The 908,290-nt window shown below is 66.7% G+C and carries 826 protein-coding genes, 20 tRNA genes, 3 rRNA genes, 2 other RNA genes, 9 pseudogenes and 1 riboswitch (1 of these 861 running past the window's edge); of the genes and pseudogenes, 505 read left to right on the top strand and 355 right to left on the bottom strand.

Annotated features, from left to right (window positions below):
- Window positions 1-157: 157 nt before the first annotated feature.
- The 3 genes from AC1VVG_RS13480 to AC1VVG_RS13470 all read right to left on the bottom strand — a co-directional run bounded on the left by AC1VVG_RS13480 (window position 158) and on the right by AC1VVG_RS13470 (window position 1,894).
- Window positions 158-658, bottom strand: a complete 501-nt coding sequence (locus AC1VVG_RS13480; protein WP_034186326.1) for a DUF192 domain-containing protein — start codon at window positions 656-658, stop codon at window positions 158-160.
- Window positions 659-818: 160 nt separating this feature from the next.
- Window positions 819-1,034, bottom strand: coding sequence for a hypothetical protein (locus AC1VVG_RS13475; protein ID WP_011352970.1), 216 nt, complete (start codon window positions 1,032-1,034; stop codon window positions 819-821).
- Between the two features lie 281 nt (window positions 1,035-1,315).
- The gene (locus tag AC1VVG_RS13470; protein ID WP_034186325.1) at window positions 1,316-1,894 is read right to left on the bottom strand and encodes a pseudouridine synthase; all 579 of its coding nucleotides are present in this window, start codon (window positions 1,892-1,894) and stop codon (window positions 1,316-1,318) included.
- A gap of 278 nt (window positions 1,895-2,172) precedes the next feature.
- Between AC1VVG_RS13470 and icd the strand changes: the two genes are divergently transcribed.
- Window positions 2,173-3,429 (top strand): NADP-dependent isocitrate dehydrogenase, encoded by a 1,257-nt coding sequence (icd, locus tag AC1VVG_RS13465; protein ID WP_006478026.1) that lies wholly within the window; start codon window positions 2,173-2,175, stop codon window positions 3,427-3,429.
- Window positions 3,430-3,706: 277 nt separating this feature from the next.
- Window positions 3,707-5,935, top strand: coding sequence for an NADP-dependent isocitrate dehydrogenase (locus AC1VVG_RS13460; RefSeq protein WP_034186324.1), 2,229 nt, complete (start codon window positions 3,707-3,709; stop codon window positions 5,933-5,935).
- A gap of 123 nt (window positions 5,936-6,058) precedes the next feature.
- Here the strand turns inward: AC1VVG_RS13460 and AC1VVG_RS13455 are convergent, their stop codons facing one another.
- A complete protein-coding gene (locus AC1VVG_RS13455) occupies window positions 6,059-6,283 on the bottom strand; it encodes a hypothetical protein (protein ID WP_034186323.1) in 225 nt (74 codons plus the stop codon).
- Window positions 6,284-6,904: 621 nt separating this feature from the next.
- Between AC1VVG_RS13455 and AC1VVG_RS13450 the strand changes: the two genes are divergently transcribed.
- Window positions 6,905-8,503 carry a multicopper oxidase family protein gene (locus tag AC1VVG_RS13450; RefSeq protein ID WP_482835746.1) on the top strand — a complete coding sequence of 533 codons (1,599 nt, stop codon included), beginning with the start codon at window positions 6,905-6,907 and terminating at the stop codon, window positions 8,501-8,503.
- Between the two features lie 182 nt (window positions 8,504-8,685).
- Here AC1VVG_RS13450 and AC1VVG_RS13445 read toward each other — a convergent pair whose 3' ends face one another.
- Together AC1VVG_RS13445 and AC1VVG_RS13440 are read right to left on the bottom strand one after the other, a co-directional pair.
- Window positions 8,686-8,889: a cold-shock protein gene (locus AC1VVG_RS13445; protein WP_006488945.1), complete on the bottom strand. Its 204-nt coding sequence runs from the start codon at window positions 8,887-8,889 to the stop codon at window positions 8,686-8,688.
- 88 nt (window positions 8,890-8,977) lie between these two features.
- Window positions 8,978-9,145 carry a hypothetical protein gene (locus AC1VVG_RS13440; protein ID WP_154233702.1) on the bottom strand — a complete coding sequence of 56 codons (168 nt, stop codon included), beginning with the start codon at window positions 9,143-9,145 and terminating at the stop codon, window positions 8,978-8,980.
- Between the two features lie 290 nt (window positions 9,146-9,435).
- On the opposite strand from AC1VVG_RS13440, the gene clpS reads away from it, so the two are divergent.
- From clpS to AC1VVG_RS13420, 4 genes are all read left to right on the top strand, one after another.
- Complete coding sequence (clpS, locus tag AC1VVG_RS13435) at window positions 9,436-9,750, top strand: ATP-dependent Clp protease adapter ClpS (RefSeq protein WP_006398529.1); 315 nt, start codon at window positions 9,436-9,438, stop codon at window positions 9,748-9,750.
- The gene (gene clpA / locus AC1VVG_RS13430; protein WP_034186321.1) at window positions 9,747-12,047 is read left to right on the top strand and encodes an ATP-dependent Clp protease ATP-binding subunit ClpA; all 2,301 of its coding nucleotides are present in this window, start codon (window positions 9,747-9,749) and stop codon (window positions 12,045-12,047) included. Before clpS ends, clpA begins: the two co-directional genes overlap by 4 nt.
- 103 nt (window positions 12,048-12,150) lie before the next feature.
- Window positions 12,151-13,530, top strand: a complete 1,380-nt coding sequence (locus tag AC1VVG_RS13425; protein WP_034186341.1) for an amino acid permease — start codon at window positions 12,151-12,153, stop codon at window positions 13,528-13,530.
- A 132-nt stretch (window positions 13,531-13,662) separates the two neighbouring features.
- The gene (locus AC1VVG_RS13420) at window positions 13,663-14,433 is read left to right on the top strand and encodes a COG4705 family protein (RefSeq protein WP_482835745.1); all 771 of its coding nucleotides are present in this window, start codon (window positions 13,663-13,665) and stop codon (window positions 14,431-14,433) included.
- Window positions 14,434-14,487: 54 nt separating this feature from the next.
- Here AC1VVG_RS13420 and dut read toward each other — a convergent pair whose 3' ends face one another.
- The 5 genes from dut to AC1VVG_RS13395 form a co-directional block, all read right to left on the bottom strand.
- Window positions 14,488-14,934, bottom strand: coding sequence for a dUTP diphosphatase (gene dut / locus AC1VVG_RS13415; protein WP_034186320.1), 447 nt, complete (start codon window positions 14,932-14,934; stop codon window positions 14,488-14,490).
- Window positions 14,935-14,989: 55 nt separating this feature from the next.
- Window positions 14,990-16,201: a bifunctional phosphopantothenoylcysteine decarboxylase/phosphopantothenate--cysteine ligase CoaBC gene (gene coaBC, locus AC1VVG_RS13410; protein ID WP_482835744.1), complete on the bottom strand. Its 1,212-nt coding sequence runs from the start codon at window positions 16,199-16,201 to the stop codon at window positions 14,990-14,992.
- Between the two features lie 67 nt (window positions 16,202-16,268).
- A complete protein-coding gene (gene lspA / locus AC1VVG_RS13405; RefSeq protein ID WP_034186318.1) occupies window positions 16,269-16,769 on the bottom strand; it encodes a signal peptidase II in 501 nt (166 codons plus the stop codon).
- Between the two features lie 2 nt (window positions 16,770-16,771).
- Entirely contained in the window at window positions 16,772-19,609 is a 2,838-nt protein-coding gene (gene ileS / locus AC1VVG_RS13400; protein WP_124609502.1) for an isoleucine--tRNA ligase, read from the bottom strand.
- A 102-nt stretch (window positions 19,610-19,711) separates the two neighbouring features.
- Window positions 19,712-20,704 (bottom strand): bifunctional riboflavin kinase/FAD synthetase, encoded by a 993-nt coding sequence (locus AC1VVG_RS13395; RefSeq protein WP_034186316.1) that lies wholly within the window; start codon window positions 20,702-20,704, stop codon window positions 19,712-19,714.
- A 123-nt stretch (window positions 20,705-20,827) separates the two neighbouring features.
- Here AC1VVG_RS13395 and purN point away from each other — a divergent pair, with 123 nt between their 5' ends.
- The 6 genes from purN (at window position 20,828) to nadC (ending at window position 27,831) form a co-directional block, all read left to right on the top strand.
- Window positions 20,828-21,490, top strand: a complete 663-nt coding sequence (gene purN, locus AC1VVG_RS13390; RefSeq protein ID WP_034186315.1) for a phosphoribosylglycinamide formyltransferase — start codon at window positions 20,828-20,830, stop codon at window positions 21,488-21,490.
- Window positions 21,487-22,752 (top strand): RsmB/NOP family class I SAM-dependent RNA methyltransferase, encoded by a 1,266-nt coding sequence (locus AC1VVG_RS13385; RefSeq protein WP_034186314.1) that lies wholly within the window; start codon window positions 21,487-21,489, stop codon window positions 22,750-22,752. The genes purN and AC1VVG_RS13385 overlap by 4 nt, the downstream gene beginning before the upstream one ends.
- Window positions 22,753-22,770: 18 nt before the next feature.
- Window positions 22,771-24,153 (top strand): mechanosensitive ion channel family protein, encoded by a 1,383-nt coding sequence (locus AC1VVG_RS13380; RefSeq protein WP_482835743.1) that lies wholly within the window; start codon window positions 22,771-22,773, stop codon window positions 24,151-24,153.
- 220 nt (window positions 24,154-24,373) lie between these two features.
- Window positions 24,374-25,570 carry a DesA family fatty acid desaturase gene (locus AC1VVG_RS13375; RefSeq protein WP_034186312.1) on the top strand — a complete coding sequence of 399 codons (1,197 nt, stop codon included), beginning with the start codon at window positions 24,374-24,376 and terminating at the stop codon, window positions 25,568-25,570.
- 246 nt (window positions 25,571-25,816) lie between these two features.
- The gene (gene nadA, locus AC1VVG_RS13370; RefSeq protein ID WP_200089395.1) at window positions 25,817-26,953 is read left to right on the top strand and encodes a quinolinate synthase NadA; all 1,137 of its coding nucleotides are present in this window, start codon (window positions 25,817-25,819) and stop codon (window positions 26,951-26,953) included.
- Window positions 26,950-27,831 (top strand): carboxylating nicotinate-nucleotide diphosphorylase, encoded by an 882-nt coding sequence (gene nadC, locus AC1VVG_RS13365; RefSeq protein WP_034186311.1) that lies wholly within the window; start codon window positions 26,950-26,952, stop codon window positions 27,829-27,831. The genes nadA and nadC overlap by 4 nt, the downstream gene beginning before the upstream one ends.
- A 97-nt stretch (window positions 27,832-27,928) precedes the next feature.
- Here the strand turns inward: nadC and nadB are convergent, their stop codons facing one another.
- The 4 genes from nadB to radC all read right to left on the bottom strand — a co-directional run bounded on the left by nadB (window position 27,929) and on the right by radC (window position 31,105).
- Entirely contained in the window at window positions 27,929-29,515 is a 1,587-nt protein-coding gene (gene nadB / locus AC1VVG_RS13360) for an L-aspartate oxidase (RefSeq protein ID WP_226228096.1), read from the bottom strand.
- A 161-nt stretch (window positions 29,516-29,676) separates the two neighbouring features.
- Complete coding sequence (gene rpmG / locus AC1VVG_RS13355; RefSeq protein ID WP_006478046.1) at window positions 29,677-29,844, bottom strand: 50S ribosomal protein L33; 168 nt, start codon at window positions 29,842-29,844, stop codon at window positions 29,677-29,679.
- 17 nt (window positions 29,845-29,861) lie between these two features.
- Window positions 29,862-30,095, bottom strand: coding sequence for a 50S ribosomal protein L28 (gene rpmB / locus AC1VVG_RS13350; protein ID WP_004186391.1), 234 nt, complete (start codon window positions 30,093-30,095; stop codon window positions 29,862-29,864).
- Between the two features lie 236 nt (window positions 30,096-30,331).
- Complete coding sequence (gene radC / locus AC1VVG_RS13345) at window positions 30,332-31,105, bottom strand: RadC family protein (RefSeq protein ID WP_034186309.1); 774 nt, start codon at window positions 31,103-31,105, stop codon at window positions 30,332-30,334.
- Between the two features lie 136 nt (window positions 31,106-31,241).
- Here radC and AC1VVG_RS13340 point away from each other — a divergent pair, with 136 nt between their 5' ends.
- From AC1VVG_RS13340 to AC1VVG_RS13305, 8 genes are all read left to right on the top strand, one after another.
- Window positions 31,242-31,697: an FKBP-type peptidyl-prolyl cis-trans isomerase gene (locus AC1VVG_RS13340; protein ID WP_034186308.1), complete on the top strand. Its 456-nt coding sequence runs from the start codon at window positions 31,242-31,244 to the stop codon at window positions 31,695-31,697.
- Window positions 31,698-31,699: 2 nt separating this feature from the next.
- Window positions 31,700-32,680, top strand: coding sequence for a 4-hydroxy-3-methylbut-2-enyl diphosphate reductase (gene ispH, locus AC1VVG_RS13335; RefSeq protein ID WP_482835742.1), 981 nt, complete (start codon window positions 31,700-31,702; stop codon window positions 32,678-32,680).
- Between the two features lie 205 nt (window positions 32,681-32,885).
- Window positions 32,886-33,626 (top strand): amino acid-binding protein, encoded by a 741-nt coding sequence (locus AC1VVG_RS13330; protein WP_082744747.1) that lies wholly within the window; start codon window positions 32,886-32,888, stop codon window positions 33,624-33,626.
- A 211-nt stretch (window positions 33,627-33,837) separates the two neighbouring features.
- Entirely contained in the window at window positions 33,838-34,788 is a 951-nt protein-coding gene (locus tag AC1VVG_RS13325) for a branched-chain amino acid ABC transporter permease (protein WP_006478051.1), read from the top strand.
- An 18-nt stretch (window positions 34,789-34,806) separates the two neighbouring features.
- A complete protein-coding gene (locus AC1VVG_RS13320) occupies window positions 34,807-35,976 on the top strand; it encodes an ABC transporter permease subunit (RefSeq protein WP_034186305.1) in 1,170 nt (389 codons plus the stop codon).
- A gap of 24 nt (window positions 35,977-36,000) precedes the next feature.
- Window positions 36,001-36,777 (top strand): ABC transporter ATP-binding protein, encoded by a 777-nt coding sequence (locus tag AC1VVG_RS13315; RefSeq protein WP_034178806.1) that lies wholly within the window; start codon window positions 36,001-36,003, stop codon window positions 36,775-36,777.
- Window positions 36,777-37,493: an ABC transporter ATP-binding protein gene (locus tag AC1VVG_RS13310; RefSeq protein ID WP_034186304.1), complete on the top strand. Its 717-nt coding sequence runs from the start codon at window positions 36,777-36,779 to the stop codon at window positions 37,491-37,493. Before AC1VVG_RS13315 ends, AC1VVG_RS13310 begins: the two co-directional genes overlap by 1 nt.
- Window positions 37,494-37,770: 277 nt before the next feature.
- The gene (locus AC1VVG_RS13305; protein WP_482835741.1) at window positions 37,771-38,442 is read left to right on the top strand and encodes a DUF2278 family protein; all 672 of its coding nucleotides are present in this window, start codon (window positions 37,771-37,773) and stop codon (window positions 38,440-38,442) included.
- Between the two features lie 21 nt (window positions 38,443-38,463).
- Here AC1VVG_RS13305 and AC1VVG_RS13300 read toward each other — a convergent pair whose 3' ends face one another.
- The 3 genes from AC1VVG_RS13300 to AC1VVG_RS13290 all read right to left on the bottom strand — a co-directional run bounded on the left by AC1VVG_RS13300 (window position 38,464) and on the right by AC1VVG_RS13290 (window position 41,443).
- Window positions 38,464-38,919, bottom strand: a complete 456-nt coding sequence (locus AC1VVG_RS13300; protein ID WP_034186302.1) for a GNAT family acetyltransferase — start codon at window positions 38,917-38,919, stop codon at window positions 38,464-38,466.
- A gap of 13 nt (window positions 38,920-38,932) precedes the next feature.
- Window positions 38,933-40,117, bottom strand: coding sequence for an acetylornithine transaminase (locus AC1VVG_RS13295; RefSeq protein WP_034186301.1), 1,185 nt, complete (start codon window positions 40,115-40,117; stop codon window positions 38,933-38,935).
- Window positions 40,118-40,411: 294 nt separating this feature from the next.
- Window positions 40,412-41,443, bottom strand: coding sequence for a CDP-6-deoxy-delta-3,4-glucoseen reductase (locus tag AC1VVG_RS13290; protein WP_482835740.1), 1,032 nt, complete (start codon window positions 41,441-41,443; stop codon window positions 40,412-40,414).
- A gap of 107 nt (window positions 41,444-41,550) precedes the next feature.
- Here AC1VVG_RS13290 and AC1VVG_RS13285 point away from each other — a divergent pair, with 107 nt between their 5' ends.
- A complete protein-coding gene (locus AC1VVG_RS13285; RefSeq protein ID WP_034186299.1) occupies window positions 41,551-42,588 on the top strand; it encodes an NAD-dependent epimerase/dehydratase family protein in 1,038 nt (345 codons plus the stop codon).
- Here AC1VVG_RS13285 and AC1VVG_RS13280 read toward each other — a convergent pair.
- Window positions 42,571-42,759, bottom strand: coding sequence for a hypothetical protein (locus AC1VVG_RS13280; RefSeq protein ID WP_034186298.1), 189 nt, complete (start codon window positions 42,757-42,759; stop codon window positions 42,571-42,573). The two genes, AC1VVG_RS13285 and AC1VVG_RS13280, sit on opposite strands and share 18 nt — an antisense overlap.
- Window positions 42,760-42,864: 105 nt before the next feature.
- Window positions 42,865-43,581, bottom strand: coding sequence for a pseudouridine synthase (locus tag AC1VVG_RS13275; protein WP_049032542.1), 717 nt, complete (start codon window positions 43,579-43,581; stop codon window positions 42,865-42,867).
- Window positions 43,582-43,695: 114 nt separating this feature from the next.
- Between AC1VVG_RS13275 and copC the strand changes: the two genes are divergently transcribed.
- From copC to AC1VVG_RS13255, 4 genes are all read left to right on the top strand, one after another.
- Window positions 43,696-44,070: a copper homeostasis periplasmic binding protein CopC gene (gene copC, locus AC1VVG_RS13270; protein ID WP_482835739.1), complete on the top strand. Its 375-nt coding sequence runs from the start codon at window positions 43,696-43,698 to the stop codon at window positions 44,068-44,070.
- A 65-nt stretch (window positions 44,071-44,135) separates the two neighbouring features.
- A complete protein-coding gene (locus AC1VVG_RS13265) occupies window positions 44,136-44,636 on the top strand; it encodes a DinB family protein (protein WP_034186295.1) in 501 nt (166 codons plus the stop codon).
- Between the two features lie 169 nt (window positions 44,637-44,805).
- Entirely contained in the window at window positions 44,806-45,579 is a 774-nt protein-coding gene (locus AC1VVG_RS13260) for an SDR family oxidoreductase (protein WP_482835738.1), read from the top strand.
- Between the two features lie 167 nt (window positions 45,580-45,746).
- Complete coding sequence (locus AC1VVG_RS13255) at window positions 45,747-46,682, top strand: LysR family transcriptional regulator (RefSeq protein ID WP_482835737.1); 936 nt, start codon at window positions 45,747-45,749, stop codon at window positions 46,680-46,682.
- Between the two features lie 36 nt (window positions 46,683-46,718).
- Here AC1VVG_RS13255 and AC1VVG_RS13250 read toward each other — a convergent pair whose 3' ends face one another.
- Window positions 46,719-47,615, bottom strand: a complete 897-nt coding sequence (locus tag AC1VVG_RS13250; RefSeq protein WP_482835736.1) for a LysR family transcriptional regulator — start codon at window positions 47,613-47,615, stop codon at window positions 46,719-46,721.
- 106 nt (window positions 47,616-47,721) lie between these two features.
- On the opposite strand from AC1VVG_RS13250, the gene AC1VVG_RS13245 reads away from it, so the two are divergent.
- Window positions 47,722-48,612 carry an alpha/beta fold hydrolase gene (locus AC1VVG_RS13245; RefSeq protein WP_034186291.1) on the top strand — a complete coding sequence of 297 codons (891 nt, stop codon included), beginning with the start codon at window positions 47,722-47,724 and terminating at the stop codon, window positions 48,610-48,612.
- 101 nt (window positions 48,613-48,713) lie between these two features.
- On the opposite strand, the gene AC1VVG_RS13240 is transcribed toward AC1VVG_RS13245, so the two are convergent.
- Window positions 48,714-49,451: an SDR family oxidoreductase gene (locus AC1VVG_RS13240; protein WP_482835735.1), complete on the bottom strand. Its 738-nt coding sequence runs from the start codon at window positions 49,449-49,451 to the stop codon at window positions 48,714-48,716.
- A 120-nt stretch (window positions 49,452-49,571) separates the two neighbouring features.
- Between AC1VVG_RS13240 and AC1VVG_RS13235 the strand changes: the two genes are divergently transcribed.
- Complete coding sequence (locus tag AC1VVG_RS13235; RefSeq protein ID WP_049036359.1) at window positions 49,572-50,474, top strand: LysR family transcriptional regulator; 903 nt, start codon at window positions 49,572-49,574, stop codon at window positions 50,472-50,474.
- A gap of 28 nt (window positions 50,475-50,502) precedes the next feature.
- On the opposite strand, the gene AC1VVG_RS13230 is transcribed toward AC1VVG_RS13235, so the two are convergent.
- Together AC1VVG_RS13230 and AC1VVG_RS13225 are read right to left on the bottom strand one after the other, a co-directional pair.
- Window positions 50,503-50,670 (bottom strand): hypothetical protein, encoded by a 168-nt coding sequence (locus AC1VVG_RS13230; protein ID WP_167361874.1) that lies wholly within the window; start codon window positions 50,668-50,670, stop codon window positions 50,503-50,505.
- A gap of 637 nt (window positions 50,671-51,307) precedes the next feature.
- Window positions 51,308-51,910, bottom strand: a complete 603-nt coding sequence (locus AC1VVG_RS13225) for a TetR family transcriptional regulator (protein WP_186135476.1) — start codon at window positions 51,908-51,910, stop codon at window positions 51,308-51,310.
- Between the two features lie 132 nt (window positions 51,911-52,042).
- Here AC1VVG_RS13225 and AC1VVG_RS13220 point away from each other — a divergent pair, with 132 nt between their 5' ends.
- The 4 genes and pseudogenes from AC1VVG_RS13220 (at window position 52,043) to AC1VVG_RS13205 (ending at window position 56,102) form a co-directional block, all read left to right on the top strand.
- On the top strand, window positions 52,043-53,125 hold the full coding sequence (locus AC1VVG_RS13220; RefSeq protein ID WP_186135477.1) for an alkene reductase: 1,083 nt from the start codon (window positions 52,043-52,045) through the stop codon (window positions 53,123-53,125).
- A 49-nt stretch (window positions 53,126-53,174) separates the two neighbouring features.
- Window positions 53,175-53,963, top strand: a complete 789-nt coding sequence (locus AC1VVG_RS13215; RefSeq protein ID WP_186135478.1) for an SDR family NAD(P)-dependent oxidoreductase — start codon at window positions 53,175-53,177, stop codon at window positions 53,961-53,963.
- A gap of 226 nt (window positions 53,964-54,189) precedes the next feature.
- Window positions 54,190-55,053, top strand: a pseudogene (locus tag AC1VVG_RS13210) (alpha/beta fold hydrolase).
- A 47-nt stretch (window positions 55,054-55,100) separates the two neighbouring features.
- Window positions 55,101-56,102, top strand: coding sequence for an NADP-dependent oxidoreductase (locus tag AC1VVG_RS13205; protein ID WP_343727597.1), 1,002 nt, complete (start codon window positions 55,101-55,103; stop codon window positions 56,100-56,102).
- 295 nt (window positions 56,103-56,397) lie between these two features.
- Here the strand turns inward: AC1VVG_RS13205 and AC1VVG_RS13200 are convergent, their stop codons facing one another.
- Entirely contained in the window at window positions 56,398-56,793 is a 396-nt protein-coding gene (locus AC1VVG_RS13200; protein WP_186135480.1) for a winged helix-turn-helix transcriptional regulator, read from the bottom strand.
- Window positions 56,794-56,881: 88 nt separating this feature from the next.
- On the opposite strand from AC1VVG_RS13200, the gene AC1VVG_RS13195 reads away from it, so the two are divergent.
- Together AC1VVG_RS13195 and AC1VVG_RS13190 are read left to right on the top strand one after the other, a co-directional pair.
- The gene (locus AC1VVG_RS13195) at window positions 56,882-57,607 is read left to right on the top strand and encodes an SDR family NAD(P)-dependent oxidoreductase (RefSeq protein ID WP_186135481.1); all 726 of its coding nucleotides are present in this window, start codon (window positions 56,882-56,884) and stop codon (window positions 57,605-57,607) included.
- 14 nt (window positions 57,608-57,621) lie between these two features.
- Window positions 57,622-58,308: a DsbA family oxidoreductase gene (locus AC1VVG_RS13190; RefSeq protein WP_186135482.1), complete on the top strand. Its 687-nt coding sequence runs from the start codon at window positions 57,622-57,624 to the stop codon at window positions 58,306-58,308.
- Window positions 58,309-58,575: 267 nt separating this feature from the next.
- On the opposite strand, the gene AC1VVG_RS13185 is transcribed toward AC1VVG_RS13190, so the two are convergent.
- Window positions 58,576-59,151, bottom strand: a complete 576-nt coding sequence (locus tag AC1VVG_RS13185) for a recombinase family protein (protein ID WP_035973144.1) — start codon at window positions 59,149-59,151, stop codon at window positions 58,576-58,578.
- A 529-nt stretch (window positions 59,152-59,680) separates the two neighbouring features.
- Between AC1VVG_RS13185 and AC1VVG_RS13180 the strand changes: the two genes are divergently transcribed.
- A complete protein-coding gene (locus AC1VVG_RS13180) occupies window positions 59,681-60,550 on the top strand; it encodes a DUF4747 family protein (protein ID WP_442882701.1) in 870 nt (289 codons plus the stop codon).
- Window positions 60,543-61,121: a hypothetical protein gene (locus AC1VVG_RS13175; protein WP_482835734.1), complete on the top strand. Its 579-nt coding sequence runs from the start codon at window positions 60,543-60,545 to the stop codon at window positions 61,119-61,121. The genes AC1VVG_RS13180 and AC1VVG_RS13175 overlap by 8 nt, the downstream gene beginning before the upstream one ends.
- Window positions 61,122-61,374: 253 nt before the next feature.
- Here AC1VVG_RS13175 and AC1VVG_RS13170 read toward each other — a convergent pair whose 3' ends face one another.
- A complete protein-coding gene (locus tag AC1VVG_RS13170) occupies window positions 61,375-63,660 on the bottom strand; it encodes an nSTAND3 domain-containing NTPase (RefSeq protein ID WP_442882699.1) in 2,286 nt (761 codons plus the stop codon).
- Window positions 63,661-64,592: 932 nt separating this feature from the next.
- On the opposite strand from AC1VVG_RS13170, the gene AC1VVG_RS13165 reads away from it, so the two are divergent.
- The 6 genes from AC1VVG_RS13165 (at window position 64,593) to AC1VVG_RS13140 (ending at window position 69,669) form a co-directional block, all read left to right on the top strand.
- Entirely contained in the window at window positions 64,593-64,784 is a 192-nt protein-coding gene (locus AC1VVG_RS13165) for a helix-turn-helix transcriptional regulator (protein ID WP_058039768.1), read from the top strand.
- Window positions 64,781-65,305 (top strand): hypothetical protein, encoded by a 525-nt coding sequence (locus AC1VVG_RS13160; protein ID WP_442882698.1) that lies wholly within the window; start codon window positions 64,781-64,783, stop codon window positions 65,303-65,305. Before AC1VVG_RS13165 ends, AC1VVG_RS13160 begins: the two co-directional genes overlap by 4 nt.
- 486 nt (window positions 65,306-65,791) lie before the next feature.
- A complete protein-coding gene (locus AC1VVG_RS13155; RefSeq protein WP_058039774.1) occupies window positions 65,792-66,004 on the top strand; it encodes a hypothetical protein in 213 nt (70 codons plus the stop codon).
- A complete protein-coding gene (locus tag AC1VVG_RS13150) occupies window positions 65,997-66,344 on the top strand; it encodes a hypothetical protein (RefSeq protein WP_442882697.1) in 348 nt (115 codons plus the stop codon). The genes AC1VVG_RS13155 and AC1VVG_RS13150 overlap by 8 nt, the downstream gene beginning before the upstream one ends.
- A gap of 9 nt (window positions 66,345-66,353) precedes the next feature.
- Entirely contained in the window at window positions 66,354-66,680 is a 327-nt protein-coding gene (locus tag AC1VVG_RS13145; protein ID WP_009908646.1) for a hypothetical protein, read from the top strand.
- Window positions 66,681-66,807: 127 nt separating this feature from the next.
- Window positions 66,808-69,669, top strand: a complete 2,862-nt coding sequence (locus AC1VVG_RS13140; protein ID WP_482835200.1) for a DUF927 domain-containing protein — start codon at window positions 66,808-66,810, stop codon at window positions 69,667-69,669.
- Window positions 69,670-70,289: 620 nt separating this feature from the next.
- Here AC1VVG_RS13140 and AC1VVG_RS13135 read toward each other — a convergent pair.
- From AC1VVG_RS13135 to AC1VVG_RS13120, 4 genes are all read right to left on the bottom strand, one after another.
- The gene (locus AC1VVG_RS13135) at window positions 70,290-71,504 is read right to left on the bottom strand and encodes a tyrosine-type recombinase/integrase (RefSeq protein ID WP_050012082.1); all 1,215 of its coding nucleotides are present in this window, start codon (window positions 71,502-71,504) and stop codon (window positions 70,290-70,292) included.
- Between the two features lie 172 nt (window positions 71,505-71,676).
- Window positions 71,677-71,761 (bottom strand) — tRNA-Leu (locus AC1VVG_RS13130).
- 93 nt (window positions 71,762-71,854) lie between these two features.
- A complete protein-coding gene (locus AC1VVG_RS13125; RefSeq protein WP_034186288.1) occupies window positions 71,855-73,012 on the bottom strand; it encodes an ABC transporter substrate-binding protein in 1,158 nt (385 codons plus the stop codon).
- A gap of 64 nt (window positions 73,013-73,076) precedes the next feature.
- Window positions 73,077-74,018, bottom strand: a complete 942-nt coding sequence (locus tag AC1VVG_RS13120; RefSeq protein ID WP_034186287.1) for a CysB family HTH-type transcriptional regulator — start codon at window positions 74,016-74,018, stop codon at window positions 73,077-73,079.
- A 214-nt stretch (window positions 74,019-74,232) separates the two neighbouring features.
- Between AC1VVG_RS13120 and AC1VVG_RS13115 the strand changes: the two genes are divergently transcribed.
- From AC1VVG_RS13115 to cobA, 6 genes are all read left to right on the top strand, one after another.
- On the top strand, window positions 74,233-75,912 hold the full coding sequence (locus AC1VVG_RS13115; protein WP_034186286.1) for a nitrite/sulfite reductase: 1,680 nt from the start codon (window positions 74,233-74,235) through the stop codon (window positions 75,910-75,912).
- A gap of 25 nt (window positions 75,913-75,937) precedes the next feature.
- Window positions 75,938-76,504 carry a DUF934 domain-containing protein gene (locus AC1VVG_RS13110; RefSeq protein WP_226228069.1) on the top strand — a complete coding sequence of 189 codons (567 nt, stop codon included), beginning with the start codon at window positions 75,938-75,940 and terminating at the stop codon, window positions 76,502-76,504.
- Entirely contained in the window at window positions 76,501-77,244 is a 744-nt protein-coding gene (locus AC1VVG_RS13105) for a phosphoadenylyl-sulfate reductase (protein WP_482835733.1), read from the top strand. The genes AC1VVG_RS13110 and AC1VVG_RS13105 overlap by 4 nt, the downstream gene beginning before the upstream one ends.
- Window positions 77,245-77,319: 75 nt before the next feature.
- Window positions 77,320-78,282 (top strand): sulfate adenylyltransferase subunit CysD, encoded by a 963-nt coding sequence (gene cysD, locus AC1VVG_RS13100; protein ID WP_034186283.1) that lies wholly within the window; start codon window positions 77,320-77,322, stop codon window positions 78,280-78,282.
- A 22-nt stretch (window positions 78,283-78,304) separates the two neighbouring features.
- Window positions 78,305-79,621: a sulfate adenylyltransferase subunit 1 gene (locus AC1VVG_RS13095; protein WP_034186282.1), complete on the top strand. Its 1,317-nt coding sequence runs from the start codon at window positions 78,305-78,307 to the stop codon at window positions 79,619-79,621.
- An 86-nt stretch (window positions 79,622-79,707) separates the two neighbouring features.
- On the top strand, window positions 79,708-80,457 hold the full coding sequence (cobA, locus tag AC1VVG_RS13090; protein WP_034186281.1) for a uroporphyrinogen-III C-methyltransferase: 750 nt from the start codon (window positions 79,708-79,710) through the stop codon (window positions 80,455-80,457).
- Window positions 80,458-80,579: 122 nt separating this feature from the next.
- On the opposite strand, the gene AC1VVG_RS13085 is transcribed toward cobA, so the two are convergent.
- Genes AC1VVG_RS13085 through lptF form a run of 3 tightly spaced genes read right to left on the bottom strand, consistent with a single transcriptional unit; the run spans window position 80,580 to window position 83,234 of the window.
- Window positions 80,580-80,963 carry a sirohydrochlorin chelatase gene (locus AC1VVG_RS13085; RefSeq protein WP_059560410.1) on the bottom strand — a complete coding sequence of 128 codons (384 nt, stop codon included), beginning with the start codon at window positions 80,961-80,963 and terminating at the stop codon, window positions 80,580-80,582.
- Between the two features lie 27 nt (window positions 80,964-80,990).
- On the bottom strand, window positions 80,991-82,139 hold the full coding sequence (gene lptG / locus AC1VVG_RS13080) for an LPS export ABC transporter permease LptG (protein WP_034186280.1): 1,149 nt from the start codon (window positions 82,137-82,139) through the stop codon (window positions 80,991-80,993).
- A 3-nt stretch (window positions 82,140-82,142) separates the two neighbouring features.
- Entirely contained in the window at window positions 82,143-83,234 is a 1,092-nt protein-coding gene (gene lptF, locus AC1VVG_RS13075; RefSeq protein WP_034186279.1) for an LPS export ABC transporter permease LptF, read from the bottom strand.
- A 122-nt stretch (window positions 83,235-83,356) separates the two neighbouring features.
- Here lptF and AC1VVG_RS13070 point away from each other — a divergent pair, with 122 nt between their 5' ends.
- The 3 genes from AC1VVG_RS13070 to AC1VVG_RS13060 are packed head-to-tail and all read left to right on the top strand — an operon-like array spanning window position 83,357 to window position 86,052.
- Window positions 83,357-84,868 (top strand): leucyl aminopeptidase, encoded by a 1,512-nt coding sequence (locus AC1VVG_RS13070; protein ID WP_034186278.1) that lies wholly within the window; start codon window positions 83,357-83,359, stop codon window positions 84,866-84,868.
- 34 nt (window positions 84,869-84,902) lie between these two features.
- Entirely contained in the window at window positions 84,903-85,319 is a 417-nt protein-coding gene (locus tag AC1VVG_RS13065; protein ID WP_021160787.1) for a DNA polymerase III subunit chi, read from the top strand.
- 25 nt (window positions 85,320-85,344) lie between these two features.
- Window positions 85,345-86,052, top strand: a complete 708-nt coding sequence (locus AC1VVG_RS13060; RefSeq protein WP_069705618.1) for a DUF2486 family protein — start codon at window positions 85,345-85,347, stop codon at window positions 86,050-86,052.
- Window positions 86,053-86,196: 144 nt separating this feature from the next.
- Here AC1VVG_RS13060 and AC1VVG_RS13055 read toward each other — a convergent pair whose 3' ends face one another.
- Both AC1VVG_RS13055 and ilvD read right to left on the bottom strand, forming a co-directional pair.
- Window positions 86,197-86,523, bottom strand: coding sequence for a c-type cytochrome (locus tag AC1VVG_RS13055; RefSeq protein ID WP_034186276.1), 327 nt, complete (start codon window positions 86,521-86,523; stop codon window positions 86,197-86,199).
- A gap of 126 nt (window positions 86,524-86,649) precedes the next feature.
- Window positions 86,650-88,323 (bottom strand): dihydroxy-acid dehydratase, encoded by a 1,674-nt coding sequence (gene ilvD / locus AC1VVG_RS13050; RefSeq protein WP_482835732.1) that lies wholly within the window; start codon window positions 88,321-88,323, stop codon window positions 86,650-86,652.
- Window positions 88,324-88,457: 134 nt separating this feature from the next.
- Between ilvD and AC1VVG_RS13045 the strand changes: the two genes are divergently transcribed.
- Both AC1VVG_RS13045 and lgt read left to right on the top strand, forming a co-directional pair.
- On the top strand, window positions 88,458-89,372 hold the full coding sequence (locus AC1VVG_RS13045; protein WP_034186274.1) for a LysR family transcriptional regulator: 915 nt from the start codon (window positions 88,458-88,460) through the stop codon (window positions 89,370-89,372).
- A 98-nt stretch (window positions 89,373-89,470) separates the two neighbouring features.
- Entirely contained in the window at window positions 89,471-90,361 is an 891-nt protein-coding gene (gene lgt / locus AC1VVG_RS13040) for a prolipoprotein diacylglyceryl transferase (protein ID WP_034186273.1), read from the top strand.
- A gap of 108 nt (window positions 90,362-90,469) precedes the next feature.
- Here lgt and AC1VVG_RS13035 read toward each other — a convergent pair whose 3' ends face one another.
- The 5 genes from AC1VVG_RS13035 to AC1VVG_RS13015 all read right to left on the bottom strand — a co-directional run bounded on the left by AC1VVG_RS13035 (window position 90,470) and on the right by AC1VVG_RS13015 (window position 92,848).
- Window positions 90,470-91,210: an SIMPL domain-containing protein gene (locus AC1VVG_RS13035; RefSeq protein WP_482835731.1), complete on the bottom strand. Its 741-nt coding sequence runs from the start codon at window positions 91,208-91,210 to the stop codon at window positions 90,470-90,472.
- Window positions 91,211-91,391: 181 nt separating this feature from the next.
- Window positions 91,392-91,853 carry an EVE domain-containing protein gene (locus AC1VVG_RS13030; protein ID WP_034178770.1) on the bottom strand — a complete coding sequence of 154 codons (462 nt, stop codon included), beginning with the start codon at window positions 91,851-91,853 and terminating at the stop codon, window positions 91,392-91,394.
- 70 nt (window positions 91,854-91,923) lie between these two features.
- Window positions 91,924-92,105: non-coding RNA, 6S RNA (gene ssrS, locus AC1VVG_RS13025), on the bottom strand.
- An 81-nt stretch (window positions 92,106-92,186) separates the two neighbouring features.
- Complete coding sequence (locus AC1VVG_RS13020; protein ID WP_011352906.1) at window positions 92,187-92,501, bottom strand: cell division protein ZapA; 315 nt, start codon at window positions 92,499-92,501, stop codon at window positions 92,187-92,189.
- Window positions 92,498-92,848: an ATPase gene (locus AC1VVG_RS13015; protein WP_034186271.1), complete on the bottom strand. Its 351-nt coding sequence runs from the start codon at window positions 92,846-92,848 to the stop codon at window positions 92,498-92,500. Before AC1VVG_RS13015 ends, AC1VVG_RS13020 begins: the two co-directional genes overlap by 4 nt.
- A gap of 154 nt (window positions 92,849-93,002) precedes the next feature.
- Window positions 93,003-93,254, top strand: a riboswitch (cobalamin riboswitch).
- 159 nt (window positions 93,255-93,413) lie between these two features.
- Between AC1VVG_RS13015 and AC1VVG_RS13010 the strand changes: the two genes are divergently transcribed.
- The 5 genes from AC1VVG_RS13010 (at window position 93,414) to cobC (ending at window position 97,676) form a co-directional block, all read left to right on the top strand.
- Window positions 93,414-94,412 carry a FecCD family ABC transporter permease gene (locus tag AC1VVG_RS13010; protein ID WP_034186337.1) on the top strand — a complete coding sequence of 333 codons (999 nt, stop codon included), beginning with the start codon at window positions 93,414-93,416 and terminating at the stop codon, window positions 94,410-94,412.
- A complete protein-coding gene (locus AC1VVG_RS13005) occupies window positions 94,409-95,224 on the top strand; it encodes an ABC transporter ATP-binding protein (protein WP_069705615.1) in 816 nt (271 codons plus the stop codon). The genes AC1VVG_RS13010 and AC1VVG_RS13005 overlap by 4 nt, the downstream gene beginning before the upstream one ends.
- A gap of 61 nt (window positions 95,225-95,285) precedes the next feature.
- The gene (gene cobT, locus AC1VVG_RS13000; protein WP_482835730.1) at window positions 95,286-96,341 is read left to right on the top strand and encodes a nicotinate-nucleotide--dimethylbenzimidazole phosphoribosyltransferase; all 1,056 of its coding nucleotides are present in this window, start codon (window positions 95,286-95,288) and stop codon (window positions 96,339-96,341) included.
- Window positions 96,331-97,107: an adenosylcobinamide-GDP ribazoletransferase gene (locus AC1VVG_RS12995; RefSeq protein ID WP_034186268.1), complete on the top strand. Its 777-nt coding sequence runs from the start codon at window positions 96,331-96,333 to the stop codon at window positions 97,105-97,107. The genes cobT and AC1VVG_RS12995 overlap by 11 nt, the downstream gene beginning before the upstream one ends.
- Window positions 97,092-97,676 (top strand): alpha-ribazole phosphatase, encoded by a 585-nt coding sequence (gene cobC, locus AC1VVG_RS12990; RefSeq protein ID WP_482835729.1) that lies wholly within the window; start codon window positions 97,092-97,094, stop codon window positions 97,674-97,676. The genes AC1VVG_RS12995 and cobC overlap by 16 nt, the downstream gene beginning before the upstream one ends.
- Window positions 97,677-97,703: 27 nt before the next feature.
- Here the strand turns inward: cobC and AC1VVG_RS12985 are convergent, their stop codons facing one another.
- The 4 genes from AC1VVG_RS12985 to cobU are packed head-to-tail and all read right to left on the bottom strand — an operon-like array spanning window position 97,704 to window position 101,122.
- Window positions 97,704-98,621 carry a cobalamin-binding protein gene (locus AC1VVG_RS12985; RefSeq protein ID WP_482835728.1) on the bottom strand — a complete coding sequence of 306 codons (918 nt, stop codon included), beginning with the start codon at window positions 98,619-98,621 and terminating at the stop codon, window positions 97,704-97,706.
- Window positions 98,618-99,637: a threonine-phosphate decarboxylase CobD gene (gene cobD, locus AC1VVG_RS12980; RefSeq protein WP_482835727.1), complete on the bottom strand. Its 1,020-nt coding sequence runs from the start codon at window positions 99,635-99,637 to the stop codon at window positions 98,618-98,620. Before cobD ends, AC1VVG_RS12985 begins: the two co-directional genes overlap by 4 nt.
- Window positions 99,630-100,574: an adenosylcobinamide-phosphate synthase CbiB gene (gene cbiB, locus AC1VVG_RS12975; protein WP_069705610.1), complete on the bottom strand. Its 945-nt coding sequence runs from the start codon at window positions 100,572-100,574 to the stop codon at window positions 99,630-99,632. Before cbiB ends, cobD begins: the two co-directional genes overlap by 8 nt.
- Window positions 100,568-101,122 carry a bifunctional adenosylcobinamide kinase/adenosylcobinamide-phosphate guanylyltransferase gene (gene cobU, locus AC1VVG_RS12970; RefSeq protein ID WP_034186263.1) on the bottom strand — a complete coding sequence of 185 codons (555 nt, stop codon included), beginning with the start codon at window positions 101,120-101,122 and terminating at the stop codon, window positions 100,568-100,570. The genes cbiB and cobU overlap by 7 nt, the downstream gene beginning before the upstream one ends.
- Before the next feature lie 74 nt (window positions 101,123-101,196).
- Between cobU and AC1VVG_RS12965 the strand changes: the two genes are divergently transcribed.
- The 4 genes from AC1VVG_RS12965 to AC1VVG_RS12950 all read left to right on the top strand — a co-directional run bounded on the left by AC1VVG_RS12965 (window position 101,197) and on the right by AC1VVG_RS12950 (window position 104,288).
- Complete coding sequence (locus tag AC1VVG_RS12965; RefSeq protein WP_482835726.1) at window positions 101,197-102,699, top strand: cobyric acid synthase; 1,503 nt, start codon at window positions 101,197-101,199, stop codon at window positions 102,697-102,699.
- Window positions 102,700-102,781: 82 nt separating this feature from the next.
- On the top strand, window positions 102,782-102,919 hold the full coding sequence (locus tag AC1VVG_RS12960) for a hypothetical protein (protein WP_482835725.1): 138 nt from the start codon (window positions 102,782-102,784) through the stop codon (window positions 102,917-102,919).
- A gap of 149 nt (window positions 102,920-103,068) precedes the next feature.
- Complete coding sequence (locus tag AC1VVG_RS12955) at window positions 103,069-103,482, top strand: DoxX family protein (protein WP_049028495.1); 414 nt, start codon at window positions 103,069-103,071, stop codon at window positions 103,480-103,482.
- Between the two features lie 137 nt (window positions 103,483-103,619).
- A complete protein-coding gene (locus AC1VVG_RS12950; protein WP_049028496.1) occupies window positions 103,620-104,288 on the top strand; it encodes a ParA family protein in 669 nt (222 codons plus the stop codon).
- Window positions 104,289-104,380: 92 nt separating this feature from the next.
- Here the strand turns inward: AC1VVG_RS12950 and panD are convergent, their stop codons facing one another.
- The 4 genes from panD to AC1VVG_RS12930 all read right to left on the bottom strand — a co-directional run bounded on the left by panD (window position 104,381) and on the right by AC1VVG_RS12930 (window position 106,977).
- Window positions 104,381-104,767: an aspartate 1-decarboxylase gene (gene panD, locus AC1VVG_RS12945; RefSeq protein WP_482835724.1), complete on the bottom strand. Its 387-nt coding sequence runs from the start codon at window positions 104,765-104,767 to the stop codon at window positions 104,381-104,383.
- Window positions 104,768-104,811: 44 nt separating this feature from the next.
- Entirely contained in the window at window positions 104,812-105,651 is an 840-nt protein-coding gene (gene panC / locus AC1VVG_RS12940) for a pantoate--beta-alanine ligase (RefSeq protein WP_034186335.1), read from the bottom strand.
- Between the two features lie 260 nt (window positions 105,652-105,911).
- Window positions 105,912-106,784 carry a segregation and condensation protein A gene (locus tag AC1VVG_RS12935; protein WP_034186260.1) on the bottom strand — a complete coding sequence of 291 codons (873 nt, stop codon included), beginning with the start codon at window positions 106,782-106,784 and terminating at the stop codon, window positions 105,912-105,914.
- 4 nt (window positions 106,785-106,788) lie between these two features.
- Window positions 106,789-106,977, bottom strand: a complete 189-nt coding sequence (locus tag AC1VVG_RS12930) for a DUF3460 family protein (protein ID WP_006478107.1) — start codon at window positions 106,975-106,977, stop codon at window positions 106,789-106,791.
- Between the two features lie 248 nt (window positions 106,978-107,225).
- Between AC1VVG_RS12930 and AC1VVG_RS12925 the strand changes: the two genes are divergently transcribed.
- Window positions 107,226-109,040, top strand: a complete 1,815-nt coding sequence (locus tag AC1VVG_RS12925; protein ID WP_034186259.1) for an autotransporter assembly complex protein TamA — start codon at window positions 107,226-107,228, stop codon at window positions 109,038-109,040.
- A gap of 28 nt (window positions 109,041-109,068) precedes the next feature.
- Window positions 109,069-113,142 (top strand): translocation/assembly module TamB domain-containing protein, encoded by a 4,074-nt coding sequence (locus tag AC1VVG_RS12920; RefSeq protein ID WP_482835723.1) that lies wholly within the window; start codon window positions 109,069-109,071, stop codon window positions 113,140-113,142.
- Between the two features lie 60 nt (window positions 113,143-113,202).
- On the opposite strand, the gene metG is transcribed toward AC1VVG_RS12920, so the two are convergent.
- Window positions 113,203-115,359: a methionine--tRNA ligase gene (gene metG, locus AC1VVG_RS12915; protein ID WP_034186257.1), complete on the bottom strand. Its 2,157-nt coding sequence runs from the start codon at window positions 115,357-115,359 to the stop codon at window positions 113,203-113,205.
- 376 nt (window positions 115,360-115,735) lie between these two features.
- Window positions 115,736-116,380, bottom strand: coding sequence for a YiaD family glycine zipper/OmpA-like lipoprotein (locus AC1VVG_RS12910; RefSeq protein WP_034186256.1), 645 nt, complete (start codon window positions 116,378-116,380; stop codon window positions 115,736-115,738).
- 351 nt (window positions 116,381-116,731) lie between these two features.
- Here AC1VVG_RS12910 and apbC point away from each other — a divergent pair, with 351 nt between their 5' ends.
- The 5 genes from apbC to AC1VVG_RS12885 all read left to right on the top strand — a co-directional run bounded on the left by apbC (window position 116,732) and on the right by AC1VVG_RS12885 (window position 122,365).
- Window positions 116,732-117,823 (top strand): iron-sulfur cluster carrier protein ApbC, encoded by a 1,092-nt coding sequence (apbC, locus tag AC1VVG_RS12905; protein WP_034186255.1) that lies wholly within the window; start codon window positions 116,732-116,734, stop codon window positions 117,821-117,823.
- Between the two features lie 133 nt (window positions 117,824-117,956).
- Window positions 117,957-118,493: a superoxide dismutase [Cu-Zn] gene (gene sodC, locus AC1VVG_RS12900; protein ID WP_482835722.1), complete on the top strand. Its 537-nt coding sequence runs from the start codon at window positions 117,957-117,959 to the stop codon at window positions 118,491-118,493.
- 111 nt (window positions 118,494-118,604) lie between these two features.
- Complete coding sequence (gene dcd, locus AC1VVG_RS12895) at window positions 118,605-119,174, top strand: dCTP deaminase (protein ID WP_006398615.1); 570 nt, start codon at window positions 118,605-118,607, stop codon at window positions 119,172-119,174.
- 81 nt (window positions 119,175-119,255) lie between these two features.
- Window positions 119,256-121,535 (top strand): arginine/lysine/ornithine decarboxylase, encoded by a 2,280-nt coding sequence (locus tag AC1VVG_RS12890; RefSeq protein ID WP_034186253.1) that lies wholly within the window; start codon window positions 119,256-119,258, stop codon window positions 121,533-121,535.
- On the top strand, window positions 121,535-122,365 hold the full coding sequence (locus AC1VVG_RS12885) for a lysozyme inhibitor LprI family protein (protein ID WP_049034414.1): 831 nt from the start codon (window positions 121,535-121,537) through the stop codon (window positions 122,363-122,365). Before AC1VVG_RS12890 ends, AC1VVG_RS12885 begins: the two co-directional genes overlap by 1 nt.
- An 87-nt stretch (window positions 122,366-122,452) precedes the next feature.
- Here the strand turns inward: AC1VVG_RS12885 and AC1VVG_RS12880 are convergent, their stop codons facing one another.
- The 3 genes from AC1VVG_RS12880 to AC1VVG_RS12870 form a co-directional block, all read right to left on the bottom strand.
- Entirely contained in the window at window positions 122,453-123,136 is a 684-nt protein-coding gene (locus AC1VVG_RS12880) for an HAD family hydrolase (protein ID WP_049034415.1), read from the bottom strand.
- A 96-nt stretch (window positions 123,137-123,232) separates the two neighbouring features.
- Window positions 123,233-124,642, bottom strand: coding sequence for an argininosuccinate lyase (argH, locus tag AC1VVG_RS12875; RefSeq protein ID WP_059560384.1), 1,410 nt, complete (start codon window positions 124,640-124,642; stop codon window positions 123,233-123,235).
- A gap of 103 nt (window positions 124,643-124,745) precedes the next feature.
- Window positions 124,746-125,555, bottom strand: coding sequence for a helix-turn-helix transcriptional regulator (locus AC1VVG_RS12870; protein WP_034186250.1), 810 nt, complete (start codon window positions 125,553-125,555; stop codon window positions 124,746-124,748).
- A 218-nt stretch (window positions 125,556-125,773) separates the two neighbouring features.
- On the opposite strand from AC1VVG_RS12870, the gene AC1VVG_RS12865 reads away from it, so the two are divergent.
- Entirely contained in the window at window positions 125,774-126,526 is a 753-nt protein-coding gene (locus tag AC1VVG_RS12865) for a class I SAM-dependent methyltransferase (protein WP_034186249.1), read from the top strand.
- Window positions 126,527-126,629: 103 nt separating this feature from the next.
- Here the strand turns inward: AC1VVG_RS12865 and ppc are convergent, their stop codons facing one another.
- Complete coding sequence (gene ppc / locus AC1VVG_RS12860; protein ID WP_034186248.1) at window positions 126,630-129,644, bottom strand: phosphoenolpyruvate carboxylase; 3,015 nt, start codon at window positions 129,642-129,644, stop codon at window positions 126,630-126,632.
- Between the two features lie 208 nt (window positions 129,645-129,852).
- On the opposite strand from ppc, the gene hemC reads away from it, so the two are divergent.
- Genes hemC through AC1VVG_RS12845 form a run of 3 tightly spaced genes read left to right on the top strand, consistent with a single transcriptional unit; the run spans window position 129,853 to window position 134,014 of the window.
- Window positions 129,853-130,854, top strand: coding sequence for a hydroxymethylbilane synthase (gene hemC / locus AC1VVG_RS12855; protein ID WP_175027686.1), 1,002 nt, complete (start codon window positions 129,853-129,855; stop codon window positions 130,852-130,854).
- Window positions 130,854-132,824: a fused uroporphyrinogen-III synthase HemD/membrane protein HemX gene (hemDX, locus tag AC1VVG_RS12850; RefSeq protein WP_124670960.1), complete on the top strand. Its 1,971-nt coding sequence runs from the start codon at window positions 130,854-130,856 to the stop codon at window positions 132,822-132,824. Before hemC ends, hemDX begins: the two co-directional genes overlap by 1 nt.
- A 2-nt stretch (window positions 132,825-132,826) precedes the next feature.
- Complete coding sequence (locus tag AC1VVG_RS12845) at window positions 132,827-134,014, top strand: heme biosynthesis protein HemY (protein WP_034186245.1); 1,188 nt, start codon at window positions 132,827-132,829, stop codon at window positions 134,012-134,014.
- A 64-nt stretch (window positions 134,015-134,078) separates the two neighbouring features.
- On the opposite strand, the gene AC1VVG_RS12840 is transcribed toward AC1VVG_RS12845, so the two are convergent.
- From AC1VVG_RS12840 to AC1VVG_RS12820, 5 genes are all read right to left on the bottom strand, one after another.
- Window positions 134,079-135,305 carry an alpha/beta fold hydrolase gene (locus AC1VVG_RS12840; RefSeq protein WP_059560392.1) on the bottom strand — a complete coding sequence of 409 codons (1,227 nt, stop codon included), beginning with the start codon at window positions 135,303-135,305 and terminating at the stop codon, window positions 134,079-134,081.
- Window positions 135,302-135,712 carry a helix-turn-helix domain-containing protein gene (locus AC1VVG_RS12835; RefSeq protein ID WP_034186333.1) on the bottom strand — a complete coding sequence of 137 codons (411 nt, stop codon included), beginning with the start codon at window positions 135,710-135,712 and terminating at the stop codon, window positions 135,302-135,304. Before AC1VVG_RS12835 ends, AC1VVG_RS12840 begins: the two co-directional genes overlap by 4 nt.
- Before the next feature lie 243 nt (window positions 135,713-135,955).
- Entirely contained in the window at window positions 135,956-137,260 is a 1,305-nt protein-coding gene (locus AC1VVG_RS12830; protein WP_034186243.1) for an MFS transporter, read from the bottom strand.
- Window positions 137,261-137,358: 98 nt separating this feature from the next.
- Window positions 137,359-138,117 (bottom strand): SDR family oxidoreductase, encoded by a 759-nt coding sequence (locus AC1VVG_RS12825; protein ID WP_034186242.1) that lies wholly within the window; start codon window positions 138,115-138,117, stop codon window positions 137,359-137,361.
- Window positions 138,118-138,185: 68 nt separating this feature from the next.
- Entirely contained in the window at window positions 138,186-139,625 is a 1,440-nt protein-coding gene (locus AC1VVG_RS12820) for an aldehyde dehydrogenase family protein (RefSeq protein ID WP_034186332.1), read from the bottom strand.
- A gap of 225 nt (window positions 139,626-139,850) precedes the next feature.
- Here AC1VVG_RS12820 and ppa point away from each other — a divergent pair, with 225 nt between their 5' ends.
- A complete protein-coding gene (ppa, locus tag AC1VVG_RS12815) occupies window positions 139,851-140,378 on the top strand; it encodes an inorganic diphosphatase (protein WP_011352863.1) in 528 nt (175 codons plus the stop codon).
- A 54-nt stretch (window positions 140,379-140,432) separates the two neighbouring features.
- Here the strand turns inward: ppa and AC1VVG_RS12810 are convergent, their stop codons facing one another.
- Both AC1VVG_RS12810 and AC1VVG_RS12805 read right to left on the bottom strand, forming a co-directional pair.
- Window positions 140,433-141,224, bottom strand: coding sequence for a GIY-YIG nuclease family protein (locus AC1VVG_RS12810; RefSeq protein WP_049029528.1), 792 nt, complete (start codon window positions 141,222-141,224; stop codon window positions 140,433-140,435).
- Window positions 141,225-141,273: 49 nt separating this feature from the next.
- On the bottom strand, window positions 141,274-142,308 hold the full coding sequence (locus tag AC1VVG_RS12805) for a helix-turn-helix transcriptional regulator (protein WP_034186240.1): 1,035 nt from the start codon (window positions 142,306-142,308) through the stop codon (window positions 141,274-141,276).
- Window positions 142,309-142,459: 151 nt separating this feature from the next.
- On the opposite strand from AC1VVG_RS12805, the gene AC1VVG_RS12800 reads away from it, so the two are divergent.
- On the top strand, window positions 142,460-144,718 hold the full coding sequence (locus AC1VVG_RS12800) for a glycoside hydrolase family 3 C-terminal domain-containing protein (RefSeq protein ID WP_482835721.1): 2,259 nt from the start codon (window positions 142,460-142,462) through the stop codon (window positions 144,716-144,718).
- Between the two features lie 71 nt (window positions 144,719-144,789).
- Here AC1VVG_RS12800 and AC1VVG_RS12795 read toward each other — a convergent pair whose 3' ends face one another.
- Complete coding sequence (locus AC1VVG_RS12795) at window positions 144,790-145,968, bottom strand: GNAT family N-acetyltransferase (protein ID WP_482835720.1); 1,179 nt, start codon at window positions 145,966-145,968, stop codon at window positions 144,790-144,792.
- A gap of 100 nt (window positions 145,969-146,068) precedes the next feature.
- Between AC1VVG_RS12795 and AC1VVG_RS12790 the strand changes: the two genes are divergently transcribed.
- A complete protein-coding gene (locus AC1VVG_RS12790; protein WP_482835719.1) occupies window positions 146,069-147,799 on the top strand; it encodes an NAD+ synthase in 1,731 nt (576 codons plus the stop codon).
- An 83-nt stretch (window positions 147,800-147,882) separates the two neighbouring features.
- Complete coding sequence (locus AC1VVG_RS12785; RefSeq protein WP_006398637.1) at window positions 147,883-148,221, top strand: P-II family nitrogen regulator; 339 nt, start codon at window positions 147,883-147,885, stop codon at window positions 148,219-148,221.
- 170 nt (window positions 148,222-148,391) lie between these two features.
- Here AC1VVG_RS12785 and AC1VVG_RS12780 read toward each other — a convergent pair whose 3' ends face one another.
- Together AC1VVG_RS12780 and AC1VVG_RS12775 are read right to left on the bottom strand one after the other, a co-directional pair.
- A complete protein-coding gene (locus tag AC1VVG_RS12780; RefSeq protein ID WP_049032448.1) occupies window positions 148,392-149,471 on the bottom strand; it encodes a porin in 1,080 nt (359 codons plus the stop codon).
- Between the two features lie 544 nt (window positions 149,472-150,015).
- A complete protein-coding gene (locus tag AC1VVG_RS12775) occupies window positions 150,016-150,942 on the bottom strand; it encodes a LysR family transcriptional regulator (protein WP_049032450.1) in 927 nt (308 codons plus the stop codon).
- Window positions 150,943-151,075: 133 nt separating this feature from the next.
- Here AC1VVG_RS12775 and AC1VVG_RS12770 point away from each other — a divergent pair, with 133 nt between their 5' ends.
- Window positions 151,076-151,573: a GNAT family N-acetyltransferase gene (locus AC1VVG_RS12770; RefSeq protein ID WP_059560407.1), complete on the top strand. Its 498-nt coding sequence runs from the start codon at window positions 151,076-151,078 to the stop codon at window positions 151,571-151,573.
- Between the two features lie 54 nt (window positions 151,574-151,627).
- On the opposite strand, the gene AC1VVG_RS12765 is transcribed toward AC1VVG_RS12770, so the two are convergent.
- From AC1VVG_RS12765 to AC1VVG_RS12750, 4 genes are all read right to left on the bottom strand, one after another.
- Window positions 151,628-152,407 carry an ABC transporter ATP-binding protein gene (locus AC1VVG_RS12765; protein WP_034186235.1) on the bottom strand — a complete coding sequence of 260 codons (780 nt, stop codon included), beginning with the start codon at window positions 152,405-152,407 and terminating at the stop codon, window positions 151,628-151,630.
- An 18-nt stretch (window positions 152,408-152,425) separates the two neighbouring features.
- Window positions 152,426-153,139, bottom strand: coding sequence for an ABC transporter permease (locus tag AC1VVG_RS12760; protein ID WP_034186234.1), 714 nt, complete (start codon window positions 153,137-153,139; stop codon window positions 152,426-152,428).
- Window positions 153,136-153,825 carry an ABC transporter permease gene (locus AC1VVG_RS12755; RefSeq protein WP_034186233.1) on the bottom strand — a complete coding sequence of 230 codons (690 nt, stop codon included), beginning with the start codon at window positions 153,823-153,825 and terminating at the stop codon, window positions 153,136-153,138. Before AC1VVG_RS12755 ends, AC1VVG_RS12760 begins: the two co-directional genes overlap by 4 nt.
- Window positions 153,826-154,042: 217 nt before the next feature.
- A complete protein-coding gene (locus AC1VVG_RS12750) occupies window positions 154,043-154,825 on the bottom strand; it encodes an ABC transporter substrate-binding protein (RefSeq protein ID WP_049030099.1) in 783 nt (260 codons plus the stop codon).
- A gap of 362 nt (window positions 154,826-155,187) precedes the next feature.
- Here AC1VVG_RS12750 and AC1VVG_RS12745 point away from each other — a divergent pair, with 362 nt between their 5' ends.
- On the top strand, window positions 155,188-155,886 hold the full coding sequence (locus AC1VVG_RS12745) for a pirin family protein (RefSeq protein ID WP_034186232.1): 699 nt from the start codon (window positions 155,188-155,190) through the stop codon (window positions 155,884-155,886).
- Window positions 155,887-155,956: 70 nt separating this feature from the next.
- Here the strand turns inward: AC1VVG_RS12745 and AC1VVG_RS12740 are convergent, their stop codons facing one another.
- Window positions 155,957-156,508, bottom strand: coding sequence for a Spy/CpxP family protein refolding chaperone (locus tag AC1VVG_RS12740; protein ID WP_482835718.1), 552 nt, complete (start codon window positions 156,506-156,508; stop codon window positions 155,957-155,959).
- Between the two features lie 224 nt (window positions 156,509-156,732).
- Between AC1VVG_RS12740 and AC1VVG_RS12735 the strand changes: the two genes are divergently transcribed.
- Both AC1VVG_RS12735 and AC1VVG_RS12730 read left to right on the top strand, forming a co-directional pair.
- The gene (locus AC1VVG_RS12735) at window positions 156,733-157,458 is read left to right on the top strand and encodes a response regulator (RefSeq protein ID WP_006493394.1); all 726 of its coding nucleotides are present in this window, start codon (window positions 156,733-156,735) and stop codon (window positions 157,456-157,458) included.
- Window positions 157,442-158,758: an ATP-binding protein gene (locus tag AC1VVG_RS12730; protein ID WP_482835717.1), complete on the top strand. Its 1,317-nt coding sequence runs from the start codon at window positions 157,442-157,444 to the stop codon at window positions 158,756-158,758. The genes AC1VVG_RS12735 and AC1VVG_RS12730 overlap by 17 nt, the downstream gene beginning before the upstream one ends.
- 42 nt (window positions 158,759-158,800) lie before the next feature.
- Here AC1VVG_RS12730 and AC1VVG_RS12725 read toward each other — a convergent pair whose 3' ends face one another.
- Entirely contained in the window at window positions 158,801-159,067 is a 267-nt protein-coding gene (locus tag AC1VVG_RS12725; RefSeq protein WP_027786765.1) for a double-stranded DNA-specific endonuclease, read from the bottom strand.
- Window positions 159,068-159,515: 448 nt separating this feature from the next.
- On the opposite strand from AC1VVG_RS12725, the gene AC1VVG_RS12720 reads away from it, so the two are divergent.
- Complete coding sequence (locus tag AC1VVG_RS12720) at window positions 159,516-161,273, top strand: ABC transporter permease (RefSeq protein ID WP_034186229.1); 1,758 nt, start codon at window positions 159,516-159,518, stop codon at window positions 161,271-161,273.
- Window positions 161,274-161,295: 22 nt separating this feature from the next.
- On the top strand, window positions 161,296-162,633 hold the full coding sequence (locus AC1VVG_RS12715; protein WP_069245685.1) for an ABC transporter ATP-binding protein: 1,338 nt from the start codon (window positions 161,296-161,298) through the stop codon (window positions 162,631-162,633).
- A gap of 66 nt (window positions 162,634-162,699) precedes the next feature.
- Here the strand turns inward: AC1VVG_RS12715 and AC1VVG_RS12710 are convergent, their stop codons facing one another.
- Complete coding sequence (locus AC1VVG_RS12710) at window positions 162,700-163,194, bottom strand: hypothetical protein (protein WP_034190695.1); 495 nt, start codon at window positions 163,192-163,194, stop codon at window positions 162,700-162,702.
- Window positions 163,191-163,742: pseudogene (locus tag AC1VVG_RS12705) on the bottom strand (hypothetical protein). The gene AC1VVG_RS12710 and the pseudogene AC1VVG_RS12705 overlap by 4 nt, the downstream one beginning before the upstream one ends.
- A gap of 286 nt (window positions 163,743-164,028) precedes the next feature.
- Between AC1VVG_RS12705 and AC1VVG_RS12700 the strand changes: the two are divergent.
- From AC1VVG_RS12700 to AC1VVG_RS12690, 3 genes are all read left to right on the top strand, one after another.
- Window positions 164,029-164,226, top strand: a complete 198-nt coding sequence (locus AC1VVG_RS12700; protein WP_080287933.1) for a hypothetical protein — start codon at window positions 164,029-164,031, stop codon at window positions 164,224-164,226.
- 137 nt (window positions 164,227-164,363) lie between these two features.
- The gene (otsA, locus tag AC1VVG_RS12695) at window positions 164,364-165,785 is read left to right on the top strand and encodes an alpha,alpha-trehalose-phosphate synthase (UDP-forming) (protein ID WP_034190697.1); all 1,422 of its coding nucleotides are present in this window, start codon (window positions 164,364-164,366) and stop codon (window positions 165,783-165,785) included.
- Window positions 165,778-166,368 (top strand): AAA family ATPase, encoded by a 591-nt coding sequence (locus AC1VVG_RS12690; RefSeq protein ID WP_034190827.1) that lies wholly within the window; start codon window positions 165,778-165,780, stop codon window positions 166,366-166,368. The genes otsA and AC1VVG_RS12690 overlap by 8 nt, the downstream gene beginning before the upstream one ends.
- 19 nt (window positions 166,369-166,387) lie before the next feature.
- Here the strand turns inward: AC1VVG_RS12690 and AC1VVG_RS12685 are convergent, their stop codons facing one another.
- Both AC1VVG_RS12685 and AC1VVG_RS12680 read right to left on the bottom strand, forming a co-directional pair.
- A complete protein-coding gene (locus AC1VVG_RS12685) occupies window positions 166,388-167,755 on the bottom strand; it encodes an MFS transporter (RefSeq protein WP_482835716.1) in 1,368 nt (455 codons plus the stop codon).
- Between the two features lie 182 nt (window positions 167,756-167,937).
- Window positions 167,938-168,318 carry a DUF5594 family protein gene (locus tag AC1VVG_RS12680; protein ID WP_034190699.1) on the bottom strand — a complete coding sequence of 127 codons (381 nt, stop codon included), beginning with the start codon at window positions 168,316-168,318 and terminating at the stop codon, window positions 167,938-167,940.
- A 117-nt stretch (window positions 168,319-168,435) separates the two neighbouring features.
- Between AC1VVG_RS12680 and AC1VVG_RS12675 the strand changes: the two genes are divergently transcribed.
- On the top strand, window positions 168,436-168,837 hold the full coding sequence (locus tag AC1VVG_RS12675) for a hypothetical protein (RefSeq protein ID WP_175027596.1): 402 nt from the start codon (window positions 168,436-168,438) through the stop codon (window positions 168,835-168,837).
- Between the two features lie 196 nt (window positions 168,838-169,033).
- Here AC1VVG_RS12675 and AC1VVG_RS12670 read toward each other — a convergent pair whose 3' ends face one another.
- Window positions 169,034-169,348, bottom strand: coding sequence for a hypothetical protein (locus AC1VVG_RS12670; protein ID WP_034190701.1), 315 nt, complete (start codon window positions 169,346-169,348; stop codon window positions 169,034-169,036).
- Between the two features lie 143 nt (window positions 169,349-169,491).
- On the opposite strand from AC1VVG_RS12670, the gene eco reads away from it, so the two are divergent.
- On the top strand, window positions 169,492-169,992 hold the full coding sequence (eco, locus tag AC1VVG_RS12665; protein ID WP_034190702.1) for a serine protease inhibitor ecotin: 501 nt from the start codon (window positions 169,492-169,494) through the stop codon (window positions 169,990-169,992).
- Window positions 169,993-170,032: 40 nt separating this feature from the next.
- On the opposite strand, the gene AC1VVG_RS12660 is transcribed toward eco, so the two are convergent.
- Window positions 170,033-170,656, bottom strand: coding sequence for a TetR/AcrR family transcriptional regulator (locus AC1VVG_RS12660; protein WP_034190703.1), 624 nt, complete (start codon window positions 170,654-170,656; stop codon window positions 170,033-170,035).
- 115 nt (window positions 170,657-170,771) lie between these two features.
- On the opposite strand from AC1VVG_RS12660, the gene AC1VVG_RS12655 reads away from it, so the two are divergent.
- Window positions 170,772-171,512 carry an SDR family NAD(P)-dependent oxidoreductase gene (locus AC1VVG_RS12655; RefSeq protein ID WP_482835715.1) on the top strand — a complete coding sequence of 247 codons (741 nt, stop codon included), beginning with the start codon at window positions 170,772-170,774 and terminating at the stop codon, window positions 171,510-171,512.
- A gap of 42 nt (window positions 171,513-171,554) precedes the next feature.
- Here AC1VVG_RS12655 and AC1VVG_RS12650 read toward each other — a convergent pair whose 3' ends face one another.
- Window positions 171,555-171,887 (bottom strand): hypothetical protein, encoded by a 333-nt coding sequence (locus AC1VVG_RS12650; protein WP_226228033.1) that lies wholly within the window; start codon window positions 171,885-171,887, stop codon window positions 171,555-171,557.
- A gap of 229 nt (window positions 171,888-172,116) precedes the next feature.
- Between AC1VVG_RS12650 and AC1VVG_RS12645 the strand changes: the two genes are divergently transcribed.
- Together AC1VVG_RS12645 and AC1VVG_RS12640 are read left to right on the top strand one after the other, a co-directional pair.
- Window positions 172,117-173,508: a right-handed parallel beta-helix repeat-containing protein gene (locus AC1VVG_RS12645; RefSeq protein WP_482835714.1), complete on the top strand. Its 1,392-nt coding sequence runs from the start codon at window positions 172,117-172,119 to the stop codon at window positions 173,506-173,508.
- A 410-nt stretch (window positions 173,509-173,918) separates the two neighbouring features.
- Window positions 173,919-175,166 carry a glycosyl hydrolase family 28-related protein gene (locus AC1VVG_RS12640; protein WP_482835713.1) on the top strand — a complete coding sequence of 416 codons (1,248 nt, stop codon included), beginning with the start codon at window positions 173,919-173,921 and terminating at the stop codon, window positions 175,164-175,166.
- A gap of 143 nt (window positions 175,167-175,309) precedes the next feature.
- Here AC1VVG_RS12640 and AC1VVG_RS12635 read toward each other — a convergent pair whose 3' ends face one another.
- The 3 genes from AC1VVG_RS12635 to AC1VVG_RS12625 all read right to left on the bottom strand — a co-directional run bounded on the left by AC1VVG_RS12635 (window position 175,310) and on the right by AC1VVG_RS12625 (window position 177,757).
- Window positions 175,310-175,894: a hypothetical protein gene (locus AC1VVG_RS12635; RefSeq protein ID WP_482835712.1), complete on the bottom strand. Its 585-nt coding sequence runs from the start codon at window positions 175,892-175,894 to the stop codon at window positions 175,310-175,312.
- A 783-nt stretch (window positions 175,895-176,677) separates the two neighbouring features.
- Window positions 176,678-177,529: an SDH family Clp fold serine proteinase gene (locus AC1VVG_RS12630; RefSeq protein WP_482835711.1), complete on the bottom strand. Its 852-nt coding sequence runs from the start codon at window positions 177,527-177,529 to the stop codon at window positions 176,678-176,680.
- 9 nt (window positions 177,530-177,538) lie between these two features.
- A complete protein-coding gene (locus AC1VVG_RS12625; RefSeq protein WP_095412935.1) occupies window positions 177,539-177,757 on the bottom strand; it encodes a hypothetical protein in 219 nt (72 codons plus the stop codon).
- A 385-nt stretch (window positions 177,758-178,142) separates the two neighbouring features.
- Between AC1VVG_RS12625 and AC1VVG_RS12620 the strand changes: the two genes are divergently transcribed.
- Complete coding sequence (locus AC1VVG_RS12620) at window positions 178,143-179,342, top strand: hypothetical protein (protein ID WP_482835710.1); 1,200 nt, start codon at window positions 178,143-178,145, stop codon at window positions 179,340-179,342.
- A 343-nt stretch (window positions 179,343-179,685) separates the two neighbouring features.
- On the opposite strand, the gene AC1VVG_RS12615 is transcribed toward AC1VVG_RS12620, so the two are convergent.
- From AC1VVG_RS12615 to AC1VVG_RS12485, 27 genes are all read right to left on the bottom strand, one after another.
- The gene (locus tag AC1VVG_RS12615) at window positions 179,686-179,946 is read right to left on the bottom strand and encodes a pyocin activator PrtN family protein (RefSeq protein ID WP_482835902.1); all 261 of its coding nucleotides are present in this window, start codon (window positions 179,944-179,946) and stop codon (window positions 179,686-179,688) included.
- A gap of 155 nt (window positions 179,947-180,101) precedes the next feature.
- Window positions 180,102-180,362 carry a pyocin activator PrtN family protein gene (locus tag AC1VVG_RS12610; protein WP_213265402.1) on the bottom strand — a complete coding sequence of 87 codons (261 nt, stop codon included), beginning with the start codon at window positions 180,360-180,362 and terminating at the stop codon, window positions 180,102-180,104.
- Complete coding sequence (locus tag AC1VVG_RS12605; protein ID WP_482835709.1) at window positions 180,359-181,267, bottom strand: DUF4238 domain-containing protein; 909 nt, start codon at window positions 181,265-181,267, stop codon at window positions 180,359-180,361. The genes AC1VVG_RS12610 and AC1VVG_RS12605 overlap by 4 nt, the downstream gene beginning before the upstream one ends.
- Before the next feature lie 95 nt (window positions 181,268-181,362).
- Window positions 181,363-181,596 (bottom strand): hypothetical protein, encoded by a 234-nt coding sequence (locus AC1VVG_RS12600; protein WP_482835708.1) that lies wholly within the window; start codon window positions 181,594-181,596, stop codon window positions 181,363-181,365.
- Between the two features lie 161 nt (window positions 181,597-181,757).
- A tRNA-Met gene (locus tag AC1VVG_RS12595) sits at window positions 181,758-181,834 on the bottom strand.
- A 39-nt stretch (window positions 181,835-181,873) separates the two neighbouring features.
- Window positions 181,874-182,440 (bottom strand): hypothetical protein, encoded by a 567-nt coding sequence (locus tag AC1VVG_RS12590; RefSeq protein ID WP_482835707.1) that lies wholly within the window; start codon window positions 182,438-182,440, stop codon window positions 181,874-181,876.
- Window positions 182,441-182,847: 407 nt separating this feature from the next.
- Window positions 182,848-183,924, bottom strand: a complete 1,077-nt coding sequence (locus tag AC1VVG_RS12585; protein WP_482835706.1) for a tyrosine-type recombinase/integrase — start codon at window positions 183,922-183,924, stop codon at window positions 182,848-182,850.
- A gap of 20 nt (window positions 183,925-183,944) precedes the next feature.
- Complete coding sequence (locus AC1VVG_RS12580; RefSeq protein ID WP_482835705.1) at window positions 183,945-184,556, bottom strand: hypothetical protein; 612 nt, start codon at window positions 184,554-184,556, stop codon at window positions 183,945-183,947.
- 156 nt (window positions 184,557-184,712) lie between these two features.
- Window positions 184,713-185,675, bottom strand: a complete 963-nt coding sequence (locus tag AC1VVG_RS12575) for a hypothetical protein (protein ID WP_482835704.1) — start codon at window positions 185,673-185,675, stop codon at window positions 184,713-184,715.
- Between the two features lie 26 nt (window positions 185,676-185,701).
- On the bottom strand, window positions 185,702-185,926 hold the full coding sequence (locus AC1VVG_RS12570) for a hypothetical protein (protein WP_482835703.1): 225 nt from the start codon (window positions 185,924-185,926) through the stop codon (window positions 185,702-185,704).
- Between the two features lie 5 nt (window positions 185,927-185,931).
- Window positions 185,932-186,156, bottom strand: a complete 225-nt coding sequence (locus AC1VVG_RS12565) for a helix-turn-helix transcriptional regulator (RefSeq protein WP_482835702.1) — start codon at window positions 186,154-186,156, stop codon at window positions 185,932-185,934.
- A gap of 122 nt (window positions 186,157-186,278) precedes the next feature.
- Window positions 186,279-186,842, bottom strand: a complete 564-nt coding sequence (locus tag AC1VVG_RS12560) for a hypothetical protein (protein ID WP_482835701.1) — start codon at window positions 186,840-186,842, stop codon at window positions 186,279-186,281.
- A 138-nt stretch (window positions 186,843-186,980) separates the two neighbouring features.
- A complete protein-coding gene (locus AC1VVG_RS12555) occupies window positions 186,981-187,358 on the bottom strand; it encodes a single-stranded DNA-binding protein (protein WP_059972814.1) in 378 nt (125 codons plus the stop codon).
- 124 nt (window positions 187,359-187,482) lie between these two features.
- On the bottom strand, window positions 187,483-187,881 hold the full coding sequence (locus AC1VVG_RS12550; RefSeq protein WP_482835700.1) for a hypothetical protein: 399 nt from the start codon (window positions 187,879-187,881) through the stop codon (window positions 187,483-187,485).
- A 307-nt stretch (window positions 187,882-188,188) separates the two neighbouring features.
- The gene (locus AC1VVG_RS12545) at window positions 188,189-190,906 is read right to left on the bottom strand and encodes a DUF927 domain-containing protein (protein WP_482835699.1); all 2,718 of its coding nucleotides are present in this window, start codon (window positions 190,904-190,906) and stop codon (window positions 188,189-188,191) included.
- On the bottom strand, window positions 190,903-191,310 hold the full coding sequence (locus AC1VVG_RS12540; RefSeq protein ID WP_482835698.1) for a hypothetical protein: 408 nt from the start codon (window positions 191,308-191,310) through the stop codon (window positions 190,903-190,905). The genes AC1VVG_RS12545 and AC1VVG_RS12540 overlap by 4 nt, the downstream gene beginning before the upstream one ends.
- On the bottom strand, window positions 191,300-191,608 hold the full coding sequence (locus AC1VVG_RS12535; RefSeq protein ID WP_482835697.1) for a hypothetical protein: 309 nt from the start codon (window positions 191,606-191,608) through the stop codon (window positions 191,300-191,302). The genes AC1VVG_RS12540 and AC1VVG_RS12535 overlap by 11 nt, the downstream gene beginning before the upstream one ends.
- Window positions 191,601-191,813: a hypothetical protein gene (locus AC1VVG_RS12530; protein WP_482835696.1), complete on the bottom strand. Its 213-nt coding sequence runs from the start codon at window positions 191,811-191,813 to the stop codon at window positions 191,601-191,603. The genes AC1VVG_RS12535 and AC1VVG_RS12530 overlap by 8 nt, the downstream gene beginning before the upstream one ends.
- Window positions 191,806-191,949 (bottom strand): hypothetical protein, encoded by a 144-nt coding sequence (locus AC1VVG_RS12525; RefSeq protein ID WP_482835695.1) that lies wholly within the window; start codon window positions 191,947-191,949, stop codon window positions 191,806-191,808. Before AC1VVG_RS12525 ends, AC1VVG_RS12530 begins: the two co-directional genes overlap by 8 nt.
- Window positions 191,946-192,227, bottom strand: a complete 282-nt coding sequence (locus tag AC1VVG_RS12520) for a hypothetical protein (protein ID WP_482835694.1) — start codon at window positions 192,225-192,227, stop codon at window positions 191,946-191,948. The genes AC1VVG_RS12525 and AC1VVG_RS12520 overlap by 4 nt, the downstream gene beginning before the upstream one ends.
- 68 nt (window positions 192,228-192,295) lie before the next feature.
- Window positions 192,296-192,595, bottom strand: a complete 300-nt coding sequence (locus AC1VVG_RS12515; RefSeq protein WP_482835693.1) for an XRE family transcriptional regulator — start codon at window positions 192,593-192,595, stop codon at window positions 192,296-192,298.
- Window positions 192,596-192,718: 123 nt separating this feature from the next.
- A complete protein-coding gene (locus AC1VVG_RS12510; protein WP_482835692.1) occupies window positions 192,719-193,039 on the bottom strand; it encodes a transcriptional coactivator p15/PC4 family protein in 321 nt (106 codons plus the stop codon).
- A gap of 3 nt (window positions 193,040-193,042) precedes the next feature.
- Complete coding sequence (locus AC1VVG_RS12505) at window positions 193,043-193,303, bottom strand: helix-turn-helix transcriptional regulator (protein WP_482835691.1); 261 nt, start codon at window positions 193,301-193,303, stop codon at window positions 193,043-193,045.
- A gap of 92 nt (window positions 193,304-193,395) precedes the next feature.
- Entirely contained in the window at window positions 193,396-194,430 is a 1,035-nt protein-coding gene (locus AC1VVG_RS12500; RefSeq protein ID WP_482835690.1) for a hypothetical protein, read from the bottom strand.
- 155 nt (window positions 194,431-194,585) lie between these two features.
- A complete protein-coding gene (locus AC1VVG_RS12495) occupies window positions 194,586-195,803 on the bottom strand; it encodes a tyrosine-type recombinase/integrase (protein WP_482835689.1) in 1,218 nt (405 codons plus the stop codon).
- A gap of 175 nt (window positions 195,804-195,978) precedes the next feature.
- Window positions 195,979-196,053 (bottom strand) — tRNA-Arg (locus tag AC1VVG_RS12490).
- Between the two features lie 146 nt (window positions 196,054-196,199).
- The gene (locus tag AC1VVG_RS12485; RefSeq protein WP_034190709.1) at window positions 196,200-196,382 is read right to left on the bottom strand and encodes a rubredoxin; all 183 of its coding nucleotides are present in this window, start codon (window positions 196,380-196,382) and stop codon (window positions 196,200-196,202) included.
- Window positions 196,383-196,582: 200 nt separating this feature from the next.
- On the opposite strand from AC1VVG_RS12485, the gene AC1VVG_RS12480 reads away from it, so the two are divergent.
- The 5 genes from AC1VVG_RS12480 to AC1VVG_RS12460 all read left to right on the top strand — a co-directional run bounded on the left by AC1VVG_RS12480 (window position 196,583) and on the right by AC1VVG_RS12460 (window position 204,496).
- The gene (locus AC1VVG_RS12480) at window positions 196,583-196,987 is read left to right on the top strand and encodes a DUF4399 domain-containing protein (RefSeq protein ID WP_049030232.1); all 405 of its coding nucleotides are present in this window, start codon (window positions 196,583-196,585) and stop codon (window positions 196,985-196,987) included.
- Window positions 196,988-197,253: 266 nt separating this feature from the next.
- Entirely contained in the window at window positions 197,254-199,203 is a 1,950-nt protein-coding gene (locus tag AC1VVG_RS12475; protein ID WP_482835688.1) for an ATP-binding cassette domain-containing protein, read from the top strand.
- A 220-nt stretch (window positions 199,204-199,423) separates the two neighbouring features.
- Window positions 199,424-201,406 carry a DNA topoisomerase IV subunit B gene (locus tag AC1VVG_RS12470; RefSeq protein ID WP_034190712.1) on the top strand — a complete coding sequence of 661 codons (1,983 nt, stop codon included), beginning with the start codon at window positions 199,424-199,426 and terminating at the stop codon, window positions 201,404-201,406.
- A gap of 69 nt (window positions 201,407-201,475) precedes the next feature.
- Window positions 201,476-203,797, top strand: coding sequence for a DNA topoisomerase IV subunit A (parC, locus tag AC1VVG_RS12465; protein ID WP_034190713.1), 2,322 nt, complete (start codon window positions 201,476-201,478; stop codon window positions 203,795-203,797).
- 240 nt (window positions 203,798-204,037) lie between these two features.
- Window positions 204,038-204,496, top strand: coding sequence for a CopD family protein (locus tag AC1VVG_RS12460; protein WP_034190714.1), 459 nt, complete (start codon window positions 204,038-204,040; stop codon window positions 204,494-204,496).
- Window positions 204,497-204,534: 38 nt separating this feature from the next.
- On the opposite strand, the gene AC1VVG_RS12455 is transcribed toward AC1VVG_RS12460, so the two are convergent.
- Entirely contained in the window at window positions 204,535-205,419 is an 885-nt protein-coding gene (locus tag AC1VVG_RS12455) for a LysR family transcriptional regulator (protein ID WP_034190715.1), read from the bottom strand.
- A gap of 112 nt (window positions 205,420-205,531) precedes the next feature.
- Between AC1VVG_RS12455 and AC1VVG_RS12450 the strand changes: the two genes are divergently transcribed.
- On the top strand, window positions 205,532-205,978 hold the full coding sequence (locus tag AC1VVG_RS12450) for a multidrug/biocide efflux PACE transporter (protein ID WP_473376752.1): 447 nt from the start codon (window positions 205,532-205,534) through the stop codon (window positions 205,976-205,978).
- Window positions 205,979-206,029: 51 nt separating this feature from the next.
- Here AC1VVG_RS12450 and AC1VVG_RS12445 read toward each other — a convergent pair whose 3' ends face one another.
- The 7 genes from AC1VVG_RS12445 to AC1VVG_RS12415 all read right to left on the bottom strand — a co-directional run bounded on the left by AC1VVG_RS12445 (window position 206,030) and on the right by AC1VVG_RS12415 (window position 214,386).
- On the bottom strand, window positions 206,030-207,238 hold the full coding sequence (locus AC1VVG_RS12445) for a chromate transporter (RefSeq protein ID WP_034190717.1): 1,209 nt from the start codon (window positions 207,236-207,238) through the stop codon (window positions 206,030-206,032).
- 204 nt (window positions 207,239-207,442) lie between these two features.
- Window positions 207,443-209,782: a bifunctional diguanylate cyclase/phosphodiesterase gene (locus tag AC1VVG_RS12440; protein WP_034190718.1), complete on the bottom strand. Its 2,340-nt coding sequence runs from the start codon at window positions 209,780-209,782 to the stop codon at window positions 207,443-207,445.
- Window positions 209,783-209,998: 216 nt separating this feature from the next.
- The gene (locus AC1VVG_RS12435; protein ID WP_034190719.1) at window positions 209,999-210,883 is read right to left on the bottom strand and encodes a PhzF family phenazine biosynthesis protein; all 885 of its coding nucleotides are present in this window, start codon (window positions 210,881-210,883) and stop codon (window positions 209,999-210,001) included.
- A 13-nt stretch (window positions 210,884-210,896) separates the two neighbouring features.
- Complete coding sequence (locus tag AC1VVG_RS12430) at window positions 210,897-211,355, bottom strand: RidA family protein (protein ID WP_034190720.1); 459 nt, start codon at window positions 211,353-211,355, stop codon at window positions 210,897-210,899.
- Window positions 211,356-211,397: 42 nt separating this feature from the next.
- Complete coding sequence (locus AC1VVG_RS12425; RefSeq protein WP_049031287.1) at window positions 211,398-212,579, bottom strand: aminotransferase-like domain-containing protein; 1,182 nt, start codon at window positions 212,577-212,579, stop codon at window positions 211,398-211,400.
- A gap of 152 nt (window positions 212,580-212,731) precedes the next feature.
- The gene (locus AC1VVG_RS12420; protein ID WP_034190722.1) at window positions 212,732-213,640 is read right to left on the bottom strand and encodes a DMT family transporter; all 909 of its coding nucleotides are present in this window, start codon (window positions 213,638-213,640) and stop codon (window positions 212,732-212,734) included.
- A 53-nt stretch (window positions 213,641-213,693) separates the two neighbouring features.
- A complete protein-coding gene (locus AC1VVG_RS12415; RefSeq protein WP_049031290.1) occupies window positions 213,694-214,386 on the bottom strand; it encodes a VOC family protein in 693 nt (230 codons plus the stop codon).
- 229 nt (window positions 214,387-214,615) lie between these two features.
- On the opposite strand from AC1VVG_RS12415, the gene AC1VVG_RS12410 reads away from it, so the two are divergent.
- The 4 genes from AC1VVG_RS12410 to AC1VVG_RS12395 all read left to right on the top strand — a co-directional run bounded on the left by AC1VVG_RS12410 (window position 214,616) and on the right by AC1VVG_RS12395 (window position 219,212).
- The gene (locus tag AC1VVG_RS12410; protein ID WP_034190724.1) at window positions 214,616-216,076 is read left to right on the top strand and encodes an aminotransferase-like domain-containing protein; all 1,461 of its coding nucleotides are present in this window, start codon (window positions 214,616-214,618) and stop codon (window positions 216,074-216,076) included.
- A 153-nt stretch (window positions 216,077-216,229) separates the two neighbouring features.
- Window positions 216,230-218,128, top strand: a complete 1,899-nt coding sequence (gene htpG / locus AC1VVG_RS12405) for a molecular chaperone HtpG (RefSeq protein ID WP_482835687.1) — start codon at window positions 216,230-216,232, stop codon at window positions 218,126-218,128.
- An 8-nt stretch (window positions 218,129-218,136) separates the two neighbouring features.
- Window positions 218,137-218,736, top strand: coding sequence for a chorismate--pyruvate lyase family protein (locus AC1VVG_RS12400; RefSeq protein WP_034190830.1), 600 nt, complete (start codon window positions 218,137-218,139; stop codon window positions 218,734-218,736).
- A complete protein-coding gene (locus tag AC1VVG_RS12395; RefSeq protein WP_034190726.1) occupies window positions 218,736-219,212 on the top strand; it encodes a DNA-deoxyinosine glycosylase in 477 nt (158 codons plus the stop codon). Before AC1VVG_RS12400 ends, AC1VVG_RS12395 begins: the two co-directional genes overlap by 1 nt.
- A gap of 35 nt (window positions 219,213-219,247) precedes the next feature.
- Here the strand turns inward: AC1VVG_RS12395 and AC1VVG_RS12390 are convergent, their stop codons facing one another.
- Both AC1VVG_RS12390 and AC1VVG_RS12385 read right to left on the bottom strand, forming a co-directional pair.
- On the bottom strand, window positions 219,248-220,051 hold the full coding sequence (locus AC1VVG_RS12390; RefSeq protein ID WP_482835686.1) for a hypothetical protein: 804 nt from the start codon (window positions 220,049-220,051) through the stop codon (window positions 219,248-219,250).
- A gap of 76 nt (window positions 220,052-220,127) precedes the next feature.
- Window positions 220,128-220,823 (bottom strand): P-loop NTPase family protein, encoded by a 696-nt coding sequence (locus AC1VVG_RS12385; protein WP_049031027.1) that lies wholly within the window; start codon window positions 220,821-220,823, stop codon window positions 220,128-220,130.
- A gap of 155 nt (window positions 220,824-220,978) precedes the next feature.
- On the opposite strand from AC1VVG_RS12385, the pseudogene AC1VVG_RS12380 reads away from it, so the two are divergent.
- Window positions 220,979-221,305, top strand: a pseudogene (locus tag AC1VVG_RS12380) (DNA-deoxyinosine glycosylase); the annotation flags it as partial.
- Window positions 221,306-221,346: 41 nt separating this feature from the next.
- Here AC1VVG_RS12380 and AC1VVG_RS12375 read toward each other — a convergent pair.
- Window positions 221,347-221,601, bottom strand: a complete 255-nt coding sequence (locus AC1VVG_RS12375; RefSeq protein ID WP_082744701.1) for a hypothetical protein — start codon at window positions 221,599-221,601, stop codon at window positions 221,347-221,349.
- 136 nt (window positions 221,602-221,737) lie between these two features.
- Here AC1VVG_RS12375 and AC1VVG_RS12370 point away from each other — a divergent pair, with 136 nt between their 5' ends.
- From AC1VVG_RS12370 to mctP, 3 genes are all read left to right on the top strand, one after another.
- Entirely contained in the window at window positions 221,738-222,655 is a 918-nt protein-coding gene (locus AC1VVG_RS12370) for a class I SAM-dependent methyltransferase (protein WP_482835685.1), read from the top strand.
- A 199-nt stretch (window positions 222,656-222,854) separates the two neighbouring features.
- Window positions 222,855-223,097: a DUF3311 domain-containing protein gene (locus AC1VVG_RS12365; RefSeq protein WP_034190729.1), complete on the top strand. Its 243-nt coding sequence runs from the start codon at window positions 222,855-222,857 to the stop codon at window positions 223,095-223,097.
- Window positions 223,094-224,644, top strand: a complete 1,551-nt coding sequence (gene mctP / locus AC1VVG_RS12360) for a monocarboxylate uptake permease MctP (protein ID WP_034190730.1) — start codon at window positions 223,094-223,096, stop codon at window positions 224,642-224,644. The genes AC1VVG_RS12365 and mctP overlap by 4 nt, the downstream gene beginning before the upstream one ends.
- Before the next feature lie 90 nt (window positions 224,645-224,734).
- Here mctP and AC1VVG_RS12355 read toward each other — a convergent pair whose 3' ends face one another.
- The 5 genes from AC1VVG_RS12355 to AC1VVG_RS12335 all read right to left on the bottom strand — a co-directional run bounded on the left by AC1VVG_RS12355 (window position 224,735) and on the right by AC1VVG_RS12335 (window position 229,868).
- A complete protein-coding gene (locus AC1VVG_RS12355) occupies window positions 224,735-225,190 on the bottom strand; it encodes a VOC family protein (RefSeq protein WP_034190731.1) in 456 nt (151 codons plus the stop codon).
- A 241-nt stretch (window positions 225,191-225,431) separates the two neighbouring features.
- Complete coding sequence (tal, locus tag AC1VVG_RS12350; protein WP_049031029.1) at window positions 225,432-226,385, bottom strand: transaldolase; 954 nt, start codon at window positions 226,383-226,385, stop codon at window positions 225,432-225,434.
- 169 nt (window positions 226,386-226,554) lie between these two features.
- Window positions 226,555-227,766 carry a benzoate/H(+) symporter BenE family transporter gene (locus tag AC1VVG_RS12345; RefSeq protein WP_482835684.1) on the bottom strand — a complete coding sequence of 404 codons (1,212 nt, stop codon included), beginning with the start codon at window positions 227,764-227,766 and terminating at the stop codon, window positions 226,555-226,557.
- Window positions 227,767-227,824: 58 nt separating this feature from the next.
- Window positions 227,825-229,000 (bottom strand): vWA domain-containing protein, encoded by a 1,176-nt coding sequence (locus AC1VVG_RS12340; protein ID WP_034190734.1) that lies wholly within the window; start codon window positions 228,998-229,000, stop codon window positions 227,825-227,827.
- A 25-nt stretch (window positions 229,001-229,025) separates the two neighbouring features.
- Complete coding sequence (locus AC1VVG_RS12335; protein ID WP_482835683.1) at window positions 229,026-229,868, bottom strand: AAA family ATPase; 843 nt, start codon at window positions 229,866-229,868, stop codon at window positions 229,026-229,028.
- 244 nt (window positions 229,869-230,112) lie between these two features.
- Here AC1VVG_RS12335 and AC1VVG_RS12330 point away from each other — a divergent pair, with 244 nt between their 5' ends.
- Window positions 230,113-230,472, top strand: coding sequence for a c-type cytochrome (locus AC1VVG_RS12330; RefSeq protein ID WP_011885616.1), 360 nt, complete (start codon window positions 230,113-230,115; stop codon window positions 230,470-230,472).
- Window positions 230,473-230,512: 40 nt separating this feature from the next.
- The gene (locus tag AC1VVG_RS12325) at window positions 230,513-230,872 is read left to right on the top strand and encodes a c-type cytochrome (protein WP_034190735.1); all 360 of its coding nucleotides are present in this window, start codon (window positions 230,513-230,515) and stop codon (window positions 230,870-230,872) included.
- A gap of 87 nt (window positions 230,873-230,959) precedes the next feature.
- On the opposite strand, the gene AC1VVG_RS12320 is transcribed toward AC1VVG_RS12325, so the two are convergent.
- Window positions 230,960-231,427, bottom strand: coding sequence for a DUF1841 family protein (locus AC1VVG_RS12320; protein WP_376698792.1), 468 nt, complete (start codon window positions 231,425-231,427; stop codon window positions 230,960-230,962).
- Window positions 231,428-231,604: 177 nt separating this feature from the next.
- On the opposite strand from AC1VVG_RS12320, the gene AC1VVG_RS12315 reads away from it, so the two are divergent.
- Window positions 231,605-232,534, top strand: a complete 930-nt coding sequence (locus AC1VVG_RS12315) for a DMT family transporter (protein WP_034190737.1) — start codon at window positions 231,605-231,607, stop codon at window positions 232,532-232,534.
- An 82-nt stretch (window positions 232,535-232,616) separates the two neighbouring features.
- Here the strand turns inward: AC1VVG_RS12315 and nth are convergent, their stop codons facing one another.
- Both nth and rsxB read right to left on the bottom strand, forming a co-directional pair.
- Window positions 232,617-233,261 carry an endonuclease III gene (gene nth / locus AC1VVG_RS12310; protein ID WP_034190738.1) on the bottom strand — a complete coding sequence of 215 codons (645 nt, stop codon included), beginning with the start codon at window positions 233,259-233,261 and terminating at the stop codon, window positions 232,617-232,619.
- A complete protein-coding gene (rsxB, locus tag AC1VVG_RS12305) occupies window positions 233,258-234,253 on the bottom strand; it encodes an electron transport complex subunit RsxB (RefSeq protein ID WP_124609476.1) in 996 nt (331 codons plus the stop codon). Before rsxB ends, nth begins: the two co-directional genes overlap by 4 nt.
- Window positions 234,254-234,409: 156 nt before the next feature.
- Here rsxB and AC1VVG_RS12300 point away from each other — a divergent pair, with 156 nt between their 5' ends.
- A complete protein-coding gene (locus AC1VVG_RS12300) occupies window positions 234,410-235,042 on the top strand; it encodes a TetR/AcrR family transcriptional regulator (RefSeq protein ID WP_049031880.1) in 633 nt (210 codons plus the stop codon).
- An 81-nt stretch (window positions 235,043-235,123) separates the two neighbouring features.
- Here AC1VVG_RS12300 and AC1VVG_RS12295 read toward each other — a convergent pair whose 3' ends face one another.
- A complete protein-coding gene (locus AC1VVG_RS12295) occupies window positions 235,124-236,596 on the bottom strand; it encodes a polyhydroxyalkanoate depolymerase (protein WP_034190741.1) in 1,473 nt (490 codons plus the stop codon).
- 233 nt (window positions 236,597-236,829) lie between these two features.
- Window positions 236,830-238,659: a glycoside hydrolase family 15 protein gene (locus tag AC1VVG_RS12290; RefSeq protein WP_034190742.1), complete on the bottom strand. Its 1,830-nt coding sequence runs from the start codon at window positions 238,657-238,659 to the stop codon at window positions 236,830-236,832.
- 164 nt (window positions 238,660-238,823) lie between these two features.
- On the opposite strand from AC1VVG_RS12290, the gene AC1VVG_RS12285 reads away from it, so the two are divergent.
- Window positions 238,824-240,074: a lactonase family protein gene (locus tag AC1VVG_RS12285; protein ID WP_124609477.1), complete on the top strand. Its 1,251-nt coding sequence runs from the start codon at window positions 238,824-238,826 to the stop codon at window positions 240,072-240,074.
- Between the two features lie 107 nt (window positions 240,075-240,181).
- Here the strand turns inward: AC1VVG_RS12285 and AC1VVG_RS12280 are convergent, their stop codons facing one another.
- Together AC1VVG_RS12280 and AC1VVG_RS12275 are read right to left on the bottom strand one after the other, a co-directional pair.
- Window positions 240,182-244,642: a DNA translocase FtsK gene (locus AC1VVG_RS12280; protein ID WP_482835682.1), complete on the bottom strand. Its 4,461-nt coding sequence runs from the start codon at window positions 244,640-244,642 to the stop codon at window positions 240,182-240,184.
- A 177-nt stretch (window positions 244,643-244,819) separates the two neighbouring features.
- Entirely contained in the window at window positions 244,820-245,365 is a 546-nt protein-coding gene (locus AC1VVG_RS12275; RefSeq protein ID WP_034190745.1) for an META domain-containing protein, read from the bottom strand.
- Between the two features lie 213 nt (window positions 245,366-245,578).
- Here AC1VVG_RS12275 and purT point away from each other — a divergent pair, with 213 nt between their 5' ends.
- The 4 genes from purT (at window position 245,579) to AC1VVG_RS12255 (ending at window position 249,435) form a co-directional block, all read left to right on the top strand.
- The gene (gene purT, locus AC1VVG_RS12270; protein WP_069705573.1) at window positions 245,579-246,793 is read left to right on the top strand and encodes a formate-dependent phosphoribosylglycinamide formyltransferase; all 1,215 of its coding nucleotides are present in this window, start codon (window positions 245,579-245,581) and stop codon (window positions 246,791-246,793) included.
- Window positions 246,794-246,811: 18 nt separating this feature from the next.
- Window positions 246,812-246,997, top strand: coding sequence for a DUF6726 family protein (locus AC1VVG_RS12265; RefSeq protein WP_006497052.1), 186 nt, complete (start codon window positions 246,812-246,814; stop codon window positions 246,995-246,997).
- Window positions 246,998-247,083: 86 nt separating this feature from the next.
- The gene (locus AC1VVG_RS12260; RefSeq protein ID WP_034190747.1) at window positions 247,084-247,464 is read left to right on the top strand and encodes an MliC family protein; all 381 of its coding nucleotides are present in this window, start codon (window positions 247,084-247,086) and stop codon (window positions 247,462-247,464) included.
- A gap of 465 nt (window positions 247,465-247,929) precedes the next feature.
- Window positions 247,930-249,435, top strand: a complete 1,506-nt coding sequence (locus AC1VVG_RS12255; RefSeq protein WP_462477492.1) for a DEAD/DEAH box helicase — start codon at window positions 247,930-247,932, stop codon at window positions 249,433-249,435.
- Between the two features lie 174 nt (window positions 249,436-249,609).
- Here AC1VVG_RS12255 and gluQRS read toward each other — a convergent pair whose 3' ends face one another.
- Both gluQRS and AC1VVG_RS12245 read right to left on the bottom strand, forming a co-directional pair.
- Window positions 249,610-250,503, bottom strand: a complete 894-nt coding sequence (gene gluQRS, locus AC1VVG_RS12250; protein ID WP_482835681.1) for a tRNA glutamyl-Q(34) synthetase GluQRS — start codon at window positions 250,501-250,503, stop codon at window positions 249,610-249,612.
- 19 nt (window positions 250,504-250,522) lie between these two features.
- Window positions 250,523-251,377, bottom strand: coding sequence for a sulfurtransferase (locus AC1VVG_RS12245; RefSeq protein WP_034190750.1), 855 nt, complete (start codon window positions 251,375-251,377; stop codon window positions 250,523-250,525).
- Window positions 251,378-251,593: 216 nt separating this feature from the next.
- On the opposite strand from AC1VVG_RS12245, the gene dnaE reads away from it, so the two are divergent.
- From dnaE to AC1VVG_RS12230, 3 genes are all read left to right on the top strand, one after another.
- Window positions 251,594-255,127 carry a DNA polymerase III subunit alpha gene (dnaE, locus tag AC1VVG_RS12240; protein WP_034190751.1) on the top strand — a complete coding sequence of 1,178 codons (3,534 nt, stop codon included), beginning with the start codon at window positions 251,594-251,596 and terminating at the stop codon, window positions 255,125-255,127.
- A 307-nt stretch (window positions 255,128-255,434) separates the two neighbouring features.
- Window positions 255,435-256,520, top strand: coding sequence for a glycosyltransferase family 9 protein (locus tag AC1VVG_RS12235; protein WP_049032629.1), 1,086 nt, complete (start codon window positions 255,435-255,437; stop codon window positions 256,518-256,520).
- Window positions 256,521-256,683: 163 nt separating this feature from the next.
- Window positions 256,684-257,862, top strand: coding sequence for a glycosyltransferase family 9 protein (locus AC1VVG_RS12230; RefSeq protein ID WP_482835680.1), 1,179 nt, complete (start codon window positions 256,684-256,686; stop codon window positions 257,860-257,862).
- A gap of 133 nt (window positions 257,863-257,995) precedes the next feature.
- Here AC1VVG_RS12230 and AC1VVG_RS12225 read toward each other — a convergent pair whose 3' ends face one another.
- The 3 genes from AC1VVG_RS12225 to AC1VVG_RS12215 all read right to left on the bottom strand — a co-directional run bounded on the left by AC1VVG_RS12225 (window position 257,996) and on the right by AC1VVG_RS12215 (window position 261,131).
- On the bottom strand, window positions 257,996-259,276 hold the full coding sequence (locus AC1VVG_RS12225) for an O-antigen ligase family protein (RefSeq protein ID WP_034190754.1): 1,281 nt from the start codon (window positions 259,274-259,276) through the stop codon (window positions 257,996-257,998).
- Window positions 259,277-259,412: 136 nt separating this feature from the next.
- The gene (locus AC1VVG_RS12220) at window positions 259,413-260,255 is read right to left on the bottom strand and encodes a glycosyltransferase family 2 protein (RefSeq protein WP_034190755.1); all 843 of its coding nucleotides are present in this window, start codon (window positions 260,253-260,255) and stop codon (window positions 259,413-259,415) included.
- Between the two features lie 123 nt (window positions 260,256-260,378).
- Entirely contained in the window at window positions 260,379-261,131 is a 753-nt protein-coding gene (locus AC1VVG_RS12215; protein WP_482835677.1) for a glycosyltransferase family 2 protein, read from the bottom strand.
- Window positions 261,132-261,356: 225 nt separating this feature from the next.
- On the opposite strand from AC1VVG_RS12215, the gene msbA reads away from it, so the two are divergent.
- Both msbA and AC1VVG_RS12205 read left to right on the top strand, forming a co-directional pair.
- Window positions 261,357-263,108: a lipid A export permease/ATP-binding protein MsbA gene (gene msbA, locus AC1VVG_RS12210; protein WP_059558135.1), complete on the top strand. Its 1,752-nt coding sequence runs from the start codon at window positions 261,357-261,359 to the stop codon at window positions 263,106-263,108.
- 94 nt (window positions 263,109-263,202) lie between these two features.
- Complete coding sequence (locus AC1VVG_RS12205; protein ID WP_034190758.1) at window positions 263,203-263,583, top strand: RcnB family protein; 381 nt, start codon at window positions 263,203-263,205, stop codon at window positions 263,581-263,583.
- Between the two features lie 56 nt (window positions 263,584-263,639).
- On the opposite strand, the gene AC1VVG_RS12200 is transcribed toward AC1VVG_RS12205, so the two are convergent.
- The 13 genes from AC1VVG_RS12200 to upp all read right to left on the bottom strand — a co-directional run bounded on the left by AC1VVG_RS12200 (window position 263,640) and on the right by upp (window position 275,064).
- Window positions 263,640-264,206, bottom strand: coding sequence for an FUSC family protein (locus AC1VVG_RS12200; RefSeq protein ID WP_034190759.1), 567 nt, complete (start codon window positions 264,204-264,206; stop codon window positions 263,640-263,642).
- 41 nt (window positions 264,207-264,247) lie between these two features.
- Entirely contained in the window at window positions 264,248-265,510 is a 1,263-nt protein-coding gene (locus tag AC1VVG_RS12195) for an MFS transporter (protein WP_034190760.1), read from the bottom strand.
- The gene (locus tag AC1VVG_RS12190) at window positions 265,507-266,469 is read right to left on the bottom strand and encodes a PRC-barrel domain-containing protein (protein ID WP_034190761.1); all 963 of its coding nucleotides are present in this window, start codon (window positions 266,467-266,469) and stop codon (window positions 265,507-265,509) included. Before AC1VVG_RS12190 ends, AC1VVG_RS12195 begins: the two co-directional genes overlap by 4 nt.
- A gap of 267 nt (window positions 266,470-266,736) precedes the next feature.
- Window positions 266,737-267,072, bottom strand: coding sequence for a YggL 50S ribosome-binding family protein (locus AC1VVG_RS12185; protein WP_034190762.1), 336 nt, complete (start codon window positions 267,070-267,072; stop codon window positions 266,737-266,739).
- A gap of 127 nt (window positions 267,073-267,199) precedes the next feature.
- Window positions 267,200-268,669 (bottom strand): ribonuclease G, encoded by a 1,470-nt coding sequence (gene rng / locus AC1VVG_RS12180; protein ID WP_034190763.1) that lies wholly within the window; start codon window positions 268,667-268,669, stop codon window positions 267,200-267,202.
- Window positions 268,670-268,677: 8 nt separating this feature from the next.
- Window positions 268,678-269,310 (bottom strand): Maf family protein, encoded by a 633-nt coding sequence (locus AC1VVG_RS12175; protein ID WP_343727805.1) that lies wholly within the window; start codon window positions 269,308-269,310, stop codon window positions 268,678-268,680.
- A gap of 51 nt (window positions 269,311-269,361) precedes the next feature.
- A complete protein-coding gene (gene rlmH / locus AC1VVG_RS12170; RefSeq protein WP_006484265.1) occupies window positions 269,362-269,832 on the bottom strand; it encodes a 23S rRNA (pseudouridine(1915)-N(3))-methyltransferase RlmH in 471 nt (156 codons plus the stop codon).
- An 18-nt stretch (window positions 269,833-269,850) separates the two neighbouring features.
- On the bottom strand, window positions 269,851-270,300 hold the full coding sequence (rsfS, locus tag AC1VVG_RS12165; protein ID WP_034190765.1) for a ribosome silencing factor: 450 nt from the start codon (window positions 270,298-270,300) through the stop codon (window positions 269,851-269,853).
- A 4-nt stretch (window positions 270,301-270,304) separates the two neighbouring features.
- Window positions 270,305-271,048, bottom strand: coding sequence for a nicotinate-nucleotide adenylyltransferase (locus AC1VVG_RS12160; protein ID WP_482835901.1), 744 nt, complete (start codon window positions 271,046-271,048; stop codon window positions 270,305-270,307).
- A complete protein-coding gene (hemF, locus tag AC1VVG_RS12155; protein ID WP_069705568.1) occupies window positions 271,039-271,962 on the bottom strand; it encodes an oxygen-dependent coproporphyrinogen oxidase in 924 nt (307 codons plus the stop codon). The genes AC1VVG_RS12160 and hemF overlap by 10 nt, the downstream gene beginning before the upstream one ends.
- Before the next feature lie 119 nt (window positions 271,963-272,081).
- Window positions 272,082-273,362 (bottom strand): phosphoribosylamine--glycine ligase, encoded by a 1,281-nt coding sequence (purD, locus tag AC1VVG_RS12150; protein ID WP_200099166.1) that lies wholly within the window; start codon window positions 273,360-273,362, stop codon window positions 272,082-272,084.
- A gap of 105 nt (window positions 273,363-273,467) precedes the next feature.
- Window positions 273,468-274,196 (bottom strand): YebC/PmpR family DNA-binding transcriptional regulator, encoded by a 729-nt coding sequence (locus AC1VVG_RS12145; protein ID WP_034190768.1) that lies wholly within the window; start codon window positions 274,194-274,196, stop codon window positions 273,468-273,470.
- 217 nt (window positions 274,197-274,413) lie between these two features.
- Window positions 274,414-275,064 carry a uracil phosphoribosyltransferase gene (gene upp / locus AC1VVG_RS12140; protein ID WP_006478229.1) on the bottom strand — a complete coding sequence of 217 codons (651 nt, stop codon included), beginning with the start codon at window positions 275,062-275,064 and terminating at the stop codon, window positions 274,414-274,416.
- A 207-nt stretch (window positions 275,065-275,271) separates the two neighbouring features.
- Between upp and AC1VVG_RS12135 the strand changes: the two genes are divergently transcribed.
- The 16 genes from AC1VVG_RS12135 to AC1VVG_RS12060 all read left to right on the top strand — a co-directional run bounded on the left by AC1VVG_RS12135 (window position 275,272) and on the right by AC1VVG_RS12060 (window position 292,567).
- Window positions 275,272-276,051 carry an SDR family oxidoreductase gene (locus AC1VVG_RS12135; RefSeq protein WP_034190769.1) on the top strand — a complete coding sequence of 260 codons (780 nt, stop codon included), beginning with the start codon at window positions 275,272-275,274 and terminating at the stop codon, window positions 276,049-276,051.
- A 56-nt stretch (window positions 276,052-276,107) separates the two neighbouring features.
- A complete protein-coding gene (locus AC1VVG_RS12130; protein ID WP_034190770.1) occupies window positions 276,108-276,500 on the top strand; it encodes a methylglyoxal synthase in 393 nt (130 codons plus the stop codon).
- A gap of 177 nt (window positions 276,501-276,677) precedes the next feature.
- Window positions 276,678-277,652: a quinone oxidoreductase family protein gene (locus AC1VVG_RS12125; RefSeq protein ID WP_034190771.1), complete on the top strand. Its 975-nt coding sequence runs from the start codon at window positions 276,678-276,680 to the stop codon at window positions 277,650-277,652.
- Between the two features lie 300 nt (window positions 277,653-277,952).
- On the top strand, window positions 277,953-278,045 hold the full coding sequence (gene kdpF / locus AC1VVG_RS12120) for a K(+)-transporting ATPase subunit F (protein WP_006752209.1): 93 nt from the start codon (window positions 277,953-277,955) through the stop codon (window positions 278,043-278,045).
- A complete protein-coding gene (gene kdpA, locus AC1VVG_RS12115) occupies window positions 278,042-279,847 on the top strand; it encodes a potassium-transporting ATPase subunit KdpA (protein ID WP_482835671.1) in 1,806 nt (601 codons plus the stop codon). Before kdpF ends, kdpA begins: the two co-directional genes overlap by 4 nt.
- A 46-nt stretch (window positions 279,848-279,893) precedes the next feature.
- A complete protein-coding gene (gene kdpB / locus AC1VVG_RS12110; protein WP_034190773.1) occupies window positions 279,894-281,978 on the top strand; it encodes a potassium-transporting ATPase subunit KdpB in 2,085 nt (694 codons plus the stop codon).
- A 25-nt stretch (window positions 281,979-282,003) separates the two neighbouring features.
- Window positions 282,004-282,585, top strand: a complete 582-nt coding sequence (gene kdpC / locus AC1VVG_RS12105) for a potassium-transporting ATPase subunit KdpC (protein ID WP_049036776.1) — start codon at window positions 282,004-282,006, stop codon at window positions 282,583-282,585.
- 152 nt (window positions 282,586-282,737) lie between these two features.
- Window positions 282,738-285,581: a DUF4118 domain-containing protein gene (locus tag AC1VVG_RS12100; protein ID WP_059558123.1), complete on the top strand. Its 2,844-nt coding sequence runs from the start codon at window positions 282,738-282,740 to the stop codon at window positions 285,579-285,581.
- Complete coding sequence (gene kdpE, locus AC1VVG_RS12095; RefSeq protein ID WP_034190776.1) at window positions 285,574-286,272, top strand: two-component system response regulator KdpE; 699 nt, start codon at window positions 285,574-285,576, stop codon at window positions 286,270-286,272. Before AC1VVG_RS12100 ends, kdpE begins: the two co-directional genes overlap by 8 nt.
- 158 nt (window positions 286,273-286,430) lie before the next feature.
- Window positions 286,431-286,712: a DUF333 domain-containing protein gene (locus tag AC1VVG_RS12090; RefSeq protein WP_049030181.1), complete on the top strand. Its 282-nt coding sequence runs from the start codon at window positions 286,431-286,433 to the stop codon at window positions 286,710-286,712.
- Between the two features lie 160 nt (window positions 286,713-286,872).
- On the top strand, window positions 286,873-287,193 hold the full coding sequence (sugE, locus tag AC1VVG_RS12085; protein ID WP_034190777.1) for a quaternary ammonium compound efflux SMR transporter SugE: 321 nt from the start codon (window positions 286,873-286,875) through the stop codon (window positions 287,191-287,193).
- 240 nt (window positions 287,194-287,433) lie between these two features.
- Window positions 287,434-288,051, top strand: a complete 618-nt coding sequence (locus AC1VVG_RS12080; RefSeq protein WP_034190778.1) for a DUF4126 domain-containing protein — start codon at window positions 287,434-287,436, stop codon at window positions 288,049-288,051.
- A 107-nt stretch (window positions 288,052-288,158) separates the two neighbouring features.
- The gene (locus tag AC1VVG_RS12075; RefSeq protein ID WP_034190836.1) at window positions 288,159-290,663 is read left to right on the top strand and encodes an ABC transporter permease; all 2,505 of its coding nucleotides are present in this window, start codon (window positions 288,159-288,161) and stop codon (window positions 290,661-290,663) included.
- Window positions 290,664-290,706: 43 nt separating this feature from the next.
- On the top strand, window positions 290,707-291,117 hold the full coding sequence (locus AC1VVG_RS12070) for a group II truncated hemoglobin (protein ID WP_034190779.1): 411 nt from the start codon (window positions 290,707-290,709) through the stop codon (window positions 291,115-291,117).
- Between the two features lie 104 nt (window positions 291,118-291,221).
- Window positions 291,222-291,953 (top strand): alanyl-tRNA editing protein, encoded by a 732-nt coding sequence (locus AC1VVG_RS12065; RefSeq protein ID WP_482835668.1) that lies wholly within the window; start codon window positions 291,222-291,224, stop codon window positions 291,951-291,953.
- Complete coding sequence (locus tag AC1VVG_RS12060) at window positions 291,950-292,567, top strand: DUF924 family protein (RefSeq protein WP_482835667.1); 618 nt, start codon at window positions 291,950-291,952, stop codon at window positions 292,565-292,567. The genes AC1VVG_RS12065 and AC1VVG_RS12060 overlap by 4 nt, the downstream gene beginning before the upstream one ends.
- Window positions 292,568-292,720: 153 nt before the next feature.
- Here AC1VVG_RS12060 and AC1VVG_RS12055 read toward each other — a convergent pair whose 3' ends face one another.
- The 11 genes from AC1VVG_RS12055 to AC1VVG_RS12005 all read right to left on the bottom strand — a co-directional run bounded on the left by AC1VVG_RS12055 (window position 292,721) and on the right by AC1VVG_RS12005 (window position 302,216).
- Complete coding sequence (locus tag AC1VVG_RS12055; protein ID WP_482835666.1) at window positions 292,721-294,613, bottom strand: ArnT family glycosyltransferase; 1,893 nt, start codon at window positions 294,611-294,613, stop codon at window positions 292,721-292,723.
- Between the two features lie 229 nt (window positions 294,614-294,842).
- Entirely contained in the window at window positions 294,843-295,604 is a 762-nt protein-coding gene (locus AC1VVG_RS12050) for an SDR family oxidoreductase (protein WP_482835665.1), read from the bottom strand.
- Window positions 295,605-295,626: 22 nt separating this feature from the next.
- A complete protein-coding gene (locus AC1VVG_RS12045) occupies window positions 295,627-296,208 on the bottom strand; it encodes an LOG family protein (protein WP_049031317.1) in 582 nt (193 codons plus the stop codon).
- Window positions 296,205-296,963: a TetR/AcrR family transcriptional regulator gene (locus tag AC1VVG_RS12040; RefSeq protein ID WP_034190785.1), complete on the bottom strand. Its 759-nt coding sequence runs from the start codon at window positions 296,961-296,963 to the stop codon at window positions 296,205-296,207. The genes AC1VVG_RS12045 and AC1VVG_RS12040 overlap by 4 nt, the downstream gene beginning before the upstream one ends.
- Window positions 296,964-297,169: 206 nt before the next feature.
- Window positions 297,170-297,706: a diacylglycerol kinase gene (locus AC1VVG_RS12035; protein ID WP_059558115.1), complete on the bottom strand. Its 537-nt coding sequence runs from the start codon at window positions 297,704-297,706 to the stop codon at window positions 297,170-297,172.
- On the bottom strand, window positions 297,703-298,737 hold the full coding sequence (locus AC1VVG_RS12030; protein ID WP_034190787.1) for a glycosyltransferase family 4 protein: 1,035 nt from the start codon (window positions 298,735-298,737) through the stop codon (window positions 297,703-297,705). Before AC1VVG_RS12030 ends, AC1VVG_RS12035 begins: the two co-directional genes overlap by 4 nt.
- A 29-nt stretch (window positions 298,738-298,766) precedes the next feature.
- Window positions 298,767-299,705: a UDP-2,3-diacylglucosamine diphosphatase gene (locus AC1VVG_RS12025; protein WP_049029370.1), complete on the bottom strand. Its 939-nt coding sequence runs from the start codon at window positions 299,703-299,705 to the stop codon at window positions 298,767-298,769.
- Window positions 299,706-299,929: 224 nt separating this feature from the next.
- A complete protein-coding gene (locus AC1VVG_RS12020) occupies window positions 299,930-300,436 on the bottom strand; it encodes an RDD family protein (RefSeq protein WP_034190789.1) in 507 nt (168 codons plus the stop codon).
- 6 nt (window positions 300,437-300,442) lie between these two features.
- Window positions 300,443-301,204 (bottom strand): DUF3106 domain-containing protein, encoded by a 762-nt coding sequence (locus AC1VVG_RS12015; protein ID WP_034190790.1) that lies wholly within the window; start codon window positions 301,202-301,204, stop codon window positions 300,443-300,445.
- 26 nt (window positions 301,205-301,230) lie between these two features.
- A complete protein-coding gene (locus AC1VVG_RS12010) occupies window positions 301,231-301,656 on the bottom strand; it encodes a DUF3619 family protein (RefSeq protein ID WP_059558108.1) in 426 nt (141 codons plus the stop codon).
- Window positions 301,653-302,216 carry an RNA polymerase sigma factor gene (locus AC1VVG_RS12005; RefSeq protein ID WP_034190792.1) on the bottom strand — a complete coding sequence of 188 codons (564 nt, stop codon included), beginning with the start codon at window positions 302,214-302,216 and terminating at the stop codon, window positions 301,653-301,655. The genes AC1VVG_RS12010 and AC1VVG_RS12005 overlap by 4 nt, the downstream gene beginning before the upstream one ends.
- Before the next feature lie 355 nt (window positions 302,217-302,571).
- On the opposite strand from AC1VVG_RS12005, the gene AC1VVG_RS12000 reads away from it, so the two are divergent.
- The 6 genes from AC1VVG_RS12000 (at window position 302,572) to AC1VVG_RS11975 (ending at window position 309,576) form a co-directional block, all read left to right on the top strand.
- Complete coding sequence (locus tag AC1VVG_RS12000; RefSeq protein ID WP_034190793.1) at window positions 302,572-304,335, top strand: acetolactate synthase 3 catalytic subunit; 1,764 nt, start codon at window positions 302,572-302,574, stop codon at window positions 304,333-304,335.
- A 111-nt stretch (window positions 304,336-304,446) separates the two neighbouring features.
- Window positions 304,447-304,938 carry an acetolactate synthase small subunit gene (gene ilvN, locus AC1VVG_RS11995; protein ID WP_006750445.1) on the top strand — a complete coding sequence of 164 codons (492 nt, stop codon included), beginning with the start codon at window positions 304,447-304,449 and terminating at the stop codon, window positions 304,936-304,938.
- A 104-nt stretch (window positions 304,939-305,042) separates the two neighbouring features.
- Window positions 305,043-306,059: a ketol-acid reductoisomerase gene (gene ilvC, locus AC1VVG_RS11990; protein ID WP_034190794.1), complete on the top strand. Its 1,017-nt coding sequence runs from the start codon at window positions 305,043-305,045 to the stop codon at window positions 306,057-306,059.
- A gap of 127 nt (window positions 306,060-306,186) precedes the next feature.
- Window positions 306,187-306,831: a phosphatidylserine decarboxylase gene (locus AC1VVG_RS11985; RefSeq protein WP_031401923.1), complete on the top strand. Its 645-nt coding sequence runs from the start codon at window positions 306,187-306,189 to the stop codon at window positions 306,829-306,831.
- 15 nt (window positions 306,832-306,846) lie between these two features.
- The gene (gene pssA / locus AC1VVG_RS11980) at window positions 306,847-307,719 is read left to right on the top strand and encodes a CDP-diacylglycerol--serine O-phosphatidyltransferase (RefSeq protein ID WP_034190795.1); all 873 of its coding nucleotides are present in this window, start codon (window positions 306,847-306,849) and stop codon (window positions 307,717-307,719) included.
- Between the two features lie 312 nt (window positions 307,720-308,031).
- Window positions 308,032-309,576, top strand: coding sequence for a 2-isopropylmalate synthase (locus AC1VVG_RS11975; RefSeq protein WP_034190796.1), 1,545 nt, complete (start codon window positions 308,032-308,034; stop codon window positions 309,574-309,576).
- 72 nt (window positions 309,577-309,648) lie between these two features.
- Here the strand turns inward: AC1VVG_RS11975 and AC1VVG_RS11970 are convergent, their stop codons facing one another.
- The 3 genes from AC1VVG_RS11970 to AC1VVG_RS11960 form a co-directional block, all read right to left on the bottom strand.
- Window positions 309,649-311,199, bottom strand: a complete 1,551-nt coding sequence (locus AC1VVG_RS11970) for a SulP family inorganic anion transporter (RefSeq protein WP_200088121.1) — start codon at window positions 311,197-311,199, stop codon at window positions 309,649-309,651.
- 39 nt (window positions 311,200-311,238) lie between these two features.
- A complete protein-coding gene (locus AC1VVG_RS11965; protein ID WP_034190798.1) occupies window positions 311,239-311,880 on the bottom strand; it encodes a carbonic anhydrase in 642 nt (213 codons plus the stop codon).
- Window positions 311,881-312,263: 383 nt separating this feature from the next.
- A complete protein-coding gene (locus AC1VVG_RS11960) occupies window positions 312,264-312,776 on the bottom strand; it encodes a hypothetical protein (protein WP_034190799.1) in 513 nt (170 codons plus the stop codon).
- A 168-nt stretch (window positions 312,777-312,944) separates the two neighbouring features.
- Here AC1VVG_RS11960 and AC1VVG_RS11955 point away from each other — a divergent pair, with 168 nt between their 5' ends.
- The 28 genes from AC1VVG_RS11955 (at window position 312,945) to AC1VVG_RS11820 (ending at window position 339,688) form a co-directional block, all read left to right on the top strand.
- Window positions 312,945-314,204 (top strand): branched-chain amino acid ABC transporter substrate-binding protein, encoded by a 1,260-nt coding sequence (locus tag AC1VVG_RS11955; RefSeq protein WP_301742086.1) that lies wholly within the window; start codon window positions 312,945-312,947, stop codon window positions 314,202-314,204.
- Between the two features lie 107 nt (window positions 314,205-314,311).
- Complete coding sequence (gene rpsO, locus AC1VVG_RS11950; protein WP_006398792.1) at window positions 314,312-314,581, top strand: 30S ribosomal protein S15; 270 nt, start codon at window positions 314,312-314,314, stop codon at window positions 314,579-314,581.
- 290 nt (window positions 314,582-314,871) lie between these two features.
- Window positions 314,872-317,019: a polyribonucleotide nucleotidyltransferase gene (pnp, locus tag AC1VVG_RS11945; protein ID WP_482835664.1), complete on the top strand. Its 2,148-nt coding sequence runs from the start codon at window positions 314,872-314,874 to the stop codon at window positions 317,017-317,019.
- A 148-nt stretch (window positions 317,020-317,167) separates the two neighbouring features.
- Window positions 317,168-318,187: an NAD(P)H-quinone oxidoreductase gene (locus AC1VVG_RS11940; RefSeq protein ID WP_482835662.1), complete on the top strand. Its 1,020-nt coding sequence runs from the start codon at window positions 317,168-317,170 to the stop codon at window positions 318,185-318,187.
- 141 nt (window positions 318,188-318,328) lie between these two features.
- Window positions 318,329-319,084: a triose-phosphate isomerase gene (gene tpiA / locus AC1VVG_RS11935; protein ID WP_059558100.1), complete on the top strand. Its 756-nt coding sequence runs from the start codon at window positions 318,329-318,331 to the stop codon at window positions 319,082-319,084.
- A 72-nt stretch (window positions 319,085-319,156) separates the two neighbouring features.
- Entirely contained in the window at window positions 319,157-319,531 is a 375-nt protein-coding gene (gene secG, locus AC1VVG_RS11930) for a preprotein translocase subunit SecG (protein ID WP_034190803.1), read from the top strand.
- Between the two features lie 111 nt (window positions 319,532-319,642).
- A tRNA-Leu gene (locus tag AC1VVG_RS11925) sits at window positions 319,643-319,727 on the top strand.
- A gap of 153 nt (window positions 319,728-319,880) precedes the next feature.
- A complete protein-coding gene (locus tag AC1VVG_RS11920; protein WP_006398798.1) occupies window positions 319,881-320,240 on the top strand; it encodes an NADH-quinone oxidoreductase subunit A in 360 nt (119 codons plus the stop codon).
- Window positions 320,241-320,302: 62 nt separating this feature from the next.
- A complete protein-coding gene (locus AC1VVG_RS11915; protein WP_006398799.1) occupies window positions 320,303-320,782 on the top strand; it encodes a NuoB/complex I 20 kDa subunit family protein in 480 nt (159 codons plus the stop codon).
- A 21-nt stretch (window positions 320,783-320,803) separates the two neighbouring features.
- A complete protein-coding gene (locus AC1VVG_RS11910) occupies window positions 320,804-321,406 on the top strand; it encodes an NADH-quinone oxidoreductase subunit C (RefSeq protein WP_034190804.1) in 603 nt (200 codons plus the stop codon).
- Between the two features lie 9 nt (window positions 321,407-321,415).
- A complete protein-coding gene (locus tag AC1VVG_RS11905) occupies window positions 321,416-322,669 on the top strand; it encodes an NADH-quinone oxidoreductase subunit D (RefSeq protein WP_034190805.1) in 1,254 nt (417 codons plus the stop codon).
- Window positions 322,670-322,843: 174 nt separating this feature from the next.
- Entirely contained in the window at window positions 322,844-323,329 is a 486-nt protein-coding gene (gene nuoE, locus AC1VVG_RS11900) for an NADH-quinone oxidoreductase subunit NuoE (protein WP_006756903.1), read from the top strand.
- Window positions 323,326-324,636 (top strand): NADH-quinone oxidoreductase subunit NuoF, encoded by a 1,311-nt coding sequence (nuoF, locus tag AC1VVG_RS11895; protein WP_006478267.1) that lies wholly within the window; start codon window positions 323,326-323,328, stop codon window positions 324,634-324,636. The genes nuoE and nuoF overlap by 4 nt, the downstream gene beginning before the upstream one ends.
- An 82-nt stretch (window positions 324,637-324,718) precedes the next feature.
- Window positions 324,719-327,049: an NADH-quinone oxidoreductase subunit NuoG gene (nuoG, locus tag AC1VVG_RS11890; RefSeq protein WP_226194177.1), complete on the top strand. Its 2,331-nt coding sequence runs from the start codon at window positions 324,719-324,721 to the stop codon at window positions 327,047-327,049.
- Entirely contained in the window at window positions 327,050-328,117 is a 1,068-nt protein-coding gene (nuoH, locus tag AC1VVG_RS11885) for an NADH-quinone oxidoreductase subunit NuoH (RefSeq protein ID WP_034190807.1), read from the top strand. It abuts the gene before it with no gap.
- Between the two features lie 10 nt (window positions 328,118-328,127).
- The gene (gene nuoI / locus AC1VVG_RS11880) at window positions 328,128-328,616 is read left to right on the top strand and encodes an NADH-quinone oxidoreductase subunit NuoI (RefSeq protein ID WP_009691265.1); all 489 of its coding nucleotides are present in this window, start codon (window positions 328,128-328,130) and stop codon (window positions 328,614-328,616) included.
- Window positions 328,617-328,728: 112 nt separating this feature from the next.
- A complete protein-coding gene (locus tag AC1VVG_RS11875; protein WP_011545812.1) occupies window positions 328,729-329,379 on the top strand; it encodes an NADH-quinone oxidoreductase subunit J in 651 nt (216 codons plus the stop codon).
- Window positions 329,380-329,397: 18 nt separating this feature from the next.
- A complete protein-coding gene (gene nuoK, locus AC1VVG_RS11870) occupies window positions 329,398-329,703 on the top strand; it encodes an NADH-quinone oxidoreductase subunit NuoK (protein ID WP_006478272.1) in 306 nt (101 codons plus the stop codon).
- A gap of 17 nt (window positions 329,704-329,720) precedes the next feature.
- The gene (nuoL, locus tag AC1VVG_RS11865; RefSeq protein ID WP_034190808.1) at window positions 329,721-331,775 is read left to right on the top strand and encodes an NADH-quinone oxidoreductase subunit L; all 2,055 of its coding nucleotides are present in this window, start codon (window positions 329,721-329,723) and stop codon (window positions 331,773-331,775) included.
- Between the two features lie 18 nt (window positions 331,776-331,793).
- A complete protein-coding gene (locus AC1VVG_RS11860; protein ID WP_021162817.1) occupies window positions 331,794-333,284 on the top strand; it encodes an NADH-quinone oxidoreductase subunit M in 1,491 nt (496 codons plus the stop codon).
- A gap of 36 nt (window positions 333,285-333,320) precedes the next feature.
- Window positions 333,321-334,775: an NADH-quinone oxidoreductase subunit NuoN gene (nuoN, locus tag AC1VVG_RS11855; RefSeq protein WP_175028768.1), complete on the top strand. Its 1,455-nt coding sequence runs from the start codon at window positions 333,321-333,323 to the stop codon at window positions 334,773-334,775.
- Entirely contained in the window at window positions 334,775-335,071 is a 297-nt protein-coding gene (locus tag AC1VVG_RS11850) for a DUF2818 family protein (protein WP_034190810.1), read from the top strand. Before nuoN ends, AC1VVG_RS11850 begins: the two co-directional genes overlap by 1 nt.
- Window positions 335,072-335,111: 40 nt before the next feature.
- Window positions 335,112-335,702 carry an NUDIX domain-containing protein gene (locus tag AC1VVG_RS11845; protein ID WP_034190811.1) on the top strand — a complete coding sequence of 197 codons (591 nt, stop codon included), beginning with the start codon at window positions 335,112-335,114 and terminating at the stop codon, window positions 335,700-335,702.
- A 136-nt stretch (window positions 335,703-335,838) separates the two neighbouring features.
- Entirely contained in the window at window positions 335,839-336,261 is a 423-nt protein-coding gene (locus AC1VVG_RS11840) for a DUF1178 family protein (protein ID WP_034190812.1), read from the top strand.
- Between the two features lie 104 nt (window positions 336,262-336,365).
- A complete protein-coding gene (locus tag AC1VVG_RS11835; RefSeq protein WP_034190813.1) occupies window positions 336,366-337,562 on the top strand; it encodes an acyl-CoA dehydrogenase family protein in 1,197 nt (398 codons plus the stop codon).
- A gap of 19 nt (window positions 337,563-337,581) precedes the next feature.
- Window positions 337,582-338,715 (top strand): acyl-CoA dehydrogenase family protein, encoded by a 1,134-nt coding sequence (locus AC1VVG_RS11830; protein ID WP_200088123.1) that lies wholly within the window; start codon window positions 337,582-337,584, stop codon window positions 338,713-338,715.
- A gap of 38 nt (window positions 338,716-338,753) precedes the next feature.
- Window positions 338,754-339,215 carry a MaoC family dehydratase gene (locus tag AC1VVG_RS11825; protein ID WP_034190838.1) on the top strand — a complete coding sequence of 154 codons (462 nt, stop codon included), beginning with the start codon at window positions 338,754-338,756 and terminating at the stop codon, window positions 339,213-339,215.
- Entirely contained in the window at window positions 339,212-339,688 is a 477-nt protein-coding gene (locus tag AC1VVG_RS11820) for a MaoC family dehydratase (RefSeq protein ID WP_034190815.1), read from the top strand. Before AC1VVG_RS11825 ends, AC1VVG_RS11820 begins: the two co-directional genes overlap by 4 nt.
- A 47-nt stretch (window positions 339,689-339,735) precedes the next feature.
- Here AC1VVG_RS11820 and AC1VVG_RS11815 read toward each other — a convergent pair whose 3' ends face one another.
- Window positions 339,736-340,428 carry a glutathione binding-like protein gene (locus AC1VVG_RS11815; protein ID WP_034190816.1) on the bottom strand — a complete coding sequence of 231 codons (693 nt, stop codon included), beginning with the start codon at window positions 340,426-340,428 and terminating at the stop codon, window positions 339,736-339,738.
- A 240-nt stretch (window positions 340,429-340,668) separates the two neighbouring features.
- Window positions 340,669-341,460, bottom strand: a complete 792-nt coding sequence (locus tag AC1VVG_RS11810; protein ID WP_482835658.1) for an oxepin-CoA hydrolase, alternative type — start codon at window positions 341,458-341,460, stop codon at window positions 340,669-340,671.
- A gap of 202 nt (window positions 341,461-341,662) precedes the next feature.
- Here AC1VVG_RS11810 and AC1VVG_RS11805 point away from each other — a divergent pair, with 202 nt between their 5' ends.
- On the top strand, window positions 341,663-342,319 hold the full coding sequence (locus AC1VVG_RS11805) for a glutathione S-transferase family protein (protein WP_059558091.1): 657 nt from the start codon (window positions 341,663-341,665) through the stop codon (window positions 342,317-342,319).
- A gap of 41 nt (window positions 342,320-342,360) precedes the next feature.
- On the opposite strand, the gene AC1VVG_RS11800 is transcribed toward AC1VVG_RS11805, so the two are convergent.
- Both AC1VVG_RS11800 and AC1VVG_RS11795 read right to left on the bottom strand, forming a co-directional pair.
- The gene (locus tag AC1VVG_RS11800; RefSeq protein ID WP_034190819.1) at window positions 342,361-343,533 is read right to left on the bottom strand and encodes a pyridoxal phosphate-dependent aminotransferase; all 1,173 of its coding nucleotides are present in this window, start codon (window positions 343,531-343,533) and stop codon (window positions 342,361-342,363) included.
- A gap of 33 nt (window positions 343,534-343,566) precedes the next feature.
- Window positions 343,567-344,064, bottom strand: coding sequence for a putative toxin-antitoxin system toxin component, PIN family (locus tag AC1VVG_RS11795; RefSeq protein WP_034190820.1), 498 nt, complete (start codon window positions 344,062-344,064; stop codon window positions 343,567-343,569).
- Between the two features lie 57 nt (window positions 344,065-344,121).
- Between AC1VVG_RS11795 and yaaA the strand changes: the two genes are divergently transcribed.
- Window positions 344,122-344,904, top strand: coding sequence for a peroxide stress protein YaaA (yaaA, locus tag AC1VVG_RS11790; RefSeq protein ID WP_034190821.1), 783 nt, complete (start codon window positions 344,122-344,124; stop codon window positions 344,902-344,904).
- Window positions 344,905-345,040: 136 nt separating this feature from the next.
- Complete coding sequence (locus AC1VVG_RS11785; RefSeq protein WP_482835657.1) at window positions 345,041-346,195, top strand: M14 family metallopeptidase; 1,155 nt, start codon at window positions 345,041-345,043, stop codon at window positions 346,193-346,195.
- A gap of 82 nt (window positions 346,196-346,277) precedes the next feature.
- On the opposite strand, the gene AC1VVG_RS11780 is transcribed toward AC1VVG_RS11785, so the two are convergent.
- The 4 genes from AC1VVG_RS11780 to AC1VVG_RS11765 form a co-directional block, all read right to left on the bottom strand.
- Complete coding sequence (locus AC1VVG_RS11780) at window positions 346,278-346,928, bottom strand: BspC domain-containing protein (protein ID WP_049028785.1); 651 nt, start codon at window positions 346,926-346,928, stop codon at window positions 346,278-346,280.
- A gap of 139 nt (window positions 346,929-347,067) precedes the next feature.
- Window positions 347,068-347,742 (bottom strand): energy-coupling factor ABC transporter permease, encoded by a 675-nt coding sequence (locus AC1VVG_RS11775; RefSeq protein ID WP_034190824.1) that lies wholly within the window; start codon window positions 347,740-347,742, stop codon window positions 347,068-347,070.
- Window positions 347,743-347,817: 75 nt separating this feature from the next.
- Window positions 347,818-348,654, bottom strand: a complete 837-nt coding sequence (locus AC1VVG_RS11770) for a response regulator transcription factor (protein ID WP_034190825.1) — start codon at window positions 348,652-348,654, stop codon at window positions 347,818-347,820.
- A 212-nt stretch (window positions 348,655-348,866) separates the two neighbouring features.
- A complete protein-coding gene (locus tag AC1VVG_RS11765) occupies window positions 348,867-350,084 on the bottom strand; it encodes a DUF2863 family protein (protein ID WP_034190826.1) in 1,218 nt (405 codons plus the stop codon).
- 567 nt (window positions 350,085-350,651) lie between these two features.
- Between AC1VVG_RS11765 and AC1VVG_RS11760 the strand changes: the two genes are divergently transcribed.
- The 8 genes from AC1VVG_RS11760 to AC1VVG_RS11725 all read left to right on the top strand — a co-directional run bounded on the left by AC1VVG_RS11760 (window position 350,652) and on the right by AC1VVG_RS11725 (window position 357,377).
- A 16S ribosomal RNA gene (locus AC1VVG_RS11760) occupies window positions 350,652-352,184 on the top strand.
- Between the two features lie 64 nt (window positions 352,185-352,248).
- A tRNA-Ile gene (locus AC1VVG_RS11755) sits at window positions 352,249-352,325 on the top strand.
- Between the two features lie 37 nt (window positions 352,326-352,362).
- Window positions 352,363-352,438, top strand: a tRNA-Ala gene (locus AC1VVG_RS11750).
- 289 nt (window positions 352,439-352,727) lie between these two features.
- Window positions 352,728-355,609, top strand: a 23S ribosomal RNA gene (locus AC1VVG_RS11745).
- Between the two features lie 156 nt (window positions 355,610-355,765).
- Window positions 355,766-355,878, top strand: a 5S ribosomal RNA gene (gene rrf / locus AC1VVG_RS11740).
- The 16S, 23S and 5S rRNA genes sit together here with 2 tRNA genes alongside, the layout of an rRNA operon.
- A gap of 249 nt (window positions 355,879-356,127) precedes the next feature.
- A complete protein-coding gene (gene cueR, locus AC1VVG_RS11735) occupies window positions 356,128-356,532 on the top strand; it encodes a Cu(I)-responsive transcriptional regulator (protein ID WP_034191148.1) in 405 nt (134 codons plus the stop codon).
- 215 nt (window positions 356,533-356,747) lie between these two features.
- Window positions 356,748-356,894, top strand: coding sequence for a DUF3563 family protein (locus AC1VVG_RS11730; protein ID WP_006478295.1), 147 nt, complete (start codon window positions 356,748-356,750; stop codon window positions 356,892-356,894).
- Window positions 356,895-357,008: 114 nt separating this feature from the next.
- Window positions 357,009-357,377, top strand: a complete 369-nt coding sequence (locus AC1VVG_RS11725) for a hypothetical protein (RefSeq protein ID WP_049032286.1) — start codon at window positions 357,009-357,011, stop codon at window positions 357,375-357,377.
- A gap of 15 nt (window positions 357,378-357,392) precedes the next feature.
- On the opposite strand, the gene AC1VVG_RS11720 is transcribed toward AC1VVG_RS11725, so the two are convergent.
- Together AC1VVG_RS11720 and AC1VVG_RS11715 are read right to left on the bottom strand one after the other, a co-directional pair.
- Entirely contained in the window at window positions 357,393-358,238 is an 846-nt protein-coding gene (locus AC1VVG_RS11720; protein WP_034191150.1) for a 23S rRNA (adenine(2030)-N(6))-methyltransferase RlmJ, read from the bottom strand.
- Between the two features lie 111 nt (window positions 358,239-358,349).
- Entirely contained in the window at window positions 358,350-359,321 is a 972-nt protein-coding gene (locus AC1VVG_RS11715) for a potassium channel beta subunit family protein (protein WP_034191151.1), read from the bottom strand.
- 164 nt (window positions 359,322-359,485) lie between these two features.
- Between AC1VVG_RS11715 and AC1VVG_RS11710 the strand changes: the two genes are divergently transcribed.
- Window positions 359,486-360,274, top strand: coding sequence for a 3-hydroxybutyrate dehydrogenase (locus AC1VVG_RS11710; RefSeq protein WP_482835656.1), 789 nt, complete (start codon window positions 359,486-359,488; stop codon window positions 360,272-360,274).
- Window positions 360,275-360,392: 118 nt separating this feature from the next.
- Here the strand turns inward: AC1VVG_RS11710 and AC1VVG_RS11705 are convergent, their stop codons facing one another.
- Entirely contained in the window at window positions 360,393-361,592 is a 1,200-nt protein-coding gene (locus tag AC1VVG_RS11705; RefSeq protein WP_034190348.1) for an amino acid aminotransferase, read from the bottom strand.
- 260 nt (window positions 361,593-361,852) lie between these two features.
- On the opposite strand from AC1VVG_RS11705, the gene uvrB reads away from it, so the two are divergent.
- The 5 genes from uvrB (at window position 361,853) to AC1VVG_RS11680 (ending at window position 367,405) form a co-directional block, all read left to right on the top strand.
- Complete coding sequence (gene uvrB / locus AC1VVG_RS11700; protein ID WP_034190349.1) at window positions 361,853-363,943, top strand: excinuclease ABC subunit UvrB; 2,091 nt, start codon at window positions 361,853-361,855, stop codon at window positions 363,941-363,943.
- A gap of 227 nt (window positions 363,944-364,170) precedes the next feature.
- The gene (locus tag AC1VVG_RS11695; RefSeq protein WP_034190350.1) at window positions 364,171-364,722 is read left to right on the top strand and encodes an iron transporter; all 552 of its coding nucleotides are present in this window, start codon (window positions 364,171-364,173) and stop codon (window positions 364,720-364,722) included.
- A 55-nt stretch (window positions 364,723-364,777) separates the two neighbouring features.
- Window positions 364,778-365,110 carry a cupredoxin domain-containing protein gene (locus tag AC1VVG_RS11690; RefSeq protein WP_034190351.1) on the top strand — a complete coding sequence of 111 codons (333 nt, stop codon included), beginning with the start codon at window positions 364,778-364,780 and terminating at the stop codon, window positions 365,108-365,110.
- A 58-nt stretch (window positions 365,111-365,168) separates the two neighbouring features.
- Complete coding sequence (locus tag AC1VVG_RS11685; RefSeq protein ID WP_034190352.1) at window positions 365,169-366,011, top strand: FTR1 family iron permease; 843 nt, start codon at window positions 365,169-365,171, stop codon at window positions 366,009-366,011.
- Window positions 366,008-367,405 (top strand): 4Fe-4S binding protein, encoded by a 1,398-nt coding sequence (locus AC1VVG_RS11680; protein WP_034190353.1) that lies wholly within the window; start codon window positions 366,008-366,010, stop codon window positions 367,403-367,405. The genes AC1VVG_RS11685 and AC1VVG_RS11680 overlap by 4 nt, the downstream gene beginning before the upstream one ends.
- Window positions 367,406-367,676: 271 nt before the next feature.
- Here the strand turns inward: AC1VVG_RS11680 and hemP are convergent, their stop codons facing one another.
- From hemP to AC1VVG_RS11665, 3 genes are all read right to left on the bottom strand, one after another.
- Window positions 367,677-367,922 (bottom strand): hemin uptake protein HemP, encoded by a 246-nt coding sequence (gene hemP, locus AC1VVG_RS11675; protein ID WP_034190354.1) that lies wholly within the window; start codon window positions 367,920-367,922, stop codon window positions 367,677-367,679.
- Window positions 367,923-368,060: 138 nt separating this feature from the next.
- Window positions 368,061-368,543 (bottom strand): SRPBCC family protein, encoded by a 483-nt coding sequence (locus AC1VVG_RS11670; protein ID WP_034190392.1) that lies wholly within the window; start codon window positions 368,541-368,543, stop codon window positions 368,061-368,063.
- 100 nt (window positions 368,544-368,643) lie between these two features.
- Window positions 368,644-369,516: a pirin family protein gene (locus AC1VVG_RS11665; RefSeq protein WP_034190355.1), complete on the bottom strand. Its 873-nt coding sequence runs from the start codon at window positions 369,514-369,516 to the stop codon at window positions 368,644-368,646.
- Between the two features lie 122 nt (window positions 369,517-369,638).
- On the opposite strand from AC1VVG_RS11665, the gene AC1VVG_RS11660 reads away from it, so the two are divergent.
- The gene (locus AC1VVG_RS11660) at window positions 369,639-370,613 is read left to right on the top strand and encodes a LysR family transcriptional regulator (protein WP_473377138.1); all 975 of its coding nucleotides are present in this window, start codon (window positions 369,639-369,641) and stop codon (window positions 370,611-370,613) included.
- A gap of 401 nt (window positions 370,614-371,014) precedes the next feature.
- On the opposite strand, the gene AC1VVG_RS11655 is transcribed toward AC1VVG_RS11660, so the two are convergent.
- The 9 genes from AC1VVG_RS11655 to AC1VVG_RS11615 form a co-directional block, all read right to left on the bottom strand.
- Entirely contained in the window at window positions 371,015-371,443 is a 429-nt protein-coding gene (locus AC1VVG_RS11655) for an ExbD/TolR family protein (protein ID WP_006478310.1), read from the bottom strand.
- Window positions 371,444-371,456: 13 nt separating this feature from the next.
- A complete protein-coding gene (locus tag AC1VVG_RS11650) occupies window positions 371,457-372,188 on the bottom strand; it encodes a MotA/TolQ/ExbB proton channel family protein (RefSeq protein ID WP_034190357.1) in 732 nt (243 codons plus the stop codon).
- Between the two features lie 36 nt (window positions 372,189-372,224).
- Window positions 372,225-372,956 carry an energy transducer TonB gene (locus AC1VVG_RS11645; protein WP_034190358.1) on the bottom strand — a complete coding sequence of 244 codons (732 nt, stop codon included), beginning with the start codon at window positions 372,954-372,956 and terminating at the stop codon, window positions 372,225-372,227.
- A 218-nt stretch (window positions 372,957-373,174) separates the two neighbouring features.
- Window positions 373,175-373,411 carry a (2Fe-2S)-binding protein gene (locus AC1VVG_RS11640; RefSeq protein ID WP_034190359.1) on the bottom strand — a complete coding sequence of 79 codons (237 nt, stop codon included), beginning with the start codon at window positions 373,409-373,411 and terminating at the stop codon, window positions 373,175-373,177.
- A 150-nt stretch (window positions 373,412-373,561) separates the two neighbouring features.
- Complete coding sequence (gene murI / locus AC1VVG_RS11635; protein WP_482835654.1) at window positions 373,562-374,425, bottom strand: glutamate racemase; 864 nt, start codon at window positions 374,423-374,425, stop codon at window positions 373,562-373,564.
- Window positions 374,426-374,453: 28 nt separating this feature from the next.
- Complete coding sequence (gene bfr, locus AC1VVG_RS11630) at window positions 374,454-374,930, bottom strand: bacterioferritin (protein ID WP_006478315.1); 477 nt, start codon at window positions 374,928-374,930, stop codon at window positions 374,454-374,456.
- A gap of 193 nt (window positions 374,931-375,123) precedes the next feature.
- Complete coding sequence (locus AC1VVG_RS11625) at window positions 375,124-376,647, bottom strand: fumarate hydratase (RefSeq protein WP_006478316.1); 1,524 nt, start codon at window positions 376,645-376,647, stop codon at window positions 375,124-375,126.
- A gap of 34 nt (window positions 376,648-376,681) precedes the next feature.
- Window positions 376,682-377,299 carry a TIGR00645 family protein gene (locus AC1VVG_RS11620; RefSeq protein WP_034190360.1) on the bottom strand — a complete coding sequence of 206 codons (618 nt, stop codon included), beginning with the start codon at window positions 377,297-377,299 and terminating at the stop codon, window positions 376,682-376,684.
- 113 nt (window positions 377,300-377,412) lie between these two features.
- On the bottom strand, window positions 377,413-378,321 hold the full coding sequence (locus AC1VVG_RS11615) for a DMT family transporter (RefSeq protein WP_034190361.1): 909 nt from the start codon (window positions 378,319-378,321) through the stop codon (window positions 377,413-377,415).
- A 316-nt stretch (window positions 378,322-378,637) separates the two neighbouring features.
- Between AC1VVG_RS11615 and acs the strand changes: the two genes are divergently transcribed.
- From acs to AC1VVG_RS11600, 3 genes are all read left to right on the top strand, one after another.
- Window positions 378,638-380,620 carry an acetate--CoA ligase gene (gene acs / locus AC1VVG_RS11610; protein WP_034190362.1) on the top strand — a complete coding sequence of 661 codons (1,983 nt, stop codon included), beginning with the start codon at window positions 378,638-378,640 and terminating at the stop codon, window positions 380,618-380,620.
- Between the two features lie 83 nt (window positions 380,621-380,703).
- Window positions 380,704-381,051, top strand: coding sequence for a DUF4212 domain-containing protein (locus AC1VVG_RS11605; RefSeq protein ID WP_059560139.1), 348 nt, complete (start codon window positions 380,704-380,706; stop codon window positions 381,049-381,051).
- A 3-nt stretch (window positions 381,052-381,054) separates the two neighbouring features.
- Entirely contained in the window at window positions 381,055-383,070 is a 2,016-nt protein-coding gene (locus tag AC1VVG_RS11600) for a sodium:solute symporter family protein (protein WP_034190364.1), read from the top strand.
- A gap of 193 nt (window positions 383,071-383,263) precedes the next feature.
- Here AC1VVG_RS11600 and AC1VVG_RS11595 read toward each other — a convergent pair.
- Window positions 383,264-383,354, bottom strand: a tRNA-Ser gene (locus AC1VVG_RS11595).
- A gap of 350 nt (window positions 383,355-383,704) precedes the next feature.
- On the opposite strand from AC1VVG_RS11595, the gene AC1VVG_RS11590 reads away from it, so the two are divergent.
- The 11 genes and pseudogenes from AC1VVG_RS11590 (at window position 383,705) to AC1VVG_RS11540 (ending at window position 397,657) form a co-directional block, all read left to right on the top strand.
- Window positions 383,705-386,482 (top strand): type VI secretion system Vgr family protein, encoded by a 2,778-nt coding sequence (locus tag AC1VVG_RS11590; RefSeq protein ID WP_482835653.1) that lies wholly within the window; start codon window positions 383,705-383,707, stop codon window positions 386,480-386,482.
- A 23-nt stretch (window positions 386,483-386,505) separates the two neighbouring features.
- Window positions 386,506-388,767 (top strand): T6SS effector phospholipase Tle3 domain-containing protein, encoded by a 2,262-nt coding sequence (locus AC1VVG_RS11585; protein ID WP_059560143.1) that lies wholly within the window; start codon window positions 386,506-386,508, stop codon window positions 388,765-388,767.
- Window positions 388,764-390,245 (top strand): virulence factor, encoded by a 1,482-nt coding sequence (locus AC1VVG_RS11580; RefSeq protein WP_482835651.1) that lies wholly within the window; start codon window positions 388,764-388,766, stop codon window positions 390,243-390,245. Before AC1VVG_RS11585 ends, AC1VVG_RS11580 begins: the two co-directional genes overlap by 4 nt.
- 9 nt (window positions 390,246-390,254) lie before the next feature.
- Entirely contained in the window at window positions 390,255-390,518 is a 264-nt protein-coding gene (locus AC1VVG_RS11575) for a PAAR domain-containing protein (protein ID WP_027784933.1), read from the top strand.
- Between the two features lie 22 nt (window positions 390,519-390,540).
- A pseudogene (locus tag AC1VVG_RS11570) lies at window positions 390,541-391,891 on the top strand (virulence factor).
- Window positions 391,892-392,313: 422 nt separating this feature from the next.
- Window positions 392,314-393,399, top strand: coding sequence for a toxic anion resistance protein (locus tag AC1VVG_RS11565; RefSeq protein WP_482835650.1), 1,086 nt, complete (start codon window positions 392,314-392,316; stop codon window positions 393,397-393,399).
- 20 nt (window positions 393,400-393,419) lie between these two features.
- Window positions 393,420-394,160: a VWA domain-containing protein gene (locus tag AC1VVG_RS11560; protein WP_049035304.1), complete on the top strand. Its 741-nt coding sequence runs from the start codon at window positions 393,420-393,422 to the stop codon at window positions 394,158-394,160.
- 43 nt (window positions 394,161-394,203) lie between these two features.
- The gene (locus AC1VVG_RS11555) at window positions 394,204-395,220 is read left to right on the top strand and encodes a DUF475 domain-containing protein (RefSeq protein WP_482835649.1); all 1,017 of its coding nucleotides are present in this window, start codon (window positions 394,204-394,206) and stop codon (window positions 395,218-395,220) included.
- A gap of 100 nt (window positions 395,221-395,320) precedes the next feature.
- A complete protein-coding gene (locus tag AC1VVG_RS11550; protein ID WP_034190370.1) occupies window positions 395,321-395,977 on the top strand; it encodes a TerD family protein in 657 nt (218 codons plus the stop codon).
- A gap of 51 nt (window positions 395,978-396,028) precedes the next feature.
- Window positions 396,029-396,904, top strand: coding sequence for a hypothetical protein (locus AC1VVG_RS11545; protein WP_124610078.1), 876 nt, complete (start codon window positions 396,029-396,031; stop codon window positions 396,902-396,904).
- 132 nt (window positions 396,905-397,036) lie between these two features.
- Window positions 397,037-397,657 carry an HAD family hydrolase gene (locus tag AC1VVG_RS11540; protein ID WP_124610079.1) on the top strand — a complete coding sequence of 207 codons (621 nt, stop codon included), beginning with the start codon at window positions 397,037-397,039 and terminating at the stop codon, window positions 397,655-397,657.
- An 18-nt stretch (window positions 397,658-397,675) separates the two neighbouring features.
- On the opposite strand, the gene AC1VVG_RS11535 is transcribed toward AC1VVG_RS11540, so the two are convergent.
- Window positions 397,676-398,785 (bottom strand): fatty acid desaturase, encoded by a 1,110-nt coding sequence (locus AC1VVG_RS11535; RefSeq protein ID WP_367189751.1) that lies wholly within the window; start codon window positions 398,783-398,785, stop codon window positions 397,676-397,678.
- A 200-nt stretch (window positions 398,786-398,985) separates the two neighbouring features.
- Between AC1VVG_RS11535 and AC1VVG_RS11530 the strand changes: the two genes are divergently transcribed.
- On the top strand, window positions 398,986-400,023 hold the full coding sequence (locus AC1VVG_RS11530; protein ID WP_034190374.1) for an AraC family transcriptional regulator: 1,038 nt from the start codon (window positions 398,986-398,988) through the stop codon (window positions 400,021-400,023).
- 21 nt (window positions 400,024-400,044) lie between these two features.
- Here the strand turns inward: AC1VVG_RS11530 and AC1VVG_RS11525 are convergent, their stop codons facing one another.
- Both AC1VVG_RS11525 and AC1VVG_RS11520 read right to left on the bottom strand, forming a co-directional pair.
- Window positions 400,045-401,091 (bottom strand): lactonase family protein, encoded by a 1,047-nt coding sequence (locus tag AC1VVG_RS11525; RefSeq protein ID WP_482835648.1) that lies wholly within the window; start codon window positions 401,089-401,091, stop codon window positions 400,045-400,047.
- Window positions 401,078-402,445, bottom strand: a complete 1,368-nt coding sequence (locus AC1VVG_RS11520; RefSeq protein ID WP_482835647.1) for an MFS transporter — start codon at window positions 402,443-402,445, stop codon at window positions 401,078-401,080. Before AC1VVG_RS11520 ends, AC1VVG_RS11525 begins: the two co-directional genes overlap by 14 nt.
- A 364-nt stretch (window positions 402,446-402,809) precedes the next feature.
- Between AC1VVG_RS11520 and AC1VVG_RS11515 the strand changes: the two genes are divergently transcribed.
- From AC1VVG_RS11515 to AC1VVG_RS11505, 3 genes are all read left to right on the top strand, one after another.
- On the top strand, window positions 402,810-402,932 hold the full coding sequence (locus AC1VVG_RS11515) for an SDR family oxidoreductase (protein WP_226103845.1): 123 nt from the start codon (window positions 402,810-402,812) through the stop codon (window positions 402,930-402,932).
- Window positions 402,933-402,949: 17 nt separating this feature from the next.
- Entirely contained in the window at window positions 402,950-403,930 is a 981-nt protein-coding gene (locus tag AC1VVG_RS11510; protein WP_059560195.1) for a hypothetical protein, read from the top strand.
- 299 nt (window positions 403,931-404,229) lie between these two features.
- Window positions 404,230-405,708, top strand: coding sequence for a cryptochrome/photolyase family protein (locus tag AC1VVG_RS11505; RefSeq protein ID WP_049034131.1), 1,479 nt, complete (start codon window positions 404,230-404,232; stop codon window positions 405,706-405,708).
- 30 nt (window positions 405,709-405,738) lie between these two features.
- Here AC1VVG_RS11505 and AC1VVG_RS11500 read toward each other — a convergent pair whose 3' ends face one another.
- The 3 genes from AC1VVG_RS11500 to AC1VVG_RS11490 all read right to left on the bottom strand — a co-directional run bounded on the left by AC1VVG_RS11500 (window position 405,739) and on the right by AC1VVG_RS11490 (window position 408,185).
- The gene (locus AC1VVG_RS11500; RefSeq protein WP_034190377.1) at window positions 405,739-405,861 is read right to left on the bottom strand and encodes a hypothetical protein; all 123 of its coding nucleotides are present in this window, start codon (window positions 405,859-405,861) and stop codon (window positions 405,739-405,741) included.
- On the bottom strand, window positions 405,852-407,084 hold the full coding sequence (locus tag AC1VVG_RS11495; protein WP_034190378.1) for an MFS transporter: 1,233 nt from the start codon (window positions 407,082-407,084) through the stop codon (window positions 405,852-405,854). Before AC1VVG_RS11495 ends, AC1VVG_RS11500 begins: the two co-directional genes overlap by 10 nt.
- A gap of 156 nt (window positions 407,085-407,240) precedes the next feature.
- A complete protein-coding gene (locus AC1VVG_RS11490; RefSeq protein WP_059560166.1) occupies window positions 407,241-408,185 on the bottom strand; it encodes a LysR substrate-binding domain-containing protein in 945 nt (314 codons plus the stop codon).
- A gap of 299 nt (window positions 408,186-408,484) precedes the next feature.
- Between AC1VVG_RS11490 and AC1VVG_RS11485 the strand changes: the two genes are divergently transcribed.
- Complete coding sequence (locus tag AC1VVG_RS11485; RefSeq protein ID WP_069706946.1) at window positions 408,485-409,525, top strand: alpha/beta hydrolase family protein; 1,041 nt, start codon at window positions 408,485-408,487, stop codon at window positions 409,523-409,525.
- A gap of 122 nt (window positions 409,526-409,647) precedes the next feature.
- Window positions 409,648-410,403, top strand: coding sequence for a 4'-phosphopantetheinyl transferase family protein (locus tag AC1VVG_RS11480; protein WP_482835646.1), 756 nt, complete (start codon window positions 409,648-409,650; stop codon window positions 410,401-410,403).
- A gap of 21 nt (window positions 410,404-410,424) precedes the next feature.
- Here AC1VVG_RS11480 and AC1VVG_RS11475 read toward each other — a convergent pair whose 3' ends face one another.
- Complete coding sequence (locus AC1VVG_RS11475; protein WP_034190382.1) at window positions 410,425-411,345, bottom strand: glutamate/aspartate ABC transporter substrate-binding protein; 921 nt, start codon at window positions 411,343-411,345, stop codon at window positions 410,425-410,427.
- 214 nt (window positions 411,346-411,559) lie between these two features.
- Between AC1VVG_RS11475 and hutH the strand changes: the two genes are divergently transcribed.
- From hutH to AC1VVG_RS11425, 10 genes are all read left to right on the top strand, one after another.
- Window positions 411,560-413,083, top strand: a complete 1,524-nt coding sequence (gene hutH, locus AC1VVG_RS11470) for a histidine ammonia-lyase (protein ID WP_034190383.1) — start codon at window positions 411,560-411,562, stop codon at window positions 413,081-413,083.
- Window positions 413,084-413,087: 4 nt separating this feature from the next.
- On the top strand, window positions 413,088-413,783 hold the full coding sequence (gene hutC, locus AC1VVG_RS11465) for a histidine utilization repressor (RefSeq protein WP_482835645.1): 696 nt from the start codon (window positions 413,088-413,090) through the stop codon (window positions 413,781-413,783).
- Window positions 413,784-413,822: 39 nt separating this feature from the next.
- Entirely contained in the window at window positions 413,823-415,511 is a 1,689-nt protein-coding gene (gene hutU / locus AC1VVG_RS11460) for a urocanate hydratase (RefSeq protein WP_034190385.1), read from the top strand.
- A gap of 2 nt (window positions 415,512-415,513) precedes the next feature.
- Window positions 415,514-416,125, top strand: coding sequence for a HutD/Ves family protein (locus tag AC1VVG_RS11455; protein WP_049030528.1), 612 nt, complete (start codon window positions 415,514-415,516; stop codon window positions 416,123-416,125).
- Between the two features lie 4 nt (window positions 416,126-416,129).
- Window positions 416,130-417,353, top strand: coding sequence for an imidazolonepropionase (gene hutI, locus AC1VVG_RS11450; protein ID WP_482835644.1), 1,224 nt, complete (start codon window positions 416,130-416,132; stop codon window positions 417,351-417,353).
- Window positions 417,354-417,416: 63 nt separating this feature from the next.
- Window positions 417,417-418,793 (top strand): formimidoylglutamate deiminase, encoded by a 1,377-nt coding sequence (locus AC1VVG_RS11445; RefSeq protein ID WP_482835643.1) that lies wholly within the window; start codon window positions 417,417-417,419, stop codon window positions 418,791-418,793.
- Between the two features lie 54 nt (window positions 418,794-418,847).
- Complete coding sequence (hutG, locus tag AC1VVG_RS11440) at window positions 418,848-419,645, top strand: N-formylglutamate deformylase (protein ID WP_473377150.1); 798 nt, start codon at window positions 418,848-418,850, stop codon at window positions 419,643-419,645.
- A gap of 750 nt (window positions 419,646-420,395) precedes the next feature.
- On the top strand, window positions 420,396-421,202 hold the full coding sequence (locus AC1VVG_RS11435) for a gamma-glutamyl-gamma-aminobutyrate hydrolase family protein (RefSeq protein ID WP_034190390.1): 807 nt from the start codon (window positions 420,396-420,398) through the stop codon (window positions 421,200-421,202).
- Between the two features lie 12 nt (window positions 421,203-421,214).
- Window positions 421,215-422,552: a glutamine synthetase family protein gene (locus tag AC1VVG_RS11430; protein WP_034190391.1), complete on the top strand. Its 1,338-nt coding sequence runs from the start codon at window positions 421,215-421,217 to the stop codon at window positions 422,550-422,552.
- Between the two features lie 28 nt (window positions 422,553-422,580).
- A complete protein-coding gene (locus AC1VVG_RS11425) occupies window positions 422,581-423,969 on the top strand; it encodes an aspartate aminotransferase family protein (RefSeq protein ID WP_482835642.1) in 1,389 nt (462 codons plus the stop codon).
- A gap of 24 nt (window positions 423,970-423,993) precedes the next feature.
- Here the strand turns inward: AC1VVG_RS11425 and cysC are convergent, their stop codons facing one another.
- From cysC to AC1VVG_RS11410, 3 genes are all read right to left on the bottom strand, one after another.
- The gene (gene cysC / locus AC1VVG_RS11420; protein WP_482835641.1) at window positions 423,994-424,524 is read right to left on the bottom strand and encodes an adenylyl-sulfate kinase; all 531 of its coding nucleotides are present in this window, start codon (window positions 424,522-424,524) and stop codon (window positions 423,994-423,996) included.
- A gap of 279 nt (window positions 424,525-424,803) precedes the next feature.
- Window positions 424,804-424,878, bottom strand: a tRNA-Val gene (locus AC1VVG_RS11415).
- A gap of 96 nt (window positions 424,879-424,974) precedes the next feature.
- Entirely contained in the window at window positions 424,975-425,877 is a 903-nt protein-coding gene (locus AC1VVG_RS11410) for a LysR family transcriptional regulator (RefSeq protein WP_069706954.1), read from the bottom strand.
- Window positions 425,878-426,051: 174 nt separating this feature from the next.
- On the opposite strand from AC1VVG_RS11410, the gene AC1VVG_RS11405 reads away from it, so the two are divergent.
- The 3 genes from AC1VVG_RS11405 (at window position 426,052) to AC1VVG_RS11395 (ending at window position 430,536) form a co-directional block, all read left to right on the top strand.
- A complete protein-coding gene (locus AC1VVG_RS11405; protein ID WP_482835640.1) occupies window positions 426,052-427,803 on the top strand; it encodes an acyl-CoA dehydrogenase family protein in 1,752 nt (583 codons plus the stop codon).
- Entirely contained in the window at window positions 427,800-429,035 is a 1,236-nt protein-coding gene (locus AC1VVG_RS11400; RefSeq protein WP_367189740.1) for a CaiB/BaiF CoA transferase family protein, read from the top strand. The genes AC1VVG_RS11405 and AC1VVG_RS11400 overlap by 4 nt, the downstream gene beginning before the upstream one ends.
- Before the next feature lie 88 nt (window positions 429,036-429,123).
- Window positions 429,124-430,536, top strand: a complete 1,413-nt coding sequence (locus AC1VVG_RS11395) for an MFS transporter (protein WP_175028707.1) — start codon at window positions 429,124-429,126, stop codon at window positions 430,534-430,536.
- Between the two features lie 106 nt (window positions 430,537-430,642).
- Here the strand turns inward: AC1VVG_RS11395 and AC1VVG_RS11390 are convergent, their stop codons facing one another.
- Complete coding sequence (locus AC1VVG_RS11390) at window positions 430,643-430,918, bottom strand: oxidative damage protection protein (protein ID WP_006478357.1); 276 nt, start codon at window positions 430,916-430,918, stop codon at window positions 430,643-430,645.
- Between the two features lie 50 nt (window positions 430,919-430,968).
- Window positions 430,969-432,348: an amino-acid N-acetyltransferase gene (argA, locus tag AC1VVG_RS11385; protein ID WP_034188966.1), complete on the bottom strand. Its 1,380-nt coding sequence runs from the start codon at window positions 432,346-432,348 to the stop codon at window positions 430,969-430,971.
- A gap of 23 nt (window positions 432,349-432,371) precedes the next feature.
- Between argA and hrpA the strand changes: the two genes are divergently transcribed.
- The 5 genes from hrpA (at window position 432,372) to AC1VVG_RS11360 (ending at window position 440,489) form a co-directional block, all read left to right on the top strand.
- Window positions 432,372-436,577, top strand: a complete 4,206-nt coding sequence (gene hrpA / locus AC1VVG_RS11380; RefSeq protein WP_482835639.1) for an ATP-dependent RNA helicase HrpA — start codon at window positions 432,372-432,374, stop codon at window positions 436,575-436,577.
- Between the two features lie 180 nt (window positions 436,578-436,757).
- Entirely contained in the window at window positions 436,758-437,747 is a 990-nt protein-coding gene (locus tag AC1VVG_RS11375) for a YVTN family beta-propeller repeat protein (RefSeq protein ID WP_034188964.1), read from the top strand.
- A gap of 16 nt (window positions 437,748-437,763) precedes the next feature.
- A complete protein-coding gene (locus AC1VVG_RS11370; RefSeq protein WP_034188963.1) occupies window positions 437,764-438,738 on the top strand; it encodes a sterol desaturase family protein in 975 nt (324 codons plus the stop codon).
- 111 nt (window positions 438,739-438,849) lie between these two features.
- Window positions 438,850-439,677, top strand: coding sequence for an EI24 domain-containing protein (locus AC1VVG_RS11365; protein WP_034188962.1), 828 nt, complete (start codon window positions 438,850-438,852; stop codon window positions 439,675-439,677).
- Entirely contained in the window at window positions 439,674-440,489 is an 816-nt protein-coding gene (locus AC1VVG_RS11360; RefSeq protein WP_482835638.1) for a competence/damage-inducible protein A, read from the top strand. The genes AC1VVG_RS11365 and AC1VVG_RS11360 overlap by 4 nt, the downstream gene beginning before the upstream one ends.
- Window positions 440,490-440,601: 112 nt before the next feature.
- On the opposite strand, the gene AC1VVG_RS11355 is transcribed toward AC1VVG_RS11360, so the two are convergent.
- Complete coding sequence (locus AC1VVG_RS11355; protein ID WP_006478364.1) at window positions 440,602-441,066, bottom strand: rhodanese-like domain-containing protein; 465 nt, start codon at window positions 441,064-441,066, stop codon at window positions 440,602-440,604.
- 404 nt (window positions 441,067-441,470) lie between these two features.
- Between AC1VVG_RS11355 and glnA the strand changes: the two genes are divergently transcribed.
- The 4 genes from glnA (at window position 441,471) to AC1VVG_RS11335 (ending at window position 447,943) form a co-directional block, all read left to right on the top strand.
- Window positions 441,471-442,886, top strand: coding sequence for a type I glutamate--ammonia ligase (gene glnA / locus AC1VVG_RS11350; protein WP_017331833.1), 1,416 nt, complete (start codon window positions 441,471-441,473; stop codon window positions 442,884-442,886).
- 161 nt (window positions 442,887-443,047) lie between these two features.
- Complete coding sequence (glnL, locus tag AC1VVG_RS11345; protein WP_482835637.1) at window positions 443,048-444,190, top strand: nitrogen regulation protein NR(II); 1,143 nt, start codon at window positions 443,048-443,050, stop codon at window positions 444,188-444,190.
- 46 nt (window positions 444,191-444,236) lie between these two features.
- Window positions 444,237-445,745 (top strand): nitrogen regulation protein NR(I), encoded by a 1,509-nt coding sequence (gene ntrC / locus AC1VVG_RS11340; protein ID WP_482835636.1) that lies wholly within the window; start codon window positions 444,237-444,239, stop codon window positions 445,743-445,745.
- Between the two features lie 89 nt (window positions 445,746-445,834).
- Complete coding sequence (locus tag AC1VVG_RS11335; RefSeq protein ID WP_482835635.1) at window positions 445,835-447,943, top strand: prolyl oligopeptidase family serine peptidase; 2,109 nt, start codon at window positions 445,835-445,837, stop codon at window positions 447,941-447,943.
- 21 nt (window positions 447,944-447,964) lie between these two features.
- Here AC1VVG_RS11335 and xth read toward each other — a convergent pair whose 3' ends face one another.
- Window positions 447,965-448,741 carry an exodeoxyribonuclease III gene (xth, locus tag AC1VVG_RS11330; RefSeq protein ID WP_034188957.1) on the bottom strand — a complete coding sequence of 259 codons (777 nt, stop codon included), beginning with the start codon at window positions 448,739-448,741 and terminating at the stop codon, window positions 447,965-447,967.
- Window positions 448,742-448,924: 183 nt separating this feature from the next.
- Between xth and AC1VVG_RS11325 the strand changes: the two genes are divergently transcribed.
- Window positions 448,925-449,001 (top strand) — tRNA-Met (locus AC1VVG_RS11325).
- 116 nt (window positions 449,002-449,117) lie between these two features.
- On the opposite strand, the gene AC1VVG_RS11320 is transcribed toward AC1VVG_RS11325, so the two are convergent.
- Entirely contained in the window at window positions 449,118-449,810 is a 693-nt protein-coding gene (locus tag AC1VVG_RS11320; RefSeq protein ID WP_226228296.1) for an aspartate/glutamate racemase family protein, read from the bottom strand.
- A 137-nt stretch (window positions 449,811-449,947) separates the two neighbouring features.
- On the opposite strand from AC1VVG_RS11320, the gene dinB reads away from it, so the two are divergent.
- On the top strand, window positions 449,948-451,117 hold the full coding sequence (gene dinB / locus AC1VVG_RS11315) for a DNA polymerase IV (protein WP_482835634.1): 1,170 nt from the start codon (window positions 449,948-449,950) through the stop codon (window positions 451,115-451,117).
- Between the two features lie 58 nt (window positions 451,118-451,175).
- Here dinB and AC1VVG_RS11310 read toward each other — a convergent pair whose 3' ends face one another.
- From AC1VVG_RS11310 to fixL, 4 genes are all read right to left on the bottom strand, one after another.
- Window positions 451,176-453,263 (bottom strand): M3 family metallopeptidase, encoded by a 2,088-nt coding sequence (locus AC1VVG_RS11310; protein WP_034188954.1) that lies wholly within the window; start codon window positions 453,261-453,263, stop codon window positions 451,176-451,178.
- 281 nt (window positions 453,264-453,544) lie between these two features.
- On the bottom strand, window positions 453,545-454,405 hold the full coding sequence (gene folD / locus AC1VVG_RS11305; RefSeq protein WP_034188953.1) for a bifunctional methylenetetrahydrofolate dehydrogenase/methenyltetrahydrofolate cyclohydrolase FolD: 861 nt from the start codon (window positions 454,403-454,405) through the stop codon (window positions 453,545-453,547).
- 242 nt (window positions 454,406-454,647) lie between these two features.
- Window positions 454,648-455,286: an oxygen response regulator transcription factor FixJ gene (gene fixJ, locus AC1VVG_RS11300; RefSeq protein WP_006493245.1), complete on the bottom strand. Its 639-nt coding sequence runs from the start codon at window positions 455,284-455,286 to the stop codon at window positions 454,648-454,650.
- A complete protein-coding gene (gene fixL / locus AC1VVG_RS11295) occupies window positions 455,283-457,799 on the bottom strand; it encodes an oxygen sensor histidine kinase FixL (RefSeq protein ID WP_034188952.1) in 2,517 nt (838 codons plus the stop codon). The genes fixJ and fixL overlap by 4 nt, the downstream gene beginning before the upstream one ends.
- 273 nt (window positions 457,800-458,072) lie before the next feature.
- Here fixL and aceE point away from each other — a divergent pair, with 273 nt between their 5' ends.
- From aceE to lpdA, 3 genes are all read left to right on the top strand, one after another.
- Window positions 458,073-460,769 carry a pyruvate dehydrogenase (acetyl-transferring), homodimeric type gene (gene aceE / locus AC1VVG_RS11290; protein WP_034188951.1) on the top strand — a complete coding sequence of 899 codons (2,697 nt, stop codon included), beginning with the start codon at window positions 458,073-458,075 and terminating at the stop codon, window positions 460,767-460,769.
- A gap of 67 nt (window positions 460,770-460,836) precedes the next feature.
- Complete coding sequence (gene aceF, locus AC1VVG_RS11285; RefSeq protein WP_059562034.1) at window positions 460,837-462,489, top strand: dihydrolipoyllysine-residue acetyltransferase; 1,653 nt, start codon at window positions 460,837-460,839, stop codon at window positions 462,487-462,489.
- A gap of 283 nt (window positions 462,490-462,772) precedes the next feature.
- Window positions 462,773-464,536, top strand: a complete 1,764-nt coding sequence (gene lpdA / locus AC1VVG_RS11280) for a dihydrolipoyl dehydrogenase (protein WP_034188949.1) — start codon at window positions 462,773-462,775, stop codon at window positions 464,534-464,536.
- Window positions 464,537-464,741: 205 nt separating this feature from the next.
- Here the strand turns inward: lpdA and AC1VVG_RS11275 are convergent, their stop codons facing one another.
- On the bottom strand, window positions 464,742-465,308 hold the full coding sequence (locus AC1VVG_RS11275; RefSeq protein ID WP_034188948.1) for a phasin family protein: 567 nt from the start codon (window positions 465,306-465,308) through the stop codon (window positions 464,742-464,744).
- Between the two features lie 204 nt (window positions 465,309-465,512).
- Window positions 465,513-465,704 (bottom strand): hypothetical protein, encoded by a 192-nt coding sequence (locus AC1VVG_RS11270; RefSeq protein WP_482835633.1) that lies wholly within the window; start codon window positions 465,702-465,704, stop codon window positions 465,513-465,515.
- Window positions 465,705-465,959: 255 nt separating this feature from the next.
- Between AC1VVG_RS11270 and pbpG the strand changes: the two genes are divergently transcribed.
- Window positions 465,960-467,129 (top strand): D-alanyl-D-alanine endopeptidase, encoded by a 1,170-nt coding sequence (gene pbpG / locus AC1VVG_RS11265; protein ID WP_124609713.1) that lies wholly within the window; start codon window positions 465,960-465,962, stop codon window positions 467,127-467,129.
- Between the two features lie 87 nt (window positions 467,130-467,216).
- Here pbpG and AC1VVG_RS11260 read toward each other — a convergent pair whose 3' ends face one another.
- Window positions 467,217-468,026 carry an IclR family transcriptional regulator gene (locus AC1VVG_RS11260; RefSeq protein WP_034188946.1) on the bottom strand — a complete coding sequence of 270 codons (810 nt, stop codon included), beginning with the start codon at window positions 468,024-468,026 and terminating at the stop codon, window positions 467,217-467,219.
- Between the two features lie 184 nt (window positions 468,027-468,210).
- Here AC1VVG_RS11260 and AC1VVG_RS11255 point away from each other — a divergent pair, with 184 nt between their 5' ends.
- The 12 genes from AC1VVG_RS11255 to iscX all read left to right on the top strand — a co-directional run bounded on the left by AC1VVG_RS11255 (window position 468,211) and on the right by iscX (window position 477,339).
- On the top strand, window positions 468,211-468,933 hold the full coding sequence (locus tag AC1VVG_RS11255) for a (Fe-S)-binding protein (protein WP_482835632.1): 723 nt from the start codon (window positions 468,211-468,213) through the stop codon (window positions 468,931-468,933).
- Window positions 468,934-468,966: 33 nt separating this feature from the next.
- Window positions 468,967-470,376 (top strand): lactate utilization protein B, encoded by a 1,410-nt coding sequence (locus tag AC1VVG_RS11250; RefSeq protein ID WP_059562024.1) that lies wholly within the window; start codon window positions 468,967-468,969, stop codon window positions 470,374-470,376.
- A 129-nt stretch (window positions 470,377-470,505) separates the two neighbouring features.
- A complete protein-coding gene (locus tag AC1VVG_RS11245; protein ID WP_034188943.1) occupies window positions 470,506-470,733 on the top strand; it encodes a hypothetical protein in 228 nt (75 codons plus the stop codon).
- 101 nt (window positions 470,734-470,834) lie between these two features.
- The gene (locus tag AC1VVG_RS11240; protein ID WP_124670793.1) at window positions 470,835-471,317 is read left to right on the top strand and encodes a low molecular weight protein-tyrosine-phosphatase; all 483 of its coding nucleotides are present in this window, start codon (window positions 470,835-470,837) and stop codon (window positions 471,315-471,317) included.
- Between the two features lie 117 nt (window positions 471,318-471,434).
- Window positions 471,435-471,974 (top strand): Fe-S cluster assembly transcriptional regulator IscR, encoded by a 540-nt coding sequence (gene iscR / locus AC1VVG_RS11235; RefSeq protein ID WP_006401955.1) that lies wholly within the window; start codon window positions 471,435-471,437, stop codon window positions 471,972-471,974.
- 65 nt (window positions 471,975-472,039) lie between these two features.
- Window positions 472,040-473,263, top strand: a complete 1,224-nt coding sequence (locus AC1VVG_RS11230) for an IscS subfamily cysteine desulfurase (protein ID WP_034188941.1) — start codon at window positions 472,040-472,042, stop codon at window positions 473,261-473,263.
- A gap of 67 nt (window positions 473,264-473,330) precedes the next feature.
- Window positions 473,331-473,738: a Fe-S cluster assembly scaffold IscU gene (iscU, locus tag AC1VVG_RS11225; protein ID WP_006481982.1), complete on the top strand. Its 408-nt coding sequence runs from the start codon at window positions 473,331-473,333 to the stop codon at window positions 473,736-473,738.
- Between the two features lie 66 nt (window positions 473,739-473,804).
- The gene (gene iscA / locus AC1VVG_RS11220; RefSeq protein ID WP_011885413.1) at window positions 473,805-474,128 is read left to right on the top strand and encodes an iron-sulfur cluster assembly protein IscA; all 324 of its coding nucleotides are present in this window, start codon (window positions 473,805-473,807) and stop codon (window positions 474,126-474,128) included.
- 94 nt (window positions 474,129-474,222) lie between these two features.
- Window positions 474,223-474,750, top strand: coding sequence for a Fe-S protein assembly co-chaperone HscB (gene hscB, locus AC1VVG_RS11215; RefSeq protein ID WP_006491598.1), 528 nt, complete (start codon window positions 474,223-474,225; stop codon window positions 474,748-474,750).
- A 54-nt stretch (window positions 474,751-474,804) separates the two neighbouring features.
- Entirely contained in the window at window positions 474,805-476,673 is a 1,869-nt protein-coding gene (gene hscA / locus AC1VVG_RS11210) for a Fe-S protein assembly chaperone HscA (RefSeq protein WP_482835629.1), read from the top strand.
- A 95-nt stretch (window positions 476,674-476,768) separates the two neighbouring features.
- A complete protein-coding gene (gene fdx, locus AC1VVG_RS11205) occupies window positions 476,769-477,110 on the top strand; it encodes an ISC system 2Fe-2S type ferredoxin (RefSeq protein ID WP_034188939.1) in 342 nt (113 codons plus the stop codon).
- Window positions 477,111-477,129: 19 nt separating this feature from the next.
- Complete coding sequence (gene iscX / locus AC1VVG_RS11200; RefSeq protein WP_021157676.1) at window positions 477,130-477,339, top strand: Fe-S cluster assembly protein IscX; 210 nt, start codon at window positions 477,130-477,132, stop codon at window positions 477,337-477,339.
- Between the two features lie 145 nt (window positions 477,340-477,484).
- On the opposite strand, the gene AC1VVG_RS11195 is transcribed toward iscX, so the two are convergent.
- The 5 genes from AC1VVG_RS11195 to AC1VVG_RS11175 all read right to left on the bottom strand — a co-directional run bounded on the left by AC1VVG_RS11195 (window position 477,485) and on the right by AC1VVG_RS11175 (window position 484,207).
- Window positions 477,485-478,225: a glycine zipper 2TM domain-containing protein gene (locus AC1VVG_RS11195; RefSeq protein WP_034188938.1), complete on the bottom strand. Its 741-nt coding sequence runs from the start codon at window positions 478,223-478,225 to the stop codon at window positions 477,485-477,487.
- A 345-nt stretch (window positions 478,226-478,570) separates the two neighbouring features.
- Complete coding sequence (gene lysS, locus AC1VVG_RS11190) at window positions 478,571-480,097, bottom strand: lysine--tRNA ligase (protein WP_034188937.1); 1,527 nt, start codon at window positions 480,095-480,097, stop codon at window positions 478,571-478,573.
- Window positions 480,098-480,170: 73 nt separating this feature from the next.
- Window positions 480,171-481,275, bottom strand: a protein-coding gene (gene prfB / locus AC1VVG_RS11185; RefSeq protein ID WP_124609692.1) for a peptide chain release factor 2 whose coding sequence is annotated in 2 segments (ribosomal slippage) — window positions 480,171-481,193 and window positions 481,195-481,275 — 1,104 coding nt in all. Because the reading frame shifts where the segments join, the coding sequence is not laid out codon by codon here.
- A 155-nt stretch (window positions 481,276-481,430) separates the two neighbouring features.
- Complete coding sequence (recJ, locus tag AC1VVG_RS11180; RefSeq protein ID WP_473376849.1) at window positions 481,431-483,128, bottom strand: single-stranded-DNA-specific exonuclease RecJ; 1,698 nt, start codon at window positions 483,126-483,128, stop codon at window positions 481,431-481,433.
- A 14-nt stretch (window positions 483,129-483,142) separates the two neighbouring features.
- Window positions 483,143-484,207 (bottom strand): regulator, encoded by a 1,065-nt coding sequence (locus AC1VVG_RS11175; RefSeq protein WP_124609693.1) that lies wholly within the window; start codon window positions 484,205-484,207, stop codon window positions 483,143-483,145.
- 162 nt (window positions 484,208-484,369) lie between these two features.
- On the opposite strand from AC1VVG_RS11175, the gene AC1VVG_RS11170 reads away from it, so the two are divergent.
- The 9 genes from AC1VVG_RS11170 to ftsB all read left to right on the top strand — a co-directional run bounded on the left by AC1VVG_RS11170 (window position 484,370) and on the right by ftsB (window position 495,332).
- Window positions 484,370-485,623 carry a lipoprotein-releasing ABC transporter permease subunit gene (locus tag AC1VVG_RS11170; protein ID WP_034188934.1) on the top strand — a complete coding sequence of 418 codons (1,254 nt, stop codon included), beginning with the start codon at window positions 484,370-484,372 and terminating at the stop codon, window positions 485,621-485,623.
- Window positions 485,616-486,374 (top strand): lipoprotein-releasing ABC transporter ATP-binding protein LolD, encoded by a 759-nt coding sequence (gene lolD, locus AC1VVG_RS11165; RefSeq protein ID WP_080287859.1) that lies wholly within the window; start codon window positions 485,616-485,618, stop codon window positions 486,372-486,374. Before AC1VVG_RS11170 ends, lolD begins: the two co-directional genes overlap by 8 nt.
- A gap of 67 nt (window positions 486,375-486,441) precedes the next feature.
- Window positions 486,442-487,230, top strand: coding sequence for a TatD family hydrolase (locus AC1VVG_RS11160; protein ID WP_482835628.1), 789 nt, complete (start codon window positions 486,442-486,444; stop codon window positions 487,228-487,230).
- 57 nt (window positions 487,231-487,287) lie between these two features.
- Window positions 487,288-489,771: a DNA internalization-related competence protein ComEC/Rec2 gene (locus AC1VVG_RS11155; protein WP_482835627.1), complete on the top strand. Its 2,484-nt coding sequence runs from the start codon at window positions 487,288-487,290 to the stop codon at window positions 489,769-489,771.
- Between the two features lie 126 nt (window positions 489,772-489,897).
- Window positions 489,898-490,743 carry an alpha/beta fold hydrolase gene (locus AC1VVG_RS11150; RefSeq protein WP_034188930.1) on the top strand — a complete coding sequence of 282 codons (846 nt, stop codon included), beginning with the start codon at window positions 489,898-489,900 and terminating at the stop codon, window positions 490,741-490,743.
- Window positions 490,744-490,924: 181 nt separating this feature from the next.
- A complete protein-coding gene (locus AC1VVG_RS11145; RefSeq protein WP_034188929.1) occupies window positions 490,925-492,577 on the top strand; it encodes a CTP synthase in 1,653 nt (550 codons plus the stop codon).
- Window positions 492,578-492,580: 3 nt separating this feature from the next.
- Entirely contained in the window at window positions 492,581-493,435 is an 855-nt protein-coding gene (kdsA, locus tag AC1VVG_RS11140; RefSeq protein ID WP_482835626.1) for a 3-deoxy-8-phosphooctulonate synthase, read from the top strand.
- A 106-nt stretch (window positions 493,436-493,541) separates the two neighbouring features.
- The gene (gene eno / locus AC1VVG_RS11135; RefSeq protein WP_006478406.1) at window positions 493,542-494,825 is read left to right on the top strand and encodes a phosphopyruvate hydratase; all 1,284 of its coding nucleotides are present in this window, start codon (window positions 493,542-493,544) and stop codon (window positions 494,823-494,825) included.
- 81 nt (window positions 494,826-494,906) lie between these two features.
- Window positions 494,907-495,332, top strand: coding sequence for a cell division protein FtsB (gene ftsB / locus AC1VVG_RS11130; RefSeq protein ID WP_034188927.1), 426 nt, complete (start codon window positions 494,907-494,909; stop codon window positions 495,330-495,332).
- An 87-nt stretch (window positions 495,333-495,419) separates the two neighbouring features.
- On the opposite strand, the gene AC1VVG_RS11125 is transcribed toward ftsB, so the two are convergent.
- The 3 genes from AC1VVG_RS11125 to AC1VVG_RS11115 all read right to left on the bottom strand — a co-directional run bounded on the left by AC1VVG_RS11125 (window position 495,420) and on the right by AC1VVG_RS11115 (window position 497,411).
- A complete protein-coding gene (locus AC1VVG_RS11125) occupies window positions 495,420-495,776 on the bottom strand; it encodes a hypothetical protein (protein WP_473376852.1) in 357 nt (118 codons plus the stop codon).
- Window positions 495,777-495,910: 134 nt separating this feature from the next.
- Window positions 495,911-496,861, bottom strand: a complete 951-nt coding sequence (gene hslO / locus AC1VVG_RS11120) for an Hsp33 family molecular chaperone HslO (protein WP_034188925.1) — start codon at window positions 496,859-496,861, stop codon at window positions 495,911-495,913.
- Window positions 496,862-496,886: 25 nt separating this feature from the next.
- Complete coding sequence (locus tag AC1VVG_RS11115; protein WP_482835625.1) at window positions 496,887-497,411, bottom strand: gamma carbonic anhydrase family protein; 525 nt, start codon at window positions 497,409-497,411, stop codon at window positions 496,887-496,889.
- A gap of 143 nt (window positions 497,412-497,554) precedes the next feature.
- Between AC1VVG_RS11115 and AC1VVG_RS11110 the strand changes: the two genes are divergently transcribed.
- The 11 genes from AC1VVG_RS11110 (at window position 497,555) to AC1VVG_RS11060 (ending at window position 506,885) form a co-directional block, all read left to right on the top strand.
- Window positions 497,555-498,412, top strand: a complete 858-nt coding sequence (locus AC1VVG_RS11110) for a ferritin-like domain-containing protein (protein WP_059562005.1) — start codon at window positions 497,555-497,557, stop codon at window positions 498,410-498,412.
- A 141-nt stretch (window positions 498,413-498,553) separates the two neighbouring features.
- Window positions 498,554-499,444, top strand: a complete 891-nt coding sequence (locus tag AC1VVG_RS11105) for an alpha/beta fold hydrolase (RefSeq protein ID WP_059562003.1) — start codon at window positions 498,554-498,556, stop codon at window positions 499,442-499,444.
- Window positions 499,445-499,526: 82 nt separating this feature from the next.
- On the top strand, window positions 499,527-500,357 hold the full coding sequence (locus AC1VVG_RS11100; RefSeq protein WP_482835623.1) for a 3',5'-nucleoside bisphosphate phosphatase: 831 nt from the start codon (window positions 499,527-499,529) through the stop codon (window positions 500,355-500,357).
- Between the two features lie 69 nt (window positions 500,358-500,426).
- A complete protein-coding gene (locus AC1VVG_RS11095) occupies window positions 500,427-501,059 on the top strand; it encodes an L-threonylcarbamoyladenylate synthase (protein WP_034188920.1) in 633 nt (210 codons plus the stop codon).
- Window positions 501,060-501,106: 47 nt separating this feature from the next.
- A complete protein-coding gene (locus AC1VVG_RS11090) occupies window positions 501,107-501,769 on the top strand; it encodes a site-2 protease family protein (RefSeq protein ID WP_034188919.1) in 663 nt (220 codons plus the stop codon).
- Between the two features lie 8 nt (window positions 501,770-501,777).
- On the top strand, window positions 501,778-502,980 hold the full coding sequence (locus tag AC1VVG_RS11085; RefSeq protein ID WP_006487046.1) for a tryptophan--tRNA ligase: 1,203 nt from the start codon (window positions 501,778-501,780) through the stop codon (window positions 502,978-502,980).
- A gap of 8 nt (window positions 502,981-502,988) precedes the next feature.
- Window positions 502,989-503,591 carry a class I SAM-dependent methyltransferase gene (locus tag AC1VVG_RS11080; protein ID WP_226228325.1) on the top strand — a complete coding sequence of 201 codons (603 nt, stop codon included), beginning with the start codon at window positions 502,989-502,991 and terminating at the stop codon, window positions 503,589-503,591.
- A 46-nt stretch (window positions 503,592-503,637) separates the two neighbouring features.
- The gene (gene dapA, locus AC1VVG_RS11075) at window positions 503,638-504,540 is read left to right on the top strand and encodes a 4-hydroxy-tetrahydrodipicolinate synthase (protein ID WP_034188917.1); all 903 of its coding nucleotides are present in this window, start codon (window positions 503,638-503,640) and stop codon (window positions 504,538-504,540) included.
- 111 nt (window positions 504,541-504,651) lie between these two features.
- Window positions 504,652-505,797, top strand: coding sequence for an outer membrane protein assembly factor BamC (gene bamC / locus AC1VVG_RS11070; RefSeq protein WP_034188916.1), 1,146 nt, complete (start codon window positions 504,652-504,654; stop codon window positions 505,795-505,797).
- A gap of 4 nt (window positions 505,798-505,801) precedes the next feature.
- Complete coding sequence (locus AC1VVG_RS11065) at window positions 505,802-506,578, top strand: MBL fold metallo-hydrolase (protein ID WP_069706656.1); 777 nt, start codon at window positions 505,802-505,804, stop codon at window positions 506,576-506,578.
- A 103-nt stretch (window positions 506,579-506,681) separates the two neighbouring features.
- A complete protein-coding gene (locus AC1VVG_RS11060; RefSeq protein WP_006487056.1) occupies window positions 506,682-506,885 on the top strand; it encodes a hypothetical protein in 204 nt (67 codons plus the stop codon).
- Here AC1VVG_RS11060 and AC1VVG_RS11055 read toward each other — a convergent pair.
- Window positions 506,886-507,132 (bottom strand): annotated as a pseudogene (locus tag AC1VVG_RS11055) (hypothetical protein).
- 56 nt (window positions 507,133-507,188) lie between these two features.
- The gene (locus tag AC1VVG_RS11050; RefSeq protein ID WP_034188914.1) at window positions 507,189-508,409 is read right to left on the bottom strand and encodes a cupin domain-containing protein; all 1,221 of its coding nucleotides are present in this window, start codon (window positions 508,407-508,409) and stop codon (window positions 507,189-507,191) included.
- A gap of 32 nt (window positions 508,410-508,441) precedes the next feature.
- On the opposite strand from AC1VVG_RS11050, the gene AC1VVG_RS11045 reads away from it, so the two are divergent.
- Window positions 508,442-508,987: an FKBP-type peptidyl-prolyl cis-trans isomerase gene (locus AC1VVG_RS11045; RefSeq protein ID WP_034188913.1), complete on the top strand. Its 546-nt coding sequence runs from the start codon at window positions 508,442-508,444 to the stop codon at window positions 508,985-508,987.
- On the opposite strand, the gene AC1VVG_RS11040 is transcribed toward AC1VVG_RS11045, so the two are convergent.
- Window positions 508,967-510,238, bottom strand: a complete 1,272-nt coding sequence (locus AC1VVG_RS11040; RefSeq protein WP_482835622.1) for a hypothetical protein — start codon at window positions 510,236-510,238, stop codon at window positions 508,967-508,969. The two genes, AC1VVG_RS11045 and AC1VVG_RS11040, sit on opposite strands and share 21 nt — an antisense overlap.
- Entirely contained in the window at window positions 510,219-512,876 is a 2,658-nt protein-coding gene (gene mutS / locus AC1VVG_RS11035) for a DNA mismatch repair protein MutS (protein ID WP_069706658.1), read from the bottom strand. The genes AC1VVG_RS11040 and mutS overlap by 20 nt, the downstream gene beginning before the upstream one ends.
- A 167-nt stretch (window positions 512,877-513,043) precedes the next feature.
- Here mutS and AC1VVG_RS11030 point away from each other — a divergent pair, with 167 nt between their 5' ends.
- The 5 genes from AC1VVG_RS11030 (at window position 513,044) to AC1VVG_RS11010 (ending at window position 516,484) form a co-directional block, all read left to right on the top strand.
- Window positions 513,044-513,277 carry a hypothetical protein gene (locus tag AC1VVG_RS11030; RefSeq protein WP_049030215.1) on the top strand — a complete coding sequence of 78 codons (234 nt, stop codon included), beginning with the start codon at window positions 513,044-513,046 and terminating at the stop codon, window positions 513,275-513,277.
- A 196-nt stretch (window positions 513,278-513,473) separates the two neighbouring features.
- Complete coding sequence (locus AC1VVG_RS11025; RefSeq protein WP_473376855.1) at window positions 513,474-513,776, top strand: hypothetical protein; 303 nt, start codon at window positions 513,474-513,476, stop codon at window positions 513,774-513,776.
- A 950-nt stretch (window positions 513,777-514,726) separates the two neighbouring features.
- A complete protein-coding gene (locus tag AC1VVG_RS11020) occupies window positions 514,727-514,960 on the top strand; it encodes a hypothetical protein (RefSeq protein WP_069706659.1) in 234 nt (77 codons plus the stop codon).
- Between the two features lie 112 nt (window positions 514,961-515,072).
- Window positions 515,073-515,519 carry a hypothetical protein gene (locus AC1VVG_RS11015; RefSeq protein ID WP_124863497.1) on the top strand — a complete coding sequence of 149 codons (447 nt, stop codon included), beginning with the start codon at window positions 515,073-515,075 and terminating at the stop codon, window positions 515,517-515,519.
- A gap of 299 nt (window positions 515,520-515,818) precedes the next feature.
- Window positions 515,819-516,484, top strand: a complete 666-nt coding sequence (locus AC1VVG_RS11010; RefSeq protein WP_319001520.1) for a nucleotidyltransferase family protein — start codon at window positions 515,819-515,821, stop codon at window positions 516,482-516,484.
- Window positions 516,485-516,548: 64 nt separating this feature from the next.
- Here the strand turns inward: AC1VVG_RS11010 and AC1VVG_RS11005 are convergent, their stop codons facing one another.
- Window positions 516,549-517,085: a 2'-5' RNA ligase family protein gene (locus tag AC1VVG_RS11005; protein WP_482835621.1), complete on the bottom strand. Its 537-nt coding sequence runs from the start codon at window positions 517,083-517,085 to the stop codon at window positions 516,549-516,551.
- Window positions 517,086-517,450: 365 nt separating this feature from the next.
- Between AC1VVG_RS11005 and AC1VVG_RS11000 the strand changes: the two genes are divergently transcribed.
- Complete coding sequence (locus tag AC1VVG_RS11000) at window positions 517,451-518,146, top strand: methyltransferase family protein (RefSeq protein WP_034188910.1); 696 nt, start codon at window positions 517,451-517,453, stop codon at window positions 518,144-518,146.
- Between the two features lie 116 nt (window positions 518,147-518,262).
- On the opposite strand, the gene AC1VVG_RS10995 is transcribed toward AC1VVG_RS11000, so the two are convergent.
- Complete coding sequence (locus tag AC1VVG_RS10995) at window positions 518,263-519,885, bottom strand: NAD(P)/FAD-dependent oxidoreductase (protein ID WP_482835620.1); 1,623 nt, start codon at window positions 519,883-519,885, stop codon at window positions 518,263-518,265.
- Between the two features lie 306 nt (window positions 519,886-520,191).
- On the bottom strand, window positions 520,192-520,995 hold the full coding sequence (locus AC1VVG_RS10990) for an inositol monophosphatase family protein (protein ID WP_034188908.1): 804 nt from the start codon (window positions 520,993-520,995) through the stop codon (window positions 520,192-520,194).
- A gap of 280 nt (window positions 520,996-521,275) precedes the next feature.
- On the opposite strand from AC1VVG_RS10990, the gene AC1VVG_RS10985 reads away from it, so the two are divergent.
- Together AC1VVG_RS10985 and cysE are read left to right on the top strand one after the other, a co-directional pair.
- Complete coding sequence (locus AC1VVG_RS10985; RefSeq protein ID WP_482835619.1) at window positions 521,276-522,100, top strand: RNA methyltransferase; 825 nt, start codon at window positions 521,276-521,278, stop codon at window positions 522,098-522,100.
- A 296-nt stretch (window positions 522,101-522,396) separates the two neighbouring features.
- Complete coding sequence (gene cysE / locus AC1VVG_RS10980; RefSeq protein WP_034188906.1) at window positions 522,397-523,170, top strand: serine O-acetyltransferase; 774 nt, start codon at window positions 522,397-522,399, stop codon at window positions 523,168-523,170.
- Between the two features lie 52 nt (window positions 523,171-523,222).
- Here the strand turns inward: cysE and AC1VVG_RS10975 are convergent, their stop codons facing one another.
- The 4 genes from AC1VVG_RS10975 to AC1VVG_RS10960 form a co-directional block, all read right to left on the bottom strand.
- The gene (locus AC1VVG_RS10975) at window positions 523,223-524,023 is read right to left on the bottom strand and encodes a UDP-2,3-diacylglucosamine diphosphatase (protein ID WP_034188905.1); all 801 of its coding nucleotides are present in this window, start codon (window positions 524,021-524,023) and stop codon (window positions 523,223-523,225) included.
- 23 nt (window positions 524,024-524,046) lie between these two features.
- The gene (locus tag AC1VVG_RS10970) at window positions 524,047-524,538 is read right to left on the bottom strand and encodes a peptidylprolyl isomerase (RefSeq protein WP_006478428.1); all 492 of its coding nucleotides are present in this window, start codon (window positions 524,536-524,538) and stop codon (window positions 524,047-524,049) included.
- A gap of 88 nt (window positions 524,539-524,626) precedes the next feature.
- A complete protein-coding gene (locus tag AC1VVG_RS10965; protein ID WP_034188904.1) occupies window positions 524,627-525,202 on the bottom strand; it encodes a peptidylprolyl isomerase in 576 nt (191 codons plus the stop codon).
- 40 nt (window positions 525,203-525,242) lie between these two features.
- Window positions 525,243-525,965, bottom strand: a complete 723-nt coding sequence (locus tag AC1VVG_RS10960; protein WP_034188903.1) for a tetratricopeptide repeat protein — start codon at window positions 525,963-525,965, stop codon at window positions 525,243-525,245.
- A 233-nt stretch (window positions 525,966-526,198) separates the two neighbouring features.
- Here AC1VVG_RS10960 and cysS point away from each other — a divergent pair, with 233 nt between their 5' ends.
- The 12 genes from cysS to cyoD all read left to right on the top strand — a co-directional run bounded on the left by cysS (window position 526,199) and on the right by cyoD (window position 540,525).
- Window positions 526,199-527,596: a cysteine--tRNA ligase gene (gene cysS / locus AC1VVG_RS10955; protein WP_034188902.1), complete on the top strand. Its 1,398-nt coding sequence runs from the start codon at window positions 526,199-526,201 to the stop codon at window positions 527,594-527,596.
- Between the two features lie 43 nt (window positions 527,597-527,639).
- On the top strand, window positions 527,640-528,467 hold the full coding sequence (locus AC1VVG_RS10950) for a DNA-3-methyladenine glycosylase family protein (protein ID WP_034188901.1): 828 nt from the start codon (window positions 527,640-527,642) through the stop codon (window positions 528,465-528,467).
- Window positions 528,468-528,570: 103 nt separating this feature from the next.
- Window positions 528,571-529,542, top strand: coding sequence for an acetyl-CoA carboxylase carboxyltransferase subunit alpha (locus AC1VVG_RS10945; protein ID WP_006478433.1), 972 nt, complete (start codon window positions 528,571-528,573; stop codon window positions 529,540-529,542).
- Between the two features lie 46 nt (window positions 529,543-529,588).
- On the top strand, window positions 529,589-531,010 hold the full coding sequence (gene tilS, locus AC1VVG_RS10940; RefSeq protein ID WP_124670788.1) for a tRNA lysidine(34) synthetase TilS: 1,422 nt from the start codon (window positions 529,589-529,591) through the stop codon (window positions 531,008-531,010).
- A gap of 343 nt (window positions 531,011-531,353) precedes the next feature.
- Window positions 531,354-532,607 (top strand): aspartate kinase, encoded by a 1,254-nt coding sequence (locus tag AC1VVG_RS10935; protein WP_034188899.1) that lies wholly within the window; start codon window positions 531,354-531,356, stop codon window positions 532,605-532,607.
- A gap of 110 nt (window positions 532,608-532,717) precedes the next feature.
- Window positions 532,718-532,811: transfer RNA gene (locus AC1VVG_RS10930), tRNA-Ser, on the top strand.
- A gap of 205 nt (window positions 532,812-533,016) precedes the next feature.
- A complete protein-coding gene (locus tag AC1VVG_RS10925; protein ID WP_034188898.1) occupies window positions 533,017-534,405 on the top strand; it encodes a glycosyltransferase family protein in 1,389 nt (462 codons plus the stop codon).
- Between the two features lie 482 nt (window positions 534,406-534,887).
- Window positions 534,888-536,417: a complex I subunit 4 family protein gene (locus AC1VVG_RS10920; RefSeq protein WP_034188897.1), complete on the top strand. Its 1,530-nt coding sequence runs from the start codon at window positions 534,888-534,890 to the stop codon at window positions 536,415-536,417.
- Window positions 536,418-536,686: 269 nt separating this feature from the next.
- The gene (gene cyoA / locus AC1VVG_RS10915; RefSeq protein WP_034188896.1) at window positions 536,687-537,574 is read left to right on the top strand and encodes a ubiquinol oxidase subunit II; all 888 of its coding nucleotides are present in this window, start codon (window positions 536,687-536,689) and stop codon (window positions 537,572-537,574) included.
- 3 nt (window positions 537,575-537,577) lie between these two features.
- Window positions 537,578-539,584, top strand: coding sequence for a cytochrome o ubiquinol oxidase subunit I (gene cyoB, locus AC1VVG_RS10910; RefSeq protein ID WP_034188895.1), 2,007 nt, complete (start codon window positions 537,578-537,580; stop codon window positions 539,582-539,584).
- On the top strand, window positions 539,584-540,192 hold the full coding sequence (gene cyoC / locus AC1VVG_RS10905; RefSeq protein WP_034188894.1) for a cytochrome o ubiquinol oxidase subunit III: 609 nt from the start codon (window positions 539,584-539,586) through the stop codon (window positions 540,190-540,192). Before cyoB ends, cyoC begins: the two co-directional genes overlap by 1 nt.
- Window positions 540,193-540,525: a cytochrome o ubiquinol oxidase subunit IV gene (cyoD, locus tag AC1VVG_RS10900; RefSeq protein WP_011352504.1), complete on the top strand. Its 333-nt coding sequence runs from the start codon at window positions 540,193-540,195 to the stop codon at window positions 540,523-540,525.
- Window positions 540,526-540,638: 113 nt separating this feature from the next.
- Here the strand turns inward: cyoD and AC1VVG_RS10895 are convergent, their stop codons facing one another.
- Complete coding sequence (locus AC1VVG_RS10895; RefSeq protein ID WP_034188893.1) at window positions 540,639-540,938, bottom strand: DUF4148 domain-containing protein; 300 nt, start codon at window positions 540,936-540,938, stop codon at window positions 540,639-540,641.
- A gap of 218 nt (window positions 540,939-541,156) precedes the next feature.
- Between AC1VVG_RS10895 and AC1VVG_RS10890 the strand changes: the two genes are divergently transcribed.
- The 3 genes from AC1VVG_RS10890 to AC1VVG_RS10880 are packed head-to-tail and all read left to right on the top strand — an operon-like array spanning window position 541,157 to window position 543,918.
- Window positions 541,157-541,831: a response regulator transcription factor gene (locus tag AC1VVG_RS10890; RefSeq protein WP_034188892.1), complete on the top strand. Its 675-nt coding sequence runs from the start codon at window positions 541,157-541,159 to the stop codon at window positions 541,829-541,831.
- Window positions 541,832-541,842: 11 nt separating this feature from the next.
- Window positions 541,843-543,234, top strand: coding sequence for a sensor histidine kinase (locus tag AC1VVG_RS10885; RefSeq protein WP_226228338.1), 1,392 nt, complete (start codon window positions 541,843-541,845; stop codon window positions 543,232-543,234).
- An 18-nt stretch (window positions 543,235-543,252) separates the two neighbouring features.
- On the top strand, window positions 543,253-543,918 hold the full coding sequence (locus AC1VVG_RS10880) for a response regulator transcription factor (protein ID WP_059561975.1): 666 nt from the start codon (window positions 543,253-543,255) through the stop codon (window positions 543,916-543,918).
- 73 nt (window positions 543,919-543,991) lie between these two features.
- Here the strand turns inward: AC1VVG_RS10880 and AC1VVG_RS10875 are convergent, their stop codons facing one another.
- The 4 genes from AC1VVG_RS10875 to AC1VVG_RS10860 form a co-directional block, all read right to left on the bottom strand.
- Window positions 543,992-544,249, bottom strand: a complete 258-nt coding sequence (locus tag AC1VVG_RS10875; protein ID WP_200088346.1) for a DUF4148 domain-containing protein — start codon at window positions 544,247-544,249, stop codon at window positions 543,992-543,994.
- A 110-nt stretch (window positions 544,250-544,359) separates the two neighbouring features.
- Complete coding sequence (locus AC1VVG_RS10870; protein ID WP_175027438.1) at window positions 544,360-545,775, bottom strand: efflux transporter outer membrane subunit; 1,416 nt, start codon at window positions 545,773-545,775, stop codon at window positions 544,360-544,362.
- Window positions 545,768-546,943, bottom strand: coding sequence for an efflux RND transporter periplasmic adaptor subunit (locus tag AC1VVG_RS10865; protein WP_482835617.1), 1,176 nt, complete (start codon window positions 546,941-546,943; stop codon window positions 545,768-545,770). Before AC1VVG_RS10865 ends, AC1VVG_RS10870 begins: the two co-directional genes overlap by 8 nt.
- Window positions 546,933-550,151 (bottom strand): efflux RND transporter permease subunit, encoded by a 3,219-nt coding sequence (locus AC1VVG_RS10860; protein ID WP_482835616.1) that lies wholly within the window; start codon window positions 550,149-550,151, stop codon window positions 546,933-546,935. Before AC1VVG_RS10860 ends, AC1VVG_RS10865 begins: the two co-directional genes overlap by 11 nt.
- 296 nt (window positions 550,152-550,447) lie before the next feature.
- On the opposite strand from AC1VVG_RS10860, the gene AC1VVG_RS10855 reads away from it, so the two are divergent.
- The 6 genes from AC1VVG_RS10855 (at window position 550,448) to AC1VVG_RS10830 (ending at window position 557,510) form a co-directional block, all read left to right on the top strand.
- Window positions 550,448-550,813, top strand: a complete 366-nt coding sequence (locus tag AC1VVG_RS10855; RefSeq protein WP_034188887.1) for a hypothetical protein — start codon at window positions 550,448-550,450, stop codon at window positions 550,811-550,813.
- A 150-nt stretch (window positions 550,814-550,963) separates the two neighbouring features.
- Window positions 550,964-552,847, top strand: a complete 1,884-nt coding sequence (locus AC1VVG_RS10850; RefSeq protein WP_482835615.1) for an extracellular solute-binding protein — start codon at window positions 550,964-550,966, stop codon at window positions 552,845-552,847.
- A 51-nt stretch (window positions 552,848-552,898) separates the two neighbouring features.
- A complete protein-coding gene (locus AC1VVG_RS10845) occupies window positions 552,899-553,942 on the top strand; it encodes a microcin C ABC transporter permease YejB (RefSeq protein ID WP_069245667.1) in 1,044 nt (347 codons plus the stop codon).
- Window positions 553,943-553,990: 48 nt separating this feature from the next.
- Entirely contained in the window at window positions 553,991-555,088 is a 1,098-nt protein-coding gene (locus AC1VVG_RS10840; RefSeq protein WP_034188884.1) for an ABC transporter permease, read from the top strand.
- The gene (locus AC1VVG_RS10835; protein ID WP_034188883.1) at window positions 555,085-556,707 is read left to right on the top strand and encodes an ABC transporter ATP-binding protein; all 1,623 of its coding nucleotides are present in this window, start codon (window positions 555,085-555,087) and stop codon (window positions 556,705-556,707) included. The genes AC1VVG_RS10840 and AC1VVG_RS10835 overlap by 4 nt, the downstream gene beginning before the upstream one ends.
- A 128-nt stretch (window positions 556,708-556,835) precedes the next feature.
- On the top strand, window positions 556,836-557,510 hold the full coding sequence (locus AC1VVG_RS10830; protein WP_034188882.1) for a C40 family peptidase: 675 nt from the start codon (window positions 556,836-556,838) through the stop codon (window positions 557,508-557,510).
- Window positions 557,511-557,645: 135 nt separating this feature from the next.
- On the opposite strand, the gene AC1VVG_RS10825 is transcribed toward AC1VVG_RS10830, so the two are convergent.
- Window positions 557,646-558,560 (bottom strand): patatin-like phospholipase family protein, encoded by a 915-nt coding sequence (locus tag AC1VVG_RS10825; RefSeq protein WP_034188881.1) that lies wholly within the window; start codon window positions 558,558-558,560, stop codon window positions 557,646-557,648.
- 279 nt (window positions 558,561-558,839) lie between these two features.
- Here AC1VVG_RS10825 and gltX point away from each other — a divergent pair, with 279 nt between their 5' ends.
- From gltX to AC1VVG_RS10780, 9 genes are all read left to right on the top strand, one after another.
- Window positions 558,840-560,249: a glutamate--tRNA ligase gene (gene gltX, locus AC1VVG_RS10820; RefSeq protein WP_034188880.1), complete on the top strand. Its 1,410-nt coding sequence runs from the start codon at window positions 558,840-558,842 to the stop codon at window positions 560,247-560,249.
- A 127-nt stretch (window positions 560,250-560,376) separates the two neighbouring features.
- A tRNA-Ala gene (locus AC1VVG_RS10815) sits at window positions 560,377-560,452 on the top strand.
- A gap of 137 nt (window positions 560,453-560,589) precedes the next feature.
- A tRNA-Glu gene (locus AC1VVG_RS10810) sits at window positions 560,590-560,665 on the top strand.
- Between the two features lie 81 nt (window positions 560,666-560,746).
- Window positions 560,747-560,823, top strand: a tRNA-Asp gene (locus AC1VVG_RS10805).
- A 63-nt stretch (window positions 560,824-560,886) separates the two neighbouring features.
- Window positions 560,887-560,962: transfer RNA gene (locus AC1VVG_RS10800), tRNA-Glu, on the top strand.
- 79 nt (window positions 560,963-561,041) lie between these two features.
- A tRNA-Asp gene (locus AC1VVG_RS10795) sits at window positions 561,042-561,118 on the top strand.
- Window positions 561,119-561,183: 65 nt separating this feature from the next.
- Window positions 561,184-561,259 (top strand) — tRNA-Glu (locus tag AC1VVG_RS10790).
- A 73-nt stretch (window positions 561,260-561,332) separates the two neighbouring features.
- Window positions 561,333-561,409, top strand: a tRNA-Asp gene (locus tag AC1VVG_RS10785).
- A 337-nt stretch (window positions 561,410-561,746) separates the two neighbouring features.
- The gene (locus tag AC1VVG_RS10780) at window positions 561,747-562,211 is read left to right on the top strand and encodes a GNAT family N-acetyltransferase (protein ID WP_034188879.1); all 465 of its coding nucleotides are present in this window, start codon (window positions 561,747-561,749) and stop codon (window positions 562,209-562,211) included.
- Window positions 562,212-562,234: 23 nt separating this feature from the next.
- On the opposite strand, the gene AC1VVG_RS10775 is transcribed toward AC1VVG_RS10780, so the two are convergent.
- On the bottom strand, window positions 562,235-563,113 hold the full coding sequence (locus AC1VVG_RS10775) for an AraC family transcriptional regulator (RefSeq protein WP_034188878.1): 879 nt from the start codon (window positions 563,111-563,113) through the stop codon (window positions 562,235-562,237).
- Window positions 563,114-563,368: 255 nt separating this feature from the next.
- Here AC1VVG_RS10775 and AC1VVG_RS10770 point away from each other — a divergent pair, with 255 nt between their 5' ends.
- Entirely contained in the window at window positions 563,369-563,785 is a 417-nt protein-coding gene (locus AC1VVG_RS10770; protein ID WP_034188877.1) for a gamma-glutamylcyclotransferase family protein, read from the top strand.
- A gap of 123 nt (window positions 563,786-563,908) precedes the next feature.
- Here AC1VVG_RS10770 and aceB read toward each other — a convergent pair whose 3' ends face one another.
- The gene (gene aceB / locus AC1VVG_RS10765) at window positions 563,909-565,501 is read right to left on the bottom strand and encodes a malate synthase A (protein WP_482835614.1); all 1,593 of its coding nucleotides are present in this window, start codon (window positions 565,499-565,501) and stop codon (window positions 563,909-563,911) included.
- Window positions 565,502-565,568: 67 nt separating this feature from the next.
- Window positions 565,569-566,330, bottom strand: a complete 762-nt coding sequence (locus AC1VVG_RS10760) for a haloacid dehalogenase type II (RefSeq protein ID WP_034188876.1) — start codon at window positions 566,328-566,330, stop codon at window positions 565,569-565,571.
- 154 nt (window positions 566,331-566,484) lie between these two features.
- Here AC1VVG_RS10760 and AC1VVG_RS10755 point away from each other — a divergent pair, with 154 nt between their 5' ends.
- On the top strand, window positions 566,485-567,420 hold the full coding sequence (locus tag AC1VVG_RS10755; RefSeq protein WP_482835613.1) for a LysR family transcriptional regulator: 936 nt from the start codon (window positions 566,485-566,487) through the stop codon (window positions 567,418-567,420).
- 129 nt (window positions 567,421-567,549) lie between these two features.
- Window positions 567,550-567,984 (top strand): universal stress protein, encoded by a 435-nt coding sequence (locus AC1VVG_RS10750; RefSeq protein ID WP_034188874.1) that lies wholly within the window; start codon window positions 567,550-567,552, stop codon window positions 567,982-567,984.
- 204 nt (window positions 567,985-568,188) lie between these two features.
- Here the strand turns inward: AC1VVG_RS10750 and aceA are convergent, their stop codons facing one another.
- The 3 genes from aceA to AC1VVG_RS10735 all read right to left on the bottom strand — a co-directional run bounded on the left by aceA (window position 568,189) and on the right by AC1VVG_RS10735 (window position 572,074).
- Window positions 568,189-569,496 (bottom strand): isocitrate lyase, encoded by a 1,308-nt coding sequence (gene aceA / locus AC1VVG_RS10745; protein WP_124610100.1) that lies wholly within the window; start codon window positions 569,494-569,496, stop codon window positions 568,189-568,191.
- A 396-nt stretch (window positions 569,497-569,892) separates the two neighbouring features.
- Window positions 569,893-571,443: a DEAD/DEAH box helicase gene (locus AC1VVG_RS10740; RefSeq protein ID WP_034188872.1), complete on the bottom strand. Its 1,551-nt coding sequence runs from the start codon at window positions 571,441-571,443 to the stop codon at window positions 569,893-569,895.
- A gap of 361 nt (window positions 571,444-571,804) precedes the next feature.
- Window positions 571,805-572,074 (bottom strand): acyl-CoA-binding protein, encoded by a 270-nt coding sequence (locus AC1VVG_RS10735; protein WP_034188871.1) that lies wholly within the window; start codon window positions 572,072-572,074, stop codon window positions 571,805-571,807.
- 147 nt (window positions 572,075-572,221) lie between these two features.
- Between AC1VVG_RS10735 and tsaB the strand changes: the two genes are divergently transcribed.
- From tsaB to AC1VVG_RS10715, 4 genes are read left to right on the top strand one after another with little or no spacing between them, the layout of a single operon-like run.
- Window positions 572,222-572,989 (top strand): tRNA (adenosine(37)-N6)-threonylcarbamoyltransferase complex dimerization subunit type 1 TsaB, encoded by a 768-nt coding sequence (tsaB, locus tag AC1VVG_RS10730; protein WP_482835612.1) that lies wholly within the window; start codon window positions 572,222-572,224, stop codon window positions 572,987-572,989.
- Entirely contained in the window at window positions 572,986-573,486 is a 501-nt protein-coding gene (gene rimI / locus AC1VVG_RS10725; protein ID WP_034188869.1) for a ribosomal protein S18-alanine N-acetyltransferase, read from the top strand. Before tsaB ends, rimI begins: the two co-directional genes overlap by 4 nt.
- Entirely contained in the window at window positions 573,473-574,465 is a 993-nt protein-coding gene (locus tag AC1VVG_RS10720; RefSeq protein ID WP_482835611.1) for a uracil-DNA glycosylase, read from the top strand. Before rimI ends, AC1VVG_RS10720 begins: the two co-directional genes overlap by 14 nt.
- Window positions 574,462-575,424, top strand: coding sequence for a DUF1853 family protein (locus tag AC1VVG_RS10715; protein ID WP_124610097.1), 963 nt, complete (start codon window positions 574,462-574,464; stop codon window positions 575,422-575,424). The genes AC1VVG_RS10720 and AC1VVG_RS10715 overlap by 4 nt, the downstream gene beginning before the upstream one ends.
- Before the next feature lie 18 nt (window positions 575,425-575,442).
- On the opposite strand, the gene thiD is transcribed toward AC1VVG_RS10715, so the two are convergent.
- Both thiD and lplT read right to left on the bottom strand, forming a co-directional pair.
- Window positions 575,443-576,252 carry a bifunctional hydroxymethylpyrimidine kinase/phosphomethylpyrimidine kinase gene (thiD, locus tag AC1VVG_RS10710; protein WP_482835610.1) on the bottom strand — a complete coding sequence of 270 codons (810 nt, stop codon included), beginning with the start codon at window positions 576,250-576,252 and terminating at the stop codon, window positions 575,443-575,445.
- A 58-nt stretch (window positions 576,253-576,310) separates the two neighbouring features.
- Complete coding sequence (gene lplT / locus AC1VVG_RS10705) at window positions 576,311-577,618, bottom strand: lysophospholipid transporter LplT (RefSeq protein WP_034188865.1); 1,308 nt, start codon at window positions 577,616-577,618, stop codon at window positions 576,311-576,313.
- Between the two features lie 218 nt (window positions 577,619-577,836).
- Here lplT and alr point away from each other — a divergent pair, with 218 nt between their 5' ends.
- The 3 genes from alr (at window position 577,837) to AC1VVG_RS10690 (ending at window position 580,709) form a co-directional block, all read left to right on the top strand.
- Window positions 577,837-578,907 (top strand): alanine racemase, encoded by a 1,071-nt coding sequence (gene alr / locus AC1VVG_RS10700; protein ID WP_034188864.1) that lies wholly within the window; start codon window positions 577,837-577,839, stop codon window positions 578,905-578,907.
- An 11-nt stretch (window positions 578,908-578,918) separates the two neighbouring features.
- On the top strand, window positions 578,919-580,295 hold the full coding sequence (gene radA, locus AC1VVG_RS10695) for a DNA repair protein RadA (protein WP_124610095.1): 1,377 nt from the start codon (window positions 578,919-578,921) through the stop codon (window positions 580,293-580,295).
- 147 nt (window positions 580,296-580,442) lie between these two features.
- Window positions 580,443-580,709, top strand: coding sequence for a DUF2866 domain-containing protein (locus AC1VVG_RS10690; protein ID WP_034188862.1), 267 nt, complete (start codon window positions 580,443-580,445; stop codon window positions 580,707-580,709).
- A 146-nt stretch (window positions 580,710-580,855) separates the two neighbouring features.
- Here AC1VVG_RS10690 and AC1VVG_RS10685 read toward each other — a convergent pair whose 3' ends face one another.
- Entirely contained in the window at window positions 580,856-582,787 is a 1,932-nt protein-coding gene (locus AC1VVG_RS10685) for an ATP-binding cassette domain-containing protein (protein WP_034188861.1), read from the bottom strand.
- A gap of 136 nt (window positions 582,788-582,923) precedes the next feature.
- Here AC1VVG_RS10685 and AC1VVG_RS10680 point away from each other — a divergent pair, with 136 nt between their 5' ends.
- Window positions 582,924-583,403 (top strand): glutathione peroxidase, encoded by a 480-nt coding sequence (locus tag AC1VVG_RS10680; RefSeq protein WP_482835609.1) that lies wholly within the window; start codon window positions 582,924-582,926, stop codon window positions 583,401-583,403.
- A 37-nt stretch (window positions 583,404-583,440) separates the two neighbouring features.
- Here AC1VVG_RS10680 and cls read toward each other — a convergent pair whose 3' ends face one another.
- The 6 genes from cls to dapC form a co-directional block, all read right to left on the bottom strand.
- Complete coding sequence (gene cls, locus AC1VVG_RS10675) at window positions 583,441-584,880, bottom strand: cardiolipin synthase (RefSeq protein ID WP_034188859.1); 1,440 nt, start codon at window positions 584,878-584,880, stop codon at window positions 583,441-583,443.
- 108 nt (window positions 584,881-584,988) lie between these two features.
- Window positions 584,989-585,897, bottom strand: coding sequence for a 50S ribosomal protein L3 N(5)-glutamine methyltransferase (gene prmB / locus AC1VVG_RS10670; protein ID WP_034188858.1), 909 nt, complete (start codon window positions 585,895-585,897; stop codon window positions 584,989-584,991).
- An 11-nt stretch (window positions 585,898-585,908) separates the two neighbouring features.
- Complete coding sequence (gene dapE, locus AC1VVG_RS10665; RefSeq protein WP_482835608.1) at window positions 585,909-587,048, bottom strand: succinyl-diaminopimelate desuccinylase; 1,140 nt, start codon at window positions 587,046-587,048, stop codon at window positions 585,909-585,911.
- Between the two features lie 90 nt (window positions 587,049-587,138).
- Window positions 587,139-587,507: an ArsC family reductase gene (locus AC1VVG_RS10660; protein ID WP_006478478.1), complete on the bottom strand. Its 369-nt coding sequence runs from the start codon at window positions 587,505-587,507 to the stop codon at window positions 587,139-587,141.
- Complete coding sequence (gene dapD / locus AC1VVG_RS10655) at window positions 587,507-588,334, bottom strand: 2,3,4,5-tetrahydropyridine-2,6-dicarboxylate N-succinyltransferase (RefSeq protein WP_059561861.1); 828 nt, start codon at window positions 588,332-588,334, stop codon at window positions 587,507-587,509. Before dapD ends, AC1VVG_RS10660 begins: the two co-directional genes overlap by 1 nt.
- A gap of 44 nt (window positions 588,335-588,378) precedes the next feature.
- Window positions 588,379-589,611, bottom strand: a complete 1,233-nt coding sequence (gene dapC, locus AC1VVG_RS10650) for a succinyldiaminopimelate transaminase (protein ID WP_124669737.1) — start codon at window positions 589,609-589,611, stop codon at window positions 588,379-588,381.
- Between the two features lie 166 nt (window positions 589,612-589,777).
- On the opposite strand from dapC, the gene AC1VVG_RS10645 reads away from it, so the two are divergent.
- The 5 genes from AC1VVG_RS10645 (at window position 589,778) to def (ending at window position 598,520) form a co-directional block, all read left to right on the top strand.
- Window positions 589,778-590,719, top strand: a complete 942-nt coding sequence (locus AC1VVG_RS10645) for a DMT family transporter (RefSeq protein WP_482835900.1) — start codon at window positions 589,778-589,780, stop codon at window positions 590,717-590,719.
- A 139-nt stretch (window positions 590,720-590,858) separates the two neighbouring features.
- Window positions 590,859-594,371, top strand: a complete 3,513-nt coding sequence (smc, locus tag AC1VVG_RS10640) for a chromosome segregation protein SMC (RefSeq protein WP_034188854.1) — start codon at window positions 590,859-590,861, stop codon at window positions 594,369-594,371.
- A gap of 85 nt (window positions 594,372-594,456) precedes the next feature.
- On the top strand, window positions 594,457-595,749 hold the full coding sequence (locus AC1VVG_RS10635) for a cell division protein ZipA C-terminal FtsZ-binding domain-containing protein (RefSeq protein WP_482835607.1): 1,293 nt from the start codon (window positions 594,457-594,459) through the stop codon (window positions 595,747-595,749).
- 165 nt (window positions 595,750-595,914) lie between these two features.
- Window positions 595,915-597,990, top strand: a complete 2,076-nt coding sequence (ligA, locus tag AC1VVG_RS10630) for an NAD-dependent DNA ligase LigA (RefSeq protein WP_482835606.1) — start codon at window positions 595,915-595,917, stop codon at window positions 597,988-597,990.
- On the top strand, window positions 597,987-598,520 hold the full coding sequence (def, locus tag AC1VVG_RS10625; protein ID WP_034188851.1) for a peptide deformylase: 534 nt from the start codon (window positions 597,987-597,989) through the stop codon (window positions 598,518-598,520). The genes ligA and def overlap by 4 nt, the downstream gene beginning before the upstream one ends.
- A gap of 79 nt (window positions 598,521-598,599) precedes the next feature.
- Here the strand turns inward: def and AC1VVG_RS10620 are convergent, their stop codons facing one another.
- The 3 genes from AC1VVG_RS10620 to map are packed head-to-tail and all read right to left on the bottom strand — an operon-like array spanning window position 598,600 to window position 604,051.
- Entirely contained in the window at window positions 598,600-600,597 is a 1,998-nt protein-coding gene (locus tag AC1VVG_RS10620; protein WP_482835605.1) for a pseudouridine synthase, read from the bottom strand.
- 16 nt (window positions 600,598-600,613) lie between these two features.
- Window positions 600,614-603,190, bottom strand: coding sequence for a [protein-PII] uridylyltransferase (locus AC1VVG_RS10615; RefSeq protein WP_034188850.1), 2,577 nt, complete (start codon window positions 603,188-603,190; stop codon window positions 600,614-600,616).
- Window positions 603,191-603,235: 45 nt separating this feature from the next.
- The gene (gene map / locus AC1VVG_RS10610) at window positions 603,236-604,051 is read right to left on the bottom strand and encodes a type I methionyl aminopeptidase (RefSeq protein ID WP_012328760.1); all 816 of its coding nucleotides are present in this window, start codon (window positions 604,049-604,051) and stop codon (window positions 603,236-603,238) included.
- A 377-nt stretch (window positions 604,052-604,428) separates the two neighbouring features.
- Between map and rpsB the strand changes: the two genes are divergently transcribed.
- The 16 genes from rpsB to AC1VVG_RS10530 all read left to right on the top strand — a co-directional run bounded on the left by rpsB (window position 604,429) and on the right by AC1VVG_RS10530 (window position 620,057).
- Window positions 604,429-605,169: a 30S ribosomal protein S2 gene (gene rpsB / locus AC1VVG_RS10605; RefSeq protein ID WP_006483818.1), complete on the top strand. Its 741-nt coding sequence runs from the start codon at window positions 604,429-604,431 to the stop codon at window positions 605,167-605,169.
- Between the two features lie 162 nt (window positions 605,170-605,331).
- A complete protein-coding gene (gene tsf / locus AC1VVG_RS10600; RefSeq protein ID WP_034188848.1) occupies window positions 605,332-606,213 on the top strand; it encodes a translation elongation factor Ts in 882 nt (293 codons plus the stop codon).
- A gap of 156 nt (window positions 606,214-606,369) precedes the next feature.
- Complete coding sequence (gene pyrH, locus AC1VVG_RS10595; protein ID WP_011352459.1) at window positions 606,370-607,083, top strand: UMP kinase; 714 nt, start codon at window positions 606,370-606,372, stop codon at window positions 607,081-607,083.
- 91 nt (window positions 607,084-607,174) lie between these two features.
- Window positions 607,175-607,735, top strand: a complete 561-nt coding sequence (frr, locus tag AC1VVG_RS10590; protein ID WP_027787089.1) for a ribosome recycling factor — start codon at window positions 607,175-607,177, stop codon at window positions 607,733-607,735.
- Between the two features lie 49 nt (window positions 607,736-607,784).
- The gene (gene uppS, locus AC1VVG_RS10585) at window positions 607,785-608,567 is read left to right on the top strand and encodes a polyprenyl diphosphate synthase (protein WP_034188847.1); all 783 of its coding nucleotides are present in this window, start codon (window positions 607,785-607,787) and stop codon (window positions 608,565-608,567) included.
- Window positions 608,561-609,382, top strand: coding sequence for a phosphatidate cytidylyltransferase (locus AC1VVG_RS10580; protein WP_226252863.1), 822 nt, complete (start codon window positions 608,561-608,563; stop codon window positions 609,380-609,382). Before uppS ends, AC1VVG_RS10580 begins: the two co-directional genes overlap by 7 nt.
- A gap of 15 nt (window positions 609,383-609,397) precedes the next feature.
- Window positions 609,398-610,594: a 1-deoxy-D-xylulose-5-phosphate reductoisomerase gene (locus AC1VVG_RS10575; RefSeq protein WP_049031464.1), complete on the top strand. Its 1,197-nt coding sequence runs from the start codon at window positions 609,398-609,400 to the stop codon at window positions 610,592-610,594.
- A gap of 11 nt (window positions 610,595-610,605) precedes the next feature.
- Window positions 610,606-611,991, top strand: coding sequence for an RIP metalloprotease RseP (rseP, locus tag AC1VVG_RS10570; RefSeq protein WP_034188844.1), 1,386 nt, complete (start codon window positions 610,606-610,608; stop codon window positions 611,989-611,991).
- 61 nt (window positions 611,992-612,052) lie between these two features.
- Window positions 612,053-614,362, top strand: a complete 2,310-nt coding sequence (bamA, locus tag AC1VVG_RS10565; RefSeq protein ID WP_034188843.1) for an outer membrane protein assembly factor BamA — start codon at window positions 612,053-612,055, stop codon at window positions 614,360-614,362.
- A 64-nt stretch (window positions 614,363-614,426) separates the two neighbouring features.
- On the top strand, window positions 614,427-614,924 hold the full coding sequence (locus tag AC1VVG_RS10560) for an OmpH/Skp family outer membrane protein (protein ID WP_034188842.1): 498 nt from the start codon (window positions 614,427-614,429) through the stop codon (window positions 614,922-614,924).
- Between the two features lie 16 nt (window positions 614,925-614,940).
- Window positions 614,941-616,020, top strand: a complete 1,080-nt coding sequence (gene lpxD / locus AC1VVG_RS10555) for a UDP-3-O-(3-hydroxymyristoyl)glucosamine N-acyltransferase (protein WP_034188841.1) — start codon at window positions 614,941-614,943, stop codon at window positions 616,018-616,020.
- A gap of 129 nt (window positions 616,021-616,149) precedes the next feature.
- Entirely contained in the window at window positions 616,150-616,617 is a 468-nt protein-coding gene (gene fabZ, locus AC1VVG_RS10550) for a 3-hydroxyacyl-ACP dehydratase FabZ (RefSeq protein ID WP_006495559.1), read from the top strand.
- A gap of 58 nt (window positions 616,618-616,675) precedes the next feature.
- A complete protein-coding gene (gene lpxA, locus AC1VVG_RS10545) occupies window positions 616,676-617,464 on the top strand; it encodes an acyl-ACP--UDP-N-acetylglucosamine O-acyltransferase (RefSeq protein ID WP_034188840.1) in 789 nt (262 codons plus the stop codon).
- A 3-nt stretch (window positions 617,465-617,467) separates the two neighbouring features.
- Window positions 617,468-618,637: a lipid-A-disaccharide synthase gene (gene lpxB, locus AC1VVG_RS10540; protein ID WP_034188839.1), complete on the top strand. Its 1,170-nt coding sequence runs from the start codon at window positions 617,468-617,470 to the stop codon at window positions 618,635-618,637.
- A complete protein-coding gene (rnhB, locus tag AC1VVG_RS10535; RefSeq protein WP_034188838.1) occupies window positions 618,634-619,278 on the top strand; it encodes a ribonuclease HII in 645 nt (214 codons plus the stop codon). The genes lpxB and rnhB overlap by 4 nt, the downstream gene beginning before the upstream one ends.
- Window positions 619,275-620,057, top strand: a complete 783-nt coding sequence (locus tag AC1VVG_RS10530; protein ID WP_175027165.1) for a TrmH family RNA methyltransferase — start codon at window positions 619,275-619,277, stop codon at window positions 620,055-620,057. The genes rnhB and AC1VVG_RS10530 overlap by 4 nt, the downstream gene beginning before the upstream one ends.
- A gap of 100 nt (window positions 620,058-620,157) precedes the next feature.
- Here the strand turns inward: AC1VVG_RS10530 and ppsR are convergent, their stop codons facing one another.
- Window positions 620,158-620,973, bottom strand: coding sequence for a posphoenolpyruvate synthetase regulatory kinase/phosphorylase PpsR (gene ppsR / locus AC1VVG_RS10525; RefSeq protein WP_034188836.1), 816 nt, complete (start codon window positions 620,971-620,973; stop codon window positions 620,158-620,160).
- A gap of 376 nt (window positions 620,974-621,349) precedes the next feature.
- On the opposite strand from ppsR, the gene ppsA reads away from it, so the two are divergent.
- The 3 genes from ppsA to AC1VVG_RS10510 all read left to right on the top strand — a co-directional run bounded on the left by ppsA (window position 621,350) and on the right by AC1VVG_RS10510 (window position 625,344).
- Complete coding sequence (gene ppsA / locus AC1VVG_RS10520) at window positions 621,350-623,752, top strand: phosphoenolpyruvate synthase (protein WP_059561843.1); 2,403 nt, start codon at window positions 621,350-621,352, stop codon at window positions 623,750-623,752.
- A 194-nt stretch (window positions 623,753-623,946) separates the two neighbouring features.
- Complete coding sequence (locus AC1VVG_RS10515) at window positions 623,947-624,381, top strand: NfeD family protein (RefSeq protein WP_059561899.1); 435 nt, start codon at window positions 623,947-623,949, stop codon at window positions 624,379-624,381.
- A 33-nt stretch (window positions 624,382-624,414) separates the two neighbouring features.
- Complete coding sequence (locus AC1VVG_RS10510; protein ID WP_034188833.1) at window positions 624,415-625,344, top strand: SPFH domain-containing protein; 930 nt, start codon at window positions 624,415-624,417, stop codon at window positions 625,342-625,344.
- 155 nt (window positions 625,345-625,499) lie between these two features.
- Here AC1VVG_RS10510 and smpB read toward each other — a convergent pair whose 3' ends face one another.
- Window positions 625,500-625,946 (bottom strand): SsrA-binding protein SmpB, encoded by a 447-nt coding sequence (gene smpB, locus AC1VVG_RS10505; RefSeq protein ID WP_006478511.1) that lies wholly within the window; start codon window positions 625,944-625,946, stop codon window positions 625,500-625,502.
- 98 nt (window positions 625,947-626,044) lie between these two features.
- Here smpB and AC1VVG_RS10500 point away from each other — a divergent pair, with 98 nt between their 5' ends.
- Entirely contained in the window at window positions 626,045-626,482 is a 438-nt protein-coding gene (locus AC1VVG_RS10500; RefSeq protein ID WP_034188832.1) for a type II toxin-antitoxin system RatA family toxin, read from the top strand.
- 4 nt (window positions 626,483-626,486) lie between these two features.
- Complete coding sequence (locus AC1VVG_RS10495) at window positions 626,487-626,810, top strand: RnfH family protein (protein ID WP_034188831.1); 324 nt, start codon at window positions 626,487-626,489, stop codon at window positions 626,808-626,810.
- Between the two features lie 44 nt (window positions 626,811-626,854).
- On the opposite strand, the gene AC1VVG_RS10490 is transcribed toward AC1VVG_RS10495, so the two are convergent.
- From AC1VVG_RS10490 to AC1VVG_RS10480, 3 genes are all read right to left on the bottom strand, one after another.
- Window positions 626,855-627,820: a DMT family transporter gene (locus tag AC1VVG_RS10490; protein ID WP_482835603.1), complete on the bottom strand. Its 966-nt coding sequence runs from the start codon at window positions 627,818-627,820 to the stop codon at window positions 626,855-626,857.
- 115 nt (window positions 627,821-627,935) lie between these two features.
- Window positions 627,936-628,622, bottom strand: a complete 687-nt coding sequence (locus tag AC1VVG_RS10485) for a Vgb family protein (RefSeq protein ID WP_049030793.1) — start codon at window positions 628,620-628,622, stop codon at window positions 627,936-627,938.
- 31 nt (window positions 628,623-628,653) lie between these two features.
- Entirely contained in the window at window positions 628,654-629,874 is a 1,221-nt protein-coding gene (locus tag AC1VVG_RS10480; protein WP_482835602.1) for a helix-turn-helix domain-containing protein, read from the bottom strand.
- Between the two features lie 112 nt (window positions 629,875-629,986).
- On the opposite strand from AC1VVG_RS10480, the gene AC1VVG_RS10475 reads away from it, so the two are divergent.
- Entirely contained in the window at window positions 629,987-630,748 is a 762-nt protein-coding gene (locus tag AC1VVG_RS10475; RefSeq protein ID WP_482835601.1) for a DUF899 domain-containing protein, read from the top strand.
- A gap of 30 nt (window positions 630,749-630,778) precedes the next feature.
- On the top strand, window positions 630,779-631,582 hold the full coding sequence (locus AC1VVG_RS10470; protein ID WP_482835600.1) for a DUF2182 domain-containing protein: 804 nt from the start codon (window positions 630,779-630,781) through the stop codon (window positions 631,580-631,582).
- 42 nt (window positions 631,583-631,624) lie between these two features.
- On the opposite strand, the gene AC1VVG_RS10465 is transcribed toward AC1VVG_RS10470, so the two are convergent.
- The gene (locus AC1VVG_RS10465) at window positions 631,625-631,849 is read right to left on the bottom strand and encodes a hypothetical protein (protein WP_034188826.1); all 225 of its coding nucleotides are present in this window, start codon (window positions 631,847-631,849) and stop codon (window positions 631,625-631,627) included.
- Window positions 631,850-631,859: 10 nt separating this feature from the next.
- Between AC1VVG_RS10465 and guaB the strand changes: the two genes are divergently transcribed.
- The 3 genes from guaB to guaA all read left to right on the top strand — a co-directional run bounded on the left by guaB (window position 631,860) and on the right by guaA (window position 635,659).
- Window positions 631,860-633,320, top strand: a complete 1,461-nt coding sequence (gene guaB / locus AC1VVG_RS10460) for an IMP dehydrogenase (RefSeq protein ID WP_034188825.1) — start codon at window positions 631,860-631,862, stop codon at window positions 633,318-633,320.
- Window positions 633,321-633,326: 6 nt separating this feature from the next.
- Window positions 633,327-633,932, top strand: coding sequence for a hypothetical protein (locus tag AC1VVG_RS10455; protein WP_034188824.1), 606 nt, complete (start codon window positions 633,327-633,329; stop codon window positions 633,930-633,932).
- Between the two features lie 107 nt (window positions 633,933-634,039).
- A complete protein-coding gene (gene guaA / locus AC1VVG_RS10450) occupies window positions 634,040-635,659 on the top strand; it encodes a glutamine-hydrolyzing GMP synthase (RefSeq protein WP_034188823.1) in 1,620 nt (539 codons plus the stop codon).
- Window positions 635,660-635,809: 150 nt separating this feature from the next.
- Here guaA and AC1VVG_RS10445 read toward each other — a convergent pair whose 3' ends face one another.
- Window positions 635,810-636,706 (bottom strand): LysR family transcriptional regulator, encoded by an 897-nt coding sequence (locus tag AC1VVG_RS10445; protein ID WP_482835599.1) that lies wholly within the window; start codon window positions 636,704-636,706, stop codon window positions 635,810-635,812.
- A gap of 117 nt (window positions 636,707-636,823) precedes the next feature.
- Here AC1VVG_RS10445 and AC1VVG_RS10440 point away from each other — a divergent pair, with 117 nt between their 5' ends.
- Window positions 636,824-637,753, top strand: a complete 930-nt coding sequence (locus tag AC1VVG_RS10440; protein WP_124669726.1) for an NmrA family NAD(P)-binding protein — start codon at window positions 636,824-636,826, stop codon at window positions 637,751-637,753.
- Window positions 637,750-638,907, top strand: coding sequence for an epoxide hydrolase family protein (locus tag AC1VVG_RS10435; protein WP_482835598.1), 1,158 nt, complete (start codon window positions 637,750-637,752; stop codon window positions 638,905-638,907). Before AC1VVG_RS10440 ends, AC1VVG_RS10435 begins: the two co-directional genes overlap by 4 nt.
- 264 nt (window positions 638,908-639,171) lie before the next feature.
- On the opposite strand, the gene AC1VVG_RS10430 is transcribed toward AC1VVG_RS10435, so the two are convergent.
- Window positions 639,172-639,735: a TetR/AcrR family transcriptional regulator gene (locus AC1VVG_RS10430; RefSeq protein WP_059561817.1), complete on the bottom strand. Its 564-nt coding sequence runs from the start codon at window positions 639,733-639,735 to the stop codon at window positions 639,172-639,174.
- A 159-nt stretch (window positions 639,736-639,894) separates the two neighbouring features.
- Between AC1VVG_RS10430 and AC1VVG_RS10425 the strand changes: the two genes are divergently transcribed.
- Window positions 639,895-640,332, top strand: a complete 438-nt coding sequence (locus AC1VVG_RS10425) for an ester cyclase (protein ID WP_482835597.1) — start codon at window positions 639,895-639,897, stop codon at window positions 640,330-640,332.
- Window positions 640,333-640,449: 117 nt separating this feature from the next.
- Here AC1VVG_RS10425 and AC1VVG_RS10420 read toward each other — a convergent pair whose 3' ends face one another.
- The 9 genes from AC1VVG_RS10420 to AC1VVG_RS10380 all read right to left on the bottom strand — a co-directional run bounded on the left by AC1VVG_RS10420 (window position 640,450) and on the right by AC1VVG_RS10380 (window position 647,553).
- Complete coding sequence (locus AC1VVG_RS10420) at window positions 640,450-641,067, bottom strand: 3'-5' exonuclease (protein ID WP_034188818.1); 618 nt, start codon at window positions 641,065-641,067, stop codon at window positions 640,450-640,452.
- Between the two features lie 390 nt (window positions 641,068-641,457).
- The gene (locus tag AC1VVG_RS10415) at window positions 641,458-641,907 is read right to left on the bottom strand and encodes an acetyltransferase (RefSeq protein ID WP_049032644.1); all 450 of its coding nucleotides are present in this window, start codon (window positions 641,905-641,907) and stop codon (window positions 641,458-641,460) included.
- A gap of 97 nt (window positions 641,908-642,004) precedes the next feature.
- Window positions 642,005-642,493: an NUDIX hydrolase gene (locus AC1VVG_RS10410; protein WP_051700999.1), complete on the bottom strand. Its 489-nt coding sequence runs from the start codon at window positions 642,491-642,493 to the stop codon at window positions 642,005-642,007.
- Between the two features lie 8 nt (window positions 642,494-642,501).
- On the bottom strand, window positions 642,502-643,380 hold the full coding sequence (locus tag AC1VVG_RS10405; protein ID WP_049032642.1) for an NAD(P)-dependent oxidoreductase: 879 nt from the start codon (window positions 643,378-643,380) through the stop codon (window positions 642,502-642,504).
- A gap of 107 nt (window positions 643,381-643,487) precedes the next feature.
- The gene (locus AC1VVG_RS10400; protein WP_200086475.1) at window positions 643,488-643,766 is read right to left on the bottom strand and encodes a gamma-butyrobetaine hydroxylase-like domain-containing protein; all 279 of its coding nucleotides are present in this window, start codon (window positions 643,764-643,766) and stop codon (window positions 643,488-643,490) included.
- Window positions 643,763-644,758 (bottom strand): HEAT repeat domain-containing protein, encoded by a 996-nt coding sequence (locus AC1VVG_RS10395; protein ID WP_482835596.1) that lies wholly within the window; start codon window positions 644,756-644,758, stop codon window positions 643,763-643,765. The genes AC1VVG_RS10400 and AC1VVG_RS10395 overlap by 4 nt, the downstream gene beginning before the upstream one ends.
- Window positions 644,759-644,789: 31 nt before the next feature.
- Window positions 644,790-645,035 carry a 4Fe-4S dicluster domain-containing protein gene (locus AC1VVG_RS10390; RefSeq protein ID WP_034188813.1) on the bottom strand — a complete coding sequence of 82 codons (246 nt, stop codon included), beginning with the start codon at window positions 645,033-645,035 and terminating at the stop codon, window positions 644,790-644,792.
- Between the two features lie 11 nt (window positions 645,036-645,046).
- Entirely contained in the window at window positions 645,047-646,786 is a 1,740-nt protein-coding gene (locus tag AC1VVG_RS10385) for a fumarate reductase/succinate dehydrogenase flavoprotein subunit (RefSeq protein WP_482835595.1), read from the bottom strand.
- Window positions 646,783-647,553 (bottom strand): GntR family transcriptional regulator, encoded by a 771-nt coding sequence (locus tag AC1VVG_RS10380; RefSeq protein ID WP_034188811.1) that lies wholly within the window; start codon window positions 647,551-647,553, stop codon window positions 646,783-646,785. Before AC1VVG_RS10380 ends, AC1VVG_RS10385 begins: the two co-directional genes overlap by 4 nt.
- Window positions 647,554-647,842: 289 nt before the next feature.
- On the opposite strand from AC1VVG_RS10380, the gene AC1VVG_RS10375 reads away from it, so the two are divergent.
- The 11 genes from AC1VVG_RS10375 to AC1VVG_RS10325 all read left to right on the top strand — a co-directional run bounded on the left by AC1VVG_RS10375 (window position 647,843) and on the right by AC1VVG_RS10325 (window position 658,009).
- Window positions 647,843-649,060 (top strand): MFS transporter, encoded by a 1,218-nt coding sequence (locus AC1VVG_RS10375; protein ID WP_482835593.1) that lies wholly within the window; start codon window positions 647,843-647,845, stop codon window positions 649,058-649,060.
- Window positions 649,061-649,340: 280 nt separating this feature from the next.
- Window positions 649,341-649,742 (top strand): DnaJ family domain-containing protein, encoded by a 402-nt coding sequence (locus tag AC1VVG_RS10370; RefSeq protein ID WP_034188809.1) that lies wholly within the window; start codon window positions 649,341-649,343, stop codon window positions 649,740-649,742.
- Window positions 649,739-650,335, top strand: a complete 597-nt coding sequence (tadA, locus tag AC1VVG_RS10365) for a tRNA adenosine(34) deaminase TadA (RefSeq protein ID WP_069706307.1) — start codon at window positions 649,739-649,741, stop codon at window positions 650,333-650,335. The genes AC1VVG_RS10370 and tadA overlap by 4 nt, the downstream gene beginning before the upstream one ends.
- An 82-nt stretch (window positions 650,336-650,417) precedes the next feature.
- Window positions 650,418-651,356, top strand: a complete 939-nt coding sequence (gene ldcA / locus AC1VVG_RS10360; protein WP_034188808.1) for a muramoyltetrapeptide carboxypeptidase — start codon at window positions 650,418-650,420, stop codon at window positions 651,354-651,356.
- 307 nt (window positions 651,357-651,663) lie between these two features.
- Complete coding sequence (locus AC1VVG_RS10355; RefSeq protein WP_034188807.1) at window positions 651,664-652,368, top strand: GntR family transcriptional regulator; 705 nt, start codon at window positions 651,664-651,666, stop codon at window positions 652,366-652,368.
- A gap of 149 nt (window positions 652,369-652,517) precedes the next feature.
- Window positions 652,518-654,002, top strand: a complete 1,485-nt coding sequence (locus AC1VVG_RS10350) for an NCS1 family nucleobase:cation symporter-1 (RefSeq protein WP_069706305.1) — start codon at window positions 652,518-652,520, stop codon at window positions 654,000-654,002.
- A 10-nt stretch (window positions 654,003-654,012) separates the two neighbouring features.
- Complete coding sequence (locus tag AC1VVG_RS10345; RefSeq protein ID WP_034188805.1) at window positions 654,013-654,804, top strand: aspartate/glutamate racemase family protein; 792 nt, start codon at window positions 654,013-654,015, stop codon at window positions 654,802-654,804.
- Between the two features lie 148 nt (window positions 654,805-654,952).
- Window positions 654,953-655,906 carry an allantoinase PuuE gene (gene puuE / locus AC1VVG_RS10340; protein ID WP_034188804.1) on the top strand — a complete coding sequence of 318 codons (954 nt, stop codon included), beginning with the start codon at window positions 654,953-654,955 and terminating at the stop codon, window positions 655,904-655,906.
- A complete protein-coding gene (gene uraD / locus AC1VVG_RS10335) occupies window positions 655,903-656,424 on the top strand; it encodes a 2-oxo-4-hydroxy-4-carboxy-5-ureidoimidazoline decarboxylase (RefSeq protein WP_124669720.1) in 522 nt (173 codons plus the stop codon). Before puuE ends, uraD begins: the two co-directional genes overlap by 4 nt.
- Window positions 656,425-656,486: 62 nt before the next feature.
- On the top strand, window positions 656,487-657,500 hold the full coding sequence (gene alc / locus AC1VVG_RS10330; RefSeq protein WP_034188802.1) for an allantoicase: 1,014 nt from the start codon (window positions 656,487-656,489) through the stop codon (window positions 657,498-657,500).
- Window positions 657,497-658,009 carry an ureidoglycolate lyase gene (locus AC1VVG_RS10325; protein WP_034188801.1) on the top strand — a complete coding sequence of 171 codons (513 nt, stop codon included), beginning with the start codon at window positions 657,497-657,499 and terminating at the stop codon, window positions 658,007-658,009. Before alc ends, AC1VVG_RS10325 begins: the two co-directional genes overlap by 4 nt.
- An 82-nt stretch (window positions 658,010-658,091) precedes the next feature.
- Here AC1VVG_RS10325 and AC1VVG_RS10320 read toward each other — a convergent pair whose 3' ends face one another.
- A complete protein-coding gene (locus AC1VVG_RS10320; RefSeq protein WP_049032051.1) occupies window positions 658,092-659,054 on the bottom strand; it encodes a LysR family transcriptional regulator in 963 nt (320 codons plus the stop codon).
- Window positions 659,055-659,206: 152 nt separating this feature from the next.
- Between AC1VVG_RS10320 and AC1VVG_RS10315 the strand changes: the two genes are divergently transcribed.
- Window positions 659,207-659,611 carry a RidA family protein gene (locus tag AC1VVG_RS10315; RefSeq protein WP_034188799.1) on the top strand — a complete coding sequence of 135 codons (405 nt, stop codon included), beginning with the start codon at window positions 659,207-659,209 and terminating at the stop codon, window positions 659,609-659,611.
- Between the two features lie 16 nt (window positions 659,612-659,627).
- Here the strand turns inward: AC1VVG_RS10315 and AC1VVG_RS10310 are convergent, their stop codons facing one another.
- Window positions 659,628-660,443 (bottom strand): aminotransferase class IV family protein, encoded by an 816-nt coding sequence (locus tag AC1VVG_RS10310; protein ID WP_124608935.1) that lies wholly within the window; start codon window positions 660,441-660,443, stop codon window positions 659,628-659,630.
- A gap of 131 nt (window positions 660,444-660,574) precedes the next feature.
- Here AC1VVG_RS10310 and AC1VVG_RS10305 point away from each other — a divergent pair, with 131 nt between their 5' ends.
- Together AC1VVG_RS10305 and AC1VVG_RS10300 are read left to right on the top strand one after the other, a co-directional pair.
- A complete protein-coding gene (locus AC1VVG_RS10305; protein ID WP_482835591.1) occupies window positions 660,575-661,495 on the top strand; it encodes a LysR substrate-binding domain-containing protein in 921 nt (306 codons plus the stop codon).
- A 70-nt stretch (window positions 661,496-661,565) separates the two neighbouring features.
- Window positions 661,566-661,976 (top strand): ACT domain-containing protein, encoded by a 411-nt coding sequence (locus AC1VVG_RS10300; protein WP_034188796.1) that lies wholly within the window; start codon window positions 661,566-661,568, stop codon window positions 661,974-661,976.
- A 100-nt stretch (window positions 661,977-662,076) separates the two neighbouring features.
- Here the strand turns inward: AC1VVG_RS10300 and AC1VVG_RS10295 are convergent, their stop codons facing one another.
- Complete coding sequence (locus AC1VVG_RS10295; protein WP_034188795.1) at window positions 662,077-663,270, bottom strand: urate hydroxylase PuuD; 1,194 nt, start codon at window positions 663,268-663,270, stop codon at window positions 662,077-662,079.
- Between the two features lie 52 nt (window positions 663,271-663,322).
- Window positions 663,323-663,676: a hydroxyisourate hydrolase gene (gene uraH / locus AC1VVG_RS10290; RefSeq protein ID WP_034188794.1), complete on the bottom strand. Its 354-nt coding sequence runs from the start codon at window positions 663,674-663,676 to the stop codon at window positions 663,323-663,325.
- A 509-nt stretch (window positions 663,677-664,185) separates the two neighbouring features.
- Between uraH and AC1VVG_RS10285 the strand changes: the two genes are divergently transcribed.
- Window positions 664,186-665,598 (top strand): 8-oxoguanine deaminase, encoded by a 1,413-nt coding sequence (locus tag AC1VVG_RS10285; protein ID WP_069706301.1) that lies wholly within the window; start codon window positions 664,186-664,188, stop codon window positions 665,596-665,598.
- Between the two features lie 60 nt (window positions 665,599-665,658).
- Here the strand turns inward: AC1VVG_RS10285 and AC1VVG_RS10280 are convergent, their stop codons facing one another.
- Both AC1VVG_RS10280 and AC1VVG_RS10275 read right to left on the bottom strand, forming a co-directional pair.
- The gene (locus AC1VVG_RS10280; RefSeq protein ID WP_034188792.1) at window positions 665,659-666,588 is read right to left on the bottom strand and encodes a LysR substrate-binding domain-containing protein; all 930 of its coding nucleotides are present in this window, start codon (window positions 666,586-666,588) and stop codon (window positions 665,659-665,661) included.
- 221 nt (window positions 666,589-666,809) lie between these two features.
- Window positions 666,810-667,019, bottom strand: a complete 210-nt coding sequence (locus tag AC1VVG_RS10275) for a dodecin (protein ID WP_006493215.1) — start codon at window positions 667,017-667,019, stop codon at window positions 666,810-666,812.
- A 135-nt stretch (window positions 667,020-667,154) separates the two neighbouring features.
- Here AC1VVG_RS10275 and AC1VVG_RS10270 point away from each other — a divergent pair, with 135 nt between their 5' ends.
- A complete protein-coding gene (locus AC1VVG_RS10270; protein ID WP_069706300.1) occupies window positions 667,155-668,048 on the top strand; it encodes an NAD(P)-dependent oxidoreductase in 894 nt (297 codons plus the stop codon).
- 66 nt (window positions 668,049-668,114) lie between these two features.
- On the opposite strand, the gene AC1VVG_RS10265 is transcribed toward AC1VVG_RS10270, so the two are convergent.
- From AC1VVG_RS10265 to AC1VVG_RS10250, 4 genes are all read right to left on the bottom strand, one after another.
- Window positions 668,115-668,561, bottom strand: coding sequence for a hypothetical protein (locus tag AC1VVG_RS10265; RefSeq protein WP_027784713.1), 447 nt, complete (start codon window positions 668,559-668,561; stop codon window positions 668,115-668,117).
- 331 nt (window positions 668,562-668,892) lie between these two features.
- The gene (gene mscL / locus AC1VVG_RS10260; protein WP_006487991.1) at window positions 668,893-669,324 is read right to left on the bottom strand and encodes a large conductance mechanosensitive channel protein MscL; all 432 of its coding nucleotides are present in this window, start codon (window positions 669,322-669,324) and stop codon (window positions 668,893-668,895) included.
- A gap of 237 nt (window positions 669,325-669,561) precedes the next feature.
- A complete protein-coding gene (locus tag AC1VVG_RS10255) occupies window positions 669,562-670,743 on the bottom strand; it encodes a tetratricopeptide repeat protein (protein WP_482835590.1) in 1,182 nt (393 codons plus the stop codon).
- A 79-nt stretch (window positions 670,744-670,822) separates the two neighbouring features.
- The gene (locus tag AC1VVG_RS10250; protein WP_034188789.1) at window positions 670,823-671,503 is read right to left on the bottom strand and encodes a PspA/IM30 family protein; all 681 of its coding nucleotides are present in this window, start codon (window positions 671,501-671,503) and stop codon (window positions 670,823-670,825) included.
- 442 nt (window positions 671,504-671,945) lie between these two features.
- Between AC1VVG_RS10250 and AC1VVG_RS10245 the strand changes: the two genes are divergently transcribed.
- Window positions 671,946-674,468 (top strand): penicillin-binding protein 1A, encoded by a 2,523-nt coding sequence (locus AC1VVG_RS10245; RefSeq protein ID WP_482835589.1) that lies wholly within the window; start codon window positions 671,946-671,948, stop codon window positions 674,466-674,468.
- Between the two features lie 86 nt (window positions 674,469-674,554).
- Here the strand turns inward: AC1VVG_RS10245 and AC1VVG_RS10240 are convergent, their stop codons facing one another.
- The 4 genes from AC1VVG_RS10240 to mfd form a co-directional block, all read right to left on the bottom strand.
- Entirely contained in the window at window positions 674,555-675,082 is a 528-nt protein-coding gene (locus AC1VVG_RS10240) for a DUF3574 domain-containing protein (protein ID WP_080287855.1), read from the bottom strand.
- 46 nt (window positions 675,083-675,128) lie between these two features.
- On the bottom strand, window positions 675,129-676,148 hold the full coding sequence (locus AC1VVG_RS10235; RefSeq protein WP_034188787.1) for a threonine/serine dehydratase family protein: 1,020 nt from the start codon (window positions 676,146-676,148) through the stop codon (window positions 675,129-675,131).
- A gap of 59 nt (window positions 676,149-676,207) precedes the next feature.
- On the bottom strand, window positions 676,208-677,428 hold the full coding sequence (gene argE / locus AC1VVG_RS10230) for an acetylornithine deacetylase (protein ID WP_482835588.1): 1,221 nt from the start codon (window positions 677,426-677,428) through the stop codon (window positions 676,208-676,210).
- A 105-nt stretch (window positions 677,429-677,533) separates the two neighbouring features.
- Entirely contained in the window at window positions 677,534-681,004 is a 3,471-nt protein-coding gene (gene mfd, locus AC1VVG_RS10225; protein WP_034188785.1) for a transcription-repair coupling factor, read from the bottom strand.
- A gap of 107 nt (window positions 681,005-681,111) precedes the next feature.
- Here mfd and ispD point away from each other — a divergent pair, with 107 nt between their 5' ends.
- Window positions 681,112-681,822, top strand: a complete 711-nt coding sequence (ispD, locus tag AC1VVG_RS10220; protein WP_034188784.1) for a 2-C-methyl-D-erythritol 4-phosphate cytidylyltransferase — start codon at window positions 681,112-681,114, stop codon at window positions 681,820-681,822.
- Between the two features lie 28 nt (window positions 681,823-681,850).
- A complete protein-coding gene (gene ispF, locus AC1VVG_RS10215) occupies window positions 681,851-682,336 on the top strand; it encodes a 2-C-methyl-D-erythritol 2,4-cyclodiphosphate synthase (protein ID WP_034188783.1) in 486 nt (161 codons plus the stop codon).
- Between the two features lie 129 nt (window positions 682,337-682,465).
- Here the strand turns inward: ispF and AC1VVG_RS10210 are convergent, their stop codons facing one another.
- The 4 genes from AC1VVG_RS10210 to ompR form a co-directional block, all read right to left on the bottom strand.
- Window positions 682,466-682,993, bottom strand: coding sequence for a carboxymuconolactone decarboxylase family protein (locus AC1VVG_RS10210; protein ID WP_011352388.1), 528 nt, complete (start codon window positions 682,991-682,993; stop codon window positions 682,466-682,468).
- Between the two features lie 76 nt (window positions 682,994-683,069).
- The gene (locus AC1VVG_RS10205) at window positions 683,070-683,618 is read right to left on the bottom strand and encodes a peroxiredoxin (RefSeq protein WP_006478563.1); all 549 of its coding nucleotides are present in this window, start codon (window positions 683,616-683,618) and stop codon (window positions 683,070-683,072) included.
- Window positions 683,619-683,807: 189 nt separating this feature from the next.
- Window positions 683,808-685,169, bottom strand: coding sequence for an ATP-binding protein (locus tag AC1VVG_RS10200; protein WP_034188781.1), 1,362 nt, complete (start codon window positions 685,167-685,169; stop codon window positions 683,808-683,810).
- A 40-nt stretch (window positions 685,170-685,209) separates the two neighbouring features.
- Window positions 685,210-685,944 carry an osmolarity response regulator transcription factor OmpR gene (gene ompR, locus AC1VVG_RS10195; RefSeq protein ID WP_006478565.1) on the bottom strand — a complete coding sequence of 245 codons (735 nt, stop codon included), beginning with the start codon at window positions 685,942-685,944 and terminating at the stop codon, window positions 685,210-685,212.
- 257 nt (window positions 685,945-686,201) lie between these two features.
- Here ompR and AC1VVG_RS10190 point away from each other — a divergent pair, with 257 nt between their 5' ends.
- From AC1VVG_RS10190 to AC1VVG_RS10180, 3 genes are all read left to right on the top strand, one after another.
- Window positions 686,202-686,480 (top strand): hypothetical protein, encoded by a 279-nt coding sequence (locus tag AC1VVG_RS10190; RefSeq protein ID WP_034188780.1) that lies wholly within the window; start codon window positions 686,202-686,204, stop codon window positions 686,478-686,480.
- Window positions 686,481-686,615: 135 nt separating this feature from the next.
- Window positions 686,616-688,118 carry a DUF1800 domain-containing protein gene (locus AC1VVG_RS10185; protein WP_482835587.1) on the top strand — a complete coding sequence of 501 codons (1,503 nt, stop codon included), beginning with the start codon at window positions 686,616-686,618 and terminating at the stop codon, window positions 688,116-688,118.
- A 67-nt stretch (window positions 688,119-688,185) separates the two neighbouring features.
- The gene (locus AC1VVG_RS10180) at window positions 688,186-689,406 is read left to right on the top strand and encodes a DUF1501 domain-containing protein (RefSeq protein ID WP_059561771.1); all 1,221 of its coding nucleotides are present in this window, start codon (window positions 688,186-688,188) and stop codon (window positions 689,404-689,406) included.
- A 10-nt stretch (window positions 689,407-689,416) separates the two neighbouring features.
- Here AC1VVG_RS10180 and hpnD read toward each other — a convergent pair whose 3' ends face one another.
- Window positions 689,417-690,250 (bottom strand): presqualene diphosphate synthase HpnD, encoded by an 834-nt coding sequence (hpnD, locus tag AC1VVG_RS10175; RefSeq protein ID WP_034188778.1) that lies wholly within the window; start codon window positions 690,248-690,250, stop codon window positions 689,417-689,419.
- Window positions 690,251-690,487: 237 nt separating this feature from the next.
- On the opposite strand from hpnD, the gene AC1VVG_RS10170 reads away from it, so the two are divergent.
- Window positions 690,488-690,574 (top strand) — tRNA-Leu (locus AC1VVG_RS10170).
- Window positions 690,575-690,773: 199 nt separating this feature from the next.
- Window positions 690,774-691,067, top strand: coding sequence for a hypothetical protein (locus tag AC1VVG_RS10165; RefSeq protein ID WP_200086462.1), 294 nt, complete (start codon window positions 690,774-690,776; stop codon window positions 691,065-691,067).
- A 64-nt stretch (window positions 691,068-691,131) separates the two neighbouring features.
- Here the strand turns inward: AC1VVG_RS10165 and AC1VVG_RS10160 are convergent, their stop codons facing one another.
- The 4 genes from AC1VVG_RS10160 to AC1VVG_RS10145 form a co-directional block, all read right to left on the bottom strand.
- Window positions 691,132-691,362, bottom strand: coding sequence for a hypothetical protein (locus AC1VVG_RS10160; RefSeq protein WP_034188777.1), 231 nt, complete (start codon window positions 691,360-691,362; stop codon window positions 691,132-691,134).
- Between the two features lie 111 nt (window positions 691,363-691,473).
- On the bottom strand, window positions 691,474-692,583 hold the full coding sequence (locus AC1VVG_RS10155) for a class II histone deacetylase (protein ID WP_482835586.1): 1,110 nt from the start codon (window positions 692,581-692,583) through the stop codon (window positions 691,474-691,476).
- Between the two features lie 14 nt (window positions 692,584-692,597).
- Window positions 692,598-693,806 (bottom strand): MFS transporter, encoded by a 1,209-nt coding sequence (locus AC1VVG_RS10150; RefSeq protein ID WP_482835585.1) that lies wholly within the window; start codon window positions 693,804-693,806, stop codon window positions 692,598-692,600.
- 22 nt (window positions 693,807-693,828) lie between these two features.
- Window positions 693,829-694,875: a porin gene (locus AC1VVG_RS10145; protein ID WP_226228427.1), complete on the bottom strand. Its 1,047-nt coding sequence runs from the start codon at window positions 694,873-694,875 to the stop codon at window positions 693,829-693,831.
- A 302-nt stretch (window positions 694,876-695,177) separates the two neighbouring features.
- Here AC1VVG_RS10145 and AC1VVG_RS10140 point away from each other — a divergent pair, with 302 nt between their 5' ends.
- A complete protein-coding gene (locus AC1VVG_RS10140; RefSeq protein WP_482835584.1) occupies window positions 695,178-696,323 on the top strand; it encodes a helix-turn-helix transcriptional regulator in 1,146 nt (381 codons plus the stop codon).
- Window positions 696,324-696,429: 106 nt separating this feature from the next.
- On the top strand, window positions 696,430-697,428 hold the full coding sequence (locus AC1VVG_RS10135; RefSeq protein WP_124669708.1) for a 2-dehydropantoate 2-reductase: 999 nt from the start codon (window positions 696,430-696,432) through the stop codon (window positions 697,426-697,428).
- A gap of 170 nt (window positions 697,429-697,598) precedes the next feature.
- Here the strand turns inward: AC1VVG_RS10135 and AC1VVG_RS10130 are convergent, their stop codons facing one another.
- On the bottom strand, window positions 697,599-698,048 hold the full coding sequence (locus AC1VVG_RS10130; RefSeq protein WP_034188770.1) for a MarR family winged helix-turn-helix transcriptional regulator: 450 nt from the start codon (window positions 698,046-698,048) through the stop codon (window positions 697,599-697,601).
- 62 nt (window positions 698,049-698,110) lie between these two features.
- The gene (locus tag AC1VVG_RS10125; protein ID WP_482835583.1) at window positions 698,111-699,256 is read right to left on the bottom strand and encodes a glycerate kinase; all 1,146 of its coding nucleotides are present in this window, start codon (window positions 699,254-699,256) and stop codon (window positions 698,111-698,113) included.
- A 387-nt stretch (window positions 699,257-699,643) separates the two neighbouring features.
- On the opposite strand from AC1VVG_RS10125, the gene tig reads away from it, so the two are divergent.
- From tig to AC1VVG_RS10095, 6 genes are all read left to right on the top strand, one after another.
- Window positions 699,644-700,990, top strand: coding sequence for a trigger factor (gene tig, locus AC1VVG_RS10120; RefSeq protein ID WP_034188768.1), 1,347 nt, complete (start codon window positions 699,644-699,646; stop codon window positions 700,988-700,990).
- Between the two features lie 140 nt (window positions 700,991-701,130).
- Window positions 701,131-701,784, top strand: a complete 654-nt coding sequence (gene clpP / locus AC1VVG_RS10115) for an ATP-dependent Clp endopeptidase proteolytic subunit ClpP (RefSeq protein ID WP_010092137.1) — start codon at window positions 701,131-701,133, stop codon at window positions 701,782-701,784.
- Window positions 701,785-701,948: 164 nt separating this feature from the next.
- Window positions 701,949-703,220 (top strand): ATP-dependent Clp protease ATP-binding subunit ClpX, encoded by a 1,272-nt coding sequence (clpX, locus tag AC1VVG_RS10110; protein ID WP_175955842.1) that lies wholly within the window; start codon window positions 701,949-701,951, stop codon window positions 703,218-703,220.
- Window positions 703,221-703,417: 197 nt separating this feature from the next.
- Window positions 703,418-705,841, top strand: coding sequence for an endopeptidase La (lon, locus tag AC1VVG_RS10105; protein WP_012328699.1), 2,424 nt, complete (start codon window positions 703,418-703,420; stop codon window positions 705,839-705,841).
- Window positions 705,842-706,046: 205 nt separating this feature from the next.
- Window positions 706,047-706,122, top strand: a tRNA-Val gene (locus tag AC1VVG_RS10100).
- Between the two features lie 23 nt (window positions 706,123-706,145).
- Window positions 706,146-706,222: transfer RNA gene (locus tag AC1VVG_RS10095), tRNA-Asp, on the top strand.
- 244 nt (window positions 706,223-706,466) lie between these two features.
- Here AC1VVG_RS10095 and AC1VVG_RS10090 read toward each other — a convergent pair.
- On the bottom strand, window positions 706,467-707,858 hold the full coding sequence (locus AC1VVG_RS10090; protein WP_482835582.1) for a DUF1254 domain-containing protein: 1,392 nt from the start codon (window positions 707,856-707,858) through the stop codon (window positions 706,467-706,469).
- A gap of 609 nt (window positions 707,859-708,467) precedes the next feature.
- Between AC1VVG_RS10090 and AC1VVG_RS10085 the strand changes: the two genes are divergently transcribed.
- Window positions 708,468-710,402 (top strand): SurA N-terminal domain-containing protein, encoded by a 1,935-nt coding sequence (locus tag AC1VVG_RS10085; protein ID WP_034188767.1) that lies wholly within the window; start codon window positions 708,468-708,470, stop codon window positions 710,400-710,402.
- A gap of 70 nt (window positions 710,403-710,472) precedes the next feature.
- On the opposite strand, the gene AC1VVG_RS10080 is transcribed toward AC1VVG_RS10085, so the two are convergent.
- Window positions 710,473-711,141: an arylesterase gene (locus AC1VVG_RS10080; protein ID WP_034188766.1), complete on the bottom strand. Its 669-nt coding sequence runs from the start codon at window positions 711,139-711,141 to the stop codon at window positions 710,473-710,475.
- On the opposite strand from AC1VVG_RS10080, the gene AC1VVG_RS10075 reads away from it, so the two are divergent.
- The gene (locus AC1VVG_RS10075) at window positions 711,140-711,841 is read left to right on the top strand and encodes an ABC transporter ATP-binding protein (protein ID WP_034188765.1); all 702 of its coding nucleotides are present in this window, start codon (window positions 711,140-711,142) and stop codon (window positions 711,839-711,841) included. The two genes, AC1VVG_RS10080 and AC1VVG_RS10075, sit on opposite strands and share 2 nt — an antisense overlap.
- A gap of 72 nt (window positions 711,842-711,913) precedes the next feature.
- Here the strand turns inward: AC1VVG_RS10075 and pgi are convergent, their stop codons facing one another.
- The 3 genes and pseudogenes from pgi to AC1VVG_RS10060 form a co-directional block, all read right to left on the bottom strand.
- Window positions 711,914-713,536, bottom strand: a complete 1,623-nt coding sequence (gene pgi, locus AC1VVG_RS10070; RefSeq protein ID WP_059561747.1) for a glucose-6-phosphate isomerase — start codon at window positions 713,534-713,536, stop codon at window positions 711,914-711,916.
- 111 nt (window positions 713,537-713,647) lie between these two features.
- A pseudogene (locus AC1VVG_RS10065) lies at window positions 713,648-715,193 on the bottom strand (NAD(P)H-hydrate dehydratase).
- A 55-nt stretch (window positions 715,194-715,248) separates the two neighbouring features.
- Window positions 715,249-716,550 (bottom strand): FAD-dependent oxidoreductase, encoded by a 1,302-nt coding sequence (locus AC1VVG_RS10060; RefSeq protein ID WP_482835581.1) that lies wholly within the window; start codon window positions 716,548-716,550, stop codon window positions 715,249-715,251.
- Window positions 716,551-716,879: 329 nt separating this feature from the next.
- Between AC1VVG_RS10060 and purL the strand changes: the two genes are divergently transcribed.
- A complete protein-coding gene (gene purL, locus AC1VVG_RS10055) occupies window positions 716,880-720,944 on the top strand; it encodes a phosphoribosylformylglycinamidine synthase (RefSeq protein WP_482835580.1) in 4,065 nt (1,354 codons plus the stop codon).
- 5 nt (window positions 720,945-720,949) lie between these two features.
- Window positions 720,950-721,495 carry a GNAT family N-acetyltransferase gene (locus tag AC1VVG_RS10050; RefSeq protein WP_034188980.1) on the top strand — a complete coding sequence of 182 codons (546 nt, stop codon included), beginning with the start codon at window positions 720,950-720,952 and terminating at the stop codon, window positions 721,493-721,495.
- A gap of 132 nt (window positions 721,496-721,627) precedes the next feature.
- Here the strand turns inward: AC1VVG_RS10050 and AC1VVG_RS10045 are convergent, their stop codons facing one another.
- From AC1VVG_RS10045 to AC1VVG_RS10025, 5 genes are all read right to left on the bottom strand, one after another.
- Entirely contained in the window at window positions 721,628-722,410 is a 783-nt protein-coding gene (locus AC1VVG_RS10045; protein WP_034188760.1) for a peptidylprolyl isomerase, read from the bottom strand.
- Between the two features lie 18 nt (window positions 722,411-722,428).
- Window positions 722,429-722,737 carry a BolA family protein gene (locus tag AC1VVG_RS10040; protein WP_034188759.1) on the bottom strand — a complete coding sequence of 103 codons (309 nt, stop codon included), beginning with the start codon at window positions 722,735-722,737 and terminating at the stop codon, window positions 722,429-722,431.
- A gap of 1 nt (window position 722,738) precedes the next feature.
- Window positions 722,739-723,269: a septation protein A gene (locus AC1VVG_RS10035; protein WP_034188758.1), complete on the bottom strand. Its 531-nt coding sequence runs from the start codon at window positions 723,267-723,269 to the stop codon at window positions 722,739-722,741.
- A gap of 144 nt (window positions 723,270-723,413) precedes the next feature.
- Window positions 723,414-723,845 carry a peptide-methionine (R)-S-oxide reductase MsrB gene (gene msrB / locus AC1VVG_RS10030; RefSeq protein WP_034188757.1) on the bottom strand — a complete coding sequence of 144 codons (432 nt, stop codon included), beginning with the start codon at window positions 723,843-723,845 and terminating at the stop codon, window positions 723,414-723,416.
- A 45-nt stretch (window positions 723,846-723,890) separates the two neighbouring features.
- Complete coding sequence (locus AC1VVG_RS10025; RefSeq protein ID WP_124608911.1) at window positions 723,891-725,459, bottom strand: protein adenylyltransferase SelO; 1,569 nt, start codon at window positions 725,457-725,459, stop codon at window positions 723,891-723,893.
- Window positions 725,460-725,610: 151 nt separating this feature from the next.
- Here AC1VVG_RS10025 and AC1VVG_RS10020 point away from each other — a divergent pair, with 151 nt between their 5' ends.
- The 5 genes from AC1VVG_RS10020 to AC1VVG_RS10000 all read left to right on the top strand — a co-directional run bounded on the left by AC1VVG_RS10020 (window position 725,611) and on the right by AC1VVG_RS10000 (window position 733,089).
- Complete coding sequence (locus AC1VVG_RS10020; protein ID WP_200086452.1) at window positions 725,611-727,254, top strand: 3-(methylthio)propionyl-CoA ligase; 1,644 nt, start codon at window positions 725,611-725,613, stop codon at window positions 727,252-727,254.
- Window positions 727,255-727,443: 189 nt separating this feature from the next.
- Window positions 727,444-729,528 carry a 3-hydroxyacyl-CoA dehydrogenase NAD-binding domain-containing protein gene (locus tag AC1VVG_RS10015; protein ID WP_482835579.1) on the top strand — a complete coding sequence of 695 codons (2,085 nt, stop codon included), beginning with the start codon at window positions 727,444-727,446 and terminating at the stop codon, window positions 729,526-729,528.
- A 44-nt stretch (window positions 729,529-729,572) separates the two neighbouring features.
- Window positions 729,573-730,205 (top strand): bifunctional nicotinamidase/pyrazinamidase, encoded by a 633-nt coding sequence (gene pncA / locus AC1VVG_RS10010; RefSeq protein WP_034188753.1) that lies wholly within the window; start codon window positions 729,573-729,575, stop codon window positions 730,203-730,205.
- 43 nt (window positions 730,206-730,248) lie between these two features.
- On the top strand, window positions 730,249-731,427 hold the full coding sequence (locus tag AC1VVG_RS10005; protein WP_034188752.1) for an acetyl-CoA C-acyltransferase: 1,179 nt from the start codon (window positions 730,249-730,251) through the stop codon (window positions 731,425-731,427).
- A gap of 261 nt (window positions 731,428-731,688) precedes the next feature.
- Complete coding sequence (locus AC1VVG_RS10000; protein ID WP_034188751.1) at window positions 731,689-733,089, top strand: GGDEF domain-containing protein; 1,401 nt, start codon at window positions 731,689-731,691, stop codon at window positions 733,087-733,089.
- A 71-nt stretch (window positions 733,090-733,160) separates the two neighbouring features.
- Here the strand turns inward: AC1VVG_RS10000 and AC1VVG_RS09995 are convergent, their stop codons facing one another.
- On the bottom strand, window positions 733,161-735,302 hold the full coding sequence (locus tag AC1VVG_RS09995; protein WP_482835578.1) for a glucosidase family protein: 2,142 nt from the start codon (window positions 735,300-735,302) through the stop codon (window positions 733,161-733,163).
- 417 nt (window positions 735,303-735,719) lie between these two features.
- Here AC1VVG_RS09995 and AC1VVG_RS09990 point away from each other — a divergent pair, with 417 nt between their 5' ends.
- The 3 genes from AC1VVG_RS09990 (at window position 735,720) to AC1VVG_RS09980 (ending at window position 738,576) form a co-directional block, all read left to right on the top strand.
- Window positions 735,720-735,929 (top strand): hypothetical protein, encoded by a 210-nt coding sequence (locus AC1VVG_RS09990; RefSeq protein WP_226252783.1) that lies wholly within the window; start codon window positions 735,720-735,722, stop codon window positions 735,927-735,929.
- Between the two features lie 226 nt (window positions 735,930-736,155).
- A complete protein-coding gene (locus tag AC1VVG_RS09985) occupies window positions 736,156-737,313 on the top strand; it encodes a sensor histidine kinase (protein WP_482835577.1) in 1,158 nt (385 codons plus the stop codon).
- A 693-nt stretch (window positions 737,314-738,006) separates the two neighbouring features.
- Complete coding sequence (locus AC1VVG_RS09980) at window positions 738,007-738,576, top strand: hypothetical protein (RefSeq protein WP_231750656.1); 570 nt, start codon at window positions 738,007-738,009, stop codon at window positions 738,574-738,576.
- 262 nt (window positions 738,577-738,838) lie between these two features.
- Here the strand turns inward: AC1VVG_RS09980 and AC1VVG_RS09975 are convergent, their stop codons facing one another.
- Window positions 738,839-739,996 (bottom strand): DUF4382 domain-containing protein, encoded by a 1,158-nt coding sequence (locus AC1VVG_RS09975; RefSeq protein ID WP_059561723.1) that lies wholly within the window; start codon window positions 739,994-739,996, stop codon window positions 738,839-738,841.
- Window positions 739,997-740,735: 739 nt separating this feature from the next.
- Here AC1VVG_RS09975 and AC1VVG_RS09970 point away from each other — a divergent pair.
- The 4 genes from AC1VVG_RS09970 to AC1VVG_RS09955 all read left to right on the top strand — a co-directional run bounded on the left by AC1VVG_RS09970 (window position 740,736) and on the right by AC1VVG_RS09955 (window position 743,122).
- On the top strand, window positions 740,736-741,050 hold the full coding sequence (locus tag AC1VVG_RS09970; RefSeq protein ID WP_027787175.1) for a Dabb family protein: 315 nt from the start codon (window positions 740,736-740,738) through the stop codon (window positions 741,048-741,050).
- A complete protein-coding gene (locus tag AC1VVG_RS09965; protein ID WP_034188705.1) occupies window positions 741,047-741,526 on the top strand; it encodes a PaaI family thioesterase in 480 nt (159 codons plus the stop codon). Before AC1VVG_RS09970 ends, AC1VVG_RS09965 begins: the two co-directional genes overlap by 4 nt.
- A gap of 156 nt (window positions 741,527-741,682) precedes the next feature.
- Complete coding sequence (locus AC1VVG_RS09960) at window positions 741,683-742,642, top strand: alpha/beta hydrolase (RefSeq protein ID WP_049034504.1); 960 nt, start codon at window positions 741,683-741,685, stop codon at window positions 742,640-742,642.
- Between the two features lie 39 nt (window positions 742,643-742,681).
- On the top strand, window positions 742,682-743,122 hold the full coding sequence (locus AC1VVG_RS09955) for a GNAT family N-acetyltransferase (RefSeq protein WP_059561686.1): 441 nt from the start codon (window positions 742,682-742,684) through the stop codon (window positions 743,120-743,122).
- Between the two features lie 16 nt (window positions 743,123-743,138).
- On the opposite strand, the gene AC1VVG_RS09950 is transcribed toward AC1VVG_RS09955, so the two are convergent.
- Window positions 743,139-743,990 (bottom strand): NRDE family protein, encoded by an 852-nt coding sequence (locus AC1VVG_RS09950; RefSeq protein WP_034188703.1) that lies wholly within the window; start codon window positions 743,988-743,990, stop codon window positions 743,139-743,141.
- A 76-nt stretch (window positions 743,991-744,066) separates the two neighbouring features.
- On the bottom strand, window positions 744,067-745,101 hold the full coding sequence (gene ygfZ / locus AC1VVG_RS09945; protein ID WP_482835576.1) for a CAF17-like 4Fe-4S cluster assembly/insertion protein YgfZ: 1,035 nt from the start codon (window positions 745,099-745,101) through the stop codon (window positions 744,067-744,069).
- Window positions 745,102-745,178: 77 nt separating this feature from the next.
- Here ygfZ and mltG point away from each other — a divergent pair, with 77 nt between their 5' ends.
- From mltG to AC1VVG_RS09900, 9 genes are all read left to right on the top strand, one after another.
- A complete protein-coding gene (gene mltG / locus AC1VVG_RS09940) occupies window positions 745,179-746,198 on the top strand; it encodes an endolytic transglycosylase MltG (protein ID WP_049030839.1) in 1,020 nt (339 codons plus the stop codon).
- Entirely contained in the window at window positions 746,198-746,818 is a 621-nt protein-coding gene (gene tmk, locus AC1VVG_RS09935; RefSeq protein WP_034188700.1) for a dTMP kinase, read from the top strand. The genes mltG and tmk overlap by 1 nt, the downstream gene beginning before the upstream one ends.
- A gap of 19 nt (window positions 746,819-746,837) precedes the next feature.
- Window positions 746,838-747,866, top strand: a complete 1,029-nt coding sequence (locus AC1VVG_RS09930) for a DNA polymerase III subunit delta' (RefSeq protein ID WP_034188699.1) — start codon at window positions 746,838-746,840, stop codon at window positions 747,864-747,866.
- A gap of 123 nt (window positions 747,867-747,989) precedes the next feature.
- On the top strand, window positions 747,990-748,769 hold the full coding sequence (locus AC1VVG_RS09925) for a TatD family hydrolase (RefSeq protein WP_034188698.1): 780 nt from the start codon (window positions 747,990-747,992) through the stop codon (window positions 748,767-748,769).
- A gap of 45 nt (window positions 748,770-748,814) precedes the next feature.
- On the top strand, window positions 748,815-749,525 hold the full coding sequence (locus AC1VVG_RS09920; RefSeq protein ID WP_034188697.1) for an ankyrin repeat domain-containing protein: 711 nt from the start codon (window positions 748,815-748,817) through the stop codon (window positions 749,523-749,525).
- A gap of 118 nt (window positions 749,526-749,643) precedes the next feature.
- A complete protein-coding gene (locus AC1VVG_RS09915; protein WP_006485939.1) occupies window positions 749,644-750,000 on the top strand; it encodes a Rap1a/Tai family immunity protein in 357 nt (118 codons plus the stop codon).
- Window positions 750,001-750,089: 89 nt separating this feature from the next.
- Window positions 750,090-751,262: a mechanosensitive ion channel family protein gene (locus tag AC1VVG_RS09910; RefSeq protein WP_034188696.1), complete on the top strand. Its 1,173-nt coding sequence runs from the start codon at window positions 750,090-750,092 to the stop codon at window positions 751,260-751,262.
- Window positions 751,263-751,306: 44 nt separating this feature from the next.
- Window positions 751,307-752,482, top strand: a complete 1,176-nt coding sequence (locus AC1VVG_RS09905; RefSeq protein ID WP_482835575.1) for an AAA family ATPase — start codon at window positions 751,307-751,309, stop codon at window positions 752,480-752,482.
- A 237-nt stretch (window positions 752,483-752,719) separates the two neighbouring features.
- Window positions 752,720-753,784 (top strand): glycosyltransferase family 4 protein, encoded by a 1,065-nt coding sequence (locus AC1VVG_RS09900; protein WP_034188694.1) that lies wholly within the window; start codon window positions 752,720-752,722, stop codon window positions 753,782-753,784.
- A 105-nt stretch (window positions 753,785-753,889) separates the two neighbouring features.
- Here the strand turns inward: AC1VVG_RS09900 and AC1VVG_RS09895 are convergent, their stop codons facing one another.
- From AC1VVG_RS09895 to AC1VVG_RS09885, 3 genes are all read right to left on the bottom strand, one after another.
- Window positions 753,890-754,477 carry a BPSL1445 family SYLF domain-containing lipoprotein gene (locus AC1VVG_RS09895; RefSeq protein WP_034188693.1) on the bottom strand — a complete coding sequence of 196 codons (588 nt, stop codon included), beginning with the start codon at window positions 754,475-754,477 and terminating at the stop codon, window positions 753,890-753,892.
- A gap of 231 nt (window positions 754,478-754,708) precedes the next feature.
- Window positions 754,709-755,158: a membrane protein gene (locus tag AC1VVG_RS09890; protein WP_034188692.1), complete on the bottom strand. Its 450-nt coding sequence runs from the start codon at window positions 755,156-755,158 to the stop codon at window positions 754,709-754,711.
- 270 nt (window positions 755,159-755,428) lie between these two features.
- Window positions 755,429-755,719 carry a PsiF family protein gene (locus AC1VVG_RS09885; protein WP_011549641.1) on the bottom strand — a complete coding sequence of 97 codons (291 nt, stop codon included), beginning with the start codon at window positions 755,717-755,719 and terminating at the stop codon, window positions 755,429-755,431.
- Window positions 755,720-755,990: 271 nt separating this feature from the next.
- Between AC1VVG_RS09885 and AC1VVG_RS09880 the strand changes: the two genes are divergently transcribed.
- Window positions 755,991-757,013 carry an asparaginase gene (locus AC1VVG_RS09880; protein ID WP_482835574.1) on the top strand — a complete coding sequence of 341 codons (1,023 nt, stop codon included), beginning with the start codon at window positions 755,991-755,993 and terminating at the stop codon, window positions 757,011-757,013.
- An 88-nt stretch (window positions 757,014-757,101) separates the two neighbouring features.
- Here the strand turns inward: AC1VVG_RS09880 and lysM are convergent, their stop codons facing one another.
- From lysM to gcl, 4 genes are all read right to left on the bottom strand, one after another.
- Complete coding sequence (gene lysM, locus AC1VVG_RS09875) at window positions 757,102-757,572, bottom strand: peptidoglycan-binding protein LysM (protein WP_034188690.1); 471 nt, start codon at window positions 757,570-757,572, stop codon at window positions 757,102-757,104.
- Window positions 757,573-758,030: 458 nt separating this feature from the next.
- Window positions 758,031-758,924, bottom strand: coding sequence for a 2-hydroxy-3-oxopropionate reductase (locus AC1VVG_RS09870; protein ID WP_034188689.1), 894 nt, complete (start codon window positions 758,922-758,924; stop codon window positions 758,031-758,033).
- 42 nt (window positions 758,925-758,966) lie between these two features.
- The gene (gene hyi / locus AC1VVG_RS09865) at window positions 758,967-759,776 is read right to left on the bottom strand and encodes a hydroxypyruvate isomerase (RefSeq protein WP_482835573.1); all 810 of its coding nucleotides are present in this window, start codon (window positions 759,774-759,776) and stop codon (window positions 758,967-758,969) included.
- 42 nt (window positions 759,777-759,818) lie between these two features.
- Window positions 759,819-761,594: a glyoxylate carboligase gene (gcl, locus tag AC1VVG_RS09860; RefSeq protein ID WP_034188687.1), complete on the bottom strand. Its 1,776-nt coding sequence runs from the start codon at window positions 761,592-761,594 to the stop codon at window positions 759,819-759,821.
- Window positions 761,595-761,766: 172 nt separating this feature from the next.
- On the opposite strand from gcl, the gene AC1VVG_RS09855 reads away from it, so the two are divergent.
- The 10 genes from AC1VVG_RS09855 to AC1VVG_RS09810 all read left to right on the top strand — a co-directional run bounded on the left by AC1VVG_RS09855 (window position 761,767) and on the right by AC1VVG_RS09810 (window position 769,382).
- A complete protein-coding gene (locus AC1VVG_RS09855) occupies window positions 761,767-762,678 on the top strand; it encodes a LysR family transcriptional regulator (RefSeq protein WP_031399242.1) in 912 nt (303 codons plus the stop codon).
- A 162-nt stretch (window positions 762,679-762,840) separates the two neighbouring features.
- The gene (locus AC1VVG_RS09850; RefSeq protein WP_069245642.1) at window positions 762,841-763,482 is read left to right on the top strand and encodes an RNA polymerase sigma factor; all 642 of its coding nucleotides are present in this window, start codon (window positions 762,841-762,843) and stop codon (window positions 763,480-763,482) included.
- Complete coding sequence (locus AC1VVG_RS09845; RefSeq protein ID WP_034188685.1) at window positions 763,472-764,362, top strand: anti-sigma factor family protein; 891 nt, start codon at window positions 763,472-763,474, stop codon at window positions 764,360-764,362. Before AC1VVG_RS09850 ends, AC1VVG_RS09845 begins: the two co-directional genes overlap by 11 nt.
- 241 nt (window positions 764,363-764,603) lie before the next feature.
- Window positions 764,604-764,978 carry a 30S ribosomal protein S6 gene (rpsF, locus tag AC1VVG_RS09840; protein WP_004193673.1) on the top strand — a complete coding sequence of 125 codons (375 nt, stop codon included), beginning with the start codon at window positions 764,604-764,606 and terminating at the stop codon, window positions 764,976-764,978.
- 40 nt (window positions 764,979-765,018) lie between these two features.
- Window positions 765,019-765,318: a primosomal replication protein N gene (gene priB / locus AC1VVG_RS09835; protein WP_034188684.1), complete on the top strand. Its 300-nt coding sequence runs from the start codon at window positions 765,019-765,021 to the stop codon at window positions 765,316-765,318.
- Between the two features lie 4 nt (window positions 765,319-765,322).
- Window positions 765,323-765,598: a 30S ribosomal protein S18 gene (gene rpsR, locus AC1VVG_RS09830; protein WP_011657068.1), complete on the top strand. Its 276-nt coding sequence runs from the start codon at window positions 765,323-765,325 to the stop codon at window positions 765,596-765,598.
- Window positions 765,599-765,625: 27 nt separating this feature from the next.
- A complete protein-coding gene (gene rplI, locus AC1VVG_RS09825) occupies window positions 765,626-766,078 on the top strand; it encodes a 50S ribosomal protein L9 (protein WP_021156519.1) in 453 nt (150 codons plus the stop codon).
- Between the two features lie 135 nt (window positions 766,079-766,213).
- Window positions 766,214-767,596, top strand: a complete 1,383-nt coding sequence (locus AC1VVG_RS09820; protein WP_006486249.1) for a replicative DNA helicase — start codon at window positions 766,214-766,216, stop codon at window positions 767,594-767,596.
- 138 nt (window positions 767,597-767,734) lie between these two features.
- Window positions 767,735-768,361, top strand: coding sequence for a DUF47 domain-containing protein (locus AC1VVG_RS09815; RefSeq protein ID WP_034188683.1), 627 nt, complete (start codon window positions 767,735-767,737; stop codon window positions 768,359-768,361).
- 10 nt (window positions 768,362-768,371) lie between these two features.
- On the top strand, window positions 768,372-769,382 hold the full coding sequence (locus AC1VVG_RS09810; RefSeq protein ID WP_034188682.1) for an inorganic phosphate transporter: 1,011 nt from the start codon (window positions 768,372-768,374) through the stop codon (window positions 769,380-769,382).
- Window positions 769,383-769,530: 148 nt separating this feature from the next.
- Here the strand turns inward: AC1VVG_RS09810 and AC1VVG_RS09805 are convergent, their stop codons facing one another.
- Entirely contained in the window at window positions 769,531-770,598 is a 1,068-nt protein-coding gene (locus AC1VVG_RS09805; protein ID WP_482835572.1) for a C40 family peptidase, read from the bottom strand.
- Between the two features lie 237 nt (window positions 770,599-770,835).
- Complete coding sequence (locus AC1VVG_RS09800; protein ID WP_482835571.1) at window positions 770,836-772,632, bottom strand: PhoH family protein; 1,797 nt, start codon at window positions 772,630-772,632, stop codon at window positions 770,836-770,838.
- On the opposite strand from AC1VVG_RS09800, the pseudogene AC1VVG_RS09795 reads away from it, so the two are divergent.
- A pseudogene (locus tag AC1VVG_RS09795) lies at window positions 772,528-772,768 on the top strand (hypothetical protein); the annotation flags it as partial. The gene AC1VVG_RS09800 and the pseudogene AC1VVG_RS09795 sit on opposite strands and share 105 nt — an antisense overlap.
- Window positions 772,769-772,959: 191 nt before the next feature.
- Here AC1VVG_RS09795 and AC1VVG_RS09790 read toward each other — a convergent pair.
- The 9 genes from AC1VVG_RS09790 to AC1VVG_RS09750 all read right to left on the bottom strand — a co-directional run bounded on the left by AC1VVG_RS09790 (window position 772,960) and on the right by AC1VVG_RS09750 (window position 781,331).
- On the bottom strand, window positions 772,960-773,421 hold the full coding sequence (locus AC1VVG_RS09790; RefSeq protein WP_006756046.1) for a peroxiredoxin: 462 nt from the start codon (window positions 773,419-773,421) through the stop codon (window positions 772,960-772,962).
- 104 nt (window positions 773,422-773,525) lie between these two features.
- Window positions 773,526-774,422, bottom strand: a complete 897-nt coding sequence (locus tag AC1VVG_RS09785) for a polysaccharide deacetylase family protein (RefSeq protein ID WP_034188679.1) — start codon at window positions 774,420-774,422, stop codon at window positions 773,526-773,528.
- A gap of 13 nt (window positions 774,423-774,435) precedes the next feature.
- A complete protein-coding gene (locus tag AC1VVG_RS09780) occupies window positions 774,436-775,491 on the bottom strand; it encodes a bifunctional UDP-4-keto-pentose/UDP-xylose synthase (RefSeq protein ID WP_006482864.1) in 1,056 nt (351 codons plus the stop codon).
- The gene (locus AC1VVG_RS09775) at window positions 775,488-776,435 is read right to left on the bottom strand and encodes a formyltransferase (RefSeq protein ID WP_034188678.1); all 948 of its coding nucleotides are present in this window, start codon (window positions 776,433-776,435) and stop codon (window positions 775,488-775,490) included. The genes AC1VVG_RS09780 and AC1VVG_RS09775 overlap by 4 nt, the downstream gene beginning before the upstream one ends.
- Window positions 776,432-777,484: a glycosyltransferase gene (locus tag AC1VVG_RS09770; RefSeq protein WP_049032769.1), complete on the bottom strand. Its 1,053-nt coding sequence runs from the start codon at window positions 777,482-777,484 to the stop codon at window positions 776,432-776,434. Before AC1VVG_RS09770 ends, AC1VVG_RS09775 begins: the two co-directional genes overlap by 4 nt.
- A 6-nt stretch (window positions 777,485-777,490) precedes the next feature.
- The gene (locus tag AC1VVG_RS09765; protein WP_034188676.1) at window positions 777,491-778,642 is read right to left on the bottom strand and encodes a DegT/DnrJ/EryC1/StrS family aminotransferase; all 1,152 of its coding nucleotides are present in this window, start codon (window positions 778,640-778,642) and stop codon (window positions 777,491-777,493) included.
- A 129-nt stretch (window positions 778,643-778,771) separates the two neighbouring features.
- Window positions 778,772-779,143, bottom strand: coding sequence for an SMR family transporter (locus AC1VVG_RS09760; RefSeq protein ID WP_034188675.1), 372 nt, complete (start codon window positions 779,141-779,143; stop codon window positions 778,772-778,774).
- Window positions 779,144-779,156: 13 nt separating this feature from the next.
- On the bottom strand, window positions 779,157-780,833 hold the full coding sequence (locus tag AC1VVG_RS09755) for a glycosyltransferase family 39 protein (RefSeq protein ID WP_034188674.1): 1,677 nt from the start codon (window positions 780,831-780,833) through the stop codon (window positions 779,157-779,159).
- 123 nt (window positions 780,834-780,956) lie between these two features.
- A complete protein-coding gene (locus tag AC1VVG_RS09750) occupies window positions 780,957-781,331 on the bottom strand; it encodes an Mth938-like domain-containing protein (protein ID WP_012328660.1) in 375 nt (124 codons plus the stop codon).
- Between the two features lie 316 nt (window positions 781,332-781,647).
- Here AC1VVG_RS09750 and AC1VVG_RS09745 point away from each other — a divergent pair, with 316 nt between their 5' ends.
- The 6 genes from AC1VVG_RS09745 to AC1VVG_RS09720 all read left to right on the top strand — a co-directional run bounded on the left by AC1VVG_RS09745 (window position 781,648) and on the right by AC1VVG_RS09720 (window position 787,980).
- A complete protein-coding gene (locus tag AC1VVG_RS09745) occupies window positions 781,648-782,886 on the top strand; it encodes a pyridoxal phosphate-dependent aminotransferase (RefSeq protein WP_034188673.1) in 1,239 nt (412 codons plus the stop codon).
- 53 nt (window positions 782,887-782,939) lie between these two features.
- Window positions 782,940-784,268, top strand: a complete 1,329-nt coding sequence (locus tag AC1VVG_RS09740) for a homoserine dehydrogenase (RefSeq protein ID WP_034188672.1) — start codon at window positions 782,940-782,942, stop codon at window positions 784,266-784,268.
- Window positions 784,269-784,282: 14 nt separating this feature from the next.
- Entirely contained in the window at window positions 784,283-785,734 is a 1,452-nt protein-coding gene (thrC, locus tag AC1VVG_RS09735) for a threonine synthase (RefSeq protein WP_059561647.1), read from the top strand.
- Between the two features lie 234 nt (window positions 785,735-785,968).
- On the top strand, window positions 785,969-787,216 hold the full coding sequence (locus AC1VVG_RS09730) for a molybdopterin molybdotransferase MoeA (RefSeq protein WP_034188670.1): 1,248 nt from the start codon (window positions 785,969-785,971) through the stop codon (window positions 787,214-787,216).
- A 19-nt stretch (window positions 787,217-787,235) separates the two neighbouring features.
- Window positions 787,236-787,493 (top strand): molybdopterin converting factor subunit 1, encoded by a 258-nt coding sequence (gene moaD, locus AC1VVG_RS09725; RefSeq protein ID WP_034188669.1) that lies wholly within the window; start codon window positions 787,236-787,238, stop codon window positions 787,491-787,493.
- A 10-nt stretch (window positions 787,494-787,503) separates the two neighbouring features.
- A complete protein-coding gene (locus AC1VVG_RS09720) occupies window positions 787,504-787,980 on the top strand; it encodes a molybdenum cofactor biosynthesis protein MoaE (protein WP_482835570.1) in 477 nt (158 codons plus the stop codon).
- Between the two features lie 51 nt (window positions 787,981-788,031).
- Here AC1VVG_RS09720 and AC1VVG_RS09715 read toward each other — a convergent pair whose 3' ends face one another.
- Window positions 788,032-788,592: a group III truncated hemoglobin gene (locus tag AC1VVG_RS09715; RefSeq protein WP_226228477.1), complete on the bottom strand. Its 561-nt coding sequence runs from the start codon at window positions 788,590-788,592 to the stop codon at window positions 788,032-788,034.
- 252 nt (window positions 788,593-788,844) lie between these two features.
- On the opposite strand from AC1VVG_RS09715, the gene AC1VVG_RS09710 reads away from it, so the two are divergent.
- Both AC1VVG_RS09710 and clpB read left to right on the top strand, forming a co-directional pair.
- Window positions 788,845-789,363 (top strand): Rrf2 family transcriptional regulator, encoded by a 519-nt coding sequence (locus tag AC1VVG_RS09710; protein ID WP_049035025.1) that lies wholly within the window; start codon window positions 788,845-788,847, stop codon window positions 789,361-789,363.
- Window positions 789,364-789,520: 157 nt separating this feature from the next.
- A complete protein-coding gene (gene clpB / locus AC1VVG_RS09705) occupies window positions 789,521-792,118 on the top strand; it encodes an ATP-dependent chaperone ClpB (protein WP_034188665.1) in 2,598 nt (865 codons plus the stop codon).
- A 117-nt stretch (window positions 792,119-792,235) separates the two neighbouring features.
- Here the strand turns inward: clpB and AC1VVG_RS09700 are convergent, their stop codons facing one another.
- Both AC1VVG_RS09700 and AC1VVG_RS09695 read right to left on the bottom strand, forming a co-directional pair.
- Complete coding sequence (locus AC1VVG_RS09700) at window positions 792,236-792,667, bottom strand: YidB family protein (RefSeq protein ID WP_175028804.1); 432 nt, start codon at window positions 792,665-792,667, stop codon at window positions 792,236-792,238.
- Window positions 792,668-792,755: 88 nt separating this feature from the next.
- Window positions 792,756-793,367: a ComEA family DNA-binding protein gene (locus AC1VVG_RS09695; protein WP_034188663.1), complete on the bottom strand. Its 612-nt coding sequence runs from the start codon at window positions 793,365-793,367 to the stop codon at window positions 792,756-792,758.
- 286 nt (window positions 793,368-793,653) lie between these two features.
- On the opposite strand from AC1VVG_RS09695, the gene AC1VVG_RS09690 reads away from it, so the two are divergent.
- Window positions 793,654-794,115: a MerR family transcriptional regulator gene (locus AC1VVG_RS09690; protein WP_034188662.1), complete on the top strand. Its 462-nt coding sequence runs from the start codon at window positions 793,654-793,656 to the stop codon at window positions 794,113-794,115.
- Window positions 794,099-794,533: a carboxymuconolactone decarboxylase family protein gene (locus tag AC1VVG_RS09685; protein WP_034188661.1), complete on the top strand. Its 435-nt coding sequence runs from the start codon at window positions 794,099-794,101 to the stop codon at window positions 794,531-794,533. The genes AC1VVG_RS09690 and AC1VVG_RS09685 overlap by 17 nt, the downstream gene beginning before the upstream one ends.
- 19 nt (window positions 794,534-794,552) lie before the next feature.
- Here the strand turns inward: AC1VVG_RS09685 and AC1VVG_RS09680 are convergent, their stop codons facing one another.
- On the bottom strand, window positions 794,553-796,469 hold the full coding sequence (locus AC1VVG_RS09680) for a sigma-54-dependent Fis family transcriptional regulator (RefSeq protein WP_034188660.1): 1,917 nt from the start codon (window positions 796,467-796,469) through the stop codon (window positions 794,553-794,555).
- A gap of 519 nt (window positions 796,470-796,988) precedes the next feature.
- Between AC1VVG_RS09680 and AC1VVG_RS09675 the strand changes: the two genes are divergently transcribed.
- The 6 genes from AC1VVG_RS09675 to lipA all read left to right on the top strand — a co-directional run bounded on the left by AC1VVG_RS09675 (window position 796,989) and on the right by lipA (window position 803,090).
- Window positions 796,989-798,047, top strand: a complete 1,059-nt coding sequence (locus tag AC1VVG_RS09675) for an ATP-NAD kinase family protein (RefSeq protein WP_482835569.1) — start codon at window positions 796,989-796,991, stop codon at window positions 798,045-798,047.
- 59 nt (window positions 798,048-798,106) lie between these two features.
- A complete protein-coding gene (locus AC1VVG_RS09670) occupies window positions 798,107-798,883 on the top strand; it encodes an SDR family NAD(P)-dependent oxidoreductase (RefSeq protein WP_482835568.1) in 777 nt (258 codons plus the stop codon).
- 76 nt (window positions 798,884-798,959) lie between these two features.
- Entirely contained in the window at window positions 798,960-799,943 is a 984-nt protein-coding gene (locus AC1VVG_RS09665; protein WP_034188657.1) for a thiamine pyrophosphate-dependent dehydrogenase E1 component subunit alpha, read from the top strand.
- 54 nt (window positions 799,944-799,997) lie between these two features.
- On the top strand, window positions 799,998-801,002 hold the full coding sequence (locus AC1VVG_RS09660) for an alpha-ketoacid dehydrogenase subunit beta (RefSeq protein ID WP_482835567.1): 1,005 nt from the start codon (window positions 799,998-800,000) through the stop codon (window positions 801,000-801,002).
- Window positions 801,003-801,006: 4 nt separating this feature from the next.
- The gene (locus AC1VVG_RS09655) at window positions 801,007-802,122 is read left to right on the top strand and encodes an acetoin dehydrogenase dihydrolipoyllysine-residue acetyltransferase subunit (protein WP_049030975.1); all 1,116 of its coding nucleotides are present in this window, start codon (window positions 801,007-801,009) and stop codon (window positions 802,120-802,122) included.
- A gap of 2 nt (window positions 802,123-802,124) precedes the next feature.
- Window positions 802,125-803,090 carry a lipoyl synthase gene (lipA, locus tag AC1VVG_RS09650; protein WP_069706488.1) on the top strand — a complete coding sequence of 322 codons (966 nt, stop codon included), beginning with the start codon at window positions 802,125-802,127 and terminating at the stop codon, window positions 803,088-803,090.
- A gap of 11 nt (window positions 803,091-803,101) precedes the next feature.
- Here the strand turns inward: lipA and AC1VVG_RS09645 are convergent, their stop codons facing one another.
- From AC1VVG_RS09645 to trxA, 8 genes are all read right to left on the bottom strand, one after another.
- The gene (locus AC1VVG_RS09645; RefSeq protein WP_482835566.1) at window positions 803,102-804,463 is read right to left on the bottom strand and encodes an MATE family efflux transporter; all 1,362 of its coding nucleotides are present in this window, start codon (window positions 804,461-804,463) and stop codon (window positions 803,102-803,104) included.
- Window positions 804,464-804,465: 2 nt separating this feature from the next.
- Entirely contained in the window at window positions 804,466-806,298 is a 1,833-nt protein-coding gene (locus AC1VVG_RS09640) for an ArnT family glycosyltransferase (RefSeq protein WP_482835565.1), read from the bottom strand.
- A 110-nt stretch (window positions 806,299-806,408) separates the two neighbouring features.
- Window positions 806,409-806,672 (bottom strand): type B 50S ribosomal protein L31, encoded by a 264-nt coding sequence (locus tag AC1VVG_RS09635; protein WP_034188651.1) that lies wholly within the window; start codon window positions 806,670-806,672, stop codon window positions 806,409-806,411.
- Window positions 806,673-806,829: 157 nt separating this feature from the next.
- On the bottom strand, window positions 806,830-807,663 hold the full coding sequence (locus AC1VVG_RS09630) for a M90 family metallopeptidase (RefSeq protein ID WP_482835564.1): 834 nt from the start codon (window positions 807,661-807,663) through the stop codon (window positions 806,830-806,832).
- A gap of 38 nt (window positions 807,664-807,701) precedes the next feature.
- Window positions 807,702-809,258, bottom strand: coding sequence for an MFS transporter (locus AC1VVG_RS09625; protein WP_034188649.1), 1,557 nt, complete (start codon window positions 809,256-809,258; stop codon window positions 807,702-807,704).
- On the bottom strand, window positions 809,255-809,755 hold the full coding sequence (locus AC1VVG_RS09620; protein WP_034188648.1) for a MerR family transcriptional regulator: 501 nt from the start codon (window positions 809,753-809,755) through the stop codon (window positions 809,255-809,257). The genes AC1VVG_RS09625 and AC1VVG_RS09620 overlap by 4 nt, the downstream gene beginning before the upstream one ends.
- 125 nt (window positions 809,756-809,880) lie before the next feature.
- Complete coding sequence (gene rho, locus AC1VVG_RS09615; RefSeq protein ID WP_006478662.1) at window positions 809,881-811,143, bottom strand: transcription termination factor Rho; 1,263 nt, start codon at window positions 811,141-811,143, stop codon at window positions 809,881-809,883.
- Between the two features lie 194 nt (window positions 811,144-811,337).
- On the bottom strand, window positions 811,338-811,664 hold the full coding sequence (trxA, locus tag AC1VVG_RS09610) for a thioredoxin TrxA (protein ID WP_006402348.1): 327 nt from the start codon (window positions 811,662-811,664) through the stop codon (window positions 811,338-811,340).
- Window positions 811,665-812,054: 390 nt separating this feature from the next.
- Between trxA and ffs the strand changes: the two genes are divergently transcribed.
- From ffs to AC1VVG_RS09560, 10 genes are all read left to right on the top strand, one after another.
- An RNA gene (gene ffs / locus AC1VVG_RS09605) (signal recognition particle sRNA small type) lies at window positions 812,055-812,153 on the top strand.
- A gap of 127 nt (window positions 812,154-812,280) precedes the next feature.
- Window positions 812,281-814,644 carry a DNA polymerase III subunit gamma/tau gene (locus tag AC1VVG_RS09600; RefSeq protein ID WP_482835563.1) on the top strand — a complete coding sequence of 788 codons (2,364 nt, stop codon included), beginning with the start codon at window positions 812,281-812,283 and terminating at the stop codon, window positions 814,642-814,644.
- Between the two features lie 95 nt (window positions 814,645-814,739).
- Complete coding sequence (locus AC1VVG_RS09595) at window positions 814,740-815,066, top strand: YbaB/EbfC family nucleoid-associated protein (protein ID WP_014896896.1); 327 nt, start codon at window positions 814,740-814,742, stop codon at window positions 815,064-815,066.
- Between the two features lie 31 nt (window positions 815,067-815,097).
- Window positions 815,098-815,694, top strand: a complete 597-nt coding sequence (gene recR, locus AC1VVG_RS09590) for a recombination mediator RecR (RefSeq protein WP_006478665.1) — start codon at window positions 815,098-815,100, stop codon at window positions 815,692-815,694.
- Between the two features lie 48 nt (window positions 815,695-815,742).
- On the top strand, window positions 815,743-816,948 hold the full coding sequence (locus tag AC1VVG_RS09585) for a CaiB/BaiF CoA transferase family protein (RefSeq protein ID WP_034188646.1): 1,206 nt from the start codon (window positions 815,743-815,745) through the stop codon (window positions 816,946-816,948).
- Window positions 816,949-817,157: 209 nt separating this feature from the next.
- Window positions 817,158-817,919, top strand: coding sequence for a 5'/3'-nucleotidase SurE (gene surE, locus AC1VVG_RS09580; protein WP_034188645.1), 762 nt, complete (start codon window positions 817,158-817,160; stop codon window positions 817,917-817,919).
- Entirely contained in the window at window positions 817,916-818,848 is a 933-nt protein-coding gene (locus AC1VVG_RS09575; RefSeq protein WP_482835562.1) for a protein-L-isoaspartate(D-aspartate) O-methyltransferase, read from the top strand. Before surE ends, AC1VVG_RS09575 begins: the two co-directional genes overlap by 4 nt.
- A 5-nt stretch (window positions 818,849-818,853) precedes the next feature.
- Complete coding sequence (locus AC1VVG_RS09570; protein ID WP_049028267.1) at window positions 818,854-819,741, top strand: peptidoglycan DD-metalloendopeptidase family protein; 888 nt, start codon at window positions 818,854-818,856, stop codon at window positions 819,739-819,741.
- 11 nt (window positions 819,742-819,752) lie between these two features.
- Entirely contained in the window at window positions 819,753-820,841 is a 1,089-nt protein-coding gene (rpoS, locus tag AC1VVG_RS09565; protein ID WP_482835561.1) for an RNA polymerase sigma factor RpoS, read from the top strand.
- Window positions 820,842-820,844: 3 nt separating this feature from the next.
- The gene (locus AC1VVG_RS09560) at window positions 820,845-821,621 is read left to right on the top strand and encodes a 3'-5' exonuclease (protein WP_482835560.1); all 777 of its coding nucleotides are present in this window, start codon (window positions 820,845-820,847) and stop codon (window positions 821,619-821,621) included.
- 30 nt (window positions 821,622-821,651) lie between these two features.
- Here AC1VVG_RS09560 and AC1VVG_RS09555 read toward each other — a convergent pair whose 3' ends face one another.
- Window positions 821,652-822,506, bottom strand: coding sequence for an endonuclease/exonuclease/phosphatase family protein (locus AC1VVG_RS09555; protein WP_482835559.1), 855 nt, complete (start codon window positions 822,504-822,506; stop codon window positions 821,652-821,654).
- 318 nt (window positions 822,507-822,824) lie between these two features.
- On the opposite strand from AC1VVG_RS09555, the gene rlmD reads away from it, so the two are divergent.
- Window positions 822,825-824,129, top strand: coding sequence for a 23S rRNA (uracil(1939)-C(5))-methyltransferase RlmD (rlmD, locus tag AC1VVG_RS09550; RefSeq protein ID WP_367190220.1), 1,305 nt, complete (start codon window positions 822,825-822,827; stop codon window positions 824,127-824,129).
- Window positions 824,130-824,192: 63 nt separating this feature from the next.
- Here rlmD and AC1VVG_RS09545 read toward each other — a convergent pair whose 3' ends face one another.
- A complete protein-coding gene (locus AC1VVG_RS09545; RefSeq protein WP_006761414.1) occupies window positions 824,193-824,891 on the bottom strand; it encodes a Bax inhibitor-1/YccA family protein in 699 nt (232 codons plus the stop codon).
- A 249-nt stretch (window positions 824,892-825,140) separates the two neighbouring features.
- On the opposite strand from AC1VVG_RS09545, the gene ndk reads away from it, so the two are divergent.
- The 17 genes from ndk to AC1VVG_RS09460 all read left to right on the top strand — a co-directional run bounded on the left by ndk (window position 825,141) and on the right by AC1VVG_RS09460 (window position 843,852).
- Window positions 825,141-825,566, top strand: a complete 426-nt coding sequence (gene ndk, locus AC1VVG_RS09540) for a nucleoside-diphosphate kinase (protein WP_006478674.1) — start codon at window positions 825,141-825,143, stop codon at window positions 825,564-825,566.
- Between the two features lie 55 nt (window positions 825,567-825,621).
- Window positions 825,622-826,761, top strand: coding sequence for a dual-specificity RNA methyltransferase RlmN (gene rlmN / locus AC1VVG_RS09535; RefSeq protein ID WP_006484457.1), 1,140 nt, complete (start codon window positions 825,622-825,624; stop codon window positions 826,759-826,761).
- A gap of 163 nt (window positions 826,762-826,924) precedes the next feature.
- Entirely contained in the window at window positions 826,925-827,935 is a 1,011-nt protein-coding gene (locus AC1VVG_RS09530; RefSeq protein WP_482835558.1) for a helix-turn-helix domain-containing protein, read from the top strand.
- A gap of 112 nt (window positions 827,936-828,047) precedes the next feature.
- On the top strand, window positions 828,048-829,352 hold the full coding sequence (gene ispG / locus AC1VVG_RS09525) for a flavodoxin-dependent (E)-4-hydroxy-3-methylbut-2-enyl-diphosphate synthase (RefSeq protein ID WP_034188974.1): 1,305 nt from the start codon (window positions 828,048-828,050) through the stop codon (window positions 829,350-829,352).
- A gap of 20 nt (window positions 829,353-829,372) precedes the next feature.
- Window positions 829,373-830,713, top strand: coding sequence for a histidine--tRNA ligase (gene hisS / locus AC1VVG_RS09520; RefSeq protein WP_034188638.1), 1,341 nt, complete (start codon window positions 829,373-829,375; stop codon window positions 830,711-830,713).
- Between the two features lie 55 nt (window positions 830,714-830,768).
- Window positions 830,769-831,398 (top strand): tetratricopeptide repeat protein, encoded by a 630-nt coding sequence (locus AC1VVG_RS09515; RefSeq protein ID WP_200086426.1) that lies wholly within the window; start codon window positions 830,769-830,771, stop codon window positions 831,396-831,398.
- A 42-nt stretch (window positions 831,399-831,440) separates the two neighbouring features.
- Window positions 831,441-832,586 carry an outer membrane protein assembly factor BamB gene (gene bamB, locus AC1VVG_RS09510; RefSeq protein ID WP_034188636.1) on the top strand — a complete coding sequence of 382 codons (1,146 nt, stop codon included), beginning with the start codon at window positions 831,441-831,443 and terminating at the stop codon, window positions 832,584-832,586.
- A gap of 247 nt (window positions 832,587-832,833) precedes the next feature.
- Window positions 832,834-834,171, top strand: a complete 1,338-nt coding sequence (gene der, locus AC1VVG_RS09505) for a ribosome biogenesis GTPase Der (protein ID WP_049029189.1) — start codon at window positions 832,834-832,836, stop codon at window positions 834,169-834,171.
- A 152-nt stretch (window positions 834,172-834,323) separates the two neighbouring features.
- Window positions 834,324-834,563, top strand: a complete 240-nt coding sequence (hfq, locus tag AC1VVG_RS09500) for an RNA chaperone Hfq (RefSeq protein WP_006399927.1) — start codon at window positions 834,324-834,326, stop codon at window positions 834,561-834,563.
- A gap of 72 nt (window positions 834,564-834,635) precedes the next feature.
- Window positions 834,636-835,811, top strand: a complete 1,176-nt coding sequence (gene hflX, locus AC1VVG_RS09495; protein WP_175029016.1) for a GTPase HflX — start codon at window positions 834,636-834,638, stop codon at window positions 835,809-835,811.
- Window positions 835,812-835,858: 47 nt separating this feature from the next.
- Window positions 835,859-837,202: an FtsH protease activity modulator HflK gene (hflK, locus tag AC1VVG_RS09490; RefSeq protein ID WP_175029011.1), complete on the top strand. Its 1,344-nt coding sequence runs from the start codon at window positions 835,859-835,861 to the stop codon at window positions 837,200-837,202.
- A 15-nt stretch (window positions 837,203-837,217) separates the two neighbouring features.
- Window positions 837,218-838,117, top strand: a complete 900-nt coding sequence (hflC, locus tag AC1VVG_RS09485; protein ID WP_049034102.1) for a protease modulator HflC — start codon at window positions 837,218-837,220, stop codon at window positions 838,115-838,117.
- A gap of 36 nt (window positions 838,118-838,153) precedes the next feature.
- On the top strand, window positions 838,154-838,345 hold the full coding sequence (locus tag AC1VVG_RS09480; RefSeq protein ID WP_009687995.1) for a DUF2065 domain-containing protein: 192 nt from the start codon (window positions 838,154-838,156) through the stop codon (window positions 838,343-838,345).
- A 101-nt stretch (window positions 838,346-838,446) separates the two neighbouring features.
- Window positions 838,447-839,595, top strand: a complete 1,149-nt coding sequence (locus AC1VVG_RS09475) for an ATP phosphoribosyltransferase regulatory subunit (protein WP_034188631.1) — start codon at window positions 838,447-838,449, stop codon at window positions 839,593-839,595.
- 113 nt (window positions 839,596-839,708) lie between these two features.
- Window positions 839,709-841,055 carry an adenylosuccinate synthase gene (locus AC1VVG_RS09470; RefSeq protein WP_034188630.1) on the top strand — a complete coding sequence of 449 codons (1,347 nt, stop codon included), beginning with the start codon at window positions 839,709-839,711 and terminating at the stop codon, window positions 841,053-841,055.
- A gap of 7 nt (window positions 841,056-841,062) precedes the next feature.
- Complete coding sequence (locus AC1VVG_RS09465; protein WP_006485899.1) at window positions 841,063-841,659, top strand: phosphoribosyltransferase; 597 nt, start codon at window positions 841,063-841,065, stop codon at window positions 841,657-841,659.
- A 276-nt stretch (window positions 841,660-841,935) separates the two neighbouring features.
- Complete coding sequence (locus tag AC1VVG_RS09460; RefSeq protein WP_049036608.1) at window positions 841,936-843,852, top strand: potassium transporter Kup; 1,917 nt, start codon at window positions 841,936-841,938, stop codon at window positions 843,850-843,852.
- A gap of 102 nt (window positions 843,853-843,954) precedes the next feature.
- Here the strand turns inward: AC1VVG_RS09460 and AC1VVG_RS09455 are convergent, their stop codons facing one another.
- Window positions 843,955-846,279, bottom strand: a complete 2,325-nt coding sequence (locus AC1VVG_RS09455; RefSeq protein WP_034188628.1) for a Tex family protein — start codon at window positions 846,277-846,279, stop codon at window positions 843,955-843,957.
- A gap of 160 nt (window positions 846,280-846,439) precedes the next feature.
- Between AC1VVG_RS09455 and AC1VVG_RS09450 the strand changes: the two genes are divergently transcribed.
- From AC1VVG_RS09450 to yoaA, 3 genes are all read left to right on the top strand, one after another.
- Window positions 846,440-847,189 carry a hypothetical protein gene (locus AC1VVG_RS09450; protein ID WP_482835557.1) on the top strand — a complete coding sequence of 250 codons (750 nt, stop codon included), beginning with the start codon at window positions 846,440-846,442 and terminating at the stop codon, window positions 847,187-847,189.
- Window positions 847,190-847,265: 76 nt separating this feature from the next.
- Window positions 847,266-847,481, top strand: coding sequence for an HP1242/YdcH family protein (locus tag AC1VVG_RS09445; protein ID WP_006478692.1), 216 nt, complete (start codon window positions 847,266-847,268; stop codon window positions 847,479-847,481).
- Between the two features lie 55 nt (window positions 847,482-847,536).
- A complete protein-coding gene (yoaA, locus tag AC1VVG_RS09440) occupies window positions 847,537-849,786 on the top strand; it encodes a DNA repair helicase YoaA (protein ID WP_124669681.1) in 2,250 nt (749 codons plus the stop codon).
- 121 nt (window positions 849,787-849,907) lie between these two features.
- Here the strand turns inward: yoaA and AC1VVG_RS09435 are convergent, their stop codons facing one another.
- Entirely contained in the window at window positions 849,908-850,732 is an 825-nt protein-coding gene (locus AC1VVG_RS09435) for an outer membrane protein assembly factor BamD (protein ID WP_034188625.1), read from the bottom strand.
- Window positions 850,733-850,773: 41 nt separating this feature from the next.
- Here AC1VVG_RS09435 and AC1VVG_RS09430 point away from each other — a divergent pair, with 41 nt between their 5' ends.
- From AC1VVG_RS09430 to AC1VVG_RS09395, 8 genes are all read left to right on the top strand, one after another.
- Window positions 850,774-851,985 (top strand): RluA family pseudouridine synthase, encoded by a 1,212-nt coding sequence (locus AC1VVG_RS09430; RefSeq protein WP_034188624.1) that lies wholly within the window; start codon window positions 850,774-850,776, stop codon window positions 851,983-851,985.
- A 6-nt stretch (window positions 851,986-851,991) separates the two neighbouring features.
- Window positions 851,992-852,831 (top strand): peptidoglycan editing factor PgeF, encoded by an 840-nt coding sequence (gene pgeF, locus AC1VVG_RS09425; RefSeq protein WP_034188973.1) that lies wholly within the window; start codon window positions 851,992-851,994, stop codon window positions 852,829-852,831.
- Between the two features lie 360 nt (window positions 852,832-853,191).
- Window positions 853,192-855,072: a class I poly(R)-hydroxyalkanoic acid synthase gene (gene phaC, locus AC1VVG_RS09420; RefSeq protein ID WP_124608877.1), complete on the top strand. Its 1,881-nt coding sequence runs from the start codon at window positions 853,192-853,194 to the stop codon at window positions 855,070-855,072.
- A 99-nt stretch (window positions 855,073-855,171) separates the two neighbouring features.
- Window positions 855,172-856,353 carry an acetyl-CoA C-acetyltransferase gene (locus AC1VVG_RS09415; RefSeq protein ID WP_069706224.1) on the top strand — a complete coding sequence of 394 codons (1,182 nt, stop codon included), beginning with the start codon at window positions 855,172-855,174 and terminating at the stop codon, window positions 856,351-856,353.
- Window positions 856,354-856,473: 120 nt separating this feature from the next.
- Window positions 856,474-857,214, top strand: a complete 741-nt coding sequence (locus tag AC1VVG_RS09410; RefSeq protein ID WP_482835556.1) for a 3-ketoacyl-ACP reductase — start codon at window positions 856,474-856,476, stop codon at window positions 857,212-857,214.
- Between the two features lie 124 nt (window positions 857,215-857,338).
- Window positions 857,339-857,905, top strand: coding sequence for a polyhydroxyalkanoate synthesis repressor PhaR (phaR, locus tag AC1VVG_RS09405; RefSeq protein ID WP_034186777.1), 567 nt, complete (start codon window positions 857,339-857,341; stop codon window positions 857,903-857,905).
- Between the two features lie 188 nt (window positions 857,906-858,093).
- The gene (locus AC1VVG_RS09400) at window positions 858,094-858,306 is read left to right on the top strand and encodes a hypothetical protein (protein WP_482835555.1); all 213 of its coding nucleotides are present in this window, start codon (window positions 858,094-858,096) and stop codon (window positions 858,304-858,306) included.
- Window positions 858,307-858,314: 8 nt separating this feature from the next.
- The gene (locus AC1VVG_RS09395) at window positions 858,315-859,160 is read left to right on the top strand and encodes a lysozyme inhibitor LprI family protein (protein WP_482835554.1); all 846 of its coding nucleotides are present in this window, start codon (window positions 858,315-858,317) and stop codon (window positions 859,158-859,160) included.
- 168 nt (window positions 859,161-859,328) lie between these two features.
- Here the strand turns inward: AC1VVG_RS09395 and AC1VVG_RS09390 are convergent, their stop codons facing one another.
- From AC1VVG_RS09390 to AC1VVG_RS09380, 3 genes are all read right to left on the bottom strand, one after another.
- Entirely contained in the window at window positions 859,329-859,583 is a 255-nt protein-coding gene (locus AC1VVG_RS09390) for a hypothetical protein (protein ID WP_034186779.1), read from the bottom strand.
- A 229-nt stretch (window positions 859,584-859,812) separates the two neighbouring features.
- Window positions 859,813-861,159 carry a M16 family metallopeptidase gene (locus AC1VVG_RS09385; protein WP_482835553.1) on the bottom strand — a complete coding sequence of 449 codons (1,347 nt, stop codon included), beginning with the start codon at window positions 861,157-861,159 and terminating at the stop codon, window positions 859,813-859,815.
- Window positions 861,156-862,625, bottom strand: coding sequence for a M16 family metallopeptidase (locus tag AC1VVG_RS09380; RefSeq protein WP_482835552.1), 1,470 nt, complete (start codon window positions 862,623-862,625; stop codon window positions 861,156-861,158). Before AC1VVG_RS09380 ends, AC1VVG_RS09385 begins: the two co-directional genes overlap by 4 nt.
- A 324-nt stretch (window positions 862,626-862,949) precedes the next feature.
- On the opposite strand from AC1VVG_RS09380, the gene rimO reads away from it, so the two are divergent.
- From rimO to AC1VVG_RS09360, 4 genes are all read left to right on the top strand, one after another.
- Window positions 862,950-864,311 carry a 30S ribosomal protein S12 methylthiotransferase RimO gene (gene rimO, locus AC1VVG_RS09375; protein WP_482835551.1) on the top strand — a complete coding sequence of 454 codons (1,362 nt, stop codon included), beginning with the start codon at window positions 862,950-862,952 and terminating at the stop codon, window positions 864,309-864,311.
- 3 nt (window positions 864,312-864,314) lie between these two features.
- A complete protein-coding gene (locus AC1VVG_RS09370; RefSeq protein ID WP_069706227.1) occupies window positions 864,315-865,241 on the top strand; it encodes a sugar kinase in 927 nt (308 codons plus the stop codon).
- A gap of 90 nt (window positions 865,242-865,331) precedes the next feature.
- Window positions 865,332-865,874: a hypothetical protein gene (locus AC1VVG_RS09365; RefSeq protein ID WP_034186783.1), complete on the top strand. Its 543-nt coding sequence runs from the start codon at window positions 865,332-865,334 to the stop codon at window positions 865,872-865,874.
- Window positions 865,875-865,987: 113 nt separating this feature from the next.
- Complete coding sequence (locus AC1VVG_RS09360) at window positions 865,988-867,169, top strand: cystathionine beta-lyase (protein WP_226252804.1); 1,182 nt, start codon at window positions 865,988-865,990, stop codon at window positions 867,167-867,169.
- Between the two features lie 86 nt (window positions 867,170-867,255).
- On the opposite strand, the gene serB is transcribed toward AC1VVG_RS09360, so the two are convergent.
- Together serB and AC1VVG_RS09350 are read right to left on the bottom strand one after the other, a co-directional pair.
- Window positions 867,256-868,101: a phosphoserine phosphatase SerB gene (serB, locus tag AC1VVG_RS09355; protein WP_034186785.1), complete on the bottom strand. Its 846-nt coding sequence runs from the start codon at window positions 868,099-868,101 to the stop codon at window positions 867,256-867,258.
- A 203-nt stretch (window positions 868,102-868,304) separates the two neighbouring features.
- Window positions 868,305-869,246, bottom strand: coding sequence for a LysR family transcriptional regulator (locus tag AC1VVG_RS09350; protein WP_034186786.1), 942 nt, complete (start codon window positions 869,244-869,246; stop codon window positions 868,305-868,307).
- 124 nt (window positions 869,247-869,370) lie between these two features.
- On the opposite strand from AC1VVG_RS09350, the gene AC1VVG_RS09345 reads away from it, so the two are divergent.
- The 3 genes and pseudogenes from AC1VVG_RS09345 to AC1VVG_RS09335 all read left to right on the top strand — a co-directional run bounded on the left by AC1VVG_RS09345 (window position 869,371) and on the right by AC1VVG_RS09335 (window position 871,790).
- Window positions 869,371-870,387: a zinc-binding alcohol dehydrogenase family protein gene (locus AC1VVG_RS09345; protein WP_034186787.1), complete on the top strand. Its 1,017-nt coding sequence runs from the start codon at window positions 869,371-869,373 to the stop codon at window positions 870,385-870,387.
- Window positions 870,388-870,546: 159 nt separating this feature from the next.
- Window positions 870,547-871,098, top strand: a complete 552-nt coding sequence (locus AC1VVG_RS09340; protein ID WP_034187004.1) for a DUF6013 family protein — start codon at window positions 870,547-870,549, stop codon at window positions 871,096-871,098.
- Window positions 871,099-871,315: 217 nt separating this feature from the next.
- Window positions 871,316-871,790, top strand: a pseudogene (locus tag AC1VVG_RS09335) (PliI family lysozyme inhibitor of I-type lysozyme).
- A 40-nt stretch (window positions 871,791-871,830) separates the two neighbouring features.
- Here AC1VVG_RS09335 and AC1VVG_RS09330 read toward each other — a convergent pair.
- Window positions 871,831-872,634 carry an ABC transporter permease gene (locus tag AC1VVG_RS09330; protein ID WP_049030407.1) on the bottom strand — a complete coding sequence of 268 codons (804 nt, stop codon included), beginning with the start codon at window positions 872,632-872,634 and terminating at the stop codon, window positions 871,831-871,833.
- The gene (locus AC1VVG_RS09325; RefSeq protein ID WP_059557616.1) at window positions 872,631-873,332 is read right to left on the bottom strand and encodes an ABC transporter ATP-binding protein; all 702 of its coding nucleotides are present in this window, start codon (window positions 873,330-873,332) and stop codon (window positions 872,631-872,633) included. The genes AC1VVG_RS09330 and AC1VVG_RS09325 overlap by 4 nt, the downstream gene beginning before the upstream one ends.
- Before the next feature lie 152 nt (window positions 873,333-873,484).
- On the opposite strand from AC1VVG_RS09325, the gene AC1VVG_RS09320 reads away from it, so the two are divergent.
- Window positions 873,485-875,782, top strand: coding sequence for an AsmA family protein (locus AC1VVG_RS09320; RefSeq protein ID WP_482835550.1), 2,298 nt, complete (start codon window positions 873,485-873,487; stop codon window positions 875,780-875,782).
- A 6-nt stretch (window positions 875,783-875,788) separates the two neighbouring features.
- Here the strand turns inward: AC1VVG_RS09320 and AC1VVG_RS09315 are convergent, their stop codons facing one another.
- Window positions 875,789-876,241: a lipocalin-like domain-containing protein gene (locus AC1VVG_RS09315; protein WP_034186792.1), complete on the bottom strand. Its 453-nt coding sequence runs from the start codon at window positions 876,239-876,241 to the stop codon at window positions 875,789-875,791.
- A gap of 170 nt (window positions 876,242-876,411) precedes the next feature.
- On the opposite strand from AC1VVG_RS09315, the gene AC1VVG_RS09310 reads away from it, so the two are divergent.
- The 12 genes and pseudogenes from AC1VVG_RS09310 to AC1VVG_RS09255 all read left to right on the top strand — a co-directional run bounded on the left by AC1VVG_RS09310 (window position 876,412) and on the right by AC1VVG_RS09255 (window position 896,250).
- A complete protein-coding gene (locus AC1VVG_RS09310) occupies window positions 876,412-878,004 on the top strand; it encodes an ABC-F family ATPase (RefSeq protein WP_034186793.1) in 1,593 nt (530 codons plus the stop codon).
- Between the two features lie 302 nt (window positions 878,005-878,306).
- Window positions 878,307-878,480, top strand: coding sequence for a hypothetical protein (locus AC1VVG_RS09305; protein ID WP_482835549.1), 174 nt, complete (start codon window positions 878,307-878,309; stop codon window positions 878,478-878,480).
- Between the two features lie 317 nt (window positions 878,481-878,797).
- Complete coding sequence (locus AC1VVG_RS09300; protein ID WP_482835548.1) at window positions 878,798-888,166, top strand: two-partner secretion domain-containing protein; 9,369 nt, start codon at window positions 878,798-878,800, stop codon at window positions 888,164-888,166.
- Window positions 888,167-888,469, top strand: coding sequence for a hypothetical protein (locus AC1VVG_RS09295; RefSeq protein WP_156444768.1), 303 nt, complete (start codon window positions 888,167-888,169; stop codon window positions 888,467-888,469). It abuts the gene before it with no gap.
- Between the two features lie 78 nt (window positions 888,470-888,547).
- Window positions 888,548-890,308, top strand: a complete 1,761-nt coding sequence (locus AC1VVG_RS09290) for a ShlB/FhaC/HecB family hemolysin secretion/activation protein (RefSeq protein WP_482835547.1) — start codon at window positions 888,548-888,550, stop codon at window positions 890,306-890,308.
- A 73-nt stretch (window positions 890,309-890,381) separates the two neighbouring features.
- Complete coding sequence (locus AC1VVG_RS09285; protein ID WP_482835546.1) at window positions 890,382-891,017, top strand: hypothetical protein; 636 nt, start codon at window positions 890,382-890,384, stop codon at window positions 891,015-891,017.
- A gap of 43 nt (window positions 891,018-891,060) precedes the next feature.
- A pseudogene (locus tag AC1VVG_RS09280) lies at window positions 891,061-891,153 on the top strand (ABC transporter ATPase); the annotation flags it as partial.
- Between the two features lie 194 nt (window positions 891,154-891,347).
- Window positions 891,348-892,097, top strand: a complete 750-nt coding sequence (locus AC1VVG_RS09275) for an FkbM family methyltransferase (protein WP_049028723.1) — start codon at window positions 891,348-891,350, stop codon at window positions 892,095-892,097.
- Window positions 892,098-893,090: a phosphotransferase enzyme family protein gene (locus AC1VVG_RS09270; protein ID WP_482835545.1), complete on the top strand. Its 993-nt coding sequence runs from the start codon at window positions 892,098-892,100 to the stop codon at window positions 893,088-893,090.
- A 1-nt stretch (window position 893,091) separates the two neighbouring features.
- A complete protein-coding gene (locus AC1VVG_RS09265) occupies window positions 893,092-893,970 on the top strand; it encodes a GTP 3',8-cyclase MoaA family protein (protein ID WP_124669009.1) in 879 nt (292 codons plus the stop codon).
- On the top strand, window positions 893,967-895,034 hold the full coding sequence (locus tag AC1VVG_RS09260) for an asparagine synthase-related protein (protein ID WP_200089171.1): 1,068 nt from the start codon (window positions 893,967-893,969) through the stop codon (window positions 895,032-895,034). Before AC1VVG_RS09265 ends, AC1VVG_RS09260 begins: the two co-directional genes overlap by 4 nt.
- A gap of 7 nt (window positions 895,035-895,041) precedes the next feature.
- Entirely contained in the window at window positions 895,042-896,250 is a 1,209-nt protein-coding gene (locus AC1VVG_RS09255) for a glycosyltransferase (RefSeq protein ID WP_482835544.1), read from the top strand.
- On the opposite strand, the gene AC1VVG_RS09250 is transcribed toward AC1VVG_RS09255, so the two are convergent.
- Window positions 896,207-896,896 carry a cephalosporin hydroxylase family protein gene (locus tag AC1VVG_RS09250; RefSeq protein WP_482835543.1) on the bottom strand — a complete coding sequence of 230 codons (690 nt, stop codon included), beginning with the start codon at window positions 896,894-896,896 and terminating at the stop codon, window positions 896,207-896,209. The genes AC1VVG_RS09255 and AC1VVG_RS09250 overlap by 44 nt on opposite strands.
- Between AC1VVG_RS09250 and AC1VVG_RS09245 the strand changes: the two genes are divergently transcribed.
- Window positions 896,895-897,887: a phosphotransferase gene (locus tag AC1VVG_RS09245; protein ID WP_301741447.1), complete on the top strand. Its 993-nt coding sequence runs from the start codon at window positions 896,895-896,897 to the stop codon at window positions 897,885-897,887. The two genes, AC1VVG_RS09250 and AC1VVG_RS09245, sit on opposite strands and share 2 nt — an antisense overlap.
- A 12-nt stretch (window positions 897,888-897,899) precedes the next feature.
- Here AC1VVG_RS09245 and AC1VVG_RS09240 read toward each other — a convergent pair whose 3' ends face one another.
- Window positions 897,900-898,475 (bottom strand): polysaccharide deacetylase family protein, encoded by a 576-nt coding sequence (locus AC1VVG_RS09240; protein ID WP_482835542.1) that lies wholly within the window; start codon window positions 898,473-898,475, stop codon window positions 897,900-897,902.
- 58 nt (window positions 898,476-898,533) lie between these two features.
- Window positions 898,534-899,073 (bottom strand): hypothetical protein, encoded by a 540-nt coding sequence (locus AC1VVG_RS09235; RefSeq protein WP_482835541.1) that lies wholly within the window; start codon window positions 899,071-899,073, stop codon window positions 898,534-898,536.
- A gap of 280 nt (window positions 899,074-899,353) precedes the next feature.
- On the opposite strand from AC1VVG_RS09235, the gene AC1VVG_RS09230 reads away from it, so the two are divergent.
- A complete protein-coding gene (locus tag AC1VVG_RS09230; protein ID WP_034186804.1) occupies window positions 899,354-899,833 on the top strand; it encodes a YjjA family protein in 480 nt (159 codons plus the stop codon).
- 147 nt (window positions 899,834-899,980) lie between these two features.
- Here the strand turns inward: AC1VVG_RS09230 and AC1VVG_RS09225 are convergent, their stop codons facing one another.
- The gene (locus tag AC1VVG_RS09225; RefSeq protein WP_034186805.1) at window positions 899,981-900,346 is read right to left on the bottom strand and encodes a hypothetical protein; all 366 of its coding nucleotides are present in this window, start codon (window positions 900,344-900,346) and stop codon (window positions 899,981-899,983) included.
- A gap of 473 nt (window positions 900,347-900,819) precedes the next feature.
- Between AC1VVG_RS09225 and AC1VVG_RS09220 the strand changes: the two genes are divergently transcribed.
- The 3 genes from AC1VVG_RS09220 (at window position 900,820) to AC1VVG_RS09210 (ending at window position 904,277) form a co-directional block, all read left to right on the top strand.
- On the top strand, window positions 900,820-902,256 hold the full coding sequence (locus tag AC1VVG_RS09220; protein ID WP_482835540.1) for an aldehyde dehydrogenase family protein: 1,437 nt from the start codon (window positions 900,820-900,822) through the stop codon (window positions 902,254-902,256).
- A 123-nt stretch (window positions 902,257-902,379) separates the two neighbouring features.
- Window positions 902,380-903,570, top strand: a complete 1,191-nt coding sequence (locus tag AC1VVG_RS09215; RefSeq protein WP_482835539.1) for an NAD(P)H-dependent flavin oxidoreductase — start codon at window positions 902,380-902,382, stop codon at window positions 903,568-903,570.
- Between the two features lie 65 nt (window positions 903,571-903,635).
- Window positions 903,636-904,277 carry an OmpW/AlkL family protein gene (locus AC1VVG_RS09210; RefSeq protein ID WP_034186808.1) on the top strand — a complete coding sequence of 214 codons (642 nt, stop codon included), beginning with the start codon at window positions 903,636-903,638 and terminating at the stop codon, window positions 904,275-904,277.
- A 74-nt stretch (window positions 904,278-904,351) separates the two neighbouring features.
- Here the strand turns inward: AC1VVG_RS09210 and AC1VVG_RS09205 are convergent, their stop codons facing one another.
- Complete coding sequence (locus tag AC1VVG_RS09205; RefSeq protein ID WP_006493160.1) at window positions 904,352-904,555, bottom strand: DUF1289 domain-containing protein; 204 nt, start codon at window positions 904,553-904,555, stop codon at window positions 904,352-904,354.
- A 394-nt stretch (window positions 904,556-904,949) separates the two neighbouring features.
- Here AC1VVG_RS09205 and AC1VVG_RS09200 point away from each other — a divergent pair, with 394 nt between their 5' ends.
- From AC1VVG_RS09200 to AC1VVG_RS09185, 4 genes are all read left to right on the top strand, one after another.
- Window positions 904,950-906,044: a polyamine ABC transporter substrate-binding protein gene (locus AC1VVG_RS09200; protein WP_034186809.1), complete on the top strand. Its 1,095-nt coding sequence runs from the start codon at window positions 904,950-904,952 to the stop codon at window positions 906,042-906,044.
- 86 nt (window positions 906,045-906,130) lie between these two features.
- The gene (locus AC1VVG_RS09195) at window positions 906,131-907,291 is read left to right on the top strand and encodes an ABC transporter ATP-binding protein (protein WP_034186810.1); all 1,161 of its coding nucleotides are present in this window, start codon (window positions 906,131-906,133) and stop codon (window positions 907,289-907,291) included.
- The gene (locus tag AC1VVG_RS09190) at window positions 907,288-908,214 is read left to right on the top strand and encodes an ABC transporter permease subunit (RefSeq protein WP_034186811.1); all 927 of its coding nucleotides are present in this window, start codon (window positions 907,288-907,290) and stop codon (window positions 908,212-908,214) included. The genes AC1VVG_RS09195 and AC1VVG_RS09190 overlap by 4 nt, the downstream gene beginning before the upstream one ends.
- Window positions 908,211-908,290, top strand: partial view of an ABC transporter permease subunit gene (locus AC1VVG_RS09185; protein WP_034186812.1) — the start only. Its footprint extends 742 nt past the window's final position; only the first 80 of its 822 coding nucleotides appear in the window; the start codon lies at window positions 908,211-908,213; its stop codon lies off the right edge, out of view. The genes AC1VVG_RS09190 and AC1VVG_RS09185 overlap by 4 nt, the downstream gene beginning before the upstream one ends.

Here is a 908,290-nt window from a genome sequence, read left to right as displayed (position 1 = left end):
CGAGACTTCAAGCATAGCGCTTGCGCGTGGCTTTTGCAGATGCGGCCAGCAGCGGCGGAATCAAGCGGGGCGTTGCCGCCGGCAGGCGAAAAAAAACCGGCGCGCAGCGGGCGGCCGGCTTCGGTCGGTGCGCGGCGCGCCGCCGCGGAAAAGACCGTTACTGGGCCTTCGGCAGGCCGTCGAGCTTCATGCCGGGCTTGATGCCCTTGGCCGCGAACCAGCCCTTGCCCATTTCGAGCGCGTAGACGCCGTTGTTGCGCGGGCAGTGATTGTCGGTCGTCTCCGCCCGCATCTCGTCGATGTCGGTGATCGTGCCGTCCGCGCGGATGAACGCGATCGACAGCGGGATCAGCGTGTTCTTCATCCAGAAGCAGTGCACGGCGTTCTCGTTGAAGACGAACAGCATGCCTTCGTTGGGCGCGAGCTGCGAACGGTACATCAGCCCCTGTTCGCGGTCGGCGTCGTTCGCGGCGACGGCCGCGTCGATCACGTACATGCCGGCGCGCAGCTTCACGCGCGGGAACTCGCTCGGCTGCTTGGCGCCGGGCGGCACCTGCGCGGCGGCGGCCTGCATGCCGAGCGCGAGGACGGCGAGCGCGGCGGGAAAGACGGCGGCGCGCGCTAGGCGGCCGAGCGACGAGCGCAGGGAGAATTGCACAGCATGGCTCCTGTCTGGAAAACGAGACCCGCATGGTACGCGATGCGCGCCGGCGGGCACAAAAAAGAAAAAGGCAGATCGCCTTGCGGTGATCTGCCTTTCAACGCCGTAAGAACGGCAAGACTGCGTGTTCTTGACTGCGTTATTACAGCTTGCTTACTTAGTTCGAAGCAGCTGCCGGTGCTGCTGCGTCGCTTGCTGCAGCCTTCTTCGATGCCTTGTGGTGCTTCTTGGCAGCGTGGTGCTTCTTGGCAGCGTGCTTAGCCGGTGCCGAAGCAGCTTCTGCTGCTGCCGGAGCAGCTTCCGGAGCCGAAGCTTGTGCGAAAGCAGCCGTTGCGAAGAGGCCAGCGACCAGAGCGGCGATCAGTTTGTTCATGTTGTGTTCCTCAGCTTTAGTTAATTAACCAAATGACCCGGCAATAGGAGTCATGTCGTCTAACGGTGCCATCCACCTTTCGGTTGACAGACGCTTCGAGAAATTTCTCATTGCGCTGCGGGCGCCGAATCGTATTCGAGAAAAACGTCGCTTTCGTGACGCAAACACGGGTTCGGCTGCCAATGCCGGATAGCTAAGGTTGGCATCTGCGTGGTTTAACGCGCGATCTTCGCGGGCGGTTGACGAAAAAGATGACGAAAAATGCGCGCCTCCCGAATTCGTCATCCGGCGGGCGCGAAACCGTCCCATGGCGCGCGCGGCGGCAGTGCGATTGTTTCGCCCGGCGCAATGCCGAGCGCAAATATGTCCAGCGCGCCGATGCCGACACGCACCAGGCGCAACGTCGGGAAGCCGACGGCCGCGGTCATCCGGCGCACCTGCCGGTTCTTGCCCTCGGTGATCGCGAGTTCGATCCACGTGGTCGGGATCGCGGCGCGATAGCGGATCGGCGGCGTGCGCGGCCACAGCGTGTCGGGCGGCTCGATGAATTCGGCGCGGCACGGCCGCGTCACGTAGTCGCCGAGGTCGACGCCGCGCGCGAGCGCCTTCAGGTCGGCCGGGCCGGGCGCGCCCTCGACCTGCGCCCAGTAGCGTTTCACGAGCTTGTGGCGCGGCTCCGCGATGCGCGCCTGCAGCGCGCCGTCGTCGGTGAGCAGCAGCAAGCCTTCGCTGTCCGCGTCCAGCCGGCCGGCCGCATACACGCCGGGCGTTTTTACCCAGTCGCCGAGCGACGGGCGCGTCTCGTGCGCGGAAAACTGGCAAATCGTGCCGAACGGCTTGTTGAGGGCGATCAGGTTCATGGCGGGGCGCCCGCCCGGCGCGCCGCGGGACGCGGAGGCGGGCGGTCTATGGCAAATGGCGGAATCTTAATGCATAATACGGAACGGCAAGTCCTCTGTCTTATATAAGACATAAGTGAGGTCTTGATACGCAGTGCCGCGGTTCATGCCGAAGTGCCCGGTTGGGGCGCTAGAATAGCGGCTCGCTGTTGCCCGTCACGGGGTGGCCATGCCGCGCCCCCGCCGCGCGCGCAGCTTCGACCAGCATCACCTGCTCAGCCACGTCACTGGAGTCGATCATGCCGTATCAGCACATCAAGGTTCCGGAAGGCGGTGACAAGATCACCGTCAACAAGGACTTCTCGCTCAACGTTTCCGATCAGCCGATCATTCCCTATATCGAAGGCGACGGTACGGGCTTCGATATCACGCCGGTCATGATCAAGGTCGTCGACGCGGCGGTCGCGCATGCCTACAAGGGCAAGCGCAAGATCCACTGGATGGAGATCTTCGCGGGCGAGAAGGCGACGAAGGTGTACGGTCCGGACGTGTGGCTGCCGGACGAGACGCTGCAGGTGCTGAAGGAATACGTGGTGTCGATCAAGGGGCCGCTCACGACCCCGGTCGGCGGCGGCATTCGTTCGCTGAACGTCGCGCTGCGCCAGGAACTCGACCTGTACGTGTGCCTGCGCCCGGTCCAGTACTTCAAGGGCGTGCCGTCGCCGGTGCGCGAGCCGCAGAAGATCGACATGGTGATCTTCCGCGAGAACTCGGAAGACATCTACGCGGGCATCGAATGGGCCGCGGGTTCCGAGCAGGCGAAGAAGGTCATCAAGTTCCTGCAGGACGAGATGGGCGTGAAGAAGATCCGCTTCCCGGAAACCTCGGGGATCGGCGTCAAGCCCGTGTCGACGGAAGGCACCGAGCGTCTCGTGCGCAAGGCGATCCAGTACGCGATCGACAACGATCGCAAGTCGGTCACGCTGGTGCACAAGGGCAACATCATGAAGTTCACGGAAGGCCTGTTCCGTGACGCCGGTTACGCGCTGGCCCAGAAGGAATTCGGCGGCGAGCTGATCGACGGCGGCCCGTGGATGCGCGTGAAGAACCCGAAGACGGGCAACGAGATCGTGATCAAGGATTCGATCGCCGACGCGTTCCTGCAGCAGATCCTGCTGCGCCCGGCCGAATACGACGTGATCGCGACGCTGAACCTGAACGGCGACTACATCTCCGACGCACTGGCCGCGCAGGTCGGCGGCATCGGGATCGCGCCGGGCGCGAACCTGTCGGATTCGGTCGCGATGTTCGAGGCGACGCACGGCACGGCGCCGAAGTACGCGGGCAAGGATTACGTGAACCCCGGTTCCGAGATCCTGTCGGCGGAAATGATGCTGCGCCACCTCGGCTGGACGGAAGCGGCCGACACGATCATCGCCGCGATGGAGAAGTCGATCCTGCAGAAGCGCGTCACGTACGACTTCGCGCGCCTGATGGAAGGGGCGACGCAGGTGTCGTGCTCCGGCTTCGGCGAAGTGCTGATCGAGAACATGTAAGACCCCTTCCGGGGTGGGCCGGCGCATGCCGGCCGCTCCGGTGCTGACTGCCGGCGCCGGAGCGTTTCGTGGATGGCAGGTTTGTTGGCAGGGCGGTCCGGCATGCGGGCCGCGGCGCCGCGAAGCGGCCCGGAGGCCCTGCAAGGTAGAACATGACGGCCCTCGCAACACCATCGCCCGGCTGAACCCGGCGCCCCTTTCGCGACCGACCTGGTCGCTCCCCGCCGGTTACCCGCCGGCGCTCCTCAGTCCCATTTCACGTAGCAACGCATCGACCATGTCCACTTCGCCCAAGATCATCTACACCCTCACCGACGAAGCGCCCGCGCTCGCGACCTATTCGCTGCTGCCGATCGTCAAGGCCTTCACGCGCTCGTCCGGCGTCGCCGTCGAAACGCGCGACATCTCGCTCGCCGGCCGCATCATCGCGGCCTTCGCGGACATCCTGCCGCCCGAGCAGAAGGGTTCCGACGATCTGGCCGAGCTGGGCCAGCTCACGCTGAAGCCGGAAGCGAACATCATCAAGCTGCCGAACATCAGCGCATCGGTGCCGCAGCTGAAGGCCGCGATCGCCGAACTGCAGGCGCAGGGCTACAAGCTGCCGGCCTACCCGGAAGACCCGTCGACGGACGAAGAGAAGGCGGTCAAGGCGCGCTACGACAAGATCAAGGGCAGCGCGGTGAACCCGGTGCTGCGCGAAGGCAACTCCGACCGCCGTGCGCCGCTGTCGGTCAAGAACTATGCACGCAAGCATCCGCACAAGATGGGCGCATGGAAGGCGACGTCGAAGGCCCACGTCGCGCACATGAGCGAAGGCGACTTCTACGGCAGCGAGAAGTCGGCGCTGATCGCCGAGGCCGGCAGCGTGAAGATCGAGCTCACGACGACCGACGGCGCGAAGAAGGTGCTGAAGGAAAAGACGGCCGTGAAGGCCGGTGAAGTGATCGACGCATCGGTGATGAGCCGCAATGCGCTGCGCAGCTTCATCGACGCGCAGATCGCCGACGCGAAGGCGCAGGACGTGCTGTTCTCGGTGCACCTGAAGGCGACCATGATGAAGGTCTCGGACCCGATCCTGTTCGGTCACTTCGTGTCGGTGTTCTATCGCGACGCGCTCGCGAAGCACGCGGACGTGCTGGCGCAGGTCGGCTTCAACCCGAACAACGGGATCGGCGACCTGTACGCGCGCCTGAAGGACCTGCCGGCCGACACGCGCGAAGCGATCGAAGCCGACGTGAAGGCCGAATACGCGGTGCGCCCGCGCCTCGCGATGGTCAACTCGGACAAGGGCATCACGAACCTGCACGTGCCGAGCGACGTGATCGTCGACGCGTCGATGCCGGCGATGATCCGCGATTCGGGCGGCATGTGGGGCCCGGACGGCGCGCTGTACGACGCGAAGGCCGTGATTCCGGACCGCTGCTACGCAGGCGTCTACCAGGCCGTGATCGAGGACTGCAAGCAGCACGGCGCATTCGATCCGGTCACGATGGGCAGCGTGCCGAACGTCGGCCTGATGGCGCAGGCGGCCGAAGAATACGGTTCGCACGACAAGACGTTCCAGATCCCGGCGGACGGCGTCGTGCGCGTCACCGACGAAGCCGGCAACGTGCTGCTCGAGCACGCGGTCGAGTCGGGCGACATCTGGCGCATGTGCCAGACCAAGGATGCACCGGTGCAGGACTGGGTCAAGCTCGCGGTGAACCGCGCGCGTGCGACCGGCGCACCGGCCGTGTTCTGGCTCGATCCGGCGCGCGCGCACGATGCGCAGATCATCGCGAAGGTCGAACGCTACCTGAAGGATCACGACACGAACGGTCTCGACATCCGCATCATGACGCCGGTCGACGCGACGCGTTTCTCGCTCGAGCGCATCCGTGCGGGCAAGGACACGATCTCGGTCACCGGCAACGTGCTGCGCGACTACCTGACCGACCTGTTCCCGATCATGGAGCTCGGCACCAGCGCGAAGATGCTGTCGATCGTGCCGCTGATGGCCGGCGGCGGGATGTTCGAAACGGGCGCCGGCGGCTCGGCACCGAAGCACGTGCAGCAGTTCGTCGAGGAAGGCTTCCTGCGCTGGGATTCGCTCGGCGAATTCCTCGCGCTGGCCGCGTCGCTCGAACACCTCGGCAACGCATACCAGAACCCGAAGGCGGTCGTGCTCGCGAAGACGCTCGACCAGGCGACCGGCAAGTTCCTGGACGAGAACAAGTCGCCGGCGCGCAAGGTCGGCGGCCTCGACAACCGCGGCAGCCACTTCTACCTGTGCCTGTACTGGGCGCAGGCGCTGGCCGAGCAGACCGAGGACGCCGCGCTGAAGGCGCAGTTCGAAGGCGTGGCGAAGTCGTTGTCCGACAACGAAGCGCGCATCCTGGAAGAACTGGCGGCCGCGCAAGGCAAGGCGCAGGCGATCGGCGGCTACTACCGTCCGAACGTCGACCTGACGAGCCAGGCGATGCGCCCGAGCGCGACGCTGAACGGCATCGTCGACGCAGTCGTCTGACGCGGGCCGCGCGATCGCGCGAGCCGATGCGTATGTCGACGCGGCGCGGTTAGCCGTTCGCCGTCCGACATCCAATGAAAACGCCCCGGTCGCCCGGGGCGTTTTTCGTTGCAGGCTTGCCATTCAGACGTGAACGATTTCCCATTCGGCGATTTCGTGCGGCACCTCGAGCGTGGCCGTGTCCAGTTCGGACAGGTGTTCGCAGTCGCCGCGGGAGATGTGGTCGGCCGCGACTTCGGGGCACGAGAATGCGCCGAGCAGGGCGTTGCCGAACGTCGCTTCCCAGCCGCCGTTACCCGGCAGGATGTAGAACGACCCGAGCGCTGAACCAAAGCGAAATCCCTTCATTTCCGTTCTCCCTTTCTGATCACAAGCGATTCTGGTGTGCCGCCTGCCGGCTCGGCCGGCTGTGGCCCGACTGGCTGCTTGCGCCGGGTTCCGTATCGAACGTCGTGGCGAAGCGTCAGTGCATGGAACAAAGTCTACGTCCGCGACCCGGTTGGATGGTGCAACTAGAACGGCTTCTCGAAACAAAAATTCATGTTTAAAAACAACGGATTATTTTCCATGTTCCGTATTGCGGAACGTTTTTTGGCATCGCGAAACGAGAAATTTGTGCCCTGCACCACGAATTTTTACAACGCAGGGACTTGTTCCGCATCGTGAAAAATTGGCGGTTTCGTGGAGGGGTGGCGCGACACGCGCCGACCGGGTGGCCGACGGTAGGGGCGAAACGGGCGGCTGGATGCGGCGGCGGGCATGGTTCAGGGCAGGGGCGATCGCTGCCGAAGGGCCGTAAGCAGCAGCGCTGCGGCGTATCGCCGCCCGGCCGGGGCGGCGCCGTTCGAGCGGAGCCAGCGGTTATGATGACGCGGGCATCAGGTTTCGCGTCGCGCACCGGCGGTCCGGCCGGCCGGCGCGTGCGTCGTGGCGGTCGTGCGACGCTGCATGGATAACGAGGATCGATTGATGAGACGGAGAACCTTCCTGTCGCGCGCCATCGGCGTCGCAGCCGCGTCGCTGTTCGCGCGCACCGCGTGGGCGCAGCATGCCGGTCATGCGGGCATGGCCGGCATGGATTCGATGGACGACATGCCGGCCATGTCGGGGATGGCGGACCATGCGGGGCACGGCAAGCCCGCGCCGGCCGCGCTCGCGGCCGCCGACGCGCTGCCGGCCGGCGCGCCGCTCGCGACGTTGCGCACGCTCGCGAACGAAAGCCGCGAGCCCGGTACGTTCCGGGCGACGCTGGTCGCGCAACCCGTCGCGCGCCCGATGCTGCGCGGCACGCGGCCGACCACGTTCTGGCAGTTCGGCGCGGGCGCGCAAGGCCCCGTCGTCGGCCCGCTGATCGACGTGCGCGAGGGCGACACGGTCGAAATCAAGTTCGTGAACCGGCTGCCGCAGCCGTCGACGATCCACTGGCACGGCCTGCCCGTGCCGCCCGACCAGGACGGCAATCCGTCCGATCCCGTCGCACCCGGCGCGTCGCGCGTGTACCGTTTCACGCTACCGAAGGGCAGCGCCGGCACTTACTGGTACCACCCGCATCCGCACATGATGACGGCCGAGCAGGTATTTCGCGGGCTGGCCGGCCCGTTCATCGTGCGCGCCGCGGACGATCCGCTCGCCGGCTGGCCCGAGCGCAACCTGTTCGTGTCGGACCTGAAGCTTGCGCGCGATGGCACGATTGCGCCGAACGACATGATGGACTGGATGAACGGCCGCGAAGGTCAGTTCGTCCTGGTCAACGGCGCGCGCCGGCCGCGCATCGACATCGCGGGCGACGAGCGCTGGCGCGTGTGGAACGCGTGCAGCGCGCGCTACCTGCGCGTCGCGTTCGACGACGGCCGTGCGTTCGAGCACGTGGGTACCGACGGCGGGCTGTTCGATGCGCCGCGCCGCGTGACGTCGTTGCTGATCGCGCCGGGCGAGCGTGCGGAGCTGCTCGTGCGCGCGGGCGACCGCGCATCGCGCGCGGTGCTGCAGGCGGCCGAATACGACCGCCGCAAGATGGCGATGTCGCACGACGACGGCCACGGCAGCCTGCCGCCCGATCCGGCGCTGGCACTGGCCGATGTCGCGTTCGCGCCCGCCGCCGCGCGCGCGTTGCCGGCCACGCTGCGCACGGTACCGCCGCTGGGCGAACCGGTTGCGCGCAAGACGGTCGAGTTCGGCGAGGAAATGGACATGGACGCGATGATGAAGGGCGCGGCGCACGGCCGGCCGGCCGGCATGCGCTTCATGATCAACGGCGAAACCTATGCGGCGCACCGTGCAACGCTGACGAGCCGCCGCGGCGACGTCGAGCGCTGGGAGATCCGCAACGGCACCGACATGGATCACCCGTTCCACCTGCACGGCACGCAGTTCCAGGTGATCGAGCGCGCGTCGGGCGGCGCGCGCACGACCGAACCGTTGCGCGCATGGCGCGATACCGTGAACGTGCGCAGCGGTGAAGCCGTGTCGATTCTCGTCACGCAAGACATGCCCGGAGAGCGCATGTTTCATTGCCACATTCTCGAACACGAGGATCTCGGCATGATGGGCACGCTGAAGGTCGTGTAACGAAGTCGTGAATATGTTTCACGTGCGGGATCGATATCCGATCTGCATGTGTGACAAGACAATGTGTGTTCAATTATCGGGATTGAACGAAAAGGCCGGCCAATCGATTATCGAATGGCCGGCCTCCAAAAAAAAGAAACCCGGCGCAATGCGCCGGGTTTCTTCGTCAGATATCCGATGCCTTATACGGCCTGGATGTTCGACGCTTGCTTGCCCTTCGGCCCTTGGACGACGTCAAAGCTCACCTTCTGGCCTTCCTTCAGCGTCTTGAAGCCATTCATGGTGATAGCCGAGAAGTGCGCAAACAGATCCTCACCGCCCTCGTCGGGAGTGATGAAACCGAAGCCCTTCGCGTCGTTGAACCATTTAACGATACCAGTTGCCATTTCCTACTTCCCCTGTCACACAGTCGCTGCTACTTACCACGAGCACGCTCGAAAAGCTAAACGACCGGAAAATGCAGCCGTTCCCCCCTCACAAGCTCACCTCGGCCTCATTCATTTCGCCAACCGGCGAATTGAAAAAAGTGCCAGCTTGATTGTTGGCGCTCTTTATTGGAGTGTCAAGAGGAATTTTTAGACGTTTAGAGGGTCGTTGTAAAGAACCCATTTTCAGGGTTTTTCCGGCTTTGCTTTGCAGCATGCCGCCGAGCGTCGGGGCTTGAAAAGCCGCATAATCGGCTCATATACCAGGCTCGAGTGACACGCGTTCGAGTCGTCCCGGCTTGTGGGATACTGGATGCGGACACGACGCTCCGGTGCAGTTGCCCCCTGACGGTTCGTGTTCCGCGCCACGCGTGAAAGCCGGCACCGCAGCCGGCTGTCGTATGGCACGAAGACGATAGCGTGTTCCGGGATACCGGGGAGGGCGCCGGCCGGTCGGTCGGGTTATGGCAGGATTGCGGGCCTGTCCGAGTTGTTTAGAATGGGTGTATGGCGATTATCCCGGACAAGCAGGACAGTACCGTCCTGGAACGCAAGCAGCAGAAGCTCAAGCCGCCTTCGATGTACAAGGTGGTGCTGCTGAACGACGACTTCACGCCGATGGAATTCGTCGTGATGGTGGTCCAGGAGTATTTCAAGAAGGATCGCGAGACGGCCACGCAGATCATGCTGAAGGTCCATCGCGAAGGGCGAGGGGTATGTGGGGTCTATACGCGGGACATCGCGTCGACCAAGGTTGAGCAAGTCGTTACCCATGCGCGGCAGGCCGGGCATCCGCTGCAGTGCGTGATGGAGGAAGCATGATTGCCCAGGAATTGGAAGTCAGCCTGCACATGGCGTTCATGGAAGCACGCCAGGCGCGCCATGAGTTCATCACGGTCGAGCACCTGCTGCTGGCCCTGCTGGATAATCCGACGGCAGCCGAGGTGTTGCGCGCGTGCGCGGCAAACATCGAGGACTTGCGTCAGAACCTGCGCAATTTCATCCACGACAACACACCGACCGTCCCGGGTACCGACGATGTCGATACCCAGCCGACGCTCGGTTTCCAGCGGGTGATCCAGCGCGCGATCATGCACGTCCAGTCGACGTCGAACGGCAAGAAGGAAGTCACCGGCGCGAACGTGCTGGTCGCGATCTTCGGCGAGAAGGATTCGCACGCCGTGTACTACCTGCAGCAGCAGGGCGTCACGCGCCTCGACGTGGTGAACTTCATTTCGCACGGCATCGCGAAGACGAACAACGGCGAAGCCGCGAAGTCGACCGACGCGAACGCGGAAAGCGAAGACGCGAACGCGCAGAAGGAAACGCCGCTCGCGCAGTTCACGCAGAACCTGAACCAGATGGCGAAGGACGGCCGCATCGATCCGCTGATCGGGCGCGAGCCCGAAGTCGAGCGCGTCGTGCAGGTGCTGTGCCGTCGCCGCAAGAACAATCCGCTGCTCGTCGGCGAAGCCGGCGTGGGCAAGACCGCGATCGCCGAAGGGCTCGCGTATCGCATCACGCGCGGCGAAGTGCCGGACATCCTCGCGAACGCGCAGGTGTACTCGCTCGACATGGGCGCGCTGCTCGCGGGCACCAAGTACCGCGGCGATTTCGAGCAGCGTCTGAAGACGGTGCTGAAGGAACTGAAGGAGCGCCCGCACGCGATCCTGTTCATCGACGAAATCCATACGCTGATCGGCGCGGGCGCCGCGTCGGGCGGCACGCTCGATGCGTCGAACCTGCTGAAGCCGGCGTTGTCGTCGGGCACGCTCAAGTGCATCGGCGCGACGACGTTCACCGAGTATCGCGGCATCTTCGAGAAGGATGCGGCGCTGTCGCGGCGCTTCCAGAAGGTCGACGTGACGGAGCCGAGCGTCGAGCAGACGGTCGCGATCCTGCGCGGGCTGAAATCGCGCTTCGAGGAGCATCACGGCGTCAAGTATTCGTCGGGTGCCCTGTCGGCCGCGGCCGAACTGTCGGCGCGCTTCATCACCGATCGTCACCTGCCGGACAAGGCGATCGACGTGATCGACGAGGCCGGCGCCGCGCAGCGCATCCTGCCGAAGTCGAAGCAGAAGAAGACGATCGGCAAGAGCGAGATCGAGGAAATCATCTCGAAGATCGCACGCGTGCCGGCGCAAAGCGTGTCGCAGGACGATCGCAGCAAGCTGCAGACGCTCGACCGCGACCTGAAGAGCGTCGTGTTCGGCCAGGATCCGGCGATCGACGCGCTCGCGGCCTCGATCAAGATGGCGCGCGCGGGGCTCGGCAAGATGGACAAGCCGATCGGCGCGTTCCTGTTCTCCGGCCCGACGGGCGTCGGCAAGACCGAAGTGGCGCGCCAGCTCGCGTTCACGCTCGGCATCGAGCTGATCCGTTTCGACATGTCGGAATACATGGAGCGTCACGCGGTGAGCCGCCTGATCGGCGCGCCGCCGGGTTACGTCGGGTTCGACCAGGGTGGCCTGTTGACCGAAGCCGTCACGAAGAAGCCGCATTGCGTGCTGCTGCTCGACGAAATCGAGAAGGCGCATCCGGACATCTTCAACGTGCTGCTGCAGGTGATGGACCACGGCACGCTGACGGACAACAACGGCCGCAAGGCGGATTTCCGCAACGTCATCATCATCATGACGACGAACGCGGGCGCCGAGTCGATGCAGAAGGCGACGATCGGCTTCACGACGCGCCGCGAAACGGGCGACGAGATGACCGACATCAAGCGCCTGTTCACGCCGGAGTTCCGCAACCGCCTGGATTCGATCATCAGCTTCCGCTCGCTCGATGAGGAAATCATCATGCGCGTGGTCGACAAGTTCCTGATCCAGCTCGAGGAACAGCTGCACGAGAAGAAGGTCGACGCGCTCTTCACCGACGCGTTGCGCAAGCATCTCGCGAAGCACGGCTTCGACCCGCTGATGGGCGCGCGGCCGATGCAACGGCTGATCCAGGACACGATCCGGCGCGCGCTGGCCGACGAGCTGCTGTTCGGCAAGCTCCTCAACGGCGGTCACGTGACGGTCGACGTCGACGAAAACGACAAGGTGCAGTTGTCGTTCGACAAGCTGGCGAATCCGCCGCACAAGCCGAACGAAGAGACGGTCGAAGTCGAGTAAGCGATAATTCGTTGTTCATGCGAACGGCGCGGGAAGTTCTCCGCGCCGTTTCGTTTTATCCGGCGCCGGCGGCGCGATGGTGGTGCAGGGGAGTGGTAACGCAGTGACACAACAACAACGGTCGTTCGACGATATCGTCGCGCGCGAACAAGGGTTGCGCCACGCGCTGACGTCGGGGCAGATGGCGATGATCGCGATCGGCGGCGCGATCGGCACGGGGCTGTTCCTCGGCAGCGGATTCGCGATCGGGCTCGCGGGCCCGAGCGTGCTCGTGTCCTATGCGATCGGCGCGCTGATCGCGCTGCTGCTGATGGGCGCGCTCGCGGAAATGACGGTCGCGCACCCGACGGCCGGCTCGTTCGGCGCGTATGCCGAGCACTACGTCGGCCCGCTCGCGGGCTTTCTGGTGCGCTATGCGTACTGGTTCGCGGTCGTATTCGCGATCGGTACCGAAATCAGCGCGATCGCCGTGTTCATGAAGTACTGGTTCCCCGCCGTACCCGGCTGGTACTGGGTGATCGGCTTCTCCGCGCTGCTGATCGCCGTGAATCTCGCCAGCGTCACGCTGTACGGCACGGTCGAATACGCGTTCTCGCTGCTGAAGATCGCGGCGATCGTCGTGTTCATCGTGCTCGGCGCGTATCTGGTCTGGTCGGCGCCGGCCGCATCGGGCATCGGTTTCGCCAACTACACCGCGCACGGCGGCTTCATGCCGAAGGGGCCGTGGGGCACCTGGGTCGCGGTGATCGTCGCGATCTTCAGCTACATGAGCATCGAAGCCGTCGCGATCGCAGCCGGCGAGGCGCGCGATCCGCAGCACGCGGTCACGCGCGCGTTCCGCTCGACGGTGTTCCGGCTCGTGCTGTTCTACCTGCTAACGCTGTCGCTGATGCTTGCGATCGTGCCGTGGACGGCGGCCGGTACCGACGAGAGCCCGTTCGTGAAGGTGATGGCCGCGACGCATGTGCCGTACGCGGCCGGCGTGATCAACTTCGTGCTGCTGGTCGCGGCGCTGTCGGCGATGAACAGCCAGCTCTACGTGACGACGCGGATGATGTTCAGCCTGTCGCGCGCGCGGCTCGCGCCCGCGGTGTTCGGCCGGCTCGGCGCGAACGGCGTGCCGCGCGCGGCGCTGTGGATCTCGACCAGCGGCGTCGCGGTCGCGGCCGTGCTGGTCGCGCTCGCGCCCGACACCGCGTTCACGGTGATGATGGCGATCGCGATGTTCGGCGCGCTGTTCACGTGGCTGATGATCTTCATCACGCACCTGCGCTTCCGTGCGCGGTATCGCGGCCCCGTGCTCGCGTTCCGGATGTGGGGCCACCCGTTCGGCAGCCTGCTCGGCGCGGCGCTCGTCGCGGCGATCCTGCTCACCACCGCGTTCACGCGCGAATTCCGGATGACGATGGTGGTCGGCGTCGTGTTCGCCGTGCTGCTGACGCTCGCGTACGCGCTGCATTATCGGCACGAACACGCGCGCTGACGGCGCCGGCGTACTCGTGCACCGGCTTCACGTTCGCTAAGGTTCCGTTAAGCCGGCGGCGACTACATTCGATCCTGTCCGCAAGGCGGGCCGGCACGCGCCGACTCGCCGCTTCCTGCAAATGGGGTTCGAATGAACAAACTTCCCGAAATCACGCTCGCGTTCTGGATCATGAAGATCTGCGCGACGACGCTCGGCGAAACCGGCGGCGACCTGCTGTCGATGACGCTGAACGTCGGCTACGCGGTGAGCTCGATCCTGCTGTTCGGTTTCTTTCTCGTGACGCTGGGCGCCCAGCTCCGGACGACGCGCTATCGCCCGGCGGTCTACTGGGCCGTGATCGTCGCGACGAGCACGGCCGGCACGACGATGTCCGACTTCATGGACCGCACGCTCGGCCTCGGCTACGCAGCCGGTTCGTCGATCCTCGTCGCGATCCTGCTGGCGATCTTCGCGGTCTGGCGCCTGAGCGGCGAATCGCTGTCGGTCGACCTGATCCGCACGCGCAAGGTCGAACTGCTGTACTGGAGCGCGATCCTGTTCTCGAACACGCTCGGCACCGCGCTCGGCGATTTCCTCGCGGACAGCTCGGGGCTCGGCTTCGGCGGCGGCGCGCTGCTGATCGGCGGGCTGCTGGCGGTGATCGTGCTCGCGCACTACTTCACGCGGATCTCCGGCGTGTTGCTATTCTGGGCCGCGTTCGTGCTCACGCGTCCGTTCGGCGCGACGGTCGGCGACCTGCTGACGAAGCCGGTCGCGAAGGGCGGCCTCGCGCTCGGGACGGTCGGCTCGTCGGCCGTGTTGCTCGCCGTGCTGGTCGCGATGGTGATCTATGCGAGCATCGCGCAGGCGCGGCGGCGCGAACCGGTGCCCGCGCGGATCGCGCAGCCGGCCGGCGAGTGACGATGAACGGAAAAGAAAAAGGGGCCGCGCGGCCCCTTTTTCGTGTGATGCCGATCAGTGGCGGCCGGTGCTGCCGAAGCCGCCTTCGCCGCGATCGCTCTCGGCGAAATCGTCGACGATGTTGAACTGCGCCTGCACGACCGGCACGATCACGAGCTGCGCGAGCCGTTCGAACGGGTTCAGCACGAACTCGGTCTGGCCGCGGTTCCACGTCGAGACCATCAACTGGCCCTGGTAGTCGGAGTCGATCAGGCCGACCAGGTTGCCGAGCACGATCCCGTGCTTGTGGCCGAGGCCCGAGCGCGGCAGGATCAGCGCCGCATAGCCGGGATCGGCGAGGTGGATCGCGAGGCCCGTCGGGACGAGCGTCGTTTCACCCGGCCGCAGCGTGACCGGGGCGTCGAGGCACGCGCGCAGGTCGAGGCCCGCGCTGCCGGTGGTCGCGTAGGCGGGCAGGTAGTCGCGCATGCGCGCGTCGAGAATCTTCAGGTCGAGTTTCATGCGGTCGTCGAATCGGTCGGGAAGGGCGCGGCGGCCAGCGCCGCCGCGCGGGTGATCAGATCAGGCGGTTGTCGGGCAGGCGCTTCGCGATTTCCGCGACGAGCGCATGCGCGAGTTCGTCCTTCGGGGCGCGCGGCAGGCGCGTGAGGCCGGCCGCTTCGAACAGCACGACTTCGTTGTCGTCGCGGCCGAACGTCAGCGGGCCGAGATTGCCGACGAGCAGCGGCACGTTCTTGCGCTTGCGCTTTTCGTCGCCGTGCACGTCGAGGTCGCCGCTTTCGGCCGCGAAACCGACGCAGAACGGCGGATCGGGCAGCGCCGCGACCGACGCGAGGATGTCGGGGTTCTCGACGAACGCGAGCGCCGGCATCTTGCGGTCGGCCGTCTTCTTCATCTTGTGCTCGGCCGGCTGATCGACGCGCCAGTCGGCCACCGCGGCCACCGCGATGAAGATGTCGGCATCGGCGACCGCATGCATCACCGCGTCGTACATCTGCTGCGCGGTCTGCACGTCCTGGCGGTACACGCCCCACGGCGTGTCGAGCGCGACCGGCCCCGCGACGAGATGCACGTCGGCGCCGGCCTGCTGCGCGGCGCGTGCGAGCGCGAAGCCCATCTTGCCGCTCGAGCGGTTCGTCAGGCCACGCACGGGATCGAGCGGTTCGAACGTCGGCCCGGCCGTGATCAGCACGCGCCGGTGCGCGAGCACCTTCGGCGCGAAGTGCGTGACGATGGCTTCATAGATCGCCTCGGGCTCGAGCATGCGGCCGTCGCCGACTTCCCCGCATGCCTGCGCACCCGAATCCGGGCCGAGCACCGACACGCCGTCCGCGCGCAGTTGCGCGGCGTTGCGCTGCGTGGCCGGGTTCTGCCACATCTGGCGGTTCATCGCGGGCACGACGAGCAGCGGACAGTCGCGTGCGACGCACAGCGTCGACAGGAGGTCATCGGCAAACCCGTGCGCGAGCTTCGCGAGGAAGTCCGTCGATGCTGGCGCGATCACGATCGCGTCGGCCTCGCGCGACAGGTCGATGTGCGCCATGTTGTTGTCGACGCGCGCATCCCACTGGCTCGTGTAGACGGGCCGGCCCGACAGCGCCTGCATCGTGACGGGCGTGATGAACTGGGTGGCCGCTTCGGTCATCGCGACCTGCACGGTCGCGCCGGCCTTCACGAGCAGCCGCGTGAGCTCGGCGATCTTGTAGCAGGCGATGCCGCCCGTCAGGCCGAGAACGAGGTGTTTTCCTGCGAGTTCTGCGTGTGCCAACTCAGGCCTCCAAGGGTCAAACGGAACGGCCGGCGCGAAGCCGGCCGTCGACGCCGAGTATGCGCGTTTAGCGCGAGCCGCGCACGCGACGCAGCTCGTCGTAGATCAGCAGTACCGCGCCGACCGTGATCGCGGAATCGGCGAGGTTGAACGCCGGGAAGTGCCAGGCGCCGAGGTGGAAATCGAGGAAGTCGATCACGTGGCCGTAGACGAGCCGGTCGATCACGTTGCCGAGCGCGCCGCCGAGGATCAGCGCGAGCGAGAGGCTGAACAGCCGCTGCTGGCCGTGGCGTTTCAGCAGGAAGCAGATCACGAGCGTCGCGCCGATGCCGAGCGCGGTGAACGCCCAGCGCTGCCAGCCGCCGGCGGTCGACAGGAAGCCGAACGCGGCGCCGCGGTTGTACACCAGCACGAGGTTGAAGAACGACGTCAGCGCGTGCTGCGCGCCGTACGCGAACGTTTTCAGGATCGCGATCTTCGACAACTGGTCGAACAGGATCACGATCAGCGAAATGCCGAGCCAGGGCGCAAGCGCGCCGCTGGCCGGTTTCGACAGGGTTTTCGCCATATTTAAGCAGCGCTCCGGATTTCGCCGTTTTCGAACAGGTTGGAGAAGCAGCGGCCGCACAGCGTCGGATGATCGGCGTGCGCGCCGACATCTTCGCGGTAGTGCCAGCAGCGTTCGCACTTCTGGTACTTCGAGGCGGCCACGTCGACGCTTTCCTGCGCTTCGTCGTCGACCTTGACGACCGTCGCGGCCGACGTGATCAGCACGAACTTCAGGTCGTCGCCGAGGCTCGTGAGCGCGTCGTAACGCGCGCCGCTCGCGTGCACGGCGACTTCGGCCTGCAGCGACGAGCCGATGCGGTTCGCGGTGCGCGCTTCCTCGAGTGCCTTCGTCACGTTGCCGCGCACCTCGCGCAGCAGCGCCCACTTCTCGATCAGCGCGGCCGAGCCGGCGACGTCCGGATACGCATAGTAGGTTTCCGTGAAGATCGTGTCGCTGGCCGGCTGGAACACCTTCCACGCTTCTTCCGCCGTGAACGACAGGAACGGCGCGAGCACGCGCAGCAGGCCGTGCGTCAGGTGGTACAGCGCCGTTTGTGCCGAGCGGCGCGCGCGCGAGTCGGCCGCGCTCGTGTACAGGCGGTCCTTCAGCACGTCGAGGTAGAAGCCGCCGAGATCTTCCGAGCAGTACGTCTGCAGCTTGGCGACGACCGGGTGGAATTCGTACTTCTCGTAGTGGCCGAGCAGCTCCGTTTGCAACTGCTGCGAGAACGCGACCGCATAGCGGTCGATCTCGAGCCATTCGTCGACCGGCACCGCGTGCTGCGCGAAGTCGAAGTCCGACAGGTTCGCGAGCAGGAAGCGCAGCGTGTTGCGGATGCGGCGATAACCTTCGGTCACGCGCTTCAGGATTTCCTCGGAGATCGCGAGTTCGCCCGAGTAGTCGGTCGACGCGATCCACAGACGGATGATTTCCGCGCCGAGGCGGTTCGCGACTTCATGCGGGTCGATCCCGTTGCCGAGCGACTTGCTCATCTTGCGGCCTTCGCCGTCGACCGTGAAACCGTGCGTGAGCAGGCCCTTGTACGGCGCGCGGCCGTCGATCATCGACGCGGTCAGCAGCGACGAGTGGAACCAGCCGCGATGCTGGTCCGAGCCTTCGAGGTACAGGTCGGCCGGGAATTGCAGCTGATCCTTGTGCGAGCCGCGCAGCACGTGCCAGTGCGTCGTGCCCGAGTCGAACCACACGTCGAGCGTGTCGCGGTTCTTTTCGTACAGGTTCGCGTCGTCGCCGATCAGCTCGCGCGGGTCGAGCGACTGCCATGCCTCGATGCCCGACTGCTCGACGCGCTTCGCGACTTCCTCGAGCAACTCCAGCGTGCGCGGATGCAGCTCGCCGGTTTCCTTGTGCACGAAGAACGCCATCGGCACGCCCCACTGGCGCTGGCGCGACAGCGTCCAGTCGGGACGGTTCGCGATCATGCTGAACAGGCGCTGCTTGCCCCACGACGGGTAGAACGCGGTTGCGTCGACGCCTTCGAGCGCCGTTTCACGCAGCGTCTTGCCGCCGTCGCGCGGGGTGACGTCCATGCCGGCGAACCACTGCGACGTGGCGCGGTAGATGATCGGCGTCTTGTGGCGCCAGCAGTGCATGTAGCTGTGCGTGTACTTCTCGCTGCGCAGCAGCGAGCCGGCCGCGTTCAGCGCGTCGACGATCTTCGGGTTCGCGTCCCAGATCGACAGGCCGCCGAACAGCGGCAGCGATTCGATGTAGCGGCCGTCGCCCATCACCGGGTTGATGAAGTCCGAATCGGTCATCCCGTGCGCCTTGCACGACATGAAGTCCTCGATGCCGTACGCGGGCGACGAGTGCACGACGCCGGTACCCGTGTCGGTCGTCACGTAGTCGCCGAGGTAGACGGGGGCCGTACGCTTGTAGCCGGGGTGGGCCGATGCGAGCGGGTGGTGGAAGCGCAGGTTGGCGAGCTTCACGCCCGGCGCGGTCGCGACGACGCGGCCCGTCAGCTTGAAGTCGGCCATGCAGGCTTCGACGCGCTCCTGCGCGATGATCAGCAGCCCGCGCTCGGTGTCGACCAGCGCGTAGACGATTTCCGGATGGAGGTTCAGCGCCTGGTTGGCGGGGATCGTCCACGGCGTGGTGGTCCAGATCACGATGCCGCCCTCGGCGCGCGGCAGTGCCGGCAGGCCGAACGCCTGCGCGGTCTTTTCCGGTTCCGCGAACGCGAACATCACGTCGATCGTCGGATCGGTGCGGTCCTTGTACTCGACTTCCGCCTCGGCGAGCGCCGAGCCGCAGTCGAAGCACCAGTTCACCGGCTTCAGCCCGCGGTACACGTAGCCTTTCTCGATGATCTTGCCGAGCGCGCGGATCTCTTCCGCCTCGTTCACGAAGTTCATCGTCTTGTACGGGTTCGCCCAGTCGCCGAGCACGCCGAGGCGCTTGAAGCCGACCTTCTGCTTCTCGATCTGCTCGGTTGCGTACGCACGCGCCTTGCTCATCACTTCGGCTGCCGGCAGCGACTTGCCGAACTGCTTCTCGATCTGGATTTCGATCGGCATGCCGTGGCAATCCCAGCCCGGCACGTACGGCGCGTCGAAGCCGGCCATGTTGCGCGACTTGACGACGATGTCCTTCAGGATCTTGTTGACCGCGTGGCCGAGGTGGATGTCGCCGTTCGCATACGGCGGGCCGTCGTGCAGGATGAACTTCGGGCGGCCCTTGCTGGCCGCGCGGATCTTCTCGTAGAGGCCGCGCTCCTCCCATTCCTTGACCCACTGCGGCTCGCGCTTGGGCAGGTCGCCGCGCATCGGGAACGGCGTGTCGAGCAGGTTGACCGGATACTTGGCCTGCGGTTTCGAATCGGCTTTCTTGTTGCTCATGATGGGATCGCTATCTAAATCGGGAGACGCTCGGGCGTCGTGAATCGGGGATGCGCGCGAGTGGGCGGCGCGAGGGTGCGGCGCCGGGCGCCGCCGTCCGGATCAGCTAATTCGGTCGGTTGCCGACGTCGAGAAGCCCGTGGCGCGGCTGCCCGGCGCCCGGTCGCGTTCGATGAAGTACGCGCGCGCGTTCGCGACGTCCAGGGCGATCGCGCGCGACAGCGCCTCGAGGTCGTCGAATTTCGCCTCGTCGCGCAGCTTCTTCAGGAATTCGACGCGGATGAGCTTGCCGTACGCGTCGCCATGCCAGTCCAGCAGGTGCACTTCGAGCAGCACGCGGCCGGAATCGTCGACGGTCGGGCGCAGGCCCAGGCTCGCGACGCCCGGCAGCGGGTCGGGGCCGAGGCCGTGCACCTGCACGACGAAGATGCCCGCGAGCGCCGGCCGCTTGTGCGCGATCGGCAGGTTCAGCGTCGGGAAACCGAGGTCGCGGCCGAGCTTCAGCCCGTGCGCGACGTGGCCGCTGATCGCGTAGCCGTGGCCGAGCGCCTGCGCGGCCGCGTCGAGATCGCCGGCCGCGAGCGCGGCGCGCACGCCCGAGCTGGAAATGCGCGTGCCGTCGCTGCCGGCCACCGTGCCCATCTGCTCGACCTCGAAGCCGTACTGCTCGCCGGCCGCCTTCAGCGTGTCGAAGGTGCCTGCGCGTTTCGCGCCGTAGCAGAAATCGTCGCCGACCATCATCCAGCGCGTGTGCAGCCCGTTCACCAGCGTGCGTTCGACGAACGCCTGCGGCGACTGGCTCGCGAAGGTATGGTTGAAGTGCTCGACGACGACGCGGTCGACACCGTGATCGCGCAGCGCCTCGAGCTTGTCGCGCAGCATCGCGATGCGCGGCGGCGCGCCGGCCGGATTGAAGAATTCGCGCGGGTGCGGCTCGAACGTCATCACGCACACGGGCAGGCCGCGCGCGTCCGCTGCCGCGCGCACGCGCGCGAGCAGGGCCTGGTGGCCGCGATGGACACCGTCGAAGTTGCCGATCGTCAGCGCGCACGGGGCACGGCTCTCGGCGTTGGGCAGGCCGCGGAAGACTTTCACGATAGCGGATGCAGCGGTCGGGGAATGGGCGGTGGGATGCCGCAAAGCAGAAGATTATAAACGTTCGGACGGGCCGGCGGCCGAGAAGGCGGGAAACGCGGGGGCGAATGGTAAAATTCGCGGATGAAAAAACTCGTGATCCTGATTTCCGGTCGCGGCAGCAACATGGAGGCCATCGTCCGCGCATGCGCGCAGGAACGCTGGCCGGCCGAGATTGCCGCCGTGATCGCCAACCGGCCCGATGCGGCCGGCCTGGCTTTTGCCGCGTCGCACGGGGTGGCGACGGCGGTGGTCGACCACCGGTCGTTCGACGGCCGCGACAGCTTTGACGCGGCGCTCGCCGCCGAGATCGACCGTTTCGCCCCCGATCTCGTCGTTCTCGCCGGCTTCATGCGCATCCTCACGCCCGCATTCGTCAGACGATACGAAGGCCGGCTGCTGAACATCCATCCGTCGCTGCTGCCGAGCTTCAAGGGTATCCATACGCATCAGCAGGCGCTCGACGCGGGCGTCGCGCTGCATGGCGCGAGCGTGCATTTCGTCATTCCCGAGCTCGACAGCGGCGCGATCGTCGCGCAGGGCGCGGTGCCCGTGCGTGCCGGCGACGACGCGGCCGCGCTCGCGCGGCGCGTGCTGAGCGTCGAGCATGTGCTGTATCCGCGCGCGGTGCGCTGGTTCGTCGAGGGGCGTCTGCGCCTCGAGAACGGCCGTGCAGTGGTCGCGCCGGAAGAGGCGCGCTGGATTTTCGCGGATCAACCGCATACCGAAACGAGCGAGGGCGTATGAAGCTGCACGGATTCCTGATTGGCCAGACCGAGACTTTGCTGGCCGAGGTGCTGAAATTCGCCGGCCCCGCCGATGCGACGACGAGCCGGTTCTTCCGCGCGCACCCGAAGCTCGGGCACGCCGAGCGCGGCGTGATTGCCGAGGCCGTGTTCGCGGTGCTGCGCCGGAAAATGGAGTTTTCGCACCTCGCCGAAAGCGGCACGGGTACGCCGGCGCGGCGCCTGACGCTGCTCGGCCTGATGCAGACGGTCGGCCGCAATGCGCTGAAGCCGTTCCTGTCCGACACCGAGTCCGCCTGGCTCGAGCACGTGTCGAAGATCGATCCGGCGAGCCTGCCGGTGCGCATTCGCTCGAACCTGCCCGACTGGATCCATCAGGCGCTGTCGGCCCGTTTCGATGGCGAGGAGCTCGCGCAGCTTGCCGCCGCGCTGAACTACCCGGCGCCGCTCGACCTGCGTGCCAACGCGCAGAAGGCGACGCGCGACCAGGTGATCGAAGCGCTGCGCGTGAGCGGCATCGAGGCGGGCGCGACGCCGTTCGCGCCGTTCGGCGTGCGGGTGGTCGGCAAGCCGGCGCTGACGCGCCTGAAGCTGTTCGAGGAAGGCGCGATCGAGGTGCAGGACGAAGGCAGCCAACTGCTGTGCTCGCTGGTCGCGCCGCGCCGCGGCGAAATGGTCGTCGACTTCTGCGCCGGTGCGGGCGGCAAGACGCTCGCGCTGGGCGCGATGATGCGCTCGACCGGGCGGCTCTATGCGTTCGACGTGTCGGAGAAGCGCCTCGCGAAGCTGAAGCCGCGCCTCGCGCGCAGCGGGCTGTCGAACGTGAACCCGGTGCTGATCGACAGCGAGCACGACGCGAAGATCAAGCGGCTCGCCGGCAAGATCGACCGCGTGCTGGTCGACGCGCCGTGCAGCGGCCTCGGCACGCTGCGCCGCAATCCGGACCTGAAGTGGCGCCAGTCGCGCACGGCGATCGACGAGCTGACACCGAAGCAGGCGTCGATCCTCGCGAGCGCCGCGCGTCTCGTGAAGAAGGGCGGGCGGCTCGTCTATGCGACCTGCAGCGTGCTCGACGCCGAGAACGAGCGCATCGTCGAACAGTTCCTGGCGGATCATCCCGAGTTCGTGCTGGTGCCGGCGCAGAAGGTGCTGGCCGACCAGCGCATCGAGCTGGAGACGGGCGACTACCTGTCGCTGTGGCCGCATCGACACGCGACCGACGGCTTCTTCGCCGCGGTGCTCGAACGGCGCGCCGCGCAGTAACGACTGCCCGGACGGACGATGGAAAATCTGCAGAGCCGCCTGCTGTCGCACCGGCTGGAATCGGTCATTCGTGACTTCCACCAGCCGGTGATGATCTGGCAGGCGGCGATTCTCGTCGGCGCGCTGTGCTTCGCGTGGGTGACCGCGCGCTTCGTGCACGGCCGCATCGATGCGCGCCGCCGGGCGGCCGGACGTGCGCCCGGCGCGGGCGCGCAAAGCCTGAAGCGCGCGTTGTTCCCGTTGTTCGGCAGCGTCTTCGTCGGCGCCGCGCAACTCGCGTTCGACCCGTTCATGTCGACGTCGCTGCTGCAGCTCGCGCTCGTGCCGCTGTTCGGCATCGGGTTGATCTACGTGCTGTTCTTCTTCGCGCGGCGCGTGTTCGCGCGCGACGGCCACACGCATGCGTGGCTGTCGATCGTCGAGAAGGTGGTGTCGACCGTCGTGTGGGCCGCGATGGTGCTGACCGTGCTCGGGATCCAGCGCGACGTGCTCGGCTGGCTCGACAGCGTGCAGTTCCGCGTCGCCAATGCGCATCTCACGCTGCTGTCGGTGATCTCGGGCGCGCTGTGGGTGTGCGTGACGCTGATGGTCGCGATGTGGCTCGGCTCGGTGCTCGAGGATCGCCTCACGCGCGCGAGCACGCTCGACGCGAACCTGAAGGTCGTGCTGTCGCGGGTCGGCCGCGCGCTGCTCGTGTTCGCGGCGATCCTGATCGGGCTGTCGCTGGTCGGCATCGACGTGACCGTGCTCGGCGTGTTCGGCGGCGCGGTGGGCGTCGGTCTCGGCTTCGGGCTGCAGAAGATCGCGAGCAACTACGTGTCGGGCTTCATCATCCTGCTCGACCGCTCGCTGCGGCTCGGCGACGCGATCAGCGTCGGCGGGCTGCAGGGCGTCGTCACGCAGATCCGCACGCGCTACACGGTCGTGCGCGGCCTCGACGGTAACGAGACACTGATCCCGAACGAGAAGCTGATCACCGACGTCGTACAGAACCAGTCGTCTTACCTGACGCGCGGTTATGCGAAGGTCGCGGTGCAGGTCGCGTACACGAGCGACGTCGAGCACGCGCTCGCGCTGCTCGCCGACGCGGCGAAGGACGTGCCGCGCGTGCTGGCGGAGCCCGCGCCGACGCCGTATCTGGTGAGTTTCGGTACGGACGGGATCGACCTGGAGCTTGGTTTCTGGATCGAGGATTCCGCGAAAGGCACGTCGGGCGTGCGTTCGAGCGTGAACCGCAACATCTGGCGGTTGTTCAGCGAGCACGGGATCTCGATTCCGTTTCCGCAGCGCGAGGTGCGCGTGGTCGGATTGCCGGACGGTTTTCCCGCCGCCGGTACGACGGCCGGGCCCGATCCGGCGGCCGCGAACGGCGCGGCGAACGGGCGCGCACCGGCTGCATAGCGCGCGCCGGCCGTCAAATGCTTTGACCCCGCGGCCGGAACCGGATCGCACGCCCGTCCAAGTCCGCCCGTGGACTGCTCCGGTTGCGCCAGGGCAAGAAAATATTCATTTTTTACAAAGACTTGGAACGGTTGAAGTAGAATCCAAGTCTATACGCGGTATGCTTTCATTTTTCTGACGCCTGCGCGAGCCGGCGTCGCTCTCATCACAGGTAACTGCCTTGTTGAATTCCCTGCTCGATTTTCTTTCCCACGGGCTCCTGCGTTTTTCGTGGTGGCAGGTCGCGCTGTTCGCGCTCGCCGTCACGCACGTCACGATCATCGGCGTGACGGTCTATCTGCACCGCTGCCAGGCGCATCGTGCGCTGGAACTGCATCCGATCGCGAGCCACTTCTTCCGGCTGTGGCTGTGGATGACGACCGGCATGCTGACGGGCCAGTGGGCCGCGATTCACCGCAAGCACCATGCGAAGTGCGAGACCGAGGAAGATCCGCACAGCCCGCAGACGCGCGGGATCTGGAAGGTGTTCCTCGAGGGCGCGGAACTGTATCGCGCGGAAGCGAAGAACGAAGAGACGATGCGCAAGTTCAGCCACGGCACGCCGAACGACTGGGTCGAGCGCAATGTCTATTCGAAGTACCCGATTCTCGGCATCAGCCTGATGATGGTGATCGACGTCGCGCTGTTCGGCGTGATCGGCCTGACCGTGTGGGCCGTGCAGATGGTCTGGATCCCGTTCTGGGCGGCTGGCGTCGTCAACGGCTTCGGTCACTTCTGGGGCTATCGCAACTTCAACTCGGCCGACGCGAGCACGAACCTGTTCCCGTGGGGCATCGTGATCGGCGGTGAAGAACTGCACAACAACCACCACACGTTCGCGACGTCGGCGAAGCTGTCGAACAAGTGGTACGAGTTCGACATCGGCTGGATGTACATCCGCATCATGTCGGCGTTCGGTCTCGCGAAGGTGAAGAAGGTTGCGCCCACGCCGCGCCTGAACAAGCCGAAGACGGTGCTCGACCAGGAAACGCTGCAGGCCGTGCTGTCGAACCGCTACGAAGTGATGGCGCGCTACGGCAAGGCCGTGAAGCGTGCGTACCGCCAGGAGCTCGCGCACCTGAAGGAACTCGGCTCGAGCGAGAAGTACCAGCTGATGCGCGGTGCGCGCAAGTGGTTCCACAAGGACGCCGACGGCCTCGACGAGCCGCAGAAGAAGCTGCTGCCGGAAATCTTCGCGAACAGCCAGAAGCTGCATACGTACTTCCAGCTGCGCCAGGACCTGGCCGCGATCTGGGATCGTTCGACCGCGTCGCGCGAACAGCTCCTCGCGCAATTGCAGGATTGGTGCCATCGCGCGGAACAAAGCGGCATCAAGGCGCTGCAGGAATTCGCGACGCGCCTGCGTCGCTACGCCTGATTCGAAATCGATTAGAATCTCAGGACGTCACAAACCCCGCGTTGGCGGGGTTTTTTCATTTGGGCCGCCGGTTTTGATGGGCGTTCGGCAGGGCGGATTGGTATGAAGCTTGGGGCGGTGGCGAGCGGGTGCCCCGGGCGAGCAGGGGAGCGGAGCAGGCGCCGAGCACCCCACTCCGGCCGACCGCGAAGCATGGGATCCGAGTGAGCGCCAAAGCGCTCACTCGGATCGACAGGAGATATGGAGATGCAATCGACGATCAAACCCGTCGAGTACGACCGGCCCGTCGCGGCAGGGACCGTGTGCGGCGTGGGGCAGGCATGGGCCAAGGTGCCCGACGCGCCGTCCGCCGAGGAGCGCGCTGCATTGAAGGCGCGCGTCAAGACGCTGCTCGCCCGTGAAAAGGCCGTGCTGGTCGCCCACTACTACGTGGATGCCGAGCTGCAGGAGCTGGCCGACGAAACGGGCGGCTGCGTTGCCGATTCGCTCGAAATGGCCCGCTTCGGCCGCGATCACGACGCGCAGACGCTGGTCGTCGCCGGCGTGCGCTTCATGGGCGAAACCGCGAAGATCCTGAGCCCGAACAAACGGATCCTGATGCCCGATCTCGACGCGACCTGTTCGCTCGACCTCGGCTGTCCGGTCGACGAATTCTCGGCGTTCTGCGATGCGCATCCGGACCGCACCGTCGTCGTCTACGCGAACACCAGCGCGGCCGTGAAGGCGCGCGCGGACTGGATGGTCACGTCGTCGATCGGCCTCGAAATCGTGGCCGACCTGCACGCGCGCGGCGAGAAGATCATCTGGGCGCCGGACCGCCATCTCGGCAGCTATATCCAGAAGAAAACCGGCGCGGACATGCTGCTGTGGCAAGGCTCGTGCCTCGTCCACGACGAGTTCAAGGGTATCGAGCTCGACCTGCTGCGCGCCGAATATCCGGACGCGAAGGTGCTCGTCCATCCCGAGTCGCCGGAAAACGTCGTCGCGCAGGCCGATGTCGTCGGCTCGACCACGCAACTGATCGATGCGGCGGTCAAGTTCGACGCGACGCACTTCATCGTCGCGACCGATCTCGGCATCCTGCACAAGATGCAGCTCGCCGCGCCCGGCAAGACCTTCATCGCCGCGCCGACGGCCGGCAACAGCGCGACCTGCAAGAGCTGCGCGCACTGCCCGTGGATGGCGATGAACGGCCTCGCGAACCTTGCGGACGTGCTCGAACGCGGCCACAACGAGATCTTCGTCGATCCCGCGATCGGCGAGCGTGCGCGTTTGCCGATCGACCGGATGCTCGAGTTCGCGGCCGCGCACAAGAAGCGCGTGCAGGCGAGCGGTGACCTGCAGCGCGACCAGGGGCTGTTTGCGAACGTGGGGGCCGCATGAGCGACGCCGTATCCCCGCTGTTCGACAGCGTTCGTGAGCAATACGGCGCGGCATTCGACGACGCGATCGCGCGCAACGTGGCCGACGCGATCGCGGAAGACGTCGGCACCGGCGACCAGACCGGGCGGCTCGTGCCGGCCGGCGGGCGCCGCCGGGCGCGGATCATCGTGCGTGAGGAAGCCGTGCTGTGCGGCGTGCCGTGGTTCGAGGCGGTGATCGCCCGGATCGATCCGTCGATCACCGTGCAATGGCGCTATCGCGAAGGCGACCGCATGACGCCCGATTCGACCGTCTGCGAACTCGACGGGCCGGCGCGCGCGCTGCTGACGGCCGAGCGCAACGGGCTGAATTTCCTGCAGCTGCTGTCGGGCGTCGCGACCGCGACGCGCCGCTACGTCGATCGCATCGAAGGCACGCGCGCGAAGATCCTCGATACGCGCAAGACGCTGCCGGGCCTGCGGCTTGCGCAGAAGTATGCGGTGCGCGTCGGCGGCGGCGAGAACCAGCGCCTCGCGCTGTACGACGGCATCCTGATCAAGGAGAACCACATCGCGGCCGCAGGCGGGGTTGGCGAGGCGCTCGATGCGGCATTTGCGCTGGAGTCGGGCGTACCCGTGCAGATCGAGGTCGAGACGCTCGCGCAACTTGACACGGCGCTCGCGCATCGTGCGCAGTCGGTGCTGCTCGACAACTTCACGCTCGACATGATGCGGGAAGCCGTGCGTGTCGCGGCCGGCAAGGCCGTGCTCGAGGTATCGGGCGGCGTCAATTTCGAGACGGTGCGTGCGTTCGCCGAAACGGGCGTCGATCGCATCTCGATCGGCGCGCTGACGAAGGACGTGCGCGCGACCGACTATTCGATGCGGATCGTCGACTGACCGAACGTCGTCGGGTCAGACAAAAAAGCCGCCGGCGCGCAAACGCCAGCGGCTTTTTTCCTGGGCGCTCCCGGCCGTAGCCGGGAAGGGCATACGCTCAGCGGCGCGCGCGCGGCGTGAGCACGCTCGGCAATGCCTTCGGCAGCGTATGCGGCCAGTCGCGGCTGTAGTGCAGCCCGCGGCTTTCGCGGCGCGATTGCGCACTCTTCACGATCAGCGTCGCCACATCGACGAGGTTGCGCAGTTCCAGCAGGTCGCGCGTCACGCGGAAGTTCGCGTAGTACTCGTGGATTTCGTCGCGCAGCAGCGACAGCCGGTGCTTGGCGCGTTCGAGGCGCTTGTCGGTGCGCACGATGCCGACGTAGTTCCACATCAGGCGGCGCAGTTCGTCCCAGTTGTGCGCAACGACGACTTCCTCGTCGGCATCCGACACGCGGCTTTCGTCCCATGCGGGCAGCGTCGCCGGCGTGTCGGCGTCGAAGCCGGCCGCCTCGATTGCTTCGGCGGCCGCACGGCCGATCACCAGACATTCGAGCAGCGAGTTGCTCGCGAGCCGGTTCGCGCCGTGCAACCCGGTGCACGACGTCTCGCCGACCGCATACAGGCCCGCGAGATCGGTGCGTCCGGCGAGATCGGTGACGACGCCGCCGCACGTGTAGTGCGCGGCCGGCACGACGGGAATCGGCTGTTTCGCGATGTCGATGCCGAATTCGAGGCAGCGCGCATGGATCGTCGGGAAGTGTTCGCGCAGGAACGCTTCCGGCTGATGGCTGATGTCGAGATACACGCAGTCGATCCCGCGCTTCTTGATCTCGAAGTCGATCGCGCGTGCGACGATGTCGCGCGGCGCGAGTTCGGCGCGCGGGTCGTGCGCGGGCATGAAGCGCGTGCCGTCGGGCAGTTTCAGCAGGCCGCCTTCGCCGCGCACGGCTTCCGAAATCAGGAACGACTTCGCATACGGATGGAACAGGCAGGTCGGGTGAAACTGGATGAATTCCATGTTCGACACGCGGCAGCCCGCGCGCCACGCCATCGCGATGCCGTCGCCGGTCGCGGTGTCGGGGTTCGTCGTGTACAGGTAGACCTTGCCGGCACCGCCCGTGGCGAGCACGGTGTGCGGCGCCTCGATCGTGATCGTGCTGTCGTTGTCGACGTCGAGCGCATACAGGCCGTGACAGCGGCGGCCGGGCAGGCCGAGCCGGTCCGACGTGATCAGGTCGATCGCGTGGTGGTTCTCGAAGAACGTGATGTTCGGATGCTGGCGCGCGCGCTCGGATAGCGTCGCGAGCACCGCATGGCCGGTCGCGTCGGCCGCGTGGATGATCCGGCGGTGGCTGTGGCCGCCTTCGCGCGTCAGGTGAAAACCGAGTTCGGCCGCGTCGTCCTTCGTGAACGGCACGCCTTGCGAGATCAGCCATTCGATCGCTTCGCGGCCGTGCTCGACGATGTAGCGCGTCGCGCCTTCGTCGCACAGCCCGCCACCGGCGACCAGCGTGTCGTCGACGTGGTTCTCGATACTGTCCGCCGAGTCGAGGACCGCCGCGATACCGCCTTGCGCGTTATCGCTTGCCCCCTCCATCATCGAACGTTTCGCGATCAGCGCGACACGTCGCGTGCTGGCCAGGTTGAGTGCGACCGACAGCCCTGCCAGGCCGCTGCCGACGATCGCCACGTCGAATTTCATGCTGCATCTCCATCGTTTACGCTTTTGATCTTGTGCGTTCCGGCAGCCATGGCCGCGGAAAGGGAAGAGCATACCGCGTCGGGCCGGAGCGTGCGCGCAAAACAAAAAGCCCCGCAGGAGCGGGGCTTTTCGGTCGCCGTCAGGCTGGTAGAAACCGGAGATTACTTGATCTTGGTTTCTTTGTATTCCACATGCTTGCGGACGACGGGATCGAACTTCTTGATCGCCATCTTTTCCGGCATGTTGCGCTTGTTCTTCGTGGTCGTGTAGAAGTGACCCGTACCAGCGGTGGACTCGAGCTTGATCTTGTCGCGTGCGCCTTTTGCCATGATTGTGCTCCTTGGGCTTAGGCTTCGCCGCGTGCGCGCAGGTCAGCGAGCACGGAATCGATGCCGTTCTTGTCGATCAGGCGCAGGCCGGCGTTCGAAACGCGCAGGCGCACCCAGCGGTTTTCGCTCTCTACCCAGAACCGGCGGTTTTGCAGGTTCGGCAGGAAGCGGCGCTTCGTCTTGTTGTTGGCGTGGGAAACGTTGTTGCCGCTCATCGGCGCTTTCCCAGTTACTTGGCATACGCGTGCCATGAGAGCACTCCTAATACGCTAAATTCGGGGTTCGATCGCCGGTGAAGGTTCCATCGCACCGCCACGTGATCCATGGCTGCACTCAGAACGCCGTAGCCCTTACAGACAAGGCCCTTCGATGGCTAGAACTGGTTGGAAAAAAGACAGACGACGATTCTAGCAGAAAAAGTTCAGAAAAATCAAACCTAATTTCGCTTCGTCGTTGCGGCGCCCGGGGCGGGCTGCCGCGGCACAGTCTACAGCCAACCGGCGCGTGCGAACGAAAAAGTGTCGCCGGTGCCGACGACGATGTGGTCGAGCAGCCGCACGTCGACGAGTTCGAGCGCATCTTTCAGCACGCGGGTGAGGCGACGGTCTTCCGCGCTGGGCTGTACGGCGCCCGACGGATGGTTGTGCGCGACGATCAGCGACGCGGCGTTGTGCACCATCGCGCGTCGCACGATCTCGCGCGGATAGACGGCCATCCGCGTGAGCGAGCCGCGCGTGATTTCCTCCATGTCGATCAGGCCGTTGCGCGCGTCGAGGTACACCGCGACGAACACCTCGTGAGGACACGTGCCGATCCTCAGCCGCAGGCAATCCTCGACGGCGCGGGGCGAATCGATCGGCGTGCGCACCTGCGCCTTCTCGTTCAGCACGCGCCGGGCGATCTCGATGATCGCGGCCAGCCGCGCGGCACGCGCGGGGCCGATGCCGGGGTGCGCCTCGAAATCGTCGGTGCTCGCTTCGAGCAGCCCGCGCAACGTCCTGAACCGATCGACCAGTGCGCGGGCGGTGATGAAGACATCGTGCCCGGGCTTGCCCGTGCCGAGCAGCAGCGCGATCAGTTCGTCGTCGGTCAGCGCGGCCGGCCCGCGCTCCAGCAAGCGCTCGCGCGGTCGCTCGGGCCGCCAGTCGGCCGGGCGGCGCTTGCGCCGGCGAATCGGGATGACGCGGCCGGGCGGATCGGCCGGTGCATCGGCATTGTCCCGGCATTCGGCCGGCGGCAGGGCGAGGCAGGGTGACAGCATGCTTGGAACTCCATTGGCGGCAGGGTGGTGTGCGCGACGTCGTCGCACTTTCCGCCTTGCTCGCTCAGGTGACTTACAATATTGACTTTGCGCCGGGCCATTCGGCCGTATCGGGCGCCGACTGAACGAGTAATTCATGAGCCTCATCGATCTATCCGAAGTGAAGCCCGGTTCCCACGTCACGTTGCATTACCGGCTGGCACTGGCCGACGGCGCCGACATCGTCAACACCTTCTCCGACAAGCCGGCCACGCTGCTGCTGGGCGCGGGGCAACTGGCGCCCTCGCTCGAACAGATTCTGCTCGGGCTCCGGGTGGGCGACCACTCGACTTTTCAGCTAGCCCCGGAACAGGGGTTCGGTCCCCGCAATCCCGACATGCTCCAGCGCGTGACGCTGTCGACGTTGCGCGAGAACGGGATGGTCGGCGACGATTTCACGCCGGGCGAACTGATCGAGTTCAACGCACCGGACGGCGGCCGGTACGCAGGGGTGCTGAAGGAGGTCGGCGAGACCTCGGCGCTGTTCGACTTCAATCATCCGCTCGCGGGCCAGGCGCTCACGTTCGAAGTGAAAATCATCGGAATCCTGTAATCATGAGCAACACCGATACGCTGTACGGGCAAACCGTTGCCGCCGATGCCGAAATCCTGCTGGCCCAGCCGCGCGGGTTCTGCGCGGGTGTCGACCGCGCGATCGAGATCGTCGAGCGTGCGATCGCGATGCACGGTGCGCCGATCTATGTCCGTCACGAAATCGTCCACAACAAGTACGTGGTCGAGGATCTGAAGAAGAAAGGCGCGATCTTCGTCGAGGAACTCGAGGAAGTGCCGGCCGGCAACACCGTGATCTTCAGTGCGCACGGCGTGTCGAAGGCCGTGCGCGACGAGGCCGACGTGCGCGGGCTGCGCATTTACGACGCAACCTGCCCGCTCGTCACGAAGGTGCACGTCGAAGTGGCGAAGATGCGCCAGGATGGCGTCGACATCGTCATGATCGGGCACAAGGGCCACCCGGAAGTCGAAGGCACGATGGGGCAGGTCGAGCGCGGCATGCATCTCGTCGAGAGCGTCGAGGACGTGCAGAAGCTCGAACTCGCCGATCCCGAGCGCATCGCGCTCGTCACGCAGACGACGCTGTCCGTCGACGACGCCGCGGAGATCATCGGCGCGCTGAAGGCGAAGTATCCGAAGATCCGCGAGCCGAAGAAGCAGGACATCTGCTATGCGACGCAGAACCGCCAGGACGCGGTGAAGTTCATGGCGCCGCAGTGCGACGTCGTGATCGTCGTCGGGAGCCCCAACAGCTCGAATTCGAGCCGCCTGCGCGAAGTGGCCGAGAAGCGCGGCGTGGCCGCGTACATGGTCGATGCGCCTGACCAGATCGATCCGGCATGGGTCGCCGGCAAGCGCCGTATCGGCGTGACGGCCGGCGCGTCGGCGCCGGAAGTGCTCGCCCAGGCCGTGATCGCGCGGCTGCGCGAGCTCGGCGTGCGCAATGTCCGCGCGCTCGACGGCATCGAGGAAAACGTGTCGTTTCCGCTGCCGCGCGGGTTGAACCTGCCGCCTGCCGCCTGATTGCCGCATTGCACCCGCGGAACACCGAAGCGCGCCTCCCGGCGCGCTTTTTTTTTGGTGCCTTGAAATCATAATCGCAACCAATATTCGCAAGCATGGTGCAACCCGGTTGCTCCGGATGTTTCCAGCCGTCTCTCAAAATTGGTTGCAATGCAGGAAAACCCCATCGAATCAGGATTATTGGCGTCCTATAAATGGAGTTACAATGCGCCCGTTTTCAAGCCGGAATGGCTTTGAAATCGGGTTTTGGCAAGGCGCGGGAGACCATTCGATGCATGTGAAGTTGGCTTACGCCGAGTCCGCCGCCGCACCGGTTGCAATGCTTGCCGGATGCAGCAAAAAGAGCGGCGACAGGGCGGGCAGGAAGGCTGCGGCGTTCGCGGCGCCGCCGGCCAGCGGCGCGTGCGTCGCCGGACCCGGTCGTGCGGCGCCATCGCCGTGCCGTATCGCGCAATTGGGTAACGACAAGGAATACGGGGCACGTTTGACGATTGACGAAATCAACGCGCTTGGCGTGACGAACGCTCCGGCAGCGGGCATGCCGGTCGTGTCGCGGCAAGCCGCCGGTCGCGGCGCGACGGTGACCGGTCGCGCCGCTCGACGGATGCCGGCCGCTCGCGCCGCCGCGGGCAGCGCGCAGATGTCACCGGCCCCCCTTCATTTCAATTCGATGAAACAGCGTGCCGCCACGACCGATCCGGTCATGGCGCGCGGTCTGGTTCGTACGATGGATTCCGACGCAGTCCTGACGAATGTCGGGTGCGGCGGCCGCCATGTCCTGACGGGCGGCGCGGCGCGGAATCCGATCCGTCCGGGGGCGGCGCTTGCGTCGCGCCGGACGGGCCAAGGCACGGATGCCGGGAAACCGGACGAAGGCCGTCTCGGCATGCTGCCCCACGACTTCAAGGAGGCCACGAACACCGTCCTCGACGTCGTGACGATTTAGCGACGGGACTCATGACGGCACCGGAACAGTGCGGTGCCGTTTTTGTATCCGCCCCGGCGGCAGGTCCGGCCGTACAGGCCGGGCGGCGCGCGCCGGGACGATCCACCCTTACCGGTATCGACTAGTACCCGCAGTGTCGCCGAGAAGGCGCGATTCCTCGCTTACCCGCGGGGCGCAACGTCCTCCGGCAGCACGGGCCAAGGAGCTTTAAATGGATATTTTCGTCCAGCAGGTTCTCAACGGGCTGGTGCTCGGCAGTGTCTACGCCATCATCGCGTTGGGCTACACGATGGTGTACGGCATTCTCGGCATCATCAACTTCGCGCACGGCGACGTGCTGATGATCGGCGCGATGGTCGCGCTGTCGGCCATCACCGTGCTGCAGAACCATTTTCCCGGACTCGGCAACGTCGCGACGCTGACGATCGGCCTGGGCATCGCCGCGGTCGTCTGCGCGTTCGTCGGCTTCACGATCGAGCGCGTCGCGTACCGGCCGCTGCGCCGCGCGCCGCGCCTCGCGCCGCTGATCACCGCGATCGGCGTGTCGATCCTGCTGCAGACGGCCGCGATGATCATCTGGTCGCGCAACCCGCTGCCGTTCCCGCAATTGCTGCCGACCGATCCGATCAACGTGATCAAGGCCACCGACACGACGCCGGGCGCCGTGATTTCCGTGACTGAAATCGTGATCATCGCGGTCGCGTTCATCGTGATGGGCGGCCTGCTGCTGCTCGTGCACAAGACCAAGCTCGGCCGCGCGATGCGCGCGATCGCCGAAAGCCCGAATACGGCCAGCCTGATGGGCGTGAACCCGAACTTCGTGATCTCCGCGACGTTCATGATCGGCTCCGCGCTCGCCGCGCTGGCCGGCGTGATGATCGCCTCCGAATACGGCAACGTGCACTTCTACATGGGCTTCATCCCCGGCATGAAGGCGTTCACCGCCGCGGTGCTCGGCGGGATCGGCAACCTCGGCGGCGCGATGGTCGGCGGCGTGCTGCTCGGCCTGATCGAGCAGCTCGGGGCCGGCTACATCGGCAACCTCACGGGCGGCGTATTCGGCAGCAACTACCAGGACGTGTTCGCCTTCGTCGTGCTGATCATCGTGCTGGTGTTCCGTCCGTCGGGCCTGCTGGGCGAACGGGTCGCGGATCGCGCGTAACGGAAGGGAGCAAACAACATGACATCCATTCAACCGATCGAATCCTCGACGTCGCTCGTCGAAGAGCGCAACACCGCCAAGACCATCGTCATCGGCCTGCTGACCGCCGTCCTCGTGATCGCGGCGCCGATCGTGATCGGCTCGGCCGGCGGCAACTACTGGGTCCGCGTGCTCGACTTCGCGATGCTGTACGTGATGCTCGCGCTGGGCCTGAACGTGGTGGTCGGCTTCGCCGGCCTGCTCGACCTCGGCTACATCGCGTTCTACGCGGTGGGCGCATACACGGCGGCATTGCTGAGCTCGCCGCACCTGACCTCGCAGTTCGAGTGGATCGCGGCGCTCGCGCCGAACGGCCTGCACGTGCCGTTCCTGATCATCGTGCCGATCGCGATGGCGCTGGCGGCGACCTTCGGGATCCTGCTCGGCGCGCCGACGCTGCGCCTGCGCGGCGACTACCTGGCGATCGTGACGCTCGGCTTCGGTGAAATCGTCCGGATCTTCATGAACAACCTCGACCGTCCGGTGAACATCACCAACGGCCCGAAGGGGATCACGGGCATCGATCCGGTGCATGTCGGCGGCTTCAACCTGTCGCAGACGCACTCGCTGTTCGGCCTGCAGCTGCCGTCGGTCTACATGTACTACTACCTGTTCGTGCTGTGCTCGCTGCTGGTGATCTGGGTCTGTACGCGCCTGCAGCACTCGCGCATCGGCCGTGCGTGGGCAGCGATCCGCGAAGACGAGATCGCGGCGAAGGCGATGGGCATCAACACCCGTAACGTGAAGCTGCTCGCGTTCGCGATGGGCGCGTCGTTCGGCGGCCTGTCGGGCGCGATGTTCGGCTCGTTCCAGGGCTTCGTGTCGCCGGAATCGTTCACGTTCTGGGAATCGATCGTGGTGCTCGCCTGCGTGGTGCTCGGCGGCATGGGCCACATCCCGGGCGTGATCCTGGGTGCGGTGCTGCTCGCGATCTTCCCGGAATTCCTGCGCTCGACGATGAGCCCGCTGCAGCATGCGTTGTTCGGCCACGACATCGTCGATACGGAAGTGATCCGTCAGGCGCTGTACGGCCTCGCGATGGTCGTCATCATGCTGTACCGCTCGGAAGGCCTGTGGCCCGCGCCGAAGCATGAGGACAAGATCGCGAAACTGGCGAAGCGCAACAGCAAGAAGCCGGTGCGCGCTTAATCGACGGACACAGGGGATATACACATGAGCGACAAGCAAATCCGACTGTCCGTGCAGGGCGTGAACAAACGCTTCGGCGGCCTGCAGGCACTGTCAGACGTCGGCCTGCAGATCAAGGAAGGCGAGATCTACGGCCTGATCGGCCCGAACGGCGCCGGCAAGACGACGTTCTTCAACGTGATCACGGGCCTCTACACGCCGGATTCCGGCGACTTCAAGCTGGACGGCCAGAACTACACGCCGACGGCCGTGCACCAGGTGGCCAAGGCCGGCATCGCGCGTACGTTCCAGAACATCCGCCTGTTCGGCGGCATGACGGCGCTCGAGAACGTGATGGTGGGCCGCCACGTGCGCACCAAGCACGGGCTGCTCGGCGCGGTGTTCCAGACGCCGGCCGAGCGCCAGGAAGAGCGCGAGATCAAGGAACGCGCGATCGAGCTGCTCGAGTACGTCGGCGTGCTGCAGTACGCGGACTACACGTCGCGCAACCTGTCGTACGGCCACCAGCGCCGTCTCGAGATCGCGCGCGCGCTGGCCACCGATCCGAAGCTGCTCGCGCTCGACGAGCCGGCGGCCGGGATGAACGCGACCGAGAAGGTCGAACTCACGCGCCTGCTCGACAAGATCCGCTCGGACGGCCGCACGATCCTGCTGATCGAGCACGACGTGAAGCTCGTGATGGGGCTGTGCAACCGGATGACGGTGCTCGATTACGGCAAGGTGATCGCCGAGGGTCTGCCGCAGGACGTGCAGAAGAATCCGAAGGTGATTGAGGCATATCTCGGCGCAGGGGTGCACTGATGGCAGCGGCAATGTTGAAAATCAAGGGCTTGCAGGTCAACTACGGCGGCATCCAGGCCGTCAAGGGCGTTGACATGGAAGTCCGTCAGGGCGAGCTCGTGACGCTGATCGGCGCGAACGGCGCGGGCAAGACCACGACGATGAAGGCGATCACGGGCCTGAAGCCGTACTCGGCGGGCGACATCGAGTACGACGGCAAGTCGATCAAGGGCATTCCGCCGCACGAGCTGCTCAAGCGCGGCCTCGCGATGGTGCCGGAAGGCCGCGGGATCTTCGCGCGGATGTCGATCATCGAGAACATGCAGATGGGCGCGTACCTGCGCAACGACACCGAGCAGATCAAGAAGGACGTCGACCGGATGTTCGGTTTCTTCCCGCGGCTGAAGGAGCGTGCGTCGCAGCTCGCGGGCACGCTGTCGGGCGGCGAGCAGCAGATGCTGGCGATGTCGCGCGCGATCCTGAGCAAGCCGAAGCTGCTGCTGCTCGACGAGCCGTCGATGGGTCTGTCGCCGATCATGGTCGAGAAGATCTTCGAAGTGGTGCGCGAGATCTCGAAGGAGGGCATCACGGTGCTGCTCGTCGAGCAGAACGCGCGCCTCGCGCTGCAGGCGGCCGACCGCGGCTACGTGATGGATTCGGGCACGGTCACGATGGAAGGCGACGCGAAGCAGATGCTCGACGATCCGAAGGTGCGCGCTGCGTATCTGGGCGAGTAAGCGAGAGAAGGCGCAGGCCCGGTGACGCGCGGCGGCAGATGCCGCGTGCGTTGTGCCAGGGCTGTCGAAAGGCTGTCACGGGATGCCGTGACAGCCTTTTTTTCGTGTTGTGCGATTCGTGCCGAACTGTGTGCGCGGACGCGACTCCATTCGACGGGTGCGGTGCGCATGCGGCGCGGGCATGATGGAGCGCAGCCGGTCGCCCGCAGCCGGTCGCCCGCAAACCGACACACGGGCCGCGTAGCATCGACGGTCCATCCGAACACGGAGAGCACGCATGAGTCTGGACTACGGTTTCGTGAAGGCGAAGGTGACATCGGTGGCGAAGCTGAAGGGCTCGCCGCACGGCATCGAGATCCAGTATCACATCCACCTGACGCTGGCGCTGCCGTCGGGCGACTGGGATGTCGCGATCAACGTCGGCACCAGCGATGCGGACGACCTGTTGAACTACAAGCTCGTCTACGATTTCCACCATCCCGTCACCGAGACGCTCGCGGCCGCGGCCGAAGGCTACACCGACCTCACGGGGCAGGCCGCGCTGCCGGCACTGGACTACCTGCGCAGCGACATCCTGAACGAGACGGGTGCGTGGCGCGCGAGTGCGGTGATGGACGGCACCGAGAATCCGGAGCCGATTCCGTCGCTGCTGCGGCTCGTGAACGCCGCGCAGTCGCAGGGCCTCGACGTCGTCGTGTTCGGCCGTACCTATAACGAAGGCAACGGCATTCACGACACGCACATGAACCAGGGCTCGACGGGCTCGAACTATCTGCATCGCGCGGGCGACGACCATAACGACCACAACGACGTGTGGCAGGACGGCGCCCTGATCGTGCGCGTGAGCGCGTCGCAGTGGGCCGCGTATTTCGCGGCGTTCGAGCAGCAGGCCGTGCCGACCGACGCGCTCGGCAATCCGCTGCCGGGCGCGGGGCCGATCACGCGCTGAGAGGGGCCGCTGCCGCCGGCATCACGCCGCCGGCAGCGTCTTGCCGAACGAGATGCGCTCCTCGACGCGATAACCGAGCGCCGCATAGAAGCGGCACGCGTCGTCGTTGCCGGGCAGTACCTGCAGATTGATCTTCAGGCAGCCGCGCGCGGCGAGCGCGCGTTCCGCATGCGCGATCAGCGCGCGGCCGACGCCGAGCCGGCGCACGTCGTTCGCGACGCCGAACGAGTAGAGCCAGCCGCGATGTCCGTCGAAACCCGCCATCAGCGTGCCGACGACGCGCGCGCCGCTGGTCGCGACGAAGAACAGCTCCGGCTGCGTCGCGAGCTTCAGCGCGATCGATCGCAGCGGATCGCGGTGCGGCGGCGCATCGGCTTCGTCGTATTGCGGGAACGCGTCGCGCCATACCGCGAGCACGGCATCGGTATCGGCGCGGTCGAACGGGCGGATTGCGACAGCATCGGCGGCGGCATCCATCGCGGCGGTCTCCTTAGAGCGTGTCGAGGATCGACCGCAGCATCGCCATCATCTGGTCGATTTCGTCGGTCGTCACGTTCAGGGCGGGCATGAAGCGCAGCAGGTTCGGCCGCGCGGCGTTCAGCAGCAGGCCGTCGGGCTGCATGTCGCGCGCCTTCTCGACGATCTGCGGGCCGATGTCCTTGCCGAGCAGCAGCGCGCGCAGCAGGCCTTCGCCGCGTTCGCCTTCGAAGCCGCGCTCCTCCGACAGCTCGAGCAGCTTGCGCTTCAGGTATTCGCCGCGGGCGCGCACGCCTTCGAGGAAGCCGGGCGCGACGAGCTGCGAGATCACCGAGTAGCCGGCCGCCGTCATCAGCGGGTTGCCGTTGTAGGTGCCGCCCTGGTCGCCGGCCTCGAACACCGCGACATCGGCCTTCGACAGCAGCGCCGCGAGCGGCACGCCGCTGCCGATGCCCTTGCCGAGCGTCATGATGTCCGGTTCGATGCCGGCGAGTTCGTACGCGAACAGCGTGCCCGCACGGCCGCAGCCGCTTTGCACTTCGTCGACGATCAGCAGCAGGTTGTGCTGCTTCGTCAGCGCACGCAGCGCCTGCATGAATTCGCGCGTCGCCGGAATCACGCCGCCTTCGCCCTGGATCGGTTCGAGCATCACGGCGACGGTCTTGTCGGTGATCAGCTTCTCGACCGAGTTGATGTTGTTCAGCTCGGCCTTCGGGAAACCCGGCACCTGCGGCGCGTAGATCGTGTCCCAGCCGGGCTTGCCGCTCGCCGACATCGTCGCGAGCGTGCGGCCGTGGAAGCTGTGGTCGAACGTGATGATCTCGTACGCGCCGTTGCGGAACTTGCGGCCCCACTTGCGCGCGAGCTTGATCGCGCCTTCGTTCGCTTCCGCGCCGCTGTTCGTGAAGAACACCTTGTCGAACACGCTGTGCTGCGTGAGCAGGCCCGCGAGCTTCGCCATCGGTTCGTTGTAGAACGCCGGCGACGGGTTCAGCAGTTTTTCGGCCTGCGTCTTCAGCGCTTCGACGACACCGTCGTTGCAGTGGCCGAGGCTGTTGACGGCCCAGCCCTGGATGAAGTCCAGATAGCGCTTGCCCGTGTGATCGTAGAGCCACGAACCCTTGCCGTGGGTAAACACGATGTCGGGGCGGTTCGTGATGTACATCAGCGAGTCGATCGGAAAATCGTTCAGGGGCATGGCAGCAGACTCCAGCGGACGTTGAAAGGGAAACAGGCAATAAAAAAGCCACGGAAGGCCGTGGCTGGTGGGTTCGAACAGCTTGTGCGTAACCGGTGAAGCGGTGTGGGTTACGCGCGAGTCCGTGACGAGCCGGCGGCATCCGGGCGGAGCGGCGAGCGGCGACGTCGAAGGGTGGACAGGAAGCAGTTCATGTGCGCAAGCATAAGGCATCCCGCGCCTCACTGTAAACCGCCGCGATGCCGCGAATGTGACATCGCGGCGTGCGGCGCGGGACGCGGGCGGGCCCGCCGCTCAGACCGGATGCGCGAGGTCGGCGGCGCTCGTGAACGAGTCCGCGTAGAACTCGTCGGCCGGCAGCGCGTGGTGCTGCGTGAAGTCGCGCTGCGCGGATTCGACCATGACCGGCGCTCCGCACGCATACACCTGGTAGCCCGACAGATCGGGCAGGTCCTCGATCACCGCGCGATGGACGAAGCCCGTGCGGCCGGTCCATTGATCGCCGGCGTCCGGCTCGGAGAGCACCGGCACGTACTTGAAGTTCGGGATCTCGCGTGCCCACTGCTCGGCGAGTTCGTCGAGGTAGATGTCCTTCTTGCGGCGGGCACCCCAGTAGAGCGTCATCGGGCGCGTGATGCCCGAGTGCTTCACATGCTCGATGATCGCCTTGATCGGCGCGAAGCCCGTGCCCGACGCGAGCAGCACGATCGGCTTGTCGGAGTCCTCGCGCAGGAAGAACGTGCCGAGCGGGCCTTCGAAGCGCAGGATGTCGCGCTCCTTCATCGCGCCGAACACGTGGTCGGTGAACTTGCCGCCCGGCATGTGGCGGATGTGCAGCTCGATCGGGCCTTCCTCGTGCGGCGCGTTCGCCATCGAGTAGCTGCGGCGCGAGCCGTCCTTGAGGATGAACTCGATGTACTGGCCCGCGAGGTACTGGAGGCGCTCGTTGGCCGGCAGTTGCAGCTTCACGACCATCACGTCGTCGGCCTTGCGTTCGAGCGCGGCGATCCGGCACGGCAGCTTCTTGACCTGCACGCCGTCGACGCCGGCGATTTCACGCACGTCGATTTCGAGATCGCACTGGGCCTTCGAGCAGCACAGCAGCGCGAGGCCGCGCGTGCGTTCGTCGTTCGACAGCGCCGATGCGGCGTGCGGGCCCTGTTCGATCTGGCCCGACACGATCTGGCCCTTGCAGGAGCCGCATGCGCCGTTCTTGCAGCCGTACGGCAGATGGACGTTCTGGCGCAGCGCGGCAGCCAGCACGGTTTCGTCCGACTCGACCTGGAATTGCCGGCCGCTTTGCTTGAGAGTGACGTTGAATGCCATAGAACCAAACTAGAACAAAATGGGGGGACCGTGCATGTCGCGCACGGCAGCTACAATGCAAGACCGTTGCGCGTCGCGCAACGGCCGCTACTGATTTCGCAACCAACATGATCGCGACACGAATCCTGCGCCGGCCGCGCGCACTGATCGTCGGCTGCGGCGACGTCGGCATGCGCTGCGTCGCGCAATGGCGCGATACGCGCCGCAACCTGCGGATCTTCGCGCTGACGAGCCACCCGGCCCGCCGCGACGAACTGCGGGCCGCGGGCGCGACGCCGATCGTCGGCGACCTCGATCGCCGGGCGACGCTCGGCCGCCTCGCGGGTCTCGCTCGCACGATCCTGCATCTCGCACCGCCGCAGGCCGACGGCCGTGACGACCGGCGCACGCGTGCGCTGATCGCCGCAACGTCCATGCCCGCGCGTCGGCCAGCGACCCCGCCGGCACCGGCGGTCGGCCGGCTCCGAACGCTGCGCACCGCTGCACGGCAGGCCGGCGCACCCGTTCGGGGAGCGCGTATTGTACCCGACGGCCTTCGCGCGCCGAGGCTCGTCTACGCGAGCACGACGGGCGTATACGGCGACTGCGGCGGCGCGCGCATCGACGAAACGCAGCCGTTGCGCCCCGCGAATCCGCGCGCGTTCCGACGCGTGTCGGCCGAGCGGCAACTGCGTGCGGCGACGGTGCGCGGCGTGCTGTCCGCGCGCATCGTGCGCATTCCCGGTATCTACGCGGCGAACCGCCTGCCGGTCGCGCGGCTCGAGCGCGGCACGCCGGCGCTCGAGCCGGCCGACGACGTCTACACGAACCACATCCACGCGGATGATCTCGCGGCGATCCTGCGCCGCGCGGCCGAGCGCGGCAGGCCGGCGCGCGCCGTGCACGCGTCGGACGACAGCGAACTGCGGATGGGGGAGTATTTCGACCGGGTCGCGCGGGTGCTCGGCCTGCCGAGGCCGCCGCGCGTCAGCCGCGCGGACGCCGAACGCCAGCTCGAACCGACGCTGCTGTCGTTCATGCGGGAGTCGCGACGCCTGTCCAACGCACGGCTCAAGGCCGAATTGTGCGTGACGTTGCGCTATCCGACCGTAGACGATTTCCTTCAAACGCTCGCGCCGGGCAGCGCCTCAGGTCAGCGCCGGTAACGCCTCGATCAGCAGGAAGCACAGCAGCGCCCCGATCAGTGCGCCAATCAGGTTCGGATGATATTTGTGCTTCATGTGCATCATGGCCAGCAGGCCGCCGATCACGATGACACCGATGACCGCGAACGCGATCATCACCGACGACAGTTCGAAAGAATGGTTGAGGTTCATGATGTCTCCCCTGCATCGCTGCTCGTGCAGCTTGTGATTTCAGTATAGCGGGGGAACCTGCGGCCCAGACGCGGCCGAGCACCGAACGGTCGTGCGGATTTTCCCTTACAGGGTTTTGACGGGATTGCGCAGCGCTGAAAGGTCGGCGTCGTCGAGCCACCGCCACGCGCCCGGCGCGAGATCGTCCGGCAGCGTGAAGCCGCCGATGCTTTCGCGGTGCAGCAATTCGACGCGATTGCTCGCCGCCGCCACCATGCGCTTGACCTGGTGGTATTTGCCTTCGAGGACGGTCAGCGCGAGCGCGTGCGTGTCGCGCGCGTCGGCGGCGACGGCTGCGATCGGCTTCGGCTCGCCGTGCAGCTGCACGCCGCCGCGCAGCGCGTTCAACTGCGCGTCGTCGAGCGGGTGACGCACGGTCGCGACGTAGGTCTTCGGCACCTTGCGCTTCGGCGACGTGTACGCATGCACGAACTGGCCGTCGTCGGACAGCAGCAGCAGGCCGGTCGTGTCCTGGTCGAGGCGGCCGACGCACTGCACGCCGCGCGCGACGAGCGGCGCGGGCAGCAGGCTGAACACGCTCGCGTGGTGCTGCGGATCGCGCGAGCATTCGTAGCCGGCGGGCTTGTTGAGCGCGAGATACGCGCGTTCGTGGAACGGCCACGCCGTATCGTCGACCTCGAATACGAGGCCGTCGGTATCGAAGGTGGCGTCCGGATCGGTCGCGGCCGTGCCCGCGACGGCGACGCGGCCCGCTTCGATCAGGCCGCGGCACTGGCGGCGCGAGCCGAAACCCTGGGTGTAGAGAATGCTTTCGAGATCCATAGCGCGCGCATTCTATCAAGCGGCGGCGGATGACCGGCATGAACGCGCCTGCGCTGGTAAGCTGCCGGAACGCCGCGCGGGGTGCGGCACCCGTTCATGCTTCACGGAAAGTCCATGCGTTTCGATTCATTCCCGTTCGGTCGCCAGGCGGCCGCCGTCATCATTGCCGCCACCGTCTCGTCGGCTGCTTTCGCGCACGCGCATCTCGCGAAGAGCGATCCGGCGGTGGGCGCGGCGGTGGCCACCGCGCCGGCTGCCGTCACGATCGACTTCACCGAGCCGCTGGAGCCGGCATTCAGCTCGATCGTCGTCGTCGACGGCGGCGGCAAGACGGTGTCGGACGGCCGTGCGCGCATCGACGCGTCGAACCGCAAGCGGATGACGGTGCCGCTCGCGGCAGTCGGCGCCGGTGCCTATACGGTGAAATGGGTGGCCGTCGCGACCGACGGGCACCGCACGCAGGGCGCGTACGGCTTCAGCGTGAAGTGACGCAACGGCGGCGGCAGGCCCGTGCCAGGGTTGTCGTCGCCCTTATCCGACAGGGAGTTTCCCGCATGAATCCGACGACGCTCGATGCACTCGCCGATTTCCCCCGTCAACTCGAAGCGCATTTCGCGGCCGTGCCCGACGGCTATGCGCGCTGGACACCCGACGACTGGGCCGGGATTCCGAGCGAGCATTTCTCGCCACTCGGGCAGCTCTGCCACGTGCGCGACATCGAGATCGACGGCTATCAGGTGCGGTTGCGGCGGATGCTCGACGAAGACCGGCCGCTGCTCGTGTCGCTCGACGGCGACGCGCTCGCGATCGAGCGCCGCTACACCGATGCGTACGCGTCCGACGTGCTCGCGGCGATCCGCGACGCGCGACGCGAAACGCTGGAGTTGCTGTCGCGCCTCACGCCCGAGCAGTTCGAGCGCACCGGCGAGTTCGAAGGCTACGGTCCGTTGACCGTGCGCGGGCTCGTCCACTACCTGTGCAGCCACGACCAGCAGCATCTGGCCGGCATGCAGTGGCTGCTCGGCAAGATCGACGCGGCGCTTTACGCGCGCTGAAGCGCCGGCCTTCGCAAGCATGATCCGGTGCCGCCGTCGGTACGGCAGACCACGGATTTGCGTCCGGATTGGATCGGTTTTCTGGATAATCCATCCAGCCGCGACCGGCTGACCCGCGCGTGGCACGTGCCTACACTCCTAGCTTCGCTCAACGAAAAAGGAGTCAACCGTGGCAACTCATACGCTCGCAGACAAGGTCGTCCTGATCGCAGGCGGCGCGAAGAATCTCGGCGGCCTGATCGCCCGGGATCTGGCCGGCCACGGCGCGAGGGCGGTGGCGATTCACTACAACAGCGCGGCGTCGCAGGCCCAGGCCGAGGAAACGGCCGCCGCCGTGCGCGCGGCCGGCGCGGAAGCCGCGACGTTCCAGGGCGACCTGACGACGGCCGCCGCGGTCGAGAAGCTGTTCGACGACGCGAAGCAGCGCTTCGGCAAGATCGACATCGCGATCAACACGGTCGGCAAGGTGCTGAAGAAGCCGTTCACCGAGATCAGCGAGGCCGAGTACGACGAGATGTTCGCGGTCAACAGCAAGTCCGCGTTCTTCTTCATCAAGGAAGCCGGGCGGCATCTCGAGGATCACGGCAAGCTCGTCACGCTCGTGACGTCGCTGCTCGGCGCGTTCACGCCGTTCTATGCGGCGTACGAAGGGTCGAAGGCGCCGGTCGAGCACTTCACGCGCGCGGCGTCGAAGGAATACGGCGCCCGCGGGATCTCGGTGACGGCCGTCGGGCCGGGCCCGATGGATACGCCGTTCTTCTATCCGGCCGAGGGCGCCGACGCGGTCGCGTATCACAAGACGGCGGCCGCGCTGTCGCCGTTCAGCAAGACCGGCCTGACCGACATCGAGGACGTCGTGCCGTTCATCCGCCATCTCGTCACCGACGGCTGGTGGATCACGGGCCAGACGATCCTGATCAACGGCGGGTACACCACGAAGTAACCGGGCCGTTCACGCGCCGCGCGGCGCACCGCAATGGCGCGTTTGCGTGGACAATGAACGGGCGTGCAGCCGCGAGGCCGCGCGCCCGTTTTCGTTGTGCCGCCGGACCGTGCCGCGATGGGCGGCGGCTGGCGGCGACCGCCGTCCGAACCTACGTTCCCCCGCCGATGGACAAGCTGGATCAGGTCAGAATCTTCCTGCAGGTTGCCGAAATGGGCAGCTTCATCAAGGCCGCGCACGCGCTCGACGTGCCGCGCGCAACCGTGTCGGCGGCCGTCCAGCAGCTCGAGACGGGGCTCGGCACGCGCCTCCTGCATCGCACGACGCGCCAGGTGCAGCTCACCGCCGACGGCGCGCTGCTGCTCGAGCGCGGCCGGCGCCTGCTCGCCGAGGCTGACGAACTCGACCGCCTGTTCCGCCGCCGCGACCGCGACGTCGTCGGACGGCTGAACGTCGACGTGCCGAGCCGGATCGCGCGCCGCGTCGTGGCGCCCGCGCTGCCGTCGCTGTTCCGCCGCTACCCGAAGCTGCAACTGTCGCTCGGCTCGACCGACCGCTCGATCGACCTCGTGCAGGAGGGCGTCGACTGCGCGATCCGCGTCGGGCGGCTCGCGGACAGCAGCCTTGTCGTGCGGCCGCTCGGGCAGTTCACGCTGATCAACTGCGCGAGTCCCGACTACCTGCGCGAATGCGGCGTGCCCGAGCATCCGGATGCGCTCGCGCACGGGCACTGGGCGATCGGTTATTCGTCGCCGACGACGGGGCGCGAGCTCGGATGGGAGTACTGCGTCGACGGGCAGACGCACATGCTGACGCTGCCGAGCCGCGTGATCGTCAACAATGCGGAAACCTACATCGCCGGCTGCATTGCCGGCATGGGGCTGATCCAGATTCCGCAGTTCGACGTCGAGCATCTGCTGGAAAGCGGCGCGCTCGTCGACGTGATGCCCGGCCACCGCGCCGCGCCGATGGACGTGTCGGCCGTGTATCCGCATCGCCGGCATCGGTCGCGCCGGCTCAATGCGTTCGTCGAGTGGTTCGGCGAGTTGATGACGGATGCGCTGACGGGGACGGCGGTGGGGCCGGGCACGGAAGGCGACTGACGGCAGCCGGGTGGCGCGGCCGCCGTCGCGCATGTTTCAGCCGTCCGGTGCCGCGAATCGCCTGTCGCGCCCGGCATCCCGCACCGCGTCGATCAATGCCGCGCCTGGGCCGTCGGGCTTCGCGGCAAACGCATAGAAGCGCGCGGCCGGCAGCGCGGGCAGCCCGTCCCGCGGCCCGCATTCGCGCAGGCCGTCGCGCAGCTGGCTGCGTGCAAGCGCGGTGACCGCGAAGCCGGCGAGCGCGGCCGACACGCAGCCGGCCATGCTGCTGCTCTCGAACCGTACGCGGAACGGCCGCAGCGCGGCGGCGAGCGCCGCGACGGCCGCTTCGCGATAGACGCACGGCTGCGGAAACAGCGCGAGCGGCACTTCGCCGTCCGCGTCGAGCGCGCGATCCGACGCGTAGGCCCACACGAGCGGTTCTTCCCACAGCAGTTCGCCCGGTGTATCGACCTGCCGGCACTGCTTGCCGAATACGACGTCGAGCCGGCCGAGCGTCTGTTCGCGCAGCAGCGACGCGGTGATCCCGACCTTCAGCTCGATCGACGTGCGCGGGTGGCGGTCGCGGAACGCGCGCAGCACCTGCGGCAGCCACGCCCCGGCAAAGTCCTCCGACGCGCCGATGCGCAGCGGCCCGTGCGCCGGCGCGCCGCGCAGCCGGGCGCGCACTTCGCGCTCCATGTCGACGATGTTGCGCGCGTAGGCGTACAGCGTGTCGCCGGCCGGCGTGAGCGCGACGCGCCGCGTCGTGCGCGCCAGCAGCACGGTGCCGGCCGCCTGTTCGAGCCGCTTGATGTGGCCGCTGACGGCCGACGGAGTGAGCGCGAGGCGGTCGGCGGCCGGTGCGAACCCGCGGCTGTCGACGACTTCGAGGAAGGTACGCAGCAGCGTGATGTCGAGCGCGGTCGATGCGGGGTCGGTCGGCGGTTCCATCGGTCGATTCAACGTGAAATTCAAGGAATGAATCATGATACTCCGTGAATCGTGATGAAATGCCGGCCTACCATCGTGCGCTCAGGCTGGCCCAACGGAGTACACGATGACGACCTATATGCATGCGACGACCGCGTCGCTCGATATTGCCTATCTCGAATGGAACCCGCGCGGCGAGCGCGTGGCCGTGCTGCTGCACGGCTGGCCGGACAGCCCCGTCGGCTGGGCCGCGGTGGCCGAGGCGCTTGCCGCGCGCGGCTACCGCGTGCTGGCACCCGCGCTGCGCGGCTTCGCGCCGACGCGCTTTCGCGACGCATCCGTGCCGCGCAGCGGCCAGCTCGCGGCGCTCGGGCGCGACCTGCTCGAATTCGTCGATGCGCTCGGCGTCGCGCGGCCCGTGCTGGTCGGGCACGACTGGGGCGCACGCGCGGTCGCGAACGCGTGCGGGCTGCGCGACGGCGCCGCGTCGCATCTGGTGATGCTGTCGGTCGGGTACGGCACCAACGATCCACGCCAGCCGCTGTCGCTGCAGCAGGCGCGCAACTACTGGTATCACTGGTTCATGGCGACGCCGCGCGGCGAGCAGGCGCTGCGCGACGATCGCCGCGCGTTTGCCCGCCTGATGTGGGACACGTGGTCGCCGGCCGGCTGGTATCGCGACGGCGATTTCGAGGCGGCGGCCGCCGCGTTCGACGGTCCCGACTGGATCGACGTCGTGCTGCATTCGTACCGGCATCGCTGGGGCTTCGCGCCGGGCGCGCCGGCTTATGCCGACGACGATGCGCGGCTGAATCCGGCGCCCGTGCTGTCGCTGCCGACGCTCGTGCTGCACGGCGGCGCGGACACCTGCAACCATCCGGACAGCTCAGCCGGGCGCGAACGGTTCTTCGCCGGCCGCTACGAGCGGCAGATCCTGGACTCGGTCGGACACTTTCCGCAGCGCGAGGCGCCGGCGGCCGTCGCGGACGCGATCCTGCGGTTCTGCGAGCGCGATTGACGCGCTGAGCAGGCCGAAGCCGCTGGACGCACCGGTGACGAGGACAACTTGCTTCATGGTCGATCTCCTGGCGGAAAGATGAGGCGGCTCCGAGCGGTTCGTCAGCACATGCCGCCGTTGGCGCGCAGGATCTGGCCGTTGATCCACGCGCCCTCCGGGCCGGCGAGGAACGCGACGATGCGCGCGATGTCGTCAGGCTGGCCGAGCCGCTCGAGCGGGTTCAGCTTCGCGAGCCGATCGACCAGTTCGGGGCTCTTGCCCTGCAGGAACAGTTCGGTCGCCACCGGCCCCGGCGCGACGGCATTCACACGGATGCCGCGCCCGCGCATTTCCTGCGCGAGCACCTGCGTGAGGCTTTCGACCGCCGCCTTGCTGGCGACGTACACGCCGTAAGTCGGCATGCGCATGCCGATCACGCTGGTCGACAGGTTGATGATGGATCCACCGTCGCGCACGCGTCTTGCCGCTTCGCGGCATACGTTGAACGTGCCTTTCACGTTGATGGCCATCGTTTCGTCGAAGAGCGCGTCGTCGCAGTCGGCGATCGCCGCCAGCTTCATCACGCCCGCGGAATTGACCACCACGTCGAGGCCGCCGAATACCTCGCGGGCGGCGTCGAACAGTGCGGCCACGGCCGCCGGGTCGGCGACGTTCGCCTGCACCGCGATGGCCTGGCCACCGTCGGCGACGATCGCGTCGACCACTTCGCGGGCCGGCCCGGCGCTGCCGGCATAATTGACGACGACCCGGAAGCCGTCTCGCGCGAGTGCGCGGGCGATTTCAGCACCGATGCCACGCGACGAACCCGTGACGAGGGCGACCTGTTCCGATGTGCTCATGTCCTGCTCCTGATGAGGGTGGAATGCCGTTCGATCCGGCGACAGGATTGACTGTAGGCTTCCTCGATCAATAAAAATAATGAATAATGATCAGTCAATAAATGACTAAAAGTATGTCTGATGAGATTCGACAGCAGGCTGCTCAGCGGTATCGGCGTGCTCTCCGCGGTGATCGAGGCCGGCACCTTCGCGCGGGCGGGCGAGGCGATGGGGCTGACGCAACCGGCGGTGAGTCGTGCGGTCGCCCGGCTGGAAGAACGGGTCGGCATCCGGATCTTCAACCGGACGGCACGCGCGATCACGTTGACCGACGAAGGGCGACGCTTTTACGAGGCGGTCGCGCCGCTGCTGGCCGGCATCGAGGAGGCGGCGCTCGACGCCGGCCAGTCGAAGGCGCGCGTGAAGGGGCGGCTGCGCGTGAACGTGGACGGCACGTTCGGCCACTACGTGCTCGCGCCGCGGATGGCGGCATTCCTCGACCGCTTTCCCGACCTCGAGGTCGAGATCAGCGCGCGGGACCGAATGGGCGACCTCGTCGCCGACGGCTTCGATGTGGCAGTGCGCTTCGGCATCCCGGAGCCGTCGTCATATCGTGCGCGACTGCTGCTCGAGACGCGCGTGTTGACCTGCGCGTCGGCCGCATACGTCGCGCGGCATGGCGAACCGCGGCACCCTCGCGATCTCGCGGACGGTCACCAGTGCGTGCTGATCCGCGATCCGGTGACGGGGCGACCGTACGAATGGGAATTTCATCGAGGCAAGGAAGTCGTGCCGGTCGACGCCGCCGGCCGGCTGACGGTGAACGATACCGGCGGGCTGCTCGGCGCGTGCCTGGGCGGTGTCGGCATCGCGCAACTGCTCGAACTCTATGCGCGCGACGTCCTTGCCGAAGGGCGATTGGTCCAGTTGCTGCCGGAATGGGCAGACGAGACGTTCCCGCTTTATGCGTATCACCATGCGTCGAACCTGGTCGCCGCGAAAGTGCGGGTGTTTCTCGATTTCGTCCGCGAATTGATGGCCTGAGCACGTCGGGCGGCAGGACGCCATCGGTTCATTCGGTGCGATGCGGAATGTCGTCCGGGAACGGGTAGGGCGCATGCGGCCCCGGCCAGTCGGGCACCGGCGGTTCGCGAAGCAGGTTGCATCCGCCCAGCATGATCGACAGCAGGGCGACGAGCACGCCGACGCGGGTCGGGCGTGAAATCACACGCTTGGACATGGCTTGCCTCCGTGCCGCGTTCCCTGATGCTTGGACTGTCGGGGGCGGGGGCGCGTTGCGGCGCGCATCGCATGCGGACAAAAACAAAAAACCCGCGAAGCGGCGAGCTTGCGCGGGTTTCGAGTGCGCAGCGCATGACGCTGCGAAAGACTGGTGCCAGGGCCGGAATGAAATAATTCTCTGTGATGCCCGTAGTGTAAGGGCATTGCTTGTTGGGTGTTGCTGAGTTGCCCCCAGAGTTGCCCCCCCGCGCTTCTGGCAGCCGCAGAATTCATATCGCTCTGCTGCGTGTGCCGTTCGGGCGAGGTCGTTCAGAAGATACCGACGGGCGTATCGGCGTAGGCTCGATCAGTCGAAGGCCCGTGCCGTGCGGAACGTTGCTGTGCCGCCGGAAGCAAAAATATTTGGAGATTTGGAGATAGACGGTTGTATCGGCCTGTAAGCCTTGTCTGGTAAGGCTGTGGTTATCTCCAAGTCTATCTCCAAAGTACACGTTTTCTTGGAGATAAAGTTGGAGACAGACTGCTGAGCTATGGCGTCCGCACGACGACGTTGAGAGTTGCCCTGCCTTCTGGAACGCTGCGCGCAAAGAACGCCCCGCGCGCCCACACCCCCGAGCCGCCGCTGCGATAGAAAGTTACTTTGCAACCGTCGCATCGCCCACTGTCACCGACGGGCTCATTGACGCGAGAATCGCGTCGCGGCAAACGGCAAGGATTTCATCGGCCAGCGGCGAATCGTCTGGGCAGGCGCGCGACATGACAATGGCACCGACCGCGTGCGCCAGTATGTCAAGTGACCTGGCTCGCGCCTGGCCTGCGTCTACACCGTCTAACGCACTGCCTTCAGGGCATAGCGCAGCCAGCAGGCTCTCAATGCCGGCCGCAAACGTAGCCCGAACCGCTTCCGGCTGACGGGCGGCATCCCCGCCCAGTGCGGCCATCGTGCAGCCGGTCGCGCGGGTGTCGCGGTGCTCGCGGGAAAGGTAATAGTGCACAAACTCAGGCGCGCGTACGCCCGCGCTCAGCGCCACGGTCTGCGCGATGCCGCAGGCCGCCGATTCCGCCATCAGGTCGGCCTTGGAGCGGAACTGCTTGTAGAAGCCGCCGTGGGTAAAGCCCGCGGCGGCCATCAGATCGGCAACGCCAACCCCGTCGTAGCCACGCTCCCGAAACAGCTTCGACGCCGTCTCGACGACGTGTTCCCGGTTGGCCTGCGCCTGTGCCTTGGTGACCTTCATTTCCTGACCACTGTGAGTGCATGTCTGCGAAGGCTTCATTATACATTGATGTTGACCATCATCAAAAACCTTGACAGCTTAGATTATGAGCATCATTATTGATCTCACTCGTAACCCCGAAGCTGACGCAACATGACCGATAAGACGCTTTTCGAGCCCTACACCCTTGGCCGCATGACACTCTCAAATCGCTTTGTCATGGCACCGCTGACCCGGAATCGCGCAGGCGCGGGGCTGGTACCCAGCGAACTGGCAGCGACCTACTACGCCCAGCGCGCCTCGGCCGGCCTCATCATCACGGAGGCCACCCAAGTGTCGGCCCAGGCCCAGGGCTATCAGGACACTCCGGGCCTATACACGCCCGAGCAGATCGCCGGCTGGCGCAAGGTCACAGAGGCTGTGCACGCCAAGGGTGGGCGCATCTTCGCGCAGCTCTGGCACGTCGGCCGTGTTTCGCACGTCGATGTCCAGCCAGGCGGCGCTGCGCCTGTCGCGCCTTCGGCCATTCGCGCGGAGACGAAAACCTTCGTCAACAACGGATTTGTAGACGTGTCCCAGCCGCGTGCGCTGGCGCTTGTTGAGTTGCCGGGCATCGTGAACGATTTCCGCCAGGCGGCGGCCAACGCTATTGCGGCCGGCTTCGACGGCGTGGAGATCCACGGTGCCAACGGCTATTTGCTGGAGCAGTTCATCAAGGACGGGGCCAACCAGCGCACTGACGCCTACGGCGGCTCAATCGAGAACCGTGCGCGCCTGTTGCTCGAAGTCGTCGCTGCGGTGGTGGAAGAAATCGGCGCCGACCGCACCGGTGTGCGCATCTCGCCCGTGTCGCCGGCTAACGGCATCTGGAGCAGCGACCCGCAGTCGCAATACAACTACATCGCCGGGCAGCTCAGCGCGCTGGGCATCGTCTACCTTCACGTGGTCGAGGGTGCGACCGGCGGTCCGCGCGATGTCGCACCGTTCGACTACGACACGCTCCGCAGCCGGTTCAGACAAACCTACCTAGCCAACAACGGCTACGACCTGGAACTCGCTACTGCCAGGCTCAACGAGGGCAAGGCGGACTTGTTCGCCTTCGGCCGTGCATTCATCAGCAACCCTGATCTGGTCGAACGCCTGAAGACCGGCGCACCGCTGGCGCAGCCCAACTTCGCCACGCTCTATGGTGGCGGTGCTGCCGGTTACACCGACTACCCGACCGTCGCCGTCTGAGGCGCTGCTTGCGCCTGCGCCCAAACCGCTCTTACAAAGGAATTAACACATGACCACGCTCCCGACTGTTCTCATCACCGGCGCCTCCTCAGGCATCGGCTCCATCTACGCCGAACGCTTCGCCGGCCGCGGCCACGATCTCGTTCTGGTCGCTCGCGACAAGGTACGCCTCGATACGCTGGCCGCGCGCCTGCGTGAGGAAAGCGGTGTGGCCGTCGACGTGCTGCCGGCCGACCTGACCAAGCCTGGGGATCTGGCCGCGGTCGAGACTCGCCTGCGCGACGACTCTCACATAGGCATCCTGATTAATAACGCCGGCATGGCTCAGGCGGGTAGCTTCGTGCAGCAGACCGCTGAGGGCATCGAACGACTGATCACGCTGAACACCACGGCGCTGACGCGGCTCGCAGCCGCGGTCGCTCCACGCTTCGTGCAGTCGGGGACTGGCGCGATCGTCAACATCGGCTCAGTGGTGGGTTTCGCGCCTGAACTCGGCATGTCGATCTATGGTGCCACCAAGGCCTTCGTGCTGTTCCTATCGCAGGGATTGAACCTGGAGTTGTCGCCCAGCGGCGTTTACGTGCAGGCGGTACTGCCGGCGGCGACCCGTACGGAAATCTGGGAGCGGGCCGGCATCGACGTCAACGCGCTTAACGAGGTGATGGAGGTCGGCGAACTGGTTGATGCTGCGTTGGTCGGCTTCGATCGCCGCGAACTCGTCACCATCCCGCCGCTGCATGTGGCCGGGCGCTGGGACGCACTGGATGGCGCGCGTCAAGGGCTCATGTCGGACATTCGACAAGCGCATGCGGCCGATCGCTATCGGCCAGAAGCCTGAGCACTGCGGCTTCTGTCTTACCCGAAAGCTAGCAATGCCTCATCGTGCGGCTGGAAGCGTGAGCACGTCCGGGCCGCCGACCTGCACCCCGGAAAGTTTGCACGAGCTAACCGAGCAGTCGGCCCCGCCGAAGTGCATGGCGTTGCATATGCTGTACTCCAGGGCCCGGCGCGCGGCGCACCGTCGAGGACGTCAACGCGTTAAGGCCACCACCAGGGAAGCGATGATGAACAGTTTCAACCCGGATAGCCACTCGGCAACGGCCTATGTGCACGCTCAGAACAAGCAGGTCAGCGCTGGTGGAATCACGTTCGCGTACCGCGAACTGGGCCGGCACGGCGGCACCCCTCTGATCCTGCTTAACCACTGGGGCGCCGTGCTGGACAACTTCGACCCGCGCATCGTCGATGGCCTGGCCCGCAAGCATCGCGTAATTGCGATCGACTATCGGGGAATCGGTTCGTCTGGCGGCATTGCGCCCGTGACCGTAGACGGGATGGCGCGCGACACTATCGCGTTGATCCGTGCAATGGGTTTCGAACAGGTCGATCTGCTCGGCTTTTCGCTCGGCGGTTTCGTGGCGCAGGACGTGGCGCTCAAGGCGCCGGACTTGGTGCGCAGGCTCATCCTCACAGGCACGGGGCCCGCGGGTGGCCAGGGCATCGATCGGGTGGGGGCGATGTCCTGACCTCTGATGCTCAAGGGCCTGGTGACATTGCACGATCCCAAAACCTATATGTTCTTCACCTCCACCGCCAACGGCCGGCAGGCGGCAAGCGCATTCTTGAAGAGGCTCAAGGAACGCAAGGCGGGGCGCGACAAGGGGCCGACACCCCGCGCCTTGCTTCGCCAGCTCAAGGCGATCAAAGGGTGGGGCCAGCAAGCGCCGCAGGATCTCACCCGCCTGCACATGCCTGTCCTGATCGCCAATGGAGACAACGACATCATGGTGCCCACCGCATTGAGCCATGAAATGGCGCGCCGCATTCCCAACGCGCAGCTTGTGATTTACCAGGACGCCGGGCACGGAGGCATCTTCCAGTATCACACCGGCTTCGTGATCAAAGCACTGGAGTTTCTGGCGCAATGAATCCTTCGCGGACGGCGACAGGTACCCAACATCGAATTTAGAACACCATGAAAGCACTCACCTTCAAACGCTATGGCAAGTCAGCCGAGATCGCGCTCGCCGAAGTACCCCGCCCCACGCTAAAGCCTGACGAACTGTTGGTCCAGGTCCACGCGGCGGGGTTGAACCCAATCGACAACATGATTCCGGCAGGAACGTTCAAGCCCGTCCTCAAATTCGAGTTGCCGGCCACGCTCGGCAGCGATATTTCTGGTGTGGTGACCGAGGTCGGCAGCAGTGTGACGCGTTTCAAGCCGGGTGATGCCGTCTTTGCCAGCCTCTTCGATCTCGGTAGGGGCTCGATCGCCGAATTCGCGGCGGTGCCGGAGCGCGTTGCGGCGTCGAAGCCGGTCAATCTGGACTTCGTGCAGGCTGCCGCCGTTCCGATGGTCGCGCTTACCTCCTGGCAGGCGTTGAAGGAGCGCGCCAATATTCGAGCTGGCCAGAAGGTGTTCATTCCTGCAGGGTCCGGCGGTATCGGCACGTTTGCGATCCAGTTGGCAAAGCACTTCGGCGCCAGGGTCGGAACAACCACCAGTACGGGCAACATCCAACTGGTAACCAGTCTGGGCGCTGACGAGATCGTCGACTACAAAAAGCAGGAATTCGAAAAAGTGCTGCGTGACTACGACGTAGTGCTTGGCACTATTAGAGGTGATGCGATTGAAAAATCCATTGGCATCCTCAAACCGGGGGGCAAGATTGTGTCTCTTATCGGGCCGCTGGACGCGGCGTTCGCTCGTGCTCGCAGGCTGAACTTTATCCTGAGGTTGATATTCGGGCTAATGAGCCGCAAGATCATGCGGCTTGCGAAAACGCGGGATGTGGCATATTCATTTCTCTTCGTACGTCCCGATGGAAACCAGCTCGCCGAAATTGGCGAACTCCTCAAGTCGGAACAGGTTCGTCCAGTGATTGACAGGGTGTTTCCGTTTGACCAGGCGAAAGACGCGCTGGAATATCTGGCCCAGGGACGCGCCAAGGGCAAGGTCGTCGTGAGGATGAAGTGAGGTTGACGGCTGACAGTGATTCTTGCCCTTGCTTTTGAAGAGGCGGAGCGGCGCCTAGGTCCAGACTCAATAGAGAACCGGATGGCCGCTCAGGAATGTTCATCCGACACTCCGATGTCAGAGCGAGAAAGCGAGAGAATGACGCTTGTTGGCCGAACGCGGCCGGCCACCGCCCTATGACGCACGGCTCGCGCAGATCGACCCAAATCGGCCCGATGAATAAGCCGCACGGATGACCGCTTTCGCGAGAACCGCGGCCAACTGAACCGACGCGCAAGCAACACGTCGCACCGGATCAAGCACGCGGTCGGTCCGCTACGTGATCGTGCGAGGCGCGATGCATTTCAATCTGGTCGAGATGATCCAGAACCCACGTTGCGAGCTGCATCAGCGGCAAGGAAAGCGACCCGCCGAGCTCGGTCAGCGCGTACTCGACTTGCGGCGGGACAGTCGGATAGACGGTTCGCGTCACCATTCCGTCGCGTTCCAACGCCTTCAACGTGCGGGTCAGCATCTGCTGGGAAATTCCACCAATCAAGCGTTTCAGCTCGTTAAAGCGCCGTGGCTGCTGCGCCAGCATTGTGATGGTGAGAATGGTCCACTTGTCACCCATTCGGGCAAGGATCTGGTTGACCTTCTGGCAGGACGGGTTCGCGCCAGGTTCGCTTGGAGCGGTAGCAGGCATACGCATGTGACTAGGCCTCGAAGCTATGCGTTCTTGTGAGCAGTCAGTCTATCAAGCATAGTCATTGAAACATACCACCCCCATGGAGTTCGCAATGACTAGCAAGAAAACCATCGCTCTGTTCGGCGCCGGCACCGGTCTCGGAGCTTCCCTTGCGCACCGGTTCGGAGGCGCAGGGTATCGTGTTGCGCTCGTCGCGCGGCGTGCCGCGTCACTAGAGGAGCGAGTAGCCGAACTCGCTGTCGCCGGTATCGAGGCGGTCGCCTTTCCTGCCGATCTCACCGATCTCGACGGCATTCCCGCGCTCGTCCATTCGATCGAGGATCGGCTCGGCGCCATCGATGTTGCCGTCTTTGCGCCAGCCCCATCCGATGCGAGCTTTGTCCCGGCAGTGGACCTCGATGCGTTGACACTACAGTCCATGGCCAACATCTTCACGTTCGCGCCTGTCGAGGTATCGCATGCGGTGCTTCCGGGCATGCTCGCACGTGGCGATGGCGCGATCGTGATCGTCGGCGGGCTGACGGCCGTGGTGACGAGGCCTGGCATGAGTGGTGTTGGCCCTCTGATGGCGGCCACGCGCAACTACGTGCTTACGCTCAATGCAGAGGTGGCGTCCAGGGGCGTTTATGCCGGGACGGTGAACATCGGTGCGGTCATTGATCGCTCGACGGGCTTGCGTGCCATGACCACCAGTGGCGCACGGCTCGACCCGAATCTTCCGGTCATCGACCCGGACACAATTGCTGAAGAAATTCAGACCCTCATCGCGAGGCGCGATCGGGTCGAGTCCATTCTTCCGCCCTTGCCCCAGTCGTGATCTGGGGCGGCACTATGCTGAGAATCGACCTTTATACGGAAATCACCTGCCCATGGTGTATCGTTGGCCAGCATCGCCTCGACAAAGTGCTGGCCGAGCGCTTTCCCGAACTCGCCGTGGACATTCACCACCACCCGGTCTTGCTGCTTCCGGACGCGCCCACGAGCGGACTTTACATTCCAGACCTGCTTCGCATCCGTTACGGCATAACCGATCCGAAGGTGGCGTTTGCGCGGCCGGAGGCCGAGGCGCGCGCTTCGGGTCTACCCCTTGATCTTGGTCGCCAGCCTATGGCTTATCCCACGCAAGCGGCCCACGCGCTCATTCTGGCCGCACGCGAACGCAGTACACAGCACCGGCTCGCCGTAGCGATCACGAACGCCTATTTTATTGACGCGAAGAATATCGGAAGCGCTGACGTGCTGGCAGACATCGCCTCCGGACATGGATTTGAGTACGCCGAAGCCCGCGCCATTGCACTTGACCCGGCCGAGTACAGGCGCGTCGAGCAGGAGGCGGCAAACTCCGCCGTCGAAGGGGTGCGCTCGGTTCCTCACTTCATCCTCGGGGGACGCATCGCGATCAACGGCGGCCGTAGCGAAGACGAAATCGCATGTTCGCTGCAGGAAGCCGCGAGATTCATCGCTTCAAACCGTGTAGAACATGGACAACTGTTCTGGCGGGGTGCAACGTATGAGTGATGTACCCCAGTAAACGGTCGGCAACTGACTCGAGTCGAATGGCGGTCAATGGCCGAACTGAGCCAGACAACCTGACACTGTCTGCTTGGTCTGGTCCAGTCTTATACAGATGAGAGACTGACGCACTTTTGAATGCTGCCATTTTGGCAATGCGGACCGATATCCAACCCGGAACCGCGCATGCGCCGCCTCGCGCCTTTAAGCTGCTCGCTCCACCACCCAGCGAGCCGGGCTCTAGCAGGGCGTGAGTTGAACGGCGCGGGCCGCTTAGACTGCGTCGCGTACCCGCATGATCGTCTGGCGGCTCGTGCCGAATCGCCGAGCAAGCGCGGCCACGCTTGCCCCCGCGTCCAACTCGCGCAGCACGTCCGCCCGCTGCTCGTCCGACAGGGCGGACGGCCGCCCCATCGCCTTGCCTTCCGCCTTCGCGCGAGCGATACCAGCGTGCGTGCGCTCAATCAACAGATCCCGCTCGAATTCGGCCACCGCGTTCAACACCTGCATCGTCATCCGGCCGGCCGCGCTAGTCAGATCGACGCCGCCCAGGGCGAGACAATGAACCCGGATACCGCGTTCGGCCAATCCCTCGACCGTGGCCCGCACGTCCATCGCATTGCGGCCGAGTCGGTCGAGCTTCGTCACGATCAACACGTCGCCTTCTTCCATCTTGACGAGCAACTGCGCAAACCCCGGCCGCTGATCGGCGCTTACGCTCCCCGAAATGCTTTCCGACACAACGCGGCGCTTGTCGACCGAGAAGCCGGCCGCCTCGATCTCTCGTAACTGGTTTGCGGTGGTCTGGTCGGACGTACTGACGCGGGCATAGGCAAAGGTTCGGGACATATCGGGCACTCAATCTGTACGAAATGGATGTCCGAATGTAAGGCAATGTCCAAAACGTTTCAACCCTTATTTACGGACAGGGCAAAATGCCCCTGTCCGCAAGGGATCGGTTTCGGACATGTGCGTAAATCTAGACCTGATCTTTCAGTCAGCGTCAGGTCAGTTCTGAGATTGCATAGACGTCATCTCTCTAAGGGGAGTGATCGACCCTGAACTGTCTCTCGTTTTTCCCAAAAGCGGCCACCTAGACTGCTTGAGCGCTTGCGCCGGCGATTGGTTTCGGCGATCTAGCCCATCGCTGATCCACGGTCGCCTTCTGCACGAATGCTAACTATGTCAGCGGCGATGAGGACGGCTCCACTGATGGCAAGCGTAAGGGCAATACCCGATATCGTACGCGCGAGACTCAATTCAAGTTCTGATGTACAGTTTCCTTGTAACGCAGGGGTATTGAATCCGGACGTCGCCGCGTTCGAATTGGAGGCGGCGCACAAAAACGACTAGCGGGGGCGCAATGGCACGAAAGAGAATGTATTCGGTTTCCGGTATCAATATCCGGGTTCACAAAAAAGGCCACGCAGCAGAGCATTATAGCCAGATGTGGCGGTTGTTTTGGGAGCAGCGGCGCTCTATAAGGCATGCCAATACAGCTCTAATGATCGGCGACATTCGATTTGAGGATGAGAATAATCCTGAGGCCCCGATCTATGGATATTTATACCGATTTTTGGAAATTGATAAAGACGAAGCCTGGTTTGATATCGAGCAGCACAAAAAGGCGGATGCGAAGGATGTTAGTAAAATCAGCATTCCGGAAAAATTGAAGGCCTCCCTCAAGGAAATACCGTATTTTTTTGACGTCAAGAAGCACAAGTTATATTTCGTTAGAAGTGAAATGGAAACCGGCGTTTCCCCATGGATGGTGCTAAAGCTGATTCAGCGACTCGGACAAGATCAAATCGTCATCAAAGAATTGGGGCATGTGGATGCCACCATCCTAACCGATCAAAGTAAGCTTGAAGAGCTTTATTCATGGCAGGTGATTAAGATAATTGATGTAACCATTGAGCGTCCCAATCCACTGGACTTCGAAGACGAAGTCGAGGTTTTCAAGCGTATGAAGGCAAGGGGAGTCTCGGAGGAGAAGTTCGGGTACAAAAAGGCTCCTGATGCTGAAACCATCACTCCAGATAAGGAGATGAAGGCGGTTGTGTCAATTGGAGCTGATAATGGTAGCGTACACGCCAAGGGCGTTGAGTCCGATGGTAAGCCTGTCGAAATATCGTCCAAGGATATTCCTCGGATTGAGCGCGCGCAATACAACCATAACATTTCAACGTTGATGGACTCGTTTAAAGCGTTTGTTTCGCAGGGTTTCAAGAACCTTCACAATGACTAGCGATTCCAAGCGGTCCGCCGCCAAGACCAACGTCCAACTCATCTGCCTTTCTTGGGGGATATCCGGTAGATGGAAAGGCACGTTCAAATCGTTCGACTTTGTGTTGGCGTTGATTGTTTGTGCGCTGTCCTACCATTTTTGGTGGTATGAGAAATGGTGGGAGCAGGTCATAAGTGTGATCCCGAGCGTACTTGGATTTACCCTCGGCGGCTTCGCTATATTTCTTGGATTTGGAAGCGAATCTTTTAAGAAGATGTTGGCGGAAGGTGAAAATATTGATGCGTCGCCGTATATAAGTGTTAGTGCATCATTTCTTAATTTTACTATCTTTCAAATAGCGGCTCTTCTTATGGCATTCGTTGCAAATGCTATGCATTTCGATACTCCAAAATTATTATTGCCTTATAAGGGTGTGATTCACTGGCTCGATGTTGGCGGGTCTGCAATAGGATATTTTGTATTTCTGTACAGTTTGATGCTTGCATTGCGGGCCGCCCTCAGAATTTTTAGGTTGAGTCGTTGGTACGCCCTCTTTTTGTCTAGTCAAGACAACGAATCTCCTCCCAAGTAGCGGCAGCAAAATTAGTCGATCGTCGACGATCTACGTGGCGACAACCTCTCAAACCGGCCGAACTCGGCCGGCCACTGCCCAGCGCGCACGACCGGCGCAGATCGAACCGGAGCGGTCATACACGATTCTCAACAGCGGATACCGTCCGGCCAGTGTGCTGGGAGAAAGAAGGTCGAGCCGTTCCAGTGGCAATTCGCGCAGTTCAATGGCTGGAGTGGGTAAAAACGTCACCTAACCGCTCGTCGCGCGATAGTTACTGATCGACGTCGTCAAATATTGATCGCGAGCCGTCAGAAACTGATCCGTGCTGTGCTTCCCGATATGAATCGCTTGGCTCCCCATATTCACGACTGTTCGAACGCAGTTCTTCGATCGCCGCCTCGATAAAATCTAACCCTGCGTCGATGCACATCACCGACTCCGATTCGTCACTTAGTGCTTCACGATAGTCTTTGAATGCACTCTTAAGTGGGTCGAAATAGCTCGCCGGATCGTCCGTGTCGTCGTAGTTGTCCTGCCAATTGTCAACTGTGAGTTCGAGATTTGGGAGCAACTTGGTTCGGACCTCATCAAGAACCCCTTCTAACTCCGATCCTTCGAATATCGATCGCACATCTTCTCGTAAAAAATCGGAATCAGGCGTCTCTACGGCAAGTTCACGAATGCGTGCGACGTGGCGAAGCCGGTCCTGTTCCGGAAGCAGTTTGCATTCGTGCAAACGAACAATTACATCGACATCTGACACCGCGCTTAGGTATGAGCCAACATGCAGTTCGCCTATGAACCAGGGATTCCTAGCAATAAAAGCATGTAGAAAATCACAGCTGCAGCGATAGGACAAGAATCGATTCAAGCTATCCCAGTTCTCGCGGCGCTTTGCGAACAGGGTCTGCATTCTCGTCAACAAGACACCAAACCTGTCATTCGGCACGATGACTTTGACACCAGCTACGCCCATTTCGCCGCAAGAGATCTCGAGGAAGAGCTGCCGAAGTGGTGTGCCTGCCAGATAGATATCCATGAGCTCTCTGTTTTCTGCAACGAGCGCTGCAATCGCATCTCGAATCGTTGGATGTTTGAATCGCCACGCGTAGGTTCCTTCGTGTAGAACCTGAACAAGTAAGCTGCCGTTCAATGCGGTAAGTGAATTACGAACTTCTGCGATCGAGCCGCCCATGAGAGAAACTGCGGCTTCTTCCTCCAGTTCAAGTGTCACGGGGCTAGAAAGTGCTCCACCCCGCATAAACACGAGGGCGAGTGCCGATCTTGTGCTCGCGTCGAGTGTCTGAATTACCTCCTTGAGGAGATCCATTGGGCGAGCAACAAACTCATCAAGGCCGCTTGCCCCAACTACGAGCCGCTTGGTGAACTCTCGGTTTCCCAGTCGTCGCGCGATTTCAGGGCTGAAGCGTGCGTGCGCGGCCACTTTGGCGAGCAGAGGCTTTACGCGACGTTTGAACTCGATATTTTGAGAACCGAGACGGATATGATTGTAGAGAATCTGCTCCTTCTCGCCTTTAGTCAGCTGTTCGACACGGATGACAACTTGCGACTCCTGTATGACTGGGAGCGCGGATTGCTTTAGAAAGCGTTTTGCTGCTTGGTAGATATAGTCACGTGAGGTGAATACGACTTTTGCTCCACGCCGAATCGCCGCTTGAACATGGGGGAAGGTGCGATTCCAGGCAATTGTTCCCTGCCAGTCGAGCTGGGTTGCACCGAACGCGTCATCAACCCAAAAAAACTGCTTCTCGTGATGTGGATTGAAGTGGCTAACAAAGTCATCGGCATCTCGGACTTTGACCGTGGAGCAACCCCATTCGTCAATCGCGCCGAGTGCTAGAGCCGCTGCTATTGTCGACTTTCCGCACGCCGGTTCACCCAGGAGTAGAACGAAACCATGCTCTACGAGCGCCTGGGCACTTCGCTGATAGGCTCCCGTAATGACAAACTTGCCAAGGTCATCACCTAATGCACTGAGGATCTCCGCCGCTTGGGCATATGCGCGCTCGTCGAGGATTTGGCTGAGGTCCCCGAGACCATAGACCCTTGGAACAAGCATCCTCAAGCGTGGAGACTCTCGGATGAATTGCGTGATGCGCTCGCCCCCGAACAAGGCACAGTGCTTGATGCCTGGAATGGCCTCCACCCTGGCACGAATTGCCTCTTCGTTTCGTCCTGTCAGCCTTGCATTCGTGAACACGAAGTAGTTGTCGGCCAGGCCGGCTGCGGCAAGTCGCTGTGCTTTGGTGAGTTCGTCCTGTAAGTCGCTAAGTTTTAGCGTAGCACTTGAACTTGAAACGAACTTGCACTGCACAGTGAAGCTGCCACTAAGCCTTTCGCCGCCAGCGGTCTGCCAATCGCCGCGGAATGCACCGTCTCGTCCGCCGTCGTTCGATTCGTAGAACGCCTGAATCAACTGTCCCCATACCTCGGCAACGATGGAGGCGCACAGTTGCTGAAATGCCTTCCATCCGAGGGATTGCAGCTCAAACGTGACTTCGGAGGCTTGAACTTTTGCAGGAGTAGGGAATGCCATCTGAGTCCTTCAAACGAAGTCGACAGTCCGCACGGATCTCGAAACAGTCTCTGCGAACGTGCCGGAATCGTTGACGATCTAGCTGTCGCGGTCGACCGTCCGCTTCTGGTCGAACTGAGTCAGATGATATGACGCTGTCTGCTTGATCTAGTCCAGTCTTATACAGCTCAGCTAATAGAGGCTGAGTATCAGCGACGGGAATGCAATCCTACGGCTATCTTAGTTTAGACATAATCGACTGCGAGATCGTCAAGGAGTGGGCTCGGGGACGCGATGATGGCAATGGAAATAGGGCGAATTTCCGTCAAAATCAATCGATTCGGCAAACTCTCACTCGATTGAACCTCGGATACTGGCCAATCCCCTCGGCGGCTCGCAATCAGCGCGACATTGCGCTGCTGCCTATCGCCCTCAGCTGCCGCCACCACACGGAACGTCACGGAACCAAGCCGCACGACAAGGGATACAAAGCGTCGTCACGTCACAAGCCGCTTATGCCGCGAGCACCGAAACAGTGCTTTTAGGGGCATACCCCTTTCGTTATAATTACACCCTTGTCGGCACTCAGACGAACGCCTGCGGCCCTTGTGGGCTATACGTTTGGGGTAAAAAGCGCGGGAGAAGCTTGGTTCAAGCAGACTGCGCCAAGCCGACAGAAGAGGTGCCGGGAGCGTGCTACCAACACAACCCCCGGCGATTTTTTTGGCTTGGGAGCCTGTTCCGTGGAGGGAACACCACAGCTATCACATCTTTGTGGAAGATAGTGAAGCACTGTAGTCGATGCGAACAATAAGGGGGCAGGCGCGCCGCGTCAAGCCCTTGCGCGCGCCGTGCGTGGATTTTCATCGCCTACGATTTTTCGATAGCGCTGTGATTTTATACAGTTCCTTCGTCGTTTCCTCTTTCGGGGCAGGCCGTTTTCTGGGTGGAAAATGGTTTTCAAACTGCTTCGTCTTGTCGGCGTGCTCGATACCGTCGGCGTCAAAAAAACAACGTTGTATCGCTGGATTCGCGAGGGCAAGTTTCCAGCGCCGGTCCAGTTGGGTGCCAGGAGCGTCGGCTGGCGCGCCACAGACGTCCAGCAATGGGTCGAATCCCGTCAGTCCACGCGGGGGCAGGCATGAGTGCGCACGCCCCGCTGATCAGTCGCGGCGGTCCGTATGGTCGCGCAATGGGCGCGGCCGTTACGGCCCGCGACGCTGCGTTCGTGCGTTGCCGCGATGCCCGACTCCGCCAGCTCGCCGGAATCCTTGATGACATCGAGGGGCGCTTTTGGAATCGTGGCGACGACGCCGGCAAGCTCGTCGCGATCGCCGTCATGCTCGCCTCGACGCTCGCCCTCGAAGCCCCGCGTCTGACGACAAAGCAACTTGGCACCGCCTGTGAGAAGTTCGTCCAGGCGATCGCCGCTGCTGAACAAGATTCGGCGAACTATCGTCGTCGGGAGTATCGACAGCTGCGGAAAGCCTATCGCGCGCTTTACAACGACATCGATGCGCAGTGCACGGACGTGACGCGCCGCTTGGAAGTTAGCGCCCTGTTGCGGGGCGTCGCGCTCGGCCAATCGCTGGCGCAAGGCAGCTCGCGACTGGATATCGAACAGCTCAAACTGGCGACCGCCGTGCTCAAGGGGGAGGCCGCCTGATGCTCGCCCAAAGTCACTTTGTACCCGGCAACGCGTCGCGATTTGCGTCGTCTGGCACCGCGCGGTATCCTGTGCGCGTCGCTGAAACAGCAGCGTCCGGGCGTGGAACCCCGATCAATCGAAGCGCACAGCCGCGCAGAGCGGCTTTTTTGTGCGTACCGCCTTCGCGCGCCTTTTTCTATGGGCGGGCCTTGGTAGGGACGGCTTTTGCCGTGCCGGTTTCTTCGGTTGCCGGTGTTCCAACCCTGCCAGTGTGCCCGCCCACCCCCGTTTGGAACCGGGATGCGGGCCTCAACGTCAACCGAAGAGGTCGCACCATGCGCCAGTCCACGCACGCCCATACCGGGAAATCCTTCCCTCTCATTCAATCGATTGTCCGTGCCGCCCTTCGCGACGCGGCAACGGCCGACACGTATCAAGACGCACTCGATGCGACCGGCGCAGCGCTGGCCGCCATCGCGGCACTCGTCCGTGCGGAGGTGCGACATGGCTGATCGAGGTCTGTTGCAAGAAGCCTCAATGATCGCCCTGTGTGCGGCCGATCAATTCGCCAATCTCGAAGCCTTGTTCGACGCCATTCGTCAGCATCTTGACGAGTTCACTTACGAGCGTTCGCTCGTCGAAATGGGCCGCGACGTGGCGAGCCAGTACTCGGCCAGCATGCGGCGCCTGTCAAAGCCGGAGGTGAACCATGTCTGAGCAACGCATCCGCACCGCCGTTGTCGACGGATTCGACAACGCACCGCCGCTGGATACCGGCGCTCCGATCGAGCTGCAATTCGCCGTCGACCTGGGCGCGATCTGCGCCGACGCATGGCTCGACCTGAAAGGCGACGTCCGGCTGCACGATTACGCGGCCCATCAAGCCACTGCGTTCGCGCGCGGCATGGAAGCCGCCATGCAGGACGCAGGCGACGTCGACGCGCATCGCGTGACGATCAGCCGTCAAGCGTTCGCGGCCGGGCTGATGGGGCGCGTGCAGCAGCATTTGTTTGCTGCGCTCGGCCTCGTCACGCGCGAACCGCGCACGACGCACTGAGGGGCGGTCATGGCAAAGACGAACAAGAACGCCGTGCAACCGCTAGCGCCGCACTTCGTGGCCGAGGTGAACCGTCCTGATCACAACCGCATCGGCACGCGGATCAGTGACGCCATGGAACTGCTGGACAGCCTGCATTGGGCGGCCGACAAGGCCATGTCCGATGACGACTACTGGCTTGTGCTGAGCCTGTTCCGCGCGTCCCTGCCGTCGATCGGCGCGGCGCTGGAGGCGGCCAACGACGCCCTTGGCGAGTCGCGGCTCGGCCGCTACGTCTACAGCAACGACGTCACGGCCGGCGGGGCGGTTCTCTCGGTGCCTCGCGCGGCCGGCTGACGCTCCGCCGTTAGGCATCGCCGCATCATTCAATTCTTCGCGCGTCGGGTAGCTGCTTATCCGATATGGACTACTAATCGGAAGCCGACCGACGCGCGTCCAGTGGGAACCTATGAGTAACGCACCCATGTCCGAATTCGAGCGGGCGAGAGTCGCGCTCGGCTATGTTCCGCCCGACGACCGCGACACGTGGCGTCAGGTGGGGATGGCGCTCAAGGCCGAGTTTGGCGAGGAGGGCTTCGCCCTCTGGAACGAATGGAGCCAAGGCGCGCAGAACTACAACGGCAAGGACGCGCGCGATGTGTGGAAGTCGTTCAAGGGCGGCAAGATCACCATCAACACGCTGTTTCACCTTGCCAAACAAGGCGGCTTCGATCCGCGCGCGCATCGAGCCAAGCCCGTCGATCCAGTGGAGCGCGAGCGGCAGAAAGCTGAGCGCGCAGTCCGCGAAGCGGCCGAGCTGGCCGAACTGACCGAGAAACAGCAAGCCGCATCGGCCCTCGCCGAATCGATCTGGTCCGCGGCCGAGCCCGCGCCGGCCGATCACCCGTACCTCGTTCGCAAGCGCATCCCGGTCGACGCGCTGCGCGTCTATCGCGGCGGCTTGTGCATTGGCACGGCCGCATGCGACGGCGCACTCGTCATCCCGGCGCGCGACGCGGATGGCAAGCTGTGGACGCTGGAATTCATCCTGACGGACGGCCAGAAGCGCTTTTTGCCGAACGGCCGCAAGGCGGGCTGCTTCTCGTTGATCGGCGGCCCGCTATCTTCCGCGCCGTCCACGCTGCTGATTGGCGAGGGCTACGCGACGTGCGCGACGATCTCGGCCGCGACCGGCTATCCGGCCGCCGTCGCGTTCGACGCCGGCAACCTGCATGCCGTTGCAACGGCGCTGCGCGGCCAATATCCGGACGCGCGCATCGTCGTATGCTCCGACGACGACCACACGACGAAGGGCAATCCGGGCGTGACGAAGGCCCGCGCGGCGGCCGAGGCCGTCGCCGGCATCTTGGCCGTGCCCGACTTCGGTCCGAACCGCCCGGCGGCCGGAACCGACTTCAACGACCTGGCTGCACACCTCGGCCCGGAAGCGGTGGCCGCTGCCGTGCGCGCTGCACTCGCGCCGGCCGGCTCGGCTGACGCCGGCAAGGGCAAGGCCGCTCCAGCCGCCGCGAAGCCCGCCAAGCGCCCGAAAACGGCCCGCGCGCAGGACGGCAAGTCACGGTTCGTTGTCGACGACAAGGGCGTGTGGTTTCACGGCTTCAACAATCAGGGCGACCCGCTGCCGCCGCATTGGGTCAGTACGCGAATCGACGTGATTGCGGAGACGCGAAACGAGATGAACAGCGAGTGGGGCTACCTGCTCGAATTCACGGACCGCGACGGCATCCTGAAACGCTGGGCAGTGCCAGCTGGCCTCTTTGCCGGCGACGGCACGGAGCTGCGCCGCATGCTGCTCGATATGGGCGTGAAGCTCGGCGTGACGCAGATCGCCCGCACGCAGATCGCGAACTATGTGCAGATGGCGCAGCCGGACGAGCGTGTGCGCTGCGTGCCGCGCGTCGGCTGGCATCACGGCGCGTTCGTGCTTCCCGATCGCGTCATCGGGACCGGCAAAGAGGCGCTGATCTATCAGGCCGACACGCCCATCCAGAGCCAGTTCAAGGAGCGCGGCACGCTGGACGACTGGCAACGCGAGGTTGCGGCCTACTGCGTTGGCAATAGCCGGCTTCTGTTCTGCGTCGCTACCGCCTTCGCTGGTCCGCTGCTGCACTTCTCCGGGCTCCAGTCGGGCGGCTTCCACCTGCTCGGCACGACGTCCAAGGGTAAGTCGACCGGCGGCGTCATCGCCGCGTCCGTGTTCGGCTCGCCGGACTACGTGCGGAGCTGGAAGGCGACCGACAACGCGCTAGAAGCCGTTGCCACGCAGCATAGCGACGCGCTGCTGATCCTCGATGAAATCGGGCAGGTCGAGCCGCGTCTGGTCGGCGATGTGATTTACATGCTCGCGAACGAGTCGGGCAAGGCTCGCGCGTCGCGTAGCGGCTCAGCAAAGCCCGTGCTCACGTGGCGGCTGCTGTTCCTGTCGAACGGCGAAAAGAGCGTGTCCGCGCTGATGGCCGAGGGCAACAAACCCATGAAAGGAGGTATCGAGGTGCGCTTGCCTGCGATCCCGGCCGAGGTGGGCGAAATGGGGGTCGTAGAGAAGTTGCACGGCTTCCCGACGCCGGCCGCGCTGATCGAGCATCTAGAACGGCACGCCGGCATGCACTACGGCACGGCAGGCCCCGCGTTCATCGAGTGGGCGTCGTCGCAGGCCGGCGAGCTGGCCGAGCATCTGCGTGTTCGCGTTGACGAGCTGGTCGGGCAATGGGTACCGGACGGTTCGCATTCGCAGGTCGCGCGTGTCGCCAAGCGGTTCTGCCTCGTCGCGGTGGCCGGCGAGCTGGCGACGGCGCACGGGCTGACCGGCTGGCCGCAGGGCGAAGCAGTCGAGGCCGCGCGTCGCTGCTTCGAAGGCTGGCTCGAACTGCGCGGTGGCACCGGCAACTCGGACGAGGCGGAAGCCGTGCGGCAGGTACAGCATTTCCTCGCGGCACACGGCGACAACCGCTTCGTATGGATGAACCGGGCGCAGGACGACCATCGGCCGAACGTGCCGCATCGAGCGGGCTTCAAGCAGCACGTGAAGCGCGACGAGCGGCGCACGGCAATCGCCTCCGATCGGGAGTATTACGCCGAGTTCGGCGGCAAGATGAGCGCCGACGATGCGGAAAGCGTCGAGACGGAATACCTGATCGAAGCGGCCGTGTTTCGCAAGGACGTATGTGCCGGCTTCGACCACAAGATCGTCGCCAAGGCACTGATGAAGCGGGGCGTACTGATGCCGCGTAGTGACGGCTATCCGTACCGACAGGAATACATCCCCGGTCACGGCAAGTTCATGGTCTACCGCGTACTGCCGTCGATCTTCACGCTCGAACTGTGAAAGACGCCGCCGCCGTCCGGGAGGGCGGTGGCGGGCATTCCTTTGCGCGGCATTTTGGCCCGTGCGTCAAAGTTACTTTGAGCGATACGCTCCAGACGGAACCGGGCCGGCGATGGCCGCGAATCTTGCCGTAGCCGTAACAATCCAGCCCGGTTTATCTCCAGTATCTCCAGCGCTCTCCAAATCGTTTGGAGACACGCGAAGCCTTACCCCATAAGGCTTTGCGGCCGATTCAGGCGTTTATCTCCAAATCTCCAACTCGTTTTGCACTGAGCGGACAGGCGTGGACCGACCGCAGCGACCGCGAAGTCAGACGGGACACGGCTCTCCGGGATTCGAAGGGCGTCAACAACGTGTTTTTGAGGGGAGTGTCCGCGACGCGTCCCGATCGGACATTGTTGCGCCGGCTGTAAGTGTCATGGCGGCCAGCAAGCGGGGGACCCTGCGTCTAGGGCAAAGACGCGGGGGCTCACACCCGCGTCTTTTCTCTACTGACGGCAAACATAGGGGGGGCACATAATAATAAGGGGCCAAATCATCGCCTCACCCTACGCCTAGGCCGTGTCCGTTTTACTGGTGGGAGACGCACGGAAGGGGGTCATACTCGTAGCGGTACGGGTCTATCTTGCCGCCGCGATCGGAATGATTTCCGCCCCGGCTTTGAGCTTGTCGAGGTAGTCCGCCCACTGTTGCATCATCGAGCGGCGTGCCTTGATGAACTTTGTTCGGTTGTACGCCCGCCCAAGGCTGTCAGGGACCGTATGCGCTAGTTGGTGCTCGATCACTTCCGGCTTTTCCTCCAACTCTTCATGCAGGATCGTCCGTGCCATTGCCCGGAAGCCGTGACCGGTAATCTCGGTGCGAGTGTCGTAGCCGAGCCGACGAAGGGCTGCATTGATAGCGGCCTCGCTCATCGGCCGATTTCGGTCGCGAGCACCGGGGAACACATAGACGCCTTCGCCAGTCAGGGCGTGAAGCTCGCGCAAAATCGTGACAGCCTGCGCGGCCAGCGGAACAAGGTGATCCGTTTTCGTTTTGTTGACGAAATAGCGCCATTCGCCTTTGTCGAGGTCGAATTGCGCCCATTCTGCCTTCCGCAACTCGCCCGGCCTTACGAACAGCATGGGGGCTAGCTTGAGCGCGCAGAGAACCGGGAACGTGCCTGTGAAGCCGTCGAACGCGCGAAGCATCTCGCCCACTTTCTCCGGCTCAGTGATTGAGGCAAAGTGTGTTGTCTGCGCGGGCGGGATTGCATCTACCAGATCGCGGGCCGGATCGGCCTTGCAGTGCCCCTCTTTGATGCCGTAGCGGAATACCCGGCTAATCTCGCTGCGGATGCGATGGGCGGTAAATCTGGCTCCACGCCCGTCTACGCGCTTCAGCACGGCCAGTATCTCCGGGGCGTCGATTTCAGCGATAGGGCGCTTGCCGAGCCATGGGAATACATCGTTCTCCATGCGGGCGAGCGTCTTGGCATGCTGCGCTGGCTCCACGGTCGTCTTGCGCTCGGCCATCCAGCCACGGGCGACAACCTCAAACGAATGGGCGGCCGCGAGCAGGCTGGCCCTTTTTTCCGCCTTCTTCGCTTCACCTGGATCGATGCCGGCAGCGAGCTTTTCACGGGCTTCGTCGCGCTTCTTCCGTGCGGTCGCCAATGTAACTTCCGGGTAGACGCCGAGCGAGTAGCGCTTTTCCTTGCCCCCAAATCGGTATTTGAGGCGCCACCACTTGCCCCCGCTCGGGGCGACTTCCAGATAGAGGCCGCCTCCGTCGAACAGGCGCACGGGCTTGTCGGCTGGCTTGGCGTTCCGGATGGCTGTATCGGTTAATGGCACGGGGGCAACTCCTGACGGGTAAGGCAACTTCGGATCGGTTGCCCCCAATGTTGCCCCCGCTTGCCCCCGGCTGTCTACGCACTACACGGCACTTTGCCGGAATGAAAAAACCCGCGAAGCCTTGTGCTGTCGCGGGTTTTGGGACTTCCGGGAATTTCCCGGAACTATGTCATGGTGCCCAGGGCCGGAATCGAACCGGCACGCCTTGCGGCGGGGGATTTTGAGTCCCCTGCGTCTACCAATTTCACCACCTGGGCTTGTTCGTGGCCGCGCAGGCGAGTGCGCGGCGAAACGCGGATTATGGCGGAAATCCGGATGCCGGGCAAGCCACCCCGGGATCCGGGCGCCAGTCACTGGCTCAGGTAGACGAACCGGCCTTGCTTCACGATCCCCATCACGCTCGCGCGCTGATCGAGCCCCACGTGATCCTTGTCGCTCGTGTTGACGACGCCGTTCGGCACGACGAGCTCGTGCGCGCGTTCGAGCTCGTGCCGCAGCGCGGCGCGGAACGCGGGCGTGCCGGGTTGCGCCGCCTTCAGCGCGCGGCCGACCGCGTCGGCGAGGCGCGGGTAGACGCCCGCCGCGTCGCCCGCGAACTGCGTGACCGTGCCGGCGCCGTACTTCGCCTCGTACGCGTCGACGAACGCGAGCGCGGCCTTGCGGGCCGGATGGTCGGCCGGCAGCGTGCGCGCGACGACCACCGGCTGGGTCGGGAACAGCGTGCCGTCGACGTCCTTGCCGCCGAGCTTGATGAATTCCGGCGTCGCGATTCCGTGCGTCTGGTAAATCGGGCCCTTGTAGCCGCGCTCGATCAGCGTGCGCTGCGGCAGCACGGCCGGCGTGCCCGAGCCCGCGATCAGGATCGCGTCGGGTTTCGCCGCGATCAGCTTCAGCGCCTGGCCGGTGACGCTCGCGTCGGTGCGGTTGAAGCGCTCGGTCGCGACGACGCGGATCTTGCGGAGATCGGCGAAGCGCGTGAACTCGTTCAGCCAGCTGTCGCCGTAGCTGTCCGCGAAGCCGATGAAGCCGACCGTCTTCACGCCGTGGTTCGCCATGTAGCGCGTCATCACGTCGGCCATCGCCCGGTCGCCTTGGGCCATCTTGAACGCCCAGGTGCGCGCGCCTTCCTGCGGCTCGACGATCGCGCCGGAGCCGACCAGCGTGATCATCGGCGTCTGCGCGGCCGCGACCGCGTCGAGCGCCGCGAGCGCGGCCGGCGTGATGTTCGGCCCGACCACGACGTCGACGTGATCCTCGTCGACCAGCTTGCGGATGTTGCGCACCGCGGCGCCCGGATCGGATGCGTCGTCGAGCACCGTCACCTGCACCGGCTGGCCGGCGATCGTCTTCGGCCACATCAGGATCGCGTTCTTGCTGGTGATGCCGATCGCGGCGGCCGGGCCGGTCGACGACAGGTCGACGCCGACCTTCAGGTCGGCATGCGCGGCCGCGCAGGCCAGGACGAGGGCGGCGCCGGCGGCGCGGCGCAACAGGGCGGGAAGCGTCATGCGGGAATCTCCGTCGGGCAGCAAAAAGGGGCGCGATATGCGCCCCGCTGTTTATACACGCCGGTCAAAGCTCGTACGATTCGGATTCGCCCTTGAGTGCCTGCTCGATCAGCTTGCGGTTCAGGGTCGGCGACAGCAGTTCGACGAGCGTATACACATAGCTGCGCAGGTAGGCGCCCTGCTTGAGCGCGACACGCGTCACGTTGCTGCCGAACAGGTGGCCAACCGGAATCAGGCGCAGGTTGCGGTCGCGCTCCGGGTTGAACGCGATGTCGGCCATGATGCCGACGCCGAGGCCGAGTTCGACGTAGGTCTTGATCACGTCGGCGTCGATCGCCTCCAGCACGATGTCCGGCGACAGCCCGCGCAACGCGAACGCGTGATTGATCTTCTTGCGGCCCGCGAACGCGTCGTCATAGGTGATCAGCGGGTACTGCGCGAGATCGTCGAGCGTCGGCGGCTTGCGTTCGAGCAGCGGATGGTCGGCCGGCACGACGGCCGCATGGTGCCACTGGAAGCAGGGCAGCGACACGAGCTCCTTGTAGTCGGAGATCGCCTCGGTCGCGATCGCGAGATCGGCCTGGTCGTGGATCACCATCTCGGCCACCTGCGTCGGGCTGCCTTGCAGGATCGACAGGTGCACCTTCGGGAAGCGTTTCTTGAATTCGGCGATCGCGGCCGGCAGCGAGTAGCGGGCCTGCGTGTGGGTCGCGGCGATGGTCAGGTTGCCCTGGTCCTGTGCGGCATAATCCTTCCCGACCCTTTTAAGGCTTTCAACCTCCTGGAGGATCCGCTCGACCGACGCGAGGATGATCCTGCCCGGCTCGGTGAGCGAGCGCACGCGCTTGCCGTGCCGCGTGAAGATCTCCACGCCGAGCTCGTCCTCGAGCTCGATGATCGCCTTGGATACCCCCGGTTGGGACGTGTAGAGCGCCTTCGCGGCCTCGGTGAGGTTGAAATTCTGCCGGACGGCCTCGCGCACGAAGCGAAATTGGTGCAGGTTCATTTATAACCCTTCCGCATATCAACAGAATTTTTTAGTCGTTTGAAATATAAGGCGAGTTTATTACGATTCACCCGAGTTTTTCAAATATGGATATCTGTTTTCGTCATTAGCAATCCAGCCGGTAGCGGATGGGGGCGATGACGGCGGAACGGAGATTCGGGCGCGACGTGGCTAGGACGTCGCGCGGTCACCACGAAAACCCTGGGGTCCCCGAATGTATCAGTACGACCAATACGACCAGACGATCGTCGACGAGCGTGTCGCGCAGTACCGCGATCAGGTGCGCCGCCGGCTGTCGGGCGAGTTGAGCGAGGAAGAATTCCGTCCGCTGCGCCTGCAGAACGGCCTGTACATGCAGCGTCACGCGTACATGCACCGCATCGCGATTCCGTACGGCAACCTGCGCAGCGACCAGCTCCGGATGCTGGCGCGCATCGCCCGCGAACACGACCGCGGCTACGGTCACTTCTCGACCCGCTCGAACATCCAGTTCAACTGGATCGAGCTGGAAGACACGCCCGAGATCCTCGCGAAGCTCGCGTCGGTGCAGATGCACGGCATCCAGACGTCGGGCAACTGCATCCGCAACATCACGGCCGACCAGTTCGCCGGCGTCGCGCAGGACGAGGAGATCGATCCGCGCCCGTGGGCCGAGATCCTGCGCCAGTGGTCGACGTTCCATCCCGAATTCGCGTGGCTGCCGCGCAAGTTCAAGATCGCGGTGTCGGGCTCGAAGGACGACCGCGCGGCCGTGCAGATCCACGACCTCGGCGTGTACCTGAAGAAGAACGCGCAGGGCGAGGTGGTCGCGAGCATCCTCGCGGGCGGCGGCCTCGGCCGTACGCCGATCATCGGCGCGGTGATCAAGGAAGACCTGCCGTGGCAGCACCTGCTGACCTACTGCGAAGCCGTGCTGCGCGTATACAACCGTTACGGCCGGCGCGACAACCTGTACAAGGCGCGCATCAAGATCCTCGTGAAGGCGCTGTCGCCCGCGAAGTTCGCGCAACAGGTCGAGGAAGAGTGGCAGCACCTGAAGGACGGCCCGTCGACGCTCACGCAGGCCGAGCTCGACCGCGTGTCGCAGTATTTCGCGCCGCCCGTCTACGAGAAGCTGGCCGACACCGACGCATCGTTCGAGCAGCACCTGCTCGAGAACAAGGCGTTCGCGCGCTGGGTCGAGCGTAACGTCGCGCCGCACAAGGTGGCCGGTTATGCGGCCGTCACGCTGTCGCTGAAGGATCACCGCGTGGCGCCGGGAGACGCGACCGACGCGCAGATGGAACTGGTGGCCGACTGGGCCGACGCTTACTCGTTCGGCGAGCTGCGCGTGTCGCACGAGCAGAACCTGATTCTCGCGAACGTGAAGAAGCGCGACCTGTTCGCGTTGTGGGAAAAGGCGAAGGCGGCCGGTTTCGCGACGCCGAACATCGGCCTCCTGACCGACGTCATCGCGTGCCCGGGCGGCGATTTCTGCTCGCTCGCGAACGCGAAGTCGATCCCGATCGCGCTGGCGATCCAGCAGCGTTTCGACGATCTCGACTATGTGCACGACCTCGGCGACCTGTCGCTGAACATTTCCGGTTGCATGAACTCGTGCGGCCACCACCACGTCGGCAACATCGGCATCCTCGGCGTCGACAAGGACGGCGCCGAGTGGTACCAGGTGTCGCTCGGCGGCGAGCAGGGCACGGGCCGGAACGGCGCGCGCCTCGGCCGCGTGATCGGGCCGTCGTTCTCGGCGGAAGAAGTGCCGGGCGTCATCGCGAAGCTGATCGACACGTTCGTCGAGGCACGCATCGACGGCGAGCGCTTCGTCGACACGTACGACCGCATCGGCCTCGCGCCGTTCAAGGAGCGCGTGTATGCGGCGCGCCAGGCAGTGAACGCGTAACCCACCGGCTACAAGGAATTTGCAGATGGCTTCGATTATCAAGAACCGCGCAGTGATCGACGACGCATGGCAGGTCGTGCGCGCGGCGGAAGACGGTGCGCTGCCCGCGGTCGACGCATTGCCGGCCGGCAAGGTGCTGGTGCCGTTCGCGTTGTGGCAGGCCGAGCGCGCGGCGCTCGTCGCCGCGAAGACGAAGGACGAACTCGGCGTGTGGCTCGCGCCGGACAGCGAGCCGGCCGATCTCGCGGCCGATTTCGGCGCGATTTCGCTGATCGCCGTCGATTTCCCGCGCTTCGCGGACGGCCGCGGTTACAGCATCGCGCGCCTGTTGCGCGAGCGTCACGGCTGGACGGGCGAGCTGCGCGCGATTGGCGACGTGCTGCGCGACCAGCTGCTGTACCTGTCGCGTTGCGGCTTCGACGCATTCGCGGTGCGCGCCGACAAGGACATCCACGACGCGCTGAACGCGTTCGCGGAATTCACGCAGCGTTACCAGGGCGCGTTCGACGAGCCGGCGCCGCTGTTCCGCCGCCGCGCGGCCGACGTAGCGACGCCCGACGTAGCGACGCCCGACGCGAAGGTGAGCGCATGAGCACCGCCACCGCGCTGACGCCGGAACTCGCCACGAAGGTCGAGCGCCTCGACGCGCTGCTCGCGCGGATCGGCGCCCGTCACGACAAGGTGAAGTTCGCGAGCAGCCTTGCGGCGGAAGACATGCTGCTCACGCACGCGATCCTGTCGAAGGGCGTGTCGATCGGCATCTTCTCGCTGAATACGGGCCGCCTGCACGCGGAAACGCTCGGCATGATCGACCGCGTGCGCGAGCGCTACGGCTACGAGATCGAGCAGTTCCACCCGCGGCAGGACGCGGTCGACCAGTATGTCGCGGAGCACGGCCTGAACGCGTTCTACGAGAGCGTCGAGCTGCGCAAGTCGTGCTGCCACATCCGCAAGGTCGAGCCGCTGAACCGCGCGCTGGCCGACGTCGGCGCGTGGGTCACCGGCCAGCGCCGCGAGCAGTCGGTCACGCGGGCCGAGCTGCACGAGGAAGAACAGGACGAAGCGCGCGGGATCGCGAAGTACAACCCGCTGGCCGACTGGACGGAAGCCGACGTATGGGCGTACCTCGACGCGTTTGACGTGCCGGTCAACCCGCTGCATGCTCGCGGCTACCCGAGCATCGGCTGCGAGCCGTGCACGCGGGCGATCCGTCCCGGCGAGGACAGCCGGGCGGGCCGCTGGTGGTGGGAATCGCGCGATACGAAGGAATGCGGCCTGCACATCTCGATCACGCCGATTCCCGCGGCGGCCGATGCTGGCGCCGCGCACTGAACGCCTACAAGAAACTGACTATTGCGCCGCCCGCGACAGCGGGCGGCACGAACCCAGAAGAGAAGGACTGAAATCATGAGCACGACGCTCGAGCAATCCGCCTTTGCCCCGGCCTCCGGCGCGGACAGCCGCATGGGCCACCTCGACTGGCTCGAAGCCGAGTCGATCCACATCCTGCGCGAGCTGGTTGCCGAGTGCAGCAAGCCGGCGCTGCTGTTCTCGGGCGGCAAGGATTCGGTCGTCGTGCTGCATCTGGCCCTGAAAGCGTTCGGCCTCGGCGCGAACCGCAAGACGACGCTGCCGTTCCCGCTCGTGCACATCGACACGGGCCACAACTACGAGGAAGTGATCGACTTCCGCGACCGCCGCGCGCAGGAACTGGGCGCCGAGCTGGTCGTCGGGCACGTCGAGGATTCGATCAAGCGCGGTACGGTCGTGCTGCGCCGCGAGACCGATTCGCGCAACGCCGCGCAGGCCGTCACGCTGCTCGAGACGATCGAGGCGCACGGCTACACCGCGCTGATCGGCGGCGCGCGCCGCGACGAAGAGAAGGCGCGTGCGAAGGAACGCATCTTCTCGTTCCGCGACGAATTCGGCCAGTGGGATCCGAAGGCGCAGCGCCCGGAACTGTGGAGCCTGTACAACGCCCGCCTGCACAAGGGCGAGCACCTGCGCGTGTTCCCGATCTCGAACTGGACCGAGCTCGACGTGTGGCAGTACATCGCGCGCGAGAACCTCGAACTGCCGTCGATCTACTACGCGCACCAGCGCGAGATCGTGCGCCGCAACGGGCTGCTCGTGCCCGTCACGCCGCTCACGCCGATGCGTGAAGGCGAGTCGAGCGAGTTCGCGCAGGTGCGCTTCCGCACGGTCGGCGACATCAGCTGCACGTGCCCGGTCGAGAGCGATGCGGACGACGTCGAGAAGATCATCGCCGAGACGGCGGTGACCGAGATCACCGAGCGCGGCGCGACCCGGATGGACGACCAGGCCTCCGAAGCCGCGATGGAACAGCGCAAGAAGCAAGGTTATTTCTGAAGCACACGAGGACATTCACATCATGAGCATCATCGAGAACACCGAAGACCTCGGCGTGCTGCGCTTCATCACCGCAGGCAGCGTCGACGACGGCAAGAGCACGCTGATCGGCCGCCTGCTGTACGACAGCAAGGCCGTGCTGTCCGACCAGCTGTCCGCGCTGTCGCGTGCGAAGAACAAGCGCACCGTCGGCGACGAGCTCGACCTCGCGCTGCTGACCGACGGGCTGGAAGCCGAGCGCGAGCAGGGCATCACGATCGACGTCGCGTACCGCTATTTCGCGACCGCGAAGCGCAAGTTCATCATCGCCGACACGCCGGGCCACGAGCAGTACACGCGCAACATGGTGACCGGCGCGTCGACCGCGCACGCGGCGATCATCCTGATCGACGCGACGCGCGTGACGATCGAGAACGGCGTCGCGGAACTGTTGCCGCAGACCAAGCGCCACAGCGCGATCGTCAAGCTGCTGGGGCTGCAGCACGTGATCGTCGCGATCAACAAGATGGACCTCGTCGACCACAGCGAGGCGCGCTTCAACGAGATCCGCGATGCGTACGTCGCGCTCGCGAAGCAGCTCGGCCTGACCGACGTGCGCTTCGTGCCGGTGTCGGCGCTGAAGGGCGACAACATCGTCGGCGCGAGCGAGCGCATGCCGTGGTACGCGGGCGAGCCGCTCCTCGACGTGCTCGAGTCGCTGCCGGTCGAGACGCAGGCGCATGACGCGCTGCGCTTCCCGGTGCAGTGGGTCGCGCGCCAGGACGGCAGCTCGGCCGACGACTTCCGCGGCTACATGGGCCGGATCGAGTCGGGCGAAGTGAAGGTGGGCGACGAGATCGTCGTGCTGCCGTCGAACCGCACGGCAACGATCGCCGAGATCGTCGCGCCGGTGCCGGGCGGCACCGCGTCGGTCGCGCACGCGTTCGCGGGCCAGACGGTGACGATCCGCCTCGAGGAGGATGTCGACGTGTCGCGCGGCGACATGTTCGTCACGACCGCCGAGCCGGTCGAGCCGGCGAAGAAGCTCGAGGCCGACCTGTGCTGGTTCGACGAAGCGCCGCTGTCGCCGCAGCGCAAGTACCTGCTGAAGCAGACCACGAGCACGGTGTTCGCGAAGATCGGCGCGGTCAAGCAGGTGCTCGACGTGCATACGCTGTCGCACGCGACCGACCGTCAGGACCTGAAGATGAACGACATCGGCCGCGTCGCGCTGACGCTGCAGAAGCCGATCGTCTGCGACACGTACGATGCGCACCCGGGCACCGGCGCGTTCGTGCTGATCGACGAGGCGACGCACCACACGGTCGCCGCCGGCATGATCCGGGCGTTCTCGGCGTAATCGTCAATCTGCGCGGCGAACCGCGCCGCCGCACGGCGGCGCGGGCCGCCCGCAAACGTCCGCAAGGACGAAGCGAAGCGACAAACATGGGCAAGGTGTATCTGATCGGAGCAGGGCCGGGCGCGGCCGACCTCATCACGGTGCGCGGCATGCGGCTGCTCGAGCAAGCCGACGTCGTGCTGCACGACGCGCTCGTCGAGCCGGCGATGCTCGACTACGCGCCGAACGCGCGAAAGATCGCGGTCGGCAAGCGCTGCGGGCAGCGCTCGACCGCGCAGCATTTCATCAACAAGCAGATCGTCGATGCGGCGCGCGAACACGCGTGCGTCGTGCGGTTGAAGGGCGGCGATCCGATGCTGTTCGGCCGCGCCGAAGAGGAAATGCGTGCGCTCGAGGCGGCCGGCATCGACTACGAGGTCGTGCCGGGCATCACCGCGGCGCTGGCAGGCGCCGCGACGCTGAAGCGATCGCTGACGTTGCGCGGTGTGTCGCGCAGCGTCGCGTTCGCGACGCACAGTCGCGCGCCGGGCAGCGACGAGATTCGCGAAGCCGCGCGCGCCGATTCGATCGTCTACTACATGGGCCGCGACAGCGCGCCCGGCATCGCGCAGGAGCTGATCGACGCCGGCCGGGCGCCGGCGACACCCGTCGCGATCGTCGAGGCGTGCAGCACCGTGCGCGAGCGCTCGCTGACGCTGACGCTCGCGCAGATGGCGGCGGGCGACGCGCAGGCGTGGCTCGATCCCGCCGAACCGAGCCTGCTGATGATCGGCGATGCATTCGCCGAGCGCGTGCGGCTCGCAAAAGACGGCGACGCGTTGCGCAGTGCCGCTTGAGTCGAGCGCGCTGCGCGGCCAAGCGAGGTAGCGATTGCTGCCGGATTGCCGCCGGTTCGCGGGCGTAAAAAAAGCGCCGGCTCTCGAAGCCGGCGCTTTTTTGTTTGGGGCGGCGGATTCGCTCAGGCGTCGTCGCCGAGCTGGCCGAGACAGTAGCGTGCGATCGCGTCGAGCACGCCGTCGTCTTCGCCGACGGCCGTCGCGCAGCGGATCTCGACCGCCGGATGCGCGGTGCGGCAGGCATCGACGAGCTGCGGCAGGTCGCGGCGGACATGGCCGCCCTGGCCGAAGAACACGGGCACCACGGTGATGCGCGTGCAGCCGGCGGCGACTTGCGCGGCAACGGCGTCGGCGAGCGACGGCGTCATCAGCTCGAGGAACGCGAGCGACACGCGCGGGGCAGCGGAGCCTGCGCCGCGCAGCCGCGCGGCGAGCCGCTCGAACGGCTCGGCCCAGCGCGGATCGCGGGCGCCGTGGCCGAACAGGACGATGCCGTGCGAACTCATGTCGATGCCTCCGTCGTCATGCGGCACTCAGTGCCGGTCGACCCACTTGAGCGCGAACAGGCCGAGCGCGAGATAGATCAGGCCCGGGGTCGCCGCGGTGAGCGGCGCGGGCCACGTGTTCAGCGTGCCGATGTGCGAGAACAGCGTGTTGAGCAGCTGGAAGCTCATGCCGAGCATGATGCCGCCGAACACCTTCACGCCGACCACGCCCGCGCGCGTGTGCAGGTACGCGAACGGCAGCGACAGCACGAGCATCACGAACACCGCGAACGGATACAGCAGCTTGCGCCACAGCGCGATGTCGTAGCGCTGGGTGTCCTGCTGATTCTCGCGCAAGTGCTGGATGTAGCGGAACAGGTTGATGAGCGACATGCGCTCCGGCGACACGAGCAGCACCGACAGGATCTGCGGCGTCAGGTCCGAGCGCAGCCGGTATTCGGGCAGCGACACCTGCTGCGACCGGTACACGGGGTTCAGCGCGTCGGCCGGCTGGCCGCTGACCGGCTTGATCGGCGTGAGCTCCGTCTCGGTGACGCCCTTCAGCAGCCAGTGGCCGGGCGGCTCGTAGCGGCCCGTCTGCGCGATCCGGACGTTCTGCAGCTGGAACTTCGAGTCGAATTCGTAGATGCGCACGTTGCTGATCGTCGAGTCGGGCGACAGGCTGCCGACGTTGACGAAGCGCGTGACCTGCTCGCCGTTTTCGCGGGCCGCGAGCGTGTCCTTCACCCACACGCCCGACTGGAAGTTCGACGACACCGATGCGCCGAGCGCCTGCAGCCGCACGCGTTCGGACAGCTGGTCGGCGTACGGGCCGACGAATTCGCCGATCAGGTAGGTGACGATCACGAGCGGCACGCCGATTTTCAGCAGCGAGCGCAGCGCCTGGTTGGTCGCGAGGCCCGACACGCGGAAGATCGTGAATTCCGAGTTCGCGGCCATCTGCGCGAACACGTAGATCGCGCTGATCAGCGCGGCGACCGGGATGATCTCGTAGAAGCGCGACGGCGTCTGCAGCGCGACGCGCAGCACCGCGTAGCCGAACTTGTAGTTCCCGTGCCCGACCGAGTTCAGTTCGCTGATCAGGTCGAAGAAGAAGAACAGGCCCGAGAACGCGAACAGGATGAAGATGAACGTGACGTAGATCTGTCGCGCGAAGTACTTTTCATAGAGCCGCATCGATCATGCTCCCGAGCGGCCGAACAGCGCGCGTGTCAATAACGGACGATTGCGCACGCGCAACCAGAAGATGAACGCGACGATCGCCGCGACGACCAGGTGCAGGCCGACGAGGCCCACGCCGAACGACATCTTGCCCTGCTCGATCTGCGCCTGCACGACGTTCAGCAGGTTCGAGTACGTGAGGTAGATCAGCACGGCCATCACGAGGTTGATCGTGCGGCTGCGGCGCGGGTTCTGGTACGACAGCGGAATGCCGAGCACCATCAGGTTGATCGCGATCAGTGGCAGCCCCGCGCGCCACGCGAATTCCGCGAGGTTGTCGCGCGTCGGGTTGCGCAGCAGGTCGGGCGTCGGCGTGCTGTTGGTGGTCGGCACGTTGGTGACCGGGGTGCTGGTGATTTTCACGCCGTAGCGCTCGAACTCCATGATCTTGAAGTTCGGCTGGCCGGGTGTGCCGTCGTAGCGGCGGCCGTCTTCCAGGACGACGAAACGGCTGCCGTCGCGCGTCTCCGTGTGACCCGTCTGCGATACGACCACGTTGACCTTGCCGTTCTCGGTCGACGTGACGAACACGTTCTGCACCTTGCTCTGGTCGGGCGTCATCTTCTCGATGAAGAACACGCGGTGGTTCGCGGCCGACTCGCGGAACTGGCCCGGCGCGAGCAGCGAGATCTCGTCGCGCTGCTGGAAGCGTGCCTTGATCATCTTGCTCTGCTGGTTCGACCACGGCCAGCCGACGAACGCGAAGAAGGCGATCAGCAGGACGATCGGCGTGGCGAACACGCCGATCGGCTTGATGAGGCGCGTGAGGCTCACGCCCGACGCGAGCCACACCACCATTTCGGAGTCCCGGTACCACCGGGTCAGCACGAACAGGATCGACACGAACAGCGTGACGACGAGCATCACGGCGAGATAGCCGATCACGGTCAGGCCGATCAGCACGAGCACGTCCCGCGGATCGATTTCACCGGACGCGGCGTAGCCGACGATGCGGATCATCATCGTCGTGAGCATGATCGTGAGCAGCACCATGAACACGGCGCCAGCCGTATACGCAAGCTCGCGCTGGAGGGAGCGTTCGAAGATCATTCTTGATGAGAAGAGGGCGGGAGGCGGCGCACGCGTGGTGGAGCGCTCGCGCCGCCACGGGAAAAATAGCGGATAATTGCGGCTTTCATCCTTAGCCCAGATTTTATCCGAGGACAAGCGCGATGGACTTTAGCATAAAAGGCTGTGATTGGAGCAAAGGCGAGGCCAAGGGGTTCCTGACCGGGAAGTCCGACTGCATCGTGCTCGGCATCTTCGAGGCGCAGACGCTTTCGGGCGCGGCGCTCGACATCGACACGGCCACCAAGGGGCTGATTTCGCGCATGGTGAAGGCCGGCGACATGGACGGCAAGCGCGGCAAGACGCTGTTCCTGCACGAAGTGTCGGGCATCGGCGCGTCGCGCGTGCTGCTCGTCGGCCTCGGCAAACAGGATGCTTTCAATCAGAAAGCCTATAACGACGCGGTGACGGCCGCGTGGCGCGCGCTGCTGGCGACCAAGGTCGTCCAGGTCACGTTCTCGCTCGCGCAACTGCCGGTCGACGAGCGCAGCTCCGACTGGGGCGTGCGTGCGGCGATTCTCGCGCTGCGCAACGAGACCTACCGCTTCACGCAGATGAAGAGCAAGCCGGAACCGGCGTCGCACACGCTCAAGCGCGTCGTGTTCAGCGTCGACCCGGCCGACGAGAAGGCCGCGAAGGTCGCGGTCAAGCAGGCCGTCGCGCTCGCGAACGGGATGGATCTGACCCGCGACCTCGGCAACCTGCCCGGCAACGTCTGCACGCCGACCTACCTCGGCAACACCGCGAAGAAGATCGCGAAGGATTGGGGCCTGAAGGCCGAAGTCCTCGGGCTCAAGCAGATCCAGGCGCTGAAGATGGGCTCGTTCCTTTCGGTCGCGCGTGCGTCGGTCGAGCCGCCCCAGTTCATCGTGCTGCACTACCAGGGCGCCGCCGCGAAGGCCGCGCCGGTCGTGCTGGTCGGCAAGGGCATCACGTTCGACACGGGCGGCATCTCGCTGAAGCCGGGCGAGGGCATGGACGAGATGAAGTACGACATGTGCGGCGCCGGCTCCGTGCTCGGCACGATGCGCGCGGTCGCCGAGATGGGGCTGAAGATCAACGTCGTCGCGATCGTGCCGACCTGCGAGAACATGCCGGGCGGCAACGCGACGAAGCCGGGCGACATCGTCACCAGCATGAAGGGCCTGACGATCGAAGTGCTGAATACCGACGCCGAAGGCCGCCTGATCCTGTGCGATGCGCTCACGTATGCCGAGCGCTTCAAGCCGGCGGCGGTGATCGACGTCGCGACGCTGACGGGCGCGTGCGTGATCGCGCTGGGCGGCCACAACAGCGGCCTGTTCTCGACCGACGACGCGCTCGCGGGCGAACTGCTCGACGCGTCGCGCGAGGCGAACGATCCGGCGTGGCGCATGCCGCTCGACGACGAGTACCAGGACCAGCTGAAGTCGAACTTCGCGGATCTCGCGAACATCGGCGGGCGTCCGGCCGGCGCGGTGACGGCCGCGTGTTTCCTGTCGCGCTTCACCGACAGCTACCCGTGGGCCCACCTCGACATCGCGGGCACCGCGTGGAAGGGCGGCGCGGCGAAGGGGGCGACGGGCCGTCCGGTGCCGTTGCTCGCGCAGTTCCTGATCGACCGCGCCGGCCAGTGATGGCGGTGCAGACGACGATGCGGGTACGCGGGCAATGACGCGGATCGATTTCCACTCGAACGTCGGCGATTCGCTCGCGTACGCGTGCCGGCTGCTGCGCAAGGCCTACCAGGCCGGGCAGCCGGTCGTCGTGCTCGCCGAGCCCGCGCGCCTGCGCGCGCTCGACGAGCGGCTCTGGACGTTCTCGCCGCTCGATTTCATCCCGCATTGCGGCGTCGACAGCGAGCACGCAGCCGGCACGCCGATCGTGCTGGCGGCCGATCTCGACCGCGCGCCGCATCACCACGTGCTGCTGAACCTCGGCGCGGCCGTGCCCGCGCAGTTCGCCCGCTTCGAGCGTCTGCTCGAAGTGGTCGGCAATGCGCCGGACGAGCTGGCCGCGGGCCGCGACCGCTACCGGTTCTACCGCGACCGCGGATACGCGCTGAACAACTACAAGCAAGGCAGCTAGCCGCAACCGTCGACGGAGTGTTGCCGTGACACAAGCCGATTCATCCTCGATCCCGACGCTGACCGACGTGCTGGTGCCGGGCAAGCCGGTGCCGGCGCGCGCGTCCGCGCCCGGCGCGTCGCAGCCGCACGAGCGCACGGCGATTCCGGTGCTCACCGACGTGATCGCACCGGGCGATGCCATGAAAATCGGGGCCGACCCCGAAGCCGTCGTGGTCGAGCCGGTGCCGACGCCGCACGTGCCGGCGATCGCGTTGCCGGGCGACGTGGCAACGGCCGAGGCGGCCGCGATGGGCGAAACCGATGCGCCGGCCGAAACCGGCGCCACGGAGCATGTGGTCGCCGAAGACACGGCGGCGATGAATGCACCGCTGCGGTCGTCGCTGGCCGACGACACCGTGCCGCGGCACGCGCTCGCCGCGATGGCGCACGAAGCGGCCGGGCCGGCGCCTGAAACGGCGATGCCGGATGCCGCCGCGGCAGCAGGGCTGACGCCGGAGGATGCGCAGCACATCGCCGAGCGCCTGCGCAATCGGCTGACGAACTATCTGACCGGAGCGGGTCGCGACGCGATCGAGGAACGCTGTCGCGACGCGCTGCATGAGCATTCGGCCTGGCTCGTCGGGCAGGTCACGCGCGAGGTGGCGCTCGCGCTGGAGACCGAGGTCATGGACTGGGTCCGCGACGCGGTCGATGAAGAGATCGCACGCCGCCGCGCCGGCCATTCCGGCTGAACGCGCGGTCGCTCCGCGGCGGAAAAGAGGGGGCGGTCCCGGCAAGTGCCGGTAAGGTGGCCGTCAAGGCACTGGCCGGCCGGTGCAGGGCCGCCTGACGGCAAACGCGCGGCACAACGGCGACCGGTGTCCGGGGCATCCGGATCAGCGCACCGACAGCACCCATTGCGCGAGCGTATGGGCTTCGGTATTCGTCAGTTGCGTATTGGCGGGCATCGGCACGCTGCCCCATACGCCGACGCTGCCTTTCACGATCGATTGGGCCAGGTAGTCGACGGCGTCGCCGCGTGCCGCGTACTTGCCGGCGATATCGTGGAACGACGGGCCCATCAGCGGCTTGCTCACCGCGTGGCAGGCCATGCAGTTCTTGCGCTGCGCCAGCGCGAGCCCGTCGGCCTGGTCGGCACGCGCGGCGGCCGCGCCGCCGGCCAGCAGCGTCACGAGCAGCGCGCGCAATATCGTCTGTTTCATGCGGTTCTCCGCCGGCGGGGACAGCCGGCTTCATGGTCCGCGCATTATAGAAGCAAAGGGAAGGCGCGTTTTGCGCGTTCCCCGGCGGCCGTGCCTGTTGGGGCCGCATGCCGCGACGCGCTCACGTCACCCCGTAACGGCCCCCTGGTTCGCCGGCCGGGCGAGCGCCGCGAATTTCGCGAGCACGCCGCGCGTATAGCGGGGCGCCGGCTGGCGCCACGCGGCGCGGCGGCGTGCGAGCTCCGCGTCGTCCACATTCAGCTGCAGCAGCAGCCGGTGCGCGTCGATCGTGATCGAGTCGCCTTCCTGCACGAGCGCGATCGTGCCGCCGACGAACGCCTCCGGCGCGACGTGGCCGACCACCATGCCCCAGGTGCCGCCCGAGAAGCGGCCGTCCGTGATGAAGCCGACCGATTCGCCGAGCCCCTTGCCGATGATCGCGGAGGTCGGCGCGAGCATTTCCGGCATGCCGGGGCCGCCTTGCGGGCCGAGATAGCGCAGCACGAGGATGTCGCCCGCGCGGATCCGGTCGCCGAGGATCGCATCCATCGCGCTCTGTTCGTCGTCGAACACGCGGGCCGGGCCGGTGATCACCGGGTTCTTCAGGCCGGTGATCTTCGCGACCGCGCCATCTTCCGCGAGATTGCCCTTCAGGATCGCCAGATGGCCTTCCTGGTACAGCGCGCGGTCGATCGGGAAGATCACGTCCTGGTCGGCGCGCGGCACGCTCGGCACGTCCTTCAGTTCGTCGGCGATCGTGCGGCCGGTGATCGTCATGCAGTCGCCGTGCAGCAGCCCCGCGTCGAGCAGGATCTTCAGCACCTGCGGAATCCCGCCGGCGCGGTGCAGGTCCGTCGCCACATACTTCCCTGACGGCTTCAGGTCGCAGATCACGGGCACGCGCTTGCGGATGCGTTCGAAATCGTCGATCGTCCAGTCGACCTCGGCCGCGTGCGCGATCGCGAGATAGTGCAGCACCGCATTGGTCGAGCCGCCCGTGGCCATGATCACCGACACGGCGTTCTCGATCGCTTCCTTCGTGATGATGTCGCGCGGCTTCAGGTCGTGCTTCACTGCCTCGACGAGCACCCGCGCCGATTCGGCGGCCGAATCGACCTTCTCCTGGTCGGGGTTCGCCATCGTCGACGAATACAGCAGCGACATGCCGAGCGCCTCGAACGACGAACTCATCGTGTTCGCGGTGTACATGCCGCCGCACGAGCCCGACGTCGGGCACGCGTTCTTCTCGACCCCTTCGAAGTCCTCCTGCGACATCCGGCCCGCGGTGAATTCGCCGACGGCCTCGAACGACGACACGATCGTCAGGTCGCGGCCCTTCCAGTTGCCCGGGCGGATCGTGCCGCCGTACACGTAGATGCCCGGCACGTTCAGGCGCGCGAGCGCGATCATGCCGCCCGGCATGTTCTTGTCGCAGCCGCCGACCACCACCACGCCGTCCATCCATTGGCCCTGCACGCAGGTCTCGATGCAGTCGGCGATCACCTCGCGCGACACGAGCGAGTACTTCATCCCCTCGGTGCCCATCGACATGCCGTCCGAAATCGTCGGCGTGCCGAAGATCTGCGGATTCGCGCCGGACGCCTTCACGGCCTCGACGGCCGCGTCCGACAGGCGCTGCAGGCCGGAATTGCATGGCGTGATCGTCGAATGGCCGTTCGCGATGCCGATCATCGGCTTGTCGAAATCGTCCTTCTGGTAGCCGAGTGCGTAATACATCGAGCGGTTCGGCGAACGGGCCACGCCTTGCGTGATGTGCTTCGAGCGACGGTTGTACGACATGGGGGACTCCATCGTTGTGTGGGCGTCGCTCGTGAGGGCGCGCCGGTTTGGGTCAATCAAGAATGGAGTTTCCGGATTGGGATGTCCAATATATTATTTGTCGCCTATTAAGTCTTTTTGCGAATGAGTCAAGCATGGCCGATCCGACACCCGACTTGCGCCAGTGGCGTTATTTCGCGACCGTGGCCGACGAACGCCATTTCGGCCGCGCGGCCGAGCGCCTGTCGATGACGCAGCCGCCGCTGTCGCAGGCGATCCGCGCGCTCGAGGACGCGCTGGGCGTCGCGTTGTTCGTGCGCACCAAGCGTTCGGTGGCGCTGACGGCGGTCGGCGCGGCGCTGTTGCCCGACGTGCGTCGGCTGCTGGCATCGGCCGATGCGCTGCCGCCGCTCGCGCGGCGGCTCGCGCGCGGCGAGGCCGGCTCGCTGTCGCTCGCGTTCGTGTCGACCGCGGATTACGGGCTGCTGCCGTCGCTGCTGCGCGCGTTCGGCGCACGCTATCCGCAGGTGCGCCTGCAGCTCGCGGAGGCGACGAGCGACGTGCAGATCGATGAACTGGTCGCCGGGCGCATCGACGCGGGGCTCGTCATTCCACCGGTGCCGCCGCGCCACGCAGCCGGCCTGTCGTACCTGCCCGTGGTGCGCGAGCCGCTGGTGGTCGCGATGCCCGCCGCGGCATCCGATGCGGCCGAAGACGTGCCCGTGCACCTCGCCGAAGTGGCCGCGCTGCCGCTCGTGATCTTTCCGCGCCGTTTGGCGCCCGGCTTTTATGACATCATTACGGGCTGCTACGGCGCGGCGGGGGAAACCCCGCGCATCGGCCAGGAGGCGATCCAGATGCAGACGATCGTCAGCCTCGTGTCGGCCGGCATGGGCGTCGCACTGGTGCCGCAATCGCTGCGTAACCTGCGGCGCACCGGTGTGGTCTACCGGCCGCTTGCCGGGCACGCGCCGGTCGTCGAGACCGGCCTCGTGTGGCGCACGGGCGACGTGAGTCCCGTGCTGGCCGGCTTCATCGACGTCGTGCGCGCGCACGGCCCCGCCGCGTGACGTGAACGATGGCGCGCCGGTGCCGTCCAATGCGCGGTGCCGCGTTGTGCTGCGCAGCGCGACTGCCGTACCGCATTCGAAAACTTCTTCGCTAACCCATGATCATTCACCCGAATTTCGACCCCGTTGCGATCCATCTCGGGCCGCTGGCCGTGCGCTGGTATGGCCTCATGTATCTCGTCGGCTTCATCGCGGCGATCGTCGTCGGCCGGATCCGCCTGAAGCTGCCGCATGTCGCCGCGCAGGGCTGGACCGCGAAGGACATCGACGACATGATGTTCTACGGCGTGCTCGGCACCGTGCTGGGCGGCCGGCTCGGTTATGTGTTGTTCTACAAGGCCGATTTCTATTTCTCGCATCCGCTCGACGTGTTCAAGGTGTGGGAGGGCGGCATGTCGTTTCACGGCGGCTTCCTCGGCGTCACGCTCGCGATGATGCTGTTCGCGTGGCAGCGCAAGCGCCCGTGGCTGCAGGTCACCGACTTCGTCGCGCCGATGGTGCCGACGGGGCTCGCGGCCGGGCGCCTCGGCAACTTCATCAACGGCGAGCTGTGGGGCCGCGTGACCGACCCCGCCGCACCGTGGGCGATGCTGTTCCCGGGCGCGATGCGCGACGACGCGGCCTGGCTGCCGAAGCATCCGGCGCTCGTCGAGCAGTGGCATCTCGCCGACGTGTTCATGCAATACCAGATGCTGCCGCGCCATCCTTCGCAGCTCTATGAAATCGCGCTCGAAGGCATCGCGCTGTTCTTCGCGTTGTTTTTCTTCGCGCGCAAGCCGCGGCCGATGGGCGCCGTGTCCGCGCTGTTCCTGATCGGCTACGGCCTCGCCCGTTTCACGGTCGAGTTCGCGCGCGAGCCCGACGACTTCCTCGGCCTGCTTGCACTGGGCCTGTCGATGGGGCAGTGGCTGTCGTTGCCGATGATCCTCGCGGGCGTCGCGCTGATGGCCTGGGCGTATCGCCGCCGTGCGGCGAACGCCGCCGCGTAATGTGAAATCGATGCGCGCGCAACCGTCGCGCGCATCGGCAATCTGCAGGCGCATAAAAAACGCCGGCCCGAGGGCCGGCGTTTTTCGTTTCCGACATCGCGTGGCGCGTTACTTCATCTGCACCGAGCCGTTGACGGTAACCGACACGGTCGCCTTGCCGCCGTCGACCGCGATCGGCGCGCTCATCTTCGCGCTGTCCATCGGCGCCGCGGCCATCGCCATCATGCGCGGGTACGGCTGCACGTTGCGGCCGCTGCCGACGTTCACGTCGCGAATCGTGTAGCTGCTGTAGCCGAATGCCTTCGCGGCTTCGTCCGCGCGTGCGCGGAACGACTTGATCGCCTCGGTCGTGAGCTTCTGCTCGGCCGTGCGCTGCGCTTCAGGCGACAGCGAGAACTCGACGTTCGCGACCTGCATCAGGTTCGACAACTGGCCCGCGAGCTTCGACGCCGCGGCGAAATCGCGCGATTCGAGCGCCACCTCGGTACGGCCGCGCCACGCGGAAATCTTGCCGTCGCGATCGGTGCTCGGATACACGGAGAATGCACCCGTGTGTGCGGTGACGCCCGACACGCCCTTTGCCTGCGACAGCGCCGCGTCGGCGCGCTGGTTCAGCTGCGCCGTCAGGCTGCCCGGATCCTTGGCCTGCTGCTCGTAGAACAGCGTGATGTGGATGATGTCCTGCGGCACGTCGGCGCTGGCTTGCGACGACAGCGACAGCACGCCTGCCGGCTCGGGGAAATGCGGGTTGGCGGTTTGCGCGTGCGCGGCCGGCGACGCGAGCGTCAGCGCGACGGGAACGGCGGCGGCGAGGGCGAGCGACAGCGCGAGAGCGGATTTCTTGGTCATTGTTGGACTCCTTGTGCGAGGGCGCGCACGCGGATCACGCGTGCGCGACGCGGGCGTACCGCGCGACGAAATAAACGACGGCCGGCCCGATCGGCCGACAGCGGTTGCTTAGGCTGCGCAAAAGTGCCGCGAGTTCCGTGCCGGCCGCGCGTGCTGACCAGATTTGACCTTTGGCGCGCGCCTACTTCATCAGCTTTTCGGTGATGAAGCGCCATTCGGCGCGCGTCACGGGTGTGATCGACAACCGGTTGCCCCGGGCCAGCACGCGCATGTCGGCGAGTTCGTCGTGCTCGCGCAGTGCGGCAAGCGGCACGAGCGGCGACTTCTTCACGTAGCGCACGTCGACGAGCAGCCAGCGCGGCGCTTCCTGCGTCGATTTCGGGTCGTAGTAGGGGCTTTTCGGATCGAACTGCGTGGGATCGGGGTAGGGTGTCGACGACACTTCGGCGAGGCCCGCGATGCCCGGCTCGGGGCAGCTCGAGTGATAGAACAGCACGCCGTCGCCGATCTTCATCGTGTCGCGCATGAAATTGCGCGCCTGATAATTGCGCACGCCGGTCCACGGCAGCGAGCGCTGCGGAGCGTTGGCGAGATCGTCGATGCTTGCTTCGTCCGGTTCGGACTTCATCAGCCAGTATTGCATGGATCGTGATCGACGCAGAAAGGGCTGCTACAAAAGAAAACGGCACCGGGACTCGCCCGATGCCGTTGGATAGGCCCCCGCCTTGGCCGCTAGGCCGGCATCCTGAACCTGGGGTTCAGAATTGGTCGCAGTTAGCAGCACTTCGGGTACATCAGACAGAGTGACGCGCGCGCCCGTGCTACAAATTTCCGCAACCGTGCACATGGCATTGGTTCAAGGAATATATGACCTTGGCGAACCAGGCAGGGAAGCTGACTGAACTGTGATTCGATGCGCCAATTTGACCACCGTTGACCGCCGAGATCAAGGGGAATCGACGCATCGTTTGAAACGTTACTGCGTCTCGTGCTGTGCGAGCACCGCGCCGAGCTGTTCGTTCATCTGGTGCATTGTACGACGGATTTCCTCCGCCGGAAATGCTTCACCGTGCCGCACGCTCGTTTGCAGCCGCAGCAATTCCGATGCGAGCGACAGCGCCGCCATCACCGCAATGCGATCGGTGCCGCGTACCGAACTGTTCGAGCGGATTTTCGACATTTCGGCGTCGACGCGCGCGACGGCCTCGAGCAGTGCCGCTTCGGTCTCGGCCGAACAGGCGAGCCGATAGGCCTGACCGAGAATCGAGACTTCGATCTGCTTGGTGCTCATGCATGTTCTCCGTGGCTGGCCGCGTCATCGCCATCCGGGCGTGCCTGCGCATCCAGCAGGTCGAGCTGGTTGTCGGCTTGCTCCGCGCTTTTCGAGCGCGGTAGCTTTTCGAGAATCGCGTTCAGTTTCACCTGGGCGTCGTCGATCTTTGCCGACAGCGTGTCGCGCTCGGCCGCGAGCGCATTGCGTTCGTCGCGCAGTGCCGCGAGTTCCGCGCGGACCGTGTCCGCTTCCGCGCGCAATTGCGCGACCTGCTCCTCGAGCGCGAGCCGTTCCGCGTGATAGCGCTTGTTCAGCGAAATCAGACGGCCAATATTTTGAGATAAGGTTTCGAGTTCGTTGAGCATTTGCTGCGTCCTCTAAAGACCCAGCATTTTAGCGCGGAATAACGCGCAATCCGACATCTGTAACGTTTCCAGTCGTAACACCCCGGCTTCTTGCCGCGAATCGGTGCTTCCCGTGCGTGTCCGGATGCTTCCTTGACGCTCGCGCGACCGGCTCCTAAACTGGCGCCGCCTCGGTGCTCGCGCGTGGCACGCGCGGTTAAACGGGAAGCAGGGCGTGCGCTCCGGGAGCGTGCCAACCTGCGCTGCCCCCGCAACGGTAAGCGGCCGCGTCCGTCGACGCAGGCCGGCTCGGGCGCGTTTTGCGTGCAGGTGTCGCACGCGGGCGCGGGCCACTGCGCGTGAAACGCGCGGGAAGGCGAGCCGGACCGCCGCCAGCCCGGATACCGGCCGAGACGGGAAGCCCGCACGGGTTTCATGACGCGCGGCCTGCGGGGAGGCGGGGCGCGCAACGCTTCACGGAATGTTCTTCGATGCTGACCCCAATCGTCCGCGCGGCGTCCCCGTCACGTCCGGCCGGCCACCTCGAGCGGATGCGCCGCGCATCATGCGCGCGGCCGTGCACGGCATGAGCGCCGCGCGCGCCGCCGCGATCTGGGCCGCGCTGGCCGCCGCGGTCGCGCTGCTGTTCGTCGCGTCGCTGTCGATCGGCAGCGTGCCGATGTCGCCGTGGCAGGCGCTCGCGTCGCTCGTCCCGCATGGCGGCGACGCGCTGTTCGCCGAGATCGTCCGCACGCTGCGTCTGCCGCGCGCGCTCGCCGGCTTCGCGTGCGGCGCGCTGCTCGCGCTGGCCGGCGCGCTGTTGCAGGTGCTGCTGCGCAACCCGCTTGCGGAACCGTACGTGCTCGGCGTGTCCGGCGGCGCGGCCGGCTTCGCGCTCGTCGCGATGATTGCCGGCGGCGCATGGTGGCTCGTCGACGCGTCGGCATTCGCCGGTTCGCTCGTCTCGGTCGCGCTCGTGCTCGGTCTCGCGCGCCGCGCGTTGTGGCGCGGCGATTCGCGCGACGCGTCGCCGCGCCTGCTGCTCACCGGCGTCGTGATCGCGGCCGGGTGGGGCGCGCTCGTCACGCTGTTGCTGTCGCTCGCTCCCGATGCGCGGCTGCGCGGCATCATCTTCTGGCTCACGGGCGACCTGAACGGCGTGACGGCGCCCTGGTTCGCATGGGGGGCGCTGTTGCTGGCCGCATGCGTCGCGCTGCCGGCCGCGCCGCAACTGAACGTGCTGCTGCGCGGCGACGCGACCGCGCAGGCGCTCGGCGTGCCCGTCGCGCGCCTGCGCGTGCGGATCTATCTCGTCGCGTCGCTGGCGGCCGCTGCCGCGGTGACGACGGCCGGCACGATCGGCTTCGTCGGCCTCGTCGTGCCGCATGCGCTGCGGCTCGCGTTCGGCAACGACCAGCGGATGCTGCTGCCGGCCGCGATGCTCGCGGGCGGCGGCGGCGTGATGGCGGCCGACCTGCTCGCGCGCACCGCGATCGCGCCCGCGCAGTTGCCGGTCGGCGTGATGACCGCGTTGATCGGCGTGCCGGTGTTCCTGTGGATGTTGTTGAGGAGGCCGATGCGATGACGGATGCCGCACTGCACGCGGGCGGCGGCGAGCTGCGCTGCATGGCCGTCGACCTGACGCTGAAGGCCGGCGCGCGCACGTTGCTCGACGGGTTCACGCAGGCGTTTCGGCCTGGCGAGATCTGGTGCGTCGCGGGGCCGAACGGCGCCGGCAAGACGACGCTGCTCGCGACGCTCGCGGGGTTGCAGCCGCCGGCCGGCGGACAGGTCGAGATCGACGGCCGGCCGCTGGTCGCGTGGCCGCCCGGGCCCCTCGCGCAGCGTCGCGCGCTGATGCCACAGCAGCTGCACGACGCGTTCAGCGCGACGGTGCTCGACACGGTGCTGCTTCACCGCTATCCGTATCTCGGCGGCTGGGGCTGGGAGCGCGACGGCGATCGCGCGGCCGCGTACGACGCACTCGCGACGTTCGATCTGACCGCACTCGCGTCGCGCGATGTATTGTCGCTGTCGGGCGGCGAGCGGCAGCGGGTCGCGCTGGCCGCGACGCTGTGCCAGGATGCGCCGCTGATGCTGCTCGACGAACCGCTCGCGCATCTCGACCTGCATCACCAGATCGACTGCCTGACCGCGCTGGGCGCATGGCTCGACCGGGGCCCGCGCACGGTGCTGTTTTCGTGCCACGACCTGAATCTCGCGCGGCGTTTCGCGACGCACGCGTTGCTGCTCGACGGCCGCGGCCGCGCGTCGGCCGGCCCCGTGCACGACGTGCTGACGCCCGAACGCGCGAGCGACGCGTTCGGCTATCCGCTCGTGCTGATCCGCGAGAACGGCCGCGATGCGTTGCTGCCGGCATGGCCTGCGCGACCATGACCTTTCCTTTTCCGATTCCTTCGATGCGCGGCGCGTGCCGCGCCAACGACACGGCTTCCCGATGACGACTTCGACCCCCTTCCCGCCCGCGATCGCGCCGCTCGACGACGCGCTGCGCACGCGCCTGCAGCATGTGATCGACCACAAGACCAAGCCGCCGGGCAGCCTCGGCCAGCTCGAGGCGCTCGCGCTGCAGATCGGCCTGATCCAGCATACCGAGCGACCGGTCGTGCAGCGCCCCGTGACGATCGTGTTCGCCGGCGATCACGGGATCGCCGCCGAGGGTGTCAGCCCTTATCCGCAGGCGGTGACCGCGCAGATGGTCGCGAATTTCCTGGCCGGCGGCGCGGCGATCAACGCGTTCTCGGGCGTCGCGCAGAGCGCGCTCGAGATCGTCGATGCGGGCGTCGCGTCGCCGTTGCCGCTGTCGGACCGGCTGGTGTCGCTGCCGGTCGCGCGCGGCACGCGCAACTTCGCGGCGGAGCCGGCGATGTCGCGCGACGAGGCGATGACGGCGCTCTCCGCCGGCGCGGCGCGCGTGCGCCTGCATGCATCGCTCGGCACGAACGTGATCGGCTTCGGCGAGATGGGGATCGCGAACACGTCGTCGGCCGCGTGCCTGATGAGCCGCCTCCTCGACGTGCCGATCGACGCATGCGTCGGACGCGGCACGGGCCTCGACGACCAGGGGCTCGCGCACAAGCGCGCGGTGCTCGGCCGTGCGCTCGTCAAGCATTCGCATGCGATCGCGCCGCTCGACGTGCTCGCGACGTTCGGCGGTTTCGAGATCGCGATGATGACGGGCGCGTATCTCGCGGCCGCGAGCGAGCGGATGACGATTCTCGTCGACGGCTTCATCGCGACGGCCGCGCTGCTCGTCGCCGAACGCATCGTGCCCGGCGTGCGCGACTACTGCGTGTTCTCGCATACGTCGCACGAGGCCGGCCACCGGCGCATGCTCGAGCATTTCGGCGCGAAGCCGCTGCTCGCGCTCGACCTGCGGCTCGGCGAAGGCACGGGGGCGGCGCTCGCGCTGCCGCTCGTGCGCGCGGCGGCGGCCTTCCTCAGCGAGATGGCGAGCTTCGAGTCGGCCGGCGTCGACAATCGTGACGCCTGATCGCGTGCGCGGCGTGCGGGCCGAACTGCGCTACTTCTTCGTCGCGCTCGGCTATTTCACGCGCGTGCCGGTGCCGCGTTCGATCGGCTACGCGGCCGGCGATCTCGACCAGGCCGCGCGTTATTTCCCGCTCGTCGGCGCGTGCGTCGGCGCGTGGGGTGCGCTCGTCTATCTCGCCGCGCTGCGGGTGCTGCCCCCGTCGATCGCGGTCGGGCTGTCGATGGCGGCAACCCTGCTCGCGACCGGCGCGTTCCACGAGGACGGCCTCGCCGACAGTTGCGATGCGTTCGGCGGCGGTTATACGCGCGACGACGTGCTGCGCATCATGCACGACTCGCGGATCGGCACGTTCGGCGCGGTCGCGCTCGTGATCACGCTCGGCCTGAAATGGCAGGCGCTTGCGTCGATGCTGCCGCTGCGCGCCGCATGGACGATGATCGCCGCGCATGCGGCGAGCCGCGCGGCGGCCGTGAGCCTGCTGATGACGCTCGACTACGTGCGGCCCGAAGGCAAGGCGAAGCCGGTCGCGCAGCGGATGGGCGGTCGCGCGGCGTGCGTCGCGGCGGTATTCGGATTGCCCTGGCTGTTCTGGCCCGACTGGCGCATGGGCGTTGCCGTTTGCGCGGCGCTCGTGCTCGTGCGCGCATGGGCAGCCCGCTATTTCGTGAAGCGGATCGGCGGTTATACGGGCGACTGTCTCGGCTTCGCGCAGCAACTGTGCGAACTGGCGATCTATCTCGTGGTGCTCGGATGGACGTCGTCCTGATCCGTCATCCGGCCGTCGATATCGAGCCGGGCATCTGCTACGGGCGCAGCGACGTGCCGCTCGCCGCGCCGGCCGACGCCGGCGCGCGGGCCGTGCGTGCGCATCTGTCGGCGCTCGGCGCGCCGTTGCCCCGACAGGTCTGGACGAGCCCGTTGACGCGCTGCGTATCGGTTGCCGAGTGGCTCGCGCAGGTGTTCGACGTGCCGCTGCGGTGCGATGCCGACTGGCAGGAGATGGATTTCGGCGCGTGGGAAATGCAGCGCTGGGACGATATCGATCGCGCGGCGCTCGATGCATGGGCGGCCGACCTGATGCATGCGTGTGCGCACGGCGGCGAAAGCGTCGCGCGGCTCGTCGAACGGGTGGCACGGCGGGCCGATGCGCTTGCGCGGTTCGATGAACCGCAATGGGTCGTCACGCATGCGGGCGTGATCCGCGCGTTCGCGTCTCACGTATTGCGGGTCCCCCTCGAGACGCTGCTGTCGCGGCCGGTGCCGACGGGCGGAGGTGTCTGGCTGCGGGCGGACCACGGCGCGCGAGCATGGGAAGTCATGCACTGGAGCGCATAGGCGCGCAATGCGCCGGCGGCGCGTGACTCAGCGCGCCGGCCGCCGCGCCCGCGCGGCATCGAGATCCTCGCACAGCGCGGCCGCGCCCTGTGCGATCCGCGGCGACGGCCGCGTCAGCAGATCGCCGTCGATCGCGAACAGGTTGTTGCGCGTCACGGCCGTCAGCGCGGGCCACGCGCGCCAGCGCGCCAGGCTCGGCAGCGGTTCGTTCGAACGGGTCGCGCCGGCGCTCGTCGTCACGATCGCTTCCGGATTGGCCGCGAGCACGGCCTCGTCGGTGACGGTCGGTGCGAGCGGCTTGAGCGACGCGAACACGTTGCGGCCGCCGCATAGCTCGATCACCTCGTTGATCAGGTGTGTGCCGTTGAGCGTCGTCAGCGGCCGGTCCCAGACCTGGAAGAACATCGTGACGGGCGCGCGCGCCGCGTGGCGTGTGCGCAGTGCCGCGATGTCGCGCGTATAGGCGGCCGCGGCGACATCGGCCGCCGGCTGCGTGCCGAGCAGCGTGCCGAGCCTGCGCAGCGACGACGACACGTCGTCGAGATGCTTCGGTTCACTGAAGAACAGCGGGATATGCAGCGCACGCAGCGCGTCGGTCTGCCGCTCGGCGTTGCCGTGCCGCCAGACGACGATCAGGTCGGGTTTGAGCGCGGCGATCCGTTCGAGGTCGAGCGCCTTGTTGTCGCCGACGCGCGGCACCGCCTGCGCGGCGGGCGGATAGTCGCTGTACGTGACGGTGCCGACGAGCTTCGCCCCGCCGCCGGCTGCGTAGACGAGTTCGGTCGCGTGCGGCGCGAGGCTGATCACGCGTTGCGCGGCGGCCGGCAGCGTCACGGTGTTGCCGGCATCGTCGCGTGTGGAGACATCGGCGCGGACGAGCGGCGCGTGCGCAAGCGCGGCCAGCATCGCGACCGGCGCCAGGCGGCGAAACCTGCGCGGGCTCATGCGGGTGCCCGTTGCAGCAGCGGCACGCAGTGCGCGAGCGCGTCGCCGAGGCGCCGCCATTCGGCTTCGCTGCCCGGCAGGCCGACGCGTAGGCTCGACGGTGTCGGGAAGTGCCGCGTCCAGATGCCATGCGCCGCGAGCGCCGCGTGCAGTGCCGCGGCGCGCGGGTCGTCGGTCCAGCTGAAGAGCGGCGTTGCACGAACCGCGAAGCCGTGTGCGCGCAGCAGCGCGGCCAGTCGTTCGCCGTCGGCCGCGAGCCGTTCGCGGGCGGCAGCCTGCCACGCGCGATCGTCGAACGCCGCGGTCACGGCATGACGTGCAGGACCGCCGACCGTCCACGCGCCGAGCATGTCGCGCAGCGCGGCGATCCGTTCCGGGCTCGCGAGCACGAAGCCCGCGCGGATGCCGGCGAGCCCGTAGAACTTGCCGACCGAGCGCAGCACGACGAGCCCCGGGCGATCGACCTGCGGCGCGAGCGATTGCGACGCACCCGTATCGGCGAACGCCTCGTCGACGATCAGCGTGCCGCCGCGTGCCGCCAGTTGCGCATGCCAGCCGAGCAGGCGCTCCGCCGGCACGAATTCGGCGGTCGGATTGTTCGGATTCCCGACCATGACGTGGCGCAGCGTTGCCGGCAGCGTATCGGTGCCGATGTCGAGCGGCACGACGCGATGGCCGTGCCGCGCGAAGGCAGGCGCGTATTCGCCGTACGCGAGCGCCGCGACACCGGCGTCGCCGGCCGGCAGCAACGCGGGCAACGCGCGGATCGCGGCCTGGCTGCCGGCGACCGGCAGCACGTGTGCGGGATCGGGCGCGTGGTAGTACCGCGCGGCGCAAGCCGCGAGGCCGTCGCCGTCGTCGGGCAGCCGCCGCCATGCGTCGGCCGGAACCGGCGGCACCGGATAGCCGACCGGATTGATGCCGGTCGACAGGTCGAGCCAGGCGTCGTACGGAATGCCGTGACGGCGGGCGGCTTCATGCAGGTTGCCGCCGTGCGCGATGGGGGTATCAGACATGATGGGTGGCCATGGCGAGTGCGCCGCTCGCGACCAGCAGCGCGAGCCACAGGGCAAGCGTGCGCGTGACGAGCGACAGCGCGGCGACGATGTGAAGGGCGGTGGCCGAGGCGCCCGTGCCGAGCGCCGGGCGATCCTCGATCTCGCCGTGATAGACGGCCGGACCGCCGAGCTGCACGTTCAGGCTGCCGGCGCCCGCTGCCATCACGGGGCCCGCGTTCGGGCTGTCCCAGTGACGCGCCTGCGTGCGCCAGCAGTGCCATGCGGCGGCCGTGTCGCCGAGCAGTGCGTAGCTCGCGGCCGTGAGGCGGGCGGGCAGCCAGTTCAGCGCGTCGTCGAGACGCGCGGCGGCCCAGCCGAAGGTCAGGAAGCGCGGCGTGCGGTAGCCCCACATCGCGTCGAGCGTGTTCGCGAGCCGGAACAGCAGTGCGCCGGGACCGCCCGCGACGACGAACCAGAAGAGCGCGCCGAAGATCGCGTCGTTGCCGTTCTCGAGCGCCGATTCGACGGCCGCGCGCGACAGCGCGCCTTCGTCCGCGTCGCTCGTGTCGCGCGACACGATGCGGGCGGTCAGCGTGCGGGCGGCGGCGAGGTCGTGCCGCAGCAGCGCGGCGGCGATCGGCGCGACATGGTCGGCGAGGCTCTTCGCGCCGAGCGCGAACCACAGCAGCGCGACGTGCAGCGCGGCCGCGAACGGCCACGGCAGCACGGTGACGAGCCATGCCGCGACGGCCACCGGCGGCACGACGGCCGCGATCCACGCGGCGACGCCGACCATGCGGCCGCGCCGGCCCGTGTTCAGCGCGCCTTCGAGGCGTGCGGCGAGGCGGCCGAACGCGACGAGCGGATGCCAGCCGGCCGGCTCGCCGAGTGCGCGGTCGACGATCGCGGCCGCGACCGCGAGCATCGCGACGACGGGCAGCGACAGCATCAGCATGACGATGCTCCGGCCTTCAGGTCGAGCGGCAACCCGGCGACGAGCAGCGTCACGCGCGTCGCGAGCGCGGCAACGCGCTGGTTCAGGCGCCCGAGTTCGTCGACGTAGCGGCGCGTGACCGACCCGAGCGGCACGACGCCGAGCCCGATCTCGTTGCTGACGACGATCACCTTCGCGCGTGCGCCGCGCAATGCGTGCTCGAGACGGTCGGCCTGGGCCGCGTACTGCGCATCGTCGAGCGGTGCGCCGTCGGCCGGGCACAGCAGGTTCGTGAGCCACAGCGTCAGGCAGTCGACGAGCAGGCACGCGTGCGGATCGTCGAGCCGCGCGAGGGTGCCCGCGAGATCGACGGGGGCATCGGCGAAGCCCCAGTCGGCCGGCCGGCGCGCGCGGTGATGCGCGATGCGCTGCGCGAATTCGGCATCGGCGGCGATCGCGGTCGCGATGTAGGTGACGGGGCGGCCGCTGTCGGCGGCGAGCCGCTCGGCATGGGCGCTCTTGCCCGAGCGCGCGCCGCCGAGGACGAAGGTGAGGTCGTGCGGAATCATCGCGTGATTGTAACGGCGCGCGCGACCCGTCGCGGGCGATAATGCGGCCTTTGCTTAGCGACGACCTTGACACGATGAATGCACCCGAGCCGCGGCCGCGCGGCACGCTGATGATCCAGGGCACGACGTCCGATGCGGGCAAGAGTACGCTCGTCGCGGGTCTGTGCCGCCTCGCGCGCCGCGCCGGCGCACGCGTGGCGCCGTTCAAGCCTCAGAACATGGCGCTCAATAGCGCGGTGACGGCCGACGGCGGCGAGATCGGTCGCGCGCAGGCGCTGCAGGCGCTGGCCGCGGGCGTCGCGCCGCATACGGATTTCAACCCCGTGCTGCTGAAGCCGACGAGCGACCGCGGTGCGCAGGTGATCATTCACGGCAAGGCGCGCAAGAACCTCGACGCGCGCGCGTATCACGACTACAAGCCGGTCGCGTTCGATGCGGTGCTCGAGTCCTATGCACGCCTGCGCGCCGGTTACGACACGGTGATCGTCGAAGGCGCCGGCAGCCCGGCCGAGATCAACCTGCGCGAAGGCGACATCGCGAACATGGGCTTCGCCGAACGCGTCGACTGTCCGGTCGTGCTGGTCGCCGACATCGACCGCGGCGGCGTGTTCGCGCATCTGGTCGGCACGCTCGCGTGCCTGTCGGACAGCGAACGCGCACGCGTGCGCGGTTTCGTGATCAATCGCTTCCGCGGCGACATCCGGCTGCTCGAGCCGGGGCTCGACTGGCTGCGCGCGCAGACGGGCAAGCCCGTATTCGGCGTGCTGCCGTACCTGCACGGGCTGTTGCTTGACGCCGAGGACATGCTGCCCGCGCAGGCGCGCAGCGCCGCCGCGCGCGGCGATGCCGGCGTGCTGCGCGTCGTGGTGCCCGCGCTGCCGCGCATCAGCAACCACACCGATTTCGATCCGTTGCGGGCGCACCCGCAGGTGGAATTCACGTACTGGAAGAGCGGCCCCGTGCCGGACGCCGACCTGCTGATCCTGCCCGGTTCGAAGAGCGTGCAGCGCGATCTCGCATGGTTGCGCGACGCGGGCTGGGAGACGGTGATCCGTCGCCACCTGCGCTACGGCGGCAAGGTGATCGGCATCTGCGGCGGGATGCAGATGCTCGGGCGCACGCTCGACGATCCGCTCGGCCTCGAAGGCGCGCCCGGCAGCGTGCCGGGGCTCGCGCTGCTCGATTTCGACACGACGCTGCGGCCCGACAAGACGCTGAAGAACGTGACGGGGCACCTCGCGCTGCCGGGCGGCGGCGCCGTGCGCGGCTACGAGATCCACATGGGCGACACGCGCGGGCCCGCGCTCGCGGCGCCCGCGCTGACGCTGGCAGCCGGCGGCACGCAGGACGGCGCGCGTCCGGACGGCGCGGTGTCCGCCGACGGCCAGATCCTCGCGACCTACGTGCACGGGCTGTTCGACACGCCCGACGCCTGCGCGGCGCTGCTCGCCTGGGCCGGGCTCGACGGCGCGGCGCGCATCGACTATCCGGCGCTGCGCGAGGCATCGCTCGAGCGGCTGGCCGACACGTTCGCCGACCATCTCGATCTCGACGCGCTGTACGCCGAATTTCGTTGACGCGCGGGCGGCCGGCCCTCGCTTTTTCCGCCCGATCGCGTACAACAGAGGAGGGCGGAGGTCCGCCCGGAGGTGTGCGACGATGAAGGCTCGATGGTGGTGGAGCGTGCTGCTCGCGGCGCTGCTGGGCGTGTCGGCGTTGGCGCACGCATGCGATTCGCCGGCGCCCGGCGGCCCGTCCGGCTCGGGCGACGCGACTCAAGGCAAGCGCGGCTACTGACGTATCGCAACGGGCATGATCGGTCATGCCCTTTTTTTAATCCGATTCGTTCCTGTTTGGAGATAGTTAAAGCGAATTGGCGTGTTTATCGGTCGAAATGATTCGAATAGAGTGCGATCCATTCTCATCCACTCATGAAGGAATCCGCCATGAACGCCAATCGCCTGAACGATTTCGCCGCGACGCTGCTGCGAGTCACGCTCGGTGTGCTGTACCTCGCGCACGTCGCGCAGAAGGTGTTCGTCTTCACGCTGCCCGGCACCGCGCAGTTTTTCGCGTCGATCGGCCTGCCGGGCTGGCTCGCCTACCTGACGACGTTCGTCGAGCTGGCGGGCGGCCTCGCGCTGCTCGCGGGCGTGCGCGTGCGCGTCGCCGCGCTCGTGCTGCTGCCGTTCATGCTCGGCGCGACCGCCGCCCATCTGCCGAACGGCTGGAGCTTCGCGTCGCCGCACGGCGGCTGGGAATATCCGGCGTTCTGGGCCGTCACGCTGGCCGTGCAGGCGCTGCTGGGCGGCGGCGCGTTCGCGATCGGCGCGCCGGAGGCCGCGGTCCGGCGCGCGTAAGTCGGACGAAAGTGGTGCGCGGATCGGCGCAACCCGTTCCGGTGACACCCCGTTTGCCGATATTATCGCTCCCTGTATCCGCAATCGAGCGGCGCCAGCCATGCGGCCGGCGCCGCGTGGCTTCTTCGGGGGAATTCATGACGGTGATCGTGGTGGCGAATCCGAAGGGCGGCGTGGGCAAGAGCACGCTGTCCACCAATCTTGCCGGTTATTTCGCGGCGCAGGGCGCATGGGTCGCGCTCGCCGACCTGGACCGGCAGCAGTCCGCGCATGCGTGGCTCGACCTGCGGCCGGCCGGCCTGCCGCCGATCGAGGCGTGGGATCTCGACCCGGACGCGCCGTCGAAGCCGCCGCGCGGCCTCGAATATGCGGTGATCGACACGCCGGCGGGCCTGCACGGCACCCGCCTCAACCTCGCGCTGCAACTGGCCGACAAGGTGATCGTGCCGCTGCAGCCTTCGATGTTCGATATTCTCGCGACCCAGCAGTTTCTGGAGCGCCTGGCCGGCGAGAAGGCCGTGCGCAAGGGCAGCGTCGAGGTCGGGATCGTCGGGATGCGGGTCGACGCGCGCACGCGCTCGTCCGACCAGCTGCACCGCTTCGTCGAAGGGCTCGGCCTGCCGGTGCTCGGCTACGTGCGCGACACGCAGAACTACGTGCAGATCGCCGCGCACGGCCTGACGCTGTGGGACGTCGCGAAGAGCCGCGTCGAGAAGGATCTCGAACAGTGGCGGCCGATCGTCGAATGGGCCGAGCGCCGGCCGCCGAAGGCGGAAAAGGCCGAGAAGATCGCCAAGGCCTCCTGAGCGCGCAGCCGCCGCGCACGCACGACGAAACGAAAAGGGCCGGATCCCGTGCAGTACGGGATCCGGCCCTTTGTCCGTGGGCGGCAGCCGGGTTACGTCCAGTTCTGCGTCGGCACGTGATCGCGGTGGCCCTTGATCTTGTTGCCGTCGTCGATGAACACGAGCATCGGCTTCCAGCCGGCCTGCAGTTCGGCTTCGTCGACCATCGCGAACGCTGCAATGATCACGAGGTCGCCGAGCTGCGCGCGGCGCGCGGCCGAGCCGTTCAGCGAGATCATCCCGCTGCCGCGCTCGCCCTTGATCGCGTACGTCGAGAAGCGCTCGCCGTTGTTGATGTTCCAGATGTCGATCCGTTCGTTTTCGACGATGTTCGAGGCTTCGAGCAGGTCTTCGTCGATCGCGCACGAACCTTCGTAGTGCAGTTCGCAGTGCGTGACCGCCGCACGGTGGATCTTCGATTTGAGCATGTGGCGCTGCATGGTGTCTCCGTGATGCGATATGAGAGGCGCGGGCGGGCCGCCCGTCAGATTTCCAGGTTGTCGATGAGGCGCGTCGCGCCGAGCTTCGCGGCCGCGAGCACGACGAGCGGCTCGCCGGCTTCGAGTTCGGCGGCGCTCGGCGCGATCAGGTTCGCGCGGCGGCGGATCGACAGGTAGTCGGGCGCCCAGCCGCGCTCGGCCAGGTGCGTGCGCGCCTGTTGCTCGAGCTTGCCGAGATCGCGCTCGCCGCCGAGCACGCTTTCGCGCATGCGCTGCAGCGTCTTCGCGAGCTCCGGCGCTTCCTTGCGCTCGTCGGTCGACAGGTAGCGGTTGCGCGACGACAGCGCGAGGCCGTCCTCGTCGCGCACGGTTTCGGCGGCGATGATGTCGACCGGCAGCGCGAGCTGCTGGCACATGCGGCGCACGATCATCAGCTGCTGGTAGTCCTTCTTGCCGAACACGGCGACGCGCGGCTGCACGCAGGCCATCAGCTTCGACACGACCGTGCATACACCGGTGAAGAAGCCGGGCCGGAACTCGCCTTCGAGGATGCCGCCGAGATCGTCCGGCGGCATCACGCGGTATTCCTGCGGTTCCGGGTACATGTCGCGCTCGGTCGGCGCGAACAGCACGTAGACGTTTTCCTTCTGGAGCTTCTCGATATCGTCCTGCAGCGTGCGCGGGTACTTGTCGAAATCCTCGTTCGGGCCGAACTGCAGCCGGTTGACGAAGATGCTCGCCACGACCGGGTCGCCGTGCTGGCGCGCGAGACGCATCAGCGACAGGTGCCCTTCGTGCAGGTTGCCCATCGTCGGCACGAACGCCGTGCGGTTCTGTCCGCGCAGCTGGTCGCGCAGTTCCTGGATCGAGCTGATGACTTTCATGATCGGGTAGCGGGTTTCCTCGCGCATGCGCGCGTTGGCGCCGCGGCAGCGGCGTCGGGGTCGAAGCGGAGCACGCCGGCGCGCGGGCGGCGCATCGGCGTCGGCGGATTGTAGAGGATTTGGCCGCCGGACGCACCGATAAAAGAACGATCGTTCACTTTTTATCCGGGCGTGGCGGAAACCCGCCCGACGGCCAGCCGCCGCGGCGCGGCGGCGAGCGTGGCGAGGCGCCGGGGAACGGTAAGCGGCGGGGGCGGGTGTTACGCGGGCAGGTACGCGAGGCGCACGTAGATCGGCGCGAACGGTTCGGGCTGCGTGATCTCGACGAGCGATTCGCGTGCGAGTTCGAGCATCGCGATGAAGTTCACGACGACGACCGGCACGCCGCGCGACGTGTCGAACAGGTCGGCGAACTCCATGAAGCGCGCGTTCTGCAGCCGGCGCAGGATCAGGCTCATGTGCTCGCGTACCGACAACTCCTCGCGGGAGATCTTGTGGTGCTGGACGAGCTTCGCGCGCTTGAGCACGTCGGCCCATGCGGCGCGCAGGTCGTCCGAGTTCACGTCGGGGAAGCGCGGCGTGATGCTCTGCTCGATGTAGACCTCGGCGCGCAGGAAGTCCCGGCCGAGCTGCGGCAACTGGTCGAGCCGCTGCGCGGCAAGCTTCATCTGCTCGTATTCGAGCAGGCGGCGCACGAGTTCGGCGCGCGGATCTTCCGCTTCCTCGCCGGTGTCGGCCTTCTTGACCGGCAGCAGCATCCGCGACTTGATCTCGATCAGCATCGCGGCCATCAGCAGGTACTCGGCCGCCAGCTCGAGGTTCGACGTGCGGATCTGGTCGACATAACCCAGATACTGCGCGGTGACCTGCGCCATCGGGATGTCGAGCACGTTGAAGTTCTGCTTGCGGATCAGGTACAGCAGCAGGTCGAGCGGGCCCTCGAACGTCTCGAGGAAGATCTCGAGCGCATCGGGCGGGATGTACAGATCCTGCGGCAGCTTGAAGAGCGGCTCGCCGTACAGGCGAGCGAACGCCGCGACACCGTCGACCGTGTCGGGCGTCGAATCGGCGCCCGCGGGCGCGGCGATCGCGTCGTCCTGCCGGGCGGCGCTGGCCTCGTCGGCGGCGCTCACGTCGTCAGAAGTTCTGGTAGTAGACGTACGACGTTTGCTTCACGCGCGATTCCTGCTGCTCGGCGCGCTCTTCGAGATCGATCGGCTGCTTGTCCCACAGCAGGGAACGGCCCTTGCGCTGCTCTTCTTCGAGCGTCGGCTTCTGCTGCTTGAGCTGGTTCAGGAATTGCGTGACGTCGGACTGGTACGGCATGGCTGGATCTTCCGTTTCGGGCGGCGCACGATGCGCCGGATTCGCGATGGCGGGATTTTACCGCATCGCGGGGAACAGCCGGCGCCAATCGCGCGTCGAATCCGCGGGTCGGCCGCCGGCGTGCGGGGTTCGGCGGTCGTGCCGGACCCTGCACTCTTTCACAATCGTTTGGCTTTGGCGCCCGCGCCCTGTGGTCAAATACAGGGTTTTCCACGAAACCGTAACAATCCAGGACGGCGAGGTCATATTTGGCGGGGCAGTCGAACCAGCAAGCACCTACGGTGCATCACGCGGGCCCGCGCGTGGCGCGCGGTCGCGCCGGCGCCGCGGCCGGCATCGCGCGGGCGGCCCTCGCCGGGTGCCTCGCCGCGTGCTTCGCGCTGCCGGCCCACGCGAAGTACGACGTCGACATCGACGCGCCGCGCTCGATCCGCAAGCTCCTCAAGTCGCATCTCGATATCGCGCGCTTCGCGAAGCGCGACGACATCAGCGACGACCAGTTCGACTTCCTCGTGACCGCCACGCCGCAGCAGGTGCGCGACCTGACCGCGACGGCCGGCTATTTCTCGCCGGTCGTGCGGACCGACGTGCGCACGCGCGACGGCAAGCGCGACGTGCGCATCGCGGTCGATCCGGGGAAGCAGACCGTCGTGTCGACGGTCGACCTGACGTTCAAGGGGCCCGTCGACACCGAGGATCCGAAGCAGGAGGCCGCGACCCGTTTCGCGTTCTCGCTGAAGCCGGGCGACCCGTTCACGCAGTCCGACTGGGACGGCGCGAAGGACGCGGCGCTCAGGCAGCTGCAGTCGCGCCGTTATCTCGGCGCGAAGATCGCGTCGTCCGAGGCACGCATCGATCCGCGCACGCAGCGCGCGACGCTCGCGGTCACGTTCGACAGCGGCCCGACGTTCACGATCGGCAAGGTCGACGTGGACGGCGTGCGCCGCTATCCGGAGAAGATCGTCACGAACGTCAATCCGCTGTCGGAAGGCGAGATCTACGACGTGCGGCGGATCACCGAACTGCAGCGGCAGTTGCAGAACACGCCGTACTACGCGAGCGTCGCGATCGACGTCGGCGACGATACGTCGAAGCCCGAGCGCACGCCCGTGCACGTGAAGGTCAGCGAGTTCCCGTACAACAACATCCGCGGCGGCGTCGGCTTCGCCACCGATACCGGGCCGCACGTGCAGGGCTCCTACACGTATCTCGACACGTTCGGCGCCGCGTGGCCGCTGACGGTGTCGGGCCGGCTCGACCAGATCCAGCAGTACGGGCAGGTCCAGCTGTCGATGCCGCCGGGCGAGAAGGGCTGGACCAACAGCCTGCTCGCGTCCTATACGAATACCAACGTGTCGGACACGCGCATCTACAGCGCGCGGGTCGGCGCGCAGCGCACGCGCACCGGCCAGTTCATCGACTATTCGTATTCGCTGATGTTCTACCAGGACCGGCTCGACCAGAACAGCGCGGGGCCGACCACGAGCCGCGCGCTGGTGCCGCAATGGGCATGGACGCGCCGCAACGTCGACGATCCGCTGTTCCCGCGTTCGGGGAACCTGATCCACGCGGAGGCCGGCTTCGCGGTGAAGGGCGTGCTGACCGACCAGAGCTTCATCCGCGGCTACGCGCGCGGGCAGCAGTACCTGCCGGTCGGCAAGCGTGACCTGTTCGTGTTCCGCGCGGAGCTCGGCGGCGTGTTCACGAGCGGCAGCTCGACCGGCGTGCCGGCGTCGCTGCTGTTCCGCGCGGGCGGCTCGAACTCGGTGCGCGGCTACGGTTACCAGAGCATCGGCAACAGCGTGGGCGGCTCCGTGCTGCCCACCAAGTACCTGATGACGGGCACCGCCGAATACCAGCACTGGTTCAACCGCGACTGGGGCGCCGCGACCTTCTTCGACATCGGCACCGCGACCGATGCGTGGGGCGAGCGCGTGTTCTACCCGGGTGTCGGCGTCGGCGCGCGCTGGCGCAGCCCCGTCGGCCCGATCAACGTCGACGTCGCGTACGGGCTGCGCAACCATAGCGTGCGCCCGTACCTGACGCTCGGCATCGCTTTCTGACCGTACCGCTTCATCGACGACGAACCGCATGACGAAGGACCCGAACGACACGCCGCCGCCTCACGATCCGGACTCGCCCGACGGCGCGCCCGACACGCCGCCGCGCGTGCCGCGCCGCGGCCGGGTGGTGCGCATCGCCGCATGGACGTTCGCGACGGTCGTGCTGCTCGTCGTGCTGGCGCTGGGGCTCGTGCTGGGCGCGGTGACGACCGAGCGCGGCACGCGGCTCGCGTGGCAGGTGGCCGGGCACGTGCTCGGCACCCGGCTTGCGGGGACGCTGGAAGGCGGCTCGCTCGCGACCGGCGTGCGGCTGCGCGGCTTCGCGTGGACGAGCCCCGACGGGTCGGGCACCGAGGTTCGGATCGACCGGCTCGACGGCCGATGGGCGCTCACGCGTGCGCCGTGGCGGCTGTCGATCGCTTATCTGCGCGCCGGCACGATCGACGTGCGGATCGCGCCGGGGCCGTCGACGCCGGGCACGACGCCGCAGGACCTGAGCCTGCCGCTGCAGTTGCGGATCGACGACCTGCGCGTCGATCACCTCGCGATCCACGACGGCGGCTCGACGACGCAGCTCGATCACCTCGCGCTGAGCGGCCGCAGCGACGGGCGCCACCACGAACTCGTGCTCGACGGCGTCGATACGCCGTACGGCGCGCTGACCGCGCGCGCGAAGCTCGACGGCGTGAAGCCGTTCGCGCTGAGCGGCGAGGCGACCTACGCCGGCAAGCTGTCGGACGAGCCGGTCGACGCGCGGGCCCGCGTGTCGGGCTCGCTCGAAGCGCTCGTCGCCGACGTCGACGCGAGCGGGATGAAGCTGAACGGGCGTGCGCACGTCGAAGCGGCGCCGTTCGGCGACGTGCCGCTCACGCGCGCATCGCTCGCATTCGATCACGTGAACCCGCAGGCGCTTTCGCCCGGCGCGCCGGCAGCCGATCTCGCGGTACGCGCGGCACTCGCACCGGTGACCGCGCCGGCCGGCGCGGCGCCCGTGAAGGGGTTCGCGGTGACGGGCCCCGTGTCGATCGTCAACGCGAAACCGGGCACGCTCGGCGACCATCTGCTGCCGGTGATCGATGCGCATGCGAACGTGCATCTCGACGCGCACGCGCAGCGGATCGACGATCTCGCGCTGAAACTGATTCGCGACGGCAGCGTGACGGGCAACGGCACGCTGAAGGGCGGCAAGGGCCGCTTCGACCTGAAGGTCGCGAACCTCGACCTGAACGCGTTCGTCGCCGAGCTGCGGCCGATGCGTCTCGGCGGCCCCCTCGGCGTGACGCTCGCGGGCGACGCGACGACCGTCGACTTCAACCTGAACGACCCGAAGCTCGCGCTCGGCGCGCGTGCGAAAGTCGCGCTGACGCCGCAGCAGACCGTGCTGACCGATGCGCGCGTGACGGCCGGCAAGGGGCGTATCGACCTGACGGGCGTGTTCCGCCACGACGCGCATTCAAGCTACGACGCGAAGGCGACGCTGACGGCGTTCGATCCGCTGCTGCTCGCCGCGATGAGCGCCCCGCAGGCCGGCGGCGGCAAGGCGCCCGCCAAGGCGGCCAAGGCGCCGACCAAGCACGGCGAGACGCGCGTGTCGGGCACGCTGACGGCGTCGGGCGCGTTCGCGCCGCAGGTCTCGACGAAGGCGACCTTCAAGCTCGGCGACAGCCTGTACGACGGCGTGCCGCTGACCGGCGCCGGCGTCGTGCAGCTCGCCGGTTCGCGGATCCTGCCGAGCAACGCGAACCTGTCGATCGCGGGCAACCACGTCGACCTGCGCGGCAGCTTCGGCGCGCCCGGCGACCGGCTGCGCTTCGTCGTCGACGCGCCGCAGCTCGACCGGCTCGGCTTCGGCATCGAAGGGCTCGTGCAGGCGCAGGGCGACCTGACGGGCAGCTTCGCGCATCCGAACGTGACGGCCACCTACAAGGCCGAGCGCGTCGTCGTCGGTTCGAACCGGATCGGCGCCGCGCAAGGCCGCGCGGACATCCGCGACGGCGCGCACGGCGCACTCGTGTTCACGGCCGACGCGACCGACATCGCGCTCGGGTCGTTCAAGCTGAAATCGCTGCGCGCGAACCTCGACGGCACGCGCGCGAAACATACGCTCGACGCGTCGGCGCTCGGGATGGCCGACGGCCGCGTGATCGACCTGACGCTCGCGGCGAATGGCGGCGTGGTCGAGAATCGCGACGGGATGCGCTGGGACGGCACCGTCACGCGTCTGGCCAATCGCGGTACGCCGGCCGTCGCGCTGCAGGCGCCGCTGACGGTGTCGGCCGGCGCCGGCCGCGTGACGCTCGGCGCGACGCGGCTCACGCTCGAAGGCGCGGCGATCGACCTGAAGTCGTTCGTGTTCGATCACGGCCAGATGCGCTCGGCCGGTTCGGTGAGCGGCGTGTCGGTCGCGCGGTTCCTCGAGGTTCGCCAGGAACTGACCGGCCAGCGGCCGCCGGTGCGGACCGACGTCGTGCTCGATGCCGACTGGGATTTCTCGCTCGGCGCGAACGCGACGGGCCACGTGCAGGTGAAGCGCCGCGGCGGCGACGTGACGATCGAGAGCGGGCGCGGCATCGCGTCGCTCGGGCTCACCGACCTGTCCGCGCGCGCGAGCTTCACGCCCGGCAACCGGCTCAACGTGACGGCGCTCGCGAAGGCGAGCCGGATCGGCACGCTCGATGCGAACGTCACGGTGCCGTTCGCGCTGCGCGACGGCGTGTTCGGGGTCGTCAACGACGGGCCGCTGTCGGGCCGCATCGACGCCGACATTCCGGCGCTGAAGACGACCGGCAACCTGTTCGGGCCGAGCTATCTGCTGGGCGGGCGCGCGGCGCTGAAGCTGACGGTCGCCGGCACGCCCGCGAAGCCGAACCTGTCGGGGATGCTGACGGGCGACGATTTGTCCGCGACGCTGATCGACCAGGGCGTGCAGCTGAAGGACGGCATCGTGCGCGTGAAGCTGTCGGACAACCTCGTCGAATTCCAGCAGGTCGAGTTCCACGGCGGCGACGGCACGCTGCGCGCGCTCGGCCGCGTGCGCCTCGACGGCGAGGCGCCCGACCTGACCGCGAGCATCGTCGCGGACAAGCTCGAACTGTTCGCGGCGCCGGACCGCAAGCTGTCGCTGTCGGGCAAGGCGACCGTCGCGAACGACGGGCCGCGCGGCGCGCTGTCGATCGACGGCAAGTTCGTGGTCGACCGCGCGCTGTTCGACCTGCCCGAGGAATCGGCGCCACACCTGTCCGACGACGTCGTGATCGTGCAGCCGGACGGCACGGTGCGCGGCGAGACGCCCACCGGCACCGCGGCCGCGAAGCCGAAGCCGGCCGGGGACAAGCCGGCGCCGTCGCTGGCGCCGCGCGCGAACATCGACATCGGCCTCGGCAACAACTTCCGCTTCAAGGGCCACGGCGCCGATCTCGGGCTGCGCGGCACGATCACCGTGATGAGCGCGCCGGGCGTGCCGTTGCGCGCGGTCGGCAACGTGCGCGTGACCGAAGGCTCGACGTACACGTCGTTCGGCCGCAAGCTCGCGATCGAGAACGGCTTCTTCACGTTCAACGGCCCGGTGTCGAACCCGGGCGTCAACATCCTCGCGATGCGGCGCAACCAGGAGGTCGAGGCCGGCGTGCAGGTGACGGGCACGATCCAGTCGCTGACGGTCAAGCTCGTGTCGGAGCCGAACGTCACGGACAACGAAAAGCTGTCGTGGCTGCTGTTCGGGCACGGCACCGACCAGGGCAACAACGTCGGCCAGCAGGGTGCGATGACGGCGGCGCTCGGGCTGCTCGGCAGCGTGACCGGCAAGCGCGTCGCGCAGACCTTCGGCCTCGACGAGGTCTCGGTCGGCCGCAGCGAAGTCGGCCTGACCGATCCCCAGGTCGTGCTGGTGTCGAAGGCGATCAACGAGCGGTTCGTGCTCGGCTTCGAGCAGGGGCTGCAGTCGGCGAGCAACGCGTTCAAGGCGACGATCAACCTGACGCGCTTCTGGTCGGTGTCCGCGTACGGCGGCACGTTCCAGGGCGTCGACCTGAACTACACGCGTCGTTTCGACCGGTGGTTCGGCAGCGACGCCGCGCGCACGCGGCGTTCCGAGCAGCCATGAAAAAAACCCCGCACGATGCGTGCGGGGTTTTTCTCTTGCGCAAGCGGCGGCGCGTGCGGCTTACTTCACGCGCATGCCGGGCTTCGCGCCGCTGTGCGGCTCGAGGATGTAGAGGCCCGGCTCCGCCTTCTCGTCGGTGGCCGACGCGGCGAGCACCATCCCTTCGGACAGGCCGAACTTCATCTTGCGCGGCGCGAGGTTCGCGACCATCACCGTCAGCTTGCCGACGAGCTGCTCGGGCTGGTAGGCGGACTTGATGCCCGAGAACACGTTGCGGGTCTTTTCCTCGCCGACGTCGAGCGTGAGCTGCAGCAGCTTGTCCGAGCCTTCGACCGCCTGGCACGCGACGATCTTCGCGATGCGCAGGTCGATCTTCGCGAAATCGTCGATCGAGATCGGTGCGTCGTCGGCGCCGTTCACGGCCGCCTGCTTCGCGTTCGCCTTGGCATTGTTCTTCGCGTCCTTCGCGGCGTTGGCGCCCGCGGCGGCCGCGCCGGTGGCCTCGGCCTGCAGCGAATCGCGGTTCGCGGCGAGCAGCGCCTCGATCTGCTTCGCGTCGACGCGCGTCATCAGGTGCTGGTACGCCTTGATCGGCTGCGCCGACGACAGCGGCTTCGCGGCATCGGCCCACGCGAGCGGCGCGATGCCGAAGAATGCCTCGACGGCTTCGGCGACGCGCGGCATCACCGGCTTCAGCGCGAGCGACAGCAGACGGAACGACTCGAGGCTCACGCTGCAGGTTTCATGCAGCGCGACCGCGTTGGCCGGATCCTTCGCGAGATCCCACGGCTTCGCGCCGTCGACGTACGCGTTCACTTCGTCCGCGAGCTCCATCGTGTGGCGCAGCGCGCGGCCGTATTCGCGTGCTTCGTAGTGCGCGGCGATCTGCGGAATCGCGTCGCGCAGCTTCGCGACGAGCGGGTGGTTCATCGCGCTGTCCTGCACGCGGCCGTCGAAACGCTTGATCAGGAAGCCGGCCGCGCGGCTCGCGATGTTCACGTACTTGCCGACGAGGTCGCTGTTCACGCGCGCCTGGAAGTCGTCGAGGTTCAGGTCGATGTCTTCCATCGTCGCATTCAGCTTCGCGGCGAAGTAGTAGCGCAGCCATTCGGGGTTCAGGCCCGTGTCGATGTAGCTCTGCGCGGTGATGAACGTGCCGCGCGACTTCGACATCTTCGCGCCGTCGACCGTCAGGAAGCCGTGCGCGAACACGTTGGTCGGCGTGCGGTGGCCCGAGAACTCGAGCATGGCCGGCCAGAACAGCGTGTGGAAGTACAGGATGTCCTTGCCGATGAAGTGGTACTGCTCGGCCTTCGAGCCCGGACGAATCCATGCGTCGAAGTCGACGCCGTTGCGATCGCACAGGTTCTTGAAGCTCGCGTAGTAACCGACCGGCGCGTCGAGCCACACGTAGAAATACTTGCCGGGCGCGCCCGGGATCTCGAAGCCGAAATACGGCGCGTCGCGCGAGATGTCCCAGTCGGCGAGCTTGGACTCGCCGGCGTCGCCGAGCCATTCGCGCATCTTGTTGGTCGCTTCGGGTTGCGCGAGGCCGCTCACCCATTCGCGCAGGAACGACTCGCAGCGCGGATCGGACAGGCGGAAGAAGTAGTGCTTCGACGTCTTGCGCACCGGCGTCGCGCCCGATACGACCGAATACGGGTTCAGCAGTTCGGTGGGCAGGTAGGTCGAACCGCACACTTCGCAGCTGTCGCCGTACTGATCCTTCGCGTGGCACTTCGGGCACTCGCCCTTGATGAAGCGGTCCGGCAGGAACATTTCCTTGACCGGGTCGTACGCCTGCTCGATCTCGCGCTCGGCGATCAGGCCGGCTTCCTGCAGCGCCAGATAGATCTTCTCGCTCAGCACGCGGTTCTCGTCCGAATCGGTCGAGTAGAAGTTGTCGAATGACACGCCGAAGCTGTCGAAGTCGCGCTTGTGTTCGGTCCACACGCGCTCGATCAGCTGCTTCGGGGTCAGGCCTTCCTTCTCCGCGCGCAGCATGATGGGCGTGCCGTGCGTGTCGTCGGCGCCGATGTAGTAGACCTCATGGCCATGCATTCGCAGCGTCCGCACCCAGATGTCGGTCTGGATGTACTCGACCAGGTGGCCGATGTGGATCTGCCCGTTGGCATAGGGCAGTGCGGACGTGACGAGGATCTGGCGGCTGCCTTGCGGCGCCGCAGCCTGCACGGAAGTGAGGTCGGATGCGGACATAGGGTCTGTAGAGGAACAGCGGAAAAACGACGGGAAAGTGCGATTCTAGCAGGGGCGCGCATCGGCGCGGCGGGCGGGCGCCGCGGACCGCGCGCCGGAGGCGGCGGAGCAGCGCAAGCGGCGTGCCCGGTGGTGTTGTGCTGCAATGCAGCACGAATTCTGCGGGCAAAAAAAACCGGGGCGGATACGGCCCCGGAGCAACAACGACAAGAGGAGAATGGTGACGCGCCGGCAACACCAGCCGCGTACCGTAAATACTGACCACGGCCTGCGACAGAAGTTCGAAAATTTTTTCGATTTGTTACCGGGTCCGCCGGAAGGCTTGTCCGGCGGGGCTGCGCGGGCGGTCTGCCCGCGCATTCTCCTTGTCGCGTGCTTACTGCGCCTGCGCTGCGCGCAGGTAGATTTCGACGCGGCGGTTCTGTGCGCGGCCGGCTTCGGTCGCGTTGTCCGCGATCGGGTTCGATGCGCCCATGCCTTGCGCCGACAGGCGGCCGGCGTTCACGCCGCGCTGCGCGAGCGCGTTCACGACGCTTTGCGCGCGGTTCTGCGACAGCGTCTGGTTCAGCTGGGCCGAACCCGTGCTGTCGGTGTAGCCGACGATCGAGGCCGTCACTTGCGGGTTCTGGTTCAGCGTCGTGGCCAGGTCGTTCAGCAGCGGCGTGAAGGCCGGCGTGATCGCGTACTGGTTCGTCGCGAACGTGACCGCGCTCGGCACGTTCAGCTTCAGCGAGCCGTCCGGCTGCTCGGTGACCTGCGTGCCCGTCTTCGCTGCCGACGGTGCGAGCTTGTTCTTGATCGCCTGCCAGTTGTAGCCCGTCACGCCGCCGACCAGCGCGCCGACGCCTGCGCCGATCGCTGCGCCCTTGCCGCCGCCCGCCAGCGCGCCGATGCCCGCGCCCAGCGCCGCACCCGTGCCGGTACCGACGGCCGTGTTGTTGCCTTGCTGCGTGGCGCAGCCTGCCAGCAGTGCGCCGGCCAATGCGAAGACGGACAAGCGGGTCGCGATTTTCATGTTCATCTTGGATTCCTCTCTTGGTTGAACGAGTCGACAACGACGACAACAACAGTTACGGCTCCCTGCGCGGGCCGCCCGAAAAAGGAGGGCAGGCCTGCGCTTGCGGCAGCCGCCGAGGCGGCCGCATGCCCTGTCCGCCAGCGTGGCTGTTCGGACAGCGCGACGCGTCAGCCTCTACAATATAGGCGGTGAGTGGCCGATTTGGCCCTATAGCGTGCCGCACGCGAAGAGTGCGCCGGGTTGCGCGTTCGCGCAATGGCATGCAACAGATTCTTTCACTTTTCCCGATTTTCGCAGCGTAATTTGATATTTTTTGACGTTTGCGCGCGAGAAAAACGTTTTCACGGAGTTTCGATGAGCATTGACCGGGCACAAGTCGACGCCGCACTGGCGGCAGTCGTCGACCCCAATACCGGCCGCCCGTATGCGGCGAACAAGGGCGTGCGCAACGTCGCGATCGACGGCGATGTCGTGACGCTCGACGTGGTGCTCGGTTACCCCGCGCGCAGCCAGCACGACGACGTGCGCGCACGCGTCGCCGCGGCGCTGCAGGCCGTGCCGGGCGTGCGCGACGCGCGCGTCGCCGTGTCGCAGGAGATCGTCGCGCACACTGTGCAGCGCGGCGTGAAGCTGTTGCCGAACGTGAAGAACATCGTCGCGGTCGCGTCGGGCAAGGGCGGCGTCGGCAAGAGCACGACGGCCGTGAACCTCGCGCTCGCGCTCGCGGCGGAAGGCGCGTCGGTCGGGATCCTCGATGCCGACATCTACGGTCCGTCGCTGCCGACGATGCTCGGCATCCACGGCCAGCGCCCCGAGTCGCCGGACAACCAGTCGATGAACCCGCTCGTCGGCCACGGGCTTCAGGCGAACTCGATCGGCTTCCTGATCGAGGAAGACAACCCGATGGTGTGGCGCGGCCCGATGGCGACCTCCGCGCTCGAACAGCTGCTGCGCCAGACCAACTGGCGCGAACTCGACTACCTGATCGTCGACATGCCGCCCGGCACCGGCGACATCCAGCTCACGCTCGCGCAGCGCGTGCCCGTCACCGGCGCGGTGATCGTCACGACGCCGCAGGACATCGCGCTGCTCGACGCGAAGAAGGGGCTGAAGATGTTCGAGAAGGTCGGGATTCCGATCCTCGGCATCGTCGAGAACATGAGCATCCACATCTGCTCGAACTGCGGCCACGAAGAGCACATCTTCGGCGCCGGCGGCGCCGAGCGGATGGCGAAGGACTACGACGTGAACGTGCTCGGCAGCCTGCCGCTCGACATCGCGATCCGCGAGCGCGCCGACAGCGGCACGCCGACGGTGGCGGCCGATCCGGACGGCGCGCTGGCGCGCCGCTACCGCGATATCGCGCGCGGCGTCGCGCTGGCGATTGCCGAGCGATCGCGCGATATGACGTCGAAGTTCCCGTCGATCGTTGTTCAAAATACGTAAAACCCTTGCGGGGCGGGGCCTTACGCTGTTTACGGCGCCGCGAGGCGCGGTATCATGGCGACTTTTCCCGGGTCCCTTTACCCGCCCGGCGCGGCCGTCGTATCAAACGGCCGCCAGCCGGCATGAGGATCGAATGAAACAACGACATCACGGCGTGCGCGCCGGCCGCGCGCAGCGCGCGCTGCTGGCCGCCGCCGCGCTGGGCCTGCTGGCCGGCTGTACCTCCTTTTCCTCGTCGTACGAAAAACGGGCCGACGCACAACTGCTGCCGACGGTCGGCGCGCAGGCGCGCGGCGCGGTGACGTTCGTCGAGCGCCCGGACGGCGTCCAGGTCACCTACAACCTGGCCGGCCTGCCGCCGAACAGCGATCATGCGCTGCAGGTGCACGAACGCGGCGACTGCAACGCGGGCGACGGCTCGAGCGCCGGCCAGGTGTTCGCGCCGGCCGCCGATCGCCTGCGCGCGGGCGCCCGCGTCGCCGGCGATCTCGGCAACATCCATGCGGACGCGAACGGCGTCGCGGCCGGCTTCATCGTCGCGCCCGATCTGGCCCTCGACGGCGTGCGCTCGGCGATGAACCGCGCGGCGCTGGTGCACCGCGACCCGAGCGATCCCGCGTTTCCGCAGCATGGCGCGGGGCCCGCGCTGGCCTGCGGCGTGATCCGTTGACGGCCGCCGCGTGCGTGCGCCGATGATCGCGTAAAATATGCGCCTTTCCCGGCCGCCGCCTTGCGCGCGCGGCCCTTCCTGACTGTCACGCAGCGTTTCCTGGCGCCCCCTATGAGCATCAAGTCCGACAAGTGGATTCGGCGCATGGCCGAAGAGCACAAGATGATCGAGCCGTTCGTGCCCGATCAGGTTCGCGCGTCCGAGGACGGCCGCCGGATCGTCAGCTACGGCACGTCGAGCTACGGCTACGACATCCGCTGCGCAGACGAATTCAAGATCTTCACGAACATCAACTCGACGATCGTCGATCCGAAGAACTTCGACGAAGGCTCGTTCGTCGATTTCAAGGGCGACGTGTGCATCATCCCGCCGAACTCGTTCGCGCTGGCCCGCACCGTCGAATATTTCCGCATCCCGCGCACCGTGCTGACGGTCTGCCTCGGCAAGTCGACCTATGCGCGCTGCGGGATCATCGTCAACGTGACGCCGTTCGAACCCGAGTGGGAAGGCTACGTCACGCTGGAATTCTCGAACACCACGCCGCTGCCCGCGAAGATCTACGCGAACGAAGGCGTTGCGCAGGTGCTCTTCTTCGAGAGCGACGAAGTGTGCGACGTGTCGTACGCCGATCGCGGCGGCAAGTATCAGGGGCAGCGCGGTGTCACGCTGCCGAAAACCTGATCTGGTTGCATAACGTCTCACCAGTTTTCGGGTGACCGCTGCGCGTGACGCGCCGCGGTCGTTCTTTTTGGAGAATCGCCCATGAAGTTTCGTTTTCCCGTCGTCATCATCGACGAAGATTTCCGCTCCGAGAACATCTCGGGCTCCGGCATCCGGGCGTTGGCCGAAGCGATCGAGAAGGAGGGCGTCGAAGTCCTCGGCCTCACGAGCTATGGCGATCTGACGTCGTTCGCGCAGCAGTCGAGCCGCGCGTCGTGCTTCATCCTGTCGATCGACGACGACGAACTCATGCTCGGCGAGACCGGCCAGGACGGCGAGCTGCCCGAACTCGCGACCGCGATCATCGAGCTGCGCGCGTTCGTCACCGAAGTGCGCCGCCGCAACGCGGACATCCCGATCTTCCTGTACGGCGAGACGCGCACGTCGCGCCATCTGCCGAACGACATCCTGCGCGAGCTGCACGGCTTCATCCACATGTTCGAGGACACGCCGGAGTTCGTCGCGCGCCACATCATCCGCGAGGCGAAGGTCTATCTCGACTCGCTCGCGCCGCCGTTCTTCAAGGAACTCGTCAAGTACGCGGACGAAGGCTCGTACTCGTGGCACTGCCCGGGCCACTCGGGCGGCGTCGCGTTCCTGAAGAACCCGCTCGGCCAGATGTTCCACCAGTTCTTCGGCGAGAACATGCTGCGCGCGGACGTCTGCAACGCGGTGGACGAACTCGGCCAGCTGCTCGACCACACGGGCCCGGTCGCGGCGTCCGAGCGCAATGCGGCGCGCATCTTCAGCGCCGACCACCTGTTCTTCGTGACCAACGGCACGTCGACGTCGAACAAGATCGTCTGGCACGCGACGGTCGCGCCGGGCGACATCGTGCTGGTCGACCGCAACTGCCACAAGTCGATCCTGCACGCGATCACGATGACGGGCGCGATCCCCGTGTTCCTCACGCCGACGCGCAACCACTTCGGCATCATCGGGCCGATCCCGCGCGACGAATTCAAGCCGGAGAACATCCGCAAGAAGATCGAGGCGAACCCGTTCGCGCGCGAGGCGCTGCGCGAGAACCCGGACATGAAGCCGCGGATCCTGACGATCACGCAGAGCACGTACGACGGCGTCGTCTACAACGTCGAGATGATCAAGGATCTGCTCGGCGACCTGCTCGACACGCTGCACTTCGACGAAGCGTGGCTGCCGCACGCGACGTTCCACGATTTCTACCGCGACATGCACGCGATCGGCGACGGCCGTCCGCGCACGGGCGCGCTCGTGTTCGCGACGCACTCGACGCACAAGCTGCTCGCGGGCATCTCGCAGGCGTCGCAGATCGTCGTGCAGGACTCCGAGAACCGCACCTTCGACAAGCACCGCTTCAACGAGGCGTACCTGATGCACACGTCGACGAGCCCGCAGTACGCGATCATCGCGTCGTGCGACGTCGCGGCCGCGATGATGGAGCCGCCGGGCGGCACCGCGCTCGTCGAGGAATCGATCGCCGAGGCGATCGACTTCCGCCGCGCGATGCGCAAGGTCGACGCCGAATACGGCGACGACTGGTTCTTCAGCGTGTGGGGCCCGGACAACCTGTCCGAGGAGGGCATCGGTTCGCGCGACGACTGGATGCTGAAGCCGAACGACCACTGGCACGGCTTCGGCCCGCTCGCGGAAGGCTTCAACATGCTCGACCCGATCAAGGCGACGATCATCACGCCGGGGCTGGACGTCGACGGCGAGTTCGGCGAGACGGGCATTCCGGCCGCGATCGTCACGAAGTACCTGGCCGAGCACGGGATCATCGTCGAGAAGACCGGCCTGTACTCGTTCTTCATCATGTTCACGATCGGCATCACGAAGGGCCGCTGGAACTCGATGGTGACCGAGCTGCAGCAGTTCAAGGACGACTACGACAACAACCAGCCGCTGTGGCGCGTGCTGCCGGAATTCGTCGCGCAGCATCCGCGCTACGAGCGCGTCGGCCTGCGCGACCTGTGCACGCAGATCCACGACGTGTACCGCGCGAACGACATCGCCCGCCTGACGACGGAGATGTACCTGTCGGACATGGAACCGGCGATGAAGCCGTCGGACGCGTTCGCGAAGCTCGCGCACCGCAAGATCGACCGCGTGCCGCTCGACGAGCTCGAAGGCCGCGTGACGAGCATCCTGCTGACGCCGTACCCGCCGGGCATTCCGCTGCTGATCCCGGGCGAGCGCTTCAACAAGACGATCGTGAACTACCTGCGGTTCGCGCGCGACTTCAACGAGCGTTTCCCGGGCTTCCACACCGACATCCACGGCCTCGTCGCGGAAGAAGTGAACGGCCGCGTCGAGTACTTCGTCGACTGCGTGCGCGACTGATGGCGACGCACGGACGAATCCGGGCGATGCGCGCGGCGCTGGCCGCGCTCGTCGTCTGGGCGGCAGGCGCGGCGGGACTGGCAGGGTCGGGCGTCGCGCACGCGGAAGTCGCGGCGGCCGATCCGATCGACGTCGCGATGCGGCAATGCCTCGCGCGGCGCGACCGGTCGTCGCCGGCCGGCCAGATCCAGTGCATGGGCGAAGCGCAGCAGCAGTGGCAGGCCGTGATGGACGGCGCGTACCAGCGCCTGTTGAAGGACGCGCCGGCCGATGCGAAGCGCGGCTGGCAGGACAGCCAGCGCCATTGGCTCACCTGGCGCAAGGACGAAGTGCATTTGCTGAAGGCCGTATACGACACGACGCGCGGCACGTCGTATGCGATGTCGAGCGCCGACCTGCAGTTGCAGCCGGTGCGCGATCGCGCGCTGGCGCTGCGCGGCGCGGCCGATCGTTATGCGCCGCCCGCCGCGGTACCGGTCGCGGGCGCGAGCGGCGCGCAGGGCGGCACGAACGCGGCGCAGGCTGCCGCGGCCACACCGAACGCGAAGCCGGCGGCAAACGCGCCGCGCGGTCCGGCCGTGCGCCGCGTGCGGCCGTGCGAACAGGATGCCGCGTGCGAGCACGCGCTGTTCGACCTGAACCGCTATTACCAGAAGCTGCGTCGCAAGATGCCGGCCCACTCGGCCGCGACGCTCGTGCGTGCGCAGCGCGCGTGGGTCGGGTTCCGCGACGCGACGGCGCCGCTCGTCGGCGAGGACGGGCGCGTCGACCTGATCGGTGCGCGCATCGCGACGATGAAGCGGCTTTCCGAGACGGCCGGCAACAAGTAAGGACCATCGCGACGCCGGTCGTTCGGCGGCACGACGAAACGGGCACCCTCGGGTGCCCGTTTTGCATGGCGCGGCGCGCGGGGATGCCTAGGCGGGCTGCGACGTGCCCTGCAGGCCGAACCACGACGGCACGAGCGCGACCGCATCGTCGAGCGAGGCGAGCACGTGCAGGCTCAGCGCGACGATCTCGGGCGTCGGCGCCTTCAGGTCCGGCACGGTGACGACCGATGCGCCGGCGCCGGCGGCCGACTGGGCGCCGAAGTCGCTGTCCTCGAATGCCACGCAGCGGTGCGCCGGCACGCCGAGGCGTTCGGCCGCGAGCCGGTAGACGGCCGGGTCGGGCTTGCCGCGCGCGACTTCGTCGCCGCCCGCGATCGCGCGGAAGAACGGCAGCACGCCGACCGCATCGAGCCGCGCGCGGATCACGTCGCCCGCGGACGACGACGCGACCGCGCATGGAATGCCGGCTTGCGCGAGCGCATCGAGCAGCGCGAGCGCGCCGGGCTTCAGCGGAAACTTCGGATGCGGCTCGGGCGCCGCGAGTTGTTCGCGCACGCGGGTGCGCACGGCATCGAACGTCTCGGGCTGGCCGATCAGCCGCGCCAGGATGACCTGGCCTTCGGCGAACGAGCGGCCGACGATCTGCAGGTAGTCGGCGACGGTCAGCACGACCCCGTGCGCGTTCGACACGTCGATCCACGTGTTCATGATGGTCCGCTCGGAATCGACGAGCAGGCCGTCCATGTCGAAGAGCGCGGCGGAAAAAGTCATCGGCGGCATCCGGGAAGCAGGGCGGGCGATGGGCGGCGCGACGGCCGCCCGAATGAAAAACGGACGCCGAAGGCGTCCGTCCATGACGGCAGGCGGTTACCGGCCCAGTGCGGCGCGGGCTGCCTTGACGGCCGCACGCACCTGGTCGGGCGCGGTGCCGCCCGGGTGGTTGCGGCTCGCGACCGACCCTTCCAGCGTCAGGTAGCCGAACACGTCGTCGCCGATCAGGTGCGCGACGTTCGGCAGTTCCTGCTTCATCTCGTCGAGCGTCAGGTCGGCGAGGTCGATGCCGCGGTCGTCGCAGATCTTCACCGCGTGCGCGACGGCTTCGTGCGCGTCGCGGAACGGCAGGCCGCGCTTCACGAGGTAGTCGGCGAGGTCGGTGGCGGTCGAGAAGCCCTGCAGCGCGGCCGCGCGCATCGCGTCCGGCTTCACGGTGATGCCCGCGACCATCTCGGCGAAGATCCGCAGCGTGTCGGCAACGGTGTCGACCGTGTCGAACAGCGGTTCCTTGTCTTCCTGGTTGTCCTTGTTGTACGCGAGCGGCTGGCCCTTCATCAGCGTCAGCAGCGCCATCAGGTGGCCGTTCACGCGGCCCGTCTTGCCGCGCGCGAGCTCGGGCACGTCCGGGTTCTTCTTCTGCGGCATGATCGAGCTGCCGGTGCAGAAGCGGTCGGCGATGTCGATGAAGCCGACGCGCGGGCTCATCCACAGCACGAGCTCTTCGGAGAAGCGCGACACGTGCGTCATCACCAGCGCCGAGGCGGCCGTGAATTCGATCGCGAAGTCGCGATCGGACACCGCGTCGAGCGAGTTCGCGCAGATGCCGTCGAAGCCGAGCGTCTTCGCGACCGCATGACGATCGATCGGATAGCTCGTGCCCGCGAGCGCGGCCGCGCCGAGCGGCAGGCGGTTCACGCGCGTGCGGCAGTCGCGCATGCGTTCCGCGTCGCGCGTGAACATCTCGACGTACGCGAGCAGGTGGTGGCCGAACGTGACGGGTTGCGCGACCTGCAGGTGCGTGAAGCCGGGCATGATCGTGTCGGCGTTCTGTTCCGCGAGGTCGATCAGCGCGCCGCGCAGGTCGTTCAGCAGGCCGCCGATGCGGTCGATCTCGCCGCGCAGCCACAGGCGGATGTCGGTCGCGACCTGGTCGTTGCGCGAGCGGCCCGTGTGCAGGCGCTTGCCGGCATCGCCGATCAGCGCGGTCAGGCGCGCCTCGATGTTCAGGTGGACGTCTTCGAGGTCGAGCTGCCATTCGAATTCGCCGCGCTCGATCTCGCCCTTGATCTGTGCCATTCCGCGTTCGATCGCGGCCAGGTCGTCGGCGCTGATGATCTTCTGCGCGGCGAGCATGTTCGCGTGCGCGAGCGAGCCGGCGATGTCGACGAGCGCGAGGCGCTTGTCGAAAAACACCGACGACGTATAGCGCTTGACCAGTTCCGACATCGGTTCCGAGAAGCGGGCCGACCAGGCCTCGCCCTTTTTGTGCAGTTGGGACGTCATGGCGATTCTTCGAAGGGGAGTTGGGCAGCGTGCGCCGCCGAGGGAATCCTGCAATTCTAACATTCGCGGGCCTGCCGGCCGTGGCCCGCGCGGGCCGGCCCGCTCAGTCGCGCACGAGCACGACCAGCTTCAGGTCCTCGCGGTGCGCGGGCTTCAGCGTGATCTGCTGGTACACGAGGCGGCCGTCGGCCGGATGGTCGAATTCGCGCCGCCCGCCTTCGCGTTCGAACACGTCCTGCGACGCCCAGTACTGCGCGAACGCGTCGCTGCCGGCGGTCAGCGCGTCGATCAGCGCGCGCGTCGGCGCGTCGGCCAGGTGGCGGATCGAATCGGCGCGGAATTCGGCCGCGAGCCGCCGGGCGCGGGTTTCCCAGTCGACGATCAGCGTGCGCGCGGCCGGCGACATGAACGTGAAGCGCAGCAGGTTGCGGTCGTGCTCGCCGTCGAGCCAGCCGGAAAAGAGCGCGGCGGCCGGCGCGTTCCACGCGAGCGCGTTCCATTGCCGGTCGAGCACGTACGCGGGCGTCGCGATCGCCGCGACGGTCGCGGCGAGCGTCGGCGGCAGGTCGCCGCCCGCGACGTCGGGCTCGGCCGGATCGCGCTGCGCGGCCAGCTCGAACAGGTAGGCGCGCTCGGCCTTCGACAGTTGCAGCGCGACGGCGATCCGCGCGAGCGCGTCGGCCGATGCGGACACCGGGCGGCCCTGCTCGATCCACGTGTACCAGGTCGGGCTGACGCCGCACAGCTGCGCGACTTCCTCGCGCCGCAACCCCGGCGTACGGCGGCGCGGGCCGGGCGGCAGCCCGACGGCCTGCGGCGACAGCCGCTCGCGATGGGCACGGATGAATTCGCCGAGCGCACGGGCGGGCGTGGCGTCGAGCGGCGGGACGGAGGCGGAGGACGGCTGGTTCATGCGGAAACGGCAAAAGGGAAGCGGGGGCGCGGCAACGTTCAGGCAGGTGGATTGAATACCAGAATAACTGCTTAACTTGTACTGGTACAGACGCGGGCCTATTGTAGCGGGTCGCACGCTGGCAGGGCAGCGGGCGTCCCACCAAACGTGTTGCAGGGGGCCGGAATGCGCGCTGGCGCATCCATGCCGGCCGCTTGCGCAAGAGAAAGGAGCGAACGATGAAACACCACGACCAGGTCGCCGACGCATTCGGCACGACGGCCGCCGCCTATCTGACGAGCACGGTTCATGCGACGGGTGCCGACCTGCGGACGCTCGCCGACGCGGTGAGTGCGACGCCCGAGGCCGCGGTGCTCGATCTCGGCTGCGGCGCCGGCCACGCGAGCTTCGCGGTCGCGCCGCACGTACGCGACGTGGTCGCCTACGATCTCGCCGCGCCGATGCTCGCGACTGTCGATGCGGCCGCGCGCGAGCGCGGGCTCGCGAACATCCGCACGCAGCAGGGGCCGGCCGAGCGGCTGCCGTTCGATACCGCGACGTTCGACTGGGTCGTGAGCCGGATGAGCGCGCACCACTGGCACGACCTGCGCGCGGCGCTCGCCGAGGTGCGCCGCGTGCTGAAGCCGGGCGGCCGCGTGCTGATGATCGACATCGCCGGCAACGACCATCCGCTCCTCGATACGTACCTGCAGGCCGCGGAAGTGCTGCGCGACGCATCGCACGTGCGCGACTACCGGGCGGACGAATGGCTCGCGATGTTCCGCGAAGCCGGCTTCGACGCGCAGGTACACAGCCGCTGGCGGCTGCCGATCGATTTCGACACGTGGGTCGCGCGCATCCGCACGCCGGCCGACAGCGTGACCGGCATTCGCGCGCTGTGGGCGCACGCGCCCGACGAGGTGCGCGGCTACTACGCGGTGCAGCCCGACGGTTCGTTCGAGCACGACGCGCTGCTGATCGACGCGCATTGAACGCGCGGCGCGCCGCGCCATGAAAAAAGCCGCGACACGCGCTCGTGCGTATCGCGGCTTTCGCGTCCAGGCCGGCGCGGAACGCGCCCGCGCCGCGGGCGGATCAGCCGGTGTTGCGCAGGCCGGCCGCGATCCCGTTGATCGTCAGGTGGATCCCGCGGCGCAGCCGCGCGTTCGTGTCGCCCGCGCGGTGACGCTTGATCAACTCGACCTGCAGGTGGTTCAGCGGATCGAGATACGGGAAGCGGTTCTTGATCGAGCGCGCGAGCAGCGGGTTGGTCGCGAGGCGGCCTTCCTGCCCGGTGATCTCCGCGAGCGCCTGCGACGTGCGCTCCCATTCCGCGACGATCCGCTCGAACACGTGCTTGCGCAGCTTGCGGTCGGACACGAGCTGCGCATAGCGCGATGCGACCGCGAGATCGGTCTTCGCGAGCACCATGTCCATGTTCGACATCAGGTTCGAGAAGAACGGCCAGGTCTTGTTCATCTTCTTCAGCAGCGTGACGCGCTTCGTGCGTTCGGCGTCGTCCCCGGCGCCGTCGAGATACGCGCTCACCGCGCTGCCGAAGCCGTACCAGCCCGTCAGCAGCAGCCGGCACTGGCCCCACGAGAAGCCCCACGGAATCGCGCGCAGATCCTCGATCCTGCGCTGCTTCGGATCCTGCAGCTTGCGCGATGCCGGGCGGCTGCCGATGTTCAGCTCGGCGATCTCGGTGATCGGCGTCGACGAGAAGAAGTAGTCGGTGAAGCCCGGGGTCTCATAGACGAGCGCGCGGTACGCGGCCATCGCCGAATCGGACAGCGTCTGCATCGCGGCTTCGAACGCGGGCAACTGCGCGGGCGCGTTCGACTGCGGCAGCAGCGACGCCTCGAGCGTCGCGGCGACGACGGTCTCCAGGTTGCGCCGGCCGATCTCGGGGTTCGCGAACTTGCTCGCGATCACCTCGCCCTGTTCGGTCAGGCGGATCTGGCCGTTCACGGTGCCCGGCGGCTGCGACAGGATCGCCTGGTAGGTCGGGCCGCCGCCGCGGCCGACCGTGCCGCCGCGGCCGTGGAACAGCCGCAGCGTGATCTTGCGGGCGCGGAACAGGTCGACGAGCGCGAGTTCCGCGCGGTACAGCTCCCAGTTCGACGTGAGGAAGCCGCCGTCCTTGTTGCTGTCCGAGTAGCCGAGCATCACTTCCTGCTCGGCGCCCTGGTGGGCGATCAGCGCGTCGATGCCCGGCAGTGCGAAGTATTCGCGCATGATGCGCGCGGCGTCGCGCAGGTCGGGAATCGTCTCGAACAGCGGGATCACCATCAGGCTGTTCCTCGCGTCGCCGCCCGGCACGCCGAGCGCGCCCTCGAGCAGCCCCGTCTCCTTCTGCAGCAGCAGGACCTCGACGAGGTCGCTGACGGTTTCCGTATGCGAGATGATGTAGTTGCGCACCGCGCGCGCGCCGAATTGCGCGCGGACTTCGCGCGCCTTCTCGAACACGCCGAGCTCGCTCTGCGCGAGCGCCGAGTATTCGAAGTACGGCGAGCGCAGCGGGCGCGGGTCGGCGAGCGCGGCGAGCAGCACACGCAGCTTGTCTTCCTCGGCGAGCGCCGCGTAGTTCGCCTCGACGCCCGCGCGCGCGAACAGTTCGGCGACCACCGCTTCGTGGATGTCGGAGCTCTGGCGCAGGTCGATGCTCGCGAGATGGAAGCCGAATACCTCGGCCGCGCGCACGAGCGGCGCGAGGCGCGGCGCGGCGAGCGACGTGCCGTGGTGTTCGTCGAGCGAGGCGGTCAGCACCTTCAGGTCGGCGACGAACGCCTCGGAATCCGCATAAGGGATCGCGCGCACCGGCGGCGCGCCGCGGCCCGCGCTGCGCACGGGCACCGTGCCTTCGCCGACGCGCACGCGCGCGCTCGCGGCAAGCCGCGTGTAGATGCCGATCAGCGCGCGGCGATACGGTTCGTCGACGCGGTGCGGCGACTGGTCGGGCGAGGCGGCCGCGAGCGCCTTCACCGCGTCGTTCGCGCCGACCAGCAGGTTCGACACCGACAGCTCGGCGCCGAGCTTGTGCACCTGTTCCAGGTAGTGCTCGAGGATCACCGCGGCCTGGCGGTTGATCGCCTCGTCGAGCGTCGCGGCGGTCACGTTCGGATTGCCGTCGCGGTCGCCGCCGATCCAGCTGCCCATCTGGAAGAACGCGGGCACGCGCGCGGACAGGCCGTGCTCGGCGAGCGCGGCCTCGATGTCGCCGTACAGCGCGGGTAGCTCGTCGAGGAACGTCGCGCGGTAGTAGGACAGCGCGTTCTCGATCTCGTCGCCGACCGTCAGGCGCGCGTCGCGCAGCATGCGGGTCTGCCACAGCGCGGTGACGCGCGCGCGCAGCATCGCTTCGTTGTACTGGCGCTCGCGCGCGGTCAGTTCCTGGTCGCGCTCGGCGAGCAGGCGCGCGATGTCGTGCTGCGCGTCGAGGATGCTCTTGCGCTGCACTTCGGTCGGGTGCGCGGTCAGCACCGGCACGATCAGCGCATCGTCGAAGAAGCGCTGCAGCAGGCGCTTCGACGCGTTGCCGGTCGTCTTCAGCTGTTCGAGCGCGTACGCGACCGTGCCCGGTTGCGACGCCGAGCCCGCCAGCGCATGGATGCGGCGGCGGCGGTTGTGGTGGCGGTCTTCCGCGATGTTCGCGAGATGCGAGAAATAGCTGAACGCGCGCACGACGCTCACCGTCTGTTCCGGCGTCAGCTTGCGCAGTTTCTTCTCGAGCGTCTGCGCGGCTTCGTTGTCGTCCTCGCGGCGGAACTTGACCGCGGTCTGGCGGATCGTCTCGACGACGTCGAATACCGTATCGCCTTCCTGCTCGCGCACGACGTCGCCCAGCAGGCGGCCGAGGAAGCGGATGTCTTCGAACAGCGGACGGTCCTTGTCCTCGCGCGTGCGCGTGCCGGCCTTCGGCGCGGCGGCCGTGCGGGCGGCGGCGCCGGCGGCTTTCGTCACGCGTTTTGTCTGACGTATCGGGTCTTTCGGTTTCGTTGCCGTTTTCGCACGGCCGTTCGCGGCGGTGGCGACGGTGTCCGTCGAGGCGTCGGAGGAGGACAGGGCAGCATTGCGGCGCGCCGTGCGCGCCGATCCGGAAGACTTCACGATGGGTTTCCTTGGGAAAGCTCGAGTCAAAAGGAACTGCGGAAACTGCGGGAACTGCGGTCAAGCAACCAGCTACGTGCGGCACATCCGCACATCGGCGCCGCGACCCGCACGGGGGCAGGCCGGGCGCGGGCTCCGGGCCCGGGCGGGCCGGGGCGTGCGTGCTACCATTGTTCGATCTTCAATCCCGTCCTTCGATGTTCCAGCAATGAATTCCGAGACCCCCGCGGCCGGGCCGCGACAGGCACAGCCGCCCGCGACGTTGACGATTGCTTCGCGCGAGAGCCGCCTGGCGATGTGGCAAGCCGAACATGTGCGTGATGCGCTGCGCAAATTATATCCAGCTTGTGACGTGAAAATCCTCGGGATGACGACCCGCGGCGATCAGATTCTCGATCGCACGCTGTCGAAGGTCGGCGGCAAGGGCCTGTTCGTGAAGGAACTGGAGAGCGCGCTGGCCGACGGCCGCGCCGATCTCGCCGTGCATTCGCTGAAGGACGTGCCGATGGCATTGCCCGACGGCTTCTCGCTTGCCGCGATCATGGCGCGCGAAGACCCGCGCGATGCCTTCGTGTCGAACGACTACGCGTCGCTCGACGCGCTGCCCGCCGGCGCGGTCGTCGGCACGTCGAGCCTGCGCCGCGAAGCGATGCTGCGATCGCGATATCCGCACCTGGAAGTCCTGCCGCTGCGCGGCAACCTCGACACGCGCCTCGCGAAGCTCGACCGCGGCGACTACGCGGCGATCATCCTCGCGGCCGCCGGCCTGAAACGCCTCGGCCTCGACGCGCGCATCCGCACGCTGATCGACGTCGAAGCCAGCCCGCCCGCGGCCGGCCAGGGCGCGCTCGGCATCGAGATCGCCGCGCGCCGCGACGACGTCGCCGCGTGGCTCGCGCCGCTGCACGACCCACGCACGGCGCTCGCGGTCGAGGCCGAACGGATGGTGTCGCGCGCGCTCGGCGGCAGCTGCGAGGTGCCGCTCGCCGCGCATGCGGTGTGGCGCGCGGGCGAACTGTACCTGACGGGCCGCGTGTCGACGACCGACGGCAAGCGCGTGCTGACGGCCGAGGAGCGCGGCGCCGTGATGACGGTCGCCGATGCGCTCGCGCTCGGCCGTGCGGTGTCCGACGAACTCGAGGCGCAAGGCGCGCTCGACATCGTCCAGGCGCTGCTCGCGGCCTCGCAGGCCGGCAAGGGCGACGCCTGATGGCGGGCGGCGCGCGCGCGTTCACCGCTGTCCTGACACGTCCGGACGGCCAGTCCGACGCGCTTGCGTCGCAACTCGCCGAGGCCGGCTGCGACGTGCTCGAATTTCCGCTGATCGACATCGCGCCGGTCGACGACCCGGCGCCGCTCGATGCCGCGTTCGCGGCGCTCGCCGATTACGCGCTGGTGATTTTCGTGTCGCCGAACGCGATCGACCGCGCGCTCGCGCAGTACGGCGCGATCTGGCCGAATGCGCTGCCGGTCGGCGTGGTCGGGCCGGGCAGCGTCGCGGCGCTCGAGCGTCACGGCATCGCGGCGCCCGCGCACCGCGTGATCGCGCCGCAGGCGCCGGCCGACGGCGGCGTCCCCCATTACGATTCGGAAAGCCTGTTCGCGTGCATCGAGGCCGCGTTCGGCGGCGCGCAAGCGCTGGCGGGCCAGCGCGTGCTGATCGTGCGCGGCGACGGCGGGCGCGAATGGCTCGCCGACCGGCTGCGCGAGGCCGGCGCGGACGTCACGCTCGTCGCGGCGTACCGGCGCGTCGTGCCGGAGCCGCGCGTCGGCGCGTGGGAGCGCGTGCACGCGCTGCTCGACGGCCAGCCGCACGCGTGGCTCGTCACGAGTTCGGAAGGCGTGCGCAACCTGCACGAGCTGGCCCGCGCGCACCTGAACGATGTGGAGATCGACGCGCTGAAGCATGCGCCGCTCGTCACGCCGCACCCGCGGATCGAGCAGACCGCGCGCGCATTGGGTTTTGATAGGATTACGCTGACCGGCGCGGGCGATGAGCGCATCGTCCGCGCGTTTCGAACGATGGCCGACGAGGCCGTCCAACCGGCGACAGCCGTACCGGTGACTAAACGCATGACAGATACCAACGATTCCAAAAGCGTCGCTTCCCAGCCGGCCGCTGCATCCGCACCGCCGCCCAGCCCCCCTTATCTCGCGCCCGAGCCGCACGCGCGCCGCGGCGGCAGCGCGGTGCTGTGGTTCGTCGTCGTCGTGCTCGGCTGCGCGGCCGGTGTCGGCGGCTATGCGCTGAACCGCAAGATCGACCGGCTCGACGGCACGTTCGTCGCGCGCCAGAAGGCGCTCGACGCGCAGACGGCCGAAACGCGCATGAAGACCGAGCAGGCGCTCGCCAGCACGCACCAGGTCGACACGCAGCTCGCGCAGCTCGACGGCAAGCTCGCGGACGCGCAGAGCGCGCAGCAGGCGCTGCAGCAGCAATACCAGGACCTGTCGCGCAACCGCGATGCGTGGATGCTCGAGGAAGTCGACCAGATGCTGTCGAGCGCGAGCCAGCAGCTGCAGCTGACCGGCAACACGCAGCTCGCGCTGATCGCGCTGCAGAACGCCGACGCGCGTCTCGCGACGTCGCAGAGCGCGCAGGCCGTCACGGTGCGCAAGGCGCTCGCGCTGGACATCGAAAAACTGAAGGCCGCGCCGGCGGCCGATCTCACGGGCCTCGCGATCAAGCTCGACGACGCGATCGCGAAGATCGACGCGCTGCCGCTGTCCGGCGAGGCGATCGTGCCGCATGCGGCGCCGAAGGCCGCGCCGGTTGAAGCCGCTTCGTCGGCGGTAGCCGGCGAGCCGCGCTGGAAGGTGTGGTGGCACGACTTCTCGGCCGGCCTGGGCCAGCAGCTCAAGGGCCTCGTGCAGGTGCGCCGGATCGACAACGCGGACGCGATGCTCGCGTCGCCCGACCAGGGCTACTTCGTGCGCGAGAACGTGAAGCTGCGCCTGCTCACCGCGCGGCTGTCGCTGCTCGCGCGCAACGACAGCGCGATGAAGGCCGACCTGCACGCCGCGCAGGCGTCGCTCGGGAAGTATTTCGATCAGGCATCGAAGGACACGCAGACCGTCGAGGATCTGCTCAAGCAGGTTGACGGCGCGTCGCTGACGGTCGCGGTGCCGAACCTGAACACCAGCCTGAACGCCGTTCAGCAGTTCAAGAGCCGGGGGTAACGATGACGCTTCGAGGAATCGTCTGGCTCGCGGTCCTGTTCGCGATCGCCGCGGCGCTCGCCACCGTCGGCCGTTTCGACGCGGGGCAGGTGCTGCTCGTCTATCCGCCGTACCGGGTCGACGTGTCGCTGAACCTGTTCGTGATCGCCATCGTCGTGCTGTTCATCGTCGTGTACGCGCTGCTGCGCATCGTGCGCAACATCTGGCGCATGCCGCAGCGGGTTGCCGCGTATCGTGCGCGTTCGCGCAACGAGAAGGCGCAGGCGTCGCTGCGCGATGCGATTTCGAACCTGTACGCGGGCCGCTTCTCGCGCGCGGAGAAGGCCGCGCGTGAAGCGCTGTCGGTCGACGCGAACCTGGGCGCCGCGAGTCTCGTCGGCGCCACGGCCGCGCACCGGATGCACGAGTACACGCGCCGCGACGACTGGCTGTCGAAAGTCGATGCGCCGGAATGGCAGGACGCACGGCTGCTCGCCGCGGCCGACATGCGCGCGGATGCGCGCGATGCCGACGGCGCGCTCGCCGCGCTCGCCGACATGCAGGCCGGCGGCAAGCGCATCCATGCGCAGCAGGTCGCGCTGCGTGCGCAGCAGCAGTTGAAGAACTGGGCCGAGGTGCTGAAGCTCGCCAAGGCGCTCGAGAAGCGCGAGGCGCTGCATCCGGCCGCGGCCGTGCGGCTGCGCCAGCAGGCGGCGGAAAACCTGCTGCGCGAACGCCGGCACGACCCGGACGCGCTGCTCGAAGTGTGGCAGTCGCTGTCGCCGGTCGAGCGCCAGTCGCCGCGTCTGGCCGATCTCGCGGCCGACCTGCTCGTGCCGCTCGAGCGTCGCAACGAAGCGCGCCGCATCGTCGAGGACGCGCTCGCGCACAACTGGGATGCACGCCTGTTGCGCCGTTACCCGGATACGGCCGGCGCCGATGCGCTGCCGCTGATCCAGAAGGCGGAAGGGTGGAAGAAGGATCACCCGGACGATGCCGACCTGCTGTTCGCGCTCGGCCGCCTCTGCCAGCAGCAGCAGCTGTGGGGCAAGGCGCAGTCGTTTCTCGAATCGGCGTTGAAGCTGGCCGACAACGACGCGCTGAAGGTGCGGGCGCATCGCGCGCTCGCGCGCCTGTTCGAGCAGCTCGGCGAAACCGACAAGGCGGCGAAGCACTATCGCGAAAGCGCGCTCGCGATCACCGTGGTCTGACGCGGCGGCTGCGCCGCGCAAGACGCCCCGAACGCCAGGCGGCCTTCGGGGCTTTTTTTGTCCGTCATGCGCCGAGCCTGCGCAGCAGGTCCGCCTCGCTCGCGACGAACCAGACCGACTCCCCGCGATTGGACTCGCGAACGAGCGCGCGCAGCGCTTCGCTGCGCGCGAGCCGGCGGTCGATGTCGCCGACCACGCCGAGCCGGACGCCGTAGTTGACGAGCTTCTGCAGCACGGTGCCGGCCAGCCCGCTGTCGAGCCGGTAGAAGTCGTCGTGCAGCGCGTCCGCGGCGATCGCGATCCAGTCGGCTTCGTGCTCGTGCGCAAGCGCGACGAGGTCGAGCGCATCGCTTTCCCGCCGCACGAGGCCGGCACAAGGATCGCGGACCAGCACGCGGCTGCCGGCTGCCTGAACGATTCGGTGGTGCATGTCGATCGGTTTCGTCGAGATGAGAAACGCGAGCACGTTGTCGCGCTGCCCGCGGATGAAGTGACGCTGCTCGGGAAGCATCAGGACCTGCGCGTGCGGTACGAGACGCGTCAGGCGATCGTGCGTGTCGCGTGAATCGAGCAGCGCGTCGCGACCGCCGACGATCGCCAGGACGGGCGCGGACAGCGTGCGCAGCGTCGCGTCGTCGAATACCGGGATCGGTTCGAGGCGCGGGCGAAACCCGCGATCGACGGCGCGCATCAGTGCGAGCGCGTCACGTTCGGCCGGCGTCGACGCGGGCGGCAGGCGGCCGAGCACGCGCCGTCGCACGCAGGCGCGCCCGACCTCGCCGAGCAGCAGCAGCGGGAGTGCCCACCACAGAAACGGCTTTTGCCGGCCGATGCCGGACGGGCAGAGCAGCACGAGCCGCGTCACGCGCGCGGGCCGGCGCAACGCGAAGTCGAGCGCCGTGCGCGCGCCGAGCGAGATGCCGACGAACGCGGCGCGCGACACCTGCAGGCCGTCCAGCACGTCGTCGAGCCATTGCGCGTACGCGTCGCTTGCCAGCGGCGGGCGCGACGGCGCGCTCGGCCCCGCTTCGCCGATCACGTCGATCGCGTAGAGCCGGAAGTGCGTCGACCATGCGGCCGCGTAGTGCTGCCAGCTGGCCGCCGTCGTCTGCGCGCCATGGATCAGCACGACCGGCGGCGCGTGTTCGGGGCCGCAGGCGATCACGTGCGTCGCGCCGTGGCGCGTTTGCACCGTGATGCGCCGATGGCCGGCCGGCCAGTGCGACAGCGCGGCCGCGTAGGCGGCGCGAATCGCGCGTGCGTGGCGGGGCGACCGGAAGATCGCGCTCATGTCCCGCTTTTCTGCAGCAGCATGTCGAGCGACGACATCAGCGCCGCCGTGTCGGCCGGCGTCGCGGCGACGACGACCTTGACCAGGCTCGAGGCGGGGTCGAACGTGACGTCGATCCGCACGGGATCGACGTACGACGTGCGGCCCGACGCCATCGCGTGCAGCGACCGCGACAGGTACTGGTGCAGCGATTGCGACGCGTCGGGGATGTCGACGATGCTGGTGACGCGCACCGCGCGCGGAGCGGCGGCCGGCGCCGCCGGCGCGAACGCGGCGAGGTCGGTGTCGAGGATGCGGTACGCACGGCCGACCCGCGTCGCGCGCAGCTTGCCGTCGCGAATGAACCGCAGGACGGTCTTCGGATGGACGCGCAGGCGTGCGGCAGTGTCTTCGACGGTGTGGAACATGATCGGCAAATGATTCCCTGAATGTTCTTTATTGTTCCATATATATAAGAGCATAAGGGAATAATTTGGTGGATAAGGTGCCATCGTCCGTCTGGCGTGGCGTCCGGTCGATCCGGGTGGCGCCGGTCCGAAAGCAAAAACGCCCCGGCGACCGGACGGATGCCGGTCGCCGGGGCGTTTCGGTGGAGGCAGTCGGTCGGCCGGCGCGCTCCGTGTGCCCGGTGTGCGGTTACGCGCCGCGCATCACTTGTCGACCAGCCGCTTCGGCACCGACAGCGCGAGCAGCCCGCCGAGCACGAGGAACCCGGCGAGCATGTACATGCCCGCATCGTTGGCGCTCGTCGCCTGCTTGAGCCATCCCATCAGGTAGGGGCTCAGGAAGCCGGCGAGGTTGCCGATCGAATTGATCATCGCGATGCCGGCCGCGGCGGCCGTGCCGCCGAGGAAGGCGGTCGGCAGGCTCCAGAACAGCGGCAGCGTCGTCAGGATGCCGATCGTCGCGAGCGTGAGGCCGAACATCGCGAGCGCGGTCTGGTGCGCCCAGATCACCGACAGCACGAGCCCGAGCGCGCCGATCGCCGCCGGAATCGCGAGGTGCCAGCGGCGTTCGCGGCGCTTGTCCGCGCTGCGCGCGATCAGGATCATCGCGACCACCGCGGCCGCATACGGAATCGCCGACAGCAGGCCGATCATGATCGTGTCGGTCACGCCCGTCGCCTTGATGATCGTCGGCAGCCAGAAGCCGACGCCGTAGAGCCCCATCACGAACGAGAAATAGATCAGCGCCATCAGCCATACGCGCGGGCTCGACATCACCGCGCCGAGCGACAGGTCCTCCTTGGTCGCTTCCTCCGCGTCGACGTTGCGGGCGAGCAGCGCCTTCTCCTCGTCGGTCAGCCACGTCGCCTTCGCGATCCGCTCGTCGAGCGTGAAGAACACGAGCACGCCGGCGAGCACCGACGGGATGCCTTCGAGCAGGAACAGCCATTGCCAGCCGTGCCAGCCGCTCACGCCGTCGAACGCCTTCAGGATGAAGCCCGAGATCGGCCCGCCGATCACGCCGGACAGGGCGACGGCCGTCATGAAGAACGTCGTCATCCGGCCGCGCCGGTGCGCGGGATACCAGTACGTGAGGTAGAGGATCACGCCGGGGAAGAAGCCCGCTTCGGCGACGCCGAGCAGGAAGCGCATCACGTAGAACATCGCGGGCGTCGTGACGAACATCGTCAGGATCGAGATCACGCCCCAGGTCGCCATGATGCGCGCGATCCACACCCGCGCGCCGACCTTGTGCAGGATGATGTTGCTCGGCACTTCGAACAGGAAATAGCCGAAGAAGAAGATCCCGGCGCCGAGCCCGTACACGGTGTCGCTCAGGTTCAGGTCGCTCGCCATCTGCAGTTTCGCGAAGCCGACGTTCACGCGGTCGAGATACGCGACCACGTAGCACAGCAGCAGGAGCGGCACGAGCCGCCACGAGACCTTGCGGTAGGTTGCTTCCTCGAATGCGCCGGACGAGCCCGGCAGCGACTGCGTCGATGTTGCCATGTTGTCTCCAGTCCTTGTAGTTGGCCGGAGCGGGCGCAGCGGCGCCCGATCCGGTTTCGTGCGAAGCAATGGCGTGATTGTCGTGCCGCCCGTTACGACTAGATGCAGCGCCCGCCGTCGACTTCGAGGCACACGCCGGTGATGAACTCGGCCTCGTCGGATGCAAGGTAGAGCGCCGCGTTCGCGATGTCCTGCGGCGTCGAGAAGCGGCCGAGCGGGATCGTCGCGAGAAAGCGGCGGCGGTTTTCCGGCGTGTCCTCGCAGCCCATGAACTCGGTCATCAGCGCCGTCTCGCCGAGCACGGGATTGATGCAGTTCACGCGGATGCGGTCGGCGCCGAGCTCGGCCGCGAGCGACTTGCTCGCGGTGATCATCGCGCCCTTCGTGCTGTTGTACCAGACGAGGCCCGGGCGCGGCCGCACGCCGGCCGTCGACGCGACGTTGACGAACACGCCGCCGCCCTGGGCGCGGAAGTACGGCACGAAGGTCTGCACGCACCAGAACAGGCTCTTCATGTTGACCGCGTACACGCGATCGAACTCGGCTTCCGTCACGTCGAGCACGGGCTTGTTGCGGTGCGTGGTGCCCGCGTTGTTCACGACGATCTGCACCGCGTGGAAATCGTCGAGCGCGGCCTGCAGCAGCGCATGCCAGTCGTCCTGCCTCGACACGTCGCCGGCGACCGCGATCGCCTTGCCGCCCGCGAGCGCGATCTCGCTCGCGACGCGCTCGGCCGCCGCGCCGTTCAGGTCGTTGACGACGACGTTCGCGCCTTCGCGCGCATACGTCTTCGCGATGCCTTCGCCAAAGCCCGAGCCGCCGCCCGTGACGATGGCCGTCTTGCCGCTCAACCGCATGGTGTGTCTCCTGTACTGGTTATCAGAATCGTCGTGCGTCATGTCGCGACCGGCCGCCGCCGGCGCGTTCAGCCGTGGCGGATCGCGATCGTCTTCAGCGCGGTGAAGCCGTACAGCGCCTCGAAGCCTTTTTCACGGCCGTGGCCCGAGTGGCCGACGCCGCCGAACGGCAGCTCGACGCCGCCGCCCGCGCCGTAGTTGTTGATGAACACCTGGCCCGCGCGCAGGCGGCGCGCAAGCCGCATCTGGCGCGCGCCGTCGCGCGTCCAGATGCCCGCGACGAGGCCGTATGGCGTGCCGTTCGCGAGCGCGACGGCTTCGTCCTCGTCGACGAAACGCATCGCGGCGAGCACGGGGCCGAACACTTCCTCCTGCGCGAGGCGGTGCGACGGCGGTACGTCGCGCAACAGCGCCGGGGCCTGGTAGAAGCCGCTTTCGGGCGCATCGGCGACGACCTGCCCGTGCGCGGCCATCGGAATGCCGTCGTGCTGCGCGTCGGACAGGAAATCCCACACGCGCTGCTGCTGCTTCGCGTTGATCAGCGGGCCGCAGTCGAGATCGGCGCGGCTCGGGCCGACGCGCAGCCCGTTGAACGCGGTGGCGAGGCGCTCGACGAGCGGCTCGTACACAGCGCGCTCGATCAGCACGCGGCTGCCGGCCGAGCAGGTCTGCCCGCCGTTCTGCACGATCGCGGACACGAGCACGGGCAGCGCCGCCTCGAGATCGGCATCGGCGAACACGATCTGCGGCGACTTGCCGCCGAGTTCGAGCGTGACGGGCACGTGGTTCTCGGCCGCCATCTGCGTGACCAGCTTGCCGGTGGCCGGCGAACCCGTAAACGAGATGTGGTCGATGCCCGGATGGCGCGCGAGCGCGGCACCGGCTTCGTGGCCGTAGCCGGTGACGATGTTGAGCGCACCGGCCGGCAGACCGGCTTCGGCGGCGAGCTCGGCGACGCGCAGCACGGACAGGCACGCATCCTCGGCCGGCTTGACGACGCACGCGTTGCCGGCCGCGAGCGCCGCGCCGACGCTGCGCCCGACAATCTGCATCGGGTAGTTCCACGGCACGATGTGGCCCGTGACGCCGTGCGGCTCGCGCACCGTCAGCACCGTGTAGCCGGCCTGGTAGGGGAGGGTTTCGCCGTGCAGCTTGTCGGCGGCGCCCGCGTAGAACTCGAAGTAGCGCGCGAGCGCGGCCGCGTCGGCGCGTGCCTGCTTCAGCGGTTTGCCGGTATCGCGCGCCTCGATCGCGGCGAGTTCCTCGATCGAATCGGTCACGCGCGCCGACAGCCGCATCAGCACGCGGCCGCGTTCGGCGGCGCTCGCGGCGCCCCACGGGCCCGCGAACGCGTCGCGGGCCGCGGCGACCGCGCGCTCGACATCGGGCGCCGTGCCGCGCGCGATGACCGCGAACGGCTGGCCATCGGAGGGATCGACGACCGCGATGGTTTCCAGTTGCGCGGGCAACGTCCATTCGCCCGCGATGAAGTGCTTCGCCTCTTCCATGCCTGCTCCCGTGTACCCGGGTTGGCGCTTCAGCGCCGACGCCGATGCCGTGCCACGCGGCCGGCAGTGCGACGGCCGACCATCCGGAACGATTATCGCGCCGATCGTCATCCGGACGCCACCGGTCGATTGGCTATAATGGCGCATTCCCTTGGGGGGCGCCCGCGCCGGTGCATCGGCCGCTGCGCCCTGTCCCGAATTCCCATCGACCTACAGAGAGTGCTCATGAGCTTCAATCATGTTCCGGCCGGCAAGGACCTGCCGCAAGATTTCAACGTGATCATCGAGATTCCCGCGCAAAGCGACCCGGTGAAGTACGAGGCGGACAAGGAACTGGGCCTTCTCGTCGTCGACCGCTTCATCGGCACGGGCATGCGCTATCCGGTGAACTACGGCTACATCCCGCAGACGCTGTCGGGCGACGGCGATCCGGTCGACGTGCTGGTGATCACGCCGTTCCCGCTGCTGGCAGGCTCGATCGTGCGCTCGCGCGTGCTCGGCATGCTGCAGATGACCGACGAGTCGGGCGTCGACGCGAAGCTGGTCGCCGTGCCGCACGACAAGGTCTGCCCGATGACGGCGAACCTGAAGTCGATCGACGACGTGCCCGAGTACCTGAAGGACCAGATCAAGCACTTCTTCGAGCAATACAAGGCGCTCGAGAAGGGCAAGTGGGTGAAGGTCGAAGGCTGGGCCGGCATCGAAGCCGCGCACAAGGAAATCACCGACGGCGCCGCGAACTACAAGAAGTAAGCGGCGTGCCGGCCGACGGCCGGTTCGTACGGAACGCAGACCGCGCGTGTCTCCTCAGGAGGCCGCGCGGTTTTGTTTTGGGCGCGCGGGTTTCCGGCGTGCGGACGGCGCCGCGGCCGGCGCGGTCTTCGCACGTGTTGCGCGGGGCGGGGCCGCTTCGATGGTTGTCGCGGCCGATGGCCGGCGACGGGCCGGCTCGGAAGCGGCGTTCTTGCGCGTGTTCGCCGCGGGCTGGCCGACGGCGGCCGGGGCCTTCGGTTTCGATGAAGCGGATGCGGGCGGCCTGGTCTTCTTTACCGACATGCCGCGCGACGCGGTCTTTTTTACGGCTGTGGCGCCGTCGGCTTGTGCACGTTTCGCTTCCGGCGCGGCCTTTTTGGCTTTCGTCGCCGCTGGTTTGCGCGTTGCCGCCTTTGCCGGTTTGCCGACTTTCCCGGCCTTCACGTTTTCCGCTGCAGCCGGTTGCGCCGCGGCCGTGTCCGCCAGGTTGTCGGCGTTCTCCGCCTTCGCCTGCTTGCGCCCGCGCGTGCGCACCGGTGAGCCGGCCGCGTCCGCGCTTTCATCGAGCGTCGCCACGACGGGCAACACCGATTCGAGCGTCCGCAACCCGGCCGCCAGCTCCCGCTTCTGCACGGGCGTAAGCCGCTTCACCCAGTATTCCGCCCGCGACGCGCTCGACCGGTCGGGCAGCGGAAACGACGCGAGCACCGCACGCGGCTTGCGCGAGCGCGTGTAGCGCGCGCCCTTGCCGGACGCGTGTTCGTCGAAGCGCGCGGCAACGTCGGTCGTGATGCCCGTATAGACGCTGTCGTCGGCGCATTCGATCAGATACAGAAACCAGGACATGGCAGGGCGGCGGAGTGCGAAGCCGCCAGTGTCTCAGAAAAAACGCGCGTCAACGCCACCGGTCGCCGTGTCCGTCGCGAAAGCGGCTCGGCGCCGCGCCGAGTTCGCGCGTGAAGAAGCGCGTGAACGCGCTCGTCGAACGGAAGCCGACGCGCACGCCGATCTCGCCGATCGGCAACTGCGTGTTCAGCAGCAGGTCGCGTGCTTCGCCGAGTCGCGCCTGCGCGACGAGCGCATGGAACCCGACGGCTTCGCGATGCAGCCGCCGGCGCAGCGTCCAGCGCGACATCGCGAAGCGCGTGCATACGTGCTGCATCAGCGTGTCGGTCGGCACGTCGACTTCGTCGGACGTGCGCAGCCAGTCGCGCACGCACTGCTCGACCGACGAGCCGAACGTCGAGCGTGCCCGCACGCGCTCGCGCGCGGCGTCGGCCGCATGACGCTGGATGCCGGCGAGCGGCGCGTTGTAGCGCTCGAACGGCGTGTCGAGGTGCGCGGAGCGCAGCACGATGCGATTGTGCGCGGCGTCGAACGACATCGGCGCGCCGAGCATGTCGCGCAGCGCGGCGGCGGGCGCGAACGCGCGGCCGGCGAATTCGGCGTCGGCGATGCGTGCGTGCGGATCGTACAGGCGCGCGAGTGCCGCGAGGATCGCGAGGTTGGTGAATGCGCTGCCCGCGTGCCGGCCGTCGCCTTCGTTCACGTACTCGAGCGCGATCGCATCGCGATGCTCGTGCGCGAACACCCAGTCGACGTTGCCGATCAGCTCGCGATAGTGCAGGTAGCCGTGCAGCGCGTCGCGCAGCGTCGCCGCGTTGCACGTGATGCCCGCGAGTTCGGGAAACTGCACGAGCCACGGCACGACTTGCGGCGGCGGGCGACGCCACGACAGCGGCCAGCCGCTCGTCAGCTGCATCGCAGCCACATGCCGGTCGCCCGCGATGCGGCGCGCGTCGTCGGCGAGCTCGGCCGGCCCGATGCCGAGCGTGTCGTAAAGCGGCGCGGGATCGATGCCGTTCGCGCGCGCGTCCTCGCACAGCCAGCGGTAGATCCGCACGGATACCGATTTCTGTTGCAACTCCATGTCTGTCTCCCTGTCGTCATGCCGTTCGGGTTTGTCCCCGCTGCGAGAGGTCAACGCATGCTCCTCCCGGTCAAGCGTGGTGACCGGTCACTTTTTAGACTCGGACGCTGGAGTGTGGCGACAAGTACAACAGAACGATTCTGGAGGATCAATGAAAACTTCGCTGTTCCGGTGTTCGACGATTGCGTCCGCGTGTGCGCTCGCGGTGCTGCTCGCGTCGTGCGGCGGCGACGACATCCAGGCGGGCCCGAGCGCGCCGGCCGACCCCGATGCGGCGGCCGACCGGCGCGCGGCCGCGCTCGTCGCGCAACTGACGACCGACGAGAAGCTGCAGCTCGTGCACGGCACGGGCATGCCCGCGCTCGACCTGGGCGGCCCGTTCCCGGCCGACGCGCTGAACGGCGCCAGCTACATCCCCGGCGTGCCGCGGCTCGGCATTCCGGCGCTCAGCAGCGCCGATTCGGCGGGCGGCGTGAACGTGAAGAACGCGCGCGTGACCGCGCTGCCGGCGCCGGTCGCGCTCGCGGCGACCTGGGATCCCGCGCTGGCGGGCACTTACGGCACGCGCATCGCGCTGGAACTGCGCGCGCTCGGTTTCGCGGAAGGGCTCGGCGGCGGCGTGAACCTCGCGCGCGAGCCGCGCAACGGCCGCACGTTCGAATACATGGGCGAGGATCCGGTGCTCGCGGGCACGCTGAGCGCCGCGCGCACGCAGGCGACGCAGGCGCAGAAGGTGATCGCGACGATCAAGCATTTCGCGTTCAACGACCAGGAAACCAACCGGATGACGATCGATTCGGTCGTCGACGAGCGGACCATGCGCGAGGCCGAGCTGCTCGCGTTCGAGATCGGCGTGAAGGACGGTCAGCCGGGCAACGTGATGTGCTCGTACAACAAGCTGAACGGCGTGTATGCCTGCGAGAACCCGTATCTGCTGACGACGGTGCTGAAGAACGAATGGGGCTTCAAGGGCGTCGTGCAGTCCGACTGGGGCGCGACGCACTCGACCGTCGCGGCCGTGCAGGCCGGGCTCGACGAGGAGCAGCCGGGCGCGGCCGACGACGGCAACGCGCCGCTCGGCTCCTACTTCAACTCGAAGCTGCGCGCGGCGCTGCAGGCCGGCAGCGTGTCGGCCGCGCGCCTGAACGACATGGTGCAGCGCAAGCTGCGCACGCTGATCCGCATCGGCGTGATGGATGCGCCGCCGAAGCCGGGCGGTGCGATCGACGAGGCCGCCGGCAACGCCGATGCGCTGGCGATCGCGCGGCAATCGGCGGTGCTGCTGAAGAACGCGGCCGTGCCCGGCGATGCGCAGCCCGTGCTGCCGCTCGCGGCCGGCGCGCTCAAGTCGGTCGTCGTGATCGGCGGGCATGCGGATGCCGGCGTGCTGTCGGGCGGCGGCTCGGGCGCGGTACCGGCGATCGACGGCAACGCGGTGACGACCTGCGAGCAACCGGCCGGCACGCTGTTCGGCGGCTGCGCGACCTGGTACAAGTCCGCGCCGCTCGCGGCGATCCGCGCGAAGGCGCCGAACGCGTCGGTCAGCTATCTCGACGGGACCGATGCGAATGCCGCGGCGGCCGCGGCCGCGCAGGCCGATGTCGCGATCGTGTTCGCGACGCAGTGGCAAACGGAAGGGCTCGACCTCGCGAGCCTGTCGCTGCCGGATGCGAAGGCCGATCCGTACAACCAGCAATACGACCAGAACGCGCTGATCGCGGCCGTCGCCGCGAAGGCGAAGCGCGTGGTCGTCGTGCTCGAGAACGGCAGCCCGGTGCTGATGCCGTGGCTCGCGAACGTGCACGGCGTGCTCGATGCCTGGTATCCGGGCGCGCAGGGCGGCCAGGCGATCGCCGACCTGCTGTTCGGCGACGCGAATCCGTCGGGCCGGTTGCCGCTGACGTTCCCGAAGCAGGAAGCCGACCTGCCGCAGCCGGCGATCGATCCGTCGCGCACGCAGACCGTCTATGCGGAAGGCCTCGCGTACGGCTATCGCTGGTTCGACGCGAAGGCGATCGAGCCGCTGTTCCCGTTCGGCTACGGGTTGTCGTACACGACGTACGCGATGTCGGGGATGTCGGCGCAGGCCGACGCGGCGGGCAACGTGAAGGTCGGCGTGACGGTGACGAACACGGGCGCGCGTGCCGGTGCGCAGACGGTGCAGATCTACGCGGCGCTGCCCGCTTCGCTCGGCGAGCCGCCGAAGCGGCTCGTCGGCTGGACCAAGGTCGCGCTGCAGCCGGGCGAGGCACGCACGGTCAGCGTCGCGGTGCCGGCGCAGCGCTTCGCGGTATGGGATGCGAATGCGCATGCGTGGCGGGTCGGCGCGGGGAGCTACGTGCTGTCGGCCGCCGCGTCGTCGCGCGACCCGCAGGCGCTGTCGCAGACGGTGACGCTCGCCGCGCACTGAGCCGGAGGCGGCCGTGCGTCATGCGGCGAGGCCGGTCGTGGCCTCGCCGCATGACGACGTGCCTGCCGGTGCTATTCGGTGCCGCGCCGGAACGGATCGTGTTCGCGCAACTCGTCGACGTACGCGTGGATATGTTCGGTCTCGCGTTCGAGGAAGCGCGCGACCGCATCGGAAAACGCCGGGTGCGCGAGCCAGTGCGCGGAGTGCGTGACGGTCGGCAGGAAGCCGCGTGCGAGCTTGTGCTCGCCTTGCGCGCCGCCTTCGAACGTGTCGAGCCCGGCCTCGATGCAGAATTCGAGCAACTGGTAGTAGGCCGTTTCGAAATGCAGGCAGGGGACGTGTTCGATCGCCCCCCAGTAGCGGCCGTACAGCGTGCCGCCGCCGTGCTCGCCGCGCCGGTACACGGCGAGCGCGCTCGCGATCGGCCGGCCGTCGGCTTCCGCGATCACGAGCAGCAGGTTCTCGGGCATCGTCGCGCCGATCGTGCGGAAGAAATCGAGGTTCAGGTACGGGCTCGAAAAGTGTTCGCGGTAGGTCTGCCGGTAGCAGCGCGAGAAGAAGCGCCAGTCGGCGTCGGTGATCCGGTCGCCGGTCAGCCGCCGGAACGTCACGCCCGCGTCGTGCACCTTGCGTCGCTCCGCGCGGATGTTCTTGCGCTTCTTCTGCTCGAGCGTGCCGAGGAAGTCGTCGAAGTGACGGTAGCCGTCGTTGAGCCAGTGGAACTGCACGCCTTCGCGCAGCATCATCCTCATCGATTCGAGCAGCCGCGCCTCGTCGCCGGTCGGGAACAGCACGTGCAGCGACGACACGTCGCTCTGCTCGGCGAACGCGAGCAGCGTGGCCGCGAGCCGGCGGCGTGCGTCGTCGTCGGCCGCGAGCAGGCGCGTGCCCTGCACGGGCGTGAACGGCACCGCGCACAGCAGCTTCGGGTAGTAGGGCAGGTCGTTGCGCTGATAGGCGTCGGCCCACGCCCAGTCGAACACGTATTCGCCGTAAGAATGCTGCTTCGCGTAGACGGGCGCGGCGGCCGCGAGGCGGCCGGTGCGCTCGTCGGTCAGCGTGACGAAGTGCGGCGACCAGCCGGTCTCGTCGACCGCGCAGCGCGCGACGTGCAGTGCGTCGAGAAATTCGTGGCGCAGGAACGGCGTCGGCTGCGCGTCGCGGGCGAGCAGCGCGTTCCATTCGTCGGCCGGCACCTCGGCGGGGGACGACAGGATGCCCGTGCGATAATCGATGCGTGCGTGTTTCAAGCGTGAATCCGTACCGTTGGATGTTGCCGGATGCGTGCCGCCGCGGCCCGCGTCCGGTTCGATTTCGTCAGCCGTTCCGGGCGCGCCGCCCGATCCCGCCATGAAGACCCGACTCGCTCTTGCCCAGATCAACGTCACCGTCGGCGATTTCGCCGGCAACGTCGCGCGGATCGTCGCGGCCGCACGCGCCGCGCACAACGATGGTGCGCAGCTGATGGTCGCGCCCGAACTCGCGCTGTCCGGCTATCCGCCGGAAGACCTGCTGCTGCGGCCCGCGTTCTACGCGGCGGCGGCATCTGCGCTCGCTGCCCTGGCCGACGCGCTGAAGGCGTTCGACGGGCTCGCGGTGCTGGTCGGCCATCCGTTGCGCGGTCCGGGCAGAGGGCCGGGCAGCGGTGCGGGCGCCGATCCGCACGCGCCAGCCGTCGATGGTAATGCAAACCGCCCGATCGAGCGCGGCGTGCCGCCCACCGATACCTTCAACGCGGTATCGCTGATCGTCGGCGGGGAAATCGTCGGCACCTACCGCAAGCAGGATCTGCCGAACGCCGAGGTGTTCGACGAGAAGCGCTACTTCGCGACGGACGCCGAGCCGCTCGTGTTCGAGCTGAACGGCGTGAAATACGGCGTGATCATCTGCGAGGACGCGTGGCATGCGTCGGCCGCGCAGATCGCGAAGGCGGCCGGCGCACAGGTGCTGCTGATCCCGAACGGCTCGCCGTACCACATGAACAAGGAAGCGGTGCGCATCGACATCCTGCGCGCGCGGATCCGCGAGACCGGGCTGCCGATGGTGTACGTGAACCTCGTCGGCGGCCAGGACGAGCTCGTGTTCGACGGCGGCTCGTTCGTGCTCGACGCGCAGGGCGCGCTCGTCGCGAAGATGCCGCAGTTCGACGAAGGCCATGCGATCGTCGAATTCGACGGCGCGCGGCCGTTGCCCGCCACGATCGCGCCCGAGCTGTCGACGGATGCGCAGGTGTACCGCGCGCTCGTGACCGGCGTGCGCGACTACATCGGCAAGAACGGTTTTCCCGGCGTGCTGATCGGGCTGTCGGGCGGCGTCGATTCGGCGCTGGTGCTGGCCGTCGCGTGCGATGCGCTCGGGCCCGGGCGCGTGCGCGCGGTGATGATGCCGTCGCGCTTCACGGCCGACATCTCGACCACCGACGCGGCGGAGATGGCGCGGCGCGTCGGCGTGCGCTACGACGAGATCGCGATCGAGCCGATGTTCGACGCATTCCGCGCGGCGCTTGCCGGCGAGTTCGCGGGCCGCGCGGAAGACGCGACGGAGGAGAACATCCAGGCGCGCATCCGCGGCACGCTGCTGATGGCGCTGTCGAACAAGTTCGGCTCGATCGTGCTGACGACCGGCAACAAGAGCGAGATGGCGGTCGGCTACTGCACGCTGTACGGCGACATGGCCGGCGGTTTCGCGGTGATCAAGGACATCGCGAAGACGCTGGTCTACCGGCTCTGCCGCTATCGCAACGCCACGGCCGACTACGGGCTGCGCGACGTGATTCCCGAGCGGATCCTCACGCGCGCGCCGTCGGCCGAACTGCGCGATAACCAGACCGACCAGGACAGCCTGCCCCCGTACGACGTGCTCGACGCGATCATGCGGATGTACATGGAAGAAGACCGGCCGCTCGCGGAGATCGTCGCGGCGGGTTATGCGCAGGCCGACGTCGAACGCGTGACGCGGCTCATCAAGATCAACGAATACAAGCGCCGCCAGGCGCCGATCGGCATCCGCGTCACGCATCGCGCGTTCGGGCGCGACTGGCGCTACCCGATCACGTCGCGGTTCACCGAACGTCTCGATTGAGCCGTGCTGGGCCGGAGGCGGCCCGCAGGCTTACAATCGGGAACGCGATTTTTCATCCAAACGAGCATTGGGGGACAACCACCATGAAACGCATCACCGCCATCATCAAGCCGTTCAAGCTGGACGAAGTCCGCGAAGCGCTCGCCGAAGTGGGTCTCACGGGCCTGACCGTGACGGAAGTGAAGGGTTTCGGCCGCCAGAAGGGCCATACCGAGCTGTATCGCGGCGCCGAATACGTCGTCGACTTCCTGCCGAAGATGAAGATCGAGGTGGTCGTCGCGGAAGCGCAGGTCGACCAGGTGATCGACGCGGTGATCGGCGCGGCGCGGACCGGCAAGATCGGCGACGGCAAGATCTTCGTGTCGGACGTCGAGCGCGTGATCCGCATCCGCACCGGCGAAGAGAACGAAGCGGCCGTCTGAACGCCGTCGTGCGTCGCCGGGCCTGCGCAAGCCCGTGGTTTGCGGGAGCAGGCGCCAAGCCGGCCCGCCCAAGAAAAAACGGTGCGGATACCCGGTTGGGTACCGCACCGATACGCGCCTCTCGCAGCAGCGTGGAAAGTGTTGTCGAATCGTTCTTTGACGGCGCCTGATCAGAACAGGTGCTGGATACCGGCGTAGACGCCGGTCTGGCTGCCGCCCGGATTCGGGTTGCCCGTCGACACGGCCGTGCCTGCACCGTTCGCGTTCAGGCCGAAGTTCGCGTTCTTGCTGTTGCGCACGGTTGCGACCTGCAGGTCGAACAGCGTGCGCTTCGAGATGTTGTACGAGCCGCCGACCGTGTAGATGTTCGCGTTGCCGCCGCCGTGGTTCGCGTTCACGTGATACACGGCTGCGATCAGCGCCGCTGCCGGCGTTGCCTGCCACGTCACGCCGCCCCAGACCTGCTGGGTACCCGTCACGCCGGCGTTCACTGCCGGGCCGCCGCTGCCGTCCGCGCGCGATGCCTGGTAGGCCGCCTGCACCTTGAACTGGCCGAGGAACACGTTCACGCCCGCGAAGTATTCACGCGAGTAGTTGAACACGTCGGAGAAGCGGCCGTTGCTGTCGCGCGTTTCGTCGTAGATGCCGCGCAACTGGAACAGCGAGTTCGTGTAGGTGACCTGACCGCCCATTGCACGGCCCGGTTGGCCGGCCGTCGTGTTGCCGTTGAAGCTGGTCGAGTTCGAGAACGAGAACTGGCCGTAGAAGTCGAGGCCGTAAAGCGACGGCGACTGGTACGACACGTTGTTGCTGGTCTTGTTCCAGTTGCGGCCGCGCACCAGCGAGGCCGTCGACCAAGCCGACTGGCCGAACGGGTCGAAGTCCCACACGCCGTTGGCGATCGCGAGCTCGCGACCCAGCAGCAGCGTACCGTAGCGGTCGTTCGAGATACCGACGGTCGCGAAACGATCCCAGATCGAGCCGCTGAAGCCGCCCGTCATCGTGTTGAACGCGCCTTCGAGGTGGAACAGGACCTTGTTGCCGCCACCGATGTCCTCGCTACCCTTCAAGCCCCACAGGCTCGTGCCCCAGTCGCCGCTTTCCGCGCGCACTTGGTGGCCGTTTTGCAGGCCGTTCAGGTACTCGATGCCCGCATCCAGGCGGCCATACAGCGTGACGCTGCTCTGCGCGTGCGCCGTCACCACCCCAGCAGCCATCAGCGCGGCCGCGACCAAAGCTTTCTTCATCATCTCCTCCATACCCTGTCAAAAAGTCAACCCAGACTGCACGAGATGCCCGGAGCGCGAGCGCCGGGCAAAAGCGGGATAACCAGGGAGACCTCGTGCAGGGCCGGTAAGCGCGGCACGCGGGCAAGCGGACGGAAAACCGTTGAGCGGTCCCGCGCAGCCGGGTCGGCCTGCGGGGTCTCCTTGTAGTGTCGTGAAGCTAAACTACATTTCACGAACTTCGTTTTGCTACTTTGGTTACTAATTTAGCAAAAATACAATTTTGTGGCGATGGAAATCGTTGTTTGACTAACCGCTGTCGCCAAATTGCCATGCAACACGGTGGGCAACAGGTGCACCGAGGGTTGGCGATTAACGGAAAACCCTTGTCCCGCAAGGGAGACACGAATTTTTTGGATAGGGGTCAAGGATTGCCACTATTGACGTTGCGAATGCGCGGGCGTAAGCGCGAAAGTCGCGAAATTGGTAAGTATTTCGTAATGATTCGGGCGGTTTCGGCGAACGCAGGCCGGCGCCTGAAACGCCCGTCGCACAAGGCGCGCGGAACCTAGCGCGGGCCCGGCCGCGCGTCGAGCAACTGCGCGCGAATCCAGCGGTGCGCATCGGTGCGCGCATGCTTCGCGTGCGAGTAGACCTTCACCGTGTAGCGCGGGATCTCGAACGGCGCGGGAAAGATGCGGATCGGCGCCGCGTGCCGCAGGGCCTGCGCGGCGCGGTTCGGCACGGTCATCAGCAATTCGGATTCCGCGATCACGAACGGCGCGGCCAGCACGGTCGGCAACTGCACGGCGACGTGCCGCGCGAGGCCGAGCCGGTCGAGCACGTAGTCGACGACGCCGCGCGATTCGTTCCACGGCGTGACGACCACGTGGCGGGCGGCCAGGTACCGGTCGAGCGTCAGCCGCCGGCGGATCGCCGGATGCGCGGCGCTGGCGATCACGACGTAGTCGTCGGAGAACCAGTCGAAATCCTCGATGCCCGGCGCATCGGCCGCCGATTCCTCGTGATAGCCGAGCGCGAAGTCGATGCGGCCGGCCGCAAGCTCGTCGACGGAGATCTTCCGGTCGGAATGCACGACGCGGATCCGCAGGTGCGGCGCGACGTGCTGGATCCGCGCGAGGAACGCCGGCAGCACCGCGAAGGCCGTGTAGTCGGTCGCGGCGAACACGAACGTGCGGTCGCTTTGCGCGGGATCGAAGCGGCGTGCGCGGGCGAGACCCTTCGACATCGTGTCGAGCGCGTCGCCGGCCCACGTGGCGATGTCGTCGGCGCGCACGGTCGGCTGCATCTCGTTGCCGAGGCGCACGAACAGCGCATCGCCGATCGCGTCGCGCAGCCGCGCGAGCGCGTGGCTCAACGCGGACGGGCTCAACGCGAGCTCGTGCGCGGCCGCCGCGACCGACCGGTGGCGGTACAGCGCGTCGAACACGAGCAGCAGGTTCAGGTCGAGACGGCGCAGGTCGGGATGCATCATGTTCAGGTCTGGATGAAGAAACTGCACTTTCTGCAGTCGTTGCGCAAACGTAGCATGACGGTTCGATCGGCGCCAGCGCGCGTGCGCGGCGCTGCTTTCTGTTTCAGAACCGGGCCGGAGGAGGGCTCAACCCGTGCAAATCGATATCCGTTGCGCCACCGTCGCCGACGTGCCGCTGATCCTGCGCTTCATCACCGAGCTGGCCGTCTACGAGAAGGCGGAGCACGAAGTGATCGCGACGCCCGCGTCCCTCGAACGCAGCCTGTTCGGCGATGGGTCGCCCGCGCGCGCGCTGATCTGCGAGGTCGACGGCGAGCCGGCCGGCTTCGCCGTGTATTTCTTCTCGTATTCGACGTGGCTCGCGCGGCAGGGCCTGTATCTGGAGGATCTGTACGTGTCGCCGCGTTTTCGCGGGGCGGGCGCCGGGCTGCGGCTGCTGAAGACGCTTGCACGGATCGCGGTCGAGTCGGGCTGCGGGCGGTTCGAATGGAGCGTGCTCGACTGGAACGAGCCGGCGATCCGCTTCTACGAGAGCGTCGGCGCGGCGCCGCAGAGCGAATGGGTGCGATACCGGCTGGCGGGCGACGCGCTGCGCGCGTTCGCCGACGGCGCGCCGGTGAGCGCCGCGTAAACGCAAAACGGGCGCCGCGGGGCGCCCGTTCGACCGTCGTGCGTTTCGTGCGTGTTACTTGAGGCTGCCCGACAGGAACCCGCGCAGGCGTTCGCTCTTCGGATTGGCAAACACCTCGGCCGGCACGCCTTCTTCCTCGACGCGGCCCTGGTGCAGGAACATCACGTGATTCGACACGTTGCGCGCGAAGCCCATCTCGTGCGTGACGACGATCATCGTGCGGCCTTCCTCGGCCAGCTTCTGCATCACCTTCAGCACTTCGCCCACCAGCTCCGGGTCGAGCGCCGACGTCGGCTCGTCGAACAGCATCACGTCCGGATGCATCGCGAGCGCACGTGCGATCGCGACGCGCTGCTGCTGGCCGCCGGACAAATGCGACGGGTACTGCTTCTCGACGCGCGGCGCGAGGCCGACTTTCTCGAGATACTCGCGCGCGCGGTCCTCGGCTTCCTTCTTCGGGATGCCGAGCACGTTCACGGGCGCCTCCATCACGTTCTCGATCACGTTCATGTGCGACCAGAGATTGAAGTGCTGGAACACCATCGACAGCTTGGTGCGCACGCGCTGCAGCTGTTTCGTATCGGCCGCGCGCAGCGCGCCCGTCTTGTCGAGCGCGGTGCGCACTTCCTCGCCGTCGACGAAGATGCGGCCCGCATTCGGCTGCTCGAGGAAGTTGATACAGCGCAGCATCGTGCTCTTGCCGGAGCCGGACGAGCCGATCACGCTGATCACGTCGCCCGAGTTCGCCCTCAGCGACACGCCCTTGAGCACTTCGTTGTCGCCGTAGCGCTTGTGCAGATCGTCGACGAAAAGCTTCTGAGTCTGGGAGTTCATCAATAGTCCTGCGAAAACTTACTTGCCTTGCGGGCGCAGATACGCGAGCCAGCGACGCTCGGCCTGGCGGAACAGCCACACGAGCGTGAACGAGATCGCGAGGTAGAGCAGGGCGGCAATGCCGAACGCATGGAACGACATGTAGGTCGCCGAGTTGACGTCGCGCGCGATCTTGAGGATGTCCGGCACGGTCGCGGTGAACGCGACGGTGGTCGCATGCAGCATCAGGATCACTTCGTTGCTGTACAGCGGCAGCGCGCGGCGCAGCGCCGACGGCAGGATCACGCGGCGATACATCGTGAACGGGGACATCCCGTACGCGCGCGCGGCTTCGATCTCGCCATACGACGTCGCCTTGATCGCGCCGGCGAAGATCTCGGTGGTGTATGCGCAGGTGTTCAGCGTGAACGCGAGCAGCGTGCAGTGCATCCCGTCGCGGAAGAATGCATCGAGCACCGGCGTGCCGCGCACGGCCTGCAGGCTGTAGAGGCCCGTGTAGCAGAGCAGCAGCTGCACGTAGAGCGGCGTGCCGCGGAACACGTACGTGTACAGCCACACGGCGCTCGACAGCCACTTCTTCTTCGACACGCGCGCCACGGCGAGCGGTATCGACAGGCAGAAGCCGAGGCCGATCGACACGACGAGCAGCCACAGCGTGATCGCGACACCGGTGATGCGATAGCCGTCGGTGTAGAGATAGTTGCGCCAGTATTCTTGGATGAGTTCGATCATAGGTCAGCCTTGCGGACACCGGTCGAGTAGCGCTTTTCGAGCCACATCAGCACGAAGTTCGAGATCGTCGTGATGGCGAGGTAGACCGCGCCCGCGATCAGCGTGAAGAAGAAGAACCGCAGCGTGCCCTTGCCGGCGTCCTGCGAGGCCTTCACGACGTCGGCGAGGCCGATGATCGACACCAGCGCGGTCGACTTCACGAGCACCTGCCAGTTGTTGCCGATGCCCGGCAGCGCGAAGCGCATCATCTGCGGGAACATGATTCGCGTGAACACCTGCCAGTTCGTCATCCCGTATGCGCTGCCGGCCTCGAGCTGGCCGCGCGGCACCGACAGGAACGCACCGCGGAAGGTCTCGGTGAAGTACGCGCCGTAGATGAAGCCGAGCACGAGCACGCCGGCGAGGAACGGGTCGATGTCGATCTGGTCCCAGCCGAGCGCGTCGGTCGCCATGTTCAGCCAGATCTGCAGGCTGTAGAACAGCAGCAGCATCAGCACGAGGTCGGGTACGCCGCGGATCAGCGTCGTGTAGACGGTGCCGATGCCGTTCGTCACGCGGTTGCGCGACAGCTTCGCGCCTGCGCCGAGCAGCCCCAGCAGGAACGACAGCGCGAGCGAAAGCACCGCCAGTTTGACGGTTTGCCAGGTGCCAGCGAGGATCAGCGGGCCGTAACCTTGTAGAAACATATGTGGTCCTTGACGGCGCACGCGGTGCGCCGCGAAAGACGCGCCCGCCAAGCTGCGCGGAACGCCCCGTGCGTATCATGACCGTCCGCCCCGGCAACGGTGCCGGGCGAGCCCGTCGCGCGAGCGGCGGGCAAGGGGGCGGGCGGCGCGTGGTTGACTGCCTTTACTGCGTGGACACGGGGCCGCCCCCGCATCCGTTGCTTCTTCTTGTCGGCGCTTAGCGGGCCGGCGCCGAATAGACGCTGAACGAGAAGTACTTGTGCGACAGCCGGTCGTACGTGCCGTCCTTGTGCATGTCGGCCAGCGCCTGGTTGATCTTGAGCTTCAGGTCCGTATCGTCCTTGCGCAGGCCGATCGCGGTGCCGTCGCCGATCGTCTTCGGATCCTTCACTTCCGGCCCGGCGAACGCGAAGCCCTTGCCGCGCGGCGTGCGCAGGAAGCCGTAGTCGGCCTGCAACTCGTCCTGCAGCGTCGCGTCGAGGCGGCCCGAGCCGAGATCGGTGTAGACCTGGTCTTGGTTCTGGTAAGGAACGATCGTCACGCCCTGCGGTTCCCAGTACGTCTTCGCGTAGGTTTCCTGCGTCGAACCCTGCTCGACGCCGACACGCTTGCCCTTCAGCGACGCGACCGTCGGCAGCAGCGGCGAGCCGGTCTTCGCGATCATCCGGGCCGGCGCGTCATACACCTTGTCGGAGAAGTCGATCTGCTCGCGGCGCTTGTCCGTGACGGTCAGCGACGACACGATGACGTCGTACTTCTTCGCCTTCAGCGCCGGGATGATCCCGTCGAGATCCTGCGCCACCCACACGCATTTCACGTTGATCCGCTTGCAGATTTCCTTGGTGAGATCGACGTCGAAACCGACGATCTCGCCGCTCGGCGCGGTCGACTCGAACGGCGGGTAGCTGGCATCGACGCCGATCCGCACGGTCTTCCACTCCTTCGCGAAGGCGCTGCCCGCCACGAGGGCGAGGGCGGCGCACAGGGCGGCCTTCTTCATTTCCATCCTTCTGTTGCTGACTTTCCGGGGGCGCTCGCGGCCGGCGGGACCGGGCGCCGCGGCGTATTCTAGACGGCCAAAATTCGCCGGACGGCGCTCTGGCGATGGCGCCGCCGGAACGGCGAACGCCAAAAGGGCGGTATTTTACCCGAACGCGATTCCCGGAAAACGGCAATCCGGCGCGACCGATCGATTCTTCGAATCGGCTGTTGCGGCAATCGTGGTATTGACAAAGAATATTTTGGCGATTGGTTGCGAGAACGCAACAATGCTGTGCATTGGCGGCGGATTGTGGCGCGTTCGGTGTCCCCCTACAGTGGCGGTAAACCCGAACAAGTATCTGCCCCCGGAGTGCCCGCGCCATGTTCCAGATCCGCCGCGCCGAAGACCGTTGCCACACGCGCCAAGGCTGGCTCGAATCGAGTCACAGCTTTTCGTCGGCGGGCCGCGCCGCGAACGCGCATCCGCCGGTCGGCGCGCTGCACGTGCTGAGCGAGGACCTGATCGCGCCGACGCGCGGGTTCGGGATGCAGCCGCGTCGCGACGTGGAGATCGTGACCTACGTGCTGGACGGCACGCTCGCGCACCGCGACAGCCTCGGCTGCGGCGCGATCGTCCGCGCCGGCGGCGTCCAGCGGGTGAGTGCCGGGACGGGGCTCGTGCACAGCGAAACCAACGCGTCGCGCGACCGTCCGCTGCATCTGCTGCAGATCTGGCTGCAGCCGGCCGAGCGGGGCGGGCGGCCCGGTTACGAGGAGCGGCATTTCGCCGCCGCCGAGAAACGCGGCCGGCTGCGGCTCGTCGCGGCGCCCGGCGGCGGCGACGGCGCGCTGTCGATGGGGGCGGATGCCCGCATCTTCGCGGGGCTGATCGACGGCGACGAGGGGGTGACCTTCGAGGTCCGCGCGGGGCGCAGCACCTACGTGCACGTGGCGCGCGGCGACATCGAGGTCAACGGCCGCGCGCTGGCCGCCGGCGACGGCGCGCGGATCGGCGGCGTGGACGCGGTGGCGTTCGCGCGCGGCCGGGCGGCCGAAGTACTGCTGTTCGACGTCGCCTGAAACGAAAAAAGGGGACGCGGGCCTGTGCCCGCGTCCCCTTCGGCGCCGCTCCGGGAAGCGGCCCGCCGGCTTACTGCGCCGGCGCCGATGCGCCCTTGGCGGCGCGATGCTGCTCCCAGCGCTCCTTCATCTTCTCGTGACGCTGTTCCATCTTCGCGTACTGCTGCTTGAGCGCCGTGCTGACCGTCGTCTTCTGCTGGTCGTTCAGCCCGTTGTAGAACGTGAGCCACGCAGCCGACGTCTGCTCGCGCAGTTGCGCGTTCTGCGCTTCGGCCTGCTGGCGTGCCGAATGCATCGCGCTCAGGTCGAGGATCGGCTGGTTCTGCTGCGCCTTGAACTGCTCGCGCACCTGCTCGTGGTTCTTGCGCATCGCGTCATGGTTCTGCCTCATCGTGTTGACGGCCGCCTGCCATTGTTGTTCCTGCGACGCGTTGAGCTTCAGCTGGTCGTGCAGTTTCATGATCGCGCCGAACGGGCCGCCTTCGTGCCCGCCGTGCATCTGGTGCATGCCGGGGCCGCCCGGAGGCGGCATGTCGTTGGGCTGCGCGGCATGCGCGGTGCCGAAGGCGAGAGCGAGCACGGCGGCGGCCGCGATGGCCACGCGGGAAGTCTTCTTATACATTTCAGAAACTCCTTGTATCCAAAGGGTCCGGCGATGCGGTGCCGGAAAAGCCGGGTACCGCATCCGGTAAGACGCAGGTTAGCGATGCAGGCTCCGGCCGGTGTTACGTGGGGCGGCGGCCCGGTTACCGTGCATTACAGTTCCCTTGCGCGGTAACCCGCAGTAACCCTTTCGTCCCTTTGTTTCGTTCTTCGACTCCGCCCTCGCGCGGTAAACTTCGAGCCATGACTACCCAGATCCTCATCGTCGACGACGACCAAGAACTCCGAGACCTGCTGCGCGACTATCTCGTGCGCCAGGGGATGGAAGTGTCCGTGCTGCACGACGCGGCGACGCTCGAGAAGCGCCTCGAGCGCGAGCGGCCCGACCTGATCGTGCTGGACCTGATGATGCCGGGCGTGGACGGCCTGACCGCGCTGCGCCAGTTGCGCGCGGCCGGCGACGACATCCCCGTGATCATGCTCACCGCGCGGGCGGACGACGTCGATCGCATCGTCGGGCTCGAACTCGGCGCGGACGACTACCTCGGCAAGCCGTTCAACCCGCGCGAGCTGCTCGCGCGCGTGCAGGCGGTGCTGCGCCGCCGCCGCGCGACGCCGTCGGCGGCAGCGCCCGAACAGCGCGAGCCGTTCGCGTTCGGCCGTTTCCTGCTCGACTTCCAGGCGCGCACGCTGTCGGTCGACGGCAAGCCAGCCACGCTGTCGAGCAGCGAATTCGCGCTGCTGAAGATCTTCGTGAACCACGCGCTGCGCACGCTCACGCGCGAGCGGCTGCTCGAGCTGCTGCACGGGCCCGAGTACGACGGTACCGACCGCGGCATCGACGTCCAGGTGTGGCGCCTGCGCCGCATCCTCGAAACGGATCCGTCGACGCCGCGCTTCATCCAGACGGTGCGCGGGCGCGGCTACGTGTTCGTGCCCGACGGCGAGGCTCATGCGCAAACCCATTGATTCACTGTTCGGGCGGCTGGCGCTGCTCGTCATCGGTGTCCTGCTCCTGTCGCACTTCGCGTGGTTCTTCGCGATGCGGCTCGAGCGCAACCAGATGCAGACGCGTTATGCGGTCGAGGAAGCCGCGTTCCTTGTCGACGCCGTGCGCCAGCACGTCGAGCGCACGCCCGACCAGCCGCTGCCGTCGCGTGTGCGGCTGGTGCCGCCGGAAAGCGCCGACGTCCCGAAGGGCGGCGATTCGGCGTTGCCGCCGCCGCTCAAGCGGTTCCGCGACGACGTGAGCGAGCGCATGCCGCCCGGCACGCAGGTCGAGATCGGCACGCCGGGCCATCCGCCCGTGCTGTGGGTGAAGGAGCCGGCCGATCGCAACTGGATCGTGGTGCCCGTGCAGCCGCTGCGGCCGCCGCGCTCGCTCGACCGGATGCTGCTGTGGCTCGGCACGATCTTCTCGGCCGGCGTGATCGCCGCGTTGTTCGCGGCCTGGCAGCTGCAGCAGCCGCTGCGCTCGCTCGCGCGCGCGGTCGGGCGTTTCGGCCGCGGGCAGCCGGTGCCGCCGCTGCGCGAGCGCGGCCCGCGCGAGCTGCGCCAGCTCACGCACGGCTTCAACCAGATGGTGGAGCAGGTGTCGCAGGCCGAGAACGATCGCGCGGTGATGCTGGCGGGCGTCGCGCACGACCTGCGCACGCCGCTGGCGCGGATGCGCCTGCGGGCGGAAATGATGGACGACGCGCGGTTGCGCGACGGCGTCGTGCGCGATGTCGACTCGATGTCGCACATCGTCGACCAGTTCCTGGTGTTCGCGCACGGCGGGTCCGACCGCAGCGAACCGGTGCCGGTCGACCAGACATGCGAGCGGATCGCGCGCAGCTATCGCGCGGTCGCGCCGAATGCGCCGACGGTCCAGACCCGGCTCGATGCCGATCCGGGTTTCCGGCTGCCGACGGCCACGCTCGACCGGATCCTGTCGAACCTGCTGGACAACGCGCATGCGTATGGCGCACCGCCGGTGCTTGTCGAAACGGCGCGCACGCCGGCCGGCTATGTGTTGTCGGTCAGCGACAGCGGTGGCGGGATTGCGCCGCGCGATCTGGCGGCCGCGACGCGGCCGTTCGTGCGGCTCGACCCCGCGCGCGGCGGGAACGGCCACAGCGGGCTCGGGCTTGCGATCGTCGAGCGGCTGGTGCTCAGGCTGGGCGGGGCGTGCGACATCGGCAACCGCCCCGAGGGCGGTCTGCGCGTCGCGATGACGTTCCCGTTCGAGGCCGTGCCGAAGGACGAACCCCACGCACAGGCCGCGTAGGCGGCTGCGGCGCCTGCCCGGCCGGGCGGGCGCCGCGCGGCGTCATTCGCCGAACAGCGTGCCGAGCGTCTCGGCCGCGTTGCTGTCGATCGTGTTGTAGGTCACGCTGGTGGCCTCGAAGATGTAGACGGTCGTATACCGGCCGAGGCGCTCCAGGATTTCCTCCTGCAGCGATTCCGGCACGACGTTCATATTCAGGTACCATGCGGTCGACGACAGCCGCGTCTGGAACGACCCGTACTCCTGCATCAGTTCGTAGAACGCGTCGGCATCCTGATCGCGGCAGACGATCACCAAGTTTCCTGCCATTCCCTTTCCTCCCGCTCGTCGGTCGATCCCCAAGGGGGCTAGCCCCGATCATACCCGCTTCACCGTATTCGGCCCCTGATGTCCGACACGGTTTGCGCCCGTGTGGGGCTGGCGGGTTCCCGGCCGGGCCGGATCACGGCATAATTCGGGCCTGCTGCCGGCCGAAGGACTCAGGCCGGGCTGCTCCGTACCGCGCACCGGCCGTCCGCCCGCGCGTCGGGCACGATCGGTGCACCGACCCCGGACGGTTGAACCTGAAATACAGGTTGGTGTAGTGTCGTGCCGTCGCGGGCCGACTCGCCCCCGGGAGCGCGGGCGCAGCGTGCACGCACGGCGCATCGCGCGTGCGCGAGATCGTCAGTCAATCGAGAATTACCGCGCCCGTGCGCTTTGCCATGAATCAACATCGACTGCCGGCTTCGTTCGGCCTTACCGGGGAGGGCGCCTGATGAATGTCGGATTCTTCAATCCGAACCGGACCGCCAACGCGTCCGCGTGGCGCGTTCTGCCGAACCGTTGGGACTTCATCGCGTTTCCGCTGATCATCTGCCTGATCGCGATGGCGGTCGTCGGTTTCCACGAAACGATGGCGCCGATCGGCACGCTGCAGACGCAGAAGATCTCGCTCGACCCGTCGAACCTGCCCGAATACGCGTTGCGCACCACGCTGCGGATGCTCGCGGCGATGGTCGCGTCGCTCGCGTTCACGCTCGTCTACGGCACGCTCGCGGCCAAGAGCCGTCGCGCGGGCATGGTGCTGATCCCGATCCTCGACATCCTGCAGTCGGTGCCGGTGCTCGGCTTCATCTCGTTTACCGTCACGTTCTTCCTCGCGCTGTTCCCGAGCCGCGTGCTTGGCGCCGAGCTCGCGGCGATCTTCGCGATCTTCACGAGCCAGGCGTGGAACATGACGTTCAGCTTCTACCAGTCGCTGCGCACGGTGCCGCGCGATCTGGACGAAGTGTCGCGCGGTTTCCACCTGACGTCGTGGCAGCGCTTCTGGAAGCTCGAAGTGCCGTTCTCGATGCCGGGCCTGATCTGGAACATGATGATGTCGATGTCGGGCGGCTGGTTCTTCGTCGTCGCGTCGGAGGCGATCACGGTCGGCAACCAGACGATCACGCTGCCCGGCATCGGCGCGTATCTCGCGCAGGCGATCTCGGACAAGAACTTCGGCGCGATCGGCTGGGTGATCCTCACGATGACCGTCGTGATCCTCGCGTACGACCAGTTCCTGTTCCGGCCGCTCATCGCGTGGGCCGACAAGTTCCGGATGGAGAACACCGCGTCGGGCGATGCGCCGCAATCCTGGCTGCTCGACCTCGTGCGCCGCACGCGCCTGATTCATCAGCTGCTCGTGCCGGCCGGCTGGTTCTTCGCGAAGGCCGCACGGATTCCGCTGCGCCTGCCGCTGTCGGGCGCGATGCGGTTTTCGCTGCCGCGCGTCGAGAAGAAGGCGTCGCGCACCGTCGACATCGCGTGGGCGATCCTCGTGCTGGTCGGCACGGCCTACATCGTGTGGCGCGTCGTGAGCTTCGTCGCGACCGGCGTGACGATGGCCGAGGTCGGCCACGTGATCACGCTCGGGCTCATCACGCTGCTGCGCGTGGTCGTGCTGATCTCGATCGCGTCGGTGATCTGGGTGCCGATCGGCGTATGGATCGGGCTGCGCCCGAAGCTGGCCGAGAAGCTGCAGCCGCTCGCGCAGTTCCTCGCCGCGTTCCCGGCCAACCTGCTGTTCCCGGTGTTCGTGATCGTGATCGCGCGCTTCCACCTGAACGCGGACATCTGGCTGTCGCCGCTGATCGTGCTCGGCACGCAGTGGTATATCCTGTTCAACGTGATCGCCGGTGCCACGTCCTACCCGAACGACTATCGCGAAGCGGCGACGAATTTCCGCATCCGCGGCTGGCAGTGGTGGCGGCAGGCGATCCTGCCCGGCATCTTCCCGTACTACGTGACCGGCGCGATCACCGCGTCGGGCGGCGCATGGAACGCGAGCATCGTGTCGGAAGCCGTGCAGTGGGGCAACACCAAGATCGAGGCGCACGGCCTCGGCGCGTACATCGCGCAGACCACGGCCGCCGGCGATTTCCCGAAGATCATCCTGGGCATCGCCGTGATGTCCCTGTTCGTCACCTTGTTCAACCGCCTGCTGTGGCGGCCGCTGTATGCTTTCGCCGAAGCGAAGCTGCGGCTCGACTGAGATCGATTGAGAGCGAAACGCGATGCACAATCCGAATGCTGTAAACGCCCCCGTCCAGACGTCCCAGCCGCCGCGCCTCGGTGAGGAAATCCTGCGCGTCGATCACGTTTGCCGCGGCTTCAACAAGACGCAGGGCGAACTGCTCGTGCTCGACGATGCGAACCTGTCGCTGCGCGAAGGCGAGATCGTCGGGCTGCTCGGCCGTTCCGGCTCGGGCAAGTCGACGCTGCTGCGCATCATCGCCGGCCTGATCGAACCGACCGGCGGCGAGGTGACCTACCTCGGCAAGCCGCTGACCGGCCCGGCCGAAGGCGTCGCGATGGTGTTCCAGACCTTCGCGCTGTTCCCGTGGCTCACCGTGCTGCAGAACGTGGAAGCCGGCCTCGAGGCGCTCGGCGTCGGCGCGCGCGAGCGGCGCGAGCGCGCGCTGGCCGCGATCGACCTGATCGGTCTGGACGGCTTCGAGAACGCGTACCCGCGCGAGCTGTCGGGCGGCATGCGCCAGCGCGTCGGTTTTGCGCGCGCGCTCGTGGTCGACCCGACGATCCTGCTGATGGACGAGCCGTTCTCGGCGCTCGACGTGCTGACGGCCGAAACGCTGCGTACCGACCTGCTCGATCTGTGGACGCAGGGCCGCATGCCGATCAAGTCGGTGCTGATCGTCACGCACAACATCGAGGAAGCCGTGTTCATGTGCGACCGGATCCTCGTGCTGTCGTCGAACCCGGGCCGCGTGATCGCCGAGATCAAGGTGCCGTTCAAGCATCCGCGCAACCGGCTCGACCCGGCGTTCCGCAAGCTGGTCGACGACATCTACGCGAAGATGACGGCGCGCCAGACCGGCGAGGCGACGAAGAAGGGACTCGAACTCGGCAGCTGGCTGCCGCAGGTGTCGACCAACCTGATGGCCGGCCTGATCGAGACGCTCGCGATGGCGCCGTACCACGGCCGCGCGGACATGCCGGAAATCGCGCGTACGCTGCATCTGGAAGTCGACGACCTGTTCCCGATCGCCGAAGTGCTGCAGTACCTCGGTTTCGCGGACGTGCGCGAAGGCGATGTGTTCCTGACGCCGCCGGGGCGCGTGTTCGCGGAATTCGGCACGCAGGAGCGCAAGCTGATGTTTGCCGATCATCTGCTGAAGCACGTGCCGCTGGCGGCCCGGATCAAGAAGGTGCTGAACGAGCGCCCGGGCCATCGCGCGCCGCGCGTGCGCTTCGAGCAGGAGCTGGAGGATTCGCTGTCGGACGGCGCGGCCGAGGAAACGCTCGACGCGGTGATCGACTGGGGCCGTTACGGCGAGATCTTCTCGTACAACGACCAGACCGAGATCTTCAGTCTCGAGGACGTCGAGTCCTGATCGACGATGCCGGGCCGTCGGCCCAGCATTCGCAGGCGCCGCGCGTGACGCGGCGCGCATCGTCCGTTACTGCAGGTTCCCCCACCGGTCGACCGCCGGCTCCGCCGACGCCCACTTCCAGTGCGTGCCTTGCTGGCATGCATTCGCGAAATACCAGTCGGCCTTGTCGCCGTCCTTCACCGAGAACGCGAATTCCTTGCAGATCGCGAGCGCCGACGCGTACGCGCGCGTGACGCGCACTTCGCCTTCGCCGTTTTCCAGCGGCAGCGTGTTCTTCACCTTCCACGGTTTCACTTCGCCGACGGCCAGGCCGCCGGCCGTCTTCGCGATCGCGTCCTGCTGGTTCTGATGGAGTTGCTTCATCGTGCGGTTGACGGCCTCGTCGGTCGCGGCCTGCACGGCGATCCCGACGCCGACGCCGACCGCCGGATTCGCGGTGACGAGGCCCGTCGCCGCGCCGGCCAGCGCGCCGCTTGCCGCGCCGACCGAGCCGCAGCCGGACAGCGCGGCGGTTGCCGCGCACAGCGCGCCGATGGCCGCGAGACGGAGGGCGACGCTCATTGCAGCGCGCCCCAGCGCTCGGTCGCCGGCTCGGCGGACGCCCATTTCCATGCGGGGCCGTCGCGGCAGATGGTGGCGACGTAGAACGCCGATTGCGCGGCCTTGTCGGCCTTCGCCGGCGTGTCGACCGCGAACACGATTTCCTTGCAGTCGAGCGGGCCGACGCTGATCATCCGGCTGACCGTCACGCGGCCCTGTTCGTCGTCCTCGATCGGGAACGAGTGGTGCGTCGACCACGGCGCGACGCCGCCCACATCGAGCGGGCCGGCCGCCTTCGCGATCTGTTCCTGGGTGTAACGGTGGGCGACGCGCTGCGAGTATTAGACGCCGGCCCGCGCGCCGGCCACGGCGCCGAGGCCGATACCCGTCGCGACGGCGGCGTTGTTCGTGACCTTGGACGCGATCGCGGCGCCCGCGATACCGGCGCCGGCCGTCGCGCCTTCGCTGTACAGCGAGTTGCAGCCTGACAGCAGTGCGGCCGTGGCGATGACGGCCAGCACGATGCGCGCCGGCATGGCCCGACGCGGCGATTCGAAGCGAATGTTCATCCCTGAGTGCAAGTCCTGTCTGGGTGAGCGGCGGCGCATGCACGCCCTGATGCCGCATCATTGTTTCGCAATTGTCATAGGAAAATTGCAAAGCTTTGACAAATCGCCGGCCGGCATGCCGCGCGCACGCGCGGCGCTATTGTCGGATAGATGATTGGCGAGGGGTCGAAACGTTACAAATTGAAGGTAATTGTTACCTTGGCGTGCCGCGAACCGACCTAGACTGTTTTGCTATGGAATGTTTCTCCGACGGCCTCGAGCCGCGCCGCACATGAGACACCCAGCCATGCGCCGTTCAAAACGGTTGTCACACCGGCCGCCCGACGCGGGAGCAGACCGCCCGCGTCCGCGGACCGACGCGCCACCGGCGCCGCCCGCCGGCGCGCCCGACGAGACGCCGTCCGACGGCGATCACAACCAGGGCGGCGCTCGCCCGGAAGGGCTCGACTATCAACGCGACCTCGGTCAGGAGCAGGACGCTTGATGTCGTCGGCGTTGCATTCCACCGCCGTATTTCATTGCATTTCTCGGAACTGAATCGCCGCGCGGCCGCCTTCGGGCCGCCGCGCCCGCTTCGGCGCGCGCCGCGCGCGAGCTTATCGAATCGAGGAGGGAAACCGCATGAGCAGATTGATCGTGGTATCGAACCGTGTCGCCGCCGGCGAGGACACGCGCCCGAGCGCGGGCGGCCTGGCCGTCGGCGTGATGGACGCGCTGAAGGAAAGCGGGGGCGTCTGGTTCGGCTGGAACGGCGAGATCGTCGGCGCGCCCGACGCCGAACCCGCGATCCAGCGGGACGGCAACGTCACGTACGCGACGGTCGGCCTGACCCGGCGCGACTACGACCAGTACTACCGCGGTTTCTCGAACGCGACGCTGTGGCCGGTGTTCCACTACCGCGGCGATCTCGCGCGCTTCGATCGTCAGGAGTACGCCGGTTACCTGCGCGTGAACGCGATGCTCGCGAAGCAGCTCGCCGCGCTGCTGCGGCCCGACGACCTGATCTGGGTGCACGACTACCATCTGCTGCCGTTCGCGCATTACCTGCGCGAGCTCGGCGTGAAGAACCCGATCGGCTTCTTCCTGCACATCCCGTTTCCGTCGCCCGACATGCTGCGCCTCGTGCCGCCGCACGAGGAACTCGTGAAGTTCATGTGCGCGTACGACGTCGCGGGCTTCCAGACCGACGCCGACAAGCAGGCGTTCACCGACTACATCGAACGGCGCGGAATCGGCGCGGCCAGCGACGACGGGATGCTGCATGCGCACGGCCGTGTCGTGAAGGTCGCCGCCTATCCGATCGGCGTGCATCCCGACGCGATCGCGCAGGCGGCCGTCCAGTACGGCACGCGCAAGCCGGTGAAGATGCTGCGCGAGGCGCTCGACGGCCGCAAGCTCGTGATGAGCGTCGACCGTCTCGACTACTCGAAGGGGCTCGTGGAACGTTTCCAGTCGTTCGAGCGGATGCTCGCGAACGCGCCGGGCTGGCAGGGGCGCGTGTCGCTGTTGCAGATCGCGCCGCCGACGCGTTCGGACGTGCAGACCTACCAGGACATTCGCGAAACGCTCGAAGGCGAAGCCGGCCGCATCAACGGCCGCTTCTCGCAACTCGACTGGACGCCGATCCAGTACCTGAACCGCAAGTACGAACGCAACCTGCTGATGGCGTTTTTCCGGATGTCGCAGGTCGGCTACGTGACGCCGCTGCGCGACGGGATGAACCTCGTCGCGAAGGAGTACGTCGCAGCGCAGGATCCGGCCGATCCCGGCGTGCTGGTGCTGTCGGAGTTTGCCGGTGCGGCGGCCGAGCTGACCGGTGCGCTGCTCGTCAATCCGTACGACCTGTCGCAGATGGCGGAAGCGCTCGAACGTGCGCTGTCGATGCCGCTTGCGGAACGGCAGGCGCGTCACGAGGAAAACCTCGCGCGGCTCCGTGAAAACGACCTGTCGGTCTGGCGCGACACGTTCGTCGCCGACCTGCGCAGCGTCGCGGCGGCCGCGTCGGTCACGCGGCGTGCGGGCCGGCGCGTCGCGCATGCGTGAGTTCGCCCCGGGCGCGGGTGCCGAGGACGAAGAGACGGACGCCGCCGGCCGTTTCTTCGTCGTGACGGGCGGCCCGGGTTCGGGCAAGAGCACGCTGCTCGATGCGCTGGAGCGCGCCGGCTTTGCGCGCTCGCAGGAAGCCGGGCGCGGCGTGATCCGCGACCAGATGGCGATCGACGGCCTCGCGCTGCCGTGGCGCGACCCGGCGGCGTTCGCCGAGCTGATGTTGAGCTGGGAGATGCGTTCGTACCACCTCGCGCGGCAGGCGCGCGGGCCCGTGTTCTTCGATCGCGGCGTGCCGGACGTGGTCGGCTACCTGCGGCTGACGGGCCTGCCGGTCCCCGCGCACGCGGAAGCGGCGGCCCGCCGTTTTCGCTATCACCGGCGCGTGTTCATCGCGCCGCCGTGGCCCGACATCTATGCGCAGGACACCGAGCGCCGGCAGGATTTCGCGGAAGCCGAGCGGACCTACGACGCGATGGTCGAGTGCTACACGTCGTACGGCTACCGGCTGATCGAGTTGCCGCGCGTCGGCGTCAAGGCGCGCGTGCGCTTCGTGATGGACGCGCTCGACGGCGCGTGACGCCCGTCGCGCGGTAGTCTCAGGTCGCCGTGTCCGGCCTTGGCGACGTGATGCGCAGCACGCTCACGACGGCCGCCACCGCCGCGAATGCCGTGGCGACATAGAGCGCGATCGTCGGCCCGCGATCGGGCGACAGCCCGAAAATCAGCGCGACCAGCGCGGCGCCGAGCGTCTGGCCGGTCAGGCGCGCGGTGCTCAGCATGCCGCCCGCGCCGCCGCTGCGCTCGCGTGGCGCGGACGACAGCATCGCGCGGTTGTTCGGCGACTGGAACAGCCCGAAGCCCGCGCCGCACAGCGCCATCCGCCACACGATGTCGACGGTGCCCGGATGCGCGCCGATCGTCGCGAGCGACAGCAGCCCGGCCGCGAACAACGCGAGCCCGATCCCGCCGAGGATGCCGGCCGAATAGCGGTCCGACAGCACGCCCGCGAGCGGCGCGGCGAACACGATCACGAGCGGCCACGGCGTCATGTAGAGGCCCGTCTCGACCTGCGAGAAGCCGAGCGAGTTCTGCAGCCAGAACGGCAGCGCGACGAACGCAAGCATCTGCGACGTGAACGATGCCATCGACGTGTAGATCGACAGCGCGAACATCGGGATGCGCATCAGGTCGACGGGCAGCAGCGGCGCCGGCTGCGACAGCTGGCGCTTCACGAAGAAGTAGCCGACGACGAACGCCACCGCCAGCTCGGCCGCGACGTACGCATGGCGTTCGCCGTGGCCGAGCCCGTCGACGGCCGTGATCAGCAGGCCGAACACGCACGCGTTCATCAGCGCGCTCGGGAAATCGTAAGGCGCGTCGTGCAGCGGGTTGGCCGGCAGCGCGCGCAGGCTGCCGAGGACCGCGGCGATGCCGATCGGCACGTTGACCGCGAACAGCCACGGCCACGATGCGAACGACAGGATCGCGGAGGCGACCGTCGGCCCGATCGCCGACGACAGCGCGACGACCATCGCATTGATCGACAGCCCGCGCCCGAGCATCGACGACGGGTAGATCATCCGCACGAGCGCCGCATTGACGCTCATGATGCCGGCCGCGCCGAACCCCTGGATCACGCGCATCACGGCCAGCATCGGCAGCGAGCCGGCCAGCGCGCAGCCGAGCGAGGCCGCGGTGAACAGCGCGAGCCCGGCGATGTAGATGCGGCGATAGCCGATGCGCTCGCCGAGCGACGCGAGCGGCAGCAGCGTGATCGTGACCGCGAGCTGGTATGCGTTGACGATCCAGATCGATGCGGCGTCGGACGCGTGGAGGTCGCGCGCGATCGTCGGCAGCGCGACGTTCGCGATGGCGCCGTCGAGCACGGCGAGCGTGATGCCCAGGGCGACGCAGACGATCGCCCAGTAGCGTTGCGGAAGCGGCAGGCCGGTATCGGCGTTCATGACGGGAGCGAGAGCTTGGTTGTCCGCGCACCCGGTTGCCGGTTGCGTGCGCAACCATGCGCGAGGGTGGCGGCGATGAACGGTCCGCTCGGTGCGGCGGCACCGGAACGGGGCCGGTCGAGTGTATCACCGGGCTGCATGACGCGACGCCGGCATGCGCGGCCGCGGGCCGGCGCGGGCACTCAGCCTTCGAAGTCGAGGCCGCCGAGCCGCACGAGCGGATCGGCCTGCGTGCGCGACGCGAGATCGATGTCCCGCGCACCTTGCCACGCGCCCAGCTTTCTCGGCAGCGCGGCCAGGTAGTGCTCGAAGCGCTGCGGGCCGTCCGGCTCCATCAGCCGCTCGATTTCGTCGGTGTCCCAGGTCAGCTCGAGATTCAGCGGATGCTCGAAGCCGCTCACATGCTCGTGCGGCGCGCTGCGGATCTGCACGCGCGTCGGATGCCCGTGGCCACCGTACGGGACGACGTCGGTCAGTACGTGCTCGGCGAAGAAGGCGGCGATTGCCTGCGCGATGCGCGGCGCGAATTCGGTATCGAAACGGCGGGCGGTTTCGGGCTGCATGAAGGCGTCTCCTGTATGCCGAAAATCGTAGCACGGCGGCGCGGCGTTCCGGTGGGCCCGATGCCGGTAATCGCGCGTTACCACTTGCTGCATCTATTACGGCCGCGTGTCGCCACAATGCATCGCATCCAGTACCACTTCGCGTGGGAGTCCATCATGAAAAAGATTGCCGCAGTGTGTGTCCTCGCCGGTTCGCTCGCCATCGCGGGCCCGGCGTCCGCGCATGGCCGCGACGGCGGCGCCGTCATCGGCGCATTGATCGGCGGCGCGGTGCTGGGCGCGATCGTGACGTCCGCGATGAATCCGCCCGTCGCGTATCAGGCGCCCGCCTACCAGGCACCGGCCTATCAGCCGCCGACGTACTACCAGGCGCCGGCATACCAGCAGCCGGCGTATCCGACCTATCAGCAGGCGCAGTACCAGGACGACGGTCCGAACTATTGCTACGACCGTTACCAGCGCGCGTATGTGTGCGGTGCGCCGGTGCGGGGCGGCTACGCGCAGCCGGCCGGCTGGTAAGCGGGCGCACGCGACGCGTGAACGGACAGGGCGCCGGCAGGCCGGCACCCGCCGGGGTTCATTCGCGGGACCGGACGACAAAAGGCCCTCGCTTCATGCGAGGGCCTGTGCTTTTGTGCGGCCATCCGTTCGCCTGCGTGACGCGCGACCGGCCACCGGCGGGCCGTGCGCGGATACAAACGGTTGCAATTGCGCGTCAGTGACGATGGCCGCCACCGCCGTCGCCGCGCCCGCCGCCGTCGTTCCAGTCGCCGCGGCGTCCGCCGCGTCCCCAGCCGTTGCCGCGGTTGCCGCGATCGCCGTCCCAGCGGTGGTAGTCGCGGCGGCCGCGATCCCAGTCGCGCCCGCCGCCTCCGCCCCAGATGTTGACCGTGCCGTACACGGGCGACGGCGCGTATGCGTAGCCGGGATCGGAATAATAGGGCTGTCCGTAGCCGTATCCGGCGTCCGGGGCGACGACGCAGCCGGCCAGCAAGGTCGCGACGCCGGCGGCAGCAATGAGCTTCAGCATGATGTTCTCCGTTGGTTGCCGTATAAGTACCGCGCACGGGAACCGACAGCTGTTTGCAATTGTGTCCGCAAATTACAGCTCAGTAAGGTCTTGATGCGAAAGTGTTAGCATCCGGGGCTCTTTTGTTTTTCAGGAGCACATCGATGAAATTCGCGATCCGGGCCGCCCTGGCCGCTATCTGCGTAACGACTGCCGCCGCGTGCGTGGCGAGCCCCGCATCGGCGCCCGCCGTGCCGGCCGAGTCGATCAAGATGTTTCCGCAGGCGGCGGCCGGCCAGCAGCGCGTCGTGATCGGGCTGCCCGCGCTTGAGAACGAAGGCGATGCGCGTGTCGAGCTGATGATCGGCAAGACATTGCAGACCGACTGCAACCAGCAATGGTTCGGCGGCGAGCTGACCGCCGAGGACGTGAAGGGCTGGGGCTATACGTACTACCAGCTCACCGACGTGAAGGGGCCGGCATCGACGCTGATGGCGTGCCCGGGACAGGCGCCGCAGCAACGATTCGTGCAGGTGCGCGGCGACGGCCAGCTGCTGCGCTACAACAGCCGCCTGCCGCTCGTCGTCTATGTGCCGGACGGCTTCGAGGTGCGCTATCGCGTGTGGCATGCGTCGAAGGACGTGCAGCAGGCCACGAAGCAGTAAGCCATCCGCCGGCGCGGTTGCGTGCGGCAGTGTCCAGACGCTACGCGCCGCCCGTGCTGCCCGCACCGACGAGCGCGGGCCATGCGCCCAGCGCGGCCTGCGCGATGGCCTCCAGATCGCGGCGGCTCGCGCCGTCGCGCGCCTGGATCGACATGCCCTGTTGAACCGTCACGTAGTAACGGGCGATTGCATCGAGGTTCGCGTGCGCCGAGATCTCGCCGGTCGCGACGCCGTGCCGGAGACGATCCCGCAGCGCCTCGACCGTGCCCTCGCGCATCCCGATCAGCGTTTGCCGGACCGTGTCGGAGCGTTCGGCCGGATGCAGCGCCGACAGCACGATCAGGCAGCCGGGAGGCTTCGAGCGCCGCGTGAACACGCGCGCCGTATCCATCAGGTAGTTCCGCACGGCGTCGTGTGCGCTGTCCGCCCGTTCGACGCCACCCCAGATTTCCCGTCCCTCCGTCGCGACGTAGTGCTCGAGCGCCTGCCGGAACAACGCTTCCTTGCTGCCGAACGCCGCATACAGGCTCGGCGACGCGATGCCCATCGCGGCCGTCAGGTCCGTCATCGACGCACCTTCGTAGCCGAGGCGCCAGAACACCTCCATCGCGCGATCCAGCGCCGCTTCCTTGTCGAAGCTTCTCGGTCGGCCCCGTTCAGCCATTGCGTCCATCCCTGCGTCGATTTCTGTATCGATCGATAAAATAAATCAATTGACTGTGCGACGCAACTCGCTACATTCTGTGTCGGTCGTTACATAAATAAGGAAAGGAACCGACATGAACCGACTTCAGGGCAAGCGTGCACTCATCACCGGCGGCAGCCGCGGCATCGGCGCGGCGATCGCGAAACGGCTGGCGGACGAGGGCGCGGATGTCGCGATCACGTACGAGAAATCGGCCGAGCGGGCGCAGGCCGTCGTCGCGGGCATCGAGGCGCAGGGCCGCCGCGCCGTCGCGATCCAGGCCGACAGCGCCGATCCGGTTGCCGTGCGCGACGCGGTCGACTGTGCCGCGGAGGCGCTCGGCGGCCTCGACATCCTCGTCAACAACGCGGGGATTTTCCGGGCCGGCGCGCTGGACGACCTTACGCTCGACGACATCGACGCGACGCTGAACGTGAACGTGCGCGCGGTGATCGTCGCGTCGCAGGCGGCGGCGCGCCATCTCGGGGAGGGCGGGCGCATCGTGTCGACCGGCAGTTGCCTCGCGACGCGCGTGCCCGATGCGGGAATGAGTCTCTATGCGGCGAGCAAGGCCGCGCTGATCGGCTGGACGCAGGGGCTCGCACGCGACCTCGGCTCGCGCGGCATCACGGTCAATATCGTGCATCCGGGTTCGACGGATACCGACATGAATCCGGCCGACGGCGAACACGCCAGTGCGCAGCGTTCGCGCATGGCGATTCCGCAGTACGGCAAGGCCGATGACGTCGCCGCGCTCGTGGCCTTCGTCGTCGGGCCGGAAGGGCGGTCGATCAACGGCACGGGCCTGACGATCGACGGCGGTGCGAACGCGTAAGGGCCGGGCCCGGCGGGATCCGGCCGGGCGGCGCGACGTTCGTTATCGGCAGCCGAGCCGTTGATGCTCGGTTTCGAGGTCGGCCCGTTTGTCGTAGGCGTGCAGTTCGTTGCGCGGCTTGCCGTCCGGGCCGACGCGGCGCACGACCTTGTGGCCGCGGTCGGGGGCGTGCGTGACCGCGTCAATGCGCGCGGCCAGTTCGCGGCAGCGTGCGTCGGGCGATGTGCTGTCCCGAAGTGGTGCTGCCGCCGTCGTGACGTTGGCGATGCCCGGGCTGACATAGCGCTGCGTGGCGCGAGCCGTGCCGAGGTCGGTGGCGTTCGCCGTGCAGGTCAGCGCCGAAAGGGCGGCCAGTGCCGCGATGGTTCGAATCATGATCGGGTCCGATGCGAGCGAAGGTTCGGGATTCTACGCAATGCGCGGTGCCTCACCGTGGTGCACGGACAAAGTGCGATCACATGTCGCATGACACGGCGATGAATCGGAGAGGCGCGCCAACGGTTCGTGCGTCGGACATACAGTGCGCCGGGGCGGACGAAGGCCTCATTTACAAAGGCGCGACGCATCCTTAGGATGACGCCACCTCCGGTCCGTCAGAAATCCTATGCATATAGTCGATCGCGCGATGCTCGCCGCGCTTTGCCTTGTCGTTGCCGCGTGCGGCGGTGGCGGCGACAGTGCGGCGCCGCCCGCGCAGACCGTTGCGGGCACACCCGTTCCGCCGGCATCGCCTGCCGAGCCTGCCAGCGCGGCGTCCGGCGGTTCGCCGTCGTCGGCGAATCCCGCCAGCCCCGTGCCCGCGTCCACCGCGGCCGGCACGACGCCCGGCGCGGCGCGCGCGCCCACGCAGGGTGCCAATTCCGGGCTCGTCGCGGATGTGACCGTCTATCCGGCAGCCAACGGCGGCGATCAGGCCGACGCGCTGCAAAAGGCATTCGACAGCCTGAAGGCCGGCCAGCGCCTCGTCATCTCGCCGGGGCGTTACGTCGTCGGGCATTCGCTCACGGTCAGCGTGCCGCAGGCGGTGATTTCCGGATACGGCGCGACGCTGGCCGCCACGAATCCCGCGGACCAGACGATCGTGATGAGCGGTACCGGTTCGACGCTCGTGGGCGTGACGCTGGTCGGTACCGGCACGACGCGGCTCACGACGCCGGCCTCAACCAAGGTCGACGTGACCGGTGCGGGCGTCCAGGTGCTGCGCGTGACGATCCAGGGCGGCGCCAGCGCCGGGATCTTCGTGTTCGGCGGCAGCGACGTCGCGATTGTCGGCAATACGGTGAGCGCCACACTGGCGGACGGGATCCATACGACCAACGGCTCGATCAACGTGCTCGTGCAGAACAATACGGTGACGGCCACCGGCGACGACATGATCGCGGTCGTCAGCTATCGGGGGGACGGCCGCGTCAGCAGCAATGTGCTGATCGACCATAACGCGGTGTCCGGCAACGTGTGGGGGCGCGGCATGGCGGTGGTCGGCGGCCAGGCCGTGACGATCTCGAACAACACGGTCGACGGCGTGCAGAAGGCGGCGGGCATCCTGGTGGCGCAGGAGGACAGCTGGAACTCGTTCGGTGCGTCGAACGTGATGATTAGCGGCAACGTCGTGACCAACATCCAGAACTCGAACGCAAACAACGGGCTGCAGCCGACGCAGCAGGCGGCGCTCGAACTGGACACGTCGACGGGCACGGTGACGAATGTCGCGGTGACGGGCAACAGCGTGTCCGGCTCCGGTTATGCGGGTTTCCGGGCGTATGGGAACGTGTGCTCGTTCAGCGTGACGGGGAACACGTTCTCGTCGATCGCCGGTTCGCCCGTGTCGCTGCTGGCGAGCGGGTGTGCGGCGAGCCAGATGGTCGTCGATGCGAATCGGTTAGGCGATGGCAGCTTGGTGGCGCAGCCGGCGGGGGTGTCGGCTGCGAAAGGGGCGTTTTCCGTGACGGGGGCGGATGCGAGTTTGATGCCGCAGGTGAGGACGGGGTTGATGTGAGGAGGTAGGGGGGGCGGTTCCGGCGGCGGGCGGGTGGGGCTCGAGCAGGGGAAGTGCGGGAAATGTTGGTCCTGACAGGATTCACATCACCATGTCGGGAAAGGATTGTGGGGTTGATCGCAAAAGTTGTGCCCCCAAAAGCGCCCCTAATGATGAGCCGCTGATGGTGCGCCTGCTGGGGCGCGTATACGCATTCGAACTCGCCGCTGCTTGCGTGTGCGCCCGCGCCGAGCGGGCTTTTCACGTCAGACGAAACGCGCGATGATGCTAGACCGAGAGGAGGGCTCATGCCAGCCACTTCGTTTCGAGTGCCCGTTGGACATCTATGACTTCATCAACGACGTCAACGTGTGATCGATGCCGGTGCCAATAGACGCCACCCCCGTGATCAATGATTGGGAGCCTTTCTTATGACGGACGTTTCTTTGGATACAGTAACTGTCGGGGGAAGCGGCGCTGTTGCCCGTACCTTGAGAACAATGGCCAGCGACGTTGCAAACGTCAAGAGCTTTGGTGCTGTAGGGGATGGGGCGAATGATGATACTGCAGCCATTCAGGCAGCTGTGAATTCTCTTGGCGCCGGAGGAATCGTGTTTTTTCCGGCTGGCACATACCGTGTCTCGTCTGTTATCAACTCCACTGTCCGAGGGATAGTCTTTTCTGGGTCAGGATCGCAAGGGTCCATTCTGTCGACAGCTTCCGCGACGGCAGATGTGTTGACTATTTCAGGCTGGGATTCCGGAGTCGAGGGTCTTGGATTCGCATCATCAGTTACGCGAACTGCGGGTTCGTTTGTTTTACTGACTGGGGCGTTTGGTCATATTGAGAAGTGCAGATTTGATGGGCATTATTGCGCGGTAAATATAAATTCACCTGCTGCTCCAGTCTCTGTTCGCGATTGCATATTTCATAATGCGACTCCGGCGTCCACTTCGCCCGGAGGAGGTGGGATATGGATCAACGTTCCCGGAACCGATGTTCGGTTGGACGGGTTGATCTTCATCAACGATACTGTCGCGTCCCCAACCTATGGAATTAATGTGGTTGCGGTTGGAGCGTTGATGCTGGACAACAGTGATATTGTCGGCCAGGGAACGGCTCTTCTTGTAAACCCTGGGTCCGGAAGCACAGCACAAGCAATTTTTGCAACCAATACCTATTTTGATACTTGCACTGGTAATTGCGTAACAATACAGCCTGCCGCCGGTGGCAACGTTTTGTGGGTGAAGTTTACCAACGTCTGGGCAAGTCCGGCGAGCGGTGGTGGAAACGGAATATTTATTGACGGAAGTTCAGGCGTTGTTGCGGATGTAAATATTTCCAGTTTTGTAGTTCACAACGACTATGGGCCATCTCAATCTGGAATATTGTTTCAGGGTGCTCACGTTAAAAATGTAAGCATTTCTAATGGTATGTGTGCTGGTTTTGTTTATGGTGTTGTGGCTGGCCCGGGGGTGTGTGATTTCACAATTACTGGCGTAACAGCCGGTGCTTATGATCCGACAACTCAGCCAAATAATTATGGAATTGTTGTTAGCACCGGTGCGTCTGATCGCTATATTATTAGTGGAAACAGGGCTTATGGGAATTTGATTAAGAACTTGGTCGATAATGGTACTGGGGCGAATAAAGTTATCGGATTGAACTTTGCTCCTTGACGGACAGCGCAAGCTCGTGGCGACTGACTGCCGATAGCTACTCGGTATCAATTTTGCCCATGGAGCGCCTGGTACTCATTCGAAGAGCGGGGCAGATCCAAGCGAGCCAAATGATCATGCCGGCAGTGTCGCCGGCATTACTATCAAGCCATGCTCGTGAAGAGGCTGGCGGCCGCTCGCTTCACCAGGTAGCTTTGCAACGTCGTCGCCTCGATGCTTGAGAGGGAAAACTGGATTGTCCCTTCGCGCATCAATACCAGGCTCCCGTCGTTTGTCACGGCGCATGCGAATCCCACGGGCGCGATCCTCGGCGCCGGCGTCGTAGCATGAGGAGTGGTATGGGGCGCTGCTAAGGTAGGCTTCGCGACTCTCGGCTTGCGCTTCGTTTTCAGTTGCTTAGTGTCGAACACACTGGTACGTGCGTCGTCCGATTTCGCAATTGGAATGACGTTCTTAGCGTCGACGATTTTTTGCTGAATGCGTTCTACAGCGTCCGGTGGCACATCATCTGACATGTAATGCGCGTTCATCGTCGTACCGTTACGGACGATGCGTTCAACTAGGACGCGACCTGCTCGTACCTCTGGCCAGACTGCGCCTGAGACTTTCGTGGAATTTTCCAGATCGAGCTTTTCTGCGATCTCGGCCGACGTGATCCCCGGGTAGCGCTTGATCATTTCGACGGCTTGCAGGCGACGGCTAAGCAACTCCTTCTTCGACTTCATCATCGTGGCTCCTGTGTGAGTCTGCGTCCTCGTAACGCAGGGCCAACAGGATATTTTTTCGCGGACATTAGTGTGATGGAATCGTTCGACTGGATCGAATCAATGATCGGAACAATCAATTTGCGCATCAATGAGTGGGCTGGCGGTTGGGCGTAGCTGAATGAAGGTATAGGCTGCTATACGGAGCGACAGAGAATCTATACGTCTTCGTATAGTGTCCTAAACGTTGTCGAATTGTCGCCGGCACACACGATCAGAAGCAGTGCTTCTTTCTTGGGCTGGTTGTTCGATAGACAGCACGTCGGAGCGGCGGGGTCATCACTTCATTTTTGTGCGGGCAAGAAACATGTCGATCTGCCCGATCGGAATCCGGCCTCAGCCGTTGAGCTTGAGCACACCGGTCCGCACCATCTTGCCGACGGCCGCGGCACTCAGGCCGAGCATGTCGGTAGCCACTGCCTGCGTCACTGCACCGGCGGCGGTTGTACTGGGCTGTCGTGAGCAACGATGGCAGCAAAAAAACCGCACAGCAACGCTTTGCGGGGCTTTTTAGGAAATCTTGGGAGGCTCTGGGAACCTAGCTGGTCCCCCGACAGAATTCATGTCTTGATAGCTGGCTTGTAATTGAAGTGGACTAATTCTTAAAAGACCCCCAATACAACCCCCTGACGATCGCTCCGTGAGGGAGCGGACACGCTGGTTGCAGCGGTGTCCGCTCAGGTGCTTTGTCTGGAAAGGGCTTGGTGGCTGCTCATTGCCTCAACCCACCAATGAACCCACCATCTGCTACACTTGACTAGGCGAGCTGGGAGCGGCAATTGCGCTGCTAATGGTTGTGCCTTCGAAGAGCTTCCAGATTCTCTGGGCTTTGCAGTCTTGCTCGCACATGGTGCGTAGCAGCCAGATCCGCTGCCACAGATCATCGTCGGGTGCCAGGTGACAGACCTTCAGTCCCAATGCTTGAGCCTCTCGCGAATCGATCACTGACCCATGCGAATGATAGTGGTCTCGCGTCGAGATCTTGTTTACGATTTCTTCGATGAGTTTGGAATCGGAACCGGCAAGCATCCCGCTCGAGAGCACGGCAGTAGCCAATTTCTTCGTTTGCAAGACCGCGAGGGAGGCGTAACCGGCGAGAAGCGGCGGATGCTTGTCGGCCGATTTCAGTATCAAATCTGCCGGCACTGCGTTGCCTGGGCCGAGCACGACATTCGGATCGATAGGACCAAGTTCGGAATGGACGCCCATCACGATCTCACGGCCGGTCAACGCGATAACAGTGCCGTTGCTCTTGGCACGCCGAGGCACGATCACCCGCAAATCGGTGGTCATTGCCGTCAGTATCGACACAATCTTCTCGGTGGCGTCTGTGTAGCCACCATTCGTCTCCAGCATCAGGTCAACGGGATCTCCGTTGATTGTGCCGAGCAGCTCAGCCAGATACGTATCGTCGTTCGGGTCAACTTGCGCAGCCGTTGAGCAGTCCGTGTAATACACGACGAATCGTCTCTGCGTTACCGCTTCGATGTCACGGATCAGCAGTTGGCGGAGATACCGGTCCTTATTGTGAACCCAAAAAAGAGGGGACTGCTTTGGAAGAGCAGTCCCCCGTGGGAACAATTCGTTCGCATCGCTCATAGAGATCTATCAAATCCCTCGAAACAATGCGCTAGTCGTGGCCAGTTCGGTGTGCTGTTCAGCAACGCGTTCGAGAACCGTGACTGCTTTCATGATGTCGGGTTCGGACGTGCCCCGGCTCTCGTAGACGTTCCCAGGGACGTAGTCACCTTGCGGAATCGGGTTGAAGAGGGTCAGGTAGTCCGTTTCGGTCGGCGGCGCCGCAATTGCCGTAGCGAGAAAGTTCATGGCGAGCCCCTATTTATATTGGCAAATGAAATCGGATTTCGATAGAGAACGTCTATGAGCACGTGCCAATGGGCGCCCGTATTGGAGCGCCTGAAGCGTGTAGTGCACACTACAACTTTGGCTGAACTCTACGTTAGAAAGTTCTCGTAGGCAACCAATATTTCCCACCTCCTGACGCATTTTCGGACCATGTTTTTCCTTATAGATCATGAGGTTGTAAAGAATCGTCAAAGCTGGTCGAAGTGTAGGCAGTGACGGAAGGACGCATGAGAATGCACGTCGGATGGCGGTGCCCATTTGCCACCGGCCATGGAGCAGATTTTTCGCGGGGGATAACGGCGGGAAATGAGCCGGTGTCGGGTGGATCAGCCAGCGGAGGTTGCTAGTGGAAGACGGGGTCGACATTGAGCGTGAGGCGATTTATCAGGAGGTCTGGTCGGACCCGGTCAGCACCGTATCGAAGAGATATGGCCTATCTGACAACGGTCTCCGGAAGATATGCAAGAAGCTTGGCGTGCCGCTTCCCGAGGCCGGTTACTGGGCGCGCTTGCGTGCCGGGCAGCAAATAAAGCGGCCCAAATTGCCCAAACACGATGGCCCCTCGATAGTTCGAGCATGGCCGCAGGCCTATGCCCGTAGATTCGTGCTTGATCCCGACGAGACTCGAGATAGGCGGCAAATTGAGGAAGACGAGGCACGCGAGGAGAGCCGCATCGTTTCATCGAATGCGGATGTGTTTCAGCACAAGCTCATACGAGCACTGTCCAAACGGTTGCTCGAGATCGACAAGCAGATTGAGGAAGACGATCGACCGCGACGGACAACTGAGAATTGGGAGCCGCGATTTCCCAGCGTTTCGTTTCGGATCAGGCGTCCAGGTGGCGTCCTCGATATGGGACCTGGTTACGCAGCTGTGATTGCCACTCCGCAGACGCGCCATAGGGCGCTTTCGATTGCTGATGCATTCTTCGTTGCGATGGAGGCGCGCGGATTCAAAGTGCGTCTCACAGACATGCACACTGTGATCGCTTGCAAGGACATCGCCATGCAGTTTCGATTGTCCGAGATGACGGAGAAAACGGGAAGCGGCATCGGCCACGAAAGGTGGAGTCCGCTTGGAAGACTGCGGATCACCATGCGAGAAAGCTTGTATGCTGGCAAGGAAATTCGGGCGCGAGATGAAGCCGATGTCACGCTTGAAGAGCAGTTGAATATGTTCGCCGTGCGATTGAGGGTCGCCGTGCTTGGGTTTGACTCGCGCGAAGAGAATCGGAAAGAGCAGGCACGGCAGCATACCGAAATGAAGCGCCGTATCGAGAATGCTGCATGGCACGATCGAACTGCTGCCGAAGCTGCTCAGAGCGAAAAGCTGGCCGTCGAATCTCTGTTCACGGAGGCGGACCAGTCGGACGCATGCGAACGCCGCCGACGTTACCTGGAACGTGTCGAACTCTTGGCACGAGACCGCGGCATCGACGTTTCGGAAGCATCTCAGCTGGGGCAGTGGTTGGCTTGGGCACGAGCATCTTGCGATGCCCTCGATCCGATATTCTCGCGGGTATCGGGAGCGAACCAGGGGACTTAGGCTATGGGCATCCGAAATGACCTCTCAGAGGAGGCAGACGCAAGGGAGCTACCACGTCGGCACACGAACGATGTTGCGACAATCGCGGAACTTGCTCGACGCATTGCAATGTGCTTGGCGCCGCATGCGCTATGGGACTTTACCGAGGTCGCCGAATACCTATACAGAAGCAAGCAGCACACGCGACAGTGGATCATCACGCAGGAAGGGTTCCCCCGGCCGCTCCGTATTCCGTCAGGCAAGAGTGGAACCGAGCGGGCCCGCCCACTTTGGAGGGCGAAGGATGTTGTCGCGTGGGCGGACCTTCACGTTGAGCAATGACGATTCATCACCGATCCGAGCGCTATACGCGCAGTTGCTCGCATTCTTTCTGAGCGGCCGCGCGTCGCTCGTCGATATAGCTAGCTAGATCCTGAATGTGGACGCCCTTGGCACACTTCTGGGATTTTCCCATTCGAATGAGCGGAATCGGAATTTCACCGGCCCCGATCTTTCTGATGAGCGTCGCGACCGTCATCGGCGCGAAGTAGTCTCGGCACACGACGTCGATCGGTATGATCGCTGTCGCGTTGTATTGAGCCATAAGCAAGAAGACAGTGTTCATGGTCCGTGTGGCGCAATTGAATGATTCGGCGATCGTGCGGTCGACGCCGGGCCGCATGAGCGGCGCTGCACCAACTGCCCATTCAGCCAATGGCACGTGCGCAATCGGCATCAGCCTAGCCGACTGAATCGGCAGCTGCATCGATTCGCAGAGCGCTACGAGCGCAGCTGCTCGCACTCCTTTAACGCTGCAGCACGCCGCTCGTCGATGTAGTTTGCGAGATCTTGAATGTGAACGCCCTTTGCTGCTTTTTTTGACCGTTCCATCCGAACGAGCGGGATGGCAATGTCGCCGGTACTTACCTTGCGAACAAACTGGGGCACGGTGAGATGCGAGAAGTAGTCACGACAGACGAGCTCGACTGGAACGACGGCAGTGGCTCCGTACTGCGCCATCAGTAAGAAGACTGTATTCATGGGTGGTACGGAACCCATGCGGGATCGCGTTGGGCGGAGCGCAAAGCCTCCTCCGATGTACCGAACAGTTGCGCATGGCATCCTGAAGCAAGTTTCGCATTGAGACCACGTACCTGCTCCCTCGTAAGTGTTTCGCTGGCAAGAGGGAGGTTGTCATCGACCTCATTCAATACCAATGCAAGTTCAGGAGAAATCGGGTAGTAGAGGGCCAAACGCTCAGGCGGCCCGTCTGCAATGGCCAATAGATTAACCACGGGCTGGTCCCCGGTTATGAACGGCACGTCCGTCTTGTTTTGAATCAACACAAGTTTGCGGCGCCGTCGTTCAACATACAGGGTAGCCCCGACATTCTCTGCGAAGGTAATGGCGAGGATTGGCCAAATTCTCGATATGTCTGGGACACCGCTCTTAGAGTTCAGTGCTAAGACGCGATCGCGCACGCCCTTTGTTCGCATATTCTGAGTGCACAGGTAATGAAGGAACGGGATGCAGTCCTCGTCGTGCCGATAGAAATCGATGTCAAGAATCAGTGCTCTTTTCAGCAATGGGATGAACGAGTGCTCAATGGCCGTGTGCCATTCCTCGAGGACGTTGCTGTGAAAGGTATCGATCTCACTATCGATGTCTGGTGATATACCCTGGAGCCTTGAAGGGGCTGCAATCCTTTCTAAAAATCTAAGCTGGCTTTGACGCGCATGCTCGTTCTTCGCTCCGGAAATCAAGGCACGGGCGAGCTGCATATCTTGATCGCTGAGAGCCTCCAAAGTGTAGAAGTCGCGGTCCACTGCAACGCGAACCGTTCCGGTTCGGAAGATCGAATCTGCGGTCAAGCATGTTATCGCTCCGCTGACCAGCCACGATTTCAGATAGTGCTGCCAGACATGGTGATGACGTCGCTTTCTCATGTCATTTTCCGCGCTTCGAAGGATTGATTGCCTTGAGTGCCTGCAGTTGGTCCATGCCCCGCGATTGTGATGCGGGGCATGGACCACATGCGTGATTACTGGCGTGCGGTCCTCGGGTCAAGGCCGCCGATGAAATCGTCCGAGCCGATGCGATGAGAGCCGTAGTCGGAAACGTAGTCGGTGCCCAACTTTGCTGCTGCCGCGTTGGCGGCATCTTCGCTTGGGTAAATGCCAGCGAAGTGCCACGGTGCTTGCCGAATCACGCCCCAGCCCAGAACATGCCCTTTGTTATCCGGATCAGGTTTCAGCCCCGTAACGTCAATTTGCATAATGCCTCCTTGGAAAAGGGGATCATTATGTGCCATATGAGAATCGGTATCGAGGAGGTAAGGATCAGGATTCGCCGCGGTTGGCTTCCTGCCATCACGGCGGCGACATGACTCGCACAAAATGAAAAACCCGCTTGCTGTCGCAGAGCGGGTTTCGATGTTGGTTGCGGGGATAGGATTTGAACCTATGACCTTCGGGTTATGAGCCCGACGAGCTGCCAGACTGCTCCACCCCGCGGCGCGAAGTGTACAAGCACTGTTGCGGTGCGTCAAACGGTCAGCGATCGTCGCTGAACTGAACCTCCGGCTCCCCCAGTTGCGCAATCTGCTTGTGGACATGGGCGACCAGCACCGCGGTGATCTTGTCGGCTTCGATGCCGAGTTCGGAGGCGATCAGTGGCCCGACCTTGGCCGGCCAGTTGAGCCAGGCATCGCGCTGCGCCCGGAACTCCTCGAACAGGATGGTGCTCGCGGTGTCGAGCTCCACTAGGGCGCCAGACTTCTTTTCGAAATCGAGGCGATGCAGTAGGGCGAGATAGATCTCCTTAATGCGCCTGGCCTCGTCGAAACTCGTGCCATCGATGTCGATCTCGCCGGCGAGGCGTTCAGCGGCCTGATCGAGCGATTCGCCGGGCTGCATCTCGATGTCGACCACCGCATCTTGGCCCGCGGGGACCTGAACGGGAGAGCCGCCACGCCGAACCCGCCCGAGCCGAGCCAGGGACGCATCGACATCGACGCGCGCGCCCTGCATTACGAGCTTGCCCTCACGCTTCCAGTTGAGCACGGCCTGTCGTGACACGCCGCACAGGTCTGCAAATTCCGACTGCTTCATAAATGCCATGTTGATTTCCTCTGGCAAGGGACGGCCGGCAAGGCCGCGAAATTGGGTGCTTGTGCTCGTTTGTCCGTCAATTTGTCAACCTTCTGTCAAGCAACTTGACAGAATTTCGCCGGTCAACGAGTGGAGAAAAATCTTTTCGTTTCATGTGTTTAAGTCTGATTTGTCAAGCAATAGAATTTCCCTATCGGCGATTCTGTCAACCAAATCCGGAAGTTTGTTGCTGGTCGAAATCTGCGAGTCTTAGGGCCCGCCCGTTCGGAGATCCCGCCGAAGGACCCGGGCGGTTCCGAGAGCCGGTCCGGTCGTCTGAAGGGCCGAATTTCGAGTCGGCGGAGGGCATTTTGCGAGCGAGGCTCGATTGACCGGCACGAAAAATCGCGATGACCATTTGGGATCGTGGTTCCTTGTCATTGTTGGGGTTGCGGGGTGGAGTTCGCCACTGGCGCGCCACGGGTTTCCGGGTGTAATCCGAAGCCGATCCTCTCCGCGATGCGTTGCTGGCCGGCGGCCACGGTGTCCATGTCGACCTCGAGATAAGCCGCTGTCGTCGTCAGGTTCTTATGGCGAAGCGCGCGCTGGATCGACTGCACTGGCACGCCGGCCTCGGAGAGCAGCGTGGCGAACGTGCCGCGCAGTCGATGCGCGGTGATGTGGGGCGCGCCGACTACCTGGTTGGCTGCCAACATCGCCGAACGCGTGAAGCCAGCCGGATACGGGCGACCGTTCGCTTTCTGCAGGATCGGGCCGGCCGGCTTCCAGTCCGCCATCAGATAGCCGATCAACCAGGACGGAACGGGGATCGGATCGGCCTCGCGGCCCTTCGTCCGGCCCGGCGTGTAAGTCTGGCGCCCAATGTCGAGCCATTCCCACCGCGCCGTGATGGTCTCCGATTCACGTAGGCCCAGGCCGAGCATCAGGCGTACTGCCGTGCGAACGCCAGCGCGATCGCCTTCGGCATCGTCGATAGCCGCCAGCCACGCTTGAGCCATCGTAACGGGTAGAATCGCCCGCGGCTTCTTCTGGACCTTCAGTGCGCGGACGCGGAACGGGACCGCCGGCAGGATGCCGCGCCGTACGGCCCAGTTACAGAGCAGGCGCAGCACCTTCAACCATTGATTGCCAGACACGGGGGCGTGCGACTCGAGGTGCCGCACACGAGCGAGCTCGACGCGATCGGTCGATAGTTCGTCGATCAGGACGTCGGCCAGCTCGTAGAGGTGCAGCCGGCCGAACGTCTCGACGACCTTGACGTGTGCGCGGCTGGCGGTCGGTTGGTGGATCACGAGCCACTGCGCGACGAGCTCGCGCAAGGTCGGTACCTCTTTGCTGTCGCGCGTCCAGAGCTTCGCCTGCCGCAATGCTCGCTCCGCGACCTGCTCGGCGCGCTGTCGATCCGTTTCACGCGTCGATCGCTGCTGGCGTGCGCCGTTGATCTGGAAGCGATAGTGCCAAACCTTGCCGACACGGAAGAGGTGCACACTCATCGAGTATCACGGCCCGAGACTTAGTTGGTGGGAGCGAAAATGTAGGACAACGTGATACCGACGTTAGACCACGTACCGGTGGCCCCATTCGAGACAAGTGATCCCATGACGGTTACCGTCTCGCCTGCTACGACATTTTTAACAATCGAGTTCGTCATGCTCGACGTTGTTGTATCCGTCCCGGTGCCACTGCCTGACACGCTCCCGGTGACCTTCACGGTATTCGTTTGCGCACCGGGCTGGACTCCTCCAGATCCGATGTTCACCGAATGAATCGCCATCACGACCCCGTTGGACGGCGCCACGAAAGTGAGGCTCCTCGTGAACGTGGTAACAGACCCTGACGTCGGTGTGCCGCCGTAATAGACGCTCGAGCCATTGGCGTTTGTCGCTTTGCCGATTAGCACGTTGATCGCTGCTAAAACCTGGCTGTAGGTTACTTTACTCGGCGTCAGGCCAGCGGCAGCGAGGACGCTCATGAGCTCCTCTTGAACCATATTCAGCCAATCGGCATCGAGAATCGTCGCAGGCTGCCCAGTCGAAGGATTGCCGCCGGTAAAGTATCCAGGCGTTCCCGCTGCAGCAGGAGCGGGAATCGCCGATACGGCGGTCTGTTGGTCAGTTCTAAACATGCAAGCTCCAACTTAGGAAAGCGTTGATAGATTCAACTGGGGTTCTGCCGCCCGTCGCGCTGAATCCAGGGGTTCCAACCAGATTCGGCGTTTCCATTACGTCAGCAGATGCCGGTGTTGGCGCCCACCGCCGGCTGGGGACCAGAGTTCAATCCCTCACTGCTCGGCAGACTGCTGCGCGTCCGTGATCGCCGCCGTCATGTTCATTTCATGAACTTCCTTCCATGGCCGGACACCGCCGGAATGCCCTTTGATTACGTACGGCTCAGCGAGAGCCTCCTCGATCGTTTTCATGCGAACCGGTGGGTCGCCTTGCATTTCCCGGAGCGGCGGTCGGCCGCCGATGGGAGATCCTTTGATCTCGTATGGTTTGGTTGGCGGTTTCGGCGGTTGGAATTTCGGATGCACGCGGCATTTGCGCTCCATGTCGACGATTGGCTTGAGGGTTGCCGCGATGGCCTGCGCGTCGACGTCATCGGCCGGAAGTTGAAGGAGGTCGACTCCCTCGATCGACCAGCCACCAAACGAAATCGGGACCATTTTGGCGATTGCAGGATCGACGACTTTTACGGCGCCGAGGTATTCCCGCATGAAGCCATCTGGGAGATTTGCGTTGATGGCACGTGCTTGAGTTACGGCCTTTGCCAATTGATTCACGGCGGAAAGAGCTTGCTCCGAGAAAACCGGAACGAGGTCTTTCGCCATGACAGAGGCAGCCTTCTTGATCTCGGCGCGGGCAGACTCGATCGCAGTGTCCGCAGCTGCAGCTTCCGCGTGGAGCGCTGGCTCGATGCGCTCGCACCGATCGAGATCTGCTTGCGCGGCCAACATCGCATCGCGCGCCTTGTCGACTAGCTTCTTGAGTCTTGCCGCATCCTGCTTTTTCTCCGGGTCGATAGCTGCCCTTGTTTCAGCGAGCAATTGCTCCTTCTCGAGGTCGGTGAGCTCCGCGGTCGATTGCGCGATTACGTCGACGAAGCGGGCTTTCTCTTCATGCAAACGGCGAACCGCGAACACTACGTTTTGTTGAGCATCGAGTGAGGCCTGAGCTTTTGCGAGAGCAGCCGTAACTTCAGGCGTCAGCGAGATCGCGTTCACAAGCGATTGGTTTTTTGCCATGATCAGATGGAACTCCGTGGAAATCTTTACGTATTGGTGTTGCTGGCGCCACTGCAGATTCCCTGCAGTGCGGCAATGTCATCGTCTGAAAGCGACCTGAGGTGCGCGAATGACACTTCGACATGCGACTTGCTGATGCTTGGCCGCTCGGCGCTTTTGCGAGCCGCGATGGCCTTCGGCTTGGCTTCCGATGTCGCTGACAGGTCGGGCCGCTTCAAGCTGCGTGCGAGAGCCTTGAAATTGAGAGCCATGACGCTTACGCCCCCAACGCACGCCGCAGCGCACCTACGTTGAATCGAACTGATCGACCGAATTTCTTGGGCTGGGGCAGGTCGCCGCACTTCACCCTGCGATCGATGGATGATCGCGAAATGCCGAGGAGCGATTCGACGACCGCCGGCCCAACGTATGCTTCGTCGGTGAGGTCGGAAAATCGGGGAATGGCTGGCGTTACGCGGGCCGGCGTGAGGGCTTTTGACACGTCAGTTCTCCTGCGAGAATCTGACGCGGGCTGCTTATGTGGGAGGCGTCAGGAGGTCTCGCGAACGTTGAGAGGCAACCTGACGATCATCATATGAAGGGGTGACGGCTAGCGCGAATACGTTATCGCGTTGACGTATCGGAGCGCTTCGACAATTCAACAAATCCGTCTTTGAGAAGCCAATTCGATACGGTTGCTCGTCCGCGACTCGTCATCGGTCGACCGGTTGAACTCAGATAGCGAGCCATCACCGATTCAAGAATTTCGTTTAGAACGCCGGTTTTTGTACGCGCTGTCGACGCATTTGCTAGGTCCAGCGCGTATTTTCTGACAGACAGGATCTTTTTGTCTCTTGCGTCCACTGCGGTCCGGCCGCTTTCCGATTTTGTAGTCTTGATCCCGGCTACGCGCGCAGCAGCGAAGCGATCCGGCAACTCTGCGAGATACTCCAGAGAGGGCAGCACATGGCCTTGAGTTAGGGACGCAGACAGTCCACGAACGTGGTCGGCTATCTCTGGTGTGGGGACGGCACGATCCGCAATGGATTCCTCGCATTTGATGATCGTCGCGTAGCAAGTGACGAACAATGTCGCCGCCAGGTCCTTGAGTTGATCGGGAGAGAGGTTTCGAGCGTCGAGCATCGACCGATACGACAACCTTAGGCTGTCGATGGGGTTCGGTTTCATTTGCGCCTCTACACGCGCTCTATCAGATGAGATGCTGCGCCGGCGAGAGGATAGAGGGACTCTCGGTTTCGCCCCGTCGGGCTAGGCGCAGCATGATCGACAATGAATAATTGGAATCGCGTTTACAAGCGCTTCGACTTACCGAGAGTCATCCAGGGGATCGCCAGCGCGAGAGTCTTGAGGCGCTGATTCACCGCCGAGCACTTGCCGCTTGTGGCGAACGTGGTATGCCGTCAGAAGACCATGGGCGACCATATCGAGCGCCGGTTTCACGGTGCCATTCTTGTCAGTCCAGACCTTCGGCGTCAGAGCGCCGGAGAGCGATACGCTGTCCGCGTCGCCGAGAGCGAGCAACGCAGTTTGTACGTCGTCGTTGAACGCGATCACATTCACGAACAGCGTTTCGCCGTCGCCAGCAGTCGCGCGCACCTTGCATGTCACGAACCGCTTTCCGTTTTGTCCCGTCCCGATCTGGGCTTCGCCGTAGAGGCGGCCACTTACCAAGCCATCAATCATCATTTACCTCCAGGTCGTGTGTCGCGCCGAGCGGTGCTCTGCTGCATCTATATATGATCCCATGCCGCCACGCAGAAGAAGCGCCCCTTGGTCGCGGACTTGTGGCAGCGTGTGTTGATGGAGTTCATCGATCGAATTTCCACGCCCGCTGGGCGACCGCCTGCCGCGCCTGATCCTCGGCTCGTGCGATCCGAAGGCGGTCCCGGAAATAGCCAAGGTCGGGCAGGAGCGTGCTGATCGGCTGCCTCTCGACGCACATCACCACATGGTCATAGTCCGAATCTCGCCAGTGTTCCAGCCTCGCCAACTCGTCGACGGTGGTGAGGAGCTCACGTTGGATCGTCGCGAGTTGCTCCGGATTGATGCGAGGGCCCCACGGCCAGAAGGGGGCACCGCTTTCCCGATCGATGAGCGCGCCTTTGCAGTCATCCGGCAGCGGCATTTTGGCACTATCGCTCGCCGGCGCGCGGTTGTTGGCCCGATCCGCATATGGTCCGACATGCTTCAGGTTGCGGGGGATCATCGCGCGCCTCCCCGAAGTTTCCGGATATTGTTTTTTTGAGGTGTGACATGTGTGACGGGTGTGACGGTCGCCGCAAACCCAATGCTGGCAAGGGTTTTCGCGTCACACCTGTTTGTCACACCTGTTTTCCGCAGTTTTTCAGGTGTGACAGACCGGGCATCGAAAATATGATGCCCGGTGTGACGGTGTGACATGTCACACCGAAAGGTGTTACGCGGAAAGCCTTTACTGGCTTGGCTTCCCGGAAGCGTCACACCTGCCACACCTGTCACACCCGATTTTTTGTACTTGCTGAGAATTGCCGTGCTCATCGTTGCGCCTCCCAAAGTGCAGGGGTGAACACATAGACGCGAATTGTTCCCTTCCCGGGCAGGCGCTCGGACCGCTGGAACTTGCCGTCAGGCGCCGGCCGAATCCATCCAGCGTCAACCAGTGCGCGCGCTGCAGCTTTCGGCTCGAAACCGTTGCAGATTTCGCGCTTGAATATCTCCGGAAGAACGAAGTATTCGGTTCCGGAATCTGCCAGCCGCCGGAACCCGGCCCGGTTGATCGTCGGACGGTCGGATATATCGTTGAGGTCGGAAAAGCGCGACTCCTCATGCGCTTCGAAGAATGCCTTCACGTGCGACAGGATCGAGTCCTTCTCCTGATTGCCAGCGCCACCCCGACCGTCGAGCCAAACGGCGAAGCAGTCGGAAGCCGCGCCCAGCGCGTCACCTTCATTCCAGCCGGTAATACCCGCGGTCGTCGCGTACTCGCCGGCCAACCCGATTAGGGCGAATCGTTGGCAGACGCGATGCGCTTGGCCGCTGGAGTCGACCGGCAGATTTCCATCAACGAACCGGCGGATCTCCTCCTTGAGCCAAATTCCGATTTCATCACGGTCGCGACAGAGTGCCTTGAGGAAGGCGACGGCCGCCGTGCCGTAATGATTCACGGCCGCTTCGTTGATCGCGGTCGACAGCTCGGCACCGCCTGCAACGCCGTGGAGGTGCTCGAACAGACCGAACCCGGCACCAGCATCGGCCGGGATCTCGACCAAGCGCACCTCTTGGCCGGCTTTCGTCTTCTTGCCGACCGATTGCAAGTGCTGGCTCAAACCGATCTCGCCCGCCGACAGGAACAGCAGTTTCCAAGTTTGCCGTGCGCGTGCAGTGCCGGACCGTCCTGCACGGGCTTTGCCGCTGCCGTTGGCGAGCATGTAGGCGATTTCCCCGGCTTCGCGTGCGTCGACCTGCGCGAGTTCGTCGAGCACGAGCAGCGTGTCATTGTGGAGCGATGCCAGCCCCTCCAGGCCGTTTGCCGTTGCACGCCAGCGCTGCATGTATTCTTTGCCGCCGAATACGGAGCATGCCGCACGAAGCGCCGTCGTCTTGCCAGAGGATGATTCGCCGACGAAGTTCAGGCCGCCGGATTCCTGCCCGGAATACTCGAGCATCATCGAAGCAAAGGCCGCAGACACAGAAAGCAGGAGGCGGGAATTGCCGACGCAGAATCGCGCAACGCCAGCTTTCCAGTCGTCGAGCGTGCCTGACTGCGAATACGTGCGCATGATGCTTTCGGCCTGGAAGATGACACGCTCGCTCGCCGCGCCGATTGTCTGGTCGGGAAACACGAACGCGCCACTGTGCCAGCCAGTACGCGTGACGCACCGTCCGCGTGCCTTCGGCCTGGCGCACGTGACGTACTCAGTCAGCTTGTTGCGTGCCTTGTTGCCCGGTGCGATGTCGAGGCCGAGCCGCGCCAGCTCGCCGCGCATGTCGGCTCCGTCCGACCGCAACATCTCCATCGGCATCGCCCAGACGTGCGGGTGGCCGTCGGCGTCATTCCACTCGAGCAGGCGCCCCCAGTTTTCTGACGAACGGTCTCGGACCAGTGCGCGCACATGAAGCGGCGAGCAGATCCAGTGCGGCGTGCCATCGTCCTCCTCGTAGAACACGCCGCGTTCTGTTACGAGGAAGCCGGTCGGGACGCAATTGTCAGACTCCGTGGCAGCAGCCGTCGCCGGTGGATGCGCCGCCGTCTCGCCAACGAACTCCGTCACTGGCTGCTGGTCGATCGCTGCATCGATGCACTGCTTCACCGCATCGAGACCCTCGAGGCAATGCAGGTCGTTGAAATCGGACGCCTCGGCTGGCCGATCAGTGCCGAAGACGGGAACGGCGAGCACTGCACGGACGGTGCGCGCTGCCGCGATTGCCTTGGTCATGCCGGGATTGCCGGCCGTCTCGGTGTCGTCGTCGGCACAGATCACGATTGTCAGCTTGGGGCAGCGGTCGCGCCAGGCTCGCGCGACGTTCAGCAGATTGCCGGCATTCATCGCCGCTGCAACCGGGTATCCAGTTGCCTCGTGAAGCGAGCAGGCAGTCGCGTAACCCTCCGCAATGAGCAACGTGCCATCGGCGCCGTGCGTCGCGCCAGCGTTGACGGCCACGAAGCAGCCGCTCACGCGGCCGCCAGTCTGGAACGACTTTGCGCCCCCAGGCTGGATGTACTGGCTCGAATGATGCTCCCCGTCGACGTCCTGCAACTTGACTACGAGCTGATCGCGCAGTTGCCTCGCGCCGTATGGCCTGATCTTCTTCGCGCACACGTAGGCGTGGTTGGTGTGAACCGTGCCAGCTCTCTCCCAAAGGTCGCGCGCCTTCGTTGCGGCTTCAGCTTGGGTGCGTTGGTGGGTCTCGGCGGCGGCCGTTGCCTCGCGCTTGCGTTCAGCCTGACGGCGATCGCGGTCATCGGCCGACAACTGGGCCAATGGTTCGCTTTCACGGTAGCCGTGTTCGATCGCCCGCTTAAACAGGCTGGCGATCGTGATACCACCGGAGCGGAATGACTTCCAGACCGATTTCGCATCGCTCTCACTGTAACTGGAGGCCGAGCGCGACCAGTCGTCCCAGAAATCGAATCCTGCTTCGCCGAGCTCCGCCTTGATCGCCATACCCATTTGAACCCAGGTATCGCGATCGTCGGCGGGAACATAGCTCAGCGCTGCACGGATACGCTCTTCTTCTGCGTATACGCTCACGCAGCCTCCTTATCTGTTGAGGACTGCAAACCTCCTTGGATACGACGAGACTTGCCGCTCGCGAGCTTCTCCGTCAGTCGAATGCGCAGCAAACACTCCGACTCGCTTCCGATATGGGCGATGCGGGCGATCGCCTCAACTTCGTCGGCGATGCGGTACAGCAACGCTGTCTGATCTGCGTCCTGAAGAGATCCGCATTGCGGTTTGTCTTCGAGGCCGCGGTCACCATCTATCAGGCCAGCAAGACCCGCGATGTGAGCGCTGAGGGTGAAGGCCATGTTTGCTGCTTCACCTGTCGCCGCAGACAAATACGCCAGATCGTCGTCGGATGCGCCACGCGAATCGAAGCGATCCCAGAAGAATGCGAGCAGTCCGGCCGCGTCGGGTTGTCGATTATTGGCCATGTCGGACTCCCTGTGCGGACGTGATCTCGTTCTTGATGGAACCGATAAGGTCATCCATTAACCATGCATAGTTGCCGACGACCTCGATGTTCAATTCGCTGTCGTGGTTTCCCACCATCATGCGAAGCATTGCCACCATTGCCTCGAGCTGACGCGTTTTGCCGTGGATCATTTCGAGGTGCGGGTTGTACGTGGCTTCCAGTCGAGCGCCTGATATTGCGTGGCCCGTTGAAACCGTGGCTGATTCCTCGATAGCAACCGCTTTCAGTGTTTCATTCTCGAGACGGGCATTAACCACGGGACACCCCCAATTGAGCAACTTTCGCCATCGCGGCCGTGTAGCCGCTCGCGGTCTCTTGGCCGAGATTGGCCAAGTGATATGCGTAGCAATCCGTTTCGAGCTCGCTGCGGATCGCATGGAACATCGCCTCGAGTTGCTCCAGTTGCTGGACGGCAGTCGACGCAAATGGTGCTACTGGATGTAATTGAGGTACGTTAGCCATGGAGCACCTCAACGCGGGCGAGTTCAGCCAGAGTGAGCAAAGCGTCGCCGAGAACGTCGATAGCATCGTTCGGATGATCGGACAGCGCTGCGTCACGCAGTGCGCGACGGATGATTTCGAGAGCGGTCGGGTTCATGCGCGCACCTCCAATGCTTCTCGATCAGCGCGGGAGGCTGCTTCGATACGGCGCTTGAACGAGCGTTCGAACGCTGCAAGGCAGTTGGCGTAGGATGGGATGCGACCGAGGCCGTTGACGAGATTGTCGAACGTCGACCGGCACCACTGGTTCGGGCGTGCGGTGGGGCGAACCTTCAGCCAGTGTTCCGCAGCGCGAATGCCGGCGAGCTCGAATAGATCCGGGGTGACGGTGGTCGCGGGCTTCGACGGCCGACCGGTGCGCCAGGCACTTGGCACCAGATCGAATGGATCGGCCGACTGGGTGAGGGTATTCGGGATGGCGGCAGCGAACGCGCCGCCGGCAGTTACTCGCTGTCCAACGCGATCGTCGCACCGACCTCGCGCATCCGATTCAAGATGCGTTCGAACGTCTCGGCGTCCAGCTCGAGCCTCGCCATCGCAAAGAACAGCATGTGCATCCCCATGTCGCGACTGTTGTTCGCGTCCGCCGCCATGTACTTGCGCCACTGCCGCCCAGTCGACACGCCGAAGAGCTCGGCCATGTCCGTGCTGCTCTTGCCAAGCGTCTGCTTCAGGCGCTCCATGTCTTCGGCCGTGGGAGGGAGGTATTGAATCATTTTTTTTAGGCGCGACTTGGCGCGCACGAAGAAGGGTCTTCATGATGGGCATCCTTTCGGAGAGTCGGTCCTCGCGGGGTGCGCGAACCATACCGTTCAATGTAGGCCCTTTGGGTACATTTGTCAAACAATGACGATTGTCCTTGTCCATCAGTTCACCCCCTTCGCATCGAACGCTCGGCCGGCGATCATCAGCGCCTGGACGAGCTCGGCGAGCTGGGACGGGTTGAGGGTGACGCCTTTCTGGCTTGGCCGGTATTCGCCGTCGTCGGCGAGATACCAGCAGCGCACGTCAAGGAACTCGCGGCCGCGGTACTGGCGAAGCTGGACGCGGAGACGTTCCGATGTGCTACGGTGGACATCGAGAAAGCACCCACCGGGCGCCGGCGCCGGGGTATCATTTCCTCGGGTCGTCTGGGTCGCGCTCTTGCCGGAGTCGCGGCCCTTTTGCATTTCTAGGGTCGTCGCCATCGCTCAGCCCTCCGCCCGATAGTTCGTCGGGTCAGCGAGCCAGCGGTGAATCTCGCGGTTCGGCCACGCAATGCAACGCTGTGAACCGAGTTGAACACGGCGCGGAAAACGTCCCGCGATTTCACGCAGTCGGATTGCCTCGCGCGAGAGCGGTACGAAATGTTTGAGGTTCTGCCAGCGCGAATATCCGTCGAGCGGTAACGCTTGGGGAGGGGCGGTGAGCGACAGGGAGCCCAGTTGTGCGGAAGCTGTAATGGCAGCCATGTTGTAAACCTCGTACAAGGTTGTTGAACATGGCCGCAGTTTCGATTTTTGACGATGCAGTGGAAATTGCGCTTGCCGGTATGCGTGGCGTGTTAGCCAGTAGACGTCCCCTGTTTGCTAGCAGACGGGGTATAGCCTGCCTTCTTGAGCCATCCATCGATCGTTGTGAAAGCCTGATCCGAGCTCATCGATATACCATCGAGCGAATTGGCGTATATCAAAACCCGATCTTTGATTGATAGCACGGCTTGGCGGCGTGACGGGTAGGTTTTTTCATTCGCGAGTTGCACGGCGTACTCGCGAACTGGATCGAGCTTTTGGGACTTCGCACTTGCGCCTTTTTGGGCATCACGGCGCTTGATTTCGTCCGAGATCTTCACACTGATACTTGCGAGCCGTTTCGAAAGGTCATCTCCATCAGCGACAAGAGATTCAAGCTCGTCGAATGACAACGCGGACAACCGATCTAGCGATGCCTCAAGCGTCGATAGTTTTCGGGCGTATGCGGACGCTGCATGCAGGAACATCTCCCGATACTTCTCCGAAATGATCTCATTCGCATGCTTGCTGGCTTTATTGGCCCCCGTTCTCAAGTTCTCCATGCATCGTTTTGCGGCATCGGCAAAGACGTGATAGGCCCGTTTAACCTCATCGTCCTCGCGGATTAGCCAAGCCAAGACGAGCGGGATTAAGTCCCAACGCGCCTCAACTGCGATCGCCGCCAGCCGCCGTTCGTCTATCACGTGAGCCGGCAGGCCCTTGCTTTCCGCTATCACGACAAATGCTGCGAATGCCTCAGCGCGAAGAACAACCAAATCACGCATTTCGTTCCGACTCCTGTCGGCAGCTATTTGCTTTTTTTCGATTCGAGCGGCATTCAGTTCTGCATGCGCTCGAGTGGCGGCAGTCGGGTCGACCGGGACGCGATCCGGTCGACGGGTCTTTGCATCATCTGCAACTTGACGCGCCTCGTCTCGACGACGTGCAAGCACGGCATCAAAAGCGGCGTCGAATGAGATGTTTTGGCTCCGCGCGATTGCATAAGCCTCGTCCTTCAAACTCGGCTGGCGAAGGTGCGTCGGATTCGCGTCGATCAGTAGGTTTCTGACCCGTCTCGTTAGTTTCATCGGTCTCTCGCGCTACGCCCACCGGGGAATCGCGCCTGTTAGGCAAGGAAATCCGTTTTTCGTCCAGTCGAGCCGGGCGCGATCCTATTAGCCATTGCTACAGCTTGGCAAAGGTTGTAGATCATTGTAGGTCGAAACACTGTACAGGCCGAACGTTATGTGTCGGGCGATGCGAAGGGCAGAACTTTCGCGCCGACCTTCAGCTCGTCAAGACGATCGGCCCAGTGCTGCATCATCTTGCGACGTTCAGGCAGATACTCGGCGTGGACGTAGGCCGCAGTGACCTGGTTGCGTTCTGCGTGCGCCATCTGACGTTCGACGACGTCGCGGCTATATCCCAGTTCGCGCAGCGCTGTCGCGGCAAGGCCGCGGAAACCATGCCCCGTCATGCGTGATTTATAACCCATCCGATACAGGGCATACAGCATCGTGTTGTTTGAGATATGGCTGCGGCCCTGCACGCTGTAGAACACGAACCGATGCTGGCCGTTAATCATGCGGAGCTGGGCGAGCACATCGAGCGCCTGCCGAGAAAGGGGCACAATGTGCGGGTCGCGCATTTTCATGCGCGCCGCTGGCACCCGCCACTCCTCGGCGTCGACATCGATCTCTGGCCACTCCGCCTGGATCATTTCCTTTGTCCGCACGAATGTCAACGCCATGAACCGCAACGCGAGCCGGGTGACCAGGTCGCCCGGGTATTCGTCAATGTCGCGCATGAGCTGTGGGATCTCGGTAGCTTTCACGCGCGCCATATGCTGGACGCCAGTGCTTTTCTTCAAAACGGTTTCGGCGTCGATGTCGGCCGCCGGATTTCGAGTGCAGCGGCCGGTCATGATGCCGTACTGAAACACGGCACGTGATCGCTGCAGCACCCGCTTGGCCGTCTCGCGAACGCCGCGCGATTCGACGGTGCGGATAATCGCGAGTAGTTCCGGAGCATCGATGCTTGCGATAGGGCGGGCGCCGAGACGAGGAAATACATCGACTTCAAGGCAGTTGATGACCTTGCCCGCATAGACCTCGGACCATCCTCCACGTTGAGTCTCAAACCATTCGCGTGCGACGAGTTCGAATGAGCTGGCAGCTGCCAACTGCGCAGCCCGCTTGTCAGCTTTCTTGGCCTCGCTCGGATCGAGGCCTGCGGCGAGCTTTTCGCGCGCGCTATCACGTCGACCGCGCGCTTCGGCGAGCGATACGTCTGGATATGTACCGAGCGCCAGGCTCTTCTCTTTGCCGTCGATACGGTATTTAAAAATCCAACGTTTCCCGCCGGCCGGCGTGATCAGGAGCAGCAGTCCGCCGCCGTCGTAAAGCTTCTGCTGCTTCTCCGCCGGCTTGGCTGTGCGGACTTTGAGGTCGGTGAGCGCCATGTGCTGGTGCCTCGGGGGTTGTCTGAAGGGGGTGTTTTGCGAAGCCCCCAAAAGAACCCCAAGTCGGGGGTTGTTTCCACTGGTGGTCGCTGGTGGAAGTTTGCAACAAAAAACCCCGCACAGCCAAGCGTGACGGGGTTTATGTGGCGAAGCTGGTGAAACTTTGGAGGATCTCTGGTCCCCCCGACAGGAATCGAACCTGTATCTAGCGCTTAGGAGGCGCTTGTTCTATCCATTGAACTACGGGGAGAGCCATATCCAGTCGATCACGCGAAAAACGCGAGCCGGACGGCGGTGTGGACAGCGCGCAGAGTATAGCAAACGCGCGGCGCGTCGGCGGCGCGGAATGTGTGCCGACGCGCGTATCGCGGAATCACCCGCGATCGGAACGAACCATCAGAAATCGACGACGACGAAATCTTCCTTGCCCACGTCGCACAGCGGGCAGCGCCAGTCGGCGGGAATGTCGGCGAAACGGGTGCCGGCCGCGATGCCCTCGTCGGGCAGTCCTTCGGCTTCGTTGTAGACCCACCCGCAAATCAGGCAGACCCAGCTCTGGTATTCGGTTACTTCGCTCATGTGGTGCTCGGGAAAAATGGAAACTCGGTAATGCCGTCCGCACCCTGTCCAGCGGACGAAAGGCGCAATAGTACCGGAATTTCGCCGAACACCTAGGCAACGTCGTTTTAAACGTACGCATCGCGAACAACGGGCATCATCGCGTGGCGCGGGCATGCAGTGTATGCTTCGTGGGCCTGTCAATCTGAAGGAGGAAAACGATGCTCAACAGAAAGTGGATCGCGGGTGGGGTGTGCGTCGCGGCGCTGGCCGTGTCGACGCTCGCGCGTGCCGAGGCGCGCGTGTTCTTCGTCGAGCCGCAGGACGGCGCGACGGTGTCGAGCCCCGTGCACGTGAAGTTCGGTCTCGATGGCATGGAGCTCAAGCCCGCCGGCGACATGACGCCGGATACCGGCCACCATCACCTGCTGATCGACGGCAAGCCGGTGCCGAAGGGCGACGTGATCCCGGCGAGCGACCATTCGCTGCATTTCGGCAAGGGCCAGACCGAAACCGACGTGAAGCTGGCACCCGGCAAGCACACGCTGACGCTGCAGCTCGGCGACGGCGCCCACCGTTCGTACGGCCCCGAAATCAGCTCGACGATCACCGTCAACGTGAAGTAATCGCACGTCTCGCGCGGGCGCCCGGTGTGCCGCGCGCGGGATCGCCGATCGGCCGGCCACGGGCATCGGGCCGGCCTTCGCCCGTTCGTGCGGGCACGCAACCCGCACGGCGGTTTTCGGCCCGGATACCGGCCGCCAGCCACGCGTCGCACCGCGCCGGCGCGTTTCGCGTACCGGTTGCAATGCTCGTCCATCCAGCCATGCCGGTGCCGGCCTCCGCGCCCGGTACAATGGGCGCTTCCGATTCCTCTCTTCGCCGTCTCCCCATGTCGCTCTATTCCATTACCGGCGCGCAGCTCGCGTTCGGTCACGTCGCGTTGCTCGATCACGCGGATTTCTCGCTGGAAGCTGGCGAACGCGTCGGCTTGATCGGCCGCAACGGCGCGGGCAAGTCGTCGCTGCTGAAGATCGTCGCCGGCCTCGCGAAGCCCGATGACGGCCTGATCACGCGCCAGCAGGAGCTCGTGACCGTCTACGTGCCGCAGGAGCCCGAGTTCGAACCGGGCGCGACGGTGTTCGACGCGGTCGCGTCGGGGCTCGCGCACACGCGCGAACTGCTCGAAGAATACGATTCGATCGCGCATCGTCTCGCCGATACGCCCGAAGGCGCCGAGCACGACGCGCTGCTCGCGCGGATGAACGCGCTGCAGTCGTCGCTCGACGCGCACGACGCATGGAACTGGCGCACGCGCGTGGCGATGACGCTCGCGCAGATCGGCCTGCAGGACGGCGACGCGAGCGTCGACGCGCTGTCGGGCGGGATGCAGAAGCGCGTCGCGCTGGCGCGCGCGCTGGTGCTGCAGCCCGACGTGCTGCTGCTCGACGAGCCGACCAACCACCTCGACTTCGACGGCATCCGCTGGCTGGAAGAGCTGCTCGTCTCGCAGCGCGCGGGCCTGCTGTTCATCACCCACGATCGCGCGTTCCTCGATCGCGTCGCGACGCGCATCGTCGAGCTCGATCGCGGCCGGCTGCTGTCGTACCCGGGCAATTTCTCCGCGTACCAGACGCGCAAGGCGCAGCAGCTCGAAGTCGAACGCGTGGAAAACGAGAAGTTCGACAAGCTGCTCGCGCAGGAAGAAGTGTGGATCCGCAAGGGCGTCGAGGCGCGCCGCACGCGCAGCGTCGGCCGCATCGCGCGGCTCGTGCAGATGCGCAACGAGCGCGCGGAGCGCCGCAATGCGCAGGGCAACGTGCGGCTCGACGTCGCGCAGGGCGAGAAGTCCGGCAAGATCGTCGCGGAGCTGACCGACGTGACGAAGCGCTACGGCGGCCGCACGGTCGTCGACCGCTTCTCGGCGACGGTCATGCGCGGCGACAAGATCGGCTTCGTCGGCCCGAACGGCGCGGGCAAGACCACGCTGCTCAAGCTGATCCTCGGCGAGCTGAAGCCCGACGAGGGCACCGTGCGCACCGGCACGAACCTGCAGGTCGCGTATTTCGACCAGATGCGCGCGCAGCTCGACCAGGACAAGAGCCTCGCCGATACGATCAGCCCCGGCAGCGAGTGGGTCGAGATCGGCGGCGTGCGCAAGCACGTGATGAGTTATCTCGGCGATTTCCTGTTCGCGCCGGAGCGCGCGCGTTCGCCGGTGAAGTCGCTGTCGGGCGGCGAGCGCAACCGGCTGCTGCTCGCGCGCCTGTTCGCACGCCCGGCCAACGTGCTGGTGCTCGACGAACCGACCAACGACCTCGACATCCCGACGCTCGAGCTGCTCGAGGAGCTGCTGGCCGACTACGACGGCACGGTGCTGCTCGTCAGCCACGATCGCGCGTTCCTCGACAACGTCGTGACGTCGGTGATCGCGGCCGAGGGCGACGGCAAGTGGCGCGAATACGTCGGCGGCTTCAGCGACTGGCAGATCCAGAGCGAGCGTTCGGAGCAGCTCGCGCAACAGGAAGCCGCGAAGCGCGCGGTCAAGGAAGCGGTGCCGGTGAAGGAAGACGCGGCGAAGAGCGCCCCGGGCCGCAATGCGCAGCGCACGGTGAAGCTGTCGTTCAACGAGCAGCGCGAGCTCGATTCGCTGCCGGAGAAGATCGCCGCGCTCGAAGCGGAGCAGAAGACGATCAATGCGCAGCTCGAGGACGGTTCGATTTTCGCGAAGGATCCGCAGGAAGGCACGCGCCTGACCGAGCGCTTCGCGGCGATCGACGACGAACTGCTCACCGCGCTCGAACGGTGGGAAACGCTCGAGGCGAAGCGCAAGCCGGCGTGACGCGTGCGGCGCGCGCCGATCCCGCGATTGGCGCGCCACGCGGAACCAGTAAAATACCGCGCGTTCAGGGCCGCGCAGCGCACGCCGCGCGCCCGCTTTCGGAGCAGTCCAAGCACACCGTTGTTTCGATTCGCTTTTTTACGGAACTCAACGTTTTGTCCACGATGTTATCCACACGAGGTGTGGATAACGTCCCGATGAATGACGAAATTCAGCGCCTATGTCAACGAAGAAACCCAGCGCGGCCTATAGCGAAGCATCGATCAAGGTGCTCAAGGGTCTCGAGCCGGTCAAGCAGCGGCCCGGCATGTACACCCGTACCGAGAATCCGCTGCACATCATCCAGGAAGTCATCGACAACGCGTCCGACGAGGCGCTCGGCGGCTACGGCAAGCAGATCACGGTCACGCTGCACGCCGACCAGTCGGTCTCGGTCGAGGACGACGGCCGCGGCATCCCGTTCGGCATGCACCCCGAAGAGGGTGTCCCGGTCGTCGAGATCGTGTTCACGCGCCTGCACGCAGGCGGCAAGTTCGACAAGGCCGCCGGCGGCGCCTATACGTTCTCGGGCGGCCTGCACGGCGTCGGCGTGTCGGTGACGAACGCGCTCGCGACGCGCCTCGACGTGACGGTGTGGCGCGACGGCAAGATCGCCGAGCTCGGCTTTGCCGAAGGCGACGTCGTCAAGCCGCTCGCGACGCAGGCCGCGGGCCGCGGCGAGAAGAAGTCCGGCACGCGCGTGCAGGTGTGGCCGAATCCGAAGTACTTCGATTCGCCGAACCTGCCGCTCGGCGAGCTGCAGCGCCTGCTGCGCTCGAAGGCCGTGCTGCTGCCGGGCGTCGAGGTCGTGCTCGTCAACGAGAAGACCGGCGAGCGCCAGGCGTGGAAGTATGAAGACGGCCTGCGCGGTTACCTGCTCGACGAAATGAACGGCAGCGAGCTGCTGATCCCGCTGTTCGAAGGCGAGCGGTTCGCCGATTCGCGTTCGGGCGACGATTCGTTCGCCGAGGGCGAGGGCGCGTCGTGGGTCGTCGCCTGGAGCGAGGAGGGGTCGCTCGTGCGCGAGTCGTACGTGAACCTGATCCCGACGCCGGCCGGCGGCACGCACGAATCCGGCCTGCGCGACGGCCTGTACCAGGCCGTGAAGAGCTTCGTCGAGCTGCACAACCTGCAGCCGAAGGGCGTGAAGCTGCTCGCGGAAGACGTGTTCGCGCGCGTGTCGTTCGTGCTGTCCGCGAAGGTGCTCGATCCGCAGTTCCAGGGGCAGATCAAGGAGCGCCTGAACAGCCGCGACGCGGTGAAGCTCGTGTCGTCGTTCTCGCGCCCGGCGCTTGAACTGTGGCTGAACCAGCACGTCGAGCACGGCAAGAAGCTCGCCGAGCTCGTGATCAAGCAGGCGCAGGCGCGCACGCGGGCGGGCCAGAAGGTCGAGAAGCGCAAGAGCTCGGGCGTCGCGGTGCTGCCCGGCAAGCTGACCGACTGCGAAACCGAGGACATCGCGCGCAACGAACTGTTCCTCGTCGAGGGCGACTCGGCGGGCGGCTCCGCGAAGATGGGCCGCGACAAGGAATACCAGGCGATCCTGCCGTTGCGCGGCAAGGTGCTGAACACGTGGGAAACCGAGCGAGACCGCCTGTTCGCGAACAACGAGGTGCACGACATCTCGGTGGCGATCGGTGTCGATCCGCACAGCCCCGACGACACCGTCGACCTGTCGAACCTGCGTTACGGCAAGATCTGCATCCTGTCGGACGCGGACGTCGACGGCTCGCACATCCAGGTGCTGCTGCTCACGCTGTTCTTCAAGCATTTCCCGCAGCTGATCGAGCGCGGCCACGTGTATGTCGCCCGTCCGCCGCTGTTCCGCGTCGATGCGCCCGCGCGCGGCAAGAAGCCCGCGCAGAAGCTCTACGCGCTCGACGACGGCGAACTCGAGGCGACGCTCGACAAGCTGCGCAAGGACGGCGTGCGCGAGACGCAGTGGAGCATCAGCCGCTTCAAGGGTCTCGGCGAAATGAGCGCCGAGCAGCTGTGGGACACGACGATGAACCCCGATACGCGCCGCCTGATGCCCGTGAAGCTCGGCGAGCTCGACTACGAGGCAACCGTCGCGCGCATGACGATGCTGATGGGCAAGGGCGAGGCAGCCGCGCGGCGCGGCTGGCTCGAGGAAAAGGGCAACGACGTCGAAGCGGACATCTAAGCCACGCATCCGCGCGGCCGGGCATGACGCCCGGCCCGGCCTCACGCCACTTACGAATACGGAATTCTGATGGACGACAATACTTCCGATCTCTTCGCCGGGTCCGATGCACCGGACGCCGAAGCGCTGACGCTCGGCAACTACGCGGAGCAGGCGTATCTCAGCTACGCGGTCAGCGTCGTGAAGAGCCGCGCGCTGCCCGACGTGTGCGACGGCCAGAAGCCGGTGCAGCGCCGGATCCTGTTCGCGATGAACGAAATGGGTCTTGGGCCCGATGCGAAGCCGGTGAAGTCGGCGCGCGTGGTCGGCGACGTGCTCGGTAAATACCACCCGCACGGCGACCAGTCGGCGTACGACGCGCTCGTGCGTCTCGCGCAGGATTTCTCGCTGCGCTACCCGCTGATCGACGGGCAGGGCAACTTCGGCTCGCGCGACGGCGACGGCGCGGCGGCGATGCGTTACACGGAAGCGCGCCTCACGCCGATCGCGAAGCTGCTGCTCGACGAGATCGACCAGGGCACGGTCGACTTCATGCCGAACTACGACGGCTCGTTCGAGGAACCGAAGACGCTGCCGAGCCGCATGCCGTTCGTGCTGCTGAACGGCGCGTCGGGCATCGCGGTCGGCCTCGCGACCGAAATCCCGTCGCACAACCTGCGCGAAGTCGCGGCCGCTGCGGTCGCATTGATCCGCAATCCGAAGCTCACGCACGCGGAGCTGATGAACCTGATTCCCGGCCCGGATTTCCCGGGCGGCGGCCAGATCATCTCGAGCGACGCCGAAATCGCGGCGGCCTATGAAACCGGCCGCGGCAGCCTGAAGGTGCGCGCGAAATGGAAGATCGAGGATCTCGCGCGCGGCCAGTGGCAGCTCGTCGTGACCGAGCTGCCGCCGAGCACGTCGGGCCAGAAGGTGCTCGAGGAAATCGAGGAACTGACCAACCCGAAGCTCAAGCTCGGCAAGAAGACGCTGACGCCCGAGCAGCTCAACACGAAGAAGGCGATGCTCGACCTGCTCGACGCGGTGCGCGACGAGTCGGGCAAGGAAGCGGCGGTGCGGCTCGTGTTCGAGCCGAAGTCGCGCACGATCGACCAGACGGAATTCGTGAACACGCTGCTCGCGTACACGAGCCTCGAGTCGAACGCGACGCTGAACCTCGTGATGATCGGCGCCGACGGCCGGCCGGGCCAGAAGGGCCTGCTGACGATCCTCGACGAGTGGGTGAAGTTCCGCCAGCTGACGATGACGCGCCGTTGCCGCCATCGTCTCGCGAAGGTCGACGACCGCATCCACATCCTCGAAGGGCGGATGATCGTCTTCCTGAACATCGACGAGGTGATCCGCATCATCCGCGAGTCGGACGAGCCGAAGGCCGCGCTGATGAGCGCGTTCGGCCTCAGCGAGCGGCAGGCGGAAGACATCCTCGAAATCCGGCTGCGTCAGCTCGCGCGGCTCGAGAAGATCAAGATCGAGAAGGAACTCGACGCGCTGCGCGACGAGAAGGCGAAGCTCGAGGAACTGCTCGCGAACGAAAGCGCGATGAAGCGGCTGATGATCAAGGAGATCGAGGCCGACGCGAAACAGTACGGCGACGATCGCCGCACGCTGATCCAGCAGGAAAAGCGCGCGACGTTCGAGGCGAAGGTGGTCGACGAGCCGGTGACGGTCGTCGTGTCGCAGAAGGGCTGGGTGCGCGCGCTGAAGGGCCACGGGCTCGACCCGGCCGCGTTCTCGTTCAAGGCGGGCGACAGCCTGTACGCGGCGTTCCAGTGCCGCACGCCGGACCGGCTGATCGCGTGGGGCAGCAGCGGCCGCGTGTACTCGGTCGACGTGTCGGTGCTGCCGGGCGGGCGCGGTGACGGCGTGCCCGTCACGTCGCTGATCGAGCTCGAATCGGGCTCGCACCTGATGCACTACTACGCGGCGTCGGCCGACCAGCAATTGCTGCTCGCGTCGAGCAACGGCTTCGGCTTCCTCGCGAAGGTCGGCGACATGGTGAGCCGCGTGAAGGCCGGCAAGGCGTTCATGACGATCGACGCCGGTGCGGTGCCGCTCGCACCGATGCCGGTCCTGCCGAACGCGACGCAGGTCGCATGTCTGTCGAGCGGCGGCCGCTTGCTCGTATTCGGGATGGACGAGATGAAGACGCTGTCCGGCGGCGGGCGCGGCGTGATCCTGATGGCGCTCGACGACAAGGAAACGCTCGTGCAGGCGCTGGCGATCGATCCGGCCGGCGTCGTGCTGATCGGTACCGGCCGCGGCGGCAAGGCGCAGGACGAGACGCTGTCGTACGCCGGGCTCGCGCCGCACATCGGCAAGCGCGCACGCAAGGGCCGCGCGCCGGAGACGAAGCTCAAGGTCGTCAACGAACTGCGCCCGCTGCTCGGCTGACGCCGGGCCCGGTTCGGCCGCGATCGACAGGCCGCCCATCCGCTTCGGCGGGTGGGCGGCCTTTTGTTTGGATGCGGCGACTCGGGTAAGCCACGTGTGGCGCTGTCACGCGGAACTTGCAAAATAATGTGAAATCGCGCCGGGGGTCTGAACCGGGACGCAATTGGCCGGTCGAACGTCGCTTGATGCCGCGCGCGACGCGGCCGTTCGCTGGTCCCCACTCATCACAGGATTGTCGCCATGTCCCACGCTGTTGCCGTCGCGCTGTTTCTTCACCTGCTGGCCGTTGCCGTGTGGGTGGGCGGGATGGTTTTCGCGCACTTCTGCCTGCGCCCGGCGCTGTCCGACCTGTCGCCGCAGCTCCGGTTGCCGCTGATCGAAGGCGTGTTCGGCCGTTTCTTCAACTGGGTGGCCGGTTCCGTGATCGTGATCCTGCTGTCCGGCGGCTTCCTGCTCGTGGAATTCGGCGGCGCGCACGCGACGTGGTCGCTGCACGCGATGGCCGGGCTCGGCGTCGTGATGATGCTGATCTTCGGCCATATCCGCTTCGCGCTGTTCCCGCGCATCCGCCGCGCGGTGCAGGCGCAGAACTGGCCGGACGGCGCGCGCGCGGTGAATGCCGTGCGCCTGCTCGTCGTCGTCAATCTCGTGCTCGGCGTCGTCACGATCGGCGCGGCCGTGCTGTCGCGCGGGTTCTGATCGCTCGCCGCGGGCTGCCGGCCGGGCCGCCCGCGCCGCTACGCGGCCAGCATCGCATCGAGCAACCACGCGCCGGCCGGGCCGAGCGGCCGGTTGCGCGACCAGACCGCATCCACGCGCACGCGGCGCGGCCAGCCGCGTGAGCGCAGCTCGCACAGGCGATCGCGCGCGAAGTGCTCGACCATCCAGCGCGGCAGTTCAGCCCAGCCGAACCCCAGTACGGCCATCTCCAGCAGCATCAGGTAGCTGGGCGCCAGCCAGTGCTGCGTGCCGACGACGATCCGGTCGTCGGTGCCGCGGCCTTCCGTTTTCACATAGGTATTGAGGCGCAGCTCGCGCACGTCGCGCAGCGCCGCGTGCGGCACCTCGGCGTCGCCGTATTCGGCGAGCGCATGCGTGCGCCCGACGAACAGCCCGATCTCCGATTCCTCCGCCACCGTCGCCGCGCCGATATCGGCCGGGTAGGCCGCGCGCGCGGCCATCAGCCCGAGCTGCGCGCGGCCCTGCTGTATCAGGTCGAGCACGTCCTCGTGTTCGGCGATCTGGCATTCGAGCTCGAGCGCCGGAAAGCGCCGCTCGAGCGCCATCAGCGTTTCCTCGTAGCGTTTCGACTGGTACGTGTCGGACACGACGAGCGTCAGCCGCGCTTCCTCGCCGTGCGCGAGCCGTGCGGCCGTTCGGTCGATCGCCGCGCTGGCCTCGAGCGCGCGCTGCACCTGCGGCAACAGCGCACGGCCTGCGTCGGTCAGGGTCGGCGCGCGCGTCGAGCGGTCGAACAGCTGCACGCCGAGATCGATTTCGAGGTTCGCGATGGCTTCCGAAATGGTCGACTGGCGTTTGCCGAGCTTGCGTGCGGCGGCCGTAAACGAGCCGAGCAGCGCGGCCTCGGCGAATGCGAGCAGGGCTTCGGGGGCGTGGTGCATGCGGTGCTCCAGACTTCTTATTATCGGCAAAACCGATGATAACAAACTGGATTCAACCGGTATCGCCGATCAAAATGGCCGACATGCATGACGTAACGAATAGGAGGGCATCATGAAACAGGTGAACAAAACGGTGACGGAACGGCTGCTGCACGCGCTGACGTTCGAGCTGGTCGCGATCGCGCTGTGCGCGCCGATCGGTGCATGGCTGCTGGACATGCCGGTGTCGCACGTCGGCGTGCTGACGGTGATGGTGTCGCTGATCGCGATGGCGTGGAACATGGCGTTCAACACGCTGTTCGACCGCTTCGAGCGTCGCGCGGGATTGAAGCGCACGCTCGGCATGCGGATCGCGCACGCGGTCATGTTCGAGCTCGGCCTCGTCGCGATGGTGGTGCCGGTGGCCGCGTGGTGGCTGAACGTGAGCCTCGTCGAGGCACTGCTGCTCGACCTCGGCATCGTGCTGTTCTTCCTGCCTTACACGTTCTGCTTCAATCTCGCGTATGACGCGCTGCGGGCCCGCCGGATGGCTCGCCGGGTCGCGGTGCAGGCCGGTTGAGGAGGGGCGGCGCGCCGGTGGCGGGCGGTGGAGCAGGGCTGCGGGGGCCTGTCAGTGCGAGGCGGCCCACAGCCACACGCCGCACGCCACGGCGACCGCGCCGTAGACGGCATAGACGGGCACCTTGAAGCGCGCGAAGCACAGCGTCGCGAAGGCGCCCGTCAGCCAGTAAACCGGGTCGGCCGGCTCGCGATGCAGGATCTTCGCGACGGCGACGACAAGAAAGCCCGTGGTCGCCGCGCGCAGCAGGCGCATGCCGTGCTCGAAGCGCGCGTGGCGCTTGAGCCGGGACAGGTGGTTCTGCGCAAACACGACGAGGCATCCCGACGGGATGAACAGCGCGGCCGTCGCGAGCAGCGCGCCGACCCAGCCGTCGGTCAGGTAGCCGAGAAACGGCACGACGTTCAGCAGCGGGCCCGGTGCCACCGGCGACAGCGCGAACGCCAGCGTGAAGTCATGATCGGAGATGCCCGTCGCCGGCGACACGAACAGCGTCTTGAGCACCGGCAGCGCGGAAAAGCCGCCGCCGAACAGCGTCATGCCGGCGCCCGCGAGGCGCGGCCACAGTAGCTGCGCCTGGTAATCGCCTGGCAGCGGCACCGCGAACAGCGCGACGAGCACACCGAGCAGCACGAGCAGGTTGCGGTCGCGCTTCGACAGCGTGAATTCGACCGCGTCGCGCTGGGTCGGCCCCGTCAGCCAGCCCGCTGCAAACGCGGCGAAGAGAATCCCGACGAAAGCGGCGGGAGTATGCGCGAAAGCGAGCAGAATCGTCGACAGCGCGGCGATCGCCTGCTCGAGCCGGGTGCGCGCGAGCGCGCGCAGCTGCTTGACCCACGTGACGCCGATCAGCGCGGCGAGCACCATCCCGAAGTGATTGATCAGCATCGGCGCGGCCAGCGAGCGCACGAGCGGCGTCTGATAAAAGATCGCGAACAGCGTCATCAGGATCGAGAACGGCAGCACGCTCGCGATACCGGCAACCCAGGCGCCGGCGCGGCCGTGCAGCGTCTGGCCGACCTGCACCGCCACGTTGCAGCCGACCGGGCCCGGCACGAGCCAGGCGAGCGCGACGAGATCGCCGAATACGTGCGGTTCGATGCGCTGCAGCCGTTCAACGTAGTGGCGTTCGAGCTGCGCCATCATCGAAAGCCCGCCCCACGAGAGCGCGGAAATACCGGCGACGACCTTGAACAAGGTCCATAGGGATGCCTGTGCCTCTTCGACACGAGCGGTCGCTTCGACTTCGACGGTAGTCATGGTTGTGTGGTTGGCGCAGGGCCGGATCTCTCGCGTATGGCCATGCCGGCGGCCCGCCGACACGTAGGCCCTCCCGATTGTCCGCCGCGCATCGTGACACTGCCATGCGCGAAAACGCTAGTTAATGAACTAAACGATCGGATCGGGAAACGCAACAATTGCGGCGGTGCGCAACGCGCGCCGTGATAGCGGCGGTTTCGCCGCTCAGGCGCCCGTGCTGCCGGTCGCGCGATGGGCGATGACGTTCGGATGGTCGCCGCGCACGCCGAAGCGCGCGATCAGGGCGGGAATCGCGTCGGCCGGCACCGGGCGCGAGAACAGGAAGCCCTGTGCCTCGATCTCGCCGAGCGCGGACAGCCAGGTGATCTGCTCCTCGGTTTCCGTGCCTTCGACGACGACGGTCAGGCCGAGCGAGCGGGCGAGATGCACGATCGACGACACCATCACGCACACGCTGCGATCGTTCGGGATTGCCTGCACGAACGAGCGGTCGACCTTCAGCGTGTCGACCGAGAAGCGGTGCAGGTACGACAGCGACGAATAGCCGGTGCCGAAATCGTCGAGCGCGATGCGGATGCCGAGCTTCTTCAGCGCGACGATCTTCTCGGACACGAGCTCCGGATATTCCATCATCGCGGTCTCGGTGATTTCGAGTTCGAGCCGGTTCGCGTCGATGCCGGTTTCCAGCAGCGTGCGCGAGATCGTCTCGATCAGGTCGCCGCGCCAGAACTGCACGGGCGAGATGTTGACCGCGAGCGTCAGCGTGTCGTGGCCCTCGTCGCGCCAGCGCGCGATCTGCTCGCACGCGGTGCGGATCACGAAGTCGCCGATCGGCACGATCAGGCCCGTCGATTCGGCGATCGAAATGAATTCGTTCGCCGAGATGATCCCGTGCTCGGGGTGATCCCAGCGCGCGAGCGCCTCGAAGCCGGTGATGTACCGGTGCGTGAGGTCGATCTTCGGCTGGTACGCGAGGAACAGCTGCCCCTCGGCGAGCGCGACGCGCAATTGCTGTTCCCAGCGCATCAGGTGATCGGCGCGGTGCGACAGGTGCGGCGCATAGAACTGGTAGCAGTTCTTGCCGGCGTCCTTCGCGCTGTACATCGCGAGGTCGGCCTTCTTCAGCAGGTCGATCTCGCTTTCGTTCGCGACGGTGTGCAGCGCGATGCCGATGCTCGCATGCAGCACGAACGAACTGCCGCGCACGTCGAACGGCTCGCCGAACATCCGGATGATCGCTTCGGCGAGCCGCACCGCGCGCCGCTCGACGTCGTCGCCCTTCATCACGACGACGAACTCGTCGCCGCCGATGCGCGCGAGCGAGCCTTCGTCGCCGACCGCGTCGGCCAGGCGCGACGCGGTCATCTGCAGCACGATGTCGCCGGCGTTGTGGCCGAGCGTGTCGTTGACGGTCTTGAAGTTGTCGAGATCGATGAACAGCAGGCCGAGCCGCGACAGGCTCGCCGGCATCGACACGTCGTTGCGCAGCCCGCGCAGCGTCGCGTAGCGGTTCGCGAGGCCGGTGAGCAGGTCGTATTCGGCAAGCTGCGTCATCTCGCGCTCGCGGCCGAGCAGCTTGCCGATCAGGCCCGTCGCGACGCCGAAGAACGCGAGCATCGCGAGCGTGATGAAGCTCGTCATCAACAGGTAGACGTTGCGCGTGTGGTAGTAGTCCGCGAACTCTTCCGTCTGCGACAGCCCGACCATCACGGCGAGCGGATAGCCGTCGAGGTGGCGGTACGACACGATGCGCGTCACGCCGTCGATCGGGTCGATGATCGTGCCCGTCACGCGCTCGGCGATCGGGTAGACGCCCGATGCCGAAAACGCGCCGGGCGCGTTGTTCAGCGAACCCGTGCGCCGCGCGAGCACCGTACCCGTGTCGGACACCACCGCGATCACGCCTTCCTTGCCGATCGCCGCGTTGTTGTAGAAGTCGTTGGTGAAATAGCTCGGGTCTTCCGACACGACGACGATGCCCGCGAAGCTGCCGTCCGGGTTGTTCAGGCGCCGCGTCATCTGCAGCGTCCAGTGGCTCGACACGCGGCCGAGCACGGGTTTGCTGATGAACAGGCGGTCGTCGTTGTGCGCGAGGTGGACCTTGAAGTGCTCGCGGTCGGACAGGTTGATCGGCTGCGGATGAAGCTCGGCCGTGTTCGCGAACAGGATGCCCTTCGCGTTGACCAGCGACACCTGGATCAGCGTATCGCTCGGCACGACGCCTTTTTCGACGGCGCTCGCGAGGTTGAAGTGCGCGGGGGACTTCTCGAATTCGAACTTGACGAAGCGGGTGATCTGGTCGACCTGGTGGATCGCCTTGACCGTATGCTGCTCGAGCGCGGAGGAGAGGATCGCGGCGGAGGCCGCCGCTTCCTTGTACGCGCTGTCCTTTTCCACCGACAGCCGCGCGATGATCACGGCCCACAACAGCGCGAGCGCCAGCATCCCGAGCAGCGGGATCGCAAATAGCGCCCGCCGGCGCGATTTGCGCGGCGTGCGCAGCGGCCGGTTCGGCGGCGTGTGGTTGGACCGGGCGGAGCTCATCGAAGCGGGTGGCGTCCTGCTCGCGTGCGCCATCCGTCCGGATGGCTGGCTTGGGTTGGGGTTATCCCGGCGTCTGTTCGTTCGCGGGATGCGCAACCATGGACAGACGTCCGAAACAACGGATTAGGCCCGATATTACTGGCTGGAACGTTTTTGCGATAGTTGGGCGAAGCGTAGGGCGCCGAACGAGCCGGCGCCATCGCACATCGCGGAATGTCAGGCGGGCGACCGGAAGGTGCCGTCGACGACCGTCACGACGTCGCCGCCGATCCATGTCGTGCCGTCTTCGTCGTAGCGGACGGCGATACGGCCGTCGCGGCCGATCGCCGTGCCCTGGCGGGCCGTATACGACGGGCCGGGGCGGCGATTCTGCCGCGTCAGCAGCCCGGCCAGCGCGGCGTTCGCGCTGCCGGTGACGGGATCCTCGCCGGGGGTGCCGAACTGGCCGCCCGTCATCAGGCAGCGGATCTCGAACGTCGCGGGGCCGCCTTCGGCGTGCGGCGCGTAGGCGGCGAGGCCGTCCACGCCGTAGCGGCGGGTCAGCGCTTCCAGCGCGACCGGATCGGGCGACAGGCCGATGCACGCGTCGGCCGACTTCAGCCGCACGACCAGCCACGGCGCGCCGTTGTCGACCGCGCACGGCTCGGCATCGAGGTCGAGCGCGTCGCTGCGCAGCGCGGCGGCCAGCGCCGCGTAGTCCGAACGGTCGAGCGGCGTGACGCGTGCCGGCGGCGCGGCGAACGCCCAGCCGCCGGCCTGCTCGCGCAGCGCGACCCGGCCGACCCCGCACTGCTGGATCAGCCGGCCCGGCGTGCGCGGCCGCGCGCCGCTTTCCAGGAACGCATGCGCGGTGCCGAGCGTCGGGTGGCCGGCGAACGGCAATTCGCCGCCCGTCGTGAAGATCCGGACGCGGTAGTCGGCTTCCGGATCGGTCGGCGTGCAGAGGAACGTCGTTTCCGACAGGTTCGTCCAGCGGGCGATCTCGAGCATGGCGTCGTCGCCGAGCGAATCGGCGTCGAACACCACGGCCAGCGGATTGCCCTTGAACGGCACCGACGAGAACACGTCGACCTGCTTGAAGCGGACGAGGCGGCCGGACATCGTGCCGGGCCCGTTACGCGACTTCGGCGATCAGCTCGATCTCGACGCATGCGCCGAGCGGGATCTGCGCGACGCCGAAGGCCGAGCGGGCGTGCTTGCCGGCGTCGCCGAACACCTCGGCGATCAGCTCCGACGCGCCGTTCGTCACGACGTGCTGTTCCGTGAAGTCGAGCGTCGAGTTGACGAGGCTCATCAGCTTCACGATGCGCGTGACCTTGTTCAGGTCGCCGGTATGCGCGTGCAGCGTCGCGAGCAGGTCGATCGCGATCGCGCGCGCGGCCGCCTTGCCGTCTTCCGTCTGCAGGTCGGCGCCGAGCTTGCCGGCCCAGACCTTGCCGTCCTTCTTCGCGATGTGGCCCGACAGGTACACCGTGTTGCCGCTTTGCGCGCTCATCACGTAGGCGGCGGCCGGTGCGCCGGCGGTCGGGAGCTCGATGCCGAGCGACTTCAGCTTGTCGTAGACGTTAGCCATGTAATCGATTCCTCGTAGAGAGTCGTGACAGGAAAAAGGGGATCAGAGGCGCTCGCGCAGCAGCTTGCCGAGGCGCGCGACGCCTTCCTCGATCTTCTCGGGCGGCACCGTCACGAACGACAGGCGCAGCGTGTTCTGCTGCGCGTCGTCCGCGAAGAACGGCGCGCCCGGCACGAAGGCGACGTGGTTGTCGACGGCCGCGGCGAGCAGCTTCATGCTGTCGATCTGCGCGGGCAGGTTCACCCAGATGAACATCCCGCCTTCCGGGCGGTTCCACGTGACGCCTTCCGGCATGTGACGCGCCAGCGCGCCGAGCATCGCGTCGCACTGCGCGCTGTACAGCTCGCGGATCGTCGGGATGTGCTCGTCGAGGAAGCCGTCCTTGATCACTTCGTGCGCGATGCGCTGCGTGAGCGTCGGCGTGTGCAGGTCGGTGGCCTGCTTGGCCTGCACGAGCTTGAAGTGGAGTTCCTCGGGCGCGATGATGTAGCCGATCCGCAGGCCCGGTGCGAGCACCTTCGAGAACGTGCCGAGGTGCACGACGTGGTCGGGCGCCATCGACAGCATCGTCGGCAGCGGTTCGCCGCGATAGTTCAGCGCGCCGTACGGATCGTCCTCCAGCACCGGGAACGGGCTCGACTGCGCGAACGCGGCGAGCGCGCGGCGGCGCTCGACGGGCAGGCGGCGGCCGGTCGGGTTCTGGAAGTTCGGTTGCGCGTACAGCAGGCGCGCGCCTTGCGTGAGTTCGGGCGTCAGGCCTTCCGGCAGCAGGCCCTGTTCGTCGGTCGGCACCTGCACGTAGCGCGGCTCGTACAGCGAGAACGACTGCAGCGCGCCGAGGTAGGTCGGCGTTTCGACCAGGATCGGGCTGCCCGGATCGACGAGCGCCTTGCCGAGCAGGTCGAGCGCCTGCTGCGAGCCGGTCGTGATCAGCACCTGCGACACGCGCACGCTGTAGCGCTCGGCGATCCATTCGCGCAGCGGCAGGTAGCCTTCGGTCGCGCTGTACTGGAGCGCGGCGGCCGGCGCGTCGCGCAGCACGCGGTCGGCGGCGGCGCGCATGCGCTCGGCCGGGAACGTCGCGGGGGCGGGCAGGCCGCCGGCGAACGAGATGACCTCGGGGCGTTCCGTGACCTTCAGGATCTCGCGGATCGCAGAGCTCGTCAGCTTGCGGGCGCGTTCGGAAAGCTGCCAGTGCGGCGGATGCAGGTCGCTCGGATTCATAGTCTCCTCGTTCGGATATCGTGGTCAGTCAAGAAAGGTCGTTCGGGCGAATCGTTTCGACACCGCCGGGTGGGCAGGCGCGAGCGCGATCGAGCCTTCGCGGCCGGGTGGGCAAAACCGATCAGGCAAAACAAACATTATGGCGCACCTCATCAACCGGCGCGAGCGGGACGCGGGGCCGTGGCCACCGCCGAGCGGCGCCCGAGCACCACGGTGGCGATCACGGCCGCCGCGAACAGCCACGTCGACGGCGTGACGGTCTCGCCGAACAGCAGGGCGGAAAAGGCGATCGTGAAGAAAATCTGCAGCAGCTGCACCTGGCCGACACGTGCGGTGCCCCCCATCGCGAGCCCCGCATACCAGGCGAAAAAGCCGATGAATTGCGAAAAAAGGGTCACGTAACCGAACGCGAGCCACGTGCGCGGCGCGAGCGGGCCCGGATGCGCGGCATGCTGCATCCACGCGAGCCAGCCGACCGGCAGCACGAGGAACGGCGCCGACACGACGAGCGCCCAGCAGATCACCTGCCAGCCGCCGATCTGGCGCGCGAGGCGCGCGCCTTCCGCGTAGCCGAGCGCGCCGATGCCGACCGCGACGAGCATCAGCGCGTCGCCGGCCTGCAGGGTGCCGCCGCCGTCGCGCAGCGCGAACGCGATCACGAGCGCGCTGCCCGCGACCGCGCTGGCCCAGAACGCCTTCGACGGCCGCTCGTGCGACAGCCACGCCGCGTACAGCGCGACGAACAGCGGCTGCAGCCCGTTGACGACCGCGCCGTGCGACGCCGGCACCGATTTCATCGCCCACGCGGAGAACACCGGATACGCGATGATCACGCCGGCCGACGTGATCGCGAGACTTTTCAGTTGCGCGCGGGTCGGCAGCGCCTCGCGGCGCCACCACAGCAGCAGGCCGGCCGGCACGGCGGCGGCGAGCGCGCGGCCGAGCCCGTTGAGCAGCGGGTTGAGTTCGGACACGACGATTCGCGTCATCGGCAGCGTCAGGCTGAAGATCATCACGCCGATCAGGCCGAGCAGCATGCCCCGGGTTTCGCGCGAATTCATGTGGCGGTGTCTCCGTATTGCAGGTCGTTGTCGTCGGGAACGCGGCGGCGCGTTCAGCGCAGCGTACGGGCGCCTTGCGGCGTATCGAATTCGGCCACGAGCGCGGGCGGACCTTCACCCGCGTCGAGATCGAGCAGCTGGGCGGCGCCGAGCCAGTCGAGCTGCTCGCGGATGACGTCGGCACGCGGGTGGGTGCCCTTGAGCGCCTTCAGCGCGACGCCGTTGCCCGGCAGCGACTCGGCCGGGTGGCGCGGGCTGTCCCACTGGATCAGCGACGGCGCGAGCCCGTCGCCCGAGCCCTGCCAGGCGGGGAAGCTGCCGTCGTCGGGCACCGTGAGGCCCCAGCGCAGGTCGCCGCGGCTCATCGCGACCACGGGCGCGATGCGGGCCGGGTACTGGCTCTGCCACAGGGCAAGCTGGCGCGGGCGGTCGACGCGCGCGACCCAGTGCGCGAGGAACGGGCCCTGCGCGAGCCGCGCGTGCATCGCCGGATCGTCGAGGCCGAACAGCCGTGCGCGCGGCGGCTTCGCGCCGTCGTCCGCGGCGGGCGCGTCGGGGTCGATCGCGATCACTTCGAGGTAGAGCCCGCCCCACGCGCCGAACAGCGCATTGTGGGTCCGCATCAGCGGGTGGCGGCCGCCGCCGGCCGGTTCGATGCCGAGCGCGTCGGCGACATGGCGAACGCCTTCGTCGAGCGTGCGCGCGGCGATCACGAGATGGTCGAGTGTCAGGGAGCGGGCTGGCATGAACGTCGGTCGGGAAGCGAAAGTGTCATGGTAGGCGGGCGAGGCGCCGGGCGGTAGCCGGCCTGGCCGGCGCACCGGCCGCGACCCGGGCCGGGCGGCGCGGCGCCGGTGCGGCGGGGCCGGAACGACGGCCGCACGCGCGCCATTCCGGTCAACTGTAATCGGCGTTACCGGCACAGTAACGGTACAATCGGCGCGATAGCCTTCGGTACAGTTGGAGCTGCCGCCCATGTCCATCGTCCCACTCGCCCAGATTCCCGCGCCGCACGACACGGCCACGCTCACGCTCGTCGACCAGCTGGTCCAGTGGGCGCGGCGGCGCATCGACGAACGCGTGTTCCGTCCCGGCATGCGGATGCCGTCGATCCGCAAGCTCGCGCTCGACAAGAGCGTGTCGCGTTTCACCGTCGTCGAGGCGTACGAGCGCCTCGTCGCGCAGGGCTACCTCGACTCGCGGCGCGGCTCGGGCTTCTACGTGCGCGAGCGCACGGGCGCCGGCCCGCAGCCGGCCGACGGCGTCGCGCGCGTGGCCGAGGCCGCGCCCGTGCACAACACGATCGACGTCGTCTGGCTGCTGCGCAACATGCTGCACACCGTCAGCCCGGAGAAGGGGCCGGGCCTCGGCTACCTGCCGGGCCGCTGGCTCGACGGCGAGCTGATCACCGGCGCGCTGCGCGCGCTGGGGCGCCAGTCGGGCGCGCAGATGCTCGGTTTCGGCACCGCGCAGGGCTTCCTGCCGCTGCGCCAGCAACTGCAGACGCGCCTCGCCGAAGTCGAGATCGGCGCGAAACCCGAGCAGATCGTGCTCGTCTCGGGGATCACGCAGGCGATCGACCTGATTTCGCGGATCTACATGCGGCCCGGCGACGCGGTGATCGTCGGCGATCCCGCGTGGTTCCAGATGTTCGGGCGCTTCGCGGCGCAGGGCGCGCAGCTCGTCGGGATGCCGTACACGCCCGACGGCCCCGATCTCGACGCGCTCGAAACGCTGGTGCAGATGTGGCGGCCGAAGATGCTCGTGATCAACTCGGTGCTGCAGAACCCGACCGGCACGTCGTTGTCGGCCGCGCAGGCGTTCCGGATCCTGAAGCTCGCGGAGGCGTACGATTTCCTCGTCGTCGAGGACGACGTGTACGGCGACCTGTGCCCGCCGAGTTATCCGGCCACGCGCCTCGCGAGCCTCGACCAGTTGAAGCGCGTGATCTACCTCGGCAGCTATTCGAAGACGCTCGCGGCGAACCTGCGGGTCGGTTACGTGGCGTGCGCGCCGGAGATCGCGAAGGCGGTCACCGACCAGAAGATGCTGGTCGGGATGACGACGCCCGAGCTCAACGAGCGCGTGCTGTACAAGATCCTGACCGAAGGGCATTACCGGCGCCACGTCGAGCGGCTGCGCGCGCGGCTCGACGGCGTGCGCGACAAGACCGCGCGGATGCTCGAGCGCACCGGGCTCGGGCTGTTCACGATGCCGGCGGCCGGGATGTTCCTGTGGGCCGACACGGGCGTCGATTCGGACGCGCTCGCGGCGGTCGCGCACGAGGCCGGCTTCCTGCTGACGCCGGGCAGCCTGTTCTCGCCGCAGCAGTCGCCGTCGACCTGGATGCGCTTCAATGTCGCGAACTGCGGCGATCCGGCGCTGCCGGGGCTGCTGGCCGGCTATATCGACTCGGCGGTGCGGCGCGCGTCGTGACGCGGCGCGTCGTGTCTTGAAATCGCGCGCGCCGTCCCCAGATACGCGCGCAAACCGCTGGCGCCGGGCGGTCGTCCTCCACGGACTCGCGGGCATCGCGCCCCGGGCGCCTGCGCCACACCATCCCTGTTCAAGTAAGAGGAAACAGCATCCATGGCACATGAAACGATGAGCTTTCAGGCAGAGGTCAAGCAACTCCTCCACCTGATGATCCATTCGCTCTACAGCAACAAGGAAATCTTCCTGCGCGAACTGGTGTCGAACGCGTCCGACGCGGTCGACAAGCTGCGTTTCGAAGCGCTCGCGGACAACGCGCTGTACGAGAACGATCCGAACCTGCGCATCCGCATCGGCTACGACAAGGCCGCGCGCACCATCACGATCGACGACAACGGCATCGGCATGAGCCGCGACGAGGCGATCGCGAACCTCGGCACGATCGCGCGCTCGGGCACCAAGGAATTCTTCACGAAGCTGTCGGGCGACCAGCAGAAGGACGCGGCGCTGATCGGCCAGTTCGGCGTCGGTTTCTACTCGGGCTTCATCGTCGCGGACAAGATCACCGTCGAGACGCGCCGCGCCGGCCTGCCGGCGAACCAAGCCGTGCGCTGGGAAAGCGCGGGCGAGGGCGACTTCACGATCGACGCGATCGAGCGCGCGCAGCGCGGCACGACGATCACGCTGCACCTGCGCGAGGGCGAGGACGAGCTGCTGTCGTCGCACCGCCTGCGCTCGATCATCCAGAAGTACTCCGATCACATCGCGCTGCCGATCCTGATGCGCAAGGAAGAATGGGATCAGGAAAAGGGCGAGATGGTCCTGAAGGACGAGGACGAGACCGTCAACCAGGCGAGCGCGCTGTGGACGCGTTCGAAGAGCGACGTCACCGACGAGCAGTACACGCAGTTCTACCAGCACATCGCGCACGATCACCAGGATCCGCTCACCTGGACGCACAACCGCGTCGAGGGCCGCAGCGAATACACGCAACTGCTGTTCGTGCCGTCGCACGCGCCGTTCGACCTGTGGAACCGCGACTATCGCGGCGGCCTGAAGCTGTACGTGAAGCGCGTGTTCATCATGGACGACGCCGAGCAGCTGCTGCCGCAATACCTGCGTTTCGTGAAGGGCGTCGTCGATTCGGCCGACCTGCCGCTGAACGTGTCGCGCGAGATCCTGCAGGAAAGCCGCGACGTGAAGGCGATCCGCGAAGGCGTGACCAAGCGCGCGCTGTCGATGCTCGAGGAACTCGCCAATGCGGAAGACGAAACCGGCAAGGAAAAGTACAAGACGTTCTGGGGCGCGTTCGGCCAGGTGCTGAAGGAAGGCCTCGGCGAGGATCACGCGAACCGCGAGCGCATCGCGAAGCTGCTGCGCTTCGCGTCGACGCACGGCGACACCGACGCTCAGGACGTGTCGCTCGCCGACTACGTGTCGCGCATGAAGCCCGAGCAGAGCAAGATCTACTACGTGACGGCCGATACGTGGCAGGCCGCGAAGAACAGCCCGCACCTCGAAGTGTTCCGCAAGAAGGGCGTCGAGGTGCTGCTGCTGACCGATCGCGTCGACGAATGGATGCTGTCGTTCCTGCATGAATTCGACGGCAAGCCGCTCGCGAGCGTGGCCCGCGGCGATCTCGATCTCGGCGAGCTGAACGACGAGGAGAAGAAGGCGCAGGAGCAGGCGGGCGAAGCGATCAAGCCGGTCGTCGAGAAGATGAAGGAAGCGCTCGGCGACAAGGTGAAGGAAGTGCGCGTCACGTTCCGCCTGACCGATTCGCCGTCGTGCCTCGTCGCGGACGACAACGACATGAGCGGCTACCTGCAGCGGATGCTGAAGGCCGCAGGGCAGAACGCGCCGGCGATGCAGCCGATCCTCGAGATCAATCCCGATCACGCGCTCGTGAAGCAGCTGAACGCCGACAGCGCCGATTTCGGCGACTGGTGCCATCTGCTGTTCGAGCAGGCGCTGCTGGCCGAAGGCGGCATGCTCGACGATCCGGCGAGCTTCGTGAAGCGGACCAACGCGCTGCTGCTGTCGCGCGCCGCGTGAATCCGCGCATGCGATTCGACGGCGGTCAGGCCGGCTGGCGCGAGACGCCGCGGCCGGGCTGCTCGCTCGACCAGCGCGACTGGCTGACGCGCGGCGGATCGCTGACGGCCCATCTCGCGCGGCTCGGCCGCGTGAGCGTGCGCGTGACGCGCGAGGCCGTCGACGGTCCGTGGTTCGACGAGCCGGACGCGCTTGCCTGTGCGCCGCGCGCGCCGATGTGGGTGCGCGAGGTGATCCTGTCGGTCGACGGCGTGCCGTACGTCGCCGCGCACAGCATCGCGCCGCTCGCGGCCAGCAAGGGCGTGTGGCAGGCGATGCGGCGGCTGCGCACGCGGCCGCTCGCGGAGCTGCTGTACAGCGATCCGCAGGTCGAGCGCTCGGCGCTCGTCAGCCGGCGCGTGATCGCCGGTCATCCGCTGTATGCGCTCGCGAGCCATGCGCTCGGCATCGGCGCGCGCGCGCCGCATGCGTTCGCGGCGCGGCGTTCGGTGTTTCAGCGTCACGGCAAGCCGCTGATGGTCACCGAGTGCATGCTGCCGGCGCTGTGGCGCCATCTCGCCGCGCACGGCGACGGGCCGCGCTCCGTCGGGCCGCGTGGGGACGCGTGATGCTGCGGGGTTTTCCGCCGGTCGTCGCGCCGGATACGCACACGATGATTCTCGGGAGCTTTCCGGGCGAGGCGTCGCTCGATGCCGCGCAGTACTACGCGCATCCACGCAACCAGTTCTGGCGGCTGCTCGGCGCGGTGCTCGGCGAACCCGGGCTGCACGAACTCGCGTATGACGCACGGCTCGAACGCGTGCTTGCGCACGGCATCGGCGTCTGGGACGTGCTCGATGCCTGCCATCGACAAGGCAGTCTCGATTCGGCGATCCGGAATGCGAAGCCGAACGACTTTGCTTCGTTGCGCGAGCACGCGCCGTTGCTGAAGAAAGTCTGCTTCAACGGCAAGACGGCGGGGCGGTTTGCCGATGTAATCGGCGCGGCGGGTTATGAAACGCTCGTATTGCCTTCGTCGAGTCCAGCGAACGCGACGTTGTCGTTCGAACAGAAACTGGTGCTCTGGCGTGCACTTCGCACCTGAGGCGCGGTGGAGGCCGGGTCGGTGAAGCAGCGCTATCAGGCGGGCGGCGGCAGGTGCCTGGCGCCCCTGGCCGCGGTGATGCGACCCTGTGCGGCGACGAGTGGGTCGTCGGTGGTCGCCACCAGCCACAGACGCGCGTGCTCTTCGATCCGGCGGTTGTGGTCCTTCAACGGGCCCATCGCGGCAGCGGCCTTCCAGACCACCGGGCCGATTCGGCTACTCCTGCCCGACGGCGCGCCCACCAGCAGGCAGTAAGGTCCCAGCGGAAGCGATACGAACGGAAGTGCCGGACTGGCGATCACGCGCCAGTCGATGAAGGGTGTATCGCTGATCAGCAGCGGCGTGGGCAAGCCGTAGAGCACACTGAAGTCGTACAGCGCCAGCTGCTCTCGCATGGCGACGTACGTTCGCCGGATGTCGTCGACGACCGCCGCGCGGATCTCGTCCTCGAACATGGGTTCCTGCGCGTAGCGGGCAAATGCCTGTCGAGCCTCCCATTGATACGCGCTGAACAGGCCGATTTCCACGCAGTCCTGCACCGCACGCTGAACCTCCGCTACGGAACCGGCTTCCCCTGGCGTTCCCAGCTGCGCTGCCCGCAAAAAGCGGGCAAGTCCTTCCTCGTGGATCGCGGGACCCTCCGCGGATGCGTCGTCGTCAGTGTTCTTGCCCAGCGGCACGTAGATATATTGCTCGGCAGCGAAATGCGATTTCTTGCCTGCATCGAACTTGATTTCGCCATCGACGCAGTCGAGATAGCGCGTCCCGATCCGGCCGTGCTCCCAAACCCAATTTTTCAGGAACGGACGGAGTGGATGCGGTCTGTCGTGATCGGCCATCGCAACCTCCAAGTTTCCCCGCATGAGCCATTCCGGCCACTCGCCGCACCCGCCGCGCCGTCGCAGCGGCCCCGCACTACAAGGCGAGCGTGCCCAGCTCCTCGTAAGTACGATGCAGCCAGACCTTGACGCGCTGTCGCTCCAGCAAGCCGAGCCCCGTGGCGGCGCGGTCGGGATGATTGACCGCCGCCCAGAAGCTCGCGCTTTGACGATCGATCTTCTGCATCGTCGTATCGGGCAGGCGGCGCAGCGTAATCACGCTGGCGCCGAGGGCCTCGGCCCGCTCGCGTTCGCCGGACGCCTCCAGAATCTCGAAGCGATCGCCGCGAACTTCATTCAGTACCAGCACCAGCTTGATTCGTCCACCGAATTCGTCGAGCCATTGCCGCAGCAGATCGACCGAATCGCGTCCGGTGTCCATCACGTGCCACCACGTCAACGTGAGGCCGTGTTCTGCGGCAAAATCCAGCACGTCCGAATCGTCGAGCCATCTTGCGAGCGACTGCCGCGTCTGGGCCGCGAGGTCGACCAGTATGCGCCGCTGCGGATCTTCGAGCGCCGATTCCATGACCGGATCGAGGCTGTCGTGCTGGTCGAGCACGGCAGGCGCGGCAAAATCGGCATAGAACCGCAGTAGCGCGCCGTGCGATCGGTCGGTATCGAAGCCCACGAAGGGCACGCTCCGATCGATGAAATACTGGGCCAGCACACGGGCGGCGAGCGATTTGCCGACGCCGCCTTTTTCCCCGCCGATGAAGTGGATGTGACTCATGAATGCGAAATCCCGTGTGATGGAGCAGGTATGGCCGGAACGGATGTTGGCAGGCTTCGATGACGATACTGCGTACAGGTCACGTCGAAAGAGCGTGCAGGTGCGACAGCAGCATGCTGTCTGACCGACGCCGATGTCAAACTGAACAAAATGGCAACCCGTTCTGGCGGCTGCTCGGCGAGCCGATGCTGCATGCGCTGTCGTACGACGCGCGGCTCGTGTGCGTGCTTTCGCATGGCATCGGCATCCGGGACGTGCTCGATGCCTGCCATCGCCAGGGCAGTCTCGATTCGGCGATCCGGAAAGCAAGACCGAACGATTTCGATTCGTCGCGCGAGCATGCGCCGCGGCTGAAGCGCGTGTGCTTCAACGGCAAGACGGCGGGGCGGTTTGCCGACGTGATCGGCCAGGCCGGGTACGAGACGCTCGTGCTGCCTTCGTCGAGCCCGGCGAAGGCAATGCCGTCGTTCGAGCGGGGGCTGGAATTCCGGCGTCGACGGCCGATGCCGGTTCGGCACGATCGTCAATCGTCCTCGCCCCATCGCCACCGGGGCTTCTCGCCTTTGAGCCAGCACACCGCAATCAGCAGCGCGACCCACACCGCGATGCAAACGGCGTATGCAAGCGGCGAGCGTTGCGGCGGCACCCGCCACGCAGTCGCGATGATGCCGGCCGCGAACAGCAGCAGCACGACCCAGCCCTGCCACGCGACCGGCAAACCCCATCCCCAGCCGTAGCGTTTCGCCGGAAACCAGATCTTCCTGTCGTTCGATGTCATGTGTCCTCCTTCGATCGGTGAAGGCAGCCTCGCGTCGACGGCATCCGGGATCGTGCACCGCGCGTCGCGGCCGCCATCACGCACCAATGCTATCCTCTCGTCCGCCAAAACCAGCATCACCCAGCGAGATTCAATCATGACCCGACTGATCAAGCGCGCGTCCGCCGAGGCGCGTGCATTCAAGCAAGGCAAGCCGTCCTCGTACAACGGCTCCGAAAAGCTCCAGCCGCCGCGCGTGAAGCGTCGCCCGGACATCGACGAACACGACGACGTGCCGGTGCTCGAAGCGCCGCGCAAGCTGCGCTTCGCGCCCGTTACGTTCTCCGAAGAAGGCGGCGTGCGCTTCCTGCACTTCGGTACCGAATGGGTGCAGGGCGCGATGCGGATCTCGAAGCCGCTCGCCATCGAGCTCGAATACGCGCAGCAGATGATGGCATGGCTGCTGTTCCTCGAAACGCCCGAGCGGATCGTCCAGCTCGGGCTCGGCACCGGCGCGCTGACCAAGTTCTCGCACCGTTTCCTGCCGGACGCGAAGGTCGAGGCCGTCGAACTGAATCCGGCCGTGATCGTCGCCGCGCGCACGATGTTCGCGCTGCCGCCCGACGACGCGCGCCTCGTCGTGCATGAAGCCGACGCGTGGGACTTCGTCAACGACCCGGCCAACCGCGGCACGACGGGTGCGATCCAGATCGACCTGTACGACGCGACCGCGCGCGGCCCCGTGCTCGACAGCGTCGCGTTCTACCGCGCGGTGCGCGGCTGTCTCGCGGAGGCGGGCATCGCGACGATCAACCTGTTCGGCGATCATCCGAGCTTCGTGCGCAACATGAAGCACCTGAACGCGGCGTTCGATCATCGCGTGATCGCGCTGCCCGAAGTGCACGACGGCAACCGGATCGCGATCGCGTTCTCGGGTCCGGCGCTCGACGTGCCGTTCGCGCAGCTCGACGCCCGCGCGAAGCTGATCGAGGACACGCTGAAGCTGCCCGCGCGCAAGTGGGTGAAAGCTTTGAAAGAAACGACCGGCGCACGCGACACCTCGTTCGCGATCTGACGCTTCACGCACCGGCGGCAGCCCGGTGCAACCATGCGACAAGGGGCGGATCACCTCGGGTTCGCCCCTGCTTGACCGCGTGCTCGCGGCTCCTATACTGGCGCGAAGCCAGGGGAGCCGCAGCCTACCCGTTTCGCCGCTCCTCCCGGCGCCGTACCCGCTCAACAAGATCGATATCCGGGAAAGAAGAGGAGACGTCATGGCTCACGATGCCGACGCCAACCGGGCCGCGAAGCGCTGGCTCTGGCTGCTGGTACTGCCGCTGATTGCGATGGTCTGGGTACCGTCGTACAGCAAGATCGAACCGCAGATGTTCGGTTTTCCGTTTTTCTACTGGTATCAGCTGCTTTGGGTCTTCATCAGCGCGGTGATCACCGCGTTCGTGTACTTCAAGACCAAGAACGCGTGGAAGGCGGGCGGCCCGCAGGGAGGTGCGCGATGAATCTCGGCGCAACCTTCGTCTTCGTCCTGCTGTTCATCGGCGTCACGATCATCGGTTTCCTGGCCGCGAACTGGCGGCGCGGCGATCTCGCCCATCTCGACGAATGGGGCCTCGGCGGACGCCGCTTCGGCACGATCGTCACGTGGTTCCTGCTCGGCGGCGACCTCTACACGGCCTACACGTTCGTCGCGGTGCCCGCGCTCGTGTTCGGCGCCGGCGCGATGGGCTTCTTCGCGCTGCCTTATACGATCCTGATCTATCCGTTCGCGTTCGTCGTGTTCCCGAAGCTGTGGAGCATCGCGAAGCGGCACGGCTACGTGACGTCCGCCGACTTCGTCAACGCGCGCTACGGCAGCCGGATGCTCGCGCTGGCGATCGCGGTGACGGGCATCGTCGCGACGATGCCGTACATCGCGCTGCAGCTCGTCGGCATCGAAGTGGTGATCGGCGCGCTCGGCTTCGACACGACCGGCTTCGTCGGCGACCTGCCGCTGATCATCGCGTTCGCGATCCTCGCCGCGTACACGTATACGTCGGGGCTGCGCGCGCCGGCCATGATCGCGATCGTGAAGGACATCCTGATCTACATCACGATCGCGGCGGCGGTCGTCGTGATCCCGGCGAAACTCGGCGGCTTCGGGCACATCTTCGCGAGCGTGCCGCCGGCGAAGCTGCTGCTGAAGGCGCCCGATGCGGCGAGCCTGAACGGCTACAGCGCGTACGCGACGCTCGCGATCGGCTCGGCGCTCGCGTTGTTCCTGTACCCGCACTCGGTCACGGCGATCCTGTCGTCGTCGTCGGGCAACTCGATTCGCCGCAACATGGCGATGCTGCCCGCGTACTCGTTCGTGCTCGGCCTGCTCGCGCTGCTCGGCTACATGGCGCTCGCGTCGGGTGTGAAGGACATGCCGCAGTACGCGCCGTACTTCAAGGCGTTCGGTCCGAACTTCGCGGTGCCCGCGCTGTTCCTCGAGTACTTCCCGTCGTGGTTCGTCGGCGTCGCGTTCGCGGCGATCGGCATCGGTGCGCTGGTGCCGGCGGCGATCATGTCGATCGCGGCCGCGAACCTGTACACGCGCAACATCCACCGCGAGTTCGTGAACCGCAACATGACGCACGAGCAGGAGACGCACGTCGCGAAGCTCGTGTCGCTGATCGTGAAGGTCGGCGCGGTCGCGTTCATCCTCGGGCTGCCGCTGACCTACGCGATCCAGCTGCAGCTGCTCGGCGGGATCTGGATCATCCAGACGCTGCCTGCGATCGTGCTCGGCCTGTACACGCGCGTGCTCGACCATCGCGGTTTGCTGGCCGGCTGGGCGGCAGGCATCGTGTGCGGCACGTGGATGGCGATTTCGCTGAAGCTGGCCGGCTCGATCTTCACGATCCACCTGTTCGGCCTCGCGATTCCCGGCTACGCGGCCGTCTGGTCGCTGATCGTGAACCTGGTGGTGGCGGTGGCGGTGAGCGTGCTGGTGCGCGTGATGGGCATGGCGCACGCGGAAGACCGCACGCGGCCGGAGGACTATCTCGACGTCGTCGAGGGCTGACGGCGGCGGCATGCGCGGCGGTGTGCCGCGCATGCGTCGCGCGGCAACGAAAACGCCCGCCACCGCAACGTGGCGGGCGTTCCTTTTGCATCAGCCCTGCGCGTGTTTCGCGAGTGCCTCGCGTTGCGACAGGTCCTCGACGTTGACCATCCAGTGCACGCCGAAACGATCCTTCGCCATCCCGAAGCCGAGCGCCCAGAACGTCTTGCCGAACGGCATCGTCACTTCGCCGCCGTCGGCGAGCGCATTGAACAGCTTCTGCCCTTCGTCGACCGTCGCCGGGTTCAGCGACAGCGAATAACCGGCGTGCGCGGCGCCGGCCGGCTGGCTGCAGTCGCCGTCCGAGCACATGATCATCGAGTCGCCGATCGTGAAGCTCGCGTGCATCACCTTGTCGGCCATCTCCGGCGACATCGGGTGGTCGGGGTTCGGCGGCCCATCCTTGAAGTGCATCTTGAACATGGTCTTCGCACCGAGCGCCTTTTCGTAGAACTGAAGGGCTTCGTCGGCGCGACCGTAGAACGTCAGGTACGGTTGGACTTGCATCGTTGTCTCCTGTAATGGGCCGTGCCAGCGCGTCGGCGCGGGTTCGGCGTCGTGCAAGATTGACTGGGGAAGGGCGCATCGGGAGGCGGCCGCCGCACCCGTGACGTGGATTGTAGTGCGCGCGCTTGACGATGGAATGAAAAATAAAAACGGCCGCGAACATCCCGTTCGCGGCCGTGTGCGGTGTGCTTGCCGACGGCTGTTGCCCGTGTTGCTGACAGCCGCTGACGCGCGTGGCGGGTCAGCGCAGCGCGTCGATCAGCTTCTCGAGCTTCACCGCGTCGGCGGCGAATACGCGGATGCCTTCCGCGAGCTTCTCGGTCGCCATCGCTTCGTCGTTCAGCTGGAAGCGGAACGACGCCTCGTCGATCGCGACGCGCTCGGACGGCTTGTCCTGCAGCGATTCCGGCGACAGCTTGCGCGCGACCGTCTCGTTGCTGTCCTGCAGCTTCTGCAGCAAATCGGGACTGATGGTCAGCAGGTCGCAGCCGGCGAGTTCGGTGATCTGGCTCGTGGTGCGGAAGCTCGCGCCCATCACTTCGGTCTTGTAGCCGAACGTCTTGTAGTACGTGTAGATGCGGCGCACCGACTGCACGCCCGGATCGTTCGCGCCGCCGTCCTTCTCTTCGTTCCATTCCGCGCCGGCCTGTTTCTTGTACCAGTCGTAGATGCGGCCGACGAACGGCGAGATCAGTTGCGCGCCGGCTTCCGCGCACGCGGCGGCCTGCACGAGCGAGAAAAGCAGGGTCATGTTGCACTTGATCCCGTCCTTCTGCAGCACCTCGGCCGCGCGGATGCCTTCCCACGTCGATGCGAGCTTGATCAGGATGCGGTCGCGGCCGATGCCGGCTGCTTCGTAAAGCTTGATGAGCTCGCGGCCCTTGTCGATCGAGCGTTGCGTGTCGAACGACAGGCGCGCGTCGACTTCGGTCGACACACGGCCCGGGATCAGCTTCAGGATCTCGGTGCCGAAGGCGATCAGCAGGCGGTCGATGATGAAATCGGTGCTTTCGTTGCGGTGATCGCGGACGGTTTTCTCGAGGATCGGCTTGTACGCATCCTTCTGGACGGCCTTCAGGATCAGCGACGGGTTCGTGGTCGCGTCCTGCGGCTTGTATTGCGCAAGCTGCTGGAAGTCGCCCGTGTCGGCGACGACGGTCGTGTACTGCTTCAGCTGGTCGAGTGCGGTAGTCATGGCGATTCGGAAGAAGGGCGCGGGGCGCCGGGTTCTCACGGGCCGCGCGAGCGCGGCGGCGAAGCGAAGCGGCGCGCGGCGCCGCTTCCGGATCCATCATTTTAGGCCCGATTCGTGTCGAGCACGTTTTGGCGTGCCCGAGGCACGCCGCGACAGGCCGCGAGCCGCGTCACGCGGGGCGCCGCGCGTTCAGGATCACCTGCGTGACGATCCCCGCGACGAGCCCCCAGAACGCCGAGCCGATCGACAGCAGCGTGAGGCCCGACGCGGTGACCATGAACGTGACGAGCGCGGCCTCGCGCTGCTTCACGTCCTGCATCGCGTTCGCGAGCCCGCTCATGATCGAGCCGAACAGCGCGAGCGCGGCGACCGATACCACGAGCGCCTTCGGCAGCGCCGCGAACAGCGCGGCGATCGTCGCGCCGAAGATGCCGGCGACCAGGTAGAACATGCCGCACCACACGGCGGCCGTGTAGCGCTTCGCGTGATCCTCGTGCGCTTCGGGGCCCGTACAGATCGCGGCCGTGATCGCCGCGAGGTTCACGCCGTGCGAGCCGAACGGCGCGAGCAGCAGCGACGCGAGGCCGGTCGTCGCGATCAGCGGCGACGACGGTGTCGGGTAGCCGTCCGCGCGCAGCACCGCGATGCCCGGCACGTTCTGCGACGCCATCGCGACGACGAACAGCGGAATGCCGATGCTGACGATCGACGCGATCGAGAGCGCGGGCATCGTGAACACCGGTTGCGCGAGCGCGATGTGGAAGCGGCTGAAGTCGAGCAGGCCGAGGCCGCCGGCCACCGCCGTGCCGACGATCAGCGTGGTCACGATCGCATAACGCGGCGCGAGCCGCTTGACGATCAGGTAGGTGAAGAACATCGCGAGCACGAGCGCGGTCTGGAACTGCGCGGCGCGAAAGATCTCGATGCCGATCTCGAACAGGATGCCCGCGAGCAGCGCGGCGGCGATGCCGGCCGGAATCCGGCGCATCAGCGTGTCGAACAGGCCGCTCATGCCGACGGCCGTCAGCAGCAGCGCGCACACGACGAACGCGCCGATCGCCTCGGCGTAGGGCACGCCGGGCAGCGACGCGATCAGCAGCGCGGCGCCGGGCGTCGACCACGCGACGACGACGGGCGCGCGAAACCGCAACGACAGGCCGATCGTCGTCAGCGCCATGCCGATCGACAGCGCCCAGATCCACGACGAGATCTGCGCGTCCGTGAGGTGGGCGGCGCGGCCGGCCTGGAACATCAGCACGAGCGAACTCGTGTAGCCGGTCATCATCGCGACGAAGCCGGCGACGAGCGCCGACACGGACGTATCGGCGAAAAAGCGGCGGCCGCCGGCGCGGCTGACGCTCGCGGTGGGCGAGGGATTCATGCTATCTCCGGGGGAGGCCGCTCGGACGCGGCCCTTGTTTGGTGCGAGTGGGGTGGCGTTACTTGCTGAGTGCGCGCATCGCGGTTTCGAGGCCCGCGAGCGTGAGCGGATACATGCGATGGCCGAGCAGGTCGCGGATCACCGCGACCGACTGCCGGTACTCCCATAGCCGCTCGGGCTCGGGGTTCAGCCATGCATGATGGGGGAACTGGTCGGCCAGCCGGCGCAGCCATACGGCGCCGGCTTCCGGGTTGTTGTATTCGACCGAGCCGCCGGGCTGCAGCACTTCGTACGGGCTCATCGTCGCGTCGCCGACGAAGATCAGCTTGTAGTCGGGCGTGAACTTGTGCAGCACGTCCCACGTCGCGGTGCGCTCCGAGTGGCGGCGGCGGTTGTTCTTCCACAGGTGGTCGTACACGCAGTTGTGGAAGTAGAAGAATTCGAGATGCTTGAATTCGGCCTTCGCGGCCGAGAACAGCTCTTCGGTGCGCTTGATGTGGTCGTCCATCGAGCCGCCGACGTCGAGCAGCATCAGCACCTTCACGTTGTTGTGGCGCTCGGGCACCATCCGCAGGTCGAGCCAGCCCGCGTTCGCGGCCGTGCTGCGGATCGTGCCGGGCAGGTCGAGCTCTTCCGCCGCGCCTTCGCGCGCGAAGCGGCGCAGCCGCCGCAGCGCGACCTTGATGTTGCGCGTGCCGATCTCGACCGAATCGTCGTAGTCGCGATAGGCGCGTGCCTCCCACACCTTCACCGCGGTGCGGTTGCCGTTCGACGGGCCGCCGATGCGCACGCCTTCGGGGTTGTAGCCGCCGTGCCCGAACGGCGACGTGCCGCCCGTGCCGATCCACTTGTTGCCGCCTTCGTGGCGTTCCTTCTGCTCGTCGAGCAGCGCCTTCAGCCGCTCCATCAGCTTGTCGAGCCCGCCCATCGCCTCGATCTGCGCCTTTTCCTCCGGCGACAGCTCGCGCTCGAGGCGCTTCTCGAGCCAGTCGAGCGGAATGTCGAACGCCTCGGACGGCAGCGCGGACACGCCGTGGAAATACGCGCCGAACGCCTGGTCGAACTTGTCGAAATACTGCTCGTCCTTGACGAGCGTCATCCGCGCGAGGAAGTAGAACGCGTCGATCGACGGCGAGATCAGCCCGGCCTTCAGCGATTCGAGCAGCGTCAGGTATTCCTTCACCGAGACGGGCAGCTTGGCTGCGCGCAGCGCGTAGAAGAAATTGAGCAGCATGGCCGGGCCTTCGCGGGTGAGTGGATTACCGGTTGTGCCGGTTCATGTAGACGAGCCGTTCGAGCAGGCTCAGATCCTGCTCGTTCTTCAGCAGCGCGCCCGCGAGCGGCGGCACGATCTGCTTCGCGTCCGTGCCGCGCAGCGCGTCGGCCGGGATGTTCTCGGCGAGCAGCAGCTTGAGCCAGTCGAGCAGCTCGGACGTCGACGGCTTCTTCTTCAGGCCCGACACGCCGCGCAATTCGAAGAAACTCTCGAGCGCCGCGCGCAGCAGCTCCTCGCGGATGTCGGGAAAGTGCACCGCGACGATCTTCTGCATCGTCGACGGGTCGGGAAACTGGATGTAGTGGAAGAAGCAGCGGCGCAGGAACGCGTCGGGCAGCTCCTTCTCGTTGTTCGACGTGATGATCACGAGCGGGCGGTGCTTCGCGCGCACCGTCTCGCGCGTCTCGTACACGTGGAATTCCATCCGGTCGAGCTCGCGCAGCAGGTCGTTCGGGAATTCGATGTCGGCCTTGTCGATCTCGTCGATCAGCAGCACGCTCGGATGCTCGGCGTCGAACGCCTGCCACAGCACGCCCTTCACGATGTAGTTCGAGATGTCCTTCACGCGCTCGTCGCCGAGCTGCGAATCGCGCAGCCGCGACACCGCGTCGTATTCGTACAGGCCCTGCTGCGCCTTGGTGGTCGACTTGATGTGCCACTGCAGCAGCGGCATGTCGAGCGCGGCGGCCACTTCCTCTGCGAGCATGGTCTTGCCGGTGCCGGGCTCGCCCTTGATCAGCAGCGGGCGTTGCAGCGTCAGCGCGGCATTGACCGCGAGCTTCAGATCGTCGGTGGCGACGTAGTGCGAGGACCCTTCGAAACGCATGGCGGCGCTCTTCTTCATCGGGAAAAAAACCCAGTATAAGTCAGAAGGGCTGTCCGGTTGGGCCGCGCCCGCGTATCGTTGCGGGGCTGTGGCGGGGCGAACGGGGGCGCCGTATGGACGCGTTCCCTGCCGACGCGGTACAATCTGGCCGTTTTTTTTGGCCTGCGTGGCGACCGACAAGCAAAACGGCGCGGGCCGTTGCCGCTTCGGCGCCAGTTTCCCCTCAAGCTAGGTTACAAGAGCTATGAACAAATTCGTCGGCAAACACGTCGTTGTCGCAGCGCTCGTGGCGCTCGCGGGCAGCGCGCAGGCGGCCGGTGTGGTCGGCAACCCGAAGGACGGGGCGAGCAAGGCCGCCATGTGTATCGGTTGCCACGGCATCCAGGACTACCGCGCGGCGTATCCGGAGGTCTACCGGGTGCCTGTCCTGGGCGGCCAGAACCAGCAATACCTCGAGAACGCGCTGAAGGCCTACCGCAAGAAGGATCGTCACTTCCCGTCGATGAATGCGATCGCCGGTTCGCTGACGGACCAGGACATCGCGGATCTGGCGGCCTACTACGCCGCCCAGAAGGCCGACACGAAGGACAATCCCTACAAGTAAAGCGCGCGCCGCCGATCTTCCCGGCGGGACAGGAGCATTCATGAACAACGCATTCAAGACGGCGGCGGTTGCACTGGCGGCCGGCCTCGCGATCGGTACCGCGCACGCAGCGGACATCTCGAAGGGCAAGGAACTGGTCGAGTCGCACAACTGCGCGGCCTGCCACGGCGCGCAGCTGAACAAGCCGATCAACGCCGAATATCCGCGCCTGGCCGGCCAGCACGCCGACTACCTCGTGTGGTCGATGCGCCAGTACCAGATGGGGCTGACGAACCCGCTGCTCGGCCGCAACAACGCGATCATGCAGGCCCAGGTGCAGAACCTGTCGGTCAGCGACATGAAGGACATCGCGGCCTACATCGAGTCGCTGAAGGAAACCGACCTCGTGTTCAAGAAGTAAGCGTGCCGGGCCTCGGCGGCCCGCGCAGCAAGCATGCCCCGCCTCGGCGGGGTATTTTTTTGCCCGCGATCGGGCCGGCCCCGGCGCTCAGTCGCGGGACGCGCGGCGCAGGATGCGCTGCAGGTACGCGTCGGTATCGGGCGGCGTGTTCGTGCGCTGCGCTTCCCAGATCGTCTCGCCGAGGCATTCCATGATCGCGTGTTGCGCGTCGTGGGTCGAGTCGAGCTTCGCGGCCAGCTTGTCGTGCGCGGCGCGGATGCCGGGCGGCTGGTCGATCGACAGCTGCTCGCTGATCGCGAGGTGCATCGACAGGTGCAGGAACGGGTTCGTCCGGCCTTCCTCGGGCGTGTAGTTGCGCGCGGCCGCGCCGTCGGCGTCGGCGAGTTCGTCGTGGTATTCGGGATGCTCGACGATCCAGTCGGCGGCCATCGCTTCCAGCGGCGTCAGGATCTCGCCCGCGCGCTGCTTGCGCCAGGTCTCGGTGAAAAAGCGACGCACGTCGTCGCGACTTGGATTGAACATGGTGGGGAAACGTCGTGATTCGGGCGGCCTCATGCCGCGTCGGGCATTGTACGCCGGGTCGGCGGACGGCGCTGGCGGCGCGGCGGTGCCGCCAGCACCGGTCGCGGCTGCCCCGCGCGGCGCGGCGGGCAAGCGCGGGCTAGGCGGGCGGCCGCCGCGCCGCTACACTCCGACGGTTCCTGCCCCGGCGCCTCGCTCGCCCGTTTCATCATGACCGCCACCGCCCGCCCGTCGTCCGCCGCCCTGCAGGGCGCGCTTTATGTCGCGCTGTCCGCGGCCGCGTTCGGCGCGATGGCGATTTTCGGCCGCTACGCGTATGCGGCCGGTGTCGACGTGCTCGGGCTGCTGATCGTGCGCTTCGCGATCGGCGGCGCGGTGCTGGCCGCGATCGCGCGACATCGTCGCGTCGCCTGGCCGCGCGGACGCGCGCTCGTGCCGCTCGTCGCGATGGGCGCGCTCGGCTACGTCGGGCAGTCGTTCTGCTATTTCAGCGCGCTGCAGCACGCGCAGGCGAGCCTCGTCGCGCTGCTGCTGTACCTGTATCCGGCGTTCGTCACGCTGCTGGCCGCGTGGTGGCTGGGCGAGCGCCTGACGCGCGCGAAGGCCGTCGCGCTCGTGCTGTGCGTCGCGGGTTCCGCGCTGATGGTCGGCGGCGGGCATGGCGAGCCGCTCGGGATCGCGCTCGCGCTGGCGGCCGCGGTGATCTATTCGCTGTACATCGTCGGCGGCACGAAGGCGACGCGCGGCGTCGATCCGCTCGCGACGACGGCGATCATCTGCCTGTCGGCGACCGCCACGCTCGTGGTGATCGCCGTCGTGCGGACCGCCGCGTTCGGCGCGCCACCGCGCTGGCCCGCGACGAGCGGCGGCTGGGCGGCGATGCTCGCGATCGCGCTGGTGTCGACGGTCGCGGCCATGCTCGCGTTCTTCTCCGGGCTCGAACGGCTCGGGGCCGCGCGGACGTCGATGCTGTCGACGCTCGAGCCGGTCGTGACGGTCGCGCTCGCGGCGCTGCTGTTCGGGGAAGCGTTGTCGCCGCTGCAGTGGGCGGGCGGCGTCGCGATTCTGGCGGCGGTGCTGGCGCTCGTGCGCGCAGGCGGCGCGGCCGCCGACGATGCGACCGCGACGTCGAACGCGTAGTCGGGGGGGGGGGCGCGACGCGGGCGCCGCGTCGGCGCCTGCGGTGCCGGCCCGCATCGCGTGTCGCCGGCGGGCCTGACGCTTACTCGTTGGGCGGCGGCGTCTTCGGCCGGAATTCGCACAACGGCTCGATCGCGCAGTGCCAGCATTCGGGCTTGCGGGCCTTGCACACATAGCGCCCGTGCAGGATCAGCCAGTGATGCGCGTCCTGCAGGAATTCCTTCGGCGTGAACTTCTCGAGTGCGGTCTCGACGGCCCGCACGTCCTTGCCCGGCGCGAGCCCCGTGCGGTTCGCGACGCGGAAGATATGCGTGTCGACCGCGATGGTCGGCTGGCCGAACGCGGTGTTCAGCACGACGTTCGCGGTCTTGCGGCCGACGCCCGGCAAGCCTTCGAGCGCTTCGCGATCGGCCGGCACCTCGCCGTCGTAGCGCTCGAGCAGGATCCGGCTCGTCGCGACCACGTTCTTCGCCTTGGTCCGGTACAGGCCGATCGTCTTGATGTACTCGGTGACGCCTTCCTCGCCAAGCGCGACGATTTGTCGCGGGGTGTTCGCGACCGGGAACATCTTCCGCATCGCCTTGTTGACCGATACGTCGGTCGCCTGCGCGGACAGCATCACGGCGATCAGCAACTCGAACGGCGTCGAGTATTCGAGTTCGGTGGTGGGATGCGGATTGAGGCTCTGCAGCGTTTCGTAGATCGCGCGTCGTTTGCTGGCGTTCATGGGGCGTTCTGGTCGGGCGGCGCGGATGGGCTGCCTGGGTCGTCGTTGCCTGCGTCGTTCGGTTGATCGTTGCCGCTTGCCGCCGCGGCGTCGGCGTCGCGCCGCGCCTGCTGTTCGGCGAGCCGTTTGCGGCGCGCCTCGGCCGCGTCGATCTGGGCCTGGACGGCTGCGCTCACGCCTTCGGTGTTCTTCGGCCCGGCGCCTTGCCCGGACAGTTCTTCCTTCTTCTTGCGCGCGCGTTCGAGCGCGGCGGCGATGATCGCGCGTTTCTTCGCTTCGGCGTCGTCGGCGGCCGGGGCGTCCGGCGGGGCCGCCGGGTGGGGGCCCGCGGCCGGCTTCGCGACACTGGCCGCGCGGCGGGCGGCGGCGCGGGCCTCGGCGGCTTCGCGTTCGCGGCGCTGGCGTGCGAGCCGCAGGTCGTGGCGTTCGCGCGCGGCGTCGGCCTGCTCCTGCGACCACGCATCCCAGCCGGTGCGCTCGCCCGTCACGGGCAGCATCGCGATGCAGTCGACCGGGCACGGCGGCACGCACAGATCGCAACCGGTGCACTGCGCTTCGATGATCGTGTGCATCTGCTTCGGCGCGCCGACGATCGCGTCGACCGGGCACGCCTGCATGCACAGCGTGCAACCGATGCACAGGCTTTCGTCGATGAAGGCGACCGCGCGCGGATGTTCGCTGCCATTGACGGGATTCAGCGGAATCACCGGCTTGCCGAGCAGGCCCGCGAGGCGCGCGATGCCTTCGGCGCCGCCGGGCGGGCACTGGTTGTAGTTTGCGTCGCCGGCGGCGATCGCCTCGGCGTACGGACGGCAGCCGTTATAGCCGCACTTCGTGCATTGCGTCTGGGGCAGCAGATCTTCGATGCGATCCGCGAGGGTTTTGGAATCGGTCACGGTGACAACGGGCGCAGCAGCGCCGAATGGCTCTCGGCCGTGCGGGGCGCGGCCGGAAAGGTTTGCCAAAGCTCGATTATCGCCGATTTCCCGCATTGCGCTGGACGCCGTCTGTGCGCATAATCGAACCGCTTTTTTGCAGGGGCTCAGCAGGAGGGCGGCCGCACGCGGCGCGCCCGTTCCAGGGCGGCCGGCGCCGAGGCGGTGGGGGTGCCGGTCCGGATCAAGCGGCTCACATAGCAAAACGCCACCATGAATCAGCCAAAAATCAAAAGAGATCCTGAAGGTACGCGCCGCCGCATCTTGATGGCGGCCGCCGAAGAGTTCGCGAGTGGAGGGCTGTTCGGCGCACGCGTCGACCAGATTGCGCGCCGGGCCGAAACCAACGAGCGCATGCTCTATTACTACTTCGGCAGCAAGGAACAACTGTTCACGGCCGTGCTCGAACACGCGTTCTCCGCGCTGACCGAGGCCGAGCGCGTGCTCGATCTCGACGGCGTCGCGCCGGTCGAAGCCGTCACGCGGCTCGCGCATTTCGTTTGGGACTACTACCGCGACCATCCGGAGCTGCTCAGGCTCATCAACAACGAGAACCTGCACGAAGCGCGCTACCTGCACAAGTCGACGCGGATCCGCGAGATGATGTCGCCGATCGTCGCGAAGCTCGGCAACGTGCTGATGCGCGGCCAGAAGGCCGGGCTGTTCCGCGGCGACGTCGATCCGCTGCGCTTCTACGTGACGCTGTCGGGGCTCGGCTACTACATCGTGTCGAACCGCTTCACGCTCGCCGCGACGCTCGGTCGCGACTTCACCGATACCGACGAGCGCGCGGAGATGGTCCGGATGAACACCGAGGTGCTGCTCGCGTACCTGCTGCGGCGCTGACGCGCCGGCGAGCGGGCGCCGCATGTAAAAACGCCGCCGTGCGCAGGCAACGGCGGCGTTTTTGCGTCGGAACGCAGCGCGTCAGGCTGCCTTGCGCGTGCGGACGGTTTTTGCGCGCGGGGTTTCGGCGGCCCGCTTCGCGGCCGGTGCGGCCTTGGCGGGGGCGGCGGCCTTGGCCGGCGCCTTGGCGCGCGTGCGCTTCGCGACCGTGGCGCGTGTCGCCTCGGTCGGTGCGTTGGCGGCCGGCACGGCCGCGAGCGTCGTGGCCGCCGGCGCGTCCGGATGATCCTTCGTCGTGCCGTGTTTCGGCTCCGGCGCATGCTCGCGGATGAAGTCGCGCAGTTGCGGGTAGATGATCGTGCGCCAGCGGCGGCCGGAGAAGATCCCGTAGTGGCCGCATTTCTCGGCGGTCAGGGTGCGGCGATCGTCTTGCGGGATGCCCGTGCACAGCTCGTGCGCGACGTGCGTCTGGCCGCTGCCCGAGATGTCGTCGAGTTCGCCCTCGATCGTCATCAGCGCGGTGTGCTTGATGTCCTGCGGCCGCACGCGTTCGCCTTCGACGTCCCACGTGCCTTCCGCGAGCCGGAATTCCTGGAACACGACGCGGATCGTCTCGAGGTAATACTCGGCGGCCATGTCGAGCACCGCGTTGTACTCGTCGTAGAAGCGGCGGTGCGCCTCGGCGTCGTCCTCGTCACCGCGCAGCAGGCTCTGGTAGAAATCCCAATGCGATTGCGCGTGCCGTTCCGGGTTCATCGCGACGAAGCCCGTATGCTGCAGGAAGCCCGGATACACCTGGCGGCCTTCGCCCGGATAGTTCGCGGGCACCGTGTGGATCACGTTGTTCTCGAACCACGCGGTCGAGTGCTGCGTGGCGAGCGAGTTCACCGACGTCGGGCTGCGGCGCGCGTCGATCGGGCCGCCCATCATCGTCATCGTGAGCGGCGTATCCTCGCCGCGGCTCGCCATCAGCGAGATCGCCGCGAGCACCGGCACCGTCGGCTGGCACACCGAGATCACGTGCAGGTTGCGCGCGCCGATGTGACGGATGAAATCCTGGATGTACGCAATGTAGTCGTGCAGGTGGAACGGACCCGTCTCGACCGGCACCATCCGCGCGTCGATCCAGTCGGTGATGTAGACCTTGTGGTCCTGCAGCAGCGTGCGCACCGTGTCGCGCAGCAGCGTCGAGTGGTGGCCCGACAGCGGCGCGCAGACCAGCACGACCGGCTCGTCCTTCAGTTGCGTGACGGCGTCGGCGTCGTCCGAATAGCGCTTGAAGCGCAGCAGCCGGCAGAACGGCTTCTCGACGATCGTCTGCTCGACGATCGGGATGTTGTGGCCGTCCTTGACGATCTGATGAATGTTGAATTCGGGCTTCTCGTAATCCTTGCCGAGCCGGTACATCAGTTCGTACGCGGCGGCCATGCGCGGCGCGCCGGGCATCAGCGAGAACGGGCTGGACGGGTTGGCGAACGATTTGGACGCGGCCTGGGCCCAGGCCGTCAGCGGGCTCAGCATGGCGCGCTGGAATTCGTGCAATTGGTAAAGCATGCAGACTACTCCCGCGTGGGGGACGGAGCGCAAGGGCGGCGTGGGGCGTCGCGGCGTGCCGTGTGGGTCAGCGGCCGGCCATATTGCAGTGCGGCCGGACAATCGCGTCGATCATATCGGACAACGATGGGTGGTGCAATGCAACATTTCCCCGATTTTTCATCAAAATTTTGCGATTTGACGATCTCTGACCAAGCCGCCCGTGCCGCCGCCCGACACCCCGCCAACGTCCGTCAACGCCCGGTCGCCACGGCCGGCGCGGGCTGGCCGGCGGCCCGCGCCATCGCGTCCTCGTGGTGCATCAGGTTCATCGCGGTATGCACGAGCGCCACGTGCGAGAACGCCTGCGGGAAGTTGCCGACGAGCCGCCCGGCGACCGGGTCGTACTCCTCCGCGAGCAGCCCGAGGTCGTTCGACAGCGCGAGCAGCCGGCTGAACAGCCGGTGCGCGTCGTCGATCCGGCCGAGCAGCGCGTAGTTGTCGACCAGCCAGAAGCTGCACGCGAGAAACGTGCCTTCGCCGGGCGGCAGGCCGTCGTCGTACTCGGTCGTCCGGTAGCGCATCACGAGCCCGTCGTGCAGCAGTTCGCGCTCGATCGCCTCGACCGTGCCGACGATGCGCGGGTCTTCCGGCGGCAGGAAGCCGAGCAGCGGCATCAGCAGCACGCTCGCGTCGAGCTCGTCGCTGCCGTAGCTCTGCGCGAACGCCTGTTTGCCCGCGTGCCAGGCGTTGGCGCAGACGTCGGCATGGATCCGCTCGCGCAGCGCGCGCCAGCGGTCGAGCGAGCCGGGCAGCCGGAACATTTCCGCAGACTTGATCGCGCGGTCGAACGCGACCCATGCCATCACCTTCGAGAACGTGAAATGCAGGCGGCCGCCGCGCGTTTCCCAAATCCCTTCGTCGGGTTCCTGCCAGATCTTCTCGAGATGGTCGAGCAGCGCGCACTGCACGGACCAGACCGTGTCGTCGGCCTGCAGGCCGCCCACGCGCGCGAGGTGCAGCGCGGCCATCACCTCGCCGAACACGTCGAGCTGGAGCTGGTTCGCGGCGCCGTTGCCGACGCGGACCGGCTTCGAATCCTGGTAGCCGGGCAGCCAGTCGAGCTCCATTTCCGGCAGCCGGCGCTCGCCGGCGATCCCGTACATGATCTGGATCTGCTCGGGCGAGCCGGCCATCACGCGGCCGAGCCACGTGCGCCACGCGCGCGCCTCGTCGTAGTAGCCGCCGCGCATCAGCGCGAGCAGCGTGATCGTCGCGTCGCGCAGCCAGCAGTAGCGGTAGTCCCAGTTGCGGTTGCCGCCGATCTTCTCGGGCAGCGACGTGGTCGGCGCCGCGACGATGCCGCCGGTCGGCTCGTACGCGAGCGCCTTCAGCGTGATCAGCGAGCGGCGCACGGCCGCCGCGTAGCGGCCCTGCACCTGGCAGCGGCCCGACCATTCGAGCCAGTAGTTCTCGGTTCGTGCGAGCATCGACAGCGGATCGCGCGCGGGCGGCAGCCGCATGTGCGAGGCCGCGTAGCTGAGCGAGAACGGCACGCGCTGGTCGGCGCCGACCGTGAATTCCGCGAGCGTATGGAGATTCTTGCCGGTGAGCGGCACCGGCGTGCGCAGCACGACGGTGTCGGGGCCCGCGATCGCCTTCATGCCGTCCTCGCGAGTCAGTTGCGTGACCCACGGGATCGAGAAACCGTAGTCGAAGCGCAACACGAGCTCCATGCGCATCTTCATCGTGCCGTGACGGCCGACGACGATCCGCACGAGTTCGGACCAGCCGTTGCCGGGCGGCATGAAGTCGATCACGGTGACGGCGCCGTCGGCGCTTTCGTAATCCGTTTCGAGAATCAGCGTGTCGCCGCGATAGCGGCGCGTGGTGTGCGTGACTGCGGCGTCGGCGGCAGGCGCAAGCAGCCAGCGGCCGTGCTCGGGGGTGCCGAGAAGTGCCGCGAAGCAGGCGCCCGAATCGAAGCGGGGCCAGCACAGCCAGTCGACGGAGCCGTCTTTCGAGATCAGCGCGGCCGTGTGGCCGTCGCCGACGAGGGCGTAGTCTTCGATCAGGGCAGGCATGGGCAGGCGGTCCTTGGGTATCGAGTTCACAATGCGGACGGCGGCGGCCGGGCTTCACGCCCGGGCGTCGCGCCCCGTATACTCGGCCGGGCGGCGGAGCGCATGAACGGCCGGCGTTTCGTCCTATCTCAACACTTGAAGCGACTCGATGCAAGGAGGATTCAATGCCCAACCGTTTACGCGAGCGTGACGCACACGCTTCGACACGAGGGTTCCCGCTTAGGCTCGCTCACTGGATGAAAGGTTTCGCGATCGTGCTTTCCCTGTCCGCGACCCATGCATTTGCGCAGCAATCGCCCGCACCGGCCGACGGCGTCTACAACCTGCTGGTCGGCACCTATACGGGCGGCGGCAGCGACGGGATCTATGTTTACCGCTTCGATACTAAAAATGGCAGCGTCGCGCCCGTATCGTCGGCGAAGACCGTGAATCCGTCGTATCTGTTGCCGAGCCGCGACGGTCGCACCGTCTACGCGGTCAACGAACTGCCCGGCGACGACGGGCCGGCGTCGCAGCGCGGCGGCGTCAGCGCGTTCCGCTTCGACGCGAAGACGGGCGCGCTGAGCTTCATCGACCGCGTGTCGTCGGAAGGGAACGATCCTTGCTATCTCGCGCTGTCGCCGGACGGCAAGTATCTCGTGACGGCCAACTACTCGGTCGCGAAGGATCCGGGCGGCAGCTTCGCGGTGTTTCCGCTGCGCGACGACGGTGCGCTCGGCGAGGCCGTGCTGGCCGTGCACCACGAAGGCACCGGGCCCGTGAAGGGCCGTCAGGACGGCGCGCACGTGCATTCGACGGTGTTTTCGCCGGACGGCCGCTACCTGTTCGTGCAGGATCTCGGCGCGGACAAGATCTACGGCTACCGCTACACGGTGGACGGCAGCCGCGGGCTGATCAGCCCGACCGACACGCGCTACACGCCGGTGAAGGCCGGCTCGGGCCCGCGTCACATGGTGTTCGGCGCCGACGGCCGGTTCGCGTACGTGACGAGCGAGCTCAACGCGTCGGTCGAGGTGCTCGGTTATCACGACGGCAAGCTGACGCCGGTCCAGACGGTGTCGATGACGGCGCCGGGCTTCAAGGGCAAGGTCGGCGGCGGCGCGATCCACCTGTCGCCGGACGGCCGCTTCCTGTACGCGAGCAACCGCGGCGACGCGAACGACCTCGTGATCTACGCGGTGAACCAGGCCGACGGCCGGCTCAAGCAGGTCGGCCGCCAGTCGAGCCTCGGCAAGACGCCGCGCGAGTTCCTGATCGATCCGACCGGCAAGTGGCTGATCGTCGGCAACCAGGACAGCGACACGTTCTACGTGTTCAGCCGCGATGTCGAAACGGGGCAGCTCGGCGCGAATCCGCAGAAGGTCGCGGTCGGCAAGCCGGTCGATTTCAAACTGGTGCCGGTGCAGTCGATGTAAATGCGGTAAATGAAACGGGCGCTGCCGATGCAGCGCCCGTTTTTTTCGGTGCGCCCGGTTTCCCGGTGCGCCCGTATCGGTCGACGGCGGCCGTTCGGCCGCCGCGCTCAGTCGGCCGCGGCCGGCACCAGCACCTCGCGGCTGCCGTTGATGCCCATCGCCGACACGAGCCCGGCCGCTTCCATCTGCTCGACGAGGCGTGCCGCGCGGTTGTAGCCGATGCGCAGCTGCCGCTGCACCGACGAGATCGACGCGCGCCGCGTGCGCACGACGAACGCGACGGCTTCGTCGTACAGCGGATCGGCTTCCGCGTCCGGCGCTTCGCCGAACAGGTCCTGCGTCGCGCCGTCGGCGGCCGGGCCGTCGAGGATGCCTTCCTCGTACTGCGGCTCGCCGAACTGCTTCAGATACTCGACGATCCGGTGCACTTCCTCGTCGGCGACGAACGCGCCGTGCACGCGCTGCGGATAACCGGTGCCCGGCGGCAGGAACAGCATGTCGCCCATCCCGAGCAGCGACTCCGCGCCCATCTGGTCGAGGATCGTGCGCGAGTCGATCTTCGACGACACCTGGAACGCGACGCGCGTCGGGATGTTCGCCTTGATCAGGCCCGTGATCACATCGACGGACGGACGCTGCGTCGCGAGGATCAGGTGGATGCCGGCCGCGCGCGCCTTCTGCGCGAGGCGCGCGATCAGCTCCTCGATCTTCTTGCCGGCGACCATCATCAGGTCGGCCAGCTCGTCGATGACGACGACGATCAGCGGCAGCTTCGACAGCGGCTCGGGATCCTCGGGCGTCAGCGAGAACGGGTTGCCGATCTTCTTTTCCTTCGCTTCCGCATCGCGGATCTTCTGGTTGAAACCCGCGAGGTTGCGCACGCCGACAGCCGACATCAGCCGGTAGCGCTTCTCCATTTCGCCGACGCACCAGTTCAGCGCGTTCGCCGCGAGCTTCATGTCGGTGACGACCGGCGCGAGCAGGTGCGGGATGCCTTCGTAGACGGACAGCTCCAGCATCTTCGGGTCGATCATGATGAGCCGTACGTCTTCCGGCGTCGCCTTGTACAGCAGCGACAGGATCATCGCGTTGATCGCGACCGACTTGCCCGAACCCGTCGTGCCGGCGACGAGCATGTGCGGCGCCTTCGCGAGATCCGTGACGACCGGGCGGCCCGTGATGTCCTTGCCCATCGCGATCGTCAGTTGCGATTGCGAATGCTGATACTCGCGCGACGCGAGGATTTCCGACAGGCGGATCATCTGGCGCTTCGCGTTCGGCAGCTCGAGGCCCATGCAGGTCTTGCCGGGAATCGTCTCGACGACGCGGATCGACGTGAGGCCGAGGCCGCGCGACAGATCCTTCATCAGCCCGACGATCTGGCTGCCGCGCACGCCGAGCGCCGGCTCGATCTCGAAGCGCGTGATCACGGGGCCGGCCGAGGCGCCGACCACCGTCACCGGCACCTTGAATTCCTGCAGCCGCTGTTCGATCACCTGGGCCGTTTGCGCGAGGTGTTCCTCGGTGATCGTTTCGACGTCGTCGGATGCGGGCTCGAGCAGGTCGAGCGTCGGCAGTTCGACGCTGAACGACGCGGGTGCGTGGAATTCGAACGCGTTCGGGCGCGGCTGGCGCACGGGGGCGTCGGGGGCTGCGGTGTCGGTTGCGGCCGGCTCGGCCGTCACGGCGGCGGTTGCGCCGGTCGGCGGGGCAACCGGGAGCGCCGGCGCAGCAACGATCGCTGCCGGCACTGACAGGCTTGCGCCCGGGAGCGGGGCGGCCGGTTGCGGCGCCGCGGACACGTCGTTCGACACGGACCAGCTTGCCGGCGACGCGGCGGGGGCGGGCGCCGTCGTGAACGTCGTGGCGGCGGCCGGCGTGGCAGCGACCGACGGAGTCGGCGACGCGGCCGCTGCACCGATGGAGGCGAGCGATCCGACCGCAGCGGAAGCGGCCGGCGGCACGGGAAGGCGGGTTGCCGGTTGCGCGGCGGTTGCGCCGAACGAGCCGGATCCGTCGATTGCCGTGCCGCTCGACGAGGTTGCCGTGCCGGTCTGGTGCGCCGGTGTCGGCACGGACGCTTGTGCCGCAAGCGGGGCGGACGTGAAACTCGCGGGCGCCGGTGCCGCGGGCGCTTGCGCGGCCCAATCCGGCGCGCCGGTCGTCGACGGTGCCGCGGCGGGCGTGGCGGTTGTCTCGGGCATCGATGCGCGGCCGAACGCACCGTAGCTCATGTCCGGGACACCGATCGGCGCTGCCGGCGCAACGGAGGCGCCGGTCGATGCCGATACCGCCGGTTGCGACGGCGAAACCGATGCCGTGCCGGTCATGCCGGCCGTCGATGGTGTCGCGGCGGGTATGGCGGCGACGGGCGCAACACCCGAAGCGGAGGCAGGTACCGGTGCGGTCGAACCGAGGGCCGTGCCGACGAACGGCGACGCAGCCGCGGCAGAAGCGGTCGGTGCCGCGGCAAACGGTTGAATCGTCGGCGATTCAGGCAATTCCGCGGAAGCCGCCGCGGGTGTCGTTGCGGGTTGCACCGGCGGCGCCCAATGCGTGACGGGCGTGCCGCCTTCGGCGATGGCCGACAGCGATGCACTACGTTCCGCCCCTGCCGGTTGGGCGGCCTCCGGAACGAGGTTCGATGCAGGGCGTGCCGACGTTGCCGCAATCGGCGTCGTTCCGGTCATGGCGCGTGCCGATGTCGCGGCGATCGACGAAGAGGGGAGCGCCGCGAACGGCGCGATGCCACCGGCGGGCTTCAGGTCGTCATGTGCGTCATCGACACCCGGTGGCAGGTAAGCCGATGCAGGGCGTTCGATCGCCGGGGCGGCGGTATCGAAGAATGCTGCCGGATTGCGTGCGGGGGCTTCGTCGACCGCTGCTTCGTCAGCTTGTTGCGCGAAGGCGGCGTGGGCCGGCTCCGGTTGCGTTGCGTCTGCCGGTGATTCAGCGATCGGATGCGCGGGCGATGCTTCGAACGCGGAAACCGACGGGCGGCCGAGGTCCTCCCACGGCGCGAGATTGACCGGGGCGTCGAACGACGGCGCCGGCGGGATCCCATGTGCAGGTGCAGGTGCAGGTGCAGGTGCGTGTGCGGCGGGCGCAGCGTTGACGTGACGGATGTCATCGTCGGTTTGATGCGACGACACGGCATCGTCGCTGCCGGCGCCCGTGTCAGCATTCGGCAGCGCGTGCGGTGCGGCGCCGTCGAGCGCCGGGGTGGCCCAATCGGCAATCGTCGCGGGGATGCCGGGCTCCGCCGGCATGAACGCATCCAGCACGATCGGCGGGCTGTCGTCGCGTGCGGGCGCGGCATCGTGCTGGACCGGAGCACCAGTGTCACGGGCCGCGATACCGTGCGTTGCCTCGGCGAATGCGTTCGACACGGCCGCCGCTGCCGGCGCGGCGACGCTGCCTGCTGTCGCCGCCATTCCAGCCGCGGCTGCGGCGGCCGTCGCGGCGTGCGTCGCATCGGTCGACTGTGCGCCGCCGAGCGTGGCCCATTGCGCGGTGCTGGCTTCGATCGAACGCAGCGTGTCGTGAACGCTCGGCGCCGGCGTGATCGGCGTGGCAGGTTTTTCAGTCCAGGCATAGAGCGGCGCGCGCGCCGGCGTCGGCGGCACCGGACGGCGTCGCGTCGTGTCCGGCGACACGCCGGCTGCGGCCGTTCCCGCGACCGGGCGTGCCGGCGGACGCTGCGGTGGCGCGGCGGCCGGGCGCGGCGTGACCGTCGCACGCGGTGGCGTCTGTTTCAGCGCGGCGGTGGCCGGTCGCACGGCAGTCGGCCGCGGCCGGACGGGTTCGAATCCGACAGGAAGCGGGGCCGGATCGGGGCGCGGCACTTGCGAGTTGGCTGCCGCGCGCGCGAGGCTCGCGGTGCTGCCGGTCGTCGGCGGCGGCATCGCGCTGGCCGGAATCGGCGCGGCGGGCGCCACCGGCGTGCGCTGCGGCACGGTCGGCTTCAGCCAGCCCGACGGCGCGACGGGTTCCGTGTGCGGCCGCGGCGGCGTCTTGCCGCGTGGCTTCGGCCGCGCCTGCGGATCGGGTTTCCACAGCGTCGGGCGTGAATACCGGCCGTTCTGGCGCGGCGCCATCGAGTTGACGGTATGCGCGGTGGTTGGCTGCACGAGGTCGTCGTCGCGATGCAGCGCGCTGCGCGGCAGGTCGGCGATCCCGCGCGCGTCGTCGTCGCCGCCGTCGCGCGACAGCTTGACGCCGAACGACGTGTCGACCCACGCGGCGAACTGCCGCCAGCCGATGCCGGTCAGCCAGGGCAACCCGGCGAAGAACAGGACGACCATCGCGACCGGCGTGCCGATCGGACCGAGTACGTGCGCGAAGCCCGCCGAGAACGCATGGCCGAGCGCGTTCGTGTCGGGTCCCGACAGCGGGCTCGTCAGCGTGCAGCTCGCGACGAATACCGCGACGAAGCCGAGCCATAGGCGGATCGAGCCGCGGCCGGCGAGCCCGCCGCCGCCGGGCAGCATCGCCTGCACGAGACGCCAGAAGAGAAGAAGGAACCAGACGGCGGAGATGCCGAACCAGCCGAAGACTACCGTGTGCATGCTTTGAAACAGGAGTAGGGAGGGGCGCGCGAGGCGCGACCCGCCGAGTTTAACCGGCCGGCGAACAAGATTCCCGGGCGACGTGAATTCGGTTCACGCCGTGCGGCGCGTGCGGCCGGCACACGCGCGCGACACGCGACGCGAAGGCGGTCGGCCGGCCTTCGCGTGCGTGATGCATCAAGGGCTCCGGTGCGTGAAAACGAGCGTTGCGCCGGCGCTGGTCACGATCTGCAATTGCTGCGGCTCGCGCATCTGCACGCCGGTCTTGTCGACGTGCGCAAGCGCGTCGAGGTACGCGCGCTCGAGCTGGCCGCCGAGCGAATTCGGGCAGGCCATCCGCGTGCCGGCGAGCGGCCCGAAGCTCAGCAGGCCGTTCTTGATCGCGTAGGTGCCCGTGTAGCGGTTGCAGCCCGAGAACCCGCTGGCGCGCCGGATGCCCGACTCGGTCGACAGCGCGAGCTTGATCGGCTCGCCGTTGTCGCCGTGCGGGATCGCGCGCGGCGTGCCGTCGGCATTCGTCCAGCTGGTGAGTTCCCAGCTCGTGTCGTCGAGCAGCTGGACGGCGGCCGGGTTGTACGGGTCGGGCGCGGGGGCGGCGGAATCGGGATGGGTCGGCATCGCGCAGGCGGCGAGAAGCGTGGCAAGCGTCAACGCGCAGAGCGGCGCGCGCAACGGGCGAAGCAGGCCGGTGCGTGCGCGTGCGGCGGCGGACAGGTGGGACATGAGCCTCGTTCCTCATCGGATTCTGATCAAGGCGTAAGAGTAACGCACCCGCCCCGCGGCAGGCGAGCCGACACTTCACGCATGAAAACGTTCGCAGCGTGCCTGCGCGTCGTGCGCGGTCGAGCGCCGGCGCGTCGAAACGCCTCAAACCGGCGTCATCGCGCGTGTTAACATCGGAGCCGTTTTCGTCCTCCACCAGAAGCGGGAAATCACATGCAGATCGGTCAGCGGCTCGGTACGCCGCTTTCACCCTCGGCCACGCGCGTCATGCTGCTCGGCGCCGGCGAGCTCGGCAAGGAAGTCATCATCGCGTTGCAGCGTCTCGGTGTCGAAGTCATCGCGGTCGACCGCTATCCGGACGCGCCGGGCCATCAGGTCGCGCATCGCGCGCACGTGATCGACATGACGGACGCCGCCGCGCTGCGTGCGATCGTCGAGGCCGAGCGTCCGCACCTGATCGTGCCGGAGATCGAGGCGATCGCCACCGACGCGCTCGCGGCGATCGAGACGGCCGGTCTTGCCGAGGTGATCCCGACCGCGCGCGCGACACAGCTCACGATGAATCGCGAAGGGATCCGCCGGCTCGCGGCCGAGGAGCTCGGCCTGCCGACGTCGCCGTATGCGTTCGCGGATTCGTTCGAGGCCTTCAGCGCGGCGGTCGCGAAGATCGGCATGCCGTGCGTCGTGAAGCCCGTGATGTCGTCGTCGGGCAAGGGGCAGTCGGTCGTGAAGACCGACGCCGACGTGAAGGCCGCGTGGGACTACGCGATGGCGGGCGGGCGCGTGAACCACGGCCGCGTGATCGTCGAGGGCTTCATCGATTTCGACTACGAGATCACGCAGCTGACCGTGCGCGCGATCGACCCGGCGACGCTCGCCACGCGCACCTACTTCTGCGAGCCGGTCGGCCACGTGCAGGTCGCGGGCGACTACGTCGAATCGTGGCAGCCGCAGCCGATGAGCGCGGTGGCGCTCGAGAAGTCGCGCGAGATCGCGCACAAGGTCACCGAGGCGCTCGGCGGGCGCGGGCTGTTCGGCGTCGAGCTGTTCGTGCGCGGCGACGACGTGTGGTTCTCGGAAGTGAGCCCGCGGCCGCACGATACGGGCCTCGTCACGCTCGCGTCGCAGCGCCAGTCGGAATTCGAGCTGCATGCGCGCGCGATTCTCGGGCTGCCGGTCGATCCGGCGCTCGGGACCCCGGCCGCGTCGGCCGTGATCTACGGCGGGCTCGACGAGCGCGGGATCGCGTTCGAAGGCGTACGCGACGCGCTCGCGGTGCCGGGCGCGGACCTGCGCCTGTTCGGCAAGCCGGAAAGTTTTGCGAAGCGGCGCATGGGCGTCGCGCTGGCGACCGGCGCGACCGTCGACGAAGCCCGCGAACGCGCGAAGCGCGCCGCCGCGGCCGTCCGGCCCGTGTCGGCCCGCTGACGGAACGAGGAGAGGGCGATGGCGTCGAGGTGGTTGCGTATCGGCAAGCTGGGCGCCGCGCTGGCGCTCGTCGCGAGTCTCGCGGGTTGCGGCCTCGCGGCCGCGCCGTGCCGGGTGGCTTCGGCCGGGCTCAAGATCGTGCCGCTCGTCGGCCACGTCGCGGCGGCGCCGACCGACGCGTGCGCCGACGTCATCGATCCCTGATCCCCGCCAGCCGGGGCGCTCGCCCGTCAACAGTAATCGCGCGCTCCGGGAGGGCGCGCTTCCACCCGTCTCGTGAGAGGACCTGCATGATTCGCCACACCCTTGCCGCGCTCGCGCTTGCGGGCACTGCCGTTTCCGTCGCGCACGCCGCGCAGCTGACCGTCGAGGAAATCGATGCCGATGCACGCCAGCAGGCCGTCTACCAGTGCGCGAACCAGAAGCAGCCCGTGCGCGTGTCGTACTGGCTCGCGGGCAACGGCCAGAGCTTCGCGCTCGTGCCGGTCAACGGGAAGCAGATGCTGTTCGTCGACACCGTGTCGGCGTCGGGCGCGCGCTACCAGGCCGGCCGCTATACGTGGTGGACGAAGGGCAAGGAAGCGACGCTGCGCGACGAGATCGCCGACCCGAATTCGCCGCCGCTGCTGGGCGATTGCGCGCAGGTCGAGAAGAAAAAGAAGAAGGGCTGAGCGCCGGGCGCGGTCGCGGACCGTACGCGCCGCTCGCATCGACCGGCTGCCGGGCCTGGCCGCCCGATCACCCGTTCCGCGGGCAGGCGACGGGCCTCCGGACGCGACACTCCGCGATCAGTCCCCTGATATTGCCGCCGGCCGATCGGGATAGCCCGCGCGGGCCGTCCGTCGCCCCGCGCGGGCCTGTACCGGCCGGCCGCGCGAACCGCCGGTGCGGCCGTTCGCGGCGTTGTCACGGACAGACGGCCGCACAGTGCTACAATACGGCCCTTTCCGCCGGCATTCGCGCCGAACGGAGTCCGCACGGCCTGGCGTCCAGCGTTCGCATTGAACCGGTCCCAAGCGCCAGAGCGGCGCCGCGCGGCGCGCCGCGGCTCCGTCTATTTCCGAATTGTGATGAGCGCAGGCCCGGCCGGCCTGACGCACGATGTCCCCGCCGCGCCTTTTGAGCGAAACGCCACCATGTCCGATTCTGTCGCCAAGCCCGTCGACGCAACCTTCGACCAATTCGGCCTTGCCGCCGATATCCTGAAAGCCATTGCGGAGCAGGGTTATACGACGCCGACGCCGATCCAGGCGCAGGCCATTCCGGTCGTGCTCGCCGGCCGCGACGTCATGGGCGCCGCGCAAACGGGCACCGGCAAGACCGCGAGCTTCTCGCTGCCGATCATCCAGCGCCTGCTGCCGCAGGCCAACACGAGCGCGTCACCGGCGCGCCACCCCGTGCGTGCGCTGATCCTCACGCCGACCCGCGAACTCGCCGACCAGGTCGCCGCGAACGTGCACGCGTATGCGAAGCACACGCCGCTGCGCAGCGCGGTCGTGTTCGGCGGCGTCGACATGAACCCGCAGTCGGCGGAGCTGCGCCGCGGCGTCGAGATCCTGATCGCGACACCGGGCCGCCTGCTCGACCACGTGCAGCAGAAGACCGCGAACCTCGGCCAGGTGCAGATCCTCGTGCTCGACGAAGCCGACCGGATGCTCGACATGGGCTTCCTGCCCGATCTGCAGCGCATCCTGAACCTGCTGCCGAAGGAGCGCCAGACGCTGCTGTTCTCGGCCACGTTCTCGCCGGAAATCAAGAAGCTCGCGTCGACCTACCTGCGCAGCCCGCAGACGATCGAGGTCGCGCGCAGCAACTCGACGAACGCGAACGTCACGCAGATCGTCTACGACGTCGCCGAAGGCGACAAGCAGGCGGCCGTCGTGCAGTTGCTGCGCGATCGCGGCCTGAAACAGGTGATCGTGTTCTGCAACAGCAAGATCGGCGCGAGCCGCCTGGCGCGCAATCTCGAGCGCGACGGTGTCGTCGCGTCGGCGATTCACGGCGACAAGACGCAGATCGAGCGGATGCAGGCACTCGACGCGTTCAAGCGCGGCGAGATCGAGGCACTGGTCGCGACCGACGTGGCCGCGCGCGGCCTCGACATCGCCGAGCTGCCGGCCGTGATCAACTTCGACCTGCCGTTCAGCGCGGAAGACTACGTGCACCGGATCGGCCGTACCGGCCGCGCGGGCGCGACGGGCGATGCGCTGTCGCTGTGCAGCCCGAACGAACGCAAGCAGCTTGCCGATATCGAGAAGCTGATCAAGCGTCCGCTCGACGTGCAGACGCTCACGCTCGACAAGCCGGCGCGCCATCGTCACGACGACCGCGGCGGCGAGCGCGGTGGTGACCGTGGCGGCGATCGCAACAGCGAACGCGGTGGCGAACGAGGCGGCCGTCGCGATCGCGACGAGCATCGCGGCGCATCGGGGCGCCGGTCGGGCGGTTCCGAGCGCGGCGGTCATCACCGTCGCCACGAAGCGCCGGTCGATGATTTCTTCCTGAAGCCGTATGAGCCGTCGGCACCGGCGAAGCAGGCGGACGACGCACAACCCGCGCAACAGCCCGAGAAGAAAGGGCCGAAGCGCCAGGTTGCGGCGTTGCTCGGCGGGTTCGGGATGCCGCGCAAGCCGTCGGCGTAAGGTCGGCGGAAGGCAGGGGCGGCGCGCGAGCGCTGCCGGACGAGCGGGTGCATGCGACAAGCATGTGCCCGTTTTTCATTGGGGGGGCGGCTGGGGGATCGTGGCGCGGCAGGCGACGCATCCGTCATGGGGCGCCGGCCGCGATTGCCGCGAAGCCGGCTCGCTGCACGCGCGTCAGCCGGCCCGCGGGCCGAAGCGCCGCGCCCACGCTGCCGTCGCGGCCGCGTAGAACGCCTCCAGCGTCGCGCCGGGCAGCGCACCGTCGGGCGCGAGGCCCAGGTGCGCTGCCGCGGCCTGCAGCGCGGGCAGCGGGGCGGCGCGTTCGAGCGCGGTCGCGCCCGTCTGCTTGCTGAGTTTCTCGCCGTTTGCATCGACGACGACGGGCACGTGCAGATACCGTGGCGTCGGCACCCCGAGGCAGTGTTGCAGATGGATCTGGCGCGCGGTCGAATCGAGCAGGTCGGCGCCGCGCACGACATGCGTGATACACGCGGCGGCGTCGTCGACGACGACCGCGAGCTGATAGGCCCATTGGCCGTCCGCGCGCTTCAGCACGAAATCGCCGACTTCGGTCGCGAGGTTCTGCGATTGCGTGTGCTGCCAGCGGTCGTCGAACGCGACGATCGCGTCGCCGCCGTCCGGCACGCGCAGCCGCCACGCGCGCGCGGGCTTGCCGTGCAGGCCGGTGCGGCACGTGCCCGGGTACGCGAGCGTCGTGTGGCGTTCGTGCGCGGCACGCAGCGAATCGGCGATTTCCTTGCGCGTGCAGCCGCACGGATAGACGAGCCCTGCCGCGACGAGCTGTTCGAGCGCGGCCGTGTAGGCCGCGTCGCGCGTGCTTTGCCACACGGGCGGTTCGTCGGGCGTCATGCCGAAATGCGCGAGCGTCGCGAGGATGTCGTCGGCCGCGCCGGGTACCGTGCGCGGACCGTCGAGATCCTCGATGCGCACGAGCCACGCGCCGCCGTGCGCGCGTGCGTCGAGCCAGCTCGCGAGCGCGCCGACCAGCGAGCCGAAGTGCAGCGGGCCGGTGGGCGACGGCGCGAAGCGGCCGCGATAGTCGTTCATCGGAACGCCGGTTGCGCGCTTACGCGGCGCTGGCTGCCTGCGCGCAGGCCGGGCACGACTTGCCGGGCACGTAGCTCGGCGATTGTTGCGCTTCCGGCGTGACGACCGCGCGGCATGCGAAGCAGGTGACGTTCTCGGTCGGCTGGAGTTGCGGGTTCAGCGCGGTGCGGTAGTCAAACACGAAGCAGTCGCCGTGATAGTGCGCGCCGCCGACTTCCTCGAAGTACTTCAGGATTCCGCCTTCGAGCTGGTACACGTTCTCGATGCCGATTTCCTTCATGTGGATCGCGGCCTTCTCGCAGCGGATGCCGCCGGTGCAGAACGACACGACCGTCTTGCCTTCGAGGTCGGCGCGGTTCGCGTCGATCACTTCGGGGAATTCGCTGAACTTGTCGATCCGGTAATCGAGCGCGTTGTCGAACGTGCCGACGTCGACCTCGAACGCGTTGCGCGTGTCGAGCATCACGACCGGGCGCCCCGTGTCGTCGTGGCCGCGGTCGAGCCACGCCTTCAGCGTGTGCGCGTCGACGAACGGCGCACGGCCGAGCTCCGGCTTGATCGCGGGTTTCTTCATCGTGATGATCTCGCGCTTCAGGCGCACGAGCATGCGGCGGAACGGCTGCGAGTCGGACAGGCTTTCCTTGAACTGCAGCGACGCGAACTTGCCTTCGAACAGCGGATCGTGGCGGAGGTACGCGATGAACGCGTCGGTGGCGTCGCGCGTGCCGGCGATGAACAGGTTGATGCCTTCCGGGGCGAGCAGGATCGTGCCGCGCAGGCCGAGTTCGTTGCAGCGGGCGGTGACGAGCGGGCGCCATTGTTCGTTCGCGTCGAGCGACACGAAGTGGTAGGCGGCGAGGTTGACGATGGTCATGATGGTCCGACGGGAAAACGGCCGCACGGCGGCCCGCAAAATAGGGTGCGAAGCCGGGGCGTTGATTCGAAAACCCGTATTATCCCGCAAACCGCGCGGGCATCGGCACCCGGCTGTCCGGCCGGTCGCGCGACGTGTCGCCGCGCGCATCGGCCGAACGGCCGGCGCGGGGATTTTTTGGGCAGCCTGCGCGGCGGGGCGGCTACAATAGCGCCCATGTCAGATCCCCGCTTCGTCCATCTTCGCGTTCACTCCGAATTCTCGATTGCCGACGGCATCGTGCGCATTGACGACATCGTCAAGGCGGCGGCCGCGGACGGTCAGGGCGCGCTCGCGCTCACCGATCTCGGCAACGCATTCGGCCTCGTCCGTTTCTACCAGGAAGCCCGCGGCAAGGGCATCAAGCCGATCGCCGGCTGCGACGTCTGGATCGCCAATCCCGACGATCGCGACAAGCCGTCGCGGCTGCTGCTGCTCGTCAAGGACAAGGTCGGCTACCTGAATCTCTGCGAGCTGCTGTCGAAGGCATGGCTCACGAACCAGTACCGCGGCCGCGCGGAACTCGACGCGAGCTGGCTCGATGGCCCGCTTTCGCAGGGGCTGCTCGCGCTGTCGGGCGCGCAGCAGGGCGACATCGGGCTCGCGCTGGCCGCCGGCAACGAGGACGCCGCGCGCCGTCACGCCGAGCGCTGGGCGAAGGTATTCCCGGGCGGCTTCTACATCGAGCTGCAGCGTTACGGCCAGCCGGGCGCGGAGGCGTACATCCAGCAGGCCGCGACGCTCGCCGCGGCGCTGAAGCTGCCGGTCGTCGCGACGCACCCGACGCAGTTCATGACCGACGACGATTTCACCGCGCACGAAGCGCGCGTGTGTATCTCGGAAGGCGACATCCTCGCGAATCCGCGGCGCCAGAAGCGGTTCACGACCGACCAGTACTTCCGCACGCAGGACGACATGGTCGCGCTGTTCGCCGACCTGCCGTCGGCGGTCGCGAACACGGTCGAGATCGCGAAGCGCTGCAACCTGAAGCTCGAGCTCGGCAAGCCGAAGCTGCCGCTGTTCCCGACGCCCGACGGCATGTCGCTCGACGACTACCTCGTCCAGCTGTCGAAGGAAGGGCTCGAGACCCGTCTCGCGCAGCTGTATCCGGTCGAAGCCGAGCGCGACGCGCAGCGCGACACCTACTACAAGCGCCTCGAATTCGAGTGCGGGACCATCACGAAGATGGGCTTTCCCGGCTACTTCCTGATCGTCGCGGACTTCATCAACTGGGCAAAGAACAACGGCGTGCCGGTCGGCCCGGGCCGCGGCTCGGGCGCCGGTTCGCTGGTCGCGTACGCGCTCGGCATTACCGATCTCGATCCGCTGCGCTACAACCTGCTGTTCGAGCGCTTCCTGAATCCGGAACGCGTGTCGATGCCCGACTTCGACATCGACTTCTGCCAGCACGGCCGCGATCGCGTGATCCAGTACGTGAAGGAAAAATACGGCGCGGACGCCGTGTCGCAGATCGCCACCTTCGGCACGATGGCCGCGAAGGCGGCCGTGCGCGACATCGGCCGCGTGCTCGACCTCGGCTACATGTTCACCGACGGCGTCGCGAAGCTGATCCCGTTCAAGCCGGGCAAGCACGTGACCATCGCCGACGCGATGAAGGAAGAGCCGCAGCTTCAGGAGCGCTACGACCACGAGGACGAAGTCCACCAGCTGCTCGATCTCGCGCAGCGCGTCGAGGGCCTCACGCGTAACGTCGGGATGCACGCGGGCGGCGTGCTGATCGCGCCCGGCAAGCTGACCGATTTCTGCCCGCTGTACACGCAGGGCGACGAAGGCGGTGTCGTCAGCCAGTACGACAAGGACGACGTCGAAGCCGTCGGCCTCGTGAAGTTCGACTTTCTGGGTCTCACGACGCTGACGATCCTCGACTGGGCCGAGCGCTACATTCGCCGCCTCGATCCGTCGAAGGCCGACTGGTCGCTCGCGCAGGTGCCGCTCGACGATCCGGCTTCGTTCCAGATCCTGAAGAAGGCCAACACGGTCGCGGTGTTCCAGCTGGAAAGCCGCGGGATGCAGGGCATGCTGAAGGATGCGCAGCCCGACCGCTTCGAGGACATCATCGCGCTCGTGTCGTTGTACCGTCCGGGCCCGATGGACCTGATCCCGAGTTTCTGCGCACGGAAGCACGGCCGCGAGAAGGTCGAGTATCCGGATCCGCGCGTCGAACCCGTCCTGAAAGAGACCTACGGCATCATGGTCTATCAGGAGCAGGTGATGCAGATGGCGCAGATCATCGGCGGCTACTCGCTCGGCGGCGCCGACTTGCTGCGTCGCGCGATGGGCAAGAAGAAGCCCGAGGAGATGGTCAAGCACCGCGAGATCTTCGCCGAGGGTGCGGCGAAGAACGGCCTCTCGCGCGAGAAGTCCGACGAGATCTTCGACCTGATGGAGAAGTTCGCGGGCTACGGCTTCAACAAGTCGCACGCGGCTGCCTACGCACTGCTCGCGTATTACACCGCGTGGCTGAAGGCGCACCATCCGGCCGAATTCATGGCGGCCAACATGACGCTCGCGATGGACGACACCGACAAGGTGAAGATCCTGTTCGACGACTGCGTCGTGAACAACCTCGCCGTGCTGCCGCCCGACATCAACCAGTCGCATTACCGGTTCGAGCCGGTCGCCGAAGCCGACGGCAAGCGTTCGCGCACGATTCGCTATGGCCTCGGCGCGGTGAAGGGCAGCGGCCAGAACGCGATCGAGGAAATCCTGCGCGCTCGCGAGGAGAAGGCGTTCACCGACCTGTTCGACTTCTGCGAACGGATCGACCGTCGCGTCGTCAACCGCCGCACGGTCGAGGCGCTGATCCGCGCCGGCGCGTTCGATTCGCTGAATGCGAACCGCGCGCAGCTGATCGCGTCGGTGCCGCTCGCGATGGAAGCGGCCGACCAGGCCGAGGCGAACGCGATGCAGGCCGGCCTGTTCGACATGGGCGCCGAGTCGCCGCACGCGCATGCGCTCGTCGACGAGCCCGCCTGGGACGACAAGCGCCGCCTGCAGGAGGAAAAGGGGGCGCTCGGCTTCTACCTGTCCGGCCACCTGTTCGACGCATATCGTGACGAAGTGCGCCGCTTCGTGCGGCAGAAGGTCGGCGACCTGAAGGAAGGGCGCGACAAGCTCGTCGCGGGCATCATCGCGTCGCTGCGCACGCAGATGACCCAGCGCGGCAAGATGCTGATCGCGCTGCTCGACGACGGGTCGGGCCAGTGCGAGATCACGATCTTCAACGAACAGTTCGAGGCCAACAAGGCGCTGTTCAAGGAAGACGAACTGCTGATCGTGCAGGGGCAGGCGCGCAATGACGCGTTCACCGGCGGCATCCGCTTCACGGCCGATACCGTGATGGATCTCGAACGCGCACGCAGCCGTTATGCGCAGGCCGTGCGGCTGACGATGAACGGCAACGCCGACGCGGTCGCGCTGCGCCGCGTGCTCGAGCCGCACGTGTCGAAGGACGATCCGGCGGCCGCGACCGCGGTCGAAGCGCCGGCGCCGCGCGGCGGCGGGCGCGATGGCGGCCGTCGCCCGCAGGCGCCGCTGCCGAACGGGCTCGCGGTCCAGATCCAGTACAGCAATGCCCGGGCGCAAGGCGAAATGCGTCTGGGCGACGCGTGGCGCGTGAAGCCGAGCGACGTGCTGCTCGCGGAACTGCGCGCGGCGTTCGACGGCAGCGTCGTCGAAATCACGTACTGATCGCGTCCTGTTTAGACGGCTGTCGCGACAGACGGCCCGGCGCATCGCCATCGCGCGGTGCGGCGGGCCGTTTTCTTTCATCCGAGGGTAATCGGGCCTTGGGCCGGTCATCCGGACGCTATACAATCGCGCGCTGGCCGCATGTATGCGGCGCCTGCCGCGGGTTCGCGCGGCGAACGGCACCGCCGTCGTGTGTCGTGTGCATGCACGGGGGCGGTCTGCGGGACGCGCGACAGGATCACCCTGGATCGGGATGCCGTGGAACGGCCCGTCGCGACGATAAAAAACTGACTGTCACCACATGACCATGGCCAATGGGAACCCGACGCGGCGGATCCTCGTGATCCGGATTGATTTTCTCGGCGACATGCTGTGTACAACGGCGTTTCTCGGCGCGCTGAAGGCGCGTTGGCCCGGTGCGGAGCTCCATGTGGTCGCGAACCGCTACAACGCGGCCGCGCTGGCCGGCAACCCGGACGTGCACGCGGTCCACACCTACGTGTACAGCCGCCAGTGCGAGCGCAACGACCGTCCCGGGCGGATGCGCGCATTCTTCGACCGGCTGCGGCTCGTGCGCCGCCTGCGTCGCCTGCGGTTCGACCTCGTGGTCGTCCCGAACGGCGGCATGCATCGCAGCAGCATGCAGTTCGCGCGCCAGCTTCGCGCGAAGGATTGCCGCTGGCACGATGCCGACAGCGAATTCGACGATCGCAAGCCCGAGCACGTTGCGCAGCGGCAGATGTGTCACGAGGCGCTGTCGGGTTTCCGGCTGGTGCCCGAACTGGGCCGTGCCGATCTCGACCGCCTCGAACTGTCGGTTCATCCCGACCGTACGCTGCAGGACACGTGGTACCGCCTGCTCGGCGCGCGCACGAAGCCGCGCGTCGGATTGTTCGTGTCGAACAAGGCGGTCGAGCGCCGCTGGCCCGCGGACCGCTGGCGCGACCTCGGCCTGCGGCTTGCACCGTGCGCCGACGTGATCGTGTTCCGCGACCCGGCGATCGGCACGTGCGGCGAGGACGATGCGTGGCGCGACGTGAATGCGCGGCACGTGGCGCCGTCGTCGGTTGCCGAACTGATGGCTGCCGCGAGCCTGCTCGACGTGATCGTGTCGGCCGACAGCGCGCCCGTGCATCTCGCGTCGGCGCTCGGCGTGCCGGTCGCCGCGCTGTTCGAGGACCGCCCCGAGAAATACCTGCGCTGGCACCCGCTCGGCGTGCCGCATGTGATCCTGCGCGCCGGCGCGACCGTCGACGCGATCGGCGTCGACGCGGTCGAGCGGGCGGTGCGCCATCTGCTGCCGCGGGCCGGCCATCGCGACGAGCCGGTGGCCGCTGCGGGACACGAGCAGCCGGCTGCCGCCGCGCCCGCGATCGCGACGATCGCGTCGTAGCGGGCGCACCCAACCGGCGCTGACGGTGGGCGCGGCCCGCCGGCGGGGCCGCATCAGGGCCGTTTCGGGACGGCATGCACGGCCGGTGCGCCACGCTGCGCCGGCTGCGGCAAAATCCTGTACATTGCCAGCCTTGTTCAGCCAGCTAGACAGATCGATCGCCGTGGCCCTGTTTTCTTCTGCCCGCCCGCCCAGAACCATCCTCGTTGCCGCGCCGCGCCGGATCGGCGACGTCCTGCTGACGACGCCGCTCGTCCGTTCGCTGAAGGCCCGCTGGCCGGATGCGCAGATCGACATGCTGGTATTTCGCGGCACCGAGGGGGTGCTCGAGCACAATCCCGACGTACGCCGCGTGATCGTCGTCGCGCAGCGAGCGGGATTCCGCGAGCGGCTGCGTGACGCGTTGTCGATGTGGCGCCGCTACGATCTCGCGTGCGCGGCGCTGAGTTCCGACCGGCCGCGTTTCTACAGCTGGTTCGCCGGCCGCAAGCGGGTCGGCCTCGTCGATCCGGATCGTGTCACATGGCTCACGCGAATGATGCTGAACGGGATCGCGATCAATCATCACGCATCCGCGCATACGGTCGTCAGCACGCTCGCACTCGCGCCGGTGATCGGCATCGAGCCGGTGTCCGAGGTCGTTGCGCCCGGCATCGGCGACGATCCCGCGCGGCGCGCGCGCTTCGACGCGCGGCTCGCGGAGTCGCCGGCGATTCGCGCCGGCCAGCCGCTGGTCGTCCTGCATCCGTATCCGATGTTCCGCTACAAGCAATGGCGGCTCGACGGCTGGGTCGAGATGATCGGCTGGATGCGCGAGCACGGCTTCGCGGTCGCGCTGTCGGGCGGGCCGGCGGACAGCGAACGCGAGTATGCGGAGCAGGTCGCGGCCGAAGCGGGCGGCGACGTGCTGAACCTGGTCGGCCGGCTGACGTTCGGCGAGAGCGCGGAGCTCGTGCGGCGCGCGCGGCTCTTCATCGGGCCCGACACTGGCGCGACCCACGTGGCGGCCGCGACGGGCACCGACACGATCGCGCTGTTCGGCCCGTCCGATCCGGTGCGCTGGGGGCCGTGGCCGCAGCACTGGCCCGCGACCGAGAATCCCTGGCCGTTGCGCGGCTCGGGACGGCACGGGAATGTATGGCTGCTGCAGGGGGAGGGCGATTGCGTGCCGTGCCGGCACGAAGGCTGCGAGCGCAAGGTCGACAGCCGCAGCGACTGCCTCGCCAATCTCGGCGCGCAGCGCGTGAAGGCCGCGGCGGCCGAGATGCTCGGGCTGAATCCGCCGGGTGTGGCCCACGCGATCGTCGACACGTCGCGACTGCCTCGCGCCGGGTCCGACTGACGTGCGCGCGAGGCGCGCGCTTTTCCGCTTTCGAAGGGGCGCCGTGCCGAGGCGGCGCAGCCCGCTCGCGTCGGCGTGATGTGCGGGCGCTGCCGCCGGAGCGGGCCGGCAGCGGAACCCGTTTCGTCATGCGTTACGCGCTGCGCCGGATCGCCGACGTTTCGCGCGGCAACGCCTCGCTGCGTTCGCCGCAACCGAGCAGGATGCCGGCCAGCAGCACGATCAGGTGCCCTTCGGCGAAATCGAGCAGCAGCGAGTTCGCGAGACTGCCGATCGCGAAGATCGCGAGCCACCCGAGCAGCAGGTGCCGCGAGCGCGGATCGAGCGCGCGGCTGCCGCGCGCGATCTGCACGATCAGGTTGACGAACAGCAGCAGGCCGACCGAGCCGAGCTGGACGGCCATCAGCAGGTATTCGTTGTGCGGGTTCGACGTGAGCTGGCCTTCGGCCGCCGTCTTGCCGGCCGAGAGCTTCTGGAACTCGACCTCGAGGCCGCCCGCACCGTAGCCGATCACGGGGCGCTGGCTGAACAGCTCGAGCCCTCTCTTGTACCATTCGAGGCGCAGGCCGGATGACGTGACGGCATCGCTCTGCCGATATTGCTGCACTTCCGTCACGACCTCCGCGAGCCGGCCGTTGTGAACCGTACACGCTGCGACGACGAGTGCAATGCCGGACAGGACGAGCACGCCGGCGGCCAGCCCGGCGCGCAGCGCCGACTGCCGACGCAGCAACAGCACGAAACGCACCGCGACAACGAGAATCAGCAGTAGCGCGATGACCTGCCCCGTGCGTCCCTGCAGCATCACGAACACGTTGACGAGCGTCCATGCGGCGACAACCGCATAGGCAATGCGCGACAGCGCCGTGCGAGCCGCCAGCGCGAGATCCGCAGCCTGGTAGAACAGCAGTGCGCCGAACATGCCGGCGGCGATGTGGTTCTTGAACACCCACGCGCGCGATACCGGCAGCGCGGACGCATATGCGGGCCCGATCGCGGTCAACCCGAGATAGTTGGTCGTCGACAGCAACAGGATGACGCACAGCGTGCCGAACCAGCAGCGCTGCACGATCGGCGCCCAGTTCGAATGACGGAACGCGAGCACGGCAAATGGCAGCAACAGCAGCTTGTCGTACTTCGCGACCCAGTTCCATGCCTTGTTGTGCGGCGCGATCGTGTACGTGACGCTGACGGCCAGCGCCGCGAGGATCAGCAGTGCCGCGAGCGAAGCCGGATCGGTGAAGAACGAGCGCAGGTTGCGCCAGAATTCGGGAGAGATCACGAGCGCGGCGGCGAACAGCCCGCAGAACACATTGGTCAGCGCGGTCGAGACGGGCACCATGCAGAGCGCGGCAACGGCGAATGCGCGTGCGGCGGTCAGGCGCCGCGAGGCGGGAGCGGAAAACGAAAGCATCGGAACCTGTCGAATGGACGAATGCGGCTGGCGGACATCCTGCTGCACGTCGCCGCGCGTCCCGACGGGAGATTCGGGACGAACCGCAAAGTATACGCGAAGCGGGACGGGTTTCCGTGTCGTTTTCGGGGCCCGATCAGCTGAAGGCGCGCTTGATCCGCGAGCGCAGCAGCGCGCGCTTCAGGCGGCCTTCCACGGCCGGCGTGTCGAGCGTGATGTTCGGGCCGGCGGGCTCGCCGCGATGCAGATAGTAGCGGTCGAACGTCGCCTGGGTCATGCCCCATTTATTGAGAAACTGGCGGCGGCCGTCGTTCTTGACGATCTTGCCCGTGCTCTTCTGCTGGAAGTGATAGACGAGGCTGTCGCCGACGCCGAGGAAGATCCGGCAGCCGGCGTCCCAGAATTTCATCGAGAAGTCGTTGTCGCTGCTCATGCCGGGCGACAGTTCGCTGCTGTAGCCGCCGATGCGGTTCCACCAGTCGCGGTGCACGAGCGTCGGCGGCCAGGTCGACCCGAGCCAGTCCGCGCGGGCGAGCTTCGGCGTCGCGGCGACGAGGCCCGCCGCGTCGAATTGCTCGGCGTCACGGCCGAAATTGCTGACGACGACGCACGGGTTGCGCGTGTCGACCGGCTCGACCATCGTGCCCGACAGCATGAAGAGATCGGTCGGCATCTGCTCGATACGGCGCACGAGGGCCGTGTCCCAGCCGGGGCAGCAGAACATGTCGTCGTTCATGTAGACGACGTAATCGCGCGTCGCCCGGGCGGCGGCCAGGTTCACCGCATGGCAGATGCCGATATTGGCCGGTGACGCGGTGTGTTCGATGCCTTCGCCGCGCACCCAGTCGAGCGTGCCGTCCGAGCCGTCGTTCACGTGCACGATGATCTGGTGATCGTACGCGGAGTGGCGGCGCAGGCTGTCGACGACGAGCTTGAGGTACGGCAGGTTGTTCCAGGTCGGAATGATGATGGAGAACATGGCGGTCGGATTCGGTGGTCGTCGTGGCGGGCGGCGGCGCCTTCGGGCGGGCACGCGCGGCGCGGGCAGCCCGGCATTGTAACGCCGGGCCGCCCGCACGCCGGCGGTGTGCGGGGCGGGCGCTCAGCGCGCGGCTTCGTGGCCGAGCTTCAGGAAGCGGTAATACACGGTTTCCGCGTTGAATACGGCGATCATGAAGCCGGCGCGACCGTCGAGGAACCCGCGCCGCAGCACGTAGGTGCGCACGAACGCCCACGCGCCGCGCGCGAGCGCCTTGCCGAAGCCGCCGCGCTGGCCGGCCGCGCGGCGCTGGCGCGCGCCGGCCGTCGAATACGCGTCGAGCTTGCGCACGACGGTCTCGAAGTCCTCGTACGAATAGTGCATCAGCTTGCCGGCCAGGCGCTGCGCGGCGCCGTCGAACACGAGGCGCTCGTGCACGAGGTCGTCCGAGAACCGCGCGGTGCCGCGCCGGAACAGGCGCGGCACCCAGTCCGGATACCAGCCGCTGTGATGGATCCACTGGCCGCAGAAGCTCGACAGCCGGTCGACCGCATAGACCTGGGCGGCCGGCGCGCGGATCGCGTCGCGAATCGACCGGGCGAGTTCCGGCGTGACGACTTCGTCGGTATCGAGCGACAGGATCCAGTCGGTGCCGAGCGCGTCGAGCGCGCGGTTCTTCTGCGGGCCGAAGCCCGGCCAGTCGCGCTCGACGATCACGCGCGCGCCGTGCGCCTGCGCGATCGCGACGGTATCGTCGGTGCTGCCGCCGTCGATGACGACGACGACGTCGGCGAACGACAGCGCGCCGAGGCACTGCGCGAGCCGTGCGGACGCGTTGAGGGCGATGAGGGCGACGCCGAGGGAGGGTTCAGCCATGAAATCGTCGGAAAGGCGGTGAAATCGGTGAGCGGCAGTATACCCGCGGCCCGGCCGCCGGCCGCATCGTCCCTGCCCATGCCGGCGGGGGCGGTGCGGCTATAATGTTGGGCCCTTTTAGGCACCCGCCCGACAGGGGCGAACGCCCGGGCGGCCACGCGCCGGGCGCCGCATCGCGGCTCAAGAAGGATTGCCTTGGAAACCCAGAACACACTTCGCAAACCGATGGACGGCACCGGCACCTCGCCGGTCACGGTCCTCAAGCGCCTGTGGCCGTACATCCGGCCGCTGATCGGCATCGTGGTGCTCGCCGTGATGACGATGGGCGTCGTCGCGGCCACCGAGGCCGGTATCCCGGCGCTGCTCAAGCCGCTGCTCGACCACGGTTTCGGCGCGCACGGCAGCGACAACGCGAAATGGTACGTGCCGATCGCGGTGATCGGCCTCGCGCTCGTACGCGGCGTGTCGCAGTACACGTCGAATTACCTGCTCAACTACGTATCGAACCGCATCCTGCTGCAACTGCGGCTCGAGATGTTCCAGCGGATGCTCCACACCGGCGCGTCGTTCTTCCAGCGCGAAACCGCCAGCACGGTGATCAACGCGATCGTGTTCGAGGTCAACCAGATCCTGTCGGTGCTGACCGGCGTGATGGTCACGCTCGTGCGCGATTCGCTGACCGTGATCTTCCTGCTCGGCTATCTGTTCTACCTGAACTGGCGGCTCACGCTGATCGTCGCGGTGATCCTGCCCGGCATCGGCTGGCTCGTCAGCAAGATCAACCGCCGCCTGCGCCGCCTGAACCGCGAGCACCAGACGCTCACCAACGAGTTGTCGTACATCGTCGAGGAGACGGTCGGCGGCTACAAGGTCGTCAAGGTGCACAACGGCGAAGCGTACGAGATGGACCGCTTCACGACGATGAGCAAGCGCCTGCGCGGCTACGCGATGCGCATGACGATCTCGGGCGGCCTCGCGCAGCCGCTCACGCAGTTCCTCGCGTCGATCGCGCTCGCGGTCGTGATCACGATCGCGGTCGTGCAGTCGTCGAACGACCAGACGACGGTCGGCGGTTTCGTCGCGTTCGTCACGTCGATGCTGCTGGTGATCTCGCCGCTCAAGCACCTGATCGACGTCAACCAGCCGCTGCAGCGCGGGATGACGGCCGCCGAGCTGATCTTCGGGCTGATCGACGAGCCGGCCGAACCGCAGGGCGGCGGCCGGCCGCTGACGCACGCGCGCGGCGAGATCGAATTCCGCAACGTGTCGTTCGACTACGGCGCGGCCGAGCGGCCGACGCTCGACCGCATCTCGTTCAAGGTCGCGCCGGGCGAGATGATCGCGCTGGCCGGCCCGTCCGGCAGCGGCAAGACGACGCTCGTGAACCTGCTGCCGCGCTTCTTCGACCCGACCGACGGTGCGATCCTGGTCGACGGCGTGCCGGTTTCCGACTACGACCTCCATGCGCTGCGCGGCCAGATGGCGATGGTCAGCCAGGACGTCGTGCTGTTCAACGACACGATCGCCGCGAACGTCGCGTACGGGCAGACGCCCGATCGCGCGCGCGTGCAGGCCGCACTCGAGGCCGCCAACCTTGCCGATGCGGTCGCCGCGATGCCCGAGGGCCTCGACACGCTCGTCGGCGGCAACGGGATGCGGCTGTCCGGCGGCCAGCGCCAGCGGCTCGCGATCGCGCGCGCGATCTACAAGGACGCGCCGATCCTGATCCTCGACGAAGCGACGTCGGCGCTCGACTCGGAATCGGAGCGCCACGTGCAGGCCGCGCTCGAACGGCTGATGGAAGGCCGCACGACGCTCGTGATCGCGCACCGGCTGTCGACGATCGAGCGTGCGGACCGCATCCTCGTGCTCGAGGCCGGCAAGATCGTCGAGGAGGGCAGCCATGACGAACTGCTGCGCCACGGCGGCCTCTACGCGCACCTGCACCGGATCCAGTACCAGCAGCAGGCCGCGTAACGCGCGGTCATGCGGCCGCGCGGTGCCGTGTGCTAGTCTTCATCGGGCAGTTCGAGTGGTTTCGTTCGACGTGACGACACGGAGGGAGAGCGCGATGAGGAAGATGCACGGGATGATGCTGGCCGCGATGATCGCGGCGGGTTGCGCCGCGCCGGCCGCGATGGCGCAGGACCACGGCAACCACGACGACCGGGGCGGCCACGGCATGCAGCATGGCCACGGCCCGAAACACATGCCGCCCGGCCAGATGCGCCATGAGGACGACGTGCCGCCGCGCTGGGCCGACCAGCCGCGCCGCGAGTGGCACAAGGGGGACCGGCTTCCCCCCGAATTCCGCGATCGCCAGTACGTGATCGACGACTGGCGCGGCTATCGCCTGAGCCCGCCGCCGCGCGGCTATCAATGGGTTGGCGTCGGCGGGGATCACCTGCTGGTGCAGATCGGTTCCGGCATCGTGCTGCGGATCGGCGACTGACCTTGCCGAGCGCCCGGCACGTATCGCGATGCCGCGATGCGCGCCGGGCAGCCGCGTCACTTCGCTTGCGCGCGGCGGAACCAGCGCCGCTCGATTCTCGACATCACCCAGCACACGCCCAGCGCACAGACGGTGCCGAGCGTCACTTCGCCGAGCCGCACCAGCGGGATGTCCCACAGCGGGCCGTTGCCCGGGAACAGCATCACGATCGTCGCGGTCACGCCGCCGAGCCGTGCCGCGCTGCCGACGTTCAGGCACCAGCAGCAGACGATCACGACCGCGACCGTGATCGCATACGTGACGAGGCGATCGCCGCCGACCGCCGCACCGGCGAAGCCCAGCATGCCGCCGACCATTGCGCCGATGAACTGGTCGCGCGACAGCGACATCGTGTCCGAGTAGTTGTGCTGCGTGACGGCGATCGCGGTGATCGCCGCCCATACGGCCTGCTCGGTATGCATCGCGCGGCCGATCGCATACGCGAGGCACGCGCCGCAGACGGCCTGGAGCGCCATCAGCCCGCCTTGCGCGAGCCGTTCGCTGAATGACAGCCCCTTGAACAGATCGAAGATCGACTGCTGGATTTGCTGGCGGGCTTCGTTGAGTGTCCTGATCGTATCCATCGTGAGTCGGCCAAGAAGCGGGTAACGGCGGCGCGCCGCGTTCAGTGCGCCTGTTCGGGCGAGGCGGCAGCCGGCTCGTCGGCCGCCGCCTCGCCGTTTGCGACACGCGTTTCGGGCATCACGAGCCAGACCAGCAGCACCGCGAGCGCGCCGGCGCCCGCGAGCCCGAAGAAGCTGACCGCGTTGCCGAAGTGATCGGCGACGTAGCCGGCCGCGGCCGTGCTGAGGGTCGCGCCGATTCCGGCCGCGAGCCCGAACAGCCCGATGCACAGGTTGTAGCGGCCCTTGCCGCCCGCGACGTCGGCCGCGATCAGCGGCAGCATCACGCCGAACACGGCGGCGCTGATGCCGTCGAGCATCTGCACCGGCACGAGCAGGTACGGGCTGCTCACGCCGGCGAACAGCAGCGCGCGCACGGGCAGCGCGGAGAAGCCGAGCAGCAGGATCGGCCGGCGCCCCCAGCGTTGCGCGGAGCGGCCGACCCACGGCGACAGCATCGCGACGATCGCCTGCGGCACGATGATGCACGCGGCGATCACGAGCTGCACATTCTCGCCCATCCCGGCCGTGACTTCGCCGGCCGCGAGGTTCAGCATCGCCGCGTTCGACAGGTGGAACAGCACGACGCACGCCGCGAAGATCAGCATCCGGCGGTCGCGCAGCAGTTCGAGCAGCGTTTCGCGTTCGCCGGCTTCGTCGTGGTGATCGTCGGGCTTCGACGATTGCGGGATCACTTCGTGGGTCGGCTGGATCATCGCGAGCGCGAACAGCGCGGGCAGCGCCAGCACGGCGGTCAGCCAGAACACCGCGCGCGCGGAGAAGTATTCGCCGGTGAGCCCCATCAGGCCTGCCGCGACCGCACTGCCGATCGATGCCCAGCGCGCGTTGCGGCCGAGCCGGTCGCCGAGGTCGGCGCGGCCGACGAGCGAGAACGAGATCGCGGCCATCGCCGGCACGAGCATGCAGCTCGCGAAACCGTGGAATACCTCGGCGGCGATCACCGGCACGATCGTCGGGCTCGACGCGAGCAGCACCGCCGACAGGATGATGGCCGCGATCGCCCAGGCGGCCGCGCCTTTCTTGTTCTTCAGCGCATCGACGGCCGCGCCGCCCGGCACCTGGCTGACCATCGCGCTGATCGTGCCGATCGACAGCACCATGCCGATTTCGCCCTGCGTCCACTTGTGCGATGCGAGGTAGGACGCGATGAACGGGCCGAAGCCGGTTTGAACGTTTGCAACGAAGAAGTTGAGCCAGTCGAGGGACCGCAGACTGCGTACGCTGACGGAATGCTTGATCGTCATCGGGCAGCACTCGCAGAGGAAGCCGGGGCCGGCGCGACGGGCGGGTAGACCGCGACGACCGGCTTGTCGGCGGCGTAGGGCGGCGACGCCTTGATCTGCGCGTCGTTCAGGTCGAGCTGCGGGTGCAGCGCCTTGTCGCGCGTGACGAAGCGCAGCGCGCCCCAGCTCGCGGCGATCGAGCGGCGGTCGGTATTGACGAGGCCGCCGAGGTCGAGCACGACCGCCTGCGGCTGCGCGGCGCGGTCGATCAGCACGTCGACGATGCGGCCGATCTTCGTGCCGTTCGGGCGCTCGACGTCGCTGTCGAGCATCGGCAGCCGCGTCGCGGGCGACGCCGCGGCCGAACCCGACAGCGGCACGGCCTTCGGCCGCGCGGCCGGCGGCAGGTCGCCCGACGGCACGTCGAGCACGATCGGCTCCTGTTTGCCGCCCGGCGTGAAGCGGAACACGTTCCACGGGAAGACGACCTTGCGGTCGCCGACGCCCATGAAGCCCTGCAGGTTGACGATCATCTCGCGCGGCTTGCCGCTTCCGTCCACCACCATGTCGACCGCGCGACCGACCACCTTGCCGTTGCGGCGCGCGACTTCGCTGTCGAGCAGCGCGTGGATCTGGGTGCGGTCGAGCGGGCGCGTCGCGACGATCGGCGGGGGCGGCGGCGGTGGCGGTGTCGGCGATTCGGGCCGCTGCACGGGCTTCGGCCGCGTCACTTCGCGGTGCGGCTTCTTCGGTGCTTCCGGTGCCTCGGGTTGCGTCGGCGCCGGCACGGGCGGCATCGTCAGCGGCTCGCCGGCGGTTTCCTCGATGGGCTCGACGAGCGCCTCGCTGATCGGCGCGGGCGGGTTCTGGACCGGCAGCAGCCCGCAGCCGGACAGCAGCGCGACGGCGGCGAGAATCAGGAAGACCGTCGAGGACGGCAACGACTTGCGGGATGCGGGAAACGGAAGTCCGCCGCTCATTGACACTCACTCCATGGGTCGGGGGCGGCCCGAGGGCACGCGGCTGGCGATGGATGGCGGGTGCGGGCGGCGCACCACGCGAGGTGAGAGTTTAACGTGTCTTGCTTTCAGGACCGATTTCGACGGCTTGTCGCAGGCTGACCGTCGGGAAAAGGAAGGGATCGGTGGCGGGCGAGGTGAAGCGAAGCGCGGCGCCGCGGCGCCCGGTCATCGGCGACGATGCGGGCGCCGCGCATGGCCCGATGCGCGGCGCAGGAAACCGGAAGGTCAGGCGTCCGGATACCACGCGTCGGTGAAATCGCTGACCTTGACGTCCGTCAGTTCCGGACGGGCGGCCAGCCAGCCGCGCACGAGCTCGCGATCGGCGTCGGTCGTCGTGCCGCGCGGCGCGCCGGAGATCACGTAGGCGCCGATGCCTTCGTCCGCGGATGCGACGGTCATCAGCCCGTTCGCCTCGACGAAGTCGATGAACGCGTCGATCAGTTCGCCGCGCGCGAGATCGGTCATGTCGTTGCGGTAGTGCGCGGTGGCGTTGAACGCGAGTTCCTGGAACTCGCCGATATGGAGTTTCTTGCGCTGGCGGCGGTTGTGGCCTTGGCTCATGGTGGGTGATGAATGCGAAAAGGGGTGAATGAAAGGGCGGCGGCGGGCGCCGGCGCGACAGGCGCGAGCGGCCCGGGCACCGCATCCGGACGCCGCGCGGCGATGCCGGCGGCGCAGGGGCGGAGCGCTACATCAGCACGATATCGTACTGCTCCTGACTCAAATTCGACTCGACCTGCAGCGATACCGGCTTGCCGATGAAGTCGATCAGCATCGCGAGATGCTGCGACTCTTCGTCGAGGAACAGGTCGATCACCTGCTGCGCGGCGATCACGCGGAATTCACGCGGATTGAACTGCCGCGACTCGCGCAGGATCTCGCGCAGGATGTCGTAGCACACGGTGCGCGACGTCTTGACCTGGCCCTTGCCCTGGCAGGTCGGGCACGGCTCGCACAGCACGTGCGCGAGCGATTCGCGCGTGCGCTTGCGCGTCATCTCGACGAGCCCGAGCTGCGAGAAGCCGTTGACCGTCACGCGCGTGCGGTCGCGCGACAGCGCCTTCTTCAACTCCGACAGCACCGCGTCGCGATGCTCGGCGTTCTCCATGTCGATGAAGTCGATGATGATGATCCCGCCGAGATTGCGCAGCCGCAGCTGGCGCGCGATCGTATGCGCGGCCTCGAGATTGGTCTTGAAGATCGTGTCGTCGAAGTTGCGCGCGCCGACGTAGCCGCCCGTGTTCACGTCGATCGTCGTCATCGCCTCGGTCTGGTCGATCATCAGGTAGCCGCCCGACTTCAGGTCGACGCGGCGCGACAGCGCACGCTGGATCTCCGTCTCGATGTTGTACAGGTCGAACAGCGGCCGCTCGCCGGTGTAGTGGTGCAGCTTCGGGCTCACGGCCGGCGTGAACTCCCCCGCGAATTCCGCGAGGCGCTGGTACGTCTCGCGCGAATCGACCTGGATGCGCGTCGTGTCGTCGTTCGCGAAATCGCGCAGCACGCGCTGCGCGAGATCGAGATCCTGGTACAGCAGGCTCGTCGCCGGCAAGCGCTGCGCCTGCGCGACGATCGTCGCCCACGTCTTGCGCAGGTACGTGACGTCGCCGGCCAGTTCGTCGGAGGTCGCATCCTCGGCGATCGTGCGCACGATGTAGCCGCCTTTCTCGTCCGGCGGGATCACGGCCGTCAGGCGCGCACGCACGGCCTCGCGCTCGGCTTCGCTCTCGATCTTCTGCGAGATGCCGATATGCGGCTCCTGCGGCAGGTAGACGAGCGTGCGGCCCGCGATACTGACCTGCGTCGACAGCCGCGCGCCCTTCGTGCCGATCGGATCCTTGATCACCTGGACCATCAGCGTCTGGCCTTCGAACACGATCTTCTCGATCGGCTGGTGCGGCGTGCCCGACTGCGGTTCGCCGGCGAGGCGCGGATGCCAGATATCGGCGACGTGCAGGAATGCCGCGCGCTCGAGGCCGATATCGATGAACGCCGACTGCATGCCCGGCAGCACGCGCACGACCTTGCCGAGATAGATGTTGCCGACCCGCCCGCGCGACAGCGTGCGCTCGACGTGAAGCTCCTGCACCGCGCCTTGCTGCACGAGTGCGACCCGCGTTTCCTGCGGCGTGAGGTTGATCAGGATTTCTTCGTTCATGGTGGGCTTCAGAAGGCGACACGCGCGGCGCGCAACAGCGCCGCGGTCTCAAAAAGGGGCAGACCCATGATACCCGAATGGGAACCGTCGATCCGCTCGATGAATTCGGCGGCGCGTCCCTGGATCGCATACGCGCCGGCCTTGCCGAACGGCTCGCCGGTTTCGACGTAACGCGCGTAGGCGTCGCGCGACGCGGCCGCGAAACGCACCGACGAGCGCGACAGCGCGGGCGGCAGCAGTTCGCCGCCGGCATCGATCACGGCGACGGCGGTCAGCACCGCGTGTTCGCGGCCCGCGAGGCGCATGAGCATCGCGAGTGCGTCGTCCGCGTCGGCCGGCTTGCCGAGGATCGCGCCGTCGATCGTCACGGTCGTGTCGGCGACCAGCACCGGCGCGGCCGGCTTGCCGCTCGCGACGAGGCGCGCACGCGCGGCCTCGGCCTTCGCGATGGTCACGCGCCGCACGTAGGCGTCGGCGGCTTCGCCGGGCAGCTCGGCCTCGAGCGCTTCGGCATCTTCGTCGGGGCGCGGCAGCAGCAGTTCGAAGCGAACGCCGATCTGCTGCAGCAGCTCCTGGCGGCGCGGGCTTTGGGAAGCGAGGTAAAGGATCGGGAAAAGCGCGGGGGACGTGCTGGACGGCATGGTGTCGTTATCTCGGTGTGCGCGCGCGGCGCGCGTCTCGAGGACGACACGTCATGCGCGGTGGTAGGGGTGATTCTGCGTGATGCTCCACGCCCGGTAAAGCTGTTCGGCGAGCAGCACGCGCACCATCCCGTGCGGCAGCGTCATGCTCGAGATGCGCAGCAGCACGTCGGCGCGCGCTTTCAGTTCCGGATCGAGCCCGTCGGCGCCGCCGATCACGAACGCGACGTCGCGGCCGTCCTGCTGCCAGCCGGGCAGCGCCTGCGCGAGCTGCATCGTGGTCCAGTCGCGGCCGCGCTCGTCGAGCGCGACGAGGCGCGCGCCCTTCGGCAGCGCGGCTTCGATCTTCTGCCGCTCGGCCGCCATCACGCTTTCGGCGCTGCGGCCGCCCGAACGCAGTTCGGGCTTGATTTCGCGCAACTCGATGCGCAGCTCGGGCGGCATCCGCTTCGTGTATTCGTCGAAGCCGGATGCGATCCAGCCCGGCATCTTGTGGCCGACCGCGAGGATGAAAAGCTTCATCGGAACACGCGTGACGGCTTAACGGCGGCGGGCGGCCGTCTTGCGCGCCGGGCGTGCGGGCGCGGCTTCCTCGTCGTCCTCGTCGCCTTCGCTGGCCGTGGCAAAGCCGTTCGGGCCCTTGTCGCCGCCGAGCTTCATCCGCACGGGCTTGTCGCCCCAGATTTCCTCGAGGTTGTAGTACTGGCGCAGGGCCGGCTGCAGGATGTGCACGACCGCGTCGCCGCAATCGACCAGCACCCATTCGCCGGTGTCTTCGCCTTCGGAGCTGACGATGTCGCCGCCGGCTTCCTTGACCTTGTCGCGCACGCTCGAGGCGAGTGCCTTGGTCTGGCGGTTGGACGTGCCCGATGCGACGACCACGCGGTCGAACAGTTCGGTCAGATGGCTGGTGTTGAACACCTTGATGTCTTGCGCCTTGACGTCTTCGAGGGCGTCGACGATCACGCGCTGCAGTTTGCGAATATCCATGGATTCAGGAATGGTAGAGGCGATGTTGAAGAATATAGGCCCATACGGCGGCCGGCACATGCTCGGCCGACGCATCGGGCATTTGCGCATGGCGCGCGATGCATTCGCGCAGGTGCGCGCGGATGTCGGTCGCGGCGATGTCGAACGAAAGGGTCGTATCGATCAGCAGGTGGCCGGCCGGCGTGGCCTTCAGCACGTCGGCGCCGGCCTGCCGCGCGGCGATTTCCCGCGCGACGTCCGGCGGCGCGGTGCCCAGGTCGAAACCCGGGCGCGTCGACACGCAGATGTGCGCGAAGTCGAACAGCTTGCGCCAGTCGCGCCACGTGTCGAGCCGCACGAGCTGGTCGGCGCCGATCAGCAGCGACAGCGAGGCATCCGCACCGATGCGCTCACGCCAGCGCGCGAGCGTCTCGACCGTGTAGGTCGGGCCGGCGTGCTCGATCTCGTCGGTGGCGACGGTCACGCCCGGCAGGGACAGCGAGCCGGCGGCCGCGCGCGTCATCGCGAGCCGGTGCTCGGCGGCCGACACGTCGCGCTTCTGGTACGGCTGCCCGGCGGGCAGCAGCACGAGTTCGGTCAGGCCGAGCAACGCGGCGAACCGGCGCGCGAGCGCGAGATGGCCGTCGTGGATCGGGTCGAAAGTACCGCCCAGCAAGCCGATACGACGCGGCAGCGGGGCGGGGCGGGCGGTGGTGTCCAGAAACGCGTCCTTTCCTTGGGGCAGCGGGGCGCGCGGGCTCACACCCAGTCGCGCGGCACGATGAAGTCGCTGTACAGGCGCGCTTCGGGCGTTCCCGGCTCGGGCTGCCAGTTGTAGCGCCAGTTCGCGACCGGCGGCATCGACATCAGGATCGACTCGGTCCGGCCGCCGCTTTGCAGGCCGAACAGCGTGCCGCGGTCGAACACGAGGTTGAATTCGACGTAACGGCCGCGGCGATACGCCTGGAAGTCGCGCTCGCGCTCGCCGTACGGCAGCCCGGCGCGGCGCTCGACGATCGGCAGGTAGGCCTGCAGGAACGCATCGCCGACGCTTTGCATCATGTCAAACGAGCGTTCGAAACCGGGCTCGGAGAAATCGTCGAAGAAGATCCCGCCGATGCCGCGCATTTCGTTGCGGTGCTTCAGGAAGAAATACTCGTCGCACCATTTCTTGAAGCGCGGGTAGAGTTCGGCGCCGAACGGGTCGAGCGCATCCTTGCAGGTCTGGTGGAAATGCCGCGCGTCGTCCTCGAAACCGTAAACGGGTGTCAGATCCATGCCGCCGCCGAACCAGAACACGGGCGCCTCGCCCGGTTTCGTCGCGATCAGCATCCGCACGTTCATGTGGACGGTCGGGCAGTACGGATTGCGCGGGTGCAGTACCAGCGACACGCCGAGCGCCTCGAAGCCGCGGCCCGCGAGCTGCGGGCGCGCCGCGCTCGCCGACGGCGGCAGCGCGTCGCCCGCGACGTCGGAAAAGCCGATCCCCGCGCGTTCGAACACGCGGCCGCCTTCGAGAATCCGCGTGCAGCCGCCGCCGCGCAGGCGTTCGGCCGGCCCGCGCTGCCACGTGTCGGTCGCGAGCGGCGTGCCGTCGAGCGCGCCGAGCGCGTCGGCGATGCGTGTTTGCAGGCCCTGGAGGTACGTGCGCACGCGCGCCACGTCGTAGGTCGAATCGGTCATGTCTGGACTGGGCGCCCCCGCCCGAAGCGGGGGTCGTAAAAAAAGGCCTCTGCCGGGCATTCTATCGAACCCCGGCAGAGGAGCCGCCGCCGCGCGGGGGCGGGGCGGCGATTGCGACGTCACGCGCTCTTGCGGTTGAGCGCGCGGAAGCCGATGTCGCGGCGGTACTGCATGCCTTCGAAATTGATCTGGTTGATCGTGTCGTACGCATGCTGCTGCGCTTCGCGCACGGAATCGGCAAGGCCGACCACGCACAGCACGCGGCCGCCGGACGTCACGAGCTTGTCGCCGTCGCCGAGCGTGGTGCCCGCATGGAACGTCACGGCCTGTTCGGTCTCGGCCGGGATCCCGTTGATGCGGTCGCCCTTGCGCGGCGCGTCCGGATAACCGTGCGCGGCCAGCACGACGCCGAGCGCGGTGCGACGGTCCCAGTCGAGCTCGACCGTGTCGAGCGTGCCCGCGATCGCCTGCTCGACGACCTTCGAGAAATCGCTCTTCAGGCGCGCCATGATCGGCTGCGTTTCCGGGTCGCCCATCCGGCAGTTGAACTCGAGCGTGCGCGGATTGCCGTCCTTGTCGATCATCAGGCCCGCGTACAGGAAGCCCGTGAAGCGGATGCCGTCCTTCTCCATCCCGCGCACGGTCGGCATGATGATCTCGCGCATCACGCGTGCGTGCATCTGCGGCGTGACGATCGGCGCGGGCGAATACGCGCCCATGCCGCCGGTGTTCGGGCCGCGGTCTTCGTCGAGCAGGCGCTTGTGGTCCTGGCTCGAAGCCAGCGCCAGCGCGTGCTTGCCGTCGACCATCACGATGAAGCTCGCTTCCTCGCCGTCGAGGAATTCCTCGATCACGACGCGCGCGCCGGCATCGCCGAGCTTGTTGCCCGACAGCATCATGTCGACGGCTGCGTGCGCTTCTTCCAGCGTCATCGCGACCACGACGCCCTTGCCGGCCGCGAGGCCGTCGGCCTTCACGACGATCGGCGCGCCCTTCGCGTCGATGTACGCGTGGGCGGCGGCCGCGTCGGCGAAGGTTTCGTAGTCGGCCGTCGGGATGCCGTGGCGCTTCATGAACGCCTTCGCGAAATCCTTCGAGCTTTCGAGCTGCGCGGCTTCGCGGGTCGGGCCGAAGACCTTCAGGCCGCGTGCGCGGAACAGGTTGACGATGCCGGCCGCGAGCGGTGCTTCCGGCCCGACGAGCGTGAACGCGACGCCTTCGCTTTCCGCGAAATCGGCGAGTTCATCGAGCGCCGTGATGTCGACGTTCTTCAGACGCTCGTCCTGCGCCGTGCCGCCATTGCCGGGCGCGACGTAGACCATCTGGACGCGCGGCGACTGCGCGAGCTTCCACGCCAGCGCATGTTCGCGGCCGCCGGAACCGACGACGAGTAGTTTCATGGGATTCCCCGCAGACTAGAAAACAGGGCGGCCGGCACGCTCAGGCGCGCCGGCCGCGGAATCGGTCGGGCCGCCGCCCGCGACAGGCGAGCGGCGGCCGGCATCTCATTCCTCGACGATGACGGCGTTCGTGTACACGTCCTGCACGTCGTCGAGGTTCTCGAGCGCGTCCAGGAGCTTCTGCATCTTCGCCGCGTCGTCGCCGGTGAATTCGACTTCGTTCTGCGGCTTCATCGTCACTTCGGCGAGTTCGGCCTTGAAGCCGCCGGCTTCGAGCGCGTCCTTCACCTTCGAGAATTCCTGCCAGTCGCACAGCACTTCGATCGAGCCGTCGTCGTTCGTGTTCACGTCGTTCGCGCCGGCTTCGAGCGCGGCTTCCATCAGCGCGTCTTCCGACGTGCCGGGCGCGAACAGGAACTGGCCGACGTGATCGAACATGAACGCGACCGAGCCGTCGGTGCCCATGTTGCCGCCGAACTTCGAGAAGGCGTGGCGAACTTCCGCGACCGTACGCGTGCGATTGTCGGTCAGCGTGTCGACGATGATCGCCGCGCCGCTGATGCCGTAGCCTTCGTAACGGATCTCTTCGTAGTTCGCGCCGTCCGCGCCGCCGACGCCGCGATCGATCGCGCGCTTGACGTTGTCCTTCGGCATGTTCGCGTCGGCCGCCTTGTCGACCGCGAGACGCAGGCGCGGGTTCGAGTTGACGTCGCCGCCGCCGAGGCGCGCCGCGACCTGGATTTCCTTGATCAGGCGGGTCCAGATCTTGCCGCGCTTCGCGTCGGCCGCTGCCTTCTTATGCTTGATGTTGGCCCATTTCGAATGACCAGCCATACCTTTCTCCGTGCCCGGGCGCGCGGCGCGGGCGATTGTTTCAGTGTGTCGTTGAGTCGGCGGCCGTGTCGGCGGGCATGAAGCCGCGGGGCCGCGCGTATCGAGTGGATCGTGATTTTATCACGCGGCGACCGCCGGTTCGGGGCCGCCGCGCCTGGCCGAACGGCCGGGCAGGCCGTCGCGGACCGGACCGCGCGCCGCGCGGCCGTGCGGGCACTCAGTTCTTGGTGCCGAACAGGCGGTCGCCCGCGTCGCCGAGGCCCGGCACGATGTACGCGTGCTCGTTCAGGTGCGAATCGAGCGACGCGACGAACAGCTTCACGTCCGGGTGCGCGTCCTGGAACACCTGGACGCCCTCGGGCGCGGCGACCAGCGCGACGAACATGATGTTCGCGGCCGGCACGTTGCGGCGCTTGAGTACGTCGACCGCATGCACGGCCGAATAGCCGGTCGCGACCATCGGGTCGCACAGGATGAAGATGCGGTCCTCGAGGTCCGGCAGGCGCACCAGGTATTCGACCGGGCGGTGGTCCTCGGCGCGATACACGCCGATGTGGCCGACGCGTGCGGACGGCACCAGGTCGAGCAGGCCGTCCGACATCCCGATGCCCGCGCGCAGCACGGGCACGATCGCGAGTTTCTTGCCCGCGATCACGGGCGCGTCGACCGCCACCAGCGGGGTTTCGACCCGTTTGGTCGTGATCGGCAGGTTGCGGGTGATCTCGTAGCCCATCAGCAGCGTGATCTCGCGCAGCAGTTCGCGGAACGTGCGCGTGGACGTGTCCTTGTCGCGCATGTGCGTGAGCTTGTGCTGGATCAGCGGGTGATCGGTGATGAAGAGGTTCGGGAAACGGCTGTCCTGTTTCATGACGGAGGCGCCTTGGCGGCAAAAGGGGATCGGGGCGGCGGCGGGCGAACGCCGGCCGCCGCTTATGGCCGCAATTTTACCAAGGCGCGCCGCATGATCCGGATATTATCGACGTCTCACGACAATCCGCGCGCCGCGCCCGCCCGTTCGCCCGCCCACCGGCGCGGCGGGGCCGTCCCGGCGCGCGTCGCCACCAGGGAGTCGACGATGGATCTCGGTATCGAAGGAAAGACCGCGCTCGTATGCGCGGCGAGCAAGGGGCTCGGTCGCGGCTGCGCGGAAGCGCTGGCCGCCGAGGGCGTGAACCTCGTGATCGTCGCGCGCACGCGCGACACGCTGGAGGAAACCGCGGAGGAGATCCGCGCGGCGTCGAACGTGTCGATCACCCCGGTCGCGTGCGACATCACGACGCCGGAAGGCCGCGCGGCCGCGCTCGCCGCGTGCCCGCAACCGGACATTCTCGTGAACAATGCCGGCGGCCCGCCGCCCGGCGACTTCCGCGACTTCTCGCACGACGACTGGATCCGCGCGCTCGAGTCGAACATGCTGACGCCGATCGAGCTGATCCGCGCGACCCTCGACGGGATGATCGCGCGCCGCTTCGGCCGCATCGTCAACATCACCAGTTCCGCCGTGAAGGCGCCGATCGACGTGCTCGCGCTGTCGAACGGCGCGCGCTCGGGGCTGACCGGCTTCGTCGCGGGGCTCTCGCGCAAGGTCGCGGGCCAGGGCGTGACGATCAACAACCTGCTGCCGGGGCTGTTCGACACCGACCGGATCGCGACCACGCTCGCCGCCTCGGCGCGGGCGCAGGGCGTGACGGTCGACGACCTGCGCGCGCGGCGCACGAAGGACATCCCGGCCGGCCGCCTCGGCACGCGCGCCGAATTCGGCGCGGCATGCGCGTTCCTGTGCAGCGTGCATGCCGGCTACATCACCGGGCAGAACTGGCTGCTCGACGGCGGCGCGTATCCGGGCACGTTCTGACGCGCGGCTTTTCGATTCACGATCACGACAACAACCGGACGACGAAGGAACTGGAGATGAGCAAACCCCGCATCGCATTGATTGCGCACGACGCGAAGAAGGACGAGATCGTCGCGCTCGCGGGCGAATACCGCGCGACGCTCGCGCAATGCCGGCTGGTCGGGACGGGCACGACGGGCGGCCGCATCGCGGCCGCGCACGGGCTCGAGGTCGAGCGCAAGCTGTCGGGCCCGCTCGGCGGCGACCTGCAGATCGGCGCGGAACTGGCCGAGGGCCGCGTCGACATCGTCGTGTTCCTGCGCGATCCGATGACCGCGCAGCCGCACGATCCCGACATCACCGCGCTCGTGCGCGCGTGCGACGTGCACGACGTGCCGGTCGCGACCAACGTCGCCACCGCGCGGATGCTGCTCGACGATCTGGCGCGCACCATGCAGGACGTGTGCTAGGCGTGGGCCGCGCCCGATTGCCCCTGCCGGCGGCAGGGCCATGCACGCACGGCGGCAACGCGCGAGAATCGTGCGTCTCGATGCGCACCCGCAGCCCGGTTCCTGGATGAACCGGCCGGCCCGCGCATCGGCGACCCGGATTTTTTCCTGACCGATAGACAGACGAGGAGCGAAACGATGCCGAAAGCAATCCGATACGACCAGCCGGGCGGCCCGGAGGTGATGAAGTGGGTCGATGTCGAGGTCGGCGAGCCGCAGGCGGGCGAAGTCCGCATCCGGCAGCACGCGGTCGGGCTCAACTACATCGACGTGTATTTCCGCACCGGCCTTTATCCGCAACCGCTGCCCGGCGGCCTCGGGATGGAGGCGGCGGGCGAGGTGACGGCCGTCGGCGACGGCGTGACCGCGTTCAAGGTCGGCGACCGCGTGGCGTATGTCGGGCAGCCGCCCGGCGCGTATGCGCAGGAGCGCGTGATGCCGGTCGGGCGGCTCGTGAAGCTGCCGGACGGCATCAGCTACGACGATGCGGCATCGGTGATGCTGCAGGGCCTGACCGCGCACTACCTGCTGCGTCGCACGTACCCGGTGAAGGCCGGCGACACGATCCTGATCCACGCGGCGGCCGGCGGCGTCGGCCTGCTCGTGTGCCAGTGGGCGAAGGCGCTGGGCGCGACCGTGATCGGGACGGTCGGTTCCGACGAAAAGGCCGCGCTCGCGAAGGCGCACGGCTGCGATCATCCGATCGTCTACACGCGCGAGAACTTCACGCAGCGCGTGAAGGAGATCACGCACGGCGCGGGCGTGCCGGTCGTCTACGATTCGATCGGCAAGGACACCTACATCGGCTCGCTCGACTGCCTCGCGCCGCTCGGTTATTTCGTCAGCTTCGGCAACGCGTCGGGCCCGCTGCCGCCGATCGATTCGAAGGAGTTCTCGTCGCGCGGGTCGCTGTTCTTCACGCGGCCGACGCTGTTCTCGTACATCGCGAAGCGCGCCGATCTCGAATCCGCGGCCGCCGAGCTGTTCGACGTGATCCTGTCGGGCAAGGTGAAGACCAGCATCAACCAGCGTTATCCGCTCGCGGAAGTCGGCCGCGCGCATGCCGAGCTCGAAGCGCGCAAGACCACCGGCTCGACGATCCTCGTTCCCTGACCCGATTCTCCGTGCCGGCGCCGCGCCGGCACGCGCCCTCGCGGGCGGCGCCCCGGCGCCGCCCGTCCCGCCCTCCGGTTCGCCTCGTCCGCGTGTTTACACGTTTTTTATATCCGCCCCGATACCTTTGACCCGTCCTTTACGTGCGTTCCCATAAGGTTCTAGTCGTCTGATTTCGACGACGGAGAACACAAAAATGGATGGGGTTTTCATCGGCGCTCTGGTGCTCTTCACCACGCTGATCCTCGGCTTGGTTGCCGGTTGCGACAAGCTCGTGCAATACGGTCGCGGGGGGCGGGCATGACCTGGATGCTTTGGCTGGCGGGCGCCTCGACGGCCCTGCTGTTCGCGTATCTCGTCTTTGCGCTGCTGCGCGCGGAGGACATCGAATGAACGCGAACAACCTGTTGCAGACGCTGCTGTTCATCGTCGTGCTGCTCGCGGCGGCCGTGCCGGTCGCGCGCTACCTGAGCGCGGTGATGGACGGCAGCTCGCGCGTCGTGCGCGTGTTCGGGCCGCTCGAACGCGCGCTGTACCGCATTGCCGGCGTCGATGCCGGCCGCGAGATGAACTGGAAACAGTACGCGATCGCGACGATCGCGTTCAACGCGCTCGGCGCGCTGTTCCTCTACGGCCTGTTGCGCCTGCAGGGCTTCCTGCCCGGCAACCCGCAGCAATTCGACGCGATGACGGTCGACGGCGCGTTCAACACGGCCGTCAGCTTCGTCACCAACACGAACTGGCAGGACTACACGCCCGAGCAGACCGTCAGCTACCTGACGCAGATGCTCGGCCTGACCGTGCAGAACTTCCTGTCGGCGGCGACCGGCATCGTCGTCGTGATCGCGCTGATCCGCGGCTTCGCACGTCACACCGCGCAGACGATCGGCAACTTCTGGGTCGACCTGACGCGCGTGACGATGTACGTGCTCGTGCCGATGTCGGTCGTGATCGCCGCGCTGCTGATGAGCCAGGGCGTGATCCAGAACATGAAGGCCTACCAGGACGTGCCGGTGCTGCAGACGAGCACCTACGCGGCGCCGAAGCTCGACGCGCAGGGCAATCCGGTGAAGGACGACAAGGGGAATGCGGTCACGGTGCCGACGCCGCTGACCAGGCAGACGCTCGCGATGGGCCCGGTCGCGTCGCAGGAAGCGATCAAGATGCTCGGCACCAACGGCGGCGGATTCTTCAACGCGAACTCCGCCCATCCGTACGAGAACCCGACGCCGTTCGCGAACTTCATCCAGATCTTCGCGATCCTGATCATTCCTGCCGCGCTGTGTCTCGTGTTCGGCCGCATGATCGGCGACCGCCGGCAGGGCATCGCGGTGCTCGCGGCGATGACGGTCGCGTTCGTGATCGCGATCGGTGTCGAGGTGAATGCCGAGCAGGGCGGCAACCCGACGCTCGCCGCGCTGCACGTCGATCAGTCGGCAAGCGCGCTGCAGCCGGGCGGCAACATGGAAGGCAAGGAAACGCGCTTCGGCATCGCGCAGACCGGCATCTTCACGGTCGCGACGACGGCCGCGTCGTGCGGCGCGGTCGACACGATGCACGATTCGCTGACGCCGCTCGGCGGCCTCGTGCCGATGCTGCTGATGCAGCTGGGCGAGGTGGTCTACGGCGGGGTCGGTTCGGGCCTCTACGGGATGCTCGTGTTCGCGCTGCTCGCGGTGTTCGTCGCGGGCCTGATGATCGGCCGCACGCCGGAGTACGTCGGCAAGAAGATCGAGGCGTACGAGATGAAGATGGTGTCGATCGTCGTATTGCTCACGCCGCTGCTCGTGCTGGTCGGCACGTCGATCGCCGTGCTCGCCGATGCGGGCAAGGCCGGCATCGCGAATCCCGGCCCGCACGGCTTCTCGGAAATCCTGTACGCGTTCAGCTCGGCCGCGAACAACAACGGCAGCGCGTTCGCGGGCCTGACGGTCGGCACGCCGTTCTACAACTGGATGACCGCGATCGCGATGTGGTTCGGCCGCTTCGGCACGATCGTGCCGGTGCTGGCGATCGCCGGCTCGCTCGCCGCGAAGAAGCGCATCGCGGTGACGAGCGGCACGCTGCCGACGCACGGTCCGCTGTTCGTCGTGCTGCTGCTGGGCACCGTGCTGCTGGTGGGCGCGCTGACCTACGTGCCGGCGCTCGCGCTCGGCCCGGGCGTCGAGCACCTGATGATGTGGCTGGGCGCATGACGCGCGGCGACACGTTGAAAAGACTGAAGAGATTGAAGAGATCGCAATGACTCAACATTCCGCAACACGGTCCATGTTCGACCCGGCGCTGCTGCGCCCGGCGATCGTGGACTCGTTCAAGAAACTCACGCCGCGCACGCAGTTCCGCAACCCGGTGATGTTCTGCGTGTACGTCGGCAGCATCCTGACCACGATCCTGTGGATCGCGGCGCTCGCCGGCCAGGCCGAGGCGCCCGCGGGCTTCATCCTCGCGATCGCGCTGTGGCTGTGGTTCACCGTGCTGTTCGCGAACTTCGCCGAGGCGCTTGCCGAAGGGCGCTCGAAGGCGCAGGCCGCGTCGCTGCGCAGCGCGAAGAAGGACGTGATGGCGAAGAAGCTCAACGAGCCGCATCCGAAGTCGCCGATCCGCGTCACGACCGCGTCGGATCTGCGTAAGGGCGACGTCGTGCTGGTCGAGGCCGGCGACGTGATCCCGGCCGACGGCGAGGTCGTCGACGGCGTCGCGTCGGTCGACGAATCGGCGATCACCGGCGAATCCGCGCCGGTGATCCGCGAATCGGGCGGCGACTTCTCGTCGGTGACGGGCGGCACGCGCGTGCTGTCCGACTGGATCGTCGTCAAGGTCACCGCGAACCCGGGCGAGGCGTTCCTCGACCGGATGATCGCGATGGTCGAAGGCGCGAAGCGCAAGAAGACGCCGAACGAGATCGCGCTGACGATCCTGCTGGTCGCGCTGACGATCGTGATGCTGCTCGCCACGGCGACGCTGCTGCCGTTCTCGATGTTCTCGGTCGATGCGATGAAGGCCGGCCACGTGGTGACGATCACCGCGCTCGTCGCGCTGCTCGTGTGCCTGATCCCGACGACGATCGGCGGCTTGCTGTCCGCGATCGGCGTGGCGGGGATGAGCCGGATGATGCAGGCGAACGTGATCGCGACGTCGGGCCGCGCGGTGGAAGCGGCCGGCGACGTCGACGTGCTGCTGCTCGACAAGACCGGCACGATCACGCTCGGCAACCGCCAGGCGTCGACGTTCGTGCCGGCACCGGGCGTGACCGAGGAAGCGCTGGCCGACGCCGCGCAACTGTCGTCGCTCGCCGACGAAACGCCGGAAGGCCGCAGCATCGTCGTGCTCGCGAAGGAGCGCTTCAACATCCGCCAGCGCGACATGGCGCAACTGCACGCGACGTTCCTCGGCTTTTCCGCGCAGACGCGGATGAGCGGCGTCGACCTGCCGGGCCGCGAGATCCGCAAGGGCGCGGCCGACGCGATCCGCCGCTACGTCGAGACGCATGGCAGCCGCTTCCCGGAAGACGTGCGCCGCGCGGTGGACGACGTCGCGCGCCGCGGCAGCACGCCGCTCGTCGTGGCCGACCTGCACGAAGGGGCGGCGCGCGTGCTCGGCGTGATCGAGCTGAAGGACATCGTGAAGGGCGGCATCAAGGAGCGCTTCGCGGAGCTGCGCAAGATGGGCATCAAGACCGTGATGGTGACGGGCGACAACCGGCTGACGGCCGCGGCGATCGCGGCGGAAGCGGGCGTCGACGACTTCCTCGCGGAAGCGACGCCGGAAACCAAGCTCGCGACGATCCGCGAGCACCAGGCGGCCGGGCGGCTCGTCGCGATGACGGGCGACGGCACGAACGACGCGCCGGCGCTCGCGCAGGCCGACGTGGCCGTCGCGATGAACACCGGCACGCAGGCCGCGAAGGAAGCCGGCAACATGGTCGACCTCGACTCGAACCCGACGAAGCTGATCGAGATCGTCGAGATCGGCAAGCAGATGCTGATGACGCGCGGCTCGCTGACGACGTTCTCGATCGCGAACGACATCGCGAAGTACTTCGCGATCATCCCGGCCGCGTTCGTGACGACCTACCCGCAATTGCGCGTGCTCGACATCATGCACCTGACGTCGCCGGCGTCCGCGATCCTGTCGGCGGTGATCTTCAACGCGCTGATCATCGTCGCGCTGATCCCGCTCGCGCTGAAGGGCGTCACGTACCGGCCGCTCGGCGCCGCGTCGCTGCTGCGCCGCAACCTGCTGGTCTACGGTCTCGGCGGCGTGCTGCTGCCGTTCCCGTTCATCAAGCTGATCGACATGACGCTCGCCGCACTCGGCTGGGCCTGAGCCGGCCGTCCTTGAAGGAAACATCATGAAAACGTTGATTCGCCCGCTCGTCGTGCTCTTTGTGGTCCTGACCGCCGTGACGGGCCTGGCCTACCCGGCCGTGATGACCGTGTTCGGCCAGGCCGTGTTCCCGTCGCAGGCGAACGGCAGCCTGATCGAGAAGAACGGCCAGGCGGTCGGCTCCGCGCTGATCGGCCAGTCGTTCGATGCGCCGAAGTATTTCTGGGGCCGGCTGTCGGCCACCGCGCCGATGCCGTACAACGCGACCGGCTCCGGCGGCTCGAACCTCGGCCCGCTGAATCCGTCGCTCGCCGACCAGGTGAAGGGGCGCATCGCCGCGCTGCGCGACGCCGGGACCGACATGTCGAAGCCCGTGCCGGTCGACCTCGTGACGGCGTCGGCGAGCGGTCTCGATCCGGAGATCACGCCGGCTGCGGCCGCATACCAGGTCGAACGCGTTGCAAAGGCGCGCAACCTGACGCCGGACGCGGTCGCGCAGCTGGTCGCCGCGAACACGACGGGCCGCCAGTTCGGCGTGCTCGGCGAGCCGCGCGTGAACGTGCTGAAGCTGAACCTCGCGCTCGACGCGGCGCAGGCCGCGCACTGATTCGGGTACCCGACGACCGGCGTCCGGCGCGGCATGACCCGCGCCGGACGCATTCATTCCCGACGGCGCATGCGCCGTCTTTGCCTTTTGCGGCGATTTGGCACAACAATGCTCGTACTCGCGCGCATCCGGGCGCTCCGCTTTCCTGACGCATGAACCGTCCCGATCCAGACCAACTCCTCGACAAGCTGCAGCGAGACGAAGAAAAGCAGCGGCGCGGCCAGCTCAAGATCTTCTTCGGCGCGTCGGCCGGTGTCGGCAAGACCTACGCGATGCTGCAGGCCGCGCGCCAGCGCCTGCAGGAAGGCGTCGACGTCGTCGTCGGCATCGTCGAGACCCACGGCCGTGGCGAGACCGCCGCGCTGCTCGACGGCCTCGACGTATTGCCGCTCGCGCGCATCGACTATCGCGGCCGCACGCTCGCCGAATTCGACCTCGACGGTGCGCTCGCCCGCCAGCCGCAACTGATCCTCGTCGACGAACTCGCGCATTCGAACGTGCAGGGCGCGCGGCACCTGAAGCGCTGGCAGGACGTCTACGAACTGCTCGACGCGGGCATCGACGTCTATACGACCGTCAACGTCCAGCATCTCGAAAGCCTGAACGACGTGGTCGGCGCGATCACCGGCATCCGCGTGTGGGAGACCGTGCCCGACCGCGTGTTCGACGCGGCCGACGAGGTCACGCTCGTCGATCTGCCGGCCGAGGAGCTGCTCGAGCGGATGCGCGACGGCAAGGTCTATCTCGCGCAGCAGGCCGAGCGCGCGGTGCGCAACTTCTTCCGCAAGGGCAACCTGATCGCGCTGCGTGAACTCGCGCTGCGCCGCACGGCCGATCGGGTCGACGCGCAGATGCGCGAATACCGCGCCGACCGTTCGATCCAGCGCATCTGGCAGGCGCGCGAGCGGCTGCTCGTGTGCGTCGGGCCGGGCGCCGAAGCGCCGACGCTCGTGCGCGCGGCCGCGCGGCTCGCCGCGAGCCTGAAGGCCGACTGGCTTGCCGTGTACGTGGAGACGCCGCGCCTGCAGCGGCTGCCCGACGCGCGGCGGCAGCGCACGCTCGATGCGCTGAAGCTCGCCGCCGAGCTCGGCGCGGAAACGGCCACGCTCGCGGGCGCCGACGCGGTGGCCGCGCTGATCGGCTATGCGAAGGTGCGCAACGTGTCGAAGATCGTCGCGGGCGGCTCGCCGAAGGCCGGGCTCTTGCGCCGCCTCGCGCGGCCGTTCGGCGAGCAGCTCGCCGAACGCGCGGGCGACGTCGACCTGATGCTGATCCGCGCGTCCGCGAGCGACGAGGCGCGCGCCGCGCCGCTCGACGCGCGGGCGCGCGACTGGCGCGATGCGTTCGCGCAGTTCGGCACGCATCGTTCGCCGCCGCGCCACTACATCTATGCGGCCGCGATCTGCGCGGCGATCACGGTCGTCGCGAGCCTCGTGTCCGAGCGGCTCGACCTGACGAACCTCGTGATGCTGTACCTGCTCGGCGTCGTGTTCTCGGCCGTGCGGCTCGGGCGCGGCCCGGGCGTGCTGCAGTCGTTCCTGTCGGTGGCCGCGTTCGATTACTTCTTCGTGCCGCCGCGCATGTCGTTCTCGGTCAGCGACACGCAATACCTGCTGACCTTCTTCGGGATGCTGCTGACGTCGCTCGTGATCAGCCACCTGACGTCGACGCTGACGCGCCAGGCGAGTGTCGCGCAGCGCCGCGAGCGCCGCACCGGCGCGATCTACGCGATGGCGCGCGAGCTCGGCGCGGCGCTCACCACCGAGCAGATCGTCGAGATCGGCAGCCGCCACGTGGGCGAGGTGTTCCGCGCCCGCGTCGCGTTCCTGCTGCCCGACAGCGCGGACAAGGTGCGGCAGAAGATCGAGGAGCCGGACGCCGCCGTCACGCTGACGGGCGCCGACCTCGACAGCGACGTCGGCCAGTGGGTGTACGACCAGCAGAAGCCGGCCGGCCGCGGCACCGACACCTTGCCCGCGACGGCCGCGCTGTACCTGCCGCTGAAGGCGCCGATGCGCACGCGCGGCGTGCTGGCGGTCGCGTCGCGCGAGCCGCGCGAGCTCGAGGTGCCCGAGCAGCAGCGGATGCTCGACGCGTTCGCCGCGCAGATCGCGCTCGCGCTCGAGCGCGTGCACTACGTCGAGATCGCGCGCGACGCGCTCGTCAACATGGAGTCCGAGCGGCTGCGCAACTCGCTGCTGTCTGCGATCTCGCACGACCTGCGCACGCCGCTGACGACGATCGTCGGCTTCTCGTCGATGCTCGCGAACGGGCGCGCGGCCGCGCAGGGCGGCGACGCGGCGGCGGCCGAGCGGTTCGCGCAGCGCGAGGGCGAGCTGGTCGACGCGATCCACGACGAGGCGCTGCGCATGACGGGCATCGTCACGAACCTGCTCGACATGGCGCGGCTGCAGGCCGGCAGCCTGCAGCTCAAGCGCCAGTGGTCGCTGCTCGAGGAGACCGTCGGCGCCGCGCTCGCCGCGTGCAAGCGCGTGCTCGCGCGTCATCCCGCGCGCGTCGCGCTGCCGGCCGACCTGCCGCTGCTGCAGATGGACGCGGTGCTGATGGAGCGCCTGTTCACCAACCTGTTCGAGAACGCCGCGAAGTACACGCCGCCCGATACGTCGATCGAGATCGGCGCGGAGCGCGTGACCGACGACGGGCTGCCGTTCGTGCGCGTGCATGTCGACGATCACGGCCCGGGCTTGCCGGCCGGGATGGAAACGCGCATCTTCGACAAGTTCACGCGCGGCGAGAAGGAGTCGGCGACGCCGGGCATCGGGCTCGGTCTCGCGATCTGCCGGGCGATCGTCGAGGCGCACGGCGGTAAAATCGGCGCGCTCAACCGCACCGCGCCCGACGGCCACGTGACGGGCGCGCGCTTCTGGTTCACGTTGCCGGTCGAGACGCCGCCGGCCGCGCCCGCCGTGCCCGACGACGAATCCGACCTGCCGGGCGCCTCGTCCCCATCCGAGTCATTGCCAGACCATGAGTGAACCCAGCCTGACCGTCGTCCTGATCGAGGACGAAAAGCAGATCCGCCGTTTCGTGCGCGCCGCGCTCGAGGAGGAGGACATCGCGGTGTTCGAGGCCGAGACCGGCAAGCAGGGGTTGATCGACGCGGCCACGCGCAAGCCCGACCTCGTGATCGTCGACCTCGGCCTGCCCGACACCGACGGCCTCGACGTGATCCGCGAACTGCGCGGCTGGTCCGAGGTGCCGGTGATTGTGCTGTCCGCGCGCACGCAGGAAGAGGAGAAGGTCGCCGCGCTCGACGCGGGCGCCGACGACTACCTGACCAAGCCGTTCGGCGTGTCCGAGCTGCGCGCGCGGATCCGCGCGCAACTGCGCCGGCGCAACCAGGGCGGCGCGAACGAGTCGCCGAAGGTGAGCTTCGGCACCGTGACCGTCGATCTCGCGCTGCGCCAGGTGTGGCGCGACGGCGAGATCGTGCACCTGACGCCGCTCGAATACCGGCTGCTCGCGACGCTCGTGCGGCACGCGGGGCGTGTGCTCACGCACCGCCAGCTGCTGCGCGACGTGTGGGGGCCGTCGCACGTCGAAAGCCATCACTACCTGCGCATCTACATGGCGCACCTGCGGCAGAAGCTCGAACTCGACCCCGCGCAGCCCGAGTACATCGTCACCGAGACGGGCGTCGGCTACCGGCTCGTCGGCGCCGCGTGACGGCGCGGCGAGGGCGCTGGCGGCATCCCCGCGCCGGACGTCGCGCGCCGGCAGGGTTGCGCCGGCGCGACAATCTCGCGCCGCGCGCCGGCCTCGCACACCGTCCGCTCATTCCCCGTTATCCTGACCGTTCCGCGAACGAAAACGAGGAGCGTGCAATGTCCGTCCGTCTGGTCGTCATCTGTGCGCTGGCGCTTGCTGCGCCCGGCGCGTTCGCCCAGCCGCTGCCGCCCGGGCAGCCGCCGCCCGCCCAGGCGGCGCTGGCCAACCCGGCGTCGGTCAACTGCGAGAAGCTCGGCGGCCGCCACGTGGTCCGCAGCCTGCCGCGCGGGCAGGTCGGGATGTGCATGTTCAAGGATGGCCGCGTGTGCGAGGAGTGGGCGCTGTACCGCGACGACCGCTGCGTCGGCGGCGGCGCGCCCAAGCGCGTGTCGAACTGACCGAACTGGCCGGGCCCGGCCGATCGCGCCCCGGATCGGCCGTTGGGCTGCCCCGCCGCGGCGGTCCGTAAGCAACTTGTTATACTCGGCGCCGCCCGGGGACGACCCCGGGTCATTCGCTTCAACGGGGACGGCCCCATCCGATACGGAGTACGTCGAGATGGCGTGGGTATGGTTGTTGATTGCCGGTTTGCTGGAAGTGGCCTGGGCGGCCGGCCTGAAATCGTCGGACGGCTTCACGAAGCTTGGTCCGTCGGTGTTCACGATCGTGACGGCGCTGGCCAGCTTCGGGCTGCTCGCGGTCGCGATGCGCCAGTTGCCGCTCGGCACCGCGTACGCGGTGTGGACGGGCATCGGCGCGGTCGGCGCGTTCGTGTTCGGCATCGTGATGATGGGCGAGGCGCTGACCGCCGCGCGCGTCGCGAGCGCCGCGCTGATCGTCGCGGGGCTGGTCGGCCTCAAGCTGTCGTCGGCCGCCTGACGCCGGCGTCAGGGCGTCGATACCGCGGCACCGGCATCCGGCCGCGCGTGTGCCCGGCATGTCGCGCTGCGGAATTGCGCCGGTCACCCGGATAGCCTGTCTATAATGGAACGCATTCGGGCCTGAATACCGTCGTGCCTCTCGCGGCACGCGGTGCCGGTCGCCACGCGCCGCGCGGCCGGCCTGTCCGACCCGATCCGGTCAATCGGCAAATCGCACGGAAAGTGCAAGGAGAGGGCGATGATCGAAGCCATTTCGCTCGGCGCGGGGCTCGCGTGGGCGAGCGGGCTGCGCCTGTACCTGACGGTGCTGATCGCCGGCGTGCTCGCGCGGGTCGGCTGGCTCCATCTGCCCGATACGCTGGCCGTCCTGATGTCGCCGTGGGTCATCGGCGCGGCGGCCGTGCTCACCCTCACCGAATTCCTGGCCGACAAGATCCCCGCATTCGACTCGCTGTGGGATGCCGTGCATACCTTCATCCGCATTCCCGCCGGTGCCGTCCTGGCCGCCGGCGCGCTCGGCCATGCCGATCCGACCGTGCTCGCGGTCGCGGGGCTCGCCGGCGGCTCGCTGGCCGGCGCCGCGCATGTCGCGAAGGCCGGCACGCGCGCGCTGATCAACCTGTCCCCCGAGCCGATTTCGAACTGGGTCGCGTCGTCGACCGAGGACGGCCTCGTCGTCGGCGGCCTCGTGCTCGCGTTCTTCGTTCCGCTCGCGTTCCTCGTGCTGCTCGCCGCGTTCATCGCGGCGTCGGCGTGGGCGCTGCCGCGTCTGTGGCGCGGCGTGTCGGGCGGCTTCCGCGGGATGGCGAACCACATGGTGTCGCGGCTCAACTCGATCGGGGGCAAGCGCGATTGAACGAGCGGCGACACGCGGCGCAGCCGCCGGCCGGGCAGCCCGGCCATGACGGGCCCGCGCAGGCAGGCCGCTTCGGCCTGCACGACCTGATCCGCCAGGCCGCCCGGATGACCGCGCGCGACTGGCGCGCGGGCGAGTTGACGTTGCTCGTCCTCGCGCTGGTGCTGGCGGTCGCGGCGCTGACGAGCGTCGGTTTTCTGGCCGACCGGCTGCGCCAGGGGCTCGAGCGCGATGCACGCCAGATGCTCGGCGCCGATTTCGTCGTGCGCGCCGATCGTCCCGTCGATCCGTCGTTCGACCGGCAGGCCCGGGCGCTCGGCCTGCGCACCGCGACGACCGCCATCTTCCCGAGTATGATCGCGTCCGCCGCGGGCGGCCAGGCAGCCGATGCCGCGCCGTCGCGCCTCGCGGCCGTGAAGGCCGTGTCGCCCGGGTATCCGCTGCGCGGCGCCGTGGACATCGTGCCGGCCGGCGCGACCGCCGCGCAGAAGGCGGCCGCGATTCCCGCGCCCGGCACCGTGTGGGCCGATCCCGCGTTGCTCGACGCGTTGCACCTGAAGGCGGGCGACACCGTGCGCGTCGGTCTGCGCACGTTCACGGTCGCCGCGTCGATTTCCCGCGAACTCGATCGCGGTTTTTCGTTCGTCAATTTTTCGCCGCGGCTGATGATGCGCGCGGACGACCTCGCCGCGACGGGGCTGACGGGCTACGGCAGCCGCGTCACCTACCGGCTGCTGGTCGCCGGCGACGCACCGGCCGTCGCGCGTTTCGAAGCCTATGCGCACGCGCGCGTCGATGGCGGGAAACTGCGCGGCGTCGGGCTCGAGTCGTTGCAGGAGGGGCAGCCGCAGGTGCGGCAGACGCTGGACCGCGCGCGCCATTTCCTGACGCTCGTCGCGCTGCTGACCGCGCTGCTCGCGGCGGTCGCGATCGCGATGGCCGCCCAGCGCTACATGCGGCGCCATCTCGACGGTTGCGCGACGATGCGCTGCCTCGGCGTGAGCCGCCGCACGCTCGGCGCGCTGTTCGCGCTCGAATTCGCCGGGGTCGGCATCGTCTCGGGCGCCGCGGGCGCGGTGCTCGGCTACGGCGGCCACTGGGCGTTGCTGGCCGCGCTCGGCGGCCTGATCGACGTCGCGCTGCCGCCGCCGACGCTGTGGCCGGCGCTGATCGGCATGGGCGCGGCGCTCGTGCTGCTGCTCGGCTTCGCGCTGCCGCCGCTCGTGCCGCTCACGCGCGTGCCGCCGGTGCGCGTGCTGCGCCGCGAGTGGGGCGACGCGTCGCGCACCGCGTGGGCCGCGTATGCGATCGGCGTCGTGCTGTTCGCGGGGCTGCTGATCGTGGCGGCCGGCAACCTGAAGCTCGGCCTGATCGTCGCGGGCGGCTTCGCCGGCGCGCTGGTCGGTTTCGCCCTGATCGCGCGGCTCGTGCTGTTTGCGGCGGCACGTGCGGTACGCAACGCGCGCGTGGCCGCCGGCGTCGGCTGGCGCTACGCGCTGGCGTCGCTGCACCGGCGCGGCACGGCAAGCGCGCTGCAGATCACCGCGCTCGCGCTCGGCCTGATGTGCCTGCTGCTGATCGCGATCACGCGCAACGATCTCGTCGCGGGCTGGCGGCAGTCGACGCCGCCCGATGCGCCGAACCAGTTCCTGATCGATATCCAGCCCGACCAGCGCGACGATGTCGCAGCCTATCTGGCCGCGCACGGCGTGCGCGACGCGGTGCCCGCGCCGATGGTGCGCGGCCGCCTCGTCGCGATCAACGGCAAGCCTGTGAATCCGGACGCGTATCCGTCCGACGAGGCGCGCCGGCTCGTCGACCGCGAGTTCAACCTGTCGTATACGACCGAACTGCCGTCCGACAACCGGATCGTCGAGGGCGACTGGTTCGGCACCGCGGCGACGCCGCAGATCTCGATCGAGGCCGGCCTCGCGAAGACGCTGAACGTGAAGCCGGGCGACACGCTGCGTTTCGACGTGACGGGGCTGACGGTCGACGCGCCGGTCACGAGCGTGCGCAAGCTCGACTGGGGTTCGTTCCGCGTGAACTTCTTCGTGCTGATGCCGCCGCCGGTGCTGAAGGATTTCCCGGCCGTCTACCTGACGAGCTTCCATTTGCCCGCATCGAACGCCGCGCTGCTCGATCCGCTGATCGCGCGCTATCCGAACCTGACCGCGATCGACGTCGCGCCGATCCTCGCGCAGTTGCAGCGGATGATGCTGCAGGTGGTCGGCGCGGTGCAGTTCCTGTTCGCGTTCACGCTCGCGGCCGGCGTGCTCGTGCTGTACACGGCGCTTGCCGGCTCGCGCGACGAGCGCGTGCGCGAGGCCGCGCTGCTGCGCGCGCTCGGCGCGTCGCGCGCGCAGGTCAATGCGGTACAGCGCGCGGAATTCGTCGTGGTCGGCGCGCTGGCCGGCGTGCTGGCTTCGGCGGGCGCGATCGCGGTCGGCTGGGTGCTCGCGTCGCGCGTGTTCGATTTCCAGCTCGCCGTCGATCCGTGGCTCGTGCCGGCCGGCATCGCGGCCGGTGTCGCCTGCGCCGGTGCGGCCGGCTGGCTGAGCCTGCATAATGTGTTGCGGCGCCCCGCGCTGCAGTCGCTGCGCGACGCATGAGCGTTGCCGGCGGCCCCGAAGATTCCGTTTTCCGACTATCCGTATGACCGATGTGAATGACGATGCGCCGTCGCAGCCGACGGCGTTCGAACTCGTGGGCGGCGAAGCCCGCGTGCGCGAAATGGTGGACCGCTTCTACGACCTGATGGACCTCGAGCCGGAGTTCGCGCAGATTCGCGCGCTGCATCCGCAGTCGCTCGACGGCTCGCGCGACAAGCTGTTCTGGTTCCTGTGCGGCTGGCTCGGCGGCCCCGACCACTACATCAGCCGGTTCGGCCATCCGCGGCTGCGCGCGCGGCACCTGCCGTTCCCGATCGCGTCGGTCGAGCGCGACCAGTGGCTGCGCTGCATGGCGTGGGCGATGGAGGATGTCGGGCTGGCCGAGCCGCTGCGCGAGCGGCTGATGCATTCGTTCTACGACACGGCCGACTGGATGCGCAACCGGCCCGGTTGATCGACCGGTACGCCGCTGTCCGTGCGCCGGACGATCTGCGTCTGGGCGCGCGGGAGGCATCGCGCGACACTGGCCGTTTCCCCCACCGATACGAGGCTCGTCCGATGACGACACAAGCGCTGTTTCGCGAAGACGCGTACCTCACGCAATGCGACGCGATCGTCCGGGCCGTCGGCGACGACGGCATCCGGCTCGACCGCACGGTGTTCTATCCGCTCGGCGGCGGCCAGGCCGGCGACACCGGCACGCTGACGCTGCCCGACGGCGGCCCGATCGTGATCGCCGACACGCGCAAGGCGAAGTTCGACGGCGCGACGCCCGACGACGCCGTCCACGTGCCGGCGCCGGGGCAGGAGGCCCGCGTCGCGGCGCTCGCGCCCGGCACGCGCGTGATCGCGGAGATCGACTGGCTGCGCCGCTACCGGCACATGCGTTTGCACACGGCCGCGCACCTGATGTGCGCGGTGCTGCCGTACGCGGTCGATGGCTGCAGCGTGACGGCCGACTACGTGCGGCTCGATTTCGCGACGTCCGATGCGATCGACCGCGACGACGTCGAACGGCGTCTCGCGGCGCTGGTCGGCGGCGCGCATCCGGTCACGACCGAATGGATCACCGACGACGAGATGGCCGAGCGGCCCGAACTCGTGCGCACGATGAGCGTGAAGCCGCCGATGGGCCTCGGCCGCGTGCGGCTGCTGCGGATCGAGCAAGTCGACCTGCAGCCGTGCGGCGGCACGCATGTGCGCAACACGTCCGAAATCGGCGCGCTGCGGGTCGCGAAACTGGAAAAGAAGAGCGCGCGTACACGGCGCCTCGTCCTGGCGTTTGCATGACGATCGATACCGGCCACGCCGGCGCGGCAGCGCTGGATCCGCAAGCACGGGAGATTCTGGATGTCTGGTTCGGCGAGCCGGGCTCGGCCGAATTCGGGCGGCAACGCAAGGTGTGGTTCAACGGCGGCGCCGCCTTCGACGATCTGCTGCGCGCACGCTATGGCGCGTTGCTCGACGCCGCATGCGACGGCGCCTGCGATCACTGGGCCGGCTCGCCGTCGGGTGCGCTGGCGTTGATCGTCGTGCTGGACCAGTTCTCGCGCAACATCCATCGCGGCACGCCGCGCGCGTTTGCCGCCGATCCGAAGGCGCTCGCGATCGCCCGCCGTGTCGTCGCGACCGGCTGGGACGCACGGCTGCCGAGCGGGCATCATCGTGCGTTCGCGTACCTGCCGTTTGAGCACGACGAGTCGGTCGAGAGCCAGCGCGAAGCCGTGCGCCTGTGCGCGGGCATTCGCGACGAGGCCGGGTGCGAGCGTTATCACCGCTTCGCCGTGCTGCACGCGGCGGTCGTCGAGCGCTTCGGCCGTTTCCCGCACCGGAACGCGATCCTCTGCCGCGCGTCGACCGACGAGGAAACGGCGTTCCTGCGCGAGCCCGGTTCGTCGTTCTGAAGATCCAAGCCGTGGTGTGAAGGGGAGTGCGAGCCCGCGGCTTGATGCGGGGGCGTCAAGGATGGATATCGCGCAGAGGTTGCGCGCCGGCCGACCGGGCGGGCGCGACCGGCGCGAAAGATGAAGGCGGGCAGGGCGGCGCACCGCCCCGTGTCACTGCAGGTGCTGTTCGGGCGTCCGCACGTACACGCGCAGCAGTTCCTCGTTGTCGCCCGGGCGGGCGCCGGTCCAGAACAGTTGCCATTCGCTGCCGGGTGCCGGATCGACGGCACGCACGCCCTGGACGATCATCCATGTGCAGCGCGTCGACTTCGCGTCGTCGATCGGGGTGTGCTGGATGCCGGAGAAGTAGTACAGCATCGGCGCTTCCGATTCGCCGAGCCCGTGCAGGCTCGCCATGCAGTCGCCGTCGTTCCATTCGAGCGCGAGATGCGCGTTCAGGTCGTCGAACACCGAGCGGTAGCTCTTCGCGACGTCGAGCCACGGCAGCAGCAGCGTATAGACGAGGCCCCACGCGACGAGCGCGCCGGCGCCCCACGACAGCGCGCCGCGCCACAGGCCCGTCGAGCGCAGCTTCGGCAACAGTGTCAGCCAGCCGATGGTCAGCGCGAGCGCACCGATCACGAGCGCGGGCCGGATCGGCATCGTCCAGTCGAGCGGCAGCCAGCGGCCGAGCAGCGCGAGATCGGCGCGCGACGCGGCCGGATCGGCCATCACGGCCCAGATCGCCCACGCGAGCGCGACGGTCGTGCCGAACAGCACGCGGCTGAAGTAATCCCACGCGAGATGCAACCGGCGCGGCAGGCGGTCGATCGCCTGCGCGGCAACCAGCGCGAGCGGCGCGAAGAACGGCAGGATGTAGAGCTGGCGCGACGTCGCGGATATTTGCAGCACCACGAGCCCGATACCGGCGAACAGCACCGGCAGCGCGACGCGCGGCGTGCGCCAGTCGCGCCATGCGCCGCGCGCGACGGCGACGATCGCGAGCGGCGCGACCGGGAAGCCGACGAGCAGGAACGCACGCAGGATGAAGAACGGCTTGTCGTTTTCCGCGCCGAGTTCGGGGACGGAGAAGCCGAAGAACCGGCCGACGTTGTTGTCCCAGAACCACGTCATGAACAGCGTTTCGGAGCGCAGGAACAGCGCGGTCGGCCAGATCAGCGCGAACGGCGCGAACACGAGCGCGGCGACACCGAGCGCGCGCGCGAACGAGCGGGTGCGGCAGGCCGGGTAGAGCACCAGCGTGCAGACGAGCGTGGCCGCGAACACGAGCGGCACGAACAGCCCCTTCGTCATCAGCGCGATGCCGACGCCCGCGCCGAAGAGCGGCGCGGCCCAGCGGCCCGACGGCCGGACCGGCAGCCCGTGCCGCATCTGCTGCGCGCGCGCGACGTGCTGCATCACGAGTTCGAGCAGCCCGCAGAAGCCCATCGCCGTGCCGGCGAACAGCGCGACGTCCGTCATCATGTCGTGCAGGTGCTTGATGACGACGAGCGTGCTCGCGCTCAGCACGACGGGGCCGATCACGCGCAGGTCGAACCAGCTGTCCGCGCGGCTGGCGACGCGCGCCGCACGTGCGATGAAGCCGAACGCGAGCGTGGCGAACAGCGCGCTGGCGAGTCGCGCCGCATCGTGCAGCGGCATCACGCGCTGCAGCAGCCAGGCGAGGCTCGTCGCGACCCATGCGTAAAGCGGCGGCTTTTCCATGAACGGCAGGCCGGCATTGGTCGGCACGACGAAGTCGCCGGTCTCGAGCATGTGCTGGATGATGCCGAACGTATAGGTTTCGTCCTGTTTCCACGGATCGTGGCCGAGCACGCCCGGCAGCGTGTACGCGCAGACCAGCACGGCGACGAGCAGCCAGGCCCGCCAGCCGAGCAGGGCCGCGCGGTCGCGCGCGGTGCGGGTTGCGGTGGTCGACGCCACGACGGGCGTGCCGGCGGCGTCGAGCGTCGCGGGGGCGTCGGTGTCGGCTGTCGAGCGGGCGTGCTGAGCCGGCGCGGGCACAGACGTGCGTCGCCGGCTGGGCGCTGCGGTTCCAGGCATGGAAAAGATCTCGGGTCGAGTCGAGCCGGTCCGCTACTTGGGCGGGACCGATAAGGGCCACATCAGGGTGGCGGAGACTTGGCGTAGACGACGCCTGTCTGATTGCCCGCTAGTAGAGCACGGAACTGTTACGAATGTTTACTGAAACCGTCACGAAATTGTGGAGATTTGTGGTGTCGTGACGACAGGGCATGCCTGGCGGCGCTTCGGGGGCGCCGGGCCGGCAAGATTACCGGCCGCCGCCGACGTCGAGCAGGGCGCCCGTCGTGTACGACGCCGCGTCGCCGAGCAGCCAGACGATCGCTTCGGCGATCTCCGGTGCCTCGCCCGCGCGGCCGAGCGGCGTTTGCGCGCCGAGGCGCGCTGCCCGGCCGGGCTGGCCGCCGCTGGCGTGAATGTCGGTCTCGATCAGGCCGGGGCGCACCGCGTTGACGCGCACGCCGTGCGGGCCGAGTTCCTTCGCCAGACCGATCGTCAACGAGTCGACCGCGCCTTTCGACCCCGCATAATCGACGTATTCGTTCGGCGAACCGAGCCGCGATGCGATCGACGACACGTTGACGATCGCGCCGCCGCGGCCGCCCCGGTCGGTGGACAGCCGGCGCGCGGCTTCGCGCGCGCACAGATACGCGCCGAGCACGTTGGTATCGAACATCCGCCGCAGCCGGTCGGCCGTCATGTCGGCGAGCGGCATCGACGGCGCGACGATGCCCGCGTTGTTGACGAGCGCGTCGAGCCGTCCGAACGTGGCCGTGACGGTGTCGAACATCGCGATGACGTCCGCCTCGTTCGCGACATCGCCCGCGACGATGCACGCGCGGCCGCCCGCGTCGCGGACAGCCTGCGCGGTGAGCTCGGCCGCCGCCGCGTCGCGCGCGTAGTTGATGCCGACGTCCCAGCCGCGTTCGGCCGCGAGCACGGCGGTCGCGCGGCCGATGCCCCGGCTCGCGCCGGTGATGAGGACGGCCTTGCGATCGGACGGTGCGGCCATGGCGTGCGGTTTCCGGTGACGGTTACTTCGCTGCGTCGGGCGCCCACTTGTCGCGGGCGGGCGGCTGGTAGCGGCGCAGCCGCTCGATCAGTTCGACGGGTTCGGATTCGACGCACAGCGCGTCGAAATAGGCCGGACGCATGAAGCCTTCGTCGACCGTATGGCGCAGCAGCGCGATCAACGGATCGTAGAACGAATCGATGTTGTAGACCGCGACGGGCTTGCGGTGATAACCGAGCTGCGCCCACGTGTAGACCTCGAAGAGCTCTTCGAGCGTCCCGGCGCCGCCGGGCATCGCGACGAACGCGTCGGAGAGGTCGGCCATCATTTTCTTGCGGTGATGCATGTCGGGCACGACGTGCAGTTCCGATAGCCCCGTGTGACCGACTTCCTTGTCGACGAGCAGCTCGGGGATCACGCCGACCGCATGGCCGCCGGCGGCCATCACCTCGTCGGCGATCACGCCCATCAGGCCGACGCGACCGCCGCCGTAGACGAGCGTGAGGCCCGCCTCGACGAGCGCGCGGCCGAATGCGCGCGCGGCGTCGGCATAGACGGGCCGCACGCCGGGCGACGAGCCGCAATAAACGCAGACTGCCTTCATTGCTTGGAATCCTTGGCGGAGGCCTGCCCGAGGGTGACGGGGCTGTCGGCCGGGCGCGGCGAGCCGTCGCGCGGCGGCAGGTAGTCGGTGAACTGGCGCTTGGGCAGCTTGCCCGAGACCAGATCGTCGAACAACTGGCGCGAACGGCCGCGCAGGTACGGCGCCATCACGGAGATCACGTGCATGCTGACCTGGTGCAGTTCTTCGCGAATCGCGTCCTGGTCGTTGTATTTGCGCGGATGCATCACGTACTGATACGACAGCCAGTAGGTCGAGATCACGGCCATGTTGGTCGCGATGACTTCGATCTCGGCGGGCGTCGCGACCATTTCGGCGTCGGACACGAGCAGCTCGCACATCTCGCGCGCGAAGCGCACCTTGTGGCTGATGATCTGCTTGAAGTGCGTCTCGAGCGTGCGGTTGCGGGCGAGCAGGTCGTTGAGGTCGCGGTACAGGAACCGGTAGGTCCACATGAAATCGGCCATGTACTGCAGGTACGACCAGGTTTCGTCGATCGTCGGACGATGATCTTCGGGGAAGCGCAGCCGCCGTTCGATCTGCTGCTCGAACTGCGCGAAGATGCTGTTGATGATGTCGTCCTTGTTGCGGAAATGGTAGTACAGGTTGCCTGGACTGATTTCCATTTCCTCGGCGATCGTCGTGGTCGTGACGTTCGGCTCGCCGATCTCGTTGAAGAGTTTCAACGACAACTCGAGAATCCGTTCGCGGGTGCGGCGGGGAGGTTTCGCTTCCATGTCGTCCGGCCCTGTGTGTGCCGGACTGGCGGGCGCTGCAATCGATGCTGCGTGATTCGTCCGGCGCGGGTTGCTGTTCTATGTCTAGCGGACGATTATAAACCGGGGTTTCGCCACATCGGGGGCATTTCGTGATCGCGCCCCCGCGCGGCGCATGGTGCAGCGCCGCACGCGGGCGGCCCGCGGCGCGCGCGCCCGGTCCCCGTCTAGAAGCCGAGCCAGCGTGCGACGACGGGGCCGAGCACGAAGCCCCACGTCGTCACGCACGCGAACAGCGCGACCGTCACGGCCGCGCTGCCGAGATCCTTCGCACGCTTGGAGAGTTCGTGACGCTCGAGCGAGATGCGGTCGATCGCGGCCTCGACGCTCGAGTTCAGCAGCTCGACGATCAGCACGAGCAACACCGAGCCGATCAGCAGCGCGCGAGACGCGGCCGGCACCGGCGCGAATGCGCCGATCGGGAGCATCAGCGCGGCGAGCGTGAGTTCCTGGCGAAACGCGCTCTCCTCGCGGATCGCGACGCGAAAGCCGTTCAGCGAATGCTTGAGGGCATACCACGCGCGCGTGATGCCGCGGTGGCGCTTGTACGGGTTCGGCGGCAGCGGCGACAATGGGTCGTCGGGGCCGAGCGGCTCGTGCGCGTGCACGTCCGCTTCGGCATGCGGCTCGTCCTCGTCGAACGGACGGTGCCGTTGCGGCGTGGAGACGGGAGGCGGGATCTTGTCGTTCAGGTCTCGTTTCAAACGGCGGCACCTTCGGCTGGCGAGTACGCGGTCTTCGGCAGCGGCTTCAGATGCGACGCGAACTGCTCGGATGCCGCGCGCCACGAGAAGCGTTCGGCCCACGCGCGCGCGGTCGTGCGTTCGATCTTCAGCGCTTCGAGGCAGGCTTCCTGCAGGTCCTCGTGCATCGCGCCCGCGTCGCCTTCGCCGAGCACGTCGATCGGGCCCGTGACGGGATACGCGGCCACCGGCGTGCCGCAGGCGAGCGCCTCGAGGAGCACGAGGCCGAACGTGTCGGTGCGACTCGGGAACACGAACACGTCGGCCGCAGCATACACCTTTGCAAGCTCGGCCTGTGACAGCACGCCGAGATAGTTCGCCTCCGGATAGCGCGACTTCAGTTCCGCGAGCGCGGGGCCTTCGCCCGCGACCCACTTCGAGCCGGGCAGGTCGAGGCGCAGGAACGCCTCGACGTTCTTTTCGATCGCGACGCGGCCCACGTACAGGAAGATCGGCCGCGCGGTGTTGAGCACCTTCGACTCCATCGGGCGGAAGATCTCGAGGTCGACGCCGCGGGTCCACAGCACGACGTTCGTGAAGCCGAATTTCTCGAGGTCCTGCTTGACGACCGGCGTCGGCGCCATCACCGCGAGCGACGGGCCGTGGAACCAGTGCAGGAAGCGGTAGGTCGCGGCCAGCGGGATGCCGAAACGCGCCTGCACGTATTCCGGAAAGCGCGTGTGGTACGCGGTCGTGTACGGCAGCTTGCGCGCGCGCGCATAACGCCGTGCGGCGAGGCCGAGCGGGCCTTCGGTCGCGATGTGCAGCGCGTCGGGCGCGAACGCATCGATCCGCGCGCGCAGCTTGCGGTACGGCAGGATCGACAGGCGGATCTCGGGGTAGGTCGGGCAGGGCACCGTGCGGAATTCCAGCGGCGTCAGCAGTTCGACGCGGTGGCCGAGCGCGGTGAGCTCGCGCGACGTGCTTTTCAGCGTGCGCACGACACCGTTGACCTGCGGTTCCCACGCGTCGGTGACGATCATGATCTTCATCGCGGCTTTGTCCTGTAAGTAGGGTTGTGTCAGGCAGTGGCCTTGGCCTTGCGCGACGTGGTCTCCGACGGTGCGGAGCGCATCACCGTCCAGTAGACGATCTTCAGTTCGCCTTCCATCGTTTCGACGAGCGCGGACAGGCTTTCGACCCAGTCGCCGTCGTTGCAGTACAGCACGCCGTCGATGTCGCGGATCTCCGCCTTGTGGATGTGGCCGCATACCACGCCGTCGCAGCCGCGGCGGCGCGCCTCGTCGGTCATCACGGTCTCGAACTGCGAAATGAAGTTGACCGCGTTCTTGACCTGGTGCTTCAGGTACTGCGACAGCGACCAGTACTGGAAGCCGAGCCGGCTGCGGATCCGGTTGAACCAGCGGTTCAGCACGAGGATCAGCGTGTACAGCGTGTCGCCGAGATACGCGAGCCACTTCGCGTGCTGGATCACGCCGTCGAACAGGTCGCCGTGCACGATCCACAAACGTTTGCCCGCAATCGTCGTGTGGAAGGCCTCGCCGCGCACCTGGATGTCGCCGAACGCGAGGTCGCAGAACTGCCGCGCGCCCTCGTCGTGATTGCCGGGGATGTAGACGACCTGCGTGCCCTTGCGCGCCTTGCGCAGGATCTTCTGCACGACGTCGTTGTGCGCCTGCGGCCAGTACCAGCCTTTCTTCAACTGCCAGCCGTCGATGATGTCGCCGACGAGATACAGGTATTCCGAATCGTTGTGGCGCAGGAAGTCGAGCAGGTACGGCGCCTGGCAGCCGCTCGAGCCGAGGTGGATGTCGGACAGCCAGATGGTGCGGTAGCGATGGGCGGACGGGTCGGGATCGTCGTGCCGCGCGGGATGCGTGGCAGGCGGTTCTTGCGACGCCAGGTCATCGGTTGCAGCCGAGCCGGACAGGAAGGCGGTGGCGGCGCGGGCGCCGATAGGGTGACGGAACAGGGAGGTCGCGGACGTTTTCTGGCCCATGCATGACTCGCGCCGGTTGACATTACCGGCATTCCGCCATGCGGGCATGACTGTGCCGTGACAGTCACGAGACGTTCTTATTACGACCGCTGCCGGGTGTTTAGCAGTGAATCACGGCCCTTGCGTGACCTGCCGCACGGAACGGCCGGCGGTTGTCCGGCAGCGCCGTCTGGCCGGATGACGGAAGGCGGGACGAGCGGTTTTCGTCTGAGGAGTGCGGCGCGTCAGCGCGGTATCGCGACGACGCGGGTGCGCGCGATCCGGTCGTGCGGAAATTGGCGGCCGGCATGCAGCCGGGCCGCGCCGGCCCAGATGACGATCCACGCGGCCGTGAGCGCGAGCGTGACGGGCACCGACAGGCCGAGGAGCGGATGCAGCGCGAGCGGAGGCAGGAACCACAGCCAGCCGAGCGCATAGCGGACGAGCGCGTGGCCGGCGCTCAGCGGCCGGCCGTTCGACGATTCGAGGCGCAGCCGCCAGGTCTTCATCGGCAGCGTCTGGCCGCCGTGGGTCCAGAACCAGACGAAGTACGCGCCGACGACGAGCGCGATCCACGCGGCGAGGAGGTTGTGATGGACGAGGCCGTTGCGTTGCTGCGTCGCGAGGCCGAATGCGAGCCCGGCGAAGAACACGACACCGAACAGCAGCACGCCTTCGTAGAGCAGCGCGGCGAGGCGCCGCCGCACGGAAGGCGCGGCGGCCGGGATCTCGGGGGCGCGGGCGTCTGCCACGGCCGCTCAGGAGCCCTTGAACAGCGACGGTGCGTCGGCGGGCGACACCGGCGCCACGGCGGCCGGCGCGGACGCGGTGCCGGCCGTCGACGACGCGGGCACCGGCTGCGCGGCGGCGCCGCCCGAGGCAGGCGCCGGTGCGGCTGCGGCGCCGCTTGCCGGATGTTCGTGCGAATTGACGAGGCGGCGGACGTCACGGTCGGCGACGGTCGGCGGTGCGCTGACGACGCTCGGCCTGCGGCGGCGCTCGGCGGCCGCGAGACGTTCCTTCTGCTCCTCGGGGAGTTGCTGGTAGGCCTTCCACGCGCGCTCGCGCGCCTGCGCGGACAGCTCTTTCGCGCTCTGGTAGTTTTCGCGCGCGACGCGGCGCTGCTCGGGCGTCATCTTGGCCCATTCGGCCATCCGGTCCTGCAGGCGCTTCTGGTCATCGGGCGACAACTTCGCGAAACGCGACGCGATCTTCAGCCATTTTCGCTTGCGGGCGTCGCTGAAGCCATCCCACTGATCGGCGAACGGCGCGAGTGCCGCGTGCTGCGCCGGCGTGAGGCGTGCCCACGACAGCGGGCCGGTGGCGGCCGGCAGCGGCAGGGGCAGCGGCGGGAGTTCGGTGGCCAGCCCGGTCGCGGCCGAGGCAGGCGCGGCGGGGCTGACGGCCGCGACGGTGGTCGTCGCGGGGGCCGGGTGAAATCGGGAATAGGTGGCGACGTAGGAAACGGCGATCGCGATCACGCATCCGAAAAATACGGCCAGGCCGCGCTTCTGACTCACCCGTGCGATCCCCTCGTTATTGTCTGTTAGTGAGCGCGCGAAAGATACGCGTTGAACCCGTGATCGAGATACGCGTTGAGCGGCAGGTCGTCGCTGAGCATCGCCGCGTCGATGTCGGCGAGTTCGGCGGTGCGCTGCATGTCTTCCCAGTAAGCGATGCCGACGAGCCCCGCGAGCAGCAGCGCAAGCGGCCACGCGCGCAGCAGGCGGCGCGCGAACGACGCTTTCGGGCGGTTCACGGGCGCCGGTCCGTAGGCGCCGGCCGCGCCGGCGAAGGCCGGCACGAACACCGGCGCGGTCGCGGCTTCGGGCTTCTTGCGCGCGAGCGCGGCCCGGCGGGCGACGGCCAGACGATCGGTGGTCGCGGCAGGCAGCGCGGCCGCACGCTCGTCAAGCGCGCGGCGCACCTTCAGCGCGAATTCGTGTTCTCGGTTTGCGGGAGCGGAGCTCATAGCGTGATTCCTTTGGCCTTGAGCGCTTGCGCCAGGGTATGGGTGGCCCGCGAGCAGTGCGTCTTCACGCTGCCCTCGGAGCACCCCATTGCGGCGGCAGTCTCGGCGACATCCATATCTTCCCAATAACGCATCAGGAACGCTTCCCGTTGACGCGCCGGAAGCTTCTGGATTTCTTCGTCGATCAGGGCCAGAACCTGCTCTCTTTCGAGGCGGTGCTCGCTGCTCTCGACGCCCGCGTTGTCGTCCGCGGATTCGAGTGTTTCGAGCGGGTCGAAGTCTTCGTCGTCGGTATTGTTCAGCGACGAGAAGAGCGTGACCCACGTGTTGCGGACCTTCTGCCGGCGAAACCAGTCGTGGACCGTATTCTGCAGGATCCGCTGAAAAAGCAGCGGCAATTCGGCCGCCGGCCGGTCGCCGTACTTTTCCGCAAGCTTGATCATCGCGTCCTGCACGATGTCGAGCGACGCATCGTCGTCACGCACGGCGTACGCAGCCTGCTTGAACGCGCGCCTTTCGACGCCCGCCAGAAAGTCGGCGAGTTCCTTGTCTGATGCCATTCCGTGAAGGTATGCGCTGCGGGCCGCTGCGTGGTGTAAAAGGTCGAAAAATTTCGTAAAACCCGCGGATGCTATCAAATTTTCGTGCCGCTTGGCACCGGGTCGGGCGCCGCACGTTGCGCGCGAGCCGCGGCGGCGGGGCGCCGGGCGGCGCGCATGATGCGGTGCGGGATATTTTGCTTGACGACCCAACCACGACCCGCTATCGTCAACGATTCGCAACATGAAGTGATGGTCTCATTTGAGGCTGGCCCAAGAAGCCCGCCCTTCAAACTGGACGCGCCGCTTGAACCCGAGCCACAAGCCCGGCAGAGAGCACCCGATCAATTTTTTGCCGAAAATTCGAAAGGTCAAAATGAACATGCCCAGCGCGGAATTCTCCACGTCGGAACCCCTTTCCCCTCCCGATAGCGATTCCATCGGCGGCACCGTGCTGATGAAGGCACTCGCCGACGAAAACGTCGAATTCATCTGGGGCTATCCCGGCGGCTCGGTTCTCTATATCTACGACGAGCTGTACAAGCAGGACAAGATTCAGCACGTGCTGGTGCGCCACGAACAGGCGGCCGTGCACGCAGCCGATGCGTATGCGCGTTCCACCGGCAATGTCGGCGTCTGCCTCGTGACGTCGGGCCCCGGTGTCACCAACGCGGTGACCGGCATCGCAACGGCCTACATGGATTCGATCCCGATGGTCGTGATCAGCGGCCAGGTGCCGACTGCCGCGATCGGCCAGGACGCTTTCCAGGAGTGCGACACCGTCGGCATCACGCGTCCGTGCGTGAAGCACAACTTCCTCGTGAAGGACGTGCGCGACCTCGCGGAAACCGTCAAGAAGGCGTTCTACATCGCCCGCACCGGCCGTCCGGGCCCGGTGCTGATCGACATCCCGAAGGACATCTCGAAGACGCCGTGCCAGTACGAGCCCGTCAAGAGCGTGTCGCTGCGTTCGTACAACCCCGTCACGAAGGGCCATTCGGGCCAGATCCGCAAGGCCGTGTCGCTGCTGCTGACGGCGAAGCGTCCTTACATCTACACGGGTGGCGGCATCATCCTCGCCGACGCGTCGCGTGAACTGAACCAGTTCGCGGACCTGCTCGGCTACCCGGTCACGAACACGCTGATGGGCCTCGGCGGCTATCGCGCGTCGGACAAGAAATTCCTCGGCATGCTCGGCATGCACGGCACCTACGAAGCGAACATGGCGATGCAGCACTGCGACGTGCTGATCGCGATCGGTGCCCGCTTCGACGACCGCGTGATCGGCGACCCGGCGCACTTCGCGTCGCGTCCGCGCAAGATCATCCACATCGACATCGACCCGTCGTCGATCTCGAAGCGCGTGAAGGTCGACATCCCGATCGTCGGCGACGTGAAGGAAGTGCTGAAGGAACTGATCGAGCAGCTGCAGACGGCCGAGCACGGCCCCGACACCGAGGCGCTCGCGCAATGGTGGAAGGACATCGAGGGCTGGCGCGCGAAGGACTGCCTGAAGTACGACCGCGAAAGCGAGATCATCAAGCCGCAGTACGTGGTGGAGAAGGCGTGGGAGCTGACGGACGGCAATGCGTTCGTGTGCTCGGACGTCGGCCAGCACCAGATGTGGGCCGCGCAGTTCTACCGTTTCAACAAGCCGCGTCGCTGGATCAACTCCGGCGGCCTCGGCACGATGGGCTTCGGCCTGCCGGCGGCGATGGGCGTCAAGATGGCGCACCCGGACGACGACGTGCTGTGCATCACGGGCGAAGGCTCGATCCAGATGTGCATCCAGGAGCTGTCGACCTGCCTGCAGTACGACACGCCCGTGAAGATCATTTCGCTGAACAACCGCTACCTCGGCATGGTCCGCCAGTGGCAGCAGATCGAATACAGCAAGCGCTATTCGCATTCGTACATGGATGCGCTGCCCGATTTCGTGAAGCTCGCCGAAGCGTACGGCCATGTCGGCTTGCGGATCGAAAAGACCTCGGATGTGGAGCCGGCGCTGAAGGAAGCGCTGCGCCTGAAGGACCGCACCGTGTTTCTCGACTTCCAGACCGATCCGACCGAAAACGTCTGGCCGATGGTACAGGCCGGCAAGGGCATCACCGAGATGCTGCTCGGATCGGAAGATCTGTAACGGCGCGACGCGCGCCTGGCCCGGGGCGGCCGCCTTCACGAAGGGCGGTGCGGCACGCGGCGGCGCGCGGCGCGAGTGAATCGACACGGACACATTCTGGAAGAAGCGAACATGAGACACATCATTTCCGTCCTGCTGGAGAACGAACCGGGCGCGCTGTCGCGCGTGGTCGGTCTGTTTTCCGCACGCGGCTACAACATCGAAACCTTGACGGTGGCGCCGACCGAAGACCAATCGCTGTCGCGGCTCACCATCGTTTCCATTGGCTCCGACGACGTGATCGAACAGATCACGAAGCATCTGAACCGCCTGATCGAGGTGGTGAAAGTGGTGGACCTGACCGACGGTGCACACATCGAACGCGAGCTGATGCTGATCAAGGTACGTGCAGTGGGCAAGGAGCGCGAAGAAATGAAGCGGATGTCGGACATTTTCCGCGGCCGCATCATCGACGTGACCGAGAAGACCTACACGATCGAATTGACGGGCGCGAGCGACAAGCTCGACGCATTCATCCAGGGGCTGGACGCGAGCGCGATCCTCGAGACCGTGCGCACCGGCAGCTCCGGCATCGGACGCGGCGAGCGCATCCTGAAGGTGTGATGCCGAATTTGCCAGACAGGCACGCCGGGTGCGCCGTCATGTCCCGGCTCGCAGTACTCCATCCGAACGAATTGTTGAATTTTTGAATTAGCGAAGGAACCATCATGAACGTTTTCTACGACAAAGACGCCGACCTCTCCCTCATCAAGGGCAAGCAAGTCACGATCATCGGCTACGGCTCGCAAGGCCATGCACACGCGCTGAACCTGAAGGAAAGCGGCGTGAACGTGACGGTCGGCCTGCGCAAGGACGGCGCGTCGTGGAGCAAGGCCGAAAACGCCGGCCTGTCGGTCAAGGAAGTCGCGGAAGCGGTGAAGGGCGCGGACGTCGTCATGATGCTGCTGCCGGACGAGCAGATCGCCGACGTGTACGCGAAGGAAGTGCACGCGAACATCAAGCAAGGCGCGGCGCTGGCATTCGCGCACGGCTTCAACGTCCACTACGGTCAGGTGATCCCGCGCGCCGATCTCGACGTGATCATGATCGCGCCGAAGGCACCGGGCCACACCGTGCGCGGCACGTACTCGCAAGGCGGCGGCGTGCCGCACCTGATCGCGGTTGCGCAGAACAAGTCGGGCGCGGCACGCGACATCGCGCTGTCGTACGCGGCGGCGAACGGCGGCGGCCGTGCCGGCATCATCGAGACGAACTTCCGTGAAGAGACCGAAACCGACCTGTTCGGCGAGCAGGCCGTGCTGTGCGGCGGTACCGTCGAGCTGATCAAGGCGGGCTTCGAGACGCTGGTCGAAGCAGGCTACGCGCCGGAAATGGCGTACTTCGAGTGCCTGCACGAACTGAAGCTGATCGTCGACCTGATCTACGAAGGCGGCATCGCGAACATGAACTACTCGATCTCGAACAACGCCGAGTACGGCGAGTACGTGACGGGCCCGCGCGTCGTCACGGAAGAGACGAAGAAGGCGATGAAGCAGTGCCTGACCGACATCCAGACCGGCGAGTACGCGAAGAGCTTCATTCTCGAGAACAAGGCAGGCGCCCCGACGCTGCAGTCGCGCCGTCGCCTGACGGCCGAGCACCAGATCGAACAGGTCGGTGCGAAGCTGCGTGCGATGATGCCGTGGATCGCGAAGAACAAGCTCGTCGACCAGACGAAGAACTAAGCTCCGCGAGCTGTTCCGGCCCTTCGAGTGGAGGGTCGGTTTCAAAAAGCCGTCCGAAGGCAGCAGTGCCCCGGGCGGCTTTTGCTATCCTACGGGCTTTGCAATTCACCGAACACAGAACGAATCCATGAACTATCCTCATCCGATCATCGCGCGCGAAGGCTGGCCGTTCATCGCGATTGCTGCCGTCATCGCGCTGTTGATCCACGCCGTCGGGGGCTTCGGCTTCGCGTGGCCGTTCTGGCTGCTGCTCGTCTTCGTCGTCCAGTTCTTCCGCGATCCGCAGCGCCCGATCCCCGCGCAGCCGAACGCGGTGCTGTGCCCGGCAGACGGCCGCATCGTCGCGGTCGAGACCGCACAAGACCCGTACGCGAACCGTGAAGCGCTGAAGATCAGCGTGTTCATGAACGTATTCAATGTCCATTCGCAGCGTTCGCCGGTCGACGGCGCGATCACCAAGGTCGAGTACTTCCCGGGCGCGTTCCTGAACGCGGCGATCGACAAGGCCTCGACCGAGAACGAGCGCAATGCGGTCGTGATCCAGACGGCGAGCGGCAAGACCGTCACCGCCGTGCAGATCGCGGGCCTCGTCGCCCGCCGGATTCTCTGTTACGTGCGTGCCGGCGAGCCGCTGTCGCGCGGGCAGCGCTACGGTTTCATCCGCTTCGGCTCGCGCGTCGACGTGTACCTGCCGCTCGGCAGCCGCGCGAAGGTGTCGATCGGCGAGAAGGTCTACGCGTCGTCGACGATCCTCGCCGAGCTCGAGCAGTAAGCGGCGGGGCGCACGATGGCCGCATTCAAACCGCGTCGGCCGCGTAACGGCTCCGGCCAGACGCCACGACCGTTCCGCCGCAACAAGGGGATGGCGCCCGATCCGGCGCCGCTCGAGAGCCGTCGCGCCGCGCGCCAGCGGTTCCTGAAGACGCGCGGCATCTACCTGCTGCCGAACGCATTCACGACCGCCGCGCTGTTCTGCGGCTTTTTCGCGGTCGTGCAGGCGATGAACGTGCGCTTCGAGATCGCCGCGATCGCGATTTTCGTCGCGATGGTGCTCGACGGGATGGACGGGCGCGTCGCGCGCATGACGCACACGCAGAGCGCGTTCGGCGAGCAGTTCGACAGCCTGTCGGACATGGTGTCGTTCGGCGTCGCGCCCGCGCTCGTGATGTACGAGTGGGTGCTGAAGGATCTCGGCCGCTGGGGCTGGCTTGCCGCGTTCGTCTACTGCTCGGGTGCCGCGCTGCGCCTCGCGCGCTTCAACACGAACATCGGCGTGGTCGACAAGCGCTTCTTCCAGGGGCTGCCGAGCCCGGCCGCCGCCGCGCTGATCGCGGGCTTCGTGTGGCTCGCGACCGACAACCGCGTGCCGATGAAGCTCGGCTGGCTGCCGTGGGTCGCGTTCGTGCTGACGATCTACGCCGGCGTGACGATGGTGTCGAACGCGCCGTTCTACAGCGGCAAGGCGCTCGACGTGCGGCACCGCGTGCCGTTCGCGGCGATCCTGCTGGTCGTCGTCGCGTTCGTGCTCGTGTCGTCCGATCCGCCGCTGATGCTGTTCTGCCTGTTCGTGCTGTACGGGCTGTCCGGCTACGTGTTCTGGGCCTACATGGCCGTCCGCGGGCGCGCGAATCCGGCGCGCTCGTCTCAGCGCGATCACTGACGTGCGATCGACCGGAAACGGCGGCCTCACGGCCGCCGTTTTCATTTGCCCCTTTTCCGCGCCGGGCGGCCGGAATCCCCGGGCGGCGTCCGATTGCGCGGCCAGCGGAATGCCGCTATAGTCTTTGGCATGACTGCATTTTCCCGCCTCTCCCTCCTTCTAGCCGGTGCGCCGCTACGCGCGCTAGCTTTGGCGCGCCTGCCGCGCTGACCGTTCTCGCCCTCCGTCAAGCCTCGTCTGTTGTTGAGCGTCGCCAGCGGTGGCGCGATCTCATTACGTTTGACTTCCGTATAAAGAGCCCTGGAGCCCCCCATGACAGACAAGCTGATCATTTTCGATACGACGTTGCGTGACGGCGAACAATCGCCCGGCGCGTCGATGACGAAGGAAGAGAAAATCCGCATCGCGAAGAATCTCGAGCGGATGAAGGTCGACGTGATCGAGGCCGGCTTCGCGGCCAGTTCGAACGGCGACTTCGACGCGATCCACACGATCGCCGGGCTGGTGAAGGACAGCACGATCTGCTCGCTGGCGCGGGCCAACGACAAGGACATCCAGCGCGCGGCCGACGCGCTGAAGCCGGCCAACAGCTTCCGGATCCACACGTTCATCGCGACGTCGCCGCTGCACATGGAGAAGAAGCTGCGGATGACGCCCGACCAGGTGTTCGAGCAGGCGCGCCTCGCGGTGCGTTTCGCGCGCAAGTTCACCGACAACGTCGAGTTCTCGCCGGAAGACGGCAGCCGCTCCGACATGGATTTCCTGTGCCGCGTGCTGGAAGCCGTGATCGCCGAAGGCGCGACGACGATCAACATCGCCGACACGGTCGGCTACGGCGTGCCCGAGCTCTACGGCAACCTCGTGAAAACGCTGCGCGAGCGCATTCCGAACTCGGACAAGGCGATCTTCTCCGTGCACTGCCACAACGACCTCGGCATGGCCGTCGCGAACTCGCTCGCCGGCGTGAAGATCGGCGGCGCGCGTCAGGTCGAGTGCACGATCAACGGTCTCGGCGAGCGCGCGGGCAACACGTCGCTCGAAGAAATCGTGATGGCCGTGAAGACGCGCAAGGACTACTTCGGTCTCGACGTCGGCATCGACACGTCGCAGATCGTGCCGACGTCGAAGCTCGTGTCGCAGATCACCGGCTTCGTCGTGCAGCCGAACAAGGCGGTGGTCGGCGCGAACGCGTTCGCGCACGCGTCGGGCATTCACCAGGATGGCGTGCTGAAGGCGCGCGACACCTACGAGATCATGCGCGCGGAAGACGTGGGCTGGACCGCGAACAAGATCGTGCTCGGCAAGCTGTCGGGCCGTAACGCGTTCAAGCAGCGCCTGCAGGAGCTCGGCGTGTCGCTCGACAGCGAAGCCGAACTGAATGCCGCATTCATGCGCTTCAAGGACCTGGCCGACCGCAAGGCCGAGATCTTCGACGAGGACATCATCGCGATCGTCTCCGAGGAGTCGGCACTCGCGCACGAGCAGGAGCACTACAAGTTCGTGTCGCTGGCGCAGCGCTCGGAAACCGGCGAGCAGCCGCAGGCGAAGGTCGTGTTCGCGGTCGAAGGCCGGGAAGTGACGGGCGAGGCACGCGGCAACGGCCCGGTCGACGCAACGTTCAATGCGATCGAGGGTGAAGTCGGCAGCGGTTCCGAGCTGCTGCTGTACTCGGTGAACGCGATCACGACCGGCACGCAGGCGCAGGGCGAAGTGACCGTCCGGCTGTCGAAGAGCGGGCGGATCGTCAACGGCGTCGGCACCGATCCGGACATCGTCGCCGCATCGGCGAAGGCGTACATTTCCGCGCTGAACAAGCTGCACTCGAAGGACGACAAGCTCAACCCGCAGCGCGCGTAAGCGCCGCGCGCAGCGCACCACCGAAACGCCCCGCGCGGCCGTGTGCCGCCGGGGCGTTTTTTCATCGGCCGCTCATTCGGCCGCGGGGGCGCGGAACAGCCAGCGGCGCGCGGCGGGGCGCGGCGCCGGGCTGCGCCGGCGGAACTCGACCGCGATCCCGCGCCGCGGCGCGTCGGCGACGAACGCGTCGAGCAGTTCGAGCACGTCGTGATCGATGTAGTCGGCGCGCGTCGCGTCGATGATCACGGCCGCGCGATCCGGAATGTGCCGCAGGTGGTGCTTGACCTGCACCTTGCCGAGGAACGACACGTCCTTGCGGAACGACAGCAGGAAGTGGTCGTCGTGCTGCGCGAGCGTGACGGGGCTCTTCAGGTTCGCGACCGCGACGGCCAGCACGCTGCACGCGAGGCCGAGCGCGATGCCGAACAGCAGGTCGACCGCGAGCACGCCGACGATCGTCGCCGCGAACGGCACGAAGGCGGCCGGCCCTTGCTTCATCACCGAACGGAACAGCGCCGGCTTCGCGAGCTTGAAGCCCGTATGGATCAGGATCGCGGCCAGGCTCGCGAGCGGGATCAGGTTGATGAGGCCGGTGAGCGCGAACACGCTCGCGAGCAGCAGCATCCCGTGGACGATGGCCGACATCCGGCTTTGCGCGCCCGCGTTGACGTTCACCGAGCTGCGCACGATCACCGACGTGATTGGCAGGCCGCCGACCGCGCCCGCGACGAGATTGCCGACGCCCTGCGCCTTCAGCTCGCGATCGGGCTGGGTCGGCCGGCGCTTCGGGTCGATCTGCTCGACCGCTTCGAGGCTCAGCAGCGTCTCGAGGCTCGCGACGACCGCGAGCGTGATCGCGACGCGCCACACGTCCGGATTGACGAGCTGCGCGAAGTTCGGGCCGAGCTCCGCGTGCTTGAGCGAGGCCGCGAACGCCGCGAACGATCCGAGCTCGGGCAGCGTCACGCGATGGGCCGCGCCCGGCGCAACGGCCGGCGCGACGAAGCCCAGCACGAGCGTCGCGCCGATCCCGAGCACGACGACCGCGAGCGGCGCGGGCACCGCGCGCACCAGCGCGAAGCGGCGCAGCGCGGGCGTGTCCCAGGCGATCAGCAGCGCGAGCGATGCGAGCGCGATGGCCGTGGCGGCCCAGGCGACCGGCAGGCCCGGCCAATTCGCAAACGATTGCGCGGCCGAGCCGCCGATGCCGAACGCGAACGGAATCTGCTTCACGATCAGCAGCAGGCCGATTGCGGCGAGCATGCCCTTGATGACGGGCGACGGCACGTAGGCGGCGAAGCGGCCGGCGCGCAGCATGCCGAACCCGAACTGCAGCACGCCGGACAGCAGCACCGCGAGCAGGAACGCGGAGAAGCTGCCGAGTTGCGCGATCCCTTCGACGACGATCACGACGAGGCCGGCGGCCGGCCCGCTGACGGACAGCGACGAGCCGCTCAGCAGCGCGACGACGATGCCGCCGACGATGCCGGACACGAGCCCGGCGAACGGCTCGACGCCGGAGGCGTTGGCGATGCCGAGACAGAGCGGCAGCGCGACGAGGAAAACGACGATGCCGGCGACGATGTCGCGCGGCAGGGTGGAGAGGCGCTCGTTCAGTTTCATGGTTGGGGCGTTTTCGTGGGCGTTGGGGCGGGGGATGAATCAGCCGAGCGCGGCGGCGGTCGTGGCCAGCGCGGGTTCGACGTCGACGGGCGGGGCCGCGTAGCCGGAATCGAGCTCCAGCAGGCGACCGTCGGCGAGCGAGAAGATCCAGCCATGCACGAGCGGCGGCCGTTCGCGGCCGCGCACGATCGGCGATGCGCGCAGCAGCCGCACCTGTTCGAGGACGTTCAGTTCGGCGAGGCGGTCGGCGGCGGCCGTGTCGTCGAGGCCGTCGAGCGTGTCGCGATGGCGCCGCGCGAGCGCGCAGAGCGGCGCGATGCGGCGCGCGACGTGCGGCAGGTCGGCCGGCGGCGGCAGCAGCGATGCGCGCACGCCGCCGCAGCCGTAGTGCCCGCACACGATCACGTGGTCGACCTTCAGCACCCGCACCGCGTACTCGAGCACGCTGGCGGAGTTGTCGTCGTCGGGGTGGAACAGGTTCGCGATGTTGCGATGGACGAACAGTTCGCCGGGCGCGCAGTGCGTGATGGTTTCGGCCGGCACGCGGCTGTCGGCGCAGCCGATCCACAGCACGCGCGGGTTCTGGCCGCGCGCGAGCGCGTCGAAGAAACCGGGCGTGTGTTCACGCGTCTCGCGGGCCCAGGCAATGTTGGCAACCAGCATGCTCTTGGGGCGATTCATGAGGACTCCTTTGTAATAAAGGCAAATCAATATCGATCGAAATGACGCAACCCCATTCTTTCTAAATTGAAAGGTTGGATTTCGACTGATATTAGGGGTATGCCCTAGCATTCCGGTGGCATTGAAACAAATTGTTTCAAATTGATTTGGCGCAGTGCATTGCTTGCACCAACCCGACGCACGACAGGCATCGGGCATGACAGTATCCGCGCAGACGACCGCATGACGGGGCGTTCAGCGGATTGCCATCGGGATGTCATCGACCGGAAAAGTTTTCCGTCATATTCCGTGAATTAAATAGCGGATCGGAAAAAACGAAATGGCCATTCACGCAAGAATTCGTGAATGGCCATGGTGAAAATTGCGCGTAAATGCGTAATCGGTCAGAACAGGTTGCGACGATCGGGATCGTGCATCGGGTCCGGTGTTTTCTGCGTGATGCGCAGGATGCCCTGCGGATCGAAATAGAAGCTGTACATCATGTACCAGACGTTGTCCTCGAGATACCGGTACGTCCATACCTCGCGCTTCATCAGCGGGAAGTAGGACGTCTCGACCGGGCGTCCGAAATTGACGAGCACGTCGGTCTTCGTCCACTTGCCGATCTCCGCGCGATAGAACTCGCTCGGCTGCAGCACCTGGCGCACGTTGACGATCTTGTGGGCCGCGTCGACGTCGGCCGCGATCGTGATTTCGCCCATCGGCTGGGTCGGCCACATCAGCCGCTTGCCGCCGCCGGGCAGGTCGTAGATCTCGCGCGGCGGCCCCATGCGCGCGACGATCGCCGATTCGTCCTGGCCGGCCTGGTATTGCTGCCACGGTTGCGCGCAACCGGCCAGCAGTGCCGCGGCGCCGGCGACCAGCACCGGCAGGCGCGCGGGAATGCGAATGCGCATGGGATCCTCCAGAACACGGAAACAGGCCCCGTTGTATCACGGACGGCGCGTGCCGGTGCATCGCGCGGAAAAAATCGGTGCGGATCGGCGGCGCGGCGAGGCTTGCGGGCGGCGGGCGCGCCGGCCTATGATCCGCGCTTCTCGGGCAAATCGAAGGGCAGGTGGCCGATGCAGGGGTGGAAGCGGTACGCGCTCGCGTTGAGCGCAGGATGGGTGCTGGCTGCGTCCGCGTTCGCCGGCGGCGAGCCGGTGCGGATCGCGCTGATCGAAGGGATGTCGGGCCCGTTCGCGAACGCGGGCGCGGCGGTCGAGCGCAACCTGCGCTTCGGCGTCGAGCAGGTCAACGCGGCGGGCGGCGTGAAGTTGCGCGACGGCGCACACCCGCTCGAACTCGTCGTGCTCGACAGCAAGGGCAGCCCGGAGGAGGCGCTCGTGCAGCTGCGCGCGGCCGCGGACCGCCATATCGGCTTCGTTGCGCAGGGCAACAGCTCGGCCGTCGCGGCCGCGCTGGTCGCGGCGCTCGACAAGCTGAACGCGCGCGACCCCGACAACCGGATGCTGTTCCTGAACTATTCGGCCGACGATCCGGCGCTCACCGGCGCGCGCTGCAGCTTCTGGCATTTCCGCTTCGACGCGCACGCGGGGATGCGGATGGCCGCGCTCGCGGACGTGATGGCGCGCGACCGCGCGCTGCGCAAGGTCTACCTGCTGAACCAGGACTACAGCTTCGGTCACGACGTCAGCACGCTCGCGCGGCAGGCGCTGGCCGCGCGGCGCCCGGACGTGACGATCGCCGGCGACGAATTCCACCCGATCGGCCGGATCAAGGATTTCTCGCCGTACATCGCGAAAATCCGCGCGAGCGGCGCGGATGCCGTCGTGACCGGCAACTGGGGCAACGACCTCACGCTGCTCGTGAAGGCGGCGCGCGAGCAGGGGCTGAACGCGAAGTTCTACACGTTCTACGGCAACAGCCTCGGTGCGCCGGCCGCCCTTGGCGATGCCGGCGTCGGGCGCGTCGTGGCCGTGGCCGACTGGCATCCGAATGCGGGCAGCGCGAAATCCGACGCGTTCTACCGCGCGTTCCGGACCCGTTTCCCGGCCGCGCAGGACGACTATCCGGTGCGGCGCATGAGCCTGATGATCGAGATGCTGGCCGCGGCGATGAACCGGGCGGGGTCGGCCGACCCCGTCGCGGTCGCGCGGTCGCTCGAGGGCCTGTCGTTCGACGACGGTTTCCATGCGTCGCGGATGCGCGCGCAGGATCACCAGCTGATCCAGCCCCTTTACGTGATGGAGATGGACAAGGCCGGCGCGCCGGGCGTGCGCTTCGACAACGAGGGGTCGGGTTATGGCTTCCGGACGGTGCTGGCGGTGCCGGCGCAGCGCACGGAGATGCCGTCGGCGTGCTCGATGACGCGTCCGTGACAGAAGGCGGTAAGAACGGCGGGGAGTTGTGCTACAATGCCCGCCGGTTGTAAGTCACGGCACGGCCATTCTTCCGTGTCCGCCTGTTCAGTTAGAAAGGAAATCACATGTCTGTTGCAGATATCAAGAAGTCGGAAGTTGTTGCTCAGTTCGCCCGCGGTACCAACGACACGGGGTCGCCCGAAGTCCAGGTCGCACTGCTGACCGCACGTATCGTCGAACTGACGGGTCACTTCAAGACCCACGCGAAGGATCACCACAGCCGCCGCGGCCTGCTGCGCATGGTGAGCCGCCGCCGCAAGCTGCTCGACTACCTCAAGGGCAAGGATGCCGACCGTTACCGCGCACTGATCGAGAAGCTGGGTCTGCGTAAGTAATCGAGGCGATTGCCGCCAGCAAGATGCCTGTGTCAGTCCGCTGATACAGGCATTTTGTTTTTGCGCGGTGCGTAGCGTCACGCGCATCGCAGGCTGTCCGGCACGTTCGTGCGGGGCCGCCGCAACGACTGATTCCGGGGCAGGATTTGTGTCATTCCAGCGCGCTGCTGCACGAGCGCCGCGCTGGAATGGCATAAAAAACACACCTTGCTCCGGGTGATTCGGTCGAGACGCCGCCGTGCCGGATGGCCGGCGCGGCGAATGAAATGCATGAATACAAAGGAGCAACCATGTCCATGTTCAACAAGGTCGTGAAGGAATTCCAGTGGGGCCAGCACAAGGTGCGCCTCGAAACCGGTGAAGTCGCTCGCCAGGCGAGCGGTGCGGTGATCGTCGACGTCGAAGACACCGTCGTGCTGGCAACCGTCGTCGGCGCGAAGTCGGCGAAGCCGGGTCAGGATTTCTTCCCGCTGACCGTCGATTACCTCGAGAAGACCTACTCGGCCGGCAAGATCCCGGGCGGCTTCTTCCGCCGCGAAGGCCGTCCGTCGGAGCATGAGACGCTGACGTCGCGCCTGATCGACCGCCCGCTGCGCCCGCTGTTCCCGGAAGGCTTCTACAACGAAGTCCAGGTCGTGATCCACGTGCTGTCCGTGAACCCGGATATCCCGGCGGACATCCCCGCGCTGATCGGCGCATCGGCCGCGCTCGCCGTGTCGGGCCTGCCGTTCAACGGCCCGGTCGGTGCCGCACGCGTGGCGTACATCGACAATGCGTACGTGCTGAACCCGACGCGTGACCAGATCAAGGCATCGAGCCTCGACCTCGTCGTCGCGGGTACCGAGCGCGCCGTGCTGATGGTCGAATCGGAAGCCGACCAGCTGTCGGAAGAAGTGATGCTGGGCGCGGTCGTGTTCGGTCACGAGCAGATGCAGGTCGCGATCGACGCGATCCACGAACTGGTGCGCGAAGGCGGCAAGCCCGAGTGGGACTGGCAGCCGGCGCCGAAGAACGAGGCGCTGATCGCCCGCGTGACCGAACTGGCGCAGAACGACCTGCTCGCCGCCTACCAGCTCCGCGACAAGCAAGCGCGTTCGGCGAAGCTGAAGGAAGTCTACTCGGCCACCTCGGCGAAGCTCGAGGAAGAAGCGCTGGCGGCCGGTACGGCTGCGGCCGACAAGGCCACCGTCGGCAACGTGCTGTTCGACATCGAGGCAAAGATCGTCCGTTCGCAGATCCTGAACGGCGAGCCGCGTATCGACGGCCGCGACACGCGCACCGTGCGCCAGATCGAAATCCGCACCGGCGTGCTGCCGCGCACCCACGGCTCCGCGCTGTTCACCCGCGGCGAGACGCAGGCGCTGGTCGTCGCGACGCTCGGCACGAAGGGTGACGAGCAGATCATCGACGCGCTCGAAGGCGAATACCGCGAGCGCTTCATGCTCCACTACAACATGCCCCCGTTCGCCACCGGCGAAACGGGCCGCGTCGGCTCGCCGAAGCGCCGCGAAATCGGCCACGGCCGCCTCGCGAAGCGCGCGCTGGTCAAGTGCCTGCCGAGCGCCGACGAATTCGGCTACTCGATCCGCGTCGTGTCGGAAATCACCGAGTCGAACGGTTCGTCGTCGATGGCGTCGGTGTGCGGCGGCTGCCTCGCGCTGATGGACGCCGGCGTGCCGATGAAGGCGCACGTCGCGGGTATCGCGATGGGCCTGATCCTCGAAGGCAACAAGTTCGCGGTGCTGACCGACATCCTCGGCGACGAAGATCACCTCGGCGACATGGACTTCAAGGTGGCCGGCACGGAACAAGGCGTGACGGCGCTGCAGATGGACATCAAGATCCAGGGCATCACGAAGGAAATCATGCAGGTCGCGCTCGCGCAGGCGAAGGAAGGCCGCATGCACATCCTCGGCAAGATGACCTCGGCGGTCTCGGGTGCGAACACGCAGCTGTCGGAATTCGCGCCGCGCATGATCACGATCAAGATCAACCCGGAAAAGATCCGCGACGTGATCGGCAAGGGCGGTTCGGTGATCCGCGCGCTGACGGAAGAAACGGGCACGACCATCGACATCTCGGATGACGGCGTCGTGACGATCGCGAGCACCAGCAGCGAAGGCATGGCCGAAGCGAAGAAGCGCATCGAGCAAATCACGGCCGAGATCGAAGTCGGCCAGGTGTACGAAGGCACGGTGCTCAAGCTGCTCGATTTCGGCGCGATCGTGAACCTGCTGCCGGGCAAGGACGGCCTGCTGCACATCTCGGAAATCGTCAACGAGCGTGTGAAGGACATCAACGACTACCTGAAGGAAGGTCAGCAGGTCAAGGTCAAGGTCATTCAGACGGACGAGAAGGGCCGTGTGCGCCTGTCGGCCAAGGCGCTGCTGAACGAAGCCGCCGCGGCAGCGCAGTCGGATACGCCGCCGCAGCAGTAAGCGGACGGGCGGACCAGCGGCCGGCAGTGCGAAAGCGTGCCGGCCGTTTTTTCTGTAGCATCGTTGTGCGGCGCAGCAGCGCCGGCAAGGCGTCCGTGCCGCGTGCGCGGGCGGGCCATCCGATTCCGATCCTGGAGCCTCCCTCACCATGAAAGCCATCGAAATCACCGAATTCGGCGCCCCCGACGTGCTGAAGCTCGCGGAGCGCCCGCGCCCCGAACCGAAGCGCGGCGAGGTGCTGATCAAGGTGGCGGCTTCCGGCGTGAACCGGCCCGACGTGTTCCAGCGCAAGGGCGGCTATGCGCCGCCGCCGGGGGCGTCGGATCTGCCGGGCCTCGAGGTGGCGGGCGAGATCGTCGGCGGCGACCTGTCCGATGCCGCGCTGAACCCGTTCGGCCTGAAGCTGGGCGATCGCGTGTGCGCGTTGCTCGCGGGCGGTGGTTATGCCGAATACGCGGTCGCGCCGCTGCCGCAGTGCCTGCCGGTGCCTGACGGGCTCACCGATATCGAGGCCGCGTCGCTGCCCGAGACGTTCTTCACCGTGTGGAGCAACGTGTTCGACCGTGCGCGGCTCGGCGCGGGCGAGGGCGGCGAGCAGGAGACGCTGCTCGTGCAGGGCGGCTCGAGCGGCATCGGCGTGACGGCGATCCAGATCGCGCACGCGCTCGGCTTTCGCGTGTTCGCGACGGCTGGCACCGCCGACAAGTGCCGCGCGTGCGAGGCGCTCGGCGCCGAACGCGCGATCAACTACAAGACCGAGGATTTCGTCGAGGTCGTGAAGTCGCTGACGCACGATCGTGGCGTCGACGTGATCCTCGACATGGTGGCGGGCTCGTACGTGCCACGCGAGCTGTCCGCGCTCGCGGACGGCGGCCGTCTCGTGCTGATCGCGCTGCTCGGCGGCGCGAAGACCGACGTCAACCTGAGCGAGATCCTGCGCCGCCGGCTGACCGTCACGGGTTCGACGCTGCGCCCGCGTCCGGTCGAGTTCAAGGCGCGCATCGCCGCGCAACTGAAGGCGCGCGTGTGGCCGCTGATCGCCGACGGGCGCATCAAGCCGGTGATCTACCGCGTGTTGCCGGCCGCGGACGCCGCGCAGGCGCATGCGCTGATGGAAAGCAGCGAGCACACCGGCAAGATCGTGCTCGATTGGGGTACGAACGCCTGACGGCCCGCGTGGCCGGACTTGACATGCGCGGTTTGACCGGTTCAAGCCGTGCGCAGTAAAATCGCGGGTTTGCTTCGCCAGATCAAACCTGACGGCCGGTTTCCGGCGCGTCAATGACACAGCGGTGACGAGACAGACACGATGTCGAAACAGAGAACGAAGCGGGTGATCGGCAACTGGAAGATGCACGGCCGGCTGGCCGGCAACCAGGCGTTGCTGAACGAAGTGGTGCAGGGCGCGGGCGCGGTGGCGGCCGATACGTCGGTCGGCGTGTGCGTGCCGTTCCCGTATCTCGCGCAGGTTCAGGCGCAGCTGGGTGACGGTCGTGTCGTCTTCGGCGCGCAGGACGTGTCCGCGCACGAACAGGGCGCGTTCACCGGCGAAGTGGCGGCCGCGATGGTCGCCGAGTTCGGCGCGCGTTATGCGATCGTCGGTCACTCGGAGCGTCGCGCGTATCACGGCGAAAGCAACGAGACGGTCGCGGCGAAGACGCAGCGCGCGCTCGCAGCCGGGCTCACGCCGGTCGTGTGCGTCGGCGAGACGCTCGACGAGCGCGAATCGGGCGCGACCGAGCAGGTCGTCGGTGCGCAGCTCGACGCGGTGCTGGCCGTGCTGACGGCTGACGAGGCCGCGCGCATCGTCGTCGCGTACGAACCGGTCTGGGCGATCGGCACGGGCAGGAGCGCGACGTCGGCGCAGGCGCAGGACGTGCACGCGTTCCTGCGCGCGCGTCTCGCGGCGAAGGGGGCGGAGGACGTGTCCGTGCTGTACGGCGGCAGCGTGAAGCCGGACAACGCGGAAGAGCTGTTCGCGCAGCCGGACATCGACGGCGGCCTGATCGGCGGCGCGTCGCTGAAGGCGGAAGATTTCCTGGCGATCTGCCGGGCCGCGCGATAAGCGGTCCGAGATCGAATTGAACCATGACGGCGGCCGGACGGTCCGGTCGCCCGATCCAATCGGGTGGGTGTGATGCTGTTATTCAAGACGCTGATTATTGTGGTGCAGGTACTGTCTGCACTCGGTGTGATTGGTCTCGTGCTGCTGCAGCACGGCAAGGGTGCCGACATGGGCGCCGCGTTCGGCAGCGGCGCGTCGGGCAGCCTGTTCGGTGCGACGGGCTCGGCGAACTTCCTGTCGCGCACGACGGGCATCCTCGCGACGATTTTCTTCGTCGCGACGCTCGCGCTGACGTATCTCGGTTCGTACAAATCGACGCCGTCGGCCGGCGTGCTCGGCTCGGCAGCGACCGCGCCGGCACCTGCAGCATCGACGCCGGCCGTCGCGGCATCCGCGGCCGTCGCGGGCTCGGCGGCAAGCGCGCCGGGCCAGGATGTCCCGAAATAAAAAGTTAATTTTTTTGCGGTTGTGCGTTGAACAAATCTGGAACTCGGGTTAGAATTTAATTCTTGAAGCGATTCGCGGGAAACAAGCAGCACAACCCGAGTTGCATGCAGTGCCGACGTGGTGAAATTGGTAGACACGCTATCTTGAGGGGGTAGTGGCGAAAGCTGTGCGAGTTCGAGTCTCGCCGTCGGCACCAAAGTTACTCAATGCCAGCCGCTTCTAGTGGCTGGCATTTTTCATTTCTGGGGTGTGCTTGCGGTTGTCTTGCGATCGCCTGCACTCCGAAATGATTCCTTCCGCCGGAAGTGGTATTCTCCGGACGCTCAGAACCAACCGATAGAGGATTGCCTTGAACCTCGCAGCCTATTACCCCGTCTTGTTGTTCCTTCTCGTGGGCACTGGTTTAGGTATAGCGCTGGTCAGCATCGGCAAGCTCCTGGGTCCCAACAAGCCGGACGTCGAGAAGAATGCACCATACGAGTGCGGCTTCGAAGCCTTTGAAGACGCCCGGATGAAATTCGACGTCCGGTATTACCTCGTCGCCATCCTGTTCATCATCTTCGATCTCGAAACCGCATTCCTGTTCCCGTGGGGCGTCGCGCTCCGGGACATCGGCTGGCCGGGTTTCATCGCAATGATGATTTTTCTGCTCGAATTCCTGCTGGGCTTTGCCTATATCTGGAAGAAAGGCGGGCTCGACTGGGAGTGATGGGTTAATCGCCGGTTTGCATGGGCGGCCACGCTCGGTCGCTCGTCTGGAGTGGAAAGCAAATGAGTATCGAAGGGGTCTTGAAGGAAGGGTTTGTCACCACGACGGCTGACAAGCTGATCAACTGGACGCGTACCGGCTCGCTGTGGCCGATGACGTTCGGGCTCGCGTGTTGCGCCGTCGAGATGATGCATGCGGGCGCGGCCCGTTATGACCTGGACCGGTTCGGCGTCGTGTTCCGTCCGAGTCCGCGTCAGTCGGACGTGATGATCGTCGCCGGCACGCTCTGCAACAAGATGGCGCCCGCGCTGCGCCGCGTGTACGACCAGATGGCCGAGCCGCGCTGGGTGATCTCGATGGGGTCGTGCGCGAACGGCGGTGGTTATTACCACTACTCGTATTCGGTGGTTCGCGGCTGCGACCGGATCGTGCCGGTCGACGTCTACGTGCCGGGCTGTCCGCCCACGGCCGAGGCGTTGGTCTACGGCGTGATCCAGCTTCAGGCGAAGATCCGTCGCACCAACACCATTGCCCGTCAATAAAGCCCCGAGCGTCCCCTCAATATGGCAAGCAAAATCGAGACCCTCAAGGCAAACCTCGAAGCCGCGCTCGGCGCGCGCGTGGTGAGCCTCACCGAAGCGATCGGTGAACTGACGCTCGTCGTGAAGGCGAGCGATTACCTCGAAGTCGCAAAGACGCTGCGCGACGATCCGAAGCTCCGATTCGAGCAGTTGCTCGACCTCTGCGGTGTCGATTACCAGACCTTCGGCGACGGTGCCTACGACGGCCCGCGCTTCGCGGCCGTGTCGCACCTGCTGTCGGTCACGAACAACTGGCGCCTGCGCCTGCGCGTATTCGCGCCGGACGACGACCTGCCGATCGTGGCATCGCTGGTCGACACCTGGACCTCCGCGAACTGGTACGAGCGCGAAGCGTTCGACCTGTACGGCATCGTGTTCGAAGGCCACCCCGACCTGCGCCGCATCCTCACCGACTACGGCTTCATCGGCCACCCGTTCCGCAAGGACTTCCCGGTGTCGGGCTACGTCGAAATGCGTTACGACCCGGAAGAGAAGCGGGTCGTGTACCAGCCGGTGACGATCGAGCCGCGCGAAATCACGCCGCGCGTGATCCGCGAGGATCGCTATGGCGGTCTGAAACATTAAGGGGGCGTCATGGCAGAAATCAAGAACTACACGCTCAACTTCGGCCCGCAGCACCCGGCAGCGCACGGCGTGCTGCGCCTCGTGCTCGAGCTCGACGGCGAAGTCATCCAGCGTGCCGATCCGCACATCGGCCTGCTGCACCGCGCGACGGAAAAGCTCGCGGAATCCAAGACCTTCATCCAGTCCGTGCCGTACATGGACCGTCTCGACTACGTGTCGATGATGGTCAACGAGCACGGCTACGTGCTCGCGATCGAGAAGCTGCTCGGCATTGAAGTGCCGGAGCGCGCGCAGTACATCCGCGTGCTGTTCGACGAGATCACGCGCGTGCTGAACCACCTGATGTGGATCGGCGCGCATGCGCTCGACGTCGGCGCGATGGCCGTGTTCCTGTACGCCTTCCGCGAACGCGAAGACCTGATGGACGTGTACGAAGCGGTGTCCGGCGCCCGGATGCACGCGGCGTACTACCGTCCGGGCGGCGTCTACCGCGACCTGCCTGACGTGATGCCGCAATACAAGGCGTCGAAGATTCGCAACGAGAAGGCGCTCGCGAAGATGAACGAAGCGCGCAGCGGCTCGGTGCTCGACTTCATCGACGACTTCTTCACGCGCTTCCCGAAGTGCGTCGACGAATACGAAACGCTGCTCACCGACAACCGGATCTGGAAGCAGCGTCTGGTCGGGATCGGCGTGGTCAGCCCGGAACGTGCGCTGCAGATGGGCCTGACGGGCCCGATGCTGCGCGGCTCGGGTATCGCCTGGGATCTGCGCAAGAAGCAGCCGTACGAAGTGTACGATCGCATGGATTTCGACGTGCCGGTCGGCGTGAACGGCGATTGCTACGACCGCTATCTGGTGCGCGTCGAGGAAATGCGCCAGTCGATCCGCATCGCGAAACAGTGTATTGAGTGGCTCCGCAAGAATCCGGGCCCGGTGATGACGGACAATCACAAGGTTGCCCCGCCGTCGCGCGTCGGCATGAAGACCAACATGGAAGACTTGATTCACCACTTCAAGCTCTTCACCGAAGGTTTCCATGTGCCGGAAGGCGAAGCGTACGCGGCGGTCGAGCATCCGAAGGGTGAATTCGGCATCTACCTCGTGTCGGACGGCGCCAACAAGCCGTATCGCCTCAAGATTCGCGCGCCGGGTTTCGCGCACCTGGCGTCGCTCGACGAAATGGCGCGCGGTCACATGATCGCCGACGCCGTCACGATCATCGGTACGCAGGACATCGTGTTCGGCGAGATCGATCGCTAATGGTTGCGCCGCCCGCGCGAGCGGGCGGCGAAGCAGTAAGTCACACGCGATGCGCGCTGAACCGGCGCGGCTTCGCAAGCTGTCAACAGAGTGAGCGCCAGGTCTGCCGTCCATGCACCCCAAGTGTGCGGCAGGTTGTTCGTTCGGTAGGAATTGAAAGAGTCGTGTCTGAAAATGATCTCAGCTGAAGGCCTGAAGGAAATCGATCGAGCGTTGACGAAGTATCCCGCCGATCAGAAACAGTCCGCCGTGATGTCGGCGTTGGCCGTTGCTCAGGAAGAGCACGGCTGGCTGTCGCCCGAACTGATGCAGTTCGTCGCGGACTATCTCGGCATGCCGGCCGTTGCCGTGCAGGAAGTCGCGACGTTCTACACGATGTACGAGCTCAACCCGGTCGGCAAGCACAAGATCACGCTCTGTACGAACCTGCCGTGCCAGCTCGGCCCGCACGGCGGCGCGGAAGCGACTGCCGACTACCTGAAACAGAAGCTCGGCATCGGCTTCGGCGAGACGACGCCCGACGGCAAGTTCACGCTGAAGGAAGGCGAATGCATGGGCTCGTGCGGCGATGCGCCGGTGCTGCTGGTGAACAATCACAGAATGTGCAGCTTCATGAGCCGCGAGAAGATCGACCAGCTGCTTGAGGAGCTCTCGAAATGACGTCCCTCCACGACCGTCACATCAAACCGCTGATCCTCGCTGGTCTGAACGGCGAGAACTGGCATCTCGAAGATTACGTCGCGCGCGGCGGCTACAAGCAGCTGCGCCGCATTCTCGAAGAAAAGATTCCGCCCGAGCAGGTGATCGCCGACGTGAAGGCGTCGGGCCTGCGCGGCCGCGGCGGTGCGGGCTTCCCGACCGGCCTGAAGTGGAGCTTCATGCCGCGCCAGTTCCCGGGGCAGAAGTACCTCGTCTGCAACTCGGACGAAGGCGAGCCGGGCACGTTCAAGGATCGCGACATCCTGCGCTGGAACCCGCACGCGCTGATCGAAGGCATGGCCATCGGCGCATACGCGATGGGCATCACCGTCGGCTACAACTACATCCACGGCGAAATCTTCGAAGTGTATCGACGCTTCGAAGCCGCGCTCGACGAAGCGCGCGCGGCCGGGTTCCTCGGCGACAACATCATGGGCTCGGAATTCTCGTTCCAGCTGCACGCGCACCACGGTTACGGTGCGTACATCTGCGGCGAGGAAACGGCGCTGCTCGAATCGCTCGAAGGCAAGAAGGGCCAGCCGCGCTTCAAGCCGCCGTTCCCGGCGAGCTTCGGCGTGTACGGCAAGCCGACCACGATCAACAACACCGAGACGTTCGCCGCGGTGCCGTTCCTGCTGTCCATCGGGCCGCAGAACTACCTCGAGATCGGCAAGCCGAACAACGGCGGCACGAAGATCTTCTCGGTGTCGGGCGACGTCGAGCGCCCGGGCAACTACGAAGTGCCGCTCGGCACGCCGTTCGCGACGCTGATGGAGCTCGCCGGCGGGATGCGCGGCGGCAAGAAGATCAAGGCCGTGATTCCGGGCGGCTCGTCGGCGCCGGTGATCCCGGGCGACATCATGATGCAGACGGATCTCGACTACGATTCGATCGCGAAGGCGGGCTCGATGCTCGGTTCCGGCGCGGTGATCGTGATGGACGAGACGCGCTGCATGGTGCGCTCGCTGCTGCGCCTGTCGTACTTCTACTACGAGGAATCGTGCGGCCAGTGCACGCCGTGCCGTGAAGGCACCGGCTGGCTGTATCGCGTCGTGAACCGTATCGAGCACGGCGAAGGCCGCCAGGAAGATCTGGACCTGCTGAACTCGGTGGCCGAGAACATCATGGGTCGCACGATCTGTGCGCTCGGCGATGCGGCGGCGATGCCGGTACGCGGGATGCTCAAGCACTACTGGGACGAATTCGCGTACCACGTCGAGCACAAGCACTGCATGGTCGGCGGCCACGCGCACGCGGCGGCGGCCTGAAGCGAACCCGGTTGCGGAATTTGAGCGCACGGTCGGGCCAAGGCGCGAACGGGCGGAAATAGGTTAAGGACCATTCACCATCATGGTTGAACTTGAAATAGACGGCAAGAAGGTCGAGGTGCCCGAAGGCAGCATGGTGATCCAGGCTGCGCACAAGGCGGATACGTACATTCCTCACTTCTGCTATCACAAGAAACTGTCGGTTGCGGCCAACTGCCGGATGTGTCTCGTCGAAGTCGAGAAGATGCCGAAGGCCGTGCCTGCCTGCGCGACCCCCGTGTCGGCCGGCATGATCGTCCACACGCAGTCCGACAAGGCCGTGAAGGCGCAGCAGTCGGTGATGGAATTCCTCCTCATCAATCACCCGCTCGATTGCCCGATCTGCGATCAGGGCGGCGAATGCCAGCTGCAGGATCTGGCGGTCGGCTACGGCAAGTCGTCGTCGCGCTACTCGGAAGAAAAGCGCGTGGTGTTCCACAAGAACGTGGGCCCGCTGATCTCGATGGAAGAAATGTCGCGCTGCATCCACTGCACGCGCTGCGTCCGCTTCGGCCAGGAAATCGCCGGCGTGATGGAGTTCGGCATGCTGGGCCGCGGCGAGCACTCGGAAATCACGACGTTCGTCGGCAAGACGGTCGATTCCGAAATGTCGGGCAACATGATCGACCTGTGCCCGGTCGGTGCGCTGACCAGCAAGCCGTTCCGCTACAGCGCCCGTACGTGGGAACTGTCGCGCCGCAAGTCGGTGAGCCCGCACGATTCCGTCGGCGCGAACCTCGTCGTGCAGGTGAAGAACAACCGCGTGATGCGCGTGCTGCCGTTCGAGAACGAAGCGATCAACGAATGCTGGATCTCGGACAAGGACCGCTTCTCGTATGAAGGCCTCAACAGCGAAGAGCGCCTGACGAAGCCGATGCTGAAGCAGGGCGGCCAGTGGATCGAAACCGACTGGCAGACCGCGCTCGAATACGTCGCGAAGGGCCTGAAGGGCATCGCCGCGGATCACGGCGCGAACGCGCTGGCGATGCTCGCGAGCGCGCACAGCACCGCTGAAGAGCTGTTCCTCGTGAAGCAGCTCGCCAACGAACTGAAGACGCCGAACGTCGACTTCCGTCTGCGTCAGCAGGATTTCTCGGCGCCGGTCCAGGGCGCGCCGTGGCTCGGCATGCCGATCGCCGACCTGTCGAACGTGGACGCCGCGTTCGTCGTCGGTTCGTTCCTGCGCCGCGACCACCCGCTGTTCGCGTCGCGCCTGCGTCAGGCCGCGAAGAACGGCGCGAAGCTGCATTTCCTGCACGCGACCGCTGACGACGCACTGATCCCGACCGCGCAACGCATCGTGGCCGCACCGTCCGCGTGGCTCGACGAGCTGGCCGGCATCGCCGCGGCCATCGCGCAACTGCGCGGCGTCGCGCTGCCCGACGCGCTGGCAGGCGTCACCGCATCGCCGGCCGCGCAGGCTGTCGCGCAGTCGCTGTCGAACGGCGAACGCCGCGCGGTGCTGCTCGGCAACGTCGCGGTCCGCCACCCCGAATTCGCGAAGCTGCATGCCGTCGCCAAGTGGATCGCCGACAACACCGGCGCCACGTTCGGCTTCCTGACGGAAGCGGCGAACACGGTCGGCGCGCACGTCGTCGGCGCATTGCCGGGCGAAGGCGGCCTGAACGCACGCGAAGCGTTCGCGCAGCCGCGCAAGGGCTACGTGCTGCTGAACGTCGAGCCGGAATTCGACACGGCCGATCCGGCCCAGGCGCTGGCCGCGCTGAACCAGGCGGAAATGGTTGTCGTGATGTCGCCGTTCAAGCACGGCCTCGACTACGCCGACGTGCTGCTGCCGGTTGCGCCGTTCACCGAAACGGCCGGCACGTACGTGAACGCGGAAGGCACCGTGCAGAGCTTCAACGGCGTCGTGCGCCCGCTCGGCGACACGCGTCCGGGCTGGAAGGTGCTGCGCGTGCTCGGCAGCCTGCTCGGCCTGCCGAACTTCGAATACGAGACCGCGGAAGAAGTGCGTCTCGCCGCGCTCGGCGACGCCGGCGTCGCGGGCCGTCTGTCGAACCAGACGTCGGTCGCGCCGGTGCGTGCCGCGGCGAATGCCGCGAACGGCGGTTTCGAGCGCCTGGCCGATGTGCCGATCTATCACGCCGACGCGCTCGTGCGCCGCGCGGGTGCGCTGCACCTGACGGCTGCCGCGAAGGCGGCGAATGCCGCAGCCCTGCCGGCCGCGCTGTTCGACAAGCTGGGCTTGAAGGAAGGCGACGCCGTGCGCGTGCGCCAGGGCGAGCGTGCGGTGCAGTTGCCGGCCGTGCGCGACGCGAATCTTGCGGAGACGGTCGTTCGCGTGTCGGCGGCGACGCCTGCCGGCGCAGCGCTCGGCAGCCTGTCCGGTGAACTGGTGGTGGAGAAGGCGTAAATGAGCTTGTTCGATACGATCAACGCGGGCGGGGCCGAGCTTCTCGGCTTCGCGTGGCCGACGGTGTGGGCAGTCGTGCGCATCCTCGTCGTCTCCGTCGTCATCCTGCTGTGCGTCGCGTACCTGATTCTGTGGGAACGCAAGCTGATCGGCTGGATGCACGTGCGTCTCGGCCCGAACCGCGTCGGCCCCGGCGGCCTGCTGCAGCCGATCGCCGACGTGCTGAAGCTGCTGCTGAAGGAAGTCATTCAGCCGAGCGCCGCCAGCCGCTGGCTGTACCTGATCGCGCCGGTGATGACCGTCGTGCCCGCATTCGCCGTGTGGGCCGTGATCCCGTTCCAGGCCGAAGCGGTCCTCGCGAACGTGAACGCGGGCCTGCTGTACGCGATGGCGATCTCGTCGATCGGCGTGTACGCGGTGATTCTCGCGGGCTGGGCATCGAACTCGAAGTACGCGTTCCTCGGCGCGATGCGCGCCGCGGCACAGATGGTGTCGTACGAAATCTCGATGGGCTTCGCGCTGGTGCTCGTGCTGATGACGGCCGGCAGCCTGAACCTGTCGGAGATCGTCGGTTCGCAACAGCACGGCTTCTTCGCCGGCCACGGCGTGAACTTCCTGTCGTGGAACTGGCTGCCGCTGCTGCCGGCGTTCGTCGTGTACTTCATCTCGGGCATCGCCGAAACGAACCGCCACCCGTTCGACGTGGTGGAAGGGGAGTCGGAAATCGTCGCGGGTCACATGATCGACTACTCGGGTATGGCGTTCGCGCTGTTCTTCCTCGCCGAGTACATCAACATGATCGTGATCTCGGCGCTGGCTGCGACGCTGTTCCTCGGCGGCTGGGATGCGCCGTTCGAATTCCTGTCGTTCATCCCGGGCATCTTCTGGCTGGTGCTGAAGGTATTCGCACTGCTGTCGGTGTTCATCTGGGTCCGCGCGACGTTCCCGCGCTACCGTTACGACCAGATCATGCGCCTGGGCTGGAAGGTGTTCCTGCCCGTCACGGTGATCTGGGTGGTCGTGGTCGGCTGCTGGATGATGTCGCCGCTGAACATCTGGGTGAAGTAAGGACGAAATCATGACGGCTATCCAACACTTCTTTAAGACCTTCTTCCTGACCGAGCTGCTGAAGGGGCTCGCGCTGACCGGTCGTTACACGTTCAAGCGCAAGTTCACCGTGCAGTTCCCGGAAGAGAAGACCCCGATCTCGCCGCGTTTCCGCGGGCTGCATGCACTGCGCCGCTACGAAAACGGCGAAGAGCGCTGCATCGCGTGCAAGCTGTGCGAGGCCGTGTGCCCCGCGATGGCGATCACGATCGAATCGGAAACGCGCGCGGACAACACGCGCCGCACGACGCGCTACGACATCGACCTGACGAAGTGCATCTTCTGCGGTTTCTGCGAAGAGAGCTGCCCGGTCGACTCGATCGTCGAGACGCAGATTCTCGAGTACCACGGCGAAAAGCGCGGCGACCTGTATTTCACGAAGGAAATGCTGCTCGCGGTGGGCGATCGCTACGAGAAGGACATCGCCGCGGCGAAGGCTGCCGACGCGCCGTATCGTTGATTGTGTTTGCAGTGCCGGCCCGCAGCCAGGGCCGAGCCGCCGCGACGGGTGCGGCACGCGAGAGCGTCCCGCAAGCCGCGCCTGACTATGGCCTAACGATGAACCGGTAATCATGGAATTCACGACCGTACTGTTCTACATCTTCGCGCTGCTCCTGGTGGTATCAGGGCTGAAGGTGATCACTTCGCGCAACCCGGTGGCGTCTGCGCTTTTCCTTGTGCTGGCGTTCTTCAACGCCGCCGCGATCTGGATGCTGCTGGAAGCGGAGTTCCTCGCGATCCTGCTGGTGCTGGTCTACGTGGGCGCCGTGATGGTGCTGTTCCTGTTCGTCGTGATGATGCTGGATATCAACATCGACTACCTGCGCCGCGACTTCAAGCGCTTCGTGCCGATGGCGACCGTGGTCGGCGCGATCATCGTGATCGAGACCGCGCTGATCCTGTGGCGCGGTTACGGCGACACGCACACCGTGCATGCGATGGCGACGGGCGAGATGGCCAACTGGTCGAACACGCGCCTGATCGGCAAGGTCATCTACACCGACTACATCTTCGCGTTCGAAATCGCCGGTCTCGTGCTGCTGGTCGCGATCATCGCCGCGATCGGGCTGACCGAGCGCAAGGGCAAGGACAGCAAGCGCCAGCGCGTGTCGGATCAGGTCAAGGTGCGCCGCAACGACCGCGTGCGCCTCGTGAAGATGGAAGCGGACAAGCCGCAGCCGGAAACGGCGCAGAGCGAAGCCGGTTCGGGCACCAACGGCTAAGCGGAGGAAAAGAAAATCATGCTGACTCTTGCTCACTACCTTGTGCTCGGCGCGATCCTGTTTGCGATCGCGATCGTCGGGATCTTCCTGAACCGCCGCAACGTCATCATCATCCTGATGTCGATCGAACTGATGCTGCTGGCGGTGAATACCAACTTCGTCGCGTTCTCGCATTACCTCGGCGACGTGCACGGCCAGATCTTCGTGTTCTTCGTGCTGACCGTCGCGGCAGCGGAAGCCGCGATCGGTCTTGCGATTCTGGTGACCCTGTTCCGTAAGCTCGACACGATCAATGTCGAGGATCTCGATCAGCTCAAAGGTTAATTTCAGGCAACGCTGTTATGTCAACGACACTCAATGAAAACCTGCTGCTGGCGATTCCGCTCGCTCCGCTGGCCGGCTCGCTGATTGCGGGGCTGTTCGGGAACGCAGTCGGGCGCAAGGGCGCACACCGGATCACGATCCTCGGCGTGATGATCGCGTTCCTCCTGTCGGCGAAAGTCTTCCTCGACGTGATGGGCGGCGCAAGCTTCAACGCGACCGTCTACGAATGGATGAACGTCGGCTCGCTGAAACTCGAAGTCGGCTTCCTCGTCGATTCGCTGACCGCGATGATGATGGTCGTCGTGACCTTCGTCTCGCTGATGGTGCACGTGTACACGATCGGCTACATGGCGGAAGAAGACGGCTACCAGCGCTTCTTCTCGTACATCTCGCTGTTCACGTTCTCGATGCTGATGCTCGTGATGAGCAACAACTTCCTGCAGCTGTTCTTCGGCTGGGAAGCGGTGGGTCTGGTGTCGTACCTGCTGATCGGCTTCTACTTCACGCGTGAGAGCGCGATCTACGCGAACATGAAGGCGTTCCTCGTGAACCGCGTGGGCGACTTCGGCTTCCTGCTCGGCATCGGCCTGCTGCTCGCGTTCGCCGGCTCGATGAACTACGGCGAAGTGTTCGCGAAGCGCGCGGAACTCGCGAGCCTGCACTTCCCGGGCACCGACTGGGGCCTGCTGACCGTGGCCTGTATCTGCCTGTTCATCGGCGCGATGGGCAAGTCGGCACAGTTCCCGCTGCACGTGTGGCTGCCGGACTCGATGGAAGGCCCGACGCCGATTTCGGCGCTGATTCACGCGGCGACGATGGTGACGGCCGGTATCTTCATGGTGTCGCGCATGTCGCCGCTGTTCGAGCTGTCGGATACCGCGCTGTCGTTCATCACGGTGATCGGCGCGATCACGGCGCTCTTCATGGGCTTCCTCGGCATCGTCCAGAACGACATCAAGCGCGTGGTCGCGTACTCGACGCTGTCGCAGCTCGGCTACATGACCGTCGCGCTCGGCGTGTCCGCCTACCCGGTCGCCGTGTTCCACCTGATGACGCATGCGTTCTTCAAGGCGCTGCTGTTCCTCGGCGCCGGCTCGGTCATCATGGGCATGCACCACGACCAGGACATGCGCAACATGGGCGGCCTGCGCAAGTACATGCCGATCACGTGGATCACGTCGCTCGTCGGTTCGCTCGCGCTGATCGGCACGCCGTTCTTCTCGGGCTTCTACTCGAAGGATTCGATCATCGACGCGGTGAAGCTGTCGCACCTGCCGGGTTCGGGCTTCGCGTATTTCGCGGTGGTCGCGAGCGTGTTCGTCACGGCGCTGTACTCGTTCCGCATGTACTTCCTGGTGTTCCACGGCGAGGAGCGCTTCCGCAAGCCGAAGCACCCGGAATCGCCGATGGGCATGGCGGCCGCGCACGGCCACGACGATCACGGCCATGGCCACGGTCATGACGACCACGCACACGAGCCGCACGAGACCCCGTGGGTCGTGTGGGTGCCGCTGGTCCTGCTGGCGATCCCGTCGGTGATCATCGGTGCGATCGCGATCAGCCCGATGCTGTTCGGCGATTTCTTCCAGCATGGCGTCGCCTTCGACAAGGTGATCTTCATCGGCGAAAACCACCCGGCGCTCGCCGAGATGGCCGAAGAGTTCCACGGCTGGGTGGGCATGGGCCTGCACTCGGTGTCGGGCCTGCCGGTCTGGCTCGCGCTCGCCGGCGTCGTGGTCGCCTGGTTCCTGTACCTGAAGCGTCCGGAACTGCCGGCGTCGATCCGCCGCGCGTTCGGCCCGATCTACACGCTGCTGGACAACAAGTACTACCTGGACAAGATCAACGAAGTGGTGTTCGCCCGTGGTTCGGTGGCGATCGGCCGCGGCCTGTGGAAGGAAGGCGACGTCGTGGTGATCGACGGCCTCGTCAACGGCAGCGCCCGGTTCATCGGCTGGTTCGCCGGCGTGATCCGCTTCCTCCAATCCGGTTACATCTATCACTACGCGTTCGCCATGATCATCGGCATGCTGGGGCTCCTGACCCTGTTTGTAACGCTCGGCGGCAAATAAGGCGAGGGGACAAGAACAATGCACGCTTTTCCGATTCTCAGTACCGCGATCTGGTTGCCGATCGTTTTCGGCCTCCTGGTACTCGCGGTAGGTAACGACAAAAATCCGGGGACGGCCCGCTGGATCGCGCTGATCGGCTCGCTGCTCGGTCTCGCGGTCACGATCCCGCTGATCACGGGCTTCGACTCGAGCACGGCCGCGCTGCAGTTCGTCGAGAAGTCGACCTGGATCGAACGCTTCGACATCGCGTATCACCTCGGCGTCGACGGTATCTCGATGTGGTTCGTCGTGCTGACCGCGCTGATCACGGTGATCGTCGTGATCGCCGCGTGGGAAGTGATCACCGAGAACGTCGCGCAGTACCTCGCGGCGTTCCTGATCCTGTCCGGGATCATGATCGGCGTGTTCTCGGCGGCCGACGGCCTGCTGTTCTACGTGTTCTTCGAGGCGACCCTGATCCCGATGTACATCATCATCGGCGTGTGGGGCGGCCCGAACCGCGTGTACGCGGCGTTCAAGTTCTTCCTGTACACGCTGGCCGGCTCGCTGCTGATGCTGGTCGCGCTGATCTACCTGTACACGGAAACGCACTCGTTCGACCTCGCGACGTGGCAGAACGCGAAGATCGCGATGACGCCGCAGATCCTGTTGTTCATCGCCTTCTTCCTCGCCTTCGCGGTGAAGGTGCCGATGTGGCCGGTGCACACGTGGCTGCCGGACGCGCACGTGGAAGCGCCGACGGGCGGCTCGGTCGTGCTGGCCGCGATCATGCTGAAGCTCGGCGCCTACGGTTTCCTGCGCTTCTCGCTGCCGATCACGCCTGACGCGAGCCACTTCCTGGCACCGGTCGTGATCACGCTGTCGCTGATCGCGGTGATCTACATCGGCCTCGTCGCGATGGTGCAGGCCGACATGAAGAAGCTGGTCGCGTATTCGTCGATCGCGCACATGGGCTTCGTCACGCTCGGCTTCTTCATCTTCAACCAGCTCGGCGTCGAAGGCGCGATCATCCAGATGATCTCGCACGGCTTCGTGTCGGGCGCGATGTTCCTCTGCATCGGCGTGCTGTACGACCGCGTGCACTCGCGCCAGATCGCCGATTACGGCGGCGTCGTCAACGTGATGCCGAAGTTCGCGGCATTCGCGATGCTGTTCTCGATGGCCAACTGCGGCCTGCCGGGTACGTCGGGTTTCGTCGGCGAGTTCATGGTGATTCTCGCGGCCGTCCAGTACAACTTCTGGATCGCCTTCGGCGCGGCGTTCACGCTGATCCTCGGTGCGGCCTACACGCTGTGGATGTACAAGCGCGTGTACTTCGGCGCGGTGGCGAACGATCACGTTGCCAAGCTGAAGGACATCGGCCGTCGCGAATTCCTGATGCTGGCCGTGCTCGCCGCGTTCACGCTGCTGATGGGTCTTTATCCGAAGCCTTTCACGGACGTGATGCACGTTTCCGTGGAAAACCTCCTCTCCCACGTCGCGCAGTCGAAGCTGCCGCTGGCCCAGTAATCGCGAGCGGAGGAAACCAAGATCATGAATGCTCCTATGAATGTCCTGTTGCCTGACGCGCTGGTGATGGCCGCCATCGTCGTCGCATGGCTGAACGACACCTTTACCGGTGCTTCCGGCCGCCGCCTGACCTATCTGATCGCGGTCGTTTCGTCGGTCGTCGCGGGCGTGTGGTTCGCGGTGCAGGCACTCGACCCGCAGCAGTACTACTTCTTCTCGAAGATGGTCGTCGTCGACTCGTTCGCGAGCACGATGAAGGCCGTCGTGTCGTTCGGTTTCGCGGTCTCGCTGGTCTATTCGCGCAAGTACCTCGAAGATCGCGACATGTTCCGCGGCGACGTGTTCCTGCTCGGCATGTTCTCGCTGCTCGGCCAGCTGGTCATGGTGTCGGGCAACAACTTCCTGACGCTGTACCTCGGTCTCGAACTGATGTCGCTGTCGCTGTATGCCGTGATCGCGCTGCGCCGCGACGCCGCGCAGTCGAGCGAAGCCGCGATGAAGTACTACGTGCTGGGCGCGCTCGCGTCGGGCTTCGTGCTGTACGGCATCTCGATGCTCTACGGCGCGACCGGCTCGCTCGAGCTGGGCGAGGTGTACAAGGCCGTCGGCGGCAACACCGACGCAGCCGTGCTGATGTTCGGCGTGGTCTTCATCGTCGCCGGTATCGCGTTCAAGCTGGGTGCCGTGCCGTTCCACATGTGGGTGCCGGACGTCTACCAGGGCGCACCGACCGCGATGACGCTGTTCGTCGGCGGCGGCCCGAAGGTTGCCGCGTTCGCGTGGGGCCTGCGTTTCCTGGTGATGGGCCTGCTGCCGCTCGCCCAGAACTGGCAGACCGCGCTCGTGATCCTCGCCGCGCTGTCGCTGATCGTCGGCAACATCACCGGTATCGTCCAGCGCAACATCAAGCGGATGCTCGCCTACTCGGCGATCTCGAACATGGGCTTCGTGCTGCTCGGCCTGCTCGCGGGCATCGTGAAGGGCGACGCGGCGGCACCGGCGAACGCCTACAGCTCGGCGATGTTCTACGCGATCGTCTACCTGATCACGACGCTCGGCTCGTTCGGCGTGGTGATGCTGCTCGCACGCCGCGATTTCGAAGCGGAAACGATCGACGACTTCAAGGGCCTCAACAAGCGCAGCCCGGTGTTCGCGTTCGTGATGATGGTCATGATGTTCTCGCTGGCCGGCATCCCGCCGACCGTCGGCTTCTATGCGAAGCTGGCCGTGCTCGAGGCGACCGTCAACGCGGGCCTCACGTGGCTGGCCGTGCTGGCCGTGATCACGTCGCTGTTCGGCGCGTTCTACTACCTGCGCATCGTGAAGCTGATGTATTTCGATGCACCGCAGGATTCGACGCCGATCACGGGTGATTTCTGCAAGCGCACGATCCTCGTGCTGAACGGCCTGGCGGTCGTCGTGCTCGGCCTGATTCCGAGCCCGCTGCTGACGGCCTGCCTGCAGGCAATTCGTCACACGCTGCCGCTGTAATGTCGGCAGCCGGCTGGTTTATCGTGCTGTTGGCGCTCGTATGCGCCAACCTCCCGTTCCTGAACCAACGCCTCTTCGCCGTCGTGCCGTTCGGCGCGGCGAAGAAGAGCGCGTGGGTGCGGATCGGCGAGCTGATCGTGCTGTATTTCATCGTCGGCGCGCTCGGCTTCTGGCTCGAATCGCGTGCCGGCAACCGCTTTGAACAGGGCTGGCAGTTTTACGCGATCACGTTCAGTCTGTTCGTCGTGTTCGCGTTCCCCGGCTTCACGTTCCAGTATCTCGTCAAACGACGCTGACGGCCCCCGGCCGTCCGTCGTGCTCATCCAGGAGCCGCCGATGGCCGAACTACCCAATCACGACGCCGCACTGACCGAAACCTGCCTCGAGAGCGAGGCGATTTTCGAAGGCGCGTTCCTCAAGCTCAAGCGCGACACCGTCCGTCTGCCGGACGGCAAGAAGGCCACGCGCGAATACGTCCAGCATCCGGGCGCGGTGATGGTGATCCCGCTGTTCGACGACGGCCGCGTGCTGATGGAAAGCCAGTATCGCTATCCGATCGGCAAGGTGATGGCCGAATTCCCGGCCGGCAAGCTCGATCCGGACGAAGGCGCGCTCGCGTGCGCGGTGCGCGAACTGCGCGAGGAAACGGGCTACACGGCGCGTGAATACGTGTTCCTGGCCCGCATTCACCCGATCATTTCCTATTCGACCGAATTCATCGACCTGTATCTTGCGCGTGGGCTGACGGCCGGCGAGCGCAAGCTCGACGAAGGCGAATTCCTCGAGACCTTCACCGCGACGCAGGCCGACCTGCAGGAGTGGGTGCGCACGGGCCAGATCACCGACGTGAAGACGATCATCGGCATGATGTGGCTCGACAAGGTGCTGTCCGGCGCCTGGCCGCTCGGGCCGGTCCTGACGCCCTGAGCGTCGCGCCAACGGCGGGCGGGGCGCCGCGTTACAATCCGGTGACGCGGTGCGTTCGTCCCGCGCGATCGGGATTTAGCACGATCGTTCACAAAACCGCAATTTGCGCTACACTCGTCACACGCCCTGATTCAGCATGAAGGTCCTCGATTTACAGTGCCCGCACGGTCATCGGTTCGAAGGCTGGTTCGCTTCCGCCGATGAATTCGAAGCGCAGTTGTCCCGCAAGCTGGTCGAATGTCCGGTGTGCGGAACGACCGAGGTCAACCGTCTGCCGTCGGCGCCGCGCCTGAACTTGTCGGGCGCGACGCAGGCCCGGCCGGCCGATCCGCGTGCGCTGCAGGCGCAGGTGATGCGTGCGCTGCGCGAGGTGCTGGAGAAAACCGAGAATGTGGGCGAGCGCTTCGCCGAGGAAGCGCGGCGCATCCATTACAACGAGGCGCCCGCACGCAGCATTCGTGGCGTCACGACGCCGGAAGATGCGCAATCCTTGGCCGAAGAAGGCATCGACGTGATGCCGCTGCCGATTCCTGCCGCACTGAAAGAACCGCTGCAATGACGCATGCAGCGGATCCTTGCCGGGGCGGACGGCCGCGGCGAGCGTCTGCATGAGACCGGAGCAACCGCTGAAGCGCGCACTCCGGCCGACAGGAGACACTGCGCATGGATCTGGATTATTCCCCCGCCGACGACGCGTTCCGCGCCGACGTCCGCGCCTGGCTCGAGGCCAACCTGCCTCACGCGCTGCGCGCCAAAGTACTCGATCACAAACGACTCGACCGCGAGGATTTCGCGAGCTGGCACCGGATTCTCGGCCAGCGCGGCTGGTCCGCGCCCGCGTGGCCCGTCGAATACGGCGGCCCGGGCTGGAACGCGACGCAGCGACACATCTGGGATGAGGAGTGCGCGCGGATCGGCGCGCCGACCGTGCTGCCGTTCGGCGTGTCGATGGTCGCACCGGTGCTGATGAAGTACGGCAGCGAGGCGCAGAAACGCCACTATCTGCCGCGCATACTCGACGGTTCCGACTGGTGGTGCCAGGGTTACTCGGAGCCCGGTTCGGGATCCGATCTCGCATCGCTGCGCACGCGCGCCGAGCGCCATGGCGACCACTACGTCGTCAACGGCCAGAAGACCTGGACGACGCTCGGCCAGCACGCCGACATGATGTTCTGCCTCGTCCGGACCGATCCGGCCGCGAAGAAGCAGGAGGGCATCTCGTTCCTGCTGATCGACATGAAGACGCCCGGCATCACCGTGCGCCCGATCGTCATGCTCGACGAGGACCACGAGGTCAACGAAGTGTTCTTCGAGGACGTGAAGGTGCCGGTCGAGAACCTCGTCGGCGACGAGAACCGCGGCTGGACCTACGCGAAATACCTGCTCGGCCACGAGCGCACCGGCATCGCACGCGTCGGCGCGTCGAAACGCGAGCTCGCGTTCCTGAAGCGCGTGGCGTCGAACCAGCGCAAGAACGGCAAGCCGTTGCTCGCCGATCCGGTATTTGCCGCGAAGGTCGCGGCGCTCGAAGTCGAGCTGATGGCGCTCGAGGTGACGGTGCTGCGTGTCGTCAGCCGCGAGACGAGCGGCAAGGGGCCCGGCCCCGAGGCATCGATGCTGAAGATCAAGGGCACCGAGGTGCAGCAGGCGCTCACCGAACTGATGGTCGATGCGATCGGCCCGCTCGCCGCGCCGTTCGACGTGCCGTTCCTCGACGGCGAGCGCGAGCACAGCATCGCGGGCGACGACGATGCGGCGCCGCTTGCCGCGTACTACTTCAATTACCGGAAGACGTCGATCTACGGTGGCTCGAACGAGATCCAGAAGAACATCATCGCGCAGATGATTCTGGGGCTGTGATCAGGGAACGGAGACAACCATGGATTTCAGCTTTACCGATGAGCAGCAGCAGTTCGCCGACGCGCTGCGCCGGTATCTCGGCGAGCAATACGGCTTCGACGCGCGTCAGGCGATCGTGCGCGGCGACACGGGCGTCTCGGACGCGCAATGGCGCGCATTCACCGAACTGGGGTTGACCGCATTGCCGGTGCCCGACGCCCAGGGCGGCTTCGGCGGCGGTCCGGTCGACATGCTGGTCGTGATGCAGGAGCTCGGCCGCGCGCTCGTGATCGAGCCGTACTGGGCCACGGCGGTCGGCGTCGAGGCACTGCGCATCGCCGGCTCCGGCGCGGGCGACGATGCCGCGTTGCTGGAGGCGGTGGCGCAGGGACAGAAACGGCTGGCGGTTGCGTTCCATGAGCCGCAGGCGCGCTACGATTTGTACGAGCTCGACACGCATGCGCGCGAGCACGGCGGCACGTACCGGCTGACCGGCATCAAGTCGGTCGTTCAGCACGGCGCACAGGCGCATGCGTGGATCGTGCCCGCGCGTGTCGATGGCGGCGGCATCGGCCTGTTCGTCGTCGAACGCGACGCGGCGAACGCGAAGGTGACCGACTACCGGACGATCGACGGCCAGCGTGCCGCGACGATCGAATTCAACGCAACGCCGGCCCGGCTGCTGACGGGCGGTGCGCGCGACGCGGCGGCGCTCGAGCAGGTTGCCGATTACGCGACGTTCCTGCTGTGCGCGGAAGCGGTCGGCGCACTCGACGAGCTGAATCGCGCGACGGTCGAATACACGAAGACGCGCGAGCAGTTCGGCGTGCCGATCGCGCGTTTTCAGGCACTGCAGCACCGGATGGTCGACATGCTGATCCATGCGGAGCAGGCGCGCTCGCTGACCTATCTGGCGGCGGTGCGCTACGCGAGCGGCGACGCCGATGCGCGGCGCAAGGCCGTGTCCGCCGCGAAGGCACGTGTCGGCGCGGCCGCGCGTTTCGTCGGGCAGCAGGCCATTCAGTTGCATGGTGGCATGGGCGTGACCAACGAGGTCGCCGCCGCGCATTTGTTCAAGCGGCTGACGATCATCGAGACGACGCTCGGCGACACCGACCATCATCTTGCCCGGATCGCGGCGCTGCCCGATTTCGCGCAGGCCGACGCGGCATGACGGCGACGCGCGAGCGCGCCAGACAAGGAGACTTGCAAGTGGGTATCAGTTACGAAGACCTGGTGGTCGGCAGCACGACCGAAGTGGGCCGCTACACGTTCGAGCCCGACGACATCAAGGCGTTCGCGCAGCGCTACGATCCGCAACCGTTCCATCTCGACGAGGCGGCCGGGAAGGCATCGCATTTCGGCGGCCTCGTCGCGAGCGGCTGGCATACGTGCTCGGTGTTCATGAGCCTGCTCGTCCGGAAGCTCGGGCCGGATTCGACCAGCATGGGCTCGCCGGGCATCGACTCGATCCGCTGGCTCAAGCCGGTGCGGGCCGGCGACACGATCACGATGTACCAGAAGGTTCACGACAAGCGCGTGTCGGAGAGCAAGCCTGACCGCGGCATCGTGTCGACGGAGTGGGTCGGCGTGAACGAAGCCGGCGAGACGGTGATCAGCGTGCATACGAAGGTGCTTTTCGGGCTGCGCCATCCGGGAGGGGCGAGCGCATGACGGACGTGACCTTGCCGCTGATCGCGTCGGCCGAGGCGTTGCAGGCACGGGTCGGCGCAGAGCCGCTCGCGAGCGGCTGGATCGCGATCGACCAGCATCGCGTCGACGGTTTCGCCGACGCGACCGGCGATCATCAATGGATTCACGTCGATCCCGAGCGCGCCCGACGCGAGTCGCCGTTCGGCGGACCGATCGCGCACGGGTTCCTGACGCTGTCGCTGATTCCCGCGTTGATGACCGATGCGATGCGCTTCGAGCAGAAGATGGGCGTGAACTACGGGCTGAATCGCGTGCGATTCCTGAAGCCGGTGCCGGTCGGTGCACGCGTGCGTGCGCTCTTCGCGGTGAAGGAAACCGCCGGCGCCGCGCAGGGCGGGGTGCAGGTGACGTGGTCGGTGTCGATCCAGGTCGAGCGTCCCGATGCGCCGCTGCTGGTGTGCGCGGCGGAGTTCATCACGCTGCACTACTTCTGACGCGCGGGGCGGCAGGCACGCTTGCCGCCCCGTCCGTCACCTGCGTGTCAGTGCTTCGCGTACTGCGTCGCGCCGAACAGCACTTCTCGAGCCTTGTCGTCCTGCAGTGCCTTGCGCATCGACGCGAGCACCTCGACGCCGCGCTGCACGGCGGGTCGCGCGGCGATCGCGTCGTACCAGCGCTTCACGTTCGGCAACTCGTCGAGCACGATGCCCTGGTTTTGCCACGAACGCGTCCACGGGAACGTCGCAATGTCTGCGATCGTGTACGCGTCGCCCGCGAGATATTCGGATTCGCCGAGGCGTTTGTCCATCACGTTGTACAGGCGTTTCGCTTCGTTCGTGTAGCGGTTGACCGCGTATTCGATCTTCTCCGGCGCGTACAGGCGGAAGTGGTGCGCCTGCCCGAGCATCGGGCCGACGCCGCCCATCTGGAACATCAGCCACTCGAGCGTTGCATAGCGCGCGGCCGGATCGGTCGGCAGGAACTTGCCGGTCTTCTCCGCGAGATAGATCAGGATCGCGCCCGATTCGAACAGCGAGATCGGTTTGCCGCCGGGACCGTCCGGATCGACGATGGCCGGGATCTTGTTGTTCGGGCTGATCTTCAGGAAGTCGGGCTTGAACTGGTCGCCCGCGCCGATATCGACCGGATGTGCACGGTATGCGAGGCCCGTTTCCTCGAGCATGATGTGCACCTTGTGGCCGTTCGGGGTCGCCCAGCTATAGACGTCGATCATCGTCAACTCCTCGGTTGCATGCGCGAAAACGGCGCCGGGGGCGCCGCGACAGGCGGACATTAGAGCATGGATCGACGCGGGCTGCTGGCGACGGAAACGTGCCTGGCGATGCGTGTGCGCAGGCGGCGTGAAGCGCGCCGCCGACGTCGGGCGCGACGTGCGTCAGTGCATTTCTTGCGCGGTATCGAGCGCCGTTACGACCGGGCGGCGTCGCGTCGTCACGGGAGAAGGCTGGCTCGATCAGCGCTTGTAACGCGGCTGGCGTTTCTCGAGAAACGCGGTGATGCCTTCGAGCCCGTCCGCATGATGCAGCGACGCGACGAAATGATCGCGCTCGGTACCGAGATGCGGTTCGAGCGATTGCGTCGTCGCATCGTCGAGCAGCGACTTGATGCGTGTGAGGGCGTTCGGCGAGATGCCGGCGAGTGCGTCGGCCCACGCGAGCGCGTCGGTCAGTGCCGCGCCGGGCACGGCGAGCCGGTTGACGACGCCGAGCGCATGCAGGCGTTCGGCCGTGACCGGCTTGCCTTCGAACAGAAGTTCGGCCGCTATCGCGCGCGGCAGTGCGCGCGCGAGGAACCACGAACCGCCGCCGTCCGGCGTGAGGCCCACACGCGCATACGACATCACGAATTTCGCGTCGTGCGCGGCGACGATCAGGTCGCACGCGAGCGCGAGCGAGAAACCCGCGCCGGCCGCGGCGCCTTCGACGGCTGCGATCACCGGTTTCGTCGACGCGCGGATCGCCGTGACCCAAGCGGCGAGCTGGTCGATGCTGTCGGCCTGGTAGGACGGATCCTTCGAACGGTTCTCGAGCAGCCGGTTCAGGTTGCCGCCCGCGCAGAAGAAGCGATCGGCACCGGTCAGGACGACTGCTCGAATCGCGGGATCGCGATCGGCGGTGGCAATCGCCTCGATGCCGGCCGCGTACATGTCGGGATGCAGCGCATTGCGCGCGCCGGGATTGGACAGCGTGAGGACGAGCGTCGAATCGCTCTCGGGCGGACGCGAGGCCAGCAGTTCAGCACTCATGCGAGCGTGTCTCCATCGGATGGCGGGGCGGCTGCGCCGCGCATGTTGCGCGAACAGCCGGAATGGCTGCCGCAGCGGATGTAATGTTGTCGTGACGAACGCAAAACTTGCTTTAGACTAGCACGAACGTGCTTTTCGGCGCGACGAATCTCGATGCGGCCGGCACCGTTACGGCCGCGCTTCAGCAAGGAAGGAGACCCTGATGCTACAGCTGTGCGGTATGCCGTTGTCCAACTATTACAACAAGGTGAAGTTCGTGCTGCTCGAGCACGACATTCCGTTCGAGGAGTCGGTGTGCGGTTTGCCGATCAGCGATCCGGCCCGGCTCGTCGATTCGCCGCTCGGCAAGATTCCGTTCCTGAAGACCGAGGAAGGCGCATTGTTCGAGTCGCAGGCGATCGTCGAATACTTGGCCGCGCGCTATCCCGAAAAAGGCATTTTCCCGGCGAGTCCGTTCGCGGCCGCGAAGGTGCGCGAACTGGTCGAGACGCTCGAGCTGTATCTCGAATGGATGACGCGCGAGGTCTATACGGAGGCATTTTTCGGCGGCAAGGTCAGCGACGGGACGAAGGCGCACGTCGAGAAGCGCCTGCCGCGCGCGATCGATGCGTTCAAGCAGATGACGCGGTTTTCGCCGTATGTGCTCGGCGAGACGTTCGGCCTCGCGGACATCGCCGCGTGGGTTCATCTGCCGGTCATCGGGATGGCGACGAAGGCGATATTCGGGCGCGATTTCCTGCTCGACGCCGGCATCGACTGGAAGGCGCACGCGAAGCAGGTCGGCGAGCGTCCGGCCGCGCAGCGCGTGGCCGCCGAGCGCAAGGCATATATCGAAGCGACGCGCGTCGCGCGCTCGTAAGCGCGGTTCCGGCAGGGCGGCGGGGGCCGCCCATACGGGGTTTACAGGCGGGCGAGCCGTTCGAGCGCGGACGCGAGCGTGCTTTCCTGCTTCGCGAAGCAGAAGCGTACGACGCCCGATTCATGCGGCTCGTGATAGAACGCCGACACCGGAATGGCGGCCACGCCGATCTCCGACGTGAGCCACTTCGAGAATTCCGCCTCGGGCAGGTCGCTGATCGCCGAGTAATCGACGCACTGAAAGTACGTGCCCGTGCACGGCAGCAGCTTGAAGCGCGTGCGCTCGAGGCCCGCACGGAAGAAGTCGCGCTTCTTCTGGTAGAAACCGGCCAGCGACAGATACGGTGCCGGGTCGCGCAGGTAGTCGGCGAGCCCGATCTGCATCGGCGTGTTCACCGTGAAGACGTTGAACTGGTGGACCTTGCGGAATTCCGCGGTCAGCGCGGCAGGCGCCGCGACGTAGCCGACCTTCCAGCCCGTCACGTGATAGGTCTTGCCGAAGCTCGACACGATGAAGCTGCGTGCGGCGAGTTCCGGGTAGCGCGCAACGCTTTCGTGGCGTGCACCGTCGTAGACCATGTGCTCGTACACTTCGTCGGACAGGATCAGCACGTTGGTGCCGCGCACGATGTCCGCGAGCTTGCGCATGTCCGCCTCGCGCCACACGGTACCCGTCGGGTTGTGCGGCGTGTTGATCAGGATCATTCGCGTTTTCGGCGTGATCGCGGCCGCGAGGCGGTCGAACGGGATCGCATAATCGGGCGCCTCGAGCGTGACGAACACGGGCTTGCCGCCCGCGAGCTCGATCGACGGCAGGTAGCTGTCGTAGGTCGGTTCGACGACGATCACTTCATCGCCCGGATGCACCGCGCACAGGATCGCCGTCAGCAGCGCCTGCGTCGCGCCGGCCGTCACCGTGATCTCGGTGGCCGGATCGTAGCGCCGGCCATAGACCTGCGCGATCTTGTCGGCGATCGCGTCGCGCAGCGGTGCGACGCCGGCCATCGGCGGATACTGGTTGTGCCCGTTGCGCATCGCGGTCGCGACCGCATCGACGATGCGCGGATCGCAATCGAAATCCGGGAAGCCCTGGCCGAGGTTCACCGCGCCTTTTTCGGCGGCAAGCGCGCTCATGACCGTGAAGATCGTCGTGCCGACGTTCGGCAGGCGCGAGGGGAAAACGGGAGTCGTTGGCATGTCTGAAGGAGCGTTCATCGATACGGTCGGATTCGGGTGGTGCGGCGCAGGTCAGGCCGGCGTGGTCGTCGTGTCCGGTGCGGCGTCGAGCGCGCAGGCCTCGGCAAACGGCGCGGGCTGCGCGATCCGGAAGCCGAAGTCGCGTGCGGTGCGCTTCGCGAGTTTCAGCAGCGCGCGGTCTTTCGATACGAGCCACTCGGCCTGCGCGGCGCGGGCAAGTTCGAGAAACTTCTGGTCGTCGCGGTCCTTGCACTTCGGCAGCGGCGGCGCGTCGGCGTCGACAGGCGGCGGCTCGACGAGGCTCGCGAGGCGGGCGACGGTCGCGAGTGCGGCCGCCTTGTCGATCGCGCGCGACTGGAACTGCGGATAGTCGAGCACGTATTCGAGCTCGGTCAGGCAGCGGCCGTCGATCACGGCGGCAAGCGCGCCGCTTTCCAGCGCGGCCCGGATCGGGCGCGTAGCGGGGTCGTCGAATACGAGGATGTCGATCCAGACGTTCGAGTCGAGCACGACGCGGTGCGCGGCGTGCGGGGCGAGAGAGCGGGTCATTCGTTACAATCGGTGGTTTTCGTCTGACCGCAAGGCACGGCGTGCCAGCGAGCCTCTATGATAATCGTTCTCTCTCCAGCCAAATCCCTCGACTACGATACGCCCGCGCACGTCCAGTCTTACACGAAGCCTGCATTCGTCGACGACGCGTCCGAGCTGATCGACGGCCTGCGCAAGCTGTCGCCGCAGGACATCGCGACGCTGATGGATATCTCCGATCCGCTTGCGCGCCTGAATTTCCAGCGCTATGCCGACTGGTCGCGGTCCTTCACGCCGGCCAATGCGAAGCAGGCCGTGCTCGCGTTCAACGGCGACGTCTATGAAGGTTTCGACGCGAAATCGCTGTCGTCGGCCGATCTCGACTATGCGCAGCAGCACGTGCGCGTGCTGTCGGGCCTGTACGGATTGCTGCGTCCGCTCGACCTGCTGCAGCCGTACCGGCTCGAGATGGGCACGCGCTTCGCGAACGCGCGCGGCAAGGATCTGTACGCGTTCTGGGGCGACCGCATCACGCGGGCGCTGAACGAGCAGCTCGAGACGCGCAGCGGCGCGGCGCGTGTGCTGGTCAACTGCGCGTCGACCGAATACTTCAAGTCGGTCAAGCCGAAGCTGCTGGCCGCGCCGGTCGTCACGCCGGTGTTCGAGGACTGGAAGGGCGGCCGCTACAAGATCATCAGCTTCCATGCGAAGCGCGCGCGCGGGCTGATGGCGCGTTTTGTCGTCGAGAACCGGATTGCCGACCCGAAGGCACTGAAGGATTTTGCGACGGAAGGCTATGCGTTCGACGCGGCTGCGTCGAACGATTCGACGTACGTATATCGCCGGCGAGTCGGCGAGTGACCCGGCCGGCCGTTCACGAGACGGCCGGCACGTGCATGAGGCCCGGCGCGCGGCATACCGTGCGTTCGGCCGCCCGCTTTACATGGGACCGGTGCGAGCGTCAAAGCGCTCACGCCGATCGACAAAGGAGAGACAGATGGCCCTTTCGATCACCAGCAATTTCGACGCAGGCGCGATCGACGTCGTGTCGTGCGACAGCCCCGACGCGATCCGGCTGCGCGTGCGCGGCGACAATCGCTCGGAATTCGCGCAATGGTTTTACTACCGGCTGACGGGCGCGCGCGGCGAGCGGTGCGTGATGACGTTCGAGAACGCGGCCGAATGCGCGTATCCGTCGGGCTGGCGCAACTACCAGGCGGTGGCGAGCTACGATCGGGTCGACTGGTTTCGCGTGCCGACGACGTTCGACGGCAAGACGATGACCATCGACCATACGCCGGAGTTCGACAGCATCTACTACGCGTATTTCGAGCCGTATTCGGAAGAGCGTCATGCGGCGTTTCTCGGCGCGGTCCAGCAGCTGCCGCAGGCGAGCGTCGTCGAACTTGGCCGTACGGTCGAAGGCCGTCCGATGTCGCTGCTGACGCTCGGCACGCCGGAAACCGGCGACGCGCCGAAGAAGAAGGTATGGATCATCGCGCGCCAGCATCCGGGCGAGTCGATGGCCGAGTGGTTCGTCGAGGGCCTCGTCAAGCGGCTGGCGGGATGGGGCGACTGGGCTGGCGATCCGGTCGCGCGCAAGCTCTACGATCGCGTGACGTTCCACATCGTCCCGAACATGAACCCGGACGGCAGCGTGCATGGCAATCTGCGCACCAATGCGGCAGGCGCGAACCTGAATCGCGAGTGGATGGCGCCGGATGCCGAGCGCAGCCCCGAAGTGCTGGCCGTCCGTGACGCGATCCATGCGATCGGCTGCGACATGTTCTTCGACATTCACGGCGATGAGGATCTGCCGTACGTGTTCGTCGCCGGTTCGGAGATGCTGCCGAGCTTTACCGCGCAGCAGGGCAAGGAACAGGCCGCGTTCATCGACGCGTTCAAGGTCGCGAGTCCCGACTTCCAGACCGAGCACGGCTATGCGGCAAGCAAGTACAAGGAAGATGCGCTCAAGCTGGCGTCGAAATACATCGGCCACCAGTTCGGTTGCCTGTCGCTGACGCTCGAGATGCCGTTCAAGGACAACGCGAACCTGCCCGACGAGCGCGTCGGCTGGAACAGCGAGCGCAGCGCGGCGCTTGGCGCGGCGATGCTGGCCGCGATCCTGGTGCACGTCGACACGTTCGCGTAAGCGTATCGTCGCCATATGAAAAAAGCCGGGGCATCACAGGATGCCCCGGCTTTTTTGCGTCTGTCGTTGCCGCTCGGTCGTATCAGGACTTCTTCGCGGTTTTTTTCTTGACGGCTTTCTTCTGGCCGCTCGATTTCTTCGTGGTCACGGCCTTCTTGCCGGTGCGGCCCGATGCCTTCGCCTTGGCCTTGCCGCGGTGCGACTTGCCCTTGAACTTCTTCGTCGACGACGAGCGTTCCACGCGCGGCTTCAGCGGTGGGACGGGGTCGTTCCAGCTGAACGCGAGCATTTGCTGGCCGACATAACCGCAACGGAATTTCAGCGGCGTCGGGTCGCTGCCGTCGCTGTGAATGCCTTGCCCGTCGACCGTGACGATGTTGTCGACCTTCACGCGCTGCTTGCCCTGGTCGAACGAGTCGTTCCACGGCGTGATCGTCGCGTTGCCGCTGTCGAATGCGTTCGGCGCGAAGTCGACGCGGTCGAACGCTGTCGAGGTACTGGCGATGAAGCTGCCGTGCGCCGCACAATCGGCGGCGAGCGGATCGGCATGCATCTCGTTGACGAATTTGTTGATCAGTTCGGAGCGCTGGTCGAGCAGGTCGGCGAATGCCGGTGTGGGAAGCGCAAGCGACAGGCCCGCGATACAGGCTGCCAGCTTGCCGAGCGCCCGGAAAATCCGGAGCGAGGCAGGTGAGCTGTCCATCTGGTTATTGGTGAGGAGCGAATGAGACATCGGGCTCCTATAGATGCCCGATGAAGAACAGGAGTTCAATCTTAGCGTAAAAAAGTTGTGCGGCAGTAGACGGCCTGTTCTGCCGCGCCGCGGAAGAGGCGTGCGGCATGCGTGGACCGTGTGTGAATCCGGAGGAAATTCAGGCGCGCGGGCCGCCGAGGCGATAGCGCCGGACGTCGAAGGTCGTGACCCACGCAGGGCGGTAGACGGCGATGAGTGCCGTCGCCATGCCGGTGAACCACGCTTCGCCGAGCGCGAGCAGCGCGGTGTTCAGCAGATAGCCGGCCGGAATGACGACGGGCACGCCGTCCGCGAGCGCGAGCTGGACACCGGCCGCCGCTGCGGCGACCGCGACGATCGCGATGGCCGGCGACAGGAACCCCTGCCCGGTGATGAACGATGCGAGATTGTGCGGCAACCACGCGAGCGCGGCGCGCTGCAGCAACGCCGACACGGCGACAGGGAGCGCCCCGTAGATCAGATAGGTCAGGCCAATGCCCTGCCACGGCGCGTCGAAGATGATCGCGGCAACCGCCGTGACGGCGCCCATTGCGATCAGCGCGAGTGTCCAGTCGAACAGTGTGACGAGCAGCGTGGCGCCAAGCAAATGCATGACGATGCCGTCTTCGAGCCAGGCATTCGATGCCCAGAGGACCGAAATTGCGGTGACGAGCGCGAGCCACACGTGCTGCAGCGTGGCATCCTGCAGGCGTACGAACGGGCGATTCCAGATCGCGAGCGCGAGCAGGGCCGCGGCGGCGATCCAGCCACCGATGCCAACCCAGAGCGGAAGCGGTGTGAAAAGAAAACCCATGCGTTCATATTACTCGTTGAGCATCAAAGGTGGGAATCCACACATACCGACCGTCGCAATATCGAGACTGTTTGCCTAGCGCCCGCGCCGGAACCGTGCCGGTGGCTCGGCGGCGAGTGGCAGGTCTTGCGTGCCGGCGTTCACGGCCGGCAATGGGTACGGATGGTCGTTCCGTTGTGCACGCAGCGGAACCGGACCGCGTTCGCCGATGTTCGGTTTGCGTGCGCGGTTGCGGTTCGCCAGCAGCACCTCGAGGTGCGGCGAGAGCCAGCCGTTGTAGATCGCGACCGCGGCGGCGCGGTTTGCGGCACCGAGCTGCTGGAAGATGCTGGCGAGGTGGATCTTCACGGTGCCTTCGCTGATGCCGAGCGTCCGGGCGATCATCTTGTTCGTGCTGCCCATGTGGACGAAGCGCATGATCTGCGCTTGCCGCGGCGACAGGAGGCCGCTGGGCGGGCGGCGGGGAAGCGATCCGGCAAGCGTCTGGAAATGGGCATCGTGGCGTGCCGCGGCCACGGAGGGCAGCAGACTCAGCGCGCTCGGCGGAATGTAGTGCCCGCCCAGCAGCACGATCTCGAGCGCCCGCACGATCAGGTGCGGCCGCGTGGAGTGCGGGATCACGCCCGCGACACCATGGTTGAAGAAGCGCTGGACGGCATCGGGTGGCGCTTCGTCGACCAGCACGGCGGCCGGTGTCGGCGAGCACGCGCTGCAGATCGCCTGAAGCTCGCCGAGCCGGCCTACGTCGAGCCAGTCGATCGCGACGAGGTCGAAGCGCTGGGCACGCAGCAGGCGGCGCGCCTGGAAACTGTCGGGCGCATCGTTGATGCTGGCGTGACGGTCGATCTGCCGCAGCAGGGCCTTCAGTCCATCACGCCGCTCGGCGTCTGAATTGAGCATCAGGAACCGCATATTCAATCTCCGTTAGGTTGAGTCATTGATTGCTGTCGGGCATGCGTTGATTCCGATCATGACAAAGACCTTACACGATGTCTGCTAGGCTGAAAGGCTTAGGAGTTGTCCGAAATTTCGGGCGGAAAAGGATCGGACAAGAAAAAAAGCCGCTCCGGCGGGAACCGGGAGCGGCTTCGGACCGACAGGCCGTGGCGGCCTGCGGCGTCGGATCAGTGGAAGTGCGGCTGGGCGGGCGATGCGTCTTCCGGCATTTCCGCATGGACGATTTCGCCGAGCGGATCCGCGTAGAGCGGCACGCCGCAGTCGTCGCAGTATTCCGGTTCGAAGCGGCCCGCGTGCCTGCGGACGTCGGTTACGCCGCATTCCTTCAGCAGGCTCACGATTTCCTCGAGCGGTCCTTCCATCGGCGCTTCGTCTTCGAGCGTCGCGTTGTCGATCGACACGTCGCCGTTTTCGCGGCCGTACAGCGGCCAGACGACGCCGTAGATCACGTCGTTGCTGGCGCGCCGCGTGAAGCCGACGCGATACTCGTCGATGCGGCGTTCGCCGAAGCCGGCGACCACCGCGCGCAACTCCTGCGGCGCCGCACCAAGTGTGTCAAACAGATAACGAATGGCCGTTCGTACCGTGTGCGGACGGATACGCTCGTCCGCATCGCGGCAGGCCGAGTAGTACGCGTCCGGAAGCAGGCATTCGAATTCGCAGCCGGGCAGGGCGATCGACAGGTTCGGGCCGCCCTGGGCCGTCCACTGCTCGAGACACTGGCCGCGTTCGATCCGGCTGCCGTTCTCCTCTTCCTGCCAGCGGAACAGCGGCGCGCCGGCAGGCGCGGCGACGACCGCAAGGAGGAAGCGGGGATCGGCCAGGATCGGCGACGTTTCGGGCAGGTCGCCGAAGCCCAGTTTGGGCGTGTGCTGGCCGATCGCCGCATGCGCGAGCTGCTGCGCAAGGCGGTAGGTCTCGACGTGGTGCCGCGGCAGCTGGTCGATGCTGTAGAGGAACGGCGCCAGCCCGACGAGCGTGCCGTTCGCGAGGACGTGTGCCTGCAGGTGCGTTCGCAGCGCGTCGGTAACGTCGCCCTTGAGCGGACCCGACGGAATCATGTAGCGCGTCCACGCGAGCACTGGAACCGCGACCAGCAGCGCATCGTACGGCTGGCCGTCGTGCTCGATCACCATCGACTCGCTGTGCGTCTCGGCCATGTCGGCCAGTGCACCGTACGCATCGGGGTGATTCTGCTGAAGATGATCGAGTGCTGCGTCGAGCGTGGTCTGGTTGCCGTTGCGGACAATCTTGGCGAGCAGCGCATCGAGCTTCGCTTCCCAGAAGCGATCCTCGATGCGGCTGCCCGAGGCGAAGAGCGCAAGCGACAGACCGACCAGTTTGTCGGCATCGGGGGGGAGGCGTTTGGCGATTCGCTGGCGCATATTAAAGACGTATATAGAAAGAGGCGAAGAACCTCACATTCTAGTCCGTTCTGTGCACCATAAGCGGTCTCGTGCCGGGACATGCGTGGCGGGCCGAAATGCGGCTTTCGTAGAAAAAGTTGCGTCGAGCCCCTTGCGCGATTGCCGACGGGTGCATAGAATCACGCCTCTTTCGCGCTTACGGAAACGCGGCGCGGAAGGAAGGGAAGCGGTGCGGTTGAGGCCCGGCAGGAGCGGCCTCGGCGGTACGGAAGTTGAGCCCCGCGGTCGCAACGACGTAGTGCAAAAAGTTGTTGACGAACTGCGAAACACGGTTCATAATCTCGCTTCTCTGCTGCTGAAAACGCAGCGCTGCCGGGAAACACGATGTTCCTCGCAGATTGCTCTTTAAAAATTAACAGCCGATAAGTGTGGGCGCTTGATGACAGCGAGCTGATCCTCGGATCAGATAGCGAAAGTATCAAGAGTCTCACACTAAAGTAAGTCAGGTTTATGAAGTGATTCATATTCCTGTCAGCTTTGAGTGAGCGACCGGTTCTTAACCGAACCGAAAACAGTAACAGGTTTAAACTGAAGAGTTTGATCCTGGCTCAGATTGAACGCTGGCGGCATGCCTTACACATGCAAGTCGAACGGCAGCACGGGTGCTTGCACCTGGTGGCGAGTGGCGAACGGGTGAGTAATACATCGGAACATGTCCTGTAGTGGGGGATAGCCCGGCGAAAGCCGGATTAATACCGCATACGATCTACGGATGAAAGCGGGGGACCTTCGGGCCTCGCGCTATAGGGTTGGCCGATGGCTGATTAGCTAGTTGGTGGGGTAAAGGCCTACCAAGGCGACGATCAGTAGCTGGTCTGAGAGGACGACCAGCCACACTGGGACTGAGACACGGCCCAGACTCCTACGGGAGGCAGCAGTGGGGAATTTTGGACAATGGGCGAAAGCCTGATCCAGCAATGCCGCGTGTGTGAAGAAGGCCTTCGGGTTGTAAAGCACTTTTGTCCGGAAAGAAATCCTTGGCTCTAATACAGTCGGGGGATGACGGTACCGGAAGAATAAGCACCGGCTAACTACGTGCCAGCAGCCGCGGTAATACGTAGGGTGCAAGCGTTAATCGGAATTACTGGGCGTAAAGCGTGCGCAGGCGGTTTGCTAAGACCGATGTGAAATCCCCGGGCTCAACCTGGGAACTGCATTGGTGACTGGCAGGCTAGAGTATGGCAGAGGGGGGTAGAATTCCACGTGTAGCAGTGAAATGCGTAGAGATGTGGAGGAATACCGATGGCGAAGGCAGCCCCCTGGGCCAATACTGACGCTCATGCACGAAAGCGTGGGGAGCAAACAGGATTAGATACCCTGGTAGTCCACGCCCTAAACGATGTCAACTAGTTGTTGGGGATTCATTTCCTTAGTAACGTAGCTAACGCGTGAAGTTGACCGCCTGGGGAGTACGGTCGCAAGATTAAAACTCAAAGGAATTGACGGGGACCCGCACAAGCGGTGGATGATGTGGATTAATTCGATGCAACGCGAAAAACCTTACCTACCCTTGACATGGTCGGAATCCTGCTGAGAGGTGGGAGTGCTCGAAAGAGAACCGGCGCACAGGTGCTGCATGGCTGTCGTCAGCTCGTGTCGTGAGATGTTGGGTTAAGTCCCGCAACGAGCGCAACCCTTGTCCTTAGTTGCTACGCAAGAGCACTCTAAGGAGACTGCCGGTGACAAACCGGAGGAAGGTGGGGATGACGTCAAGTCCTCATGGCCCTTATGGGTAGGGCTTCACACGTCATACAATGGTCGGAACAGAGGGTTGCCAACCCGCGAGGGGGAGCTAATCCCAGAAAACCGATCGTAGTCCGGATTGCACTCTGCAACTCGAGTGCATGAAGCTGGAATCGCTAGTAATCGCGGATCAGCATGCCGCGGTGAATACGTTCCCGGGTCTTGTACACACCGCCCGTCACACCATGGGAGTGGGTTTTACCAGAAGTGGCTAGTCTAACCGCAAGGAGGACGGTCACCACGGTAGGATTCATGACTGGGGTGAAGTCGTAACAAGGTAGCCGTATCGGAAGGTGCGGCTGGATCACCTCCTTTCCAGAGCTTCTCGCATAAGTTGAGCGCTCACGCTTATCGGCTGTAAATTTAAAGACAGACTCAGGGGTCTGTAGCTCAGTCGGTTAGAGCACCGTCTTGATAAGGCGGGGGTCGTTGGTTCGAATCCAACCAGACCCACCATTGTCTGGCGGTAGGTACCTGAGGCATCTGTACTCATGGGGGCATAGCTCAGCTGGGAGAGCACCTGCTTTGCAAGCAGGGGGTCGTCGGTTCGATCCCGTCTGCCTCCACCAATCACCAACGCTAAGTGCTTGGTTCACACGCTGAACCGAGAATTTTGCATTGGCGATTGAGCCAGTCAGAGGATATCAACAGATATCGGCTGTCGTTCTTTAACAATCTGGAAGAAGTAAGTAATTTGGATAGCGGAAGCGTCTTGAGATGGACGTGAAAACTATCCGGGTTGTGATTGTATCGATGTATCTCAAGATGATTCGAACTCTATGTTTGACTCAATTTGGAATACGGCACAACGCGAGAACTCAACCTGTAGCGGCTGTCGATGAGACAGACTCGTTATAGGGTCAAGCGAACAAGTGCATGTGGTGGATGCCTTGGCGATCACAGGCGATGAAGGACGCGGTAGCCTGCGAAAAGCTACGGGGAGCTGGCAAACGAGCTTTGATCCGTAGATGTCCGAATGGGGAAACCCGGCCCTTTTGGGTCATCCTGGACTGAATACATAGGTCCAGTGAAGCGAACGCGGTGAACTGAAACATCTAAGTAACCGCAGGAAAAGAAATCAACCGAGATTCCCAAAGTAGTGGCGAGCGAAATGGGATGAGCCTTGCACTCTTTATTTGTATTGTTAGCCGAACGCTCTGGAAAGTGCGGCCATAGCAGGTGATAGCCCTGTAGGCGAAAACAGTATGAAAGAACTAGGTGTGCGACAAGTAGGGCGGGACACGTGAAATCCTGTCTGAAGATGGGGGGACCATCCTCCAAGGCTAAATACTCGTGATCGACCGATAGTGAACCAGTACCGTGAGGGAAAGGCGAAAAGAACCCCGGGAGGGGAGTGAAATAGATCCTGAAACCGCATGCATACAAACAGTCGGAGCCTCGTAAGGGGTGACGGCGTACCTTTTGTATAATGGGTCAGCGACTTACGTTCAGTAGCAAGCTTAACCGTATAGGGCAGGCGTAGCGAAAGCGAGTCCGAATAGGGCGTTCAGTTGCTGGGCGTAGACCCGAAACCAGGTGATCTATCCATGGCCAGGATGAAGGTGCGGTAACACGTACTGGAGGTCCGAACCCACTAACGTTGAAAAGTTAGGGGATGAGCTGTGGATAGGGGTGAAAGGCTAAACAAACCTGGAAATAGCTGGTTCTCTCCGAAAACTATTTAGGTAGTGCCTCGTGTCTCACCTTCGGGGGTAGAGCACTGTCATGGTTGGGGGGTCTATTGCAGATTACCCCGCCATAGCAAACTCCGAATACCGAAGAGTGCAATCACGGGAGACAGACATCGGGTGCTAACGTCCGGTGTCAAGAGGGAAACAACCCAGACCGCCAGCTAAGGTCCCCAAATATAGCTAAGTGGGAAACGAAGTGGGAAGGCTAAAACAGTCAGGAGGTTGGCTTAGAAGCAGCCACCCTTTAAAGAAAGCGTAATAGCTCACTGATCGAGTCGTCCTGCGCGGAAGATGTAACGGGGCTAAGCTATATACCGAAGCTGCGGATGCGAGCTTTGCTCGCATGGTAGGAGAGCGTTCCGTAAGCCTGCGAAGGTGCGTTGAAAAGCGTGCTGGAGGTATCGGAAGTGCGAATGCTGACATGAGTAGCGATAAAGGGGGTGAAAGGCCCCCTCGCCGTAAGCCCAAGGTTTCCTACGCAACGTTCATCGGCGTAGGGTGAGTCGGCCCCTAAGGCGAGGCAGAAATGCGTAGCTGATGGGAAGCAGGTCAATATTCCTGCACCATTGTTAGATGCGATGGGGGGACGGATCGCGGAAGGTTGTCCGGGTGTTGGAAGTCCCGGTCGCTGCATTGGAGAAGGCGCTTAGGCAAATCCGGGCGCGTAATTCAAGGGTGTGGCGCGAGCTCCTTAGGGAGCGAAGCAATTGGAAGTGGTTCCAAGAAAAGCCTCTAAGCTTCAGTCTAACGATGACCGTACCGCAAACCGACACAGGTGGGCGAGATGAGTATTCTAAGGCGCTTGAGAGAACTCGGGAGAAGGAACTCGGCAAATTGGTACCGTAACTTCGGGATAAGGTACGCCCTTGTAGCTTGACTGGCCTGCGCCAGGAGGGTGAAGGGGTTGCAATAAACTGGTGGCTGCGACTGTTTAATAAAAACACAGCACTCTGCAAACACGAAAGTGGACGTATAGGGTGTGACGCCTGCCCGGTGCCGGAAGATTAAATGATGGGGTGCAAGCTCTTGATTGAAGTCCCGGTAAACGGCGGCCGTAACTATAACGGTCCTAAGGTAGCGAAATTCCTTGTCGGGTAAGTTCCGACCTGCACGAATGGCGTAACGATGGCCACACTGTCTCCTCCCGAGACTCAGCGAAGTTGAAGTGTTTGTGATGATGCAATCTACCCGCGGCTAGACGGAAAGACCCCATGAACCTTTACTGTAGCTTTGCATTGGACTTTGAACCGATCTGTGTAGGATAGGTGGGAGGCTATGAAACCGGAACGCTAGTTTCGGTGGAGCCGTCCTTGAAATACCACCCTGGTTTGTTTGAGGTTCTAACCTTGGCCCGTGATCCGGGTCGGGGACAGTGCATGGTAGGCAGTTTGACTGGGGCGGTCTCCTCCCAAAGCGTAACGGAGGAGTACGAAGGTACGCTAGGTACGGTCGGAAATCGTGCTGATAGTGCAATGGCATAAGCGTGCTTAACTGCGAGACCGACAAGTCGAGCAGGTGCGAAAGCAGGTCATAGTGATCCGGTGGTTCTGTATGGAAGGGCCATCGCTCAACGGATAAAAGGTACTCTGGGGATAACAGGCTGATACCGCCCAAGAGTTCATATCGACGGCGGTGTTTGGCACCTCGATGTCGGCTCATCTCATCCTGGGGCTGTAGCCGGTCCCAAGGGTATGGCTGTTCGCCATTTAAAGAGGTACGTGAGCTGGGTTTAAAACGTCGTGAGACAGTTTGGTCCCTATCTGCCGTGGGCGTTGGATATTTGAAGGGGGCTGCTCCTAGTACGAGAGGACCGGAGTGGACGAACCTCTGGTGTACCGGTTGTCACGCCAGTGGCATCGCCGGGTAGCTATGTTCGGAAGAGATAACCGCTGAAAGCATCTAAGCGGGAAACTCGCCTTAAGATGAGATATCCCTGGGGACTAGATCCCCTTGAAGGGTCGTTCGAGACCAGGACGTTGATAGGTCAGGTGTGTAAGCGCAGTAATGCGTTCAGCTAACTGATACTAATTGCCCGTAAGGCTTGATCCTATAACAAGTCTGCCTTGTAGATCGGCGCCGTGTGAAAGCACCGGCCGCAAGATCCAAGCGACAAGTTGGATTCTCGTGTGTGATACACACAACTTAAAATTACTGCTTCTTCCCAGATTGGTTCTGTTGGCCACGCCAGCAGAACAACCCCCTTTGCCTGATGACCATAGCGAGTCGGTCCCACCCCTTCCCATCCCGAACAGGACCGTGAAACGACTCTACGCCGATGATAGTGCGGATTCCCGTGTGAAAGTAGGTAATCGTCAGGCTCCCTAAGCCAAGAACCCCCGCCTGATCAGGCGGGGGTTTTTGCATTTCGGCGACGAAAATGTGCGTCGACGCAGAAAACTCATCGCGTCCCGTCACTGCTCGCCAGATCCACCGCTATCCAGCTGCCAGCCCCCGATCGCGGAACGAAACCGCGTGATTTGATACGATCGACATGTCGTCAACGATTGCAACGATTGCGTTCGTCGACGTTCACGGTCGAAACCGGGGCTTGATGGAGAGGGCGGGGAATGAATATCGGCGATGCGTCACGCGAATCCGGAGTCAGCGCAAAGATGATCCGGTACTACGAACAGGTTGGCCTCCTTGCACCGAGCAAGCGTACCGACGCCGGCTACCGGATTTACGGTGCGGACGAAATCCATATCCTGCGATTCATCCGTCAGGCCCGGCGGCTTGGCTTTCTCGTCGAGGACATCCGCAAACTGCTGATGCTCTGGCAGGATCGCTCCCGTGCGAGTGCCGAAGTGAAGTCGATCGCCCTTGAGCACGTGGCCGAGCTCGACAAACGTATCGCGGAGCTGAGCGACATGCGCAACACGCTGGCCGATCTCGCCGCGCACTGCCATGGTGACGGTCGGCCGGAATGCCCGATTTTGGCGCGCCTTGCCGACCCGGTCGGTGAACCAAATTAGTGCGCGCACTCGAGCCGCAAAACGCGCCAGAATTCAATATCTATAAAAATCAACGGGTTAGGTTTGTTTTGCGATCGGCCATTCCGATTTGGAATGGTCTCCATGCAAGTATTTCACTGGCATCTTGGTGCGGCATCGCTATAATTCGGGATAACCCTATACGGGAAATCCCTGAATCTCGATTCACCAGGGGTCCCTCTTCCTTGGAGAACGTCATGATCGCCTACATCGTCGAAAAGCTGAGCAACTGGTTCGAATCCGCAGAACGTGAGCGCCGTGAGGCTTACCTCGCCACGTCGTCGGACATCGTCCAGCTCGAGAGCCGTATCCGCTCGCTCGAAACCAACGGCTACTCGCTGTAATCGGAGTTACCGTCAGGTGCCGTGTGGCACCGAACGATTAGCAAGCCCCGTATTGACGGGGCTTTGTTTTTTTGTGCACCGGATCTGGCGAAATCGTCAGTGCAGCGCTATGGTATGGGCCTGCTTTTCATCCTGAAGGACACGATCATGCGTTTGCGTCTCGATGTGCGTCGCAGTGCTCGCGCGCGTCTCGTTCTGGGCGCGGCGGTGCTTGTCCATGGCCTTGCAGCCAGTGCCGCAACGTCGTCCAAACCGCTGGTTCTCGATACGCAACGCGGTATCCAGGACGGCAAGGGCGGATTGGTCTTGCAGACAGCACCGCTGTCTGCGGAGCCGATCGTCGAGCCGGCGGGCATGCGCGCCCCGGCCGGGCAGGCGCCGAACACGTCGGTTCCGCTGTTCGTCGCGCCTTATATCAACGTTCCCACGTGGGGCGGGCAGCCAGTCAATCAGCCGCGGCTCGCGCCGAGGCCGCAGCCGTAACGGCCGGTCGCCGGATCAGTTGCCGCGGTGCTCGATCTGACAGCGGGCGCCGCTATCCTGTCCCAGCTTCTCGACCAGATAGGGCAGGGTTTCTTTCATGCTCTGCGCGAGCGTGTACGGCGGATTCAGGATGAACATCCCGCTGCCGTAGAGGCCCAGGCCGTCCGTCGGCGGATTCGATACCGTCAGCGTCAGGTGCAACCAGTTGTTCGGCTGCAGGCGCTTCAACTGCTCGGGAAAGCGCTGCGACTCCAGCCGCGTGACCTGCGGGTACCAGATCGCATAGCAGCCCGTCGCGAATCGCTTCAGGCATTCCGTCACGCAACTCACCGTGCGCGCGTAGTCCTTCTTGTCCTCGTAGGACGGGTCGATCAGCACGAGTGCACGTCGCGGCGGCGGCGGCAGCAGCGCCTTGATCCCTTCGAAGCCGTCGCCGGCGAAGATCATCGCGCGTCGCCCCGCGTCGCGGAAATTGTGGCGCAGCACGTCGATTTCGGTCGTGTGCATTTCGAACAGGCGCATGCGGTCCTGTTCGCGCATCGATCGCCAGGCGATGTACGGCGAACCGGGATAGAAGCGCAGTTCGCCATCGTCGTTCAGCGCGCGGACTTCGTCGACATACTCGCCCAGCGCTTCCGGCAGGTTCTTTTCGTCCCACAGCCGGCCGATGCCGGTGTCGAATTCCGACGTTTTTGCCGCATAGCCGTCGCGCAACGAGTACACGCCGGCACCCGCATGTGTGTCGATGTACCAGTACGACTTGTCCTTCTTGTTCAGGTAGCGCAGCAGCTGGACGACGACGGCGTGCTTGAGCACATCCGCGTGGTTGCCTGCGTGAAAACCGTGACGATAACTGAGCATGGCGGGCTGCCTGAAACGAAAGGTGAATCGATGAAAGCGGTCGATCGCGCGCGGCAGTCGGGCCGGGCGCCGATGCGGCCGCGTATTGTACGCGAGTGGCCGTGCATCGCCTTATTCATATGCGTCGCCGACCACCTCCTCGATGCGTTGCTTCACGTCCGGCGTCAGCTTCGCCGCAACGTCGAGCGCGCGCATGTTGTCGCCGATCTGCTCGATCCGCGACGCGCCCGTGATGACCGAACTGACGTGCGGATTCGCGAGTGCCCACGCGATCGCGAGCTGGCCCGTGCTGCAGCCGAGCTCGGCCGCGATTCCGCCGAGCCGCTCGACGATATCGTTGGCCGCCTGATCGGTCAGGCGGTCACGCATCCAGTCGTAACCCTGCAACTGCGCGCGGCTGCCGGGCGGCACGCCGTTGCGATACTTGCCGGTGAGCAGGCCCGACGCCAGCGGGCTCCAGGTCGTGAGGCCGAGACCGTAATCCTCGTAGAGCCGCGCATATTCGTGCTCGACCCGCGTGCGGTGGAACAGGTTGTACTGCGGCTGTTCGACGACGGGCTTGCGCAGGTGATGCCGTTCGGCGATCTCGCATGCGGCACGGATTTCGTCGGCGCTCCATTCCGACGTGCCCCAGTACAGCGCCTTGCCGCGCGCGATCATGTCGCTCATTGCCCAGACGGTTTCCTCGATCGGCGTGTTCGGATCGGGGCGATGGCAATAGACGAGATCGACATAGTCGAGCTGGAGCCGGCGCAGCGAGCCGTCGATGGCGTTCAACAGGTATTTCCGGTTCAGCGTGTGATACTGGTTCGGCGCCTCGGCGAGCCCCCAGAAGAACTTCGTCGACACGATATAGCTGACGCGCGGCCAGTCGAGCGACTTGAGCGCGTGGCCCATGATCTCCTCGGATTTGCCGCCGGCGTAGACCTCGGCGTTGTCGAAGAAATTGACGCCCGCGTCGCGTGCCGCGGCGAGGCATTCGCGCGCGACCCGCTGGTCGACCTGGTTGCCGTACGTGACCCAGGAGCCGAGCGAAAGCGCGCTGATCTGCAGGCCGGAGCGGCCTAGCCGTCGATAGTGCATGTGAATCTCCCGCGTGACGGAACCGACCTTAAGCTTAGACGTTTTGCGCGCGAACGGCGGGGCCGATCGTGCACAATGACGGCTGGCCCGCCGCGTCGCACCGGCGACGAATGCCGAAGGGGCGGGCGCGTACTTTTTCGATCCGATAACGGGAGGAGACGGACATGGCAGCAGATCTGAATGGCAAGACCGCAGTCGTCACGGGCGCCGCGAGCGGCATCGGCAAGGAAATCGCCCTCGAGCTCGCCAAGGCGGGCGCGGCCGTCGCGATCGCCGATCTGAACCAGGACGGCGCGAACGCGGTCGCCGACGAGATCAACAAGGCGGGCGGCAAGGCGATCGGCGTCGCGATGGACGTGACGAACGAGGACGCCGTGAACAGCGGCATCGACAAGGTTGCCGAAACGTTCGGCTCGGTCGACATCCTCGTGTCGAACGCCGGCATCCAGATCGTCAACCCGATCGAGAACTATTCGTTCTCCGACTGGAAGAAGATGCAGGCGATCCACGTCGACGGCGCGTTCCTGACGACGAAGGCCGCGCTCAAGCACATGTACAAGGACGATCGCGGCGGCGTCGTGATCTACATGGGTTCGGTGCACTCGCACGAAGCGTCGCCGCTGAAGTCGGCGTACGTGACGGCCAAGCATGGCCTGCTGGGCCTCGCCCGCGTGCTGGCGAAGGAAGGCGCGAAGCACAACGTGCGCTCGCACGTCGTGTGTCCGGGCTTCGTGCGCACGCCGCTGGTCGACAAGCAGATTCCGGAGCAGGCCAAGGAGCTCGGCATCAGCGAAGAGGAAGTGGTGAAGAAGGTGATGCTCGGCAACACGGTCGACGGCGTGTTCACGACGGTGCAGGACGTCGCGCAGACGGTGCTGTTCCTGTCGGCGTTCCCGAGCGCCGCGCTCACGGGTCAATCGTTCATCGTCAGCCACGGCTGGTTCATGCAGTAACGCGGGGGCGGGTGGCATGGCCGCCTGCCGGGTAGGACGGCACAAAAAAACGCGCTCCGTGGAGCGCGTTTTTCATGTCGGAGGGCGGAGCCGTTGACGGCTGCCACCCGGTGCCGCGTTACTTCAGGACGGCCGCAATCGCGTTGGCGACCGCGTCGAGGTTGCGCGTGTTCAGCGCGGCAACGCAGATCCGGCCCGTGCCGACCGCATAGATGCCGAACTCGTCGCGCAGGCGATCGACTTGCGCCGAGGTCAGGCCCGAATACGAGAACATCCCGCGCTGTGCGTTGATGAAGCTGAAATCGCGATCGACGCCGCTCGCCTTCAGGCGCTCGACGAGACCGTTACGCATCGCGCGGATGCGATCGCGCATCTCGCCGAGTTCCTGCACCCACGAGGCGTGCAGTTCCGGCGACGCGAGCACGGCTGCGACGACGGCGCCGCCATGGGTCGGCGGGTTCGAGTAATTCGTGCGGATCACGCGCTTCAGTTGCGACAGCACGCGCGTCGCTTCTTCCTTGCTCGACGTGATGATCGACAGCGCGCCGACGCGCTCGCCGTACAGCGAGAACGACTTCGAGAACGACGACGACACGAATGCGTTCAGGTCGGCCGCGGCAAACAGACGCACGGCGGCGGCATCGGCCTCGATGTTCTCGCCGAAGCCCTGGTACGCCATGTCGAGGAACGGCACGAGATTGCGCGCCTTCACGACGTCGACGACCTGTTGCCATTGCGCTTCGGTCAGGTCCACGCCGGTCGGGTTGTGGCAGCACGCGTGCAGCACGACGACCGTGCCGGCTTCGTAGCCGTTCAGCGCCGACAGCATGCCTTCGAAGTTCACGCCGTTGGTGGCCGCGTCGTAGTACGGGTACGCGACGACTTCGAAGCCGGCGGCTTCGAACAGCGCGCGGTGGTTTTCCCAGCTCGGATCGCTGATCGCGACCTTCACGTTCGGGTTCACGGTGCGCAGGAAGTCTGCACCGATCTTCAACGCGCCCGTGCCGCCCAGTGCCTGGGCCGTGACCACGCGGCCCGCCGCGATCAGCGGCGAGTCGTTGCCGAGCAGCAGCTTCTGCACGGCCGCATCGTAGGCGGCGATCCCGTCGATCGGCAGGTAGCCGCGCGGCAGGCCGGCCTCGACACGCGCCTGCTCGGCCTCCCGAACCGCGCGCAGCAGCGGAATCTTGCCGTCTTCGTTCGTGTACACGCCGACGCCGAGGTTGACCTTGGTCGGACGCGCATCGGCGTTGAAGGCTTCGTTCAGGCCCAGGATCGGGTCGCGGGGAGCAAGCTGGACAGCGGAGAAGAGCGACATGATGATTCGGCAGTAGTGAAAAGAGGGTCAGGCTTTCAGCCGGCAGGGCGGGCGCAGCGGACCGCGCGCCAACGGCACGGCGCCGGAAAGCGCAGCAGCCTGATATTGTAGCGAATTCGCGCCGGCGGGGGCGGCGAATCCGTCGCGATTCGCCGCCGAATCGCGATTTCGGGCGGCCGTGGCGCGTCAGGAGCCGACAGCAGTTCGCGCGGCCGCGAAGCGCTAGAATGCTTTCTTTGCCCTTGCTCCGGCCGCACTCCATGTCCGAACATCATGCCGAAGTCGGCGACGCGCTCGACGAATCCAAATTCGTCACCTTCGAAGGGTCGCCGTTCCAGCTGTACCAGCCGTATCTGCCCGCCGGCGACCAGCCGACCGCGATCGAGACGCTTGTCGAAGGCGTCGGCGACGGCCTTGCCTTCCAGACGCTGCTCGGCGTGACGGGGTCGGGCAAGACCTTCACGATGGCCAACACGATCGCGCGGCTCGGCCGCCCGGCGATCGTGTTCGCGCCGAACAAGACGCTCGCGGCCCAGCTCTATGCGGAGTTCCGCGAGTTCTTCCCGCGCAACGCGGTCGAGTACTTCGTCTCGTACTACGACTACTACCAGCCTGAGGCGTATGTGCCGCAGCGCGACCTGTTCATCGAGAAGGATTCGTCGATCAACGAGCACATCGAGCAGATGCGGCTGTCGGCGACCAAGAGCCTGATGGAGCGCCGCGACGTGGTGATCGTCGCGACGGTGTCGGCGATCTACGGTATCGGCAACCCGTCCGAATACCACCAGATGATCCTGACGCTGCGCACCGGCGACAAGCTCGGCCAGCGCGACGTGATCGCGCGGCTGATCGCGATGCAGTACACGCGCAACGAGCAGGATTTCCAGCGCGGCACGTTCCGCGTGCGCGGCGACACGATCGACATCTTCCCGGCCGAACACGCGGAAATGGCCGTACGCGTCGAGCTGTTCGACGACGAGGTCGAGACGCTGCACTTGTTCGACCCGCTGACGGGGCGCGTGCGGCAGAAGATTCCGCGCTTCACCGTGTATCCGTCGTCGCACTACGTGACGCCGCGCGACACCGTGATGCGGGCCGTCGAGACGATCAAGGAAGAATTGCGCGAACGCCTCGAGTTCTTCCATCGTGAGGGCAAGCTCGTCGAGGCGCAGCGTCTCGAGCAGCGCACGCGCTTCGATCTCGAGATGCTGCAGGAGCTCGGCTTCTGCAAGGGCATCGAGAACTACTCGCGGCATTTCTCGGGAGCGGCGCCCGGCGACCCGCCGCCGACGCTCGTCGACTACCTGCCGCCCGATGCGCTGATGCTGCTCGACGAATCGCACGTGCTGATCGGCCAGTTGAACGGGATGTACAACGGCGACCGCGCGCGCAAGGAAAACCTCGTCAATTACGGGTTCCGCCTGCCGTCGGCGCTCGACAACCGGCCGCTGAAGTTCCCCGAGTTCGAGCGCAAGATGCGCCAGGTCGTGTTCGTGTCGGCCACGCCGGCCGACTACGAGAAGCGCGTGACGGGGCAGATCGCCGAGCAGGTCGTGCGGCCGACGGGCCTCGTCGATCCGGAAATCGAGGTGCGGCCCGCGAGCACGCAGGTTGACGACGTGCTGACCGAGATCAACGCGCGCGTGAAGGCCGGCGAGCGTGTGCTGATCACCGTGCTGACGAAGCGCATGGCCGAGCAGCTCACGGAATTCCTGGCCGACCACGGCGTCAAGGTGCGCTACCTGCACAGCGACATCGACACGGTCGAGCGCGTCGAGATCATCCGGGACCTGCGGCTCGGCACGTTCGACGTGCTGGTCGGGATCAACCTGCTGCGCGAGGGCCTCGACATTCCGGAAGTGTCGCTCGTCGCGATCCTCGACGCGGACAAGGAAGGCTTCCTGCGCGCCGAGCGCTCGTTGATCCAGACGATCGGCCGTGCCGCGCGGAACGTGAACGGCAAGGCGATCCTCTACGCGGACAACATGACCGATTCGATGACGCGCGCGATCGGCGAGACCGAGCGGCGCCGCGCGAAGCAGATGGCCTACAACGAAAAGATGGGCATCACGCCGCGCGGCGTCGTGAAGCGCATCAAGGACATCATCGACGGCGTCTACAACGCCGACGACGCGCGTGCGGAGCTGAAAGAAGCGCAGCAGCGCGCGAAATTCGAGGACATGTCGGAAAAGCAACTCGCGAAGGAAATCAAGCGTCTCGAGAAGCAGATGGCCGATTACGCGAAGAACCTCGAATTCGAGAAGGCCGCCGCGACGCGCGACCAGCTTGCCGTGCTGCGCGAGCGCGTGTTCGGTGCGAACGTCGGCGACCACATCAGCGGCGGCCGGTAACTCTTTCCAAGCGTCACCGAAACCTTGCGGTAAAGCGCCTGTAAGCCTTGTCGGATCAGGGGTTTACGTGGCTCTTCGTTTGTTCCGAATCGGGTTCGGTGCTAAACTTCGCCATGATTGAGAATTGTTCGCATTAACGTTCTTCGTCGCGTTAGTGTTTCCAGCGGGCGGCCCCGGCGGCGGCCCGGGTGTCGTCAAGATAGTCAGACAAATAACAAGGAGTGTCCATGTTGGGTTCTTCGTTCATCCGCACGACGGTTGCGGTAGCGGCGGCGCTTGCCGCGATGTCGGCCTCGGCTGCCGAATATCCGATCGGCAAGCAGCAGATCCAGGGCGGCATGGAAATCGGCGCGGTGTACCTGCAGCCGATCACGATGGACCCGGAAGGGATGATGCGCAAGGCGTCGGATTCCGACATCCACCTCGAGGCCGACATCCATGCGGTCAAGAACAACCCGACGGGTTTCGCGGAGGGCGACTGGATGCCGTACCTGCAGGTCACGTACAAGCTGACGAAGCAGGGCGACACGAAGTGGAAGGCTGAAGGCGACCTGATGGGCATGGTCGCGAGCGACGGCCCGCACTATGGCGACAACGTGAAGCTGAACGGCCCCGGCAAGTATCACCTGACGATGGTCGTCAAGCCGCCGATGCAGTCGGGCCACATGGCATTCGGCCGCCACGTCGACAAGGAAACGGGCGTGGGTGCATGGTTCAAGCCCATCACGCTCGAGTACGACTTCCCGTTCGCCGGTATCGGCAAGAAGGGCGGTTACTGATCGGCAGCATCACGAACGGCGCGCTTCGGCGCGCCGTCGGCGTAGAGAACCCAGAATGAAAATTCCCCAGAAAATCGTTGCCGCGGCCGCTGCGCTGTGGCTTGCCGGCGCCGCACACGCGGCCGATCTGCCGACGTTCAAGCTCGAGATGACGGACGGCAAGCTGAATCCCGCCCGCATCGAGGTGCCGGCCGGCCAGCGTTTCAAGATCGAGATCAAGAACACCGGCAAGGGCGCCGCCGAATTCGAGAGCGTGCAGTTGCGCAAGGAGAAGGTGCTTGCACCGGGCGCCGATTCGTTCGTGGTCGTCGCTCCGCTGTCGCCGGGCGAATACAAGTTTTTCGACGATTTCCACCAGCAGGCACAGGGCGTGATCGTCGCGAAGTAACGCGTTTTATCTGCGTGCGGGCGTACGAGTCCCTTGCCCCGCGCGTCAGGAGGTATCGATGGGTCAGATCTTGTTCATCGTCTGGCGGGAGAGCGTCGAAGCGCTGCTCGTCGTCGGCATTCTCTATGCATGGCTGAAAAACGGCGACGACGACGCGCGCCGCGGCCTGCCTTTCCTGTGGGCTGGCGTCGGCGTCGGCTTGCTGATGGCCGTCGGCCTCGGCGCCGCGCTCGTCGGTTTCACCGAAGTGCTGTCCGGCGACGCGCAGGACTACTTCCAGACCGCGATGGTGCTGATCGCGTGCGTGCTGATCGTGCAGATGGTGCTGTGGATGCGCCGGCACGGCCGCACGCTGAAGCGCGACATGGAGCAATCGCTGCAGCAGAGCACGCGCGATTCGAACTGGTGGGGCGTCGCCGTGCTGGTCGCACTCGCGATCGCGCGTGAAGGCAGCGAGACCGTGATCTTCCTGTACGGTCTCGGTTTCGGCCAGTCGGGTCACGTCGACGGCAACCAGATGCTCGCGGTCCTGATCGGTCTCGGCCTGGCGTTCTTCACGTTCTACCTGCTGCAGCTCGGCGGCAAGTACTTCTCGTGGCGGCATTTCTTCCGTGTCACCGAAGTGATGCTGCTGTTCCTCGGCGCGGGCCTGTTCCAGACGGGTGTCGACAAGCTGATCGACAAGGAAATCCTGCCGCTTGGCATCTCGCAGGTGTGGGATACGTCCGCGATCCTCGATGACTCGGGCACGTTCGGCTCGCTCGTCGCGACGCTGACCGGCTATCGTGCGCATCCGGCACTGACCAACCTGGTCGCCTATGCGGTGTACTGGGCCGTCGTCTGGCTGCTGATGAAGCGCGCGAGCCGCCGTCCGGCCGTCGCCGCGGGCCGCGCGGCATGAGCGTGGTCGCCGCAGTCAAGCCGGGCTGGCTCGCACAGGCCGGCCAGTGGATGCAGCGCCACGGCGCGCTGATCCGCGGCATCCAGTGGATCGTCGTCGCGGTCTACGCGTTCCTGATCATCGTCCCGGCGGTGTTGCCGCTGCCGGACGATTCCGCGCATCTGTGGAGCAACCTCACGCTGATCGCGCAGTTCGCGTTCTGGGGCATCTGGTGGCCGTTCGTGCTGCTGTCGATGGTGATGCTCGGCCGCGTGTGGTGCGGCGTGCTGTGCCCGGAAGGCGCGCTCACCGAATACGCGAGCAAGTTCGGTCGCGGCGGCCCGATTCCGCGCTGGATCCGGTGGGGTGGCTGGCCGTTCGTCGCGTTCGGGATCACGACGATCTACGGGCAGATGGTGAGCGTGTACCAGTACCCGCTCGCGGTGCTGTTCGTGCTCGGCGGCTCGACCGTCGGCGCGATCGTGATCGGCTTGCTGTATGGCCGCGAGAAGCGCGTGTGGTGCAAGTACCTGTGCCCGGTGAACGGCGTCTTCGGGCTGCTCGCGCGGCTCGCGCCGATGCGCTACAAGGTCGACGAGGATGCATGGCGCCGATCGTACAAGAACGGCGAGCACGGCCATCGCGTGATTCCGATCAACTGCGCGCCGCTCGTGCCGTTGCGCAGCATGAAGGGGGCGGCGGCGTGCCATATGTGCGGCCGCTGCAGCGGGCATCGCGACGCGATCTCGCTGTCGTTGCGCTCGCCGTCCGACGAGGTCGTGAACCTCGGTGCGCAGCAGGCGAGCGCGTGGGACACCGCACTGATCCTGTACGGCCTGCTCGGTGTCGCGATCGGCGCGTTCCACTGGACCGTCAGCCCGTGGTTCGTGCAGATCAAGCAATGGCTCGCGGGCTGGCTGATCGACCGTGACATCACGTGGCCGCTCGAAACGAATGCGCCGTGGTTCCTGCTCACGCACTATCCGGATCGCAACGACGTGTTCTCCTGGCTCGACGGCGGGCTGATCGTCAGCTACATCGTCGGCACGGGGCTCGTGTACGGCACGGCGCTGCTGATATTGCTGGGCGGCGCCACGCTGATGCTCGGCCGCTTCGATCGCGTGCGGCTGCATCATCTCGCGCAGGCACTGATCCCGATCGCGGGAGCGGGCGTGTTCCTCGGCCTGTCGGCCACGACGCTGTCGCTGTTGCGCGCCGAGCATGTGCCGCTCGGGTGGGCGACCGACGTGCGCATCGCGATCCTGGTCGGCGCCAATGCATGGAGCGCGTGGCTCGCATGGAAAGTGACGGGGCGCTATGCGGCGTGGCCGCGCCGGCTCGCGGCATTCGCGTGGTTCGCCGTCGGGTTGGCGGTCGTCGACAGTGCGTGGTGGCTGATGTTCTGGGGTTTCTGACGGGTTTTGCATGCGGCTTCGGCGGCATGCATCAGCGTATCGACGCAGGTGGACAGCATGCCTTCTGCATCGACCGCGCTAACAAAAAAGCGGCACGTCCTTCGACGTGCCGCTTTTTTTCACCCTTGTGCGAGAACCAAAAAAGTGGCTTGGCTTGCTGCAACGGCTGCTTGAGTGTGTTTGCACGAAGGGGTCTAGATCTCGCGTGCAAGCCGTTACGCTGGCTACTGCCCAACACCTCTCAGGGAGGTGGTCCCCACAATACTCTGTCTTACTTCGTCAGGATCAGTTTGCCGAGCCGCGTGGCACGCAACTGATACGTCTCTCCGTTGTGCGCGATGCTGATGTGGCTGTGGCCCTGCAACAGCGCGTCGCTATTTACGACCCGCGTGCCTGTGTCGCGGTTGCCGGCCGGTTTCGCCGGCGTGGTGACCGCTGCCGTCTTCTGGCGGCTGCTGGCTGCGGTGCCGGTCGTGCGGCGCAGGGTCAGCGTGGTCGGGCGCATGGTGTCGGTCATTCGGTTTGATCGGTGACTGTCGATACGATGGAATGAATTCTAAATGATAACTATTCCCATTTACAAAAACTCTTTATCGATCGAAACATCAGACTTGATAGCTTGAATCAAAAGGCGGCCCGCAGGCCGCCGCCGCGGTCAGTGCAGCGGATCGGGGTCCTTGCGGCCCTGCGCGTATTCGCGGATCAGGCGCACCGTGTCGATGTCCGACGTGCGGTAGGCCTCCTTGACGATCCCGTGCGTCTGCCGCGCATCTTCGCTGTCGTCGGTGACGGTCAGCGTGGTGCGGTACTCGAAACGCAGGAACAGCGCGTGGTCGTCGCGTTCCTCGATCGTCATCGTCAGCGAGCCGCCGATCTCGCCATCGGCCGCGCGGATGTCGTAGCGAACCTGCTGGTTCGGCGTGAACGTGACGTGATCGCGCACGGTCGCATGGCCGTAGTGCAACTCACGTTCGAGCGTCGTGTCCGTCCGTTCGAGGACGACGCAGCTGTCGAGGCCGAGTACGAACAGTTGCGGCTGTTCGGCGCGCAGCACGAGGCCCTCCCAGAGCTGGTCGCGGGTGAGGGTCGGCACGGCCGGATCGTCGGAATTGATCTGGATCAGGTGTTCGAAGTTCAAGGGGACGGGTTCCTTCTGGGTGGCGGGCAGCCACATGGTTCAAGAAGTTATTGTGACGCAAAACCACCGGTTTCGCGGCACCTGCCGCCCCGATCGGGCGTCATGCGTCGATGCGGCCCATGCGGCCCGTCTGGTAGTCGACGACGGCTTGCCGGATCTCTTCCTCCGTATTCATCACGAACGGGCCGTAGCGGACGATCGGCTCGTTGAGCGGCACGCCGCCGATCAGCAGCAGGTCGAGCGGCGTGTCGCCGGCGGCGAACGCGACCGTGTCGCCGTCGTCGCCGTAGACGATCATGTGCCGGGCGTCGACAGCCTGCCTGTCGGGCCCGTAGAGCCCCGTTCCGTCGATCGGATAGGCGAACACGCGATAACCGGCCGGCACGGGCTGCGTGACCGTTGCGCCGGGCTCCAGCGTGAAATGCTGGTAGAGGATCGGCGTGCGCGTCTCGATCGCCGCCTGGACGCCGAACGCTTCGCCGGCGATCACGCGTACGTGCACGCGGCCGTCCGGCGATGTCGCGGTCGGGATGCGGTCGGCCGGGATCTCCTGGTAGCGCGGCGCGATCATCTTGTCGCGGCGCGGCAGGTTGACCCACAGCTGGAAGCCGTGCGAGCGGCCGCCCGCCTGTGCGAACGCGGGATCGGGCATCTCGCTGTGCACGACGCCGGCGCCGGCCGTCATCCACTGGACGTCGCCGGGGCCGAGCGTGCCGGCGTGGCCGGACGAGTCGCGATGGCGGAAGCGGCCGTCGAGCGCATACGTCACGGTTTCGAAGCCGCGATGCGGATGGTCGGGCGCGCCCACGGCTTCGCCGGGGCCGTAGTCGACGGGGCCCATTTCATCGAGCAGCAGGAACGGATCGAAGTCCATCAGCAATCGGGTCGGGAACGGACGGTGAACCACGAACCCGCCGCCTTCGGTGGTGCGAAGCGCGGGGTAGGTACGGTCAAGCGAGCGAGCGGTCGTCATGAGGAAGCCCTCGAGATCATCGGAATAGCGTCATTTCTGAAACATAGCGCTATTATATTGGGCGCTTTACCGTTCGATTTGCGGTGGTTCGCAATGGATTGTTCTGAAATTGGAACGATGAGATGAATATCGATGCACATAACCTGAACGACCTGATGTACTTTTCCCAGGTCGTCGAACATGGCGGTTTCTCGGCCGCGGAGCGCGTGCTGGGCATCTCGAAATCGCGCTTGTCGCGGCGCCTGACCGAACTCGAGGCGGCGCTCGGCGTGCGCCTGCTGCAGCGCTCGACGCGCAAGCTCGCGCTGACCGAGGCGGGCGAGCTGTTCTACCAGCATTGCCAGGCGATGCTGGCCGAAGCGCAGGCCGCGATGAACGCGGTGCAGCAATTGCGCGCGTCGCCGCGCGGTTCGGTGCGGGTCAGCGTGCCCGTCACGCTGTCGCAGACGATGCTGTCGCGCATCCTGCCCGAATTCCTGCGCCGCTATCCCGAGGTGAAGGTGCACGTCCGCGTGACGAATCGCGTGATCGACCTGTTCGAGGATTCGATCGACGTCGCGCTGCGCGTACGCTCGGAACCGCCGCAGAACGCCAACATCGTCGTGCGGCCGCTGTGGCGCACGGAACAGATGCTGGTCGGCGCGCCGAGCCTGCTGAGCCAGAATGCGCCGCCGCTGGTGCCGGACGACCTTACCGGTTTCGAGACGCTCGATACGCCGAGCGTCGACGGGCGGCACGTGTTCAACCTGATCGCGCCGGACGGCATGCGTCACGTGCACGAGCATGACCCGCGGCTCGTGACGGCCGACCTGATGACGATCCGCGAGGCCGTGCTCGACGGCCTCGGCATCGCGGCGCTGCCGGAGATGATGTACGGCAACGCGCTGCGTGCGGGGCAGCTGTCACCCGTGATGCCGGGCTGGACGCTGCCGGTGCCGCAACTGTATGCGGTGTTCGTGTCGCGGCAGGGGATGCCGCCCGCGGTGCGCGCGTTCGTCGACTACCTGGTCGAGAAGCTCGATCATGGCGCGTACAAGGAGCCCGGCTGCCCCGAGCGCGCGAAGAAGGAAGCGGCGGCCGATGTTTCGGCGACCTGAACACAGCGTGCACGACGACGCAAATTTGTTTTGTCATTGAAGCGTCGCCTGCAATCGCAAGTTTCAATCGCTGGAACCTTGAATGCGTGCGCGTGCGGGCCTATATTGAAATCCCATTTCGTGAAGGAAGTTCTGAGCGAAATCAGGTGGCCGCATATATTGTGAGCCAGATAGGGCAGAACGCGCAGTCCGTGCAGACCACGGCAGAGTCGCATTTGCGTTGCTCGAGGCGTAACCGATACCGCCGAAGAGCCCGCCGCCCGAAGGCGCCCGCGTGCGCATGAAAAAAGGCCTTCATCTGGCGATGAAGGCCTTTTACTTTGTGGGCGGCCGGCGAGGTGTGGCCGGCTAGGTGCGGCCGGCGAGGTGCCTGCGATGCGTTATCGCGAGACGGGCGCGTGTTACTTCGCTTTCGCGCCCGGCTCCGTGACGAAGCCGAGCTTCGTCAGGCCGCCGGCCTGCGCATCCGACATCACTTCCGCGACGTGCTCGTATGCCACCTTGCGATCCGCACGCAGGTGCAACTCGGGCTGCGGCGTGCGTTTCGCGGCTTCCGCGATGCGAGCCTGCAACTGTTCGCGCGTGACCGTGTGGTCGTCCCACAGGATCGTGCCGTCGCCCTGGATCGCGACGTCGACCGTCTGCGGTTTTTCGTCGACGGGCTGGCTGCTGGCGTGCGGCAGGTCGATCTTCACCGCATGCTGCATCGCCGGGATCGTCACGAGGAAAATAATCAGGAGTACGAGCATGACGTCGACGAGCGGCGTCATGTTGATCTCGCTCATCACTGCATCGTCGTCATCGTCGCTGAAACCGGTGTTCATGGCCATGGTTCACCTCGTCTCAGCTGGCGCGCGTCGCGAGACGCAGGCCGTCGCGCGTCGACGACGATGCGAGCTTCGCGCCCGTCACGAAGTACGCGTGCAGGCCGTGCGCGAAGCGGCGCAGCTTGCTGACGACACCCTTGTTCGCGCGCGTCAGCGCGTTGTAGCCGAGCACGGCCGGGATCGCGACGAACAGGCCGAAGGCCGTCATGATCAGCGATTCGCCGACCGGGCCGGCGACCTGGTCGATCGACGTCTGGCCGGTTGCGCCGATGGCGAGCAGCGCGTGGTAGATCCCCCAGACCGTGCCGAACAGGCCGACGAACGGTGCCGTGCTGCCGACCGACGCGAGGATCGCGAGGCCGCTCTGCATGCGCGAGATGCCTTCGTCCATCGTGTCCTTCAGGCAGCGCGTGACCCAGTCCGACACGTCCATGCGATCGTGCAGGTGCGGTTGCGTCTGGTGGTGGTGGTCGGCGGCTTCCTTGCCCGACAGCGCGAGCGCGAGGAACGGGTTGTCGTTCGGCGTCGATGCGGCGAGACCGAGCTTCTTGATGCCGTCGTCGAAATTGTCCGAATGCCAGAATGCCTGTTCGGCATTCTTCGTGAGACGGTTCAGGCGGATCACGTTCCAGCCCTTGATGACGATCACGATCCACGACAGGACCGACATCACGAGCAGCGTGATCGCGATGGCGCGCGTGACGAAATCACCTTGCGCCCAGACGTGCGCGATACCGTAGCTTTGCATTTTCTTGTTTCCTTTGAATCTTCCGGATGAGGCAGGTTAGTCGGTGAGCCCGAAGCTGTAGGGCTGTGTGCGGGCGGCGCGGATCGCCTGGCCGTTCTCGATGTACGGACGGCAGGTGGTCGAGCGCATCGCGTCGAGTGCGGCGTCGTCGAGGCGCGGGTAGCCGCTGCTCTTCTGCAGGTCGATGCTTTCGATCTTGCCGGTCACGCCGACGACGAAGTGAACGTAGGCCGTACCCGATTCGCCGCGTCGGCGCGACATCGACGGGTAGTCGGGCTTCACGAAGTTGCATTGGAGCGTCGGCACGTTCTTCGGCGCGCTGACCTGCATCGTTTCGCGCGCCGGGCCGGGGGCGGCGGCCGGGGCCGCGGGGGCGGGCGCGGCCGGCGCGGGCGTCGGATCGGCGGCCGGCGCCGGGGTGGGCGACGGGGCCGGCGATTGCGCAACCGGTTGAGGTGTCGGCTTCGCCGCTTTCTGCACCGGCTTCGGCTCGACCTTCGGCTTCACGCGCGGCACGGGCTTCGGCGGCGCGGGCTGCGGGATCGATTCGGCCGCAACCTGCTGCGCGATCGGGGCAGGCGTGATGAGCTGCGCGGTGATCGTCTGGACCTCGACCGATTTCGGCGGCGGCGCGTTGCGATGGAGCCAGGCGGCCGTCAGCATGATCGCGTGTGCGGCAAGCACACCGACCGCGACGACGATCACTCGGGAATTCATACGTGGTGCAGCCGGCATGGCGCCGGCAGGAGCGAGATGCGAAGCCTGCATGTTAGCTTGAAAGAACGATGTCGCACCCGGGGCGCGGCGGGTGAATCGGCATCACTTGCGGAAGATCAGCAGCGAGATGCAAACGGTGGTCACAAATCCGATCAGCAATTCCATGACAGGCTCCTTGGCAGGTAAGCCGCTGGCTCGCGCAGACGGTGGCTTGCTGACGGTCAAAACAAAAAATGCGGCCTGGGCCGCATGTGCACGCTCGGCGCCGCTCAGGCTGCCTTGCGTTCGTAGAACGTGACCGGGATCGGGTGAGCGTGATGCTCGACACCGCACCGGCTTGCGCAGACGCCTTGCTCGGCCATGAGGTCGCGTACGGACTCCTCGCACTTGCCGCAGCACGTGGCCACGCCGAGTTCGAACTGGAGTTCATCGAAAGAGTGGACGCCCTCGGCGAGGGACGCGCGAATCTTGCGATCGGAAACAGACTTGCACACGCAGACGATCATGATGAGTTGCGATAGCTAACGTTAATGCGAATTATTATCATTAATTTTGCAGACGTTGACAAGCCTGGGTCCGGCTTTTTTTAAGGTCATCGGACCCTTGAAACGGCTGGGGCGGCGGAACTGCGGCGGGAGCGGGCCTGCGGGCCCGCGTCAGGCGGTCGCGCAGGCGCGCGCGTTCGGCGAGGAAATGGTGACGGATTCGACCGGCGCATCGAGGCCGAGCAGCGTCGACGCGAGGGCGCGCAGTTGCACGCCGTCGCTCGTCGAGCAGAAGCGGGGCGGCGCGGCCTGGGTGCCGGCCGGCGCGCGCAGGCCGCGTTCGTCGAGCACCCGGGCGAGCTGGCGCGCGATGGCGTCGCTCGTGTCGACGATCGTCAGGCGATCGCCAACAAGGTCACGAATCGTTTCCGTGAAGAACGGGTAGTGCGTGCAGCCGAGCACCAGCGTATCGGCGCCGTCGTCGAGCATCGGCTGCAGGTAACGCTCGAGCAACGCACGTAGGGCGGGTGAGTTCGTGTCGCCGCGTTCGATCGCCTCGACGAGCCCGTGGCCGGGCTGGCAGATGAAGCGGCGGCCGGCGCCGTAGCGATCCAGCAGCGCCCGGAAGCGCGGGCTGTTCAGTGTCGATTGCGTGGCGAGGACACCGGCGACGCCGGTCGCGGACAGCGCGGCGGCCGGCTTGATGCCCGGCTCGACGCCGACGAGCGGAATCGCCAGGCGTTCGCGGATGGCCGCGATCGCACGTGCGGTTGCCGTGTTGCACGCGATGACGAGCGCCTTCGCGCCTTCGCGTGCGAGCCATTCGCCGATCGCCAGCGTGCGCTCGGTAATGAACGCTTCGTCGCGCGGGCCATACGGTGCGTGATACGAATCGGCGACGTAGACGAACGATTCCCCGGGCAGGTGCGCGCGCACGGCGCGCAGCACCGACAGGCCGCCGAGCCCCGAGTCGAAGATGCCGACAGGGGCGGCGGGGCGGACCCCGGAGGCGACTGGCTGGTGCGTCATCGTCATGCGGACGGCAAGGTGGCGATGCGGCCGGTTACTCGGCCGAGCCCATCATCGTTTGCTGGTAGTTCTGCAGGCCGACCTTGCCGATCAGGTCGATCTGCGTTTCCAGCCAGTCGATGTGTTCTTCGGTGTCGTCGAGGATCTTTTCGAAGATCTCGCGCGACACGTAGTCGCGAACCGATTCGCAGTAGGCGATCGCTTCCTTGCAGGTGGACTGCGAGATCTGCTCGAGCTTCAGGTCGCACTTCAGGATCTCTTCGGTTTCCTCGCCGACGAGCAGCTTGTGCAGGTCCTGCAGGTTCGGCAGGCCGTCGAGCATGAACACGCGCTCGATCAGCCAGTCGGCGTGCTTCATCTCGCCGATCGACTCGTCGTACTCGTGCTTGCCGAGCTTGTCGAGACCCCAGTGCTTGTACATGCGGGCATGCAGGAAGTACTGGTTGATCGCCGTGAGTTCGTTCTTCAGTTGGGCGTTCAGGTATTCGATGACTTTCTTGTCGCCTTGCATGGCTGTTCCTTGTTCAGTGGGGCTTCAGAAACCGAACGATAATCGCTCGAACGAGAAAAGCCAAGCCTCGAAGCCTTATCTGGCCTGCCTTTTGCGTGTAATGAGAATCAGCCTCGAACAATCGGCCGTACACAATAATGAGAACGAGAAGCAAAAAGGCCGGACGTCCGTCCGGCCTTTCGTTCGATCGCCCTTAAGCGGTTGCGACCGGGATCTTGCCGATCTTCGCCTGCCACTCCTTCGGACCGGTCTGGTGCACCGACGTGCCCGACGAATCGACGGCGACCGTCACCGGCATGTCCTGCACGTCGAACTCGTAGATCGCTTCCATGCCGAGGTCTTCGAACGCGAGCACCTTCGCGCCGCGGATTGCCTTCGACACGAGGTAGGCCGCCCCGCCGACCGCCATCAGGTACGCAGCCTTGTGCTTCTTGATCGCATCGATCGCGACCGGGCCGCGCTCGGCCTTGCCGACCATCGAGATCAGGCCCGTCTGCGCGAGCATCGTCTCGGTGAACTTGTCCATGCGCGTGGCCGTCGTCGGGCCGGCCGGGCCGACCACTTCGTCACGCACCGGATCGACCGGGCCGACGTAGTAGATCACGCGGTTCGTGAAGTCGACCGGCAGCTTCTCGCCCTTCGCGAGCATGTCGGCGATGCGCTTGTGCGCGGCGTCGCGGCCGGTGAGCATCTTGCCCGACAGCAGCAGCGTCTGGCCCGGCGTCCAGCTCGCGACTTCTTCCGGCGTCAGCGTGTTCAGGTCGACGCGCTTGCTCGTTTCCGTGTTCGGCTCCCACTGCACCTTCGGCCAGGCGTCGAGCGACGGCGCTTCGAGCTTGGCCGGGCCCGACCCGTCGAGCACGAAGTGCGCGTGGCGCGTGGCCGCGCAGTTCGGGATCAGCGCGACCGGCTTCGAGGCCGCGTGCGTCGGTGCCGCCATGATCTTCACGTCCAGCACGGTCGCGAGACCGCCGAGGCCCTGCGCGCCGATACCGAGCGCGTTGACCTTCTCGTGCAGTTCGACGCGCAGTTCCTCGACCCAGTCCTTCGGGCCGCGCGCGATGATTTCCTGGATGTCGATCGGCTCCATCAGCGATTCCTTCGCCATCAGCATCGCCTTCTCGGCCGTGCCGCCGATGCCGATCCCGAGCATGCCCGGCGGGCACCAGCCCGCGCCCATCGTCGGGACCGTCTTCAGCACCCAGTCGACGATCGAATCGGACGGATTGAGCATCACGAACTTCGACTTGTTCTCCGAGCCGCCGCCCTTCGCCGCGACCTGCACGTCGACCTTGTCGCCCGGCACGATCTCGTAGTGGATCACGGCCGGCGTGTTGTCCTTCGTGTTCTTGCGGGCGCCTTCCGGCGGATTGACGATCGACGCGCGCAGCACGTTGTCCGGGTGCGTGTAACCGCGGCGCACGCCTTCGTTGATCATGTCGGTGAGGCCCATCGTCGCGCCGTCCCAGCGCACGTCCATGCCGACCTTCACGAAGATCGTTACGATGCCGGTGTCCTGGCAGATCGGGCGCTTGCCTTCCGCGCACATGCGGCTGTTCGTGAGGATCTGCGCGATCGCATCCTTCGCGGCCGGGCTCTCTTCCAGCTCGTACGCGCGGCCGAGGGCCTGGATGTAGTCGAGCGGGTGGTAGTAGCTGATGTACTGCAGCGAATCCGCGATGCTCTGGATCAGGTCTTCCTGTTTGATGACGGTCATGGCTGAGACTCTGTGGGGACAGTGGGGAATGCGTTTATGCGTTGGCGGCTGCTTCGGCCGGCTTGCGGGACGCGGGCACGGCGCTCGCGTGCGGCGCGTGCGTCTCGTGGAAATGGGCCGGGTGCGTGTGCGTCGTCAGGCGGTCGACCCACGCCATCACGAGCGCCGACACGAGGAACGACACGTGGATGATCACCTGCCACATGATCGCGTGCGTCGTGTGCTGGTCGGGGTTGATGAAGGTCTTCAGCAGGTGGATCGACGAAATGCTGATCAGCGCCATCGACAGCTTGACCTTCAGCACGCCCGCGTTCACGTGGTCGAGCCATTCGGGTTCGTCGGGGTGGCCCTCGATGCCGAGGCGCGACACGAACGTTTCGTATCCGCCGACGATCACCATGATCAGCAGGTTCGAGATCATCACCACGTCGATCAGGCCGAGCACCGCGAGCATCACGCTGATCTCGTCGAGACCGGCCGCATGCGACAGCAGGTGCCAGACTTCCTTCAGGAACAGGAACACGTAGACGGCCTGCGCGACGATCAGGCCGAGGTAAAGCGGAACCTGGAGCCAGCGGCTCATGAAAATCAGCGCGGGAAGCGGGCGAAGCGGGCGGCGGGCCGGGTGGCCGGGCGAATGCGGGGCGGACATGATGGAGGTACGGGCGCGGTGCGCAGGTATCGGGGGTAATCTTGAAAAGGCGCGCTATTGTAACGCGTCGGCCGGCGCGACTGCAGCGACGCGCCGGGTGTGCCGGGGACGGATCAGGACGCGGCGGCCGGCACGCGTTTCACGCGCAGGCTCGCGAGCACGATGCCGGTGACCACGCAGGCGAGCGCGACGCCGTGTGCGAGCGTCGGGCGCTCGCCGAGGAACGCGATGCCGTATGCGGCCGCGGCGATCGGCAGCACCGCGCTGAACACGCCGGCGAGGCTGCCCGGCACGTGCCGGATGCCTTTCATCCACAGCCAGAACGAGAAGATGCTGGCCGACAGGCCATACCAGACGACGAGCGCCCAGGTGCCGGCCGGCACGCTCGCGTAATCGAAATGCCACAGCGCGGTCGCGCCGAGCGGCAGCATCAGGAACAGGCCGAACAGGTGCGTGTACGCGCAGATGTCGATCGGCGCGAGCGTCTGCGTGAGCCGGCGCGACAGGATCACGTAGATCGATTCGCAGCACACGGCGCCGAGGATCAGCAGGTTGCCGGTCAGCGAGCCGGACGCGTCGCCGTGGCCGTCATGCCCGGCCGCGCCGCCGTTGGCGAGGTTGATCGTGACGACGCCGGCGATCGCGAGCGCGATCGACAAGAGCGCACGGCCGTTCGGTTTTTCACGCAGGATCAGCCATGCGAACAGCGCGACGATCGCCGGGATCGTGCTCGTGATCACGCCGGCCGCGACCGCGCTCGTGCGCTGCACGCCGTTGAGCATCAGCAGCGTAAACATGAAGGTGCCGAAGAACGCCTGCAGGAACAGGTTCAGCCATTCGCCGCGCTTGACCGCGCGCATCTTCACGGGGCTGAACAGCGGCCACAGGACGGCGATCGCGATCACGAAGCGCAGCGTGGCGAGGATCGCGACGGGAACGAATGCGACGATGGATTTACCGATACCGACGTTGCTGCCGACGAACAGCATCGACAGGATGAGGAAGAGGGCGTAGCGATTCAAGCTGGAATCCGGAAGGCGAGTTCAGTTAGGATTGTAGGGTCGCGGTTGTAACAGCGTAAAGCCGACCGTCATGCGGTGCCGCCCGGTGTGCGAAACGGCCATGCCGCGTAAGTGACGGGTAAGTTCGGGCGCTTATCGTGGAAACCGTCGGGCCGCCCGTTCACGTTCGCGTGATGTGGTGCGGTGCAGCATCGTGCGCGGCCTTCGTGGCCGCGTGCGGGTGGGTAGGAGACAACGGCGCGCATGCGCCGGCCAAGACACGTGCGGCGCGCACGATCGCGCCGCCAGAGGATTCATGTTCACCAAGGGGTAGTCGATGTCTGCGATTGAATCGGTTCTTCACGAAACCCGTCAGTTCCCGCCGCCCGCGGCGCTCGAGAAGGCGGCGACCATTTCCGGCATGCCGGCCTATCGCGCGCTCGCCGCCGAGGCCGAGCAGGATTACGAAGGCTTCTGGGCGCGTCTCGCGCGCGAGGGCCTCACGTGGCACAAGCCGTTCTCGACGGTGCTCGACGAGAGCAATGCGCCGTTCTACAAGTGGTTCGACGACGGCGAGCTGAACGCGTCGTACAACTGTCTCGACCGTCACGTCGAAGCCGGCAACGGCGAGCGCGTCGCGGTGATCTTCGAGGCCGACGACGGCACCGTCACGCGCGTCACCTATGCGGATCTGCTGGCGCGCGTGTCGCGCTTCGCGAATGCGCTGAAGAAACGCGGGATCGGCAAGGGCGACCGCGTCGTCATCTATATTCCGATGTCGATCGAAGGCATCGTCGCGATGCAGGCGTGCGCGCGCATCGGCGCGACGCACTCGGTCGTGTTCGGCGGCTTCTCCGCGAAATCGCTGAACGAGCGGCTCGTCGACGTCGGCGCGGTCGCGCTGATCACGGCCGACGAGCAGGCGCGCGGCGGCAAGACGCTGCCGCTCAAGAGCATTGCCGACGAGGCGCTCGCGCTGGGCGGCTGCGAAGCGGTGAAGAGCGTGATCGTCTATCGCCGCACCGGCGGCAAGATCGACTGGCATGCCGGCCGCGACCTGTGGATGCACGAACTGACCGACGGCGAGTCCGACACCTGCGAGCCGGAATGGGTCGGCGCCGAGCACCCGCTGTTCATCCTGTATACGTCGGGCTCGACCGGCAAGCCGAAGGGCGTGCAGCACAGCACGGGCGGCTACCTGCTGTGGGCCGCGCAAACGATGAAGTGGACCTTCGACTGGAAACCGACCGACGTGTTCTGGTGCACGGCCGACATCGGCTGGGTCACGGGCCACACGTACATCACGTACGGCCCGCTCGCATGCGGCGGCACGCAGGTCGTGTTCGAAGGCGTGCCGACCTACCCGGACGCCGGCCGCTTCTGGAAGATGATCGGCGATCACAAGGTCACCGTGTTCTACACCGCGCCGACCGCGATCCGTTCGCTGATCAAGGCGGCCGAAGCCGACGACAAGGTGCATCCGAAGAGCTACGACCTGTCGAGCCTGCGCATCATCGGCACGGTCGGCGAGCCGATCAATCCGGAAGCGTGGATGTGGTATCACAAGCACGTCGGCCAGGAGCGCTGCCCGATCGTCGATACGTGGTGGCAAACCGAAACCGGCGGCCACATGATCACGCCGCTGCCGGGCGCGACGCCGACCGTGCCCGGTTCGTGCACGCTGCCGCTGCCGGGCATCATGGCCGCGGTGGTCGACGAGACGGGCCAGGACGTGCCGAACGGGCAGGGCGGCATCCTCGTCGTCAAGCGCCCGTGGCCCGCGATGATCCGCACGATCTGGGGCGACCCGGAACGCTTCAAGAAGAGCTACTACCCGGAAGAACTCGGCGGCACGTTGTACCTTGCCGGCGACGGCACCGTGCGCGACAAGGACACCGGCTACTTCACGATCATGGGCCGGATCGACGACGTGCTGAACGTGTCGGGTCACCGGCTCGGCACGATGGAGATCGAATCGGCGCTGGTCTCGCACGAGCTCGTGGCCGAGGCCGCCGTGGTCGGCCGCCCGGACGACACGACGGGCGAGGCGGTCGTCGCGTTCGTCGTGCTCAAGCGTGCGCGTCCGGAAGGCGACGAAGCCGCGGCGCTCGCGAAGACGCTGCGCGACTGGGTCGGCAAGCAGATCGGGCCGATCGCGAAGCCGAAGGACATCCGCTTCGGCGACAACCTGCCGAAGACGCGTTCGGGCAAGATCATGCGGCGCCTGCTGCGCTCGCTCGCGAAGGGCGAGGCGATCACGCAGGATACGTCCACGCTCGAGAATCCGGCCATCCTCGAGCAGCTCGCCGAAGTGCGCTGATCGTACCGGCTGCGCGTCTCGCGCACGAGCCCCTGCGCGGCAATCCCGATTGCCCGCGCAGGGGCTTTTTGCTACATAACGGCATGACTGTTCCGACCCGTTCGGCGCCTGCGGCGCCACCGCCCGTTCCCGAGCCGCTCGCGCGTGCCCACGCGCGCTACTGGCGCTTCAACGTCGCGCTGATCGCGGTGCTGATGGCGATCGGTTTCGCGGTGTCGTTCATCGTGCCGTTCTTCGGGCCCGCGCTCGCCGCGGTCCGTTTCGCCGGCTTCAGCCTGCCGTTCTATGTCGGCGCGCAGGGCGCGATTCTCGTGTACCTCGTGCTGATCGTCGTCTACATCGGGCTGATGCAGCGCGCGGACCGCACGCTGCGCCGCGCGTACGACGATCATGCGGCGCGCTCCGGCATCGCGAACGGCGGCGGGCGCTGACCCATGCTGACGCATCGACTGATCCGCGCATACGCGCTCTATACGTTGGGGTTTCTCGGGTTCGTGCTGCTGATGTGGCGGATCGAGCGCGCGACCGGTTCGGGCGTCTGGATCGGCTATGTGTTCCTGTTCGTGCCGATCGCCGTGTATGCGGTGATCGGGCTGCTGTCGCGCACGTCCGATCTCGTCGAGTACTACGTGGCCGGGCGGCGCGTGCCGTCCGCGTTCAACGGGATGGCGACGGCGGCCGACTGGCTGTCGGCCGCGTCGTTCATCGGCCTGGCCGGCTCGCTCTACGCGACCGGCTACGACGCGCTCGCGTACATGATGGGCTGGACGGGCGGCTTCTGCCTCGTCGCGTTCCTGCTCGCGCCGTATGTGCGCAAGCTCGCGCGCTACACGATTCCCGATTTTCTCGGCACGCGCTTCTCGAGCACGGCCGTGCGCGCGCTCGCGGCCGGCGCGGCGATCCTGTGTTCGTTCGTGTATCTGGTCGCGCAGATCCAGGGGATCGGCCTGATTGCGACGCGCTTCATCGGCGTCGATTTCGCGATCGGGATCTTCTGCGGGCTCGCCGGCATTCTCGTGTGCTCGTTTCTCGGCGGGATGCGTGCGGTCACGTGGACGCAGGTCGCGCAGTACATCATCCTGATCAGCGCGATCCTGATCCCGGTGTCGCTGATCGCGATGAAGAACGGGCTCGGACCCGTGCCGCAATTCAATTACGGCAAGCTGATGGAGCGCGTCGCGGCGCGCGAGGCGCAGGTGCGCGAGGCGTCCGACGAGCAGCGGGTACGCGACGCGTACCGCCGGCAGGCCGCGGAGATCCAGACGCGACTCGACCGGCTGCCGTCGTCGTATGCGGACGCGCGCCGGCATCTGGTCGACCAGCTGGCCGACCTGCGGCGCCATAACGGGCCGCTGCGCGAGATCAGCCTGCGCGAGCGCGAACTGGCGGACTTCCCGCGCGACCCGGCAGCGGCGCGCGTCGCGTGGACGCAGGCGCGCGACGACCTGCTGGCGCGCGCCGAGCCGCCCGTGCCGATGCACGAGCCGTTTCCGGCTGCAAGCGACGACGAACGCAAGCCGCGCGAGCGCAATTTTCTCGCGCTGCTGCTGTGCCTGTCGCTCGGCACCGCGAGCCTGCCGCACATCCTGACGCGCTACAACACGACGACCTCGGTCGCATCGGCACGACGCTCGGTCGGCTGGACGCTGTTCTTCATCGCGCTGTTCTACCTGAGCGTGCCGGTGCTCGCGGTGCTGATCAAGTACGAGATCCTTGCGAACCTCGTCGGGCGGCCGTTCGCGGAATTGCCGGCGTGGGTCACGCAATGGCATCACTTCGAACCGGACCTGATCAGCGTCGTCGAGGTGATTCGCGACGGGATCGTGCACTGGTCGGAAATCCAGATGCAGCCGGACATGGTCGTGCTGGCCGCGCCGGAGATCGCGGGGTTACCGTACGTCGTGTCGGGGCTGATCGCGGCCGGTGCGCTGGCCGCGGCGCTGTCGACCGCGGACGGGCTGCTGCTGACGATCGCGAACGCGCTGTCGCACGACGTGTATTACTGCATGGTCGCACCCGATGCATCGAGCCAGCGGCGCGTGACGATCTCGAAGGTGCTGCTGCTCGGCGTCGCGCTGTTCGCGTCGTATGTCGCGTCGCTCAATACGGGGAAGATCCTGTTTCTGGTCGGCGCCGCGTTTTCGCTGGCGGCGTCGAGCTTCTTTCCGGTGCTGGTGCTCGGGGTGTTCTGGAAGCGCACGACGACGCGCGGGGCGATCGCCGGGATGGTGACGGGGTTGGCGGTATGCGTGTACTACATCGTGTCGACGTATCCGTACTTCACGCAGTTGACCGGGTTCGCGGGGCGCACGTGGTTCGGGATCGAGCCGATCAGTTCGGGCGTGTTCGGCGTGCCGGCGGGTTTTGCGGTGGCGATCGCGGTGAGTCTGTGCGACAAGCGGCCGGATGAGTATACGCGGGCGTTGGTGGATTACATCCGGCATCCGTGAGGCGGGAAGGGGGGCGATGCATGGCGTGCCGGCGCGCCAAGTTGAAAAGCCTCTGATTCCTGGGGCAATCAGGGGGCTTCGCGTATTTCTGTCGGAGAGAGGCGGATTCGCCCAGACAGCGCGGGCAAGCCGAACGATCGGCTTGCTTTTCTCCCCGGAAACGAAAATGCCCGCTGGCGCGGGCATCGAATTCTGGCGGAGAGAGGGGGATTCGAACCCCCGATAGGCGATTAACCTATACACGCTTTCCAGGCGTGCGACTTAAACCACTCATCCATCTCTCCGGAAGACCGAGAGTATAGCAAACTCTGGCGGCAGCCCGCCACTCCCTTCCGCACCCGTCAGAAATTCGTCGATCCATACCGAGCGCGCGTCGCCCGACGTCAGATCGTGACGAGCCGTACGACCTGTCGGCTACTTCGGACATGGACCGTCCCGGTTCGAAAGAATGTGAACTGTTGAGTCCGTTCGGACGCTTCGCAGAAAGGATTCTAAATCCTGTCAAAAAGCCGTCACCAATCCGACAAATTTGCTATGCTCGCCGAAAACCAGACGGGCGGCACTCCCAGGACGGACCAGCGGGCGTGATGGCTCGCCGAACAACGAAGTCAAACAAAATCCTGAGAGTCACGCTGTGAATACAGCCGAATTGCTACGCACGTTTGCGTCCGGGGTGGTCGATCAGAACAATCGGCCGGTTCGCATGAATTGGGGGCCTGCTCAGAAGACGCTCGAGCAGGTGCTTGCGCTCCAGTATGCCGATATCCGCGAAGGGTTGATGACGGGCATCGAGGGGCATCTGACCTGCGTGTCGGCACGGGCCGATCTTCCGATTCGCAGCTTCATCGGGCTGCCGGTCTCCGTCGAGATGACGACCGATCGCGGGCGTCTCCATACCATCAACGGCATTGTCACCGACGTTCGCACCGGCCAATCGGACGGTTCACTGACCTGCTACCAGCTGACGATTCGCGACGTGCTTTCCGTGATGGAGCGGCGGACCAATTCGCGGTTGTTTCGGTCGAAGAGCCTGCCCGACATCCTGGGTGTGCTGCTTCAGGAATGGCGCCAGCGCAGTTCGGCGCTCGCGGGCGCATTCGAGTTCGACTTGTCCGGCCTGCAAGCCGAGCGTTACCCCGCGCGTGAACTTACGCGGCAGGTCAACGAGTCGGACTCGCATTTCATCCGGCGGCTGTTGCGACGGGAGGGGGCGACCGTATTCGTCAAGGCGGGCAAGGCCGGCGAGCGGGCGAGCGGCAATGCGCACGACACGCCGGTTCATACACTCGTCTTTGCCGACGACTCGATGAAGTTGCCGGCGACGGCCGCCGGCACCATCCGCTACCACCGCGACGCCGCCACCGAAGCGCGCGACTCGATCACGCTGTGGGCGACGAGCCGCCGGTTGATCCCGGGCAAGATCGTCCGACCGACGTGGGACTACAAGAGCGGCCGGATGTCCCAGACCGAGCAGGCGACGATCGTCGATCAGGGCGACGGCGGCAACGACCTCGGGCATTTGCTGGCCGATGTCGTCATCGATATCCCGCACGCCGGGGATTCGTCGTCCGATCTCGACCGGATCGGCAAGGACCGGATGCTGGCGCATGAACTGCGTGCCGAATCCGTCGACGGCGTGAGCAATGTCCGTGATCTGGCCGTCGGTCACTGGTTTGCGCTCGCGGAGCATCCGCAACTCGATACGTTGCCGGTCGAACAGCGGCAGTTTGTCGTCACGTCGCTTCATCATTGCGTGCGGAACAACCTGCCGAAGGAACTGAACGAGCGCGCGCAATCGCTGTTCGCGGCAAGCCGCGTGCTGTTCGACGCGGTGCCGACCGACGTGAGTGGCAAGCCGGGCGACGAAAGCGATCGACGCTACGAAAACACATTCTCGTGCGTGCGGCGCGGCGTGCCGCTGACGCCGGCCTACGATCCGCACGTCGACTTGCCGCCCGTGCATCCGATGACGGCCGTCGTCGTCGGCCCGGAGGGCGAGGAGGTGTTCTGCGATGAAATGGGCCGTATCCGTGTACGGATCCAGGGGCTGAGTGCGGACGATCACGCGCATGCGCAGGGCGCCGGTACGAGCGGCACGCCGTCCGACAGCGCGCCGGTGCGCGTCGCCTGCGCGCTCGCCGGGCCGAGTTTCGGCGCGAATACGTTGCCGCGCGTCGGCATGGAAGTGCTGATCGGCCATATCGGCGGCGATCCGGACCGGCTCGTCGTGATGGGCGTGCTGGCCAACGGGCCGAACATGCCGGCGACCTTCAGCCACACCGGCGCGCTGCCGGGAAACCGCTATCTTTCCGGCACGAAGACGAAGGAAATCAAGGGGCAGCGGTACAACCAGATCCGTTTCGACGATACGCCCGGACAGATCAGCAGCCAACTGGCGAGCGAGCATGCGTACAGTCAGCTGAACCTCGGCTATCTGACGCAGCCGCGCGACAACGGGCAAGGGGCGGCACGCGGCGAAGGCGCCGAATTGCGCAGCGATGCGCACGTGGCGATTCGAAGCGGCAAGGCGATGCTGATTTCGGCCTGGGAGCGGCTGCGCGCGAGTGACGGCCACCTCGCGCGGGACGAGTATCTGCAACTGATGCAGGAATGCGTCGAGCTGTTCAAGAGTCTCGGCGACTATGCGGGCCAGCATCAGGGCGTGGCGCCGGATACGCAGCCGCACGATGCACTCATGACCACGGTGAAAGGCTGGCCGAATGGCGAGGCGTCCGGCGGCGGTGAGTCGTCAGGCGCGTCGATGGCCGCGATCGGTATTACCGCGCCGGCCGGCATCAGCATGGCGACGCCGAAGACCGTGACGACCCATGCGGGCGGCAATATCGATGTCGTCGCGCAGAACCACCTGCAGTACACGAGCGGGCAGCGGATCAACCTGCAGGCCGGGCATGGTGTGGCGATGTTTGCGCACAGTGAGGGCGTGTCGGCGATCGCCAACCAGGGGAAAGTGGCGCTGCAGAGCCAGAACGACGACACGCAAATCGATTCGGCGAAGAACATCCAGATGTCGGCGGGCGGCGGCAAGCTCGCGGGCATGGCCAGCGAGCAGGTCGTGTTCGTGACGTCGGGCGGCGCGTATCTGAAGCTGCATGGCGGCGATATCGAGCTCGGATGTCCGGGGAGTTTCACCGTCAAGTCCGCGTCGCATACGTGGGCCGGGCCGGCGAGCATGAGCGCCGATTTTCCGAAGTTCGACCAGGGCTCGCTGGGGCGGGTGCCGAAGCTGGTCCGGGCCACGGACGGGCAGCCGGTCGAGGGCATGGAAGCCGAGGTGCGAAAGGCGTCGGGCGAATTGATCAAGGGGAAGACCGACGCGCAAGGCAAGCTCGCGCCGGTCAGCAGCGACCAGTTCGAACAATTGGCGGTTCGCTTCTTCAAGTCGAGAACCTGAGTTGAGTCTTCCAGAAAAACAACATGTTCAACTACAACTTTGCGCAGAACCCGGGCGGGCAACCGTCGACGGACGAACCGTCGCAGACTTCGGTGGGCGGTGGACTGGGGACGACGCTATTCAACCGCAACGACCTCGAGTGCGTGATGCAGATGCCGCTGCCGGGCGTCGTCATTTTCGTGCACGGGGTCAATTCGGAAGGGGAATGGTTCAAGGAGGCCGAGAAGGGGCTGTGTGCCGGATTGAACCGGCGCATGGGGCGTTATGACGATCAGCTGTTCCATTGGGGGCCGGTGGCCGGGCAGATGACACCGGTCAGCTATATCGAAAGCCTGACGCCAGACGGTTTCCTGAATCCGGACATGTCGTCGAAGACGTACATCAAGCCCGATCCGTCCTTTTCGCCCGTCATCCACTTTCGGTGGGGCTATGCCGCGAATGCGGAGGAGCTGAAGGAGTATGGCGACAAGATCATGCTCAACGAAAGGAATTACTGGGGCGGTGGCCCGTTCGCGGGCGGGTGTTCGAGTCTGCCGGATCTGTGGAACGACGGATTGAACGATCGGCTTTTTCTGTGGCTGACCGTCCAGCACATGAATGGCATCGGCAATCGAAAGATCTACTCCACGCCACCGCGCACTTACGGTGTGCTTGGCGCACTGCGGCTTGCACGTCTGGTCGAGTCGATCCGCAAGCGACAGGCCGACGCGCCGGTCACGATCGTTTGCCACAGCCAAGGAAACATGATCGGCCTTGCCGCAGCGTTTCTCGGTGACCGGTTGCCAGAGGTGACGGATCAGTGGGGCAAGAAAGGGCGCTGCGTCGCCGACACCTATGTTCTCGCCAATCCCCCGTACAGTCTCGTCGAGGCCAACATGACCGACTCATGGGCCCAGCGCGGGGTGCGCGACAAGAACGGGCACGTGGGGCGCGAGACCTATGTCGCGCGCAAGGAAACGCTGAGGGAGTACTTCGATATCCTGCGTGCCCGGGCCGATCTCGAGATGCCCGCGGAGGATCTCGATCGCGCAATGGAAAACGCAAGGCCGTCGAAGAACGGGGGCAAGCCGTATAGCGCAGCCAAGGACCGGGAGGCACATGGGCTGTATCAGAAAAACACCTACGGGAGAGTGACGCTGTACTGTTGTCCGCACGATCAGGTCATTTCTGCCCTGACCGTTCAGGGAATCGGCTGGCGCGGGATGAGTGTCGACGACATCAGTGCGACGAACGCGTGGGGTGTTTTTTCGCAACGCGTGTTTGCATCGAATTTCGAGGTCGGTGGAGAGAACAAGCTCTATCGGTATTGGCAGGATGACTGGCGCAAGGACAAGAACCAGAAGGAGGGTTTCTGGTATCCGCCATCACCACCTGCGCGGTATGGTCTTGGGCGAGGCACGCATTCCAATGAAGGGTGGATCGCGAAGTTTTTCACGATTGCAACGAGCCCGGCCCTCTACCTGTTCAATTTGACGAACATGGCGGTCAATGCCGATCCACCGAAAAATTGGGAAATCCCGATTACCGCACCGATGCTCGATAAGGAAACGCGCTTCCTCCCGCAGGCGTTCCGCTATGGCAAACCATCGGGCGCTCGCGATGCGCAAGGGAAACCGATTGAGGAAGGGTGCTTCAACGAGGGTTACGATCCGCCGTCGGCTGGGCGTGACGCCACCAAGGAGAACAAGCGGGATGACGATCCATACGACACCTTCGACGCCAAGTCGGAAAAGTTCGCGACCGAGGGTGACGCGCTGAAAGCGCAGGGCGATGCCGCATCCGAAGCTGCGCAGCGATACGAGGATCATTCCATTCTCCGGATGGAAGCGAGAAGGTTGAACAAGCGCGACTGGGTTGATGAAAATGGAGTTGTTGTTGGGGAGGACCGCCCTGCGGATGCAAGCGAAGGTTACAAGAAATGGAGAAACAAAGAGATATTCGACATGCTGAATGGCGGGGATAAGAATAATCCTACCAATCATTCAACCATCATGACGAATGGTGAGCATGCGGAAAAGGCTTTGGCTTACGATATTGCTATTGGGCTTTGCTATCTGACGGAGGGCGACTTTGCAGATATCAGAAAGCAGGCGGATTGGCGATTTTTGAATGGATTGGTGAGGGATGGTCAAAATGAATTATTTGCGGAATATATAAAAAAGGGAAAATATAAGGACATGTTCTTGCATAAGTGGGTTAAAAATGATCCGGTTGCAAGCATGCCCGAAAAAATCTACGACGAGCGTGATGGAGGATTTTTCCTGCGGTTGGGGAGTGTGCTATGAAGGTGATTGTTGCCACCTGGCAGCGGCGATTTGGATTGGCGATTTTCGTCATGCTGTTGGCTGCGATCGTGTTGTATGCAACGATGACGCTGCCAAGTAGTGCATCTGCCGAAAACTCAAGTGCAGGAGATCTGATGAAGAGAATGGTGCTGGTTCCTGGATTGGTGGCTGTGTTGGTATTTGTGTTTTCGACCATGTTTGCGACGTCGAGTGCCGCAGCTGCGACGCCACGCGCCGTGGGCGACGCTGAACCAAAAAGTGATTCGGTGAAGCCCTTTGTGGCACAGGTCGTTGGCCTTGAATGGCTCAACCCTCTGCAACGCCGGGATTATCCGACGGAATGGCAGTTGTTATGGACGTTGGGCCTCGTTTCTGCGAACAAGAATGATGATATGGTGCGCGCCAACCCTAAAAAGTACTCTGCCGTTCAAGCGATCTCAATCATCGCGGATGGCAGCTCTGGACGTGAATCATTTGGTGGATTTTACGAGAAATATATCGACGAGTTGCTCGTTTTGTTCCGGACCAGATATTTTGCAAATTCCAATTATTTCTACACCGTAAAGCCTGGTGATAGAAGTGGATGGCGCGAGTTGGCTGGTGTGCATGTTGAATTAGCAATTCCTGGTGGCCGTCTTGATCCCATCAAGGCAAAGACGTATTTGCGTGATCAAATAATCAGCACGTTCGAGATCGGAAATTCATCGGCAAAAGACCTGTGGAGCCACGACACACCGCCGGATGTGCACGTGACATCGGGCCAGGGAAATGCCGGTTTCACGTCGCTGAACGCGGCGCTGGACTATCTGGCCGCCCACCCCGACAAAAGCGCGTGGGTGATGAACTGGGATGCGCCCAGCTTTCCGCCGAACGACGAACAGATCAACGAGAACATGGTGGTGCTGTTCCTTGCCGGCCCCGGCCTGAAGACCGAGCGTGAACCGCTAGCCTGGATCGGCAAGGCTGCACGAAGCAACGTCAAGGATTTCGAGGCGAAGCAAGGCGCGAGCCGCGCGGTGCAGGCATGGAAGTCGACGATCGATACGGCGGCGAGTAATGCAGGCGTGCCGGTGTCGTCGCTGAATTACGTCGTGCATGACGCGGGCAAGGGCAGCGATGCTGCATCGACACGTATTGCCTCACTGTCGCAGACGCTGACGGAAGTCCTGCCGGAATACGATTTCCGCACGCAGACCTTCAATACATCGGCGTTGCTCGGTGACATGGGCGCCGGCGCGGCGCTGACCGATGTGGCGCTGGCGATCGGCCGAGCGAATCACCTCGGTGGAAATGTGCTCGTAGCCGGAACGACCGACACCGAGCATCCGACGGCAGTCGTCGTCGTCGCGCCTTCGAAGCTGACGCCCATCGACGCCGGCAAGGACTGGTTCCGCGCACGCGGCGAGAACAACGCGTACTTGCCGTGGTGGGGGCGCCGTCATGACGCGCGTCCGGCATCGCAAGGCTATTCGGAATAAGGAGCGCGCATGCGCGGAATCATTCGAGTCGGCGACGCAACGAGCCACGGCGGTCAGGTCGTGACCGGCAGCGCGGTCAGCGAAGTGATGGGGCGGCCGGTCGCCCGGCTCGGTGATACGTGTGTCTGTCCGATCGCGGGCCATCAGGCCTGCTTTATCGCCGAAGGCGATCCGCAGGTCATCGTCGACGGGAAACCGGCCGCATTCGACGGTCACAAAACGTCGTGTGGCGCGACGCTGATTTCGAGTCTGGCGTCGTCCGGACGGGAATGAATTGCCAACCCGGCGCTCTGGATTGGCCGGTTCGATCGGGAGTATTCATGCGCTGCCTCACTCTTGCAAGATGCACCGGGTGCGTCTCGATCGTCATGGCGACACTCTTGTCCGGCTCGCCGTTGCAGGCCGAGATTAGTACCGCACCGGCACAATCTGCCGGAGGTGCGTCCACTGCGCCGTTTGTTCCCCAGGTTGTCGGACTTAAATGGCTCAATCCGCTCCAACGCCGTGACTATCCGACAGAGTGGCAATTGCTCTGGACACTCGGGTTGGTGAAGCCGAACATCAACGACGATATGGTCCGGACGCGCCCGGAAGCGGTATCTATCGTCGCGGACGGCAACCGGGGAAGTGAGACGTTTTCCGGGTTCTATGAAAAGTACGTCGACAAACTTCTGTTCCTCTTTCGAGTGCGATATTTCACGATTGAGGACTACTTCTATACCGTCAGTGCGAGAGCGCGGCGGAAATAGAGGGAACTGGCTGGCATGCGAGTCGGGTTGGCTATTCCCAGTAGGCTGGCCCCTGAACTGGCAGCGTCATATCTGCAGGATCATGTGGTCAACATCTTCGAAATCGGCAACCCCTCCGCAAAAAATCTATGGAGCCGCGACACGCCGCCCGATGTACACGTGACGTCGGGTCAGGGCAATGCCGGCTTTACGTCGCTGAACGCCGCACTGGACTATCTGGCGGCACATCCAGACAAAAGTGCCTGGGTGATGAACTGGGACGCGCCGAACTTCCCACCGCAGGACGAACAGCTCAACGAGAATATGGTAGTGCTGTTCCTCGCCGGCCCGGATCTGAAGACCGAGCGTGAGCCGCTGGCATGGATCGGTAAAGCCGCGCGAAGCAACATCGGGGATTTCGAGGCGAAACAAGGCGCGAGCGGCGTGAGCCACACGGCACAGGCATGGAAGTCGACGATCGATGCGGCGGCGAACAATGCGGGTGTGACGATGTCGTCAGTGAATTTCATCGTGCACGACGCAGGCAAGGGCAGTGACGCTGCATCGACACGGATTGCGTCACTGTCGCAGGCATTGGCGGAAGTGCGGCCGGAATACGATTTCCGTACGCAGTCCTTCAATACGTCGGCGTTGCTCGGCGACATGGGGGCCGGCGCGGCGTTGACCGACGTGGCGCTGGCCATCGGTCGTGCGAATCATCTCGGCGGAAATGTACTCGTGGCCGGAACGACCGATACCGAGCACCCGACGGCAGTGGTCGTTGTGGCGCCTTCAAAACTTACGCCGATCGACGCGGGCAAGGACTGGTTCCGCGCGCGCGGCGGAAACAACGCGTATTTGCCTTGGTGGGGGCGTCGCCATGATGCGCGTCCGGCGTCGCAAGGCTTTTCGGGGTAAGGCCGACGCAGGACGACCGCCACAGTACGGCCGCATGTCGCCATATCGTCCGGTACACCGATTGATGAGTCCCGGCAGCGATCGCGATGGTGTAAAGCATTCTGTAACAATCAGCGGAATGGTGGTGCGCAATTCTTTCAAAATACTTTCTATATTTCTGGTTATCTGCGCATCTAGAGAAATCCCGGCTGCCGTCCCATCAAGGCATCTGTCTTCACTTCACCAGAAACGTCATCGGGAATTCCATCACGTACATTACAAAATGTATTGTGATTGAAAGGATTTCGTCTCTTGACGCGCCGCACTGTCGCCATTTATTGTCCGTCTGCCGCCCGTGAGAGAGCACGACGGCAACCGCGCACGTGCACGTTGCGCGCACGACAACACGCAGCAAAAAGCAGAAAAGGAAACGTGGTAGCCACATGAAGCCGCTATTCGACGACAACCCATCCGATGCGGTCAGCGATCGTCCTTCCACTCCGTCTTCGTCACCTGCCGCCGTGCCAGCCGCAGCCATACCGGCCGCCCGCCCAGCGGAGAACGCCCGCCTGATCACCGTCGACGAGATCGACCAGCTCGGCGCGACGCAGGGCACGCGGATCGCCGCCTTCTCCCAGCAGATTCTGGCGAGCGTCCGCGCATCGGATGCCGACCGGTTCGGCGACAAACTCAACGAACTGATCGTGACCGCGAAGGGGCTCGACCCGCGCGGCGCCGACAAGGGCGGGCTGCTCACGCAGGTGACGCGGCTGTTCCGCTCGACGAAGGAAAAGCTGCTGTCGCAATACGAGTCGGTGAGCAAGCGGATGGACACGCTCGTCGTCGAGCTCGAAAACCATGCGCAGCGGCAGAAGGCCGGCATCGACGAGCTCGAGCGGATGTACAACGACAACTACGCGCTGCACCAGGAACTCGCGCAGTCGAAGGCGCACGGCGAAACGGCGCTCGCGACGCTGCGTGCGCATCTCGCGGCCGGCCAGCAGCCGGCGGACGATGCGTTCGCCGCGCAACGCCTGCTCGACGTGAAGCGCAAGGTCGATGCACTCGAAAGCAAGCTCGACGACCTCGACCGCGCGATGCTGATGTCGAAGCAGCTCGCGCCGCAGATCCGGATGGAGCAGGACCAGAAACGCACGCTGACGTCGAAGTTCATGACGATCAAGACCGTGCTGATCCCCGCTTGGACCAACGCGTTCGCGCTCTACCTCGAGCAGCTCGGCACGACGCGCGCGGCGGCGCTCGCGAACGCGACGTACGACGCGGCCGACGAGGCGATCCGCGCGCAGGCCGACCTGAACCGCCAGAACGCGCAGGAAGTCGCGAAGCTCGGCCAGCGTCCGGTGATCTCGACCGACACGTTCGAATACGCGCAGCAGCAGCTGTTCGGCGCGTTCGACGACATCACGCAGATCATCGCCGACGGCAAGCGCCAGCGCGAACAGGACGCGCCGCGCCTGCGCCAGCTCGAACAGGACCTGATCACCCGATTCGCTCCGAAGCACAACTAAGAGAACTGAGAGAACACCGCATGATTACGCTTGAGAAGCGCGCGGCGAAGGTCGCGATCGTCCTCGAAAAACGCCAGATCCTGAAGCCGCCCGTCGTGCGCGTCGGCGCCGCGCTCGACATCTCTGGCTCCGCGAAGCCGCTGTACCAGTCGGGCGTGATCCAGGAGACGCACGACCGGATCCTCGGCATCGCACTGAAGTTCGACGACAACGGCGAAGTCGACACGTGGACCTTCACCGAAGGCTACGACCGCCTGCCGACCGCCACGCCGGAGAACTACGGTTCTTACATCTCCGATCACGTGCTCGACGCGCGGATCGAGAAGTGGGGCGGCACGCAGTACGCGCCGGTCATGAACGACATCGTCGATTTCTTCTTCCGTGCGCCGGAGCCGAAGCGCGAAGCAAGGCGCGGCTTCCTGAGCCGGCTGTTCGGCAGTGCCGACGAGACGTCCGCGCCGGCCGCCTCCGCATCGGCGAACGGCCATCTGCCCGCGTGGGTGCTGTTCGTCACCGACGGCCAGAACCCGAAGAACGACCGCAAGCGCGTGCGCCAGCTGCTGGCCGAGTCGCAGCACTTCCCGCTGTACTGGTCGCTCGTCGGCGTCGGCGATCCGCGCGAATTCGACTTCCTCGCGGAAGTCGCGAACGAAATGCCGAACGTCGGCTTCCTGCATCTCGAATCGCTCGACCTCAGCGACGAACAGATCTACGAACAGCTGATCACGCAGGAATTCTGCGACTGGGTGCGCGCGAAGTAAGCGCGGCCCGCCTGCCCATTTTTCTGAACTCGATTACCCCATCATGTTGAAAGACTTCAAGATCCCGTTGTCGCTCACGGCGCTCGCGCTGATCGCGGCCTACTTCCTCGGCGGCGTGAAGGACATGCTGATCGTCGCGGTCCTGTGCGTGCTCGAAATATCGCTGTCGCTCGACAACGCGGTCGTCAACGCATCGGTGCTCAAGAACTGGTCGGAGAAGTGGCGCAACCGCTTCATGGTGTTCGGCCTGCCGGTCGCGGTGTTCGGCATGCGGCTCGTGTTCCCGCTGCTGATCGTCGCGGTGATCGGCCACATCGGGATGTGGGATGCGCTGACGCTCGCGATCGAGTCGCCCGAGCAGTACGCGGCGATCCTGACCTCCGCGCATCTCCAGGTGTCGGCATTCGGCGGCGCGTTCCTGCTGATGGTGTTCTTCAAGTTCATGCTCGACACCGAGAAGGACGAGCACTGGATCGGCTTCCTCGAAGGCCCGATGCGCCATCTCGGCCGCATCACCGCGCTGGAAGTGGCGCTGACGCTCGCGATCGTGATCGTCGCGTCGTTCTACGTGCCGGCGGCCGAGCAGGTCAGCTTCCTGCTCGCGGGCGCGCTGGGCGTGATCAGCTTCGTGATCGCGCACGGCATCGGCGACCTGATCGGCGGCGAGGATACGGGCACGCGCGTGGTACGCGAAGGCGTCGCGGGCTTCATGTACCTGGAAGTGCTCGATTCGTCGTTCAGCTTCGACGGTGTGATCGGCGCGTTCGCGCTGTCGAACAACATCTTCCTGATCGCGCTCGGCCTGGGTGTCGGTGCAGCCTACATCCGGGAGATGACGCTGGTGCTGCTGAAGAAGGGCACGCTCGCGCAGTACCGCTATCTCGAACACGGCGCGTTCTGGGCGATCGGTGCGCTCGCCGCGATCATGTTCCTCGGCGTGAAGCTCGAGGTGCCCGAGGTCGTCACCGGCCTGATCGGTGCAGCGACGATCGCCGCGGCCGTGTGGTCGTCGATCGTCGTGCAGCGCAGGGAAGGCCGCACGGCGGTGGCGGGCAAATAAGTGCGCGTCACGCGCGACACGAACACCATCAACGAAGGGCCGCACCATGCGGCCCGACATCGCCGCCGGCGCAACGGCGGTTCCAGCAGAAGAGGTTCAGATGATCAATTTGTCGAAAGGCGGTCGCGTCAACCTGTCGAAGGAAGCGCCCGGCACGCAGAAATTCCGCATCGGTCTCGGTTGGGACGCGAACGCGACGGACACGGGCACGGATTTCGATCTCGACGTGTCGGTGTTCCTGTGCAAGTACGACGCGCAGAGCAATCCGAAGCTGATCTCGGATCGGCACTTCGTGTTTTACAACAGCGAAGTGCGCACGATGGAACGCAAGGAAACCTTCATCCAGCCGGGCGACGATTTTCCGAAACGCGGGATGCCCGCGTCGACGTGTCTGGGCGTCGTGCATAGCGGCGACAACCGCACGGGCAGCGGCGACGGCGACGACGAGGTGATCTTCATCGACATGACGAAGCTCGCGGCCGACGTCGAGGAAATCTCGGTGGTCGTGACGATCGACCAGGCCGAAGCGCGCCGCCAGAATTTCGGGCAGGTGCACAACAGCTACATCCAGATCGCCGACGAGGTGACGGGTGCGGTGATCGCGAAGTATGCGCTCGAGGAAGACTTCTCGATGGAGACGTCGGTGCAGGTCGGCAGCTTCTATCGCCGCGACGGCCACTTCATGTTCAAGGCCGTCGGCGCCGGCTACAACCGCGGCCTCGGCGATTTCGTCCGCGCGTACGGTGGCGCGGTCTGACTGGCGGCAGCCCGGCGTGCGGAACACCGCGGCGCCGGGCAGGAAGCAGCGATGACGAATCCGTCCGACGAGCCGAAGCGGCTCGAGTTCGATACGACGCCCGAGCGCACGCCCGGGCGTCTTGCGTTCGACGCGCCGCCCGGTGCGCCGGCCGCGCGCGTGCCCGAGCGGCCCGAGCGGCCCGCGCCGCAGGCGCTTGACTTCGGGCCGGCAGCCGCGGCCGACAAAGGCGCGCGCGTGCCGCCCGCCGATGCGGTCGGCCGCGCGCTGTTCGGCGAAGCGAACCACCCGCAGCTCGACGCGTGCTTCCGCGCCGCGCAGGCCAGCTTCCCGAATCTCTATCCCGACTACGCGCCGCGCATCGAGCGGCACATCCGGCAACTGGTGCCGCTGAAGCTCGCGACGGTCGCGACGATCGGCGACGGCGCGCTGGAGACGGCCGGCAATCTCGTCGAAGCCGTCGCGGCGGCGACGCGCGAATTCAACGAACTCGGCGCGGCCGACATGATGGCCGGGATGCTCGCGCAGGCAACGCGCAAGGCCGGCGTGTTCGAGCGCTGGTTCGGCGCGGCATCGGGGCATGTCGATTACCGGGCGGCGATCGGCGCGCTCAAGCAGTCGCTCGGCTTCTTCCCGCGCCGCACCGAGGCGCTCGCCGCGCAGGTCCGTCAGGCGGAGGAAAACCTCGTCGTCGTGCTCGCGGCGCTGAGCGCGGTGTCGGACGTCGTGCGCGCGCCCGACGATGCGGGCGTCGAGCGCACGCTGTTCGACCGCCGCAACATCGTCGGGCAGGCGGTCCAGCAGATCCGGATGCAGCCGGCGCAACTGCGCGGACTCGACGAGCGTGTGACCGATCTGCTGTCGCGCGCCGATCACCTGATGAACGTCGTGCTGCCGGCGGCGCTTGCCGCGCGGCCGCAGCGCTGAGCAAACGGCGCCGTGTGGCCATGTGCGTTGCGGCGCATGCGGCCGGGGTCGTGCTGCGTCTCGCGGTTTCGCGCACGGCGGCGCGAGTCTGCTATCTTCCCGGGCATTCGTTCGCTTTCCCGCCGACTCTCCATGACTGACCGCATCGTCGCCGCATTCGATTTCGACGGCACCATCACGACTACCGACAGCTTTCGTCATTTCGTCCGCTACGCGGTCGGCACGCCGCGCTTCGCATGGGCCGGGCTGCGCGCGTTGCCGTGGATCGTCGCGATGAAGGCCGGGCTGCTGTCGCGCGGCGACGCAAAGGCGAAGTTCGCGTCGTTCGCATTCGGGCCGATCCGCGAGGGCGTGCTCGATGCGCAGGCGCGCACGTTCGTCGATACCTATCTGCCGGGCCTCGTGCGCGCGGAAATGCTCGAGCGCATCCGTGAGCATCGGGCGCGCGGACACGAAGTCGTGCTGGTCAGCGCGTCGCCGTCGCTGTATCTGGAGAAGTGGGCGAGGACGGCCGGCTTCGATGCGGTGCTCGCGACGCGGCTCGCGTTCGAGCACGGCACGTTCGCCGGGCGGCTCGACGGCGAGAACTGCTGGGGGCCGCAGAAGGTCGTGCGGCTGCGCGGGTGGTGGGGCAACCGGCCGCCGAAGCAGCTGTTCGCGTATGGCGACAGCCGCGGCGACAAGGAAATGGCCGAACTCGCGAACTGGTCGTGGATCCGCGGGCAGGGGCCGATGCCGCCGATCGGCGATTGAGGGCGCGCGCCGCCGCCGTTATGCGTCTGCCGGTGCCTGACGCGTGCCGCGCGACGGACGATAGGCGCCCCAGCGATTCGCACGCGCGAACGTACCGACGTCGTTGAAGCGCACGCCGACTTCGCGCAGCGCCGCATGCGCGGTGCGCGCGGTCAGTTGCCGGATGTAGAACGGATCGCGCACCACGAAGTGATGGATCGCGTGCGTGCTGCCGAAATTGAAGCAGAACAGCTGGAACGGCAGCATCCACCACGGATTCAGCACCTGCGTCTGCTGGATCACGTTGCGCGAATCGATGTCGCCGAAGTAGTGCATGTTCGAGCTGACGAAGTTGATGCAGAAGCTGCGCAGGAAGTTCGGTCCGAGCCACACCACCGCGAGGAAATCGACGACATTCATCACGCGCTCGACGGCGGCCGGTACCGTTGCCGTATAGCCGAACACATGCAGCGCGAACAGGCCGACGTGATAGACGATGAACGCGTGCCACAGCAGGTAGTACACGTGACCGACCGGCATGTACGACGACACCTGCTCGACGCGCAGCTGCAACCGTTCCGACGGATCCTGCACCGGCTGCGCGGCCACATACTGCTTCACCTTGCGGCGCATCGCGGCCGGCCGCAGCACGACGGCGAGCATGCCGTCGGCGATCATCAGCAGACGCTTCACGCCCCAGCGTTCGCCGTTCGTGATGCCGAATTCCTCGAGATCCGATTCGCCGCCCGACACCTTGTGGTGATGCAGGTGCATGCGCCGCCGCGTCCACGGGTTGATCGTGCCGGGCCGCGTGAGCCAGCACAGCGCCATCATCAGGTGATAGGCCCACGGGGTCTTCTTGAAGTACATCAGGTGGATCAGGTCGTGCTCGAGCTCGTGGATCAGCGACGTGACGAATGCGGCAAGCGGCAGCGCGACGTACCAGGCGATCGCGCCGCGCGCATACAGCCACGCGATCGCGAGCATCGCGCTCACCGACACGACCATCACGGACGCGCCGACGAGGTTCTGGTTGTCGAGCAGCGGAAAGCGCGCGCGGATCGCGTCGCTCGCGGCGTTGACCTCGCGGCGGACGTACGCGACCTTGTCTGCATCGTGGCGAAAGACGGTTCGTGCGGGTTGGCTCATCGACCGGAATCCGTGCGGAAAGAGTGGGGCGCAATGCCGATGTGACAAGCATAGGCGCGCGCCGGAGCGCACGCGAGGGCCGCCGGTGCCAATGGCGGTGTCATTTCGGGCCACCTTGGCGACCGGGCTAGAGTGCCGCCGCGGTGTCATTGCGGGCCAGCGACGCTACAATCCGCCGAAACCGCTCCGGAGTCCGCCGCATGGTCCCGTCCGTCCCGGATGCCGCGCGCCAGCTGAACAAGGCGACGGTGTCGTCCGCGTATGCGCTGTTCATGCTGATGCTGGCCGAGGAGCGCGGCATCGACGGCGGCCGCATCCTCGCCGGCTCGGGCGTCGAGCGCGAGCGGCTCGCGCAGCCCGATGCGCGCATCACGCCGCTGCAGCAGGCGGCGATCGTGTTCAACCTGCTCGATGCGACCGACGACCCGTCGATCGCGATCGAGATCGGCCTGCGCAGCAGCCTGACGAAAGCGGGGCTGATCGGCTTCGGGCTGATGAGCTGCGCGACGCTCGGCGAGGCGATCGCGCTCGGCATCCGCTACCTGCCGACGCGCGTGCCGTTTTTCTCGGTGCGGCTCGCGCAGCTCGACGGGATCGTCGACATCGACGTGCTCGAAGCGTTTCCGCTCGGCCGGCTGCGCCAGTTCGCGGTCGAGAACTTCCTGGTCGAAACGGCGATCCTGTTCAATTCGCTGCTGTATCCGACGCCGGGCCGCACGCTGCAGTCGCGTGCCGAACTCCATTTCGAATGGCCCGAGCCGCCGTGGTTCGAGCGTTATCGCGCACGGCTGCCGCGCTGCCATTTCGACGCGAGCGCGAACCGTATCCGCTGCGACGCCGCGCTGCTCGACGAGCCGATCGGCACCGCGAACGCGCAGACCGCGCAGATGATCGTCCAGCAGTGCGAGGCCGAACTCGCGCGGCTCGGTTATGCGGAGAGCATCGTCGAGCGCGTGCGCAACCTGCTGATCTGCGGCGACGACGGTTATCCGTCGGTCGACGACGTCGCGCGCGAACTCCATGTGTCGGCGCGCACGCTCAAGCGCAAGCTCGCCGAATACGGTGCGACCTATTCGGCGCTGCTCGACGAGATCCGGCTGCGCGACGCGCTGCGGCTGCTCGAAGGCACGCGGCTGCCGGTCGACGAGATCGCGGCGCGCGTCGGTTATACGGACCGCGCCAATTTCACGCGCGCGTTCAAGCGCTGGACCGGCGTCGCGCCGAGCGAGCGGCGCTGAACGCCGGCACGTGCCGCGGCTTCAGACGAGCGCGATCCAGTTCGCGCCGCGTCCGCCCGGCACGCGCGTGTGCAGCGTCAGCGCGCCGTCGTCCGGCGCGATCGCATACACGGCCACGTGTTCCGACTGTTCGCCGCAGGCGACGAGCCAGCGTCCCGACGGATCGATCGCGAAGCCGCGCGGCTGCGTCTCGGTCGCCGTCGCGTGCGCGGGTTCGAACGACCCGTCCTCGTTGCGGCGATAGCAGAGCAGGCGGCTCGACGTGCGTTCGCTGACGTACGCGAAACGTTCGTCGGCCGTCAGGTGCAGGTCGGCGGCCCACACGGACGGCTCGGCGGGCGCGGGCGGGCGCGCATGGCCGGGCGCGAGTCCGGCGACGGCCGGGTGGCGTGCGCTCACGTGTGCGTCGCCGAGCCTGCCGGTGTCGGGGTCGCGTGCGAAGGACGCGAGCGTGGCCTGGAATTCGCTGACGACGACGAGCGTGCGGCCGTCATCCGCGAACCGCAGGTGACGCGGGCCGAAACCGGCCGGCACGCGCGTGTCGCCGTGTTCGACCGCGCGCAGGCCGGCCGCGTCCTCGACGAGCGCGAAGGCGAACACGCGGTCCGAGCCGAGCGAGCCGACGTACGCGAAACGGTTGTCCGGCGACACGATCACCGAGTGCGCGTTCGCGATGCCGGGCGCGACCTGCAGCGGCGTGCCGTCGCCGTCGCGCACGCGGGCGGCGTCGTAGAGGCTCAGCGAATTCCCGCCGTACGACGCGCCGAGCAGCCAGCGGCCGCTGCGGTCGAGCGACAGGTACGCGTGGCTCGCGTCGATCGCCGTCGTGCCGATGCGCGCAAGCGCGCCCGTGGCGGCGATGCGGAACCCGACGATCGTCGGCTGTTCGCCGCGCGTCGCGACGTAGAGCCGTGCGCGGTCGGCCTGTACGGCGATCGGCATCGCGACGTCGGCGGCCGGGTAGCGCGCGAGCGGTGCGAGCGTGCCGTCGCCGGCGAGGGAGAACGTGGCGAGGTCGCCGTCGGCGGCATTCGAGACGACGACGGTCAGGCGGTCAGTGTTCGGCATGGCGGAGCATCGAGGCGTTCGTGAAGGATTCGTCGGCCGGCAGGCCGCGCGGCGGATCGCTGCGCCGCTGCGTGCGTGCGAACAGCGCGGCGAACGCGGCGACGAGCGAAGCGATCGCGAGCGCATACAGGCCGCCCGTGATCGAACCCGTATGTTGCTTCAGATAGCCGAACGCCGTCGGCGCGACGAAGCCGCCGAGGTTGCCGACCGAGTTGATCAGCGCGATCACGGCCGCGGCCACGCGCGTGTCGAGGTATCCCTGCGGGATCGGCCAGAACAGCGACGCCGCGGCCTTGAAGCCGAGCGCGGCGAAGCAGATCGACGCGAACGACCACACCGGGTCGTGCGACGTCGACGCGAACAGCCCGCACGCGGCGAGCACGAGCGCACTGGCGAGCCAGCGCTGCGGATGCTTCCACTTCGACGACAGCACCGCGAAGCCGTACATCGCGCCGATCGCGATCATCCACGGAATCGTGTTGTACAGGCCGACCTGGAAATCGGTGAGGCCGCCCATCTTGCGGATGATCGTCGGCAGCCAGAACGTGGCCGCGTAGATCGTCAGCTGGATCGAGAAGTACAGGAAGCAGAACAGCACGATCTGCGGGTCGCGCAACAGTGCGGTCGCGCGCACCGGCACGTTCGAACGGACGTCGCGCGTCGCCCGTTCCTCGTCGAGCGCGTTCTGGAGCGCCGTGCGCTCTTCGGCGGTGAGCCACGTTGCATCGCGGATATGCGATTTCAGCAGCAGCCAGCTCGCGCCGCACAGTGCGACCGAGAACAGCCCTTCGATCAGGAACATCCATTGCCAGCCTTCGAGGCCGAAGCCGCGGATCGACAGCAGCGCGCCGGTCACGGGCCCCGAAAGCACCGACGCGAACGCGGAGCCGCCGAGGAAGATCGCCATCGCCTTGCCGCGCTCCTGCGGCGGCAGCCATTGCGACAGGTACAGCACGACGCCGGGGAAGAAGCCGGCCTCGGCCGCGCCGAGCAGGAAGCGCAGCGTATAGAACGACGTGTCGTTCCACACGAACGCCATCGCGGCCGCGACGATGCCCCACGTCGCCATGATCCGCGCGAGCCACACGCGTGCGCCGTAGCGCTGCATCAGCAGGTTCGACGGCACCTCGAACAGCGCATAGCCGACGAAGAACAGCCCGGCGCCGAGCCCGTACGCGGCCGCGCCGATGCTGATCGACGCTTCGAGGTGGCGATCGACGAAGCCGACGTTCACGCGGTCGATGTAGTTCGCGATGAACATGATCAGCACGAGCGGCAGCACGTGCCACTTCACTTTCGAGATGGCGGACGCGAGCGGGTCGCGGCCAGGCAGGGCGGGCGCGGGCGGGTTCAACGGTGTCTCCGGTCGGACGGCTGCGGACGGGGCGGCGACCCGCGTACGCGTCTGGTTGGCGGTCTATGTAGTATGTCGTCGTATGACATGGTACGCCGGAGCGTGACCGAAGACGTCGCGGGTTTACCCGGAATTAGTTCAAATATTGGGGAATCTCACGAGATTGGCGTGACGGTACTTAATGTCTGATGACATATGACATTGGCGGAGACGCCGGCCCTACCTGACGTGCGAGGTCGGCGTGCGCGGCATCCGCGCGAACAGCGTCCACATGGGCTGGAGGTGGGGCGTGCCGCCCCCGAGGAGTTTCCGGCAGGCGGCGGGATGACGGAAGAGCAGATCCTCGCGCCGATCGCGTCTAATATTGCGCTCGCGAAGCTGCCGACCGACGACGATTGCGCGCGCGGCGCTGTTTCTCGCGTCCGACCAAGCGAACGCGGTGACGGGCGCGACGCTCGACGCGGACGGCGGCGATTTCATGCCTTGACGATGGAGCAACGGATCATGCAGGACAACCCACACGCGCGGCATTTTTTCGCGTTCAACGGCGACGCGGACGGCCTGTGCGCGCTGCAGCAGCTGCGGCTCGCGGAGCGCGTGCGCGGCACGCTCGTGACCGGCGTGAAGCGCGACATCAGGCTGCTCGAGCGGATCGACGCACGCGCGAGCGACATCGTCACCGTGCTCGACGTGTCGCACGACCAGAACCGCGACGCCTGCGCGCGGCTGCTGCGCGGCGGCGCGACGATCCGCTATTTCGACCATCACTTCGCGGGCGAGCTGCCCGACGATCCGCGTTTCGATGCGCATATCGACACGGCGGCCGACGTCTGCACGAGTGTGATCGTGAACCGCCATCTCGGCGGCCGGCACGTGCGCTGGGCGATCGTCGCGGCATTCGGCGACGAACTGCCGGCGCTCGGCGACGCGCTCGCACGCGAGCACGGGATCGGCGAGGCCGAGCGCGGCACGCTCGCCGAACTCGGCCTCTACCTGAACTACAACGCGTACGGCGAGTGCGTCGGCGATCTGCACTTCGATCCGGCGGTGCTCGCCGACGCGATGTTGCCCTGCGCCGAGCCGCTCGATTTCGTGCGCGGGACCGACGTGTTCGCCGCGTTACGCGACGGCTACCGCGACGACATGGCGCGTGCCTGCGCGCTCGCGCCGCTGCGCGAGGTGCCGGGCGCGACGCTGGTCCGGATGCCGGACCACCCGTGGGCGCGGCGCGCGACGGGGATGCTCGCGAACGAACGGATGCGCAAGGCGCCGCATGCGGCGCTCGCGGTGCTGTCGCCGCGTGCGGACGGCGGGCTGGTCGTCAGCGTGCGCGTGCCCGACGGCCGGCCGCTCGGCGCCGACGAGTTCTGTCGCGGTTTCGCGACCGGCGGCGGGCGCAAGCGCGCGGGCGGCATCAACCATCTGCCGGAAGCGGAGTTCGACGCGTTCGCCGAGCGTTTCGAGGCCGCGTTCCGGCTCGATTGACGCAGCCGCCGGCCGCTCCCGGTCACGCGGCGCGCGGCATGCCGCGCTTCGGCGCGCCGCTTTCCGTCGCGTGCGCACTGATCGAAACCCTGTTTGCAGGTAGAGCCGCCCAGCGCGGCGTACCCGACATCGAGCGTGGGCCGGTGTGCGCGGCGAAGCATCGTCGGAATGGAGCAACGCGTTTCACCGGGCAACGCGTTGCGCTGGCAGCGACCGCCATCGGCGGCGGCGAGCGTCGACACCGCGCGGCACAGCCGCGACAATACGCACCTCCTTCCGCTTTCGTCATCGAGGTGCCCGTGCCCGCCCAGTCCTCCGTTGCTCCCGCGATCGTCTGGTTCCGCGACGATCTGCGCGTGACCGACCAGCCCGCGCTGACGCGCGCGGTCGAGTCGGGCCGGCCGCTCGTGTGCGTGTTCGTCGACGACACCGGCGCTGGCGCCGGGCGTCCGCTCGGCGGCGCGGCACGCTGGTGGCTGCACGGGTCGCTCGCCGGGCTCGATGCCGCGCTCGCGCGTCATGGCGGACGCCTGCTGCTGCTGCGCGGCGACGCGCCGCGCGAGATCGAACGTGTCGTGCACGATACGGGCGCGGCAGCCGTGTACTGGAATCGTCGTTATGCGCAGCCGCAGCGCGACGCCGACGCGGCGCTGAAGACGTCGCTCAAGGCGCGCGGCGTCACGGTCGAGAGCAGCAACGGCAGCCTGCTGAACGAGCCGTGGGAGGTGCTGACGGGCAGCGGCGGCCCGTACCAGGTGTTCACGGCGTACTGGCGGGCGGCGCGCCGCGATCGCACGGTCGCCGCGCCGCTGCCGGAGCCCGGGCGGATCGCGTTTCATCCGTGGCCCGAAGCCGTGCGCGACCGCGCGCTGTCGCTCGACGCGCTCGCGCTGCTGCCGGATGCGCCGGACTGGGCCGGCGGCTTGCGCGATGCATGGCCGGCACCCGACGAGGCCGGCGCGCACGCGCGGCTCGACGCATTCGTGACGACCTCGCTCGCCGGCTACGCGGACGCGCGCGACCGTCCCGATCGCCCCGCGACGAGCCGGCTGTCGCCGTTCCTGCGCTTCGGCAACGTGTCGCCGCGACAGGTATGGCATGCGGTGCAGGGCGCCGCGCATGCCGGCGGCGCGGCCTATGCCGCGGACGCCGATAAATTCCTGAGCGAACTCGGCTGGCGCGAATTCAGCTACACGCTGCTGTATCACTTCCCGGCGCTCGCGACCGACAACTTCCGCGCGCAGTTCGATGCGATGCCGTGGCGCGACGATCCCGCCGCGCTGCACGCGTGGCAGCGCGGGCTGACCGGTTATCCGCTCGTCGATGCGGGCCTGCGCGAACTGTGGGCGACCGGCTGGATGCACAACCGTGTGCGGATGGTCGTCGCCTCGTTCCTGATCAAGCATCTGCTGCTCGACTGGCGCGCGGGCGAAGCGTGGTTCTGGGACACGCTGGTCGACGCGGACCCGGCGAACAACGCGGCGAGCTGGCAGTGGGTGGCCGGCTGCGGCGCCGATGCCGCACCGTATTTCCGCATCTTCAATCCGGTCGCGCAGGGGCAGAAGTTCGATCCGGACGGCGCCTACGTGCGGCGCTGGGTGCCCGAACTCGCGGGTCTCGACAACGCGTCGATCCATGCGCCGTGGGATGCGTCTCCGCTGGAGCGCGAGGCGGCCGGCGTGCGGCTCGGCGTCGACTATCCGGAACCGCTCGTCGAGCATGCGGCCGCACGCGCCCGTGCGCTCGATGCGCTGGCCGCATTGCCGAAGCGGCGTTGACCGCGCGTTCGCGCGGCGCGGTTTGACACGTCAGTTGCAGAACGCGACGTGTTCGAGCAGCGCATACGCGACGTCCGGACCGAAGTAGGCCGCGCCGCACCACGTGACGAACGCGAGCGTGCCGGCGGCCAGCGCCGCACGGATCAGGCCCATGCCGCGTTGCCCGACGCGGGCCGCGCGACGCGCGCGTCGTTGATCGGCAGGTGCAGCAGCGCCGCGAGCACGCCGAGCGCGATCGAGCCGATCCACAGCGGCATGTACGAGTGCGTCGCGTCGTATACGACGGCCCCGAGCCAGACGCCGAAGAAGCTGCCGAGCTGGTGCCCGAAGAACACGAAGCCGAACAGCGTCGCGATGTAGCGCACACCGAACACCTGAGAGATCACGCCGTTCGTCAACGGCACCGTGCCGAGCCACGTGAACCCCATCACCGCCGCGAAGACGTAGACGCTCGCGGGCGACAGCGGCGCGGCGACGAACACCGCCATCGCGAGCGCGCGCACGAGGTACAGCACCGACAGCACGTATTTGCGCCGCAGCAGCCCGCCGAGATGGCCGCACGCGTAGGTGCCCGCCACGTTGGTCAGTGCGATCAGCGCGAGCGCGACGCTTGCATGGCGCGCGGGCAGCCCGTGGTCGAGCAGGTACGCGGGCAGGTGCGTCGCGATGAACGCGAGCTGGAAACCGCACGCGAAGAACCCCGCGTTCAGCAGCCAGAAGCCGCGATGCGCGAATGCCTCGCGCACGGCCTCGCCGATCGACTGGCCGGGGCCGGCGGCGGCATCGGCCGTCTGCACGGGGCGGTCGCGCAGCAGCACGGCGAGCGGCGCGAGCAGCGCCGCGACGAGCGCCAGCGCGATGAACGCGTGCCGCCAGCCGATGCCGCCGATCAGCGCCTGCGCGACGGGCACCATGCAGAACTGGCCGAGCCCGCCGATCGCGCCCGCGACACCGAGCGCCCAGCCGCGCCGCTCGGGCGGAAACAGGCGGCTCAGCGCACCGTAGATCGACGCGAAGGCCGAGCCCGACAGCGCGATGCCGATCACGAGCCCGGCGCCGACCGTAAACAGGCCGGTCGTGGCCGCATGCGCCATCGTGACGAGCCCGGCCGCGTACAGCAGCATGCCGGCGACGATCACGCGCACCGAGCCGAAGCGGTCGGCGATCATTCCCGTGAACGGCTGCGCGACGCCCCAGACCAGGTTCTGCAGCGCCAGCGCGAGGCCGAACGCTTCGCGCGACCAGCCGTGGTCGAGCGAGACGGGCGCGAGGAACAGGCCTTGCACGTGGCGGATGCCGAGCGCGGCGCCCATGATCAGGCCGCCGGCGAGCACGGGCAGCCAGCGGCGTCGGACTTCCTGCTCGATCGGGGTCATGCGTGTCTCCGGATGAAGGTGCGCGGTCGAAACGGCCGCGCTCGATCCGATTAGACGATCGGGCCCGCGATCGCTCAAGCGATCATTCGGTCAGGTTGGCATGCGCATCGGGAATGCGAGGGTGCGGCGGCGCTGCCTGCAGTCGCGGGCGGCGGCTTACGCCGGTGACGTCGTGTCGTACGCGCGCATCGCCGCATCGCATTCGGCGGCCTCGGCGAGCATCCAGTCGCGCACCTCGACGACTTCGCGGCGCGGGGCCGGATCGTGCTGGAACAGCCAGTAGCCGTACGTATCCGTCAGCGCCTGCGTGTGCGGGCCGAGCACCGCGAGCCGCCCGTCCGCGAGCATCGGCGCGACGAGCGCGAGCCGGCCGAGCGCGACGCCCTGGCCCGCGATCGCGGCCTGGATCACCTGGTCGTACTGGTTGAAGCGCAGCACGCCTTTCGGGCGCGCGTCGCCCAGCCCGGCCGCATGCAGGTGCGCGTGCCACTGCAGCTGCGGTTGCGGCGGTCCGTCGAATTCGAGCAGCACGTGGTCGGCGATCGCGGCCGCGCGCGTGACCGGCCGCGCGGCGAGCGCGGGATGCGCGACCGGGACGACGATCTCGTCGAACAGGCGCAGCGCGCCGGCCGGCGCGCGGTCGCGCGAACAATAGCGGATGCCGAGGTCGATGCCTTCGGTGCGCAAATCGAGTACCTTGTCGTTCGCGGCGACGCGCAGGTCGACCGCGGGCAGGCGCGCCTGCAGCCGCCCGAGCCGCGGCAACAGCCACAGCGCGGTGACGCCGATGCTGGCGGTGATCGTGACGGGCTGGCGTTCGCGCGCGGCGGCGAGCGACGCGACGGTGTCCTGCAGGCCGTGCAGCGCCGCATCCGCGACGCGGAACAGTCGCTCGCCTTCCGGCGTGAACGCGATCTTCCGGTAGCCGCGCTGCAGCAACGCGACGCCGAGATGCGCCTCGAGCGCGTGGATCTGGCGGCTGACCGCCGACTGCGTGACGCACAGGTCCTGCGCGGCGAGCGTGATGCTCATGCGGCGGCCGACCGCGACGAAACCGCGGACGAGATCGAGCGACGGAAGACGGACGAGCGGCGTTGACATGCGCGTGACTCATGCGAACGGAGCAGCAAGATTGGTTGAGAACGCGCCACGCGTCAAGTTCAATGGAGGCTTGACGACGGGCGCGGGGCGGCCGCGAGGCAGGGGGATGGGTAGGCGCTGAAGCGCTGACTCGGGCCGACCGCGAGGCATGGGGTTCGAGTCAGCGCTGAAGCGCTAACTTGGCGCCGACCGCAGAGCATGGGGTTCGAGTCAGCGCTAAAGCGCCAACTTGGCGCCGACCGCAGAGCATGGGGCCCAAGTAAGCGCTAAAGCGCTAACTTGGGCCGACAGGAGACAGGATGACGATTTCGAACGAAGGAAGCGGGGCGGCGCAGCGCAGTCGCGCGGCGGGCGCATGGCCGCCGGAGCCCGTGACGCTGCGCGCGGCCGACGGTTACGAATTGCGTGGCCATGTGTGGCGCCATCGCGGCGGCGGCGCCGTGCGGCCCGTCACGGTCGTCAATTGCGCGACGTCGGTACGCTGCGACTACTACTTCCGTTTCGCGGCCTGGCTGTTCGCGCAGGGGCGCGACGTGCTCGTCTACGACTATCGCGGGATCGGCGCTTCACGCCCCGCGCAGCTCGCGAAGCTGCACGCGACCTGGCTCGACTGGGGGCGGCTCGATTGCGAAGCCGCGCTGCAGTATGCGCGCGACGCGTTTCCCGGCCAGCCGCTCGATGTCGTCGCGCACAGCATCGGCGGCTGCCTGCTCGGGCTCGCGGCATCGAACGTACACGTGCGGCATGCGGTGACCGTCGGCGCGCAGTATGCGTACTGGCGCGACTACCTGCCGGCCGAGCGGCGCCGCATGTGGTGGAAGTGGCATGTCGCGATGCCCGCGCTCGCGGCCGTGTTCGGCTATGTGCCCGCGAAGCGGCTCGGCTGGATGGAGGACACGCCGCGCGGGGTCGCGCTGTCGTGGGCGCGCGCGCAGCCGCGTTTCGAGGATGGCTACATCGGCGGCGTGCTCGATACCGGGACCGTCGGCCGCGCCGCGGTGCCCGCGCGCTTCGCGGGGCTGTCGGCGCCGATGCTCGCGATCGGCATCGACGACGACGCGTTCGGCACGGTCGAGGCGATCGAGCGGCTGGTCGACTACTACACGGGCAGCAACGTCACGCATCTGAGGATCGCGCCGGCCGACATCGGCGTCGACGCGATCGGTCATTTCGCGTTTTTCCACAGCCGCTTCACCGACTCGCTGTGGCCCGTCGCGCTGTACTGGCTGCAACACGGCGTGCTGCCGGCCGATGCGCCGGGCGCCGTGCATGCGCTTCACCCGGCGTCGCGCGGGCCGATAGCGGCCGGCGGCGTGCCGGGTGTGGCCGCGAACGGTTGACGTGGCGCCCGCCGCGCATCGCCCCGTCGCGATCCGCTTCCCGGTCCTGCCGCGCCGGTTGCCGGCCGGCGCGATCGATTAACATCGGACGTTTCCATTCACAGCACAGGCTGCGCGTGTCGATGTCCACTCCGTCCGAATCCGCTTCCCCGCTCGACACGCCCCGCGCGTGGCGCGTGCACGCGCTCGACCTGCCGGAGGCCGCATTCCGTGCCGGCGTGCGGGTCGCGCGTATCGATTTCGATTGGCGCGTGCCGCTGTCGTCGCCCGCGTATGCGGCGCTCGGCGACGCCGAGCGGGCGCGCGCCGCGAGCTACATGCGCCACGAGGATGCGGTGCGCAGCGCCGCGACGCGCGCCGCGTTGCGCGACGTGCTCGGCGCGGCGCTCGAGGTCGCGCCGCATGCGGTCTCGATCGTCGTCGATGCATCGGGGCGGCCGTCGCTGGATCGCGCGCATCGCGCGTCGCTCGACTTCAACGTGTCGCACGCAGGCGATCACGCGTTGATCGCATGGGCGCCCGCGGGCCGCGTCGGCGTCGATATCGAGGGCTGTGACCGCGTCGCCGACTGGCGCGCGCTGACGCGTGAAGTCTGCGCACCCGCCGAGGTCGCGCATCTCGACCGCATGCCGCCCGCGGTGCGCGCGAGCGAATTCATGCGCGTGTGGTCCGCGAAGGAAGCGCTGCTGAAGGCGCTCGGCACGGGCATCGTCGGCGGGCTGCGCGCGTTTGCGGTGGTGCCGCCGCGCGACGCGGCGACGCCCGCGACGACGATCGTCGAGCCGGCCGCGCCTGCGGCCGGCGTCGCGGCGTTCGACGCGGCGTGGCTCGACGCGGCGCCCGGCTATGCGGCGTGCGTCGCGTGGACGCGCATGTAAGCGGGCGTTGGCGCCCGGTGCTCATTCGAGCGGCGCATCGTTGGGCGCCGCATAGCGCGCCTTGATCACGTCGCTCATCGGGAAGTCGAACGACAGCCCCTTCGGCGGCACCGGCTTCATGAACCATTTGTCGTACGGCGCGTTGATCTCGCCACTTTTCATCAGCTGCGCGAGCACGCCGTCGACGAGCGCCTTGAACTGCGGATCGTCCTTGCGCAGCATGAACCCGTAGGCTTCCGACGACTGCGGCGTGCCGACGATCTGCCAGTCGGCCGGCTTCGCGGCGAGCTGGCGCACGCCCGCGAGCAGCACGTCGTCCATCATGTACGCGGCCGCGCGGCCCGATTCGAGCGTGAGGCGTCCCTCGCCGTAGTCCTTCGCGCTGATGATCTGCATGTTCATCTTCTTGTCCTCGTTCATCTTGCGCAGCAGGCGTTCGGACGTCGTGCCCTGGTTCGTCACAACCGTCTTGCCGGCGAGGTCGGGGAAGTCGCGGATGCCCGACGTCGTGCGCGTGAGCAACCGCGTCGTCGCGACGAAGAAGGTGGTCGAGAACGCGACCTGCGCATGGCGCGCGGCGAGGTTGGTCGTCACGCCGCATTCGAGGTCGACGGTGCCGTTCTGCACGAGCGGAATGCGGTTCTGCGACGTGACGGGGATGAAGCGCACCTGCAGGTCGGGCTTGCCGGTGCGCGCCTTCACGGCCGCGATCACGCGGTCGCACAGGTCCTGCGAGAAGCCGATCACCTTGCCGCCCGTATCGACGTAGGAGAACGGCACCGACGTCTCGCGATGGCCGATCGAGATCAGGTTGTTCCGCCGGATTTTCTCGAGCGTGCCGGACAGCGGTTCCGCGGCGAGCGCGGCGCCGCATGCCAGCAGGCACGCCGCGGCGAGCAGCGGGCGGCCGAATCGGGCGGCGAATCGTGACGGGAAGGGCATGGCGGGTCTCCGTGGCGAATGGTGATTCGTATGTTGCCAAAAACAAAATAATTGCAACATATGTTAATAACCGGATCGTGCCGGCCGGTCCGGCGGGCCGCGCCGGACATCAGGGAAACTCCCGAGTCGAAATCGATGAAAAACGGGTTGTCTAGACAAGTTGTCGTGGCTACACTTCAATCCATTCCGAACTTGTCTAGACAGGATTGCTCACATGATTACGTTGACCCCCGGCCATCTGACCCTCCCGCAACTGCGCCAGATCGCGCGCGAATCCGTGCAGCTCGCGCTCGACCCGGCCAGCTTCGCGAAGATCGACGCCGGCGCGAAGGCCGTCGCCGACATCGCCGCGAAGGGCGAGCCGGCCTACGGCATCAACACGGGTTTCGGCCGCCTGGCCAGCACGCACATCCCGCACGACCAGCTCGAGTTGCTGCAGAAGAACCTGGTGCTGTCGCATGCGGTCGGTGTCGGCGAGCCGATGGCCCGTTCGTCGGTGCGCCTCCTGATGGCGCTGAAGCTGTCGAGCCTCGGCCGCGGCCACTCGGGCATCCGCCGCGAAGTGATGGACGCGCTGATCACGCTGTTCAACGCCGACGTGCTGCCGCTGATCCCGGTGAAGGGCTCGGTCGGCGCATCGGGCGACCTCGCGCCGCTCGCGCACATGTCGGCGGTGCTGCTCGGCGTCGGTGAAGTGTTCATCCGCGGCGAGCGTGCGAGCGCGCTCGACGGGCTGCGCGTCGCGGGCCTCGCGCCGCTGACGCTGCAGGCGAAGGAAGGCCTCGCGCTGCTGAACGGCACGCAGGCATCGACCGCGCTGGCGCTCGACAACATGTTCGCGATCGAAGACCTGTACCGCACGGCGCTCGTCGCCGGCGCGTTGTCGGTCGACGCGGCAGCCGGTTCGGTGAAACCGTTCGACGCCCGCATCCATGAACTGCGCGGCCACCAGGGCCAGATCGACGCGGCGGCGTCGTATCGCGAGCTGCTCGAAGGCTCGCCGATCAACCAGTCGCACCGCGACTGCGACAAGGTGCAGGATCCGTACAGCCTGCGCTGCCAGCCGCAGGTGATGGGCGCGTGTCTGGACCAGATGCGCCATGCGGCCGACGTGCTGCTGGTCGAAGCGAACGCCGTGTCGGACAACCCGCTGATCTTCCCGGACACCGGCGAAGTGCTGTCGGGCGGCAACTTCCACGCCGAGCCGGTCGCGTTCGCGGCCGACAACCTCGCGCTGGCCGCATCGGAAATCGGCGCGCTGGCCGAACGCCGCATCGCGCTGCTGATCGACGCGACGCTGTCGGGCCTGCCCCCGTTCCTCGTGAGGGACGGCGGCGTGAACTCGGGCTTCATGATCGCGCACGTGACGGCGGCCGCACTCGCATCGGAAAACAAGACGCTCGCCCACCCGGCGTCGGTCGACTCGCTGCCGACTTCCGCGAACCAGGAAGACCACGTGTCGATGGCGACGTTCGCCGCGCGCAAGCTCGCCGACATCGCGGACAACACGAAGCACATCCTCGCGATCGAACTGCTGGCCGCGGCCCAGGGCGTCGACCTGCGCGCGCCGTACCACACGAGCCCGAAGCTGGCGCCGGTGATGGAGACGATCCGCGGCAAGGTCGCGCATTACGAACTCGACCACTACTTCGCACCGGACATCGCGGCGGTCGCGAAGCTCGTCGGCGAGCGCGCGTTCGCGAAGGTCGCACCGTTCTCGTTCGCATCGGAACAGTAAGCCGATGAGCGCGCCGGTCTACCAGGAGATCAAGGATTTCATCCTGGCCCGCATCCACGCCGGCGAGTGGGAGGAGGGCGACCAGGTGCCGCCCGAGAACGAGCTGGCGCGCGAATTCAAGGTGGCGCGCATGACCGTCAACCGCGCGCTGCGCGAGCTGACGGCCGAGCAGGTGCTCACGCGCATGAAGGGCGCGGGCACCTACGTCGCGCGGCCGAAGTACGAGTCGACGCTGGTGGCGATCCGCAGCATCTCGGAGGAGGTCGGCGCGCGCGGGCATGCGTATCGGGCGAGCGTGCTCGGCCTCGACACGGTCCGCGCGGACGACGCGCTCGCCGACGAGATGCAGGTGGCCGTGCGCACGAAGCTGTTTCATTCGCAGGTGCTGCACTTCGAGAACGACGAGCCCGTGCAGCTCGAAGAACGGTGGGTGAATCCGGCGGTCGCGCCGGATTACGCCGAGCAGGATTTCACGAACACGACGCCGAACCTGTACCTGATGCGCGCGGCCCCGCTGCAGCGCGTCGAGTACCGGATCGAAGCGGCGGCCCCGGCGCCGGAGCGGCGCGAGCAGCTGCGGATGGACGACGTCGAACCGTGTCTGGTTTTACATCGGCGCACCTGGTCGCAGGGCGTCGTCGCCTCGGTGGCGAATCTGTGGCATCCCGGCAGCCGTTATCGCTTCACCGGGCATTTCTGATTCCTATTTGATAGTCATTTTCCCTCGGGAGCAGTCGTCATGAACCATCCGAAACACATCGATCCCCGTCTCGATCCGACGCGCACGATCCGCGCGCCGCGCGGCAGCGAGAAGACCTGCAAGACCTGGCTGGCCGAGGCGGCCTACCGGATGATCCAGAACAACCTGGACCCGGAAGTCGCCGAGCATCCGCATGCGCTCGTCGTGTACGGCGGCATCGGCCGCGCGGCGCGCAACTGGGAATGCTACGACCAGATCCTCGCGTCGCTGAAGGATCTCGAGGAAAACGAAACGCTGCTGATCCAGTCGGGCAAGCCGGTCGGCGTGTTCCGCACGCACAAGGATGCGCCGCGCGTGCTGCTCGCGAACTCGAACCTCGTGCCGCACTGGGCGAACTGGGATCACTTCCACGAGCTCGACCGCAAGGGCCTGATGATGTACGGCCAGATGACGGCCGGCAGCTGGATCTACATCGGCAGCCAGGGCATCGTTCAGGGCACGTATGAAACGTTCTTCTCGGTCGCGAACCAGCACTTCAACGGCGATCCGTCGGGCCGCTGGATCCTGACGGGCGGCCTCGGCGGCATGGGCGGCGCGCAGCCGCTGGCCGCGACGATGGCCGGCTTCTCGATGATCGCGGTCGAATGCGACGAGACGCGCATCGACTTCCGCCTGAAGACGCGCTACGTCGACAAGAAGGCAACGACGCTCGACGAAGCGCTCGGCATGATCGAGGAAGCGAAGCGCACGGGCAAGCCCGTGTCGGTCGGCCTGCTCGGCAACGCCGCCGACGTGTTCGCGGAACTCGTCACGCGCGGCATCACGCCGGACTGCGTGACCGACCAGACGAGCGCGCACGATCCGATCAATGGCTACCTGCCGCAAGGCTGGACCGTCGCGCAATGGCGCGAAGCGCAGAAGGTCGATCCGCAGAGCATCGTGAAGGTCGCGAAGCAGTCGATGGCCGTCCAGGTGCGCGCGATGCTGGCGCTGCAGGAACGCGGCGCGGCGACGCTCGACTACGGCAACAACATCCGCCAGATGGCGCTGGAAATGGGCGTCGAGAACGCGTTCGACTTCCCGGGTTTCGTGCCGGCGTACATCCGTCCGCTGTTCTGCGAAGGCAAGGGCCCGTTCCGCTGGGTCGCGCTGTCGGGCGATCCGGAAGACATCTACAAGACCGACCAGAAGGTGAAGGAACTGATCCCCGACGATCCGCACCTGCACAACTGGCTCGACATGGCGCGCGAGCGCATCGCGTTCCAGGGCCTGCCGGCACGGATCTGCTGGGTGGGCGTGAAGGATCGCTATCGTCTCGGCCAGGCATTCAACGAGATGGTCAAGAACGGCGAACTGAAGGCCCCGATCGTGATCGGCCGCGACCACCTCGACACCGGCTCGGTCGCCAGCCCGAACCGCGAGACGGAATCGATGAAGGATGGGTCGGACGCGGTCAGCGACTGGCCGCTGCTGAACGCACTGCTGAACACGGCAGGCGGCGCATCGTGGGTGTCGCTGCATCATGGCGGGGGCGTCGGCATGGGCTTCTCGCAGCACTCGGGCGTCGTGATCGTCGCCGACGGCACGGCTGAAGCGCACGAGCGTCTCGGTCGCGTGCTGCTGAACGACCCGGCGACGGGCGTGATGCGCCATGCGGATGCCGGCTACGAACTCGCGCAGCAGACGGCTCGCGAAGCCGGCCTGAAGCTGCCGATGCTCGGCCGCTGAGCATGACGGCGCTCGACCAGGCGCCGGTGAACGCGACGCTGATCCGCGCGGCGGATCTCGTCGCGTCGCCGTGGAAGAACGGCGGCGGCGTGACGCGCGAGATCGGCGCGTTCCCGCCCGGCGCCGCGCTCGACGCGTTCGCGTGGCGCGTGAGCGTCGCGGACGTCGGCACGGCCGGCCCGTTCTCGCGTTTCGACGGGATCGACCGCACGCTCGTGCTGCTGTCCGGCGCGGGCATGACGCTCGCCGAAGCGGGCGGTGCGCACCATGTGCTCGACGTGCCGCTGGCCCGTGCGGATTTCGCAGGGGAAGCGGCGATCGACGCGACGCTGCACGACGGCGCGACGCGCGACTTCAACCTGATGACGCGCCGCTCGGCCGCGCGCGGCACGCTCGACGTGTGGCGCGCGGGCGCGCACCATGTCGCGCCGGCCGATACCGTACTGCTGTTCTGCGCGACCGGCGCCGTCGGTGTCGCAATCGACGGCACGCACCACGCACTGGAAGACATGGACACGCTGCGGCTCGACGGGCCGCGGCGTGCGTTTGACGTCGTCGTGAGCGGGGGCGGTGCGTTGCTCGCCGTCTCGCTCGCCGTCGGCGAACGAGACTGAACGCATGAAACCGACTGTCTGGCATCACCTGAGGCTGTGTCCGCACGGCCATCCCGACGAAACGATCGACGACGCGGCGATCGCGGTCGACGAAACCGGCACGATCGTGTGGCTCGGCGCGTGGTCCGCGCTGCCGCACGGTTACGCGCACTGGCCGCGCGAAGACCTGCACGGCGCGTGGGTGACGCCGGGCCTCGTCGATTGCCATACGCACCTCGTGTACGGCGGCACGCGTGCGGACGAATTCGCGCAGCGTCTCGCGGGCGTCAGCTACGAGGAAATCGCGCGGCAGGGCGGCGGGATCGTGTCGACGGTGCGCGCGACGCGCGCGGCCGACGAAACGACGCTGTTCGTGCAGGCCGCCGCGCGCCTGCAGCCGCTGCTCGCCGAAGGCGTGACCGCGATCGAGATCAAGTCGGGCTACGGGCTCGACCTCGCGAGCGAGCGCAAGATGCTGCGCGTCGCGCGCCAGCTCGGCGAGCGCTTCCCGGTCACGGTCTACACGACCTTCCTCGGCGCGCATGCGCTGCCGCCCGAATACGCGGGCCGGGCGGACGCGTACATCGACGAAGTGTGCGACCGCATGCTGCCGGCGCTCGCCGACGAGGGTCTCGTCGACGCGGTCGACGTGTTCTGCGAACGCATCGGCTTCTCGCTCGCGCAGACCGAGCGCGTGTTCGAGGCCGCGACGCGCCGCGGCCTGCCCGTGAAGCTGCATGCGGAGCAACTGTCGAACGCCGGCGGCACGGCGCTCGCCGCGCGCTACCGCGCGGTGTCCGCCGACCACCTCGAGTTTCTCGACGAAGCCGGCATCGAGGCGATGAAGGCGGCCGGCACGGTCGCCGTGCTGCTGCCCGGCGCGTACTACTTCATCCGCGAAACGCAACTGCCGCCGATCGAGCTGCTGCGCAAGCACGGCGTGCCGATCGCGCTCGCGACCGATCACAACCCCGGCACGTCGCCGCTCGAATCGCTGCTGCTGACGCTGAACATGGGCTGCACGCTGTTCCGCATGACGGTGCCGGAAGTGCTGCAGGGCGTCACGCGCCATGCAGCCGCGGCGCTTGGCCGCGCGGATCGCCACGGCGCGCTCGAGGTCGGCCGCCAGGCCGACTTCGCCGCGTGGTCGGTCGGTTCGCTGTCGGAGCTCGCGTACTGGATCGGCCGGCCGCTGTGCGAGCAGGCCGTGCGCGGCGGCACGACCGTGTTTCGCCGGATGAACGGATAGTTTTTGCAGGGAGCCGGGCCGGGTGCGACCGCGCTCGACCCGGCCGCTCGACAAGGAATCAGAATGACCGACACCATGTTGTTCGCGGACCACGCCTACCTGCCCGACGGCTGGCGCCGCAACGTGCTGCTGCGCTGGGACGCGGCCGGCACGCTGACCGGCGTGACGCCCGATACCGATGCGCCGGCAGACGTCGCGCGTGCGGCCGGCCCGGTGCTGCCCGGCATGCCGAACCTGCATTCGCACGCATTCCAGCGCGCGATGGCGGGGCTCACCGAATACCGCGCGAATCCCGCCGACAGCTTCTGGAGCTGGCGCGACCTGATGTACCGCTTCGCGCTGAAGATCACGCCCGACGCGCTCGCGGCGATCGCACGCTGGCTGTACGTCGAGATGCTCAAGTGCGGTTACACGTCGGTGTGCGAATTCCACTACGTGCATCACGCACAGGACGGCTCGCGCTATCCGCAGCTCGCGGAGCTCGGCACGCGCGTCGTCGATGCCGCACGCGCCGCCGGCATCGGCATCACGATGCTGCCCGTGTCGTACCAGTTCGCCGGCTTCGGCAACAAGCCGCCGCGCGACGACCAGCGCCGCTTCATCAACACGCCCGACGGGCTGCTCGAACTGCTCGACGCGATGCGTCGCGCGGCGCCCGAGCACGGCGGCCTGCGCTACGGCGTCGCGCCGCACTCGCTGCGCGCGGTGTCGGAGAGCGGGCTGCGCACGCTGATCGACGGGCTGCCCGACGACGCGCCCGTTCACATCCATATCGCCGAGCAGACGGCCGAAGTCGACGACTGCGTGCGCGCGTACGGCGCGCGTCCCGTCCAATGGCTGCTCGATCGCTTCGACGTCGATGCGCGCTGGTGCCTCGTGCACGCCACGCACGTCGATGCGACCGAGACGGCCGCGCTCGCGAGGCGTCGCGCGGTCGCCGGCCTGTGCCTGACGACCGAAGCGAACCTGGGCGACGGCGTGTTCCCGGCCGTCGACTATCTCGCGCAGGGCGGCGTGATCGGCGTCGGCTCGGACAGCCACGCCTCGGTCGATTGGCGCTCGGAGCTGCGCCTGCTCGAATACGGGCAGCGGCTCGTGCACCGCGCGCGCAACGTGCTGGCGAGCGAGTCGCAGGCACACGTCGCCGATCGCCTGTTCGACGCATCGCTCGCGGGCGGCGCACAGGCGAGCGGGCGGCGTGTCGGCGCGCTGCGCGAAGGCTGCCGCGCCGACTGGCTGGTGCTCGATCCCGATCATCCGGCGATCGCCGAACATGGCAGCCCGTCGTGGCTGTCGGGCATCGTGTTCGCCGAACACGGCGAGACGCCCGTGCTCGACGTCTACACGGGCGGCGAACGCGTCGTGAGCGGCCGTCGCCATCGCGACGAAGACGCTGCATACGCGGACTACCGCGCCGCGCTGGCGCAACTGCTGTGCTGACACGCGGCAACCGGCGCGCGTGCGTGCGCCGGCCGACTCTTACGGTGAGGCGACATGACTGAACAACCGGCTGTATTCACGCTGAAGCAGGGCACGCTGCCGCTGCTGATCTCGATTCCGCACGCAGGCACGCACATCCCCGAGGACATCGCGGCGACGATGACGCCCGACGCGCGCTTCGTCGACGATTGCGACTGGCATCTCGAGCGGCTGTACGGCTTCGCGGCCGATCTCGGCGCATCGATCCTGGTGCCGTCGCACGCGCGTTACGTCGTCGACCTGAACCGTCCGCCCGACAACGAGAACCTGTACCCGGGGCAGGACACGACGGGGCTCGTGCCGGTCGATACGTTCGACAAGGCGCCGCTCTATCCGGCGAATGCGCTGCCCGGCAACGACGAGATCATGCGTCGCCGCGACCGCTACTGGCTGCCGTATCACGACGCGCTGCAGCGCGAGATTGCACGCCTGAAGCGCGAGCACGGCCGCGTGCTCGTGTGGGAAGCGCATTCGATCCGCTCGCATGTGCCGCGCTTCTTCGACGGCCGCCTGCCGGACTTCAATTTCGGCACGTCGAGCGGCGCGAGCGCCAGGCCCGGTCTCGCGGAGGCGCTGGCCGCGTGCGTGCTCGCACACGGCGGTTATACGGCCGTCGCGAACGGCCGCTTCAAGGGCGGTTACATTACCCGTCACTACGGCGTGCCCGACACCGGTGTCGAAGCCGTGCAGCTCGAGCTGTCGCAGATCACCTACATGGAAGAGACGCGTCCGTACGCGTACGACGAAGCGCGCGCCGCGCGGATTGCGCCGCTGTTGCAGACGCTGGTCGAAACCGCGCTCGCGCATCGCTGAGCGCGGGCCGCTCGCATGCGGCAGCGCGGCGGAGCAGGGCGTCGCGGCCCGCCGGCATGCAGCAGGCGCGCCGACGCAATGCACAACACGGCATCGATCGCGGGGATCGATGCCGTTTTTTCATCTGATCGATGTCGTCGTCGGCGCCTGAAAATTTGACGCAATTTTTAGGTGATATAAGCTGAATGTCAGGAAGTCGTCACGCGCGCACCGGCGGCGAGGGCATCGACGATGGCCGTACCGCGCCGGAATGCGCTGCGAGACACCTTGCCGACGTGTCGCCGCGCGGCTTTGCCGCATGCGCTTGATCGCGACGCGTGTCCTGCCTCCTTCAGTCAGTCGAGTACGATCGTGAAAGCCGCCAGCCCTTCGATACGCCGGACGCGAAGTCCGTCGGCGGGCGCGCCGCCTCAGGCCGGGCCGAACCGGCATGCTGAATGCGGCACGCGTGCCGCCCCTTTACGCGAACCTCGTTTCTTCGCCATTTCCCATCGCGGCCCGCGCCGCTTCAACCTCGTGACCGCGCAGGTGTTCAGCGCGGTGCAGTGCGACGGCAGCGCATCGTTGTTGCCCTAGCGTCTTGTTCCGCTTCCGTTGCGGGCCGCACCGCGGCTTGCCGCATCGTTCGCGCGGCCGGATCGCGCATGCGCTCGCGCTGCGCGACGGCACGCGCGTGCGGCGCAGCCGCCGGCCTTCGTCGTCCCGTGCGCACGCATGCGGCGCGCGATTACCGGAGAGGGAGGGATGCTCATGCGTGCGCGCCCGATCGTAGCCGTCACCGCCGACCGCATCCTGCGCGGTGCGCATCCGAATCACACGGCCGGCGAGAAGTACCTCGCCGCGCTCGTCGACGGCGCCGGCGCGCTGGCGTTGGTGCTGCCCGCGCTCGGCGCGCGCCAGCCGCCCGACGCGATCATCGCGGCGGTCGACGGGCTGCTGTTTACGGGCAGCTATTCGAACGTCGAGCCGCATCATTACGGCGGCGCCGCGAGCGCACCCGACACATTGCACGATGCCGCGCGCGATGCGACCGCGTTGCCGCTGATCCGCGCGGCGATCGAGGCGGGCGTACCCGTGCTCGCGATCTGCCGTGGCATGCAGGAGCTGAACGTCGCGTACGGCGGCACGCTGCATCAGCGGCTGCACGCGACGAACGGCTTCGACGATCATCGCGAACGGGCGGCCGATCCGCTCGAGCGGCAGTATGGTCCCGCGCACGTCGTGCAACTCGCGCCGGGCGGCCTGCTGCAGCGGGTCGCGCGCGGCGTGCACGAGGCGACCGTCAATTCGCTGCACGACCAGGGCATCGCCCGGCTTGGCGCGGGGCTCGTCGTCGAAGCGAGCGCGCCCGACGGGCTCGTCGAGGCCGTCAGCGTGCGCGGCGCGCGCGCGTTCGCGCTCGGCGTGCAGTGGCATCCCGAATGGCGCTACGCGGAACAGCCGCTGTCGCGCGACATCTTCGCGGCATTCGGCGCGGCGTGCCGCGTGCGCATGACGCACCGCATTCATGCAGCCGGCGGCGCGATCGCGTCGCCGAGCGCATCCGACGTCGACTGAACGAGGCCGATCATGCAACCCGAACTGAGCGAATTCCTGCGGCAGCACCGCATCACCGAGGTCGAGGCGATCATCCCCGATATGGCCGGCATCGCGCGCGGCAAGATCATTCCGCGCAACAAGTTCGAATCAGGCGAATCGATGCGCCTGCCGCAGGCCGTGATGGTGCAGACCGTGACCGGCGATTATCCGGAGGACGGCACGCTGACCGGCGTGACCGATCCCGACATGGTGTGCGTGCCCGATCCGTCGACGATCTGCCTGATTCCGTGGGCCGTCGATCCGACCGCGCAGGTGATTCACGACTGCGTGCATTTCGACGGTTCGCCGGTCGAGATCTCGCCGCGCTACGTGCTGCGCCGCGTGCTCGACCTGTACGAGGCGAAAGGCTGGAAGCCCGTCGTCGCGCCGGAACTCGAGTTCTATCTCGTCGACATGAATGCCGATCCCGACCTGCCGCTGCGCCCGCCGATCGGCCGCACGGGACGCGCGGAAACCGGCCGCCAGTCGTATTCGATCGAGGCCGTCAACGAGTTCGATCCGCTGTTCGAGGACATCTACGAGTACTGCGAAATGCAGGGCCTCGATATCGAGACGCTGATCCACGAAGTCGGCGCCGCGCAGATGGAGATCAACTTCGTGCACGGTGATGCGCTGCCGCTGGCCGACCAGGTATTCCTGTTCAAGCGCACGGTGCGCGAGGCCGCGCTGCGCCACAACATGTACGCGACCTTCATGGCCAAGCCGATGGAAGGCGAGCCGGGATCCGCGATGCACATTCATCAGAGCCTGGCGGACATGCGCACCGGGCGCAACCTGTTCGCCGACGAGGACGGTTCCGTGTCGCCGCTGTTCCGCAGCTATCTCGCGGGGCTGCAGAAATACACGCCGGCGCTGATGCCGATCTTCGCGCCGTACATCAACTCGTACCGCCGGCTGTCGCGCTTCATGGCCGCGCCGATCAACGTGCAGTGGGGCTACGACAACCGGACGGTCGGCTTTCGCATCCCGCAGTCGAGCCCCGTCGCGCGCCGCATCGAGAACCGGATTCCGGGTGTCGACTGCAACCCGTACCTCGCGTTCGCCGCGACGCTCGCCGCCGGCTATCTCGGCATGACGCAGCAGCTCGCGCCGACCGAGCCGATTGCCTCAGACGGTTACGACCTGCCTTACCAGCTGCCGCGCAATCTGGAAGAGGGCATCTCGCTGATGGCCGCGTGCGAGCCGCTCGCCGGCATTCTCGGCGACAAGTTCGTGAAGGCCTATCTGGCGCTGAAGGAAACCGAATACGAAGCGTTCTTCCGCGTGATCAGCTCGTGGGAACGCCGCCATCTGCTGCTGCACGTCTGAACGTGCGGCGCCGTTTCATGGAGGAAACATGACCGATCGACACGAAGCCCGCTCGCCGCACTCGACCGCCGAATACCGCGCGCTCGACGCCGCGCACCACATCCACCCGTTCTCGGACATGGGCGCGCTGAACCGCGCCGGCAGCCGCGTGATCGTGAAGGCCGACGGCGTCTACCTGTGGGATTCGGACGGCAACAAGGTGATCGACGGGATGGCCGGCCTGTGGTGCGTGAACGTCGGCTACGGCCGCAAGGAACTCGCCGACGCCGCGTATCGCCAAGTGCAGGAACTGCCGTTCTACAACACCTTCTTCAAGACCACGCATCCGCCGGTGATCGAGCTGTCCGCGCTGCTCGCGGAACTGACGCCGGCCGGCTTCAACCACTTCTTCTACTGCAACAGCGGCTCGGAAGGCAACGACACGGTGCTGCGCCTCGTGCACCAGTACTGGCGCGTGCAGGGCAAGCCGCAGAAGAAGTTCGTGATCTCGCGCAAGAACGGCTACCACGGCTCGACCATCGCGGGCGGCACGCTCGGCGGGATGGGCTACATGCACGAGCAGATGCCGTCGAAGGTCGAGCACATCGTGCATATCGACCAGCCGTATTTCTTCGGCGAAGCGCAGCCGGGCGAGACGCCGGAAGCGTTCGGCCTCGCGCGCGCGCAGCAGCTCGAGGCGAAGATCCTCGAACTCGGCGCGGAGAACGTTGCCGCGTTCATCGGCGAGCCGTTCCAGGGCGCGGGCGGCGTGATCTTCCCGCCGTCGACGTACTGGCCGGAAATCCAGCGGATCTGTCGCAAGTACGACATCCTGCTCGTCGCCGACGAGGTGATCGGCGGCTTCGGGCGCACCGGCGAATGGTTCGCGCATCAGCACTTCGGTTTCGAGCCGGACCTGATCACGATGGCCAAGGGCCTCACGTCGGGTTATGTGCCGATGGGGGCGGTCGGCATTCACGAGCGCGTGGCGCGACCGATCATCGACAACGGCGAATTCAATCACGGCCTCACGTACTCGGGCCATCCGGTCGCGGCGGCCGTCGCGATCGCGAACCTGAAGCTGCTGCGCGACGAAGGCATCGTCGAGCGCGTGAAGACCGATATCGGGCCGTATTTCCAGCGTCGGCTGCGCGATGCGCTGGGTGACCATCCGATCGTCGGGGAGATCGCGGGCGCGGGGCTCGTCGCAGGCGTTCAGCTTGCGCGCGATCGCGGCCGGCGCGAGCGGTTCGGTGCGGACGTCGATATCGGCACGATCTGCCGCGACTTCTGCTTCAACGGCCACCTGATCATGCGCGCGACCGGCGATCGGATGCTGCTGTCGCCGCCGCTCGTGATTCGCGAGGCGGAAGTCGACGAGATCGTCGACAAGGCGAAGCATGCGTTCGATGCGACGGCGGAGCGGGTGGGGCGGTGAAGCGAATCGAACGCGGGGCGTCGATCACGCGGAGTCGAAGCGCTGGTGATTGAATTCGATGATGCGCGCGACACACTCGGCGATGGACATCGTCCCGGTCTCGACGACGAGATCGGGCGCCTCGTAAGGATCCGAGATGCCGGTGAACCGGCGTGTCTGACCGGTGATGGCCTTCGCGTACAGGCGTTTCGGATCGCGTGCGGAGCAGGTCGCGATATCGGAATTCAGATAGATCTCGCTGAAGCGTGCGTCGCCGACGATGTCGCGGGCCAGTTTCCGGTCGGCTGAATACGGGGAAATCAGCGCGACGATCACGACGATCCCCTGGTCGTTCAACAGCTTCGCGATTTCGGCGGTGCGCCGGCAGTTCTCCGCGCGATCGTCGCGCCGGAAGCCGAGATCACGCGAGACGCCCGAGCGCAGCTCGTCGCCGTCGAGAATGCAAACCGGGATGCCGTGCGCGCGCAAGTGCGCAGCGATCTCGCGCGACAGCGTGGACTTGCCGGCGCCGCTCAGGCCGGTCAACCACAGGGTGTGTGAATTCGGCGATGTCATGGGATAGGTCGCGACGGTATCGAGCGGCCGTGCAAGCCGCGTTCCGGAGCCGTTCGTCTTGATGGGATTCGACCATCGGTGCCGCGCGACGGGCCGGTCATGTCGGCAGATTCTAGTCAGCCGTGATCCGTGCGCTATGACTGATTGGTTACCGACTATTACGTCGTGGATGCGAGTGCGCGCCCGCGTCGAGTGATTGATGCCCGGTAGTGAGTCTCACGATCGCGACGCGCAAAACGAAAAGGCCCTGCGTCGTGAGACGCAGGGCCTTGAATTCTTTGGTGGGCGGTACTGGGATCGAACCAGTGACCCCTGCCGTGTGAAGGCAGTGCTCTACCGCTGAGCTAACCGCCCAAAGAAGCTGAAATTATGTCAGGGCTTTGAGGGTCTGTAAAGCCCTTTCTGCAAATTTTTTCGAATGTCCGTCGGCACCCGCCGCCGACCGCCCGTTCAGCCCGCGAGCGCGGGCAGCCCGTCGATCGATGCGCGCACGTAGTCGGCGAAGCGTAGCGCGACCGGCTCGGCGGTGCCGCTGCGCTTGAGCGCAAGCGTGCGCGATTCAAGCGACGCATCCTTCAGCGGCCGGAACGCGAGCCGGTCGCTCTTCGCCTGCTGCAGCACGCGCGGCACCAGCGCCACCCCCATCCCGAACTCGATCATTGACAGGATCGTCTGCCACAGCCGCGCTTCGTGGCGGATCAACGGACTGAATCCCGCGTTCACGCACTGCGCGATGATCAGGTCGTGATAGTGCGGCGCCGCTTCGCGCGGAAACAGGATGAACGGTTCCGTCGCAAGCGCGGCGAGCGCGACTTGTCTGCGCCGCGTGAGCGGATGCGCGGCCGGCAGGCAGCACACGAATGGCTCCGCATAGACGGGCACCGATTCGACTTCGGGCGGGAAGTGGCCCCAGTGCGCATAGCCGAGATCGATCTGGCCACGCTGGATCGCCTGTACCTGCGCATGCGTGTTCATCTCGCTCAGCACGACCTCGACGCCCGGGTAGTCGGTTTCGAAGCGCCGTACCGCGTCGGGCAGCCCGCGATACAGCATCGAATGGACGAAGCCGATCCGCAGCCGGCCCGCGAGGCCCGACGCGGAGCGCACCGTCAGGCGCTCGGCCTCGGCCGCCTGCAGCAGCAGCCGGCGTGCCTCGCCGAGCAGCACCTCGCCCGCGTTGGTCAGCGCGACGGTCTTGTTGGTGCGCGAGAAGAGCTGCACGCCGAGCGTGTCCTCGAACTTGCGGATGTCGAAACTCAGCGCCGGCTGCGAGATGAACAGGCGCTTCGCCGCGCGCCCGAAATGCAGCTCCTCCGCGACCGCCACGAAATAGCGCAATTGCCTCAGTTCCACGGTGTCTCCTCCTGGCGTCGGCATCGATAAGCGACATCTATCGTACCGGATGAATCCTGTATTGGACGCTTATCGATCGCGCGCCTACGCTCTGCGGAAGGTTTCGCGCGGAGCCGGCAGCGGGCGGCGGCGCCCGGCCGGGTCAACGCGCAGGCAACTCAGGAGACAACTCGCATGAACGACACCGCTGGCGCGCCGGACCCCGGCACATCCAACATCCCCGACAGCCGGGGCATCAATTTCTTCACCGCCGACACCGACCTCGGCGCGTTGCTGAAGCTGCACCTCGGCGATGCGCACTATGCCGAACTCGAGCCGCAACTGCGCGCGCTCGGCGCACGCGTGTCCGGCGAACTCGACGAATGGGCATCGCGCGCGGACAAGCATCCGCCCGTGCTCGCGCATCGCAACCGGCGCGGCGAGGCCGTGCAGCGGATCGACAAGGATCCCGCGTATGTCGCGCTCGAACGCGTTGCGTATGCGGAGCTCGGGCTCGCGTCGATGAGCCACGGGGCGCAATCCGTGCCGCCGCTCGTCAAGTACGCGCTGACGTTCCTGTTCGTGCAGGCGGAGTTCGGGCTGTGCTGCCCGGTCAGCATGACCGACTCGCTGACGCGCACGCTGCGCCGCTTCGGCGATCCGGCGCTCGTCACGCGTTATCTGCCGATGCTCGCGTCGCGCGACTTCGACACGCTGTACCAGGGGGCGATGTTCATGACCGAGCAGGCGGCCGGCTCCGACGTCGCGCGGATCGCGACGCGCGCCGCGCGCGAGACGGACGCGCACGGCGGGACCGTCTGGCGCCTGACCGGCGACAAGTGGTTCTGCTCGAACGCGGATGCCGACCTCGCGATGGTGCTCGCGCGGCCCGACGGCGCGCCGGACGGCATCAAGGGCCTCGCGCTGTTCCTGCTGCCGAAGACGCTGCCCGACGGCACGCGCAACCGCTACCGGATCGTGCGCCTGAAGGACAAGCTCGGCAGCCGTTCGATGGCGAGCGGCGAGATCGTGCTCGACGGTGCGCAGGCCTGGCTGATCGGCGAGATCGGCCGCGGCTTTCACCAGATGGCCGACATGATCAACATGTCGCGGCTGTCGAACGGCGTGCGCGCGGCGGGGCTGATGCGGCGCGCGCTGAACGAGGCGCTGCACGTCGCCGCGCATCGCGAGGCGTTCGGCCGCAAGCTGATCGAGATGCCGCTGATGCAGCGCCAGCTGATGAAAATGCTGCTGCCGGCCGAGGCCGCCCGCGCGATGTTCATGCAGATCGCGTTGCTGCTGCCGCAGGCCGACGCCGGTGACGAGCAGGCCGCGCGCTGCGTGCGGATCCTGACGCCGCTGATCAAGTTCCGCGCGTGCCGCGATGCGCGCCGCGTGACGGGCGATGCGATGGAAGTGCGCGGCGGCACCGGCTACATCGAGGAATGGAGCGATGCACGGCTCGTGCGCGATGCGCATCTCGGCTCGATCTGGGAAGGCACGAGCAACATCGTCGCGCTGGACGTTGCGCGGGCCGCGCAGCGCGAGCACGCACTCGACGCGCTGCGCGCGTTCCTCGGCGACCGGCTCGGCGCGGCACCGCTGCCCGACGCGAGCCGCGCGGCGCTGCGGCGCATCCTCGCGCGCGCATGCGATGCACTGGCGCGAGTCGCGGCGGACGGCGACGACGCGCACGTGCGGCAGGCCGCGTCCGCGCTGTACTACGCGAGCGCGGCCGTGCTGATGGCCTGCGAGGGCGTGCGGCTCGCGCCGGATTTCCGGCGTCTCGCGCTCGCGCACCTGCTCGTGCGCCACAAGCTGCTGCCGGTCGATCCGCTCGCGCCGGCGTTGCGCGAGGACGAGTCGGCCGCGTTCGATGCGTTGCTGCGCGGCACGCCGGTCGCGCTCGACACGGCGCTCGACCTGCTGCCGGAGGTCGAACGATGAGCGCAACGAACGTAACGAACGTGACGCGCGCGTCCCGCGGTGCGCTGGACGGTCTGAAAGTCGTCGACCTGAGTCGTGTGCTCGGCGGCCCGTATTGCACGCAGGCGCTCGCCGACCACGGTGCGACGGTGGTCAAGATCGAGCCGCCCGCCGGCGACGAAACACGCGGCTGGGGGCCGCCGTTCCTCGGCGACACGGCCTGGTACTTCATGGGCGTCAACCGCAACAAGGAAGGGCTGGCGCTCGACCTGTCGCGCGACGAAGGGCGCGCGATCCTGTGGCGCCTGCTGGAAGAGGCCGACGTGCTGGTCGAGAACTTCAAGCCCGGCACGCTCGCGCGCTGGGGGATGGACTATGCGCGCGACCTGCAGCCGCGCTTTCCGCGCCTGATCCATTGCGCGGTGACGGGCTTCGGCGACGACGGCCCGCTCGGCGGGCTGCCCGGCTACGATGCGGTGATCCAGGCGATGGCCGGGTTGATGAGCGTCAACGGCGAGCGCGACGGCGACGCGACGCGCATCGGCCTGCCGATCGTCGACATGGTCACGGGGCTCAACGCGCTCGCCGGCATCCTGCTCGCACTCGCGGAGCGCGAGAAAAGCGGGCAGGGGCAGTCGATCGACATCGCGCTGTACGACTGCGGTGTATCGCTGCTGCATCCGCACCTGCCGAACTTCTTCGGCTCCGGGCGCGTGCCGGAGCGTAGCGGCAACGCGCATCCGAACATCGCGCCCTACGACAGCTACCGCACGGCGACTGTGCCGATCTTCCTCGCGGTCGGCAACGACCGGCAGTTCGCGCGGCTCGTCGCGCATCTCGGTGCGCCGGCGCTCGCGGGCGACGCGCGCTTCGTCGATAACCGCAGCCGCTGCGCGCACCGGCCCGCGCTGAAGGCCGAACTGGAAGCGCGGCTCGCCGCGCACGCGTGCGAGCCGCTCGCGCGCGATCTGATGGCGGCCGGCGTGCCGTGCGGGCCGGTGCGGACGGTGGCCGAGGTCGCGCACGATCCGCATGCACTGCACCGTAACCTGTTCGTCGAGATCGGCGCGTATCGCGGCACGGCGTCGCCGGTGAAGCTGTCGCGCACGCCGGCCACCTATCGGTCGGCTCCGCCCGCGCTTGGCCGCGACACGCGCGCGGTGCTCGACCGGCTCGGCGTCGATCGTGCGCTTCAGCAGCAACTGCTCGACGCCGGCGTGCTGAAAACGGCGCCGGACCCGGCGCCCGGCTGACATCACGCCGCCGGCCGGCGGCGCGATGCCGGCCACCCGGGAAAGGCGCGCGCGAGTCGCGCCCCCGATCACCCAACAGGAGACATCGATGAGCCGTCCGCAATCCCCGAGCGCCGCGCTGCCGCGGCCTGGCCGCGCCGCCTTCGCGGCGTTCGTCGGCACCACGATCGAGTGGTACGACTTCTACATCTACGGCACGGCCGCGGCGCTCGTGTTCGGCAAGGTGTTCTTCGCGAGCACGATGGACCCGGGCGTCGCGACGCTGCTCGCGTTCGTCACCTTCTGGGCCGGTTTCGCCGCGCGGCCGCTCGGCGGCATCGTGTTCGGGCATCTCGGCGATCGCGTCGGCCGCAAGACCGCACTCGTGATCACGCTGGTGATGATGGGTCTGGCGACGACCGGCATCGGCCTGCTGCCCGGCTATGCGCAGATCGGCGTCTGGGCGCCGGCCGGCCTCGTCGTGCTGCGGGTGCTGCAGGGCATCGCGGTCGGCGGCGAGTGGGGCGGCGCGGTGCTGATCGCGAGCGAAAACGCGCCGAAGCACCGCAGCATCCTGTATGCGGCGTTCGCGCAGCAGGGCTCGCCCACCGGCAACCTGCTCGCCACCGCCGCGTTCTTCGCGCTGAGCGCGCTGCCGACGCCGTCGTTCCTGACGTGGGGCTGGCGCATTCCGTTCCTGCTGTCGGCCGTGCTCGTGATCATCGGCATGGTGATCCGTCTGAAGCTCGAGGAATCGGCCGACATGCAGCGCGTGCTCGCGCGCAAGCGCACGGTGAAGCTGCCGCTGCGCGACGTCTTGCGCGATCACTGGGTGGTCGTGCTGCTCGCGGCCGGCACCTTGCCCGTGATCAACGTCACGTATTTCCGCAGCACGTTCGCGCTGTCGTGGGCGACGAAGGAGCTCGGCTACGCGCAGGGCACGTTCCTCGGCATCCTGTCGATCTCGCTCGTCGTGCAGTTCCTGATGCAGCCGGTCGGCGCATGGTTCGTGTCGAAGGTCGACATGCGGCGCGCGATGTGCTGGATCCTGATTCCGGAAATCGTGCTGATGCCGGTGATGTTCCATGCGCTCGCGACGCGTTCGTACGGGGTCGCCGTCGCGGGCATGTGCATCTCGACGATTCCGTCGGCGATGTTCTACGGCGCGGTCGGCGGCGTGCTCGCGCGCGTGTTTCCGGCGAACATCCGCTATACGGGCCTGTCGCTCGCGTACCAGTTGAGCGCGCTGGTCGTCGGCGGCGGCACGCCGGTGCTCGCGCAGGCGATCCTCAACGCGACGGGCAGCATCGTCGGCGTCGCGGTCGCATCGGGGCTCTACGCGCTCGTGTCGCTCGTCTGCATGCTGGCGTTGCTGAACCGCACCGGCTATCGCGCCGACGAACTGTCGACGGCCGAACGCAGCGATGCGGCGGAATGGGGCACCGAAGGCGGCAGCGCCGACAGCGCGAGCGGCGGCGCGCAACAGCCGGGCGACGGCGGCACGCTGAAACCGGCGGGTTGACGCACGCCGGGCGCATGCGCCCGAAAGAAAAACGGCACCGTGCGGGACACGGTGCCGTTGTTCGTCGGATCATGTGGCCGCGCTGCCGGCGCCGCGCGTCACGTCATCAGCCTTCCGTCGGCGGCACGTAGCCGGACGCCTGGTCCGCGCCGTCGCCGAAGAAGTATTTTTCGGTCTGCTTCATCAGGTACTGGCGCGCACGCGGGTCGGCCATGTTCAGGCGGTTTTCGTTGATCAGCATCGTCTGCTGCTTGAGCCAGCCCTGCCATGCTTCCTTCGAGACGCTCTCGTAAATGCGCTTGCCGAGTTCGCCCGGCAGCGGCGGGAAATCGAGGCCTTCGGCTTCCTTGCCGAGCTTCGCGCATTGGATCATTCGAGCCATCGTGTACTTCTCCTGTAATCGAACTGGGGGGAGGGCAGTCGTGCCTGCGCTCAGAGCTGCTTCATCAGCACGAGCGACTTGCGCTGCCAGTTATAGAGTTTGCGACGGTCTTCCGGCAGGTCGTCGACACTGACCTTGACGAAGCCGCGCTTGAGGAACCAGTGCTCGGTGCGCGTCGTGAGCACGAAGATGTGCGTGAGGCCGCGCGCGCGGGCGCGCTGCTCGATGCGCTTGAGCAGGCGTTCGCCGTCGCCCGAGCCCTGCGCTTCCGGCGCGACCGTCAGGCACGCCATCTCGCCGATCTTCTCCTGCTGGTACGGGTACAGCGCCGCGCAGCCGAACAGCACGCCATCGTGCTCGATCACCGAGAAGTGGTCGATGTCGCGTTCGATCTGGTGGCGGCCGCGTCGCACCAGCGTGCCGTCGGTCTCGAGCGGCTCGATCAGCGACAGGATGCCGCCGACGTCGTCCGGCGTCGCCTCGCGCAGGCTTTCGAGGTTCTCGTACGAGATCATCGTGCCGACGCCGTCGTGCAGGAACAGTTCGAGCAGCATGCTGCCGTCGAGCGATTGCGGAATCAGGTGCGCCCGCGTCACGCCGCCGCGGCACGCGCGGATCGAGTGCTTCAGGAAGAACGCGTCGTCGCCCTGGATGTTGCCGGAATCGAGCAGCTCGGCCGCCGCGTCGAGCGACATTTCGCGGATCAGCCCGCCTTCGTCGTCGACGATGCCCGGCGCTTCGGTCAGGAAGATGATCTTGTCGGCGCGCAGCGCGATCGCGGCCGCCGACGCGACGTCTTCCATCGACAGGTTGAACGCCTCGCCGGTCGGCGAGAAACCGAGCGGCGACAGCAGCACGAGCTTGCGGCTCGCGAGCGAATGACGGATCGATTCGGCGTCGATCTTGCGCACGATGCCCGTATGCGCGAAATCGACCCCGTCGAGAATCCCCACCGGCCGTGCCGTGACGAAGTTGCCCGACACGACGCTGATGTGCGCGTGCGCCATCGGCGAGTTCGGCAGACCCTGGCTGATCGCGGCCTCGATGTCGAGACGCACTTCGCCGGCCGCTTCCTTCGCGGATTCGAGCGCGCGCGCATCGGTGATGCGCAGGCCGTGCGAAAACTCGGATTCGACACCGTGCAGGCTCAACTGCTCCTCGACCTGCGGGCGCGAGCCGTGCACGAGCACGATCTGGATGCCCATCGCCTGCAGCAGCGCGATGTCGGAGACGAGCGCGTTCAGCAGCCCCTGCTGCACCACCTCGCCGCCGAACCCCACGACGAACGTGCTGTTGCGGAACTTGTGGATATAGGGCGCGACGGAGCGCATCCAGTCGACGAATTGCGCGTGGCTGGCGGCCGAATCGTCGGCGGCCGGCGGCGTCGCGGCGCTGGTCTGGGCGGGGGGGAGGTCGGTTTGGGAATTCATGGGCGGGATTATAATGCGCCCCCATGTCGAATGTTTCTAAAAGTCCCGCGCCGACGCGGGCCAATACGCCGTCGGCCAGGCACCCGGATGGTGCGGCCGACGCACGCGGGCAGCAGGGCCAGCCGCCGCGCCAGCAGCAGGACCAGCCGGCGGCCCCGCCGGCACACGCACCGCGCGGGCCGCGCGGCGACGAACGGCGCGGCGACGCGCGTCAGCCGGCCGCGAAGGGCGTACCGCAGGCATCGGGCGAGCGCGCCCCGCGCCGCGAGCGTCCGCCGCGAGCGGTCGTCGCGCCGAATCCCGTCCCGCCGATCACGTACCCCGAAAGCCTGCCCGTGTCGGGCAAGCGCGACGAAATCGCGCGCGCGATCGCCGGTCATCAGGTCGTCATCGTCTGCGGCGAAACGGGTTCGGGCAAGACCACGCAGTTGCCGAAGATCTGTCTCGATCTCGGCCGCGGCCTCGGCGCCGGCGGCACGGGCCTGATCGGCCATACCCAGCCGCGCCGGCTCGCCGCGTCGTCGACCGGTCGCCGGATCGCCGAGGAACTCGGCACGCCGTTCGGCGAGGTGGTCGGCTACAAGGTGCGCTTTACCGACAATCTCGCGCCGGGCGCGTCCGTGAAGCTGATGACGGACGGCATCCTGCTCGCCGAGACGCAGACCGACCCGCTGCTGAAGGCGTACGACACGCTGATCATCGACGAGGCGCACGAGCGCAGCCTGAACATCGATTTCCTGCTCGGCTACCTGAAGGAAATCTTGCCGAGGCGGCCGGACCTGAAGCTGATCGTCACGTCCGCGACGATCGACGCCGATCGCTTCGCGCGCCATTTCGGCACCGACGAGCGCCCGGCGCCCGTGATCGAGGTGAGCGGGCGGCTGTATCCGGTCGAGATGCGTTACCGCCCGGTGGCCGAGGATCGCCCGGCCGTGAAGCATGCCGAAGGCACGGGCGGCCGCGACCGGGTGAAGACCGCGCGCGAAGCCGAGCGCGACCTGATGGACGCGATCGTCGACGCGGTCGACGAGCTGTGCCGCGAGGGCACCGGCGACGTGCTGGTGTTCCTGCCCGGCGAGCGCGAGATCCGCGAGGCGGCCGAGGCGCTGCGCAAGCACCATCCGCCGCACACCGAGATCCTGCCGCTGTTCGCGCGGCTGTCGGCGGCCGACCAGGACAAGGTGTTCAAGGCGTCGAACGCCCGCCGGATCGTGCTGGCGACCAACGTCGCCGAAACCTCGCTGACGGTGCCGGGCATCCGCTACGTGGTCGACACCGGCCTCGCGCGCGTGAAGCGCTATTCGTACCGGAACAAGGTCGAGCAGCTGCAGGTCGAGTCGATCTCGCAGGCGGCCGCGAACCAGCGCGCGGGCCGTTGCGGCCGCGTGGCCGACGGCGTCTGCATCCGCTTGTACGAGGAAAGCGACTACCAGGCGCGCGCGCGCTTCACCGATCCGGAAATCCTGCGCTCGTCGCTCGCGTCGGTGATCCTGCGGATGAAGTCGCTGCACCTGACGGCGATCGAATCGTTCCCGTTCCTCGAACCGCCGCCCGGCCGCGCGATCGCGGACGGCTACCAGTTGCTCAACGAGCTCGGCGCGGTCGACGACGACAACGCGCTGACGCCGCTCGGCCGCGAACTCGCGCGGCTGCCGCTCGATCCGCGCGTCGGCCGGATGATTCTCGCCGCGCGCGACCAGCAGTCGCTGCGCGAGGTGCTGATCATCGCGAGCGCGCTGTCCGTGCAGGACCCGCGCGACCGGCCGATCGACGCGCAGGAGCAGGCCGACCAGGCGCACCGCCGGTTTGCCGACGAGCGTTCCGAATTCCTGCAGTGGCTGAAGATCTGGGCATGGTTCGAAGAGGCCGTCGCGCACAAGAAGTCGAACCGCCAGCTCGTCGACGCGTGCCGCCAGAATTTCCTGTCGCACCTGCGGCTGCGCGAATGGCGCGACGTCCATTCGCAGTTGCTGACCGTCGTGCGCGAGCACGGCTGGCGCCTGAACGAAGTCGAGGCGACCTACGAACAGGTCCATCTGGCCCTGTTGACGGGGCTGCTCGGCAACCTCGGCCTGAAGGCCGACGACGATCCGCACTATCTCGGCGCGCGCGGCATCAAGTTCTACCTGTGGCCGGGCTCCGCGCTCGCGAAGAAGGCCGGCCGCTGGGTGATGGCGGCCGAGCTTGTCGAGACGAGCCGGCTGTACGCGCGCTGCCTCGCGAAGATCGAGCCCGAATGGGTCGAGAAGATCGGCGCGCACCTGCTGAAGAAATCGCTGTCGGAGCCGCACTGGGAAAAGCGCCCGGCGCAGGTCAGCGCGTACGAGCGCGCGACGCTGTACGGGCTGCCGATCTACCACCGCCGGCGCGTCGCGTTCGGCAAGCAGGATCCGGCGCGTGCCCGCGAGCTGTTCATCCGTGGTGCGCTGGTCGAAGGCGAGTTCGACACGAAGCTCGCGTTCTTCGCGCACAACCGCAAGCTGCTCGCCGACATCGAGCAGCTTGAGCACAAGTCGCGCCGTCAGGACGTGCTGGTCGACGACGAGCTGATCTACGCGTTCTACGACCAGGCGATTCCCGAGGGGATCCACACGGGCGCGGCGTTCGAGCGCTGGTATCGCGACGAAGTGAAGAAGGGCGGCCAGCCCGAGGACAAGCTGCGGCTGCTGTACCTGTCGCGCGACGACCTGATGCGCCACGAGGCGGCCGGCGTGACGACCGAGCTGTTCCCGAAGCGCGCGACGATGGCCGGCGTCGAGATGGCCCTCACGTACCACTTCGAGCCCGGCACGCCGCGCGACGGCGTGACGCTCGCGGTGCCGCTGTACGCGCTGAACCAGGTCGATGCGCGCCGCTGCGAGTGGCTCGTGCCGGGGATGCTGAAGGAAAAGGTGCAGCTGCTGCTGAAGTCGCTGCCGCAGAAGCTGCGCCGGCACTGCGTGCCGCTGCCCGAATACGCGGCCGGCTTCGTCGAGCGGATGGGGCGCGAGCGCTTCGGCGCGGGCGGGCTCGTCGAGGCGCTGATCGCCGACGTGCGCGGCGAGACGCAGGTCGCGATGAAGACGGCCGACTTCAAGCTCGAGACGCTGCCCGCGCACCTGTTCATGAACTTCAAGGTGATCGACGAGCACGGCCGCCAGCTGGCGATGGGGCGCAATCTCGCGCAGCTTCGCCAGGAGCTCGGCGCGCAGGCGCAGCAGCAGTTCCAGAAGATCGCGGCGGCGTCGACGATCGCGACGGGCGGCGATGCCGATGCGGGCCAGCCGGTCGGCCAGGCGCCGGCGGCGGCCACGGCCGGTGCCGCCGGCCGTAACGCGAAGGCAGGCAAGGGCGCGGCGCCGCAGACGGCCGCGTCGGCGGAAGCCGGCGCGACGGCGCTGTACGAGAACCTGACGACGTGGAATTTCGGCAAGCTGCCCGAGCTGCTGGAAATCCGCCGGCGCGGCCAGACGCTGTACGGCTACCCGGCGCTCGTCGACCGCGGCACGCATTGCGACGTCGAGGTGTTCGATTCGCCGGAGGAGGCCGCACGCATCCACCGGGCCGGCTTGCGGCGGCTGTTCGCGCTGCAGCTGAAGGAGCCGATCAAGTTCCTCGAGAAGAACCTGCCGGGCCTGCGCGAGATGGCGATGCAGTACATGTCGCTCGGCACGCAGGACGAGTTGCGCGACCAGCTGATCGATACGGCGCTCGACCGCGCGTGCCTGCAGGACCCGCTGCCCGACGACGACGCAAGCTTCCATGCGCGCCGCGACGAGGGCCGGAGCCGCCTGAACCTGCTCGCGCAGGAAATCGCGCGGCTGGTCGGCCAGATCCTCGCCGAATACGCGGGGCTCGTGAAGAAGCTCGCGCAGGCGAAGCCGTTCGCGCAGGCCCATGCGGACCTGCAGCAGCAGCTCGCCGCGCTGGTCGGCAAGCGCTTCGTGATCGACACGCCTTACGCGCAGCTTGCGCATTTCCCGCGCTACCTGAAGGGCATCGCGCTGCGCATCGACAAGCTGAAGGCCGATCCGGCGCGCGACGCGAAGCAGTCGGCCGACCTGCTGCCGCTTGTCCAGCAGTACCAGCGCGCGGTGTCGCAGCGCGGCGGCGTTGCCGATGCGCGGCTCGCGGAATTCCGCTGGCTGCTCGAAGAACTGCGGATTTCGCTGTTCGCGCAGGAACTGCGCACGCCGATGCCTGTCTCTGTCAAGCGTCTGCACAAGGTCTGGGAGTCGATGCAGCGCTAGCGCAACATCGGCGTCACGGGCCCGCCGCGGCGGACGGCCCCGGTCGGCCGTACGGTGCTTGCCGCGGCGGCTCGTCCGGCCGCCGCGGCGTGCGTCGAAGTGGCGCAATACCGACCGCCGTCAACCGGCGCGGCCGGTTGAACGTTTTACAATGACGGTTGTTCCTCGACGTGAGTCTTCATGCGCACTTTCCTTTCCCTCGGCCGCACGCTCGCGCTGGCCGCCGCCGTACTGGCGCCCGCCGCACACGCGAATAACGTGATCGTCCTCAACTCGGCCGAAGCGACGCTTTCCCTGATCGACCAGCAGACCCGCGAGGTCGTCAGCACGATGCCGACCGGCAAGGAGCCGCATCACCTGATGGCGACGCCCGACAATGCGTCGCTGATCGTCGCCAATTCGGTCTCGAACAGCCTGATGTTCCTCGATCCGAAGACGGGCAAGCTGCAGCGCACCGTCGAAGGGATCGACGATCCTTACCAGCTCGGCTTCTCGCCGGACCGCAAATGGTTCGCGGCGGCCGGCCTGCGGCTCGACCGCGTCGACATCTACGGTTACGACGGCCGCGACCTGCACCTCGTGAAGCGCGTGCCGCTCGCGGTGATGCCGAGCCACCTCGCATTCACGAAGGACAGCAAGACGCTGCTCGTGTCGCTGCAGGTGTCCGGCGAGATCGCGGCGATCGACCTGCCGACGCAGACGGTCAAGTGGAAGATGAAGGTCGGCAAGGTGCCGGCCGGCCTGTGGCTCACGCCGGACGACAAATTCCTGCTGGTCGGGATGACGGGCGCGGATTACGTCGCGGTCGTCGACTGGCGCAACCAGAAGGTCGTCAAGCAGATCTACACCGGCAAGGGCGCGCACAACTTCCGCTCGCTCGCTGACGGCACGCACGTCGCGGTGACGAACCGCGTCGCGAACACGATCAGCATCATCGACGAGAACACGCTCACCAACGTCGGCGACATCACCGGCCTGCTGCCGGGCCCCGACGACATGGAACTGTCCGCCGACAAGAAGACGCTGTGGGTGACGTTCCGCTTCGCGAAGAAGGTCGGGATCATCGACCTGGCGTCGCGCAAGCTGGTGCAGACGATCGCCGTCGGCCGCTCGCCGCACGGCATCTACTTCTACGACCGCGCGCCGTGGAAGGCGGCGAACGGCGCGTGACGGGCGGAGGCGAGCGATGCTGCACCTGATCGATGCATTCGTGTCGGACATCCAGACCTGGCTGTACGTCGACGTCGTGCAGCCGCTCCTCTTCAAGTTCAACCTGATGGACTATGACGAGGACACCTACGACGCGCTGTACTGGGTGATCATCGGCGCGTTGCAGATGGTGCTGATGTTCGCGTTGCTGCGCCCGCTCGAGGCGCTGCTGCCGGTCGAACGCTGGAAAAACCGCCGCGCGGTGCGGGTCGACGTGATCTACACGGCGATCTCGAAGCTCGGCATCTACACGCTGTTCTTCTTCTTCGCGCTGCAGCCGGTGTTCGACAGCTTCCAGTCCTGGCTGCGCCTGCACGGCGTCGCGAACGTCAATCTCGACTACCTGTGGCCGGGCGTGACCTCGCAGCCGATCGTCGCGTTCGCGATCTACCTCGTCGTGCTCGACTTCGCCGGCTACTGGTATCACCGCTGGCAGCACAAGTTCGGCATCTGGTGGGAGCTGCACGCGGTCCATCACAGCCAGCGGCAGATGTCGCTGTGGTGCGACGACCGCAACCACCTGCTCGACGACGTGATCCAGTCGTGCTTTTTCGCGGCGATCGCGCTCGTGATCGGCGTGACGCCGTCGCAGTTCGTCGTGCTGACCGCGTTCACGAACTTCATGCAGAGCATCCAGCATACGAATGCGCGCCTGTCGTTCGGCTGGCTCGGCGAGCGCCTGCTCGTCAGCCCGATCTTCCATCGGCGCCACCATGCGGTCGGCTACGGTCACGAAGGCACCAAGTACGGCTGCAACTTCGGCGTGCTGTTCCCGTGGTGGGACATGATGTTCGGTACCGCGTCGTGGAGTCGCACGGTCGAGCCGACCGGCATCCGCGAGCAGGTCGAGGGCGTGTCCTACGGCGACGGCTTCTGGTCGCAGCACGGCCTCGCGTTCGTGCGGATCTTCCGGCGTCTGTTTCCCGCGAAGCGCGGCGCGGCGTCGGCCTGACGCGATCCCGCTCCCGTTGAACGGCATTCCCACACGGCCCGCATGCGCTTCGGCGCATGCGGGCCGTGTGGTTTATCCTTTCCCCGTTTTTCTCCGTCGATACAGGTTCGCATGAACGACTTGCTGCGCTCCTTCGTCCGGGCGATCGCCAGCGCGCTGCACCCGCGCATGCTGTGGCTCACCCTGATGCCGTTCGTCGTCTCGGCGCTGCTGTGGGGCGCCGTGCTGTGGTTTTCGTGGCAGACGCTGCTGGATCTCGCGCGCGGCGCGCTCGACGGCTTCGTGCTGACGGCCGCGCTGTATCGCGCGTTCGATGCGATCGGCATGTCGCAGCTGCACGCGGTCGTCGCGCCGTTCGTGGTCGTGTCGCTCGCGATTCCGCTGATCGTGCTGACCGTGCTGCTGCTGATCGCGACGATCTCGATGCCGGTCGTGATCAAGCACCTGTCGAACCGGCAATTCGCGGCGCTCGAGCCGAAGCGGGGCGGTACCTTTTTCGGCAGCGTGTTCAATTCGCTCGGCGCGGCGCTGGTCGGCGTCGTGCTGCTCGTCGTCACGATCCCGCTGTGGCTGATCCCGCCGTTCTTCGCGCTGCTGCCGCCGGTGATCTGGGGCTGGCTCACGTACCGAGTGATGACCTACGACGCGCTCGCGCTGCACGCGAGCCGCGACGAGCGCCGCGCGCTCGTGCGCCGCCACCGCTGGCCGCTGATCGGCATCGGCGTCGCGACCGGGCTGCTCGGCACCGTACCGACCTTCGTATGGGTGTCGTCGGTCTGGATGATGGTGCTGTTTCCATTCGTCGCGGCGGCCATGATCTGGGTTTACGCTTTCATCCTCGTCTTCTCGGCGCTGTGGTTCGGGCACTACTGCCTGCGCGCGCTGGAGGACCTGCGCGCGAGTGCGCGCGCCACCGCAATCGACATGGGGCAGGCATGAGCATCGGCATCATCATCATCGGCGACGAAATCCTTTCGGGCCGGCGGCAGGACAAGCATCTGGCGAAGGTCATCGAACTGCTCGGCGCGCGCGGCCTCGCGCTCGACTGGGCCGAATACGTCGGCGACGATCCGGCGCGCATCACGGCGACGCTCGCGCGTGCGATCGCGTCGGGCGACATCGTGTTCTCGACGGGCGGAATCGGCGCGACGCCGGACGACCACACGCGCCAGTGCGCGGCCGCCGCGCTCGGCGTGCCGCTCGAACTGCATCCGGAAGCGAAGGTGCTGATTTCGGAGCGGATCCGCGAAACGCATACCGATCCGGCCACGCCGGTCGACTTCGATTCGCCGGAGAACCAGCACCGCCTCAACATGGGCGTGTTTCCGGCGGGCGCGACCATCATCCCGAACGGCTATAACCGCATTCCCGGTTTTTCGGCCGGCGACCTGCACTTCGTGCCGGGTTTCCCGGTGATGGCCTGGCCGATGATCGAATGGGTGCTCGACACGAAGTACGCGCACCTGCATCACGCGACGCCGCACGCGGAGCGCTCGCTGTACGTGTTCGAACTGCCGGAATCGACGCTCACGCCGCTGATGGAGCGCATCGAGCGCGATTTCCCGGGCGTGCGCGTGTTCAGCCTGCCGAGCGTCGGCGATGCGGAGCGCGGCGGCATCTATGCGCGCCGTCACATCGACCTCGGCGTGAAGGGCGAGCCGGAAGCCGTCGCGGCCGCGTTCGTGAAGCTGCGCGAAGGCGTGCACCTGCTCGGCGGCGACGTCGTCGAGCCCGATACGCCGCGCGCCTGAGCGGCCCGCCACGCGGCCGCAAAAAAAGCACGGGCCGCGCAACGCGGCCCGTCATCGGCATGTCATCGCCCGGCTCGACGATGAGGCTGTCGCCGCCGAGCGTCGTGCTTCGTCAGGCGCCGATCCACGGCAGTTTGCGGAAGCACCAGCCGTCGACCGTCTTGCGGTGGCCTTCGGCGTCCTTCGCGCCCTCGAAGCCTTCGAGCAGGTCGAACGCCTTCGTGAAGCCGGCCTGCGCGGACGCGACCGCGGCGAGCTTCGAGCGCGCGGCGCTGCGGCACAGGAACAGGATCGGCGTATCGGCCGGGAGGGCCGCCTTCAGTTCGTTGACGAATTCGGCGTTCGGCACGCCGCCCGGGTAGCGCGTCCATTCGAGGTGCAGGTACTGGCCGTCGCCGACGAGCGGGCGGCCGATCCAGTCGAGTTCGGCGCGCGTGCGCACGTCGACGAGGCGCGCGGACGGGTCGAGCTGCAGCAGTTCGAATGCCTCGACCGGCAGCAGCGCGCCGGCGTAGTTGAGCGCGCCTTGTGCGCGGCGTTCGTCGGCCTTCGCGTAAAGCTGGTCGAGCGTACTCATGGCAGGGAGTCTCCGTATCGGTCAAACGAACATTCTAGCGCGGCGTCGCGGTACGGACGCCCGTCTACCGACAGGCACATGCAGCGCCACGCACTCACCAAAAGAGTGCAGAATGGCGTGCATGCACCAGAATGATTCCGCCGCGACGGCGCGCTGGCGTGATTGCACCGTTTCGGTGCGTTCGCGCGGCCGCCGGTGCGGTGGCCGGCCCCGGAATTGCGCAGCCGGGTCCCGTCGCGACGCGCTCCGGCGCGATTTACGTCGGTTTTGCGATGACTGGCACGGATGCTGCTATATAGAATTCGGTCGAATCGGGGCGCGCTGCGCTAAAGCAAGACCCCGGTCAGCTCGATAAACGAGGCGGTTCCCAGTCCGCCGGAATTGTTCAATCAGGAGAAGAGGTTATGAGTAAAACCGTCGCCGACGTCATGCAGCTCGTGAAGGACGAGGACGTCAAGTTTGTCGATTTCCGCTTCACGGATACGCGCGGCAAGGAACAGCACGTGTCGGTGCCGGTTTCGGCGTTTGACGAAGACAAGTTCGAAAGCGGCCATGCATTCGACGGTTCGTCGATCGCGGGCTGGAAGGGCATCGAGGCGTCGGACATGCTGCTCATGCCGGACCCGAGCGCGGCCTTCGTCGACCCGTTCTACGAAGAGTCGACCCTCGTGCTGACCTGCGACGTGGTCGAGCCGGCAGACGGCAAGGGCTACGAGCGCGATCCGCGTTCGCTCGCGAAGCGCGGCGAAGCGTACCTGAAGAGCACGGGCATCGGCGACACGGCCTACTTCGGTCCGGAACCGGAATTCTTCATTTTCGACTCGGTCCAGTGGAACACGGACATGTCGGGCTGCTTCGTGAAGATCAACTCGGAAGAAGCACCGTGGTCGGCCGGCAAGGAATTCGAAGGCGGCAACACGGGCCACCGTCCGGGCACGAAGGGCGGTTACTTCCCGGTCGCGCCGGTCGACACGTTCCAGGACATGCGTTCGGAAATGTGCCTGCTGCTCGAACAGCTCGGCATCCCGGTCGAAGTGCACCACCACGAAGTGGCGGGCCAGGGCCAGAACGAAATCGGCACGAAGTTCTCGACGCTGGTGCAGCGCGCCGACTGGACGCAATGGTCGAAGTACATCATCCACAACGTCGCGCACTCGTACGGCAAGACGGCGACGTTCATGCCGAAGCCGGTCGTCGGCGACAACGGTTCGGGCATGCACGTTCACCAGTCGATCTGGAAGGACGGCCAGAACCTGTTCGCGGGCAACGGCTACGCCGGCCTGTCGGAACTGGCGCTGTTCTACATCGGCGGCATCATCAAGCACGCCCGTGCACTGAACGCGATCACGAACCCGACGACGAACTCGTACAAGCGTCTGGTCCCGCACTTCGAAGCACCGGTCAAGCTCGCTTACTCGGCACGCAACCGTTCGGCATCGATCCGCATTCCGCACGTGTCGAACCCGAAGGGCCGCCGCATCGAAACGCGCTTCCCGGATCCGATGGCGAACCCGTACCTGTGCTTCACGGCGCTGATGATGGCCGGCCTCGACGGGATCCAGAACAAGATCCATCCGGGCGAAGCCGCGGACAAGAACCTGTACGACCTGCCGCCGGAAGAGGATGCAAAGATCCCGACCGTCTGCGCGGGCCTCGACCAGGCACTCGAAGCGCTCGACAAGGATCGCGAGTTCCTGACGCGCGGCGGCGTGTTCACGGACGGCATGATCGACGCGTACCTCGCGCTGAAGGAGCAGGAGCTGGCGAAGTTCCGCATGACGACGCACCCGATCGAGTTCGAGATGTATTACTCGCTCTAATCGGCGATGGCGCGACGATTCAGCGCCATTTTGCCGGTTCGTTCCCGTCGCGCGGCCTGCGGCGGGAACGGCGGAGTCTGAAAGGGGACGGCGTCCAGCCGTCCCTTTTTTGTTCCGGTGATTTTCATTTTCTGGCCCGGTGAGGCGCGACAAGCACGCAGATGGTTCTGAAGAATCTGATCAAGGCGAAAACGGGGCAGCCCGAGCGACTGACGGACAACGAGCGGCTCGCGCGTTCGGGCCTGCTGGCGGGGCTGGAAGCGCTGCCGACGGTCGTGATCGTGCTCGACCGCAAGACGCTGCGGATCGCGTTCGCGAACCCGTCGGCGGAGGCGATGCTCGACATCTCGCGCCGGCAGCTCGCGCAGCGGCCGTGGGGCGAGATTTTTCCGAACGCGAACGAGCTGGCATCGACGATCACCGCGATCGGCGAGGAACGCTTTCACGCGACGCACCTCGATACCGTGCTCGACCGGCCCGGCCGCGAACCGCTGCATGTGCATGCGATCGTCGGCTTCCTCGAGTCGGCGCCCGATTTCGTGCTCGTCGAGCTGTTCGAGAACGAACGGCAGTCGCGTACCGACCGGGAAGAGCGCATCCACGACCTGACCGCGGTCAACAAGCAGCTGATCCGCAACCTCGCGCACGAGATCAAGAACCCGCTCGGCGGCATTCGCGGCGCAGCCCAGCTGCTCGAATTCGAACTGGGCGAGCGCGAGCGCGGCGAGTTGCGCGAATACACGCAGGTGATCATCAAGGAGTCCGATCGCCTGCAGACGCTCGTCGACCGGTTGCTGGAGCCGCATCGGCATCCGCACATCGTCGGCGACGTGAACATCCACGAAGTGTGCGAACGCGTGCGCGCGGTGATGCTCGCGGAGTTTCCGCGCGGGCTCACGATCGAGCGCGACTACGACGTGAGCGTGCCGGACCTGCGCGGCGACAAGGAGCAACTGATCCAGGCGCTGCTCAACATCGTGCGCAACGCGGCGCAGGCGCTGCGCGAGCGGATCGCGCAGGGCGACGCGAAGATCGAGCTGCGCACGCGCATCGCGCGCAAGATCACGATCGCGAAGCGCCTGTACCGGCTGGCACTGGACTTGCACGTGATCGACAACGGGCCCGGCATTCCGGACGAGATCCGCGACCGCATTTTCTATCCGCTCGTGTCCGGGCGAGAAGACGGCAGTGGTCTCGGCCTGACGCTCGCGCAGACTTTCGTGCAGCAGCACGACGGGATGATCGAGGTCGAAAGCCGGCCCGGACGTACCGAATTTCAGATTCTGCTGCCGCTCGACCATTGAGCGGCGACATTGCGATTCACCGGATTCACCCATACCTGACCGACCTATGAAGCCGATCTGGATAGTAGACGACGACCAATCGATCCGCTGGGTGCTTGAAAAGGCACTCGCCCGGGACAGCTTCGCGACGAAGAGCTTCGCGAACGTGCGCGATGCGCTGGCCGCGCTCGACCACGAGACGCCGCAGGTGCTCGTGTCCGACATCCGGATGCCGGGCGGCTCGGGCCTCGAGCTGCTGCAGGCGATGCACGAGCGGCTGCCGGGCTTGCCCGTCATCATCATGACGGCGTTCTCCGACCTCGATAGCGCCGTCGCGGCGTTCCAGGGCGGCGCGTTCGAATATCTCGCGAAACCGTTCGACGTCGACAAGGCCGTCGAGCTGATCCGCCGCGCGGTGGAGGAAAGCCTGCGCGGCGGCGCGCCGCAGGACGAGCGCGTCGCCGAGGCGCCCGAGATGCTCGGCCAGGCGCCCGCGATGCAGGACATGTTCCGCGCGATCGGCCGCCTGTCGCATTCGGCCGCGACCGTGCTGATCACCGGCGAATCGGGCACCGGCAAGGAGCTCGTCGCCCGGGCGCTGCATCGCCACAGCCCGCGCGCGAACGGCCCGTTCATCGCGCTGAACACCGCGGCGATTCCGAAGGACCTGCTCGAATCCGAGCTGTTCGGCCACGAGCGCGGCGCGTTCACCGGCGCGCAGACGACACGGCAGGGCCGTTTCGAGCAGGCCGAGAACGGCACGCTGTTCCTCGACGAAATCGGCGACATGCCGTTCGACCTGCAGACGCGCCTGCTGCGCGTGCTGTCGGACGGGCAGTTCTACCGCGTCGGCGGGCACAACGCGCTGCGCGCGAACGTGCGCGTGATCGCCGCGACCCACCAGAATCTCGAATCGCGCGTGCGGCAGGGGTTGTTCCGCGAGGACCTTTACCACCGGCTCAACGTGATCCGGCTGCGCCTGCCGCCGCTGCGCGAACGCAGCGAGGACATCGCGCTGCTTACGCGCCACTTCCTGCAGAAGAGCGCACGCGATCTCGGCGTCGAGCCGAAGCGCGTGTCCGACGACGCGCTCGCGTACCTGACGTCGCTGCCGTTTCCCGGCAATGTCCGGCAGCTCGAGAACCTCGCGAACTGGCTGACCGTGATGGCGCCCGCGCAGACGGTCGAGATCAAGGACCTGCCGCCCGATCTCGTGCCGGCCGGTGCGCCGGTCGTCGCGACGGGCGACAGCGCGGATGCGCCCGGCAGCGCGCCGGCCGTGTCGCCCGCGCTCGGTGCGCCGCCGGCGGCGAGCGCGCCCGTCGCGGCGGCGCCGAACGGCAGCGTGCCGAACGGCTATCCGCTGTGGGAGCATGGCCTGCGCACCGAAGTCGCGCGGCTGTTGCGCGAGAATTCGGCCGACGTGATGGACGAGCTCGCACGCCGTTTCGAGGCGGCCGTGATCCGCGAGGCGCTCGACTTCACGCGGGGCCGCAAGGTCGAGGCCGCGGAGCGCCTCGGTATCGGCCGCAACACGATCACGCGCAAGATCCAGGAACTCCACCTGGAGCCCTGAGCACGAATCGCGGCATGCGCGCGCGTCGCGCATGCCGCGATCGGACATAATCGCGGTTTGCACGCCGTTTGCCATTCCGCCGATCCTCAATGTCCGATTCCTTCCGCTGGCCCGCCGGGGCCGACCCGTTCCGTTTTCTCGAAGCGCTCGACAGCAAGCGCGCCCGCACGTGGGTCGACGAGCAGAATGCGCGCACGCGCGCCGCGCTGCGCGACGACGATGCGTATCGCGCGCTGGCCGCGCGTCTCGCCAAGGCCTATCTGCCGCGTGAGCGCCCGGTGATTCCGACCCGCTGGCGCGACTGGGCGTACGACCTGTGGCAGGACGATCTCCATCCGAAGGGGCTGTGGCGCCGCACGCGCTGGGACGACTGGCGTGCCGGTCGGCCCGCGTGGGAAACGCTGCTCGACGTCGATGCGCTCGGTGCCGAAGAGGGCGAGTCGTGGGTGTTCGAGCAGGATGCGATCCTGTATCCGGACGGCGATCGCGCGCTGCTGTCGCTGTCGCCGGGCGGTGCCGACGCGGTCGTCGTGCGCGAATTCGATCTCGTCGAACGCCGTTTCGTCGACGGCGGCTTCACGATCGACGAGCCGGGCCATCACACGGTCGGCTGGATCGACCGCGACACCGTCTACGTGAGCTGGGATCGCGGCGAAGCGCATGCGACCGCGGCCGGCTATCCGTACGAAGCGCGGCGCTGGGTGCGCGGCACGGCGCTCGCCGATGCGCCCGTCGTGTTCAGCGGCGAACCCGACGACATCAGCGCCGGGGCGTGGTGCGATCCGATCGATCGGCGTCACGTCGCGTGGCGCAGCGTCGACTTCTTCGACGCGCATGCGTACTGGCTGACCGACGCCGGCGAGTGGGCGCGCTACGACGTGCCGACGCACGTCGAGGTCGGGTTCTGGGAAGGCTGGCTCGTGCTGGAGCCGCGCCTCGACTGGGATTGCGACGGCGTGCGCCATGCGGGCGGCTCGCTGCTCGCGATCCGCGAGCAGGCGTTCCTGGCCGGGTCGCGCGCATTCACGACGCTGTTCGCGCCGCGGCCGACCACATCCGCGTGCACGTGGACGCACACGCGCACGATGCTGATCGCGAGCTGGCTCGACGACGTGCACAACCGGACGATGCTGTGGCAGCCTCGACAGGCCGACGACGGCACGTGGACATGGGACGCGCGGCCGTTCGAGTGGACGGGCGATGCGCAGATCGACGTCGAACCCGTCGAGGCGACGCTGAACGACGAGGTGTACGTCGACGTCGACACCTATCTCGATCCGCCCGAATGCTGGCTGGCCGATCTTGCCGATCGGGCGGACGACGCGCCGTCGCGCCGTGTGCTGCTCGACCGGCCGCCGGTGCAGTTCGAGGCGGCCGGGCTCGTCGTGCGCCGCGCGAGCGCGCGCTCGCGGGACGGCACGATGGTGCCGTACACGCTGATCGGGCCGCGCGATGCGCTCGATCCGGCCGACGGCGCCGCGCGCGTCGCGCGGCCGTGTTTGCTGTCGGGCTACGGCGGCTTTGCGATCCCGAACCTGCCGGGCTACAGCGACGCGTTCGGCATCGGGTGGCTCGAACGCGGCGGCGTGATGGCGTTCGCGCATATCCGCGGCGGCGGCGAGTTCGGGCCGCGCTGGCACGTCGACGCGCAGCGCGAACATCGGCAGCGTTCATTCGACGATTTCATCGCGGTGGCCGAGGATCTGGCCGCGACCGGCGTGACGACGGCCGCGCAGCTCGGGATCGAGGGCGGCAGCAACGGCGGATTGCTGGTCGCCGCGTGCATGATGCAGCGGCCGGAGCTGTTCGGCGCGGTGCTGTGCCGCGTGCCGCTGCTCGACATGCAGCGCTATCCGAAGCTGCACGCGGGCGCCGCATGGCTCGACGAATACGGCGACCCCGACGACCCGCGCGAGGGCGCGGCGCTGGCCGCGTATTCGCCGTATCACCGCGTGCGCGAAGGCGTCACGTATCCGCCGCTGCTGCTGACGACGTCGACGCGCGACGACCGCGTGCATCCCGCGCATGCGCGCAAGATGGCCGCGCGCATGCAGGCGCTCGGTCACGAACGGGTGTGGTATTGGGAGAACACCGACGGCGGCCACGGCAGCGCCGACGATCTGGAGCGTGCGGAGGCCGATGCGGCCGAGTTCGGCTTCCTGTGGGCCCATCTCGGGCCGGCGCCCGCGCGGCACTGAGCGCGCGGGCGGATGGGACGATCAGCCGACGACCGCGACGACGGGCGTGTGGTCGGACGGTTGTTCCCACGTGCGCGGCGTACGATCGACCTCGCACGACGTGCAGGTTTCCGCGAGCGCCGGCGACAGCAGGATGTGGTCGATGCGCAGCCCGGCGTTGCGGCGGAACGCCATCATCCGGTAGTCCCACCACGTGAAGGTTTTCTCGGGCTGCTCGAAGCGGCGGAACGCATCGACGAAGCCGAGCTCGATCAGTTGCGCGAAGTGCGCGCGCTCCTGCGGCGACACGAGGTTCTGGCCTTCCCATTTCGCGGGATCGTGCACGTCGCGGTCTTCCGGCGCGATGTTGTAGTCGCCGAGCAGCGCGAGCTTCGGGTAGCGCTGCAGCTCGGTGCGCAGCCACGCCTGCAGCGCGTCGAGCCACTGCATCTTGTAGACGAACTTGTCGGAGTCGGGCGCCTGGCCGTTCGGGAAGTAGGCGGACACGATGCGCACGCCGTCGACCGTCGCGGCGACCACGCGCTGCTGCGGATCGTCGAAGCCGGGGATGTTGCGCACGATGTCCGATTCGTCGACGGCGAGCGACGCGCGCGCGAGGATCGCGACGCCGTTGTAGGTCTTCTGGCCCGTGAACCAGCTGCGATAGCCGATCGCCTCGAGATCGGCGCGCGGGAATTTCTCGTCAGGCAGCTTCAGTTCCTGCAGGCACAGTACGTCGGTGCCGCTTTGCGCGAGCCAGTCGAGCACATGCTGCTTGCGGACGTTGAGCGAGTTGACGTTCCAGGTGGCGATTTTCATGAACGGGAGTATGTGTGCGGCGTGAATGCGAAGGCCGCCATCTTACCGCGAGCATGCGGGGCGAACGCGCGCGAAACGCGACGCGGAGCAGGGCGCGGGCCACGCCGTCTGGAAGACGAGAGAAGAATTTGTGACAAAAGTGTTGACGTGAGTACTTCATCACCCTATAATTTATTTCTCTGACGCGGGGTGGAGCAGTCTGGCAGCTCGTCGGGCTCATAACCCGAAGGTCGTAGGTTCAAATCCTACCCCCGCAACCAAGCACACCAGACGATGTGCAGCGCAAGTGACCGATGCGCGCTTCGTCGACAGGAACCCGGCCCCGTGCCGGGTTTTTTGTTTTCCGCGTGCGATATCGCTGGCGCGGTTGTCGTGGTTACCGCGCCGCCCACTCCACGGCCGCCTTCGCATGCAGCGCGGTCGTGTCGAACACCGGCAGCGGCGAATCGTCCGCGCCGATCAGCAGCGTGATTTCCGTGCAGCCGAGAATCACGGCCTGCGCGCCGCGCCGCGCCAGTGCCTCGATGGTCGACACGTAGGTCGCGCGCGATTCCGCCGCGACGATGCCGTGGCACAGCTCGTCGTAGATGATCCGGTGCACGTCGTCGCGCCCGCGTTCGTCCGGCACGAGCACGTCCATCCCGAATTTGTCGCGCAGCCGCTCCGCATAGAACGGCAACTCCATCGTGTAGCGCGTGCCGAGCAGCGCGACGCGCTCGACGCCCGCGTCGCGCAGCGCGCTGCCGGTCGGATCGGCAATGTGCAGGAACGGCAGCTTCACCGCGGCTTCGATCGCGTCGTGCACGCGATGCATCGTATTGGTCGTCAGCACGACGAGATCGGCGCCGGCCGCTTCGAGCTGGCGCGCCGCGTCGGCCATCCGTTCGCCGAGCGCCGCCCAGTCGTGCGTGCGCTGCAGCGCTTCGATTTCCGCGAAGTCGACCGTGACCAGCACGCTTTTCGCGTTGTGGTGGCCGCCATGCAGCGCCTTCGAATGCCGGTTGATCATCCGGTAGTACTCGGCCGACGATTCCCAGCTCATGCCGCCGATCAATCCGATCGTCTTCATCCGTCACCTTCTCGTTTGGTGTGTCGCGGCAGACGAGTATAGGCGTCGCTGCCGGCGCGCGGCCGGTACGATCCGCGCAAAGCGGGCCGGTACGGCGCAGCCGGGCGCGGCCGCACGCGACAGTTGAAACCGGCACTGTGTTTTTGTACAGTATCGGCACCGTGAACCCGACCACCATCCCGCCTGCCGATCCGCACGTGCCGCCACCGGGCGACGCGCTGCCGCGCATGCGCAAGATCATTCACTGCGACTGCGACTGCGACTGTTTCTACGCGTCGGTCGAGATGCGCGACGATCCGTCGCTGCGCAACCGGCCGCTCGCGGTCGGCGGCCGGCCCGACCAGCGCGGCGTGATCGCGACCTGCAACTACGAGGCGCGGCGCTATGGCGTGCATTCGGCGATGTCGTCGGCGCTCGCGATGCGCAAGTGCCCGGACCTGCTGATCCTGCCGTCCGCGATGGACAAATACCGCGCGGCGTCGCGGCAGATCATGGCGATCTATCGCGACTACACGCCCGACGTCGAGCCGCTGTCGCTCGACGAGGCGTACCTCGACGTCAGCGGGTCCGAGCGGTGCCAGGGCAGCGCGACGCTGATCGCGCGCGAGATCCGCCAGCGCGTGTTCGACACGGTCGGCGTGACCGTGTCGGCCGGCGTCGCGCCGAACAAGTTCATCGCGAAGATCGCGTCGGACTGGAACAAGCCGGACGGCCTGTTCGTCGTGCGGCCGCACGAGATCGACGCGTTCGTCGCGGCGCTGCCGGTGCGCAAGCTGCACGGCGTCGGCAAGGTGACGGCCACGCGGCTCGACCGGATCGGCATCCAGACCTGCGCGCAGTTGCGCGACTGGCCGCTGATCGACCTGCATCGCGAGTTCGGCGCATTCGGGCGGCGGCTGTACGAACTGTCGCGCGGCATCGACGAGCGGCCCGTGCAGGCCGACCAGGAGCGCAAGTCGGTCAGCGTCGAGACGACCTACGTGACCGACCTGACGACGCTCGAGCAATGCGCGGACGAGATTCGCCGCCTCGTCGTGCAGCTCGACGCGCGGATCGCGCGCGCCGGCGCCGCGCGGTCGATCCGCAAGCTGTACGTGAAGATCCGCTTCGCCGATTTCCAGCGCACGACGGTCGAATGCGTGGCCGACGCGACGCATGCGGAGACGGCCGTCACGCTGCTCGCGAAGGGGCTGCAGCGGCGCGCGCAGGCCGTACGGCTGCTCGGCGTCGGCGTGCGCATCGACGAGGACACGGCCGAGCGTCACGGGCAGTTCTCGCTGTTCGACGACGAAGCGCCCGCGCCATGAAAAAAGGCACCGCCGTGGCGGTGCCTGTCGATGCAGCCGGAAGGGTCGGGCGGCGCGCTCAGTGCGCGGGCGCGGCCATCCCGTTGTGGCGCAGCAGCGCATCGATTTCCGGCTCGCGGCCGCGGAACGCCTTGAACGAATCCATCGCCGGGCGGCTGCCGCCGACCTCGAGGATCTCGCGGCGATAGCGCGTGCCGGTGGCCGCGTCGAGCACGCTGCCGCTCTGGGCGGCCGCTTCCTCGAACGCCGCGTACGCGTCGGCCGACAGCACCTCGGCCCACTTGTAGCTGTAATAGCCGGCCGCGTAGCCGCCCGCGAAGATGTGGCTGAACGTGTTCGGCCAGCGCGAGAAGGCCGCCTGCGGAATCACGTGGTAGCGCTCGTTGATCTCGCGCGCGAACGCGGTCACGCCGGTGGCGCCGGCCGGGTCGAAGTCGACGTGCAGCAGCATGTCGAACATCGAGAACACGATCTGGCGCAGCGTGCCGAGCCCGCTCTGGAAATTCTTCGCGGCGATCATCTTGTCGAACAGCTCGCGCGGCAGCGAGGCGCCCGTATCGACGTGCGACGACATCGACGACAGCACGTCCCATTCCCAGCAGAAGTTTTCCATGAACTGCGACGGCAGCTCGACCGCATCCCATTCGACGCCGTTGATGCCCGACACGCCGAGCTCGTCGACGCGCGTGAGCATGTGGTGCAGCCCGTGGCCGAACTCGTGGAACAGCGTGATGACTTCGTCGTGCGTGAAGCACGCGGGCTTGCCGCCGATCGGCGCCGAGAAGTTGCAGGTGAGATACGCGACCGGCGTCTGCACGTCGCTGCCGCGCTTCGCACGCGAACGCGCGTCGTCCATCCATGCGCCGCCGCGCTTGCCTTCGCGCGCGTACAGGTCGAGATAGAACTGCGCGACGAGCGAGCCGTCGCGGTTCTCGACGCGGAAGAAGCGCACGTCCTTGTGCCACACCGGCGCTTCATCCGGCTTGATCCGCACGCCGAACAGCGTTTCGGTGACGGTGAACAGGCCCTTGAGCGCGGCCGGTTCCGGGAAGTACTGCTTGACCTCGTTTTCCGAGAACGCGTAGCGCTGCTGGCGCAGCTTCTCGGCCGCGTACGCGACGTCCCACGGCGCGAGTTCGGCGAGGCCGAGTTCCTTCGCGGCGAACGTGCGCAGCTCGTCCCAGTCCTTGTCCGCGTGCGGACGCGCGCGCGTCGCCAGATCCTCGAGGAAGGCGATGACCTGTTGCGGCGATTCGGCCATCTTTGGCGCGAGCGACACTTCGGCGAAATTGCGGTAGCCGAGCATCTGCGCCTCTTCGCGGCGCAGCTTCAGCTCGTCGGCGACGATCGCCGTGTTGTCCCATTCGGCCTTGCCGCCGCCGTACTGCGGCCCGAGTTCCGACGCGCGCGTCGCATAGGCGCGGTAGAGCGTCTCGCGCAGCGCGCGGTTCTCGGCGTACTGCAGCACCGGGAAGTACGACGGGAAGTGCAGCGTGAATTTCCAGCCTGCCTTGCCGTCCTTCTGCGCGGCTTCGCGGGCGGCCTCGATCGCATCGCCGGGCAAGCCGGCCAGTTCGGCTTCGTCCTCGACGACATACGCGTACGCGTTGGTCGCGTCGAGCACGTGGTCGGAGAAGGCCTTCGACAGCGCGGCCTGCTGCTCCTGCAGTTCCGCGAAGCGCGGCTTCTGGTCCTCCGGCAGCTCGGCGCCCGACAGGCGGAAATCGCGCAGCGCGTTATCGAGGATCTTCTTGCGTTCGGCGGACAGCGTCGCGTATTCGGCGCTCGCGGCAATTGCCTTGTACTTCTCGTACAGCGCGAGATTCTGGCCGACGCTCGACCAGAACTCGGTCACGCGCGGCAGGTTTTCGCCGTAGGCGGCGCGCAGCTCCGGCGTGTCGGCGACCGCGTTCAGATGGCCGACGATGCCCCATGCGCGGCCGAGCGGCTCCGTGGCCTGCTCGACCGTCTCGACGACGGCGGCCCAGGTCGACGGCGTCTCCTGCGCGCTCGCGGTTTCGACCGCGCGGCTGGCGGCGTCGAGCAGCGTATCGAGTGCGGGCGTCACGTGTTCCGGGCGGATTTCGCCGAAACGGGGCAGGCCGGAGAAGTCGAGGAGCGGATTGGTGTTGGCGCTGGCGGACATAAGACTCCCTGTCTGTTGCCGGATGAACCGGGATGAAAAGGGTAACGGCGGCTGGGCGCGACGGCGCCCGATACCGACATTATTGGGGCGCATCGTGCGCTTTCCAATCGTTAGTTTCTAATGGCACGATTGACGCAGGGTCGGATGCGTGGCCGCGCGCATCCGACGGCGGGCATCCGGGGACGGGCGTCCGGCGGCTTGCGGCCGGGCGCGGTGCAGCCGCATCGACGCGGCCGGCGAGACGCCGGCGCACGCAGGCGCGCCGGCTGAACGGGGATGCGTCAGGCCGCGGCGGCAGCGGCGCGTTCGGCGGATTCGATCGTGTTGACCAGCAGCATCGTGATGGTCATCGGGCCAACGCCGCCCGGCACCGGCGTGATGTAGCCGGCCACTTCCTTCACGCCCGCGAAATCGACGTCGCCGCACAGCTTGCCCGCATCGTCGCGGTTCATGCCGACGTCGATCACCGTCGCGCCCGGCTTCACCATGTCGGCGGTCAGGATGTTGCGCTTGCCGACCGCGGCGACCACGATGTCGGCCTGCCGCGTGTGCGCGGCGAGGTCGCGCGTCTTGCTGTGGCAGATCGTCACGGTCGCGCCGGCGTCGAGCAGCATCATCGCCATCGGCTTGCCGACGATGTTCGAACGGCCGATCACGACCGCATTCGCGCCCTGCAGCGCGATGCCGTGCGCCTCGAACATCTTCATCACGCCGTACGGCGTGCACGGGCGGAACAGCGGCTTGCCGGTCATCAGCGCGCCGGCGTTCGCGACGTGAAAGCCGTCGACATCCTTCTCCGGCGCGATCGCCTCGATCACCTTGTGGCTGTCGATATGCGCGGGCAGCGGCAGCTGCACGAGGATGCCGTGGATCTTCGGGTCGCGGTTCAGCTCGTCGATGCGCGCGAGCAGGTCGGCTTCCGACAGCGTGGCCGGGTAGGCATCCTTCAGCGAGAAGAAACCATTGTCCTCGCACGCCTTGATCTTGTTGCGCACGTAGACTTCGCTCGCCGGGTTTTCGCCGACGAGGATCACCGCGAGACCGGGCTGGTGGCCGCGAGCGGTCAGGGCGGCGGCGCGTTCGGCAGCCTGGGCGCGCAAGGTCTTCGAAAGGGCGTTGCCGTCGATGAGGAGGGCTGTCATGGTGGTGGGTCCTGCCGGGAAGTTGGAATGCGGGCGTACGGCGCCGGAAGCGCCGCAGCAAAGCACGCAATTATACCGTTCGCTTGCTGCCGTCCGACAGCGAATCAACGGGAAGCGTCATGGTCGCGGCGCGCGTGCGCCGGGAGGAAAGGCCGCCGCCGCGCGAGTGGGCCGCATCGCGCGGGGCGGCAAGCGCCGGTGGCGGGCCGGGCGGGCAGCGCCGCCGCGGCCGCTGAAGACGCTCAGGCCTGCTTCTTCGACAGCGCGAGGCGCAGCAGGTCGGCCACCGTGTTGACGTTGAGCTTTTCCATGATGTTCGCGCGGTGCGCTTCGACCGTCTTGATGCTGATGCCGAGATCGTCGGCGATCTGCTTGTTCAGGCGGCCCGCGATGATGCGTTCGAGCACCTGCTGCTCGCGCGCGGTCAGCTTCGACAGGCGCTCGCTCGCGGCACGCTGTTCCTGGACGCTCTTGCTTTCGCTTCGGGCCTTGTCGAGCATCCGCTCGACGAGCTTGCGCAGCTCGGCTTCGTCGAACGGTTTCTCGATAAAGTCCATCGCACCCTTTTTCATCGTCGACACGGCCATCGGCACGTCGCCGTGACCCGTGACGAAGATGATCGGCAGCGCGGCGTTGTCGGCGATCAGGCGCTCCTGCAGCTCGAGGCCGCTCATGCCCGACATCCGCACGTCGAGGATCAGGCACGCGATCTGGCCGGCCTGCTGCGCCGGCTGGTAGGCATCGAGGAACTGCTCGGCGCTCGAGAAGCATTGCACGCGATAGCCGTTCGCCTCCAGCAGCCAGCGCAGCGAGTCCCGTACGGCCTCGTCGTCGTCGACGACAAAGACGGTTTCCTGAGTGGTGGTGACAGGGCTATTCATAGTTCTCCCGTAACGGTATGTGATGCCGATGCCTCGCGCCCCCCTTGGCCGAGATCAGCGGGTTCCCCAATGGGCAGGCTGCAGTGGAACGTCGCGCCGGAAATGCGGCCATCCGGCTCGACGTTGTTGACCACCCACAGACGCCCCCGATGCGATTCGATGATCGAACGGCAGATGTTCAGCCCCATGCCCATGCCATCGGACTTGGTGCTGTAAAACGGTTCGAACAGGCGCTCGGCGGTCGCTTCGTCGACGCCCGGACCCTGGTCGATCACGCGAATGTCGACGAAACCCGCGTCGATGTCGGCGACGACGCGGATCACGCCGTCCGCCGAGGCCGGCTTCACGTCGGCCATCGCCTCGGCCGCGTTCTTCATCAGGTTCATCAACACCTGCTCGATCAGCACGGGGTCGACATAAATAATAGGCATTCTTGCGAGGATTTCCGTGACGATCCGGATCCTGCGCTTCCTGGCCTCGATTTCGGCGAGCCCGACCGCGTCGGCGACGATGTCCGCGACCCGGGCCGGCTGGCGTTTCGGCTCGCTGCGCTTCACGAATTCGCGGATCCGCTTGACGATCATCCCGGCGCGCAGCGCCTGCTGCGCGGTCTTTTCCAGCGCGGGCTGCAGCGTCTCGGGCGTGCCGCGGCCGCTCTTGACGAGCGCGAGCGTGCCCGAGCAGTAGTTGTTGATCGCGGCGAGCGGCTGGTTCAATTCGTGAGCAATCGACGACGCCATTTCACCCATCGTCATCAATCGGCTCGTGAACTGCAGCTTTTCTTCCTGCTGATGCGCGAGTTCCTGCGCCTTCTTGCGGGTCGTGATGTCGGTCGCGATCTGCATCTGCGCGAGGTGGCCGTCGACCCACTGGATGTACTGGCGGCGCACCTCGAACCATTTCTGGATGCTTTCGACGTACACCTCCTGCGCATCGGCGGTGCTGCTCGTCAGCGCGGCGGCCGGCAGGCCCGCGAACGCGTCGACCATGTCGATCGAGTCGGACGATGCCTGCGCGCGGTCGAAGCCGCCGCCCGACAGTTCCAGATGGCCGTCCGGGCGGATGCCGAACAGGTGGCGGTAGTAGCGGTTCGCGAACAGCAGCTCGGCTTCGTCGGCGGCGAGCACCGACACCGCGGCGTCGAGGCTTTCGAGCACCGTCGTGAAGCGTTCGTGCGCGGCCGCGAGTTCCTCGCGCGCGCGCTTCGGTTCGGTGATGTCGGTCATCGACGACATCCAGCCGGTCTGGCGGCCCGAGCTGTCGATCAGCGGCGACACGTACAGGCGCGCATGGAACAGCGTGCCGTTCTTGCGCCGCACGCGCAGCTCGAAGCCCGAGCTCGGCGCCTTGCCGCGCAGCGTCATGTCGAGCTGGCGCTGCATTTCCGGGTAGGCGTCGCGCGGCCAGTACGGGAACGGCGCGACCTTGCCGACGAGGTCGGTTTCGTCCCAACCCGTCATCCGGCAGAACGCGGGGTTCACGTGCGTGATGCGGCCGTGCATGTCGAGCACGCGCATGCCGATCAGCACCGAGTTTTCCATCGCGCGGCGGAAGAACGCTTCCGCGTACAGCGCCTGCTGCGCCTCGAAGCGCTGGCGCGTGTGCTTCCACAGACTCCAGAGGCTCCACAGCACGAAGCACGACAGGCCGGCGACGAGCCACACGAGCGTGTTGTTGGTCAGGTTCGTGAGCTGCGGGAATGCGTACACGCGCACCGTCAGCCCCTGGCCGGGCGGATCGAGCGGCAGGTCGTAGTGCGAGTCGCGCGGCAGGCGCGGGCGCGTCGACGTGGACGACAGCTCGCGGTTGTTCGCGTCGGTGATCGAGATCTTGTACTTCGACGACAGTTCCTGCGGGATGTCGTGCTTCAGGATGCCCTCGACCGAGAACACCGCGGCGATCGAGCCGAGATATTCGCGGTCGCCGCGCATCACGGGCGTCTGCAGCGTGATGAAGCCGTTGCCGAAGTCGTCGTAGATCAGCGGCGAATAGGCCTGGCGGCGCGTGCTGCGCGCTTCGTCGTACGCGCCGCGCACGGCGTCCTGCATCTGCGCGTCGCCCGGCTTCGCGAGCCGCTGGCCGAGCAGCGGCGGATGCACGGTCGGCCAGCGCTGCACGCCGGGCGCGGTGTACCAGTTCAGGTAGAGGATTTCCGGATGCGTCTGCATCACGTCCGCGACGGCCATCTGGAATGCGTTCTGGTCGAGGCGGCCCGACGCGAGATCGCGCGACAGCGCCTGCAGCTGTTCCTGCGCGCCCGTCATCGACAGGCGGATCTGTTGCTGCGCCCAGGCGACGTTACGGAACAGGGTGTCTTCCTGCTGCTGCTGTTCGCGGCGATTGAGGCTCCACAGGATGAGGCTCATCACCACGAGAAATACCAGGATCGACAGCAGCGGCGTCAGCAAATAGGAATTGGACCACCACGGTCCGTGGTGCCAACGGGACGGCTGCGACTCCGCCGGCGGGCCCGACGGTCGCGCCGAGCGTGCGAAAAGCCGATCGGTCAACATGGCAGGATTGTAGCGCAGCGCAATACATGGAAAACCGGTACCGGATATGTTGAACGGAAACGGATTTGTTCCGCCGTGGCGTGCCGCCGCGCCCCGAAGCATGGGTGCGGCGCAGCAATATTTCGCATTGCGAGAAAAGATCTCACAATTCGAAAATTTTGTTGCGCAGGCCCGCGCACGCTCATTACAATCCGCTGGAGCTTGCCCGCAGCCGGCCGCGTCGCGTCGTCTGCATGAGAGCGATCCTCACATTCCAGGACCCAGGAGACGAGAATGTCCGCTGTACCGAACGAAGTGATGAAATATGTCGCCGCCGATCGTGACGACGACCCGCAAGAAACCATCGAGTGGCTGGAGTCGCTCGATGGCGTGATCTCCTCCGTGGGCACCGGCCGCGCGCATTACCTGATCGAAAAACAGATCGAGTTCGCCCGCATGCACGGCGAGCACCTGCCGTTCTCCGCCAACACCCCGTACATCAACACGATCCCGGTCGAAGCCCAGGCGAAGATCCCGGGCGACCAGGACATCGAGCACCGCATCCGTTCGTACACGCGCTGGAACGCGCTGGCGATGGTGCTGCGTGCCGGCAAGGACACGAACGTCGGCGGCCACATCGCCTCGTTCGCATCGGCCGCGACGCTCTACGACGTCGGCTACAACCACTTCTGGCACGCGGCGTCCGACCAGCACGGCGGCGATCTCGTGTTCGTGCAGGGTCACTCGTCGCCGGGCGTGTACTCGCGCGCGTTCCTGCTCGGCCGCCTGAAGGAAGAGCAGCTCGACAACTTCCGCCAGGAAGTCGACGGCCAGGGCATCTCGTCGTACCCGCACCCGTGGCTGATGCCGGACTTCTGGCAATTCCCGACCGTGTCGATGGGTCTCGGCCCGATCATGGCGATCTACCAGGCGCGCTTCATGAAGTACCTGCAGGCGCGCGGTATCGCGAAGACGGAAGGCCGCAAGGTGTGGGCGTTCCTCGGCGACGGCGAGACGGACGAACCGGAATCGCTCGGCGCGATCGGGATGGCGAGCCGCGAGAAGCTCGACAACCTCGTGTTCGTGATCAACTGCAACCTGCAGCGTCTCGACGGCCCGGTGCGCGGCAACGGCAAGATCATCCAGGAACTCGAATCGGAATTCCGCGGCGCCGGCTGGAACGTGATCAAGGTCATCTGGGGCAGCCGCTGGGATGCGCTGTTCGCGCGCGACAAGTCGGGCGCGCTGATGCGCCGCATGATGGAAGTCGTCGACGGCGAATACCAGACGTACAAGTCGGAGTCGGGCGCGTTCGTTCGCGAGCACTTCTTCAACACGCCTGAACTGAAGGCGCTCGTCGCCGACTGGTCGGACGACGACATCTGGGCGCTGAACCGCGGCGGCCACGATCCGCACAAGATCTACGCGGCGTTCCACGAAGCGTCGAACACGAAGGGCGCGCCGACCGTCATCCTCGCGAAGACCATCAAGGGCTACGGGATGGGCGAGTCGGGCCAGGCGATGAACATCACGCACCAGCAGAAGAAGCTGCCGGTCGAGCAACTGAAGAAGTTCCGTGACCAGTTCCGTCTGCCGATCACCGACGAGCAGATCGCCGACGTGCCGTACCTCAAGTTCGAGGAAGGTTCGAAGGAACTCGAATACATGCGCCAGAAGCGCATGGACCTCGGCGGCTACCTGCCGCATCGCCGCGAGAAGGCGACGTCGCTGCCGGTGCCGGCGCTCGACGCGTTCGAGCCGCTGCTGAAGGGCACGGGCGAAGGCCGCGAGATCTCGACGACGATGGCGTTCGTGCGGATCCTGAACATCCTGCTGAAGGACAAGGCGCTGGGCAAGCGCGTGGTGCCGATCGTCCCGGACGAATCGCGTACGTTCGGCATGGAAGGCCTGTTCCGCCAGATCGGCATCTGGAACCAGGAAGGCCAGAAGTACGTGCCGGAAGATTCCGACCAGCTGATGTTCTACAAGGAATCGGAAACCGGCCAGATCCTGCAGGAAGGCATCAACGAAGCGGGCGGCATGTGCGACTGGATCGCGGCGGCGACGTCGTACTCGACGCACGGCGAGATCATGGTGCCGTTCTACATCTTCTATTCGATGTTCGGCTTCCAGCGGATCGGCGACCTCGCATGGGCCGCGGGCGACATGCGTTCGCGCGGCTTCCTGCTCGGCGGCACGGCGGGCCGCACGACGCTGAACGGCGAAGGCCTGCAGCACGAAGACGGCCACTCGCTCCTGTGGGCGGCATCGGTGCCGAACTGCGTGAGCTACGACCCGACGTTCGGCTATGAACTCGCCGTGATCGTCCAGGACGGCCTGCGCCGCATGGTGCAGGACCAGGAAGACGTGTACTACTACATCACGGTGATGAACGAGAACTACGAGCACCCGGCGATTCCGCAGGGCGACCACGTGGCGGCCGACATCATCAAGGGCATGTACGCGTTCAGGAAGGCCGACGCCGACAAGAAGGCGCCGCGCGTCCAGCTGCTCGGCGCGGGCACGATCTTCAACGAAGTGATCGCCGCCGCCGACCTGCTGAAGAACGACTGGGGCGTCGCCGCCGACCTGTGGAGCGTGCCGAGCTTCACCGAGCTCGCGCGCGAAGGCCACCAGGTCGAACGCTGGAACCTGCTCCATCCGACCGAAGAGCGTCGCCTGTCGCACGTGCAGAAGTGCCTGAAGGACACGCAGGGCCCGGTCATCGCATCGACCGACTACGTCCGTGCGCTGGTCGACCAGATCCGCGGCCAGATCGATCGCCGCTTCGTCGTGCTGGGCACGGACGGCTTCGGCCGCTCGGATACCCGCGAGAAGCTGCGTCACTTCTTCGAAGTCGACCGTCACTGGGTCACCGTCGCCGCGCTCAACGCGCTGGCCGACGAAGGCACGATCGAGCGCAAGGTGGTCGCGGACGCGATTGCCAAGTACAACCTCGATCCGTCCAAGCCCAACCCGATGACCGTTTAACGCACACGCCGTGTAATGCCCGCGTCGCTCCCGCGAGGAGCGCGCGCGGCCATGGAGACAGAAACAGATGAGTCAAGCGATCGAAGTGAAGGTGCCGGATATCGGCGATTACAAGGACGTGCCGGTGATCGAGATCGGCGTGAAGGTCGGCGATACGGTCGAGCCCGAGCAGTCGCTCGTCACGCTCGAGTCCGACAAGGCGACGATGGACGTGCCGAGCCCGGTGGGCGGCGTCGTGAAGGAAATCAAGGTCAAGGTGGGCGATTCCGTGTCGGAAGGCTCGCTGATCATCCTGCTCGAAGGCGCCGGCGCGGCGCAGGCCAACGGCGCGACTGCACCGGCCGCAGCGCCCGCTCCGGCGGCAGCGCCGGCCCCGGCCGCGGCTGCACCGGCGGCCGCACCGGCAGCAGCCGGCGGCACGCTCGAAGTGAAGGTGCCCGACATCGGCGATTACAAGGACGTCCCGGTGATCGAGATCGGCGTGAAGGTCGGCGACACGGTCGAGAAGGAACAGTCGCTCGTCACGCTCGAGTCCGACAAGGCGACGATGGACGTGCCGAGCCCGGCCGCCGGCGTCGTGAAGGACATCAAGGTCAAGGTGGGTGATTCGGTATCGGAAGGCACGCTGATCGTGCTGCTCGAAGCCGCAGGCGCGTCCTCTGCCGCTGCGCAGGCGAGCGCACCGGCGCCGGCTGCGGCCGCGCCGGCTCCGGCACCCGCCGCCGCACCGGCACCCGCGAAGGCAGCGCCGGCACCGGCTGCCGCCGCACCGGCCGCCGCGCCGTCGGGCGAGTACCGCGCGAGCCATGCATCGCCGTCGGTGCGCAAGTTCGCGCGCGAACTCGGCGTCGACGTCGCACGCGTGCAGGGTTCGGGCCTGAAGGGCCGCATCACGAAGGACGACGTCACCGGTTTCGTGAAGGGCGTGATGACGGGCCAGCGCGCGGCACCGGGTGCAGCAGCGGCTGCGCCGGCAGGCGGCGGCGAGCTGAACCTGCTGCCGTGGCCGAAGGTCGACTTCTCGAAGTTCGGCCCGTTCGAGGCGAAGCCGCTGTCGCGCATCAAGAAGATTTCCGGCGCGAACCTGCATCGCAACTGGGTGATGATCCCGCACGTCACGAACAACGACGAAGCGGACATCACCGAGCTCGAAGCGTTGCGTGTCCAGCTGAACAAGGAACACGAAAAGGCGGGCGTGAAGTTCACGATGCTCGCGTTCGTGATCAAGGCAGTCGTCGCCGCACTGAAGAAATTCCCGACCTTCAACGCGAGCCTCGACGGCGACAACCTCGTGTTCAAGCAGTACTTCCACGTCGGTTTCGCGGCCGATACGCCGAACGGCCTCGTCGTGCCGGTGATCCGCGATGCGGACAAGAAGGGCCTCGTCGACATCGCGAAGGAAATGAGCGACCTGTCGAAGGCCGCGCGCGAAGGCAAGCTGAAGCCGGACCAGATGCAGGGCGGCTGCTTCTCGATCTCGTCGCTCGGCGGGATCGGCGGCACGAACTTCACGCCGATCATCAACGCGCCGGAAGTGGCGATCCTCGGGTTGTCGCGTGGGCAGATGAAGCCGGTGTGGGACGGCAAGCAGTTCGTGCCGCGTCTCATGCTGCCGCTGTCGCTGTCGTATGACCACCGTGTCATCGACGGTGCGGAGGCCGCACGGTTCAACGCGTATCTCGGTGCGTTGCTGGCCGATTTCCGCCGCATCATTCTTTGATGAGATGAGGGGCTCGCGGGGGCGTGGTTCTTGTCGGTTCGCCACGCGCTTGTCGTTGAACCTGTTTTGCCAACGGTCTGCCGGCGTCGCCCCTGCGCGGGGCGGCGGTCACTTTTCTTTGTCTTCCAAAGAAAAGTGACCAAAAGAAAGGCGCGTCCTTGGGCGGACGGCAAAGGTAGTCCTGCCCAACGTCGCGTGCTCTTGTCAGGCCGCTTGTCGTCAGGTTCCGTCTTTCCGCCAGTCCCTCCCTCTCTCTCTGCAGCCAATCAAGAAGGGGACAGTCATGAGTCTCATCGAAGTCAAGGTTCCGGATATCGGCGATTTCAGCGGCGTCGATGTCATCGAAGTCAACGTGAAGCCCGGCGACGTGATCGAAAAAGAGCAAACGCTCATCACGCTCGAATCCGACAAGGCCTCCATGGAAGTGCCCAGCGACGTCGCCGGCACCGTCAAGGAAGTCAAGGTCAAGGCCGGCGAGAAAGTCTCGCAAGGCACCGTCATCGCCATCGTCGAAGCGTCGGCCGGTGCCGCCGCACCCGCGAAAGCGCCTGAAGCGCCGAAGCCCGCAGCCGCGCCGGCACCGGCTGCCGCCGCTCCGGCGCCCGCGCCGCAAGCCGGCAGCTATGCCGGCGCCGCCGACATCGAGTGCGACATGCTCGTGCTCGGCGCCGGCCCCGGCGGCTACTCGGCCGCGTTCCGCGCGGCCGACCTCGGCATGAAGACCGTGCTCGTCGAACGCTACTCGACGCTCGGCGGCGTGTGCCTGAACGTGGGCTGCATCCCGTCGAAAGCGCTGCTGCATACGTCGCTCGTCGTCGAGGAAGCCGCGGCGCTCGCGTCGCACGGCATCACGTTCGGCAAGCCGCAGGTCGATCTCGACAAGCTGCGCGACTTCAAGGGCGGCGTCGTCAAGAAGCTGACGACGGGCCTCGCCGGCATGGCCAAGGCACGCAAGGTCGAAGTGGTCACGGGCGTCGGTGCGTTCGTCGATCCGTTCCACATGGAAGTGCAGGGCGAAAACGGCAAGAAGGTCGTGAAGTTCAAGCAGGCGATCATCGCCGCGGGCTCGCAAGCCGTGAAGCTGCCGTTCATGCCGGAAGACCCGCGTGTCGTCGACTCGACCGGCGCACTCGAACTGCGCCAGCTGCCCAAGCGCATGCTCGTGATCGGCGGCGGCATCATCGGCCTCGAAATGGCCACGGTGTACTCGACGCTCGGCGCCGAGATCGACGTCGTCGAAATGATGGACGGCCTGATGATGGGCGCGGACCGCGATCTCGTGAAGGTCTGGGAAAAGTACAACGCGAAGCGCTTCGGCAACGTGATGCTGAAGACCAAGACGGTCGGCGCGGAAGCGAAGGAAGACGGCATCTACGTGAAGTTCGAGGGCGAGAAGGCGCCGGCGGAAGCGCAGCGCTACGACCTCGTGCTCGTCGCGGTGGGCCGCAGCCCGAACGGCAAGAAGATCGGTGCCGACAAGGCCGGCGTCGCGGTCACGGATCGCGGCTTCATCGACGTCGACAAGCAGATGCGCACGAACGTCCCGCACATCTTCGCGATCGGCGATATCGTCGGCCAGCCGATGCTCGCGCACAAGGCCGTGCATGAAGGCCACGTCGCAGCTGAAGCCGCGCATGGCGAGAAGGCGTATTTCGACGCGCTGCAGATCCCGTCGGTGGCCTACACCGATCCGGAAGTGGCGTGGGCCGGCAAGACGGAAGACCAGTGCAAGGCCGAAGGCATCAAGTACGGCAAGGCCGTGTTCCCGTGGGCCGCTTCGGGCCGCGCGATCGCGAACGGCCGCGACGAAGGCTTCACGAAGCTGATCTTCGACGAGGAAACCCATCGCGTGATCGGCGGCGGCATCGTCGGCCTGAACGCAGGCGACCTGATCAGCGAAGTGTGCCTCGCCGTCGAGATGGGCGCGGACGCGGAAGACATCGGCAAGACGATCCATCCGCACCCGACGCTCGGCGAGTCGGTCGGCATGGCCGCTGAACTGTACGAAGGCGTCTGTACGGACCTGCCGCCGCAACGCAAGAAGTAACGCGACCGGCACGGCCGGCCATGCGCCGGCCACGAAAAACGCCGCCGCCCGGACGATCCGGGCGGCGGCGTTTTCTTTTGTGCGCAGCCGGCGCGGCGGCCGGACGACGGCTTGAAGCCGGCCGGCGTTTGCCGGTTCGCACGTGTTCCGGCGCCAGAAACGAAAAAGCCGCGCTGGGCGCGGCTCTTTCAGGAGCAGGGGGCGCTTACGCGGCCGGCTTGCTCGAACGGCGTGCGGCGGCGGCGGTAGCAGCCTTCGTCGCGACGGCAGCAGCAGCGTTGAAGTTCGTTTCAGCGATTTCGACGGCTTGCTTCGTGGCCTTCTGAACCGTTTCGTACGTGGTGTTCGCGGCGTTCAGTGCCGACTTCAGCGCGGCGACAGCCGTTTCCGAACCGGCCGGGGCGTTCTTCGCGACGTTGTCGACGAGTGCCTGGACCTTCTTGTTCTGCTCGTCGAATTGCGCTTCGGCAACCTTCGCGAACTCGGCTTGCGTCGACGATGCGATTTCGTACAGGTGACGGCCGTACGACAGCACCTTTTCAGCGACCGGCTGCGACAGGCTGGCTTGCAGCGCGATCAGTTCCTGCGCGTCCTTCACCGACAGCAGGCGTTGTGCGTTTTCCTGGCCTTCGGCCAGCGTCGACTTCACGACCTGCAGGTTCAGTTCGATCAGCTTTTCGACGCCTTCGAACGCCTTGGTCGTCAGACCGAACAGGCTCTCGAGGTTGGCTTTCTGTGCAGCGGCGATTTGCTCGGGGGTCAGCAAGGACATGTCCAGCTCCTGAAAAGCGATCGCGTCGATCGCAGGGTAAAGGGCACTACGACGGGGAATCTCGGATGCGCGTGCTTTGTGCAACGCAGCAATGAGGCTTATTTTAGGGCAGAGAAAACGGATGTCAAGTGTTTTTTGTGCGTTGCACAATCGCGACAAATTATCGATAAAACAACGGGTTATCGCGGTCGTCCGGAATCGGTTTCAGGCGCGTTCCCAGATGGTGCGCACGACGGCGGGGAAAGCGCGGCGCACCATGATCATGCACAGGTAAACCTGACAGGCCCATGGAACGTTATCCTTCTGTTCCTGTCGAAAAAGCGCCGTTTCGATGCGCGTGCCGTGGCGACGTGCCGCCGCCACGGTCGAGACCGGCGCCCCTGGCATGCCGAGCACCGGATACGTAGTTTCCCCGCTTTAAATCGCCTCCGAAGTGACGTTATCTCAATTAACCGAGTGGTAATCGGGAGACGGGCGCTGTCGGGCAGTGCACCCATGAGTTTTTTCGATGGGGGCGGGAGGGTCGATTGGTCTGAGGTTGGCCGACCCTTACATTCCGGTTTAACGACGATCGGTAAGTGCCTAATATTGCTCTTTTTTTCAGCTTTAACTACACTTGCGGAAACCTCCCGCCGCTTTGTCCAGACCCCAATGAAAGCCGAATCGTTTTCACCGCGCAGATTGTTGCAGAGCATGACGCTCGGCACGGCTGTGTCGGTCGCAGTCGCCTTGCTGGCGACCACCGCGTCCGTCGCGCCTGCTGACGCCTTTGCCGCCACTGCGAAGACCCAACAAGCCGCCAAGAAAAAGGCCGTCGCTCCTGCTTCGTCAGCGAAGAAGAAGTCGGCGAAGGCGACGTCCGACAAATCCGCCAAGGTCGCCACGGCCGATGCGCCGCGCGCGAAGGCGTCGCGAAAGCGCGTGACGCTCGCGGCGAACAACCTGCATGGCGGCCATCGCGGCGCGGTCCGCAAGGTCGCGTTCCAGCCGCGCCGGCCGACGGTCGGTCAGGCGTTCGGCCTGCACGATACGCCCGACGCGCTCGCGCTGCGTTCGAGCGTCGCGTACGTCGTCGACCAGAATTCCGGCGAGCCGCTGTTCGACAAGAATTCGCACGCCGTCGTGCCGATCGCGTCGATCTCGAAGCTGATGACGGCGATGGTCGTGCTCGACTCGAAGGCGCCGATGACCGATCAGATCGAAGTCACCGACGAAGACCGCGACTACGAGAAGGGCACGGGCTCGCGCCTGTCGGTCGGCTCGGTGCTGTCGCGCGAGGACATGCTGCACATCGCGCTGATGGCGTCGGAAAACCGCGCGGCCGCGGCGCTGTCGCGTTATTACCCGGGCGGCCGTCCGGCGTTCATCGCCGCGATGAACGCGAAGGCGAAGGCGCTCGGCATGGCCGATACGCATTTCGAGAATTCGACCGGCCTGTCCAGCTCGAACGTGTCGAGTGCGCGTGATCTCGTGAAGATGGTCAATGCCGCGTATCAGTATCCGATGATCCGCCAGTTCTCGACCGATCGCAGCTACGAGGTGTTCACGGGCAAGCGCAATCTCGCGTACAACAGCACGAACGCGCTGATCCGCGGCAACGGCTCGTGGGACATCGGCCTGCAGAAGACGGGCTTCATCAACGAAGCGGGTGAATGCCTCGTGATGCAGGCGACGATCCATGGCCGGCCGATGGTGATGGTGCTGCTCGACTCGTTCGGCAAGTACTCGCGCTTCGCCGACGCATCGCGCCTGCGCAACTGGCTCGACGCCGGCGGCGGCGAACGCCTGACGGCGGCCAACACGCCGAACGGCGGAACCTGATCGCGCCGCAGGCTGCAACAAGAAAGCCCCGCAATCGCGGGGCTTTTTTACGTCCGGCGGAACCGGCATCGAGGCCGGCGAGCAGGCTTACGCCTGCCGCTGCAGCCCGTCCACGTCCTTCGCGGGCGTCGGCCGGTAGCCGAGCGATTCCGAGATGGTGAGTGCCGTGCGGCTCAGCTGGCCGAGCCATGCGTCCTGCAGGCGGTCGGCCGGTGCCGACAGCGACAGCCCCGCGACGAGCTTGCCCGAATCGTCGTAGATGCCGGCCGCGATACAGCGCACGCCGAGCTCCAGTTCCTCGTTGTCGCGCGCGCACGATTGCTGGCGGACGATCGTCAACTCGCGCTCGAGCTTCGCGATGTCGGTGATGCTGTTCTGCGTATGGCCGGACAGCCCCGTGCGCGTCGCGTAGGCGCGCACGCGCGACGTTTCGTCGGCCGCGAGGAACAGCTTGCCGACCGACGTCAGGTGCAGCGGCGCGCGGCCGCCGATCGCGCGGACGACTTGCATCCCCGAGCGCTCGGAATACGCACGCTCGATGTAGACGATCTCGTCGCCCTGGCGCACCGACAGGTTCACGGTCTGCCCGGTGAGGCGATGCAGCTCGCGCATCGGCATCAGCGCCGCGTCGCGTACCGACAGGCGCGCCTTCACGAGGTTGCCGAGCTCCAGCAGCCGCATGCCGAGGCGGTAGGTGCCGGGATCGGAGCGGTCGACGAGGCGACAGGTCACCATGTCGTTGAGGATGCGGTGCGCGGTCGACGGGTGCAGCTCCGTGCGCTGCGCCAGTTCCTTCAGGCTGACAGGATCACTGTGCGCGGCGAGCGCGTCCAGCAGCCGCATCATGCGTTCGATCACCTGGATCGACGTTTTTGAATCCGGGGTGGGTTGGCTCATGTCGGGGGGAGAAATCGGTTGACGCGTCAAGCGGTGTTGCATCGATTGTATCTCGTATTGTGAAAAAAGCGAACGCCGTTCGAGGAAGTCCTCGTTTCGTGCACGACGGGCTTGCATGCGAGCCGGCGTTGGTCTTGCTGGCCAAACGGCGGATAATGAGAGTCGTTTTCTCGAAGGAGCACGTATGCGAGTCGGTTTGTTCGTGACCTGCCTGGTCGATCTGATGCGCCCCGAAATCGGTTTCTCGGCGCTCAAGCTGATTCGCGACGCCGGCTACGAAGTGATCGTGCCGCCCGCGCAGACCTGCTGCGGGCAACCGGCCTACAACTCGGGCGACCGCGCGCTCGCGCGCGACCTCGCCGAAAAGACGCTGCGCGAGTTCGAGCAGTTCGATTACGTCGTCGCGCCGTCGGGCTCGTGCGGCGGGATGATCCGCGCGCACTACGGCGACCTGTTTCGTGACGACCCCGAACTGATGGGGCGCTACACGCGGTTCCAGCAGAAGGTCTACGAACTGACCGATTTCCTCGCGAACGTCGCGAAGGTGTCGCTCGTGCCGGGCGAGTTCACCGGCCCCGTCACCTATCACGACTCGTGTTCGGGCCTGCGCGAACTCGGCGTGAAGGCGCAGCCGCGCGCGCTGCTCGCGCAGCGCGGCGTTGCGGTCACCGAGATGAAGGACTGCGAGCACTGCTGCGGCTTCGGCGGCACGTTCGCGATCAAGTACGGCGACATCTCGGCGGCCATCGCGGACGAGAAATGCGCGAACGTGCGTGCGTCGGGCGCGGGTGCCGTCGTGCTCGGCGATCTCGGCTGCATGCTGAACATCGAAGGGCGGTTGCGCCGCATCGGCGACCGCGACACGCGCGTGCTGCACGTCGCGCAGGTGCTGGCGGGCGACGTCTGACGCCCGGTTCCGCTCACTTTTCCCGATACCGCGATGCAAGTCCAATCGATGCATTTCAAGGCGCGCGCCGGCCAGAAGCTGGCCGACCAGCGCCTGCAGCAGAACCTGAAGAAGCTGTCGACGAAGTTCGTGTCCGCGCGCGCCGACGCGATGACCGCGATCGACTTCCCGGCCACGCGCGCCGCGCTCAAGGCGCGCCGCAACCGCGCGCTGGAGAACCTCGACGTGTGGCTCGAGGCTTTCGAGCAGGAGGCGACGCGCCGCGGCACGACGGTGTTGTTCGCCGAAACGACCGCGGATGCCGCGCGGCTGGTGGCCGACATCGCGCGCCGGCACGACGTGAAGAAGGTCATCAAGACCAAGTCGATGGTGTCCGAGGAAATGCGCCTGAACGCGGTGCTCGCGGAGATGGGCGTGCAGTCGATCGAGACGGACCTCGGCGAATACATCCTGCAGATCAACGACAACGAGCCGCCGAGCCACATCATCGCGCCCGTCGTGCACAAGGACAAGGACGAGATCGCCGACCTGTTCGCGCGCACGCACCACCGCGAGCGGCTCACCGAGATTCCGGACATGACGCGCGAGGCGCGCGAGGTGCTGCGCCCGCATTTCATGTCGGCCGACATGGGCGTGACGGGCGGCAACTTCGTGATCGCCGAGACGGGCTCGGTCGCAATCGTGACGAACGAAGGGAACGAAGGCATGTGCACGGTGATGCCGCGCGTGCACGTCGCGGTGACGGGCATCGAGAAGGTGCTGCCGACCCTCGAGGATCTCGCGACCGCGATGCGCCTGCTGCCGCGTTCGGCGACCGGGCAGAAGACGTCGAACTATTTCTCGCTGCTGACCGGGCCGCGCGGGCCGGCCGACGAGGATGGCCCCGAGCACAACTACGTGGTACTGGTCGACGGCGGCCGCACGGGCCTGATCGGCGGCGAATTCCAGGAGATGCTGCGCTGCATCCGCTGCGGCGCGTGCATGAACCATTGCCCGGTATATCAGAAGGTCGGCGGCCATGCGTACGGCTGGGTCTATCCGGGGCCGATGGGGTCGGTGCTGACGCCGAGCTACGTCGGGCTCGACCGTACGCTCGACCTGCCGCAGGCCGCGACGCTATGCGGCGAATGCGACAGCGTGTGCCCGGCCGGGATTCCGTTGTCGCACCTGCTGCGCACGCTGCGCGAGAAGCAGGTCGAGCGGCACCTGCGGCCGTGGCGCGAGCGGGCGGCGCTCGCCGCATGGGGCTTCTTCGCGCGGCGGCCGATGCTGTACGCGCTGACGACCAAGCTCGCGGTGCGCGTCCTCGAGCGGCTGGGCAACGGCGGCACGCTGCGGCGCCTGCCGATGATGGGCGGCTGGATGGACACGCGCGACATGCCGACGCCGACCGGGCGCACGTTCCGGGAGCTGTACGCGGCGTCCCAGAGCCACCTCGGCTGACGACTGTTCAGCGGGCGGCAACAGTGCGTTCGCTATTTGCATATTTATCTCGATAGATGCGGTCTATAGAATCTGGTCTGTAGTCCCCGGAATTGGGTTTCGGGGTACCGGGTCAAGGAGGTCCGCATCATGAGAAAGACAATATCGATGTACTGGCCGCTGGCAATCGTCGTCCCGCTGGCAGCGGCAGCCTATCTGCACACGATGGCCGATGCGCCGTCGCGCGGCCCGCTCGCGGTTCACCAGGCGTCCGCCGAGCTGGCACGCGCGGTGTCGTTCGGGCTGGTCGGCGACGCGGCGCAGCCGCTGCCGGCGGCATCCGGCGACATCGTGCTCGCCGCGCCGAAGGCGCTGTGAGGCATGGCGCCGTCGCGTTGGGCGACGGCGCGATTTCGGCCGCCTTTGTATAATGGCGTGTTGTTCTTCCACGCGGTCCGCCGCAACTTTTCGATAGTGCGATGACCCGCGTTGCGATCTGTTTCGTCTGTCTCGGCAACATCTGCCGTTCGCCCACCGCGGAAGGCGTGATGCGCCACCAGGTCGACGCGGCCGCGCTGGCCGATCGGATCGCGATCGATTCGGCCGGCACCGGCGACTGGCACGTGGGCGAGCCGCCCGATACACGGGCGCAGGCGGCGGCACGCGGTCGCGGCTACGATTTGTCGGCGCTGCGCGCGCGGCAGGTGAGTGCGGCGGATTTCGAGCGCTTCGACCTGCTGCTTGCGATGGATGAGGCGAATCTCGCGGAATTGCAGCGCCGCTGCCCGCCGCGGTATCGCGACAAGGTGCGCCTGCTGATGGAATTCGCGCCGGATTCGACCGAAACCGAAGTGGCCGACCCGTATTTCGGCGGCGCGCAGGGCTTCGAACAGGTGCTCGATCAGGTCGAACGCGCGTGCGCGGGCCTGCTGGAGACACTCCGGGCCCGTACGGCGCGCTGATCGCACGGTGGTATTCAGCGGTCTGCGAATACCCTTTCAAAGACATGGATACTTGACTAAAAACGTCAAATATTTATACTTGACCAAAATCGTCAAGATTGCAGTCCCCTAGACACCATGAGACTCACCACCAAAGGCCGTTTCGCCGTCACGGCGATGATTGACTTGGCACTGCGCCAGGAGCAGGGCCCGGTGACGCTTGCAGGCATCAGCCAGCGCCAGCGGATTTCGCTCTCGTATCTCGAACAGCTGTTCGGCAAGCTGCGCAGGCATGAAATCGTCGAATCCGTGCGCGGCCCGGGCGGCGGCTACAACCTCGCGCGCCGCGCGCAGGACGTCACCGTTGCCGACATCATCATCGCGGTCGATGAACCGCTCGACGCCACGCAGTGCGGCGGCAAAGGCACGTGCGACGGCTCGAAGCAGCCCGACGGCCATTGCATGACGCACGAGCTGTGGTCGACCCTGAACCAGAAGATGGTCGAATACCTCGACTCCGTGTCGCTGCAGGATCTCGTCGATCAGCAGCGCGCACGCGAGGGCGCGCCCGCGGTGCTGCGCGACCGCCGCGCGCCGGAGCCCGTCGCCGCACCGGCCGAGCCCGTGCGCACGATGCCGCTGGGCCCCAATTCGGTGTTCAACATCGCGAGTTCGTGAGCGCGAAGGCGCCCGCCATACCCCATAACGCACATAGTCCCTGCACAGAATACCCGGAGCGACAGATGACCCAAGAGACTCTCCACCTGCCCATCTACATGGATTACAGCGCGACGACGCCCGTCGACCCGCGCGTGGTCGACAAGATGGTGCCGTACCTGCGCGAGCAGTTCGGCAACCCGGCGTCGCGCAGCCACGCTTACGGCTGGGACGCGGAGCGTGCGGTCGAGGAAGCGCGCGAACAGGTGGCCGCACTCGTGAACGCCGATCCGCGCGAGATCATCTGGACGTCCGGCGCAACCGAATCGGACAACCTCGCGATCAAGGGTGCCGCGAACTTCTACAAGGGCAAGGGCAAGCACATCGTCACGGTGAAGACCGAGCACAAGGCCGTGCTCGATACCTGCCGCGAGCTCGAGCGCGACGGTTTCGACGTCACCTATCTCGACGTGAAGGATGACGGCCTGATCGACCTCGACGTGTTCAAGGCCGCGCTGCGCCCGGACACGATCCTCGTGTCGGTGATGCACGTGAACAACGAGATCGGCGTGATCCAGGACATCGAGACGATCGGCGAGATCTGCCGCGAGAAGGGCATCGTGTTCCACGTCGACGCCGCGCAGTCGACCGGCAAGGTCGGCATCGACCTCGCGAAGCTGAAGGTCGACCTGATGTCGTTCTCGGCGCACAAGACCTACGGCCCGAAGGGCATCGGCGCGCTGTACGTGCGCCGCAAGCCGCGCGTGCGCATCGAAGCGCAGATGCACGGCGGCGGTCACGAGCGCGGCATGCGTTCGGGCACGCTGCCGACGCACCAGATCGTCGGCATGGGCGAAGCGTTCCGCATCGCCCGCGAGGAAATGGCGACCGAGAACGAGCGCGTGCGCATGCTGCGCGACAAGCTGCTGCGCGGCCTGTCGCAGATCGAGGAAACCTACGTGAACGGCGACATGGAACGCCGTGTCCCGCACAACCTGAACATCAGCTTCAACTTCGTCGAAGGCGAGTCGCTGATCATGGCGATCAAGGACGTCGCGGTGTCGTCGGGCTCCGCGTGCACGTCGGCGTCGCTCGAGCCGTCGTACGTGCTGCGTGCGCTCGGCCGCAACGACGAACTCGCGCACAGCTCGATCCGCTTCACGGTCGGCCGCTTCACGACGGAGCAGGAAGTCGACTTCGTGATCAACCTGCTGAACAGCAAGATCGCGAAGCTGCGCGAACTGTCGCCGCTCTGGGAAATGCACCAGGAAGGCATCGATCTGTCGACGATCGAATGGGCCGCTCACTAATACCGCATTGAATGCACCCGCGGGCGGATTGACGCACGCAGACGTAACGAGTCAAGGAGTCTGAGTCATGTCTTACAGCAACAAGGTTCTGGATCACTACGAAAACCCGCGCAACGTCGGTTCGTTCGCGAAGGACGACGACACGGTCGGCACGGGCATGGTCGGCGCGCCGGCGTGCGGCGACGTGATGAAGCTGCAGATCCGCGTCGGCGCGGACGGCGTGATCGAAGACGCGAAGTTCAAGACCTACGGTTGCGGTTCGGCGATCGCGTCGAGCTCGCTCGTCACCGAGTGGGTGAAGGGCAAGACGCTCGACGAGGCACTGTCGATCAAGAACACGCAGATCGCCGAGGAACTCGCGCTGCCGCCGGTGAAGATTCACTGCTCGATCCTCGCGGAAGACGCGATCAAGGCAGCCGTGGCCGACTACAAGAAGCGCCACGACACCAAGGAAGGCGATCAGGCAGCAGCCTGAGCGGCATCGAGCGGGTTAGAGAAGGGAACGCGGCGGGCCCCGGTGGCGCGCCGCGGCAAGGACATCATGGCAATTACACTGACCGAAAAAGCAGCACAGCACGTTCAGAAATACCTCGTCCGTCGCGGCAAGGGGGTGGGCCTGCGGCTTGGCGTTCGCACGACCGGGTGCTCGGGGCTCGCGTACAAGCTCGAGTATGTCGACGAGCTGGCTCCCGAGGATCAGGTGTTCGAGAGCCATGGCGTGAAGGTCGTCGTCGATCCGAAGAGCCTCGCGTACATCGACGGCACCGAGCTCGACTTCGCCCGCGAAGGCCTGAACGAAGGGTTCAAGTTCAACAACCCGAACGTGAAGGACGAGTGCGGTTGCGGCGAATCGTTCCGCGTGTGACGCGGGTCTCCGCGCGATGCGGGCAAGAGGCGGCACGGGCCGCCTTTTTAATGTGCGGCGTTTGCCGCGCGACGAACCGGAATTGAACGCGACGATGGTCTCGCTGAAAGACAGCCACTTCGACCTGTTTCACCTGCCGGCGCAATTCGCGCTCGACGAAACGGCGCTCGACGCCGCCTATCGAACGGTGCAGACGCAGGTGCATCCGGACCGCTTCGCGGCGGCCGGCGATGCGCAGAAGCGCATCGCGATGCAATGGGCAACCCGTGCGAACGAGGCGTACCGCACGCTGCGCGATCCGCTGAAGCGCGCGTCCTATCTGCTGTCGCTGCGCGGTGTGGACATCGGCGCGGAAAACAACACGGCGATGGAGCCTGCATTCCTGATGCAGCAGATGGAGTGGCGCGAGGGCATCGAGGATGCCGCGGCCGCCCGCAACGTCGACGCGCTCGACGCATTGCTCGCCGAGTTGCGCGACGAGAAGCGCGTGCGCGTCGAGCGCCTCGGTACGCTGCTCGACAGCGGCGCCGACCAGGCGGCCGCGGAAGCCGTGCGCCAGTTGATGTTCATCGAACGCGTCGCGTCGGAAGTGGGCGCGCAGATCGAGCGCCTCGAAACTTAACCGCGTGCCTCGCGGCACGCGCAGCAAACGGGCCGAGCGCCCGAACGAACCAAGATGGCTTTACTGCAAATTTCCGAACCGGGCATGGCGCCGGCGCCGCACCAGCGGCGACTCGCCGTCGGGATCGATCTCGGCACGACGAACTCGCTCGTCGCGGCCGTGCGCAACAGCGTGCCGGAGGTGCTGCCGGACGAAGCGGGCCGTGTGCTGCTGCCGTCGGTGGTCCGCTACCTCGAAAAGGGCGGCCGCCGCATCGGCCACGAAGCGAAGGAGCAGGCCGCGACCGATCCGCGCAACACGATCGTCTCGGTCAAGCGCTTCATGGGCCGCGGCAAGGCCGAAGTCGAAGGCGCGGCGAACGCGCCGTATGAATTCGTCGATGCGCCGGGCATGGTGCAGATCCGCACCGTCGACGGCGTGAAGAGCCCGGTCGAAGTGTCGGCCGAGATCCTCGCGACGCTGCGCTATCGCGCCGAGGATTCGCTCGGCGACGATCTGGTCGGCGCGGTGATCACGGTGCCCGCGTACTTCGACGACGCGCAGCGCCAGGCGACCAAGGACGCGGCGCGTCTCGCGGGCCTCAACGTGCTGCGCCTGCTGAACGAACCGACCGCCGCCGCGATCGCCTACGGGCTCGACAACGGGTCCGAAGGCCTCTACGCGGTGTACGACCTCGGCGGCGGCACGTTCGACCTGTCGATCCTGAAACTGACGAAGGGCGTATTCGAGGTGCTGGCCGCGGGTGGCGATTCGGCGCTCGGCGGCGACGATTTCGACCATGCGCTGTTCGGCCACGTGCTCGCGCAGGCCGGCATCGACGCGAAGACGCTGGCGCCCGAGGACGTGCGCCTGCTGCTCGACCGCGTGCGCGTGCTGAAGGAAGCGCTGTCGTCGGCACCGGAGGCCGCGCTCGACGTGACGCTGTCGGGCGGTGCGCACCTCGTTCAGACGATTTCGCACGATACGTTCGCGTCGCTCGTCGAGCCGCTCGTGCAGCGTACGCTCACGCCGACCCGCAAGGCGCTGCGCGACGCGCAGGTCACGCCTGCCGACATCAAGGGTGTCGTGCTGGTCGGCGGCGCGACGCGCATGCCGGTGATCCGCGACGCGGTCGCGAAATATTTCGGTCAGCCGCCGCTCGTGAACCTCGATCCGGACCAGGTCGTCGCGCTCGGCGCGGCGATCCAGGCCGACCTGCTCGCGGGCAATCGCGGCACCGGCGACGACTGGCTGCTGCTCGACGTGATTCCGCTGTCGCTCGGTGTCGAGACGATGGGCGGTCTCGTCGAGAAGATCATCCCGCGCAACTCGACGATTCCGATCGCGCGTGCGCAGGAATTCACGACCTTCAAGGACGGCCAGACCGCGATGGCGATCCACGTCGTGCAGGGCGAGCGCGAGCTCGTCGCCGACTGCCGGTCGCTCGCGCGCTTCGAGCTGCGCGGCATTCCGCCGATGACGGCCGGCGCCGCGCGCATTCGCGTGACCTACCAGGTCGACGCGGACGGCCTGCTGTCGGTGTTCGCACGCGAGCAACTGTCGGGCGTCGAGGCGTCGGTCGTCGTGAAGCCGTCGTACGGCCTCGCCGACGACGACATCGCGAAGATGCTCGAGGACAGCTTCAAGACCGCCGAAATCGACCTGCGCGCCCGCGCGCTGCGCGAAGCGCAGGTCGAGGCCGAGCGGATGCTCGAGGCGACGCAGGCCGCGCTGGCGGCCGACGGCGAACTGCTCGACGCCGACGAGCGCACGCAGGTCGATGCGCTGGCCGCCGCGCTGCGCGCGGTCGCGCAGGGCGACGATACGAACGCGATCGAAGCGGCGACCAAGGCGCTGGCCGACGGCACCGACGAATTCGCGGCGCGCCGGATGGACAAGAGCATCAAGCGTGCGCTGTCGGGCCGCCGGCTCGACGAGATCTGAACTTGCGAACCGCGCGTCGGCCGGCGACGGCCCGCGCGCGATCATGTAATGAACCGTGCGGCGCGTGGCGCCGTACCCTGACTGACGGAACGGACATGCCTCAACTGGTGGTGCTGCCTCACGTCGAACTGTGCCCGGATGGTGCAGTGATCGACGCGACGCCCGGCAAGAGTATCTGCGACAACCTGCTCGATCACGGGATCGAGATCGAGCACGCATGCGAGAAGTCGTGCGCATGCACGACGTGCCACGTGGTGATCCGCGAGGGCTTCAACGATCTGGCGCCGTCCGAGGAGGACGAGGACGATCTGCTGGACAAGGCGTGGGGCCTCGAGCCGACGTCGCGGCTGTCGTGCCAGGCGATCGTGACGGAAGATTCGGACCTGGTGGTCGAGATTCCGAAGTACTCGATCAACCACGCGAAGGAAAACCACTGACCTAACCCGGAGGCAGGCGATGAAATGGACCGATTCGCGTGAAATAGCCATTGCGCTGGCGGACAAGCACCCCGACATCGACCCGCAGCGGATCAATTTCGTCGACCTGCGCCAGTGGGTGCTCGAACTCGACGGCTTCGACGACGATCCGAAGCACTCCGGCGAGAAGATCCTCGAAGCGATCCAGGCACACTGGATCGACGAATCGGATTTCGACGACGAGGACTGACCGATCGGGCACGGCGTGCGTCGCGTGGGCGCGCGTGGCACCAATGAAAAAACGGCTCGCGGGCAATTGCTCGCGAGCCGTTTTCGTTTTCCGGCAGGCCATGCCCCCGCACGACAGGCGGGCAAGGGGCTCAGCGATCGGGCGATTACGCGCCGACCAGCGTGCCGTTCTCGATCCGCACGCGCTGGCCCTGGCCGAACGGCGGCGGGTTGTGGTACGTGAACGTGCGCGTCGCGCCGCTTTCCATCTGCACTTGCACCTGATAGTCGGTTTCCGCGCGCACCTGCTTCTCGACCTGGTTACCGGCGAGACCGCCGCCCAGCGCGCCGATGATCGTCATCGCGGTGCGGCCGTTACCGTGGCCGAACTGGTTGCCGAGCAGGCCGCCGGCGGCGGCGCCGCCCACGGCGCCGATCCCCGAGCTCTGGCCCGGCGTGCGCGTCTGCGTGATCGCGACGATCGTGCCGCAGCTCTGGCAGTAAGTCTGCGCGGGCGCGGACGGTTGCTGCGCGTACTGCGGCGGCTGCGGTGCCGTCGTATGACGGCGATGCGGCGCGGCCGGACGCGGCGCGGGCTTCGGCTCGGCTTGCGCGGCCGCCGCTTTCTCGGCGGCCAGCTTTTGCTGCGCGGCCTGTTCCGCGGCCTGCTGCTGCGCTTGCGCGGCGAGCGCCGCGCTGGCGGCTGCGGCCGTGTCGACGGCCGGCTGCGACGCGATCAGCGCGGCCTGGGTCTGGCCGCTTTGCGCGTTGTTGCTGCTGGCCTTCGGGATGAGTCCCGTGATCGCTGCCGTCGCCGCGAGGCTGGCGACGATGACGGCGCCGGCGGCGGTGGCGATGAGCGGATGGAGGCGTTGCTTTTGCGGCGTGGTCTGATTCTGGTTGTCCATTTTTTTCTCCGATGTCGATCCGGATCGGCGCGGCGCCGGGCCGGATCCCACGCTCGGGAGCGAGCAGACTCGGCGTTCCTGCGCCCAGTTCTGGTCCCGTGGTCATGCGTGGTGACGCAAGAGGAGTGTCGTCCACCGGCAAGCGGCGCGCCGTATCAAGGTGTAACGAATTGCAGCAGGGCAGCGGCGGTCATGGCAGGGAAAACCCGCAGAAGGCCGTCGCGACGAGGGAATAAAACGGGGAGAGATCGAAAGCCGGCGAACGCCGGCTGGCGGGATTTACGCGTCGTTACAAAGCTGACGCGTGCGCGCCGCAGGGGCGCGGCGCACACGCGGTCGCGGCCGTCAGTCTTCGCGGCGCAGATGCGGGAACAGCAACACGTCGCGGATCGTCGGGCTGTCGGTCAGCAGCATCACGAGACGGTCGATGCCGATCCCGCAGCCGCCCGTCGGAGGCATCCCGTATTCGAGCGCGCGGATGTAGTCGGCGTCGAAGAACATCGCTTCCTCGTCGCCCGCATCCTTCTGTTCGACCTGCTTCTTGAAGCGCGCGGCCTGGTCTTCCGGATCGTTCAGCTCGGAGAAGCCGTTCGCGATCTCGCGGCCGGTCATGAACAGCTCGAAACGCTCGGTGATGCCCGGCACGGTATCCGATGCGCGCGCGAGCGGCGACACCTCGACCGGGTAGTCGATGATGAACGTCGGTTCCCACAGCTGCGCTTCGGCCGTTTCCTCGAACAGCGCGAGCTGCAGCGCGCCGATGCCTGCGTTCAGGAACGCCGGCTGCGACACGTCGACGCCGAAGCGCTTCAGTTCGGTGCGCAGGAACGCGTCGTCCGACAGCTGGCCGTCGGTATAGTCCGGTGCGTACTTCTGGATCGCCTGCGTGATCGTCAGGCGATGGAACGGCTTCGCGAGGTCGAGCTCGCGGCCTTGATACTGGATCGTCGCGGTGCCGAGCGCATCGATCGCCGCCTGGCGGATCAGTTGCTCGGTGAAGTCCATCAGCCAGCGGTAGTCGGTGTACGCGGCGTAGAACTCCATCATCGTGAATTCCGGGTTGTGGCGCGGCGACACGCCCTCATTCCGGAAGTTGCGGTTGATTTCGAACACGCGTTCGAAGCCGCCGACGATCAGGCGCTTCAGGTACAGCTCCGGCGCGATGCGCAGGAACATCTGCATGTCGAGCGCATTGTGATGCGTGACGAACGGCTTCGCCGCGGCGCCGCCCGGGATCGGGTGCAGCATCGGCGTTTCGACTTCCATGAACGCGGCGTTGTCCATGAACTTGCGGATCGACGCGATCGTTTTCGTGCGGGCGCGGAACGTATCGCGCGTTTCCGGCGTGACGATCAGGTCGACGTAGCGCTGGCGGTAGCGCATTTCCTGGTCGGACAGGCCGTGGAACTTGTCCGGCAGCGGACGCAGCGCCTTCGACAGCAGGCGCAGCTCCTTGCACTGGACCGACAGCTCGCCCTTGTTGGTGCGGAACAGCACGCCGCGCGCGGCGACGATGTCGCCGAGGTCCCACTTCTTGAACGCGTCGTAGGTGTCGGCGCCGACGTCGTTCGGCGTCACGAAGAACTGGATCTGGCCCGAACCGTCCTGCACCGTCGCGAAGCTCGCCTTGCCCATCACGCGCTTGAGCATCATGCGGCCGGCCACCGACACCTCGACCGGGTTCGCTTCGAGCGCGGCCTTGTCCGAGTCGGCGAATTTCGCCTGCAGGTCGGCTGCGTGGTGCTCGGGCCGGAAGTCGTTCGGATAGGCGACGCCTTGCTCGCGCAGGGCGCGCAGCTTCTCGCGGCGCTCGGCGATGATCTGGTTTTCGTCCGCCGTGACGGCGGGCTGCGTTTGGGTCGGTTCGGTCATGATGGTCGGAATTCGGAATGGGTGCGGCAACGCAAACGGGAAGGGCGGCGCGGGCCAGGCCGCGCCGCGGCGCTTACACGCCCTGTTTGAGGCTCGCGCTGATGAAGTCGTCGAGATCGCCGTCGAGCACCGCACGCGTGTTGCTCATTTCGACGTTCGTACGCAGGTCCTTCACGCGGCTCTGGTCGAGCACGTACGAGCGGATCTGGTGGCCCCAGCCCACATCGGTCTTGCTCGATTCGAGCTTGTCCTGTTCGGCCTGGCGCTTGCGCATCTCGACTTCGTACAGGCGCGACTTCAGCATCGCCATCGCTTCGGCACGGTTGCGGTGCTGCGAGCGGTCGTTCTGGCACTGCACGACGATACCGGTCGGCATGTGCGTGATCCGCACCGCGGAGTCGGTCTTGTTGATGTGCTGGCCGCCCGCGCCCGATGCGCGGTACGTGTCGATGCGCAGGTCGGCCGGGTTGATCTCGACCTCGATCGAGTCGTCGATTTCCGGATAGACGAACACCGACGAGAACGACGTGTGGCGGCCGCCCGACGAGTCGAACGGCGACTTGCGCACGAGGCGGTGGATGCCCGTCTCGGTGCGCAGGAAGCCGTACGCGTATTCGCCCGTGACCTTGACCGTCGCGTTCTTGATGCCGGCGACGTCGCCGTCGGACTCTTCGAGCACTTCGGCCTTGAAGCCCTTGCGTTCGCAGTAGCGCAGGTACTGGCGCAGCAGCATCGACGCCCAGTCGCACGCCTCGGTGCCGCCGGCGCCTGCCTGGATGTCGATGAAGCAGTTGTTCGGGTCGGCCGGGTTCGAGAACATCCGGCGGAATTCGATGTCGCCGACGCGCGCTTCGAGCTTCGCGGCGTCTTCTTCCGACGCGACGAGCGTGTCTTCGTCGCCTTCCTCGCGCGCCAGCTCGAACAGGTCGAGCGCGTCGCGCAGGTCGCTATCGAGCGCGGTGAGCGTCGTGACGACGCCTTCGAGCAGCTTTTTCTCGCGACCGAGCGCCTGCGCGTTCTTCGAATCGTTCCAGACGTTCGGGTCTTCGAGTTCCTTGTTGACTTCGGTCAGACGCGCAGCCTTGGCGTCGTAGTCAAAGATACCCCCGGAGCTCGCCCGCGCGGTTGCGCAGGTCGAGCAGGGAGCTTTCGATCGCGTTGAGTCGTTCCGCTTCCATGATCGTTCGCTGTTCTTGCTTCGTAAAAAAGCGGAATTATAGCCGATCGGCCGGGTTGCCCGGTGACGCAAACGGTGGGCGCATGCGTGCCGCGGCCCCGTCCGGCGCGGTGCGCGTGCGGGGGCGTACTCGGGGCGGGCCCAGTGGCCCGCCGCTCAGCCGGCCGCGTGCTCGACGATCAGCTGGACGCGCGTGACGCCGTTCCACGTGTCGGCAACGAGCCGGTACGCGACCAGCGCGCTCGCGGGCAGCGGCTCGGTGTGGTTGAACCAGATCGCGTTGAAGCGCTGGCGGCCGCGCGCGAGCTGCAGCTTCAGGTGCTTTTCCTTCACGAGCGACTGCGATACGACGTCGAATTCACCCGAGAAAAGCGGGGCCGGAAAGCCTTGCCCCCACACGGCCTCGTCGAGCAGGCCGACGAACTGCGGCGTGAAGTAGGCGTCCTCGAGCTCGCCGTCGGTCTCGATCACGCGGGCGAGCGCGTCGTCGGACAGCCATTCGCGCGCGACGGCCTCGAACGCGGCCGCGAAGCGCGGCACGTTCTCGGTGTCGAGCGTGAGGCCGGCCGCCATCGCGTGGCCGCCGAATGCGACGATCAGGTCGGGCTCGCGCTTCGACACGAGGTCGAGCGCGTCGCGCAGGTGGAAGCCGGCGATCGACCGGCCCGAACCCTTGACCCGCTTGCCTTCTTCGTCGGCGTGCGCGAACGTGAACGACGGCCGGTGGAATTTTTCCTTGAGCCGGCCGGCGACGATGCCGATCACGCCCTGGTGCCACGCGGGGTTGAACAGCGTGATCGTGCACGCGTCGGCCGGGTCGACGTCGGCGAGATCGGCGAGCGCCTGCTGCTGCATGCCGGCCTCGATCTCGCGGCGCTCGCGGTTCATCACGTCGAGCTGCTGCGCGAGATCCCAGGCGCGGCCGATGTCGTCGGTGATCAGGCACTCGATGCCGAGCGACATGTCGGACAGCCGCCCGGCGGCGTTCAGGCGCGGGCCGAGGCCGAAGCCGAGGTCGAAGCCCGATGCGGTGCGCGCTTCGCGCGCGGCGGCGCGGAACAGCGCGGCGACGCCCGGCTGCATGCGGCCGTTGCGGATGCGTTGCAGCCCCTGCGCGACGAGCACGCGGTTGTTGCCGTCGAGCCGCACGACGTCGGCGACGGTGCCGAGCGCGACGAGGTCGAGCAGCCCGTCGAGGCGCGGTTCGGCTTCCTTGCTCGCGAACGCGCCGCGGCGGCGCAGCTCGGCGCGCAGCGCGAGCAGCACGTAGAACATCACGCCGACGCCGGCGAGGTGCTTGCTCGGGAACGCGCAGCCGGGCTGGTTCGGGTTGACGATCGCGCGGGCGGCGGGCAACGCGTCGCCGGGCAGGTGGTGGTCGGTCACGAGCACGTCGATGCCGCGCGCGGCCGCGGCCTCGACGCCCGCGACGCTCGCGATCCCGTTGTCGACGGTGATCAGCAGGTCGGGCTTGCGCGCGGCCGCGAGTTCGACGATCTCGGGCGTGAGGCCGTAGCCGTATTCGAAGCGGTTCGGCACCAGGTAGTCGATCTGCGCGCCGAACATCCGCAGGCCGCGCACCGCGACCGCGCAGGCGGTCGCGCCGTCGCAGTCGTAGTCGGCGACGACGAGCAGGCGCCGCTTGTCGGCGATCGCGTCGGCGAGCAGCGACGCCGCATCGGCGCAGCCCTTCAGTTCGGTGGGCGGGACGAGGCGCGCCAGCGCGGTCTCGATGTCGGCGGGCGACTGCACGCCGCGCGACGCATACAGGCGCGCGAGCACGGGGTGCAGGCCGTGGCGCGCGAGCACTTCTGCGTCGGCGGGCGCGACGGGGCGGGTAACGATCCGGGTCATACGCGGTGGGTGGGTTATTCGAACAGGGAGGCGAGGGCGCGGCGGCGCCAGAACTTGCGCAGGTCGCCGCGCGTCGCATGCAGCGTCACGGAACTCGTGTCGCCGCACAACGTGACATCGACGCTCGACAAGGCGCCGGTCTGCAGCGCGGCGAGGGCCGGCGCGAACCAGTCGCGCTCGAGCGCGGCGAGCCCGTCGTGCCAGCGCGCCCAGTCCTGTTCGATGAACGGGGTGGTCAGCGCCGGCAGCTCGACGAGCGTCGCGCCGTCGGCGGCGGGCAGCGCGCCGAACGTCGCGGGGGCGCTGCCGCCTTCGATTTGCGCGGCGCGCGCGAGGCCGAGCGCGGCGGGCGACGCCGACAGCACGCGCGCGAACGGCTTGCCGACCGGTTTCAGCGTGCCCTGCGCATGGAACCAGATCGAATTGACGGCCGGCAGCCCGCGCGCCTCACGGGCTTCGTTGACCGGGTGCTGGAACCACGCCATCTGCACTTCGTTCTGCAGCTTCATCCACATCCGCGAGCGTTCGCCGGTGTGGGCCTCGTGCGGCAGCCAGATCTCGATGTTGCGGCCGCTCGCGCGCAGCGGCGCTGCGCCGGCCAGCCGGGCGAGCTGGTCGCTCGACAGGTACCAGCGCGCCGGGTTCGGCGCGTCGAGCCGCACGCCGAGCTCCTCGATCAGCGGCCGCGCGACCGCGAGCAGCGCGGCCGCGTCGCCTTCGTCGAGCGCGAGGGCGGCCGGATCGACGAGCACCAGGTGATCGTGCGCGATTTCGACGTGAACGGGCTCGACGCACGCCCACGCGTGCGCGCCGGGGTCGCCGCCGTCGGCCAGCAACATGTAGGGCGCGAGCGGCGCCTCGTCCGCGGCGTTGCCCTGGGTCGCGCCGAACCGGCGGGCCAGCCAGCGCTCGTGCGGCAGCGTGCGCTGGAAGTCCTCGCCGGCCACGCGCTCGACGAGGCTGGCGCGGGCGAGCAACTTTTCGAGCGCGGGGCTGTCCAGCGTGTGCAGGGACGAGGCCGCATCGGCTGCCGACGGCAGTGCGAACGGAACGAGAAAATGGAGGCGTCGGTCGTGCATGATGGTGCGCATTGTATGGCAAACTGCGCGCGTGATCGGGCCGGCCGACGGCCCGTTTGCGTCCGGCGGCCGTTTTTCGACCGTGCCCGGACCGATGGCCGCCACCGGGCGGCGGTCCGGCCGCGGGGTGCCTCCCCGCCGTAACCAGCAGAAAGGATTCGCTTGAAACTTCCGTACGAATGGCAGATCGGCTGGCGCTACACGCGCGCCGGCAAACGCACGACCGGCAACGGCTTCATTTCCTTCATCGCGCTCGTGTCGATGCTCGGGATCGCGCTCGGCGTCGCGGCGCTGATCGTCGTGCTGTCGGTGATGAACGGCTTCCAGAAGGAAGTGCGCGACCGCATGCTGTCGGTGCTCGCGCACGTCGAGGTGTTCTCGCCGACGGGCTCGATGCCCGACTGGCAACTGACCGCGCAGGAAGCGCGCCGCAATCCGTCGGTGATCGGCGCGGCGCCGTACGTCGACGCGCAGGCGCTGCTCACGCGCCAGGACGCGGTGAGCGGCGTGATGCTGCGCGGCGTCGAGCCGACGCTCGAGCCGCAGGTGTCCGACATCGGCAAGGACATGAAGGCCGGGCAGCTCGCCGCGCTCGTGCCGGGGCAGTTCGGGATCGTGCTCGGCGATGCGCTCGCCGGCAACCTCGGCGTGACGGTCGGCGACAAGGTCACGCTGGTCGCGCCCGAAGGCTCGATCACGCCGGCCGGCATGATGCCGCGGCTGAAGCAGTTCACGGTCGTCGGCGTGTTCGAATCGGGCCACTACGAATACGACAGCACGCTCGCGATGATCAACATCCGCGACGCCGAGGCGCTGTTCCGGATGACCGCGCCGACCGGCGTGCGGCTGCGGCTGACGGACATGCAGAAGGCGCCGCAGGTCGCGGTCGAGCTGTCGCACACGCTGTCGGGCAGCCTGTACATCCGCGACTGGACGCAGCAGAACAAGACCTGGTTCTCGGCCGTGCAGATCGAGAAGCGGATGATGTTCATCATCCTCACGCTGATCATCGCGGTGGCCGCGTTCAACCTCGTGTCGTCGCTCGTGATGACGGTGACCAACAAGCAGGCCGACATCGCGATCCTGCGCACGCTCGGCGCGCAGCCGGGGTCGATCATGAAGATCTTCGTCGTGCAGGGCGTGACGATCGGCTTCGTCGGCACCGCATCCGGCGTCGCGCTCGGCTGCCTGATCGCGTGGAGCATCCCGTGGCTGATCCCGATGATCGAGCACCTGTTCGGCGTGCAGTTCCTGCCGCCGTCGGTGTACTTCATCAGCGAGCTGCCGTCCGAACTCGTCGCGAGCGACGTGATCCGGATCGGGCTGATCGCGTTCGCGCTGTCGGCCGTCGCGACGCTGTATCCGAGCTGGCGCGGCGCGAAGGTGAAGCCGGCGGAGGCGCTCCGCTATGAATGACCGCGCGACCGCATTCGCGGATTCACGACAACACAACAGACAGGATTCGGCTGGTATGCAGGAATACGTGCTTCAGGCGCGCGGGATCACGAAGGCGTTCGTGCAGGGCGGCTTCAACGTGCAGGTGCTCAGCAACACCGAGCTGACGGTGCGGCGCGGCGAGAAACTCGCGGTCGTCGGCGCATCGGGCTCCGGCAAGAGCACGCTGCTGCATGTGCTCGGCGGGCTCGACGAGCCGAGCGCGGGCGAGGTTTCGCTGCTCGGCAAGCCGTTTACGCAACTCGCCGAGCGCGAGCGCAACGAATTGCGCAACCGCGCGCTCGGTTTCGTCTACCAGTTCCATCACCTGTTGCCCGAATTCACCGCGCTCGACAACGTCGCGATGCCGCTGCGCATCCGCCGGATGACGACCGAGGATGCGCGCGAGCAGGCCCAGGCGATGCTCGAGCGCGTCGGTCTCGGCCCGCGCGCGAAGCACCGGCCGGGCGAGCTGTCGGGCGGCGAGCGCCAGCGCGTCGCGATCGCGCGCGCGCTGGTCACGAAGCCGGCATGCGTGCTCGCCGACGAGCCGACCGGCAACCTCGACGGCACGACGGCCGACACGGTGTTCAACCTGATGCTCGAACTGTCCGAGACGCTCGAAACGAGTTTCGTGATCGTCACGCACGATCCCGATCTCGCCGCACGCTGCGACCGCATCATGCGGCTGCGCGACGGCGTGCTGCACGAGGAGCCGGCGCTGCCGGTGTGATACGCGATCGTCCTTGAGCCGATGCCGGGTGGGTCCCGGCGCGGCGCAAGGGCGCAGGACTGCCGCCATGTGGATCGACACGCACTGCCATCTCGACGCCGCCGAGTTCGACGCCGACCGCGACGCGGTCGCGCATGCGGCGCGCGCGGCCGGCGTGTCGCGCATCGTGATCCCGAGCATCGGGCGCGACAACTTCACGACGGTGCGCGAACTCGCGCAACGCACGCCGGGCGCCGTCTATGCGCTCGGCATCCATCCGGTGTATACGCCGCAGGCGCGCGACGAGGATCTCGACCGCCTGCGCATGGAGATCGAAGCGAGTCTCGACGATCCGCGCTTCGTCGCGATCGGCGAGATCGGCCTCGACTACTTCGTGCCGGGGCTCGACGAAGACCGGCAGCAGTTCTTCTATCAGGGACAGCTCAAGCTGGCACGCGAATTCGACCTGCCCGTGCTGTGCCACGTGCGCAAGTCGCAGGATCGCGTGCTCGCGGGGTTGCGCCGTTTCGGCGTGCGGCGCGGCATCGCGCATGCGTTCAACGGCAGTTTCCAGCAGGCCGACGCGTATCTCGCGCAAGGGCTGCATCTCGGCTTCGGCGGCAACGTGACGTTCTCGCGCGCGCTGCAGATCCGCCGGCTCGCCACGGAACTGCCGCTCGACGCGCTCGTCGTCGAGACCGACGCGCCCGACATCGCGCCCGAATGGGCGTACAAATCCCGCAATACGCCCGACCAGGTGCCGCGCATCGGTGACGTGCTCGCCGAACTGCGCGGGATCGATACCCGTTCACTCGGTCTATCCACAACGGCCAACGCGCTCGCCGCGCTGCCGCGACTCGCGCTTTCGTCCGCATAATCGTTGCCGGAAGGCGCCGCATTCGTCAGCGCGGCGCCAGGTCGACGAGGAGGCGCGATGCGCGTGGGGTGGATCGCGTTCGCGCTCGGCGTCGCCGTGCTGCAGCGGCAGGCGGCGTTGCCGGGTGCGATCGCATGGATGGCCGGTGCGGTCGTGCTCGCCGGATGCGCGGCGCTGGGTGCGTGGTGCATGCGTCGCCGGCGCACGCGCGCGACGGCCGCGCTCGGATGGATGCTGTGCACGCTCGCGGCCTGCGTCGCGGGATTCGGCTACGCGGCCGTGCGTGCCGAATGGCGGTTGAGCGACAGCTTGCCGGCGGAATGGGAAGGGCGCGACATCGTCGTCACCGGCGTGATCAGGGGGCTGCCCGTCGTCGACGAGAGCGGTGCGCGGCTGCTGTTCGTGGTCGAGTCGAACGATGCCGGGCTGGCCCGTTTCCCGCCGCTGATCCGGCTGTCGTGGCGCGCGTATGGCGTGCCCGCGGCACGTGACGCGCTGCCCGACCTGCGGGCCGCCCAGCGCTGGCGTTTCGTCGTGCGCCTGAAGCGTCCGCATGCCGAGGCCAATCCCGGCGTGCGCGACAGCGAGGCGGCGTGGCTCGCCGCGGGGATTCGCGCGATCGGCTATGTCAGCGCGCCGCACCGGGCGGCATTGCTCGATGCGCGCGCAACGGGATGGCGCGCGTCGATCGACCGGGTACGCGACTGGCTGCGGACACGCATCGGGGAGACGCTCGGTGTCGATGCGGCGCATCGCGGCATCGTTGCCGCACTGGCGATCGGCGACCAGTCGGCCATCGGCGACGACGACTGGCGTGTCCTGCGCAACACGGGCACGAGCCACCTGGTCGCGATTTCCGGATTGCATGTCGGGCTGGTCGGCGCGATCGCGGGTGGGCTCGTGTCGATGGTCTGGCGCCGCGTGCGCTGGCGCGCCCGGGCCGCGACGCTCGTATTGCCGGCGCCGTACGCGGCCGCGCTCGCCGCGCTGGTGGCCGCGGCCGGCTATGCGGCGCTGGCCGGCTTCAACGTGCCGGCGCAGCGTGCGTGGTGGATGATCGCGGGCGGAGGCGTCGCGTATCTGGCCGGACGCAGCGTGCCGACATCCGCGGTGCTGGGCGCGGCACTCGGCGGCGTGCTGCTCGCCGATCCGTGGGCCGTGCTGTCGGCCGGGTTCTGGCTGTCGTTCGGCGCGGTCGCCGTGATCCTGCTGGCCGTCGCCGGCTGGCGCGCCGTGCGCGTGGCCGACGCGGAGAGCGACGAGGGCAGCGGCGGCGCGAGTCCGTCGAGCCGGTTGCGTGCCTGGGGCCGGCGCGCCGGCCGCCGCGTCGCCGAGGCCGCGCGCGTGCAATACGCGGTGACGATCGGTCTCGCGCCGCTCACCGCCGCGTGGTTCGCGCAGGTTTCGCTGTCGGGGCCGCTCGGCAATGCGTTCGCGATTCCGTGGGTCAGCTCGGTCGTGACGCCGGTCGTGCTGGCCGGCATCGCGTTGCCCGCGCCGTTCGATGCTTACGCGTTCCGGCTCGCGCATGCGGCGCTCGAACCGATGATGACGCTGCTCGGGCGCCTCGCCGACTGGCCGGCCGGCGTGCTCTGGCTGCGCATGCCCGACTGGCCGGTGCTGGCGCTCGCCTGCGTGGGCGTCGCCTGGGCGCTGATGCCGCGCGGCTGGCCGTTGCGCTGGGCAGCGCCGCTCACGTGGCTGCCGCTCGTTGCGCCGGCGCCCGATGCGCCGCCGCCTGGCGGTTTCCGGATGACCGTGCTCGATGTCGGGCAGGGGGCGTCGGTGCTGGTCGAAACCGCGCGGCGGACCTTGCTGTTCGATGCCGGCCCGGGGCCGGAGTCGACGCACGCCGGCACGCGGATCGTCGCGCCGGCGTTGCGGGCGCGCGGCATCGCGGCAATCGATTCGCTCGTGCTCAGTCATGCGGATGCCGATCATGCGGGCGGTGCGCCCGCCGTCTATGCGGCGGCCGACGTGCGCCAGTTGCTGGCCGGCATTCCGCCGACGAACCGGCTGTGGCGCGACGCCGAGGCCGCCGGCGTCGCCGACCGGCTGCCGTGCGCGGCCGGGCAGCGCTGGACCTGGGACGGCGTCGTCTTCACGATCCTGTGGCCGCGCGGCGGCCCGGGCGCGGGCTCGTCGAACGGGCAGTCGTGCGTGCTGCGCGTCGACGCGGGCGGCACGTCCGCGCTGTTGACGGGCGACATCGACGCCCGCGGCGAACGCGAGCTCGTGAACGCGACGCCCGACGCGCTGGCCGCGCAGATCCTCGTCGTGCCGCATCACGGCAGCCGCACGTCGTCGGTCGAACCTTTCCTCGATTCGGTCGGGCCGCGCGTCGCGGTATTTCCTGTAGGCTATCGCAATCGTTTCGGGCATCCGCACCGGACCGTCCTCGCGCGCTACGAGGCGCGCGGGATACCGCTGCCGCGCACCGATCGCGACGGTGCCGTGCGGTTCGACGTCGCGCCGGCCGGCGGCGGGTTCGCATTCGCGCGTTATCGCGACGAGCGACGCCGGTACTGGATGGAGCGGTGACGGCGGGCGGGACGGAAAGCGCGGCTCCGCGCATCGTGCCGGCGCGCGAGCCCGACAGAACGCAAAGCATGGAGCCGGAGCACGTGCCGAAGCACTCACTCCGGTCGACACAGGAGACATCGGCGTTTGAAGGACATCCTCCACTTCTCGCATGCGAACGGCTTCCCGGCGTCCACGTACCGGACGATCTTCGCCGAACTGGCCGACGACTACGAGCTGCGCTACATCGAGCGGATCGGCCATGACCGCCGCTATCCGGTGACGCGCGACTGGCCGCATCTCGTCGAGCAGCTGCTCGACGACATCGGCAGCCGCTACGAGCGCCCGGTATGGCTCGTCGGCCATTCGCTCGGCGGCTACCTGTCGCTGATGGCCGCGCTGAAGAAGCCGCAATGGGTGCGCGGCGTCGTGATGATCGACTCGCCGATCATCGCCGGATGGCGTGCCGGCGCGTTGCGGGCGAGCCAGTGGGCGGGGCTCGACGAGCGGCTGTCGCCGGCCGCCGCGACGCGCAACCGGCGCACGCGCTGGGTGAGCCGCGACGAAGTCTGGCGGCACTTCCGCGAGAAGCCGGCGTTCGCGCGCTGGGACGAACGGATGCTGGCCGACTACATCGATTACGGGATTCCGCAGGCTGGCGCCGACGGCGAGCGGGCGCTCGCGTTCGACCGGCAGGTCGAATACCTGATCTACCGGACGCTGCCGCACACGCTCGGCCCGCGGCTCGCGCACGGCGCGCCGGTGCCGCTCGGCTTCCTCGCCGGCACGCGTTCGCGCGAGGTGCGGCAGGTCGGGCTCGATGCGACGCGGCGGGCGGCGCGCGGCCGCGTCGAGTGGCTGGAAGGCAGCCACCTGTTCCCGATGGAGCGGCCGCTCGAGACCGCCCGCGCATTGCAGCGGATGCTGAATTCGCTGCGGGCGGAAGAGGCCGGGGCGGCGCACGGCGGCGCACCGCTCGCGAGGCGCGCCTGACGCATCGTCCGGCGAGGCCCGTCATGGGCCGCGGCGAGCCGGCCGCGTTGCCCGGCCGGCCGGTTTTCCGCGGCGCGTACGGCTGGCGCGGGCCGGCGCGAAAGGGCGCGATCACCACGGCAATTGCTGAGAAAAGGGCGGGCTTTACGGTATAATCCGTTTTTCCCGCGAGCATCCAGCGATGACCAAATATGTTTTCGTCACCGGCGGCGTAGTTTCTTCCCTTGGCAAGGGTATTGCCGCCGCTTCCCTCGCCGCGATCCTTGAATCGCGCGGTCTGAAAGTCACCCTCCTCAAACTCGATCCGTACATCAACGTCGACCCCGGCACGATGAGCCCGTTCCAGCACGGGGAAGTGTTCGTGACGGAAGACGGGGCGGAGACCGACCTCGACCTCGGCCACTATGAGCGCTTCATCAGCACGAAGATGCGCAAGGCCAACAACTTCACGACCGGCCAGATCTACGAATCGGTGATCCGCAAGGAACGCCGCGGCGACTATCTCGGCAAGACCGTGCAGGTCATTCCGCACATCACGAACGAAATCCAGGCGTTCATCGAGCGCGGGGCCGCGTCGGCCACCTGCGGCGAGCCGGATGTCGCGATCGTCGAGATCGGCGGCACGGTCGGCGACATCGAGTCGCTGCCGTTCCTCGAGGCTGCGCGCCAGATGAGCCTGCGCCTCGGCCGCAACAGCGCGTGCTTCGTGCACCTGACGCTGGTGCCGTACGTCGCGACGGCGGGCGAGCTGAAGACGAAGCCGACCCAGCACAGCGTGCAGAAGCTGCGCGAGATCGGCATCCTGCCGCACGTGCTGCTGTGCCGTGCCGATCGCCGCATCCCCGACGACGAATCGAAGAAGATCTCGATGTTCTCGAACGTGCCGGAAGACGCCGTGATCTCGGTGTGGGATGCCGACAGCATCTACAAGATTCCGCAGATGCTGCACGACCAAGGCCTCGACCGCATCATCTGCGACGAGCTGAAGCTGTCGCCGAAGGACGCCGACCTGAGCATGTGGTCGGCGCTCGTCGAGAAGCTCGAGAACCCGAAGCACGAAGTGACGATCGGCATGGTCGGCAAGTACGTCGACCTGACCGAGTCGTACAAGTCGCTGATCGAGGCGCTGCGCCACGCATCGCTGCATACGTCGACCAAGGTCAACATCGAGTACATCGACTCGGAAGAGATCGAGACGAACGGTGTCGACAGCCTGAAGCATCTCGACGCCGTGCTGGTGCCGGGCGGTTTCGGCCGTCGCGGCACGGAAGGCAAGATCGCGGCGATCCGCTACGCGCGCGAGTCGAAGGTGCCGTACCTCGGCATCTGCCTCGGCATGCAGCTCGCGGTGATCGAATTCGCGCGCGACGTCGTCGGCCTGAAGCAGGCGAACAGCACGGAATTCGATCCGGACACGCCGGAGCGCGTGGTCGCGCTGATCACCGAATGGTACGACCGCGAAGGCAAGGTCGAGACGCGCACCGAGGAATCCGACCTCGGCGGCACGATGCGCCTGGGTTCGCAGCGTTGCCCGATCAAGCCGGGCACGATGGCGGAAGAAATCTATGGCAAGGACGTGAACGAACGTCATCGCCATCGTTATGAAGTGAATAACCGCTTCGTGCCCCAGCTCGAAGCCGGCGGCCTTATCATCAGCGCCCGTACCCCGAGCGAGGATCTGCCGGAAATGATGGAGCTGCCGCGCTCGATGCACCCGTGGTTCGTCGGCGTCCAGTTCCACCCGGAATTCACGTCCACGCCGCGCGACGGCCATCCCCTCTTCAAGTCGTTCGTCGAAGCCGCGCTCGCCAACAAGCAAGCGCGCGGAGTGTAAAGCATGAAGCTGTGCGATTTCGAGGTCGGTCTCGACAAGCCTTTCTTCCTGATCGCGGGTACCTGCGTCGTCGAATCGGAGCAAATGACGATCGACACGGCGGGCCGCCTGAAGGAGATCTGCGAGAAGCTGAACGTTCCGTTCATCTACAAGTCGTCCTACGACAAGGCGAACCGCAGCTCGGGCAAGTCGTTCCGCGGCCTCGGAATGGACGAAGGCCTGCGGATCCTCGCCGAGGTGAAGCGCCAGCTCGGCCTGCCGGTGCTGACCGACGTGCACGCGATCGACGAGATCGAGCAGGTCGCGTCGGTCGTCGACGTGCTGCAGACGCCGGCGTTCCTGTGCCGCCAGACCGACTTCATCCGCGCATGCGCGCGCTCGGGCAAGCCAGTGAACATCAAGAAGGGCCAGTTCCTCGCGCCGCACGACATGAAGAACGTGATCGACAAGGCGCGCGACGCGGCACGCGAAGCGGGGCTGTCGGAAGACCGCTTCATGGCGTGCGAGCGCGGCGTCTCGTTCGGCTACAACAATCTCGTGTCGGACATGCGCTCGCTCGCGATCATGCGCGAGACGCACGCGCCGGTCGTGTTCGACGCGACCCACTCGGTGCAGTTGCCGGGCGGGCAGGGTACGAGCTCGGGCGGCCAGCGCGAATTCGTGCCGGTGCTCGCGCGTGCGGCGGTCGCGACGGGTGTCGCCGGCCTCTTCATGGAAACGCACCCGAATCCGGCGGAAGCGAAGTCGGACGGCCCGAACGCGGTGCCGCTGAACCGGATGGGCGCGTTGCTGGAGACGCTCGTCACGCTCGACCAGGCGGTGAAGCGCAATCCGTTCCTGGAAAACGATTTCAATTAAAGATCGAATGAACCTTGCGACGGCTTCGCGCGTCTGTAGCGAAAGCGGTTTCGGCGCGCGCGCCGTCGCAGTTTGAAGAATCCATCGTCATTCTCAGAGGAAACCCATGAGTGCCATCGTAGATATCATCGGCCGCGAGATTCTGGATTCGCGCGGCAACCCCACCGTCGAATGCGACGTGCTGCTCGAATCGGGCACGATGGGCCGCGCGGCGGTGCCGTCGGGCGCGTCCACCGGCTCGCGTGAAGCGATCGAACTGCGCGACGGCGAAGCCGGCCGCTACAACGGCAAGGGCGTGCTGAAGGCCGTCGAGCACATCAACACCGAAATCTCCGAAGCCATCATGGGCCTCGACGCGTCGGAACAGGCGTTCCTCGACAAGACACTGCTCGAGCTGGACGGCACCGACAACAAGTCGCGCCTCGGCGCGAACGCGATGCTGGCCGTGTCGATGGCCGTCGCGAAGGCGGCCGCCGAAGAGGCCGGCCTGCCGCTGTACCGCTACTTCGGCGGTTCGGGCGCCATGCAGCTGCCGGTGCCGATGATGAACATCGTCAACGGCGGCGCGCACGCGAACAACAGCCTCGACATCCAGGAATTCATGATCGTCCCGGTCAGCCAGCCGACGTTCCGTGAAGCCCTGCGTTGCGGCGCGGAAGTGTTCCACGCGCTGAAGAAGATCCTGAGCGACCGCGGCATGAGCACGGCAGTCGGCGACGAAGGCGGCTTCGCGCCGAACTTCGGCAGCAACGACGAGTGCCTGTCGACGATCCTGCAGGCGATCGAGAAGGCCGGCTACCGTGCGGGCGAAGACGTGCTGCTCGCGCTCGACTGCGCGGCATCCGAGTTCTACCACGACGGCAAGTACCAGCTCGCGGGCGAAGGCCTGCAACTGTCGTCGGCCGAATTCACCGACTACCTCGCGACGCTCGCCGACAAGTTCCCGATCGTGTCGATCGAGGACGGCATGCACGAAAGCGACTGGGACGGCTGGAAGCTGCTGACCGACCGCCTCGGCAAGAAGGTGCAGCTGGTCGGCGACGACCTGTTCGTCACCAACACGCGCATCCTGAAGGAAGGCATCGAGAAGGGCATCGCGAACTCGATCCTCATCAAGATCAACCAGATTGGTACGCTGACCGAAACGTTCGCGGCGATCGAAATGGCGAAGCGCGCGGGCTACACGGCCGTGATCTCGCACCGCTCGGGCGAAACGGAAGATTCGACGATCGCGGACATCGCGGTCGGCCTGAACGCCGGTCAGATCAAGACGGGTTCGCTGTCGCGCAGCGACCGCATCTCGAAGTACAACCAGCTGCTGCGCATCGAGGAAGATCTCGGCGACATCGCGAGCTACCCGGGTAAATCGGCTTTCTATAACCTGCGCTAACGCGCTACTATCGGGTTCGTCATATCGACGCCGCTCTGTGCTCGTGCGCGGAGCGGCGCTTCTTATATCTGCGTCTCTTACATGCGGCTTGTCACTGTCGTCCTGATTGCCTTGCTGGCGCTCATTCAGTACCCCCTATGGTGGGGACACGGCGGCTGGCTGCGGGTGCATGAATTGCGTCAGCAGCTCGACGACCAGCTCCAGAAGAATGCGGACGAGAAGCTGCGCAACGAGCGCACGGCCGGCGAAGTGCAGGATCTGCAGAGCGGCACCGCGGCCATCGAGGAGCGTGCGCGCTACGAGATGGGCATGGTGAAGGACGGCGAGGTATTCGTGCAGTTCGTGTCGCCCAATGCGCCTGCGGGGCCGCTGAACAACACGCCGTCGAACACGTCGACGCGTGGTACCGTCTCCGCGGCGCCGGTGCGTGTCGTGCCGAATCCGCAGTCGATCGCGAAGCCGTCGCGGCACCATGGCGGCGACAAGGGCAAGTCAGCGCATCACTGATCGCGATACGGTCGAATCCATTGAAAAGGTGCGGGAAATACCGCGCTTTTTTATTTCCTGCCAGGCATCAATCGATCGATTGACGGCTTACCACCACCAGCCCGGGTAGCCGTAGCCGATACCCGTTCCCCAGCGATTTCCCCATCCGCCGTAATACCCGCCGTAGACCGTCACGGGTGGCGGCGAGTAGTACGCCCATGCGCGCGCGGCGGCCTCGGCTGCGATCGCGCTGTTCTGTTCGCGCAGGACCTGCTGGTCGATTTCGTCGTAGCGCTTGCGTTCGGCGCTCGACAGCGCGGGCGGGCGGCCGTTCGACGCGCCCGGCTCGGGCAGGCGGCTCAGGATCGTGGAAGTCGGCGGCGGCATCGCGCAGCCGGCGAGCGCGAGCGTGCCGACGGCGACGCTCGTCAGGATGAGGGGGCGAAACGGGCGGAGGCGATTCATGTGTTTCTCCTGCAGCGCGCCGACGGCGGGAAGCGGTGTGCGCCGAAGGCCGGGCCTCCGGCGCCAGAACCGTGCGTGCGGCGCTCGTGCGTCATTATGCGCCCGTGCCCGGGTGGCGGGCACGGGCACGCCGCTCAGTGACGCTGGTCGGTTGCCGGCGCGATGCCGGTCTCGACGCCGGGCGCCGCGAACAGCTGCGCGACGTCGACGGGATCGAATTCGTAGCGCTGGTTGCAGAACTCGCAGTGGATCTCGACGTGGCCGCGCTCGACGATCACGCTGTCGACTTCCTCGCGGCCGAGCATGCGCAGCATCGCGCCGACCTTCTCGCGCGAGCACGAGCACTGGAAGCGCGTGCCGGCCGGCTCGAAGTGCTGCACGTTTTCCTGCCAGAACAGCCGGCGGAACACGACTTCCGGTTCGACCTCGAGCAGCTCCTTCGCGGACAGCGTACCGCCGAGCGTACAGACGCGCTCCCACGTGTCGATATCGGTTTCGGCGTTGCGCGGCACGATGCCGCCGTCGCCCGGCAGCTTCTGCAGCAGCATGCCGACCGCGCGGTCGCGATCGGCCGCGAGCCACAGCCGCGTGTCGAGCTGCTCCGAGTGATGCATGTAGTGCTCGAGCACCTGCGACACCGATTCGAGCGGGCCGTCGACGCCGTTCAGCGGCACGATGCCCTGGTACGGCTGCTGGCCCGGCAGCTTGTCGGCCGGGTCGAGCGTGATCACGCAACGGCCGTGGCCGCTCGCGTTGACGAGCGACGCGAAGCTCGTGTCGTCGCCGATCGTCTGCGCCGCGTCGCCGGCGAATTTCGCGGTAGCACGCATCGACAGATCCGAGCCGCACTGGACGACCAGCATCTGGACCGGCCCGTCGCCGAAGATCTGCATGATCAGGGTGCCGTGAAATTTCAGGTTCGCGGACAGCAGCGCGCACGCGGCCATCATCTCGCCGAGCACCGTGCGCACCGGGGCGGGGTAGTCGCGGCGGGCGAGCACTTCCTGCCACGTATTGCGCAGCGAAACGATCTCGCCGCGCACGGGCGCCGCATTGAACATGAATTTCTGTAACTGGTCGCTCACTCTTCTTCCTTGAAATCCGCGCGAATCACCCGATCCGCACGAGTTGCTCCTTGAAATGCGCGCGCCGCTCGACATACGTCTTCGCGTTCGCGCGCAGCCGCGCGATGTCTTCCGCCGACAGCTCGCGCACGACTTTCGCCGGCGCGCCGAGAATCAGCGAGTTGTCCGGGAACGTCTTGCCTTCCGTCACGACCGCGCCGGCACCCACCAGACAGTTGCGGCCGATGACCGCTCCATTCAAGACCACCGTCTGGATCCCGATCAGCGAACCTTCGCCGATCGTGCAGCCGTGCAGCATCGCCTGGTGCCCGATCGTCACGTTTTCGGCAATCGTCAGCGGAAAGCCCGGGTCCGTATGCAGGACCGCCCCTTCCTGGACGTTGCTGCCCGCGCCGACGGCGATGGTCTCGTTGTCGCCGCGAATCGTCGCGCCGAACCACACGCTCGAATTCTCCTCGAGCACGACCTTGCCGATGATGGCCGCCGTATCGGCGACGAACACGCTTTCGTGGATCGTCGGGGCCGTCTCGCCCAGCTTGTAGATCGTCACGGAGTCTCCTTGTCTCTTCGATGAGGGGCGCCGGTAAAATGGCGCGTCCGGTTTGCCCGGCGCGTGGCGCCGCGGAACAAACTCATATTGTAAACCGTCGCGTGCAGGTGCTCCCGCGACGCGTACGCAAGGTGTCCCCGTTTATGAGCATGGAGTCTTCTTCTTCCGGCATCGCGCCGGCCTGCGTGCGCCGCGTGGCGCTCGATGCGCTGTGCCTGTCCGAACCGGCGGCGAAGGCAGCCCGGGTCCGCGCGCTGCACGATGCGCTGCGGGCCGGGCAGGCCACGATCGCACCGTCGCTCGCGTTGCCTGAACCGGCCGACCTGCCCGGACGTCCGGCCCGCCCGCCGCTCGTCGAGCCGCGCCAGCTCCAACGGCGCAGCATGCGTTCGCCCGAAGGGCGCGCGGTGCTGCTGCACGCGCTCGCCCATATCGAATTCAACGCGATCAACCTGGCGCTCGACGCGGTCTGGCGCTTCGCGGGCCAGCCGGATGCGTTCTACGCGGACTGGCTGAAGGTGGCGGCCGAGGAGGCCTATCACTTCACGCTGCTGTCCGACCGGCTGGCGGCATTCGGGCATGCGTACGGCGATTTTCCGGCGCACAACGGACTGTGGGAGATGTGCGAGCGGACCAAGGGCGACGTGCTGGCGCGCATGGCGCTCGTGCCGCGCACGCTCGAGGCGCGCGGGCTCGATGCCTCGCCGCCGATCCGGGCGCGGCTCGTGCAGGCGGGCGATGACGCGTCGGCCGCGATCCTCGACGTGATCCTGCGCGACGAGATCGGCCATGTCGCGATCGGCAACCGCTGGTTCCGGCATCTGTGCGATGCAGCCGGCCGCGATCCGGTGCCGACCTACCGGCAGCTTGCCGGGCAATACCATGCGCCGCGGCTGCGCGGCCCGTTCAATGTCGACGCGCGGCGCGATGCCGGCTTCGAGCAGGCCGAACTCGACGAACTGACCGCGCAGGACGCTGCGGACGCACACGCGGCACGTTAGCCGACCCGCGCGCCCGGCCGGCGGTGCGAGCCGGCGGCCGCTCGAATGCCGCCGCCGCTAGAGCGCGGCCTCGATTGCGGGCCGCCGGAACGGAAGCGCCGCCGCTATAATCGAACGACCATTCTTTTTTTGACGGCTGCCATGAGTGCCTCGAGTTCTGTTTCCGATTTCGTCACGGTGCGCGGCGTCCGGCTGCATGTGCGGCGCTGGGGCCGGCCCGATGCGCCGACGCTGTTCATGCTGCACGGCTGGATGGACGTCGCGGCGTCGTTCCAGTTCGTCGTCGATGCGTTCGCGGGCGACTGGCAGGTGATCGCGCCCGATGCGCGCGGCTTCGGGCTGTCCGACTGGCCGGTCGCCCGGCAGGGCGGCGGCCACTACTGGTTCCACGAATACCTGGGCGATCTCGATGCGCTCGTCGACCACTATGCGCCGGGCGGCGAAGTCAACCTGGTCGGCCACAGCATGGGTGCGAACGTCGTGTGCCTGTACGCCGGCGCTCGGCCGGAACGCGTGCGGCGCGTGGTCGACCTCGAAGGCTTCGGGCTCGCGCCCGCGCGTGCCGAACAGGCGCCGCGCCGGTTGCGCGGCTGGCTGGACGAGCTGCGCGAGCCGCCCGCGTTGCGGCCCTACGCGTCCCTCGACGACGTGGCGGCGCGCCTGATCAAGACCAATCCGCGGCTCGCCCCGCGCCGGGCCGCATTCCTCGCCGAGCATTGGTCGACGCGCGGCGACGACGGTCTCTACCACCTGTTGGCCGACCCGGCGCACAAGATGCCGGGCCCGCTGCTGTACCGGCTCGACGAGGTGATGGCCACGTGGAAGCAGGTGCGCGCGAAGGTGCTGCACGTCGAAGCCGTCAACTCGCCGACGCTCGCGCACATCGCCGGCGACATCCCGCTGCCCGAGTTCAAGGCGCGCTTCGCCGCGTTCCCCGACTGGCGCGAAAAGCTCGTCGAGGACGCCGGTCACATGGTGCATCACGACCAGCCCGAGCAGGTCGCGGCGCTGATCGAGGCGTTCTGCGCGTAGGCGCGCGACGCCGGCGGCAGGGCAGGCGGGCGGCGCAATTGCCGCGTTGCAGTAGAATGAAGCCTTACCTGCCATACCGACAATGAACGCCGATCTCCACTGCCATTCCAATGTTTCCGACGGGTTGCTGTCGCCTGCCGACGTCGCGCGCCGCGCACATGCGGGCGGCGTGACCCTGTGGGCGCTGACCGACCACGATGAAATCGGCGGCCAGGCAGCGGCACGCAGCGAGGCGGAAGCGCTCGGCATGCGCTACCTGAGCGGTGTCGAGATTTCGGTCACGTGGGCGTCGCGCACCGTGCACATCGTCGGCCTGAACATCGATCCCGCGAACCCGGCGCTGGTCGACGGCCTGTACCGCACGCGCCACGGTCGTGCGGCCCGCGCGGTGGCGATCGGCGAGCAGCTTGCGACGCTCGGCATTCCCGGTGCATACGACGGCGCGCTGAAGTACGTGTCGAATCCCGACCTGATCTCGCGTACGCATTTCGCGCGCTTTCTCGTCGAGAACGGCCACGCCGAGTCGACGTCCGACGTGTTCGGCCGCCTGCTCGGCGACGGCAAGCCCGGCTTCGTCCCGCATCGCTGGGCATCGCTGTCCGACGCGGTCGGCTGGATCCGTACGGCGGGCGGCGAAGCCGTGGTCGCGCATCCGGGCCGCTACCGGTACACGCCCGTCGAATTCGACGCCTTCTTCGGCGAGTTCATCGATCTGGGCGGCCGCGCGATCGAAGTCATCACGGGCAGCCATACGCCCGACCAGTACCGCGAATACGCGGACGTCGCGCGTCGCTTCGGCTTCGAAGTGTCGCGCGGCTCCGATTTCCATGCGCCGGGCGAGGGCCGCGTCGAGCTCGGCAGCCTGCCGCCGTTGCCGTCCGACCTCACGCCGGTCTGGGAGCGCTGGCTCTGACGCCGGGCGGCGGAGCGCCGCCCGTGCCGCCGCCGTGCGTTGCCGATTCATCCCCCTTTACGTACCCCCATGTCCCAGTTCTTCAGGATTCATCCGGATAATCCGCAGCCGCGCCTGATCAAGCAGGCCGTGGAGATCATCAGCAAGGGCGGCGTGATCGCGATGCCGACCGATTCGAGCTATGCGCTCGCGTGCCATCTCGACGACAAGGATGCGGTCGAGCGCGTGCGCCGGATTCGCGGCCTCGACGAGAAGCAGCACCTGTCGCTGCTCGTGCGCGACCTGTCGGAGCTGGCCAACTTCGCGATGGTCGACAACCGCCAGTACCGGCAGATCAAGTCGGTGACGCCGGGCCCGTACGTGTTCATCCTACAGGCGACCAAGGAAGTGCCGCGCCGGCTGTCGCATCCGTCGCGCAAGACGATCGGGCTGCGCGTGCCCGACCACGCGATCACGCTCGCGCTGCTGGAGTCGCTCGGCCAGCCGCTGCTCGGCACGACGCTGATCCTGCCGCCGGACGACGAGCCGCTCAACGATCCCGAGGAAATCCGCACGCGGCTCGAGAAACAGGTCGACCTCGTGATCGACGGCGGCGCCTGCCCGCGCGAACCGTCGACGGTGATCGACCTGACCGGCGACGCGCCGGAGCTCGTGCGTGCGGGGCGCGGCGCGCTGGAACCGTTCGGCCTCTCGGCCGCCTGAGCGGGTCGTTCAATTTTGCGCGAATGCGCTTGTTACAATAACGCGATATGGATGCTTCCCTGATACAGACCATCGCCGTCTACGCGCTGCCCGTGATCTTCGCGATCACGCTGCACGAGGCCGCGCACGGCTACGCCGCCCGCCTGCTCGGCGACAACACCGCCTACGTGATGGGGCGCGTGTCGTTCAACCCGATGCGCCACATCGATCCGCTCGGCACGATCGCGATCCCGCTCGTGATGTACTTCGTGACGGGCGGCGCGTTCCTGTTCGGCTATGCGAAGCCGGTGCCGGTTTCGTTCGGCAATCTGCGCAATCCGCGCTGGGGCAGCCTGTGGGTATCGCTCGCGGGTCCGGCCTGCAACTTCGTGCAGGCGCTGGTCTGGGGCCTGCTGACCCTCGTGCTGCCCGCCGTCGGCATCGACGAGCCGTTCTTCACGCGGATGGCGTTCGCCGGCGTCAGCGCGAACCTCGTGCTCGGCGTGCTGAACCTGTTTCCGCTGCCGCCGCTCGACGGCGGCCGTATCCTGGCGGCGCTGCTGCCGCCGAAGCAATCGATCGCGCTGTCGCGCATCGAGCCGTACGGTTTCATCATCGTCCTCGCGCTGGTCGCGACGGGCGTGCTGACGAACTTCTGGCTGCGCCCGCTCGTCAACGTCGGTTATGCCGTCCTGAGCGCCATCCTGTCCCCATTCGCCTCGCTTTTCTAACGACAATCATGTTCCCAGAACGTATTTTCTCCGGCATGCGACCTACCGGGTCGCTGCACCTCGGTCATTACCACGGCGTGCTGAAAAACTGGGTGAAGCTGCAGTCCGAGTACCCGTGTTTCTTCTGCGTCGTCGACTGGCATGCGCTGACGACGCACTACGAGACGCCCGAGGTCATCGAGAAGAACGTGTGGGACGTGCTGATCGACTGGCTCGCATCCGGCATCGATCCGGCGCAGGCGACGCTGTTCATCCAGAGCAAGGTGCCCGAGCACGCGGAACTCGCGCTGCTGCTCGGCATGAGCACGCCGCTCGGCTGGCTCGAACGCGTGCCGACCTACAAGGAGCAGATGGAGAAGCTGAAGGACAAGGACCTGTCCACCTACGGCTTCCTCGGCTACCCGGTGCTGATGGCGGCCGACATCCTGCTGTATCGCGGCTCGCTCGTGCCGGTCGGCGAGGATCAGGTGCCGCACGTCGAGATGACGCGCGAGATCGCGCGCCGCTTCAACTACCTGTACGGCCGCGAGCCGGGCTTCGAGGAGAAGGCGCTCGAAGCCGCGAAGAAGCTCGGCGGCAAGCGCGCGAAGCTCTATCACGAACTGCGCAACGCGTATCAGCAGGAGGGCGACGACGAGGCGCTCGAACAGGCGCGCGCGATGCTGCAGGAATCGCAGAGCCTGTCGATGAGCGACCGCGAGCGTCTGTTCGGCTATCTCGAGGGCGCGCGCAAGATCATCCTGGTCGAGCCGCAGGCGCTGCTGACCGAGGCATCGCGGATGCCGGGCCTCGACGGGCAGAAGATGTCGAAGTCGTACGGCAACACGATCGGCCTGCGCGAAGATGCCGAGACGATCACGAAGAAGGTCCGCACGATGCCGACCGACCCCGCGCGCGTGCGCCGCACCGATCCGGGCGATCCCGACAAGTGCCCAGTGTGGCAGCTGCACCAGGTCTATACGGACGAAGCGACGCACGAATGGGTGCAGAAGGGCTGCCGCTCGGCGGGCATCGGTTGCCTCGACTGCAAGCAGCCGGTCGTCGAGGGCATCCTGCGCGAACAGCAGCCGATGCTTGAGCGCGCGCAGAAGTACATGGACGATCCGTCGCTGCTGCGCGCGATCGTCGCGGACGGTTGCGACAAGGCACGCAAGTACGCGACGGAAACGATGCGCGACGTGCGCGACGCGATGGGCTTGTCGTACAACTGATCCGGCGCATGAGCGAATCCGTCATCGCCGCCGCGGGCGGCCACGCCGCCCAGGCCGAGCCGTCGCGCTGGGTCGCGCAATGGTCGCGGCTCGTGCCGGCCGGCGGCGCGGTGCTCGACGTCGCCGCGGGCGGCGGGCGCCATGCGCGCTGGTTCGCATCGCGCGGGCATCCGGTCGTCGCGCTCGACCGCGATCCGGCCGCGCTGGCCGCGTTGCGGGCGATTCCCGGCGTCGATGCCCGTGCGGCCGATCTCGAAGGCGCGCCGTGGCCGCTGCCGGCCGGCGAGCGGTTTTCGGCCGTGCTCGTCACCCACTACCTGCATCGTCCGCTCTGGCCCCATCTGCTCGATGCGGTGGCGCCGGGCGGCGTGCTGATCTACGAAACCTTCGCGCAAGGAAACGAAACGGTCGGCAAACCGTCCAACCCCGCGTTCCTGCTCGCCCCCGGCGAGTTGCTGGACGCCGTGCACGGCCGCCTGCGGGTGGTTGCGTACGAGGACGGTTTCGTCGCCGCGCCGCGCGAGGCGTTCGTCCAGCGTCTCAGCGCGGTGCGCGAGGGCGCGACCCCGAAGGCGGGGGCGGGAATTCCACGTTACGAACTGCCCGGCTAATCCGCTACAATCTCAACGTTTACCGGTACACATTCAATCGCGTTTCATGGCTAACGGCACCCAAGACGGCATTCAAATCCGCGGCAGCATCCCCGCGATCGTCACCCCGATGCTCGAAGACGGCAGTCTCGACCTGCCGGCGTTTCGCAAACTGATCGACTGGCACATCGCGGAAGGCACCGATGCGCTCGTCGTGGTCGGGACGAGCGGCGAGTCGGCAACGCTCAACGTCGAAGAGCACATCCTGATGATCCGCACGGCGGTCGAGCATGCGGCGAAGCGCATCCCGATCATCGCGGGCGCGGGCGGCAACTCGACCGCCGAGGCGATCGAGCTGACGAAGCACGCGAAGGCCGTCGGCGCGGACGCGACGCTGCAGGTCGTGCCGTACTACAACAAGCCGACGCAGGAAGGCATGTACCGCCATTTCCGGACGATCGCCGAAGCGGTCGACCTGCCGGTGATCCTGTACAACGTGCCGGGCCGCACGGTCGCCGACATGGCGAACGAGACGACGCTGCGCCTCGCGCAAGTGCCGGGCATCATCGGCGTGAAGGAAGCGACCGGCAACATCGATCGCGCCGCGCATCTGATCAAGGCCGCGCCGAAGCATTTCGCGATCTACAGCGGCGACGATCCGACCGCGATCGCGCTGATGCTGCTCGGCGGCCACGGCAATATCTCGGTGACGGCGAACGTCGCACCGCGTGCGATGAGCGATCTGTGCCGCGCGGCGCTGGCCGGCGACGTCCAGACGGCCCGCGCGCTGCACATGAAGCTGCTGTCGCTGCACAAGAACCTGTTCATCGAGGCGAACCCGATCCCCGTGAAGTGGGCGCTGCAGGCGATGGGCAAGATGCAGGGCGGCATCCGGCTGCCGCTCACGGCGCTCGACGAGCGCTGCCACGATGCCGTGCGTTCGGCCCTCGTCGAGGCCGGCGTCCTCTGATGCCGAGGCGGCCGCGTCCTGCGGCCGCCGGCTCGACCCCTGATCAACCCGCACCGGCCGGCTCCGTCCGGCGCCGCTCCTGACGAGCGTTCTAGCAAGACGAAGGATTTCATGAAACGTTTCGCCATTTCCTCTCGCGCCATCCAGCTGTCGGTGGTGGCGCTGGCGCTGGGCGCGCTCGCTGGCTGCGATACGCTGAACGATTACCTGGCCCCCGACCGGGTCAACTACAAGAACACCGGGTCGGCGCCGCCGCTGGCCGTGCCGAGCGACCTGAAGCCGGTGCCGACGACGCAGCAGTTCGTTGCGCCGCCGAGCAACGCCGGGCTCGGCACGCTGCCGCCGCGGGTCACGACGCAGGCCGGCAACGCGACCGACGGCATCCCGAGCGCGCAGGATCCGCTCGGCATGCACATCGAGCGCGACGGCGATCGCCGCTGGCTCGTCGTCGATGGCCGCACGCCCGAGCAGCTGTGGCCGATCCTGAAGGAGTTCTGGCAGGAGAACGGCTTCTCGCTGAAGACCGACGCGCCGTCGACCGGCATCATGGCCACCGACTGGGCCGAAAACCGCGCGAACATTCCGGACGACTGGTTCCGCCGCACGATCGGCAAGGTCATCGATTTCGCGTATTCGTCGGGCACGCGCGACCGTTTCCGCACGCTCGTGAACCGTACGTCGGACGGCAACACCGACATCTCGATCACGCACAGCGCGATGGAGGAAATGATGGTCGGCCCGCAGGGCGGCACGTCGTCGCGCTGGGAAGAGCGTCCGCGCAACCCGGTGCTCGAAGCCGTGTTCCTGTCGAAGCTGATGCAGAAGTTCGGCCTGACCGACGCCCAGGCGAAGCAGCTGCTGACCGATGCGCGCCCCGCGACGGCGCCGGCGCAGGTCAGCGACACGAGCAGCGGCGCGGCGACGCTGCAACTGGCCGAGTCGTTCGATCGCGCGTGGCTGCGCGTGGGCCTGGCGCTCGACCGCACCAATTTCACGGTCGACAATCGCGACCGCGAGAAGGGCGTGTACACCGTGCGCTATGCGAATTCGATGGAAGAGCTCAAGCGTGACGGCCTGTTCGGCAAGCTGTTCTACGGCGGCCCGTCGGCGGCGAAGCCGGGCAAGGAATATCTCGTCAACGTGCGCGCGCAGGGCGCCGGCGGTACGCAGGTCGCGGTGGTCGGTGCGAACGGCCAGATCGACAACTCGTCGGACGCGCAGCGGATCATCTCGCTGCTGCACGCTCAGCTGAACTGAGCGCGTGCGATTCGCCAGCCTCGGAAGCGGCAGCGAAGGCAATGCGCTGGTCGTCGAGGCCTCGAGCGGCACGACGACCACCCGCGTGCTGCTCGACTGCGGCTTTTCCGCCAAGGAGGTCGAGCGCCGGCTCGGCCGACTGAATCTCGCCATCGACGATCTCGATGCGATTCTCATCACCCACGAACATAGCGACCACGTCGGCAGCGCGCTGACGCTCGCCCGCCGTGCGTCGCTGCCGCTCTACATGAGCTGGGGCACCGCGCGCGCGGTGGGCGCGGACGAGGCCGATGTCGATCTCCACGTGCTGTGGGGCGACGAGACGGCCGCGATCCGCGATCTGGCCGTGATGCCCTATACGGTCCCCCACGATGCGCGGGAGCCGCTCCAGTTCGTCTTCATGGACGGCTGCAGCCGGCTCGGCGTGCTGACGGACGTCGGGATGGCCACGCCGCACATTACGGCCGTCCTGAGCGGCTGTGACGCGCTGGTGCTCGAATCCAACCACGATACCGCGATGCTGGCCGCGAGCCGCTATCCGCAGTCGCTGAAGGCGCGGATCGGCGGCAACCATGGCCACCTGAGCAACGACGCGGCGGCCGACATTCTCGCGTCGCTCGAGCGCAGCCGCCTCCAGCACCTGGTCGCGGCTCACCTGAGCCAGCAGAACAACCTGCCGGAACTGGCCCGCCGGGCGTTTGGCGGCGTGCTGGGGACGGACGGAGAGGACGTGATCGTGGCCTCGCAGGACGCGGGCTTCGACTGGCTGATGCTCGGATGAGCAGGGCAGGGCCGCTGCTGCGGCCCGGTGCGGCTGCCGGGCGCGGTGTTCGGAAACGGCAGACGTAAAAAAACCGGCCCTCGGGCCGGTTTTTTTTCAGCTGATGCTGAAGGCTTACTGGCTTGCGCCCGAAGCCGGAGCAGCCGTCGCTGCCGAAGCAGCCGACGCCACTGCAGCAGCAGCGTCGCTCGCAGCAGCCGTTGCCGACGAAGCAGCAGCCGAAGCGTCGCTCGCAGCACCAGCAACTGCCGAAGCAGCCGACGAAGCAGCAGCAGCCGCGTCGCTTGCAGCCGACGAAGCAGCTTGATCAGCGCTCTTGTTGCAAGCAGCCAGTGCAACAGCAGCCAACAGGGAAGCTACGAGGAGGGATTTCTTCATGATCACGTCCTTTTATGGTTAAAGGTAAGCAACAGCGCGAAACAATACCGGTAATGTGCTCCAACACCGACCTGGGCCGCTGGTGGAGATGCACTTCTTAGAGCGTGAATCTTCCCTACGGCTTGGGCGGAAATTATATGCACTTTCCTATCGACCGTCGACAAATGCGGGGTCAATACGTTGTCTTTCCCATACAGAATTTGATCTGTACGGGCATACGGGGCGACTCACACTAATTCCGGCTTCCGACCCGTATCCAGCCCGCACAATACCACTCGTGCAACAAGGCTGTCATCGAGGGAACCCGGGATAGTGTTACAAACCGTTTCGCCTCCATCTGGCGTTGATTGGCCAGTTCGGGCAGCCATTCATCGGCCTGCTCGAGCGGTCCTTCCTCGCCATTAATGAAGTACGAGCGCGCGTTATACATCAATGCGGCCCTTCTGTCGAGACACACGCCACGCCGTGACGCTTGCGTGACGAACGCGGACTCGGACAACGGGCGCGCCGGCGGGTCGAAGACGACGTTCGGCTTGGGCTCGCTCAGGTAGCAACCGAGGAATTCGGCGACGTCGCGCTTGCGCCAGCGGATCGCGTCGACGATCTCGGCGACACGCTCGACCATCGCCGGAGGCAATTGCGCGGGCGTGTCGACGGCCGGTTGCTTCGGGTCGCGGTAGAGGTCGCCGCCGCCCCCGTCGCGCAGGCCGCCGCGCTCCGCGAGATAGTACAGGAACTGGGCGCCCAGTTCGCCGGCGGACGGGGCCCGGAAGCCGATCGAGCAGGTCATGCACTCGCCTTCGGCGACGCCGTCGTGCGCGATGTGCGGCGGCAGGTAGAGCATGTCGCCGGGCTCCAGCACCCATTCGTCGCTCGGCTCGAAGTTTTCGAGGATCTTCAGCGGCACGTCCGGTTGCAGCGACAGATCCTTCTGCGCGCCGACGCGCCAGCGGCGCCGGCCTTCGACCTGCAGCAGGAAAACGTCGTATGAATCGAAATGCGGGCCGACGCCGCCGCCGTCCGTCGCATACGAGATCATCAGGTCGTCCAGCCGCGCGTCGGGGATGAAGCGGAAGCGGTCGAGCAGCGCGCGCGCCGCATCGACGTGCAGGTCGAGCCCCTGCACGAGCAGGGTCCATGCCTTGCGCGTGACGGCCGGCAGCGAGCCCGGTTCGAACGGGCCGTGCGACAGTTGCCACTTGTTACGAAAATGGGTGATGAGTCGCGATTCCGCGTCATAGTCGGCGGCGAGCTCGAACAGCGCGTCGCGCGAGACCGGTGAAGCGACGCCGGGGATCGCCTGGCGGATCAGCAGCGGCTTCTTCTGCCAGTAGCCGCGCATGAATTGCGCCGGCGTAAGACCGCCGAGCAGCGGTGTGGGAAGATCGGAAGGCGGCGCGCCGAGCGGGGCGGCAGCGGCATCCCGCGGTTCGGCTTGAGACCGGTTGCGCATCGTATAATGACAGTTGTATTTGGGAGAATTGGATGAAAATCGCAAAAAACACCGTCGTGTCGGTCACTTACAAGCTGTCGGATGCACAGGGCAATCTGATCGAGGAAAGCGACGAGCCGATGGTCTATCTGCACGGCGGCTATGATGGCACGTTCCCCAAGATCGAGGAACAGCTCGACGGCCACGAGCCGGGTTACGAGGCGCAGGTGCAGCTCGAGCCGCAGGACGCGTTCGGCGACTACGATCCGGAACTCGTGAAGGTCGAGCCGCGCGATCGTTTTCCCGAGCCGCTCGAAGTGGGCATGCAGTTCGAAGGCACGCCGGAAGACGGCGACGAGGAAGTCGACTCGCTGATCTATACGGTCACCGACATCGCCGAAGACAAGGTCGTGCTCGACGGCAATCACCCGCTGGCCGGCATGGCGCTGCGTTTCGCGCTGACCGTGAAGGACGTTCGCGAAGCCACCGAAGACGAAATCGAACATGAGCACGCGCATGGCGCCGAAGGGCTCGAGATCGTCGACGAGGACGAAGACGAAGACGGCGAAGCGCCGTCGTCAGGGCGTACCCTGCACTGAGCTTGCAGGCAGGCCGGGCGCCGGCCCCGATGCAGGGGGCGGCGCCGGCCACGACGCGCCGCCCGGAGCGGCGCCGTCACCCTGCAGCGGCGGCGCGACCGACGACGAGTCGGGCAGTGCCGGCAGCGCGGGGATTTCCGGCATCTGCGGCAGCGGCACGTCGTCATGCGGCACGAGCGGCAGCGTGGGCGGCACCGGCAGGTTCTTCGGCACCTCCTGCAGGCTGACGTTGAAGATCGTCTGCCGCGATGGCGACACGCTTACCTTGACCCACTGATTCGCCGGATGGCGTGGTCCGATCGCGACGCGCGTCACGTTTCCTATCAGCTCCCCGTCGTTGGCACGCAGCGGCCGGTCGATCAGGAAACCGTTCGCCAGCGGTTCGCCGCTCGCGTGCATCACCAGTATCGGGCCGCGGAACGTCGCCGCTGCCTTCACCAGCGTACGTTTCAGTTCACGGAAGCCGTCGCGTACGCGCGGCCGGTTGAAACGCAGCCACGCAAAGCGTTCCGCGCGTTCGTAGCGTTCGAACTGCGGATCGCCTTCAAAAATCACCACCATCGCGCGCGCTTCGCGCCGCTTCGCGTATTCGGCCGCGTGGTCGATCCAGAAACCGTTCGCGATGATGCGATCCTCGAATTCGCCGTTGCGGCCGCCGGCCGTCAGGTAATGGTTGTTCGGTGCCGGTGCGTTGAGCGCGACGTAGACGATGTCGTCGCGCATCCAGCGGGCATTCTCGCGATATGGCCGGAACCGTGCGACTTCGCTCTCCCGCGTGATCTGCAGCGCGCCGGGGTCGGGCAATGCCGCATCGGCGAGCAGCGTCTGCCGCAGGAAGTCGAGCCGCTCGACCGGATCGTAACCGCCGCCGGCTGCCGTATTGCACGTCAACCAGTCGTCGTGGCCGGGAATGAACACGAGCGGCACGCGTGCCGAATCCAGGATCGCGCCGCGCTGTGAATACAGCGCGTCGCGGCACGCTTCCTTCGAACCCTTGAGATCGCCCGCATAGACGACGAAAGCGAGGTTGCGCTCGCGCGCGATCGCATCGAGCAGCCGCTGGGCGGACGGTTCGTCCGCCGGGCCGTTGATGACGCCCGACACGACCGCGAACGAGTAGGGCGCGGCGGTGCGCTTCGGCGGTGCAGCCTGCGCGCCGGCCTGCACGAGCACGAGTACCGCCGCGACGAGCGCGGCGGCCGCGCGAGCCGGCAGGCCCGGCGAGACGCGTTCAAGCGTGGCCGTCGGCATCGTGCGACCGGACCAGCGTGCGCAGTTCGTACAGCAGGTCGAGCGCCTCGCGCGGCTTGAGATCGTCGGGATCGATGTCGCGCAGCTTGTCGAGCGCCGGATGCGTCGTGTCCGGCAACGCCGGCGCATCCGCGCATTCGAGATCGTCGACGACCGCCTGCGGCGCGCTGAACAGGTCGAGTTGCGGCGTGTGCTGCGATGCCGACTGCTGTTCGAGATACGCGAGGTGCTTGCGTGCGGCGCGGATCACCGGGGCCGGGACGCCGGCGAGCTGCGCGACCTGCAGGCCGTAGCTCTGGTTCGCCGGGCCTTCGTTGACCGCGTGCAGGAACACGATGCCGTGGCCGTGTTCGACGGCCGACAGGTGGACGTTGGCCGCTTGCGGGAATTCGGCCGGCAACTGGGTCAGCTCGAAGTAGTGTGTCGCGAACAGCGTGTAGCACGCGTTGTGCGCGAGCAGATGGCGGGCGATCGCCCACGCGAGTGCGAGGCCGTCGAACGTCGACGTGCCGCGCCCGATCTCGTCCATCAGCACGAGGCTTTGCGGTGTCGCATCGTTGAGGATGGCCGCGGCTTCGGTCATCTCGACCATGAACGTCGAACGGCCGCCCGCGAGATCGTCGGCTGCGCCGATGCGCGTGAAGATCCGGTCGATCGGGCCGAAGCACGCCGACTTCGCCGGCACGTAGCTGCCGACGTAAGCCATCAGCGCGATCAGCGCGGTCTGCCGCATGAACGTCGATTTACCGCCCATGTTCGGGCCGGTGATCAGCAGCAGCTTGCGCTCGGGCCCGAACCGGCAGTCGTTCGCGATGAACTGCTCGACCTGCGCTTCGACGACCGGGTGGCGCCCCTGTTCGATGTCGATGCCGATCTCGTCGGTGAAGGTGGGCGCGACCCAGTCGAGTGCGCGTGCACGTTCGGCGAAGGCGGCGAGCAGGTCGAGCTCGGCGAGTGCCGACGCGACGCGCTGGCATTCGGGGATGAACGGCAGCAGTGCCTGCAGCACCGAGTCGTACAGCGCGCGCTCGCGCGCGAGCGCGCGTTCCTGCGCGGACAACGCCTTGTCCTCGAAGGTTTTCAGTTCGGGCGTGATGTAGCGCTCGGCGTTCTTCAGCGTCTGGCGGCGGCGGTAATCGTCGGGCACCTTGTCCGTCTGGCCGCGCGTGACCTCGATGTAGAAGCCGTGCACCTTGTTGTATTCGACGCGCAGGTTCGCGATGCCGGTGCGCGCGCGTTCGCGCGCTTCGAGGTCGATCAGGAACTGCCCGCAGTTCTCCGAGATGTCGCGCAGTTCGTCGAGTTCCGCGTCATAGCCGCGCGCGATCACGCCGCCGTCGCGCACCATCGCGGCAGGCTCGGGCGCAATCGCGCTGGTGAGCAGGTCGAGGCATTCCGCGGGCGGTGCGAGCGCCGCGTCGACGCGCGTGAGCGCATCGGCATTCGCGACGATCGCGCTGATGCGCTCGCGCAGTGCCGGCAGCGCGGCGAACGTATCGCGCAGGCTCGACAGGTCGCGCGGGCGCGCGGACAGCAGCGCGAGACGCCCGGTGATCCGTTCGACGTCGGCGATCTGGCGCAGCGCGCCGCGCAGCGCGTCGAGGCTCGCGTTCGCCGGCGCATCGAGCAGCGCGCCGATTGCCTGCTGGCGCGATTGCGCGGCGACCGACGCGCGGGGCGGGTGATGCAGCCAGTGACGCAGCAGGCGGCTGCCCATCGTCGTGCAGCAGGTGTCGAGCAGCGAATACAGCGTCGGCGATTCGGTGCCGCGCAGCGTCTCGGTCAGTTCGAGGTTGCGGCGCGTGGCCGGATCGAGTCCGATGTATTCGGTTTCGTTCTCGACCTTCAGGCTGCGCACGTGCCGCAACTGCTGGCCTTGCGTGGCTGCCGCATAGAGCAGCAGCGCGCCGGCTGCGCCGCACGCGCTCGTCAGCGAATGCGCGCCGAATCCGTCGAGGCTCGCGACGTCGAGCTGGTCGCACAGGCGCTGCGTGCCCGATGCGATGTCGAAGTGCCAGGCCGGCACGCGCTTGCTCGCGCCGGCACTTGCGGGCACGGCGTCGGTCGCACCGTCCGGCGTCAGGATTTCGGCCGGCCGGATGCGCTCGAGCGCGGCTGCGAGCTGATCGGGTTCGATTTCGGCGAGCCGCAGCGCGCCGCTGGCGAGGTTCAGCCAGGCGAGGCCGACATTGACCGCGACGCCGCGCTTGTTGTGGCCCGTGCACATCGCGAGCAGGTACACGTCGTTCTTGTCGGACAGCAGCGCGGCATCGGTCAGCGTGCCGGGCGTGACGACACGCACAACCTTGCGCTCGACCGGCCCCTTCGATGTGGCAGGGTCGCCGATCTGCTCGCAGATCGCGACCGATTCGCCCATCTTCACGAGCTTCGCCAGATACTGTTCGACCGCGTGATGCGGCACGCCGGCCATCTTGATCGGCGTGCCGGCCGACGCGCCGCGCTGCGTGAGGGTCAGGTCGAGCAGGCGTGCGGCCTTTTCCGCGTCCTCGAAGAACAGCTCGTAGAAGTCGCCCATCCGGTAGAAGACGAGTGTGTCGGGATGATCGGCCTTGATGCGCAGGTACTGCTGCATCATCGGAGTATGGCCGGCGAAGGCTTCGGGCGACAGCGTGGTCATAGGTCAGGCGGGAAGTTGTTGCTTGGGTTGCCCGAGTTTACCAGTCGCGTCCACGTGCACGCGCGAAGTTCGCCGTTTGGCCAGGTGCGGGGGAAAGCAAGCGGCTGCGAGCGGCAAGTTCAACGGTCTATCATGGGGCGATATCTGCAGATCGTGACGGGACACATATGACGCACGCCTTGTATGAATTGCTTAGTGACCTCGACGATCGCCGCCTCTTTTATACATTGGGCCGGCATCGCCCAGACACCATCCTGATCTCGATAACTGTGCCAGGTGAGCGTATCGAGATCGACGTGTTCGACGATGGGCACCTGGAGATGTCCCGCTTTTCCGGGGATGAGAGTGTAATTGATGACCATCAAGTGATTTTGAGGGCTATCGAGGAGGCGTCCAAGTGACAGGGGGCGCCGTTTGGTCAGTTGCTCGGGATCGATGCGACGAATGTTTCCGCCCCAGCTTCTGGGCTTCGAGTGGCGGGAATGACCCTCCACGTAGTGCTAACCCCAACACGCCGTTTGTAGTCGACAGGTCTAGATTATGACTATACGGGCGCTGCCTCGGGCGCCGGTCCAGTGCGTGGTCGTGAGGCTCGTCGTGACTGTAAAGATCAAAGAAATGTCGAGGCGTGCCAAACCGATACTACATGTCACTGGCATGCTCGCCGTTATCAACTTCTTCGCTTTCTGGTGCGCCGCTGTCTACTTGGGCGGTGACGCCCTGAACGGTTATGTGCGCGATCTGCACTACTTTGTTTGCGCACATGGCTCATGCCATGAGGTCACCCACTCGATCTGGAAGTACAGCTATTGGCATGCGACATCTGCTTTAGCAGGTATCGCACTGATATTCATCGAGATCGCGATTCTTATAAATTCCGAAGGCATCGTTATTGACTGATGCGTAGCGGTCTACCGGCCGAACCCCAAAAGAGTTGGCGTGGGTCGTAGCGTAGCTTTGTGTAGAGCCTTGTCAGATGAGTCGCAGGTACTGCTGCATCATTGGAGTGACGGGTGCAGGTGCTGCGGTGGGTTGGGTGCTCATGTGACCGGGAAAAGTTGCTTTGCCTGCCCGAGTTTATCAGCGGACCGGACGCGCCTGCGCGAAGTTCACCGTTTGGCCAGTTGCGGGCGTTGAGAATTGGCAGCGAGCGGGGCGTGGACTTCGCGCTGCGCGTCACAACCTGCAACGTAGTATTTACCCATGCACGTCCGTTGCGGGGGACAGTCTAGACTGTGACTGCATGGCTTCGGTGATTGCTCGGAAAACATCAGGAGGCGATGGGTGCGGTTCTACCGCTTGTAGACTGCTGCAAGCGGTCATCCGTAGCCTCACTAGAGCGGGGGGCGGCAATGCGACTGCGTACAAGGGCGACGCTTTTCTACTTGGCAGCCATAGCGATACCACTTGGCGTTGCCGCACCTCTTGCTATTTTTCTCCCAGCATCAACCAAAGCATTGGCGGCGATCGTTGCGCTTGTAATTGCAATGTTTTTTTCTGTGGCTCAGCTTGCTGTTCTAGTCTGCCCGCATTGTCAATCACTTGCCATTCGTACGCCACGTGGTATCTGGACTCCCTGGGTTGGTTCAAAGTGCCGCTATTGCCATAAGACATACTAGACGCGTCGATGCTGCCCGAGTTTATCAGCGGCCCGCACGCGATCGATTGAAGTTCGCCACCCGGCCAGTTGTCGGCGATGGCGAGCGGTAGCTACCCGAGTTTACCAGTGGGCCGGACGGGATCGGTCGAAGTTCGCCATCCGGCCAGGTGCTAGGGAAGGCGGGTGGCTGCTATCGGCAAGTTCAACGGTCTATCATGGGGCGATATCTGCTGCCTGTGACGGGGGACATATGTCGCACGCCTTGTACGAATTGCTTAGAGACCTCGACAAACGCCGCCTCTTTTATGCATTGGGCCGGCATCGCCCAGACACCATTCCGATTTCCATAACTGTGCCAGGCGAGCGTATCGAGATCGACGTGTTCGACGATGGACATATGGAAATGTCCCGCTTTTCCGGAGATGAGAGTGTAATTGACGACCAGCAAATAATTTTGAAGGCTATCGAGGAAGCGTCCGAGTGAAAGGGGGGCGACAACGCGCAACGCGACCACTTCCCGTTGGTCGACTCTGCTAGATCGCCTAGATTATGACTGTTTGGGTTCGTCGATCGCCAGGGACGCATCAGGGGGCGGTGTGCTTCTTGAAATTATCAATCACGGTTCAGTGAGGCTACAAATGAGACCAGAGTCACGCGCAAATGCTTACGCGATCATGGGCCTGGGATCTACCTTGCTGGGTAGCTATGCATTGGAGCGCGCTATTGCGTACTTTGGCATCACTGGTGATTCAGTAGGAGGAATAGCGTTTGGGGGCGCGGGTATTTGTTTATTCGTTGTCGCGGTTGCCCACTTCTACATGGCAATTGGATACAGATTTGGTCGCCTTGAAGCAGTCGAAGGAAGCCCGGAAAGTGCGACCCTGAAAGCAGAGGTGGGTGTTGTTGCTAAGGCGGTTAAAATTCGTTTCTTGCGAAGGCCGGATGCTAGAAATTCGATTTCAGAACAAGGCACTCGCTACATCTTCTTCATCGGTAATGGCCGGCCGTGGGTTTGTCCAGAATCTAGATTCTTGATGGACTGAGCTAATGGCTTCTCAAAACAGCAGGCGTAAGTCTTGGCGTAGGTCTTTTCGCCGACCCGCGTCAGATAAGGCGCAGGTACTGCTGCATCATCGGAGTATGGCCGGCGAAGGCTTCGGGCGACAGCGTGGTCATAGGTCAGGCGGGAAGTTGTTGCTTGGGTTGCCCGAGTTTACCAGTCGAGTCCGCGTGCACGCGCGAAGTTCGCCGTTTGGCCAGGTGCGGGCGAGGGAGCGTGGCAGATCACGTGTCCGAATAGTTGGACGATGACGCTCGGATGGGACGACAATCGTCCGGAAGGGTGGGCAAGTTGATTGCCGATTTCCGCTATTGGATCTTGCGCTGTTTGGCCGGCAGTCAACGCGTCGTCAATGGAGAAAAAGCGCCCATGTCAGCAGTCGACTTGGAAGCACGTCTCACGAGTATCGTGCGCCAATCGGAATGGTTCTGGGCGGCACTCGTCGCCACGCGTAGCCTGAAGCTCACCTCATGGTGTATTGGGGCAGGAGCGGTACGCAACCTGGTGTGGGATGAACTGCACGCGTTTCGGACGCCGTCTGCGCTATCGGACATCGATGTTGCTTACTTTGACTCGACCGATTTCTCCGCCGCACGGGACGCGCGCTTCAAGCTTCGTTTGACCGACATGCTTCCCGGTGTGCGCTGGGAGGTAACCAATCAGGCCGCCGTTCACCTCTGGTTCGAGCGAACCTTTGGCCATCCAGTTTCACCACTGGGTTCGCTGGAGGAGTCAGTCGCGTCGTGGCCCGAATTTGCGACCTCGGTCGGGGTCGTGCTTCGTGATGACGACTCGGTCGACGTTATTGCGCCTCATGGGCTGGACGATCTTTTTTCAATGGTCATTCGGCGCAACCCACGGCGAGTGAGTGTCGAGACATATCGAAAGCGTGTAGCGGAAAAGCAATACCGAAAGCGCTGGCCTCGAGTTGTCATCGTACCTTGCTGATTATCCGAGGCGTACCGGTGTCACTGGCGCATTCAATAGTGTTGCGGGCGTGGTGGGGCTGGGCCTATCGGCTCCGCACGTTGATTGCGGGAAGTTCGAATACATGCATCTGTTTCCAGCGCCCTGAGGTGTTTTCAAGCAAAGACACGGAACTACACCGCGTTCGAATCGGCGCAAGCATGCGCAGACGTTCTTCCAGCGCGATGGCTGCGGAATTTGCGGTTGCGGCGTCACCGTGCGCGACAGTCAGATGCGGAATCGTTCCATCGTATACGTCGCCGTACGGACGATATCCGGGAAAGCGTTCGACTAAGGCAGTTGTCAGTGCGACGAACGGCTCGGCAGGGTCGGGGGTGAGATAGGTGGTGGTCGGAAACCGACCAATCTGCGTCAACGAAAAATCGAACGATGGCACAAAGCTCAACGCGCTTTCGGATTGTCGTATTACGGTCGACGTAATTTCGTCGGGTGACATGAAAGGGAACAGAAGCGTGATATGTGGCGGGACGCCCAGGCTTGCAGAAGCATCGAAGCGCCGCCGCAGGTCGGCGACTGCAGGTTCGGCTGCGGAAACTTCGACGACAAACGCTGTCGTGACCATACTGCGATCCTCTTTTGGCGGCCGCCGCATTGCGGCAATACGGTAGGAATGCGGTGGCGTAGCTTGCAGCGTAACCTTCCGATCAGAGCCTTAACAGTGCGGATAATCAGGCCCCCATTTCATCGAAGATACCAGCCGCCCGTTACCGGAGACTGCAGGCGATTTCGTCCGCCGAAGAGTGCCGCAAACTGTGAAACGTTTGGCACGCCACCTGCTCCAGTGACTCGGCCGTTTTAATCGCCTGTTCTCTCGGGACTTACACCAATCAACCTCTCTAAACTGAAACTTAGACAAGTTTCAATGAGGGGCGCGTGCTAGTCTGAAACGGCAATATATAAAAACGCAATGAGTTACGGGGCACAACCATGAAGCAGGCCATACAGGACGCGGGGGGCGCGTGCGCGCAGAATACCCTGGTGCCGCACGTTACGGCGGTCGCGGATGAGTCGGAGCGGATCAATTGGATCGAGCTTTGCGCTCGCGTGGCGTCGGTCACCGTGCTGGGCGTATTTGCCTATCTGATCTATATACCGTGGCGATCGGACCCGAGCCGGATCACGCTGATCCTGCTGCTGGTTTCCGCGGTACTGACCGTCGGCATGTCGGCTTTTGCGAAACTGCCGAAACAGCGCGACTGGCATCCCGTCGCGGTGTGCTTTTCTCTGGGCGGCTCGTTCTACTGCCTGACCTATCAGCTGACCGCCAGTACCCAACTGATTCCGGAGTGGGCGGGGGGCACCTGGCAAATTATCGGGATCGCGTGGCAGCTGTTCGCCAAACTGTCGCTCGGGCGCTCGTTCGGCTTGCTGCCGGCGAATCGCGGGGTCGTCTCGACCGGCGCGTACCGGTTCATGCGGCACCCGATCTACACCGGTTATCTGTTGTCCGAAATCGGCTTCCTGCTGGCTAACTTCAGCACCCGAAACCTGGTCACGATCGGCGTCTGGATGCTGTTGCAGATCGGCCGAATCAGCATGGAAGAACGGGTGCTGTCGGAAGACGCCGATTATCGCGCGTACAAGGCGACAGTCCGGTACCGGCTGATTCCGGGCGTGTTTTGACGGGAATGCGGAAAGCGCGCAATGGCGAGCTTCGACGAAGCGCACCGGTGCGGCGGACATGAAAAAGTCGGCGCGCGAAGGTCACGGACCTTCGCGCACCGACCCCTTCCGGCCTGTCAGGACGTGTGCCCCGACGTCATGCTGAGTGCGACCGCCTGCGCGACTTCGATGCCGTCGATGGCGGCCGAATAGATGCCGCCCGCATATCCGGCGCCTTCGCCGGCCGGATACAGGCCTTCGACGTTCATGCTCTGGTAGTCGTCCTTGCGTCGAATCCGGATCGGTGAAGACGTGCGTGTCTCCACGCCGGTCAGCACGGCGTCGTGCATCGCGAAGCCGGCGATCTTCTTGTCGATCTCGGGCAGGGCTTCACGGATGGCTTCGATCACGTAGTCCGGCAGCGCGGTGCTGAGGTCGGTCGGATTCACGCCGGGCTTGTACGACGGCTCCACGGAACCCAGCGAGGTCGACGGCCGGCCCGCGATGAAATCGCCGACCAGCTGGCCCGGCGCGCGGTAGTCGCCGCCGCCGAGTTCGAACGCGCGTTCCTCCCATTTGCGCTGGAACGCGATGCCCGCCAGCGGGCCGCCGGGATAGTCGTCCGGCGTGATGCCGACGACGATGCCGGCGTTCGCATTGCGCTCGGCGCGCGAATACTGGCTCATCCCGTTGGTGACGACACGGCCCGGCTCGGAGGTCGCCGCGACCACCGTGCCACCCGGGCACATGCAGAAGCTGTAGACGGCCCGGCCGTTACTGCAGTGATGGACCACCTTGTAGTCGGCCGCGCCGAGCTGCTTGTGGCCCGCAAACTTGCCGAAGCGGCTGCGGTCGATCAGCCCCTGCGGATGTTCGATCCGGAAACCCAGCGAGAACGGCTTCGCCTCGATATGGACGCCGCGATCGTGCAGCATCTGGAACGTGTCGCGCGCGCTGTGGCCGACGGCCAGCACGACATGGTCGCACCGGAGCGTTTCGCCGTTCGACAGCTTGAGCGAGCGCACCTTGCCCTGGTCGATCTCGATGTCGTCGACCCGCGTTTCGAAACGCACTTCGCCACCGAGTTCGTGGATGGACGCGCGCATCTTTTCCACCATGCTGACGAGGCGGAACGTGCCAATGTGCGGCCGGCTCAGGTACAGGATGTCTTCCGGCGCGCCGGCCTTGACGAACTCGTCCAGCACCTTGCGGCCATAGTGGTGGGGATCCTTGATCTGGCTGTACAGCTTGCCGTCGGAAAAGGTCCCGGCGCCGCCTTCGCCGAACTGCACGTTGGATTCGGGGTTGAGCACGCTCTTGCGCCACAGGCCGAAGGTGTCCTTGGTGCGCTCGCGCACGGCCTTGCCGCGTTCGAGGATGATGGGGCGGAAGCCCATCTGCGCGAGGATCAGGCCTGCGAACAGGCCGCACGGCCCCATGCCGATGACGACCGGGCGCAGGAAATCGGCGCGCTCGGGCGCCTTCGCGACGAAGTGGTAGGCCATGTCGGGCGTCACGCCGCAATGCGGCTTGCCGGTGATGCGCTCGAGCGCGGCCGCTTCGTCCTTGACCTCGAGATCGACGATGTACGTGAGCTTGATGTCCGAACGCTTGCGCGCATCGTGCGCGCGACGGAACACGGTGTAACGGAGGAGCGCGTCCGCCGCCACGCCGAGCTCGGCGAGGCGCGCGCGAATCGCGGCCTCGAGCGCGCTTTCGGGGTGGTCGAGGGGGAGTTTGATTTCGCTTAGCCGTAACATGGGGACTCGGATGCGATTGCCACGGCGCCGTGGCGATGTTGATACAGGTGGGGCCGGCATGCCGATGACGGCGTTGTTCGCCGCGCGCGCCTGCCGGGCGCAAACCATTCGTTGTCATTACGGGCAAGCGGTGCGAGCGGCAGCGCGCCGGCCCGTCCGGACAACTCGGGCAACTTCAGGATAGGCGCACGAAGCGCGCCTTGCGCACGGAAGATTACCGCGCCTCCCGGGTGACCGGGGGGCGGACGGCACGCGATCCTGGCGATGCCCGCGAGCAGCCGCGCCATGCGGGCGCGGCCCGGGCGTTTACTCCGCTGCCGGATGCAAGCGGCTGTAGCGGTTGAGGATCGGGATCATCTGCGCGTAGATCTTCGGGTTCGCCGCGACGATCTCATGACGATGCAGGAAATCGGCGTCGCCCGTGTAGTTGCCGACGAGGCCGCCGGCCTCGGTGATCAGCAGGCTGCCCGCCGCCATGTCCCACACGTTGATGCCCTGCTCGAAGAACGCGTCGAGGCGGCCGGCCGCGACGTTCGCGAGATCGAGTGCCGCCGCGCCCGGGCGGCGCAGGCCCGTGCAGGCCTGCGTCATTTCGGTGAAGAGGCGTGCGTATGCGTCGAGGCCGTCCTTCTCGCGGAACGGGAAGCCGGTGCCGACCAGGGCGTCCGCCAGGCGGTCGCGGCGGCCGACGCGGATGCGGCGATCGTTCAGGTACGCGCCGCGGCCGCGCGTGGCCGTGAACAGGTCGTTCTTGTTCGGATCGTAGACGACGGCCTGCGTGACGACGCCCTTGTGCTCGAGCGCGATCGACACGCAGTAGTACGGAAAGCCGTGGATGAAGTTGGTCGTGCCGTCGAGCGGATCGATGATCCACTTGAATTCGGATTCGTTGTCGGATTCGCCCGATTCTTCCGCGAGGATCGCGTGATCGGGGTAGGCGGTCTTCAGCGTCTCGATGATCGCCTCTTCGGCGGCCTTGTCCACTTCGGTGACGAAGTCGTTCTGCTGCTTCTTGCGGATCTCGATCAGGTCGAGATCGAGGGACGCGCGGTTGATGATCTGTCCGGCGCGGCGCGCAGCCTTGACAGCGATGTTGAGCATGGGATGCATGGGCCTGGATCCTGTAGCCGGCGGCACGGGCCGCCACGAAGTGGAACAACCGCCCGGAACGGCGCAAGCATGCCGGGCGAGGTGAGACGCGAATTGACAAAGAACGGGGTACGACCCGCGCCGCACGGTGTGCGACGCGTAAAGGCATGATTTTACCCGATTTTTGACGGTTTCAGGCGACCGGGATACGGGGAAACCCCCACTGTCCGTCCGGACGAGTGGGTTTGCCGCGGCGATGGCGATACCATACTGCCATTCTGATGAACCGAGTCGTATCGTAGTGGAAACCCCGCAGAACACCGCCGCGCCGGCCGAGCCGGGCGCGGCCTCGTCTCCGCCGCCGTCCGGCGGCTTCACGTCCACCCGCTTCGTGCTCGTCGAGCCGAGCCATCCCGGCAATGTCGGGGCGGCCGCCCGTGCGCTGAAGACGATGGGCTTCTCGCGTCTCGTGCTGGTCGCGCCGCGCGTGCCGCACGTGCAGAGCGACCCCGAGGCGATCGCGATGGCCAGCGGCGCGGACGACGTCCTCACGTCCGCGCATGTCGTGCCGACGCTCGGCGACGCGCTGTCGGGCGTCCACTGGTCGATCGCGCTGACCGCGCGCACGCGCGAATACGGGCCGCCGCGCCTTGCGCCGCGCGCGGCCGCCACGCAGGCGTGTGCGCAGGTCGGCACGGGCGACATCGCGCTCGTGTTCGGCAACGAGCGCACGGGCCTGGCCAATGAGCATGTCGAGCAGTGCAGCGCGCTCGCGCATATTCCGGCGAACCCGGCCTACAGCTCGCTGAACCTCGCGCAGGCCGTGCAGGTGCTCGCGTACGAGCTGCGCGTCGCGTTTCTCGAGCAGGCGAGCGAGCCGTCGGCGCAACCGTCGGCCGAAACCGGCACGCTCGCGCAGAGCGACGAGATCGAGCGGATGTACGTCCACCTCGAGCACGCGCTGATCGCGCTCGATTTCCTCGATCCGCGCAATCCGAAGAAGCTGATGCCGCGGTTGCGGCGCCTGTTCGCGCGCACGGGCCTCGAGCGCGAGGAGGTCAACATCCTGCGCGGCGTCGCGAAGCACATCCTGCTGAAGTCGGGCAAGCCCGACGGCGACGCGTAAGCGGCCGGCGCACCGGTTGCCGGTCGTTCGGTCGCCGCCCGGGTGTCGCGTCGGGCCGTGCGTCGGTCGACCGGCGGCGCCGGGCCCGGTCCATTCCATCCGGCCGATCCTCCCCGCAAGCCTGTTGCAGCAAGCCTGTCGTTCGAATACCCGCGCCGGCGGCGGGGTGAACGCGCGACCGTGTGCGGCCATGCGCGACTGGCCCTACAATCGCCGGACGTCATAAGCAAATTACCCGGTGCGATAACGGCCGGGCATTGCCGGCGATGCCCGCCGGCCTTTTCCCAGACCACATCATGTTCACGAGACTGCGCGAAGACGTTGCCACGATTCGCGAGCGGGATCCCGCCGCTCGCAGTGCATGGGAAGTGCTGACCTGTTACCCGGGGCTGCATGCGCTCGTGCTGCATCGTTTCGCGCACGCCTGCTGGCGCGCGAAGCGCTACTGGCTCGCGCGTTTCGCGTCGCAGGCCGGGCGGTTCCTGACGGGGATCGAGATCCACCCCGGCGCGACGATCGGCCGGCGGGTGTTCATCGACCACGGCATGGGTGTCGTGATCGGTGAAACGGCGATCATCGGCGACGACTGCACGATCTATCAGGGCGTGACGCTGGGCGGCACGTCGCTCACGCGCGGCGCGAAGCGCCACCCCACACTCGAAGCCGGCGTGATCGTCGGCGCGGGCGCGAAGGTGCTCGGCGGTTTCACGGTCGGGGCGGGGGCGAAGATCGGCTCGAACGCGGTCGTCGTGAAGCCGGTGCCGGCAGGCGGCACGGCGGTCGGCAATCCGGCGCGCATCGTGATGCCGGCGCAGCCGAAGCCGCAGCCCGAGCGTGCGGCATTCTGCGCCTACGGGATCACGCCGAACGCCGACGATCCGATGTCGCTCGCGATCCACGGCCTGATCGATCACGCGGCGAAGGAAAGCCGTCGTGTCGACGAGATCGTCGCGGCGCTCGAGCAGCTCGGCACGCATCTGGAAACGCTGCAGGGCGCCGATGCGGCGCGCCTCGATCTGCGCCGGCTGTCGGCGGTGCTGGAAGGCAAGACGGTCGAGCGCCAGATGTAATCCACGCGGCGGGCGCCGACGGCGGCCGGTCAATGCAACGGCAGCGGCGGCGTCACTCGAGCGGCATGGCGTGGATGCCTTCCGCATCGACGCGCAGGTAGCCGCCACGCGGCGTGCCGTGATCGAGATCCCAGTCGGGCAGCACCCAGCGGATGCCGCCGGGTTCCAGATGGCGCGCGGGGCGGTGCGTGTGGCCGTGAATGATCACGCTCGCGCGGCTCTTGCGGAACAGGGCGGCCACGCCTTCGCGCGTGACGTCGTAGATGGCCGAGGCAGGGCGCATCCGGCCCGCTTCGCTGTTCGAGCGCATGCGTTGCGCGAGCGCGCGGCGCCAGCGGAACGGCCACGCTAGAAACAGCCATTGCGCGACGCGGTTGCGCGCGAAGCGGCGGAACACCTGGTAGCCGCGGTCGGCCGTGCATTGCGCGTCGCCGTGCGCGAGCACGATACGCTGGCCGAACGCCATGATCAGCGACGGGTCGGGCAGCAGCATCGCGCCGGCTGCCTTCATGAAGCGCCGGCCGAGCAGGAAATCGCGATTGCCGTGCATCACGTAGAGCGCGATCCCGCGCTCGGAGAACGTGTGCATCAGCGCGGCCATGCGGGCGGCGAACGGGTCGTCGTCGAGGAGGTCGTCGCCGATCCAGTATTCGAATAGATCGCCGAGGATGAACACCGAGTCGGCGCTGTCGGCGGTGTACTTCACGAAATGCTCGAACGCGGCGACCGTCTTCGGAATCGCTTCGCTCAGATGCAGATCGGACAGAAACAGGAACGGGCGTGCGGCTTGCGCGTACTGGCGTTCGCCAGGCACGCCCGCGGAGACGCTTCGCGGCGGACTCTCCTGCAACATCGAAGTGTCTCCGTAACCGTGCGTCAGACCACGACGGCCTTTTCGATCACGACGTCGTCGGTCGGCACGTCCTGGTGGAAACCAGCGTTGCCCGTCTTGACGCCCTTGATCTTGTCGACCACGTCCTGGCCTTCGACGACCTTGCCGAACACCGCGTAGCCCCAGCCCTGCGGCGTCGGCGACGAGTGGTTCAGGAAGTCGTTGTCGTTCACGTTGATGAAGAACTGGGCGGTCGCCGAGTGCGGATCGTTCGTGCGCGCCATCGCGACCGTGTAGTTGTCGTTCTTCAGGCCGTTGTTCGCCTCGTTGTCGATCGGCGCGTCGGTCGGCTTCTGCTTCAGGCCCGGCTCGAAGCCGCCGCCCTGGATCATGAAGCCGTTGATCACGCGATGGAACACGGTGCCGTCGTAGTGACCCTTCTTCACGTAGTTCAGGAAGTTCTCGACCGTCTTCGGTGCCTTCGCGGCGTCGAGTTCGAGCTTGATCACGCCGTGGTTCGTATGCAGTTCAACCATGATGAATTCCTTCGGTGAGGCGGTTTAAATGGCACGCGGCCGGTCGTGCGACGCGGCCGCGTGAGTCGCCGGACGTGCCGGCAGGTTCTTACTTCGAGACGATGCTGGCCGATTCGATCACGACCGGTTGCGCCGGCACGTCCTGCATCGGGCCGCGCGAGGTCGTCGCCACGCCTTCGATCTTCTTCACGACGTCGAGACCCGACACGACCTTGCCGAACACCGCATAGCCGTTGCCGTCCGGGTTCGGGTAGTCGAGGCCGCTGTTGTCGACCGTGTTGATGAAGAACTGCGCGGTGGCCGAATTCGGATCGCTCGTGCGGGCCATCGCGATCGTGCCCGTCAGGTTCTTCAGACCATTGCGGCTCTCCAGCGGGATCGGCGCGCGGGTCGGCTTCTCCTCGAAGTTGGTCTTGTAGCCGCCGCCCTGGATCATGAAGCCCTTGATCACGCGATGGAAGATCGTGCCGTTGTACTGGCCGGCCTTCACGTAATCGAGGAAGTTGGCGACCGACTTCGGCGCCTTCTCCGGGTAGAGCTCGACACGGATGTCGCCCTGCGAGGTCTTCAGCTGCACGACGGGGTGCGCGGTGGCCGATTGCGCGAACGCGGGTGCGGTCGCGAGAAGGGCGGCGCCGCCAAGCGCCAGCAACAGACGTTTCATTGCGATCCTCAGGTTGGGAGGGGAAAGAAGGCCGCGCCGCTTATTGCGACGGCGCGACGTACGGCGCCGCCAGCGCGCCCGACGGACCGTTGAACTGGAACGTCGGCGACATCGGCAGCGTGGTGGTGCTCACGTTCGCGGCGGCGCGGTCGGTGTAGTCGCGCGTGGCCGGCGTCACCGCGCGCGCATTCGGCGCGGCTTTCGGCGGCGACACGATCTTCTGGAGATCGGCGAGGCGTTGCGCGGTCGCGCCGCTCGTGCGGCCGAGCGACTGCGCGCGCTTGTACGACTCGGCCGCGAGGCGCAGGTAGAGATCGCCGAGGTTCTCGTATGCGAGCGAATAGCTCGGGTTCGATTGCGTCGCGGTGACGAGCGCGGTGCGCGCTTCGTCGTAGCGGCCATGCTTCGCGTAAAGCGCCGCGAGATTGTTGTACGGCTCGGGCAGTTCCGGGTACGCCTGCGTGATCGCGACGAACTGCTGGATCGCGTCGTCGTCGCGGTTCAGGCGGGCCAGCACGGTGCCGCGCTTGAACTGCGCCTGAACGTCGTGCGGGTTCGACGCGATGCGCGCGTCGAGTTGCGCGAGCGCCTGCTTCCACTGCTTGCCGGCGATGGACGAGTCGATTTCGGGGGTGCCGTCGGCGACGGCCGGGGCTTTCTGCGCATGCGCCGCGGGGGCCGCGAAAAGCGTCAGCACGACGCCCATGACGGTGGTCGCAACGAGGGTCGCAGCGCTCGGCGCGCGGCCGCGATGAGGTTTCATAGGCGTAAATCGGAATGTTATACTCCGAGCCATTCTAACAAAACGTCTGCGCGTTCCGGCGAGCCGCAGACAGTCTTTCTTAGCCTCTCGTGGCCGTCACCGCTGTGCTTGCAGCCTGACCGCCCCATGTGATACGAGGACGCTCGGCCCGGTGCCGCAGCAGATGGTCCGTCCGTGTCGCATGCTGGGCGAGCTTCGCCAGGGCGGTTTCCTTCGGCTCACGGTTCATCTCTATGGAATCACTGCGCATCTACAACACGCTCGCGCGTGACAAGCAAGTCTTCGTGCCGCGCCAGTCCGGCGAAGTGCGGATGTACGTATGCGGGATCACCGTCTACGACTATTGTCACGTGGGCCACGCGCGCATGCTGGTCGTGTTCGACCTCGTCCAGCGCTGGCTGCGTGCGATCGGCTATCGGGTCACGTACGTGCGCAACATCACCGACATCGAGGACAAGATCATCCGCCGCGCGGTCGAGAACGGCGAGACGATCAAGTCGCTGACCGACCGGTTCATCAACGCGATGCACGAGGACGAAGCCGCGCTCGGTATCCAGCGGCCCGACCTCGAGCCGCGCGCGACGCAGTTCATCCCGCAGATGCTCGGCATGATCGAGACGCTCGAGGCGAACGGCTACGCGTACCAGGCGACCGACGGCGACGTCAATTACTCGGTGCGCAAGTTCGCGAACTACGGGAAGCTGTCGGGCAAGTCGCTCGACGACCTTCGCGCGGGCGAGCGCGTCGCGGCGAACGACGCGAAGCAGGATCCGCTCGACTTCGTGCTGTGGAAACGCGCGAAGGAGGACGAGCCGGAAGGCGCGTCGTGGGCGTCGAAGTACGGGATGGGCCGCCCGGGCTGGCACATCGAGTGCTCGGCGATGGGCTGCTCGCTGCTCGGCAATCACTTCGACATCCACGGCGGCGGGCAGGATCTGCAATTCCCGCACCACGAGAACGAGATCGCGCAGAGCGAAGGCGCGACCGGCGAGACGTTCGTCAACTACTGGATGCACAACGGCTTCGTGCAGGTCGACAACGAGAAGATGTCGAAATCGCTCGGCAACTTCTTCACGATCCGCGAGGTGCTCGAGCGCTACGACGCGGAAGTCATGCGCTTCTTCATCGTGCGCACGCACTACCGGTCGCCGCTCAACTACAGCGACGTGCATCTCGACGACGCGCGCGCATCGCTCACGCGCCTGTATACGGCGTTGAAGGACGTCGAGGCCGACACGCTCGCGCTCGACTGGAACGAGCCGCATGCGCAGCGTTTCGCGGCCGCGATGAACGACGACTTCAACACGCCGGTCGCGGTGGCGACGCTGTTCGAGCTCGCCGGCGAAGTGAATCGCACGCGCGACGCGTCGCTCGCGCGGCAGCTGAAACAGCTGGCGGGCCTGCTCGGCCTGCTGGGCCGCGAACCGCGCGCATTCCTGCAGCAGGCGTCCGGCGCCGCGCAGGCGGGCGCGCTCGCAGCCGACGAGATCGAAGCGAAGATCGCCGCGCGCGTCGCGGCGAAGCAAGCGAAGGACTATGCCGAAGCGGACCGGATCCGGGCGCAGCTGCTCGAAGCCGGCATCGCACTTGAAGACAAACCGGGCGGATCGACCGAATGGCGTCGCGTATGAGCGCGGCGCGTTCCACTGACCGATCCGTCAGGTAGGAGGCAAGATGGCAACGGCTAGAAAAGCGCCGGTCAGGCGCGCGACCGCGGTCGCCGCACGTCCGGCAGCCAGGCGCGTGCCGGCGGCGAAGGCGGACGCGACGCGCGCCGTGCCGAACGGTGCGCTGAACGGTCACGCGCAGCCGGCGGCTGCGCAGCCGGCCGCCGACGCGGCCCGCAAGACGCGTGCGCCCGAAGCGGGCGGCGAGGAGGTCGTCGTGCGTCCTGCTTACTGGGACAAGGCGTGCGCCGATCTCGTCAAGCGCGACCGCATCCTGAAGAAACTGATTCCGAAGTTCGGTCCCGCGCATCTCGTGAAGCGCGGCGACCCGTTCGTCACGCTCGCACGCTCGGTCGTCGGCCAGCAGATTTCGGTGCCGTCCGCGCAGTCGCTGTGGGCGCGCATCGAGGACGCGTGTCCGAAGCTCGCGCCGCAGCCGGTAATACGGCTCGGTGCGGACAAGCTGATCGCATGCGGGCTGTCGAAACGCAAGACGGAATACATCCTGGATCTGGCGCAGCATTTCGTCTCGGGCGCGTTGCACGTCGACAAATGGACGTCGATGGACGACGAGGACGTGATCGCGGAACTCACGCAGATCCGCGGCATCAGCCGCTGGACGGCCGAGATGTTCCTGATCTTCAACCTGTCGCGGCCGGACGTGCTGCCGCTCGACGACCCGGGCCTGATCCGCGCGATCAGCGTCAATTACTTCAGCGGGGAACCCGTCACACGCAGCGAGGCGCGTGAAGTCGCCGCCAACTGGGAGCCGTGGCGCACCGTCGCGACCTGGTACATGTGGCGCAGCCTCGATGCGCCCGACGCCGACGCCTGAGCGTCGACTATCGGGTTTTGAATGTCAATAGTTGAGAGCCGGTTTTGAGCGTCGCCCGCGCGGGTAGAATACGCGCTGCCGCAAGACCCAAGGATTCGAACACATGAAGACCACGTTTCTGGATTTCGAACAGCCGATCGCCGAACTCGAGGCCAAGATCGAAGAGCTGCGATTCGTGCAGGACGACTCGGCTGTCGATATTTCGGAAGAAATCGAGCGGCTGTCGAAGAAAAGCCAGCAACTGACGAAAGACCTCTACGCGAACCTGTCGCCGTGGCAGGTGTCGCAGATCGCGCGGCATCCGCAGCGTCCGTACACGCTCGATTACGTTGCGGAACTGTTTACCGATTTTCACGAGCTGCATGGCGACCGCGCATTCGCGGACGACCTGTCGATCGTCGGCGGTCTCGCGCGCTTCGGCGGTCATCCGTGCATGGTGATCGGTCACCAGAAAGGCCGCGACACGAAGGAGCGCGCCGCGCGCAATTTCGGGATGCCGCGTCCGGAAGGCTATCGCAAGGCCGAACGCCTGATGCGTCTCGCCGAGAAGTTCGGGCTGCCGATCTTCACGTTCGTCGACACGCCGGGCGCGTACCCGGGCATCGGCGCGGAAGAGCGTGGCCAGTCGGAGGCGATCGGCCGCAACCTGTACGTGATGGCCGAGCTGAAGACGCCGATCATCACGACTGTGATCGGCGAGGGCGGTTCGGGCGGCGCGCTCGCGATCGCCGTGGCCGATACCGTGATGATGCTGCAGTTCTCGACCTATTCGGTGATCTCGCCGGAAGGTTGCGCGTCGATCCTGTGGAAGAGCGCCGCGAAGGCGCCGGAAGCCGCGGAAGCGCTGGGCCTGACCGCGCACCGCCTGAAGGCGCTCGGCCTGATCGACAAGATCATCAACGAGCCGCTCGGCGGCGCGCATCGCGACCCGAAGGGCATGGCCGCACTGCTGCGCCGCGCGCTCGCCGATTCGCTGCGCCAGTTCCAGGGCATGAGCATCGATGCGCTGCGCGAGCGCCGCTTCGAGCGCCTGATGGCCTACGGCAAGTTCAAGGAAACCACGCCGGGCGCATGACCGGCTGCGTATTCGATTCGCGCGCCGCTGCGCGCGCGTTCCTCTCGTGATCCCACCGACCGAATTCTCCGCCGACCGCGCCGTCCTCGACGCGGTTGGCGTTGCGCTTTCCGGCATGCCGGCCGATGCGCGCATCGCGATCGCCTTCAGCGGCGGCCTCGACTCGACGGTGCTGCTCGATGCGGCCGTGCGCGTCGCGGGCGCGTCGCGTTGCGTCGCGCTGCATGTGCATCACGGCCTGAGCGCGAACGCCGATGCATGGGTTGCACATGCCGAAGCGGAAGCCGCGCGGCTCGGTGTCGCCTTCGAATCGATGCGCGTCGACGTGCCGCGCGACAGCGGCCTCGGTATCGAGGCCACGGCACGCGAGCGTCGTTACGCGGCGCTCGACGCGATGTGCGAGCGCCATGGCGCGGCCACGCTGTGGCTCGCGCAACATGCGGACGATCAGGCGGAGACCGTGCTGCTGCAGCTGTTGCGCGGCGCGGGCATCGCCGGGCTCGCCGCGATGGCGCCGCGCTATCGCCCCGACGGCGTGAGCGTCGAACGGGTGCGCCCGTTGCTGCGATTGTTGCGCGCGCAACTTGAGCGCTACGCGGAGCAGCATGCGCTCGCATGGATCGACGACGAATCGAACGGCGACACGCGTTATGCGCGCAATGCGTTGCGCATCGACGTGCTGCCGGCGCTGGCCGTGCATTTCCCGGGCTTTCGCGATGCGCTCGGCCGCGCGGCGCAGCATGCGGCCGCCGCGCAGAAGCTGCTCGACGATCTGGCCGAACTGGATTTCGCCGCCGTTGCGCGCGACGACGGGCATGCGCTGTCGCGCGACGCGCTGGTCGCGTTCGACGACACGCGCGGCGCGAACCTGCTGCGCTTCTGGATGCGCCGGCTCGGCTTGCCGGGCGCGTCGGCCGCGCGGCTCGCCAACATGATGCGGCAGCTGCGCGCCGCGCATGACGCGCACGCGCTGCGTGTCGATCACGCAGGGCAGTGCCTGCGGCTCTATCGCGATACCGTTTACTGGGAAGCGGGCGACAGCAGCGAACCGGCCGATGACGGCACGGGCACGCCGCACCCGGAAGCAGCGCTCGCATGGGATGGGCAGGAGGTCTGGCACGTGCCGGGCTGGCGCGGCACGTTCGTGTTCGCGCCGGCCGACGCGGCGAGCGCCGGCGCGGTGCCGGAGGCGCTGCTGCGCGGCGCCAGGCTCACGGTACGCGCCCGCGCGGGCGGCGAGCGGATGCGCATGTCGCCGGGCGGCCCGGGCCGCACGCTGAAGAACCTGTTCCAGGAGCGCGGCGTGCCGGCCTGGCAGCGCGACGTGCCGCTTCTGTTCGCGGGCGACCGGCTGCTCTACGTGCCGCGGCTTGGCCTCGATCGCGATATCGGCCTGTCCGGGAGCGAGGCGGCCGGCAACGGCGACTGGCGCCGGATCGAATGGCGCCCCGACCTGCTGATCGCGTAGCGTCCGGCACGCGTCCGGCGGCGCGATGGCGCGCCCATTTTCACCATTTGGTAAACAGCGCCTGAACGGCTCCCAGCACGGCGGGCGGCTTGTCAAGCGGGCTTCTATCGGGTACGCTCGGTCGTTTGCTCGGCTCGATTTTTGAGCGTTTTGTGCAGGTTTTCCGCGTGACGTACCCGGTTTGCGCGGCCTGATCGGCCTTCCGGGCAAAATCCGTCACGCTTGCGTGTTGCGTCCCAGCCGTCCCCCTTGTCGTCCGTCCACAGCCACAAGCCGCGTGACCGAACGGCTACGCGGCCTGCCCAGCGCGCCCGTGCGGTTTCTCCTCCAGTTCAGAACGACAATGGCACTCATCGTACACAAATACGGCGGCACTTCGATGGGCTCGGTCGAGCGCATCAAGAACGTCGCGAAACGCGTCGCAAAATGGCATCAGGCCGGGCACCAGATGGTGGTCGTGCCTTCGGCGATGTCCGGCGAAACCAACCGTCTGCTCGGTCTTGCGAAAGAGATTTCGAGCCAGCCGAGCCCGCGTGAGCTCGACATGATCGCGTCGACCGGCGAGCAGGTCAGCGTCGGCCTGCTGTCGATCGCGCTGCAGGAAATCGGCGTCGAGGCCGTGAGCTACGCCGGCTGGCAAGTACCGATCAAGACCGACAGCGCGTTCACGAAAGCGCGCATCCACTCGATCGACGACGAGCGCGTGAAGGCCGATCTGAACGCCGGCAAGGTCGTGATCATCACGGGCTTCCAGGGCGTCGATCCGGACGGCCACATCACGACGCTGGGCCGGGGCGGCTCCGATACGTCGGCGGTGGCGGTCGCGGCCGCGCTGGATGCCGAAGAGTGCCTGATCTACACGGACGTCGACGGCGTCTACACGACCGACCCGCGCGTCGTCGAAGAGGCGCGCCGCCTCGATCGCGTGACGTTCGAAGAGATGCTGGAAATGGCCAGCCTCGGCTCGAAGGTCCTGCAGATCCGCTCGGTCGAATTCGCCGGCAAATACCAGGTGAAGACGCGTGTGCTGTCGAGCCTGACCGATCCGCTGATTGCGCTCGACGAAGAAATGCGCTCGGGCACCCTGATTACTTTTGAAGAAGACGAGACCATGGAAAAGGCAGTCATTTCCGGCATCGCGTTCCAGCGCGACGAAGCACGCATTGCTGTGATGGGCGTGCCCGACAAGCCGGGCATCGCATATCAGATCCTCGGCCCGGTCGCCGACGCGAACGTCGACGTCGACATGATCATCCAGAACCAGAGCGTCGAAGGCAAAACCGACTTCACGTTCACGGTCGGCCGCGGCGACTACCAGAAGGCGATGGACATCCTCACCAACCAGGTGCAGGGCCATGTCAGCGCCGAGCGCGTGCAGGGCGACCCGAAGGTGTCGAAGGTGTCGGTCGTCGGCGTCGGCATGCGTTCGCACGTGGGCGTCGCGAGCAAGATGTTCCGCACGCTGTCGGAAGAGGGCATCAACATCCAGATGATCTCGACGTCCGAAATCAAGATTTCGGTGCTGATCGACGAGAAATACATGGAGCTGGCCGTCCGCGCGCTGCACAAGGCATTCGAACTCGACCAGGCGTCGTGAATTTTTCGTGATGCATTGAAGAAAATGCATTACCGAAATTGACGCACGGTTCGAAACCCTATAATATCTCGTTCTCGTCGCACTGCCTCCCTGGTGCGAGCGAAAGTTTGGGAGACGTGGCCGAGAGGTCGAAGGCACTCCCCTGCTAAGGGAGCATCTGGGCCAAAACCTGGATCGAGGGTTCGAATCCCTCCGTCTCCGCCAAAAGCGGTGACAAAGCCCCGCAAGTTCTCGGACTTGCGGGGCTTTTTCTTTTTCCGGCCCGTCGTGCCGTGTCGCGCGCGACAGGTCCGATGCTGCCGGAGCGCGTCCTCACGCGAACCTCGTCGCGGCCCCTCGGGCAATGAATGCTCGACTTGAGCCCCTGTCATGCGCAACATACGCGTATCGACCGGCGCAATTCAAGGTGATGCTCGTGGCAAGCCCGCATGCAGTTCTGACGTTCCGCTCTCATCGGCCTGTCGACGGACTCGTCGACAATCACGCGCGTTACGCGCAGTTGCACGGCTACCGGCATGCGATCGTCGACGGCACGCACGTGTACGGCGAGCGCCAGCAGATCCTGCACAAGTACCACGCGCTCATCGCGCAGCTCGTCGCGATGGAGCCGGGCGCGTTGCTGCTCGTGCTCGATCCGTTCTCCGTCGTGTTCGATCCGCACGCGCTGCCGGACGTCGCGCACGGTTACGACGCAATCGTCACCACCCAGACGTCGAAGTCGCCGCTGCCTGCCGCGAGCGGCATGATTTTCCGCAACGTGCCCGGCGTGCGGGAGCGATTGCGCGAGCTCGCGCTCGAACTGGGCAAGTGGGCGATGCGCCTTCCGGAACGGCGTCACGCGTGCGAGGCGACGCTGCTCGCGGAGCACTTTGCGCCGCTGCCGTTCGATGTACCGCTCGCGAACGGGCATTTCGCGTCGGTGCAGACGGTCTGGAGCGAGGGCATCGCGATCGATTCGATCGCCGGCGCTCGGCCGCTGGTCGCGCACCACGCGCCCGAGTGGCAGGACGTGGACGGTGGCTGGGCGCCGGCGGCCGACTACGACTTTCGCTACGTGGTCGCGCTCGTCGACGATGCCGAGCGGTACCAGCGCGGCGATTCCCCGCGCGCGCTGGACGACTGGCGCGCCGCGCAGCAGCGAACGCGCGAAGCGGAGCGGCACGTGAATCCGCACGCGCGTATTGCGTTCGTGAGCCTGCATACGCCGCATATCGCGGGCTATGGCGATCTGCACGAGGAAAACTTCGTCCGTTACTGCACGCGGCACGGTTATGCGTACCACACGTATCGCGAGGCGCCCGCGTTTCTGCCGGGCGGCATCGATGCGAACTGGGCGAAGCTGCATCTGATTCGCGAACATCTGCCGCGCCACGAATTCGTGTTCTGGGTCGATGCGGACATCCTGGCAATCGACCAGAGTCGGTCCATCGACGGCGTGATCGAGGGCCGCGACTTCCTGATCGGTACCGATCACACGGCCTGGGCGATCAATTCATGCATGATCGGCGTGCGCAACGTGGCGCCGATGCGCGCACTCGTCGAGCGCATCTGCGCGCGCATCGAGCGCTTCGACGATCGGTCGTCGGTCTACGCGAGCGGCGGCGACCAGCAGGCGATCTATGTGGAACTGCTGGAGTCCGGCATGATCGATGCACGTCATATCGTCGACGCGACGACGCTTGCGGCGTCGCCGGTCTACGCGACGCGCGACAGCCGCTTCGTTCATTTCCCCGCGCAACACGACCACTATCGAGCGGTGACGATGCGCGTGTGGGACCGGCAAAGCCATCGGCGCTGACGGCCGGGAGCATGAAGCATGCGCGGGCTGCCGTGACGGTGGGCGGGCAGGGTGGCCATTCGCTCGGCCGATCGGAAGATGAATGTAAGTATCGATGTAAGAAAAAGAGGTGCGCCGGACCATCGTCCTGCCCGGCCTCGATAATTCCATTCCGGCCCCACGAAATGAACCGACGATGTCAAAAATGCGGCATTGCGTCGTTTTTCATGATGAGCCCCGGCGCGTAATACAAAAAATTACTCAATCAAATCAGCGCCATGCGTCGGCGTGGAAAATTGAGGCTCTGCTGCGCTGCAGAAAATAATCAATCGCCTTATGCTCGTTAACCCGATCGCGTTTGAGCGGCATCAAGTTTTTCCGTGATGCCGCTTTACATTTTGCCAACGCTGGCGATTCACGAAATCTACCTGTCGATTTGATTTCGTACCTTTCGTCTCGCCTGTCCCCGATACAGTGCGCGACCTCCTCAAGGCTTTGTTGACATGCATGATTTCCCCTTCCTGAGCCTGGCCATCTGGGCTCCGATCCTGTTAGGCGCGTGCCTGCTGCGCGTCGGTTCCGACCATCACCCGCGCCGGACGCGGCTGATCGCGCTCGCGGGCGCGATCGTGGGGCTGGCGGCCGTCGTCCCGCTGGTTGCCGGCTTCGACGCACATTCGGCGGCGATGCAGTTTGTCGAAAGCCGCGACTGGCTGGCGGCGTTCAATTCCGGATGGCGTGTCGGCATCGACGGCGCGTCGCTGTGGCTCGTCGTGCTGACCGCCTTCACGACGCTGGTGGTGGTGATCGCGTCGTGGGAGTCGGTCACGGTGCGCGTCGCGCAGTACTACGCGTCGTTCCTGATCCTGTCGGGGCTGATGGTCGGCGTGTTCGTCGCGCAGGACGGGCTGCTGTTCTTCATCTTCTTCGAGGCGACGCTGATCCCGCTGTACCTGCTGATCGGCACGTGGGGGCGCGAGCGACGCGTCTATGCGGCCGTGAAGTTCTTCTTCATCTCGTTCGCCGGCTCGCTGCTGCTGCTGATGGCGATGCTGTACCTGTATGCGCAGTCGCATACGTTCGACATGGCCGCGTGGCGCACGCTGCAACTCGGCTTCGCGCCGCAGTTGCTGGTGTTCCTCGGCTTCTTCGCGGCGTTCGCGGTGAAGGTGCCGATGTGGCCGGTCCATACGTGGCTGAGCGACGTCTATACCGACGGCCCGACCGGTGCCGCGCTGATGCTCGCGATGCTCAAGCTCGGCGGCTACGGGTTCCTGCGCTTCGCGCTGCCGGTCACGCCCGATGCGAGCCACTTCTTCGCACCGGCCGTGATCGCGCTATCGCTGTTCGCGATCGTCTATGCGAGCCTGATCGCGCTCGCGCAGACCGATCTCGGCAAGCTGCTCGCGTATTCGACCGTTGCACACATGGGCATCGTCACGCTCGGGCTGTTCCTGTTCAACCGGATCGGCGTCGAAGGCGCGATCGTGCAGCTCGTGTCGTACGGCTTCGTCGCCGGCGCGATGCTGCTGTGCGTGAACGTGCTCGTCGATCGCACGAAGCAGCGCGAGATCGCCGCGTACGGCGGCGTGGCGGGCGTGATGCCGCGTTTCGCGACCTTCACGCTGCTGTTCGCGATGGCCAACGTCGGCCTGCCGGGCACGTCGGGTTTCGTCGGCGAATTCATGGTCATCATGGGGGCGATCCGCTTCAACTTCTGGATCGGCGCGATCGCGGCGCTCACGCTGATCCTCAGCGCGTCGTACACGCTGTGGATGCTCAAGCGCGTGGTGTTCGGCAAGGTCGCGAGCCAGCGGATCGCGAAGCTCGCCGACCTGAACCGTCGCGAGATCGTGATGTTCGCGTCGCTCGCGCTGATCGTGCTGGCGATCGGCATCGATCCGAAGCCGTTCACCGACGCGATCGATCCGACCGTCGGCAAGCTGATCCAGGAAGCGAGCCACTCGAAGGTGCCGGCAGGGGACGGCCCCGTGCCGGCGCTGCCGTCGTACATGGCGTCGACGCACGACTGAGCGCGGCGCGCGCGCCACGCAGGCCGCATCGCGTGGCGACGCGGTCGTTGCGCGCACATCGATCGAGGTCCGGCGCAGGGGCGCCGGGCCTGCTTCCGGCTGCGTGAAATTGCCCCGCGACAATGTGACTCACGGCAGATTTTGCAATGATGATTTGCCGCATCCACCGGTTTTTCATCACACCCGCGCGACGTATGATTCGGCCACTTTCGTGGATCGAATGCGCATCGGGCATACGCAAACGGATTCAATGACCCTCGGGCTGTGTGATGAAAAGAAAAGCTTCAAGAGGCTGGGCGGCGCTGATGTCGATCGGCGCGGCGTTGAGCCTGTCAGGCTGTAATTTAGATGTACTAAATCCGAAAGGTAGCGTGGGCGCCGCCGAAAAGGCGCTGATCGCGACGTCCACCTGGGCGATGCTGGTCGTCGTCGTTCCGGTGATCCTGCTCACGCTGTGGTTCGCGTGGCGTTATCGCGCATCGAACCGGAACGCGACCTATGCGCCGAACTGGTCGCATTCGACCGCGATCGAGGTCGTGATCTGGACGGTGCCGACGCTGATCATCCTGTTCCTTGGGGTGCTCACGTGGAAGACCACGCACGAGCTCGACCCGTACAAGCCGCTCGAGTCGTCGGTGAAGCCGATCGACGTCGAGGTCGTCGCGCTCGACTGGAAGTGGCTGTTCATCTATCCGGAGCTCGGCATCGCGTCGGTCAACCAGCTCGCGATTCCGGTGGGCACGCCGGTGAATTTCCGCATCACGTCGGATTCGGTGATGAACTCGTTCTTCATTCCGCAGCTCGGCGGCCAGGTCTATGCGATGGCCGGGATGCAGACGCGCCTGCACCTGATCGCCGACGAACCCGGCAACTACGCGGGCACGTCCGCCAACTTCAGCGGCCGCGGTTTCTCCGACATGAAGTTCCGCACGCTCGCGGAGCCGCGCGAACAGTTCGATGCCTGGGTGCAGAAGGTCAAGGCGTCGCCGGACCGGCTCGACGCGACCGTGTACGGCACCGTCGCGCAGCCGAGCGAGAAGGCGCCGGTGCGCTACTTCTCGTCGGTCGATCCGCGGCTCTTCCACAACATCATCGCGAAATACAACGATGGCCACGTCCTCGACCTGAAGGACGCCGCCTGCGGCACGAAGGGGTAACGCATGTTCGGCAAACTCACACTTTCGGCGATCCCGTTCGATCAGCCCATCATCATGGGGGCAGGCGCCTTCATGGGGCTGGTCGTGCTGGGCATTCTCGCCGCGCTGACGATCACCGGCCGGTGGAAATGGCTGTGGACGGAATGGCTGACCACGGTCGACCACAAGAGACTCGGCGTGATGTACATCATCGTCGCGCTGATCATGCTGCTGCGCGGCTTCGCCGACGCGATCATGATGCGCATGCAGCTCGCGCTCGCGTACAACGGGCCCGGCTACCTGCCGCCGCACCACTATGACCAGGTCTTCACGGCGCACGGCGTGATCATGATCTTCTTCATGGCGATGGTGTTCATGGTCGGCCTGATGAACCTGATCGTGCCGCTGCAGATCGGCGCGCGCGACGTCGCGTTCCCGTTCATCAACTCGCTCTCGTTCTGGATGACGGCCGTCAGCGCGATCCTGATCAACGTGTCGCTCGTGATCGGCGAATTCGCGCAGACGGGCTGGCTCGCGTACCCGCCGCTGTCGGAGCTGCAGTTCAGTCCGGGGGTGGGGGTCGACTACTACCTGTGGGCGCTGCAGATCTCGGGCGTCGGCACGCTGCTGACCGGCGTGAACTTCTTCGTGACGATCATCAAGATGCGCGCGCCCGGCATGACGCTGATGAAGATGCCGGTGTTCACGTGGACCGCGCTCTGCACGAACGTGCTGATCATGGCGTCGTTCCCGATCCTGACCGCGACGCTCGCGCTGCTCGGCCTCGACCGTTACCTCGGCATGCACTTCTTCACGAACGACGCCGGCGGCAACGCGATGCTGTACCTGAACCTGATCTGGGCGTGGGGCCATCCGGAGGTGTACATCCTGATCCTGCCGGCGTTCGGGATCTTCTCGGAAGTGATCGCGACGTTCGCGAAGAAGCCGCTGTTCGGCTACAAGACGATGGTGTACGCGACCTGCGCGATCATGGTGCTGTCGTTCCTCGTGTGGCTGCATCACTTCTTCACGATGGGCTCCGGGGCGAACGTGAACGCGTTCTTCGGGATCATGACGATGATCATCGCGATCCCGACCGGCGTGAAGGTGTTCAACTGGCTGTTCACGATGTATCGCGGCCGGATCGAATTCACGACGCCCGTGCTGTGGACGATCGGCTTCATGGTCACGTTCACGCTCGGCGGCATGACCGGCGTGATGATGGCGATTCCCGGCGCGGACTTCGTGCTGCACAACAGCCTGTTCCTGATTGCGCACTTTCACAACGTGATCATCGGCGGCGTGCTGTTCGGCTATCTCGCGGGCTTCAACTACTGGTTCCCGAAGGCGTTCGGCTTCAAGCTGAACGAGAAGCTCGGCAAGGCCGCGTTCTGGTTCTGGCAGATCGGCTTCTACGTCGCGTTCGTGCCGCTCTACGTGCTCGGCTTCATGGGCATGACGCGCCGCCTGAACCACTACGACAACCCGGCCTGGCATCCGTGGCTGCTGGTCGCCGCGTTCGGCGCCGTGCTGATCGCGATCGGCATCGCGTGCCAGCTGCTGCAACTGGTGGTCAGCATCCGCAATCGCCACCTGCCCGAGTACCGCGACACGACGGGCGATCCGTGGGGCGGCCGCACGCTGGAGTGGGCGACGTCGTCGCCGCCGGCCGACTACAACTTCGCGGTGATCCCGCAGGTGCGCACGCTCGACGCGTACGCGGACATGAAGGCGCGCGGCGAAGGGCGGCCGAACCCGGCGACGTTCCGCGACATCCACATGCCGTCGAATACCTGCGCGGGTCTCGTGATCGCGATCTTCAGCCTGGTGCTCGGCTTCGCGCTGGTGTGGCACATCTGGTGGATGGCGATCGGCGGACTCGTCGGGATCATCGCGACGCTCGTGATCTACAGCTCGCGCGATAACGACGGTTATTACATCCCCGCGTCGACGGTGCGGAAGATCGAGGACAAGCAGCCGACGACGCGCACGGCCGCGCGCGTCGACGACGTGGAACTGGAGGCCAACTGATGTTGCAGAAAACCTTGAGCGCGACCCTGCTCGAGCACGACGACCATCCGCCGTCGCATTCGGTGTTCGGTTTCTGGCTGTACCTGATGACCGACTGCGTGATCTTCGCGGCGCTGTTCGCGACGTTCGCGGTGCTGGGCCACCAGTACGCGGGCGGCCAGACCGCGAAGGAGCTGTTCGACATTCCGGGCGTCGCGGTGGAAACCGCCGCGCTGCTGCTGTCGAGCATCACGTACGGTTTCGCGATGCTCGCGGCGTACAAGCAGCGGCGCGGCGCGCTGCTCGCATGGCTCGCGGTGACGTTCGTGCTCGGCGCGGCGTTTCTCGCGATGGAACTGCGCGAGTTCTCGCACCTGATCGCGGAAGGCGCGGGCCCGCAGCGCAGCGCGTTCCTGTCGGCGTTCTTCACGCTGGTCGGCACGCACGGGCTGCATGTGACGGCCGGCCTGCTGTGGATGATCGTGCTCGCCGGGCAGATCGTGTTCCGCGGCGGCGACCTGACCGATCGCGACCTGCGGCGCCTCACGTGCCTGAGCCTGTTCTGGCACTTCCTCGACATCGTGTGGATCTGCGTGTTTTCCTTTGTCTATCTCGCGAGCGTGATCTAAATGGCCCATTCGCATTCGTCTCAACTCGAAGAAGGGCACGGCAGCGTCGGCGGCTACGTCGCCGGCTTCATCCTGTCGGTGCTGCTCACGGCCGCGTCGTTCGGCCTTGTGATGGGCGGCGTGCTGTCGCCGCATGCGTCGCTGATCGCGCTGGCCGTGCTCGCCTTCGTGCAGATCGTCGTGCACCTCGTGTACTTCCTGCACATGAACGGCTCGTCGGGCCAGCGCTGGAACGTGATGGCGTTCAGCTACACGGTGCTGACCGCGGCGATCCTGATCGTCGGCACGTTGTGGGTGATGCACAACGTCAGCATGAACATGATGTCGCGTTGAGCGGCTTCGCGGCGCGGCGGTCGATATCCATGCGCGCTCATGACGAAAAGGCGGCACTCGCGTGCCGCCTTTTTCATTTCTCCCCCGGCCGCGTTGCGCCGGGCCGTGCGCGGTCAGTGCCGCACGCCGGCGTCGGCCGTCAGCGCATGGGTGCAGTCCGCGCGGTATTCGGCGGCGAGGCGCTGCTTCGCGTCGTCGAGATCGTCGGGGTAGTAGGGGCTCGCGTGAGCCGGGTTGTAGCCGACCTGTTCGAGCTCGGTCAGTTCGCGCACGAGGTCCGCATGCGTGACGTCGTGGCCCGTGTGAACGAACGGGTACGCACGACATTCCTGCGGGGTGAGGCGGGGGCCCGCGAACGCGGCGGTGCTGGCGCATGCGAGCAGCATGCAGGCGACGGTGGTCGACAGTTTCATCCGGTGGCTCCTGGTTGCGCGGCTCGATGCCGCATGACGTCAGCGTAGGCGGCCCGCACGACGAGGCGGGCGACGCACGGATGAAACATGTTTCACGCGTGCTTGTCGCGGCGCGGGATGAAGCATTTTTCATGTAACGCCGGACGGCGAGCGCGTCGCCTACGATAGTCGCGGGCGCGTCGTGTGCGCCCGTCGCGACGTTCATTGAGAGGACAACCATGCGAGTACTGACGGTCGAGGACGATGCGGTGACCGCGAACGAGATCGTCGGCGAGCTGACCGCGCGCGGGTTCGAGGTCGACTGGATCGACAACGGCCGCGAAGGGATGATGCGCGCGATGAGCGCATCGTACGACGCGATCACGCTCGACCGGATGCTGCCGGGCGCGGACGGCCTCGCGATCCTGACCGCGATGCGCACGGTCGGCATCGATACGCCGGTGCTGATGCTGAGTGCGCTCGGCGATGTCGACGAGCGCATCCGCGGGCTGCGCGCGGGCGGCGACGATTACCTGACGAAGCCGTTCGATTCCGGCGAGCTGAGCGCGCGCATCGAGGTGCTGCTGCGCCGCCGGCAGGCATCGGGCGTGCCGCAGCAGACGCTGCTGAAGGTCGGCGCACTCGAGCTCGACCTCATTTCGCGCTGCGCACGGCGCGGCGGCGACGAGATTCCGCTGCTGCCGACCGAATTTCGCGTGCTCGAGTTCATGATGCGCAACGCGGGCCAGACGATCACGCGCACGATGCTGTTCGAGACCGTGTGGGGTTATCACTTCGATCCCGGCACCAACCTGATCGACGTCCACATGGGCCGGCTGCGCAAGAAGATCGATCCGCCGGGCGCGGAACCGATGATCCAGACGGTGCGCGGCTCGGGCTACATGCTCGCGTGACGGAGGCGGCGATGGACACGGCTCGCGCGGCGAATTTCACGCGCCGCTGGCATACGACGACGTTTCGCTGGCTGTGCGCGTATGCGGCGATCTTCTCGGTGTCGCTGCTGCTGCTCGCGGGCGTCATCAACGCGGCGGCGACACACACGATGACGCACGACACCGACGAGGTGCTCGCGTGGCAGCTGATCTATTTCGATTCGATCCCCGATGCGGCGCTGCCGCTCGCGATCCACCGGCGGCTCGAGCACGAGCGCATGCATACGAGTTTCTACGGGCTGTTCGACGCGGCCGGGCATCGCGTGGCCGGCGACATCGCGACGCTGCCCGCGCTGCGCACGGATCGCGACGGCCGCACGCTGAACCGCACGCTCGCGCCGCTCGACGGCCAGCCCGCGCCGATCACGCGCGCGATGGCCGTGCGCCGCGACAACGGGATGACACTGGTCGTCGCGCGCGACCTGTCGCATTTCATCCAGATTCGCGATGTCGCGATCCGCGGGCTCGTGATCGGCGGCGTGATGATCCTGATCGCGGGCATCGCGGGCGGCAGCATGCTCGGCATGCGGCAGATGCGCCGCGTTGCCGCGATCCGGCGCGTCACGCGGCAGATCGCCGAAGGCGATCTCGGCAAGCGGCTGCCGGTCGGCCGCTACGACGAACTCGACCTGCTCGCGCATCTCGTGAACCACATGCTCGACGAAGTCGAGCGGCTGATGGGCGAGGTGCGCCATACCTGCGACGGCATCGCGCACGACCTGCGCACGCCGCTCGCACGCGTGCATACGATGCTGGCGCGGCTGGCCGACCAGCCGTTCTGCGCGGACGATCCTGCGTCGGCGGCACTGCTGGCGTCCGTGCGCGACGAAACCGACCGGCTGCTCGAACGCTTTCGCGCGATGCTGCGCATCTCGGAGATCGGCACGCTGAGCCGGCGCGGCGGTTTTGCCGCGGTCGACGTCGCGGCGTTGCTGCGCGACGTGTGCGACCTCTACGAGCCGCTGGCCGAAGCCGTCGACGTGTCGTTCGAACTCGATGCCGCACGCGTCGACGGCATTCACGGCGACCGCGCATTGCTGTTCGAGGCGTTCAGCAATCTCGCGGACAATGCCATCAAGTTCACGCCGCCGGGCGGGCGCGTGCACGTCGTGCTCCACACGACGCCGAACGGCCCGCTCGTCCGGTTCGAGGACACCGGTCCGGGCATCCCGCCAGGCGAGCGCGACGCGGTGCTCGAACGCTTCTATCGCGGCGAGCGCACGCGCCACGTGAACGGGTCGGGGCTCGGCTTGAGCGTGGTGTCGGCCGTGATGCGCGTGCACGATTTCGCACTGCGGATCGGCGATGCGCAGCCGGCCGGCACGGCGATCACGGTCGAATGCTGGCCGCGCTCGCTCGCGTGACGGCGCCGGGAGCGATCGATGCGCATCCTGCTGATTGCTCCGTCGACGCCGGAGGCCGCGCGGCTCGACAAGGCGTTTCGCGAGAGCATGCACGGCGTCGAGCGGGTCGACGGATGGCGCGACGGCTGCTTCGCGGCGACGCAGGACCGCTTCGACGCCATCGTGATCGTTGCACCCGATGCGGCGGCCGATCCGGCGATCCTCACGGGATTGCCGCACCTTGCCGTGTCGGCCGGCGGCGCGACGATCGCCGCGATCGTCACCGGCGCCACGCCCGTGCAGCGCGCGCGGATGCTGCAGGCCGGGTGCGACGTGTGTCTTGCCCATCCGTGTTCGTTCGTCGAGCTGCACGAACGGTTGCGCGCGCTGTGGCGCCGGACCGGCGCGATCGGGACGCGCGAGCCGGTCCGGCTCGACGCGGCGACGCGAGCGCTCGAGGAGCACGGCAGGCGGCTCGCGCTCAGTGCGCGGGAATTCCGTCTCGTCGAATGCCTGCTGCGCGAATCGGGCCGGCCGGTCGGGCGCGACGCCGTGCTGCGTTATGCATGGGGCGACGCCGATATCGAACCCGAAACGGTCAATGCGCTGGTCGTGCGGTTACGGCGCAAGCTGGCCGCCCACGCATTCACCGCGCGAATCGAGACCGTCGCGCGATTCGGGTTCAGGTTCGACGCGGGCGGATGACGGCGCGGTAGCGCGTTGCGTGCGACGAGCGCAGGCGTGCCGCGCGTCGCGCGACACGTCCGTGTGCGTGCAGTCAGTGCGAATACAGGTCGCGGTTGAGTTGCGCGAGCTGCCCGTCGCGTTCGGCGTGGACGAGTTCGCGATAGACCTGCGCGCGCGTGAGCGGCGCGGCTGGCGAGGCCGCCCATGCCGGTCGCGACGGCAGCGGTGCGGGTGCGGCCGACGCGAACGTGTGCGGTGCTGTTGCCGCGGCGGGCGGCATCGCGCTGGCCCGGCCGGGCAACGTGACGCAGAGGGCGCAGAGGAGGGAGGTGAACATCAGGGTCTTCATGGCGTGGTCCTTTTCAAGTGACAGTAGCCGGTGACGTGATGGCGATGCCGGCAGGCACCACGTTATCGGGCGCGCCCGTGCGGGCGCCGGGCGCGCCGATGAAGAAACGTTCATGAATGCGTGCCGTGCCAGCCGCCGCCGAGCGCGCGCACGAGCCCGACGGATGCCTGCAGGCGTCGCGCATCGGCATCGAGCGACGCGATCTGCGTATCGAGTTCGGTCGTCTGCGCCGTGACCACGTCGAGATAGCTGACCGCGCCGTCGCGATAGCGCGACATCGCGAGTGCGAGCGACTGCCGCGCCGCGACGAGCGCCGCGTCGTCCTGGTCGGATTCGTCGCCGAGGCGGTGCAGCAGCGCGAGATCGTCCTCGACTTCCCGGAATGCCTGCAGCACGACGGCGCGATAGCGCGCGCCCTGCTCGGCGAATTGCGCACGTGATTTGCGTACGCCCGCGGCGCGCAGGCCGCCGTCGAACAGCGTCGCCGCGAGACGCGGCCCGATCGACCAGATCTCGTTCGGCGCGGCGAGCCACGGCGAGAACGTATCGCTCTGGAAGCCGGCAGCGAGGCCGAGCGACAGGTCGGGGAAATAGGCGGCGCGGGCGACGCCGATTCGCGCGTTCGCCGCCGCGACGCGACGTTCGGCGGCGGCGATGTCCGGCCGGCGTTCGAGCAGCGTCGACGCGAGGCCGGTCGGAATCGCCGGCACGCCGGGCAGCGCCGCGACGGGCGGCAGCGTGAACGTCGACGCGGATGTGCCGACGAGCGCGGCGATCGCGTGTTCGTCGAGTGCGCGGCGGGCGGCGATGTCGGAGGCGCGTGCCCGGGCGAGCGCGAGTTGTGTCCGTGCGCGCGACACGTCGAGCCCCGACGCGAGGCCGCCGCGATGACGGCTGACCGTGAGTTGCCACGCGCGGCGATACGTGTCGATCGTTTGCGTGAGCGTGGCCGCTTCGCGGTCGAGGCCCGCGAGGTCGAAGTAGGTGGCGGCCACGCTGGCCTGCAGGCTGAGCCGGACCGACGCGAGATCGTCGTCGGCCGCCTGCGCGTCGTCGCGGCCGGCCGCGACCGTGTTGCGGACCTTGCCCCACAGATCGACGTCGTAGCCGATGCCGGCTTCGAGCGTGTTCGACTCGTAGACGTCGGGCTGGCCGCTGCCGCGCAGCGGCCGGCGCGCCGACTGCCGGTCGCGGTCGGGTTCGGCTTCGATACCCACGCTCGGCAGCAACGCCGCATGCGCTTCGTCGAACAGCGCGGTCGCCTCGTCGTGCCGCGCGACGGCGGCCGCGAGGTCGGGATTCGCGCGTGCGACGAGCGGTTCGAGCCGGTCGAGCGTCGCGTCGCCGTACACGCGCCACCAGCCGTCGCGCGGCAGGCGGTCGGCCGGCGCGGCGTCGACCCACGGGCCCGTTTCGCGAAACGCGGCCGGCACCGGAACGGCCGGCACGCGGTAGGCCGGTGCGAGCGAACAGCCGGCGAGCAGCGCGATGCTGCCCAGCCATGCGGCAAGCAGTCGGTCAGCCATGTGCGTGCTCCGTCGTCGCGGTGCCGGCGATGCGTACGGGGTCGCCGTCCGCGAGCGAATCGGGCGGATTGTCGATCACGCGATCGCCGGCCGCGAGTCCCGAGGCGATCTCGACGCGCGTGCCGAGATCGGCCGCGATCGACACGTTGCGCAACCTCGCATGCCCGTTCGCGTCGAGCACCGCGACCTGCAACCCGTCGTGACGGAAGATCAGCGTACTGGCCGGAATCGTCAGCGCATGCGCGGCGCCGGGCATCGCAAGCCGCACCTGCGCGTATTCGCCGGGAAAGAGCGTGCCCGCCGGATTGGCGATCGAAAACTGCGCGAGCAGCGTGCCGGACGCCGGGTCGATCGACTGCGCGGAATCCGCGAGCGTGGCGTCGAACGTCTGGCCCGGGCGCTCGGGTACGGTCAGCACGGCCTGCATGCCCGCGCGGATCGCGGCCGCGTCGTCCTGCGGCACGTGGACGTACAGCCGCAGTCGCCGCGCATCCGACACGGTGAAGAGCTCGGCGCCGTTGCCGCTGCCCGCGTCGATCAGCGCGCCGACGTCGGTCTTGCGGGCCGTCACGACGCCGTCGAACGGCGCGGTGAGCCGCTTGAACGATTCGAGCGCTTCGAGCCGCCGTACGTCGGCGGTGCGCGCGGCGACGGCCGCGCGTTTCGCATCGAGGTCGCTGCGTTTCTCGTCGGCCTCCTGCTGCGACACCGAATCCTGCGCAAGCATCTCGGCCCAGCGGGCGGCCGTGATCGCGGCGAGCCGCTCGTTCGCGCTCGCGCTTTGCAGGTCCGCTCGGGCCTGCTGCAACTGCTGGTCGAGATCGGGCGTGTCGATCGACGCAAGCAGCTGGCCCGCCTTCACGTGCGCGCCGATGTCCGCGTACCACGCATGCAGGTAGCCCGGCACGCGTGCGTAGATCGGGGCGTCGACATAGGCGTCGAGCCGGCCCGGCAGCACGAGTGCGTCGGCCGCGGCCGGCTGCGGCGCGACCGTGGCGACGGTCGGGATCGCTTGCTGCGCGGTCCACGCGGCGACCGCATGGGCATCGTGCACGCGGGCGAGGACGCCGGCGGCCGCGACCGCGAGCGCGGCGACGGCGCCTGCGATCGCGAGCGGCTTCAGGTAGCGCGGCGTGCCGGGGGGACGGACTTCGAATTCAGTGGACATGCTGTTCTCCCGGAGTGACGGAAAGGGATTCGGGGCGCGGCGCGCGATCGCGCCGGTGGACGAGGCTGAACACGACCGGCACGAACACCAGCGTCGCGACGGTCGCGCACAGCAGGCCGCCGATGACCGCGCGGCCGAGCGGGGCGTTCTGTTCGCCGCCGTCGCCGAGACCGAGCGCCATCGGCGCCATGCCGATGATCATCGCGAGCGCGGTCATCATCACGGGCCGAAAGCGCGTGAAGCCGGCCTCGAGCGCGGCGACGGCCGCGTCGGCGGTGTGCGCGAGCCGTTCGCGCGCGAAGGTGACGACGAGGATGCTGTTCGCGGTCGCGACCCCCATGCACAGGATCGCGCCCGTCAGCGCCGGCACCGACAGCGGCGTGCGCGTGACGAACAGCATCCAGACGATGCCGGCGAGCGCCGCGGGCAGCCCGCTCACGATCACGAACGCGTCGCGCCACGAATGGAAGTTCACGACGATCAGCAGGTAGATCAGCAGCACCGCGCCGGCGAGGCCGGCGAGCAGTCCGCCGAATGCGCCGTTCATCGTCTGCACCTGGCCGCGCACGGTCACGCGCGAGCCCTTCGGCAGGCCGGCGGCATTCGCGCGCAGCACGCGTTCGATGTCGGCGCTGACCGCGCCGAGATCGCGATCCTGCGTCGTTGCGAAGATGTCGTACAGCGGCGCGATGTCGTAGTGCGAGACGACCGCGTCGGTCTGACCGCGCACGATCGTCGCGAGGCCGCCGAGCAGTTGCGGGGCGCCCGTGCGGCCCGTGACGGGCAACGCGCGCAGGTCCGACAGCGACGTCATCCGGTACTGCGGCGTCTGCGCGACGATCGGATAGGACACGCCGTTGTGCGGATCGAGCCAGTAGGTCGGCGACACCTGGCTCGTGCCGGACAGGCTGGCGACCACCGCATTGGTGACGTCCTGCTCGGTGACGCCGAGCTGCGCGGCGCGCGCGCGGTCGACCGACACCGTGAACTGCGGATAGGTCGACGCCTGCTGCACGCGCGCATCGGCGACGCCCGGCACCGTGCGGATGCGGCGCAGCAGCTCGGTCGCGTACGCGCGGTTGGCTGCCCGGTCGGGGCCGGTCACCTGCACGTCGATCGGCGCGGGGGCGCCGAAGTTGAGGATCTGGCTCACGATGTCGGCGGGCAGGAACGAGAACGTCACGCCCGGAAACGCGCGCGGCAGCGCGGTGCGCAGTTGCTTCACGTAGCCGGCCGTCGGCGCGTGGTCGCCGGTGAGCGACACGAGGATGTCGCCGTCCTGCGGGCCGATCGTGCCGCTGTTGCTGTACGTGAGGTTGATCCCGCTGTTCGGCAGGCCCATGTTGTCGACGATGCTCGCGAGCGCGCGCGGCGGCACGACGCCGCGCACCGTGCGTTCGACGCGGTCGAACAGCGCGGCCGTTTCCTCGATGCGCGTGCCGATCGGTGCGCGCACGTGGATCGCGATCTCGCCCGAGTCGACCGACGGGAAGAAATTGCGGCCGAGCCCCGGCACCAGCACGAACGACACGGCGACCGCGGCGAGGAACAGTGCGACGAAGCGGCCGCGGTGGGCGAGGGCCAGCCCGAGCACGACGCGGTAGCCGGCGCGAAGCGCGGCGAAGCGGCGTTCGAAGCCTTGCTGGAACGCGACGAGCGGATTGCGTGCGCGCGGCGGCGCGAACGGCGCGCCGTGCGGCGCGAGCACGGCGGCCGGATGGGCGGCATGCGGCTTCAGCAGGTAACGGGCCATCATCGGCACGAACGTGCGGGACAGCACGAACGACGCGATCATCGCGAAGATCACGGCTTCGGCCATCGGCACGAACAGGAAGCGCGCGACGCCGTCGAGCAACAGCATCGGCACGAACACGATGCAGATGCACAGCAGCGACACGAAGGCCGGCGCGACGATCTGCGACGCGCCGTCGAGGATCGCGCTGCGCACGTCCTTGCCCTGTTCCAGGTGCCAGTTGACGTTCTCGATCGTGACGGTCGCGTCGTCGACCAGAATGCCGACGGCGAGCGCGAGCCCGCCGAGCGTCATCACGTTGAGCGTCTCGCCCGCGGCCGCCAGCGCGGCGATCGCCGCCAGCACCGCGAGCGGGATGGACGCGGCGATGATCAGCGTCGAGCGCCAGCTGCCGAGAAACAGCAGGATCATCGCGGAAGTGAGCGCCGCGGCGATCAGGCCTTCGCGCGCGACGCCGCTCACGGCGCCCTTGACGAACACCGACTGGTCGCCCATCACGACGAGCCGCAGCGACGGCGGCAGCGTCGCCTCGATGCGCGGCAACTGCGCCTTGACGCCCGCGATGATGTCGAGCGTCGACGCCGAGCCGCTTTTCAGCACGCTCATCAGCACCGCGCGGCGGCCGTCGACGCGCACGATGTTGCCCTGCGGCGGAAAGCCGTCGCGGACATGCGCGACGTCGCGCATGAAGATCACCGCGCCGTTAACCGTCCGGATCGGCAGCGCGTTGAGCTGGTCGATGGTCAGCGGGCTGTCGTTGAGGCGGATGTTGTATTCGAAGCCGCCGATCTTCTGCGTGCCGGCCGGGATGATCTGGTTCTGCTGCGCGAGCGCGGCCGCGACATCCTGCGCGGACAGCCCCTTGGCCTGCAGCGCCTGCGGGTCGAGGTCGATCTGCACCTGGCGCACCTTGCCGCCGTACGGCGACGGAATCGCGACACCCGCGACGGACAGCAACTGCGGCCGGATCACGTTGGTCGCGTAGTCGCCGAGCTGCTGTTCGTTCAGCGTGTCGCTGGTCAGCGCGAGCTGCAGCACCGGTACCGTCGACGCGTTGTAGTTGAGGATCTGCGGCGGCGTGGTGCCGGGCGGCATCTGCTTGAGCACGGTTTGCGAGATCGACGTGACCTGCGCGGTCGCGGTGCGGATGTCGACGCTCGGCTGGAAGAAGATCTTGACGATCCCGAAGCTGCGGAACGATTGCGACTCGATGTGCGCGACGTCGTTGACCGTCGTGCCGAGCGTGCGCTCGTAATACGTGACGATGCGCCCGGACATGTCGGCCGGCTGCAGGCCCGCGTAGTTCCATACGACGCTGATGACCGGGATCCGGATGTCGGGAAAGATGTCGGTTGGCGTGCGCAGCGCGGCGAGCGGCCCCGCGATCAGGATCAGCAGCGCGAGGACGATGAACGTGTAGGGGCGCGCGAGCGCGAGTCGGACGAGTTTCAGCATCGGCGAGGTCTCCGCCGGCGCGGGGCGCCGGCCTGTCAGCAAAGTGCCGAAGCGTGGCGGGCGCCCGATCCGGCTCGCGCAGTGTGCGAGGCGGCGCTTAACGCCGGGCGCGAGGCAGGATGAAAGATGTTTTAGGAAAGGGCACGGCGGGGGCGGACGGGCGCCGATTGTTACAAGACGTTAGCGCGGGCTTTCCGTTGCGATGTGACGCATCAGTTCTTACAAACTTGAAATATGCGGAGGCGGGGCTTGCCGTTATAGTCCAGTCATACATGACACAACCAGAAGAGGAATCCATGAAGACCTTGCGTGTTGCCTCGCTCTTGACCGGTATGACGGCCTTGCTCGTGTCGGGCGCAGCAATGGCGGGAGTCAATGTCGGGATCAACGTCGGCGTGCCGGCGCCGGTCTACGTCGCGCCCGCGCCCGTGTATGCGCCGCCGCCCCCGCCGCCGGTCGTCTACCAGCCTGCGCCGGTGTATGCGCCGGCGCCCGTGTACGCGCCGGGACCGGCGATCGTGATCGGCTGGCACGGCGACCGCTACTGGGATGGCCGCCGCTACTGGGGCCGCGACGACTGGTATCGCCACCATGGCGGGCGTCCCGGCTGGGACCGCGGTCACGGTCACTGGGACAACGGTCGCCACAACGGCTGGCGCTGATATGGCGCGGTGCGCGCGCGTGACGCGTGCGCGCCGTCTGCCCGTCAACAAGACCGGAAACCGCCCGCGTGGCGGTTTTCTTTTGGCCCGGCCGATTGAATGGGTAGAATCGTCCCACGTTACTACCCTCATTCGACCGACAGGGCCTCTATGACGAAGGGTTCGCCCCGGGCCGCCGCCGTGCGGGCCGGTTCCGGCGCGCTGCGTGCCGTACGGGCTGCCGGCCGCGCGGCCGCGGCGTTTGCGCTATGCGCCGCGCCGGCCACGCCGGCCGCGCACGCGGCCTATGCGATCGCGCAGTACGGCGAGCCGAAGTATCCGCCGGGTTTCAAGCATTTCGACTACGTCAACCCCGATGCGCCGAAGGGCGGCACGCTCGTGCTCGCGAACCCGAACCGGCTGACGTCGTTCGACAAGTTCAATCCGTTCACGATGCGCGGCAATCCGGCGCCGGGCATCGACATGCTGTTCGAGAGCCTCGCGACCGGCAGCTCGGACGAACCGGCATCCGCCTACGGGCTGCTGGCCGACGACATCGACGTCGCGCCCGATCGTCGTTCGGTCACGTTCCACCTGAATCCGCGCGCGCGTTTCTCGAACGGCGATCGCGTCACGGCCGACGACGTCAAGTTTTCGTTCGATACGCTGAAGAGCAAGCAGGCCGCGCCGCAGTTCGGCGCGTATTTCGCGGAAATCGCGAAGGCCGTGGTGGTCGATCCGGCCACCGTGCGCTTCGAGTTCCGCAGCGCGAACCGCGAGCTGCCGCTGATCGCCGGCGGCGTGCCGGTGTTCTCGCGCAAGTGGGGCGTGCGCGCGGACGGCTCGCGCATCCCGTTCGACCAGCTCGCGTTCGAGCAGCCGATCGGCAGCGGCCCGTATCTGATCGAGCGCTACGACAACGGCCGCACGATCACCTATCGGCGCAACCCCGCGTACTGGGGCGCCGACCTGCCGGTGCGGATCGGCACCAACAACTTCGAGCGGATCGTCTACAAGCTGTACGGCGACGGCGTCGCGCGGCTCGAGGCGTTCAAGGCCGGCGAATACGACGTGCTCGTCGAGTACATCGCGCGCAACTGGACGCGGCGCGACGTCGGCAAGCGTTTCGACAGCGGCGAGCTCGTCAAGCGCGAATTCCGCCAGCACAACGGCGCCGGCATGCAGGGTTTCTTCATGAACCTGCGCCGCCCGCTGTTTCGCGACGCGCGCGTGCGCCAGGCGCTCGACCTCGCGTTCGACTTCGAATGGCTGAACCGCCAGCTGTTCTACAGCGCGTACACGCGCCTCGACAGCTATTTCGCCGACACCGACCTGCAGGCGACCGGCATGCCGGGCGAGGGCGAGCTGAAGCTGCTCGAGCCGCTGCGCGCGCAGCTCGATCCGGCCGTGTTTGGCCCGATGGTCACGCAGCCGGACACGAATCCGCCGGGTTCGCTGCGCGCGAACCTGCTGAAGGCGCGCGCATTGCTCGCGCAGGCCGGCTGGACCTATCGCGACGGCGCGCTGCGCAACGCGAAGGGCGAGCCGTTCGCGTTCGAGATCCTCGACGATGCGGGTGGCGCGATGGAAGGCGTCGTGACCGCGTACCAGCGCAACCTCGCGAAGCTCGGCATCGCCGTACGTTTTCGCACGGCCGATTTCGCGCTGCTGCAGAAGCGTCTCGACGCGTTCGACTACGACATGACGACGATCCGCCTGCCGGGCGTGCAGGTGCCGGGCGCCGAGCAATATTCGCGTTACGCGAGCAAGTTCGCCGACGAGCCGGGCTCCGACAACCTTATCGGGCTGAAGTCGCCGGCCGTCGACGCATTGCTGCACGCGCTCGGTACCGCGCAGACGCGCGAGGATCTGCTCGACGCGACGCACGCGCTCGACCGCGTGCTGATGCACGGCTACTACGCGGTGCCGCAGTGGTACAGCACGACGCACCGGATCGCCTACAAGCGCTCGCTCGCCTATCCGCAGACGCTGCCGCTGTACTATTCGGCCGAAGGCTGGGTCGTGTCGACTTGGTGGGCGAAGCCCGATCACTGACCCGCACCCGCCTTTCGTCCAATCGCCCAACCGATCACGAGTCGACGCCCTATGTGGAGCTACATCCTCAAACGCCTGCTGCTGATGATCCCGACGCTCGTCGGCGTGCTGACGCTGACGTTCGCGGTGATCCAGTTCGTGCCGGGCGGCCCCGTCGAGCAGGCCGTGCAGGAATTGCGCAAGGGCGCGACGGAGCAGGGCGCGGTGCCGTTCGGCCTGCGCGCGCACACCGGCGTCGACGCGCAGCAGCTCGCGCAGCTCAAGGCGCTGTACGGGTTCGACAAGCCGCCGCTCGAACGCTACTGGCTGATGCTCAAGCGCTTCGCGCGCTTCGATCTCGGCGACAGTTACTTTCGCCACCAGAGCGTGTGGTCGCTGGTCGTGCAGAAGCTGCCCGTGTCGATCAGCATCGGGCTGTGGACCTTCTTCCTCACGTACCTGATCTCGGTGCCGCTCGGCATCGCGAAGGCCGTGCGCAACGGTTCGCCGTTCGACGTCGCGACCAGCCTCGTCGTGCTCGTCGGTTATGCGATCCCGGGTTTCGTGCTCGGCGTGCTGCTGCTCGTGCTGTTCGGCGGCGGCTCGTTCTGGCAGCTCTTTCCGCTGCGCGGCCTCACGTCGGACAATTTCGCGCAGCTGTCGCTCGTCGGCAAGGTGCTCGACTACCTGTGGCACATCGCGCTGCCGATCACGGCGTCGGTCGTCGGCAGCTTCGCGGTCGTCACGATGCTCACGAAGAACGCGTTCCTCGACCAGATCCGCCGGCAATACGTGCTGACCGCGCGCGCGAAGGGGCTCTCCGAGCGCAGCGTGCTGTGGAAGCACGTGTTCCGCAACGCGATGCTGCCGCTGATCGTCGGCTTCCCGGCTGCGTTCATCGGCGCGTTCTTCACCGGCAGCCTGCTGATCGAGACGCTGTTCTCGCTCGACGGCCTCGGGCTGCTGTCGTACGAGTCGGTCGTGCGGCGCGATTATCCGGTCGTGCTCGGCACGCTGTATCTGTTCACGCTGATCGGGCTCGCGACCAAGCTGCTCTCCGATCTCTGCTACGTGTGGGTCGATCCGCGCATTCAATTCGACAACCTGGAACGCTGACATGAAACGATCCATTCGCATGCCCGGCGTGATCGGGCGAGGGGCGCGATGAACCGGGCCGTCGCGTCATCCCGCATCGACGCCGCGCGCGCGCGCGTGTCGCCGTCGCCCGCGCGCCGCGTGTGGCAGCGCTTCAGGCAGCAGCGTCTCGGCTACTGGAGCTTCGTGATCTTCGTCGTCGCGTTCGCCGCGAGCCTCGCGGCGCCGCTGTGGTCGAACGACAAGCCGCTCGTCGTGCGCTACGACGGCCAGACCTATTTCCCGATGTTCCATGCGTATCCGGAAACGACCTTCGGCGGCGATTTCCCGACGCCGGCCGACTACCTCGATCCGTACGTGCGCAAGCGGCTCGAGGCGCCCGGCAACTTCGTCGTCTATCCGCCGAACCGCTATTACTACGACACGCTGAACTACTTCTCGAACGTGCCGAACCCGGCGCCTCCGTCGCGCGAGAACTGGCTCGGCACCGACGCGCAGGGGCGCGACCTGCTCGCGCGGCTCGTCTACGGGTTTCGCATCTCGGTCGAGTTCGGGCTGATCCTGACCGTGATCGGCACGCTGCTCGGGATCGCCGCGGGCGCCGTGCAGGGCTTCTTCGGCGGGCGCATCGACATCGTCGGGCAGCGGCTGATCGAGATCTGGAGCTCGCTGCCCGAGCTGTACCTGCTGATCATCTTCGCGTCGATCTTCGAGCCGAGCTTCCTGCTGCTGATCGTGCTGCTGTCGCTGTTCGGCTGGATCGGGCTCGCCGACTACGTGCGCGCGGAGTTCCTGCGCAACCGCACGCAGGACTACGTGCGCGCGGCCCGCGCGATGGGGCTCACGAACTGGCAGATCATCTGGCGCCACGTGCTGCCGAACAGCCTCACGCCGGTGATCACGTTCCTGCCGTTCCGGATGAGCGGCTCGATCCTCGCGCTCACGAGCCTCGATTTCCTCGGGCTGGGCGTGCCGCCGCCGACGCCGAGCCTCGGCGAATTGCTCGCGCAGGGCAAGGGCAACCTCGACGCGTGGTGGATCTCGCTGTCGACGTTCGGCGTGCTGGTCGCGACGCTGCTGCTGCTGACCTTCATGGGCGATGCGCTGCGCAATGCGCTCGACACGCGGATCGCCGATTCGGTGCGCGCGGCGGGAGGGCAGCGATGAGCGAGCCGACCGTATCGACGCAGCACGAGCCGCTGCTGTCGCTCGAGCATCTGCGCGTGCGCTTCGGCGACACGGTCGCGGTGGACGACGTGACGCTGGCGATCGGCCGCGGCGAGCGCGTCGCGCTCGTCGGCGAGTCGGGTTCCGGCAAGAGCGTGACCGCGCTGTCGATCCTGCGGTTGCTGCGCGACGCGGAGGTCAGCGGCGCGATCCGCTTCGCGGGGCAGGACCTTTCGACCAGGAGCGAGCGCGAGATGCGCGGGCTGCGCGGCTCGGACATCGCGATGATCTTCCAGGAGCCGATGACGGCGCTCAACCCGCTGTATACGATCGGCGTGCAGATCGGCGAGACGATCGTGCTGCACGACGGCGTCTCGGCCGTCGAGGCGCGCAAGCGCGCGATCGCGCTGCTCGCGCGCACGGGCATCGCGGAGCCGGACCGGCGCGTCGACAGCTATCCGCACCAGTTGTCGGGCGGCCAGCGGCAGCGCGCGATGATCGCGATGGCGCTCGCGTGCCGGCCGCGGCTGCTGCTCGCCGACGAGCCGACCACCGCGCTCGACGTGACGATCCGCGCGCAGATCGTCGACCTGTTGCTGGAGCTGCAGCGCGAGGAAGCGGAAAAGCGCGGGATGGCGATCCTGCTGATCACGCACGACCTGAATCTGGTGCGGCATTTCGCCGAGCGCGTCGCGGTGATGGAGCATGGCCGGCTCGTCGAGAGCGGGCCGGTCGAGCGGATCTTCGCGCAACCCGAGCATCCGTATACGCAGCGGCTGCTGAACAGCCGGCCGCAGCGCACGGTCATGCCGGTGATGCCGATCGCGCCCGTCGTGCTCGACGCGCGACACGTGAGCGTGCAGTTCGCGCGCAAGCGGCCGGGCTTCGCGGGCTGGTTCGGCACGGTGCCGGTGACGGCCGTCGCCGACGTGTCGGTGTCGGTGCGGCAGGGCGAGACGCTCGGCATCGTCGGGGAATCCGGGTCGGGGAAGTCGACGCTCGCGATGGCGCTGCTCGGGCTGCAGAAGACGGCCGGCGGCGAGATCGAATTCCAGGGGCGCGCGCTATCGAGCTATCGCGGCCGCGAGCAGACCGCGCTGCGCTCGAACATGCAGGTGGTCTTTCAGGATCCGTTCAGTTCGCTTTCGCCGCGTCACACGATCGAGCGGATCGTCGGCGAGGGGCTCGAACTGCATCGCCCGGACATGACGCCCGACGCGCGCCGCGCGAAGTCGCTCGCGGTGCTGCGCGAGGTGGGCCTCGACCGCACGGTGCTGCAGCGTTATCCGCACGAATTCTCGGGCGGCCAGCGCCAGCGGATCGCGATCGCGCGGGCGCTGGTGCTGGAGCCGCGGATCCTGATCCTCGACGAGCCGACGTCGGCGCTCGACGTGTCGATCCAGCAGCAGGTGCTGAAGCTGCTCGCGAATTTGCAACAGAAATACAACCTCGGCTATGTGTTCATCAGCCACGACCTGGAGGTGATCGGCGCGATGGCGCACCGCGTCGCGGTGATGCAGGACGGCGCCGTCGTCGAGTCGGGGGACGTGTCCGACATCTTCGCTAGACCGTCACATCCTTACACACAAAAGCTGTTGAAAGCGGTCTGGAAAGCGTGATAGGCGTCCAATGGTCTGATCATCTCGATTGTATTTATTAATTTGTTTTGACAAACGATTACGCGCTGGCTAGTATCGACCGAAATTTTCCGCCAATCAGCTGATTTTTAAGCACATTCCATCGACCAATGCAGCATCGATCCCTGACCCAGGCATGCGCGCGCACCATCGCCGGGCTATTCATCGGCGCCCTGTTCGCAGCAGCTCCCGGCGCGTTCGCCGACGAAGTCAGCAGTTTTAACCAGAATGTCACCAATTCGACTCAGATCGGGTCGGGTTCCTCCCTCCAGCAGGCCAGCACGCAGCCGTCGAGCGGCGGCGCGAAGTCGTTCCTCGCCGGCATGGCCGGCAAGGCGGGCGACGTGGTCGTCGGCGCGCTGAACATGATCGGCGTGCGTTATCGCTGGGGCGGCAACTCGCCGGATTCGGGCCTCGACTGCAGCGGCTTCGTCCGCTACGTGTTCCAGGACACGCTCGGCATGTCGCTGCCGCGTCGCGCGGAAGAGATGAGCCGCGTCGGCGAGAAGGTGAGCATGAGCAACCTGAAGCCGGGCGATCTGGTGTTCTTCAACACGATGCGCCGTACGTTCTCGCACGTCGGCATCTACATCGGCGACAACAAGTTCGTGCACTCGCCGTCGACGGGCAGCACCGTTCGCGTCGACGATCTCGACAGCGGCTACTGGGAAAAGCGGTTCACCGGCGCGCGCCGCATCGAATCGGAATTCCCGGCGATGAAGCCGGAAGACCTGCGGCGCGTGCGCGCGACGATCGGCGACGATTCGGCGAACGGCAACAACTGACGTTCGCCGGTCGGTCGGACCGGAAAAACCCTGTCACCGAAAGGCGGCAGGGTTTTTTGTTTTTGGGGCCGGCGTTGGTGGCGAGGCGGGTCGCGAGGCGGCGGCCCGGGCCGCCCGTTGCGGCGACAGCCGGGCTTACGCGGCAGCCACGCCGCGCGCGGCCGCGAGCTTGCGTTGCAGTTCCGGCATGATCCGCGCGACCGCTTCCTCGCCCGCGAGGATCGCCGCGTTGCGCTGGTTGAAGTCGCTGCCGCCCATCGCCGCGAGGTTCGGGCGGATCACGACGTCCGCGTACTTGTCGAGCTCGTAGGTCTTGATCGTCTGGCCCATGATCGTGAAGGTCTGCAGCAGCATCTCGATCGGGTTGTTGGTTGCCGCGCCGTCCGGCCGCGCCGAGATGTCGACCGCGATCACGAAGCTCGCGCCCATCTTGCGCGCGTACGACGCGGGCACCGGGCTCACGAGGCCGCCGTCGACATATTCGCGATTGCCGATCTTCACCGGTTCGAACACCGACGGCACGCTGCACGACGCGCGCACCGCGAGGCCGGTGTTGCCCTGCTGGAACAGGATCGGCTGGCCGCTCTGCAGATCCGTCGCGACGACGCCGAGCGGCTTCGCCATCTTCTCGATCGGCCGGTTGTTGAGCGTCTTGTTCAGGAAGTTCTGCAGCGCGACGCCTTGCAGCAGGCCGCGCGAGCGGAACGGCAGCGCCCAGTCGCTGATGGCCGCCTGGTCCATGTCGAGCGCGATCTTGTTGATCTGCAGCGCGCTCATGCCGGACGCATACAGCGCGCCGACCACCGATCCCGCGCTCGTGCCGGCGACGATCTCGACCGGGATGCCGCGCGCCTCGAGCGCCTTCAGCACACCGATGTGCGAGAAGCCGCGCGCGGCGCCGCCGCCGAGCGCGATGCCGATCTTCACGGGCTTCTCCTGCGACTGGGCCGGGTTGGGGCGGGACTTGTCGCCGAATGACGTGCAGGCGGCGAGGCTGGCGGACGCGCAGGCGATCGTGAAGTGGCGGCGCGACAGGCGAGGGGACGACATCGAATGGTTCTCCGGCGGCTTGGCGGCGGGTTACACGGCCCGCGGCGGCGATAGGTTTCGAGCGGCCGCGCGGCAGGTTCCGGGCGGCCGGCGCCGCGCCGGCTGGCGGCCGCGGCGCGCACATCATAAAGCAAGCGGCGCGCTTGGCGCGATGTCCGGCGCGAGTATAATTCCGGCTTCTTTCCCGTTCCGGGCGTCGCCGGCTCCGTTGCTGTCCGGGCTGCCGCCGCCGTCCCGCGTCGAATCATTCATGCGCCCCAGGCGTTCGAGTTACCGTTTATGACCCGTCCTGTCCGTACCCGCTTCGCGCCGAGTCCCACCGGCTTCATTCACCTCGGCAACATCCGCTCCGCACTGTATCCGTGGGCATTCGCCCGCAAGATGAAGGGCACGTTCGTGCTGCGCATCGAGGATACCGACGTCGAGCGTTCGTCGCAGGAAGCGGTCGACGCGATCCTCGAGGGGATGCAATGGCTCGGCCTGGATTTCGACGAAGGCCCGATCTACCAGATGCAGCGGATGGACCGCTATCGCGAGGTGCTCGCGCAGATGCTCGAGAAGGGCCTCGCCTACCCGTGCTACATGTCGGCCGAGGAACTCGACGCGCTGCGTGAGCGCCAGCGCGAAGCCGGCCTGAAGCCGCGTTATGACGGCACGTGGCGTCCGGAGCCCGGCAAGGTGCTGCCGGAGCCGCCGGCCGGCGTGAAGCCCGTGCTGCGCTTCCGCAATCCGCTGACGGGCACGGTCGTGTGGGACGACGCGGTGAAGGGGCGTGTCGAGATCTCGAACGAGGAACTCGACGACCTCGTGATCGCGCGCCCGGACGGCACGCCGATCTACAACTTCTGCGTGGTGGTGGACGACATGGACATGGGCATCACGCACGTGATCCGTGGCGACGACCACGTGAACAACACGCCGCGCCAGATCAACATCCTGAATGCGCTCGGCGGCGAGCCGCCCGTCTACGCGCACCTGCCGACCGTGCTGAACGAGCAGGGCGAGAAGATGAGCAAGCGGCACGGCGCGATGAGCGTGATGGCGTACCGCGACGCGGGCTTCCTGCCGGAGGCGGTCGTCAACTATCTCGCACGCCTCGGCTGGTCGCACGGCGACGCCGAGATCTTCTCGCGCGAGCAGTTCGTCGAATGGTTCGATCTCGAGCATCTCGGCAAGTCGCCCGCGCAGTACGACCACAGCAAGCTGAGCTGGCTGAACGCGCATTACATCAAGGAAGCCGACAACGCGCGCCTTGCCGAACTCGCGAAGCCGTTCCTCGACGCGCTCGGCATCGACGACGCGGCGATCGCGACGGGTCCGGCGCTCGACGCGGTGGTCGGCCTGATGAAGGATCGCGCGACGACGGTCAAGGAGATCGCCGAAGGCGCGACGATGTTCTACCGGGTGCCGGCACCGGAAGCCGACGCACTTGCTCAGCACGTGACCGATGCGGTGCGCCCGGCGCTGGCCGATCTCGCCGCCGCGCTGAAGGCGGCCGACTGGACGAAGGAAGCGGTGTCGGCCGCGCTGAAGGCGACGCTTGCCACGCACAAGCTGAAGATGCCGCAGCTCGCGATGCCGGTGCGTCTGCTGGTGGCGGGCACGACGCATACGCCGTCGATCGATGCGGTACTCGTGCTGTTCGGTCGCGACGTCGTGGTGTCGCGCATCGAGGCCGCGCTCGCCTGAGGTCGTGCGTCGACGAAGCTGTCCGCGTGCGGGGGCGCGGCAGCTTCGCAAAATATTTCGCGCGAATCGCAAAAAGGGTATTTACAAGTTCAAAGTAGGTCCATATAATCTCATTTCTGTTCTGCAAGGGGGTATAGCTCAGCTGGGAGAGCGCTTGCATGGCATGCAAGAGGTCAGCGGTTCGATCCCGCTTACCTCCACCAACAGAACAAGCTGAGTTGATTTGCGAAGCAGTGGTGGTAATAAATGCTTCACAAAATGATTCAAAGCAGTTAGAATTTCGGCCTTCGCTGTTGACCAGAAGTGAATAGCGAAAGTCAGACGGATCTGAAAAGATCATGTCCCCTTCGTCTAGAGGCCTAGGACATCACCCTTTCACGGTGAGTACAGGGGTTCGAATCCCCTAGGGGACGCCAGATTCAGCGGCGTTTCGTCGTAGAAGTGTCGCGAGGCTTGCAGGAACGTAACCGACGTCCTGCGGGTTGGGTAAGAAAGCTGGAGCGGTAGTTCAGTCGGTTAGAATACCGGCCTGTCACGCCGGGGGTCGCGGGTTCGAGTCCCGTCCGCTCCGCCAGAACGAAGCCCGTTCAAGACGTTTTTGAGCGGGCTTTTGTATTAAGGATGTAAGCAGTACGTTGTCCCCTTCGTCTAGAGGCCTAGGACATCACCCTTTCACGGTGAGTACAGGGGTTCGAATCCCCTAGGGGACGCCAGATTCAGCGGCGTTTCATCGAAGTGTCGCAACGCGTGCAGGAACGTGACGAGATCCTGCAGGCGGTGGTGCAGAAAGCTGGAGCGGTAGTTCAGTTGGTTAGAATACCGGCCTGTCACGCCGGGGGTCGCGGGTTCGAGCCCCGTCCGCTCCGCCAGAACGAAGCCCGTTCAAAGAACGTTTTTGAACGGGCTTTCTCGTTAAGGATGTAAGCAGTACGTTGTCCCCTTCGTCTAGAGGCCTAGGACATCACCCTTTCACGGTGAGTACAGGGGTTCGAATCCCCTAGGGGACGCCAGATTTCGGCGTCGTTCGAACAAACGATGCGCCGGCAGGAAGTAACCGACGCCTGCCAGGCAAGCAGCAAGACTGGAGCGGTAGTTCAGTCGGTTAGAATACCGGCCTGTCACGCCGGGGGTCGCGGGTTCGAGTCCCGTCCGCTCCGCCAAAAAATGAAGAAGCCCGCCTCGTGCGGGCTTTTTCATTTGCATCGTCGTCGCGCCCGCTGGCGGGCGCGTGACCGCGGAGCGGAGGAAGCCGCCTGCGCGGCTTCCGGCGGGACTCGAAGGGATGCGCGTGCACGCGCATCCGCGGCCTGCAGGATGTAGGCGAGTCCCGTCCGCTCCGCCAAAAAATGAAGAAGCCCGCCTCGTGCGGGCTTTTTCATTTGCATCGTCGTCGCGCATATCGCCGGTCGCGCACCCGCCCACCGCTACGAGAAATTCGCGATTGCATCCGCGCGCGACTGCGCTATCGTGGCGGGATGCGTTCTTGACCCCTGCGTGATGCTCGACCCGACCGACCTGCGACTCCTGTATCAGCTCCGGCCCGCGGAACCCGGCGATTTCCCGTTCGCCGAAGCGCTGACGCACGGCAACATGGGCGGCTATTACAAGCGCCATGGACTCGTGTGGCGCAGCGACCTGTTCTACGCGAGCTGGCGTGAATCCGAGAACTTCATCCTCGAGGCCGACGGCGAGCGCATCGGCGTGCTGCGCGTGACCGAGGAAGGCGATTCGCTGCACATCCGCGACGTGCAGATCGCGGCCGGCCATCGCGGGCAGGGGGCCGGCACCTACATGCTCGACATGTCGCATCGCTGGGCGCGTGCGCGCGGGCTGCACGAACTGCAGCTGCGCGTGTTCGTCGACAATCCCGCCGCGCGCCTTTACCTGCGCATGGGCTACCGGGTCGCCGGGCCGCGGCTCTCGCAGCTGGGCTCGATCCGCCACATGGTGCGGCCGGTCTGACGGTCCGGCGATGCGGCGCGCGGTCAGCGAGCCGCGTCGATCGCGTTGTCGTCGGGTGTTTCGTCTTCCGCGAGGCTGCCTTCCGCGCCGCGATGCTCGTAGCCGCGCAGCATGAACGCGCGCGGGCTTTGACCGAAGGCACGGCGGAACATCGCCGAGAACGCGCTCTGGCTCTGGTAGCCGAGTTCGCGCGCGATATGCGACAGCGGGCGCCCCTGGTTCAGCAGCGGGATCGCCCGCGCCAGCAGCGCCTGCTGGCGCCACTGCGAAAAGCTCACGCCCAGCTCCTGCTTGAAGAGCCGCGAAATCGTGCGTGTGCTCGCGCCGACCTCGCTCGCCCAGTGTTCGAGCGACTCCGCATGCGCCGGGTGCGCGAGCACCGATTCGCACAGCATGCGCAGACGCTTCTCGTCGGGCATCGGCACCGCGAGCGGCAGCGGTTCGGCGTGGCTCAGCTCGTCGAGCACGAGGCCGCACAGCAGCCGCTCGCGCGCGGCGCTCAGGTCGCGTGCGTCGAGCGCGACGATCAGCTCGCGCAGCAGCCCCGTCACCTCGACGACGCGGCACGCGTCGAGCCCGTCCGGCACGATCGACTCGTCGATATACAGCGTCCGCAGATAGGCCTCCTCGACGATCACGACCTCGTGCGTCACGTGCGGCGGCACCCAGATCGCGCGGGACGGCGGCACCATCCACGTCGTGCCGGTCGTCGCGACGCGCAGCACGCCGCGCGACGCATACGCGAGCTGCGCCCACGCGTGCGTATGCAGCGGGATGCGGCGGCCGGCGTCGACCTGCCGCGCGCGCACGCGCATCGGATGGACGGCGGTCGGCGCGAATTCGGGCGGAATGTCGATGACGTCGTACGGGTTCGATGCGTCGGCTTGGACGGGCGGATTCATGGGCGGTTCGGGCAGCGCGGCGGCGATGCCGTTATTTTAGAAGGCGCAGCGCGTGCGCATGCGGCGGTTTCCCGGGCGATCATGCCGTGTTCAAATGAACGTTGTGTGGGCGCCGGCGCTTCCCGGGCAGCGGGCCGCCGCTGCGAGCGCCGGCGGCTTCGAACCATCCGGCCGGTATCGCGGTCTATCGTGGCAGGCGCATTTTCATGTAAAGCGCGCGAACACGGCAATCACGAATCGAAGAGGAGAACCACGATGCGTTACGTATTCGTCTACGGCACCTTGCGTGCCGGACAAGCCAACGACATCGGCCATGCGGCCGCACGGCACGGAATCGCGGCGCCGACGCTGCTGGGCGCGGCCGCGCTGCCGGGCGAGCTGTACGATTTCGGCACGTATCCGGGAATGATCGCCGGGCCGGTGTCCGGCAAGTCGCTGGTCTGGGGCGATGTCTACGAGGTCGACGAGCGACTCGTCCCCGTGCTCGACGAGATCGAGCGCGTCTATCCGGGCGTCGACTCGCTGTTCAAGCCGGAAGAAGTGACCGTCGCGCTGGGCGGCCGGCAGTATGCATGCCTGTATTATCCGATCGCCGCGCATGCGGTCGCCGGGCGTCCGCGTATCGAATCGGGTGACTGGGCCCAGCACCGACGCGAGCAGGAAACCGCGTGAGCGTTCCGGCGGCAGCCGGATTCGCGTCAAATGAAAAAGCGCCCCGCGGGGCGCTTTTTTGCGGTCATCGCAGGGGACGGGCGGCGACGCGTGGCCGGCCGCCGGTCGCTGCGTGTCGCGACGTCAGATTTCCTCGTACAGCGGCAGCGTCAGGAATTCGGTGAAGCCTTCCGACGTCGACATCTGTTCGAAGATGGCCGCGGCGCGCTCGTACGGCTGCGTGTTGCCGCCGACCGAGCGCTTGACGTTGTCGAGCTCGATCTTCGCGAATGCGCGCACGAGCTCGGCCGTGACCTTGCGGCCGTCGTCGAGCACGCCCTTCGGCGAGCGGATCCACTGCCACACCTGCGAGCGGGAGATCTCGGCCGTGGCCGCGTCTTCCATCAGGTTGTGGATCGGCACGCAGCCGTTGCCGTCGAGCCATGCACCGAGGTAGTGGATGCCGACGTTGATGTTGTTGCGCAAGCCGGCCTCGGTGATCGGCGCTTCCGGCTGGAAGTCGAGCAGGTTGCTGCCTTCGACCTGCACGTCGTCGCGCTGCTTCGCGATCTGGTTCGGCCGGTCGCCGAGCACCTTGACGAACTCTTCCATCGCGATCGGCACGAGGCCGGGGTGCGCCACCCAGCCGCCGTCGTAGCCGTCGGTCGCGTCGCGCTGCTTGTCCGAGCGCACGCCGCCCATCGCCTTGTCGTTCGCTTCCGGATCGTTCTTGATCGGGATCAGCGCGCTCATCCCGCCGATCGCCGGCGCGTTGCGCTTGTGGCAGGTCTTCAGCAGCAGCAGCGCGTACGCGCGCATGAACGGCACCGTCATCGTGATCTTCGAACGGTCCGCGAGGCAGAAGTCACGGTCGTTCTTGAATTTCTTGATCGCCGAGAAGATGTAGTCCCAGCGGCCGGCGTTCAGCCCCGAGCTGTGTTCGCGCAGTTCGAACAGGATCTCGTCCATCTCGAACGCGGCAAGGATCGTCTCGATCAGCACCGTCGCGCGGATCGTGCCGCGCGGCACGCCGACCGCTTCCTGCGCGGCGACGAAGATGTCGTTCCACAGGCGCGCCTCGAGATGGCTTTCCATCTTCGGCAGGTAGAAGTACGGGCCCGAGCCGCGCGCGATCAGTTCCTTCGCGTTGTGGAACAGGAACAGCGCGAAATCGAAGATGCCGCCGGACACGCGCTGGCCGTCGACCGTCACGTGCTTCTCGTCGAGGTGCCAGCCGCGCGGACGCACGATCAGCGTCGCGACCTTGTCGTTCAGCCGGTACGACTTGCCGTTCTGCTCGAGCGAGATCGTGCGGCGCACCGCGTCCTTCAGGTTGATCTGGCCGTCGATCTGGTTGGTCCAGCTCGGCGCATTCGAGTCCTCGAAGTCCGTCATGTACGAATCGGCGCCCGAGTTCAGCGCGTTGATGATCATCTTGCGCTCGACGGGCCCCGTGATCTCGACACGGCGGCATTGCAGGTCGGCCGGCAGCGGCGCGACCTTCCAGTCGCCTTCGCGGATCGACTTCGTTTCGGCCAGGAAGTCGGGGCGCTCGCCCGCGTCGAGGCGTTTGGTGCGCTCGACGCGCGCCTGCAGCAGCGTCTGGCGACGCGGTTCGAACGCGCGGTGCAGCGCGGCGACGAGTTCCAGTGCCGCGGGCGTCAGGATCGCTTCGTAACCCGGCTTGATTTCGCCGGTGATCGTCATGCCTTGCGGCAGCGTGATCGGGGTGCTCATGAGTCTCATCTCCTTGGTCGGTCAGTTGCGGTTTCGGTGAAGGGGGAAGGCGGCAGCGCCGCGAACGTCATGCGCCCGGGCCGGGGCGCGTGCGGTTTGCGGGCCTGCCGGACGGAGCCGGGGCGGCGAGGAAGGCGAGCAGATCGGCCATGCCGGTGCCCGTGCCGTCGGGCGGCGCGCCGAGTTCCTCGGCGGGCGCGCCCGTACGGTTGAGCCAGAACGTCGTGTAGCCGAACCAGACGGCACCGGCGACGTCCCACGCGTTCGACGACACGAACACGATGCCGCGCGGGTTCGACCCGAACGCGGCGGTGCCGAGCGCGTAGGCGGCCGGACTCGGCTTGTACGCACGCGCCGTGTCGGCCGACAGCACGCGATCGAACAGTCCGGACATGCCGGCGCTCTTGATCGCGATGTCGAGCATCTGCGGGGTGCCGTTCGACAGGATCCCGAGCGGCGGGCGCGGTTCGAGCGCGCGCAGCTTGCGCAGCGCGGGCACGGTGTCGGGATAGGTGGACAGGCACGCGTATTCGTCCATCAGCCGCTTCTCGGCCGCGCTGTTCAGCGCCAGGCCGAGCCGGCGCGCGGCGAAGCGCAGCGCGTCGAGCGTGATGTCCCGGAACGGGCGATAGCGCGCACCGCCCGGATCGGCGAGCGTGCGCAGTTGCGAGTATTCGATTTGCTTGCGTCGCCACAGCTGCGACAACCGTTCCCCGTGTCCGGGAAACATCTGCTCCGCCGCGGCCAGGACCGCGCGCACGTCGAACAACGTGCCGAATGCGTCGAAGAGGATGGCGTCGGGAGAGGAGAGTGTCGTTGTGGCCGACATAGCCTTGCGCTCCAGTTTCAGAGGTCGGATCGATTCTATTCGTGATCGTATGGTCTAAAAAAGACGCTATTCATCACTTGATCTTTTACTTTCATATACCTAATCTTGAGCGGCTCAAGCTATTTGACGGACGGCGGTGCCGTCCTCGCGACTCATGGACCGGTTCAAGCAGATCGAAACGTTCGCCGCGGTCGCGGCGAAGGGCAGCCTGTCGGCGGCCGCGCACGCGGAAGGGGTCGCGCCGGCGATCATCGGCCGCCGCCTCGACGCGCTCGAGGAGCGGCTCGGCGTGAAGCTGCTGGTGCGCACCACGCGCAAGCTCACGCTGACGTTCGAAGGCTCGGCGTTTCTCGAGGATTGCCAGCGGATCATCAACGACATGCAGAACGCGGAGGCGAGCGTGTCGGCCGGCGGCGTCAAGGCGAGCGGCCACCTGCGGATTTCCGCGCCGGCCGGCTTCGGCCGGCGGCACGTCGCGCCGCTCGTGCCCGAATTCAGCGTCGGGCATCCGGACGTATCGGTCACGCTCGACTTGTCCGACCGGATGGTCGACCTCGTCAACGAGGGGTTCGATTGCGCGGTGCGGCTCGGCGAGCTGCCCGATTCGTCGCTCGTGTCGCTGAAGCTCGGCAAGAACCGCCGCGTCTGCGTCGCGTCTCCCGCCTATCTGGCGCGGCGCGGCACGCCGGTCACGCTCGCGGAGCTGGCACGGCACAACTGCCTCGCGCTCGCGGCGAACGCGAACCAGCAGCGCGGCTGGACGTTCCAGGAGGGCAACAAGGTCGTGTCGATCCGCGTGAACGGCACGATGGAATGCTCGGACGGCGCGGTGCTGCACGAGTGGTGCCTCGAAGGTTACGGCCTGGCATGGCGTTCGTGGTGGGAGGTCGGCGACGACATCGCGGCCGGCCGGCTCGTCAGCGTGCTCGACGCGTTTGCCGCGCCGCCGATCGGCATCCACGCGGTGTTTCCGCAGCGCCGTCATCTGCCGCTGCGCGTGCGCCTGTTTCTCGATTACCTGAAGCACACGTACGAGCAGCCCGGTTATTGGGGCGAGCAGGCGGCGCGCGCCCGCGCGTTTCCGATATGAGGGCGAACCCGCTGCCGGTGCCGGTCGAGCGATTTCGCGCACTACAATCGTAGGAGGCATCTCCGATGCGTCGCGGCCGGTCCCGCTGGGCTCGCGGCGCGCGGCGTGCGATTGACGAAGGAGGGCGCGATGTTCCGGCACATCCTCGTTCCAACCGACGGTTCCGAACTGTCGCAGAAGGCGATCGACGGCGCGATCGACCTGGCGCGCGCGGTCGGCGCGCGCGTGACGGCCTACGCGTGCCTGCCGCAGTACCCGTACTCGCCGTTTTCCGAAGTGATCATCGAACCGCCCGCCGATTTCCGCGCGCGCAGCGAGCGCGAGGCACGCGCGCATCTCGGCGAGGTCGAAGCGGCCGCGCGGGCGGCCGGTGTCGTCTGCGACACGTGGACGAGCGTGCATCCGTCGCCGTATCTCGGCATCATCGAGGCGGCCGAACGCGGCGGTTGCGACGTGATCTTCATGGCGTCCCACGGACGCCGCGGGCTCGGCAGCCTGCTGATCGGCAGCGAGACGCAGCGCGTGCTGACCCATACGAAAATTCCGGTGATCGTTTATCGGTAGGGCGGTGCCGCCCTCGGCCGGGCGGCCAGCGTCGCAAAAAAGGGCGCGCCGGACGAAGCCGGCGCGCATCGTTGCAGGCGGCCCGCAGGCCGCGCGGCCGGTCGCGCGATTCGCATCGCGCGCCTGCCGTCTCCTCCCTGATTGTTGTCCGGTGGCCGGCGCCGCGCCGTGACGAGGCGCGCCCCGGCGCGGCGTTTGCGCGTGTTACGCGACCTTCTTGCCGTCGAAGAACTGTTCGTCCTCGGTCGAGCCGTGCAGCGCGGTCGTCGACGCTTCGCGCTCGACCGTCTGCGTCACCGCGTCGAAGTAGCCGGTGCCGACTTCGCGTTGATGCTTGACGGCCGTGAAGCCCTTGTCGGCGGCCGCGAACTCGGCCTGCTGCAATTCGACGAACGCGCTCATCTGCGTGCGGGCATAGCCGTGCGCGAGGTTGAACATCGAGTAGTTCAGCGCGTGGAAGCCGGCCAGCGTGATGAACTGGAACTTGTAGCCCATCGCACCGAGTTCCTTCTGGAACTTCGCGATCGTCGCGTCGTCGAGGTTCTTCTTCCAGTTGAACGACGGCGAGCAGTTGTACGACAGCAGCTTGCCCGGGAACTGCTTGTGGATCGCTTCCGCGAACTTCTTCGCGTACTCGAGATCCGGCTTGCCGGTTTCGCACCAGATCAGGTCGGCGTACGGCGCGTACGCGAGGCCGCGCGAGATCGCCTGCCCGAGGCCCGGCTTGGTGCGGAAGAAGCCCTCCACCGTGCGCTCGCCGGTCAGGAACGGCTTGTCGTTGTCGTCGACGTCGGACGTGATCAGGTCGGCCGCTTCCGCGTCGGTACGCGCGACCAGCACGGTCGGCGTGCCCATCACGTCGGCCGCGAGACGCGCGGCCGACAGCTTCGCGACGGCTTCGCGCGTCGGCACCAGCACCTTGCCGCCCATGTGGCCGCACTTCTTCACCGACGCGAGCTGGTCCTCGAAGTGGACGCCCGATGCGCCGGCCTCGATCATCGCCTTCATCAGCTCGAACGCGTTCAGCACGCCGCCGAAACCGGCTTCCGCGTCGGCGACGATCGGTGCGAAGAAGTCGACATAACCTTCGTCGCCCGGGTTCTTGCCTTCCGACCACTGGATCTGGTCGGCGCGCGTCAGCGTGTTGTTGATGCGCTTCACGACGAGCGGCACCGAGTTCGCCGGGTACAGCGACTGGTCCGGGTACATTTCTCCCGCGACGTTCGCATCGCCGGCCACTTGCCAGCCGGACAGGTAGATGGCCTTCAGGCCGGCCTTCACCTGCTGCATCGCCTGGTTGCCGGTCAGCGCGCCGAGCGCGTTGACGAACGGTTCGTTGTTGATGAGGCCCCACAGCTTTTCCGCGCCGCGCTTGGCCAGCGTGTGCTCGATCGGGACCGAGCCGCGCAGGCGGACGACGTCCTCCGCCGAGTAGCCGCGCTTGATGCCCTTCCAGCGCGGATCGGTTTCCCATTGCTTCTGCAGTTCCAGTGCCTGTTGCTGACGCGACATGATGAGCTCCTTGATGCGGTGTATTGCCGAATGCGCCGAATCTGACGGTCGTGATGCGGTTCGCGAAGCGGGGCGCGTGCCATTCCGTTTCGTGAAGTCTTGTATAAGAGTCTAGGCAAATCGGCAGGCGCGAAACAGGGGGCTTTGCACGGGATCGGGTAAATTTTTAACCGTTTTAAATCAACGATTTATATTTATCATTTCGAGATAAGAAATGCTCTTTCCCATCCCGCAATCGCACCGGTTGTGCCGTGCAACATGATTTTTTACGACGCAAAAAAATTTTTCGCATCGTGAAATGTCGGGCGAGGCGAAAAAAACCGGCGCAGGTGCGCCGGTCGGCTGGACGGGTGGGGCCCATCCATGGGGCGGCGGCGAGGCGCCGCCCGTGCGTGCTTACGACGCGGAGTTGCTGCGGCGCGGGCCGCCGCTGCGCTGGCCGTCGCGACGCGGGCCGCCGTCACGGCTGCCACCCGGCTTGCCGCTCCAGCCGCCGCCATTGCCGCCGCCGTAGCTGCGGCCGCCGCTGCCGTTGCCGGCGTAACCGCCGCCCGGCTTGCCGCCGAAGCGACGCCCGCCGCCGTTACCGCCGCCCGGACGGCCGCGGCCGCCGGTGCCGCCGTTGCGCGGGGGCGCCTTGCGCGGCTCGAACCCTTCGATCACGTTGACCGGCAGCGGCGAGCGCACGAAGCGCTCGATGCGCTTGAGCGCGCCTTGCTCGGCGTGGTGCACGAGGCTCACTGCCGTGCCCGAACGGCCTGCGCGGCCGGTACGGCCGATACGGTGAACGTAATCTTCCGCGAATTTCGGCAGGTCGTAGTTGAACACGTGCGTGATGCCCGGGATGTCGATGCCGCGTGCCGCGACGTCGGTGGCCACCAGCACGCGCACGCGGCGCTCGCGCAGCGCACGGATCGTGCGGTTGCGCGCGCCCTGCGGCAGGTCGCCGTGCAGCGCGGCCGATTCGAAGCCTGCATCGGCAAGACGGCCGGCGAGCTGGTCGGCGTCGATCTTGGTCGCCGTGAAGATGATGGCCTGGTCGAGTGCGTCGTCGCGCAGCAGGTGATCGAGCAGGCGATCCTTGTGGTCGCGGTCGTCGACGTAGTGCACGGTCTGCGCGATGTTGGCGCGCGACTCGAGGCGCTGCTGGATCTCGATGCGTTCCGGATCCTTCAGCAGGCGGCTCGTCAGCGAACCGATCTTGCCGTCGAGCGTGGCCGAGAACAGCATCGTCTGGCGCGACGCGGGCGTGGCGTCGACGATCGTTTCGATGTCTTCGATGAAGCCCATGTCGAGCATGCGGTCGGCTTCGTCGAGCACGAGCATCTTCAGTTCGGACAGGTCGATACGGCCGCGCTCGAGGTGATCGAGCAGACGGCCCGGCGTGGCGACCAGGATTTCTGGGTTCTTCGCGAGCAGCATCAGCTGCTGGCCGTAGGCGACGCCGCCGAGGATGCTGACCGTGCGCAGGCGCTTCAGGTGCTTGCCGTACGTCGATGCGGCCGTGGTGACCTGCATCGCGAGTTCGCGGGTCGGCGTCAGCACGAGCAGGCCCGGGCGCGCGACGGGTTGCGGGCGGCGCGCACGGCGGTCGCCCTGGTTCGGTTCACGCGGCGCGCGCGGTTGCTGCGCCAGCGTCTTCTGGAGCTGCGCGAAACGTTCGATCGCGGGCAGCATGAATGCGGCGGTCTTGCCCGAACCGGTCGGGCTCGACACCAGCAGGTCGCGGCCGGCGATGCCGGCCGGAATCGCGCGCTGCTGGACCGGCGTCGGCTTCACGTAGCCGGCGGCCTGCAGCGCGGAGACGATCTCCGGCGACAACCCGAGCGACGCGAAGCTCGGCTCGTCCGACGCCGGTTCGACCGCGGCCGGTGCGGCGGCGTCGTCGAGACCGAGCGCCTGGTCGGCGATCGCGTTGAGCGGGCTGGAGTTGATGCTCGAAGTCATAACAATCCTTGAAACACAGTGGGTGAAACGTCGGCGCCAATCGCGCATACCCAAGTCGTCGGATTCAGCGAGCAAATCGGGAAACGGGTGCAATCCGCCGAACCGTCGGCGGATGAGGCATTAGAAGCTGTTTTGGGTGCGGCGCGCTTCAGGAGCGGGGCCGCCAGCCTGATAAGTGACGACCGCGAAGGTCGAAGCAGGAGGGGACAGGTTCTAAACCGGATTGGAGCTTAACGCTACGAGGCGTCTGGCCGGAACGGCTTGCGAGCCGAGCGCGGGAGGTGACGCAGCCAGCATTATAAAGATATTTGCTGCGCTGCGCCACTGATTTGATTGCCTATTGCGGCGGCGGGCGATCCGCTCAGGAAGCCGTGCCGTTTTTCAGCGATTCGACGAGTTCGACGTACTGCTGCTTTGCCGCATCCGGCGACGTGCCCTTCAGCGCGTCCCACGCGTCGTACTTGTATTTGCCGACGATGTCGGTGAAGCCGGGCTTGTCGCCATGCGCATCGCCGTCGGTGGCCTGCTTGAACAGCGCGTAGAGGCGCAGCAGGGTCAGGTTGCCCGGGCGTTCGGTCAGTTGCTTGACATCGATCTGGGCCTGGTCGAATTGGGCGGCGAGTTCGCTCATCGGGTGTCTCCGTAAGGGTTTCAGATCGGGCGATCTTAACAAGCGGACCGCCGCGCGGGGTCGAGCGATCCTTCCAAACCGCCGCCGCTGCCGCGTATGCGCACGGATCGGTCCCGATCGCCCGTGGGAGCGGGGCGCCGCATTACAATGTCGGCCATGACGCAAACAGTGCTCCTCGCCATCGATACGTCGACCGAATACTGCTCGGTCGCGCTGCTGCGCTCGGCCCATGCCGATGACGCCGTTTCCTCCCCGCAAACCTGGGTCCGCCACGAACCGACGGGCGCCGTGTCGAGCACGCGCGTGCTGCCGGCGATCCAGGAACTCTTCGCCGAATCGGGGCTGACGCTCGCCGATTGCGACGCGATCGCGTTCGGCGCGGGCCCCGGCTCGTTCACGGGCCTGCGCACCGCGACCGGCATCACGCAAGGCCTCGCGTTCGGCGGCGGGCTGCCGGTCGTGCCGATCGGCACGCTGCTCGCGTGCGCCGAGCACGCGCGGCTGCGCGCACCCGGCACGACCCGCGTGCTGGCCGCGCTGGATGCGCGGATGGATGAGGCCTACTGGGCCGATTTCGAATGGGACGCCGCCGCCGGCGACTGGCGCACGCTGCATCCGGCTTCGCTCGATGCGCCGGGTGCCGTCGGTGTGCCCGACGCGCCGTTCACGCTCGCGGGCAACGCGGCCGCCGCGTTCGGCGCGCAGTTGCCGGCCGCGGCGCGTGTGGCCGTGATCGACGGCGACGCGATGCCGCATGCGCTGGCCGTCGCGCATGCCGCGCTGCGCGCCTTCCGCGCCGGGCGGGTGGTGCCGGCCGATCAGGCCGCGCCGGAATACGTACGTGACAAGGTCGCGCAGACGACTGCCGAGCGCGTCGCGGCACGGGCCGCGCAGACGGGCGGAGCGAAGGGATGACAGGGGTTTTGCTGAGCGACCGCTATCTCACGCCGATGACGGACGCCGATCTCGACGAGGTCGTCGCGATCGAGCACGTCGCGTACGAATTCCCGTGGAGCCGCGGCAACTTCGAGGATTCGTTGCGCAACGGCTACCTGGGCGTGTGCCTGCGGCACGTGACGGGGACGCTCGTCGGCTATTGCGTGCTGATGCCCGTGATCGACGAGATGCACCTGCTGAACCTGTGCGTCGCGCCGGCCGCGCAGCACGCGGGCGCGGGCCTTGCGCTGCTGCGCGAGGCCGTGCGCATTGCGCGCGCGGAGCGGCTCGACGGGGTGCTGCTCGAGGTGCGGCCGTCCAATCCGCGTGCGATTCATCTGTACGAACGGTTCGGCTTCGTGACGATCGGCCGCCGCAAGAACTACTATCCGGCGAAGCATCGCAGCCGGGAGGACGCGATCGTGATGCGTCTGACGCTGAACAAGGACGAGGGGAACGCGCATGGCATGGGCTGAAGCGGCGCTCGAGGAACTGGGCCTCGCGCAGATCTGGGTGCGACGCGGGCAGCGCGCGGATAACGGTGCGGCGGCCGAAGCGCCCGTTCTTGCGCAAGCCGGGGCGGACGACGGGGTGTCCGCCGCCGCGGCCGAGCGGCCGGGACGCATGGCGCGCCCGCCGGTACAAGACGATGCGTCGCCTGCAGCGGTAAGCGCAGACGATGCTGCACCGGCGCGCCGTGTTGCCGCGGGCGATCGCGCGCCCGCGCCGGTTGCCTCGGCCGACACGATCCCGCCGATGGACGACGTGCCGCCCGCCGGCGCCGACGATTTCGCTTGGTTCGACGCGGCGCCGCCGGGCGATCCCGCGCCGGTGGCCGAAGCGCCCCCCGCCGGCCCGTCGGTCGCCGCCCTCGACTGGGAGGCGCTGGCCGCGCGCGTGGCCGACTGCACGCTGTGCCGGCTGTGCGAGAAGCGGACCAACACGGTGTTCGGCGTCGGCGACCGCGAAGCCGACTGGATGCTGATCGGTGAAGCGCCGGGCGAAAACGAGGACAAGCAGGGCGAGCCGTTCGTCGGCCAGGCCGGCAAGCTGCTCGACAACATGCTGCAGTCGCTGTCCCTCAAGCGTGGCGACAACGTGTACATCGCGAACGTGATCAAGTGCCGCCCGCCCGGCAACCGCAACCCGGAGCCGGACGAGGTCGCCAGCTGCGAGCCTTATCTGCAGCGCCAGGTCGCGCTCGTGAAGCCGAAGCTGATCGTCGCGCTCGGCCGTTTCGCCGCGCAGACGCTGCTGAAGACGGACGCGAGCATCGCGTCGCTGCGCGGCCGCGTGCATGCCTACGAAGGCGTGCCGGTGATCGTCACCTATCACCCGGCGTACCTGTTGCGCAGCCTGCAGGACAAGTCGAAGGCGTGGGCCGACCTGTGCCTTGCGCGCGACACGTTCCAGCGTACGGAAGGCGCCGACGCGAGCGGGCCGGCCGGGCAATGACGACCGGCGCGGCGTACGCATTCGTCGATACGCTGCGCGATACCGCGGTTCGCGATCTCGGCTGGCTGCTGGCCAGCCCGAGCCTGCTGACCGCGGTGCCGGGCGCGCCGCTTGCGCGGCCGTGGCCGGATGCGGCCGGGCGAGCGGCCGTCGAAGCGTGGCTCGCCGCGCTCGATGCGCAGCCCGAGCCGCTGCATCGCGCGCTCGATGGGTTCCGGCCGACCCGGCTCGGCCGTTACGCGGAATGCCTGCTCGAATACTTCCTCACGCACGGCCCGTCGCTGCGGCTGGTCGCGGCCAATCTCCCGCTGCGCAGCAACGGCAGGACGCTCGGCGAAGTCGATTTCCTCGTCGACGCGCCGGACGGGCAGCGCCTGCATTGGGAACTCGCGGTGAAGTGCTATCTGTGCGCACCGGTGCACGATGGCGCGACGCTCGCCGATTTCGTCGGCCCCAATCTCGTCGACCGGTTCGACCGCAAGCGCGGCCGGTTGCTCGATCACCAGTTGCGGCTCGGCGAACACGACGGGTTCGCGCGGCTCGGCTATGGCGCGCCGTCCGACGCGCAGATGTTCATCAAGGGCTGGCTGTTCTATCCGCACGGCGCGCCGTTGCCGCCGGTTTCAGCGGAAATCGCGCCGGATCATCCGCGTGGATTCTGGCTGACGCACGCGCAGTGGCGGGCGTGGGCGGCCGCGCAGCGTGCCGGTCTCGCGTGGAGTGTATTGCCGCGGCTGGCGTGGCTCGCGCCGCGGCGGGTTGCCGCCGATGCCGGCTTCGAACCCGAACCGCTGGCGGCGGCCCTGGAACTGCCGCCCGTGCTGACGCGCGAGGCGCCCTCATTGATCGGCATCCATGAAAAGGGCAGCGACGGCACGTGGCGCGAAACGGCGCGCGGCTTCGTCGTGCCCGACGACTGGCCGGCGCGTGCGCGGGCGTTCGCCGCGCAGGATCACTGACGCCGCGTCAGCGGGCCCTTACCACCAGCGATGAAAGTGATGGACGGGGCCGACGCCGCGGCCGACGTCGAGGTGCCCGCTCGCGGCGATCGCGCCGGTCAGGTAGGCCTTGGCTTCACGCACCGCGCTTTCGAGGTCGGGCTGCTGCGGCAGCAGTGCGGCGATCGCCGACGACAGCGTGCAGCCGGTGCCGTGCGTGTTGCTGACCGGCACGCGCGCGCCGTCGAGCCGCACGGCGCGCGCCGCCTCGACGAGCCAGTCGGGGCTCGCGGACGCGTCGGGCAGGTGACCGCCTTTCATCAGCACCGCGCGCGCGCCCGTTTGCAGCAACGCGTGGCCTTGCCGGACCATGTCGTCCTCGGTGGTGGCGGGCGCATCGCCCAGCAGCGCGGCCGCTTCGGGCAGGTTCGGCGTGACGACCGTCGCGAGCGGCAGCAGCGCGTCGCGCAGCGCATCGACTGCATCGGGCGCGAGCAGCGCGTGCGAACTCTTCGAGATCATCACCGTGTCGAGCACGACGAAGCGCGGCGCGTAACGCCGCAGCGCGTCGGCGACCGCGTGGACGATCGCCGCGTTCGCGAGCATGCCGATCTTGACCGCATCGATGCGGATGTCGTCGAACACCGCGTCGAGCTGCGCGGTGACGAATGCGGCGTCCGGCGCGTGTACCCCCGTCACGCCGCGCGTGTTCTGCGCGGTCAGCGCGGTGATCACGCTCGCGCCGTACGCGCCGAGCGCGGAAAAGGTCTTCAGGTCGGCCTGGATGCCTGCGCCGCCGCCCGAATCGGAGCCGGCGATCGTCAGGAGGTTGGGTATCGGGTGCGTCATGAGGGCAGCGCGCCGGTTCGAAGACCGGCGCCGGCGGACGGAAACGGGAAGTGTAGCGTCAGTGCCGCGATTCGCCGATCAGCGCGACCGAGTCGAACTGACGCTGGTTCGCCTGGTGGCGGCGCATCACGAGCCACATCGTCAGGCAGACGAACGTGCCGAACAGCACGATCACGACGCCGACCGGCACGTCGAGCCACACGAGTACCGCGTACAGGCACAGCATCACGAGCACCGACAGGTTCTCGTTGAAGTTCTGCACCGCGATCGAGTGGCCGGCCGACAGCAGCACGTGGCCGCGATGCTGCAGCAGCGCGTTCATCGGCACGACGAAGTAGCCCGACAGCGCGCCGACGCCGATCAGGAAGAGATACGCGATGATCAGGTAGACGGGCATGCGCAGGTGGCCGACGTGCACGGCCCAGTGCGCCGGGAACAGGTCGCGCGTGTAGAACGCCATCAGCATCACCGCGATGCCCATGATGATGCCGACGGGCAGCACGGTCAGCGACTTCTTCAGCGGGATCCGGGCGGCGGCGGCGATCGCGCCGGCCGCGACGCCGACCGCGACCACGGCCTGCAGGATCGCGCCTTCCGACAGCGACATGCCGAGCGATACCTCGGCCCACTTCAGCACGATGAACTGCAGCGTCGCGCCCGCGCCCCAGAACAGCGTCGTGACGGCCAGCGAGATCTGCCCGAGCTTGTCGCGCCACAGCACCATGAAGCAGTCGGCGAAATCCGTGAGGAGCTTGACCGGGCCGCGTTCCTGCTTCGGGTAGCGGGCGCCCGTGTCGGGAATGCGCAGGTTGAACAGCGCGGCGACCACGTAGATCGCCATGATGATCGCCATCGCCGCTTCGGCGGGCGTGCCGATCCAGGCGGGCGTGTGCGCGATCACGTGCGAGGCGATGTGCGGGCTGATCAGCGCGCCGCCGAGCACGGTGCCGAGGATGATCGAGCTGACGGTCGTGCCTTCGATCCAGCCGTTCGCGGCGACCAGCCGGTCGGCCGGCAGCAGCTCGGTGAGAATCCCGTATTTGGCGGGCGAGTAGGCGGCCGCGCCGAAGCCGACGATCCCGTACGCGATCAGCGGATGGGCGCCGAGCAGCATGATCAGGCAGCCGATCACCTTGATCGAGTTCGTGATGAACATCACGCGGCCCTTCGGGCGCGAATCCGCGAACGCACCGACATACGCCGCCAGCACCACGTACGACAACACGAAGAACAGCTTCAGCAGCGGTGTCATCCAGTTGGGGGCGTGGAGGTCTTTCAGCAGGGCGATGGCGGCGATGAGGAGCGCATTGTCGGCCAGCGACGAGAAAAACTGCGCGGCCATGATGGTGTAAAAACCTTTTTTCATCTGATGCGATGCTTTCGTCGCTGCGGCAGGGCCGCGTAGGCCGCCTGGTATGCGATCGGCTTATTCCGTTCGAAATGGGTTGTGCGCACGGCTTTATAACATGAAAATACGCCAATTCGGACTAGCAAGATTCCCCGATCGTTCCGCAAATTGTCGGCTTCGGTGCTCAAAAGGCGCGGTAAGCTGATGATTCGCAAGCGTCTTTACGTAAATTTCCCATGCCGCGCCCGATCTCCGCCACCATCCACACCGCCGCTCTCGCGAACAATCTCTCCGTCGTCCGTCGATTTGCCGGCCCGTCCAAGGTCTGGGCGGTCGTCAAGGCCAACGCGTACGGGCACGGTCTCGCCCGCGTGTTTCCGGGCCTGCGCGGCACCGACGGCTTCGGGCTGCTCGACCTCGACGAAGCCGTGAAGCTGCGCGAGCTCGGCTGGGCCGGCCCGATCCTGCTGCTCGAAGGCTTCTTCCGGTCGACCGACATCGACGTGATCGACCGCTACAGCCTGACCACGACCGTCCACAACGACGAGCAGATGCGGATGCTGGAAACGGCGCGGCTGTCGAAGCCCGTCAACGTGCAGCTCAAGATGAACAGCGGGATGAACCGGCTCGGCTACGTGCCGGAAAAATATCGTGCGGCGTGGGAGCGTGCCCGGGCGTGTCCCGGCATCGGCCAGATCACGTTGATGACCCATTTTTCGGATGCGGACAACGAGCGCGGCGTCGCCGAGCAGCTCGCGACCTTCGAGCGCGGCGCGGAGAGCATCGCCGGCGCGCGCAGCCTCGCGAATTCGGCGGCCGTGCTGTGGCATCCGGATACGCACTTCGACTGGGTGCGGCCGGGGATCGTGCTGTACGGCGCGTCGCCGTCCGGGCTGTCGTCCGATATCGCCGACACCGGGCTGAAGCCCGCGATGACGCTCGCGTCCGAGCTGATCGCCGTGCAGACGATCGCGAAGGGCCAGGCGATCGGTTATGGCTCGACCTTCTCCGCGCAGGCGCAGATGCGGATCGGCGTCGTCGCGTGCGGTTACGCGGACGGCTATCCGCGCGTCGCGCCCGAAGGCACGCCGGTGATCGTCGACGGCATCCGCACGCGGATCGTCGGCCGCGTGTCGATGGACATGATTACGGTCGACCTGACCCCGTGCCCGCAGGCCGGCGTCGGCGCGCGTGTCGAGCTGTGGGGCAACGCGCTGCCGATCGACGACGTCGCGCGCCATTGCGGGACGATCGGTTACGAGCTGATGTGCGCGGTCGCCGGCCGCGTGCCCGTGCGAGCGGAATAAGGGCGTCGCGCGTGGCCAAACAGAAAACCGTTTATGTCTGCAGCGAGTGCGGCGGACAGACCCCGAAGTGGCAGGGCCAGTGCCCGTCGTGCCAGGCCTGGAACACGCTCGTCGAATCGGTCGCCGAATCGCCGGCTGCCCATCGTTTCCAGTCGCTCGCGAAGCGGGCGCCCGTGCAGCGTCTCGTCGATATCGAAGCGGCCGACGTGCCGCGCTTCTCGACCGGCATCGGCGAATTCGACCGTGTACTTGGCGGCGGGCTGGTCCCGGGCGGTGTCGTCCTGATCGGCGGCGATCCCGGCATCGGCAAGTCGACGCTGCTGCTGCAGTCGCTCGCGGATATCGCGAGCGAGCGGCGCGCGCTTTATATCAGCGGCGAGGAGTCGGCCGCGCAGATCGCGCTGCGCGCGCAACGGCTTGCGCTGCTCGACGGCGGCGCGCCGGCCGATGAGCTGAAGCTGCTCGCCGAGATCCAGCTCGAGAAGATCCAGGCCGCGATCGATACGGAACGGCCGGACGTGGCCGTGATCGACTCGATCCAGACCGTCTATTCGGAAGCGCTCACGTCGGCGCCGGGCTCGGTCGCGCAGGTGCGCGAGTGCGCGGCGCAGCTCACGCGCATCGCGAAACAGTCGGGCACCGCGATCATCATGGTCGGTCACGTGACGAAGGAAGGCAACCTGGCCGGCCCGCGCGTGCTCGAACACATCGTCGACACCGTGCTGTACTTCGAAGGCGATACGCACTCGTCGTTCCGGCTCGTGCGCGCGTTCAAGAACCGCTTCGGCGCGGTCAACGAACTCGGCGTGTTCGCGATGACCGAGCGCGGGCTGCGCGGCGTCGCGAATCCGTCCGCGCTGTTCCTGTCGCAGCACGAGCAGGTCGTGCCCGGCTCGTGCGTGCTCGTCACGCAGGAAGGCACGCGGCCGCTGCTCGTCGAAGTCCAGGCGCTCGTCGATACCGCGCACGTGCCGAACCCGCGACGGCTCGCGGTCGGCCTCGAGCAGAACCGGCTCGCGATGCTGCTCGCGGTGCTGCACCGGCATGCGGGCATCGCGTGCTTCGACCAGGACGTGTTCCTCAATGCGGTGGGCGGCGTGAAGATCACCGAGCCGGCGGCCGACCTCGCGGTGCTGCTCGCGATCCATTCGTCGATGCGCAACAAGGCGCTGCCGAAGGGGCTGATCGTGTTCGGCGAAGTGGGGCTGGCGGGCGAGATCCGGCCGTCGCCGCGCGGGCAGGAGCGGCTGCGCGAGGCCGCGAAGCTCGGTTTCACGTCCGCGCTGATCCCGAAGGCGAATGCGCCGAAGCAGCCGATCGAAGGGCTGAACGTGATGGCCGTCGATCGCCTCGAGCAGGCGATCGACCGCGTGCGCGATCTCGAGTGACCGGCCGGGCAGGCATGCGGGCCGGGCATGCCCGGCGATCTGGCGCGTAATTCGTTGTAAAGAATATGTAGGCTCCTGTAACCCGCCGGACATCGCTTTTCCCTATCCTTTGCCGGGTTGTCGAACCGCGCAATGCGAAGGGAACCTATGTTGAAATCGTATGGTGAAGCGCCGGGCGGACGCCTTTACAACCTGCGCGGCTGCCGCGTGTCGGAGCCGATTCGCCAGCCGTGGGGCGGCGGATGCCGGATCGTCGAATGGATCGACGACGAAGGGCGCCTCGCGCGCAAGGTCGTGTCCGAGGACGTGACGGAAGCGGAAGTCGCTGCCGCGATCCGGCGGCCGACCGAAGGGCGCCGATACCTGATGAGTGACGACGAGCAGATGCCGCGCGATACGTTGCCGCGGCGCTGAGCCGGTGGCGCGGCGAACCGCCGGGCTGCGGCAATCCAGTCTGCAAGGCCGGGCCGGTGCGTCCGGCCTTGTCGTATCCGGGGGCGGAGCGTGCCCGGCGACGTGTCGAATCGCCCCCGGGGCAGCCGGCGCACCGCGCGCGCGTATCAGCCGATCTGCTCGAGTTCTTCCTGTGCGGCGAGCCAGTCGGCCTCGACCGTTTCGAGACGCGTGTTGACGTCGCCGAGCTTGCGGATCGCGTCGGTCAGCGCCGTCTTGCGCTCGGCCTCGTAGCTGGCCGGATCGGCGACGAACGCGTCGAGCCGCGCCTTCTCCGCGTGCAGCGTCTCCATTTCCTTTTCGAGCTTCGTGATGCGCGTCTGCAGCGGCTTTTTCAGCACCGACAGGCGTTGCCGTTCCTCGGCTGCCTGCCGCTTCTGGTCCTTGCGGGTGGCCGCGGCACCGGCGCCCGGCGAAGCCGCGCTATCGGCCTTCGCGGCCGCGCGTTGCTCGGCCGCGTGCTGCAGCAGCCAGTCGCGGTAGTCGTCGAGGTCGCCGTCGAACGGTTGCAGCCGGTGCTTCGCGACCAGCATGAACTGGTCGGTCGTCGCGCGCAGCAGGTGGCGGTCGTGCGACACGAGGATCAGCGTGCCTTCGAACTGCGCGAGCGCCATCGTCAGCGCGTGGCGCGTTTCGAGGTCGAGGTGGTTCGTCGGTTCGTCGAGCAGCAACAGGTTCGGCTTCTGCCAGATGATCAGCGCCAGCGCGAGGCGCGCCTTTTCGCCGCCGGAGAACGGGCCGACCGGGCTCGTCGCCATGTCGCCCGAGAAATTGAAGCCGCCGAGGAAGTCCCGCAGTTCCTGCTCGCGCGTGTCGGGCGCGAGCCGCGCCAGATGGGCGAGCGGCGAATCGTCCTCGCGCAGCGTTTCGAGCTGGTGCTGCGCGAAATAGCCGATCGTCAGGCCCTTGCCGTCGCGGACATGCCCCGACAGCGGCGCGAGCGTGCCGGCCAGCGTCTTGATCAGCGTCGACTTGCCCTGGCCGTTCGCGCCGAGCAGGCCGATGCGCTGCCCGTTCTGGATCGACAGCGCGACGCGCTCGACGATCGGGATGTCCGCGCCGTCGTCGGCATGGTAGCCGCAGCGGACGTCTTCCATCACCATCATCGGGTTCGGCGCGGCGTCGGGCGTGCGGAATTCGAACGTGAACGGCGACGCGATGTGCGCGGGCGCGATCAGCTCCATCTTCTCGAGCGCCTTCATCCGGCTCTGCGCCTGCTTGGCCTTGGTCGCCTTGGCCTTGAAGCGGTCGACGAAGCTCTGCAGGTGTTCGATCGTCTTCTGCTGCTTTTCGTATGCGCTTTGCTGCAGCGCCAGTTGTTGCGCACGCAGCACTTCGAACTGCGAGTAGTTGCCGCCGTAGCGCTTCACCTGGCGGTTTTCCAGATGCAGCGTGACGTTGCAGATCGAATCGAGGAACTCGCGGTCGTGCGAAATCACGACGAGCGTGCCGGGGTAGCGGTGCAGCCAGTCTTCGAGCCAGACGATCGCGTCGAGGTCGAGGTGGTTCGTCGGTTCGTCGAGCAGCAGGAGATCGGAACGGCACATCAGCGCCTGCGCGAGGTTCAGGCGCATGCGCCAGCCGCCGGAGAAGCTCGCGACGGATTCGCGCGTCTGCGCGAGCGTGAAGCCGAGGCCGAGCAGCAGCGCTTCGGCGCGGGCCGGCGCGGTGTAGCCGTCGGCGTCGGCGAACGCCGCGTGCGCGTCGGCTTCCGCCGCCCCGTCATGCGCGGCGGAGGCTGCGGCGATGCGCGCTTCGATCTCGCGCAATGCGGCGTCGCCGTCGAGCGTGTAGTCGAGCGCCGAGCGGTCGACGGCGGGCGTTTCCTGCGACACATGGGCGATTCGCCACGACGGCGGCATCGAGAAATCGCCGCCGTCCGAGTGCAGCTCGCCGCGCAGGACCGCGAACAGCGTCGACTTGCCGGCGCCGTTCGCGCCGATCAGGCCGGCTTTCTCGCCGGGATTGAGCACGAACGAGGTCGACTCGAACAGCGGCTTGGTGCCGCGCGCAAGACTGAACTGATTGAAACGGATCACGGCGGAAATAACTGGCCAAAACCGCTATTCTAGACTGCGCGCCGCGCTCGCCGGGCATCGGCCGCTCGGCGAATGCCGCAACCGCGCAATTTCGCCTAGACTCCACGTCGATCCGGTTTCGTAAAAGGAGTGCCCGATGTCCACCCTGTATTCGTTCAGCGCAGAGACGCTCGCCGGCGCGCCGGCCCCGCTCGACGCGTATCGCGGCAAGGTGCTGCTGATCGTCAACACCGCGAGCGAGTGCGGTTTCACGCCGCAGTACGCGGGCCTGCAGAAGCTGTACGACCAGTACGCGGCGCGCGGCTTCTTCGTGCTCGGTTTCCCGTGCAACCAGTTCGGCAAGCAGGAGCCGGGCGACGCCGCGCAGATCGGCGCGTTCTGCGAGCGCAACTACGGCGTCACGTTCCCGATGTTCGCGAAGATCGACGTGAAGGGCGATCACGCGCATCCGCTGTACCGCCACCTGACCGACGAGGCGCCGGGCATTCTCGGCCTCAAGGCGATCAAGTGGAATTTCACGAAGTTCCTGGTCGATCGCGACGGGCGCATCGTCAAGCGCTACGCGCCGTCGACGAAGCCCGAGGAAATCGCCGCCGACATCGACAAGCTGCTGTGAGGGCGGCGGCCGGGCGGCTCCGATGTTGCCCGGGCCGCTACAGGATCGGCGCGAACAGCCGCGCGACGTGCATCGCGATGCGCCGCCACGCGGGCGACTGACGGTATTCGTTGGCGTCGACCTCGTAAGCCTGCGCGAAGTCGGCCTCGAGCATCGTCTCGACCTCGCCGGCGAACGCGCGGTCGACGGTCAGCACCATGATCTCGAAATTGAGCCGGAACGAGCGGTTGTCGAGATTGGCGCTGCCGATCGCCGCGGCGATGCGGTCGATCAGCACGACCTTCTGGTGCAGGAAGCCGGGCCGGTAGCGGAATACCTTCACGCCCGCATCGACGAGGTCGCGCGCGTACAGCTTCGACGCCTCGAACACCACGTAGTGATCGCGCCGGCTCGGGATCAGGATGCGCACGTCGACGCCGCGCATCACCGCGAGCTTCAGCGCGGAGATTACCGCCTCGTCGGGGACGAGATACGGCGTGGTGATCCAGACCCGCTCGCGTGCGGCATTGATCGCCTCGACGAAGAACAGCGAGCCGGTTTCCTGCTTGTCGGCCGGCCCCATCGGCACCGCGAGGCAATGCATGCCGTCGCCGGGCTCGGCCGGCGGCGGCAGCGCGATCGGCGGCAGCTTCTGCGTCGCCCAGTGCCAGTCTTCGGCGAACACGTACTGGATGCTCGCGACCACCGGGCCGCGGATCTCGATGTGCGTGTCGCGCCACGGCGACAGGCGCGGTTTCGCGCCGAGATACTCGACGCCGACGTTGTGGCCGCCGACGAACGCGCGATTGCCGTCGACCACGACGATCTTGCGATGGTTGCGGAAATTCAGCTGGAAGCGGTTGACGAACTTCCGGTTGGTCGCGAACGGATGGACCTCGACACCGCCGCGGCGCAAGGTGTCGACGTAGCTGTGCGGCAGGTCGAAGCTGCCGATGCTGTCGTACAGCAGGCAGCAGCGCACGCCGGCGGCCGCGCGCGCGAGCAGCGAGTCGCGCAGCGTCTGGCCGAGCGCATCGTCGCGCACGATGAAGAACTGGACGACCACGTAGTCGCGCGCGGCGTCGATCGCCGACAGGATTGCCGAGAACGTCGCGTCGCCGTTCACGAGCGTGCGCACCGAGTTGCCGCCGAGGAACGGCATGCCGCCGAGCCGCGTCAGCGCGAGCACGGCGGACTGGCCGAGCGCGTCGGCGGCCGGACCGTCGGTCGCGTCGGTGCTGAGCCACGGCGAGCGCGGTGTGTGCATGCGCAACATTTCCAGCTCGTGGCGCCGCGCGTCGACGTAGCCGGAGAACTTGCTGCGGCCGAGGAACAGGTACGGAACGAGCGTCAGGTACGGCATGGCCGCAAGCGAGACGGCCCACGCGATCGCGCCTTGCGATGTGCGCGTGTTCATGATCGCGTGGCACGCCGCGACGATCCCGAGCACGTGGACGGTCAGGATCAGGGTGCCGAGATGTAGCCAGTCGAGGGTCATGGGCGCGTGACGGACTCCTGAAGTCGGGCGGCCGGGCGGCCGCCTACGCGCATCTTACCCAACCGTGCGGCGCAATGGTGCGCCGCACGGCGGGCGGGCCGGAAAGGCTCAGGCCTTGCGCGGCAGGTCCGATGCCTGGATCAGGAAGACGGCGTCGTCGCCCGCGCTGGTGGGCAGCCACGTGAGTTCGAGGCCGCCGAACGCGGCTTCGACGTGCTCGCGCTCGTTGCCGATCTCGACGACGAGCACGCCGTCGTCGTGCAGCCAGCGGTGCGCTTCGGCGACGATGCGCCGCACGATGTCCATGCCGTCGTCGCCGCCCGCGAGCGCCATCTCCGGCTCGTGCCGGTATTCGGGCGGCAGCGCGGCCATCGACGCCGCGTTCACGTACGGCGGGTTCGTCAGGATCACGTCGTAGCGCGAGCCCGGGTCGGTGCGGAAGGCGGGCAGCGGTGCGTAGAGGTCGCCGCGGTACAACCCGATGCGGTCCTCGAGGCCGTAGTCGCGCACGTTGATCTCGGCGACTTCGAGCGCCTTGTCCGACAGGTCGACCGCGTCGATCTCGGCATTCGGGAACGCGCTCGCGGCGAGGATCGCGAGGCAGCCCGAGCCCGTGCACAGTTCGAGCACCGCGCCGACCTGCTCGGGGTCGGCGACATACGGCTGCAGGCCGTCGTCGAGCAGCTCGCCGATGAACGAGCGCGGCACGATCACGCGTTCGTCGACGTAGAAGCGGTGGCCGTGCATCCACGCTTCATGCGTGAGGTACGCGGCCGGCACGCGGTCGGCCGCGCGCCGCTCGATCACCGCGAGCACGGCCGCGATCTCGTCGGGCAGCAGGCGCGCGTCGAGGAACGGCTCGAGCGTGTCGAGCGGCAGGTCGAGCGTGCGCAGCACGAGGTAGGCCGCTTCGTCGTACGCATTGTCCGAGCCGTGGCCGAACGCGAGCTTCGCCTTCGAGAAACGCGTGACCGCGTAGCGCAGCAGGTCGCGAACGGTGGCAAAAGGTGTCGTCATGCGAGGCTCCATCAGGCGATCAGTTGTTCGAGCACGCGGCGGTACACGTTCTTCAGCGGATCGACGAAGCGCACCTCGATGTGCTCGTCGATCTTGTGGATGCTGCCGTTCGGCGGGCCGAATTCGATCACTTGCGGGCAGATGCGTGCGATGAAGCGGCCGTCCGACGTGCCGCCCGTCGTCGACAGCTCGGTCGTGATGCCGGTCTCGGTGCGGATCGCGTTCTCCAGCGCGCCCGACAGTTCGCCGCGCGGCGTGAGGAACGGCAGGCCGCTGACCGACCACTTCAGCGTGTATTCGAGGCCGTGCTTGTCGAGAATCGCGTGCACGCGTGCCTGCAGGCCCTCGACCGTGCTGGCGGTCGAGAAGCGGAAGTTGAACATCAGGTCGGCGTGGCCGGGGATCACGTTGGTCGCGCCGGTGCCGGCGTGCAGGTTCGACACCTGCCAGGTGGTCGGCGGGAAATATTCGTTGCCTTCGTCCCACTGCTCGGCGGCGAGCTCGGCGAGCGCCGGCGCGAGCAGGTGGATCGGGTTCTTCGCGAGATGCGGGTACGCGATGTGGCCCTGCACGCCCTTGACGACCAGTTCGCCCGACATCGACCCGCGGCGGCCGTTCTTGACGACATCGCCGAGCGCGGTCGTCGACGTCGGCTCGCCGACGATGCAGTAGTCGAGGCGTTCGCCGCGCTCCTGCAGCAATTCGACGACCTTCACGGTGCCGTCGGTGGCCGGGCCTTCCTCGTCGCTCGTGATCAGGAACGCGATCGCGCCGCGGTGGCCGGGGTGGGCCGCGACGAATTCCTCGGACGCGACGACGAACGCCGCGAGCGACGTCTTCATGTCGGCCGCGCCGCGGCCGTACAGCTTGCCGTCGCGATGGGCGGGAATGAACGGCGGCGAGGTCCATTGCTCGAGCGGGCCGGTCGGCACGACGTCGGTGTGGCCCGCGAACGCGAGCAGCTTGCCGGCGCGGCCGTCGGCGCCGCGCTTGACGGCCCACAGGTTGGTCACGCCGTGCGACGCGATGGTCTCGCATTCGAAGCCGAGCGCGGCGAGGCGCTCGGTCATGATCTGCTGGCAGTGCTGGTCGTCGGGCGTCACGGACGCGCGGGCGATCAGCTGTTCGGTAAGGGCTAGGGTGGCGGACATGGTTCGGACCACTTTCGATAAAAAATGCCGGCGCGGTGGCCGGCAGCGACGGGACGTCGGGCTGCGCCGACGGGCGCAGCGCGGGCGGCCCTAGGCGGCGAACAGCGCCGCGTATTGATCGGCCACGAAGCCGAGCGACTTCACGCGGCCGTTGACGACGAGCACGGGGCGCTTGATCACCGACGGCTTGTGGATCATCAGCGCGACCGCGCCGGTCTTCGTTTCGGCGGCCGCCTTCATGGCGTCGTCCAGGCCGCGCCACGTGGTGCCGCGCTTGTTCACGAGCGCGTCGAGCGACACGTCCTTCAGCCAGTCCTCGATCAGCGGCGCGCTGACGCCGAGCTTCTTGAAGTCGTGAAACTCGAACTCGACGCCGTGATCGTCGAGCCACACGCGGGCCTTCTTCACGGTGTCGCAGTTCGGAATGCCGTAGACGACCACGGTGTGCGGCTTGGCCATCAGTCGCCTCGCAGCAGCTCGTTCAGGCCGACCTTCGCGCGCGTCTTCGCGTCGACCTTCTTGACGATCACCGCGCAGTACAGGCTGTGCGAACCGTCCTTCGACGGCAGGTTGCCGGCGACGACGACCGAGCCGGCCGGGATGCGGCCGTAGCTGACCTCGCCCGTCTCGCGATCGTAGATCTTCGTGCTCTGGCCGAGGTACACGCCCATCGAGATCACCGAGTTTTCTTCGACGATCACGCCTTCGACGACTTCCGAGCGTGCGCCGATGAAGCAGTTGTCTTCGATGATGACCGGGTTCGCCTGCAGCGGCTCGAGCACGCCGCCGATGCCGACGCCGCCCGACAGGTGCACGTTCTTGCCGATCTGCGCGCACGAACCGACCGTTGCCCACGTATCGACCATCGTGCCTTCGTCGACGTACGCGCCGATGTTGGTGTACGACGGCATCAGCACGACGTTCTTCGCGATGAACGAGCCGCGGCGTGCGATCGCCGGCGGCACGACGCGGAAGCCGCCCGCGGCGAAATCTTCGGCCGTGTAGTTCGCGAACTTCGACGGCACCTTGTCGTAGAACTGCGAGTAGCCGCCGGCCGGCAGCGGCGCGTTGTCTTCCAGGCGGAACGACAGCAGCACGGCCTTCTTCAGCCACTGGTGCACGGTCCAGTTGCCGTCGATCTTCTCGGCGACGCGCAGTGCGCCGCGGTCGAGTTGTTCGATCGCGTGAGCGACGGCTTCGCGGACGTCGGCGGGCGCGGCCTTGGGCGACAGCTCGGCGCGGTTTTCCCAGGCGGTATCGATGATTTGCTGAAGTTGTTGCGACATGTTCGTTTTCGCAGGAGATGGATGGAATTGATCGGGATGGACGATTACCGCGCGAGAGCCCGGCAGAAATCGACGATGCGTTGCGCGCCCTCGACGCATTCGGGGGTGCCCGCGACGAGCGCGATCCGGATGAAATCGCGGCCCGGATTCGTGCCGTGCGCATCGCGCGCCAGGTACGAGCCGGGCAGAACCGTCACATTATAGTCGGCGTACAGGCGGCGGGCGAACTCGGTGTCCGACAGGCCGGTGCGCGACACGTCGGCCCACAGGTAGAACGCGGCGTCGGGCAGTTTCACGTCGATCACGTCGGCGAGCATCGGGGTGACCGTATTGAACTTCTGCAGGTACAGCGCGCGGTTCTCGCGCACGTGCGCCTCGTCGTTCCACGCGGCGATGCTCGCGTGCTGCCAGACCGGCGACAGCGCCGCGCCGTGGTACGTGCGGTACAGCAGGAATTGCTTCAGCAGCGCCGCGTCGCCGGCGACGAAGCCCGAGCGCATGCCCGGCACGTTCGAGCGCTTCGACAGGCTCGACAGCATCACGAGCCGCTCGAAGCCGCGGCCGAGGCGGTGCGCGGCCTCGAGGCCGCCGAGCGGCGGTGCGGCTTCGTCGAAATAGATTTCCGAGTAGCACTCGTCGGACGCGATCACGAAACCGTGGCGGTCGGACAGCGCGAACAGTTCGCGCCAGTCGTCGAGCGTCAGCACGGCGCCCGTCGGGTTGCCCGGCGAGCACACGTACAGCAGCTGCGTGCGCGCCCAGACGTCATCCGGCACGGCCGCGTAGTCGCACGCGAAGTTGCGGGCCGGGTCGCTGTTCGCGAAATAGGGTTCGGCACCGGCCAGCAGCGCCGCGCCTTCGTAAATTTGATAGAACGGATTCGGACAGAGTACGATCGCCTTCTCGCCGTGCGCGGTCGGGCGGGCGTCGATCACCGTCTGCGCGAGCGAGAACAGCGCCTCGCGCGACCCCGACACGGGCAGCACCTGCGTGGCCGGATCGATCGCCGGCAGCCCGTAGCGGCGCTCGAGCCAGTGCGCGATCGACGTGCGCAGCGCGTCCGAGCCGGCCGTGGCCGGGTACGACGCGAGGCCGTCGAGGGCGGCCACCACGGCGTCGCGGATCAACGCCGGCGTCGCGTGCTTGGGCTCGCCGATGCCGAAGCTGATCGGTTTGAGGTCGCCGGAAGGCGTCACGTCCTTGAACAGGGCGCGCAGCTTTTCGAAGGGATAGGGCTGGAGCGAGTCGAGTCGAGGGTTCACGGGCGAAGCGGCCATCGCGGCCGGTTGGAGCGAAAGAAGCGGCGGGCGTGCCGCACGGCTGCGAACGGGCGCCGACGGCGCGGGTCGCAACGGACGATTATAGCGTGACGGAATGCGGTCACGGCCGGCCGGAACGGCGGCCAGGCCCGCCGAATAAAGGGAATGAAGGGTATTGAACCAAATGAATAACGCGGTACGCGGCAGCCTGCCGACGCTGGCCATCCTGATCGGCGCATCGGTATGGGGCCTGATCTGGTATCCGTTGCGGGTCCTCGCGTCGCTCGGCGTGACGGGTACGCTGGCCAGCGCGCTGACGAGCCTCGTCGCCTTCCTGTTCGTGGTCGTCGCGCGGCGCCGCACGATCGCGACGCTGCGCTGGCACTGGGTGCTGCCGGGCATCGCGTTGACGGCCGGCGTGACGAACCTCGGCTTCGTGTGGGGCACGATCCACGGCGAGGTGCTGCGCGTGATGCTGCTGTTCTACCTGACCCCGGCCTGGACCGCGGTCTACGCGCACTTCCTGTTGCGCGAGCGGCTGACCTGGGCCGGCGCGGGGCTCGCGGCGCTGTCGATCGGCGGGGCGATGCTGATGCTGTGGTCGCCGAAGCTCGGCCTGCCGCTGCCGGCCAACCCGGCCGAATGGGCCGGCCTCGCGGCCGGGCTGAGCTTCGCGATGAGCAACGTGCTCGTGATCAAGGCAAGCCGCGAACTGCCGGAGATGCGCGCGGAAATGCGCACCGCGACGCTGTTCGGCGGCGCGGCCGTGTTCGGCGCGATCGCGTCGCTGTTCGAAGGGCTGCCGGCCGCGCCGGCAGGCGGCCAGCTTGGCGTGGCCGCGCTGATCATCGCCGCGATCGGCGTGACGATGGCGTCGAACAACCTGCTCGTGCAATACGGCCTCGCCCGCGTGCCGGCGAACCGCGCGTCGATCATCATGCTGTTCGAGATCGTGATCACCGCGCTGTCGGCGTGGGTGTTCGCCAGCGAGCTGCCGACCGCGCGCGAATGGGCGGGCGGCGCGTGCATCGTGCTGGCCACGCTGCTGTCGAGCCGGGTCCATCGTGCCGCGCCCGCATCGGGCAAACCCGGCGACGGTCGGGACGGCGCACGCGCGATGGTATGATGGAAGCCGTTTGCGGGGCCCAACGCTGGATGCGCGCGGCCCCGTTTTTGAATTCCGGGGCGCGTCGCGCGCAGGGGCCCTCCGGCCCCGCGCAGTGCGGCCTCGTCCGTTTCACACCTTCTTCACATCCGATACCGCCGTGCGTCTGAGCTCGATCAAACTCGCTGGCTTCAAATCCTTCGTCGATCCCACGCATTTCCAGGTTCCGGGCCAGCTTGTCGGCGTGGTGGGCCCGAACGGGTGCGGCAAGTCCAACATCATCGATGCCGTGCGCTGGGTGCTCGGCGAGTCGCGCGCCTCCGAGCTGCGCGGCGAGTCGATGCAGGACGTGATCTTCAACGGCTCGACCGCACGCAAGCCCGGCAGCCGGGCCAGCGTCGAGCTGATCTTCGACAACTCCGACGGCCGCGCGGCCGGGCAGTGGGGCCAGTACGGCGAGATCGCCGTGAAGCGCGTGCTCACGCGCGACGGCACGTCGAGCTACTACATCAACAACCTGCCGGCGCGCCGCCGCGACATCCAGGACATCTTCCTCGGCACGGGCCTCGGGCCGCGCGCCTACGCGATCATCGGGCAGGGCATGATCGCGCGGATCATCGAGGCGAAGCCGGAAGAGCTGCGCGTGTTCCTCGAGGAAGCCGCCGGCGTGTCGAAGTACAAGGAGCGCCGCCGCGAAACCGAGAACCGCCTGCACGACACGCGCGAGAACCTGACGCGCGTCGAGGACATCGTCCGCGAGCTCGGCGCGAACCTCGAGAAGCTCGAGGCGCAGGCCGTCGTCGCGACCCGGTACAAGGAACTCGTCGCCGACGGCGAGGAGAAGCAGCGCCTGCTGTGGCTGCTGCGCAAGAACGAGGCCGCCGGCGAGCAGCAGAAGCAGCAGCGCGCGATCGAGCAGGCGCAGATCGACCTCGAGGCGCAGACGGCGAAGCTGCGCGAAGTCGAGGCGCAGCTCGAGACGCTGCGCGTCGCGCACTACTCGGCAAGCGACGCGATGCAGGGCGCGCAGGGCGCGCTCTACGAGGCCAACGCCGAGGTCAGCCGCCTCGAAGCCGAGATCAAGTTCATCGTCGAATCGCGCAATCGCGTGCAGGCGCAGATCGCCGCGCTGAACGCGCAGCGCGAGCAATGGCGCGCGCAGGCCGAGAAGTCGCAGGACGAGCTGGAGGAGGCCGAGGAGGCCCGCGCGATGGCCGACGAAAAGGCCGCGCTCGCCGAAGACAACGCGGCCGCGAAGCACGATGCGCTGCCGGCGCTGGAAGCGAAGTGGCGCGACGCGCAGGCGCAGCTCAACGACGAGCGCGCGCGGATCGCGCAGACCGAGCAGTCGCTGAAGCTCGAGGCGGCGCACCAGCGCAACGCCGACCAGCAGCTGCAGCAGCTTCAGCAGCGCCACGAGCGCCTGAAGAGCGAAGCGGGCGGGCTCGACGCGCCGGACGAGGCGCAGCTCGAGGAGCTGCGCATGCAGCTGGCCGAGCAGGAAGAGATCCTCGCCGAAGCGCAGGCGCGCCTGGCCGACGCGCAGGAAACCGTGCCGCGCCTCGACGGCGAGCGCCGCGCCGCGCAGGAGCGCGTGCAGGCCGAAGCCGCGCAGATCCACCAGCTCGAGGCGCGCCTTGCCGCGCTGAAGCAGCTGCAGGAAAACGTGCAGACCGAAGGCAAGGTGCAGCCGTGGCTCGACAAGCACGAGCTGGGCGCGTTGCCGCGTCTGTGGAAGAAGCTGCACGTCGAGGCCGGCTGGGAAGCGGCGCTCGAGGCCGTGCTGCGCGAGCGCCTCGCGGCGCTCGAAGTGTCGAATCTCGACTGGGTGAAGGCGTTCGCGACCGATGCGCCGCCGGCGAAGCTCGCGTTCTACGCGCCGCCCGCGGCCGGTGAGCCGCCCGCCGCGGTGGCCGGGCTGCGTCCGGTGCTGTCGCTCGTGCGCATCGACGACGCGGGCATCCGCGCGGTGCTCAACGACTGGCTCGGCAGCGTGTACGTCGCCGACGACGTCGCGCAGGCGCTTGCCGCGCGTGCGCAGCTGCCGGCAGGCGGCGCGTTCGTCGTGAAGGCCGGCCATATCGTCACGCGCGTCGGCGTGCAGCTGTACGCCGCCGATTCGGAGCAGGCCGGGATGCTGGCCCGCCAGCAGGAAATCGAAAACCTGACGCGCCAGGTGCGCGCGCAGGCATTGCTCGCCGACGAGGCGCGCACGGCCGCCGTGCGTGCGGAAGCCGCGCACACGCAGGCCACGCAGGCGCTCGGCGACGTGCGCGCGCAGGCCGAACGTGCGACCCAGCGCGTGCACGCGCTGCAGATGGACGTGCTGAAGCTGGCGCAGGCGCACGAGCGTTACACGCAGCGCAGCACGCAGATCCGCGAGGAACTCGAGGAAATCGGCGCGCAGATCGAGGAGCAGCGCGCGCTGCGCGCGGAATCGGAAGCGAATTTCGAGCGCTTCGACGGCGAGCTCGCGGAGTTGCAGGCGCGCTTCGAAGACAACCAGCTCGCATTCGAATCGCTCGACGAATCGCTGACGCAGGCGCGCCAGGAAGCGCGCGACCTCGAGCGCGGCGCGAACGACGCGCGCTTCGCCGCGCGCAACGCGGTGACGCGGATCGACGAGCTCAAGCGCAGCATCCAGGTCGCGCACGAGCAGAGCGAGCGCGTCGCCGGGTCGCTCGAAGACGCGCGCGCCGAACTCGAGACGATCAACGAGCAGACCGCGCACACGGGCCTGCAGGACGCGCTCGAGATTCGCGCGGTGAAGGAAGAGGCGCTGCAGGCCGCACGGATCGAGCTCGACGACCTGACCGCGAAGCTGCGCGCGTCGGACGAGCAACGCCTCGTGGCCGAGCGCTCGCTGCAGCCGCTGCGCGACCGCATCACCGAGTTGCAGCTGAAGGAGCAGGCCGCGCGCTTGTCCGTCGAGCAGTTCGCCGAGCAGCTCGCGACGGCCGAGGTCGACGAGGCCGCGCTGTCCGCGAAGCTGACGCCGGACCTGAAGCCGTCGTACCTGCAGGGCGAAGTCACGCGCCTGAACAACGCGATCAACGCGCTCGGCCCGGTGAATATGGCCGCGCTCGACGAGCTGAAGGCCGCGAGCGAGCGCAAGGTGTTCCTTGACGCGCAGTCGGCCGACCTGATCGACGCGATCACGACGCTCGAGGATGCGATCCACAAGATCGACCAGGAAACCCGCACGCTGCTGCAGGGCACCTTCGACGAGGTCAACCGCCATTTCAGCGACCTGTTCCCGCGTCTGTTCGGCGGCGGCCAGGCGAAGCTGATCATGACGGGCGACGAGATTCTCGATGCCGGCGTGCAGGTGATGGCGCAGCCGCCGGGCAAGAAGAACGCGACGATTCACCTGCTGTCGGGCGGCGAGAAGGCGCTGACTGCGACCGCGCTGGTGTTTGCGATGTTCCAGCTGAACCCGGCGCCGTTCTGTCTGCTCGACGAGGTCGACGCGCCGCTCGACGACGCGAACACCGAGCGTTTCGCGAATCTCGTGCGCGCGATGTCCGACAAGACGCAGTTCCTGTTCATCTCGCACAACAAGATCGCGATGGAAATGGCGCAGCAACTGATCGGCGTGACGATGCAGGAGCAGGGCGTGTCGCGGATCGTCGCGGTGGACATGGAAACGGCCGCGGGTTTTGCCCAGAATTGACGTTTGACGAAACCGGATCGCGTTCGCGCGGCGCATGACGCGCCCGTTCGCGGTCCCGACAAAAAGAATTGCTGATGGAGCGTGCATGGACGAGTTGACACTCGGTTTGATCGGCGCGGGTGCTGTCGTGGTGGGCGGCGTCGTGGTCTACAACGCGTGGCAGGGCGCGAAAGTACGGCGCAGGATGCCGCGCCCGATGCCGGAGGAAGCGGCCGAGGCGATGAACCGCCCCGAGCGCGACGAAGAGTTGCCGTTCATCGAGCCGGTGCGTCAGCCGGTGCGCCGCGAGCCCGCGGCCCCGGTCGCGGCCGCGGCCGCCGCCGCTGCGTCGGCGGATGTCGCGCGCGTCGAACCGACGTTCGGCGGGGTCGCACCGGCCGACACGCCGGCCGATCTGCAGGCCGAGGCGACCGGCGGCGATACGCCGTCCGAGGCGATCGAACCGGCCGCCGGTGAAGCGGCCGCACACGCCGCCGAGCACGCGGCAACCGGCGAGGCGGCCGAACCGGCCGAGCCGACCGAACCCGTGATCCCGGCCGCGACGACGATTTCGTCGGCGCCGCCCGCGATCGTCGATCGCCGGATCGATTGCATCGTGCCGATCCGCCTCGCCGGGCCGCTGCCGGGCGACAAGATCCTGCCGGCCGCGCAGCGGCTGCGCCGCGCGGGCAGCAAGCCCGTGCACATCGAAGGCAAGCCGGAAGGCGGCCAGTGGGAGCTGCTGCAGAACGGCGTGCGCTACGAGGAACTGCGCGCGGCCGCGCAGCTCGCGAACCGCAGCGGCGCGCTGAACGAACTCGAATTCTCGGAATTCGTGACGGGCGTCCAGCAGTTCGCCGACACGATCGACGGCGCACCGGAATTCCCGGACATGATGGAAACGGTCGCGATGGCGCGCGAGCTCGACGCGTTCGCCGCGCAGTGCGACGCGCAGCTGTCGATCAACGTGATGTCGGACGGCGCGCCGTGGTCGGCGAACTACGTGCAGGCGGTCGCGTCGCAGGACGGGCTGCTGCTGTCGCGTGACGGCACGCGGTTCGTGAAGCTCGACGCGAAGCAGAACCCGGTGTTCATGCTGCAGTTCGGTGACACGAACTTCCTGCGCGACGACCTGACCTACAAGGGCGGCAACATGATCACGCTGGTGCTCGACGTGCCGGTCGCCGAAGAGGACATCCTGCCGTTCCGGTTGATGTGCGACTACGCGAAATCGCTGTCCGAACGGATCGGCGCGCGCGTCGTCGACGATTCGCGCCGGCCGCTGCCGGAATCGACGCTGCTCGCGATCGAGCAGCAGCTGATGAAGTTGTACGCGAAGCTCGAGGAAGCCGGCATCCCGGCCGGTTCGGCCGTCACGCGCCGCCTCTTCAGCCAGTAACGCAACGGCGCGGACGGCGGGCGTGCGCGCCACCGTTCGCCGCTGCGGCGCGCACCCTTCCGTGTGCGCCGCAACACGCTCGTCGGGCTTGCATTGCACGCCCCGTCGCGGCGTCAAACTGAGATAATCGGGCATCCGATTTTTCAGAACGAATCTGCCGCCAGCATGGCCCGAACCCAAGCCGAACCGCCAGCCAGCCAGCCCGACGCGCGTGCCGCGTGGCTGCGCGACCAACTCGAGCGGGCGAACCACGCCTATTACGTGCTCGACCAGCCGGATCTGCCCGACGCCGAATACGACCGGCTGTTCCTCGAACTGCAGCAGCTCGAAACCGACCATCCCGAACTCGTGACGCCCGATTCGCCGACGCAGCGCGTGGGCGGCGAGGCGGCCGGCGGCTTCACGCCGGTCGTCCACGACACGCCGATGCTGTCGCTGAACAACGGCTTCGCCGACGAGGACATCGTCGCATTCGACAAGCGTGTCGCCGATGCGCTCGACAAGCCGACCGATCTCGCCGGCTCGGTGACGGAACCCGTCGAATACGCGTGCGAACTGAAATTCGACGGTCTCGCGATCTCGCTGCGCTACGAGCAGGGCGTGTTCGTGCAGGCTTCGACGCGCGGCGACGGGACGACGGGCGAGGACGTGACCGAGAACGTGCGCACGATCCGCTCGATTCCGCTGAAACTGAAGGGCAAGCACGTACCGGCCGTGCTCGACGTGCGCGGCGAGGTGCTGATGTTCAAGCGCGATTTCGCACGCCTGAACGAACGCCAGCGCGCGGCCGAGCAGCGCGAATTCGCGAACCCGCGCAACGCGGCGGCCGGCAGCCTGCGCCAGCTCGATTCGAAGATCACCGCGCAGCGTCCGCTGTCGTTCTTCGCGTACGGGATCGGCGTGCTCGACGGGATGCCGATGCCCGACACGCACAGCGCGCTGCTCGACTGGTACGAGTCGCTCGGCCTGCCCGTGAACCGCGAGCGCGCGGTCGTGCACGGCGCCGAGGGCTTGCTCGATTTCTTCCGCAAGGTCGGCGAGAAGCGCGAGTCGCTGCCGTACGACATCGACGGCGTCGTCTACAAGGTCAACCGGCGCGACGAGCAGGAGCGCCTGGGCTTCGTGTCGCGTGCGCCGCGCTTCGCGCTCGCGCACAAGTTTCCCGCACAGGAAGCGCTGACGAAGCTCGTCGCGATCGACGTGCAGGTCGGCCGCACCGGCGCGATCACGCCGGTCGCGCGCCTCGAGCCCGTGTTCGTCGGCGGCGCGACCGTGACCAACGCGACGCTGCACAACGAGGACGAAGTGCGCCGCAAGGACATCCGGATCGGCGACACCGTGATCGTGCGCCGCGCGGGCGACGTGATTCCCGAGGTGGTCGGCGCGCTGCTCGACCGGCGTCCGGCCGACGCGGCCGAATTCGTGATGCCGACCGAATGCCCGGTGTGCGGCTCGAAGATCGAGCGCCTGCCGGACGAGGCGATCGCCCGCTGCACGGGCGGCCTGTTCTGCCCGGCGCAACGCAAGCAGGCGCTGTGGCACTTCGCGCAGCGCCGCGCGCTCGACATCGACGGGCTCGGCGAGAAGATCATCGACCAGCTCGTCGAGCTGAATCTCGTGCGCACGCCGGCCGACCTGTTCAATCTCGGTTTCGCGACGCTGGCCGAGCTCGACCGCTTCGCGGAGAAGTCCGCGCAGAATCTGCTCGACTCGCTCGAAAAGGCGAAGCACACGACGCTGGCGCGCTTCATCTACGGCCTCGGCATCCGCCACGTCGGCGAATCGACCGCGAAGGATCTCGCGAAGCATTTCGGCTCGCTGACGCCGATCATGGACGCGTCGATCGAGGAACTGCTCGAAGTCAACGACGTCGGCCCGATCGTCGCCGAGTCGATCCACCAGTTCTTCGCGGAAGCGCACAACCGGACGGTGATCGAGCAGCTGCGCGCGCCGGGCAAGGTCACGTGGCCGGAAGGGCCGCCCGCGCCGAAGGCGCCGCAGGGCGTGCTGGCCGGCAAGACGGTCGTGCTGACGGGCACGCTGCCGAACCTCACGCGCGATGCCGCGAAGGAGATGCTCGAGGCGGCGGGCGCGAAGGTCGCGGGCTCGGTATCGAAGAAGACGGATTACGTGGTCGCGGGCGCCGAAGCCGGCAGCAAGCTCGCGAAGGCCGAGGAACTCGGCATCCCCGTGCTGGACGAAGACGGTCTGCACCAACTCCTGGAGGGCAATACGCCATGATTCGCGAGATCCTGAAGATGGGCGATCCGCGCCTGCTCGACATCGCCAAGCCGGTCGAGCAGTTCGATACCCCCGAACTGCACGAAATCGTCGCGGACATGTTCGAGACGATGCATCACGCGAACGGCGCCGGGCTGGCCGCGCCGCAGATCGGCATCGGCCTGCAGATCATCATCTTCGGCTTCGGCAACAACAACCGCTACCCGGACGCGCCGCCGGTGCCGGAGACCGTGCTGATCAACCCGAAGGTCGAGTACATGCCGCCGGACATGGAAGAGGGCTGGGAAGGCTGCCTGTCGGTGCCGGGCATGCGCGGCGTCGTCAGCCGCTACGCGAAGGTGCGCTACAGCGGCTTCGACCAGTTCGGCGCGAAGATCGACCGCGTCGCCGACGGGTTCCACGCGCGCGTGGTCCAGCATGAATACGATCACCTGATCGGCAAGCTGTATCCGATGCGGATCACCGACTTCACGCGCTTCGGCTTCACCGAGGTGCTGTTCCCGGGGCTCGACCCGACCGACGACGATTGATCGTCCGCGTCCGGCGGACAAGAAAAAAGCCCGCTTGCGCGGGCTTTTTCATTGCATGGCGCACCGGGTGTGCCCGCGCTCAGAACGTCTCGTCGGCCGACAGGTAGCGCCATTGGCCTTGCGGCAGCGCGCCGAGCATCACGCGGCCCATGCGCACGCGCTTCAGGCCGATCACGTCGAGGCCGACCAGTTCGCACATGCGGCGGATCTGGCGCTTCTTGCCTTCGCGCAGCACGAAGCGCAGTTGCTCGCCGTTCTGCCAACTGACCATCGCGGGCTTCAGCGCGACGCCGTCGAGTTCGAGGCCGTGGCGCAGCTTCGCGAGCGATTCCGCCGGGAAGTGCTGGTCGATGTCGATGAGCCGCTCGCCGAAGCGCACGCGCACCAGGTACTCCTTGTCGATGTCCGACTGCTCGCCGATCAACTGCTTCGCGATCACGCCGTTCTGCGTCAGCACGAGCAGGCCGGTCGAGTCGATGTCGAGCCGGCCGGCCGGCGCGAGCGCGTGCAGGTGTTGCGGCGAGAAGCGCACCGGCGAATGGTCGCCGCTCCAGCGGTTCGCGCGCGTGATCAGCACGGCCGCCGGCTCGTAGCCGTCTTCGGCCTGACCCGAGACGTAGCCGACCGGCTTGTGCAGCAGGATCGTCACCTGCGCGGCCTGCGCGGCGCTCGCGCGCTCGTCGATCTCGATCTTCTGGTCCGCGCGGACCTTGGTGCCGAGCGTGTCGATGCGTTCGCCGTCGACGAGCACCCAGCCTTTTTCGATCCATTCGTCGGCTTCGCGGCGCGAGCACATGCCGAGCTCGGACATCCGCTTCGACAGGCGCATCAGGCCCGTTTCGTCGCCGTAGTCGACGTCGGCCGACGCACGCTTGACCGGTTGCGCGGTCTTGACCGCGCCGAACGAGCGGCGCTCGCCATCGCGTGCGGGACGAGCCGGACGGTCGCCGAAGCTGCGCTTCGCGCCTTCGCCGGATGCCTTGTCGCGATAGGACGGACGCTTGCCGTCGTCGTCGCCTGCGCGGCGCGGGCGCGCATCGTCATCGCGGCGCGGCGGACGATCGGACGACGGGCGGCGGTCGCCGAAGCTGCGTTTTGCGCCTTCGCCGGATGCCTTGTCGCGATAGGACGGGCGTTTGTCGTCGTCGCCACCCGCGCGGCGCGGGCGGGCATCGTCGTCACGACGCGGCGGACGGTCGGACGACGGGCGGCGGTCGCCGAAGCTGCGCTTTGCGCCTTCGCCGGCAGCCTTGTCGCGATAGGACGGGCGCTTGCCGTCGTCGGCGCCTGCGCGGCGCGGGCGCGCATCGTCATCGCGGCGTGGCGGACGATCGGACGACGGGCGGCGGTCGCCGAAGCTGCGCTTTGCACCTTCGCCGGCAGCCTTGTCGCGATAGGACGGGCGTTTGTCGTCGTCGCCACCCGCGCGGCGCGGGCGAGCATCGTCGTCACGACGCGGCGGACGATCGGACGACGGGCGGCGGTCGCCGAAGCTGCGCTTTGCACCTTCGCCGGCAGCCTTGTCGCGATAGGACGGGCGTTTGTCGTCGTCGCCACCCGCGCGGCGCGGGCGGGCATCGTCATCGCGACGCGGCGGACGATCGGACGACGGGCGGCGGTCGCCGAAGCTGCGTTTTGCGCCTTCGCCGGCAGCCTTGTCGCGATAGGACGGGCGTTTGTCGTCATCGCCACCCGCGCGGCGCGGGCGGGCATCGTCATCGCGACGCGGCGGACGATCGGACGACGGGCGGCGGTCGCCGAAGCTGCGCTTCGCACCTTCGCCGGCGGCGTTGTCGCGATAAGGCGCGCGCGTGCCGCGTTCGGCACCGCCGTCACGCGGCGCACGCTTGGCCGGTGCGCGATCCGTGCCCGGGCGCTCGGCGCCGGCGGCGCCGCGCGGCTTGAACGAGCGTTCGCCAGCGGCGGCCGGGGCGGCCTTCTTCGGACGGGCCGGTTTGTCCCCCGCGGGCGGCGCGGCGGGACGCACCGCCTTGCGGGCGACGAGGCTGCCGGAGCGGACAGGGGCGCGGGTCGGCGACGCCGGCTTCGGATTCTTGACGGTTAGTTTGGTGCGCATAAACGCTGGAATTAATTCAGACTGCGATCGCACGCAGCAATTCGGTTTCGAGCTGGATCTGCAGGCGGTTGTCGGACAGGCCGGCGCCCGCGAGCAGGAAGATGTCTTCGACGCGCTCGCCGAGCGTATTGATCCGCGCCGCATGGACGCCGACCCGATGCTCGGCGAGTACGCGCGCGATCGAATAGAGAAGGCCCGGCCGGTCGTTGGCCGACACGGACAGGATGTAGTACTGGCCGCGCTCGTCGGCCCGCAGGTCGACGCGCGGCGTGATCGGAAACGTCCGCGACAGCCTCGACAGGCGGCCCTTGGACGGCTCCGGCAGCGGGGCGGTTTCGGCAAGCCGCGTCGCGAGCTGCTGCTCGACGAGATTCGCGATGTCGCGGTAACGCACGTCGCGTTCGGTCTGCGTGACGATGAAGTTGTCGAGCGCATAACCGTGCCGCGTCGTGCTGACGCGTGCATCGAGCACCGACAGCCCGTTGCGGTCGAAATACGCGCAGATGCCCGCGAACAGGTCGGGGCGATCCTTCACGTACACGAGCACCTGCAGCGCGTCGCCGATCGGCGACGGCCGCGCGCGGACGATCGCGGTTTCGGCGTTCACGTGCCGGTACAGCACGCGCGTCTGCCACGCGATGTCGGCCGCATCGTGACGCAGGAAGAAGCCGACGTCGAGCTGATCCCACAGCGCGCGATGCGCGTCGTCGGGCACGGTCTCGAGGCGCAGCAGCGCGAGCGCCTGTTCCTGCCGCGACTTCAGCTCCGAGTGCGCGTCGGGGTTCGCGCCGCCGAGCACCGCGAGCGTGATGCGGTACAGGTCCTCGAGCAGCTTGCCCTTCCACGTGTTCCACACCTTCGGGCTCGTGCCGCGGATATCGGCGACGGTCAGCAGGTACAGCGCGGTGAGGTAGCGTTCGTTGCCGACGACTTCGGCAAAGCGCTTGATGACCTCGGGGTCGCTCGTGTCCTGTTTCTGCGCGACCTGGCTCATCGTCAGGTGATGCTGGACGAGCCACACGATCAGCGACGCGTCGTCGCCGGCGATGCCGTGCTCGCGGCAGAAGCGCCGCGCATCGGCCATCCCGAGCGTCGAATGGTCGCCGCCGCGGCCCTTCGCGATGTCGTGGAACAGCGCCGCGACATACAGCACCCACGGGCGCTCGAAGTTGCCGATCAGCTGGCTGCAGAACGGGTATTCGTGCGCATGCTCGGCCACCGCGAAGCGGCGGATATTGCGCAACACCATCAGGATGTGCTGGTCGACCGTGTACACGTGGTACAGGTCGTGCTGCATCTGGCCGACGATGCGGCGGAAGTTCAGCAGATAGCGGCCGAGCACGCTCGTCTGGTTCATCAGCCGGAACGCGTGCGTGATGCCCTCGGGCTGCTGCAGGATCCGCATGAACGTGTCGCGGTTCTGCGGATCGCGGCGCCACGCGTTGTTCATGATTTCGCGCGAGTTGTACAGCGCGCGCAGCGTGCGGGCGGAGAAGCCCTTCACGCCGCGGGTCGTCTCGTACAGCAGGAACGCTTCGAGGATCGCGTCGGGATGACGCTCGAACACGCCGTCGTCGACGATCTCGAGCATCCCCTGCTTCTCGACGAAGCGATCGGGCGACAGCACGCGCGTGATGCCGCTCGTCGCGGGGAAGAGCTGCGCCTCGATGTTCTGGATCAGGATCGTCGCGAGCTGCGTGACGGCCTTCGCGGCCCAGTAGTAGCGGCGCATCAGCTGCTCGCTCGCTCGCTTGGTCTGCGTCGGCTGGTAGCCGAAGCTCTCGGCGGCCTGCGTCTGCAGGTCGAACACGAGCATGTCCTGGCGGCGGCCGGCGATCACGTGCAGCCGCGCGCGCAGCGTCTTCAGGAAGCCCTCGTTGCGGCGCAGCTCGCGTGCTTCGCGATCGGTGATGAGGCCGCGCGTGTCGAGTTCGCGCCAACTGCTGCCGAAGCCCGCCGCGCGCGCGATCCACAGGATCGTCTGCAGGTCGCGCAGCCCGCCGGGGCTTTCCTTCACGTTCGGCTCGAGACTGTACGGCGTGTCCTGGAACTTCGCGTGGCGCTGGCGCATCTCGAGCACCTTCGCGGTGAAGAACGCGCGGGCGTCGAGCGCCTCGTGGTAGCGCACCGTGAAGCGCTCGAACAGCGCGGTGCTGCCGACGATGCGGCGCGCCTCCAGCAGCGAGGTCTGCACCGTGACGTCCTGCGACGCCTCCTCGATGCACTGCGCGACCGTGCGCACGCTGCTGCCGATCTCGAGGCCGAGATCCCACGCCATCCCGATGAAGCGCTCGATGCGCGCGTCGAGCGCCGGGTCGTGCGCATCGGGCAGCAGCACGAGGATATCGACGTCGGAATAGGGCGCGAGCTCGCCGCGCCCGTAGCCGCCGACGGCGACGAGCGCGAGCGTCGCGGGCAGCCCGCAGTCGTCCCACACGCGCTTGAGCGCATCGTCGGTGAGTTTCGACAGCGCGTGCATCAGCGATGCCACGGTCGTTGCGTGGCGAAAACGCTCGAGCAACTCCGTCTTGGCGGCCTTGAATTCGGCGCGCCGCGACAGCGCGTCGGGCGAGGGGGCGGCGTGAGCGCTCATGGGCAGCCGTTCAGGTGCGGGCGGGGCGGGCGGGCGCGACGGCGCTCAGACCGCGGCAGCCGGTTGCGCGAACACGGGGCGCGCCGGCGTGCCGGCCGACACGGTCAGCACCTCGTAGCCGGTTTCGGTGACGAGCACCGTGTGCTCCCACTGCGCCGACAGGCTGCGGTCGCGCGTCTTGACCGTCCACTGGTCGGGCATCGTGCGGATGTCGCGCTTGCCGGCGTTGATCATCGGCTCGATCGTGAAGATCATCCCGGCCTTCAGCTCGATGCCGGTGCCCGGGCGGCCGTAATGGACGACCTGCGGATCCTCGTGGAACACCGTGCCGATGCCGTGGCCGCAGTATTCGCGCACGACGCTGTAGCCCTGCGCTTCCGCGTGCTTCTGGATCGCGTAGCCGATGTCGCCGAGGTGCGCGCCGGGCTTGACCTGGTCGATGCCGAGCCACATGCACTCGTAGGTGGTCTGCACGAGGCGCTTCGCGAGGATCGAACCTTCGCCGACGATGAACATCCGGCTGGTGTCGCCGAAGTAGCCGTTCTTGATCACGGTGATGTCGATGTTCAGCGCATCGCCGTTCTTGATCACCTTCTCGCCGGGAATGCCGTGACAGATCACGTCGTTGACCGAAATGCAGGTGGCCTTCGGGTACGGCGGATAGCCGGGCGGCTGGTAGTTCAGCGGCGCGGGGATCGTGCCCTGTTCGTTGAGCATGAACTCGTGGCAGAGACGGTCGAGTTCGGCGGTCGTGACGCCCGCGACGACGTGCGGCGTGATGAAATCGAGCACTTCGCTCGCGAGACGGCAGGCGACGCGCATCTCCGCGATATCGTGTTCGTTTTTGAGCGTAATAGCCATCGAGGTATGCCTGGAATGCGGTGAATTGACGGATTATCGCACCTTATGGCTGCCCTCGCAGCCCCTGCCGGCCGCGCGGATGCGGGTTTTCGCGGATTGTCCGGCCGGCTGGCGCGCGGCAGCGAAAGTGTCGGGCGACTTGAGGGCGGACAACTCGGCGTGCTATACTCTTTGGCTAAGTCGATGTCCAAATGCCGAACTTGCCTCATTTTGGGGCGGCATGGCGATGAAAGGCTTGCGGCACGGGCGTTTTGCGCGTGCCGAATCGCAAGCCGGCGCAACCAGGGTGCCGGCCGCGCGGAATTCGCGCCCTTCGGGGCGGGTTCGCGCGGCGGTACGGCGGCCGGCTTAAGACCCAACCCTCGTGGAGAATTTACATGGCAGTTACGATGCGCCAAATGCTGGAAGCGGGTGTCCACTTCGGTCACCAGACGCGCTTCTGGAACCCGAAGATGGCTCCGTTCATTTTCGGTCACCGCAACAAGATTCACATCATCAACCTCGAAAAGACGCTGCCGATGTTCACGGACGCACAGAAGTACGTGCGCCAGCTGGCAGCGAACCGCGGCACGATCCTGTTCGTCGGCACGAAGCGTCAATCGCGTGACACGATCGCCCAGGAAGCGCAGCGCGCAGGCATGCCGTACGTCAACGCACGCTGGCTCGGCGGCATGATGACCAACTTCAAGACGCTGAAGGTATCGATCAAGCGCCTGAAGGACATGGAAGCGGCGGTCGAGGCAGGCGAGCTCGAGAAGATGAGCAAGAAGGAAGCGCTGCTGTTCGAACGCGAAATCGCGAAGCTGCAGAAGTCGATCGGCGGCGTGAAGGACATGGGCGGCATTCCGGACGCCATCTTCGTCGTCGACGTCGGCTACCACAAGATTGCCGTCACGGAAGCGAACAAGCTGGGCGTGCCGGTCATCGCCGTGGTCGATACGAACCACTCGCCGGAAGGTGTGGACTACGTGATCCCGGGTAACGACGACTCGAGCAAGGCAGTCGCGCTGTACGCCGAAGGCGTGGCCGACGCGATCCTCGAAGGCCGTGCGAACGCGGTCAACGAAGTGGTCCAGGCCGCACGCGGCGACGACGAGTACGTCGAGGAAAACGCGTAACTGGCCCCGAGCCGGCGCAAAAAGGGGGCTCTCAACAGGCCCCCTTTTTTTAAGCTTGTGCGCCGGACCTGATCGCGCCGAATCGGCGCGGGTCCGGAAACGAATCTCGGCCGTTCGCGTCCAAGCGGGCGGCGTTGTGAATACAGACTCAAGGAGCGAATGATGGCGGCAATTACCGCAAGCATGGTGGCAGAACTGCGCGCGAAGACCGACGCACCGATGATGGAGTGCAAGAAGGCGCTGACGGAAGCCGACGGCGACCTGGCCAAGGCTGAAGAGCTGCTGCGCGTCAAGCTCGGCAACAAGGCGAGCAAGGCGGCATCGCGCGTGACGGCCGAAGGCGTCGTCGCATCGTTCGTCGGCGGCAACGCAGGCGCGCTGGTCGAACTGAACTGCGAAACCGACTTCGTCGCGAAGAACGACGACTTCCTCGCATTCTCGAAGACGGTGGCGGAGCTCGTCGCGACGCAAAACCCGGCCGACGTGGCTGCGCTGTCGGCGCTGCCGCTCGACGGTTCGACGGTCGACGCGGTGCGTCTGGCACTGATCGGCAAGATCGGCGAGAACGTGTCGATCCGCCGTTTCGTCCGTTTCGAAACCGCGAACAAGATCGCCACCTACCTGCACGGCGCGCGGATCGGCGTGATCGTCGAGTACACGGGCGCGGAAGAGCAGGTCGGCAAGGACGTCGCGATGCACATCGCGGCCATGAAGCCGGTCGCGCTGTCGTCGGCCGACGTGCCGGCGGAACTGATCGAAACGGAACGCCGCGTGGCCGAGCAGAAGGCTGCCGAATCGGGCAAGCCGGCCGAAATCGTCGCGAAGATGGTCGACGGTAGCGTCCAGAAGTACCTGAAGGAAGTGTCGCTGCTGAACCAGACGTTCGTGAAGAACGACAAGCAGACGATCGAGCAGATGCTGAAGGCAGCCAATGCCGCCGTGCAGAAGTTCGCGCTGTTCGTCGTCGGCGAGGGCATCGAGAAGCGCCAGGACGACTTCGCCGCCGAAGTGGCCGCGCAAGTCGCAGCAGCAAAGCAGCAGTAAGCAGTCAGGCAGTATCCGCGGCGGGCGTCCGCTCCGCCGCGGCCGGCGCCGCCGCCGGCCGGCCGGGAATCCCGGTCCGGTCGGCGGCGCTTGCCCGAATCAGTATTTCGCCCCTACAGTTCGTGGTTGTCATCCTCTCGTCGCTCGGAAGCCCCTATGTCCAATGCCTATAAACGCGTCCTCCTCAAACTCTCCGGCGAAGCGCTGATGGGCGACGATGCCTTCGGCATCAATCGCGCGACGATCGAACGGATGGTGGCCGATATCGCCGAAGTCGTGCGTCTCGGTACGCAGCTCGCGGTCGTGATCGGTGGCGGTAATATTTTCCGCGGTGTCGCGGGCGGCGCGGCCGGCATGGACCGCGCGACGGCCGACTACATGGGGATGCTCGCGACGATGATGAACGCGCTGGCGCTGCAGGACGCGATGCGCCACGCCGGCATCGAGGCGCGCGTGCAGTCCGCGCTGCGCATGGACCAGGTCGTCGAGCCGTACATCCGGCCCCGCGCGATCCGCCAGCTCGAGGAAGGCCGCGTCGTGATCTTCGCGGCCGGTACCGGCAACCCGTTCTTCACGACGGATACCGCCGCCGCGCTGCGCGGGTCGGAAGTGGGTGCCGAGGTCGTGCTGAAGGCAACCAAGGTCGATGGCGTATATTCTGCCGATCCGAAGAAGGATCCGTCGGCTACGCGCTACACGACGATCACTTTCGACGAGGCGATCAGCCGCAACCTGCAGGTGATGGACGCGACGGCCTTTGCGCTGTGCCGCGACCAGAAGCTGCCGATTCGCGTGTTTTCGATCAACAAGCCGGGCGCGCTCAAGCGCATCGTGCTGGGCGAGGACGAAGGTACGCTCGTCCACGTGTAAACTCCCGCGGATGCGGGTCATCGGCCGCGGCGTATCTCCTGCGCCGGGCGGGGCCCGCGTTCTTTGAAGGTTTGAAGGTTCGGAGGTTGAAATGAGTGTCGCTGATACCAAGAAGGGCGTCGAGCAAAAGATGCAGCGCTCGATCGAAGCGTTCAAGAACGATCTGGCCAAGATCCGTACGGGCCGTGCACACACCGGTCTGCTCGATCACGTGCAGGTCGACTACTACGGCTCGATGGTGCCGATCTCGCAGGTCGCGAACCTGACGCTCGTCGACGCGCGCACGATCGGCGTGCAGCCGTGGGAAAAGAACATGGTCGCGAAGGTCGAGAAGGCCATCCGCGAAGCCGACCTGGGCCTGAACCCGGCAACGGCCGGCGACCTGATCCGCGTGCCGATGCCCGCGCTGACGGAAGAGCGCCGCCGCGAGCTGACCAAGGTCGTGAAGGGCGAAGGCGAGACGGCCAAGGTCGCGATCCGCAACCTGCGCCGCGACGCGAACGAAGCGCTCAAGAAGCTCGTGAAGGACAAGGAAATCTCGGAAGACGACGAGCGCCGTGCGAGCGACGACGTGCAGAAGCTGACCGACAAGCACGTCGCCGAAATCGACAAGCTCGTGCAGACCAAGGAAGCCGAGATCATGACGGTCTGACGACCGTCCTCGCGCGCCGCCTTCCTCCCGCATTACTGTCTCAACGGCCATGACCTATACCAGCTCTACCGTTCGCGTGCCTGACGTCGGCGTCGTGCCGCGTCACATCGCGATCATCATGGACGGCAATGGCCGTTGGGCGACCGAACGCCGCTTGCCGCGCGTCGCGGGGCACACCCGCGGCGTCGATGCCGTACGGGCAGTGGTCGAAGGTTGCGCGCGCGCCGGTGTCGAATACCTGACGCTGTTCGCGTTCAGTTCCGAAAACTGGCGCCGGCCGAACGACGAAGTGTCGTTCCTGATGCGGCTGTTCATCACCGCGCTCGAGCGCGAGGTCGGCAAGCTGCATGCAAACGGGATCCGCCTGCGTGTCGTCGGCGATCTCGACCGTTTCGAGCCGCGCATCCGCGAGCTGATCCGCCGCGCCGAAACCAAGACGGCGCGCAATACGCGCCTGACGCTCACCATCGCGGCCAACTACGGCGGCCGGTGGGACATCCTGCAAGCGACGAAGAAGCTCGTCGAGCAGGCCGTGCGCGAGGGGCGCGAGGTCGAGGTGACCGAGGACGCATTCGCGCCGCACCTGGCGATGGCCTATGCGCCGGAGCCCGATCTCTTCATCCGTACGGGCGGCGAGCAGCGCGTCAGCAACTTCCTGCTGTGGCAGCTCGCGTACGCCGAGTTCTATTTCACCGACAAATACTGGCCGGATTTCGACGGCGCGGCCCTGGCCGACGCGTTGGCGTCGTATACCGAGCGCGAGCGCCGTTTCGGGCGCACGAGTGCGCAGCTCGAACCGCAATCGCAGAACGCCGACTCCCTTTCATGCTGAAAACCCGTGTGATCACGGCGATCGTGATGCTGGCAGTGCTGCTGCCGGTGACGCTGTTCGCGCCGCTCACGGCGTTCGGCGCGCTGATCGGCGCCGTGCTCGTGTTCGCCGCGTGGGAGTGGGCGCGCCTGCTGAAACTCGGCGGCGCCGGCTCCGTCGTCTATGCGGTCGTCGCGGCGCTTGCGCTGGCGGCCACCACGCCGCTCGGCATCGACGCGGCCGGATCCCGTCCCCTTTTCATGGCAGCCGGCGTGTTCTGGCTGCTGGTCGGTCCGTTCGCGCTGCGGCGCAAGCCCGAACTCGCGGGCGGCGTCTGGCGGCCGTTCCTGCTCGCCGCCGGCCTGTTCGTGTTCGCGGCCTGCTGGCATGCGCTTGTCGCGGCACGCGCGCAGGGCGTGCCGTTCGTGCTGTCGCTGCTGCTGGTCGTCTGGCTGGCCGATATCGGCGCATACTTCGCGGGCAAGGCCTTCGGAAAGCGTAAACTGGCCGTGACGATCAGCCCCGGCAAGAGCTGGGAAGGCGCGATCGGCGGCTGGCTGGCCGTGATGATCGTCGCCGGTGTCGCGATGGCCGCGCATGCGTTCGAGCCGACCCTGTTTTCCGCATTTGCCGCCCGCTACGGGATGCCCGGCGCGTGGGCCGCGCTGACGCTGCTGGTCGTGTACAGCGTGATCGGCGACCTGTTCGAGTCACTGTTGAAGCGGCAGGCGGGCGTGAAGGATTCGAGCGGACTGCTGCCGGGCCATGGCGGCGTGCTCGACCGGGTCGACGCGCTGCTGCCGGTGCTGCCGCTCGCGATGCTGCTGCTTGGTTAAACCATTCATTCTTTTATGCAAAAACGTCTGACATTGCTCGGTTCCACGGGCTCGATCGGAGACAGCACGCTCGACGTGGTCGCGCGCCATCCCGAACGCTTCTCGGTCTACGCGCTGACCGCGCACCGCAACGGCGACAAGCTCGTCGAGCAGTGTCTGCGCTTCGCGCCCGAAGTGGCGGTGGTCGGCGATGCCGCGACGGCCGCGCACGTCGAGGCGAAGCTGCGCGCGGCGGGCAGCAAGACGACCGTGCTGTACGGCCCGCAGGCGCTCGTCGACGTGTCGAAGAGCGACGGCTGCGATACGGTGGTCGCGGCGATCGTCGGCGCGGCCGGCCTCGCGCCGAGCCTCGCGGCCGCGCGCGCCGGCAAGCGGATCCTGCTCGCGAACAAGGAATCGCTCGTGATGTCGGGCGCGATCTTCATGGACGCCGTGCGCGATCATGGCGCGATCCTGCTGCCGGTCGACAGCGAACACAACGCGATCTTCCAGTGCATGCCGCGCGACGCGGCCGAGCACGGCGGGATCTCGAAGATCATCCTGACCGCGTCGGGCGGCCCGTTCCGCACGCGCGAACCGGCCACGCTCGCCGACGTGACGCCGGACGAGGCGTGCAAGCATCCGAACTGGGTGATGGGCCGCAAGATCTCGGTCGATTCGGCGACGATGATGAACAAGGGCCTCGAGGTGATCGAGGCGCACTGGATCTTCGGGTTGCCGGGCGATCGCATCGACGTGCTGATCCATCCGCAGAGCGTGATCCATTCGCTCGTGTCGTACCGTGACGGCTCGGTGCTCGCGCAGCTCGGCAACCCCGACATGCGCACGCCGATCGCGCACGCGCTCGCGTTCCCCGAGCGCGTCGACGCGGGCGTCGGCCCGCTCGACCTCGCGCAGATCGCGCAGCTGTCGTTCGAGAAGCCCGATTACGCGCGCTTCCCGTGCCTCGCGCTCGCGCTGAAGGCGCTCGAGGAAGGCGGCATCGCGAGCGCCGCATTGAACGCGGCGAACGAGGTTGCGGTCGAAGCATTTCTCGAGCGCCGGATCGGCTTCATGGCGATCGCGGCGACGGTCGACGCGGTGCTCAACGCGCTGCCGAACCGTGCGCCCGACGGGCTCGACGACGTCCTGGCGGCGGACGCCGAGGCACGCCGCCTCGCCGCCGAAATCATTGCAAAAGCGCCTGCGCCACGCGTGGAGCGTACCGTCTGAATGGAGTGCTCATGAACGTGCTGGTCGAACTGGTCGCGTTTGCGGTGGCGATCGGGGTACTGGTCGTCGTGCATGAGTACGGGCACTATCGTGTCGCGCGCTGGTGCGGCGTGAAGGTCCTGCGATTCTCCATCGGCTTCGGCCAGCCCGTCGCACGCTGGGTCAGCCGCCGCACGGGCACCGAGTGGACGCTGTCCGCGCTGCCGCTTGGCGGCTACGTGAAGATGCTCGACGAGCGCGATCCGGGCCCCGGCATCCGGCCCGACGAACTCGGGCAGGCGTTCAACCGGCAGTCCGTCTACAAGCGGATCGCGATCGTCGCGGCCGGCCCGATTGCGAACTTCCTGTTGGCAATCGCGCTGTTCTCGATCGTGTTTGCCACCGGCGTGACCGAGCCGGCCGCGGTCGTCGCGCCGCCGGCCGCCGGAACGGTGGCGGCCCGTGCGGGCTTCGACGGCGGCGAGACGGTCGTGTCGATCCGCGACGCGCGCACCGGCGACGCGCAGGGCGGCGAGTCCGAGCCGGTGCGGTCGTGGTCGGACCTGCGCTGGAAGCTGCTGTCGGCCGCGTTCGATCACCGCGAGATCGTGCTCGGCGCACGCGACGGCAACACGACGTTCGATTTCCGCGTCGACCTCCGCCAGGTTCCCGACAGTCAGCTCGACGACGATTTCATGGCCCATCTGGGCTTCGAGACCGGCGGCGGCACGCTGTCGATCGCTTCCGTGCAGCCGGGCAGCGCGGCGGAGCAGGCCGGCCTGAAGGCCGGCGACACGCTGCTGGCGCTCGACGGCAAGCCGATCGGCGGCGCGACGCGTTTCATCGATTCGGTGAAGCACCATGCGGGGCAGGCGCTCGACCTGCGGATCGAGCGCAACGGCGCCGCGCAGACGGTGTCGATCGTGCCGCAGATGCAGCGCGACGACGAATCGGGGCAGCAGGTCGGCCGGATCGGCGCGGCGCTGTCGATGCACGCGCCGTCCGTCGACGTGCGCTACGGGCCGATCGAGAGCCTGCGGCTCGGCGCGCACCGCACGTGGGACATCTCCGTGTATTCGCTGAAGATGTTCGGGCGCATGATCACGGGCAACGCGTCGCTGAAGAACCTGTCCGGCCCGGTGACGATCGCCGACTACGCGGGCAAGAGCGCGCGGCTCGGACCGTCGGCGTTCCTGTCGTTCCTCGCCCTTGTCAGCATTAGCCTTGGCGTCCTGAACTTGTTGCCGATTCCCGTTTTGGACGGGGGGCATCTGTTATATTATGCGGTTGAAGCCGCGACCGGGAAAGCCGTCTCGGAGCGCTGGCAGCTGATTCTGCAAAGAGCCGGGTTGATCTGCATCGTCGCATTGTCGGCGATCGCGCTGTTCAACGATCTGGCTCGGTTAATCCATTTCTGAAGCGTCAGGCGGCCGCCGCTCGGCAGTCGCCCGATTTGATGCAGCTAAATATTGGGGATGCATGTTGTTCAAACCTCATCGCTTTGTACCTAAGACAGTTGCAGCGGCCGCGCTCGCCGCTCACGGCCTCGCGGCGCATGCAGCGGCACCGTTCGTGGTGCAAGACATCAAGATCGAGGGGCTGCAGCGCGTCGAAGCGGGTTCGGTGTTCGCCTATCTGCCGATCAAGCAGGGCGATACCTTCACGGACGACAAGGCATCCGAAGCAATCCGCGCGTTGTACGCGACGGGCTTTTTCAACGACGTGCGCATCGCCACGCAAGGCAACGTCGTCATCGTGCAGGTGCAGGAGCGTCCGGCCATCGCGTCGATCGACTTCACCGGCACGAAGGAATTCGACAAGGACAACCTGACGAAGGCGCTGCGCGCGGTCGGTCTCGCCGACGGCCGCTACTACGACAAGGCGCTCGTCGACAAGGCCGAGCAGGAGCTCAAGCGCCAGTACCTGACGCGCGGCTTCTATGCGGCCGAAGTCAAGACGACGATCACGCCGGTCGACGCGAACCGCGTGTCGATCCTGTTCGCGGTGGCCGAAGGCCCGAGCGCGAAGATCCGCCAGATCAACTTCATCGGCAACAAGGCGTTCAGCACCAGCACGCTGCGCGACGAGATGCAGCTGTCGACGCCGAACTGGTTCTCCTGGTATACGAAGAACGACCTGTACTCGAAGGAAAAGCTCACGGGCGACCTCGAGGCCGTACGCTCGTACTACCTGAACCGCGGCTACCTCGAGTTCAACATCGAGTCGACCCAGGTGTCGATCTCGCCCGACAAGAAGGACATGTACCTGACGGTCACGCTGCACGAAGGCGAGCCGTACACGGTGTCGGGCATCAAGCTGTCGGGCAACCTGCTCGATCGCGAAGCCGAACTCAACAAGCTGATCAAGATCAAGCCGGGCGACCGCTTCTCGGCCGAAAAGCTGCAGCAGACCACCAAGTCGATCGTCGACAAGCTCGGTGAATACGGTTACGCATTCGCGACCGTCAATGCGCAGCCGGACATCGACCAGGCGAACCACAAGGTGAACCTGAACCTCGTCGTCGATCCGAGCCGCCGCGTGTACGTGCGCCGCATCAACGTGGTCGGCAACACGCGCACGCGCGACGAAGTGGTGCGTCGCGAAATGCGCCAGCTCGAAAGCTCGTGGTTCGATTCGAACCGCCTCGCGCTGTCGAAGGACCGCGTGAACCGTCTCGGCTACTTCACCAACGTCGACGTGACGACGGTGCCGGTCGAAGGCACGAACGACCAGGTCGACGTGAACGTGAAGGTCGACGAAAAGCCGACCGGCGCGATCACGCTGGGCGCCGGCTTCTCGTCGACGGACAAGGTCGTGCTGTCGGCCGGCGTGTCGCAGGACAACGTGTTCGGTTCGGGTACCAGCCTGTCGGTGAACGTCAACACCGCGAAGAGCTACCGGACGCTGACCGTCACGCAGGTCGACCCGTACTTCACGGTCGACGGCATCAAGCGGATCACGGACGTCTACTACCGCACGTACCAGCCGCTCTACTATTCGACCAGCTCGAGCTTCCGGATCATCAGCGCGGGCGGCAACCTGAAGTTCGGCATCCCGTTCTCGGAAGTCGACACCGTCTACTTCGGCGCGGGCTTCGAGCAGAACCGCCTCGACGTCGATTCGAACACGCCGCAGAGCTACCAGGATTACGTGAACCAGTTCGGCCGCGTGTCGAACACGGTGCCGCTGACGGTGGCATGGTCGCGCGACGCGCGCGACAGCGCGCTGATTCCGAGCCGCGGCTACTTCACGCAGGCGAACATGGAGTACGGCGTGCCGGTCGGCAAGATCCAGTACTACAAGGCCGACCTGCAGGCGCAGTACTACTATTCGTTCTCGCGCGGCTTCATCCTGGGCCTGAACCTGCAAGGCGGCTACGGTAACGGTATCGGCAACCCGTACCCGATCTTCAAGAACTACTACGCGGGCGGTATCGGCTCCGTGCGTGGCTACGAGCCGAGCTCGCTGGGCCCGCGCGACACGAAGACGAACGACCCGATCGGCGGTTCGAAGATGGTCGTCGGCAACATCGAACTGACGTTCCCGCTGCCGGGCACGGGCTACGACCGCACGCTGCGCGTGTTCACGTTCCTCGACGGCGGTAACGTGTGGGGCAACGCGCCGGGCGGCACGAGTACGGGCGCGAACGGCCTGCGCTACGGCTACGGTGTGGGTCTCGCGTGGATCTCGCCGATCGGCCCGCTGAAGCTGAGCCTCGGCTTCCCGCTGCAGAAGCACGAAGGCGACCAGTACCAGAAATTCCAGTTCCAGATCGGGACGGCGTTCTGACCGAACGCATGACAACAGCAACGAGAGGGTAATTTTGCTAACCGGTAAGTTTTCGAAACGAGTGATGTGCGCGCTGACCGTTGCGCTGGCCCTGGGCGCGGCAACGGTGCACGCACAGGACGTCGCCCGCATCGCGGCGGTCAATTCGGATCGGATCCTGCGCGAGTCGGCGCCCGCGAAGGCGGCGCAGACGAAGCTCGAAGCCGAGTTCGCGAAGCGCGACAAGGATCTGCAGGACCTGGCCGCGCGCCTGAAGTCGATGTCCGACTCGCTGGACAAGAACGGCACGTCGCTGTCGGCGGCCGACCGCGCGCAGAAGCAGCGCGACCTCGCCCAGCTCGATACCGACTTCCAGCGCAAGCAGCGCGAGTTCCGCGAGGACCTGAACCAGCGTCGCAACGAGGAGCTGGCGGCCGTGCTGGAGCGGGCGAACAAGGTCATCAAGCAGATCGCCGAGCAGCAGAATTACGACCTGATCGTGCAGGAAGCCGTGTACGTCAGCCCGCGCATCGACATCACCGACAAGGTGCTCAAGGCGCTCGCGTCCGGCTCGGCGAACTGAACGGAGCAGACGACGAATGGCATTGACGCTTGAGGAACTCGTAAAGCGGTTCGGCGGCGAGATCGCCGGCGACGCGCAGTGCAAGGTGGGCGGGCTCGCGCCGCTCGACCAGGCCGGCCCGCAGCAGCTCGCGTTCCTCGCGAACCCGAAGTACCTGTCGCAGGTCGAGTCGACCCGCGCGGGCGCGGTGCTGATCGCACCGAAGGATCTCGAAAAGCTGGGCGCGGCGGCCGGCGGCCGCAACTTCATCGTGACGCCCAATCCGTACGCGTACTTCGCGCGCGTCGCGCAGATGTTCATCGACCTGGCCACGCCGCAGCGCGCCGCCGGCGTGCATCCGAGCGCGACGATCGATCCGGCCGCGAAGGTCGCCGCGAGCGCGGTGATCGGCCCGCACGTGACGGTCGAGGCCGGCGCGGTGATCGAGGACGGCGTGCAACTCGACGCGAACGTCTTCGTCGGCCGCGGCACGACGATCGGCGCCGGCTCGCACTTCTATCCGAACGCATCGGTGTACCACGGCTGCAAGATCGGCCCGCGCGCGATCGTCCATGCGGGCGCCGTGATCGGCTCCGACGGTTTCGGCTTCGCGCCGGATTTCGTCGGCGACGGCGATGCGCGCACCGGCAGCTGGGTCAAGATCCCGCAGGTCGGCGGCGTGACGATCGGCCCGGACGTCGAAATCGGCGCGAACACGACGATCGACCGCGGTGCGATGGCGGATACCGTCATCGACGAATGCGTGAAGATCGACAACCAGGTGCAGATCGCCCACAACTGCCGGATCGGCGCGTACACGGTGATCGCCGGCAAGGCGGGCATCGCGGGCAGCACGACGATCGGCCGCCACTGCATGATCGGCGGCGCGGCCGGGATCGCCGGCCACGTGACGCTCGGCGACTATGTCATCATCACCGCGAACTCGGGCGTATCGAAGTCGCTGCCGAAGGCCGGCATCTATACCAGCGCGTTCCCGGCCGTCGATCACGGCGAATGGAACAAGAGCGCCGCACTCGTGCGCAACCTCGACAAGCTGCGCGAGCGCATCAAGGCGCTCGAAGCCGCGCTCGCCGCCCAGGGCGGCACGGGCGCCTGAGCGCATCATGCGAGACCACCAACCGGGCACGGCCAGCGCAACCGGCCCGGTTTGCCAGACTGGGCCGCGCGGCGGCCCGCTTCAGCCTTTGCATCACCACCGCGCAGCCTCTGCGTGAGACGAACCATCATGAGCACTGAAAAAATCAATCTCGACATCCACAAGATCCTCACGCTGCTGCCGCATCGCTACCCGATTCTGCTCGTCGACCGCGTGCTCGAACTCGAACCGCACAAAGGGATCAAAGCGCTGAAGAACGTGTCGATCAACGAGCCGTTTTTCCAGGGGCATTTCCCGAAGCGGCCGGTGATGCCGGGCGTGCTGATCCTCGAGGCGCTCGCGCAGGCGGCTGCGTTGCTGACCTTCGCGGAAGAGCAGCCGAAGGATCCGGAGAACACGCTGTACTACTTCGTCGGCATCGACGGCGCGCGGTTCAAGCGCGTGGTCGAGCCGGGCGATCAACTGATTCTGAACGTGACGTTCGAACGCTACATCCGCGGCATCTGGAAGTTCAAGGCGGTGGCGGAAGTGGACGGCAAGGTGGCGGCGGAAGCCGAACTGATGTGCACGGTCAAGACGGCCGACGCGGCGCCCTGAGCGACGCGGCACGCATGGGCAACGCAACGCGACACATCACATCGAGAGGCAACGGCGCATGACCAGGATTCATCCCACCGCGATCGTCGAGCCGGGCGCGCAGATCGACGAATCGGTCGAGATCGGCCCGTACGCGATCGTCGGTCCGCACGTCACGATCGGCGCGCGCACGACGATCGGCTCGCACAGCGTGATCGAAGGCCATACGACGCTCGGCGAAGACAACCGCATCGGCCATTACGCGTCGGTCGGCGGCCGTCCGCAGGACATGAAGTACAAGGACGAGCCCACGAAGCTCGTGATCGGCAACCGCAACACGATCCGCGAGTTCACGACGATCCACACGGGTACCGTGCAGGACCTCGGCGTGACGACGCTCGGCGACGACAACTGGATCATGGCCTACGTGCACATCGGCCATGACTGCCGCGTCGGCAACCACGTGATCCTGTCGAGCAACGCGCAGATGGCCGGCCACGTCGAGATCGGCGACTGGGCGATCGTCGGCGGCATGTCGGGCGTCCACCAGTTCGTGCGCATCGGCGCGCACTCGATGCTGGGCGGCGCATCGGCGCTCGTGCAGGACATCCCGCCGTTCGTGATCGCGGCCGGCAACAAGGCCGAACCGCACGGGATCAACGTCGAGGGGCTGCGCCGGCGCGGCTTCTCGCCCGATGCGATCTCGGCGCTGCGCAGCGCGTACCGCGTCCTCTACAAGAGTGGCCTGTCGTTCGAGGAAGCGAAGGTGCAGTTGCGCGAGCTGGCGGAGGCGGGCGGCGACGGCGACGTGCCGGTGAAGGCGTTCGTCGATTTCATCGACGCGTCGCAACGCGGCATCATCCGCTAAGCGATGCCGCTTCCGACCAATCAGCTCCGGCTCGCGATGGTGGCCGGCGAGCCGTCGGGCGACCTGCTCGGGGCGTCGCTGCTCGGCGGGCTGCGCGAGCGGCTGCCCGAATCGGCCCAGTATTACGGGATCGGCGGGCAGCGGATGATCGCGCACGGCTTCGACTCGCACTGGCAGATGGACAAGCTGACCGTGCGCGGTTATGTCGAGGCGCTCGGCCAGATTCCCGAGATCCTGCGGATTCGCGGCGAACTGAAGCGCCAGCTGCTCGCCGAGCGGCCTGACGCGTTCATCGGCGTCGACGCGCCCGACTTCAACTTCAACGTCGAACAGGCCGCGCGCGACGCGGGCATTCCGTCGATCCACTTCGTGTGCCCGTCGATCTGGGCATGGCGCGGCGGCCGGATCAAGAAGATCGCCAAGTCCGTCGATCACATGCTGTGCCTGTTCCCGTTCGAGCCGGCGATCCTCGACAAGGCCGGCGTCGCATCGACCTATGTCGGCCATCCGCTGGCCGACGAGATTCCGCTCGAACCCGACACGCACGGCGCGCGCATCGCACTGGGGCTGCCCGCGGACGGCCCCGTGATCGCGGTGCTGCCGGGCAGCCGGCGCTCCGAGATCGCGCTGATCGGCCCGACCTTCTTCGCGGCGATGGCGCTGATGCAGCAGCGCGAGCCCGGCGTGCGGTTCGTGATGCCGGCGGCGACGCCCGCCCTGCGCGAACTGCTGCAGCCGCTCGTCGATGCGCATCCGCAACTCGCGCTGACGATCACCGACGGCCGCTCGCAGGTCGCGATGACGGCCGCCGACGCGATCCTCGTGAAGAGCGGCACCGTCACGCTGGAAGCCGCGCTGCTGAAGAAGCCGATGGTGATCTCGTACAAGGTGCCCTGGCTGACCGGGCAGATCATGCGCCGGCAGGGCTACCTGCCGTACGTCGGCTTGCCGAACATCCTGGCGGGGCGGTTCGTCGTGCCCGAGCTGCTGCAGCATTTCGCGACGCCCGAGGCGCTCGCCGATGCGACGCTCACGCAGTTGCGCGACGACGCGAACCGCCGCACGCTGACCGAAGTGTTTACCGAAATGCATCTTTCGCTGCGGCAGAATACGGCCGTAAAGGCGGCCGAAGCCGTCGTGCGCGTGCTTGAACATCGCAAGGGGCGCGCATGACCGCAGTACGCGTCCCACGCCGGCGCGCGTCGATCGACGTGCAGGGCGGTTTCGACTTCAGCCGCCCCGACGAGATCGTCTGCGGCGTCGACGAAGCCGGCCGCGGCCCGCTCGCCGGGCCGGTGGTGGCCGCCGCGGTGATTCTCGATCCGGCACGGCCGATCGACGGGCTCGACGATTCGAAGGCGCTGTCCGCGAAGAAGCGCGATGCGCTGTACGAGCTGATCGTCACGCGTTCGCGCGCGTATTGCGTGGCGTCGGCGAGCGTCGACGAGATCGACACGCTGAACATCCTGCACGCGACGATGCTCGCGATGAAGCGGGCCGTCGAGGGCCTGTCGGTCCTGCCGACGCTCGCGCAAATCGACGGCAACCGCTGCCCGACGCTGACCGTGCGGGCCGAGGCGATCGTCAGCGGCGATGCGCTCGTGCCGAGCATCTCGGCCGCGTCGATCCTCGCGAAGGTCACGCGCGACCGCATGCTCGTCGACCTGCACGAGCGCTTCCCGGTGTACGGTTTCAACGTGCATGCGGGCTACGGCACCGCGAAACACCTTGCCGCACTGCGCGAGCACGGCCCGTGCGAAGCGCATCGACGCACTTTCGCACCGGTGCGTGCGGCACTCGACCTGATTCGATGAAAAGCATTACTTCCCGCGACAACCCGTTGTACAAGCGCCTGAAGGCGCTGGCGGGTTCGACGCCCCATCAGCGCCGCAGCGGCCAGGCGTTGCTCGAAGGCTTCCATCTCGCGAGCGCGTACCTCGATACGGGCGCGACGCCCGAGCTGTGCGTGACGACCGAGGGCGCGCTCGGCCACGCGGAAGCGCAGACGATCGTCGCGCGTATCGACGCGCAGCGGGTCGTCACGCTGCCCGACGCACTGTTCGGCCAGTTGTCGAACGTCGTCAACGGCGTCGGCTTCCTGCTGCTCGTCGACCGGCCCGAACATCCGCTGCCCGCGCGCGTCGTGCATACGTCGATCGTGCTCGACGGCGTGCAGGATGCCGGCAACGTCGGCTCGATCCTGCGCAGCGCGGCGGCGGCCGGCGTGCGCCACGTCTTCTGTGCGCCGGGAACGGCGTACGCGTGGTCGTCGAAGGTGCTGCGCTCGGGCATGGGCGCTCATTTCCTGCTGTCGATCCACGAGGATGTCGACGCTGCCGCGCTCGCCGAACGGCTCGACGTGCCGGTCGCGCTGACCGATTCGCACGGCGCGCAGGCGGTCTACGACTGCGACCTGTCGGGGCCGGTCGCCTGGGTGTTCGGCAACGAGGGCGCCGGCGTGTCGGCGTTCTGGCGCGATGCGGCCACGCATCGCGTGACGATTCCGCAGCCGGGCGGAATGGAGTCGCTGAACGTCGCAGCGGCGGCCGCGGTGTGCCTGTTCGAGCAGCTGCGCCAGCAGCGGCCTGCCTGACGCACGGCGCGCGCCAAGCGCCGCACGACGAAAAAAGGCCGCGTTCGACGCGGCCTTGCCGTTTCCGGCGGCGGCCATGCGGCCGCCCGTGCGCCGGTGCTCAGTACGACTGCCGGTCGAGACGGATTTCCTGCAGGATCGTCGTCGCGATTTCCTCGATCGACTTGTGCGTCGACGACAGCCACTTGATCCCCTCGCGACGCATCATCGCCTCGGCCTCGTTGATCTCGTAGCGGCAATTCTCGGGGGCCGCGTACTTGCTGCCGGGACGGCGCTCGTTGCGGATCTCCGACAGGCGCTGCGGGTCGATCGACAGTCCGAACAGCTTTTCGCGGTGCGGGGAGAGTGCCGACGGCAGCTTGCCGCGCTCGAAATCCTCCGGAATCAGCGGATAGTTTGCCGCCTTCACGCCGTACTGCATCGCAAGGTACAGGCTCGTCGGCGTCTTGCCGCTGCGCGACACGCCGACGAGGATCACGTCGGCTTCCGACAGGTTGCGGTTCGACTGGCCGTCGTCGTGCGCGAGCGAGAAGTTGATCGCCTCGATCCGCGTCTTGTACTCCTCGGTGTCCGCATTCTGGTGGCCGCGGCCCATCGCGTGGCTCGACTTGAGCTCCAGTTCCTGCTCGAGCGGTTCGACGAAGCGCTGGAACATGTCGAGCACGAGCGCGTTCGAGCGCTTGACGATGTCGTTCGATTCGCTGTCGACGAGCGTCGTGAACACGATCGCGCGGCGGCCATCGTGCACGGCGGCCTCGTTGATCTTCTCGACGGTCGCATAGGCCTTGTCGGGCGAGTCGACGAACGGCACGCGCACGAGACGGAATTTCTGGTCGAACTGGGAGAGGATCGAGTGCGCGAAGGTTTCGGCAGTGATCCCGGTGCCGTCGGAGACGATGAATACGGTAGGCAGCATGAATCTGGACGTCGAGCGTGAAGGGCGGTTGCGCGGGCGGCTGGAGGTGCGCCTCCAGACCCAGTGACAAGGTCGCGCCACATCCGGCAGCCGGCACGGTAGAATAGCGGCAACCTGTTGGATAAGCAATTGCGGGGGCAGGGCGCGAACGGCGCCCGCGGCTTGACCGCTGGATTCCAGAATTCCCGGCAAGTCTGGCGATTTGTCTGCATATATCGCCCTTCTGCCGGGATTTTTGCAAATCGGGTCGGAATATTTTCCGCCGCTGCGAGTGTTTATCTAACAGGTTGCGCAAGACGCGCCGCGCCTTTTTGCAAGCGCCCGCGTTCGAGCCCACTTGCGCGATCGAGCATTTTTTTCACACTTAGGGGCTTGTATGACTAACGCAGCAAACGTCGCAAAGGACCAGGCGTATGTAATTCCGTTCGAGCAGTTGCGGATGACCGATGTGGAGATCGTGGGCGGCAAGAATGCGTCGCTCGGCGAGATGATCAGCCAGCTTTCCGAAGCAGGCGTTCGCGTACCCACCGGTTTCGCCACGACCGCGCTCGCGTTCCGCGATTTCCTCAAGCACAACGACCTCACCGATCGTATCGCCAAGCGTCTCGAGTCGCTCGACATCGACGACGTGAAGGCGCTCGCCGAAGCCGGTGCCGAGATCCGCAAGTGGATCGTCGACGCACCGCTGCAGGCGCGCCTCGAGGAAGAAATCCGCGCGCAGTTCGACATCCTCAAGAACGGCTCGCCGAGCGAACTGTCGTTCGCCGTGCGTTCGTCCGCGACCGCGGAAGACCTGCCCGACGCCTCGTTCGCCGGTCAGCAGGAGTCCTACCTGAACGTCGTCGGCATCGAGGACGTGCTCGACCGCATGAAGCACGTGTTCGCGTCGCTGTACAACGACCGCGCGATCTCGTACCGCGTGCACAAGGGCTTCACGCACGCGGAAGTCGCGCTGTCGGCCGGCGTGCAGCGCATGGTCCGCTCGGACGTCGGCGCCGCCGGCGTGATGTTCACGATCGACACCGAATCGGGCTTCAAGGACGCCGTGTTCATCACGTCGAGCTACGGCCTGGGCGAAACCGTCGTGCAGGGCGCGGTGAACCCGGACGAGTTCTACGTGTTCAAGACGACGCTCGCCCAGGACAAATACCCGATCATCCGCCGCTCGATCGGCTCGAAGCTGATCAAGATGGAATTCACGCAGCCGGGCGAGCCGGGCCGCGTGAAGACCGTCGACGTGCCGCACGAACAGCGCAACCGCTACTCGATCACCGACGAGGACGTGATCGAGCTGGCGAAGTACGCGGTCATCATCGAGAAGCACTACCAGCGTCCGATGGACATCGAGTGGGGCAAGGACGGCCGCGACGGCAAGATCTTCATCCTGCAGGCACGTCCGGAAACGGTGAAGAGCCAGGCAACCGGCAAGGCCGAGCAGCGCTTCAAGCTGAAGGGCCAGTCGCAGGTGCTGGCGACGGGCCGTGCGATCGGTCAGAAGATCGGCGCGGGCCCCGTGCGCGTGATCCAGGATCCGTCGGAAATGGAACGCGTGCAGCCGGGCGACGTGCTGGTGGCCGACATGACCGACCCGAACTGGGAGCCGGTGATGAAGCGTGCGGCCGCGATCGTCACGAACCGCGGCGGCCGCACCTGCCACGCGGCGATCATCGCGCGTGAGCTCGGCGTGCCGGCAGTCGTCGGCTGCGGCGACGCGACCGACGTGCTGAAGGACGGCGCGCTCGTCACGGTATCGTGCGCGGAAGGCGACGAAGGCAAGATCTACGACGGCCTGCTCGAGACGGAAGTCACGGAAGTGCAGCGCGGCGAACTGCCGGAAATCCCGGTCAAGATCATGATGAACGTCGGCAACCCGCAGCTCGCGTTCGACTTCTCGCAACTGCCGAACGGCGGCGTGGGTCTCGCGCGTCTCGAGTTCATCATCAACAACAACATCGGCGTTCACCCGAAGGCGATTCTCGAGTACCCGAACATCGACCAGGACCTGAAGAAGGCGGTCGAGAGCGTCGCGCGCGGTCACGCATCGCCGCGTCAGTTCTACGTCGACAAGCTGACCGAAGGCGTCGCGACGATCGCGGCGGCGTTCTATCCGAAGCCCGTGATCGTGCGCCTGTCCGACTTCAAGTCGAACGAGTACAAGAAGCTGATCGGCGGTTCGCGTTACGAGCCGGACGAGGAAAACCCGATGCTGGGCTTCCGCGGCGCGTCGCGTTACATCGCCGAGGACTTCGCGCAGGCGTTCGAGATGGAGTGCCGTGCACTGAAGCGCGTGCGCGACGAGATGGGCCTGACCAACGTCGAGATCATGGTGCCGTTCGTGCGGACCGTGAAGCAGGCGGAGCGTGTCGTCGGCCTGCTCGAGAAGTTCGGCCTGAAGCGCGGCGAAAACGGCCTGCGCCTCGTGATGATGTGTGAAGTCCCGACCAACGCGATCCTCGCCGAAGAGTTCCTGGAGCACTTCGACGGTTTCTCGATCGGCTCGAACGACCTCACGCAGCTCACGCTCGGCCTCGACCGCGACTCGGGCATGGAACTGCTGGCCGTCGACTTCGACGAACGCGACCCGGCCGTCAAGTTCCTGCTCAAGCGTGCGATCGATACCTGCCGCAAGATGGGCAAGTACGTCGGTATCTGCGGCCAGGGCCCGTCCGATCACCCGGACTTCGCACAGTGGCTGACCGACGAAGGCATCGTGTCGATCTCGCTGAACCCGGACACGATCATCGACACGTGGCAAGCGCTCGCCGCGAACCGGAAGTAACGCCCGGTAATGCATCTTCGGCGAAGGAGCGGCAACGTCGCTCCTTCGATGAAGGCAAAATGCAAGGTTCATGCTATAAACACCCCGGTAAGCACCGGGGTGTTTTTGTTTGTCGGTACAGGTACACGCCGGGCCGCCCCCGCGGGGAGTAGCGAGCGAGAGCAAGCGCGGGGGGCGTTTTCGAGGAGACCACAATCATGTCGGGGCATCTGTTCTGGTGGGTCGCGCTGGGCGTGCTGGTCGTCGCCGAGTTGCTGACCGGTACGTTCTATCTGCTGATGATCGCGCTCGGCTTTCTCGCGGGCGGGTTGCTGCAGCTGGCCGGTTTCGCGCCGCACGTGCAGTTCGGCGCGGCGGCCGCGGTCGCGATCGTCGCGATGATCGCGCTGCGCCGTTCGGGGCTCGGCCGCAAGCAGAAGCGCGACACGTCGACGAATCCCGACGTCAATCTCGATATCGGCTCGACCGTCACGGTCGACGCGTGGCACGACGGCCGCGCGCGCGTGCAGTATCGCGGCGCCGACTGGGATGTCGAGCTCGCGCACGGCGAGCGCGACGATGCGCACGTCTATCAGGTGAGCGCCGTGCGCGGCAATTGTCTCGTGGTCGTGGCGAAACCCGCGGGCTGATCGTCCGCTGATACAACAAGGAGGGAATACTTCATGGATTCGCTGATCATCTGGGTTGTCCTGCTCGTCATCGCGATCGTGATCGTGTCGAAGACGGTGAAGATCGTGCCGCAGCAGCATGCATGGGTGCTGGAGCGCTTCGGGCGCTATCACGCGACGCTGTCGCCCGGCCTGAACATCGTGCTGCCGTTCGTCGATCGCATCGCGTACCGGCACGTGCTGAAGGAAATTCCGCTCGACGTGCCGAGCCAGGTCTGCATCACGCGCGACAACACGCAGCTGCAGGTCGACGGCGTGCTGTACTTCCAGGTGACCGATCCGATGAAGGCGTCGTACGGGTCGAGCAACTTCGTGCTCGCGATCACGCAGCTCGCGCAAACCACGCTGCGCTCGGTGGTCGGCAAGCTCGAACTCGACAAGACGTTCGAGGAGCGCGACTTCATCAACCACAACATCGTGTCGGCGCTCGACCAGGCCGCGGCGAACTGGGGCGTGAAGGTGCTGCGCTACGAGATCAAGGACCTGACGCCGCCGAAGGAAATCCTGCACGCGATGCAGGCGCAGATCACCGCGGAGCGCGAGAAGCGCGCGCTGATCGCCGCTTCGGAAGGCCGCAAGCAGGAGCAGATCAACCTCGCGTCGGGCGCGCGTGAAGCGGCCATCCAGAAGTCCGAAGGCGAGCGGCAGGCCGCGATCAACCAGGCGCAGGGCGAGGCCGCCGCGATCCTGGCGGTGGCCGAGGCGAACGCGCAGGCGATCCAGAAGATCGCGAATGCGATCCAGTCGCAAGGCGGGATGGATGCGGTGAACCTGAAGGTCGCCGAGCAGTATGTGAACGCGTTCTCGAATCTCGCGAAGCAGGGCAACACGCTGATCGTGCCGTCGAACCTGTCGGACCTCGGTACGGCGATCTCGTCGGCGCTGACGATCGTCAAGAACGCATCGACGCCCGCGAAGGGCTGAACCGCGCGCAACCGCGGCCCAGGCGGCCGCCGCGTGCGATCGGCGTGCGGCGAATCGTCGCGCAGCCGGGCGACCGGCAGGCAGGAATCAGATCGCCCAAAGCAACACGGCCCGCTTCGAGCGGGCCGTGTCGTTTGTGTGGCAGGTCGCGCGCGTCAGGTGCCGGCGCGCATGATGCGTGCCTTTTCGCGTTCCCAGTCGCGCTTTTTCTCGGTTTCGCGCTTGTCGTGCAACTTCTTGCCCTTCGCGAGCGCGATGTCGCACTTCACGCGACCACCCTTGTAGTGGAAGTTCAGCGGCACGAGCGTGTAGCCGCGCTGCTCGACCTTGCCGATCAGTTTCTTGATTTCCTCGCGGTGCAGCAGCAGCTTGCGCGTGCGAACCGGGTCGGGCTTGATGTGCGTCGAGGCTTCGGGCAGCGGGCTGATATGGGTACCGATCAGGAAGATCTCGGCGTTCTTCACCACGACGTAGCCTTCCTTGATCTGGCCGCGCCCGGCGCGCAGCGCCTTGACTTCCCAGCCCTCCAGCACGAGCCCCGCCTCGTAGCGTTCCTCGATGTGATAATCGAAGTGCGCTTTCCTGTTGTCGATGATGCTCATGAAAGGATCGGCCCAACTCGTTTAAAATCACGATTTTAGCAAAGCGGGGCGGGAATCGCCCGGCTTGCGTTCCCACCTCAAGCGATGCCGCGCGATTTATGGCAGATGTCCAGAAAACCGTATTGATCCGCCATTCGGCGGAACAGATGTTCGACCTCGTCACCGACGTGGCCGACTACCCCAATTTCCTGCCCTGGTGCGGCGGTGTCGAGATTCGCCGTCAGGACGAGAGCGGGATGGAAGCGCGCATCGACATCAACTTCAAGGGCATCAAGCAGCATTTCGCGACGCGCAACACGCAGCAGCGCCCGACGCGGATCGACATGGAGTTCACGGACGGCCCGTTCAAGAAGTTCACGGGCTCGTGGCGCTTCACCGCGCTGCGCGCCGATGCGTGCAAGATCGAATTCGCGCTGCATTACGAGTTTTCGAGCATCCTGCTCGAAAAGATCATCGGGCCCGTGTTCAGCCACATCGCGAACACGTTCGTCGATTCGTTCGTGAAGCGCGCGGACCAGCGCTACGGGAAGGGGTGACGCGATGCTGTCGATCGAAGTCTGCTATGCGCTGCCGGACCGCCAGACGCTGATTCCGCTGTCGCTGCCCGAAGGCGCGACCGTACGCTCGGCGATCGACGCGAGCGGCGTGCTCGCGCTGCATCCGGAGATCGATCTCGCGCACGCGAAGACGGGCGTGTACGGCAAGCTCGCGCCGCTCGACGCGCCGCTCGCCGATCACGATCGCGTCGAGATCTACCGCCCGCTGATCGTCGACCCGAAGCTGGCGCGCCAGCGGCGCGTCGACAAGTCCCGCCGCGACGGCTCGATCGAGGGCCGCAAGTGGATGCACAAGGACGCGCGCTGACGCGTTTTTCGTTCCGATTGGCCTGATCGCACGCCGCGACGCGCTCAGTGGGCCGCGGCGTTTGCGTTTGTCGGCGCGCTGCCCGGCGTGTCGCCGTGCTGCCGCACCGCGCCGTACACGCCGGCGAGCAGCAGCACGAGCGCGGTGATTTCGAGCGCGTGCGGCATCCGCTGGTCGTACACGAACGCGTACAGCATCGCGAACACGGTTTCGAACACGATCAACTGCCCCGACAGCGTGAGCGGCAAGCGCTTCGACGCCGCATTCCACAGGCCGTTGCCGAGCCACGATGCGCCGATCGCGAGCCCGAGATTCAGCAGCCAGAACAGCTGCCAGCGCGATGCCGGGACGGCCGCCTGCACCGTGCCGGCGGGCAGCGCGAGGATCGCGATCCAGCAGAGCGCGCCGATCAGGCCCGTCACGACACCCCATAGCACCGACCATTCGTTGCCGTCGAAATGATGATGGCGCTGCAGGTAGCGTGCGTTCGCGACCGCGTACCAGGTCCAGCTGGCGAGCGCGCCGGCCGCGCAGGCGATGCCGGCGAGTTTCTGGCCGAGGGTGGTCGCATGCGCGGCTTCGGACGTGAACAGGTCGACGTTGATGCAGGCGATGCCCGCGATCACCAGCGCGAGCGGGGCGGCGAGCCGCCGCAGCGGCACGGCGCCGTGGTCGCCGAGGCCCGCGAGCGTGACGGTCACGGGCAGCACGCCGACGATCAGCGAGCTGGGCGCGATACCGATCAGATGCACGGCGCCGGACAGCAGCATGTAATACGCGACGTTGCCGATGACGGCGAGCCTTACCAGCGCGACGAGGTCTTCGCGGGTCAGCCGCGCGACCAGCGAGCGGGCGGCGGGCAGGGCGGCCGCGAGCGACACGAGGCCGTACATCGCGTAGCGGCCGGCGCTCAGCAGCAGCGGCGAGAAGTCGGTCAGCAGCCGCGGAACGAGAAACACCATGCCCCACAGGGCGCCTGCCAGGACACCATAAACCACGCCGCGCTGCATCGACCGCTCCGAACGAATGACTGATGTGCGCGCATCTTAGCGACGCCGTCGCGGCGGTGTCTTGTTCATTCCTGCACTCGGCATGGGGCGCGGCGCGTCGGCCGGCTGCGGCGAATCAGCCCTCGGCCGGATCGGGCGAGGCGGGCGCGCCGTCGCCCGCTGCACGCGCGCGTGCCGGGCGCCGCACGGCGCGCAGCGTGCCGCTGTTGCCGCCGCCGCAGTAGAAGCGGTCGCGGCCGTCGGATTCGAGCCCCGATACACCGACGCCAGCCGGCATGTCGACCTGTTCGAGGACCTGGCCCGTGTGCGGGTCGACGTGCCGCAGGTCGCTCTGGTCGGCTTCCCACGTGCCGTGCCACAGCTCGCCGTCGACCCACGTCACGCCGGTGACGAAGCGGTTCGATTCGATCGTGCGCAGCACGGCGCCCGATTCCGGATCGATCTGATGAATCTTGCGTTCGCGGTACTGGCCGACCCACAGCGTGCCTTCGGCCCACGCGAGCCCCGAGTCGGCGCCGCCGCCGGGGGCCGGGATCGTCGCGAGCACGCGGCCCGATTCGGGATCGAGCTTCTCGATGCGGTCCTCGACGATCTGGAACAGGTGGCGGCCGTCGAACGCCGTGCCTGCATGCGCGGCAACGTCGAGCGAGCGCACGGTCGTGCCGCGCTCGGGATCGAGCGCATTCAGCTTGTCGCCGGACGCGTACCACACGTGCCGTCCGTCGAACGTGACGCCGTGCACGCCGTCGACGCCCGGAAACGGGCCGTATTCGCGAATGATCTCTGCCGTGGAGCGTTTCATGTTCGTCACCTCGTCGTTCGATGCGGCCATCCTAGTCGCCGGGCAGTGGCGCCGGGAGTAACAAGGTCGTCGCGAATCCGGGCAGCGGCGGCGTCATCCAGCGGCGCGCGCGGCCGCGGCCGAGCGCCTGCACCTTGCCGGCCTCCGCGAGCGTGTCGAGCGCGCGTTGCACGGTGCGCTGGCTCGCGCCGAGCGCGAGCGCCAGCGCGGAACTCGACCACGCTTCGCCGTCGGCGAGCAGCGCGAGGACGGCCGCGTGGCGATCGTCGACCGGGCGTGCGAGGACGACGGTCTCGCGTACGCCGAGCGGTTCGAGCACAAAGCCGCGCGGTGTCGCGACGACGTTCGCGAGCGGGCGCAGCACCGCGCGCAGCCGGCCGATCTCGACGCGCAGCCGCGCGCGATGCGATTCGTCCGCCTGTTTGGCGCGGAACGCGGCGGCCACGAGCGCATTGCGCGATACATCGGCCGGCCACGCTTCGCCGAGCGCGCGGGCGAGCACGAACAGCACGGGGCGGCGCGCGAGCGACACGGTCGTGCGCGCATCGCGCACGGTGTGGCGGCACGCGTCGACGACGAGCGTGTTCGATGCGAACAGCGTCTCGACTTCGTCGAGCGGCACGAGTCGCGACGTGCCGCGTGCGATGAGTCGCGCGGCCGGTGCGTCGAGCACGCGGGCGGCGGTGTCGACCTCGGCCGTCAGGGCGGCGATACCGGCGTCGCGGGCGGCCGCGCGTGCCCGGGCGAGCGCCGCGCGGGCCGCGTGCGTGCGGAGGCGGCGCATCGCGATGCCGGCCGCGATCAGTTCATGGGCGGCGCGCGACGCGGACGGCAGCGGTGCGGGATCGAGATGCGCGAGCAGCCGCTCGGCGTCGTCGACATGGCCGATCAGCAGCAGTCGGCGTACGCCGAGATAGCGTGCATGCGCGGCATTCGCGCGGTCGCCGTGCGCGTCGAGCGTCGCGCAGGCCGCATCGAGTGCGCGCGTCGGCCAGCGCAAGTCGCGCGACGCGAGGGCGATCTCCGCTTCCGCGACGACGCAGCGCGCGCGTGCGACGGCTTCCTTCGTGCCGAATGCGCGGGCGGCGCTGCGCACGAGGGTGCGCGCGCGCTCGAAATCGCCGAGCTGCGCCATCGCGATGCCGCGCAGCGCGAGCGCCGGCGCATCGTCGCGCAGCGCGACGCGGTTCAGCGCGCCGAGCGCGTCACCGGCCGCGAGCGCGCGCGCGGCCGCGGTGATCAGCGAATCCATCCGAATCCCGACACACTTGTCACTCCCTCCGGTCCGATGTCCGCCCCTAATCTAGCACCACGCACACGGCGCCGTCCGCCGTGCCGGATACCCACCGAAGGAGGACCCCGCAATGACCCATCTCACCGGAACACGCGACGAATGGCTGGCCGAGCGCCGCGCCTTGCTCGATGCCGAAAAGGCGCTGACGCGGCAAAGCGACGAACTCGCGCGGCGGCGCCAGGCGTTGCCGTGGGTGCGTGTCGACAAGACCTACCGGTTCGACACCGAAGACGGGCAGGCGACGCTCGACGACCTGTTTCGCGGCCGCTCGCAACTGCTCGTCTATCACTTCATGTTCGGCCCCGACTACAAGGCCGGCTGTCCGTCGTGCTCGGCGCTTGCCGATGGCTTCGACGGTTTTGCCGTGCATCTCGCGCACCACGACGTGACGCTTGCGGCCGTGTCGCGCGCCCCGCTCGCGAAGCTGCTCGCCTACCGCGAGCGGATGGGGTGGGCCTTCCCGTGGGCGTCGTCGGTCGGCAGCGATTTCAACTTCGATTTCAACGTGTCGTTTACCGAAACGCAGCAGCGCGCGGGCGACGTCGAATACAACTACGCGCGGGCCGGCCACGCGATGGACATGGATCCGCCGCCGGCGCCCGTCGTGCAGTTCGCGGCGACGTGCGGCACCGACGCGCGCACCTATTCGCTCGACCGGCCGGGGATGAGCGCGTTCGTGCGCGAGGACGGCGCCGTCTATCACACGTATTCGACCTATGCGCGCGGGCTCGACGGGCTGTGGGGGATGTACCAGTGGCTCGATCGCGCGCCGCGCGGGCGCAACGAGGCCGGCCCGTGGTGGCGCCGCCACGACGAGTACGCGCGCGGCTGAGCGGGCCGGCGACGGACGGGGCGTGCGACGATGCGACCGCCGACCGGCGACACCGGCCCCGATCCGCGGGCATTCGGTGGGGTGGTCGCCGTCGTGTTCGTCGTCGCGGTCATGGCGACCCTCGCGCAGCACGCGTCGATGGCCGCGATGGGCAGCGAACCGATGGCCGGCGGCTGGATGGCTTCGGCCGCATGGCTGCGGCCGTGCGGGCGGGGCGCCGGGCACGCGTTCGCGGCGTTCGCCGGAATGTGGGGAGCGATGACGGTGGCGATGATGCTGCCGGTGCTGGCGCCGACGCTCTGGCGATATGCACGGCGCGTCGGCCCGCTGGCCACGGCGCGTTCGGCCTGGCTCGTCGTCGTCGCGGGCGTCGGGTATTTCTCGGTGTGGATGGCGCTCGGGGCGCTCGTGTTTCCGGCTGGCGCCGCGCTGACGGCCGCCGCCGCGCGGCTGCCGGTGCTGGCGCGTGCGCTGCCGTTCGCGGCCGGTGCGGTCGTATTGGCCGCGGGCATGCTGCAATTCACCGCGTGGAAGGCGCGGCGGCTGGCGTGCTGCCGGCACGTGGCAGGCGACACGCACCGGTCGCCGGTTGTTGCCGGCGCAGCCTGGCGGTTTGGCGTGCGCGCCGCCACGCACTGCAGCACCTGTTGCGGGAACCTGATGGTGGTCGCGCTGGCGGCCGGCATGATGGACTTGCGCGTCATGGCCGCCGTGACGGTCGCCATCGCCGCCGAGCGCCTTGCGCAGGCCAGTTGGCGCGTGGCGCGGATCGCCGGCTGCGCGGCGGTCGGCGGCGGCATCGCGATGATCGCGCGCGCGGCAGGGCTGCTGTAACACATGGCAGACAGGTCGCCTCGACACGTCGCCGGCCTCGCTTCAGCGCGGCGGCGACCGCCGCGTGGCCTGCTCACAACAGGCGGGACGGCCGTTTTGCCGGCCGTTGCGCGAATCGTTCGATGCGGCGGTGAAACGAAAGGCGATCGAAAACGAACCGAACGGCGATCCGAACGATTCGGCCCCCGAACGGCCGAAACCGGCTAAGCCGTTGTTCGTGTTGTGAAAATTCACGGCGCTTCGCGTATAATTCGCTTTTGCGCCCATAGGATTTGCCATGCGTCTGATCCAAAAAGCACTCACTTTCGATGACGTGCTCCTCGTTCCCGCCTTCTCCGACGTTCTCCCGCGCGACACCAGCCTCAAGACCAAGCTGACCCGCAACATCTCCCTGAACATGCCGCTCGTGTCCGCCGCGATGGACACGGTCACCGAAGGTCGCCTCGCGATCGCGATGGCACAGCAGGGTGGCGTCGGTATCGTCCACAAGAACCTCACGCCGGCCGAACAGGCCCGCGAAGTCGCGAAGGTCAAGCGTTTCGAGTCGGGCGTCGTCCGCGACCCGATCACCGTGCCGCCGCAAATGAAGGTGCGCGACGTGATCGCGCTGTCGCGCCAGCATGGCATCTCGGGTTTCCCGGTCGTCGAAGGCCCGCAGCTCGTCGGGATCGTCACGAACCGCGACCTGCGCTTCGAAACGCGCCTCGACGAACCGGTCAAGTCGATCATGACGCCGCGCGAGCGCCTCGTCACGGTCAAGGAAGGCACGCCGCTCGCCGAAGCGAAGGCGCTGATGCACAGCCACCGCCTCGAGCGCGTGCTGGTCGTCAACGACGCGTTCGAACTGCGCGGCCTGATGACCGTCAAGGACATCACGAAGCAGACCGAGCACCCGGACGCGTGCAAGGACGAACACGGCAAGCTGCGCGCTGGCGCGGCGGTCGGTGTCGGCCCGGACAACGAAGAGCGTGTCGAGCTGCTGGTGCAGGCCGGCGTCGACGTGATCGTCGTCGATACCGCGCACGGTCACAGCAAGGGCGTGCTCGAGCGCGTGCGCTGGGTCAAGCAGAACTTCCCGCACGTCGAGGTGATCGGCGGCAACATCGCGACGGCCGCCGCCGCGAAGGCGCTGGTCGAATACGGCGCGGACGCGGTCAAGGTCGGTATCGGCCCGGGCTCGATCTGCACGACGCGGATCGTCGCGGGGGTCGGCGTGCCGCAGATCAGCGCGATCGCGAACGTCGCGGATGCGCTGAAGGGTACCGGCGTGCCGTGCATCGCCGACGGCGGCGTGCGTTTCTCGGGCGACGTGTCGAAGGCTCTCGCGGCCGGCGCGAACGCGGTGATGATGGGCAGCATGTTCGCGGGCACCGAAGAGGCGCCGGGCGACGTGTTCCTGTACCAGGGCCGCCAGTACAAGTCGTACCGCGGCATGGGTTCGGTCGGCGCGATGAAGGACGGCGCGGCGGACCGCTACTTCCAGGACAACTCGGCGAACATCGACAAGCTCGTGCCGGAAGGCATCGAAGGCCGCGTCGCGTACAAGGGTTCGGTCAACGCGATCCTGTTCCAGCTGGTCGGCGGCGTGCGCGCCAGCATGGGCTACTGCGGCTGCCGCACGATCGACGAGCTGCACGACAAGGCCGAATTCGTCCAGATCACCGCGGCGGGCATGCGCGAGTCGCATGTGCACGACGTGCAGATCACGAAGGAAGCGCCGAACTACCACGTGGACTGATCGCCGATGAAACCGCTGCTGCGAGCCGTGCTGATCCTCGATGCCGTGCTGCTGCTGGCGTTCGGCGTGCTGTTCGTGCTGACGCCCTGGCAGTCGCTGTTCAACGCGCTGCAGTTGCAGAACATCCAGCCGGTCATGCTTGGCCAGGCGTTCGGCATCGCGTTGCTCGGGCTCGCGTGGCTCGCGTTTCATGCGGCGTTCAACGGTGACCTCACGGCGCCGGTGGCGCGGTCGGTCGGCCACGTGTACTGGCTGACCGGCGTGCTGACGATCGTCTGGTCGCTCGGCGCCGGCAGCGGTCCCGCGCTGGCGGCCGCCGGCAGGGTGCTGTCGGTCGTGGCCGGCGTTGCGCTGATCGTGCTCGGCCTCGGCGGCGTGAGGATCGCAGCGGCCGTGCGCCGACGGGAGAAGGCGCAGGCGCTCGAGGCACGCGCACCGGCCCAGCGTCCGGCCGAGCCGGCGATGGCGCCGGCGGCGTCGCCCGCACCGCAGCGCGTGGAGCCCGTCGTCGGCCGTCCCGCGGCACCCGAAGCATCGTCGCCGGCGTCATCCGGTTCCAGTCGATCGTCCGGCGGCGTCGCACTCGACGAACGCCCGCCGATGCAGGATTGACCGGCGATGCGTCGCGCGAGCCGCCTGCCGCCCGACGCCGCTGTCCATGCTTTTGACGCAGCGCTCGATGCGCTGCTTTTCTTATTCTCTTCATCCCGTCCGCAGCCATGCACGACAAAATCCTGATTCTCGACTTCGGTTCGCAAGTCACCCAACTGATTGCGCGGCGCGTGCGTGAAGCGCACGTCTACTGCGAAATCCACCCGAACGATGTGTCCGACGACTTCGTCCGCGAGTTCGCGCCGAAGGCGGTGATCCTGTCGGGCAGCCACGCGAGCACGTACGAAGACCATCAGCTGCGCGCGCCGCAGGCCGTGTGGGATCTCGGCGTGCCGGTGCTGGGCATCTGCTACGGCATGCAGACGATGGCCGTGCAGCTCGGCGGCAAGGTCGAGTGGAGCGACCATCGCGAATTCGGCTACGCGGAAATGCGTGCGCACGGCCATACGCGCCTGCTCGACGGCATCGAGGATTTCACGACGGCCGAAGGCCACGGGATGCTGAAGGTCTGGATGAGCCACGGCGACAAGGTTGCCGAGCTGCCGCCGGGCTTCGCGCTGATGGCGTCGACGCCGAGCTGCCCGATCGCCGGCATGGCCGACGAGGCGCGCGGCTACTACGCGGTGCAGTTCCACCCGGAAGTCACGCACACGGTGAAGGGCCGCCAGATCATCGAACGCTTCGTGCTGCAGATCGCCGGCGCGAAGCCCGACTGGATCATGAAGAACCACATCGAGGAAGCCGTCGCGAAGATCCGCGAGCAGGTCGGTGACGAGGAAGTGATTCTCGGCCTGTCGGGCGGCGTCGATTCGAGCGTCGCGGCCGCGCTGATCCACCGCGCGATCGGCGACCAGCTCACCTGCGTGTTCGTCGACCACGGCCTGCTGCGCCTGAACGAAGGCAAGATGGTGCTCGACATGTTCGAGGGCCGCCTGCATGCGAAGGTCGTGCACGTCGATGCGTCCGACCAGTTCCTCGGCCACCTGGCCGGCGTGACCGATCCGGAAGCGAAGCGCAAGATCATCGGCCGCGAGTTCGTCGAGGTGTTCCAGGCCGAGGCGAAGAAGCTGTCGAAGGCGAAGTGGCTCGCGCAGGGCACGATCTACCCGGACGTGGTCGAATCGGGCGGCACGAAGACGAAGAAGGCAACGACGATCAAGAGCCACCACAACGTCGGCGGCCTGCCGGAAACGCTCGGCCTGAAGCTGCTCGAACCGCTGCGCGACCTGTTCAAGGACGAAGTGCGCGAGTTGGGCGTCGCGCTCGGCCTGCCGCCGGAGATGGTGTACCGCCATCCGTTCCCGGGCCCGGGCCTCGGCGTGCGGATTCTCGGCGAAGTGAAGCGCGAGTATGCGGACCTGCTGCGCCGCGCGGACGCGATCTTCATCGAGGAACTGCGCAACACGACCGCGACCGCGCAGGACGCGGCGGCCGGCCTGTGCGGCGAAGCCGATGTCGGCAAGAGCTGGTACGACCTGACGAGCCAGGCGTTCGCGGTGTTCCTGCCGGTCAAGTCGGTCGGCGTGATGGGCGATGGCCGCACGTACGACTACGTGACGTCGCTGCGCGCGGTGCAGACGACCGACTTCATGACCGCGCACTGGGCGCACCTGCCGTACGCGCTGCTCGGCCGTGCGTCGAACCGGATCATCAACGAGGTGCGCGGGATCAATCGCGTGGTGTACGACATTTCGGGCAAGCCGCCGGCGACGATCGAGTGGGAGTGATTCACAATCGGCTCACGTCGTCTCGAGCAGTATCAAAAATCGACCGTGAGCCTTTTGTGTGAAGGGGTTGAGTGATTCAGCGCGCATCCTGTTTCACTCAATCCCGGTCATTCGGGCGGTACGAATGACGGTACCGCATGAGACGGCTGGCTAGTCGCGCGAGGACGTTAGCCTGACCGTATCAAGGTGAGCGATCAGGGCATCGATGAAAGCCCGGACCTTTGCCGACATGCTGCGGTGCGTCGGATACAGCGCGTGAAGCTCGATGGGTTCCCGTCGCAATGACGGAAGGACCCGCACCAGGGTGCCGGCCGTCAAGGCGGGAGCCGCGAGGTAGCTGGGAAGAAAACCAATCCCGCCGCCGCCTTCAAGAACGATCTTCTGCGCAGCCGCGTCCGGGATGATTGCCCTGCCACGCGGCTGTATGGTCAATTCCGTTTTGCCATCCTGAAAAATCCAGTTCGTGGGCGCCTCCCGAACGACGAGCGCATGTCCGTGAAGTTCAGCTGCCTCCATCGGAACGCCCGCTCGCGCCAGGTAGGACGGACTTGCGCATAACCACAATTCAACGGGTGGCAGCCTGCGAGCGATGAGCGACGAGTCAGGCAGTGTGCCGACGCGCACCGCTACGTCGATACCGTCGCGCGCAATGTCGACGTAGTTCGAGTCCGTGGTCAGCTCCACGGCGAGTTCCGGATAGCGGTCGAGAAATTCAGGCAGCATGGGCGCCACGAGTCCCTGCGCGAACGATTGCGTCGTGTTGATCCGTAGAAGCCCGCGCGGTTTCCCCGCGTAGCCATCGATGATCGCCTGCGCTTCCTGCAGGTCCTGAACTGCCCGCGACGCGTAGGGCAGCAGCAGTTTTCCCGCGTCAGTCAGCCGGAAATGTCGTGTGGACCGGTCGAAGAGCGCCGATCCAATCTCCGTCTCCAATCGGACGAGTGCCCGGCTGACGGACGATTTGGGCGTCTTCAGCGCCCGTGCGGTGCCGGAAAGGCTGCCGCTATCGGCTAATCGAAGAAAGATGATGAGGTCGGCCTGATCCATTTCGTATCGTTTTCCGGAACAGCGAGTCGCGATTCAGCCATCTTATATTCAAACCCGGAACAACCTAGACTTCTTCTCAACGACGTACACCGCGCGTCATGACGAACCGAGGAAGTCATGGAGAACACGCAAACGAGCTATCTGGTCGCCGGCGCCGCCGGCAATCTTGGGCGCAGGGTCATTGATGCGTTGCTTCGCACGCGGCCCGCCAGTGAGATCCGTGCGGGTGTTCGCGGCGGTTCAGCAGGCAAACATGCCCATCGTGCAAAGGGGTGGGCAGCGAACGGCGTAACCGTCGTCAATATGGATCTGGACGACCCGCTCAGCCTCAGGCACGCCTGTGCCGGCGTCGGTACCGTCATTTCGGCAGTTCAGGGCGGACCTGACACCATCATTGACGGCCAGTCCCGTTTGCTCGATGCAGCGCTCGCGGCGAACGTCGGGCGATTCGTCCCGTCGGACTTCTCGGAGAACCTGTTCTCGATTCCTGAAGGCATTAACCCTTACCTCGACATGCGGCGGACCTTCGATCGCAAGGTCGCCCCGAGTGGCATCGGCTATACCCACATCCTGAACGGTGGATTCATGGAGGCCGTGTTCTCCCATCCCGGCCTGATCGATGCCAACGCGGGCACGATCACTTACTGGGGTGACGACGAGGTGCCGCTCGATTTCACTTCCATGAGCGACGTCGCGGCCTGGACGGTGGCGGTCGTCGAGGATCCGGCATCGGCCAACCGGGTGGTGTCCGTGGCAGGTGACTGCCGCACCATTGCCCAGATCGCAGGTGACTATGCGGCAGCGACGGGCAGGGCGCTTCATCGGATTCGTCGAGGCTCGATCGCGGACGGATACGCCGAACTACGGCGAATGGCGAAGGCCGGTGCTCATCCGACGGCGATGCTGTCGCTCCAGTATCTGCTACCGATGATGTCGGGCGAAGGGACTTTGCGCGACATCGCGAATGACCGATATCCGGCGGTGCGGCCGACATCGCTCGTCGACTTCATGAAACGTCGCTACGCAACTAAAGGCAGCAAGTCATGAGTGATCTGATCAAGCCGTTTCATCTCGATGTGCCCGAGCTCGAATTGTCTGATTTGCGCGAGCGACTGCGGCGGGTGCGCTGGCCCGACCCTGAGACCGTCAATGACACGAGTCAGGGTCCGCGGCTTTCAAAGCTGCAGGCACTGGTCGCGCATTGGATAGAGGGTTACGACTGGCGTCGCTGCGAGTCGATGTTGAATGACTTCGGGCAGTTCAAGACGACCATTGACGGCCTTGACATCCACTTCCTCCACATTCGGTCACCTGAACCCGATGCCGTTCCATTGCTGATGGCGCATGGTTGGCCCGGTTCCGTGCTTGAGTTCCGCAAGGTGATAGGGCCGCTCGGCAATCCCGCCGCACATGGCGGCGATCCGAGGCAGGCGTTTCACCTCGTCATTCCGTCGATGCCGGGATTTGGTTTTTCCGACAAACCTGATGAACCCGGATGGGACATGTCGCGCATTGGGCGCGCTTACGTTCAGCTGATGCACCGACTGGGCTATGACCGTTGGGTCATGCAAGGTGGTGATCTTGGCGCAGGCGTGACGGACGAAGTCGCGTCACTGGCGCTCCCCGAGCTTATGGGTATCCATCTGAACTTCGCGATGTTCATGCCCACGCCGGACGAAATGCGCGACGCGACGCCGGATGAGCAGGGCATGCTCGACAGTGCCCGGTATTTCTGGAGCACGCTATCCGGATACGCTCAACAGCAGCAGACGCGACCGCAGACGATAGGCTACGCGCTCGCGGATTCTCCGGTTGCGCAGGCAGCGTGGATTTACGCGATGTTCCAGGACACGTGCGGCACCGCGGGCAACGCGGAAGCTTCCTTCACGCTCGACGACATGCTAGACGACATCATGTTGTACTGGATACCCAATACGTCGGCTTCGTCAGCACGACTGTATTGGGAACTGAAGCGATCCAACTGGTCCTCCGCGGCTCGTATCGATCGTCCCATTGCCGTGCCGTCTGGATTCACCATGCTTGCTGGCGAACACGTACGAAAATCGCGGCGGTGGATCGAACGACGCTACCGCGATGTGCGGCACTTCGGCGAGCACGAGCAGGGTGGCCATTTCGCCGCGTTGGAAAATCCGAATGCGCTGGTAAGCGATATTCGCGCGACATTTGCGAGCATCCGTTAAAGATGAGCCAATGGCCCATCTGCTTCCGAACGTTGTTCGGAAGGGATTTAGCTCGGCCGCAAAAGCCTGGACGGCGAACACGATTGCGGCGGACGCAGACGAAGCAGTGGGTTCCTGGCCGGCCGATGCCGCAATCGTGCGTCAATCAACGTAGGGGGTGCGCCGCACGAATTTCATCCGCCACCTTTGGCGGACTGTCACGCCGTCCAAACCGAGCGGCGTGAACGGCTTGATCGGACCGGCCTGAAATAGCAGGAGGATCGCTCATCCGAACAGGCCGCGAATAACCAATGCTACCCGCGCCAGCCGCGTGCTGTGCTTGATCCGGCCTGAGCTTTCGAGCTGAACCAGCCCATGAAGGGTTGCCCAAAACGTCTCCGTCGCCACGTCGACATTCAGACTCGACGGCACGACAGCGGCAAGCACCTCGAAGGCTTCTCTCAGTTCAGGCCTGGTGTCGGCCTCTGCGAAAAGCAAGTCGGTCGGCATCGTGAACATCGCCTCGTAGAGCGCGGGATTGTCGCGAGCGAAGTCGAGATAGGCGATCGCAACGCTTTCGCACGCCTGGCGGGGATCGGTTGATCGCTGCGCCGCTTGATGAAGCGCCGTCTTGATTTCCCGAAAGCCTTCGAGCGCAACGGCGCCGACGATCGCGTCCCGGTTCCTGAAGTGCGAATAGAGTACGGGCTGGCTGTACTCGATCTCGTCAGCCAGGCGGCGAACGGTAACGGCGCTCCAGCCCTCTGCCTCCGCAATTTGTCGGGCCGCTGCGGTGATGCGCTGCTCGCGTGCGTCCCGGTCCCTGTTCTTGCGCTCGGCGACCCCCATCACTGATTCCCCCAAAAGCCTCTTTGACCCGAAATTATACCGATGCTTGAAGATATAGCATTGCTAAACTATGATTCTAGCGTTGCTAGGTATTTTTGCTCAGATAGAGCTCCGAAGCAGGCAGTGATGTGACCCCCTAACCGCAAAAGGACTTCATCCATGACCAGCGCTACCTCCTCTGATCTGACCAGGCTCGGCTACCTCTTTGCCGAGATCATGTCCAACCACGATGTATCGCGCCTCGACGAGATCAAGGCCCCGAACTACGTGAACCACAACGCATTCGCTGAGCCCGGACTGGAAGGTTCCAAGAAGGTACTTGGGGCCATCATCGCGGGCGTTCCCGACCTGAAGGTCACCGCGGAAGACGTTTTCGTGTCGGCAGACGGCTCCCGCGTGGTCGGTCGCTATCGCTACGAGGGCACCCACACCGGCAACCTTCTCGGCTACCCGGCGACCGGCAGGCCGTTCGTCATGCGCTCGATCGACATCTGGCGGGTGGAGCACGGCCGCTTCGCCGAACACTGGGACGAACTCAACACCCTCGAGGTCTTCATCCAGATCGGCGCCGTCCAGCCGCCCAAGCAGCCTGCGTAAGCTTCCGGGTCGGGTTCACGTCCGGGCAAAAAAACGGCTTGGCGCTTGCCAAGCCGTTTTTGCATTCACGCATCGCGTGGAACGGGACGCGTCGTATCACCGGGCGCGACCGGATGCCTACGCGTGCGCGCACCCGAGCGAACGCAGATACATCGGCACCTTCGCCTTGCTCGTTGCCTGGACTCGCGACATCAGCGCGTGATCGATGCGATCCAGCCCGTACGTCCGGGCGATGTCGTGCTGCAACCGGCACCACAGATGGCCGGCCATTTCGGCATCGACCATCGCCCGGTGCGCGCGGCCCGATTTCGGTAAACGCAGCATCTCGACCAGGCTCGACAGGCGATGACTGCGAGCGTCCGGGTAGATCCGTCTCGCCACCAGCATCGTGCAGGCGAACGCATGCTCGGCCGGCATGCCGAGCTGCCCGAGCTCCGATTGCCAGAAGCGTTTGTCGAAACCGGCGTTGTGGGCGACGACCGCATGCTTGCCGACGAACGCCGCGGCTTCCTTCATGACTTCGGACGCCGGCGGTGCCGACGCGATCATGTCGTTCGTGATGCCGGTGAGCGCGACGACATCGGACGGGATGCGCCGGCCCGCATTCATCAGGCTCTGGAAGCGGTCGACGATCTGCCCGTCACGCAGAAGGATGACGGCGATTTCGGTCGCGCGGTCGCCCATGTTCGGCGACAGCCCGGTGGTTTCGAAGTCCAGTACCGCGACGGTCTGCATGGTTGAATCCTGCTGCTTCATGGGGTGACGTTTGGGTTGGCCGAGAGAGTAGCATCATCGGGGCGGAGATAGGCTCGTTTGGCCCGAGAAACGCGCGTTCTCGCTATTGCACCGTTTGTGACTGGCTGCGATGCAGGGGCGTGATCCGACTGACGTTGTTCCACGCGTGATCGTCGCGCGGCAAGCTCACCCGGACCTTCGGCCATCCGGATCAAGATCGGATGACGGCAGGAAATCCGGGCTTGCCAGCGCGGCGGCTATCCGTTACCTGCGCTCGAGAACGACATGGCATCGGCGCGATTGGCGTCCGACAGCGGGCCGCGAACGGGAATCGAGATGTCATCGCTCGGATAACGTGCGAATGGATGTCGCACCGGTTCCCGATCCTGCTCAGGATCGTTCGCTACCGCGATAACGAAGGTGAATCAGCGGATACGGCCGCCCTTGTCCGTCGCAGGCCGATCGTCCGCAGCGCTCGAACCCGAGCCGCTCGTAGAATGCCGTGGCCGCTTCGTTCTGCTCGTTGACGTCGGTCGTCAAATCGGGGTGGCGCCCGAGCGCAGCTTCGACAAGCCGCCGACCGACACCCGTCCCATGATGGGCGGGATCGACGAACAGCGCTTCCATGTGACTGCCGTCGAGCAGCATGAAGCCGATCGGCCGATCGTGCGCGTCGACAGCGAGGTCGAGCGGCGCGGCCGGCAGGAACGTGACGACTTCGGCTTCGATGGCGCGGCGGTCGTCGTCGCTCAGGAAGGGGTGGGTTGCGTCGACGGCACGGCGCCAGATATCCAGCACGCGTGTGCCGTCGGCCTCGGTGGATTGGCGAATTCTGATCATGATTGGATAGGTTGTGATCCGGTGCCCGGCGGGTAGCCCGCACCGCGATGGATCGGGCGCATCGTCCGCGCGGTAGCGCGGAAACGACGGCGAAGCGTCAAACGGGCGAGCGCCGCGCGTCGCCCAGGGATGCCGACCGTTCGATCGCCCGTCGAGCGACGTCGCGCACGCCCGCACTCATCGGCACGTCATCACGATCGAGCTCGTCGAGGGCGAACCAGCGCGCATCGAGCGCATCGTCGCCGGCGGCGGGCGTGCCGCGCAGCCATCGGCACAGCACCGCGACCATGATGAAATGCTGGCGCACGGCGCCGCCCGCATCGTAATCGAACGCATCGAGCGCGGTAAAGGCGTCGAGTGCATCGACCGCGACGGTCGTCTCTTCGGCGATCTCGCGAATGACCGCGTCCGCGATCGGTTCGCCCGGTTCGATCTTGCCGCCGGGGAACCCCCAGCAGCCCGCGTCGGGCGGATTCGCGCGGCGCACGAGCAGCACGTCGCGCTCGCGCAGCACGATGCCGATCACGGCGGGAACGGGGCGCACGGTTGCGGCGGCGCCGATTGCGGAGGGCTGCGTTCCGGACATGGGCGCGCCTATGCGTCGGTGCGTCGTTCGATCGCGCGAATCACCGCGACCATGTCGTCCGATCCATGTCCGGCTTTTTCGGTCTCGCCGTAAAGCGCGTGACAGACGTCGAGCAGCGGCGACGCGATGCCGGTGCCGCGCGCGGATTCGGCGACGAGGCGCGCGTTCTTCAGCACGTCGGTGATCGCGGCCTGCACGGAGAAATCTTCCGCGACGAGCTTGCCGAGTTTCACGCGCGATACGTCGCTTGCCATCGGGCCGGCGTTCAGCACGTCGGCGAAACGTGCGAGATCGATACCGTGACGTTGTGCGAAATGCGTGGCTTCGGTCAGGCCGGTGACCATCGTGATCAGGAACAGGTTGACGGCCAGCTTCATCGTCAGCGCCGACGGCACGTCGCCGCACACGAAGCTGTCGCGGCACAGCGGCTTCACGAGCGCGCGCACGGCGTCGACGTCGTCCGGCGCACCGGCCAGCATCACGACGAGCTGGCCCGCTTCGGCCGGCTTGCGCGACCCCGATACGGGCGCCTCGACGTAGCGGCCCGACGCGGCGGCGATTTCATCGGCGAGCGCACGCGAATACCCGGGTGCGTTGGTGCCCATGTTCACGATCGTGTGGCCGCCGACGCGCGCGGCAAAACCGGGTGTGCCGCGCGCGAGGACGGCGTCGATCGCCGCGTCGTTCGCGAGCATCAGGATCACGGTGCGGCACGCCGCGAACACGTCGTCGACGTGCTCGGCGATGCGCGCGCCGGCGGCGCGCAGCGCATCGTCGCTGCCGCGCGACCGGCTCCACGCGACGAGCGGCGTGCCGGCACGCGCGAGATTGAGCGCCATCGGCGTGCCCATCACGCCGAGGCCGATGAATCCGACTGCGGTTTGCATGTCCTTGCTCCCACGGTGGGTGGAGACGTTCGTGGGCGTCAGTATCGCAGCGTTTCCACACGCGTGCCATCGCGCCCGCGAACCCGCGGGAAGCCGCACGGCGGCTGCTAGTCGATGTCCGCCAGATAGGGCCACGGATAGATGCCGCGCGCGTGGCCGTCGCCGAACATGAAGCGCACGCCGTAGCCGGCCGGCTCCACGCCTTCGAGCGTCAGGTCGGGCCGGGCATCGATGCGACCGCCGTCACGCCGGATGCGTCGGCATGCCGCGCACGGGCATTCGGAGCGCAATCGCGCATAGCCGATGCGCTGCGTTGCGCCGTCGGGCCAGCGCAGCATGAGCGCGCTTGCCGGATGGTCGAGCGCGATTTCGGTCGGCGCGATCATCGGGGCGCGTCGCCGATTTGCCGGATCGCGATCCGTACGGCCTTGCGGACTTCCGGGTCGCGATCCTCGAGCACATCGTTCAGGGCGGGCAGCGTCGCGGGGTCGCGCAATTCGCCGAGCGCGAGCGCGGCTTCCTTGCGCAGATTGCTGATCGCATGCGAGAGCAGCGCGACGACGGCCGGCGCCGCAGCCGCGTCGCGCAACTGCCCGAGTGCGCGTGCTGCGCGCAGACGCACCTGCCAGTAGTCGTCGTCGAGCGCGGCGACGAGCGGCTCGCGCGCCAGCGTCACGCGCAGCTTGCCGAGCGTGGTGGCTGCTTCCTCGCGTACTTGCCATGCGCGATCGCGCAGCGTGGCGAACAGCGCATCGATGACGGCCGCATCGCCGGCTGCCGCGAAGCCGATCGAGCCGACCGCGGCACGTCGCACGTCCGCATCGGTATCGGCCGTCGCGATGCGCGCGAGCGGCGAAAGCGCGCGCGGATCCTTGAGCCAGCCGAGCACCGTGACGGCTTCGGCGCGCACGGCGGGGGGCTCGGCGTCGAGCGCATGCAGCGCGGGTGCGAACGCACCGGGGTCGCGCAACTCGCGCAATCCGCGCAGCACGGCACGGCGCACGAACGGCTCGGGCCGGTCGGCCCAGCGGCACAGTACGGGACCCGACGCCGGATCCTTCAGTTCGGACAGGCTCTGGGCGGCGGCGGCGCGCACGTCGTCGTCCGGATCGAGCAGCGCGCCGCACAGCGCCTCGACGACGTCGGGCTGTTCCCACGCACCGAGTACGCGGGCGGCTTCGCCGCGCACGTCGGCCGACGGGTCGGTGCGCAGCGCGGCGACGAACGCCGGCACGCGTTCGGGATCCTCGAGATCCGCGAGTTCGAACAGCGCGACGCGGCGCACGGATGCGTCGGACGCGGCGAGGCGGGCGACGAGCGCGGCCGGGTCACGGTCGTGTGCGCCGGGTAGCGGGGTGGCGAAAGGAGAGTCGGTCATGAGCGAAGAAAAAGGGCGTTGACGTACGCGGTCAGCGCAGAAGGTAAGGGATCTCGACCTTGACTGCGCCGGTCGGGCAATCGCGCTCGCACGGCATGCAGTACCAGCATTCGTCGAACTGCATGTAGGCCTTGCCCTTGGTCACGTCGATCGCGAGCAGGTCGAGCGGGCACACGTCGACGCAGACGGTGCACCCCTTGTCGGCGATGCAGCGTTCCTCGTCGATCGTCACGGGTGCGCTGCTGCGCAGGAAGATGTCGTGCGGGGTATGGGGCACGGTAGGGCTCCTTAGGGGGCAGTCGCGAGCGCGGCCGGTTCGCGGATGCGCAGATTCGTGTAGGCACCGCGATCGTCGTCGGCCAGCGGCACGACGTACGGTTCGACCGGCCGCTTCTCGCTGCGCATCGCACCATCGGCATCCTTGCGCAGCCACGTGTGGCAGAACCATTCGGCGTCATCGCGATGCGGGAAGTCGACGCGATGGTGGTACAGCCCCCAGCGGCTCTCGGTGCGGAACAGCGACGCGCGCGCGGCCATTTCCGCGCAGTCGCGGATCGCGCGCACTTCGGCCGCCCGCATCAGTTCGTGCGGATGACCGGCCTTGATCTGTTCGATATCCTCAGTAATATCGTCAAGGCGTTGCAGCCCGATTTCCATCTTGCGCGTCACCTTCGGCGGTTGCAGGTAATCGTTCACCATGCGGCGCAGCTTGTATTCGACCTGCGCCGGCGCGAGGCCGTGTTCGCGCAGAAGCGGGGCCATCACGCGGGCGCGTTCGGCCTCGACCTGTTCGTCGTCCACCGGCGCAAGGTCGCGTCCGGCCACGTCGTCGGCCGCGTTCTGCCCGGCGAACCAGCCGTACGTGAACGCGCCGAGCATGTAGTTGTGCGGGACGGCCGCCATGTCGCCGGCCGCGTAGAGCCCCGGCACGGTCGTCTCCGCGCGCGCGTTCACGTACACGCCCGATGCGCTGTGACCGCTGCAGAAGCCGATCTCGGAGATGTGCATCTCGACCATCTGGCTGCGGTAGTCGGTGCCGCGCCCCGCGTGGAAGCGGCCGCGGCTCGGCCGTTCGTTCGTATGCAGGATCTGCTCGATGGTCTGGATCGTTTCTTCCGCGAGATGGTCGAGCTTCAGGAACACCGGGCCGTTGCCGCTCTGCAGTTCCTGGTAGAACTCCCACATCATCTGGCCGCTCCAGTAGTCGCATTCGATGAAGCGCTCGCCCTTGCCGTTCGCGGTGAAGCCGCCGAGCGGGCCCGTCACGTACGCGCACGCCGGGCCGTTGTAGTCCTTGATCAGCGGATTGATCTGGAAGCATTCGAGATTCGCGAGCGCGGCGCCCGCGTGATAGGCCATTGCGTAACCGTCGCCCGCGTTGGTCGGGTTCTCGTAGGTGCCCATCAGGTAACCCGATGCCGGCAAGCCGAGGCGGCCGGCCGCGCCGCAGCAGAGGATCACGGCCTTCGCGCGGATCACGTGAAACTCGGCGGTGCGGCAGTCGAAACCGAGCACGCCGCTTGCGCGGCCCTGCGTATCGGTCAGCACGCGCGTCGCGACGATCCGGTTCGTGATCGCGATGCGCGCGCGCTTCAGTTGCCGGTACAGCACCTTCTTGATGTCGTGCCCCTCCGGCATCGGCAGCACGTACGAGCCCATGTGATGAACCTTCCTCACCGCGTAGTCGCCGGTGCCGTCCTTCTCGAACTTCACGCCCCAGCGGTCGAGCTGCTCGATCGTCGTGAAGCTGTGCGCCGCGTACGCGTACACGGCTTCCTGGTCGACGATGCCGTCGTTGGCGATCGTGATTTCGCGCGTGTACTGTTCGGGCGTCGCGTGACCGGGGATCACCGCGTTGTTCAGGCCGTCCATGCCCATCGAGATCGCGCCGCTGCGCTTCACGTGGGCCTTCTCGAGCAGCAGCACACGCAGGGACGGGTCGCGCTCCTTCGCCTTGATCGCCGCCATCGGCCCGGCCGTGCCGCCGCCGACCACGACGACGTCGTATTCGTGAACCTGGGTTGTCATCGCTGTTTCCTTGCAGATTTGCGTGGTTTTTGCCGGTCGATGCGCAGCCGGTACTGGAATGCGTCGCCACGGAAGTAGAGGTATTCGTAGTCGATCGGGGCGCCCGACGCGTCGTGCGTGAGGCGCTCGATGCGCAGCACGGGGCTGCCGTCCTCGACGTGCAGCGCATCGACGATCTCGTCGTCGGCGAGGATCGCGTCGATCGACACGTCGGCATGACCGAGCGGGATGCCGCAGTCGTTTTCCAGCACGAGGAAGATGTCGCGGGTCGCGAGATCGGCGCCCGCGAGGCGCTTGCCGAGCGCTTCCGGCACCCAGGTCTGTTCGAGCGACACCGGTTCGCGGTTCAGCAGCCGCACGCGGTGGATCTCGACGAGCGGCGCGCCTTCCGGCACGTTCAGCTTGGTCGCGAGATGGCGGTCGGCTTTCACGGTGCGCAAGCTGCGCAACTGGTTGACGATCTCGTAACCCATCGACGACATCGCCTCGGCGAAGCCCTGCAGCGACGTCACGTTCTGGAACGCCTTCGGCTTCGACACGAACGTGCCCTTGCCGTGCAGCTTGAACAGCAGTCCTTCCTTCTGCAGGTCGCCGAGCGCCTGGCGCACCGTGATGCGGCTGACGTCGAACATCGCGCACAGCTCGTGCTCGGACGGCATCCGGCTGTGCGGCGCATAGGTGCCGTCGAGAATGCGCGCGCGCAGCATGTCCTTGATCTGTACGTAGAGCGGGGCCGCCGACAGCGGCACGACGTTGGATGCGGTCATCGATCAACTTGTTATGACAAGATAGGCCGAGTGTAGTCAGCGTGGCCGCGCGGCCAAACCAACCATTTCCGATAACGAATTTCCGATTCCGGCAAAGCGGGGCGAACGCGTGACCGGTTCGTTGCCGGCCGCGCGGATTGGCCGACAATGAAAAATCGCCGGCCCGTGACCCGCGGATGTCGATTTCCCGATGATTCGTCCGTCGTATCCATGTCGACCGGGTATGGCGCCGCACATGCGGCCTGTACCCGGTTTCCGAGGGTGGCCGAAACGGACAAGGAGACGCCAAATGACGGATTCCCGTTACCGCTGGGTGATCGTCGCCGCGGGCGGCCTGATGGGCTGCGTCGCGATCGGCGCGATGTTTTCCCTGCCGGTGTTCCTGCGCGCGATTGCGCGCGACACGGGCTGGTCGATGACCGGCATTTCCACGGCGATGACGCTCGGCTTCATCGCGATGGCCTTCGCGAGCATGGCGTGGGGCAGCCTGTCGGACCGGATCGGCACGCGGCCGGTCGTCCTCGCGGGCGCGGTGCTGCTGTCGGCGAGCCTCGCGCTGGCGAGCCGCGCGCCGTCGCTGTTCGCGTTCCAGCTGACCTTCGGCCTGGCCGTCGGCGGCGCGACGGCCGCGATATTCGCGCCGATGATGGCGTGCGTGACGGGCTGGTTCGACACGCACCGCAGCCTCGCGGTGTCGCTCGTGTCGGCCGGCATGGGAATGGCGCCGATGACGATGGCGCCGCTCGCCGCGTGGCTCGTGTCGGTGCGCGACTGGCGCACGTCGATGCTGCTGATCGCCGGGCTGGCGGCCGTCGTGATGATTCCGGTGTCGCTCCTGGTACGGCGGCCGCCCGCGCTCGACCCTGCCTCCGCGCACGCCGCGCCTTCGGCTGCCGGCGCACCGGCGGCGATGTCGGTCGCGGATGCGCTGCGCTCGCCGCAGTTCATGATCCTGCTGCTGACCAACTTCTTCTGCTGCGCGACGCACTCGGGCCCGATCTTCCACACGGTCAGCTACGCGGTCACGTGCGGCATCCCGCTGATCGTCGCGGTGTCGATCTACAGCGTCGAGGGGCTCGCCGGGATGGGCGGCCGGATCGCGTTCGGCATGCTCGGCGACCGCTTCGGCGCGAAGCGCATGCTGGTGGCGGGGCTGCTCGCGCAGGCGCTCGGCGCGCTCGGCTATTACTTCGTGCGCTCGCTCGACGGGTTCTACGCGGTCGCGACGCTGTTCGGCTTCATCTATGCGGGCGTGATGCCGTTGTATGCGGTGCTCGCGCGCGAGAACTTCCCGCTGCGGATGATGGGCACCGTGATCGGCGGTTGCGCGATGGCCGGCAGCCTCGGGATGGCCGCGGGCCCGGTCGCCGGCGGCCTGATCGTCGATACGTTCGGCAGTTACGGCTGGCTGTACCTCGGTTCGTTCGCGATCGGCCTCGGCGCGTTCCTGATCGCGATGATGTTTCGCCCGTTCGCGAAAACGCGGCCGGAAACGGCGGCCGCTTGATGCGGCGGCGGAAACGGAACGGCTGCCGTTTCGTCGGACCGGCGCGGTCCGGCGCGCCTCGTCACGAATATAAAACAGGGCCCGACGCCGTTTGCGTCTGGAGCGGCCCGCACGGCGCTCGGCCCGCTGCGGCGCAGCAGAGCGGTATTTGACGGTGATCGGCGTGCATGCGTGGCGATTCGGCCCCTAAAAAGCACAATATCGAGCATATATTCGAAGGGCCTGTCATAGCCGCGTCACCCTGCTAGAATTCGGCCTGCCGCATTGTTCCGATTGACTGATGAGATTGCTTGACGCCCTGGTCGAACAACGTATCGCCGCCGCCGCCGCGCGGGGCGAGTTCGACGATTTGCCGGGTACCGGCGCGCCGCAGGCGCTGGATGACGACCTGCTCGTGCCCGAGGAGGTGCGGGTGGCCAACCGTATCCTGAAGAACGCGGGCTTCGTGCCGCCGGCCGTCGAACAATTGCGCGCGCTGCGCAACCTGCATGACGAAGTGCAGGCGGTCAGCGACCGTGCCGCGCGCTGCCGGCTGCAGGCGAAGATCCTCGCGCTCGACATGGCGCTCGAATCGCTGCGCGGCGGCCCGATGGTGATGCCGCGCGACTACTGCCGGCGCATCGCGGAGCGCCTGTGCGAGCGCGGGCTCGACGAAGCGCCCGCCGACACGGGGCCGATGTGACGTCCGACGCGCTGCACGACGCAGCCCGGTCGGCAACCGCTCCGACGGCCGAACCGGCCACCGATACACCTGTTCCCGAAGCCACGCCCGTGTCGGCGCGCGACCTGCATTTCATGCGGCTCGCGCAGGCCGCCGCCGAAGAGGCGCGCGCGGCCGGCGAGGTGCCGGTCGGCGCGGTGCTCGTGCGCGGCGACGAAGTGATCGCGCGCGGTTTCAACCATCCGATCGGCGGGCACGACCCGTCCGCGCATGCGGAAATGGCCGCGCTGCGGATGGCCGCGCAGCATCTGCGGAATTACCGGATGCCCGGCTGCGAGTTGTACGTGACGCTGGAGCCGTGCCTGATGTGCGCGGGCGCGATCATGCATGCGCGCATCGCGCGGGTCGTCTACGGCGCCGCCGATCCGAAGACGGGCGCGTGCGGCAGCGTGATCGACGCGTTCGCGAATCCGCAGCTCAACCACCATACCGAAGTGACGGGCGGCGTGCTCGCCGACGAGTGCGGCGCCGCGCTGAAGTCGTTCTTCGCCGAGCGCCGTCGCGCGCTGCGCGAGGCGCGGCTCGCCCGCGATGCCGCACCCGGCGCGTCATAAGCCCACCCGTCAGGCACGACGCCGTGAACCGGAGACGGTTCGGACCCTCTAAGCAGGTTTGACGACCCGACACCTTTCCCCCATGTCCTTCCAGCCCGCCGCGTCCTATACCATCCGCCTGCTGGCGCCGTCCGGTTATCCGCACGACCCGGACGCGATCAATCGCGCGCTCGAACGCCTCAGCACCGCGCAGCATCGCATCGAGAACATCGAGGCGACGCAGCGGCGCTACCAGCGGTTCGGCGGCACCGACGGGGAGCGGGCAGGCGACCTGAACCGCCTCGCCGATCCCGAGCGGCCGCTGCCGGACATCGCGCTCGCGGTGCGCGGCGGCTACGGCGCCGCGCGGATCCTGCACGGGCTCGACTACCGCGGGCTCGAGCGCCGGCTGCGCGACCAGCCGGTCGCGCTCGTCGGCCACAGCGACTTCACCGCGATCCAGCTCGCGCTGTATGCGAAGGCGCGCATCAAGACGTTCGGCGGCCCGATGCTGTCCGCCGACTTCGGCGCGGAAACGCCGAGCGACTTCACGATGCAGCACTTCTGGCAGACGCTGACGCAGCCGGGCACGACGATCGTCACCGAGGCGCCGCAGGTGCAGGCGGCGAACGTGACGGGCACGCTGTGGGGCGGCAACCTCGCGATCCTGACGTCGCTGATCGGCACGCCGTACATGCCCGACATCGAAGGCGGCATCCTGTTCATCGAGGACGTCAACGAGCAGCCGTTCCGGATCGAGCGGATGATCTACCAGTTGCACCTGTCGGGGCTGCTCGCGCGCCAGCAGGCGCTCGTGCTCGGCCAGTTCACCGGCGCGCGGCCGTTCGAGTACGACAACGGCTACGACATGCAGGCCATGATCGACCAGGTCCGAGCGGTGATCGGGATCCCGGTCGTCACGGGGCTCCAGTTCGGCCATGTGCCCGACCTGCTGACGCTGCCGTTCGGCGCGCAGGCGCAACTGGTCGCGAATGCGCACGGCTTCCGGCTGACCTTGTCGGACTACCCGCATCTCGGCTGATGCAGGCGCGATCGATCGAAAGGCGGGTTTCCCGCCTTTTTCTTTATGTAAATGCGCAACTAACGGTCGAAAATTTTCGTCGACGCACGACCGATTGTTGCCCGGGTATGCACCAGTTTTGTCAACAAAATGGCCGGTCGGGTATACGACAGGAAAGGCCTCAGACAGGCATGTGAGGCTTGTCTTGCATGGAATGAGCGCATCCTGCACCGAACCGGGTCGCGTCGATGCACGCCGATTGTGCGAAATACCGGAAAAGAATTGTTGACAATCTTTATGTCCGCCCTAGGATGAGGACCATCACACGATGCAGATCATGAACGAGCCCGATTCCCAGCCGTCCGGCGCAGCCGGTCCCGAAGCGATCGCCGAGCGGATCCGCACCGCGATCCTCGAGCACCGGCTCGCGCCCGGCGCGAAGCTGACGGAGGCGCAGCTCTGCGACGTGTTCGGCGTGAAGCGCGGGACGATCCGCCAGGCGCTCGCGCAGCTCGCGACCGACAAGCTGGTCGATCTCGAGCCGAACCGTGGCGCGTTCGTCGCGAGCCCGACGCTGCAGGACGTGCACGAGGTGTTCGAGATGCGCCGGATCATCGAGCTGGCGGTGGTCGAGCGGCTGGCAACCGGGCCCGGCGCGAAGCGGCTCAAGGGCGTCGCCGCGCTGATCGACAAGGAACGCAAGGCGTTCGAGCGGCACGACTTCGCGGCGTGGATCCGGCTGTCGGGCGAATTCCACACGGCGCTCGCCACGCTGATGGGCAATGCGACGCTCAGCGCGTGCCTCGAAGGGCTCGTCGCACGCTCGACGCTGATGTCGGCGCTGTACGAATCGCACGGGCGCAGCCCGTGCTCGTGCGACGACCACGACGAGATCCTCGCCGCGCTGGAGGCGGGAGACCCGAAGCAGGCGGTGACGCTGATGGCGCGCCACCTGCAGCATGTCGAACTGAAGATGCTGGACCGGCCCGCGCAAGGGCAGGTCGATTTGCGCGAAGTGTTCGGCGGCGCCTGAGCGGCGACGCGAACCCGGCCGCGCGCCACAGAACGAGCGAAATGCAGGCCCGCGGTATTTGCCGCGGGCCGCTGGTCCGACTCCGGGCGACGATCCGGAGCGATATCGATGACGGTGGAGCGGCCGCCCGGCCGCGTCAAGGAGAAGTCATGGCTCAGTTCAGTGTGGCGCACGAGAGCGCCTTTCCGGCGAAAGAAGGCGGCGAGGGCGGCGATCCGACGCTGCCGGACGGTTACAGCGAACGTCTGTACAACGAAGATTTGGCACCCCTGAAGAATCAGACGTGGGGCGCGTACAACATCTTCGCGTTCTGGATGTCGGACGTGCACAGCGTCGGCGGCTACGTGTTCGCGGGCAGCCTGTTCGCGCTCGGGCTGACGAGCTGGCAGGTGCTGATCGCGCTGATCGTCGGCATCGGCCTCGTGAACGCGCTGTGCAACCTGATCGCGCGGCCGAGCCAGCAGATCGGCGTGCCGTATCCGGTCGCGTGCCGCGCGACCTTCGGCGTGCTCGGCGCGAACGTGCCGGCGGTGATCCGCGGGCTGATCGCGATCGCGTGGTACGGCATCCAGACCTATCTCGCGTCGAGCGCGCTCGTGATCGTCGTGCTGAAGTTCTTCCCGCAATGGCTGCCGTACGCGGACGTCCATCGCTACGGCTTCCTCGGGCTGTCGGCGGTCGGCTGGGCCGGCTTCATGCTGCTGTGGGTGCTTCAGGCGTTCGTGTTCTGGAACGGGATGGAGACGATCAAGAAGTTCATCGACTTCGCCGGCCCGGCGGTCTACGTCGTGATGTTCATCCTCGCCGGCTACATGGTGTGGCGCGCGGGCTGGCGCAACATCGGCATCAACCTCGGCGGCGTCAAGTATCACGGCGCGGAAGTGATCCCGGTGATGATCACGGCGGTGTCGCTGGTCGTGTCGTACTTCTCCGGGCCGATGCTGAACTTCGGCGACTTCTCGCGCTACTGCCGCTCGTTCGGCGACGTGAAGCGCGGCAATTTCTGGGGGCTGCCCGTCAACTTCCTCGCGTTCTCGCTCGTCACGGTGATCACGACGGCGGCGACCTTGCCGGTGTTCGGCGAACTGATCACCGACCCGGTCGAGACGGTCGGCCGCATCGACCATCCGACCGCGGTGATCCTCGGCGCGCTGACGTTCACGATCGCGACGATCGGCATCAACATCGTCGCGAACTTCGTGTCGCCCGCGTTCGACTTCTCGAACGTCGCGCCGCGGCTGATCAGCTGGCGTGCGGGCGGGATGCTCGCGGCCGTCGCGTCGATCTTCATCACGCCGTGGAACCTGTTCAACAACCCGGCCGTGATCCACTACACGCTCGACGTGCTCGGCGCGTTCATCGGCCCGCTGTACGGCGTGCTGATCGCCGACTTCTATCTCGTCAAGCGCGGCCGGCTCGTGCGCGACGACCTGTACACGATGTCGGAGAGTGGCAGCTACTGGTATACGGGCGGCGTGAACCGCCGCGCGCTCGCCGCGCTGCTGCCGGCGGCCGTGATCGCGGTCGTCTGCGTGATGGTGCCGGGCTGGCAGGCCGCCGCGAATTTTTCCTGGTTCATCGGCGCGGGGCTCGGCTTCGTGTTCTACCGGCTGCTCGTGAGCACGAAGGCGTGAGGAGCGTGCGATGAAGATCCGACTGATCAATCCGAATACGACGCAGCGGATGACCGACGCGATGGGGCGCTGCGCCCGCGAGGTCGCGGCCGCGGGCACGGAGATCGTCGCGGTGAGCCCGCCGATGGGGCCGCCGTCGATCGAAGGTTATTACGACGAGGCGCTCGCGACGCCGGGGCTGCTCGCCGAGATCGCGCAGGGCGAGCGCGACGGCTGCGACGCCTACGTGATCGCGTGCTTCGGCGACCCGGGCCTGTACGCGGCGCGCGAACTCGCGCGCGGGCCGGTGATCGGCATCGCCGAGGCCGCGATGCATGCGGCGAGCGTGCTCGCGCCGGGCTTCTCGGTCGTCACGACGCTCGCGCGCACCTGCGGGATGGCGTGGCACCTCGCGGAGCGCTACGGGATGAAGCGCTTCTGCCGCAACGTGCGCGCGACCGACGTCGCGGTGCTCGAACTCGACCGGCCGGGCTCGGCCGCGCGCCGGATCATCGTCGACGAATGCCGGCGCGCGCTCGACGAGGACGGCGCCGACGCGATCGTGCTCGGCTGCGCGGGGATGGCCGAGTTCGCGCACGAGATCGAGCAGCAGATCGGCGCGCCGGTGGTCGAAGGCGTCACGGCGGCCGTCAAGTGGGCCGAGGCGCTCGTCGCGCTGCGCCTCGCGACCGCGAAACGCGGCGATTACGCGCGGCCGCTGGCGAAACGCTACGACGGCGCATTCGCCCGCTTCAGCCCGCCGGACGGGGAGGCGGCGGAGCCGGTCCCGAATTTGCCGCAACCGCACATACACACCGTCTGACACGCACTATCTGCGTCGCTGTATGGGCGCGTATGAACGTTTTCGCTACACTGGGCCGTCATCGCATCGGCTCGTGCGGCCGGCTTCCGGCGCCGCGCGGTCGATGCGAACCCATTATTTCAGCCCGCTTTCGCCGTACTTCGAACCCATGTCACTCGATCCCAACTATCCTCGCGACCTGATCGGCTACGGCCGCCATCCCGTTCAGGCGAACTGGCCGGGGCGCGCCCGCGTCGCCGTGCAATTCGTGCTGAACTACGAGGAGGGCGGCGAGAACTGCGTGCTGCACGGCGATCCGGGCTCCGAGCAGTTCCTGTCCGAAATCGTCGGCGCGGCCGCGTATCCGGACCGCCACATGAGCATGGAGTCGATCTACGAATACGGTTCGCGGGCCGGCGTGTGGCGCATCCTGCGCGAATTCGAGAAGCGCGGGATGCCGCTGACGGTCTTCGGCGTCGGCATGGCGATCGAGCGTCATCCGGAGCTCGCGCGCGCCTTCGTCGAGCTCGGCCATGAAATCGCGTGCCACGGCTGGCGCTGGATCCACTACCAGAGCATGACGCCGGAACTCGAAGCCGAGCACATGCGCCTCGGGATGGAAGCGATCGAGCGCGTGACGGGCGAGCGTCCGCTCGGCTGGTATACCGGCCGCGACAGCCCCAATACGCACCGCCTGGTCGCGGAATACGGCGGCTTCCTGTACGACTCCGACAACTACGGCGACGACTTGCCGTTCTGGATGGACGTCAAGGTGTCGGGCGGCGGCACGTCGCCGCAACTGATCGTGCCGTACACGCTCGACACGAACGACATGCGCTTCGCGACGCCGCAGGGTTTCAACACCGGCGATCACTTCTTCGACTACCTGCGCGACGCATTCGACGTGCTGTACGCGGAGGGCGACGAGGCGCCGAAGATGCTGTCGATCGGCATGCATTGCCGGCTGCTCGGCCGGCCGGGCCGGTTCCGCGGGCTGCAGCGTTTTCTCGATCACCTCGAGAAGCACGATCGCGTTTGGGTGACGCGCCGTGTCGATATCGCGCGCCACTGGCGTGAACATCATCCGTATCAGCCCAATCATCAAGACGAAGGGAAAGCATGAAGGCGATGCGCTACACGTTGGAACAACTGAACACGATGGCGCCGAGCGCATTTGTCGCGGCGCTGTCGGGGATCTTCGAACATTCGCCGTGGGTGGCCGAGGTCGCCGCGGGCGAGCGGCCGTTCGCGAGCATCGACGCGCTGCACAAGACGATGGCGGACGCGGTGGAAACGGGCGGCGAAGCGCGCCAGCTCGCGCTGATCAACGCTCACCCGGAATTGGCCGGCAAGGCCGCCGTGCGCGGCGAGCTGACGGCCGAGTCGACGCGCGAGCAGAGCGGTGCGGGCCTCGACCAGTGCACGCAGGAAGAATTCGACAAGCTGCTGACGCTGAACCGCACGTATCGCGAGAAGTTCGGCTTCCCGTTCATCCTCGCGGTGCGCGGTTATGACCGCCACGGCATCATCGCGAACTTCGAGTCGCGCGTGAATCATTCGCGCGCCGAGGAACTGCGTGCGAGCCTCGACCAGATCTACCGGATCGCGCGCTTTCGCCTCGACGACCTGATCGACGCCTGACACCGCGCACGGCCCGCTGCGTCGCGGCGGCCGGATCGCAATCACTGAAACAAGGAAACATCATGGCTGTTCCGCTTCTCGATCCCAACGCACCCGAATTCACGCGGCGCTACGTGAATCTTGCCGACCCGCGTCTCGGTGCGCAGGCGCTCGAGGCCAGCGACGATTTCTTCGCGCCGAAGGACCGGATGCTGAACCCCGAGCCGGCCGTCTTCATCCCCGGCAAGTACGACGACCACGGCAAGTGGATGGACGGTTGGGAAACGCGCCGCAAGCGCACGACGGGGTACGACTGGTGCATCGTCAAGCTCGCGCGCCCGGGCGTGATCAAGGGCTTCGACATCGACACGAGCCACTTCACCGGCAACTTCCCGCCGGCCGCGTCGATCGAGGCCGCGTTCGTGGCCGACGGCGCGCCGACGCATGCGACCGAGTGGGTCGAGATCGTGCCGTCGACAACGCTGCAGGGCAACAGCCATCACTACGTCGAAGCGAGCGACGCACGCGCGTTCACGCACCTGCGCGTGAACATCTACCCGGACGGCGGCATCGCCCGCCTGCGCGTGTACGGCCAGCCGCAGCTCGACTGGGCCGGCGCGAGCGCGACCGAGCAGTTCGACCTCGCGGCGATGGAAAACGGCGGTTACGTCGTGGCCGCGAACAACCAGCACTTCGGCGTCGCGTCGAACCTGCTGCTGCCGGGCCGCGGCGTGAACATGGGCGACGGCTGGGAAACCCGCCGCCGCCGCGAGCCGGGCAACGACTGGGCGATCATCGCGCTCGCGCAGCCGGGCGTGATCCGCAAGATCGAAGTCGATACCGCGTTCTTCAAGGGCAACTACCCGGACCGCTGCTCGATCCAGGCCGCGTACGTGTCGGGCGGCACGGACAGCTCGCTGATCACGCAGTCGATGTTCTGGCCGGTGCTGCTCGGCGAACAGAAACTGCAGATGGACAAGCAGCACTATTTCGAACAGGACATCGCGTCGCTTGGCCCTGTCACGCACGTGCGACTGAACATCATTCCGGACGGCGGCGTGTCGCGCCTGCGCCTGTGGGGAACGCTCGACAAATGAAGACGCTCGTTATCGAACCGCTGACCAGGGAAGCCTTCGCGCCGTTCGGCGACGTGATCGAAACGGACGGGGCGAAGCAGATCCCGATCAACCTCGGCACGACGATCCGCTTTCACGATCTCGCGAAAGTCGACGTGACGGACGAGGGCGGCCGCACGCTCGTCAACCTGTTCCGCGGCCAGCCGCGCACGCTGCCGTTCGAAGTGAAGATGCTGGAGCGGCACCCGCTCGGCAGCCAGGCGTTCGTGCCGCTGAACGACCAGCCGTATCTCGTCGTCGTCGCGCCCGCGGGCGATCTCGATCCGGCGAAGATCCGTGCGTTCGTGACGAGCGGCTGGCAGGGCGTCAACTACGCGAAGGGCGTGTGGCATCATCCGCTGATCGCGCTCGGCGGCGTCAGCGATTTCATCGTCGTCGATCGCGGCGGTGACGGCCTGAACCTGAACGAGCAGGATCTGCAGGAATCGCTTTGGCTCACCGACGAGGCGCTGCATGCGCTGACCGCCTGAGTCGTCGACGCTTCCGTTGCCTGCCCGCCGAAACCCGCGCAAGATGCGCGGGTTTTTTTATGTGCGCTCGCTTTGTCGCGACTCAGGTCAACACGGCCTTGCGCGCGTCGCGCGAACCGCCGCCGCGACGACGGTTCGCGACCGGCGCATGCTCGGCCATCAGGTCGGCGACCCAGTCGACGAACACGCGCAGCTTTGCGCTGACGTGGCGGTTCGGCGGGAATGCGACGTACATCGGCATCGGTTCGAGTTGCCATGGCTCGAACAGCGGTACGAGTTCGCCCCGCGTGCGATACGCGGCGGCCATGTAGTCGGGCAGCCACAGGATGCCGAGCCCGGCGAGGCCGGCTTCGAGGTACGCATTGCCGTCGTCGACGGCGAGCACGTAGCGGCCGCGTACGGTGATCTGCTCGCCGTCGCGCGCCATCGCAAACGGCAGTGCCTTGCCGGTGCGCGCCCACAGAAAGCCGACGATGCGGTGATGCGTGCCTTCGAGTTCGCCCGGGTGCGTCGGTGTGCCGGCGCGCGCGAGGTAAGCGGGCGACGCGTATACGCCGAGCCGCAGGTCGCCGATGCGGCGCGCGATCAGCGAGCGGTCGGCCGGCTCGCCGCCGCGCACGACGCAGTCGACGTTCTCGCCGATCACGTCGACCACGCGGTCGCTCACGCCCATGTCGAGCTGGATGTCCGGATAGCGCGCATGGAACGCGGGCAGCGCGGGGATCAGGATCAGGCGCGCGAGCGGGGTCGGCACGTCCACGCGCAGCCGCCCCGTCGGCGACGCCGACGCGGCGGACAGGCTCGTTTCGGCATCGTTCATGTCGGCCAGCAGCCGCACGACGCGCTCGTAGTACGCGGCACCGTCGGCCGTGACGACGACCTTGCGGGTCGTGCGGTGGAACAGCTTCACGCGCAGCCGCGCCTCGAGTTGCTGCACCAGTTGCGTGACGGTGGTGCGGCTCATGTGCAGCGTGTCGGCCGCCTTCGTGAAGCTGCCGGCCTCCACCACGCGGGCGAACGCCTGCATTGCGTCGAATCGATCCATCGGGTCAGGACTCCGCGGCGCCCGGACATTGTTTGGCGCGCGCAAACAGTGTTGGACAAGGTTGCCGGTTTATCCGCCGTGCAACGGTCCTTAAAGTGCCTTCATCGTTGAGACCGGGGCGGCGACGCCCCACCGACCGATGGAGGGGTTGAATGGCAAAGCGTAGCGTAGTTTTTCCGCCCGGTCGCCGGGCGCTGTATGACCGCAATCGCTATTCGCCGGCGGTGCGCGCGAACGGCTTCCTGTTCGTGTCCGGGCAGGTCGGCAGCCGCGACGACGGTTCGCCCGAGCCGGAGCTGGGCGCGCAGGTCCGCCGCGCGTTCGACAACCTGAATGCGGTGCTGCGCGCGGCCGGCTGCACGTTCGACGACGTCGTCGACGTGACGGTGTTCCTCGTCGATCCCGAGGAGACGTTCGAACGGATCTGGGCGATCGTCCCCGAATACTGGGGCGATGCGCCGCATCCGGCGCTGACCGCCGTCGGCGTGACCTGGCTGTACGGTTTCCAGTTCGAGATCAAGGCGATCGCACGGCTGCCGGAGTCGGCCGATGCGTGAGCATGGCGCGTGCGTATCACGGCGCGACGGGCGGCTCCTGTTCATACGCGCGATGCAGTCGCGCGGCCAGCGACGGCGAATTGGGCAGCGTCGCCGTGCCGAACCGGCGCACGGCGATGCCCGGCGTCCACGAATTCATCACGACGGCGCCGGCCATCGACGGCAGGTCGGCCGGCGTCACTTCACGGTCGTGCTGCGCGATGCCCAGACGTGCCAGCTGCCGCCGCAGGATGCCCATCGTGACACCGCCGAGCATGCCGGCCACCGGCCACACGAGCGCGTCGCCGGTCCAGAACGCGATGTTCCAGATCGAGCCTTCGCTGATGCGTCCACGGCGATCGATGAACGCCGCGTCGTCGAACCCTTGCGCCGCCGCACGGCGCAGGAAGTGCGTTTTCGCGACTTCGCCGACGTGCTTGATGTCTGGCAGCACGCGCTCGTGTTCGAACAGCGCGAGATCGAGCGGGCCGGCCGGCCCCGACGACGGCGCGGCGGTGCGGATCAGCACGTCGAGCGCTTCGTCGTCGCGCGGCGCGGCGAATTCGCCGGTCGTCGCATGGACGGTCGCGCTCAGCGACAGCGCCGACGGCGCACGATCGAGCGCGGCGCGCAGGAACGCGCGAATCCGTGCATCGGGCAGCGCATGCCCGAACAGCGCGTTCGATGCATCGCGCAGCCGTGCAAGGTGCAGGTCAAGGCCGCGTACGCGGCCGTCGCGAACCTGCATCGCGGTGAAATGTGCGTGGCCCGCGAAAGCCAGCGCGGCAAGCGCATCGGGTGTGGCGGCCACGCCGTTGATGTGGGCGACGGACGGGAACGGTGCAGCGGTCATCGGCGAATCTCCAGGTTGGCCGCGGGCGCGGGGCGGCGCGGCATCTTCAAGAAAACCTATTGTTTGCCGATTGATGGTGTCGTGAAAAACGAGTAGTTTTGGAACGGTCGTCAAATTCTGTTTGAAGATCGATGGAACGCATGTGGCCTGGCACGCGCGCGCTGAGGACGTTCGAGGCGGCGGCGCGGCACCTGAATTTTTCGCGGGCGGCCGACGAGGTCGGGCTGACGCCGGCAGCCGTCAGTCACCAGATCAAGGAAATCGAGGCGCAACTCGGCATCGAACTGTTCGTCCGGACGAGCCGCAGCATCCGGCTGACGCCGGCCGGCGCGGTGCTGGCTGCGGCAGCCGCCGATGCGCTGGCGAGCCTGCGCCACGCGACCGTCCGGGCCCGGCGCATCGCGCGCGAGCGGACGGAGCTGCGCGTGTCGGTCGGCGCGCGCTTCGCGACGCACTGGCTGCTGCCGCGTCTGCCGCGCCTCAAGGCCGCGCATCCGGCGCTCGAACTGACGTTCGACATCACTGACCGGCTGCGCGATTTCGACGGCGACGACGTGGATGTCGCGATCCGCTTCGGCACCGGGCGTTATCGCGACGCGTGCGTGCAGCGCCTGTTCGGCACATCGGTCGTCGCGGTCTGCAGCCCCGCGCTGGTGTCGGCCGGCCCCGCGTTGCGCAAGCCGCGCGACCTGCTGCGCCACACGCTTTGCCACGCCGACTGCGAAGTCGACGGCGTGACCTGGCCGCGCTGGTCGGCGTGGATGGCCGCCGCCGGCGTCGACGGTTTCGACGACAGCCGGTGCGTTGCGTTTCCGGATTCGAGCCACGTCGTGCAGGCCGTGATCGACGGTACGACGATCGGCCTGGCGGAGCCGCACATGATTGCGCGCGATCTCGCGGACGGGCGCCTCGTCCGGCTGTTCGACGTGAACGTCGAGGTGGCGCCGGGGCTCGCGTATCACGTCGTGTATCCGGCGCACACGCAGGACGATCCGCGCATCGTCGCGTTGCGCGACTGGCTCGCGGACGAAGCGGCGATGGCGCACGCGTAGCGCGTCGTCGTGCGTGCTATCGTGCCCGGATTACCACCGCACGACGTCCGGCGCCGGACGTGCCCCTTCGATGAGCCAACCTGAAAACGACCTCAGGGTCCTGCTACGGACGATGCAACCCGAACTGCATCCGGGCGCGTTCGCCTTCGTGTCGCTGCCGACCGGTGCGGACGTATCGTTATCCGAAGTCATCGCGACGTTCCGCGAAGCGGAAGGGCTGACGGTCGTGGTCGAAGAGGCAACGGCAGCACGTCGCGGCTGGCCCGTGCTGTTCCGCGCCGCATGGATCACGCTCACCGTCCATTCCGATCTCGCGGCCGTCGGTCTCACGGCCGCCTTCGCGCGGGCGCTCGGCGCGGCCGGCATCAGCTGCAACGTGATGGCCGCCGCATGCCACGATCACATCTTCGTACCGGTCGACGACGGCCCGCGCGCGCGCGATGCGCTTGTTGCCCTGCAGCGAGACGCGATGCGCGGCTAGTGCCCGAAGTGCATGCGGCGCACGCGGCGCATGAAAAAAACGGGCCCGTCACCGGGCCCGCGAACGGAGAGGATCGCGCCGGCGACCGGCGCACGGCGGCTTACTTGACCGCGCCACCCTCGAACCAGGCGGCGAGCTTGGTCCGCTCGTCGTCGGTCATGTGCGTGACGTTGCCGATCGGCATCGCCTTCAGGCGCACGGCCTGTTCGTAGATACGCTGCGCGTTCTTCGACACTTCGTCCGGCGTGTCGAACATCACGCCTGCGGGAGCGCTGCCCATCAGCGTCGGCTTCGACGAGTGGCACTCGACGCAGCGCTGCTGCAGGATCGGCATGATGTCGTTGATCGCGATCTTCGGCGCGTTCGCGGCCTGCGCTTCCGGTGCGACCGGCTTCGGCATCGTCCACACCAGCGCGCCCGACAGCAGCGCGACGCCGCCGATCGGCAGGTACCACAACTGCTTGCCGCGGTGGCGCATCACGAAGAACTGGCGGATCAGCGCGCCGGCCAGCATGATCAGCACGAGCACGACCCAGTTGAACTTGTTCGTGTACGTCATCGCATAGTGGTTCGACAGCATCGCGAACACGACCGGCAGCGTGAAGTACGTGTTGTGCACCGAACGCTGCTTGCCGCGCTTGCCGTAGATCGGGTTCGGTTCCTCGCCCTTGAGCATCTTGTCGACCATCTTGCGCTGGCCGGGGATGATCACGAAGAACACGTTCGCCGACATGATCGTCGCGAGCATCGCGCCGACGATCAGGTAGGCGGCACGGCCCGAGAAGATGTGGCACGCGAGGTACGCGGCGACGACGACGTAGAGGCCGACGCAGATGCCGAGCACGCGGTCGTTGGTGCCGAGGATGCGGCACAGCGAGTCGTAGACGATCCAGCCGGCCGCGAGGAAGCCGAGCGCGGAGGCGACGGCGACCACCGGGCCCATGTCGAGCACGCTCTTGTCGATCAGGTACGTGTTCGGCGCGAGCAGGTACAGCACGAAGAACAGCGAGAAGCCCGACAGCCACGTGGTGTACGACGGCCACTTCGACCAGTGCAGGTCATCGGGCATTTCCGGCGGGGCCACCGTGTACTTCTGCATGTTGTAGAACCCGCCGCCGTGCACGTGCCACAGCTCGCCGAACACGCCGCGCTTGCGCTGGTTCGCGTCGGTCGGCGGTTTCAGGCTGTTGTCGAGCGCGACGAAATAGAAGGACTCGCCGATCCACGCAATGGCGACGATGACGTGCAGCCATCGCAGCGCGAGGTTCAGCCAGTCGGTGATGAAGCCTTCCATGAAACTCCTCCAGACTCAAATCGTTTGTTCGATGCGGGCGCTGATTCGTCTGTCAGCTGCCGCGATAGGTGCTGTACGACCACGGCGACACGAGCAGCGGCACGTGGTAGTGCGAGCCGGCGTCGGCGATGCCGAAGCGGAGCACGACGCGGTCGACGAAGCGGGGTTCGGGCACCTTCACGCCGAGCGCCGCGAAGTAGTCGCCGGCATGGAACACGAGTTCGTATTCGCCGGTGGCGAGCGCGGCGCCTTCGAGCAGGGGTTCGTCGCAGCGGCCGTCGCTATTGGTCAGCACGGTCTTGATCGCGCGGCGCGATTCGCCGTCGAGCGCGTAGAGGTCCACCTTGATGGCCGCGCCGGGACGGCCGTGCGCCGTATCGAGTACGTGGGTAGTGAGCTTTCCCATTCGTTGTGTCCTTGTGTGAATGCGAGGTTCGGCGGCGACCCGATCCATTGACTATGCGGCGGATCGAGGCTCCACGTCACACGTGGCTACATACCCGTCGGCGAGATTGAAGCGAGCGCCGTGCAGGCATTGTAAAAAGGTTCCCCGTGCAAATACGTGCGCGATATCGAAGATAATGCGCCGAGCATGAGCGGCTGTCGACGGCCCGCCGGGCAAGGCTGCCGGCCCGGTTTCGGGCGCCGGGCGCCGCCGCGGGCGGCGTACCATATCGAAACCCTGAGGCACGGTATTCCGGTTCGCGCATTGTGCGCTGCGCGCGCGTGGGCGATCCTCCCGCCGTGCGCGTCGGCCCGTGGCCCGCGCGTACCCCGAAGACGGCGAGCACGCCGGGTAACCGGGCCAGGGCGTTCGAACGGACGCAGGCACCGGGGCGTGCCGCGATTCAGCGTTCGAACGGCTGTGTGACCGCCTCCAGGCAGCGCCTGGAGGCAGACCGACGCGGAGAACGCATGAACCTCGAGCAGCACGCTGGCGCACGCGCGCCGAACCCCACCTCATCCCGCCCGACCACCCTGCTGGTCAAGCACGCCGACGTGCTCGTGACCATGGACGACACGCGCCGCGAACTGCGCGATGCCGGGCTCTACATCGAAGACAACCGGATCGTCGCGGTCGGCCCGACCGCCGAGCTGCCCGACACGGCCGACGAAGTGCTCGACCTGCGCGGCCACCTCGTGATCCCGGGGCTCGTGAACACGCATCACCACATGTACCAGAGCCTCACGCGCGCGGTGCCCGCGGCGCAGAACGCCGAACTGTTCGGCTGGCTCACGAACCTGTACCGGATCTGGGCGCACCTGACGCCCGAGATGATCGAGGTGTCGACGCTGACCGCGATGGCCGAGCTGCTGCAGTCGGGCTGCACGACGTCGAGCGATCACCTGTACATCTACCCGAACGGCAGCCGGCTCGACGACAGCATCGGCGCCGCGCAGCGGATCGGCATGCGTTTTCACGCGAGCCGCGGCGCGATGAGCGTCGGGCAGCGCGACGGCGGGCTGCCGCCCGATTCGGTCGTCGAGCGCGAGCCCGACATCCTGCGCGACACGCAGCGCCTGATCGAAACCTATCACGACGAAGGCCGCTACGCGATGCTGCGCGTGGTGGTCGCGCCGTGCTCGCCGTTCTCCGTGAGCCGCGACCTGATGCGCGATGCGGCCGTGCTCGCGCGCGAATACGGTGTGTCGCTGCACACGCACCTCGCGGAGAACGTCAACGACATCGCTTACAGCCGCGAGAAGTTCGGGATGACGCCGGCCGAATATGCGGAGGATCTGGGCTGGGTCGGCCACGATGTGTGGCATGCGCACTGCGTGCAGCTGGACGACGCGGGCATCGGCCTGTTCGCGCGCACCGGCACGGGCGTCGCGCACTGTCCGTGCTCGAACATGCGGCTCGCGTCGGGCATCGCGCCGGTGAAGAAGATGCGTCTCGCGGGCGTGCCGGTCGGCCTCGGCGTCGACGGCTCCGCGTCGAACGACGGCGCGCAGATGGTCGCGGAAGTGCGGCAGGCGCTGCTGCTGCAGCGGGTCGGGTTCGGGCCCGACGCGATGACCGCGCGCGAAGCGCTCGAGATCGCGACGCTCGGCGGGGCGAAGGTGCTGAACCGCGACGACATCGGCGCGCTGAAGCCCGGCATGGCCGCGGACTTCGCCGCGTTCGACCTGCGCCAGCCGCTGTTCGCGGGCGCGCTGCACGATCCGGTCGCGGCGCTCGTGTTCTGCGCGCCGTCGCAGACGGCCTACACGGTGGTGAACGGGAAGGTGGTGGTACGGGAAGGGCGGTTGGCGACGCTCGATCTGCCGCCCGTCATCGAGCGCCACAACGCGCTGGCGCACGCGCTCGTCGAGGCTTCGCGCTGACGCGGGACCGACGTCGGGCGGCCGCCGCCCGACGGGGCGTGCCGCCGGCCGCGCGTGCCGTTACGGCTCGATCAGCGTGCGGGTGGCTTCGGCGACGAGGCCGCGCAGCCAGCGCACTTCGTCGGAGTAATGGCAGCGTTCGTGCCACAGCTGGTAGTACTGCATCGGCGGGAAGTCGAGCGGCGCAGGCACGACCGACAGCGGCAGGAACTTCGCATAGTGATCGGCGAACAGGCGCGTGGTCGTGAAGATCAGGTCCGACTTCACGAGCACGTACGGCGCGAGGTTGAAGTACGGCAGCGTGACGACCACGTGGCGCTTGAGCCGCTCGCGCGCGAGATGCACGTCGATCGCGCCGCGCTGGCCGACCGAGTACGGCGTCGGCGCCAGATGCGGCGCGTTCAGGTACTGGTCGAGCGTGAGCCCGCCGCGCTTCGCGAACGGGTGCGTGTTGCTCATCAGGCAGACGATTTCGTCGACGAACAGGTTCGACAGGTGCAGCTGCTCGGGCGGCTCGGGCCAGTTGCCGACGACGATGTCGAGCTTGCCGTCTTCCAGCGCGAGCTCGTAGTCGAACGCCGGGCCGAGCGAATGGAACTCGAGCGTCGCGTTCGGCGCGGCCAGGCGGAAACGCTCGACGACGGTCGGCACGAACAGCACGTTCAGGTAGTCGGGGCAGCCGATCCGGTAGCAGCGGATCGACGTGGCCGGGTCGAAGTTGTGCTGCTGGAACTTGATGCGCTCGATTTCACGCAACGCGTTCTGCACGGGCTCGAGCAGGCGCAGCCCGTATTCGGTCGGCACCATGCCGGATTTGCCGCGCACCAGCAGCGGATCGCCGGTGATGTCGCGCAGGCGTCGCAGCGCGGCGCTGATCGCCGGTTGCGACTGGTTCAGTTTGACGGCCGCGCGCGTGACGCTGCGCTCCATCAACAAGGTGTGCAAGACGCGCAAGAGGTACGTGTCGATCGCCTCGCGTTGCTGACTCATGTTATCTCCGGTTTATATGGCTGGGCTGATCGAGGGATGGGGTGGGTATATTGTTTTTAATATGAACGAAAAGCAGCGTCAAGAGATGGATACCCGCGGCTACCCGCCGGTCGGGCCGCGACAAGGGGCCCGAACGAGGTGAAATGCGGGACGCGCCGCGCCGCGCGGGTCTGTATTGTGCGGATCCGGATCGCGACGCGGCGGGTGAGGCGACGGATGCGTCAGTCGTCGATGCGCATGCCGACCTTCAGCGTGACCTGCCAGTGCACGACCTGGTCGCCTTCGATGTGGCCGCGCGTTTCGGTCACCTGGAACCAGTGCAGGTTGTGCAACGTCTTGCCGGCTTTCGAGATCGCGTTGCGGATCGCGTCGTCGCTCGATTGCCGCGACGAACCGGTCAGCTCGATCATCTTGTACACGTGGTCGCTCATGATGCGCTCCCTGGGATATCGGTCCGTATTGCCGGTGCAAGCCGCGGTCCCGAAGCGGTGCCGCGCGTGCCCGGCTTCTTGAGTGATAGGTATGATGGGCGGCAAGTGCAACCCGTATTGGAGACGAGGAACATCGTGGAAGTCGGATTTTGCGGACCGGGATTGATGGGCGCGCCGATGATTCGGCATTTGCTGGCGGCGGGGCACCGCGTCAGCGTGTGGAACCGCTCGCGCGACAAGGCCGAGGCGCTGGTCGGGGACGGTGCGCAGGTGGCCGGCACGCCGCGCGAACTGGCCGAACGTGTCGAGACGGTATTCGTGTGCGTGCTCGACGGCCGTGCGGTCGGCGACGTCGTGTTCGGCGAGCACGGGCTGCTCTCCGGTGACGCGGCTGCGCGCCGCCTGCTGCGCATCGTCGATCATTCGAGCATTCCGCCCGCGGCGACGCGCGACTACGCGGCGCGCGCGGCCGCGCTCGGGGTCGGCTGGGTCGATGCGCCGGTGTCCGGCGGCGTGCCGGGCGCGCAGGCCGGCACGCTCGCGGTGATGGCGGGCGGCCGCGCGGCCGATCTCGACGCGGTGCGGCCGCTGATCGACTCGTACGCGTCGCGTGTCACGCACATGGGCGACGCGGGCGCGGGCCAGACGGCGAAGCTGTGCAACCAGGCGATCGTCACCGCGACGGTCACGGCGATCGCCGAGGCCGTCGGTCTCGCACAGGCGAGCGGCATCGACGCCGCGCGCCTGGCCGAGGCGCTGTCCGGCGGCTGGGCCGACTCGGTGCTGCTGCAGACGTTCGTGCCGCGCATGACGTCGGGCGGTCATCCGCCGATCGGCGCGCTCGGCACGTTCCAGAAGGATGTCGATGCGATTGCCGATGCCGCGCGCGACACGGGCGCGGTGATGCCCGTGTCGGCCACCGTCCAGCAGGTGCTGCGGCTCGGTGCCGCGCAGGGGCTCGCGGGCGCGGATTTCGCCGCGTTCATCGACATCGTGCGGCCGGGCAACGGCCGCGGGCAGGCATCGTGACGGGCAAGCGGAGCGCGTGAATGACAGATGGGCCGCCCGGAGGCGGCCCATCGAATGGCTGGCGAATCAGCCGAGCGAGCGGGGTGTCGTGTCGCCGGCGTTCTGGCGGCCGAGCCCGCCGCGCAGGCTCGCTTTCGTGCCTGCACCAAACTCGGGCAGGATGCGCGCTCGCGCACGGCTCGCGAATACGAGGAAGCCGAAGCCGTTCGCCTCGTACCAGTAGCCGCCGTTTTCGAGGCCGTCGAGCGGCTGCTCGAGCGCGTTGGCGATCGATTCGATGCAGCGCTTGCGCAGCTCCGCGATCGCCGGATAGGGCGGCTGGGCGCCGCGTACGCTGCACAGGAGCACGTCGAGACCGGGCAGCACGTGCGCATAGAGGACGGGTTCGTCCTGCGCACGGGCGCGGGCAATCTTGGTGTCGAGTTGCGCAAACGGTTTCGAGTGGCGCAAGACCGCGAGGAACGACTCCTGGCCATCCTGTTGCGCACGCCGACGTTTTTTCGGGAAGGACATAAACACTCGCCTCAAAAACAATTGCAAGAAATGCGGCACTTTCATGCGACCCACTCCCGGCTATGTACGCCGCATGTCGATCCTTTATAGCACACGAAAATGCTGCATTCGTGCAGTACGACGATCAATGTCTCCCGTCGACCTGCTCGCCATGATCGACACAGCCAGCGTCTTGGCGCCCGTACTGTCGTTTAGTCTCCATCATAGACCTGCTTTTCCCGCGCGTGCATTCGCCCGTCACAAAAAAGTGAGATAGGCCGCTTGTGGCGGTGCGCCGCGCGCAATAAAAAGGCCCGCACGCGGCGGGCCTGGCGGGCGGAGCGCTTGGCGCTCAGCGCTGCTTGAGCGAATCGCGGATCTCGCGCAGCAGCACGGTGTCTTCCGGCGTCGCGGCCGGCGCGGCTTCTTCCGGCTTGCGCAGCTTGTTGATGAATTTCACCATCAGGAAAATGATGAACGCGAGGATGACGAAATTGATCGCCACGGTGATGAACGAGCCGTAACCGAATGCGGCGACACCGGCGGCCTGCAGGTCCTTGAACGAATCGGGATTACCCTTGAACGTCGGGGGGATGGTGCCGAGCAGAACGAACTTGTTCGAGAAATCCAGACCGCCGGTCAGCACGCCGATGACCGGCATGATGAGGTCTTTCACGACCGAGTCGACGATCTTCGAGAATGCGCCGCCGATGATCACGCCGACGGCGAGATCCATCACGTTGCCCTTGACGGCGAACTCCTTGAATTCCTTGATGATGCTCATGAGCGGCTTTCTCCTGGTTGGGGCGAGGGGAGGCGTGCCGCGACGCGCAGGATTGCTTTGCGTCGAATGAGGGTCGGTGGCACGCCGATGGCCGCATGATAACGAACGCTCCCCATTGCCGGTAGTCCATCTTGAAATGATTGACAAATCCGCGCGTGGGCGCGGCCGGCCGTGCAGCGAAGCGTGGCGTGCGTGACGGGGCGCCGGCATGCGCGCCGGCGCCCCGCGCATGGGCGATCAGGTGTTGTCGTCGGTCCAGTCGTCGTCGTTGCTGCCGAGGTCCATGCCGCCGCCACCGCCGCTGCCGTCGCTCCAGTTCGAATCGTCGCCGCGGCCGAGGTCGAAGCCCGGGTCGGCTTCCTGCCGGCGGCGCTCGCCGTCGACGATCACGTCGCGTTCGACCACGCGCTCGCGGCCGCCCGACATCGCCTCGCCGAGCAGCACGCCGGTCAGCAGCCCGCCCATCCCGCCGCCGAAACCGCCGCCGCCCTGCTGGATCACGACGGGCGGCTGCTGTTGCGGATACGGCTGTTGCGGCGGGTAGGGCTGCTGATACGGCTGGCCCTGTGCGCCCGTCATGCGATCGGCTTCCTGCGCGTACACGGAGCCGCTGCCGTTCGCCGGTGCCGCGGGTTGCGCGGCCGGGTCGGGCCGGCCTTCGACGCGGGCCTTCACGCTCGCATGGCGTTGCTCGAGTTCATCGACGCGATACGGCGGCACCGGATTCTTGCCGTTCGACAGCGTCTCGACGAGCGTGCGCGCGTCGGCCTCGATCGTTTCGAGTTCGCCCGTGAGCGCCGCGGCGCCGGGCGCCGTCGACAGCTTCGCGTCGAGTTTCAGCGGACGGATGTCGTTCAGCACGTCGGTCGCGCGCTTGAGCTGCGCGCGGCGTTCGTCGTCGGCGCGGCCGTTGTCGGCGGTGCGTGCGCGCCGCAGCGTCCAGCGCAGCACCAGCGCGATCACGGCGACGATCAGCCCGAGGCCGATCCACATGCCGGTCGACGGACCGTGTTTTTCGGCCGGCGCGACGGCCGGGGCGAGCCCCGGCTGCAGCGTGCCGGCCTGCGTGGCCGACGGCACGTTGCCGCTCACGCGCGCGGCGTCGGCGCGAATGCGCGACTCCGTCTGTGCGAACCGCGACGCGTCGGTGAAGCGCAGTTGCGGATCGAGCGATTTCGCGCGCTGCAGCTGCGCGAGCGCGTCGGACGCGCGGCCCTCGCGGTCCAGCACCTGCGCATACAGGTAGCGCGCGTGCGCGTTGTTCGGATGGGCGTCGATGACTTGCGACAGTTGCGCGTCGGCTTGTTGCCAGTTGCGCTGCGCGATCGATTGCTCGACCTGCTGCAGCGACGGGACCGCGAACGCGGCGGACGACAGCAACATCAGCGAGAGGCCGAGTGCGGCGAGAGATTTCTTCATGGTCGAACCGGGCGCAGGCGCCCGTCTCCTGACGATCGGTTCGCGCCGCGCACCCGGGCGGGGCGCGGCACGTTTGCCGTTACTGCGCGGGCGTGTCGAGCTGCTTCTTCAACGCGGCGAGGCGATCCTCGACCGACGGGCCCTTGTTCAGCGCGGCGAGCTTGTCGTCGAGCGCCTTGCCGCTCGACGTGTCGGCCGAATTCAGGCGTGCGTCCGAACGCGCGTTCTGCAGCGCGACCTTGTCCTCGAGCTTCTGGAAATCCTCGGACAGGTTCTTGCCGCCGATGCCGCCCAGCGCGCTGGCCGCGACGTCCTTCGCCTGCGCGATTTCCTGCTTGGCCTGCAGGATGTTCGAGCGCGCATTCAGGTCGTTGCGGCGCTGACGCATGTCGGCGATCTGCCCCTTCAGCTTGTCGACCGACGGCTCGAGCGTCGTCAGTTCGGCCGCGAGCGCATCGCGCTCGGCTTCCGCGTTCGACTGCGCGGCGAGGGCCTCGCGGGCGAGTGCTTCGTCGCCGGACTGCAGCGCACGTTTCGCGCCGTCCTCGTACTTCTTCACCTTGTCGTCGGCCGCATCGCGCTTGCTGCGCTGGGTCGCGACCTGTGCCTCGATCTCGATCAGCGAGTTCTCGGCGCGGCCGATGCTGTCGTCGAGCTCCCGCACGATCTGCCGTGCGTCGCGCGACGGATCCTGTACCGAATCGGCCGCATCGTTCAGCAGGCCTTTGATCGTGCGCGAAATAGAGTCGAAAAGCGACATGAAATCCTCCGTGGTTAAAGGCGCCGCGCATTCGCGGCCGTGCCCGCCGCGGGCCGGTTCCGACCCGCGTGAGCCGGCGGATATTACACCACCGGTTCACTTAAATACGGCTTAAACGCGTGAGTTCAAGCGGCGTGCGCATCGGGATACCAAACCTTTCGCGGTTGAAAGAAAAAGCCGGCGACACGCCCCATTGCGTGTCCATCATAGGCCGAGGAGGCCGACAATACGTTCCGCAAATCACGGCATTGCGGGAATTTTTACAAAAAATCGCGAAGGCGCCCGGTCGATTTCATTAAAATGCGCTGTCACGTCGCGGGAACGGATCGCCGCGCGGCGGGGTCTGTCGACGTGACAGCCGCATCTCGATGCACCCACTCTGATTCATCCGCTTGCATTTCCGCATGCGTTCGAGGGCGCCACGACCGCCCGCCATTCCGACATGCCAATTATCAAACGACCGCCTTCTTCTTCCGACAGGAACGAACCCCACTACACGCTGCGCCGTTCGCCGTCCGGGGCCTATTACCCCGATGACGACGATCGTGACGACCGCCGCGCGCAGCAGCGCAGCGGCGGCGGCGGCGGCGGGCGGCGCCGCACGTTCGGCTCGCGCGTCGCGCTGTGGTTCGCGGGCCTGTTCGCGACGCTGGCGATCGTCGGCGCGCTGATCGTCGGCTATGCGCTGGTCGTGATGGCGCCGCAGCTGCCGTCGCTCGACGCGCTGACCAACTACCAGCCGAAGGTGCCGCTGCGCGTGTTCACGGCCGATCACGTGCTGATCGGCGAGTTCGGCGAGGAGCGCCGCAGCCTCGTGCGCTTCCAGGACATTCCCGACGTGATGAAGAAGGCCGTGCTCGCGATCGAGGACTACCGCTTCTACGAACACGGCGGCGTCGACTTCGTCGGCATCCTGCGGGCGGGCGTGGCCGACCTGATGCACGGCGGCGCGCGGCAGGGGGCGAGCACGATCACGATGCAGGTCGCGCGCAACTTCTTCCTGTCGAGCGAGAAGACCTACACGCGCAAGATCTACGAAATGCTGCTCGCGTACAAGATCGAGAAGGCCCTGACGAAGGACCAGATCCTCGAGCTGTACATGAACCAGATCTATCTCGGCCAGCGCGCATACGGCTTCGCGGCCGCCGCGCGCGTGTACTTCGGCAAGGACCTGAAGGACATCACCCTTGCCGAGGCGGCGATGCTCGCGGGGCTGCCGAAGGCGCCGTCCGCGTACAACCCGGTCGTCAATCCGAAGCGCGCGAAGGTGCGCCAGGAGTACATCCTGAAGCGCATGCTCGAGGTCGGCTACATCACGCAGCCGCAGTACGACGAAGCGATCAAGGAAGAGATCCACGTGCGCACGCCGGGCAACCAGTATGCGGTGCACGGCGAATACGTCGCCGAGATGGTGCGGCAGATGATGTACCAGCAGTACAAGGACGAAACCTATACGCGCGGGCTGACCGTCACGACGACGATCAACTCGGCCGACCAGGAAGCCGCGTACCAGGCCGTGCGCCGCGGCATTCTCGACTACGAGCGCCGCCACGGCTACCGTGGGCCGGAAGCGTCGATCAACCTGCCCGCGGCCGGCGACGAGCGCGACGAGGCGATCGACGACGCGCTCGCCGATCATCCGGACAACGGCGACCTGCAATCGGCGGTCGTGCTGTCGGCGTCGCCGAACGCGGTCGAGGTGCAGTTCGTCGGCGGCGCGACCACCACGATCGGCCCGGCCGGGCTGCGCTTCGTGTCGGCCGCGCTCAGCCCGCGCGCGAACAACGCGCTGCGCATCAAGCCGGGCTCGGTCGTGCGCGTGCTGAAGGACGGCAAGACGGGCTGGCAGGTCGTGCAGCTGCCGCAGGTCGAAGGCGCGCTCGTCGCGATTGCGCCGCAGGACGGCGCGATCCGCTCGCTCGTGGGCGGCTTCGACTTCAACAAGAGCAAGTTCAACCACGTGACGCAGGCATGGCGGCAGCCGGGCTCGTCGTTCAAGCCGTTCATCTACTCGGCGTCGCTCGACAAGGGGCTCGGGCCGGCGACGATGATCAACGACGCGCCGCTGTACTTCCCGCCGAGCGTGCCGGGCGGCACCGCGTGGGAGCCGAAGGACGACGACCAGCCGGACGGCCCGATGACGATGCGCACCGGCCTGCAGCGTTCGAAGAACCTCGTGTCGATCCGGATCCTCGCGTCGATCGGCACGCAGTATGCGCAGCAGTACGTGACGCAGCGCTTCGGCTTCGATCCGGCGAAGACGCCGCCTTACCTGCCGATGGCGCTCGGCGCGGGCCTCGTCACGCCGCTGCAGCTCGCGACCGGCTACGCGGTATTCGCGAACGGCGGCTACAAGGTCGATCCGTACCTGATCGCCGAAGTCGACGACGCGCGCGGCCAGCCGCTGCAGAAGTCGCAGCCGGTGATCGCGGGCGGCACGGCACCGCGTACGATCGAAGGCCGCAACGCGTACGTGATGAACAGCCTGCTGCACTCGGTCGCGACGGCCGGCACGGGGGCCGGCACCAACGTGCTGGGCCGCAGCGACCTGCAGGGCAAGACGGGTACGACGAACGACGCGAAGGACGGCTGGTTCGCCGGCTACCAGCAGTCGCTTGTCGCGGTCGCATGGATGGGTTTCGACCAGCCGAAGAGCCTCGGCAGCCGCGAATTCGGCGCGCAGCTCGCGTTGCCGATCTGGGTGAACTACATGCGCACCGCGCTGAACGGCGTGCCCGAGCAGCAGATGCCGATGCCGGACGGCCTGACCACGATCGACGGCGAGCTGTACTACGCCGATCGCACGCCGGGCAACGGCTTCGTCGCGAACGTCGACATCAACCCGGCCGAGAACGCGATCAGCGCGAACGACGCGCTCGGTTCGGCCGGCGCGGCCGGTCTGGCACCGCCGCCCGTCACGCCGCAGGAGAAGCAGCAGATCATGGACATGTTCGAGAACAAGTAAGCGATACGCGGTGCTTCGGACATGCGACGGGCGCCTTCGGGCGCCCGTTTTTCTTGTGCGAGTCGCGAGCAGCAGGAGAAGGTGAATCAGAACGATACGCAGGCCGGCACGATCGTCACGCCGACCGATTGCTGGTGAAATCGCTGCATGTACGCCAGCCGGATCGCGGCGAGCCGTGTGCGCGTGTCGGGTGTATCGTCGGCGATGATACGGATCACGAAGCTGTCTTCACGCGTGACGCCGCCGGTCGCGCGGTCGCGCCACTGGCCGTGCGTGTCCCAGTAGGTGAGGCCGTCGGGGAAGCGCGGCGTGACCGTGTCGGCGAGAAACGTCGCGCGTTCCGCATCGGTGACGGGACCGCGCCCCGTGACGTCGCGCCCGAACAGCAGGTCGGCCTGCAGCATCCGGCTTTCGCCCGGTTGCGTGCAGGACACCGGTTGCGCGACGGGCGACGGCGCCGTCGCGCAACCGGCGAGCAGCGTGAGCGCCGCCGCGCATGCGACCAGCGTCCGTGTCTGCTCATTTCGTGACGATCGACCTTCGCGCGCGCAAAATGCTGCGCGCTCAACCACTTGCGTGCGTGTCCGGCGGGTTATCAACAGGGCTGTCAACATAATCTGGGGATAACCCTAGGGTGGTTCGTCGGTGCCCGATGTGGGGTCAGTGCTGCAGTTTCGCGTGCGCGAGGTGCATGCCGAGCGTGGCGGGATCGGTATTCGTGCCCGACAGCAGCACGCCGACGCGTTTGCCCTGCAGCGTTTCGCGCAGCGGGCCGAGCAGCGCGGCGAGCGCGGCCGCGCAGGCCGGTTCGACCGACAGCTTCAGGTGCGAGAACAGGAACAGCATCGCGGCGCGCAGCGCGTCGTCGGACACGGTGACGATGCGGTCGACGTGGCGCCGGCACAGCTGGTAGCTGTATTCCTCGGTGTGCGGCGCCATCAGCGAATCGGCGATGGTCTGCATCGCGCTCATCTTGATCGTGTGATTCGCCGCGAAACTGCGGCTCATCGCGTCGGCGCCTTCCGGCTCGACGCCGTACACGTGCACGCGCGGGTTCGCGAGCCGCAGCGCGGTCGCCATGCCGGCCGCGAGCCCGCCGCCGCCGATCGGCACGATCACCGCGTCGAGGTCGGGCGTCTGCGTCGCCCATTCGTAGCCGAGCGTCGCGGTGCCGAGGATCGTGTGATAGCCGTTGAACGGATGAATGAAGAAGCGGCCTTCCTCGGCCTCGATGCGTCGCACGAGATCGAAGGCCTGCGACGCGCTGCCCGCGAGCACGACTTCCGCGCGGTACTGCTTGCATTGCGCGATGCGCGACGGGCTCGCGGTGTGGAACATCACGACCTTCGCGCTGCTGCCGAGCCGCATGGCCGCATACGCGACGGCCGCCGCGTGATTGCCGGCCGACACGCAGGTGACGCCCGCGTTCTTGCGTGCCTCGTCCAGCGAGAGCAGGTGCGTGAACGCGCCGCGCGCCTTGAAGCTGCCGCTCGCCTGCAGCAGCTCGAACTTGAAGTTGACGTGCGTGCCCTCGAGGGACGGCAGGTCGGCGCGCTCGAACACGGGCGTGCGCGCGACCCACGGCGACAAAGCGAAATGCTGCGCGGCGATTTCGTCGAGCGTCGGAATCGGCTCGCCGTCGATCGTCGTATGGGCGGTGCCCTGTTGTTCGGTCGGCATGACGTGGCGGTGGCGGAGTGGGCCGGCCCGCACACGCGGGCCGGCGTGGCGGGAGGCAGTCAGTGCGCGTCGACCGACATGCTGCGGATGAGCTTGCGCAGGAACTGCTCGCAGCCGGCGAGCTGCGCGAGCTCGACATACTCGTTCGGCTTGTGCGCCTGCTCGATGTTGCCGGGCCCGCACACGACGCTCGGGATGCCCGCGCGCTCGAACAGGCCGGCCTCGGTGCCGTACGCGACCTTGCGCTTGTCCTGGTCGGCCGTCAGCGCGCGCACGAGCTGCGTGATCGCGGCCTGTTCGGTTGCATCGAGGCCGGGCGCCGCGGCGATCTTCGAGAACTCGATCGCGGCGTTCGGATGCTCGCGCAGCATCTGCGGCAGCAGCGTTTCCCGCGCATACGCCTCGATGCGCGTGAAGATCTGCTCGGGGTCGAGCGTGGGCAGGTTGCGGAATTCGAAATCGAAGCGGCACTCGGCCGGCACCGTGTTGATCGCGTTGCCGCCCTGGATCGTACTCGTCTGCGCGGTCGTGAACGGCACGTCGTACAGTTCGTCGAACGGGCCTTCGGCGCGGAAGCGGTCGGCGATGTCGCGGATATGGCAGATCAGGCGTGCCGCATATTCGATCGCGTTGAGCCCCTTCGGCGTCAGCGACGAATGGGCCGCGTGGCCGCGCACGCAGCAGCGGTACGCGTTGATGCCCTTGTGCGCGATGATCGGCCGCATGCTGGTCGGCTCGCCGACGATGCAGCCCGACGGCTGCACACCGCGCTTCACGAGGTCGGCGATCATCAGCGGCGCGCCCGCGCAGCCGATTTCCTCATCGTAGGACAGCGCGAAATGGATCGGCTTCGCGAGCTTCGTCGCCTGCATCTCGGGCAGCAGCGCGAGCGCCGCGCCGATGAAGCCCTTCATGTCGCAGGTACCGCGGCCGTACAGGCGGCCGTCGCGGATCTCCGGCGCGAACGGGTTGCTGTCCCATTGCTGGCCGTCGACCGGCACGACGTCGGTATGCCCCGACAGCACGATGCCGCCGTTCGTCGCGCCGTCGTGCGCGGGCACGGTGGCAAACAGGTTCGCCCAGCCTTCGCGCGGATCGTGCGTGATCGTCGAAGCGATGCCCTTCGCGGCGAGTGCGTCGCGTACCGTCTCGATCAGGCCGAGGTTCGGCACGCGGCTCGTCGTGTCCATCGACACCAGTTGCTTGACCCAGGGCAGGCTGACGAGCGATTCGTCGCCCCGGGTTGCGGCGGAAGGCGCCGTCGCGTCGAGAGTGGACATGGCAAAACTCCGTCTGATGAATGGGAAAATCATACTCAAAAACGCGCCGGCCCGCCTTCGTCGGGCGCGATGCGGTGCAGCAACGTCGCGCCCGCCGGTATCGCGTCAGCGCGCCGCGGCGGCCGCGCCCTGTTTCGGGCCGAGCGCGCGCAGCGTTTCCTTGATCGTCGACACGCGGATCGCGAGATCGGGCGAGCGCGTCTCGATGCGCAGCTTGTCCTGGCCCGCGAGCTTGATGTGCCGGTGCTTCTGCACCATCTCGATGATCCGCATCGGATCGATCGGCGGATTCGGCTCGAACTGCAGCCCGATCGCGGCCTCGCTCGCGTCGATCTTCACGATGCCGAGCGGCTTCGCGGCGATCCGCAGCCGATGCGTCTCGACGAGCGCGTGCGCCTGCGGCGGCAGCTTGCCGAAGCGGTCGATCAACTCCTCCTGGATGCCGTCGATCGCGTCGCCGTGCTCGCAGTTCGCGAGCCGCTTGTACAGCGACAGCCGCTCCTGCACGTCCGCGCAGTAGTCGGCCGGCAGGATCGCGGGCGCATGCAGGTTGATTTCCGTCGTCGCGGCGAGCGGGGCGGTGAGGTCGGGCTCCTTGCCGTTCTTCAGCGCCTTCACCGCGTCGTTCAGCATGTCCGTGTAGAGCTGGAAGCCGATCTCGTGGATCTCGCCCGACTGCTTGTCGCCGAGCACCTCGCCGGTGCCGCGGATCTCGAGGTCGTGCATCGCGAGATAGAAACCCGAGCCGAGTTCCTCCATCTGCTGGATCGCCTCGAGCCGGCGCTGCGCCTGCTTGGTCAGCGACTGCGGATCGTGGACCAGCAGGTACGCATAGGCCTGGTGATGCGAGCGGCCGACGCGGCCGCGCAGCTGGTGCAGCTGCGCGAGGCCGAACTTGTCCGCGCGGTGCATGATGATCGTGTTCGCGCTCGGCACGTCGATGCCGGTCTCGATGATGGTCGTGCACAGCAGCACGTTCGCGCGCTGCGCGACGAAATCGCGCATCACGCGTTCGAGCTCGCGCTCGTGCATCTGGCCGTGCGCGATCACGATCCGCGCCTCGGGCACGAGCGCCTCGAGCATCGCCTTGCGGTTCTCGATCGTCTCGACTTCGTTGTGCAGGAAGTACACCTGGCCGCCGCGCTTCAGCTCGCGCAGCATTGCCTCGCGGATCACGCTTTCCTCCTCGCGGCGCACGAAGGTCTTGATCGCGAGCCGCTTCTGCGGCGCGGTCGCGATGACCGAGAAATCGCGCAGCCCTTCGAGCGCCATCCCGAGCGTGCGCGGGATCGGCGTCGCGGTGAGCGTCAGCACGTCGACTTCCGCGCGCAGCGCCTTCAGCGCTTCCTTCTGGCGCACGCCGAAGCGGTGTTCCTCGTCGATGATCACGAGGCCGAGGCGTTTGAACTGCACGTCCGACGACAGCAGCTTGTGCGTGCCGATCACGATGTCGACGCTGCCTTCGTTGATCTGCGCGATCGCCGCGTTCACTTCCTTCGTGGTCTTGAAGCGCGACAGCTCGACGATCCGCACCGGCCAGTCCGCGAAGCGGTCGGCGAAGGTCTGCGTGTGCTGCTCGGCGAGCAGCGTGGTCGGCGACAGCAGCGCGACCTGCTTGCCGCCCAGCACCGCGATGAACGCGGCGCGCAGCGCGACCTCGGTCTTGCCGAAGCCGACGTCGCCGCACACGAGGCGGTCCATCGGCTTGCCGCTCGTCATGTCGCCGATCACGGCCGCGATCGCCGCGGCCTGGTCGGGCGTTTCCTCGAAGCCGAAGCTTTCCGCGAATTTCACGTAGTCGCGCGGGTCGAGCGTGAACGCGTGGCCTTCGCGGGCCGCGCGACGCGCGTACAGGTTCAGCAGCTCGGCGGCCGTATCGCGGATCTGCTGCGCGGCCTTGCGCTTCGCGCGTTCCCACTGGCCGGAGCCGAGCGCGTGCAACGGCGCGCTGTCGGGGTCGGCGCCGCTGTAGCGCGAGATCACGTGCAATTGCGCGACGGGCACGTAGAGCTTGCTTTCGCCCGAGTATTCGAGATGCAGGAATTCGGTCTCGCCTTCGCCGAGATCCATCGAGACGAGGCCCAGGTAGCGGCCGATGCCGTGCTGCGAGTGCACGACCGGATCGCCCACCTTCAGCTCCGACAGGTCGCGCACCATCGCGTCGACGTTGCTCGCCTGTTCCTGCCGGCGGCGGCCCGCGCGGCGGCCGAGCGCGCCGTACAGCTCGGTTTCGGTGACGACCGCGTAGCCTTCGCCCGGCACCGCAAAGCCGTTCGCGAGCGGCGCGACGCCGAGCGCGAAACGTTCGTCGCTCGCGAGCCAGCCCGCGAAGTGGTCGTTTGACGCGGGGCGCAGGTGATGCTCGGCGAGCAGTTGCAGGATCGTCTCGCGGCGGCCGGCCGATTCGACGGTCAGCAGCACGCGCTTGCCGGACGTTTCGACGAAGGTGCGCAGCGACGCGAGCGGGTCGTCCGCATGGCGGTCGACGGTCAGCTCGGGCAGCGCGGTCGCCCAGCCGCCGGCCGGCTGCGCGGGCAGCACGACGCGCGCGAACGGCTTCGCGAACGCGAAGAAATCCTCGTCGGACAGGAACAGCCGCTGCGGCTCGAGGATCGGCCGCTCGCGATCGTGCGAGAGGAACGCATGGCGCTGCTTCGTGTCAGCGGTGAAGCGGCGGATCGACGCCTCGAGATCGCCGGTGAACACGAGGTGCGCGTCCTGCGGCAGGTAGTGGAACAGCGTGGCGGTTTCGTCGAAGAACAGCGGCAGGTAGTACTCGATGCCGGCCGACGGCACGCCGTTGCCGATGTCCTTGTAGATCGGCGCGCGGCTCGGGTCGCCTTCGAAGGTTTCGCGCCAGCGGCTGCGGAAGGCCGTGCGCGCGGCTTCGTCGAACGGAAACTCGCGGCCGGGCAGCAGGCGCACGTCGCGCACCGGGTAGAGGCTGCGCTGCGTGTCGGGGTCGAACGCGCGGATCGAGTCGACCTGGTCGTCGAACAGGTCGATCCGGTACGGCAGCGGCGAGCCCATCGGGTACAGGTCGATCAGCGAGCCGCGCACGCAGTATTCGCCGGGCCGCACGACCTGGCTCACGTGCTCGTAGCCGGCCAGCGTCAACTGTGCCTTCAGCTTCGCCTCGTCGAGCCGCTCGCCCTGCGCGAACGCGAACGTGTACGCGGCCATGAACGACGCGGGCGGCATCCGGTACAGCGCGGTGGTCGCGGGCACGAGCAGGATGTCGCAGCGGCCCTCGCCGAGGTCGTGCAGCGTCGCGAGCCGCTCGGACACGAGGTCCTGGTGCGGCGAAAAGGTGTCGTACGGCAGCGTTTCCCAGTCCGGGAGCAGGCGCACGCGCGCGTCGGGCGAGAAATAGCGGATTTCCTGCGACAGCCGCTGCGCGTCGACCGCATTCGCGCAGATCACCGCGAGGAGCGGCACGTCCTGACGGTTGTCGGCGAGATAACGGGCGATGGCGAGCGCGTCGGCGGAGCCGTGCGCGCCGTCGAAGGCGAAGCGCTGGCCGGGCTTGACGCGGGCAACGGGGGAGGCTGACGGGTTGGAAGCGTTATCTGGCATAGGGACGACAGGGGTGGCGTGCACGGGCGCATCGCGGTGCGCCGGTCGAGACGAAAGACCTATTATAAAATCCGCTTCTCGATTTCATCTTTCCGGCGTTTCCCTTCGTGACTCCCCGACTTTTCGCCCTGATTCCCTGTGCCGGCACGGGCAGCCGTTCCGGCTCGGCCGTGCCGAAGCAATACCGCACGCTGGCCGGCCGCGCGCTGCTGCACTACACGCTCGCCGCGTTCGACGCGTGCAGCGAGTTCGCGCAGACGCTCGTCGTGCTCGCGCCCGACGATTCCCATTTCGACGCGCGCCGCTTCGCGGGCCTGCGTTTCGCGGTGCGCCGCTGCGGCGGCGGCTCGCGGCAGGCGTCGGTGCTGAACGGGCTGCTCGAACTGGCCGAATTCGGCGCGACCGACCAGGACTGGGTGCTCGTGCACGACGCGGCGCGCCCGGGCATCACGCCGGCGCTGATCCGCGCGCTCGTCGCGACGCTGAAGGACGACCCCGTCGGCGGCATCGTCGCGCTGCCGGTGGCCGATACGCTCAAGCGCGTGCCGGCCGGCGGCGACGCGATCGCGCGCACGGAATCGCGCGACGCGCTGTGGCAGGCGCAGACGCCGCAGATGTTCCGCATCGGCATGCTGCGCGAGGCGATCCTGCGCGCGCAGCGCGAAGGGCACGACCTGACCGACGAGGCCAGCGCGATCGAATGGGCGGGCCACACGCCGCGCGTCGTCCAGGGCAGCCTGCGCAATTTCAAGGTCACGTACCCGGAAGATTTCGCGCTCGCGGAAGCGATCCTCGCGCGTGCCGCGAACGCTTCCTGACATTCACCCCCTCTCAATCGGAACACGCATGGATTTCAGAATCGGACAAGGCTACGACGTGCACCAGCTCGTCGAAGGACGCCCCCTCATCATCGGCGGCGTGACGATTCCGTACGAGCGCGGCCTGCTCGGCCACTCGGACGCGGACGTGCTGCTGCACGCGATCACCGACGCGCTGTTCGGCGCGGCGGCGCTCGGCGACATCGGCCGTCATTTCTCCGACACGGACGCGGCGTTCAAGGGCGCGGACAGCCGCGTGCTGCTGCGTGCGTGCGCCGAGCGCGTGAAGGCGGCGGGTTTCACGATCCAGAACGTCGACAGCACCGTGATCGCGCAGGCGCCGAAGCTCGCGCCGCATATCGACGGGATGCGCGCGAACATCGCGGCCGATCTCGGGCTGCCGCTCGATCGCGTGAACGTGAAGGCGAAGACCAACGAGAAGCTCGGTTATCTCGGCCGCGGCGAAGGCATCGAGGCGCAGGCCGCCGCGCTGCTGGTGAAGCAGGGCGGCTGACGGCTGCCGGCGGCATCGCGCGGTTCGCCCCGCGCGATGCCGGTGCAATGAAAAATGCCACGCGTCGGCGTGGCATTGTCGTTTGAAGCGGGCGCCGCGCGGCATGGCTGCCGCACGGCACGCGACCGCTTATTCGCCTTCGGCGGCGATCACCTGCGCGGCGGCGTTGATCACCGACGCGATGCGGCCGACGTCGCGCAGCTGCGTGACGGTCATGCCTTGCTCGTTCTTCAGCAGCGCATAGTGCGACTTCACGCAGAAGTGGCACTTGCCGACGATCGACGCGGCGAGCGCGTACATCTCGAACTTGCGCTTGTCGACACCGCCGTGCGTCGCATACGCGCCCATCCGCAGCTCGGCGCGCTGCGTCTTCAGGTCGGCGTCGTCGGCCATCTCGACATACGGATACCAGGTGTTGTTCATCCCCATCAGCGCGGCCGCCGTCAGCACGGCGTTCGTCTCTTCGGGCGACAGGACGCCGGCTTCGCGGATCGTCTTGATGAGCACGGTGCTCTTCGCCGCGATGGCCGCCGCCAGCGCGACGCCCACCGCGTCGGTGCCTTCGAGCGACGAGCGCGAGATCGTGCCGTCGAGGTTCAGGCGAATGTCCTTCGCGTAATCGGGGATACGTGCCTTAATCGAGTCGATGAATTCCATTGATATCTCCTATGGGTTGGCCGTTAAAAAAGCCCGCAGGCAGGACGTGCGCCGCGGGCTTCGTGCATCGATGCGCTTACAGCGTTGCGCCGCCGACTGCACGGTTGCACGGGCACAGTTCGTCCGTCTGCAGGCCGTCCAGAATGCGCAGGACTTCTTCCGGGCTGCGGCCGACGTTCAGGTTGTTCACCGAAACGTGCTGGATCGTGTTGTCCGGATCGACGATGAACGTTGCACGCAGGGCCACGCCGGCTTCCTTGTCGCGCACGCCGAGCTGGTCGATCAGCTCGCCCTTGACGTCGCCGAACGAGTAGTGGTTCAGCTTGTCGAGGTCCTTGTGCTCACGGCGCCATGCGAGCTTGACGAATTCGTTGTCCGAGCTGCCGCCGAGCAGGACGGCATCGCGCTCTTCGAACTGCTTCGTCAGCTTCGCGAACTCGACGATTTCCGTCGGGCACACGAACGTGAAATCCTTCGGATAGAAGTAGATGATCTTCCACTTGCCCGGGAACGACGCTTCGGTGACGGTCTCGAACGCCGACTGGCCGTTTTCCTCGTGATTGTTGAAGCCCGGCTTCGCGGCTACGACGGTGAAAGCTTCGAGTTTATCGCCCACGGTTTTCATGCGGATACTCCTGTGTGAATGGGGAAGAAGACTGAGTCAAGCTACCTCGGTGCTGCAACGATGATGTGACAGCATGAGGCAAACTATAACACTATTAGTAAAACACTTCAATAGATTTTGACTAACGATCCTCATAGCTTTTTTCAACCGGATCGATAGTGTGACGCGCGGGAGGCAGGCGCGAGCGTGTCACGCGGTCGCACGCGCCTTGCCGGCGCCGGGGAATTCGAGCGTGACTTCGAGGCCCGCGTCGGGGTTCCGGTTGCGCAGGCGCAGCGCGCCGCGATAGCGGCCGACGAGCCGCAGCACGATCGCCATCCCGAGGCCCGTGCCGTCCGCCTTGGTGCGTGCGGTGTCGACGCGGTAGAACGGGCGCATCACGAGCGGCAGCTGATCCTCGGGGATGCCGGGGCCTTCGTCGCTCACCGACAGCTCGACGCGCGCATGCGACACGCGGGTCTCGACCGTGATGCGCGAGACGCCGTCCTGCTTGCTCTGGCCATACTTGCGCGCATTCTCGACGAGGTTGCCGATCACGCGGCGCATGTCGGTCTCGTCCGCTTCGATGATCGCGCTCGGCGCGAGCCGCGTGCGGATCTCGACGCCGTCCTCGCCCGAGACGCGCGCGGCGACTTCCTGCGCGATCGACGACAGGTCGACCGGCTCGGGCTTGCGCTGCGACGGGCGCGCGTAGTCGATGAAGGCCGCGATGATGCGGTCCATCTGCTCGATGTCGTCGACCATCGCGTCCTTGGTCGCCTGGTCGGACGGGCTCATCTCGGTTTCGAGCCGCAGCCGCGCGAGCGGCGTGCGCAGGTCGTGCGAGATACCCGCGAGCATCAGCGCACGGTCGGCCTCGAGCTGTTCGAGGTCGCGCACCATCTGGTTGAAGCTGCGGTTGGTGTCGGCCGCGACGCCCATCCCGCGCTCGGGCAGCGGTTCGGGCGCCTGGCCCGAACCGACCTGGCGCGCGGCGAGCGCGAGCCGCGAGAACGGCCGGTTCACGAGGCTGGTGATGAACGCGGAGCCGAACAGCGACAGCGCGAGCGCGAACAGCCCCCAGCCGGCCCATTGCAGGCCCGTGACGTTGTCGAGCTGGTCGCGGTCGAGCGCGACCCAGTAATCGTCGTCGTCGATCTTGAAGCTGATCCACACGCCGGGAATGTCGTTGACCGACTGCGCGATCACGGTATCGTCGCCGAGGCGGCTGCGGATGTCGTGTTCGATCAGGCGGTTCAGCGATTCGTCGGGCTGCAGCTTGAACTTGTCGGTCTTTTCGCGCGGGTAGACGCGCACGCCCTCGTTGCTCTCGAGATCCTGCAGCAGCGCGCGCCGCAGATCGGGATCGGAATAGAGCAGGGCGGTGCGCGTGAGCTTGACGACCGCGACGAGCTGCAGCGCGACGCGCTGCGCGCGCGGCTCGCGCTCGATCACGCGAAAGCTCTGGAACCACGCGGCGAGACTGACCGAGATCAGCAGCGCGATCAGCAGGAAGGTGCGCCAGAACAGCCCGCCGAACGCGAGCTGCAGGAGGCGCCGGTCGATACGCATGGGACGGGCCGTGGACGGGCGAAACCGGGAGGGAGAAAGGTCAGGCGGCGCCGTCCGGGATGAACACGTAGCCGAGGCCCCAGACGGTCTGGATGAAGCGCGGGCTGCCCGGATCCGGTTCGATCAGCTTGCGCAGGCGCGAGATCTGCACGTCGAGGCTGCGGTCGAACACTTCGTATTCGCGGCCGCGCGCGAGCTCCATCAGCTTTTCGCGCGACAGCGGCTGGCGCGGATGACGCGCGAACACTTTCAGCACCGAGAATTCGCCGGTCGTCAGCGGGATTTCCTGGCCGGACTTCGTCAGCGTGCGCGTGGCGAGATTCAGCGAGAATTCGCCGAACTCGAACACCTCGGTGGTTTCCGACGGTGCGCCCGGCAGTTCGGCCGGCGCCTGGCGGCGCAGCACCGCATGAATGCGCGCGACGAGTTCGCGCGGATTGAACGGCTTCGGCAGGTAATCGTCGGCGCCCATCTCGAGCCCGACGATGCGGTCGACGTCCTCGCCCTTCGCGGTGAGCATGATGATCGGCGTGCGGTCGTTGCTGCCGCGCAGGCGGCGGCAGATCGACAGGCCGTCCTCGCCCGGCAGCATCAGGTCGAGCACGAGCAGGTCGAAACGCTCGCGTACCCAGAGCTTGTTCATCGCGGTCGCGTTTTCGGCGACGTATACGTTGAAACCCTGTTCGCCGAGATAGCGGCGCAGCAGATCGCGCAGGCGAGGGTCGTCGTCAACGACGAGAATCTTGGAGGGGTTTTTCGTTTCCATGATCGGCATCTTATCGCGAATGGGAATTGACGCACGGCCACGTATTTTCGTGCGTTACAGTCGGTTACAAAATTTACCCGTAGTGTCGCGCCGAGTAAAGGCAGGCTATATAGATTCCTTTACTCGAAGCCGAAATTCGGTAGATACTCCCTGCACTCCATCTTTCATCTTTGTACACCCGATTTCCGCAGGGTTTTTCAAGTACCAGAGGTAGCCGGTTGCCGCGTGACGAAGGGAACAAATCGACCAAAGAAGCGAGGACGGTCATGCGATCTTTCCGGATTGCACTGACGCTGACGATCGCGCTCGCCGGTCCGTATGCGTCGAACTTCGCGTATGCGCAGCGCCCCGAGCAGGGCGCACCGTCGCGCAAGCTGCCGCGCGGCAAAGCGCCGCAGCCAGACCGTGCCGCCGAGGCGACGGTTCGTTCCGCCGTGCCCCCCGATCTCGAACAGCGCCGCCGCGACGGGCACATGACGCCCGAAGAGCGGCACCTGTTGCGCCAGCACATCGAAGACGCCGTTCGCGAGTTGTACAAGCGCTGACACGTGCCGTCCTTGCCCTGCGCGGCCCGCCCCGCGCAGAAAGAATTCGTAGCACTTTTTCGGTCAACTTTCGCGTGCCGAATGCCGTTGTACCGGCATCCGCACCGCCGGTGCGTTCCGGGAGAGTCCATGACGATGAAAGCGAACGCTGCCATACCGGCGTCGTCGCCTGCCATGCAGTCGCCGCTCGATGCCGACGACGCGCTGTTTTTCCTCAGTCGCACCGGTTTCTCTCCCGCGCCCGCCGACGTCGCGCGTGTCGTCGGCATGACGCGCGCGCAGATCGTGGCCGACACGCTCGGCAGCGTGCGCCGCGAACCCGTGACGACATGGCCCGACTGGATCGCCGAGCCGCCGCCGACGCGCGCGCAGCGCCAGGCGCTGACGCCCGACATGCGGCGCGACGAGCAGCGCGAGCGCAACCGCCGCTACGATGAATTGCGTGCCGCCTGGGTCAACGAGATGGTCGTCACGCCGTCGCCGCTGACCGAGCGCATGACGCTGTTCTGGCACGGGCACTTCACGTCGGGCCAGGACAAGGTGCCTTACCCGCAGACGATGGCCGCGCAGAACGCGCTGTTTCGCCGCGAGGCGCTCGGCAACTTCGGCACGCTGCTGCATGCGGTCGCGAAGGATCCGGCGATGCTGCAGTATCTCGACGGCGCGAGCAATCGCAAGGGGCGTCCGAACGAGAATTTCGCGCGCGAGGTGATGGAGCTGTTCACGCTCGGCGAAGGGCATTACACGCAGGTCGACGTGACCGAGGCCGCGCGCGCGATGACGGGCTGGACGATCGATCCCGATACGCTGCGCTTCGAGGTGCGGCCCGACACCCACGACGCCGGCGAGAAGACGATTCTCGGCGAAACGGGGCCGTTCGACGGCGACGGCTTTCTCGACATCCTGCTGAAGCGGCCGGGCACCGCGCGTTTCATCGCCGCCAAGTTGTGGCGCGAGTTCGTGTCCGACACGCCCGATCCGGGGGCGCTCGATACGGTCGCCGACCGGTTCCGCGCGAGCGGTTACGACATTCGCGCGGCGCTCGCCGCGCTGTGGTCGACCGACGCGTTCTGGGATCCGCGCAACCGCGGCGTGCTCGTCAAGTCGCCGGCCGAGTTCGTCGTCGGGTCGGTGCGGCTGTTCGACGTGGCGTACGGCGATCCGCAGATGCTCGCGAACACCGTGCGCACGCTCGGGCAGAACCTGTTCTATCCGCCGAACGTCAAAGGCTGGCCGGGCGGCGCGCTGTGGATCAACAGCACCACGCTGCTGTCGCGCAAGCAGTTCGTCGAGCAGTTGTTCCGCGCGACGGAGACGGCCGGCATGCGCGTGCCCGCGCATCCGATGGCGCCGCCGCCGAATGCGCCGACGCATGCGATGCCGGTGGCCGACATGGCGTCCGCGGCCGGCATGCGCGGCACGCCGGCCAGGCCCGCGCGCGGCGGGCTGCGGTTCGACCTCGAACGCTGGCTCGCGCAATATCGCGCGCGGCCGCAGGCAATCGCCGGATTGTCGACCGAGCTTCAGTTGCAGCACGCGGTGCTGCAACTGTCGCCGGTCGCGGCGATCGACACGGATTCGACCGGCAGCGCGTATCTCGAGGCGCTGCTGATGGATCCGGCCTATCAGCTGAAATGATGCAAACGACGACGAAGCGGGGCGCCGCCGCGGCAAACGTGCCGGACGGCGAACCAAAGGATGCGCGATGAACCGACGTGATTTTCTGACGCTGACCGGCGCCGCGGCCGCGGCCGGCGTGTCGATGTGGCAAGCGCCCGCGATCGCCGCTTCCGCGGCGCAGGCGGGGCGGCAACCGGCGGCCGGGTACGCGAACGTGCTGATTCTCGTCGAGCTGAAGGGCGGCAACGACGGCCTCAATACGGTGGTGCCGTACGCGGACCCGCTGTACTACCAGTTCCGGCGCAGCATCGGCATCAAGCGCGAGCAGGTGCTGCAGCTCGACGCGCACACGGGGCTGCACCCGTCGCTCGCGGCGTTGATGCCGCTGTGGCGTGACGGGCAGATCGCGGTCGTGCAAGGCGTCGGTTATCCGCAGCCGAACCTGTCGCATTTCCGTTCGATCGAGATCTGGGACACCGCATCGCGCTCCGACCAGTATCTGCATGAAGGGTGGCTGACGCGCACGTTCGCGCAGGCGCCCGTGCCGCCCGGTTTCGCGGCGGACGGCGTCGTCCTCGGCAGCGCGGAGATGGGGCCGCTGTCGAACGGCGCGCGTGCGATCGCGCTCGTCAACCCCGCGCAGTTCATCCGGGCGGCGCGGCTCGCCGAGCCGTCGTCGCTGCGCGAGCAGAACCCGGCGCTCGCGCACATCATCGACGTCGAGAACGACATCGTGAAGGCGGCCGACCGGCTGCGGCCGCGCGGCGGCATGCGCGAGTTCAGGACGGCCTTCCCGGCCGGCGCGTTCGGCACGTCGGTGAAGACCGCGATGCAGGTGCTGGCCGCGTGCGAGGCGTCCGGGCCCGGCGCGCGGGATGGCGTCGCGGTGCTGCGTCTGACGCTCAACGGTTTCGATACGCACCAGAACCAGCCGGGGCAGCAGGCTGCGTTGCTCAAGCAGTTCGCGGAAGGGATGAGCGCGATGCGTGGCGCGCTGATCGAACTCGGGCGCTGGAACCAGACGCTCGTGATGACGTATGCGGAATTCGGGCGGCGGGTGCGCGAGAACCAGAGCAACGGCACCGATCACGGTACGGCCGCGCCGCATTTCGTGATGGGCGGCCGCGTGGCCGGCGGGCTGTACGGCGCGCCGCCCGCGCTCGGCCGGCTCGACGGCAACGGCAACCTGCCGGTCGCGGTCGATTTCCGCCAGCTTTATGCCACCGTGCTCGGGCCGTGGTGGGGGCTCGACGCGACGCGCGTGCTGCAGCAGCGCTTCGACACGCTGCCGCTGTTGAAGGCGTGACGCGTAAGGGTCAGCGGCGCCGCGACGCGCGCCACGCGATCCACAGTTTGCGGATCGGCGTGAGCGCGATGCGCTGGTGCAGCACCTGGTAGCCGTCGCGCTCGATTTCGTCGAGCAGCGCGCCGGCCAGCGCGATCTGCGCGCGCAGCGTGCGCTGCGCGCGGCGTTCGGACGCGGGGATCGCCGCGTCGGCGGCGGCGAGCGCTTCGCGCGCGCGGGCCGTCTGGAATTGCAGCAATTCGGTGAAGGCCGGGCTGTAGCGGCGATTCAGCAGATCGGCCGCGGTCACGTTGTAGCGCTGCAGTTCGTCGATCGGCAGGTAGATGCGGCCGTGGCGCGCGTCGTTGCCGAGTTCCTGCACGAACTGCGCGAGCATCAGCGCGCGGCCGGCCTCTGCGGCCCACGGCTGCGGGTCGGCCGGGTTCGCGGCACTTGCGCGCGCAACCAGTGACGCGAACGTGCCGCCCGCCTGAGCGATGTAGCGCTGCAGGTTCGCGAAATCGAGGTAGCGCGCCTGTTCGAGATCCATCCCGTAGCCGTTGACGAGCGTGCGCAACGCATCGGCCTCGGCCGCGATCGCTGGGTGATGCTGCGCGAGTGCCTTCGTGACGGGGTGCGACGGCTGCCCGTCGGCCAGCGCCGCGAGTTCCTTGTGCCACCACGCGAGCTTCGTGTGTCCGACGGTCGGGTCGCTGGTTTCCTTGACGGTTTCCTCGAGTTCGCGGCGCAGCGCGAACAGCGCCGTCAGGCGCGGCTGCGTGGCGAGCGGCGCCTGACGCAGCGCGTAGTAGACGCTGGAGCCCGCGGGGGCGGCCTTTTGCTGACAGTAGTCGTCGAAGTTCACGGGCGGAATCGGGTGGGGGCGGGTTCGGGGGACGCGCGGCGGCGCGGTGCCGAAACGTCGAGCGCGGCATTCTAGCATCGCTGCACGATGGGTGCCGGCGGGGCGAGACAAGGCCGCACGGATCGGGTAGAATCTTGCGCTCGCCTGATCGGGCGTGCCGGTTTTCGGGCCGGCATGAAAGTCCCGGGCGCGTGGCGCACGCATCTTGCGTGCCGCGCGGTCAGGCGACGGAAATGCGCGTGAGTGGCGAAATTGGTAGACGCACCAGGTTTAGGTCCTGACGCCCGCAAGGGTGTGCCGGTTCGAGTCCGGCCTCACGCACCAGAAGTCGGATACGCACCCGTCAAGGGGCGGTTCCCCAAAAAAGCGCTGCCGGTCGACTGACCGCAGCGCTTTTTTCGTTTGATGGCCGTTTTTCTTGCCGGGACGCAGGTCCATATGGACGCACACGGAAATTCGGTCGCGTGTAATGTGTCATATCGCGATCGAATACAAGAAGCGCAAATACACCGAGGGGCCGCCGATGAAGAACACCCTGCACATCCCGATTTCCGTTCTGGCGCTGATGCTGTCCGCGCCGGCCATGGCCAATACGCCGGCCGACAACGTCGCGTGGAGCGCGAGGCCCGTGCAGACGGTTGCATCGCCGTCGGCATGCTCCGCGTATTCCGGGCGGATGACGTTGAACGGCGAGCCGTTGTCGACCGAGGGTGTGCTGAAAGTGCTCGGCACGTCGCTCGCTGGCGCCGCACTGGGTGCCGTCGTCGGCGGATATCAGGGCGCGGCGCCCAATCCGTGCCCGCGTCCCGGCCTGTGACCGGCGTGCGAGCGAATCACGGGGTTCGCCGCTTCATCTGCAACAAGCCCGGTACCAGGCGCGTCTACTCCCAGAAACTTCGGATCGCGACCGCCACGATCACCGGCACCGAGAACACCAGCGGAATGGCGAAATACTGCGCTTCGCGATCGACGACCCAACTGTAGATCACCCACGCCGCGCCGATCGCGAACGTGATGAGGCCGACCGTGACGGCGGCGATGTTCAGGACCAGCTTCGACGGCTGGCGGCGCGTTCTGGTGTTGTCGTTGTCATCGCGCGGGGACGATTTCATCGGAAGAGTGCGGCCTCGAGCCGGAACAGGGGTAAAGGCACAGGAAACCCCATCCGCACGGATCGCGCAAGGGCCGGCGCGGGCCGGCCCCGTCACGTCCGTTCCCGCGCGTTACAACCGGAACGACGCAGCCAGTTCGTCCAGCAGCGCGCGCTGGAACGCGACGAACCGTTCACCCGGCTGCTGGGCGATCGCGAGATCGAGCATCGGATCGGCGACGTCGGTGCGAATGCCGGCCAGTTCCTCGACGATCGCGAGTCCGCAGAATGGCACGTATGCCTCCGAATAGCCGCCTTCGTGGACGATCACGAGCCGCCCGCCGCAATGGCGTTGCGCGGCCTCCTTCACCGCACGCGTCATGAACCGGTAGCTGTCGGTATGCAGTTGCATGCGCGCGAGCGGATCGACGGCGCTCGCGTCGAGGCCGCTTGCGACGACGATCAGCTCGGGCCGGAAGCGCTCCAGCGCAGGCAGCACGATTCGCTCGAACGCGTAGCGATACGCGTCGTCGCCGCTGCCGGCGAGCAGCGGCACGTTCAGGTTCGCGTCGATACCCGCGCCTTCGCCGCGATCGTCCGCGCCGCTGTAGCCGGGCGGAAAGCAGCGGTCCTGGTGCAGCGAGATCGTCAGCGTGTCCGGGTCGTCGTAGTAGATCGACTGCGTGCCGTTGCCGTGATGCACGTCCCAGTCGATCACCGCGACGCGCTCGATGCCGTGTTTCGCGCGCGCGGCCTCGATGGCGATCGGAATGTTCGCCAGCATGCAGAAGCCCATCGGACGGTCGCGCAGGCAGTGGTGGCCGGGCGGCCGCGACAGCGAGAACGCGTTGGCCGCGTGCTCGCCGACGACCGCATCGACGGCCGCGATCGCGAGGCCGGCGGACAGCGCGGCGATCTCGTAGCTGCCCTTGCCGAACGGCGCGAGATCGCCGAGGTCGCCGCCATTCGCGTCGCTGAGTGCGCGGAACGCGTCGAGATAGTGCGCCGGATGAATGCGCAGCAGGTCGGTGCTCGTCGCCGGCTCGGCGCCGCGCAGGTCGAGTTGCGCGGCCAGGCCCGATGCCTGGACGAGCGACAGGAAGCGGCGCTTCGAGTCGGGCGATTCCGCGTAGCCCGCGCTCGACGGCGGCTGGACCCAGCCGCCGACCGGGAAGAACAGCGCGTGCGTGCCGCCGGTATGCCAGAAGGTGCGTTCGTCGGTGAAGAAGGCAGTGCGATTCATGGATGCGTGACCTGTCACGGTTGGGGGGAAGCGGAGGCGCGCGCGCGGCGATCGATATGGCGCAGCGCGGCGAACGACACGATCGCGACGGCCGTCGCGGCAATGAACAACGTGCGCATCGTGCTGCCGGCGTCGAGCATCAGCCCGGCAAGCAGCGGGCCGGCGGCAAGGCCGGCGCCGATCACGAAATTGAGCGTGGCGACGAGCCGGCCCGACGTGTCGATCTGCGCGACCGTCGCGAGGATGAACGGCAGCACGAACGTCCACGCGAACTTGAACGCGAAGATCGCCGCGCTGTAGCCACCGGTGTCATGCATCGCGGCGAGCGCGACGAGCGACGCCGCGAGCAGCGCGTAACCGGCCGCGAGCATCGCGCGTCGCGCGAGCCGGCCGCCCGCGCACGACGCGAGCGCCGCGCCGGCGATCCCCATCACGCTCGCGATCGCGAGCACGTTGCCGGTCGACTGCGGATCGAGCCCGGCGTCGGCCGCCGCGCGGCTCGCGAACGTCCACACGCTGCCGATCGCGAAATAGAACGTCAGCACCGCGCCGATGGCGAGCAAGACGCAGCTTCGCGGCGTCTGCATCGCATCGCCGCGTGCGGTGCGCGCGGCTGCCGTCCGCGTACCGAGCGACGACGGAAAGCCGCGCGACAGCGGCGCCGCGAGCAGGGCGAGCCCGGTGAGCGCCACGTACAGCGCGCGCAGCCCGAACGCGGCGAACACGTGCGGCAGCACGAACAGGCCGATCGCCCCCGCGATCAGCTGGCCGACGACCCACAGGCCGTACACACGGTCGCTGTTCTCGCTCGTCGCCGCGCTCGTCATGCAGAGCACCATCAGCGAACCGCCGCCGAGCGCGGTGACGGCCCGCAGCGCGAGCAGCGCGGCGAAGCCGGGCATCCACAGTGCGGTCAGCAGGTTGCCCGCGCCGAACAGCGCGATCGCGAAGGCGGCGACGCGGCGCGCGTCGACCCGGCCGAGCCACAGGTACGACGGCACGGTCGCGAGGCTGAACGCACCGAGTTCGACGAAGAAGTAGGTGCCGATCTGCGACGCCGACAAGCCGAGTTGCGTCGCGAGCTGACCGGCCACGGCCGGTGCAACGAGCAGCAGGAGCGGCGTGATGGCCGCGAACACGACGAGCGCGGCGAGCGTCGAGCGGGCGAAGGCCGGCGCACGGCCGTCGGGCGAGCATGCGGCATCCGGGGACAGGGTTTTCATGGCGGGATCTCGTTGGGGGAAGTCAGAACAGGTGGTACATGCCGACCATCGCGCCGAACTGCGACGCGCCGGCGAGCGGCGTCGGGTCGTACTCGTAGACGGTTTGCGAGCTCTGGCCGCTGTTGCGCGCGTAGCCGAGGTTCACGTACGCGACCGTGCGTTTCGACAGCGCGTACGTGGTGCTCGCGATGAACAGCGTCGGGTGGCCGATGGCGGGCGTGTGCGAATCGGTGTGGTAGACGCCCGCGTTCAGGCCGATCCCGCGCGACGTCTGGTAGCGCGCACCGCCCCAGACGATCGTGCGCGCCGCATCGAGGTCGCCGGTCAGGCGTTCGACGCCCGCATAGACGGTGAGCGGCAGCGTGGCGAACGCATAACGCGCGGCGAGCGTACCGAGTTCGCGGCGCCGCGCGGACGCGTCGTCGGCCGCCGACACGTCGCCGTGCGCCTGATGCAGCACCGCGCTGACCGACAGCCCGTTGCTCGTGTACTGGCCGCCGAGTTCGAGCACGCGTCCGGCGCGGGTATTGCCGGCGACGCCGGACGTCGCGGCGAGCGCCTCGACGTCGACACCCGCGAACGTCGGCGACTGGTACTTCACCGAATGGTCGATGAAGTTCGCCTGCATCGGCACGAGCACGCCCTGGCCGCTGTAAGACGCGTACCAGAGCGGGTCGTAGAACAGCGTCTTGTCGAACAGCACGCTGAACTGCCGGCCGAGCGTGACGGTGCCGACGGGCCCCGCGATGCCGACGTACGCGCCGCGGAAGAACGCGTAGCCCGGTGCGGTCGCGGTGCCGTCGTTGACGTTGAGGCCCTGTTCGAGCTTGAACAGCGCGCGCCAGCCGCCGCCGAGATCCTCGTGGCCCTTGATCCCGACCTGCGAAGGCAGGATGCCGTAGTTCTGCAACTGCACGGCCGAGTGGCGTCCGTCGGCATGCGTCAGGTATTGCACGCCGGCGTCGAGCGCGCCGTACAGGGTGAGGGCCGACTGCGCCTGCGCGGCGGCACTGCACGCGGCAAGCGTCGCGGTGGCCGCGGCCGTGCGGATGAAGCGGGATTTCGTCACGTGGGGTTCTCCATGCCGTGCTGCATCGGTGTGTCGTTGGTGTGGTCGCGACGCAGTGTCCGCAGCGGGAAAACCGTCGAACAGTCGTCCAGATGAACGGTGCGGAAAACCCGCGGTGCACGGCGTCAGCGCGGAGCGAAGCCGCGCAGCGGCGTGCTGCGGAGCAGCAACGTGCCGTGCACCGTTCAAATGGATGGGGCTGGCGCCCGTTCCGGCGCCGTGGCCCGCCAAAAAAGCCGCTGGCTATAATCGGCCGGTGCCGTTGCGCACATCAGCAGCCCGATCGGGCAGGGGAGCGGAAGGTGAGGATCACGACGGATATCGGGCAGGATCTCGACGCGCTGCGCGACGTACCGGCCGCCATCGTGCTCGACGAATTCGCGTGGCCGCCGTTGCCGTCCCGGCGCGCCGATTTCGACGGCGTCACGCGCGGCGACGCGGCACAGCGCGAACTCGGCCTCATGCTGCTCGACCTGTACGCCGTGGCCGCGCAATCCGGCATCGGCGAATTCGAATGCCGGTTTTTTGCGCTGCTGCAGGCGCTCATTCCGTTCGACGCCGCGTGGACCGGCGTCGCGACCCACGCGCCGACCGGCCCCGTGATGCACAACAGCTTCCTGTACCGTTTGCCGCACGCGTTCTTCATCGACTGGAAGCGCGTGCGCGATTGCGATCCGCTCGCGCACCGCACGCTGCACGGCGCGCCTGGTCGCGCGGTGCGGCTCACGGTCGTCGAGCCCGGGCTCGATGCGCGGTTTCGCGACTGGTGCGTGAAGTACGGGCTCGCGCAGCTGATGTGCGTATCCACGCTCGATCGCCGTTTCGGTCTGACGACGTTCATGTCGATTTACCGGCAGGGGCTCAATCGTCCGTTCGGCGACGACGATGCGCGTCGCTTCGAGGAGGTGATTCCGCACCTCGCGGCCGCGCTGACGATCAATCGCGCCGCGCAGCTCACGCGCGAGCGCGCCGAGACGGCGGCGCCGGCGGCGCGCGCGCTGTGCGACAGCTTCGGGGTGCTCCACCATGCCGATCACGGTTTCGACGAGGTGCTGCGCACCGAGTGGCCGGCCTGGGCCGGCGCGCGCGTGCCGGAGCCGCTCGTCGCGCACCTGCGGCGCCAGTCGGGCCAGCCTTTCGTCGGCGACGCGCTGCGCATCCAGTGCGTGCCCGTCGCGGGGCTGTTCCAGATCGAAGCGCGGCCGCGCTCGCTGCTCGACCGGCTGAGCCCGCGCGAGCTCGCGGCGATCCGCTATTACGGCGCCGGGCGGTCGCACAAGGAGGTCGCGCAACAGATGGCCATTTCGCCGACCACCGTGCGCCACTACCTGCGCTGCGCGTACCGCAAGCTCGGCATGCACGACAAGAGCCAGATCGCGGGCGTGCTGGGCGCCACGGGCGGTGTGGCCGACGACGCGCCCCTCGATGCCGGCGGCGTGCCGCGCTGACGCGAACGAGCGCGAGCGGGGGCGTGTGGCCCATTCCCGTGTAAATGGTTGTGCCCGCAACTATTGAGCGTTATGCTCGTCAGCTCCCAGGAGACGGAATTCCATCATGAACGACACGAATTCAGGGTCGGTGCGCGCGGCGGTGGTCGGTGTCGGTGCGATCGGCGGATTGCTCGCGGCCGCGCTGTCGCGGGCCGGCATGACCGTGAGCGCATACGCGCGCGGCGCGACGCTCGACGCGCTGAACACGCACGGCGTGCGCGTGATCGACGAAGGCGGCGATACCGCGTCGGTGCCGGTGCGGGCGAGCGACGATGCGCATGCGCTCGGCGTGCAGGACTACGTGGTGATCGCGCTGAAGGCGCAGGCGCTGCCGGCGCTGGCTGCGCGCATTGCGCCGCTGGTCGGGCCCGACACCGTGATCGTCGCGGCGATGAACGGGTTGCCGTGGTGGTTCACGCACGGGCTCGCGGGCTCGCTCGACGGCGTGCCGCTCGATGCGGTCGACCCGGCCGGCGCGGTGTCCGCCGCGTTGCCGCCCGCGCAGGCGATCGGCTGCGTCGTGCACCTGTCGTCGAGTACCGACGCGCCGGGCGTCGTGCGCCGCGGGCGCGGCAACCGGCTGATCGTCGGCGCGCCGGATCAGCGGCTCGCCGCGGCCACGGCGCGGTTTGCCGCGGCGCTTGCGGCGGGCGGTTTCGACGTCGAGTCGACGCCCGCGATCCGTGCCGAGATCTGGACGAAGCTGTGGGGCAACATGAACATGAATCCGCTGAGTGCGCTGACCGGGTCGACGGCCGAGCAGTTGCTCGACGATCCGTTCACGCAGGCACTCGCGCTGCGGATGATGGAGGAGGCGGCCGCGATCGGCGCGAAGCTCGGCCTGTCGACGGGGATGAGCGGGCCCGAGCGGATCGCGGTCACGCGCAAGCTCGGCGCGTTCAAGACGTCGATGCTGCAGGATGTCGAGGCAGGACGGTCGCTCGAGATCGGGCCGATCCTCGGCGTATTCCCGGAGCTCGGCCGCAAGCTTGGCGTGCCGACCCCGTACTGCGACGCGGTGCTCGGACTGTTGCGCCAGCGCGCGGCGAACAGCGGGCTCTAGCGCGTGCCGGGCGCCGCCGGGCGCCGCCGCACGGCAGCGGCGAAGCGCGGGACGTTCGCCGCGCCCGCCGCGTGACGCAAAGCGGGCCACCCGCGTTGCCGGTCAAGTAACGTGGGCGGCCCGTCGAATTCGTCGGATCAATAGGGCTGGCGCGGCGCTCCTGATTCGGCTCAGTCGTCCCGCTCGGTGGCGTGCGCGACGACCTTGTCGAGCAGCCGTTCGAACGTCTGGCGTTCGCCGTCGGACAGGCAGGCCAGCAGGCCGTCGTTCCACTTGCGCACGATCGGCATGATCTTGCGGTGCAGCGCGCGGCCGTCGGCGGTCAGCGCGATCAGCACGATCCGGCCATCCTCCTCGCTCGCGCTGCGCTCGAGCAGGCCCTGGCGCAACAGCGCCTCGGCCGCGCGGCTTGCCTGGCTCTTGTCGAGATTGGTGTGACGCGCGAGATCCATGATCGAGAACGGACCGAACGCGCCGACGGCGGCGATCACGCGCGCCTCGGGCAGCGAGATGTCGAGCTTGTGCCGGTACACCTCGCCGATCCCGCGGTCGGAGCGCTTCGTGAGCGCATGGAGGCGATAGGTCAGAAACTGATCGAGCCCGGCTTGACGGCCTTTCATGTCGAATCCTGAAGAAAAAGGGCGGGCCCGATTGTTCCTGTATCGCACGCTCGGGTCAACGGTCAGTGTGCACCGTATTTCAGGCGCGTCAATTGTTCCGCTTCGTTCGCGAGCAGATTGGCCGCGTCGCGGATCGCGACGTCGAGCGTGATCGGCCCGGGAGCCGGCGAGAAGCAGCCGGAAAAATGCTCGGACAGGCGCGGCAGCGCGGCCGGATCGACCGCGCCCGACAGCAGCGACGCGGGCACGCCGGCGGCCCGCGCGTGACGGCACGCGATGAACGGCGCCTTGCCGTGCAGCGTCTGCACGTCGGAGCGGCCTTCGCCGGTGATCAGCCAGTCGGCGCCGGCGAGCGCGGCGTCGAGCCCGACCTGGCGCGCGACGACTTCGGCGCCCGCTTCGAACCGCGCGCCGAGCATCTGCAGCGCGAAACCGAGGCCGCCGGCGGCGCCCGCGCCCGGCAGGTCGCGGCCGCGGCGGTCGAGCGCGGTTTCGAGCAGGTCGGCGAAGCGGGCGAGCGCGGCGTCGAGGGTCGCAACCTGCTCGGGCGTCACGCCCTTTTGCGGGCCGAACACGGCGGTCGCGCCGTGCGCGCCCGTCAGCGGGTTGTCGACGTCGGACATGCCGACGAATTCCGTGTCCTTCAGGCGCGGGTCGAGTGCCGACGCGTCGATACGCGCGATATCCGCGAGCCGCGACGGCACGGGCTCGACCGGCTGGCCGCCGGCGTCGAAGCACTGCAGGCCGAGGCCGGCGAGCAGGCCGGCGCCCGCGTCGTTGGTGCTGCTGCCGCCGAGCGCGACGAAGAAGCGGCGCACGCCGTCGTCGAGCAGCGCGCGGATCGCCTCGCCCATTCCGCGCGTGCTGCGCGCGTCGACCGGCACGCTCATGCCGATCGCGTCGGTAATGCCGACGATCTCGGCCGTCTCGACGATCGCCGTGCGCGCGTCGATCACGCCGACCGCCGCGTCGCGTGCCGCGAGCGACGCGCCGGCCACCCGCAGCGTGCGCCGCGTGCCGCCGCCCGCCAGCATCGCGTCGAGCGTGCCTTCGCCGCCGTCGGCCATCGGGCAGCAGCGCACGACCGCGTCGGGCCGCGCGCGGCGGATGCCGGTGGCGATCGCGTCCGCGACCTGTTCGGCGGAAAGCGAACCTTTGAACGAATCGGGCGCGATGACGACGACAGGCGCGGACGGGTGTTGCGGCATGGTGTCTCCGGAAGGCGTGATTGGTGTGAAGAATGGCGGGACCGTCATGGCGGGTCACGCTCCATCGGAGCTTACAGGATGGCGGGGCTGGGGAGGATACGGCGTTCGGCATAGCCGCGATCCGCTCGCATTGCGGTGCGAGGGGCTGTCTGCCCGGCGGGGATGCAGGTGCGACGTGCTGATCTGGCGGTACGAGGAAAATTGTTTGCTAGAATAGTCGATTCTTCCGGCCAAAGCCGTGCTCCGAGCCGCTTGCGCTAGCCATCCGGCGCGTGCAGGGATGGCGTGGCGCTCCGGCGCGGCGAGCGCGTGCGACGCACCGCGGCCGCAGGCAGGCACGGCAAGGAAAACCCGATTCGCTCGAATAATTTTAGGACGATTGAAGCCATGGCTAACGTTGTTGAGAACCTCGGCAAGCTTGAACGCCGCGTGACGATTTCCCTGCCGAAAGACACGGTGCAGAAGGAAATCGACGCCCGTATCCAGAAACTCGCGAAGAACGTGCGCATGCCGGGTTTCCGCCCGGGCAAGGTGCCGCTGAAGATGGTCGCGCAACAGTACGCGGGTCAGGTCGAGGCGGAAGTGCTGAGCGACAAGATCGGCCAGGAATTCTTCACGATCAGCCGCGCGGAAAACCTGCGCGTCGCCGGCCAGCCGAGCTTCGAGCCGAAGCAGGAACAGGCCGAGGACGCATACGCGTTCGACGCGACGTTCGAGGTCTACCCGGAAGTGAAGATCGGCGATCTGGCGACGGCTGAAGTCGAGCGCTCGACGACGTCGATCGGCGACGCCGAAATCGACCGCACGCTGGACATCCTGCGCAAGCAGCGCGTGCACTTCCACGCCCGCGGCGAAGCCGGCGAGCACGGCGACGGCGGCGCGGACACCGCAGCGAAGAACGGCGACCGCGTGACGGTCGACTTCGTCGGCAAGATCGACGACGTCGCGTTCCAGGGCGGCACGGCCGAAGATTTCCCGTTCGTGCTCGGCGAAGGCCGGATGCTGCCGGAATTCGAAACGGCGGCGCTGGGCCTGAAGGTCGGCGAACAACGCACGTTCGACCTGAAGTTCCCTGAGGATTACCACGGCAAGGACGTCGCCGGCAAAACGGCACAGTTCACGGTCACGATGAAGAAGATCGAGTGGCCGCACCTGCCGGAAATCGACGCCGAATTCGCGAAGTCGCTCGGCATCGAAGACGGCGACCTCACGAAGATGCGCGCCGAGATCAAGGAAAACCTCGAGCGCGAAGCGAAGCGCCGCACGCAGTCGATCGTCAAGAACCAGGTGATGGACGCGCTGCTGAAGATCTCCGAACTCGAGGTGCCGAAGGCGCTGATCGAGCAGGACCAGCAACGCCTCGTCGAAATGGCTCGCCAGGATCTGGCGCAGCGCGGCGTGCCGAACGCGAAGGACGCGCCGATCCCGGCGGAAATGTTCGCCGAGCAGGCCGAGCGTCGCGTGAAGCTGGGCCTCGTGCTGGCCGAACTCGTGAAGGCAAACGGCCTGGAAGCGAAGCCGGAACAGATCCGCGCGGAAGTCGACGAGTTCGCGAAGAGCTACGAAGACCCGAAGGAAGTGGTCCGCTGGTATTATTCCAACCAGCAGCGCCTCGCCGAGATGGAAGCGTTCGTCGTTGAAAGCAACGTCGTCGATTTCGTGCTGGGCAAGGCGAAGGTGACGGACAAGGAAGTGAGCTTCGAGGCACTCGCGAGCGCATCGGCGCAAGCGTAAGTGCTGCTCTAGCGGCGTGCCGGCTGTCGGAGCGACGGCCCGCACGCCGTTTTTACGTCAAGCGCACGGTTGCCATTAATATGGCGATTGAGCGGGCGGCTTCCTTCCGTTCAATTTTCCATTCGAACAAGGTTCATTGAATGATCACTCGCGCTGAATTGCTGGACATGCTTGCTTCGAACGCGCCGCAGGGTTTCGAGGCGCAAGCGCTGGGGCTGGTGCCGATCGTCGTCGAAACGAGCGGCCGCGGCGAGCGTTCGTACGATATCTACTCGCGTCTCCTGAAGGAGCGCCTGGTGTTCATGGTCGGCGAAGTGAACGACCAGACCGCCAATCTTGTGGTCGCGCAATTGCTGTTCCTCGAGAGCGAGAATCCCGACAAGGACATCAGCCTCTACATCAACAGCCCGGGCGGGTCGGTGTCGGCCGGCATGGCGATCTACGACACGATGCAGTTCATCAAGCCGGACGTGTCGACGCTGTGCATGGGGCTCGCGGCCAGCATGGGCGCGTTCCTGCTCGCGTCGGGCGCGAAGGGCAAGCGCTTCGCGCTGCCGAACTCGCGCGTGATGATTCACCAGCCGCTCGGCGGCGCGCGCGGCCAGGCGTCCGACATCGAGATCCAGGCCCGCGAAATCCTCTACCTGAAGGAGCGGCTGAACCAGCTGCTCGCGCAACACACGGGTCAGGACGTCGAGCGCATCGCGCGCGACACCGACCGTGATAACTTCATGTCGAGCGAAGACGCGAAGGCGTACGGGCTGATCGATCAGGTGCTGCTGAAGCGCCCGTGACCTTAAGTGGGGTGCCGCCCCGATTCGTGCGGCGCCCCGGCGATGTTCCGCACGCGCCGAGCATCTGCGGCAAGCGCATCCGGCCGGCTCCGGTCGCGCCCTAGGCGCGGCGTCCGGAGCATTCGGCGTATCATGTCATTTACCTGTCCGGAGGCTCTACATTCATGGCGGACAAAAAAGGTTCGAACAGCGAGAAGCTGTTGTATTGCTCGTTTTGCGGGAAGAGCCAGCATGAGGTGAAAAAACTCATCGCGGGCCCGTCGGTGTTCATCTGCGATGAATGTATCGACCTCTGCAACGAGATCATTCGCGACGAGGCGGCTGCCGCCGGCGTCGAGGCCAGCCTGTCGCGGTCGGATCTGCCGAGCCCGCAGGAAATTCGCGACATCCTCGATCAGTACGTGATCGGCCAGGAGCGCGCGAAGAAGATCCTCGCCGTGGCCGTGTACAACCACTACAAGCGCCTGAAGCACCTCGACAAGAAGGACGACGTCGAGCTGTCGAAGAGCAACATCCTGCTGATCGGCCCGACGGGCTCCGGCAAGACGCTGCTCGCGCAGACGCTCGCGCGGTTGCTGAACGTGCCGTTCGTGATTGCCGACGCGACGACGCTCACCGAAGCCGGCTACGTCGGCGAGGACGTCGAGAACATCATCCAGAAGCTGTTGCAGAACTGCAACTACGAGGTCGACAAGGCCCAGCGCGGGATCGTCTACATCGACGAAATCGACAAGATCAGCCGCAAGTCGGACAACCCGTCGATCACGCGCGACGTGTCGGGCGAGGGCGTCCAGCAGGCGCTGCTGAAGCTCGTCGAGGGCACGATGGCGTCGGTGCCGCCGCAGGGCGGCCGCAAGCACCCGAACCAGGATTTCATCCAGGTCGACACGACCAACATCCTGTTCATCTGCGGCGGCGCGTTCGACGGTCTCGAAAAGGTGATCACCGATCGCACCGAGAAAACCGGCATCGGCTTCGGCGCGACGGTCAAGAGCAAGCAGGAACGCGACGCGGGCGAGGTGCTGCGCGAAACGGAACCGGAAGACCTGATCAAATTCGGTCTGATCCCCGAATTGATCGGCCGCCTGCCGGTGGTCGCGACGCTCGGCAAGCTCGATGAAACCGCGCTGATGAAGATCCTGGTCGAGCCGAAGAATGCGCTCGTCAAGCAGTATCACAAGCTGTTCGCGATGGAGCGCGTCGAGCTGGAAATCCGGCCGGGCGCGCTGCAGGCAGTCGCCCGCAAGGCGATCCGCCGCAAGACCGGCGCGCGCGGTTTGCGTTCGATCATCGAACAGGCGTTGCTCGACGTGATGTACGAGCTGCCGACGATGAAAGGGGTCAGCAAGGTCATCATCGACGAGAACGTCATCGATGGCGACGGCAAGCCCTTGCTGATCTACGAGGACACGCCGAAGGTGGCGGGTTCGAACTGACCGGCTTGCCGACGATGTTCAGCGAAAAAGGCCGTTCATGAGACCGTGGGCGGCTTTTTTTCGTTTATCTTGTGGGTAACTCTGACTCGACACGCGGTGGTTACTTTCTTACCGAATATTTCCCGCACTTGAAGGCTTGCAATTCGTTGTGGCGGCCTCAATTACCGAACAATTGATTCCACTCATGGGGAAATGAAATGTCAGGCACCCAACTTCTTCCGCCGGAACGCATCACGCTCCCGCTGCTGCCGCTGCGGGATGTCGTCGTTTTCCCGCACATGGTGATTCCGCTCTTCGTGGGCCGGCCGAAATCGATCAAGGCCCTCGAAGCAGCGATGGAAGGCGGCAAGCACATCATGCTCGTCGCCCAGAAAACCGCGGCCAAGGACGAACCGACCGAAAAGGACATGTACGAGGTCGGTTGTATCGCCAACATCCTGCAGATGCTGAAGCTGCCGGACGGCACCGTGAAGGTGCTCGTCGAGGGCCTGCAGCGCGCGAAGGCGTTGTCGATCGAAGAACAGGAGACGCAGTTCTCCTGCGACGTAATGCCGCTCGAGCCCGATCACGCGGACAGCGCCGAAACGGAAGCGCTGCGTCGCGCGATCGTGTCGCAGTTCGACCAGTACGTGAAGCTGAACAAGAAGATCCCGCCGGAGATCCTCACGTCGCTGTCGGGTATCGACGAAGCAGGCCGCCTCGCGGACATGATCGCCGAGCGCCTGCCGCTGAAGCTCGACCAGAAGCAGCACATCCTCGAAATGTTCCCGGTCATCGAGCGCCTCGAGCACCTGCTCGCGCAACTCGAAGCCGAGATCGACATCCTGCAGGTCGAAAAGCGCATCCGCGGGCGCGTGAAGCGCCAGATGGAAAAGAGCCAGCGCGAGTACTACCTGAACGAGCAGGTCAAGGCGATCCAGAAGGAACTCGGCGAAGGCGAGGAAGGGGCGGATCTCGAGGAACTCGAGAAGCGCATCAACGCCGCGCGCATGCCGAAGGAAGCGAAGAAAAAGGCCGATGCCGAGCTGAAGAAGCTGAAGCTGATGTCGCCGATGTCGGCGGAAGCGACCGTCGTGCGCAACTACATCGACACGCTGATCGGCTTGCCGTGGCGCAAGAAGAGCAAGGTCAACAACGACCTGTCGAACGCCGAGCAGGTGCTCGACGAGGATCACTTCGGCCTCGAGAAGGTGAAGGAACGGATCCTCGAGTACCTCGCGGTGCAACAGCGCGTCGACAAGGTCAAGGCGCCGATCCTGTGCCTCGTCGGGCCTCCGGGCGTCGGCAAGACCTCGCTCGGCCAGTCGATCGCCCGTGCGACGAACCGCAAGTTCGTCCGGATGGCGCTCGGCGGCGTGCGTGACGAGGCCGAGATCCGCGGTCACCGCCGGACGTACATCGGTTCGATGCCGGGCAAGATCCTGCAAAGCCTTGCGAAGGTCGGCGTGCGCAATCCGCTCTTCCTGCTCGACGAAGTCGACAAGATGGGCATGGATTTCCGCGGCGATCCGTCGTCGGCGCTGCTCGAAGTGCTCGATCCCGAACAGAACCACACGTTCGCCGACCACTACATCGAAGTCGACTTCGACCTGTCGGACGTGATGTTCGTCGCGACGTCGAACTCGCTGAACATCCCGCCGCCGCTGCTCGACCGGATGGAAGTGATTCGTCTGTCGGGCTACACGGAAGACGAGAAGGTCAGCATCGCCCAGCGTTACCTGCTGCCGAAGCAGAAGAAGAACAACGGGCTGAAGGACGGCGAGATCGAGGTCACCGAGCAGGCGATCCGCGACATCATCCGCTACTACACGCGTGAAGCCGGTGTGCGTTCGCTCGAGCGGGAAGTGTCGAAGATCTGCCGCAAGGTCGTGAAGATGCTGTTGCTGAAGAAGGCATCGGGCGCGATCAAGGTCGACGGCGAGAACCTCGACACGTTCCTCGGCGTGCGCAAGTACGACTTCGGCCTCGCGGCGAAGGAAAACCAGGTCGGTCAGGTTACCGGCCTCGCGTGGACGGAAGTCGGCGGCGATCTGCTGACGATCGAAGCCGCGGTGATGCCGGGCAAGGGCAACGTGATCCGCACGGGTTCGCTCGGCGACGTGATGAAGGAGTCGGTCGAGGCTGCGCGTTCGGTCGTGCGCTCGCGTTCGCGGCGTCTGGGCATCAAGGACGAAGCGTTCGAGAAGCAGGACATTCACATTCACGTGCCGGAAGGCGCGACGCCGAAGGACGGTCCGTCCGCAGGCGGTGCGATGACGACCGCGCTGGTGTCGGTGCTGACGGGTATCCCCGTGCGTGCCGATGTCGCGATGACGGGCGAAATCACGTTGCGTGGCGAAGTGCTGCCGATCGGCGGGCTGAAGGAAAAGCTGCTGGCCGCGCATCGCGGCGGCATCAAGCTCGTGCTGATTCCGGAAGAGAACGTGAAGGATCTCGCGGACATTCCGGACAACGTGAAGAACGCGATCGAGATCGTGCCGGTCCGCTGGATCGACAAGGTGCTGGAACTCGCGCTCGAGCGTTCGCCGACGCCGCTGCCGCCGGAAGAAGAAGCGAAGGCGGCAGCACCGGTCGGCGAGGCGGCGAAGGATGCCGGCTCGACGGAAGTCGTCAAGCACTGAGACCCTGAGCGCCGTCGTTGCTGACGGTGGCTCACGAAACCCGCGGCGTGTCCGCGGGTTTTTTTATGGGCATCCCAAACGCATGTGCGGGCGTTTAAAAAAATTCACGTTCAGGCTTGGCAAAATGATCGGGGATGAATTAAACTTGCGGGCTCGCTGATTGTTGATGCGGAAACGCAGATCGCAGTCAGAACGAATCGGAAACGGGTGCTTAGCTCAGCTGGTAGAGCGGCGCCCTTACAAGGCGTAGGTCGGGGGTTCGAACCCCTCAGCACCCACCAGTTTCCGGATTCAGCCAGACCAAGGAGCGGTAGTTCAGTCGGTTAGAATACCGGCCTGTCACGCCGGGGGTCGCGGGTTCGAGTCCCGTCCGCTCCGCCAAACAAACAACAATGCCCGCCTCGTGCGGGCATTGTTGTTTGTGCGTTCGATTCGTGTGCGGTGCGTGACTGCGGGGATGATCGCCGGCAAGGCTCGACCTTGCGATGCCCGGCGAGCGGAGTGGCAGCAAACAATACGACAGGAAACGCCGGAACGAAAAACCCGCGACGGCTCGAACGCGATCGCGGGTTTTTCATGGTTCTCGGCGCAGAGGTGCCGGTTTTCCGGCTCGCGCGGGGAGGCCTTACTGAACGCGTATCACCTGCGGCAGCTTGTAGGTTCCGTTCAGGAGCGGGGTGTCCGGCAGGTAGGTGCGCAGCGTCAGATTGAACGCGCCAGCGGGAGCCGGCAGCCAGTTGCTGGCGGGTACGCTCGCGGGTCGCACATGGCTGATGGTGAGCACGAGCGAGCCGTCGCTCGCGAACTGAAAGTTCGACGCCGGATAGGACAGCGCATAGATTCGATCGGGATTCGGATAAAAGAATGCCTGCGCCTGGTTCGTGCCGCCGTACAGCGTCAATGACCAGAAGGCGCGCGCCGGAGGAAGCTGTCCCGCCGGGAAGGTCATCTGATAGACGCCGTTGCCGTCGTAATTCGCCCCCGACGCGTTCGCCGCTCCCGTACTCGTGTAGTAAATCGCTTCGCTGCCGGGCAGCGCACCGAGGCCGTTCAGCGCAACGCGCGCCCGTAGCGTGTATTGGGTTCCATAGTTGCCGACATCGGCCGGACCGCCTGTCCAGCCATTCGCGTCGGTACTCGTCTGGGCGGCGGCTTGCTGCGTCCCGCCGCCCGTCAGACTCGCCAGCGCCTGTGCCGCGCCTGCGTCGATCGATGCCGCGTCGGCAGACGACGGGTTGAAGGTCTGCGTCGGGCCTATGCCTATCACGTCGAGCGCGTTCGTCAGCACGGCCGTATCCTGCGGCGTCGGCGGACTCTTTTTCAAGAGCCGGTTCACGTACTGAAAATACGATGGCCAGTTGGCATAACCGGGCGGCTTTTGCGTGTCCACGCTGTCCCACGCCGCGACACCGGTTCCGGCGGGTCGCGACACGACCAGTTGATTCTGGACGGCCCACGCCGCGGGATAATCGTTCGCATCGCTCACGTAAGTCCGCGCCAATGCCCACACCGCGTTGGTCGACGAACGGAGCACGGTGACGCCTGCCGGGGCGGTTCCCTGCCAGTTCGGCCCCACGACCCAGAAGACCTTCGCGATGCCGTTGTCGGCGCTCGTGCCGCGAATCGCGAAGTTGTTCGTATAGGCATCCATCAGCGCGAGCGAGAAGTAGCGGGTGCCGCTGGCGGGCGTGTCGATCTGAACAGGGCCCGCGTCCAGTTGAAGCATGGCGATGGAATACAGCGTGTCGTGATTGGGCTTCGTCACCGAGGTGGACGAAGCATCGGACAGCTGGCGATTGTGCAGAAACGTATTCGGCGCGAGGCCCTGAGCGATGTAGCTCTGTCGCGTTGCGTAGAACTGGTACAGCGGGATCGTGAACAGCGTGGCGCTGTTTGCGGCATTTTCCGTCGCGGCGGGCGAAGCGCCCGAGCTGTCGACGCTGTCCCCGTTGCAGCCGGCCAGCAGGCCGACGGAGGCAGCGAATGCGACGAGGCGCGCGTGGTGAAGAAAACTCATCGAATGGTGCGGTATGGTCGAATGGTCGAATGGGCCGCACCCTTTCATCGTTCCGTCGATGAGCGTGGCACGGGCTGCACGGCGCGGAAAGCGTATCCGGCTTGCGATGCGGCACGAACGATCTATTTTCGATATGCAAAGTCCGACGACTCGTTAGGGCGGTATCGACCGATCGGCGTCGTGCGGTCGATCCTTGTCGTTTTTCCGGCCGTCGCATTGCTCGCGGCCAAAGACCCGGACGCGCATGCCAGGCTTGTGCCGTGTGCCCCGGTGTCCGGCGTCTTCCATTGACTGGCTCGATTCGCGGCCCCGGCCCTGCCTTGCGGTCGTCGGTGCCGATGGCGGCTGCGCCGCATCAGGCAAGCCCGCTCGGCGAACGAATGATCGTGTGCTGCGAGCCCGGGCCGCCGCGATGGGACGGCGACAATTGGGCGAGTGGCTGTCGGAGTTTCGCGAGGAGGGGGGCCGGTGATGGCGTGCGCCCCGTGCCGAAAGGCGGGTATTTTTGCTCGTACTTCCGATGGTGCCTGCCGCGGGCGTCGCCGCTTTTCTCCCGTCCCACCCCGTATGTTGTAATATCGGGCGTTTTGTCCAATTTTCCCGTCACGCATGCTCGATTTCTTCCGTAATCACCAGCGCCTGATGATGGCGCTCCTGCTCCTGATCGTGTTGCCGGGGCTGGGTTTCGTCGGGATCCAAGGCTTCCGCGGCTTCTTCGACGATAGTGCGAACGTCGCGGCAGTCAACGGGCACAAGATCACGCGGGTCGAATTCGACGGCGCGTTCCGCCAGCAGATCGACCAGGCGCGCCAGGCACTCGGCGGGCAGTTCGACATCAAGATGTTCGATACGCCCGAGCATCGCAAGCAGGTGCTCGACGGCCTGATCCAGCAACGCGTGCTGGCCGACGAGACGCAACGTCTGCACCTGACCGCATCGGACAATGCCGTGCGCGACGCACTGATGAGCGACCCGATGATCGCGTCGCTGAAGAAGCCCGACGGCTCGATCGACGTCGAGCGCTATGCGCAGCTGCTGTCGTTCCAGGGGATGACGCCCGAGCAGTATCAGGAGCGCGTGCGCTACAGCCTCGCGCTGCAGCAGATTCCGGCCAGCATCGTGTCGAGCGCGTTCACGCCGAAGAGCCTCGCGCAACGCCTGTCCGAACTCGCCGCGCAGCAGCGCGAAGTGCAGGCGCTCGTGCTGAAGACGAGCGACTTCGCCGCGAAGGTCCAGCCGACCGACGCGCAGCTCACCGCGTACTATGACGCGCACAAGCAGAGCTTCGCGACGCCGGAGACCGCGACGATCCAGTACCTCGTCTATTCGCCGGCCGCGGCCGCCGCGAGCGCGCAGCCGACCGACGCGGACATCAAGAAGTTCTACGACGACAACCCGACGCATTTCCGCACCGAAGCGCAGGTGCGCGTGAGCCACATCTTCATCGCCGCACCGGGCAGCGCGAGCGCGGCCGACAAGGCAGCGGCCAAGGCGAAGGCCGAGCAACTGCTCGCCGACGTGAAGGCGCATCCTGACCAGTTCGCGCAGATCGCGCAGAAGAACTCGCAGGACGCGCCGTCGGCGGCGAAGGGCGGCGACCTCGGCTTCATCACGCGCGGCTCGACGGCCGGCGGCAAGGCGTTCGACGATGCCGCGTTCGCGCTCAAGCAGGGTGACGTGAGCGGTGTCGTGCAGTCGGATCTCGGCTTCCACATCCTGAAGGCGACCGAAGTGAAGCCGGCGGCCGTGAAGCCGTTCGCGGACGTGAAGGACCAGATCGCGGCCGACCTGAAGCAGCAGTACGCGTCGAAGGCGTTCACGGACAACGCGGAAGGCTTCACGTCGACCGTCTACGAAAAGGCGAAAACTTTGCAGCCGGCCGCGGACAAGTACAAGCTGACGATCCAGACGGCCACCGTCACGCCGACGCCGAATCCGCAGCTGCCGCCGACGAGCCCGCTGAACAATCCGAAGTTCCTGGCTGCCGTGTTCGCGAACGACTCGGTGAAGAACCGGAACAACACGCAGGCGATCGACGTCGGCAACAACACGCTGATCTCGGCGCGCGTGACCGACTACAAGCCGGCGGCCGTGCCCGCGCTCGACGCGATCAAGGACGTCGTGCGTCAGAAGGTCGTCGCCGAGCAGGCTGCGGAACTCGCGAAGAAGGATGGCGCGGCGAAGCTCGCCGAACTGCAGAAGTCGAAATCGGCCGACGGGTTCTCGGCTGCGCAGAAGGTGTCGCGCACGCAGTCGCAAGGCCTGACGCCGGCTGCGCTGAGCGCCGTCTACAAGGTCGATGCGAAGACGCTGCCGGCCTACGTCGGGGTCGATCTCGGTGCGGATGGCTATGCGATCTACCGTGTGAACGCGGTGATCCCCGGTTCGGCGGTCGATCCTCAGCAACTGGCGGCCGCGCAGCAGCAGATGGCGCAAGTCGATGCACAGAGCGAAGGCGAGGCCTATCTGAGCGCGCTGCGCGATCGCTCGAAGGTCAAGCTGTACGGTTCGCCGTCCAGCCAGAAGCAGGACGGCGACGACTGAGCATCGTTTCGCACGCAACAAAAAGCCCCGCTTCGAGCGGGGCTTTTCGTTTTCCGGCCGGGCGGCGGCGTCAGCCGCGCGGCTTGCCGAGCAGCGGCTTCAGCGCCGGCCACACGTTGTCGAGCAGCACGCCCTGGGCCTGCTGCGACGGATGCATCTGATCGGCCTGGAACATCTCGGGCTTGTTCTCGATACCGGCCAGCAGGAACGGCACGAGCGGCACGCCGAGATCCTTCGACAGTCGCGTATAGACGGCGTGGAACTTCTGCGTGTAGTCGGGGCCGTAGTTGGGTGGCACGTACATGCCGACCAGGACGACGCGGGCCTGTGCGCGTCGCGCGTCGGCGATGATGTCGCGCAGGTTCTGCTCGGTCGTTGCGAGCGGCACGCCGCGCAGCGCATCGTTCGAACCGAGTTCGACCACGACGATCGACGGCTTGAGCCGCTGCAGCACCGCGGGCAGCCGCGCACGGCCGCCGCTCGTGGTGTCGCCGCTGACGCTGGCGTTCGCGACGCTATAATCGATTCGCTCGGTCGTGAGCCGCTGCCGCAGCAAGGCCACCCAGCCGGTGTCGCGCGGCAGCCCGTATTCGGCCGACAAGCTGTCGCCGAGCACGGCGATCACGGGCTGGCCCGATGTCGGCGTCGTCGCGGCGTGTGCCGGTAGCGTGGTGGCAAACAGGGTGCCCAGCAGCGCGGTGAGCGCCGTGCGTCTTTTCCAGCGAAATGTCGTGTTCATGTTCAAGATTACCGATCCGATCATCGAAGTCCATGACGTATGCAAGCGGGTCGCCGATGCGACGGGCGAGCTGACGATCCTCGACGGCATCACGCTTGCGGTGCAGCCGGGCAGCAGCCTCGCGATCGTCGGCGCGTCCGGGTCGGGCAAATCGACGCTGCTCGGCCTGCTTGCGGGATTGGACAGCGCGACGAGCGGCACGGTTCGCCTGCTCGGCCGCGTGCTCGACCAGCTCGACGAGGACGAGCGCGCCGCGCTGCGCAACGGCGCGGTCGGGTTCGTGTTCCAGTCGTTCCAGCTGATGCCGCACCTGACGGCGCTCGAGAACGTGATGCTGCCGCTCGAGCTGCGGGGCGGCATCAGCGCGCGCGAGGCGGCCGACCGGGCCCGCGCGCTGCTCGTGCAGGTCGGGCTCGGCGAACGCACCGCGCATTACCCGAAGCTGTTGTCGGGCGGCGAGCAGCAACGCGTCGCACTCGCGCGCGCGTTCGTCACGCGCCCGGCGGTCCTGTTCGCCGACGAGCCGACCGGCAGTCTCGACGCGGCGACGGGCCATGCGGTCATCGACCTGATGTTCGAACTGAACCGCACGCACGGCGCCACGCTCGTGCTCGTCACGCACGATGCCGAACTCGCGCGCCGCTGCGAGACGACCGTGACGCTCGACACCGGCCGCATCGTCACACCGCATACGGCATAGCGCCACGCGTGAATCGTTCTGCCGGCCGCGCAGGGTGGGCCGCGCGGCCGCCACGGGCATGACGCCGTCGCGTCAGCGCTTCAGCGCCGCGCGGGCGCGCTCGATCAGCGCCGTGGTCGACGAGTCGTGCTTCGCCGGATCGACCGACTCGGCCGACAGGTCGGCCTCGACCACCTTGCCGAGAATCTTGCCGAGCTCGACGCCCCACTGGTCGAACGGATTGATGTCCCACACCGTTGCCTGCACGAGCACCTTGTGTTCGTAAAGCGCGATCAGCGCGCCGAGCGTGCGCGGCGTCAGCGCATCGACGAGCAGCGTCGTGGTCGGGCGGTTGCCGGGGAACGTCAGGTGCGGCGCGAGCGCCTCCTTGCCGGGCCCGGCGATCTTGCGCGCTTCGTCGAGCGTGCGGCCGAGCATCAGTGCCTCGCTCTGCGCGAAGCAGTTCGCGAGCAGCTTCGGATGATGGCTCGCGAGCGGATGCTCGGGCGTCAGCACCGCGATGAAGTCGATCGGCACGATCGTCGGCCCCTGGTGCAGCATCTGGAAGAACGCGTGCTGGCCGTTGGTGCCCGGCTCGCCCCACGTGACGGCCGACGTCGGGTAATCGACGAAGGTGCCGTCCAGGCGCGCGGATTTGCCGTTGCTCTCCATTTCGAGCTGCTGCAGGTACGACGGCAGGTAGTGCAGCGCTTCCGAGTACGGCGCGACGAGATAACTCTGCGAACCGAAGAAATTCCGGTACCAGATGCCGATCAGGCCGAGCAGCACCGGCAGGTTGCGTTCCAGCGGCGCTTCGCGGAAATGGCGGTCCATGTCGTTCGCGCCGGCCAGCAGTTCGTCGAACTGCTCGGGGCCGATCGCGATCATGATCGACAGGCCGACCGCCGACCACAGCGAATAGCGACCGCCGACCCAGTCCCACATTTCGAACACGTTGTCCGCGGCGATGCCGAACTTCACGACTTCGGCCGGGTTCGCCGACACGCCGACGAAGTGCTTCGACAGCGCGTCCTCGGGGCAGCCGCGCGCGACGAACCAGTCGCGCAGCGAGCGGGCGTTCGTCATCGTCTCGAGCGTCGTGAAGGTCTTCGACACGATGATCGCGAGCGTTTCCTCGGGATCGACCTGTTCGAGCACGCGCGCGAGATCGGCGCCGTCGACGTTCGACACGAAGTGGGTCGAGATTTCCGGCGTCGCGACGTGGTGCAGCGCATGCACGACCATCTTCGGGCCGAGATCGGAGCCGCCGATGCCGATGTTGATCACGTGACGGATGCGCTTGCCCGTGTAGCCCGTCCAGGTGCCGCTGCGCACGGCGCGCGCAAAGGTTGCCATCTTCGCGCGCTCGGCGCTCACCTGCGCGTGGAACGGCGCTTGCGGGTCGGTCGCGCGCAGCGCGGTATGCAGCGCGGCGCGGCCTTCGGTCGGGTTGACGATCTCGCCCGCGAACATCGCGTCGCGGCGCGCTTCGACACCTGCGTCGCGTGCGAGCTGCACGAGCAGGCGCAGGGTTTCGTCGTCGATGCGGTTCTTCGAGAAATCGGCCGCGAGACCGCCGCCCGGAATCGTGAAGCGTTCGGCGCGGGTCGGCGCACGGTCGTTTTCCGGCGCGAACCAGTCGCGCAACCGGGCGTGACGGATCTGTTCGAAGTGGGATTGAAGGGCAGTCCAGGCGGGGAGCGAATTCAGCGTCATGGCGGTTCGAGTGAAGCGTGAATCGGGAGGAATGCCGCGCCGGCTCATCGGGATCGGAAGGCCGGCGGACGAGAGGGCCCGCCGTGCGGCGGGGCAGTCAGTATAGCGGCGTTACGTGTCGGCGCGCGGCGACGGATAAAAAAGGCGATTGATCAGCGTGCGCACCATCGGCGCGAGTTCGCCCGCGGCGAGCCCGGCCGGGCCGATGCCGTTCGCGGTCAGCGTGTCGGCGGCGAGCCCGTGCAGGTAGACGCCCGCGAGCGCCGCTTCGTACGGCGCGACGCGCTGCGCGAGCAGCGCGCCGATCAGGCCGCCGAGCACGTCGCCGGTGCCGCCCGTGGCGAGCGCCGCGTTGCCGGTCGGGTTGATCGTCACGCGGCCGTCGGGTGCCGCAATCACCGTGCCCGAGCCTTTCAGCACGACGATCGCCGCATAACGCGTGGCAAGCGCCTGCGCGGCCGCGACGCGGTCCCGCTGCACGGCGGCCGTGTCGCCGCCGAGCAGCCGCGCGGCTTCGAGCGGATGCGGCGTCAGCACGCACGGATGGCCGTGCGCGCCGCGGGCGGCGACGGCGGCCGCGAGATCCGCGTGCGTCGCGACGAGGTTCAGCGCGTCGGCATCGAGCAGCGTCGCGGCGGCGTGCGCGAGCACATCGCGCACGAGGGTCGCCGCAGCCTCGCGCATACCGAGCCCGCAGCCGGCGGCGAGCGCGGTCATCGCATCGAGATCGAGGCCGTCGGCCGGGTGCAGCATCAGTTCGGGGAACGGCGGGTCGTACGGCGGCGCGCCGGCGCCAAGGAAGCCGACGTGCACCTTGCCGGCGCCGGCGAACAGCGCGGCGCGCGCGGCCAGGATCGGCGCGCCGCACATGCCGGTATCGCCGCCGAGCACCGCCAGGCTGCCGTACGTACCCTTGTGGGACGAATGCGCGCGCGCGGGCAGCGCCGCCACGAACCGCGCGGGCGCATTCAGCACGATGGCCGGCGCGGCGGGCGGCGCGACGTCGAGCGATGCGATGTCGATCGCGCCGGCGAGGTCGCGGCCGTCGCCCGTGTAGAGGCCCGGTTTCGCGCCGATGAAGGTGAGCGTGTGGGTGGCCGCGACGGCGACACCCGCGCCGACGATCCGGCCGGTATCGCTGTCGAGCCCGCTCGGCACGTCGAGGGCGAGCACCCGGCCGCCGTTGCGCGCATGCGCGGCGATCCGCGCGGCCTGCTCGGCGAATGCGCCGTCGAGCGCGCGGCCGAGACCGATGCCGAACAGCCCGTCGACGACCCACGCGTATTCGTCCAGCGAGGCGGGCGGTGTGGCCGACAGCGGCACGCCGGCCGTGCGGGCGAGGCCGAGCGCCCATTGCGCGTCGTCCGGCTTGACCGGTACCGGCATCCACGCCTGCGTCGCGACACCGAGCTGCTGGAGGTGCGCGGCGGCCACCAGCGCGTCGCCGCCGTTGTTGCCGGGGCCGACCGCGAACCAGACGGGGCGGTCGTCGCCGGCGACGCGCTCGGACAGCCAGTGCGCGGCGGCGGCGCCCGCGCGGCCCATCAGCGTGTGCGGCGGCAGCGCCCGCGGCGGCGTCGGCTTCGGCCGCGCGCAGGTCGGCGACGCGCAGCAGCGCGATCGGGTCGGAATCGGGAAGCGGGCGGGTAACGGTCATCGCGGGATCGTGGCGGCTGGCAAGGATGCCGCCACGGGGCGAGCCCGCGTGGCGGTCAGGGGGTGAAGCGGCCGGCGCCGAGCGCGGCGCGCGTGTCGGCGGGCCACTGCCGGGCGTCGCCGCCCAGGTAGTCGGTCACCACTTTAGCAGACCCGCATGCGAGGCCCCAGCCGGTCGGGCCATGCCCGAAGTTGACGAACACGCGCGGATGCGGGGTCGGACCCACGACGGGCAGGCCGTCCGGCGACAGCAGCTGCATGCCTTGCCACGACAGCGCGGCCGAAATCCTCGCGGCGCCCGGCACCCAGTCGTGAACGGCCTGGCCGAGCAGCGCGAGCGCGGCCTCGGACAGCGGCTCGGCGAGCGGCTTCGCGGTGTCGGCGAGGCTTTGCAGCACGGCGCCGCCGCCGACGCGCAGCCGCTGGTGGGTGCGCGTGATCGAGATCCGCTTGATCGAATCGACGACGCTCAGGTGCGGCGCGTGTTCCTCGTACGCGACCGGCGCGGTGAGCGTGTGGACGCGCACCGGGTGCAGCGGCAGGCGCCAGCCGAGCCGTTCGAGCAACGGTACGCTGCCGGCGCCGGCGGCGACCACGATCGCGTCGGCGGAAATCACGTCGACCTCGCGCGCCCGGGCCGCGGTCCGGTTGCCGGACGGCGCGAGCTCGACCGCGGCGCGGCCGCTGTCGACGCGGATCGCGGCGACGTCCGCGCCGAAGCGGAACTGCACGCCGTGCTCGTCGAGCGTCTGCTTGACCAGTTTCGCGAACAGCGGGCAGTTGCCGGTGCGCTCGGTTTCGAGCAGCACGCCGCCGGCGAAGCCGGGCTCGGCCGGTACCGACGGTTCGAGCGCCGCGCATTCGGCGGCGGTGAGCGTGCGGTACGGCTGGTCGAGCGTGCGCAGCAGGTCGAGCGCGGGCTGCAGCGCATCCCAGTCGCGCGGGTCGCGCACCACGTGCAGGATGCCGGGCTTCTGCTCGAATTCGAGTTCGAGGCGCGCCTCGATGTCGGCGAGCGTGTCGCGCGATGCGTCGATCAGCGGGCGCAGCCGGGCGTACTGCGCGGCGAACGCGTCGGGCTCGCGCAGCGTGCCGAGCTGCTTGACGAAGCGGCGGACGCCGCCGTTGAGGCCCGGCTTGTAGACGATGCCGCTGTCGCGCGGCTGGCGCTGGCGCATGAAGGTCGGGCCGAACCAGACGTCGAGCGGGCTCGGCAGCAGCGCGCCGCCGTCGCCGTAGGTCGCCCCCTGCGCGACGGTCGCGTGGCGTTCGACCACGCAGACGCGATGGCCGGCCGCGCGCAGCTGGTAGGCGGTGGCGACGCCGCTGATTCCGCCGCCGATGACGATGACATCCATGGAGATTGCTTCGATGACGGGTGGCGCGCACGCTGCCCGGTGAAAATTCGCTGAGGCCCCCGGCCCGGTGAACCCGGAATGATAGCGCCAAAAGCGCCGGAACCGGCGGCGGGCGAACATGCGCCGTGCGGTCGCACCACGGCGGCCTGCCAGCGCACCCGTGCGGGCCGGCCTGGCGGGCCGCCGCGCGCGGCACGCACCCGGGCACCGTCGCGGTGCATGCGGACGACCGATCGCCGGTCTTGGGCGCCCGACTTCCGGGTATAATTACGGCCTTCCTTTCGCCCCACGTCGCCACCTCGCGCGACTCATCGACGTCAGTCCAGCCCATGGCTCACTTCTCGTGTTTTCCCGGCGCTTCGGCCCTCTCCGATTTCCGTCAAACCCGTCTGCTCGACACGCTCAGGCAAATCGACGCCAACATCGTCGCGGTGCGCGGCCAGTTCCTGCACTTCGTCAATGCGGCAGAGCCGCTGTCGGCCGACGACAGCGCGCGCATCGACGCGCTGATGCACTACGGCGCGCCGTTCCAGCCGGCGAGCGAGAAGGGCGCCACCGAGACCTTCGTCGTGCTGCCGCGCTTCGGCACCGTCTCGCCGTGGGCGAGCAAGGCGACCGACATCGCGCAGCACTGCGGCCTCACGCACGTGCGCCGCATCGAGCGCGGCGTCGAATTCACGGTCACGCTGAAGTCGGGCCTGCTCGGCGGCAAGAAGGCGCTGTCGGACGAGGCGCGCGCGGCCGTCGCGACCGCGCTGCATGACCGGATGACCGAAAGCGTGGTCGCGGCGCGCGACGACGCGAAGCACCTGTTCGACGAACTGCCGGCCAAGCCGCTGTCGACCGTCGACGTGCTGGGTATCGGCCGCGGCGCGCTCGAGCGCGCGAACGTCGAGCTGGGCCTCGCGCTTGCCGACGACGAGATCGACTACCTGGTCGACGCGTTCCGCAAGCTCGAACGCAACCCGACCGACGTCGAGCTGATGATGTTCGCGCAGGCGAACAGCGAACACTGCCGCCACAAGATCTTCAACGCGCAGTGGACGATCGACGGCGAAGCGCAGGACATGTCGCTGTTCGCGATGATCCGCAACACCGAAAAACTGAGCCCGCAGGGCACGATCGTCGCGTATTCGGACAACTCGTCGATCATGGTGGGCGCCGAAGCCGAGCGCTGGTTCCCGCGCAACGCGGGCGCGGCCGGCGAGCCGGGCGAGCGCTACGGCCGCCATACCGAGCTCACGCACACGCTGATGAAGGTCGAGACGCACAACCACCCGACGGCGATCTCGCCGTTCCCGGGCGCGGCGACCGGCGCGGGCGGCGAGATCCGCGACGAAGGCGCGACGGGCCGCGGCGCGCGTCCGAAGGCCGGCCTGACGGGCTTCACCGTGTCCAACCTCGACCTGCCGGACGCCCGCCAGCCGTGGGAAAACGCACGTGACGCGGCGCAGCCGGTCGGCGAGCGCAACCCGAACGACGCGCACGGCCCGTACGGCCGTCCGGACCGCATCGCGTCGCCGCTGCAGATCATGATCGACGGCCCGCTCGGCGGCGCCGCGTTCAACAACGAATTCGGCCGCCCGAACCTCGGCGGCTACTTCCGCGTGTACGAGCAGAACGTCGGCGGGAAGGTGCATGGTTATCACAAGCCGATCATGATCGCGGGCGGCCTCGGCAACATCGCGGATCAGCATACGCACAAGCATGACGTGCCGGCCGGCTCGCTGCTGATCCAGATCGGCGGCCCCGGCATGCGGATCGGGATGGGCGGCGGCGCGGCGAGCTCGATGGCGACCGGCGCGAACACGGCCGAGCTCGACTTCGACTCCGTGCAGCGCGGCAACCCGGAAATCGAGCGGCGCGCGCAGGAAGTGATCAACGGCTGCTGGCAGCTCGGCGCGGAAAACCCGATCCTGAGCATCCACGACGTCGGCGCGGGCGGCCTGTCCAACGCGTTCCCGGAAATCGTCGACGGCGCGGGCAAGGGCGCGCGCTTCGAACTGCGCAAGGTCGCGCTCGAGGAATCGGGCCTGTCGCCGCGCGAAATCTGGTCGAACGAAGCGCAGGAGCGCTACGTGCTGGCGATCGCGCCGGCCGACCTGCCGCGCTTCGAGGCGATCTGCGCGCGTGAGCGCTGCCCGTTCGCGGTGGTCGGCGTCGCGACCGACGAGCGCCAGCTGAAGCTGGTCGACGACGAAGCGACGGGCGCCGACGAATACCCGGTCGACATGCCGATGGAAGTGCTGCTCGGCAAGCCGCCGCGCATGCATCGCGACGTCACGCGCGTGACGACCGAGCGCGCGCCGGTCGACGTGACGGGCATCGCGCTGTCGGAAGTCGCGATCGACGTGCTGAAGCACCCGACGGTCGGCAGCAAGTCGTTCCTGATCACGATCGGCGACCGTTCGGTCGGCGGCACGTCGGTGCGCGACCAGATGGTCGGCCCGTGGCAGGTGCCGGTGGCCGACTGCGCGGTGACCGCGCTCGACTACGCGGGCTTCAAGGGCGAGGCGATGACGATGGCCGAGCGCACGCCGCTCGCGGTGATCGACGCGCCCGCATCGGGCCGCATGGCCGTCGGCGAGGCGATCACGAACATCGCGAGCGCGCCGATCGCGTCGCTCGACAAGCTGAAGCTGTCGGCGAACTGGATGGCCGCGTGCGGCACGGCCGGCGAGGACGCCGCGCTGTTCGACACGGTCAAGGCGATCGGCATGGAGCTGTGCCCGGCACTCGGGATCGGCATCCCGGTCGGCAAGGACTCGCTGTCGATGAAGACGAAGTGGGACGAGCAGGGCGTCGCGAAGGAAGTGGTGTCGCCGGTGTCGCTGATCATCTCCGCGTTCGCGCCGGTCGAGGACGTGCGCCGTCACCTGACGCCGCAATTGCGCCGCATCGCCGACGCGGGCGACAGCGTGCTGATCGCGATCGATCTCGGCCGCGGCAAGAACCGGATGGGCGGCAGCATCTTCGCGCAGGTCACGCAGCAGATCGGCGACACGACGCCGGACGTCGACGACGCCGAAGACCTGAAGCGCTTCTTCACCGCGATCCAGTCGCTCAATGCGCAAGACAAGCTGCTCGCGTACCACGACCGCTCGGACGGCGGCCTGTGGGCGACGGTGTGCGAAATGGCGTTCGCGGGCCACGCCGGCGTGTCGCTGAACGTCGACATGCTGACGCTCGACCCGAACCACGAATCCGACTACGGCGACGCGAAGGACTGGGCGAAGCAGACGAGCGGCCGTCGTGACGACCGCACGCTGCGCGCGCTGTTCTCGGAAGAACTCGGCGCCGTCGTGCAGGTGCGGGCGGCCGACCGCGACGCGGTGCTCGGCGCGCTGCGCGAGTTCGGCCTGTCGGCGTGCTCGCACGTGATCGGCTCGGTCAACGACCGCGACGTGATCGAGGTGTACCGCGACGCGAAGAAGATCTTCGACGCGCCGCGTGCCGAACTCCATCGCGCGTGGAGCGAAGTGAGCTGGCGCATCGCGCGCCTGCGCGACAACCCCGCCTGCGCGGACGCCGAATACGACGCGCTGCTCGATGCGGCCGATCCGGGCATCTCGCCGGTGCTGAGCTTCGATCCGGCCGACGACATCGCCGCGCCGTTCATCGCGACGGGCGCGCGGCCGCGCGTCGCGATCCTGCGCGAGCAGGGCGTGAACTCGCACCTGGAAACGGCCTACGCGTTCGACCGTGCGGGCTTCGACGCGCACGACGTGCACATGAGCGACCTGCTCGCCGGCCGCGCGACGCTCGCCGATTTCGCGGGTGCGGTCGCGTGCGGCGGCTTCTCGTACGGCGACGTGCTGGGCGCGGGCGAAGGCTGGGCGAAGACGATTCGTTTCAACGCGAACCTCGCCGACATGTTCTCGGCGTTCTTCGCGCGCCCCGACACGTTCGCCCTCGGCATCTGCAACGGCTGCCAGATGCTGTCGAGCATCGCGTCGATGATCCCGGGCGCGGAAGCGTGGCCGAAGTTCACGCGCAACAAGTCCGAGCAGTTCGAGGCGCGCTTCTCGTTCGTCGAAGTGGAGAAGTCGCCGTCGATCTTCTTCGCGGGGATGGAAGGCTCGCGGATTCCGGTCGCGGTCGCGCACGGCGAAGGTTATGCGGATTTCTCGCAGCAGGGCGACATCGATCGCGTCGCGGTTGCGATGCGATACGTCGACCACCGCGGCGAGGCGACCGAGCGTTATCCGTTCAACCCGAACGGCTCGCCGGCCGGCATCACGTCGGTCACGACGGCCGACGGCCGCTTCTCGGTGCTGATGCCGCACATGGAGCGCGTGCACCGTACGGTGACGATGAGCTGGCATCCGGAAGGCTGGGGTGAAGCGAGCCCGTGGATGCGCGTGTTCCGCAACGCGCGCCGCTGGATCGGCTGATCCCGATGATGTTCGATCCGCACGCGCCGGTCGAGGTCGTCACGCTGCGCGACGCACGCGCGAGCGAGGCCGACGCGATCGGCCGCGTGATCCGCGCGGCGTTCGCGGGCGAGCCGCAGGGCGGGCAGTTCGAGCAGCGTATCGTCGATGCGCTGCGCGCGGACGGCGCGCTGAGCGTGTCGCTCGTCGCGGAGCGCGACGGGCGCGTCATCGGCCACGTCGCGTTCTCGCCGGTGGCGATCGGCGGCGCGCCGTCCGGCAGCCAGCAATGGTATGGGCTCGCGCCGCTCGCGGTGCTGCCCGACTGCCAGCGGCAGAGCATCGGCGCGGGGCTCGTGCGCACGGGGCTCGACGCGCTGCGCCGGCTCGGCGCGCGCGGCTGCGTCGTGCTCGGGGAGCCGGCGTACTATGCGCGTTTCGGGTTCGAACCGCGTGACGGCATCGTGTTTCCGGGCGTGCCGCCCGAGTATTTCCTCGCATTGTCGTTCGACGAATCGGCACCGCCGCCATCGGGCGACGTGCGCTATCACGACGTGTTTTATCCCGCGTAGCGCGGGTCGCGTCCGGTACGGAAAAGGCCGCTCTGAGGAGCGGCCTTTTGCATGGCATGGTCCGGCGCATCAAAAGAAAAAGCCGCTCCGGAGAGCGGCTTTCTTTCGTTGCGCGGGCGACGCGCGCCGGCGTTACTGGATCTTCGCCTGCTGGCGCAGGCCTTCCTCGAACGCCTGCAGCTTCTGCTGCACGAGCTGCTGCGCGATCTGCGCCTTGACCTGCTCGAGCGGCGGCGGTGCGATGTCGCGGATGTCGTCGACGCGGATGATATGCCAGCCGAACTGCGTCTTCACCGGCGTGTCGGTCATCTGGCCTTTCTGCAGCTTCTGCGCCGCTGCCGCGAATTCCGGCACGTACGCCTTCGGATCGGACCAGTCGAGATCGCCGCCGTTCTTGCCCGAACCCGGATCCTTCGAGTATTGCTTCGCGAGATCCTCGAACTTCGCGCCGGCCTTGATCTTCGCGATCAGGTCCTTCGCCTGCTGCTCGTCGCTGACGAGGATGTGGTGCAGGTGGTATTCGCGGTTGCCGCCCGCGCCCTTGACGAGGTCGTCGTAGCGCGCCTTCACTTCGGCGTCGGTCGGCTGGTTCTTCTTCAGGAAGCTCTCGATCATCGAACGCAGCACGACGGTCTGCTGCGCGACGGCGACCTGCGCCTTCACGTCCGGACGATTCGGGATGCCTTCGCGGATTGCTTCCTGCATCAGGATTTCGCGGTTCACGAGTTCCTGGCGCACGGCCTGCTGCAGTTGCGGGCCGTCGGTCTGCCCTTGCTGGACGAGCTGCGCGACCATCGCATCGGCGCGCGACTTCGGAATCGGCGTGCCGTTGACGACGGCGATGTTCTGGGCGAATGCCGGTGCCGCTGCGAAAGCAGCCGCCGCGACCCACAGGCGGGGGGATTTCAGGATCATCGGGAATTCCTAATGAGACTAGATTGAAGATTCGTTGAATTCTTCGGGCGTATAAGCCACGATCGCGAGCGCGTGAATGCCGCGCTGCATCGCATCAGCGAGCGCATCATACACCAGCCGGTGCCGCGCGACGCGTGGCTTGCCCGTGAAGGCGGCCGAGACGATCGTGACCGTGAAATGACCGCCGGCGGCCGCGCCGGCGTGGCCCGCGTGCTGCGCGCTGTCGTCGCGCACGGTGAGCGCCAGCGGCGCCAGCGACGCGGTGAGGCGCGCTTCGATCAGCGCGATGCGCTCGTCGGGCGAGGCGTGGAGAAAGGCGTCCGTCATGTCACTCGTCCTTCAGGTATTTCGTGAGCCACAGGCTCTGCAGGATGATGAACACGACCATCGCGCCCGTCGTACCGAACAGCTTGAAGTTCACCCATTGCGATTCGGTGAAGTTGTGCACCACATACAGGTTCGCGACGCCGAGCACCGCGAAGAACAGCGCCCATGCGACGTTCAGCTTGTCCCACACGGGCGTCGGCAGCGTGAGCTGCTTGCCCATCATCTTCTCGATCAGGTTCTTGCTGAACGCATAACGCGCGGCGAGCAACCCGATCGCAAACAACCAGTACAGCACAGTCGGTTTCCATTGAATGAATTTCTCGTCATGCAGGACGAGGGTGGCGCCGCCGAAGACGACGATCACGCCGAGGCTGACCCACAGCATCGTGTCGACCTTCCGGTGCCGGAAGGCGACCCATGCGACCTGGGCCAGTGTCGCGATGATCGCGACGGCGGTGGCGGTAAAGATGCCCCAGACCTTGAAGGCGACAAAAAACAGGATGATCGGAAACAGATCGAACAGGAATTTCATGGCGCTCGCAGCTGCGTGAAAGGCCGCTCGCGCGGCCTTTCACCGTTGTAGGGACCCGCCAGGCACCACCGTCGCGGATCGGGGCGGCCAGCCCGGGGCTGGCCGGCCGGCGAGAGTCGACCCCGCCGATCCGCCCGGCGCCGCTCAGTCGTTTTCGGGTCGGGACTCGAAGTTTAACGCAGCCGAATTGATGCAGTACCGCAAACCGGTCTTGTCGCGCGGGCCGTCCTCGAAGACGTGGCCCAGATGCGCGCCGCAGTGGTTGCAGCGCACCTCGACGCGCACCATCCCGTGCGAGTAGTCGACCTTCTCGTCGATCACCTCGCCGTTGAGCGGCTTGAAGTAGCTGGGCCAGCCGCAGCCGGAATGGAACTTGGAGCCGGACTCGAACAGCGGCGTGCTGCAGACGATGCATTTGTAGATGCCGGCATCCTCGGTGTCGGTGTATTCGCCGGTGAAGGCGCGCTCGGTCGCCGCGTGCTGCGTGACCTCATACTGCATCGGCGTGAGGCGGCGGCGCAGCTCGGCGTCGTCCTTCTGGTACGGGAAGGTCTTGTCGTCGGAATCGTGGGACATGTGGGGTTCTCCTGATCGGTCGGTCGATACGCGCGGGTTGCGGGCTCAGGACGAGCAGCTCACTTCGAGCGACCCGGCCCAGTCGGGCGGCAACGCCGCGTACGCTTCATGCTCCGGTTGTTCGTCGAACGGGCGGCGCAGGATCTGCGCGAGCCGCTCGACTTCCGAAAAATCCTTTTCCTTTGCGCGCCGGATCGCGACTTCGGCCAGATGGTTGCGAAGCACGTATTTCGGGTTCGCGCGGTTCATCGCGACCGCGCGCGCCGCGTCGTCGCGCGTTTCCTCGGACAGCCGCGCGCGGTAGAGGTTCGCCCACGCATCGAACGCTTCGCGGTCGATGAACAGGTCGCGCACCGGTGCGTCGCGGCTCGCGTCGTGCTTCGAGATCTGCGCGAGGCGGCGGAACGTCAGCGTGAAATCCGCGTGGCTCGCGTGCATCGTCTCGAGCAGCTTGTTGGCGAGGTCGGCGTCGTTCTCGCGTTCGAGTTCGAGGCCGAGCTTCGCGCGCATCGCGCGTTCGAGCGCGGGGCCGAAACGCTCGGGGAAGGTCGCGAGCACGGCCTGCGCATCGTCCACCGCGCGCTCGGCGCGCGCATCGTCGTCGGCGATGTCGTGCTGCAGCCCGATCAGCGGCAGCAGTGCCTGCGCGAGGCAGTAGCAGTTCCAGTGCGCGATGCGCGGCTGCATCCGGTACGCGTAGCGGCCGCCGTTGTCCGAGTGGTTGCAGATGTGATTCGCATCGAACGCGTCGACGAAGCCGAACGGGCCGTAGTCGATCGTCACGCCGAGGATCGACATGTTGTCGGTGTTCATCACGCCGTGGCAGAAGCCGACGGCCTGCCATCGCGCGACGAGCTCGGCCGTGCGCAGCGTCACGGCCTCGAGCAGCGCGAGGTACGGATCGTCCGCGTCGCGGCAGGCCGGATAGAAGCGGTCGATCACGTGATCGGCGAGCTGGCGCAGCAGGTCGGGGCGATCGTTCGAGAAGAAGTGCTCGAAGTGGCCGAAGCGCACGAAGCTCTCCGACACGCGCGTGACGACGGCCGACGTCTCGATTTCCTCGCGCACCACCGGCTGGTCGGAACCGATCACCGTCAGCGCGCGCGTGGTCGGGATGCCGAGGTGATGCATCGCTTCCGAGCACAGGAATTCGCGGATCGACGAGCGCAGCACCGCGCGGCCGTCGCCCATCCGCGAGTACGGCGTGCGGCCGCTGCCTTTCAGCTGCAGCTCGTAGCGGCGGCCGTCGGTGCCGGTGCGTTCGCCGATCGTCAGCGCGCGGCCGTCGCCGAGCTGGCCGGCCCACACGCCGAACTGGTGGCCGGAATACACCGACGCGTACGGCATCGCGTGCGCGGGCCAGTCGCGCGTCGGATTGCCGGCGAACAGCTCGGCGAAGCCGGGCTGCGCGGCGAGCGACGGCGGCAGGTCGAGCAACCGGGCGACTTCGCCGGAAAAGCCGACGACGTACGGCGCGGCAAGCGGCGCGGCCGGCAGCCGCGTATGAAACGCGTCGCCGAGCGTGACGAACGCGCCGGCGGCGGGCGCGCCGAGCGTGGCGGCGAGGTCGGGGAGAGTGTCAGCCGCATCGGCTGCGCTTCGGGAAAACGACATGTTGAGCGCCTCTGGGTAAGCCGATATTGTAAGGCGGCGCCGCGCCGCCCGCATGGCGGCGCGCGCACCGTGCGCCACGCCCGTCCGGGGCCGCTGACGGGCGCGTTGCAGGGGCTGGTCACCGATTCGCATCCACACGGAGAACAAGACGATGGGTAAGCCGTTGCTGGGCCAGATGATGGACGTGCCGCTGCTGGTGTCCTCGCTGATTTCGCATGCCGCGCGGCACGCCGGCGACACGGAGATCGTGTCGAAGCGCGTGGAAGGCGACCTGCATCGCTATACGTACCGCGATTGCGAGCGCCGCGCGAAGCAGCTGGCGCAGGCGCTTGCGCGGCTCGGCGTCGACGCCGGCGACCGCGTCGGCACGCTGGCGTGGAACGGCTACCGGCACCTGGAGGCGTATTACGGGATCGGCGGGATGGGCGCCGTCTGTCACACGATCAACCCGCGCCTGTTTCCCGAGCAGATCGCGTACATCATCAATCACGCGGAAGACCGCTACGTCTTCTTCGACATCAATTTCGCGCCGCTCGTCGACGCCATCGCGCCGCAGTGTCCGCACGTGAAGGGCTGGGTCGCGATGACCGATGCCGCGCACCTGCCGACGGGCGCGACGCCATACCTCTGCTACGAAACGCTCGTCGACGCCGAAGACGGCCGCTACGACTGGCCGCGCCTCGACGAGCAGCAGGCGTCGGGGCTCTGCTACACGTCGGGCACGACCGGCAACCCGAAGGGCGTGCTGTATTCGCACCGCTCGACGGTGCTGCACGCATACGGCGCCGCGCTGCCCGACGCGATGAACCTGTCCGCGATGGACGCCGTGCTGCCCGTCGTGCCGATGTTCCACGTCAACGCGTGGGGGCTGCCGTACGCGGTGCCGCTGACCGGCGGCAAGCTCGTGCTGCCCGGCAAGGATCTCGACGGCAAGTCGCTGTACGCGCTGATGGAGGCCGAGCGCGTGACGTTTTCCGCGGGCGTGCCGACCGTGTGGCTCGGGCTGCTCAACTACATGCGCGAAGCCGGCGTACGCTTCTCGACGCTGAACCGCACGGTGATCGGCGGCTCCGCGTGCCCGCCCGCGATGCTGCGCACGTTCGAGGACGAATACGGCGTGCGCGTGATCCATGCATGGGGAATGACCGAGCTGTCGCCGCTCGGCACGCTCGCGAAGCTCAACTGGGCGCAGTCGCAGCGGCCGCTCGACGCGCAGCGCCGGCTGCTCGAGAAGCAGGGCCGCGTGATCTGCGGCGTCGACATGCGCATCGTCGGCGAGGACGGCCACGAGCTGCCGTGGGACGGCGTCGCGTTCGGCGAATTGCAGGTGCGCGGGCCGTGGGTGATCGATCACTACTTTCGCGGCGACGAATCGCCGCTGTCGGACGGCTGGTTCCCGACCGGCGACGTCGCGACGATCGATCCCGACGGCTTCCTGCAGATCACCGACCGCAGCAAGGACGTGATCAAGTCGGGCGGCGAGTGGATCAGCTCGATCGACATCGAGAACGTCGCGGTCGCCCACCCGGGCGTGGCCGAAGCCGCGTGCATCGCATGCGCGCACCCGAAATGGACCGAGCGCCCGCTGCTCGTCGTGGTGCCGCGCGAAGGCGCGAACCTGAGCCGCGACACGCTGCTCGCGTTCTACGAAGGCAAGGTCGCGAAATGGTGGATCCCCGACGACGTCGTGTTCGTCGAATCGCTGCCGCACACCGCGACCGGCAAGCTGCAGAAGCTGAAGCTGCGCGAGACGTTCCGCGACTACGTGCTGCCCACGGCAGTGGGCGCGCCGTAAGCATCGCGCCCGGGCCGGCGACGGCCCGCGAACCGGTCGCCCGATCCGTCCCCGGATCGGCAACAAAATTCAAATTGAACGACCGTGCTTTTTCGTTGTATGCTGCCTCAGTTCATCCGGACATGCGGCCGTTCGACCGCGCACAATGAAGCGCAGCCAACCCGGCGCGCGATGCATGGAGGCAGGCAGATGGCAGTGGATTACTCGACTCGCGACGGCGTGGCCGTCATCACGCTCAACAATCCGCCGGTCAACGGGCTCGGCCTGTCGACCCGTCAGGGCGTCATGGATGCGCTCGATCGCGCCGCGCAGGATCCGTCGGTCACGGCCATCGTGCTGACCGGCGCGGGCCGCGCGTTCTCGGGCGGCGCCGACATCACCGAATTCAATACGCCGAAGGCGCTGCAGGAGCCGACGCTGCACACCGTGATCCGCGCGGTGGAAGCGAGCGCGAAGCCCGTCGTCGCGGCGCTGCACAGCGTCGTGATGGGCGGCGGCCTCGAACTCGCGCTCGGCGCGCATTACCGCGTCGCGGCGCCCGGCGCGCAGGTCGCGCTGCCCGAAGTGAAGCTCGGCCTGCTGCCGGGCGCGGGCGGCACGCAGCGCCTGCCGCGCGCGGTCGGGCTCGAGACCGCGCTGAACATGATCGTGTCGGGCGCACCGGTGCCGTCGGAGCAACTGGCGAACAGCGGGCTGTTCGACGAGATGGCCGACGGCGACCTGCTGGAGGCGGCCGTCGCGTTCGCGCGCAAGGCCGGCGCGCGGCAAGGGCCGCACCCGCGGGTGCGCGATCGCAAGATCGTCCACGACAACGCCGCGGGCTTCATTCAGTTCGCGCGCAATTCCGCGCAGGCCGCCGCGCCGAATTTCCCCGCGCCGCACAAGTGCATCGATGCGATCGAGGCGGGCGTGCTGAACGGCTTCGACCAGGGCAGCATCGCCGAGCGCGAAGGTTTCGTCGCGCTGATGATGACGCCGGAAAGCCGCGCGTTGCGCCATGCGTTCTTCGGCGAGCGTGCGGCGAGCAAGATTCCCGACGTGCCGTCCGACACGCCGCTGCGCGAGATTCGTCGCGTCGGCGTGATCGGCGCGGGCACGATGGGCGGCGGGATCGCGATGAACTTCATCAACGCGGGCCTGCCCGTCACGCTGCTCGAGACGAAGCAGGAAGCGCTCGAGCGCGGCATCGCGACGATCCGCAAGAACTACGACGCGCAGGTGAAGAAGGGCAAGCTCACGCAGGAGAAGCTCGACGCGCGCATGGCGCTGATCGCGCCGACGCTCTCTTACGACGACCTGAAGGATGCCGACCTGATCGTCGAGGCCGTGTTCGAGGAGCTCGGCGTGAAGGAGCAGGTGTTCAGGAAGCTCGACGAAGTCGCGAAGCCGGGCGCGATCCTCGCGTCGAACACGTCGACGCTCGACGTCGACAAGATCGCGGCGTTCACCCGGCGTCCGCAGGACGTGGTCGGCATGCACTTCTTCAGCCCGGCGAACGTGATGAAGCTGCTCGAGGTCGTGCGCGGCGCGCAGACCGCGAAGGACGTGCTCGCGACCGTGATGGCCGTCGCGAAGAAGATCCGCAAGACGGCGGTCGTGTCGGGCGTGTGCGACGGCTTCATCGGCAACCGGATGATCGAGCAGTACATCCGCCAGGCGCTGTTCATGCTCGAGGAAGGCGCGCTGCCCGCGCAGGTCGACCGCGCGATCGAGAAGTTCGGGTTCGCGATGGGGCCGTTCCGGATGAGCGACCTCGCCGGCAACGACATCGGCTGGGCGATCCGCAAGCGCCGCTACGTCGAGCAACCCGGCCTGCAGTACTCGAAGATCGCCGACCGCCTGTGCGAACAGGGCCGCTTCGGCCAGAAGACGGGCGGCGGCTGGTACGACTACGTGCCGGGCGATCGCAAGGCGAAGCCGTCGTCGCTCGTCGACGAGATGGTCGTCGCGTATTCGAAGGAGCGCGGCGTCGAGCGGCGCAAGATCGGCGACGACGAGATCGTCGAGCGGCTGGTGTTCGCGCTCGTCAACGAAGGCGCGAAGATCCTCGAGGAGAAGATCGCGTCGAAGGCATCCGACATCGACATGGTCTACCTGACCGGCTATGGCTTCCCGCTGTGGCGCGGCGGCCCGATGCTGTATGCGGACACGGTCGGCCTCTACAACGTCGAGCGCGCGATTCGCCGCTATGCGGCGGCACCGAACGGCGACGCATGGCGGCTCGCGCCGTCGATCGCGGAACTGGCGAAGGCCGGCCGCGGGTTCAACGGCTGACGCCGCCGCATGGCGGCGCGGCCGATCCTGTCTGGAGACACGCAATGAAACGCACCGACGACGTCCTGCTCGTGATCGACGTGCAATACGACTTCATGCCGGGCGGCGCGCTCGCGGTGCCGGACGGCGATGCGGTCGTGCCGGTGATCAACGCGCTCGCGCAGCGCTTCGACCAGGTCGTGCTGACGCAGGACTGGCACCCGCGCGAGCACGTGTCGTTCGCGGCGAACCATCCGGGCCGAGAGCCGTTTTCCACGCTCGCGCTGCCGTACGGCGAGCAGGTGCTGTGGCCCGTGCATTGCGTGCAGGACACCGACGGCGCGGCGCTGCATCGCGACCTCGACATCCCGCACGCGCGGCTCGTGATCCGCAAGGGCGGCGACGCGCAGGTCGACAGCTATTCCGCGTTCGTCGAAGCCGACCGCACGACGCGCACGGGGCTTGCGGGCTACCTGCGCGAACTCGGCGCGAAGCGCGTGTGGTGCTGCGGGCTCGCGACCGACTATTGCGTCGCGTGGTCGGCGCTCGATGCGCGCGCGGCCGGGTTCGACGCCGCGGTGATCAACGATGCGTGCCGTGCGATCGACCTGAACGGGTCGCTCGCGCACGCATGGCAGCAGATGCAGGCAGCGGGCGTCGCGCATGTGACGTCCGCGGGCGCGCGCCCGGCGGCGTAGCGCATTTCCCATCCGATTCAGGGCAGCACCGAAGGAGACTCGCATGACCGAAGCCGTAATCGTATCGACCGCACGCACGCCGCTGGCGAAATCCTGGCGTGGCGCATTCAACATGACGCACGGCGCGACGCTCGGCGGCCACGTGGTCGCCGCCGCGCTCGAACGCGCGAAGCTCGACCCCGCTCGCGTCGAGGACGTGATCATGGGCTGCGCGAACCCCGAAGGCGCGACCGGCGCGAACATCGCGCGCCAGATCGCACTGCGCGCGGGCTTGCCCGTGACGGTGCCGGGGATGACGGTGAACCGATTCTGCTCGTCGGGGCTGCAGACCATCGCGCTGGCCGCGCAGCGGATCATCGCGGGCGAAGGCGAGATCTATGTCGCCGGCGGCGTCGAATCGATCTCGTGCGTGCAGAACGAGATGAACCGGCACATGATCCAGGAAGGCTGGCTCGTCCAGCACAAGCCGGAAATCTACTGGAACATGCTGCAGACGGCCGAGAACGTCGCGAAGCGCTACGGCATCTCGAAGGAGCGGCAGGACGAGTATGGCGTGCAGTCGCAACTGCGCGCCGCGGCCGCGCAGGAAGCCGGGCGGTTCCGCGACGAGATCGTGCCGATCACGGTGCTCGCGGGCATCGCCGACAAGGCGACGGGCCGCCTGTTCACGAAGGAAGTGACGGTATCGGCCGACGAAGGCATTCGCCCCGACACGACGCTCGAAGGCGTGTCGAAGATCCGCTCGGCCGTGCCGGGCGGCGTGATCACCGCCGGCAACGCGAGCCAGTTCTCGGACGGCGCGTCGGCGTGTGTCGTGATGAGCGCCGATGCCGCGCAGCGCGAAGGGCTGCAGCCGCTGGGCGTGTTCCGCGGCTTCGCGGTGGCCGGCTGCGAGCCGGACGAGATGGGCATCGGCCCCGTGTTCGCGGTGCCGAAGCTGCTGAAGCAGGCCGGATTGAAGGTCGACGACATCGGCCTGTGGGAGTTGAACGAAGCATTCGCGGTACAGGTGCTGTACTGCCGCGACACGCTCGGGATTCCTGAGGATCGCCTGAACGTGAACGGCGGCGCGATCGCGGTCGGCCATCCGTACGGCGTGTCGGGTGCTCGCCTGACCGGCCACGCGCTGATCGAAGGCAAGCGGCGCGGCGTGAAGTACGTGGTCGTCACGATGTGCATCGGCGGCGGGCAGGGCGCGGCCGGTCTGTTCGAAATCCTCTGATCTTTGGCCGGTCGCGGCCGCGGTTTCGCTTCGGCGACGCCCGCGGCCGCGACATCAATCGGTGCGGCAGCGCCGCGATTCGAAACAATCGGGAAGCAAAAGGCGTGCGCCCGGCAATGCCGTTTCCCCTGACTTGTCAAACGAATTGCCCCACCTATACTTGCTCTGACATTTGCCTTTCGGCACGATGGGCAGGATCGCGCATGGCGCGATCCGTGCCGCGAAGGTTCGAACCAACGCAGCAGACCGACCGGGGACCGAATGAGTACGACCTATGCAGCCGGGGAACCGCCGCGCGTCGTCAGCGCGGCCGCGAGGCTTTACGCGAAATGCCTGCTGGTCGGATTCGCGTTGCTGCCTGCGTATCTGATCGCCTACCTGTGGTTCTTCAGCGACCCGCACGTCGGGTTCGAGAACCACGCATTCCATGAAATCGCGATTGCGGCCGCTACCCTCGAGGGCGCGTTCGTCACCTATGTGACGTGGGTGTGCTACCGGTCGTCCGGCGAGCCGCTGCTGCGCTGGCTGACGCTCGGCTTTCTCGGCTTCGCGATGATCTATGCGCTGCACGGTGCGTTCACCGGGATGGCGCACCACAATATCTGGCTGTTCCTGCTGTACGGGCCCGCGTCGCGGCTCGTGATGTCGATCCTGCTGCTGACGGGCCTGCTGTCGTATTCGCGTCCGCCCGACCGGATCGAGAGGCGCATGAGCGCGCGAACGTGGCTGCCGTGGATCGTGTTCTTCGTGATCGTCGACGTCGTCGTTGCCTACCTTGCGTATTCGCCGATCGCCGGCGCGCTCGGTACGCGCCTGTCGATGGAGGGCGGCGCGCTCGTGTTCTCGCTGCTGAACGTCTGCGTGCTGCTCGCGCGGCGGATCCGCTCGCCGCTGATGGTGATCTACGGCGTGTCGATCATGGCCTTCGCGCTGTCTTCGCTCGCATTCATTCTCGGCAAGCCGTGGAATCACATGTGGTGGCTGGCGCACGCGATTTTCGCGGGCGGCTTCTTCCTGCTCAGCTACGGCGTCGTGCAGGCGTTGCAGACGACACGCTCGTTCTCGGCGATCTACAGCCAGGAAGACCTGATGAGCCGGCTGTCGGAATCGATGGCGCGTACCGAGAGCGCGCTGCAGGAGCTGCGGCGCACGAACCAGAAGCTCGAGTACATGGCCGCGACCGATCCGATGACGGGCGCGTCGAACCGCCGGCAGTTCATCGCGCAGGTCGAGCGCGAGATGGTGCGGGCGGAACGCGACGGCACGCCGTTCTGCCTGCTCGCGCTCGATCTCGACAATTTCAAGAACATCAACGATGCCTACGGGCACCAGATCGGCGACGAAGTGCTGCGCGGCGTCGTGCGCCAGTGCCTCGAGGCGATCCGGCCGGCGGGCGGGCTTGCGCGCGTCGGTGGCGAGGAGTTCATGGCGCTGCTGCCGGACATGCCGCTCGAAGGCGCGCGGATGACGGCCGAGCGCGTGCGTTCGTCGATCGCGAGTTCGCCGTTCGGGCTGGACTTCAAGCGCGTGCAGGTGACGGTCAGCGTCGGCGTCGCGCAATATGGCGTCGACGGGAGTACGGTCGATGCGTTGCTGAGGGTGGTCGACGAGCGGCTGTATCAGGCGAAGCGGGAAGGGCGGAATCGCGTCGTGTCGCGGTGATGCATCGTCGATCGAAGCCCCGGAGGCGGCGACGCCCCGGGGCTTTTGCATGCCGGTCGGCCCGCGCGGCGCTAGCGTGACGCCAGCGCCGTCGCCTGTTTCGGCTGCGTGTCCTGCATCCGCTGCGATGCCTGCCACCAGTACTTGCCCGCGCGCTGCTGCGGATCGCGGATCGCGAGATACGTCGTACTCCACAGCTGGGCCGCGTTGGCCTCGGTCGCATCCGCGCTGCGCGTGCCGAACGCATCGGTCTGGTACGTGCCGTTTACGTAGGACCACGTCCACATCTCGGACGTCCGCATGTCGCGTCCGTTCGAGATCACCTGCCAGATCGTCTGCCGTGCCTGCGTGAGCAGCGCGCGGGTCGCGCCCGACAGATCCTGGCGCGCGAGCTGACGATCGAGCCCGGCGACCCACATCGCCTGCTGCCACGACCAGATCACCGTGCCGTGATACGCGGAGCTCGTGAATTTCGGCCACAGTGCCTGGCTCGCATACGCCGGGTTCGCGATCAGCATCCCGGCATCGGTCACGAGCCCCGTCGGGAACGGCCGCGTGACGTCGCCGACGATCCGCTGGAGCTGGTCGTCCGGCGGCGAGCCGAACAGCAGCGCGAAGCCGCCGTCGGAGTTCATCACCGGAATCGGGTTGCCTTGCTGATCGAGCGACAGCGCGTAGAACGCGAGCGGCGCGCTGGGCGCGGCCCCGGCCGGCACGCCGGCGGACGGCGCATAGGCCGACACGTCGGTGGCCGCCTGCGCGGCCGGCACGCTGACCTGGAACAGCGGCGGCGCCTGCGTCTCCCACGTGGTCGCCTCGTTCGCCGTGTTGGCGAGCGTCGCGCGCTGGCCGGCATCGAGATACGGATCGAGCAGGCCGCGCGCGAGGAATGCGTTCGCCGCGCGCAGCGCGGCCGGCACGAGCACCGCGTTCACGTCGTATGGGTAGACGCCGCCGCCGAGCCCGTCGGTACTGTCGCGCCAGTTACCGACGATCTCGCCGGGCCGCAGGTGAATCAGGTTCGCGACCGACGGCTGTTGCGCGAACGCCTGCGCGGTCGTCGCGACGTGCAGCAGGTTGACGACCAGGCGGCTGCCGTTGGTCTGCCCGTCGCTGCCGCGCTGTGCGAGATACGCCGCCGCACGCGCCTGGCCGCGCGTATCGTCGATCAGCCACGCGGCCGCGATCGGCGCGAGCAGGTAGTCGCTGTCGATCATCTTGTAGTCGTAGGTCGGCGTCGGATCGTTCGGCTTGCCGTTCTTCTGGTTGTCGACCAGCGCGAATTCGCCGATGCCTTCCTCGTGCGCGACCTTGCCGTCGGCCGACAGGCGGCTCAGCACCGACGACAGGCCGGCCTCGATCGCCGCGGGCGCGAGCACGGGCATCAGCATGCGGACCGAGATCAGCGTATCGCGGCCGAAGTACGTGTCGTACTGCCACGAGCCGGCCAGCAGCTTGTCGTTGAAGCTCAGGAATTCGAGCACGTTCTGGCTCACCGGGTCGGGGTTCACGGACGGGGCGAACAGGTCGGCGCGCGTGATCGGCGAAAGCGGCGTCTCGCCCGACAGCGCATCGATGTGCAATTTCAGCGTGTGCGAGCCGGCCGGCGCGTTCAGCACGAGCTTGCCGCCCGCTGCCGGCGCGATGCTGCCGCCGTCGCGCAGCGTGATGCGCAACGCATAGCCGGGCGCGCCGTCGATCCGGTCGCGTTGCCATTGCGCGGTGCCGCCCTGGACCGTCGGCGCGGCGAGGATCTGCTGCGGAATCGTCGCGCCGCCATTGAAGTCGCGCAGGAAGCGCACGTTGCTGAGCACGCCCTGGCGGATCGTCAGCGTGCCGGTGTCGACCGACACGTCGGCGCCGATGCCGTACAGCGGGCGGCCGTGCGCGTCGGGTGCCGACAGCGCGGACGGCGGCGTGTCGAGGCTCCAGTTCACCGGTTGCGCGGTGTCGTCGAACCACAGCCCCGTACCGCTGTTGCCGGCGGGGAAGACCACCAGCAGGCGCGGCTTCGTCGACGAACGCACCAGCAGGTGCGCGGCAACCTTGTCCTGCCGGTAGAACGCGTTGATCTGGCCGCCGGTGTCCATGCGGAACGACAGCGCGGCGTGGTTCGACGGCGGGGTGTTCGACTGAACGTCGTCGTCGTTGCAGGCCGCGAGCAGGCCGGCGCAGACGAGACCGAGACACAGCGACTTCGCAAGGCGATGCATGTTGATGTCCCTCCTGATGAATGGCGATTTTTTATCTGGATGTGCGAATCAACGGATCTTGGGTCCGTTTGGTCTCGTGTCGCGGTCATTCTTTTCTGGTGAATGACTGGAATTGATCGGGGTGTAGCGCCGTTTTGAAAAAGAGAAATAGGCGGTAAATAAGCGAGCGATTGGTAAAAGCAGAAAACCGCGGCAGCAGAGGGTGCGGCCTTGATGCAGCAAGGGAAAGCAATGCGGCAGGCCTTCGCACGGGTGCGTGGCGAATTGCGTGCGGCAGAAGAAATCGAAACGTAAGCCGTCGTAGGGATTCTAGATTTCCTGGAAAGCCGAAGTCAATGATGTTTTGTGATTTTGTAATTCGGAATTGAAAAGCCGACTGAAATTATTACGCGTTGGGTCGGTAAAATATGCGATTGAATGGATTTGGATAACGCGGTCCGGATATCCGATGGCGAAACGATCGGCAATGGCGTTTCATACCGGCGATTGACGCCGGAAAGCAAGGGAATCGTCTCGTTCAAGCCGGCCGTGGTCGGAGCGGCGCGCGAAGCCGTGCAATTCTCGTTCCTGCCGGGAAACCGCAGTTCGCGTGTTCAGGCCGCCGGGTCCGTCAGGTTGGCAGGCTGAGCGCCCGTCGCCGTTCATGCGGCCGGCGCCGTCGGTGTTCGATGCGGTAAAAGAGCAGGTATCGTCGCCGGAACGGACGAGCGCCGATTCGGTACGCGTTTTTTCGCGGTTGCGACGGCCGCGCGCTGCCCGTCCGCGACGCGGCACCTTCGATTGCCCATATTCACGTGATATCGTCGCGGAGCGTCGGAAGCCATCCACCGTTTATTCCATTGTGAGAGGCGACATGCGTCTAGCTGATTTCATCGTTCAGAACATGGAGCCGATCCTGGTGGAGTGGGAGGCATTTGCCGCCACGCTGCTGCCGGCTGCGCGGAGCATGGACGCGCATGGGCTACGCGATCACGCGCGTCAGATCCTGCAGGCGGTGGCCGAGGACATCGATACGCCGCAAACGACGGCGGAGCAACATGAAAAATCGCTTGGACGGGCGCCAGAACCGGTGAACGCGGAGAAAACGGCCGCGCAGACGCATGCCGTCCTGCGCGCCCGTCGAGGCTTCAACATCAATCAATTGACGGCCGAGTATCGGGCGCTGCGTGCCAGTGTGCTGCGCTTGTGGATCGACGCATGCCAGCCGGACGCACCTCATGTGGACGACATGATTCGCTTCAATGAGGCGATCGATCAGGCGCTCGCGGAATCCGTTGCTTTTTTTACCGAGCAGGTGGAGCTGGCCCGCAACTTGTTGCTCGGGATGCTGGGTCACGATATGCGCACGCCGCTGCAGACCATTCAGATAACAGCGTCCTATTTGGCCGCGCTCAGTGCCGGAGAAGACATATCGGAGGCCGCGGCCCGGCTGATTCGCAGCGGCGGGCGCATGCACGCTCTCCTCGACGATCTCTGCGATTTCAACCGGACGCAACTCGGACTCGGTATCAACGTCGTGCGCCGCGATGCCGATCTCGTGCAAGTGCTCGCCAATGTGGTCGACGAATTGCAGACGGCTCATCCGAATCGCGAGATCAATCTCGAGGTGAACGGCGACCTGCGGGGTGACTGGGATGATCAGCGGCTCGAGCAGCTCCTGAGCAATCTGGTGAGCAACGCCGTCAAGCATGGAGCGCCCGATACACCCGTGCGGGTGACGGCGACGTCGGACGACGCAGAGGCGCATATCGAGGTCGGGAATAAGGGGCCCGCTATCGATCGGCTCACGCTCGACCGGATCTTCGATCCGCTTCAGCGTGGATCCGACCGATCGGAAAACGTCGATGACGATGTCGGATTGGGGTTGGGCTTGTACATCGCCAGCGAGATCGCCAAGGCACATCAGGGTCGTATCGAGGTGCGGTCCGATTCGACGGAAACAGTTTTCTCTGTACATCTGCCGAGAGGTGCGCGAAACGAGCGTCCCGGAGCCCGTGTCGAGCGGCAATGATGCGGAGTGGGTTTCGTGGGGGCGCGTTGTTCTGAGATTCCCGGCTATATCGAGGTTGATGATGGCAGTGTGTTGATAGCCGAGCAAAACAGACCCGTCAGTTTCCGGTGAACATCAACAGTTTCCGGACATGCGGTCGCGTGATCTGGGAGACGATTGCTCGATCGACATGAAGTGCCGGTGTTGCATGTCCGAATCATCATTCGGGACGTACTGGCACATTCGCCGAGTTCCAGTAAAGGCAATTGGCGAGGGCGGAGCCGTTGTGAGCAGCGTCCCTCACTTGTTCGCCACGACACTGACTTCGTTCCATTGACCCCCGTATCGTGTATCGAAGCTGCAACATATTTGCCAGTACTCGCCCGCGCCTGATGCTCCACATCCTCGGGCACTGTCCTTGCGAGGCTGTCGCGCGACTGGCACGTTGTTCGCTTTATCAGTCATGGTAGGCGCGACAGTCACTGCCCGTTCACGATGATCCTCCGACGAATTGGACTTGCATGCGTCTCGGGAGGGCGTCCGAAATGTGGCGCGTTCGCTCCCGGCTACCATGGACAACGTGCGAGTCAGGAAGAAATCGCGTCGTCACGGAGCCGGCGCGTACGGAGCGTGAGACGTTTATCGGTCGTGTTCCGAGCGCAGACGATCTTAATTAATACAGCAGACAAATAAGCCGGCTTTAAGGGGACGACCATGGCAAACATTCAACATAGCGATCCTCGTCGTCTGAAAATGGCTGACCGTGCCCAGCAACTGCTGGACCTGCATTTTCCCGGCACACCGGAAATTTGGCTTTGGCACCCACATCGAAACGTTGGGTTCATCACCATTCCTCGTACGCTACCGATTGCGATGCAAGCCGTCGACGCCCAGTCAAAGAGACAGCCGGCAGGTCAAACACTTTTCTGCCTGTGGGCAAGGGCGTGGAATTGTCCGGTGCTGTCAATTACCGATCCCCGGACCTTCGCAGTAGAGGCCGGATTCACCGGCGAGGGCGCCGTCAACACCTGGCGTCGTAGGATGAGCAGGCTACGTGACCTGAATTTCATCCGAACCAAGCCTGGGTCGTCTGGGCAGTTCCATTATGTCTTGCTACTGAACCCAAACGCAGCCGTGGAATGGATGCGATCAAACGGTTTGGTACAGGACGAACTCTACGTCCGGTTCGTTGAGTGTCTTGCGGACATCGGTGCTCACGGCGAAACGGAGCCGATACGCCAGCTGGGAGCGCAGCAACAAGTTCCTATGGCCGGTGATTCATGAACAAAGTCTGAATAGGCCCGCTGAATGCGGGCCCTGTGCAATCAGCAATTGCCTTTCTTCGCCTGTCCAGGTGGGCAGAATCCGTTGCCCGGTCCACCCTGCGGTGCGACAACTACCGGTGCACCCGGGACGTATGCGACGCACCCGCTGAGCGCGCCGACCATGCTCGCCGCTGCAAGCAACGCGATAACCCCTTTCTTCACTTCGTTCTCCCGTTATTGATGAAAGGGCCGATCGGCCCTTTCGGTGTGCTGCCGACGCGTCAGAAGCTGAAATTGACGTTCGACTGGCTGGTCGTTGCGTTGACGTTCGTCGATTGCGTTGCACCCGACGCTGCGTCCGCTTCGATCGTATATTGGGCTGCGGCGGCCGGCGAAGCGGCGAGCGCGACCGGCAGCGAACCGGAGTAAGTGCCGACGATCGGCGCGGCGGTGGGCACGTTGAGCGCATAGGCGCCCGTATCCAGGTTCGCGTTGATCGACGTGATCTCGTAGGCATTCGTATCGATCGTCTGCAGCGCGCGCACGAATGCGTTGGCGCTGGCGGTCACCGTACCGCTGACGGTGCTCATCGTCGACGCCGGCAGCGTAATCGGCGCGGTCGACGCCGACACCGCCGTGGTCGTGTTCACGACGACCGGGACGGAGCGCACGATACCCGATGCGAAGTTGTTCTGCGCGATCACGACATCGTAATTGCCTTGCGTCGAACTCTGGATCAGCGGCGACAGCACGAACTTGCCGGTGCTGTCGGCCACCGTGCCGCGGACGACCTTGCCGCCTTGCTCGGCATAGACCGTCGCGCCGGCTTCGGCCGAAGCGACGTAACCGGAGATCGCGCCGCTCACGACGGTCGGGACCGCAGTGACGACGGGTTTCAGCGCATATGAACCGTTGCCGCGCTGGACGATCGACTTGCATGCGTTGAAGTCGAGCACGAGGTCGACGAGCGTGTTCGGCTGGACCGTGAACGGCTGGATGATCTTGTAGCCACTTTGCGTCGCGCTCGGCGTGGCGAGCGCCTGTTCTGTGCCGCCGGTCGGGACGACCGAGTTCGCGAGGTTGTTACCTTGATTCTGGGCGAGAACCAGGCGAACTTGCTGATACTGGCCGGCGGGCAGGGCGGTCTGGCCGAGATCGGCGAGCACGCCGTTGGTCAGCGACAGCAGGTCGATCTTCTGCGGCGTAGCGAGGGAAACGGTCGACCAGCCGGCGTCGTTGTCTGCGGCGTTCGCGTTTGCGTTGACACGGACCTGCGAGACGGTGACGTACACATGGTCGAAACCGCAAGATGGCGCATCCGTCATCGCGACGTGCAGCGTACCGGTTTGTGTGCCGCCACCGTCGTCGCCGCCGCCGCAACCGGCGAGGATGAATGGTACGAAGGCGGCGCAAAGGGCGCACTTGATGATGTTGTTCATATGTCTCCCCCAAGCGGGATCGTTGTTCTGGGTGACAGAAGAATAGCGGCCCTCCGGCCTACTATTTGGGCATCTTTGAAACCAACGGTAACATTCTGTTTGATCGGTCAATTTTTACCGGGATTGGTGTCGCTTCGGATGGCAGCGGGCGGACCCAGGCGCGATTGCTTCTTCGTTGCTCACGATGTCGCCCATCGGGGGTGACGGCCTGTTGCAGGATGGCGAGCATAGACATCGGCACAGTTGCTTCAGCAACTATGCAATGCCAGTCCTCTGCGTTTACTTCAATATCATTGTGGTGAACGAGCTTGTTAAGTGCGGTGCGAATGCAATGTCATCGTTTTTTCGATCGCGGCTTCGGAATGTTTTCCGATAAGGATGTTGCGCCAATCCCCCTGCGTTGGAAGATTGGTTGGATCGTCGAGACATCCCGGGAATTTCACTTCCTGTCGCGCAGGGTATCGCCGGAGCTCGGAGTCGCGCGGATTCACCTGCAGATACGGTCCATTGGCTTCGGTAAGTTTGGTAGGCTTGTCGCCTGCCTTTGCTTGTCGGAGCTTGATGACGGGAGGCGGCACGTTGAAAATGGGGATCGTCGTCGGATGATCGAACTAATACCCTTTTCCTTGACTGGACGCGATTTTCAGCGAACGCGGGCGAACGGTGGAAGGGTGCAAGGTGCCTGGCTGGCAAGGGTTTGCGGAAAATAGCCGAACCAACACGAACTGGAGCGAACGAAGTGATCAGACATATCGTCATGTGGAAGTTGAAGGAATCGGCCGAAGGCGCGACGCGCGCACAGAACGCGCTGAAGCTGAAGGAAAAGCTCGAAGGCTGCCGTGACCTCGTACCAGGCACCTTGCAGATCGACGTCGGCGTGGCGACGCCGGGCCTCGACGCGACCGCGGACATCGTGCTCGTATCCGATTTCGCGGACAAGGCCGCGCTCGACGCGTACCAGGTGCACCCGGTCCACCAGGAAGTGAAGAAATTCGTCGTCGCGGTCGCCGAATCGCGCGAGTGCGTCGACTACATCGTCGACAGCGCACGATGAGCGACGCGGCAACCCCGACGGACGGCCCGTCGATCGAAAGCCCGTTCGTCGACCTGCTCGGCGTGCAGCTCGTGTCCGCGAAGGATGGGGCGAGCGAGATCGTGCTGCCGCTCGAGGAGCGGCACATGAACACGTGGAGCATCGCGCACGGCGGCGTGACGATGACGCTTTCCGACATCGCGCTCGCGATGGCGGCGCGCAGCCTGACCGACGACGGCGTTGGCGTCGTCACGGTCGAGATGAAGGTGAACTTCATGCAGCCGGGGCGCGGCGAGTTGCGTGCCTATGGGCGTGTGATGCACCGCTCGACGACGATGGCCTACTGCGAAGGCGAAGTGCGCGACAGCGACGGCAATTTCGTCGCGAAGGCGCTCGGCACGTTCAAGTACATGCGGCGGCTCGCGGTCGGTCGCGACATCAAGCGGCAGCGTTCGCGCACCGCGCCGGACGCCCAGCCCGGCCCGAGCGACGCGTAGGCCCCCGGGCGCACGGCCCGGTCTGCTGGTCGAGGCAGGGCCGTTCCGTTTGGCGGCACGGAAAGCCGGCACATCGCGCGTCACGCCTGCCTGATTCGGGCGTGGCATCATGCACGCTTGTCCGTTCACGGCGCCGCGCAGGCGCTGTTTTCCCCGATGCCGCTGAATCCGAAGATCGCCCAGGTGCTCGACATGATCGAGCGCGCGAAACGCCCGTCCTATCACCACCAGACGCCGCAGCAGGCGCGCGCCGCGTACGAGAAGAGCGCGCCGATCCTCGATGTCGCGCCGGCGCCGATGCATGCGGTGGAGGCGTGCGTCGTGCCGACGCGCGACGGCCGCACGATCGGTGCGCGGCTGTACCTGCCGGTCGCGCCGAGCCTCGCGGAGCCGTTGCCCGCGCTCGTCTACTACCACGGCGGCGGCTTCACGGTCGGCAGCGTCGACACGCACGATGCGCTGTGCCGGATGTTCGCGCGCGATGCGCAGTGCGCGGTGCTGTCGGTCGATTACCGGCTCGCGCCCGAGCACCGGTTTCCGACCGCGGTGAACGACGCCGACGACGCGTTGCGGTGGCTCCATCGCGAAGCCGCCACGTTCGGCATCGACGCCGCACGGCTGGCGGTCGGCGGCGACAGCGCGGGCGGCACGCTTGCCACCGTCTGCGCGGTGCTCGCGCGCGATGCGGGCATCCGCCTGGCACTGCAGATGCTGATCTATCCGGGCGTGACGGGTTACCAGGACACCGCATCGCACGCGCGGCTCGCGAACGGCTACCTGCTGACGCAGGACACGATCCAGTGGTTCTTCACGCAATACGTGCGTGATCCGGCGGATCGCGACGACTGGCGCTTCGCGCCGCTCGACGGCACGCGCGGCGCGCCGTCGTTCGCGGGCGTCGCGCCGGCGTGGATCGCGACGGCCGAATACGATCCGCTGAGCGACGAGGGGGCCGCGTACGCGGACAAGCTGCGCGCGGCCGGCAATGCGGTCACGCTGGTCTGCTATCCGGGGATGATTCACGAATTCTTCAAGATGGGCGGTTACGTGCCCGAGGTGCGGGCCGCGCATGGCGATGCGGTCGCGGCGCTGAAGGCCGCATTCGACGACATTTGACGGCGAGCGCCCGAAGGCGCGCGTCGCAGGGAGGCTGCGATGACGGACGGCGTGGTGGAAACGGGCGACTGGGCGGTATTGGGCGGCGACGCCGCGCGGATTCGCGACGCGGTGTTCGTGCGCGAGCAGCAGATTCCGCCGGAATGGGAACTCGACGACGACGATCCGCTGTCGCTGCATGCGGTCGCGTACCGGGTCGACGCGGTAACCGGCACGCGCCGTGCGGTCGCGACGGGACGGTTGTTGCCGTCGGGTACGATCGGCCGCGTTGCGGTGCTGGCCGACGCGCGCGGGCAGGGCGTCGGGTCGGCCGTGCTGAACGCGCTGCTGGAGGCCGCGCGGCGGCGCGGCGAAGCCGCCGTGCGGCTGTATGCGCAGGATTCGGCGGTGGCGTTCTATGTGCGGCACGGCTTCGCGGCGGTCGGCGAACCGTTCGTCGAGGCCGGCGTGCCGCATGTCGAGATGACGCGCGCGCCGTAGCGCGAAAGGCGCGCGTTCAGCGCGGCCGTGCCGACGCCACGTCGATGTCGAACGTCAACGCGCGCTCGAACGAACCCGGCCGCACGGTACGGTGCGAACCGTCGTCGTCGCAGCGCTCCTTGATCTCCACCGTCAGCCGCACGCCTTCCTTCATCGTGACGCGCAGCGCGGTCGTGCCGCGCGTGCCGTATTCGGGCGTCTCGATGAACGCGGCCGACAGCGCACGCTCGCGCTCGATCGGGATGCCGGTGTGCGGCAGCGCGTCGTCGTCCGCGACGTGCGGATCGCGCATCAGCGCAATCAGTTCGTCGAGCGGCGGGGTCGGATCGTCGGTGAGCAGCGTGCCGAGTTCCGCGCGCTTGCGCACGACTTTCGGCCAGGGCGTATCGAGCCGCGCATTCGACAGCGCATGCACGCCGGGCGTGACCGCGACCGGCGCGGCGACCCGGCTTTCACCTTCGGGCGCACGGTTGCAGAACCACGCGAGTTCGCGCCGCCGCCAGTCGCCGACGAGCAGGTTGAAGCCGTTGTAGACGGCCGCATGCTCGGCAAGCTGCCCGAGATACTCGAGCGGCGCGACGGGCGGGCCGCCGAGGAAATCGGACACGAGCTTGCCGCGGGTCGGTGCGCCCGCGCGGATGTCGAACGGCGCGCGGTAGTTCGTCAGCGCGGCGAACCGGCCGTCGCGCGAGACGCCGAGCCACGTGCCGCCCGCTTCGAGATCGCGGCCGGCAAGGACGCCCGGCACATCTTCCCACCACGAGAGCGGCGCGCTGGTCCGGCGAAAGAACTCGTCGCGGTTGGCGGCGAGGGTAAAGACGGGACCGGCGGCGGCATCAGGCTGCCAGTCGAAGGCAATCAGACACATCGGGCGAATCTCTCGCAGGAAACATCGGGCGCCGGCTGCGACTCGCGAGCCGGCGCCCGAATGGGTTGTCAGTGCGTCACGCTTCCGTCGGCCATGCGTACGGCAGCGCGTCGAACGCGAGCGCCGGGCCGTCGGCCGAACCGACGTGCACCGTGCCGTTGTCGAGCGCGGCGAGCTTGATCTCGATGAGCGCGTCGACGCCGCCGGCGGGCGCGGCCGCCGCGTTGACGATCATCCCGCACGGCTGGCCGGGATCGTCGCTGTGGAACAGCTCGACGCCGGCATGCACGGTATCGATGTCGCCGGCGACGTGCGCGAGCGCGGTGCGGCGCTTGATCGTGCCGCGGTACTGGCTGCGCGCGACGACTTCCTGGCCCGGGTAGCACCCTTTCCTGAAGTTAACGGCACCGATCACGTCGAAGTTGACCATCTGCGGCACGAACTGTTCGACGGCCGGCTGCGTGATGCGCGGCTCGCCCGCGCGAATGTCGAGCCAGTCCCACACGGCCGGCGACACGACCGGCAGCGTGCCGGCGAGCGCCGCGAGGCGCGCGTCGACCTCGGCGCGCGGGCCGATCCACAGATAGCGCTTGCGGCCGGCAGCGTCGGGCACGCGGATCAGCGCGCCGGCCGGGCCGTCGACCTTCACGTGCACGCCGTCCGGCAGCGCGTCGAAGATGCCCGACAGCGCGTCGCGTACGTCGCCCGTGAAGCCGGCCACCGCGAGCGTGTCGCTTGCATCGGTGAGCTTCGCCTTCGCGCGCAGCACGAACATCGACAGCCGCTTCTGCACGGCCGCCTGCACGTCCTTCGACACGAGCAGGCGCACGTCGTGGCCGGCGCGCCAGGCGAGGAACGACCCCAGCAGGCGCCCCTTCGGCGAGCAATAGCCGGACAGCCGCGCGCTCGCGGCATCGAGGTGCTCGATGTCGTTGGTCAGCTGGCTGTGCAGGAACGTCGCGGCGTCGTCGCCGGCCACGTCGATCACGCCGAACTGCGGCAGCGGCATGCAGGCGCCCGGCGCGTCGAAATCGGCGGCGGACGGGCGGGGGAAAACGGGGAGCGAGGCAGATGCGGCCTGGGCAGCCGGTGAAGCGAACGGTGTGCTCATGGAATGAGGGAACAGTCAACCCTGACTTTGACGAAGGCGAGCAAGTATTATATGGGTCTTACCTGAGTCACGTTTCCATGTCCCTACTGAAGAAATGCGCCGCGACGATCGTGGCGCTGGCCGTCGTTGTGGCCGCTGCCGGCGCGGGCGGCGGGTATTACTGGGCGACCCGGCCGCTGCTGCTGGGCTCGGCATCGCTCGACGTCACGATCAAGCCGCGCAGCACCGTGAAGAGCGTCGCGCTGCAGCTCAAGCGCGGCGGCGTGCCGGTCGAACCGTTCGGGTTCGTCGCGATGACGCGCGTGCTCGGGCTGTCGAGCCGGCTCAAGTCCGGCAACTACGAATTCAAGACCGGCATCACGCCTTACGAGGTGCTGCAGAAGATCGCGCGCGGCGACGTGAACGAGTACGTCGCGACGGTCATCGAAGGCTGGACCTTCAAGCGGATGCGCGCGGAACTCGATGCGAATCCCGACCTGACGCACTCGACGGCCGGCATGAGCGACGCCGAGCTGCTGCGTGCGATCGGCGCATCGGACAGCGCCGTGCAGCGCGGCAGCGGCGAGGGGCTGTTCTTCCCCGATACCTACCTGTTCGACAAGGGCACGAGCGACCTGAACATCTACCGGCGCGCGTATCACCTGATGCAGACGCGTCTCGACGAGGCGTGGGCCGCCCGCGTGCCGGGGCTGCCGTACAAGTCGCCTTACGAAGCGCTGACGATCGCATCGATCGTCGAGAAGGAAACGGGCCACGCGGCCGACCGCGCGTTCGTCGCGGCCGTGTTCGCGAACCGGCTGCGCATCGGCATGCCGCTGCAGACCGATCCGTCGGTGATCTACGGGCTCGGCGACGCGTACGACGGCCGCCTGCGCAAGCGCGACCTGCAGGCCGACACTCCTTACAATACCTACACGCGACGCGGCCTGCCGCCGACGCCGATCGCGTTGCCGGGTGTCGCCGCGCTGCAGGCGGCGATCAATCCGGCACCGACGAGCGCGCTCTATTTCGTCGCGAAGGGCGACGGCACGAGCGTGTTCTCGGACACGCTGGGCGATCACAACAAGGCCGTGGACAAGTACATACGAGGTCAATAATGGCGAGCGGTAAATTCATCACGTTCGAAGGCATCGACGGGGCGGGGAAGACCACCCACCTGCAATGGTTCTGCGAACGGCTCCAGGGCAAGCTGGCCGCGGCCGGCCGGCAGGTCGTCGTCACCCGCGAGCCGGGCGGCACGCAGCTCGGCGAGAAACTGCGCGAGATCCTGCTGAACCAGCCGATGGACCTCGAGACGGAAGCGCTGCTGATGTTCGCCGCGCGCCGCGAGCATCTCGCGCTCGTGATCGAGCCGGCGCTCGCGCGCGGCGACTGGGTCGTGTCCGACCGCTTCACCGACGCGACGTTCGCGTACCAGGGCGGCGGCCGCGGGCTGCCGCGCGACAAGCTCGAAACGCTTGAGCGCTGGGTGCAGGGCGGCTTCCAGCCCGACCTCACGGTGCTGTTCGACGTCGCGCCGCACGTCGCGAGCGAGCGCCGTGGCGCCGCGCGCATGCCCGACAAGTTCGAAAGCGAATCGGACGCGTTCTTCTCGCGTACGCGCGGCGAATACCTGCGGCGCGCGGAAGAGGCGCCGCACCGTTTCGCGATCGTCGACGCGACGCAGTCGATTCCCGAGATCCGCCAGCAGCTCGAACGCGTGCTCGCCGCGCTGTAACCCGCAAGGAACGCACCACATGATCTATCCGTGGCAGACCGACGACTGGAACCGCCTGCAGCAGCTGCGCGCGCAATGGCCGCATGCGCTGCTGCTGCACGGCCAGGCCGGGATCGGCAAGCTGCAGTTCGCGCAGCATCTCGCGCAGGGCTTCCTGTGCGAATCGCCGCGGCCGAACGGCGAGCCGTGCGGCACCTGCGCGGCCTGCACGTGGTTCTCGCAGGGCAACCATCCGGACTACCGGATCGTGCTGCCCGAGGCGCTGGCGGGCGAAGCGCCGGGCGCCGCGGACGACGCGAAGCCGGCCGACGCGGACGAAGGCGGCAAGAAGACGCGTGCGCCGAGCAAGGAAATCAAGATCGAGCAGGTGCGCGCGCTGCTGGACTTCTGCGGGGTCGGCTCGCACCGCGGCGGCGCGCGCGTCGTCGTGCTGTATCCGGCCGAGGCGCTCAACGTCGCCGCGTCGAACGCGCTGCTGAAGACGCTGGAGGAGCCGCCGTCCGGCGTCGTGTTCCTGCTGGTGTCGGCACGCATCGATCGCCTGCTGCCGACCATCATCAGCCGCTGCCGGCAGTGGCCGATGACGGTGCCGGCGCCCGACGCGGCCGAGACATGGCTCGCGGCGCAGGGCGTCGACCACGCCCGCGCGCTGCTCGCGGAAGCCGGCGGCGCGCCGCTCGCCGCGCTGGCGCTCGCGAGCGACGAGAACCGCCCGCTGCGCGACTACACGCTCGGGCAGCTCGCGGCCGGTGCCGGATGCGATCCGTTCGCGTGCGGCGAGACGCTGCAGAAGCTGCCGGTGCCGCTGGTGCTCGGCTGGCTGCAGCGTTGGTTGTACGATCTGCTCGCGCAGCGGATGGCCGGCGCGCCGCGCTACTTCCCGATGCACGCGGCGGCGCTCGCGCGTTGCGCGGAGGCGGTCGACGCGAACGCGTTCGCGCGGTTCATGAAAGCCGTGACGCGGCAGCGGACGGTCGAGAACCATCCGCTCAATGCACGGCTCGTATTCGAGGAATTGTTTCTCGGATATCGGGAAATGTTCGCGTGATCCGGCATTGCTTCCCGTGGGTTGCGAAATGGTGAACGGATCGAACGGACCACTCGGCGACGCGGCCCGTCGCCGCATGCCGGCGAGCGCGTGAGCGCGCGTCTTACGTATTCAGGAAACACGATGTTCGTCGACTCTCACTGCCACATCAATTTCAAGGGCCTGGCCGACCGCCTGCCGGCCGTTCTCGAGAACATGCGCGAGCATGACGTCACGCACGCGCTGTGCGTGTCCGTCGATTTCGAGACGCTGCCCGACGTGCTCGCGATCGCCGACGCGCACGACAACGTCTACGCGTCGGTCGGCGTGCATCCCGATCACGAGGACGCGCGCGAGCCGACGCTCGCGGAGCTCGTCGAGCTGGCCGCGCACCCGAAGGTCGTCGCGATCGGCGAAACGGGCCTCGACTACTACCGCCTCGAAGGCCGCTCGATCGCCGACATGGAATGGCAGCGCGAACGCTTTCGCACGCACATCCGCGCGGCGACCGCGACGATGAAGCCGCTGATCATCCATACGCGCGCGTCGTCGGAAGACACGCTGCGGATCATGGCCGAGGAGCGGGCCGACGTGCCCGGCGGCGTGATGCACTGCTTCACCGAGCCGTGGTCCGTCGCCGAGCAGGCGCTCGCGCAGAACTTCCATATCTCGTTGTCGGGCATCGTCACGTTCAAGAACGCGACCGACGTGCAGGACGTCGCGCGGCGCGTGCCGCTCGACCGGCTGCTGATCGAGACCGACTCGCCGTACCTCGCGCCGGTGCCGTATCGCGGCAAGCCGAATGAACCTGCGTACGTCAGCCATGTCGGACGCTTTATCGCATCCGAACGCGGGATGGCCGTCGAGGCGCTCGCCGATGCGACGACGCAGAACTTTTTCCGGCTGTTCAAGATCGCCCGCTAACGACGTGCGCGCAGCCGACACAACCCAGGGAAGGAGCCCACAACAATGACGAAACCGACCAATCATCTGCCCAAACGCGCCCTCGTTGCCGCCGCGCTGGTCGCGAGCGGCCTGTTCGCCGCCGCCGGCGCGCATGCCGAGTCGCTCGACGCGATCGTCAAGGCCGTCAAGTTCGACGACATCGCCGACATCGGCAAGCAGCTCAAGAGCGGCAAGCTCGACCCGAACACGCTCGCGCCGAACGGCGATCCGATCCTGGTGATCGCCGCGCGCGAGAAGTCGGACAAGGTCGCGGCCGCGATCGCGACGACGCCGAACGTCGACCTCGAGAAGGAAGACAAGGCCGGCGAGAACGCGCTGATGCTCGCGTCGCTGAACGGCGACCTGGGCCTCGCGAAGCTGCTGATCGACAAGGGCGCGGAAGTCAGCAAGAAGGGCTGGGCGCCGCTGCACTACGCGGCGACCAACGGCCAGGACGCGGTCGTGAAGCTGCTGCTCGACCACGATGCCTACATCGACACGGCGTCACCGAACGGCACGACCCCGCTGATGATGGCCGCGCGCGGCAACCATGCGTCGACGGTCACGCTGCTGCTCGACCAGGGCGCCGATCCGCAGGTCAAGAACCAGCTCGGCATCACCGCGCTCGAGTTCGCGAAGCACTACAACGCGCCGGACGCGATCGAGATCCTGAGCAAGCGGACGACGCGCATTGGTGCGGCGACGCCGGCAGATGCGCAAAAGAGTGCAAAATGACGGTTTTCGGTGCGGGACGGTGTGCCCGGCCGGCCGGATTCCGGCCGGAGCAGGGTGCCCGGCGCCGCGCCGGCCAAGGCAGCAGGCGGCCTCGGGCCGCATTGATATAAGGAACACCATGTTGCGCGCAATGTTTTGTGCCGCGGCGTTTGCCGTGCCGTTGTCGGCGGCGGCTTTCACGGGCGCGGATCTCGACCGGCTGTGCGCGAAGACGGACGTGAAGTCGCGGGCGTCGTGCGCGGCCTATATCGAAGGCGCCGCCGACGGCGTCTACAACACGATCGACGCGATCGGCGGCACCACGGGGCCGCGCGTCGGCCAGTATTTCTGCCTGCCGCCCGACATCCGGGCGCAGCAGATGACCGACGCGGTGCGCAAGTACATCGCGGAAAATCCGAAGCTGGCCGACTACAACGCGAGCACCGCCGTGTCGCTCGGTCTCGGCAAGGCGTTTCCGTGCAGGAGCGGCAACTGACCTGACGCCGTGTCCGGGCGCATGCGCGGCCCGGACGTCGCCGACGCATCCCAGGACGAGGCTGCACGCCTCATCACCCAAGGGCGCCGATGATTTCAATCGAGGAACTGCAGCGCATCGCCGATGCGCCGCTGCATGCGTGGCTCGGCACGCTGGCCGTGTCGGTCATCGTCATGCTGGTCGTCGCGGTCGTGCACCGCCTCGGCGCACGCATCGTCAAGCGCGTCGCGCAGCCGTATCCGCTGATGAGCGCGATCCTGCGCTACATCGACAAGCCGTCGCTCGTCGTGCTCACGCTGCTGGCGCTCGAGTTCGTGTGGGTCCAGGCGGACGACGGCATGTCGTTCGTGCGCGGCATGCGCACCGCGGCCGCGGTCGGCTCGATCGTGTCGCTCACGTGGCTGCTGGTGCGGCTCGCGGCCGGCGTCGGCGACGCGATCATCCGGGCCCATCCGATCGATACGGCCGACAACCTGCAGGCGCGGCGCATCCATACGCAGGCCAAGGTGCTCGTGCGGACCGTGATGGTGCTGATCGTGATCATCGGCACCGGCGCCGCGCTGATGACGTTCCCGAACGTGCGTCAGGTGGGCGCGAGCCTGCTGGCGTCGGCCGGCGTCGCGGGGCTGGTCGCCGGTATCGCCGCGCGGCCGGTGCTCGGCAACCTGATCGCCGGGCTGCAGATCGCGCTCACGCAGCCGATCCGGCTCGACGACGTGGTCGTGATCCAGGGCGAGTGGGGGCGCATCGAGGAAATCACCGGCTCGTTCGTGTCGGTGCGGTTGTGGGATCAGCGGCGCCTCGTCGTGCCGCTGCAATGGATCATCGAGAACCCGTTCACGAACTGGACGCGCAGCAGTTCGGAAATCATCGGCACGGTCTACCTGTCGGTCGACTACCGGACACCGCTCGCGCCGCTGCGCGAGGAACTCGCGCGGCTCGTCCATGCGGCGCCCGAGTGGGACGGCCGCGTGCAGGTGCTGCAGGTCACCGACGCGACCGAGCGCACGATGCAGTTGCGCGCGCTCGTCAGCGCGGCCGATGCGTCGTCGTGCTGGGATCTGCGCTGCCGCGTGCGCGAAGGGTTGATCGCATACCTGCAGGACCGCTACCCGCAATGCCTGCCGCGCAGCCGGATGGAGCTGTATCCGCACGAATCCGCGCCGGACGCGCCGAATCCCGAACGGCCGCACGCGAGGCAGCCTGCCGCCAGCACGGCGGCCAATACCGCGGCCGATCCGCAGGCCGTCGACGGCCGCTGAGCGTGGCCCGGCGCCTGTCCGCCACGGAGGATTCCCCTCTTCCCATGACCGCACTGAAGACGCTTGCCATCGCCAATTACCGCTCGCTGCGCGAGCTGATCGTGCCGCTCGCGGCGCTCAACGTCGTGACGGGGCCGAACGGCAGCGGCAAGTCGAGCGTGTACCGCGCGCTGCGGCTGCTCGCCGACACCGCGCAGGGCCGCGTGATCCCGTCGCTCGCCCGCGAGGGCGGGTTGCCGTCGACGCTGTGGGCCGGCCCCGAGCGCTTCTCGCGCGCGATGCTGGACGGCGATGCGCCGGTGACGGGCACGGTGCGCAAGGGGCCCGTGAGCCTGAAGCTCGGCTTCGCGTGCGCCGACTTCGGTTATTCGATCGATCTCGGCCTGCCGGTCGCGAGCCATTCGCAGTTCGCGCTCGATCCGGTGGTCAAGCGCGAATGCATCTGGGCCGGCGCGCTGCCGCGTCCGTCGACGCTGCTGGTCGACCGGCAGGGCGCGCAGATCCGCGCGCGCACCGCGTCGGGCGACTGGTGGGCGATTCCGCAGCCGGTCGCGAGCTTCGACAGCATGATGACCGAATTCGCCGATCCGACCGGCGCGCCCGAGATGATCGCGGTACGCGAGCGGATCCGTTCGTGGCGCTTCTACGACCATTTCCGGACCGATGCGCAGGCGCCGGCGCGCCAGTCGCACATCGGCACCCACACGCCGGTGCTCGCGGACGATGGCGCCGATCTCGCCGCCGCGCTGCAGACGATCCGCGAAATCGGCGACGCGGCCGCGCTCGACGCGGCGATCGACGACGCGTTTCCCGGTGCGTCGGTCGAGATCGACAATCCGGGCGGCCGCGGCCGGTTCGACGTGCTGATGCGCCAGCCGGGGCTGCTGCGGCCGCTGGCGGCGGCCGAGCTGTCCGACGGCACGCTGCGCTACTTGCTGCTCGCGGCCGCGCTGCTGACGCCGCGCCCGCCGGCGCTGATGGTGCTGAACGAACCGGAGACGAGCCTGCATCCCGATCTGCTGCCCGCGCTTGGCCGCCTGATCGCGCAGGCCGCGCGGCGCTCGCAGGTGCTCGTCGTGTCGCACGCGGCGCGGCTGATCGCGACGCTCGAGCGCGAGGCCGGCTGCGAATCGCTGGTGCTCGACAAGCAGCTCGGCGCGACCGCGCTCGTCGATGCCGACACGCGCGACCTGCCGGCCTGGAAGTGGCCGTCGCGTTGACGGGGCCGGATCGATTCGGCCGTGCGCGGTGGAAGCGGTTGCCCTGCGAACGGAATGTATCCTGTCTGTAACAACGCCCATAAAATGCAAGACGGGCGGCTCCCGGCAGCGGGATCGCGAATAATGTCGGGATAGGCGGCTGGCGCCTTGCCGGCCAGCGCTGCAAGGGTCGGGCGCGCGCAATGCGCGATCGCCCGCCGGCCGGGCCGCCAGGGAAGGACACAGGAGACGTGGACCATGAGAATTGCGCAGATCGCCCCGCTGACCGAATCCGTGCCGCCGAAGCTGTACGGCGGCACCGAGCGCGTCGTGTCCTACATCACCGAGGCGCTCGTCGAGCTTGGCCACGACGTGACGCTGTTCGCGAGCGGCGACTCGACGACGCGGGCCCGGCTCGAGCCCGTGTGGCCGCGCGCGCTGCGGCTCGATTCGTCGATCCGCGACCGCGTCGCCCCGCACATGCTGCTGATGGAGACGGTCGCGCGCCGCGCGAAGGATTTCGACGTGCTCCATTTCCACATGGACTACTACTCGTTCTCGGTCTTCAACCGGCAGGAAACGCCGTACGTGACGACGCTGCACGGCCGGCTCGACCTGCCCGAGCAGCAGCCGGTGTTCGACACGTTCAACACGGCGCCGGTGATCTCGATTTCGAACTCGCAGCGCCAGCCGCTGCCGCAGGCGAAATGGCTGACGACCGTCTATCACGGGCTGCCCGACACGCTGTACATGCCACAACCGGTCGAGCCGCGTTATCTCGCGTTCCTCGGCCGCATCTCGCCGGAAAAGCGCGTCGATACCGCGATCCGCATCGCGCGCCAGTGCGGGCTGCCGATCCGGATCGCCGCGAAGATCGACGCGGCCGACCAGGAGTACTTCGAGCGCGAGATCAAGCCGCTGTTCGCGCTGCCGCACGTCGAATACATCGGCGAGATCGCCGATCACCAGAAGGCCGAGTTCCTGTCGGGCGCGCATGCGCTGCTGTTTCCGATCGACTGGCCGGAGCCGTTCGGCCTCGTGATGATCGAGGCGATGTCGTGCGGCACGCCGGTGGTCGCGTTCAATCGCGGCGCGGTGCCCGAGGTGGTGGACGAGGGCGTGTCGGGGTTCATCGTCGAGGATGAAATCAGCGCGGTGGCCGCCGTGAACCGGCTGCACCTGCTGCCGCGTGCGCGCGTGCGGCAGCGCTTCGAGGAGCGCTTCACGTCGCGCCGGATGGCGCAGCAGTACGTCGACGTCTACCAGTCGGTGATCCGCGCGCAGAAACGCTCGCGCTTCAAGGTGATCGACTCGACGACCTGAACGTGCCGACGCGGCACGCGGACGGATGAAAAAACGGCGATGTCCGCAAGGACATCGCCGTTTGCGCATGGCCCGCGCGCGGCGCGCGCGGGCGGTGCGTCAGCGTCAGATCTTGAGCTTCGTGACCTTCGTGCCGTTGATCGACACGTCGCCCATCAGGCCCGCGTTCGTCAGCACGACGACCTGGACCGGCGCGGTGGCCGTGGTCGTGTCGACGGCGCCGTTCGCGCCCATCTTCACGAGTGCGACCGAAGCGCCGGCGCCGGCTGCCCAGCCGTCCGAGCCGCGGAATTCGTCGAGCGCTTCCTGCGTCATGAACAGGAACACGATCGCCTTCGACTGCGCACCGGCCTGCAGGCCGACGGACAGCGACGACGTGTTGTAGTAGCCGACCGTGCTGCCGCCGACGCGCAGCGCGCCGTTGCCCGACTGGCCGCCGACGATGAAGCCGGCCTGGATCACGTCGGGGAAGACCAGCACGCCGCGCGATTTCGCGACGAGTTCGCGGGAACCCTTGACCGTCGAGTACATGCGCGACAGCGTGGCGTCGACGCTCGCGTCGATCGACTGGCGCTTCGACGCGTTGGTGGCGGCGTTGTCCGGCTTGTCCGGGGTGGTGGTGCAACCGGTGAGCGCGAGGCTACCGACGATGAGCGCAGCGGCGGCTTTCAGCACAAGATTCCGTTTTTGCATCGTTCTTCTCCATCGGATGATGTTCGGAGTGAGTCTCGCTCATGGAGCGGATCACGTCGGCAGTTATAACACAGCGGATTACAGCCTCTTTTCGTCGGCACGTGAAAAAGCGTCAAATCGCGCGGGGGTGTCGCGGCGCGCCAACGGACGGACCGGCGCCTGCGCGCCGGGTGGATTCGGCGCACGGCGGCGGTCGATCGATCGACGGGAGGGCGGCGTTTGCGCCGCACATCAATGCGTGACGGGCGGGACGGGCGGCTTGATCGGCGGGCGGCGCAGCGCGCGGCGGATCAGCGCGATCACGACCCCGCATGCGAACAGGAACGCGGCCGGGACGACCCAGTAGCCGACGAACGCATGCCACAGGTAGCCGGCGAGCGTATTGCGGCGCACCACGTATTCGTCGCGGGCCGCCTGCTGGCGCGGCGCGTTGGCGGCCAGCACGTCGGCCGGGCAGCCGGCCGCGCGCGCCTCGTCAGGATCCCCGTGGCACTTCGCGGCGGCACCGGCGGCTTGCTGGGCTTCAGTGAGCTGCCAGGTGGTCAGCGCGAGCTGCAGGTCCGCCTTGTTGTAGGCCATTTCCTCGCGGATCTCGCGCACGGCGACGATCGCGACGGGCACGGCCCAGAACACGATGACGATCAGCCAGCGGCGGAACCAGCGGTGTTGTCTCCATGCCATCCAAGCCTCCGTTTGACGCGCGTGCGCGTCCGTCTCGAGGGCGGCCCGATGGCGCTTCTTGTACTTGGGTGGGCCGCGTTGCAGCCATCATAGAAGAAAACGCGGCGAATTGCCGCACCATGTGGCGGTGCCTGGGCAGCGGGCCGGAAAAGCGGGGCGGGAAGGGGGAGGACGGAGGGGAACCGCGCATGTCGATGCGCGTGCAACGAAAACGAAAAATGCCGCGCCCGCCGAAGCGGTGCGCGGCATTCGATACGGGAGCGCCGGAACTCAGGCGGCCGGCTGATTGCTCAGGCAGCTCTTCATGAACGCCTTGCGGTCGTCGCCCTTCTTGCCGGTGGCCTGCGTGTTGCACGCCTTCATCTTTTCCTGCTGCGTCATCGCCTTCGCGGGCTTCGCCGACAGGCAGTCCTTCATGAACGCCTTGCGTTCGTCGCCCGTCTTGCCGGCTGCCTGGGTGTTGCAGGCCTTCATCTTGTCCTGCTGGCTGTTCGCCGCGAATGCGGGGGAAGCCAGCATGCCGCCGAGCAGCACTGCGGCTACGAGCGATTGGATTTTCATTTCGACACTCCCATGGGGTGAATTGCGTGTTATCGACGCCGTCACGAAGCACGCCGCGTTGCGGATAGGGCCGCATCGCGCCGTGCGCTCCGATTATGGCAAATCCATGTGAAAACACCACAACGGCACTTTCTATAACGTTGCGGACGCCACGGCCGTTGACCGCGCGCGCGACCGGGCGATCGGGACAAACCATGACGCGCGGCCGCCCGCATCGGCCGCCGCGCCGGAACCTGCCGGATCCCGGCCGCGAGCCATTACAATCGCGGCCATGAATACTCCGAATCCCGCATCCCCTTCGTCCGCGGCGGCGCTGCCGCGCATCGCCGTGCTCGCTACCGGCGGCACGATCGCCGGCGCCGCGCCCGACGCGGCCAGCACGGCCGGCTACCAGGCCGGCGCGCTCGGCGTCAATTTCCTGGTCGACGCGGTACCGGCGCTCGCGTCGGTCGCGCGCATCGACGCCGAGCAGATCGCCAGCATCGACAGCAAGGATCTCGCGCTGCCGCTGTGGAACACGCTTGCCGCGCGGATCGACGCGCTGATGGCCGATCCGGCGATCGACGGCATCGTGATCACGCACGGCACCGATACGCTCGAGGAAACCGCGTACGCGCTGCATCTGGTCGTGACGGGCGACAAGCCGGTCGTGCTGACGGCCGCGATGCGGCCGGCGACCGCGCTGTCGTCCGATGGCCCGCTCAACCTGCTGAACGCGGTGACGGTGGCCGGCCATCCGGCCGCGCGCGGGCAAGGCGTGCTGGTCGCGTTCAACAACCGGATCCACGCCGCGCGCGACGTCGTGAAGACGAGCACCTATGCGGTCGACGCCTTCCAGTCGCCGGAACTGGGCGCACTCGGCTGGGTGCAGGACGGCCGCGTCGAATTCGCGCGCCGTGTCACGCGTTCGCGCGACTCGCAGCTGGCGATCGCCGCGGCGTGGCCGCCCGTCGAAGTCGTCGCGAGCTATGCGGGCGTCACGCGCACGGCCGTCGACGCGCTCGTGGCTGCCGGCGTGCGCGGCCTCGTCGTCGCGGGCACCGGCAACGGGTCGATCCATGCGACGCTGCAGGCGGCGCTCGCCGATGCGGTGAAGGCCGGCGTGGCGGTGGTCCGTGCGTCGCGCGTCGGGTCGGGGCATGTGATGCGCAACGGCGCCGCGAGCGACGATGCGCTCGGTTTCGTCAGCGCGGGCTCGCTGAATCCGTTCAAGGCACGCGTGCTGCTGATGCTCGTGCTCGCGAACGGCATTGTCGGTCGCGACGCGCTGCAGCGCGCATTCGACACGCTGTAACGGCGACAGGCCGGTCGGGCGGCGCGCGGCGCCCATGAAAAAGGCAGGCCATCGGCCTGCCTTTTTTGCATCAGTCCGGCAAGTTTGCTCAGGACTGCGGCGGAATCACGAGCTTCTGGCCCGGGTAGATCCGGTCCGGGCTCGACAGCATCGGCTTGTTCGCTTCGAAGATCGCCGGATACTTGTTCGCGTCGCCATACACTTCCTTGGCGATCGCCGACAGCGTGTCGCCCGGCTTCACGTCGTGATACTGCACTTCGGGATCGTCCGGCTGCAGATCGTCGTCGTTGACGCCCGCGACGCCTTGCACGTTGCCGGCCGCGACCTTGACCTTCGCCTTCGTGTCGAGGTCGGCGACGCTGCCCGACAGCGTGACGGTGCGCGATGCGCCGTCGAACGCGACGGTCAGGTTCGACGTGTCGAGCCCTTGCGAGTTGATGTAATTCTTGATCGCATCGGCCGCGGTCTGGTTTGCGGCATTCGGATCTTCCGCTGCTTGCGCATCGGCATGACCCAGCAGTTTTTCACCCGCCTCTTTGATAAACGAAAGAAGACCCATCGCTGCACTCCTTAGGTGGTTGAACAGAAAACGCGCCATGAAGTGGCGAAAAAAACACCGCGCTGGGCGCATTCACGGACGTGAACGCAAGCGCGGCGGTTTTCTCGAAAGGCGTGGCGAAAGTGTAGGCGTTCAGCGCGACGATTGCATGAAAAATCGCGCGCCCGAACGTAAAGAAATGTAATACGCGAAATCCGACAGGCGGACACCCGACGACGACGTCTGACCGACCAAGGCTTCCCCGGCGCCGCCGGGTGCCGCTGCGGACCCCACCACGCCGCTCTCAGCCCAGAGCGGCGTTTTTCGCCCCGTCCCGCACGCCGTTGGCGATGCAGGGCGGGGCGCCCCACCGTGATGCGCGCGTGTCCGCGCATCGATGCGACCGGCCGCGGCCGGTTCGCGCATGTCTGTCGCGCGCCTCCGCCATTGCAGCGGAAACGCGCGGTGCGGCAGTCGCGTTACGCGGCCGGCGTCTGGCCGATCTCGAAGTTCGACATGATCTCGAGCGCGCGTACGAGTGCCGAGTGATCCCATGCCTTGCCGCCGTGCGATGCGCACACGCTGAACAGTTGCTGCGCGCTGGCCGTATGCGGCAGCGCGAGGCCGAGCTTGCGTGCGCCGTCGAGCGCGAGGTTCAAGTCCTTCTGATGCAGCTCGATGCGGAAGCCCGGATCGAACGTGCGCTTCGTCATCCGCGCGCCGTGCACTTCGAGGATGCGCGACGCGGCGAAACCGCCCATCAGCGCCTGGCGAACGCGCTCCGGATCGGCGCCCGAGCGCGCGGCGAACAGGAGCGCTTCGCCGACGGCCTCGATGTTCAGAGCGACGATGATCTGGTTCGCGACCTTGCAGGTCTGGCCGGCGCCGTTGTCGCCGACGAGCGTGATGTTCTTGCCCATCTTCTCGAACAGCGGCTTCGCGCGCTCGAACGCCTTCTCCGGGCCGCCGACCATGATCGTCAGCGTCGCTTCGCGGGCGCCGACCTCGCCGCCGGACACCGGTGCGTCGAGGTAGTCGCAACCGAGCGCGTTGATCTGCTTCGCGAATGCCTGCGTGTCGAGCGGCGAAATCGAGCTCATGTCGATCACGAGCTTGCCGGCCGTCAGACCCTTCGCGACGCCGTCGTCGGCGAACAGCACATTACGCACGTCCGGCGTATCCGGCACCATCGAGATGATGATGTCGGCGTGCTGCGCGACTTCGGTCGAGTTCGCGACGACCTTCGCGCTCGCGCGCAGATCGTCCGGGATCGGGAACGCGCCGTTCACGACGAGCTGGTGGTCGCCCTTGAGCAGGTTGCGCGCCATGTGCGCGCCCATGATGCCGAGGCCGATGAAACCGATGGTTGCCATGTGAAAGTCTCCTATTGGGGCGGATGACGGGAAGGGGGCGACTCAGGCGGCGCGATGCGCCGAGCCCGGTGCGCAGCCGGCGACGCTTTGCAGCCAGCCGAGGCCTTCCGTCGTGGTGGTGCGGGGCTTGTATTCGCAGCCGACGTAGCCGGCATAACCGAGCCGGTCGAGCAGCGCGAACAGGAACGCGTAGTTGATCTCGCCCGTGCCGGGCTCGTTGCGGCCCGGGTTGTCCGCGAGCTGGACGTGGCCGATCGACGCGAGGTTGCGTTCGATCGTCGCGGCCAGTTCGCCTTCCATGCGCTGCATGTGATAGATGTCGTACTGCAGGAACAGGTTGTCCGAGCCGACCGCGCGAATCACGTCGAGGCCTTCCGACGAACGGTTCAGCGCGAAGCCCGGAATGTCGAAGCTGTTGCACGGCTCGACGAGCAGGCGAATGCCTGCGCGCTTCAGCGCGTCGGCCGCGAAGCGCAGGTTGTCGACGATCGTGACGAACGTCTTGTCGCGCGCGGTGCTTGCCGACGGAATGCCGACGAGGCAGTTCAGCTGCGGCACCTTCAGCGCCTTCGCGTACTCGATCGCACGGCCGACACCCTCCTGGAATTCGCCGACGCGATCGGGCAGGCAGGCGATGCCGCGCTCGCCCTGGTCCCAGTTGCCGGCGGGCAGGTTGTGCAGCACGAGGCGCAGGCGGTGCGTCTCGAGCCGCTCGGCGAGTTCCTCTTTCGCGTACGGGTACGGGAACAGGAATTCGACGGCGTCGAAGCCCGCGTCGGCGGCCGCCTTGAAGCGGTCGAGGAACGGCACTTCGTTGAACAGCATGGTCAGGTTTGCAGCAAACTTCGGCATGAGCTAAGCCTCTTCGGTCGGTCAGTCAAATGGTCCGGCGGTTCAGTCGAGCATCGAGATCGCGGTCGGCGCGTGCTCGGCCTTCTCGGCGAGATCCTCGAATTCGTTGATCGCGTCGATTTCGGTGCCCATCGAGATGTTCGTCACGCGCTCAAGGATCACTTCGACGACCACCGGCACGCTGAACTGTTCCGCGAGCGTTTGCGCCTGGCGCAGCGCCGGCTCGATCTCTTCCGGCTTGAACACGCGCAGCGCCTTGCAGCCGAGGCCTTCCGCGACGGCCACGTGGTCGACGCCGTAGCCGTTCAATTCCGGCGCGTTCACGTTGTCGAACGCGAGCTGCACGCAGTAGTCCATGTCGAACGCGCGCTGGGCCTGGCGGATCAGCCCGAGGTACGAGTTGTTCACGACCACGTGCACGTACGGCAGCTTGAATTGCGCGCCGGCCGCCAGCTCCTCGATCATGAACTGGAAGTCGTAGTCGCCGGACAGCGCGACGATCGGGCGGCTCGGGTCGGCGGCACGCACGCCGAGCGCGGCGGGGATCGTCCAGCCGAGCGGGCCGGCCTGGCCGCAGTTGATCCAGTTGCGCGCCTTGAACACGTGCAGGAACTGCGCGGCGGCGATCTGCGACAGGCCGATCGTGCTGACGTAGCAGGTATCGCGGCCGAACACCTTGTTCATCTCTTCGTACACGCGCTGCGGCTTGACCGGCACGTTGTCGAAGTGCGTCTTGCGCTGCAGCGTGCGCTTGCGTGCCTGGCATTCCGCGACCCATGCGCCGCGGTCCTTCAGCTTGCCGGCGGCCTGCCATTCCCGTGCGACGGCGACGAACAGCTCGAGCGCGGCCTTCGCGTCGGACACGATGCCGAGATCCGGGCCGAACACGCGGCCGATCTGCGTCGGCTCGATGTCGACGTGCACGAACTTGCGGCCCTTCGTGTAGACCTCGACGCTGCCCGTGTGGCGGTTCGCCCAGCGGTTGCCGATGCCGAGCACGAAGTCGGACGCGAGCAGCGTGGCGTTGCCGTAGCGGTGCGACGTCTGCAGGCCGACCATGCCGGCCATCAGCGGGTGGTCGTCCGGAATCGCGCCCCACGACATCAGCGTCGGGATCACCGGCACGCCGATCGTTTCGGCGAACTGGACGAGCAGGTCTTCGGCCGCCGCGTTGAGCACGCCGCCGCCCGACACGATCAGCGGCTTGTCCGCGTCGTTGAGCATCGCGAGCGCCTTCTCGATCTGCGCGCGGGTGGCCGCGGGCTTGTAGACCGGCAGCGGTTCGTACGTGTCGATGTCGAATTCGATTTCGGCGAGCTGCACGTCGATCGGCAGGTCGACCAGCACCGGGCCCGGACGGCCCGAGCGCATCAGGTGGAAGGCTTGCTGGAACACACGCGGCACGAGCGCCGGTTCGCGCACGGTGACGGCCCACTTCGTGACGGGCTTCGCGATCGACTCGATGTCGACGGCCTGGAAGTCTTCCTTGTACAGGCGGGCACGCGGCGCCTGGCCGGTGATCGCGAGGATCGGAATCGAGTCGGCGGACGCGGAGTAGAGGCCGGTGATCATGTCGGTACCGGCGGGGCCCGACGTGCCGATGCACACGCCGATGTTGCCGGGCGCCGCACGCGTGAAGCCTTCGGCCATGTGCGATGCGCCTTCGACGTGGCGCGCCAGCACGTGACTGATGCCGCCGGACTTGCGCATCGCGGAGTAGAACGGGTTGATCGCCGCGCCCGGCACGCCGAACGCGGTCTGGATGCCTTCCTTCTCGAGCACGAGCACTGCCGCGTCGACGGCTCTCATCTTGGCCATGAATGTCTCCTTGATATGTGGTGGATCTTGCGAATGGGTCTGTTGGGGACACTTTAGGGATGCAGGAAAGGTTTGATAAGATCCGCCCAAGTCGCTTATTTCGAAACTAAAAGTATGGAATGACGGCCTGACGGGGCTTCTCGCGGGGCCGGAACAGAGACGGAGACAGGAGATGGATCGCTTCAAGCAGATCGAGACGTTCGTGCGGGTTGCCGATGCCGGCAGCCTCGCGGCGGCGGCGCTCGAGGAGGGGGTGTCGCCGGTGGTGCTCGGGCGGCGCATCGACGCGCTGGAGAAACGCCTCGGCGTGAAGCTGATGTACCGCTCGACGCGGCGGCTGGTGGTCAGCGAGGAGGGCGCCGCGTTCCTCGAGCGCTGCCGCGGGCTGCTGTCCGAATGGGACCAGGCCGAGAACGAGCTGGCCGCCGGGCGGCGCGCGGTCAGCGGGCACCTGATCGTCTCGGCGCCGGCCGCATTCGGGCGCAAGCACGTCGCGCCGCATGCGCCCGGCTTTCTGGCCGACAAGCCCGAGATGCAGCTGTCGTTCAACCTGACCGACCGCGTCGTCGATCTCGTGCGCGAAGGCTACGACCTGTCGATCCGGATCGGCGGCGCCGTCGATCCGAACTTCGTCGCGGTGAAGCTCGCGTCGAACCGGCGCGTCGTCTGCGGCACGCCCGGGTATTTCCGCCGGCACGGCCGGCCGAAATCGCTCGACGACCTGCTGAAGCACAACTGCCTGGCTTTCAACCTGCAGGGCGGACAGAACCGCGGCTGGTATTTCCAGCGCCACGGCAAGATCGCGACGATGCGCGTGACCGGCAACCTCGACTGCAACGACGGCGAGCTGCTGCACCGCTGGGTGGCCGAGGGGCTCGGGCTCGGCTGGCGCTCGACCTGGGAAATCGCCGCGCAGCTGGAGACGGGCGAGCTGGAGACCGTGCTCGACGAATACGCGCTGCCCGACTACGACATCCTCGCGGTCTACCCGCAGCAGCGCTACGTGCCGGCGCGCGTGCGCTATTTCATCGACTACCTGAGGGCCGCGTATGCGCGCCCCGGCTACTGGAGCACCACGCCGTAACGAGCGGCGGGCGCCCCGGCGCTTTTTTTCGCTTCGTGCCCCCGGCGCGGGAATAAACTCGACGCAGCAACGGTATGGTCATCGAGCGCGCACGCTGCCGGTCTGTCCGGGCGCCGTGCGCGGAACGGGCGCGGCATCGGCCGCCGGGACCAGGGAGGCCATGTGGGGCAAGCCGGACAGGCGGTCGATGAACGGGCGGCAGACGACGCGGTCGCGCGCGGCGAGCGGTTTCGCACGCTCGTGCTGCCGCATCTCGACGCCGCGTACAACCTCGCGCGCTGGCTGAGCGGCAATGCCGGCGACGCGGACGACGTCGTGCAGGACGCGTGCATGCGCGCGCTGCGCTTCGTCGATTCGTGTCGCGGCGACAACGCGCGGCCATGGCTGCTGACGATCGTGCGCCACACCTGGTACACCGAGTGGCGGCGCCGCACGCATGCGCACGAGGTCGCGCTGCCCGATACGCTGGACGACACCGACGTGCCCGACGACTGGCAGCCGGCGGCGGAGGATCCGCTCGCGCAGCTGCTGCGCGGCGAGAACGTGCGGCTCGTGAATGCGGCACTCGCGAAGCTGCCGCCCGAGTACCGCGAGGTGCTCGTGCTGCGCGAGATGGAGGACCTGAGTTACCGCGAGATCGCGGCGATCGCGGACGTGCCGGTCGGCACGGTGATGTCGCGGCTCGCGCGCGGCCGGCGCAAGCTCGCCGCGCTGCTGGGCGGCGCGCCGGCACCGGCGCCCGAAGGCAGGCCGGCCCGTACGCCGGCCGGCGGAACCGCATCGGAGGCTATCGATGGACTGTAACGAAGCGCGCGCGTTGCTGGACGCGGACGTCGACCGCGAGCTGTCGGCGCCCGATGCGTTGCGGGTCCAGCAGCATGTCGAAGGGTGCGATGCGTGCCGCCGCGAACGCGCGCGGATCGTCACGCTGGTGCAGGCCGTGCGGCAGGCCGATTACCACCGTGCGCCGGATGCGCTGCGGGCGGGCATCCTGGCCGGTCTGCCGGCCGCGGCCGACGCGCCCGTTCGCGAGCCGGCGGGCGCGGGGTTTCGGCCCGAGCCTCGATCGCAGCCGCGTCCGCGCGGTCGCGGCTGGTTTCCCTGGCTGGCGGGGCGGGGCGGGCCGACACGGCCTGCCGCGGCCGGCGCCGGGCCGCGCGTCGCCGCATGGCCGGGGCTCGGCTGGGGCGTCGCGCTGCTGGTGGCCCTCGCGGCGGCGGGCGGGATGACGCTGTCCGCGCGCCATGCCGACACCGACCGCACCGTCGACGAACTCGTCTCGAGCCACGTGCGGGCCGGCCTGTCGGCGCGCGACATCGACGTGATCTCGACCGACCGCCACACGGTCAAGCCATGGTTCAACGGCCGGCTCGACTATGCGCCGCCGGTCGAGGATCTCGCGGCGGACGGCTTCGCGCTGGTCGGCGGGCGGCTCGACTACGTCGGGCGGCGTCGCGTCGCGGTGCTCGTGTACCGCTACCGGCAGCACGTGATCGACGTCTACGTGCGGCCGGCCGGCGAAGGGCCGGCGGCCCCGTACACGACCGTGTCGCAGGGCTATGCGCTCGACCGCTGGGACGCGGCCGGGATGACGTGGTGGGCCGTGACCGACGCCGAGCCGTCGGCGCTCACGGCGTTCCGGACGGCGCTCGACGCGCGGCTGTCGGGCACGCGCGGCGAGTGACGGCGCGACGCCGGCCGCGCCCCGCCGCGCGCGCGGCCGGCGTTCGGGCCCCGATAAAAAGAGCCGACAGGCGAGCACGTGCGCCGGCCCGTCCGTTCAAGTCTTTGAAAACATGGCCGAATCCGCGCGCCGATCGTTGATTGGCCTTGCATGCGCCCCGTAATCGGGTTAGAATCTTCGGCTTCTCACTTGCCACACCGGTTCAGACGCCCGGGTGGCTTTAATCCACAAGGAGTGTGTAATGCGTCATTACGAAATCGTCTTCATCGTGCACCCGGATCAAAGCGAGCAAGTGCCCGCGATGATCGAGCGCTACAAGTCCACGATCACGTCGCACGGTGGCCAGATCCACCGTGTCGAAGACTGGGGCCGTCGCCAACTGGCCTACATGATCGAGAAACTCGCGAAGGCTCACTACGTCTGCATGAACATCGAGTGCGACCAGACGACGCTCGACGAACTCGAACACGCGTTCAAGTTCAACGACGCCGTGCTGCGTCACCTCATCGTCAAGATGAAGAAGGCCGAAACCGGCCCGTCGCCGATGATGAAGGAAGTTCAGCGCGAAGAAGCCAAGAAGGCGGCTGCAGCTCAGCCGACCGAAGCGCAGGCTTAAGTTCGTCATTCATTAAGCCATCAAGGAGCGCGCCACTCTCGTGAACAGGTTGCAATTGACGGCGAGCGTCGTCGAACGCGCACCGGTGCGATATACGCCGGCAGGTGTTCCGATCGCTAGCGCCACATTGCAGCACCGCACGGAAGTCGTCGAGGCAGGCATCCCCCGTCAGGTCGAAATGACGATCGAGGCGGTGGCGGCCGGTGAGGCGAGCGGCAGGCTGGAGAGTCGTGAAATGGGCGTCGAAACGCTGTTCACGGGCTTCCTGGCCAAGAAAAGCCGCAACGCGAGAACCTTGGTGTTTCACATCACAGCATTGCAGGACATTGGAAAGGACTGAAATCATGCCCCGCCCGACTGGTAAGAAATTCGACAAGCGTCGTCAGCAACAAAACCCGCTCTTCAAGCGCAAGAAGTTCTGCCGTTTCACGGCTGCAGGCGTCGACCAGATCGACTACAAGGACACGGAAACGCTGAAGGACTTCATCGGCGAAAACGGCAAGATCACGCCGGCTCGTCTGACGGGTACGAAGGCGCACTATCAGCGTCAGCTGGATACGGCCATCAAGCGTGCGCGTTTCCTCGCGCTGCTGCCGTACACCGATCAGCACAAGGCGTAATCAGGCGACGCAATAAGGAGAATTCGAATGCAAATCATTCTGTTGGAAAAAGTCGCCAATCTGGGTAACCTCGGCGACATCGTCAAGGTCAAGGACGGTTACGCTCGCAACTTCCTGATCCCGAACCGCAAGGCTCGCCGTGCAACGAAGGAAGCGATCGCCGAATTCGAAGTGCGCCGCGCTGAACTCGAAAAGATCGCCGCTGAAAAGCTGGCGGCATCGCAGGCAGTCGGCGAGAAGCTGAACGGCCAGTCGTTCGAAATCACGCAGAAGTCGGGCGTTGACGGCCGTCTGTTCGGCTCGGTCACGAACGGCGACGTCGCGGAACTGCTGAAGAAGGCAGGTTTCGAAGTCGAGAAGCTGCAAGTTCGCATGCCGGAAGGCCCGCTGAAGATGATCGGCGAGCACAACGTGCAGGTCGCGCTGCACACGGACGTCGTCGTCGACGTCACGATCAACGTGATCGGCGACCACGCGTAAGCGTACGCAGGCTTTCCGGGCGGCTTCCGTCGTCCGGACAAGGGCAGGCGCCCGGGCAACCGGGGCCTGCCTTTTTTATTGCCCGATCGCCTGAGCGGTAGCGCTGCAGCGATCTATTCGCGATAATCCCAACCCATGAACGCGCCGCAAGATCCTCAAATCGAATCGCTGAAAGTCCCGCCGCATTCGGTCGAAGCCGAGCAGTCGGTGCTCGGCGGCCTGTTGCTCGACAACGCGGCATGGGACCGGATTGCCGACTTCCTGTCGCAGGGCGATTTCTATCGCTACGACCACCGGATCATCTACGAGCACATCGGCCGCCTGATCGCGTCGACGCGGCCGGCCGACGTCGTGACCGTGTACGAAGCGCTGACCACGTCCGGCAAGGCCGACGACGTCGGCGGCCTCGCGTACCTGAACGCCCTCGCGCAGAACACGCCGAGCGCCGCGAACATCCGTCGTTATGCGGAAATCGTGCGCGATCGCGCGGTGTTGCGCCGGCTCGTGTCGGTTGCCGACGAAATCTCGGCCGACGCGTTCAATCCGCAAGGCAAGGAAGTCCGTCAGCTGCTCGACGAAGCCGAATCGAAGGTGTTCTCGATCGCGGAAGAGGGCGCGCGCGGCAACCAGGGCTTCCTCGAGATCGGCCCGCTGCTCACGCAGGTCGTCGAGCGGATCGACACGCTGTACCACACCGCGAATCCGAGCGACGTCACGGGCACGCCGACGGGCTTCGTCGACCTCGACCGGATGACGTCCGGGATGCACGGCGGCGAGCTGATCATCGTGGCGGGACGGCCGTCGATGGGCAAGACCGCGTTTTCGATGAACATCGGCGAATATGTCGCGGTCGAGTACGGGCTGCCGGTCGCGGTGTTCTCGATGGAAATGCCGGGCACCCAGCTCGTGATGCGTATGCTCGGCTCGATCGGCCGGCTCGACCAGCACCGGATGCGGACGGGCCGGCTGACGGACGAGGACTGGCCGAAGCTGACGCATGCGGTGCAGAAGATGAGCGAGGCGCAGCTCTTCATCGACGAGACGGGCGGCCTGAACCCGATGGAATTGCGCTCGCGCGCGCGGCGTCTTGCGCGGCAATGCGGCAAGCTCGGCCTGATCATCGTCGACTACCTGCAGCTGATGTCGGGTTCGTCGCAGGGGGAGAACCGCGCGACCGAAATCTCGGAAATCTCGCGATCGCTGAAGAGCCTCGCGAAGGAGCTCGACGTGCCGGTGATCGCGCTGTCGCAGCTGAACCGCGGCCTCGAACAGCGCCCGAACAAGCGTCCGGTGATGTCCGATCTGCGCGAATCAGGCGCAATCGAACAGGATGCGGACGTGATCCTGTTCATTTACCGCGATGAAGTCTACAATCCGGACAGCCCGGACAAAGGAACGGCCGAGATCATCATCGGCAAGCAGCGTAACGGTCCGATCGGCCCCGTTCGGCTCACGTTCCTGGGTCAATATACGAAGTTCGATAACTTTGCAGGGGCGCAGACCTTCTACGGCGAGTGACGCCGATTGTAAAGGCCTAAATCGCCAAACGTTGTATCCAATCCCGGCGCGCGCATATGCGCGCGTCGCGTCGCAACCGAAAACGGTACAATGTCGCCCGTTTTCGTGACAGTAGTTTGACAATCTCTCAGGAATCCCATGTTCGGTCGATTCATGCCCACCGAGGGCAAGTTCTTTGAACTCTTCAACGCGCACGCGAAGCACATCGTTTCCGGTGGCCGCGAGCTCGAACTGCTGATCGACAATCTCGCCGACGCCGAGATTCACAAGCAAAACGTGCAGACCGCCGAGAAGGCCGCCGACAAGCTCACGCACGAGGCGATCGATCTGCTGCACAAGACCTTCATCACGCCGCTCGATCGCGACGAGATTCACAAGCTGATCACGACGATGGACGACATCCTCGACCTGATGGAAGACGTCGCGACGGCCGTGTCGCTGTACGACGTGCGTTCGGTCACGTCGGAGGCGAGCCAGCTCGCGCACATCGTCACGCAGTCGGCCCAGCACGTGCAACAGGCGGTCGGGCTGCTGTCCGACATGAAGCAGTCGGCACAGATCCTCAAGCAATGCGAGGAGATCGACCGCTGGGAGTCGGAGGCCGATCGCGTGCTGCGCGCGGCGATGTCGAAGCTGTTCCGCGAGGAAGACGACGTGAAGACGCTCATCAAGCTGAAGGCGATCTACGAGCTGCTCGAAGAGATCACCGACAAGTGCGAGGACGTCGCGAACATCATCGAAGGCATCGTGCTGGAAAACGCCTGAGCGGACCACGATGCATTCGATACAACTCGCCCTATGGATGGTCGCGGCGCTCGTGCTCGTCGCGCTCGTATTCGACTTCATGAACGGCTTTCACGACGCGGCGAACTCGATCGCCACCGTCGTGTCGACCGGGGTGCTGAAGCCCCAGCAGGCCGTCGTGTTCGCGGCGGCGTTCAACGTCATCGCGTACTTCATCTTCCACCTGAAAGTCGCGCAGACCGTCGGTAAAGGCACGATCGATCCCGAAATCGTCGACCACTACGTCATCTTCGGCGCGCTGGTTGGTGCGATCGGCTGGAACGTGATCACGTGGTATTACGGGATTCCGTCGAGCTCGTCGCACGCGCTGATCGGCGGCCTCGTCGGCGCGGCGCTCGCGAAGTCGGGCTGGAGCTCGTTGAACATCGACGGGCTGCTGAAGACGGTTGCGTTCATCTTCATTTCGCCGCTGCTCGGCTTCATCCTCGGTTCGCTGTTCATGCTCGGCGTGTCGTGGCTGTATTTCCGTACCGCGCCCAGCAAGGTCGACCGGCGTTTCCGCCGTCTGCAGCTGCTGTCGGCCGGCCTGTACAGCCTCGGCCACGGCGGCAACGACGCGCAGAAGACGATCGGCATCATCTGGATGCTGCTGATCGCAAGCGGCTACGCGTCGGCCGGCGCCGATGCGCCGCCTGCGTGGGTGATCGGCGCGTGTTACCTGTCGATGGGCCTCGGCACGCTGTTCGGCGGCTGGCGCATCGTGCGCACGATGGGCCAGAAGATCACGAAGCTCAAGCCGGTCGGCGGTTTCTGCGCGGAAACCGGTGGCGCGATGACGCTGTTCCTCGCGTCGTTCCTCGGCATTCCGGTGTCGACCACGCACACCATCACCGGCGCGATCGTCGGTGTCGGCGCGACCCAGAAGCTGTCGGCCGTGCGCTGGGGCGTCGCCGGCAACATCGTGTGGGCGTGGGTGCTGACGCTGCCCGCCGCCGCGCTGTTCGCGGCCGGCGGATGGTGGCTCGGCCACCAGATCTTCTGATCGCCGACACTGCCGGATCGACATCCGATGCGCCGCAAGCCGAAAGGCTGCGGCGCATTTTCTTTTGGAGCGGCGAGTGGGCGACGGAACGGGCGGGGCGCCGACAGAGGTCGCCGACGGGACTTGCCGTCGACGGCCGGGCAACCGGTCAGTAACTGCCGTTCGCGAACCGCGCGATCGGATCGTCCGCGGTGCCGGTACGCGGGCTGACGGGCGCGGATTGCGTCGACGCGCGCCAGACCTGCACGGGTGCGGGCTCGATGCTGCGTGGCGATGCCGATGCGGCCGCCGGAGGCGGTTCGTCGTCGAACGCGGCAGCCTGGGCGGCGGTCAGCGCCGTCGTCGGAATCTGCGTGCCGGACTCCGCCTGGACGGCGGGCGCTGCATTGGCCGTCATCGCAGTCATGCCGTCGTTCATCGACGTTGCCTGCTGCCGGGCGGCCTGCATGCGCGGCGGAGGCGGTTCGTACGGATCGGCAGCGGGGGCCGCCGGTGCGGCGGCGGCCGTGACGACCGGCGCGGGTGCCTGCGTCACGCGTGCTTGCTGCGGCGCATAGGCAGGCTGCCGCGCCGCCGCGGTCGTCACGACCACCGGCGCGGCTGCGACCGCCGGCGGCGTGCGCGGCTCGTCGCGCTTCGCCTCGTAGGTCGGCGCATCGAACGGCGTCGGCGCCGTGCGCGGCGGCGCGACGCGGCGAATACCGTCGAAACGTTTGGCCCAGTACGGGTTCGTCAGGTAGTCGAGCCGCACGGTGCCGCCCGTCGACGGTGCGTTGACGAAGCGCAGCTTGCCGACATAGATGCCGACGTGCGAATGCGGCCGCCCGGTCGTATTGAAGAAAATCAGGTCGCCCGGCGCGATCTCGTCGGGTTCGATCGACACGCCGCGGCCGCTCATGTCGGCGGTCGTGCGCGGCAGGTTCACGTCGGCCGCGCGGCCGATCACGTAGCGCACGAGCCCGCTGCAGTCGAAGCCGCTCGTCGGCGTGTTGCCGCCCCAGCGATACGGGATGCCGACGAGGCTCATCGCCTGGATCGAGATTTCTTCCTGGCCGACGCTGTGATCGACGAATTTCGGGAAATTGGCCGGAGCGGGGAACGCGCGCGGCGTCGTGATCTTCATGCCCGACGCGGAACGCGATGCCGACTGCGGCGGCACGCTGGAGCAGGCCGCAAGCAGGGAAACGACGGCGACGGGAACCCAGATTCGAAGCATGGCAAGGCGGGCGAGCGCGGCGCGCTCGCGAATCGTATGACAACAGACAGACCCGATGGTAGACGCTCGGACGGGGCTTAAGCAACCATTCTTGAGAATTTACTTGAAGTTTCGCGCGTAAACTGCGCTTTTGCGTGACGAAGCGTTACTTTTTTCTTCGACCCCAAATAAAAACGGCGCTCCGGAAACGGAGCGCCGTGTGGCGTCGACAGCTGGCCGATCGGCCGGCAGGCCGCGTTACAGGATGTCCGACGCGTAGTCGGCCAGCCGCGAACGTTCGCCGCGAGCGAGCGTCACGTGGCCGCTGTGGCCCCAGCCCTTGAAGCGGTCGACGACGTAGGTCAGGCCCGAGCTGCCTTCGGTCAGGTAAGGCGTGTCGATCTGCGCGATGTTGCCGAGGCACACGATCTTCGTGCCGGGGCCCGCGCGCGTGACGAGCGTCTTCATCTGCTTCGGCGTCAGGTTCTGCGCTTCGTCGATGATCAGGTACTTGTCGACGAACGTACGGCCGCGCATGAAGTTCATGCTCTTCACCTTCAGGCGCGAACGGATCAGTTCCTGCGTTGCGGCGCGGCCCCATTCGCCGGCCGCGTCGTCGGTCTTCTGCAGCACTTCGAGGTTGTCGTCGAATGCGCCCATCCACGGCTGCATCTTCTCTTCCTCGGTACCGGGCAGGAAACCGATGTCCTCGCCGACGGGCACGGTGGCGCGCGTCACGATGATCTCGTTGTAGCGCTTGTCGTCGAGCACCTGCGCGAGGCCGGCCGCGAGCGCGACGAGCGTCTTGCCGGTGCCGGCCTGGCCGAGCAGCGTGACGAAGTCGATCTCGGGGTTCATCAGCAGGTTCAGCGCGAAGTTCTGCTCGCGGTTGCGCGCGGTGATGCCCCACACGTTGTTCTTGTGGTGGCTGTAGTCGCGCAGCGTCTGCAGCAGCGCCGTCTTGCCGTTCAGTTCGCGGACGATCGCATGGAACGTCGGCTCGCCGTTCTGCGGTTCGAGATAGACGAACTCGTTGACGAGCATCGACGCGACGAGCGGGCCCGTCACGCGGTAGTACGTGGTGCCCGTCTTCGTGTCCTGCCAGCTCTCCATGCCCTTCGCATGCTTGGTCCAGAAATCCTGCGGCAGCTCGCGCACGCCGTTGTACAGGAGATCGGAGTCCTCGAGCACCTGGTCGTTGAAGTAGTCTTCCGCGGGCAGCCCGAGCGCATGCGCCTTGATCCGCATGTTGATGTCTTTCGACACCAGCACGACCTGGCGGTCGGGCCGGTCGCGCTGCAGCGCGCGCACGACACCGAGGATCTGGTTGTCGGCCTTGCCCACGGGCAAGCCTTCGACCGGCGCGATGTCGGCGAGCTTCGTCTGGAAGTACAGGCGGCCGAGCGCCTCGCGGCTGCCGAGGCGCGACAGCGGGATGCCGTCCGAGATCGGGCCGCCGTCGGCGACCAGCGCGTCGAGCGTGCGGCTGACCTGGCGTGCGTTGCGCGCGACTTCCGACATCCCCTTCTTGTGGTTGTCGAGTTCCTCGAGCGTCATCATCGGCAGATAGACGTCGTGTTCCTCGAAGCGGAAGAGGCTGCTCGGGTCGTGCATCAGCACGTTGGTGTCGAGCACGAACAGTTTCTGCAGTTCGGCCTCGGCGGGCTTGCGGCTGCGCGACTTGGTGGCGGCGCCGGCGTCGCGCGCGGGCGCGGCGGCGGGTTTGCCGGCGGCCGGCTTGTCGTTGCGCGCGACGACCGGCGCCGCGGGTGCGGCGGGGGCCGGCATCGGCTGCAGCAGCGCGGCCGTCTGCTTGGTCTTGCGGCCGCGCGTGGGTGCGGCATCAGGCGCCGAAGACGCGACGGCACGCAGCGGCGCGGCCGTGTTCGCGGCTTCGATCATCGGTTGGGCCACGCTGGCCGGACCATAGTCACCGGCTGTGGATGCGTCCCCTTCGGCGGATTTCTTCGCGGCTTTCGCGGGCCGCGCTTTCGCCTTGTATTCGTCGGGCGGCAGCAGGCTGCCGAGCTTGCTGGGGGGGGTAGGCAAAGGCATGGTGTCCCTCGGGAGGAATCGTGTCGCATGGCGTGCGCCGCTGATCGCATCCTGCGTGACGTAGACGCAGTTTGCGCGCGGTGGCGCACAGGAAATTCGTCTAGCCGGTTCGCCTAAGTGTCGATCAGCTCCTTGATGCGGTTAGGGCCGGACCGGGAGGGCCGGCGCGCAATCCATAAAAAAAGCCGCTGCCCCGTCGACAGGGACATGCGGCTCGGCTGATGTCGTGATGCGCGTCAGGTGCCGGGAAGCATCGCATCGAGCACCGGCGCAGCTACGAGAAATATGGGGCGAACGGGCATTCATTGCGGCCCAATATAACGCGCCTCAAAGCGCTTGTACAGCACTTAGCACGTCGTCCACGTGACCCGGCACCTTGATGCCGCGCCATGCCTGACGGAGCACGCCGTCGGCGTCGATCAGGAACGTCGAGCGCTCGATTCCGCGCACTTCCTTGCCATACATCTTCTTCATCTTGATGACATCGAACAGCGCGCACAGCGCTTCGTCGGCATCGGAGATCAGCGGGAACGGCAGTTCGAGCTTTGCCTTGAAGTTGTCATGCGAGCGCAGGCTGTCGCGCGACACGCCGATGACTTCCGCACCGGCTTTCTTGAACTTCGGATAGAGATCGCGGAACTGCAGCCCTTCGGTCGTGCAGCCCGGCGTGTTGTCCTTCGGATAGAAGTACAGCACGAGCTTCTTGCCTTTCAGGTCGGACAGCGAAATGTCGCCGCCCGTGGCCGGTGCGGTGAAATCGGGAACTTGACGGTCAACTTCGACAGACACGTGTTTCTCCTGTTGTTATGGAAAGGCGCCGCTGCGGCGGCGCGGTGCGGCGTCCCGGCAACGCGCGGCAGGGCGCTGCGGGCGCCGCCGGCTCGCGCGCGGACTCAGTCGGGCTGGACGATCAGTTCGCCGGAGCGGCCGGGGATTTCGCCCCACGTGACAGGGTACGATGGCAGCGTGTCGCGGTCCAGCGTCGCGTGGTAGTCGCCCATCGTCGCAAACGTGTGGCCTTGCGCGCGCCAGCCGGCGAGCAGCTGCTCGAACACGGGCGCGAGCTTCTGGCCTTCCAGTTCCGCATGCAGCGTGAACACCTGGTCGTGCGGATTGGTTTCGGTGAACTTGAGGAGGTGCGCGGCGACGTTGTGCGTGTCGACGCCGTCGATGCCGAGCACTTCGTCGAGCGTCGGCAGCGTGGTCGGCATCTGCACGTGCGACAGCGTGCGGCCGCCGACGACCGGCAGGTACGGCGAGTGGCCGCGCCCGTCGGAGGCGTAGCGCATGCCCCACGCGTCGATCTGCTCGAACGCGGCATCGTTCATCTGCCAGCCGGCCGCGCCGTGCGTGACGGGCGGCGCGCCGAAGATCTCGATGAAGCGCGCGTGACTCTTCTGCATTTCACGCGCGGTCCAGTCGCGATCGCGCGCACGGACGTTGTCCTGCCAGTACACGTGATCCCACGTGTGGATCCCGCATTCGAAGCCGGCCTCGTGGATCGCGCGCATGTCGGCGATCGCGCGGCGGCCGATGTCGGGGCCCGGCAGCAGCACGCCGTACATCAGCTGCTTCACGCCGTAGTGTTCGACCACCGACGTGCGCGACACCTTCTTCAGGAAACCCGGGCGGAACACCCGCCGCAGCGCCCAGCCGGTGTGATCGGGCCCGAGGCTGAAGAGGAAGGTCGCGCGCGCGCTGAAGCGATCGAAGATGCGCGCGAGGTTCGGCACGCCTTCGCGTGTGCCGCGCAGCGTGTCGACGTCGATCTTGAGGACGATACGAGCCAAGCGAACGTCCCGGTCAGCCTTGCTGTTCGACGAGCGCGCGCGCGTCGGCGACGTGGCCGCGATACGCCTCGAAGATGTTGCGCAGCGCGTCGTCGAACGTCGCCTGCGGCGCCCAGCCGAGCTCCTGCATCGTGTTGTCGATCTTCGGCACGCGGTTCTGCACGTCCTGGTAGCCGTTGCCGTAGTAGGCGCCGGACGTCGTTTCGACGAGCTTCACCTGCTTGGCCGAGTCGGCGTACTCGGGGAATTCCGCGGCCAGTTCGAGCATCTTGTGCGCGAGTTCGCGAACCGAGAAGTTGTTCTTCGGATTCCCGATGTTGTAGATCTTGCCCGACGCGACGCCGTCCTTGTTCTCGATGATCTTCATCAGCGCGCTGATGCCGTCGCCGATGTCGGTGAACGCGCGCTTCTGCGAGCCGCCGTCGACGAGGCTGATGTTCTCGCCGCGCACGATGTGGCCGAGGAACTGCGTGACCACGCGCGAGCTGCCTTCCTTCGGCGTGTAGATCGAGTCGAGGCCCGGGCCGATCCAGTTGAACGGGCGGAACAGCGTGAAGTTCAGGCCTTCCATCCCGTAACCCCAGATCACGCGGTCCATCAGCTGCTTCGAGCATGCGTAGATCCAGCGCGGCTTGTTGATCGGGCCGTAGGTGAGTGCCGACGCGTCCGGATCGAACTGCTCGTCCGAGCACATGCCGTAGACCTCGGAGGTCGACGGGAACACGAGGTGCTTGCCGTACTTGACGGCCGAACGCACGATCGGCAGGTTCGCCTCGAAGTCGAGCTCGAACACGCGCAGCGGCTGCTGGACGTAGGTGGCCGGCGTCGCGATCGCGACGAGCGGCAGGATCACGTCGCACTTCTTCACGTGATACTCGACCCACTCCTTGTTGATCGTGATGTCGCCTTCGAAGAAATGCATCCGCTCGTGGTTGACGAGGTCGCCCAGCCGATCGGTCTGCATGTCCATGCCGAACACTTCCCAATCGGTGGTTTCAAGAATGCGCTTCGACAGGTGATGGCCGATGAAGCCGTTCACACCCAGGATCAGGACTTTTTTTGCTTTCATGAATGACGGGAAGAATGAATGAACTGCGCGAATTCCGCGGGCGTCACGACGGTTTCGCTGCCGTCGCGCTGCTGCCACAGCTCGAGAATGGACAAGGCGCGGCTGTCGCCGCAGACGCCGAATAGCGCATTATCGCTTACGTGCAGGCCGGGCGGCAAATCCGCCGCGGCGGCCGCTGCCGCGCTGCCGGGCGCCGCGAGGCGCGCGCGCGCGATCACGAAACGCGTGCCGTCGACGTCCGTGAACGCGCCCGGATACGGGGGCGCGACCGCGCGCACCAGGTTGTAGACCTGCGCGGCCGGTTTCGACCAGTCGACGCGGCCGTCCTCGGGCTTGCGCCCGCCGTAGTAGCTGCCGCTCGACAAGTCGTTCGGCAGGTGCGCCGCCTCGCCGGCGAGCAGCGCGGGCAGCACGCGCCAGAGCGTCTGTTCGGCGGCCACCGTGACCTTGTCGAACACCTGCGCGGCCGTGTCGTCCGGCAGGATCGGCACCGCGGTCTGGCCGATGATCGCGCCCGCGTCGGGCTTCGCGGCCATCTCGTGCAGCGTCGCGCCGGTTTCGGTCTCGCCGTTCAGCACGGCCCAGTTGGTGGGTACCCGACCCCGGTATTTCGGCAGCAGCGAACCGTGCATGTTGTACGCGCCGCGCGGCGCGATCGCGAGCAGGTCCACCGGCAGCATGTGCCGATAGTAGAACGAGAAGATGAAGTCGGGCCGCGCGTCGGATACCGCGCGGCGCAGCGCCGGATCGGCGGGATCGGCCGGGGTGACGACCGGGATGCCGTGCTCGGCCGCGACGGACGCGACACTGCCGAACCAGATGTTCTCGTTCGGGTTGTCCTCGTGCGTGACGACGAGCGCGACGTCGACGCCGCGCGCGAGCAGCACCTGCAGGCAGCGCACGCCGACGTTGTGATACGCGAAGACGACCGCGCGCGGCTTCATTGCCCGGCTCCCGTGCGGTTCGCGTCGGCCGGCACCGGCGGCACGCCGTCGTGCTGCTCGAGCACGGCCTGGATCAGGTAGCGCGGCCGTGCGCGCACCTGCTGGTAGATGCGGCCGACGTACTCGCCGAGCAGGCCGAGCGCGAAGATGATCACGCCGAGCAGGAAGAACGTAATGGCGAACAGCGTGAACACGCCTTGCACTTCCGCGCCGACGATGAAGCGGCGCACGAGCAGCAGCACGAACAGCGCGGCGGAGCCGAGCGACAGGATCACGCCGATGAACGACAGCCACTGCAGCGGCACGACCGAGAAGCCGGTCACGAGGTCGAAGTTCAGCCGGATCAGGCTGTACAGCGAATACTTCGATTCGCCTGCGAAGCGTTCCTCGTGCGCGACCTCGATTTCGGTCGGCTTTTGCGCGAACGTGTACGCGAGCGCGGGGATGAACGTGTTGACTTCGCCGCACACGTTGATCGTGTCGATGATGCGGCGGCTGTACGCGCGCAGCATGCAGCCCTGGTCGGTCATCTTGATGCGCGTGATGCGCTCGCGCAGCCGGTTCATCATCTGCGACGCCTTGCGCCGCCACAGGCTGTCCTGGCGCTGCTTGCGGATCGAGCCGACGTAGTCGTAGCCCTCGCGCATCTTCGCGATCAGCTTGCCGATTTCCTCGGGCGGGTTCTGCAGGTCGGCGTCGAGCGTGATGACGATCTCGCCGCGCGACTGCGCGAAGCCCGCGAGGATGGCCATGTGCTGACCGTAGTTGCCGTTGAGCAGCACGACGCGCGTCGTGTCGGGCCGTACGTGGAACTGATCGGCGAGCATCGCGGCCGAGCGGTCGCGGCTGCCGTCGTTGATCAGGATCACTTCATACGACGTGTCGAGTGCGTCGAGCGCCGGATACAGCCGCGCGAACAGCGCGGCGAGGCCGTCTTCCTCGTTGTATACGGGGATGATGACCGAGACTTCGGGCCGACCGGCGTCCAGGTGCCCGGCGACCGGATGGCCGGCCCCCGGATGCCCGGCGCGTGCTTCAAGGTGACTCATGTACGCTTATTTTCCGTATTGTTCACAAATCTGGTTGATGGCGTCGACCACGCGACGCACGTCGCCTTCCGTCATCTGCGTGAACAGCGGCAGCGTGACGGTCGACGCGCCGTACCGTTCGGCGTGGGGGAACATGCCCTCCTTGAAGCCGCGCGCACGGTACAGCGTGAAAAGATGGATCGCCGGGTAGTGGATGCCCGTGCCGATGCCGCGTTCCTTCAGCTGCGCCATGAATTCGGCGCGCGTGATCGTCAGCCGCTCGAGCGGCAGCGTGATCAGGAACATGTGCCAGTTGCTGTTCGCGAAGTCGGCAACCGGCAGGCCGACGCCGAGCTTCACGGCCGCGCCGCCGTCGAACGCGGCGAAATACGCGCGGGCGAGCGCGCGGCGCTGCGCGGTGAAGCGTTCGATGTGCGGCAGCTGGCCGAGACCGACGCGGGCGGCGACGTCGGTCAGGTTGTACTTGCCGCCGAGCACGTCGCAGTCCATCCCGTCGAAGCCGGTGCGCGTGATGCCCTGCAGCCGGTACTTCTGCGCGAGTGTCGCTTCGTCCTCGTTGTTCAGCACCAGCGCGCCGCCTTCGATCGTCGTCAGGTTCTTGTTCGCGTGGAAGCTGAACGACACGATGTCGCCGATCGCGCCGATGCGCTTGCCGTTCCACGTCGAGCCGAACGCCTGCGCGGCGTCCTCGATCACGCGCAGCTTGTGCGCGCGCGCGATCGCGTACAGGCGGTCCATGTCGACCGGCAGGCCGGACAGGAACACGGGGATGATCGCCTTCGTGCGCGGCGTGATCGCCTGCTCGAGCTTGTCGAGGTCGATGTTGCGCGTGACGGGATCGATGTCGGCGAACACGGGCGTCGCGCCCGTTTCGATGATTACGTTGCTGGTCGAGACCCACGACGCCGGCGTCGTGATCACCTCGTCGCCGGCACCGACGCCCGCGATGCGCAGGCCGATCTCGAGCGTGCAGGTGCCCGAATTGAACGCGCGGACCGGCCGCCCGCCGCAGTAGTCGGACAGCGCCGCCTCGAATTTCTGGCATTGCGGGCCGGTGGTGATCCAGCCCGAGCGCAGCACGTCGACGACGCCCTGGATGGTTTCCTCGTCGATTTCCGGTCGGGTGAACGGCAGAAACGGAGCGGTAGTCTGGCTCATGAACGCGTTGGCCTGTAATGGCGTGTAATAAAAGGGTCGGGCGATCCGCCCGAAACCGGCATTAAACACCGGTTGGCGGATTCGCACCGTGATTTTTTGTAGGCGGACACTTAACGCCGCGGGGCATGCTCAACTGCGCGCGAGCACGAGCACGCCGATCAGGATGATGCCGATCCCGACGAGCCGCTGGACCGACAGCACCTCGCCGAACAGGTACCACGCCGCGAACGCGTTGACCACGTAGCCGAGCGACAGCATCGGGTACGCGATCGACACGTCGACCCGCGACAGCCCGAGAATCCAGACCACGACGCTCAGCACGTAGCAGCCGAGGCCGCCGATGATCGGCAGCTGGGTCGCGATCTTCAGGCCGACCGGGAGGATGTTCGCACGGCTGAATTCGAAGTGCCCGACGGCGTTGACGCCGGCTTTCAGCAGCAGTTGCGCACAGGCGTTGAGCATCACGCCGGTGATGATGCAGACGAACGAAACGGGATTCATGCGAGGGGCGTCCTTACGATTGCGGTTTCTCGACGATCACGCGGCGGTTGTCGCGCGCGATCACGCGCATCGGCACGCCTTGGCTGACCAGCGCGTCGTACTGGCCGGGCGGCATGATCGCGAGCGCATGGGTTTCCTGCTTCCAGCGCGCGATCCATTCGGCGACCGTCGGAATCCACTTGTTCGGCTCCATCGAGATCCCGAACGCGAGCTCGTCCTGGCGCTGGACCATGATCGTCGTGTGGCCCATGTAGAACGGGAACGTATGGTCGAGCATCTCGATCGAGTAGAACGGCGTGTCGGGCGGCAGCTTCGCCAGTTCGGCGCGCACGGCCGGCGCGAGCAGCGCGCCCGAGCTGTAGCGGCCGAACTCGTCGTGCCCGGTGCCGCCGATCGTGCCGAACGCGAGCCATGCGGCGCCGAACGCGGCGAGCGCGGCGGCCGCGCCCGTCCGGCGGTTCAGCCACGCGGCCGCGAGCGTCAGCGCGGCCGAGACCGCGAGGCCCGCGTACAGCCACATCTGGAACGCGCGGTACAGCGCGTTCGGCGTGCGGGCATCGCCCTGGTACGCGAGGAAGATGATCCCGAACGCCGCGGCGACGAAGAACACGAGGTAGCCGAGCAGGTGGCGGCGGAACCGGTCGGCCGTCATCAGCGGCAGGTACGCGCCGATGATCAGCGCGAGCGCCGGCGCGACCGGCAGCACGTACGAGATCAGCTTCGAATGCGACGTGCTGAAGAACAGGAAGATGAAGGCGCTCCAGATCAGCAGCACCAGCATCGGCGAGAAGCCGTTCGGCTGGCGCGGCATCCGCAGCGCATGGCGGATGCTCTGCCACGCGACCGACAGCCACGGCAGGAAGCCGACCAGCAGCACCGGCACGAAGTAGTACAGCGGGCCCGGGCGGTTCTGTTCCGGGGTCAGGTACCGGCGGAACTGCTGGACGATGAAGAAGAAGTTGAAGAACTCGGGGTTGCGCTGCTGCACCAGCACGAACCACGGCGTGACGATCGCGAAGAAGATCACGAGGCCGCTGACCAGGTACAGGCGCTTCCACAGCGCCCAGTCGCGCGCGATCAGCGTATAGAGCACGAGCACGGCGCCGGGCAGGATCAGGCCGACGAGGCCCTTGGACAGCACCGCGAGCGCCATCGCGGCCCAGCATGCCCACATCCAGCCGCGCACCGCGGCCGGGCGCAGCCCGGGCCGCTGCGCGAGCAGCAGCGAGCAGAGCGACAGCGCCATCCAGAACGCGAGCCCCATGTCGAGCGCGTTGAAGTGGCCCATCAGGTTCCAGTACGGCGAGCTCGCGAGCACGACGGCCGCGAGGAAGCCCGACAGCGGGTTGAACAGGCGCGCGCCCGTGTAGCCGACGAGCAGCACGCCGGCGAAGCTCGCGACGGCCGTGTAGAGGCGCGCCTGCCATTCGCCGATGCCGAACCACGCGAAGGTCAGCGCATTCAGCCAGGTCTGCAGCGGCGGCTTCTCGAAGTACTTGTAGCCGTTGTAGCGCGGCGTGATCCAGTCGCCGGTGACGAACATCTCGCGCGCCATTTCCGCGTAGCGGCCTTCGTCGCTCGGGATCAGGTGGCGCAGCCCGAGCGGCGCGAACCAGACGATCGCGAGCGCGACGATCAGGAGGACGAGCGTGATGCGGTTGAGCGGTAGCCTCGAGGGCGTATCGTTCATGGATTTTCAGCCTGTTGGTTGGGGTGACGGGCCGCCGGCGGGTTGTGCCGGCGGCGGGCGGCCTGGCCGGACCGATCGGGGGATCGACCCGTTGCGCCGGCCCGAGTTTTACCGCATCGGGGATTAACGTTCAATTAAGAGCGCGGCGGCGACTTTGCGGCCCTCGGCCATCAGGATGTTGTAGGTGCGGCAGGCCGCCTGGAAATCCATCGTCTCGACGCCGATCCGCTTCGCCGTGAGCGCCGCGACGAGCCGCGGGTGCGGGAAGCGCAGCCGCGCGCCGCTGCCGAAGATCACGAGCTCGGGCGTCGGGTCGAGCAGCATCGCGAAATGCTCGGGCGCGAGCGCGTCGAACGACGACACCGGCCATGCCTGGACCGGCGCGCCGGGCAGCACGATGACGCTCGTTTCATGGCGTTCGAGATTGACGTCGACGTAATCGGGGCCGTAGCCGGTGACGGTATTGAGCGCGCCGCTCGTGTCCTGGTGCAGTTTCAAATCGGTATTCCGCGGTTCCGTAAGGGCATGTATCGCAAGGGCCGCAGGGGCCCGGATGGCCGGTTTCGCGCGCCTGGCCACATGGGGACGCCTGACGGCGCGGGCCCGGCGCGGCTATGGTGCATTGCGAAAGTCGGCCAAAATCCGCTAAATTATAACTTTTTGGCCGCCCCCGGGCGCCACTTGCGTCGTGCGTCGCCACAAGCCGCGTCCGACCGCCCGCTTTTTCCCAGTCTAGACAGCGCGCACAGACCGGCCGCTTTCCAGTTTTGATCCCGTCCCCCGGCCGCAAGGCCAACCCAGGAACCGTGTCGTCGTGAAACCGATTCAGAAGTCGAACAAGCTGCTCAACGTCTGCTACGACATCCGTGGCCCGGTGCTCGAGCACGCGAAGCGCCTCGAGGAAGAAGGCCACCGCATCATCAAGCTGAACATCGGCAACCTCGCGCCGTTCGGTTTCGACGCGCCGGACGAGATCATCCAGGACATGATCCGCAACCTGCCGTCGTCGTCGGGTTATTCCGATTCGAAGGGCGTGTTCTCGGCGCGCAAGGCCGTGATGCACTACACGCAGGAAAAGGGCGTCGTGGGCGTCGGCCTCGACGACATCTACATCGGCAACGGCGCGTCCGAGCTGATCGTGATGGCGACCCAGGCGCTGCTGAACGACGGCGACGAAGTGCTGCTGCCCGCACCCGACTACCCGCTGTGGACGGCCGCGGTGAGCCTGTCGGGCGGCACGCCGGTGCACTACGTGTGCGACGAGCAGAACGCGTGGATGCCCGATCTCGACGACATCCGCAGCAAGATCACGCCGAACACGAAGGCGATCGTCGTGATCAACCCGAACAACCCGACGGGCGCGCTTTACTCCGACGAATTGCTGCTCGAGCTGCTCGAGATCGCGCGCCAGCACGGGCTGATCGTGTTCGCCGACGAGGTCTACGACAAGATCGTCTACGACGGCCTCGAGCACACCGCGATGGGTTCGCTGTCGGAGGACGTGATCACCGTCACGTTCAACAGCCTGTCGAAGAGCTATCGCTCGTGCGGCTACCGCGCGGGCTGGATGGCCGTGTCGGGCCTCGGCGGCGACAACCGCCGGCGCGCGAAGGATTACCTCGAGGGGCTGGGTATCCTGTCGTCGATGCGCCTGTGCGCGAACGTGCCCGGGCAGTTCGCGATCCAGACGGCGCTCGGCGGCTACCAGAGCATCAACGAACTCATCGTGCCGAGCGGGCGCCTGTACAAGCAGCGCGAGCTCGCGTACGACATGCTGACGTCGATCCCGGGCGTGACCTGCGTGAAGCCGCAGGCCGCGCTGTACATGTTCCCGCGCCTCGACCCGAAGCTCTACCCGATCCAGAACGACCAGCAGTTCATTCTCGACCTGTTGCTCGAGGAGCGTGTGCTGCTGGTGCAGGGCACGGGTTTCAACTGGGCGACGCCGGACCACTTCCGCGTGGTCTTCCTGCCGAACCTCGACGACCTGACCGATTCGATCAACCGGATCGCACGCTTCCTCGACGGCTACCGCAAGCGCCACTCGGCCTGAGCGGCCAGGGTCACGCGGAATTCACTACTTCTTACTCATCGATCACACGCAGCATGGAACCGATCAAAGTTGGCCTGTTGGGCTTCGGCACGGTGGGCAGCGGCACCTTCACGGTGCTGCGCCGCAACCAGGAAGAAATCAAGCGACGCGCGGGGCGCGGCATCGAGGTCGCGCGCATTGCCGTGCGTAATCCGGCCAAGGCGCGGGCCGTGCTCGGCGGTGATGCCGCCGCCGCGCAGATCACCGACGATTTCAATTCGGTCGTCGACGATCCGTCGATCGCGATCATCGCCGAGATGATCGGCGGCACGGGCATCGCGCGCGAGCTCGTGCTGCGCGCGATCGCGAACGGCAAGCACGTCGTGACGGCGAACAAGGCGCTGCTCGCGGTGCACGGCACCGAGATCTTCGAGGCCGCGCGCGAAAAGGGCGTGATGGTGGCGTTCGAGGCGGCCGTCGCCGGCGGCATCCCGATCATCAAGGCGCTGCGCGAGGGCCTGACCGCGAACCGCATCCAGTACATCGCGGGCATCATCAACGGCACGACCAACTACATCCTGTCGGAAATGCGCGACCGCGGGCTCGATTTCGCGACCGCGCTGAAGGCCGCGCAGGAACTCGGCTACGCGGAAGCCGACCCGACCTTCGACATTGAAGGCGTCGACGCCGCGCACAAGGCGACGATCATGAGCGCGATCGCGTTCGGCGTGCCGGTGCAGTTCGACCGCGCTTACGTCGAGGGCATCAGCAAGCTCGACGCGACCGACATCCGCTACGCGGAAGAGCTCGGCTACCGGATCAAGCTGCTCGGCATCACGCGTCGCGCCGAAAACGGCATCGAGCTGCGCGTGCACCCGACGCTGATCCCGGAGAAGCGCCTGCTCGCGAACGTCGAGGGCGCGATGAACGCGGTCGTCGTGCACGGCGATGCGGTGGGCACGACGCTGTACTACGGCAAGGGCGCGGGCGCGGAGCCGACCGCGTCGGCGGTGGTCGCGGATCTCGTCGACGTCACGCGCCTGCATACGGCCGACCCCGAGCATCGCGTGCCGCATCTCGCGTTCCAGCCGGACAGCCTGTCGAACACGCCGATCCTGCCGATCGAGGAAGTGACGAGCGGCTACTACCTGCGCCTGCGCGTCGCCGATCAAACCGGCGTGCTGGCCGACATCACGCGCATCCTCGCCGCGTCGGGCATCTCGATCGACGCGCTGCTGCAGAAGGAGTCGGAGCAGGTCGACGACGCGAAGGGCGAAACCGACATCATCCTGATCACGCACGAAACGGTCGAGAAGAACGTCAATGCGGCGATCGCGCAGATCGAGCGCCTCGCGACGGTCGTGTCGAAGGTGACGAAGCTGCGCATGGAAGCGCTGAACTGAGGACGGAAAGCGACATGAACTACATCTCCACGCGCGGCGCCGGCATCGGCGAGCGCCATACGTTCTCCGACATCCTGCTCGGCGGTCTCGCGAAGGACGGCGGGCTCTACCTGCCGGCCGAGTATCCGCGGGTGTCCGCCGACGAGCTCGCGCGCTGGCGCACGCTGTCGTACGCGGATCTCGCGTTCGAGATCCTGTCGAAGTTCTGCGACGACGTGCCGGCCGACGACCTGCGCGCGATCACGCGCCGCACGTACACGGCCGACGTGTACCGCAACACGCGCCACGGCGAGAACGCGTCCGACATCACGCCGCTGAAGACGCTCGGCACCGAGCATGGCGCGGCGCTGTCGCTGCTCGAGCTGTCGAACGGCCCGACGCTGGCGTTCAAGGACATGGCGATGCAGTTGCTCGGCAACCTGTTCGAGTACACGCTCGCGAAGCACGGCGAAGCGCTGAACATCCTCGGCGCGACGTCGGGCGACACGGGCAGCGCGGCCGAATACGCGATGCGCGGCAAGGCCGGCGTGCGCGTGTTCATGCTGTCGCCGCACAAGAAGATGAGCGCGTTCCAGACGGCCCAGATGTTCAGCCTGCAGGACCCGAACATCTTCAACCTCGCGGTGGAAGGCGTGTTCGATGACTGCCAGGACATCGTGAAGGCCGTGTCGAACGATCACGCGTTCAAGGCGGAGCAGAAGATCGGCACGGTCAATTCGATCAACTGGGCGCGCGTCGTCGCGCAGGTCGTGTACTACTTCAAGGGCTACTTCGCGGCGACGCAGTCCAACGACGAGCGCGTGTCGTTCACGGTGCCGTCGGGCAACTTCGGCAACGTCTGCGCGGGCCACATCGCGCGGATGATGGGGCTGCCGATCGCGAAGCTCGTGGTCGCGACCAACGAGAACGACGTGCTCGACGAGTTCTTCCGCACGGGCGCGTATCGCGTGCGCAGCGCCGAGAATACGTATCACACGAGCAGCCCGAGCATGGACATCTCGAAGGCGTCGAATTTCGAGCGTTTCGTGTTCGACCTGCTCGGTCGCGATCCGGCGCGCGTGATGCAGCTGTTCCGCGACGTCGAGGAGAAGGGCGGTTTCGATCTCGCGGCGAGCGGCGATTTCGCGCGCGTCGCCGAGTTCGGCTTCGTGTCGGGCCGCAGCAGCCACGCCGACCGGATCGCGACGATTCGCGACGTGTTCTCGCGTTACGACACGATGATCGACACGCACACGGCCGACGGCGTGAAGGTCGCACGCGAGCACCTGGATGCCGGCGTGCCGATGGTCGTGCTCGAGACGGCGCAGCCGATCAAGTTCGGCGAGACGATCCGCGAGGCGCTCGATCGCGAAGCCGAGCGGCCGGCCGCGTTCGACGGGCTCGAGGCGCTGCCGCAGCGCTTCGAGGTCGTGAAGGCCGATGCCCGGCAGGTGAAGGACTTCATCGTCGCCCATACGGGTGCATGACGCACGGCCGGGCCCGCGGGCCCGGCTGCGCGGGACGGCCGGAACGCCGATTCGTCGAACGGATCGGGGTTCCGGCCGTTTCGTTTGGCGCCCGGGCATGGCCTGTCGCGCGAAACAAGTGCCAGACCCGCGCGTTCGCGCCGATCACAGTTTTCGCATGTCCGCCATATCGCGCGCCGGTGCGACGGCGTCGCTACAATGACGTATTGACTCCAACGATCCCCGATTCCATCGATGTCGAACCCGAATCCCGCGGCGCCCCGCGCGCCGATGCTGTCGACCGCCGAGGCGCTCGCCGCGCTGCTCGATGCCGCGAAGCCGCTGCCCGGCGCGGAGACCGTCGCCACGCTCGATGCGCTCGGCCGCGTGCTGGCCGCCGACGTGAGCTCGCCGCTCGACGTGCCGCCGATGCATACGAGCGCGATGGACGGCTATGCGGTGCGCGTCGCCGACCTGCTGCACGGCGATCGGCGGTTGCCGGTGTCGCAGCGTATTCCGGCCGGCCATCCGGCTGGGCCGCTCGCGGCCGGCACGGCCGCGCGGATCTTCACCGGCGCGACGGTGCCGCCCGGCGCCGACGCGGTCGTGATGCAGGAGCAGGCATCGGCCGACGGCGACGCGGTCGAGATCCTGCACACGCCGAAGGCCGGTGAATGGATCACCGCGCAGGGCGCGGACATCCGCCAGGGTTCGGTGATCCTGCCGGCCGGCACGCGGCTCACGCCGCAGGCGCTCGGTCTGGCCGCATCGGTCGGCTGCGCGCAGCTGTCGGTCGCACGGCGGATTCGCGTCGCCGTGTTCTTCACCGGCGACGAACTGACGATGCCGGGCGAGCCGCTGAAGCCCGGCGCGATCTACAACTCGAACCGCTTCACGCTGCGCGGGTTGCTGGAGCGGCTCGGCTGCCACGTGACCGACTACGGGATCGTGCCCGATTCGCTCGCCGCGACGCGCGACACGCTGCGCGAGGCCGCGCGCGATCACGACGTGATCCTGACGAGCGGCGGCGTATCGGTCGGCGACGAGGATCACGTGAAGCCCGCCGTCGAGGCCGAAGGGCGGCTCGCGCTGTGGCAGATCGCGATGAAGCCCGGCAAGCCGCTCGCGTACGGCGCGGTGCGCCGCGGCGACGAGCGTGCGGACGCGCACTTCATCGGCTTGCCCGGCAACCCCGTGTCGAGCTTCGTCACGTTCCTGCTGTTCGTGCGGCCGTTCCTGCTGCGCCTGTCCGGCGTGCGTGACGTCGCGCCGCGCGCACTGTCGCTGCGTGCGGACTTTTCGCAAGGCAAGGGCGACCGGCGCAACGAATTCCTGCGTGCGCGCGTCAACGCGGCCGGCGGGCTCGACCTGTTTCCGAACCAGAGCTCGGCGGTGCTGACGTCGACGGTCTGGGGCGACGGCCTGATCGACAACCCGCCGCAGCACGTGATCAGCGCCGGCGAGACCGTCCGTTTCATTCCGTTTTCCGAACTGCTGTCGTAACGCGACGGCTTCCCGAACCATGAAGATTCAGCTGAAATTTTTTGCAAGCGTGCGCGAGGCACTGGGTGTCGCCGACGAAGCGGCAACCGTGCCGGACAGCGTGACGACCGTCGGCGACGTGCGCGCCTGGTTGCGCGTGCGCGGCGGCGTATGGGCCGAGACGCTCGCCGAGGGGCGCGCGCTGCGCATGGCCTGCAACCACGAGATGACCGATCCCGACACGCGGCTCACCGAAGGCTGCGAGGTCGCGTTCTTTCCGCCGGTGACGGGCGGCTGAGGGGCGCGCGATGGCAACGGTACGAGTCCAGGCCGACGATTTCGATCTGAATGCCGAAGTCGCGGCATTGCGCGCGCGCAACCCGAGGATCGGCGCCGTCGCGTGTTTCGTCGGCACGGTGCGCGACCTGAACGAAGGCGATTCGGTTGCCGCGATGCAGCTCGAGCACTATCCGGGGATGACCGAGAAGGCGCTCGAGAAGATTGCCGCCGAGGCCGGCCGGCGCTGGCCGGGCATCGACGTCGCGATCGTGCATCGCGTCGGCAGGCTGCTGCCGCTCGACCAGATCGTGATGGTCGCGACGGTCGCGCCGCACCGCGGCGATGCATTCGCGTCGTGCGAATTCGTGATGGACTATCTGAAGACCGAGGCGCCGTTCTGGAAGAAGGAAACGACGCCGGACGGCGAGCGCTGGGTCGATGCGCGCAGCACCGACGATGCCGCGCTTGCGCGCTGGGGCGTCGAGTCGGGCAATACGCCGCGCTAGGCGGTGCGTCGATCTGCCGCGGGTGGTGCGCCCGGCGTCACGGGCCGCGCGTCACGCGTCCGGGTCGGCGCTGCGTCCGACGATCTTCGTCGGAAACGGTTCGCCGCGGGCACGCGACGGCAGCGCGTGCGGATCGTCGCCCGCGTCGCGGCGGCGCGGCGCGATCGCATCGAGCAGCGCCTGCTGCTCGGGCGGAATCCGATAATCCCAGCCGAACCGGCTCAACTGCAGGCTCTGGGCGATCCGCAGCGCGGGCGCCATGAAGCGGATCGCCGCGGGCGGCGCGTAGCGCGCCTCGACGGTCCTCAGGAACAGCGCCAGCCAGCGGCTGAAATGGGCCGGCTCGATCCCGTCGAGCGGCTGATGCGCCTGCTGCACGTTGCCGCGATAGCCTTTGGTGCCGAGCACGAGGCTCGACCAGAACGTGACCATCTTCGGCAGGTGGTCGTCCCAGCGGCCGGCCAGCTTCGCGTCGAACACGGGCCCGAGCAGCGAGTCGGCGCGCACGCGGTCGTAGAACGCGTAGACGAGCGCGCGGATGTTGTCTTCGGTCGGCTCGGTGTCGCGAGGGCGGGCCGGTGCGGTTTCGGGCGAGGCGGGCAGGGCATTCATGGCAAAAAGGGGCCGGTAGATCGGAGTGCTGACGGGCAGTGGCGGGAGGGCAGGCAGGACGCCGGTCGGATTTTGTCGCAAAATAGCGTCCAATACCCGCTGAAAAACGCGCAAGTGTCATGCATCTTATTGCGCGCACGCGATCCCGGCAACCCGGGGTCGCGGAACGGGACCGTCAGCCGGCCCCCGCACGCCCCGCGATCGGCCCGGCCCGCGTCATCGGGGCACGATCGATCATTTCCGTATCCGTCCATGAGACTCACTGACTACACCGACTATTCGCTGCGCGTGATGCTGTACCTTGCCGTGCGCGGCGAGGGGCTCGCGACGATCCAGGAGATCTCGGATGCCTACGGCATCTCGAAGAACCATCTGATGAAAGTCGTGCAGCAGCTCGGCGAGCTGGGATGGGTCGACACGGTTCGCGGCCGCAACGGCGGGCTGCGGCTCTTCCCGGCATCGCTCGAGTTGACGGTCGGCCAGGTCGTGCGCGCGACCGAGAGCGACTTCGCGCTGGTCGGCTGTTTCGCGACCGACGGCGGCGAATCGCGCGGCTGCGTGATCGAGCCGCGGTGCCGCCTGAAAGGCGTGCTGGCGGCCGCGCGCGATGCGTTCTTCGCCGAGCTCGACCGTCACCGGCTCGGCGAGCTGGCCGAGCCCGCGTCGCCGCTCGCGGCGCTGCTCGGCATCCGTCCGGTCGTGCCCGTGCGTGCCGAATCGTCGCCGGACGACCCATCGGCGACCGCCGAGCCGCCGTCGGCGGCCGGCTGACGCGCGCGCGCCGCGTCCCGCGATCCGAACGCGGCCCGTCCCGGGGCCGCTTCCGGCCTATCCAGCAATTTTTGCGCTGAATCAACCCGAATTTGGCTTGAAAGCCGCATAACCATCCTTATCTTGGTGTTAATCGAAAATTGGAGGTCTCGACTAAATGAGAATCGACAAGCTCACCACCAAGTTCCAGGAAGCACTCGCGGACGCGCAAAGCCTCGCGGCAGGCCGCGACAATCAATACATCGAACCCGTTCACGTCCTCGCGGCGCTGGTCGCGCAGCAGGACGGGTCCGCCCGCTCGCTGATGTCGCGCGCGGGTGTTCACGTGCAGGCGCTGCAAGGCGCGCTGAACGAAGCCATTTCGCGCCTGCCGCAAGTGACGGGCACGGGCGGCGACATCCAGATCGGCCGTGAACTGGCCGGGCTGCTGAACCAGGCCGACAAGGAAGCGCAGAAGCTCAACGACACGTTCATCGCGAGTGAAATGTTCCTGCTCGCCGCGTCCGACGACAAGGGCGAAGCCGGCAAGCTCGCGCGCCAGCACGGCCTCACGCGCAAGGCGCTCGAAGCCGCGATCGCCGCGGTGCGCGGCGGCTCGCAGGTGCATAGCCAGGATGCGGAAAGCCAGCGCGAGGCGCTGAAGAAGTACACGGTCGACCTGACCGAGCGGGCCCGTGCGGGCAAGCTCGATCCGGTGATCGGCCGCGACGACGAAATCCGCCGCTCGATCCAGATCCTGCAGCGCCGCACCAAGAACAACCCGGTGCTGATCGGCGAGCCGGGCGTCGGCAAGACCGCGATCGTCGAAGGGCTCGCGCAACGGATCGTCAACGGCGAAGTGCCGGAGACGCTGAAGGGCAAGCGCGTGCTGTCGCTCGACATGGCGGCGCTGCTCGCCGGCGCGAAGTATCGCGGTGAATTCGAGGAGCGCCTGAAGGCCGTGCTCAACGACATCGCGAAGGACGAAGGCCGGACGATCGTCTTCATCGACGAAATCCACACGATGGTCGGTGCGGGCAAGGCCGAAGGCGCGATGGATGCGGGCAACATGCTGAAGCCGGCGCTGTCGCGCGGCGAGCTGCACTGCATCGGCGCGACCACGCTCGACGAATACCGCAAGTACATCGAGAAGGACGCCGCGCTCGAACGCCGCTTCCAGAAGGTGCTCGTCGACGAGCCGAGCGTCGAGGCGACGATCGCGATCCTGCGCGGGCTGCAGGAGAAGTACGAACTGCACCACGGCGTCGACATCACCGACCCGGCGATCGTCGCCGCGGCCGAGCTGTCGCACCGCTACATCACCGACCGCTTCCTGCCCGACAAGGCGATCGACCTGATCGACGAAGCCGCTTCGAAGATCAAGATGGAAATCGATTCGAAGCCCGAAGAGATGGACAAGCTCGACCGCCGGCTGATCCAGCTGAAGATCGAGCGCGAGGCCGTGAAGAAGGAGCAGGACGAAGCGTCGCAGAAGCGCCTGCAGCTGATCGAGGAAGAGATCGAGCGCCTCGGCCGCGAGTACGCGGACCTGGAAGAGATCTGGACCGCCGAGAAGGCCGCGGTGCAGGGCAGCGCACAGCTCAAGGAAGAGATCGAGAAGGTGCGCGCGGACATCGCGAGGCTGCAGCGTGACGGCAAGCTGGAGAAGGTCGCCGAGCTGCAGTACGGCAAGCTGCCGCAGCTCGAGGCGCAGCTGAAGCAGGTCACGCAGGCCGAAGAGCAGGAGCAGCACAACCCGACGCGTCCGCGCCTGTTGCGCACGCAGGTCGGCGCCGAGGAAATCGCGGAAGTCGTGTCGCGCTCGACCGGGATCCCCGTGTCGCGGATGATGCAGGGCGAACGCGAGAAGCTGCTGCACATCGAGGAAAAGCTGCACGAGCGCGTGGTCGGGCAGGACGAGGCGATCAGTGCGGTGGCCGATGCGATCCGTCGTTCGCGCGCGGGTCTCGCCGATCCGAACCGTCCGTACGGCTCGTTCCTGTTCCTCGGCCCGACGGGCGTCGGCAAGACCGAGCTGTGCAAGGCGCTGGCGTCGTTCCTGTTCGATTCGGAAGAGCACCTGATCCGCATCGACATGAGCGAGTTCATGGAGAAGCACAGCGTCGCCAGGCTGATCGGCGCGCCGCCGGGTTATGTCGGCTACGAAGAAGGCGGTTACCTGACGGAAGCCGTGCGTCGCAAGCCGTACAGCGTGATCCTGCTCGACGAGATCGAGAAGGCGCACCCGGACGTGTTCAACGTGCTGCTGCAGGTGCTCGACGACGGCCGCATGACGGACGGGCAGGGGCGGACGGTCGACTTCAAGAACACGGTGATCGTGATGACGTCGAACCTCGGCTCGCAGGTGATCCAGGCGATGACGGGCGCACCGCAGGAAGAGATCAAGGACGCGGTGTGGCTCGAGGTGAAGCAGCATTTCCGCCCCGAGTTCCTGAACCGGATCGACGACGTCGTCGTGTTCCATGCGCTCGACCGCAGCAACATCGAGTCGATCGCGAAGATCCAGCTCGCCCGCCTGCACGACCGGCTCGCGAAGCTCGACATGGCGCTCGACGTGTCGCCGGCGGCGCTCGAACAGATCGGCAAGGTCGGCTACGATCCGCTGTTCGGCGCGCGGCCGCTGAAGCGCGCGATCCAGCAGGAGATCGAGAACCCGGTCGCGAAGCTGATCCTCGCGGGCCGTTTCGGTCCGAAGGACGTGATTCCGGTCGACGTCAACGACGGCAAGTTCGTGTTCGACCGCGTCGTTCACTGATCGCCTGCCATCGGTTGCCCGCCCGGTTCGCGCCGGGCGCGCAAAAACAAACACCCCGCCTCGGCGGGGTGTTTGCTTATGGGGCGGCCGAACGGGCCGCCGCGCGGGCCGGGACGCTCAGCCCTGCTTGTTGCCGCCGAACATGCCGGCGAGCTGCGTGAGCGCGCCGAGCACGTTCGACGTGTCGACCTGGCCGCCGGCCGGCACTTCGCCGTTCGGCGTCGCGCCGTTGACCACGTGCGGCAGCACCTGCGCGAGGATCGACGAGGCCTGCGACGGGTCGATGCCGACCTTGCTCGCGAGCGAGCCGACGACGTCGGAGCCCAGCACGTTCTGCAGCGTGTCGGCCGAGATCGGCTGGTTTTCGCCGTTGCCGACCCACGAACCGATGATGTCGCCGGCGCCACCGGCCTTGAATTTCTCGATCAGGCCGTTCAGGCCGCCCGGCTGGTTGTTGATGAATTCGAGCGCGGTGGTGATCAGCGCGCTTTGCGAGTTGCCGCCGGCCTGGCCGCCGATCAGACCGCCAACGATGTCGAGGAGACCCATGGTTCTTCACCTTCACTGAAAAGGGCGCCGTGACGACGGCGCCCGTTGAACGAATGCCGCGCGCACGCCGTCGCGCGCGCGGCGCACATCAGGCGCCCGACGCCGCGGCGGCGGAGGCTGCCTTGTCCTTCTTGCTCTTCTTCTTCGAACCCTTCGTCGCCTTCGTGGACGACGCGGCGGCCGGGGCGCTCGCACCCGCGTCGGCGGATGCCGCCGCCGCTGCCGCTGCCTTTTCCTTCTTCGATGCGCGCTTCGCCTTGGCCGGCTTCGCCGCCGCATCCGGTGCGCTGGCCGCCGGGGCCGGCGTCGCAGCCGTCGTGCCGGCCGTCGCGGTCGTGGACGTCGACGCGGTGCCCGCCGAGGTCGTGGCCGGCGTGGTGGCCGGTGCCGTTGCGGCCGGCTTCGACAGCTTGACGCCCTTCGGCGGCGTCGACGAGCCGCCGATCGTCAGGCCGTTTTCCTCCAGATGCCCGACCGACTTCGTGCCGAGACCCTTCACGCGGTTCGCGAGATCGTCGGCGTCCTTGAACGGGCCGTTCTTGGTGCGTTCGTCGATGATCGCCTTCGACTTCACGGGCCCGAGACCCTTCACGGATTCGAGCGCGGCCTGGTCGGCCGTGTTGACTTCGACGGCCGCGGCAAGGCCGGCGGCAAGCGACAGCGACAGCGCGACGAACAGCATCAGCAGCTTTTTCAGCATGGCAAAGGCTCCCTGGTTCTGACGGATGAATGGCTGTTGCAACGGACGGCGGGGCGCGAGGTGGCCGGGCGTCGCCGTTAAGCATAGGACAAATGCGTGCCCTTTTTAAGACAGGCTGACTGAATCTTGCTGAAGGCTTGCGGTGCTGTAAAGGCCGAAACCCGCGCCGGGCGCCGCTTTTGACCATTGTTTACGGTGTCGCGGGGGGCGAGCGGATCGTCGTCGCGCTGGCCGTGCGATCACGCTTGACTTAGAGTGAACTCTAACTCCTAACCTTGTTCCTGCCATGTCGAAAACCGTATCCCCATCCTCCTCCGCCGGTCCGCTGACGATCGGGCAAGTCGCCGAACTGACGGGCGTGTCGACGCACACGTTGCGGTACTACGAGCAGGCCGGGCTGCTGCGCGCGATTTCGCGCACGGCGGCCGGGCACCGGCTCTATGCGCCGGCCGACCTTGCCGGGCTGGCCTTCGTGATGCGCCTGAAGGCGACCGGCATGCCGATCGCGCAGATCCAGGCGTTCGCGGTGCTGCGCGAGCAGGGCGAGTCGACGTTCGGCGCGCGGCGCGACTTGCTGGTCGCGCATCGCGACGCGGTGCGCGCGCATATCGCGGAGCTGCAGGCGAACCTCGATGCGATCGGCGACAAGATCGCGTACTACGAGGCGCAGGAACGGGAAACGGAACGACGGGCGAAACCTTCTCTCTCTTTATCGGAACAGGACGGACACGATGGAACGACTCGTTGAGGATCGCTACACGCGCGGCTGGAACAAACTGAAGGAAATCGACGGCGAAGCGGGCGAACGCGTGATCGCGGCGCTGGCGCCGATCGCGCCGGACTTCGCGCGGCTCCTGGTCGAATTCAGCTTCGGCGACATCTACAGCCGGCCGCAGCTCGACCTGAAAGCGCGCGAAATCGCGACGATCGCGGCGCTGGCCGCGCTCGGCAACGCGCAGCCGCAGTTGAAGGTGCATATCGAGGCCGCGCTGAACGTCGGCTGCACGCGCGACGAGATCGTCGAGGTGTTCATGCAGATGGCCGTGTATGCGGGGATGCCGGCCGCGCTGAACGCGTTGTTTGCCGCGCACGAGGTGTTCAAGCGGCGCGACGAAACGGCCGGCGTGACGGACGATGCGAACGAAGCGGCCGGGCAGCCCGCATGACGGAGCGTGCGCCCGCGCGTCACGCGCGGTGCGGTGCGACGATCCGGTACTTCGCGATGCGCCGGTACAGCGTCGCGCGCGACATGCCGAGCGCCTGCGCGGCCGCGTCGGGACGCCAGCGATGCGCGGTGAGCGCGGCGACGATGCGGCCGCGTTCGTCGTCGGGCAGCGCGCCCGGCGGAGCACCGCCGAGTTGAGCGGCGAGCTCGGCCGGCAGGTCGCGCCGCGTCACGCGCGCGGCGTCGCACACCGCGCACGCGTAGCGCAGGACGTTGCGCAGTTGCCGCACGTTGCCGGGCCACGCGTACGCGGCGAGGTGTTCGGCGAGCGTCGGATCGAGCGTGAGCACGTGGCCGGTCGCCTGCGCTTCCTCGGCGAACACGGCGGCAATCACGTCGCGCACGTCCGTGCGTGCGCGCAGCGGCGGCAGTTCGAACGTCGCGCCGCTCAGGCGGTAGTACAGGTCTTCGCGGAAGGTCCCGTCGGCCACCATCCGCGCGAGATCGCGGTGCGTCGCGCAGATCACGTCGAGATCGACGCGCACGGGCGTATCGCTGCCGAGCGGCACGACCTCGCCGTCGGCGAGGACGCGCAGCAGGCGCGTCTGCAGCGCGAGCGGCATGTCGCCGATTTCATCGAGAAACAGCGTGCCGCCGTCGGCGAGCGCGATCTTGCCGCGCGCGCCGTGCTTGCGTGCGCCGGTGAACGCACCGGCCGCATAACCGAACAGTTCGCTCTCGATCAGCGCGTCGGGCAGCGCGCCGCAGTTGACGGCGACGAACGGCCGCGCGCGCCGTGCGCCGGCGTCGTGGATCGCGCGGGCGAACACCTCCTTGCCCGCACCGGTTTCGCCGAGCACAAGAATCGGCAGCCGTTTGCTCGCGACCCGCAGCGCGAGTTCGGCCTGTTGCGCGATATGCGCATCGCTGCTGTGCAGGAACGGCGTCAGCGCGCCGACGTTGCGCGGCGCGGTGCCCGCGCGGCGCGATACGGTGCCGGGCTCGCGGCCCGCGCGTCGTAGCGGCGCCCGCAACCGCGCATAGAGCGGTGCGCCGGTGGCGCGCAGCCGCAGCGCGACGATCGTATCGAGCCGCGCGGCATCGCGCAGCGGCATCTCGGTCGCATCGAAGATCTCGTCGATGTGGCGCGGCTCGCGCAGCGCCGGCAGCGTGTCGCGTGCCTGCCGGTTCGCGGCGACGATGTTGCCGCATTCGTCGAATGCGATCATCCATTCCGGTTGCGCCTCGACGTAGTGACGGTTCGGATGCCCGAACAGGATCCAGTGCTGCGCGGTGCTGTGCACGAAGTAGCCGTCCTCGATCAGCGCCGCGCTTTGCCGCACGAGCTGGTAGACGAGGCGCTGGCTGTCGCGGCCGTCGGGCGAATGCACGGCCGACGCGTCGAGCACGCCGATCAGTTCGCCGCCCGGCGAGAAGATCGGCGCGGCGCTGCAGGTGAGCGTCGTGAACGCCGCGCGAAAGTGATCGGTCTTGTGCACGGTGATCGGCGCGAGATCGGTCAGCACGCTCGCGACGCCGCAGGTGCCTTCCTCGCTTTCCGACCAGCACGAGCCGATGTGCAGCCCCGCATGGCGGAAGTCGTTGCGGCGCTCGCGGTCGATCCGGTAGTCGATCGTCACGCCATGCGCGTCGGTCAGCATCACGCAGTAGTCGGCGACGCGGATCATGTCGTGCAACCGCGTCAGGCATTGGCCCGACGCGCGCAGGAACGCCTCTTCCTTGTCGCGCACTTCGCGCAGCTCGGCGGCGGTCAGCACACGCGGGCCGATCGACGAAGCGGGGTCGAGACGGTAGCGCTCCAGCGACCGTTGCCACGACGACACGAGGCGCGCGGAGTCGGCCGGCGCGGGCAGGCGTCCGGCGAGCGCGCCGAGCACGCGGTCGGCGTGCTGGGCCTGGGGAACGGCGTAGGGCATGGTCGGCTCCGGTTCCGTACGGCGGGGAATGCGATGTTCTTGTAGCACATCCCGTTCGGCGGATCACATTGCATCGCAGCACGCGGCCGGCGTGAGACGTTCGTCTCACCGGTCGCTCGCCGTGTCTCGCGCGCGTGAGACATCCGCATGCGCGGCGCACGGTGGCCGTCCGGCCGGCCGACGCCCGCGTCGAGCCGCGCGCGTGCGGGGTTTGCGGGCAGGGCGGCGCGCAAGCGCAGAGGCCGGGGCGATCGTTTCGTCGCATCGGCTGCGTGAGACGCACGGGTGGATTCGCCAGGTGCCGTGTCGCCACGGTCACGAAGCGCGAACGCGTGCCTGCCTGTCGCGCCAGTGTGCACGCGGGTTCCGCGGTCGTCGCAGCGACGATGGCACGCCGCTTGCAGAGATCACGGGCAAGCCGATGCGGTCGCGTCGGCGACGACGATCCGCCGCCCGTCGATGGCAGCGGACGACACAGACCGGGCCGGCATGGCCGGTCCACTGGATGGAGACGAACCCGTGACGACGCCCGTTACCGTCGGCGTGATCGCGAACCCCGCATCGGGGCGCGACATCCGCCGCCTCACGACGCATGCATCCGTGTTTCCGACGGCCGAGAAGGCGAACATGATCGTGCGCCTGCTGGCCGGCCTCGGTGCGATGGGCGTCGAGCGCGTGCTGACGCTGCGCGACCGCACGGGCATCGCGACGCTGCTGCTGCGCGCGATCGACACGCATCGCGCGGTCGCGCCGCACGAACGCTGGCCCGAGGTCGAGTTCGTCGACCTGCCGATCACCGATACCGTCGCCGACACGCAGGCCGGCGCCGCGTACCTGCACCGGATGGAAGTCGCGCTGATCGTCGTGCTCGGCGGCGACGGTACCCATCGCGCGGTGGCCGCGCATTGCGGCGCGACGCCGCTCGTCGCGCTGTCCACCGGCACCAACAATGCGTTTCCCGAACATCGCGAGGCGACCGTCGCCGGCGTCGCGGCAGGGCTCGCCGCGACCGGCGCCGTGCCCTCCGAGGTCGCGTTCGTGCGCAACAAGCGGCTCGTCGTGCGCTGTGCGGCGGGCGCGCAGCCGGGGCGCGAGGAGATCGCGCTCGTCGACGTGTGCGCCGCGCGGCAGCGCTTCATCGGCGCACGTGCGATCTCCGGGTCCGACGACCTCGACGCGCTCTACCTGACCTTCGCGGAACCGGACGGCATCGGGCTGTCCGCGCTCGGCGGCGCGTGGGCGCCGCTCGAACGCAGCGCGCCGCACGGGCTTGCGATGCGCTTCGCGGAAGCCGGCAACGCAGCCGGCACGCCGCTCGTCGCGCCGATCGCGCCGGGGCGCGTCGATCGCGTCGTGATGCGCAGTTGCGAGCGGCTCGAGCCGGACACGTGGCAGGCGATTCCGTTCGAACGCGGCACGCTCGCGTTCGACGGCGAGCGCGAGATCGAGGTCGCGCGCGGCGAGCGCTACGAAATCTCGCTCGACTGGCGCGGACCGCTGACGGTCGACGTCGGCCGCACGCTGCGCTACGCGTCGTCGCGGCAATTGCTGCGCAGCGCCGGCGCGTGGCGCGACTGAGCATCCGGTTTGATGCAGGACGCTTCGCCATCCAGCACGATTTTCAAGGAGACATCGTCATGACAACCGTTCTCGAAGGACAGGTCGCCATCGTCACCGGCGGCGCGCGCGGCATCGGCCGCGGCATCGCGCTGACGCTTGCCGGCGCGGGCGCCGACATCCTGCTGGCCGACCTGCTCGACGACGCGCTCGACGCCACCGCGCGCGAGGTGCGTGCGCTCGGCCGCCGGGCGGCGGTCGCGAAGGTCGACGTCACGCAGGCCGCGCAGGTCGACGCGATGGTCGCGCAGGCGCTCGCCGAACTCGGCGGGCTCGACATCCTCGTGAACTGCGCGGGCGTGATCAGCATTCATCCGGTCGCCGAACTGACCGAGCGCGACTGGGATGTCGTGATGGACGTGAACGCGAAGGGCACGTTCCTGGGTTGCCGCGCGGCGCTCGCGCACCTGAAGGCACAGGGTCGCGGCCGGATCATCAACGTCGCGTCGATCGCGGGCAAGGAGGGTTTTCCGAATCTCGCGCACTACAGCGCATCGAAATTCGCGGTCGTCGGCTTCACCAACGCGCTTGCGAAGGAACTCGCGCGCGACGGCGTGACCGTCAACGCGATCTGCCCCGGCATCGTCCGGACCGACATGTGGGACCGGTTGTCCGACGCATGGAAGACCGACGGCGAAACGGTCGAGCAATCGTGGCAGCGGCACCAGTTGACGCTGATCCCGCAGGGCCGCGCGCAGACGCCGGAGGACATGGGCCGGATCGCGCTGTTCTTCGCGACGATGGACAACGTGACGGGCCAGGCCGTGAACGTCGACGGCGGTTTCACGTTCCATTGACGGCCGCCGGCCGTGCAATCCGCCGCCGCGGCACGGACGCGGCGGCATTCGCAGTCAAACCTACCAGGAGACACACATGACCGCTTCGACCCAGCTCAGCAGGGACACGCTGCTGGACGCCTACCGGCTGATGCGCACGATCCGCGAATTCGAGGAGCGCCTGCACGTCGAATTCGCGACCGGGGAGATTCCCGGCTTCGTTCACCTGTACGCGGGCGAGGAGGCGTCCGCGGTCGGCACGATGCTGCATCTCGGCCTCGCCGACTACGTTGCCACCACGCACCGCGGTCACGGCCATTGCATCGCGAAGGGCGTCGACGTGCACGGGATGATGGCCGAGATCTACGGCAAGAAGACGGGCGTCTGCCACGGCAAGGGCGGCTCGATGCACATCGCCGACCTGTCGATGGGGATGCTCGGCGCGAACGGGATCGTCGGCGCGGGCGGCCCGCTCGTGTGCGGCGCGGCGCTCGCGGCGAAGCACAAGAAGACGGGCGGTGTCGGCGTGTGCTTCTTCGGCGACGGCGCGTCGAACCAGGGCGTGATCTTCGAATCGATGAACCTGGCGTCGGTGTGGCGCCTGCCCGCGATCTTCGTCGCCGAAAACAACGGCTACGCGGAAGCGACGTCGTCGAGCTGGTCGGTCGCGACCGACAACATCGCCGACCGCGCGAACGGGTTCGGGATGCCGGGCGTGATCGTCGACGGCTTCGACTTCTTCGCGGTGCACGAAGCGCTCGGCGAAGCCGTCGAGCGCGCGCGCAACGGCGGCGGCCCGACGCTGGTCGAGGTGAAGTTCACGCGCTATTTCGGCCATTTCGAAGGCGATGCGCAAACCTACCGCGCGCCGGGCGAGGTACAGAAGCTGCGCGACGAGAAGGACTGCCTGAAGCATTTCGAGACGCGTGTCGTGCGCGCCGAAGCGCTGACGACGGCCGACCTGCGCGCGGTCGACGCGCAGGTCAAGGCGCTGATCGACGACGCGGTCGCGCAGGCGAAGGCCGCGCCGGTGCCGGATGCCGCCGACCTGCTGGCCGACGTCTACGTGTCGTATCCGTGAGCGCGGCCTGACATCGCGGCCGGCACGGCAAACCGAACATTCCAGGAGACAGACATGGCAAGGAAGATCACTTATTCGCAGGCGATCAACGAAGCGCTCGCGCAGGAAATGGCGCGCGACGACAGCGTGATCGTGATGGGCGAGGACAACGCGGGCGGCGCGGGCGCGCCGGGCGAGGACGACGCATGGGGCGGCGTCCTCGGCGTGACGAAAGGGCTGTTCCACAAGTTTCCGGGCCGCGTGCTCGATACGCCGCTGTCGGAGGGCGGCTACATCGGCGCGGCGGTCGGCGCGGCCGCATGCGGGATGCGGCCCGTCGCGGAACTGATGTTCATCGATTTCATGGGCGTGTGCTTCGACCAGATCTTCAACCAGGCCGCGAAATTCCGCTACATGTTCGGCGGCAAGGCCGTGACGCCGGTCGTGATTCGCGCGATGTACGGCGCCGGGTTGCGCGCGGCCGCCCAGCACTCGCAGATGCTGACGTCGATGTTCACGCACATTCCCGGGCTGAAGGTCGTGTGCCCGTCGACGCCGTACGACGCCAAGGGGCTGCTGATCCAGGCGATCCGCGACAACGATCCCGTGATCTTCCTGGAACACAAGCTGCTCTATACGCGCGAAGGCGACGTGCCGGAGGAGTCCTATGCGATTCCGTTCGGCGAGGCGAACGTGGTTCGCGACGGTGACGACGTGACGATCGTCACGTATGGCCGGATGGTGCATCTCGCGATGGACGCGGCCGCGAAGCTCGCTAAGGACGGCATCCAGTGCGACGTGATCGACCTGCGCACGACGTCGCCGCTCGACGAGGAGACGATTCTCGAAAGCGCCGAACGCACCGGGCGCGTGGTGGTCGTCGACGAAGCGAATCCGCGCTGCTCGATCGCGACCGACATCGCCGCGCTCGTCGCGCAGCGCGCGTTCCATTCGCTGAAGGCGCCGATCGGGCTCGTCACCGCGCCGCATACGCCGGCGCCGTTCGCGAGCGTGCTGGAAGACCTGTACATCCCGTCCGCCGATGCGATTGCGCAGGCGGTCCTGAAGACGAGGAGCTGACACGATGTCGATTCACATGATCACGATGCCCAAGTGGGGGCTGTCGATGGAGCAGGGGCAGGTCAACGGCTGGCTGAAGGCGATCGGCGAACGCGTGACGAAGGGCGATGAGCTGCTCGACGTCGAGACCGACAAGATCTCGTCGGGCGTCGAGTGCGCGTTCGACGGCACGCTGCGCCGGCAGGTCGCGCAGGAAGGCGAGACGCTGCCGGTCGGCGCGCTGCTCGGCGTCGTCGCGGCCGCCGAGGCGAGCGATGCCGACATCGATGCGGCGATCGCCGACTTCCAGCGCGATTTCGTGCCGAGCGCCGCCACCGACGAGGCTGCCGGGCCGCAGCCCGAGAAGGCGCAGATCGGCGGCCGCACGGTGCGCTTCCTGAAGCTCGGCGACGGGGCAGGCACGCCTGCCGTGCTGATCCACGGCTTCGGCGGCGACCTGAACAACTGGCTGTTCAATCACGCGGAACTCGCCGCGCACCGGCCGGTGTGGGCGCTCGACCTGCCCGGTCACGGCGAGTCGGGCAAGGCGCTCGATACGGGCAGCCTCGACGAACTCGCCGATGCGGTGCTCGCGCTGCTCGATGCGCAGCACATCGAGCACGCGCACCTGATCGGCCATTCGATGGGCGGCGCGGTCGCGATGGCGGCGGCCGAGCGCGCGCCGCAACGGGTTGCGTCGCTGACGCTGATCGCGAGCGCGGGGCTCGGCACCGACATCAACCGTGCCTACATCGACGGTTTCGTCGCCGGCAACAGCCGCAACACGCTGAAGCCGCACCTCGGCGCGTTGTTCGCCGACCACGCGCTGGTGACGCGGCAGCTCGTCGAGGATCTCGTCAAGTACAAGCGGCTCGAAGGCGTGCAGGCCGCACTGGAGAAGATCGCGAACGCCGCGTTCGACGGCGCCGCCCAGCGGCGCGTGTTCCGCGACCGGCTCGCGACGCTTGCGCCGCGCACGCTCGTGATCTGGGGCGAGCGCGACCAGGTGATTCCCGCCCAGCATGCGCGGGGCCTGCCTGACGGCGTGCGTGCCGAGGTGATCGCCGGCAGCGGGCACATGGTGCAGATGGAGGCGGCCGCCGACGTGAACCGCCTGATCGTCGCGTTTCTCGGAGCGTGACGATGGCTGCCGCGCCCGAACGATCCAGCCTCACGGCGCTCGGCCAGCCGGGCGCGCGCAGCCGCGACAAGCTCGCGCGCATTCCGGTGCGCGTCGAGCCCGCGGCCGGCGCGGCGCTGCCGAAGCCGCCGTGGCTGCGCGCGCGGCCGATGATGAGCGCGGCGGTGGCCGACATGGCCGCCGTGCTGCGCGAGCATCGGCTGCATTCCGTCTGCGAGGAGGCGATGTGTCCGAACATCGGTGAATGCTTCGCGCAGCGCACCGCGACCTTCATGATCATGGGCGGCCTGTGCACGCGGCGCTGCCCGTTCTGCGATGTCGCGCACGGCCGTCCCGAGCCGCTCGATCCCGACGAGCCGGCACGGCTGGCCGCCGCGGCCGCCGCGCTCGGGCTGCGCTACGTCGTGATCACGTCGGTCGATCGCGACGACCTGCGCGACGGCGGCGCCGCGCATTTCGCCGCGTGCATCGCGGCGGTGCGCGCGAGCGTGCCCGGCATCGGTGTCGAGGTATTGACGCCGGACTTCCGCGGCCGCGTGGCGCGTGCGCTCGATGCGCTGTCGACGGCCTGGCCGGACGTGTTCAACCACAACGTCGAGACGGTGCCGTCGCGCTATCGCGCGGCGCGGCCGGGCGCCGACTATCGCGGTTCGCTCGACCTGCTCTTGCAGGCCAAGCGCGCGCGGCCGGGGCTGGTGACGAAGTCGGGATTGATGCTCGGGCTCGGCGAGCGTGACGACGAAGTGCGCGACACGCTGCGCGACCTGCGCGCGCACGACGTCGACGTGCTGACGCTCGGCCAGTATCTCGCGCCGTCGGCGCACCATCTGCCGGTGCGGCGTTACGTGAGCCCGGAGGCGTTCGCCGCGTGGCGCGGCGAGGCGCTCGCACTCGGTTTCAGGGAAGTCGTCGCCGGCCCGCTCGTGCGGTCGTCGTATCACGCGGCCGACGTGCTGGAGGACGCGTAGCGGGCCGTGCGTCAGGCGGCGGTGGCGGCGGAGGCGTGCGCACGACTCACGCGGCGCAGGTACAGCACGAGCCCGGCGCCCGCGAGCATCAGGCTGACGGTGTTCGCGAACCAGAAGCCGCGCGCGCCCGTCAGCCATGCGGGAGCGATGCCGCCGACGTCGAAGCCGAGCACGTAGCCGCCGCTCAGGCCGATGCCCCACAGCGCGACCGCATAGATCACGGTCGGCACGACGGCGACCTTGTACGCGCGCAGCACGAACGCCGACGTGACCTGCAGCGCATCGAAGCAGTGGTAGCACGCGACGATCGCGACGAGCGGCATCGCGGACGCGGCGACGGCCGGGTTCGGCGTATAGCCGCCGATGATCAGCGGGCGCAGCGTGAACACGAGCACGCCGTAGGCGGCCGCCACGCCGCACGCGAACATCACGCTGTGCCGGCCGAGCAGCCGCGCTTCTTCCGGGCGCCCGGCGCCGAGCGCGCGCGCGACCAGTGTCGACGCCGCCACGCCGATCGACAGCGGCGTCATGTACAGCACCGCGCCGATGTTGCCGGCGATCTGGTGGCCGGCGAGCGTCGTCGTGCCGAACTGCGCGATGAACAGCGCCATGCAGGTGTACGACGTGACCTCGATCAGGTACGACAGGCCCATCGGCACGCCGAGCTTGAGGATGGCCTTCTGGCGTGCCCAGACGGGCCAGCAGAAGCGCGAGAAGATCGCGAGCGGCGCGAACACGTCGAGCTTCGCGAGCAGCGTGTAGCCGATCAGCGCGAGCGCCCAGTTGATCAGCGTGCTGGCGAGCCCGCAGCCCGGGCCGCCCAGGGCCGGCACGCCGAACCCGCCGAAGATGAACCACACGTTGAGCGGAAACTTGAGCAGCAGCGCGCCGATCTGCAGGATCATCGCGAGCCGCGGCTTGCCGGCCGCGTTGGTCAGCGCGTTGTAGATGCGAAAGACGAGGCTGGCGGGCAGCCCGTACGACAGGATGCGCAGGTAGTCGACGGTGCGCTCGTGCAGCGCGGCAGGCGCATGCGCGATGCGCAGCAGCGGCTCGGGAAAATGCAGCAGCAGGAAGCCGGGAATCGCGAGCAGCAGCGCGAGCCACAGCGCCTGGCGTACTTCCTCGCCGATTTCGGCATAGCGCCGCGCGCCGTACAACTGCCCGGTGATCGGCTGCAGCGCGGACAGGATGCCCGTCAGGCCGATATAGATCGACACGTAGATCGACGATCCGAGCCCGAGCGCGGCGAGATCGACGGCCGAGTAGCGGCCGACCATCGCGGTGTCGATCACGCCGAACGCGATGATCGCGAGCTGGCCGACGAGCACCGGCCACGCGAGACCGACGATCCGGCGGATGTCGCCGAACATCGTCAATCGGCCGCCTGGCGGCGCGCCGGACGCCGCTTGACGGGCGTCTTCGGCCGCTCGATGCGCTCGTACAAGCGGAAGCGCTCATCGCGGTCGGCGACGCGGCGGCCTTCCCACACGAGGCGCCACACATACTGCGACATCGCGCTCGGCTCGCCGAAGTCCGAACGATCCTGGCGCAGGATCACGTCGCAGTCGCCGGAGAAGTCGAAGTGCATGTTGCCGAAATACGCGAAGGTCGCGATCTGCGCATCGCCGAGCCGCACGGGCGAGATGCACTCGTAGTCGGACGGCAGGTGCACGGCGATCTGTTGCGCGACATCGCGATAGGTCCGGCCGTAGTTGACGATCGGCAGCCACAGCGTCATCAGCAGCACCCACATCAGCGTGGTGCCGGCGCCCGACAGCACGACGCTGCGCCACAGCACCTTCGGCTGTCGCGAGATGCGCCAGCGCGCGAGGAAGCACCAGCACACCGTGACGATCACCGCGCAGATGAACGACAGGATCTTGAAATGCGGTTCGTAGCCGGGCACGAGCCGCGCGAGGTTGCGTGCGAGCGGATGCGGGAAGCCCGTGAGCGAGGCGAGCCATACGAGCCATACGAAGGTGCCGAGGATCGTGAAGCTCAGCACCGCGAACCAGTCGATCGCATTGATCGCGCCGCGCTTGAGGGTCGGCAGCGCGAACGTCGCGAGCACCGCGAGCGGCGGCAGCAGCAGCATGTACATGCGGTTCGACTGCTGGCTCTGCAGGATCACGAGCGCGACGAGCGGCACGGCAACCGACAGCGGAATCGCGATGTGCGCGCGGCGGCGCATGCCGGCCCAGCTCCACCAGGCCCAGATCGCGAGCGGCCACGCCGGCCACGTGAACAGCGGCAGGTTCTTCGCCGCATAGCCGAGCACGGCGGTCGGCGGCCCCGAGAAGCGCATCAGGCTGCCGTGGATCCACTGGTTGAAGAACCAGGCGGCGTCGTCGGGCGCCGCGACGAAGGCGGCGAGCGGCCACAGCGCGAAGATCGCGGCCGCGAGCGGCACGCCGACCAGCGGCAGGCGCAGGTTGCGCATCTCGGGCGTGACGAGCCACAGCGCGGCCGTGCCGGCGAGCAGCGCGGCGACCAGCACGGGGTTGCCCGACAGCGCGACGAGGCCGATCGCGACGCCCCACCACAGCGCGCCCTGCAGCGGCTTGTCGATGCCGCGCACGATTCCGTACACGAGCATCGCGATCCACGCGAACTGCGCGAGCTGCGGCGTCGTTTCATGGCCGCGTTCCGCGAGGCCGAAGCACGCGACGAGCACCAGCAGCGCGCCGTCGGCGAGCGTGCGGCCGTAGTCGCGCGGCTCGGGTTCGCCGCCGAATGCGTATTTGAACGGCTGCACCTCGGCGCGCCGGCCGAGCAGGTAGGCCGCGTACCAGACGAAGGCGCACGCGACGCAGAACAGCACGCCGGTGTCGACGCGCGACGCGTTGCTGGCATCGACCCACGGGCCGAGGCTGCGGATCGACAGCGCGCCGAGCCAGTAGCCGAGCGGTCCGTCGGTCGTGATGAACTTGCCGACCAGGTTCGGCAGCAGCCAGTCGTGCCAGCTGCCCTTGGCCATCGTCCACATCACGCCGAAGCCCGCCGCGTCCTCGTTTTTCCACGGGTCGCGGCCGAACAGGCCGAACGCCGCGTAGACGAGGCAGAGCGTGAGCAGCAGCCAGCGCGGGAGCGCGCGCGTGGCGGAGGCGGTGAGACGGACGACAGGCTTCATGCAGATGAGCGTTTTGTTATGGGCGGGCGCCTGGCGCGGTTGCGCGCGGGCGAGCCGGTTTCGAGCATCCGGCATTGTAGACGCGCCGGCCGCGCCGCGTCAGGTCGATGCCCGGACGCTTCCGGGCGAGCAGAGACGAAAAAGGGCAGCCTGGGCTGCCCTTTTGTGCGATGCCGATGCGAAGCTTACTTCGCGATCTTGCCGCTGGCGCGTGCGCCGAACTTGTTCTTGAACTTCTCGACACGGCCTGCCGTGTCCATGATCTTTTGCTGACCCGTGTAGAACGAGTGCGATTCCGACGACACTTCGATCTTGGCGAGCGGATAGGTCTTGCCTTCGTGGTCGATGGTTTCACGCGTCTGGATCGTCGAGCGCGTGATGAACTTGAAGCCGTTCGACATGTCTTGGAAGACGACTTCGCGGTAGTCCGGGTGAATGCCAGGTTTCATGATTTTCCTTGGTGAGAGCGGTAGCCAACCCGCCGCTTGCCGTGCCTTGCCGCCCAAACTGGCGCGATTCGGTTGACGTCAAGCCCGGCGCGAGCCACTTGCCTAAGGTCGAAAAGCGGCGATTATGCCAGAAAATCAGATGGTTGACGAATAATTTTCACGGTGCGTCGAGTGCGCCGGTGCCGGCCGGATCCTGCCGGTAGTAACGCGCGAGCAGCCGGTACAGCTCCGGAAATTCGGACTCGAACGCTTTCGGCCGCACGAACAGCGCCTCGCTGCACACCGCGAAGAACTCCGACGGGTGGTCGGCCGCATACGGATCGATCAGCGAGTCCCGCTCGAAGCGCGCCCATGCACGGTCCGGCACCGCGTCGACGCGTGCGCAGAACTGGTCGTACGCGTGTTCGAACACGTCGGACCAGGCCTGCGCGTCGAGGTGCGGCGCGTGCCAGCGGCGAAATAGGGGCGGATAACCGTCGGCCGCGCCGTTGACCATGTCGATCTTGTGCGCGAATTCGTGGATCACGACGTTGTACGCGTCCCGGCCGTCCGTCATCTGCGCGTCTTCCCACGACAGGATCACCGGCCCGCCTTCCCAGGCCTCGCCGCTCGCGTCCTGCTCGACCTCGTGGACGACGCCGTCCTCGTCCTGCACGGTCTTGCGGATCACGAATTCGCCCGGATACACGACGACGCCGACCCAGCCGTCGTACAGCGACAGGTCGAGATTCAGCACGGGCAGGCAGGCCTGCGCGGCGATCGCGACGATCATCTCGTCGGTCAGCGCCAGCCCGTGCGCGGTCGAGAACGATTTCTTCGCGATGAACAGGCTCGTCAGCTCGCGCAGCCGGCCGAGCGCGTCGGGCGCCAGCGCCGCGAGGAACGGCAGGCGCTCGACGGTGTCCTGCCACAGCGTGTCGGAAATCGGGTGGCTGCGCAGCGCGCGGTCGCGGCGGCGGTCGTCGAACCAGCGGGTCAGTTTTGAAAGCATGGAGACGGCTGACGATAATCCAAAGCCTGTCTTTTAACTCAATCGATCTCTTTTTGCCATGCCGCGAAGACGCCGCCGACCAGCGCGACGCCCGCCAGGAAGTAAAACCCGTCGAGCGATGCGAGGAACGATGCCTGTTGCGCGACCATTCGCGCGATCGACGCGATCGCGAGGGCGTGCGCCTCGTTCAGCGCGTGGCCGGCCGCGGCGTAGCTGTGCGTCAGCGCGTCGGCGGTCTGCTGGAACAGCGGGTCGAACACGTTCGCACGCTCGACGAGCCGCGTCTGGTGCACGGCGACGCGGTGCTGCTCGACGATGATCACCGACGACGTCGCGAACGAGATCGTCAGTTGCCGCACGATGTTCTTCAGCCGGTAGCCGTGCGTGTATTCGTCGATCGCGAAGATCCGGAACGTCAGGTTCGCGACCGGCAGCACGATGAAGAGCAGCAGCAGCCCGCGCAGCAGCAGCGGGACGATCAGCGCGGCTTCGCCGACCTGCGGCGTCATGCGCGTCATCCATAGCGCGGCCGCGACGGCGATCGCGAACCCCGGCACGACGAACCACTTCTTGTGCGCGACGAGTTTCGCGTAGCGCAGGTACGCGAACAGCGCGGTGGCCGAAATCAGCGACATCGTGCCCACCAGGCGGCCGGCGTTCTCGACCGGATAGCCGAGCCCGCCTTCGAGAAAGCGCGACGTCAGGTAACTGAACCCCGTCGTCTCGTAGTAATAGAACATGTAGAGCAGCAGCCCGACCTGGAAGGTCCGCTCGCGAAACGCATGCAGCCGCACGAGCGGCGTCGGGTGGTTCCACTGGTGATACGCGAACCACGCGAGCGCGCCGACTCCCGCGATCGTCAGCAGGATCAGCATCGGTGAACCGCTGTAGAGCTGGTAGTGCACCTGCTGCAGCACGATCTGCAGCGCGCCCTGCGCGAGCGCGAATACGACGTACGGCCAGAAGTGTCCCGAGCCGCGTTCGTCGTCGGGCGTGCGGCCCGAGTCGGGCAGCGTGAGCAGCGCGAGGATCGCGAAGGCGATGCCGGCCGGTGCCGTGCACGCGAACAGTGCACGCCAGGTCGAATGCGCGACGAGCAGTCCGCCGACGATCGGCGCGAGCGCGCTGCCGAGCAGGATCATGATCAGGAACGCCCGCGTCGCGGGCGGCCGTTCCTGCGGCTTGAAGCTGATCTGGATCAGGATCCGGCAGGCGCCCATCATCGGGCCGATGAAATACCCCTGGAAACCGCGCGCGAACGCGAGTTGCAGCGATGTGTCGGCGAGCGCCGACGCGATTGCGCCGCACGAGAACATCAGCATGCAGCCGGCGACGTAGCGGCGATGGCCGAGCCGGTCGACCCACCATTGCTGCTGCAGGATGCCGAGCACGGCCGTGACCGCGTACGCGCTCGACGACCAGACGAGTTCGTCGGGCGATGCGTTGATGCCGCCCGCGATGTAGCTCGCGAAGAACGAGAAGACCGCGTTGTCGAAATAGTCGATGCCGGTGACGAGCGCGAGCGCCCACGGAAACAGGTCCGTGCGCAGGTTGGCGCGGCTCCACAGCGGCGCTCGGCCGGGCACCGCGTTCATTCGCGATCCTTGCGGGGGCGTCGCGTGCCGGCTTCGGCCCGCCGCTGCGCGATGAGTGCGTCGGGGTTTTCGCCGGCGAGGCGCCGTTCGACGTAGTCGATGTCGTGCTGCAGTTCCTTGCGCAGTGCGACGGCTTCCTTCAGTTCGCGCTGGACGGCCGCGATCCGCCGGTCGAGCGTGTCGATCTGTTCGGCGAGGCCCGTGCGGATGTCGCGCAGCGACGCGTCCGAATAGCGGCGCCGGCCGTCCCCCGTTTCTTCCAGCGGGCGCTTCAGCATTTCGGTGATGCCGTGCAGCGAGAAGCCGAGCGCGCGCAGCCGCAGGATGCGCGCGAAGCGCTCGAGATCGGCTTCGTCGTAGAGGCGGTAGCGGCCTTCGCTGCGCGACGGCGTGACGAGCCCGCGCTCTTCGTAATATTTCAGCGTGCGCGGCGTGACGCCGAGCCGCGAAGCGGCGTCGCTCACGGTCAGCAGTGCGGGGGAGGTGTCGTTCGGCATCGGGCGTCGCAGGGGCGGGGCGATGACGCGATTATAGATCAACCTGTACGTTCACGTTCAGGTTGAGGCGAAAAAACGGCCGCCGGGCTGGATGCGCGGGCGGCCGTTTTGCGAGGCGAGGGCGATCAGCCGCCGCGACGCATCAGGTCGAAGAACTCGGAGTTGCTCTTCGTCTGGCGGATCTTGTCGAGCAGGAATTCCATCGCCTCGACTTCGTCCATGTCGTGGATGAACTTGCGCAGCACCCAGATCTTTTGAAGGATCTCGGGCTTGATCAGCATTTCTTCGCGACGCGTGCCCGACTTGTTCAGGTTGATCGACGGGTAGACGCGCTTTTCCGCGAGACGCCGCTCGAGGTGCACTTCCATGTTGCCGGTGCCCTTGAACTCTTCGTAGATCACGTCGTCCATGCGGCTGCCGGTTTCGATCAGCGCGGTGCCGATGATCGTCAGCGAACCGCCTTCCTCGATGTTGCGCGCCGCGCCGAAGAAGCGCTTCGGACGCTGCAGTGCGTTCGCGTCGACACCGCCCGTCAGCACCTTGCCCGACGCCGGGATCACGGTGTTGTACGCGCGGGCGAGACGCGTGATCGAGTCGAGCAGGATCACGACGTCGTGCTTCATTTCGACGAGGCGCTTGGCCTTCTCGATCACCATTTCGGCGACCTGGACGTGGCGCGTGGCCGGTTCGTCGAACGTCGAGGCAATCACCTCGCCGGCGACCGAGCGCTGCATTTCGGTCACTTCTTCAGGGCGTTCGTCGATCAGCAGCACGAACAGGATCACGTCCGGGTGGTTCTGCTTGATCGCGTGCGCGATGTGCTGGAGCATCACGGTCTTGCCCGACTTCGGCGACGCGACGAGCAGGCCGCGCTGGCCCTTGCCGATCGGCGCGATCATGTCGATGATGCGGCCCGTGACGTTTTCTTCGCCGCGCATTTCGCGCTCGAGCGACAGCGGCTTGTTCGGGTGCAGCGGCGTGAGGTTCTCGAACATGATCTTGTGTTTCGAGGCCTCGGGCGGCTGCCCGTTGACTTTGTCGACCTTCACCAGCGCGAAGTAGCGCTCGCCGTCCTTCGGCGTGCGGACTTCACCTTCGATGGTGTCGCCGGTGTGCAGGTTGAAGCGGCGGATCTGCGACGGGCTGATGTAGATGTCGTCGGTGCTGGCGAGATACGACATTTCCGGCGAGCGCAGGAAACCGAAGCCGTCCGGCAGCACTTCGAGCGTACCGTCGCCGAAGATCGTCTCTCCCGTCTTGGCGCGCTTTTTAAGAATGGCAAACATCAACTCCTGCTTGCGCAGGCGGTTCGCGTTTTCGATCTCCAGGCCATTGGCCATTTCGATCAGTTCGGAGACGTGCAGAGACTTGAGCTCGGATAAATGCATACGGAGAACCCGCCAGGGAGGAGAAGCGACGAAAGAAATAAGGGAGGAGGGCGAGCGGAAGCGCTCAGAGACTTAAATGCGTCTTGTCGACGTTTTTTAATTCTAGCATAGGCCGATTCGCGCTTGAGCGAGCGATCGGCGGCTTGGCGACGGACGTGTTGCCGGCTGACAACACGTCCGTGAGCCTGCCCGTATTACAGGTGGCTGTCCAGGAATGCGGTGAGCTGCGACTTCGACAGCGCGCCGACCTTCTGCGCGGCGGCCGCGCCGTTCTTGAACAGGATCAGCGTCGGGATGCCGCGCACGCCGAACTTCGCGGGCGTCGCCTGGTTGTCGTCGACGTTGATTTTCGCGATCTGCAGCTTGTCGCCGTAGTCCTTCGCGACTTCGTCGAGGATCGGGGCGATCATCTTGCACGGGCCGCACCATTCGGCCCAGAAATCGACGAGCACGGGCTTGTCGGACTTGACGACGTCCTGTTCGAACGATGCGTCGCTGATGTGTTTGATCTGTTCGCTCATTGGGTCAATACCTCTTACGGTTCGGGGACTGCCTGCTTGCGCGTTGCGGCGTACCGGCCGCCGTAGGCTGCCGGCCGCTGCGGCAGGTCACTCCGCTCCCCGGAAAGGAGAGGCGTGGGCGCTGCATGCCGCGGCTCGCGGGTCGTTCGGGCGTCATATTAGCCTAAATTGCTATCTGCTGCGGGCGGCGATAGTAGCCGCTACGCGAGTAGGGGTACGACGCGGCGTTCGACCGTTGTGCCACGCAGGTGGAGGCTGGCCGGCGGATTACAAGGGGCGGGTGCGCATGTGCGTCGTGCGAACGGATGGCGCGCCGGTTTGCCCGGCGATATTTGCATTGAGGCGAACAAACGGTCGCATTTGTCCGGGAGCGGTGATAGAATATGCCGTGACGGGCCTCCTCGCATGGTGGGGCGGTGAACCTGGTCAGGTCGGGAACGAAGCAGCCACAATCGTTTTCCGCCAGTGCCGAGGGTTGGGCTCGTCACCTTCCTTCTCGCCCCGTTCGCCGGGCGTTTTTTATTTCCGCGTCACACTCCGTTCGACCCGTACCTTGCCCGTTCTCCGCACCGTTTCGCGTGTCGGCGCGACGCAGCGTTACTGATACAATTTCCCGATGACCTATCAAGTTCTCGCACGCAAGTGGCGTCCGAAGGATTTCGCTTCGCTCGTCGGCCAGGAGCACGTCGTCAGGGCGCTCACGCACGCGCTCGACGGCGGGCGTCTCCATCACGCCTATCTGTTTACCGGAACCCGCGGTGTCGGCAAGACGACGCTGTCGCGGATCTTCGCCAAGGCGCTCAACTGTGAAACCGGCGTCACGTCGCAGCCCTGCGGCGTGTGCCGCGCCTGTCGCGAGATCGACGAGGGCCGTTTCGTCGACTACGTCGAAATGGATGCCGCGAGCAACCGCGGCGTCGACGAGATGGCCGCGCTGCTCGAGCGCGCGGTGTACGCGCCCGTCGATGCGCGCTTCAAGGTCTACATGATCGACGAAGTGCACATGCTGACGAACCACGCGTTCAACGCGATGCTGAAGACGCTCGAAGAGCCGCCGCCGCACGTCAAGTTCATCCTCGCGACGACCGATCCGCAGAAGATTCCCGTCACCGTGCTGTCGCGCTGCCTGCAGTTCAACCTCAAGCAGATGCCGGCCGGGCACATCGTGTCGCATCTCGAGCGGATCCTCGGCGAAGAGCGCATCACGTTCGAGCCGCAGGCGCTGCGCCTGCTCGCGCGTGCGGCGCAGGGCAGCATGCGCGATGCGCTGTCGCTCACCGACCAGGCGATCGCCTATTCGGCGAACGAAGTGACCGAGTCGGCCGTGTCGGGCATGCTCGGCGCGCTCGACCAGACTTACATGGTGCGCCTGCTCGACGCGCTCGCGGCCGGCAGCGGCCCCGAAATCCTGACGATCGCCGACGAAATGTCGCTGCGCAGCCTGTCGTTCTCGACCGCGCTGCAGGATCTCGCGAGCCTGCTGCACCGGATCGCGTGGGCGCAGTTTGCGCCGGGATCGGTACTCGACGAATGGCCGGAAGCGGCCGACCTGCGCCGCTTCGCGGAGACGTTGAGTCCCGAGCAGGTTCAGCTGTTCTATCAGATCGCGACGGTCGGTCGCGCGGAGCTCGGTCTCGCGCCGGACGAATATGCCGGTTTCACGATGACGCTGCTGCGGATGCTCGCGTTCGAGCCGGCTGTTGCCGCCGGCGGTGCGCCGGGCGGCCAGCCGTCCGTGCCGCGTGCCGTGCCCGCTCCGCGCGCTGCCGCGGCATCGGCCGCTGCGGCGAAGCCGGTGTCGGCTGCGCCCGCCGAGGCGGCGCGTCCGCCGGCTGCGGCGGCTGCGCCGATCGTACCCGCCGCGCGTCCGGCGCCGGCTCGATCCGGCGAAGAAGCCAGCCCGCCGGCCGCGAAGCCGGTTGCCGTTCAGGCGCAGGCGCCTGCGCCGGTCGACGCACCTGTCGTCGAAACGCAGCCGGCTGGAACGGATGCCGCGCAGCAAGCGGCGCCGGCCAGCGACGTGCCGCCACCCGCCCGCAACGAACCCGAGCCGCCCGCGGCCGGCGTCGCTGCGGTTGCATCGCGAATCGAGGAGCCGGCCGCACCGGCCGCGCCGGCACCGCGCGCTGCGTCGCCGGAACCGGCTGCCCGTCCGGCCGCGCGCGCAGGCGGTGCCGCCGCCGCGCTCGACGTGCTGCGCAATGCAGGAATGCGCGTGTCGTCCGATCGCGGGCGTGCGGGCGCCGCGCCGAAGCCGGTCGCCCAGCCGGTCGTCGAAAAGCCGGCCGCGCCGCGTCCCGCCGTGCAGGTGCCGACGCCGCGTGCTGCCGCCCGTGCGCCGCAGGCTGCCGATGCGCGCCCGACGTCGCCGCCGTGGGAGGACATCCCGCCCGACGACTACGTGCCGCTCAGCGCCGACGAGATGTTCGGCGGCCCTGACGACGGCTTCGTGCCGGTGTTTGACAGCGGCCCCGACGATGTGCGCGTGACGCCGAAGCCGGCGGAAGCGCGTCCGTCCGCGCCGGTCGACACGCGCCCGTTGCCGCCCGCGATCGCGCTGGATCCGGTCGGTTTCGACGGCGAATGGCCGGCGCTGGCCGCGCGCCTGCCGCTGAAGGGCGTCGCGTACCAGCTCGCGTTCAACAGCGAACTGACGGCCGTCGATGCGACCACCCTGAAACTTTCGGTGCCGGTGCCGCAGTACGCGGACGCTGCGCAGGTGGCGAAGCTGAAGGCGGCGCTGGCCGATGCGCTCGGCAAGCCGGTCGAGGTAGCCGTCGAGGTCGGGCCCGCGCGGCGCACCGCGGCGGCGCTCGACGCGGCCGCGCGCGCGGCACGCCAGCGCGAGGCCGAGCAGGAGATTCACGGCGATCCGTTCGTCCAGCAGCTCGTGCGCGACTTCGGTGCGCGCATCGTCGACGGCTCGATCCGTCCGCTCGCCGATTCGGCGCCGGACGGCGTGCCGCCGACGCTGCATTGAACTGACCGCCCCGCGACAGGCACAATCACGCCCCGCACACATTGGCCGGCACGCGCCGCGTGCCGGTTTTCACACGATCAAGAAGGAGTATTCCCATGTTGAAAGGCAACCTCGCCGGACTGATGAAGCAAGCGCAGCAAATGCAGGAAAACATGAAGAAGATGCAGGAGCAGCTTGCGCTGATCGAAGTCGAAGGGCAGTCGGGCGCCGGCCTCGTCAAGGTGACGATGACGTGCCGCAACGAAGTGCGTCGCGTCGCGATCGACCCGAGCCTGCTCGCGGACGACAAGGACATGCTCGAGGATCTCGTCGCCGCGGCGTTCAACGACGCGGTGCGAAAGGCCGAAGCGACGTCGCAGGAAAAGATGAGCGGCATGACGTCGGGCCTGCCGCTGCCCCCGGGCTTCAAGCTGCCGTTCTGAGCGCGGCGTCCGTGCCACCGTTTGCCGCCGTATGAAACAGCCGTCCGCCCTGTCCGCTCTCGTCGAAGCGTTGCGCGTGCTGCCCGGTGTCGGGCCGAAATCCGCGCAGCGCATGGCGGTCCACCTGATGCAGCACGACCGCGAGGGCGCGGAGCGGCTCGGCCGGTCGCTGCTGTTCGCGACCGAGCACCTGCAGCACTGCGAGAAGTGCAACACGTTCACCGAAGCGCAGATCTGCGAGGTCTGCAGCGACGAGGAGCGTGATCCGACGCTGCTGTGCGTCGTCGAGACGCCTGCCGATCAAATCATGCTCGAGCAGACGATGACGTACCGCGGGCTGTATTTCGTGTTGATGGGGCGACTGAGCCCGCTCGACGGGATCGGCCCGAAGGAAATCCATTTCGACCGCCTCGTGCGGCGCGCGTCCGACGGTGTCGTCAAGGAGGTCGTCCTCGCGACCAACTTCACGAACGAGGGCGAAGCCACCGCCCATTACCTCGGCCAGACGCTGAAGGCGCGCGGCCTCGCGGTCACGCGTCTCGCGCGAGGCGTGCCGGTCGGCGGCGAGCTCGAATACGTCGACGCGGGCACCATCGCCCGCGCGATGCTCGATCGCCGCACGATGTAAGCCGGGCGCCGCCGGCAGGCGGCGCCGTTCCTCATGCCAGGGAGACACATGAGCACCACCCAGGGCCCGCTCGCGGGCGTCAAAGTGCTCGAATTCGGAACGCTGATCGCGGGGCCGTTCGCGTCGCGGCTGTTCGCCGAATTCGGCGCGGAAGTGATCAAGATCGAGGATCCGAACGGCGGCGACCCGCTGCGCAAGTGGCGCAAGCTCCACCCGGAGCAGGGCGGCACGTCGCTGTGGTGGTCCGTCCAGGCGCGCAACAAGAAATCGGTCACGCTCAACCTGAAAGCCGACGCCGGCAAGGCGATCGCGCGTCAGCTCGCGAGCGAGGCCGACATCGTGATCGAAAACTTCCGTCCGGGCCTGCTCGAGAAGCTCGGGCTCGGCTACGACGTGCTGTCGGCCGACAACCCGGGCCTCGTGATGGTGCGCCTGTCCGGCTACGGTCAGACGGGCCCGTACCGCGACCGGCCCGGCTTCGGCGCGATCGCCGAATCGATGGGCGGGCTGCGTCACATCACCGGTTATCCCGATCTGCCGCCGCCGCGCATCGGCATCTCGATCGGCGATTCGATCGCCGCGCTGCACGGCGTGATCGGCGCGCTGATGGCGCTCCATCACCGCAAGGTCAACGGCGGCGCGGGGCAGGTGGTCGACGTTGCACTATACGAGGCCGTCTTCAACATGATGGAAAGCGTGGTGCCCGAATACGGCGTGTACGGGATGGTGCGCGAGCGCACCGGCGCGTCGCTGCCGGGCATCGTGCCGTCGAATACCTATGCGTGCCGCGACGGCAGCATCGTGATCGGCGGCAACAGCGACCCGATCTTCAAGCGGCTGATGAAGGCCATCGAACGCGACGACCTCGCCGACGATCCCGCGCTTGCGCAAAACGACGGGCGCGTGCCGCGTACGCAGGAGATCGACGACGCGATCGCCGCGTGGCTCGCGCCGCGCACGATCGACGAGGCGCTCGTCGTGCTCAACGCGGCCGACGTGCCGGCCGGGCGCATCTACAGCGCCGCCGACATGTTCACCGATCCGCAGTTCGTCGCGCGGCAGATGATCCAGCGTTTCAAGCTGGCCGACGGTACCGACATTCCGCTGCCGAACATCACGCCGAAGCTGTCGGATACGCCGGGTGAAACGCGCTGGCTCGGGCCGGAACTCGGCGAGCATACGGACGAGGTGCTGCGCGGCCTCGGCTACGACGCGCAGGCGATCGCCGCGCTGCGCGAAGCGGGCGCGATCTAGGGGAAGCGCCCGCGGACCTGTCGCGTCGCGCCAGATCCGCGACGGGACGGCTTTCGAGAAGGAAAACCCGGGGCAGCCACGCGTTTTCCCGGGCATGCGGAAGGCCGCCGCGCAATGCGGCGGCGCACCGTGCGCGCATGCGTGCCCCGTCCGTCCGCGCTCGCCGGACTGTCGCTCTCGCGCCATCTTTCCTCGGTTACAATCGCCGGATGCGAATCCTACTCAGCAACGACGACGGCTATCTTGCCCCCGGTCTCGCCGCGCTCAGCGAAGCGCTGCAGCCGCTGGGCGAGCTCACGGTGATCGCGCCCGAGCAGAACTGCAGCGGCGCGTCGAATTCCCTCACGTTGTCGCGGCCGCTGTCGGTGCAGCGTGCGGCGGGTACGGGTTTCTTCTACGTGAACGGCACGCCGACCGATTCGGTGCACGTCGCGTTGACGGGGATGGCCGGCGCGAGGCCGGATCTCGTCGTTTCCGGAATCAACAACGGCCAGAACATGGGCGAAGACACGCTCTATTCAGGGACAGTTGCGGCCGCCACCGAAGGCATCATGTTCGGCGTGCCGGCCATCGCCTTCTCGCTGGCCGACAAGGGCTGGGCCCATCTGGCGGACGCCGCGCGCGTCGCCGCGGAAATCGTCGAGCACTACCTCGCGCATCCGCTGCCGGGCAACCCGCTGCTGAACGTCAATATTCCGAACCTGCCGTACGACGCGCTGAAGGGCTGGCAGGTCACGCGCCTGGGCAAGCGTCATCCGTCGCAGCCGGTGATTCGCCAGACCGACCCGCGCGGCGAGCCGGTCTACTGGATCGGCGCGGCGGGCGCGGCGCTGGACGCGAGCGACGGCACCGATTTCCACGCCGTCGCAAACGGTTTCGTGTCGATCACGCCGCTGCAGCTCGACCTCACGCATACGCAGATGCTGCCCGCGACGCGCGAATGGGCGCGCGCCGGAGGGCGGGCTTCATGAGCGGCGAGCGCGCGAAGCGGTTTCCGCTCGCGCTCGAAGATCTCAAGCGAGCGCCACGCAAATCGGAAGGTCGGACCGGTGAACGCCATGCGGCGGGCGCGGTGTCGAAGGCGGCCGACAAGCCCGCTGCCGTGCTGAAACCGGTTGCGGTAAAGCCCGCTGCCGGGCGGTCGGCGTTGCCCGGTCCCGTCGCCGCGAAGCCCGCGACCGCGCCGAAGCCGACCGCGCCGAAGCCCGCGATGCCGAAACCGGCTGCGCCGAGCGTCGCGCCGGCCGGCGCGTTCGCGCTCACGTCGGAACGGGTGCGCGAGCGGATGGTCGAACGACTGCGCGTGAACGGTGTGACCGACGCGCGCGTGCTGGACGCGATGGCCGCGGTGCCGCGCCACATGTTCGTGGATCCGGGGCTCGCGACGCAGGCCTACGAGGATTCGGCGTTGCCGATCGGCCACCAGCAAACCATTTCCAAGCCGTCGGTCGTCGCGCGCATGATCGAGCTCGCGATGGCCGGCCGCACACTCGAGCGCGTCCTCGAGATCGGCACGGGATGCGGCTATCAGGCCGCCGTGCTGAGCCACGTGGCACGCGACGTGTATTCGATTGAACGCATCAAGCCGCTCTACGAGCGCGCCAAGCTGAACCTGCGGCCGCTGCGCGTGCCGAACATCCGTCTGCACTACGGCGACGGGCGTGTCGGCCTGCCGTCCGCGGCCCCGTTCGACGCGATCGTGATCGCGGCGGCGGGGCTCGACGTGCCGCAAGCGCTGCTCGAGCAGCTCGCGATCGGCGGGCGGCTCGTCGCGCCGGTCGGCGCGCAGAGCGGGCAGCACCAGGTGCTCACGCTCGTCGAGCGCGTCGCGCACGCGCAATGGCGAGAGTCCCGGCTTGATCGCGTTTTCTTTGTCCCTTTAAAATCCGGAGTGATTTGAAACCGATGAGTATGTTGCGCGCGATGCAAAACAACCGATCCAGGGAACCGCTCACGCTCGCCCAGCGCGCGATCTGTGTGGCTGCGCTCTCCACGCTACTGGCCGCCTGTGCGACGCGGCTCGACAACGCGCCTGTCGTCGATCGCTCCGGCTCGCTCGGCACGACCGGCGCCGCGCAGCCCGCGGTGCCGCTCGGCCCGCCGCCGCCGGGCTTCTACCGCGTGAAACCGGGCGACACGCTGTACCGGATTGCGCTCGAGAACGGGCAGAACTATCGCGACATCGCGTCGTGGAACAACCTGGCGAACCCGAACCAGATCGAAGTCGACCAGTTGCTGCGCGTGGCGCCGCCGGGCGGTGCCGCCGTTGCGGGCGCACCGGCCACCGCGCCGATCGCGGGTGCGGCCGTGGCGACCGCGCCGCTGAGCAGCGGTCCGGCCACGCCGGCCGCCGGCACGTCGTCCACGCTCGCGACGCCGCCGGCCGCGGCGACCGGATCCAGCGATACGGCGGCGGCTCCGAGCGGCCCCGTGACGTTCGCATGGCCCGCCCGCGGCCCCGTGCTGAACGGGTTCGACGACGCGAAGAACAAGGGTGTCAATATCGGCGGGTCCGCCGGCGAGGCCGTGAAGGCGGCAGCGGACGGCCGCGTCGTTTACTCCGGCAATGGTCTGCGTGGTTACGGCAACCTCATTATCATCAAACACGATGCAACTTACCTCACGGCGTATGCACACAATCGCGCTTTGATGGTAAAAGAGGGGGACGCGGTAACGAAGGGGCAGAAGATCGCCGAGATGGGTAACAGCGACGCCGACCGCGTGATGCTGCATTTCGAGGTTCGCCGGCAGGGTAAGCCTGTCGATCCGCTGAAGTATTTGCCGCCTCAATAACCGAGACGACCATGCCGAAATCGAAGCGCCGCGAGCCGCAAGCCGAATCTGAGAAGATCAGTCGTGCCACGCAAGCATCGGTGGGGCGAGCTGGTGCTTCGACGGACGACGAGGACGATATCGCGGACAACGAGCGCGATATCGAGGCACGCGACGCCGAGGTGGACGGCGGCGACGACGAGCGCGAAGGCCGCCCGGAAGCATCGCCCGATGTCGACGATTTCCGCACGCTGCTGCAGGCCGAGCTCACGGCCGACACGATCCAGCATTACCTGAACCGAATCAGCGTGAAGCCGCTGCTGACCGTCGAGGAAGAGCAGCGCTATTCCCGCCTGGCGAAGGCCGGCGAATTCGAGGCGCGGCAGGTGATGATCGAGCGCAACCTGCGTCTCGTCGTCAGTATCGCGAAGGGGTATCTGAACCGCGGCGTCCCGCTGCTCGACCTGATCGAGGAAGGCAACCTCGGCCTCATGCACGCGATCGAGAAGTTCGACCCGACGCGCGGGTTCCGTTTCTCGACCTATGCGACGTGGTGGATCCGGCAGAGCATCGAACGGGCGATCATGAACCAGGCCCGCACGGTGCGCCTGCCCGTGCACGTGATCCGCGAGCTGAACCAGGTGCTGCGCGCGAAGCGCCACCTCGAAAAGAATTCGATGTCGACGGGCGAGGCGGCCGAGCGCCGCGAAGCCAGCATCGACGACATCGCCTATCTCACCGGCAAGACCGCCGAGGAAGTCACCGACATCCTCGCGCTCAACGAGCATACGGCGTCGCTCGACGCGCCGCTCGACCTCGATCCCGCGAGCAGCCTGCTCGACCTGTTGCCCGACGACCAGAGCCAGTCGCCCGATGCCGAGGTGCAGCACCGCGAGCTCGAGACGCTGACGCGCGCATGGCTGTCGCGTCTGTCGGACAAGCATCGGCACGTGATCGAACGCCGCTTCGGCCTGAACCACATCGAACCGGCGACGCTCGAGGAGCTCGCCGACGAGATGGGGCTGACGCGCGAGCGCGTGCGGCAGATCCAGCAGGAAGCGCTGGTGCGCCTCAAGCGGTTCTTTGCCTCCAACGGCGTGCGCAAGGACGCCGTTCTGTAACCGATGACTCCGATTCTTGTTTTTGACATCGAGACGATTCCCGATGTCGACGGCATTCGCCGTCTGGAAGACCTCCCTGCAACGCTCGACGATGCCGCGGTGGCGGAGCATGCATTCGCCGCGCGCCGCGAGAAGACCGGCAGCGATTTCCTGCCGCATCACCTGCAGCGGATCGCCGCGATCTCGTGCGTGTTCCGCGACAACAACGGTTTTCGCGTGCGCTCGCTCGGCACGCCGCAGGACAACGAAGCGACGCTGATCCAGTCGTTCTACCGCGTGATCGAGAAATACACGCCGCAGCTCGTGTCGTGGAACGGCGGTGGCTTCGACCTGCCGGTGCTCCATTATCGCGCGCTCGTGCACGGTATCCCCGCGACCCGCTACTGGGATCTCGGCGAGGACGACCGCGAATTCAAGTGGAACAACTACATCTCGCGCTATCACACGCGGCATACCGACCTGATGGACGTGCTCGCGATGTATCAGGCGCGCGCGAACGCGCCGCTCGACGCGCTGGCGAAGCTGTGCGGCTTTCCGGGCAAGCTCGGGATGGACGGCAGCCAGGTGTGGCCGGCGTTCCGCGATGGCCGGATCGACGAAATCCGCAACTATTGCGAAACCGACGTCGTCAACACCTATCTGCTGTACTGCCGGTTCCAGTTGATGCGCGGCGGCCTGACACCGAGCGAGTATGCGGACGAGATCCTGATCCTGAAGAATGCGCTCGCGCTCGAGCCGGCGCCGCACTGGGTCGAGTACCTGGCCGGCTTCGACGCGTAGCGCGGGCGGCCGGCGCCGCAATCGGCGCGGTCAGGCCAGCTCGAGCAGCACGGGCTGATGGTCGGACGCGCGCACGTCGCCGTCGATCTCGCAATACATGACGCGCGGCAGCAGCGTCTCGGTCACGAATACGAAGTCGCACGCGAGCGGCCCTTCCGGCCATTGCGCCGTATCGTGGACGCCGGCCGTCGGTGGCGGCGCGCGGCCCGGGTGTCGCGCGACCCATGCGTCGACGAAGCGCGGCGCGTCCGCGATCGGGGCCAGGAAGCGCCGGTACGCGTCGCTGTCGAATGCGCTGTTGAAGTCGCCGCAGACGATCGCATCGCACGGCTGGCCGGTCGCGCTGAACGGTCCCTCGGCAGTCTCTGCCGGCGCCGGGTGTTTCGCGTGCGCGCAGGCCTCGCGATGCCGGCCGCGCAACGCATCGACCTGTGCGAGCCGCTGGCGCGCCGAATAATATTCCAGATGGGTCGTCACCACGCGCAGCGCGCCGAAGGGCGCCTGCAGTTCGACGTCGAGCGCGACGCGCGGCATCGACGGCGCGCCGGCGTCGGCCGGCCACGGCAGCCACTGGCGCAGCACGCGCCCGACCGGCAGCCGCGTCGCGATCGCATTGCCGAACTGGCGGCGCGATGCGCCCGGTTCGATTGCCGGCAGATCGGCGCCGATCGCTTCGATGATCGTGTAGCCGGGCAGCCGCGCCGCGAGTTCGGCGAACTGGTCGGGGCCCGGCTGCCCGGGCAGTGCGCCGAAGCCGCGCGTGACCTCCTGCAGGCACAGCACGTCGAAATCGCCGAGCCGCCGGATCGTCGAGACGGTGCGGGAAAGGTCGACGACGCCGTCCGCGTCCCGACCCCATTGGATGTTCCAGTCGATCAGTCGCATGGTCGAATCTCCTGCCGGTTGGGCGTCGGGCGTCAGGGCCGCGCCCTCGCGCGTTCCAGTGTCTTGCGCGCCCGTGGGCCGTGGGCTGTCAGCCGGCTGCGCGAGTTTCGGCGCCATGCAGGGCCGTCCCTGATCGAGTATCGACGGTCGCGCCATCCAAAGCGGGCGGTACGGGCCTTCGTCGTCTACAATCTCGCCTTCTTCAACGTTTGTCAGGAAAAGCTGGTGTCCGAAGCCGTCCCCACTTCTGCGCGCAAATCGAAAAATGCGCCCGTCGCGCCCGGGCCCGCCCCGGTTCTCGAGATCGAATCGCTCGACATGGAAGCGCGCGGTGTCGGCCGCACGATCACCGAGGACGGCGAGCCGGGCAAGGTCATCTTCGTCGAGGGCGCGTTGCCGGGCGAACGCGTGACCTATTCGAGCTACCGCCGCAAGCCGAGCTACGAGCAGGCGACGGTTGTCGATATTCTGCGCCCGAGCGTGATGCGCACGCAGCCGAAATGCAAGTTCTTCGGTACCTGCGGCGGCTGCTCGATGCAGCATCTCGACATGCGTGCGCAGGTGGCGGTCAAGCAGCGCGTGCTCGAGGACAACCTGTGGCACCTGGCGAAGCTGCGCGCGGAAACGATGTTCGCGCCGATCCACGGCCCGTCGTGGGGCTATCGCTATCGTGCGCGGCTGACCGTGCGCAACGTGGCGAAGAAGGGCGGCGTGCTGGTCGGGTTCCACGAGAAGAAGAGCAGCTACGTTGCCGACATGACGAGCTGCGAAGTGCTGCCGCCGCACGTGTCGGCGATGCTGGTGCCGCTGCGCCGGCTCGTCGAGGGGCTGTCGATCCGCGATCGGATGCCGCAGATCGAGCTGGCGGTCGGTTCGCAAGTCACGGCGCTCGTGCTGCGCGTGCTGGAGCCGATCAATGCGGACGATGAAGCGCTGCTGCGCGCGTTCGCGGACGAGCACAAGGTGCAGTTCTGGCTGCAGCCGAAGGGCCCGGACACGGTGACGCCGTTCTATCCGCTCGACGTGCCGCTCGACTACACGCTGCCGGAATTCGGCATCCGCATGCCGTTCAAGCCGACCGACTTCACGCAGGTCAATCATCAGATCAACCGTGTGCTGGTGGGGCGTGCGCTGCGCCTGCTGGCGCCGTCGCGCGAAGACCGCGTGCTCGACCTGTTCTGCGGCATCGGCAACTTCACGCTGCCGCTCGCGCGGCTGTCGCGCGAAGTGATGGGCATCGAGGGCAGCGACACGCTGACGACGCGCGCGCTCGCGAATGCACGCGAAAACGGTGTCGACGGCCACACGACGTTCGCGTGCCGGAACCTGTTCGAGGTGACGGGCGACGACCTCCGCGCGCTTGGCGCCTTCGACAAGTTCCTGATCGACCCGCCGCGCGAAGGCGCGCTCGCGGTGTCGAAGGCGCTGGCCGAGATCGCGCAGAGCGGCGCAGGCCCGCTGCCGAAGCGCATCGTCTACGTGTCGTGCAACCCGTCGACGCTTGCACGCGACGCGGGCCTGCTGGTGCACGAGGCCGGTTACCGGCTGAAGGGCGCCGGTGTCGTCAACATGTTCCCGAATACGTCGCACGTCGAATCGATCGCGCTGTTCGAGCGCGACTGAGCCGGGCGGCGGGCGTAAAAAAACCGGCCCGAAGGCCGGTTTTTTCATGGGGTCCCGCGAACGTCAGTTGCGGTTGCCGCCGAAGATGCCGAGCAGGGCGAGCAGGTTCGTGAACACGTTGTACAGGTCGAGGTAGATCGCGAGCGTGGCCGAGATGTAGTTCGTCTCGCCGCCGTTCACGACGCGCTGGACGTCGAACAGCATGTATGCGGAGAAGATCGCGATCGCGAGCACCGACACGGTGAGCATCAGCGCCGGCAGTTGCAGGAAGATGTTCGCGACCGACGCGAGCAGGATCACGATCACGCCCATGAACAGCCACTTGCCGAGGCCCGAGAAATCGCGCTTGCTGACGGTGGCGATCGTCGCCATCGCGGCGAAGATGATGCCGGTGCCGCCGAACGCGAGCATGATCAGCGACGGGCCGTTCGAGAAGCCGAGGATGAAGCTCAGCAGCCGCGACAGCATCAGGCCCATGAAGAACGTGAAGCCGAGCAGCACGAACACGCCGGCCGCGCTGTTTTTCGTCCGCTCGATCGCGAACATGAAGCCGAACGCGATCGCGAAGAACGCGAGCAGGCTCATCATCGGGCTCGTGGCGGCGAACAGCGAGAAGCCCGTCGCGACGCCGACCCAGGCGCCCAGCACGGTCGGCACCATCGACAGCGCGAGCAGCCAGTACGTGTTCCGCAGCACGCGGTTGCGCACCTCGGCGGTGCTGACGGAACCGCCGCGGCCGAAATTGTACGGATAGTCGTTCATGGTTTCTCCTAACATTGAACGCGTGAGCGTCCGGGGCCGGTTCGGCGCACGCGGTGTGCGGCGCAGCAAACCGGAGCAGCTATGGCTAAGATACGTTCCGTGCCGGGAGGTTTCAATGGCCGTGCGGCAGAAAACATATGGATTCGGAACCTTTCACGTGTGTAAGGGTTCAATCGCAATGATACACGGGATCGTGCTACAATAGCGGATTCATTTGAACCTGTAACTTCTTAATTTTTTGGAGTTTTTATGGCAATCGAGCGCACCCTGTCGATCATCAAGCCGGATGCGGTGGCAAAGAACGTGATCGGCCAGATCTACAGCCGTTTCGAAGGCGCCGGCCTGAAGATCGTCGCATCGCGCATGGCACATCTGTCGCGTGCTGACGCAGAGAAGTTCTACGCGGTTCACGCAGCGCGTCCGTTCTTCAAGGACCTCGTCGATTTCATGATCTCGGGCCCGGTGATGATCCAGGTTCTGGAAGGCGAAGGCGCGATCCTGAAGAACCGCGACCTGATGGGCGCGACGGATCCGAAGAAGGCGGAAAAGGGCACGATCCGCGCCGATTTCGCCGACAGCATCGACGCGAACGCCGTTCACGGCTCGGACGCTGCGGAAACGGCAGCGGTCGAAATCGCGTTCTTCTTCCCGGAAATGAACGTTTACTCGCGTTAAGCCCTGGCTGACAGCAAGTAGGCAGGATTCAGCGTACGCGGCAAGGCAGCACATCATGACGAGCGAAACTTCCGTCAATCTTCTCGACTTCGATGCCGAGGGTCTTGTCGCGTACTGCGGCAGCCTGGGCGAGAAGCCGTTCCGCGCCAAGCAGTTGCAGCGCTGGATCCACCAGTACAACGCCGGCGATTTCGACGGCATGACCGATCTCGCGAAGTCCCTGAGAGAAAAGCTCAAGGGCCGCGCGTCGATCGTGATGCCCGAGATCGCCAGCGATCACGTTTCCACCGACGGCACGCGCAAGTGGCTGATCGACGTCGGAAACGGCAATGCGGTCGAAACCGTATTCATCCCGGAAGAGACGCGCGGCACGCTGTGCGTGTCGTCGCAGGCCGGATGCGCGGTCAACTGCCGCTTCTGTTCGACGGGCAAGCAGGGCTTTTCCCGCAACCTGTCGACAGCCGAAATCATCGGCCAGCTCCGCATGGCCGAATTTGCATTGCGAGCGTCGCTGGGCCGCGCGCCTGGCCCGAACGGCAAGGCCGAACGGGTCGTCACCAACGTGGTGATGATGGGCATGGGCGAGCCGCTCCTGAATTACAGCGCGGTCGTGCCCGCGATGCGGCTGATGCTCGACGACAACGCGTACGGCCTGTCGCGCCGCCGCGTGACGCTGTCCACGTCCGGCGTGGTGCCGATGATGGATCGCCTCGGCGCCGAGTTGCCGGTCGCGCTGGCCGTTTCGCTGCACGCGCCGAACGATGCGCTGCGCGACGAGCTGGTGCCGCTCAACAAGAAGTATCCGCTTCGCGAGCTGATGGCTGCATGCCAGCGCTATCTGAAAGTCGCGCCGCGTGACTTCATTACATTCGAATACTGCATGCTGGACGGCGTCAACGACACCGAAGCGCATGCGCGCGAACTGCTGGCCGTCACGCGCGACGTGCCGTGCAAGTTCAATCTGATCCCGTTCAATCCGTTTCCGGAATCGGGCCTCATCCGCTCGAAGCCGGAGCAGATCAAGCGCTTCGCGCAGGTCCTCATCGACGCGGGTGTCGTCACGACCGTGCGCAAGACGCGCGGCGACGACATCGATGCCGCGTGCGGTCAGCTGGCCGGCGCGGTGAAGGACCGCACGCGCCTGGCGGAGCGAACGGGCGCAGCAGGAAAAATCATCGAAGTTCGGGCAGTTTGACGGGGGCACCTGGCCGGGGACGCCCGAACCCTTTGGCGGTGCAACACGCGAATAGCGATCGGTCGCGGCGCCTCGGCGCCGCGCATGGTATGGACAGTTGCGGGTGTCGGCCGGCAGGGCCGGCGGCGCCCGCCAGTGAAGAAGAATCGACGCGAGGACAAGGATGAGTGAGCCGCAGCCGACTAACGGCGCAGAGACGAATGCCGCGAAACCGGCACCGGCGGGACTGGAATCGCTGGCGGCGGTCGGCAGCCGGCTGGCGCAGCTTCGGGAGACGAAGGGCTGGTCGGTCGACGACGTATCGGCGCGACTCAAGGTCGCACCGCAGAAGCTCCGGGCGCTCGAGGCCGGCGACATCAGCCATCTGCCCGGTGTGACGTTCGCGCTCGGTGTCGTGCGCAGCTACGCGAAGATGCTCGGCGTCGATCCGGAGCCGTTCGCGCAGGCGTTGCGCCGTGAGCGCGGGGTGCCGGAAGTCGACCTGTCGATGCCCGCGTCGTCGGGGACGGATCTGCCGCGCGGCCGCGTGTCGATTCCGCTGGGCGGATCGTCGCGTCATCATCCGTGGCTGTGGGGAACGGCGATCGTCGTCGTCGCGGTGGTCGCCGTACTGATGTGGCACACTGGCGGCGATTCGTCGGGCCTGCTCGCGCGCCTGAAGGGCAATGACGCGGAGCATGCGTCGGCGGCGAGCGCCTCGGCTGCCTCGCCGGCGGCTGCCGAAGAGGCGGCCGCGAGCGGCGCGTCGACCGTCTCCGCCAACGACGTTCCGGCCCCGGCGGCGGCATCCGCGGCGCCGGCGCAGGCAGTGGCATCCGCTGTCCCGGCGCCCGTGGCGACGGCCTCGGCATCGCAGCCGGTCGTGGTCGCGGCGGCGGCGAGCGCCGCCGTGCCGGTCCAGCCGGCGAGCGTCGCGGTCGCGGCAGGCCAGTCGATGATCGAACTGAAGGTCAAGCAGGATTGCTGGTTCAGCGTGCGCGACAAGAACGGCAAGGAGCTGTTCTCGGCGCTGGTGCGGGCCGGCGAGACGAAGCAGGTCGCCGGCGACGGGCCGTTCAAGGTCACGATCGGCAACAAGGCGGGCCTCGACGCAGTCGCGTTCGACGGAAAACCTGTCGATCCGGCAAAATATTCGGCAGCGCGGGGTAATGTGGCACGGTTCACGTTGCCCTGACGTCAAGCGCCGTGGCGAAGGCCTGTCGTCGATCTCGGCAGGCCGTGAGGGCACGGCGCTTTTTCAATTCATGCGCCGTGTCGCGGCGCATTCCGCGTAAATGGATCTATCGATGCAATCCGAAGCTCAATCCCCACGCAGCAGTCAGATTTGTTCAACCGAGCCGGTGTTCGGCGGGCATCAGCCGCGCCGCGTATCGCATGCGGTGGATGTCCGCTGGGGCGGGCAGCTCGTGACGATCGGCGGCGACGCGCCGGTGCGCGTGCAGTCGATGACGAATACCGACACGGCCGACGCGATCGGCACGGCGATCCAGATCAAGGAACTCGCGAACGCGGGCTCCGAACTGGTGCGCATCACGGTCAACACGCCCGAGGCCGCGGCCGCCGTGCCGGCGATCCGCGAGCAGCTCGACCGGATGGGCGTGACCGTGCCGCTCGTCGGCGATTTCCACTACAACGGCCACCTGCTGCTGCGCGACTACCCGGGCTGCGCGGAGGCGCTGTCGAAGTACCGGATCAACCCCGGCAACGTCGGCCAGGGTGCGAAGCGCGATACGCAGTTCGCACAGATGATCGAGGCCGCAGCCAAGTACGACAAGCCGGTGCGGATCGGCGTGAACTGGGGCAGCCTCGACCAGGATCTGCTCGCGCGCATGATGGACGAGAACGGCGCGCGTTCGCAGCCGTGGGACGCGCAGAGCGTGATGTACGAGGCACTGATCCAGTCGGCGATCGGCTCGGCTGAACGGGCGGTCGAACTCGGCCTCGGCCGCGACCGCATCGTGCTGTCGTGCAAGGTCAGCGGCGTGCAGGACCTGATCGCCGTGTACCGCGAGCTCGGCCGCCGCTGCGGCTTTGCGCTGCACCTCGGGCTGACCGAGGCCGGCATGGGCTCGAAGGGCATCGTCGCGTCGACGGCCGCGCTCGGCGTGCTGCTCCAGGAAGGGATCGGCGACACGATCCGCATCTCGCTGACGCCGGAGCCGGGCGCGTCGCGCACGGGTGAAGTGATCGTCGGCCAGGAAATCCTGCAGACGATGGGCCTGCGTTCGTTCGCGCCGATGGTGATCGCGTGCCCGGGCTGCGGCCGCACGACGAGCACGCTGTTCCAGGAACTCGCGATGCAGATCCAGACCTACCTGCGCGAGCAGATGCCGGTCTGGCGCAAGGCGTATCCGGGCGTCGAGAAGATGAACGTCGCGGTGATGGGCTGCATCGTCAACGGTCCGGGCGAATCGAAGCACGCGAACATCGGCATCAGCCTGCCGGGTTCGGGCGAGAACCCGGCCGCGCCCGTCTTCATCGACGGCGAGAAGGTCAAGACGCTGCGCGGCGAGCGGATCGCCGAGGAATTCCAGCAGATCGTCAGCGACTACGTCGCACGCAATTACGGCCGCACCGAGGCCCTGAACTAATTCGTCCACACACACGAACGATGACTGAACAGAAACGCAAGATCGAGAAGCTCACCGGCGTCAAGGGCATGAACGACATCCTTCCGCAGGATGCCGGCCTGTGGGAGTTCTTCGAAGCAACCGTGAAATCGCTGCTGCGCGCATACGGCTACCAGAACATCCGCACGCCGATCGTCGAACACACGCAGCTCTTCACGCGCGGCATCGGCGAAGTCACCGACATCGTCGAGAAGGAGATGTACAGCTTCACCGACGCGCTGAACGGCGAGAACCTGACGCTGCGCCCGGAAAACACCGCGGCCGTCGTGCGCGCGTCGATCGAGCACAACATGCTGTACGACGGCCCGAAGCGCCTGTGGTACATCGGCCCGATGTTCCGTCACGAGCGTCCGCAGCGCGGCCGCTACCGCCAGTTCCATCAGGTCGGCGTCGAGGCGCTCGGCTTCGCGGGTCCCGATGCGGATGCCGAGATCATCATGATGTGCCAGCGCCTGTGGGACGACCTCGGCCTGACCGGCATCAAGCTCGAGATCAACTCGCTCGGCCTGGCCGAAGAGCGCGCCGCGCACCGCGTCGAACTGATCAAGTACCTCGAACGGTTCGCCGACGTGCTCGACGAGGACGCGAAGCGCCGTCTGTATACGAACCCGCTGCGCGTGCTCGACACGAAGAATCCCGCGCTGCAGGAGATCGCGCAGAACGCGCCGAAGCTGATCGACTTCCTTGGCGAGGCATCGCGCGCGCACTTCGAAGGGCTGCAGCGCCTGCTGCTCGCGAACAACATTCCGTTCAAGATCAACCCGCGTCTCGTGCGCGGCCTCGATTACTACAACCTGACCGTGTTCGAGTGGGTGACCGACAAGCTCGGCGCGCAGGGCACGGTCGCGGCCGGCGGCCGCTACGATCCGCTGATCGAGCAGCTGGGCGGCAAGCCGACCGCCGCGTGCGGCTGGGCGATGGGCATCGAGCGGATTCTCGAGCTGCTGAAGGAAGAGGATCTCGCGCCCGAGCAGGAAGGCGTCGACGTGTATGTCGTGCACCAGGGCGAGACCGCGCGCGAACAGGCGTTCATCGCGGCCGAGCGCCTGCGCGATACGGGCCTCGACGTGATCTTCCACTGCAGCGCCGACGGCGCGACGGCAAGCTTCAAGTCGCAGATGAAGCGGGCCGACGCGAGCGGCGCCGCGTTCGCGGTGATCTTCGGCGAAGAAGAAGTCGCGAACGGCACGGTGGGCGTGAAAGCGCTGCGCGGTGCGGGCGCGGACGGGGAAAAGAACGTTCAGCAGACCGTACCGGTCGAAAGCTTGACCGAATTCCTAATCAATGCGATGGTTGCATCCGCCGAAGACGGCGACGACTGATCGCGCTGGCGTTCGCTCGACAAGAAAGGCCTGAACAGGAAGGAATCGCTCGCCGATGAGTTATCACGACGAACAAGAATCGATTGAAAGTCTCAAGGCGTGGTGGGCCCGCTGGGGCAACCTCACCACGTGGATCGTGCTCGCGGCGCTCGTCGTCGCGGCCGGTTTCAACGGCTGGAACTACTGGCAGCGCCGTCAGGCTGCCGAGGCGTCCGGGCTGTACGAGCAGGTCCAGAAGGCCGCCGCCGCGAACGACAAGGCGACGATGGCCCGCGCGGCCGCCGACATGGAAGACAAGTTCGGCAGCACGCCGTATGCACAGATGACGGCGCTCACGGCCGCGAAGACGCTGTATGCGGCCGGCGACGCGGCGGGCGCGAAGGCGCAGCTGCAATGGGCGGTCGATCACGCCAAGGACGACGAGTACAAGCAGATCGCGAAGCTGCGCCTCGCGTCGCTGCTGCTCGACGAAAAGGCGTACGACGCGGGCCTCACGCTGCTGTCGGGCACGCCGGTCGAAGCGTTCAAGGGCCTCGTGGCCGATCGCCGCGGCGATCTGCTGGCCGCGCAAGGCAAGACCGACGAGGCGCGCGCCGCTTACAAGCTCGCGCTCGACGGCCTGTCGAAGGACGACCAGTCTGCGCGCCAGCTCGTGCAGTTCAAGCTGGACGCGCTCGGCGGCTGAATCGCGGTCCCCTCAACCTCTTAACTTCTGCTTCGCTAACCGATGAATTTGCTGAAACGTTACGCTGTGCCCGTCGCCTGCGCGGCGGCTGTCCTCGCATTGGCGGCCTGCTCGTCGTCGAAGGACGCGCGCCGCGTGCCGACGCCGCTGACCGAGTTCAAGCCCGTCATGGACGTGCAACAGGTCTGGAAGGCAAGCGTCGGCAAGGGCGGGCGCTACCTGTTCTCGCCGGTGGCCGTGGGCGACGCCGTTTATGCGGCGGGCGAAAACGGTTCGGTCGAGAAGATCGATGCGAAGACGGGCCAGACCGTCTGGCGCGCGAAGGTCGGCTCGGACCTGTCGGCCGGGGTCGGCAGCGACGGCAACCTGACCGCGGTCGGCGCGCTGAAGGGCGGCGTGTTCGTGCTGGGTCCGGACGGCAAGCAACTGTGGAAGACCAGCGTGCAGGGCGAGATCTTCTCGCCGCCGCTCGTCGGCAACGGCCTCGTGATCGTCCGCACGATCGACGGCCAGGTGATCGCGTTCAACGCGCAGACGGGCGAGCAGAAGTGGAACTACCGCAACCGCGCGGTGCCGCTGAACCTGCGCGTGTCGGCCGGCATGACGTTCGCGGGCGACGCGGCGGTGCTGGCGGGCTTCCCGGGCGGCGGTCTCGTCGCGATCAACCTGCAGACGGGCGAGCCGTTCTGGCAGACCCCGGTTTCGTTCCCGAAGGGCGTGACCGAGGTCGAGCGCATCAACGACGTCAGCGGCCCGCCGACGCTCGTCGGCGCGGAAGCCTGCGCGGTGACGTTCCAGGGGCAGCTCGGCTGCTTCGACGCGAACTCGGGCCGCCCGCTGTGGGAAAAGCCGTTCTCGAGCCGCAGCGGTCTGGCGCAGGACGATTCGGTGGTCGCCGGCGGCGACGACTGGTCGGTCGTGACGGCGTACGACGCGGCGTCCGGCAACCAGCTGTGGCGCAACGACAAGCTGAAGAGCCGTGACGTCGGCGTGCCGTACCTGCTCGGGCACGCGGTCGTGATGGGCGACTACAAGGGCTTCGTGCACTTCCTGTCGCGCGAAGACGGCAGCTTCATCGCGCGGATGAAGACCGACGGCAGCGCGATTACGGCGGCGCCGGTCCTCGCGGGCAATACGCTCGTCGTGCAGACGAAGGACGGCGGCCTGTACGGATTCCGTCCGCGCTGATAAGCAGGAGACACGTGTGGCCGCGGCGCGGCGGGCTTGTCCCGCGCGCCCCGGCCGTGCAGCATGAAGGCGGCCGGTGCTCCCGGCCGCTCGGTATTTGAAAGGCAGTTCGAGACGAAAGACGACGGCGCGCAACGCGCGCCCGGCGCGCGCATCCGGCGCGGCGCGAATTCGTGATATTTTCATTCAGCGCAGCCGCCCGCAGCAGCGGGCCTCCCGCTGCTGCGCATCACCGTAGAAAACACAGATGAAACCGGTCATTGCCCTCGTTGGGCGCCCCAATGTGGGGAAATCCACGCTGTTCAACCGGCTCACGCGCTCGCGCGATGCGCTGGTCGCCGACCTGCCTGGCCTGACGCGCGATCGCCATTACGGCGAAGGGCGCGTCGGCGAACGGCCGTACCTGGTCGTCGATACGGGCGGCTTTGAACCCGTCGCGAAGGACGGCATCCTGCACGAGATGGCGCGCCAGACGCGGCAGGCCGTCGAGGAAGCCGACATCGTCGTGTTCATCGTCGACGGCCGCAACGGGCTGGCGCCGCAGGACAAGTCGATCGCCGACTACCTGCGCAAGACCGGCCGGCCGATCTTCCTCGTCGTCAACAAGGCCGAGGGGATGCGGTACACGGCGGTCGCGGCCGACTTCTACGAGCTCGGGCTCGGCGACCCGCGCGCGATCTCGGCCGCGCACGGCGACGGCGTGACCGACATGATCAACGAGGCGCTGGCGGTGGCTTACGCCGACCGTCCGGAGGAAGAGGACGAGAACGACCCGTCGCGCGGCATCAAGATCGCGATCGTCGGCCGTCCGAACGTCGGCAAGTCGACGCTCGTGAACGCGCTGATCGGCGAGGATCGCGTGATCGCGTTCGACATGCCGGGCACGACGCGCGATTCGATCTACGTCGACTTCGAGCGCAACGGCAAGAAATACACGCTGATCGACACGGCCGGCCTGCGCCGCCGCGGCAAGGTGTTCGAGGCGATCGAGAAGTTCTCGGTCGTGAAGACGCTGCAGTCGATCTCCGACGCGAACGTCGTCATTCTTCTGCTGGATGCGCAGCAGGACATTTCCGACCAGGACGCGCACATCGCCGGCTTCGTCGTCGAGCAGGGCCGTGCGCTCGTGATCGGCGTCAACAAGTGGGACGGCCTCGACGAGCACGCGCGCGACCGCGCGAAAGCGGATTTGACCCGCAAGCTGAAATTCCTCGATTTCGCGAAATCGCACTTCATTTCGGCCGCGAAGAAGACGGGCATCGGCGCGCTGATGCGCTCGGTCGACGACGCGTACGCGGCGGCGATGGCGAAGCTGCCGACGCCGAAGCTCACGCGCGCGCTGATCGAGGCCGTCGAATTCCAGCAGCCGCGCCGTCGCGGCCCGGTGCGTCCGAAGCTGCGCTACGCGCACCAGGGCGGCCAGAATCCGCCGCTGATCGTCATCCACGGCAACGCGCTCGACGCGGTCACGGAAACCTACAAGCGCTACCTCGAAAACCGGTTCCGCGAAACTTTCTCGCTGACCGGGACTCCATTGCGCATAGAGTTCCGTTCGTCGAACAACCCGTACGCGGACAAGGGCTGACGCACGCCTGTCATGCGTCCCGCAAGGGTAGGCCGTAAGGCCTGCGCGGCGGGCGGGGCAGGCAAAATCAGCTATAGTGTAGCGATTGGCGCCGGATCTCTTTTTCTTTCCCGCCAATCCAGATCAACCTGCAAAAAAAGATGGAGTACGCCATGAGCAACAAAGGGCAATTGTTACAAGACCCGTTTTTGAACGCACTGCGCAAAGAGCACGTTCCCGTTTCGATTTACCTCGTCAACGGCATCAAGCTGCAAGGGAACATTGAATCGTTCGACCAGTACGTCGTGTTGCTCCGTAATACGGTGACCCAGATGGTCTACAAGCACGCCATCTCGACGGTCGTGCCGGCGCGCCCGGTGAATTTCCACCCGGACGCGGAAGCCTCGTCCTAACCTATCGCAGCGGCCGGCATCCGGTCGCCGCGAGCGACCGATGCCAGCCGCCTTATCTTGACACCCGATAATTTGATCAACGCAGCGCTCGTCGGCATCGATTTCGGCAAGACCGATTTCGAAGCCAGTCTCGAAGAACTCAGTCTTCTCGCCTCCAGCGCGGGGGCCCGTCCCGCCGTCACCCTCACGGGTCGTCGCTCCAGTCCCGATGCCAAGATGTTCATCGGCAGCGGCAAAGCCGAAGAACTGCGGCTTGCCTGCGACGCGCACAACGTCGAAATCGTCATCTTCAATCACGCCCTGGCGCCGGCCCAGCAACGCAATCTGGAGCAGGCACTTAACAGGCGTGTGGTCGACCGCACCAGCCTCATCCTCGACATCTTCGCGCAGCGTGCCCGCAGCCACGAAGGCAAGCTGCAGGTCGAACTCGCGCAGCTTCAATACCTGTCGACGCGGCTCATTCGCGCGTGGACCCACCTTGAACGCCAGAAGGGCGGTATCGGCCTGCGCGGCCCCGGCGAAACGCAGCTCGAAACCGACCGCCGGCTGATCGGCGAGCGCATCAAGATGCTGAAGTCGCGGCTCGACCGGCTGCGCCGTCAGCACAGCACCCAGCGTCGGCAGCGCGCGCGCAGCGGCACGATGTCGGTATCGCTCGTCGGCTATACGAACGCGGGCAAGTCGACGCTGTTCAATGCGCTGACGAAAGCGCAGGCGTACGCGGCCGACCAGCTGTTCGCCACGCTCGACACGACGTCGCGACGGGTATACCTCGGCGACGAGGTCGGCCAGATCGTCGTGTCCGATACGGTCGGGTTCATCCGCGAGCTGCCTCACCAGCTCGTCGCGGCATTCCGCGCGACCCTCGAGGAAACGATCCACGCGGATCTGCTGCTGCACGTGGTCGATGCATCGAGCGCGGTCAGGCTCGAGCAGATCGAGCAGGTCAACGGCGTGCTGCACGAGATTGGCGCGGACACGATCCGGCAGGTGCTGGTATTCAACAAGATCGACGCGGTGCCTGAGCTGGCGGCCCGCGGCGACGCGGTCGAGCGGGACGAATATGGTAATATTTCGCGCGTCTTTTTGAGCGCGCGCACCGGTCAGGGTCTTGATACGTTGCGTGCCGCCATCGCCGAAATCGCCTCCGCGGAACACCTTTCCAGCGCGACGTTACCCAGCGGCGCGCTCGACGGCGCACCCGCTGAACCACACGAAGACCACACGATTTCCGAACACGGGCGCTAACCGGCCTCGGCCGGTTCGCCGGCGTCTTATCTGGTGAACAAACTCTGGTGAACGAATACAACGAGCGGATTACCTGGCGGCGGATGCGTGCCTTGCTGTCGATCAACGATCCCCGCTGGGGACGCGGCGAAGGCAATGGCAAGGACGGATCCCGTCCGCGTTCGAATGAATCGAAGCGTCCGCAAGGCGGCGACGGCGATGGTCCGCCCGATCTCGACGAGATGTGGCGCAACTTCAACCGGCGCCTGAGCGGCCTGTTCGGCGGCAAGGGCGGCAACGGCCTGCGTCCCGACAACGGCCGGGCCGCGCGAGTCGGCGTCGGCATCGTGATCGGCGTGCTGGTCGCGGTTTACGCGGGCAGCGGGCTGTTCGTCGTGCAGGACGGCCAGACGGGCGTCGTGCTGCAGCTCGGCAAGCTGTCGGGCACGGTCGGCCAGGGCGTGCACTGGCGCCCGCCGTATCCGTTCGCGTCCCACGAGATCGTCGATACGTCGCAGGTCCGCTCGATCGAGATCGGCCGCAACAACGTCGTGCGTCTGGCGAACGTGAAGGAAGCGGCGATGCTGACGCGCGATGCCGACATCGTCGACGTGCGTTTCATCGTTCAGTACCGGATCCGTTCCGCCACCGATTACTTGTTCCGCAGCGTCGACCCCGAGCGCAGCGTCTCGCAGGCCGCGCAGGCCGCGGTGCGCGCGATCGTCGGCACGCGCAGCGCGGCCGACATGCTGAACCAGGACCGCGACGCGCTGCGCGAGCAGCTGTCCACCGCGATCCAGCGCGATCTCGACCGCTACCAGTCGGGGCTCGAGGTGACGGCCGTCACGATGCAGAGCGTCGCGGCGCCCGAGCAGACGCAGGCCGCCTACGCCGAAGTCGCGAAGGCACGCGACGAGCGCGAGGCCGCGAAGCGCGCCGCGCAGGCGTATGCAAGCGACCTGCTGCCGAAGGCGCAGGGCGACGCCGCGAAGCTCGTCGACGAAGCGAAGGCGTATGCCGATCGCGTGGTCACGCAAGCCGAGGGCGATGCCGACCGCTTCAAGCAGGTCTACGCGCAGTACTCGAAGGCGCCCGCGGTGATCCGCGAGCGGATGTACCTCGAGACGATGCAGGAAATCTATTCGAACGCGACGAAGGTGTTCGTCGGCAACAAGGGCGGCAACAGCGTCGTCTACCTGCCGCTCGACAAGCTCGTCGAGCAGGGGCGGCAGAACGCCGCGGCGTCGACCGGCGCATCCGCGCCCGATGCGGCGTCGGCACCGGCAGCCGTTGCACCAGCCGCCGCCGCCGTACCCGCGAGCGCCGCACCGGCGGCCGCGGCGTCGGGCGTCGACGTGCTGCGATCGCGCGAAGTGTTTCGCAGCCGGTCGCGCGAAGACGATACGAAGTAACGGGGAGCGCAGAACATGAACCGAATCATTGCGCTCGTCGTCGCGATCGTGATCGTTGCCTTCGCGGCGTCCTCGACGGTCCTGACCGTCGATCCGCGTCATGCGGCCGTGCTGTCGGGCCGTGACGGCGCGCAGCCCGAACTCGCGGGCCCGGGCCTCCACTTCAAGCTGCCGCCGCCGTTGCAGACGGCCACGCTGATCGACACGCGCCTGCAATCGCTCGAGTCGTCCGATCCGCTGCAGCTCGCCACCCAGGACAAGCACGACCTGCTCGTCGCGTATGCGGTGAAGTACCGGATCAGCGATCCGCTGAAGTATTTCACGGCGACCGGCGGCGATCCGGCTGCGGCTGCCGACCGCCTGGCCGGCGCGCTGAAGGGTGCGCTCGGCGACGCGTTCGGCCAGCGCGCGCTCGACGACGCCCTCGGCGGCCAGCGCGCGATCGCCGATGCGGCCCGCGATGCGGTCAAGGCGAAGGCGTCGGGCTTCGGCGTCGACGTCGTCGACGTCCAGCTGACGCGCGTCGACCTGCCGGCTGCACAGACGGATGCCGTTTATCAACGGATGATCGGCACGCTGCGCGATCAGGCGGCGCAGGTGCGTGCGGAAGGCGCGGCCGACGTCGAGCGGATCAAGGCCGATGCCGAACGTGAGCAGCAGGCCGTGCTCGCGAACGCATACAAGTCCGCGCAGACGATCAAGGGCGAGGGGGACGCGAAGGCCGCGACGATTGCCGCCGATGCGTTCGGCCGCGATCCGCAGTTCTATCAGTTCTACGCGAGCCTGCAGGCCTACCGGAATACGTTCAAGCGCAACGACATCATCGTCGTCGATCCCGACAGCGAGTTCTTCCGCTTCATGCGCAGCCCGACGGGCGGCGCCGCACCGGCGGCGCCTGCTCCCCGCAAACATTGACTTTGAGGCGCCGCGTCGAGCGGCGCCGTCGCTCGCATGGACCTGGCTGGCTCGTTGTTGCTCGCAGTAGCGCTGATGCTGATCATCGAGGGGGCGTTCCCCTTCGTGTTTCCCGTCGCCTGGCGCGACACGTTTCGTAGAATAGCTGAGCGGCCGCCGCATCATATCCGGATCGGCGGCCTGATCGTGATGGCGCTCGGGCTCGTGCTGCTGCTGCTCGCCACGTGATCCGGACGGCGCATCCGCCGTCCGTCCCGCCCGATTCCGAAGTTCCGATTCAACTCGCGGCGCGCGTGGCGCGCGCCGTTTCCCGTCGTAGGACCGTACCGATGTCGACCTGGTTACTTCCCGAGAATATCGCCGACGTACTGCCGTCGGAAGCGCGCAAGATCGAGGAGCTGCGCCGCAGGCTGCTCGACCGCTTCCGTTCGTACGGCTACGAAATGGTGATGCCGCCGTTGCTCGAGTATCTCGAGTCGCTGCTGACGAGCGGCGGCAGCGACCTGCGCCTGCGCACTTTCAAGCTGGTCGACCAGCTGTCGGGCCGCACGCTCGGCCTGCGCGCGGACATCACGCCGCAGGTCGCGCGGATCGACGCGCACCTGTTGAACCGCCAGGGCGTGACGCGCCTGTGCTACGCCGGCCACGTGATGCATACGCGCCCGCGCGGCCTGCACGCGACGCGCGAGCAGATCCAGATCGGTGCCGAAATCTACGGGCATGCCGGGCTGGAAGCCGACCTCGAGATCCAGCAGCTGATGCTCGACGCGCTGCATCTCGCGGGCCTGTCGCGCATCCGTCTCGACCTCGGCCATGCGGGCGTGCTCGCGGCGCTGCTGGCGCGCGACGCGCAGGCCGCCGAGCGCGGCGAGTCGCTGTACGACGCGCTGTCGGGCAAGGACGTGCCGCTCCTGAACGAACTCACCGACGATCTCGGCGCCGATACGCGCGCCGCGCTGCGCGCGCTGCCGAGCCTTTACGGCGATGCGGGCGTGCTCGCCGAGGCGCGCACACGCTTGCCGGTGCTGCCGGAAATCACGCGGGCGCTCGACGATCTGGCGCAGCTCGCGTCGCAGGCGAAGGGCGCGGAAGTGGCGATCGACCTCGCCGACCTGCGCGGTTATGCGTACCACAGCGGCGCGATGTTCAGCGCGTACATCGACGGCGTGCCGAACGCGATCGCGCGCGGCGGCCGGTACGACCACGTCGGCCAGGCGTACGGCCGTGCGCGCCCGGCAACGGGCTTCTCGCTCGACCTGCGCGAGCTCGCGCGGATCTCGCCGGTCGAGGCGCGCGGCACCGCGATTCTCGCGCCGTGGGCGCAGGACGACGCGCTGGGCGCGGCCGTCGCCGCGCTGCGCGATGCGGGCGAGGTCGTGATCCAGGCGCTGCCCGGCCACGACCACGTGCTCGACGAATTCGCATGCGACCGTTCGCTCGTCGAGCGTGACGGCGCATGGGTGGTCGAACCCCGATAAACAGGCGTTCGCGGGCCGTGCTTCGACGTGCATATCGTTGAAGCGAAACGGAAAAATTCGGAATCGCCCGCGAACATAGGTAGAATACGTTTTTAACCAGCTAACGAATCAACATGTCTGCCAGCGCAGTGAACGTGACTCCCGGGCGCAATGTCGTCGTCGTGGGAACGCAATGGGGTGATGAAGGCAAGGGCAAGATCGTCGACTGGCTGACGGACCACGCTCAGGGCGTCGTGCGTTTCCAGGGCGGTCACAACGCCGGCCACACCCTCATCATCGGCGGCAAGAAAACGATCTTGCGCCTCATTCCGTCGGGCATCATGCGTGAAGGCGTCGCCTGCTACATCGGCAACGGCGTCGTCCTGTCCCCCGAAGCACTGTTCAAGGAAATCGGCGAGCTCGAAGAGGCCGGCGTGAACGTGCGCGACCGTCTGTTCATCTCCGAAGCCACGACGCTGATTCTGCCGTACCACATCGCGATCGACCAGGCGCGCGAAGCGCGCAAGGGCGCGGGCAAGATCGGCACGACCGGCCGCGGCATCGGCCCGGCGTACGAAGACAAGGTCGGCCGTCGCGCGCTGCGTGTGCAGGACCTGTTCGACGCGAAGACCTTCGCCGACCGCCTGCGCGAAAACCTCGATTTCCACAATTTCGTGCTGACCCAGTACCTGGGCGGCGCGGCCGTCGATTTCCAGGCCACGCTCGACACGATGCTCGGCTATGCCGACCGCCTGAAGCCGATGGTGGCCGACGTGTCGCGCCGCCTGTACGACGCGAACAACGCGGGCCAGAACCTGCTGTTCGAAGGCGCGCAGGGCACGCTGCTCGACATCGACCACGGCACCTATCCGTTCGTCACGTCGAGCAACTGCGTCGCGGGCGCGGCGTCGGCCGGCGCGGGCGTCGGTCCGCAGAAGCTCAACTACATCCTCGGCATCACGAAGGCGTATTGCACGCGCGTCGGTTCGGGGCCGTTCCCGAGCGAACTGTACGATGCGGACAATCCGCAGCGCCAGGACCAGGTCGGCGTCACGCTCGCGAACGTCGGCAAGGAATTCGGTTCGGTCACCGGCCGTCCGCGCCGCACGGGCTGGCTCGACGCAGCCGCGCTGCGCCGCTCGATCCAGATCAACGGCGTGTCGGGCCTGTGCATGACGAAGCTCGACGTGCTCGACGGCCTCGACGAAGTCAAGCTGTGCGTCGGCTACAAGATCGACGGCAAGGACGTGGACATCCTGCCGCGCGGCGCCGCCGACGTGGCGCGTTGCGAACCCGTATACGAAACCTTCCCCGGCTGGAAGGAAAGCACGGTCGGCATCAAGACGTGGGATGCGCTGCCGGTGAACGCGCAGGCATACCTGTCCCGTGTCCAGGACGTGGCCGGCGTGCCGGTCGACATGGTGTCGACGGGCCCGGACCGCGACGAAACGATCCTGCTCCGCCATCCGTTCAAGGTGTAACTCCAAGATGACGCAGCAAATCACGATGACGGCGGCAGACTTGATGACCGATCCGCGCAACGACGACAAGAACCTGTGGGTAGGCTGGGACGAGTATCACCGTCTGATCGAGTTGCTCGCGCTCCAGGTGCACGCGTCGGGCTGGAAGTTCGACCAGATCCTGTGCCTCGCGCGCGGCGGCCTGCGCGTCGGCGACCAGCTGTCGCGCATCTACGACGTGCCGCTCGCGATCCTCGCGACGAGTTCGTACCGCGAAGCGGCCGGCACCGAGCAGGGTGAGCTCGACATCGCGCAGTACATCACGATGACGCGCGGCAACCTCGCGGGCAACGTGCTGCTGGTCGACGATCTCGTCGATTCCGGCGTCACGCTCGCGCGCGTGCAGGAGCACCTGAAGGAGCGTTACCCGTCCGTGACGGCCGTCCGCTCGGCCGTCCTCTGGTACAAGGGTTGCTCGAAGGTCAAGCCCGACTATCACACGCAGTTTCTGCCGACGAATCCGTGGATTCATCAGCCGTTCGAGGAGTGGGACACGGTGCGTCCGCACAACCTCGAGGCGTGGATCAAGCGCGGTCGCGCGCAGCGCGACGGTTCGGGCGCGTAAGCGCCCGGCCGATCGAAGGAAAGCCTGGTACGGCGCCGCTTGCGGCGCCGTTTTTCATTGCGCGGCGGGGGCGTCGGGCGGTGCGTTTCACGAATCCGATAGTAGGCAGACGGCGCTGCCCCGGCTATGATGGCAGCCCTGCCACAGCTCGCGCCGGATTGCATGCGCAGCGTGGATCACGTGGTTCCAAGGCAACAGAGCAGGGCGGCGTTTCACGGGGGCGCGAGTAGAATAGCGCTCGTTTTGTCCGACCCGGACCCGATTATTACGCTTCATATGAACGACACGATCCACGCGACCGACGCCGCACACGCGCCGCATTCGACGCAACAACACTCGATGCGGGCGCTAGCGATAGCAGCCATCGGCGTCGTGTTCGGCGACATCGGCACCAGCCCGCTGTATTCGCTGAAGGAGGCGTTCAGCCCCGCACACGGCATTCCGCTCACCGAAGGATCGATTCTCGGCGTGATCTCGCTGCTGTTCTGGGCAATCATCCTGGTGGTCGGCGTCAAGTACCTGCTGTTCGTGATGCGGGCCGACAACAACGGCGAAGGCGGCGTGCTGGCGCTGATGGCGCTGTCGCTGCGGCCGCTCGACTCGAAGACCCGCGTCGCGGGCGCGCTGATGGCGCTCGGGATCTTCGGCGCGTGCATGTTCTACGGCGACGCGGTGATCACGCCGGCGATCTCGGTGATGTCGGCGGTCGAAGGTCTCGAAATCGCGACGCCGCACCTGTCCCACCTCGTGTTGCCGATCACGATCGTGATCCTGATCGCGCTGTTCTGGATCCAGCGTCACGGCACCGCACTGGTCGGCAAGCTGTTCGGCCCGATCATGGTGCTGTGGTTCGTCGTGATCGCGGCGCTCGGCGTGTACCACATCGTGCGCGTGCCGGGCATCATCGCGGCCGTCAACCCGTATTACGCGGCGTCGTTCATGGCCGACCACCTGCTGCAGGCCTACGTCGTGCTCGGCTCGGTCGTGCTGGTGCTGACCGGCGCGGAAGCGCTCTACGCGGACATGGGCCACTTCGGGGCGAAGCCGATCCGGATCGCCGCGTACGGGCTCGTGATGCCGTCGCTCGTGCTGAACTACTTCGGCCAGGGCGCGCTGCTGATCCAGAATCCGAAAGCGATCGAAAACCCGTTCTTCCTGCTGGCGCCCGAATGGGGGCTGCTGCCGCTCGTCGTGCTGTCGACGGTCGCGACCGTGATCGCGTCGCAGGCCGTGATCTCGGGCGCCTATTCGCTGACGTCGCAGGCGATCCAGCTCGGCTACGTGCCGCGCATGAAGGTGCTGCACACGTCCGAGCTCGCGATCGGCCAGATCTACGTGCCGGTCGTGAACTGGTTGCTGCTGTTCGTGATCCTCTGCATCGTGGTCGGCTTCAAGAGCTCCGACAATCTCGCGGCCGCGTACGGCATCGCGGTGACGGCGACGATGGTGATCACCACGGTGCTCGCGTGCGTCGTGATGGTGAAGGTGTGGAACTGGAACCGGTTGCTGGTCGGCGCAATCATCACCGTGTTCCTCGCGATCGACCTCGGCTTCTTCGGCGCGAACCTGCTGAAGGTCGCGCAGGGCGGCTGGCTGCCGCTCGGCATCGGCGCGCTGCTGTTCTTCCTGCTGATGACCTGGTACAAGGGGCGTCACATCGTCAAGGAACGCACGGCGGCCGACGGTATTCCGCTCGAGCCGTTCCTGCAGGGCTTGCTCGCGCATCCGCCGCATCGCGTATCGGGCACCGCGATCTACCTGACCGGCAACGACAAGCTCGTGCCCGTCAGCCTGCTGCACAACCTGAAGCACAACAAGGTGCTGCACGAGCGGACCATTTTCCTGACGTTCGTCACGCGCGACTTTCCCTATGTGCGCGACGACAAGCGCCAGACCTCGCGCGATGCGGGCGGCGGGCTGTACATCGTCAAGGCCGAGTACGGCTTCAACGAGACGCCGGACGTGAAGGCCGTCCTCGAGGAATTCGGCCGCGCGCACGACATGACGTTCGAGCTGATGGACACGTCGTTCTTCCTCGCACGCGAAACGGTCGTGCCGACCCACCTGCCCGGGATGTCGATCTGGCGCGAGCGCGTGTTCGCGTGGATGCACCAGAACGCCGCGAAGCCGACCGACTTCTTCTCGATTCCGGCGAACCGCGTCGTCGAGCTCGGCACGAAGATCGAGATCTGACCGGACGCGGCGCGCGGGCCGTTCAGCCGCGCGCCACGGCTGCCGGCGCATAAAAAAGCCCGCCTTTCGGCGGGCTTCCTTCTGGCGGCGGCTTTCGCGTGTTCAGCGCTTCAGCTTCGCGAATGCCGCGGCCATCGCGCCGGCCGGTTCCGGCTCGCGCGAGCGCTGCGGGCGAGCCGCGCCGCGCGCCGCGTTGCCGCGATCCTGGCCGCCGCGCGACGACATGCCGGGTGCTGCCGCGTCGTCGTCGAGGCGCATCGTCAGCGCAATGCGCTGGCGCTTCACGTCGACGTCGAGCACCTTCACCTTGACGACCTGGCCGGCCTTCACGACTTCGTGCGGGTCCTTGATGAACTTCGTCGACATCGCGGACACATGGACGAGGCCGTCCTGATGGACGCCGATATCCACGAACGCACCGAACGCGGCGACGTTCGTCACGACGCCTTCGAGCGTCATGCCCGGCACGAGGTCCGACACCTTCTCGACACCTTCGCGGAACGTCGCCGTCTTGAATTCCGGCCGCGGATCGCGGCCCGGTTTCTCCAGTTCGGACAGGATGTCGCGCACGGTCGGCAGGCCGAAACGTTCGTCAACGAATTCCGTCGGGGACAGGCCCGACAGCGCTTCGCGGTTGCCGAGCACGTCGTCGATGCGCTTGTTGATCTTCGCGAGCATCCGTTCGACGACCGGATAGGCTTCGGGGTGCACCGACGAGCGGTCGAGCGGGTTCTCGCCGCCGTTGATGCGCAGGAAGCCGGCGGCCTGCTCGAAGGTCTTGTCGCCGAGGCGCGGCACCTTGCGCAGGTGCTCGCGCGACGGGAACGGGCCGTTCGCATCGCGGTAGTCGACGATGTTGCGGGCGAGCGTCGCGTTCAGGCCCGACACGCGCGCCAGCAGCGGGACCGATGCGGTGTTCGCGTCGACGCCGACCGCGTTCACGCAATCCTCGACGACCGCGTCGAGCGAACGCGCGAGTTCGCGCTGGTTCACGTCGTGCTGGTACTGGCCGACGCCGATCGCCTTCGGCTCGATCTTCACGAGCTCGGCGAGCGGGTCCTGCAGGCGGCGTGCGATCGACACGGCGCCGCGCAGCGATACGTCGAGCTCCGGGAATTCCTTCGCGGCGAGCTCGGACGCCGAGTAGACCGACGCGCCGGCTTCGGACACGACGATCTTCTGCAGGCGCAGCTCCGGGTGCTTCGCGATCAGTTCGCTCGCGAGCTTGTCGGTTTCGCGCGACGCGGTGCCGTTGCCGATGCTGATGAGTTCGGCCTGCGTCTGCGCGGCGATGCGGGCGAGTTTCGCGATCGAGCCGTCCCAGTCGCGGCGCGGCTCGTGCGGGTAGATCGTGTCGGTCGCGAGCACCTTGCCGGTGCGGTCGACGACCGCGACCTTCACGCCCGTGCGCAGGCCGGGGTCGAGACCGATCACGGCTTTCGGGCCGGCCGGCGCGGCCAGCAGCAGGTCGTTCAGGTTGCGCGCGAACACGCGGATCGCCTCGGTTTCGGCCGTTTCGCGCAGTTGCGTGAGCAGTTCGTTCTCGATATGCGGCTGCACCTTCACGCGCCAGCACCAGCGGCAGACGTCGGACAGCCATTTGTCGGCCGGGCGGTTCTGGTTCGCGATGCCGAAATGGCGCGCGATCATCGCCTCGCCGGGATGCGGCACCTGCGCGTCGAGCTCTTCGCCGAGGCCGAGCTTGACCGTCAGGACGCCCGCGTTGCGGCCGCGGAACAGCGCGAGGGCGCGGTGCGACGGCACGGTCTTGATCGTTTCCGCGTAGTCGTAATAGTCGCGGAATTTCTCGCCTTCCTCGTTTTCCTTGCCCTCGACGACCGCCGACGACACGACGCCCTGGTTGTGCAGGTAGTCGCGCAGCTTGCCGAGCAGCTCGGCCGTTTCGCCGAACTGTTCGGACAGGATGTCGCGCGCGCCGTCGAGCGCGGCCTTCACGTCGGCGACACCCTTGTCGGCGTCGACATACGCGGCCGCCTCGGCCTGCGGGTCGAGCAGCGGGTTCGCGAGCAGGGCCTGCGCGAGCGGCTCGAGGCCGGCTTCGCGGGCGATCTGCGCACGCGTGCGGCGTTTCGGCTTGTACGGCAGATAAAGGTCTTCGAGCACCTGCTTGCTGTCGGCCGCGTCGATCGCGGCGCGCAGTTCGTCCGTCAGCTTGCCCTGTTCGTCGATGCTCGACAGGATCGCCGCGCGGCGATCCTCGAGTTCGCGCAGATACAGGAGACGTTCCTCGAGCTGGCGCAGCTGCGTGTCGTCCAGGTTGCCGGTCACTTCCTTGCGGTACCGGGCAATGAACGGAACGGTCGAGCCTTCGTCGAGGAGTTGCACGGCCGCCGCGACCTGGCGCGGCTGGACGGACAGTTCGGTGGCGATGCGCTGTACGATCTTGAGTGCTACGGTTTCCGTCATGTCGTGGATGATCTGCCTGCTGAAATCGCGGCGCGGGCCGGCAGGCCCGACGCGGCGGGCTGCATGGCGGGCCCGACGGGCCTGATGCCGCGGGTGAGTGAAGCGGGGCATTTTGCCATAAATGGCGGAGCGTCCAGCCGGGGGTGATAGAATTTGACACATGTCCCGCAGCTTTCCTACGACGTTGCCAACTTCCCGAATTTCTCTCGTCGCGCTCGGCGCAGCGCTCGCCGCGGCTTTGTCCGCCGGGCCTTCCGGCGCGTTCGCGCAGGCCTCGGGCGCAACCGCGCCGGACGCCGTCGCGGCCGCGCCCGTTGCGGCCTCCGCCGCACCGGATTTCGACGCCCGTCAAAAAGTGCTCAATCAACGCACCGCGGAAAACGATTATCGTTATGCGGTGGCCGAGCATAATTGCTACAGCACCTTTTTCGTCAATCACTGTCTCGGCAAGGCGCGCGACCAGATGCGCGACGAGCGCGCGAGCATCCGTCAGGAGCAACTCGCGCTCAACGACGAGCAGCGCGCGGTGCGCGCGCAGCAGCGCGACCAGCAGCAGGCACTGAAGCAGGCGCAGAACGCGGCGGAAGCGCCGCAGCGGGCGGCGAACGATGCGGCGAACGCGGCTGCGTTCCGCGACAAGCAGGAGCAGAATGCACTGAAGCAGGCGCAGCGCGGCGCGGAAGGGCCGCAGCGCGCGGCGAGCAAGCAGGCATTCGACCAGAAGCAGGGCGACTTCCAGCGCAAGCTCGACCAGGCGCACCAGCAGGCGGCGCAGAAGGCGCAGGAGCGGGCGGACAACGCCGCGCGCTACGAGCAGAAGCAGAAGGAAGCCGCGCAGCACAAGGCCGATGTCGAGCGACGTCAGCAGGAAGCGGCCGAGAAGGCCAGGCAGCAACAGCAGGGGCAGTAACGTGTTGGATTGATCGGGATCAGTCTCGGGCGCGTCGGCATGCCAGCCGCCGCGCTGCTTCGATGAGGAGGCAACTATGCAAAACCGTCACACGGAACAGCAGCAGGAATTGCACAACCGTTTGGCTGCATTGCAGGAGCAGCACCAGCAGCTCGCTCGGGAGATCGAGCTGAAGGAAGGGCACTCCGACATCGACGACATCACGCTGCACCGGCTGAAGAAGGAAAAGCTGGCAGCCAAGGACAAAATCATTCTGCTGCAATCGCAGCTCGAACCGGATAAGCGCGCCTGAGCGCGGCCTGGCAAGCGCCGGCGCCGCCCGGGCGCTGGACACAGGAACGCTTGCCTTGAATTCACCGCTTGAAGCCACCCCCGATGCCCGGCGTGACGCGACGTCCGCCGGACGCGTTCGTGCGCCCGAAGGCACCTTCGAGCTGAGCCGCAAGCGCGTCGACGAACTCGACACGATTTTCGGCGAGGGCGGGTTGCTGGCGCGCGCGCTCGACGGCTACCGGCCGCGTACCTCGCAGATCGAGATGGCGCGCGCTGTCGCGTCGGCGATGGAAGCGTCCGCGCGCCGGATGCCCGAGCCCGAGATCTTCGAAACACGCAAGCGGCCGGCGCGCCGCCTCGGCGACGGCGACAAGGCAGCCGAGCCGGGCGCGGACGGCGCCGCATCAGCCGAATCCGACACCGATGCGGCCGACAACACGCTGATCGTCGAAGCCGGTACGGGTACCGGCAAGACCTACGCGTATCTCGTGCCCGCGATGCTGTGGGGCGGCAAGGTGATCGTGTCGACCGGCACGAAACACCTGCAGGACCAGCTGTTCCAGCGCGACATCCCGACCGTGCGCAACGCGCTCGCGGTGCCGGTGTCGGTGGCGATGCTCAAGGGGCGCGCCAACTACCTGTGCCATTACTACCTGCAACGCACGGCCGACAACGGCCGCCTGCCGTCGCGGCAGGACACCGCGTATCTGCAGGAGATCGTCCGCTTCGCGAAGATCACGAAGAGCGGCGACAAGGCCGAGCTTGCGAGCGTGCCGGAAACGGCGCCCGTGTGGTCGATGGTCACGTCGACGCGCGACAACTGCCTCGGCCAGGAGTGCCCGCATTACAAGGAATGCTTCGTGATGCAGGCGCGGCGCGAGGCGCAGCAGGCCGACGTGGTGGTCGTCAACCATCACCTGTTCTTCGCGGACATCATGCTGCGCGACACCGGGATGGCCGAATTGCTGCCGAACGCGAACACGGTCATCTTCGACGAAGCGCACCAGTTGCCGGAGACGGCGACGCTGTTCTTCGGCGAGACGCTGTCGACCACGCAGATCCTCGAACTCGCCCGCGACACGGTGGCCGAGGGCCTGGGCCACGCGCGCGACGCGGTCGAGTGGGTGAAGCTCGGCGGCGATCTCGAACGTGCGGCGCGCGACTTGCGCCTTGCGTTCGCGAACGACCAGATCGTGCGCATGTCGCTGGCGCAGCTCGGCGACGATCATCCGATGTTCGGCGCGCTCGACGCGCTCGACGTGGCGCTCGACGCGCTCGCGTCGGCGCTCGCGAGCCAGGCCGAGCGGGCGGAGTCGCTCGGCGCGTGCCTGCGGCGCGCGCGCGAGCTGCAGGATCTGCTGGCCGGCTGGGTCGCGCCCGGCGCGGCGGAGGCGGCCGCGCAGGCCGACGCGGCAGCGGCCGGCGACAAGGCGACCTCCGACGGCGATCCGAACGAGAAGGTGCGCTGGGTCGAGGTGTTCGCGCATACCGTGCAGCTGCACGAAACGCCGCTGTCGGTCGCGCCGATCTTCGCGAAGCAGCGTGCAGGTGTCCCGCGGGCATGGGTGTTCACGTCGGCCACGCTGTCGGTGCGCGGCGATTTCACGCACTACGCGGCGCAGATGGGCCTCAGCTCGCGCCGCTCGATGACGCTCGCGAGCCCGTTCGACTACCAGTCGCAAGGGCTGCTGTACGTGCCGCGCAACCTGCCTCAGCCGTCTTCGCCGGCGTTTACCGATGCCGTCTTCGATGCCGCGCTGCCGGCGATCGAGGCGTCCGGCGGCGGCGTGTTCATGCTGTGCACGACGCTGCGCGCGGTCGACCGGATCGCGTCGAAGTTGCGCGATGTCATCGAATCGCGCGGCTGGAACACGCCGCTGCTCGTGCAGGGCGATGCGAGCCGCACCGAGCTGCTCGACCGTTTCCGCGCATACGGCAATGCGATCCTGGTCGGCAGCCAGAGTTTCTGGGAGGGCGTCGACGTGCGCGGCGACGCGCTGTCGCTCGTCGTGATCGACAAGCTGCCGTTCGCCCCGCCGGACGATCCGGTGCTGGCCGCGCGTCTCGATGCCCTGACGAAGAAGGGCCTGAGCCCGTTCGCCGTGCATCAGCTGCCGCAGGCCGTGATCACGCTGAAGCAGGGCGCAGGCCGGCTGATTCGCGCGGAGACGGATCGCGGCGTGCTGATGATCTGCGACACGCGGCTCGTCGACAAGCCCTACGGGCGCCGGATCTGGCAGAGCCTGCCGCCGTTCAAGCGCACGCGCGAGATCGCGGTCGTGCAGGATTTCTTCGACGAGCATCGCTCGGACAAACGCATGTGACGATCCGCGCGGCCGGCGCCGCGCGATCGCCCCCGCGGCGCCGCATTGCGGCGCCAATAAAAAACCCGGCTCGATGGCCGGGTTTTTTGTTCGTGCAACGGGCGTTGCGCCGCGCGGTTCGTCAGAACTGCCACCACGACTTCTTCGCGCCGGGGCGCGAATGGCCCGTGACGTACGGGCTGTCGGGGAACGTGCCCGCGAGCACGCGCTTCGTGTCCTCGGCGAGCTGCGGCTGGTTCAGCTTGTTGTACGACAGGATCATGATGTGCAGCGCATCTTCGATCGCCGGCGCACCCTTGTAATCCTTGATCGCGAGCTGGGCGCGGTTGATTGCCGCCACGTAGGCGCCACGACGGTAGTAGTAGTCGGCCGCGTGCACTTCGTGCGACGCGAGCGCGTTGACGATGTAGCGCATCCGTGCCGCTGCATCGGGCGCGTACTTGCTCTTCGGGAAACGGTCGACGACGACCTTGAACGCATCGTACGACTCGCGCAGCGCCTGCGGATCGCGTTCGCTCATGTCCTGGCCGGAGAAGCGCCCGAACAGGCCGAGATCGTCGTTGAAGTGGATCATCCCCTTCAGGTAGTACGCGTACGGGATATCCGGATGATCGGGGTGGAGCTGGATGAAGCGGTCGACGGCCTGGTCGGCGGCGGCCGCTTCGTTGTCCTTCCAGTTGCAGTATGCAACGTTGATCTGTGCCTGCTGCGCGAAATGACCGAACGGATCGCGGCCTTGCAGCGATTCGAAATATTTCGCGCACTTGCCCCAGTCGCCGCCGGACAGTGCGTCCTGGGCCTCTGAGTATAATTTGTTATTCGACCAGGTAGCCGTCTCGTCCTGCTTCTGCGGCAAGCCGTGGCAGCCGGCGATGAGGGCCGCGGCCGCTACCGCCGCAGCCCGGGCGGCGGCGGTTCTGGCCGTGCGTTTGGTCGAATTCATCATGCTCGCATGTCCTAGCTTCAAGTCTCGGTGACCCAGTCTAAATGACCCGTTCAAGTTCGCAGAATGCCCAGCCGGGCACACCAAATCGCGAAGATTATAGCCCAAGCGATCGGCCCGCCGACGCTGCGTCGGGGGATTCCCTCGATGACGATCTGGCCGGCGACGTCATGCAGCCGCCCGTCGTACCGTCCGCGGCGGTCGACGAGGCGCCGCGCGTCGTCGAAGTGCCGCTGTCGCTCGCGGGCGAGCGCCTCGACAAGGCGCTTGCCCAGCTGTTCCCCGAATTCTCCCGCAGCCGCCTGCAGAGCTGGATCGAGGCACAGCGCGTGCTCGTCGACGGCGCGCCGGCGAAGATCCGCCAGCCGGTGCCGCTCGGTGCCAAGATCGCGCTCGTGCCCGACCTGCTGCCCGAGCAGCTCGCGTTCACGCCGGAGCCGGTGCCGCTCGACGTGATCTACGAGGACGACGCGCTCGTCGTGATCAACAAGCCGGCCGGCCTCGTCGTGCATCCGGCCGCCGGCAACTGGAGCGGCACGATGCTCAACGGGCTGCTGCATCGCTACGGCGATGCGGCGGCCGGCCTGCCGCGCGCGGGAATCGTCCACCGGCTCGACAAGGAAACCTCCGGCCTGATGGTGGTGGCGCGCACGCTGGCCGCGCAGACGGACCTCGTGCGGCAGTTGCAGGCCCGCACGGTGAAGCGCCGCTACTTCGCGCTCGTGTGGGGCACGATGCCCGAGGAAGGCACGATCGACGCGCCGATCGGCCGCGATCCGCGCGAGCGCACGCGCATGGCCGTCGTCACCGGCGCGTCGGGCAAGCCGGCCCGCACGCATTTCCGTACGGTTGACACATGTCTGTGGCAACGTCAGCCGGTGTCGGCGATCCAGTGCGATCTCGAAACCGGCCGCACGCACCAGATCCGCGTGCACTGCGCGCACATCGGGCACCCGCTGCTCGGCGATCCCGTCTACGGGCGCGCGCGCGGCAAGCGTTCGGTCACGCCGCTGCCGGACGGCTTCGCGCGACAGGCGCTGCATGCGTGGCGGCTCGGCCTCGTGCATCCGGTCACGGGCAAGGCGATGCAATGGCGCTGTCCGCTACCGGACGACCTGAACACGCTCGTCGCGGCGCTCGGTTTCGGGCAGGGCGACGAGGAATTCGACGACGACGATGGTGTCTACGACGATGACGATTTCGGCGGCGAGTATCACGATGACGAGCCGTACCTGGAAGACGACGAGGAGGCGTGAGTGCCGATGACGAACCTGGCGCCGTTGACGTGGCAGGACTGCGTGCAGCCCGACTGGCAGGTGTCGCCGCGCGTGCGCGCGCTGATCACGACGCGCGACGGCGGTGTGAGCGAAGGCCCTTACGGGCGCTGGCAGGAGGGAGAGGCGCGGCCGGGCGGGATGAATCTCGGCCTGCATACCGGTGACGATCCGGCCCGTGTCGCCGCGAATCGCGCGCGTTTGCTCGCCCTCGCGGGCCAGTCGAGCGCCGCGTGGCTCGAGCAGGTTCACGGTGCGGACATCGTCCGCGCCGACGAGGTGATCGCGGCGGCGCCCGCGGCGGCTGCGCCGGTGCGGGCCGACGCGAGCGTCACGGACCGGGCCGGCGCCGTCTGCGTCGTGATGGTCGCGGATTGCCTGCCCGTGCTGTTGTGCGATGCGCAAGGCCGCGCGGTCGGCGCCGCGCACGCGGGCTGGCGCGGGCTCGCGGCCGGCATCGTCGAGCAGACCGCGGCTCGCGTCGCGGCGCTTGCCGGCGGCGCGACGGACACGCTGCATGCGTACCTGGGGCCGGCGATCGGCCCGCAGGCGTTCGAGGTCGGCGCGGACGTGCGCGACGCGTTTCTCGACACGGCTCCGCAGTCGGAGCATGATGAAACCGGGCTCGCGTTCGTCGCGATCGAGGGCGCGCCCGGCAAGTTTCTCGCCGATCTGTACGCGCTCGCGCGCTTGCGTCTCGCGCGTGCGGGCGTCGCGCACGTGAGCGGCGGGGCGGCTTGCACGGTCACCGAACAGGCACGCTTCTATTCGTACCGCCGCGATCGCGTGACGGGCCGCATGGCAGCGGCGATCTGGCTGGCCGATTGACGGCATGCGCATGCGTGCGGGATTTGCCGCGTCGCGAAATCGGGTTATCTCGATATTTAGACGGCACTGCGGCATCGCATGCGCAACTGAATGGAAAATCCCGAAGTCAAGCCGGACAAAATGGTTTATGTTTCGCCGGAACCCTTGTCCCGCCTGTTGCACGCGGATTATCTCCGTGCGGAAATGTTCAGTGGTTTGACTTGGCGCTTCACATGGGGAAAACGATAATGATAAAAATACCGCACTGCGGCAGAATCTGGAGACGCCTCTCCAGAGCATGACGGCCCGGCTCGCAGCCGGCACGCCGCGCGCGAGCAGGATTTCACGATTGACGCTCACGAATCACCGGTAAGGCAGGTAATGACAGCATCGAAAAATTCGTCGACGTCCGCTCAGGCGGGCACTTCCGCAGGCAGCACCGGTTTTGATCCGGCCGCCCAGCCGATGCAGCAGATGTTCGAGTCGTGGCTGAACGCGTGGCGCGGTTTTGCAGATCCGGCGCGCGCCGCGACTGCATCGGCCACCGTCAATCCGTTCGCGACTTTCCAGTTTCCGGCTTCGTTTCCGTTCCAGATGCCGTCGCTGCCCGATCTCGGTGGCCTCGCGGGTCTTGGCGGCATGGCGTCGCCGTTCGCGGGGCTGAAGCTGCCGGTTGCCGCGATTCCGCCGGAACGGCTCCAGGCGCTGCAGGCCGACTACGCACGCGATTGCATGACGCTGATGCAGCAGGCTGCCGCCGCGAAGCTCGAGGCCCCCGAACTGAAGGATCGCCGCTTCAGCGGCGACGCGTGGAAGTCGTCGCCCGCGCATGCGTTCGCGGCTGCGTGGTATCTGCTCAACGCGCGTTACCTGCAGGAACTCGCCGACTCGCTTCAGACCGATCCGAAGACGCGCGAGCGCATCCGCTTCACGGTCCAGCAATGGACGGCCGCCGCCGCGCCGAGCAACTTCCTCGCACTCAATCCCGACGCGCAGAAATCGATTCTCGACACGCAGGGCGAGAGCCTGCGGCAGGGGATGATGAACCTGCTCGGCGACCTGCAGCGCGGCAAGATTTCGCAGACCGACGAATCGCAGTTCGTGGTCGGCAAGAACCTCGGGTGTACTGAAGGTGCGGTCGTCTACGAGAACGACCTGATCCAGCTGATCCAGTACACGCCGAAGACGGACAAGGTGTTCGAGCGGCCGTTGCTGATCGTCCCGCCGTGCATCAACAAGTTCTACATCCTCGACCTGCAGCCCGAGAATTCGCTCGTCGCGCATGCGCTGTCGAACGGCCATCAGGTGTTCCTGGTGTCGTGGCGCAATGCGGACGCATCGGTCGCGCACAAGACGTGGGACGACTACATGAACGAAGGGCTGCTCGCGGCGATCGACGCCGTGCAGCAGGTCAGCGGCCGCGAACAGATCAACACGCTCGGCTTCTGCGTCGGCGGCACGATGCTCGCGACCGCGCTCGCGGTGCTTGCCGCGCGTGGCGAACATCCGGCCGCGTCGATGACGCTGCTCACCGCGATGCTCGACTTCAGCGATACCGGCATCCTCGACGTGTTCGTCGACGAGGCGCACGTGCAGATGCGCGAGCAGACCATCGGCGGCAAGAACGGCACGCAACCGGGGCTGATGCGCGGCGTCGAGTTCGCGAACACGTTCTCGTTCCTGCGTCCGAACGACCTCGTGTGGAACTACGTCGTCGACAACTACCTGAAGGGCCGCACGCCCGCGCCGTTCGACCTGCTGTACTGGAACAGCGATTCGACCAGCCTGCCGGGCCCGATGTACGCGTGGTACCTGCGCAATACCTATCTCGAGAACAAGCTGCGCGAGCCGGGCGCGCTGACCGTATGCGGCGAATCCGTCGACCTGTCGCTGATCGACGTGCCGACCTTCATCTACGGTTCGCGCGAGGATCACATCGTGCCGTGGCAGACGGCCTACGCGTCGACGTCGATCCTGTCGGGCCCGTTGAAATTCGTGCTCGGCGCGTCGGGGCATATCGCGGGCGTGATCAATCCGCCGGCGAAGAAGAAACGCAGCTACTGGGTCAACGACGACCTGCCCGAATCCGCGGACGACTGGTTCGCCGGTGCGGCCGAGCAGCCGGGCAGCTGGTGGCCGACGTGGGTCGAATGGCTCGATGCGTACGGCGGCCGCAAGGTGGCGCCGCCGGCCGAGGCGGGTTCCGCGCAGTTTCCGGTGATCGAGCCGGCACCCGGGCGCTACGTATTGCAGCGCGATTGACGAAAACCGGACAGCGGCGCACGCTGTCCGGAGCACCGCAGTTTTTTTAACAGGGCCGGTAACGATGCGCCGTGTCGTGCGGGCCTGGAGGAAAGGGAAATGACGGACGTAGTGATCGTATCGGCCGCGCGGACCGCGGTCGGCAAATTCGGCGGCTCGCTTGCGAAGATTGCAGCGCCGGAGCTGGGCGCGACGGTGATCCGCGCGGTGCTGGAGCGTGCGGGCGTGAAGCCCGATCAGGTCAGCGAAGTGATCATGGGCCAGGTGCTGACGGCCGGATCGGGGCAGAACCCGGCGCGGCAGTCGCTGATCAAGGCCGGGCTGCCGAACGCGGTGCCGGGGATGACGATCAACAAGGTGTGCGGCTCGGGCCTGAAGGCCGTGATGCTGGCGGCGAACGCGATCGTCGCGGGCGACGCGGACATCGTGATCGCGGGCGGCCAGGAGAACATGAGCGCGTCGCCGCACGTGCTGCCGGGCTCGCGCGACGGGTTCCGGATGGGCGACGCGAAGCTGGTCGACACGATGATCGTCGACGGCCTGTGGGACGTGTACAACCAGTACCACATGGGCATCACCGCGGAGAACGTCGCGAAGGAATACGGGATCACGCGCGAGGAGCAGGACGCGTTCGCGGCGCTGTCGCAGAACAAGGCGGAAGCCGCGCAGAAGGCCGGCCGTTTCGACGATGAAATCGTGCCGGTGTCGATTCCGCAACGCAAGGGCGAGCCGCTGCAGTTCGCCACCGACGAATTCGTGCGCCACGGCGTGACGGCGGAATCGCTGGCCGGTCTGAAGCCGGCGTTCTCGAAGGACGGCTCGGTGACGGCGGCGAACGCGTCGGGGCTGAACGACGGGGCGGCGGCGGTGCTGGTGATGTCGGCGCAGAAGGCGGCGGCGCTCGGCCTGACGCCGCTGGCGCGGATCAAGGCGTACGCGAACGCGGGCGTGGATCCGAGCGTGATGGGCATGGGCCCGGTACCGGCGTCGCGCCGGTGCCTGGAGCGCGCGGGCTGGACGCCGGGCGACCTGGACCTGATGGAAATCAACGAGGCGTTCGCGGCGCAGGCGCTGGCGGTGCACAAGCAGATGGGCTGGGACACGTCGAAGGTGAACGTGAACGGCGGGGCGATCGCGATCGGCCATCCGATCGGCGCGTCGGGCTGCCGGATCCTGGTGACGCTGCTGCACGAGATGGCCAAGCGCGACGCGAAGCGCGGGCTGGCGTCGCTGTGCATCGGCGGCGGGATGGGTGTCGCGCTCGCGGTCGAGCGCCCGTAACCGGCTGTTCGTCACCGTCGAACCGAATCCGGGCGCCGGCCGATTGCGGCTTCGGCCGGCGCCACGTGAAGTCAGAGGGAGCCTCGATAGCTCTCGAAACCAAAAAATGGAGTGAGATTCATGTCTCAGCGAATTGCGTACGTAACGGGCGGGATGGGCGGCATCGGCACCAGCATCTGCCAGCGTCTGTCGAAGGACGGCTTCAAGGTCGTCGCGGGTTGCGGCCCGAACTCGCCGCGCCGCGTGAAGTGGCTGGAGGACCAGAAGGCGCTCGGCTACGACTTCATCGCGTCGGAAGGCAACGTCGGCGACTGGGACTCGACCAAGGAAGCATTCGACAAGGTCAAGGCCGAATTCGGCGAGATCGACGTGCTGGTCAACAACGCGGGCATCACGCGCGACGTCGTGTTCCGCAAGATGACGCATGAAGACTGGACGGCCGTGATCGACACCAACCTGACGAGCCTCTTCAACGTGACGAAGCAGGTGATCGACGGGATGGTCGAGCGTGGCTGGGGCCGCATCATCAACATTTCGTCGGTGAACGGCCAGAAGGGGCAGTTCGGCCAGACCAACTACTCGACCGCGAAGGCCGGCATTCACGGCTTCACGATGTCGCTCGCGCAGGAAGTCGCGACGAAGGGCGTGACGGTCAACACCGTGTCGCCGGGCTACATCGGCACCGACATGGTGAAGGCGATCCGTCCCGACGTGCTCGAGAAGATCGTCGCGACGATCCCGGTGCGGCGTCTGGGCGGCCCGGAGGAAATCGGCTCGATCGTCGCGTGGCTCGCGTCGAACGATTCCGGCTTCGCGACGGGCGCCGACTTCTCGCTGAACGGCGGCCTGCACATGGGCTGACGCCCGGGCTGCGCGGGCCGGGTGGCCGCGCAGCCGGGTGGGTTCCGAAGGCCCCCGCCTCCCGGATTCGGGCGGCGGGGATTCGTCACTTGCGCTTGCGCTACGCTGCACTGAAAGGCGTTACATGACTACTACAAAGAAGACTGCCGAACGGCTCATCAAGAAGTACCCGAACCGCCGGCTCTACGATACCGAGACAAGCACGTACATTACGCTCACGGACGTCAAGCAGCTCGTGCTGGAGCAGGAGGACTTCAAGGTCGTCGATGCGAAATCCAACGAAGACCTGACGCGCAGCATCCTCCTGCAGATCATCCTCGAAGAGGAAAGCGGCGGCGTGCCGATGTTCTCGTCGTCGATGCTGTCGCAAATCATCCGTTTCTACGGCCATGCGATGCAGGGCATGATGGGCACGTACCTGGAAAAGAACATCCAGGCGTTCATCGACATCCAGAACAAGCTCGCGGATCAGTCGAAGAACCTGTACGACACCAACGCGATGAATCCGGAAGTCTGGTCGCAGTTCATGAACATGCAGGCGCCGATGATGCAGGGGATGATGACCAGCTACATCGAGCAGTCGAAGAACATGTTCGTGCAGATGCAGGAGCAGATGCAGAACCAGGCGAAGTCGATGTTCAGCACGTTCCCGTTCAAGCAGCCGGGTGCGTCGGAGCCGGAAAAGAAGTAATTAATCGTGGCGCGGCACGCCGGCCGCGGCGGCGCGAGCCGTCGGGCGACGGGGCCGCAAAGCAGCGCGCGCAGCGCAGCCGATCGTGTGTTCGGGCATGACGATGCGCGGCCGCTGCCTGCCGTGAGATGCCGCCGACGGTCGTTCATGATCGTCGGCACCGATGCGCGTGCCGGGCAACGGCGTGCATGACCGTCATCCAGTCGATCGAGATCCCGTCATCAACGAATGAAAGCCGGGGTGCGCTGCGCCGGAGCGCGTGCGTTCGCACCGCGGCGCGGGGTGCGTGCCTGTCGCACCCGAAGCGGCGCTGCACGGTGACGCGCGGTACCGGTTCCGGTTGCGACGATACAGGCGATGCCGCGTCGACCCGGCGCGACCAAGAACAACAAACCGATTGAGAGAGCGCATGCGAGGGATTCGAATGGCATCGGCCGGCAGGCTCGCCGGTCTTGCTTCGATGTTCATGTGTGGCATGGGCCTGGCCTTGCCGGCCCTGGCGATCGATTGCGCGAAGGCCGTGCAACCGGTCGAGAAGCGCATCTGCGCGAGCCCCGCGCTGCGGGCAGCCGACGCGAGGATGAATACGGCCTATGCGGGCGCGCTGAAGGCCGCGCCGGACGCCGCGATCCGCGACATGCTCGTGCGCAGCCAGCGGCGCTGGATCGGCGCTCGCAACAACCGACTCGACGCCGATTACGATGGCCATCCGATGGCGGTCGACGAAGTGCGCAAGGCCGTCGATCGGCGCACGGCGATGCTGGCCGATCGGTCGGCCAAAGGGCTGATCGCGCGGGCGCTGGCCGAGCGGCAGTGGCTCGCGAAATATACGGGCGGCCCGTTGACCGGTTTCGATGGCAACTGCGATTTCATTCCGGACGACGCGAGCGGCACGCACGTGTCTTACGCGTGCTTCGGCGCGGTCCACGTGCAGCATCGTGCGCGGATCTGCAGCCAGAGCGAGGACTGGGCGACCGGCGCGGTCTATCAATACCGCTCGGTGAGTGCGACCGTCGGCGGGAAGGTGCATCCGGTGGCGTTCTGCGAGGCGCAGGCGCATGCGCAATCGTGCGATGGCGGCGGCGCGCAGTCAGGATGGGTACGGGCCGGTGCGTCCGGCGTGGATGGCCGCGCGCCGGCGCCGGCCGCGGGCATGCCGCAACTGGATGCGGAAATGTGGCCGATCGGCGACGGCGACGATGCGGTGTGGTTCGAGCGGTGTCTGACTGCGCCGGTGTTTCCGGATGCGCGGTGACGCGCAACGCTTCATGTTCCTGCACGGCCCGCGATCGCGGGCCGGGTCGTTTTTCGTCGGGAGGGGTTTCGTGCGCAGCCGATGTCGATCGATCGTCGACTGCGATGTCGCGCACGCGTGCGCTGCGTGGCCATCGGTTCAGGCCGATGGCATGCGTTGCAGCGGTGCTCAGTGCGCGGGACCGAAGTCCTGATCGTCGTCCGGCGGAGGAAGGTCGAGCACGAGCTTGACGGCGCAGTAATTCGCCTTGAGCGAAAACACGCGGCCGATCACGAGGAACGTCTGTCGCGAATGCTCGAGCTCGACGAAGTCGCCCGGTTGCGGCACATGCGCGCCCTGGTCGTAGGAGAAACTGGTGCTGGTTTGCTCGCCGACGGCTTCCGCTGCGTGTTCGGTGAATTCGATCGTGATGTGGGTGGTCATGCGAGCCCCGTCATGGATGGTGTGAAGCGGTTGGAGGTTCCGATTCTCGCATAACGGCGCCTCGCGTCCGGGGCGATTGTCGTGCGCCGGGCTCCGGCGCACTCGAGTCCGCACGCGTCGAGGATGTTCCACGAGCGTTGCAGCGAACCTCCCGTTGGAGAGCCGTGGCAGTGCGATGGCGGCGGCCCGGCCGAAGCCGGGCGCGGCGCGGAACGAAGCGAGGTTGCGGTTATTTCTCCGCAAACGTGCCCGCTTCCACCAACGTCATCTTGCCGGGGTCCAGGTACGTGCGGATGGCGGTGTTGACCTGCTCGACGGTCAACGCGCGCACGCGCTCGGGATAGGTGTCCAGGTCGCTCAGCGGGCGGTCCTGGAGCACCGTCTGGGCGATCATGGCGGCCATCTGCCCGGTCGTTTCCATGGCGACTTGATGGCGGCCGATCATGCCGTCCTTGCGGGCATCCAGTTCCGCCTGCGTCACGCCCTGTTTCCACCAGGTGTCCAGAATGCGGCGCGTGCTGGCGACGCCCTTGTCCAGCAGAGGCGGGGCGAAACTGCTGGTGATGACGAATCCGCCGTCCATCAGCGAGAGCCCGGACAGGCCGGCACGGATGCCGTAGGTCAGGCCCTCCTGGTCGCGCACCCCTGCCATCAGCCGGCCGGTGAAGCCGTTGCCCAGGATGTTGACGGCCGCGCTGAGCGGCAGGTAGTCGGCATCGTTGGCGCGCAGGTCGATGGCCTGACCCAGCATCACGCTGATGGATTCCTTGTCCCCCATGGCGATGCGCTGCATGTCGGGCTGACTTGCCTTGCGCGGCGGCCCCTGCCGCACGAGCGCCTGGCCGCCGCTCCAGCCCGCGAACGCTTCGGTCACGAGAGACTGCAGGCGGCGAGGGTCCGCGCCGCCGACCACGACCAGCGTCATGTGTGCAGGCCCGTAATAGGCTTGATGAAAGGCCTTGATGTCGTCCAGCGTGGCGGCGGCGATGGCCTCGAGCATCCGCTCGCGCGGCACCGGGGCGTTGAGGTGCGCGGCGGGGTAGATCGACCGGTTCAGCGCCTCGGTGGCCCGGACCGACGGGTTTTCCGCGGCGTTGCGGACCGCGGCCTCCAGCCGCGTCTTGGCCTTGGCCAGTTCCTCCGGCTTGAAGGCCGGCCGGCGCAACTGCTCGGCCATCAGGTCGATCAGCGTCGGCAAATCCTTGGTCAGGCTTTGGCCGTAGATGCCGACGTAGCCCCCGTCGGTCCGGAACGACAACTGGGCGCCCAGGCTGTCCAGCAGCGCGGAGATCGCCACCTTGTCGCGACGGGTGCTGCCCTCCTGCAGCAACATGCCCGTCAGCAACGGCACGGCGGGATTGGCTGCCTTGCTGGCCGTATCGGCATCGCCCAGCGGCATCACCCCGGCAATGGACACCATTTCCCGCGGCGACATCGAATAGGTCAGCAGCGCGATGCTGCCGGCCTGGGTGCGCACGACGCGATCGGCGATGCCCGCCTGAGCGGCAACAGGCAGCCACAGCACGGCGAACCACACGAACCACGTCCGCAGATGATTGAAACGAGCCTGCTTCATGACGATTTCTCCGGGACGAACCAGCCGGTGGTGCTCTGGTTTTCAACGAGGTACTTTCGGGCGACGCGCTGCACATCGGCGGGCGTCACCTTCTCCAGTTCTTCGAGCTCGGTGACGAACCGTGTCCAGTCGCCCAGCGAGACCGCGTGGCCCAATCGGGCGGACGTCAAGCCGACGCCGTCACGCTGGTAGATCTGATCGGCCCGGTAAGGGCCCAGCACCCGCTCGATATCGTCGCGCGTGACGCCCTCGGTCTTGACGCGCTCCAGTTCGGTCCAGACGACTTTCTCGGCCTGCTCGTGTTTCGCGTCGGGCGGCAGGCTGACCGTCACCACGAACGGGCCGGGATCACGCAGCGCATGGAAGCTGGCGCCGGCATGCGTGGCAACCGCGGTGTCGACCAGCGCGCGATACAGCCGGCTGCTCTTGCCCTGGCTCAATACCAGGCCCAGGACGGTCAGGGCCGCCGCATCGGGGTCGAGCGCGGGCGGCGCCTTGAAGGCGATGACCAGATTGCCTGTCGCGCCGGCGCGTTTGAGCACCAGCCGTCGCGGCCCCTGCTGCGGAGGTTCCTCGGTCGTGACCACCGGGATGGGCTGGGGCGCGCGCGGAATGCCGCCGTAATACTGCTTGATCCAGCCCAATGCCTGGTCCGGCCGGAAATTGCCGACCACGATGACGACCGCGTTGTCCGGCCAGTAGAAGGTGTCGTAGAAGCGGCGCAGCTTGTCCACGCTCGCATGCTCGATGTCGCTACGCCAGCCGATGGTGGGATGATGGTAAGGGTGTGCCTGGTAAGCCGTGGCCATGACCTGCTGGAACAACGCGGTGACAGGACTGTTCTCGCCCCGCTCGTACTCGTTGCGTACCACCGTCATCTCGCTGGCCAGGTCTTCCGGGCGCAGCAGGAGGTTGCGCATGCGGTCGGCCTCGATGGCGATGTAGCCTTCCAGCGCGTCGCGCCCGAGCGTGCCGAAGTAGTTGGTGCGGTCCATCGAGGTGGTTGCGTTGAAGGTCGCGCCCACGCGCTCCATGTAGCTGTTCAGCGAATTGCCGAGCGCCTTGTTGTAATGCTGGCTGCCCTTGAACATCAGGTGCTCGAGCAGGTGGGTGTCGCCGGTCGTGCCGGCGGCCTCGTTGCGTGAACCCACCTGGTACAGCACCTGGAAACTGACCACCGTCGCTGCGGGATCGGGCAGGGCCAGCACGGTGAGGCCGTTGGCATCCAGGCGGTATTCGTCGATGCCGCCCAGGGAGCGCACGTGGGTAAAGCCCGCGACCTCGACGGGTTGAGCCATCGCGGTGCCTGCAATCAACAGGTACAACGAGAGCCCGGTGCATATCAAACGTCGTACTGACATGAAACGTCCTTTCGTGTGGGCGGGATGAACGCGGAAGATCGGGCGCCGGCTCGACGGTCGGTCGACCTGACCTGCGTCGAGCGCGGCGAACGTGAAGTTTTTCATATTTTCCGATGCGCGTTGAGCGATGGTGCGTGGCGGGGACATCGCCGCCGGGATGCACCCGTTGAACGTGCAGGTCACCTGAACGCGATTGTCGGGCCCGGACGTCTTCGATGGCGCATCGCGCCGAGGTCTGCCGGCGAGCAACGGTGGGCAGGCGATTGTTTCAGAGTGAAAAGGGACGCATCAAGCCGCCTCGCATGACAGGCCGTTGACGCGTCGTGCCGCCGATTTGACGGTCGACGCCGTCGCCGACCGCCTGTTTTGCCTCGCCACCCCTAAATCGCTGTAAACTCACGCTTTTGCTGCCACGCCCCCACATTCCAGATGTCCCAATCCCCCAAAGTAGGGTTCGTATCCCTCGGGTGCCCCAAGGCGCTCGTCGACTCCGAACAGATCATCACGCAATTGCGCGCCGAAGGTTATGAAATCTCCGGCACCTACGACGGCGCCGACCTCGTCGTCGTGAACACCTGCGGCTTCATCGACGAAGCCGTGCAGGAAAGCCTCGACGCGATCGGCGAAGCGCTGACCGAGAACGGCAAGGTGATCGTCACCGGCTGCCTCGGCGCGAAGTCGAGCGCGAGCGGCTCGAACCTGATCGAGGAAGTCCATCCGAAGGTGCTCGCCGTCACCGGCCCGCACGCGGTGGGCGAAGTGATGCAGGCCGTGCATTCGCACCTGCCGAAGCCGCACGACCCGTTCACCGATCTCGTGCCCGCCGCCGGCATCAAGCTCACGCCGCGTCACTACGCATACCTGAAGATCTCCGAAGGCTGCAACCACCGCTGCACGTTCTGCATCATCCCGTCGATGCGCGGCGACCTCGTGTCGCGCCCGGTCGCCGAAGTGATGCTGGAAGCCGAGAACCTGTTCAAGTCGGGCGTGGAGGAACTGCTCGTGATCTCGCAGGATACGAGCGCCTACGGCGTCGACGTGAAGTACCGCACGGGCTTCTGGAACGGCAAGCCGATCAAGACGCGCATGACCGACCTGGTCGCCGCGCTCGGCGAACTCGCCGCGCAGTACGGCGCGTGGGTGCGCCTGCACTACGTGTACCCGTATCCGAGCGTCGACGAAGTGATTCCGCTGATGGCCGAAGGTCCGTTCAAGGGCCACGTGCTGCCGTATCTCGACGTGCCGTTCCAGCACGCGCACCCCGAGGTGCTGAAGCGCATGAAGCGCCCGGCGAACGCCGAGAAGGTGCTCGAGCGCGTGCAGAAGTGGCGCGAGATCTGCCCGGACCTGACGATCCGCAGCACGTTCATCGCGGGCTTCCCCGGCGAGACGGAAGAGCAGTTCGAAACGCTGCTGGACTTCATCCGCGAGGCGGAACTCGACCGCGTCGGCTGTTTCGCGTATTCGCCGGTCGAAGGCGCGACCGCGAACGAACTCGACGGCGCGCTGCCGGACGACGTCCGCGAGGCACGCCGCGCGCGCTTCATGGAAGTCGCCGAGGAAGTGTCGGCGAATCGCATCCAGCGCAAGGTCGGCAAGACGCTCAAGGTGCTGATCGACGAAGTCAGCGAGGAAGGCGGCATCGGCCGCACCGCGGCCGACGCGCCGGAGATCGACGGCGTCGTCTATGTCGAACCTGCGGCGAAGGCATCGAAGCGCTACAAGGTCGGCGATTTCGTGTCCGTGAAGATCACGGGCGCGGACGGTCACGATCTGTGGGGCGAGGTGTAAGCGATGGCTGCCGCCTTTCCGGAGATCCTCGCGCTCGGTGAGGCGATGATCGAATTCAACCAGTCGCAGCCGGGCCGTCCCGAATTCCTGCAGGGCTTCGGCGGCGACACGTCGAACTTCTGCATCGCGGCGGCGCGCCAGGGCGCGTCGACGGGCTTCGTGTCGGCGATCGGCGACGATCCGTTCGGCCGGCTGCTGGCCGGCATGTGGCAGGCGGAACAGGTCGACACGACGTACGTGCGGATCGACCGCACGGCACCGACCGGCGTGTATTTCGTCACGCATGGCGCGGACGGTCACCAGTTCGACTATCTGCGCGCGGGTTCCGCGGCGAGCCGTTATGCGGCGGCCGACCTGCCGCTCGACGCGCTCGCGGCCGCGAAGGCCGTGCACCTGTCGGGCATCAGCCTGGCGATCAGCACGGCCGCGTGCGACGCGGCGTTCGCGGCGATCGACCATGCGCGCCGCCACGGCGCGAAGGTCAGCTTCGACACGAACCTGCGCCTGAAGCTGTGGCCGCTGCCGCGGGCCCGCGCGGTGATGCGCGAGGCGCTGCGCCAGACGGACATCTGCCTGCCGAGCTGGGACGACGTCACCGCACTGACGGGCGCGAACGATCGCGATGCGATCGTCGATGCGATGCTCGAACACGGGCCGCAGGTCGTCGCGCTGAAACTCGGCAAGGAAGGCGCGTATGTCGCGACGCCGAGCGAGCGGCGCGTCGTGCCGGGCTTCACCGTCGAGGCCGTCGATGCGACGGGCGCGGGCGATTGTTTCGGCGGCGCCTTCGTCGCGCGGATCGTCGCGGGCGACGATCCGTTCGCGGCCGCACGTTACGCGAACGCGGCGGCGGCGCTGTCGACGACGGGCTACGGCGCGGTCGCGCCGATTCCGCACCGCGATGCGGTCGCGCGCCTGATGCAGGGCTGACGCGAAATACGCGCGCCGGCCGTGGTTTCGTACGACGGGCGGCGCGTCGCCGCGATTTTCGAGCGAATCTGAAGCAAGGAGCAACACAAGGTGGGTCGATATTCGGAATGGCAACGGGTGCTTGTCGTCGCAGGCGCGCTGGCCGCGGGCCTCGCGATGCCGCGCGTGGTCGCGGCGCAGGCCGTCGCGCCGGGCGTGCAGCAGGATGAACCGGCACCGGCGCGGCCGCTGAAGCCGAATCCCGAGTTTGCCCGCCTGCCGCGCTACGAAGGCACGCTCGGCGACCGGCCGATCGTCGTGCATCTCGGCCCGAAGACGGACGAGGAGGGCGTGCACGGCGAGTACCAGTTCGCCGATACCGGCGAGGTCGTGCTGCTGGCGGGCGATCGCGACGGCGACACACTCGAGATCGAGGAGTCGAACGACGGCACGAACATCACCGGCGTGTGGATCGGCCGCTTCGACGCGACGGGCGACCTGAAGGCCGACCGGATGAACTCGGACGAGTCGGACCCGCAGCCGGTCGTGCTGCATCTCGCACCGGGCAAGCGCGCGGCGCTGCAGGTGCGCGACGGCCGCGTGCGGGAAATCGAGACGGTGGGCGGCGTCGTGAACCTGCGCACCGACGACTGAGCGCGCGCTGGCTCGGCGGGCGCGGCGCGCATTGTACCGGGCCAAGCGCGCCGATTTTGGCTAATCTAGCGGCATATTCCGCAACCGAACGGCCTCGTGCCCGGCTTCCCGACATGACTGCATCCACCCCCAAGCGCGCGCTGCAAACCCGCATCGTTCAACCCGACGACGTCATTCCGGAAGGCTTCCGGTCGTTCGTGCCGCCGGTCGCGCGCGCGTCGACGGTCGTGTTCCCCGATCTCGCGACGATGCGCGCGCTCGTCTGGCACAACGACAACCAGTGGCGCTACGGGCTGCATGCCACGCCGACGTCGCTCGCGCTCGCGCAGCGGCTCGCCGAGATCGAGGGCGGCGCGCATGCGCTGCTGCAGCCGTCGGGGCTCGCGGCGATCATGAACGTCTACTTCGGGATCGTGAAAGCGGGCGACGACGTGCTGATTCCGCACAACGTGTACGGCCCGAACGCCGATTTCGGCAACTGGCTCGCGAAGGATTTCGGCATCACCGCGCGCTTCTACGATCCGCTGATCGGCGCCGGCATCGCCGACCTGATCCAGCCGAACACGCGGCTGATCTGGATCGAGGCACCGGGCTCGGTAACGATGGAAGTGCCCGACGTGCAGGCGATCACCGCGGCCGCGAAGGCGCGCGGCATCGTCACCGCGATCGACAACACCTTCTCGGCCGGGCTCGCGTTCAAGCCGTTCGAGCACGGCGTCGACATTTCGGTGCAGGCGCTGACCAAGTACCAGTCCGGCGGCAGCGACGTGTTGATGGGCGCGACGATCACCGCGGACGCGGCGTTGCACGCGCAACTGAAGCTCGCGCGGATGCGCTGCGGGATCGGCGTGTCGGTCGACGATTGTTCGCTCGTGCTGCGCAGCCTGCCGAGCATGCAGGTGCGCTTCGATGCGCACAGCAAGAGCGCGCTCGCGCTCGCGCAATGGCTGAAGGCGCGGCCGGAGATCGCGGCGGTGCTGCATCCGCAGATCGCCGACTGCCCGGGGCACGCGTCGTTCGTGCGCGATTTCACGGGCGCGGGCGGGCTGTTCTCGGTGGTGTTCGACGAACGCTATAGCGCGGAGCAGATCGATCGCTTCGTCGAGTCGCTCGACCTGTTCGCGATCGGCTGGAGCTGGGGCGGCGCATGCAGCCTCGCGATGCCTTACGACGTCGCGTCGATGCGCCCGGACTGGCCGCATCGCGGCACGCTGGTGCGTTTCTACGTCGGTCTGGAGGACGAAGCCGACTTGCGCGCGGACATCGAGCGCGCGCTGCAGGACGTACTCGGCTGATCGCCGGTCGCGACGACCCGCGGAAAAACGAAACGCCGGCGCGATGCACGATCGCGCCGGCGTTTTTCATGGGGGGTGCGGCGCGATCAGAACAGCCGCAGCAGCCCGTCGAGGCCGACATGGTCGAACGCGACCGTCGCCGCGTCGCGCACGACCGGCTTCGCGTGAAACGCGACCGAGAGCCCCGCTTCGGCCATCATCTTCAGGTCGTTCGACCCGTCGCCCATCGCGATAGCGCGGCTCGGCTCGAGGCCGAGCGACGCGCACGTGTCGCGCAGCAGGCGCGCCTTCACGTCGGCGTTGACGATCTCGCCGAGCACCTTGCCGGTCAGCTTGCCGTCGACGATCTCGAGCGTGTTCGCGTACGCGTAGTCGAGGCCGAGACGTGCCTTCAGCCGCTCGGTGAAGAACGTGAAGCCGCCCGACACGAGCAGCGTCTTCATGCCGGCGGCCTTCACGCCTGCCAGCATCGTCTCGGCGCCCGGCGACAGTTGCAGCCGTTCCTCGTACACGCGTTCGAGCGCCCGCGCGTCGAGCCCGGCCAGCAGCGCGACGCGGCGCGTGAGGCTTTCGTTGAAGTCGCGGATCTCGCCGCGCATCGACGCTTCGGTGATCTCGGCGACCTGCGTCTTCAGCCCGCAGAAATCGGCGATCTCGTCGATGCATTCGATCGTGATCAGCGTCGAGTCCATGTCCATCACGGCGAGCCCGAAGTCGCCGAGCGTGCGGCCGGCCTCGACGAACCCGAAATCGAGCGCGTGCGTGCCGCAATACGCGTCGATGTCGAGGCGTTGCGCCGGGTTCGCGTTTTCGATGCGCAGCGCGTGATCGTCGGTCTGCACGATGCGGGTGCCGCGCGACAGCGCGAGCAGCGGTTTGTGATGGGTGTCCGACAGCGGCGCAAGACTCTGGATGACGAGATTGTGGGTCATGACGAGTGGTTGGAAAGCAAATGAAATGCGTGTGCGGCCAACGGACGGCCGCCTGCCGATGCGGGCCCCGTCCGGCGTCGGGCCCTTGCGTGGCGAACGCGCCATTGTAGCCGGTTGGCGGGGGCGGGGCGGACGCGGCCGTTTCGGTTCCGGGGGCCGGAATCGAAGCGGCAACGCCGCGGCACGCGCGCGGACACCGATGCCTATCGCCCGTCCGCTCGATCCCAGTACGGCGGATCGCCGAAATGCTCGGCGAGGAACGCAATGAACGCGAGCGTTTTCAACGGCACGTGCGCGCGGCTCGGATAGACGGCCCAGATCGCCACCTCGTCCGCGAACGGATAGTCGTCGAGCACCGTGACGAGCGTGCCGCTCGCGAGCAGCGGGCCGACGTCCCAGGTCGACTTGATCGCGATTCCGAAGCCGTCGACGAGCGCTTCGCGGATCGCCTCGCCGTTGCTCGCGACGAGCCGGCCGGCGACCCGCACGGTCAGCGGGCCTTGCGGCGTCGCGAACGACCAGTCGCGCTGGTCGCCGAGGATCACGCATTCGTGCTGCGTCAGGTCGGCCGGATGGCGCGGCGTGCCGCGCTCGGCGAGATACGCGGGCGAGCAGCACAGCACGCGGCGGTTGGTAGCGAGCTTGCGCGCGACGAGCGTCGAGTCCTTCAGCGCGCCGAGGCGGATCGCGACGTCGTAGCCGTCGTCGACGAGATCGACGATCTCGTCGGACAGCCGCAGGTCGAGCGATACCGACGGATAGCGGCGCAGGAACGCGGGAATCACCGGCGCGACGTGCTGGCGGCCGAACGACGACGACATCGACACCTTCAGCCGCCCGTACGGCTCGCTGCGGCCATGGCCGACCGAGGCGCGCGCGGCGTCGGCGGCCGACAGCAGCGCGTCGGCGCGCGCCATGAAGATTTCGCCGTCCTGCGTGAGGCTGATGCGGCGCGTGGTGCGGTGCAGCAACCGTGCGCCGAGCTGGCGTTCGAGCTGCGCGATGCGCGCGCTGGCAACGGCGGCCGACACGCCGAACTCGCGGCCGGCCGCCGTGACGTTCGCGAGCAGCGCCGCGCGCACGAACAGCGCGACGTCGAGCAGGTCGAGCGGCTTGTCGGGTGCCGGAATCGGATCGGACGCCATTATTCTGAAATTCCTGAAAATGTTTCAGGAAATATAGCGGTTTTCTCGAAGGATCGGGTTGCCTACGATGATGTTCATGGGGCCGCGCCGCGGCCCGCCCGGATTCCCTGAAAGGAGTATCGAGATGAAAGCCGTTGGACTGACCCGCTATCTGCCGATCGACGACCCGCAAGCCTTGCTCGACGTGGAACTGCCGCAGCCCGTGCCGGGCCCGCGCGACCTGCTCGTGAAGGTCGAGGCGATTTCCGTGAACCCGGTGGACACCAAGGTGCGCGCGCCGAAGCCGCAGGTCGAGGAGACGCCGCGCGTGCTCGGCTGGGATGCGGCCGGCACGGTCGTCGCGGTCGGCGCCGACGTCACGCTGTTTCGCCCCGGCGACGAGGTGTTCTACGCGGGCAGCATCACGCGGCCCGGCGCGAACAGCGAATTCCATACGGTCGACGAACGGATCGCCGCGCTGAAGCCGCGCACGCTCGACTTCGCCGCGTCGGCCGCGCTGCCGCTGACCGCGCTGACCGCGTGGGAAGCGCTGTTCGACCGGCTGCGCGTGTCGCCGCAGGGCGCGGACGCCGGCAAGTCGGTGCTGATCATCGGCGGCGCGGGCGGCGTGGGATCGATCGCGATCCAGCTCGCGAAGACGCTCGGCAAGCTGCACGTGATCGCGACCGCGTCGCGGCCGGCGTCGGCCGACTGGGTGCGCGCGCTCGGCGCCGACGCGGTGGTCGACCATTTCGGCGACCTGCCGGCGCAGTTGCGCGAGGCCGGCCATCCGAACGTCGACTACGTGCTGATCTTCAACGATACGGATCGTCATTTCCCTGCCGCCGCGGAGGTCATCCGGCCGCAGGGCGGCATTTGCACGATCGTCGAGAACGACAAGCCGGTGCCGGTCGAACTGCTGAAGGCGAAGAGCGCCGCGTTTCACTGGGAGTTCATGTTCACGCGCGCGATGTTCGAGACGCCGGACATGATCGAGCAGCACCGGATCCTCGGCGAAGTCGCGCGGCTCGTCGACGGCGGCACGCTGCGCACGACGCTCGGCGAACAGCTCGGCACGATCAACGCGGCGAACGTGCGGCGCGCGCACCAGTTGCTCGAGGGCGGCCGCGCGATCGGCAAGCTCGTGCTGAGCGGTTTCTGATTCCGTCGCGCGCATAAGGTTGCGGCGCCGCGAACGCAAGCGGGGTAACACCCGATGCGTTTGCGGCGCATTGCATCGAGCTTGGCGGTAGACTGGCAGCGCATCATGCATCGAAAACCGCGCGGCACGCGCGTGCCGCCGCATTACAAGGAGGTCAGCATGAGCCAACGCAGCTTGTCAGTCGCCGCATCGTGGTCGGTCGTGTTCGCGGCGGCGTGCGTCAGCGCGAGCGTATTCGCGGCGCCGCCGGTCAAGGGCAGCCTGAAGGGCGGCGGTACCGGACAGCTCGAATACACCGTCAAGGTCGATTCGAAGACCTTCGGCAATACGCAGGAGACGCGCAAGATCCGCTCGGGCGAGACGGACGATTTCAACTGGAAGTCGGTGCCGCCGAGCGGCGCGGTCGCGATGCCGGACGGCTGCCCGAACGCCGACACCCTGCCGCGCGACGCGAACGGCGCGATGGTGCGCCAGACCCAGGTACGGCTCGCGCCGTCGGTCGACGCGAAGGGCGTCGCCAACGTGCAGCTGAGCTTCCAGGCGGCCGCGCCGAAGGGCACGCGCAGCGTGACGGCCGGCGGCAAGTCGCTGCAATGCCCGGACGTCGTGTCGGTCAGCCAGGTGAAGTGGGTGTCGATTCCGACCAACGGCGGATCGAAATCCGTGACGATGAGCGACGGCACCAAGGTGACGGTGTCGATCAAGCGCTGAACGGCGCGCGCGGGCCGGCGTTTCGCCCGGTGCGCGCGCAACGGATTCGACGGGTGGCGTGGGCGGGGCGGCGCATGAGCGCTGCGTGCAGGCGTCGCGATGTTTTCCCGTCATCTTCTTCGTGGGACGGTGCCGCTGCCGTGCGGCGGCCGTGCGTGACGTCATGCAGCTGTCGCGTGACGTTCACCCGCTTCCTTTTCTCCCCGTAACGATTCCGATGAAACCTCGAATGCGCGTGCTGCTGTCTGCCATTGCGTTCGTCGCCGTGCATGCGCACGCGGCCGACGACTGCAGTTTCGTGAAGAAGGTCGGGCTGCCGTCGCGGCAGCCGGTAGCCGTCGTGTCGAGCGGCGCACTCGAACCGTGCTCGACCGGCAGCTACGCGGTACGCGTGTACTCGACCGCGCACGCCGCCCCGGGCTTCGATACCGACGATTACGTGACGGGCACGCTGCATGCGCGCGACGGTACGGTCACCGATGCGTTCACGGCGCGACCTCGGCGCACGCGCACCGCAGGCGCTCGTCGTGACGACGCGTTCGGCCGGCAGCGGCGGTTATGTCGGCGCGCAGGCTTATGTGACGACGCCGCGCGCGGTGCGGCTCGTTGCGTCGGTCGACGGGCTCGCACCCGAGGCGGACGTCGCGGCCGCGTTGCGGCAGGCGATCGGCAAGCGCCGCGTCGCGCGCTGACCGTCCGGCGCGCGAACGCATCGCGCGGTACCCGGGCCGGTCAGTGCGCGCGCTCTTCGAGCCGCGACGCGAGAAAGCGGTGATCGGCCGAGAACAGCCGGCGATAGGTCATCAGTACCGCGCCGACGGTGCCGAGCGCGGACGCGGCGGCGATCAGGAACATGATCACGATCTGGTAGCGCACGGCCTGCAGCGGCGACTGGCCGGCCAGCACCTGGCCCGTCATCATCCCCGGCAGGCTGACGACGCCGACGACGGCCATCTGGTTCAGCGTCGGCAGCATGCCCGCGCGTACGGCCTGGCGCGCGGCATCCTGCGCGGCTTCCCAGCGCGTCGCGCCGAGCGCGAGTGCGGTCTCGACCCGATCGCGCCGCGCGGTGAGTTCTTCCATCATCCGCTCGACGCCGAGCGACACGCCCGTGAGCGTATTGCCGAGAATCATCCCCAGGATCGGAATCGCGTATTGCGGCGCATACCATGGATGAATGCGGATCACGACGAACAACCCGACCGCCGCGACGAACCAGCTGCTGAACCAGATCGACGCAATGCTGTCGATGCGCTGGCCGCGATATGTGCGCTTGCCGCGGCCGGCGCCGGCGAAACCGGCGATCAGCGTCATCAGCGCGGTGAGCGGCAGCACGACGTACCAGTGCGGATGGCCGAACACCCAGCCGAGCACGTAGCCGATCGCGAGCAGCTGCACGACGGTGCGCACCGCCGCGAGCGCGAGCTTGCGGCCGAGGCCGAGCGACAAGGCCGCCGAAATCGCGCCGTTGACGGCGACGAGCGCGGCGGCGATGCCGACGTCGACGAGGCTCAGGTCCTGCAGGGCCGGGCTCATTGCGCCGCCTCCGTCGGGTTCGCGACATGCATGACGCCTGCCTGCATCACGAGCCGCATCGTGCCGATCCGGGCGGCCTGGGCCGGATCGTGCGAGATCCACATGTAGGCGCGCGTGTCGGGTGCCGCGTCGAACCACGCGCCGACCAGCGCCTCGATCGCGCGCGCCGAGTCGGGATCGAGTGCGGACGTCGGCTCGTCGAGCAGCAGCACGTCGGGGTCGAGCTGCAGCACGCGCAGCAGCGCGGCGATCTGCGCTTCGCCGCCGGACAGGTCGCTCGCGCGCTTGTCGAGAAAGTCCGGGCCGCGGCCGGCCTGCGCGGCGAGCGCTTCGGCACGTGCGCGATCGAATGCGACGTCGCGATAGATCGCGAGCGAATACGGATAGCGCAATTGCGATTCGACGGTGCCGTCCATTTGCGCGGGGCGCTGGCGCACGTACGCGACGCTGCGCCGGTAGCGCGGAATCGCGCCGCGCCGGATCCGGCGGCCGCGCCACAGGATCTGCCCGCCGTCGAGCGGATCGAGCAGCGCGAGCGCGCGCAGCAGCACGCTCTTGCCGGAGCCGGACGGTCCCGTGATAGCAATTCGCGATCCCGCGGCGAGGCTGAAATCGGTCGGCGCCAGCAGCGTCTTGCCGCTGCTGGCGTCGCGCCGCGCGATGTGCCGCGCATCGATGAGACCGGTGGGGGCTGTCATGTCACAAATGAAAAAAAGCGTTAATGGCGCCGAAGAGGCGGTATCGCGTGCGTCATAATACCGATTGAAAAGCCGCGGGTGTCGTGCGCCGTTCGTTCACGCAAGCGGTCCGGCATGGCGCGGTAACACTTCAGAACAACAACGGAACCGCCATGACGCTAACCCGAGCCATCGGCAAATCGGCTGCATGGGTCGTCGGTATCGTCGCGGTGCTCATCGCGGCGGCCGGCGTCTTTCTCTTCACGTTCGACTGGAACCGCGCGAAACCGTGGGTCAACGAACAGGTGAGCGCCGCACTCGGCCGCCCGTTCGCGATCAACGGCGATCTCAAGGTCGGCTGGCGTCGCCCCGACGGCGAGACCGGCTGGCGCGCATGGGTGCCCTGGCCGAGCTTTTCGGCCACGCAGCTCGAGATCGGCAACCCCGACTGGGCGAAGTCGCCCAAGTTCGTCACGCTCGATGCCGCGCACTTCGATCTCGCGATCCTGCCGCTGCTCGCGCATGAAATCGTCATTCCGTCGATCGACGTCGTGAATCCGGCTGTCGACCTCGAGCGGCTTGCCGACGGCCGCAACACGTGGACCTTCCAGTTCAAGCAATCGTCGCAGCCGTCGCCGTGGAAGGTGCGGCTCGACAGCTTCGGCTTCGCGAAGGGCACCGTCACGTATCGCGATGCGATCACGAAGGCCGACCTGACCGTCGCGATCGATACGCTCGGCCAGCCGATCCCGCTCGGCGACGTGCTCAAGGAGCAGGAGCAGACGTCGCGCGCGGCGTCCGCGCAGCGTGTCGGCAAGCATGGCGCCGCGCAGTTGAGCGCGAAGGCCAATGCGGAAGCCGCATCGAGCGCTTCCGGCGCGCAGGCGGCGAGTGCGGCATCGGCGACGGGCGCGTCGGCTGCGGCTTCCGTCGCTTCGGCGGCGTCCGGTTCGTCCGCTTCTTCTGCTTCTTCCGCATCGACGGTTGCCGTGGCATCCGGCGCATCCGGCGCCGCGGCGCCCGCGAAGCCGTCCGGCCCGACCTATGCGTTCGGGCTGAAGGTCGACGGCCGCTACAAGAACGTGCCGATCAACGGGACCGGCAAGCTCGGCGGCGTGCTCGCGATCCAGGACGCATCGCGGCCGTTCCCGCTGCAGGCCGACGTGAAGGCCGGCGATACGCGGCTCGCGATCGTCGGTACGCTGACCGATCCGATGCATCTCGCGGCGATCGACCTGCGGCTGTGGCTGCAGGGCACGTCGATGTCGCACCTTTACCCGCTCACCGGCATCACGCTGCCCGATACGCCGCCTTACGCGACCGAAGGGCGGTTGATCGGCAACTTCAAGCGGCACGCGAGCACGTTCCGCTACGAGAACTTCAACGGCCGCGTCGGCGGCAGCGATCTCGGCGGCACGCTCACGTATGCGCAGCGCGAGCCGCGACCGAAGCTGTCGGGCGAACTCGTGTCGAACCTGCTGCAGTTCTCCGATCTCGCGCCGGTGATCGGTGCCGATACGGCCGCGAGCAAGGCCAAGCGAGGCGACACGACGCATCAGCCGCCGGGCCGCGTGCTGCCGGTCGAGACGTTCCGGACCGACCGCTGGCGGGCGCTCGACGCGGACGTCAAGTTCACGGGCCGCAAGCTGGTCAAGAGTTCGAACCTGCCGATCACGAACCTGTATACGCACATCCTGATGCAGGACGGCGTGCTGTCGCTCGAGCCGCTGCAGTTCGGCGTCGCGGGCGGCACGCTCGCGACGACCGCGCATCTCGACGGCAGCGGCACGCCGCTGAAGGGCCGTTTCACGGTGGCCGCGCGGCACCTGAAGCTCAAGCAACTGTTCCCGACGCAGAAGGTCATGCAGTCGGCGCTCGGCGAAATCAATGGCGACGCGTCGCTGTCGGCGACCGGCAACTCGCCGGCGGCGCTCGCCGCGACGTCGAACGGCGAAGTGAAGGCGCTCGTGACGGACGGCCGCATCAGTCGCCTGCTGATGGAAGCGGCGGGGCTGAACGTGGCCAACGTCGTCTACGAGAAGCTGTTCGGCAACAACGACGTGAAGATCAACTGCGCGGCGATCGATTTCGTCGCGACCAACGGCATGCTCGACCCGAAAGTGTTCGCGCTCGATACCGACGATGCGCTGATCAACGTCGACGGCGCGATCAGCCTGCGCGACGAATCGCTCGACCTGAAGATCCACCCGCATACGAAGGGGTTCCGGATCTTCTCGCTGCGCTCGCCGCTGTATGCGAAGGGGACGTTCAAGGACCCGAAGGTCGGCGTCGATGCGACCGCGCTCGCGCTGCGCGCCGGCGCGATGGTCGGGCTCGGGCTGATCAACCCGTTCGCGGCGCTGATCCCGCTGATCGCGCCGAGCAACAACCGCGACGTGCCGTGCTCCGAGCTGTTCGGGCAGATGAAGGCGAAGGCCGCGCAGAAGGCGGCCGCGAAGGCCGGCAAGTGACGCGCGTCAACGGCCCGCGCGCACCCACAGCAGCACGGCGTCCACTTCGCGGCCGTCGATCCGCACCGGCGCGGCGGTGCCGAGTTGAAGGCGGTCGCCGTCGAGCATGACGGCGCGCTGCTGGACGTTGCCGAGCCAGTTCGGGAACAGGCTGACGTCCATTTCATGGGTCAGCGTGCCGTCGTCGGTCACTTGAAAGGGGCCGGAATAGGCGATGTAGCCGCGGGCGGCGGCCGCGTACTCGGCGTCGGTGCCGTGGTGCAGGTCGCCGTTCGCGTAGGGCGGCCGGCCGGTAGCCATCAGTTGGGCGGACATGTAGCCGTCCGGCGTATAGAGAATCCAGCCGCGCGCGTCGCGGCCGAGCGGATAGGCGGTCGCGCTACCGTCGCGCGGGCGGACTTCGTAGGACACGAGGCGCCATGCGCCGACGAGTTGTTCGCGAAGCTGGCTGGCAAGCATGCTGGATTCCGGTCGGGCGGCGTTGGGGCGCGTGCCGCCGTGTTGGCGGGCCGCCGGGCGGAGGGCCAGATGGCCTCGAATGCGCTGCCCGGGCAGTATGGTCGGCAGTTTCTCCGACTCCTGCTAAAATACACGGTTTTCCGTCGATTTCTCTCTTAACGGGACCTGCCGTGCTTTCTACTGCCAACATCACGATGCAATTCGGGCCAAAGCCCCTGTTCGAGAATATCTCGGTCAAATTCGGCGAGGGCAACCGCTATGGTCTGATCGGCGCGAACGGCTGTGGCAAGTCGACGTTCATGAAGATCCTCGGTGGCGACCTCGAGCCGAGCGCCGGCAACGTCGCGCTGGAGCCGAACGTCCGCCTGGGCAAGCTGCGCCAGGACCAGTTCGCGTACGAAGACGTGCGCGTGCTCGACGTCGTGATGATGGGCCACACCGAAATGTGGGCCGCCATGACCGAGCGTGACGCGATCTACGCGAACCCGGAAGCCACCGACGACGACTACATGCACGCGGCCGAACTCGAAGGCAAGTTCGCCGAATACGGCGGTTACGACGCCGAGGCGCGCGCGGGTGCGCTGCTGCTGGGCATCGGCATCGAGGAGAAATTCCACAACGGCACGATGGCCGACGTCGCGCCGGGCTGGAAGCTGCGCGTGCTGCTCGCGCAGGCGCTGTTCTCGAAGCCGGACGTGCTGCTGCTCGACGAACCGACCAACAACCTCGACATCAACTCGATCCGTTGGCTCGAGCACACGCTCAACGAGTACAACTCGACGATGATCATCATCTCGCACGATCGTCACTTCCTGAACTCGGTGTGCACGCACATGGCCGACATGGACTTCGGCACGCTGAAGGTCTGGCCGGGCAACTACGACGACTACATGCTCGCATCGGCACAGGCGCGCGAGCGCCAGGCCGCCGCGAACGCACGTGCGAAGGAGCGCGTGGCCGAACTGCAGGACTTCGTGCGCCGCTTCTCGGCGAACAAGTCGAAGGCCCGCCAGGCAACGAGCCGTGCGAAGCAGATCGACAAGATCAAGATCGAGGAATTCAAGCCGTCGTCGCGCCAGAACCCGTTCATCCGCTTCGAGTTCGAGAAGAAGCTGCACAACGTCGCGGTGGTCGCGGAAGACATCACGAAGAAGTACGAGCGCACGATCTTCCAGAACTTCAACCTGTCGGTGCAGCCGGGCGAACGCATCGCGATCATCGGCGAGAACGGCGCGGGCAAGACGACGCTGCTGCGCTCGCTGCTCGGCGCGCTCGAACTCGATCACGGCACGGTGAAGTGGTCCGAGAACGCGAATGTCGGCTACATGCCGCAGGACACGTACGAGGAATTCCCGAACGACATCACGCTGATGGACTGGATCGACCAGTACCGCAAGGACGGCGACGACGAAACGATGGTGCGCGGCACGCTGGGCCGCCTGCTGTTCTCGTCGGACGACATCAAGAAGTCGGTGAAGGTGCTGTCGGGCGGCGAGAAGGGCCGCATGATCTGGGGCAAGCTGATGCTCGGCCGCCACAACGTGCTGCTGATGGACGAGCCGACCAACCACATGGACATGGAGTCGATCGAGTCGCTGCAGATCGCGCTCGAGCAGTTCGAAGGCACGCTGATCTTCGTGTCGCACGACCGCGAATTCGTGAGCGGGCTGGCGAACCGGATCATCGAAGTGCGTACGGATGGCACGCTGTTCGACTTCGGCGGGAATTATGAGGAATTCCTGACGAGTCAGGGGCAGGAGTAATTCTGCCGGGTTGTCCCAAGACCACCTTTCATGCGTCTCGGCTTGTCCCGCGGAATTGTCCCGTTGGGACGGCCGGCTTCCTGGTGCCCCTTCTTGGCGAGCGAACGCTAAAGCATCTCAGGGAAGTCTTGTAAAGCCTGAAGCCCGTACTGGCGGCATGCCTGTATGGGCTTTTTCATTTTGGGCGAGGCACTCGCCGTTGTTGCGGTACGTAGAAGCCGACCTTGTTGTACTCAACCCACCAATCAGCTTGGGATATTCATGATTCGAATCGTGATGGGTGTGACGAGGGTAGGAGAGCGATGCCTTCGCTCGAAATCGACAGTGCTGGCATCGCGCTTTTAGTTGCCACTGCAAAAATGAGGAAAAAGAGGGTGGGCGCCATCGACGTCAGAAAAAGGGTGCCGGCACGGCGTCCAAAACAACATCTCGCCTATCCCAATAAATTCGGATCTTACCTCGAATTGACAATCTGAAAGAATTATTAAAAATATTAAATCGAGCGTGTTTTTACAGAATACCCAAGTTTTTAGAGCGGATGTAATCGATGCCCCCGTGCATCGCATTAATCATTCCTGACATTCAGCGGTGGTTGCTTCTGCTAGGATCGCGCAGTGGATAAGAGGGGACCAATTGCGAGCGCTGGCTCGCAATCGTGACAGCATGAGAGACGTTGTCGCGCTGACTATCCGTTGCAAGCGCGTTCAAGACTAGACGACGAATTGCGTTTGGTCCTATCGGCGCTGAATTCAAACAAGATCGCAAGCAGGGACGCAGTTTGCGTCAACGAAGAATGAACAAGAAACGCTATCGGGTTGTGTTCAATCGCGCACGGGGCGCGATGATGGTCGTTCAGGAAAATGGCAGTTTGTCGCGCGCAGTAGGGAATTCACAAGGAGCGCGCGCACCATCGGGCTTGCCGGGGTTGCGAATCGTATGGCAACCGATTGCGATGGCGGCCGCATTGTTGTTCGGTGTGCCGTTATTCAGCTTCGCGCAAATCGCGCCGACTCCTGGCACGAGCACACACGTGATCCAGACGCAGAACGGCATTCCGCAAGTGAATATCGCCGCGCCGTCTGGCGCAGGCGTCTCGGTGAACACGTACAACCAGTTCGATGTTCAAAAACCAGGCGCGATACTGAACAACTCGCCGACGATCGCGAACACGCAGCAGGCGGGGATGATCAACGGCAACCCGAATTTCGGTGTTGGCCAGTCCGCGCGGATCATCGTCAACCAGGTCAACAGCAATGCGCCTTCGCAACTCAGAGGTTACGTTGAGGTGGCGGGCAACCGTGCCGAAGTGATCTTGTCGAACAGTGCGGGTATTCAGGTCGACGGCGGCGGGTTTATCAATACGTCGCGAGCCGTCCTCACCACCGGTACACCTTACTACGGCACCGACGGATCACTCGGTGGATTCAACGTATCGCGCGGCCTGATTTCCGTGAGCGGTGCTGGCCTGAACGCATCGAACGTCGATCAGGTTGACTTGATTTCGCGCGCGGTGCAGGCCAACGCAGCGATTTACGCCAAGAATCTGAACGTCGTCGCAGGTTCGAACCAAGTCAACCACGACACGCTCGCGGCGACACCGATCGCTGGCGATGGTGCGGCACCGGCGATCGCAATCGACGTGAGCCAACTCGGCGGCATGTACGCGAACAGGGTCTTTCTCGTATCGAACGAGTTTGGTGTCGGTGTCGCGAACGCCGGGACGATCGCGGCACAAGCAGGCGACCTGACGCTGCAAGCCAACGGCCAGCTTGTACTAACGGGCAAGACGACTGCAAGCGGTAATCTTTCCGCAACGGCGAGCAGTATTCAAAACACCGGCACGACGTATGCGCAACAGAGCGCAAACGTTTCAGCAGCCGGTGTGTTGTCGAACAGCGGGACGCTCGCTGCGCAGCAAAATACGACGGTCGACGCAGGTAGCATCAACTCGACCGGAACGCTCGGTGCGGGCGTAAATAACGATGGCTCAGTCGGAAAAGGCGGCGACCTGAATCTGTCGAGCACGGGACAACTGACGGCGACCGGGCAGAACGTCGCGGGCGGGAGCGCGTCGATTTCCGGCAGCGGCGTCAATCTCGCAGGCAGCCAGACGGCCGCGAACGGCAATGTGTCGCTGAACGCGAACGCGGGCGACCTGAACCTTGCGAACGCGACGACGAGTGCGCAGGGTGCACTCAATGCGAAGGCAGCGGGTGCGTTGATCAACGATCAAGGCGCGCTGTCGAGCCAAGGCAACGCAACGTTGACCGCGGACAGCATTTCAAATCAAAGCGGCAAGATATCGGCGCAAGGTTCGTTGAACGTGCAATCGAACGGTGCGATCGCGAATCAGGGCGGTACGCTGGTTTCGGAAAATTCGATACAAGTGCGCGGCGGTGCGATCGCAAACAACCAAGGCACGATCCAGAGCGCGGCCGGAATGAACATTTCGGGAAGCTCGTTGGACAACAGTGCGGGTCGCGTTACGTCGCTGAATTCGGATGGTCTGTCCATTACGACGACGGGGCAACTGACGAATGACGCCGGTACGACCGCACTTGGCGCACAAGGCGGTGTGATTGGCGGTAACGGCAGTGTGGCGATTCAATCGGGCAGCGTCGTGAACCACGGCACGGTCAGTGCACAAACGAATTTGAACGTCGGCACGCAATCACTCGACAATGGCAGTGGTGCGTTGTCAGCTGCGCAAAACGCGGTGATCGATGCAGGTGCGCGGTTGACGAATGGTTCGGGCAGTATCACCGCCGGACAATCCGCGACAGTGGATGCCGCGTCGCTGAATAATGATGCGGGTTCGGTACAGGCGGCACAGTTGTCGCTCGGGGCGACGAATTTGTCGAACCATGGCGGCACGATTACGCAAACCGGGACGGGCACAATGAATGTTGCCGTCTCGAACATCCTCGATAACTCAAGCAACGGCGTGATTCAGACCAACAGCACGGACCTGAACCTCACGCCCGCGACACTGATCAACGATCACGGAAAAATTGCTCATGCCGGGAGCGGTGCGCTGTCGATTTTCACCGGTGCATTGTCGAATCAAGGCGGCACGATCGCGACCAACGGGGCATTGAGCCTGAAAGCCTCAGCCGTATCGAATAGCGCAGGTACGCTGGCCGCGCAGCGTCACGCGGCGCTTGACGTGCAGTCGTTCGATAACCGTGCGGGCGGCTATGTCGGTGCGGACAGCATGACGCTGAAAGCTCAAGGCGGTGTCGATAACCGTACTGGCACGCTCGAAGCTAACAACGGCGTTTCAGTGACGGCCGACAGTCTCGCGAATGATGGAGGCTCACTTAAAAACGTGGGTGCAGGCGCGCTGTCAGTCACGACAGTAAACGCGCTGACGAATACGGCGGGCGGCACCATTGGCGGCAACGGAGACGTTTCGGTATCAGCGGGCAGCATCGATAATTCCAGCGGCTCGCTGCTCGCGGGACAGGCGCTTTCAGTACAGTCGAACAGCACGATCACGAATGCTGCCGGTCTTGTCCAGGCGAATGGGAATCTGTCGCTGCGAGCACAAGGCGCGATCAACAACAGCGCAGGGCAAATCGAAGCGAACGGTACGAATGCGGCGCTCGCGCTGTCGGGGAGCAGCGTCGACAACAGCGACGGGCGCATCGTCAATATCGGTAGCGGAGCGACAACGATCGATGGCGGTACGTCGATCACAAACACGAACGCCTCCGGAAAAGCGGGGGCAGGCACGATTGGCGGAAACGGCGATGTTACGCTGACCGCGCAGACGCTCACGAATGCACAAGGTGGTCAGACGCTGTCCGGGCGAGATTTGACGCTGAACGTTGCAAACGACGTAAGGAATGCGAGTGGCGTGCTGTCAGCCGCGAACAACCTCAAGTTGAGCGCGGTAAACGCAGCACTGTCGAATCAGGCTGGATCGATTCGTGCAAATGGCGCGCTGTCGCTCAACACTGCATCTATCGACAACGCGTTCGGAAAAATCGGCAACGACACTGGCACCGGCGGCAGTGTCTCAATTCAGACCGGCACGCTTACCAACCAGAATGGCGCGATCGGCAGCGATCAGGATCTGACGCTAACCGCGAGCACGTTGAGCGGTGATGGTTCGATTGTGGCGGGCCGAAACGGTGCGGTGGCACTCGGTAGCGATTACACGCAGACCACGGCGAGCAAGTTGCACGCAAATGGGGACCTCACGTTTTCCACGTCGGGAAAACTGACGAACCAAGGCGTGCTGGATGCCAACGGCGCGCTGACCGTGAACGCTGCGAACGTGGAGAACCAAGCAGGCGCCGATCTGAATTCCAGTAAGACGACGGTCAACGCGAACGGCGGCGCGATCGATAACGCAGGTCGCATCGAAGGCGATACGGTTGCGACCAACAGCGCGACGCTGAACAACACCGCGACGATCATCGGCCGCGAAGTCAGCACCACTGCGAACACGATCAACAATACCGGTGCGGCGGCCGTGATTGCGGCAGCCGAACGGGTGAATTTGTTCGCGTCCAACCAGTTGTCGAACACGGGCGGCGCGAATATCTTCAGCGCGGGCGATATCAATATCGCTGCGGACGGTCAGCGCGACGCGAACGGGTTTCTCGCGAACCGTACGCAAAATGTCTTGAACGATCAGTCCACGATCGAAGCGCAAGGCAGCGTCGAACTCGCGGCTGGTACGTTCACGAACACACGTCCGGCTCCCGTAGTGACCACTGAAACCACGAGCACGACGAGCAAGCACGAAACCAAACGTCAGAAGTACATCGTGTGCGCGACGATGAATGCAGACCCGAACGGCGGGTGTTCGCAGGCGATGTGGGTCAACGGTTACAAGACGCCGCTCACTTCAACCTATAGTCCTTCGCAGGTTGTATCGGAAACGTCCGGACCAAACGCGACTGACAAGGTATTGGTCGTGAACGTGAACGGCAAGCAGCAGACGATTTATTACAACACGCTGACGACCAACGCGGACGGTACGGTTACGGTCAACTATTGGGATGCATACGATCCACACGTCAACTACGTTCCGGATACGGAATACACGACGCGCAGCGATGGGCACAACGGCTATCAGCGTGTCGAAATCTGGCGCGACACGACAACCACGGTCCAGCAGGACAAGGTAACGAGCCAGGCGCAACAGGCGCAACTCGTGGCTGGCAACAACATCGTGATGAAGAACGTCGGGACGATCAACAACGAATACAGCTCAATTGCGGCGGGCGGGTCGATCAAAATAGGCGACTCGGATGTGTCCGGCAGTGCAGGTTCAGGCAGCTACGGTGGCACGGTCGTGAACAACGTCGGGCGGACGCTGTATCAGTATCAGACCGACAGTATCGTATCGATGTACGCGTGGAACGAGGATACGACGCGGGATCGCGGAACGATCGTTCAGCCTTCGAAGGTCTATACACCCGTTGCCATCGGCGGCACGGGGGGCACGATTGTCGCCAACCAGTCGGTGATCATCGACGCGAAGGATGTCAACAACCAGAACGTCGCGGCGCAGAATTCTTCGACGGGCGCAACTGGCGGCACGCTTGGAAATAATTCGGCCAATGAGGGCGTGTCCGGTGGAAAGTTGACGCCGGTCGGTGCCGCAGGCGGGGCATCGACGCCTGTTGGTGCGCAGCAATCGGTGGCGAATGCGTCCGGCGCATTGCCGATCACGTTACCGACGAGCGGTCTATATTCGATTCACGACGCGCCTGGCCAGCCGTATCTGATCGTCACCGATCCGCGGTTGACGAGCTATACGAATTTCATTTCGAGCGACTACATGCTCGGCCAGTTGAACCTGAACCCGGCGAGCATCGAAAAGCGCCTGGGCGACGGGATGTATGAGCAGCAGATGGTGCGCAATCAGATTACGCAACTGACGGGGCGCACTTTCTTGCCGGGTTACGCGAGCGCCGAAGATGAGTATCGCGCGTTGATGACGAACGGTGCGAACTACGCGATAGACTTCGGATTGGTGCCCGGCATGGCGCTGACCGCTGCGCAAATGGACGCGCTGACGAGCGATATCGTGTGGCTCGTTGACCAGACCGTGACGCTGCCCGACGGCAGCACGACGCACGTGTTGGCTCCGGTCGTCTACATGGCGCAAACGCATGCGAACGATCTGCAACCGACCGGTGCCCTGATTGCGGCGGACGACGTTGAGATTCACACGACGGGCAGCACGACCAACACGGGCGTCATCAAGGGCGGCACGAAGACGATTCTCACCGCGACCGATATCCTGAATCGCGGCGGCACGATTTCGAGCAGCAGCGCGAACGGCACGACGGTCGTATCGGCCAGCAACGACGTGGTGAACTCGTCGGGGATGATCACTGGCAACCGGGTTGCAGTCAGCGCTGGCCGGGATATCGTCAACACGACGCTGGTTGATGCGGTGGGTGCGACCAGTGCATCGGGCGCAAGTAAGGCCAATACAAGCTTGATCGGCCAGCAAGGCACGATCGCGGCAACGGGCGACCTTTCCGTGCAGGCTGGTCGCGACCTGACGCTTCACGGTGCAAATCTGTCGGCCGGCGGCGATGCGCTGGTCACGGCGGGCCGCGATATCAACGTCGATACGGTTCAGTCCACGACGAACCAATCGATGTATCTGAACGATCAGCATCATTGGGAAGAATCCACGACGAAGAACGTGACGAGCGGCATCACCGCAGGCGGCAGCTTGGGGATGCAAAGCGGCAACGATACGACGCTCAAAGGCGTGACGGTAACCGCCGGTAAGGATTTGTCGGTGCTTGCGGGCGGCAACCTGACGGCGACGACGGTCACGGATACCGCGAAGCTCGATAACGTTGCGGCGGACAGCAAGACGCGTAAAGAAGTCGATCACAACTACGACGAACACGCCGTCGGCACGCAGTTCACGGCAGGCGGCAATGCGTCGCTCGGGGCGGCGAGCACCGACGCGTCGAAAGGCAACGTGACGCTCACGGGTTCGTCCCTCACCGCTGGCATGACGAACGGCGTTGAGAATGCCACCGGTTCGGCGAACATCGTTGCAACGGGCAACATCACGGTGAACGAAGCCCGTGAGGAACACGACAAGTACCAATCGGTGCAGGTTCAACGCGGCAGCTTCGTCAGCAGCACGAAAACCGATGGCATGACGGACACGCATGCGAACGTTGGCGTCGGCAGTACGGTGTCGGGCAATACCGTCAACATCCAATCGGGCCACGACCTGACTGTCCAAGGCAGTACCGTCGTTGGTACGAACGATGTGAGTCTTGCGGCAACGAACAACGTCAATATCACGACCTCCAAGGATACGGTCACGCAGGACAGCTACTACCGCGAAACGCATTCGGGCATCGGTACAAGCGGCCTGAGCGTGAGTATCGGCACGCAGAAGAAGGCGGATACGGATCATGCTTCATCCGTCACGAACAACGCGAGCACGGTTGGTTCGATTAATGGCAACCTGACTGTCAAGGCCGGCGACACCCTGCACGTGACGGGTAGCGACCTGATTGCCGGAAAGAACCTGACGGGCAGCGCCGCGAACGTCGTGATCGATGCCGCAACGGATACGAGCAACAAGACCCATAGCGAGACGACCAGCAGCAGCGGAGTCACGCTCGGTCTGTCGGGCAGCATCGGCGACGCGATCAACGGTGCGTATCAACAGGCGCAGGCAGCAAAGAGCGGTGCCGGCGACAGCCGTGCAACGGCGCTGCACGCAATTGCTGCGGCCGGTAATGCCGCGATGGGCGTAGCGGGCTTGACCGGCGGCGCGCTGGCTGGCGGCGGTACGCCGAGCATCGGCGTTCAAGTCAGCGTGGGATCGAGCCATAGCAGACTCGACACGTCGGAAAACCAGACGACACAGCGTGGATCGAGCCTGTCGGCCGGCGGCACCACGTCGCTGATTGCGACCGGCAACGGCACGCCGGGCAGCGGCAATATCACGGTGGCGGGTTCGAACGTGTCGGGCAACGATGTGTTGCTGGCCGCGAAGAATCAGATCGACCTGCAGAACACGACGAACACTGATTCGACGCGCAGCTCGAATTCGTCGTCTAGCGCGAGCGTAGGCGTGTCGATCGGCACGAACGGTATCGGTGTATCGGCCGCCATGTCGCGCGCGCACGGCGACGGCAACAGCGATGCCGTGATGCAGAACAATACGCACGTGACCGGGGCGAACAGCGTCACCATGATCAGCGGCGGCGATACGAACATCGTCGGTTCGGATGTGTCGGGTCGCGCCGTGACGGCCGACGTAGGCGGCAACCTGAACATTCGAAGCGTGCAGGATACGACCGTCAGCAGCGCAAATCAAAGCAGCGCAGGCGGCGGCATCAGTGTCAGTACGATGGGCGGTAGCGCGAGTTTCAGTTCGTCGCACGGCAGTGCAAACGGCAATTATGCCGGTGTCGCTGAACAGGCCGGAATTCAAGCCGGCGACGGCGGGTTCAATGTGAACGTCAAGGGCAATACCGACCTGACGGGTGCGGCGATCGCCAGCACGGCCGATCCGTCGAAGAACACATTGACGACGGGCACGCTGACTTTCCACGACATCCAAAACCATGCGACCTACAACGCCGACAGCAGCGGTTTCAGCGCAGGTGCAGGCGTCGGCGTCACTGGTAAAGCGATCGGTCCGGGAGCGGTTAGCGGTTCGGGCGGCGTGACGCCGATGATTTCACAATCGGATAGTGGTAGCGAGAACGCGACCACCCGTAGCGGTGTCAGCGCAGGGACGATCAACATCACGAACCCGGCAGGACAGACGCAGGAACTGGCTAACCTGAATCACGATACGTCGAATCTGAACGGAACGGTGTCGAAGACACCGGACGTGCAAAACTTGCTCGATAAGCAAGCGGACCTGATGAATGCGGGACAGGCCGCCGGCCAAGTCGTCGCGCAAGGCATTGGTGCTTACGCGGATTTGAAGCATACCGAAGCGCAACACGCGGCCGATGCGGCCAAGCTTGCGGGTGACACAACAGCGCAGGCCGCTTATCAGGCCGAAGCCGATTCGTGGGCAGAAGGCGGTTCCAATCGCGTGCTGTTGCACACGGCGGCCGGCGCAGCGCTGGCGGGATTGGGTGGTGGGAATGCGTTCGCGGGAGCTGCCGGCGCTGCCCTGTCGTCAACGGTGGCAGGCAAGTTGAATAGCCTTGCCGATGCGGTCGGCAACAGCACGGGTTCGCTGCTGGCCGGTAATGTTCTGTCGAACGTGCTGGCCGGCGCTGGTGGTGCTCTGATTGGCGGTACGTCGGGTGCATTCACGGCATCGAATGCCGATCTGTATAACCGTAGCCAATGCAACGTCAACGGCACTTGCAGCACGGGAAGCGAACTTCTTGACACGATCAATCGAGCCAAGGATAGCTTCGTCAATTGGGCTAAAGAGACGTACGGACACCCAGTCGACGATATGACTCGCTGGGGCGGACAGCTCGTTGGGATGGCGCAAAACGACGCGAATACCAAAATTCACGAGAGACCTACCGACTTGATTGCTCAGGGCGTAGCAACTGGAGCGGGTGCGGTCGTCGGCACGGGCGGCGGTAAGCCGCCGACTAGTTCGGGAGCGGTCTTGGTAAATTCGACCACGGGGCAAGCTGGCGGTATTGCACAGACTGTGTCGGGAAGTACATCTCCTAATGCCACCATATCGAGCGGAAGCAGTGGAGATGATTCGTCTCAGCAATCGCTGAGCGGGACTGCCGAAAAGAGTGATAGCTCTTCGTCGGCCGGATCGCTGTCGGGAAAAGCAACACAAATTCCACCGTTTTCTGACGACGCTACAGCTCGCTCTTTGGTACGCGAAAATCAGAGTGCCACAACACTGGCTAATAATGGATATGATGTTGTTCAGAATCCGGATGTGCCTGGCCCAAAAAATCCCGACTATTTAGTTAATGGTCAGGTTTTTGATAATTACGCGCCATCCACAGGAAATGTGCGAAATGTTGCAACAACAATTTCCAATAAAGTGAGCTCCGGGCAGGCAAGCAATATTGTTGTGAACTTGGCCGACAGCTCTTTGACGCCTGCTGCACTGGAGGCGCAACTCAATAGCTATCCGATTCCGGGTCTTAAGCAGGTGATTGTGATTGACAAATCTGGTAAGGTTGTTCCTTTGACAATCAAGGGGCATTAAATGGCAATTGATCTATTTTGCTACTTCTCCGTCGATAGAGAAATCGTTGATGTTGGGCGTGATGAGCTTGTTAGGGATTGCGGTAGATTATTCAGTAGTGTTTTTGTTATTTCGCCAGCAAAGGATGTGGATTCAATGCTTGCCGAGGTGGCAGATGAATTTGGATTTTCGGCGAAATCGTTTTGCATGGTTTCATTGAATATTAAGGAGTCCGCCAATCTCATTGGATTTGCATCAAAATCTCTTAAGGATAAATTTGGCGAGAACATTCTTATCTTGCAGGAAAATGAGCATAAGTTATAGATTGATGAGGGTGAAAACTCGCCGTTTCAAGCGTATTGGCTGAGGTCTTTGCGTACGACATATAACGCTGGATAAGCAATGAAAATTAGAAAACGGCTGGCGGCCTTACCGATCACAGCCTTGGTATCGCTCGGGGTACAAGCACAGCAGGCCCCGACGCCTGCCGACCAAGCCGCCGCCGCCCGCGCGAACGCGGAACAGGATCGACAAGCGCAGCAGCAACGCGACGCACAACAGCGCGACGCGGCGCTGCGTGCCCCGTCCGTGCGTTCAGACGTGCCGCGCGCTGAAACGTATCCACCGCTGCCGAGCGAACAACCGTGCTTCCGGATCGACCGCTTCGCGCTCGACGTGCCGGACTCGATGCCGGCCGCTGCGAAGTCGGCCGGCGCGTCCGCGCTGCCGATGGATCGCTTCGCCTTTGCGCGCGAATGGCTCGCCCACTACGCGGGTCAGTGCGTCGGCAAGCAGGGTGTCGATACGATCGTCAAGGGGCTGTCGCGCGCGATCTTGGCGCGGGGCTACATCACTACGCGCGTTGTACTGCCGGAACAGGATTTGACGACTGGTACGCTGAAAGTCGCGCTGATTCCCGGCATCATCCGACACGTGCGCTTTGCCGACGAGAAATTGCGCGGCACGTGGAAGACCGCGTTCCCGACCGGTGACGGCGAAGTGCTGAACCTGCGCGACCTTGAGCAAGGTCTGGAGCAAATGAAGCGCGTCACCAGTCAGGACGTATCGATGCAGATCGTCCCCGCTGACCAGCCGGGCGAAAGCGATGTTGTGTTGGACGTGAAGCGTGGCAAGCCGTGGACCGTCGTCGCATCGATCGACAATTCGAGCACGCGCGCAACGGGCAAGCTACAGGGCAACCTGTCGATCGGCATCGATAACCCGCTCGGCTTGAACGACGTGTTCAACGTCGGCGTCAGTCAAGACCTCGAATTCGGCGACAAGCGCCTTGGGTCACACGGGTGGAACGGCTTCTACTCGATTCCGTGGGGCTACTGGACCGCTACGGTTGCGGCCTATACGAACACCTACTATCAACAGATTGCCGGTGTGAACCAGACGTTCGTCGCGAGCGGCAATTCGAAGACGATCGATTTCAAGCTTGCCCGAGTGCTTGCACGCAGTCAGAACGACGTGTTCGGCGGCTATGTCCGCTTGTCCCGTCGCTTCGGCCAGAGCTTCATCGAAGATACGGAAATCCCGCAGCAGCGTCGTAACAACACGTTCGTTGAATTCGGCCTGACCGACCGTCACTACTTCGACGGGGCGCAGTTCGACGGCACGCTGGCGTACCGGCAGGGCGTCGGAGGCTTGGGTGCGCAGGACGACATTCTTGCTCCCGGCGGCGGTCCGACTTACCGCTTCAAGATGGCGGTACTCGACGCGAACCTCTCGGTGCCGTTCGCGATCGCGAAGCAGCCGTTCCGGTACGTGACGAGCATCCACGGCCAATATACCGGGAACTCGCTGTACTACATCGATGACTTGACGATCGGCAGTCGCTACACAGTTCGCGGTTTCGACGGCGAAACGATGCTGGCGGCGGCGCGCGGCTTCTACTGGCGCAACGAACTGCAGATGCCGATCGGACAGACCGGACAGGCGATTTATGCGGGACTGGATTACGGTCGCGTTTGGGGGCCGCAACCGGTTGCGTTGGTCGGTACGCAGTTGGCCGGTGCCGTAATCGGCATCAAGGGCAGCGTCGCGACGCGTTTCGGCGGCTACGGTTACGACCTGTTCGCCGGTACGCCGGTCTACAAGCCGTCTGGATTTCCGACCGCGCGCGTCACGCTCGGGTTTCAAGTGACGGCTCAATTCTGACCATTTTTCCCGACCTCGATGACATGAAGTCTAGCGTGCAGATTTTCAGTGCAGTACAAAAGGGGACAAAACCTTGAAATCGATAAAACAAAATTCTGCGCTGATTCTCATGGCAGCAGCGGCGGCACTTGCCGGTTGTGCGTCGAACATGGCGGACATCCCGCGCGAGCAAAAACTCGCACCGGTTGTTGTGTACGTCGAGTCGTGCGGCAATTACCAGCTTGACGGCACGCTATCGAAATACGTTTGGGATACGGTTGAAATCAAGTATGAGAACCGTCGTCGGAGGATGAATCAGTTGCTCAATATGTGCAACAAATTCAACGCGTCGATTGCGTCGGCGATCTCTGCGGAAGGCATCAATGCAAGGATCGTGTCCGTGACGACCGAAGAGCCGCCGACGCAGGAAGTTCGCGACCGGGATGCCGTCGCCTTGGGGGCAACGTATGCGCTCTACGTTGGAAAGCCGATCTTCAAATCGATTCTTCAATCATCAGGACAACGGCCGCTTACGATTGTCGCCTACGACCTGAACCTTTACCGGGTAGGAAGAAACAAGCCGATCGGGACGGGGGAAGCGAACGATTTGGATGCGAGCATCGCCGCAAATCGTGTTGCGCATACGCTTGTTGAGCGCTGTAACCCGAGTTTCGTATATGGCTGCGCCAATGACCCAAGTTACGGGATTACTGGAACAGTTGGCGGTTGAACTTCGAGCAGCCCGTGGATAGAAGACTTACAAGGTATGTCCGGCGAACCGGATCATCGAAGTGCGCACGGATGGCACGCTGTTCGACTCCGGTGGGAATTACGAGGAATTCCTGACGAGTCAGGGGAAGGAGTAAGTGTCCTGAGTCGTACCTGATCCGTTGCACCCAAGAGGGCCGCCGAGTTGTACTTGGCGGCCCTTTTTGTTTCCGCCGGTTGCGACGCCCGCTGGCGTCGCACACTCCGGTTTCCTCTGCTCAATCGACTTCGGGTAAATTACACTCCAAACGCACGTCGCCATTCCCCATTCCGACCCGGAGCCCGTTTCTCGATGCAGGACCATCCTCTCCCGCTCGACCTGTCCGGCCTTGCGCCAAGCCTGTACGCGCAGGGCACCGAGGAAAGCATCCTGTCGCGGCTGATGGAGCGGATCGCCCCGACCAACCGCTTCTGCGTCGATATCGGCGCGAGCGACGGCCTGCGCAACAGCAACACCGCGCGGCTGCTGCGTGAGGAGGATTGGGCCGGCGTACTGGTGGAAGGCAGCGCATACCGGTTCGGCAAGCTTGCCGCTCACTACGCGGGCGCAGAGCGCGTCCGGCTGCATCACGACCGCGTCCAGCCCGACACGGTCGACCACCTGCTCGCCAATGCGGACACGCCTGAGGACTTCGACCTGCTGTCGATCGACATCGACGGCAACGACTACTGGGTCTGGCGTGGGCTGCAAGCGTTCAAGCCGCGCATCGTCGTGATCGAGTACAACCCGTACTACACGCCGCCCGAGCGCTGGGTCATGTGCTTCAACCCGGATCACGAATGGGACGGCTCGACCTATTACGGCGCAAGCCTCGAATCGCTCGTTCATCTCGGCAGGCAAAAGGGCTATGAACTCGTCTGCTGCGACGACATGGGCAACAACGCGTTCTTCGTGCGGCAGGACCTGTATCCGCTGCTGGGCATCGCGAACAACGATCCTTCGGTGCTGTTCCGGCCGGCGATGTACAAGCTGCGCTACGTCGGGCACAACACGTTCCTGACCGGTCATCCGTATCGGCACGGGCCGGCCGAGCATATCTGAATGGGGCCGCTTGCCGCCACCTTCGACGAGATTCGAGAGGCCTACGCGCTCGGCCGCGGTCCCGCGCCGCGCCGGGTCAGTGAACGCGTGTGGCATCTGCCGGCCGACGGCGGCGATATGGCCGTCAAGCTTTACGCGTCCGAGCACCATGCACGCGCGGCAAAGGAGGCTGCCATCCTCGCGCACCTCGAAACTCACGGCGATACCCGGTTCCATGTACAGACGCTGAAGCGCACGACGGGCGGCGATCCGCTGTGGACGGGGCAACACTCGCACGCGATGCTGACGCGCTGGGAGGCCGCGCAGTTCAGAACCTACGACACGTTTTCACCGGCCGAATGGGATGCGCTCGGCGCGAGTCTGGCTGCGTTGCACCTGGGCCTCGAACGGCTTCATCTGCTGTCGCTTGATACGATTCGCGCGCGCTTGGCTGCAATCGACGCGGATGCGGTGCGCCGCAGCCTGCTGGATGCATTGAATCGCTCGCGCTCGAACGGCAACGCCGCGAACTTGCGCCGTTACGTCGATCTCGCACTGCGCATGCTCGATCGCTACTATCCCGGCAGTCTCGACGCGTTTCCCGCCGACGACCCGCAGTACCCGATCCACAACGACTACAACCAGTTCAACTATCTGTTCACGGGCCGGCTGCCGCCGCTGATCCTCGACTGGGAAGCGTCGATCGGCGCGCCGCGCGAATACGAACTGGTACGCTGCCTGAATCATCTGCCGCTGGAAGCGCCGCAACGGGCGGAAGCGTTCGTGCGTGCCTACCAGCGGGTGCGGCCGGTGAATCCGGCGCGTATCGCCTGGGCGGTCGATGCGGCGTGTCTGCAGCACGCACTCAAGCTGTGGATCGTGCAAGGCTGGCTGGACGATCCGTCGCGCTTCGCGTCGCACCTGAGCGGCGCGGTGACGATGGCATCCGCGATGGTGGACGCACGCGGCCATCTGGTCGATTTCTTTTCCCGTTGCGTGGAAGCAGGAAACTGACGTGAGTGTGAATCCGAACGAGATCCCGAATCCGCCGCCGTCCGGCGAGCGCCAGCATGTGTTTCCGCCGCCGCTGGATCGCGATTACCGGGTCGAAAACGGCCGCATCCGGACGCGGTCGCTGGAAGCGCATATCGTCGACCACTGCAACCTGACCTGCGCGGAATGCTGCTCGCTGTCGCCGCTCCTGCCGGCGTGGCACGCGAGCCCCGATTCGATCGAGGCCGATCTGCGCATGGCCGCGAAGGTATTGAGCCCGCGCATGTTCAAGCTGGTCGGCGGCGAGCCGCTGTTGCATCCGGCGCTCGTCGAAATCGTCGAACGCGTGCGCGGCACGGGTATCGCGCCCGTGATCTCGGTCACGACCAACGGCCTGAAACTCGGCGAGATGCCGGACGCGTTCTGGCAAGCGGTCGATGCGCTGACGATCTCGCGCTATCCGAGGCCGGCGCTTTCGCCCGAACTGATCGCGCACGTCGAGCGCCAGGCCGCGCGTTTCGGCGTACGCCTGAACTGGAAGGTGCAGGACGTGTTCACGACGATGAATCGCGCCCAGCCCGGCACGGACCGCGACGAAGCGCAGCGTCTCTATCACGATTGCTGGATTCGCGAGCGCTGCCACATGATTCGCGACGGCATGTTCTACACGTGCACGCGTCCCGCGCATTTCCATACGCTTTACCGGGGCGAGAAGGATTTCCAGGCCGACGGCCTGCCGTTGCGCGACGATGAGGACATGCTCGACGCAATGCTCGCCTATCTGCAGCGCGACGCGCCGCTCGAAGCGTGCCTGCATTGCCAGGGCGGCAGCGCGCCGGTGGCGCCGCATCGCATCCTGAAACGCATTGAAGTGGACATCCTGAAGGCTCGTTATCCATGATCGTCGGCACGCGCGACCCGTTCGGGTTCGATCGTCTTCACTACCATCCGCGCAGCGGCGTGTCGGCGTCCGGCATCCGCGCCGTCCTGCGCGCGTCGGCGCAGCCGGCCGGCGCGCCGGACGCGGCCGCGATCGCGGGTTACCTGAGCGGCGAGCGGCTCGTCGGCCGCACCGTGCTGCGCGACGTGCTCGCGGTGCCGCCGGGGCATGCGCTGATCCGTTCGCCGCAAGGATTGACGGTGCAGCCGTCGCCCGAGCGGCCGCGGCATGCCGATCTGGACACCGTGCTGCGCGCGTCGCTGCAACGCGCGCTCGACAGCGGCAAGCGCGTTGCACTGGCGCTGAGCGGCGGCCTCGATTCGGCGCTGCTGCTCGCGTTGTTGCGCGAACTCGGCGCGCTGCCGCACGTGACGGCCTACGTGCTCGCGACCGAGATGCCCGACTATTGCGAGCTCGACGCGGCGCTTGAACTCGCGACGCAGATGCAGGCGAACGTGAAGATCGTGCGGGCGAATGAAGCCGATTTCGTCGCGGCGCTGCCGAGAACGACCCATGCGGTCGAGGAGCCGATGTTCAATCTGCATCCGGTCGCGAAGCGGTTGCTGGCCGAGGCCATGGCGGCGGACGGCATCGAGGTTGCAATTACCGGCGACGGCGCGGATCAGGTGTTGCGCCGCGACCGGTCGGCCAATTACCTGCCGCTGTGCCACGCGTTGTTCGATGCGGCGGCGGTTGACCTGCATCCGCCGTTCGTCGATGCGGAGGTCGTCGCGCATCTGACGAGCATCGCGCCGGACCCGAACAAGCAATGCCTGCGCGATCTCGGTGCGCGCCTGAACCTGCCGGACCGTCTGGTGCACGGCCCCAAGCGCGGACGACTCGCGCCGGCGATGGACCTCGGCGCGCTGCTCGATCGCGAGCGCACGCATGCGCTGGCCGGTACGCTCGGCCTTGCCGCGCCCGCGCTGCGGGCCGATACCGAGCGCGTGCTGTGGGCGACGCTGACCCTGATCCTCGATCATCTCGAGCACCTTCATCTCGATGCCGCGCATCGTCCAACCTGAACCGCTCATGACACGCATCCTGTTCTGCGTCGTGCCCGAGAAGGGCCACGTCAATCCGTGCATCGGCCCGGCACAGCATCTGCGCGCGGCCGGCTGCGACGTCGCGTTCTACGCGCCGGCCGATATCAGCGAACAGCTCGACGGCGCCGGCGACTTCGCGTTCCTCGGGCCGCGCGAGACGCCCGAGCGCCACGACCTGTCGCGCGGCGCGAGCTTCGCCGCGAACATTCGCGACGCCGACTGGCTGCGGCACTGGATCCGCACGCTGCTGATCGACCTGGCGCCGTCGCAGGTGGACGGCATCCGTGCGGTGCTGCGCGACTGGCGGCCCGATGTGGTCGTGATCGATCCGCTGCTTTACGCGGCAGCGATCGCCGCCGAGCTGGAAGGGCTGCCGTGGGTGTCGATGTCGAATTCGCTGAATCCGGTGCTGCCGGACGATCTCGATTCGGAACTGCTGCGCACGGTGCGATGGCTCGCGCCGGAACGTGCCGGGCTGTTTGCGCGCTACGGGCTCGATGCGCGTTTTCGCGGGTGCGATGTCCTGTCGCCGCACCTGACGCTCGCGTTCACGACCGACGCGCTGGTCGGTGCGCCGCCGCCGGGTGTCGAGCTGGCCGGCCCCGCGATGCCGTCGGGGCCGCGCGGCGACGAGACGGCGTTTCCGTGGGCGCGTATCGACGCCGGTCGCCCGCTCGTCTACATGTCGCTCGGCAGCCAGCTTTACTACCATCCGGACCTGTTCTCGAAGGTGGTCGACGCGACGCGCGCGACGTCGGCGCAACTGGTGCTGTCGGTAGGCGAACTGGTCGATTCGGATCTGCTGCCGGCCGGTGACGAGCGCGTGATCGCGGTGCGCTATGCGCCGCAGCTGGCGCTGCTGCGGCGCACGCATGCGTTCGTCAGCCATGGCGGCGCCAATTCGGTGATGGAATCGCTCGCGTGCGGTGTGCCGATGCTGCTGTCGCCGTTCTGCAACGACCAGTTTCATTCGGCGCACTTCGTCGAGCGGGCCGGCGCGGCGTGCGTGCTCGATCTGCAGCGTGCCGGCGTCGCGGAGATTGCCGCTGCGCTCGAGCGCCTGTTGCGTCCGGGCCCGCTGCGCGAGCATGCGGCACGGATTCGCGACAGCTACGCCGCGCGCGACGGCTCCGCGCAAGCCGCTCGCCTGATCAGCGCACTCGCTTCAGGAAACCGCCTGGCGACAGCGTCATGAGCACGCGGTCCTCGATGTCGTGGTCGGCCTCGAAACGGTCGTCGCGGGCGAGAAATTCACGCGCGGCCGTGGCCGGGTTGTTGCCGCGGCCGTACGGCTTGCCGTCGAACATCGATGCGGGCAGATACTCCATGATGGTATCCATCACGATCGCATAGCTGCCGGGCGTCACGAGCGGCGCATAGCATTCGAGTTCGCGCAGCACGTGCGCATGGGTATGCGTGAGATCGAGGATCGCCATCACGCGCGCGCCGTCGCGGAGCTGCGCGTGCACCGCCGCGAGCGTGTCGGCCGCGCACGATTCGCCTTCGATCAGCACCATGCGATGGGCCAGCCGGTGCGATCGCAGGCGCTGCCTGACCTCGTCGCGCAGCCGCGGTTCGACCGCGACGACGCGGCCGTGCCCGCCGGCCAGTTCCAGCATCGACGCGGAGAACACGACACCGCCGCCCGCCGCGATGCCGGTCTGCACGATACAGTCGGGGCGTTCGCGCCAGATCAGTTCCTGAAGCGCGAGCATGTCGCCGGGCAGATGGAAGAAGCGCTCGCCGAGCCAGCGCGTCTGGAACAGATGGTCGAATTCGGCGGCGCGCGTCAGCCATTCGATATTGAGGTCCCGCATGCGGGCCGAAGGACGCTCTGACATGGTCAATGCAACGAGTAGGAGTGACGTGAAAACGCTGGAATCGTGGCTGCGCCGGTACTGGAACATCGTGCCGGCACGCGTGCAGGCGATGGCATCGGGCCATACTAACAAAACGTATCTCGTCGAGTATGACGCGGGGCGCGCGGTGCTGCGCGTGTCGTGGCCCGGCAAGCCGGCCGAGCAGGTGCGTCGCGAGGCGTCGATACTCGGTCATCTCGGCGAGACGCGTACGGTGCCGGCATTACCCGCGCTGCCGCGGCTGAGGCCGACCGTCGATGCGCAATCCGGCGTGCTCATCGACGATGGAAGCTGGCTGCACCTGTTCGAACCTGTCGACGGCGATCCCGGCTTGCCGCATGACGCGCAAGCGGGGGCGATCGATGCGATGCGCGCGCTCGCGCATCTGCATGCGGCACTGGCCACGATACCCGTGAGCGAATCGACGCCGCTGGCGTGGTTGTCGGCCCGTCATGCGCGCGTGTCGGCGCACGCGATGCCGTCGCTGCCGGCCGGTTTGAGCGGCGATTACGATGCGGTGATCCGGCGGATCGGCGCGCATCTCGACGCCGCCGCGCACTGGCTGGCGGGGCCGGTGCATTGGCTGCACGGCGACTATCACGCGGGCAACCTGCTGTATGTCGGCCACACGGTAAACGGCGTGCTGGATTTCGACGATGCCGGGCAGGGCGCGCAGTGGCTCGAGGCGGCTTTCGCACTGTTCGCGCTGTCGCGCGACGCGGGCAGGGACGATCGTTTCGTGTTCGATGCGCAGCGCTGGGAGGCCGGCTTGCACGCCTATGCGGCGACGCGGCGCGACGGTGTACCGGGCTGGATGCGTGCCGAGCGCGATGCGTTGATGACGCTGTTCTGCGTGGACCAGACGCTGATCCATCTGGAGGCGGCACAGCGCGGCTTGTGGATGCCGGGGCCCGGCATCGGCTTTCTCGGCGGCTGGCGGCAGTTGCTGGACAGTGCAGCGCCGGGAAGCTGACCGGCCGTTGCTTCAGCTTCGCCGATTCAGGAACAGGCGGACGGCTTCGACCGTGTTGGGCCGCGCGTCGCCATGTCGCGAGCCGTCGTGCATGCAGAACAGCACGTCGCGACGCTGCGTCGCGCGGGCGTCGGCATGCGCGCACATCGTGTCGAACAGCGCCTGCGGCGACGGCGCCGGCCGCTGCCAGTCGTCCAGTATCGCGGTCCAGCCCGTGTGTTCGCGCCGCAGGCGCGCCAGCACGCCGGCGCGATCGTCCCGCGGCATCAGCCCGTACGGCAGACGCAACGGGATCGCGTCCGGCGCGGCAATACCGGCCCGGCAATAGGCGTCGCGGATCAGTGCGTCGGTCGCCTCGATCTCGCCGATCAGCGCGTCGTCCGCCAGCGCGCCCGGTCTGGCATGCGAATGGGTGTGATTGCCGAGGCGATGGCCTTCGCGCGCCATTCTCGCGGCGACGTCGAGTGCGCCCGCCAGATGTTTACCGAGCAGGAAGAAGGTCGCCTGGCACGATGCGTCGCGCAGGACGTCGAGCAGCGAAGGGGTCGACGGACCGGGGCCGTCGTCGAAGCTGAGGTGAATGGACATCGCGGGCGGGCGTGCCGTCTAGGGTGTACCGGACGAACGATAGCGCAATTCGCGCCGGCTACTGAATCGGCTCGACGTGCAGCGGACAGGTGCCGATCGGGCGCAAGCGCTTGCCGGTCCACGTATAGAAGAACCGGGCGGCCTTCGCGTGGTTGTCGTCGCAATCGCCGTTGAAGCAGCCGGCGACGATCAGCAGCGTACTGCCGGCACGGAAGTCGACGCGCTCGTCGTCGTTGCCCGTCACGCCCGAAATGGCGGTGACGCCCGGCATCGTGTATGTCGCGCCCGAGTACTTGTCGACGATCGCGAAATTCCGGCAATCCGTGCCGCAACCCCAGATCGCGACGCGATAGTGACCGGCAAAATTGGCCGGTTGCGTGAATGCGTCGCGGATCACGGTGCGGTACAGGCGTGCTTCCTTGCCGGCCAAGCGGGGCGATGCGGCCGGCTGGCGCGGCGCGCGCGCGGCCGGTGCCGGATAGCGGTCGAACGACGGTGACGGGCATGCCGCCGCGGGCGCCGCACGGGCAGTGCCTGAACCGGTGATCAGCGCAGCCGCTGTGCCGGCGAGCAGCAGCATTCGATGGGCGAGCGCCACGCGAGCATCCTTCAGGTTCGAGGTTGAAGGCCGGCCGGCGGCGACGATTCCATGACGCTTCATGCGCGCCGGCGAGACGGAATGCGATCGTCGGTACGCGCCTTCGGTCGCATGTCGAGCTTGCAGTGCCGGCCGGCACGCCGTCAAGCATTGTCAAATCGCCGCGATATCACGATGCCTGACGTTTCGGACCCGGCATGAAGGCTGTCATGCAGGGGGGGATTGAGTATGCTTGGATTCGATTCGCGGTACTCACGCCGTGACAACCGGGAGGCTTTACATGAATGCACGTCTATACCGCGCGACCATTGCCGGCGCGCTGATCGGATTGCTCGCGCCGTTTTCGGTGGCCCATGCGCAGCTGGGCGATGTCCTGAAACAGGTCGGCGGCGGCGATTCGGGCGGTAGCGCGGGTGGTGCGCTCGGCAACCTCGGCGGCCTCGGCGGCGCGCTGACGGGCGGCGGCGGGGCGTCGCTGACGCCGGGCAGCACCGGCAACGTCGCGGGCCTGCTGCAGTTCTGCATCCAGAACAACTATCTCGGCGGCGCGTCCGGCAGTGGCGCGTCGTCGGTGAAGGACGCGCTGCTGAGCAAGCTCGGCGGCAATGCGTCGTCGGACAGCGGTTATACGAGCGGCGCGAGCGGGATCCTCGACGCCGGCAACGGCGGCAAGCTCGACCTGAGCGGCGGCGGCCTGAAGCAGCAGGTGACCAGGCAGATCTGCGACAAGGTACTGACGCAGGCGAAATCGCTGCTGTAAGCACCACAGCGGCACGCACGGCGCGTGCCGGCATCGAAGGGGGGCGGTGCTCGTGCACCGTTCACCGTCAGCCATTCAGGCCGTTACTTCCGCAGCGGCGACAAGACCGTCGCGCCGGGCGACGCCGCGGCCCGCGCGCACCACGGCTCAGTCGGCCAGCCGCTTGTCCGCGAGCGCCTTGCAGCAGTCTTCGTACACCCATTGCACGAGTTTCGCGCGGTAATCGAGATCGTCGGTGTCGACGATTTCCTCGACCGCGTCGCGCGCCCACGACGCGTCGACGAACCCCGCATGCCGCTTCGCGATGTCCTGCGCGAGCGCCGCGAGCTTCGCGACCGCGAGCCAGTCGGCCTGACGGTGATGGCGGTCGAGCCAGCGGTGCGCGGCCTGGACCTGGAACGTGGCGTCCGGCCACGATTCGTTGAGGTAAAACGCGCCGAGGTTGCCGCAGGTGAGCCAGCAGAGCAGCTCAAGGCGGTCTTGCGAGCCGAGGGTATGGGATGCGTCGGTCATGGCAGCGCTCACGAAATGCGTCGATTCCGGGCGGCGCCGGATGCAATGAGCCGGTGCCGATATTAAAAACATAGCACGATGCGGGCCTGCCCGCGCACCCGGGCCGATGCTGATGTGGCGGCGGTCGCGCACACGCCGCCGGCGGCATGCGCGGCCGGCGAGCGCCACGCGGCGCGACGGCTCCCCGATTCTTTCGAATGGCTGTCAATCGTCATGCCGGCCGACCGAAACGCTCGCTAGAATGTCGGCTTTCCCGCGACGCATGGGACCGGAGCAAGCGCTGAAGCGCCAACTCGGGTCGACCGCGCAAGGGCATGGGACCGGAGCAAGCGCTGAAGCGCCAACTCGGGTCGACCGCGCAAGGGCATGGGACCAGAGCAAGCGCTGAAGCGCCAACTCGGGTCGACCGCACAAGGGCATGGGACCAGAGTAAGCGCTAAAGCGCCAACTCTGGTCGACAGGAGACGGAAGCGATGAAAATCTACGACCAGTTCTACATCGACGGCGCATGGCGCAAACCGGCCGGAACCGGCACGATCGACGTGATCGACTCGGCCACCGAGGCCGTGATCGGCCGGATTCCCGAAGGCGTCGCATCCGACGCGCAGGACGCGATCCGCGCGGCGCGCGCGGCCTTCGACGCATGGGCGGCCACGCCGGCCGCGACACGCGCGGGCTACCTGCGCAAGATCGTCGAGCATCTGCAGGCGCGCAGCGAGGAACTCGCGCAATCGATCACCGGCGAAGTCGGGATGCCGATCAAGCTGTCGCGCGCGATCCAGGTCGGCGGCCCGATCTACAACTGGAAGGCGTACGCGAAGCTCGCCGAGTCGTTCGAATTCGAGGCGCAGGTCGGCAACTCGCTCGTGGTGCGCGAGCCGGTCGGCGTCGTCGCGGCGATCACGCCGTGGAACTACCCGCTGAACCAGGTCACGCTGAAGGTCGCGCCGGCGCTCGCGGCCGGCTGCACGGTCGTCCTGAAGCCGTCCGAAGTCGCACCGCTCAACGCGTTCATGCTCGCCGAAGCGATTCACGAAGCCGGGCTGCCGGCCGGCGTGTTCAACCTCGTGTGCGGTTATGGCCCGGTCGTCGGCGAGGTGCTGGCCACCGATCCGGACGTCGACATGGTGTCGTTTACGGGCTCGACGCGCGCGGGCAAGCGCGTGGCCGAGCTGGCGGCCGCGGGCGTCAAGCGCGTCGCGCTGGAGCTGGGCGGCAAGTCGGCATCGGTGATTCTCGACGACGCCGATTTCGCGACGGCCGTGAAGGGTACGGTGAACGCGTGCTACCTGAACGCGGGACAGACCTGCTCGGCGCACACGCGCATGCTGGTGCCGGAAGCGCGCTACGACGAAGCGCGCGCGCTGGCGAAGGCCGCGGCCGAAGCGTACGTCGCGGGCGACCCGCGGCAGGATACGACGCGCCTCGGCGCGCTGGCGTCGGCCGTGCAGCAGCAGCGCGTGCAGGCGTACATCCAGCGCGGCATCGACGAAGGCGCGGAACTCGTGACGGGCGGCACGGGCCTGCCGGACGGCCTCACGAAGGGCTTCTTCGTGAAGCCGACGGTGTTCGGCCGCGTCGATCCGAAATCGACGATCGCGCAGGAAGAGATCTTCGGGCCGGTGCTGTCGATCATCACGTATCGCGATGAAGAGGAAGCCGTGCGCATCGCGAACGATTCGCCGTACGGGCTCGGCGGCGCGGTGTGGGCCGGCAGCGACGAACGCGCGATGCGCGTCGCGCGCCGCCTCCGCACGGGGCAGGTCGACATCAACGGCGGCACGTGGAACGCCGCGGCACCGTTCGGCGGCTACAAGCAGTCGGGGCACGGCCGCGAGAACGGCGTGTACGGGCTCGAGGAGTATCTCGAGTACAAGTCGATGCAGCTGAAGCCGGCGAAGCCTGCCTGAGCGCCGCGCGCCGCATGGAATGGAGACGGCACGCTCGCGTGCCGTTTTTTTATTGACGGCCGTCAAGGTGCGCGTCGGTGGATCGTCGATCATCGCGGTTCCGATGTTCCGACGAGGTTTCAGATGACCGTACGCAGTTCCTTTCCGCCGCTGACGATTCGCGGCCGCACCTTGTTGCCCGTCGTGCAGGGCGGCATGGGCGTCGGCATCTCCGCACACCGGCTGGCCGGCAGCGTCGCGCGCGAAAGCGCGGTCGGCACGATCGCGAGCATCGACCTGCGCCACCATCATGCGGACCTGCTCGCACGCTGCCGCGCGCAACCCGATCGCGCGACGCTCGAGGCCGCGAACCGCGAGGCGCTCGCGCGCGAGATCCGTCTCGCGAAGACGTACAGCGAAGGGCGCGGGATGATCGCGGTCAACGTGATGAAGGCGGTGAGCGCGCACGCGGACTACGTGCGCGTCGCGTGCGACGAGGGCGCGGACGCGATCGTGATGGGCGCGGGCCTGCCGCTCGACCTGCCCGATCTCACGCAAGGGCACGACATCGCGCTGATCCCGATCCTGTCGGACAGCCGCGGGATCGCGCTGGTGCTGAAGAAGTGGATGAAGAAGGGGCGCCTGCCCGATGCGATCGTGATCGAGCATCCGGCGCACGCGGGCGGCCACCTCGGCGTCACGCAGATCGACGACATGCACGACGCGCGTTTCGATTTCGCGCGGGTGCTCGACGAGACCGCGCAGGTGATGGCGTCGCTCGGTCTCGAACGCGAAACGATTCCGCTGGTCGTGGCGGGCGGCGTAAACAGTCACGACACGGTGCGCGCGGCGTTCGCGGCCGGCGCGGATGGCGTGCAGGTCGGAACGCCGTTCGCGGTGACGGAAGAAGGGGATGCGCATCCGCACTTCAAGCGCGTGCTTGCCGATGCGACGCCCGACGACATCGTCGAATTCGTCAGCGTGACGGGGCTGCCCGCCCGCGCGGTGAAGACGCCGTGGCTCGATCGTTACCTGCGCAACGAGACGCGCATTCGCAACAAGCTCGGCGCGTTCAAGCAGCGTTGCCCGACCGCGCTCGAATGCCTGAGCGTATGCGGGCTGCGCGACGGCATCGAGAAATTCGGCCACTTCTGCATCGACACGCGGCTTGCGGCCGCGCTGCGCGGCGACGTCGCGAACGGGCTGTTCTTCCGCGGCCGCGAAGCGTTGCCGTTCGGCCGCGCGATCCGCAGCGTGCGCGATCTGCTCGACCTGCTGCTGACGGGCAGTGCGACCGAGCCTGCGGCAAACCGTCCCACGTTTACGCTGGCTTGACCAATATCAAGATGACGAAAAGACCCTACATGGAGAATGGAAACCATTCTTTGGGGGTCCGTACCATGCATAAAACGATTCGAACTTGTGTCACCGCAGCCGCCGTCGCGGCCACCTTCGTCGCGATGCCGTCGCTGTCGCACGCGGCGTCGCCCGGTGACGGCATCAACCAGGGTGACGTACTGGTCCGGCTTCGCGCGATCAGCATCCAGCCGAACGAGCGCGCGAGCGATACGCTCGGCGCGATCAACACGGGCGTGAACAACGCGATCGTGCCGGAGCTCGACTTCACGTACATGATCCGCGACTACCTCGGCGTCGAGCTGATCCTCGGCACGTCGCGGCACCAGATGACGTCGAGCCTCGGCAATCTCGGCGGCGTGGGCGTGCTGCCGCCGACGCTGCTGCTGCAGTATCACTTCAACCACGCGGGCAAGGTGCGGCCGTACGTCGGCGCCGGGTTGAACTACACGTACTTCTACAACAACGGGCTCAACGTCGGCGGGGAGGGCGTGTCGATCAACAAGAGCAGCTTCGGCCCCGCACTGCAGTTCGGCGTGGACGTGCAGCTGACGAAGAAGGTGTTCATGAACGTCGACGTGAAGAAGATCTGGATGAGCACCGATGCGACGCTGGGCGACAAGGGCATCGGCACGCTGCACATCGATCCGCTGATCGTCGGCGTGGGCGTCGGGATGAAGTTCTGACGCGGCAGGAAAAGAACAGAGTTGGGGTTGGCGGCATGGCGGTCGGCATGCCGCTCTTTTTTTGTGCGGCGGATTTACAGCTTGTCGTACTGGAAGCGCATCGCGGTGCCTTCGCGCGTGATGCGCTCCCACACCGCGCGCTTTTCGTCGTCGCTCAGGAACACCCAGTTCGACACTTCGGCGGCCGTGCGGCCGCAACCCTTGCAGACTTCGTCGAAGAGGGTCGAGCACACGCCGATGCAGGGGCTGTCGGGCAGGTCGTGGAGATTGGAGGCCATCGGAAGGGTTCGCGCGGTTGAATCGTGAACCGCCATTTTAATGCATCGCGGCCGCCGGGTCGGCCGGCGCCGGCCGGCATGCGATCCCGGTGCGCCGGCGCGACCGTCCGGCCGCGCGCCCGGTATGCGACCGCGGTTTCGCCCCTGACCGTTTTTCCCGGTGGACAGATGCCGATTACCCGATAGAATTCCCCCGGAACGCCCCGCCGCGCGGGCAGCCTGGCTGGCTGGCGGCGGGAATCTGTTCCGTTTGCGCGACACCGGCATGTTTTTTTTGTGACGGCGCGCGAATGATGGTAGTTTTCGGGGTTTTCGAGGGGTGGCGCGCCAGAATGCGCCGCCATGACGAGGCAGACGACAGCCGGGCAACGTGTCCGGCCGGAGGGAGAACGGGATGAAAGCAAAGGTAGTGGGCCGGTTCGCAGCGCTCGCGCTGTGCGTGGGGGCGTCGGCGGCAGCGGCGAAGGATACGCAGCTCAATGTCTATAACTGGTCGGACTACATTGCGAAGGACACGATCCCGAACTTCGAGAAGCAGACGGGTGTCAAGGTCCGCTACGACAACTACGACAGCGACGACACGCTGCAGGCGAAGCTGCTGACCGGCAGCTCGGGCTACGACATCGTCGTGCCGACCAGCAACTACGCGGGCAAGCAGATCGCCGCCGGCATCTTCGCGCCGCTCGACAAGTCGAAGCTGCCGAACCTCAAGTACCTCGATCCGCAACTGATGGCGCTCGTCGCCGGCGCGGACCCGGGCAACAAGTACTCGGTGCCCTGGGCGTACGGCACGACCGGTCTCGCGTACAACCTGACGAAGGCGCAGCAGGCGCTCGGCAAGGTGCCGCTCGACAACTGGGACATCCTGTTCAAGCCGGAAAACCTGTCGAAGCTGAAGACCTGCGGCGTGTCGGTGCTCGACGCGCCCGACCAGATGTTCGCGGCGACGCTGCACTACATCGGCAAGGATCCGATGAGCACGAACCCGGCCGACTACAAGGCCGCGATGGAAGTGCTGAAGAAGATCCGCCCGTACATCACGCAATTCAACTCGTCGGGCTACATCAACGACCTGGTCGGCGGCGACATCTGCTTCGCGTTCGGTTGGTCGGGCGATGTCGTGATCGCGAAGCATCGCGCGATCGAGGCGAAGAAGCCGTACAAGGTCGAGTACTACATTCCGAAGGGCGGCGCGCCGGTGTGGTTCGACGTGATGGCGATCCCGAAGGACGCGAAGAACAAGGAAGCGGCCCTTGCGTGGATCAACTACATCGAGGACCCGAAGGTGCACGCGGCGATCACGAACGCGGTGTACTACCCGAGCGCCAACGCCGAGGCCCGCAAGTACGTGCGGCCCGACGTCGCGAACGACCCGGCCGTCTACCCGCCGGCCGACGTCGTGAAGACGCTGTTCCTGCTCAAGCCGCTGCCGCCTGAAATCCAGCGTCTGCAGACGCGTTTGTGGACCGAGCTGAAGTCGGGCCGCTGACGCGAGCCGAAGTGAACCCGCAGTCATGAAGCCCCTGGTGCCCCCGGGGGCTTTGTTCGTCTAACGCAGGAGAGAAGCAGCACATCATGAATAGCCAGTCGGGTGCGCCGGTCGCGGGCGCGCCGTTCTCCGTTTCCTCCTCCGGCGCCGATGCGCGCGCCGAGAACTTTGTCCAGATCGTCGACGTCGTCAAGAAATTCGGCGACACCGAGGCCGTGCGCAGCGTCAACCTGACCGTGCGCCAGGGCGAGCTGTTCGCGCTGCTCGGCAGCTCGGGCTGCGGCAAGTCGACGTTGCTGCGGATGCTCGCGGGCCTCGAGACGGTCACGTCGGGCAAGATCCTGATCGACGGCGAGGACCTCGCGCAGATGCCGCCGTACAAGCGGCCCGTGAACATGATGTTCCAGTCGTATGCGCTGTTCCCGCACATGTCGGTCGAGTCGAACGTCGCGTTCGGACTGAAGCAGGAAGGCACGCCGAAGGCCGAGCTGAAGGAACGCGTCGCGTCCGCGCTCGAACTCGTGCAGATGAGCAAGTACGCGAAGCGCAAGCCGCACCAGCTGTCCGGCGGCCAGCAGCAGCGCGTCGCGCTGGCCCGTTCGCTGGTCAAGCGCCCGAAGCTGCTGCTGCTCGACGAGCCGATGTCCGCGCTCGACAAGCAAATCCGCCAGCGCACGCAGATCGAGCTCGTCAACATCCTGAACAAGGTCGGCGTCACCTGCATCATGGTCACGCACGACCAGGAAGAAGCGATGACGATGGCGAACCGCCTCGCGGTGATGAGCGAAGGCCAGATCGTGCAGATCGGCTCGCCGAACGAAGTCTACGAATACCCGAACAGCCGCTTCTCGGCCGAATTCATCGGCTCGACGAACCTGTTCGACGGCGTGACCGTCGAGGACGAACCCGACCACGTGTACATCGAATCGCCGGAGCTGCCGAGCCGGCTGTACGTGAGCCACGGGATCTCGGGCCCGCTCGGGATGCCGGTCACGGTGTCGGTGCGCCCCGAGCGGATCGCGCTCACGCGCAAGCCGCCCGAAGGCGCGTTCAACTGGGCGCGCGGCCGCATCAGCAACGTCGCGTACATGGGCGGCTATTCGCTGTATCACGTGAAGCTCGACGCGGGCAAGACGGTGATCGCGAACGTGTCGAGCCTCGCGATTTCCGAGCTCGACACACCGGCGCTCGGCGACGAGATCTACGTGCGCTGGAGCGCGACGGCCGGCGTGGTGCTGACGTCATGAACGCGTTCAAGTCCCTGCTCGAGTGGCCGGTGCGGCGCTTCAACCTGACGGGCGCGTCGGCGGTCGTCGCCGGGCCGTTCACGTGGCTTGTGCTGTTCTTCCTGGTGCCGTTCGTGCTGGTCGTCAAGATCAGCTTCGCGGAGCTGCAGCTCGGCATCCCGCCGTACACGGAACTCGCGTCGTATACCGACGGCGTCGTGCACATCGCGCTGAACCTGTCGCACTACGCGTTCCTGTTCACGGACAGCCTGTATTTCGCGACCTACGTGAACTCGGTGTGGGTGGCCGCGATCACGACGCTGCTGTGCCTGCTGGTCGGCTATCCGATGGCGTACTACATCGCGCGCTCGAATCCGGCGACCCGCAACCTGCTGATGATGGGCGTGATGCTGCCGTTCTGGACGTCGTTCCTGATTCGCGTGTACGCGTGGATCGGCATCCTGAAGAACAACGGGCTGCTGAACAACTTCCTGATGTGGATCGGCCTCACGCACACGCCGATCGAGCTGTACCGCACGAACTACGCGGTGTACATCGGGATGGTGTACTCGTACCTGCCGTTCCTCGTGATGCCGCTCTACGCGCACCTCGTGAAGATGGATCTGCGCCTGCTCGAGGCCGCGTACGACCTCGGCGCGAAGCCGTGGAAGGCGTTCGTGCAGATCACGCTGCCGCTGTCGAAGAACGGGATCATCGCGGGCTGCCTGCTGGTGTTCATCCCGGCGGTCGGCGAGTACGTGATTCCGGAGCTGCTCGGCGGCGCGAACACGCTGATGATCGGCCGCGTGATGTGGAACGAGTTCTTCAACAACGCGGACTGGCCGATGGCGTCGGCGGTGACCTGCGCGATGGTGCTGCTGCTGCTCGTGCCGATGGCGATGTTCCAGCACTTCCAGGCGAAGGAACAGGGAGGCCGTCGATGAAGCCGAACCGTTATTTGCAGTTCGCGGCGCTGTTTGCCGGCTTCGCGTTCCTGTACATCCCGATCCTCAGCCTGAT

This window comes from Burkholderia sp. L-4 (assembly GCF_056856535.1).
The sequence above is the reverse complement of the archived record's forward strand: the minus strand, read 5'-3'. Positions and strand labels throughout refer to the sequence as shown.

Coding starts and splice junctions, on each gene's coding strand:
- AC1VVG_RS11800 (WP_034190819.1), bottom strand. CDS start 343,533: ATGAACGCTCCTTCAGACATGCCAACGACTCCCGTTTTCCCCTCGCGC.
- tsaB (WP_482835612.1), top strand. CDS start 572,222: ATGTCGGCCATGACGCAAACAGTGCTCCTCGCCATCGATACGTCGACC.
- AC1VVG_RS12385 (WP_049031027.1), bottom strand. CDS start 220,823: ATGAGTCACATCCACTTCATCGGCGGGGAAAAAGGCGGCGTCGGCAAA.
- pncA (WP_034188753.1), top strand. CDS start 729,573: ATGAAACGCACCGACGACGTCCTGCTCGTGATCGACGTGCAATACGAC.
- AC1VVG_RS12065 (WP_482835668.1), top strand. CDS start 291,222: ATGACGACACAAGCGCTGTTTCGCGAAGACGCGTACCTCACGCAATGC.
- AC1VVG_RS09360 (WP_226252804.1), top strand. CDS start 865,988: ATGACTGCATCCACCCCCAAGCGCGCGCTGCAAACCCGCATCGTTCAA.
- AC1VVG_RS11310 (WP_034188954.1), bottom strand. CDS start 453,263: ATGTCCGCCAGCGCCAACACCAATCCGCTCCTCGACTTCTCCGGCCTG.
- hscB (WP_006491598.1), top strand. CDS start 474,223: ATGGTCTCGCTGAAAGACAGCCACTTCGACCTGTTTCACCTGCCGGCG.
- aceB (WP_482835614.1), bottom strand. CDS start 565,501: ATGAGCACCCCGATCACGCTGCCGCAAGGCATGACGATCACCGGCGAA.
- AC1VVG_RS13230 (WP_167361874.1), bottom strand. CDS start 50,670: ATGTCCAAGCGTGTGATTTCACGCCCGACCCGCGTCGGCGTGCTCGTC.
- AC1VVG_RS10415 (WP_049032644.1), bottom strand. CDS start 641,907: ATGATCAGAATTCGCCAATCCACCGAGGCCGACGGCACACGCGTGCTG.
- AC1VVG_RS10320 (WP_049032051.1), bottom strand. CDS start 659,054: ATGGATCGATTCGACGCAATGCAGGCGTTCGCCCGCGTGGTGGAGGCC.
- AC1VVG_RS10020 (WP_200086452.1), top strand. CDS start 725,611: ATGGGTAAGCCGTTGCTGGGCCAGATGATGGACGTGCCGCTGCTGGTG.
- AC1VVG_RS10200 (WP_034188781.1), bottom strand. CDS start 685,169: ATGCGTATCGACCGGCGCCTCCTGCAGCTCGCGTTCGGCGGGCTGTTC.
- AC1VVG_RS10190 (WP_034188780.1), top strand. CDS start 686,202: ATGCGATCTTTCCGGATTGCACTGACGCTGACGATCGCGCTCGCCGGT.
- pbpG (WP_124609713.1), top strand. CDS start 465,960: ATGAAAGCCGAATCGTTTTCACCGCGCAGATTGTTGCAGAGCATGACG.
- AC1VVG_RS13170 (WP_442882699.1), bottom strand. CDS start 63,660: ATGGCATTCCCTACTCCTGCAAAAGTTCAAGCCTCCGAAGTCACGTTT.
- AC1VVG_RS09710 (WP_049035025.1), top strand. CDS start 788,845: ATGAGACTCACTGACTACACCGACTATTCGCTGCGCGTGATGCTGTAC.
- ndk (WP_006478674.1), top strand. CDS start 825,141: ATGGCAATCGAGCGCACCCTGTCGATCATCAAGCCGGATGCGGTGGCA.
- AC1VVG_RS10400 (WP_200086475.1), bottom strand. CDS start 643,766: ATGATCGCGCCGACCGAAATCGCGCTCGACCATCCGGCAAGCGCGCTC.
- AC1VVG_RS11000 (WP_034188910.1), top strand. CDS start 517,451: ATGAAGCAGGCCATACAGGACGCGGGGGGCGCGTGCGCGCAGAATACC.
- AC1VVG_RS12440 (WP_034190718.1), bottom strand. CDS start 209,782: ATGAGCTCCGCCCGGTCCAACCACACGCCGCCGAACCGGCCGCTGCGC.
- AC1VVG_RS13020 (WP_011352906.1), bottom strand. CDS start 92,501: ATGAGCACCAAGCAGATCGAAGTCTCGATTCTCGGTCAGGCCTATCGG.
- AC1VVG_RS12720 (WP_034186229.1), top strand. CDS start 159,516: ATGAATGTCGGATTCTTCAATCCGAACCGGACCGCCAACGCGTCCGCG.
- AC1VVG_RS12080 (WP_034190778.1), top strand. CDS start 287,434: ATGATCGAAGCCATTTCGCTCGGCGCGGGGCTCGCGTGGGCGAGCGGG.
- AC1VVG_RS11240 (WP_124670793.1), top strand. CDS start 470,835: ATGACCCGCGTTGCGATCTGTTTCGTCTGTCTCGGCAACATCTGCCGT.
- AC1VVG_RS13440 (WP_154233702.1), bottom strand. CDS start 9,145: ATGCTGCAAAGCAAAGCCGGAAAAACCCTGAAAATGGGTTCTTTACAA.
- AC1VVG_RS11940 (WP_482835662.1), top strand. CDS start 317,168: ATGAAAGCCATCGAAATCACCGAATTCGGCGCCCCCGACGTGCTGAAG.
- AC1VVG_RS12525 (WP_482835695.1), bottom strand. CDS start 191,949: ATGAACCCGACCGCTCTCGAAATCATCCGTCGCGCACTGCGTGACGCA.
- AC1VVG_RS11060 (WP_006487056.1), top strand. CDS start 506,682: ATGCTGAAGGCTTACTGGCTTGCGCCCGAAGCCGGAGCAGCCGTCGCT.
- phaR (WP_034186777.1), top strand. CDS start 857,339: ATGACTACTACAAAGAAGACTGCCGAACGGCTCATCAAGAAGTACCCG.
- AC1VVG_RS11780 (WP_049028785.1), bottom strand. CDS start 346,928: ATGTCTCATTCGCTCCTCACCAATAACCAGATGGACAGCTCACCTGCC.
- cyoA (WP_034188896.1), top strand. CDS start 536,687: ATGAAAAGAAAAGCTTCAAGAGGCTGGGCGGCGCTGATGTCGATCGGC.
- AC1VVG_RS11490 (WP_059560166.1), bottom strand. CDS start 408,185: ATGTCAACGCCGCTCGTCCGTCTTCCGTCGCTCGATCTCGTCCGCGGT.
- AC1VVG_RS13215 (WP_186135478.1), top strand. CDS start 53,175: ATGACCACGCTCCCGACTGTTCTCATCACCGGCGCCTCCTCAGGCATC.
- AC1VVG_RS10155 (WP_482835586.1), bottom strand. CDS start 692,583: ATGAATCGCACTGCCTTCTTCACCGACGAACGCACCTTCTGGCATACC.
- AC1VVG_RS13095 (WP_034186282.1), top strand. CDS start 78,305: ATGAGCATCATCGAGAACACCGAAGACCTCGGCGTGCTGCGCTTCATC.
- AC1VVG_RS09975 (WP_059561723.1), bottom strand. CDS start 739,996: ATGAACAACATCATCAAGTGCGCCCTTTGCGCCGCCTTCGTACCATTC.
- AC1VVG_RS12660 (WP_034190703.1), bottom strand. CDS start 170,656: ATGGCTGAACGGGGCCGACCGAGAAGCTTCGACAAGGAAGCGGCGCTG.
- AC1VVG_RS13085 (WP_059560410.1), bottom strand. CDS start 80,963: ATGAGTTCGCACGGCATCGTCCTGTTCGGCCACGGCGCCCGCGATCCG.
- AC1VVG_RS11080 (WP_226228325.1), top strand. CDS start 502,989: ATGAGCGAATCCGTCATCGCCGCCGCGGGCGGCCACGCCGCCCAGGCC.
- AC1VVG_RS12220 (WP_034190755.1), bottom strand. CDS start 260,255: ATGTTCTCCATCATCATTCCGACCTGGAACAACCTGCCGTACCTCAAG.
- AC1VVG_RS13475 (WP_011352970.1), bottom strand. CDS start 1,034: ATGAACAAACTGATCGCCGCTCTGGTCGCTGGCCTCTTCGCAACGGCT.
- AC1VVG_RS11545 (WP_124610078.1), top strand. CDS start 396,029: ATGACGAATCCGTCCGACGAGCCGAAGCGGCTCGAGTTCGATACGACG.
- AC1VVG_RS10315 (WP_034188799.1), top strand. CDS start 659,207: ATGGCAAAGCGTAGCGTAGTTTTTCCGCCCGGTCGCCGGGCGCTGTAT.
- AC1VVG_RS11050 (WP_034188914.1), bottom strand. CDS start 508,409: ATGCGCAACCGGTCTCAAGCCGAACCGCGGGATGCCGCTGCCGCCCCG.
- AC1VVG_RS10180 (WP_059561771.1), top strand. CDS start 688,186: ATGAACCGACGTGATTTTCTGACGCTGACCGGCGCCGCGGCCGCGGCC.
- AC1VVG_RS11905 (WP_034190805.1), top strand. CDS start 321,416: ATGGCAGAAATCAAGAACTACACGCTCAACTTCGGCCCGCAGCACCCG.
- AC1VVG_RS09575 (WP_482835562.1), top strand. CDS start 817,916: ATGAGCGGCGAGCGCGCGAAGCGGTTTCCGCTCGCGCTCGAAGATCTC.
- AC1VVG_RS10560 (WP_034188842.1), top strand. CDS start 614,427: ATGTGCGCGCTGACCGTTGCGCTGGCCCTGGGCGCGGCAACGGTGCAC.
- copC (WP_482835739.1), top strand. CDS start 43,696: ATGCGTTTCGATTCATTCCCGTTCGGTCGCCAGGCGGCCGCCGTCATC.
- rimI (WP_034188869.1), top strand. CDS start 572,986: ATGACAGGGGTTTTGCTGAGCGACCGCTATCTCACGCCGATGACGGAC.
- lpxD (WP_034188841.1), top strand. CDS start 614,941: ATGGCATTGACGCTTGAGGAACTCGTAAAGCGGTTCGGCGGCGAGATC.
- recR (WP_006478665.1), top strand. CDS start 815,098: ATGAAACAGCCGTCCGCCCTGTCCGCTCTCGTCGAAGCGTTGCGCGTG.
- AC1VVG_RS09250 (WP_482835543.1), bottom strand. CDS start 896,896: ATGTCAGAGCGTCCTTCGGCCCGCATGCGGGACCTCAATATCGAATGG.
- AC1VVG_RS09915 (WP_006485939.1), top strand. CDS start 749,644: ATGTTGCGCGCAATGTTTTGTGCCGCGGCGTTTGCCGTGCCGTTGTCG.
- AC1VVG_RS10085 (WP_034188767.1), top strand. CDS start 708,468: ATGCTCGATTTCTTCCGTAATCACCAGCGCCTGATGATGGCGCTCCTG.
- AC1VVG_RS11585 (WP_059560143.1), top strand. CDS start 386,506: ATGTTCAACTACAACTTTGCGCAGAACCCGGGCGGGCAACCGTCGACG.
- AC1VVG_RS10895 (WP_034188893.1), bottom strand. CDS start 540,938: ATGAAACTGTCGACCACCGTCGCCTGCATGCTGCTCGCATGCGCCAGC.
- AC1VVG_RS12635 (WP_482835712.1), bottom strand. CDS start 175,894: ATGATGAAGTCGAAGAAGGAGTTGCTTAGCCGTCGCCTGCAAGCCGTC.
- AC1VVG_RS11245 (WP_034188943.1), top strand. CDS start 470,506: ATGAGAAAGACAATATCGATGTACTGGCCGCTGGCAATCGTCGTCCCG.
- AC1VVG_RS11400 (WP_367189740.1), top strand. CDS start 427,800: ATGAGCGCAACGAACGTAACGAACGTGACGCGCGCGTCCCGCGGTGCG.
- lysM (WP_034188690.1), bottom strand. CDS start 757,572: ATGGGTCTTCTTTCGTTTATCAAAGAGGCGGGTGAAAAACTGCTGGGT.
- AC1VVG_RS12920 (WP_482835723.1), top strand. CDS start 109,069: ATGACGAAGGACCCGAACGACACGCCGCCGCCTCACGATCCGGACTCG.
- AC1VVG_RS09220 (WP_482835540.1), top strand. CDS start 900,820: ATGAAAATCTACGACCAGTTCTACATCGACGGCGCATGGCGCAAACCG.
- rlmN (WP_006484457.1), top strand. CDS start 825,622: ATGACGAGCGAAACTTCCGTCAATCTTCTCGACTTCGATGCCGAGGGT.
- AC1VVG_RS09730 (WP_034188670.1), top strand. CDS start 785,969: ATGTCGAACCCGAATCCCGCGGCGCCCCGCGCGCCGATGCTGTCGACC.
- tpiA (WP_059558100.1), top strand. CDS start 318,329: ATGTCGAAACAGAGAACGAAGCGGGTGATCGGCAACTGGAAGATGCAC.
- AC1VVG_RS10960 (WP_034188903.1), bottom strand. CDS start 525,965: ATGAAACCTCATCGCGGCCGCGCGCCGAGCGCTGCGACCCTCGTTGCG.
- AC1VVG_RS09395 (WP_482835554.1), top strand. CDS start 858,315: ATGCGAGGGATTCGAATGGCATCGGCCGGCAGGCTCGCCGGTCTTGCT.
- trxA (WP_006402348.1), bottom strand. CDS start 811,664: ATGAGCGAACAGATCAAACACATCAGCGACGCATCGTTCGAACAGGAC.
- AC1VVG_RS11530 (WP_034190374.1), top strand. CDS start 398,986: ATGGTCCCGTCCGTCCCGGATGCCGCGCGCCAGCTGAACAAGGCGACG.
- AC1VVG_RS10410 (WP_051700999.1), bottom strand. CDS start 642,493: ATGTCCGGAACGCAGCCCTCCGCAATCGGCGCCGCCGCAACCGTGCGC.
- AC1VVG_RS12745 (WP_034186232.1), top strand. CDS start 155,188: ATGTTCCAGATCCGCCGCGCCGAAGACCGTTGCCACACGCGCCAAGGC.
- AC1VVG_RS09585 (WP_034188646.1), top strand. CDS start 815,743: ATGAGCACCACCCAGGGCCCGCTCGCGGGCGTCAAAGTGCTCGAATTC.
- AC1VVG_RS10885 (WP_226228338.1), top strand. CDS start 541,843: ATGGACACGGCTCGCGCGGCGAATTTCACGCGCCGCTGGCATACGACG.
- uraD (WP_124669720.1), top strand. CDS start 655,903: ATGAAGGCGATGCGCTACACGTTGGAACAACTGAACACGATGGCGCCG.
- AC1VVG_RS09905 (WP_482835575.1), top strand. CDS start 751,307: ATGACCGCACTGAAGACGCTTGCCATCGCCAATTACCGCTCGCTGCGC.
- lptF (WP_034186279.1), bottom strand. CDS start 83,234: ATGATCTTCGAACGCTCCCTCCAGCGCGAGCTTGCGTATACGGCTGGC.
- AC1VVG_RS09990 (WP_226252783.1), top strand. CDS start 735,720: ATGGATTTGGATAACGCGGTCCGGATATCCGATGGCGAAACGATCGGC.
- guaA (WP_034188823.1), top strand. CDS start 634,040: ATGCACGACAAAATCCTGATTCTCGACTTCGGTTCGCAAGTCACCCAA.
- AC1VVG_RS12300 (WP_049031880.1), top strand. CDS start 234,410: ATGAATCAGCCAAAAATCAAAAGAGATCCTGAAGGTACGCGCCGCCGC.
- AC1VVG_RS11360 (WP_482835638.1), top strand. CDS start 439,674: ATGAGCATCGGCATCATCATCATCGGCGACGAAATCCTTTCGGGCCGG.
- AC1VVG_RS12055 (WP_482835666.1), bottom strand. CDS start 294,613: ATGCCTGGAACCGCAGCGCCCAGCCGGCGACGCACGTCTGTGCCCGCG.
- AC1VVG_RS09810 (WP_034188682.1), top strand. CDS start 768,372: ATGCATTCGATACAACTCGCCCTATGGATGGTCGCGGCGCTCGTGCTC.
- ileS (WP_124609502.1), bottom strand. CDS start 19,609: ATGAGCAACAAGAAAGCCGATTCGAAACCGCAGGCCAAGTATCCGGTC.
- lpxA (WP_034188840.1), top strand. CDS start 616,676: ATGACCAGGATTCATCCCACCGCGATCGTCGAGCCGGGCGCGCAGATC.
- AC1VVG_RS10715 (WP_124610097.1), top strand. CDS start 574,462: ATGACGACCGGCGCGGCGTACGCATTCGTCGATACGCTGCGCGATACC.
- kdpA (WP_482835671.1), top strand. CDS start 278,042: ATGAACGCGAACAACCTGTTGCAGACGCTGCTGTTCATCGTCGTGCTG.
- AC1VVG_RS09200 (WP_034186809.1), top strand. CDS start 904,950: ATGAAAGCAAAGGTAGTGGGCCGGTTCGCAGCGCTCGCGCTGTGCGTG.
- AC1VVG_RS12040 (WP_034190785.1), bottom strand. CDS start 296,963: ATGGAAGCGAAACCTCCCCGCCGCACCCGCGAACGGATTCTCGAGTTG.
- AC1VVG_RS11910 (WP_034190804.1), top strand. CDS start 320,804: ATGGCAAGCAAAATCGAGACCCTCAAGGCAAACCTCGAAGCCGCGCTC.
- AC1VVG_RS13245 (WP_034186291.1), top strand. CDS start 47,722: ATGACGACCTATATGCATGCGACGACCGCGTCGCTCGATATTGCCTAT.
- htpG (WP_482835687.1), top strand. CDS start 216,230: ATGGCACATGAAACGATGAGCTTTCAGGCAGAGGTCAAGCAACTCCTC.
- AC1VVG_RS12655 (WP_482835715.1), top strand. CDS start 170,772: ATGAACCGACTTCAGGGCAAGCGTGCACTCATCACCGGCGGCAGCCGC.
- rpmG (WP_006478046.1), bottom strand. CDS start 29,844: ATGGCAAAAGGCGCACGCGACAAGATCAAGCTCGAGTCCACCGCTGGT.
- AC1VVG_RS09755 (WP_034188674.1), bottom strand. CDS start 780,833: ATGAACGATACGCCCTCGAGGCTACCGCTCAACCGCATCACGCTCGTC.
- cls (WP_034188859.1), bottom strand. CDS start 584,880: ATGACCCTCGACTGGCTACATCTCGGCACCCTGATCCTGACCGTCCAC.
- ppsR (WP_034188836.1), bottom strand. CDS start 620,973: ATGCTGCCTACCGTATTCATCGTCTCCGACGGCACCGGGATCACTGCC.
- AC1VVG_RS10470 (WP_482835600.1), top strand. CDS start 630,779: ATGCGACCGCCGACCGGCGACACCGGCCCCGATCCGCGGGCATTCGGT.
- hyi (WP_482835573.1), bottom strand. CDS start 759,776: ATGCCGAAGTTTGCTGCAAACCTGACCATGCTGTTCAACGAAGTGCCG.
- AC1VVG_RS09845 (WP_034188685.1), top strand. CDS start 763,472: ATGGACTGTAACGAAGCGCGCGCGTTGCTGGACGCGGACGTCGACCGC.
- AC1VVG_RS09680 (WP_034188660.1), bottom strand. CDS start 796,469: ATGCCCTACGCCGTTCCCCAGGCCCAGCACGCCGACCGCGTGCTCGGC.
- AC1VVG_RS12780 (WP_049032448.1), bottom strand. CDS start 149,471: ATGATGAAGAAAGCTTTGGTCGCGGCCGCGCTGATGGCTGCTGGGGTG.
- AC1VVG_RS12690 (WP_034190827.1), top strand. CDS start 165,778: ATGCGTGAGTTCGCCCCGGGCGCGGGTGCCGAGGACGAAGAGACGGAC.
- AC1VVG_RS09270 (WP_482835545.1), top strand. CDS start 892,098: ATGGGGCCGCTTGCCGCCACCTTCGACGAGATTCGAGAGGCCTACGCG.
- AC1VVG_RS09960 (WP_049034504.1), top strand. CDS start 741,683: ATGCCGCTGAATCCGAAGATCGCCCAGGTGCTCGACATGATCGAGCGC.
- lolD (WP_080287859.1), top strand. CDS start 485,616: ATGAATGACCGCGCGACCGCATTCGCGGATTCACGACAACACAACAGA.
- AC1VVG_RS10830 (WP_034188882.1), top strand. CDS start 556,836: ATGCAGCATCGATCCCTGACCCAGGCATGCGCGCGCACCATCGCCGGG.
- AC1VVG_RS09370 (WP_069706227.1), top strand. CDS start 864,315: ATGGCTGCCGCCTTTCCGGAGATCCTCGCGCTCGGTGAGGCGATGATC.
- AC1VVG_RS12715 (WP_069245685.1), top strand. CDS start 161,296: ATGCACAATCCGAATGCTGTAAACGCCCCCGTCCAGACGTCCCAGCCG.
- AC1VVG_RS11805 (WP_059558091.1), top strand. CDS start 341,663: ATGCTACAGCTGTGCGGTATGCCGTTGTCCAACTATTACAACAAGGTG.
- AC1VVG_RS11275 (WP_034188948.1), bottom strand. CDS start 465,308: ATGTCCTTGCTGACCCCCGAGCAAATCGCCGCTGCACAGAAAGCCAAC.
- AC1VVG_RS09685 (WP_034188661.1), top strand. CDS start 794,099: ATGGAACGACTCGTTGAGGATCGCTACACGCGCGGCTGGAACAAACTG.
- AC1VVG_RS09255 (WP_482835544.1), top strand. CDS start 895,042: ATGACACGCATCCTGTTCTGCGTCGTGCCCGAGAAGGGCCACGTCAAT.
- AC1VVG_RS12215 (WP_482835677.1), bottom strand. CDS start 261,131: ATGGCTGAACCCTCCCTCGGCGTCGCCCTCATCGCCCTCAACGCGTCC.
- AC1VVG_RS12010 (WP_059558108.1), bottom strand. CDS start 301,656: ATGAGCTCCGCTCCCGCAAACCGAGAACACGAATTCGCGCTGAAGGTG.
- AC1VVG_RS12295 (WP_034190741.1), bottom strand. CDS start 236,596: ATGCTTTACCAATTGCACGAATTCCAGCGCGCCATGCTGAGCCCGCTG.
- AC1VVG_RS11720 (WP_034191150.1), bottom strand. CDS start 358,238: ATGCTCAGTTATCGTCACGGTTTTCACGCAGGCAACCACGCGGATGTG.
- hutU (WP_034190385.1), top strand. CDS start 413,823: ATGAACCATCCGAAACACATCGATCCCCGTCTCGATCCGACGCGCACG.
- nuoN (WP_175028768.1), top strand. CDS start 333,321: ATGAATGTCCTGTTGCCTGACGCGCTGGTGATGGCCGCCATCGTCGTC.
- AC1VVG_RS10490 (WP_482835603.1), bottom strand. CDS start 627,820: ATGCAGCGCGGCGTGGTTTATGGTGTCCTGGCAGGCGCCCTGTGGGGC.
- AC1VVG_RS11195 (WP_034188938.1), bottom strand. CDS start 478,225: ATGGACAACCAGAATCAGACCACGCCGCAAAAGCAACGCCTCCATCCG.
- rpsB (WP_006483818.1), top strand. CDS start 604,429: ATGGCAGTTACGATGCGCCAAATGCTGGAAGCGGGTGTCCACTTCGGT.
- AC1VVG_RS10305 (WP_482835591.1), top strand. CDS start 660,575: ATGGAACGCATGTGGCCTGGCACGCGCGCGCTGAGGACGTTCGAGGCG.
- AC1VVG_RS11540 (WP_124610079.1), top strand. CDS start 397,037: ATGACTGACCGCATCGTCGCCGCATTCGATTTCGACGGCACCATCACG.
- AC1VVG_RS12280 (WP_482835682.1), bottom strand. CDS start 244,642: ATGCACACGGTAGTCTTCGGCTGGTTCGGCATCTCCGCCGTCTGGTTC.
- AC1VVG_RS11110 (WP_059562005.1), top strand. CDS start 497,555: ATGAGCATGGAGTCTTCTTCTTCCGGCATCGCGCCGGCCTGCGTGCGC.
- AC1VVG_RS10370 (WP_034188809.1), top strand. CDS start 649,341: ATGAGATTGCTTGACGCCCTGGTCGAACAACGTATCGCCGCCGCCGCC.
- iscU (WP_006481982.1), top strand. CDS start 473,331: ATGTCTTACAGCAACAAGGTTCTGGATCACTACGAAAACCCGCGCAAC.
- AC1VVG_RS13265 (WP_034186295.1), top strand. CDS start 44,136: ATGAATCCGACGACGCTCGATGCACTCGCCGATTTCCCCCGTCAACTC.
- AC1VVG_RS09460 (WP_049036608.1), top strand. CDS start 841,936: ATGAACGACACGATCCACGCGACCGACGCCGCACACGCGCCGCATTCG.
- AC1VVG_RS09880 (WP_482835574.1), top strand. CDS start 755,991: ATGAATACTCCGAATCCCGCATCCCCTTCGTCCGCGGCGGCGCTGCCG.
- AC1VVG_RS12315 (WP_034190737.1), top strand. CDS start 231,605: ATGACCGCCACCGCCCGCCCGTCGTCCGCCGCCCTGCAGGGCGCGCTT.
- lpdA (WP_034188949.1), top strand. CDS start 462,773: ATGAGTCTCATCGAAGTCAAGGTTCCGGATATCGGCGATTTCAGCGGC.
- AC1VVG_RS10755 (WP_482835613.1), top strand. CDS start 566,485: ATGGACCGGTTCAAGCAGATCGAAACGTTCGCCGCGGTCGCGGCGAAG.
- AC1VVG_RS10865 (WP_482835617.1), bottom strand. CDS start 546,943: ATGTCCACTGAATTCGAAGTCCGTCCCCCCGGCACGCCGCGCTACCTG.
- AC1VVG_RS12675 (WP_175027596.1), top strand. CDS start 168,436: ATGCATCGCATCCAGTACCACTTCGCGTGGGAGTCCATCATGAAAAAG.
- AC1VVG_RS12425 (WP_049031287.1), bottom strand. CDS start 212,579: ATGAATCCGAGCGACCTGCATCCGCCGCACTGGCAGCTTTCCGAACGC.
- clpS (WP_006398529.1), top strand. CDS start 9,436: ATGGCGATTATCCCGGACAAGCAGGACAGTACCGTCCTGGAACGCAAG.
- AC1VVG_RS12820 (WP_034186332.1), bottom strand. CDS start 139,625: ATGGAAGAGGCGAAGCACTTCATCGCGGGCGAATGGACGTTGCCCGCG.
- AC1VVG_RS11850 (WP_034190810.1), top strand. CDS start 334,775: ATGTCGGCAGCCGGCTGGTTTATCGTGCTGTTGGCGCTCGTATGCGCC.
- AC1VVG_RS10760 (WP_034188876.1), bottom strand. CDS start 566,330: ATGTCGGCCACAACGACACTCTCCTCTCCCGACGCCATCCTCTTCGAC.
- AC1VVG_RS09330 (WP_049030407.1), bottom strand. CDS start 872,634: ATGAGCCCGGCCCTGCAGGACCTGAGCCTCGTCGACGTCGGCATCGCC.
- uvrB (WP_034190349.1), top strand. CDS start 361,853: ATGTCCGAACATCATGCCGAAGTCGGCGACGCGCTCGACGAATCCAAA.
- AC1VVG_RS12415 (WP_049031290.1), bottom strand. CDS start 214,386: ATGCCAGCCCGCTCCCTGACACTCGACCATCTCGTGATCGCCGCGCGC.
- AC1VVG_RS11600 (WP_034190364.1), top strand. CDS start 381,055: ATGCTGACGCATCGACTGATCCGCGCATACGCGCTCTATACGTTGGGG.
- AC1VVG_RS09430 (WP_034188624.1), top strand. CDS start 850,774: ATGACCCGTTCAAGTTCGCAGAATGCCCAGCCGGGCACACCAAATCGC.
- sodC (WP_482835722.1), top strand. CDS start 117,957: ATGAAACAACGACATCACGGCGTGCGCGCCGGCCGCGCGCAGCGCGCG.
- AC1VVG_RS12840 (WP_059560392.1), bottom strand. CDS start 135,305: ATGAGCGCGATCTTCCGGTCGCCCCGCCACGCACGCGCGATTCGCGCC.
- AC1VVG_RS13460 (WP_034186324.1), top strand. CDS start 3,707: ATGTCCACTTCGCCCAAGATCATCTACACCCTCACCGACGAAGCGCCC.
- AC1VVG_RS11365 (WP_034188962.1), top strand. CDS start 438,850: ATGAACGACTTGCTGCGCTCCTTCGTCCGGGCGATCGCCAGCGCGCTG.
- panD (WP_482835724.1), bottom strand. CDS start 104,767: ATGCAGCGCCACATGCTCAAATCGAAGATCCACCGTGCGGCGGTCACG.
- gltX (WP_034188880.1), top strand. CDS start 558,840: ATGACCCGTCCTGTCCGTACCCGCTTCGCGCCGAGTCCCACCGGCTTC.
- mscL (WP_006487991.1), bottom strand. CDS start 669,324: ATGAGCATCATCAAGGAATTCAAGGAGTTCGCCGTCAAGGGCAACGTG.
- AC1VVG_RS10050 (WP_034188980.1), top strand. CDS start 720,950: ATGATGTTCGATCCGCACGCGCCGGTCGAGGTCGTCACGCTGCGCGAC.
- phaC (WP_124608877.1), top strand. CDS start 853,192: ATGACAGCATCGAAAAATTCGTCGACGTCCGCTCAGGCGGGCACTTCC.
- AC1VVG_RS10250 (WP_034188789.1), bottom strand. CDS start 671,503: ATGTCGCTTTTCGACTCTATTTCGCGCACGATCAAAGGCCTGCTGAAC.
- AC1VVG_RS11500 (WP_034190377.1), bottom strand. CDS start 405,861: ATGGGCCTGATCCGTGCGGCGCTGGCCGCCGGCACGCTCGCGTTCGTC.
- AC1VVG_RS12185 (WP_034190762.1), bottom strand. CDS start 267,072: ATGAGCCAAGGCCACAACCGCCGCCAGCGCAAGAAACTCCATATCGGC.
- AC1VVG_RS12985 (WP_482835728.1), bottom strand. CDS start 98,621: ATGAGCCCGCGCAGGTTTCGCCGCCTGGCGCCGGTCGCGATGCTGGCC.
- AC1VVG_RS13015 (WP_034186271.1), bottom strand. CDS start 92,848: ATGCTCAACGAACTCGAAACCTTATCTCAAAATATTGGCCGTCTGATT.
- AC1VVG_RS10890 (WP_034188892.1), top strand. CDS start 541,157: ATGCGAGTACTGACGGTCGAGGACGATGCGGTGACCGCGAACGAGATC.
- AC1VVG_RS11985 (WP_031401923.1), top strand. CDS start 306,187: ATGAACTATCCTCATCCGATCATCGCGCGCGAAGGCTGGCCGTTCATC.
- purN (WP_034186315.1), top strand. CDS start 20,828: ATGAAAAAACTCGTGATCCTGATTTCCGGTCGCGGCAGCAACATGGAG.
- AC1VVG_RS13240 (WP_482835735.1), bottom strand. CDS start 49,451: ATGAGCACATCGGAACAGGTCGCCCTCGTCACGGGTTCGTCGCGTGGC.
- pgi (WP_059561747.1), bottom strand. CDS start 713,536: ATGACGCTGAATTCGCTCCCCGCCTGGACTGCCCTTCAATCCCACTTC.
- AC1VVG_RS09715 (WP_226228477.1), bottom strand. CDS start 788,592: ATGAATGCCCTGCCCGCCTCGCCCGAAACCGCACCGGCCCGCCCTCGC.
- AC1VVG_RS11475 (WP_034190382.1), bottom strand. CDS start 411,345: ATGCCCTTCCCGTCACGATTCGCCGCCCGATTCGGCCGCCCGCTGCTC.
- AC1VVG_RS11525 (WP_482835648.1), bottom strand. CDS start 401,091: ATGCCGAACACTGACCGCCTGACCGTCGTCGTCTCGAATGCCGCCGAC.
- AC1VVG_RS12750 (WP_049030099.1), bottom strand. CDS start 154,825: ATGAAGAAGGCCGCCCTGTGCGCCGCCCTCGCCCTCGTGGCGGGCAGC.
- AC1VVG_RS10935 (WP_034188899.1), top strand. CDS start 531,354: ATGGCACTCATCGTACACAAATACGGCGGCACTTCGATGGGCTCGGTC.
- AC1VVG_RS09240 (WP_482835542.1), bottom strand. CDS start 898,475: ATGTCCATTCACCTCAGCTTCGACGACGGCCCCGGTCCGTCGACCCCT.
- AC1VVG_RS12125 (WP_034190771.1), top strand. CDS start 276,678: ATGCCGAAAGCAATCCGATACGACCAGCCGGGCGGCCCGGAGGTGATG.
- AC1VVG_RS13055 (WP_034186276.1), bottom strand. CDS start 86,523: ATGAAACAGACGATATTGCGCGCGCTGCTCGTGACGCTGCTGGCCGGC.
- AC1VVG_RS11155 (WP_482835627.1), top strand. CDS start 487,288: ATGCGCGTGGGGTGGATCGCGTTCGCGCTCGGCGTCGCCGTGCTGCAG.
- der (WP_049029189.1), top strand. CDS start 832,834: ATGAAACCGGTCATTGCCCTCGTTGGGCGCCCCAATGTGGGGAAATCC.
- AC1VVG_RS13320 (WP_034186305.1), top strand. CDS start 34,807: ATGACATCCATTCAACCGATCGAATCCTCGACGTCGCTCGTCGAAGAG.
- AC1VVG_RS11375 (WP_034188964.1), top strand. CDS start 436,758: ATGCGCACTTTCCTTTCCCTCGGCCGCACGCTCGCGCTGGCCGCCGCC.
- AC1VVG_RS10325 (WP_034188801.1), top strand. CDS start 657,497: ATGAAGACGCTCGTTATCGAACCGCTGACCAGGGAAGCCTTCGCGCCG.
- AC1VVG_RS09305 (WP_482835549.1), top strand. CDS start 878,307: ATGCCTTCGCTCGAAATCGACAGTGCTGGCATCGCGCTTTTAGTTGCC.
- AC1VVG_RS09955 (WP_059561686.1), top strand. CDS start 742,682: ATGACGGACGGCGTGGTGGAAACGGGCGACTGGGCGGTATTGGGCGGC.
- mltG (WP_049030839.1), top strand. CDS start 745,179: ATGTCCCTACTGAAGAAATGCGCCGCGACGATCGTGGCGCTGGCCGTC.
- AC1VVG_RS12290 (WP_034190742.1), bottom strand. CDS start 238,659: ATGCCTGCCCTGATCGAAGACTACGCCCTCGTCGGCGACGGCCACACG.
- AC1VVG_RS09765 (WP_034188676.1), bottom strand. CDS start 778,642: ATGAGCCAGACTACCGCTCCGTTTCTGCCGTTCACCCGACCGGAAATC.
- AC1VVG_RS12730 (WP_482835717.1), top strand. CDS start 157,442: ATGCGCAAACCCATTGATTCACTGTTCGGGCGGCTGGCGCTGCTCGTC.
- AC1VVG_RS13305 (WP_482835741.1), top strand. CDS start 37,771: ATGAGTCTGGACTACGGTTTCGTGAAGGCGAAGGTGACATCGGTGGCG.
- yaaA (WP_034190821.1), top strand. CDS start 344,122: ATGATAATCGTTCTCTCTCCAGCCAAATCCCTCGACTACGATACGCCC.
- AC1VVG_RS09900 (WP_034188694.1), top strand. CDS start 752,720: ATGAGAATTGCGCAGATCGCCCCGCTGACCGAATCCGTGCCGCCGAAG.
- AC1VVG_RS12570 (WP_482835703.1), bottom strand. CDS start 185,926: ATGGCTCTCAATTTCAAGGCTCTCGCACGCAGCTTGAAGCGGCCCGAC.
- AC1VVG_RS10615 (WP_034188850.1), bottom strand. CDS start 603,190: ATGAGCGCTCACGCCGCCCCCTCGCCCGACGCGCTGTCGCGGCGCGCC.
- AC1VVG_RS13280 (WP_034186298.1), bottom strand. CDS start 42,759: ATGAACCTCAACCATTCTTTCGAACTGTCGTCGGTGATGATCGCGTTC.
- rsfS (WP_034190765.1), bottom strand. CDS start 270,300: ATGGATATTCGCAAACTGCAGCGCGTGATCGTCGACGCCCTCGAAGAC.
- clpP (WP_010092137.1), top strand. CDS start 701,131: ATGATCACTCGCGCTGAATTGCTGGACATGCTTGCTTCGAACGCGCCG.
- AC1VVG_RS10835 (WP_034188883.1), top strand. CDS start 555,085: ATGAGCGAGCCGACCGTATCGACGCAGCACGAGCCGCTGCTGTCGCTC.
- AC1VVG_RS13310 (WP_034186304.1), top strand. CDS start 36,777: ATGGCAGCGGCAATGTTGAAAATCAAGGGCTTGCAGGTCAACTACGGC.
- AC1VVG_RS10735 (WP_034188871.1), bottom strand. CDS start 572,074: ATGAGCGAACTCGCCGCCCAATTCGACCAGGCCCAGATCGATGTCAAG.
- AC1VVG_RS09780 (WP_006482864.1), bottom strand. CDS start 775,491: ATGAAAGCAAAAAAAGTCCTGATCCTGGGTGTGAACGGCTTCATCGGC.
- AC1VVG_RS10875 (WP_200088346.1), bottom strand. CDS start 544,249: ATGAAGACCCTGATGTTCACCTCCCTCCTCTGCGCCCTCTGCGTCACG.
- AC1VVG_RS11695 (WP_034190350.1), top strand. CDS start 364,171: ATGTTGGGTTCTTCGTTCATCCGCACGACGGTTGCGGTAGCGGCGGCG.
- AC1VVG_RS13115 (WP_034186286.1), top strand. CDS start 74,233: ATGTATCAGTACGACCAATACGACCAGACGATCGTCGACGAGCGTGTC.
- bamB (WP_034188636.1), top strand. CDS start 831,441: ATGAATTTGCTGAAACGTTACGCTGTGCCCGTCGCCTGCGCGGCGGCT.
- cysD (WP_034186283.1), top strand. CDS start 77,320: ATGAGCACGACGCTCGAGCAATCCGCCTTTGCCCCGGCCTCCGGCGCG.
- dut (WP_034186320.1), bottom strand. CDS start 14,934: ATGAAACTCGACCTGAAGATTCTCGACGCGCGCATGCGCGACTACCTG.
- AC1VVG_RS12370 (WP_482835685.1), top strand. CDS start 221,738: ATGACCCGACTGATCAAGCGCGCGTCCGCCGAGGCGCGTGCATTCAAG.
- AC1VVG_RS10185 (WP_482835587.1), top strand. CDS start 686,616: ATGAAAGCGAACGCTGCCATACCGGCGTCGTCGCCTGCCATGCAGTCG.
- AC1VVG_RS11820 (WP_034190815.1), top strand. CDS start 339,212: ATGACGGACGTGACCTTGCCGCTGATCGCGTCGGCCGAGGCGTTGCAG.
- AC1VVG_RS13315 (WP_034178806.1), top strand. CDS start 36,001: ATGAGCGACAAGCAAATCCGACTGTCCGTGCAGGGCGTGAACAAACGC.
- AC1VVG_RS09410 (WP_482835556.1), top strand. CDS start 856,474: ATGTCTCAGCGAATTGCGTACGTAACGGGCGGGATGGGCGGCATCGGC.
- AC1VVG_RS09800 (WP_482835571.1), bottom strand. CDS start 772,632: ATGCCTTTGCCTACCCCCCCCAGCAAGCTCGGCAGCCTGCTGCCGCCC.
- AC1VVG_RS13070 (WP_034186278.1), top strand. CDS start 83,357: ATGGACTTTAGCATAAAAGGCTGTGATTGGAGCAAAGGCGAGGCCAAG.
- AC1VVG_RS09895 (WP_034188693.1), bottom strand. CDS start 754,477: ATGCAAAAACGGAATCTTGTGCTGAAAGCCGCCGCTGCGCTCATCGTC.
- AC1VVG_RS09740 (WP_034188672.1), top strand. CDS start 782,940: ATGGAACCGATCAAAGTTGGCCTGTTGGGCTTCGGCACGGTGGGCAGC.
- acs (WP_034190362.1), top strand. CDS start 378,638: ATGTCTGCGATTGAATCGGTTCTTCACGAAACCCGTCAGTTCCCGCCG.
- AC1VVG_RS12880 (WP_049034415.1), bottom strand. CDS start 123,136: ATGACTTTTTCCGCCGCGCTCTTCGACATGGACGGCCTGCTCGTCGAT.
- AC1VVG_RS09380 (WP_482835552.1), bottom strand. CDS start 862,625: ATGAAAAACTTCACGTTCGCCGCGCTCGACGCAGGTCAGGTCGACCGA.
- AC1VVG_RS12245 (WP_034190750.1), bottom strand. CDS start 251,377: ATGACCATCGTCAACCTCGCCGCCTACCACTTCGTGTCGCTCGACGCG.
- hfq (WP_006399927.1), top strand. CDS start 834,324: ATGAGCAACAAAGGGCAATTGTTACAAGACCCGTTTTTGAACGCACTG.
- AC1VVG_RS12345 (WP_482835684.1), bottom strand. CDS start 227,766: ATGAATCCCTCGCCCACCGCGAGCGTCAGCCGCGCCGGCGGCCGCCGC.
- AC1VVG_RS13105 (WP_482835733.1), top strand. CDS start 76,501: ATGAGCACCGCCACCGCGCTGACGCCGGAACTCGCCACGAAGGTCGAG.
- AC1VVG_RS10025 (WP_124608911.1), bottom strand. CDS start 725,459: ATGTCGTTTTCCCGAAGCGCAGCCGATGCGGCTGACACTCTCCCCGAC.
- AC1VVG_RS11495 (WP_034190378.1), bottom strand. CDS start 407,084: ATGACCCCGATCGAGCAGGAAGTCCGACGCCGCTGGCTGCCCGTGCTC.
- ompR (WP_006478565.1), bottom strand. CDS start 685,944: ATGCCGATCATGGAAACGAAAAACCCCTCCAAGATTCTCGTCGTTGAC.
- purT (WP_069705573.1), top strand. CDS start 245,579: ATGCAGATCGGTCAGCGGCTCGGTACGCCGCTTTCACCCTCGGCCACG.
- AC1VVG_RS10165 (WP_200086462.1), top strand. CDS start 690,774: ATGAAGAACACCCTGCACATCCCGATTTCCGTTCTGGCGCTGATGCTG.
- AC1VVG_RS13275 (WP_049032542.1), bottom strand. CDS start 43,581: ATGGATCTCGAAAGCATTCTCTACACCCAGGGTTTCGGCTCGCGCCGC.
- lplT (WP_034188865.1), bottom strand. CDS start 577,618: ATGAAAAAAGGTTTTTACACCATCATGGCCGCGCAGTTTTTCTCGTCG.
- AC1VVG_RS12445 (WP_034190717.1), bottom strand. CDS start 207,238: ATGACTACCGTCGAAGTCGAAGCGACCGCTCGTGTCGAAGAGGCACAG.
- uppS (WP_034188847.1), top strand. CDS start 607,785: ATGACCTATACCAGCTCTACCGTTCGCGTGCCTGACGTCGGCGTCGTG.
- rseP (WP_034188844.1), top strand. CDS start 610,606: ATGAACGTGCTGGTCGAACTGGTCGCGTTTGCGGTGGCGATCGGGGTA.
- secG (WP_034190803.1), top strand. CDS start 319,157: ATGCTGTTATTCAAGACGCTGATTATTGTGGTGCAGGTACTGTCTGCA.
- thiD (WP_482835610.1), bottom strand. CDS start 576,252: ATGACGCACCCGATACCCAACCTCCTGACGATCGCCGGCTCCGATTCG.
- uraH (WP_034188794.1), bottom strand. CDS start 663,676: ATGGGAAAGCTCACTACCCACGTACTCGATACGGCGCACGGCCGTCCC.
- nth (WP_034190738.1), bottom strand. CDS start 233,261: ATGAACGCCAGCAAACGACGCGCGATCTACGAAACGCTGCAGAGCCTC.
- AC1VVG_RS09480 (WP_009687995.1), top strand. CDS start 838,154: ATGGACCTGGCTGGCTCGTTGTTGCTCGCAGTAGCGCTGATGCTGATC.
- AC1VVG_RS09385 (WP_482835553.1), bottom strand. CDS start 861,159: ATGAAGCAGGCTCGTTTCAATCATCTGCGGACGTGGTTCGTGTGGTTC.
- AC1VVG_RS10510 (WP_034188833.1), top strand. CDS start 624,415: ATGGATTCGCTGATCATCTGGGTTGTCCTGCTCGTCATCGCGATCGTG.
- AC1VVG_RS10130 (WP_034188770.1), bottom strand. CDS start 698,048: ATGAAAGGCCGTCAAGCCGGGCTCGATCAGTTTCTGACCTATCGCCTC.
- rnhB (WP_034188838.1), top strand. CDS start 618,634: ATGACCGCAGTACGCGTCCCACGCCGGCGCGCGTCGATCGACGTGCAG.
- AC1VVG_RS11665 (WP_034190355.1), bottom strand. CDS start 369,516: ATGACGACCGCTCGCTCGCTTGACCGTACCTACCCCGCGCTTCGCACC.
- AC1VVG_RS10280 (WP_034188792.1), bottom strand. CDS start 666,588: ATGAGTCAGCAACGCGAGGCGATCGACACGTACCTCTTGCGCGTCTTG.
- AC1VVG_RS09225 (WP_034186805.1), bottom strand. CDS start 900,346: ATGACCGACGCATCCCATACCCTCGGCTCGCAAGACCGCCTTGAGCTG.
- AC1VVG_RS10480 (WP_482835602.1), bottom strand. CDS start 629,874: ATGGATTCGCTGATCACCGCGGCCGCGCGCGCGCTCGCGGCCGGTGAC.
- ldcA (WP_034188808.1), top strand. CDS start 650,418: ATGTCCTTCCAGCCCGCCGCGTCCTATACCATCCGCCTGCTGGCGCCG.
- AC1VVG_RS09595 (WP_014896896.1), top strand. CDS start 814,740: ATGTTGAAAGGCAACCTCGCCGGACTGATGAAGCAAGCGCAGCAAATG.
- AC1VVG_RS11835 (WP_034190813.1), top strand. CDS start 336,366: ATGGATCTGGATTATTCCCCCGCCGACGACGCGTTCCGCGCCGACGTC.
- AC1VVG_RS12135 (WP_034190769.1), top strand. CDS start 275,272: ATGGATCTCGGTATCGAAGGAAAGACCGCGCTCGTATGCGCGGCGAGC.
- AC1VVG_RS11255 (WP_482835632.1), top strand. CDS start 468,211: ATGCGAGTCGGTTTGTTCGTGACCTGCCTGGTCGATCTGATGCGCCCC.
- AC1VVG_RS10385 (WP_482835595.1), bottom strand. CDS start 646,786: ATGACAACCCAGGTTCACGAATACGACGTCGTCGTGGTCGGCGGCGGC.
- AC1VVG_RS13005 (WP_069705615.1), top strand. CDS start 94,409: ATGACGGATGCCGCACTGCACGCGGGCGGCGGCGAGCTGCGCTGCATG.
- cobD (WP_482835727.1), bottom strand. CDS start 99,637: ATGTCTGATACCCCCATCGCGCACGGCGGCAACCTGCATGAAGCCGCC.
- radC (WP_034186309.1), bottom strand. CDS start 31,105: ATGCTGTCACCCTGCCTCGCCCTGCCGCCGGCCGAATGCCGGGACAAT.
- AC1VVG_RS13290 (WP_482835740.1), bottom strand. CDS start 41,443: ATGGCATTCAACGTCACTCTCAAGCAAAGCGGCCGGCAATTCCAGGTC.
- rlmD (WP_367190220.1), top strand. CDS start 822,825: ATGGAAGCGCGCGGTGTCGGCCGCACGATCACCGAGGACGGCGAGCCG.
- AC1VVG_RS10285 (WP_069706301.1), top strand. CDS start 664,186: ATGAACCTCGAGCAGCACGCTGGCGCACGCGCGCCGAACCCCACCTCA.
- AC1VVG_RS11845 (WP_034190811.1), top strand. CDS start 335,112: ATGGCCGAACTACCCAATCACGACGCCGCACTGACCGAAACCTGCCTC.
- AC1VVG_RS11445 (WP_482835643.1), top strand. CDS start 417,417: ATGACCGACACCATGTTGTTCGCGGACCACGCCTACCTGCCCGACGGC.
- aceE (WP_034188951.1), top strand. CDS start 458,073: ATGTCCGCTGTACCGAACGAAGTGATGAAATATGTCGCCGCCGATCGT.
- AC1VVG_RS12365 (WP_034190729.1), top strand. CDS start 222,855: ATGGCTCACGATGCCGACGCCAACCGGGCCGCGAAGCGCTGGCTCTGG.
- AC1VVG_RS10475 (WP_482835601.1), top strand. CDS start 629,987: ATGACCCATCTCACCGGAACACGCGACGAATGGCTGGCCGAGCGCCGC.
- AC1VVG_RS12825 (WP_034186242.1), bottom strand. CDS start 138,117: ATGCGGTTGAGCGGCAAGACGGCCATCGTCACGGGCGGCGGCTCGGGC.
- AC1VVG_RS12830 (WP_034186243.1), bottom strand. CDS start 137,260: ATGGCAACATCGACGCAGTCGCTGCCGGGCTCGTCCGGCGCATTCGAG.
- def (WP_034188851.1), top strand. CDS start 597,987: ATGATTCGCGAGATCCTGAAGATGGGCGATCCGCGCCTGCTCGACATC.
- upp (WP_006478229.1), bottom strand. CDS start 275,064: ATGAAACAGGACAGCCGTTTCCCGAACCTCTTCATCACCGATCACCCG.
- AC1VVG_RS12555 (WP_059972814.1), bottom strand. CDS start 187,358: ATGATTGATGGCTTGGTAAGTGGCCGCCTCTACGGCGAAGCCCAGATC.
- AC1VVG_RS13140 (WP_482835200.1), top strand. CDS start 66,808: ATGTCCGAATTCGAGCGGGCGAGAGTCGCGCTCGGCTATGTTCCGCCC.
- AC1VVG_RS12505 (WP_482835691.1), bottom strand. CDS start 193,303: ATGGCTGCCATTACAGCTTCCGCACAACTGGGCTCCCTGTCGCTCACC.
- AC1VVG_RS10825 (WP_034188881.1), bottom strand. CDS start 558,560: ATGTCGTCCCCTCGCCTGTCGCGCCGCCACTTCACGATCGCCTGCGCG.
- AC1VVG_RS12235 (WP_049032629.1), top strand. CDS start 255,435: ATGGCCAATGGGAACCCGACGCGGCGGATCCTCGTGATCCGGATTGAT.
- mfd (WP_034188785.1), bottom strand. CDS start 681,004: ATGCCAGATAACGCTTCCAACCCGTCAGCCTCCCCCGTTGCCCGCGTC.
- AC1VVG_RS10135 (WP_124669708.1), top strand. CDS start 696,430: ATGAACGACACGAATTCAGGGTCGGTGCGCGCGGCGGTGGTCGGTGTC.
- parC (WP_034190713.1), top strand. CDS start 201,476: ATGGACGACAATACTTCCGATCTCTTCGCCGGGTCCGATGCACCGGAC.
- bamC (WP_034188916.1), top strand. CDS start 504,652: ATGAAACGTTTCGCCATTTCCTCTCGCGCCATCCAGCTGTCGGTGGTG.
- AC1VVG_RS09985 (WP_482835577.1), top strand. CDS start 736,156: ATGCGTCTAGCTGATTTCATCGTTCAGAACATGGAGCCGATCCTGGTG.
- rpoS (WP_482835561.1), top strand. CDS start 819,753: ATGCCGAAATCGAAGCGCCGCGAGCCGCAAGCCGAATCTGAGAAGATC.
- AC1VVG_RS12325 (WP_034190735.1), top strand. CDS start 230,513: ATGAACAACGCATTCAAGACGGCGGCGGTTGCACTGGCGGCCGGCCTC.
- AC1VVG_RS12030 (WP_034190787.1), bottom strand. CDS start 298,737: ATGAAGATCATGATCGTCACCGACGCGTGGGAACCGCAGGTCAACGGT.
- rplI (WP_021156519.1), top strand. CDS start 765,626: ATGCAAATCATTCTGTTGGAAAAAGTCGCCAATCTGGGTAACCTCGGC.
- AC1VVG_RS12320 (WP_376698792.1), bottom strand. CDS start 231,427: ATGAGGCCGCCCGAATCACGACGTTTCCCCACCATGTTCAATCCAAGT.
- AC1VVG_RS09190 (WP_034186811.1), top strand. CDS start 907,288: ATGAACGCGTTCAAGTCCCTGCTCGAGTGGCCGGTGCGGCGCTTCAAC.
- dcd (WP_006398615.1), top strand. CDS start 118,605: ATGAGCATCAAGTCCGACAAGTGGATTCGGCGCATGGCCGAAGAGCAC.
- AC1VVG_RS12130 (WP_034190770.1), top strand. CDS start 276,108: ATGAGCAAACCCCGCATCGCATTGATTGCGCACGACGCGAAGAAGGAC.
- AC1VVG_RS09445 (WP_006478692.1), top strand. CDS start 847,266: ATGCAAAACCGTCACACGGAACAGCAGCAGGAATTGCACAACCGTTTG.
- AC1VVG_RS12765 (WP_034186235.1), bottom strand. CDS start 152,407: ATGAACTCCCAGACTCAGAAGCTTTTCGTCGACGATCTGCACAAGCGC.
- AC1VVG_RS10245 (WP_482835589.1), top strand. CDS start 671,946: ATGCCAATTATCAAACGACCGCCTTCTTCTTCCGACAGGAACGAACCC.
- AC1VVG_RS13300 (WP_034186302.1), bottom strand. CDS start 38,919: ATGGATGCCGCCGCCGATGCTGTCGCAATCCGCCCGTTCGACCGCGCC.
- hutC (WP_482835645.1), top strand. CDS start 413,088: ATGAGCGCGCCGGTCTACCAGGAGATCAAGGATTTCATCCTGGCCCGC.
- AC1VVG_RS12395 (WP_034190726.1), top strand. CDS start 218,736: ATGCTGCGGGGTTTTCCGCCGGTCGTCGCGCCGGATACGCACACGATG.
- AC1VVG_RS12190 (WP_034190761.1), bottom strand. CDS start 266,469: ATGAGCGGCGGACTTCCGTTTCCCGCATCCCGCAAGTCGTTGCCGTCC.
- AC1VVG_RS11230 (WP_034188941.1), top strand. CDS start 472,040: ATGACCCAAGAGACTCTCCACCTGCCCATCTACATGGATTACAGCGCG.
- thrC (WP_059561647.1), top strand. CDS start 784,283: ATGAACTACATCTCCACGCGCGGCGCCGGCATCGGCGAGCGCCATACG.
- AC1VVG_RS09290 (WP_482835547.1), top strand. CDS start 888,548: ATGAAAATTAGAAAACGGCTGGCGGCCTTACCGATCACAGCCTTGGTA.
- hemF (WP_069705568.1), bottom strand. CDS start 271,962: ATGACCGATTCGACCTACGACGTGGCGCGCGTGCGCACGTACCTCCAG.
- AC1VVG_RS12335 (WP_482835683.1), bottom strand. CDS start 229,868: ATGCGTTTCGAAGGGTCCTCGCACTACGTCGCCACCGACGATCTGAAG.
- AC1VVG_RS10295 (WP_034188795.1), bottom strand. CDS start 663,270: ATGGAAGGCTTCATCACCGACTGGCTGAACCTCGCGCTGCGATGGCTG.
- AC1VVG_RS12630 (WP_482835711.1), bottom strand. CDS start 177,529: ATGAGCGATGCGAACGAATTGTTCCCACGGGGGACTGCTCTTCCAAAG.
- AC1VVG_RS09815 (WP_034188683.1), top strand. CDS start 767,735: ATGTTCGGTCGATTCATGCCCACCGAGGGCAAGTTCTTTGAACTCTTC.
- AC1VVG_RS11970 (WP_200088121.1), bottom strand. CDS start 311,199: ATGAAACTGAACGAGCGCCTCTCCACCCTGCCGCGCGACATCGTCGCC.
- AC1VVG_RS09320 (WP_482835550.1), top strand. CDS start 873,485: ATGACGCTAACCCGAGCCATCGGCAAATCGGCTGCATGGGTCGTCGGT.
- AC1VVG_RS12710 (WP_034190695.1), bottom strand. CDS start 163,194: ATGAGCGTCGCCCTCCGTCTCGCGGCCATCGGCGCGCTGTGCGCGGCA.
- puuE (WP_034188804.1), top strand. CDS start 654,953: ATGTCACTCGATCCCAACTATCCTCGCGACCTGATCGGCTACGGCCGC.
- AC1VVG_RS10300 (WP_034188796.1), top strand. CDS start 661,566: ATGAGCCAACCTGAAAACGACCTCAGGGTCCTGCTACGGACGATGCAA.
- nuoK (WP_006478272.1), top strand. CDS start 329,398: ATGCTGACTCTTGCTCACTACCTTGTGCTCGGCGCGATCCTGTTTGCG.
- pssA (WP_034190795.1), top strand. CDS start 306,847: ATGGCCGCATTCAAACCGCGTCGGCCGCGTAACGGCTCCGGCCAGACG.
- AC1VVG_RS11960 (WP_034190799.1), bottom strand. CDS start 312,776: ATGCGCATTCGCATTCCCGCGCGCCTGCCGGTGCTGGTCGCCGGCGCC.
- AC1VVG_RS11730 (WP_006478295.1), top strand. CDS start 356,748: ATGATCGCCTACATCGTCGAAAAGCTGAGCAACTGGTTCGAATCCGCA.
- AC1VVG_RS13470 (WP_034186325.1), bottom strand. CDS start 1,894: ATGAACCTGATCGCCCTCAACAAGCCGTTCGGCACGATTTGCCAGTTT.
- AC1VVG_RS12755 (WP_034186233.1), bottom strand. CDS start 153,825: ATGTTTCTACAAGGTTACGGCCCGCTGATCCTCGCTGGCACCTGGCAA.
- nuoH (WP_034190807.1), top strand. CDS start 327,050: ATGAGCTTGTTCGATACGATCAACGCGGGCGGGGCCGAGCTTCTCGGC.
- AC1VVG_RS10950 (WP_034188901.1), top strand. CDS start 527,640: ATGGCAACGGCTAGAAAAGCGCCGGTCAGGCGCGCGACCGCGGTCGCC.
- AC1VVG_RS11955 (WP_301742086.1), top strand. CDS start 312,945: ATGCAGGGGTGGAAGCGGTACGCGCTCGCGTTGAGCGCAGGATGGGTG.
- rng (WP_034190763.1), bottom strand. CDS start 268,669: ATGAACGAAGAAATCCTGATCAACCTCACGCCGCAGGAAACGCGGGTC.
- AC1VVG_RS10090 (WP_482835582.1), bottom strand. CDS start 707,858: ATGAGTTTTCTTCACCACGCGCGCCTCGTCGCATTCGCTGCCTCCGTC.
- AC1VVG_RS09340 (WP_034187004.1), top strand. CDS start 870,547: ATGAGCCAACGCAGCTTGTCAGTCGCCGCATCGTGGTCGGTCGTGTTC.
- AC1VVG_RS11660 (WP_473377138.1), top strand. CDS start 369,639: ATGAATATCGATGCACATAACCTGAACGACCTGATGTACTTTTCCCAG.
- AC1VVG_RS10435 (WP_482835598.1), top strand. CDS start 637,750: ATGAGTGATCTGATCAAGCCGTTTCATCTCGATGTGCCCGAGCTCGAA.
- nadC (WP_034186311.1), top strand. CDS start 26,950: ATGAGCGACGCCGTATCCCCGCTGTTCGACAGCGTTCGTGAGCAATAC.
- ilvC (WP_034190794.1), top strand. CDS start 305,043: ATGAACGTTTTCTACGACAAAGACGCCGACCTCTCCCTCATCAAGGGC.
- AC1VVG_RS11555 (WP_482835649.1), top strand. CDS start 394,204: ATGTTGAAAGACTTCAAGATCCCGTTGTCGCTCACGGCGCTCGCGCTG.
- AC1VVG_RS09545 (WP_006761414.1), bottom strand. CDS start 824,891: ATGAACGACTATCCGTACAATTTCGGCCGCGGCGGTTCCGTCAGCACC.
- cyoB (WP_034188895.1), top strand. CDS start 537,578: ATGTTCGGCAAACTCACACTTTCGGCGATCCCGTTCGATCAGCCCATC.
- AC1VVG_RS12910 (WP_034186256.1), bottom strand. CDS start 116,380: ATGAACATGAAAATCGCGACCCGCTTGTCCGTCTTCGCATTGGCCGGC.
- cueR (WP_034191148.1), top strand. CDS start 356,128: ATGAATATCGGCGATGCGTCACGCGAATCCGGAGTCAGCGCAAAGATG.
- AC1VVG_RS12725 (WP_027786765.1), bottom strand. CDS start 159,067: ATGGCAGGAAACTTGGTGATCGTCTGCCGCGATCAGGATGCCGACGCG.
- AC1VVG_RS12090 (WP_049030181.1), top strand. CDS start 286,431: ATGTCCGTCCGTCTGGTCGTCATCTGTGCGCTGGCGCTTGCTGCGCCC.
- AC1VVG_RS10080 (WP_034188766.1), bottom strand. CDS start 711,141: ATGAACACGACATTTCGCTGGAAAAGACGCACGGCGCTCACCGCGCTG.
- kdpE (WP_034190776.1), top strand. CDS start 285,574: ATGAGTGAACCCAGCCTGACCGTCGTCCTGATCGAGGACGAAAAGCAG.
- AC1VVG_RS10125 (WP_482835583.1), bottom strand. CDS start 699,256: ATGCCGCAACACCCGTCCGCGCCTGTCGTCGTCATCGCGCCCGATTCG.
- AC1VVG_RS10015 (WP_482835579.1), top strand. CDS start 727,444: ATGGCAGTGGATTACTCGACTCGCGACGGCGTGGCCGTCATCACGCTC.
- AC1VVG_RS11565 (WP_482835650.1), top strand. CDS start 392,314: ATGAAGCCGCTATTCGACGACAACCCATCCGATGCGGTCAGCGATCGT.
- AC1VVG_RS11645 (WP_034190358.1), bottom strand. CDS start 372,956: ATGCAGGCTTCGCATCTCGCTCCTGCCGGCGCCATGCCGGCTGCACCA.
- frr (WP_027787089.1), top strand. CDS start 607,175: ATGAGTGTCGCTGATACCAAGAAGGGCGTCGAGCAAAAGATGCAGCGC.
- bfr (WP_006478315.1), bottom strand. CDS start 374,930: ATGCAAGGCGACAAGAAAGTCATCGAATACCTGAACGCCCAACTGAAG.
- lon (WP_012328699.1), top strand. CDS start 703,418: ATGTCAGGCACCCAACTTCTTCCGCCGGAACGCATCACGCTCCCGCTG.
- alc (WP_034188802.1), top strand. CDS start 656,487: ATGGCTGTTCCGCTTCTCGATCCCAACGCACCCGAATTCACGCGGCGC.
- AC1VVG_RS12500 (WP_482835690.1), bottom strand. CDS start 194,430: ATGAAACTAACGAGACGGGTCAGAAACCTACTGATCGACGCGAATCCG.
- AC1VVG_RS09275 (WP_049028723.1), top strand. CDS start 891,348: ATGCAGGACCATCCTCTCCCGCTCGACCTGTCCGGCCTTGCGCCAAGC.
- AC1VVG_RS11435 (WP_034190390.1), top strand. CDS start 420,396: ATGCGTGCGCGCCCGATCGTAGCCGTCACCGCCGACCGCATCCTGCGC.
- AC1VVG_RS09690 (WP_034188662.1), top strand. CDS start 793,654: ATGTCGAAAACCGTATCCCCATCCTCCTCCGCCGGTCCGCTGACGATC.
- AC1VVG_RS12540 (WP_482835698.1), bottom strand. CDS start 191,310: ATGGCCAATAATCGACAACCCGACGCGGCCGGACTGCTCGCATTCTTC.
- AC1VVG_RS11715 (WP_034191151.1), bottom strand. CDS start 359,321: ATGCACTATCGACGGCTAGGCCGCTCCGGCCTGCAGATCAGCGCGCTT.
- AC1VVG_RS11480 (WP_482835646.1), top strand. CDS start 409,648: ATGTCCACTCCGTCCGAATCCGCTTCCCCGCTCGACACGCCCCGCGCG.
- AC1VVG_RS11580 (WP_482835651.1), top strand. CDS start 388,764: ATGAAGGTGATTGTTGCCACCTGGCAGCGGCGATTTGGATTGGCGATT.
- xth (WP_034188957.1), bottom strand. CDS start 448,741: ATGAAAATCGCCACCTGGAACGTCAACTCGCTCAACGTCCGCAAGCAG.
- AC1VVG_RS10855 (WP_034188887.1), top strand. CDS start 550,448: ATGAAGACCTTGCGTGTTGCCTCGCTCTTGACCGGTATGACGGCCTTG.
- AC1VVG_RS11775 (WP_034190824.1), bottom strand. CDS start 347,742: ATGGGTTTTCTTTTCACACCGCTTCCGCTCTGGGTTGGCATCGGTGGC.
- AC1VVG_RS09300 (WP_482835548.1), top strand. CDS start 878,798: ATGAACAAGAAACGCTATCGGGTTGTGTTCAATCGCGCACGGGGCGCG.
- hemDX (WP_124670960.1), top strand. CDS start 130,854: ATGGCGGGCGGCGCGCGCGCGTTCACCGCTGTCCTGACACGTCCGGAC.
- AC1VVG_RS09910 (WP_034188696.1), top strand. CDS start 750,090: ATGATTTCAATCGAGGAACTGCAGCGCATCGCCGATGCGCCGCTGCAT.
- lgt (WP_034186273.1), top strand. CDS start 89,471: ATGATCATTCACCCGAATTTCGACCCCGTTGCGATCCATCTCGGGCCG.
- AC1VVG_RS12580 (WP_482835705.1), bottom strand. CDS start 184,556: ATGTTTAGAACTGACCAACAGACCGCCGTATCGGCGATTCCCGCTCCT.
- AC1VVG_RS10455 (WP_034188824.1), top strand. CDS start 633,327: ATGAAACCGCTGCTGCGAGCCGTGCTGATCCTCGATGCCGTGCTGCTG.
- kdpF (WP_006752209.1), top strand. CDS start 277,953: ATGACCTGGATGCTTTGGCTGGCGGGCGCCTCGACGGCCCTGCTGTTC.
- AC1VVG_RS10970 (WP_006478428.1), bottom strand. CDS start 524,538: ATGGTTGAACTGCATACGAACCACGGCGTGATCAAGCTCGAACTCGAC.
- AC1VVG_RS11815 (WP_034190816.1), bottom strand. CDS start 340,428: ATGATCGACGTCTATAGCTGGGCGACCCCGAACGGCCACAAGGTGCAC.
- AC1VVG_RS09625 (WP_034188649.1), bottom strand. CDS start 809,258: ATGAACGCGGTGCCCGGCCGAGCGCCGCTGTGGAGCCGCGCCAACCTG.
- AC1VVG_RS12550 (WP_482835700.1), bottom strand. CDS start 187,881: ATGATCCCCCGCAACCTGAAGCATGTCGGACCATATGCGGATCGGGCC.
- AC1VVG_RS09770 (WP_049032769.1), bottom strand. CDS start 777,484: ATGAGTCACCTTGAAGCACGCGCCGGGCATCCGGGGGCCGGCCATCCG.
- AC1VVG_RS12200 (WP_034190759.1), bottom strand. CDS start 264,206: ATGGATACGATCAGGACACTCAACGAAGCCCGCCAGCAAATCCAGCAG.
- AC1VVG_RS12685 (WP_482835716.1), bottom strand. CDS start 167,755: ATGAACGCCGATACCGGCCTGCCGCTTCCGCAACGCTACTGGGCGATC.
- AC1VVG_RS10430 (WP_059561817.1), bottom strand. CDS start 639,735: ATGGGGGTCGCCGAGCGCAAGAACAGGGACCGGGACGCACGCGAGCAG.
- AC1VVG_RS12480 (WP_049030232.1), top strand. CDS start 196,583: ATGCTCAACAGAAAGTGGATCGCGGGTGGGGTGTGCGTCGCGGCGCTG.
- AC1VVG_RS13235 (WP_049036359.1), top strand. CDS start 49,572: ATGAGATTCGACAGCAGGCTGCTCAGCGGTATCGGCGTGCTCTCCGCG.
- AC1VVG_RS11830 (WP_200088123.1), top strand. CDS start 337,582: ATGGATTTCAGCTTTACCGATGAGCAGCAGCAGTTCGCCGACGCGCTG.
- AC1VVG_RS11030 (WP_049030215.1), top strand. CDS start 513,044: ATGACGCACGCCTTGTATGAATTGCTTAGTGACCTCGACGATCGCCGC.
- AC1VVG_RS11710 (WP_482835656.1), top strand. CDS start 359,486: ATGGCAGCAGATCTGAATGGCAAGACCGCAGTCGTCACGGGCGCCGCG.
- AC1VVG_RS09195 (WP_034186810.1), top strand. CDS start 906,131: ATGAATAGCCAGTCGGGTGCGCCGGTCGCGGGCGCGCCGTTCTCCGTT.
- AC1VVG_RS13205 (WP_343727597.1), top strand. CDS start 55,101: ATGAAAGCACTCACCTTCAAACGCTATGGCAAGTCAGCCGAGATCGCG.
- AC1VVG_RS10000 (WP_034188751.1), top strand. CDS start 731,689: ATGAGTACGACCTATGCAGCCGGGGAACCGCCGCGCGTCGTCAGCGCG.
- nuoF (WP_006478267.1), top strand. CDS start 323,326: ATGACGTCCCTCCACGACCGTCACATCAAACCGCTGATCCTCGCTGGT.
- AC1VVG_RS09345 (WP_034186787.1), top strand. CDS start 869,371: ATGAAAGCCGTTGGACTGACCCGCTATCTGCCGATCGACGACCCGCAA.
- AC1VVG_RS13110 (WP_226228069.1), top strand. CDS start 75,938: ATGGCTTCGATTATCAAGAACCGCGCAGTGATCGACGACGCATGGCAG.
- nuoG (WP_226194177.1), top strand. CDS start 324,719: ATGGTTGAACTTGAAATAGACGGCAAGAAGGTCGAGGTGCCCGAAGGC.
- tig (WP_034188768.1), top strand. CDS start 699,644: ATGGCTAACGTTGTTGAGAACCTCGGCAAGCTTGAACGCCGCGTGACG.
- AC1VVG_RS11045 (WP_034188913.1), top strand. CDS start 508,442: ATGAAAATCGCAAAAAACACCGTCGTGTCGGTCACTTACAAGCTGTCG.
- AC1VVG_RS10160 (WP_034188777.1), bottom strand. CDS start 691,362: ATGAAATCGTCCCCGCGCGATGACAACGACAACACCAGAACGCGCCGC.
- AC1VVG_RS11320 (WP_226228296.1), bottom strand. CDS start 449,810: ATGAAGACGATCGGATTGATCGGCGGCATGAGCTGGGAATCGTCGGCC.
- AC1VVG_RS12400 (WP_034190830.1), top strand. CDS start 218,137: ATGCGATTCGACGGCGGTCAGGCCGGCTGGCGCGAGACGCCGCGGCCG.
- rpsO (WP_006398792.1), top strand. CDS start 314,312: ATGTCTGTTGCAGATATCAAGAAGTCGGAAGTTGTTGCTCAGTTCGCC.
- AC1VVG_RS12600 (WP_482835708.1), bottom strand. CDS start 181,596: ATGCAAATTGACGTTACGGGGCTGAAACCTGATCCGGATAACAAAGGG.
- AC1VVG_RS13200 (WP_186135480.1), bottom strand. CDS start 56,793: ATGCGTATGCCTGCTACCGCTCCAAGCGAACCTGGCGCGAACCCGTCC.
- apbC (WP_034186255.1), top strand. CDS start 116,732: ATGAGCATTGACCGGGCACAAGTCGACGCCGCACTGGCGGCAGTCGTC.
- AC1VVG_RS09245 (WP_301741447.1), top strand. CDS start 896,895: ATGGTCAATGCAACGAGTAGGAGTGACGTGAAAACGCTGGAATCGTGG.
- AC1VVG_RS09640 (WP_482835565.1), bottom strand. CDS start 806,298: ATGCCGGATGCTCGAAACCGGCTCGCCCGCGCGCAACCGCGCCAGGCG.
- AC1VVG_RS10945 (WP_006478433.1), top strand. CDS start 528,571: ATGAAGACCACGTTTCTGGATTTCGAACAGCCGATCGCCGAACTCGAG.
- AC1VVG_RS11550 (WP_034190370.1), top strand. CDS start 395,321: ATGATCAATTTGTCGAAAGGCGGTCGCGTCAACCTGTCGAAGGAAGCG.
- folD (WP_034188953.1), bottom strand. CDS start 454,405: ATGACAGCCCTCCTCATCGACGGCAACGCCCTTTCGAAGACCTTGCGC.
- lipA (WP_069706488.1), top strand. CDS start 802,125: ATGGCTGCCGCGCCCGAACGATCCAGCCTCACGGCGCTCGGCCAGCCG.
- AC1VVG_RS11725 (WP_049032286.1), top strand. CDS start 357,009: ATGGGCCTGCTTTTCATCCTGAAGGACACGATCATGCGTTTGCGTCTC.
- ppa (WP_011352863.1), top strand. CDS start 139,851: ATGAGCTTCAATCATGTTCCGGCCGGCAAGGACCTGCCGCAAGATTTC.
- AC1VVG_RS13045 (WP_034186274.1), top strand. CDS start 88,458: ATGGCCGATCCGACACCCGACTTGCGCCAGTGGCGTTATTTCGCGACC.
- AC1VVG_RS09400 (WP_482835555.1), top strand. CDS start 858,094: ATGACCGTCATCCAGTCGATCGAGATCCCGTCATCAACGAATGAAAGC.
- AC1VVG_RS09435 (WP_034188625.1), bottom strand. CDS start 850,732: ATGATGAATTCGACCAAACGCACGGCCAGAACCGCCGCCGCCCGGGCT.
- AC1VVG_RS10860 (WP_482835616.1), bottom strand. CDS start 550,151: ATGCTGAAACTCGTCCGACTCGCGCTCGCGCGCCCCTACACGTTCATC.
- mctP (WP_034190730.1), top strand. CDS start 223,094: ATGAATCTCGGCGCAACCTTCGTCTTCGTCCTGCTGTTCATCGGCGTC.
- AC1VVG_RS10255 (WP_482835590.1), bottom strand. CDS start 670,743: ATGAAGAAATCTCTCGCCGCACTCGGCCTCTCGCTGATGTTGCTGTCG.
- ntrC (WP_482835636.1), top strand. CDS start 444,237: ATGAAGCCGATCTGGATAGTAGACGACGACCAATCGATCCGCTGGGTG.
- AC1VVG_RS10495 (WP_034188831.1), top strand. CDS start 626,487: ATGCTGTCGATCGAAGTCTGCTATGCGCTGCCGGACCGCCAGACGCTG.
- AC1VVG_RS12670 (WP_034190701.1), bottom strand. CDS start 169,348: ATGCTGAAGCTCATTGCTGCCGCCGGCGTCGCGACCTTGCTGGCCGGC.
- AC1VVG_RS12145 (WP_034190768.1), bottom strand. CDS start 274,196: ATGGCTGGTCATTCGAAATGGGCCAACATCAAGCATAAGAAGGCAGCG.
- AC1VVG_RS12950 (WP_049028496.1), top strand. CDS start 103,620: ATGACGGTGATCGTGGTGGCGAATCCGAAGGGCGGCGTGGGCAAGAGC.
- rsxB (WP_124609476.1), bottom strand. CDS start 234,253: ATGCGGGAAATCGGCGATAATCGAGCTTTGGCAAACCTTTCCGGCCGC.
- ilvD (WP_482835732.1), bottom strand. CDS start 88,323: ATGTCGTACAACCGTCGCTCGAAGCACATCACGCAAGGCGTGGCCCGT.
- AC1VVG_RS12735 (WP_006493394.1), top strand. CDS start 156,733: ATGACTACCCAGATCCTCATCGTCGACGACGACCAAGAACTCCGAGAC.
- sugE (WP_034190777.1), top strand. CDS start 286,873: ATGGCGTGGGTATGGTTGTTGATTGCCGGTTTGCTGGAAGTGGCCTGG.
- AC1VVG_RS12475 (WP_482835688.1), top strand. CDS start 197,254: ATGTCGCTCTATTCCATTACCGGCGCGCAGCTCGCGTTCGGTCACGTC.
- AC1VVG_RS12955 (WP_049028495.1), top strand. CDS start 103,069: ATGAACGCCAATCGCCTGAACGATTTCGCCGCGACGCTGCTGCGAGTC.
- AC1VVG_RS13450 (WP_482835746.1), top strand. CDS start 6,905: ATGAGACGGAGAACCTTCCTGTCGCGCGCCATCGGCGTCGCAGCCGCG.
- AC1VVG_RS12070 (WP_034190779.1), top strand. CDS start 290,707: ATGACCGATGTGAATGACGATGCGCCGTCGCAGCCGACGGCGTTCGAA.
- AC1VVG_RS12590 (WP_482835707.1), bottom strand. CDS start 182,440: ATGGCATTTATGAAGCAGTCGGAATTTGCAGACCTGTGCGGCGTGTCA.
- cobT (WP_482835730.1), top strand. CDS start 95,286: ATGACGACTTCGACCCCCTTCCCGCCCGCGATCGCGCCGCTCGACGAC.
- AC1VVG_RS09230 (WP_034186804.1), top strand. CDS start 899,354: ATGAATGCACGTCTATACCGCGCGACCATTGCCGGCGCGCTGATCGGA.
- AC1VVG_RS10580 (WP_226252863.1), top strand. CDS start 608,561: ATGCTGAAAACCCGTGTGATCACGGCGATCGTGATGCTGGCAGTGCTG.
- AC1VVG_RS12530 (WP_482835696.1), bottom strand. CDS start 191,813: ATGGCTAACGTACCTCAATTACATCCAGTAGCACCATTTGCGTCGACT.
- AC1VVG_RS10150 (WP_482835585.1), bottom strand. CDS start 693,806: ATGAAAACCCTGTCCCCGGATGCCGCATGCTCGCCCGACGGCCGTGCG.
- AC1VVG_RS13190 (WP_186135482.1), top strand. CDS start 57,622: ATGCTGAGAATCGACCTTTATACGGAAATCACCTGCCCATGGTGTATC.
- iscX (WP_021157676.1), top strand. CDS start 477,130: ATGAAATGGACCGATTCGCGTGAAATAGCCATTGCGCTGGCGGACAAG.
- gluQRS (WP_482835681.1), bottom strand. CDS start 250,503: ATGAACGACTATCGCGGCCGCTTCGCGCCGTCGCCCACCGGCCCGCTG.
- dnaE (WP_034190751.1), top strand. CDS start 251,594: ATGTCAGATCCCCGCTTCGTCCATCTTCGCGTTCACTCCGAATTCTCG.
- AC1VVG_RS09670 (WP_482835568.1), top strand. CDS start 798,107: ATGACAACCGTTCTCGAAGGACAGGTCGCCATCGTCACCGGCGGCGCG.
- AC1VVG_RS12075 (WP_034190836.1), top strand. CDS start 288,159: ATGACCGCGCGCGACTGGCGCGCGGGCGAGTTGACGTTGCTCGTCCTC.
- AC1VVG_RS09855 (WP_031399242.1), top strand. CDS start 761,767: ATGGATCGCTTCAAGCAGATCGAGACGTTCGTGCGGGTTGCCGATGCC.
- cysE (WP_034188906.1), top strand. CDS start 522,397: ATGTTCACGAGACTGCGCGAAGACGTTGCCACGATTCGCGAGCGGGAT.
- AC1VVG_RS10780 (WP_034188879.1), top strand. CDS start 561,747: ATGCTCGACCCGACCGACCTGCGACTCCTGTATCAGCTCCGGCCCGCG.
- AC1VVG_RS11335 (WP_482835635.1), top strand. CDS start 445,835: ATGTCCGATTCCTTCCGCTGGCCCGCCGGGGCCGACCCGTTCCGTTTT.
- ilvN (WP_006750445.1), top strand. CDS start 304,447: ATGAGACACATCATTTCCGTCCTGCTGGAGAACGAACCGGGCGCGCTG.
- tmk (WP_034188700.1), top strand. CDS start 746,198: ATGGCGAGCGGTAAATTCATCACGTTCGAAGGCATCGACGGGGCGGGG.
- ispG (WP_034188974.1), top strand. CDS start 828,048: ATGCAATCCGAAGCTCAATCCCCACGCAGCAGTCAGATTTGTTCAACC.
- AC1VVG_RS09205 (WP_006493160.1), bottom strand. CDS start 904,555: ATGGCCTCCAATCTCCACGACCTGCCCGACAGCCCCTGCATCGGCGTG.
- AC1VVG_RS11860 (WP_021162817.1), top strand. CDS start 331,794: ATGCACGCTTTTCCGATTCTCAGTACCGCGATCTGGTTGCCGATCGTT.
- AC1VVG_RS11355 (WP_006478364.1), bottom strand. CDS start 441,066: ATGAGTACGCTCGACCAGCTTTACGCGAAGGCCGACGAACGCCGCGCA.
- AC1VVG_RS09475 (WP_034188631.1), top strand. CDS start 838,447: ATGTCGACCTGGTTACTTCCCGAGAATATCGCCGACGTACTGCCGTCG.
- AC1VVG_RS09890 (WP_034188692.1), bottom strand. CDS start 755,158: ATGGCATGGAGACAACACCGCTGGTTCCGCCGCTGGCTGATCGTCATC.
- AC1VVG_RS10975 (WP_034188905.1), bottom strand. CDS start 524,023: ATGTTGCAGGAGAGTCCGCCGCGAAGCGTCTCCGCGGGCGTGCCTGGC.
- cobU (WP_034186263.1), bottom strand. CDS start 101,122: ATGATTCCGCACGACCTCACCTTCGTCCTCGGCGGCGCGCGCTCGGGC.
- AC1VVG_RS09600 (WP_482835563.1), top strand. CDS start 812,281: ATGACCTATCAAGTTCTCGCACGCAAGTGGCGTCCGAAGGATTTCGCT.
- AC1VVG_RS12740 (WP_482835718.1), bottom strand. CDS start 156,508: ATGTATAAGAAGACTTCCCGCGTGGCCATCGCGGCCGCCGCCGTGCTC.
- AC1VVG_RS13340 (WP_034186308.1), top strand. CDS start 31,242: ATGAGCCTCATCGATCTATCCGAAGTGAAGCCCGGTTCCCACGTCACG.
- prmB (WP_034188858.1), bottom strand. CDS start 585,897: ATGACGACACCTTTTGCCACCGTTCGCGACCTGCTGCGCTACGCGGTC.
- AC1VVG_RS11810 (WP_482835658.1), bottom strand. CDS start 341,460: ATGAGTGCTGAACTGCTGGCCTCGCGTCCGCCCGAGAGCGATTCGACG.
- AC1VVG_RS10345 (WP_034188805.1), top strand. CDS start 654,013: ATGAAGATCCGACTGATCAATCCGAATACGACGCAGCGGATGACCGAC.
- cyoC (WP_034188894.1), top strand. CDS start 539,584: ATGTTGCAGAAAACCTTGAGCGCGACCCTGCTCGAGCACGACGACCAT.
- AC1VVG_RS11535 (WP_367189751.1), bottom strand. CDS start 398,785: ATGAGCCAACCCGCACGAACCGTCTTTCGCCACGATGCAGACAAGGTC.
- AC1VVG_RS12960 (WP_482835725.1), top strand. CDS start 102,782: ATGAAGGCTCGATGGTGGTGGAGCGTGCTGCTCGCGGCGCTGCTGGGC.
- hemC (WP_175027686.1), top strand. CDS start 129,853: ATGAATTCCGAGACCCCCGCGGCCGGGCCGCGACAGGCACAGCCGCCC.
- AC1VVG_RS11685 (WP_034190352.1), top strand. CDS start 365,169: ATGGGTCAGATCTTGTTCATCGTCTGGCGGGAGAGCGTCGAAGCGCTG.
- AC1VVG_RS12640 (WP_482835713.1), top strand. CDS start 173,919: ATGACGGACGTTTCTTTGGATACAGTAACTGTCGGGGGAAGCGGCGCT.
- clpX (WP_175955842.1), top strand. CDS start 701,949: ATGGCGGACAAAAAAGGTTCGAACAGCGAGAAGCTGTTGTATTGCTCG.
- ispH (WP_482835742.1), top strand. CDS start 31,700: ATGAGCAACACCGATACGCTGTACGGGCAAACCGTTGCCGCCGATGCC.
- AC1VVG_RS09995 (WP_482835578.1), bottom strand. CDS start 735,302: ATGCATCGCCTTGCGAAGTCGCTGTGTCTCGGTCTCGTCTGCGCCGGC.
- AC1VVG_RS12175 (WP_343727805.1), bottom strand. CDS start 269,310: ATGCCGTCCAGCACGTCCCCCGCGCTTTTCCCGATCCTTTACCTCGCT.
- AC1VVG_RS10775 (WP_034188878.1), bottom strand. CDS start 563,113: ATGAATCCGCCCGTCCAAGCCGACGCATCGAACCCGTACGACGTCATC.
- AC1VVG_RS13065 (WP_021160787.1), top strand. CDS start 84,903: ATGACGCGGATCGATTTCCACTCGAACGTCGGCGATTCGCTCGCGTAC.
- AC1VVG_RS13220 (WP_186135477.1), top strand. CDS start 52,043: ATGACCGATAAGACGCTTTTCGAGCCCTACACCCTTGGCCGCATGACA.
- rlmH (WP_006484265.1), bottom strand. CDS start 269,832: ATGAAGCTTTTCATCCTCGCGGTCGGCCACAAGATGCCGGGCTGGATC.
- dapC (WP_124669737.1), bottom strand. CDS start 589,611: ATGGCCGCTTCGCCCGTGAACCCTCGACTCGACTCGCTCCAGCCCTAT.
- AC1VVG_RS10005 (WP_034188752.1), top strand. CDS start 730,249: ATGACCGAAGCCGTAATCGTATCGACCGCACGCACGCCGCTGGCGAAA.
- AC1VVG_RS10440 (WP_124669726.1), top strand. CDS start 636,824: ATGGAGAACACGCAAACGAGCTATCTGGTCGCCGGCGCCGCCGGCAAT.
- msrB (WP_034188757.1), bottom strand. CDS start 723,845: ATGTCCCACGATTCCGACGACAAGACCTTCCCGTACCAGAAGGACGAC.
- murI (WP_482835654.1), bottom strand. CDS start 374,425: ATGACGATGACGCACCAGCCAGTCGCCTCCGGGGTCCGCCCCGCCGCC.
- AC1VVG_RS10405 (WP_049032642.1), bottom strand. CDS start 643,380: ATGCAAACCGCAGTCGGATTCATCGGCCTCGGCGTGATGGGCACGCCG.
- AC1VVG_RS12645 (WP_482835714.1), top strand. CDS start 172,117: ATGCATATAGTCGATCGCGCGATGCTCGCCGCGCTTTGCCTTGTCGTT.
- fixL (WP_034188952.1), bottom strand. CDS start 457,799: ATGTTGACCGATCGGCTTTTCGCACGCTCGGCGCGACCGTCGGGCCCG.
- AC1VVG_RS09665 (WP_034188657.1), top strand. CDS start 798,960: ATGACCGCTTCGACCCAGCTCAGCAGGGACACGCTGCTGGACGCCTAC.
- AC1VVG_RS13155 (WP_058039774.1), top strand. CDS start 65,792: ATGGCTGATCGAGGTCTGTTGCAAGAAGCCTCAATGATCGCCCTGTGT.
- AC1VVG_RS12575 (WP_482835704.1), bottom strand. CDS start 185,675: ATGGCAAAAAACCAATCGCTTGTGAACGCGATCTCGCTGACGCCTGAA.
- rpsR (WP_011657068.1), top strand. CDS start 765,323: ATGCCCCGCCCGACTGGTAAGAAATTCGACAAGCGTCGTCAGCAACAA.
- AC1VVG_RS12100 (WP_059558123.1), top strand. CDS start 282,738: ATGAACCGTCCCGATCCAGACCAACTCCTCGACAAGCTGCAGCGAGAC.
- fixJ (WP_006493245.1), bottom strand. CDS start 455,286: ATGAATAGCCCTGTCACCACCACTCAGGAAACCGTCTTTGTCGTCGAC.
- AC1VVG_RS09415 (WP_069706224.1), top strand. CDS start 855,172: ATGACGGACGTAGTGATCGTATCGGCCGCGCGGACCGCGGTCGGCAAA.
- cyoD (WP_011352504.1), top strand. CDS start 540,193: ATGGCCCATTCGCATTCGTCTCAACTCGAAGAAGGGCACGGCAGCGTC.
- AC1VVG_RS10620 (WP_482835605.1), bottom strand. CDS start 600,597: ATGCGCACCAAACTAACCGTCAAGAATCCGAAGCCGGCGTCGCCGACC.
- AC1VVG_RS11105 (WP_059562003.1), top strand. CDS start 498,554: ATGAGTGCCTCGAGTTCTGTTTCCGATTTCGTCACGGTGCGCGGCGTC.
- kdsA (WP_482835626.1), top strand. CDS start 492,581: ATGAAGCTGTGCGATTTCGAGGTCGGTCTCGACAAGCCTTTCTTCCTG.
- AC1VVG_RS09980 (WP_231750656.1), top strand. CDS start 738,007: ATGGCAAACATTCAACATAGCGATCCTCGTCGTCTGAAAATGGCTGAC.
- AC1VVG_RS10445 (WP_482835599.1), bottom strand. CDS start 636,706: ATGGATCAGGCCGACCTCATCATCTTTCTTCGATTAGCCGATAGCGGC.
- AC1VVG_RS13255 (WP_482835737.1), top strand. CDS start 45,747: ATGGACAAGCTGGATCAGGTCAGAATCTTCCTGCAGGTTGCCGAAATG.
- AC1VVG_RS11655 (WP_006478310.1), bottom strand. CDS start 371,443: ATGGCCATGAACACCGGTTTCAGCGACGATGACGACGATGCAGTGATG.
- AC1VVG_RS09655 (WP_049030975.1), top strand. CDS start 801,007: ATGTCGATTCACATGATCACGATGCCCAAGTGGGGGCTGTCGATGGAG.
- AC1VVG_RS11260 (WP_034188946.1), bottom strand. CDS start 468,026: ATGAGCCAACCCACCCCGGATTCAAAAACGTCGATCCAGGTGATCGAA.
- AC1VVG_RS11430 (WP_034190391.1), top strand. CDS start 421,215: ATGCAACCCGAACTGAGCGAATTCCTGCGGCAGCACCGCATCACCGAG.
- AC1VVG_RS12410 (WP_034190724.1), top strand. CDS start 214,616: ATGTCCATCGTCCCACTCGCCCAGATTCCCGCGCCGCACGACACGGCC.
- AC1VVG_RS09555 (WP_482835559.1), bottom strand. CDS start 822,506: ATGCGACTGATCGACTGGAACATCCAATGGGGTCGGGACGCGGACGGC.
- argH (WP_059560384.1), bottom strand. CDS start 124,642: ATGACGTCCCAACTGCACAAAAAGGGCGAGGCCTGGTCGGCCCGCTTC.
- hutI (WP_482835644.1), top strand. CDS start 416,130: ATGAAACCGACTGTCTGGCATCACCTGAGGCTGTGTCCGCACGGCCAT.
- AC1VVG_RS10740 (WP_034188872.1), bottom strand. CDS start 571,443: ATGACTTCGAGCATCAACTCCAGCCCGCTCAACGCGATCGCCGACCAG.
- AC1VVG_RS12060 (WP_482835667.1), top strand. CDS start 291,950: ATGACGATCGATACCGGCCACGCCGGCGCGGCAGCGCTGGATCCGCAA.
- AC1VVG_RS11085 (WP_006487046.1), top strand. CDS start 501,778: ATGTTCCCAGAACGTATTTTCTCCGGCATGCGACCTACCGGGTCGCTG.
- AC1VVG_RS09390 (WP_034186779.1), bottom strand. CDS start 859,583: ATGACCACCCACATCACGATCGAATTCACCGAACACGCAGCGGAAGCC.
- AC1VVG_RS09260 (WP_200089171.1), top strand. CDS start 893,967: ATGATCGTCGGCACGCGCGACCCGTTCGGGTTCGATCGTCTTCACTAC.
- AC1VVG_RS09950 (WP_034188703.1), bottom strand. CDS start 743,990: ATGTGTCTGATTGCCTTCGACTGGCAGCCTGATGCCGCCGCCGGTCCC.
- AC1VVG_RS12050 (WP_482835665.1), bottom strand. CDS start 295,604: ATGGCCGCACCGTCCGATCGCAAGGCCGTCCTCATCACCGGCGCGAGC.
- hscA (WP_482835629.1), top strand. CDS start 474,805: ATGGCTTTACTGCAAATTTCCGAACCGGGCATGGCGCCGGCGCCGCAC.
- AC1VVG_RS10920 (WP_034188897.1), top strand. CDS start 534,888: ATGCATGATTTCCCCTTCCTGAGCCTGGCCATCTGGGCTCCGATCCTG.
- AC1VVG_RS11250 (WP_059562024.1), top strand. CDS start 468,967: ATGCAAGTCCAATCGATGCATTTCAAGGCGCGCGCCGGCCAGAAGCTG.
- nadA (WP_200089395.1), top strand. CDS start 25,817: ATGCAATCGACGATCAAACCCGTCGAGTACGACCGGCCCGTCGCGGCA.
- AC1VVG_RS13225 (WP_186135476.1), bottom strand. CDS start 51,910: ATGAAGGTCACCAAGGCACAGGCGCAGGCCAACCGGGAACACGTCGTC.
- AC1VVG_RS12330 (WP_011885616.1), top strand. CDS start 230,113: ATGAACAAATTCGTCGGCAAACACGTCGTTGTCGCAGCGCTCGTGGCG.
- hrpA (WP_482835639.1), top strand. CDS start 432,372: ATGTCGAATGTTTCTAAAAGTCCCGCGCCGACGCGGGCCAATACGCCG.
- AC1VVG_RS10465 (WP_034188826.1), bottom strand. CDS start 631,849: ATGGGCGCAAAAGCGAATTATACGCGAAGCGCCGTGAATTTTCACAAC.
- AC1VVG_RS12390 (WP_482835686.1), bottom strand. CDS start 220,051: ATGGCCGATCACGACAGACCGCATCCACTCCGTCCGTTCCTGAAAAAT.
- AC1VVG_RS10060 (WP_482835581.1), bottom strand. CDS start 716,550: ATGGATGTCATCGTCATCGGCGGCGGAATCAGCGGCGTCGCCACCGCC.
- AC1VVG_RS13030 (WP_034178770.1), bottom strand. CDS start 91,853: ATGCAATACTGGCTGATGAAGTCCGAACCGGACGAAGCAAGCATCGAC.
- AC1VVG_RS12615 (WP_482835902.1), bottom strand. CDS start 179,946: ATGAACACTGTCTTCTTGCTTATGGCTCAATACAACGCGACAGCGATC.
- AC1VVG_RS12485 (WP_034190709.1), bottom strand. CDS start 196,382: ATGAGCGAAGTAACCGAATACCAGAGCTGGGTCTGCCTGATTTGCGGG.
- AC1VVG_RS13180 (WP_442882701.1), top strand. CDS start 59,681: ATGTATTCGGTTTCCGGTATCAATATCCGGGTTCACAAAAAAGGCCAC.
- AC1VVG_RS11145 (WP_034188929.1), top strand. CDS start 490,925: ATGACCAAATATGTTTTCGTCACCGGCGGCGTAGTTTCTTCCCTTGGC.
- AC1VVG_RS11510 (WP_059560195.1), top strand. CDS start 402,950: ATGCAGGACAACCCACACGCGCGGCATTTTTTCGCGTTCAACGGCGAC.
- AC1VVG_RS09820 (WP_006486249.1), top strand. CDS start 766,214: ATGAACGCGCCGCAAGATCCTCAAATCGAATCGCTGAAAGTCCCGCCG.
- AC1VVG_RS11175 (WP_124609693.1), bottom strand. CDS start 484,207: ATGCACGACCGACGCCTCCATTTTCTCGTTCCGTTCGCACTGCCGTCG.
- nadB (WP_226228096.1), bottom strand. CDS start 29,515: ATGAAATTCGACGTGGCGATCGTCGGCAGCGGCCTGGCAGGGCTGTCG.
- AC1VVG_RS09630 (WP_482835564.1), bottom strand. CDS start 807,663: ATGCTTTCAAAACTGACCCGCTGGTTCGACGACCGCCGCCGCGACCGC.
- ygfZ (WP_482835576.1), bottom strand. CDS start 745,101: ATGAGCACACCGTTCGCTTCACCGGCTGCCCAGGCCGCATCTGCCTCG.
- AC1VVG_RS10380 (WP_034188811.1), bottom strand. CDS start 647,553: ATGACCGCATCCAACGTCGTGCCGCTGTCGGCGGCCCCGCTCTACGTA.
- tsf (WP_034188848.1), top strand. CDS start 605,332: ATGGCGGCAATTACCGCAAGCATGGTGGCAGAACTGCGCGCGAAGACC.
- AC1VVG_RS12835 (WP_034186333.1), bottom strand. CDS start 135,712: ATGTTCCACACCGTCGAAGACACTGCCGCACGCCTGCGCGTCCATCCG.
- AC1VVG_RS11640 (WP_034190359.1), bottom strand. CDS start 373,411: ATGATCGTCTGCGTGTGCAAGTCTGTTTCCGATCGCAAGATTCGCGCG.
- AC1VVG_RS10485 (WP_049030793.1), bottom strand. CDS start 628,622: ATGAAACGCTCCACGGCAGAGATCATTCGCGAATACGGCCCGTTTCCG.
- pnp (WP_482835664.1), top strand. CDS start 314,872: ATGTCCATGTTCAACAAGGTCGTGAAGGAATTCCAGTGGGGCCAGCAC.
- AC1VVG_RS13325 (WP_006478051.1), top strand. CDS start 33,838: ATGGATATTTTCGTCCAGCAGGTTCTCAACGGGCTGGTGCTCGGCAGT.
- AC1VVG_RS11095 (WP_034188920.1), top strand. CDS start 500,427: ATGTCCCAGTTCTTCAGGATTCATCCGGATAATCCGCAGCCGCGCCTG.
- AC1VVG_RS09805 (WP_482835572.1), bottom strand. CDS start 770,598: ATGCTTCGAATCTGGGTTCCCGTCGCCGTCGTTTCCCTGCTTGCGGCC.
- AC1VVG_RS12205 (WP_034190758.1), top strand. CDS start 263,203: ATGAGGAAGATGCACGGGATGATGCTGGCCGCGATGATCGCGGCGGGT.
- lysS (WP_034188937.1), bottom strand. CDS start 480,097: ATGACCGAACCGACCCAAACGCAGCCCGCCGTCACGGCGGACGAAAAC.
- aceF (WP_059562034.1), top strand. CDS start 460,837: ATGAGTCAAGCGATCGAAGTGAAGGTGCCGGATATCGGCGATTACAAG.
- recJ (WP_473376849.1), bottom strand. CDS start 483,128: ATGACCCGGATCGTTACCCGCCCCGTCGCGCCCGCCGACGCAGAAGTG.
- AC1VVG_RS11770 (WP_034190825.1), bottom strand. CDS start 348,654: ATGCGGTTCCTGATGCTCAATTCAGACGCCGAGCGGCGTGATGGACTG.
- AC1VVG_RS12790 (WP_482835719.1), top strand. CDS start 146,069: ATGAAGACCCGACTCGCTCTTGCCCAGATCAACGTCACCGTCGGCGAT.
- argE (WP_482835588.1), bottom strand. CDS start 677,428: ATGTCCACTCTCGACGCGACGGCGCCTTCCGCCGCAACCCGGGGCGAC.
- gcl (WP_034188687.1), bottom strand. CDS start 761,594: ATGGCCAAGATGAGAGCCGTCGACGCGGCAGTGCTCGTGCTCGAGAAG.
- AC1VVG_RS10040 (WP_034188759.1), bottom strand. CDS start 722,737: ATGACGGACGCCTTTCTCCACGCCTCGCCCGACGAGCGCATCGCGCTG.
- AC1VVG_RS12025 (WP_049029370.1), bottom strand. CDS start 299,705: ATGGGCCAGAAAACGTCCGCGACCTCCCTGTTCCGTCACCCTATCGGC.
- AC1VVG_RS11705 (WP_034190348.1), bottom strand. CDS start 361,592: ATGTCGCTCTTCTCCGCTGTCCAGCTTGCTCCCCGCGACCCGATCCTG.
- AC1VVG_RS12610 (WP_213265402.1), bottom strand. CDS start 180,362: ATGAATACAGTCTTCTTACTGATGGCGCAGTACGGAGCCACTGCCGTC.
- AC1VVG_RS12450 (WP_473376752.1), top strand. CDS start 205,532: ATGAAACAGGTGAACAAAACGGTGACGGAACGGCTGCTGCACGCGCTG.
- AC1VVG_RS13150 (WP_442882697.1), top strand. CDS start 65,997: ATGTCTGAGCAACGCATCCGCACCGCCGTTGTCGACGGATTCGACAAC.
- AC1VVG_RS10635 (WP_482835607.1), top strand. CDS start 594,457: ATGGACGAGTTGACACTCGGTTTGATCGGCGCGGGTGCTGTCGTGGTG.
- AC1VVG_RS13295 (WP_034186301.1), bottom strand. CDS start 40,117: ATGCCCCTGAACGATTTTCCGATCGACTCGCTGATGTACATCACGAAC.
- AC1VVG_RS11680 (WP_034190353.1), top strand. CDS start 366,008: ATGAGCGTGGTCGCCGCAGTCAAGCCGGGCTGGCTCGCACAGGCCGGC.
- AC1VVG_RS09925 (WP_034188698.1), top strand. CDS start 747,990: ATGTTCGTCGACTCTCACTGCCACATCAATTTCAAGGGCCTGGCCGAC.
- AC1VVG_RS10240 (WP_080287855.1), bottom strand. CDS start 675,082: ATGTTGACAGCCCTGTTGATAACCCGCCGGACACGCACGCAAGTGGTT.
- AC1VVG_RS12260 (WP_034190747.1), top strand. CDS start 247,084: ATGATTCGCCACACCCTTGCCGCGCTCGCGCTTGCGGGCACTGCCGTT.
- AC1VVG_RS11040 (WP_482835622.1), bottom strand. CDS start 510,238: ATGCCGACGGCCACGCTTGAACGCGTCTCGCCGGGCCTGCCGGCTCGC.
- metG (WP_034186257.1), bottom strand. CDS start 115,359: ATGTCCGCATCCGACCTCACTTCCGTGCAGGCTGCGGCGCCGCAAGGC.
- AC1VVG_RS09210 (WP_034186808.1), top strand. CDS start 903,636: ATGCATAAAACGATTCGAACTTGTGTCACCGCAGCCGCCGTCGCGGCC.
- AC1VVG_RS11625 (WP_006478316.1), bottom strand. CDS start 376,647: ATGACCGTCATCAAACAGGAAGACCTGATCCAGAGCATCGCGGATTCG.
- AC1VVG_RS10310 (WP_124608935.1), bottom strand. CDS start 660,443: ATGACCGCTGCACCGTTCCCGTCCGTCGCCCACATCAACGGCGTGGCC.
- AC1VVG_RS12460 (WP_034190714.1), top strand. CDS start 204,038: ATGTCCCACGCTGTTGCCGTCGCGCTGTTTCTTCACCTGCTGGCCGTT.
- moaD (WP_034188669.1), top strand. CDS start 787,236: ATGAAGATTCAGCTGAAATTTTTTGCAAGCGTGCGCGAGGCACTGGGT.
- AC1VVG_RS11090 (WP_034188919.1), top strand. CDS start 501,107: ATGGATGCTTCCCTGATACAGACCATCGCCGTCTACGCGCTGCCCGTG.
- pgeF (WP_034188973.1), top strand. CDS start 851,992: ATGACGAACCTGGCGCCGTTGACGTGGCAGGACTGCGTGCAGCCCGAC.
- panC (WP_034186335.1), bottom strand. CDS start 105,651: ATGAAAGTCATCAGCTCGATCCAGGAACTGCGCGACCAGCTGCGCGGA.
- AC1VVG_RS12225 (WP_034190754.1), bottom strand. CDS start 259,276: ATGCTTTCGTTTTCCGCTCCCGCCTCGCGGCGCCTGACCGCCGCACGC.
- AC1VVG_RS13250 (WP_482835736.1), bottom strand. CDS start 47,615: ATGGAACCGCCGACCGACCCCGCATCGACCGCGCTCGACATCACGCTG.
- AC1VVG_RS09215 (WP_482835539.1), top strand. CDS start 902,380: ATGACCGTACGCAGTTCCTTTCCGCCGCTGACGATTCGCGGCCGCACC.
- AC1VVG_RS13160 (WP_442882698.1), top strand. CDS start 64,781: ATGAGTGCGCACGCCCCGCTGATCAGTCGCGGCGGTCCGTATGGTCGC.
- AC1VVG_RS12775 (WP_049032450.1), bottom strand. CDS start 150,942: ATGATGCATCCCGACCTGCGCCGTCTCGACCTGAACCTGCTGCTCGTG.
- cobC (WP_482835729.1), top strand. CDS start 97,092: ATGGACGTCGTCCTGATCCGTCATCCGGCCGTCGATATCGAGCCGGGC.
- msbA (WP_059558135.1), top strand. CDS start 261,357: ATGGACGGCACCGGCACCTCGCCGGTCACGGTCCTCAAGCGCCTGTGG.
- AC1VVG_RS11485 (WP_069706946.1), top strand. CDS start 408,485: ATGACGATTTCGAACGAAGGAAGCGGGGCGGCGCAGCGCAGTCGCGCG.
- AC1VVG_RS12435 (WP_034190719.1), bottom strand. CDS start 210,883: ATGTCCGGCCGCCTCGTCCGCTTCAAGCAGGTCGACGTGTTCTCGTCG.
- map (WP_012328760.1), bottom strand. CDS start 604,051: ATGGCTATTACGCTCAAAAACGAACACGATATCGCGGAGATGCGCGTC.
- eco (WP_034190702.1), top strand. CDS start 169,492: ATGAAATTCGCGATCCGGGCCGCCCTGGCCGCTATCTGCGTAACGACT.
- aceA (WP_124610100.1), bottom strand. CDS start 569,496: ATGTCGCGTCAGCAACAGGCACTGGAACTGCAGAAGCAATGGGAAACC.
- AC1VVG_RS12865 (WP_034186249.1), top strand. CDS start 125,774: ATGAAACACCACGACCAGGTCGCCGACGCATTCGGCACGACGGCCGCC.
- hemP (WP_034190354.1), bottom strand. CDS start 367,922: ATGACCGACACCATGCGCCCGACCACGCTGACCCTGCGCCGCACGACC.
- AC1VVG_RS13010 (WP_034186337.1), top strand. CDS start 93,414: ATGAGCGCCGCGCGCGCCGCCGCGATCTGGGCCGCGCTGGCCGCCGCG.
- AC1VVG_RS12195 (WP_034190760.1), bottom strand. CDS start 265,510: ATGACGATCAAGCATTCCGTCAGCGTACGCAGTCTGCGGTCCCTCGAC.
- AC1VVG_RS10265 (WP_027784713.1), bottom strand. CDS start 668,561: ATGTCCTTCCCGAAAAAACGTCGGCGTGCGCAACAGGATGGCCAGGAG.
- AC1VVG_RS11915 (WP_006398799.1), top strand. CDS start 320,303: ATGAGTATCGAAGGGGTCTTGAAGGAAGGGTTTGTCACCACGACGGCT.
- AC1VVG_RS09450 (WP_482835557.1), top strand. CDS start 846,440: ATGTCCCGCAGCTTTCCTACGACGTTGCCAACTTCCCGAATTTCTCTC.
- AC1VVG_RS10720 (WP_482835611.1), top strand. CDS start 573,473: ATGGCATGGGCTGAAGCGGCGCTCGAGGAACTGGGCCTCGCGCAGATC.
- AC1VVG_RS09530 (WP_482835558.1), top strand. CDS start 826,925: ATGAGTGAGCCGCAGCCGACTAACGGCGCAGAGACGAATGCCGCGAAA.
- lpxB (WP_034188839.1), top strand. CDS start 617,468: ATGCCGCTTCCGACCAATCAGCTCCGGCTCGCGATGGTGGCCGGCGAG.
- cysS (WP_034188902.1), top strand. CDS start 526,199: ATGGAATCACTGCGCATCTACAACACGCTCGCGCGTGACAAGCAAGTC.
- AC1VVG_RS12810 (WP_049029528.1), bottom strand. CDS start 141,224: ATGTCCTGGTTTCTGTATCTGATCGAATGCGCCGACGACAGCGTCTAT.
- AC1VVG_RS10575 (WP_049031464.1), top strand. CDS start 609,398: ATGCAAAAACGTCTGACATTGCTCGGTTCCACGGGCTCGATCGGAGAC.
- purL (WP_482835580.1), top strand. CDS start 716,880: ATGGCTCACTTCTCGTGTTTTCCCGGCGCTTCGGCCCTCTCCGATTTC.
- AC1VVG_RS10990 (WP_034188908.1), bottom strand. CDS start 520,995: ATGCATCCCATGCTCAACATCGCTGTCAAGGCTGCGCGCCGCGCCGGA.
- AC1VVG_RS09470 (WP_034188630.1), top strand. CDS start 839,709: ATGTCTGCCAGCGCAGTGAACGTGACTCCCGGGCGCAATGTCGTCGTC.
- AC1VVG_RS10645 (WP_482835900.1), top strand. CDS start 589,778: ATGAATAACGCGGTACGCGGCAGCCTGCCGACGCTGGCCATCCTGATC.
- ispF (WP_034188783.1), top strand. CDS start 681,851: ATGGATTTCAGAATCGGACAAGGCTACGACGTGCACCAGCTCGTCGAA.
- AC1VVG_RS11370 (WP_034188963.1), top strand. CDS start 437,764: ATGCTGCACCTGATCGATGCATTCGTGTCGGACATCCAGACCTGGCTG.
- AC1VVG_RS12470 (WP_034190712.1), top strand. CDS start 199,424: ATGTCAACGAAGAAACCCAGCGCGGCCTATAGCGAAGCATCGATCAAG.
- AC1VVG_RS09295 (WP_156444768.1), top strand. CDS start 888,167: ATGGCAATTGATCTATTTTGCTACTTCTCCGTCGATAGAGAAATCGTT.
- AC1VVG_RS10355 (WP_034188807.1), top strand. CDS start 651,664: ATGCAGATCATGAACGAGCCCGATTCCCAGCCGTCCGGCGCAGCCGGT.
- AC1VVG_RS13120 (WP_034186287.1), bottom strand. CDS start 74,018: ATGAACCTGCACCAATTTCGCTTCGTGCGCGAGGCCGTCCGGCAGAAT.
- AC1VVG_RS12870 (WP_034186250.1), bottom strand. CDS start 125,555: ATGAACCAGCCGTCCTCCGCCTCCGTCCCGCCGCTCGACGCCACGCCC.
- AC1VVG_RS10840 (WP_034188884.1), top strand. CDS start 553,991: ATGAACCGGGCCGTCGCGTCATCCCGCATCGACGCCGCGCGCGCGCGC.
- fabZ (WP_006495559.1), top strand. CDS start 616,150: ATGAGCACTGAAAAAATCAATCTCGACATCCACAAGATCCTCACGCTG.
- AC1VVG_RS09885 (WP_011549641.1), bottom strand. CDS start 755,719: ATGAAAATCCAATCGCTCGTAGCCGCAGTGCTGCTCGGCGGCATGCTG.
- AC1VVG_RS09695 (WP_034188663.1), bottom strand. CDS start 793,367: ATGCTGAAAAAGCTGCTGATGCTGTTCGTCGCGCTGTCGCTGTCGCTT.
- AC1VVG_RS10350 (WP_069706305.1), top strand. CDS start 652,518: ATGGCTCAGTTCAGTGTGGCGCACGAGAGCGCCTTTCCGGCGAAAGAA.
- ligA (WP_482835606.1), top strand. CDS start 595,915: ATGGCCCGAACCCAAGCCGAACCGCCAGCCAGCCAGCCCGACGCGCGT.
- AC1VVG_RS10750 (WP_034188874.1), top strand. CDS start 567,550: ATGTTCCGGCACATCCTCGTTCCAACCGACGGTTCCGAACTGTCGCAG.
- clpB (WP_034188665.1), top strand. CDS start 789,521: ATGAGAATCGACAAGCTCACCACCAAGTTCCAGGAAGCACTCGCGGAC.
- AC1VVG_RS10375 (WP_482835593.1), top strand. CDS start 647,843: ATGACGGATTCCCGTTACCGCTGGGTGATCGTCGCCGCGGGCGGCCTG.
- AC1VVG_RS12890 (WP_034186253.1), top strand. CDS start 119,256: ATGAAGTTTCGTTTTCCCGTCGTCATCATCGACGAAGATTTCCGCTCC.
- AC1VVG_RS09560 (WP_482835560.1), top strand. CDS start 820,845: ATGACTCCGATTCTTGTTTTTGACATCGAGACGATTCCCGATGTCGAC.
- AC1VVG_RS12000 (WP_034190793.1), top strand. CDS start 302,572: ATGAACATGCCCAGCGCGGAATTCTCCACGTCGGAACCCCTTTCCCCT.
- ppsA (WP_059561843.1), top strand. CDS start 621,350: ATGACTAACGCAGCAAACGTCGCAAAGGACCAGGCGTATGTAATTCCG.
- AC1VVG_RS12930 (WP_006478107.1), bottom strand. CDS start 106,977: ATGCCGTACCAGTCCGACGTCACGCAATTCCTGAACCAGCTCAAGCAG.
- AC1VVG_RS11390 (WP_006478357.1), bottom strand. CDS start 430,918: ATGGCTCGAATGATCCAATGCGCGAAGCTCGGCAAGGAAGCCGAAGGC.
- AC1VVG_RS11005 (WP_482835621.1), bottom strand. CDS start 517,085: ATGGTCACGACAGCGTTTGTCGTCGAAGTTTCCGCAGCCGAACCTGCA.
- rpmB (WP_004186391.1), bottom strand. CDS start 30,095: ATGGCACGCGTATGCCAAGTAACTGGGAAAGCGCCGATGAGCGGCAAC.
- AC1VVG_RS12650 (WP_226228033.1), bottom strand. CDS start 171,887: ATGATTCGAACCATCGCGGCACTGGCCGCCCTTTCGGCGCTGACCTGC.
- AC1VVG_RS09350 (WP_034186786.1), bottom strand. CDS start 869,246: ATGGCGTCCGATCCGATTCCGGCACCCGACAAGCCGCTCGACCTGCTC.
- rpsF (WP_004193673.1), top strand. CDS start 764,604: ATGCGTCATTACGAAATCGTCTTCATCGTGCACCCGGATCAAAGCGAG.
- AC1VVG_RS10205 (WP_006478563.1), bottom strand. CDS start 683,618: ATGAAAACCGTGGGCGATAAACTCGAAGCTTTCACCGTCGTAGCCGCG.
- AC1VVG_RS09775 (WP_034188678.1), bottom strand. CDS start 776,435: ATGAAGCCGCGCGCGGTCGTCTTCGCGTATCACAACGTCGGCGTGCGC.
- clpA (WP_034186321.1), top strand. CDS start 9,747: ATGATTGCCCAGGAATTGGAAGTCAGCCTGCACATGGCGTTCATGGAA.
- AC1VVG_RS13185 (WP_035973144.1), bottom strand. CDS start 59,151: ATGTCCCGAACCTTTGCCTATGCCCGCGTCAGTACGTCCGACCAGACC.
- AC1VVG_RS13035 (WP_482835731.1), bottom strand. CDS start 91,210: ATGACCAAGAAATCCGCTCTCGCGCTGTCGCTCGCCCTCGCCGCCGCC.
- AC1VVG_RS09455 (WP_034188628.1), bottom strand. CDS start 846,279: ATGACGGAAACCGTAGCACTCAAGATCGTACAGCGCATCGCCACCGAA.
- AC1VVG_RS12265 (WP_006497052.1), top strand. CDS start 246,812: ATGGCGTCGAGGTGGTTGCGTATCGGCAAGCTGGGCGCCGCGCTGGCG.
- alr (WP_034188864.1), top strand. CDS start 577,837: ATGCCGCGCCCGATCTCCGCCACCATCCACACCGCCGCTCTCGCGAAC.
- AC1VVG_RS09465 (WP_006485899.1), top strand. CDS start 841,063: ATGACGCAGCAAATCACGATGACGGCGGCAGACTTGATGACCGATCCG.
- fdx (WP_034188939.1), top strand. CDS start 476,769: ATGCCTCAACTGGTGGTGCTGCCTCACGTCGAACTGTGCCCGGATGGT.
- AC1VVG_RS09870 (WP_034188689.1), bottom strand. CDS start 758,924: ATGGCAACCATCGGTTTCATCGGCCTCGGCATCATGGGCGCGCACATG.
- AC1VVG_RS12800 (WP_482835721.1), top strand. CDS start 142,460: ATGAAAACTTCGCTGTTCCGGTGTTCGACGATTGCGTCCGCGTGTGCG.
- guaB (WP_034188825.1), top strand. CDS start 631,860: ATGCGTCTGATCCAAAAAGCACTCACTTTCGATGACGTGCTCCTCGTT.
- AC1VVG_RS12340 (WP_034190734.1), bottom strand. CDS start 229,000: ATGCTGCTCAATTTCTTCTACGCGCTGCGCGCAGCCAAGCTGCCCGTC.
- serB (WP_034186785.1), bottom strand. CDS start 868,101: ATGACCCACAATCTCGTCATCCAGAGTCTTGCGCCGCTGTCGGACACC.
- dapE (WP_482835608.1), bottom strand. CDS start 587,048: ATGTCCGCCACCCTAGCCCTTACCGAACAGCTGATCGCCCGCGCGTCC.
- AC1VVG_RS11160 (WP_482835628.1), top strand. CDS start 486,442: ATGTGGATCGACACGCACTGCCATCTCGACGCCGCCGAGTTCGACGCC.
- AC1VVG_RS10075 (WP_034188765.1), top strand. CDS start 711,140: ATGTTCAAGATTACCGATCCGATCATCGAAGTCCATGACGTATGCAAG.
- bamA (WP_034188843.1), top strand. CDS start 612,053: ATGTTGTTCAAACCTCATCGCTTTGTACCTAAGACAGTTGCAGCGGCC.
- AC1VVG_RS11425 (WP_482835642.1), top strand. CDS start 422,581: ATGACCGATCGACACGAAGCCCGCTCGCCGCACTCGACCGCCGAATAC.
- AC1VVG_RS12605 (WP_482835709.1), bottom strand. CDS start 181,267: ATGAGAAAGCGACGTCATCACCATGTCTGGCAGCACTATCTGAAATCG.
- AC1VVG_RS13125 (WP_034186288.1), bottom strand. CDS start 73,012: ATGACGCTTCCCGCCCTGTTGCGCCGCGCCGCCGGCGCCGCCCTCGTC.
- AC1VVG_RS11690 (WP_034190351.1), top strand. CDS start 364,778: ATGAAAATTCCCCAGAAAATCGTTGCCGCGGCCGCTGCGCTGTGGCTT.
- AC1VVG_RS10690 (WP_034188862.1), top strand. CDS start 580,443: ATGTTGAAATCGTATGGTGAAGCGCCGGGCGGACGCCTTTACAACCTG.
- kdpB (WP_034190773.1), top strand. CDS start 279,894: ATGACTCAACATTCCGCAACACGGTCCATGTTCGACCCGGCGCTGCTG.
- AC1VVG_RS10035 (WP_034188758.1), bottom strand. CDS start 723,269: ATGAAATTCCTGTTCGATCTGTTTCCGATCATCCTGTTTTTTGTCGCC.
- AC1VVG_RS10850 (WP_482835615.1), top strand. CDS start 550,964: ATGACGAAGGGTTCGCCCCGGGCCGCCGCCGTGCGGGCCGGTTCCGGC.
- AC1VVG_RS12430 (WP_034190720.1), bottom strand. CDS start 211,355: ATGGCTAACGTCTACGACAAGCTGAAGTCGCTCGGCATCGAGCTCCCG.
- eno (WP_006478406.1), top strand. CDS start 493,542: ATGAGTGCCATCGTAGATATCATCGGCCGCGAGATTCTGGATTCGCGC.
- AC1VVG_RS09920 (WP_034188697.1), top strand. CDS start 748,815: ATGACGAAACCGACCAATCATCTGCCCAAACGCGCCCTCGTTGCCGCC.
- AC1VVG_RS09620 (WP_034188648.1), bottom strand. CDS start 809,755: ATGCCGAACGACACCTCCCCCGCACTGCTGACCGTGAGCGACGCCGCT.
- AC1VVG_RS10770 (WP_034188877.1), top strand. CDS start 563,369: ATGCGTTACGTATTCGTCTACGGCACCTTGCGTGCCGGACAAGCCAAC.
- AC1VVG_RS11575 (WP_027784933.1), top strand. CDS start 390,255: ATGCGCGGAATCATTCGAGTCGGCGACGCAACGAGCCACGGCGGTCAG.
- AC1VVG_RS13285 (WP_034186299.1), top strand. CDS start 41,551: ATGATCGCGACACGAATCCTGCGCCGGCCGCGCGCACTGATCGTCGGC.
- AC1VVG_RS11395 (WP_175028707.1), top strand. CDS start 429,124: ATGAGCCGTCCGCAATCCCCGAGCGCCGCGCTGCCGCGGCCTGGCCGC.
- AC1VVG_RS10395 (WP_482835596.1), bottom strand. CDS start 644,758: ATGACCGACTCTCCTTTCGCCACCCCGCTACCCGGCGCACACGACCGT.
- hflC (WP_049034102.1), top strand. CDS start 837,218: ATGAACCGAATCATTGCGCTCGTCGTCGCGATCGTGATCGTTGCCTTC.
- cobA (WP_034186281.1), top strand. CDS start 79,708: ATGGGCAAGGTGTATCTGATCGGAGCAGGGCCGGGCGCGGCCGACCTC.
- AC1VVG_RS12625 (WP_095412935.1), bottom strand. CDS start 177,757: ATGAACTTTCTCGCTACGGCAATTGCGGCGCCGCCGACCGAAACGGAC.
- kdpC (WP_049036776.1), top strand. CDS start 282,004: ATGAAAACGTTGATTCGCCCGCTCGTCGTGCTCTTTGTGGTCCTGACC.
- AC1VVG_RS10870 (WP_175027438.1), bottom strand. CDS start 545,775: ATGGCTGACCGACTGCTTGCCGCATGGCTGGGCAGCATCGCGCTGCTC.
- AC1VVG_RS11605 (WP_059560139.1), top strand. CDS start 380,704: ATGACTGTTCCGACCCGTTCGGCGCCTGCGGCGCCACCGCCCGTTCCC.
- AC1VVG_RS09700 (WP_175028804.1), bottom strand. CDS start 792,667: ATGGGTCTCCTCGACATCGTTGGCGGTCTGATCGGCGGCCAGGCCGGC.
- AC1VVG_RS13445 (WP_006488945.1), bottom strand. CDS start 8,889: ATGGCAACTGGTATCGTTAAATGGTTCAACGACGCGAAGGGCTTCGGT.
- AC1VVG_RS12495 (WP_482835689.1), bottom strand. CDS start 195,803: ATGGCGCTCACCGACCTCAAAGTCCGCACAGCCAAGCCGGCGGAGAAG.
- AC1VVG_RS11975 (WP_034190796.1), top strand. CDS start 308,032: ATGACAGACAAGCTGATCATTTTCGATACGACGTTGCGTGACGGCGAA.
- hutH (WP_034190383.1), top strand. CDS start 411,560: ATGATTACGTTGACCCCCGGCCATCTGACCCTCCCGCAACTGCGCCAG.
- AC1VVG_RS12760 (WP_034186234.1), bottom strand. CDS start 153,139: ATGATCGAACTCATCCAAGAATACTGGCGCAACTATCTCTACACCGAC.
- AC1VVG_RS12005 (WP_034190792.1), bottom strand. CDS start 302,216: ATGGCATCAGACAAGGAACTCGCCGACTTTCTGGCGGGCGTCGAAAGG.
- AC1VVG_RS13175 (WP_482835734.1), top strand. CDS start 60,543: ATGACTAGCGATTCCAAGCGGTCCGCCGCCAAGACCAACGTCCAACTC.
- AC1VVG_RS09315 (WP_034186792.1), bottom strand. CDS start 876,241: ATGCTTGCCAGCCAGCTTCGCGAACAACTCGTCGGCGCATGGCGCCTC.
- AC1VVG_RS10500 (WP_034188832.1), top strand. CDS start 626,045: ATGGCAGATGTCCAGAAAACCGTATTGATCCGCCATTCGGCGGAACAG.
- glnA (WP_017331833.1), top strand. CDS start 441,471: ATGAGTAAAACCGTCGCCGACGTCATGCAGCTCGTGAAGGACGAGGAC.
- AC1VVG_RS10420 (WP_034188818.1), bottom strand. CDS start 641,067: ATGCAGACCGTCGCGGTACTGGACTTCGAAACCACCGGGCTGTCGCCG.
- smpB (WP_006478511.1), bottom strand. CDS start 625,946: ATGAGCATCATCGACAACAGGAAAGCGCACTTCGATTATCACATCGAG.
- AC1VVG_RS13145 (WP_009908646.1), top strand. CDS start 66,354: ATGGCAAAGACGAACAAGAACGCCGTGCAACCGCTAGCGCCGCACTTC.
- AC1VVG_RS09965 (WP_034188705.1), top strand. CDS start 741,047: ATGAGCGACGCGGCAACCCCGACGGACGGCCCGTCGATCGAAAGCCCG.
- AC1VVG_RS13195 (WP_186135481.1), top strand. CDS start 56,882: ATGACTAGCAAGAAAACCATCGCTCTGTTCGGCGCCGGCACCGGTCTC.
- AC1VVG_RS12845 (WP_034186245.1), top strand. CDS start 132,827: ATGACGCTTCGAGGAATCGTCTGGCTCGCGGTCCTGTTCGCGATCGCC.
- AC1VVG_RS09325 (WP_059557616.1), bottom strand. CDS start 873,332: ATGACAGCCCCCACCGGTCTCATCGATGCGCGGCACATCGCGCGGCGC.
- purD (WP_200099166.1), bottom strand. CDS start 273,362: ATGAAACTACTCGTCGTCGGTTCCGGCGGCCGCGAACATGCGCTGGCG.
- AC1VVG_RS12045 (WP_049031317.1), bottom strand. CDS start 296,208: ATGAAGGCAGTCTGCGTTTATTGCGGCTCGTCGCCCGGCGTGCGGCCC.
- AC1VVG_RS10660 (WP_006478478.1), bottom strand. CDS start 587,507: ATGGCCAAGCCGCACACCGTGGTCGTCTACGGCATTCCGAACTGCGAC.
- glnL (WP_482835637.1), top strand. CDS start 443,048: ATGGTTCTGAAGAATCTGATCAAGGCGAAAACGGGGCAGCCCGAGCGA.
- iscA (WP_011885413.1), top strand. CDS start 473,805: ATGGCAATTACACTGACCGAAAAAGCAGCACAGCACGTTCAGAAATAC.
- AC1VVG_RS11455 (WP_049030528.1), top strand. CDS start 415,514: ATGACGGCGCTCGACCAGGCGCCGGTGAACGCGACGCTGATCCGCGCG.
- AC1VVG_RS11620 (WP_034190360.1), bottom strand. CDS start 377,299: ATGTCCGCCCCGCATTCGCCCGGCCACCCGGCCCGCCGCCCGCTTCGC.
- AC1VVG_RS13455 (WP_034186323.1), bottom strand. CDS start 6,283: ATGAAGGGATTTCGCTTTGGTTCAGCGCTCGGGTCGTTCTACATCCTG.
- AC1VVG_RS09635 (WP_034188651.1), bottom strand. CDS start 806,672: ATGAAACCTGGCATTCACCCGGACTACCGCGAAGTCGTCTTCCAAGAC.
- AC1VVG_RS12585 (WP_482835706.1), bottom strand. CDS start 183,924: ATGAGTGTGCACCTCTTCCGTGTCGGCAAGGTTTGGCACTATCGCTTC.
- AC1VVG_RS10045 (WP_034188760.1), bottom strand. CDS start 722,410: ATGATCCTGAAATCCCCCCGCCTGTGGGTCGCGGCGGCTGCTTTCGCA.
- AC1VVG_RS11965 (WP_034190798.1), bottom strand. CDS start 311,880: ATGAATCGCCCCAAGAGCATGCTGGTTGCCAACATTGCCTGGGCCCGC.
- AC1VVG_RS09760 (WP_034188675.1), bottom strand. CDS start 779,143: ATGAATCCCGTTTCGTTCGTCTGCATCATCACCGGCGTGATGCTCAAC.
- AC1VVG_RS11795 (WP_034190820.1), bottom strand. CDS start 344,064: ATGACCCGCTCTCTCGCCCCGCACGCCGCGCACCGCGTCGTGCTCGAC.
- nuoL (WP_034190808.1), top strand. CDS start 329,721: ATGTCAACGACACTCAATGAAAACCTGCTGCTGGCGATTCCGCTCGCT.
- cysC (WP_482835641.1), bottom strand. CDS start 424,524: ATGACATCGCCGAATTCACACACCCTGTGGTTGACCGGCCTGAGCGGC.
- AC1VVG_RS09660 (WP_482835567.1), top strand. CDS start 799,998: ATGGCAAGGAAGATCACTTATTCGCAGGCGATCAACGAAGCGCTCGCG.
- AC1VVG_RS12700 (WP_080287933.1), top strand. CDS start 164,029: ATGCGCCGTTCAAAACGGTTGTCACACCGGCCGCCCGACGCGGGAGCA.
- cbiB (WP_069705610.1), bottom strand. CDS start 100,574: ATGCTGATGCTGTCGCTGCCCGTCGTCGCGATGCTCGCGGTCGCGGCC.
- AC1VVG_RS09570 (WP_049028267.1), top strand. CDS start 818,854: ATGAGTATGTTGCGCGCGATGCAAAACAACCGATCCAGGGAACCGCTC.
- AC1VVG_RS12785 (WP_006398637.1), top strand. CDS start 147,883: ATGAAACGCATCACCGCCATCATCAAGCCGTTCAAGCTGGACGAAGTC.
- AC1VVG_RS12965 (WP_482835726.1), top strand. CDS start 101,197: ATGAATGCACCCGAGCCGCGGCCGCGCGGCACGCTGATGATCCAGGGC.
- AC1VVG_RS12805 (WP_034186240.1), bottom strand. CDS start 142,308: ATGGAGTTGCAACAGAAATCGGTATCCGTGCGGATCTACCGCTGGCTG.
- dapA (WP_034188917.1), top strand. CDS start 503,638: ATGGCTAACGGCACCCAAGACGGCATTCAAATCCGCGGCAGCATCCCC.
- AC1VVG_RS10425 (WP_482835597.1), top strand. CDS start 639,895: ATGACCAGCGCTACCTCCTCTGATCTGACCAGGCTCGGCTACCTCTTT.
- otsA (WP_034190697.1), top strand. CDS start 164,364: ATGAGCAGATTGATCGTGGTATCGAACCGTGTCGCCGCCGGCGAGGAC.
- AC1VVG_RS10965 (WP_034188904.1), bottom strand. CDS start 525,202: ATGAAACGTCTGTTGCTGGCGCTTGGCGGCGCCGCCCTTCTCGCGACC.
- AC1VVG_RS12375 (WP_082744701.1), bottom strand. CDS start 221,601: ATGACATCGAACGACAGGAAGATCTGGTTTCCGGCGAAACGCTACGGC.
- AC1VVG_RS12455 (WP_034190715.1), bottom strand. CDS start 205,419: ATGCACCACGCCCCCGAAGCCCTGCTCGCATTCGCCGAGGCCGCGCTG.
- AC1VVG_RS11875 (WP_011545812.1), top strand. CDS start 328,729: ATGGAATTCACGACCGTACTGTTCTACATCTTCGCGCTGCTCCTGGTG.
- AC1VVG_RS12255 (WP_462477492.1), top strand. CDS start 247,930: ATGTCCGATTCTGTCGCCAAGCCCGTCGACGCAACCTTCGACCAATTC.
- iscR (WP_006401955.1), top strand. CDS start 471,435: ATGAGACTCACCACCAAAGGCCGTTTCGCCGTCACGGCGATGATTGAC.
- AC1VVG_RS12560 (WP_482835701.1), bottom strand. CDS start 186,842: ATGAAACCGAACCCCATCGACAGCCTAAGGTTGTCGTATCGGTCGATG.
- tal (WP_049031029.1), bottom strand. CDS start 226,385: ATGACTACCGCACTCGACCAGCTGAAGCAGTACACGACCGTCGTCGCC.
- icd (WP_006478026.1), top strand. CDS start 2,173: ATGCCGTATCAGCACATCAAGGTTCCGGAAGGCGGTGACAAGATCACC.
- AC1VVG_RS13420 (WP_482835745.1), top strand. CDS start 13,663: ATGAACAAACTTCCCGAAATCACGCTCGCGTTCTGGATCATGAAGATC.
- surE (WP_034188645.1), top strand. CDS start 817,158: ATGCGAATCCTACTCAGCAACGACGACGGCTATCTTGCCCCCGGTCTC.
- AC1VVG_RS13165 (WP_058039768.1), top strand. CDS start 64,593: ATGGTTTTCAAACTGCTTCGTCTTGTCGGCGTGCTCGATACCGTCGGC.
- AC1VVG_RS11840 (WP_034190812.1), top strand. CDS start 335,839: ATGAAGGTCCTCGATTTACAGTGCCCGCACGGTCATCGGTTCGAAGGC.
- rimO (WP_482835551.1), top strand. CDS start 862,950: ATGTCCCAATCCCCCAAAGTAGGGTTCGTATCCCTCGGGTGCCCCAAG.
- AC1VVG_RS12275 (WP_034190745.1), bottom strand. CDS start 245,365: ATGTCCCACCTGTCCGCCGCCGCACGCGCACGCACCGGCCTGCTTCGC.
- AC1VVG_RS13330 (WP_082744747.1), top strand. CDS start 32,886: ATGCGCCCGTTTTCAAGCCGGAATGGCTTTGAAATCGGGTTTTGGCAA.
- AC1VVG_RS11560 (WP_049035304.1), top strand. CDS start 393,420: ATGATTACGCTTGAGAAGCGCGCGGCGAAGGTCGCGATCGTCCTCGAA.
- rho (WP_006478662.1), bottom strand. CDS start 811,143: ATGCATTTATCCGAGCTCAAGTCTCTGCACGTCTCCGAACTGATCGAA.
- AC1VVG_RS11765 (WP_034190826.1), bottom strand. CDS start 350,084: ATGCGCCAGCGAATCGCCAAACGCCTCCCCCCCGATGCCGACAAACTG.
- AC1VVG_RS10995 (WP_482835620.1), bottom strand. CDS start 519,885: ATGTTACGGCTAAGCGAAATCAAACTCCCCCTCGACCACCCCGAAAGC.
- AC1VVG_RS12885 (WP_049034414.1), top strand. CDS start 121,535: ATGGCGACGCACGGACGAATCCGGGCGATGCGCGCGGCGCTGGCCGCG.
- AC1VVG_RS13380 (WP_482835743.1), top strand. CDS start 22,771: ATGGAAAATCTGCAGAGCCGCCTGCTGTCGCACCGGCTGGAATCGGTC.
- AC1VVG_RS11020 (WP_069706659.1), top strand. CDS start 514,727: ATGTCGCACGCCTTGTACGAATTGCTTAGAGACCTCGACAAACGCCGC.
- AC1VVG_RS13385 (WP_034186314.1), top strand. CDS start 21,487: ATGAAGCTGCACGGATTCCTGATTGGCCAGACCGAGACTTTGCTGGCC.
- AC1VVG_RS11100 (WP_482835623.1), top strand. CDS start 499,527: ATGAACGCCGATCTCCACTGCCATTCCAATGTTTCCGACGGGTTGCTG.
- AC1VVG_RS10235 (WP_034188787.1), bottom strand. CDS start 676,148: ATGCCGACCGAACAACAGGGCACCGCCCATACGACGATCGACGGCGAG.
- lptG (WP_034186280.1), bottom strand. CDS start 82,139: ATGCGGCTCTATGAAAAGTACTTCGCGCGACAGATCTACGTCACGTTC.
- hisS (WP_034188638.1), top strand. CDS start 829,373: ATGACTGAACAGAAACGCAAGATCGAGAAGCTCACCGGCGTCAAGGGC.
- AC1VVG_RS09645 (WP_482835566.1), bottom strand. CDS start 804,463: ATGTTCGGCGACATCCGCCGGATCGTCGGTCTCGCGTGGCCGGTGCTC.
- nuoI (WP_009691265.1), top strand. CDS start 328,128: ATGACGGCTATCCAACACTTCTTTAAGACCTTCTTCCTGACCGAGCTG.
- ftsB (WP_034188927.1), top strand. CDS start 494,907: ATGCGGCTTGTCACTGTCGTCCTGATTGCCTTGCTGGCGCTCATTCAG.
- AC1VVG_RS10880 (WP_059561975.1), top strand. CDS start 543,253: ATGCGCATCCTGCTGATTGCTCCGTCGACGCCGGAGGCCGCGCGGCTC.
- AC1VVG_RS10275 (WP_006493215.1), bottom strand. CDS start 667,019: ATGAGCGACCACGTGTACAAGATGATCGAGCTGACCGGTTCGTCGCGG.
- AC1VVG_RS10530 (WP_175027165.1), top strand. CDS start 619,275: ATGAAAAGCATTACTTCCCGCGACAACCCGTTGTACAAGCGCCTGAAG.
- AC1VVG_RS12355 (WP_034190731.1), bottom strand. CDS start 225,190: ATGCAAGTCCAACCGTACCTGACGTTCTACGGTCGCGCCGACGAAGCC.
- nuoE (WP_006756903.1), top strand. CDS start 322,844: ATGATCTCAGCTGAAGGCCTGAAGGAAATCGATCGAGCGTTGACGAAG.
- AC1VVG_RS12420 (WP_034190722.1), bottom strand. CDS start 213,640: ATGAATTCGCGCGAAACCCGGGGCATGCTGCTCGGCCTGATCGGCGTG.
- AC1VVG_RS09515 (WP_200086426.1), top strand. CDS start 830,769: ATGAGTTATCACGACGAACAAGAATCGATTGAAAGTCTCAAGGCGTGG.
- AC1VVG_RS12510 (WP_482835692.1), bottom strand. CDS start 193,039: ATGGCGACGACCCTAGAAATGCAAAAGGGCCGCGACTCCGGCAAGAGC.
- mutS (WP_069706658.1), bottom strand. CDS start 512,876: ATGACCACGCTGTCGCCCGAAGCCTTCGCCGGCCATACTCCGATGATG.
- lspA (WP_034186318.1), bottom strand. CDS start 16,769: ATGGCGAAAACCCTGTCGAAACCGGCCAGCGGCGCGCTTGCGCCCTGG.
- AC1VVG_RS12680 (WP_034190699.1), bottom strand. CDS start 168,318: ATGCAGCCCGAAACCGCCCGCCGTTTCGATACCGAATTCGCGCCGCGC.
- AC1VVG_RS09930 (WP_034188699.1), top strand. CDS start 746,838: ATGATCTATCCGTGGCAGACCGACGACTGGAACCGCCTGCAGCAGCTG.
- AC1VVG_RS11650 (WP_034190357.1), bottom strand. CDS start 372,188: ATGCAAAGCTACGGTATCGCGCACGTCTGGGCGCAAGGTGATTTCGTC.
- AC1VVG_RS11405 (WP_482835640.1), top strand. CDS start 426,052: ATGAACGACACCGCTGGCGCGCCGGACCCCGGCACATCCAACATCCCC.
- AC1VVG_RS12285 (WP_124609477.1), top strand. CDS start 238,824: ATGCCCAACCGTTTACGCGAGCGTGACGCACACGCTTCGACACGAGGG.
- dapD (WP_059561861.1), bottom strand. CDS start 588,334: ATGTCGCAACAACTTCAGCAAATCATCGATACCGCCTGGGAAAACCGC.
- AC1VVG_RS11785 (WP_482835657.1), top strand. CDS start 345,041: ATGGCCCTTTCGATCACCAGCAATTTCGACGCAGGCGCGATCGACGTC.
- AC1VVG_RS10925 (WP_034188898.1), top strand. CDS start 533,017: ATGCTCGTGGCAAGCCCGCATGCAGTTCTGACGTTCCGCTCTCATCGG.
- AC1VVG_RS11125 (WP_473376852.1), bottom strand. CDS start 495,776: ATGAATCGCCTCCGCCCGTTTCGCCCCCTCATCCTGACGAGCGTCGCC.
- AC1VVG_RS10845 (WP_069245667.1), top strand. CDS start 552,899: ATGTGGAGCTACATCCTCAAACGCCTGCTGCTGATGATCCCGACGCTC.
- AC1VVG_RS10680 (WP_482835609.1), top strand. CDS start 582,924: ATGTCCACCCTGTATTCGTTCAGCGCAGAGACGCTCGCCGGCGCGCCG.
- AC1VVG_RS10210 (WP_011352388.1), bottom strand. CDS start 682,993: ATGGAATTCATCGACTCGATTAAGGCACGTATCCCCGATTACGCGAAG.
- hutG (WP_473377150.1), top strand. CDS start 418,848: ATGACTGAACAACCGGCTGTATTCACGCTGAAGCAGGGCACGCTGCCG.
- AC1VVG_RS09720 (WP_482835570.1), top strand. CDS start 787,504: ATGGCAACGGTACGAGTCCAGGCCGACGATTTCGATCTGAATGCCGAA.
- pyrH (WP_011352459.1), top strand. CDS start 606,370: ATGTCCAATGCCTATAAACGCGTCCTCCTCAAACTCTCCGGCGAAGCG.
- argA (WP_034188966.1), bottom strand. CDS start 432,348: ATGAATTCCCAAACCGACCTCCCCCCCGCCCAGACCAGCGCCGCGACG.